The sequence below is a fragment of the Nocardia brasiliensis genome, from assembly GCF_011801125.1.
GTDB lineage: Bacteria > Actinomycetota > Actinomycetes > Mycobacteriales > Mycobacteriaceae > Nocardia > Nocardia brasiliensis_C.
In genome coordinates, this window is sequence record NZ_CP046171.1 from 2738147 (window position 1) to 3660892 (window position 922746).

821 protein-coding genes, 1 tRNA gene, 3 rRNA genes, 16 pseudogenes and 2 riboswitches (1 of these 843 running past the window's edge) are annotated in these 922746 nt (G+C 68.7%); of the genes and pseudogenes, 452 read left to right on the forward strand and 389 right to left on the reverse strand.

Annotated elements, in window-relative coordinates; genetic code table 11:
• From F5X71_RS12455 to pheT, 4 genes are all read left to right on the forward strand, one after another.
• Window positions 1-108: the final stretch of a hypothetical protein gene (locus F5X71_RS12455; protein WP_167462079.1), read on the forward strand. 861 nt of this gene lie to the left of the window's left edge; 108 of the gene's 969 nt are visible here — the last part of the coding sequence; its start codon lies beyond the left edge, outside the window; the stop codon is at window positions 106-108.
• 22 nt (window positions 109-130) lie between these two features.
• Window positions 131-334, forward strand: a complete 204-nt coding sequence (locus F5X71_RS12460; protein WP_167462080.1) for a hypothetical protein — start codon at window positions 131-133, stop codon at window positions 332-334.
• Window positions 335-568: 234 nt separating this feature from the next.
• Window positions 569-1630, forward strand: a complete 1062-nt coding sequence (pheS, locus tag F5X71_RS12465) for a phenylalanine--tRNA ligase subunit alpha (protein ID WP_167462081.1) — start codon at window positions 569-571, stop codon at window positions 1628-1630.
• A 49-nt stretch (window positions 1631-1679) separates the two neighbouring features.
• Window positions 1680-4184, forward strand: coding sequence for a phenylalanine--tRNA ligase subunit beta (pheT, locus tag F5X71_RS12470; protein ID WP_167462082.1), 2505 nt, complete (start codon window positions 1680-1682; stop codon window positions 4182-4184).
• A gap of 55 nt (window positions 4185-4239) precedes the next feature.
• On the opposite strand, the gene F5X71_RS12475 is transcribed toward pheT, so the two are convergent.
• Entirely contained in the window at window positions 4240-4629 is a 390-nt protein-coding gene (locus F5X71_RS12475; RefSeq protein WP_167462083.1) for a hypothetical protein, read from the reverse strand.
• Window positions 4630-4817: 188 nt separating this feature from the next.
• Here F5X71_RS12475 and F5X71_RS12480 point away from each other — a divergent pair, with 188 nt between their 5' ends.
• The 9 genes from F5X71_RS12480 to ppc all read left to right on the forward strand — a co-directional run bounded on the left by F5X71_RS12480 (window position 4818) and on the right by ppc (window position 15947).
• Entirely contained in the window at window positions 4818-5552 is a 735-nt protein-coding gene (locus F5X71_RS12480) for an alpha/beta hydrolase (RefSeq protein ID WP_342803769.1), read from the forward strand.
• Window positions 5553-5606: 54 nt separating this feature from the next.
• Window positions 5607-6125: a hypothetical protein gene (locus F5X71_RS12485; RefSeq protein WP_167462085.1), complete on the forward strand. Its 519-nt coding sequence runs from the start codon at window positions 5607-5609 to the stop codon at window positions 6123-6125.
• Between the two features lie 46 nt (window positions 6126-6171).
• Complete coding sequence (locus F5X71_RS12490) at window positions 6172-7194, forward strand: hypothetical protein (protein ID WP_167462086.1); 1023 nt, start codon at window positions 6172-6174, stop codon at window positions 7192-7194.
• Between the two features lie 516 nt (window positions 7195-7710).
• Window positions 7711-10395: a sensor histidine kinase gene (locus F5X71_RS12495; protein ID WP_167462087.1), complete on the forward strand. Its 2685-nt coding sequence runs from the start codon at window positions 7711-7713 to the stop codon at window positions 10393-10395.
• Entirely contained in the window at window positions 10392-10820 is a 429-nt protein-coding gene (locus F5X71_RS12500) for a roadblock/LC7 domain-containing protein (RefSeq protein WP_014983446.1), read from the forward strand. Before F5X71_RS12495 ends, F5X71_RS12500 begins: the two co-directional genes overlap by 4 nt.
• Before the next feature lie 35 nt (window positions 10821-10855).
• Window positions 10856-11260 carry a DUF742 domain-containing protein gene (locus F5X71_RS12505; protein WP_014983447.1) on the forward strand — a complete coding sequence of 135 codons (405 nt, stop codon included), beginning with the start codon at window positions 10856-10858 and terminating at the stop codon, window positions 11258-11260.
• A 96-nt stretch (window positions 11261-11356) separates the two neighbouring features.
• On the forward strand, window positions 11357-11920 hold the full coding sequence (locus tag F5X71_RS12510) for a GTP-binding protein (protein WP_203218329.1): 564 nt from the start codon (window positions 11357-11359) through the stop codon (window positions 11918-11920).
• Between the two features lie 187 nt (window positions 11921-12107).
• Complete coding sequence (locus F5X71_RS12515) at window positions 12108-12644, forward strand: sugar O-acetyltransferase (RefSeq protein ID WP_203218330.1); 537 nt, start codon at window positions 12108-12110, stop codon at window positions 12642-12644.
• Between the two features lie 531 nt (window positions 12645-13175).
• The gene (gene ppc, locus F5X71_RS12520) at window positions 13176-15947 is read left to right on the forward strand and encodes a phosphoenolpyruvate carboxylase (protein ID WP_167462090.1); all 2772 of its coding nucleotides are present in this window, start codon (window positions 13176-13178) and stop codon (window positions 15945-15947) included.
• Window positions 15948-16087: 140 nt separating this feature from the next.
• Here ppc and F5X71_RS12525 read toward each other — a convergent pair whose 3' ends face one another.
• Window positions 16088-16999, reverse strand: a complete 912-nt coding sequence (locus tag F5X71_RS12525; protein ID WP_167462091.1) for a LysR family transcriptional regulator — start codon at window positions 16997-16999, stop codon at window positions 16088-16090.
• Between the two features lie 71 nt (window positions 17000-17070).
• Here F5X71_RS12525 and F5X71_RS12530 point away from each other — a divergent pair, with 71 nt between their 5' ends.
• From F5X71_RS12530 to F5X71_RS36920, 6 genes and pseudogenes are all read left to right on the forward strand, one after another.
• Window positions 17071-18852: a gamma-glutamyltransferase family protein gene (locus F5X71_RS12530; protein ID WP_167462092.1), complete on the forward strand. Its 1782-nt coding sequence runs from the start codon at window positions 17071-17073 to the stop codon at window positions 18850-18852.
• A 162-nt stretch (window positions 18853-19014) separates the two neighbouring features.
• Window positions 19015-20649, forward strand: coding sequence for an ABC transporter substrate-binding protein (locus F5X71_RS12535; RefSeq protein ID WP_167462093.1), 1635 nt, complete (start codon window positions 19015-19017; stop codon window positions 20647-20649).
• 188 nt (window positions 20650-20837) lie between these two features.
• The gene (locus F5X71_RS12540; RefSeq protein WP_167462094.1) at window positions 20838-22469 is read left to right on the forward strand and encodes an ABC transporter substrate-binding protein; all 1632 of its coding nucleotides are present in this window, start codon (window positions 20838-20840) and stop codon (window positions 22467-22469) included.
• Window positions 22470-22475: 6 nt separating this feature from the next.
• Complete coding sequence (locus F5X71_RS12545; protein WP_167462095.1) at window positions 22476-23432, forward strand: ABC transporter permease; 957 nt, start codon at window positions 22476-22478, stop codon at window positions 23430-23432.
• Window positions 23429-24340, forward strand: a complete 912-nt coding sequence (locus F5X71_RS12550; RefSeq protein WP_167462096.1) for an ABC transporter permease — start codon at window positions 23429-23431, stop codon at window positions 24338-24340. Before F5X71_RS12545 ends, F5X71_RS12550 begins: the two co-directional genes overlap by 4 nt.
• A 10-nt stretch (window positions 24341-24350) precedes the next feature.
• Window positions 24351-26033: pseudogene (locus F5X71_RS36920) on the forward strand (dipeptide ABC transporter ATP-binding protein); the annotation flags it as partial.
• Between the two features lie 1499 nt (window positions 26034-27532).
• Here F5X71_RS36920 and F5X71_RS12560 read toward each other — a convergent pair.
• The 3 genes from F5X71_RS12560 to F5X71_RS12570 are packed head-to-tail and all read right to left on the reverse strand — an operon-like array spanning window position 27533 to window position 29790.
• Window positions 27533-27940 carry a RidA family protein gene (locus F5X71_RS12560; protein WP_167462097.1) on the reverse strand — a complete coding sequence of 136 codons (408 nt, stop codon included), beginning with the start codon at window positions 27938-27940 and terminating at the stop codon, window positions 27533-27535.
• A gap of 7 nt (window positions 27941-27947) precedes the next feature.
• Window positions 27948-28718 carry an IclR family transcriptional regulator gene (locus F5X71_RS12565; protein WP_167462098.1) on the reverse strand — a complete coding sequence of 257 codons (771 nt, stop codon included), beginning with the start codon at window positions 28716-28718 and terminating at the stop codon, window positions 27948-27950.
• 28 nt (window positions 28719-28746) lie between these two features.
• On the reverse strand, window positions 28747-29790 hold the full coding sequence (locus tag F5X71_RS12570; RefSeq protein ID WP_238815859.1) for a sugar kinase: 1044 nt from the start codon (window positions 29788-29790) through the stop codon (window positions 28747-28749).
• A gap of 145 nt (window positions 29791-29935) precedes the next feature.
• Between F5X71_RS12570 and F5X71_RS12575 the strand changes: the two genes are divergently transcribed.
• From F5X71_RS12575 to F5X71_RS12590, 4 genes are read left to right on the forward strand one after another with little or no spacing between them, the layout of a single operon-like run.
• Window positions 29936-31231: an amino acid deaminase gene (locus tag F5X71_RS12575; protein WP_428981469.1), complete on the forward strand. Its 1296-nt coding sequence runs from the start codon at window positions 29936-29938 to the stop codon at window positions 31229-31231.
• A 13-nt stretch (window positions 31232-31244) separates the two neighbouring features.
• The gene (locus F5X71_RS12580; RefSeq protein WP_167462100.1) at window positions 31245-32858 is read left to right on the forward strand and encodes an N-acyl-D-amino-acid deacylase family protein; all 1614 of its coding nucleotides are present in this window, start codon (window positions 31245-31247) and stop codon (window positions 32856-32858) included.
• A complete protein-coding gene (locus tag F5X71_RS12585) occupies window positions 32858-33487 on the forward strand; it encodes a bifunctional 4-hydroxy-2-oxoglutarate aldolase/2-dehydro-3-deoxy-phosphogluconate aldolase (protein ID WP_167462101.1) in 630 nt (209 codons plus the stop codon). Before F5X71_RS12580 ends, F5X71_RS12585 begins: the two co-directional genes overlap by 1 nt.
• Window positions 33488-33498: 11 nt before the next feature.
• Complete coding sequence (locus tag F5X71_RS12590; protein ID WP_167462102.1) at window positions 33499-34962, forward strand: GntP family permease; 1464 nt, start codon at window positions 33499-33501, stop codon at window positions 34960-34962.
• Here the strand turns inward: F5X71_RS12590 and F5X71_RS12595 are convergent.
• From F5X71_RS12595 to F5X71_RS12605, 3 genes are all read right to left on the reverse strand, one after another.
• Window positions 34955-35170, reverse strand: a complete 216-nt coding sequence (locus tag F5X71_RS12595; RefSeq protein ID WP_167462103.1) for a hypothetical protein — start codon at window positions 35168-35170, stop codon at window positions 34955-34957. The two genes, F5X71_RS12590 and F5X71_RS12595, sit on opposite strands and share 8 nt — an antisense overlap.
• A gap of 87 nt (window positions 35171-35257) precedes the next feature.
• Window positions 35258-36223, reverse strand: coding sequence for a helix-turn-helix transcriptional regulator (locus tag F5X71_RS12600; RefSeq protein ID WP_167462104.1), 966 nt, complete (start codon window positions 36221-36223; stop codon window positions 35258-35260).
• Between the two features lie 45 nt (window positions 36224-36268).
• Window positions 36269-37252 carry a helix-turn-helix transcriptional regulator gene (locus F5X71_RS12605; protein ID WP_167462105.1) on the reverse strand — a complete coding sequence of 328 codons (984 nt, stop codon included), beginning with the start codon at window positions 37250-37252 and terminating at the stop codon, window positions 36269-36271.
• A gap of 63 nt (window positions 37253-37315) precedes the next feature.
• Here F5X71_RS12605 and F5X71_RS12610 point away from each other — a divergent pair.
• Window positions 37316-37809: pseudogene (locus F5X71_RS12610) on the forward strand (pyridoxamine 5'-phosphate oxidase family protein).
• A 3-nt stretch (window positions 37810-37812) separates the two neighbouring features.
• Here F5X71_RS12610 and F5X71_RS12615 read toward each other — a convergent pair.
• The 3 genes from F5X71_RS12615 to F5X71_RS12625 all read right to left on the reverse strand — a co-directional run bounded on the left by F5X71_RS12615 (window position 37813) and on the right by F5X71_RS12625 (window position 40052).
• Window positions 37813-38499 (reverse strand): Clp protease N-terminal domain-containing protein, encoded by a 687-nt coding sequence (locus F5X71_RS12615; protein ID WP_167462106.1) that lies wholly within the window; start codon window positions 38497-38499, stop codon window positions 37813-37815.
• Between the two features lie 93 nt (window positions 38500-38592).
• On the reverse strand, window positions 38593-39366 hold the full coding sequence (locus tag F5X71_RS12620; RefSeq protein ID WP_167462107.1) for an isocitrate lyase/PEP mutase family protein: 774 nt from the start codon (window positions 39364-39366) through the stop codon (window positions 38593-38595).
• Complete coding sequence (locus tag F5X71_RS12625; RefSeq protein WP_203218288.1) at window positions 39363-40052, reverse strand: hypothetical protein; 690 nt, start codon at window positions 40050-40052, stop codon at window positions 39363-39365. The genes F5X71_RS12620 and F5X71_RS12625 overlap by 4 nt, the downstream gene beginning before the upstream one ends.
• A gap of 64 nt (window positions 40053-40116) precedes the next feature.
• Here F5X71_RS12625 and F5X71_RS12630 point away from each other — a divergent pair, with 64 nt between their 5' ends.
• On the forward strand, window positions 40117-40830 hold the full coding sequence (locus F5X71_RS12630; protein WP_167462108.1) for an ArsR/SmtB family transcription factor: 714 nt from the start codon (window positions 40117-40119) through the stop codon (window positions 40828-40830).
• 255 nt (window positions 40831-41085) lie between these two features.
• Here the strand turns inward: F5X71_RS12630 and F5X71_RS12635 are convergent, their stop codons facing one another.
• Complete coding sequence (locus F5X71_RS12635) at window positions 41086-41286, reverse strand: hypothetical protein (RefSeq protein ID WP_167462109.1); 201 nt, start codon at window positions 41284-41286, stop codon at window positions 41086-41088.
• Between the two features lie 372 nt (window positions 41287-41658).
• On the reverse strand, window positions 41659-42126 hold the full coding sequence (locus tag F5X71_RS12645) for a hypothetical protein (RefSeq protein ID WP_167462110.1): 468 nt from the start codon (window positions 42124-42126) through the stop codon (window positions 41659-41661).
• Between the two features lie 61 nt (window positions 42127-42187).
• On the opposite strand from F5X71_RS12645, the gene F5X71_RS37725 reads away from it, so the two are divergent.
• The gene (locus tag F5X71_RS37725) at window positions 42188-42436 is read left to right on the forward strand and encodes an SMI1/KNR4 family protein (RefSeq protein ID WP_428981470.1); all 249 of its coding nucleotides are present in this window, start codon (window positions 42188-42190) and stop codon (window positions 42434-42436) included.
• Window positions 42437-42580: 144 nt separating this feature from the next.
• Here the strand turns inward: F5X71_RS37725 and F5X71_RS12655 are convergent, their stop codons facing one another.
• Both F5X71_RS12655 and F5X71_RS12660 read right to left on the reverse strand, forming a co-directional pair.
• Window positions 42581-43390 carry an aminoglycoside adenylyltransferase domain-containing protein gene (locus tag F5X71_RS12655; RefSeq protein WP_167462111.1) on the reverse strand — a complete coding sequence of 270 codons (810 nt, stop codon included), beginning with the start codon at window positions 43388-43390 and terminating at the stop codon, window positions 42581-42583.
• 392 nt (window positions 43391-43782) lie between these two features.
• Window positions 43783-44469: a hypothetical protein gene (locus F5X71_RS12660; RefSeq protein ID WP_167462112.1), complete on the reverse strand. Its 687-nt coding sequence runs from the start codon at window positions 44467-44469 to the stop codon at window positions 43783-43785.
• Window positions 44470-44744: 275 nt separating this feature from the next.
• Between F5X71_RS12660 and F5X71_RS12665 the strand changes: the two genes are divergently transcribed.
• From F5X71_RS12665 to F5X71_RS12680, 4 genes are read left to right on the forward strand one after another with little or no spacing between them, the layout of a single operon-like run.
• Entirely contained in the window at window positions 44745-45032 is a 288-nt protein-coding gene (locus tag F5X71_RS12665; protein ID WP_167466426.1) for a hypothetical protein, read from the forward strand.
• Window positions 45029-46426: a hypothetical protein gene (locus F5X71_RS12670; RefSeq protein ID WP_167462113.1), complete on the forward strand. Its 1398-nt coding sequence runs from the start codon at window positions 45029-45031 to the stop codon at window positions 46424-46426. The genes F5X71_RS12665 and F5X71_RS12670 overlap by 4 nt, the downstream gene beginning before the upstream one ends.
• Window positions 46413-46967, forward strand: coding sequence for a hypothetical protein (locus tag F5X71_RS12675; protein ID WP_167462114.1), 555 nt, complete (start codon window positions 46413-46415; stop codon window positions 46965-46967). Before F5X71_RS12670 ends, F5X71_RS12675 begins: the two co-directional genes overlap by 14 nt.
• A 20-nt stretch (window positions 46968-46987) precedes the next feature.
• The gene (locus F5X71_RS12680; protein WP_238815860.1) at window positions 46988-47236 is read left to right on the forward strand and encodes a hypothetical protein; all 249 of its coding nucleotides are present in this window, start codon (window positions 46988-46990) and stop codon (window positions 47234-47236) included.
• A 39-nt stretch (window positions 47237-47275) separates the two neighbouring features.
• Here F5X71_RS12680 and F5X71_RS12685 read toward each other — a convergent pair whose 3' ends face one another.
• A complete protein-coding gene (locus F5X71_RS12685) occupies window positions 47276-48217 on the reverse strand; it encodes an alpha/beta hydrolase family protein (protein WP_167462115.1) in 942 nt (313 codons plus the stop codon).
• Between the two features lie 159 nt (window positions 48218-48376).
• Here F5X71_RS12685 and F5X71_RS12690 point away from each other — a divergent pair, with 159 nt between their 5' ends.
• Entirely contained in the window at window positions 48377-48964 is a 588-nt protein-coding gene (locus F5X71_RS12690; RefSeq protein WP_167462116.1) for a TetR/AcrR family transcriptional regulator, read from the forward strand.
• Between the two features lie 10 nt (window positions 48965-48974).
• Here the strand turns inward: F5X71_RS12690 and F5X71_RS12695 are convergent, their stop codons facing one another.
• Window positions 48975-49472, reverse strand: coding sequence for a hypothetical protein (locus F5X71_RS12695; protein WP_167462117.1), 498 nt, complete (start codon window positions 49470-49472; stop codon window positions 48975-48977).
• Window positions 49473-50584: 1112 nt separating this feature from the next.
• Between F5X71_RS12695 and argC the strand changes: the two genes are divergently transcribed.
• Genes argC through F5X71_RS12725 form a run of 6 tightly spaced genes read left to right on the forward strand, consistent with a single transcriptional unit; the run spans window position 50585 to window position 56474 of the window.
• Window positions 50585-51658, forward strand: coding sequence for an N-acetyl-gamma-glutamyl-phosphate reductase (gene argC / locus F5X71_RS12700; RefSeq protein ID WP_167462118.1), 1074 nt, complete (start codon window positions 50585-50587; stop codon window positions 51656-51658).
• A 5-nt stretch (window positions 51659-51663) separates the two neighbouring features.
• Window positions 51664-52881, forward strand: coding sequence for a bifunctional glutamate N-acetyltransferase/amino-acid acetyltransferase ArgJ (gene argJ / locus F5X71_RS12705; protein WP_167462119.1), 1218 nt, complete (start codon window positions 51664-51666; stop codon window positions 52879-52881).
• Window positions 52878-53804 (forward strand): acetylglutamate kinase, encoded by a 927-nt coding sequence (gene argB / locus F5X71_RS12710; RefSeq protein ID WP_167462120.1) that lies wholly within the window; start codon window positions 52878-52880, stop codon window positions 53802-53804. Before argJ ends, argB begins: the two co-directional genes overlap by 4 nt.
• Window positions 53801-55024 (forward strand): acetylornithine transaminase, encoded by a 1224-nt coding sequence (locus tag F5X71_RS12715; protein WP_167462121.1) that lies wholly within the window; start codon window positions 53801-53803, stop codon window positions 55022-55024. Before argB ends, F5X71_RS12715 begins: the two co-directional genes overlap by 4 nt.
• Window positions 55021-55989 carry an ornithine carbamoyltransferase gene (gene argF / locus F5X71_RS12720; RefSeq protein WP_167462122.1) on the forward strand — a complete coding sequence of 323 codons (969 nt, stop codon included), beginning with the start codon at window positions 55021-55023 and terminating at the stop codon, window positions 55987-55989. Before F5X71_RS12715 ends, argF begins: the two co-directional genes overlap by 4 nt.
• Window positions 55986-56474: an arginine repressor gene (locus tag F5X71_RS12725; protein ID WP_167462123.1), complete on the forward strand. Its 489-nt coding sequence runs from the start codon at window positions 55986-55988 to the stop codon at window positions 56472-56474. Before argF ends, F5X71_RS12725 begins: the two co-directional genes overlap by 4 nt.
• A gap of 6 nt (window positions 56475-56480) precedes the next feature.
• Here F5X71_RS12725 and F5X71_RS12730 read toward each other — a convergent pair whose 3' ends face one another.
• Entirely contained in the window at window positions 56481-56645 is a 165-nt protein-coding gene (locus tag F5X71_RS12730) for a hypothetical protein (protein ID WP_167462124.1), read from the reverse strand.
• A gap of 273 nt (window positions 56646-56918) precedes the next feature.
• Here F5X71_RS12730 and F5X71_RS12735 point away from each other — a divergent pair, with 273 nt between their 5' ends.
• The 4 genes from F5X71_RS12735 to F5X71_RS12750 all read left to right on the forward strand — a co-directional run bounded on the left by F5X71_RS12735 (window position 56919) and on the right by F5X71_RS12750 (window position 60930).
• The gene (locus F5X71_RS12735; protein WP_167462125.1) at window positions 56919-58121 is read left to right on the forward strand and encodes an argininosuccinate synthase; all 1203 of its coding nucleotides are present in this window, start codon (window positions 56919-56921) and stop codon (window positions 58119-58121) included.
• Window positions 58122-58182: 61 nt separating this feature from the next.
• The gene (locus tag F5X71_RS12740) at window positions 58183-59082 is read left to right on the forward strand and encodes an SAM-dependent methyltransferase (protein WP_167462126.1); all 900 of its coding nucleotides are present in this window, start codon (window positions 58183-58185) and stop codon (window positions 59080-59082) included.
• A gap of 14 nt (window positions 59083-59096) precedes the next feature.
• Window positions 59097-60518 (forward strand): argininosuccinate lyase, encoded by a 1422-nt coding sequence (gene argH, locus F5X71_RS12745; RefSeq protein ID WP_167462127.1) that lies wholly within the window; start codon window positions 59097-59099, stop codon window positions 60516-60518.
• Window positions 60519-60606: 88 nt separating this feature from the next.
• Window positions 60607-60930 (forward strand): DMT family transporter, encoded by a 324-nt coding sequence (locus tag F5X71_RS12750; RefSeq protein WP_167462128.1) that lies wholly within the window; start codon window positions 60607-60609, stop codon window positions 60928-60930.
• Window positions 60931-60982: 52 nt separating this feature from the next.
• Here the strand turns inward: F5X71_RS12750 and F5X71_RS12755 are convergent, their stop codons facing one another.
• Window positions 60983-61540, reverse strand: a complete 558-nt coding sequence (locus F5X71_RS12755) for a Uma2 family endonuclease (protein WP_167462129.1) — start codon at window positions 61538-61540, stop codon at window positions 60983-60985.
• 412 nt (window positions 61541-61952) lie between these two features.
• Here F5X71_RS12755 and F5X71_RS12760 point away from each other — a divergent pair, with 412 nt between their 5' ends.
• The 4 genes from F5X71_RS12760 to F5X71_RS12775 all read left to right on the forward strand — a co-directional run bounded on the left by F5X71_RS12760 (window position 61953) and on the right by F5X71_RS12775 (window position 66483).
• Window positions 61953-62759, forward strand: a complete 807-nt coding sequence (locus tag F5X71_RS12760) for an ATP-binding cassette domain-containing protein (RefSeq protein ID WP_238815861.1) — start codon at window positions 61953-61955, stop codon at window positions 62757-62759.
• On the forward strand, window positions 62756-63820 hold the full coding sequence (locus tag F5X71_RS12765) for an ABC transporter permease (protein WP_174817052.1): 1065 nt from the start codon (window positions 62756-62758) through the stop codon (window positions 63818-63820). The genes F5X71_RS12760 and F5X71_RS12765 overlap by 4 nt, the downstream gene beginning before the upstream one ends.
• Window positions 63821-63854: 34 nt before the next feature.
• Window positions 63855-64829 (forward strand): ABC transporter substrate-binding protein, encoded by a 975-nt coding sequence (locus F5X71_RS12770; RefSeq protein WP_167462130.1) that lies wholly within the window; start codon window positions 63855-63857, stop codon window positions 64827-64829.
• A 169-nt stretch (window positions 64830-64998) separates the two neighbouring features.
• Window positions 64999-66483, forward strand: a complete 1485-nt coding sequence (locus tag F5X71_RS12775) for a M28 family metallopeptidase (RefSeq protein WP_167462131.1) — start codon at window positions 64999-65001, stop codon at window positions 66481-66483.
• Window positions 66484-66582: 99 nt separating this feature from the next.
• Here the strand turns inward: F5X71_RS12775 and ilvA are convergent, their stop codons facing one another.
• Both ilvA and F5X71_RS12785 read right to left on the reverse strand, forming a co-directional pair.
• Complete coding sequence (gene ilvA / locus F5X71_RS12780) at window positions 66583-67818, reverse strand: threonine ammonia-lyase (RefSeq protein ID WP_167462132.1); 1236 nt, start codon at window positions 67816-67818, stop codon at window positions 66583-66585.
• 111 nt (window positions 67819-67929) lie between these two features.
• On the reverse strand, window positions 67930-69096 hold the full coding sequence (locus F5X71_RS12785) for a serine hydrolase domain-containing protein (RefSeq protein ID WP_167462133.1): 1167 nt from the start codon (window positions 69094-69096) through the stop codon (window positions 67930-67932).
• A gap of 158 nt (window positions 69097-69254) precedes the next feature.
• Here F5X71_RS12785 and F5X71_RS12790 point away from each other — a divergent pair, with 158 nt between their 5' ends.
• From F5X71_RS12790 to F5X71_RS12800, 3 genes are all read left to right on the forward strand, one after another.
• Window positions 69255-69977, forward strand: coding sequence for a GntR family transcriptional regulator (locus tag F5X71_RS12790; protein WP_167462134.1), 723 nt, complete (start codon window positions 69255-69257; stop codon window positions 69975-69977).
• Window positions 69978-70063: 86 nt separating this feature from the next.
• Window positions 70064-71581 carry an NCS1 family nucleobase:cation symporter-1 gene (locus F5X71_RS12795; RefSeq protein WP_167462135.1) on the forward strand — a complete coding sequence of 506 codons (1518 nt, stop codon included), beginning with the start codon at window positions 70064-70066 and terminating at the stop codon, window positions 71579-71581.
• Window positions 71581-72318, forward strand: a complete 738-nt coding sequence (locus tag F5X71_RS12800) for an aspartate/glutamate racemase family protein (protein WP_167462136.1) — start codon at window positions 71581-71583, stop codon at window positions 72316-72318. The genes F5X71_RS12795 and F5X71_RS12800 overlap by 1 nt, the downstream gene beginning before the upstream one ends.
• A gap of 76 nt (window positions 72319-72394) precedes the next feature.
• On the opposite strand, the gene F5X71_RS12805 is transcribed toward F5X71_RS12800, so the two are convergent.
• Window positions 72395-72745: a hypothetical protein gene (locus F5X71_RS12805; protein ID WP_167462137.1), complete on the reverse strand. Its 351-nt coding sequence runs from the start codon at window positions 72743-72745 to the stop codon at window positions 72395-72397.
• Between the two features lie 306 nt (window positions 72746-73051).
• On the opposite strand from F5X71_RS12805, the gene F5X71_RS12810 reads away from it, so the two are divergent.
• The gene (locus tag F5X71_RS12810; RefSeq protein ID WP_167462138.1) at window positions 73052-73576 is read left to right on the forward strand and encodes a hypothetical protein; all 525 of its coding nucleotides are present in this window, start codon (window positions 73052-73054) and stop codon (window positions 73574-73576) included.
• On the opposite strand, the gene idi is transcribed toward F5X71_RS12810, so the two are convergent.
• From idi to F5X71_RS12830, 4 genes are all read right to left on the reverse strand, one after another.
• On the reverse strand, window positions 73554-74126 hold the full coding sequence (gene idi / locus F5X71_RS12815; RefSeq protein WP_203218289.1) for an isopentenyl-diphosphate Delta-isomerase: 573 nt from the start codon (window positions 74124-74126) through the stop codon (window positions 73554-73556). The two genes, F5X71_RS12810 and idi, sit on opposite strands and share 23 nt — an antisense overlap.
• On the reverse strand, window positions 74123-74995 hold the full coding sequence (locus tag F5X71_RS12820; RefSeq protein ID WP_167462139.1) for a geranyl diphosphate 2-C-methyltransferase: 873 nt from the start codon (window positions 74993-74995) through the stop codon (window positions 74123-74125). The genes idi and F5X71_RS12820 overlap by 4 nt, the downstream gene beginning before the upstream one ends.
• Window positions 74996-75057: 62 nt before the next feature.
• On the reverse strand, window positions 75058-76449 hold the full coding sequence (locus F5X71_RS12825) for a family 2 encapsulin nanocompartment cargo protein terpene cyclase (protein WP_167462140.1): 1392 nt from the start codon (window positions 76447-76449) through the stop codon (window positions 75058-75060).
• A 14-nt stretch (window positions 76450-76463) separates the two neighbouring features.
• On the reverse strand, window positions 76464-77870 hold the full coding sequence (locus tag F5X71_RS12830) for a family 2B encapsulin nanocompartment shell protein (protein WP_167462141.1): 1407 nt from the start codon (window positions 77868-77870) through the stop codon (window positions 76464-76466).
• Between the two features lie 530 nt (window positions 77871-78400).
• Here F5X71_RS12830 and F5X71_RS12835 point away from each other — a divergent pair.
• A complete protein-coding gene (locus F5X71_RS12835; RefSeq protein WP_428981487.1) occupies window positions 78401-81349 on the forward strand; it encodes an acyl-CoA synthetase in 2949 nt (982 codons plus the stop codon).
• A gap of 116 nt (window positions 81350-81465) precedes the next feature.
• Window positions 81466-82065: a class I SAM-dependent methyltransferase gene (locus F5X71_RS12840; protein ID WP_167462142.1), complete on the forward strand. Its 600-nt coding sequence runs from the start codon at window positions 81466-81468 to the stop codon at window positions 82063-82065.
• 42 nt (window positions 82066-82107) lie between these two features.
• On the opposite strand, the gene rffA is transcribed toward F5X71_RS12840, so the two are convergent.
• The gene (gene rffA, locus F5X71_RS12845) at window positions 82108-83247 is read right to left on the reverse strand and encodes a dTDP-4-amino-4,6-dideoxygalactose transaminase (RefSeq protein WP_167462143.1); all 1140 of its coding nucleotides are present in this window, start codon (window positions 83245-83247) and stop codon (window positions 82108-82110) included.
• Window positions 83237-84355, reverse strand: coding sequence for a glycosyltransferase (locus F5X71_RS12850; RefSeq protein WP_167462144.1), 1119 nt, complete (start codon window positions 84353-84355; stop codon window positions 83237-83239). The genes rffA and F5X71_RS12850 overlap by 11 nt, the downstream gene beginning before the upstream one ends.
• A 354-nt stretch (window positions 84356-84709) precedes the next feature.
• Here F5X71_RS12850 and F5X71_RS12855 point away from each other — a divergent pair, with 354 nt between their 5' ends.
• From F5X71_RS12855 to F5X71_RS12870, 4 genes are all read left to right on the forward strand, one after another.
• Window positions 84710-86836 (forward strand): hypothetical protein, encoded by a 2127-nt coding sequence (locus tag F5X71_RS12855; protein WP_238815997.1) that lies wholly within the window; start codon window positions 84710-84712, stop codon window positions 86834-86836.
• Between the two features lie 24 nt (window positions 86837-86860).
• Window positions 86861-89089 (forward strand): hypothetical protein, encoded by a 2229-nt coding sequence (locus F5X71_RS12860; protein WP_428981488.1) that lies wholly within the window; start codon window positions 86861-86863, stop codon window positions 89087-89089.
• 1350 nt (window positions 89090-90439) lie between these two features.
• Entirely contained in the window at window positions 90440-90898 is a 459-nt protein-coding gene (locus F5X71_RS12865; protein ID WP_238815862.1) for a GtrA family protein, read from the forward strand.
• A gap of 10 nt (window positions 90899-90908) precedes the next feature.
• Window positions 90909-91139 (forward strand): Trm112 family protein, encoded by a 231-nt coding sequence (locus F5X71_RS12870; protein WP_167462146.1) that lies wholly within the window; start codon window positions 90909-90911, stop codon window positions 91137-91139.
• A gap of 149 nt (window positions 91140-91288) precedes the next feature.
• Here the strand turns inward: F5X71_RS12870 and F5X71_RS12875 are convergent, their stop codons facing one another.
• On the reverse strand, window positions 91289-91744 hold the full coding sequence (locus F5X71_RS12875; protein WP_167462147.1) for a hypothetical protein: 456 nt from the start codon (window positions 91742-91744) through the stop codon (window positions 91289-91291).
• 1135 nt (window positions 91745-92879) lie between these two features.
• On the opposite strand from F5X71_RS12875, the gene F5X71_RS12880 reads away from it, so the two are divergent.
• From F5X71_RS12880 to recN, 5 genes are read left to right on the forward strand one after another with little or no spacing between them, the layout of a single operon-like run.
• Window positions 92880-93785, forward strand: a complete 906-nt coding sequence (locus tag F5X71_RS12880) for an HAD-IIA family hydrolase (RefSeq protein WP_167462148.1) — start codon at window positions 92880-92882, stop codon at window positions 93783-93785.
• Between the two features lie 46 nt (window positions 93786-93831).
• Window positions 93832-94104, forward strand: a complete 273-nt coding sequence (locus tag F5X71_RS12885; protein WP_167462149.1) for a hypothetical protein — start codon at window positions 93832-93834, stop codon at window positions 94102-94104.
• 1 nt (window position 94105) lies between these two features.
• Complete coding sequence (locus tag F5X71_RS12890) at window positions 94106-94939, forward strand: TlyA family RNA methyltransferase (RefSeq protein ID WP_167462150.1); 834 nt, start codon at window positions 94106-94108, stop codon at window positions 94937-94939.
• Entirely contained in the window at window positions 94936-95895 is a 960-nt protein-coding gene (locus F5X71_RS12895; protein ID WP_167462151.1) for an NAD kinase, read from the forward strand. The genes F5X71_RS12890 and F5X71_RS12895 overlap by 4 nt, the downstream gene beginning before the upstream one ends.
• Entirely contained in the window at window positions 95873-97648 is a 1776-nt protein-coding gene (gene recN / locus F5X71_RS12900; protein ID WP_167462152.1) for a DNA repair protein RecN, read from the forward strand. Before F5X71_RS12895 ends, recN begins: the two co-directional genes overlap by 23 nt.
• 14 nt (window positions 97649-97662) lie before the next feature.
• Here the strand turns inward: recN and F5X71_RS12905 are convergent, their stop codons facing one another.
• The 4 genes from F5X71_RS12905 to F5X71_RS12920 form a co-directional block, all read right to left on the reverse strand.
• Window positions 97663-98082: an SRPBCC family protein gene (locus F5X71_RS12905; protein ID WP_167462153.1), complete on the reverse strand. Its 420-nt coding sequence runs from the start codon at window positions 98080-98082 to the stop codon at window positions 97663-97665.
• Between the two features lie 102 nt (window positions 98083-98184).
• Window positions 98185-98310 (reverse strand): hypothetical protein, encoded by a 126-nt coding sequence (locus F5X71_RS37445; protein ID WP_275106781.1) that lies wholly within the window; start codon window positions 98308-98310, stop codon window positions 98185-98187.
• Between the two features lie 91 nt (window positions 98311-98401).
• Complete coding sequence (locus F5X71_RS12915; RefSeq protein WP_238815863.1) at window positions 98402-99727, reverse strand: M23 family metallopeptidase; 1326 nt, start codon at window positions 99725-99727, stop codon at window positions 98402-98404.
• A 278-nt stretch (window positions 99728-100005) separates the two neighbouring features.
• Complete coding sequence (locus F5X71_RS12920) at window positions 100006-100707, reverse strand: hypothetical protein (RefSeq protein WP_174817054.1); 702 nt, start codon at window positions 100705-100707, stop codon at window positions 100006-100008.
• 371 nt (window positions 100708-101078) lie between these two features.
• On the opposite strand from F5X71_RS12920, the gene steA reads away from it, so the two are divergent.
• From steA to F5X71_RS12985, 13 genes are all read left to right on the forward strand, one after another.
• Window positions 101079-102293 carry a putative cytokinetic ring protein SteA gene (gene steA, locus F5X71_RS12925; protein WP_167462154.1) on the forward strand — a complete coding sequence of 405 codons (1215 nt, stop codon included), beginning with the start codon at window positions 101079-101081 and terminating at the stop codon, window positions 102291-102293.
• Between the two features lie 31 nt (window positions 102294-102324).
• Window positions 102325-103269 carry a copper transporter gene (locus F5X71_RS12930; RefSeq protein ID WP_167462155.1) on the forward strand — a complete coding sequence of 315 codons (945 nt, stop codon included), beginning with the start codon at window positions 102325-102327 and terminating at the stop codon, window positions 103267-103269.
• Window positions 103270-103427: 158 nt separating this feature from the next.
• Entirely contained in the window at window positions 103428-105149 is a 1722-nt protein-coding gene (locus tag F5X71_RS12935) for a CTP synthase (RefSeq protein ID WP_167462156.1), read from the forward strand.
• 4 nt (window positions 105150-105153) lie between these two features.
• Complete coding sequence (locus tag F5X71_RS12940) at window positions 105154-105813, forward strand: NUDIX domain-containing protein (RefSeq protein ID WP_167462157.1); 660 nt, start codon at window positions 105154-105156, stop codon at window positions 105811-105813.
• Window positions 105814-105825: 12 nt separating this feature from the next.
• A complete protein-coding gene (gene xerD / locus F5X71_RS12945; RefSeq protein WP_167462158.1) occupies window positions 105826-106779 on the forward strand; it encodes a site-specific tyrosine recombinase XerD in 954 nt (317 codons plus the stop codon).
• A gap of 283 nt (window positions 106780-107062) precedes the next feature.
• On the forward strand, window positions 107063-107998 hold the full coding sequence (locus F5X71_RS12950) for a ParA family protein (protein ID WP_428981489.1): 936 nt from the start codon (window positions 107063-107065) through the stop codon (window positions 107996-107998).
• Window positions 107999-108207: 209 nt separating this feature from the next.
• Window positions 108208-109089 (forward strand): segregation and condensation protein A, encoded by an 882-nt coding sequence (locus F5X71_RS12955; RefSeq protein ID WP_167462159.1) that lies wholly within the window; start codon window positions 108208-108210, stop codon window positions 109087-109089.
• Window positions 109086-109898 (forward strand): SMC-Scp complex subunit ScpB, encoded by an 813-nt coding sequence (gene scpB, locus F5X71_RS12960; protein WP_167462160.1) that lies wholly within the window; start codon window positions 109086-109088, stop codon window positions 109896-109898. Before F5X71_RS12955 ends, scpB begins: the two co-directional genes overlap by 4 nt.
• Window positions 109899-109907: 9 nt before the next feature.
• Window positions 109908-111167: a pseudouridine synthase gene (locus F5X71_RS12965; protein ID WP_167462161.1), complete on the forward strand. Its 1260-nt coding sequence runs from the start codon at window positions 109908-109910 to the stop codon at window positions 111165-111167.
• Window positions 111167-111910: a (d)CMP kinase gene (cmk, locus tag F5X71_RS12970; RefSeq protein WP_167462162.1), complete on the forward strand. Its 744-nt coding sequence runs from the start codon at window positions 111167-111169 to the stop codon at window positions 111908-111910. Before F5X71_RS12965 ends, cmk begins: the two co-directional genes overlap by 1 nt.
• A gap of 11 nt (window positions 111911-111921) precedes the next feature.
• On the forward strand, window positions 111922-113325 hold the full coding sequence (gene der / locus F5X71_RS12975; RefSeq protein ID WP_167466437.1) for a ribosome biogenesis GTPase Der: 1404 nt from the start codon (window positions 111922-111924) through the stop codon (window positions 113323-113325).
• 142 nt (window positions 113326-113467) lie between these two features.
• A complete protein-coding gene (locus F5X71_RS12980) occupies window positions 113468-114226 on the forward strand; it encodes an acyl-[acyl-carrier-protein] thioesterase (RefSeq protein WP_167462163.1) in 759 nt (252 codons plus the stop codon).
• Window positions 114227-114310: 84 nt separating this feature from the next.
• Window positions 114311-114565, forward strand: coding sequence for a hypothetical protein (locus tag F5X71_RS12985; RefSeq protein ID WP_167462164.1), 255 nt, complete (start codon window positions 114311-114313; stop codon window positions 114563-114565).
• Window positions 114566-114813: 248 nt separating this feature from the next.
• Here the strand turns inward: F5X71_RS12985 and F5X71_RS12990 are convergent, their stop codons facing one another.
• From F5X71_RS12990 to F5X71_RS13000, 3 genes are all read right to left on the reverse strand, one after another.
• Window positions 114814-115716: a nucleotidyl transferase AbiEii/AbiGii toxin family protein gene (locus F5X71_RS12990; protein ID WP_167462165.1), complete on the reverse strand. Its 903-nt coding sequence runs from the start codon at window positions 115714-115716 to the stop codon at window positions 114814-114816.
• Window positions 115713-116798: a type IV toxin-antitoxin system AbiEi family antitoxin domain-containing protein gene (locus F5X71_RS12995; protein WP_167462166.1), complete on the reverse strand. Its 1086-nt coding sequence runs from the start codon at window positions 116796-116798 to the stop codon at window positions 115713-115715. Before F5X71_RS12995 ends, F5X71_RS12990 begins: the two co-directional genes overlap by 4 nt.
• A gap of 365 nt (window positions 116799-117163) precedes the next feature.
• Window positions 117164-118651, reverse strand: a complete 1488-nt coding sequence (locus tag F5X71_RS13000) for a mannitol dehydrogenase family protein (RefSeq protein WP_238815865.1) — start codon at window positions 118649-118651, stop codon at window positions 117164-117166.
• Window positions 118652-118779: 128 nt separating this feature from the next.
• Here F5X71_RS13000 and F5X71_RS13005 point away from each other — a divergent pair, with 128 nt between their 5' ends.
• The 6 genes from F5X71_RS13005 to F5X71_RS13030 all read left to right on the forward strand — a co-directional run bounded on the left by F5X71_RS13005 (window position 118780) and on the right by F5X71_RS13030 (window position 125238).
• Window positions 118780-119745, forward strand: coding sequence for a sugar-binding transcriptional regulator (locus tag F5X71_RS13005; protein ID WP_167466439.1), 966 nt, complete (start codon window positions 118780-118782; stop codon window positions 119743-119745).
• Window positions 119742-121100: an ABC transporter substrate-binding protein gene (locus F5X71_RS13010; protein ID WP_167462167.1), complete on the forward strand. Its 1359-nt coding sequence runs from the start codon at window positions 119742-119744 to the stop codon at window positions 121098-121100. The genes F5X71_RS13005 and F5X71_RS13010 overlap by 4 nt, the downstream gene beginning before the upstream one ends.
• Window positions 121101-121126: 26 nt before the next feature.
• Window positions 121127-122071 (forward strand): carbohydrate ABC transporter permease, encoded by a 945-nt coding sequence (locus F5X71_RS13015; RefSeq protein ID WP_238815866.1) that lies wholly within the window; start codon window positions 121127-121129, stop codon window positions 122069-122071.
• Entirely contained in the window at window positions 122068-122910 is an 843-nt protein-coding gene (locus F5X71_RS13020) for a carbohydrate ABC transporter permease (protein WP_167462169.1), read from the forward strand. The genes F5X71_RS13015 and F5X71_RS13020 overlap by 4 nt, the downstream gene beginning before the upstream one ends.
• Before the next feature lie 12 nt (window positions 122911-122922).
• Window positions 122923-124035 (forward strand): ABC transporter ATP-binding protein, encoded by a 1113-nt coding sequence (locus F5X71_RS13025; protein ID WP_167462170.1) that lies wholly within the window; start codon window positions 122923-122925, stop codon window positions 124033-124035.
• 123 nt (window positions 124036-124158) lie between these two features.
• The gene (locus tag F5X71_RS13030) at window positions 124159-125238 is read left to right on the forward strand and encodes an amidohydrolase family protein (protein ID WP_167462171.1); all 1080 of its coding nucleotides are present in this window, start codon (window positions 124159-124161) and stop codon (window positions 125236-125238) included.
• A gap of 63 nt (window positions 125239-125301) precedes the next feature.
• Here the strand turns inward: F5X71_RS13030 and F5X71_RS13035 are convergent, their stop codons facing one another.
• A complete protein-coding gene (locus F5X71_RS13035) occupies window positions 125302-125493 on the reverse strand; it encodes a hypothetical protein (protein WP_167462172.1) in 192 nt (63 codons plus the stop codon).
• A gap of 214 nt (window positions 125494-125707) precedes the next feature.
• Here F5X71_RS13035 and F5X71_RS13040 point away from each other — a divergent pair, with 214 nt between their 5' ends.
• The 10 genes from F5X71_RS13040 to F5X71_RS13085 all read left to right on the forward strand — a co-directional run bounded on the left by F5X71_RS13040 (window position 125708) and on the right by F5X71_RS13085 (window position 130349).
• Window positions 125708-126274: an RNA polymerase sigma factor gene (locus F5X71_RS13040; protein ID WP_167462173.1), complete on the forward strand. Its 567-nt coding sequence runs from the start codon at window positions 125708-125710 to the stop codon at window positions 126272-126274.
• Window positions 126265-126861 (forward strand): Asp23/Gls24 family envelope stress response protein, encoded by a 597-nt coding sequence (locus F5X71_RS13045; protein ID WP_167462174.1) that lies wholly within the window; start codon window positions 126265-126267, stop codon window positions 126859-126861. Before F5X71_RS13040 ends, F5X71_RS13045 begins: the two co-directional genes overlap by 10 nt.
• On the forward strand, window positions 126858-127232 hold the full coding sequence (locus F5X71_RS13050) for an Asp23/Gls24 family envelope stress response protein (RefSeq protein ID WP_167462175.1): 375 nt from the start codon (window positions 126858-126860) through the stop codon (window positions 127230-127232). The genes F5X71_RS13045 and F5X71_RS13050 overlap by 4 nt, the downstream gene beginning before the upstream one ends.
• Window positions 127229-127549 (forward strand): hypothetical protein, encoded by a 321-nt coding sequence (locus F5X71_RS13055; RefSeq protein ID WP_167462176.1) that lies wholly within the window; start codon window positions 127229-127231, stop codon window positions 127547-127549. Before F5X71_RS13050 ends, F5X71_RS13055 begins: the two co-directional genes overlap by 4 nt.
• A 97-nt stretch (window positions 127550-127646) precedes the next feature.
• A complete protein-coding gene (locus tag F5X71_RS13060) occupies window positions 127647-128147 on the forward strand; it encodes an Asp23/Gls24 family envelope stress response protein (protein ID WP_167462177.1) in 501 nt (166 codons plus the stop codon).
• Complete coding sequence (locus F5X71_RS13065) at window positions 128148-128336, forward strand: hypothetical protein (RefSeq protein ID WP_167462178.1); 189 nt, start codon at window positions 128148-128150, stop codon at window positions 128334-128336.
• On the forward strand, window positions 128333-128662 hold the full coding sequence (locus F5X71_RS13070) for an Asp23/Gls24 family envelope stress response protein (protein ID WP_167462179.1): 330 nt from the start codon (window positions 128333-128335) through the stop codon (window positions 128660-128662). Before F5X71_RS13065 ends, F5X71_RS13070 begins: the two co-directional genes overlap by 4 nt.
• A complete protein-coding gene (locus F5X71_RS13075; RefSeq protein WP_238815867.1) occupies window positions 128659-129198 on the forward strand; it encodes a DUF6286 domain-containing protein in 540 nt (179 codons plus the stop codon). Before F5X71_RS13070 ends, F5X71_RS13075 begins: the two co-directional genes overlap by 4 nt.
• On the forward strand, window positions 129195-129770 hold the full coding sequence (locus F5X71_RS13080; RefSeq protein WP_167462180.1) for an alkaline shock response membrane anchor protein AmaP: 576 nt from the start codon (window positions 129195-129197) through the stop codon (window positions 129768-129770). The genes F5X71_RS13075 and F5X71_RS13080 overlap by 4 nt, the downstream gene beginning before the upstream one ends.
• A 231-nt stretch (window positions 129771-130001) precedes the next feature.
• Window positions 130002-130349: an STAS domain-containing protein gene (locus F5X71_RS13085; RefSeq protein ID WP_167462181.1), complete on the forward strand. Its 348-nt coding sequence runs from the start codon at window positions 130002-130004 to the stop codon at window positions 130347-130349.
• A 60-nt stretch (window positions 130350-130409) separates the two neighbouring features.
• Here F5X71_RS13085 and F5X71_RS13090 read toward each other — a convergent pair whose 3' ends face one another.
• Genes F5X71_RS13090 through F5X71_RS13100 form a run of 3 tightly spaced genes read right to left on the reverse strand, consistent with a single transcriptional unit; the run spans window position 130410 to window position 133728 of the window.
• Complete coding sequence (locus tag F5X71_RS13090; protein WP_167462182.1) at window positions 130410-130853, reverse strand: response regulator; 444 nt, start codon at window positions 130851-130853, stop codon at window positions 130410-130412.
• Window positions 130850-132442, reverse strand: coding sequence for a sensor histidine kinase (locus F5X71_RS13095; protein ID WP_174817055.1), 1593 nt, complete (start codon window positions 132440-132442; stop codon window positions 130850-130852). Before F5X71_RS13095 ends, F5X71_RS13090 begins: the two co-directional genes overlap by 4 nt.
• On the reverse strand, window positions 132439-133728 hold the full coding sequence (locus F5X71_RS13100) for a PP2C family protein-serine/threonine phosphatase (protein WP_428981490.1): 1290 nt from the start codon (window positions 133726-133728) through the stop codon (window positions 132439-132441). Before F5X71_RS13100 ends, F5X71_RS13095 begins: the two co-directional genes overlap by 4 nt.
• Before the next feature lie 326 nt (window positions 133729-134054).
• On the opposite strand from F5X71_RS13100, the gene F5X71_RS13105 reads away from it, so the two are divergent.
• From F5X71_RS13105 to F5X71_RS13115, 3 genes are read left to right on the forward strand one after another with little or no spacing between them, the layout of a single operon-like run.
• Complete coding sequence (locus tag F5X71_RS13105) at window positions 134055-134549, forward strand: MarR family winged helix-turn-helix transcriptional regulator (RefSeq protein ID WP_167462183.1); 495 nt, start codon at window positions 134055-134057, stop codon at window positions 134547-134549.
• Window positions 134550-134556: 7 nt separating this feature from the next.
• Entirely contained in the window at window positions 134557-137136 is a 2580-nt protein-coding gene (locus F5X71_RS13110) for an MFS transporter (protein ID WP_167462184.1), read from the forward strand.
• A complete protein-coding gene (locus tag F5X71_RS13115; RefSeq protein WP_167462185.1) occupies window positions 137133-137954 on the forward strand; it encodes a YceI family protein in 822 nt (273 codons plus the stop codon). Before F5X71_RS13110 ends, F5X71_RS13115 begins: the two co-directional genes overlap by 4 nt.
• A gap of 48 nt (window positions 137955-138002) precedes the next feature.
• Here F5X71_RS13115 and F5X71_RS13120 read toward each other — a convergent pair whose 3' ends face one another.
• On the reverse strand, window positions 138003-138644 hold the full coding sequence (locus tag F5X71_RS13120) for a histone deacetylase (RefSeq protein ID WP_174817056.1): 642 nt from the start codon (window positions 138642-138644) through the stop codon (window positions 138003-138005).
• A 49-nt stretch (window positions 138645-138693) separates the two neighbouring features.
• Window positions 138694-139359 (reverse strand): class I SAM-dependent methyltransferase, encoded by a 666-nt coding sequence (locus tag F5X71_RS13125; protein WP_238815869.1) that lies wholly within the window; start codon window positions 139357-139359, stop codon window positions 138694-138696.
• A gap of 96 nt (window positions 139360-139455) precedes the next feature.
• On the opposite strand from F5X71_RS13125, the gene F5X71_RS13130 reads away from it, so the two are divergent.
• Together F5X71_RS13130 and F5X71_RS13135 are read left to right on the forward strand one after the other, a co-directional pair.
• Window positions 139456-140259, forward strand: a complete 804-nt coding sequence (locus F5X71_RS13130; RefSeq protein ID WP_167462186.1) for a glutamate racemase — start codon at window positions 139456-139458, stop codon at window positions 140257-140259.
• A gap of 739 nt (window positions 140260-140998) precedes the next feature.
• Window positions 140999-142591, forward strand: a complete 1593-nt coding sequence (locus tag F5X71_RS13135) for a hypothetical protein (RefSeq protein ID WP_167462187.1) — start codon at window positions 140999-141001, stop codon at window positions 142589-142591.
• A 286-nt stretch (window positions 142592-142877) separates the two neighbouring features.
• Here the strand turns inward: F5X71_RS13135 and F5X71_RS13140 are convergent, their stop codons facing one another.
• The 6 genes from F5X71_RS13140 to F5X71_RS13165 form a co-directional block, all read right to left on the reverse strand.
• Complete coding sequence (locus tag F5X71_RS13140) at window positions 142878-143771, reverse strand: class I SAM-dependent methyltransferase (RefSeq protein WP_167462188.1); 894 nt, start codon at window positions 143769-143771, stop codon at window positions 142878-142880.
• Between the two features lie 193 nt (window positions 143772-143964).
• Entirely contained in the window at window positions 143965-145275 is a 1311-nt protein-coding gene (locus F5X71_RS13145) for a lipase family protein (RefSeq protein WP_167462189.1), read from the reverse strand.
• A gap of 229 nt (window positions 145276-145504) precedes the next feature.
• Entirely contained in the window at window positions 145505-145732 is a 228-nt protein-coding gene (locus F5X71_RS13150; protein ID WP_167462190.1) for a hypothetical protein, read from the reverse strand.
• A complete protein-coding gene (locus F5X71_RS13155; RefSeq protein ID WP_167462191.1) occupies window positions 145711-146601 on the reverse strand; it encodes a biotin-dependent carboxyltransferase family protein in 891 nt (296 codons plus the stop codon). The genes F5X71_RS13150 and F5X71_RS13155 overlap by 22 nt, the downstream gene beginning before the upstream one ends.
• Entirely contained in the window at window positions 146598-147254 is a 657-nt protein-coding gene (locus F5X71_RS13160) for a 5-oxoprolinase subunit B family protein (protein WP_167462192.1), read from the reverse strand. Before F5X71_RS13160 ends, F5X71_RS13155 begins: the two co-directional genes overlap by 4 nt.
• 10 nt (window positions 147255-147264) lie before the next feature.
• Window positions 147265-148542 (reverse strand): MFS transporter, encoded by a 1278-nt coding sequence (locus F5X71_RS13165; protein WP_167462193.1) that lies wholly within the window; start codon window positions 148540-148542, stop codon window positions 147265-147267.
• 158 nt (window positions 148543-148700) lie between these two features.
• Here F5X71_RS13165 and F5X71_RS13170 point away from each other — a divergent pair, with 158 nt between their 5' ends.
• Window positions 148701-149408: a GntR family transcriptional regulator gene (locus tag F5X71_RS13170; protein ID WP_167462194.1), complete on the forward strand. Its 708-nt coding sequence runs from the start codon at window positions 148701-148703 to the stop codon at window positions 149406-149408.
• A 15-nt stretch (window positions 149409-149423) separates the two neighbouring features.
• Here F5X71_RS13170 and F5X71_RS13175 read toward each other — a convergent pair whose 3' ends face one another.
• The 3 genes from F5X71_RS13175 to F5X71_RS13185 are packed head-to-tail and all read right to left on the reverse strand — an operon-like array spanning window position 149424 to window position 152349.
• The gene (locus tag F5X71_RS13175; protein ID WP_167462195.1) at window positions 149424-150281 is read right to left on the reverse strand and encodes a PaaX family transcriptional regulator; all 858 of its coding nucleotides are present in this window, start codon (window positions 150279-150281) and stop codon (window positions 149424-149426) included.
• Window positions 150262-151491: a kynureninase gene (locus F5X71_RS13180; RefSeq protein WP_167462196.1), complete on the reverse strand. Its 1230-nt coding sequence runs from the start codon at window positions 151489-151491 to the stop codon at window positions 150262-150264. The genes F5X71_RS13175 and F5X71_RS13180 overlap by 20 nt, the downstream gene beginning before the upstream one ends.
• Window positions 151492-151494: 3 nt before the next feature.
• Window positions 151495-152349, reverse strand: a complete 855-nt coding sequence (locus F5X71_RS13185; RefSeq protein ID WP_167462197.1) for a tryptophan 2,3-dioxygenase — start codon at window positions 152347-152349, stop codon at window positions 151495-151497.
• Between the two features lie 91 nt (window positions 152350-152440).
• On the opposite strand from F5X71_RS13185, the gene F5X71_RS13190 reads away from it, so the two are divergent.
• The 10 genes from F5X71_RS13190 to F5X71_RS13235 all read left to right on the forward strand — a co-directional run bounded on the left by F5X71_RS13190 (window position 152441) and on the right by F5X71_RS13235 (window position 163170).
• Complete coding sequence (locus tag F5X71_RS13190; RefSeq protein ID WP_167462198.1) at window positions 152441-153511, forward strand: alpha/beta hydrolase family protein; 1071 nt, start codon at window positions 152441-152443, stop codon at window positions 153509-153511.
• A 202-nt stretch (window positions 153512-153713) separates the two neighbouring features.
• Window positions 153714-154664: an NAD-dependent epimerase/dehydratase family protein gene (locus tag F5X71_RS13195; RefSeq protein ID WP_167462199.1), complete on the forward strand. Its 951-nt coding sequence runs from the start codon at window positions 153714-153716 to the stop codon at window positions 154662-154664.
• Complete coding sequence (locus tag F5X71_RS13200; protein ID WP_238815870.1) at window positions 154643-155626, forward strand: glycosyltransferase family 2 protein; 984 nt, start codon at window positions 154643-154645, stop codon at window positions 155624-155626. Before F5X71_RS13195 ends, F5X71_RS13200 begins: the two co-directional genes overlap by 22 nt.
• Window positions 155623-156825 carry an ATP-grasp domain-containing protein gene (locus tag F5X71_RS13205; RefSeq protein ID WP_167462200.1) on the forward strand — a complete coding sequence of 401 codons (1203 nt, stop codon included), beginning with the start codon at window positions 155623-155625 and terminating at the stop codon, window positions 156823-156825. The genes F5X71_RS13200 and F5X71_RS13205 overlap by 4 nt, the downstream gene beginning before the upstream one ends.
• The gene (locus F5X71_RS13210) at window positions 156822-157508 is read left to right on the forward strand and encodes a hypothetical protein (protein ID WP_167462201.1); all 687 of its coding nucleotides are present in this window, start codon (window positions 156822-156824) and stop codon (window positions 157506-157508) included. The genes F5X71_RS13205 and F5X71_RS13210 overlap by 4 nt, the downstream gene beginning before the upstream one ends.
• Window positions 157508-158728, forward strand: coding sequence for a hypothetical protein (locus F5X71_RS13215; protein ID WP_167462202.1), 1221 nt, complete (start codon window positions 157508-157510; stop codon window positions 158726-158728). Before F5X71_RS13210 ends, F5X71_RS13215 begins: the two co-directional genes overlap by 1 nt.
• Window positions 158729-158733: 5 nt before the next feature.
• Window positions 158734-159672, forward strand: a complete 939-nt coding sequence (locus F5X71_RS13220; protein WP_167462203.1) for a hypothetical protein — start codon at window positions 158734-158736, stop codon at window positions 159670-159672.
• Between the two features lie 81 nt (window positions 159673-159753).
• Window positions 159754-161031: a helix-turn-helix domain-containing protein gene (locus tag F5X71_RS13225; RefSeq protein WP_167462204.1), complete on the forward strand. Its 1278-nt coding sequence runs from the start codon at window positions 159754-159756 to the stop codon at window positions 161029-161031.
• Between the two features lie 94 nt (window positions 161032-161125).
• Window positions 161126-162649 (forward strand): aldehyde dehydrogenase, encoded by a 1524-nt coding sequence (gene adh / locus F5X71_RS13230; protein ID WP_167462205.1) that lies wholly within the window; start codon window positions 161126-161128, stop codon window positions 162647-162649.
• Window positions 162649-163170: a DUF779 domain-containing protein gene (locus F5X71_RS13235; RefSeq protein WP_167462206.1), complete on the forward strand. Its 522-nt coding sequence runs from the start codon at window positions 162649-162651 to the stop codon at window positions 163168-163170. The genes adh and F5X71_RS13235 overlap by 1 nt, the downstream gene beginning before the upstream one ends.
• Before the next feature lie 43 nt (window positions 163171-163213).
• Here F5X71_RS13235 and F5X71_RS13240 read toward each other — a convergent pair.
• A pseudogene (locus F5X71_RS13240) lies at window positions 163214-163474 on the reverse strand (pyridoxal-phosphate dependent enzyme); the annotation flags it as partial.
• 29 nt (window positions 163475-163503) lie between these two features.
• Window positions 163504-164166, reverse strand: a complete 663-nt coding sequence (locus tag F5X71_RS13245; RefSeq protein ID WP_167462207.1) for a GntR family transcriptional regulator — start codon at window positions 164164-164166, stop codon at window positions 163504-163506.
• Between the two features lie 190 nt (window positions 164167-164356).
• On the opposite strand from F5X71_RS13245, the gene F5X71_RS13250 reads away from it, so the two are divergent.
• Genes F5X71_RS13250 through F5X71_RS13265 form a run of 4 tightly spaced genes read left to right on the forward strand, consistent with a single transcriptional unit; the run spans window position 164357 to window position 168250 of the window.
• Window positions 164357-166000, forward strand: coding sequence for a hypothetical protein (locus tag F5X71_RS13250; RefSeq protein WP_238815871.1), 1644 nt, complete (start codon window positions 164357-164359; stop codon window positions 165998-166000).
• Between the two features lie 58 nt (window positions 166001-166058).
• Complete coding sequence (locus tag F5X71_RS13255) at window positions 166059-166493, forward strand: FixH family protein (RefSeq protein WP_167462208.1); 435 nt, start codon at window positions 166059-166061, stop codon at window positions 166491-166493.
• 54 nt (window positions 166494-166547) lie between these two features.
• Window positions 166548-167711 carry a hypothetical protein gene (locus tag F5X71_RS13260; protein ID WP_167462209.1) on the forward strand — a complete coding sequence of 388 codons (1164 nt, stop codon included), beginning with the start codon at window positions 166548-166550 and terminating at the stop codon, window positions 167709-167711.
• On the forward strand, window positions 167708-168250 hold the full coding sequence (locus F5X71_RS13265) for a hypothetical protein (protein WP_167462210.1): 543 nt from the start codon (window positions 167708-167710) through the stop codon (window positions 168248-168250). Before F5X71_RS13260 ends, F5X71_RS13265 begins: the two co-directional genes overlap by 4 nt.
• 3 nt (window positions 168251-168253) lie before the next feature.
• On the opposite strand, the gene F5X71_RS13270 is transcribed toward F5X71_RS13265, so the two are convergent.
• Genes F5X71_RS13270 through F5X71_RS13280 form a run of 3 tightly spaced genes read right to left on the reverse strand, consistent with a single transcriptional unit; the run spans window position 168254 to window position 171961 of the window.
• The gene (locus tag F5X71_RS13270; RefSeq protein WP_238815872.1) at window positions 168254-169327 is read right to left on the reverse strand and encodes a hypothetical protein; all 1074 of its coding nucleotides are present in this window, start codon (window positions 169325-169327) and stop codon (window positions 168254-168256) included.
• Window positions 169317-170564, reverse strand: coding sequence for an ATP-binding protein (locus F5X71_RS13275; protein ID WP_167462212.1), 1248 nt, complete (start codon window positions 170562-170564; stop codon window positions 169317-169319). The genes F5X71_RS13270 and F5X71_RS13275 overlap by 11 nt, the downstream gene beginning before the upstream one ends.
• Entirely contained in the window at window positions 170561-171961 is a 1401-nt protein-coding gene (locus F5X71_RS13280; RefSeq protein ID WP_167462213.1) for a cytochrome P450, read from the reverse strand. Before F5X71_RS13280 ends, F5X71_RS13275 begins: the two co-directional genes overlap by 4 nt.
• 244 nt (window positions 171962-172205) lie before the next feature.
• Here F5X71_RS13280 and F5X71_RS13285 point away from each other — a divergent pair, with 244 nt between their 5' ends.
• Together F5X71_RS13285 and F5X71_RS13290 are read left to right on the forward strand one after the other, a co-directional pair.
• Entirely contained in the window at window positions 172206-173600 is a 1395-nt protein-coding gene (locus tag F5X71_RS13285) for a glycosyltransferase 87 family protein (protein WP_167462214.1), read from the forward strand.
• Between the two features lie 188 nt (window positions 173601-173788).
• Window positions 173789-175162: a serine hydrolase domain-containing protein gene (locus F5X71_RS13290; RefSeq protein ID WP_167462215.1), complete on the forward strand. Its 1374-nt coding sequence runs from the start codon at window positions 173789-173791 to the stop codon at window positions 175160-175162.
• Between the two features lie 74 nt (window positions 175163-175236).
• Here F5X71_RS13290 and F5X71_RS13295 read toward each other — a convergent pair whose 3' ends face one another.
• From F5X71_RS13295 to F5X71_RS13330, 8 genes are all read right to left on the reverse strand, one after another.
• Window positions 175237-175698 (reverse strand): hypothetical protein, encoded by a 462-nt coding sequence (locus F5X71_RS13295; protein ID WP_167462216.1) that lies wholly within the window; start codon window positions 175696-175698, stop codon window positions 175237-175239.
• A gap of 605 nt (window positions 175699-176303) precedes the next feature.
• On the reverse strand, window positions 176304-177065 hold the full coding sequence (locus F5X71_RS13300; RefSeq protein ID WP_167462217.1) for a DUF4239 domain-containing protein: 762 nt from the start codon (window positions 177063-177065) through the stop codon (window positions 176304-176306).
• Window positions 177066-177126: 61 nt separating this feature from the next.
• Complete coding sequence (locus F5X71_RS13305; protein WP_167462218.1) at window positions 177127-178197, reverse strand: polyprenyl synthetase family protein; 1071 nt, start codon at window positions 178195-178197, stop codon at window positions 177127-177129.
• Window positions 178198-178433: 236 nt separating this feature from the next.
• Window positions 178434-179840 (reverse strand): family 2B encapsulin nanocompartment shell protein, encoded by a 1407-nt coding sequence (locus F5X71_RS13310; RefSeq protein WP_167462219.1) that lies wholly within the window; start codon window positions 179838-179840, stop codon window positions 178434-178436.
• A 665-nt stretch (window positions 179841-180505) separates the two neighbouring features.
• Window positions 180506-181795 carry an aspartate aminotransferase family protein gene (locus F5X71_RS13315; RefSeq protein WP_167462220.1) on the reverse strand — a complete coding sequence of 430 codons (1290 nt, stop codon included), beginning with the start codon at window positions 181793-181795 and terminating at the stop codon, window positions 180506-180508.
• Window positions 181792-183027: an MFS transporter gene (locus F5X71_RS13320; protein WP_167462221.1), complete on the reverse strand. Its 1236-nt coding sequence runs from the start codon at window positions 183025-183027 to the stop codon at window positions 181792-181794. Before F5X71_RS13320 ends, F5X71_RS13315 begins: the two co-directional genes overlap by 4 nt.
• Window positions 183024-184286: a 5-aminolevulinate synthase gene (gene hemA / locus F5X71_RS13325; protein ID WP_167462222.1), complete on the reverse strand. Its 1263-nt coding sequence runs from the start codon at window positions 184284-184286 to the stop codon at window positions 183024-183026. Before hemA ends, F5X71_RS13320 begins: the two co-directional genes overlap by 4 nt.
• Window positions 184287-184322: 36 nt before the next feature.
• The gene (locus tag F5X71_RS13330) at window positions 184323-186050 is read right to left on the reverse strand and encodes an acetolactate synthase catalytic subunit (protein ID WP_167462223.1); all 1728 of its coding nucleotides are present in this window, start codon (window positions 186048-186050) and stop codon (window positions 184323-184325) included.
• A gap of 130 nt (window positions 186051-186180) precedes the next feature.
• Here F5X71_RS13330 and F5X71_RS13335 point away from each other — a divergent pair, with 130 nt between their 5' ends.
• The gene (locus F5X71_RS13335) at window positions 186181-187065 is read left to right on the forward strand and encodes a LysR family transcriptional regulator (RefSeq protein WP_167462224.1); all 885 of its coding nucleotides are present in this window, start codon (window positions 186181-186183) and stop codon (window positions 187063-187065) included.
• Here F5X71_RS13335 and F5X71_RS13340 read toward each other — a convergent pair.
• Window positions 187062-187279, reverse strand: a pseudogene (locus F5X71_RS13340) (cupin domain-containing protein); the annotation flags it as partial. The gene F5X71_RS13335 and the pseudogene F5X71_RS13340 overlap by 4 nt on opposite strands.
• Here F5X71_RS13340 and F5X71_RS13345 point away from each other — a divergent pair.
• The 9 genes from F5X71_RS13345 to F5X71_RS13385 all read left to right on the forward strand — a co-directional run bounded on the left by F5X71_RS13345 (window position 187279) and on the right by F5X71_RS13385 (window position 194083).
• On the forward strand, window positions 187279-187710 hold the full coding sequence (locus tag F5X71_RS13345; RefSeq protein WP_238816098.1) for a hypothetical protein: 432 nt from the start codon (window positions 187279-187281) through the stop codon (window positions 187708-187710). The pseudogene F5X71_RS13340 and the gene F5X71_RS13345 sit on opposite strands and share 1 nt — an antisense overlap.
• A gap of 210 nt (window positions 187711-187920) precedes the next feature.
• Window positions 187921-188190 carry a DUF2277 domain-containing protein gene (locus F5X71_RS13350; protein ID WP_167462225.1) on the forward strand — a complete coding sequence of 90 codons (270 nt, stop codon included), beginning with the start codon at window positions 187921-187923 and terminating at the stop codon, window positions 188188-188190.
• An 80-nt stretch (window positions 188191-188270) separates the two neighbouring features.
• Window positions 188271-188855, forward strand: a complete 585-nt coding sequence (locus F5X71_RS13355) for a biotin transporter BioY (protein WP_174817057.1) — start codon at window positions 188271-188273, stop codon at window positions 188853-188855.
• Window positions 188848-189969, forward strand: a complete 1122-nt coding sequence (locus tag F5X71_RS13360) for a class I adenylate-forming enzyme family protein (RefSeq protein WP_167462227.1) — start codon at window positions 188848-188850, stop codon at window positions 189967-189969. Before F5X71_RS13355 ends, F5X71_RS13360 begins: the two co-directional genes overlap by 8 nt.
• Window positions 189966-191093, forward strand: coding sequence for a thiolase family protein (locus F5X71_RS13365; protein WP_167462228.1), 1128 nt, complete (start codon window positions 189966-189968; stop codon window positions 191091-191093). The genes F5X71_RS13360 and F5X71_RS13365 overlap by 4 nt, the downstream gene beginning before the upstream one ends.
• Entirely contained in the window at window positions 191090-191770 is a 681-nt protein-coding gene (locus tag F5X71_RS13370; RefSeq protein WP_167462229.1) for an energy-coupling factor ABC transporter ATP-binding protein, read from the forward strand. The genes F5X71_RS13365 and F5X71_RS13370 overlap by 4 nt, the downstream gene beginning before the upstream one ends.
• Window positions 191767-192369, forward strand: coding sequence for an energy-coupling factor transporter transmembrane component T family protein (locus F5X71_RS13375; protein WP_167462230.1), 603 nt, complete (start codon window positions 191767-191769; stop codon window positions 192367-192369). Before F5X71_RS13370 ends, F5X71_RS13375 begins: the two co-directional genes overlap by 4 nt.
• Window positions 192362-193753: an AMP-binding protein gene (locus F5X71_RS13380; protein WP_167462231.1), complete on the forward strand. Its 1392-nt coding sequence runs from the start codon at window positions 192362-192364 to the stop codon at window positions 193751-193753. The genes F5X71_RS13375 and F5X71_RS13380 overlap by 8 nt, the downstream gene beginning before the upstream one ends.
• A 9-nt stretch (window positions 193754-193762) precedes the next feature.
• Window positions 193763-194083, forward strand: coding sequence for a helix-turn-helix domain-containing protein (locus tag F5X71_RS13385; protein WP_238815873.1), 321 nt, complete (start codon window positions 193763-193765; stop codon window positions 194081-194083).
• 5 nt (window positions 194084-194088) lie between these two features.
• Here F5X71_RS13385 and F5X71_RS13390 read toward each other — a convergent pair whose 3' ends face one another.
• The gene (locus tag F5X71_RS13390) at window positions 194089-195129 is read right to left on the reverse strand and encodes a fused (3R)-hydroxyacyl-ACP dehydratase subunits HadA/HadB (RefSeq protein WP_167462232.1); all 1041 of its coding nucleotides are present in this window, start codon (window positions 195127-195129) and stop codon (window positions 194089-194091) included.
• 313 nt (window positions 195130-195442) lie between these two features.
• Between F5X71_RS13390 and F5X71_RS13395 the strand changes: the two genes are divergently transcribed.
• Window positions 195443-196969, forward strand: a complete 1527-nt coding sequence (locus F5X71_RS13395) for a M1 family metallopeptidase (protein ID WP_167462233.1) — start codon at window positions 195443-195445, stop codon at window positions 196967-196969.
• Between the two features lie 159 nt (window positions 196970-197128).
• Here F5X71_RS13395 and F5X71_RS13400 read toward each other — a convergent pair whose 3' ends face one another.
• Together F5X71_RS13400 and F5X71_RS13405 are read right to left on the reverse strand one after the other, a co-directional pair.
• Window positions 197129-197707 (reverse strand): nucleotidyl transferase AbiEii/AbiGii toxin family protein, encoded by a 579-nt coding sequence (locus F5X71_RS13400; protein WP_167466447.1) that lies wholly within the window; start codon window positions 197705-197707, stop codon window positions 197129-197131.
• Between the two features lie 248 nt (window positions 197708-197955).
• Entirely contained in the window at window positions 197956-199104 is a 1149-nt protein-coding gene (locus F5X71_RS13405; RefSeq protein WP_203218290.1) for a lactonase family protein, read from the reverse strand.
• A gap of 363 nt (window positions 199105-199467) precedes the next feature.
• Between F5X71_RS13405 and F5X71_RS13410 the strand changes: the two genes are divergently transcribed.
• Together F5X71_RS13410 and F5X71_RS13415 are read left to right on the forward strand one after the other, a co-directional pair.
• A complete protein-coding gene (locus tag F5X71_RS13410) occupies window positions 199468-199653 on the forward strand; it encodes a hypothetical protein (RefSeq protein ID WP_167462234.1) in 186 nt (61 codons plus the stop codon).
• Between the two features lie 117 nt (window positions 199654-199770).
• Window positions 199771-201651, forward strand: a complete 1881-nt coding sequence (locus F5X71_RS13415) for a cutinase family protein (protein WP_275106782.1) — start codon at window positions 199771-199773, stop codon at window positions 201649-201651.
• A gap of 11 nt (window positions 201652-201662) precedes the next feature.
• On the opposite strand, the gene F5X71_RS13420 is transcribed toward F5X71_RS13415, so the two are convergent.
• Genes F5X71_RS13420 through F5X71_RS13460 form a run of 9 tightly spaced genes read right to left on the reverse strand, consistent with a single transcriptional unit; the run spans window position 201663 to window position 210423 of the window.
• The gene (locus tag F5X71_RS13420; RefSeq protein ID WP_167462236.1) at window positions 201663-202340 is read right to left on the reverse strand and encodes a GntR family transcriptional regulator; all 678 of its coding nucleotides are present in this window, start codon (window positions 202338-202340) and stop codon (window positions 201663-201665) included.
• 53 nt (window positions 202341-202393) lie between these two features.
• A complete protein-coding gene (locus F5X71_RS13425; protein ID WP_167462237.1) occupies window positions 202394-203818 on the reverse strand; it encodes an amino acid permease in 1425 nt (474 codons plus the stop codon).
• 30 nt (window positions 203819-203848) lie between these two features.
• On the reverse strand, window positions 203849-204850 hold the full coding sequence (locus F5X71_RS13430) for a proline racemase family protein (protein WP_167462238.1): 1002 nt from the start codon (window positions 204848-204850) through the stop codon (window positions 203849-203851).
• Window positions 204850-206271, reverse strand: a complete 1422-nt coding sequence (locus F5X71_RS13435) for an FAD-dependent oxidoreductase (protein ID WP_167462239.1) — start codon at window positions 206269-206271, stop codon at window positions 204850-204852. The genes F5X71_RS13430 and F5X71_RS13435 overlap by 1 nt, the downstream gene beginning before the upstream one ends.
• Window positions 206268-206645: a (2Fe-2S)-binding protein gene (locus F5X71_RS13440; RefSeq protein ID WP_167462240.1), complete on the reverse strand. Its 378-nt coding sequence runs from the start codon at window positions 206643-206645 to the stop codon at window positions 206268-206270. The genes F5X71_RS13435 and F5X71_RS13440 overlap by 4 nt, the downstream gene beginning before the upstream one ends.
• Window positions 206642-206800, reverse strand: a complete 159-nt coding sequence (locus tag F5X71_RS13445) for a hypothetical protein (protein ID WP_167462241.1) — start codon at window positions 206798-206800, stop codon at window positions 206642-206644. The genes F5X71_RS13440 and F5X71_RS13445 overlap by 4 nt, the downstream gene beginning before the upstream one ends.
• Entirely contained in the window at window positions 206797-208020 is a 1224-nt protein-coding gene (locus F5X71_RS13450) for an NAD(P)/FAD-dependent oxidoreductase (RefSeq protein WP_174817058.1), read from the reverse strand. Before F5X71_RS13450 ends, F5X71_RS13445 begins: the two co-directional genes overlap by 4 nt.
• Complete coding sequence (locus F5X71_RS13455) at window positions 208017-209456, reverse strand: aldehyde dehydrogenase family protein (RefSeq protein WP_167462242.1); 1440 nt, start codon at window positions 209454-209456, stop codon at window positions 208017-208019. Before F5X71_RS13455 ends, F5X71_RS13450 begins: the two co-directional genes overlap by 4 nt.
• Before the next feature lie 55 nt (window positions 209457-209511).
• Window positions 209512-210423: a dihydrodipicolinate synthase family protein gene (locus F5X71_RS13460; RefSeq protein ID WP_167462243.1), complete on the reverse strand. Its 912-nt coding sequence runs from the start codon at window positions 210421-210423 to the stop codon at window positions 209512-209514.
• Window positions 210424-211223: 800 nt separating this feature from the next.
• Here F5X71_RS13460 and ilvD point away from each other — a divergent pair.
• Complete coding sequence (ilvD, locus tag F5X71_RS13465) at window positions 211224-212936, forward strand: dihydroxy-acid dehydratase (RefSeq protein WP_167462244.1); 1713 nt, start codon at window positions 211224-211226, stop codon at window positions 212934-212936.
• A 46-nt stretch (window positions 212937-212982) separates the two neighbouring features.
• Here the strand turns inward: ilvD and F5X71_RS13470 are convergent, their stop codons facing one another.
• Complete coding sequence (locus F5X71_RS13470; RefSeq protein WP_167462245.1) at window positions 212983-214305, reverse strand: phosphatase PAP2 family protein; 1323 nt, start codon at window positions 214303-214305, stop codon at window positions 212983-212985.
• Between the two features lie 93 nt (window positions 214306-214398).
• Window positions 214399-215652: an NADH:flavin oxidoreductase/NADH oxidase family protein gene (locus tag F5X71_RS13475; protein ID WP_167462246.1), complete on the reverse strand. Its 1254-nt coding sequence runs from the start codon at window positions 215650-215652 to the stop codon at window positions 214399-214401.
• A 145-nt stretch (window positions 215653-215797) separates the two neighbouring features.
• On the opposite strand from F5X71_RS13475, the gene F5X71_RS13480 reads away from it, so the two are divergent.
• Both F5X71_RS13480 and F5X71_RS13485 read left to right on the forward strand, forming a co-directional pair.
• On the forward strand, window positions 215798-216373 hold the full coding sequence (locus F5X71_RS13480) for a TetR/AcrR family transcriptional regulator (RefSeq protein WP_167462247.1): 576 nt from the start codon (window positions 215798-215800) through the stop codon (window positions 216371-216373).
• A 61-nt stretch (window positions 216374-216434) separates the two neighbouring features.
• Window positions 216435-218501: an MMPL family transporter gene (locus tag F5X71_RS13485; RefSeq protein ID WP_167462248.1), complete on the forward strand. Its 2067-nt coding sequence runs from the start codon at window positions 216435-216437 to the stop codon at window positions 218499-218501.
• Here F5X71_RS13485 and F5X71_RS13490 read toward each other — a convergent pair.
• From F5X71_RS13490 to F5X71_RS13505, 4 genes are all read right to left on the reverse strand, one after another.
• Window positions 218459-218923 carry an NUDIX hydrolase gene (locus F5X71_RS13490; protein ID WP_167462249.1) on the reverse strand — a complete coding sequence of 155 codons (465 nt, stop codon included), beginning with the start codon at window positions 218921-218923 and terminating at the stop codon, window positions 218459-218461. The two genes, F5X71_RS13485 and F5X71_RS13490, sit on opposite strands and share 43 nt — an antisense overlap.
• 52 nt (window positions 218924-218975) lie before the next feature.
• On the reverse strand, window positions 218976-219677 hold the full coding sequence (locus tag F5X71_RS13495; protein WP_167462250.1) for an NUDIX hydrolase: 702 nt from the start codon (window positions 219675-219677) through the stop codon (window positions 218976-218978).
• 43 nt (window positions 219678-219720) lie between these two features.
• Window positions 219721-221445 (reverse strand): DUF3556 domain-containing protein, encoded by a 1725-nt coding sequence (locus F5X71_RS13500; protein WP_167462251.1) that lies wholly within the window; start codon window positions 221443-221445, stop codon window positions 219721-219723.
• Window positions 221446-221607: 162 nt separating this feature from the next.
• Window positions 221608-222027 carry a pyridoxamine 5'-phosphate oxidase family protein gene (locus F5X71_RS13505; RefSeq protein ID WP_174817060.1) on the reverse strand — a complete coding sequence of 140 codons (420 nt, stop codon included), beginning with the start codon at window positions 222025-222027 and terminating at the stop codon, window positions 221608-221610.
• Between the two features lie 300 nt (window positions 222028-222327).
• On the opposite strand from F5X71_RS13505, the gene F5X71_RS13510 reads away from it, so the two are divergent.
• The gene (locus F5X71_RS13510; RefSeq protein ID WP_167462252.1) at window positions 222328-222846 is read left to right on the forward strand and encodes a lytic polysaccharide monooxygenase auxiliary activity family 9 protein; all 519 of its coding nucleotides are present in this window, start codon (window positions 222328-222330) and stop codon (window positions 222844-222846) included.
• Window positions 222847-222851: 5 nt separating this feature from the next.
• Here the strand turns inward: F5X71_RS13510 and F5X71_RS13515 are convergent, their stop codons facing one another.
• Genes F5X71_RS13515 through F5X71_RS13540 form a run of 6 tightly spaced genes read right to left on the reverse strand, consistent with a single transcriptional unit; the run spans window position 222852 to window position 229636 of the window.
• Complete coding sequence (locus F5X71_RS13515; RefSeq protein ID WP_167462253.1) at window positions 222852-223907, reverse strand: N-acetylglucosamine kinase; 1056 nt, start codon at window positions 223905-223907, stop codon at window positions 222852-222854.
• A 44-nt stretch (window positions 223908-223951) separates the two neighbouring features.
• Complete coding sequence (locus F5X71_RS13520; RefSeq protein ID WP_203218293.1) at window positions 223952-225241, reverse strand: 6-phospho-beta-glucosidase; 1290 nt, start codon at window positions 225239-225241, stop codon at window positions 223952-223954.
• Complete coding sequence (locus tag F5X71_RS13525; protein ID WP_167462254.1) at window positions 225241-226131, reverse strand: carbohydrate ABC transporter permease; 891 nt, start codon at window positions 226129-226131, stop codon at window positions 225241-225243. Before F5X71_RS13525 ends, F5X71_RS13520 begins: the two co-directional genes overlap by 1 nt.
• Window positions 226132-226134: 3 nt before the next feature.
• Entirely contained in the window at window positions 226135-227088 is a 954-nt protein-coding gene (locus F5X71_RS13530; protein ID WP_167462255.1) for a carbohydrate ABC transporter permease, read from the reverse strand.
• Between the two features lie 6 nt (window positions 227089-227094).
• Window positions 227095-228429: an ABC transporter substrate-binding protein gene (locus tag F5X71_RS13535; RefSeq protein WP_167462256.1), complete on the reverse strand. Its 1335-nt coding sequence runs from the start codon at window positions 228427-228429 to the stop codon at window positions 227095-227097.
• Between the two features lie 22 nt (window positions 228430-228451).
• A complete protein-coding gene (locus tag F5X71_RS13540; protein WP_238815875.1) occupies window positions 228452-229636 on the reverse strand; it encodes an ROK family transcriptional regulator in 1185 nt (394 codons plus the stop codon).
• Between the two features lie 290 nt (window positions 229637-229926).
• On the opposite strand from F5X71_RS13540, the gene F5X71_RS13545 reads away from it, so the two are divergent.
• Window positions 229927-231006, forward strand: coding sequence for an ADP-ribosylglycohydrolase family protein (locus F5X71_RS13545; protein WP_167462258.1), 1080 nt, complete (start codon window positions 229927-229929; stop codon window positions 231004-231006).
• Between the two features lie 101 nt (window positions 231007-231107).
• On the opposite strand, the gene katG (F5X71_RS13550) is transcribed toward F5X71_RS13545, so the two are convergent.
• A complete protein-coding gene (gene katG / locus F5X71_RS13550; RefSeq protein WP_167462259.1) occupies window positions 231108-233336 on the reverse strand; it encodes a catalase/peroxidase HPI in 2229 nt (742 codons plus the stop codon).
• A gap of 264 nt (window positions 233337-233600) precedes the next feature.
• Here katG (F5X71_RS13550) and msrB point away from each other — a divergent pair, with 264 nt between their 5' ends.
• Both msrB and msrA read left to right on the forward strand, forming a co-directional pair.
• Entirely contained in the window at window positions 233601-234056 is a 456-nt protein-coding gene (gene msrB, locus F5X71_RS13555) for a peptide-methionine (R)-S-oxide reductase MsrB (RefSeq protein WP_167462260.1), read from the forward strand.
• A 44-nt stretch (window positions 234057-234100) separates the two neighbouring features.
• A complete protein-coding gene (gene msrA / locus F5X71_RS13560; protein WP_428981491.1) occupies window positions 234101-234568 on the forward strand; it encodes a peptide-methionine (S)-S-oxide reductase MsrA in 468 nt (155 codons plus the stop codon).
• 69 nt (window positions 234569-234637) lie between these two features.
• On the opposite strand, the gene F5X71_RS13565 is transcribed toward msrA, so the two are convergent.
• The 3 genes from F5X71_RS13565 to F5X71_RS36460 all read right to left on the reverse strand — a co-directional run bounded on the left by F5X71_RS13565 (window position 234638) and on the right by F5X71_RS36460 (window position 236375).
• Complete coding sequence (locus F5X71_RS13565) at window positions 234638-235642, reverse strand: LLM class flavin-dependent oxidoreductase (RefSeq protein ID WP_167462262.1); 1005 nt, start codon at window positions 235640-235642, stop codon at window positions 234638-234640.
• Between the two features lie 19 nt (window positions 235643-235661).
• Window positions 235662-235955 (reverse strand): ArsR/SmtB family transcription factor, encoded by a 294-nt coding sequence (locus F5X71_RS13570; protein WP_238815876.1) that lies wholly within the window; start codon window positions 235953-235955, stop codon window positions 235662-235664.
• Window positions 235956-236102: 147 nt separating this feature from the next.
• Window positions 236103-236375, reverse strand: coding sequence for a hypothetical protein (locus F5X71_RS36460; RefSeq protein ID WP_174817061.1), 273 nt, complete (start codon window positions 236373-236375; stop codon window positions 236103-236105).
• Between the two features lie 124 nt (window positions 236376-236499).
• On the opposite strand from F5X71_RS36460, the gene F5X71_RS13580 reads away from it, so the two are divergent.
• From F5X71_RS13580 to F5X71_RS13590, 3 genes are all read left to right on the forward strand, one after another.
• Window positions 236500-237372, forward strand: a complete 873-nt coding sequence (locus F5X71_RS13580; protein WP_167462264.1) for an NAD(P)-dependent oxidoreductase — start codon at window positions 236500-236502, stop codon at window positions 237370-237372.
• A 58-nt stretch (window positions 237373-237430) separates the two neighbouring features.
• Window positions 237431-237577 (forward strand): hypothetical protein, encoded by a 147-nt coding sequence (locus F5X71_RS13585; protein ID WP_014983729.1) that lies wholly within the window; start codon window positions 237431-237433, stop codon window positions 237575-237577.
• Window positions 237578-237952: 375 nt separating this feature from the next.
• Window positions 237953-238885, forward strand: coding sequence for a hypothetical protein (locus tag F5X71_RS13590; protein WP_238815877.1), 933 nt, complete (start codon window positions 237953-237955; stop codon window positions 238883-238885).
• A 43-nt stretch (window positions 238886-238928) separates the two neighbouring features.
• Here the strand turns inward: F5X71_RS13590 and F5X71_RS13595 are convergent, their stop codons facing one another.
• On the reverse strand, window positions 238929-239915 hold the full coding sequence (locus F5X71_RS13595; RefSeq protein WP_167462265.1) for an EamA family transporter: 987 nt from the start codon (window positions 239913-239915) through the stop codon (window positions 238929-238931).
• Window positions 239916-239953: 38 nt separating this feature from the next.
• Here F5X71_RS13595 and F5X71_RS13600 point away from each other — a divergent pair, with 38 nt between their 5' ends.
• Window positions 239954-240484: a CGNR zinc finger domain-containing protein gene (locus F5X71_RS13600; protein WP_167462266.1), complete on the forward strand. Its 531-nt coding sequence runs from the start codon at window positions 239954-239956 to the stop codon at window positions 240482-240484.
• A gap of 206 nt (window positions 240485-240690) precedes the next feature.
• On the opposite strand, the gene F5X71_RS13605 is transcribed toward F5X71_RS13600, so the two are convergent.
• The 4 genes from F5X71_RS13605 to F5X71_RS13620 all read right to left on the reverse strand — a co-directional run bounded on the left by F5X71_RS13605 (window position 240691) and on the right by F5X71_RS13620 (window position 243962).
• Window positions 240691-241233, reverse strand: coding sequence for a YaeQ family protein (locus tag F5X71_RS13605; protein WP_167462267.1), 543 nt, complete (start codon window positions 241231-241233; stop codon window positions 240691-240693).
• Window positions 241234-241245: 12 nt separating this feature from the next.
• Window positions 241246-241821, reverse strand: a complete 576-nt coding sequence (locus F5X71_RS13610; RefSeq protein ID WP_167462268.1) for a hypothetical protein — start codon at window positions 241819-241821, stop codon at window positions 241246-241248.
• A 233-nt stretch (window positions 241822-242054) separates the two neighbouring features.
• Entirely contained in the window at window positions 242055-242477 is a 423-nt protein-coding gene (locus F5X71_RS13615; protein WP_167462269.1) for a hypothetical protein, read from the reverse strand.
• A 24-nt stretch (window positions 242478-242501) separates the two neighbouring features.
• Entirely contained in the window at window positions 242502-243962 is a 1461-nt protein-coding gene (locus F5X71_RS13620; protein ID WP_238815878.1) for a M20/M25/M40 family metallo-hydrolase, read from the reverse strand.
• A 263-nt stretch (window positions 243963-244225) separates the two neighbouring features.
• Between F5X71_RS13620 and F5X71_RS13625 the strand changes: the two genes are divergently transcribed.
• Complete coding sequence (locus tag F5X71_RS13625) at window positions 244226-244960, forward strand: glutamine amidotransferase (RefSeq protein ID WP_167462270.1); 735 nt, start codon at window positions 244226-244228, stop codon at window positions 244958-244960.
• Here F5X71_RS13625 and F5X71_RS13630 read toward each other — a convergent pair whose 3' ends face one another.
• On the reverse strand, window positions 244961-245434 hold the full coding sequence (locus F5X71_RS13630) for a DUF6194 family protein (protein WP_167462271.1): 474 nt from the start codon (window positions 245432-245434) through the stop codon (window positions 244961-244963).
• Window positions 245435-245496: 62 nt separating this feature from the next.
• Between F5X71_RS13630 and F5X71_RS13635 the strand changes: the two genes are divergently transcribed.
• Window positions 245497-246201: a MerR family transcriptional regulator gene (locus tag F5X71_RS13635; protein WP_167462272.1), complete on the forward strand. Its 705-nt coding sequence runs from the start codon at window positions 245497-245499 to the stop codon at window positions 246199-246201.
• Window positions 246202-246261: 60 nt separating this feature from the next.
• On the opposite strand, the gene F5X71_RS13640 is transcribed toward F5X71_RS13635, so the two are convergent.
• On the reverse strand, window positions 246262-246819 hold the full coding sequence (locus F5X71_RS13640) for a TerD family protein (protein WP_167462273.1): 558 nt from the start codon (window positions 246817-246819) through the stop codon (window positions 246262-246264).
• Between the two features lie 234 nt (window positions 246820-247053).
• Here F5X71_RS13640 and F5X71_RS13645 point away from each other — a divergent pair, with 234 nt between their 5' ends.
• The 4 genes from F5X71_RS13645 to F5X71_RS13660 are packed head-to-tail and all read left to right on the forward strand — an operon-like array spanning window position 247054 to window position 250358.
• Entirely contained in the window at window positions 247054-247404 is a 351-nt protein-coding gene (locus F5X71_RS13645; protein ID WP_167462274.1) for a hypothetical protein, read from the forward strand.
• On the forward strand, window positions 247401-248573 hold the full coding sequence (locus F5X71_RS13650) for a MutS-related protein (RefSeq protein WP_167462275.1): 1173 nt from the start codon (window positions 247401-247403) through the stop codon (window positions 248571-248573). The genes F5X71_RS13645 and F5X71_RS13650 overlap by 4 nt, the downstream gene beginning before the upstream one ends.
• Window positions 248570-250051 (forward strand): MutS-related protein, encoded by a 1482-nt coding sequence (locus F5X71_RS13655; RefSeq protein ID WP_167462276.1) that lies wholly within the window; start codon window positions 248570-248572, stop codon window positions 250049-250051. The genes F5X71_RS13650 and F5X71_RS13655 overlap by 4 nt, the downstream gene beginning before the upstream one ends.
• Before the next feature lie 58 nt (window positions 250052-250109).
• The gene (locus F5X71_RS13660) at window positions 250110-250358 is read left to right on the forward strand and encodes a hypothetical protein (RefSeq protein ID WP_167462277.1); all 249 of its coding nucleotides are present in this window, start codon (window positions 250110-250112) and stop codon (window positions 250356-250358) included.
• Here F5X71_RS13660 and F5X71_RS13665 read toward each other — a convergent pair.
• The gene (locus F5X71_RS13665; RefSeq protein ID WP_174817063.1) at window positions 250321-250989 is read right to left on the reverse strand and encodes a TetR/AcrR family transcriptional regulator; all 669 of its coding nucleotides are present in this window, start codon (window positions 250987-250989) and stop codon (window positions 250321-250323) included. The genes F5X71_RS13660 and F5X71_RS13665 overlap by 38 nt on opposite strands.
• A 154-nt stretch (window positions 250990-251143) precedes the next feature.
• Between F5X71_RS13665 and F5X71_RS13670 the strand changes: the two genes are divergently transcribed.
• The 8 genes from F5X71_RS13670 to F5X71_RS13705 all read left to right on the forward strand — a co-directional run bounded on the left by F5X71_RS13670 (window position 251144) and on the right by F5X71_RS13705 (window position 262224).
• Complete coding sequence (locus F5X71_RS13670; RefSeq protein ID WP_174817064.1) at window positions 251144-252751, forward strand: ABC-F family ATP-binding cassette domain-containing protein; 1608 nt, start codon at window positions 251144-251146, stop codon at window positions 252749-252751.
• A gap of 86 nt (window positions 252752-252837) precedes the next feature.
• Window positions 252838-253446, forward strand: coding sequence for a CatB-related O-acetyltransferase (locus F5X71_RS13675; RefSeq protein WP_167466455.1), 609 nt, complete (start codon window positions 252838-252840; stop codon window positions 253444-253446).
• Window positions 253447-253545: 99 nt separating this feature from the next.
• A complete protein-coding gene (locus F5X71_RS13680) occupies window positions 253546-255093 on the forward strand; it encodes a sulfatase-like hydrolase/transferase (protein ID WP_167462279.1) in 1548 nt (515 codons plus the stop codon).
• Window positions 255094-255182: 89 nt separating this feature from the next.
• Entirely contained in the window at window positions 255183-255527 is a 345-nt protein-coding gene (locus F5X71_RS13685) for a hypothetical protein (RefSeq protein WP_203218295.1), read from the forward strand.
• A gap of 149 nt (window positions 255528-255676) precedes the next feature.
• A complete protein-coding gene (locus F5X71_RS13690) occupies window positions 255677-257608 on the forward strand; it encodes a hypothetical protein (protein ID WP_167462280.1) in 1932 nt (643 codons plus the stop codon).
• 1 nt (window position 257609) lies between these two features.
• Window positions 257610-259106, forward strand: a complete 1497-nt coding sequence (locus tag F5X71_RS13695; RefSeq protein WP_167462281.1) for an exosortase/archaeosortase family protein — start codon at window positions 257610-257612, stop codon at window positions 259104-259106.
• Entirely contained in the window at window positions 259103-260572 is a 1470-nt protein-coding gene (locus F5X71_RS13700) for a glycosyltransferase (RefSeq protein ID WP_167462282.1), read from the forward strand. Before F5X71_RS13695 ends, F5X71_RS13700 begins: the two co-directional genes overlap by 4 nt.
• Complete coding sequence (locus F5X71_RS13705) at window positions 260569-262224, forward strand: ABC transporter (RefSeq protein ID WP_167462283.1); 1656 nt, start codon at window positions 260569-260571, stop codon at window positions 262222-262224. Before F5X71_RS13700 ends, F5X71_RS13705 begins: the two co-directional genes overlap by 4 nt.
• A 21-nt stretch (window positions 262225-262245) precedes the next feature.
• Here F5X71_RS13705 and F5X71_RS13710 read toward each other — a convergent pair whose 3' ends face one another.
• Window positions 262246-263391: a beta-mannosidase gene (locus F5X71_RS13710; protein WP_167462284.1), complete on the reverse strand. Its 1146-nt coding sequence runs from the start codon at window positions 263389-263391 to the stop codon at window positions 262246-262248.
• A 283-nt stretch (window positions 263392-263674) separates the two neighbouring features.
• Here F5X71_RS13710 and F5X71_RS13715 point away from each other — a divergent pair, with 283 nt between their 5' ends.
• The gene (locus F5X71_RS13715; RefSeq protein ID WP_167462285.1) at window positions 263675-264688 is read left to right on the forward strand and encodes a hypothetical protein; all 1014 of its coding nucleotides are present in this window, start codon (window positions 263675-263677) and stop codon (window positions 264686-264688) included.
• A gap of 48 nt (window positions 264689-264736) precedes the next feature.
• On the opposite strand, the gene F5X71_RS13720 is transcribed toward F5X71_RS13715, so the two are convergent.
• Window positions 264737-265579, reverse strand: a complete 843-nt coding sequence (locus F5X71_RS13720) for a C1 family peptidase (RefSeq protein ID WP_203218296.1) — start codon at window positions 265577-265579, stop codon at window positions 264737-264739.
• 323 nt (window positions 265580-265902) lie between these two features.
• Between F5X71_RS13720 and F5X71_RS13725 the strand changes: the two genes are divergently transcribed.
• From F5X71_RS13725 to F5X71_RS13735, 3 genes are all read left to right on the forward strand, one after another.
• The gene (locus tag F5X71_RS13725) at window positions 265903-266553 is read left to right on the forward strand and encodes a papain-like cysteine protease family protein (RefSeq protein WP_167462287.1); all 651 of its coding nucleotides are present in this window, start codon (window positions 265903-265905) and stop codon (window positions 266551-266553) included.
• Complete coding sequence (locus F5X71_RS13730) at window positions 266550-267125, forward strand: hypothetical protein (RefSeq protein WP_167462288.1); 576 nt, start codon at window positions 266550-266552, stop codon at window positions 267123-267125. The genes F5X71_RS13725 and F5X71_RS13730 overlap by 4 nt, the downstream gene beginning before the upstream one ends.
• 101 nt (window positions 267126-267226) lie before the next feature.
• The gene (locus F5X71_RS13735) at window positions 267227-267532 is read left to right on the forward strand and encodes a hypothetical protein (protein ID WP_167462289.1); all 306 of its coding nucleotides are present in this window, start codon (window positions 267227-267229) and stop codon (window positions 267530-267532) included.
• A gap of 10 nt (window positions 267533-267542) precedes the next feature.
• Here the strand turns inward: F5X71_RS13735 and F5X71_RS13740 are convergent, their stop codons facing one another.
• The 7 genes from F5X71_RS13740 to F5X71_RS13770 form a co-directional block, all read right to left on the reverse strand.
• Entirely contained in the window at window positions 267543-268673 is a 1131-nt protein-coding gene (locus F5X71_RS13740; RefSeq protein WP_167462290.1) for an LLM class flavin-dependent oxidoreductase, read from the reverse strand.
• 113 nt (window positions 268674-268786) lie between these two features.
• Window positions 268787-269077 (reverse strand): PepSY domain-containing protein, encoded by a 291-nt coding sequence (locus F5X71_RS13745; protein ID WP_167462291.1) that lies wholly within the window; start codon window positions 269075-269077, stop codon window positions 268787-268789.
• Window positions 269078-269198: 121 nt separating this feature from the next.
• A complete protein-coding gene (locus F5X71_RS13750; RefSeq protein WP_167462292.1) occupies window positions 269199-269420 on the reverse strand; it encodes a hypothetical protein in 222 nt (73 codons plus the stop codon).
• Window positions 269421-269524: 104 nt separating this feature from the next.
• Window positions 269525-270763 (reverse strand): oxygenase MpaB family protein, encoded by a 1239-nt coding sequence (locus F5X71_RS13755; RefSeq protein ID WP_167462293.1) that lies wholly within the window; start codon window positions 270761-270763, stop codon window positions 269525-269527.
• 69 nt (window positions 270764-270832) lie between these two features.
• On the reverse strand, window positions 270833-271222 hold the full coding sequence (locus F5X71_RS13760) for a hypothetical protein (RefSeq protein WP_167462294.1): 390 nt from the start codon (window positions 271220-271222) through the stop codon (window positions 270833-270835).
• Window positions 271223-271236: 14 nt separating this feature from the next.
• Window positions 271237-272850, reverse strand: a complete 1614-nt coding sequence (locus F5X71_RS13765; RefSeq protein ID WP_167462295.1) for an AMP-binding protein — start codon at window positions 272848-272850, stop codon at window positions 271237-271239.
• 165 nt (window positions 272851-273015) lie between these two features.
• Entirely contained in the window at window positions 273016-273495 is a 480-nt protein-coding gene (locus tag F5X71_RS13770) for a hypothetical protein (RefSeq protein WP_167462296.1), read from the reverse strand.
• A gap of 432 nt (window positions 273496-273927) precedes the next feature.
• On the opposite strand from F5X71_RS13770, the gene prcB reads away from it, so the two are divergent.
• A complete protein-coding gene (gene prcB, locus F5X71_RS13775; RefSeq protein ID WP_167462297.1) occupies window positions 273928-274734 on the forward strand; it encodes a proteasome subunit beta in 807 nt (268 codons plus the stop codon).
• 7 nt (window positions 274735-274741) lie between these two features.
• Here the strand turns inward: prcB and F5X71_RS13780 are convergent, their stop codons facing one another.
• Together F5X71_RS13780 and F5X71_RS13785 are read right to left on the reverse strand one after the other, a co-directional pair.
• Entirely contained in the window at window positions 274742-275254 is a 513-nt protein-coding gene (locus F5X71_RS13780; protein WP_167462298.1) for a hypothetical protein, read from the reverse strand.
• A 155-nt stretch (window positions 275255-275409) separates the two neighbouring features.
• Window positions 275410-276069: an MspA family porin gene (locus tag F5X71_RS13785; RefSeq protein WP_167462299.1), complete on the reverse strand. Its 660-nt coding sequence runs from the start codon at window positions 276067-276069 to the stop codon at window positions 275410-275412.
• 368 nt (window positions 276070-276437) lie between these two features.
• Here F5X71_RS13785 and F5X71_RS13790 point away from each other — a divergent pair, with 368 nt between their 5' ends.
• Complete coding sequence (locus tag F5X71_RS13790) at window positions 276438-278198, forward strand: sugar-binding protein (protein WP_238815879.1); 1761 nt, start codon at window positions 276438-276440, stop codon at window positions 278196-278198.
• Between the two features lie 100 nt (window positions 278199-278298).
• Window positions 278299-279735, forward strand: a complete 1437-nt coding sequence (locus F5X71_RS13795) for a carboxylesterase/lipase family protein (protein WP_167462300.1) — start codon at window positions 278299-278301, stop codon at window positions 279733-279735.
• Window positions 279736-279969: 234 nt separating this feature from the next.
• Here the strand turns inward: F5X71_RS13795 and F5X71_RS13800 are convergent, their stop codons facing one another.
• Together F5X71_RS13800 and F5X71_RS13805 are read right to left on the reverse strand one after the other, a co-directional pair.
• Window positions 279970-281292, reverse strand: a complete 1323-nt coding sequence (locus F5X71_RS13800) for a polysaccharide pyruvyl transferase family protein (RefSeq protein ID WP_167462301.1) — start codon at window positions 281290-281292, stop codon at window positions 279970-279972.
• A gap of 2 nt (window positions 281293-281294) precedes the next feature.
• The gene (locus F5X71_RS13805) at window positions 281295-282503 is read right to left on the reverse strand and encodes a sugar transferase (protein ID WP_238815880.1); all 1209 of its coding nucleotides are present in this window, start codon (window positions 282501-282503) and stop codon (window positions 281295-281297) included.
• A 598-nt stretch (window positions 282504-283101) separates the two neighbouring features.
• On the opposite strand from F5X71_RS13805, the gene F5X71_RS13810 reads away from it, so the two are divergent.
• Genes F5X71_RS13810 through F5X71_RS13825 form a run of 4 tightly spaced genes read left to right on the forward strand, consistent with a single transcriptional unit; the run spans window position 283102 to window position 286796 of the window.
• Window positions 283102-284325 (forward strand): class I SAM-dependent methyltransferase, encoded by a 1224-nt coding sequence (locus F5X71_RS13810; protein ID WP_167462302.1) that lies wholly within the window; start codon window positions 283102-283104, stop codon window positions 284323-284325.
• Window positions 284322-285119 (forward strand): sugar phosphate nucleotidyltransferase, encoded by a 798-nt coding sequence (locus F5X71_RS13815; protein ID WP_167462303.1) that lies wholly within the window; start codon window positions 284322-284324, stop codon window positions 285117-285119. The genes F5X71_RS13810 and F5X71_RS13815 overlap by 4 nt, the downstream gene beginning before the upstream one ends.
• A complete protein-coding gene (locus tag F5X71_RS13820) occupies window positions 285116-285766 on the forward strand; it encodes a PIG-L deacetylase family protein (RefSeq protein WP_167462304.1) in 651 nt (216 codons plus the stop codon). Before F5X71_RS13815 ends, F5X71_RS13820 begins: the two co-directional genes overlap by 4 nt.
• 1 nt (window position 285767) lies before the next feature.
• On the forward strand, window positions 285768-286796 hold the full coding sequence (locus F5X71_RS13825) for an NAD-dependent epimerase/dehydratase family protein (RefSeq protein WP_167462305.1): 1029 nt from the start codon (window positions 285768-285770) through the stop codon (window positions 286794-286796).
• Here the strand turns inward: F5X71_RS13825 and F5X71_RS13830 are convergent.
• A complete protein-coding gene (locus tag F5X71_RS13830) occupies window positions 286780-287352 on the reverse strand; it encodes a dTDP-4-dehydrorhamnose 3,5-epimerase family protein (RefSeq protein WP_167462306.1) in 573 nt (190 codons plus the stop codon). The genes F5X71_RS13825 and F5X71_RS13830 overlap by 17 nt on opposite strands.
• Before the next feature lie 137 nt (window positions 287353-287489).
• Here F5X71_RS13830 and F5X71_RS13835 point away from each other — a divergent pair, with 137 nt between their 5' ends.
• The 13 genes from F5X71_RS13835 to F5X71_RS13895 all read left to right on the forward strand — a co-directional run bounded on the left by F5X71_RS13835 (window position 287490) and on the right by F5X71_RS13895 (window position 303605).
• Window positions 287490-288587 (forward strand): transferase, encoded by a 1098-nt coding sequence (locus F5X71_RS13835; RefSeq protein ID WP_167462307.1) that lies wholly within the window; start codon window positions 287490-287492, stop codon window positions 288585-288587.
• Window positions 288584-289438, forward strand: a complete 855-nt coding sequence (locus F5X71_RS13840; protein ID WP_167462308.1) for a glycosyltransferase family 2 protein — start codon at window positions 288584-288586, stop codon at window positions 289436-289438. Before F5X71_RS13835 ends, F5X71_RS13840 begins: the two co-directional genes overlap by 4 nt.
• A gap of 29 nt (window positions 289439-289467) precedes the next feature.
• Window positions 289468-290535, forward strand: coding sequence for a glycosyltransferase family 4 protein (locus F5X71_RS13845; RefSeq protein ID WP_167466458.1), 1068 nt, complete (start codon window positions 289468-289470; stop codon window positions 290533-290535).
• Window positions 290532-291683, forward strand: coding sequence for a glycosyltransferase family 4 protein (locus F5X71_RS13850; protein WP_167462309.1), 1152 nt, complete (start codon window positions 290532-290534; stop codon window positions 291681-291683). Before F5X71_RS13845 ends, F5X71_RS13850 begins: the two co-directional genes overlap by 4 nt.
• 43 nt (window positions 291684-291726) lie before the next feature.
• On the forward strand, window positions 291727-292977 hold the full coding sequence (locus tag F5X71_RS13855; protein ID WP_167466459.1) for a lipopolysaccharide biosynthesis protein: 1251 nt from the start codon (window positions 291727-291729) through the stop codon (window positions 292975-292977).
• The gene (locus tag F5X71_RS13860) at window positions 292974-293978 is read left to right on the forward strand and encodes a CgeB family protein (protein ID WP_167462310.1); all 1005 of its coding nucleotides are present in this window, start codon (window positions 292974-292976) and stop codon (window positions 293976-293978) included. The genes F5X71_RS13855 and F5X71_RS13860 overlap by 4 nt, the downstream gene beginning before the upstream one ends.
• A gap of 30 nt (window positions 293979-294008) precedes the next feature.
• Window positions 294009-295391: a hypothetical protein gene (locus tag F5X71_RS13865; protein ID WP_167462311.1), complete on the forward strand. Its 1383-nt coding sequence runs from the start codon at window positions 294009-294011 to the stop codon at window positions 295389-295391.
• The gene (locus F5X71_RS13870) at window positions 295382-296719 is read left to right on the forward strand and encodes a Wzz/FepE/Etk N-terminal domain-containing protein (protein WP_167462312.1); all 1338 of its coding nucleotides are present in this window, start codon (window positions 295382-295384) and stop codon (window positions 296717-296719) included. Before F5X71_RS13865 ends, F5X71_RS13870 begins: the two co-directional genes overlap by 10 nt.
• Window positions 296716-298071, forward strand: coding sequence for a glycosyl hydrolase family 28-related protein (locus F5X71_RS13875; RefSeq protein ID WP_167462313.1), 1356 nt, complete (start codon window positions 296716-296718; stop codon window positions 298069-298071). Before F5X71_RS13870 ends, F5X71_RS13875 begins: the two co-directional genes overlap by 4 nt.
• Window positions 298072-298088: 17 nt before the next feature.
• Entirely contained in the window at window positions 298089-299453 is a 1365-nt protein-coding gene (locus F5X71_RS13880) for a glutamate-1-semialdehyde 2,1-aminomutase (RefSeq protein ID WP_167462314.1), read from the forward strand.
• Entirely contained in the window at window positions 299450-300604 is a 1155-nt protein-coding gene (locus tag F5X71_RS13885) for a glycosyltransferase (RefSeq protein WP_167462315.1), read from the forward strand. Before F5X71_RS13880 ends, F5X71_RS13885 begins: the two co-directional genes overlap by 4 nt.
• 130 nt (window positions 300605-300734) lie before the next feature.
• The gene (locus F5X71_RS13890) at window positions 300735-301577 is read left to right on the forward strand and encodes a hypothetical protein (RefSeq protein WP_167462316.1); all 843 of its coding nucleotides are present in this window, start codon (window positions 300735-300737) and stop codon (window positions 301575-301577) included.
• A gap of 243 nt (window positions 301578-301820) precedes the next feature.
• Window positions 301821-303605: an AfsR/SARP family transcriptional regulator gene (locus tag F5X71_RS13895; RefSeq protein ID WP_167462317.1), complete on the forward strand. Its 1785-nt coding sequence runs from the start codon at window positions 301821-301823 to the stop codon at window positions 303603-303605.
• Here the strand turns inward: F5X71_RS13895 and F5X71_RS13900 are convergent.
• From F5X71_RS13900 to F5X71_RS13915, 4 genes are read right to left on the reverse strand one after another with little or no spacing between them, the layout of a single operon-like run.
• The gene (locus tag F5X71_RS13900; RefSeq protein ID WP_167462318.1) at window positions 303602-307231 is read right to left on the reverse strand and encodes an SDR family NAD(P)-dependent oxidoreductase; all 3630 of its coding nucleotides are present in this window, start codon (window positions 307229-307231) and stop codon (window positions 303602-303604) included. The genes F5X71_RS13895 and F5X71_RS13900 overlap by 4 nt on opposite strands.
• A complete protein-coding gene (locus tag F5X71_RS13905) occupies window positions 307228-308127 on the reverse strand; it encodes an arylamine N-acetyltransferase family protein (protein WP_167462319.1) in 900 nt (299 codons plus the stop codon). The genes F5X71_RS13900 and F5X71_RS13905 overlap by 4 nt, the downstream gene beginning before the upstream one ends.
• Window positions 308111-309412 carry a condensation domain-containing protein gene (locus tag F5X71_RS13910; RefSeq protein ID WP_167462320.1) on the reverse strand — a complete coding sequence of 434 codons (1302 nt, stop codon included), beginning with the start codon at window positions 309410-309412 and terminating at the stop codon, window positions 308111-308113. The genes F5X71_RS13905 and F5X71_RS13910 overlap by 17 nt, the downstream gene beginning before the upstream one ends.
• The gene (locus tag F5X71_RS13915) at window positions 309409-310620 is read right to left on the reverse strand and encodes a nucleotide disphospho-sugar-binding domain-containing protein (protein WP_167462321.1); all 1212 of its coding nucleotides are present in this window, start codon (window positions 310618-310620) and stop codon (window positions 309409-309411) included. The genes F5X71_RS13910 and F5X71_RS13915 overlap by 4 nt, the downstream gene beginning before the upstream one ends.
• Before the next feature lie 191 nt (window positions 310621-310811).
• On the opposite strand from F5X71_RS13915, the gene F5X71_RS13920 reads away from it, so the two are divergent.
• From F5X71_RS13920 to F5X71_RS13930, 3 genes are read left to right on the forward strand one after another with little or no spacing between them, the layout of a single operon-like run.
• Window positions 310812-311846 carry an LLM class flavin-dependent oxidoreductase gene (locus F5X71_RS13920; protein ID WP_167462322.1) on the forward strand — a complete coding sequence of 345 codons (1035 nt, stop codon included), beginning with the start codon at window positions 310812-310814 and terminating at the stop codon, window positions 311844-311846.
• Window positions 311843-313822 carry a non-ribosomal peptide synthetase gene (locus tag F5X71_RS13925; RefSeq protein ID WP_167462323.1) on the forward strand — a complete coding sequence of 660 codons (1980 nt, stop codon included), beginning with the start codon at window positions 311843-311845 and terminating at the stop codon, window positions 313820-313822. The genes F5X71_RS13920 and F5X71_RS13925 overlap by 4 nt, the downstream gene beginning before the upstream one ends.
• Complete coding sequence (locus tag F5X71_RS13930) at window positions 313819-314997, forward strand: cytochrome P450 (RefSeq protein ID WP_167462324.1); 1179 nt, start codon at window positions 313819-313821, stop codon at window positions 314995-314997. The genes F5X71_RS13925 and F5X71_RS13930 overlap by 4 nt, the downstream gene beginning before the upstream one ends.
• Here the strand turns inward: F5X71_RS13930 and F5X71_RS13935 are convergent.
• The 8 genes from F5X71_RS13935 to F5X71_RS13970 form a co-directional block, all read right to left on the reverse strand.
• Window positions 314987-317512 (reverse strand): ATP-binding protein, encoded by a 2526-nt coding sequence (locus F5X71_RS13935; RefSeq protein ID WP_167462325.1) that lies wholly within the window; start codon window positions 317510-317512, stop codon window positions 314987-314989. The genes F5X71_RS13930 and F5X71_RS13935 overlap by 11 nt on opposite strands.
• A 62-nt stretch (window positions 317513-317574) precedes the next feature.
• Entirely contained in the window at window positions 317575-318033 is a 459-nt protein-coding gene (locus F5X71_RS13940) for a hypothetical protein (protein WP_167462326.1), read from the reverse strand.
• Window positions 318034-318180: 147 nt separating this feature from the next.
• Window positions 318181-318891 carry a VC0807 family protein gene (locus tag F5X71_RS13945; protein WP_167462327.1) on the reverse strand — a complete coding sequence of 237 codons (711 nt, stop codon included), beginning with the start codon at window positions 318889-318891 and terminating at the stop codon, window positions 318181-318183.
• Window positions 318892-319005: 114 nt separating this feature from the next.
• Window positions 319006-319449 carry a pyridoxamine 5'-phosphate oxidase family protein gene (locus F5X71_RS13950; RefSeq protein WP_167462328.1) on the reverse strand — a complete coding sequence of 148 codons (444 nt, stop codon included), beginning with the start codon at window positions 319447-319449 and terminating at the stop codon, window positions 319006-319008.
• Window positions 319446-320603 carry a nucleotide disphospho-sugar-binding domain-containing protein gene (locus F5X71_RS13955; RefSeq protein WP_167462329.1) on the reverse strand — a complete coding sequence of 386 codons (1158 nt, stop codon included), beginning with the start codon at window positions 320601-320603 and terminating at the stop codon, window positions 319446-319448. The genes F5X71_RS13950 and F5X71_RS13955 overlap by 4 nt, the downstream gene beginning before the upstream one ends.
• Window position 320604: 1 nt before the next feature.
• Window positions 320605-321801: a cytochrome P450 gene (locus F5X71_RS13960; protein ID WP_167462330.1), complete on the reverse strand. Its 1197-nt coding sequence runs from the start codon at window positions 321799-321801 to the stop codon at window positions 320605-320607.
• 17 nt (window positions 321802-321818) lie between these two features.
• Complete coding sequence (locus F5X71_RS13965; RefSeq protein ID WP_167462331.1) at window positions 321819-322958, reverse strand: cytochrome P450; 1140 nt, start codon at window positions 322956-322958, stop codon at window positions 321819-321821.
• Complete coding sequence (locus tag F5X71_RS13970; RefSeq protein ID WP_167462332.1) at window positions 322955-323995, reverse strand: methyltransferase; 1041 nt, start codon at window positions 323993-323995, stop codon at window positions 322955-322957. Before F5X71_RS13970 ends, F5X71_RS13965 begins: the two co-directional genes overlap by 4 nt.
• Window positions 323996-324156: 161 nt before the next feature.
• Between F5X71_RS13970 and F5X71_RS13975 the strand changes: the two genes are divergently transcribed.
• Genes F5X71_RS13975 through F5X71_RS14055 form a run of 17 tightly spaced genes read left to right on the forward strand, consistent with a single transcriptional unit; the run spans window position 324157 to window position 339084 of the window.
• Entirely contained in the window at window positions 324157-324480 is a 324-nt protein-coding gene (locus F5X71_RS13975) for a TcmI family type II polyketide cyclase (RefSeq protein ID WP_167462333.1), read from the forward strand.
• On the forward strand, window positions 324477-324887 hold the full coding sequence (locus F5X71_RS13980) for a cupin domain-containing protein (RefSeq protein ID WP_167462334.1): 411 nt from the start codon (window positions 324477-324479) through the stop codon (window positions 324885-324887). Before F5X71_RS13975 ends, F5X71_RS13980 begins: the two co-directional genes overlap by 4 nt.
• 2 nt (window positions 324888-324889) lie before the next feature.
• A complete protein-coding gene (locus tag F5X71_RS13985; protein WP_167462335.1) occupies window positions 324890-326155 on the forward strand; it encodes a beta-ketoacyl-[acyl-carrier-protein] synthase family protein in 1266 nt (421 codons plus the stop codon).
• Window positions 326152-327390 carry a beta-ketoacyl synthase N-terminal-like domain-containing protein gene (locus tag F5X71_RS13990; RefSeq protein WP_167462336.1) on the forward strand — a complete coding sequence of 413 codons (1239 nt, stop codon included), beginning with the start codon at window positions 326152-326154 and terminating at the stop codon, window positions 327388-327390. The genes F5X71_RS13985 and F5X71_RS13990 overlap by 4 nt, the downstream gene beginning before the upstream one ends.
• Window positions 327391-327430: 40 nt before the next feature.
• Window positions 327431-327709: an acyl carrier protein gene (locus tag F5X71_RS13995; RefSeq protein WP_167462337.1), complete on the forward strand. Its 279-nt coding sequence runs from the start codon at window positions 327431-327433 to the stop codon at window positions 327707-327709.
• Window positions 327706-328218 carry an SRPBCC family protein gene (locus F5X71_RS14000; protein WP_167462338.1) on the forward strand — a complete coding sequence of 171 codons (513 nt, stop codon included), beginning with the start codon at window positions 327706-327708 and terminating at the stop codon, window positions 328216-328218. The genes F5X71_RS13995 and F5X71_RS14000 overlap by 4 nt, the downstream gene beginning before the upstream one ends.
• On the forward strand, window positions 328218-328703 hold the full coding sequence (locus F5X71_RS14005; RefSeq protein WP_167462339.1) for a DUF1772 domain-containing protein: 486 nt from the start codon (window positions 328218-328220) through the stop codon (window positions 328701-328703). The genes F5X71_RS14000 and F5X71_RS14005 overlap by 1 nt, the downstream gene beginning before the upstream one ends.
• A 29-nt stretch (window positions 328704-328732) precedes the next feature.
• A complete protein-coding gene (locus F5X71_RS14010; RefSeq protein ID WP_167462340.1) occupies window positions 328733-329464 on the forward strand; it encodes an SDR family NAD(P)-dependent oxidoreductase in 732 nt (243 codons plus the stop codon).
• Complete coding sequence (locus F5X71_RS14015) at window positions 329464-329814, forward strand: antibiotic biosynthesis monooxygenase family protein (protein ID WP_167462341.1); 351 nt, start codon at window positions 329464-329466, stop codon at window positions 329812-329814. Before F5X71_RS14010 ends, F5X71_RS14015 begins: the two co-directional genes overlap by 1 nt.
• Entirely contained in the window at window positions 329811-330131 is a 321-nt protein-coding gene (locus tag F5X71_RS14020) for an antibiotic biosynthesis monooxygenase family protein (RefSeq protein WP_167462342.1), read from the forward strand. The genes F5X71_RS14015 and F5X71_RS14020 overlap by 4 nt, the downstream gene beginning before the upstream one ends.
• Window positions 330132-330133: 2 nt before the next feature.
• Window positions 330134-332578 carry a PEP/pyruvate-binding domain-containing protein gene (locus F5X71_RS14025; protein ID WP_167462343.1) on the forward strand — a complete coding sequence of 815 codons (2445 nt, stop codon included), beginning with the start codon at window positions 330134-330136 and terminating at the stop codon, window positions 332576-332578.
• A complete protein-coding gene (locus F5X71_RS14030; RefSeq protein WP_167462344.1) occupies window positions 332575-333543 on the forward strand; it encodes an amidohydrolase family protein in 969 nt (322 codons plus the stop codon). Before F5X71_RS14025 ends, F5X71_RS14030 begins: the two co-directional genes overlap by 4 nt.
• A gap of 36 nt (window positions 333544-333579) precedes the next feature.
• Window positions 333580-334788 carry an FAD-dependent oxidoreductase gene (locus F5X71_RS14035; protein WP_167462345.1) on the forward strand — a complete coding sequence of 403 codons (1209 nt, stop codon included), beginning with the start codon at window positions 333580-333582 and terminating at the stop codon, window positions 334786-334788.
• A complete protein-coding gene (locus F5X71_RS14040; RefSeq protein WP_167462346.1) occupies window positions 334785-335528 on the forward strand; it encodes a VC0807 family protein in 744 nt (247 codons plus the stop codon). The genes F5X71_RS14035 and F5X71_RS14040 overlap by 4 nt, the downstream gene beginning before the upstream one ends.
• Window positions 335529-335540: 12 nt before the next feature.
• The gene (locus tag F5X71_RS14045; protein WP_167462347.1) at window positions 335541-336704 is read left to right on the forward strand and encodes a nucleotide disphospho-sugar-binding domain-containing protein; all 1164 of its coding nucleotides are present in this window, start codon (window positions 335541-335543) and stop codon (window positions 336702-336704) included.
• A complete protein-coding gene (locus F5X71_RS14050) occupies window positions 336704-337885 on the forward strand; it encodes a glycosyltransferase (RefSeq protein ID WP_167462348.1) in 1182 nt (393 codons plus the stop codon). Before F5X71_RS14045 ends, F5X71_RS14050 begins: the two co-directional genes overlap by 1 nt.
• The gene (locus tag F5X71_RS14055; RefSeq protein WP_167462349.1) at window positions 337882-339084 is read left to right on the forward strand and encodes an aminotransferase class I/II-fold pyridoxal phosphate-dependent enzyme; all 1203 of its coding nucleotides are present in this window, start codon (window positions 337882-337884) and stop codon (window positions 339082-339084) included. Before F5X71_RS14050 ends, F5X71_RS14055 begins: the two co-directional genes overlap by 4 nt.
• Before the next feature lie 32 nt (window positions 339085-339116).
• Here F5X71_RS14055 and F5X71_RS14060 read toward each other — a convergent pair whose 3' ends face one another.
• From F5X71_RS14060 to F5X71_RS14070, 3 genes are read right to left on the reverse strand one after another with little or no spacing between them, the layout of a single operon-like run.
• Complete coding sequence (locus tag F5X71_RS14060; RefSeq protein WP_167462350.1) at window positions 339117-339893, reverse strand: tyrosine-protein phosphatase; 777 nt, start codon at window positions 339891-339893, stop codon at window positions 339117-339119.
• Window positions 339890-340930: a methyltransferase gene (locus F5X71_RS14065; protein ID WP_167462351.1), complete on the reverse strand. Its 1041-nt coding sequence runs from the start codon at window positions 340928-340930 to the stop codon at window positions 339890-339892. The genes F5X71_RS14060 and F5X71_RS14065 overlap by 4 nt, the downstream gene beginning before the upstream one ends.
• Window positions 340927-341382, reverse strand: a complete 456-nt coding sequence (locus tag F5X71_RS14070) for a DUF1772 domain-containing protein (RefSeq protein ID WP_238815881.1) — start codon at window positions 341380-341382, stop codon at window positions 340927-340929. The genes F5X71_RS14065 and F5X71_RS14070 overlap by 4 nt, the downstream gene beginning before the upstream one ends.
• Before the next feature lie 125 nt (window positions 341383-341507).
• On the opposite strand from F5X71_RS14070, the gene F5X71_RS14075 reads away from it, so the two are divergent.
• From F5X71_RS14075 to F5X71_RS14090, 4 genes are all read left to right on the forward strand, one after another.
• Window positions 341508-342416, forward strand: a complete 909-nt coding sequence (locus F5X71_RS14075; RefSeq protein WP_167462353.1) for an NAD-dependent epimerase/dehydratase family protein — start codon at window positions 341508-341510, stop codon at window positions 342414-342416.
• Window positions 342417-342419: 3 nt separating this feature from the next.
• Window positions 342420-343745 (forward strand): lipopolysaccharide biosynthesis protein RfbH, encoded by a 1326-nt coding sequence (rfbH, locus tag F5X71_RS14080; RefSeq protein ID WP_238815882.1) that lies wholly within the window; start codon window positions 342420-342422, stop codon window positions 343743-343745.
• A 268-nt stretch (window positions 343746-344013) separates the two neighbouring features.
• Window positions 344014-345168 (forward strand): sensor histidine kinase, encoded by a 1155-nt coding sequence (locus F5X71_RS14085; protein ID WP_203218298.1) that lies wholly within the window; start codon window positions 344014-344016, stop codon window positions 345166-345168.
• Window positions 345165-345770, forward strand: a complete 606-nt coding sequence (locus tag F5X71_RS14090) for a response regulator transcription factor (protein ID WP_167462354.1) — start codon at window positions 345165-345167, stop codon at window positions 345768-345770. The genes F5X71_RS14085 and F5X71_RS14090 overlap by 4 nt, the downstream gene beginning before the upstream one ends.
• Before the next feature lie 12 nt (window positions 345771-345782).
• Here the strand turns inward: F5X71_RS14090 and F5X71_RS14095 are convergent, their stop codons facing one another.
• Genes F5X71_RS14095 through F5X71_RS14105 form a run of 3 tightly spaced genes read right to left on the reverse strand, consistent with a single transcriptional unit; the run spans window position 345783 to window position 349146 of the window.
• Window positions 345783-346718 (reverse strand): NAD-dependent epimerase/dehydratase family protein, encoded by a 936-nt coding sequence (locus F5X71_RS14095; protein ID WP_167462355.1) that lies wholly within the window; start codon window positions 346716-346718, stop codon window positions 345783-345785.
• Window positions 346715-347701 carry a Gfo/Idh/MocA family protein gene (locus tag F5X71_RS14100; protein WP_167462356.1) on the reverse strand — a complete coding sequence of 329 codons (987 nt, stop codon included), beginning with the start codon at window positions 347699-347701 and terminating at the stop codon, window positions 346715-346717. The genes F5X71_RS14095 and F5X71_RS14100 overlap by 4 nt, the downstream gene beginning before the upstream one ends.
• A 5-nt stretch (window positions 347702-347706) precedes the next feature.
• Window positions 347707-349146: an NDP-hexose 2,3-dehydratase family protein gene (locus tag F5X71_RS14105; RefSeq protein WP_167462357.1), complete on the reverse strand. Its 1440-nt coding sequence runs from the start codon at window positions 349144-349146 to the stop codon at window positions 347707-347709.
• Window positions 349147-349257: 111 nt separating this feature from the next.
• On the opposite strand from F5X71_RS14105, the gene F5X71_RS14110 reads away from it, so the two are divergent.
• The gene (locus tag F5X71_RS14110; RefSeq protein WP_167462358.1) at window positions 349258-349899 is read left to right on the forward strand and encodes a dTDP-4-dehydrorhamnose 3,5-epimerase family protein; all 642 of its coding nucleotides are present in this window, start codon (window positions 349258-349260) and stop codon (window positions 349897-349899) included.
• A gap of 20 nt (window positions 349900-349919) precedes the next feature.
• Window positions 349920-350915: a quinone oxidoreductase family protein gene (locus F5X71_RS14115; RefSeq protein ID WP_167462359.1), complete on the forward strand. Its 996-nt coding sequence runs from the start codon at window positions 349920-349922 to the stop codon at window positions 350913-350915.
• An 11-nt stretch (window positions 350916-350926) separates the two neighbouring features.
• On the opposite strand, the gene F5X71_RS14120 is transcribed toward F5X71_RS14115, so the two are convergent.
• Window positions 350927-351802 carry an alpha/beta fold hydrolase gene (locus tag F5X71_RS14120; protein WP_167462360.1) on the reverse strand — a complete coding sequence of 292 codons (876 nt, stop codon included), beginning with the start codon at window positions 351800-351802 and terminating at the stop codon, window positions 350927-350929.
• 63 nt (window positions 351803-351865) lie between these two features.
• Here F5X71_RS14120 and F5X71_RS14125 point away from each other — a divergent pair, with 63 nt between their 5' ends.
• Entirely contained in the window at window positions 351866-352219 is a 354-nt protein-coding gene (locus F5X71_RS14125; RefSeq protein ID WP_203218299.1) for a YybH family protein, read from the forward strand.
• A gap of 103 nt (window positions 352220-352322) precedes the next feature.
• Here F5X71_RS14125 and F5X71_RS14130 read toward each other — a convergent pair whose 3' ends face one another.
• Entirely contained in the window at window positions 352323-353012 is a 690-nt protein-coding gene (locus F5X71_RS14130) for a GntR family transcriptional regulator (protein WP_167462361.1), read from the reverse strand.
• A 149-nt stretch (window positions 353013-353161) separates the two neighbouring features.
• On the opposite strand from F5X71_RS14130, the gene F5X71_RS14135 reads away from it, so the two are divergent.
• The 6 genes from F5X71_RS14135 (at window position 353162) to F5X71_RS14160 (ending at window position 359850) form a co-directional block, all read left to right on the forward strand.
• On the forward strand, window positions 353162-354550 hold the full coding sequence (locus F5X71_RS14135) for an amidohydrolase family protein (protein WP_238815883.1): 1389 nt from the start codon (window positions 353162-353164) through the stop codon (window positions 354548-354550).
• A gap of 37 nt (window positions 354551-354587) precedes the next feature.
• On the forward strand, window positions 354588-355439 hold the full coding sequence (locus F5X71_RS14140) for a fumarylacetoacetate hydrolase family protein (protein WP_167462363.1): 852 nt from the start codon (window positions 354588-354590) through the stop codon (window positions 355437-355439).
• A 26-nt stretch (window positions 355440-355465) separates the two neighbouring features.
• Window positions 355466-356389, forward strand: a complete 924-nt coding sequence (locus F5X71_RS14145; RefSeq protein WP_167462364.1) for a VOC family protein — start codon at window positions 355466-355468, stop codon at window positions 356387-356389.
• Window positions 356390-356409: 20 nt separating this feature from the next.
• Complete coding sequence (locus F5X71_RS14150) at window positions 356410-356922, forward strand: SRPBCC family protein (RefSeq protein WP_167462365.1); 513 nt, start codon at window positions 356410-356412, stop codon at window positions 356920-356922.
• A gap of 51 nt (window positions 356923-356973) precedes the next feature.
• A complete protein-coding gene (locus tag F5X71_RS14155; RefSeq protein ID WP_167462366.1) occupies window positions 356974-358326 on the forward strand; it encodes a carotenoid oxygenase family protein in 1353 nt (450 codons plus the stop codon).
• 111 nt (window positions 358327-358437) lie between these two features.
• Window positions 358438-359850, forward strand: coding sequence for an MFS transporter (locus F5X71_RS14160; RefSeq protein WP_167462367.1), 1413 nt, complete (start codon window positions 358438-358440; stop codon window positions 359848-359850).
• A 173-nt stretch (window positions 359851-360023) separates the two neighbouring features.
• On the opposite strand, the gene F5X71_RS14165 is transcribed toward F5X71_RS14160, so the two are convergent.
• On the reverse strand, window positions 360024-360935 hold the full coding sequence (locus F5X71_RS14165) for an NAD(P)-dependent oxidoreductase (RefSeq protein WP_342803770.1): 912 nt from the start codon (window positions 360933-360935) through the stop codon (window positions 360024-360026).
• Entirely contained in the window at window positions 360932-361501 is a 570-nt protein-coding gene (locus F5X71_RS14170) for an NADPH-dependent FMN reductase (protein ID WP_167462369.1), read from the reverse strand. Before F5X71_RS14170 ends, F5X71_RS14165 begins: the two co-directional genes overlap by 4 nt.
• 157 nt (window positions 361502-361658) lie before the next feature.
• On the opposite strand from F5X71_RS14170, the gene F5X71_RS14175 reads away from it, so the two are divergent.
• Window positions 361659-362108 carry a MarR family winged helix-turn-helix transcriptional regulator gene (locus tag F5X71_RS14175; protein WP_167462370.1) on the forward strand — a complete coding sequence of 150 codons (450 nt, stop codon included), beginning with the start codon at window positions 361659-361661 and terminating at the stop codon, window positions 362106-362108.
• A gap of 156 nt (window positions 362109-362264) precedes the next feature.
• Here the strand turns inward: F5X71_RS14175 and F5X71_RS14180 are convergent, their stop codons facing one another.
• Window positions 362265-363146, reverse strand: coding sequence for an alpha/beta fold hydrolase (locus tag F5X71_RS14180; RefSeq protein WP_167462371.1), 882 nt, complete (start codon window positions 363144-363146; stop codon window positions 362265-362267).
• A gap of 121 nt (window positions 363147-363267) precedes the next feature.
• Between F5X71_RS14180 and F5X71_RS14185 the strand changes: the two genes are divergently transcribed.
• Together F5X71_RS14185 and F5X71_RS14190 are read left to right on the forward strand one after the other, a co-directional pair.
• Entirely contained in the window at window positions 363268-363921 is a 654-nt protein-coding gene (locus F5X71_RS14185) for a TetR/AcrR family transcriptional regulator (RefSeq protein WP_167462372.1), read from the forward strand.
• Between the two features lie 184 nt (window positions 363922-364105).
• Window positions 364106-366064 (forward strand): cutinase family protein, encoded by a 1959-nt coding sequence (locus tag F5X71_RS14190; RefSeq protein ID WP_167462373.1) that lies wholly within the window; start codon window positions 364106-364108, stop codon window positions 366062-366064.
• 11 nt (window positions 366065-366075) lie between these two features.
• Here F5X71_RS14190 and F5X71_RS14195 read toward each other — a convergent pair whose 3' ends face one another.
• The 6 genes from F5X71_RS14195 to F5X71_RS14220 form a co-directional block, all read right to left on the reverse strand.
• A complete protein-coding gene (locus F5X71_RS14195; protein ID WP_167462374.1) occupies window positions 366076-368598 on the reverse strand; it encodes a molybdopterin-dependent oxidoreductase in 2523 nt (840 codons plus the stop codon).
• Between the two features lie 421 nt (window positions 368599-369019).
• Window positions 369020-369406, reverse strand: a complete 387-nt coding sequence (gene rbsD / locus F5X71_RS14200; protein ID WP_167462375.1) for a D-ribose pyranase — start codon at window positions 369404-369406, stop codon at window positions 369020-369022.
• A gap of 17 nt (window positions 369407-369423) precedes the next feature.
• Window positions 369424-370383: a ribokinase gene (locus F5X71_RS14205; protein ID WP_167462376.1), complete on the reverse strand. Its 960-nt coding sequence runs from the start codon at window positions 370381-370383 to the stop codon at window positions 369424-369426.
• Complete coding sequence (locus tag F5X71_RS14210; protein ID WP_174817066.1) at window positions 370380-371165, reverse strand: ATP-binding cassette domain-containing protein; 786 nt, start codon at window positions 371163-371165, stop codon at window positions 370380-370382. The genes F5X71_RS14205 and F5X71_RS14210 overlap by 4 nt, the downstream gene beginning before the upstream one ends.
• 8 nt (window positions 371166-371173) lie before the next feature.
• Complete coding sequence (locus F5X71_RS14215; RefSeq protein WP_174817067.1) at window positions 371174-372139, reverse strand: ABC transporter permease; 966 nt, start codon at window positions 372137-372139, stop codon at window positions 371174-371176.
• Complete coding sequence (locus F5X71_RS14220) at window positions 372136-373152, reverse strand: sugar ABC transporter substrate-binding protein (protein WP_167462378.1); 1017 nt, start codon at window positions 373150-373152, stop codon at window positions 372136-372138. Before F5X71_RS14220 ends, F5X71_RS14215 begins: the two co-directional genes overlap by 4 nt.
• Before the next feature lie 141 nt (window positions 373153-373293).
• Between F5X71_RS14220 and F5X71_RS14225 the strand changes: the two genes are divergently transcribed.
• A complete protein-coding gene (locus tag F5X71_RS14225) occupies window positions 373294-374298 on the forward strand; it encodes a LacI family DNA-binding transcriptional regulator (RefSeq protein WP_167462379.1) in 1005 nt (334 codons plus the stop codon).
• Window positions 374299-374703: 405 nt separating this feature from the next.
• On the opposite strand, the pseudogene F5X71_RS14230 reads toward F5X71_RS14225, so the two are convergent.
• Window positions 374704-375075, reverse strand: a pseudogene (locus F5X71_RS14230) (acyl-CoA dehydrogenase family protein); the annotation flags it as partial.
• Window positions 375076-375110: 35 nt separating this feature from the next.
• Window positions 375111-375728: a PepSY domain-containing protein gene (locus F5X71_RS14235; protein ID WP_167462380.1), complete on the reverse strand. Its 618-nt coding sequence runs from the start codon at window positions 375726-375728 to the stop codon at window positions 375111-375113.
• Between the two features lie 427 nt (window positions 375729-376155).
• On the opposite strand from F5X71_RS14235, the gene F5X71_RS14240 reads away from it, so the two are divergent.
• Window positions 376156-377859, forward strand: coding sequence for a protein-arginine deiminase family protein (locus F5X71_RS14240; protein WP_167462381.1), 1704 nt, complete (start codon window positions 376156-376158; stop codon window positions 377857-377859).
• 11 nt (window positions 377860-377870) lie between these two features.
• Window positions 377871-378740 carry a cyclase family protein gene (locus F5X71_RS14245; RefSeq protein WP_167462382.1) on the forward strand — a complete coding sequence of 290 codons (870 nt, stop codon included), beginning with the start codon at window positions 377871-377873 and terminating at the stop codon, window positions 378738-378740.
• A 7-nt stretch (window positions 378741-378747) separates the two neighbouring features.
• Here F5X71_RS14245 and F5X71_RS14250 read toward each other — a convergent pair whose 3' ends face one another.
• Window positions 378748-379416: a DNA alkylation repair protein gene (locus F5X71_RS14250; protein ID WP_167462383.1), complete on the reverse strand. Its 669-nt coding sequence runs from the start codon at window positions 379414-379416 to the stop codon at window positions 378748-378750.
• 23 nt (window positions 379417-379439) lie between these two features.
• Window positions 379440-380021, reverse strand: coding sequence for a helix-turn-helix domain-containing protein (locus tag F5X71_RS14255; RefSeq protein WP_167462384.1), 582 nt, complete (start codon window positions 380019-380021; stop codon window positions 379440-379442).
• A gap of 95 nt (window positions 380022-380116) precedes the next feature.
• Here F5X71_RS14255 and F5X71_RS14260 point away from each other — a divergent pair, with 95 nt between their 5' ends.
• The 8 genes from F5X71_RS14260 to F5X71_RS14295 all read left to right on the forward strand — a co-directional run bounded on the left by F5X71_RS14260 (window position 380117) and on the right by F5X71_RS14295 (window position 390354).
• The gene (locus tag F5X71_RS14260) at window positions 380117-381094 is read left to right on the forward strand and encodes an NAD(P)/FAD-dependent oxidoreductase (RefSeq protein ID WP_167462385.1); all 978 of its coding nucleotides are present in this window, start codon (window positions 380117-380119) and stop codon (window positions 381092-381094) included.
• A gap of 432 nt (window positions 381095-381526) precedes the next feature.
• Window positions 381527-382954: a condensation domain-containing protein gene (locus F5X71_RS14265; RefSeq protein WP_167462386.1), complete on the forward strand. Its 1428-nt coding sequence runs from the start codon at window positions 381527-381529 to the stop codon at window positions 382952-382954.
• A complete protein-coding gene (locus F5X71_RS14270) occupies window positions 382951-384378 on the forward strand; it encodes a condensation domain-containing protein (protein WP_167462387.1) in 1428 nt (475 codons plus the stop codon). Before F5X71_RS14265 ends, F5X71_RS14270 begins: the two co-directional genes overlap by 4 nt.
• A 31-nt stretch (window positions 384379-384409) precedes the next feature.
• Window positions 384410-385756, forward strand: coding sequence for a hypothetical protein (locus F5X71_RS14275; RefSeq protein ID WP_167462388.1), 1347 nt, complete (start codon window positions 384410-384412; stop codon window positions 385754-385756).
• A gap of 32 nt (window positions 385757-385788) precedes the next feature.
• Window positions 385789-387033: a glycosyltransferase gene (locus F5X71_RS14280; RefSeq protein WP_167462389.1), complete on the forward strand. Its 1245-nt coding sequence runs from the start codon at window positions 385789-385791 to the stop codon at window positions 387031-387033.
• Complete coding sequence (locus tag F5X71_RS14285; RefSeq protein ID WP_167462390.1) at window positions 387030-387998, forward strand: ATP-binding cassette domain-containing protein; 969 nt, start codon at window positions 387030-387032, stop codon at window positions 387996-387998. Before F5X71_RS14280 ends, F5X71_RS14285 begins: the two co-directional genes overlap by 4 nt.
• A gap of 37 nt (window positions 387999-388035) precedes the next feature.
• Window positions 388036-388875 (forward strand): ABC transporter permease, encoded by an 840-nt coding sequence (locus tag F5X71_RS14290; RefSeq protein ID WP_167462391.1) that lies wholly within the window; start codon window positions 388036-388038, stop codon window positions 388873-388875.
• A gap of 132 nt (window positions 388876-389007) precedes the next feature.
• A complete protein-coding gene (locus tag F5X71_RS14295) occupies window positions 389008-390354 on the forward strand; it encodes a hypothetical protein (protein WP_167462392.1) in 1347 nt (448 codons plus the stop codon).
• A gap of 1 nt (window position 390355) precedes the next feature.
• Here F5X71_RS14295 and F5X71_RS14300 read toward each other — a convergent pair whose 3' ends face one another.
• Window positions 390356-391504: a lipase family protein gene (locus F5X71_RS14300; protein ID WP_167462393.1), complete on the reverse strand. Its 1149-nt coding sequence runs from the start codon at window positions 391502-391504 to the stop codon at window positions 390356-390358.
• A gap of 144 nt (window positions 391505-391648) precedes the next feature.
• Complete coding sequence (locus F5X71_RS14305) at window positions 391649-391816, reverse strand: hypothetical protein (protein WP_167462394.1); 168 nt, start codon at window positions 391814-391816, stop codon at window positions 391649-391651.
• A 211-nt stretch (window positions 391817-392027) separates the two neighbouring features.
• Here F5X71_RS14305 and F5X71_RS14310 point away from each other — a divergent pair, with 211 nt between their 5' ends.
• The gene (locus F5X71_RS14310) at window positions 392028-393062 is read left to right on the forward strand and encodes an NADP-dependent oxidoreductase (RefSeq protein ID WP_167462395.1); all 1035 of its coding nucleotides are present in this window, start codon (window positions 392028-392030) and stop codon (window positions 393060-393062) included.
• A gap of 23 nt (window positions 393063-393085) precedes the next feature.
• Window positions 393086-393781 carry a hypothetical protein gene (locus F5X71_RS14315; RefSeq protein ID WP_167462396.1) on the forward strand — a complete coding sequence of 232 codons (696 nt, stop codon included), beginning with the start codon at window positions 393086-393088 and terminating at the stop codon, window positions 393779-393781.
• 141 nt (window positions 393782-393922) lie between these two features.
• On the opposite strand, the gene F5X71_RS14320 is transcribed toward F5X71_RS14315, so the two are convergent.
• From F5X71_RS14320 to F5X71_RS14340, 5 genes are all read right to left on the reverse strand, one after another.
• The gene (locus F5X71_RS14320; RefSeq protein ID WP_167462397.1) at window positions 393923-394954 is read right to left on the reverse strand and encodes a nuclease-related domain-containing protein; all 1032 of its coding nucleotides are present in this window, start codon (window positions 394952-394954) and stop codon (window positions 393923-393925) included.
• Window positions 394955-395092: 138 nt separating this feature from the next.
• Window positions 395093-396499, reverse strand: coding sequence for a glycosyltransferase 87 family protein (locus F5X71_RS14325; protein WP_167462398.1), 1407 nt, complete (start codon window positions 396497-396499; stop codon window positions 395093-395095).
• A 260-nt stretch (window positions 396500-396759) separates the two neighbouring features.
• Window positions 396760-397683: a ketopantoate reductase family protein gene (locus tag F5X71_RS14330; RefSeq protein WP_167462399.1), complete on the reverse strand. Its 924-nt coding sequence runs from the start codon at window positions 397681-397683 to the stop codon at window positions 396760-396762.
• A complete protein-coding gene (locus F5X71_RS14335; RefSeq protein ID WP_167462400.1) occupies window positions 397680-398954 on the reverse strand; it encodes a glutamate synthase-related protein in 1275 nt (424 codons plus the stop codon). Before F5X71_RS14335 ends, F5X71_RS14330 begins: the two co-directional genes overlap by 4 nt.
• Entirely contained in the window at window positions 398951-399952 is a 1002-nt protein-coding gene (locus F5X71_RS14340) for an asparagine synthetase A (protein WP_238815884.1), read from the reverse strand. The genes F5X71_RS14335 and F5X71_RS14340 overlap by 4 nt, the downstream gene beginning before the upstream one ends.
• 658 nt (window positions 399953-400610) lie before the next feature.
• Here F5X71_RS14340 and F5X71_RS14345 point away from each other — a divergent pair.
• Genes F5X71_RS14345 through F5X71_RS14380 form a run of 8 tightly spaced genes read left to right on the forward strand, consistent with a single transcriptional unit; the run spans window position 400611 to window position 409998 of the window.
• On the forward strand, window positions 400611-401660 hold the full coding sequence (locus F5X71_RS14345) for an LLM class flavin-dependent oxidoreductase (protein ID WP_167462402.1): 1050 nt from the start codon (window positions 400611-400613) through the stop codon (window positions 401658-401660).
• Window positions 401657-402904 (forward strand): MFS transporter, encoded by a 1248-nt coding sequence (locus F5X71_RS14350; protein ID WP_167462403.1) that lies wholly within the window; start codon window positions 401657-401659, stop codon window positions 402902-402904. The genes F5X71_RS14345 and F5X71_RS14350 overlap by 4 nt, the downstream gene beginning before the upstream one ends.
• A complete protein-coding gene (locus tag F5X71_RS14355) occupies window positions 402901-403389 on the forward strand; it encodes a cobalamin B12-binding domain-containing protein (RefSeq protein WP_167462404.1) in 489 nt (162 codons plus the stop codon). The genes F5X71_RS14350 and F5X71_RS14355 overlap by 4 nt, the downstream gene beginning before the upstream one ends.
• Complete coding sequence (locus F5X71_RS14360; protein WP_167462405.1) at window positions 403389-404627, forward strand: ATP-grasp domain-containing protein; 1239 nt, start codon at window positions 403389-403391, stop codon at window positions 404625-404627. The genes F5X71_RS14355 and F5X71_RS14360 overlap by 1 nt, the downstream gene beginning before the upstream one ends.
• Window positions 404624-406108, forward strand: coding sequence for a hypothetical protein (locus tag F5X71_RS14365; protein ID WP_167462406.1), 1485 nt, complete (start codon window positions 404624-404626; stop codon window positions 406106-406108). The genes F5X71_RS14360 and F5X71_RS14365 overlap by 4 nt, the downstream gene beginning before the upstream one ends.
• Before the next feature lies 1 nt (window position 406109).
• Window positions 406110-407357: a methylaspartate mutase gene (locus tag F5X71_RS14370; RefSeq protein WP_167462407.1), complete on the forward strand. Its 1248-nt coding sequence runs from the start codon at window positions 406110-406112 to the stop codon at window positions 407355-407357.
• A gap of 20 nt (window positions 407358-407377) precedes the next feature.
• Window positions 407378-408619 (forward strand): ATP-grasp domain-containing protein, encoded by a 1242-nt coding sequence (locus tag F5X71_RS14375; RefSeq protein WP_174817069.1) that lies wholly within the window; start codon window positions 407378-407380, stop codon window positions 408617-408619.
• Window positions 408620-408654: 35 nt separating this feature from the next.
• Complete coding sequence (locus tag F5X71_RS14380) at window positions 408655-409998, forward strand: cation:proton antiporter (protein ID WP_167462408.1); 1344 nt, start codon at window positions 408655-408657, stop codon at window positions 409996-409998.
• 1 nt (window position 409999) lies between these two features.
• On the opposite strand, the gene F5X71_RS14385 is transcribed toward F5X71_RS14380, so the two are convergent.
• Together F5X71_RS14385 and F5X71_RS14390 are read right to left on the reverse strand one after the other, a co-directional pair.
• Window positions 410000-410224 carry a DUF6480 family protein gene (locus tag F5X71_RS14385; protein ID WP_238815885.1) on the reverse strand — a complete coding sequence of 75 codons (225 nt, stop codon included), beginning with the start codon at window positions 410222-410224 and terminating at the stop codon, window positions 410000-410002.
• 24 nt (window positions 410225-410248) lie between these two features.
• The gene (locus F5X71_RS14390; RefSeq protein WP_167462410.1) at window positions 410249-410554 is read right to left on the reverse strand and encodes a hypothetical protein; all 306 of its coding nucleotides are present in this window, start codon (window positions 410552-410554) and stop codon (window positions 410249-410251) included.
• 244 nt (window positions 410555-410798) lie between these two features.
• Here F5X71_RS14390 and F5X71_RS14395 point away from each other — a divergent pair, with 244 nt between their 5' ends.
• Window positions 410799-411056 carry a hypothetical protein gene (locus F5X71_RS14395; RefSeq protein ID WP_167462411.1) on the forward strand — a complete coding sequence of 86 codons (258 nt, stop codon included), beginning with the start codon at window positions 410799-410801 and terminating at the stop codon, window positions 411054-411056.
• A gap of 14 nt (window positions 411057-411070) precedes the next feature.
• Window positions 411071-411439, forward strand: coding sequence for a hypothetical protein (locus F5X71_RS14400; protein ID WP_167462412.1), 369 nt, complete (start codon window positions 411071-411073; stop codon window positions 411437-411439).
• A gap of 9 nt (window positions 411440-411448) precedes the next feature.
• Here the strand turns inward: F5X71_RS14400 and F5X71_RS14405 are convergent, their stop codons facing one another.
• On the reverse strand, window positions 411449-411886 hold the full coding sequence (locus F5X71_RS14405) for a F0F1 ATP synthase subunit epsilon (RefSeq protein ID WP_167462413.1): 438 nt from the start codon (window positions 411884-411886) through the stop codon (window positions 411449-411451).
• Between the two features lie 461 nt (window positions 411887-412347).
• On the opposite strand from F5X71_RS14405, the gene F5X71_RS14410 reads away from it, so the two are divergent.
• Window positions 412348-414024, forward strand: a complete 1677-nt coding sequence (locus F5X71_RS14410; RefSeq protein ID WP_238815886.1) for a hypothetical protein — start codon at window positions 412348-412350, stop codon at window positions 414022-414024.
• Between the two features lie 9 nt (window positions 414025-414033).
• On the opposite strand, the pseudogene F5X71_RS37730 reads toward F5X71_RS14410, so the two are convergent.
• Together F5X71_RS37730 and F5X71_RS14415 are read right to left on the reverse strand one after the other, a co-directional pair.
• A pseudogene (locus tag F5X71_RS37730) lies at window positions 414034-414231 on the reverse strand (YunG family protein); the annotation flags it as partial.
• On the reverse strand, window positions 414177-414896 hold the full coding sequence (locus F5X71_RS14415; protein WP_167462414.1) for a TetR/AcrR family transcriptional regulator: 720 nt from the start codon (window positions 414894-414896) through the stop codon (window positions 414177-414179). The gene F5X71_RS14415 and the pseudogene F5X71_RS37730, both read right to left, overlap by 55 nt.
• A gap of 191 nt (window positions 414897-415087) precedes the next feature.
• Between F5X71_RS14415 and F5X71_RS14420 the strand changes: the two genes are divergently transcribed.
• Window positions 415088-415711, forward strand: a complete 624-nt coding sequence (locus F5X71_RS14420; RefSeq protein ID WP_167462415.1) for a maleylpyruvate isomerase family mycothiol-dependent enzyme — start codon at window positions 415088-415090, stop codon at window positions 415709-415711.
• Between the two features lie 20 nt (window positions 415712-415731).
• On the opposite strand, the gene F5X71_RS14425 is transcribed toward F5X71_RS14420, so the two are convergent.
• From F5X71_RS14425 to F5X71_RS14440, 4 genes and pseudogenes are all read right to left on the reverse strand, one after another.
• Window positions 415732-418158: a molybdopterin oxidoreductase family protein gene (locus F5X71_RS14425; RefSeq protein WP_167462416.1), complete on the reverse strand. Its 2427-nt coding sequence runs from the start codon at window positions 418156-418158 to the stop codon at window positions 415732-415734.
• Between the two features lie 28 nt (window positions 418159-418186).
• Window positions 418187-419607 (reverse strand): annotated as a pseudogene (locus F5X71_RS14430) (FAD-dependent monooxygenase).
• A complete protein-coding gene (locus tag F5X71_RS14435; RefSeq protein WP_167462418.1) occupies window positions 419604-420179 on the reverse strand; it encodes a TetR/AcrR family transcriptional regulator in 576 nt (191 codons plus the stop codon). Before F5X71_RS14435 ends, F5X71_RS14430 begins: the two are co-directional and overlap by 4 nt.
• Window positions 420180-420235: 56 nt before the next feature.
• On the reverse strand, window positions 420236-420676 hold the full coding sequence (locus F5X71_RS14440) for a DoxX family protein (RefSeq protein ID WP_167462419.1): 441 nt from the start codon (window positions 420674-420676) through the stop codon (window positions 420236-420238).
• Window positions 420677-420746: 70 nt separating this feature from the next.
• Between F5X71_RS14440 and F5X71_RS14445 the strand changes: the two genes are divergently transcribed.
• Complete coding sequence (locus tag F5X71_RS14445; protein WP_167462420.1) at window positions 420747-421658, forward strand: LysR substrate-binding domain-containing protein; 912 nt, start codon at window positions 420747-420749, stop codon at window positions 421656-421658.
• Window positions 421659-421698: 40 nt separating this feature from the next.
• Here F5X71_RS14445 and F5X71_RS14450 read toward each other — a convergent pair whose 3' ends face one another.
• From F5X71_RS14450 to F5X71_RS14465, 4 genes are all read right to left on the reverse strand, one after another.
• On the reverse strand, window positions 421699-422022 hold the full coding sequence (locus tag F5X71_RS14450) for a nuclear transport factor 2 family protein (RefSeq protein WP_167462421.1): 324 nt from the start codon (window positions 422020-422022) through the stop codon (window positions 421699-421701).
• A gap of 27 nt (window positions 422023-422049) precedes the next feature.
• Window positions 422050-422802, reverse strand: coding sequence for an SDR family oxidoreductase (locus F5X71_RS14455; RefSeq protein ID WP_167462422.1), 753 nt, complete (start codon window positions 422800-422802; stop codon window positions 422050-422052).
• A 175-nt stretch (window positions 422803-422977) separates the two neighbouring features.
• Window positions 422978-423352 carry a cupin domain-containing protein gene (locus F5X71_RS14460; protein WP_167462423.1) on the reverse strand — a complete coding sequence of 125 codons (375 nt, stop codon included), beginning with the start codon at window positions 423350-423352 and terminating at the stop codon, window positions 422978-422980.
• Between the two features lie 32 nt (window positions 423353-423384).
• Window positions 423385-423759: a cupin domain-containing protein gene (locus F5X71_RS14465; RefSeq protein WP_167462424.1), complete on the reverse strand. Its 375-nt coding sequence runs from the start codon at window positions 423757-423759 to the stop codon at window positions 423385-423387.
• Window positions 423760-423828: 69 nt separating this feature from the next.
• Here F5X71_RS14465 and F5X71_RS14470 point away from each other — a divergent pair, with 69 nt between their 5' ends.
• A complete protein-coding gene (locus tag F5X71_RS14470) occupies window positions 423829-424275 on the forward strand; it encodes a MarR family winged helix-turn-helix transcriptional regulator (protein WP_167462425.1) in 447 nt (148 codons plus the stop codon).
• Between the two features lie 181 nt (window positions 424276-424456).
• Window positions 424457-425542 carry an S-(hydroxymethyl)mycothiol dehydrogenase gene (locus F5X71_RS14475; protein ID WP_167462426.1) on the forward strand — a complete coding sequence of 362 codons (1086 nt, stop codon included), beginning with the start codon at window positions 424457-424459 and terminating at the stop codon, window positions 425540-425542.
• 11 nt (window positions 425543-425553) lie between these two features.
• Here the strand turns inward: F5X71_RS14475 and F5X71_RS14480 are convergent, their stop codons facing one another.
• The 3 genes from F5X71_RS14480 to F5X71_RS14490 all read right to left on the reverse strand — a co-directional run bounded on the left by F5X71_RS14480 (window position 425554) and on the right by F5X71_RS14490 (window position 428820).
• Window positions 425554-426765, reverse strand: a complete 1212-nt coding sequence (locus F5X71_RS14480; RefSeq protein ID WP_167462427.1) for a PucR family transcriptional regulator — start codon at window positions 426763-426765, stop codon at window positions 425554-425556.
• A 139-nt stretch (window positions 426766-426904) separates the two neighbouring features.
• Window positions 426905-428173: a DoxX family protein gene (locus F5X71_RS14485; RefSeq protein ID WP_167466466.1), complete on the reverse strand. Its 1269-nt coding sequence runs from the start codon at window positions 428171-428173 to the stop codon at window positions 426905-426907.
• A gap of 56 nt (window positions 428174-428229) precedes the next feature.
• Window positions 428230-428820: a M15 family metallopeptidase gene (locus tag F5X71_RS14490; protein ID WP_238815888.1), complete on the reverse strand. Its 591-nt coding sequence runs from the start codon at window positions 428818-428820 to the stop codon at window positions 428230-428232.
• A gap of 99 nt (window positions 428821-428919) precedes the next feature.
• On the opposite strand from F5X71_RS14490, the gene F5X71_RS14495 reads away from it, so the two are divergent.
• Complete coding sequence (locus F5X71_RS14495) at window positions 428920-429603, forward strand: response regulator transcription factor (protein ID WP_167462429.1); 684 nt, start codon at window positions 428920-428922, stop codon at window positions 429601-429603.
• 16 nt (window positions 429604-429619) lie between these two features.
• Window positions 429620-430747: a sensor histidine kinase gene (locus F5X71_RS14500; RefSeq protein ID WP_275106801.1), complete on the forward strand. Its 1128-nt coding sequence runs from the start codon at window positions 429620-429622 to the stop codon at window positions 430745-430747.
• Here the strand turns inward: F5X71_RS14500 and F5X71_RS14505 are convergent.
• Both F5X71_RS14505 and F5X71_RS14510 read right to left on the reverse strand, forming a co-directional pair.
• Window positions 430698-432182: a phospholipase D-like domain-containing protein gene (locus F5X71_RS14505; RefSeq protein ID WP_167462431.1), complete on the reverse strand. Its 1485-nt coding sequence runs from the start codon at window positions 432180-432182 to the stop codon at window positions 430698-430700. The two genes, F5X71_RS14500 and F5X71_RS14505, sit on opposite strands and share 50 nt — an antisense overlap.
• A 194-nt stretch (window positions 432183-432376) precedes the next feature.
• The gene (locus F5X71_RS14510) at window positions 432377-433405 is read right to left on the reverse strand and encodes an XRE family transcriptional regulator (RefSeq protein WP_167462432.1); all 1029 of its coding nucleotides are present in this window, start codon (window positions 433403-433405) and stop codon (window positions 432377-432379) included.
• A gap of 546 nt (window positions 433406-433951) precedes the next feature.
• On the opposite strand from F5X71_RS14510, the gene F5X71_RS14515 reads away from it, so the two are divergent.
• The 5 genes from F5X71_RS14515 to F5X71_RS14535 all read left to right on the forward strand — a co-directional run bounded on the left by F5X71_RS14515 (window position 433952) and on the right by F5X71_RS14535 (window position 439406).
• Window positions 433952-435370, forward strand: a complete 1419-nt coding sequence (locus tag F5X71_RS14515; protein WP_238815889.1) for an FAD-dependent oxidoreductase — start codon at window positions 433952-433954, stop codon at window positions 435368-435370.
• A 1-nt stretch (window position 435371) separates the two neighbouring features.
• Window positions 435372-436391, forward strand: coding sequence for a Gfo/Idh/MocA family oxidoreductase (locus tag F5X71_RS14520; RefSeq protein WP_167462433.1), 1020 nt, complete (start codon window positions 435372-435374; stop codon window positions 436389-436391).
• Between the two features lie 70 nt (window positions 436392-436461).
• Window positions 436462-437604, forward strand: a complete 1143-nt coding sequence (locus tag F5X71_RS14525) for a hypothetical protein (protein ID WP_238815890.1) — start codon at window positions 436462-436464, stop codon at window positions 437602-437604.
• Window positions 437605-437630: 26 nt separating this feature from the next.
• The gene (locus tag F5X71_RS14530; protein WP_167462435.1) at window positions 437631-438962 is read left to right on the forward strand and encodes a UDP-glucose dehydrogenase family protein; all 1332 of its coding nucleotides are present in this window, start codon (window positions 437631-437633) and stop codon (window positions 438960-438962) included.
• Between the two features lie 264 nt (window positions 438963-439226).
• A complete protein-coding gene (locus F5X71_RS14535; RefSeq protein ID WP_167462436.1) occupies window positions 439227-439406 on the forward strand; it encodes a hypothetical protein in 180 nt (59 codons plus the stop codon).
• 100 nt (window positions 439407-439506) lie between these two features.
• On the opposite strand, the gene F5X71_RS14540 is transcribed toward F5X71_RS14535, so the two are convergent.
• Both F5X71_RS14540 and aztA read right to left on the reverse strand, forming a co-directional pair.
• Window positions 439507-440019 carry a CAP domain-containing protein gene (locus F5X71_RS14540; RefSeq protein ID WP_167462437.1) on the reverse strand — a complete coding sequence of 171 codons (513 nt, stop codon included), beginning with the start codon at window positions 440017-440019 and terminating at the stop codon, window positions 439507-439509.
• A gap of 92 nt (window positions 440020-440111) precedes the next feature.
• Window positions 440112-440789, reverse strand: a complete 678-nt coding sequence (aztA, locus tag F5X71_RS14545; protein WP_174817070.1) for a zinc ABC transporter ATP-binding protein AztA — start codon at window positions 440787-440789, stop codon at window positions 440112-440114.
• 46 nt (window positions 440790-440835) lie between these two features.
• On the opposite strand from aztA, the gene aztB reads away from it, so the two are divergent.
• The 3 genes from aztB to aztD are packed head-to-tail and all read left to right on the forward strand — an operon-like array spanning window position 440836 to window position 444932.
• A complete protein-coding gene (aztB, locus tag F5X71_RS14550) occupies window positions 440836-442821 on the forward strand; it encodes a zinc ABC transporter permease AztB (RefSeq protein WP_167462439.1) in 1986 nt (661 codons plus the stop codon).
• Window positions 442818-443738: a zinc ABC transporter substrate-binding protein AztC gene (gene aztC, locus F5X71_RS14555; protein WP_167462440.1), complete on the forward strand. Its 921-nt coding sequence runs from the start codon at window positions 442818-442820 to the stop codon at window positions 443736-443738. The genes aztB and aztC overlap by 4 nt, the downstream gene beginning before the upstream one ends.
• Window positions 443739-443765: 27 nt before the next feature.
• Window positions 443766-444932 carry a zinc metallochaperone AztD gene (aztD, locus tag F5X71_RS14560; RefSeq protein ID WP_167462441.1) on the forward strand — a complete coding sequence of 389 codons (1167 nt, stop codon included), beginning with the start codon at window positions 443766-443768 and terminating at the stop codon, window positions 444930-444932.
• 21 nt (window positions 444933-444953) lie between these two features.
• Here aztD and F5X71_RS14565 read toward each other — a convergent pair whose 3' ends face one another.
• The 3 genes from F5X71_RS14565 to F5X71_RS14575 all read right to left on the reverse strand — a co-directional run bounded on the left by F5X71_RS14565 (window position 444954) and on the right by F5X71_RS14575 (window position 446835).
• On the reverse strand, window positions 444954-445655 hold the full coding sequence (locus F5X71_RS14565; RefSeq protein WP_167462442.1) for a DUF899 domain-containing protein: 702 nt from the start codon (window positions 445653-445655) through the stop codon (window positions 444954-444956).
• A gap of 99 nt (window positions 445656-445754) precedes the next feature.
• Entirely contained in the window at window positions 445755-446408 is a 654-nt protein-coding gene (locus F5X71_RS14570; protein ID WP_167462443.1) for a TMEM175 family protein, read from the reverse strand.
• Window positions 446409-446412: 4 nt separating this feature from the next.
• A complete protein-coding gene (locus F5X71_RS14575) occupies window positions 446413-446835 on the reverse strand; it encodes a MarR family winged helix-turn-helix transcriptional regulator (RefSeq protein ID WP_167462444.1) in 423 nt (140 codons plus the stop codon).
• 464 nt (window positions 446836-447299) lie between these two features.
• Between F5X71_RS14575 and F5X71_RS14580 the strand changes: the two genes are divergently transcribed.
• The 6 genes from F5X71_RS14580 (at window position 447300) to F5X71_RS14605 (ending at window position 454745) form a co-directional block, all read left to right on the forward strand.
• Window positions 447300-448784, forward strand: coding sequence for a cytochrome P450 (locus F5X71_RS14580; protein WP_238815891.1), 1485 nt, complete (start codon window positions 447300-447302; stop codon window positions 448782-448784).
• Window positions 448785-448987: 203 nt separating this feature from the next.
• Window positions 448988-450532 (forward strand): alanine/glycine:cation symporter family protein, encoded by a 1545-nt coding sequence (locus F5X71_RS14585; protein ID WP_167462445.1) that lies wholly within the window; start codon window positions 448988-448990, stop codon window positions 450530-450532.
• Between the two features lie 151 nt (window positions 450533-450683).
• Window positions 450684-451808 carry an FAD-dependent oxidoreductase gene (locus tag F5X71_RS14590; RefSeq protein ID WP_238815892.1) on the forward strand — a complete coding sequence of 375 codons (1125 nt, stop codon included), beginning with the start codon at window positions 450684-450686 and terminating at the stop codon, window positions 451806-451808.
• A 401-nt stretch (window positions 451809-452209) separates the two neighbouring features.
• Window positions 452210-452761 carry a GNAT family N-acetyltransferase gene (locus F5X71_RS14595; protein WP_238815893.1) on the forward strand — a complete coding sequence of 184 codons (552 nt, stop codon included), beginning with the start codon at window positions 452210-452212 and terminating at the stop codon, window positions 452759-452761.
• A gap of 468 nt (window positions 452762-453229) precedes the next feature.
• Window positions 453230-453832: a hypothetical protein gene (locus tag F5X71_RS14600; protein ID WP_167462446.1), complete on the forward strand. Its 603-nt coding sequence runs from the start codon at window positions 453230-453232 to the stop codon at window positions 453830-453832.
• Between the two features lie 43 nt (window positions 453833-453875).
• On the forward strand, window positions 453876-454745 hold the full coding sequence (locus tag F5X71_RS14605) for an alpha/beta fold hydrolase (protein ID WP_167462447.1): 870 nt from the start codon (window positions 453876-453878) through the stop codon (window positions 454743-454745).
• Between the two features lie 102 nt (window positions 454746-454847).
• Here F5X71_RS14605 and F5X71_RS14610 read toward each other — a convergent pair whose 3' ends face one another.
• Window positions 454848-456158 carry a helix-turn-helix domain-containing protein gene (locus tag F5X71_RS14610; RefSeq protein ID WP_167462448.1) on the reverse strand — a complete coding sequence of 437 codons (1311 nt, stop codon included), beginning with the start codon at window positions 456156-456158 and terminating at the stop codon, window positions 454848-454850.
• Window positions 456159-456356: 198 nt separating this feature from the next.
• Between F5X71_RS14610 and F5X71_RS14615 the strand changes: the two genes are divergently transcribed.
• From F5X71_RS14615 to F5X71_RS14625, 3 genes are all read left to right on the forward strand, one after another.
• On the forward strand, window positions 456357-457259 hold the full coding sequence (locus tag F5X71_RS14615; protein ID WP_167462449.1) for a hypothetical protein: 903 nt from the start codon (window positions 456357-456359) through the stop codon (window positions 457257-457259).
• 178 nt (window positions 457260-457437) lie between these two features.
• Window positions 457438-457935: a hypothetical protein gene (locus tag F5X71_RS14620; protein ID WP_167462450.1), complete on the forward strand. Its 498-nt coding sequence runs from the start codon at window positions 457438-457440 to the stop codon at window positions 457933-457935.
• 103 nt (window positions 457936-458038) lie between these two features.
• Window positions 458039-458185, forward strand: a complete 147-nt coding sequence (locus F5X71_RS14625; protein WP_167462451.1) for a hypothetical protein — start codon at window positions 458039-458041, stop codon at window positions 458183-458185.
• On the opposite strand, the gene F5X71_RS14630 is transcribed toward F5X71_RS14625, so the two are convergent.
• Window positions 458175-458726 carry a hypothetical protein gene (locus F5X71_RS14630; RefSeq protein WP_167462452.1) on the reverse strand — a complete coding sequence of 184 codons (552 nt, stop codon included), beginning with the start codon at window positions 458724-458726 and terminating at the stop codon, window positions 458175-458177. The genes F5X71_RS14625 and F5X71_RS14630 overlap by 11 nt on opposite strands.
• Window positions 458727-458981: 255 nt before the next feature.
• Here F5X71_RS14630 and F5X71_RS37735 point away from each other — a divergent pair.
• Together F5X71_RS37735 and F5X71_RS36925 are read left to right on the forward strand one after the other, a co-directional pair.
• Window positions 458982-459377 (forward strand): annotated as a pseudogene (locus F5X71_RS37735) (wax ester/triacylglycerol synthase domain-containing protein); the annotation flags it as partial.
• Window positions 459378-459391: 14 nt separating this feature from the next.
• The gene (locus tag F5X71_RS36925; protein ID WP_238815894.1) at window positions 459392-460147 is read left to right on the forward strand and encodes a hypothetical protein; all 756 of its coding nucleotides are present in this window, start codon (window positions 459392-459394) and stop codon (window positions 460145-460147) included.
• 6 nt (window positions 460148-460153) lie between these two features.
• Here the strand turns inward: F5X71_RS36925 and F5X71_RS14645 are convergent, their stop codons facing one another.
• Genes F5X71_RS14645 through F5X71_RS14650 form a run of 3 tightly spaced genes read right to left on the reverse strand, consistent with a single transcriptional unit; the run spans window position 460154 to window position 463604 of the window.
• On the reverse strand, window positions 460154-461521 hold the full coding sequence (locus tag F5X71_RS14645; RefSeq protein ID WP_238815895.1) for a cytochrome P450: 1368 nt from the start codon (window positions 461519-461521) through the stop codon (window positions 460154-460156).
• Window positions 461503-462753: a terpene synthase family protein gene (locus tag F5X71_RS36930; protein ID WP_238815896.1), complete on the reverse strand. Its 1251-nt coding sequence runs from the start codon at window positions 462751-462753 to the stop codon at window positions 461503-461505. Before F5X71_RS36930 ends, F5X71_RS14645 begins: the two co-directional genes overlap by 19 nt.
• Before the next feature lie 8 nt (window positions 462754-462761).
• Window positions 462762-463604 carry a hypothetical protein gene (locus F5X71_RS14650; protein ID WP_167460071.1) on the reverse strand — a complete coding sequence of 281 codons (843 nt, stop codon included), beginning with the start codon at window positions 463602-463604 and terminating at the stop codon, window positions 462762-462764.
• On the opposite strand from F5X71_RS14650, the gene F5X71_RS14655 reads away from it, so the two are divergent.
• Window positions 463497-464662, forward strand: a protein-coding gene (locus F5X71_RS14655) for an IS3 family transposase (RefSeq protein WP_238815430.1) whose coding sequence is annotated in 2 segments (ribosomal slippage) — window positions 463497-463781 and window positions 463784-464662 — 1164 coding nt in all. Because the reading frame shifts where the segments join, the coding sequence is not laid out codon by codon here. The genes F5X71_RS14650 and F5X71_RS14655 overlap by 108 nt on opposite strands.
• 28 nt (window positions 464663-464690) lie before the next feature.
• On the opposite strand, the gene F5X71_RS14660 is transcribed toward F5X71_RS14655, so the two are convergent.
• The 9 genes from F5X71_RS14660 to F5X71_RS14700 form a co-directional block, all read right to left on the reverse strand.
• Window positions 464691-465443: a cyclic nucleotide-binding domain-containing protein gene (locus F5X71_RS14660; RefSeq protein WP_167462456.1), complete on the reverse strand. Its 753-nt coding sequence runs from the start codon at window positions 465441-465443 to the stop codon at window positions 464691-464693.
• Window positions 465440-466453 (reverse strand): terpene synthase family protein, encoded by a 1014-nt coding sequence (locus F5X71_RS14665; RefSeq protein WP_167462457.1) that lies wholly within the window; start codon window positions 466451-466453, stop codon window positions 465440-465442. The genes F5X71_RS14660 and F5X71_RS14665 overlap by 4 nt, the downstream gene beginning before the upstream one ends.
• The gene (locus tag F5X71_RS14670; RefSeq protein WP_167462458.1) at window positions 466450-468141 is read right to left on the reverse strand and encodes a 4Fe-4S binding protein; all 1692 of its coding nucleotides are present in this window, start codon (window positions 468139-468141) and stop codon (window positions 466450-466452) included. Before F5X71_RS14670 ends, F5X71_RS14665 begins: the two co-directional genes overlap by 4 nt.
• Window positions 468129-469277, reverse strand: coding sequence for a flavodoxin-dependent (E)-4-hydroxy-3-methylbut-2-enyl-diphosphate synthase (gene ispG, locus F5X71_RS14675; RefSeq protein ID WP_167462459.1), 1149 nt, complete (start codon window positions 469275-469277; stop codon window positions 468129-468131). Before ispG ends, F5X71_RS14670 begins: the two co-directional genes overlap by 13 nt.
• Window positions 469274-471118 carry a 1-deoxy-D-xylulose-5-phosphate synthase gene (locus F5X71_RS14680; protein ID WP_167462460.1) on the reverse strand — a complete coding sequence of 615 codons (1845 nt, stop codon included), beginning with the start codon at window positions 471116-471118 and terminating at the stop codon, window positions 469274-469276. Before F5X71_RS14680 ends, ispG begins: the two co-directional genes overlap by 4 nt.
• Window positions 471115-472059: a 4-hydroxy-3-methylbut-2-enyl diphosphate reductase gene (ispH, locus tag F5X71_RS14685; protein ID WP_167462461.1), complete on the reverse strand. Its 945-nt coding sequence runs from the start codon at window positions 472057-472059 to the stop codon at window positions 471115-471117. The genes F5X71_RS14680 and ispH overlap by 4 nt, the downstream gene beginning before the upstream one ends.
• Window positions 472060-472085: 26 nt before the next feature.
• Window positions 472086-473516 (reverse strand): family 2B encapsulin nanocompartment shell protein, encoded by a 1431-nt coding sequence (locus F5X71_RS14690; RefSeq protein WP_167462462.1) that lies wholly within the window; start codon window positions 473514-473516, stop codon window positions 472086-472088.
• 70 nt (window positions 473517-473586) lie between these two features.
• Window positions 473587-474492: a polyprenyl synthetase family protein gene (locus F5X71_RS14695; RefSeq protein WP_238815897.1), complete on the reverse strand. Its 906-nt coding sequence runs from the start codon at window positions 474490-474492 to the stop codon at window positions 473587-473589.
• A gap of 459 nt (window positions 474493-474951) precedes the next feature.
• A complete protein-coding gene (locus F5X71_RS14700; protein ID WP_167462464.1) occupies window positions 474952-476301 on the reverse strand; it encodes a helix-turn-helix domain-containing protein in 1350 nt (449 codons plus the stop codon).
• A 337-nt stretch (window positions 476302-476638) separates the two neighbouring features.
• Here F5X71_RS14700 and F5X71_RS14705 point away from each other — a divergent pair, with 337 nt between their 5' ends.
• Entirely contained in the window at window positions 476639-477649 is a 1011-nt protein-coding gene (locus F5X71_RS14705) for a helix-turn-helix domain-containing protein (RefSeq protein ID WP_167462465.1), read from the forward strand.
• On the opposite strand, the gene F5X71_RS14710 is transcribed toward F5X71_RS14705, so the two are convergent.
• From F5X71_RS14710 to F5X71_RS14730, 5 genes are all read right to left on the reverse strand, one after another.
• The gene (locus F5X71_RS14710; protein WP_238815898.1) at window positions 477593-478540 is read right to left on the reverse strand and encodes a tyrosine-type recombinase/integrase; all 948 of its coding nucleotides are present in this window, start codon (window positions 478538-478540) and stop codon (window positions 477593-477595) included. The genes F5X71_RS14705 and F5X71_RS14710 overlap by 57 nt on opposite strands.
• Before the next feature lie 93 nt (window positions 478541-478633).
• Window positions 478634-478984, reverse strand: coding sequence for a histone-like nucleoid-structuring protein Lsr2 (locus F5X71_RS14715; RefSeq protein WP_238815899.1), 351 nt, complete (start codon window positions 478982-478984; stop codon window positions 478634-478636).
• A gap of 74 nt (window positions 478985-479058) precedes the next feature.
• Window positions 479059-479496 (reverse strand): hypothetical protein, encoded by a 438-nt coding sequence (locus F5X71_RS14720; protein WP_167462466.1) that lies wholly within the window; start codon window positions 479494-479496, stop codon window positions 479059-479061.
• A 224-nt stretch (window positions 479497-479720) separates the two neighbouring features.
• Entirely contained in the window at window positions 479721-480233 is a 513-nt protein-coding gene (locus F5X71_RS14725; protein WP_167462467.1) for a hypothetical protein, read from the reverse strand.
• Window positions 480234-481354: 1121 nt separating this feature from the next.
• The gene (locus F5X71_RS14730) at window positions 481355-481888 is read right to left on the reverse strand and encodes a hypothetical protein (RefSeq protein WP_167462468.1); all 534 of its coding nucleotides are present in this window, start codon (window positions 481886-481888) and stop codon (window positions 481355-481357) included.
• Between the two features lie 1723 nt (window positions 481889-483611).
• Between F5X71_RS14730 and F5X71_RS14735 the strand changes: the two genes are divergently transcribed.
• Complete coding sequence (locus F5X71_RS14735; RefSeq protein WP_167462469.1) at window positions 483612-484775, forward strand: hypothetical protein; 1164 nt, start codon at window positions 483612-483614, stop codon at window positions 484773-484775.
• Between the two features lie 337 nt (window positions 484776-485112).
• Window positions 485113-485844 carry a transposase gene (locus tag F5X71_RS14740; RefSeq protein ID WP_203218302.1) on the forward strand — a complete coding sequence of 244 codons (732 nt, stop codon included), beginning with the start codon at window positions 485113-485115 and terminating at the stop codon, window positions 485842-485844.
• Window positions 485845-485868: 24 nt separating this feature from the next.
• Here the strand turns inward: F5X71_RS14740 and F5X71_RS14745 are convergent.
• The 5 genes and pseudogenes from F5X71_RS14745 to F5X71_RS14765 form a co-directional block, all read right to left on the reverse strand.
• Window positions 485869-487014: pseudogene (locus tag F5X71_RS14745) on the reverse strand (IS3 family transposase).
• Window positions 487015-487903: 889 nt separating this feature from the next.
• Entirely contained in the window at window positions 487904-488113 is a 210-nt protein-coding gene (locus F5X71_RS14750; protein ID WP_167462471.1) for a hypothetical protein, read from the reverse strand.
• A gap of 29 nt (window positions 488114-488142) precedes the next feature.
• On the reverse strand, window positions 488143-488427 hold the full coding sequence (locus F5X71_RS14755) for a class I SAM-dependent methyltransferase (protein ID WP_167462472.1): 285 nt from the start codon (window positions 488425-488427) through the stop codon (window positions 488143-488145).
• A 654-nt stretch (window positions 488428-489081) separates the two neighbouring features.
• Window positions 489082-489948 (reverse strand): IS3 family transposase, encoded by an 867-nt coding sequence (locus F5X71_RS14760; RefSeq protein WP_167462473.1) that lies wholly within the window; start codon window positions 489946-489948, stop codon window positions 489082-489084.
• 8 nt (window positions 489949-489956) lie between these two features.
• Window positions 489957-490244, reverse strand: coding sequence for a transposase (locus F5X71_RS14765; protein WP_167462474.1), 288 nt, complete (start codon window positions 490242-490244; stop codon window positions 489957-489959).
• Between the two features lie 812 nt (window positions 490245-491056).
• Between F5X71_RS14765 and F5X71_RS14770 the strand changes: the two genes are divergently transcribed.
• On the forward strand, window positions 491057-491965 hold the full coding sequence (locus F5X71_RS14770; RefSeq protein ID WP_238816000.1) for a terpene synthase family protein: 909 nt from the start codon (window positions 491057-491059) through the stop codon (window positions 491963-491965).
• 310 nt (window positions 491966-492275) lie between these two features.
• Here the strand turns inward: F5X71_RS14770 and F5X71_RS14775 are convergent, their stop codons facing one another.
• Both F5X71_RS14775 and F5X71_RS14780 read right to left on the reverse strand, forming a co-directional pair.
• Window positions 492276-492488: a hypothetical protein gene (locus tag F5X71_RS14775; RefSeq protein WP_167462476.1), complete on the reverse strand. Its 213-nt coding sequence runs from the start codon at window positions 492486-492488 to the stop codon at window positions 492276-492278.
• A gap of 173 nt (window positions 492489-492661) precedes the next feature.
• A tRNA-Pro gene (locus F5X71_RS14780) sits at window positions 492662-492735 on the reverse strand.
• Window positions 492736-492900: 165 nt separating this feature from the next.
• Here F5X71_RS14780 and F5X71_RS14785 point away from each other — a divergent pair.
• Window positions 492901-493656, forward strand: coding sequence for a GAF and ANTAR domain-containing protein (locus F5X71_RS14785; RefSeq protein WP_275106783.1), 756 nt, complete (start codon window positions 492901-492903; stop codon window positions 493654-493656).
• Between the two features lie 470 nt (window positions 493657-494126).
• Here F5X71_RS14785 and F5X71_RS14790 read toward each other — a convergent pair whose 3' ends face one another.
• Together F5X71_RS14790 and F5X71_RS14795 are read right to left on the reverse strand one after the other, a co-directional pair.
• Window positions 494127-494318: a hypothetical protein gene (locus tag F5X71_RS14790; RefSeq protein WP_167462477.1), complete on the reverse strand. Its 192-nt coding sequence runs from the start codon at window positions 494316-494318 to the stop codon at window positions 494127-494129.
• Between the two features lie 831 nt (window positions 494319-495149).
• A complete protein-coding gene (locus F5X71_RS14795; RefSeq protein ID WP_238815900.1) occupies window positions 495150-495944 on the reverse strand; it encodes an enoyl-CoA hydratase/isomerase family protein in 795 nt (264 codons plus the stop codon).
• Window positions 495945-496003: 59 nt separating this feature from the next.
• Between F5X71_RS14795 and F5X71_RS14800 the strand changes: the two genes are divergently transcribed.
• Complete coding sequence (locus F5X71_RS14800) at window positions 496004-496804, forward strand: SDR family NAD(P)-dependent oxidoreductase (RefSeq protein ID WP_167462478.1); 801 nt, start codon at window positions 496004-496006, stop codon at window positions 496802-496804.
• Between the two features lie 133 nt (window positions 496805-496937).
• On the opposite strand, the gene F5X71_RS14805 is transcribed toward F5X71_RS14800, so the two are convergent.
• Window positions 496938-497411: a winged helix-turn-helix transcriptional regulator gene (locus F5X71_RS14805; protein WP_203218341.1), complete on the reverse strand. Its 474-nt coding sequence runs from the start codon at window positions 497409-497411 to the stop codon at window positions 496938-496940.
• A gap of 92 nt (window positions 497412-497503) precedes the next feature.
• On the opposite strand from F5X71_RS14805, the gene F5X71_RS14810 reads away from it, so the two are divergent.
• Window positions 497504-498202, forward strand: coding sequence for an SDR family oxidoreductase (locus F5X71_RS14810; protein ID WP_167462480.1), 699 nt, complete (start codon window positions 497504-497506; stop codon window positions 498200-498202).
• Window positions 498203-498227: 25 nt separating this feature from the next.
• The gene (locus tag F5X71_RS14815) at window positions 498228-498653 is read left to right on the forward strand and encodes a tautomerase family protein (protein WP_167462481.1); all 426 of its coding nucleotides are present in this window, start codon (window positions 498228-498230) and stop codon (window positions 498651-498653) included.
• 36 nt (window positions 498654-498689) lie between these two features.
• On the opposite strand, the gene F5X71_RS14820 is transcribed toward F5X71_RS14815, so the two are convergent.
• Genes F5X71_RS14820 through F5X71_RS14830 form a run of 3 tightly spaced genes read right to left on the reverse strand, consistent with a single transcriptional unit; the run spans window position 498690 to window position 509832 of the window.
• The gene (locus tag F5X71_RS14820; RefSeq protein WP_167462482.1) at window positions 498690-499019 is read right to left on the reverse strand and encodes a WXG100 family type VII secretion target; all 330 of its coding nucleotides are present in this window, start codon (window positions 499017-499019) and stop codon (window positions 498690-498692) included.
• 1 nt (window position 499020) lies between these two features.
• A complete protein-coding gene (locus F5X71_RS14825) occupies window positions 499021-509394 on the reverse strand; it encodes a hypothetical protein (RefSeq protein WP_167462483.1) in 10374 nt (3457 codons plus the stop codon).
• A gap of 18 nt (window positions 509395-509412) precedes the next feature.
• Complete coding sequence (locus tag F5X71_RS14830; protein ID WP_167462484.1) at window positions 509413-509832, reverse strand: YbaB/EbfC family nucleoid-associated protein; 420 nt, start codon at window positions 509830-509832, stop codon at window positions 509413-509415.
• 243 nt (window positions 509833-510075) lie between these two features.
• On the opposite strand from F5X71_RS14830, the gene F5X71_RS14835 reads away from it, so the two are divergent.
• The 8 genes from F5X71_RS14835 (at window position 510076) to F5X71_RS14870 (ending at window position 526303) form a co-directional block, all read left to right on the forward strand.
• Window positions 510076-510573, forward strand: coding sequence for a YbaB/EbfC family nucleoid-associated protein (locus tag F5X71_RS14835; protein WP_167462485.1), 498 nt, complete (start codon window positions 510076-510078; stop codon window positions 510571-510573).
• 12 nt (window positions 510574-510585) lie between these two features.
• Window positions 510586-516549 (forward strand): hypothetical protein, encoded by a 5964-nt coding sequence (locus tag F5X71_RS14840; protein WP_167462486.1) that lies wholly within the window; start codon window positions 510586-510588, stop codon window positions 516547-516549.
• Complete coding sequence (locus tag F5X71_RS14845; RefSeq protein ID WP_167462487.1) at window positions 516542-519133, forward strand: WXG100 family type VII secretion target; 2592 nt, start codon at window positions 516542-516544, stop codon at window positions 519131-519133. The genes F5X71_RS14840 and F5X71_RS14845 overlap by 8 nt, the downstream gene beginning before the upstream one ends.
• Window positions 519130-519939: an ESX secretion-associated protein EspG gene (locus tag F5X71_RS14850; RefSeq protein WP_167462488.1), complete on the forward strand. Its 810-nt coding sequence runs from the start codon at window positions 519130-519132 to the stop codon at window positions 519937-519939. Before F5X71_RS14845 ends, F5X71_RS14850 begins: the two co-directional genes overlap by 4 nt.
• Before the next feature lie 29 nt (window positions 519940-519968).
• Window positions 519969-520271 carry a hypothetical protein gene (locus F5X71_RS14855; RefSeq protein WP_167462489.1) on the forward strand — a complete coding sequence of 101 codons (303 nt, stop codon included), beginning with the start codon at window positions 519969-519971 and terminating at the stop codon, window positions 520269-520271.
• Between the two features lie 12 nt (window positions 520272-520283).
• Window positions 520284-521870 (forward strand): hypothetical protein, encoded by a 1587-nt coding sequence (locus F5X71_RS14860; RefSeq protein WP_167462490.1) that lies wholly within the window; start codon window positions 520284-520286, stop codon window positions 521868-521870.
• Window positions 521871-522035: 165 nt separating this feature from the next.
• Complete coding sequence (locus tag F5X71_RS14865; protein ID WP_167462491.1) at window positions 522036-524942, forward strand: AfsR/SARP family transcriptional regulator; 2907 nt, start codon at window positions 522036-522038, stop codon at window positions 524940-524942.
• A gap of 44 nt (window positions 524943-524986) precedes the next feature.
• Window positions 524987-526303 (forward strand): APC family permease, encoded by a 1317-nt coding sequence (locus F5X71_RS14870; protein ID WP_167462492.1) that lies wholly within the window; start codon window positions 524987-524989, stop codon window positions 526301-526303.
• Here F5X71_RS14870 and F5X71_RS14875 read toward each other — a convergent pair.
• From F5X71_RS14875 to F5X71_RS14890, 4 genes are all read right to left on the reverse strand, one after another.
• Window positions 526281-527015, reverse strand: coding sequence for a PAS and ANTAR domain-containing protein (locus tag F5X71_RS14875; RefSeq protein ID WP_238815901.1), 735 nt, complete (start codon window positions 527013-527015; stop codon window positions 526281-526283). The two genes, F5X71_RS14870 and F5X71_RS14875, sit on opposite strands and share 23 nt — an antisense overlap.
• 121 nt (window positions 527016-527136) lie before the next feature.
• Window positions 527137-527781, reverse strand: coding sequence for a class I SAM-dependent methyltransferase (locus F5X71_RS14880; RefSeq protein WP_167462493.1), 645 nt, complete (start codon window positions 527779-527781; stop codon window positions 527137-527139).
• 62 nt (window positions 527782-527843) lie between these two features.
• Window positions 527844-529292 (reverse strand): MFS transporter, encoded by a 1449-nt coding sequence (locus F5X71_RS14885; RefSeq protein WP_167462494.1) that lies wholly within the window; start codon window positions 529290-529292, stop codon window positions 527844-527846.
• Window positions 529293-529379: 87 nt separating this feature from the next.
• Window positions 529380-530249 (reverse strand): LysR family transcriptional regulator, encoded by an 870-nt coding sequence (locus F5X71_RS14890; protein WP_167462495.1) that lies wholly within the window; start codon window positions 530247-530249, stop codon window positions 529380-529382.
• Between the two features lie 71 nt (window positions 530250-530320).
• On the opposite strand from F5X71_RS14890, the gene dapA reads away from it, so the two are divergent.
• Together dapA and F5X71_RS14900 are read left to right on the forward strand one after the other, a co-directional pair.
• The gene (gene dapA / locus F5X71_RS14895; RefSeq protein WP_167462496.1) at window positions 530321-531247 is read left to right on the forward strand and encodes a 4-hydroxy-tetrahydrodipicolinate synthase; all 927 of its coding nucleotides are present in this window, start codon (window positions 530321-530323) and stop codon (window positions 531245-531247) included.
• Window positions 531213-532787, forward strand: a complete 1575-nt coding sequence (locus tag F5X71_RS14900) for a DHA2 family efflux MFS transporter permease subunit (protein WP_428981471.1) — start codon at window positions 531213-531215, stop codon at window positions 532785-532787. Before dapA ends, F5X71_RS14900 begins: the two co-directional genes overlap by 35 nt.
• 53 nt (window positions 532788-532840) lie before the next feature.
• Here F5X71_RS14900 and F5X71_RS14905 read toward each other — a convergent pair whose 3' ends face one another.
• The 4 genes from F5X71_RS14905 to F5X71_RS14920 all read right to left on the reverse strand — a co-directional run bounded on the left by F5X71_RS14905 (window position 532841) and on the right by F5X71_RS14920 (window position 539449).
• Window positions 532841-536311, reverse strand: a complete 3471-nt coding sequence (locus F5X71_RS14905; protein ID WP_428981472.1) for a DNA-directed RNA polymerase subunit beta — start codon at window positions 536309-536311, stop codon at window positions 532841-532843.
• A gap of 344 nt (window positions 536312-536655) precedes the next feature.
• On the reverse strand, window positions 536656-537435 hold the full coding sequence (locus F5X71_RS14910; protein WP_167462499.1) for an alpha/beta fold hydrolase: 780 nt from the start codon (window positions 537433-537435) through the stop codon (window positions 536656-536658).
• A gap of 29 nt (window positions 537436-537464) precedes the next feature.
• Window positions 537465-537644, reverse strand: coding sequence for a hypothetical protein (locus tag F5X71_RS14915; RefSeq protein WP_167462500.1), 180 nt, complete (start codon window positions 537642-537644; stop codon window positions 537465-537467).
• Window positions 537645-537934: 290 nt separating this feature from the next.
• Entirely contained in the window at window positions 537935-539449 is a 1515-nt protein-coding gene (locus tag F5X71_RS14920) for a putative glycoside hydrolase (protein ID WP_167462501.1), read from the reverse strand.
• Window positions 539450-539653: 204 nt separating this feature from the next.
• Between F5X71_RS14920 and F5X71_RS14925 the strand changes: the two genes are divergently transcribed.
• Window positions 539654-540667 carry a polysaccharide deacetylase family protein gene (locus F5X71_RS14925; protein ID WP_238815902.1) on the forward strand — a complete coding sequence of 338 codons (1014 nt, stop codon included), beginning with the start codon at window positions 539654-539656 and terminating at the stop codon, window positions 540665-540667.
• 84 nt (window positions 540668-540751) lie between these two features.
• Here the strand turns inward: F5X71_RS14925 and F5X71_RS14930 are convergent, their stop codons facing one another.
• From F5X71_RS14930 to F5X71_RS14940, 3 genes are all read right to left on the reverse strand, one after another.
• Complete coding sequence (locus tag F5X71_RS14930; protein ID WP_238815903.1) at window positions 540752-542755, reverse strand: family 2A encapsulin nanocompartment cargo protein cysteine desulfurase; 2004 nt, start codon at window positions 542753-542755, stop codon at window positions 540752-540754.
• On the reverse strand, window positions 542727-543659 hold the full coding sequence (locus tag F5X71_RS14935) for a family 2A encapsulin nanocompartment shell protein (protein ID WP_167462502.1): 933 nt from the start codon (window positions 543657-543659) through the stop codon (window positions 542727-542729). Before F5X71_RS14935 ends, F5X71_RS14930 begins: the two co-directional genes overlap by 29 nt.
• 135 nt (window positions 543660-543794) lie before the next feature.
• Complete coding sequence (locus tag F5X71_RS14940; protein ID WP_167462503.1) at window positions 543795-544517, reverse strand: SDR family NAD(P)-dependent oxidoreductase; 723 nt, start codon at window positions 544515-544517, stop codon at window positions 543795-543797.
• Between the two features lie 78 nt (window positions 544518-544595).
• On the opposite strand from F5X71_RS14940, the gene F5X71_RS14945 reads away from it, so the two are divergent.
• Window positions 544596-545135, forward strand: coding sequence for a MarR family winged helix-turn-helix transcriptional regulator (locus tag F5X71_RS14945; protein ID WP_167462504.1), 540 nt, complete (start codon window positions 544596-544598; stop codon window positions 545133-545135).
• Window positions 545136-545193: 58 nt separating this feature from the next.
• Here the strand turns inward: F5X71_RS14945 and F5X71_RS14950 are convergent, their stop codons facing one another.
• Window positions 545194-546699 carry a PucR family transcriptional regulator gene (locus tag F5X71_RS14950; protein WP_167462505.1) on the reverse strand — a complete coding sequence of 502 codons (1506 nt, stop codon included), beginning with the start codon at window positions 546697-546699 and terminating at the stop codon, window positions 545194-545196.
• A gap of 162 nt (window positions 546700-546861) precedes the next feature.
• On the opposite strand from F5X71_RS14950, the gene uraD reads away from it, so the two are divergent.
• From uraD to F5X71_RS15035, 17 genes are all read left to right on the forward strand, one after another.
• Window positions 546862-547374 carry a 2-oxo-4-hydroxy-4-carboxy-5-ureidoimidazoline decarboxylase gene (gene uraD, locus F5X71_RS14955; protein WP_167462506.1) on the forward strand — a complete coding sequence of 171 codons (513 nt, stop codon included), beginning with the start codon at window positions 546862-546864 and terminating at the stop codon, window positions 547372-547374.
• Window positions 547371-547670 carry a hydroxyisourate hydrolase gene (gene uraH / locus F5X71_RS14960; RefSeq protein WP_167462507.1) on the forward strand — a complete coding sequence of 100 codons (300 nt, stop codon included), beginning with the start codon at window positions 547371-547373 and terminating at the stop codon, window positions 547668-547670. Before uraD ends, uraH begins: the two co-directional genes overlap by 4 nt.
• A gap of 4 nt (window positions 547671-547674) precedes the next feature.
• Window positions 547675-548550 carry a factor-independent urate hydroxylase gene (gene pucL, locus F5X71_RS14965; protein WP_167462508.1) on the forward strand — a complete coding sequence of 292 codons (876 nt, stop codon included), beginning with the start codon at window positions 547675-547677 and terminating at the stop codon, window positions 548548-548550.
• A 2-nt stretch (window positions 548551-548552) separates the two neighbouring features.
• Window positions 548553-549422, forward strand: coding sequence for an FAD binding domain-containing protein (locus F5X71_RS14970; RefSeq protein WP_167462509.1), 870 nt, complete (start codon window positions 548553-548555; stop codon window positions 549420-549422).
• A complete protein-coding gene (locus F5X71_RS14975; protein WP_167462510.1) occupies window positions 549422-549895 on the forward strand; it encodes a (2Fe-2S)-binding protein in 474 nt (157 codons plus the stop codon). The genes F5X71_RS14970 and F5X71_RS14975 overlap by 1 nt, the downstream gene beginning before the upstream one ends.
• On the forward strand, window positions 549892-551241 hold the full coding sequence (locus F5X71_RS14980; protein ID WP_174817071.1) for an 8-oxoguanine deaminase: 1350 nt from the start codon (window positions 549892-549894) through the stop codon (window positions 551239-551241). The genes F5X71_RS14975 and F5X71_RS14980 overlap by 4 nt, the downstream gene beginning before the upstream one ends.
• The gene (locus F5X71_RS14985) at window positions 551238-553571 is read left to right on the forward strand and encodes a xanthine dehydrogenase family protein molybdopterin-binding subunit (RefSeq protein WP_174817072.1); all 2334 of its coding nucleotides are present in this window, start codon (window positions 551238-551240) and stop codon (window positions 553569-553571) included. Before F5X71_RS14980 ends, F5X71_RS14985 begins: the two co-directional genes overlap by 4 nt.
• Before the next feature lie 149 nt (window positions 553572-553720).
• Window positions 553721-555163: an NCS2 family permease gene (locus F5X71_RS14990; RefSeq protein WP_167462511.1), complete on the forward strand. Its 1443-nt coding sequence runs from the start codon at window positions 553721-553723 to the stop codon at window positions 555161-555163.
• Between the two features lie 13 nt (window positions 555164-555176).
• On the forward strand, window positions 555177-556244 hold the full coding sequence (locus F5X71_RS14995) for an XdhC family protein (RefSeq protein ID WP_167462512.1): 1068 nt from the start codon (window positions 555177-555179) through the stop codon (window positions 556242-556244).
• A 143-nt stretch (window positions 556245-556387) separates the two neighbouring features.
• The gene (locus F5X71_RS15000; protein WP_167462513.1) at window positions 556388-556768 is read left to right on the forward strand and encodes an allophanate hydrolase-related protein; all 381 of its coding nucleotides are present in this window, start codon (window positions 556388-556390) and stop codon (window positions 556766-556768) included.
• Window positions 556765-557568, forward strand: coding sequence for a hydroxypyruvate isomerase family protein (locus F5X71_RS15005; RefSeq protein ID WP_167462514.1), 804 nt, complete (start codon window positions 556765-556767; stop codon window positions 557566-557568). Before F5X71_RS15000 ends, F5X71_RS15005 begins: the two co-directional genes overlap by 4 nt.
• The gene (locus F5X71_RS15010; RefSeq protein WP_167462515.1) at window positions 557565-558437 is read left to right on the forward strand and encodes an NAD(P)-dependent oxidoreductase; all 873 of its coding nucleotides are present in this window, start codon (window positions 557565-557567) and stop codon (window positions 558435-558437) included. Before F5X71_RS15005 ends, F5X71_RS15010 begins: the two co-directional genes overlap by 4 nt.
• Before the next feature lie 88 nt (window positions 558438-558525).
• The gene (gene gcl / locus F5X71_RS15015; RefSeq protein WP_167462516.1) at window positions 558526-560322 is read left to right on the forward strand and encodes a glyoxylate carboligase; all 1797 of its coding nucleotides are present in this window, start codon (window positions 558526-558528) and stop codon (window positions 560320-560322) included.
• Window positions 560319-561509: a glycerate kinase gene (locus F5X71_RS15020; RefSeq protein WP_203218303.1), complete on the forward strand. Its 1191-nt coding sequence runs from the start codon at window positions 560319-560321 to the stop codon at window positions 561507-561509. Before gcl ends, F5X71_RS15020 begins: the two co-directional genes overlap by 4 nt.
• The gene (gene allB, locus F5X71_RS15025; protein WP_167462517.1) at window positions 561502-562878 is read left to right on the forward strand and encodes an allantoinase AllB; all 1377 of its coding nucleotides are present in this window, start codon (window positions 561502-561504) and stop codon (window positions 562876-562878) included. The genes F5X71_RS15020 and allB overlap by 8 nt, the downstream gene beginning before the upstream one ends.
• Window positions 562871-563899, forward strand: coding sequence for an allantoicase (alc, locus tag F5X71_RS15030; RefSeq protein WP_167462518.1), 1029 nt, complete (start codon window positions 562871-562873; stop codon window positions 563897-563899). Before allB ends, alc begins: the two co-directional genes overlap by 8 nt.
• Window positions 563900-563925: 26 nt before the next feature.
• Entirely contained in the window at window positions 563926-564765 is an 840-nt protein-coding gene (locus F5X71_RS15035) for a class I SAM-dependent methyltransferase (RefSeq protein WP_238815904.1), read from the forward strand.
• A gap of 252 nt (window positions 564766-565017) precedes the next feature.
• Here the strand turns inward: F5X71_RS15035 and F5X71_RS15040 are convergent, their stop codons facing one another.
• From F5X71_RS15040 to F5X71_RS15050, 3 genes are read right to left on the reverse strand one after another with little or no spacing between them, the layout of a single operon-like run.
• Complete coding sequence (locus F5X71_RS15040; protein ID WP_167462519.1) at window positions 565018-566166, reverse strand: glycerate kinase; 1149 nt, start codon at window positions 566164-566166, stop codon at window positions 565018-565020.
• Window positions 566163-567473 carry a 2-hydroxycarboxylate transporter family protein gene (locus F5X71_RS15045; protein ID WP_167462520.1) on the reverse strand — a complete coding sequence of 437 codons (1311 nt, stop codon included), beginning with the start codon at window positions 567471-567473 and terminating at the stop codon, window positions 566163-566165. The genes F5X71_RS15040 and F5X71_RS15045 overlap by 4 nt, the downstream gene beginning before the upstream one ends.
• A complete protein-coding gene (locus tag F5X71_RS15050; RefSeq protein ID WP_167462521.1) occupies window positions 567470-568576 on the reverse strand; it encodes a tartrate dehydrogenase in 1107 nt (368 codons plus the stop codon). The genes F5X71_RS15045 and F5X71_RS15050 overlap by 4 nt, the downstream gene beginning before the upstream one ends.
• Window positions 568577-568722: 146 nt before the next feature.
• Here F5X71_RS15050 and F5X71_RS15055 point away from each other — a divergent pair.
• A pseudogene (locus tag F5X71_RS15055) lies at window positions 568723-569517 on the forward strand (LysR family transcriptional regulator); the annotation flags it as partial.
• Window positions 569518-569652: 135 nt separating this feature from the next.
• Here the strand turns inward: F5X71_RS15055 and F5X71_RS15060 are convergent.
• Entirely contained in the window at window positions 569653-570084 is a 432-nt protein-coding gene (locus F5X71_RS15060; RefSeq protein ID WP_167466482.1) for a type II toxin-antitoxin system Rv0910 family toxin, read from the reverse strand.
• A gap of 995 nt (window positions 570085-571079) precedes the next feature.
• Here F5X71_RS15060 and F5X71_RS15065 point away from each other — a divergent pair.
• The 8 genes from F5X71_RS15065 (at window position 571080) to F5X71_RS15100 (ending at window position 579350) form a co-directional block, all read left to right on the forward strand.
• Window positions 571080-572456, forward strand: a complete 1377-nt coding sequence (locus F5X71_RS15065) for a sensor histidine kinase (protein ID WP_342803771.1) — start codon at window positions 571080-571082, stop codon at window positions 572454-572456.
• Window positions 572456-572881: a roadblock/LC7 domain-containing protein gene (locus F5X71_RS15070; RefSeq protein ID WP_167462523.1), complete on the forward strand. Its 426-nt coding sequence runs from the start codon at window positions 572456-572458 to the stop codon at window positions 572879-572881. The genes F5X71_RS15065 and F5X71_RS15070 overlap by 1 nt, the downstream gene beginning before the upstream one ends.
• Complete coding sequence (locus F5X71_RS15075) at window positions 572878-573231, forward strand: DUF742 domain-containing protein (protein ID WP_167462524.1); 354 nt, start codon at window positions 572878-572880, stop codon at window positions 573229-573231. The genes F5X71_RS15070 and F5X71_RS15075 overlap by 4 nt, the downstream gene beginning before the upstream one ends.
• Window positions 573206-573811 carry a GTP-binding protein gene (locus F5X71_RS15080; protein ID WP_167462525.1) on the forward strand — a complete coding sequence of 202 codons (606 nt, stop codon included), beginning with the start codon at window positions 573206-573208 and terminating at the stop codon, window positions 573809-573811. Before F5X71_RS15075 ends, F5X71_RS15080 begins: the two co-directional genes overlap by 26 nt.
• Complete coding sequence (locus F5X71_RS15085; protein ID WP_167462526.1) at window positions 573808-575046, forward strand: cytochrome P450; 1239 nt, start codon at window positions 573808-573810, stop codon at window positions 575044-575046. The genes F5X71_RS15080 and F5X71_RS15085 overlap by 4 nt, the downstream gene beginning before the upstream one ends.
• Window positions 575047-575056: 10 nt before the next feature.
• Window positions 575057-576283, forward strand: coding sequence for a cytochrome P450 family protein (locus tag F5X71_RS15090; protein ID WP_167462527.1), 1227 nt, complete (start codon window positions 575057-575059; stop codon window positions 576281-576283).
• A gap of 67 nt (window positions 576284-576350) precedes the next feature.
• Complete coding sequence (locus F5X71_RS15095; protein WP_167462528.1) at window positions 576351-577925, forward strand: Na+/H+ antiporter; 1575 nt, start codon at window positions 576351-576353, stop codon at window positions 577923-577925.
• A gap of 84 nt (window positions 577926-578009) precedes the next feature.
• A complete protein-coding gene (locus F5X71_RS15100; protein ID WP_428981492.1) occupies window positions 578010-579350 on the forward strand; it encodes an ABC transporter permease in 1341 nt (446 codons plus the stop codon).
• A 61-nt stretch (window positions 579351-579411) separates the two neighbouring features.
• Here F5X71_RS15100 and F5X71_RS15105 read toward each other — a convergent pair whose 3' ends face one another.
• Entirely contained in the window at window positions 579412-581373 is a 1962-nt protein-coding gene (locus F5X71_RS15105) for a glycoside hydrolase (RefSeq protein WP_167462529.1), read from the reverse strand.
• Between the two features lie 90 nt (window positions 581374-581463).
• Between F5X71_RS15105 and F5X71_RS15110 the strand changes: the two genes are divergently transcribed.
• The 4 genes from F5X71_RS15110 to F5X71_RS15125 all read left to right on the forward strand — a co-directional run bounded on the left by F5X71_RS15110 (window position 581464) and on the right by F5X71_RS15125 (window position 585709).
• A complete protein-coding gene (locus F5X71_RS15110) occupies window positions 581464-582135 on the forward strand; it encodes a response regulator transcription factor (RefSeq protein WP_167462530.1) in 672 nt (223 codons plus the stop codon).
• Window positions 582132-583502: a HAMP domain-containing sensor histidine kinase gene (locus F5X71_RS15115; protein WP_174817073.1), complete on the forward strand. Its 1371-nt coding sequence runs from the start codon at window positions 582132-582134 to the stop codon at window positions 583500-583502. Before F5X71_RS15110 ends, F5X71_RS15115 begins: the two co-directional genes overlap by 4 nt.
• A gap of 49 nt (window positions 583503-583551) precedes the next feature.
• A complete protein-coding gene (locus F5X71_RS15120) occupies window positions 583552-584178 on the forward strand; it encodes a LysE family translocator (RefSeq protein WP_167462531.1) in 627 nt (208 codons plus the stop codon).
• A gap of 79 nt (window positions 584179-584257) precedes the next feature.
• Window positions 584258-585709 (forward strand): NAD(P)/FAD-dependent oxidoreductase, encoded by a 1452-nt coding sequence (locus F5X71_RS15125; protein ID WP_167462532.1) that lies wholly within the window; start codon window positions 584258-584260, stop codon window positions 585707-585709.
• Between the two features lie 48 nt (window positions 585710-585757).
• On the opposite strand, the gene F5X71_RS15130 is transcribed toward F5X71_RS15125, so the two are convergent.
• The 4 genes from F5X71_RS15130 to F5X71_RS15145 all read right to left on the reverse strand — a co-directional run bounded on the left by F5X71_RS15130 (window position 585758) and on the right by F5X71_RS15145 (window position 588699).
• Window positions 585758-586168: an RNHCP domain-containing protein gene (locus tag F5X71_RS15130; RefSeq protein WP_167462533.1), complete on the reverse strand. Its 411-nt coding sequence runs from the start codon at window positions 586166-586168 to the stop codon at window positions 585758-585760.
• 10 nt (window positions 586169-586178) lie between these two features.
• Complete coding sequence (locus tag F5X71_RS15135) at window positions 586179-586559, reverse strand: RNHCP domain-containing protein (protein ID WP_167462534.1); 381 nt, start codon at window positions 586557-586559, stop codon at window positions 586179-586181.
• A 224-nt stretch (window positions 586560-586783) separates the two neighbouring features.
• The gene (locus F5X71_RS15140) at window positions 586784-588058 is read right to left on the reverse strand and encodes an MFS transporter (RefSeq protein ID WP_167462535.1); all 1275 of its coding nucleotides are present in this window, start codon (window positions 588056-588058) and stop codon (window positions 586784-586786) included.
• Window positions 588058-588699 carry a GntR family transcriptional regulator gene (locus F5X71_RS15145; RefSeq protein WP_167462536.1) on the reverse strand — a complete coding sequence of 214 codons (642 nt, stop codon included), beginning with the start codon at window positions 588697-588699 and terminating at the stop codon, window positions 588058-588060. The genes F5X71_RS15140 and F5X71_RS15145 overlap by 1 nt, the downstream gene beginning before the upstream one ends.
• A gap of 175 nt (window positions 588700-588874) precedes the next feature.
• On the opposite strand from F5X71_RS15145, the gene F5X71_RS15150 reads away from it, so the two are divergent.
• Both F5X71_RS15150 and ald read left to right on the forward strand, forming a co-directional pair.
• Entirely contained in the window at window positions 588875-589843 is a 969-nt protein-coding gene (locus tag F5X71_RS15150; protein WP_167466485.1) for an alpha/beta hydrolase, read from the forward strand.
• A 197-nt stretch (window positions 589844-590040) separates the two neighbouring features.
• Window positions 590041-591147: an alanine dehydrogenase gene (ald, locus tag F5X71_RS15155; protein WP_167462537.1), complete on the forward strand. Its 1107-nt coding sequence runs from the start codon at window positions 590041-590043 to the stop codon at window positions 591145-591147.
• A gap of 51 nt (window positions 591148-591198) precedes the next feature.
• On the opposite strand, the gene F5X71_RS15160 is transcribed toward ald, so the two are convergent.
• The 9 genes from F5X71_RS15160 to pruA form a co-directional block, all read right to left on the reverse strand.
• Window positions 591199-591723, reverse strand: coding sequence for an Lrp/AsnC family transcriptional regulator (locus F5X71_RS15160; RefSeq protein ID WP_167462538.1), 525 nt, complete (start codon window positions 591721-591723; stop codon window positions 591199-591201).
• A 71-nt stretch (window positions 591724-591794) separates the two neighbouring features.
• Window positions 591795-593189, reverse strand: a complete 1395-nt coding sequence (locus tag F5X71_RS15165; RefSeq protein ID WP_167462539.1) for an amidase — start codon at window positions 593187-593189, stop codon at window positions 591795-591797.
• 251 nt (window positions 593190-593440) lie between these two features.
• On the reverse strand, window positions 593441-594244 hold the full coding sequence (locus F5X71_RS15170; protein WP_167462540.1) for an NAD-dependent epimerase/dehydratase family protein: 804 nt from the start codon (window positions 594242-594244) through the stop codon (window positions 593441-593443).
• A 52-nt stretch (window positions 594245-594296) separates the two neighbouring features.
• The gene (locus F5X71_RS15175; RefSeq protein WP_167462541.1) at window positions 594297-595208 is read right to left on the reverse strand and encodes an RNA polymerase sigma-70 factor; all 912 of its coding nucleotides are present in this window, start codon (window positions 595206-595208) and stop codon (window positions 594297-594299) included.
• Window positions 595205-595798, reverse strand: coding sequence for a carboxymuconolactone decarboxylase family protein (locus tag F5X71_RS15180; protein ID WP_167462542.1), 594 nt, complete (start codon window positions 595796-595798; stop codon window positions 595205-595207). Before F5X71_RS15180 ends, F5X71_RS15175 begins: the two co-directional genes overlap by 4 nt.
• 203 nt (window positions 595799-596001) lie before the next feature.
• Entirely contained in the window at window positions 596002-596727 is a 726-nt protein-coding gene (locus F5X71_RS15185; RefSeq protein ID WP_167462543.1) for a hypothetical protein, read from the reverse strand.
• A gap of 186 nt (window positions 596728-596913) precedes the next feature.
• Entirely contained in the window at window positions 596914-598356 is a 1443-nt protein-coding gene (locus F5X71_RS15190) for an amino acid permease (RefSeq protein WP_167462544.1), read from the reverse strand.
• Window positions 598357-598570: 214 nt separating this feature from the next.
• Window positions 598571-599539, reverse strand: coding sequence for a proline dehydrogenase family protein (locus F5X71_RS15195; protein WP_167462545.1), 969 nt, complete (start codon window positions 599537-599539; stop codon window positions 598571-598573).
• A gap of 34 nt (window positions 599540-599573) precedes the next feature.
• Entirely contained in the window at window positions 599574-601211 is a 1638-nt protein-coding gene (gene pruA, locus F5X71_RS15200) for an L-glutamate gamma-semialdehyde dehydrogenase (RefSeq protein WP_167462546.1), read from the reverse strand.
• A gap of 165 nt (window positions 601212-601376) precedes the next feature.
• Between pruA and F5X71_RS15205 the strand changes: the two genes are divergently transcribed.
• Window positions 601377-602639, forward strand: a complete 1263-nt coding sequence (locus F5X71_RS15205) for a PucR family transcriptional regulator (protein WP_167462547.1) — start codon at window positions 601377-601379, stop codon at window positions 602637-602639.
• A 75-nt stretch (window positions 602640-602714) separates the two neighbouring features.
• Here the strand turns inward: F5X71_RS15205 and F5X71_RS15210 are convergent, their stop codons facing one another.
• Together F5X71_RS15210 and F5X71_RS15215 are read right to left on the reverse strand one after the other, a co-directional pair.
• Complete coding sequence (locus F5X71_RS15210) at window positions 602715-603020, reverse strand: hypothetical protein (RefSeq protein ID WP_167462548.1); 306 nt, start codon at window positions 603018-603020, stop codon at window positions 602715-602717.
• A gap of 367 nt (window positions 603021-603387) precedes the next feature.
• A complete protein-coding gene (locus tag F5X71_RS15215; protein ID WP_167462549.1) occupies window positions 603388-604092 on the reverse strand; it encodes a hypothetical protein in 705 nt (234 codons plus the stop codon).
• 198 nt (window positions 604093-604290) lie between these two features.
• Between F5X71_RS15215 and F5X71_RS37595 the strand changes: the two genes are divergently transcribed.
• Window positions 604291-606510 (forward strand): serine/threonine-protein kinase, encoded by a 2220-nt coding sequence (locus F5X71_RS37595; RefSeq protein WP_167462550.1) that lies wholly within the window; start codon window positions 604291-604293, stop codon window positions 606508-606510.
• Window positions 606511-606512: 2 nt separating this feature from the next.
• Here F5X71_RS37595 and F5X71_RS15225 read toward each other — a convergent pair whose 3' ends face one another.
• A complete protein-coding gene (locus F5X71_RS15225; RefSeq protein ID WP_167462551.1) occupies window positions 606513-607664 on the reverse strand; it encodes a BTAD domain-containing putative transcriptional regulator in 1152 nt (383 codons plus the stop codon).
• A 321-nt stretch (window positions 607665-607985) separates the two neighbouring features.
• On the opposite strand from F5X71_RS15225, the gene F5X71_RS15230 reads away from it, so the two are divergent.
• Entirely contained in the window at window positions 607986-608990 is a 1005-nt protein-coding gene (locus F5X71_RS15230; RefSeq protein ID WP_167462552.1) for an acyl-ACP desaturase, read from the forward strand.
• Here the strand turns inward: F5X71_RS15230 and F5X71_RS15235 are convergent.
• From F5X71_RS15235 to F5X71_RS15245, 3 genes are all read right to left on the reverse strand, one after another.
• Window positions 608977-609654: a DUF998 domain-containing protein gene (locus F5X71_RS15235; RefSeq protein ID WP_167462553.1), complete on the reverse strand. Its 678-nt coding sequence runs from the start codon at window positions 609652-609654 to the stop codon at window positions 608977-608979. The genes F5X71_RS15230 and F5X71_RS15235 overlap by 14 nt on opposite strands.
• Window positions 609651-610826: a lipase family protein gene (locus F5X71_RS15240; RefSeq protein WP_167462554.1), complete on the reverse strand. Its 1176-nt coding sequence runs from the start codon at window positions 610824-610826 to the stop codon at window positions 609651-609653. Before F5X71_RS15240 ends, F5X71_RS15235 begins: the two co-directional genes overlap by 4 nt.
• 348 nt (window positions 610827-611174) lie before the next feature.
• Window positions 611175-611789 carry a TetR-like C-terminal domain-containing protein gene (locus tag F5X71_RS15245; RefSeq protein WP_167462555.1) on the reverse strand — a complete coding sequence of 205 codons (615 nt, stop codon included), beginning with the start codon at window positions 611787-611789 and terminating at the stop codon, window positions 611175-611177.
• Between the two features lie 96 nt (window positions 611790-611885).
• Here F5X71_RS15245 and F5X71_RS15250 point away from each other — a divergent pair, with 96 nt between their 5' ends.
• The 3 genes from F5X71_RS15250 to F5X71_RS15260 are packed head-to-tail and all read left to right on the forward strand — an operon-like array spanning window position 611886 to window position 614912.
• Window positions 611886-613106 (forward strand): cytochrome P450, encoded by a 1221-nt coding sequence (locus tag F5X71_RS15250; RefSeq protein ID WP_167462556.1) that lies wholly within the window; start codon window positions 611886-611888, stop codon window positions 613104-613106.
• 23 nt (window positions 613107-613129) lie between these two features.
• Complete coding sequence (locus F5X71_RS15255; protein ID WP_167462557.1) at window positions 613130-613324, forward strand: ferredoxin; 195 nt, start codon at window positions 613130-613132, stop codon at window positions 613322-613324.
• A gap of 34 nt (window positions 613325-613358) precedes the next feature.
• Window positions 613359-614912, forward strand: a complete 1554-nt coding sequence (locus tag F5X71_RS15260; protein ID WP_167462558.1) for a phytoene desaturase family protein — start codon at window positions 613359-613361, stop codon at window positions 614910-614912.
• A gap of 3 nt (window positions 614913-614915) precedes the next feature.
• Here F5X71_RS15260 and F5X71_RS15265 read toward each other — a convergent pair whose 3' ends face one another.
• Genes F5X71_RS15265 through F5X71_RS15275 form a run of 3 tightly spaced genes read right to left on the reverse strand, consistent with a single transcriptional unit; the run spans window position 614916 to window position 616781 of the window.
• Window positions 614916-615899: a zinc-binding dehydrogenase gene (locus F5X71_RS15265; protein ID WP_167462559.1), complete on the reverse strand. Its 984-nt coding sequence runs from the start codon at window positions 615897-615899 to the stop codon at window positions 614916-614918.
• Between the two features lie 11 nt (window positions 615900-615910).
• The gene (locus tag F5X71_RS15270) at window positions 615911-616333 is read right to left on the reverse strand and encodes an organic hydroperoxide resistance protein (protein ID WP_167462560.1); all 423 of its coding nucleotides are present in this window, start codon (window positions 616331-616333) and stop codon (window positions 615911-615913) included.
• Between the two features lies 1 nt (window position 616334).
• Entirely contained in the window at window positions 616335-616781 is a 447-nt protein-coding gene (locus F5X71_RS15275) for a MarR family winged helix-turn-helix transcriptional regulator (protein WP_167462561.1), read from the reverse strand.
• Between the two features lie 167 nt (window positions 616782-616948).
• On the opposite strand from F5X71_RS15275, the gene F5X71_RS15280 reads away from it, so the two are divergent.
• Window positions 616949-617830 carry an SAM-dependent methyltransferase gene (locus F5X71_RS15280; protein WP_238815906.1) on the forward strand — a complete coding sequence of 294 codons (882 nt, stop codon included), beginning with the start codon at window positions 616949-616951 and terminating at the stop codon, window positions 617828-617830.
• A 5-nt stretch (window positions 617831-617835) separates the two neighbouring features.
• Here the strand turns inward: F5X71_RS15280 and F5X71_RS15285 are convergent, their stop codons facing one another.
• Complete coding sequence (locus F5X71_RS15285) at window positions 617836-618612, reverse strand: IclR family transcriptional regulator (RefSeq protein ID WP_167462562.1); 777 nt, start codon at window positions 618610-618612, stop codon at window positions 617836-617838.
• A gap of 87 nt (window positions 618613-618699) precedes the next feature.
• Between F5X71_RS15285 and hutH the strand changes: the two genes are divergently transcribed.
• From hutH to hutI, 5 genes are all read left to right on the forward strand, one after another.
• Entirely contained in the window at window positions 618700-620247 is a 1548-nt protein-coding gene (gene hutH / locus F5X71_RS15290; RefSeq protein WP_167462563.1) for a histidine ammonia-lyase, read from the forward strand.
• Between the two features lie 116 nt (window positions 620248-620363).
• Entirely contained in the window at window positions 620364-622016 is a 1653-nt protein-coding gene (gene hutU / locus F5X71_RS15295; RefSeq protein WP_167462564.1) for a urocanate hydratase, read from the forward strand.
• Window positions 622017-622053: 37 nt separating this feature from the next.
• On the forward strand, window positions 622054-623253 hold the full coding sequence (locus F5X71_RS15300; protein WP_167462565.1) for an allantoate amidohydrolase: 1200 nt from the start codon (window positions 622054-622056) through the stop codon (window positions 623251-623253).
• A 52-nt stretch (window positions 623254-623305) separates the two neighbouring features.
• Entirely contained in the window at window positions 623306-624610 is a 1305-nt protein-coding gene (locus F5X71_RS15305) for a formimidoylglutamate deiminase (protein WP_167462566.1), read from the forward strand.
• Window positions 624598-625755, forward strand: a complete 1158-nt coding sequence (hutI, locus tag F5X71_RS15310; RefSeq protein ID WP_167462567.1) for an imidazolonepropionase — start codon at window positions 624598-624600, stop codon at window positions 625753-625755. The genes F5X71_RS15305 and hutI overlap by 13 nt, the downstream gene beginning before the upstream one ends.
• Before the next feature lie 11 nt (window positions 625756-625766).
• On the opposite strand, the gene F5X71_RS15315 is transcribed toward hutI, so the two are convergent.
• Window positions 625767-626942, reverse strand: a complete 1176-nt coding sequence (locus F5X71_RS15315; RefSeq protein WP_238815907.1) for a PQQ-dependent sugar dehydrogenase — start codon at window positions 626940-626942, stop codon at window positions 625767-625769.
• A gap of 120 nt (window positions 626943-627062) precedes the next feature.
• On the opposite strand from F5X71_RS15315, the gene F5X71_RS15320 reads away from it, so the two are divergent.
• Window positions 627063-627998 carry a LysR family transcriptional regulator gene (locus F5X71_RS15320; protein WP_167462568.1) on the forward strand — a complete coding sequence of 312 codons (936 nt, stop codon included), beginning with the start codon at window positions 627063-627065 and terminating at the stop codon, window positions 627996-627998.
• Window positions 627999-628037: 39 nt separating this feature from the next.
• Here the strand turns inward: F5X71_RS15320 and F5X71_RS36940 are convergent.
• The 3 genes and pseudogenes from F5X71_RS36940 to F5X71_RS15335 form a co-directional block, all read right to left on the reverse strand.
• Window positions 628038-628139, reverse strand: a pseudogene (locus F5X71_RS36940) (dienelactone hydrolase family protein); the annotation flags it as partial.
• Window positions 628140-628314: 175 nt separating this feature from the next.
• Window positions 628315-629235 carry an LLM class F420-dependent oxidoreductase gene (locus F5X71_RS15330; RefSeq protein ID WP_167462570.1) on the reverse strand — a complete coding sequence of 307 codons (921 nt, stop codon included), beginning with the start codon at window positions 629233-629235 and terminating at the stop codon, window positions 628315-628317.
• 204 nt (window positions 629236-629439) lie between these two features.
• Complete coding sequence (locus F5X71_RS15335) at window positions 629440-629772, reverse strand: hypothetical protein (protein WP_167462571.1); 333 nt, start codon at window positions 629770-629772, stop codon at window positions 629440-629442.
• 181 nt (window positions 629773-629953) lie between these two features.
• Here F5X71_RS15335 and F5X71_RS15340 point away from each other — a divergent pair, with 181 nt between their 5' ends.
• Entirely contained in the window at window positions 629954-630439 is a 486-nt protein-coding gene (locus F5X71_RS15340) for a gluconokinase (RefSeq protein ID WP_167466488.1), read from the forward strand.
• A gap of 42 nt (window positions 630440-630481) precedes the next feature.
• Window positions 630482-630799, forward strand: coding sequence for a hypothetical protein (locus tag F5X71_RS15345; protein ID WP_167462572.1), 318 nt, complete (start codon window positions 630482-630484; stop codon window positions 630797-630799).
• A 110-nt stretch (window positions 630800-630909) separates the two neighbouring features.
• Here F5X71_RS15345 and F5X71_RS15350 read toward each other — a convergent pair whose 3' ends face one another.
• From F5X71_RS15350 to F5X71_RS15390, 8 genes are all read right to left on the reverse strand, one after another.
• A complete protein-coding gene (locus F5X71_RS15350; protein ID WP_167462573.1) occupies window positions 630910-631701 on the reverse strand; it encodes an adenylate/guanylate cyclase domain-containing protein in 792 nt (263 codons plus the stop codon).
• Between the two features lie 577 nt (window positions 631702-632278).
• Window positions 632279-633457 (reverse strand): hydroxylase, encoded by a 1179-nt coding sequence (locus F5X71_RS15360; protein ID WP_167462574.1) that lies wholly within the window; start codon window positions 633455-633457, stop codon window positions 632279-632281.
• Between the two features lie 96 nt (window positions 633458-633553).
• Window positions 633554-634117: a type 1 glutamine amidotransferase domain-containing protein gene (locus F5X71_RS15365; RefSeq protein WP_167462575.1), complete on the reverse strand. Its 564-nt coding sequence runs from the start codon at window positions 634115-634117 to the stop codon at window positions 633554-633556.
• Between the two features lie 68 nt (window positions 634118-634185).
• Window positions 634186-634983, reverse strand: coding sequence for a M50 family metallopeptidase (locus F5X71_RS15370; RefSeq protein ID WP_167462576.1), 798 nt, complete (start codon window positions 634981-634983; stop codon window positions 634186-634188).
• A 9-nt stretch (window positions 634984-634992) separates the two neighbouring features.
• Window positions 634993-636552, reverse strand: coding sequence for an AMP-binding protein (locus F5X71_RS15375; RefSeq protein ID WP_238815908.1), 1560 nt, complete (start codon window positions 636550-636552; stop codon window positions 634993-634995).
• A 274-nt stretch (window positions 636553-636826) separates the two neighbouring features.
• Window positions 636827-638476, reverse strand: a complete 1650-nt coding sequence (locus F5X71_RS15380) for a serine/threonine-protein kinase (protein WP_167462577.1) — start codon at window positions 638474-638476, stop codon at window positions 636827-636829.
• An 83-nt stretch (window positions 638477-638559) separates the two neighbouring features.
• Window positions 638560-639450 carry a bile acid:sodium symporter family protein gene (locus F5X71_RS15385; protein WP_167462578.1) on the reverse strand — a complete coding sequence of 297 codons (891 nt, stop codon included), beginning with the start codon at window positions 639448-639450 and terminating at the stop codon, window positions 638560-638562.
• 92 nt (window positions 639451-639542) lie between these two features.
• Entirely contained in the window at window positions 639543-640601 is a 1059-nt protein-coding gene (locus tag F5X71_RS15390; protein ID WP_167462579.1) for a Gfo/Idh/MocA family protein, read from the reverse strand.
• A 74-nt stretch (window positions 640602-640675) separates the two neighbouring features.
• Here F5X71_RS15390 and F5X71_RS15395 point away from each other — a divergent pair, with 74 nt between their 5' ends.
• The 4 genes from F5X71_RS15395 (at window position 640676) to F5X71_RS15410 (ending at window position 645072) form a co-directional block, all read left to right on the forward strand.
• Window positions 640676-641674 (forward strand): DUF998 domain-containing protein, encoded by a 999-nt coding sequence (locus tag F5X71_RS15395; protein WP_167462580.1) that lies wholly within the window; start codon window positions 640676-640678, stop codon window positions 641672-641674.
• A 499-nt stretch (window positions 641675-642173) separates the two neighbouring features.
• Window positions 642174-643730: a mannitol dehydrogenase family protein gene (locus tag F5X71_RS15400; protein ID WP_167462581.1), complete on the forward strand. Its 1557-nt coding sequence runs from the start codon at window positions 642174-642176 to the stop codon at window positions 643728-643730.
• Window positions 643727-644419 carry an HAD family hydrolase gene (locus F5X71_RS15405; RefSeq protein WP_167462582.1) on the forward strand — a complete coding sequence of 231 codons (693 nt, stop codon included), beginning with the start codon at window positions 643727-643729 and terminating at the stop codon, window positions 644417-644419. Before F5X71_RS15400 ends, F5X71_RS15405 begins: the two co-directional genes overlap by 4 nt.
• 110 nt (window positions 644420-644529) lie before the next feature.
• Window positions 644530-645072, forward strand: coding sequence for an LppP/LprE family lipoprotein (locus F5X71_RS15410; RefSeq protein ID WP_167462583.1), 543 nt, complete (start codon window positions 644530-644532; stop codon window positions 645070-645072).
• A 6-nt stretch (window positions 645073-645078) separates the two neighbouring features.
• Here the strand turns inward: F5X71_RS15410 and F5X71_RS15415 are convergent, their stop codons facing one another.
• On the reverse strand, window positions 645079-645423 hold the full coding sequence (locus F5X71_RS15415; protein WP_167462584.1) for a winged helix-turn-helix transcriptional regulator: 345 nt from the start codon (window positions 645421-645423) through the stop codon (window positions 645079-645081).
• 69 nt (window positions 645424-645492) lie between these two features.
• Between F5X71_RS15415 and F5X71_RS15420 the strand changes: the two genes are divergently transcribed.
• Window positions 645493-646077, forward strand: a complete 585-nt coding sequence (locus tag F5X71_RS15420) for a carboxymuconolactone decarboxylase family protein (protein WP_167462585.1) — start codon at window positions 645493-645495, stop codon at window positions 646075-646077.
• A gap of 7 nt (window positions 646078-646084) precedes the next feature.
• Here the strand turns inward: F5X71_RS15420 and F5X71_RS15425 are convergent, their stop codons facing one another.
• Window positions 646085-646759 (reverse strand): response regulator transcription factor, encoded by a 675-nt coding sequence (locus tag F5X71_RS15425; RefSeq protein WP_167462586.1) that lies wholly within the window; start codon window positions 646757-646759, stop codon window positions 646085-646087.
• The gene (locus F5X71_RS15430) at window positions 646741-648429 is read right to left on the reverse strand and encodes an ATP-binding protein (RefSeq protein WP_174817075.1); all 1689 of its coding nucleotides are present in this window, start codon (window positions 648427-648429) and stop codon (window positions 646741-646743) included. The genes F5X71_RS15425 and F5X71_RS15430 overlap by 19 nt, the downstream gene beginning before the upstream one ends.
• Window positions 648430-648575: 146 nt before the next feature.
• Between F5X71_RS15430 and F5X71_RS15435 the strand changes: the two genes are divergently transcribed.
• From F5X71_RS15435 to F5X71_RS15455, 5 genes are all read left to right on the forward strand, one after another.
• Complete coding sequence (locus F5X71_RS15435) at window positions 648576-649418, forward strand: ABC transporter ATP-binding protein (protein WP_167462587.1); 843 nt, start codon at window positions 648576-648578, stop codon at window positions 649416-649418.
• Window positions 649408-650295 (forward strand): ABC transporter permease, encoded by an 888-nt coding sequence (locus tag F5X71_RS15440; RefSeq protein WP_174817076.1) that lies wholly within the window; start codon window positions 649408-649410, stop codon window positions 650293-650295. The genes F5X71_RS15435 and F5X71_RS15440 overlap by 11 nt, the downstream gene beginning before the upstream one ends.
• Before the next feature lie 2 nt (window positions 650296-650297).
• Window positions 650298-651350, forward strand: a complete 1053-nt coding sequence (locus F5X71_RS15445; RefSeq protein ID WP_167462588.1) for an ABC transporter substrate-binding protein — start codon at window positions 650298-650300, stop codon at window positions 651348-651350.
• Between the two features lie 112 nt (window positions 651351-651462).
• Window positions 651463-652080, forward strand: a complete 618-nt coding sequence (locus F5X71_RS15450) for a TetR/AcrR family transcriptional regulator (protein WP_167462589.1) — start codon at window positions 651463-651465, stop codon at window positions 652078-652080.
• Between the two features lie 73 nt (window positions 652081-652153).
• The gene (locus F5X71_RS15455; protein ID WP_167462590.1) at window positions 652154-653008 is read left to right on the forward strand and encodes an alpha/beta fold hydrolase; all 855 of its coding nucleotides are present in this window, start codon (window positions 652154-652156) and stop codon (window positions 653006-653008) included.
• Between the two features lie 17 nt (window positions 653009-653025).
• Here F5X71_RS15455 and F5X71_RS15460 read toward each other — a convergent pair whose 3' ends face one another.
• Entirely contained in the window at window positions 653026-653796 is a 771-nt protein-coding gene (locus F5X71_RS15460; RefSeq protein ID WP_167462591.1) for a siderophore-interacting protein, read from the reverse strand.
• A 451-nt stretch (window positions 653797-654247) separates the two neighbouring features.
• On the opposite strand from F5X71_RS15460, the gene F5X71_RS15465 reads away from it, so the two are divergent.
• Entirely contained in the window at window positions 654248-655678 is a 1431-nt protein-coding gene (locus tag F5X71_RS15465) for an amino acid permease (protein ID WP_167462592.1), read from the forward strand.
• 46 nt (window positions 655679-655724) lie between these two features.
• Here the strand turns inward: F5X71_RS15465 and F5X71_RS15470 are convergent, their stop codons facing one another.
• Window positions 655725-656342: a TetR/AcrR family transcriptional regulator gene (locus F5X71_RS15470; RefSeq protein ID WP_167462593.1), complete on the reverse strand. Its 618-nt coding sequence runs from the start codon at window positions 656340-656342 to the stop codon at window positions 655725-655727.
• Between the two features lie 95 nt (window positions 656343-656437).
• Between F5X71_RS15470 and F5X71_RS15475 the strand changes: the two genes are divergently transcribed.
• The 3 genes from F5X71_RS15475 to F5X71_RS15485 are packed head-to-tail and all read left to right on the forward strand — an operon-like array spanning window position 656438 to window position 659031.
• The gene (locus F5X71_RS15475) at window positions 656438-657457 is read left to right on the forward strand and encodes an oxygenase MpaB family protein (RefSeq protein ID WP_167462594.1); all 1020 of its coding nucleotides are present in this window, start codon (window positions 656438-656440) and stop codon (window positions 657455-657457) included.
• Window positions 657458-657460: 3 nt separating this feature from the next.
• A complete protein-coding gene (locus tag F5X71_RS15480; protein WP_167462595.1) occupies window positions 657461-658798 on the forward strand; it encodes an oxygenase MpaB family protein in 1338 nt (445 codons plus the stop codon).
• Window positions 658795-659031, forward strand: a complete 237-nt coding sequence (locus tag F5X71_RS15485; protein WP_167462596.1) for a 2Fe-2S iron-sulfur cluster-binding protein — start codon at window positions 658795-658797, stop codon at window positions 659029-659031. The genes F5X71_RS15480 and F5X71_RS15485 overlap by 4 nt, the downstream gene beginning before the upstream one ends.
• Window positions 659032-659193: 162 nt before the next feature.
• On the opposite strand, the gene F5X71_RS15490 is transcribed toward F5X71_RS15485, so the two are convergent.
• The gene (locus F5X71_RS15490; RefSeq protein WP_167462597.1) at window positions 659194-661155 is read right to left on the reverse strand and encodes an ABC1 kinase family protein; all 1962 of its coding nucleotides are present in this window, start codon (window positions 661153-661155) and stop codon (window positions 659194-659196) included.
• 135 nt (window positions 661156-661290) lie between these two features.
• The gene (locus F5X71_RS15495) at window positions 661291-662715 is read right to left on the reverse strand and encodes an MDR family MFS transporter (RefSeq protein ID WP_167462598.1); all 1425 of its coding nucleotides are present in this window, start codon (window positions 662713-662715) and stop codon (window positions 661291-661293) included.
• Window positions 662716-663194: 479 nt separating this feature from the next.
• Here F5X71_RS15495 and F5X71_RS15500 point away from each other — a divergent pair, with 479 nt between their 5' ends.
• The 12 genes from F5X71_RS15500 to F5X71_RS15555 are packed head-to-tail and all read left to right on the forward strand — an operon-like array spanning window position 663195 to window position 689141.
• The gene (locus F5X71_RS15500; RefSeq protein WP_167462599.1) at window positions 663195-664247 is read left to right on the forward strand and encodes a CPBP family intramembrane glutamic endopeptidase; all 1053 of its coding nucleotides are present in this window, start codon (window positions 663195-663197) and stop codon (window positions 664245-664247) included.
• A 15-nt stretch (window positions 664248-664262) separates the two neighbouring features.
• On the forward strand, window positions 664263-667574 hold the full coding sequence (locus F5X71_RS15505; RefSeq protein WP_167462600.1) for a type I polyketide synthase: 3312 nt from the start codon (window positions 664263-664265) through the stop codon (window positions 667572-667574).
• Entirely contained in the window at window positions 667558-672588 is a 5031-nt protein-coding gene (locus F5X71_RS15510) for a non-ribosomal peptide synthetase (RefSeq protein ID WP_167462601.1), read from the forward strand. The genes F5X71_RS15505 and F5X71_RS15510 overlap by 17 nt, the downstream gene beginning before the upstream one ends.
• A complete protein-coding gene (locus F5X71_RS15515) occupies window positions 672585-675566 on the forward strand; it encodes a type I polyketide synthase (protein ID WP_167462602.1) in 2982 nt (993 codons plus the stop codon). The genes F5X71_RS15510 and F5X71_RS15515 overlap by 4 nt, the downstream gene beginning before the upstream one ends.
• Entirely contained in the window at window positions 675559-681198 is a 5640-nt protein-coding gene (locus F5X71_RS15520) for a non-ribosomal peptide synthetase (protein WP_167462603.1), read from the forward strand. Before F5X71_RS15515 ends, F5X71_RS15520 begins: the two co-directional genes overlap by 8 nt.
• Window positions 681195-682961, forward strand: a complete 1767-nt coding sequence (locus F5X71_RS15525) for a fatty acyl-AMP ligase (RefSeq protein ID WP_167462604.1) — start codon at window positions 681195-681197, stop codon at window positions 682959-682961. The genes F5X71_RS15520 and F5X71_RS15525 overlap by 4 nt, the downstream gene beginning before the upstream one ends.
• The gene (locus F5X71_RS15530) at window positions 682958-683920 is read left to right on the forward strand and encodes a BtrH N-terminal domain-containing protein (RefSeq protein ID WP_167462605.1); all 963 of its coding nucleotides are present in this window, start codon (window positions 682958-682960) and stop codon (window positions 683918-683920) included. Before F5X71_RS15525 ends, F5X71_RS15530 begins: the two co-directional genes overlap by 4 nt.
• A complete protein-coding gene (locus F5X71_RS15535) occupies window positions 683917-685659 on the forward strand; it encodes an HAD-IIIC family phosphatase (protein ID WP_167462606.1) in 1743 nt (580 codons plus the stop codon). Before F5X71_RS15530 ends, F5X71_RS15535 begins: the two co-directional genes overlap by 4 nt.
• Window positions 685649-685897 carry an acyl carrier protein gene (locus F5X71_RS15540; protein WP_167462607.1) on the forward strand — a complete coding sequence of 83 codons (249 nt, stop codon included), beginning with the start codon at window positions 685649-685651 and terminating at the stop codon, window positions 685895-685897. The genes F5X71_RS15535 and F5X71_RS15540 overlap by 11 nt, the downstream gene beginning before the upstream one ends.
• A complete protein-coding gene (locus F5X71_RS15545; protein ID WP_167462608.1) occupies window positions 685894-687441 on the forward strand; it encodes an SDR family NAD(P)-dependent oxidoreductase in 1548 nt (515 codons plus the stop codon). Before F5X71_RS15540 ends, F5X71_RS15545 begins: the two co-directional genes overlap by 4 nt.
• On the forward strand, window positions 687404-688363 hold the full coding sequence (locus F5X71_RS15550) for an ABC transporter ATP-binding protein (RefSeq protein ID WP_167462609.1): 960 nt from the start codon (window positions 687404-687406) through the stop codon (window positions 688361-688363). Before F5X71_RS15545 ends, F5X71_RS15550 begins: the two co-directional genes overlap by 38 nt.
• The gene (locus F5X71_RS15555) at window positions 688350-689141 is read left to right on the forward strand and encodes an ABC transporter permease (RefSeq protein ID WP_167462610.1); all 792 of its coding nucleotides are present in this window, start codon (window positions 688350-688352) and stop codon (window positions 689139-689141) included. The genes F5X71_RS15550 and F5X71_RS15555 overlap by 14 nt, the downstream gene beginning before the upstream one ends.
• A gap of 3 nt (window positions 689142-689144) precedes the next feature.
• Here F5X71_RS15555 and F5X71_RS15560 read toward each other — a convergent pair whose 3' ends face one another.
• Window positions 689145-689651: a hypothetical protein gene (locus F5X71_RS15560; RefSeq protein WP_167462611.1), complete on the reverse strand. Its 507-nt coding sequence runs from the start codon at window positions 689649-689651 to the stop codon at window positions 689145-689147.
• Between the two features lie 171 nt (window positions 689652-689822).
• On the opposite strand from F5X71_RS15560, the gene F5X71_RS15565 reads away from it, so the two are divergent.
• Complete coding sequence (locus tag F5X71_RS15565) at window positions 689823-690071, forward strand: hypothetical protein (RefSeq protein WP_174817077.1); 249 nt, start codon at window positions 689823-689825, stop codon at window positions 690069-690071.
• A gap of 148 nt (window positions 690072-690219) precedes the next feature.
• Here F5X71_RS15565 and F5X71_RS15570 read toward each other — a convergent pair whose 3' ends face one another.
• Complete coding sequence (locus F5X71_RS15570) at window positions 690220-690420, reverse strand: hypothetical protein (protein WP_167462612.1); 201 nt, start codon at window positions 690418-690420, stop codon at window positions 690220-690222.
• A gap of 100 nt (window positions 690421-690520) precedes the next feature.
• Window positions 690521-691417 carry an aromatic prenyltransferase gene (locus tag F5X71_RS15575; protein WP_167462613.1) on the reverse strand — a complete coding sequence of 299 codons (897 nt, stop codon included), beginning with the start codon at window positions 691415-691417 and terminating at the stop codon, window positions 690521-690523.
• Between the two features lie 352 nt (window positions 691418-691769).
• Here F5X71_RS15575 and F5X71_RS15580 point away from each other — a divergent pair, with 352 nt between their 5' ends.
• From F5X71_RS15580 to F5X71_RS15590, 3 genes are all read left to right on the forward strand, one after another.
• On the forward strand, window positions 691770-692153 hold the full coding sequence (locus F5X71_RS15580; RefSeq protein ID WP_167462614.1) for a hypothetical protein: 384 nt from the start codon (window positions 691770-691772) through the stop codon (window positions 692151-692153).
• A 66-nt stretch (window positions 692154-692219) separates the two neighbouring features.
• Window positions 692220-692657: a roadblock/LC7 domain-containing protein gene (locus F5X71_RS15585; protein WP_167462615.1), complete on the forward strand. Its 438-nt coding sequence runs from the start codon at window positions 692220-692222 to the stop codon at window positions 692655-692657.
• An 11-nt stretch (window positions 692658-692668) separates the two neighbouring features.
• Window positions 692669-693040 (forward strand): hypothetical protein, encoded by a 372-nt coding sequence (locus F5X71_RS15590; RefSeq protein WP_167462616.1) that lies wholly within the window; start codon window positions 692669-692671, stop codon window positions 693038-693040.
• 58 nt (window positions 693041-693098) lie between these two features.
• Here the strand turns inward: F5X71_RS15590 and F5X71_RS15595 are convergent, their stop codons facing one another.
• Window positions 693099-695141 (reverse strand): TerD family protein, encoded by a 2043-nt coding sequence (locus tag F5X71_RS15595; protein WP_167462617.1) that lies wholly within the window; start codon window positions 695139-695141, stop codon window positions 693099-693101.
• A 161-nt stretch (window positions 695142-695302) separates the two neighbouring features.
• Complete coding sequence (locus F5X71_RS15600; protein WP_167462618.1) at window positions 695303-696097, reverse strand: DsbA family protein; 795 nt, start codon at window positions 696095-696097, stop codon at window positions 695303-695305.
• A 138-nt stretch (window positions 696098-696235) separates the two neighbouring features.
• On the opposite strand from F5X71_RS15600, the gene F5X71_RS15605 reads away from it, so the two are divergent.
• The gene (locus F5X71_RS15605) at window positions 696236-696634 is read left to right on the forward strand and encodes an NUDIX hydrolase (protein WP_167462619.1); all 399 of its coding nucleotides are present in this window, start codon (window positions 696236-696238) and stop codon (window positions 696632-696634) included.
• A gap of 79 nt (window positions 696635-696713) precedes the next feature.
• Here F5X71_RS15605 and F5X71_RS15610 read toward each other — a convergent pair.
• The 6 genes and pseudogenes from F5X71_RS15610 to F5X71_RS15635 all read right to left on the reverse strand — a co-directional run.
• Window positions 696714-696965 (reverse strand): annotated as a pseudogene (locus F5X71_RS15610) (macro domain-containing protein); the annotation flags it as partial.
• Between the two features lie 38 nt (window positions 696966-697003).
• The gene (locus tag F5X71_RS15615) at window positions 697004-697462 is read right to left on the reverse strand and encodes an SRPBCC family protein (protein ID WP_167462621.1); all 459 of its coding nucleotides are present in this window, start codon (window positions 697460-697462) and stop codon (window positions 697004-697006) included.
• A gap of 44 nt (window positions 697463-697506) precedes the next feature.
• Window positions 697507-698349, reverse strand: coding sequence for a MerR family transcriptional regulator (locus F5X71_RS15620; protein ID WP_238815909.1), 843 nt, complete (start codon window positions 698347-698349; stop codon window positions 697507-697509).
• A gap of 51 nt (window positions 698350-698400) precedes the next feature.
• Window positions 698401-698892, reverse strand: coding sequence for a VOC family protein (locus F5X71_RS15625; protein WP_167462623.1), 492 nt, complete (start codon window positions 698890-698892; stop codon window positions 698401-698403).
• Between the two features lie 61 nt (window positions 698893-698953).
• Window positions 698954-699691, reverse strand: coding sequence for an LGFP repeat-containing protein (locus tag F5X71_RS15630; protein WP_167462624.1), 738 nt, complete (start codon window positions 699689-699691; stop codon window positions 698954-698956).
• A gap of 98 nt (window positions 699692-699789) precedes the next feature.
• Complete coding sequence (locus tag F5X71_RS15635) at window positions 699790-700491, reverse strand: LGFP repeat-containing protein (RefSeq protein ID WP_238815910.1); 702 nt, start codon at window positions 700489-700491, stop codon at window positions 699790-699792.
• 198 nt (window positions 700492-700689) lie between these two features.
• On the opposite strand from F5X71_RS15635, the gene F5X71_RS15640 reads away from it, so the two are divergent.
• The 3 genes from F5X71_RS15640 to F5X71_RS15650 all read left to right on the forward strand — a co-directional run bounded on the left by F5X71_RS15640 (window position 700690) and on the right by F5X71_RS15650 (window position 703104).
• Window positions 700690-701709, forward strand: a complete 1020-nt coding sequence (locus F5X71_RS15640; RefSeq protein WP_167462626.1) for an NADP-dependent oxidoreductase — start codon at window positions 700690-700692, stop codon at window positions 701707-701709.
• Window positions 701710-702031: 322 nt separating this feature from the next.
• On the forward strand, window positions 702032-702310 hold the full coding sequence (locus tag F5X71_RS15645) for a hypothetical protein (RefSeq protein WP_029892379.1): 279 nt from the start codon (window positions 702032-702034) through the stop codon (window positions 702308-702310).
• Window positions 702311-702558: 248 nt separating this feature from the next.
• Window positions 702559-703104 (forward strand): MarR family winged helix-turn-helix transcriptional regulator, encoded by a 546-nt coding sequence (locus F5X71_RS15650; RefSeq protein WP_203218347.1) that lies wholly within the window; start codon window positions 702559-702561, stop codon window positions 703102-703104.
• 3 nt (window positions 703105-703107) lie between these two features.
• On the opposite strand, the gene F5X71_RS15655 is transcribed toward F5X71_RS15650, so the two are convergent.
• A complete protein-coding gene (locus F5X71_RS15655) occupies window positions 703108-703602 on the reverse strand; it encodes a phosphoribosyltransferase (RefSeq protein ID WP_167462628.1) in 495 nt (164 codons plus the stop codon).
• 348 nt (window positions 703603-703950) lie between these two features.
• Here F5X71_RS15655 and F5X71_RS15660 point away from each other — a divergent pair, with 348 nt between their 5' ends.
• On the forward strand, window positions 703951-704313 hold the full coding sequence (locus F5X71_RS15660) for a hypothetical protein (RefSeq protein ID WP_167462629.1): 363 nt from the start codon (window positions 703951-703953) through the stop codon (window positions 704311-704313).
• Here the strand turns inward: F5X71_RS15660 and F5X71_RS15665 are convergent.
• The 4 genes from F5X71_RS15665 to F5X71_RS15680 form a co-directional block, all read right to left on the reverse strand.
• A complete protein-coding gene (locus F5X71_RS15665) occupies window positions 704289-704666 on the reverse strand; it encodes a hypothetical protein (protein ID WP_167462630.1) in 378 nt (125 codons plus the stop codon). The genes F5X71_RS15660 and F5X71_RS15665 overlap by 25 nt on opposite strands.
• A gap of 61 nt (window positions 704667-704727) precedes the next feature.
• A complete protein-coding gene (locus F5X71_RS37450) occupies window positions 704728-704847 on the reverse strand; it encodes an amino acid--tRNA ligase-related protein (protein ID WP_167462631.1) in 120 nt (39 codons plus the stop codon).
• Window positions 704848-705112: 265 nt separating this feature from the next.
• Window positions 705113-705847, reverse strand: coding sequence for a DUF6882 domain-containing protein (locus F5X71_RS15675; protein WP_167462632.1), 735 nt, complete (start codon window positions 705845-705847; stop codon window positions 705113-705115).
• Between the two features lie 217 nt (window positions 705848-706064).
• A complete protein-coding gene (locus F5X71_RS15680) occupies window positions 706065-706526 on the reverse strand; it encodes a protealysin inhibitor emfourin (protein WP_167462633.1) in 462 nt (153 codons plus the stop codon).
• Between the two features lie 407 nt (window positions 706527-706933).
• On the opposite strand from F5X71_RS15680, the gene F5X71_RS15685 reads away from it, so the two are divergent.
• Window positions 706934-707518 carry an NAD-dependent epimerase/dehydratase family protein gene (locus tag F5X71_RS15685; RefSeq protein ID WP_167462634.1) on the forward strand — a complete coding sequence of 195 codons (585 nt, stop codon included), beginning with the start codon at window positions 706934-706936 and terminating at the stop codon, window positions 707516-707518.
• A gap of 39 nt (window positions 707519-707557) precedes the next feature.
• Here F5X71_RS15685 and F5X71_RS15690 read toward each other — a convergent pair whose 3' ends face one another.
• From F5X71_RS15690 to F5X71_RS15730, 8 genes are all read right to left on the reverse strand, one after another.
• Entirely contained in the window at window positions 707558-708715 is a 1158-nt protein-coding gene (locus tag F5X71_RS15690; RefSeq protein ID WP_167462635.1) for a MarP family serine protease, read from the reverse strand.
• Between the two features lie 345 nt (window positions 708716-709060).
• Window positions 709061-710053 (reverse strand): 1-aminocyclopropane-1-carboxylate deaminase/D-cysteine desulfhydrase, encoded by a 993-nt coding sequence (locus F5X71_RS15700; protein WP_167462636.1) that lies wholly within the window; start codon window positions 710051-710053, stop codon window positions 709061-709063.
• Window position 710054: 1 nt separating this feature from the next.
• Window positions 710055-710681: a QsdR family transcriptional regulator gene (locus F5X71_RS15705; RefSeq protein ID WP_238815911.1), complete on the reverse strand. Its 627-nt coding sequence runs from the start codon at window positions 710679-710681 to the stop codon at window positions 710055-710057.
• A gap of 47 nt (window positions 710682-710728) precedes the next feature.
• On the reverse strand, window positions 710729-712525 hold the full coding sequence (locus tag F5X71_RS15710) for an acyl-CoA dehydrogenase (protein ID WP_167462638.1): 1797 nt from the start codon (window positions 712523-712525) through the stop codon (window positions 710729-710731).
• Between the two features lie 77 nt (window positions 712526-712602).
• Complete coding sequence (locus F5X71_RS15715) at window positions 712603-713724, reverse strand: CaiB/BaiF CoA transferase family protein (protein ID WP_167462639.1); 1122 nt, start codon at window positions 713722-713724, stop codon at window positions 712603-712605.
• Between the two features lie 143 nt (window positions 713725-713867).
• Window positions 713868-715703 carry an adenylyl-sulfate kinase gene (gene cysC, locus F5X71_RS15720; RefSeq protein ID WP_167462640.1) on the reverse strand — a complete coding sequence of 612 codons (1836 nt, stop codon included), beginning with the start codon at window positions 715701-715703 and terminating at the stop codon, window positions 713868-713870.
• Window positions 715703-716635: a sulfate adenylyltransferase subunit CysD gene (gene cysD / locus F5X71_RS15725; protein ID WP_167462641.1), complete on the reverse strand. Its 933-nt coding sequence runs from the start codon at window positions 716633-716635 to the stop codon at window positions 715703-715705. Before cysD ends, cysC begins: the two co-directional genes overlap by 1 nt.
• Window positions 716636-716687: 52 nt before the next feature.
• Window positions 716688-717584: a helix-turn-helix domain-containing protein gene (locus F5X71_RS15730; protein ID WP_167462642.1), complete on the reverse strand. Its 897-nt coding sequence runs from the start codon at window positions 717582-717584 to the stop codon at window positions 716688-716690.
• Window positions 717585-717683: 99 nt separating this feature from the next.
• Here F5X71_RS15730 and F5X71_RS15735 point away from each other — a divergent pair, with 99 nt between their 5' ends.
• The 3 genes from F5X71_RS15735 to F5X71_RS15745 are packed head-to-tail and all read left to right on the forward strand — an operon-like array spanning window position 717684 to window position 720819.
• Entirely contained in the window at window positions 717684-718847 is a 1164-nt protein-coding gene (locus tag F5X71_RS15735) for a hypothetical protein (RefSeq protein WP_167462643.1), read from the forward strand.
• Window positions 718847-719623, forward strand: a complete 777-nt coding sequence (locus F5X71_RS15740) for an SDR family oxidoreductase (protein WP_167462644.1) — start codon at window positions 718847-718849, stop codon at window positions 719621-719623. The genes F5X71_RS15735 and F5X71_RS15740 overlap by 1 nt, the downstream gene beginning before the upstream one ends.
• A 5-nt stretch (window positions 719624-719628) precedes the next feature.
• Window positions 719629-720819, forward strand: a complete 1191-nt coding sequence (locus F5X71_RS15745; protein ID WP_167462645.1) for a sulfotransferase family protein — start codon at window positions 719629-719631, stop codon at window positions 720817-720819.
• 13 nt (window positions 720820-720832) lie between these two features.
• On the opposite strand, the gene F5X71_RS15750 is transcribed toward F5X71_RS15745, so the two are convergent.
• Complete coding sequence (locus tag F5X71_RS15750; protein ID WP_167462646.1) at window positions 720833-721507, reverse strand: PaaI family thioesterase; 675 nt, start codon at window positions 721505-721507, stop codon at window positions 720833-720835.
• 153 nt (window positions 721508-721660) lie between these two features.
• Here F5X71_RS15750 and F5X71_RS15755 point away from each other — a divergent pair, with 153 nt between their 5' ends.
• Window positions 721661-722314 carry an HAD family hydrolase gene (locus tag F5X71_RS15755; protein WP_167462647.1) on the forward strand — a complete coding sequence of 218 codons (654 nt, stop codon included), beginning with the start codon at window positions 721661-721663 and terminating at the stop codon, window positions 722312-722314.
• 6 nt (window positions 722315-722320) lie between these two features.
• On the opposite strand, the gene F5X71_RS37455 is transcribed toward F5X71_RS15755, so the two are convergent.
• Window positions 722321-722449 (reverse strand): hypothetical protein, encoded by a 129-nt coding sequence (locus F5X71_RS37455; RefSeq protein WP_275106784.1) that lies wholly within the window; start codon window positions 722447-722449, stop codon window positions 722321-722323.
• A gap of 45 nt (window positions 722450-722494) precedes the next feature.
• Between F5X71_RS37455 and F5X71_RS15765 the strand changes: the two genes are divergently transcribed.
• Together F5X71_RS15765 and F5X71_RS15770 are read left to right on the forward strand one after the other, a co-directional pair.
• Window positions 722495-722788, forward strand: a complete 294-nt coding sequence (locus tag F5X71_RS15765; protein ID WP_238815912.1) for a hypothetical protein — start codon at window positions 722495-722497, stop codon at window positions 722786-722788.
• A 211-nt stretch (window positions 722789-722999) separates the two neighbouring features.
• A complete protein-coding gene (locus F5X71_RS15770; protein ID WP_167462649.1) occupies window positions 723000-723161 on the forward strand; it encodes a hypothetical protein in 162 nt (53 codons plus the stop codon).
• A gap of 13 nt (window positions 723162-723174) precedes the next feature.
• Here the strand turns inward: F5X71_RS15770 and F5X71_RS15775 are convergent, their stop codons facing one another.
• The gene (locus tag F5X71_RS15775; protein ID WP_167462650.1) at window positions 723175-723981 is read right to left on the reverse strand and encodes an ABC transporter ATP-binding protein; all 807 of its coding nucleotides are present in this window, start codon (window positions 723979-723981) and stop codon (window positions 723175-723177) included.
• Complete coding sequence (locus tag F5X71_RS15780; RefSeq protein ID WP_167462651.1) at window positions 723978-724649, reverse strand: FadR/GntR family transcriptional regulator; 672 nt, start codon at window positions 724647-724649, stop codon at window positions 723978-723980. The genes F5X71_RS15775 and F5X71_RS15780 overlap by 4 nt, the downstream gene beginning before the upstream one ends.
• Before the next feature lie 241 nt (window positions 724650-724890).
• Between F5X71_RS15780 and F5X71_RS15785 the strand changes: the two are divergent.
• Window positions 724891-726216: pseudogene (locus tag F5X71_RS15785) on the forward strand (2-isopropylmalate synthase); the annotation flags it as partial.
• A gap of 83 nt (window positions 726217-726299) precedes the next feature.
• Window positions 726300-728591, forward strand: coding sequence for an ATP-binding protein (locus tag F5X71_RS15790; RefSeq protein WP_238815913.1), 2292 nt, complete (start codon window positions 726300-726302; stop codon window positions 728589-728591).
• Between the two features lie 64 nt (window positions 728592-728655).
• On the opposite strand, the gene F5X71_RS15795 is transcribed toward F5X71_RS15790, so the two are convergent.
• From F5X71_RS15795 to xylB, 3 genes are all read right to left on the reverse strand, one after another.
• Window positions 728656-729306, reverse strand: a complete 651-nt coding sequence (locus tag F5X71_RS15795; protein WP_167462653.1) for a maleylpyruvate isomerase family mycothiol-dependent enzyme — start codon at window positions 729304-729306, stop codon at window positions 728656-728658.
• A gap of 198 nt (window positions 729307-729504) precedes the next feature.
• The gene (locus F5X71_RS15800; protein ID WP_167462654.1) at window positions 729505-731232 is read right to left on the reverse strand and encodes an N-acyl-D-amino-acid deacylase family protein; all 1728 of its coding nucleotides are present in this window, start codon (window positions 731230-731232) and stop codon (window positions 729505-729507) included.
• Window positions 731233-731366: 134 nt separating this feature from the next.
• On the reverse strand, window positions 731367-732770 hold the full coding sequence (gene xylB / locus F5X71_RS15805) for a xylulokinase (protein ID WP_167462655.1): 1404 nt from the start codon (window positions 732768-732770) through the stop codon (window positions 731367-731369).
• 124 nt (window positions 732771-732894) lie between these two features.
• On the opposite strand from xylB, the gene F5X71_RS15810 reads away from it, so the two are divergent.
• Window positions 732895-733431: a hypothetical protein gene (locus F5X71_RS15810; protein WP_167462656.1), complete on the forward strand. Its 537-nt coding sequence runs from the start codon at window positions 732895-732897 to the stop codon at window positions 733429-733431.
• Here the strand turns inward: F5X71_RS15810 and F5X71_RS15815 are convergent.
• From F5X71_RS15815 to F5X71_RS15830, 4 genes and pseudogenes are all read right to left on the reverse strand, one after another.
• Window positions 733407-734435: a glycoside hydrolase family 172 protein gene (locus F5X71_RS15815; RefSeq protein WP_174817079.1), complete on the reverse strand. Its 1029-nt coding sequence runs from the start codon at window positions 734433-734435 to the stop codon at window positions 733407-733409. The genes F5X71_RS15810 and F5X71_RS15815 overlap by 25 nt on opposite strands.
• Before the next feature lie 104 nt (window positions 734436-734539).
• A pseudogene (locus F5X71_RS15820) lies at window positions 734540-734905 on the reverse strand (thioredoxin family protein); the annotation flags it as partial.
• A gap of 59 nt (window positions 734906-734964) precedes the next feature.
• The gene (locus tag F5X71_RS15825) at window positions 734965-736458 is read right to left on the reverse strand and encodes an FGGY-family carbohydrate kinase (RefSeq protein ID WP_167462658.1); all 1494 of its coding nucleotides are present in this window, start codon (window positions 736456-736458) and stop codon (window positions 734965-734967) included.
• Window positions 736459-736466: 8 nt separating this feature from the next.
• A complete protein-coding gene (locus F5X71_RS15830; protein ID WP_238815914.1) occupies window positions 736467-737354 on the reverse strand; it encodes a glycosyl hydrolase family 32 in 888 nt (295 codons plus the stop codon).
• Between the two features lie 79 nt (window positions 737355-737433).
• Here F5X71_RS15830 and F5X71_RS15835 point away from each other — a divergent pair, with 79 nt between their 5' ends.
• Window positions 737434-738237, forward strand: coding sequence for a tyrosine-protein phosphatase (locus F5X71_RS15835; protein WP_167462660.1), 804 nt, complete (start codon window positions 737434-737436; stop codon window positions 738235-738237).
• On the opposite strand, the gene F5X71_RS15840 is transcribed toward F5X71_RS15835, so the two are convergent.
• A complete protein-coding gene (locus F5X71_RS15840; protein WP_167462661.1) occupies window positions 738176-740479 on the reverse strand; it encodes an ATP-binding cassette domain-containing protein in 2304 nt (767 codons plus the stop codon). The genes F5X71_RS15835 and F5X71_RS15840 overlap by 62 nt on opposite strands.
• Window positions 740480-740541: 62 nt before the next feature.
• Here F5X71_RS15840 and F5X71_RS15845 point away from each other — a divergent pair, with 62 nt between their 5' ends.
• The 9 genes from F5X71_RS15845 (at window position 740542) to F5X71_RS15885 (ending at window position 753688) form a co-directional block, all read left to right on the forward strand.
• The gene (locus F5X71_RS15845) at window positions 740542-741513 is read left to right on the forward strand and encodes a helix-turn-helix transcriptional regulator (RefSeq protein ID WP_167462662.1); all 972 of its coding nucleotides are present in this window, start codon (window positions 740542-740544) and stop codon (window positions 741511-741513) included.
• Window positions 741514-741579: 66 nt separating this feature from the next.
• A complete protein-coding gene (locus F5X71_RS15850) occupies window positions 741580-743607 on the forward strand; it encodes a TRAP transporter permease (RefSeq protein WP_167462663.1) in 2028 nt (675 codons plus the stop codon).
• The gene (locus tag F5X71_RS15855; protein ID WP_167462664.1) at window positions 743604-744599 is read left to right on the forward strand and encodes a TAXI family TRAP transporter solute-binding subunit; all 996 of its coding nucleotides are present in this window, start codon (window positions 743604-743606) and stop codon (window positions 744597-744599) included. Before F5X71_RS15850 ends, F5X71_RS15855 begins: the two co-directional genes overlap by 4 nt.
• 151 nt (window positions 744600-744750) lie before the next feature.
• Window positions 744751-745746, forward strand: a complete 996-nt coding sequence (locus F5X71_RS15860) for a TAXI family TRAP transporter solute-binding subunit (RefSeq protein WP_167462665.1) — start codon at window positions 744751-744753, stop codon at window positions 745744-745746.
• A 565-nt stretch (window positions 745747-746311) separates the two neighbouring features.
• Window positions 746312-747828 (forward strand): 16S ribosomal RNA (locus F5X71_RS15865).
• A 323-nt stretch (window positions 747829-748151) separates the two neighbouring features.
• Window positions 748152-751284: ribosomal RNA gene (locus F5X71_RS15870) — 23S ribosomal RNA — on the forward strand.
• A 131-nt stretch (window positions 751285-751415) separates the two neighbouring features.
• Window positions 751416-751532 (forward strand): 5S ribosomal RNA (gene rrf / locus F5X71_RS15875).
• The 16S, 23S and 5S rRNA genes sit together here, the layout of an rRNA operon.
• Window positions 751533-751726: 194 nt before the next feature.
• The gene (locus tag F5X71_RS15880; protein WP_238815915.1) at window positions 751727-752896 is read left to right on the forward strand and encodes a hypothetical protein; all 1170 of its coding nucleotides are present in this window, start codon (window positions 751727-751729) and stop codon (window positions 752894-752896) included.
• Window positions 752897-753043: 147 nt separating this feature from the next.
• Window positions 753044-753688, forward strand: coding sequence for a class I SAM-dependent methyltransferase (locus tag F5X71_RS15885; RefSeq protein ID WP_238815916.1), 645 nt, complete (start codon window positions 753044-753046; stop codon window positions 753686-753688).
• Between the two features lie 284 nt (window positions 753689-753972).
• Here the strand turns inward: F5X71_RS15885 and F5X71_RS15890 are convergent, their stop codons facing one another.
• Window positions 753973-754839: a helix-turn-helix domain-containing protein gene (locus tag F5X71_RS15890; protein WP_167462666.1), complete on the reverse strand. Its 867-nt coding sequence runs from the start codon at window positions 754837-754839 to the stop codon at window positions 753973-753975.
• Between the two features lie 126 nt (window positions 754840-754965).
• On the opposite strand from F5X71_RS15890, the gene F5X71_RS15895 reads away from it, so the two are divergent.
• Complete coding sequence (locus F5X71_RS15895; protein WP_167462667.1) at window positions 754966-755757, forward strand: SDR family oxidoreductase; 792 nt, start codon at window positions 754966-754968, stop codon at window positions 755755-755757.
• Window position 755758: 1 nt separating this feature from the next.
• Complete coding sequence (locus F5X71_RS15900) at window positions 755759-756841, forward strand: NAD(P)H-dependent amine dehydrogenase family protein (RefSeq protein ID WP_167462668.1); 1083 nt, start codon at window positions 755759-755761, stop codon at window positions 756839-756841.
• On the opposite strand, the gene F5X71_RS15905 is transcribed toward F5X71_RS15900, so the two are convergent.
• Window positions 756823-758055, reverse strand: coding sequence for an alpha-hydroxy acid oxidase (locus tag F5X71_RS15905; protein ID WP_167462669.1), 1233 nt, complete (start codon window positions 758053-758055; stop codon window positions 756823-756825). The two genes, F5X71_RS15900 and F5X71_RS15905, sit on opposite strands and share 19 nt — an antisense overlap.
• The gene (locus F5X71_RS15910) at window positions 758052-758828 is read right to left on the reverse strand and encodes an SDR family NAD(P)-dependent oxidoreductase (RefSeq protein WP_167462670.1); all 777 of its coding nucleotides are present in this window, start codon (window positions 758826-758828) and stop codon (window positions 758052-758054) included. Before F5X71_RS15910 ends, F5X71_RS15905 begins: the two co-directional genes overlap by 4 nt.
• 212 nt (window positions 758829-759040) lie before the next feature.
• Here F5X71_RS15910 and F5X71_RS15915 point away from each other — a divergent pair, with 212 nt between their 5' ends.
• From F5X71_RS15915 to F5X71_RS15925, 3 genes are read left to right on the forward strand one after another with little or no spacing between them, the layout of a single operon-like run.
• The gene (locus tag F5X71_RS15915) at window positions 759041-760420 is read left to right on the forward strand and encodes an enolase C-terminal domain-like protein (protein ID WP_238815917.1); all 1380 of its coding nucleotides are present in this window, start codon (window positions 759041-759043) and stop codon (window positions 760418-760420) included.
• The gene (locus F5X71_RS15920; protein ID WP_203218304.1) at window positions 760345-760614 is read left to right on the forward strand and encodes an L-rhamnose mutarotase; all 270 of its coding nucleotides are present in this window, start codon (window positions 760345-760347) and stop codon (window positions 760612-760614) included. The genes F5X71_RS15915 and F5X71_RS15920 overlap by 76 nt, the downstream gene beginning before the upstream one ends.
• Window positions 760607-761527, forward strand: a complete 921-nt coding sequence (locus tag F5X71_RS15925) for an aldo/keto reductase (RefSeq protein WP_167462671.1) — start codon at window positions 760607-760609, stop codon at window positions 761525-761527. The genes F5X71_RS15920 and F5X71_RS15925 overlap by 8 nt, the downstream gene beginning before the upstream one ends.
• Window positions 761528-761560: 33 nt before the next feature.
• Here the strand turns inward: F5X71_RS15925 and F5X71_RS15930 are convergent, their stop codons facing one another.
• A complete protein-coding gene (locus F5X71_RS15930) occupies window positions 761561-762229 on the reverse strand; it encodes a FadR/GntR family transcriptional regulator (RefSeq protein ID WP_167462672.1) in 669 nt (222 codons plus the stop codon).
• 41 nt (window positions 762230-762270) lie between these two features.
• On the opposite strand from F5X71_RS15930, the gene F5X71_RS15935 reads away from it, so the two are divergent.
• The gene (locus tag F5X71_RS15935; RefSeq protein WP_238815918.1) at window positions 762271-763122 is read left to right on the forward strand and encodes an amidohydrolase family protein; all 852 of its coding nucleotides are present in this window, start codon (window positions 762271-762273) and stop codon (window positions 763120-763122) included.
• A gap of 3 nt (window positions 763123-763125) precedes the next feature.
• On the opposite strand, the gene F5X71_RS15940 is transcribed toward F5X71_RS15935, so the two are convergent.
• Complete coding sequence (locus F5X71_RS15940) at window positions 763126-764175, reverse strand: aminotransferase class V-fold PLP-dependent enzyme (protein ID WP_167462673.1); 1050 nt, start codon at window positions 764173-764175, stop codon at window positions 763126-763128.
• A 172-nt stretch (window positions 764176-764347) separates the two neighbouring features.
• Here F5X71_RS15940 and F5X71_RS15945 point away from each other — a divergent pair, with 172 nt between their 5' ends.
• Window positions 764348-765016: an HNH endonuclease family protein gene (locus F5X71_RS15945; RefSeq protein WP_238815919.1), complete on the forward strand. Its 669-nt coding sequence runs from the start codon at window positions 764348-764350 to the stop codon at window positions 765014-765016.
• Window positions 765013-765267, forward strand: coding sequence for a hypothetical protein (locus F5X71_RS15950; protein ID WP_167462675.1), 255 nt, complete (start codon window positions 765013-765015; stop codon window positions 765265-765267). The genes F5X71_RS15945 and F5X71_RS15950 overlap by 4 nt, the downstream gene beginning before the upstream one ends.
• A 12-nt stretch (window positions 765268-765279) precedes the next feature.
• Here F5X71_RS15950 and F5X71_RS15955 read toward each other — a convergent pair whose 3' ends face one another.
• Window positions 765280-765915, reverse strand: coding sequence for an MBL fold metallo-hydrolase (locus tag F5X71_RS15955; protein WP_167462676.1), 636 nt, complete (start codon window positions 765913-765915; stop codon window positions 765280-765282).
• Between the two features lie 185 nt (window positions 765916-766100).
• Here F5X71_RS15955 and F5X71_RS15960 point away from each other — a divergent pair, with 185 nt between their 5' ends.
• Window positions 766101-767099, forward strand: a complete 999-nt coding sequence (locus tag F5X71_RS15960) for an IS481 family transposase (protein WP_167462677.1) — start codon at window positions 766101-766103, stop codon at window positions 767097-767099.
• Between the two features lies 1 nt (window position 767100).
• Here F5X71_RS15960 and F5X71_RS15965 read toward each other — a convergent pair whose 3' ends face one another.
• Both F5X71_RS15965 and F5X71_RS15970 read right to left on the reverse strand, forming a co-directional pair.
• Entirely contained in the window at window positions 767101-770214 is a 3114-nt protein-coding gene (locus tag F5X71_RS15965) for an ATP-binding protein (RefSeq protein ID WP_167462678.1), read from the reverse strand.
• Window positions 770196-770713: pseudogene (locus F5X71_RS15970) on the reverse strand (nuclear transport factor 2 family protein). The gene F5X71_RS15965 and the pseudogene F5X71_RS15970 overlap by 19 nt, the downstream one beginning before the upstream one ends.
• An 89-nt stretch (window positions 770714-770802) precedes the next feature.
• Between F5X71_RS15970 and F5X71_RS15975 the strand changes: the two are divergent.
• Together F5X71_RS15975 and F5X71_RS15980 are read left to right on the forward strand one after the other, a co-directional pair.
• Window positions 770803-771150 carry a three-helix bundle dimerization domain-containing protein gene (locus F5X71_RS15975; protein ID WP_167462679.1) on the forward strand — a complete coding sequence of 116 codons (348 nt, stop codon included), beginning with the start codon at window positions 770803-770805 and terminating at the stop codon, window positions 771148-771150.
• Between the two features lie 153 nt (window positions 771151-771303).
• Entirely contained in the window at window positions 771304-772140 is an 837-nt protein-coding gene (locus F5X71_RS15980) for an IclR family transcriptional regulator (RefSeq protein ID WP_167462680.1), read from the forward strand.
• 38 nt (window positions 772141-772178) lie between these two features.
• Here the strand turns inward: F5X71_RS15980 and hemC are convergent, their stop codons facing one another.
• A complete protein-coding gene (hemC, locus tag F5X71_RS15985; RefSeq protein ID WP_167462681.1) occupies window positions 772179-773108 on the reverse strand; it encodes a hydroxymethylbilane synthase in 930 nt (309 codons plus the stop codon).
• A 655-nt stretch (window positions 773109-773763) separates the two neighbouring features.
• Between hemC and F5X71_RS15990 the strand changes: the two genes are divergently transcribed.
• A complete protein-coding gene (locus tag F5X71_RS15990) occupies window positions 773764-774687 on the forward strand; it encodes an expansin EXLX1 family cellulose-binding protein (protein WP_167462682.1) in 924 nt (307 codons plus the stop codon).
• A 1-nt stretch (window position 774688) separates the two neighbouring features.
• Here F5X71_RS15990 and F5X71_RS15995 read toward each other — a convergent pair whose 3' ends face one another.
• From F5X71_RS15995 to F5X71_RS16005, 3 genes are all read right to left on the reverse strand, one after another.
• Window positions 774689-775378, reverse strand: coding sequence for a hypothetical protein (locus F5X71_RS15995; RefSeq protein WP_167462683.1), 690 nt, complete (start codon window positions 775376-775378; stop codon window positions 774689-774691).
• 184 nt (window positions 775379-775562) lie between these two features.
• Window positions 775563-777251: an FAD-binding dehydrogenase gene (locus F5X71_RS16000; protein WP_167462684.1), complete on the reverse strand. Its 1689-nt coding sequence runs from the start codon at window positions 777249-777251 to the stop codon at window positions 775563-775565.
• Entirely contained in the window at window positions 777248-777886 is a 639-nt protein-coding gene (locus F5X71_RS16005; RefSeq protein WP_167462685.1) for a TetR/AcrR family transcriptional regulator, read from the reverse strand. Before F5X71_RS16005 ends, F5X71_RS16000 begins: the two co-directional genes overlap by 4 nt.
• A gap of 278 nt (window positions 777887-778164) precedes the next feature.
• On the opposite strand from F5X71_RS16005, the gene F5X71_RS16010 reads away from it, so the two are divergent.
• Complete coding sequence (locus F5X71_RS16010) at window positions 778165-779190, forward strand: zinc-binding alcohol dehydrogenase family protein (protein ID WP_194250773.1); 1026 nt, start codon at window positions 778165-778167, stop codon at window positions 779188-779190.
• 164 nt (window positions 779191-779354) lie between these two features.
• Complete coding sequence (locus F5X71_RS16015) at window positions 779355-780011, forward strand: cutinase family protein (protein WP_275106785.1); 657 nt, start codon at window positions 779355-779357, stop codon at window positions 780009-780011.
• A 457-nt stretch (window positions 780012-780468) separates the two neighbouring features.
• On the opposite strand, the gene F5X71_RS16020 is transcribed toward F5X71_RS16015, so the two are convergent.
• Together F5X71_RS16020 and F5X71_RS16025 are read right to left on the reverse strand one after the other, a co-directional pair.
• Window positions 780469-782502: an SDR family oxidoreductase gene (locus F5X71_RS16020; protein WP_167462687.1), complete on the reverse strand. Its 2034-nt coding sequence runs from the start codon at window positions 782500-782502 to the stop codon at window positions 780469-780471.
• Between the two features lie 317 nt (window positions 782503-782819).
• Complete coding sequence (locus F5X71_RS16025; protein ID WP_238815921.1) at window positions 782820-784520, reverse strand: bifunctional metallophosphatase/5'-nucleotidase; 1701 nt, start codon at window positions 784518-784520, stop codon at window positions 782820-782822.
• A 177-nt stretch (window positions 784521-784697) separates the two neighbouring features.
• Between F5X71_RS16025 and F5X71_RS16030 the strand changes: the two genes are divergently transcribed.
• Together F5X71_RS16030 and F5X71_RS16035 are read left to right on the forward strand one after the other, a co-directional pair.
• Complete coding sequence (locus F5X71_RS16030; protein WP_238815922.1) at window positions 784698-785756, forward strand: endonuclease/exonuclease/phosphatase family protein; 1059 nt, start codon at window positions 784698-784700, stop codon at window positions 785754-785756.
• A 185-nt stretch (window positions 785757-785941) separates the two neighbouring features.
• Complete coding sequence (locus F5X71_RS16035) at window positions 785942-786367, forward strand: hypothetical protein (protein ID WP_167462688.1); 426 nt, start codon at window positions 785942-785944, stop codon at window positions 786365-786367.
• Between the two features lie 5 nt (window positions 786368-786372).
• Here F5X71_RS16035 and F5X71_RS16040 read toward each other — a convergent pair whose 3' ends face one another.
• The 11 genes from F5X71_RS16040 to F5X71_RS16090 form a co-directional block, all read right to left on the reverse strand.
• Window positions 786373-787482, reverse strand: a complete 1110-nt coding sequence (locus F5X71_RS16040; RefSeq protein WP_167462689.1) for a glycosyltransferase — start codon at window positions 787480-787482, stop codon at window positions 786373-786375.
• A gap of 166 nt (window positions 787483-787648) precedes the next feature.
• On the reverse strand, window positions 787649-789019 hold the full coding sequence (locus tag F5X71_RS16045) for a glutamate-1-semialdehyde 2,1-aminomutase (RefSeq protein WP_167462690.1): 1371 nt from the start codon (window positions 789017-789019) through the stop codon (window positions 787649-787651).
• 373 nt (window positions 789020-789392) lie between these two features.
• Entirely contained in the window at window positions 789393-790769 is a 1377-nt protein-coding gene (locus F5X71_RS16050) for a GNAT family N-acetyltransferase (RefSeq protein WP_167462691.1), read from the reverse strand.
• Window positions 790770-790774: 5 nt separating this feature from the next.
• Window positions 790775-792142 (reverse strand): right-handed parallel beta-helix repeat-containing protein, encoded by a 1368-nt coding sequence (locus tag F5X71_RS16055; RefSeq protein WP_167462692.1) that lies wholly within the window; start codon window positions 792140-792142, stop codon window positions 790775-790777.
• A gap of 41 nt (window positions 792143-792183) precedes the next feature.
• Window positions 792184-793464: a protein tyrosine kinase gene (locus F5X71_RS16060; RefSeq protein WP_167462693.1), complete on the reverse strand. Its 1281-nt coding sequence runs from the start codon at window positions 793462-793464 to the stop codon at window positions 792184-792186.
• A complete protein-coding gene (locus tag F5X71_RS16065) occupies window positions 793455-794843 on the reverse strand; it encodes a hypothetical protein (RefSeq protein ID WP_167462694.1) in 1389 nt (462 codons plus the stop codon). The genes F5X71_RS16060 and F5X71_RS16065 overlap by 10 nt, the downstream gene beginning before the upstream one ends.
• Window positions 794844-794852: 9 nt before the next feature.
• Complete coding sequence (locus F5X71_RS16070; RefSeq protein ID WP_167462695.1) at window positions 794853-795857, reverse strand: CgeB family protein; 1005 nt, start codon at window positions 795855-795857, stop codon at window positions 794853-794855.
• Window positions 795854-797224, reverse strand: coding sequence for an oligosaccharide flippase family protein (locus tag F5X71_RS16075; RefSeq protein WP_238815923.1), 1371 nt, complete (start codon window positions 797222-797224; stop codon window positions 795854-795856). Before F5X71_RS16075 ends, F5X71_RS16070 begins: the two co-directional genes overlap by 4 nt.
• A complete protein-coding gene (locus F5X71_RS16080) occupies window positions 797217-798398 on the reverse strand; it encodes a glycosyltransferase family 4 protein (RefSeq protein ID WP_167462696.1) in 1182 nt (393 codons plus the stop codon). Before F5X71_RS16080 ends, F5X71_RS16075 begins: the two co-directional genes overlap by 8 nt.
• The gene (locus F5X71_RS16085) at window positions 798395-799465 is read right to left on the reverse strand and encodes a glycosyltransferase family 4 protein (RefSeq protein ID WP_167466502.1); all 1071 of its coding nucleotides are present in this window, start codon (window positions 799463-799465) and stop codon (window positions 798395-798397) included. The genes F5X71_RS16080 and F5X71_RS16085 overlap by 4 nt, the downstream gene beginning before the upstream one ends.
• A gap of 150 nt (window positions 799466-799615) precedes the next feature.
• Window positions 799616-801418, reverse strand: coding sequence for a hydroxysqualene dehydroxylase (locus F5X71_RS16090; protein WP_238815924.1), 1803 nt, complete (start codon window positions 801416-801418; stop codon window positions 799616-799618).
• Window positions 801419-801518: 100 nt separating this feature from the next.
• Between F5X71_RS16090 and F5X71_RS16095 the strand changes: the two genes are divergently transcribed.
• The 3 genes from F5X71_RS16095 (at window position 801519) to F5X71_RS16105 (ending at window position 804566) form a co-directional block, all read left to right on the forward strand.
• Window positions 801519-802193 (forward strand): TetR/AcrR family transcriptional regulator, encoded by a 675-nt coding sequence (locus F5X71_RS16095; protein WP_167462697.1) that lies wholly within the window; start codon window positions 801519-801521, stop codon window positions 802191-802193.
• Between the two features lie 150 nt (window positions 802194-802343).
• A complete protein-coding gene (locus tag F5X71_RS16100; protein ID WP_167462698.1) occupies window positions 802344-803723 on the forward strand; it encodes a polysaccharide pyruvyl transferase family protein in 1380 nt (459 codons plus the stop codon).
• Between the two features lie 3 nt (window positions 803724-803726).
• Window positions 803727-804566 (forward strand): glycosyltransferase family 2 protein, encoded by an 840-nt coding sequence (locus F5X71_RS16105; protein WP_167462699.1) that lies wholly within the window; start codon window positions 803727-803729, stop codon window positions 804564-804566.
• A 39-nt stretch (window positions 804567-804605) separates the two neighbouring features.
• Here F5X71_RS16105 and F5X71_RS16110 read toward each other — a convergent pair whose 3' ends face one another.
• From F5X71_RS16110 to F5X71_RS16135, 6 genes are all read right to left on the reverse strand, one after another.
• Window positions 804606-805244, reverse strand: a complete 639-nt coding sequence (locus tag F5X71_RS16110; protein WP_238815925.1) for an MspA family porin — start codon at window positions 805242-805244, stop codon at window positions 804606-804608.
• Between the two features lie 191 nt (window positions 805245-805435).
• Window positions 805436-806587, reverse strand: coding sequence for a class I SAM-dependent methyltransferase (locus tag F5X71_RS16115; protein WP_167462700.1), 1152 nt, complete (start codon window positions 806585-806587; stop codon window positions 805436-805438).
• Complete coding sequence (locus tag F5X71_RS16120; RefSeq protein ID WP_167462701.1) at window positions 806571-807617, reverse strand: NAD-dependent epimerase/dehydratase family protein; 1047 nt, start codon at window positions 807615-807617, stop codon at window positions 806571-806573. Before F5X71_RS16120 ends, F5X71_RS16115 begins: the two co-directional genes overlap by 17 nt.
• A 2-nt stretch (window positions 807618-807619) precedes the next feature.
• Window positions 807620-808270: a PIG-L deacetylase family protein gene (locus tag F5X71_RS16125; RefSeq protein ID WP_167462702.1), complete on the reverse strand. Its 651-nt coding sequence runs from the start codon at window positions 808268-808270 to the stop codon at window positions 807620-807622.
• Entirely contained in the window at window positions 808267-809043 is a 777-nt protein-coding gene (locus tag F5X71_RS16130; protein WP_167462703.1) for a sugar phosphate nucleotidyltransferase, read from the reverse strand. Before F5X71_RS16130 ends, F5X71_RS16125 begins: the two co-directional genes overlap by 4 nt.
• Window positions 809040-810326 carry a class I SAM-dependent methyltransferase gene (locus F5X71_RS16135; protein ID WP_167462704.1) on the reverse strand — a complete coding sequence of 429 codons (1287 nt, stop codon included), beginning with the start codon at window positions 810324-810326 and terminating at the stop codon, window positions 809040-809042. Before F5X71_RS16135 ends, F5X71_RS16130 begins: the two co-directional genes overlap by 4 nt.
• A 490-nt stretch (window positions 810327-810816) precedes the next feature.
• Between F5X71_RS16135 and F5X71_RS16140 the strand changes: the two genes are divergently transcribed.
• Complete coding sequence (locus F5X71_RS16140) at window positions 810817-812328, forward strand: sugar transferase (protein ID WP_167462705.1); 1512 nt, start codon at window positions 810817-810819, stop codon at window positions 812326-812328.
• A gap of 24 nt (window positions 812329-812352) precedes the next feature.
• On the opposite strand, the gene F5X71_RS16145 is transcribed toward F5X71_RS16140, so the two are convergent.
• Window positions 812353-813009 carry a heme oxygenase (biliverdin-producing) gene (locus tag F5X71_RS16145; RefSeq protein WP_167462706.1) on the reverse strand — a complete coding sequence of 219 codons (657 nt, stop codon included), beginning with the start codon at window positions 813007-813009 and terminating at the stop codon, window positions 812353-812355.
• A 98-nt stretch (window positions 813010-813107) separates the two neighbouring features.
• Window positions 813108-814640: a threonine/serine ThrE exporter family protein gene (locus F5X71_RS16150; RefSeq protein WP_428981473.1), complete on the reverse strand. Its 1533-nt coding sequence runs from the start codon at window positions 814638-814640 to the stop codon at window positions 813108-813110.
• 85 nt (window positions 814641-814725) lie between these two features.
• Here F5X71_RS16150 and F5X71_RS37740 point away from each other — a divergent pair, with 85 nt between their 5' ends.
• From F5X71_RS37740 to F5X71_RS16165, 3 genes are all read left to right on the forward strand, one after another.
• Complete coding sequence (locus tag F5X71_RS37740; protein WP_203218307.1) at window positions 814726-814929, forward strand: hypothetical protein; 204 nt, start codon at window positions 814726-814728, stop codon at window positions 814927-814929.
• Window positions 814930-815149: 220 nt separating this feature from the next.
• Window positions 815150-816622, forward strand: coding sequence for an MDR family MFS transporter (locus tag F5X71_RS16160; protein ID WP_167462707.1), 1473 nt, complete (start codon window positions 815150-815152; stop codon window positions 816620-816622).
• Window positions 816623-816807: 185 nt separating this feature from the next.
• Window positions 816808-817422 (forward strand): lysophospholipid acyltransferase family protein, encoded by a 615-nt coding sequence (locus F5X71_RS16165; RefSeq protein WP_238815926.1) that lies wholly within the window; start codon window positions 816808-816810, stop codon window positions 817420-817422.
• 12 nt (window positions 817423-817434) lie between these two features.
• Here F5X71_RS16165 and F5X71_RS16170 read toward each other — a convergent pair whose 3' ends face one another.
• The gene (locus F5X71_RS16170; RefSeq protein WP_167462709.1) at window positions 817435-817896 is read right to left on the reverse strand and encodes an iron chaperone; all 462 of its coding nucleotides are present in this window, start codon (window positions 817894-817896) and stop codon (window positions 817435-817437) included.
• A 109-nt stretch (window positions 817897-818005) separates the two neighbouring features.
• Window positions 818006-819943, reverse strand: a complete 1938-nt coding sequence (locus tag F5X71_RS16175; RefSeq protein ID WP_167462710.1) for an acyl-CoA dehydrogenase — start codon at window positions 819941-819943, stop codon at window positions 818006-818008.
• 105 nt (window positions 819944-820048) lie between these two features.
• On the opposite strand from F5X71_RS16175, the gene F5X71_RS16180 reads away from it, so the two are divergent.
• The 3 genes from F5X71_RS16180 to F5X71_RS16190 are packed head-to-tail and all read left to right on the forward strand — an operon-like array spanning window position 820049 to window position 823262.
• The gene (locus tag F5X71_RS16180) at window positions 820049-820702 is read left to right on the forward strand and encodes a TetR/AcrR family transcriptional regulator (protein WP_167462711.1); all 654 of its coding nucleotides are present in this window, start codon (window positions 820049-820051) and stop codon (window positions 820700-820702) included.
• Window positions 820702-821631: an ABC transporter ATP-binding protein gene (locus F5X71_RS16185; RefSeq protein ID WP_167462712.1), complete on the forward strand. Its 930-nt coding sequence runs from the start codon at window positions 820702-820704 to the stop codon at window positions 821629-821631. The genes F5X71_RS16180 and F5X71_RS16185 overlap by 1 nt, the downstream gene beginning before the upstream one ends.
• Window positions 821628-823262, forward strand: a complete 1635-nt coding sequence (locus F5X71_RS16190) for an ABC transporter permease (protein ID WP_167462713.1) — start codon at window positions 821628-821630, stop codon at window positions 823260-823262. Before F5X71_RS16185 ends, F5X71_RS16190 begins: the two co-directional genes overlap by 4 nt.
• A 66-nt stretch (window positions 823263-823328) precedes the next feature.
• Here the strand turns inward: F5X71_RS16190 and F5X71_RS16195 are convergent, their stop codons facing one another.
• From F5X71_RS16195 to F5X71_RS16220, 5 genes are all read right to left on the reverse strand, one after another.
• Window positions 823329-824174, reverse strand: coding sequence for an LLM class F420-dependent oxidoreductase (locus F5X71_RS16195; protein WP_167462714.1), 846 nt, complete (start codon window positions 824172-824174; stop codon window positions 823329-823331).
• 221 nt (window positions 824175-824395) lie between these two features.
• Complete coding sequence (locus F5X71_RS16205; protein WP_238815927.1) at window positions 824396-825031, reverse strand: phosphatase PAP2 family protein; 636 nt, start codon at window positions 825029-825031, stop codon at window positions 824396-824398.
• Between the two features lie 171 nt (window positions 825032-825202).
• Window positions 825203-826096: a nuclease-related domain-containing protein gene (locus F5X71_RS16210; protein WP_167462715.1), complete on the reverse strand. Its 894-nt coding sequence runs from the start codon at window positions 826094-826096 to the stop codon at window positions 825203-825205.
• Window positions 826097-826197: 101 nt separating this feature from the next.
• Complete coding sequence (locus F5X71_RS16215; RefSeq protein WP_167462716.1) at window positions 826198-827595, reverse strand: DUF2252 domain-containing protein; 1398 nt, start codon at window positions 827593-827595, stop codon at window positions 826198-826200.
• Between the two features lie 94 nt (window positions 827596-827689).
• Window positions 827690-829393 (reverse strand): GMC oxidoreductase, encoded by a 1704-nt coding sequence (locus F5X71_RS16220; protein ID WP_167462717.1) that lies wholly within the window; start codon window positions 829391-829393, stop codon window positions 827690-827692.
• Between the two features lie 229 nt (window positions 829394-829622).
• Between F5X71_RS16220 and F5X71_RS16225 the strand changes: the two genes are divergently transcribed.
• The 7 genes from F5X71_RS16225 (at window position 829623) to gcvP (ending at window position 837083) form a co-directional block, all read left to right on the forward strand.
• Complete coding sequence (locus tag F5X71_RS16225; protein WP_167466507.1) at window positions 829623-830219, forward strand: CDP-alcohol phosphatidyltransferase family protein; 597 nt, start codon at window positions 829623-829625, stop codon at window positions 830217-830219.
• Window positions 830220-830300: 81 nt separating this feature from the next.
• Window positions 830301-830699, forward strand: a complete 399-nt coding sequence (gene gcvH / locus F5X71_RS16230; RefSeq protein WP_167462718.1) for a glycine cleavage system protein GcvH — start codon at window positions 830301-830303, stop codon at window positions 830697-830699.
• Between the two features lie 168 nt (window positions 830700-830867).
• A complete protein-coding gene (gene garA / locus F5X71_RS16235; protein ID WP_014984396.1) occupies window positions 830868-831347 on the forward strand; it encodes a glycogen accumulation regulator GarA in 480 nt (159 codons plus the stop codon).
• Window positions 831348-831447: 100 nt separating this feature from the next.
• Window positions 831448-832248, forward strand: a complete 801-nt coding sequence (locus F5X71_RS16240; RefSeq protein ID WP_167462719.1) for a MerR family transcriptional regulator — start codon at window positions 831448-831450, stop codon at window positions 832246-832248.
• 246 nt (window positions 832249-832494) lie between these two features.
• Complete coding sequence (locus F5X71_RS16245) at window positions 832495-832968, forward strand: bifunctional nuclease family protein (protein WP_167462720.1); 474 nt, start codon at window positions 832495-832497, stop codon at window positions 832966-832968.
• Between the two features lie 207 nt (window positions 832969-833175).
• Window positions 833176-833769, forward strand: a complete 594-nt coding sequence (locus F5X71_RS16250) for a MerR family transcriptional regulator (protein ID WP_167462721.1) — start codon at window positions 833176-833178, stop codon at window positions 833767-833769.
• Window positions 833770-834017: 248 nt separating this feature from the next.
• Window positions 834018-834110, forward strand: a riboswitch (glycine riboswitch).
• Window positions 834111-834260: 150 nt separating this feature from the next.
• The gene (gene gcvP / locus F5X71_RS16255) at window positions 834261-837083 is read left to right on the forward strand and encodes an aminomethyl-transferring glycine dehydrogenase (protein ID WP_167462722.1); all 2823 of its coding nucleotides are present in this window, start codon (window positions 834261-834263) and stop codon (window positions 837081-837083) included.
• A 132-nt stretch (window positions 837084-837215) separates the two neighbouring features.
• On the opposite strand, the gene F5X71_RS16260 is transcribed toward gcvP, so the two are convergent.
• The 4 genes from F5X71_RS16260 to F5X71_RS16275 form a co-directional block, all read right to left on the reverse strand.
• Window positions 837216-838886 carry a VWA domain-containing protein gene (locus tag F5X71_RS16260; RefSeq protein ID WP_194250768.1) on the reverse strand — a complete coding sequence of 557 codons (1671 nt, stop codon included), beginning with the start codon at window positions 838884-838886 and terminating at the stop codon, window positions 837216-837218.
• Window positions 838887-838997: 111 nt separating this feature from the next.
• Window positions 838998-839273, reverse strand: coding sequence for a WhiB family transcriptional regulator (locus F5X71_RS16265; protein ID WP_167462723.1), 276 nt, complete (start codon window positions 839271-839273; stop codon window positions 838998-839000).
• A 25-nt stretch (window positions 839274-839298) separates the two neighbouring features.
• Window positions 839299-839844, reverse strand: coding sequence for an HNH endonuclease (locus F5X71_RS16270; protein WP_167462724.1), 546 nt, complete (start codon window positions 839842-839844; stop codon window positions 839299-839301).
• A 257-nt stretch (window positions 839845-840101) separates the two neighbouring features.
• Window positions 840102-841289 carry an MFS transporter gene (locus tag F5X71_RS16275; RefSeq protein ID WP_167462725.1) on the reverse strand — a complete coding sequence of 396 codons (1188 nt, stop codon included), beginning with the start codon at window positions 841287-841289 and terminating at the stop codon, window positions 840102-840104.
• Window positions 841290-841366: 77 nt separating this feature from the next.
• On the opposite strand from F5X71_RS16275, the gene F5X71_RS16280 reads away from it, so the two are divergent.
• On the forward strand, window positions 841367-842122 hold the full coding sequence (locus F5X71_RS16280) for a DeoR/GlpR family DNA-binding transcription regulator (RefSeq protein WP_203218308.1): 756 nt from the start codon (window positions 841367-841369) through the stop codon (window positions 842120-842122).
• A gap of 23 nt (window positions 842123-842145) precedes the next feature.
• Here the strand turns inward: F5X71_RS16280 and F5X71_RS16285 are convergent, their stop codons facing one another.
• From F5X71_RS16285 to F5X71_RS16305, 5 genes are all read right to left on the reverse strand, one after another.
• On the reverse strand, window positions 842146-842676 hold the full coding sequence (locus tag F5X71_RS16285) for a DM13 domain-containing protein (RefSeq protein WP_167462727.1): 531 nt from the start codon (window positions 842674-842676) through the stop codon (window positions 842146-842148).
• Window positions 842677-843027: 351 nt separating this feature from the next.
• On the reverse strand, window positions 843028-844317 hold the full coding sequence (locus F5X71_RS16290) for an acyl-CoA dehydrogenase family protein (protein WP_167462728.1): 1290 nt from the start codon (window positions 844315-844317) through the stop codon (window positions 843028-843030).
• Between the two features lie 2 nt (window positions 844318-844319).
• A complete protein-coding gene (locus F5X71_RS16295) occupies window positions 844320-844997 on the reverse strand; it encodes a TetR/AcrR family transcriptional regulator (RefSeq protein ID WP_167462729.1) in 678 nt (225 codons plus the stop codon).
• A complete protein-coding gene (locus F5X71_RS16300; protein WP_167462730.1) occupies window positions 844994-846043 on the reverse strand; it encodes an alcohol dehydrogenase catalytic domain-containing protein in 1050 nt (349 codons plus the stop codon). Before F5X71_RS16300 ends, F5X71_RS16295 begins: the two co-directional genes overlap by 4 nt.
• A complete protein-coding gene (locus tag F5X71_RS16305) occupies window positions 846040-846780 on the reverse strand; it encodes an SDR family NAD(P)-dependent oxidoreductase (protein ID WP_167462731.1) in 741 nt (246 codons plus the stop codon). The genes F5X71_RS16300 and F5X71_RS16305 overlap by 4 nt, the downstream gene beginning before the upstream one ends.
• 245 nt (window positions 846781-847025) lie before the next feature.
• Between F5X71_RS16305 and F5X71_RS16310 the strand changes: the two genes are divergently transcribed.
• Entirely contained in the window at window positions 847026-849203 is a 2178-nt protein-coding gene (locus F5X71_RS16310) for a malate synthase G (RefSeq protein ID WP_167462732.1), read from the forward strand.
• A gap of 181 nt (window positions 849204-849384) precedes the next feature.
• Entirely contained in the window at window positions 849385-849699 is a 315-nt protein-coding gene (locus F5X71_RS36955) for a flagellar filament outer layer protein FlaA (protein WP_275106802.1), read from the forward strand.
• A 135-nt stretch (window positions 849700-849834) separates the two neighbouring features.
• Here the strand turns inward: F5X71_RS36955 and F5X71_RS16320 are convergent, their stop codons facing one another.
• Window positions 849835-850491 carry a TetR/AcrR family transcriptional regulator gene (locus F5X71_RS16320; RefSeq protein WP_167462733.1) on the reverse strand — a complete coding sequence of 219 codons (657 nt, stop codon included), beginning with the start codon at window positions 850489-850491 and terminating at the stop codon, window positions 849835-849837.
• An 85-nt stretch (window positions 850492-850576) separates the two neighbouring features.
• Here F5X71_RS16320 and F5X71_RS16325 point away from each other — a divergent pair, with 85 nt between their 5' ends.
• Both F5X71_RS16325 and F5X71_RS16330 read left to right on the forward strand, forming a co-directional pair.
• Window positions 850577-851761, forward strand: coding sequence for an FAD-dependent oxidoreductase (locus F5X71_RS16325; RefSeq protein ID WP_167462734.1), 1185 nt, complete (start codon window positions 850577-850579; stop codon window positions 851759-851761).
• 385 nt (window positions 851762-852146) lie between these two features.
• Window positions 852147-853133: an Acg family FMN-binding oxidoreductase gene (locus F5X71_RS16330; RefSeq protein WP_167462735.1), complete on the forward strand. Its 987-nt coding sequence runs from the start codon at window positions 852147-852149 to the stop codon at window positions 853131-853133.
• Between the two features lie 24 nt (window positions 853134-853157).
• On the opposite strand, the gene F5X71_RS37600 is transcribed toward F5X71_RS16330, so the two are convergent.
• A complete protein-coding gene (locus F5X71_RS37600; protein WP_167462736.1) occupies window positions 853158-854024 on the reverse strand; it encodes a DUF302 domain-containing protein in 867 nt (288 codons plus the stop codon).
• A 239-nt stretch (window positions 854025-854263) separates the two neighbouring features.
• On the opposite strand from F5X71_RS37600, the gene F5X71_RS16340 reads away from it, so the two are divergent.
• From F5X71_RS16340 to F5X71_RS16350, 3 genes are read left to right on the forward strand one after another with little or no spacing between them, the layout of a single operon-like run.
• A complete protein-coding gene (locus F5X71_RS16340) occupies window positions 854264-854860 on the forward strand; it encodes an Rv1733c family protein (protein ID WP_167462737.1) in 597 nt (198 codons plus the stop codon).
• A 4-nt stretch (window positions 854861-854864) separates the two neighbouring features.
• Window positions 854865-855146 (forward strand): SHOCT domain-containing protein, encoded by a 282-nt coding sequence (locus tag F5X71_RS16345; RefSeq protein ID WP_167462738.1) that lies wholly within the window; start codon window positions 854865-854867, stop codon window positions 855144-855146.
• 18 nt (window positions 855147-855164) lie between these two features.
• Window positions 855165-856064: a universal stress protein gene (locus tag F5X71_RS16350; protein WP_167462739.1), complete on the forward strand. Its 900-nt coding sequence runs from the start codon at window positions 855165-855167 to the stop codon at window positions 856062-856064.
• Between the two features lie 179 nt (window positions 856065-856243).
• On the opposite strand, the gene F5X71_RS16355 is transcribed toward F5X71_RS16350, so the two are convergent.
• Window positions 856244-856798 carry a flavodoxin domain-containing protein gene (locus F5X71_RS16355; RefSeq protein ID WP_167462740.1) on the reverse strand — a complete coding sequence of 185 codons (555 nt, stop codon included), beginning with the start codon at window positions 856796-856798 and terminating at the stop codon, window positions 856244-856246.
• A 256-nt stretch (window positions 856799-857054) separates the two neighbouring features.
• Between F5X71_RS16355 and F5X71_RS16360 the strand changes: the two genes are divergently transcribed.
• Window positions 857055-857477 carry an Hsp20/alpha crystallin family protein gene (locus F5X71_RS16360; RefSeq protein WP_167462741.1) on the forward strand — a complete coding sequence of 141 codons (423 nt, stop codon included), beginning with the start codon at window positions 857055-857057 and terminating at the stop codon, window positions 857475-857477.
• A 64-nt stretch (window positions 857478-857541) separates the two neighbouring features.
• On the opposite strand, the gene F5X71_RS16365 is transcribed toward F5X71_RS16360, so the two are convergent.
• Together F5X71_RS16365 and F5X71_RS16370 are read right to left on the reverse strand one after the other, a co-directional pair.
• Window positions 857542-859308 carry a sensor histidine kinase gene (locus F5X71_RS16365; protein ID WP_167462742.1) on the reverse strand — a complete coding sequence of 589 codons (1767 nt, stop codon included), beginning with the start codon at window positions 859306-859308 and terminating at the stop codon, window positions 857542-857544.
• A gap of 63 nt (window positions 859309-859371) precedes the next feature.
• A complete protein-coding gene (locus tag F5X71_RS16370) occupies window positions 859372-860889 on the reverse strand; it encodes an AAA family ATPase (protein WP_167462743.1) in 1518 nt (505 codons plus the stop codon).
• Between the two features lie 182 nt (window positions 860890-861071).
• Here F5X71_RS16370 and F5X71_RS16375 point away from each other — a divergent pair, with 182 nt between their 5' ends.
• Window positions 861072-861962, forward strand: a complete 891-nt coding sequence (locus F5X71_RS16375) for an NAD(P)H nitroreductase (RefSeq protein WP_238815929.1) — start codon at window positions 861072-861074, stop codon at window positions 861960-861962.
• On the opposite strand, the gene F5X71_RS16380 is transcribed toward F5X71_RS16375, so the two are convergent.
• The 3 genes from F5X71_RS16380 to F5X71_RS36970 all read right to left on the reverse strand — a co-directional run bounded on the left by F5X71_RS16380 (window position 861920) and on the right by F5X71_RS36970 (window position 864356).
• Window positions 861920-862780: a nitroreductase family protein gene (locus F5X71_RS16380; RefSeq protein WP_167462744.1), complete on the reverse strand. Its 861-nt coding sequence runs from the start codon at window positions 862778-862780 to the stop codon at window positions 861920-861922. The two genes, F5X71_RS16375 and F5X71_RS16380, sit on opposite strands and share 43 nt — an antisense overlap.
• Entirely contained in the window at window positions 862767-863792 is a 1026-nt protein-coding gene (locus F5X71_RS16385; RefSeq protein ID WP_167462745.1) for an Acg family FMN-binding oxidoreductase, read from the reverse strand. Before F5X71_RS16385 ends, F5X71_RS16380 begins: the two co-directional genes overlap by 14 nt.
• A 273-nt stretch (window positions 863793-864065) precedes the next feature.
• A complete protein-coding gene (locus tag F5X71_RS36970; protein WP_238816099.1) occupies window positions 864066-864356 on the reverse strand; it encodes a hypothetical protein in 291 nt (96 codons plus the stop codon).
• Between F5X71_RS36970 and F5X71_RS37460 the strand changes: the two genes are divergently transcribed.
• Window positions 864355-864588: an excalibur calcium-binding domain-containing protein gene (locus F5X71_RS37460; RefSeq protein ID WP_275106803.1), complete on the forward strand. Its 234-nt coding sequence runs from the start codon at window positions 864355-864357 to the stop codon at window positions 864586-864588. The two genes, F5X71_RS36970 and F5X71_RS37460, sit on opposite strands and share 2 nt — an antisense overlap.
• Window positions 864589-864694: 106 nt before the next feature.
• Here F5X71_RS37460 and F5X71_RS16395 read toward each other — a convergent pair whose 3' ends face one another.
• Genes F5X71_RS16395 through F5X71_RS16425 form a run of 7 tightly spaced genes read right to left on the reverse strand, consistent with a single transcriptional unit; the run spans window position 864695 to window position 869799 of the window.
• Entirely contained in the window at window positions 864695-865417 is a 723-nt protein-coding gene (locus F5X71_RS16395; protein WP_167466511.1) for an SDR family oxidoreductase, read from the reverse strand.
• 20 nt (window positions 865418-865437) lie between these two features.
• Entirely contained in the window at window positions 865438-866055 is a 618-nt protein-coding gene (locus F5X71_RS16400; RefSeq protein ID WP_167462747.1) for a DUF2267 domain-containing protein, read from the reverse strand.
• A 14-nt stretch (window positions 866056-866069) separates the two neighbouring features.
• The gene (locus tag F5X71_RS16405) at window positions 866070-866951 is read right to left on the reverse strand and encodes a universal stress protein (protein WP_167462748.1); all 882 of its coding nucleotides are present in this window, start codon (window positions 866949-866951) and stop codon (window positions 866070-866072) included.
• Window positions 866952-866990: 39 nt separating this feature from the next.
• The gene (locus F5X71_RS16410) at window positions 866991-867515 is read right to left on the reverse strand and encodes a flavodoxin domain-containing protein (protein WP_167462749.1); all 525 of its coding nucleotides are present in this window, start codon (window positions 867513-867515) and stop codon (window positions 866991-866993) included.
• 10 nt (window positions 867516-867525) lie between these two features.
• On the reverse strand, window positions 867526-867960 hold the full coding sequence (locus tag F5X71_RS16415) for a hypothetical protein (protein ID WP_167462750.1): 435 nt from the start codon (window positions 867958-867960) through the stop codon (window positions 867526-867528).
• Window positions 867961-867977: 17 nt separating this feature from the next.
• Entirely contained in the window at window positions 867978-868844 is an 867-nt protein-coding gene (locus F5X71_RS16420) for a universal stress protein (RefSeq protein ID WP_167462751.1), read from the reverse strand.
• A gap of 43 nt (window positions 868845-868887) precedes the next feature.
• On the reverse strand, window positions 868888-869799 hold the full coding sequence (locus F5X71_RS16425; RefSeq protein ID WP_167462752.1) for a universal stress protein: 912 nt from the start codon (window positions 869797-869799) through the stop codon (window positions 868888-868890).
• Window positions 869800-870361: 562 nt separating this feature from the next.
• On the opposite strand from F5X71_RS16425, the gene F5X71_RS16430 reads away from it, so the two are divergent.
• Window positions 870362-870793 carry a hypothetical protein gene (locus tag F5X71_RS16430; RefSeq protein ID WP_167462753.1) on the forward strand — a complete coding sequence of 144 codons (432 nt, stop codon included), beginning with the start codon at window positions 870362-870364 and terminating at the stop codon, window positions 870791-870793.
• Between the two features lie 142 nt (window positions 870794-870935).
• Here the strand turns inward: F5X71_RS16430 and F5X71_RS16435 are convergent, their stop codons facing one another.
• From F5X71_RS16435 to F5X71_RS16445, 3 genes are read right to left on the reverse strand one after another with little or no spacing between them, the layout of a single operon-like run.
• Window positions 870936-872021, reverse strand: a complete 1086-nt coding sequence (locus tag F5X71_RS16435; RefSeq protein ID WP_167462754.1) for an S-(hydroxymethyl)mycothiol dehydrogenase — start codon at window positions 872019-872021, stop codon at window positions 870936-870938.
• 8 nt (window positions 872022-872029) lie between these two features.
• Window positions 872030-873193, reverse strand: a complete 1164-nt coding sequence (locus F5X71_RS16440; protein WP_167462755.1) for an NAD(P)/FAD-dependent oxidoreductase — start codon at window positions 873191-873193, stop codon at window positions 872030-872032.
• Window positions 873190-873540, reverse strand: coding sequence for a bifunctional 3-phenylpropionate/cinnamic acid dioxygenase ferredoxin subunit (locus F5X71_RS16445; protein WP_167462756.1), 351 nt, complete (start codon window positions 873538-873540; stop codon window positions 873190-873192). The genes F5X71_RS16440 and F5X71_RS16445 overlap by 4 nt, the downstream gene beginning before the upstream one ends.
• Before the next feature lie 195 nt (window positions 873541-873735).
• Here F5X71_RS16445 and F5X71_RS16450 point away from each other — a divergent pair, with 195 nt between their 5' ends.
• The 10 genes from F5X71_RS16450 to F5X71_RS16495 all read left to right on the forward strand — a co-directional run bounded on the left by F5X71_RS16450 (window position 873736) and on the right by F5X71_RS16495 (window position 888791).
• A complete protein-coding gene (locus F5X71_RS16450; RefSeq protein WP_167462757.1) occupies window positions 873736-876183 on the forward strand; it encodes a GcvT family protein in 2448 nt (815 codons plus the stop codon).
• A 5-nt stretch (window positions 876184-876188) separates the two neighbouring features.
• Complete coding sequence (gene solA / locus F5X71_RS16455) at window positions 876189-877337, forward strand: N-methyl-L-tryptophan oxidase (protein ID WP_167462758.1); 1149 nt, start codon at window positions 876189-876191, stop codon at window positions 877335-877337.
• Window positions 877334-878485 carry an aromatic ring-hydroxylating oxygenase subunit alpha gene (locus tag F5X71_RS16460; protein WP_167462759.1) on the forward strand — a complete coding sequence of 384 codons (1152 nt, stop codon included), beginning with the start codon at window positions 877334-877336 and terminating at the stop codon, window positions 878483-878485. Before solA ends, F5X71_RS16460 begins: the two co-directional genes overlap by 4 nt.
• A 6-nt stretch (window positions 878486-878491) precedes the next feature.
• Window positions 878492-879973, forward strand: a complete 1482-nt coding sequence (locus F5X71_RS16465; protein WP_167462760.1) for an aldehyde dehydrogenase family protein — start codon at window positions 878492-878494, stop codon at window positions 879971-879973.
• A 63-nt stretch (window positions 879974-880036) separates the two neighbouring features.
• A complete protein-coding gene (locus tag F5X71_RS16470; protein WP_167462761.1) occupies window positions 880037-881566 on the forward strand; it encodes an APC family permease in 1530 nt (509 codons plus the stop codon).
• Window positions 881559-883115, forward strand: coding sequence for a GMC family oxidoreductase (locus F5X71_RS16475; protein WP_167462762.1), 1557 nt, complete (start codon window positions 881559-881561; stop codon window positions 883113-883115). Before F5X71_RS16470 ends, F5X71_RS16475 begins: the two co-directional genes overlap by 8 nt.
• Window positions 883116-883122: 7 nt before the next feature.
• Window positions 883123-884967, forward strand: a complete 1845-nt coding sequence (locus tag F5X71_RS16480; RefSeq protein ID WP_167462763.1) for a putative nucleotidyltransferase substrate binding domain-containing protein — start codon at window positions 883123-883125, stop codon at window positions 884965-884967.
• A gap of 12 nt (window positions 884968-884979) precedes the next feature.
• Window positions 884980-885765, forward strand: a complete 786-nt coding sequence (locus F5X71_RS16485; RefSeq protein WP_167462764.1) for an IclR family transcriptional regulator — start codon at window positions 884980-884982, stop codon at window positions 885763-885765.
• A 202-nt stretch (window positions 885766-885967) separates the two neighbouring features.
• Window positions 885968-886062: riboswitch (glycine riboswitch) on the forward strand.
• 42 nt (window positions 886063-886104) lie between these two features.
• Window positions 886105-887427, forward strand: coding sequence for a serine hydroxymethyltransferase (glyA, locus tag F5X71_RS16490; protein ID WP_194250769.1), 1323 nt, complete (start codon window positions 886105-886107; stop codon window positions 887425-887427).
• Window positions 887424-888791 carry an L-serine ammonia-lyase gene (locus tag F5X71_RS16495; protein WP_167462765.1) on the forward strand — a complete coding sequence of 456 codons (1368 nt, stop codon included), beginning with the start codon at window positions 887424-887426 and terminating at the stop codon, window positions 888789-888791. The genes glyA and F5X71_RS16495 overlap by 4 nt, the downstream gene beginning before the upstream one ends.
• A gap of 216 nt (window positions 888792-889007) precedes the next feature.
• On the opposite strand, the gene F5X71_RS16500 is transcribed toward F5X71_RS16495, so the two are convergent.
• The gene (locus F5X71_RS16500; protein ID WP_167462766.1) at window positions 889008-890234 is read right to left on the reverse strand and encodes a globin domain-containing protein; all 1227 of its coding nucleotides are present in this window, start codon (window positions 890232-890234) and stop codon (window positions 889008-889010) included.
• 7 nt (window positions 890235-890241) lie between these two features.
• Window positions 890242-890697 carry an RrF2 family transcriptional regulator gene (locus F5X71_RS16505; RefSeq protein ID WP_167462767.1) on the reverse strand — a complete coding sequence of 152 codons (456 nt, stop codon included), beginning with the start codon at window positions 890695-890697 and terminating at the stop codon, window positions 890242-890244.
• Window positions 890698-891312: 615 nt separating this feature from the next.
• Between F5X71_RS16505 and F5X71_RS16510 the strand changes: the two genes are divergently transcribed.
• The gene (locus tag F5X71_RS16510; RefSeq protein ID WP_167462768.1) at window positions 891313-891726 is read left to right on the forward strand and encodes a hypothetical protein; all 414 of its coding nucleotides are present in this window, start codon (window positions 891313-891315) and stop codon (window positions 891724-891726) included.
• A gap of 418 nt (window positions 891727-892144) precedes the next feature.
• Window positions 892145-892627, forward strand: coding sequence for a pantetheine-phosphate adenylyltransferase (gene coaD, locus F5X71_RS16515; RefSeq protein ID WP_167462769.1), 483 nt, complete (start codon window positions 892145-892147; stop codon window positions 892625-892627).
• Between the two features lie 42 nt (window positions 892628-892669).
• On the opposite strand, the gene F5X71_RS16520 is transcribed toward coaD, so the two are convergent.
• Window positions 892670-893335: a hypothetical protein gene (locus tag F5X71_RS16520; protein ID WP_167462770.1), complete on the reverse strand. Its 666-nt coding sequence runs from the start codon at window positions 893333-893335 to the stop codon at window positions 892670-892672.
• 61 nt (window positions 893336-893396) lie between these two features.
• The gene (locus F5X71_RS16525; RefSeq protein WP_238815931.1) at window positions 893397-893879 is read right to left on the reverse strand and encodes a CGNR zinc finger domain-containing protein; all 483 of its coding nucleotides are present in this window, start codon (window positions 893877-893879) and stop codon (window positions 893397-893399) included.
• Window positions 893880-893901: 22 nt separating this feature from the next.
• Between F5X71_RS16525 and F5X71_RS16530 the strand changes: the two are divergent.
• Window positions 893902-894102 (forward strand): annotated as a pseudogene (locus F5X71_RS16530) (alpha/beta fold hydrolase); the annotation flags it as partial.
• Between the two features lie 55 nt (window positions 894103-894157).
• Here the strand turns inward: F5X71_RS16530 and F5X71_RS16535 are convergent.
• The gene (locus tag F5X71_RS16535; RefSeq protein WP_167462771.1) at window positions 894158-894529 is read right to left on the reverse strand and encodes a hypothetical protein; all 372 of its coding nucleotides are present in this window, start codon (window positions 894527-894529) and stop codon (window positions 894158-894160) included.
• Between the two features lie 302 nt (window positions 894530-894831).
• Complete coding sequence (locus F5X71_RS16540; protein ID WP_167462772.1) at window positions 894832-896361, reverse strand: carboxylesterase/lipase family protein; 1530 nt, start codon at window positions 896359-896361, stop codon at window positions 894832-894834.
• Between the two features lie 101 nt (window positions 896362-896462).
• Between F5X71_RS16540 and F5X71_RS16545 the strand changes: the two genes are divergently transcribed.
• The 3 genes from F5X71_RS16545 (at window position 896463) to F5X71_RS16555 (ending at window position 899094) form a co-directional block, all read left to right on the forward strand.
• Window positions 896463-897686 (forward strand): ROK family transcriptional regulator, encoded by a 1224-nt coding sequence (locus F5X71_RS16545; protein ID WP_167462773.1) that lies wholly within the window; start codon window positions 896463-896465, stop codon window positions 897684-897686.
• 101 nt (window positions 897687-897787) lie between these two features.
• Window positions 897788-898126 (forward strand): hypothetical protein, encoded by a 339-nt coding sequence (locus tag F5X71_RS16550; protein WP_167462774.1) that lies wholly within the window; start codon window positions 897788-897790, stop codon window positions 898124-898126.
• A gap of 263 nt (window positions 898127-898389) precedes the next feature.
• The gene (locus F5X71_RS16555) at window positions 898390-899094 is read left to right on the forward strand and encodes a PQQ-binding-like beta-propeller repeat protein (protein ID WP_167462775.1); all 705 of its coding nucleotides are present in this window, start codon (window positions 898390-898392) and stop codon (window positions 899092-899094) included.
• 33 nt (window positions 899095-899127) lie between these two features.
• On the opposite strand, the gene F5X71_RS16560 is transcribed toward F5X71_RS16555, so the two are convergent.
• The 6 genes from F5X71_RS16560 to F5X71_RS16585 all read right to left on the reverse strand — a co-directional run bounded on the left by F5X71_RS16560 (window position 899128) and on the right by F5X71_RS16585 (window position 907877).
• Window positions 899128-900153, reverse strand: a complete 1026-nt coding sequence (locus F5X71_RS16560; RefSeq protein WP_238815932.1) for a PQQ-dependent sugar dehydrogenase — start codon at window positions 900151-900153, stop codon at window positions 899128-899130.
• A gap of 122 nt (window positions 900154-900275) precedes the next feature.
• A complete protein-coding gene (locus F5X71_RS16565; RefSeq protein WP_167462777.1) occupies window positions 900276-902015 on the reverse strand; it encodes a sensor histidine kinase in 1740 nt (579 codons plus the stop codon).
• A complete protein-coding gene (locus tag F5X71_RS16570; RefSeq protein WP_167462778.1) occupies window positions 902012-902659 on the reverse strand; it encodes a response regulator transcription factor in 648 nt (215 codons plus the stop codon). Before F5X71_RS16570 ends, F5X71_RS16565 begins: the two co-directional genes overlap by 4 nt.
• A 343-nt stretch (window positions 902660-903002) precedes the next feature.
• A complete protein-coding gene (katG, locus tag F5X71_RS16575) occupies window positions 903003-905228 on the reverse strand; it encodes a catalase/peroxidase HPI (protein WP_167462779.1) in 2226 nt (741 codons plus the stop codon).
• Between the two features lie 35 nt (window positions 905229-905263).
• Window positions 905264-905683, reverse strand: a complete 420-nt coding sequence (locus F5X71_RS16580) for a transcriptional repressor (protein ID WP_174817246.1) — start codon at window positions 905681-905683, stop codon at window positions 905264-905266.
• Between the two features lie 88 nt (window positions 905684-905771).
• Complete coding sequence (locus F5X71_RS16585) at window positions 905772-907877, reverse strand: AMP-binding protein (protein ID WP_167466514.1); 2106 nt, start codon at window positions 907875-907877, stop codon at window positions 905772-905774.
• A 574-nt stretch (window positions 907878-908451) separates the two neighbouring features.
• Between F5X71_RS16585 and F5X71_RS16590 the strand changes: the two genes are divergently transcribed.
• Entirely contained in the window at window positions 908452-909261 is an 810-nt protein-coding gene (locus tag F5X71_RS16590) for an acyl-CoA thioesterase domain-containing protein (protein ID WP_167462781.1), read from the forward strand.
• Window positions 909262-909591: 330 nt separating this feature from the next.
• On the forward strand, window positions 909592-910011 hold the full coding sequence (locus F5X71_RS16595) for a hypothetical protein (RefSeq protein ID WP_167462782.1): 420 nt from the start codon (window positions 909592-909594) through the stop codon (window positions 910009-910011).
• Window positions 910012-910059: 48 nt separating this feature from the next.
• On the opposite strand, the gene F5X71_RS16600 is transcribed toward F5X71_RS16595, so the two are convergent.
• Window positions 910060-910524, reverse strand: a complete 465-nt coding sequence (locus tag F5X71_RS16600; protein ID WP_238815933.1) for a hypothetical protein — start codon at window positions 910522-910524, stop codon at window positions 910060-910062.
• A gap of 871 nt (window positions 910525-911395) precedes the next feature.
• Here F5X71_RS16600 and F5X71_RS37745 point away from each other — a divergent pair.
• Window positions 911396-911626 carry a chitin binding peritrophin-A domain-containing protein gene (locus F5X71_RS37745; protein WP_428981493.1) on the forward strand — a complete coding sequence of 77 codons (231 nt, stop codon included), beginning with the start codon at window positions 911396-911398 and terminating at the stop codon, window positions 911624-911626.
• 122 nt (window positions 911627-911748) lie between these two features.
• Here F5X71_RS37745 and F5X71_RS16610 read toward each other — a convergent pair whose 3' ends face one another.
• The 4 genes from F5X71_RS16610 to F5X71_RS16625 all read right to left on the reverse strand — a co-directional run bounded on the left by F5X71_RS16610 (window position 911749) and on the right by F5X71_RS16625 (window position 915591).
• Window positions 911749-912699 (reverse strand): NADP-dependent oxidoreductase, encoded by a 951-nt coding sequence (locus F5X71_RS16610; protein ID WP_167462784.1) that lies wholly within the window; start codon window positions 912697-912699, stop codon window positions 911749-911751.
• A gap of 140 nt (window positions 912700-912839) precedes the next feature.
• Entirely contained in the window at window positions 912840-913295 is a 456-nt protein-coding gene (locus F5X71_RS16615) for a VOC family protein (RefSeq protein ID WP_203218309.1), read from the reverse strand.
• A gap of 92 nt (window positions 913296-913387) precedes the next feature.
• A protein-coding gene (locus tag F5X71_RS16620) for an IS3 family transposase (RefSeq protein WP_238815430.1) occupies window positions 913388-914553 on the reverse strand; the annotation gives its coding sequence in 2 pieces (ribosomal slippage) (window positions 913388-914266 and window positions 914269-914553; 1164 coding nt in all).
• 119 nt (window positions 914554-914672) lie between these two features.
• Window positions 914673-915591 (reverse strand): IS5 family transposase gene (locus F5X71_RS16625; protein ID WP_238815329.1). Its coding sequence is split into 2 segments (ribosomal slippage): window positions 914673-915222 and window positions 915221-915591, totalling 921 coding nucleotides; the frame shifts between segments, so codons are not numbered across the junction.
• A 188-nt stretch (window positions 915592-915779) separates the two neighbouring features.
• Between F5X71_RS16625 and F5X71_RS16630 the strand changes: the two genes are divergently transcribed.
• The 7 genes from F5X71_RS16630 to F5X71_RS16660 all read left to right on the forward strand — a co-directional run bounded on the left by F5X71_RS16630 (window position 915780) and on the right by F5X71_RS16660 (window position 922520).
• On the forward strand, window positions 915780-916883 hold the full coding sequence (locus tag F5X71_RS16630; protein ID WP_167460072.1) for a hypothetical protein: 1104 nt from the start codon (window positions 915780-915782) through the stop codon (window positions 916881-916883).
• Window positions 916883-918028, forward strand: a complete 1146-nt coding sequence (locus F5X71_RS16635; RefSeq protein WP_167462785.1) for a hypothetical protein — start codon at window positions 916883-916885, stop codon at window positions 918026-918028. The genes F5X71_RS16630 and F5X71_RS16635 overlap by 1 nt, the downstream gene beginning before the upstream one ends.
• A 105-nt stretch (window positions 918029-918133) precedes the next feature.
• Window positions 918134-919111 (forward strand): ABC transporter ATP-binding protein, encoded by a 978-nt coding sequence (locus F5X71_RS16640; RefSeq protein ID WP_167462786.1) that lies wholly within the window; start codon window positions 918134-918136, stop codon window positions 919109-919111.
• Window positions 919108-919923, forward strand: coding sequence for an ABC transporter permease (locus F5X71_RS16645; protein WP_167462787.1), 816 nt, complete (start codon window positions 919108-919110; stop codon window positions 919921-919923). Before F5X71_RS16640 ends, F5X71_RS16645 begins: the two co-directional genes overlap by 4 nt.
• A complete protein-coding gene (locus F5X71_RS16650) occupies window positions 919920-921062 on the forward strand; it encodes a sensor histidine kinase (RefSeq protein WP_238815934.1) in 1143 nt (380 codons plus the stop codon). Before F5X71_RS16645 ends, F5X71_RS16650 begins: the two co-directional genes overlap by 4 nt.
• A complete protein-coding gene (locus F5X71_RS16655) occupies window positions 921059-921679 on the forward strand; it encodes a response regulator transcription factor (protein ID WP_167462788.1) in 621 nt (206 codons plus the stop codon). The genes F5X71_RS16650 and F5X71_RS16655 overlap by 4 nt, the downstream gene beginning before the upstream one ends.
• A 355-nt stretch (window positions 921680-922034) precedes the next feature.
• Window positions 922035-922520: a pyridoxamine 5'-phosphate oxidase family protein gene (locus F5X71_RS16660; RefSeq protein WP_167462789.1), complete on the forward strand. Its 486-nt coding sequence runs from the start codon at window positions 922035-922037 to the stop codon at window positions 922518-922520.
• Window positions 922521-922746 lie beyond the last annotated feature (226 nt).

A 922746-nucleotide genomic window follows, 5' to 3' on the forward strand; every position in this document is an offset into this window, starting at 1 on the left:
CCGGAACCGGTTCCCGCGCCGCCGCGCGCCGTGGCAGAGCGGGCGGCGCAACCACCCGTGGCGGGCGAGTCCGCGGTCGGGGCCGACCCGGCGGGCAGTGTCGGCTGACCGGCCTCAGTCGGTCGATCCGGTGCGGTCGTTCAGCGACCGCCCACGGTTCGGTGACGGCGCCGGGCCCGGCCACCCGCATCGCGCTCAGCACCGTGAGCAGTATGCCCGTCGCGATGAACTCCCGCGCCTCGGTTACGGCCGCGCCGGTGAGCTCGCGGACCAGGTCGTAAATATCGCCGAACCGGGTGCGGACCTGGCCGCTCGCATCGTGCCGGTGCGCTGAACACGGATTCTCGCGCCGCATCCCACGCGTGTGATTCCGCGCCGGGGTGCGTCTCGTCGGTTCCTGATCCGCGCGACTGCGGCACGGCGTACCAGGGCGAACCCGGCTGGGCGGCGGTAGCGGGGAATCCGCGTGAATCGGATCAGACCCATCCAATAGGATTCCACCAGCAGCAATGTGGGTAGGGAATGAGCCGTACTCGCGAACCGATCCCCAGGGGAGAGTCGAACCATCGTGGCCGACGACAACGACGCAGTCGAGCAGAACGCGACGCTGACCGAGGAGGCACTGGCCGCCGCGGCGGCGGCCGCCGAGAAAGCCTTTGCCGCTGCCGCCGACCTCGACGCGCTCGCGGTCGCGAAGACCGAGCACCTCGGCGGCAAGGCGCCGCTGGCGCTGGCCCAGCGCGCATTGGGCAGCATTCCCAAGTCCGAGAAGGCCGAGGCGGGTAAGCGCGTCAACGTGGCGCGGGCCCGCGTGTCCGAGGCGTTCGAGGCGCGGCGCGCCGTGCTGCTCGCCGAGCGCGATGCCGCGGTGCTGGTGGCCGAGGCGATCGACGTCACGCTGCCCGCCGGTCGGCGGCCGGTCGGCGCCAGGCATCCGATCACGGTCATCTCGGAACAGATCGCGGACGTGTTCGTCGCGATGGGCTGGGAGGTCGCCGAGGGCCCCGAGGTGGAGACCGAGCACTTCAACTTCGACGCGCTCAACTTCCTGCCCGACCACCCGGCCCGCACCATGCAGGACACCTTCCACATCGCTCCCGAGGGCTCGCGTCAGGTGCTGCGCACGCATACCTCGCCGGTCCAGGTGCGCTCGCTGCTGGAGCGGGAACTGCCGATCTACGTGGTGTGCCCCGGCCGCACCTTCCGCACCGACGAACTCGATGCCACGCACACCCCGGTCTTCTCCCAGGTGGAGGGACTGGCCGTGGACAAGGGCCTGACCATGGCGCACCTGCGCGGCACCCTGGACGCCTTCGCGCGGGCGCTGTTCGGTCCGGACACCCGAACCAGGATGCGGCCCAACTATTTTCCGTTCACCGAACCCTCGGCCGAGGTCGACGTCTGGTTCCCGGACAAGAAGGGCGGCGCGGGCTGGGTCGAGTGGGGCGGCTGCGGCATGGTGAACCCGAAGGTGCTGATCGCCAGCGGGATCGATCCCGAGGTGTACAGCGGGTTCGCGTTCGGGATGGGCCTGGAGCGGACGTTGCAGTTCCGCAACGGCATCCCGGACATGCGCGACATCGTCGAGGGCGACGTGCGCTTCACGCTGCCGTTCGGCGTGCGGTCCTGAGCCCCCACCGTCTTTTCCGGCCCCTTCGATCGAGAGAGCGAAACGTTAAGTGCGAGTAGCGCAGTCCTGGCTGACCGACATCATCCAGCGCACCACCCCCGACTGGTCGGTGACGCCGGAGGAGCTCGACGCGGGCTTCGTCCGGGTCGGGCTCGAGGTCGAGGAGGTCGACAAGCTCGAGCCCGTCACCGGCACGATCGATAAGCCCCTTGTCGTCGGCCGCGTCGCCGAGATCACCGAACTCACCGAGTTCAAGAAGCCGATCCGGTTCTGCAAGGTCGATGTCGGCAACCCGGAGCTGCAGGAGATCGTCTGCGGCGCAACCAACTTCGCCGTCGGTGATCTGGTCGTGGTGGTGCTGCCCGGCGGCGTGCTGCCCGGCGGGTTCGCGATCTCCTCGCGCAAGACCTACGGACACGTATCCAACGGCATGATCTGCTCGGTCGCCGAACTCGGCATCGGCAAGGACCACGCGGGCATCCTGGTGCTCGAGCCGGGCACCGCCGAGCCGGGTACCGACGCGAATGTGCTGCTCGGCCTCGACGATACGGTGATCGAGCTCAACATCACCCCCGACCGCGGCTACTGCTTCTCGGTGCGCGGCCTGGCCAGGGAGCTCGCCTGCGGCTTCGATCTCGACTACGCCGATCCGGCCGTGCGCACCCTGCCCGACGACCAGGCACCGGCCTGGCCGCTCCGGATCGAACCCGCGTCCGGGTGCACCCGCTTCGCGGTCCGCCGGGTCACCGGCATCGACCCGAATGCGGTGAGCCCCTGGTGGTTACAGCGCAGACTGCTGCTTGCCGGGGTGCGCCCGATCTCGCCCGCGGTAGACGTCACCAACTACGTGATGCTCGAACTCGGCCAGCCGCTGCACGCCTTCGATGCCGCGAAGCTGACCGGCGAGCTGGTGGTTCGTGCCGCGAACAAGGGCGAGACGCTGCGCACCCTCGACGAGGTCGAGCGCACCCTCGACGCCGAGGACGTGGTGATCGCCGACGATTCCGGTGTCGTGTCGCTGGCCGGTGTGATGGGCGGGGCGAGCACCGAGGTCGGCGCCGAGACCACCGATATCGTGCTGGAAGCCGCCACCTGGAACCCGCTGCTGGTCTACCGGACCGCACGCAGGCACAAGCTGTCCTCGGAGGCGAGCAAGCGGTACGAGCGGGTCGTCGACCCGGAGATCAACGTCGTCGCGCTCGACCGCGCCGCCACGCTGCTTGCCGAGATCGCCGGTGGCACAGTCGAAGCCGTGCTCACCGACGTGCGTGTCCCGGTGCCCGCGGCCGCGCCGATCCGGATGGACATCGATCTGGCCGATCGCGTCGCCGGGGTGGTCTACCCGACCGGTACCGCCGCGCGCAGGCTCGCCCAGATCGGCTGCACCGTCGAGGTCGCGGTGGACGAGTCCACCGGGCACGGCCAGCTGGTGGTCAGCCCGCCGAGCTGGCGGCCGGACCTGGCCCAGCCCGCCGATCTGGTGGAGGAGGTGCTGCGGCTCGAAGGGCTCGAGCAGATCCCGTCGGTGCTGCCGACCGCGCCCGCCGGGCGTGGTTTCACCGGCACCCAGCGCCGCCGCCGCGCGGTGAGCCGGGCACTGGCGTTCGCGGGCGCGGTCGAGGTGCCCGCGCCGGTGTTCCTGCCCGCCGGTGTGTTCGACGTCTGGGGCCTGGACGCCGACGACCCGCGCCGGGCGACCACTCGGGTGCTCAACCCGCTCGATGTCGAGCGGGCCGAGCTGGCCACCACGCTGCTGCCCGGCCTGCTGGAAGTGGCCGCCCGCAACATCTCTCGCGGCGCGCGCGACCTCGCCATCTACGGCATCGCCCAGGTGGTGCTGCCCGGCGACAACGTGCGTCCGGTCGAGGCACTGCCGGTGGACCGCAGGCCAAGCGACGAGCAGATCGCCGAACTGATCGACTCGTTGCCCGCCCAGCCGGTGCATGTCGCCGCGGTGCTGACCGGTCGCCGCGAGCCGCGTGGCCCGTGGGGCCAGGGCCGTCCGGCCGAGGCCGCGGACGCGTTCGCGCTCGCCGACACGGTGGCCGAGGCCGCGGGCGTCACGATCGAGCGTCGCGCCGCCGCGCACCTGCCGTGGCACCCGGGCCGCTGCGCGGAGCTGGTCGTGGACGGTGCGGTCATCGGACACGCGGGTGAATTGCACCCGGCGGTGCTGGAACGTTCCGGTCTGCCGCCGCGCACCTGCGCGGTCGAACTCGATCTCGACGCGCTCCCGCTGCGTGAGCAGCGCCCGGCGCCGACGATCTCGCCGTTCCCCGCGGTGCTGCAGGACGTTTCGGTGAGCGTCGAGCAGGCCACCCCGGCGGCATCGGTGGAATCGGCGCTGCGCAGCGGCGGTGGCGAACTGCTCGAAGACATCGCGCTGTTCGACGTCTACGAGGGCGCCCAGGCAGGCGAGGGACGCAAGTCGCTCACCTACGCGCTGCGGTTCCGTGCCACCGACCGCACGCTCACCGAGGACGAGGCGAGCGCCGCCCGCGACGCCGCGGTCGCCGCCGCGGCCGCCGCGGTGGGCGCGGTGTTGCGCGGCTGATCTCGAACGACGACGGGCCCGCAAGCCACGGCTTGCGGGCCCGTCGGCTGTCCGGTCAGATACCGCAGGCCTGATCCAGCCCCGACATGGCGTCGTGGAAGGCCTGATCCTGGAGCACGGTGCCCAGTTCGGTGTCCGAGGCCGTGGACACCCGGCGCATCTGGGTGACCGCGGGGTCGATCGCGGTCTTCACCGGACCGTCGTCGGCCAGGTCGCGCGTGGTCTCCAGTTTCGTCGCGGCGGTGGAGAACACGCTGCGCACCTCGTCGGCGGCGCCGGCGTCCTTGCTCTTGGCCCCGTTGATCCCGCTGTTCAACTCGGTCGCCATATCCCGCACCGACGTGCACGTCTGCTTGTCGTCGACCGCGCCGGCCGGTCCGGCCGCAGCGGTGAATCCGGCGAGCGAGGTGACGAGCGTGGCTACCACGAGAACAGTTCTCCGCATTGACCATTTCCCTTCCTCGATGAGCAGAACCTCTCTCCGGTTACCCGATCCCCGCGCGGCGAACCAAGATTCCCCGGGCGCGCGCTCATCGGCGCAGGTCTCGCGATAGACCGCCCGAGTGGCACGCCGTGCGCAGCGAACGGTAAGAACTAGGCATGCGACATCCGGCCAGTTCGATCCTGAATGCGTTGGCGTATATGCCGGAGCGGCAGATCCTGCAGACGCCGGCGATCCTCGGCATGGACCACACCGACCTGACGATCGAGACGGCGGATGGAGAGACGCTGCACGGGTGGTGGCTGCCCGCGCCGAATTCGGTGGGCCACATCCTGTTCGCGCACGGCAACGGCGGCAATGTGGGGGACCGGGTCGCGTTGTTCGCGTTGCTGGTCGAGGCGGGGTTCGACGTGCTCGCCTTCGACTATCGCGGCTACGGCCGCAGTACCGGCCGCCCGACCGAGTACGGCACCTACCAGGACGCCCGCGCCGCGCGCCGGGTCCTGCTCGAACAGCAGGGCGTCGCCCCGGAGCGCGTGCTCTACCTGGGCAAATCGCTTGGTGGCGGGGTGATGCTCGAACTCGCGGCGGCGCATCCGCCCGCCGGGCTGATGTTGATGTCCACCTTCTCCGGCATGCGCGACGCCGCCCGCTCGATCTATCCGTTCCTGCCGCGACCGTTGATCCCCGACGCGTATCCGAGCGAGCGACGCATCCGCGGGTTGCGGGTTCCGGTGCTGATCATGCACGGCGATCAGGACGAACTCCTGCCGCTGCGGCATGCCGAACGGCTCTACGCCGCCGCCCGCGAGCCCAAGCAGTTGAAGGTGTTCCCCGGCGCGGGGCACAACGATCTGATCCTGGTGGGCGGGCGCGTGTGGTTCGAACTCGTCCGCGACTGGGCGCGGGCGGTAGTGCGGCGGTAGCGGCGCACCGCGCGAACCGGCCGCGCGGCGTTCGATGCTGCGTAGCCTGGCCATATGACTGACAACAGCGAGATCTTGGCGCGCTTGACGGCGCTGCCCGACCCGGAATTGATCGGTGTGTTGCTGGTCGCGACGGCCGAACGCCCAGGCTTCGAGGTGGTGCACGCGGCACTGCTCGGGCTCGTCGGCGCGGGCGATGCGCCACCGCTGCCCGGTGTGACTCCTGCCACGCCCAGGCTGCCGGTGCATGACGTGCCGCCGATCCGCGACGTATCCGACCAGGTAGCGGGCACTTCCGCGGTACCCGCGGTACCGGTACCGCCGACCGGTACGGCCGCACCGACTGAGACGGGCGGATATTCCGCATCGGGTGTCCCTACTTGGGGGTCAGTTCGCGATAAAGTCGAGCAGCGCTTCGGCACCGCGCAGGGAATGGGCGAGCTCGATCAGCAGACCCCGGCGGGCCGCAGTGTCGACGAACAATGGGACGCGCGGGAGAAAGCCGCGCGCGAGCGCCTGGATCAGATTCGGAAGTCGTTGCGCGGCAACGACACCGAAACACCGGGTCGGTAATCTGGCCGGGCGCACCGTACTACGACTGTGATGGGTGGAACCGCAGATGAGCGAGCCGCGTAAAATTTCGGAACGGCTACTCGATGCCCAGGTGGAATTCGTGCTCGCCGAGGTGAGCGGCGATCGTTTCGCCGAGGTGGTGGCCCGGGACGTCGAATCGGTGCTGAGTGTCGCAGACACCTTGATCTTCCGCGATATCGTCGAGATCGAGCAGGCCAAGGCGACCGTCGCCACCATCATCGATCTGATCGGTGGCAGCCCGGTGATCGCCGACATGGTCGGCGTCTTCGCCGATTCGATCTACGACCACATCGCGAACAACAACGACTACACCCTCGGGCAGGTAGTCGACCGCGAACCGGTCGAAGCGCTGCTGGAGAAGATCTTCGGGATGCATCAGGCCCAGGAGCGCATCCTGGACCGGCTCACCGAATCCCCGCTGGTGGCCACCGTCGCGTCGAAGTTCGTCGACAAGCTGATCTCCGATTTCATGGAGGCCAACCGGCAGATCGCGGGCAAGATCCCCGGCGTCTCCTCGCTGATCTCGATGGGGCAGTCCGCGGCGAAGACCGCGAAGAAGGCGACCGAGAGCACCTTTATCGGTGACATGGCGGGTAAGGGCGCGGTGTTCGCGCTCAAGCGCACCAACAACGCGATCCGTGAAATGCTGCGCGACGCCCCGGTGCACGACGCGGCGATGGAGTTCTGGGACCTGCACGCCGACGAACCGGTGAGCGGCCTGCGGGATTACCTGAGCCAGAAAGATCTCAACGAGCTGGTGCTGCTCTGCTACGAAATCGCCGTCACCACAAGGGAAAAAGAATACTTCGGGCTGCTCGTCGACGAGTGCGTCGAGGTGTTCTTCACCAAGTACGGCGACTACACCCTCGCCGCCATGCTGCCCGAACTCGGCCTTTCCGGTGACGACATCGCCGCCGAGATCCTGCGCTATGGACCCGCGGTGATCGAGGGTGCGAAACGAAACGGCGTGTTGGCCAAGTTGATTCGCGAGCGGCTCGAGCCGTTCTTCCGGTCCGACGAGGTGCTCGCCATCCTCGGCGAAGCATAGCGAAGTATATGGTTTGTAAGCTGCACTGAAACTCGATCAGTTACTAGCTGAACGGTTGCTGTCTGTTGGCGGACCGCTATCCGGTGCGGCGAGCAGGTGACTCGGCACGATCGAATCGGCCCGTCCGGCAAGGGCATCGAGCGATCGTGCCGACGCTTTTTCGGGGCTGACGGGGGAATGTCGCCCGTATGTACGGCGTAATATCCTGACCAGCACCGGATGTCGGCAAGGTCGCTTCGCGGTGGCCACAAACTGGCCAGTTGGTAGCCCTTGGGTGCGGCACGGTTGAAAAGTATGAACAAAGCGCGGGTCGGCGCGTCCTCGAGTTGACGGGGCACCGGGCATATGGGATTTTGCTCGGAGACTTTCCGTGCGCTCGTCGTGGAGCTGTCACGGCTGGCTTTTCGGAGGAGTAGCAGGTTGGTGCGTCTACGTCTACGGCAACAAAAGCCCGGGGACACACCGGATTTCCAACCTGCGGTTGCCTCGGGTGTGCAGCCGTCGGCGAACGGCAGAATGTCGGGAATCGTCCGGCCGCGCACGATCGGCGGTCAGCTGTCCCGAATTCTCGCGCTGTCGCTGATATTGGTGCTCGCGTTGCTCGGAGTCACGGTCTACGGCCAGATTTCGGACTATCGCCAAGCCAATGCCACGGTGAAGTCCGTCGAGTTGGCGCTGAGCGTGCAAGACCTGACCAACCAGATCCAGCGCGAGCTCGGCATCACCAACGGCCTGCTCGGCGGTGAGAATCGCCTGCAGCAACCGCTGCTCGATCAGCGCGGCAAGGTCGACGCCACGCTCGCGCAGTTGACCGAGGCCGCCTCGGGTGACACGCCGGGCGCCGATCAGGTGCGCGCCGCGCTCGGCCAGTTGAACCTGCTGGCGAACACCCGCGTGCAGATCGATACGCGCCGGGTCAGCAGGCAGGTGGTCTTCCAGTTCTATACCGACGCCGTCGCCGCGTTCAACCGCCTTGCGCTCGGTCTGGACCAGGCGCGTGACCCGCAGATCCAGCGCGGTCTGCAGGCGCTCTACGCCCTCGGTGAGGCCAAGGCCGAGCTCGACAAGGAGCGCGGCTTCCTCAACGGCGTTTTCGTCGCGGGCCGGTTCAGCGGCGGTGAATACGTGCAGTTCATGGAGATTCGGTCCAGCAAGTTGAACGGCCTGGCCACCTTCTCCCGCTACGCGACCAAGGGGCAGCAGGCCAAGCTCGACGCGGCGCTGCTGAGCGACAACGCCACCAAGGCCGAGCAGGCCGAGAGCGTCGCGATCGCCTCCAGTGACGGACCGCTGGTCCGCGAGGTCGACCCGATGGCCTGGTGGACGCAGATGTCGGGCGCCCTCGAAGATCAGGGCAACGTGCAGCAGGCGGTGGGCGCCGACGTGCGGGCCCGCGCCGACGACCTGCGCAGTGCCGCGCTGCTCAACTTGATCGGCTTCCTCGTCGGCGCGGCCATCGCCATCGTCGCGATGATCCTGCTGGTGATCACCTCGGTGCGCGCCATCGTCCGTCCGCTCGCCGCGCTGGCCGGTGAGGCCGACGACGTGGCATCGCGGCGCCTGCCCCAGGTCATCGACGCGTGGTCGCACACCGAGGAGGGCCGCCCGGAAGCGCCTGCGGCCGTGCAGGTTCCGGCCGGTTCGAGTATCGAGATCGCGGCCGTGGCCGGCGCGCTGGACCGCGTGCAGACCACCGCTTTCGAGCTCGCCTCGCAGCAGGCGCTGGTGCGTCGCAACACCACCGAGTCGATGGCCAACCTGGCCAGGCGCAACCAGAACCTGGTGCGTCGCCAGCTCGCCCTGATCAGCGAGTTCGAGCGCGAGGAACTCGACCCGAAGGGTCTGTCCAACCTGTTCGAGCTCGACCACCTGGCCACCCGCATGCGCCGCAACGCCGAAAGCCTGCTCGTGCTCGTCGGCGAGGCCAGCCCGCGTCGCTGGGCGCAGCCGATCGCGCTGAGCGATGTCATCCGCGCCGGTCTGTCCGAGGTCGACGACTACCGCCGGGTGGTGCTGCGCCGGGTCGACGACGTGCTCATCGCCGGATCGGTGGTGAGCGAACTCGCGCACATGCTCGCCGAGCTCATCGAGAACGGACTCGCCTTCTCCCCACCGGATCTCGAGGTCGAGATCTACGGCCGCCGGGTGCCGCAGGGCTACCTGCTCGCGGTGGTCGACCACGGCATCGGCATGCCCGCCGACCAGCTCGCCCAGTCGAACGCGAGGCTGCGCGGTGAACAGGACTTCATCGTCGCGCCGACCAGATACCTCGGCCACTACGTGGTCGGCCGGCTGGCCGAACGGCTCGGCATCGCCGTCGAACTCAACGTCTCGCCGGTCAGCGGTATCGTCGCGCGGCTCGCGCTGCCCCTGGAAATCCTTGCGCAGGAACAGGATCAGCGCGGGGGAGTGCGCGGCAAGATCTCCGGCACCGGTGTCGAGCCGTCCTGGGGCTCCGACGCCGAGCTGCCCGCCGCGGACCGGGCCGAGCTCGATCCGATGCACAATGGCCCTGCGCTGCAAGGCAATTCGGTGCCAGAGCCGCGTACACCCGGCCTGCCCGGACCGGCGCACGCTCTGCCGACGGTCTCGGCGCAGCACAACGGCACCGCGCGCCCCGCAGGCGAGAACCGGCATCAGTCCGACGCCTCGCACTACGGCGACGAACTGCCCACCGAGCGGACCGGGCGGCACGAGGCGGTGCGGTATGACACGAGCACCGGTATGCCCGCCGCGGCGTCCGGCCCGACCTCGGCGTACTCCCATTTCGTCTCTCCGCAACCGGAATTCGCGCCGGAGACGGCCACCGACACCGGAACCATGTGGCGGATCTTCGAATCCGGTGACGCGCCGGTGGAGGCACCGGTAACATCTGTTGCGCCACCGACCGGCCCGGGCCCGCGCACCACGCGCAACGGACTTGTCAAGCGCAACAAGAAGTCTCGCTCCGCAGGCACGGCACCGGGAACCGAGCCGCGGCGGGACGCGGGCGGAACGCCGCCGCGCCAGGATCATGCGCCGATCACGGAGCGCTCGCCCGAGGAGACCCGAAACATGTTGTCGTCGTTCCGTGCCGGTCATGAGCGTGGCGCCCCGCCCGCGCCGTCGACGACGCGGCCGTATGTCGGTGCGCGCGACCATGAAACCCGCGCCGACGATCCGGCGCCGACCGCCCCGTCCATCGCAGAGGAGAACCGGTGACCACCCATTTACCGAGCGCAGATCCGCACACATTCAACTGGATGCTCGCCAACTTCGTTCGGGAGACCGATGGAGTGCGCGACACCGTGGCGGTTTCCTCGGATGGCCTGCTCATCGCGATGTCCGACGGTCTCGACCGCACCTCGGCGGACCGGCTCGCCGCAATGGTGTCCGGCCTGGCCAGCCTCGCCAAAAGCGCCTCGCGCAGTTACTCGTTCGACGGGCTCAAACTGATCATGATCGAGATGAAGCGCGGGTTCCTGCTCGTCTCGGCCATGGGGGACGGCAGCTGCCTCGGCGTGATCGCCGACGGCAACTGCGATATCGGTCTGGTCGGCTACGAAATGGCTGTGCTTGCCGAACGCGCCGGGTCGCTCCTTGACCCGGCGTTGATTTCCGAGTTGCGAGAGACATTACGAAGATGAGAGATCCTGACCGGCCGCGGTTGCCGGACCCGCGGATGATCCCGATGAACCGAATGTTCGGATGGTTCGATCCGGATCGACCCGGCCAGCCTGCTCCGGCTGAAGAAGTTGTCGACAGTGATGAACAGTTCGTGCGTCCCTTTGTCGTCACGGCGGGGCGCACGACGCCGTTGGTAGACGGTCTGCGGATCGAAACTCTGGTGCAGGCACCGCCTTCGGCGTTGTCGGCCCCGCTGCAGTTCGAACAGCGCACCGTGGTGCAGCTGTGCCAGCAGCCGCACTCCATCGCCGAGATCGGTACGGCCCTGCGGGTTCCGGTCGGTGTCGCGAAGGTCGTCGTGAGCGACCTCGCCGCCGCGGGCTACGTAACCGTCCGTGAATCCGATCAACTGTCCACCGCTGCCATCGAGAGGATTAGAGATCTTGTACGGGCACTCTGACATGAGCGAACGTAGTGAGCGAATTCGGTGCCGGCGCTCGGCCGCGCTTGTCGGGAGTGAGGTGACATCATGAGCCCGCCCGCACAGGGACCGACCATGCCGTCGTCGGTGAAGATCGTGATCAGCGGTGGATTCGGTGTCGGTAAAACCACGTTCATCGGGGCGATCTCCGAGATCGAGCCCTTGGTCACCGAGGCCGCGATGACCGAGGTGTCGGTCGGCGTCGACGATCCGGGCCGGCGGGCGGACAAGACGCAGACCACCGTCGCGCTCGACTTCGGCCGAATCACGTTGGACCGCTCCCTGATTCTCTACCTGTTCGGTACCCCGGGGCAGGATCGTTTCGTCTTCCTGTGGGACGACCTGGTCGACGGCGCGCTCGGCGCGGTCATCGTGGTCGACACCGGCCGGGTCGACGACTGCTACCCGGTGCTGGACTACTTCGAGGAGAAGCAGACCCCCTTCGTGGTGGTGGTCAACCGTTTCGACAACGGCACCCATTTCGACCTCGCCGAGGTGCGCGAGGCATTGGAGCTCGAGGACTGGATTCCGGTCCTGGAATGCGATGCGCGCGACCGCGAGTCGGTCAAAGAGGTGCTCGTTGCCCTGCTGGAGCAGGTGCTGTTCCATCGGTTGTCCGTCCAGGGGCTGCCCGCCTGATTTTCCACCGAGAGCGGGCCCGACCGGTAGCCACGGTCGGGCTCGTTCGCTGTCCGGGCCCAGTTTCCTTCGCTCAGCGGGTTTTCCCAGAACTCCGGGTCGGCGGAACCGGGTGTCCGCACTGTGCGGACGGCACGGTGGCGGTCAGCTCGGTTACGGTGGGCACGTGGGTGTGGAGAAGGGGCGGATGCTCCGCGGGGAGTTGTACCGGGACAGCGATCCCGAGCTGGTCGCCGAGCGGCGGCGCGCGCAGACGTTGTGCGACGAGTTCAATCGCACGGGCGCAGAGGAGACCGACCGGCGCGACGCACTCTTGCGTGAGCTCCTCGGCAAACTGGGCGAAGGCTCGTGGATCATGCCCCGATTCCAGTGCGACTACGGGTATCTCATCGAGATCGGGACGAACAGCTTCCTGAATTACGACGCGATCCTGCTGGATTGCGCGCCGATCCGCATCGGTGACGACGTGTCGATCGGCCCGCGCTGCCAACTCCTGACCGCCCTGCATCCCATGGCCGAGCACGAGTTACGCAGGCAGCGCTGGGAAACCGCGGCACCGATCCACATCGGCGACAACGTCTGGCTCGGCGGCGGCGTCATCGTGTGCCCCGGCGTCACCATCGGCGAGAACACCGTGGTCGGTGCGGGCAGCGTAGTAACCAAAGACCTGCCCGCCCAAGTCTTCGCCGCGGGCAACCCCGCCCGAGTAGTCCGCGACCTGTAACCACCCCGGCCACCGCTGCGGCCCCACCTCCGAGCCTGATCGGCCACCGATCCCAGCCTGCTAGGTCGTCGCCGGGCCTGACCGGCCACCACGGATATGCCGCGGGTACCGCTTGTCGCGGCGCTACCGGCAGCCGCAGCGGCTGCTGAACGCGGCGCAGCGCTCAACGCAATGTGGCAGGGAAGGCGGCGAGGACCGTGCTTTGCCTGGTACGTCGTCGACGTGGCCGAGGCATCGCACGAGTCCACTGGATCATCCGCTCTGTTCGACCGAGCGGTACCGGCCCGCTGTGCTCCGGTCTATTCGACGCCCGACAGGGTGGGGCCGCCGCTGACGAACAGTCCGATGGCGATGACGACCACACCGATGACGACGGCGACGGCGAACTTACGCATCAAGGGCCTCCTGAGCAGAACCGGTCATTACAGGTGCTATTCGGATCTGCGGGGCGTTCGGATCGGTGTGATCGGGCGGCCTAGGTGTGGGATCCGTCGCATACCGCACGCGCGCCTGCGGCAATACTGTTCGATCATGGGCGAATCGACGAGCGAGGCGCAGCAGGACGCGATCCGGCCGCTGCGCGACGACATCCGTTTTCTCGGCGGCGTCCTCGGTGACACCATCCGTGATCACGAGGGCCCCGAGGTGTTCGAGCTGATCGAGCGGGTGCGGATCGAGGCGTTCCGGGTGCGGCGCGCCGAGGTCGACCGCAGCGCGGTCGCGGAGATGCTCGACGGTGTCGACATCACGGTCGCGCTGCCGCTGATCCGCGCGTTCAGCTACTTCGTGCTGCTGGCCAATCTGGCCGAGGATATCCAGCGTGACCGCAGGCGCACCGCGCACGAGGCGGCGGGGGAGCCGCCGCAGGATTCCTCGCTGGCCGCCACCTACCGCAAGCTCGACGCGGCCGCGCTGGACGGCGCCGAGGTGGCCGATCTGCTGGCCGACGCGCTGGTGTCACCGGTGATCACCGCACACCCCACCGAGACCCGCCGCCGCACCGTGTTCGACGCGCAGACCAGGATCACCGAGCTGATGCGGTTGCGCCAGCGCTACACCGAAACCGAGCGCAGGCGCGCCGATTTCGAGCGGCAGATCCGCCGTCAGGTGCTCAGCCTGTGGCGCACGGCACTGATCCGGTTGGCGCGCTTGCGGATTCAGGACGAGATCTCGGTCGGCCTGCGCTACTACGACATCACCCTGTTCGACGTGATCCCCGCGATCAACGCCGAGGTGCGCGCGGCGCTGCGCTCGCGCTGGCCGGGCGTGGAACTGCTGCCGCGCCCGATCCTGCGGCCGGGATCATGGATCGGCGGCGACCGGGACGGCAATCCGTACGTCACCGCGGATGTGGTGCGTCAGGCCGGGCATCAGGCGGCCGCGGTGGCGTTCACCCGCTACCTGCGTGACCTGGTCGAACTGGAGAAGGTGCTGGCACTGTCGGCGCGGCTGGTGCCGGTCACCCCTGCGGTCGCCGCGCTGGCCGAGGCGGGCTACCCGGAGCCTGCCACCCATGCCGATGAACCGTATCGCCGTGCGCTGCACCGCATCCGGGGCCGCTTGACCGCCACGGCGGTGCGCGCGCTCGGCGAGGTACCGCCCGACGGGCTCGACGTCGGCGCCGAGCCGTATCAGATCCCGCAGGACGTGCTGGACGATCTCGATGCCATCGACGTCTCGCTGCGGGCCTCCGGTGACGACCTGCTCGCCGATGATCGGCTGGCCGCGCTGCGGTACGCGATCGAGACCTTCGGCTTCCACCTGCAAAGCCTCGACATGCGGCAGAACTCGGAGATCCACGAGCAGGTGGTCGCCGAACTGCTGGCCTGGGCCGGTGTGCACGCCGACTACGCGAGCCTGTCCGAAGCCGACCGGGTGGAGCTGCTCGCCGCGGAGCTGCGCACCAGGCGCCCGCTGCTCGGCCCGCACGCCAGGCTCAGCGAGCTGGCCCGCAAGGAGATCGACATCGTCTGTGCCGCGCGGGATGTGGTGCGCACCTTCGGTGCGGAGGCGGTGCCCAACTACATCATCAGCATGTGCACCTCGGTCTCGGACATGCTGGAGGCGGCGTTGCTGCTGAAGGAGGGCGGCCTGCTCGATCCCGGCGAGCCGGACGGGCCGCCGAGCTGCTCGGTGGGCATCGTCCCGCTGTTCGAGACGATCGAGGACCTCGGCGCCGGTGCCGCGACTCTGGCGGCGGCACTGGATGTTCCGGTGTATCGCGACCTGGTCGCCGCGCACGGCATGCGCCAGGAGGTGATGCTCGGGTACTCCGATTCCAACAAGGACGGCGGCTACCTGGCGGCCAACTGGGCGCTGTACCGGGCCGAGCTCGATCTGGTCGAGGTGGCGCGCAAGTTCGGTATCCGGTTGCGGCTGTTCCACGGTCGCGGCGGCACCGTGGGTCGCGGTGGCGGCCGCAGCTACGACGCCATCCTCGCCCAGCCCGCCGGCGCGGTGCGCGGCGCGCTGCGGCTCACCGAACAGGGCGAGGTGATCGCGGCCAAGTATGCCGAACGCGGTGCGGCACACCGCAATCTGGAGTCGCTGATCGCGGGCACGCTGGAATCGACGCTGCTCGACGTGGAAGGTCTCGGGCCCGACGCCGAGCCCTCCTACGAACTGATGGACGAACTCGCCGAGCGCGCCCGCGCCGCCTACGCCCGGCTGGTGCACGACACACCGGGATTCGTCGAGTATTTCCGGCAGTCCACGCCGGTCGCCGAGGTCGGCGATCTCAACATCGGCAGCAGGCCCGCCTCGCGCAAGCCGACGAATACGGTCGGGGACCTGCGCGCCATCCCGTGGGTGATGGCCTGGAGCCAGGCCAGGGTGATGCTGCCCGGCTGGTACGGCACCGGCACGGCGCTCGAGGAGTGGGTCGGCGACGATCCGCGACGCCTCGCCACGCTCACCGATCTCTACGAGCGCTGGCCGTTCTTCCGCACGGTGCTGTCGAACCTGGCGCAGGTGCTGGCCAAGAGCGACCTCGACATCGCGGCCCGCTACGCCGAACTGGTGGAGGACGCCGCGTTGCGCGAACAGATCTTCACGATGATCAAGGACGAGCATGCCCGCACCATCCGCATGCACGCCGCGGTCACCGGCAACGATCACCTGCTCGCGGACAACCCGTCGCTGGCCGAGTCGATCCACAACCGGTTCCCGTATCTGGAGCCGCTGAACCAGATGCAGGTCGAGTTGCTGCGCAGGTTGCGCGCGGGCGACGACTCCGAGCTGGTGAAGCGCGGCATCCTGCTCACCATGAACGGCCTGGCCACCGCCCTGCGCAACTCCGGCTAGGCACCTATCGCGCGGCGTTCGTCGTCCCGCGCGCAGGTCCGCCCGAAGACACGCGCGCGGGACGCCGACGCATACGGGTCGCTGAGCTACCTGGTCCGCGTCCAGGGGCTCCGCGATGGTCGGCCCCCGATGGGGTGGGCTCAGGAGGGCCCTTCGGTGGGGGTCCGCGCCGCCGCGGCTTGGGTGAGGGTGGTTTCGACGAAGGCTTGGGCCGCCGCGGTCAGCGGGCCGCTGCGGTATACGAGCCACTGCGGTAGCTGTTCGGGTGGGGAGAAGCGATAGACCGCGGCACCGGCGCGGCAGGCGAGTTCGTGCCAGCCGTCCGGCATGAGGCCGGCGCCGATGCCGCGCAGCACCATGGGAAGTACGACGCTGCGGTCGCTGACCTCCGCGGCGATGCGCAGATCGCCGACGGTCGCGGCGAGCCGGTCGAACCGGGCGCGCACCGCGGTGGCCGGCGGCGGCAGCACGAAACTCATGCCGCGTAGATCTTTTGGCGCCACGGTGCCGTTCTCGCCGATCTCGGTGCCCGGCGGGGCGACGAGAAGGAACTGTTCGTCGCGCAGGTGATGGGCCACCAATCCCGGCCCGGCGGGCCGTTCCGCACTGCCGCACACACCTGCCTCGCAGCGCCCGCGCAACACCATGGCGACCACTTCGGCGGCCGACAGTGCCGACCAGGTACCGACTGTCACGCCGGGGTGATGCTCGCGCAGCGCGGCTATGGTGCCGATCACCGGCTCCAGGGTCGACGATGAGGTGGCCGCCACATCGACGCGTCCGACGACACCAGCGCCGACGGCCTGGGCGGCGGCGCGCAGCGCGTCCAGATCGCGCAGCACCTGCCGCGCGCGGTCGACCATCAGCTGGCCCGCGTTGCTCAGCACCGCGTTGCGGCCGACCCGGTGAAACAGCGGCACTTCCAGCTCGCGCTCGAGCTTGCCGATGGCCCGCGACAGCGACGGCTGGGCTACCCGCAGCGCCCGCGCGGCATGGGTGAATCCACCGTGCTCGACGATCGCGACGAAGTACTCGAGCTGCTGGCGTTCCATAACCGTAGGCTATCGGTTTGGTGCAATAGATGTCTTGGACGTAACCAAGATCGTCGGGTGATACTCATCTGGTGTTCACCACGCGACCGACCCTGCAGGGCACCTTCGGGATGGTGTCGTCCACCCACTGGCTCGCCTCCGCCGCCGCGATGGCGGTGCTGGAGGACGACGGCAACGCGTTCGACGCGGCGGTCGCCGCGGGCTTCGTGCTGCATGTGGTCGAGCCGCACCTGAACGGCCCGGCCGGTGAGGTGCCGATCATCCTCGCGCCCGCCGGTCTCCCGCCGCGGGTGCTGTGCGGTCAGGGGCCTGCGCCCGCCGCCGCCACGATCGCGCGCTACAACGCGCTCGGCCTCGATCTGGTCCCCGGCACCGGCCCGCTGGCCGCCGCTGTGCCCGGCGCGTTCGACGCTTGGATGCTGCTGCTGCGCGACCACGGCACCAAGCGCCTGTCCGAGGTGCTGTCGTTCGCGATCTGGAACGCCGAGCGCGGTCATCCCGCGGTCGAGCGGGTCGGCGAGACCGTCTCGACGGTCGCCGAGCTGTTCCAGAACGAATGGACCACCTCGGCCGAGCTCTACCTGCGCGACGGAAAGCCGCCTGCCGCGGGCGCGCTGCTGCGCAACCCGGTGCTCGCCGCCACCTGGCGCCGCCTGATCGCCGAGGCCGAGGCGGCGAGCAGCGATCGCGACGGCCAGATCGAGGCCGCGCGCAAGATCTGGCGCGCGGGCTTCATCGCCGAGGCGCTGGTCGCGGCCAGCGACCGCCCGACCATGGACACCTCGGGCGAACGGCACGTCGGCACCATGACCGGCGACGATCTCGCGAACTTCACTGCGTCGTACGAGAATCCGGTGACCTACACCTGGAATGGCTGGACCGTGGCCAAGCCGGGACTGTGGAGTCAGGGCCCGGTGTTCTTGCAGCAGTTGGCATTGCTGCCGAACCGGCTCGAGTACGGCACGCCGGAGTACTACCACACTCTCATCGAAGGCTCGAAACTGGCGATGGCCGATCGAGAGGCGTGGTACGGGGACAGCGCACAGGTGTCGATGTCGACACTGCTTTCTCCTTGGTATAACGCACAACGCAGTGCGCTGATCGGGCCGCAGGCCTCCTTCGAGCTGCGTCCGGGCAGCCCGGACGGCCTGCGGCCCCGACTCAGTGGCTATGCTCAGACGAATTCCGTTGGCGCGACCGAGGTTCCGCTCGGTGCGGGCGAGCCGACGGTCGCCACCACCGGCGCCACCAAGGGTGACACCTGTCAGGTCGACATCGTGGACCGCTGGGGCAATATGGTCGCGGCGACCCCGAGCGGCGGCTGGCTGCAGTCCAATCCCGTTGTGCCCGAACTGGGTTTCCCGCTCGGTACCCGACTACAGATGTCCTGGCTGGAGCCGGGACTACCGAATTCGCTGCAACCGGGCCGCCGTCCGCGCACCACGCTCAGCCCGTCGATGGCGCTGCGCGACGGGGAGGCCGTGCTGGCCTTCGGCACGCCGGGCGGCGATCAGCAGGATCAGTGGAGTGTGCATTTCTTCCTGTCCGTGGTGCTGCGCGAGCGCGTGCGCGGCGGCTTGGACCTGCAGGGTGCGATCGACGCGCCGAACTGGCATCAGGAAAGCTTCCCCGGTTCGTTCTATCCGCGCGCGATGAGTCCGGGCGCGGTGTTCGTCGAATCGCGGATGGATCCGGAGGTCATCGCCGACCTGGAACGGCGCGGCCACCAGGTCAATGTGGGACCGCCGTGGTCGGAGGGCCGGTTGTGCGCGGTGGCCCGTGATCCCGAGGCCGGGGTCCTTTCCGCGGGCGCCAATCCGCGCGGCATGCAGGGCTACGCCGCGGGGCGATAACTCAACGCGTCATGAAAATAGCGGTCCGGCGGTGCTGGACCGCTATTTTTCGTGCCATTCTTTCGCTCCCGTGGTTTCCGGTCGCCACCGCCGGGAGAACAATGTGCGAAAAATAGAATGGTGGGTGCGAAAAATTCGGCGTATTGAAGTATCTTGTAGCGCATGCTCGCTCGCTTCACACGGATGATCGTGCTCGGCGTCACCGCCGCCGCGCTCGCTTCCTGCGCACCGGTCCAGCATCCCGCTGGAACCGCAACGCATACAGACGATTTCGGCACGCCCGTGGGTACGCAGCAGGTCCGCGAGGGCGGCACCCTGGTGATGGGCCTGTCGAACGAACCCGACAAGCTCGACCCGACCACCTCCAGTTCGCTCTACACCCGCTACGTCATGAGCTCGATCTGCGAAAAGCTCTACGACAACGACTCTTCCGGCAAGCTGGTGCCGCAGCTGGCGACCGCGCTGCCCACCATCTCCGAGGACGGCCTGACCGTCACCATCCCGGTCCGCACCGGCATCCAATTCGCCGACGGCACACCGTTCGACGCGGCCGCCGTGCAGACCAGCCTGCAGCGGCACCAGACGATGAAAACCTCGCAGCGGGCCAGCGAAATGGGGCCGATCGCCGGGATCGAGGTGGCCGATCCGGCGCACGTGGTGGTCAAGTTCAAGAAGCCGTTCGCGCCCTTCACCGCGGCGCTGGCCGACCGCGCGGGCATGATCATGTCGCCCGCCGCGCTCGCGCAGAACGAGGGCAAGAACTTCGCCGATCACCCGGTCTGCGTCGGGCCGTTCAAGTTCGTGAAGCGGGTGCCGCAGACCTCCATCGAGGTGGTCCGCGACCCGCTGTACTACGACGCGAAGAAGGTGCACCTGGACGGGGTCACCTACCGGATCATCACCGACGCCAATATCCGTGCGGCGAACCTGCGTTCGGGTGACGTCCAGGTCGCCGACACGATCTCGCCGCAGGACGTGGACGCGCTGGCCAAGGACCCGGATCTGCGGCTGCTGCAATCCGGTTCGCTCGGTTTCTACGGCGCCTACATCAACATCGGCAATGTCGACGGCGTCGGCAAGCCGACCAAGCAGATCGATACCCCGATCGCGAAGGATCCGCGCATCCGGCAGGCGTTCTCGCTGGCCACCGACCGAAAGACACTGGTCGACACCGTCTTCAACAACTGGTTCGAGCCGGCCTGCTCGGGCATCGTGCCGGGCAGCACGTACGCGACCGAGGCCGGAACCGCCTGCCCCGCCTACGATCCCGAGCGGGCCAAGCAACTGCTCATCGAGGCGGGCGTACAGCTGCCCTACACGGTGACCATGCAGGTCACGAACACGCCGGACCAGCTGCGCTACGCGCAGGCCTGGCAGGCGAGCCTGGCCGAGGGCGGGTTCGATCTGAAGGTCGTGCCCACCGAATACGCGACCCTGCTCGACGTGCAGAAGCGCGGCACCTACGAGATTCTCTACCTCGGCTGGTCGGGGCGGCTCGATCCGGACGCGAACATCACGAAATTCCTCACCACCGGGTCGAACGGCAATTACGCCGGATACAGCAACCCGGAGCTGGACGAGTTGTTCGGAAAGGCTGCGCGCAGCACCGATCCCGCGCAGCGCGCCGAGTTGTACGGCAAGACGACCGCGCTGATCCAGCAGGACAACCCGTACGTCTACACCTACCGCATCCGGGTGCTGACCGTGCATTCGAAGCAGGTGACCGGCGTCGAGGCATACCAGGACGGCGTGGTGCGGCTCGGCAAGGCCGCCTTCGTCGGGGGCGGGAAAAGCTGAACAGTCGAATCGGGGGGAAGCCAGCTTAACCTGTTTCAGGAAATAGCGGTCCGGCACACGCCGGATCGCCATTTTCCGTACCATTCTTTTCGGCTCGGCCGATTTCATCCGATGACCACAATGAGAACAATGTACAAAAAGGAATAGAGGGTGAGAAAAGTGCAACAAGGTGAAGTATCTTGTAGCGCATGCTCGCTCGCTTCACACGGATGGCGATCCTCGGCGTGGTAGCAGTCGCGCTCGCGTCCTGCGCATCGCCGCAACCCGTCACCCCGATCGTCACGCACGTCGACGACTACGGCACGCCGGTCGGCTCGCAGCCGGTCCGTGAGGGTGGCGACCTCATCATGGGCCTGTCGAACGATCCGGACAAGCTGGATCCGACGACGTCCAGCTCGCTCTATATGCGCTACGTGATGAGCACGATCTGCGAGAAGCTCTACGACAACGATTCGTCCGGAAACCTGGTGCCGCAGTTGGCGACCGCGCTGCCGACGATCTCGCAGGACGGTTTGACGGTGACCATCCCGGTGCGCACCGGCATCGAATTCGCCGACGGCACCGCGTTCAACGCCGCCGCGGTGAAGACCAGCCTGGAACGGCATCTGACGATGCCGGGTTCGCAGCGCACCGGCGAGATGGGCCCGATCAGCGCGATCGACACCGAAGACGCCTCGCACGTGGTGATCCGGTATCGCGAGCCGTTCGCGCCGATCACCGCGGCGTTGGCCGACCGGGCGGGCATGATCATGTCACCGGCGGCATTGAAGGAGTCGGGCAACAACTTCGGTGAGAATCCGGTCTGCGTCGGGCCGTTCAAATTCGTGAAGCGGGTGCCGCAGACCTCGATCTCGGTCGCCCGCGACCCGCTGTACTACGACGCGCAGAACGTGCACTTCGACAGCATCACCTACCGGATCATGCCGGACGCCAAGATGCGGGCACAGAGCTTGCGCGCCGGTGATATCCAGGTCGCCGACACCATGTCACCGGACGATATCGACGCACTGTCCAAGCTGCCCCAGCTCCGGGTATTGCAATCGGGATCGTTCGGATTCCAAGGGGTGTATGTCAATATCGGCAACGTCGACGGCGCAGGCAAGCCGATCAAACAGATCAACACCCCGATCGCCCGCGATGCCAAGGTGCGACAGGCGCTTTCGCTGAGCATCGACCGGGAAGCCTTGGTCGAGAAGGCGTTCCACAACTGGTATGAGCCCGCGTGCACGCCGATCGCGCCCCGCACCTCCTATGCGACCAAGGCCAGCACCGTCTGCCCCACCTTCGATCCGAAACGGTCCAGGGAGCTGCTCGCCGAAGCGGGCGTGCAGATTCCGTACCCGGTGACGATGCAGGTGATGAACGTCGAAGATCAGCTGGAGTACGCCAAGGAATTGCGCGCGTCGGTCGCCGAGGGCGGATTCGACCTCGAGCTGGTGCCCGCCGAGTACTCCAGCATGCTCGACGCGCAGAAGAAGGGCACCTATGAGCTGCTCTACCTCGGCTGGTCGGGCCGACTCGACCCGGACGGCAACACCTCTCGCTTCCTGACTTCCGGCTCGACCGGTAACTACAGCGGATTCAACTCCTCGACCCTGGACGATCTGCTCGGCTGGGCCGCGCACAGCAACAGCACCGCGCAACGCGGTGCGCTGTACGAGCAGGCGGTACGACTCATCCAGCGGGAGAACCCCTACATCTACACCTACCGTCTGCGTAACCTCACCGTGCACTCGACCTGGGTGACCGGCGTCGAAGTATACGCCGACGGCACGGTGCGGCTTGGCAAGGCCGCATACGTCGCTGATCGGAAGGGCTGAAAACCCATGCTGCAGTACGTTTTCCATCGGCTATGGCAGTCGGCCGTCACGCTGGTGCTGGCCTCGATGGTGGTCTTCGCCGGTGTGCGGGCGTTACCCGGCGACCCGGCGACCACGATGGCGGGCGAGGACGCGAACCCGGAGGCCATCGCCGCCGTGCGCGCCGATCTCGGCTTGGACAACTCGATCCTCGTGCAGTACTTCGAGTTCGTGAAGCATTCGGCCACCGGTGATTTCGGTCGCTCGATCCGCACCGGCACCCCCGTGCGCGACATGATCGGCACGACGCTTCCGGTGACCTTCCAGCTGGCCGTCTACGCCATGCTCATCGCGGTGCTGGCCGGCGTGATCGGTGGTGTGATCGCCGCGGTGTATCGCGGCCGCTGGCCGGAGTGGGCGGCCAACGGCTTCTCTCTGCTCGCACTGTCTGTGCCCACCTTCTGGGTCGGCATCCTCGCGGTGCTGTATCTGTCGGTGCGGCTGAACTGGTTCCCGGCTTCGGGATACGTTTCGCCGCTGGAACATCCGCTACGCGGCATCTACTTCTTGACCCTGCCCGCGCTGATCCTGGGCCTCGCGCACGCGGCGGTGGTGCAGCGCCAGACCCGTTCGTCGATGGTGGAGACGCTCACCGCCGACTTCGTGCGTACGGCGCGAGCGAAGGGCCTCGGGCGCGGCGCGGTGATCTTCCGCTTCGGGCTGCGCAACAGCCTGATCGTGGTCACCACCATCGTCGGCCTGCAGTTGGGCGGGCTCATCGCGGGCGCGGTGGTCACCGAGCGCATCTTCAGCCTGCCCGGCATGGGCAAGCTGACCCTGGACTCGGTATTCACCCGTGACTACCCGGTGATCCAGGCGGTTGTGCTGGTCATCGCCGCGGCTTACATCGTGATCAATCTGCTGGTCGACGTGCTGTACACGGTGATCGACCCCCGCGTTCGAGTGTCCGGGAGGGCGCAATGACAGTCACCGAACCCCGTCCCACCGTCACCGACACCGGGCCCGCGCCCGCCGTCGCGACGCCGCTGCTGACCGCGGTGCGTGGCCGGGTGCTGCGTCAGCTGTGGGGCAACCCGCTCGGCATGGTCGGCGCGGTCCTGCTGCTGATCGTGATCTTCGTCGGTGTGTTCGCACCGCTGCTCGCGCCGTATTCGCCCGCCGAGGTGCACTTCTCGACCCCGTTCCAGCAGCCGGGCACCGTCGGATTCGCTTTGGGCACCGACGATCTCGGCCGCGACATCCTTTCGCGCGTGCTCTACGGCACCAGGGCCTCGCTCGAGGTCGGCGTGCTCTCCGTGCTGTGCGCGGTGGTCATCGGCGTGCCGTTCGGCCTGCTCGCCGGGTACTGGCGCGGGTTCGACATGGTGCTCTCGCGGGTCTCTGATGTGCTGCTGGCGTTCCCGTTCGTGATCCTGGCGGTGGGACTGACCGCCATCAACGGCGGTGGACTCACCGACGCGGCGATCGCGCTCGGCATCGCGCAGGTGCCGGTGATGATGCGGGTGGTGCGCGCGGAAACGTTGCGGCTCAAGGAAACCGACTTCGTTCTCGCCGCGCAGGCGATGCACGTCGGCCCGCTGCGCATTCTCGGTCAGCACATCCTGCCCAACTCGCTGGCGCCGATCATCGTGCAGGCCACGGTGATCATGCCGACCGCGGTGCTCGGCGAGGCGATCCTGTCGTTCCTCGGGCTCGGCATCAAACCGCCCGCGCCCAGCCTGGGCATCATGCTCTCCGACGCGCAGCAGTACCTGCTGCGCACCCCGTGGCCCGGCATCTTCCCCGGTGTGGCACTGGCGATCATCTGCTTGGGATTCAACCTCTTCGGCGACGCCCTGCGGGACGCGCTCGACCCGAAGACAAGGCGCTGAGGAAGCGAAAATGACACAACCGCTATTGGAGGTCAGCGAGCTGCGCGTGGCCTTTGGGGACACCACCGCCGTGCACGGCGCGGACCTGGTCATCCAACCGGGTGAACGGGTCGCCGTGGTGGGCGCCTCCGGTTCGGGGAAATCGACACTGGCGCATGCGATCATGGGGCTGCTGCCCGGCTCGGGCCACGTCACCGGCGGTACGCTGCGCTGGCGCGGCGAGGACATCACGCACGCGGACGAGAAGCGGCTGCGCAAGCTGCGCGGCCGCGAGATCGGACTCGTCCCGCAGGACCCGATGTCGAACCTGAACCCGGTCGCGCGCGTCGGCCGCCAGGTATCGGAAACCCTGCTGGCACATCGGCTCTGCTCGCGTCGCGAGGCGCGCGGCCGGGCGATCGAACTGCTCGGCCAGGCCGGACTGCCCGAGCCCGCCCGCCGGGCCAGGCAGTACCCGCACGAGTTCTCCGGCGGCATGCGCCAGCGCGCGCTGATCGCTATCGGCCTGGCCTGCCGGCCCGACCTGCTGATCGCCGACGAACCGACCTCGGCGCTTGATGTGACCGTGCAGCGCCAGATCCTGGACCACCTGGAGAAGCTGACCCAGGAACTCGGCACCGCGCTGCTGCTGGTGACGCACGACCTCGGGTTGGCCGCCGAGCGCGCCGACCGGGTCATCGTCATGTCGGACGGGCGGATCGTCGAGACCGGCCCGGCCCGGCAGGTGCTGACCGATCCGCAGGAGCAGTACACGCAGCGATTGGTCGCGGCCGCGCCCGCGCTGATCGGACCGCGGCGCGATGAGGGCGTCACGGTCGACAGCGCGGCCGCGGACAAGGTGGCCACGAACGGTGCGGCGGCTGCGGTATCCGCCGAGAAGTCGGGTGCCGATTCCGCCGCGAAGGCCGACTACGCCAAGAGCTCTCCGATTCTGGAGGTCTCGCACATCAGCAAGGAGTACCGGATCCGCGGGCGCGGCGGCGTGCTCAAGGCGGTGGACGACGTGTCGTTCACCATCGAGCGCGGGCGGACCACGGCGATCGTCGGTGAATCGGGGTCGGGCAAGACCACGACCGCGCGGATGGTGCTCGGCCTCGTGCCGGTGAGCTCGGGCACCGTGCGCTTGGACGGCGCCGAACTGGGCGGGCTGCGCGGCGCGCGACTGCGGGCCGCGCGCCGGGCGATGCAGCCGGTGTTCCAGGACCCGTACGCCTCGCTCGACCCGATGTGGACCGTCGAGAAGCTGATCGGAGAGCCGTTGCGGGCCTTCGGCGTCGGCGATCGCACCGCACGGCGGGCCCGGGTGGCCGAGCTGCTGGAGCAGGTCGCGCTGCCCGCGGCGGTCGCGCACCGCTACCCGAACGAGCTGTCCGGCGGGCAGCGCCAGCGCGTCGCCATCGCGCGTGCGCTGGCCGTCGGGTCGCCGCTGGTCGTCTGCGACGAGGCGGTGTCCGCGCTGGATGTGCTGGTGCAGGACCAAATCCTGACTCTGCTGTCCTCCCTGCAACAGCAACTCGGCGTGAGCTATCTGTTCATCTCGCACGACCTCGCGGTGGTGCGCGCCATCGCGCACGACGTCCTGGTCATGCGGGACGGCAAGGTGGTCGAACAGGGCCCGGCCGAAAAGGTTTTCGCCACACCCTCCGACCTCTACACTCGCCAGCTCCTCGACGCCATCCCCGGCGTCAGTCTGGTCGAAGATGTCGATCTCGACGCGGTCACGACCTTGCCCGACGCGGATTCGGTCGAGGCCGCGGCCACCGCCGAAGCGGACTCGGTGACCTCGGCCGAGCCGGAAGCGGCCGTGGTCGAAGCGGATCCGGCGACGTCGGTCGAATCCGAAGCGGCCGTCGCCGGGGAGCCCGCCGTCGCGGCCGAGCCCGCCGCCGAGCTCGAGCCCACCGGGGCGTCGAGCGCGATCACCGAAAAGGTCCTCCCCGAAACCGATTCGGCCAAGGCCGCCGCCCTCGCCAAACTCGAGGAAGCGTTCGCCGAAGACATCACCACAGACGCCGCCAAGCCCGAAGAGGCCGCCGCCGAGCCCCTCTCGCCAGAGACCAGTGCGGTTATCCCAGCGTTGGCCGACACCGCGGCGGACGACCCGGCTCGCGCGACGGAAGGGGCTGCCGACGGCGGCCTGGCCACCGCGGCCGACGAACAGGACGCGGCCTCCGATGGCGACATCGCCAGCGCCGAGGCCAAGTCCGACACGGCTGTGGCCGACCCGGATTCGGCCGAGTCCGAGGCCGACGCCGTGGCCAAGGCCGAGCAAGCGGCGGACGTGGCTGTGGCCGAATCGGGTTCGTCCAAGGTTGAGCCTGGAGCTGCTGAGACCGGTGCCGCGTCGTCGGCCGATGGTGTGGCGTCGGGTGTTGGCGGGACCGCAGTGGCGGAGCCGGAGACTGTTGCTACCGAGAGTGTTTCGGTGGAGTCCGCCGGTGATGCCGATATTCGTGCAGCGGTGAAGGACGTCGCGGCGAGCGGCGAGACCGCCGACGCGGTTGCGGCCGCCGGGGTTGCGGTGCAAGCTGCTGCACCGGCGGAGGTTGAAAGCGGTACGGGGGTCGATGGTTCCGCGGCGGCTGAGGTAGCGGCTGTTGCTGCCGGTCGTGCTGCGGCTAAGAAGACCACAGGTGGGCGGGCACCGCGCAAGACGGCGGCGAAGAAGACCGCTGCGGGAACCGCGCGGAAGGCGGCCCCGGCCAAGAAGACCGCCGCGACCAAGAAGGCGGTGGCGAAGAAGGCTGCGGCAGAGCAGGCGGCCGAATCGACCACTGCGACTGAACCCGCGGCGAAGTCGACGGCTGGGCGGTCAACGGGAGCGGCGAAGAAGACCGCGGCGAAGAAGGCGCCCGCGAAGCGGACGGCGGCGAAGAAGACCGCAGCGGCCGAAGCCGATGGCGCGACCGAAGGCGCTGGTGCGACCAAGGCGGCAGGCGCGGCGAAGAAGACGGCCGCGGCGAAGAAGGCTCCCGCGGCCAAGAAGGCGGCGCCGGCGGCGAAGAAGGCCGCACCCGCCGCGAAGAAGGCCGCCTCGGCGGCGAAGAAGGCCGCGTCGAGCGCGTCCCAGAAGCCGGCTTCCGCCGGCGACCCCAAGGAGGCTGCCTCCGCCGGCAGCGGGTCGCCCACGGAAGCCTGAGGGCCGGACCGGCCCGACCTGCCGCACGAGCGGGTCGGGCCGGTCGGGTCGGCCTATTCGGTGACGATCGCGATGGCGTCGATCTCGACCAGCATTTCCGCGCGGGGGAGACCGGTGAATACGGTGGTGCGGCTGGGCAATACGTCGCCGGTGGTATTGGCGGTGACGAACTCGCCGTACGCCTCGTTCATCGCGGCGAAGTCGTCGCGGGTGGTCAGGTAGACGCGCAGCATCACCACGTCATCGAACGTCGCACCGCTCGCGTCGATGATCGCCTTCACGTTCTGCAGGGTCCGGATCGTCTGTGCCGCAACGTCGCCGGGGAACAGGTACTCGTTGGTGACGGGGTCCACCGGACCCTGCCCAGAGACCTGCACGAACGGCCCCTTGCGCACGCCCTGGGAGAAGGTGTGCGCGGGCGCGGGCGCGTCGGTGGTGCGGACGGCGATCTTTTCACTCATGGAACAGCTAGCCTTTCGTTGCGGTGGGGGTGCGGCTGGGTGCCCAGCCGAGTTCGGCGGAGATGGCGTCGGCCGCCGCGCGCACGCGCGGCAGCTCGGCCAGTACCTGGTCGTGGTCGAGCAGCATGTCCGGCACCGACATCGAGACCGCGGCGACGACCGCGCCGGTGCCGTTGCGCACGGGGACGCCGATGCAGTTGACGAAGCTCTCGTGTTCTTCGTGGTCTTCCGCATAGCCCAGTGCGGCAACCTTTTCCAGCTCCATCAGGTAGCGCTCCGGGGTGCGGATGGTGCGTTCGGTGAACGGGTGGTAGTCGAGTTTCTCCGCGATCGCCCGCCATTCGGCGCGGGGCAGCGCGGAGATGAGCACCTTGCCGACGGCGGTGCAGTGCAGCGGCGCGGGTCTGCCGACCCTGGAGTACATCCGCACGCTCTGGGTGGCGTCGAGCTTGTCGATGTAGACGACCTCACCGGATTCGTAGGTGGCGAGGTGAATGGTCTGTTTGGTGTCGGCGTTCAACGCGCTCAGGTGTGGGCGCGCCAGGGTACGCACGTCGCGCTGTTCCAAAGTGCGGTTGGCGAGTTCGAACAGCCGCGACCCCAGCATGTAGCGGTGCTGGCTGTCGTGGGTGACGAAGCGCTGCGCCTCCATCGTCTGGAGCAGCCGCAGTACGGTCGACTTGTGCACGCCGAGCTGGGTGGCCAGTTGGTCCAGCGACCGCGAATCCTCGCCGAGCGCAACCAGAATGGTCAAGGCACGCGACAAACTCTGACTCATGACGACGTCTCACTGACTGTTGGGTGGTTCATGAGGCCACATTCTCGATGACGGTGTCGTTGTAATGCAGTTCGGCCCAAGCTTTTTCGTCCAGGTCGGCGAGCCGCTCCAGAACCGAGGGATGGGGCAGTTCGGCGCCGTCGCCGGTGCCGGTGAGCGCGGCGGCGGCGCACAGGTGCCCGAAGCGCAGCCGCTGCCGCAGCGGCCTGCCGTGCAGCAGTGCGGCGAGGTAGCCGCCCGCGAACGCGTCGCCCGCGCCGATCCGCTCGGTGACCTCCAGACCGAGCGCGGGTACCTCCACCCGTTCGGCGCCGGCGAAACCGGTGACGGTGTGCTCGTCGTTCTTGACGATGAGCTGCGCGGGTTCCGGGAACAGGGCGCGCAGCGCGTCGGGATCTCCGGTGCCGAACACCGCGGCGGCCTCGTCGGCGCCGAGGAACACCACGTCGCTACCGCGCACGTGCCGCGCGAGCACCTGTGCGGACACGTCGAGTCGCTGCGCCCACAGCGCGGGCCGGAAATTCAGATCGAAGCTCACCAGCCGGTCGTCGCGGGGGAGGGCGAGCAGCGCCTCGGTGAGCGCGGTCGTCGAATCGGACAGCGCCGTGGTGATCCCGGTGAAGTGCACGAGATCGCAGTGGGCGAGCAGGCCCGCCGCCGCGGTCGCGTCGAGGTCGGCGGGCGACATCGCGCTGGCCGCCGAGCCGGTGCGGTAGTACAGCATGCGGCTGGCGCGTTCGGCGAGGTCGGTGGCTTTGCCCGAACCGCTGCCGCGTTCCTTCACGTATACCGCGGTCGGCCGGGTCGGATCGGTGACGACCGCCGAGGTGTCGACGCCCCGGGCCGCGAGATGGGTGATGAGGTATCGGCCGAAGCCGTCGCTGCCGATCCGCGACAGCCAGGCGGTGTCCACTCCGAGCTGCGGCAGCACGGTAGCCACGTTCGCTTCGGCACCGCCCGCGGTCCGCTCGAAGGTGTCCGACTCTTCCAGCGGACCCGGCTGTGCCACCAGCACAGCGAGTCCCTCGCCGACGGTCACCGCTCGTGGGCGGGTCGACGTAGGCCACGTCACACCGATCTCCTTCCTGTGCTTGCGGCCAGAGGCCATCCCGTGCAGAATAACCACACGAAACACGATGCGCAACAATCATTGCAAAATATGCAATAGCAATAAGCTATGTAGATGGACGCGGGAATGCGCGGGAAGGAATGCCGTGGTGATCGACGACGACGTCGTAGCAGCACTCGGAGACCGGAGGCTCGGTCCCGAGCACAAAGGGCTGCCGCCCGCCGCCTGGGGGCGCACCGCGCGCGAATTCCTCGCCACCGCACCGACACTCGCGCAGTTCGAGACGCCGGTGCTGACCATCGATCGGTCGGCGGTCGAGGCGAACGTCGCCCTGATGGCCGATTGGGCCGGTGCCGCCGGTGTGCGACTGGCGCCGCACGGTAAGACGACGATGGCGCCGCAGCTGTGGGCGCAGCAGCTGGCCGCGGGCTGCTGGGGCATCACCCTGGCCACCGTCTGGCAGGTGCAGCTCGCCCGCTCCTTCAAGGTGCGCCGGATCCTGCTGGCCAACACCCTGGTCGATCCGGTCGGATTGCACTGGGTGGCCGAGGAATTGGCGAACGACCCGGAATTCGAGTTCGTCTGTTGGGCCGACAGCGTCGAGACGGTCGAGCTGATGGACCGGCAGCTGAGCACCGCGCCCGGTACGGCGCGGGTGCGGGTGCTGGTGGAACTCGGTGGGCCGCATGGCCGTACCGGTGCGCGCACGGTCGAGCAGGCGCACGCGATCGCGGCGGCCATCTCCGGCGCGCGGCGGCTGACGCTGGGCGGCGTCGGTGGCTACGAGGGCGCGCTAGCGCACGATCGCACCCCCGAGGCGGTGGACACGGTGCGGCACTATCTGGACGAGCTCGCCCGCCTGCACCGCGAAATCGCGGCAGCGGGCGGCTATCCGGGTGCGGCCATCATCACCGCGGGTGGCAGTGCCTATCCCGATCTGGTGGTGCAGCAGCTGGCCGAAGTGGCCGACGAGCAAGGCACGCAAGGCGTTCCGACCACCATCGTGCTGCGTTCGGGCGCGTACATCATCCACGACGACGGCTTCTACGCCGGTATCTCTCCGCTGGCCGCGGCGCGCACCGACAAGCCGCTGCGCTCGGCCATGCACGGCTGGGCGCGCACCATCTCACGGCCGGAGCCGGGCCTGGCGCTGCTGGACGCGGGCAAGCGCGATCTGCCCTTCGATGAGGGTCTTCCGGTCCCGCAACGGGTTGCGGGACCGGAAGATACGCCGGTCGATCCGGCGGCACGGACCTCGGCGCTCAACGACCAGCACCTGTTCCTGCGCCTGCCCGAGGGCGCCGACCTGCCGATCGGCGCGGTCGTGCGGTTCGGTCTCTCGCACCCGTGCACCGCGTTCGACAAGTGGCGCCTCATCCCGGTGATCGATGACGCCGACGCCGGGGCGCCGCGCGTGGTCGATCTCCTGCACACCTTCTTCTGACGAGCCGGACACCATGACGGACATAGTTTTTCGCGAGATCGACATCATCGACGGCACCGGCGGGCCGCGCTTCCGTGGCGACGTGCGCGTCGCGAACGGTCGCATCGCTCAGATCACCGCGCCCGGCGCGTTCGCCGCGGCCGACCGGGTCGTCGAGACCGGGCCGGGGGCGGTGCTGTGCCCCGGATTCATCGATATGCACGCGCACTCGGATCTGCATCTGCTCACCGAGCCGGCGCATTTCCCGAAGATCAGCCAGGGCGTGACCACCGAGGTGATCGGCCAGGACGGGCTATCCTACGCCCCGATCGACGACGCCACCCTCGATGCGGTGCGCCGTCAGATCGCCGGGTGGAACGGCAATCCCGCGGACTTCGACTTCTCCTGGCGCAGCGTGGCCGAGTATCTGGACCGGCTCGACCGCGGCATCACGCCCAACGCCGCCTACCTCGTGCCGCAGGGCACGCTGCGCCTGCTGGTGGTCGGCGCGGAGCAACGCGCCGCGACCGAGGACGAGATCCGGCGCATGCGCGAACTGCTCGCCCAGGGCCTCGCCGAGGGCGCGGTCGGCATGTCGAGCGGGCTCACCTACACGCCCGGAATGTATGCCGACACCGGCGAATTGGCCGCGCTGTGCGAGGTGGTCGCGGAGTTCGGCGGTTTCTACGCCCCGCACACCCGCTCCTACGGCGCGGGCGCGCTCGAGGCGTACGCGGAGATGATCGAGCTCGCCCGACGCACCGGCTGCGCGCTGCACCTCACCCATGCCACGATGAATTTCCACGTGAACCGGGGCCGCGCACCGGAGTTCCTGGCGCTGATCGATGCGGCAAGGGCCGACGGCTGCGATATCACCTTGGACACCTATCCCTACTTGCCCGGCGCCACCACGCTTTCCGCGCTGCTGCCGAGCTGGGCGATGTCGGGCGGTCCGGACGCGGCGCTGGCCCGGCTCGCGGACCCCGCGACCCGGGCGCGCATCGCCCTCGACGTCGACGTGCACGGGTCCGACGGCTGTCACGGCGTGACCGTGGAATGGGACACCATCCAGATCAGCGGTGTCGGCAATGCGGAGCTCGACGAGTACGTCGGCAAGCGAATCGACGAGATCGCCGCCGAGCGCGCGATGGCGCCGGTCGAGGTGTTCTTCGAACTGCTGCAACGTGATCAACTCGCGACCGGCATTCTGCAGCACGTCGGGCACGAGGAGAACGTGCGCGCGATCATGGTGCATCCCGGGCACATGGGCGGCAGCGACGCACTGCTCGCGCCGGCTCGGCCGCACCCGAGGGCCTGGGGTACCTTCCCGCGCTATCTCGGGCGGTATGTGCGCGAACTCGGGGTGCTCGGGTTGGAGGACTGCGTGCACCACCTGACCGGCCGTCCCGCGCAACGGCTCCGGCTGCGCGACCGCGGCCTCGTGGCCACCGGGTACGCCGCCGATCTCGTCGTGTTCGATCCGGCCGCGGTGATCGACACCGCGACCTTCGACGATCCCAAACAACAGGCGCGCGGCATCACGCACGTCCTCGTCAACGGGCGCTTCGCCATCGACGACGGCGCGCCGACCGGCACGCTCGCCGGGCGGGCGCTGCGCATGGACGCCGCGCGAAAGGAGACAGTGTGATGAGCCCGAGCAGTACCGCCATGGCGGCCATTCGCGCCGATCGGGTGCTGAGTGTGGTTCGCGCGCCGGAGATTCCCGATCCGGTGGCGCTGGCCGAGGCGCTGGCCTCCTCCGGGATCCGGGCCCTGGAGCTCACCTTCACCACGCCGGGCGTGCTCGGCTACCTCTCGACCGCCAGGGCCGCCGCGGCCGCGGTGCTGGGTGTCGGCACGGTGCTCACCGGCGAACAGGCCAAGGCCGCGATCGACAGCGGCGCACAGTTCTTGGTCACGCCCGGTCTGCGCACGGAGGTCGCCGAGGTGGCCGCCCAGCACGACATCCCGGTGGTGATGGGCGCTTTCACGCCGAGCGAGGTGCTCACCGCGCTCGATCTCGGCGCGGCCGCGGTGAAGATCTTCCCGGCACGGGCCCTCGGGCCCGGCTACCTGAAGGACCTGCGTGGTCCGTTTCCAGATGTTGCGCTCATCCCGTCGGGTGGCGTCAACGCGGGCAACGCCGCTGAATTCCTGGCCGCGGGCGCACTAGCCGTCACGGCAGGTACCGACGTCGTTGCCCCCTCCGATGTCGCGGCGGGACGGTGGACCGAAATCGCCGACCGCGCGGCCTCGTTCGTTCGATCCATGAATTGAGAGGTCTACCCATGGGCGCTGTAGATTGGCTGCGCACCAGTACCCCAGGGCTGCTCGTGCTCTGCGGGCTCGCGATCGCAGTGCTGCTGTTCGCCATCATCAAGGTGAAGCTGGAGCCGTTCATCGCGCTGCTGCTCACCGGGCTCGGGCTGGCGCTGGCCGCCGGCCTGCCGGTGTCGAAGATCGTCGGCACGGCGATCAAAGCCGGTGATTCGTTGCTGGAGACCGGCTTCGGCGGCATCCTCGGGCATATCGCCGTGATCATCGGCCTCGGCACGGTGCTCGGCGCGATCCTGGAGCGATCCGGTGGCGCCGATGTGCTCACCGGCAAGCTGCTGAACCTGTTCGGCGAGAAGGGCGCACCGTTCGCGATGGGTCTGCTCGGGCTCATCTTCGGCATCCCGGTGTTCTTCGACATCGGCATCTTCGTGCTGGCGCCGCTGATCTACGTCGCGGCCAAGCGCGGCGGGCGTTCGCTGGTGCTCTACGCGATGCCGATGCTGGCCGGCCTGTCGATGACGCACGCGTTCCTGCCGCCGCACCCGGGTCCGGTGGCGCTCGGCGGCCTGCTCGGGGTTAGCCTCGGCTGGCTGATCCTGATGGGATTCGTCTGTGGCATACCGGGTTTCGTCGCCGCGGGTATCGTCTGGGGTAGCTACATCGGCAAGCGCGTGCGGGTCGAGGTGCCGGACGAGTTCCTGGTCGTCAAGGACAAGGAAGCCGCTCCCGATGAGGGGGAGCGGGTTTCCGACGGCACCGGCGGCGGCACCGGCACGGTCACCAGGACCGTGACGACGACGCCGCCGTCGGTGGGGCTGATCGGCGCGATCATCGCCATCCCGCTGGTGCTGATCCTGGGCGCTACCTTCGGTACCCAACTGCTGGACAAGGATTCGCAGCTGCTGCAGGTGCTGACCTTCTTCGGCACACCGGCGGTCGCGCTGCTGATCGCGGTGCTCGTCGCGTTCTATGTGCTCGGCGTGCGCCGTGGGTCCACGGTGCAGGAACTCAGCGCGCTCACCGCCGAATCGCTGCGGCCGGTCGGCATGCTGCTGCTGGTGGTCGGCGCGGGCGCGTTCTTCGGAAAGGTCATCTCCGCCACCGGAATCGGCACCGCGCTGGCCGACACCATGTCCGCGGCCGGACTGCCGGTGATCGTGCTCGCCTACATCATCAGCTGTGGGCTGCGCATCGCGCAGGGCTCGGCGACCGTGGCCATCGTGACCACCGGCGGCATCGTCGCGCCCCTGGTGACCGATCACGGCTACTCGCAGATGTCGATCGCGCTGATCGCCATGGCGATCGCGGCGGGCTCGATCATCCTCAGCCACGTCAACGACGGCGGGTTCTGGATCATCGCGAAGTTCTTCAACCTGACCGTCAAGCAGACGCTGCAGACCTGGACCGTCCTCGAAACCATCCTCTCGGTGGTGAGTTTCGCGGTCGCTGCGGTCCTGTTCGCCATCGTCAGCTGAGCAACAGCGCGCGGACCATGCGGTCCACCACCTGATGCGCATCGAACCCCGTTGCGGGGCCGGCCAGCTGGTGAAGCACCACGCCGTCGAGATAGTCGACGAGCAGCTTCGCCACGACCGGCCCCGCAACGGGGTGTGTGAGCATGGTGCGAATCCACTCGGTGAGCCGTTCGTGTCCGCGCTGTACCGAGCGCTGCACGGCGGGCATGGTCTGCGCCTCCAGGAACCTGGCGCTGCGGCTGACGCCGGCCGCGGTGCAGACGAAATCGCCGGCCCAGGTGCTCGATTGGACCTGCTAACCGGGGAACTCGCGGAGCGCGTCGACGCAGCGCGCGGCCTGGGCCCGCAGCGCGGCGACCAGTTCCGGTGGGCCGCTGAGCAGTGTGAAGTCGAGATTGTTCGAGGTGATCATCCAGACCAGGTCGGCAGGCGTTTCGGCGCCGACGAGCAGGCGGCAGGAACCCTCGTCCACCGGTTCGAGCACCCCCATGCCCGGCCAGATCCGTTCGGCGGCGGCGGCCGCCGGGACCGGCAGCAGTACCGTTGCCAGGTAGGGCCAGGAGTTCGCCGACAGCTGCCGCGAAAGATACTCGGCCACACCGCCTTCCGGCGGCTCGCGGGGAGTGAACCTGGGTCCGGTCGGGATCCGAGGGGTGAGACGGTCGGCACGGAAGGTACGCCAGTCGGCGCGGTCGAGGTCCCACGCGACGAGATACCAGCGGCGGCTGAAATTGACCAGGCTGTGCGGTTGCACCGTGCGGATCGTCGAGGTGCCGTCGTGCGCGCGATAGTCGAAGCGCAGGCATTCGTGGCGTTGGCAGGCCTCCGCGACCGCGAGCAGGGTTTCCGGTCGCGCCGCCGCACCGGGCGTGCCGACCCGCACGGTGGCCGCGCGCAGGGTGCGCACCCGATGCCGAAGTCGCGGCGGCAGCACCTGTTCCAGCTTGGTGAGCGCGCGCAGCGAGGATTCCTCGGTGCCCGCCACGGTCCCGTCCGAGGCGCTGCGCAGCCCCACCGCCACCGCCACCGCTTCCTCGTCGTCGAGCAGCAGCGGCGGTAGCGCCGCGCCCGCCCCGAGCCGATAGCCGCCGGTGCCCTGCGTCGCGTCCACGGGATAGCCGAGCGTCCGTAGCCGGTCTACGTCGCGCCGCACCGTGCGCCCGGTGACCCCGAGCCGTTCGGCGAGCTCGGCTCCGGTCCACTCGCGGTGCGTCTGCAACAGGGCGAGCAGCCGCAACAAGCGTGCCGATGTCTCCAGCATCTTTCTACTCTGCCCGCTGCTTAGGAACGTTGCCGTCCTAACAGGTCACCCGTTCGCGCTGCCGGACTGGTAGCGGGCGTGCATGCGGGCGGCGGTCTCGGCCAGCCGGGCCCGCAGGTCGGGCGGCTCGAGCACCTCGATGTGCTCGCCGAGCGGCAGGATGGCGTGGGCGAGCACGTCCCAGGCTTCCGAAGCCAGGGTGAGCTCCACCCAGCCATCGGAATCGGGTTCGGTCGCCGAGGCCAATGCCTCGGCGACCGCGGCGGGTTCGTGCCACAGGCGCAGCAGACGCAGGTGGGTCGCGGCGACCCGGCAGCGGGAGCGGACCCGCAGCATCGACCGCGCGAAATCCGCCGCGGCCGCGGCCCAGTGCGCGGCCAGATCGAAATCGACCGGCCGGGTGAATGTTTCGCCGTTCGGCTCGGCCGAGACGATCCGGCTCACCCGATAGGAGCGCACGGCGCTGCCCTCACGGGCGACGAGATACCAGGTGCCCGCCTTCATCACCAGGCCGAGCGGGTCGAGCACGCGATCGACCACCTTGTCCTTGCGACCGTAGCGCAGGTGCAGGCGGCGATCGTGCCAGAGCGCGTCGGCGACGGTGTTGAGCGCCGGCGTCTCGTCGGGGCGGCGGAACCAGCCCGGCGCGTCGAGGTGGATCCGCTCCGCGATTCTGGTCGCGCGCCCGCGCAATTCGGGCGGCAGTGCGGCGAGCACCTTGAGCTGCGCGGTCGCGAGCACCGTGCCGAGGCCCAGATCGGCTGCCGCGCCGGGTAATCCGGTGAGCAGCACCGCGTCGGCCTCATCGGTGGTCAACCCGGTGAGCCGGGTGCGATAGCCGTCGACCAGTTGTACGCCACCCGCTCGGCCCGGCTCGCTGTACACCGGCACACCCGCGGCGGACAGTGCCTCGATATCGCGGTACACCGTGCGCACCGATACTTCCAGCTCCTGCGCCAGCTCCCCGGCGGTCGATCGCCCCCTGGTCTGCAACAACAACAGCAGTTGCACCAATCGGCTCGCTCGCATGATCATGAGACTAGCCGGAAAACCTGACAGAAGATGACAAGAATTCGCCGTACCGTCGAGCGCATGACCACATGGAGGGAATTCGCCGAAGAAGCGCCGCGCATCGCCGAAGTCTTCGTGCGCAGACACACCGCGCGACCGGCAACCTGTGCATGCTGGGCACCCTGCGCTCGGACGGGTTCCCGCGGATCAGCCCGGTGGAACCGCGGTTGTTCGAGGACATGCTGGTGATCTCGGGGATGCCCGGCACCACGAAATTCCGTGATCTGGCGCGAGACCCGCGGTTCTGCCTGCACACCGCAACGGTCGACCCTCAGGTGAGCGACGGCGACGCCAAACTGTTCGGCACGGTTGTCGATCTCCCCGACAAGGGGTTGCACGAGCGGTTCGCCCAGCACCTGTTCGACGCGTCCGGTTTCGACATTCGCGGACGGGAGTTCGACCACTTCTACATTGCCGAGCTGAGCGTTGCGTCCACCGTCGAGGTGATCGATGACCACCTGGAGATCACGATCTGGCGGCCGGGGCAGGGGGAACGGGTGGTGCGCAAACACTAGGTGTCATGCGCGGCCCGGCAGCCTGTCGAGCACCTCGTCGCCGAGCCTGGCCCGATCGACGCCGAGAGCGTCGAAAGCCGGGCGCACCACGTCGTCGTCCAGCTCGAGCAGACCGAGCAGCAGGTGGCCGACATCGACTGTGCTGCTGCCGGATCGGCGGGCGTGCGCCTTCGCGACGGTCAGCGCCTTGATCGCCTGCGGGGCGAACTGCGGTGTCACCATGGCGGCGGCTCGTGCCGCGGTGCCCGCTCGCAACGCCGCGCGCAGACTGTCGTGCGAAAGCTCCAACTCCGTGACGGCGGTGCCGACGGGCGTGCCGGGATCGGCATCCGCCGCGCTGGTCAACGCGAGCAGCAGGTGGCTCGGTCCGATGTGCGCGTCATCGAGTGCCTGCGCCTCGCGCAGGCTGTTCTCGAGCACCTTCCTGGCTTGCTTGGTGAACGGGATGTAGCCGGACACAGTGAGATCAGCGGGGCCGGGCGGCAAGGCGATTCGGCTCAGCGCCTCCTTGGGTTCGATGCCCAACTGCGCCAAAGCCTGTGTGGCACCGAGGGTCGGCTCGCGCTCGCACAGTTCGAGGACCGCGAGCAACATGTGTTCGGCGCCGATGTGGTCGTGGTGCAGCGCGCGGGCGGCTTCCTGCGACAGCACCACAACGCGCCGGGCGTGATCGGAGAATTTCTCGAACATCGCGAGCCCCTTTCGGCCGTCGGCCGCTGCCTTCCATGGTAGACACCGCGAGCGGTCCGACTGTCCGATATGCGGGTCGAGCCCGCGCTCGGCTCACTGGGTAAGGGCTTGGATCTGGTCGTAGGTGGGTGCCGCGGCGGGCAGGGGGGTGTCGGCGCGGACCGCTCGGGCGATGTCGATCGCCGCGGCGAGCGCGGTGCGGTACAGCAGCGAGCCGGTGCTGACCCGGCGGACCCCGAGTTCGGCGAGGGTCGCCAGCGACGGGCCGTTCGGCGCGTAGAGGACGTTGACGGGCAGCGGGATCGCGGCGACGACCCGTTCGATCCCGGCGGGGTCGGTGAGGCCGGGGACGAAGATGCCGTCGGCGCCCGCGGCCGCGTACCGTTTCGCACGGTCGAGGGTACTGCCTGCGTCGAGGTGCAGCCAGTGCGTGTCGACGCGCGCGTTGACGAACAGCTCGGGTGCGTGCGTTTTGATCGCCGCGATCAGCTCGGCCTGGTGCTGTGGTTGCGCCAGTGTGTCTTCCGTGCGTCCATCCTCCAGATTGATTCCGGCGATACCCATTTCGGCCAGCTCGGCGGCATATTCGCCGACCGCCGTGGGATTTTCGCTGAAGCCGCCTTCGATGTCGACGGTCACCGGAACCGGTAGCCGAGCGAGCAACCGGGCCAGTGCCGCGGTCGCCGCGGCGGTGACACCGGTGCCGTCCGGCAGGCCCGCGGCGACCGCGACGCCGAGGCTGGTGGTGCCGATCGCCGGGAACCCTTCGGTCGCGAGCAGCGCCGCGGAACCGAAATCCCAGGCGTTCGGCAGCACCAGTGGCTCGTCACCGTGGTGCAGGGCGTGGAAGGTCTCAGTCTTGTTCATGCGGCTCCTTCGATGATGCCCGCGGCGAGGGCGACGGCATGTGCCCGGCCGGGGCAGGCGTGCGGTCCCGCGCCGAAACCCAGTCCCGGATGGCGCATGTCGAGTTCGACCAGCCGGCCGTCGACCACGCGGCGGGTCGAGCGCAGTGGCGGGTTCTCATCCATCGTGCGGGCGATGCGTTCCTCGACGTCGCCAGGGGCGTCGAGTTCGCGCACGTTGGCGATCAGGGCGGTGGTCGCGGCACAGGCCTGCACCAGCAGGCAGATTCGGGTGGCCTTCGCGTCGTCGGCCACCCCGCCGCAGGCGTCGACCAATTCGGCGACCGCCGCGTCGGCGGCGGCACTGTTCGGCTCGTGTGGTTGATAGTGGGCGGCGACCAAGGCCACTGTTTCCTCGGAGATCCCTTGCAGGCCAAGTGCTTCCGCTAACACGCGGACATGCGGCAGGGTGCCGCCCGCCGTGCGTGCCCGCGCCCGCAGCTCGGCAGGGGAGAGGCGGTCGAGTTCCGCGGTAACCAGTGCACGCAAACGCCGGTGCTCGGCGCCCTCGCGGAAACGCGGCACGTGCGCGCGCAGCCACGTCACGCCGATCGGCGCGTCCACCTGCGGCGCGACCGGCACCGGCGCCTCGATCAAGATCCGGCGCACCTCGTCGGGGTCGGTGCGCAGGGGCAGTGTCGGATTCATGAGGTGACCGTATCCCCGCGATATTTCGGTCGCCGCCGAAACGATCGCGCGCCATGATGGGGTGGTGTCATCCCGAGGAGCAGAACTCGCCGGTCTCGCCGCGTTGCTCGCCGACCGGACCCGCGCCGATATGTGCCTGGCGCTGGTCGACGGCCGGGCGTGGACCGCGGGTGAGCTCGCCCGGCACGCGGGGGTGGCCGCGTCCACCGCGACCGAACATCTGAATCGGCTGCTCGACGGGGGACTACTGGTCGAGCGCAGGCAGGGCAGGCACCGCTATGTGCAGTTGGCCGGCCCGCACGTCGCCGAACTGCTGGAGTCGATGGTCACCCACCTGGATCCGCCGCGCCCCGCGGTGACCAACCTGCGAACCGCCACTGTCGCAGCGGCTTTGGCGCGCGGCCGGACCTGTTACGACCATCTGGCCGGTCGGCTCGGTGTCGCGATCACCACCGCGATGACCGAGCGCGGACTGCTCGACCAGGACAGCGGGTTCGCACTCACCGACGCGGGGCTGTCCTGGCTTACCGGACCGTTGGGCATCGAGCCAGCGGCCTTACACGGGACGCGACGTCCGCTCGCCCGGCCCTGCCTCGACTGGACCGAACGGCGCACCCACCTCGGCGGGACCGCGGGCGCACAGATCTGTCGCCGCCTGCTCGAGCGCGATTGGATCGCCCGGGTGGGCAGCGGTCGAGCCGTCCGCATCACCCCGAGCGGTGAAACCGCGCTGCACGCCCTGCTCGCGATCGAACCATCCGCGCTGCAGGTGAATTAGGGGTCCGAAGTCCTTTCATGGCGGTCATGGACCAGCTCGTCACCCGAGCATGCCGGTGCCGGAGCAACTCTCGCGGGGCACGTGCGAGCTGAATGCGGAAGCGTCCAGCCGGAATTCGCCCTTGGCCTCTGTAGGTCTCGACTGTCCGGGTTGTGGGGCCGCGGCCTCGTCGCCGATGCGGCCCGTAGTCGGCTCCGGCCTTGCCCGGCGCCAACCTGCACCGCGTACGCACTCAACCGGACCCAGACACAGCCACTAGATCGGCTCACGCAACTGCCGCAACCGATAGGCCACCCGCGCGATCATCCCCGCCAGCATGCGCGCCGCAGCTTCCAGCCGATCCAACAGATCGGCCAACTCCTCCTCGCTACCCCGCGCCACATCGAGGCCCCGCAGCCCAGTCAGCGCCCCCTCCAGGGCGCTGAGCTGCTCTTCGTAAGCTCCGTTCGAACGCATGTTCTAATGCTACCCCATGGTTCCCCCGCCTGTCCCACCACCACAAGTTCATGCCGGACCGCCGCATCAGCCGCCGGGCGCTACCAGGCGACAACGCGACCGATCCACGTGGGTGGATCGAGTCGGGCGGCCGCACGCCGGGCCAGGCTGCGCGGTGACGGGTACTTCGCCGGAGGGGTGCTGGTTCGCAGGTGCGCGCGATGCAGTGGGAAATGGCACGGTCGACCGCGCAGGAATCCGGACGAGATCCGGACAGTCTCGAATACACCCCGCTGGAGCGGAATCGATATGACCCACAGGGATATCGCCGGATCGGTCTCGCCACGGACGTCGTCCGTCGCCGCGCTGACGCAGGTCACTGATAAGGGCTGCCTACTCGGAGACGCTTCGGCGGACCATTCGACCGCTGACTTCGACCTCCCCGCGGGATTTCGTCAATGCTGAGTCTCTCGTACACAAGAAGTCGGTGAGTCGTTCCGACAGTACCGGCCGGTAGGTTTTGGCGAAGTCATCGATACCCGGTTGGCCAGTGATTTGGAGTGCAAATAGCCGGGGGAAGACCAGCGTCGAAGGGTCTGGGCCGTAGTCGTTGGGGTATTGCGTGGGTTCGGTCGTGGCAGGGACCAGGCGATAGCCAGTGAATCCGGTCGCGGCCAGCGCTTGCGCGAGTGGCTCGGTCACCCCGGTGAGACCACCGAGGCCAGAGTTGAAAATCTCGCTGTCGATCGGTGCCACCATCGAGAACACCGCGCTGACCAGGGTGCGCGGATCGGTGGTGTCGTCCCAGATCTTGCGTGCGTTGTCCGCGGGAACAGGGAAGCTCAGGGTGAACAAGGCCATCGCAGATACAACTCCTCGCGCCATTGATGCGTAACCAGGATCCGACCAACTCACGATCAGATTGTCGCGGGACGGGTACTGCGGCCAAGGGCAGACTCACCGGCGAATCCGCGAGGAGTGGGGATATCCCGATATCGGGATCTACTTCGCGGACTGCCCATCAGCCGGCCACGACATGATCGCACTCGATTACCGGGGCGGTGATGAGCCTCGGGTGGTTCACGTGGATCAAGAAGCCGGCTATCGAATCACAACTCTCGCGCCTGATTTCGCGACGTTCATCGACGGCCTCGTCCACGAATGGTGTTGAAGTTCACCGATAACCGCTGTCGGGATCGACCAGCGTAGTCAATCCCATCGATGCTGCGGCTCCACAAGACAACCCTTGATTCGGGACACTGACTGCAGATACGGCCCTCCCCGGTCGGGTGCGCCCGGCTCGTACGTGTGGATCTCAGTCATCGTCGCGGTGACCTGCTGGTTCGGCTTCCTCGACACGATCGCGGACCCAGGCCAGGAAGGTCTGTACGTCTGCGGTGGGTAGTTCGAGCGCTGCCGTGCGGGGGCGTTGGAAGCTGCGCACCGCGGTTTCGAGGAGGGGGCGGAAATTCGGCTCGGATTTCGAGATCAGTTGTGCGGCATCACGTTTGGCTGCCCATCGGCCGGTACGGCAGAAGGCGACAGAGCGGCAGCCGTTGAGTACCTGATTGTCGGTCAGATGGCCGACGCCGGTGGTGTGCTCGCGCACCGAGGCCAGTATCGCGGCATAGAGATGACCCTGGGACGGTGCGGCGAGCACTTGACGCACCGGACGCCCGTAAAGGACGCATCCGGTCTGGTAGGCGATGGAGCGATCGATGACGTACCAGAATGCCGGTGACGCTGCGGGATCGAAACTGGCACGGTGTGGCAGCAGTGGCCCGGTGTTGAGATCCAGCAGGTACCCGGCCTGGTCGGACGCCCGGTCGGCAAAAGAGGATTCGTACACAACGAGCTCCAGACCGGCGGCAGGGCACCGCAATGCGTCATGCGCCAGCGACTCCGCCAGCTCGCGCACAACGGTGCCGGGAAGCGACGGCTCCACGACCATATTCACGTCGATATCGCTGCGCCCGTGGCGGTAATCGCCGAGCGCGATCGATCCGACCGCGAAAACACTGACGAGATGGGGGTTGCAGATAGTGCGTGCGCGTTGAACGACCTCCTCCAGGTAAGGCCGCAATTCGAAGGGAACCGCTGAGGGGTCGAGGAGGGAGCGGGTCATGCTGTCAGTATCCAGGTCACCGGAATCGACTCCCCTTGATCGCATACGTGGCCGACAATGTCGCGTACCGGTACCCGCCCCGCCGCGACGCGAAGGCCGCGTCGATCGACATCACTGCGCACACTGTCGACTGCGTTAGGTGTGTCGCGAATTGTCCTGCTCCGCAGAAGGTTTGAGCGTGGGCGAGATCCGCACTGGCATCGATGTCCAGACGGACACCGCCGTCAGATCGATCGGGCCAGACCTGCGACGAGTACAACCGCTGAGCGGTATGTCCTAGTATGGACGGCGTCTGGCTACGGGTCCTTCCTATCCCGCGCAAACCATTGAGGTGCAGCGGCATTCATTGAACGACCACGGTCTGAAGTGTCGACCTCGAGCGGTCCGCCGCGTTATCGAAACTCGGCGACGGCGCGCATTCCCAAGTCGATATCACAGTATGCGGCAACTGGGCCGAACGCGGCGCGCAGGTGCTCGGCGGTCAGATGGCGACCGGCTGCCCACAAAGCCTCGAGGGCCGCCTCGTCGGGTGTGAAATCTTCCAGGGCCGCCTGGTCGGCGTCCTCGTCGAGGGCGCTTTGTGCGGCACCCATCAGGGCTTCCATGACCAAACCCCCGACATCCGGCGTCGCCCCGGCGAACCCGTCGTCGACATCGTAATCAACACGCAGCCAATGGTTTCCATCGAATCCGTAGGCGAAGGATATGGTTGGTGCCCAACTCGCCGGGTCGTTGCCGAGCTCATCGATCGCGCTCCGCCACCATTCCGGAACCCCGGCGAGCACATCGATCTCTTCGACGCCTTCGAAGTCCTCGCGAAAGCAAGTCTGGGAGAACTCGAGGTCGCGTCCGCACAGCACCGCTCGCTTGTCCGGCAGCAGCACCAGCTCCGCCCAGTTGCCGCCGCCGTCGTCATAGTGCGCGAACCGATGCCGTGACCTCAGTTCTTCTACCCCGACCGAACTCGAGTCGCACGCGGCGTATTCAACAGCCGCGCAGACGGCCCACTCATCCCAGAGATGCTCCGGCTTCGTCAGGTTGACAGTCGTGAATCCCACAGTGCTCCAATCGATGAACAAGACAACGCTCGATTCGAGACACTAGCCGCGCGCACCGACAAAGCACGTGTCGGCGACATCCCTCGGGACCTGGAGCAGTGAGTTCTGACGCTTGGAGGCCGGTTGTGCGGGAAGGGATTCGGGTGGTTCGACCGGGTGGTTGTTGGGTCGATGGCTGGGTGTGGCCCCGAGAAACAGGGGCAGGAGCGGGGTTCGGGCGGCCGATACGATCAAGCTTTCTCGGCCGATTGTTCACGGATTTTCCGTGCCGACATCAGGAGTAGGTGGCGCGGACTGTGGGTGGGTTCGAGGTCGAGATCGGTCAGCTGCGATCGGCGGCGGACGCGGCGGGATCGGCTGCGGCGCAGGCCAGGGAGGTCGCCCCGGGGACCGGGTTGGCGGCGATCGCGACCGCATTGCCCGGCGGGGAGGCGGCCGTGCGGGCACCTGCCCTGGCCACGACGTTCGACGAGCGTGCGCGGGGGTGGGCCGACGAGATCGGTGGGTGGAACGCGGCGGTGCTCGCGGCGGTGAAGTTGTACACCGAGAACGAGGCAGAGGCCGAAAGGGCTTTCCGGCGATGACCATCGGGTACGACGACGTCCGCGCATGGGACGCAAAGGCCCTCGATACGGTGGCGGTCACGCTGCGTGAGCGGCGTGACAAACTGATCGGCCTACAGGACGAACTCGACGACGCCAGGAGATTGCCCGACTGGCATGGCCCGGCGAGCGAGCGGGCGCGCGGTTCGCTGAGCGACACGCGCGACAATGCCGAGATCCTCACCGCGGAACTGTCCGCCGTGGAACGCGCGCTGAAGAACGCGTCCGATGATGTGGCCGCGCTGCGGACCCGGGTCGCCAACAACGACGCGCTCGCCGACACCTACCTGTTCCAGATCGCCGCCGACGGCACCATCGTGGACAACAAGCCACCGGACCCGCCGCCGAGATCACGAGTCGAGGCCGAAGATCGCGCCGAGGCCCGCAGGCATCGCGAAACCATCAGGCAGCAGTTGGGGCGCGAAACCAGGGCGATACTCACGACGGCGAAACACATCGACGCCGCGATCGCGCTGGTGCTGCGGCTCGCGCAGGACCGCAAGATCAGCGACCACGGCGCGACCACCCTGGCCGGGGCGCAGAAGGGCGGGGAACTCGACGCCGGAGTGGCCGAGATGGAGCATGCGCTGCGTGATGCGGGTCTGCTGACCGGGCCGCCGGTGAGCGGCTACTACCGGCAGTGGCTCGAGAACGCCGTGCGCCGGGGCGTCTCGATCGACACGATCAAGCAGATCGTCGCCGACCACCACATCACACCTGAGGATTTCAAGATCCTGGACAGGCTGCAGGAGATCCGCGAGGACGAGGATGGCGACGGTATCTTCAAGTCGTACTTCCTGTTACCGACCGATATCAGCGCGGCCGACGCCGCCAAGGCGGTGCGCATGACCTATCTCTTGAACGCGGGCACCGACTACGGCACCGAAGGCGAGCAGACCGACTTCGCGCCGACCCCGTACAGTTCAGAAGAGCTGCGGCGGATCACCGAGCGGCAGCGGCACAACGCCTGGAGCTATGACGAAGATGTGGGATTCGTGCACGGCAACGGCGGTCGGCTGGTGACCACGCCGAACGGCATCATGATGGGCCTGGGCGGGAATTCGATCCAGGATCGGTTCAGCACGAACGCGGGCACGACCTGGGGCGACACGTTCATGCTCGACATCGACGATCCGGAAGATCCGGCCCAGCAGATCCGGGAGGTGGCCAGGTCGGGTCACGCCTGGTTCGAGGGCGACAACGGCGTGTATCGCGGACGGCTCGACCTGGACCGACTGCTGCACCACGAGGAGCGGCACTCCCAGCAGTGGGGGCGAGAAGGCTACACGCAGTTCGTCACCTCCTATATCTGGGAGCAGATCACCGGGGGCGACGAGACCGAAAGGGACGCAGGCCTTTCCGATGGCGGATATTAGGTGGTCGCGCGTCGTCACCGCCGCCCTGCTCCTGGCGGCGGTGACGACGGCGTGCGATACCCGGGCGCAGTACGCCCCTTCGCTGCCGCCCGCGGCCGGGTTCCGCGTCGACGACGGCGTCCTGAAACTCTGGACGGGCACCCCGTGCGCGGGCGTCACCGCGGTGACGTTGATCTTCGACTCCGGCACGCGGCACAGCGCCGAACAGAGGTGGAGCGCGCCGCGGCCCGGCGTCCTCGTCGAGCGGATGGACCTGGTGCGGACCGCGGGCCCGGCCGCGTCGGACACCGGCGGTCCGTTGCAGGTGCGTGCGCCGCTGCCCGCAGGCTATGACTGGACCACGGCGGGCTCCCTGCACTTCTCCGTCGACGGTCCGCCGTCCTACGGCGCGCGGGTCGACATCGCGCAGGTGTTGCGCGAATCGGCCCAGTACCCTTCCGGGAGTTACCTTTTCGGCACGCGTGGCTGGATGGACGCGGCGGACGTCCAGCGCGAGAACCGTAAATCCTTCCTGACCATCTGCACTCCGGACCCGGAGTGACCGGGTCGGACCGCCAGCCCATGGCCATGCCGGAGCGGTCCGGTCGTCCGAACGCGGTGCGGACAGTGTTGCGGCGCTTGGTGTTCGGCGCGTTCGTCGGCACCGTCACCGCTATCGTGCTGCTCGTTGGCATGGTCGTGCTCAGCGTGGCCGGAGTGCTCTTCGACCCGCACGGCTACGGCATGTTCGGCGCGATCTTGGGCACGGCGGTCCTGACTCCGGTCGGGTTGCTACTGTGGTGGTTGTACGTCGTAGCGCGCCGACACTGAAAGTTCCTACCTACCTCGGTAATCCGAGCGTGGGCGTGGCTACTTGTTGTCGATCCGGCCGATCGGCGTCGGCGCGGCGAGTTCGGACCGGAGCTGCCGCCACGGGGCGGGATCGATGTCCATGGCGTCGCGGAGGTAGGCCCAGGCGGCGTGGCGGACCAGCGCGACGCGTTCGGGACTCTCGTCGGTGGTGTCGGCGGCGTTGTAGCTGTGGATGCCGCCGAGCATGTGTTCGCCACCGAAGAGCGTGAGCAGGCTGGTGGCACCGGGACTGTAGGTATACACGTCGGTGAACCAGTCGGGGCCGCGGGTCGAGAGGGCGGAGTGGTCGTGGTCGCCCGCGACGACGAGGGTCGGGGTGTGCAGCCGGGTGAAATCGGGGCTCATGAAGGGGAAATTCTCAGCCGCGAACGGCGACAGAACGTCCCCGCCCAATCCGGTAGTGGCAAGCAGCACACCGGCTTTCACGCGGTCGTCGGTCAGGTCGGGTCCGGGCGTGCCGTCCGGGCCGAGTACGCGGGCGCCGAGCAGCATGCCGACGGTCTGCCCGCCCCACGAGTGCCCGGCGACGGCGAGGCGGTCGTGATCCACCCGGGCGCCGAGTCCCGGCACGGCCGCGAGGACGCGGTCGAGCTCGTCGAGTACGCGCAGCACGTCCTGCACGCGGAACTCCCAGATCTTCGGGTAGCGCGGGTCTTCCGGTGTGAGCCCGAGCGTGCGGGAATCGAGGAAGGTCGGCTGCACGACGACGAACCCGTTGGCTGCCCAGTGGTCCACCAGCGGGTCGTAAGAGGACATCGACTTGCCGAAACCGTGCGCGAGCACGAGCACCGGCAGACCGGTGCCTTCGGTGGGTGCGCTGACACGTGCCTGCACGTCTGTACCGCGTTCAGGTGCGGGCAGGACGACCGGCTTGACGCTGATGAGCGGTGTGCCGAGCGCGGCGACGGGGCCGGTGGTGACCGGGGCTGGAGTAGGCATGGGGAGTCCCTTCGAGCGTGATGGGCGGCGCTTCCCGCCGTGCGCCGCGTCGGTGCCGCGGGCGGCCGTAAGCGGATAGACTGACGAAGCGGAGCGCTGTTCCGAATATACGGAGCGGTGTTCCGCTTGGCAACCGATGTTCGAGGAAGGGCTTTTCGCGTGGGTGCTGACGAGGAGGCATTGCCGACCGGGCAATCGGCGAAGCGCGCGGATGCGCGGCGCAACGAGCGTGCGCTGCTGGACGCCGCGGCCGCGGTGTTCGTCACCGATGGGGTGAACGCGCCGGTGCGCAAGGTCGCCGCCGCGGCCGGAGTCGGCATGGGCACCATCTACCGGCATTTCCCCACCCGCGCGGACCTGGTCGCGGCGGTCTATCGGCATCAGGTCGACGCGTGCGCCGAGGCCGGGCCCGCTTTGCTCGCGGACGCGGCGTCGCCGTTCGAGGCGCTGCGCCGGTGGGTGGCATTGTTCGTGGATTTTCTGGCGACCAAACACGGGCTCGCCGCCGCGATGCGCAACGACCCCGACGGATTCTCCGGCCTGCACGCGCTCTTCCTGGACCGGTTGGTTCCGGTATTCGACGAAATACTCTGTGCGGCACGGGATAAGGGTGAGATTGTCGCCGATGTGGGCGCCTATCAGTTGATGCGCGCCATCGGTGACATCTGTGCGGGGGCGGACTCGCCTGATCCGCACTACGACGCGCGCATCACCATCGGTCTGCTGCTCGACGGCTGTCGGCGGTGAGGGCCGCCGGTCAGGCGGACTCGTCCAGCAGGTGCGCGTGCCAGACCGCCGCGGCCTGCTGGTGCGAGTCGACGCCCGTATAGAAGGAGTCGGCCAGCTCGCCGTAGTCGGGATCGGTAAATCCTTGGGTGTCAATGAATTTCGGTCGATACACGGCGAACTTGCCGGTGGGCGACTGGGGGCGGTACGGGACCGCCATCCGCATCGACCGCGGCTGCGGGGTGTATTCGACGGCGTCGATGATCAAAGCGTCGGTGCGGCCGCGGGGCAGATGCAGGAAGGCGTCGACGAGCAGTACCGCGCGGATCCACTGGGGTCTGCCGATCTGTAATCGCTCCGACCCGAGGTGTGCCGCCTCGGCGGGATCATCTGAGAGTAGGCGCTCCAGGCCTTCCGACCCGTCGGTAGCCGCGTAACCGAGCAGCGGAGTGAGCATATCGCCGTCGGAGACGCTCCAGATACCGTGCGCCGCATAGAAACCGGCACTCTTGGCAATCGCGTACACCATTGCCAGACCATATCCGGAACCGTGCCGGTAGGAGTGCGAAACGGGCACGCGCTTGTGTCTCAATCTCCGCCCGCTGCTGGTCTGAGACACGCTGTGGCACAAGACATCCGATGTATATTCCGCTCGGGGTCTGGCGCCATACGATCCGTGCTGCTGGACCGGCGTATCGCCCTTTCCGATGCACGATCGGTCGGGTGAATAACGGGCGGTACAACTTTCGACTACTTGACACGGAAGCCGTTGGCGGACACCGTATAAGAAGGCTGCGCGATATCTCGGCGACGGCCATCCCCGGTTGTCGCTCCCGCACGCTGGTTCGGTTCATGTCTATCGCTGTGCGCGCACGGCTCGCGCGCCTTCCTGTGGCCTGGCTCGCGTTCTCCTCGTGGTGCTGCTCGGCGCCGTCGGGTCGCTGGTGACTTATACGAGCGCTTGTTTCGCGCTGGAGTGCCGCGAATCCCTGGTGCCGCTGTCGCCTGGATCGGGGCCGGCCTCGCGCCGCTCGCCGCCGGCATCATGCTCTTCGTCGGCGGGCGCGCCGGCGGTTCGCCCCGTAGGTAGTTGCACGGATCGCCTCAATGAACCCGGTGCCATCGAGTGAGCCCTGATCGCGCGCTACGAGAAGTGCTGAGCCGGCCGCTCGCAGCGCCGTAGCGCCGCGGATTCTCATGCTGGACAAGTGATCACCAGGTAATGGTGGCGGCATCGGCCGAGTGGGTGCCGCCACCATTACCTGGTGATCGCACGACCAGTTGCATGACTCTGCTTCGGGGGCATGGCCGGGCGCGAAGTGCGCGCTATTCAGTGCTGGGTTGGGCCCTTCGCGTAGTCGCTCGGTCCGGCCGTTGCGGGGCGGGTGGGGGTGAGGTTGGGCTGGAATCGGGCCGGTGGGCCAGGGTGTGCAGGTGTTTCGGGTCACATGATCGCCGGGATCGGCCGAAACGCCCTGTTCGGAAGGGGGGCTGCGGCGTGGTGGTGTCGTGTGGCCCGTGCGCGAGCCCATGGACGGGCGTCGAATCGTTACGGTGGATGCGGCAGGTCGGAGCGGGGTGTCAGGCGCGAAACCGTACCCTGCCTATGAATGAGCTTGCATGGTCGTGCATAATCATCACATGGTTGATTCGGTGCACGCGCCGGAGCCGACCGCACCCGCACTGCGGGTGGCGGTGGCCGGGGCGAGTGGATACGCGGGTGGCGAAGTGTTGCGCCTACTGCTGGGACACCCGGCATACCGCGACGGGCGCCTGGAGATCGGCGCGCTGACGGCGGGGGCGAATGCCGGGACCGCGCTCGGGGAACTACAGCCGCACCTGTTACCGCTCGCGACTCGGGTGCTCGGCCCGACCAGCGTCGACGAGCTGGCCGGCCACGACATCGTGTTCCTCGGCCTGCCGCACGGCCAGTCGGCCGCGCTCGCCGCGCAACTGCCCGCCGAGACGGTGATCATCGACTGCGGCGCCGACTTCCGGTTGACCGACGCACAGGCCTGGGAGAAGTACTACGGCAGCCCGCACGCGGGCAGCTGGCCGTACGGTCTGCCGGAACTGCCCGGCGGCCGGGAGCGGCTGCGCGGCGCGCGCCGGATCGCGGTGCCCGGTTGCTACCCGACCGTGGCCAGCCTCGCACTGGCACCGGCGGTCGCGGCGGGCATCGTCGCGCCGCAGGTGAATGTCGTTGCGGTGAGCGGAACCTCGGGGGCGGGCCGCAAGCTCGACGTTGGCCTGCTCGGGTCCGAGGTGATGGGTTCGGCCCGCGCCTACGGTATCGCCGGGGCGCACCGGCACACGCCGGAGATCGCGCAGAACCTGGCCGCGGCGGGCGGTCGCGAGGTCGCGGTGTCGTTCACCCCGGTGCTCGCGCCGATGCCGCGCGGGATCCTCGCGACGTGCACCGCGCCCACCACGGTGGATGTCGCGCAGGCGCGCGCGGTCTATGAGAAGGCTTACGCCGACGAACCTTTCGTGCACCTGCTGCCCGAAGGCGTGCTGCCGCAGACCGGTGCCGTGCTCGGCGCCAATGCCGTCACCCTGCAGGTGGCGGTGGACACCGACGCGGGCCTGCTCGTGGTGATCGGTGCGATCGACAACTTGACCAAGGGCACCGCGGGCGCCGCGGTGCAATCCATGAATCTGGCGGTCGGATTCGACGAGACCGCAGGACTTTCCACCGTAGGAGTGGCACCGTGACGACAATGGCCGCAGCGTCGAACGCGAACGGCAGGCTGGTACGCAACCAGGGTGTGACCGGACCGCTCGGCTTCCGCGCGGCAGGCATCGCGGCGGGCATCAAGGCCAGCGGAAAGCCGGACCTGGCCCTGGTTTTCAACGAGGGGCCGGAGTACGCGGCGGCGGGGGTGTTCACCAGCAACAAGGTGAAGGCCGCGCCGGTGCTGTGGTCGCAGCAGGTATTGACCGGCAAGCGGCTGCGCGCGGTGATCCTGAACTCCGGTGGGGCGAACGCTTGTACCGGTCCCGGCGGCTTCCAGGACACGCACAGGACCGCTGAGGAACTCGCTGCGGCGCTGAGCAATTGGGGCACCGAGACCGGCGCCGGCGAGATCGCGGTCTGCTCGACCGGCCTGATCGGCGACCGGCTGCCGATGGACAAGGTGATTCCGGCGATCACCGAGATCGTGCACGAGATGGGCGGCGGCCTGTCCGGCGGCCTCGACGCGGCACACGCCATCATGACCACCGACACGGTGCCCAAGGAGGCGGCCTTCCATCACCGCGACAAGTGGAACGTCGGCGGCATGGCCAAGGGCGCGGGCATGCTCGCGCCCTCGCTGGCGACCATGCTCGTGGTGCTGACCACCGACGCGGCCGTCACCGCCGACCAGTTGGATCAGGCGCTGCGCAACGCGACCGCGCGCACCTTCGATCGGCTCGACGTCGACGGCTCCTGCTCCACCAACGACACGGTGCTGCTGCTCGCCAACGGCGCGAGTGAGGTCACCCCGAGCCAGGCCGACCTCGACGCCGCGGTGCTCGCGGTGTGCGACGACCTGGCCGCACAGCTGATGGCCGACGCCGAGGGCGTCACCAAGCGGGTGCTGGTGACGGTGGCCGGGGCGCTGACCGAGGACGAGGCGGTCGCCGCGGCCCGCACGGTCGCCCGCGACAGCCTGGTCAAGACCGCGCTGTTCGGCTCCGACCCGAACTGGGGCCGGGTGCTCGCCGCGGTCGGCATGGCGCCGATCACCCTCGATCCGAACCGGATCTCGGTGTCGTTCAACGGAAGTCCGGTCTGTGTCGACGGTGTCGGCGCGCCCGGCGCCCGCGATGTCGACCTGTCTGGGATGGACATCGAGGTGCGCATAGAGCTGAATGTCGGTGACGCGCAGGCCACTATCCGCACCACCGACCTCTCGCACGGTTACGTCGAAGAGAATTCGGCCTACAGCTCATGACCGGCCAACTGCACCACGAACTCTCGGCGCTGGACAAGGCGCATGTGCTGGCCGACGCGCTGCCCTGGCTACAGAAGTTCCGCGACAAGATCGTCGTGGTGAAGTTCGGCGGCAACGCCATGGTCGACGCCGAGCTCGAGCGAGCCTTCGCCGCGGACATGGCCTTTCTGCGCACCGTCGGCGTGCATCCGGTGGTGGTGCACGGCGGCGGCCCGCAGATCAGCGCGATGCTGAAAAAGCTCGGCCTGCAAGGGGAATTCCGCGGCGGCTTCCGGGTGACCACGCCCGAGGTAATGGACGTGGTGCGGATGGTGCTGTTCGGGCAGGTCGGGCGCGAGCTGGTCGGGCTGATCAACGCGCACGGCCCGTACGCGGTCGGCATCTCGGGGGAGGACGCCGGCCTGTTCACCGCGACGCGGCGCACCGTCGATGTCGACGGGGTGGCCACCGATATCGGTCTGGTCGGCGACGTGAGCGAGGTGAACCCGGACGCGGTGCTCGACCTGATCGATGCCGGACGCATTCCGGTGGTCTCGACCATCGCGCCGGACGCGGACGGCGTGGTGCACAACATCAACGCCGATACCGCCGCGGCCGCGCTCGCCGAGGGCATCGGCGCGGAGAAGCTGGTGGTGCTGACCGATGTCGAGGGTCTCTACACCGAATGGCCCGACCGGTCCTCGCTGATCACCCGCATCGACACCGCGGCGCTCGCCGAGTTGCTGCCCCGCCTGGACGCGGGCATGGTGCCGAAGATGGAGGCCTGTCTGCGCGCCGTGCACGGCGGGGTGCCGACCGCCCATGTCATCGACGGTCGCGTGCCGCACTCGGTGCTGCTGGAACTGTTCACCGGAGAAGGAATCGGAACGATGGTGACGCCCGCCCCGAACGGGGCCTGCGCATCGGACGGAACGAAACAATGAGCAAAGACCAGGAATTCCAACAGCGGTGGTCCGCCGCGATGATGAACAACTACGGCACCCCGAAGCTCACACTGGTGCGTGGCGCGGGTGCGGTGGTCTACGACGCGGACGGCAACCGCTATGTCGATTTCCTCGGCGGTATCGCGGTCAACAGTCTCGGCCATGCCCATCCGGCGATCCTCGCCGCGGTCACTCAGCAGCTCGGCACGCTCGGTCACGTCTCGAACCTCTATGCGAACGAGCCGGTGATCGAATTGGCCGAGCGGTTGCTCGCGCAATTCGGCGACGGCGCCACCGAGCACGGGCACAGCGGACGCGCGTTCTTCTGCAATTCGGGGACCGAGGCGAACGAGGCCGCGTTCAAGATCGCGCGGCTGACCGGCCGGCGCAAGATCGTCGCCTGCGAGGAGGCGTTCCACGGCCGCACCATGGGTGCGCTCGCGCTCACCGGGCAGCCCGCCAAGCGCACGCCGTTCGAGCCGATGCCCGCCGGCGTGGTGCACGTGCCCTACGGTGACGCCGCCGCGCTCGAGGCGATCGTCGACGCGGACACCGCCGCGGTGTTCCTCGAACCGATGATGGGCGAGAGCGGCGTCGTGGTGCCGCCGTTCGACTACCTGGCCAAGGCCAGGGAGATCACCGCGCGCCATGGCGCGCTGCTGATCCTCGACGAGGTGCAGACCGGCATCGGGCGGACCGGAAAGTTCTACGCCCACCAGGCCGCGGGCATCGTGCCCGACGTGATCACGCTGGCCAAGGGGCTCGGCGGCGGACTGCCCATCGGCGCGGTGCTGGCCAACGGCCGGGCCGCCGAACTGCTCACCCCCGGCCTGCACGGCACCACGTTCGGCGGCAATCCGGTCTGTGCCGCGGCCGCGCTCGCGGTGTTGCGGACGATCGACGAGGAAGGGCTGCTCGCGCACGTCGAGTCGGTCGGCAAGCGGCTCAGCGACGGCATCGAACTGCTGGAGCATCCGCTCATCGACCAGGTGCGCGGCGCGGGACTGCTGCTCGGCATCGTGCTCACCGAAGGGATCTCGGCGCAGGTCGAGGCGCGCGCCCGCGCGGCAGGCTATCTGGTGAACCCGGCCAAGCCCGACGTCATCCGGCTCGCACCGCCGCTGATCCTCACCGAGACCCAAGCGGACAATTTCGTCGCCGATCTACCCGAGATCCTCGACACCGCAACCAAAGACGCAAAGGAGGCCGCGGCGCAATGACTTCCACCGCTGCGCACACCTCGGCTCCGATCCGGCACTTTCTCCGTGACGACGATGTGAGCCCGGCCGAGCAGGCCGAAATCCTCGCCCTCGCCGCCGAACTCAAGCACGCGCCGTTCTCACAACGGCCGCTGGAGGGCCCGCGCGGGGTCGGGGTGATCTTCGAGAAGAACTCCACCCGCACCCGGTTCTCGTTCGAGGTCGGCATCGCGCAGCTCGGCGGGCACGCGGTGGTGGTGGACGGGCGCGACACCCAGCTCGGCCGCGAGGAGACCCTCGGCGACACCGGGCGCGTGCTGTCCCGCTATGTCGACGCGATCGTCTGGCGCACCTTCGAGCAGGTCCGGCTCGACGAAATGGCCGCGACCGCAACGGTTCCGGTGGTGAACGCGCTGTCCAACGAGTTCCACCCCTGCCAGGTGCTCGCCGACCTGCAGACCCTGGTGGAGCGCAAGGGCAATCTGGTGGGCCGCAACCTCACCTACTTCGGCGACGGCGCCAACAACATGGCGCACTCGCTGCTGCTCGGCGGCGTCACCGCGGGGCTGAACGTCACCATCGCCGCCCCAGCGGGCTTCGAGCCGCTGCCGTGGATCGTGGAGGCCGCGCGTAAGCGGGCCGCCGAGACCGGCGCGACCATCACGCTCACCGACGACCCGCACGCCGCGGCCGAGGGCGCGGACGCGCTGGTGACCGACGCCTGGACCTCGATGGGGCAGGAGAACGACGGTCTCGATCGGGTCGGTCCGTTCCGGCCGTTCCAGGTCGACTCGGCATTGCTGGCGCGTGCCGAATCCGACGCCGTTGTCCTGCACTGCCTGCCCGCGCATCGAGGCGAGGAGATCACCGACGACGTGCTGGACGGTCCGCACAGCGTGGTGTGGGACGAGGCCGAGAACCGGCTGCACGCGCAGAAGGCGCTGCTGGTCTGGTTGCTGGCCAAGCGAAGCGACGGTGGGGCGTGACCGGTCCGGAGATCGCGCGTACCCGCGCCGGTCGGCAGTCCCGCATCGTCGAGCTGCTGACCGCGCACGCGGTCCGCAGCCAGACCGAACTGGCCGCGCTGCTGGCGGCCGAGGGCATCGAGACCACCCAGGCCACCCTCTCGCGCGATCTCGACGAGCTGGGCGCGGTCAAATTGCGCGCGGCCGACGGCGGCGCCGGTGTGTACGTGGTGCCCGAGGACGGCAGTCCCATCCGCGGTGTCACCGGCGGCACCGATCGCCTGGCGAAGCTGCTCGGCGATCTGCTGGTCTCCACCGACCACAGCGGCAACATCGCGGTGCTGCGCACCCCGCCGGGCGCGGCGCACTACCTGGCCAGCGCGCTGGACCGGGCCGCACTGCCCTATATCGTCGGCACCATCGCCGGCGACGACACCATCGCCGTGATCGCGCGCGAACCCGTCACCGGCGCCGAACTGGCCGCCAAGATCGAGGAGATCGCCTGAGCGGGGTCAGCTGAACGGGTATTGGCCGCCGCCTCCGCCGCGGGGGGTGGCGCCGTTGTCGGGGGTGGCCACGTTGATGATGTCCTGGATGAGGTCGACCACGGCGCGGCCGACGTCGAGTACTCCGTTGCCGAGGGTGCTGAATTCTTGCCCGATGAGATGCAGCAGCATGACGTTCTTCCTTCTGCCTGGCCGAACGTTTCCGCTCCCCAGGGTCGCACAGGACCGGCGGAGCGCGCGGGGATTCGCTTGATGGGCAGAGACTTTCACCGCCGCGATGATGCCGTCCGGTAGCTGCCGGACCCCCGGTTATGAATGGGCTTGCATCATCGTGCATAATCATTTGTAGAACGTGCGGGCCCCCGTGATCCCCAGGCGAACACCGGGGCGGGCAGTTCGCCCGCACTTCGCACACACGTACCGAAACCGAGGAGCACACAGACCATGTCCGAACGCGTCGTACTCGCCTACTCCGGTGGGCTGGACACCTCCGTCGCGATCAGCTGGATCGGCAAGGAGACCGGTGCCGAGGTGGTGGCCGTCGCCATCGACCTGGGCCAGGGCGGCGAGGACATGAACGTGGTGCGCCAGCGAGCGCTCGACTGCGGTGCCGTCGAGGCCATCGTGGTCGACGCGCGCGACGAGTTCGCCGACGAATACTGCCTGCCCACCATCCAGGCCAACGCGATGTACATGGGGCAGTACCCGCTGGTCTCCGCGATCAGCCGCCCGCTGATCGTCAAGCACCTGGTGGAGGCGGCCAAGTTCCACGGCGCGGACACCGTCGCGCACGGCTGCACCGGCAAGGGCAACGACCAGGTCCGCTTCGAGGTCGGCATCGGCGCGCTGGCGCCCGATCTGAACGTGATCGCCCCGGTCCGCGACTACGCCTGGACCCGGGAGAAGGCCATCGCCTTCGCCGAGGAGAACGCGCTGCCGATCAACGTCACCAAGAAGTCGCCGTTCTCGATCGACCAGAACGTGTGGGGCCGGGCCGTCGAGACCGGCTTCCTCGAGGATCTGTGGAACGCGCCGACCAAGGACGTCTACGACTACACCGCCGACCCGACCGTCAACTTCGAGGCGCCGGACGAGCTGATCGTGTCCTTCGAGCGCGGTGTGCCGGTCGCCATCGACGGCCGCCCGGTCAGCGTGCTGGAGGCGATCGTCGAACTGAACCACCGGGCCGGACGGCAGGGCATCGGCCGCCTCGACATGGTCGAGGACCGGCTCGTCGGCATCAAGAGCCGCGAGATCTACGAGGCCCCCGGCGCGATCGCGCTGATCACCGCGCACCAGGCGCTGGAGCACGTCACCATCGAGCGCGAGCTGGGCCGGTACAAGCGGCAGGTCGAGCAGCGCTGGGGCGAGCTGGCCTACGACGGCCTCTGGTTCTCCCCGCTCAAGCGGGCGCTGGACGCCTTCATCGGTGACACCCAGCAGGCCGCCACCGGCGATATCCGGATGGTGCTGCACGGCGGCAGCGCGGTGGTCAACGGCCGCCGCTCCGACCAGTCGCTCTACGACTTCAACCTGGCCACTTACGACGAGGGCGACACCTTCGACCAGTCGCTGGCCAAGGGCTTCGTGCAGATCCACGGCCTGTCCTCCAAGGTCGCGGCCCGCCGGGACCTGAACCAGAAGTAGGCGGCGCGCGCAGTAGCCTCGGACGGGTCGGCCCGGGCCGGCCGACCCGAAGGGAGCGAGGATGCGGACCGACGACGACAGCTGGGACATCGTCACGAGCGTCGGCGCGACGGCACTCGGTGTCGCCGCGGTGCGCGCGGGCGAGACCCGGCGGCCGGACGCGCTCTTCCGCGATCCGTACGCCGAGGTGCTGGTGGACGCGGTCGATTCGGCGGCCTGGGCCCGGATCGGTCAGGGTCTCGGCACCACCGATCCGGCCGCGGCACAGTCCTTCGGGGTGCTCGCCGACCTCATCGTCGCGCGCACCTGCTACTTCGACGAGTTCTTCGCCGCCGTGGTGGCCGCGGGCATCCGGCAGATCGTGCTCGTGGCCGCCGGACTCGATGCCAGGGCCTACCGCCTCGAGTGGCCAACGGGCACTACGGTCTTTGAGCTCGATCAACCGAAGGTATTGCAGTTCAAGGCCGCTGCCTTCGCCGCTCGCGGCATCGCACCGGCGGTCGAGCGCCGCGAGGTGCCGGTGGATCTGCGCGAGGATTGGCCCACGGCGTTGCGGGACAAGGGGTTCGATCCCGCGGCGCCGACCGCGTGGCTCGCCGAAGGGCTGCTGCGCTACCTGCCCGCCGAGGCACAGGACCGGCTGCTCGATGCCATCTCCGAGTTCAGCGCGCCGGGCAGCCGGGTCGCGCTCAACATGACCATGGCCGAAGCGCCCGACGCGGCACAGCGCGCGGACGCGCGGTCGTTGATGCGCACCGCGTTCGACGTCGATGTCGACGTGGGCGCGCTGTGGTACTCGACCGAGGGCCGCAGCGACCCGGTCGCTTGGTTCACCGCACACGGCTGGAGCGCGCGGCGGGCCGACCCCGCCGCCGTCCTGGCCGAGCACGGCCGCCCGGTCACCGCGGAACAGGCCGCGGCCATGCGGACCCACCTATTGATGACCGCCATCCGACCCTGAGGAGACAGCACACCATGACGCAGAGCGGCAGCACGAACACCGGTGCGCTCTGGGGCGGGCGCTTCGCGTCCGGACCGGCCGAGGCGATGGCCGCGCTGAGCAAGTCGACGCAGTTCGACTGGGTCCTGGCGCCGTACGATATCCGCGCGTCCAAGGCGCACGCCCGCGTGCTGCACAAGGCCGGGCTGCTCTCCGAGAGTGACCTCGCCGGGATGCTCGCCGGGCTGGATCAGCTTGCGGCGGACGTGGATTCGGGCGCGTTCGGTCCCGCTGACTCCGATGAGGACGTGCATGGCGCGCTGGAGCGCGGGCTGATCGAACGGGTCGGCGCCGAGCTGGGCGGGCGGTTGCGGGCCGGGCGTTCCCGTAACGATCAGGTGGCCACGCTGTTCCGGATGTGGCTGCGCGACGCGGTTCGCCGGGTCGCGGCCGGGCTGCTCGACGTCGTCGATGCGCTGGTGACGCAGGCGGGCGCGCACCCGGACGCGGTGATGCCGGGCAAGACCCACCTGCAGGCCGCGCAGCCGGTGCTGCTGGCCCATCACCTGCTCGCGCACGCCCATCCGCTGCTGCGCGACATCGATCGGCTGCGCGACTTCGACAAGCGGGCGGCGGTCTCGCCGTACGGTTCCGGCGCGCTGGCCGGATCCTCGCTCGGGCTCGACCCCGAGGCGATCGCCGCGGAACTGGATTTCGATGCGGCGGCGGCCAATTCGATCGACGCCACGTCGGCACGGGACTTCGCCGCGGAGGCCGCGTTCGTGCTCGCCATGATCGGGGTCGACCTCAGCCGCATGGCCGAAGAGGTGATCCTGTGGAGCACACCGGAATTCGGCTACATCACGCTGGCCGACGCCTGGTCCACCGGCTCCTCGATCATGCCGCAGAAGAAGAATCCGGACGTTTCCGAGCTCACCAGGGGCAAGGCGGGGCGGCTCATCGGCAACCTCACCGGCCTGCTGGCCACGCTGAAAGCCCAACCGCTGGCCTACAACCGGGATCTGCAGGAGGACAAGGAGCCGCTGTTCGACTCGGTAGCACAGCTCGAACTGCTGCTGCCCGCCATTGCCGGACTGGTAGCCACGCTCACCTTCCACACCGACCGGATGGCCGAACTCGCGCCCGCCGGCTTCACTTTGGCGACCGATATCGCCGAATGGCTGGTCCGGCAGGGTGTTCCGTTCCGGGTCGCGCACGAGGCGGCCGGTGCGTGCGTGCGCGCGGCCGAGGCGCGCGGCGTCGGCCTCGACGAGCTCACCGACGCGGAGTTCGCCGCCATCGATCCGGCGCTCACCCCGCAGGTCCGCGAGGTACTCACGGTCGGGGGCTCGATCGCCTCCCGCAACGCCCGCGGCGGCACCGCGGGCCCCCAGGTCACCCGCCAGCTCGGCGAGATCCGCACGGCCACCGCGGAAATCCGCGGCTGGCTCGGTTGATCGCCGCCGCGGTGCGCGGCTTCGGGGAACGCCCCACCGGTCGATACCGCGACCGGGGGGTGCGGGCGGCCCACGTTACGCTGCGGCCATGACCATGCTTCTGCTGGCCTTGGCCATCGCGTCCGAGGTGACCGCCACCGTTTCCCTGAAGCTGTCCGAGGGCTTCACCAAACTCGTTCCCTCGATCATCGTGGTCATCGGCTACGGCGCCGCCTTCTGGTTCCTGTCCCAGTCGCTGAAGCGCGGCATGCAGATCGGCGTCGCCTACGGCATCTGGTCGGCCGTCGGTGTGGCCGCCATCGCCGTCATCGGCGTCCTGTTCCTGAACGAACGCCTCACGCTCATCCAGGTCGGCGGCATCGCCCTGGTCATCCTCGGTGTTCTCGCCCTGGAACTGGGCGGCCAGCACTGAGCCGACGGTGGGGCCGATGGATGACGACTATCGGCCCCACCGAGGCAGTGAATCAGAGGAACTCCTCGGTGAGCAGATCGAACTCGAAAGGCGGGGGAATCCTCAGCGTGGCACCGAATTTGGCGGCTTCCGCATGCCGGTAGTCACCGGCGTCCGGGTCCCAGTAGACGATGGTCTCGGCGCGGTGCCGGTCGACCAGAAGAAATACCGGGATTGCCGCTTGCGCGTATGCGGCGCGCTTCTCGACGCGATCGATATCCGCGTCACGCTCGCGGCCCGAGGTGATCTCCACGAGCATCGACACACCGGAGGCGTCGGACCACGGTGGTTGGTCCCGGAAGTAGGTCAGCGGTGCGACGACGCCGTCCGGACGCGCGCGTCCGGCGCGGTAGGCAGGTATCGCCAGCCCTCGTTCCTGGAAGAGCCGGAGTTCGGGCCGATGCTGCCGGATCTGATCGCCGATATGCATCGCGAACACGTCGTGCTCGCCATCCGGAGCCGGAACCACGTAGATCCTTCCATTGATCAACTCGACACTGACTTCCTCAGAGGAGGCGCGTTCCAGCACCTCGAACTCCGCGAGCGTTACGTCGGCGTCCATGTGGCTCATATCCCGAGGATAGTGGGGCAGGTGGGGTCGAGCGCACAGTTCGGCCGGGACCGGGGGTGTCGCGGTGCGCGGACTCATGTCGACTCCCGGGTCGGTGGCGGTCGGTATGACTCATGCGATGAACTCCTTCGCTCGACGACAGGAATGTGCTGCGTTTCCTTTGACGTGACACCCGACGAGCGGTTCCGGTGAAACGTCGGATTTTCGGGAAGCCTGTCTGAGGCAATTCGTGTCGCACTACTCCATAGCGGGTTCGCATGGGACATTCAGTGCATTGTTTTCGCACGTGAAAATGCGGGATTACGTTGCGCCGGACGCATTTTGCCGAAATCGTCCCATGAGATCGGGGGCGGTCGTAGCATCGGGCGATGGATTGGACGTTTGCTCAGCTGCGCGTGCGCGGATGTGGCCGATGACCTCGGACGATGCGGCGAAGACCGCCGATACCGGCGCGGCGTCGACGGCCGCGTTGCGGGCCGAGGGGCTGGTGAAGCGCTACGGCGGTGTCGAGGCGTTGCGCGGCGCGAACTTCGAGGTGAGCGCGGGCGAAGTCGTCGCGTTGATCGGGGACAACGGCGCGGGCAAATCGACTCTCGTGAAATGTCTTTCCGGCGCCGAACAGCCCGATTCCGGACGGATTCTGCTGGACGGCGCGCCGGTGGTGCTGAATACCCCGACCGCGGCGCGCAAACTCGGCGTGGAAACCGTGTATCAGGATCTCGCGGTGGCGCCGGATCTGGATCCGGCGGCGAATCTGTTCCTCGGCCGTGAACTGGTGCGCAAAGGTCTGCCCGGCAAGTTGGGCATGCTCGATCGGACCGCGATGCGCGCCCAGGCCGTAGAACACTTCCGCCGCCTCGGCGTGACGCTGCAGAGCACCGACGTGCCGATCGGCTCGCTGTCGGGCGGCCAGCGCCAGAGCGTCGCGGTGGCCAGGGCGGTGATGTGGGCGAGCAAGGTCGTGTTCATGGACGAGCCGACCGCCGCGCTCGGCGTGGTGCAGCGCGAGCGGGTGCTCGACGTGATCCGCCGGGTCCGCGATCAGGGCATCGCGGTGGTGCTGATCAGTCACAACATGCCGGAGGTGCTTGCGGTCGCCGACCGTATCGAGGTGCTCCGGCTCGGCCGGCGGGTCGCGCGGTTCACCGCGGCCGATGCCACGCTCGAGCAGTTGGTGGGCGCCATGACCGGCGCGCTGTCACAGGAGGAAGCGGCATGACGCGCTCCGGCGGTTCCCCGGAGGTCGCCACCGAGGCGACCGGCAACGGCGCGGTAGATCTGCCGCAACGCACTGTCCTGCAACGGATCATGGGCGCGAGCACGGTATGGATCGGTGTGGTGCTCGTCGCGCTGTGCATCGTGTTCAGTGTGCTGCGCCCCGATGCGTTCCCCACCCGCTTCACCTTTCAGACGCTGCTCATCGAAACCTCGGTGCTGCTGGTGCTTTCGGTGGGCATGACGTTCGTGATCATCACCTCCGGCATCGATCTGTCGGTGGGCATGGTACTGATCTTCGCCGGGGTGATCGGCGCCAAGGCAATGGAGGCGCTCAGCCCCGACCAGGACGCCACCAACGCGGGCTGGGGCATCATCGGCATCGGGTTCCTGCTCTCGGTGGTCGGCGGCGGCGCCTGGGGGCTGGTCAACGGCCTCCTGGTGGCCAAGGCCAAGATTCCGCCGCTGATCGTCACGCTCGGCTCGTTCGGCGCCGCCCTCGGTGCCGCCCAGCTGATCACCGGCGGGGTCGATACCCGTACGGTGCCCGAAAAGCTGCGCAACACATTGGGTTTCGGCACCACACTGGGCGGCGTGCCGAACCTGGTGCTGGTCGCCACGCTGGTCACCGTGCTCGCCGCCTGGGTCCTGCACACCACCCGTTTCGGCCGCTACACCTACGCCATCGGCTCCAACGAGGAGGCCGCGCGCCGCTCCGGCATCGCGGTCACCCGGCACCTGATCACCGTCTACCTGCTCACCGGGGTGCTGGCCGGGCTGGCCGGGTTCATGAACCTGGCCTACTTCGGCACCACCACGATCGGCGGCCACACCACCGACAACCTCGACGCCATCGCGGGCGTGGTGATCGGCGGCACCAGCCTGTTCGGCGGGGTCGGGTCCATCGTCGGCACGGTGATCGGCGTGTTCATTCCCTCGGTGCTGAAGAAGGGGTTCGTCATCGCGCAGGTGCCGGTGTTCTGGCAGCCCATCGCGGTGAGCGTGGTGCTCGTCGCGGCGGTCTGGTTCGACCAGTTGCGGCGCCGGGCCCGGGATCGGAAATAGGTATGGCAACAACGGAAATGGCGGAGGTAGCCGAATGAGGGTGGCGAAGCGGACCGCGGTGGTGATCGGCGCGATGGTGTCGGTCGGCGCGCTGCTGGCGGGTTGCAGTGGGCAGGTGAGCAATTCGGGCAGCGGCGACAGCAAGAAGCTGGTGCTGATCCCCGGCGTCGCCGACGAGCCGTTCTACATTTCGATGCAGTGCGGCGCGCAGGAGCAGGCCGCGAAGCTCGGCTATCGGCTGGACACGCAGGCGCCGACCAAGTTCGACGCCGGCTCGCAGACGCCGGTGCTCACCGGCGTGGTGGCGAACAAGCCCGGCGGCATCCTGATCGCGCCGACCCATGCCACCGCCATGGCCAATCCGATCAAGCAGGCCAAGGACGCGGGCATCAAGATCGTCGAGGTTGACACCGCGCTCGACGACACTTCCGTTGCGCTGTCGTCGATTTCGTCGGACAACAAGAAGGGCGGCGCGCTCGCGGCGCAGACCCTCGCCAAGCTGGTGGGGGACAAGGGACCGGTGCTGGTGATCAACACCAAGGCGGGCACGTCCACCACCGACGCCCGCGCGCAGGGCTTCGAGGAGGCGGTCAAGAGCTTCCCCGGCATCACCTCACTCGGCGTGCAGTACAACAACAACGAAGCGGCACAGGCGGCTTCGATCGTGACCGCGACGCTAGCCGCCCATCCCGATCTCGCAGGCATCTTCGCCACCAACCTGAGCTCGGCCGAGGGCGCGGCCACCGGCCTGCGCAACGCGAACAAGCTCGGTCAGGTGAAGCTGGTCGGCTTCGACGCCAGCCCGAAGCAGGTCGAGGACCTCAAAGCCGGTACCGTGCAAGCCCTTATCGCCCAGGACCCGGCGGGCATCGGGGCCAAGGGCGTCGACCAGGCGGTCGCCGCGATCGAGGGCAAGCCGGTTACCCGCACGATCCAGACCGACATGATCGCCATCACTCAGGCCGACATGGCGGCCAACTCGAAGTACTTCTACAAGCGCAAGTGCTGAGCACTGCCCGATGAGGGGCCGACCGGGCGCGTTCGCGTCCGGTCGGCACGGGCGGGAAGTTCTGGTACGCAGCCGCTTTCCCCACTGACAACTGGGGTTTCAGCACAGTGACGCATCGGCTTAATCTCCGACCATCCGGGATTCACCCATCCCTTCTGGAGGAGCCGATATGCCCCGCATCTTCCCCCGGGACAGGGCCGGTCGCGTTATCGCCGCGGCCACTGCTCTGCCCGTCGTATTCTCACTCGCACTGATGGGTTCGGCCTACGCCGAACCCGGCGCACCGCCCGAAGCGCGGCTGGCCGACTCGATCAAGGCCCCCGCCGTCAAGCAGCACCTGGACCGATTCCAGGCCATCGCCAACGCCAACGGCCGCACCCGCGCGGCGGGCACCGCCGGGTACAACGCCTCGCGCGACTATGTGGCCGGTGAACTGCGCAAGGCCGGCTACCAGGTGACCTTGCAGCCGTTCACCTTCCAGACCTTCCGGGAGCGGACGACAGCCGTGCTGGAGCGGGTTTCCTCGGGCGCCACCGCGTACAAGGCGACCCCGGCCGACCGCAGTCAGCTCGGTGACTTCGCCACCCTGACCTACTCGGGCTCGGGCGAGGCGAAGGCGCCGGTGCAGGGCGTCGATCTGACGCTCTCGCCGCGCGGCGAGGCGAACGCCTCGAGCTCCGGTTGCGAGGCAACCGATTTCGCGAAGTTCACCCGCGGCAACATCGCGCTCCTGCAGCGCGGCACCTGCACCGCGGCGGACAAGGCGCGTAATGCCCAGGCCGCGGGCGCGTCCGGCGTGATCATCTTCAACGAGGGCCAGCCGGGCCGGACCGAGGCCTTCACCGAGGCGCTCGACGAGAAGGGCATCACCGTGCCGGTCGTCGCCGCCAGCTACGCTGTCGGCAAAGAACTTGCCGGCCAGCCGAACTCGGTGGTCCGGCTCAAGACCGACACCGAGGCGCTGCCCGCCACCACGCACAACGTGATCGCGGATTCCCCGCAGGGCAACCCGGACAAGGTCGTGATGGCCGGTGCGCACCTCGATTCCGTGCGTGCGGGTGCAGGCATCAACGACAACGGTTCCGGCAGCGCGGCGCTGCTCGAGATCGCGTTGCAGATGGCCTCGTCCACGCCGAAGAACAAGGTCCGCTTCGCCTGGTGGGGCGCCGAGGAACTCGGCCTGGTCGGCTCGAAGTTCTACGTGAACAACCTTTCTCAGGCCAACCGCAACAAGATCGCGCTCTACCTGAACTTCGACATGATCGGGTCGACGAACTACGCCTACAAGATCTACGACGGCAGGCAGGGGCCCGCCGGATCGGCGCAGATCGAACAGAACTTCATTCGCTACTTCACGTCGAAGGGGCTCGCGTACGGCCGCGCCGCGCTCGACGGACGGTCGGACTACGGCCCGTTCATGCGGGTGGGCATCGCGGTCGGTGGCCTGTTCACCGGTGCCGAGGGCATCAAGACCCAGCAGGAACAGCGGCAGTTCGGTGGTCAGGCCGGTCGGCCCTACGATCCGTGCTACCACCGGTCCTGCGACACCACGGCCAACGTCAGTGACAAGGCGTTGACCGACAACACCGGTGCGATCGCCGACGCGATGCAGACCTACTCGACCAGTGATGTGCTGCCTCGCCGTGCGGAATGAGTCGAACCCCTTAGGTGGCAGTGCCTCTCGATCCTGAGGCCGTCCACCGCCGGTGTCGCCGCCATCTCGTGAGATGGCGGCGACACCGCCGTGCCGGGGTCAGTCCTCGACCCGAACGGAGTAGCCCGCGTTGGTGAGTGCGGTGAGGACGTCGTCGCGGTGTGCGTGGCCGCGGGTCTCCAGGGTGAGCGAGACCTCGACCTCGTTGAGCGCCAACCAGGTGCCGGTGCGCGAGTGCGCGACGTCCACCACGCTGGCGCCGGTCTTGCCGACCACCGCGAGCAGCGCGCTGAGGCCGCCCGGCCGGTCCGCGATCGTCACGCGCACCGCGAGATAGCGGCCCGCCGCGCTCAACCCGTGGCCGATCAACCGGGTGAGCAGCAGCGGATCGATATTGCCGCCGGACAGGATGGCGCACACCGGGCGGCTCAGGTCCAGGTCCAGATCGCTCGCGGCGCAACTCATCAGCGCCGCGACCGCCGCCGCGCCCGCGGGCTCCACGATCAGCTTCGCGCGTTCCAGACAGAGCAGCAGCGCCTTGGACAGCGAGTCCTCGTCGACGGTCAGCATCGTCGAGACATGCGCGGCGACGTGGGCGAACGGCACCTGCCCCGGCTGTCCGACCGCGATGCCGTCGGCCATCGTCGACATCCGCCCGACCCGGACCGGCTTGCCAGCGGCCAGCGACCCCGGCCAGGCCGCCGCCTCCGCCGCCTGCACGCCGATCACTCGGACGTGCGGCGCGAGCTTGTGCAGGGCCACCGCGACCCCGGCGATCAGTCCGCCGCCGCCAGTGGGCACGAGCACCGTGCCCACCTCGGGGATCTGGTCGAGGATCTCGAGCGCCACGGTCGCCTGCCCGGCCACGATGTCCGGATGATCGAACGGATGGATCAGTGTGGCGCCGGTGCGTTCGGCGAATTCCTGTGCCGCGTCGAGTGAGTCCTCGATGGTCTCGCCGACCTGGCGCACCTCGGCCCCATAGGCCTTGGTGGCGGCCAACTTCGGCAGCGAAGCGCCGACCGGCATGAACACCGTCGCGGTGAGGCCGAGCGAGGAGGCCGCCCAGGCCACACCCTGCGCGTGATTGCCCGCGCTCGCCGCCACCACGCCGCGCGCCCGGTCTTCGGCGGGCAGATTGGCGATCCGGTTGTAGGCCCCGCGCGGTTTGAACGATCCGGTCCGCTGCAGGTTCTCGCACTTGAGCAGCACCTCGGTGCCGACCCGCTCGGAGAGCACCCGTGAGGTCACCACCGGCGTCCGGCGCATCACCGGCGCCAGCAATGCCGCGGCAGCCTCGACCCGTTCCATCCCGACCAACTCCATGCCGCACATGCTGCCACCCCGGACCCGATTCCTCCCACGAATCTTCGGTCATTTTTCCGATACGTCGAACGAATTCGGGTGCGGAACGAACGCGCCCACCGGGCGGGCAACACCGCGGGCTCAGCCTTTGGCGAGGTTGTGCGCCAGCGCGCCGAGGCGGGCCAACCTGGCGTCGCCGAGCGGGGTGACCCTGCTGCCGAGCCGGTTGGTGACGAAGGCGAGCCCGAGACCGGTGGCCGGGTCGGCGAAGCCGCCGGACCCACCGAGGCCGAAATGGCCGAAGGCCGAGATCGGTTCGGCCTTGGACGGCTTCATCGGCACCCCGTGGAACCCGAGCGCCCACGGGATACGCAGGGCGAGAACGTAATCGGGCGTGAAGATCTGACGTTCGGCGACCGTATCGATGGTCTCGGGGCGCAGCAGCTGAAATCCGTCGAGGGTACCGCCGTTGGCGAGCGCGCCATAGAGCCGCGCGAGTGCGCGGGCGGCGAAGACGCCGTTCACACCCGGCATCACCGAATCATGCAGGCGTGGATCGGCGATCAGCTCCGCGAACCCGTTCGGGGTGGTGTCCATGGCGGCCGCGAACCTGGTCCTGCTGGCGAGCCTGCGGCTGTTCTCCCAGCTCAGGCCCGCGACCGTGAGTCGGGGAAAGTTGGTCGCGATGCGTTCGCGCTCGTTCGGTGGCACCCGGAACCAGAGTTCTTCGGCGCCGAGCGGTTCGGCGATTTCGGTGCGCAGCAGGTCGGTGAACTTCGCCCCGCTCACCCGGCGCACCAGCTCGGCGACCAAGTGCCCGAACGTGATTCCGTGATAGCCGCTGGTGCTCAGCCGCCGCGGATCCGGCGTCGCCGCGGCCAGGGCCTCGGTCACCGCCGCGTCGTCGAAGAAGCGGTCGACCGGTCCGGGCAGCAGGTCCCGCAGCCGGTGCAGACCCGCTCGGTGGGTGAGCAATTCACGCACGGTGATCCGGTCTTTGCCCGCCGCACCGAATTCGGGCCAGTACGTGCTGACCCGCTCGTCGTAGTCCAGCAGGCCGCGCTCGGCGAGGCGATGCAGCAGCGTGCTCGCCACGCCCTTGCCGGTGGAGAAGGCCATGGCCACCGTGTCCTCGGCCCATGGCACGCCGGGCCGCGCGAACCCGGCCCAGACGTCGACCACGGGTTCGCCGTGCAGATACACCGCCAGCGCGCCGCCGCCGTCGGTGGGCCTGCGGAAGAGCCGGTCGAACTCGGCGACCAGGGTCGCGAACCGGCGATCTACGAACTGTGCTGCCGAAACCGTCATCGGAAACTCTCTGTTGTACGGACCGATTCCAGGATCGCATGCCCGATCCGCGCGCCCGCACACCCCGGCCGCCGGGTCCGGTGCCCGTCGCACGCATCCGTTTCCTGGGCGTCACAATGCCGACCGAGATCGCAACATAGCTGCTCTAGCGTGTTCGCATGCCCCCGAGACGACGTTCGGCGCTGCTCGCGCGGCTGGTCGCCGATAGCCCGGGCCGCCCGCAGGTGATCCTCGGCGAGCTGCGCCGGGTAATTCTCGACGGTGCGGTGCCGCCGCGCACCGCCATCCCGCTGCGCGAGGTGGCTGAACTGTTCGGCGTGAGTCACATCCCGGTCCGGGAGGCGCTCAAGACCTTGATCGGGGAGGGGCTGGTCACCCATCAGCCGCACAGCGGCTATGTCGTGGCCCAGCTGACCGCCGCCGAATTGCGCGAGATGTACATCGTGCGCGAGACCCTGGAGAACGCCGCGCTGGCCGCGGCCGCGCGCAATGCCGACGCGGACGACCGTGCCGAGCTGCTCGCGGTGAACACCATGCTGGAACAGGCGATCCGGGACGACGACTCGGCCGCCTATCATCGCCGCTCCCGCGACTTCCACATCGCGCTGACCCGGCCCTCGCGCATGTTCCGGCTGTTGCACATGCTGGAATCGGCGTGGAATGTCACCGAGCCGGTGCAATCGATGGTGCACATCGGCCGCGCGGACCGGATCCGGCTGCACACCGATCATGCCCTGCTGCTCGACGCGTTCCTGGCCCGCGACGTGGACCGCCTGCTCGGCCTCGCCGAGCGGCATCACCGCAGGCTGGAGAGCGTGCTGGCGACGTTGCCGACCGACACCGGTCTGCTCGCGCCGGAAGATATATCTGCCGCGCAATAGCCGGGAAATAACACCGCAACGGCCGGGCAACAGCCGCTTCCTACCGTCGGAGCGATCGCAGATCCACCCCGGATGGGAATCGCATCATGACCGACGCACTCGTCCCGGCGGCACCGTTGCTCGTGCCGCCCGCTCGCCCCGCGACACCCGAGCACGCCCTGCCCGCCGAGTATCACCCGCGCCTGACCAACGCCGATCTCGCGCCGCTGCGCGAACAGAAATGGGGCGCCTACAACATCTTCGCGTTCTGGATGTCGGACGTGCACAGCGTCGGCGGCTACGTCACCGCGGGCAGTCTGTTCGCACTGGGCCTGGCCAGCTGGCAGGTGCTCGCGGCCCTGCTGATCGGCATCGGCATCGTGTACGTGTTCTGCAACCTGGTGGCCAAGCCGAGCCAGGTGACCGGCGTGCCCTATCCGGTCATGTGCCGCAGCGCGTTCGGCGTGCTCGGCGCGAACATCCCGGCGATCATCCGAGGTCTGATCGCGGTGGCCTGGTACGGAATTCAGACGTTCCTCGCCTCGGCGGCCCTGGATGTCGTGCTGGTGAAGCTGTTTCCGAGCCTTGCGCCCTATGCCGTGACCGACGACTACGGCTTCCTCGGCCTCTCGTTGCTTGGCTGGGGCAGCTATCTGACGCTGTGGGTCGTGCAGGCGTGCGTGTTCTGGCGCGGGATGGAGGCCATCCGCAAGTTCATCGACTTCTGCGGACCGGCGGTCTACGTGGTGATGTTCCTGCTCTGCGGGTACCTCATCGCCGAAGCCGGTTGGGGCGCCATCGATTTGAACCTCGGTGCGGTGACCTACACCGGCTGGGACTCGGTACCGGTGATGCTCGGCGCGATCGCGCTTGTGGTGTCCTACTTCTCCGGTCCGATGCTGAACTTCGGCGACTTCTCCCGCTACGGAAAGACTTTCGCCGCCGTGCGCCGGGGTAACCTGCTCGGCCTTCCGCTCAACTTCCTGGTGTTCTCGCTGCTGGTGGTGATCACCGCGTCGTTGACGGTGCCGGTATACGGCGAGCTGATCACCGACCCGGTGGCGACGGTCGCGCGGATCGACAGCACGTTCGCGATCCTGCTCGGCGCCTTGACCTTCACCATCGCCACCATCGGCATCAATATCGTGGCGAACTTCATCTCGCCCGCGTTCGACTTCTCCCACGTGCGCCCGCAGCGGATCAGCTGGCGGGCGGGCGGCATGATCGCCGCGGTCGGCTCGGTGTTGATCACGCCGTGGAATCTGTACAACAACCCCGAGGTGATCCACTACACGCTCGAGGTGCTCGGCGCGTTCATCGGCCCGCTGTTCGGCGTGCTGATCGCCGACTACTACCTGGTGCGCAGGCAACACGTGGTGGTGGCCGATCTGTTCAGCATGTCGGAGTCCGGAAGGTATTGGTATCGCGGGGGATACAACCCCGTCGCGGTGCTCGCGACCGTGGTCGGCGCGCTGGTGGCGGTCTTCCCGGTGCTGGCCAAGGGGGTGCCAGGGATGTACACGGCCGCGCAGTACAGCTGGTTCATCGGTTGCGCGCTCGGCTTCGCCGTCTACTACGCGCTGGCCGCCCGGCCGAGCCCGGCGGCGCGGGAGGTGCCCGCCTGATGCGCATCCGGGTGATCAACCCGAACACGACGCGGGCGATGACCGACGGTATCGAGCGGTGCGCGCGAGCGGTGATCGCGCCGGGCACCGTGCTCGACGCGGTGACCGCCGCGATGGGGCCCGCGTCGATCGAGAGTCACTACGACGAAGCCCTCAGCGTCCCAGGCATTCTCGCCGCCATTCGACGCGGCGAGGACGACGGCGTCGACGGTTACGTGCTGGCCTGCTTCGGTGATCCCGGCCTGGACGCCGCCCGGGAGCTGGCCCGCGGGCCGGTGATCGGGCTCGCCGAGGCCGCGATGGCGACGGCGAGTCATCTCGGCCGCGGGTTCAGCGTGGTGACCACGCTGAACCGCACCGTCGGCCGGGCCGCGGACCTGGTGGAACGCTATGGGCGACAACGATTCTGCCTCGGCATCCACGCCTGTGAGCTACCCGTGCTCGCCCTGGACGCGGATCCGGACGCGCGCAAGATCGTTGTCGAGGCCTGCCGCACGGCGGTCGAGGTCGACGGGTGCGACGCCATCGTGCTCGGCTGTGCCGGGATGGCGCGCCTGTGCGCGGACATCCAGGGCGAACTCGGGGTGCCGGTGGTAGACGGTGTCGCGGCGGCCACGCTGACCGTGCAGTCGCTGCTCACCATGGGCCTGCGCAAGTCGGGCCGGGGCGAGTTCGCCGCGCCGCCGCCCAAACCCTATGCGGGACTACTCCGTTCGTTCGGCGATTCGGTGCGCTGAGGCGGTGCGACCGGCCCTGCGCACGACGATGCCCCGCGCGCGGAGAGGCGGGCGGGGCATCGGGGGAGGGGGAGTGTTATGCCGCGACTGCGGTCTGTAGCAGATGCAGGACGGCGTCGGGGTCGTCCACGTCGATCACGATCCTGGTGAACGCGGCGCCGGTGAGCTCGATGCGCACCGCGCGGCCGTCGAACCTGGTGTCCCAGAACTCTTTACGGCCCTTGCCTCGGAAGGTGCCCGCGGCGATGACGCCGGGGAAGAAGGTGCCCGGCGTACGTAGCCACGGCGGACGCAGGTCGACCTCGGCCTTGGTGACCGCCGTGATGTCGGCTAGATCGAAGGTGATCTGCTCACGTAGCGCGAGCACCTGATGCCCTCCGAGCACCTGGATCGTCACGGTCGTACCGGTGACCTCGACTTCAACCATTGCGCACCTCACTTGGCCGGCGACTGCTACGACACCCAGAATGCAAGACCGACCTGGTCGTAGCCTGTGCCGTTCCTATGATTTCTCTCAGGGTTGACGACATGTCTATACGTAGATATGCGCATCGACATATGTGTGTCCATTTGTGCTGGTCAACGCGATCTCGTGTGGCACGGACAAGAACCGCAGGGACGGTATGAGATTCTCGTCATGCTCGTGCTCCACCGTTCCTGCGAGGTCCATCCGTTCCGCGACCCGCGTGCGCGGTCGCTCTGCGGGGTCCGCCCGGCGAGAAGAGGTGTCACAGTGTTGCTGCTCCGCAAGATCACCGTGACGGCGGCGTTGTCCGCCACGTTGCTCGTGCCGTTCGCCCCGGGTCCGGCGGCCGCGCTCCCGCCGGCGGGCGCCTGCGCGAGCGGCGATTTTCGCTGGACCGCCGTCGACGGCGCGATCGGCATGGCACCGCGAACGCTGACCTTCACCTCGGTCGGCGTGCTGCGGGACTGTTCCGGTGGACCCGAGGGCATCACCGGCGGCACGTTCACGGGCACGCACATCGCGAGTTCGGACTGCCTGCGTCCCGCGGACGGCCCGATCACCGTCGACGTGGTGTGGTCGAACGGGGAGACGAGCAGGCTGTGGGGCCCGTGGCCGGTCACCTTGCAGCAGCCGACGGTCGGCCCGCTGGCGGTGGTGGCCGGTCTCGGGCAGGGCAGCACGGTCCGGATCACGGCGGACTACGAGATGTTGACCCCCGAGATGATCGGCGGCTGTCTCGGTCCCGGGCTGCGCACCGGCGTCGGCAGGCTCAGCTCGGCGACGTTCCAGTGATCGCCCGCTCGGCCGTGGCAAGGACGCCCGCCAGCCACGGCGTATAGCTGCCGGGTTCGGCGATCATCCGCTCGCGCAACGCCTCCGGATGAATCCAGGCGTAGTCGGCGACCTCGGCCGGGTCCGGGCGCGGCGTCCCGGTCGTGAGCTTGCCGACCAGCACGTGGTCCCATTCGAATTCGACGCGACCGGTGGCCGCGTCCTCGGCGTGATAGCGATAGACGCCGACCTCGGTGAGCGGCGCGGCCAAGCCGAGCTCCTGCGCGAGCCGAACCGCCGCCCCCGTCTCGACCGGCTCGCCAGGGGCCGGATGTCCGCAGCAGGTGTTCGCCCACTGCGAAGGGAAGCGGGTCTTCACCGCGGCCCGCTGCTGCAGCAGCACCCGCCCCTGCGCGTCGTAGAGCAGCACCGAGAACGCGCGGTGCAGCCGGCCCGGCGCCTGGTGGGCCAGGGCCACCGAGCACGTCCCGACCGCGTGACCCGCGTCGTCGACGAGCTCGACGAGCAGGGCCTCGCGGTCGGTCAGCGGCTGGTCGGCAGAGTTGGTCACCTGCCTACCTTATCGGCGGCGATCAGCAGGTATTGGAAGCTGCCCTCTTTGTACGCGGTCAGGAACGGCTGCTCCACGCCGGTCGCGAGCTCGGATTCGGTGCGCAGTTCCCAGTAGGGGATGGTGGCCGCGGTCAGGTCGGTGACCGCGATCGGCACCAGGCCGTTGTCGGCCATTGCGCGGAAGTACTCGCTGCGCGGATGGATCATGCAGCCGTAGTGCGCGTCGATCCAGCTGACCGACGACGAGCGCCCGCCGGTGAGATCGTTGGAGCAGCCGGTGATGCAGACATAGCGGCCGCCCGGTTCCAACAGCCGGGCGAATTCGTGGAACAGCTCGAACAGATCGACGTACATCGTCGTCTCGTTCGTCCAGATGGCGCGTCTGGACCACGGCTCGAACCCGGTCTCGAGCATGTTCCGGAAATGGAACCGCACCTTCTCGGCGACGCCGCGCTGGGCGGCCTGCTCGTTGGCGAAGCGCACCTGATATTCGGAGATGGTGACCCCGTCGACCGCGCAGCCGAACCGCTGGTTGGCCATGAAGCTCGTGCCGCCGCGGCCGGACCCGCCGTCCATCAGCCGGTCCCCGGGCCGGATGTCGCCGAGGTGGTCGAGCAGCAGGTCGGCCTGCGCGGTCTCCAACCGGTGCAGCTCCTTGACGATGCGTTCCTGCCTGTTCTCCTCCGGTCCGGTCAGTACGGACAGATCGGGCGCGCCGATGCCGTAGTGATGGTGGTAAAGCCCGTCCACCTCGCCGAGTTTCGTGTTGACCCGGTCGTCGTTGGGGTTGTTGTTCCAGTACGCGGCGACCGACTTCTGGTAGGTGGTGCGCAGCACGGCATCGGTGTGCGGATTGAGCGTGGTCATGCGAGATCATCCCCTCTGGTCGCGGTAGGGCTCACAGTGCGGTACAGCGTTTTTCGGATGTTTCAGGCGTCGTTGTAGCGCTTGCTGTCGGCATGCCAGGCGCGATTTCCGCCCATCCAGGCCCAGATGCCGCCGAGGAAGCGGCGCAGTTCGGGCGAGCCCGCGGCGGCCAGCGGCGCCGCCTCGGCCTCGAACCGGTGCACGAGTTCGTCGTGCACCTCGGCCGTGCGCAGCACGGCGTCGCGCCGGGAGCAGTTCTCCTCGGCCGCGAGGACCGTCGGCAGGTTGAACTCCCTACCGTTCGAAAGGTCCTCGCGCGCCATCGAATACAGATCGTTGACCATTTGGGAGGCGAGCGCCGCCGTGGTGACGACCCGGCGGACCCGCGGATCGGCGTATTCGGCGGCGGGTACCTCATAGCCGCCGACCGCGTCGGTCGGCGCCATGCACGGTAGGAAGCTGTGCGGTTGACGGTTGGTGAGGTACTCCCACACCGGAGGCATCCGTCCGGCGCCGCGCCAGCCCGCCTCCGCGCCGAGGGCGATGAACCATCCCGCGATCTCGGTGCGCAGCCGGGCCAGCTGGGCGGCGGAGGCGTAGTGCCCCAGGTGCTCGAACGAGGTGCGGAACGCGCGCAGGATCGGGTCCGCCTCGAGTGCCTGTTCGAGCTGGGCCGCGTAGCGCACGGGTAGATGTACCGGATCCATTGCGGCCGCGGCTAGTTCGAGTCGCGGCCCCAGTTCGGCTTCGGCACTCGACGGTGTGCCGTCGGGGGCTCGGTCGTCGGCGTCCTCCTCGCAGTAGTAGTCGTCCACCGACCACTCCGAGACCGCGCATTTGGCGGCCGCGAGCAATCGGTCCGGGTCGTCGCAGTCCGGGTGCGCCAGCATGATCAGGCGGCCGAAATCGGCGTTGTGCAACTCGTCGAGCCGTCCTTCGTAGAGCCCGATCGCCTTGGCCCACAGCACGATGCCGTCGTTGACGGCGGCGGCCAGCTCCGGGTCGTCGCGCAGCGGTGGCGGGCAGTACAGCGGCGGGATTCGGTCCTCGGTCACCGTGCGCCGCACCGACCCGGTGCCCAATCCGGTTGGACCGGAAGGGATCACGCCTCGCACCCGGTCCGCGAGCGGTGCGTCGGTGGTGGCGGCCGCGATCGCGCCGACGACCACCGGCGGTGCCGCACCGGTGGACGAGATGACGTCGGCCACGCTACGGCTGGTGCGCAGTCCCACGGTGCCGAGACCGGTAGGTCCGAGGAGTCGCAGCGGAGCTGCGCGCGAATCACCTTGCGCGAGAACCGGATCACCCATGTCCGGGGGAGTGGCCGGTGGTTCGGGAGCCCCGCGCGGCAGGACCTGCGGAGCCAGTGCGCCGAGGCCGGAGAGCAGCGCGGTGACGGCGGCGGCGACCTCGTGGGTGGCCGGCGGTGCCACGGCGCGGGAGAACACGGACATCGCTCATCACCCCGTCAGTCGGCGCGCCGGGCGACTAGGACGTTGTCGAGTATGCCGAGTGCGTCGGGTACGAGGACGGCTGCGGAGTAGTAGCAGCTGACGAGGTAGGAGATGATGGATTGGTCGTCGATGCCTTTGAATCGTATGTTGAGGCTTGGTTCGTATTCGTCGGGTATGCCGGTTTGGTGTAGTCCGATGACGCCTTGGTCTTTTTCGCCGGTGCGCATGGCGAGGATGGAGGTGGTGGCGGTGTCGGTGACGGGGATTTTGCCGCAGGGGAGGATGGGTACGCCTCGCCAGGCGGGTACGCGGTGGCCGTCGATGTGGATGGGGTCGGGGTAGAGGCCGCGTTTGCTGCATTCGCGGCCGAAGGCGGCGATGGCTTTGGGGTGTGCGAGGAAGAGTTTGGTGCTGCGGCGCATGCTGAGTAGTTCGTCCATGTCGTCGGGGGTGGGTGGGCCGGATTCGGTGGTGATGCGTTGTTTGAGGTCGCAGTTGTGGAGTAGGCCGAAGTCGGGGTTGTTGACGAGGTCGTTTTCGCGGCGTTCGTAGAGGGCTTCGATGGTGAGTCGGAGTTGTTGTTCGATTTGGTTCATGGGGTCGTTGAACAGGTCGGCGACTCTGGTGTGTACGCGTAGCACGCTTTGCGCCAGACTCAACTCGTACTGCCGCGGCGTCGTCTCGTAGTCGACGAAGGTGCCGGTGAGCAGTGGTTCCCCGCTGTGCCCCGAGGCGACCTCGATATCGGCCTCGCCCTTGGCGTTCTGCGGCCGCGCGGACGCGGCGGCGGCGCGTTGCAGTTGCCTGCGCAGCTCGGGCGCGTTCTCGGCTACCTCTTGGGCGGCCTGGCGGGAAAGTACGAGAACCGTGGTCCGGGTGACGGTCTTGACGGTGGCGGGCCAAATGGCATCCGGGTCGGTAAGCGTTTGTTCGCCGAAGAAATCGCCGCCCGCCAGCATGCCGAGTTTGGTCTGCTCGCCGTATTCACCGGAGCCGAGTTTGCTCAGTTTTCCGTGCACGATGAGCACGACCTGATGCATCGGATTACCGAATTCAGCGACGACGGTGCCGGGAGCCAGGTCGCGCTGCTCGAATCGTTCGGCGAGGCCGGCCAGCACCTCCTCGTCGGCGAAATCGTGCAGCGGTGGGAGTTCGCGGAGTTCCAAAGGGATCACGCGTGCCCGTGACCCGTCGACGCTGAATTCCACCTCGCCGTTGCCGAGGGTATGGGTGAGCCGCCGGTTGACCCGGTACACACCGCCGTTGACCTGCGTCCATGGCAGCATGCGGGTCAGCCAGCGCGAGCTGATGCCCTGCATCTGCGGTTCGGACTTGGTGGTGTGCGCCAGATTGGCGGCGGCGGAGGTGCTGAGGCTCTTGCGGACGTTGTTTTCCGCGTGGACTGGCATTTCGATGGTCATGCGTGGTCCTCCCCGAGAGATAGGGCACCGATACGATGAGCGCGAAACGGCTTTACTGCACCACGAATAGGCGGGCAGGAAACCCGCGAAACTGGATTGATCGAGCGAAATGTCTTACACGACAGTGTGTTCCAGACGGCACGAGTTTAGTCCCGGCGGTGCGGCCCGCGCAGCGAAATATCGCAGATGTCCGTGCCGCGGCGCGGATGGTCACGACACGCGAGCGATCGAAACAACGCCGGATAACGGTGTGCGCGCGAACGGTGAATCGGCGGACAGCGGGCCCGCCGATAGCTACCCTCCCGCACCGCGACCGAGCCCGCGCGGACATGGATCGGGTCACAGCAGCCACATAATGGACACGTGATGTGGGAAGCTCGACTGAACATGTTGTCGGCGTACTTCTCGGGGACCGGAAGGGACTCCTTTTCGGCGGAGTGCGCCGATCTTGTGTGCCACGTTCTAGGGTAGGGCCAGGAGCGATTGTGAAGTTCAGCGCGAAGGATTTGGTCGGGTCGGTGCAGCGGTTGATGGCGACCGCGCAGAACGGCCTCGAGGTCATCCGCTTCGGCGGGTTGACCCATGATGTCGAGTCGTCCCCCTTCGAGGTGGTCGAGCGCAGGCGCATGTACCGATTGCGGCACTACTTCCCCGACGACACCACCCCGGACCGGCCGGTCGTATTGCTCGTGCCACCGCTGATGGTGAACGCCGACATCTGGGACGTCAACGCGGAGGACGGTGCCGTCGGCATCCTGCATCGCGGCGGAATCGATTGCTGGGTGGTCGATTTCGGTTCCCCCGCGAAGGAGGAGGGCGGCTGGGAGCGCGATCTCGCCGACCACGTGCTCGCGGTGAGCAGCGCGATCGACGCGGTGACCGAGGCGACCGGCAGCAGCGTGCACCTGATGGGGTACTCCCAGGGCGGCATGTTCGCCTACCAGGTCGCCGCTTACCGGTACGGCAAGGGCGTGCAGAGCATCGTGACCTTCGGCAGTCCGGTCGACATCGTCGCGGGCATGCCGTTCGGGCTGCCCTACGGGATGGTCTCCGACGTCGCTGATTTCCTGGCCGATCATGTCGTGACCCGCCTGCCGATCACCGATTCGATGGTGCGGATCGGCTTCCAGATGCTCGACCCGATGAAGACGGCCAAGGCCAGAATCGACTTCCTGCGCCAGCTGCACGACCGGGAGGCGCTGCTGCCGAAGGAGCGGCAGCGCCGGTTCCTCAACAGCGACGGCTGGGTCGGCTATGCCGGGCCCGCCGCCGCGGATCTGCTCAAGCAGTTCGTCGCGCACAACCGGTTGATGTTGGGCGGCTTCGTGATTCGCGACCATCCGGTCTCGCTGGCGGAGCTGAAGTGCCCGATCCTCGCGTTCGTCGGGGAGGTGGACGACATCGGTCAGCCCGGTGCGGTGCGCGGCATCGTGCGCGCCGCGCCGAACGCGGAGGTCTACGAGGCCACGCTGGTCGCCGGGCATTTCGGTCTGGTCGCGGGCAGCACCGCGACCAACCACACCTGGCCGCTGGTGCGGCAGTGGGTCGACTGGCTCGAACGAGATACCTTGCTGCCGCCGGAGATCCATCCGATGGTCGATCAGGTCGAGACCAACCGGCCGCGTTCGGCGGCCACCCGCGTGGTGCACACCGCTGCCTCGCTGGCCGAGGCGGGCGCTGGCGTCGGCAAGGCACTGGAGGGCATCGCGAACAACACTGTGCGCGGCTCGGTGGAGCTGGCGGGGGAGGCCGCGCGGGCGTTGCCCCGGCTGACCCGCCTCGGCATGATCCAGCCGCACACCAGGATCTCGCTCGGCAGGCTGATCGCCGAGCAGGGCAGGCGGGCGCCGCTGAAGGACCTGTTCCTCTTCGATGATCGGGTGCACACCAACGCCGCGGTCAACGTGCGCATCGACAACGTGGTGCGCGGGCTCATCTCGGTCGGCATCCGGCCGGCGATGCGGGTCGGTGTGATCATGGAGACCCGCCCGAGCGCGCTGGCGACGGTCGCCGCGCTGTCGCGGCTCGGCGCCGTGGCGGTCTTGCTCGCGCCGGGCAGTGAACTCGTTCGCGCGCTGGAGCTCACCGGCGTCGACACGGTCGTCGCGGACCCGGAGAACCTGCGGCACGCGGCCGAGACCGGCGCCAGGGTGCTGGTGCTCGGCGGTGGCGACGCGAGGCAACTCGATCTGCCCGCCAACGGCCGGGTGATCGACCTCGAGCAGATCGATCCGGCGCAGGTGAAGCTGCCCGGCTGGTACCGGCCCGACCCGGGGCTCGCCCGCGAGCTCGCGTTCGTGCTCGTCACCGGCACCGGCGACCGGCTGGAGACCAAGTACATCACCAACCATCGCTGGGCGCTGTCGGCCTTCGGCACCGCGACCACCGCCGACCTGAACCGCAGGGACACGGTGTACTGCCTTGCGCCGCTGCATCATTCGTCGGGCCTGCTGGTCAGCCTCGGCGGCGCGATCGCGGGCGGCAGCCGGATCGCGCTGGCCAGGTCGCTGGACCCGGCCCGGTTCGCCGAAGAGGTGCACCGCTACGGCGTCACGGTGGTCACCTACACCTGGACCATGATGCGCGACATCCTCGACGCCGAGGTGTTCCCCACCGGGCCGTATTCACCCACCCCGTCGGCTTCGCCGACTGCCAACCCCCAGTGGCACCCGATCCGGCTTTTCATCGGCTCCGGAATGCCCGCCGGTTTGTGGCGGCGCACGGCCGAACAGTTCGAACCGGCGCGGGTGGTGGAGTTCTATGCCTCCATCGAGGGCGACGTGGTGCTGGCCAACGTCAAGGGCGCGAAGCGCGGCTGCAAGGGCAGGCCGGTGCCGGGCACCGCTCGGGTGGAGCTGGTCGCCTACGACCCGGTCACCGAGGAGATCCAGACCGACGAGGCCGGTTACGCTCGTCGCTGCGCGGACAACGAGGTCGGCCTGCTGATCGGCAAGGCGACCGAGGGCGTCGACATCTCCGCGGGCGGGCTGCGCGGTGTCTTCGCGCCCGGTGACTCGTGGATGCCGACGGAGAATCTGTTCCGGCGCGACGCCGACGGCGACTACTGGCTGATCGACCGCAAGGACACCGTCATCCACACCCGGCGGGGACCGGTGTTCGGCCAGCCGATCGTGGACGTGCTCAACGACATCACCGCGGTGGACATGGAGGTCGCGTACGGTTTGGCGGTCGGAGACCACTGCATCGCCGTCGCGGCGGTGTGCGTGCGCAAGGGATTGCGCCTGGAACCCAAGGACGTGACCGAGGCGCTGCGCGCCCTCGACCCGGACCAGCGGCCCGACGTGGTCTACGTGGTGGACGAGATCGCGCGCAGCGCCTCCTACCGCCCGTCCACCCGGGCGGTGCAGGCGGCGGGCCGACCCGAGCCGGGCCCGGACACCTGGTGGTACAACCGCGCCTCCGACGCCTACGAGATCCTCACCGAACAGGACGCGGCCGCGGTGCTCGGCGACCGATAGCCGTTCGCGCGCCGCCGAATTCACCAGCTCGAACCGCCCGCATGTGCGTGCGGCGGCCGCGCGCCGTAGCATCCCACGCTGACGTTGCTGTCCGATTCTGTCCCCAGGGGTATTTGGTGCGATCGAGCCTGATCTATCGCAACGCCACCGTCTACGAGTTGCTGATGCGCGCGCTGTACGGGCGGCACTACGCCGCCCGGTATCGCGCCGTCGCGGAGCTCGTGCCGGCCGGCGCGAGCGTGGTCGATCTGTGCTGCGGTCCGGCGACCCTGTACACCCGGTATCTGCGGCAGAAGTCGGTCGAGTACACCGGGTTGGATCGCAACGACGGATTCGTCGCCGCACTCACCGCGGCCGGTGGGCAGGGACAGGTCTGGAACCTGAATTCCGCCGCGCCGCTGCCCGCGGCGGACTATGTGCTCATGCAGGCCAGCCTCTATCACTTCCTGCCCGACCCCGCGCCGGTGCTCGAGCGCATGCTGGCCGCGGCGCGCGAACAGGTGATCATCGCCGAACCCGTGCGCAACCTGGCCAGCAGCGACAACCGGGTGCTCGCGCTGCTCGGGCAGCGTTTCACCGACGCGGGCGACGGCGCGCAGGCGCACCGGTTCACCGAGGCGACCCTCGATGAGTTCCTCGGGCGCTACCCGGACCGCCTCGCCCAGCGGTCACTCATCGCGGGCGGGCGCGAAAAGCTGTACGTGCTCAACGCTTGAGCCCGGCCGCCAAGCGCCGCCACGGTGCGGGGCGGCCGGTCGTCAGACGGTGAATTCGGTGATCGCCTCGACCACGCGCGCGATCTGCTCGTCGGTGAGGTCGGGCCAGAGCGGCAGGCGCACAACGGTTCCGGAGAACTGCGCGGTGCGCACGCACGGATACGGGGTGCGCCCGAGCTTCAGCCCGGCCGGGCTGGAATCCAGCGGCACGTAATGGAACGGTGCCACGATGCCCTTGCCGCGCAGGTGGGTGATCAGGTCGTCGCGGCGGTCCTCGTTCGGCGTGCGCAGGTAGTAGAGGTGCGCGGTGTGCTCGCGGTCGGCGGGCACGGTCATCAGCCGAACGTCGTTGCGGGCGGCCCACTCCGGGAGCGCGGCGGCGTAGGCGTCCCACACCCGGTGCCGCCCGGCCTGGATGGTGGCGAACTCGTCGAGCTGGGCGTCGAGCACGGCGGCGTTGAGCTCACTGGGCAGGTAGCTGGAGCCGATGTCCTGCCAGGAGTACTTGTCCACCGCGCCGCGCAGGAACCGGGCCCGGTCGGTGCCCTTTTCCCGGATGATCTCCGCCCGCGCCATCAGGATCTCGTCGGTGAGCAGCAGCGCGCCGCCCTCACCGCAGTGCACGTTCTTGGTGTCGTGGAAGCTGAGCGTGCCGAGCGCGCCGAGGGTGCCGAGCGCGCGCCCGCGCCAGCGGCCGCCGAGCCCGTGCGCGTTGTCCTCCACGATGGCGAAGCCGTGCGCGTTGGCCAGCTCGAGCAGCCGTTCCATGTCCGCGGCGACACCGCCGTAGTGGATGACGACGACGGCCTTGGTGCGCTCGGTGAGCGCGGCCGCCACCGATTCCGGATCGAGATTGCCGGTGTCCGGATCGATGTCGGCGAACACGCAGGTCGCCCCGCGCAGCGCCATCGCGGTCGCGGTCGAGGTGAAGGCGAAGCTCGGGACGATCACCTCGTCGTCGGGGCCGAGTTCCAGCAGCAGGCCCGCCATCTCCAGCGCGGAGGTGCACGAGGTGGTGAGCAGCGCGTGCGGCGCCTCGGTGATGGTCTTCAGCTTCGCGGTCGCCGACGCGGTGAACGGACCGTCGCCGTGGCTGTGATCGGAGCCGAGCACGGTCTCCAGGTTGGCCAGTTCGCGGCGGGCCCGGAACGGGCGGCTGAAGATGATGCGGTCAGTGGTCAACCCGGTCGTTCCCCCTGTTGGCAGTGGTGGTCAGCGGCCGTGCGGCGGCGGTCGCGGTGTCGTTGGGTTGCTCGACCGCGCCGGTCTGCGGGCGCGGTGTCGGTGAATCGACGGTCAGGTAGAGCGGCTTGCCGACCAGAATATGCAGTGCCACCCCGAGGTACTCGGCGATGAGACCGAGCGAGAACAGGATCGCACCGGAGACGAGCAGCAGCACCACGATCATCGACGCCCAGCCCTCGGGCGCCCAGTTGTCGGTGGTGAGCGCCTCGTAGACGATGTACGCGGCCAGCAGCCCACCGCCGAGCGCCAGCGTCACGCCGAGCATGCTGACCAGGCGCAGGCCGCGAGTTCCGCTGCACAGCACCATCTTCCAGAACAGGGAGAACAGTCGGCGATAGTTGTACCCGGATTCCTCGCGGCCCTCCGCGCGCAGCACCACCGGCACCTGCGCGACCGCGCCGACCACCCAGGTGAGCGCGACGTCGAGGTACACCCCGTTGGACGCGACCTCGGCGAGCTGGCGGCCGATGGCGCCCCGGATCAGCCGGTAGCTCTCGAACCGGGTGGAGTCCGGGAACGCGAACAGCGTCGCGAGCACCAGCTTCGCCCCGCGCGAGGTGAGGTTGCGCAGGAAGCCGTGCGGGCGGGTGTTGCTCGGCTTCGAATAGACCAGCTCGGCGCGTTCGGTCAGCGCGGCGTCGAGGAAGGTGCCGATGAACCGCGGATCGTGCTGGCCGTCCTCGTCCATGGTGACGATCCAGTCGCCGTGCGCGGCGGACATGCCCGCGATGGTCGCCGCGTCCTGGCCGAAATTGCGGCTGAGCCAGAGGGTGCGCACCTCGGGGTAGTCCCGCTCGAGCTCTTGCAGCACCACATCGGATCGATCGGGCCCGTGATCGTGCACGAGGATGATCTCGTCGATCTGGAAGGCGACCCCGCCGGGGGTGGTGCCGGGGCGGGTGAGCTCGTGGAGCTCGGCGACCAGGCCGCCGATGGTGTCCTCACCCCGGTAGATCGGCACGACGACGGAGATCCCGTGCGGTCGGGCGGACCGGCCGTTCGGTACGGCCGCGGAACGGGACGTCTGCGTGGACGGAATCGGCATCAGCTTGATCGACTTTCGATGACGGTGCGTGCCGGTAGCTCCCGCGGGACAGCAGGGCCCGAGCCGTCCAGAACTCTAACATGATGCGGGTTTCCGATTCCGGGGCTGCACATCCCCCCATCATCGACGCGGCGGCGGGCTGATGCCAAGTGCCACACCGCTGTGTAGGGTTTGGAACTCGTGACGGAAAGCGCAGTGTCGAGGGTGGTGCTCCCCGGGTCCGCCGAGGTCAACACGGCTACTTCGGTCGAGCCGCCCGCGCATGCCGGGTCCGAACCGGCGAGCGCGGCGCCGCCCGTGCGCGACGGTGCCCGCCGTGAGGTCTACCGCTGGGGCGCGGTCACCGTCGTCGGCGTGCTCCTCGGTTATGTCGCGGTGCTGCTCGCCAACGCGCGGCACTTCTATACCGACGACACCGAATCCCAGTACACCGGACTGTGGATCGGGCTCGGTCGCGCGTTGCGCGACGGCACCTTCCCGGTGCTGGTGCCCGAGCGGTGGATGTCGGGCAACAATACGATGGACGACGCGGGCCTGTTCAACCCGCCGCAGCTGCTGATCGATCTGATCGCGCCGTCGGTGGACAACATGGCGCTCTACGCCACCGTGGTGAAGCTGGTCTTCGCGATCATCTCGGCGCTGGGCGTCTACCGCATCTGCCTGGCCTACGGCGGCAGGCCCGCCTGGTCGGCGGTGGCAGGCATCGCGTTCCCGCTCTCGGGCTTCTTCCTGTTCTTCGACGAGGCCAGCTGGATGACCGCGCTCACCGGCACGGCCTGGCTGGTGCACGCCTGGGCCGCGTCGGTGCGTTACACCCGCGGGCAGGGCGGGCCGATCCCGGTGTTCGTCTATCTCTATCTGACGATCTCCACGCAGTACATCTTCCCCGCGGTCGAGGCGGCGCTGATGCTGCTCGCGGTCGCGGTGGGCGAGCTTGTGTACCAACGCAAATGGCAGCCGGTGCTGCGGCTGACGATCGTCGGCGGGTGCGCCGGGCTGGCCGGGCTGCTGACCTTCCTGCCGAGCATGCTCTCGGCCAAGGTGACCTGGCGCGGCACCATGGAGATCAATAACGACCAGTTCCTCACGGTGCCGTGGTCGGAGTCGCTGAACGCCAGCCTGCCGAGCGCGATGCCCGCCTTCACCTCGTGGTGGGGGTACGTGCAGCCGATGCCGGTTACCTACATCGCCTGGTTCCTGATTCCCGCGCTGGCCTTCATCGACTGGCAGCGGGCCAGGACGGCCTGGCGGGAGCTGACCGGGGTCGTGCTCTTCGCGGTCGTGATGCTGATGTGGTCGGCAGGGCCGGGGTCGATCGGACCGTTGCGCTGGCCGGTCCGGGTGCTGCCGATGCTGGCCATCGGGCTGCTGGTGCTGGTGTGCGTGCTGCTCGGGCGCTACGCCACCACAAGGGATCTGAAGAACCGGACGATCGCGGCGGGCGTGCTGATCTTCCTGCTGTTCGTGCGGACCTTCTCCGCCGACCCGCACCAGGTCGGCTGGCATGTGCTCGCGGTCGCGGCGGTCGTCGCGCTCGGGGCGGGCGTGCTCTGGCTGGACCGCACCAAGGGCACCGCCATGGCGTGCGTGCTGGCGATCGTCGCGATGTTCCCGATCGCCTACCTGCAGGTGAACGCCGCGCAGCCGACCCCGATGACCTGGAACCTGCCGACCAACCGCTCCGCGGCGCAGGCCGCGTTCCCGGACTTTCCTGGCACCACCCTGCAACTCGCCGAGCGCGGGCTGGTGCAGTCGGGGGACAAGAGCCTCGAAGGTGCCTACGGTTCCCTGGTTTTCGGCAACTACGCCAAATCCCTGGAGCTCAGCTACGTCAACGGCTACACGCCCACCGGCCACTTCTATTTCGGTGAGCTGCTGTGCATGCGCTGGGACAGCAGCGTGTGCCCGGACGCGTTGCGGCGCATGTTCGCACCCGAGCCGACCACCGGGCGCGACCTGGCCGACCTGATGAAGATCGACCGGGTCGTGTTGCAGCGGGCACTGTTCCCGGACGCGCGGAACCAGCCCGCACCCGAGGGCTGGAAGTGGGTGGACTACCCGGGACACGAGCGGTTCATCTCGGTGCTCGAACGCGTCGACGGGCCGATCTCTACCGTGAACGGACGGGTGTCGGCCACCAAGAACGCGACGGCGACCTCGATCTCGGAGACCGACACCACCAGCCGGGTCCGGGTGAGCGCGCCGGCGGGCGGCAAGGTGGTGTTCGCGCGCCTGGGCTGGCCCGGCTACCGGGTCACCTTGGACGGCAAGCAGATCCCGATCACCACCGTGGCGAAATCGTTTGTCGCCGTTGATCTTCCCGCGGGGACCGAGAACGCCGAGCTGGTCCTGACCTGGCGTCCGCCGGGCTGGAAGATCGGCATCGCCGCGCTGGCCGCCGGGATCGTCGGCACCGGTGTGCTGCAGTGGTTGTCCGTGCGTGCGCGGCGACGGACAGGGGAGCAGCCCGCGGCGGTGTGATGCCTGTAGGGTCTGGGACTCGTGGTGGAAAGCAGCAGCGCGCTCGCCCGGCGGGACGTGTACAAGTGGGGTCTGATAACCGCACTCGGCGTGATCGCCGGATACGGTGCCGTCCTGCTGGCCAACATCCGGCACTTCTACACCGACGACACCGAGTCGCAGTACGCCCCGCTGTGGGTGATGCTCGGAAATCGCCTGCGCGACGGGCAATTTCCGGCGCTGGTCCCCGAGCACTGGATGGCGGGGAACTACACCATCGAGGAGGCGGGCCTGCTGAACCCGCCGCAGCTGCTGATCGATCTGATCGCGCCGTCGGTGGACAACGTCGCGCTCTACGCCACCGTGGTGAAGCTGATCTTCGCGGTCGTCCTCGGTCTCGGCGTCTACCGGATCTGTCTGGCCTACGGCGCGAAGGCCCCGTGGGCGGCGGTCGCGGGCGTGAGCATCCCGTTCACCGGATGGCTGCTGTTCTTCGACGAGGCCAGCTGGTACACCGCGTTCGTCGGCACCGCGTGGCTCGCGCACGCGTGGGCGTCCGCGGTGCGCTACGCGCGCGGATCCAGCGGGCCGATCCCCACCTTCGTGTTCCTGTACCTGGCGATCTCGGTGCAGTACATCTTCCCCGCCGTGGAAGCCGGGCTGATGATCGCCGCGGTCGCCGTCGGTGAGGTTGTCTACCAACGCAAGTGGCGGCCGTCGCTGCTGTTGCTCGGCACCGCGGGGTGTGCGGCGCTCGTCGGCCTGGCCACCTACCTGCCGAGCATGCTCTCGGCCAAGGTGACCTGGCGCGGCACCGCCCAGATCAACAACGACCAGTTCCTCACCGTGCCATGGTCGGAATCGCTCAACGCCAGCCTGCCCAGTACGCTGCCCGCCTACAACTCCTGGTGGGGTTATGTGCAGCCGATGCCGGTCGTCTACATCGCCTGGTTCCTGATCCCGGCGCTGGCGTTCATCGACTGGCGCAAAGCGCGGGAGAACTGGCGGGAGTTCAGCGCCATCGCACTGTTCGCGATCATGGCGCTGATGTGGACCGCCGGGCCCGGTGCCATCGGCCCGCTGCGCTGGCCCGCGCGGGTGCTGCCGATGGTGGCGCTCGGGCTGCTGGTGCTGGTGTGCGTGCTGCTCGGGCGTTACGCCACCTTCGACGGCTGGCGCAGGCGCGGTATCGCCGCGGGTGTGCTGATCGGGTTGCTGTTCGTGCGGTCGTTCTCCGCCGCGCCGCGCGAAGCGGGCTGGCATGTGCTCGCGGCGGTGGCGGTGGCCGCGCTCGGGGCGGTGGCGGTCTGGCTCGGGCGCACCAGGGGGACGGTCGCGGCCTGCGTGCTCACGCTCGTCGCGGTGTTCCCCATCGCCTACATCCAGGTGTGGGCCGCGCAGCCGACCCCGATGGGCTGGAACCTGCCGACCAACCGCTCCGAGATGAAGGCCGCCTTCCCCGACTTCCCCGGCACCACACTGCAACTCGCCGACCGCGGACCGATCGCGCCCGGCGAACGAAACCTGAAGGGCGCCTACGGGTCGCTCGTCTTCGGCAACTACGCCAAGGATCTCGAGCTCACCTACGTCAGCGGGTACACACCGAACGGGCACTACTGGTTCGGCGAGATGCTGTGCATGCGCTGGGACACCAGCGTCTGTCCCGACGCGTTCCGGCGCGCGTTCGCCGTCGAACCCGCCACCGGTCGCACCATCGTCGACCTGATGAAGGTCGACCGGGTCGTGCTGCAACGCGCGATGTACCCCGATGCCCGCGAGCAGCCCGCGCCGCCCGGCTGGAAATGGGTCGACTACCCCGGCCACGAGCAGTACATCTCGGTACTCGAACGCGTCGACGGCCTGCTCTCCACCCGCGACGGGCGCGTCGCGGCCGCCCTCGGCGTCACCGCGACCTCGGTCGCCGAATCCGACCTGACCAGCAAGGTCCGGGTCGGCTCCGAAACCGGCGGCCAGGTCGTCCTGGCCCGCCTCGGCTGGCCCGGCTACCGCGCCACCCTCGACGGCAACGAGCTCCCCACCCACCTGATCGCCAAAACCTTCCTCGCCGTGGACATCCCACCCGGCACCGAGAACGGCGACCTGGAACTGACCTGGCGCCCCCCAGGCTGGAAGGTCGGCGCCGCCGCCATCCTCCTCGGCCTCGCCGGCGCGGGCGCACTCCAGTGGTGGTACATCCGCCGCCGTCGCGAGGACGAGGTCGTCGAGGCGTCCGGCACCATCGGCGAACCGGATCTGGCCGACGCGTCGCACTGACCGTGCGGGGGAGTCGTTCGGTCTCGGCCTCGTTGGTGCGGGTGCGCTCCTGTGGTGGTGCATCCGGGGCCGTCGCGAGGACGTGGTCGTGGAGGCGTCGGTCACCATCGGCGAACCGGATCTGGCCGACGCGTCGCACTGACCGTGCGGGGGAGTCGTTCGGTCTCGGCCTCGTTGGTGCGGGTGCGCTCCTGTGGTGGTGCATCCGGGGCCGTCGCGAGGACGTGGTCGTGGAGGCGTCGGTCACCATCGGCGAACCGGATCTGGCCGACGCGTCGCACTGACCGTGCGGGGGAGTCGTTCGGTCTCGGCCTCGTTGGTGCGGGTGCGCTCCTGTGGTGGTGCATCCGGGGCCGTCGCGAGGACGTGGTCGTGGAGGCGTCGGTCACCATCGGCGAACCGGATCTGGCCGACACGTCGCTCTGGCCGTGTGGGGGAGTCGTTCGGTGTCGGTCTCGTTGGTGCGGGTGCGCTCCTGTGGTGGTGCATCCGGGGCCGTCGCGAGGACGTGGTCGTGGAGGCGTCGGTCACCATCGGCGAACCGGATCTGGCCGACACGTCGCTCTGGCCGTGCGGGGGAGTCGTTCGGACTCGGCCTCGTCGGCGCGGGTGCGCTCCTGTGGTGGCGTATTAGGCGCCGTCGCGAGGACGTGGTCGTGGAGGCGTCGGTCACCATCGGCGAACCGGATGTGGCCGACACGTCGCTCTGGCCGTGTGGGGGAGTCGTTCCGTCTGTCCCTGACTCGGCCGATGTCGCGCTGGGCGGCGGTACGACTCGACGTGGTCGTTCATCGGCTGTTGGTGGTGCTGGGTTGAGATTTGTCGACGACGAGGCGTGCTGTGGGCGGGGCGTTTGTGCCGTTCGTGCAGTACCCAGGGCGGCGCGCGTCGAGGGATTTGCGGCTCGTGGCCGGGCGTGGCGGGGTGGTCGTGGAGGAAGGGGGCGGTGGCGACTAGAGTGCCTGGCGCGACGGGAGGTGGCGCCTGGTGGATTTCGACGATGACCGCAGCGCGGCGTCCGCACGCACCGAGGAGGTGACTCGCGTGGTGCCGCTCGGCCCGAAACGCCCCGACGGATATGGCCTGCGCACCGGGGATCCCAGCGAAGAGACGTCCGGATCGATGTCGGGTGTGCCCGCGGCGGGGAGTCGAATCGCCTTGGGGGACATGGGGGATTCGGGTATCGGGGCGGAGGCTGCGGTAGCGGGTGCTGGGGTGGAGGCTGGGGTAGCGGGCGCTGGGGTGGAGGCTGCGGTAGCGGGCGCTGAGGTGGAGGCTGCGGTGGCGGGTGCTGGGGTAGTGGGTGCGGGGGTGCAGGCTGGGGTAGTAGGTGCTGGGGTGGAGGCTGCGGTGGCGGGTGCTGAGGTGGCGGAGAATCCGGGGCCGCTGTTGCGATTGGTGCGGCGGCAGGAGCTGGCGTTCGCGGTGGTGGGTGGGTTCAATACCGTGCTCGGCATCGGGATGACCGTGGTCTGGCTCGCGGTGCTCGGCGACAGTGTGCCGCCCTCGGTGGCGGTCGCCGCGGCGTACGCGGTGAGCATCGCGGTCGCCTTCGTACTGCACCGGACACTGGTGTTCCGGGTGCGCGGGCACGTGCTGCGCGATTTCCTGCGCTTCGTGGCGGTGAATTCCGGTGGGCTGCTGCTGAATATGGTGCTGCTGGAGCTGGCCGTCTCGGTCTGGCATTTCCCGGACAAACCCGCCGCGGTGGTGGTGATGGGCTTGGTGGCCGTCGCCAGCTATTTCGGCCACCGTCACATCTCGTTCCGCCGTCGACCGCCGGTCGAGTCGAGTGAGATCGTCGGGTAGGTTTTCGGTCATGTCGGAGCACACCACCTTGGACGCCACGCTGTTGAGCCTGCTGGCCTGCCCGCAGGACAAGGGTCCGCTGCTGCTGGTCCGCGCGACCGAGGGCACCGTCCTGTACAACCCGCGCCTGCGTCGCGTCTACCCCATCGACAACGGCATCCCCGTGCTGCTCATCGACGAAGCCCGCGACGCCACCGACGCCGAGCACACCGACTTCGTCGCCCAGCCCGTCGAAAACTGACCCGCCCGACGTCGAATCGCCGGGATTCGTCCTGGACGCCTGATCACCAGGTAATGGTGGCGGCATCGGCCGAGAGGGCAACGCCACCATTACCTGGTGATCAATTGTCCAACTCGGGGAAGTCGCCAGAGGCGAGGTGGGTTCGGGGGTCAGGCGATGAAGGTCGCGGAGGTGACCAGGACGTCGGCGTAGCTGAGGTACCAGCCGTTCCAGGTGTCGGCGGTGTGCAGGTGGATGGCGTGGCCCGTGGCGGGGCCGGTGGTGATCGCCCAGAGGCCGTTGCCGTACCCGGTGGCCGTGCTGCGGGTGCCGTCTGACCAGGCGAGTTCGGCGGTGCTGAGCGCGCCCGGTGCGTTGAAGGGAACCGTGACGGTGACGCGTGCGGCGTCCACACCGGGCAGCAGCGGGCTGGTGCATTCGCGCAGGTCCACCTCGCGCCGGATGCTCTGCCCGACGCTGCCGGTTCCGGGCACCAAGCGCCCGCTCATCATGCTGCCGACCCGGCACCCGCCGCTGTCGTCCGCGCTCGCCTGCGCCTGCCCCGAACCGGCCAGCGCCGCCGCGCACAACAGCGCGGGCACCAGCGTCCCGGCACGAACCACCATGGCACCACCTTCCCGCGCCATGGCCCGCCCCCGAGCCCGACGCCGACGACTTGATCAGCAGTTTAACGCCCCGCCCACCACGCCGACCGGGTTCTGATCACTCGCCGATGCCCACGCCGCGCTCTCTACCCGCCGCCGCGGCCTTCGCCGAAACCGCACGGACTCTCTTCTTTGATGCCACACCATCCGGTGTCGTCATCACGGTGCCTTCCCCGCTGAACCCCGTTGAGCGAATCAGGCCGGAAATATCGTTAGATCCACAGTCTCATCCGAACTAGCTCCGCGGCCTCGGCCGTAACCGCACGGACTCTCTTCCTCGATGCCACACCATCCGGTGCCGTCATCACGGTGCCTTCCCCGCTGAACCCCGTTGAGCGATTCAGGCCGGAAATATCGTTAGATCCACAGTCTCATCCGAACTAGCTCCGCGGCCTCGGCTGGAACCGCACGGACTCTCTTCTTTGATGCCACACCATCCGGTGTCGTCATCACGGTGCCTTCCCCGCTGAACCCCGTTGAGCGAATCAGGCCAGAAGCACCGTTAGATCCGCAGTCCCGCGCGACGCCGAAGTCGGGACCGGGCCTTCGCCGAGGGGGCGAGGCCGCGTCTCCGCAGTGCGGCACGCATCGCTGCGGGCCGCGCATCCCACCGAACGTAAGTCAGGCGATCTGCGTCGGCCTGAGTAGGAGCCCTGTTGGTCGCGACTGAATGTAGGCCGGGGGCGATCTGTGTCGGTCTGAGGGGGAGTCGTGTTGGTCGGGACTGGGTGTGGGTTGGGGGGTGTGTCGGCTCGAGGGGGAGTCGTGTTGGTCGCGGCTGGGTGTGGGTCGGGGGTGATCCGTGTCGACCTGAGGGGAACCGTGCTGGCCCGCTTGAATGTAGGCCGGGAGCGATCCGTGACGGCCAAGGTGGAATTCGGCTGGCCGCGAAAGTCCTTGTTCGGCGAGCTCCTGGGCAATCGGGGCTCGCGCACCTCGACCCCTGAAGCACGCGTGGGATTCGGTGGGGTGAACCGGCGGGGGTTCGTGTCGGCGCTCTGGCGTAATGTGCGGGTGTCTCGGAGCTGCCGTGGGGGAGCGGCGGGGTCGGTCCGGCATCCGGGTGGATGCGAAGTTCGGTGACACGGAGAGTGGTGTGAAGCGGCTACGAGATCGCTACGAAGCCTTGCTGCTCGATCTGGACGGCACCCTGTATCGGGGTCCGGTGGTGATCGAGGGCGCCCCGGCGGCGTTGGCGGCCGAGGACGCGCAGCGGCTGGTGTATGTGACGAACAATGCCAGTCGCGCACCGGCGACGGTCGCGGCGCACCTGGCCGAACTCGGATTCGCCGCGACCACCGACGACGTGGTGACCAGCGCGCAGGCGGCGGCGCGACTGCTGGCCGAGCGCCTCGCCCCGGGCGCGGACGTGCTCGTGGTCGGCACCGACGACCTGGCCGCCGAGGTCGCGGCGGTCGGCTTGCGCCCGGTCCGCCGCTTCGACGGTGCCGCGCCCGCCGCTGTGGTGCAAGGACATTCACCGCAGACCGGCTGGCCCGAGCTCGCCGAGGCCGCGTACGCGTTGCGGTCCGGGGCACTGTGGGTGGCTGCGAACACCGACAAGACACTGCCGAACGAGCGCGGTCTGGCCCCGGGCAACGGCGCGATGGTCGCCGCACTGCGCACCGCGACCGAGCTGGCGCCGCTGGTGGCGGGTAAGCCGTTCGCACCGCTGATGGCGGACGCGCTGGTGCGCGCGGACACCCGCAGCGCGCTGGTGGTGGGTGACCGATTGGACACCGATATCGAGGGCGCGAACGCGGTCGGGCTGGATTCGCTGCTGGTGCTCACCGGCGTCAGTACCCTGGACGAGCTGAAAGACGCGGCGGCCGAGTTCATTCCGACCTTCGTGGCCGACTCGCTCGACGCGCTGAACCAGCCGCCGATTCCGGCCGAATCGGACATCGATCCCAGCGACCTCGCCGCCGAGTTGGCCGAGCTGTTGCGGCGCAACCCGGGACGAGCCGTGACGGTTCGCGCGTCTGGTTCGCAAATCCGATAGCGTTGACCGCACGATGACTACTCCTATGCCCCGCCCAGGAATGCCGATGCCAGGTGCCAGCGGACCCCGCCCCGGGGTGCCGCTGCCCGGCCAGCATCTGCCGGGCGCACCCGGGCGTCCGGAGCCCGCCGATCCGGAGCGCATCCGCAGCGAGATCGATGACCTGCTCACCGAACTCGTCACCCGCACCGGCCGGCCGACCGAGCAGGCGACGGCCGAGAGCGCGGAGACCGGCGCGGACCTCACCCGCCGCGCGCGGATCCTGGAGCAGGCGCACGACGTGCTCGTGCAGGCCCTGGCCACGGTGGACAAGATCTGAGGTGGCCAGACGCGCGCGCGTGGACGCCGAACTGGTTCGCCGCGGGTTGGCGAGATCGCGAGAGCACGCGGTCGAGCTGATCGGCGCCGGACGCGTCCTGATTGCTGGAACGGTCGCGGTCAAGCCGGCGACCGCGGTCGAGGCGGGTACGCCGCTGCTGGTCCGGGAGCAGCCCGACGAGGTGTCGTGGGCCTCGCGTGGCGCGCACAAACTGCTCGGCGCGCTGGCGGCCTTCGAACCGGCGGGGCTCACCGTCGCGGGCAAACGCTGTCTGGACGCGGGCGCGTCCACCGGCGGCTTCACCGACGTGCTGCTCTCGCGGGATGCGCGCGAGGTGGTCGCGGTGGATGTCGGCTACGGCCAGTTGATCTGGCGGCTGCAGAACGACGACCGGGTGCGGGTGGTCGATCGCACCAACGTGCGCAACCTCACCCTCGAAATGATCGACGGCCCAGTCGAGTTGGTGGTCGGTGACCTGTCGTTCATCTCGCTGGGCCTGGTGCTGCCCGCGCTGGCCGCGTGCGCCGCGCCGGGCGCCGATCTGCTGCCGATGGTGAAGCCGCAGTTCGAGGTGGGCAAGGACCGGGTCGGTTCCGGCGGCGTGGTGCGCGATCCGGCGCTGCGAGCCGAGGCGGTGCGCGAGGTGGCGACCGCGGCGGCGGCGCTCGGCCTGTACACCGAGGGCGTCACGGCGAGTCCGTTGCCCGGTCCGTCGGGCAATGTCGAATACTTCCTGTGGCTGCGTAAGTCCGGTACGCCGGACGGCAGGCCCGAAGGCGACGAGGCGCGAGTTGCCGCCCTTGTCGAGCGTGCGGTTGAGGAGGGTCCACAGTGAACGCGCCGACCAGGTCCGATAGCCGGGAGATTCTGCTGGTGTCGCATCCCGGGCGGGCGGAAATCATCGAGACCGCGCACCGGGTGGCGAAGATCTTCGCGGACGCGGGCATCTGCCTGCGGGTGCTCGACGACGAGGCGGACAGCACCCGGTTCGAGGACGAACCGGGCGGCTATCCGGTACGGGTGGTCGCGCACGGCCCCGCGGCCGCGGTCGGCTGCGAGATGGTGCTGGTGCTCGGTGGTGACGGTACTTTCCTGCGGGCCGCCGAGCTGGCCCGCACCGCCGGTGTGCCGGTGCTGGGAATCAATCTGGGCCGCATCGGTTTTCTGACCGAGGCCGAGGCCGAACACCTCGATGACGCGCTGGCCCACGTGGTGCGGCGCGACTACCGCATCGAGCACCGGATGACCATCGACGTCAACGTCCGGGTGGACGACGAGGTGGTGCAAAGCGGCTGGGCACTTAACGAGGCCAGCATCGAAAATGCCTCGCGGACAGGCGTATTGGAGCTGGTGCTGGAGGTCGACGGCAGGCCGGTCTCGGCGTTCGGCTGCGACGGCATCCTGATCGCCACCCCGACCGGTTCCACGGCGTACGCGTTCTCCGCGGGCGGCCCGGTGGTGTGGCCGGAACTCGAAGCGCTGCTGGTGATCCCGAGCAACGCGCATGCCCTGTTCGCCCGGCCGCTGGTGACCAGCCCGGAGTCGCGGATCGCGGTCGAGGCGGCGGCCGAGGGACACGATGCGATAGTTTTCCTGGATGGCAGGCGCACACTGGACCTGCCGCGCGGTGGCCGGTTGGAAGCGGTGCGCGGCGCGGAACCGGTGCGCTGGGTGCGGCTGGATTCCGCGCCCTTCGCGGACCGGATGGTGCGCAAGTTCCAATTGCCCGTGACAGGCTGGCGTGGCCGACGGCGAACGGAGAGCACACATGCTGACAGAGATCAGGATTGACGGGCTTGGCGTTATCTCGACGGCCACCGCGCAATTCCACGAGGGTCTCACGGTTCTCACCGGTGAGACGGGTGCGGGCAAGACCATGGTGGTCACCAGCCTGCACCTGCTGAGCGGTGCGCGCGCCGATGCCGGGCGGGTCCGGTTGGGCGCCGCGCGCGCGGTGGTCGAGGGCCGCTTCACCGTCGACGATGTCAACGACAGCGCCCGTGCCGAGGTGGCACAGGTGCTGGAATCGGCTGCGGCCGAACAGGATGACGACGGCAGCATCATCGCGATCCGCACCGTCGGCAGCGACGGCCGTTCCCGCGCGCACCTCGGTGGCCGCAGTGTGCCCGCCGCGGTGCTCGCCGATTTCACCGCGCCGCTGCTGACCGTGCACGGTCAGAACGACCAGTTGCGTCTGCAGCGCCCCGATCAGCAGCTGGCCGCGCTTGACCAGTTCGCCGCCGACACCGTAGGTCCGTTGCTGCGCAAATATGGTGTGCAGCGGCGCTCTTGGCTCGACGCCCGCAACGAACTGCTCGAACGCACCGCGCGCAGCAGGGAATTGGCGCAGGAGGCCGATCGGTTGCAGCATTCGCTGACCGAGATCGACGCCATCGCACCCGAACCCGGTGAGGACGTGCGCATCGTCGAGGACGTGCGCAGGCTCAGCGACCTGGATTCGCTGCGCGCGGCCGCCGCGACCGCGCACGACGCGCTCGCCGGATCGCCGGAAACGCCCGAAGACGGTTCCGGCGCACTGGAATTGCTCGGCGCCGCGCGCTCACGCATCGAGTCGGCCGACGACCCGAAGCTCACCGCGCTGGCCCCGCGGCTGGGCGAGGCGATCGCGGTGGTGGTCGATCTGACGACCGAACTCAGCGGTTATCTCTCGGAGCTGCCCTCCGATCCGGGTGCGCTGGACTCGCTGCTCACCCGGCAGGCCGAACTGAAGTCGCTCACCCGCAAGTACGCCCCCGACATCGACGGGGTGCTCGCCTGGGCCGACGAGGCGCGCACCAAGCTCGGTTCGCTCGACGTGTCCGAGGAGGCGCTCACCGCGTTGGCGGCCGAGGTCGATATCGCCGCCGAACGGGTGCGGGAGGCAGCGGGCAAGCTGAGCGCCGCGCGGAAGAAGGCGGCGGGCAAACTCGCGTCGGCGGTGAGCGCCGAGCTGGGCGGGCTGGCCATGGGCAAGGCGAAGCTGGAGGTCGAGGTCCGGCCGGTGCCGGCCGGACCGCAGGATTCCGCGCCACTGCTGGTCGGCGGGACCGAGCTGCACGCGGGGTCGACGGGTGTCGACGAGGTGGAGTTCCGGTTGTCGGCGCACTCGGGCGCGCAGTCACTTCCGTTGAGCAAGAGCGCTTCCGGCGGTGAACTCTCCCGGGTGATGCTCGCGCTCGAGGTGGTGCTCGCCCGCTCCGATCACGGCGCGACCATGGTGTTCGACGAGGTCGACGCCGGGGTCGGCGGCCGGGCCGCGGTCGAGATCGGGCGCAGGCTGGCCCGGCTCGCGCGCACCCATCAGGTCATCGTGGTCACGCACCTGCCGCAGGTGGCGGCCTTCGCCGACACCCACCTGGTGGTCGACAAGTCCGACGACGGCAAGGGCACGGTGAACAGCGGCGTGCGGGCGCTGACCAAGGACGAGCGGGTCATCGAGTTGGCACGCATGCTGGCCGGTTTGGACGACACCGAAACCGGCCGGGCACACGCGGAAGAACTGCTGGCGACGGCGCGCGCGGAGAAGTCCGGCGCGGCCGTCTGAGCGCTACCTCGGGTTCAGCGCGCGGCCTTCTGCGCGGCCTTGATGAACTGGCCGATCAGGTTCTTCAGCCCGAACTCCAGCACCTTCGCGGGCACGGGCAGGCTCGGCTCGGACTCCATCGTGTAGGAGACCAGAGTGCCGGTGCCGGAATCGGCGAAGGTGATGACGCCGACGTGGCGCTTGACCGGTGCGCCCTTGACGATCTTGTACTCCATGCGCTCGCCCGGCACCAGCTTGGTGATCTCCTCGGTGACGCCGAGCGGGCCGACGCCGAGCAGGTGCTGCGCGCCGACGCCCTCGCGTTCGGTCAGTCCGGGCTTGGTCAGCTTGATGTTGATCGGCAGGTACGGGCTGACGCTCTCGCGATCGGCGAAGAGCCGGTACACGACCTCGCGCGGGGCGGCGATGACGGCGTCGACGGTGGTGCTGGCCATGGGGTCTCCTCTTCGAGTTACCTGTGACCCGCAGCATATAGGTACCACCGGTACCCTCCGGGAGTCCGGGTGTTCGGTGTCACAGACAGCGCGCCGCACACATCATCGCGCAGAACGGCTCGGCAGCGCCACGGTCTCGCGGTAGGCCGGGCAGTTCTCCAGCTCGCTGTCGTGCCGGCAGGTGAGCAGGTAGTCCAGGTAGTGCCGGGCGGTCTCCAGTTCGGCCATGCGGTGATGCCGGGGCGACGGGCAGGTCGATGACGTGCCATGATTCCGATCTCGATAACCCAGTCTCACTGGATTGCGCTGAGCGGAACAGTCAGTCCCGCTCGGGACCGAGGCCGATGCCGCGCGTGGCCAGCCAGGGGAGCGGGTCGACGCGGTTGGTGCCGTTCAGCCAGACCTCGAAGTGGCAGTGCGGGCCGGTGGTCTCGCCGCGGTTGCCGACCGTCGCGATCTCGTCCCCGGCCGTGACGCGCTGGCCGATCGAGACCAGCGCGGTGTTGATGTGGCCGTACACGGTGATGGTGCCGTCGTCGCCGAGCACGCGGACCCACATGCCGAAGCCGCTGGCCGGTCCCGCGCTGATCACCGTGCCGTCCTCGACCGCGACGATCGGGGTGCCGATCGGCGCGGCCACATCGACACCGCCGTGCAGGGTGCCCCAGCGCATGCCGTAACCGGAGGTGAAGGTGCCGGAGGTGAATTTGACGAACAGCGGGCGCAGCTTCGCCTGGATGTCGGCGGAGATCTCGTCGGCGACCTTGCTGCCGTTGTGCAGCATATCGGCGAATTGGCCGAGCGTGGCCGGGCTTTCCTCGAGCAGACCCGGCTCCGTGCTGTGCGGCGCGGCGGTGCCGGCCGCCGCGTCCATCGCCTGCGGTTGGCCCAGCGCCATCGGCGTCACCGATTGCGCGGGCGGCTTGGCGCTACCCGACTCGAGATTCTGTCCCGCGGCGACGATCGCGCCCGCGGCCACGGCGACGATCGCGGCCCGCCCCTTCAACGCCGTCGGCGGCGGTGGCATCCGGTGCCGTCCGCCCCGCCGCCTGCGGGGCTCGGCGGCGGTGTGCCGGGTGCTGCCGCGCGGGGCCCACGCGGTGTCGGTGGTCGCTGAAGTCGGAGTGACCGGGGCATGGCCTTGTTCGGCCCGATCCGAATCGTCTGGGCCCGTGTCGTCGGAGTGCGCGGACCAGCCGTAGTCGGCCTCGTCGGCCCGCCCGCGCGGAGTCCACGCCGTGCGCGGGTCGACCGCGGCGTACTCGTCGGTGGCGGGGGTTGCCCACGGTTCGTTCGGCGACTGCCACCGATCGTTCGACCACACCCACTGATCGGTCGGCATCGGATCGCCGGGTGGTTCGGCGTGCGCCGACTGCGGGACCGGAGACCACTCTTGCGCGGCGGGTGTCCAACGATCCCAACGGTTTTCGGTGGGCCACGGCGCTCGGTCGGATGGTCGCTCCCGATCGAGCGACCAGCGGTCCTCGGTGGTCGGCCGCCGGTCGGCCGCAGGCCGCCGATCCTCGTGCGCCATCCACGGCTCGTCGCGCCGCAGCGAATTGCTGAACCCTTGCTGGAAGTCGTCCGGGTGGTGCAGCTTTGGGATGCCGCGCTGCTCGAAACCCCGCGGCCCGTACCCGCTCATCGCAGCGACCGCATTTGTCTGGATTGTCCAGAACGCGACGGTATGCGAGAAACGTCTGGTAATCGGTGCCCGGCACCGAAATTCGCGGTTGTTTCGAGGCGCATCCAGCTGGTGTCCTTTGCTGCGTCACGTCGAGTGGGATCGATGTCGGCCGACGGTAACGAAACGGTAGCGACCTCGCTAGTTAGACGCGCGAAATAGTTTGCTTCCTGTGACGGTAGACACAGTTTGATCGGGTGATTGTCCGTAATGCCTTGAATGCCCAGGTGATTCGCGCATCACGGGGTCGGCGGGGCCGCGTTCTGCTTGGACAGCGCGTCGCCGAGCAGTACGCCGCCGATGACGACCGCGGGGATGCCGAAGGCGATGGTGCCGATGACCCCGCCGATGGCGGCGACCGGGATGGCGGTCACGAGGCAGCCGCCGAGGAACCCGGGAATGGTCAGCACCCCGATGGTCGGCACGGTCGCCGCGCCGCCGACCAGCGCGCCGCCGACCACGCAGCCCAGGCCCGCCCCGACGACGGTCCCGATGAGCGTGCCGAGCGCGGTGCCGACCCCGACGACCGCGGTGAAGTTCTCCAGCGCCTTGGTGAATGCGGGGGACTCGGGATCGAGGGCGACATCGTGCAGGGGGTCGGTCACCCCGGGCGCGGGTGTCGCGGTGGCCGGGTCGAGGCCGGGGGTCAGGGTCGCGGTGGTGCCGTCGATCTGCGCGGCGATCGGCCAGCGTCGATTGTCCCGGTAATAAACCAGTGGGAACGACGCCCGCAGCTCGCCCGCGTCGTCGCGGATCTCCAGGTGGTCGCTCGCGGTGTTCAGGGAGCCGGAGTCGATGCTCAGGGCCACGGCGTCGCCGAGTGTCCGCGCGGAGTAGTGGATGCCGGGTAGGTCCGGATCGGCGTGGGCGGTGAGCGTCGCGGCGGCGCAGATCGCCGCCGTGCTCGTCGAGGCAACAAGGAATCTCGTTAATCTGTGCACGGTTCGTACCGCCTTCGATTCGGCCCGGATGGCCGGCGACGGTGTCGTGCTCGGCCAGTGGGTCGGAGATGCCGTGGGAGCATTCGGTACGCAGCGCCGCGGTCGAAAACCATCCCAGGTGGAACTATCGGCCAAGGTATGCCGGTGAGTTGCCGACGCACAAGACGCGCCGAATGTTAGCTACGGCACAGCACCGCGACGTATGCCGGTCGCCGACGCGCCGACGGCGGCGTTTTCGCCTCTGACCACAACAGATTGCGCAGAACCTCCGCGTGTCGTCGGCCGAGTCGCTGTTTTCGCAGTGGCCAATGTGGTAGGTGATACGGCGCGCCTCCACCAAAGGTTGAGGGTTAGCGGGCAGCATCGGGGCCATGAAGATGCTGGCGTTGTTGTCGAGGAACACCGAAACGCTGCCCGGGCTGACCGGGATCGCCCGGGTGGACCGCAATACCCGGCGTCTGCTCAAACGGGTGGGTCCGGGCGATGTCGTCGTGCTCGACGAGATGGACCTGGACCGGATCACCGCGGACCGGTTGGTCGAGGCGGGGGTGGTCGCCGTGATCAACACCTCGCCGTCGATCTCGGGCCGCTATCCCAACCTCGGTCCCGAGGTGTTGGTGGCCAACGGGATCACGCTGCTGGACACGGTGAGTTCGGACGCCTTCAGCAAGATCAAGGATGGCGTCAAGGTCCGGATCGACGGTGGTGTCGTCTATCTGGACAAGGTCACCAAAAAGGAGCCGGAGGTGCTCGTCGAGGGCATCGAGCTCACCGCCGCCGACATCGCCGAGCGGATGATCGAGGCGCGCAACGGGCTGGCCGATCATCTGGAAGCCTTCGCCGGCAATACGATCGAGTTCATCCGGACCGAAAGCGCCCTGCTCATCGACGGTATCGGCGTGCCGGAGCTGGAATTGTCGATGAAGCACCGGCATGTCGTCGTGGTCGCCGACGGGCCGGACCATGCCGAGGATCTGAAGCGGCTCAAGCCGTTCATCAAGGAGTACGTGCCGATCATGGTCGGCGTCGGGCGCGGCGCGGACACCCTGATGAAGCAGGGGTACCGGCCGGATCTGATCGTCGGCGACCCGGACGAGATCACCACCGCCACTTTGAAATGCGGCGCCGAGGTGATCCTGCCCGCCGATACCGACGGGCACGCCAAGGGGCTCGAGCGCATCCAGGATCTAGGCATCGGCGCCACGACGTTCCCGTCCTCCGGGTCGCCCGCCGATCTGGCGCTGCTGCTGGCGCACCATCACGGTGCCGCGCTGATCGTCACCGCGGGCGCGGCCGCCACGCTCGACGATTTCTTCGATCGCAGTCGGCGCGAAAGCAATCCGGCGACGTTCCTGACCCGGCTCAAGCTCGGCACCAAGCTGATGGACGCGAAAGCCGTTGCCACGCTGTATCGCAACCGCGTCTCCGGTATCGGCGTCGCACTCGTGGTGCTCGCCGCGCTCGTCGCGGTGATCGTCGTGCTGCTCGCGTCCAATTCCGGCACCGACGCCGTGGCCTGGGCCACTGATACCTGGCACCGGTTCGCGCTGTGGACACAGGGCTTAGTCGGCGCAGGCGGCAAGTGACCGGCCTGCGCTCAATGACAAAGGGAGAACGATGATCTCGCTACGCCAGCACGCCGTCTCGATCGTGGCGATCTTCTTGGCACTCGCCGTCGGCGTCGTGCTCGGCTCGCAGACCCTGGCTGCGGATCTGCTCTCGGGATTGCGTGCGGACAAATCCGATCTGCGCCAGCAGCTCGACACCGCGTCCGAACACAACCGGCAGTTGACCGATCAGCTCAACGCCGCCGACCGGTTCATCGCGGGCTCAGCCGGGCGCATCCTCGGCGGCACCCTGGCCGACCGCAGCGTGGTCGTGTTCACCACGCCCGACGCCGATCCCGGCGATATCGAGGGCGTCACCAAGTCGCTGGAAACCGCGGGCGCCGCGATCACCGGCCGGATCGCGCTCACCGACGCGTTCACCGACGCCACCGAGGGCGATCGGATGCGCACCACCGTCACCAACGTCATCCCCGCCGGTGCTCAATTGCGCACCGGTGCGGTGGATCAGGGCAGCATGGCGGGCGACCTGCTCGGCCTGGTACTGCTGCTCGATCCGGCCAACGGGCAAACTCGTGGCACCGCACAGGAACTCGGTCTGGTGCTGGAGACCCTGCGCGGCGGCGGCTTCCTCGCCTACGGCGACACCCCGGTTCAGCCCGCGCAGCTGGCCGTCGTGATCACCGGCAACGGCGCCAAGTCCGCCGAGAACAGTCAGGGCGCCAATATCGCCAGGTTCACCGGCGCGCTGCGCGGCCGCGGCGCGGGCGTCGTCCTGGCCGGTCGCGCCGGTGCGGCAGAGAACCCCGGACCGATCGCCGCCGTCCGCACCGACGGCGCCCTGGCCACCTCGGTCACCACCGTCGACAACCTCGACCGCGAGATCGGCCGCGTCACCACCGTCCTCGCCCTCACCGAACAACTCAACGGCGGCGCGGGCCGCTACGGCACCGGCGACAAAGCAACCTCCCTCACCCTCGCCGCAGCCCCCCGCTGACACGGACCGGCCGCCGTCCGACCGCGGCAGCGCACACCGAGGATCGCGCCAACGAGCCGACGCGCCGCAGGCGGAGTCGCGGTCGCGCGGCAGGCCGACACCAACACGCCGCGCCCGCGCGGCAAACAGCACAGCTATCCGTGTTACCGTGAAGACCCGTGGGTCAAACACGGATTCAGGCGCGAACAGCTACGAAGCACATCTTCGTGAGCGGAGGAGTCGCCTCCTCATTGGGTAAGGGTCTTACCGCCTCCAGCCTCGGACAGCTGCTGACGGCGCGTGGGTTGCGCGTCACGATGCAGAAGCTCGACCCGTACTTGAACGTCGATCCCGGCACCATGAACCCGTTCCAGCACGGTGAGGTGTTCGTGACCGAGGACGGCGCCGAGACCGATCTCGATGTCGGTCACTACGAGCGGTTCTTGGACCGAGATCTGACTCGGGACGCGAATGTGACGACCGGGCAGATCTATTCGACGGTCATCGCGAAGGAGCGGCGCGGCGAGTATCTGGGCGACACCGTCCAGGTGATTCCGCACATCACCGACGAGATCAAGAGCCGGGTGCTCGCGATGAGCGCGCCGGACGCGCAGGGGCAGACGCCGGACGTGGTGATCACCGAGATCGGTGGCACGGTCGGTGACATCGAGTCGCAGCCGTTCTTGGAGGCGGCGCGTCAGATTCGCCATGATGTCGGCCGGGACAACGTCTTCTTCCTGCACGTCTCGTTGGTGCCGTATCTGGCGCCATCGGGTGAGCTGAAGACCAAGCCGACGCAGCACTCGGTGGCGGCGTTGCGCAATATCGGTATCCAGCCCGACGCGCTGATCCTGCGGTGTGACCGTGAGGTGCCGCAGGCGCTGAAGAGCAAGATCGCGCTGATGTGCGACGTCGATGTCGACGCCTGCATCTCCACCCCGGACGCGCCGTCGATCTACGACATTCCGCGGGTGCTGCACCGCGAGGGCCTGGACGCCTATGTGGTGCGCAAGCTCGGCCTGCCGTTCCGTGACGTGGACTGGACCGTGTGGGGCGATCTGCTCGATCGCGTGCATTCGCCGCGCGAGACGGTCGAGGTCGCGCTGGTCGGCAAGTATGTCGATCTGCCCGACGCCTACCTTTCGGTCACCGAGGCGCTGCGTGCGGGCGGGTTCGCCTCGCGGGCGAAGGTGCAGATCCGCTGGGTGCCCTCCGACGAGTGCGAGACGCCCGCGGGTGCGCAGGCCGCGCTGCGGGACGTGGACGCGGTGCTGATTCCCGGCGGGTTCGGTATCCGTGGCATCGAGGGCAAGGTCGGCGCGATCACCTACGCCAGGAAGCGGGGCATTCCGCTGCTCGGCCTGTGCCTCGGTTTGCAGTGCGTGGTCATCGAGGCGGCCAGGTCGGTCGGTCTGGCCGAGGCCAATTCGGCCGAGTTCGAGCCGGACACGCCGCATCCGGTGATCTCGACGATGGCCGATCAGGAGCAGGCCGTCGCCGGTGAAGCCGATCTCGGCGGCACCATGCGCCTTGGCGCCTACCCGGCGACGCTGACGAAGGGCTCGGTGGTGGCGCAGGCCTACGGCGCCGAGCAGGTGTCCGAGCGGCATCGGCACCGCTATGAGGTGAACAACGCCTACCGTGACCGGATCGCGAAGAGCGGGCTGCGGTTCAGCGGCACCTCGCCGGACGGGCATCTGGTCGAGTTCGTCGAGCTGCCCGCCGATGTGCATCCGTTCTTCGTGGCCACCCAGGCGCACCCGGAGCTGAAGAGCAGGCCGACCCGTCCGCATCCGCTGTTCGCGGCGCTCGTCGCGGCGGCCCTGACCTACAAGCTGGCCGAGCGGCTGCCGGTCGACATCCCGGGCGAAGAGTTCGTGAGCGCGGCTGAGCAGGCATAGGGCGATGACGGTGGACGGGGGCGCGGCGCCCGGCAGTCACGATTTCGAGACGGTATCCAGCGAAACGGTCTACAGCGGCGCGATTCTGGCGTTGCGACTCGACCAGGTGCGGATGCCGGGCGGCAAGGTCGTCGAGCGGGAGGTGATCGAGCACCACGGTGCCGTCGCGGTCGCCGCGATCGATGACGACGACAATGTCGTGCTGATCAATCAGTACCGGCATCCGATCGGCAGGCGGCTGCTCGAGCTGCCCGCCGGTCTGCTCGATCTGCCCGGCGAGGATCCGCTCGTCGCCGCGCGGCGCGAGCTGGCCGAGGAGACCGGTCTGGCGGCGCGGGAGTGGTCGGTGTTGGTGGACGTGGCGTTGTCGCCGGGCTTCACCGACGAGGCGTTGCGCGTGTATTTCGCGCGCGGGCTCTACGAGACCGACCAGCCCGAACCGGAATTCGAGGAAGCCGATCTGGCGATCGTGCGGATGCCGGTCGCCGACGCGGTGCGCGCGGCGCTGGCCGGCGAGATCGTCAACGCGACCGCGGTGGCGGGCGTGCTGGCCCTCGCCGCGGCGCGGGCGGGCGACACCGAGCTACGTCCGGCGGACGCGCCGTGGCCGGGTCAGCCCACCGCCTTCTTACGCCGCAAGGCGGCACAGAAGTCGACGGACTGACGGGGGCGCCGGGTGCTCGCGCGGGAACTGGACGCCTACCTCGACCATCTCGCGGTCGAGCGCGGCGCCGCGCGGAACACCCTCGGCGCCTACCGGCGTGACCTCGGCCGCTATCTCGACTTCCTGACCGGGCGCGGCATCACCGCGCTCGATCAGGTCACCGAGGCCGACGTCGCCGGATTCACCATGGCGTTGCGCGCGGGCGGCGCCGACCATCCGCCGCTGGCCGCGAGTTCGGTGGCGCGCGCCCTGATCGCGGTGCGCGGGTTGCACCGGTTCGCCGCGGCGGAGGGCATCACCGTCACCGATGTCGCGCACGCGGTGAAACCGCCGACCCCCGGGCGCCGCCTGCCCAAGGCGCTGCCGTACGACCAGGTGTTGCGGCTGCTCGAGGCGGCGGGCGGGGCGGCGGCCGACGATCCGGACGCCGCGCCGGGCACCGACGGCGGGCCGCGCGGACTGCGCGACCGCGCGCTGCTGGAACTGCTCTACTCGACCGGGGCGCGCATCTCGGAGATGGTCGGACTGGACGTCGACGATCTCGACACCGACGAGCGCGCGGTCGTCTTGCACGGCAAGGGCGGTAAGCAGCGCATGGTGCCGATCGGCAGGCCCGCCCTCGCGGCGGTGGACGCCTACCTGGTGCGCGGGCGTCCGATGCTGGCCGCGGGCGGAAAAGGCAACGCGGGCGCGCTGTTCCTGAACGCGCGCGGCGGCAGGCTGTCGCGCCAGACCGCGTGGCAGGTGTTGCAGACCGCGGCCGAACGCGCGGGCATCGGCGCGGCCGTGTCCCCGCACACACTGCGGCACTCGTTCGCCACCCATCTGCTCGACGGCGGCGCGGATGTGCGTGTGGTCCAAGAACTCCTGGGCCACGCCTCGGTCACCACCACCCAGATCTACACCCTCGTCACGGTGAACACCCTGCGTGAGGTCTGGGCCACCGCGCACCCGCGCGCCCGCTAGGCCGGGCCCTACACGACCGCCGCGACGTGCGTTTCAGTGGTGACCCGCAGTGGCACCGAGCGATAAGGGGTAGCGTTTTGCTGTTCGGGGCCCGGCGTGGTGCCGCGAACACGCCGCGCGCGTCGCGGCTCTTGCACGCTCATAAGCGGTAGCGTCTATCGAGAGCTGGACCGTACGAAAGCGAGGTCGGGCCTGATCGGCTTCGCTACGCTCGGCGAGGCAACGGGCAGGAACGTATAAGGAGCAGCGGATCGTGACATCAGCCGGAGCGGCAGAGCCGCCGATGGGTGCTGGGGCGGAGCCGCATCCGGGTACCGCCTCGGCGGCGGCGGCCGAAACCCTGTGGGGCACCGGAGCCGATCTCCCTATCCCCGAGGACGCGGCACTCGGCCCCACCGGGCGACCCCTTCGTCTCGTGCCGGACCCGGCACCGCTCGAACGGCACGGCGACGCGCTCATCATCGCCATGTGCAACCAGAAGGGCGGCGTCGGCAAGACCACCTCCACCATCAATCTCGGTGCCTCGCTCGCCGAATACGGGCGCAAGGTGCTGCTGGTCGATCTGGACCCGCAGGGCGCGCTGTCCGCGGGATTGGGTGTGGCCCATCATGATCTCGAGCTCACCGTGCACGACCTGCTGGTCGGCTCCAAGGGCTCGATCGACGACGTGCTGATGCAGACCCGGGTCGAGAACATGGACCTGCTGCCCAGCAATATCGACCTGTCGGCCGCGGAGATCCAGCTGGTCAACGAGGTCGGCCGGGAGCATTCGCTCGGCAGGGCACTGCATTCGATCCGAGATCGCTACGACTACATCATCATCGACTGTCAGCCCTCGCTCGGTCTGCTCACCGTCAACGCGCTCGCCTGCGCCGACGGCGTCATCATTCCGATGGAATGCGAATACTTCTCGCTGCGCGGGCTGGCGCTGCTCAACGACACCGTGGAGAAGGTGCGCGACCGGCTCAACCCCAGGCTCAGCCTGTACGGGATAGTGGTCACCATGTTCGATGCCCGACTACTCCACTCCCGTCAGGTGATGGCGCGGGTCGTCGAGGTGTTCGGTGACCTGGTCTACGACGCGGCGATCTCGCGGACCGTGCGGTTCCCCGACGCCAGTGTCGCGGGCGAGCCGATCACCACGTGGGCGCCGAAATCCAGTGGAGCCGAAGCATATCGGGCGATGGCGCGGGAAGTCATCCACCGGTCCGGCCGGTGATCGGCGGCAACGACTCCGCATCACCCGCTACCACCCATCCGCCCGATCACGGGGTCGTCCACGGCGACGACCACCCCGCGGGCGACCTCCTGGAGCGGGCTGCGGCGCGCGAACACGAACCGGACGAATCGGATCCGCGCGCAGGCGATGTCGCGGCAACCCCGAGCCTGCACACATCGGACCACTCCGGTGTGCCGGATGATGTCCAGATGCCCGAGCAACCCGCCGCCGCGGACTCCGAGTCCCCCTCGGAGTCCGCCGGTACCGAGAAGACCGGGTTCCACCTGCGGTTGAGCAACTTCCAGGGACCGTTCGATCTGCTGCTGACCTTGATAAGCTCGCGCAAGCTCGACGTCACCGAGGTCGCGTTGCACAAGGTGACCGACGAGTTCATCGCCTACACCAAGGCGTTGACCGCGGCGCTGTCCGACGACACCACGACGACACTGCGGGCCGACAAGATCCTCGACCAGACCACCGAATTCCTGGTCGTGGCCGCCACTTTGCTCGACCTCAAGGCGGCGCGATTGCTGCCGGCGGGGGAGATGACCGACGCCGAGGATCTCGAACTGCTAGAGGCGCGCGACCTGCTGTTCGCGCGGCTGCTGCAGTACCGGGCGTTCAAGCAGGTGGCCGAGTTGCTCGGTGAGTTGGAGGCGGTGGCGCTGCGGCGGTACCCGCGCGCGGTCGGCCTGGAGGAGCGCTTCGCCGGTCTGCTGCCCGAGGTTACGCTGGGTGTTGACGCGCACGAATTCGCCGCGATCGCCGCTGCGGCGTTCCGGCCGCGGCCCGTGCCCAAGGTCGGTCTGGACCATCTGCACAACCACGCGGTGTCGATCGCCGAACAGGCCGCGCTCGTGCTCGAACGACTGAAGCTGGCAGGCAAGGGTGGGTGGACGACGTTCACCGACCTGGTCGCCGACTGCACCGTGCCGGTCGAGATCGTCGCCCGCTTCCTGGCGCTGCTCGAGCTGTATCGCGGCAAGACGATCGAGTTCGATCAGCCCGACCCGCTCGGCCCACTCTCGATCAGCTGGATCGGCGACGACGGCCCGGACCACACTGTGACCATCGAGGAGGACTACGGGTGACCGAGCACACCGACACCCCGGCCGCCGAGACGAACTCGGCTGCGGTCGACGGTGCTCCCGCGACCGGCGCGGCCGGTGCGACCGCTCCCGCCCCTGGCTCGGCTGCCGCCGATGATGTCGTGACCCCGGCAGACGAGGACCAGGCACCCGTCGCCGACGACACCGTGTCGGAGTTCACGCCGGAGCATCTCGAGGACGACGAGTTCCGCTCGGCGTTGGAGGCGATGCTGCTCGTCGTGGACGCTCCGGCCCCGGTAGAGCAGTTGGCGGCGGCGTTGGACGACACCACCGAGCGGGTCGAGCAGGTGCTGCGCGAGCTGTCGGCGGAGCTGTCCGCGCGGGGCAGCGGGATCGACCTGCGTTTCGTCGGAGACGGGTGGCGCTTCTATACTCGCAGCGAGTACGCGCCCTATGTGGAACGGGTGCTGCTCGATGGCGCTCGCACCAAACTGACGCGGGCGGCCTTGGAAACTCTGGCGGTGGTGGCATACCGTCAACCGGTGACCCGGACCAGGGTCAGCGCGGTGCGCGGCGTGAACGTCGACGGGGTGATGCGCACGCTGCTGGCCAGGGGCTTGATCGCCGAGGCAGGCGTCGACCCGGAAACGAACGGGACGACATACCGCACGACCGAGCTCTTCCTGGAGCGGATCGGGCTCGCGTCGCTGTCCGACCTGCCACCGCTGGCGCCCCTGCTCCCGGGCGTCGACCTGATCGATGAGATCAACGAGAGCTTGGACACGGACCCCCGTTACACCAAGCTGAAGAAACCCGCCGAGGCCGACTTGGACCTCGGCAGCGAGGACTGACAGGACAAAATGAATACGCCCGCTCGCCGAGATGGCACACCGGATCGTAGGAAACGCAGCGACCAGCCCGTCAGGGGTGGCGCGGCGCGAGACGCACGCAGTGCGGCTCGCGGGGGGACAGACCGCGGCGGCGCCCGCGGTGACGGGGGATATCGCGGCGCGCCGCCGCGCGGAAACGACCAGGGCGGCAACGGATACCGCGGCACCCGCGGCGGCACCACGCAGGGCGGCGGCGCGACCCGCGGCCGCGCGGGCGGCGCCGCGTCGGGCGGCTCCTACCGTCCTCGTACCGAAAGCGGTGCCGGGCAAGGTAATTCGGGGCGCGGAACGGGTCAGGGCGGCACCGCGCAGTGGGGCACCCCGGCGCACGGCATTCCGCAGCGCCGGGCCGCGCAGCCCGCGCCGACCGGCAAGAAGAAGAATCCCAAGCCGCAGAAGCAGACTCAGTCCGCACCGCTGCTGAGCAACGCCAAGCCCGCCAAGCGTCAGCACGTGGAGCCCGCGGCCACCGAGGGGCACGTCAAGATGCCGTGGGGCGAGGGCGAGCGGCTGCAGAAGGTACTCGCCAAGGCCGGGGTGGCCTCGCGCCGCGCCGCCGAGGAGATGATCGCGCAGGGCCGGGTCGAGGTCGACGGCGCGATCGTGCGCGAGCAAGGTCTGCGGATCGATCCGCAGGTCGCCGTGGTCCGGGTGGACGGCACCCGGGTGATGGTGCGCGAGGAACTCGTGCACATCGCGCTGAACAAGCCGAAGGGCTGGCAGTCCACCATGTCCGACGATCTGGGCCGCCCCTGCGTCGGTGACATCGTCGCCGAGCGGGTCGCCGCCGGCCAGCGCCTGTTCCATGTCGGGCGGCTCGACGCCGACACCGAGGGCCTGCTGTTGCTCACCAACGACGGTGACCTGGCCCACCGGCTCATGCACCCGTCGTTCCAGGTGTCGAAGACCTACCTGGCGACGGTCAACGGCGAGGTGCACAAGTCGGTCGGCAAACGCCTGCGCGACGGCATCGAACTCGACGACGGCCCGGCCAAGGTCGACAGCTTCCAGGTGCTCGAGCTGGGCGAGGGACGTTCCCTGGTGAAACTGGTGTTGCACGAAGGGCGCAAGCACATTGTGCGCCGGCTGCTGGACGCGGTCGGCCATCCGGTGTCGCGGTTGGTGCGCACGAATATCGGTCCGGTCGCGCTCGGCGACCAGCGGCCGGGCACGCTGCGGGTGCTCGGTCGCGCGGAAATCGGCAAACTCTACGAGGCGGTGTCGTTGTGATGGGTGTGGAGATTCCGGTCGAGGCCCCTCGGCAGTTGTCGGGGACCGGTCCGCTCGTGGTGGCGATGGACGGCCCGTCCGGTACCGGCAAGTCCAGCGTCTCGCGGCGCTTGGCCACCCGGCTCGGCGCCCGCTATCTCGACACCGGTGCGATGTACCGGGTGGCGACGCTGCGGGTGCTGCGCGCGGGCGTCGAGCTGAGCGACGCCGCGGCGATCAGCGCCGCGGTCAAGGAGCTGCCGCTCTCGATCGGAACCGATCCCAGCCGTGAGGTGATCCAGCTCGACGGCGAGGACGTGGCCTCGGAGATCCGTGGCGATGCCGTCACCAAGGCCGTTTCGGCGGTGTCGGCCGTGCCAGAGGTCCGGGATCTGCTGGTCGCGTTGCAGCGCGAGATCACCACGGCCGCACAGCGCATCGTGGTCGAGGGCCGCGACATCGGCACCGTGGTGCTGCGTGACGCGGACGCCAAGATCTACCTGACCGCCTCGGCGGAGGCGCGCGCGCACCGGCGCAATCAGCAGAACATCGCCGAGGGCCGCGGCGACGACTACGAGGCCGTGCTCGCCGACGTGCAGCGACGCGACAACCTCGACTCCACCCGCAAGGTGTCCCCGCTGCGTCCCGCCGAGGACGCCGTGCTGGTCGACACCAGCGATCTGAACATGGATGAGGTCATCGACGAGCTGTACCGCGTTGTCGGGCAGCAGATTTCGGTAGGCCGGACGGGAGGTTCGCAGTGACCGAAGACGTGATGGCCGGCGACGGCATCTGGAGCGACGAAACCGACTGGGAGCTCACCGATCTCGACGGTGAGTTCGAGGGCGCCGAGCAGCTCGCGATGCCGACGCTCGCGGTGGTCGGGCGCCCGAACGTCGGCAAATCGACGCTGGTGAACCGGATCCTCGGCCGCCGCGAGGCCGTGGTCGAAGACATCCCCGGCGTCACCAGGGACCGGATCTCCTACGAGGCCAACTGGGCCGGTCGCCGCTTCCTGGTACAGGACACCGGCGGCTGGGAGCCCGACGCCAAGGGTTTGCAGCAGTCGGTGGCGCGCCAGGCCGAGGTGGCCATGCAGACCGCCGACGCGATCCTGCTCGTGGTCGACGCCGTGGTCGGCGCCACCGCGACCGACGAGGCGGCGGTGAAGAAGCTGCGCCGCTCCAAGATTCCGGTGATCCTGGTCGCCAACAAGGTCGACGATCAGCGCATCGAGTCCGAGGCCGCCGCGCTGTGGTCGCTCGGCCTCGGTGAGCCGAGGATGGTCAGCGCGGCGCACGGCCGCGGCACCGGTGACCTGCTCGACGATGTGCTCGAGGTGCTGCCGGAGACACCGCGCGAGGGCACCGGTGGCGTCGGTCCGCGCCGCGTCGCCCTGGTCGGCAAGCCGAACGTCGGCAAGTCCAGCCTGTTGAACAAGCTGGCCGGCGACGAGCGGTCGGTGGTGCACGATGTCGCGGGCACCACCGTCGACCCGGTCGACTCGCTGGTCGAATTGGGCGGCAAGGTCTGGAAATTCGTCGATACCGCCGGGCTGCGCCGCAAGGTGTCGCATTCCAGCGGCACCGAGTTCTACGCCTCGTTGCGCACGAAGGCGGCACTGGAGGCCTCCGAGGTCGCGATCATGCTGATCGACGCCTCGCAGCCGATGACCGAGCAGGACCTGCGGGTGATCAGCATGGTCGCCGATTCCGGTCGCGCGCTCGTGCTCGCCTTCAACAAGTGGGACCTGGTCGACGAGGACCGGCGCCTGCAATTGGAGCGCGAGATCGACCGGGATCTGGTCCGGGTGCCGTGGGCACAGCGGGTCAACATCTCGGCGCACACCGGCCGCGCGGTGCAGAAGCTGGTGCCGCAGATGGAGACCGCGCTCGAGTCCTGGGACAAGCGCATCTCCACCGGTCGGCTGAACAACTGGTTGAAGGAAGTGGTCGCGGCCACGCCGCCGCCGATGCGCGGCGGTCGCCTGCCCCGCATCCTGTTCGCCACCCAGGCAGGCACCCGCCCGCCGACGTTCGTCCTGTTCACCACCGGCTTCCTCGAGGCGGGCTACCGCCGCTTCCTGGAGCGCAGGCTGCGTGAGGAGTTCAACTTCGACGGTTCGCCGGTGCGGATCTCGGTGCGCGTCCGCGAGAAGCGCGAGCGCGGCAAGAAGTAATCGATTGCCCGCCCGCACCCGTGCCGCCTTGCCGGACCGGGTGCGGGCGGTTTCAGCGCCGGGCCCGGCGCGGCTGTGAGATTCGCGACGCGCTGACCGTGCCGGTGCGCGCGCGGGCGGGATGACCTGGCAGTATCCCTGCATGGTCATTCCCAGCGTGCTGCCGGAACGTCCGACCACCGGAACCCCGTTCGAGACGGGGTGGCCGGTCCGTCTCGCCGATACCGACGGTAACCAACGCCTGCGGCTCGACGCCATCGCCCGATACCTGCAGGACATCGGGTTCGAACACCTGGACGCGGTGGACGACGGTGACGCCCATCCCGGCTGGGTGGTGCGCCGGACCGTGATCGACGTGCTGAAGCCGATCCAGTTCGGCGAGCGGGTCACGCTGCGCCGCTGGTGCTCCGGGCTGTCCAATCGCTGGTGCAACATGCGGGTGCAGATCGTCGGCAGCCGGGGCGGGCTGGTCGAGACCGAGGCCTTCCTGATCCATTTCGGCACCGAATCCGGCCTGCCCGCCCGGATGAGCGACCGCTTCATGGCGCCGATGCTGGCCGCCACCACCGAACACCGGCTGCGCTGGAAGGCGGCGCTGACCGACCCCGCGCCGAGCGCCGCGGCCGACGACGTGCAGGTGCGGCCGTTCCCCCTGCGCATCACCGATATCGACATGCTCGACCACGTGAACAACTCGGTCTATCTGAGCGGCGTCGAGGAGATGCTGGCCGACCACCAGGACCTGAAGACGGGCGCGCACCGGGCGATCATCGAGTACGCGAAGCCGCTGAAGTCCGGCGACCGAGTCGACCTGCTCGCGCATCGAGCGGGCTCGGCCCTCGACATCTGGTTCGTCGTCGGCGACGAGACCCACGCGGTCACCCGGATCGTCCCCCGCTGAAAGCCGGTGGCCGAGTGACCGCAGAAGTCGGGGGCCAGCAATTGGGGGCGCTGACTTCTCGCGCTTCCTCGTTAGTTTGTGGTCATGCAGAAACTGATGGGTACGGTCTCCGTCCGCGTGTTCACCGCCTGCGCCGCGATCGGCGCAGGCGTGCTGCTGGGTGGTGGCCCCGCGTCCGCGCAGCCACTCGACGCACCGCGGGCACCGAGCACGGTGGCACCGGTCGCCGACCCGCACACGCTGGTCGCGCAGTTCATCCGGGTGCTCAACACCGGCTCGTCGGGCCTGTGCCTGCCGTTCGCGACCGGCAGCAACGCCGGGACCCCGGGCTGCGGGTAGACCGTCGCCTAGCCCGCTAGTTCGGCGACCGTCGCGCGAGCTCCCTTGGTGTACAACGAATCCAGTGTCGTGACGTAGGCGCGTACGAACTGTGGCTCGTCGATCAGGTCGCCGAAAACTTCGCGGTCACTGAGGAATGCGGTGCGGTCGCTGCGTTGTTTGCGATGAACGCACCGACCTTCCTGGACGAGCACTAGTTCGGCGTCCGCGTGACTGGCAAAGTCGAGGTTCGTCGCCGCGATCGATCCTTACGCGGGGCCCCAGGAGTGGTCTTGCGGGTTCCAGCGGCCGTGGGTGCGGGTGCCGTCGAGGAGGGGGTTGAGGCAGGCGCCGACGAAGGCGAGTGCGGTGTCGAGGTTGTGCAGGTGGGTGGGCAGGGTGGTGTCCTTGGCCATAGCGGGGTAGGCGTGTGCCCATTCGGGGCCGGGGGAGGTGAGGGTGGTGGGTAGTTCGAGGGTGCGGCGGTGCCGTTGGATGTCGACGGCGGTGCGGGTTTCGGCGGCGTCGAAGGCGAAGTTGTCGACGATGAAGCACAGGTCGGCGAGGTCGCGCCAACGGCTGGAGGGTCGGCGGGTGTCGCCGTAGCGGGCGGTCATGGCGCAGATCTTGTCGGCGACTTGGCTGGGTATGGGGATCAACCGTACCGGTGGGAGTGCGGTGAATCCGTCGAGATCGAGAATTGGTGTGGGAGTGAGTGTTTCGATATCGCCGATGATGATTTTGTCGACGGCCAGGTCGGTGTGGAAGTCGGCGATCAGGGTTGCGCCGAGGTAGATCGTGACGGTGAGTTCGGCACCGGCCGCGGCGGCGCCGGTGAGTTGTTTGGCCAGTTCGATTCCGAAGACGAAGGGGTCTATGTCGGGTCGCGCGCCGCTGAGGCTGCGCAGTTCGTCGATGGCGCCGGTGATATCGGTGTCGGTGCGGATTAGGTCGAGGTCCTGGCTGGATCGGGCGCCGGGCAGGCGCACGAGCAGCCCGCCGCCGCCGGTGACGACCCAGGGCGAGGTGGGGTCGGCGAATACGCGCGCGAGGAAGCGCTGCATGAAGAACTCGCGGCGCAGCGCGGTGGCCGGGCGTCGGGTCTGGCGTGCTCGGGTTTGGATTCTGGACCGCAGCGACGCTTTGAACGAGCTTGGGTTGAGAGCATTCACTCGTCGGCCTCCAAGGGTGATGCGGCGGGGGTGGCTGCGGCGTCGATGAGTGCTTTCGCGACACTGTCGCGCAATAATGCTGCCGCCGCGTCGCGGGCTGCTTCGGTGCTGGGGAACTGGTTCGGATCGACCGATTGCAGTAATTGTGTTTGTAGGTGCGCCATCGCCTTTCGCCACTCTGGATTCTCGGTGATCGGGGTCAGCACCTGGTGGAGGGCCGCGGCGAGTTGTTCGGTAGACACCGTCCGGGCGAGTTGGTCGCGCAGTGCGGTCATGGCTGCTTGGGTGGTGGGCGGTACGGCCAGTGAGGTCAGCGCGGTCGTGAGGTGGGTGCTGCGCTGGCCGCGCATCAACTGTTCGAGCGCCTCGTTCGCCGCGCGGTTGGCCGATACCAGTGGTTCGAGGGCGGGCACGGACAGTGCTAGGGCGGACTCTGGCACCCCGGCTTGGTTGATGAAGTGGGTGACCAGGGCTGAGCCGTTGTCCACGGGTGCGCCGTAGCGGTGGGCGTAGGGGCGCAGCGCTGCGGCGATGCTGTCGATCGGGGCGCCTTGCAGCAGGGCGTCGCGCACGACCGAGGCCAGGTGCCCGCCGTCGGTTCGCGCGGCAGCCAGGTCGGCGATCGTGCGAGCCGGGGTAGTGACCGGCAGTCCGTCGACCAGTGTCCACTCCGAGTCGGTCAGGGTGGCGCGGTGGAAGCGGATATCAGGGCTGCGGGTGCCGCGGCGGGTGGGGACGGTGAATTCGATGTAGTCGGCGTCGAGGTCGCCCAGGCCGTGTAGATCGGCAGCGGAACGGTGGGAGACGACCCCGAGGGGGACTTGGTCGCCGATTCGGTCTCCTGCGGTGCGGGCGGGTTCGAGCGCGAGCCATTCCGTGCGGATCGGTTCGGCTGGGGAATCGGGTACTCCGGTGAGGCGGTAGACGCCATGGCGCAATCGGACCAGCACGGCGTGGTCGACCAGGCGCTGCAATTGCTTGGTGCCCACGCCGACGGTTGCGGCCTGGGCGGTGGTGAGCAGTCCCCATTGGGACTCGGCCAGTTCGGCGAGCCTCGTGCGGACATCTGCACCGTTACGCATACATCAAAAATACCATGAACTGCGTCAGAAAAGACCCCTAGATTGTCTTTTTCGACGCGGCCAACGCCGGTTTTGCAGACGATATGTGGTATCAATTTACTACGCTTTGTAGTGCCGAGTCGGGCCGGGCGCCCGACTCGGACGTCGGAGAACCCCGCTGGCTTCTCCCCGCAGGACCGACTTGCCGCCCTACGGCTCACCTGCAGCCCTGTGTCCAAGTCCGATCCGGCGCCGCCGCGGTCCAGTTCGTCGCTCTGGCCGCGTTGTCGTCGTCACCGATGCGACCCTGGTATCGGCTCCCGCTCCGCCTGCTCGGGCGACGAGCTGGACCGCGGCGGCATCCAGCCGGACGTATGAGGTAGAACTCAGCCCGCTAGTTCGGCGACTGTCGCGCGAGCTCCCTTGGTGTACAACGAATCCAGTGTCGTGACGTAGGCGCGTACGAACCGTGGCTCGTCGATCAGGTCGCCGAAAACTTCGCGGTCGCTGAGGAATGCGGTGCGGTCGCTGCGTTGTCTGCGGGCCAGGGGGATGAGGCGTTCGCGCAACGGATCCACGATATCGATCGGCTCGCCCTGCTCGTCGATGCCTTCGGCGTAGCGGGCCCAGCTGGCGACAAGTGCTGCCGCGCAGGTGATGTCGCCGCCGTCGGCGAGGCGCCTGCGGATCACCGGCAGCACCCACTTGGGGATGCGGTCCGATGATTCCGCGCAGAGCCGGGCGATGGTGTCGCCGATCGCCGGGTTGGCGAAGCGCTCGATCAGCGTGCGCTTGTAGTCGTCGAGATCGACGCCCGGCACCGGCAGCAGGGTGGGGGTCGCCTCGTCGTCCATGTAGCGCAACAGGAATCGGCGGAACACCGGGTCCAGCGCCGCGTCGTGCACCAGCCGGTAGCCGCTGAGATACCCGAAATAGGCCAGCGCTTGGTGACTGGCGTTCAACAGCCGCAGTTTCATCAATTCGTACGGCGCGACATCGTCGACGAGTTGCACGCCGACCGCGTCGTAGTCCGGCCGCCCCAGCGGGAACGAATCCTCCAGCACCCACTGGGTGAACGGTTCGGTGACGACGGGCCATTCGTCGCGCACGCCGAAGCGCCGCCGCACCTCCTCGGCCGCGTCCGGCGGCGTCACCGGCGTGATCCGGTCGACCATCGAATTCGGGAAGCTCACCCGCGTTGCCATCCACTCGCCGAGCTCGGCGTCGCGTAGCCGCGCGAACGCGCTGAAGGTCTTGCGGGCCACCGCGCCGTTGCCCTCGATGTTGTCGCAGGACAGCACCGTGAACGGGGCGACGCCGTCGGCCCTGCGCCTGGCCAGGCCCTCGGTGATCAGACCGAAGATGGTGGCGGGCACCGCGTTCGGCACGAGATCGGCCTGGATCGCCGGGTCGTCGGCGTCGAACTCGCCGGTGCCCGCCGAGATGTGGTAGCCGCCCTCGGTCACGGTGAGCGAGACGATGCGCGTGCTCGGCGCGGCCAGTTTCGCCAGCACCGCCTCGGGATCGTCGGGCGCGTAAAGGTATTCGACGATCGAGCCGATCACCCGGGCGCTCCAGCCGCCGTCCGGCGCGAGCACCGACAGCGTGTACAGCCCGTCCTGTGCGGTCAATACGTCGCGCATCCTGCGATCGCCGGGCAGCACGCCCACCCCGCAGATGCCCCAGTCGCGCGCCGCGCCGCGCGCGAGCAGCCGGTCCAGGTACATCGCCTGGTGCGCGCGGTGAAACCCACCGACACCGAAATGCACTATGCCGGTGGTGATCTCCGACCGATCGTAGGCCGGAGTCGTGATGCCCGAGCCGAGCTCGCGCAGGGTCGCTGCGCCGAGCGGCTGGATTGTGTCCCAAGTCATAGCTACCCCACCACTGTTGTGTACGTCACATCTCGGATGGTACCCTCTGTGAGCAGGGGATCACATGCTGAGCATATGCTCAGACGCATTGAGGAGGCCATGTGGCCACCGTCCCATCCCGGCCGGGTATGCCGGATGACGTCAGGCTCGCGCTACGTGCCGCGCAGCTCTATCACCTGGAAGGCGCTACTCAGGCCGAAATCGCGGCCAAACTCGGGGTTTCGCGGCCGACCGCGGGCCGGCTCATCGCCAGGGCGCGGGCCCAGGGGCTGGTGCGCATCGAGATCAGCGTCCCGGACGAGCTGCGCGATACGGTGCACACCGAGCTGGAGCGTGAACTCGAGGCGGCGTTCGGCCTGACCGAGGCCGTCGTACTGCGCGACGTGCCGGACGGTTCGCCGTCCGGACTGCAACCGCTGGCCCGTGCCGCGGTCGCTGTGCTCACCCGTCGGCTGCAACCCGCCGACACACTCGGATTCACCTGGGGCCCAGAGACGATCGCGGTGGCGCACGAGCTGCACACCAAGTCGACCCGCTGCACGTTCGTCGTTCAGCTGGACGGATCGATGAGTTCGGGTGACTATCAGACCGGCGTCGAGTACACCCTCGGCCGGTGCGCGACCTACCTACAGGCGACGCCGGTCCGGTTGCATGCCCCGCTCTATGCCGATCCGGCGACCGTCACCGCGCTGGAACAGGATTCGGTGCTCGGCAAGCCGATGGCGCTCGGCCGTCATGCCGACGTGATGATGTTCGGGGTCGGCACCGTGTCCACCGCGACGACGCTGTTCGAGGGCAGCTACCTCGACACCGCCGTGCTCGACGAGCTGCGCGGGCTCGGCGCGATCGGCGAGATCGGCGGCCGCTTCTTCCGCGCCGACGGTCGCGATGTCGCGGGATCGCTTGCCGCGCGGACGGTCTCGGTCGGCCTCGACGCCGTGCGGGACTGTCCGACGACGTTGCTGATCGCCGGTGGCGTGGCCAAACACGAAGCCACCCTCGGCGCGCTGCGCGGCGGGCTGGCCAAGGTGCTCGTCACCGACATCGACTGCGCGCGTTGGCTGCTGGATCAGAAGGAGGGTGCGGCCGGATGAACAGGCGCAGTCATATTCGGAGAAACGTACTGGCGCTGAGTATTTCGGCCGTACTGGCCGCGGCGGGCTGTGCCGGGGCCGGCTCGTTCGGTGCCGGGGGCGACACGGTCACCATCGCCATGGTCTCGAACTCGCAGATGCGCGACGCCATCGCGCTCTCCGGTGAGTTCGAACGCGAGAACCCGAGCACGAAGCTGAAATTCATCTCGCTGTCGGAGAACGAGGCGCGGGCGAAGATCACCGCCTCCGTCGCCACCGGCGGCGGCGAGTTCGACGTCGTGATGATCAGCAACTACGAGACCCCGCAGTGGGCCGAGAACGGCTGGCTGACCGACCTTTCCAGCTATGCCCGCAATACCCCCGGTTATGACGAGGAGGACTTCATCCCCTCGCTGCGCAAGTCGCTGTCGTATCGGGGCGCGATGTATTCGGTGCCGTTCTATGGTGAGTCGTCGTTCCTGATGTATCGCAAGGATCTGCTCGAGCAGGCCGGGCTCAGCATGCCCGCCGAGCCGACCTGGGATCAGGTCGCCGCCGCCGCGGCGAAGCTCGACGATCCGGCCGCGGGTCGTTCGGGCATCTGCCTGCGCGGCAAGCCGGGCTGGGGCGAATCCCTCGCCCCGCTCAACACCGTGATCAACACCTTCGGCGGCCGCTGGTTCGACGAGAACTGGCACGCCCAGCTCACCAGCCCCGAGGTGGTGCGGGCGGTCGAGTTCTACGTCGATCTGGTCCGCACGCACGGCGAACCCGGCGCGGCCACCAGCGGTTTCGGCGAGTGCGCGACGCAGCTCGCGCAGGGCAACACCGCGATGTGGTACGACGCGACCTCCGCGGTCTCGGTGCTGGAGGACCCGGCGTCGAGCAAGGTGGTCGGCAAGATCGGCTACGCGCTGGCGCCGATCATGCGCAAGCCGAACGCGGGCTGGCTCTACACCTGGTCGCTCGGCATCCCGAAGACGACCGACAAGCCGGACGCGGCATGGAAATTCGTGTCCTGGATGACCAGCAAGCCCTACATCCGGATGGTGGGGGAGAAGCTCGGCTGGTCGCACGTGCCGCCGGGCAGCAGGCGCTCGACCTACGAGATACCCGAGTATCGCGAGGCGGCGCGGGCCTACGGACCGCTCACCCTCGCGGCCATGTCCGGGGTCGACCCGGAAAACCCCGGTGTGCGACCGGTTCCGTACACCGGCATTCAATTCCTGACCATTCCGGAGTTCCAGGATCTCGGCACCAGGGTGAGTCAGCAGATCAGCGCCGCGGTCGCGGGCCGGATCAGCGTCCGCGCCGCGCTCGACCAGGCTCAGCAGTACGCCGACGTGGTCGGGCGGTCGTATCGAGAAAGTCAGTGACGATGTCGCAAACAACCACCGCGCCAATGGATTCCGTGCCTGCCGCGCCCGAGCCCGCACCCCCGCTTGTCTCCCGCCGCGACCGGATCTCCCGGGCCGAGGGCTGGCGGCGGCGCGGCCCGCTGCTGCCCGCGCTGATCTTCATGATCGTGGTCACCCAGCTGCCGTTCGTGTTCACGCTGTACTACTCGACCCAGTCGTGGAACCTGGTCCGCCCGGGTTCGCGGCACTTCACCGGCCTGGACAACTACGCGGAGGTGTTCCGGGACAGCCAGTTTCGTCAGGTCGCCGCGAACACCGTGATCATGATCGTCGGCACGGTGCTCATCTCGGTGGTGCTCGGCCTGCTGCTCGCGCTGCTGCTGGATCGGGCCTTCTTCGGGCGCGGCATCGTGCGCACGCTGCTCATCACCCCGTTCCTGGTGACGCCGGTGGCGGCCGCGCTGATCTGGAAGACCACCATGCTCGACCCGGTGTTCGGGCTGGTCAACGTGGTGCTCGAACCGTTCGGCGGGGGCCGGATCGACTGGGTGAGCCGCTATCCGCTGCCCGCGGTGATGGCCGATCTGGTGTGGCAGTGGACCCCGTTCATGATGCTGCTGATCCTGGCCGGATTGCAGTCGATGCCGCGCGACATCGTGGAGGCCGCCCGGGTCGACGGCGCGAGCTCGTTCGCCGTCTTCCGCGAACTCACGCTGCCGCATCTGCGCCGGTTCATCGAACTCGGCGCCGTGCTCGGCGCCATCTACCTGGTCAACACCTTCGACGCGGTGTACATGATGACCTCGGGCGGTCCCGGCATCGCCAGCTCGAACCTGCCGTTCTACATCTATCAGCGCGCGTTCCTCGGTTTCGACATCGGTCAGGCCGCCGCGATGGGCGTCATCACCGTCATCGCGACCACCGTGGTCGCGACCCTGGCGCTGCGCCTGCTGTTCAAGTCCTTCACCGGAAAAGAGGAGGCGGCATGACCGCGCACGAGGCTCCGGTCCGCCGCAGGCGACATCGCGGCGGGCTGGTCTGGACGGTGCTTGCCTGGGTGGTCGGCATCGGGTTCTTCTTCCCGGTGCTGTGGATGGTGCTGACGGCCTTCAAGCAGGAGGCCGACGCCTACACCGACCCGCCGAAGCTGTTGTTCACCCCGACGCTGGACCAATTCGCCGCGGTGCTGGACAGCGGTATCGGCACGACGCTGCTGAATTCCACCTTCGCCACGGCGATGTCGACGATCCTGGTGCTGCTGCTCGGCCTGCCCGCCGCGTTCGCGCTGTCGCTGCGGCCGGTGCGGCGCACGCAGGACGCGCTGTTCTTCTTCATCGGCACCAAGATGCTGCCGGTGGTCGCGGCGATCGTGCCGCTGTATGTGATCGTCGGCGATATCGGTCTGCTGGACAATATTTGGGCGTTGGTTGTGCTCTACACCGCGATGAACCTGCCGATCGCGGTGTGGATGATGCGCTCGTTCTTCCTCGAGGTGCCCGGCGAGCTGCTGGAGGCCGCGAGCATGGACGGCGCGAGCCTGTGGACCGCGGTGCGCGAGGTGATCCTGCCGCTCGTCTCGCCCGGCATCGCCGCGACCGCGCTGATCTGCGTGATCTTCTCGTGGAACGAATTCTTCTTCGCGGTGAACCTGACCGCCGTTCAGGCACAGACGATCCCGGTCTTCCTCGTCGGCTTCATCACCGGTGAGGGGTTGTACTGGGCCCGCTTGTCGGCCGCCGCGGTGCTCTGCGCGCTCCCTGTCGTCCTCGCCGGTTGGCTCGCGCAGAACAAGCTCGTGCGCGGCCTGTCCTTCGGCGCCATCAAGTAAGGAACACCACCCATGGCCACCATTCGTTACGACGCGGCGTCCTGCGTGTACGCCGGTGCCGACACCCTCGCGGTCGACTCGCTCGATCTCGACATCGCCGACGGCGAATTCATCGTTCTGGTCGGGCCTTCCGGCTCCGGCAAGTCCACCGCGCTGCGCATGCTCGCCGGGCTGGAGGAGATCGACGCCGGATCGATCCGCATCGACGGCGCGGACATGGTCGGGGTGCCGTCCAAGGACCGTGATATCGCGATGGTCTTCCAGAACTATGCGCTCTACCCGAACAAAACCGTCGGCGAGAACATGGGTTTCGCGCTCAAGATGATGAAAGTGCCGCTGGCCGAGCGTAAGCGGCGGGTCGCCGAGGCCGCCGAGCTGCTCGGCCTCACGCCGTTCCTCGATCGCAAACCGGCGAAGCTGTCCGGCGGGCAACGCCAGCGGGTCGCGATGGGCCGGGCGATCGTGCGCGAGCCGCGGGTGTTCTGCATGGACGAGCCGCTGAGCAACCTCGACGCCAAGCTGCGGGTGCAGACCCGCACCCAGATCGCCGCGCTGCAACGCCGCCTCGGCACCACCACCGTCTATGTCACCCACGACCAGGTCGAGGCGATGACCATGGGCGACCGTGTCGCCGTCCTGCGTGACGGACGATTGCAGCAGTTCAGCACCCCCGCCGAGCTGTACGACCGCCCGGCTACCGCGTTCGTCGCCGGGTTCATCGGCTCGCCGTCGATGAACCTGTGCACGGTCACGCTGGTCCCCGGTGGCGTCGAGATCGCGGGCAGCACACTGGCATTGCCGCGCGAGCGGCTGGCCCGGCTGGCCGAGCACGGCCTGTCCCGCGTGACCGTCGGCATCCGGCCCGAACAGCTCGAACTGCGCAGGGATGGCAGCGGTTTCGAGGTCACTGTCGAGCTGATCGAGGAGCTCGGCAGCGAGTCCTACGTCTACGCCCGCCCGTCCGGCGGCGCGGTGCGCGGCCCGGACGGGGAGTCGTTCCTGTTCGTCGCGCGCTCGGCGCTGCGGGCGCCGGCCCGGCTCGCCGAATCGGTGCGGCTGGCGGTAACCGATGCCGCCGCAGTGCATCTGTTCCATCCCGACACCGGCGCGCGGCTCGCCGATTGAGCGGCGGCGAACACGAACAAGGTGTTACCACTTCGTGTGCGGACAAATGCGTGGACGGCAACTAACGTTCCATGCTGAGCGGTTGTATCCTGCCGCCGCACGACTACCGCACCGGAGGTCCGCGTGACTGTCGAAGCCCCAGCGAACGGGAAAACCGCCCTGCGCAACGTTCGGGTCTTCGATGGTCACAGACTCACCGAGCCGACGACGGTGGTGATCGACGGCGCGGTGATCGGCACCGATCCCACGGGCGCGGCGGAAATGGACGGGCACGGCGCGATCCTGCTACCGGGTCTGATCGATGCGCACGTGCACCTATCCGGCGACGAATCGCTGGATCAGCTCGCCTCCCACGGCGTGACCACCGCGCTGGACATGGCGACCTGGCCGCGCGAGGAGCTCGACCCGCTCCGAAATCGGCCGGGCACCACCGACATTCGCAGTGCGGGCACGCCCATCATCGGACCGGGTGGCGTGCACGCGCAGCTGCCCGGTCTGGCCGAACGGGCCGTCATCCGGAGCGTGGCCGAGGCCGAGACCCTCGTCGCCGCACGTGCCGCGGCGGGTTCGGACTACATCAAACTGATGCTGGAGGCCCCGGGCGACGGCGGGCCCGACGCGGCGACGGCCAAAGCGGTGGTGGCCGCCGCGACCGCCCGCAACATGCGCACCGTCGTGCACGCCGCGTCGCTGGCCGCGTACGCCCTCGCGCTGGATGTCGGCGCCGACATCATCACGCACGTCCCGATGGACGGGCAGGTGCCCGCCACGGACGTGCGGCGGATGGCGGCCGAGGGACGCGTCGTCGCACCCACCCTCACGATGATGCAGGGCTTCGCCAAGTCGCAGGGCGTGCTCGGCTTCGCCGACTGTCTGGCGACCGTCGCCGCGCTGCACTCCGCAGGTGTGCCGGTCCTCGCCAGCACCGACGCCAACAGCACCCCCGGCTCGCCGTGTCAGCCTCCGCACGGTGAATCGCTGCACCGCGAACTGGAACTGCTGGTCACCGCCGGACTGTCCACGACGGCGGCGTTGCAGGCCGCGACCAGCGTGCCCGCCGAGCACTTCGGGCTCACCGATCGCGGCGCCGTCGCCCCGGGAAAGCGGGCCGATCTCGTGCTGATCGACGGCGACCCGCTCGCCGACATCCACGCGACCCGCACCATCACCAAGGTCTGGTGCGCGGGCATCGCCCACGAGTGAGCGGTCCGGCGCGGCGTCTCGGTGCCATCGCCCGTGACGACCTGAGCAGCGTCGGGGCGGTGTCTAGGCCTTGTGCGGCAGGATGCTCAGCACGAGGACCAGCCCGCCGACGATGCTGGCACCGGCGGCGACCGTCGCACCGAGCGAATGCGTCAGCGCGGCGACGGCGATGGTCAGCGCGAGGGAGGTCGCCGCGGCGAGCACCGCGGTGCCCTGCTCGATGCCGGCGATCCGGGTCGGTTGTTGTTCGGTCACTGCCTTACCTCTGTTCGAGCGGAAACGGTGTACGGCCTGCGTCGCGGCCCACCTCCGGTCCGTTGTCGCGCGTCCGGTCGGATGCGCACGTAGTGAGGACACGGCACGCGCGGGAAAGCGCACGCGGCAACTGCTGAGACAACGATCACGTCATACTGGGCCGTGACGGTTTCCGATCCGCGGTGTCTTACGGACAAGCGGTGGAGGAGGTGCTGTGACCACGACCGAAGCGGTTGCCGAGACCACGCCGGACGATGCGACCCTGGTCAGCAGGGCACGCGACGGCGACATGCGGTCCTACGAGCAGCTAGTGCTGCGCTACCAGGCGCAGATGTTTCGGCTCGCGGTCAAGATGCTCGCCGACCGGGCCGATGCGGAAGATGTGGTGCAGGAGGTGTTTCTCGGTGCGTGGCGGCGACTACCGCAACTCAACGAGGACGCCGCGTTCGTCGGCTGGCTCTATCGCATGACCACCAACCGCTGTCTGAATGTGATTCGCGCCCGCAAGCCGACCGTCGAGGTCGATCCGGAGACGACCGAGTCGCCGCGCTCGGACACCCAACCCGAGCACGCGGTACAGGTGAGCACCCAGTTGGAGGCGCTGAACGCGGCGCTGCAACTGCTCACGCCCGAACAACGCGCCTGCTGGCTGCTGCGCGAGGTTCACGGGCTTTCCTACGAGGAGATAGGCGACATCGTCGAGGTGAACACGACGGCGGTGCGTGGCCGGATAGCCAGGGCGCGAGCCCACTTGTCCGAGGTGATGAAACCATGGCGGTGAACGGCACGACCGAACAGGACTATCTGCTGCCCTGCGGGCGCGAGATCGAACAGGTCTGGGATCGGCTCGACGTGGTCGAGGCCGGGCTCGGCGACGAACACGACAACACCTGCCCGCATTGCCAGTCGGCCAGGGAGAGTCTGCTCGCGCTGCGCACCGCGACCAAGGAGCTGATCGACGAGCCGGACCCGGCACCGCCCGACCTGAGCGGACGCATCATGTCCGCGGTCCGTGCCGAGGCCAGGCGTGGCCGCACGCTCAGCCTGCCGACGCCGCTGCCCGGCGTGGTGGAGGTGAGCGAGCAGGCCATCGCGGCGGTGCTGCGCTACGCCGCCGACTCGGTGCCGGGCGTGCGGGCCAGGCACTGCCGGGTGCGCCGCGTCGGAGCGGGCGCGGACGGAGCGAACCTGCTGACGGTCGAGCTCGGCGTCGCGATCGCCTTCGGCCGGACCACGGTCGGCGCCGCCTTGCCGGTGGTCCGCGAGCGGGTGAGCGCGGCACTGGCCGCTCAGGTCGGTCTCGAGCTAGAGACGCTGGATCTGGTGGTCGCCGACATCTACGACGACAACGGGGACGCGCCACGATGACCGAAGTCGTTTCCGAGGTGGTGATCGAAGCGCCGGTCGTCGCCGCGGTGGCCGCGCACGCGGCCCGCGCGACGCCGGGCGTGATCCGGCTGGAACCCGGTGTGCGCGGGCTGGTCTCGACCCTGCTGCGGGTGAGCAAGCAGCGGCTCACCAGTGCCGAACCCGCGTCGTCGGAGGGCGTGCGGGTGCGCCGTCGTGCGTCGGGCGCGCTGAGTGTGCAAGTGGACCTGGTGATTTCGGCCGAGCGGGCGGCGGCGCTCATCGGTCACGCGGTGCAACAGGAGGTTTCGCGGGTGGTGTTCGAGCAGACCGGTCAGGTGGTCGAGGAGGTATCGGTGTCCATTCTCGATATCGAGCCGGAGCGGCAGTGAATTCTTCCGGCGAAGTCATTGCCGCGATCCTCGCCGCGCTGGACACGATCGACGGGTTGCGCCCCGCGAACACCCTCGGTACCGAGCCGCCCGCCTGGTGGCCGTGGGACGCAAGGGGATTCGCGGTGGACCTGACCCCGACCAGGGTCGAGGTGCGGGTCACCGCCGCTCAGCTGCCGCTGACGCCGCTGCTGGACAAGGCGGGCGAGGCCGTGCGTGCCGCGCTGGCCGGGACACCGTGGTCCGACGCCCGGGTGCGGCTGGTGGTCACCGAGCTCGACGCCGCGGCCTTCGACGGCGAAGGGAGAGTTACCTAGCTCACAGCACGGCGCCCGTGACGATCGGGCCGCACCAGGTGTCCATCCACAGCAAGCGATATCCGCTGTACCCCAAGGGAAATCAGGAGGAATTGCCATGACCGCGACGACGACCACCGAGAAGAACTCCGACAACAAGGCGGCCGCGGACACCAAGAACCTGCCGAGCCGCACCGCCGCGGCGACCGACAAGGACAGCAAGCTGGCCAGCGACCAGGGCACCACCACGATCGCCGATATCGTCGTGCAGAAGGTCGCGGGCCTGGCCGCGCGCGAGGTGCGCGGCGTGCATGATCTCGGCGGCGGCGCCGCCCGCGCGTTCGGCGCGATCCGCGACCGCATTCCCGGCGCGTCGGCCAGCATCGGTCAGGGCGTCTCCGTGGAGGTCGGCGAGACGCAGGCGGCCGTCGATCTGGAGCTGGTGGTGGAATACGGCGTCGCCATCGCGGAATTGGCGCGTGCGGTGCGGCGCAACGTGATCACCGCGATCGAGCAGATGACCGGTTTGATCGTGGTCGAGGTGAACATCAACGTCAACGACGTGTTCATCCCCGGCGATGACGACGACCAACCCGCGCCGAGCAGCCGGGTGCAGTAGATGAATGCCACAGTGATCTGCCTCGCGGTGGGACTGGCCCTCGGTTTCGCCGGCGCCTTCGGCGGATTCGGCGCGTTCACTGTCGTCCTGCTGTTCGCCCTGCTCGGCCTGCTGGTCGGCCGCTGGCTCGACGGCGAACTCGACGTGGCGGGGCTGCTCCAGTCGGCACAGCGCAGGGGCAGGCGATGACCGTCGCGGCGGTCGGTGCGGTGGAGTTGCCCGGCCGGACCACCGTCGCGCCGCGCGCGGTCCGCCGGATCGCCGCGCGGGCCGCCCGTGAGGTGGCCGGCGTAGGGGACGACGTGCGGGTGGCGGCCGAGGTGTTCGCGGATCGCACCGCGCTGGAGGTGCGGCTGCCGATCGCCTATCCCTGCCCGGTGGGCAAGGTGACCGAGGCCTGTCGCGGACATCTGGCCCGCCGGACCCACGAGTTGACCGGCCTGCCGGTGTCCACGATCGATATCGAGGTGGCCGAGCTGACCACCGAAACCGAGGCGGTCAGGAGGCTGCGATGACGCGCAGGCCACGCCGGGTGGTTCCGGCCATCGTGCTGGCGGTGCTGCTGCTCGCCGGGTGCGCGGCCGTGGCCGTGTCGTTGCTCCAACGGCTGCTCGGCGCACGGGAATTCGTCTCCTACGACACCGTCGCGACCCACCTGCACGGTCTGACCTGGAACGAACTGCCGGTGCTCGTCGTCGGAATCGCCGCGGCGGTACTGGGTTTCGTGCTGCTGGGGCTGGCGCTGTGGCCGGGGCGGCCCGCGGTCCTGCCGCTGGCCGCCGAGGACGGGTTGACCGCGGGGGTGACCCGTGGCGGGCTGCGCACCGCGCTGCGCAGCGCGGCGGGCGGTGTGGACGGGGTCGATTCGGCCCGGATTCGGTTGCACCGCAAGGGCGTACAGGTGTCCGCGCGGACCGCGCGGACCGGCACCGACGCCATGCCCGCGGCGATCTGCGCCACCCTCACCCGCCGGGTGCAGGAGATCGGCCCGCAGCCGGTGCGCCGGGTGCGAGCCAAGGTGCGGGGGCCGAAGACAGGGGAGCGTCGATGAGCCGGATCAACCGTCCCGCCACGCTGAACCGCGGCGTGCTCGGGCTGGTCGGGGTGCTGTTGCTCGCGGCGGGCGTGTTCGCCGTCGCCGCGCATTTCGGCAAGTTGAGCTGGGTGCGTTCCGGGGACACGGTGGTGCCGGGCACACAAGCCCCGCCGGCCTGGGTGCTGTGGGTCGCGGTCGCGGTCGCCGTGCTGATCGCATTGCTGTGCCTGCGTTGGCTGCTGGCGCAGGTGTTCCGGATGCCCAAGTCGGTCACCTGGCGCACCGGCGGCACCGAGTGGCCCGGCACCACGGTGCTCGAATCCGCGGTCGCGGCCGCGCCGGTGGCCACCGACATCGAAAGCTACGCGGGCGTGCGCTCCGCGTCGGCCTGGCTCTGTGGCGACCGCACCGCGCCCGAACTGCATCTGGTCGTGACCGCGGAGCCGAACGCCGACATCGCCGAGTTGCGGCGCAGCATTCTCGGCCACGCGCTGACCCGGCTGCGCACCGCGCTCGAAGTGGAGATCATCCCCGTGACGTTGGAGATCGACTTCGCCGAGGACCGCCGCCCCGCCCGCGTGCGCTGATCGATTTGCTGTGCGTTGCCCGACCACATTCGAGCCGGGCGCGCCGATCGGACCTCGCCTACGGTAGTTTTACCCGATGGATCATCTCCGCACCGTGTTCGAGCGGGCGGAGGGTCGACGCGTCGGAGGTAGCGAAGTGGCGGTGCCAGGCAACCGGTTTGGTGTGGCGGGCTCGGGTTCGAGCCCGGTGGGTGCAGTGCTCGGCGGCACCGGCGGATACGCGGGTGCCCGATGAGCGCGGACGGTAAAGCCAGGGAACTGGAAGCGGTGGCGCGCTCGGTGGATTCGACCAGGGTGCTCGCCATCACCGGGGAGATCGACATGGCCTCGGCGCCGCGCTTTCAGGCCGCGGTGGACGAGGCGCTGCGCGAACAGCCCGCGGCGCTGGTGATCGATCTGTCCGAGGTGGAGTTCTTCGGTTCGGCCGGGCTGAGCGTGCTGCTCGTCGCGGCGGAGTCGGTGCCGCAGGGGCAGTTGCGTGTGGTGGCCTCGCCGCCGGTGCGTCGCCCGATCGAGGTGACCGGCCTGGACAAGTTGCTCAGCGTGTTCAACACCGTCGACGACGCCTTGGCCGCCTGATCCGCGTTCTGCCATTCGAATCGCGCCGACCGTTCGGTCGGCGCGATTCGCGTTTGCGGCTCAGGATTGCCGGGGCAATCGGACCACCTGGACGAAGAAATCATCGATGTGCTTGATCGCGGCCACGAACTGGTCGAGATCGACCGGCTTGGTCACGTAGGCGTTGGCGTGCAGTTTGTAGCTGCGCAGAATGTCTTCCTCGGCCGCCGAGGTGGTCAACACCACCACCGGGATGTGGGACAGATCCGGATCCGCCTTGATCCGCTCCAGCACCTGGCGGCCATCGTATTTGGGCAGATTCAGGTCGAGCAGGATCAGGTCGGGCAGCGGTGCGTCGGTGTATCGGCCCTGCCGGTAGAGGAAATCTAATGCCTCCTGACCGTCGTGGGCCACGTGCAGGGTGTTGCCGATCTTGTTGTCCTCGAACGCCTCCCTGGTCATCAATTCGTCGCCGGGATCATCCTCGATGAGCAGGATGTCGATGGGCTGGCCTGGGAGGGTCAAGAGGGATCTCCTTGCGGGGTCGGTGCGGTGGTCGCACTGAGGGTGAAGACGAAGCGGGCACCGTCGGTGTAGTCGGTGTCGAGCCAGATCTTGCCGCCGTGATGTTCGACAATCTTCTTGCACAGCGCGAGCCCGATGCCGGTTCCGGTGTATTCGTCCCTGCCGTGCAGCCGCTGGAAGATCACGAAGATCTTCTCCGCGAACTCGGGCGCGATGCCGATGCCGTTGTCGGACACCGAGAATCGCCAACCGCCTGCTTCCTCGTCCGGCTCGCAGTCGATCCGCACGACCGGTGCGTGCGCGGCGTCGCGGAATTTGATCGCGTTGCCGACCAGGTTCTGCCACAACATGGTCAGCAGGGTCGGGTCGCCGGTGATCTCGGGGAGTTCGGCCGGGCGCTGCACCTTCAGATCGTTGTCCTCGGCGGCCGCGGCGAGGTTGGTCAGCGCCTTGTCCATGGTCTGATCGAGATCGATCGGGACGTTGCTGTCGATCACCCGGCCCACCCGGGAGAAGGTGAGCAGGTCGTTGATGAGCACCTGCATCCGCTTGGCGCCGTCCACCGCGTAGGCGATGTATTGTCCTGCGCGCTCGTCGAGTTGGTCGCCGTAGCGCTTCTCGAGAAGTTGGCAGAACGCGGCGACCTTGCGCAGCGGCTCCTGCAGATCGTGCGACGCGACATAGGCGAACTGCTCCAGTTCCGCGTTGGAGCGGCGCAGCTCCGCGGTCTGCGCGTCGAGTTCGGCGGCCTGTCGTTCCAGCTCGGACTCCTGGTCGCGGGAGGACGCCAGTTCAGCGACGACGCGGCGGCGCATGGCCTCGACCGCCTGCGCCACGGTGGTCAGATCGGCGGGGCCGTGTGCGCTGATGCGATGGTCGAAGTCGCCGTCGGCCACCCGCTGCGAGGCGGCCTCCAGTTCGTCAAGCGGGCGGGCGACCAGCTTGCGCACCAGGATCGTCAGCACCACCGCCGACACCAGGAACGCGGCGACCAGCCCGCCGAGCATGGTGTCGCGCACCCGCCTGGCGTTGGCCAATTCGGCGTCGTTGCGGTCGATTTCGGCGGCGAGGCCGGCCGTCTGGGCGGCGAAGTGCTGACGGAGTGCGTCGAAGTCCTGCTTGCCGCGCTGCGCCGGGACCTCGCCGACCGCGGCGGCGCCGCGCTGGGAAACGCCGGCGAGCAGTGGCTCGGCGTATCCGGTGCGCCACCGGTCGGCGGCCTGCTCGACGGTGTCCAGATCGGCGAGCAGCTCCGGCCGGTCGGTGAGCAGTTCGCGAATGCGGGCCGCCGCCTGCGCCTCCTGTTGCTTGCCGTCGAAATACGGTGTGAGGAACTGCGGATCGGCGCCGATGGCGTAGCCGCGGATGCCGGTCTCCTGGTTCAGCAGCGCCCCTTGCAGCCGATAGGTCTCGGCCGCCGCGGGTTGCAGCCGGTCGACCAGCCGGTCGGAGTAGTGATTGGTCTTGGAGAGTTGGTCCGCGCCGATGCCGGTGCCGATGATGACCAGCAGCACCATCAGCGCCAGCACCGACAGGAACCAACCCTGCACCGTCAGTCGCCCGGCCAGTGATCGCGCGGTTGCCGTCATCGCTTGTCCTGGTTCGTGTCTCGGTGGTGCCATTGCAGATACATGACCGCCACGTCGTCGTCGAGGCCGCCACGCGCCTCGGCCAGCGCCTCGGCGCGGCCGATGAGCTCGTCGACGAACAGCTCCGGTTCGGTCGCGCTCACCGTGCGAGCCAAGGTGAGCAGGCCGTCCTCGCCGAGGCGGTCCGGGCCCGTGCCGTTGTAGCCCTCGAACAGGCCGTCGGTGAACAGCATGAGACCACAGTCGAAGTCGAGGGTGAGCTCGTGGGTGCGCCACTCGGCGCGGCCGGGAAAGAAGCCGAGTGCCGGACCGCCGGGCACCTCGACCCACTCGACCCCGCCGCGGGCCCGCAGCAGCATGCCGGGATGGCCCGCCCGGGTTATCAGCACCTTACGGTCCGCCGGGCACAGGATCAGGCTGGTCAGCGTGGCGAAGGTCTGGCTGCCGGTGCGCTCGGCCAGCAACAGTTCCTCCAGCAACCGCAACTGCCGCACCCCGGAAACACCGCTGAGCACCAGGGTGCGCCAGGCGAGCCGCAGGGCGACGCCGGTGGCCGCCTCGTCCGGTCCGTGACCCGCGACATCGCCGATCAGCGCGTGTACGGTGCCGTCGCGCTGCTGCACCACGTCGTAGAAATCGCCGCCGAGCAGCGCGTTGGCCCGGCCGGGCCGGTAGCGCGCCACCACGTCGACCGCGCGGTCACCGCGCAGCAGCGGGGTCGGCAGTAACCCACGCTCGAGTCGCGAATTCTCCTGCGCCCGCATCTGACTGGCGCGCAGCGCCGCCGCCTGCCGTTCGGCCTGCTTGCGCTGGATCGCGTAACGCACGGCCCGGCTGAACAATTCGGGTTCGACGCGGCCCTTGACCAGATAGTCCTGCGCACCCGCGGCGACCGCGGCAAGGCCGGTCTGCTCCTGATCGAGCCCGGTGAGCACGACCACCGCGACCTGATCGGTGTATTCCCGCACGGCGGCAAGCGCTTCCAGCCCTTGCGCGTCCGGCAGGTGCAGGTCCAGCAGCACGCAGTCGGGGATCTCGGCGGCCAATTGCGTGCGTGCCTCGGCGGCCGAACGGACCCAGCGCACCGGAAGTCCCGGTGCGCCGTCCGCGATCAGTTCCTCGACCAACAGCGCGTCGGCCTGATCGTCCTCGATCAGCAACACCGAGAGTTCCGGCCAGTTCCACACCCCGCGATGGGGGAGGTGTTGTGCAACGGGGGTCGCACCGAGGGTCTTGCCGTCGCTAGCGCTGAGAAGGCCTATCTGCCCGCTCGGCCCGGAGAGCATCGACACCGGTCTCCTTCCGAATCCACGTTCACCGCACGGTTGTCGCGTACGACGAACACGGAGTAGCCCAGCGTCGGCGGCACGCCTTCCGGCCCTGTACCGCGCAACACGTCAACGTTACCGTCTCGGCGGGCATGGTTTCGCCCGACGGCAGGTCGGCGCGCTCCGCGCCGCCGCGGCTCATCGTCGGTATTCGGCCTGCCAGCAGGGCCGATGTGCCGAAACCGCCCGCCGCGAAATCGGCTTGCCGTGCCGCTGTATAGTTTGCAACAGCAACTAGTTGCATCTGTCAAATAAGTTTGCCGGGGAATCAGAAGGTGAAGCCCATGCCCGCCGACGGACACCACGGTGTCACCGCGGCCGAACTCGAGATCGCCGATCAGGTCGGGGTCGAGCTGGTTCGGTTCATGCGCGCGATCACCCGCGCCAAAGCGCGGATGGCCCAACCCGGTCCGGACGGGATCGAGCGGTTGGCCTACTCGGTGCTGTTCTGCCTCGTGCACGACGGGCCACAGCGCACCGGTAAGCTCGCCGAACTGTTGCACGCAGAGATCTCCACCATCAGTAGACAGAGCAGATCGCTTGTGGCACATGGCCTGGTCGAGCGCCGGGCCGACCCGATCGACGGCCGGGCCTGTGTGCTCGCGGCCACCGAGGAGGGGGTGCGCGTGTTCGAGGCGAACCGTCAGCAGCGCAACCGTTGGCTGGCAGGCATTTTGGCCGATTGGCCCGCCGCGGACCGGACCACGCTGACCGATCTGCTCGCCCGGCTCAACGAAGGTATCGAGTCCACTCCACGGGATACAGCCGAACAGAATTAGGGCGTACATGACGAATTCCACCACCCAGGCAGCGCCGCCGGGCCTGGCGGCGGGTGCGGGAGCCGCACTGTCGCACCGGCAGATCTTGACGATCCTGTCCGGTCTGATGCTCGGCATGTTCCTGGCCGCGCTCGACCAGAACATCGTGAGTGTCGCGATCGTGAAGATCGCCAACGATCTGCACGGGTTCGACGAGCAGGCATGGGCCACAACGGCATACCTGATCACGGCGACGATCACCACGCCGCTGTACGGCAAGCTGGCCGACATCTACGGCCGCAAGCCCTTCTACCTCACCGCGATCGGGCTGTTCGTCATCGGCTCGGTCGCGTGCACCTTCGCCACCTCGATGTATCAGCTGGCCGGCTTCCGCGCCTTTCAGGGGCTCGGCGCGGGCGGCCTGATGTCGTTGGCGTTCACCATCATCGGCGATATCGTGCCCGCCCGGGAGCGGGTGCGCTATCAGGGCTACTTCATGATGGTGTTCGGCACCGCCACCGTGCTCGGACCGGTGCTCGGCGGGTTCTTCTCCGATTACGAGACCCTCGGCGGCATCGACGGCTGGCGCTGGGTGTTCCTGGTCAACGTCCCGGTGGGGGTGCTCGCGCTCGCGGTGGTGGCCAAGGTGCTCAATGTGCCGCATCAACGACAGGTGCACCGGATCGACTGGTTCGGCGCGATCGCGTTGACGATCTGCGTCGTGCCGCTGCTGATCGTCGCCGAACAGGGCAGGCACTGGGGCTGGGATTCGCAGCGCGCCTTGATCTGTTATGGCGTCGGCGCGGTCGGGTTGCTGCTGTTCCTGCTCGTGGAACTGCTCATGAAGGACGCGGCGCTGATCCCGCTGCGGTTGTTCCGGAACTCGACCTTCAGCGTGACCATCGCGGGCGGCTTCATTGTCGGTATCGCGATGTTCGGCGCGATCACCATGGTGCCGCAGTACTTCCAGGTGGTTCGTGGCTTCTCGCCGACCAAGGCCGGTCTGCTGATGCTGCCGCTGGTGCTCGGCATCACGGTCGGCTCGCAGCTGGCGGGCCGGATCACCAAACGGACCGGGCGCTACAAGATCCTGCCCGTCGCAGGGTGTTTCATCATCGCGGTGGGCGCCGCGCTGTACGGACAGGTGCACTACGACAGCCCGCTGTGGCAGCCGCTGGTGTACGGCGGCGTGATCGGCCTCGGCCTCGGCGGCTGCATGCAGACGCTGATCATCGCGGCGCAGAACGCGGGACCACGGTCGGACATGGGCGTGTCCACCGCCTCGGCGACCTTCTTCCGGCAGATGGGCGGCACCCTGGGTGTCGCGGTGTTCCTCACCATCCTGTTCAACCTGTTGCCGCACCGCATCATCGACGCGTTCGGCGGCCAGCTGCCGCCCGGATTCGGCGCCGACCAGCTCAGCGCTATGCAGAGCAACACGAGCGGCATCGCGGCGCTGCCCGACGAGCTGCGGGTGCCGATCCTGACCGGCTTCACCGACGCCATGCAGGGGGTGTTCCTGGCCGCGGCCGGGGTGGCGTTACTGGCCTGCTTCGTGCTGATGTTCATGAAAGAGATCCCGCTGCAGGACGATCCGGTACCGGCGGCGGCGAAGGCGACGCCGCGCGCGGCCGAGCCGAGCTGGGACGAGGACCAGGTGTGGGAGGGCGCCGCGCAGGCGCTGTCCGAACCGGAGCCGGTGCTCGCGGGCGCGGTCGGCAGGCACGCCTCCCCGGAGCACAACGGCAACGGCGCCTACCGGTTCGCCACGGCGGCAGCGGGTGCGGCGACCACGGTGCTGGACGCGACGGACGGCTATGCGGCGCATGGTGATCGATCGATCGCGGGTTACGTCCGCCGCGAAGACGGCCATCCGGTGCCCGGCGCGGCATTGACGCTGATCGATCAGCGCGGGCACCAGGTGTCGCGCGCGGGCGCGGATGCCAACGGCCACTACGTGATCGGCGCGCCCGAGGGCGGCGGCTACGTGCTGATCGTCTCGGCGCCCGGGCATCAGCCCGCTGCGGTCACGGTGTCGATCGGGCAGCAGCCGCAGGACATCGAGATCACGCTGCTCGGCTCCGGTGAACTGTCGGGCGTGGTGCGCTCGGCCGGTCGCGGAACCCCGATCACCGGCGCCACGATCACGCTGACCGACCTCGGCGGCGAGGTGGTCGGCGCCGCGGTGACCGCGGCCGACGGCGCCTACGTCTGTCACGGGATCGTCTCGGGCACCTACACATTGGTCGCGGTCGCCGAGCACATGCGGCCGAGCGCGACCACGCTCACCGTGCCCGACACCGGATTGCTGCGCCACGACATCGAATTGGCGCCGATGGCGGTGCTGGCCGGGGCCGCGTGGGCCGAGGACGGCCGTGCGGTGCCCGACGCGCAGATCAGCGTGCTGGACGCGACCGGCGAGCTGACCGCGGCGGCGCGCACCGACGAGCACGGCCACTACGTCGTCACCGATCTGCCGGAGGGCCGCTACACCATCGTGGCGCGCGGCTACCCGCCGGTCACCAGCCAGGTCACCGTCGCGGGCAGCGAGGTCAACCACGACGTGCGACTCGGCTACCAGCTCGACGATTCGCCGGAATCGCGATGACGGCCGGGACCGGCTTGACCGCGCGGATCCGCACCACCGAGGGCTGGCCGGTGCCGGATGCGGTGCTGACCGTGACGGATCTGAGCGGGCAGCAGCTCGCCCGCGTGGTCGCCGACGCGACCGGGGCGGTGGCGACCGAGCCGCTGCCGCCCGGCACGTTGACCGCGGTGCTGACCGCCGTCGGATACCAGCCCGTCGCGCGGACCGCCCAGATCTCCGCCGCGGGTTCCGGGCGGCTCGGTGACATCGCACTGCGGCCGACCGTCGGCAATGTCGCGGTGCCGCCGCCGGGGGTGTGGACGATCGATCCGGTGCACTCCACCGTGATCGCCACCGCGCGCCATCTCGGCATCGCCAGTATCAAGGCGCGGTTCGCCGGGGTGCGCGGCAGGCTGGTCGTCACCGAGCCGTTCGAGCAGACCTCCGGTCATGCCGAGATCGACGCCCGGTCCATCGATACCGGCATCACCCAGCGCGACGAACACCTGCGCTCCGCCGAATTCCTGGACACCGCGACATATCCGGTGATCACCTTCACCAGCAGCGCACTGCGCCGCACCGGGCCCGACACCTGGGTCATGTCCGGCGAACTGTCGCTGCACGGACAGCGCCGCTCGGTGGACCTCGACCTCACCTACGGTGGCTTCGGTCCCGACCCATGGGGTGGTGTCCGCGCCGCCTTCCACGCCGAAACCCTGCTGCACCGCAACGATTTCGCGATCGACTACAACGCGGTCGTGCGTGCGGGCATCGCTGCCGTCGGCACCACCGTGCAGCTGGCGCTGGACATCGAGGTCGTCCAGGAATCGGCCGCTTAGCGGCACCGGCCCCGTGTTGTCCGCGAACGGTGCGGTGCGGCAACGAGATCAGGGACTCGACTCGAGCAGAGCGGTCAGTGATCGCGGTGTCCACGTGAGATCGGCGCCGGGGCGGGTGGCGAGATAGGTCGCGGTCACCTCGACGGACCAGCCGTGGGCCTCGATCAGGCCCGCGGCCAGGTGCCGCAGATAGCGCGCCGAAGGCGCGTTGCCCGGCAGCGCGTCGTGCCGCCACGGCGCGGTACAGGTGATGATCGGGTGACCGGCGAACCGGCCTGCGTACGAGAGGGTTTCGTAGCGGCCGGGGCCCAGTGGGTCGCGCCCGTAGCGGATCGCCGTGGTCAGATCCAGGTCGGTGCCCGGCGACCGGTACATCTCCTGGGCGGCGATATCGGCGAACTGCGCGGCGGTGAGCAGGTAGGCGCGGGCGGCGGTCTCGCCCGGTCCGTCCGGGTCGTAGAACGCGCGCCCGCCCGTCCACACCAGCGATTCAGTGGCGAAATACAGCAGTCCGGGCAGCATCATCGGCATCGAGCGCGCGGGCTCGGCGGCGTCGCGGCAGCCCGGCACGGCCCGCAGGCCGCCCGCCGGTGTGCCGCCACGTAGATAGCAGCGCAGCCTGCTCAGGTGCATGTTCGATCCGTAGGCCGCGTACCAGACCCGATCCGGGTTCGCGCCGTTCGCCGTCACCGCACCATTGTGCCGCGTGGGTGGTCGCCGACCTCGTCCGCTCGGCTGGTCAGTCGCGGTGGAACACCGCGCGCCACCGGACGAAATCCGGCCGCCCGGCCGGTGCCACCTGCTCCACCTTCACCGAGCGCAGGCCGGGGCGGGCGAAGGCGTCGATCTCGGCGCGGGTGAGCGGCCACGGCGGTCCGTCGACCACCTCGTCGTCGGCCCGGATGCCCGCGATCACCAGCAGGTCGCCGCCCGGCGCGACCAGCCCGGCGACATTCGCGGTCGCCGCGGCGCGCACCGACAGCGGCATCGACTGCACCGTGATCGACTCGACGACCAGGTCGAACCCGTCTGCCCACGCGGCGGGCGGCGCCAGCAGATCGGCCACCGTGTAGTCCACCGTCGAGTCCGGAAACCGTTCGCGCGCGGTCTTTATCGCGGTCGCGGAGATGTCGAACGCGGTGGTCCGGCAACCGAGCCCGGCCAGATGCTCGGCGTCACGGCCGAGCCCGCAGCCGACCACCAGTGCCCGCATCCCGTCCTCGGCCAGCTGCCGCCGCTCCAGCCAGTCGACCAGCAGCGCGTTCGGGTCCGCCGCGTCCCACGGCACGATCGCGGTGCCGTGCGCGGCGGCGACGTACAGCCGCTCGAACCAGCCGGTGGGATCGTCCTGCGCGAGCGAGGCCGCGGCCAGCCGTTTCGTATCCACATCACGAGAATCGGTCACCCGGCGAGTGTGTCAGCCTGGTCGCGCCGTCGCACAGTGAGCACCGGCGAACGGCCGGTTGGGCCCGGCGGACGGGCACCGGGCATGATCGGCAGCATGACCGCACTGCGCAGGCCGATCGCCGTCTTCGACGCCGGGCTCGGCAGCTATTCGGCGGTGGCGCTGCTGCGGCGGCGACTGCCCGACCGCGACATCGTCTACCTCGCCGACCGGGCCAGCTTTCCCTACGGCGCGAAGGACCGGGCGGAGTTGCTCGCCGTGGTCGACCGTGCGGTGCGCTTCCTCGGCACGTACGACCCGAGCGCCATCCTGCTGGCCTCCAACGCGCCCTCGGTGACCATCCTGGACGAGCTGTCCGGCGCGGTGCCGATCTTCGGGGTGCGCCCACCCGTGCGTGCGGCGCTCGCGGTGGCCGACGAGGTCGCCGTGCTGGGCGTGCGTTCGCTGGTGCACAGCGCCGAGCTCGCGGAATTCCTTCTGGCGCAAGCGGGTCCGGCGCTGCCCCTGGTGCACGCGGTGAATGCGTCGGCACTGGTCGAACTGGTGGAGAGCGGCGATTTCCTGTTCCGGCGCGAGCACACCGCGGCGGTGGTCGGCGCGTTCCTGGACGAGCTGCTCACCGCCCATCCCGGGATCGGGGCGATCACCCTGTCCAGCACCCATCTGCCGTGGCTGCGCGACTACTTCGAGCGCGCGCGTCCCGAGGTGCGGCTGTTCGATCCCATCGAAGAGGTGGTGGAGCTCGTGCGTCCGCTCACCGTACCCGGCACCGGCACCGTTCTCGGTCTGGTCACCGAGAGCCCGCGATATCCAGCGGACGAGTTCCGGGCCATGCTCGCGCGCCTGGAGATCGACCTCGAACTCGAGTCGGTCGTCATCCCCGGCCACAGCGGGCGCTGATCGGCGGGCCTGCCGTGCGCGCCGGTGGTGTGCGGCTCGTCGCGGACTCGCTTCGCGAGGGGGTGACCCGGTCGACCGAGTCGCCCGGTAATCCCTTCCACCCGAACAGGTTCGGCGCGCTAGCCGAGGATTCGCGGCGCGCCGTTCCTGGCGCCCGGTCGGTGGCCGGTGTGGCGGTGTGCCGCTGCTTCCTGTCCGGGCGCATGGCGCGATCGATCCATCTCGTCAATGCGGTTCGGGGAGACCGGGAACACGGTGAAACGGCAACATTCCCGTCAACCCGGGTGACGGATTGCTCGGGGCGGTCGTCCAGCGGGGGTGATCGGGGGTGCGAAGGATGCTCGACGGGAGGCAACCAAGTGACCGATCGGTGCGAGACCATCAAGCGCAGGGGACGTACCGCCGCGGTGCCATCGCCATCGGCGGGAGCGCCACGACCGCAGCGAGTTTCGTGGTCGCGGGCGCGACGCGCCCGGGTGCACGCGGCTTTGTCCGGGCCGGGCGGCGCGGCCGGAAACCTCGCAGCGAACATCGGGCGTTTCGGCGCGTCGTGCCCGCGACACGGACATCGTGAACCGTTCAGTCTGGTACGCGCACCGGCGAAAACCGTGTCGCGGCACGCCGCATTCACCCGGCAAATCGACACTTTTCGCTGGCAACGGTGCGTCGGCTGGAAATGCGATGTAGCCTTCTCCCGCGTGATCACTTGTCTGCCATCGAATCTCCTCCTGGAGCCTAAATGACCATCCAGCATCCCATCGAGGACGAGGTCACGCAGCTGGCGAAGCGGGTCGAAAAGGCTCGTGGCCGGCTGGCATACCAATTCGATCCCGCGTTGACCGAAGCGCTGTCCGAGGACGAGCTGCAGGCGGAACGCGAGCTAGCCGAGCGGATTCGCGGCCAGGACCGTGGTCAGCGCTGGAAAGAGGCTCAGGCCGCCGCGTCGGCGGCCGACCGCGCCAGGCAGACCACCGAAGCCATCGAAAAGGCCGACATGCGAGATCTCCTGATGGCCCGCAAGGCCATTGCGTCACAGCGCCGTGAGTCGAGCCCGCATGCCAAACTCGCCTCGCTGTACCGGCATCGGGCCTGGTCGCTGCGCGCGCTGGCGGGTGTGGTCGGCGCGGGCATGCTGTGGTCGGCAGTGAACGTTCAGCAGAACATCGCGCCCGGCGGCGCCGACGATCCGCTGTTCTGGTTCAGCTATCTGCTGGAAGGGATGATCAGCGTCTGCTTGATCATCATCATGATCGGCACCAACAAGGTGGCCGAGTGGGGCATCGTCGACAACCGCAAGCAGGTCGTCGCCGCTGAGGTCGCGCTGCTGTCGCTGACCGTCACCCTGAACACCTACCCGTACGTGCGCGCGGAGCAGTGGTACGACGCGGGCGTGCACGCCGTCGCGCCCGTGATGATCGGTGTGGCACTGCTGATTCACGACGCGGCCAGCGCGCGCTACGGCCTGGCGATCCACCGCGCCACCGAGCAGGTGCGCGATCTGCCCGATCCGGCCGAGCAGATCCGGCGCACGCTGCCGCCGATCGCCAGCTACCGGATGGATCGGCGGACCTCGGACGTGATGGCGGCCAGCGCGATCGCCGAACTCACCGTCGAGCCGGAGCCGGACCCGATCGCCGAGCTGGGCGCAGGCCCGAGCACCGCCGTCGTCGATCCCGAGATCGATGTCGTGGTGCAGGACGAGGCGGCCGCGGCGGAGAAGAAGCCCGCGGCGACGGGCTCGGCGTTCCGCAGCGTGCCCGCGTTCGAGGCGAGCTCGACCTACGAGAAGCTCGCCGCGCTCGACAAGCTCGTCGAGGCCGACAGCGGCGCGTTCCCGGCCAAGCCCGAGAGCGCGCGCCCCGCAGGCGATTCCGAGCTCCGTCCGGCGACCAACGGTGCCACGGTCGAGACCGCGGCCACCGCGAACGCCGAGGCGAACACCGCCGAGCTGCCCGCCGCGAAGAGCAAGCCCGCCGCGGCCACCGAGAAGCGCGCGGCCGACCCCAAGCCCGCCGCCGCGACGGCCAAGAACGGCGCCGCCAAGCCCGCCACGGCGGAGGTGACCCCGGCCAAGCCCGCACCCGCGGTGACGAAGCCTGCCTCGGCGGCGCAGTCGGCGAGCGCCACGACGGCCGCGATCAAGCGTCAGGAGACCGAGAAGCCGGGCGGGGCAACCGATGCCAAGGATGGGCTGCCGACCCCGGAGATCCACGACACCGGCCAGTTCCGCATCGCCGAGATCCTCGAGCAGGAACTCGCCGAGCTGCAGGCGGCGCGTCGCCGGGCCCGCACCAACCGCAAGACCTCGCCCGCCGCGGGACGCGATCGCTGATCGCGAGCCCCGCCAACGTACTGGAATCGTCCGGCCCGCTTCGCTACTCGGTACCCACCGAGCAGCGCAGTGCGTCGAACCTCCAGCACCGGACCGCGCCGGTGATAGCCGCCCCACCCGCGCAGGCCGCAGTGACCCGCCAGCAGTACCGGCAGCGAGCGATGCCGCGCGCAGTCCAACGCACCCATGGCCACCACTTGCCGCCGATCACCGACCCCGGTTGGATCGCCAGACCTGGTGCACCATCGACGTTGTGACGCGCGTGCGATGAACTCCGTCGGCGCGCTCAGGCGGGTTTGTGGGCGGTCAGGTATTGGATGGCCGCGGTCAGTTGGTTGAAGGGGGTTGGGAGTTCGGGCATGGGGCGGTGGTAGATGCTCGGCAGTTCGTCGGGGCGCAGGGTGCTGGTGGTCCAGCCCTGTGCGGTGAGCCAGCCCGCGGTGTCGGCGCGCGCGTCGGTGTAGAACAGCGTGCTGAAATCGACCTTGTCGTAAGGGGTGTCGCGCAGATGCTCGGCTTGGTAGTCGGAGACCTGTCGCAGATCGACCGAGTTGTCGAAGGTGTCGGTGGCCAGGCTGCTGCTCGGCGCGGACAGTTCGTCGATGCGATGGAAGAGGGCGTCCTGCGCCGCGCCGGGCAGGTAGGGGAGCAGCCCCTCTGCCGACCAGACCGTGGGGATCGCGGGATCGAAACCGGCCGCGATCAGGGCGGCCGGCCAGTCGTCACGCAGATCGATGGAGACTTCCCGGCGATCGGCCCGGGGAACGGCACCGGCCTCGGACAGCACTTGGCGTTTGAAATCGAGTACCTGCGGCTGGTCGATCTCGAACACGGTCGTGCCCTGCGGCCAGTCCAGCCGATAGGCGCGCGCGTCCAAACCCGCGGCCAGGATCACCGCCTGACGCACTCCGGATCGTCCCGCCGACAGGAAAAGATCGTCGAAGAACTTGCTGCGCAGGCCGATATAGCCGTCCATCAGCGGCGTGCCCGTCCACCGCTGCGGATCGCGGACCAGCGCGATCGTGGCCTGGTCGCCGGCCGCCTCGACGAACAGGGCGGCATAGTCGTCCTGGATCAGGGCGTCGGGCCGTCCGGTCTCGATCGCGCGGGCGGCCGCGACCTGCAGCGCGGTCATCCCCACGCTGCTGACGATGTCCCAGGTGTCACCTTCGGTACGCATGATGCTCTCCTCGAAGTCTTCGACGACCGGCGCGACGAGTCACATCGGACCGCCGATCGGGCGAATTCGCTTGTCGGCGTGTTGATTACGGCGCCGACCGCCGGGTCGAGCGGGAAACGACTTCGATCATACGACTGACTGGGACGGGCGTGCTAGAGCACTGCTGTGGCCGGACTCAGCGGGCGGTGGGGCCTCAGCAGGTCTTCGGCCCCGGGGAGCCGCCCGCGACCACGCCCGTGAGCCAGAGCAGCGCCGGCTCGTAGCCGATGAGCTCGGCCGAGATGTGCTCCGAGGCCGGGACGCGGAAGAAGCGGAGGTCCGCGCCGCCCGCGCAGTAGCGCTGCACCACCGGCTCGATCGACGGGATGGGGATGATCGGGTCGGTGGCGGAGTGCCACATGGCGATCGGCACGTCCGGGACATCCCCGTAGCCGAGGCTGTCGCGGTGCAGCACCGCCTGGACGCCGGGATCGAGGAAGGCCTGCGGATCCTTCAAGTAGTGCTTCAACGGTCGCCACGCACCGGTGGCCGCCGCGGTGTAGAGGCAACGGTGTTCGATGTCCTTGGCGATCGTCATGCCGTCGGGGGTGAGAAACTTTTCCAGCGGCAGGTCGTCCGGGAACTCACGGGACAGGCCGATGATCCAGATCCAGCCGACGAAATCGGACTGCCCGGCGATACCGGACCCGGCGTCCATCGCGAACTGCGTCATCGCGTGCTTGTCCCCGGGCACGCCACCCTGGGCGCTGCCCTTGACCGGAAGCTCGGGGGCGTAGCCGCGATGCAGCTCGGCCGCCCATGCCGTGGCACTGCCACCGCCGGAGTACCCCCACAGCCCGACCGGGGCGTCGTCGAGCCCGAGGCCGGCGCGCCGGACCGCGCGGGCGCCGTCGAGCACCATCCGTCCCTCGCTCGGCGCGAGCGTGGTGCTGGTCTTGCCGTTGAAGTCGGGCACCGCCACCGCCATGCCCTCGGCGAGGAATTGCAGCAGCAGCTGGGTTTCCTTCATGGTGCCCGCGCGCAGCGTGTGCGAGGGGTTGCACGCGGGGTCGAGGCCGTCGATCGCCTCCTGGTAGGAGATGAGCGGACGCGGTGTCGGCCCGAGCCAGGGGATGCCGGGGATCAGCACGGTGGTCGCCGTGGTGATCGGCCGATCGTGGCTGTCGGTGCTGCGGTAGAGGATCTGCTCGGTGTGCACCGGCGGCCACGGGACGCCGAGCAGGTAGCTCGTCACCACGCGTTTGCGGATGACATCGCCGTTGGCATAGCTGCCGAGGTCGGCGGGATCGTCGTACCACCGGTCCTCGCCGGGCATCGGCACCGGGATCACCTTGTAGATGTCGGTTTCGCTGGGCAGCGGCGGAAGTTGGTTCTCGTCCGGCCGATTCGGCCAGGCGGGCGCGGGATCGCCGGCCGGTGCGGCGGTCGCCGTCGCGGTCAGCGTGAGGGTGGCGGTGAGGGCGATACCCACCGCGAAGGTCGCAGAACGAAGGCAGAGCAGCATTGCGGGATCCTCATGGGGCATTGATGGGCACCTGAGCCAGGGGCCGCCGCGTGCGACGGCCGCCAACCGGGACTCGGGAGAGCGCCCGACCGACCGAACGAGCACCCATTCCATCCGACCCCCGCCGCGGTGTCACTACGCACTCGCTCAGTATTTGCCCACCCAACACTGTGCACAGTGCACATATGTAACTGTCATTACACGGATAATGTCCGGGTACCGGAGTGCCTCAGAATCTCGGACCCGCCGATGTCTCGAGCGGCGTGGGCAGATCAGCCACGCCGGAGGACGGGCGGCAGGCGAGGGACTCGGCGACCTCGATCGGCACGGTGGCGGCGATGATGTTGTCCAGTGCGGCGCGGGCGGCATCGAGTTCGCCTATGGCGGCGCTGATTCGGTCGCGTTCCCGGTACGGGTCGGGCAGCTCGGAGTGCCTCAGTGCGGGTCCGGGACGCAACGGAATCGGAGATGCTGGCCCGGTCGTAGCTGGGCGAGCCGGTCCACGTCGGCGCTGAGTACCGTGCCGATCACCGGGTAACCGCCGGTGATCGGGTGATCGGCGAGGAAGACGACGGGTTCGCCGCTGGGTTGCACCTGGATGGCGCCGAGGGCCATGCCCTCGGTGGGGAGTTCCTTGTCGTTGATCCGGGTGAGCGGGGGATGATCGCCGACCCGGGTGAGTCGCACGCCGACCCGGTCGGCGCGGTCGGTCATCGCCCAGGTGCCGGTGCACAGCGAGCGCGGATCGGTGAACCAGTCCTCGCGCGGGCCGAGCAGCACGCGGACCTCGACCGTCGACGTGTCGAGCGAAGGCAGCGGCGCCACAGCGACATTCGGCCACGGCAGGCCTCGTGTCGAGCCCACCGGGAGCTCGGTTCCCGCCGCGAGTGCTTCCGGGCCAAGCCCGGCCAGCGTGTCCCGGCTGCGCGAACCGAGCACCGGCTCGACCGCGATCCCCCCGCGCACGCCCACGTAGGCGCGCAGACCCGCGGTCGCCATGCCGAGCCGCAGGCGCTGCCCGGTCGTCAAGGCGAGCACGGACGCGTTGGCCTCGGGGACACCGTCGATCGTGATCGGCGCCGGGGCGCCGGTGACCGCGAGCAGTACCGGGGCCAGCGCCGTCAATTCCAGTCCGCCGAGCAGGGTTTCGATGCCCGCCGCGTTCTCGGGGTTGCCGACCAGTCGATTCGCCAGCCGCAGCGCGGCACGGTCGGCCGCGCCGGAGACGCCGACGCCGATGGCGAACCAGCCGGGTCTGCCCAGATCCTGGATGGTGCTCAAAGCTCCTGCGGCGGTGACCCGTAGCGCGGCATGTCCCGCACTCATGCGGTGGCCTCCTCGGTGAAACGGACTCTGGTGCCGGGACGTAACGGGGACGGTTCGGTCCGGGTGAGGTCCCACAGGCGAAAGTCGGTGGTGCCGATGATCTGCCAGCCGCCGGGTGAGCGCCGCGGATAGACGGCGCTGTACCCGTCGGCCAATGCTACCGAGCCCGCGGGCACCGACGTGCGCGCCTCGGCCCGCCGCGGCACCGCCAGCCCCGTGTCCGTGCTCTCCAGGTAGCCGAAGCCGGGCGCGAATCCGACGAAGGCGCAACGCCATCGCGCCTTGGTGTGCGCCTCGATCACCGCGCGGGTATCAGTGCCGAGCAGTTCCGCGACCGTCGCAAGGTCCGGGCCGTCGTAGCGGACCGGGATGACGACCGCGGCGGGCGCCGGTGCCTCGGCCGCCGCCCGCCCGGGTGTCTGCGCGCGCCGGAACAGCTGGCGCAGACCGTTTTCCACTGCTCGGCTGTCCGCCCTGTCGGTCATGGTGACCAGTACCGTCTGCGCCGCGGGCAGTACATCGCGCACCCCATCGGGCAACTCGCACCGCAACAGGTCGACGAAGGCGACGAGGTCGGCGTGGTCCTCCGGCGCGACCAGCAGGGCGCGGTCGCCGGCGGGCATGATGCGCGGCAGTGCGGTGGTCACCGACATCCTTTCTCGCTCAGGCCAGTTCGCGGCCGCGGGTTTCCGGCAGACCGAACAGCGCGAGCACCGCGATCAGATAGCCGAGCGCGCCGAACATCATGGCGCCGGCCAGGCCGAACGAGGTGGACGCCAAATATCCGACGGCCGTGGGGAAGATGGCGCCGACACCGCGACCGAAGTTGTAGGTGAATCCCTGCCCGGTGCCGCGGGAGGCGGTCGGGTACAGCTCGGAAAGGAATGATCCGAAGCTGGAGAAGATCGCCGCGGTGCAGAAGCCGAGCGGGAAACCCAGGATCAGCACCAGCGTGTTCGCGCCCTCCGGGACCTGGATGTAGGCGACCATGAAGGCCAGTGACAGCACGGCGAACAATTGAATCGTGCGCTTGCGCCCGAGCCGGTCGGCGAGGATGCCGCCGGTGACGTAGCCGAGGAACGCGCCGCCGATCAGCAGGAACAGATAACCGCCGGTGCCAACGACATTGAGGTGCCTGCTCTTCTTGAGGAAGGTCGGCAGCCAGGTCGCCAGGGTGTAGTAGCCGCCCTGCACCCCGGTGGCGAGCAGCGAGGCGAACAGCGTGGTCCGCAGCAGGTCGCTGTGGAAGATCGTGAAGAACGAGCCGGCCCGCTTGCCCGCGGATTCGCGGCGCTGGGTCACGGCCTCGGAGTCGGTCAAGTTGCGCCGCACCCAGACGATCAGCAGCGCGGGCAGCGCGCCGGTCCAGAACAGCACCCGCCAGGCCAGGTCCTCGTCGACGAAGTGGAAGACCAAGGTGTAGACCAGAACTGCCAGACCCCAGCCCGCGGCCCAGGCGCTCTGCACGTAGGCCACCGCGCGGCCACGGTATTTGCATTGCGCGTACTCGGCGACCAGGATCGCGCCCGCCGCCCATTCGCCGCCGAAGCCGAGTCCCTGGAACGCCCGGAAGACGAGCAACATCTCGAAATTCGGTGCGAAACCGCACAATACGGTGAACAGCGTGTAGGTCGCGACGGTCAGCTGCAGGGTCCGCACCCGCCCGATCTTGTCGGCGAGCACTCCGGCCAGTGCACCGCCGAGCGCGGACACCAGCAGCGTCACGGTGGTGAGCAGTCCGGCCTTGCCGGAGCTGATGGCGAAATACGACGTGATGGCGCCGAGCGCCAGCGGCAGCACCTGGAAGTCGTAAGCATCCAAGCCGTATCCGCCGAACGCGCCGAGAAAGGCGCGTTTGCCCTTCGCGCTCATGGTGCGGAACCAGTCGAAGGGCGGCGACGCCCCGGCGGGGTCCGCCGATGTTTCCGTGGAAAGGCTCATTAGCTGCCTCGCAATGCTCGAGCTCAAGAGAGCGACCTACGTCACAGCAGAGTACGGATCGTTGAACGATTCTGCAATCCTAAGGTCGTATCGTCGGCTTGCGGTGCGATCGGTGGGCTATGCTCGGATGGCAAAGTCACAGGTCCGCGGAGGTTTGGATGACGACACCGGTAGATCGGCCCGACCCCGTCTACACGGCCCTTTCCGAACACAAAGGTCTGCTCACCCGCTCCAGCCGCAGCTCGCAGACCGCCGATATCGTCCGCGCGAGCATCCTGGACGGCGCGCTGCGCCCCGGCTCCCGACTGTCCGAGCCCGATATCTGTGCGGCACTCGGTGTTTCGCGCAATACCCTGCGTGAGGCCTTCCGCTCGTTGATCGAGGAGCGGTTGGTGACCCACGAACTCAACCGCGGCGCCTTCGTCCGGGTGCCCACCGCCGACGACGTCGCCGAGCTCTACCAGTGCCGCCGGGTCGTCGAGTGCGCGGCGATCCGTGGATTCGACGGCGCGACAACCGAAGCCGACGAGCTCGCGGCCGCGCTCGCGCGGGCCGACGCCTGTGCCGCGGCCCAGGACTGGACCGGGGTCGGCACCGCCGACATCGATTTCCACAAGGCGATCGCCGCGCTCAATCGCAGCAAGCGGCTCGATCAGATGATGGCGAGCGTCTGGAACGAACTACGGTTGGTCTTTCACGTAATGGCCGACCCGCTGACCTTCCACGAGCCCTACCTGGCTCGCAATCACGAGATCCACCGTGCGTTGCTCGACGGTCGCGGCGCGCAAGCCGAGCAGATGCTGGCCGACTATCTCACCGACGCCGAAACACACATCCGTTCCGCCTACGCCCGCGTGGTCGCCTGACCGGGACGTGTGGTCTCAGGACACCATCGACTTGACCCAGCGCCGACTCGGCGCCAGGCAGCGGTGCTGCGCGTCGGCGAAGAGCCGGACCGCCGCCGGGCCGGGCCAGTCTGCGGGCAGCATGCGCTGGGGCAGGCCCGGGTCGAGGTAGGGGATGACGCGCCATTCGTCGAGCGCGGGCACGAAGCGCTCGAAGGCGTCCCGGTCGCTGAGTTCGGCCGGGTCCAGCAGGCCGCGGTGCCGGGCGAGGAAGGCGCGGTAGCGGGCGGCGATGCCGGGCAGATCCCACCACTGCGCCGCCACCTCCGGCAGCGGGCCGGGCACCGAAAGATCCACTGCCCGAAAGGTGGTCACGTAGGAGTCGAGGTCGAGCGCGCGCACGATGGCGGTGACCTCGCCCGCCAGATACTCCGGGCAGATCCACAGGCCCGGTGAGACGGTGCCGCAGCCGATCGAGGTCAGCCGCCGCCGCAGTTGATGACGGGCGGCGCGCTCGGATTCCGGGATGCCGAACGAGATCAGGTGCCAGGCATCGGCATCGCCCATCTGCCGGAAACCGAAGATGCGCGGGTCGCCGCGCAGATACATGGCTTCGGCGGCCGCGGTGACGCGGTAACCGCTGCGCCCGCTCCGGGTTTCGGCATCGAGGACCCCCTTGCTCTTCAGCCGGGTCACCGCTGTCCTCGTGCTCGGCTCGGGCACCCCGAGCCGAGCGAGCAGTGCGCCGAAGTCGGCGATGGCGATCCAGCCGCCCAGGTCGCGCACGTACGCGCCGAGCACCGTCCTGGCGAGGGAGGTGGCGCTGCCCGGCCGCGAGTCGATGTCGTCGAGGACGGCACCGGCGGTCGCGGGATCAGCGTGCGGTGAGTTCATCGCGAATGGCCGACATCCCGGCGTGCACTTCGGCGAAGGTCGTGCTCAACGGGCTCAGCCCGATCCGGATGCCCTGCGGCGGACGGAAATCGGGGATGACACCGCGCTCCCAGAGCCGTGCCGTGACCTCCCGGAACTCGGGATGATCGATCGTCACGTGGCTGCCGCGGCGCGCCGGATCTGTGGGGGAGGACACCGTTACACCCAACGGCACCAGCCACGCCTGCGCAAGATCGAGCGCGAAGTCGGTGAGCGCCAGCGATTTCGCCCGCACCGCGGGCATGCCCGCCGCCTCGATCAGGTCCAGCATGTCCTGGATCGGCAGCATCCCGACGATCGCGGGCGTGCCGCTGATCAGTCGCCGGATGCCCGCCGCGGGCTGATAGCCCTGTGCCATCGCGAACGGGTCCTCGCGGCCCATCCAACCCCAGATGGGCTGCCGGAAATCGGTGAGATGCGCGGCGGCGACGTAGCCGAACGCCGGCGCGCCCGGCCCGCCGTTGAGGTACTTGTAGGTGCAGCCGACCGCGAAATCGATGCCCCACGAGTCGAGTTCGAGCGGCACCGCGCCGACCGAGTGGCAGAGGTCGAGCAGCAGCAGGGCGCCCGCGTCGTGTGTGATGGCCGCGATCGCCTGCGCATCGAGCAGATAGCCCGACCGATAGGCGACGTGGCTGAGCACGACCAGCGCCGTGCGGTCGGAGACGACCCGGGCGAGTTCGTCGGCCGTGACGCCCGCGGTGAACTCCGGTTCGATCCAGCGCAGGGTCAGTCCGAGCTCGGACGCGATCGATTCGAGCAGGTACCGGTCGGTGGGGAAATTGTCCCGGTCGAGCACGATCTCGGTGCGGCCGGGCCGCAACGCCAGTGCCCCGCGTGCGATCTTGTAGAGCAGCACCGTGGTCGAATCGCCGATGGTGGTCTGCCCGGCGGCGGCGCCGAGCACGGTGGCGGCGATCCGGTCGCCGATCCGCAGCGGCAGCTCGTACCACTGCTCGTCCCAACCGCGAATGAGCCTGCCGCCCCATGCTTCGGCGACGAACGTGCTCAGCCGTTCGGCACTTGCCCTGGTCGGCCTGCCCAATGAGTTGCCGTCCAGGTAGGCGACGATTTCGGGGTCGTCGCTGCCGAGGAAGCGGCCGGGATAGTCGCGCAGCGGGTCGGTCTCGTCGAGAGTCTTTGCTCGCGTGGTGAACTCGTCGATGGTCATGGCTCAGCCGCCGAGTTCGGTACGAACGGCGAACAGCTCGGGGAAGAAGGTGAGATCCAGCGCGCGCCGCAGGAATCCGACGCCGCTCGAGCCGCCGGTGCCGCGTTTGGTGCCGATGGTGCGCAGCACGGTGCGCAGGTGCCGGAAACGCCAGAGCTGGAAATTCTCCTCCAGATCGACGAGCTCTTCGAACGTCTCGTAGATCGACCAATGCTGCTGCGGGTCTTGATAAATGGATTTCACCAGCGGCAGCAGCTCGGGGTCGAGCACGTAGGCCTTCGTCACGTCGCGCGCCAGCGTCGAGCGCGGCACCTCGAGTCCGGTGCGTGCGACGTGGTGCCAGATCGAGTCGTAGAGGCTCGGCTCGTGCAGCAGCGTGTGCAATTCCTTGTGCGCCACCGGGTCCGACTCGAACACTCGCAGCATGGCGGCGTTCTTGTTGCCGAGGATGAACTCGATCGCCCGGTACTGGTAGGACTGGAAGCCCGACGAGTTGCCGAGCACGCCGCGGAACTGCGCGTACTCGGTGGGGGTCAGGGTGGCGAGCACGGACCACTGCTCGGTCAGTGTCTTCTGGATATGTTTCACCCGCGCTATGCATTTGAGTGCGACGCCGGTGTCGTCGGCGTCGAAGGCGGCCCGCGCGGCCCGCGTCTCGTGCAGCACCAGTTTGAGCCAGAGCTCGGTGGTCTGGTGCTGGATGATGAACAGCAGTTCATCGTGGTGTTCGGGCCTGCTCACCGGGTGCTGGGCGCTGAGCAGGGTCGGCAGATCGAGATATCCGCCGTAGCTCATGCGGGAGCTGAAGTCGGTGACGATGTCGTGTTCGAGTGCCCGGGTGTTGTGCTCGACGGTCATGCGAATCCCCACTGGTCGGGTACTACCTGGTGCGGCCAGGGTATGACATTATCGTGACGTTCGCTAGATCGATGTCATGGAGAGGCGTGTGGTGAGCGACCTGCGTATCGTCTTCGGGCCCGGCGTGGTCACCCACTGGGCGACCGCCACCGACCTGCTCGCCGCGGCGTGTGCCGCCTACGACATCAGCGCCGAGCCGGTGCGCACCGCCGATCCGGCCGAGTTCGCCGCGGCCTGCCGTGCCTGCGCGCCGGGGGAGGAATTCGTGGTGGTACCGGGCGCCGCCGCGCTGCCGCGGGATCCGGCGCCTCGGGTGATCCGAGTGGACTTCGGGCGGTGTGCGGCCGACCGGTCCGCCGGCGTGCGCACGCATATCCGCGGGCGCGGACTGTCGGGGCTCCGGTTCGCCGTCGCCGACTGGTATTTCCATCGGCGCCATCCCGCGACCGTGCTGAGCTACGGCCCGCACCCGTATCAACGGGTGGATCTGCGCGCACCACAGGGCGCCGGGCCGTTCCCGGTGGCCGTGCTGATCCACGGCGGGTACTGGAAGCCCTGGTGGGACCGCGATCTCATGCACGCGGCGGCGGTCGACCTCACCGCCCGCGGCTTCGCGACCTGGAACATCGAGTACCGGCGGCCGATCGAATCCAGTTGGGCGACAACCGCTGCCGATGTGGCCGCCGCCTTCGCCGCACTCGCCCCGGCCGCCGCCGCGCATCGGCTCGACCTCGATCGGATCGCCGTACTCGGACACTCGGCGGGCGGCCAGTTGGCGTTGCGGCTGGCCGCCGACGCCCGCGCCGCCATTCCGCGCCCGGCCGCCGCGGTGAGTCTGGCAGGCATCCTCGATCTCGGCACCGCCGAGCACCGCGCACTCGGTGACGCGGCCGTGTCGATCGCATTGGGTCACAGCTACTCGGCCGAGGACCGGCGGTCCGACCCGATCGAACGACTGCCCCTCGGCATCCCGCAACTGATCGTCTGCGGCATCGACGACGAACCCGATCTGCTGGAGATCAGCAGAAGCTACGCGGATCTCGCTCGGCGGAAACAGGATTCGGTGGACGTGCTGGAGTCGGCGGCCGATCATTTCGCCGTGATCGACCCCGGCAGCGCGATCTGGCGCCGCACCGTGGCCTGGCTGACGCACACTCTCTGAAGCCCCGCAGTGTAATCCTCAGCCCCGAAAACTATGGCTATCGGCGACCTTCCGTGACTGCCTAGGCTGGCCGCACATTATCCACGCGTCCACTTTCCGCGGGTGCGTGGCACCGGACACAATCCGGACGAGCGAACACGCACGGTGACCGTGTCGGCACCACCGACCGGCCGCCGGAGATAGCGCAAGGTGGGACAACAGAATGAAGGTCGGGGTCACGGGCGGGTCGGGGTTCATCGGCTCCTATGTCTGCGAAGAACTGGTGCGGCGCGGTCACGAACCGGTGATCTTCGACCATCGACGCCGAGCGGGCGCGCAACTGTACGAGGTGATGCTCGGCGATATCCGCGACGCCACCGCGATGGCCGAACTCGCCGCGCATTGCGAGGGCATCATCCATCTCGCCGCCGTCCTCGGCACGCAGGAGACGATCAGCAGGCCACGGCCCGCCGCGGAAACGAATCTGGTCGGCGGACTGAACTTCCTGGAATCCGTTGCGCAGTACGACCTGCCCGGGGTGTACATCTGCGTCGGCAACCACTGGATGAACAACAGCTACTCGATCTCCAAGACCGCCGTCGAGCGGTTCGTGCACATGTTCAACGCCTACCGCGGCACCAGGGTGACGAACGTGCGGGTGGTCAACGCCTACGGGCCGCGTCAGCTGGCGGCGGCGCCGTTCGGGGCGGGCAAGGTACGCAAGTTCACCCCCGCCGTGATCTGCCGGGCGCTGTCCGGCCAGCCGGTCGAGCTCTACGGCGACGGGGTACAGCTTTCCGACATGGTCTGGGTGGGTGACGTTGCCCGCGTGCTGGTTTCGGCGCTGGAGCAGGCTGAGCGCGGCGTCGTGCCGGACGTCGTGCTCGAGGTCGGCCCGTCCCGATCCCAGTCGATCCGCTCGGTCGCAGAGCTGATCATCGATCAGTGTGCCGAGTTCGGGTATTCGCGCGTGCCGATCGTCGGTCTGCCCATGCGACCGGGCGAGGAGCCGGGTGCCGTCGTGCGCGCCGATCCGACGACGCTGGCCGCCATCGGTATCGACCCGGAATCGTTGCTGCCGCTAGACGACGGCATGCGGCGCACCATCGAGTGGTTCATCGAAACCCGCGGCACGCATTGGGGTGCGCCGCAGTGCGAGACGGCCACGGCGTGATGGCACCCGCCGGGTTCGGTCTCACCGTGGTGGTGCCGTGCCGCGACGAGGAGGCCAATGTCGTCGCGGCGCATCAGGCGATCGTCGCCGAGCTCGGCGGTCACGACGTCGAGGTGCTGTTCGTCGACGACGGCAGTACCGATGCCACGCTGGCGCTGGTGACCGGGCTGGCCGCGGAAGACCCACGGGTGCACTACATCTCGTTCGCGCGCACCTTCGGTTTCGAGGCGGCCTTCGCCGCGGGCTACAAGTACGCGAGCAAGCCGTGGATCCTGCACCTGGACGCCGATCTGCAGAGTCATCCGAGCCAGGCGCACAAGCTGATCGCGGCCGCATCGGATCGGGTGGACGCGGTGTTCGGCACGCGCGATCAGCGGGCCGATCCGGCGTTGCGCCGGTGGGGGTCGACGCTGTCGGAGCTGATCGCGCGCCGCGTGCTCGGCATCGAGCTGCCGCGCGGGGCGACGACATTCCGGCTGGTGCGTACCGGCGTCGCCCGCCGGATCGTCGAACTGCGCCGTCCCGCACCGTATTTCCTTGCCTCGCTGCCCGCCGTCACGAATCGCTATGTCACCGTGCGCACGGCGCATCAGGCGCGGGCGGCGGGTGCCTCGAAGTTCACCGTCGCCCGCCTGGCACGGCACGCGCTCGATCTCTATCTCGGGCACTCCGCGGCACCGGCGACCGGTGCCGCGCTACTGCTGGCGGCGGCCGCGCTCGTCGCGTGCGCGGGGCTCGTCGTGTTCGGCGCGGGTGTGGCCGACGCCGCGACACTGCTCGCGGTGCTGGTGTGCCTGCTGTTGGCGATCGTGCCGACATTGGCGCTGCTGCTGCGCTATTCGGTGCTCACCGCGGGACGTGGCGTGCGCGCGCTGTACTACATACGAGAGTCCGACCTGCCCATCGATGCGGCCGACCGGCTGCACCTGGCACGGTCCGTGATGGGTGGAGGTGCGTTGTGACGGGCACGGTGGTCATCCTCGGCGGCGCGGACGGTTCGACGTCCACCTATCGCCGGGCCCGCGAACTCGGCTATCGCACCGTCTGCGTCGACCGCCGCGCCGATGCCGTGGCACGGTCGCTGGCCGACGAATTCGTGCAGCACAGTATTCGTGAACCGGCGTCGATCGCGGCCGCACTGGATGGGCGAACGGATATCGTCGCGGTGCTGTCCCCGGCCAGCGACACCGGGCTGTCCGCCCAGCGGTGGCTGGCGCGGCACTGGGACCTGCCGGATCCGCTTGCCGCGCAGGTGGTGCACGCCTCGCAGGACAAGGCGTACTTCCGGGCCGTGTGCCATCGGCTCGGCTTCAGCAGCTACGGCTACGTCGCGGGCCGGGCTGACGCCGAGCTTGTGTTGCGTGCCGGGGCACTGCGTTTCCCGGTGCTGGTGAAGCCGCTGGACGCGCAGAGCAGTCGCGGTATCCAGGTGTGCACGCAGCTGTCCGAGGTCGCGGCGGCGGCCAGGGACGCGGCGCGCTTCGCCAGTGGCGGTGGCGTCATCGTGGAGGAGCAGATCGTCGGAAAGCATTACAGCGCAGAGGTGTTCGTCGACCGAGGGCGGATCGCGTTCGTCGGGGTCAGTGCGCGCACGCTCACGCCCGCACCGCATTTCGTGACCGTCGAGCATCGTGTGCCCGCCGACCTCGCGGTAGAACAGCGCTGGGAGCTGACCGACATGCTCAACGAGCTGATCACCGAGCTCGGCTATCGGCGTGGGCCGTTGACCGTCGATGTGATCGTCGACCCGCTCGGCACGCTGCATCTGATCGAGATGGGCGCCCGGGTCGGCGGCAACGGGCTCGGCGAATTGTTCTGGCACGCTTACGGCGTCGATACCGTCGCGGCCTCGATCGCCGCGGCGACGGGCGGTGCGGCCGATGTCATGCCGAGCAGGTCGCGCGCCACGGTGTCCGGCGTGCTCTACACCGACGACGCGGGGGTCGTCGCGGAGGTGCGCGGCGCCGATGCCGCGACGACGATCCCCGAGCTGGCCGAATTGGTGCTCTTCGTTCAGGCGGGTGCGCAGGTGCAGCCGTACCACAACGCGGCGAACAAGCTGGGCCACTTCATAGTTGTCGCCGATCATCCGGATCAGGCGGGCGCGGCGGCGCAGGCGGTGCGTGCCGCGTTGCGTTTCGATCTGAGCGGTGCCGCGTGAGCCCCGCGGTGCGCAGCGCGCTGCTCGGTGGCGCCGCGGTGGTCGCGGCCGGGCTGGTCTGGGCGACGACGGGCCGCGAGCACGGCTTGCCGAGCGTGTGGGCGCTGCTGGCCTCGCTGATCCCGTTCGTGCTGGCGACCGAGACGATCGCGAGCGTGCGGCCGGAGTGGTTCCGGCGGGGGCGGCTGATCGAGATCTGCGCGCTGGCCGCGTTTCTCGTCGTGTTCTGCTTTCTGGTTCCGAAGATCTTCGCGGCCGCGCTGGACGACGATTTCAGCCGATTGTATTCGTGGATGCGGATATTGGTTCCGCTGCTCATCCTGTGTCTGGCGCTCATGCTGCGCCTCGGCGGCGGGGGCCCCTCGGTGGCGCGCCGAGTCGGCTACGTGGGCATTCTCGTCATGCTCTCCGGTATCGAGGATCTCGCGTTCCAGCTCCTGCGCGGTAAACCGCTGGCCGCGCAATGGGATTGGGCCGACCACATGACCGTGCGGCTCGGTCATGTGGCGAGCCGGAACGAGGCACTGGCCTTCATCGCGGTCCATTTGGTCCTGGCGGCGGTGGTGCTCCTGCTGCCCGATCGGTACTGGCGCCGGATCGGTGACGCGGTCCGCCGTCGCGCCGGGGGTGTGCGCCGCCGCGCGATCGCGGACCGGCGACGAGCGCCCGCGCGCCCGCGCTGATGGTGTCCCCGCCCGCCGCGCGGCCGACGCGGCCCGCACCGGCCACCGTGCTGACGCTGCTGGCCGGGCGCGGCGGCTTCCGCCTCACCTATCAGGGCATCGCCCTTGTGCTGCTGGGGGTCTGGGGCGCGGACCGGTTCGCGGAGTACGCCAGCGCGGTCGGTGCCACGGCGTGGATCGCGTTGCTGAGCTCGGGTCCGGAGAAGTCCGTGCTGAAGCTGCTGCCGCGGCTGCGACACACGGGCGCGGTAGTGGTACGGACCGCCGTGCTGACCTCGGCGGTCCCACTGGTGCTCGCCTTGCTCGCGAGCGCGGTGAGCGCGGGCTCCGCGTTCGTGGTCTATCCGCTGGCCGCGGCGTGGAGCGCGAGCATCGGGCTGCTGACGGTGCTGGTCGCGGCTCATCGCGCGGCCGGTCGGCCGGAGCGCGACAGCGGCGGCTTCCTGCTGCTCGCCGTGGCGATGGCCGCCGCGGTGGGCGCCGGTGCGGCATGGGGGTTTTCGCCCGCGGTCCAGCTCGCCGTGCTACTCACGGTCACCCTGTGCGTGGCGGGCTGGGCGGCCCGCGGTGTCCGGTCGATGACGGCGCGTCCGCGCCGGGGCAGCATCCTGGCGATCGTGCGGGCGCAACTGCTGCTCGGCTTGTACGAGCCGCTGGGCAGCGCGGCGGTCGGTGTGCTGTACGCGACGCTCGCCTTGAGCGGCCAACGGGCCGGTAGTACCACTCTCTATGTGGCACTGCTGGTTTCGAGTGTGATCGGCTCGGGGACCCTGTACCTGCTGCGGATCTACCAGCCGGTGTCGTCGCTGCGACTGCGCGGGGCGGGCGCGCACAGTGGGATCGGCTTCGCGCGCAGGCTGCTGCGCGCCGCCTCGGGCGCCGGCGTGCTCGGTTGCGTGCTCGCGCTCGTGCTGGCCGGATCGGTCTCGGCCACGGCGCTTGTCGTGGTGCTGCTGTGCTTCGAGATCGCCGTGCACGCGCTGGTGAGTGCGGCGCTGTTCCTACTGGAGAACACGGGACCGCGGGAACTGCGCGTCGCCGCGCTGGGCGCCGCAACGCAATTCGGCGCCGCGGCGCTGCTCGCCGCGCTGCTGGTGCCCGCTTACGGGCCGCCTGCCGCGCTCGGCGCGCTGGTCGCTTCCTATGCTGTGCTCGCGGCATCGACCCTGCCCCGGCTCACCCGCGCGGCGGCGGCACGCGGTGCCCTCGGAAAGCGGTGACGGGTATGCGCGTCGATGTCTTCGATCCCTTCCACGACGCGGAGCCGCCGTGGTGGGACACGGTGCGGCGCATCGCGGGACTGCGCGCGACCTGGTCCTGGGAGGTGCTCGCCGCCGCGGGGCCGCGGCTCGGCATCGCCGTGGCGTTCGACGGTGCGGACGTCGTCGCGCTCGCCGCGGCGCGCTGGACGGCGGGCGTGCTGAATGTCGCCGCGCCGGGCAGCACCGGCCAACCAGGTTGGTGGGTGGCCGATGCCGCGCGCGCGAGCGAATTGTTCGGCGTGCTGGCCAGGGGACTGCGGGCACGGTTCCGGTACGCGGTGCTCGGCACGCTGTGGCGGGAACTGTCGTGCGAGCAAGCGGCGACCTTCGGCGGCCCTCGGCTCACCAGAGCGGTCAACCCGACCGCGATACTGCCCGTGGCGTGGCCGGACGAGGACGGCTGGCTGAGCACGCTGTCGTCGAACCGAAGGCGCAGCCTGCGCGCCGAAGCCCGGTGGCTGGCCCGCGATCACGATCTGGTGGCCGGGTTCGGGTCCGCACGGGACCTGGACGCCGATCAGCTGATCGGACTGTTCCGCCGGACCGAGGAGAAGTACGACGGGCTGGGCCGCGCGCCGCGCATGCCGGACGAGTGGCTCTACCGCGTGCTGGCGCACCCCGACGTGTACGCCGTGCACTACCACGACACTGATCGAAACCTGTTGGCGGCGTTCACCGTTCTCGACCATCCGAGCTGGCCGCTGGTGCACCGCTGGGGCGCGCTACCCGAGGACGAGGGCGGCCGCAAGCACCTCTACTTCGATGCTTTCCGCCGCACCGTCGCCTGGGCGGCCGCCGCCGAGAAGCAAGGCCTCGTCTGGGGTAAGGGCCTGCCCGACGTCAAGGTCCGGCTCGGCTGCCAACTCGTCGCCCGCTACGCCGTCGCGCTGGCCGGACGTTAGCGCGGCGCGCGCGATGCGGAATCCGCCCATCCGGTGCACGGGCGCATTGCCCGGCTCCGGCACGCGGGGGAGGATGGAGGCGTGGCCTTTGGATCCAGCGCTCGGGTGAATCCGTGGGTCGCGCTGGGCCCCGAGGACGACGCGGAGCGGGTGGGCCACCATGTCTCGGCCGCGCACGAACTGTTCGTCGCGCGCGGCGCGGCGCCCCGCAGCGTGCGCCGGGTGGTCGAGGCGTCGTGGCTGCGCAGTCGCGGCAACGGGATCGATCCGGACCGCCAGATCGGCCGGACCTCGCTCACCGGCCGCGAATTGGAGCAATATCGGCGCACGCACCCGATGGCTGCGGTGCGCCCGGTCGTGCAGAAGCTGCTGGTCGAGGACGCGCGGGATACCGGACTACTGGTCGCGCTGAGCGATGCGCGCGGCAGGCTGCTCTGGGTGGAGGGCGATACCGGCGCGAAAGACCGTGCCGCGCGGATGAATTTCGCCGACGGCGCGGACTGGAGCGAAGCCGCGGTCGGCACCAACGCGCCGGGTACCGCACTGGCGCTTGATCATTGCGTGCAGATCTTCGGCGCCGAGCACTACAGCCGGGTGGTCCATCCGTGGAGTTGCGCGGCGGGCCCGGTGCACGACCCGGTGACGGGGCGGGTGCTCGGCGCGATCGACATCACCGGCGGGCCGCGTGTCGCCGCCCCCGAGGTGCTCTCGCTGATCAAGGCCACCGTCGCCGTCGCCGAATCCGAGCTGCGTGCCCACCCGGTGCGGACACCGGTCGCGCCGCGGGTCGAATTGCTCGGCGCCGGGCCCGCGCTGCTGTTCGGTCATGAGCGAATCGCCCTGTCGCGCAGGCACTCGGAGATCCTGCTCCTGCTGCTGGAACATCCCGAGGGCTTATCCACCGAGCACATCGCGGTACTGCTGGACGAGCGCGACCTCGACGCGGTGACCGTGCGCGCCGAGATCTCGCGCCTGCGCCGCATTCTCGGCGGCACCATGCTCGGCTCGCGGCCGTATCGGCTGCTGACCGAACTGGATTCGGATCTCGGCGCGTTGAATCGCGCGCTGCGCCGCGGCGATATCGCCGCCGCCGTCGCCGGCTACCGTGGGCAACTGCTGCCCGCCTCGCGCGCGCCCGGCGTCGGCCGGGTGCGCGAAGCGCTGCGCGCCAGAATGCGTGCCGCCGTGCTCAAGTCCGGCGATCCGGCCATCCTCGGCTGGTGGATCGGGTCGGTCGACGGCCGCGAGGACCGCGGCGCGTGGGCCGCCTATCTCGGCTCGCTCGACCGGGACTCGTCGTTGTACGCGCAGGTGGCGGCGCAGCTGGCCATGCTCGATCGCGAACTCGGCGGGCGCTGAACGATTCCCAACGGCGATGCAACGTTGGCACTCTAGTGTCGTGGATCACACATCGTGTGCCACGATGCCGCCGTCTCGACCGCTAGGAGATTCGATGACCGTCTACGCCCGGCCCGGTGCACCGGATTCGTTGATGAGCTACCAATCCCGCTACGACAACTGGATCGGCGGTCAATGGGTGGCGCCGGTGAAAGGCCAGTACTTCGAGAATCCGACGCCGGTCACCGGCGAGAACTTCTGCGAGGTTGCGCGTTCCACCGCGGCGGACATCGAACTCGCGCTGGACGCGGCCCACGCCGCAGCCCCGGCCTGGGGCAAGACCTCGGTGGCCGAGCGCGCGGCGATCCTGAACAAGATCGCCGACCGGATCGAGGCGAACCTGGACGCGATCGCGCTGGCCGAGGCGTGGGACAACGGCAAGCCGATCCGCGAGACGCTGGCCGCCGACATCCCGCTCGCGGTCGACCACTTCCGCTACTTCGCGGGAGCCATTCGCGCACAGGAGGGTTCGCTGTCGGAGATCGACGCCGACACCGTCGCCTACCACTTCCACGAGCCGCTCGGCGTGGTCGGGCAGATCATTCCGTGGAATTTCCCGATCCTGATGGCGACCTGGAAGCTGGCCCCCGCGCTGGCCGCCGGTAACGCGGTGGTGCTCAAGCCCGCCGAGCAGACCCCGGCCTCGATCATGTTCCTGTGGAGCATCATCGGTGATCTGCTGCCACCCGGTGTGGTCAACATCGTCAACGGCTTCGGTGTCGAGGCGGGCAAGCCGCTGGCCTCGAGCAACCGGATCGCCAAGATCGCGTTCACCGGTGAGACCACTACCGGCAGGTTGATCATGCAGTATGCGTCGCAGAACCTGATCCCCGTGACGCTCGAGCTCGGCGGCAAGAGCCCGAACATCTTCTTCTCCGATGTCATGGGCGCCGACGACGACTTCCTGGACAAGGCCCTGGAAGGGTTCACGATGTTCGCGCTGAACCAGGGCGAGGTGTGCACCTGCCCGTCGCGCTCGCTGATCCAGGCCGATATCTTCGACCGCTTCCTCGAGCAGGCCGCGCTGCGCACCAAGGCCGTGCGCCAAGGCGATCCGCTCGACTCCGAGACCATGATCGGCGCGCAGGCGTCCAACGATCAGCTGGAAAAGGTGCTGTCCTACATCGAGATCGGCAAGAGCGAGGGCGCGCAGCTGGTCACCGGCGGCGAACGCGCCTTGCTCGGCGGCGATCTGAACGGCGGTTACTACGTGCAGCCGACGATCTTCACCGGCCGCAACGCCATGCGGATCTTCCAGGAGGAGATCTTCGGACCGGTGGTGTCGGTGACCTCGTTCACCGACTACGACGACGCCATCTCGATCGCCAACGACACCCTGTACGGCCTGGGCGCCGGGGTGTGGTCGCGCGACGGCGGCACCGCGTACCGGGCCGGGCGTGACATCAAGGCGGGCCGGGTGTGGACCAACACCTATCACCAGTACCCGGCGCACGCGGCGTTCGGCGGCTACAAGCAGTCCGGCATCGGCCGGGAGAACCACAAGATGATGCTCGACCACTACCAGCAGACGAAGAACCTGCTGGTCAGTTACGCGCCGAAGGCCATGGGATTCTTCTGATGCCGACGGCCCCGCCTCGGCTGGTCGTGACGATGGCGGCGGCGCGGCTGCTGCGCCGCCTCCGCGACACGCACGGACCGTTGATGATGCACCAGTCCGGCGGCTGCTGTGACGGTTCGGCGCCGATGTGCTATCCGCTGGGGGAGTTCCTCGTCGGCGACCGTGACGTCCTGGTCGGCATCCTCGATCTGCGCCTCGCGGTGGGCGAGGTGCCCACGACGCTGCCCGACGCGGCGGACGCGGTGCCGGTGTGGATCTCCGGCTCTCAGTTCCAGGCATGGAAGCACACCCAGCTCGTCATCGACGTGGTGCGCGGGCGTGGGTCCGGCTTCAGTCTGGAGGCGCCGGAGGGCAGGCGATTCCTCAGCCGGGCACGGGCTTTCACGTCCGCGGAGAACGACGCGCTGGCCGCGGTACCGCCGGTGGTCGGCGCCGAGTACGAAACCGGCACGCGCCCACCGGTTCCCGACGCCGCCCAGGTGGTCGCCGCGGCGGTGGACGCGTGCCCGGTGCCGCGCTGAGTCAGTCGAAGGCGCCGCTGTAGGCGTTGAGGGCGGGCTGACCCGCCGCCGCGGCCACCTGCCTGGTGTGGTTGGACTGTACCCCGCCGATGCTGACCAGCGTGTCCGCGCCTTTTGCGAGCGCGTCGTGCACCAGGTATTCGAGTTTGCGAGTCTTGTTGCCGCCGAACGCGAGACCGCTGTTGCAGTCTTCACGCTTGGCCCAGATCCTGGCGCCGCCGAGGTGATCGCTGAGCCGGTCGAGCGGATGGATCGGGCTCGGGCCGAACAGCAGGGGATAGCGCGCAAACGTGTCGAGCGACATGAGATGTCCTTCATCGGTGCCAACAGGGTTCAGGGCGTGAGATCTTCGAGCAGCGGCAGCAGCGTCTGCCAATTCACCCGCAGTGCCGCGACCGCGCCGTCGACATCGCCCGCGGCACACCGGTCGATGACGCGCTCGTGCTGGGCCACCGAGTCACGGCCGCTCAACGAGCCGAAGCGCAGTCGCTCGATCCGGCGCAGGACCGGGGTGAACTGATCGAGCACGCTGCGCGCGGCCGCGTTGGCGCTCGCGGTGACGGGCACATCGTGGAAATCGTCGTCGGCGGCGAGTGCGGCGTCGACATCCGCGCGGCGCAGCGCGTCGGCGAAGCGGAAGTTGGCCTCGCGCATGGTCGTCAGGTCGGCCGGGGTGAGGTTGGGCAACCCCTCCCGGATCGCGAGTTCGTGCATCGCGCCGGTGACGGACTGGGCCTCGCGGATCGCGCGCACGTCGAGCGGACTGACGATGGTGTAGCGGCCGGGCTTCATCTGCACCAGGCCCGCCTGCTCGAGCCGCATCAGCGCCTCGCGCACCGGTGTTCGGCTCACGCCAAGCCATTTGACCAGCTCGTTGTCGTTGAGGCGTTCGCCAGGGGCGAGGGTGCCGTCGACGATGGCGTCCCGGATCGCCCAGTAGGCGTCCTCGCGTAGCAGAGTTCTGGCGACCAGACCTTCGTTGCGTGGCACCGGCATGCAATATATTGCATGCCACCGGTGCCGAGCTGTCAAGGGTGAAGTGCGGGAATCGCTTGGTATTCGCGGAAATCGGGCGAAGTCGGGCATTCTCCGGAACCTCACCTAATCGGACATCACCCCACGGGGGTAGGCGAGATCCCCTCAGCAGGTGATGATCTGGTCGGCGCGCGGCCCTAACCTTGCGCAGGTGCCTGTTGTCCGCGCTGCTCGATCTCGCGCCCTGTTCGTCGTGGGCTGGCTGCTGCTGCTGTCGTCCGGGGCGGCAACAGCTTTCGCCGACGCCGCGGCCGCCGGCGCGGACCTGTCGATCGCGCAGTCGCTCGGCGATCGCGAGTTGACCGTGATCCTGCGCCGGGTGACCAGCGTGCCGGGGCCACTGCGGGTGGACGTGGTCACCCACACCGGTACCGCCGCAGGCGAACTCGAGCTCGCGGCCGTGCCGACGGGCGCGCTGGCCGCCGACGCGACGCTGCCCGCGCCCGGCCTGCCGACGGTGCGGACCAGCCTCGCACTCGGCGCGACGCCGGGAATGTATTCGGCCACACTCGATATGGACCGGCCAGGCCCGTGGGAGCTGACGCTCGGCGACGGTGCCCGCGTCGCGCGCATACCGTTCGTCGTGCCCGCGCAGGTCACCGCGCCGCCCGAACGCCTGGTCTACCGCGGTTTTCTGGTGGCCGGTGTGCTGCTGCCGGTCGCGGTGCTGATCGCGGTGCGCGCCAAGCGTCCCGCGTGGGCGCTGCTGCCCGCCGGCGGGATGGTCGCGGGCATCACGGTATCGGTGACCGCGGCGCTGCTGTCGGCCTCGTTCCCGCTGCCACCGCAACCGGGCGGCCAGCTCGATCCCACCGTGCACAACGTCACCGATCCCTATGCGGTGAATCAACCCGTGATCGCGGACTTCTCGCGGCCGCCGGTGCTACTCACCGTCGCGGGTGGCCCCGTGATCGCCGGGCAGCCGGGCGATGTCGACCTGGTCCTGCTCGACGCCGCCACCGGTGCGCCCGCCGACGACTTGGTGGTGCACGACAGCGCGCTGGTGCACCTGCTGATGGTCGGTCCGTCGGGCGGGCTGTCGCATCTGCACCCGATCCGCACTGCTCCCGGGCGCTATCAGGTCCATCTGACGGCGGCCGAGCCCGGCCGCTACGCGCTGTCCGCCGAACTCGCGCGCCGCGGCGGCGGTGTGCAGATGGCCCGCGCCGCAACCGGTGTCACCGTGCTGCCGGGCTCCGCTGCCGCGTCACCGCCCGCTCCGGTCCAGCTCGGCGGCTTGGCGCGGAAGGCGTCGCTGCTGGTCGACGGGACACCGATCGAGGTGAGCACGACCGCCGCGGTGGCCGGACAGCCCACCACGATCAACGCTGCGGTGGGCGACACCGCCGAACTGCAACCCTGGCTCGGCATGGTCGGGCACCTGATCACGGCGGGTCCGATACCGGACGGCAGCCGCGATATCGCCGCGGCTGTGCACGATTCGGCCATCTGGGGGCACGGCCACTCGATGGGGCCTACGGCGATGCGGAACATGGACCACGCGGCGGGGACGCGGCACATGCCGGACGCGACCGCCGAGGAGCACGAGGGAGCGCACGGCATGCACGGCACGGTGGACGCGGCCGCCCCTGCCACGAGCCGCGGCGTGATGCTCATGCCACCCGTCAACGGCCAGAGCCCGCCCGACGAAACCGTGGCCGCCTACGGGCCGGATGTGCCCTTCACCTATACCTTTCCGGCCGCGGGCCGCTACCGGCTCTGGATCCAGGTCGAACGGCGCTTCACCGTGCTGACGATCCCGGTCGTGCTGGACGTCGAGGAGGCGCACCGGTGAGTGAGCGGATCAGGGGTGCGTCGCGCCGGTCCGTGGTGCGCGTCAGCGAGGGCCTGGCATGAGTGAAACACGCACGCGCACAGCGGGAACACGGCGCGCACTGGTCGTCGCGGGCGTGGCGGTGGTTCTGCTCGCGGTGGCAGGACGGCTGCTGTGGCCGAGTTCGGCGGCGCCGCTCGCGTTGCGCTCGGGCACCGAACGCCATCTGGTCACCGTCACCCTCGAACGAGTTCGGCTGGGCGACACCGCCGTCGACGTCGCGGTGACCGACCGTGCCGGTGCGCCGATCGACCATGCCGCGGTGCGGATCCAGGCGACGCAGTCGCTGATGGGGCACGCGGGAGCGCCCGTTGCGCTGGTGGCCACGGGCGACGGACGTTTCCACGCCGATTCGATCGCGCTGATGATGACCGGGCCGTGGGAGCTGCGGCTCTGGATCGACGCGCACGACGGTGTCGACGAACTCACCCTGCCGTTGTGGGTCGGCGCGTGAAACCCGCACGCGGCACCGCGCATTCGGTGAAACAGGACACGGAAGGGACCCGCGATGGACATCTCGGCAGCGAGTGAAGGGCGAGCCGGACCGGCGGCGGGCGCCGTCGCGACCCGGCCCGCGCAGGCTGAGCACGCCGCGTCCGACAACAGCGTCGCCGCGCGCGCCGGTGGGTGGGGCGTGCTGGCGGGCACCGCCGTCACGCTCGTCGGGTTGAGCTGGGACATCCAGTGGCACAACGATGTCGGGCCGGACACCTTCTTCACGCTGCCGCATCTGTTCCTGTACTCCGGCAGCGCCATCTCCGGATTCGTCAGTCTCGCCATGGTGTTCATCGCCACCGCCGCGCAGCGGGCCGGCCGGCCCGTACCGCGGTTGGGCGGCACGCCCGTTCGCGTCTTCGGCAGCACCCTCACCGCCCCGCTCGGCTACATGATCGCCGGTGCGGGCGCGGCCCTGTTCCTGCTCTACGGCCTGCTCGACCTGGAATGGCATTCGATCTACGGCTTCGACGCGGTGCTGAACACCCCATCGCACGTGGCCCTGTTCCTGTCCATCACGCTGACCATGATCGGCAGCATCATCGTCTTCGCGGCGCACCGCGACCACCGGTGGGGCAGGCTCGGCATCGTCGTGGCCATCCCGATCTTGATCACGTTCGCGCCGATCCTCGCGCAGGCCTTGGACAATCTGGATCTGCCGATGGATTCGACGATCCTGGGCGTGCTGTTCTTCGGGCCGCTGCTGCTGGTCTTCGGCGCCGCCGTGCTCGCGCGGCCCGGCGCCGCCCTGGCCATCGCGGTGACGCTCGGTGTGCTGCAGGCGATCCTGTGGTGGTTCTCGCCGTGGGCCGCCGCGGCCTACGCCGATTCGATCGGCCTGCCGCTGCGCGACGGGCTCGGGTCGCGCCCGCCGTCACTGCCCGCGATCATACCGATGTTCCTGCTCCTCGCGGCGGTCGGGATCGAGGCCCTGTTCTGGTCGGCGCGCGCCCGCGGTCTCGCCCCGGCGAAGGCCGTGGTGCTGGCGGGCGGATTCACCGGAGTCGTTGTCGGCGTGACATTTCCGCTGCAACTGCGGCTGATCCACTTCTTCTCCGGCCTCGAGCCCGCCGATGTCGTGATTTCCGCCGCGCTCGGCATTGCGCTGGGTCTGCTGGCCGGGTTCCTCGCCGGTCGATTCGCCCGTATGCTGCCGACGCCGGGAGAACTCCGATGACCACCCTGCGCCGATGCGCGCTCACCGTGCTGACGGCGATCACCCTTTCGCTGGTCGCGATCAGCCCCGCCGCCGCGTACGCGCCGGTCGATATCGTGCACACCGAGCGGGTGCAGGCCGGCCCGTACGGGCTGACCGTCGGTTTCTCCACCTGGCCGATCCGTGCGATGCAGTCACTGGACTTCACGTTCATGCCCGACGGTGGTATCGCCGACAAATCCGGAACGCTGAAACTGACCGGCCCCGGGCTCAATTGGCGACGTCCCGCGAAGTTCGTGCGCCATCCGCGCAAGCGCGATTCGTGGGGCTTGGACATCTTCGCCGTCGACGATCCCGGCAGCTACCGCTTCGCCTTCACCATCGACGGGCCGCTCGGCCACGGCGAGGGCGTGCTGGACCAGCTGCAGGTCTTGGACCAGCCGGGCCCGCCGCTGCCGCTGAGCTGGTCGATCGCCGCGCTGCCGCTGCTCGGCCTGCTCGGGTTCCTCGCGGTCGCGTGGCGGCGCACCCGGCCGGGCGGCAGGGCCCTGCTGGTGTGAGTCTCAGTAGGTGTGGCCGGTCAGCGACGTGTCGGCGGCCTGCGCCGGGGTCGATCGGTCGAGTGTCGCGGTGACCGTTCCCGCGGCATCGATCTCGGTCCTACGGTTGCGGTCGTCCGCGTCGACGAGCACGGTGGCCAGATTGCGGCGGCCCGGCGGCAGCACCCGGACCGTGACGTGGCCGCGGTCGGTGTTGTCCAGTTCCCGAACGGCGATGTCGCGGACCAGATCCCGCAGCGCACGTGACGCGCCGGCCAAGCCGCCGTCGTCGAGCAGCATCACCTCGACGCCACGGCGGCGCGCGGCGCGGGCGGCGGCGAGCAGCTCGGTCGTCGACAGCTGCGGCGCGCGCAGCTCGTCGCGGAGTTCGGCTTCGAGCAGGCGGCACTCCTCGCGTTCCTCGGGCCGGAACGGCACCGCGCTGGCGATGCGCTCGAGCATCGGGCGCGCCCGCAGGTCGAGCCGGTCGAGCTGGCGTTTGCGCTCGGCCTTCTGCGCGTCGAGCCGGGCCTGCTGCGCGGCGCGCGTGGTGGAGTCGGCCTCCAGCGCGTGTAGCGAGCGCAGTGTGGGACGCAGGATCGCGGCGAAGGCGGCCGCGATCACGACGTTGACCAGTGGCACGACACCCTGCACGAACGCGGTCGACGCACCGCCCGCCGCGACGACCACGGCGAGCCAGGTGGCCCCGGTTCCCGCCCACGCCAACAGGTTACGGCCCCGCAGCACCAGCAGGGCGAGCATGACGCCCGCGGTGTAGGCGGTCCACATGCTGGTGCGCGCGTCCAGCTGCGCGGTCACCTGATCGCCGACGATCAGGGTGGCGACCGGCCCGGCGGCGGCCGCGAACACAGCCGAGGACTTGCCGATCGGCACGCCGGGATCGAGCACGACCACGACGGTGGCGGCGGTCAGCAGCGCCGCGGCCAGGAAAAGCGTAGGGGTCAGCGGTATTCCGGCCAGGCGCACCGAACGGATCATCACCGCGGCGTCGGTGGCGAGCGCCACCACGATGATGGTCACCGTGGTGGAGCGCTGCCCGCTGAGTAACCGGCTCAGGTCGCCGTGATCAGGCATCATCCGGTGCGTCCCATTCCAATACGACGCGGGTGCCCGTGCCGGGCCTGGCGTCGATCACGGCCCGGCCGCCGACCTCGCGCATCCGCTGCACGATGCTGACCGTGAGGCCGAGGCGGTTCGGAGCGACCGCGGCCGGATCGAATCCGGCACCGTCGTCGGCGACCACCACGGTGATACCGCAGGCACGCGCGGCGATCGTGATGTCGCGGGTGACGGTGCGCCCCGGCACATCCGCGTGCCGGACGCTGTTGCGCACCGCCTCGGCGGCGGCCTGCGCGAGCGCGTTGACCGCGGCCGAGTCGATGCGCAGTTCGTGGGTCCGCCGATCCTGACGGACCTGGACCCGCAGTTCGGTGTCAGTGGCCGTCGTCACCTCGTCGGTGATCGTCTCGATCGCCTCGGCGCCGGTGCACAATTCGTTGACCCGGCCGATCGCGGCGAACTGGCCGAGCGCCTGTTCGGCCTGCCGGGCAAGCATTTCCGGGCAGCCGCCGCGCGAGGTGTCGAGCAGGGTGGCGAGCACCTTGTCGTGGATCACCCCGGCGAACAGCGCACGCTCGCCCGCCCGTGCCTCGGCCGCCGCCGTGAGCGTGGCCTGCTGCTGGGCCCGGGTCCGCTCCATGTCCAGCAGATAGGCGGCGCGGCGGGTCATCCTGGTGATGTAGACGAAGCCCACCGAGATACCGAAGATGCGCAGCCAGGTCAGCAGGAACTCGATCCAGCCGAGATCGTTCTTGACCTGACCGTTGGACCACGCTGCCAGCACCGCGACCACGAACAGGTACAGCGCCGTCACCGGTGTGCGCCACACCAGCGTGGCCGCGACCCCGCCGAGCGGCACCAGCCGGTAGATCCACTCGACGTCGCTGGTGATCTGGCCGGAGGTGACCGCGAAGCCGGACAACCCGATCACCACGGCGAAAACCGTTGCGTGCGTTGCCGCGAGCACCCGGACCGCGGGGAACGCGACGAACAGCGTGGTGGCCGTCAGCACCAGTGCCGTGCCGAACACGCCGACCATGGCGACCGCGGTCCACCACGGTGCGTAGTGGCGCGACTGCTCGGCGATCTCGGCGGCGTCCCCGACGCCGAATATCCAAGTGCCCGAACCCAAGGCGAAGGCGATGATGCGATCGACCCGTTCGCCCGCCGCCCGCGCCGGCGCGGTGCGCTGCCGCCAGCAGTTCGGCAGTACGGCGCTCGCGCGGTCGAGGAAAGTTTCCCGCAGCGAAGTCATCTGGCGTCTCTGGCCTCGACTCCGGACAGTTCCCGGCTCGGTGCCGCGGTGCGCCGCAGATAGGTGGTCCGGACGTGGCGTTTGGGGCGCAGGTTGATGGTCAGCTTCATCCCGGGGTCGCCGTCGACGCGCACCGTGCCGCCCGCGAGCAGCAGCGCGGTGAAGATCTGTCCCTCGAGCAGGGCGAGCGCGGAACCGACGCACACGTGTTCGCCGGCGCCGAAAGGCAAGTAGGACAGGCGTTCCCAGCTGCGGTCGGCGTCGGAGGCGAAGCGGTCCGGGCGGAACGACGCCGGGTCCGGGTAGCGCTCGGCGGATCGGTGCATGACGTACGGTGCGACGAAAACGATGGTACCCGCGGTGATCTCGTGCTTGCCGAGATACGTCTCGCGCGCGGCTTCCCGCAGGAACGCGGGGGAGGGCGGATACAGCCGCATCGATTCCTTGAACACCTGCAGGCAATAGGGGAGCAGTGCGAGGTCCGCCGCCGTCGGCACCTCGCCGCCGAGTACCCGATCCACCTCGTCGCGCGCCCGGTCGGCGGCGACCGGATGGCGGGCGAGTGCGTACGCGGTCCAGAACATGGCGTCGGCGCTGGTCTCGTGCGCGGCGGCCCAGAGGTTGATCACCTCGTCGATCAGTCGCTCGGTCGGCATCGGCGCACCGTCGCGGTCGCGCTGGGCGAGCAGCGCGGACACGATGTCTTCGCCCGGCTCGCGGCGGCGCGCTTCGACCATGCGGGTGGCCCAGTCGCGGACCACGCCGAGGTCGCGGATGAACTCGCGATTGCGCCTGGTCGGAATGTTGAGCGGGGTGACAAGCGGGCGCGACATCGCGCGCATCTCCCAGTCGAAGATGCGGTTCGCCGCGTCGAGCACCTCCCGGTAGCCCTCGATCGGCTCGTTCACCAGCAGTCCGGCGATGACGTCGTGCATCATCTCCTGCACGGCCGCGAGCAGGTCCACCTCGCCCGCGGCCTGCCAGCGGCGCAGATGGGTGTGCATGCGGCCGGCGATCACATCGACGTATCTCGGCACGCGGCGCGCGGTGAACAGCGGCCCGACCAGCGCGCGCTGGCTGCGGTGTACCTCGCCCTCGGAGATGATCAGGCCTTCGCGCAGTGCGGGCCACAGCGTCCCGGTCACCGCCCGTGCTCGGCGGTAGTCCGCGGCGCGCGATACCAGCACCTCGTGGATCTCGGCGGGCCCGGTCACCAGCGCCGCGGGCCACATGCCGATCTGGAAGCCCGCGACCGGGCCCTGCGCGTCCGCCAGCTGCCGCATCACGCTCAGCGGATCGCGGAACCACCGGAGCGTGGTGCCCAGCCCGCGCACACCACCGCGCCCGTGGTTCAGTCGTTGTCTTTCCCCTGTTTCCCCCGCCCGATCGTCATTCAACTGACGATTCCTCCCTGGCTCGTCACCGAAGCCTGACCCGAGGTCAGTCGATCGTTCGCTGTGCAGTTGTCCTGCGTCCGCGCAGTCTTCTCTGCCGGATGTTATCGCCCCTCCGGCACACCGTCGCGCCCGCAGAATTGGGGTCTGTCGGCGCCGGGGCCAATGTTAGGATGACTTCACTTAGTTTAGCTAAGTAGTTGCTGGTCTGCGTGTGTTGCCTCACCTGATGAAGGAAAACAACTCCATGGCTGTCGTCCTGTCCACGGCACAACAGCGCGGTACCGGAGGGGACGAGGTGTGCGAACCTCGTGCCCCGCACAGGATCACGGTGCTCGTTGCTGCGTTCGTGTTCGCTTGCTGCTCCATCGGTGCCTGGCTGGCCTTCGTCCGGCCGAACTGGGAAATGTATTGGCACCAGGTCGATTTACAGGTCTACATGTGGGGCGGCACGATGGCCGCGCTGCATCCCGAGTCGCTCTACGACGGGCGCGGTCCGCTCGGGCTGCCCTTCCTCTATCCCGTCTTCGCCGCCTGGATCTGCGCGGAACTGGCGCGATTCCCGATCGATTACGTCGGCACCGGAATCGTGTTGCTGACGTTGGGCTCGCTCTGGGTCAGCGTGTGGAGTGCCGGGCTGCTCCAGCAGCGACGCCGTGGCGTGCGACTGGTCGCGCTGGCGACCGCGGTCAGCGCGGCCGCCCTCTGGCTGGAACCGGTGCAGCAGACTTTGCAGTTCGGACAGCTCAGCGTGCTGCTCATGGCGCTGGTGCTCGCCGACCTGGCGATCCCCGAGAACCGCTGGTATCGGGGTGTTCTCATCGGCCTGGCCACCGGGTTGAAGCTGACGCCCGCGGTCTTCGTCGTCTATCTGATCGTCACCAGGCAGTTCCGGGCGGCGGCCACCGCGTGCGCGACCTTCGCCGCGACGGTCGCCATCGGCTTCTGGTACCGGCCTGCCCAGGCCTGGGAGTTCTGGACGACGACGATGAAATCGCAGAACCGGATCGGATTCGCCTACGTGCAGAACCAATCGATCAACGGCCTGTTCGGCCGGCTGCAATGGTCGACGTGGGACGACAGCACCGCCGCCCTGGCCTGCGCGGGCCTGCTCGGCTTGGCGGGCATGGCCGCCGCCCGTCTCGCCTATCTGCGCGGTGACCGGCTGCTCGGCGCGCTGCTCGCCGCCACCGTGATGCTGCTGGCCTCGCCGATCTCGTGGACGCACTATTGGGTCTGGGTCGTGCCCGCGCTGCTGTGGATCGTGCGCGCGCTGCGGCACCGTCGCCGCGCCGTCCGGATCGCCGTTCCAGTCCTGACCTACCTGTTCGTCTTCGCCTGGCCGATGCGCGTCGACCGGGTCGGCTGGTGGGATCCGGATCTGCCCCTGCTCCCGCAGGGTCTGGTCTGGTACGTTCCGCAAACCAACGGCCGCGAATTCCATTGGACACTCACGCAATTCCTGCTCGGCGATGCCTACACCCTGCTCGCCGTCGCCGCCCTGCTCGCCGCGGTCATCTGGTTGTTCCGGCATCAGTCGCGGGGCGACCGGATGCCGACGGCGGTGCCGGAGTCGACTGCCACCTCGGCCGCGCGGGAGCGGTCGACCGCATGCGGCGACCGCCCGGTCGGCGTGCCTTGAAATCGGCTATTCCTCCAGCGCGGCATTGGATCGAGGGCGGTATCGGGTCGGTCAACATCGGTCCTGGAGTCCGTTCGCCGATGGAGTGCGCGCCAGGCCGCGGCGGGAACTCCGGCGATAGGCTGAGGTCGGCCCACCGCGGCGCGGTGGGCCGGGCCGGTCACCGAGTGCGTGAAGGGAAGTCGCGAATGCTGTTGCCATCGACCGAGCGGGCGTTGCTGCATCGGGTCGCCGTCGAACAGGCCGAGTACCGGGTGCCCTCGCTGATCGCCGCCGTGGTGCGCGACGGGCAGTTGGTGTGGTCGGGTGCGCGGGGCCGGGTCGACGGCCACCCGCCGACCACCGACACCCAGTACCGCATCGGTTCGATCACCAAGTCGATGGTGGCCACCATGGTGCTGCGGCTGCGCGACGAGGGCAAACTCGATCTCGCCGACCCGTTGGCCAAGCATGTGCCGGGCGCTCCGGTGGGGGACCGCACTGTGGCACAGCTGCTTTCGCACACCGCCGGACTGCGCGCCGAATCGCCCGGCGACTGGTGGGAGCGCACCGCCGGACCGGACTGGGCCGTGCTGGCCGACACCCTGGACGTCGACGCGGGCAGCAAGGCGCTGTTGCATCGAGCCGGTCGGCGGTTCCACTATTCGAACGTCGGCTACGCCGCCCTCGGCGAACTGGTCGCCAGGTTGCGCGGACAGAGCTGGTTCGACGCGTTGCGCGCCGAGGTGCTCGTGCCGCTCGGCATGGCACGCACCACCCCGGCCCCGGTGGTGCCGCACGCCACCGGCTCGGCCGTGCACCCGTGGGCCGATGTGGTGCTCCCGGAACCGGCGCACGACCACGGCGCGATGGGCGCGGCCGGTCAGTTGTGGTCCACGGTAACGGATTTGGCGCGCTGGGCCGCGTTCGTCGGTGGCGACACCGGTGACGTGCTCGCCGCGGACACGCTCGAGGAAATGCGCGCGCCCGCCGCCGTCGAGGACGGCGACGAGTGGGATTCCGGCTACGGCCTCGGTTTCCAGTTGCAGCGCTACCGGGGCCGCAGGCTGGCCGGGCACACCGGCGCCATGCCCGGCTTCATCTCCGCCGTCTGGGCCGACCCCAAAGACCGCACCGGCGTTCTTTTCCTGTGCAACACCACCTACGGCGGCATCCGCGGCAAGCTGCTCGCCGGTCTGCTGGACATCCTCGCCGAGTACGAGCCCACCCTGCCAGAGGAGTGGCTCCCCGCCACCGAGGTCGACCCGAACCTGTTGGCGCTCACCGGAACCTGGTACTGGGGCACCGCCTCCATCGCCCTGCGCCTGCGCTCCGACGGCAAACTCGAACTCACCGCCCTGGCCCACGGCGGCCGCCAATCCCGGTTCGCACCCGCCCCCGACGGCTCCTGGACCGGCCTGGACGGCTACTACGCCGGCGAGCGCCTGGACATCATCCGCGACGCCACCGGCAACGCCCACCACCTCGAACTCGCGAGCTATATCCTCACCCGCACGCCCTACGACACCACCGCCCCCATCCCCGGTGGCGTGGACCCGGCAGGCTGGCAAGTCCGCGAGTAACCCACAGGCGCCCAACGCAATACCTCTTCGAGTGCTTCTGATGGCGTGCGGAAGTTTCGGTTGGGCGACCGGACCTAGTTGTGCTTGTGTCGTCGGATATAGGTTGCGCCGGTGCGGACGGTGCCGAGGACGGCCACGAGCATGACCGTGACCAGTTGCAGCATGTTCCAGGCGATGGGGTCGGTCGTCGGGATGATGGGTTCGCGGGCGGTGAGCGGCGGGGGTGGTAGTGGTAGTGGTTGTTGCCGTTGGCTGGGTGGTGCGGGCGGTGGGGCCTCTGGGAAATCGGGGAATTGGACTGGGCGAGTGGGCGCCTCGGTGGTCGGTGGGGCGAGGAGCAGGGGGAGGCCGGGGAAGGGCGGCAGGTCCTGGGGCCAGAGCAGGCAGGCGAGGCCGCTGCCGGTCATGGCACTGCCGACGGCGGCGCTGCCCAGTCCGGACAAACTGGAGCCGAGGCCGCGGCTGCTACCGGCGAGGACGCCTGCCACGATCAACGACAGGCCCGCCACGGCGCTACCCGCGCATGCGGTGCGCACCGTATCGGGGTCCAGGTCCGGCGAGGCGAAGGGATTCGCGGGGAACGGCGGTGCCGCGGGCGGCTCAGGGAGCGCGAGTTCTGTCCCACCGGCGGTTACATCTATCGGTCCGGTACCGGCGCCACCTGTGTCGGATGGCCCGACTCCGGCGTTGTCCGTTCCGCCACGCGCCATATCGGGGGCGCTCGGTCCGGCGCTGCCCGTTCTCGCGAGTCCCGTAGCGACACCGTCTATTCCAGCGCTACCCGTGCCCAGAGGGCCTGGACCGCCGCTGCTCGGTCCGGCACTACCGGTGTGCAGCGGCCCTAGGGCCGGGGCGGGGCCCAGGCTCAATTCCCCACCGGCGGAGCCGCTCGCATCGGCGGGGTCGGCCGACGTGCTCCCCGGGTAGAACCCGGATGACGCACTCCCCGTGATGATCTCGCTGATCGGTGCCCACGGGTCGGGGACCGGCTCGGCGGCCGCCACCGGTTGTCCGGCGAGCAGGAGCACGGCGACCGGGACGGTGACGAGTCCCCTTGTGGCTCTGTGGGTTCTAGGTGTTTCGGATTCCGGCGACATGGGCAGACATCCATCTTTCGTGACGATCCGGTGGACCGCGGCCGCTAGGTGATCTGCTGGAAGCGGGCCAGTGCCAGCTCGAAGGCGTCCTTGGACACCACGTTTCCGCCGGCGAAGGGCCGGTCGAGTCGATAGATCGCCAGTACTGCCGCGCCGACCACGATGCCGAGCAGCGCCGTCATCGCCACGCTGCGGGCGCTGACCTCGACACCGGCAAGTACCGAGCTGAACAGCAGCAGAACGATGCCGAACCACAAAGCGCCGTAAAGGAATCCGGGCATGCCGAGCTGGGCGTCCAGTGCCCGGTCGTGCCGCGCCTGTGCCACCGAGTCCAATGCCGCCAGCGCAGTGGTGCGTTGATCGCCGACCTCGGAGTCCTCCGACTGCACCGCGAGCACGGTGTCGCGCAACGTGTCCAGGATGGCTTGGGTGTCCTGATCGAGGCGGCGGTCGCGGTCCATCACCGACCATTCGGTGGCCACCACCTGCTCGGTGTAATCGCGCACGAGCCGCTGGATTTCGCTGTGCGCGGGCTCGGGCATGGCGTGCGCCGCCCAGTACACGTCGACCAGCGACTTGGATTCGGTGACGGTGTGGTTGTGCGCGTTGTCGTACTGCTGCCAGCAGATCACCACCACGAAGGCGGCGACCGCCATGAACAGGGTGCTGATCAGTTCGAGCGTCACCGACCCGGAGTCCCCGTTCTCCGGTTTGCGCCATACCAGCGCGCGTAGCCGTGCGCCGACGACGAACACGAGGACCGCGATCACTGCGACGGCGAGCGGCACGCCGATGTCTTCGATCATTGCTCGGCTCCGATTGTCCTGGGCACCAACGGTGCACTGCCTTGTCTGGGTACGGCGCTGCCTATCCGGCGCGGGCGACGGCGTCGTCCGCGAGATGGCGCAAGGTCTGGATCACCGCGATCGGGATCGGCGCCTGTGCCAGCGCCTGCCGCGCCTGCTCGGACCTGGCCCGGATCATGCCTTCGACCCGCGACAACGCTGTGGCACTGAGGATTTCGCGGCATTCGACGGCCTGCCGCTCGTCGAGCTCGGGGTCGCCGAGCAGCGCGGCGAGCCGCTCGGCCTGAGTGGCGTCGGCATGGGTGAACGCCAGTGCGACGAGCGCGGTGTGTTTGCCCTCGCGCAGGTCATCGATATTGGATTTGCCGGTCTGTGCCGGATCGCCGTAGACGCCGAGCAGATCGTCCCTGAGTTGAAACGCCTCACCGAGCGGCCGGGCGTAGGCGGCGAGCGCGGCGGGGATGCCGGGCGCGGGATCGGCGAGGAGCGCGCCGAGCACCAGCGGGCGTTCGCAGGTGTAGGAGGCGGTCTTGTAGCGCACGACGTCGAGCGCCCGGTCGAGATCGCACGACGGCCGCGCGGTGGTGAGCAGGTCGAGGTATTGCCCGTACATGACGTCGGCGCGCATGCCGTCGAGCACATCGAGCGCCGTGCGCAACTGCCGAGCCGACAGCGCCGCGGTGTGCAGCAGTTCCGCGGACCAGACCATGGCCAGATCGCCGAGCACGAGCGCGGCGTGCCTGCCGAACCGCTCCGGGTCGCGCCGCACGCGGTGTCGCTCGGCCAGCGCGCGGTGCACCGTGGGGTGATCGCGGCGGGTAGCGCTGTTGTCGATGATGTCGTCGTGGATCAGCACCGCCGCGTGGAACAGCTCGAGCGCAGCCGCGACCTGGACCACGGGCTGCGGCACGGGCGTCGTGCCGTACGCGGCGTGCCAGCCGAGCACGCAGAGCAGCGGGCGAATCCGCTTGCCGCCCGCGAACAGGAACGCGCGCAACGTCTCGGTGACCTCGGCGGGCAGCGCCGGATCGTCGCCCGCTTTGGCGCACAGGAAACGGTCGAGCACGCCGTCGACTCTGATCCGGGCCGCGGCCAGATCGACGGGTGCCTGCTCGACCCCGGTGGTCGTCATGAGATCCCTTCCTCCGGTGCGTGTTCGAGGTCGCACCCCAGCACCCGCCGCGTGGCGGGTGCTGGGGTGCGACCTCGAACGCCGCCTCCGCTGCGCGGGCCGGGCGCTGGATTTCGACCTGCCGCAGCCTGGATACGAGATGACTTCGGGCTCGCGCGGACGCGACCCGAGCGATTGCCGGATGTGACAGCCGCGCCTGCGCCTGCTCGACCGGTGGTCGGGGCGACGCGGTGCGCTCAGTCGGCGCGCCGGGCGACTAGGACGTTGTCGAGTATGCCGAGTGCGTCGGGTACGAGGACGGCTGCGGAGTAGTAGCAGCTGACGAGGTAGGAGATGATGGATTGGTCGTCGATGCCTTTGAATCGTATGTTGAGGCTTGGTTCGTATTCGTCGGGTATGCCGGTTTGGTGTAGTCCGATGACGCCTTGGTCTTTTTCGCCGGTGCGCATGGCGAGGATGGAGGTGGTGGCGGTGTCGGTGACGGGGATTTTGCCGCAGGGGAAGATGGGTATGCCTCGCCAGGCGGGTACGCGGTGGCCGTCGATGTCGATGGGGTCGGGGTAGAGGCCGCGTTTGCTGCATTCGCGGCCGAAGGCGGCGATGGCTTTGGGGTGTGCGAGGAAGAGTTTGGTGCTGCGGCGCATGCTGAGTAGTTCGTCCATGTCGTCGGGGGTGGGTGGGCCGGATTCGGTGGTGATGCGTTGTTTGAGGTCGCAGTTGTGGAGTAGGCCGAAGTCGGGGTTGTTGACGAGGTCGTTTTCGCGGCGTTCGTAGAGGGCTTCGATGGTGAGTCGGAGTTGTTGTTCGATTTGGTTCATGGGGTCGTTGAACAGGTCGGCGACTCTGGTGTGTACGCGCAGCACGCTTTGCGCCAAACTCAACTCGTACTCGCGCGGGTTGGTCTCGTAATCGACGAACGTGCCGAGCAATTCGGGCTCGCCGCTGTGCCCCGAGGCGATCTCGATCGCTGCCTCACCCTGCTTGTTCTGCGGTCGTGCCGACTCATCGGCGACCTGAGCGAGGTGGTCCCGCAATGCGGGCGCGTTGTCGAGCACTTCCTCCAGCGCGGGCCGGGACAACACGAGCATGGTGGTTTTCGTTTGCGTTTTCACCGTGACCGGCCAAATGGCGGAGGGATCCGTGAGACTCTGGTCTCCGAAGAAACTGCCGCCCGCCAGCATACCGAGGAGTGTGTTTTCGCCGTATTCACCCGAGCCGAGCTTGTTCAATTTCCCGTGCACGATCAGCATGACCTGATTCATCGGATTGCCGAATTCGGCCACCACGCTGCCGGGTTCGAATTCCCGCTGTTCGCATCGGCGGGCCAGTGCGCGCAGCACTTCCTCGTCGTCGAAGTCGTGCAACGCGGGCAGTTCGCGCAGTTCCAAGGGGATCACCTTCGCGACCGAGCCCTCGACGACGAACTCGACCTCGCCGTTACCCACGGTGTGCGTGAGCCGCCGGTTCACCCGGTACACACCGCCGTCGACCTGCGTCCATGGCAGCATGCGGGTCAGCCAGCGCGAGCTGATGCCCTGCATCTGCGGCTCGGACTTGGTGGTGGTCGACAACTGGTGCGCGGCGGCGGTACTGAGGCTTCTGCGCACCGTTGTCTCGGTGTGTGCGGACATTTCCATGGTCATGGCTGATCCTCACCTCGAAAATTGTCCGGGACATTCGATGGTGGAGCGTTCGAGTCCACGGATTATGCACAACGGACCGGCGGCCGGCCTATGCGCCGGTCACGTGAACTAGGTTTGCACGCTGGTGAATCTGGTTACCCTGCAGTGTATTTCGAACAGCTCAGATCGTATGCCGGATAACTGACCGTGCGCAGCAGAATTACCGATATTTACCTTTGAATTCGGATGGTAACGACACGAATTCGATTGGACAACAGGGGATAACGGCATACTGCCCAGTATGTAAAAGCGAAGGTCGTCGCGCTGACTCGGGCGGTGCGCGGCACAGCATGCGATCGGTCAGCTTCGCGGTGAACTCCGCGCGGACCGTGTGTCGCGTAGGGAGCGGTCGTGTACGCCTCGCCGGTGTTGCGCATCTTCGAGGCCGTGGTCCAGCCGCGGCGGCGGGCGCGATCCTGCTGGTGCCCGTCGTCGGGGAATTCGGGCGGTGACGGCCAGGGGGCTGGTCGACCGGTTTCTGGTGAGCGTTGCCCGTTGCCCGTTGCTTGTGGGGCGTGCGCCTGCCCGTCGGGCACGGCACGCATCGTCGGGTGCCTCTTGTCGGTGAGGCAGACGGCTCGATACCCGGAACCGGTTGTCCAGCAACCGGTTCCGGGTATCGTAGGTCAGGGACGGAGTTCGGCCGCGACCGCCGCGAGCGTCTTGTCCAGGCGCTCTACCAGTTCCTCGATGATCCCAGGTGTGCTGTTAAGCGGCGGTGCGACGAGCACCGAGTCGGTTGTCTCGCCGATGCCCGCCGAGCACAGCACCAGCCCGTTCTCCTTGGCGGCGGCCACGATTCGCTTGTTGGTGTCCGCCGATTGGCCCGGTCGCACATGGAGCGCGCGCATCAGGCCGATGCCCGATTGATCGGAGAGCAACTCCGGATAGTGCCCGCACAGCGCGGCCAGCTCGGCGCCGAGCAGCGCACCGGTCTCGGCGGCGTTGTCCAGCAGCGACTCGTCTTCGAGCACGCTGAGTACGGCGTTGGCCGCTGCGCAGGCGAGCGGGTTCGCGGACATGGTGTGGCCCAGCGCGATCGGGCCGAGCGGCTCGGCGATCGCGGTGGTCACCGTGCTGGAGACCATGGTCACCGCCAGGCTGGTGTAGCCCCCGGTGACGCCCTTGCCCGAGGTGAGGATGTCGGGTGCGATGGCGGCGTGGTCGCACGCCCACCACTTTCCGGTGCGCCCGAAGCCGGACATGACCTCGTCGGCGATCAACACGATGCCGTTGTTCTGCGTCTCGCGGCGCAGCCAGTGCATCGTCTCCACGTCGATCGGGGCGGCGCCGGAGGAGGCGCCGCCGAGCGGCTCGATGACGATGGCCGCGACCTTGGACGGCCCGACACTCAGGATGGCCTGAGCCCACTCCTCGTGCGTCGCCCGCCGCCGTCCCGGCTTGGGCCGCACCAGAATTCGGTTCGTGCCCGGTGTGCCGAGCAACGCCTCGACCGACGCGTCGCGCTTGTTCGGGCTGCCGGTGATCGACAGCGCGGCCGCGGTCATCCCGTGATAGCTGGGCTCCTCGGACAGGATGACGGTGCGCTGGGTTTCCCCGCGCCGATGCTGGCAGGCGAAGGCCAGTCGCAGCGCGCACTCGTTGGCCTCGGACCCGGAGTTGCTGTACTCGATGGCCGCGGTGCCCGCGGGCGCGATGGCGAGCAGCCGCTCGGTGAGCTGGCGGGCAGGCTCGTTGCGGAACTGCGTGCGGTGCACGAAAGTCAGCTGCTGGAGCTGGTTTTCGACGGCGCGCAGCACGGTCGGGTGGGCATGGCCGACATTGACGTTGAGCACCCCGGAGGAACCGTCGAGATAGTCTTTTCCGTCGGCGTCGTAGATGTAGGGACCGAGGGCCCATGCGGCGACAGGGAGGGCGGCCCGGTTGGGGGCCACGGCGGCGGAGGCGGGAATCATGCTGGCTGACGGTCCTTTCGAAGGAGTGCGAGCAGAGCGGCCGACACCACGGCCGCGACGATGCCGAGCACGGCGGTACCGCAGGCGAACAGCGTGCCGCCGACGGTGAGTGCGCCGAGCAGCGTGGTGCCGACGGCGATGCCCGCGTTCATCATCGAGTTGTTCCAGGCGACGACGGAGGCGCGCTGGGTCGGGTCGGCGGAGGACAGATAGGCCTGCTGACTGGAGTAGAAGGCACCGCCGAAAACGCACCAGAGGGTCAAAGCGACCAGGGCGACGATGATCTGGTGACTGGTGAGCGCGACCAGTGCGCAGGGGACGAACGCCACCGCGGCGAGCACCGAGACCCAGACGCCACTGCCGCCGAACCGGTGCAGTCGGTCGAGAATCGTTCCGGCGCTGAGTGATCCGACGAGCGACCCGGCGCCGACGAGCAGGCCGACGAATCCCAGCTGGGTGAGGCTGAAGCCGAACCGCTGCGCATAGAGCACGCCGACGAAGGTGTAGGCGCCGAGGCGCGCGGCCTGCAGGAACAGAGTGGCGATGAGCCCCAGGCCAATTCGGGGCTGCTGCCACGGCGCGAGCAGGGCGCGCAGGCCGCGCGACTGCCCGCGGACGGGCAACTGATCCAGCCGCGCGTAGAGCACGGCCGAGGTCACCAGCATCAACAGGCCGACGGCCAGGAACGGCCACCGCCAGGTGGTGAGCGCGGCCAGGGCCGCGCCGAGCGGGACGCCGAGGACCTGACCGAGCGAATAGACGCTCGCGCCGAGCGCGATCGCCCGGCCGCGCTGGTGCTGCGGCGTCCGTTCGGCGAGGTAGGCCCAGATCGCGGGTGCGGCGATCGCGGCGCCGAGGCCGGTGATCCCGCGCCCGGCGACCAGCATGGTCAGCGAACCCGCCACGGCGCAGGCCAGATTGCCGAGCATGAACACCAGCGAGCCGAGCAGGATCGACCAGCGCCGCGGGTAGCGATCGGCGAGGATGCCGAATGGCGGCCCGGCGACGGCGTAGACGAGCACATAGGCGGTGACGATGGTGGCCGAGGCGGCCACCGAGGCGTGCAGCGACTCGGCGATCTCCGGCAGCATCGGCGCCACCAGATACATCTCCGCGCCCATCAGGAAGAACGCCGCATAGAGCAGGACGTGCTGAGCCCACGGCGTTGGGGGCTCAGCGTCCGCCACCGGATGCGGGTTCCGGGGTCGAGTGGGCCGCGTCTCGACGGTCATACCGAGACCTTCTCCAGCGTGTCGAGCGCGGCGACGGGGCGAGCGGGCCTGCGGGGCAGGTTCAGCCGCGACCAGACGGAATCGATGATCTCGGCGAACTTGTGCACCGCGGCGGGGCTGTGCACCGGTGAGGGGTTGATCCGCAGGCGTTCGGTGCCCCGGGCGACCGACGGGAAGTTGATCGGCTGGGCGTACTGGTGGTGTTCTTCGAGCAGGATGTCGGCCAGTTGTTTGCATTTGTGCGGATCGCCTACGAGAACGGGAACAATGTGACTTTCGGTGGACACCAGGGGAATCTGGGCGTCCATGAGCAGGCCCTGTAGCAGTTGGGCGCGGTGGTACAGCAGGATTCGCTCGTTGTCGGACTCGCGCAGGTGCCGCACGCTGGCCAGCGCGGCGGCCGCGAGGGCGGGCGGCATGGCGAGGGTGAAGATGAACGCGGGCGCGAAGCTGCGCACCGCGTCGAGGATCGCGGCCGGACCGGTCAGATAGCCGCCGAGGGTGCCGTAGCCTTTGGCGAAAGTGCCCATCAACAGGTCGACCTGGTCCGCGCAGCCCAGCTGCGCCGCCATGCCCGAGCCCTCCGGACCGTACATGCCGACCGAGTGCGCCTCGTCGACGTACACCAGTGCGCCGTATTTCTTTGCCACGGCGCATAATTCGGGCATCGGTGCGATATCGCCGTCCATCGAGTAGATGGACTCGAAGGCGACCACCTTGGGGCGGTCCGGGTCGGCGGCCGCGAGCAATTCCTCGAGGTGGGCGGGATCGTTGTGCCGGAAGATCTGTCGCTCGGCGCGCGAGGCGCGCATGCCGAGGATCATCGACGCGTGGTTCTGCTCGTCGGAGAAGAAGATCACCCCCGGCAGATGCTTGCCGAGCACGCCGAGCACGGCGTCGTTGACGGCGTACCCGGTGATGAACGTCAGGCCCGCTTCCTTGCGATGCAGTTGTGCCACTTCACGTTCCAGCAGGATGTGGGTGTGGTTGTTGCCGGAGATGTTGCGCGACCCGCCCGCCGCGACGCCGGAGCGATTGATCGAGCGGTGCATGGCCTCGACGACCTTGGGGAACTGTCCCATGCCGAGGTGGTCGTTGCTACACCACACCGTGATCTCGCGCAGGCCGTCGCGATGATGGTGCACCGCTTGGGGGAAGCGTCCGGCCAGGCGTTCGATTTCCACAAAGGTCCGGTATTGACCCGAGGACCGGATGTCGTCGATCTTTCTCTCGAAATGGGCTGTGTAGTCGAAAGCCATGAGAATCTCCGTCGTCTCGAAGGTGCTGCGTTCGGTTCAGTGGGACTGTTGATGTGCAAGGTGAGTTGTCAACGCCTGGGCGGTATCCCAGCCCGTGATGGGTGGATAGGCGTTGGGATCGGTGATGACGTCCAGGACGGTGGTCGTCGGGTCGACGATCGCCTTGGACAGGGCCTCGCGCAGTTCCACGTCGTTGTGGATGGTTTGACCACGTGCGCCGCACGCGATCGCGATCTGAGCGTGATCGACGTGCCCCAGTTCGACGGCCGTGGTCGGCCTGCCGAACTGGACGATTTCGGCGTGCTTCTGGAAGCCGAGGATGGCGTTGTTCAACACCACGACCACGACGTCGAGTTGCTCGCGCACCGCGGTCTCGAGTTCGGACCAGCAGTGCGCGAACCCGCCGTCGCCGACCACGCACAGCACGGGTGCCGAGGGCCGGGCCGCCTTCGCGCCGAGCGCCAGCGGCAACCCCCAGCCGAGTCCGGCCATGCCGCGCGGCAGCAGGAACCGCTGCTCGCCGCTGCCCGCACGGATATAGTTCGCCACCCAGATGGAGGAGTAGCTCGCGTCGGCGACCACGATGGCGTCCTCGGGCAGCAGGGCGCTGATCTCGTCGGCGACCCGCTCCGGGCGCAGCGGCTCGCTGGTCGCGGTGCGCACGGCGGCGGTGGCGATCTCGAATTCGGCCCGTGACCTGGCGATCTCCGCGACGACGCCGGCGCGGCCCGCGCCGCGCTCGCTCAGGTCGAGCTCGCGCAGCGCCGCGGTGAGATCGTCCAGGCCGGCCCGGACATCGCCGACCAGGCGCAGCGACGGATAGTTGCGCCCGATCTCGGCCGGATCGATGTCGAGGTGGATGTAGGTGGCGTCGTCCGGGAAGAGGGTCCAGCCGTCGGTGCCGTTCTCGTTGGTGCGTGACCCCGCGAACAGCACCACGTCGACACCGGCGATCCAGTCCCGCATTCCGTGCGAAACCCCGTGCGGGCCCATGTAATTGCCGATCACCCCGATGCTGAGTTCAGCGCTCTCCGCAAGCGCGCCCTTGCCCATCGGCGTGGTCGCCACCGGGAGTGCGGCCAGCTCGCTCAGCTCGGCCAGCGCGGCGCCCGCGTCGGAGGCGATCGCGCCGCCGCCCGCGACCACCAGCGGTCGCCGGGCCCGGGCCAGGAGTTCGGCCGCGCTGCGGACCGCGGCCGCGGGCGGGCGTACCCGATCGAGGGGAAACTCCGGCGGTCCGGGCAGATGCGCCGTCGGGACCGGGGGAGCGGGCCGATCGAGAATGTCCTTGGGCAGCATCAGCACGGCGGGACCGGGCCTGCCGCTGGTCGCGGCGCGGAAGGCGGCGTCGAGGTATTCGTGCACCCGGTCCGGATCGTCCAAGCGGTCGAACCATTTGCAGCACCCGGCGAACAGGCTCTGGTGGTCGATCTCCTGGAACGCGTTTTTGTTGCGCAGCGGCGTCGGCACATCCTGGACGAACGCCACCACCGGAATCGACACCTTGGCGGCCTCGGTCAGCGGCGGCACGAGAAGCGTTGCGGCGGGGCCGTTCTGCGCCACCACGACCGAGCAATGTCGCGATACCCGCGCGAATCCGTCAGCCATCGTGCCCCCCGCGTTCTCGGTGCGATAGACGATCTGACGGATGCCGAGATCCTCGGCGGCCAAAACCAGCAGCGAAGGCAGACTCTGCCCGAAGAATTCGGTAATTCCCCTGGCACGCAGACTCTCGGCAATGGCGGTGGCGACTGTCGTAGGCATCGGAACACCTTTTCGCGGTAGCGGGCGTGGACTGATCGGTAGCTACAGTCTTGGGGTACCGAGACCGGCCGGTCCAATACGTTTTTACTTCCGATTGATAAGGTCTGCTTATCTGGCTAGGCTGACCCGCGTGGACGATCTGCGCCGGGTTCGTTACTTTCTGGCAGTCGCCGAGCACCAGCATTTCGGGCGGGCGGCCGATGCGTTGCACATCACCCAGCCCGCGCTGTCGCAGCAGGTCAAGGCGCTGGAACGGGAGCTGGGGGTGGAGCTTCTCACGCGTAGTGGCCGTTCTTTCGTGCTGACGCCGGCCGGTGTCGCGCTGCGCGCGGGCGCGCAGCAACTGCTCGACGCGGCCGCCGAGTTGGCGCGCGAGGTTCGGGCGCGAGCCAGCGGCACTAGAGGCGAGCTGAAGGTCGCGTTCACCCGATCGGGCTCCGACAGCGATATATCCCAGCGCATCAGGGCATTCCGCAAGGAATTTCCCGATATCACGGTGTCCACGATTACCGGGTGGACCTCGTGGAATCTCGATCTGCTCGAATCGGGGGAGATCGACGTGGCATTCGTGCGGGGAAATATCGCGTATCCGCGAATTCACACGCATCTGATCGGGATGCAGGAGGCGGCGGTGGTCGTCTCGCGCGAGCACCCCTTGGCCGGGCGCGCCACCGTGGAGAACGCGGACATCATCGACGAGCCGATCGTGCTCTGGTCCCGCCACACCGGCCCGGAGTTCTACGACGAACTGGTCACCCATATCTGGGGCGATCGCACCCCCAATCTGGTCGCCGAGGAATCCGACGCCGAACAGGTCCTCGACTCGGTGTCGACCGGCACCGGCATCAGCGTGCTCGACCGTAAGCGGGCCACCCGGATCGCGCACGAGAACATCTGCGTCATCCCGTTCCGGTCGAACCCGCCGCGGATCTCCATCCGCCTGGCGTGGCTGGGCGAGGCCGAGACCCCCGCGCTCGCGCAGTTCCTGGCATGGTGGCGGCGCGCGAGCGACTAAGCGCGGCCAGGGGTCCTGGCGCGTGTGTGTATCCGCTCGCCGTGTTTGCCGAAGAGACTGAGGATTTCGACGGCGGCGCTGTCCGCCGCGCCGAACCAGTGCGGTATCTGGCAGTCGAACTCCGCGGCTTCGCCCGGCCCCATGACGAAATCGTGTTCGGCCAGCCGGACCCGCAACCGGCCGTGCAGACGTAGAGCCATTCGTGTCCGTCGTGTGCTGGCGCTGTTCGGCGTCGGCGCCTTCCTCGGGCTGTCGGTGGGTGGCCGGATCGCCGATGGGCGGCCACACCTGGCCCTCGGTGCGGGCGCGGGGGCGATCGTGCTGTTGTCGATGCTGCTCGCGGTGACGATGACGCGGGTGTGGATCGTGGTCCCGGTGGTGTTCCTGCTCGGTGTCGCGGCGTTTGTGCTCAATCCGGCGCTGTACGGCCGGGTGTTCGCGATCGCGGGGGACGCGCCGACGCTCGCGGGGGTGACCACGGTGTCGGCGTTCCAGCTCGGCATCAGCGGCACGCCGGTACTCGCGGCGCTCACCCTCGGCGGCGGTGCGGCGCTGACCTCGGTGTGTGTGATCGGCGCGGTGCTGGCGGCGATCACGCTGCCGCTGATCCGGATCGATCGAGCGCGCCTGCCGTCCGCATCCTGACCAGACCCGGTCGGCGGCGGGCGCTACCGCGTCCGTCGCCTGCCGTTTTCGAGCGCGAACTCCAAGTCCTCGTCCATGGCCGAGGTCGTCTCGACCAGAAACGCGGCGCGGGGCCGGATCAGCGCTGCCCACATGCGGTTCTTTCGGGGAGTGCGCCGATGCGCCACGTTCGGGCCACGCGGTGTCGGTAGGGCGGATTAGCCTCGCGGTATGTGTCGAAACATCACGGCCCTGCGTGGGCTGGAACCCGCCGCGACACCGGAGGAGATCCAGGCCGCGGCCCTGCAGTACGTGCGTAAGGTCGGCGGCCTGTCCAGCATCTCCGCCACGACCAAGCCCGCGGTGGACGCGGCCGTCGCCGAGATCGCGGCGATCACCACCCGCCTGCTCGAGCAGCTGCCCGACCGTAAGGTCCCGCCGAAGTCGGTGCCGCCGCTGCGCAGGCCGGAGGTGCAGGCGCGCATCCGCGCGCGCGGCTAGGCATCGGACCTGGACCCCGCGTCCGTGCACGGCGGCGCCTGCTATCTTGAACGTCGTTCAAGTCGCTAGCGGAGGAAATCGTGGACGGTGTCGAGGACCCTCGGAGGTCGAGGGTCGGTATTTCCGCGCGGGACATGGCGCAGATCGCGGTCTTCGCGGCGCTGATCGCGGCGATGGGCCTGCCCGGCGCCATCACCGTCGGATTCAGCGGCGTGCCGATCACGGTGCAGACGCTGGGCGTGATTCTGGCGGGCGCGGTGCTCGGGGCGCGCAAGGGCACGGCCGCGGTGCTGGTCTTCATCGCGCTGACCATGATCGGCCTGCCGCTGCTGTCCGGCGGGCGCACCGGATTGACCGCGATGTCCGGGCCGAGCGCCGGATATCTGATCGGCTGGGTTCCCGCCGCGCTGGTCATCGGCCTGCTCACCGCGCGCATCCTGCCGAAGTACCCGATCGTGCTCGGGCTGCTGATCAACGCCCTCGGCGGACTCGTGGTGATCTACCTGTTCGGCACCCTCGGCCTGCTGCTGCGGACCGACCTCGACGTCCGGCACGCGATCTCGACCAATTTCGCGTTCATTCCCGGTGATCTGGCCAAGGCGGTCGTCGCCTCCGTCGTCGCGAAGGGCGTGCACCGCGCGTACCCCGGGCTGATCCGTGCGTGATCCGGAACTCGGTGGCTCCGGTTCCCGGCCTGCCATCGAATTCGACGGCCGCACTTACACTTACGCCGAACTGGACCGGGCGATCGAACAGTGGATCGCGCGGCGCCCCGATGCGATGAGCTACGACGCGTCGACACTGCCGGTGCCGGACGCGCTGATCTGCGTGTGCGCGGCAGCGCGCCGCGGCGTGCCGGTGTTCGTCGAGAACCCCGCCGCCCGCCCGACCCGCTCCGAGCTGCCCGCCGCTGCTTTCCTTCTGGTGACGACCTCGGGTTCCACCGGCCTGCCGCGGCCGCTGGCCAGGACCGCTGCCTCCTGGTACGACAGCTTTCCCGCGTTCACCGAGATCACCGGTGTCACCGCCGCGGATCGGGTGCTCATCACCGGTCCACTGCACGCGACCATGCACCTGTTCGGCGCGCTGCACGCGCTGTGGCTCGGTGCCTGCGTCACCGATGATCCGGCACGGGCCACAGTGGTGCACGCCGTGCCCGCGGTGCTGCGCGAGGTGGTGCGTGCGGCGCCCGCGCTGCGCACGGCGATCGTCGCGGGGATCGCCCTGGACGAGGGCGCGCGTGCCGCGGCGACAGGCCTCGAGTTGATCGAGTACTACGGCTCGGCCGAGGTGTCGCTCGTCGCGGCCCGGCGCGTGCCGCAGCCGCTGCGCCTGCTCGACGGTGTCGAGGCCGAGATCCGTGACGGATTGCTCTACGTGCGCACCCCGTATCGGGTGTTGGGCGCGCCGGAATGGTTCGGCGTCGGCGATCTCGCGGAGCTCGGGCCCGAGCGCGCGCTCACGGTCCGGGGCCGCGGCACGTCCGCGATCAACGTGGGCGGCACCACCGTGCTCGCCGAGGACGTCGAGCGGGTGCTCGGCGCGATCGACGGGGTCGTCGCCGTCGCGGTGATCGGCGCGCCGCATGCCGTGCTCGGCGAAATCGTCACGGCCGCAGTGCAGCTCGATGGCGATGTGGAGATTGCCGCGGTGCGTGCGCAGGCCCGCCGGGTCCTGCTGAAGGAGGCGATGCCGCGGCGCTGGGTGCCGCTGCCGGAGCTACCGCGTACGGCTGCCGGCAAGGTGGCTCGGGGTGAGCTGAAAGACTTGCTGGCATGAACCGTCGACCCGTCATCGTCGCGCCGCGGCGCACACCGATCGGCAACGCCGGGCACGGGTTCGCCACCCTGACCACGACCGACCTCGCCGCGCCCGTGCTGCGGGACGTGGTCGCGACCCTGCGCGGCGGGGGCGTGGACACGCCGATCGATGATGTCGTGCTCGGCAACTGTCTCGGCCCCGGCGGCGATCCGGCCCGGATCGCCGCACTGCGGGCCGGTCTCGGCACCGAGGTCCCCGGCGTCACCGTCGACCGGCAGTGCGGGTCCGGGTTGGACGCGGTGCTGCAGGCGGCGCTGCGGGTTCGCGGTGGGGGCGACGAGCTCGTCCTGGCCGGCGGTGTGGAGTCGGCGAGCACCGCGCCGTGGCGGTTCTGGCCGCCGGTCGCGGGCGCCGACCCGGTGCGCTACACCCGTGCTCCCTTTGCGCCGCAAGGATTTCCGGACCCGGACATGGGTGTCGCGGCCGACGAGCTCGCGCGCGTGCGCGGGATCAGCCGCGCGCGACAGGACGCCTACGCGGCGCGCTCGCACACCCTGGCCGCGGCGGCGGACTTCTCGGCCGAGCTGGTGCCGATCGGCGACGTGCGGCGCGACGAACGGATTCGACCCGGCATGACCGAGGCGCGACTGGCGCGGCTGCGACCGAGCTTCGGCGCCGAGGGGACGGCCACCGCGGGCAACTCGTGCGGGATCTCCGACGGCGCCGCGGTGGTCGCGGTCACCACCGAGGCCGGTGCGGCCGGACTGCCCGCGCTGCGCGTCCTCGGGTCAGCGGTGGCCGGGTCCGATCCCGCGCTGCCCGGGCTCGGTCCGGTGCCCGCGATCCGGAAGCTGTTGCGGCGCACCGGTGTCGGCATCGCGGACCTGGAGATCGTGGAGATCACCGAGGCGTTCGCGTCCGTGGTGCTCGCCGTGTCGGACGAACTCGGCCTCGACGAGGCGAGGATCTGCCCGCAGGGCGGTGCGATCGCCATGGGGCATCCCTGGGGCGCCTCCGGCGCGATCCTGCTGGTGCGCTTGGCCGCTCAGATGCTGCGACCGGACGGCCCGGCGCTCGGACTCGCGGCCTGCGCCATCGGCGGCGGGCAGGGGATCGCGATGCTGGTGGAGCGGGCGTCATGACCGAGATCGTGTTCGACAACGTCGGTCATGCCTTCGGTGAGCGAAAAGTGTTGCGCGGCATCGACCTGCGCATCACCGAGCGCCGGGTCGGCATCATCGGGGCGAACGGGTCTGGCAAATCGACGCTGGCGCGCATGATCAACGGCCTGCTCACGCCCACCTCGGGCACGGTGACCGTCGACGGCGTGGACGCCGCGCGCAAGGGCGCACAGGTGCGGCGCAAGGTCGGCTTCGTCTTCACCGATCCCGACACCCAGATCGTGATGCCGACGGTGGCCGAGGATCTCGCGTTCTCGCTGCGCCGATCCGGGCTGAGCAAGCAGGAGGTCGCCGCGCGCGTGCGCGAGGTGCTGCTGCGATTCCGGCTGGACCAGCACGCCGACCATCCCTCGCACCTGTTGTCCGGCGGGCAGAAGCAGCTGCTGGCCATCGGCGCGGTGCTGATCCGCAGGCCGCAGGTGATCATCGCGGACGAGCCGACGACGCTGCTCGATCTGCGCAATGCCAGGGTGGTCGCCGACGCGCTCGACGCGATCGACCAGCAGGTGATCGTGGTGACCCATCAGCTCGCGCTGCTGGACGGATTCGAGCGGGTCATCGTGATCGACGACGGGCTGGTGGCTTTCGACGGAACCCCCGCGGCGGCGGTACCCGCCTACCGGGCGCTGGTCGAATGATCGGGCTGTACCGGCCGGGGAACTCGCTGCTGCACCGGCTGCCCGCAGGCGCGAAACTGCTGCTGCTCATCGCGGCCATCGTCGCGGCAACGGTGTTGGCGCGCAACCCGATTCAGGTCGGGATCGCCGGGCTCGTGGTGGCCGGGTTGTTCGCGCTGGCACGCATCCCGTGGCGCGTCGCGGTGGCGCAGCTGCGGCCCGTGGTGTGGATGTTGTTGATCATCGCGGCGTTTCAGGTGTTGATCACCTCGCCGGCCCGTGCGGTGGTGGTGTGCGGTGTGCTGCTGATCTCGGTGGCGCTCGCGGCGCTGGTCACGCTGACCACCCGGGTGAGCGACCTGCTCGATACCGTGACCAGGGCGCTGGGGCCGCTGCGCCGGGTCGGCATCGATCCGGAACGGGTCGGACTGCTGCTGGCGCTGGCCATCCGCTGTGTGCCGTTGCTGGCCGGGATCGTGCACGAGGTGGCCGAGGCGCGCCGGGCCAGGGGCCTGCAGTGGTCGATGACGGCGCTGGCCACGCCGGTACTGGTGCGCGCGTTGCGCACCGCCGACGCCATGGGTGAGGCACTGGCCGCGAGAGGAGTCGACGATGAGTGAGCTGCTCGCCGCGCGGATCGCGGGCCGTGTCGCCGCTGCCGGGGCAGCGATCGCGATCGAGTCCAGTAGCGAACGGGTCGGGTACGGAGAGTTCTGGGATCGGGTCGTCCGGACCGCCGCGGGGCTGCACGGCATGAATCGTGTTGCCGTGCTGCCGACTTCGGATGTCGAGTCACTGGTTGTCGTCACGGCGGCGTGCTACAGCGGGGTGAGCGTCGTGCTGCTGCACCGGCACCTGATGCCGGACCAGCTGACCAGGGTGCTCGCGCTGACGAAACCCGGTGCGGTGGTCGCCGCCGCCGGGCAGCACCGGCGGCTGCGGAAGATGGGTTTCGCCGGTCCCATCCGGACCGCGGCCGAGCTGGCCGGGTCCGGCCCGTCAGGACGGGCGCGCCCGGAGACGGAATTGCTGGTCGGCATCACCTCCGGTACCACCGGCGCGCCGAAGCTGTTCGTCCGTGACCAACGTTCCTGGGCCAGCACCCTCGACCGATCCGACGCCACCTTCGACATCGGGGCCGGCGACCGGGTCGCGGCGCCCGGCGTGCTCGATCACACCCACTTTCTGTACGGGGCGCTGCACGCGCTCACCCGCGGCGCGACGGTGGATCTGCGCCCGGTCATGACCGCGCTGAACGACGGTGCGACACACCTGTATTCGGTGCCGACCATCGCCTGGGACGTGGTGCGCTCGGGTACCGCGGCGCTGCCCGGCGTCCGGGAGGTGCTCTCCTCGGCGGCGCGCTGGCCGCGCCCCGGCAGGCAGGCGCTGCGGGCGGTGCTGCCGAACGCGACGCTGGTGCACTTCTACGGCGCGTCCGAGCTGAGCTTCGTGTCGTTCGATCGCGGGCTCGGCGCCGCCGACGAGAACTCGGTCGGCGAGCTGTTCGACGGCGTCGACGCCGAGATCAGGGACGGCCTGGTATTCGTCCGCAGCGACATGCTTTTCGACGGGTATCTCACCGAGGACGGGATCGTCGGCGGTCCGGTGGACGGCTGGATGTCGGTGGGCGATCGCGGCGCGGTGCGCGGAAATCGCCTGTGGCTCTTCGGTCGTGAGAGCGAGATGCTGATCCGGGCCGGACTGAACGTGGAACCCGCCGCCATCGAGGCGGCACTCACCGCACTGCCCGGGGTCAGCGAGGCCGCGTGCGTCGGCATCCCCGATGCCAGGATGGGGCAGGCCCCGGCCGCCGCGATCGTCCTCGGCGCGCACGCGCCGAGTCTGGACGCGATCTGGCGGCATCTGCGCGCCACGTTGCCGAGCCCGAGCATTCCGGTGCAGGTCCGCGTCCTGGACCGCCTGCCGCGCACGCCGCGCGGCAAGCTCGATCGGTCGGGGCTCATGAAAGTTTTTGCCCCGCAAGAAGACACCGTCGGCTAGCGGACCCACATGGCGAGCGCCGCCGCGACATTGCTCGCGCATCCGGCCGGAGCCGGCTCGGCAGCGGAACTCGCCGCGCGAGCCCACCTTTCGACCTCGCGCTTCCTGCACCTGTTCGCCGCCCAGTCCGGTACCAGCTTTCGCCGCTACCGGCTCTGGGCGCGCGTCCTCTCGGTCGGGCGGGCCGTCTCGAAGGGCACCGACCTGACCACCGCCGCCATGGCAGCCGGCTTCGCCAGTCCCTCCCACCTGACCGACACGTTCCACACCATGTTCGGCCTGTCGCCCTCGCGGCTGCTGCCGGGGACGCGGCTCGTCGTGCTCGACTGAGCGGGTCAGCGGAGGCGGACCTCGGCCGTGGCGAGGCCGAAGATCTTGCGCCCGCCCGACTTCGCGATGATCGCGATGACGGCGCTGCGGGTCTTGGGGTCCAGCGACTTGACCCGGCCGGTGAATTCGATGACGCCGACGTTGCGGGCCGCGACGACGGTGTAGTTGGACAGGCGGACGCCGTAGCGGGTCAGCGCGCCCGGGTCGCCGAGCCAGCCGGTGACGAAGCCCGCGCCGAGGCCCATGGTGAGCATGCCGTGCGCGATCACGTCCGGCAGTCCGGTGAGTGCGGCGACGTCGTCGTGCCAGTGGATCGGGTTGGCGTCACCGGCCACCCCGGCGTAGTTCACCAGGTCGCCGCGCGTGAGCCGGGTGGTCCGGACGGGCAGCTCCGTGCCGATGGCGAGGTCTTCGAATCGAAGCGCGGTGTGCGGCAACCTGGTTCGGCTCACATCGGACAGAATCGACGCGACCGGGGTGCTCGCCTGCGGCTCGGGCGTCGGCGCGGAATCGGTGATGCGGGCGAACACCTCGATGCCGTGCATGATCACCCGCTCGATCGCCGCGCCGATGCCGTCGGCGACGTCTTCGGCGGTGAGGCCGACCACCGTGGTGTGCATGACCTGCATGACCTGCATGACCCGGCCGGACTGGTCGGAGAAGGTGTTCTTGACGGTGAGCAGGTCCTTGCCCGCGACCCGGCGCACCGCCTCGAGTTCGACGTCGCCGACCAGCCGGTCGCCGGTGACCACCGGCTGGTACATCTCGAAGACCTGGTCGGTCTGCACGAACCCGTCGTAGCCGGTGATCACGGTTTCGAAGAGCCTGCGGTTGGCGAGCATGGCCGCGATCGAGATGAACGTGGTCGGCGCGATCAGGCCGGTGTAGCCGAGCTCGTCGGCCGCGTCCTCGCTCCAGTGCGCGGGATGGAAATCCTGTACCGCCCGCGCGTATTCGCGGATCTTCTCCCGGCCGACCTCGTAGTAGTCGTCGGCCCGGTAGTGGTACCCGACCAAACCGGCCACGTCGAACGCTGCTTCTGTCACGCCGCTCCTCGTCTCGGAACTGTCAGGGGATGCCGATCGGCGCGCTCGCATCGCGGGACCGATGCGGTCGGCGATGTCGCCTGAACCATGTGCCGGGCAGCGTATCCGACCGGTCGCGATGCATTCGACCCAGCTCGGCCCGGCGGCACCGCTGAGGCCCGGAATCGACACCCGCCGCTGGTCCGCATTCCCCAGTTGATCTCCAGTCGAGCTGGTCGAACCGATGTGCTTGTCTGAAGCCGAAAGATCTTGGGCGAGACGCGAATACGCGTGCACGACACATTGGAGTTGAGTTATGACGAGGCGCTTTCCCGTGTTGCGCTCTGTATCGACAAGAGCCGTTCCGCTCCTGGTCGCGGCGGCCCTGATCGCGAACGGCGGCACGGCCGCCGCGGCGCCGTTGACCGGGATCGGTGATCCCAATTTCCCGAAGATCGGCAGTGCCGCGTACGACGTTTCCCACTACAGCATCGACCTGAAGTTCGACCCGTCCTCCGGTCGGCTGTCCGGGTCGACGACGATCACGGCGAAGGCCAAGCAGGACTTGAAGGCAGGCTCCGCGATCGGATTCGACTTCCTCTTGCAGACCCAGTCGGTGCTGATCGACAACAAGGCCGCCAAATACAAACTGGGCCAAGACAAGCTGGCCGTGACGCTGCCCGCTAACCTGGCCGTCGGCGCCGAGTTCACCACCGTGGTCGCCTACAACGACATCCCGTCCCGGGTGGCCAACGCCGCGGGCGCGCGCAACTGGGTGGAGAACCCCAACGGCGCGTTGATCTCCAACGAGCCCTTCTCGGCCGAATGGTGGTACCCGAGCAACGATCACCCCACCGACAAGGCGACCTACGCGGTGTCGGTGCTCGCGCCCGAGCAGCTCGACGTGCTCTCCAACGGCGTGGAAACCAGTGTGACGCAGAATATTCCGGGGTGGAAGCGGCACAACTGGCTCAGCAAGAACCCGCAGATGACCTACGCCACCTACCTCGCGATCGGCAAGTACGAGCGCGGCGGACAGGGCGCGGGCACGCCCGCCCGGCCCAATCTGACCGCCTACGCGACCGACCTGGATCCGACCGTGCGGGCCAACGCCAAGGCGAGCATCGAGCGCACTCCCGAGATCGTCGATTGGCTGTCGAGTCAGCTCACGCCGTATCCGTTCGAATCCACCGGTGGTGTGGTGGACGCGAAGATGGGCGGCTTCGCGCTGGAGACCCAGACCATCCCCACCTACACCGACGGGTTCTTCAAGCGCGGCAAGAACGATTCGGTCGTGGTGCACGAGAACGCCCATCAGTGGTTCGGCGATTCGACCTCGGTGGCCACCTGGAAAGACGGTTGGTTGAACGAAGGGTTCGCCAGCTACATGGAATACCTGTGGTCGGAGCACAACGGCACCGGCACGGCGGCCGAAATCGCCGATTACGCCTACGCCACCTCGACCCGGATCAATTGGGATGTCGTGCTGACCGATCCGGGGCCGGGCAATGTGCTGCCCGCCGAGCTGTACAGCCGCGGCGCCCTGGCCATCCAGGCCTTCCGCAGTGCGCTCGGTGACGACGATGTCTTCTACCGGATGCTGCGCGAATGGCTGAACAAGTACAAGTTCGGCAATGCCAAGGTCACCGACTTCATCGCGATGGCCGACGCCGTCACCGGACGCAGCACGAGCGCCCTGTTCAAGACCTGGCTGACCGATAAGGGCAAGCCGGCCTACAAGCCCTCGGACGCGACGTTCGACGGCGGCAAGCGGGGCGGCGCGCCGCGCTCGGCCGTCCCGGCGCCGCCGAAGCCCAAGGCGTGGGACGACCTGTACTCGGTCGTGACCGCGAAGCAGTAACCAGCACCACCGCAGAGCCGGGCCGCGTCCGCGTGGCCCGGCAGTGTGCTGCGGTCGACACTGCCGGGGAACGACGTGCGGGCATCCGGGCCGGAACTAGCTCGGTCGTGTACGGATGGCACCTACCGTGCGTCGAGGGCGATGATCGTGGGGGTGATCCTAGGCGTCCCACTGTCTGGTGGCGGGGTTCCAGGTGCCAGTGGTGATGGATTGATCGAGTAGTTGGTTCAAGCATCGGCCGAGGGTGGCCAGCGCGGTGTCGAGCTGGTGTAGCTCGGCGGGCAGGGAGCTGGTGTGTGCTTGCTTGGGGTAGGCGGTGCCCCGTTGGGGGCCGGGGCGGGTGATGGCGGCCGGCAGCGTGAGGTGGTCGCGTCGTTCTTGCTGAATGTGTAGTGCCCGTGTGGTTTTGGCGGCATCGAAGGGGAATCTGGCGATGATGAGCAGGAGGTCGACAAGGTCGTGCCAGCGAGTGGAGGGGGTGGCGTTGGTGCCGTGGACCTCGTACATGGCGGCGATTTTGTCGGCGATTTGATCCGCTAGTGACAGGCAGCGGAACTGGGGGAGTTCGGCGACGTCGGGGATGTGGAGGGTGGGTGTCGGGGCGACTCGGTCGGTGTCGCAGGCCAGTGTGGTTCGGATGGACAGGTCGATCGGGAAGGTGTGGATCTGGGCTGCGCCGAGGTAGACCGTTGCGACGAGTTTGGCGGCGTCGCCGAAGGTGCCAATAATTGCACTCAGGAGAAATTATCGGCGCTCATATTGTTGTTTAGGGGCATGGGGCCGCTGTCGACTGGGTGAACCCGTAGGTCTAGGGCCGGCCCGGAAGCGATCCCAGATCCGGGCGGGTACGGGCGATCGCCTCGGCGACGGCGTCGGCGACACGGTCGAGCAGCGGCAGCAACCCGGGGTGGGTCATGTGCGGTCCCTTCTGGGCGTCGGGACGTGCAGTATCCCAGCCCGGTGACCGGCATGGACAGCGAGTTTCGCTACCGCAACAGCGCGCAGGTCGCGGTCGGGAACTCGACGGCGACCGTGGCCGCGCCGGGCAGTCCGGTGAACGGATCGAGCGGCAGCGTGGTGATCGAATGGGACTTCTGGTTCGCGGCGTAGAGGCGGCGCCCGTCCGGGCTGAGGGTGAGCGCGCGCGGGAACTTCCCGCCGCACGGTGTGGTGGTGACCGGGATCAGGACCCCGTCACCGATGATCGCGAAGGTGGCGATGTTGTCGTGGCCGCGGTTGGCCAGGTATAGGAAGCGTCCGTCGCGCGCGACGACGGGCGCGGATGGGTAGTTGCGCTCGCCGCCGGTCGCGGTGTCCGCGGGCACGGACCGGCCCGGCCGCAGCTCACCCCGGTCCGCGCGCCACTCGCACACGGTCACCGTGGAATCGAGTTCGTTGGCGAGGAAAACGGTGCGGCCGTTGGGATGGAAGGTCAGGTGTCGCGGTCCGCTGCCCGGGGTCAGCGTGACCTGTGCGTGCTCGGTGAACTTGCCCGCGGCGAGGCGGTAGACGTACACGGAGTCCACGCCGAGGTCGACCGCGAGCACCCAGCGACCCGACGGGTCGATCAGCACCTGATGCGCGTGCGGACCGGTCTGCCGGTCGGGATCGGGCCCGCTGCCGCGGTGCCGGGCGACGTCGGTCACCGCGCCGAGGCGGCCGTCCGCGCCGACCGCGAGCGCACTGACACTACCCGAGGTGTAGTTCGCGGTGAGTACGGTGCGCCCGTCCGGCGTGACACACAGGTGGGTGGGCCCTTCGCCTTGTACCGCAACGGTATTCAAGACGGTCGGGGTCGCGCCGCGCAGATCGACCGCGGTGGCGGTGCCCGCCCCTGATCCCTCGTTCACCGCGTAGAGGTAGCGCCCGTCCGGGGACAGCGCGAGGAAGGACGGGTCCGCGACCTCGACGGTGCGCTCCACGGTCAGCCTGCCCGAGCGCCCGTCCATCGCGGCGACCCCGATCCCCCTGCCGCCCGCACCGTCGGAGGTGTAGCAACCGAGGAACGCGCGCGCACCGTTCGTCGCGCCCGCGGTCGCAGGCCATATCCCGCCCGCCGCGAACGCGGCACCGACACCCGCTGCCGCGCCGAACATTCCGAGCAGACGCCGCCGATCGATTTCGTCATCGCGCACGGGACTATCCTTTCCTCGTGCGGGCACTTTCCCCGCGTTCGGGCAAGAATCTCCCAATTGTGCGCGGCCCGCAAGGGGTGCAATCCAAATTGCACGGCATGCAACGTAAATGGTGTCGCGTTGCGTATTTCGTATTGCGCGGCAGCGGTTCTCAATCGCGGGAAAATAGCGCGCGTCGCCCGGTGGACCGGTTCGGCGGCGCCGCGGTGTGGAGTGGGGAGAACGGATTTCGGCTCGGCACCTGCTCTTGCCTGGACCTGCGGGGTAGGCGCAACTTCCCCAGTTGAACCGGTCTGGACGCGAACAGGGTTGCGGGGGAGTCTGGTTGCTGCAAACACCGGTAATAGACAGGCGGTTCTAGACATGTCGGCTTTCACCAGCATCATGGATTCGGTCAATATCATTGCCGCTGGCTCGGGTTCCAGTGACGAATCGAGTTCGCTCAGCAGCAGCACCGGTTCGTCCGGCGGCGGATCGATCGGGGACAGCATCGATTTGCTCAAATTGAGCCTGAAACTGCTTTCCACCATTGTCGGTCACTTGTCCTGACCTGGAATTCGCGACCATTCAGCGCGGCGACCACGGTTGTCGCGCTGAAAGTCGTACGCCCTCTTGCTCGTCCGACCGCACGGCGGCGAGTACCCGATCGATATCGGTGAGGTTCTGATGCCTGTCCTGCCTTCGTCCAAGCGCTGCGTCGTGGCCACGCTGATGGCCGTCGGTGTCACCCTCGGTGCCACCGGAGTCGCCTCTCCGGCCAGTGTGCACACCAGATCCACCGGCTGCGCGGACACCTTCAATCTGTTCATCCCCGGCACCTGGGAGACCAACGAGGCCGCCGATCCGGCCCAGCCGGTCGGCATGCTGAGACCGATCGCCGAAGCGATCCAGCGCGAGCACGGTGCGGGCTCGGCCATCTACTTCACGCCCTACATGGCGCGGGCCTTCGACAACGGGCACACCTATGCCGACAGTAAGAACACCGCGCTCACCAACGCCCGCAAGGCGCTGCGGGACTACGGAACCCGCTGCGCCGCGGCGAAGTTCACCATCACCGGCTATAGCCAGGGTGCGGACGCCGCCGGTGACATCGCCTCCGACATCGGCAACGGACGCGGCCCGATCTCGGCCGATCGGGTGCTCGGCGTCGGACTGCTGTCCGACCCGGCGGCGGGCACCATGGGGGAGACCGCGGTCGGCCCCCGCACCGCGGGCAAGGGGATCGCCGACCCGCGCCCGCGCGGCATGGGCGCGCTCTCGGGCCGGGTCACCTCCATCTGTGACCCCAACGACCTGTACTGCTCGATCCAGAAGAACGCGAATCCGCTACTCGGGCAATTGGGTTCGCTGCTGAGCAAGCTACCGAGCGACTCCAGGCTCGCCGACGCGTTGACGTCGGACTTCTCGAAGGCGAACCTGCCGGGCCTGGCCGCCGCGGTGCGCGAGCTCGCCGCGGGGCTGCTCGATCCGCGCGGTGTCGATCTGACCAAGGTGCGCGAGCGGGCCGACCTGGTGGAGCAGACCATCCGGCCGCTCGCCGAGCTGGTCGGTTCCGGCGCGGCCGTGAAGCAGTTGTCATCGGCCCCAGCGGGTTCGGCGGAGAGCAACGCTGGCAAGGTACTGCACGGCGCCGCGCAGTCGGACCTGCCCGGCGCGGTGTCGGCGGCCAACACCATCGCGGGCAACGCCACCGACCTGTTGAACAACGGCGTCGAGACGCTGCCGCCCGGTTCGCCGGATGTGGCCAGGTTGAGCAGCCTGGCGGATTCACTCAACGGCCGGGTCGAGGTGCTGATCTCGCTGCCCGCCGGTGTGCTGGAATCCGCGGCGGGGATTCTGGCGCTGCTCAAACCGAGCGAGATGGTCAACCAGGCACTCGATGTCGTCGCGAAGGTCACCACGCTCGACTTCCGCGGCATCCTGGACAACCTGGCGGTGCTGCCGCAGAAGGTGCTCGCCCGCGACGCCGCGGGTGCGCACGCGATCGCGGGCACACTGAACAACCAATTGCGCCCGCTGGTCGACCTGCTTGCCGCGGTAGACGTGAAATGGGTGTCCCAGGTGCTGTCGATGGTGCCGAATTCGCAAGGCTACCTGCACATCGCGCGGATCGCGGCGTCGGTGCTCGCCACCATCGATATTCCGAAACTGGCCGAGATCGCGGGGCGGATCCAGGAGGTCGCCTGGTCGGTGCTGGAGAAACTGGCGCCCCCGCCCGGTCAGCAACCCGACCCCGCGGGCGCGGCCGCCGCGCTCTCGGCGCTGCTGCCGATCGGACAGGACCTGGCCGGCGTCGCGATGGGCATGCTCACCGCCGAGCGCGAGGACGCCGGGCTCGACGACCTGACCGCCGCGCTCGCCACGTCGAAACAGGGGCAGGGCGTCGAGATCAACCTGTTCGACCTCATCGGTGACGGCCTAAGCGCAGCAATGTTTTTCGCCTCAAACGCGCACGTGAACTACGGCGCGCTGATCGTCGACGAGACCGGCCGCAACGCCATCGGCTGGCTCGGTGACTGGTTGAACTCGCGCATCGGACCGAGGTGAGCGGCTTGGGCTCAGGAGGCGTCCTTGTCGGGTGCGTTCCCCGGAGCCCAGAGCCCGCGCACATGTCCGATGTGATCGCGCAGGAAGTTCTCCACCTCCGCTGCTCTGCGCTGCTCGATCAGGTCGACGATGGTGTGGTGCTCCTGCGCCGATTTCTCCAGCTCGCCGCGCGCGACCAGCGCGGCCAGCCCGAGCAGCCGGGTCTGGGCGCGCAGGTCGCTGACGATCTGCGACAGGCGCGGATTGCGGCAGTAGGCCAGCAGCATGAGATGGAATCGGCGATCGGCGTCGACGTATTCGACCAGATCGCCGCGCTTGGCCGCGTCGACGATCTTGTCGGCGGCCGCGCGCAGCCCTGGCAGATCCGCGGGCGGGATGGCATCGACGATGGACCCGACGCTGGGCGGCTCCAGCAGCAGCCGGATCTTGGCGATCGCGTCGAGGTCCTCGTCGGAGGCCTCGGTGACGCGGAAACCCTTGTTCGGCACCGAGATCACCAACCCCTGCTTCACCAGGTCCAGCATCGCCTCCCGCACCGGCGTGGCGGAGACGCCGAAGCGCTCCGACAGCCAGGGCGCGGAATAGAGCACGCCGGGTTCGAGCTCGCCGGAGATGATCGCGGCGCGCAGGGCGTCCGACACATGGTCGCGCAGCGTCGGGCGCTTGCGGGTGTCCAATCGTTCGATCATCTGTGTGCTCCGGTTATCTGCTGGTGGGCCAGGCCCCGTCGGTATCAGAATAGTTAGCCGTCAACGGCGTTCAGCTTGGCGTTGCGGTAGCTGAAGCCGAAGTACAGCGCCACCCCGAGCAGCAGCCAGAGCACGAACCGCAGCCAGGTGACCCAGGTGAGATGGCTGATCAGCCACACCGAGAAGCCGATGCCGATCAGCGGCACCACCGGCACCAACGGGGTACGGAAGGTGCGCTCGGCCTCGGGGCGTGTCCGGCGCAGCCACACCACACCGATCGCGACGACGATGAAGGCCATCAGAATACCCACGTTCGTCAGCTCGGCCGCCTCGCGGATCGGCAGGAACCCCGCGATCAGCGCGGAGACGACGCCGACCGGCCAGATCACCCGGGTCGGCACCTTGCGGCGCGGATCGGACTTGCCGAAGTAGGCGGGCAGCAGACCGTCGCGGCTCATCGCGAAGCCGACCCGGGTGACCGCGAGCATGTTGGCGAAGGCCGACGTGGTCACGCCGACCACCGCGCCGACCGCGATGACCAGGCCGAGGATGCCCATCCCGATGCTGTCGAACGCGCTGGAGAACGGCGCGGAGACGTTGATGTCGGTGTAGTTGACCATGCCGACGATGACCAGACAGACCAGCAGATAGACCACCGAGGCGATGCCGAGGCTGATCATGATCGCCTTCGGCAGCAGCTTCTTGCCGTCGGTGGACTCCTCCGCCGCCGCGCTCATCGCGTCATAGCCGTACACGGCGAAGAACGCCAGCGCCGCGCCGGACACCGCGCCGCCGACGCCGAACGGGAAGAACGGTGTGTAGTTGCCCGCCTTGATGTGGAACGCGCCCGCGACGACCACGATCGCGACGATCGCCATCTTCAGCACGACGAGCCCGGTCTGCACGCGCGCCGACTCCCGGGTGCCTCGCGCGAGCAGCCACGCCAGCAGCAGGCACAGCAGCACCGCGAACAGGTCGACCTTGTGCCCGGCCCCGGTGCCCGGCGCGCCCAACGCCCAAGTGGGCAGGTCGAATCCGAAGTAGTGGGTGATGTAGTTCAGGTATCCGGAGACCGCGATCGCCACCACCGACACGATGGCGGTGTATTCGAGCAGCAGATCCCACCCGATCAGGAAGCCGACGATCTCACCGAGGGAGACGTAGGCATAGGTGTAGGCCGAGCCCGCGCGCGGCACCATCCCGGCGAACTCGGCGTAGCAGAGACCCGCCGCGCCGGAGGCGACGATGGCGATGGCGAACGAGAGCAGGACACCGGGGCCTGCCACCTCGTTGGCCACCACACCGGCCAGGGAGAACACCCCCGCGCCGACCAGGCCGCCGAGACTGAGCGCGACCAGCTGCCACAGGCCCATGCTCTTGGTGAAATCGCCGGTGTCGCTGACGGTTACGGGCATGCGGCGCAGGATTGTGGCCCGGGAGATGGGCGGGTGGGTGGGGCGGGTGCTGACAGGCTTCATTGCCGGGCCTTTCGGGGGTGCAGCGGTGAATCAGAAGACGAAGCCCTCGGGGAAGGGATCCGACGGGTCGAGCAGGTAGGTGGCGGTGCCGGTGAGCCAGGCACGTCCGGTGACGGCGGGCACGATCGCGGGGCGCGCGCCGACCGTGGCCGAGGCGACGGCGCGGGCGAAGAAGGTGGTGCCGATGAACGAATCGTTCTGTAGCACTTGCCCTTCGGTGAGCAGGCCGCGGGCGTGCTGGCGGGCGAGCAGGGCGGAGGTGCCGGTGCCGCAGGGGGAGCGATCGAACCAGCCGGGATGGATGGCCATCGCGTGGCGGGTGTGTTCCGGCGTCGAGGCCGGGTCGAGGAACAGCACGTGTTTGCAGCCGGTGATGCGCTCGTCCTCCGGATGAACCGGAAGGCGGGACTCGTTGACGGCCTGCATGATTCGGAGTCCGGCCGCGAGAATCCGATCCTGATGGGCGCGGTCGAACGGCAGCCCCACCTCGGCGAGATCGACGATGGCGTAGAAGTTTCCGCCGTAGGCCAGGTCGTAGCGCACCGGGCCCAGCTCGGGCACCTCCACCTTGTTGTCGAGGCTGTCGCAGTAGGCGGGCACGTTGCGCAGCGTCACCGAATCGGCGTGCCCGCCGCTGACCGCGACCTCGGCGACCACCCGGCCTGCCGGGGTGTCCAGGCGGATCTCGGTGACCGGTTCGGTGACCGGCACCATGCCCGCCTCGACCAGCGCGGTCGCGACGCCGATGGTGCCGTGCCCGCACATCGGCAGCAGGCCGCTGACCTCGATGAACAACACACCGAAGTGGCCGTCCTCGGTGGTGGCCGGTTGCAGGATCGCCCCGCTCATCGCCGCGTGTCCGCGCGGCTCGTTGACCAGCAGCTTGCGCAGGCCGTCGCGGTGTTCGGCGAAGTTGACGCGTCTGGCGGCCATGCTGTCGCCGGGAATCGTGCCGACGCCGCCGGTGATCACCCTGGTCGGCATCCCCTCGGTGTGGGTGTCGATCGCCGAGATGAGCATGGTGCTTCGCATCAGAAGGGTCCTTCGTTGTCGAGATCGGCCAGTTCACGCAGCCGCACGGGCGCGGCGAGCGGGCGCCGGGCCGGCGTTGCCGCCGCAAGCCCGGGTGCCTCGGCGCCGTCGGCGCACGAATGCCTGCGCAGCGCTTCGATATTCGCCGCGCACATCCGGCCCTGGCACGGGCCGAGGCCGGCGCGGGTGGCCAGTTTGGTGGCGCGGTAGCCGTCGCCGGTGGTGCGGGCCCACGCGGCCGTCAGCTCGGCGTGTGTGGTGCCTTCGCAGCGGCAGCACACGGTGTCCGGCAGCGCCCAGCTCAGTACGCCGGGCCGGATAGGGTGCGCCGCGGCCAGCCGGGCGACGAACTGTTCGGCGCTGCGATGCCGCGCGCGCAGGCCGCGCCCCGCGCTCGCGCCGGCGGCGGCGAGCCCGGCGACGGCGCCCTCGACCGCGGCCACCTGAGATCCCCCGATGCCGGTGAGTTCGCCTGCTGCCCAGACACTCTCGGCAGTGGTGCGCTGCTGTGCGTCGACTATGACGAAGCCGTCCGCGGTGAGCGCGGCACCGGCAGCGACCGCGAGCTCGTGCTGCGGGGTGAAGCCGTGCGCCACCGCGACCGCGTCGACCGCCACCGTGCGCAGGCTGCCGGGGATCGGCGTCCAGTCCGCGTCCAGGCGCGCGATCGTGGCCTGCTCGGCCCGGCCCGCGCCCGCGACCGCCACCACCGCGTGCGCGGTGCGCAGCGGGACGCGGTGGCGGAGCCCGGCGGCGGCGTATTCGATCAACTCGGCCGCCTTGCCCGCGCTGTGGCGCAGTTGCCAGGGGCGGGCCAGCCATTCCCGGCCGATCCGGCGTGCCGGGTTGGCCTCCAGGATCGCCTGCACCCGGGCACCGCCCGTGAGCAGCGACTGTGCCACCGGAAGCAGGAAAGGCCCTGTGCCGGAGATCAATACGGACTTTCCGACCAGCAGTCGCTGCGTCTTGGCGAGGGTTTGCACGGCGCCCGCGGTGTAGACACCGGGCAGATCCCAGCCGGGGAAAGGGCATACGCGGTCGTAGGCGCCGGTGGCGATGATCAAGGCGTCGCCGCGGATTTCACGATGGGTGCGCGCCTCGCCCTCGATGCCCTGGAACAGCCGCACGATCGGGCAGCCACCGTCCTGGGCACGTTCGATCTGATAGACCGCGGCCCACGAAAGGTATTCGCAGCGTGGGTGTTCGGCGAGTCGCCCGGCCAGCCGCGCCGCCGCCCGGTACCCGTGCCCGATCCGCAGCGGCTGCCGCACACCGTATCCGGCGGGGATGCGCCGGTTGTACTGGCCGCCGAGCGTCTCGTTCGCATCGATCAGCGTCACGCGCGCACCCGAGCGCAGCGCCGCCGCCGCGGCCGCCGTTCCGGCGGGGCCGCCGCCGATCACGACTATCTGCCTGGTCATCGGTGACTGTCCTCGCCCTCGGCAGCTGCCCACGCGCGGTCTCCGATCGGTTCGCGGTAAGAGGGCGCTGCGATGTCGGCGCGCGACTGGGTGTGCACGGTGTCGCCGTCGCGGGCGGGCCGGCGGCACAGCCGCACATCGGGGCTGCCGTTGACGGTGGCGACGCAGTCGAAACAGACGCCGATACCGCAGAAGACGCCGCGGCCGCCGCCGGTCGGCGCGGTGCGCCAGTGGTCGCGGCCGTCGGCCAGCAGGACGGTGGCCAGCGTCTGGCCGTGTGCGCCGCGCACGGAGACGCCGTCGACGGTGATGGTCAGTGGCCGATCGGAACGCCCGACGGGATCGTTGTCCTCGGGTATCAGCTGTGCGCTCACGCGGCCACCTCACGGTCGGGTGCGACCAGCGCACGCGTGTTCGGGAGCAGGACTTGGTGGCAGGCCGACGGTCTGCGGGCAGGCGTCAGGCCGGGTATGGCGCTGCCGGTCAGCAGCCGCTCAGGGGAGCGGGTCGCGGGGGGATCGTGGCTCATCGCAATGCTTTCTCGGTGGTGGCCGTCGTGCGGACGGCCGGACGATCGACGGTGAAGGCCGCCAGCTCCGTGCCGTCGCGGTCACCGGTCAGTGCGGCGTGGATCAGTTCGGCGGTGCCGACGGACAGGCCGATGCCCGCGCCCTCGTGCCCGGTCGCGTGCCACAGGCCGGGCAGGCGCGGGTCCGGCCCGATCACCGGCAGATGGTCGTCGACGTAGGGCCGGAAGCCGCCGTAGGCGCGCATGATCGCGACATCGGCCAGCATCGGATAGAGCCGGATCGCCCGGCGGGCGATGGCGGCCAGGCTGTCGGGTCGCAGCCGGTCGTCGAAACCGCATTGGCGCCGCGACGAGCCGAGCAGCAGCGGCCCGCCGCGGGTCGACTCCACCACCGCGGAGGACTGCAGTTCCGCGGCCGAACTACCGACGGCGCCAACGTAATCCGCGTCGTAGACCTTGTGGAAGACGGTCGGTGGCATGGGCGCGGTGATGAGCACGTCGCCGCGGCGCGGCCGCACCGCGATCGGTGCGCCGAGTGCCTCGGCGACCACCGCCGACCACGGGCCCGCCGCGTTGATCACGAGGTCGGCGTGCCGTGGCCCGCGGGTGGTCCGCACGCCGACCAGGCGCCCGCCGCGCAGCAGCGGGGAGAGTACCGCACAGTTCGTCTCTACCGAAGCGCCTGCGGCGACGGCGGATTCGAGCAGGGCGCTGGCCGCACCCGCCGGCTGTACCTGGGCATCATCGGGGTAGTACACGGCCGCGCACACGTCGCGGGTCAGCGCCGGTTCAGCGGCCGCGAGCTGGTCCGGGTCGAGTTGTTCGCAGCGCACGCCCGCCGCCCGCTGCCGCGCGGCGAACTCGGCCAACGCGACCGCGCCCGGCTCCGTGGTCGCAACGACGATGCCGCCCTTGGGTTCCCATTCGACCGCGGCGGCGTCGGTCGGGTGTCGTTGCGCGATGCGGGCGAGCACCTCGGGCCACAGCCGCCGGGACAACTGGGCCAGCCGCAATTCGGGCCCCGGCCCCTTGTCCGAGACGAGCACGTTGCCTTCGCCGTGTGCCGTGGTGCCGGAGGCGATGCCGCCGCGCTCGCAGACGCGCACCGTGGCGCCGGCCAGCGCGAGCCGGTCGGCGATGGCGCAGCCGATCATGCCGCCGCCGATGATCAGCACGTCGGTGCCCCGCAGGGTCGGGGAGTGGGGCGGGAGCTCGGTCATCGCGGCGGCGCCCCGTTCACCGAGCGCGGCACCGAAAGCGGGTTGTCGGTGCGCAATTCGAGCGGCAGCAGCTCCTCGGGGACGGACTGGTAGACGACCGGACGCAGGAATCGGGCGATCGACGCGGTGCCGACCGAGGTCGACGACGGGGCGGTGGTCGCAGGGTAGGGGCCGCCGTGCTGCTGGGCGTAGGTCACCGACAGCCCGGTGGGCCAGCTGTTCCAAAGCACGCGCCCCGCCACGTCGACCGCGGCCGCGACGAGCGCGCGGGCGGTGTCGTCGGTTGGCTCGCCGAACACCGTCGCGGTGAGCTGACCGCCCATCGCCCGCGCCAGCTCGAGCAACTCGGCGGTGTCCCGATAGGTGACCAGAAGCGTTGCCGGGCCGAACATTTCCTCCAGCAGCGGATCGGGGTCGGCCAGTACGGCACGCGCGGTGGTGCCGAGCAGCAGGGCCTGGTCCGGGCCGCCGCCGCCCAGTACTTCGACCGCCTCGTGGCCACGCACCCGCGCGACGACCTTGCCGAAGCCCGCCGCGATCGTCTCGTTGAGCAGCTCGCCGGTGGGTACCGGCCGCGTGCGGATCAGCTCGGTGAGTTCGTCGAGGACGGGCGCGCCGACGGGCACCGCGACCAATCCCGGCTTGGTGCACAGTTGGCCCGCGCTCGCGCTCACCGCGTTCAACAGTCCCGTGGCGATCTCCCCGGTGCGGCCGCGCGCGGCCTGCTCGGTGACGAAAACCGGGTTGATCGAGCCGAGTTCGCCGAAGAACGGGATCGGCACCGGGCGACGGCACGCCAGGTCGTAGAGTGCGCGCCCGCCCGCGGTGGACCCGGTGAACGCCGCGGCGGCGATATCGGGGTGGGTGAGCACCCGCACCCCGGCGTCCCGATCGAAGACGAGACCGAAAGTGCCACGCGGGGCGTCATTGTCGAGCAGTGTCTGCTCGATCAGGTCGCCGACCGCGCGGGACAGCAGCGGGTGTCCCGGGCTGGCCTTGACGATCACCGGGCAGCCCGCGGCGAGCGCGGCGGCGGTGTCCCCGCCCGCGACCGAGAAGGCGAACGGGAAGTTGCTCGCCGCGAAGTTGAGCACCGGACCGAGCGCGACGTTCATCCTGCGTAGGTCCGGGCGTGGCGCGCCCATCGGCCAATCCTGGTCCGCGGTGTCGATGCGGACGTCCAGATAGCCGCCGTCGAGCACGGTGCGCGCGAACAGTCGCAGCTGGAAGCTGGTGCGCCGCACCTCCGCGGTCAGCCGCGGCTCGGACAGGTGGGTCTCGCGCATCGCCAGCTCGATGAGCCGCGCGGCCTGCGCGTCCAGTCGGTCCGCGATGCCGTGCAGCACCCCGGCCCGCCCCGCCGATCCCAGTGCGGCCCACGGCTTCGCGGCCGCCGTCGCGGCCGCGACGATCGCGTCGACCGTGGTGTCGCTCATCGCCTTCTCCTCACTTGCCGTGTGCATCATGCGCCTTTTGAAACCGCTGGGTCGGTTATTGGTAACCCTTGGCCAGCACGTCCGCGGTGGCGGCCGTGATCTTGGCGTTCAGTTCGGGCGCGAGCGGGACGCGTGGCGGCCTGCACCCACCGCCGGGCCGACCGGCCAGGTCCATCGACAGCTTGATCGCGTGCACGAACTCGGTCTTGGAATCCCAGCGCAGCAGCTTGTGCAGGTCGCGGTAGAGGGGGAGCGCCTTGTCCAGGTCGCGGTTCACCGCGGCGTTGTAGAGCTCGACCGTCGCCTTCGGGATCGCGTTCGGGTAGCCGGCCACCCAGCCGACCGCACCGGCGATCCCCAGCTCGAGCACCACGTCGTCGGAGCCGACGAGCACGTCGAGTTCCGGTGCGAGCTCCTTGATCTCGTAGAAGCGCCGGACGTCACCGGTGAACTCCTTGACGCCGACGATCAACCCCTCGGCGTGCAGCTCGGCCAGGATGTCCGGCGTCAGGTCGATCCGGGTATCGATCGGATTGTTGTAGGCGACGATCGGCAGGCCGACCTCGGCGACGGTGCGGTAGTGCGCGAGCACCGAATCGCGGCCGCCGCGATAGGTGTTGGGCGGCAACAGCATCACCGCCTGCGCGCCCGCCTCGGCGGCCTGTGCCGCCCACTTGCGTGCCTGCAAGGCTCCGTATGCGGCGATGCCGGGCATGATGGTGAATCCAGCCGGGGCGGCCGCGACCGCGGTGGTCACGACGCGGGCGCGCTCGTCGTCGTCGAGGGTCTGGTATTCGCCGAGTGATCCGTTCGGGCTGACCCCGTGGCATCCGTTCGCCGCCAGCCATGCCACGTGCTCGCCGTAGGCGTCGTAGTCGACCGCGTAATCCGCCGTGAACGGAAGCGTCGTGGCCACCAGGACCCCATGCCAAGGCTTACTGGCAGCCGACGAGATCGATCCGGTCATAAGAGCCTCCCTCTGCGCGACGAACCGCGACATGTGCCGCCGTGCGCGTCATGTGACGTGTGACATTGCACAAGCTAGCGGAGTGATCCCGCTCACGCAAGGCTGTTTTGCGGTGCGGGCACGAGGGGGTGTGGCGGAACGGCTCGGCCCCGCGTCCGCGCGACACGGGGCCGAGTGTTCAGTGGTCGGTCAGAGACCGCCGAGGAGCAGGTGCAACAGATTTCCGACAATTTCGACCAAACCGGCGACCAGGCCCATTGTTCACTCCTTGTGGATCTGCGATTCGAAGAAGGGGTTCCTTTCTTCGATAAGGGAGCTTACCGAGATGGATGTTTCCGAACGGTTACATCTTGCTACGGAAAAGTTTCTCCGAAAAAATAACGACCAGTACTTGTCGTCTGGCATGGCCGGACTGCCCGTCTTGTGTGCATTGTGGCAAAAATGCTGTTGCGCAGGGGGTTTGGCGCGCTAGGCTGGAGGGTTCTCGGATGGCGGGTGATCGCCGCCGGTTCGTCGGCGTGATCAGCGAGCGGCTATTCGTGCGGCCCGGATTACTCATTGCGGCCTGTGGATCTATAGGCCGAAAATATTCTGTAAAGAATTCTGGAAAATGGATTCCGGTCGTCGATGCGAATATTCGAGTGGTCGATACGGGCCGCGTCGAACAGGTCGGTACTCGCCATTGTTGGGTCAGGTCGCGCACGGCACCCCGCGGCCCGCCCGAAGCGGCCGACGTGCGGTGCCCGCCGCGGCCGTTCGGGCGTGCCCGCCGGGGGACCGCATCGGCACGGAGGATGATGATGATCGTGCCCACTGATCCGAACACACCCGATATCAAGCCACGCAGCCGTGACGTCACCGACGGACTCGAGAAGACCGCGGCCCGCGGCATGCTGCGCGCCGTCGGCATGGGGGACGCGGACTGGGGAAAGTCGCAGATCGGCGTCGCCTCCTCGTGGAACGAGATCACCCCGTGCAACCTCTCGCTGGACCGGCTGGCCAAGGCCAGCAAAGAGGGGGTGTTCGCGGGCGGTGGCTACCCGATGGAGTTCGGCACCATCTCGGTGTCCGACGGCATCTCGATGGGCCATGAGGGCATGCACTTCTCGCTGGTGTCACGGGAGGTGATCGCCGACAGCGTCGAGACGGTGATGCAGGCCGAACGCCTCGACGGCTCGGTGCTGCTGGCCGGCTGCGACAAGTCGCTGCCCGGCATGCTGATGGCGGCCGCGCGGTTGAACCTGGCCAGCGTGTTCCTGTACGCGGGCTCGATTCTGCCCGGTATCGCCAAGCTGTCCGACGGCAGCGAGCGCGAGGTGACGATCATCGACGCGTTCGAGGCGGTCGGCGCGTGCTCGCGCGGTCTGATGAGCCGCGCCGACGTCGACGCCATCGAGCGGGCCATCTGCCCGGGTGAGGGCGCGTGCGGCGGGATGTACACCGCCAACACCATGGCCAGCGCGGCCGAGGCGCTCGGCATGTCGCTGCCGGGCAGCGCCGCCCCGCCCGCGACCGACCGGCGCCGCGACGGCTACGCGCGGCGCAGCGGCGAGGCCGTCGTCGAGTTGCTCAGGCGCGGCATCACCACCGCCGACATCCTCACCAAGGAGGCGTTCGAGAACGCGATCGCCGTGGTGATGGCGTTCGGCGGTTCCACGAACGCCGTGCTGCACCTGCTGGCGATCGCGCACGACGCGCGCGTCGATCTGACCCTCGACGATTTCGCCAGGGTCGGCCGCAGGGTGCCGCACCTGGCCGACGTGAAGCCGTTCGGCAGCCACGTGATGACCGACGTAGACCGCATCGGCGGCGTGCCGGTGATGATGAAGGCACTGCTGGATGCCGGTCTGCTGCACGGGGATTGCCTCACCGTGACCGGCCGGACCGTGGCGCAGAATCTGGCCGAGATCGCGCCGCCGGACCCCGACGGCAAGGTGGTGCGCGCCATGCGCGAGCCGATCCACCCGACCGGCGGCATCACCATCCTGCACGGCTCGCTCGCCCCCGGCGGCGCCGTGGTGAAGTCCGCGGGCTTCGACTCCGACGTATTCACCGGCACCGCACGGGTTTTCGAGCGCGAACGGGCGGCGATGGACGCGCTAGAGGACGGCACGATCGCCGCGGGCGACGTGGTGGTCATCCGCTACGAGGGCCCCAAGGGCGGGCCGGGGATGCGGGAGATGCTCGCCATCACCGCCGCCATCAAGGGCGCCGGTCTCGGCAAGGACGTGCTGCTGCTCACCGACGGCCGATTCTCCGGTGGTACCACCGGGCTGTGCGTCGGCCACGTCGCACCGGAGGCGGTGGACGGCGGCCCGATCGCGTTCGTGCGCGACGGGGATCGGATCCGGCTCGATGTCGGTGCGGGCACGCTCGATGTGCTGGTGGAGCCCGCCGACCTGGAGCAACGCCGCGCGGGCTGGAAGCCGTTGCCGCCCCGCTATACCCGCGGTGTGCTCGCCAAGTACTCGAAGCTGGTGGGCTCGGCGTCCGCGGGGGCGGTCTGCGACTGACGACGGTGCGCTCGGCGCGGACCGGCCGCGCCGAGTTCCATCGGGATCAGCGAATCGACTGCTCCGCCACGGGCTCTCGGTCGGCACCGAACCACGTCGTGTAGAACGCGTACACCACGACGGCGAACACGGCGAGCACGGCGAGGCCGAACGGGGCCGGGTGCGTCGCCATCGGCAATGCCAGATAGCGGATGCACAGCAGCAGCGCCACGAAGGTGCCGATGCCTAGTGCGACCACGCGGACGCGGACGCGGTCCCAGCCGCGCTCCGGCTCGCGCAGCGCCGATTCGATGGTCAGGCACAGCGTCGCGCCGACGATGAGATCGATGCCGTAGTGCGCGCCGAGGCCCAGGGTCGCGAGCAGCGTGCACACCAGCCAGAAGGCACCGCCCCAGCGCAGCCAGCGTGGGCCGCGGCGGGAGTGGATGAACAGCGACAGCGCCCAGGCGGTGTGCAGTGACGGCATGCAGTTGCGCGGGGTGATCCCGTCGAACGGCATGGCCGCGACCGAGGCTGGTACCGGCGGCACGACATCGGGCCAGACGTTCGCCAACTCCATGCCGTTGCCCCATGATCCGAACGCGAGGATCGGGCCGACGACCGGGAACACCACATAGAAGATCGGCCCGATCAGCCCGAGCGCCAAGAATGTTCGCACCAGATGGTGCCGCGGCCACGCGCCGGTGGTCACCCCGCGCAGCTGCCAGATCGCGACCACGATCGCCGCGGCGGGCAGCTCGAAGTACACCCAGCGCACCACGGCGAGCGGGATCGGGCCCGCGACCTCGAGCGCGTGGCCGACCAGCCAGGACGGGCTGCCGAGCGCCCGATCGGCAAGTTGCACATAGGGATCGAGCACCTGCGGGCAAGCCCACGCGGTGATGTCGAGCCAGATCTCGCCGACCTTCGTGGCGAGGATCAGCAGCGCGCCGAGCGCGATGGTGCGCAGGGCGATCTGTCGCGTCGTCCCGCTACACCGCCAGAGCGCGAACACCGCCAGCGCGGTGAGCGCGATCGTCGGGCCGTTGCCGACGGTGAACGCCCTACCCTCGATCGCCCGGATGAGCACGAAGACCAGATCGATGGCAACGGCCGCGGCGAGCGCGACGATCCGGACCCGGGTCGTGACGCCGACGAGCGCGAGCAGGAACCCGGCCCACGGCGTTGTCGCCGATTTCGGCCTGCCGACGTAGTCCCACGCGAGGCTGGTCAGCGGGCCGAGCGCGTTGATGTGCACGGCCATGAGCTGGCCGAGAACCAGCACGAGCACCGCCGCGGCCAGGGCGGACCAGACCAGCGCCGGTCGCGGTCGGCGCGGCGCGAGCTGCTCGGTGTCGGGCGCGGCTCGCTGCGGGTCGTGGATAAGCATTCGGACATCGTAAACACGATGTGAACGCGACCCCGCAGTCCGGTTAACCGCCGCTGCTCATTGTCACCTTCGCGGCGGTGCGCCGTGGTCGGTTCAGCCGCGCTTGCGCCGGAAGGCGTCGAGGCCGTTGCGGCGCAACATGGTGACGGTGGTCTTCCACCACGGCCGCGCTGGATCGGGGTCGTCGCCCGCGCCGAGCAGATGCAGTTGGTCGGTGTGCCATTGCAGATCGAGCGCGCCGTCGAACGAGCGCAGGCCGGAGAACGAGGCGAGGCGTCCGCGCACGCCGATCGGCACCGTGCGCAATCGATCGTCGCGTTCGGTGATCAGTCCGGTGCCCGCGTCCGTGGTCAGGCAGGTGGGCCTGCCGAGCCCGATCACGTCGCAGTCCGCGGCGGCCAGCGCCTCGGCCATCACCGAGCGGGATCGGAAGCCGCCGGTGACCGCGATGGGCACCCCGGCGGCCGCGGTCCGCACGGTCTGGGCGTAGTCGAGGAAGTAGGCCTCGCGGGCGCGGGTGCTCTCGGCCCGGGTGTCGTTGCGCCCCATCATCGCCGGGGATTCGTAACTGCCGCCGCTGATCTCGATCAGGTCGAGGTGTTCGTGCGCCAGCTGCTCGACGACCGCCCTCGACTCGTCCTCGGTGAAGCCGCCGCGTTGGAAGTCGGCCGAGTTCAGCTTGATGCCGACCGCGAACCCCGGGCTGACGGCGGACCTGATGCGCCGTACCACCTCGAGCACGAACCGGCGCCTGCGCTCGGCATCGCCGCCCCAGCGATCGGTGCGCTGATTGGCCAGCGGCGAGAGGAACTGGGAGACGAGATAGCCGTGGGCGCCGTGAATTTGGACGCCGTCGAACCCCGCGGTCTCCGCGATCTCGGCGGTTGTGGCAAAGCGATCGATGATCGCCTCGATCTCGGCGTCGGTGAGCGCGCGCGGTGTCGGCATGCCGGGGATCTTGGGCGCGATCGCCGACGGCGCGACCGGCCTGGTCCGGGTGGCCAGCGGGTTCGCCTGTCTGCCAGGGTGATTGAGCTGCATCCAGATCGGCGCGCCGCCGTCCTTGGTGGCCTTGGCCCAGCGGCTCAACCCGTCGAGATCGCGGTCGTCGTCGATCACCACATTGCCCGGCTCACCGAGATGCCCGCGATCCACCATCACGTTGCCGGTCACCACCAGCCCGAAACCGCCTGTGCCCCAGCGCGTATAGAGGCGTTCGAGGCGCTGTCCCGGGCTGCCGCCCTGATCGGCCAGGCCCTCGCTGAGCGCCGATTTCATCAGCCGATTGGGCAGTACCTGGCCGCAGGGCAGGGTGAGTTGATCGGACAGCGTCACGGTGGCGGGCATGGGCGGTCCTTCGGTAGCCGTAACTGGGTGTAATAGCCACACCGTAGTAGTATGGTCGTACTACCGCAAGGCCCGGCGTGCGCCGCAGGGGCATGTCCTAGGCTGGGTAGCACGCCGAACCCAGGAGAGAGCAGGAGGCCGCGCGGTGACCACCCGTCCACGTGAGCGGCTGATCGCGGGCACGATCGATCTGATCAGGCGCCGCGGCGTCGCGGGCACCGGCATCACCGAACTGGTGAACTACAGCAACACCGCGCGCCGCTCGATCTACCAGAACTTCCCGCGCGGAAAGCAGGAACTGGTCGAGGAGGCCACCCGCGCGGCGGGCAAGGTCATGGCGGCGGGCATCGCCGCGACCGCGGGCAAGGGCAGCGCGGCGGTCCGGCTCGCCGCGTTCGTGACGACGTGGAAGGAACTGCTGGTCGCCTCCGACTTCACCGCGGGCTGCCCGATCGTCGCGGCCGCACTGGCCGGCTCGGAGGTGCCCGCGGCCCCGGCCATCGCCGCGGAGTCCTTCGCGTCCTGGGAGGCGCTGCTCACCGATCAGCTCACCGCCGAGGGCATCGCCGACGAACCGGCCGCCTCGCTGGCCACCATGGCCGTCGCCGCCATCGAGGGCGCGGTGATCATGGCGATCGCGGGACGCTCGCTCACCCCGCTCGACCGGGTGGCCACTCAACTCGGCAGGCTGCTGGCCATGGAGCCGCGCGCGCAGCGGTGATCGTGCCCACCCGGTCGCGTGGCAGCGCGCGCGTCGGGCGCGGTTCTGTCATGGTGTTGTGATGCGCTTCTGGGATCGGTTCGCGGCCGTCGTCACGGCCGGAAAGTCTTGGGTGCTACTTGTGGCCCTCTTCGCCGTGTCGTTCGGGGTGGCAGGCCTGATCGGTGACAACGATGCCGCGGGCCAGGCGCCGAACTCGTTGCCGGGCAGTGCGGATTCGGCCCGCGTCAAGGAGCTGCTCACCGAGTTTCCCGATGCGGGCACCGCGCCCGCGGTGGTCGTGGTGACCCGCGCCGACGGCGCCGAACTGCGTCCGGAGGATCTGGCGAGCCTGCGCCCGAAGCTCGGCGAGGCGTTCGTGGCGCCGGACCGGAAGGCCGCGATCGGGCGGCTGCCCGTCGACTCGACGCTCAGCGGATTCGCGCTGACCGACCGCATCGACGAGCTGCGCACCGAGGTCAAGCAGGGACAACCCGCCGACCTGCGCATCCAGGTGACCGGTGGTCCCGCGTTCGGCGGCGACATCGCCGATTCGTTCGCGGGCGCGAACATCACCCTGCTCGCGGTGACCGCCGCCGTCGTCGCGTTGCTGCTGATCGCGACCTATCGATCGCCCGTGCTCTGGCTGGTGCCGTTGCTCGTCGTCGGCTCGGCCGACCGGGTCGCGGGCGCCGTCGGCACCGGGCTCGCCCGCTGGACCGGGCTGGCCTTCGACGGTTCCACCTCGGGCATCACCAGCGTGCTCGTCTTCGGCGCCGGGACGAACTATGCGCTGCTGCTGGTTTCGCGCTACCGCGACGAGTTGCACCGGCACCCCGATCATCGCAGCGCGCTGCGGCACGCGGTCCGCCATGCCGGACCGGCGATCCTGGCCAGCAACGTGACCGTCGTCGCCGCGCTGCTGACGCTGCTGCTCGCCTCGCTGCCCAACACCCGCAGCCTCGGTGTCGGCGCGGCCGCCGGACTGCTGGTCGCCCTGGTGTTCGTGCTCGTCGCGCTGCCCGCCGCGCTCGCGCTGTGCGGGCGAAACGTGTTCTGGCCATTCGTGCCCCGCGCCGACGACCGCGTCGCCGCCGAAGCGGGGATCTGGCATTCGATCGCCGACGGGGTCGTGCGCAGGCCGGTGCTGGTGGCCTGCGCTGCGCTGGTCGCGCTCGGTGTGTGCGCGGCCGGGCTGATCGGCGCCGATATCGGGTTGTCGCAAACCGATCAGTTCCGGGTGCGTGCCGAATCCGTCGAGGGCTTCGACACCCTGGCCGCGCATTTCCCCGCCGGTACGGCGAATCCGACCACCGTGCTGGCCCGCACCGACTCGGCGGCCGCGGTCGAACAGGCGCTGCGGGGCGTGCCAGGGGTCACCGACGCGCGGCCCACCGGGACCTCGCCGACCGGGCTGACCCGCTTCTCGGTGGTATTGAACGCCGAACCCGGTTCACCGCAGGCATTCTCGGCCATCGAGGCGATGCGCGCCGCGCTGGCGGACGTGCCGGGCGCGCTCGTCGGCGGCGGTGACGCGGAGGGGCTGGACACCCGCTCGGCCGCCGAACACGATCAGCGCGTGGTGATCCCGACGATCCTGGCCATCGTGACGGTGATCCTGCTCGCGCTCTTGCGGGCGGTGCCCGCCGCGCTGCTGCTGGTAGGAGTCTCGGTGCTCAGCGCGCTGGCCGCGCTGGGGCTGGGCGCGTGGATCAGCTTGCACCTGTTGGGCTTTCCCGCCCTCGATACCAGCGCGCCGCTGTATGCGTTCCTGTTCCTCGTCGCGCTCGGTATCGACTACACGATCTTCCTGGTCACCCGCGCCCAGGAGGAAACGCCGGAGCACGGCAGCACCGGGGGCATCGTGCGCGCGGTCTCGGCCACCGGGTCGGTCATCACCAGCGCGGGCATCGTCCTGGCCGCGGTGTTCTGCGTGCTCGGCGTGCTGCCGCTGATCATCCTCACCCAATTGGGCATCATCGTCGGCCTCGGCATTCTGCTCGACACCTTCCTGGTCCGCACCGTCGTGATCCCAGCCCTTTTCCGCATCGTCGGCGCCAAGATCTGGTGGCCCAACCCGCTCTCGCGCACCCCTGAACCGGAGAACTACCTGGCGTCGCCGATGAGGGAGGGTTCGGGCCAGCCGTAGACACCGAAGTGCTCGCCGCGGCGGTAGAGGTCCAGGCCGGCGCGGGTGCTTTGGATGGTATTGCCGGGGAGTTCGTCGAGCGGGAACCAGCGCAGTTCCGAGCAGGACTCCGGTTCCCGGTTGTAGGGCTCGCCGGACCAGGTGCGGGCGTGGAAGACGAACACGATCCGGGTCTGGCCGGGCGGGTGCTGGATGTGGATCGAGGCGGCCAGGTCGATGTCGTCCCGGTTCAGCCGGATCCCGATCTCCTCGTCGGCCTCGCGGATGATGGCGGTGAGCACGTCCTCGCCCTCGTCGAGTTTGCCGCCGGGGGCGTTCCACTGCCCATCGGCGAACCCGGTGTTGCGCCGGCGCGCGAGCAGCACCCGCCCGTTCTCGATCAGCAACAGTTGTACGCCGACGATGGTGCGGAAGATGGTCACCGGGCCTCCTGATCGGGTATGGGCACCGAGCATGCCACGTCCGGCATGGTCGTCAGTGCTGGGTCCAGTCGGGTTGGGTGAAATGGGCGACGCGGGCGCTGTCGTGGTCGCGGCCGAGCAGGACGATCTCGCGGAACTGCCAGAGCAGCGCGCCGGTGGGCGCGTGGATCGTCATGTCGTCGCCGAGCCGCATCTGCAGCAGGCGCGCGTCGCCCGCCGCCGCGGGCGCGGTGGGCGCGTCACGTAATTCCGCCTGCGGGACGGCCTGGTGCGGTGGCACCCAGTGCGGCACGTCATCGGCGGCGAGCCGGTCGAGATTCACCAGGTGCACCGAGTGGACCTCGTCGGGGTTCGGCGTCAGTTCGGCCGCGTCGGGCAGCGCGGCGAGGAACGGTGTGATCACGAAACCCGAGGCGGCGGGGAAATCGTCGAGCTCGCCGAGCAGGTCGGTGGACGTGGCGGTCATGCCGAGTTCCTCGTGCAGTTCCCGCAATACGGCCTGCGCGGCGGACTCGCCCGGGTCGAGCCTGCCGCCGGGCAGGCCCCACTGTCCCGCGTTGCGCCCGCGGTAGGCCCGCCGGATGACGATCACCGCGGGGGAGCCGTCGGCCTGGCCGACCACACACAGCAGCACGGCGGCCCGGCGCAGGCCGGGCTCGTCGGGGACCGAGGTCCTGACGAACCGACGCAACCGGGTGCGGGCGAGGACGCGGAACTCGTCCACGCTCTCGGGCAGGAACGGTCCGGGAGTCATGCGATCGATCTTGCCGCACTCCGGCGATACTCGTTCGCCGAGTTCACTTTCCCGGCTCGACACGCACCGGTACGTCGTCGTCCCATGGCTGGCGGGTGACCATGTCGGCGACGCGGACGACACCGCGCTCGAACTCGCCGGTGGCGGCGTCCACCAGCCGGTAGGCCTGGGTGCCCCGGTGGATCGGCTGCGCGTCCAGCAGCACCACGCGCACTTCACCGGGTTCGAAGTGACACCGCTGCTGCAGTGCGGCGATGAGTTGCTCGTTGTGCATGTGCCCGTCGCCGAAGTTCCACCCGACCGCGGTGGCGCAGATCCGTTCCCCGTCGGTGAGCACGTAGTCGTCCTCGTGTCCGGCGGGCATCGCCCGGTGCACCAGCGTGAACAGGGCGCGGCCGTGGGTGTTCATGGCGCGGAAGGCATATCCCATGTACATCGGAACCTCTGCGCGGTCCTTCCCGTAGAACCGCTCCAATTGGGCCTGCGGCATGCTCGCGATCGCGACGACGTGCCTGCCGATCTTCGCGGCCGCGGCCGGGGTGACGCACCACATCGTGGTATCCCAGTTGCCCGCGTAGTAGCGCATGCCGGGTAGGAAGGAAATCTTGCGGGGGAACAGATTTCCGGCGACCACCAGGCCGACGAGCGCGACGAACAGCAGCGCCACCGGCACCGGCTGTGTCAGCGAACGCAGGCCGAGATCGGCGTGCGCCACGAACAACACCAGCACCCCGAAGATCATGAAGACGTTCCACTCCAGCGGAACCCCCATCGGCACCGCCGTCAGGATGACCAGGTGGAAGCCGATCATCACGATCGCCGCCACCGCGGTCACCGGACCGCCGGGGGCGAAGAACAGGATCACCGGCACGCCCATCTCGACGACGGTCCCGCCGTGCGCGAATACCCGCGACAGCAGGCCGGGCCGCAGATCGTCGGGAAAGTTCTCGAAGAACCGGCGCTTGAGCGACTTGTGCCGCAGCAGCGGGCTGTTCGACATCATCGTGGACACCACGAACGGGAAATGCTTGTTCAGCTTCGAGGTCGCCGCGCCCATCCAGATCACCACGAACACCACCTTCGCGGCGACGATCGAATCGGCGCCCGCGAACAGGAAGACCATCGTCAGCGTCGCGTAGACCTCACCAAGCGCCGCCAGGAAGATCACCTTGTCGCGCAACCCGATCGCGGCGAGCAGCACGAGGATCATCACGATCTCCCACCGCGGCAGCAGCCCGACGGCGGTGCCGAGCTCCGGTATCGGGCCGGTGCCGTCGGACAGCAGCGCGACCGGGATCGCCACCAGCAGTGCCGCGTACAGCGCGATGTCGGCGGGAGCGCGTTCGGTGCCCTTGGTCATCGGCACCCGATCCGGCCACGGTGGCAGCCGAATCGTCTTGGGCCGCAACCAATACAGGATCGAACCGAACGGCGGGAAGAACCTGTTGTTCAGCGGGCCGAATCCGCAGCCGAGCCCGACCACCTCGAACAGCAGCGTATACAGCACCACTTTTTGGAAGACGATCGGCTCCGACCACCATTGCCCGATGTCGGTGAATCCGTCGATGCCTTTGGTGGCCAGCACGATCGACCAGCCGCCGAGCAGGTAACAAAAGATCTTGGCCACATAGCACAGATGCAGCGCGATCGGGGTGCCGAAACCCACCTCGGCCCAATGCCGGGCCATCGGCCGAATCCGTTCGCCGCGTGTGCCTTTGCGCCATTCCGGCAGATCGACCACCGGCAGGTCGGGCTCGAGAAATCCCATCAGCGCGCTCCGATCGACAACGCCGGGGCCCGCCGAATCAGGACCTCGCGGTCCCTGGATACGTTGGCAGTCGCGACATTTGCTGTCAATCGACCGGCCCGGCTCGCGCACTCACCGGGACGGTCGGTTGACAGGTGTGCGGTTCGAGTGAGCGCTGGCGCGCTACTCCTTGGAGTAGTCCGTGCTCAGCCACTTCTCCGGCCGCAGGCTGACCAGGATCGAGGCCTCGGAGAGGTACTGGGCGGCGAAGGCCTTGCCTTCTTCTGGACCGAGGTAGCGCTCGGCGATGGCCAGGACATCGGCTTCGGTGGCGCGCTCGATGCTGGTGACCGTGCCCTCCACCGTGACGTACCGGTACGGCGGCTGCTCCACCTGCGCGGTGAGCGCGAAGCGGCCCGCGGCCCGGATCAGGCGCTCCTTCACCGATCCGTTGTCGGTCCAGATCTTCACCTCGCCGCCCGGTTCGTACCCGTACCAGATCGGCACCGCGAGCGGCGCGCGATCGGCGCGTTCGATCGCGATCACCCCCACGTGCAGCTCCGCCAGGAACTTCTCCCGTTCATCGCTGGTCATCTTCGCCATCGCAGATCCTTTCGGTAGGCAGTGTCCTCCACGACGAACCTTGCGACACCGGGATCTATTCCGTATGCCGGAAGATCGAAATTCGCTATTGCGTGATGAGCAATGCGAGAAAATGATCTCACCGTGAATGGCGAGGAATGCCGGTGGTGCGAGTCTATTTCGTTATTTACGGTCCCCAGTTGCCTCCCCACTCCTGTGCACTCGACCAATTATATGGCGGCGCTTTAAAGTTCGAATACCTACCGCATCGAGCCGAAATTTTGGCCGACTATTGCCCATTCCGGGCACAGGGAGTCACCCATGTTCAACAGAAGAATGCTGTCCATCCTCACGGCGGCAGGTCTGGCACCGTTCGTCGTCGCCGTGCTGCCCGCGGGGCCTGCCAACGCGCACGGCTATATTTCGTCGCCTGCCAGCAGGCAGGCGCAGTGCGCGCAGAACCAATTGCCCTGCGGCCCCATCAAATGGGAGCCGCAGAGCGTCGAGGGCCCCAAAGGGCAGCGCAATTGCAGCGCCGGTGACCGGCGCTGGGCCGAACTCGACGACGACAGCAAGCCGTGGAAGGTCCACCAGGTCGGCAGTACGGTGACCTTCACCTGGACCTTCACCGCCCGCCACCGTACCACCAACTACGAGTACTGGATCGGCAACACCAAGGTCGCCGATATCAGCGGCAACAACCGGCCGCCGGGTGCGACCGAGACGCACACCGTCAATCTCGGCAGCTTCACCGGAAAGCAGAAGTTGCGCAGCGTGTGGAATATCGCCGATACGCCGAATGCCTTCTACTCCTGCGTCGATCTGCAGATCGGCCGGTAGTCGGCTCAGGCCAACTGACCCATCTCGCTGGCGAACCCGGACCGGCCCTCGGGCGGCTCCTGCGCGCTCGGATAAGCAGCGCGTAGCCGCCGTTGCGCCGCCGGGCTCGCCGCGAGATGGTCCAGCCCGAGCAGCGCGGCGCCGAGAACCGGTGGGGCAACGACGATTCGTGGCTCCGCCAACGGCGCCGCCGCGGTCAGCCTGGCCCGGATGTTGTCGATCAGCAGCGGTTGCCGCGCGGCAAGCACGCCACCACCCAGGATCACCGGGGTCGGTTCGTCGAGCAGCTCGAGTTTGCGCAGGGCGACCAGCGCGAGCCTGGTGATCTCGTCGGCTTGCCGATCGATCAGCCGCAGCGCGGTCGGGTCGCCCGCCGCCGCCACCTCGAACAGCACCGGAACCAGCTCGTGCAGCCGGGGTTCGGGCAGCTGACCCAGGTGGATCGCCTCGGCGACCGCGTTGGCCCCGGCCAGCCCGAAGTACTCGCCGATGGCGTCGGACAGTGCCGTCGGCTCGCCCCTGCCGTCCTCGGCGCGTGCGGCGTACCACATCGCCGCCGCCGACATTCCGCCCCCGCCACCCCAATCTCCGGTGAGCACGCCGAGCGCGGGGAAGCGTGCGGTGCGCCCGTCCGGTCGCATTCCGGCGCAGTTGATCCCGGCGCCGCAGACCACCGCGACGCCGCACGGACCGTCGGTGCCCGCGCGCAACAGGCCGAAGGTGTCGTTGGCTACGCCGACCGAGAGCCCCCACGGCCTGCCCGCGATGGCGGCGTGGAATCGGCGCTCCTCGATCGGCAGGTCGACGTTGGCCATGCAGGCGCTCACCCGGGTGGTGAGGATGCGGCCCCGAGCGAGTCCGGCTTGTTCGGCGACGGCGTCGACCAGCGGGGTGAGCCCGGCGATCGCCTGCTCGGCACCGTCGCGATACGGCTGATAGCCGCCGCCGCGGACCGCGGCGAGGACCGATCCGTCGATCGCGACCAGAGCCACGTCGGTCTTGCTGTTGCCCGCGTCGATCGCAAGCACGCCAGGAACCTGCTCGTTCTGTGGGAGTTTCATCAAACGCTTCCCCCGCCAGCAGTGCACGGTGTTGGTCGGCATGGTCACGCCCAGCTCAGGTGTGCGCGGTTGTGCGCGATCAGCCGGTCGGTGAGCTGCTCGGCCAGCTCGTACTGGCCGACCAGTGGATGGGCGAGCAGCGCGTCGAAGACGAGTTCGCGCCCGCCCTCGACCGCGGCACGCAACGCCAGCCGTTCGTAGGCGGTCACGTGCGCGACCAGACCGCCGAAGCGGGGGTCAAGCGGTGGCTGCGGCAGCGGGTGGACCCCGGTCGCGTCCACCCGCGCGGGCACCTCGATCACCGCGTCGTCGGGCAGCGACGGCAGGGTGCCGTCGTTGCGGGTGTTGACCACCTGCACGCCCGCCCCGGCGCCGGTACCGAGCAGCGCGGCGATCAGCTGCACCGCGGCCTCGGAATAGAAAGCGCCACCGCGTTTTCCGAGCAGTTCGGGTTTCGTGTCCAGGGTCGGGTCGGCGTACATGGCCAGCAGTTGCCGCTCCAGCTCGGCCACTTCGGCGGCTCGCGAGCCCTTCGCGCGCAGCTCCTCGACGACGGTGTCGTGCTGGTAGAAGTACCGCAGGTAGTACGACGGGACGACGCCGAGATGCCGCAGCAGTGCGAGCGGCAGGCGGGTGTCGGCGGCGATGTCCGCGCCGAAATCGGCGAGCAGTTTGGGCAGCGCCTCGTAACCTGTTGTCGCGCCGGGACTATCGAGCACGGTGACGCCACGCTCCCAGGTGAGGTGATTGAGCCCGACGTGGTCGAGCCGAACCAGATCCGGCTCGACACCCAGGTGCGCCGCGAACTTTCGCTGGAAGTCGATGGCCACGTTGCACAGTCCGACGGCCTTGTGCCCGGCCGTCTGCAAGGCCCGTGTGACGATGCCGACCGGGTTGGTGAAATCGATGATCCAGGCATCCGGGTTGGCCCTGCGGATGTGCTCGGCGAGCTCGAGCACCACCGGCACGGTGCGCAGCGCCTTGGCCAGACCGCCCGCACCGGTGGTTTCCTGTCCGACGCAACCACATTCGAGCGGCCAGGTCTCGTCCTCGGTGCGCGCCGCCTGCCCGCCGACGCGCAGCTGGAGCAGCACGGCGTCGGCGCCGTCGGCCCCGGCCGCGACCGACGGCGCGGTGGACACCCGGACCCCGCTGCCCTGTTTCTCGAACATCCGCCGGGCCAGCGCGGCGATCAAGGCCACCCGTTCGGTCGCCGGGTCGATCAGGATGATCTCGTCGATCGGCAGGGTGTCGCGCAGCCGCGTGAAACCATCGATCAGCTCGGGTGTGTAGGTGGAACCGCCGCCGACGACGGCCAATTTCAGTGCGGGCATCAGCCTTTCACCCCTGTCAGTGTCACGCCTTCGATGAAAGCCTTCTGCGCGAAGAAGAAGATGATGATCACCGGAGCCATCACCAGGACGGTGGCGGCCATGGTGAGGTTCCAGTTGGTGTGGTGGGCGGCCTTGAACGATTCCAGCCCATAGCTGAGCGTCCACGCGCCCGGGTTCTCGCTGGCATAGATCTGCGGTCCGAAATAGTCGTTCCAGCAATAGAAGAACTGGAACAGCGTCACCGCGGCGATGGCCGGGCGCGCCATCGGCAGCACGATCCGCAACAGAATGCGCAATTCACCGCAGCCGTCGATGCGCGCGGCCTCGAGATAGTCGTCGGGAATGGTCAGCAAGAACTGACGCAGCAGGAATATCGAGAACGCCTCGCCGAAGGCCAGCGGGATGATCAGCGGCCACAGCGAGCCGGTGAGATGAAACTGCTTGGACCACACCAGGTACATGGGGATTACGGTGACCTGCGGCGGCAGCATCATCATCGAGATGACCGCCATCAACGCTAGATTGCGGCCGCGGAAGCGGAATTTCGCGAGCGCGTAGGCCGCCGGAATGCTCGACAGCAGCGTCAGCGCCGTCCCCGCGCCCGCGTACAGCAGCGTGTTGCGCCACCAGCCGAGAAAGCCCGGCGTCCGCCACACCTCGACGTAGTTGCGCCACTGCCACTGCGCGGGCCACAGATCCGAGGTCAGCGCCTGTCTGTCTGTCATCACCGAGGTCAGGAAGACGAACACGAACGGCAGGATGAACAGCAGCGCGACCGCGATCGCGATCGAATGCAGTGCCACCCAGTTCAATACGCCCTTGCGGCGGGTGCCCTTGGGCTCGATCCGATCGGGTAGGACCGGCGCGGGCAGCGTCGTGGCCATGGTCATCGCTCAGTCCTCCAGGAAGCCGGATCTACGCCGTAGCAGTAACGAGGTGAAGGCCATCGACAGGGTGAACAGGATGACCGCGACTACGCACGCAGAGCCGATGTCGAATCGCTGGAAGCCCAGGTTGTAGACCATCTGCGGCAGCGTCCAGGTCGAGCCGTGCGGATAGCCCGGCTCGAAAGGCTCACCGGCGCTGCCGATCTTGCCGCTGGCCACCTTTCCCGCGACGATCGCCTGGGTGTAGTACTGCATCGTCTGGATCACCCCGGTCACCACCGCGAACAGGATGATCGGCGTGATGTTCGGCAGGGTGACGTAGCGGAACCGGTGCCACGGGCCCGCGCCGTCGAGTTCGGCCGCCTCGTACTGCTCCCGGGAAACGTCGAGCAGCGCCGCGGTGAAGATGACCATCAGGTCGCCGATGCCCCACAGCGCGAGCATGGTCAGCGCGGGTTTGGACCAGGCGGGATCGGTGAACCAACCCGGTTGCGGCAGACCGAGACTCCCGAGCAGGTGGTTGACCGGCCCGGTGCCGGGGTTGAGCAGGAACGCGAAGGCCATCGTCGCCGCCACCGGCGGGGCCAGGTACGGCAGATAGAGCACCGTGCGCAGCAGCCCGGCCCCGGTCTTGAGCTTGGTGACCAGCAGACCGATGCCGAGCCCGAAGATCACCCGCAGCGCGACCATCACCACGATCAGCCACAGCGTGTTGGCGAGTCCCTTCCAGAAGAACGGGTACTTGTCCAGGACATAGTTCCAGTTCTTCAGGCCCGCGAACGTCGGCGCGGTGAAGCCGTCGTAGCGCATGAACGAGAAGTAGATCGTGGACAGCAGCGGGTAGGCGAAGAAGCAGCCGAACCCGATCAGCGCGGGCGCGAGGAAGGCGAAGGTGCGCAGTGCGTCCTTGCGGCGCTTACGTTTCAGCGCCGCAGGGACGCCCTGATGCCGGAGTAACATCGCCGGTCACTTCGCCTGGTCGATCGCCTCGTCGATTTCCTTGGCGGTGGCGGCCAAGCCGGCGCGCAGGTCGGGTTGCTTGCCCGCCTCGTACTCGTAGCCGAAATTGCGCAGCGAGAGCTGGTACGCGCCGCCGTTGATGCTCGACGGTGTGGTGGAGGAGTGCGGGTTCTTCGCGATGTCGAGGAAGGTTCGGAAGTTGGCGTCGGCCTTCAGCTTCGGCGAGTCGAGCGCGGCCTTGGTGCTCGGCACGTTGTGGATGGCGTTGGCGAAGCTGACCACCGCGTCGGTGTCGGTCGTCAGGAACTTCACCAATTGCCAAGCGGCGGTTTGCTTTCGGCTGGAGTTGGCGACGCCGATAATGGTGCCGGTCTGGTAGCCGCGACCGTAGGTGTCGGCCTGATCGTCGGGGACCGGGAACGGCGCGGTGGCCCACTCGAAGCTCACTGGGTCGACCGCGAGCGAGGCGGTGCGCCACTCGCCGTCGAGGGACATGGCGACCTGACCGGTGTGGAACGGATTGTTGGCGCTGAACTCGTCGCCGAATCCGGTGCGGTACTTCTCCAATTTGTCGAAGCCGCCGAGCGTCGCGATCATCCGCTTCTGCCACTCGAACATCGCGGCCACCCGGGGATCGGTGGCGATATTCGACTTGCCGTCGGGGCCGAAGTAGTCGGCGCCGAACTGGCCTAGGTAGTGCGTCACCGTGGTCTCGTAGCCGTGATAGTTCGGCATGAAACCGAGCTGCCGGAAGCCGTCGCCCTCGGGGATGGTCAGTTTGACGGCGGCGGCCTCGAACTCGCTGAAGGTCTTCGGCGGCGCGGTGATGCCCGCGGCGGCGAACGCGGTCTTGTTGTAGAACAGGCCGTAGGCGTCACCGAGCAGCGGTAGCGCGCACTGATTGCCTTGGTATCGGGTGTATTCCAGCATCGTCGCCGGGAAGGTGGCGGCGGGATCGATGCCGTCTTTCCGCAGGAACGGCGTCAGATCGGCCCACACCTTCGCGGAGCAGAACTTGCCGACCTGGTCGGTGGTGAAGGAGGACACCACATCCGGCGCGTCCGGACCGCCCGCCCGCAGCGCCTGCTCGCTCTTGTCGTCGGCGATGTTGCCGACCAGCTTGACATGGATGTTGGGGTGCTGCTGCTCGAACGCGGCGACGTTGGCCTCGATGGCCCGCACCTCGTTGTCCTGACTCCAGCCGTGCCAGAAGGTGATGGTCACGTCCTTGCCCTCGGCCGAACCGTCGTCGCCGCCACCGGAATTGGTGCCGGTACAGGCGCTGACCAGCAGGGCGACGGTGGTGCATGCGGTGAGCGCTGCGAGTGTTGTTCTGCGCATGTGACGGTACTCCTGGCGTCGATCAATGAGTGGAGAAGACGGCGTCTCTCGTTGTAGCCAAGGCGCGTTGGAGCGCTCCCTGCAGCACCGGCGAGCCGGGCACGGTGCTGGCGCGCACCTCGGTGCGCGCCATGGTGAGTTCGTCGAGCGCGTCCTGAACCAGCGCGCGCAGGCGCTCGCCGCCCGCGCGCGGCATCGCGCCCGCGAGGATCAGCACCTCGGGGTCCATGACCGACACGATGCTGGCGAGGCCGAGCGCGAGCCGGTCGGCGAGCTCGGTGAGGAAGGCGGTGCCCGCGTCCGGTGTCTCCAACGCCTCGGCGACGACGAGCGCGGCGGTCGGCGCGGTGAGTCCGTGCCCGCGGGCGAGCGCCAGCACTCCGGGCGCCCCGGCCAGCTTCTGCAACCCGCCCGAGTTCTTCCGGCGCACATCGTGCACCACCGGCGCGCCCGGCAGCGGCATGTAGCCGACTTCGCCCGCGCCACCGTGAAATCCGCGATGCAGCCGGCCCGCGATCACGATCGCCGCGCCGACGCCCTCGCCGGTCCACAGCAGTGCGAAATCCTCGCAACCACGGGCCGCGCCGTGCGCCTGTTCGGCGATGGCCGCCAGGTTGACGTCGTTCTCGATCGAAACCGTCGCGCCGATCGCGGCTTCCAGCTCGGGAATCAGCCTGGGGGAGTGCCAGCCCGGCAGGTGGGTGGCGTAACGCAGCTTGCCGGTGGCGGGATCGAGCGCGCCGCCGATGCCGATCACCACCTCGCGCACCGCGCCGTCGCCGAGACCGGCCAGCCCGATGGTCTCCGCGACGGCCTCGGCCACCTTGGACAGGGTCTTCGCGGCCTGCCAGCCCTTGGTGCTGACCTCGTGCTCGGCCAGCGTGGCACCGGTGATGTCGGCGACCGCGATGCGGACCGCGGTGTTGGTGACGTCCACTCCGGCGACCTGGCCTGCGGCCGGATTCACCTGGTAGAGCTGGGCATTCGGGCCCGGACCGCCCGCCGCGGTGCCCACCGGCACGACCAGTCCCGCGGCCTCCAGGCGGCCGAGCAGCTGGGACGCGGTCGGCTTGGACAGCCCGGTGAGCGTGCCGATCTGGGTGCGCGAGAGCGGGCCGTTGTCGAGCAGCAACTCCAATGCGGCGCGGTCGTTGATCGCGCGCAGCAGGCTGGGGGTTCCCGCGAGTGGGTGTCGTGGATAGGTCACGCGATACACCCCATTCCGGGTCCGGCGGCGAACGCCTGGATGAACTGTTAGGAAAGTTTCCAATCGATGTGAGCTAGGACACTAAACCAGCCTCGGTCGCGTGTCAATCGGTGTGCGTCGAATGGCCAAGTAGCAGAGGCGGACTCGCCGACCGTGCGGTCGGGGCCGTGCTTTCCGGGTTGGGTCCGCGTGGACGGCGGGTTCTACGGACCGGCCCGTATGGTGAAACACCACTGGGTATGATCCTTCGAGCAGCAGTGGTGGGCATGTCGGCTGGACCGGGAGGGACTGTGGGGGATTACGCGACGATCTTCGATCGGGTGCGCGGCTCGCTGCTCGGCGGTGCCGTCGGTGACGCGCTCGGCTGGCCCATCGAATTCCTACGGCTCGAACAGATTCGGGCGCAGCACGGTCCCGCCGGGGTGGTCGGCTTCCTGCCCGGGTACCTGAGCGGGCAAGCCCAGCAGATCACCGACGACACGCAGATGACCTTGTTCACCGCGGAAGGTCTGTTGCGCGCGGCACCCGGCGCGGACGCGGTGCCCGCGCTGCGCCGGGCGTACCTGCGCTGGCTGCATACCCAGCGGCAGGAGGAGCCGACGGCCGAGACCGACGGCTGGCTGGCGAGCCTGCCGTTCCTGTACGCGGTGCGCGCCCCGGGCAACGCCTGCATGTCCGGGCTGAGCAAACAGGCGCGCGGCTACGTCGAGCCGGTCGCGCTGGGCGCGCCGGGCCCGGTGAATCCCGAGTCGAAGGGATGCGGGACGGTGATGCGATCCGCGCCGTTCGGCCTGGCCGGCATGGGTTCGGAGCGCGCGTTCGTGCTCGCCGCGCGTGCCGCGCAGCTGACCCACGGCCATCCCACCGGGTACTTCGCCGCGGGCGCGTTCGCGGCGCTGCTCGATCGGGTGGTCAGTGGCATCGAATTGCCGATCGCGCTGCAGCAGACCCTCGCGCAGCTGGCGGAGTTCCCGGCGGCCGCCGAAACCGTCGCCGCGCTGGAGCGGGCGATCGAGTCGGCCGAGACCCCGGCCACCCCCGAACAACTCGAAGCGGTGGGTGCGGGTTGGATCGCCGAGGAATGTCTGGCCATCGCGGTCTATTGCGCGCTGCATGCGGCAAAGACCGGCGACCCGCGCGCGGCATTGTTGTTGTCGGTCAACCATTCCGGTGACTCCGACTCGACCGGCGCGGTCGCGGGCAACCTGATCGGCGCGGTGCATGGGCTCTCGCGGCTGCCGATGGATCTGGTCGCCGCGGTCGAAGGGCGCGACGTGCTGATCCAGGTCGCCGACGATCTGGTGATGTTATACGGTCTCGGCAATCGCGCCGCCGTCTATATCCGGTACCCGATCGACGAAGGGCTTTGAATCTCGTTCGCCCGCAACGGCACCCGGCCCCGCACGCCGGGTCGGCGCGCGGGGCCGGGTGCAGCGGTCACCGACCGGGGTTGCCGGTCGGCACGCCGTGATCAGGCCAGATCGAAGCGATCCAGGTTCATCACCTTCACCCAGGCGGCGATGAAGTCCCGCGCGAACTTCTCCTTCGCGTCATCGGTCGCATAGACCTCGGCGAGCGCCCGCAGCTGCGAGTTCGAGCCGAAGACCAGGTCGACGCGGCTGCCGGTCCAGCGCACCGCACCGGTCTCGCGATCGGTGCCCACGTAGCTGCCCTCGTCGTCGGCGGGGGCCCACGCGGTGCCCATGTCGAGCAAGTTCACGAAGAAGTCGTTGCTCAGCACACCCGGGTTCGTGGTGAACACGCCCTCGGAGCGCTGCCCGTGGTTGGTGCCGAGCACGCGCAGACCGCCGACCAGGACCGTCATCTCGGGCGCGCTGAGGGTCAGCAGGTTCGCCCGGTCGATGAGCAGGTATTCGGCGGGCAGGCGGTTACCCTTGCCCAGGTAGTTGCGGAACCCGTCGGCGGTGGGCTCCATCGCGGCGAAGGACTCCACATCGGTCTGCTCCTGCGTCGCGTCGGTGCGTCCCGGCGTGAACGGCACCTCGAGGTCGAAGCCCGCGTCCTTGGCCGCCCGCTCGATCGCCGCCGAACCGGCCAACACCACCAGGTCGGCGAACGAGACCCGGGTGTTGCCGGTCTGGGCCGCGTTGAACGAGTCCATGATGCCCTCGAGCACCGGCAGCACCAGCGTGAGCTGATCGGGCTCGTTGACCTCCCAGCCGCGCTGCGGCTGCAGCCGGATGCGCCCGCCGTTGGCGCCGCCGCGCTTGTCGCTGCCGCGGAACGAGGCCGCGGCCGACCATGCCGTCGAAACGAGTTGCGCGACAGTGAGACCCGAGGCGAGGATCTGGCTCTTCAGCGCGGCGATGTCGGCGGCGCCGATCAACTCGTGGGTGCGGGCCGGAATCGGGTCCTGCCACAGCAGCGTCTCCTGCGGCACCAGGGGGCCGAGGTAGCGCACGACCGGGCCCATGTCGCGGTGGGTGAGCTTGAACCAGGCCTTGGCGAACTCGTGCGCCAACTCCTCCGGGTGATCCAGCCAGCGCCGGGTGATCTCGCCGTAGACCGGATCGAGGCGCATGGACAGGTCGGTCGTCAGCATTCCCGGTCGCTGTGTCTTGGCCGGATCGTGCGCGTCGGGCACCAGGCCGGCGCCGCCGCCGTCCTTGGGGGTCCACTGATGCGCGCCCGCGGGGCTCTTGGTCAGCTCCCACTCGTAGCCGTAGAGCGTCTCCAGGAAGCTGTTGTCCCACGCGGTCGGGGTGGGCGTCCAGGTGACCTCGAGGCCGCTGGTGATCGCGTCCTTGCCGACGCCGGTGCCGAACGAGCTCTTCCAGCCGAGACCCTGCTCCTCGAGCGGCGCGGCCTCGGGCTCGGGACCGACGTGATCGGCCGGGCCCGCGCCGTGCGTCTTGCCGAAGGTGTGCCCGCCGACGATCAGCGCCGCGGTCTCGATGTCGTTCATCGCCATCCGGGCGAAGGTCTCGCGGATGTCGACGGCGGCCGCGAGCGGATCCGGATTACCGTTGGGGCCTTCCGGATTCACGTAGATGAGGCCCATTTGCACTGCGGCCAGCGGGGTTTCGAGATCGCGGTTGCCGCTGTAGCGGCCGTCGCCGCCGAGCCAGGTCTGCTCCGGGCCCCAGTACACGTCCTCCTCGGGCTCCCACTGATCGACCCGGCCACCGCCGAAGCCGAAGGTCTCGAAGCCCATCGACTCCAGCGCGACATTGCCCGCGTAGACGATCAGGTCGGCCCACGAGAGCTTCTTGCCGTACTTCTTCTTCACCGGCCACAGCAGGCGGCGCGCCTTGTCCAGGCTCGCGTTGTCGGGCCAGCTGTTCAGCGGGGCGAAGCGCTGCATGCCTGCGCCCGCGCCGCCGCGTCCGTCGCTGACCCGGTAGGTGCCCGCCGAGTGCCAGGCCATCCGGATGAAGAACGGGCCGTAGTGCCCGAAGTCGGCAGGCCACCAATCCTGCGAAGTGGTCATCACCGCTTCGATATCGCGCTTGACCTCGGCCAGGTCGAGGGTCGCGAACTCCGCCGCGTAGTCGAAGTCCGGGTCCATCGGGTTCGCGACGGCGGGGTTCTTCTGCAGGATCTTCAGGTTGAGTTGGTTCGGCCACCAGTCACGGTTGCCACCGCCCTCGGTCGGGTACTTGAGTCGACCGGCCACCGGGCAGCCGCCGACGGCGGGTGCGGTGTTCGCCTCGGCGATGGGCGGGTGTTCTTCGGGCACGGATGTTCCTTTCGCGACGAATCGGGCTGCCGGTCTCGCGCACGAGACACCCCGAAGTTGTGGATACGTTCATAAGTATGAATCATTCCAGTCTTGGCCGCACGCTTTTCGCCGGATCGGTGCGCGCGACGCCGGCCGATCGGGCCGCGGGACTGTCCTCGCGCCGCGTTCCGGCGAATAATGACCGAAGTGTGACGCCCGGCTGAGCGGGGACTTTCCGGATCGGACCGTTCGTTGTACGGGGAGCCGATATGAGGAGGTCATGTGGCACAGGAATACAACCGCAACCCCGCGGCGGTCGCCGCGCTGTCGCCGGAGCAGTACCACGTCACCCAGGAGAACGGGACCGAGCGCGCGTTCACCGGCGAGTACTGGGACAACCACGAGCCGGGCATCTACGTGGACGTGGTGTCGGGCGAGCCGCTGTTCGCCTCGGTCGACAAGTTCGACAGCGGCTCCGGGTGGCCGAGTTTCACCAAGCCGATCGATGCCGCGAACGTGGTCGAGAAGCGCGACTTCAGTCATCTGATGATCCGGACCGAGGCGCGTTCGGCGCATGGGAACAGCCATCTCGGGCATGTGTTCACCGACGGCCCGCGCGCCGAGGGCGGCCTGCGGTACTGCATCAACTCCGCGGCGCTGCGGTTCATCCACCTCGACGACCTCGAGGCGCAAGGGTACGGACAGTACCGGGCACTTTTCACGAAGGAGGACGCGTGACCGAAACGCGAAGGGCGATTCTCGCCGGCGGCTGCTTCTGGGGCATGCAGGAATTGATCCGCAGGCAGCCCGGGGTGGTGTCGACGCGGGTCGGCTACACCGGCGGCAGCAACGACCATCCGACCTATCGCAATCACCCGGGTCACGCGGAGGCCGTGGAGATCGTCTACGACCCGGCGCGTACCGACTACCGGGCGTTGCTGGAGTTCCTCTTCCAGATCCACGATCCGACGACGAAGGACCGGCAGGGCAACGACATCGGGAGCAGCTACCGCTCGGCGATCTTCTATCTGGACGACGAGCAGAAGCGCGTCGCGCTGGACACCATCGCCGATGTCGACGCCTCGGGCCTGTGGCCTGGCAAGGTCGTCACCGAGGTGACCGCGGCGAGCACGTTCTGGGAGGCCGAGCCCGACCACCAGGACTACTTGCAGAAGTACCCGAACGGCTACACCTGCCACTTCCCCCGGCCGGGGTGGAAGCTGCCGAAGCGGGCGAGCGCGACCAAGTGAATCGGTAGTTCTGGCCGGTGCTCCGTCCTGGGGCACCGGCCAGAGTCGTACCGCGGTAAGGGAATCCGGTCAGCCGAGCGCGGGCTCGCCCGCCATGGCCGCCGCGGTGAGCTCGACCGAGCGCACCCGATCGGCGATACCGGTGGCGTGATGGGCGGTGATGAGTTCGTCGGCGTCGATCGCCGAGGCGAACTCGTCGAGGTAGGCCCTGACCTGCGCAGGCGTGCCGACGGCGGTGTACTTGGTCATCGCGGTGAGCTGCCCGCCGTTGGGTGAGGCGAGGAACGCGTCGATGTCGGCGTCGGAGAACTCGGCCCCCGCGGCGCCCCGCTTGATCATCATTCGGGCGCGCGCACGGTAGGCGACCGTCTTCTGCTCTGCGGCGTCGTCGGCGTCCGCGGCGGCGAACACGTTGACCCCGGCCATCACATACGGCTCGGCCAGTTGTTCCGACGGGCGGAACACGTCGCGGTAGACCGCCACCGCCTGATGCAGCGCGTCCGGCGCGAAGTGCGAGGCGAAGGCGTACGGCAGCCCGAGCTGACCGGCCAGCTGCGCGCCGAACAGCGACGAGCCGAGAATGTAGAGCGGCACGACGCCTTGCGCGCGCGGCACGGCGCGCACACCGGGCACCCGGGTGTCGCCGGTCAGATAGCCCTGCAGTTCCAGCACGTCCTGCGGGAAGGAATCCGCCGAGGACGCGGTGCGGCGCAGTGCGTACATCGTCTTCTGGTCGCTGCCGGGCGCACGGCCGAGCCCGAGATCGATCCGGCCGGGGAACAGCGTCTCCAAGGTGCCGAACTGTTCGGCGATCACCAGCGGCGAATGGTTCGGCAGCATGATGCCGCCCGCGCCGAGGCGGATGGTGGCGGTGTGCTCGGCGACATGACCGATGAGCACGCTCGTCGCGCTCGACGCGATGGACCCCATGTTGTGGTGTTCGGCGTACCAGACGCGGCGGTAGCCGCTGCGTTCGGCGGCCTGTGCCAGCGCGACGCTGTTGGCGAAGCTGTCGCGCGCGGTCTGGCCCGGCGCGATCGTTGCCAGGTCGAGAATGGACAGGGCGATGGGCATGGGACGCCGCCTTTCGAGATCAGAGAGCGCGTTGAAGTTGTTCGGTGAAGGCCCGGATGCGGGCGTCGTCGCGGCGGTAGTAGATCCACTGCCCGCGCCGGGTGCCGGTGACGAAGCCCGCGCGCTGCAAGATCGCCAGATGGGTGGACATGGTCGAGGCCGAGGTGCCTGCCTTCTGCTGGATCAGTCCCGCGCAAACGCCCAGCTCGGCGGTGTCGCAGGCCCGCCCGGGGAAGTGCACGTCCGGCTCTTTGAGCCATTCGAGCACCCGTAGGCGGGTCTCGTTCGCCAGCGCTTTGCATTCGTCGAGCACGCGCACCGTCCTTCGTTATTTCGCTAATTAACGAAACTACGCCGCCGTCGAGCGCCCGGCACCATGACGCGGGTCACGCCGAGTAGTGTTCCCGCCTCGGATGCAACGCGGCCGCACCCGATTCCATGCCCGCGACTGGACTCGGGGTCAGCCGCCAGCTCGAGCGCCGACCGGCCGCACCGGTGCCGGTGCCGAAACCGCGGACGGGACAATCGTTTCGAACAGCCGCAGCACGTCCCGGACGAACGCGCGACGGCCGACGCCGAGCTCGGTCAGGGCGCGGCCGTGATCGACGGCGACTGCGGGCGAGCGCGGGGTGCAGCCGGGCGCCGCCGCCCAGTCCGGATCGCCGAGCGTGCGCCGCGCCGCCGCCTTCGACTCGAATTCACTGGTCCATCGCGAGAATTCGTTCACATCCATCCGCTCGACCTCCGTGCGGTGTGGCCCGCCGCGGCGGCGAGCCCGTCGTTGCGGCAAACCTGGACAGCCGGTGTGGAGTTCGATGGCCCATCGCGTGGAGATCCTGTGCGGGTAGGGTCCGGCAATGGCGAAAATCGGGTTTCTGGGTACGGGCCGGATGGGCGTGGGGATGGCGGCACGGTTGATCGCGGCCGGACATGATGTCGCGGTGTACAACCGCTCGCCGGAGAAGTCGGCGAGCCTGGTGGCGGCCGGCGCGGTCGCCGCACCCACGCCGCGCGCGGCGGCCGAACAGGCGGACGCGGTCATCGCGATGGTGGCCGATGACGCCGCCTCGCGCGCGGTGTGGCTCGGCGCCGACGGTGCCATGGCGGCGGCGGGCGCGCCGGACCGGTTCGCGATCGAGTGCTCGACGCTGTCGCGGCCCTGGGTGCTCGAGCTCGCCGGGCAGGCGACGGCACGGGGATTCCGCTACATCGACGCGCCGGTCACCGGGTTGCCCGCCGCCGCGGCCGCCGGTGCGCTGCGCCTGCTGGTCGGGGCAGAGCAGGCTGACCTGGCCGCGGCGCGCCCGCTGCTGGAACCGTTGTGCGACAGCATTGTTCACTTCGGCGGCGTCGGTGCGGGCACCGCGTACAAACTGGTGCAGAACCTGCTCGGCTCGGTGCAGATCGCCGCGACCGCGGAGGCGCTGCGCATCGCCGAACTCAGTGGACTCGACCTGGCCACGGTGGTCGACACGCTGGCGCTGAGCGTTGCCGCAAGTCCCACCGTGACGCGGGTGAGCAGGCTGATGCTCGACGGCGTGCACGACCGCGATATCGCGTTCACCGCCGCGTTGCGCCTGAAAGACACCAGGATCGGCGTGGAACTGGCCGATGCCGTGCACGCGCCTGCCGCGCTCGGGCACGCCGCCTACGACATCTTCGGCAGGCTCGTCGAGGCGGGGCACGGCGAGCTCAACGAAACCAAGGTCATCGACCTGTTCCGGGAATGATCGCGCCGAGCCGCCCGGACGAGGCACTAGACTTCGTTTCGACAAGGAAGGACAGCTCATGAAGCGAAACCTGAACTGCCCGTGCGGCGAGGCGATCGTCGGCGTCGACGAGGACGATCTCGTCGAGAAGACACAGGCCCATCTCGCCGCGAACCATCCCGGGCACGAGTACTCGCGCGACGAGATCCTGTTCATCGCTTACTGATCGAGGCGGGCGCACCGGCCGCCCGAGCAGGTCGAGCGGAACTGGGGAGGAGTGGGGACATCGCCACTCCTCGGCCGGTTACGTCCTCAGATTCCTTGCCGCACAGGCAATTCCACAGCCCTATCCGCTGTTGGCGGGGTAGGTCCGCCGAGTCGTGCCCGGTCGCGCCGTCGACTGCTTCCTTTGCGCGACATATTGTCTCGATTACATTCGAGCTCGAGTGACCTCGCCCCAGCGTGAATCGGCTACCCACACCGTGTGATTCGGCACCTCCAATGTCGCACCGCCGTGCCGGTCGTTCGCGCTGGATCCAGCTGTTGTCGCGCCATCGCGCGACTCCTCCGAAGTGGGGTCCTTGTGAACCGCAAACTATCTGTGCCGATTGTCGCCGCCTGCCTCGTCCTCGCCCTCGGGCCCGGTTCGCTCGCGGCGGCGGCGCCGCTGTCGAGCCTGCCCGAGGCCGCCAATGCCGCACCCTTCTGTTATGACGAGCCGTCACAGCCGCAGGCCGACATCAGCGACCTGAAAGCCCGTTTCAATCGCTCGAATTGGATGCCGACGCTGCAGGGGATGTACCAGCGGCGCTGGCCGAGCGGGGAGAAGCTGGCGATCGCCCAGGCCAGGGACAAGTACTGGAACCAGTTCGTGGACACCAGCAGTTTCGAGGCGTTCGCGGAATCGATGATGGTGGCGATCCACGAGGAAACCCACATGTGGGATCTGGACGCCGCGCGCACCGAATGGGATGTGCGCACCGCGTCGTGGGTCAACGGCACCCAGCAGCTGCTGAATATCCCGCTGCACGGCGGGTTCGCGCGTAAGGAGATCCTGCCGCTGATCAAGGACAAGCTCAGCGACGACATGGACGGCATCTACCTGCGGGACCGGCAGCAGGGCGACTATCGCCTGCAGGGTGTGCTCACGGAGTTGAACGCGGGGCTGACCGGCCTGCCCGCGGTCACCGTGGTGCAGGAATACATTAAGGGGATCGGGGCGAGCAATGCTCGCGACATCGCCGCGACCAATCTGCGGTACCTGCTGCTGTACCTGCGTGTCGCCAAGGACAAGCACCCGGACTACTGGGCGCAGATCAAGAACGAGCCCAAGGTGCGTGAGCTGGTATTGATCCAATTCCTGCGCACCGCTTACTGGTTGGAGAAGTCGGCACCGTATACCGGCAAGCTCGGCAGCCCGGATGCCGACAAGATCACCGCGAAGAACTACGCCCCCGAGAACATCGCGATTCTGGAGGAGTTCACCGGTCGCAAGGTGCGCACCGACGCCCAGAAGAACTGCACGGTTTCGTGACCGGGCGCGGCTGGGATCACCCAGGGTGATCCCAGCCGATGGGTCAGCGGGGTTCCATCGTGACCTCGGCAGGGGCGGGGACCGGGGGCGCCGCCGCATCGGTCAGCTCGCCCCGGCGCACGACCACCACGCCGGTGAGAATCAGTACGCCGCCGAGCAATTGGATCGCCCGCGGCGCCTCGCCGAGCAGTACCCAGGCGAAGGCGAGCGCGGCGAGCACCTCGAAGAGCGCGACGAACGAGGCGAGCCGGGAGCCGAGCAGGCGGGTGGCGACGATGCCGGAGACGTAGGCCAGGGCCGCGGTCACCGTGCCGAGGATCAGCAGCACCGGCCACAGTGCGACGGTGAAGTCTTGGAAGACAACGGGATTCGTGGTGGCATGCAGGGGAACGATGCCGATCGCGCCCGCGGCGAGCAGTGTGAGCCCGCCGATGAGCAGCGCACCCGCCGCGAGGACCGTGCCGGGCAGTGTGCCATCGCCCTGTGCGGAGAGCACGAAGTAGGCGGCGGCCCCGATCATGGCGGCCAGCGCCCACGCGATGCCGACCCAGCTGGTGGACAGGCCCGACCGCAGATCGATCACGAGGCCGAGCCCGACGAGGCCGAGCAGGCCGCCCGCGACCGTGGCACCGCCGGGCCGCTGCCGGTGGCGCAGCCAGAGCCAGCCGACCACCGCGATCGGGGCGGTGTACTCGATGAGCAGCGCCACCCCGACCTCCATTTCGGCGACGGCGTTGAAGTAGGCCAGCTGTGTGCCCGCGACCGCGAGCAGGCCGTAGGCGATGATCAGGGATGCGTTGCGGCGCAACAACTGCCAGTCGCCGCGCAGCTGGGTGTAGGCGATGGGCAGCAGTACGGCGGCCGCGATCAGTACCCGGACCGCCACCACCGAGGCGGCGCTCCACCCGGCGTTCATCAAGCCGCGGGCCAGGGAGCCGGAGAGTCCGAACGACGACGCCGACAGCAGCGCGAAGAGGAGTCCGGAACGCAAACGCCGCCGCACGGCGCTGTCATGAGCGATTGTCGTCATGGCTAATGACGCTAAGACGGTGTGTGTAAGATGTCAACATGACTTTTGCTCATGACACCGAGGCTGCCATGGTCGCCGCGGTCGAGCTGGTCAATTCGGCCGAGGCACCCGACACGATGACCGAAATCGCCCAGCTGGACGAGTTTTTCGTCAGACACGCCTATACCGGCGTGCGGACCGGCGACGCGGCCGAGCTCGCCGCGGTGCGCGCGCAGCGTGCCCCGCTGCGCGCGCTGCTCACCAGCGATCGCGACACCGCGGTGCGGTTGGTGAACGAGACACTCGCCGCACATCGGGCGACCCCGCAGCTGGTCCGCCACGACGGGTTCGACTACCACATCCACGCCGTCTCGCCCGACGCGCCGCTGCACGTGCGCATCGCCGTCGAAACCGCGATGGCGATGGTCGACCTGATTCGCTCGGACGAGCTGAGCAGGCTCTCGCTCTGCGCCGACAGCGCGTGCGCCGGCATCGTGCTCGACCTGTCCCGCAACCGATCCCGGCGCTATTGCAGCACCGCGTGCGGCAATCGCAACGCCGTCGCCGCCTACCGAGCTCGGCGGCGCTGAGCTCGATCGGCGCGGGCGCTGAGGTCGATCGCCGCCGCGGCTTACGGGCGTGGTGGGGCTGAGGTTGATCGGCGCGGGCGCTGAGTCGATCGGTGCTGCGGCATACGGGCGTGGTGACGTTGGGCCTACCGCCGCGGCGCGGACCTTTCGTGGCGGGCGCCGAGGTCTATGGGCGTGACGCGCTGGGGTGGGGCGTGGTGGCGGGCCTACCCGATGCGGTGCTCGGCGACCGAGGTGCTGTGGCCGGTGCCGTTGAGATCCAGATAGAGCAGGCGCTCGGTGATGGACAGGGTGGCCGTGTTGCGCCGCTCGACGGCGGCGACGGCCGCGTCGATGAACGCGCGGTCGAAGCTGTAGATCGGGATGTCGGCGGCGCGGTGGATACGCTTTCCGGCGAGCTGGGCGAGCACCTTCGCCGGATCGCGGTGGGTGTAGACGGCGGCGCGTTCGGCGGCCTTGCTGCCGCGGTGCAGCCGTTCGGCGTCGGGGGCGCCGACCTCGATCCAGGCGACGAGGCGCCCGGTGAGGTCGCGCACCAGCACCGCGGGCTCGTCGGTGGCGGACACGCCGCCGTCGCTGAACGCGATGCCCTCCTCGTACTCCAGGCAGTAGGCCAGCAGCCGGGTCAGCATGAACTCCGCGGTTTCGGACGGATGGCGCGCCACCCGCAGGTCCAGCTCCTGGTAGACGCCGCGATCGACGTCGGCCAGCTGGACGGTGAAGTTGTGCAGTGTTGCGCTGAGGGCCATAGGAGCAGCAGCTTAGTTCGCGGGCCAGAGCACCGGCTCGGCCGGGCACAGGGCGGCCGAGCGTGTGGTCGGCACCGGGCCCGTTCCCGGGGCGAAGACCCACTGGGCGATCGGGCCTGCCGCTTGCCAGCGCAGCGCGCCCGCGGCGTCGGCGACCACCTGGTACACGGCCTCGCTGCCGCCGACGAGCTGGCTGCCCACGCAGTAGTCGTTGTATTCGGTACCGGGCTGTTGCGCGCCGACACTGAACGTGCCGGTGGGCCGGGTGCGTGCACCGGGGTTCGCGACCGTGCTCGGCGCGCCTGTCGCGATGCCGCGCACCCAGATTGGCGTCCCGCGCTCGGCCGCGCAGGTGAAGATCCGGCCACCGGCGGCCACGTCCGCACCCTGCGCGTATCCCGTACCGGCCCACAGACAGTCGGTCGCGGGCGCCGCCGCGGCGCTGCCCGTCGCGGCGCCGATCAACCCGAGTGCGGCGACCGCGGCGACGGACGCGGCAATGCCGCGCCGCCACCGCGGCGACCCGGCGGACTCGGCGTGCCTATCCGCGACCGCACCGGCGAGAGAATCGTTTTCGAGGTTGCCCATGCCTCGAAGGTAGGAATCGGGCGGCCATGCTCGAATCCCTCCGCAGCGCCATTCTCGGCTGATACCGCGGTGGTAGGGGTGTGACCCGGATGCTGCCCCTGACCGAAACCCGGAGTCGCGCGGCCGTTCTCGCCTGCTCGACGGAGGGAACCCCAGTTCGCGCGCGTCGCCGACCCTGATCGTGGCTCGCGGACCGAACGCCGAACCCGAGACCGCTCCGGAAAATTCCGGGCCTATGCCAGCGCCTGGAAGACGCCGTCGGCGACGGCATAGGCGCCGACGAGCAGCTTCAGCGTCCACTGCGTCCCGTGGAGCGCGGCCACCGGCCACGGGACGCGTGCCTCGACACCGAGGAAGACGGCGATCGGCACGCCCGCGACGAGACCGACCACCGCGCCGAGCGTCGCGGCGCCGGGCAGGTCGCCGACACCGCTGATCGCGACGATCCCCGCCAGCAGTACGACCAGCACACCGTGTCCCGCGAGGCCGAGCACCAGGGTTCGGCCGGACCACGACACCGCCGCGTGCCGCCCGAACAATGGCGCCACCTCCGCCAGCAACGCCCGAAACATCGCGTCCAGCAGCACCATCAGCGCCACGGCGACGGGGAACGTCCAGCGCGGGTCGGCGACGGCCGGGCCTGCGATGGCGAGCACGCGATCCCGCTTGCTGGGCGAGGCCTACTGGGCGAGCTGTTTCACCAGCCGATAGAGGAATTCGCGGCTGGCCTCGAGCCCGGCGATCGGCGCGCGCTCGTTGACACCGTGAATCCGCCCGGCGTCGGCGGCGACCATGAACAGCCCGCTCACCCCGTACATCGGAATGCCTTTGCTCCGCGCGTATTTGCTGTCGGTCGCGCCGGTGGACATGAGCGAGCTGACGGCCGCCGTGGGAAACAGCTCCTTGGTCAGCGACGTGATCGCGTTGAGCACGTCACCGTTGATCGGCGAGATGCCGCCCGCCGGATCGAGATCGCGGGTGATGGTCAGCTTGCCGCCGTCGGCGAAGGCCGCGCGCAACTGCTTGTCGACGTCATCGGGGTTGTCCTGCGGCAGGATTCGGCAGTTGACCGTGGCTTTCGCCTTCTGCGGCAACGCGTTCTCCGCCTCGCCCGCGTTCAGCATGGTGGCCACGCAGGTGGTGCGCAGCTGGGCGTTGTACTCGGGCAGGGCGGAAAGCCGTTCGATCGCTTCCGGACTCGCGTTGCCCGCGGCGACCGCGCGCATGTCGTCGGCCTCCGGCCCGCCGCGCGTGGCGGCCAGCGCGCCGAAGTTGTCCTTGGTCGCGTCGCTGAGCGAGGCCGGGAACCGATAGGCGGCAAGGCGATTCAGCGCCGTGCTGAGGGTGTAGATGGCGTTGTCCGGCGTCGGCACCGAACTGTGCCCGCCGTTCTCCTTGGCCTCGACCTGATAGGTCACATAGGTCTTCTCGGCCACCTGCACGCCCTGCAGGGCGGGTTTGCCGTCGACGAGCAGCGCGCGGCCGCCCTCGTTGATGCCGTACTCGGCGCTCATCAGGTCGGCCTTGTTCTCCATCAGCCACTTCGCGCCGTTGTCCTTGCCCGCCTCCTCGTCGGCGGTCAGCGCGAGCACGATGTCCCGGTTCGGCCTGAACCCCTCGCGCTTCAACTGCACCAGGCTCGAAACCAGCGCCGACACCATGGCTTTGTCGTCGATCGAGCCGCGGGCGGCGTAGAAGCCGTCCACCTCGGTGAGCTTGTACGGGTCGGTGGTCCAGCCGTCCTCGCGCTTGGCCTCGACCACGTCGAGATGACCCAGCAGCAGCAGCGGCTTGCGCTGGCCGGTCCCGGTGAACCGGAGCACCAGGTTGCCCTTGCGTGCCACCGGCTCGAAGATCTGGATGTCGGACTCGGCGAACCCGGCGTCGAGCAGCCGCTGGCGCACCGCGTTCGCGGCGACGGTTGTGCTGCCGGTCGAGTGCGAGGTATCGGTCTCCACCAGCTGTTTGTAGATCTCGTGGAAGAGCTTCGTATTGTCCTGTGCCGCCGCGCTCGACGAGGTGTTCGTGTCGTTCTTCGCGGCGGAATCGGAGTCCGAGCTGCAGGCGGTTGCGGTGAGCGCCGCGATAAGTCCCAGTGCGGCCACCGAAATCAACGGGTTACGGCGACTGAATACAGACACTCGCTGAAGCTAGCACGGCGCAAGGTAGTTCGCGTGGGAAACGATCGTCCGTCCCCTTCCTCGAGTGCTCGGCTCCCGTTGGTAAGTACCGTCCGTTCGACGGTGAGCTGGTCGGGCGGTGCGCGGGAGACCGGTCCTCCCACAACTCTTCGTTGTCGACCAGCCGGACAGTACCGGAGCCGGACGGCGCCGAACCTCGCACCGGCGAACACGCCGACAATCGGGGGGCTCCCTTCCTGCCGCGGGTCTTGCACAATCGGTGCATGCCCAAGCCTTTTCTGCTGCTGCAATTGCGGCCTGAGCGTGCTGCCGCGGATGACGAATACCGCGCCATCCTGCGCGCAGGCGAACTCGACGCCGGTGACGTGGTGCGCGTTCGGATGGAGGAGGGCTTCCCCGATCTCGCCCTCGACGATTACGCCGCGGTGATCGTCGGCGGCGGACCCAGCAATGTCGGTAGTCCCGACGCCGAAAAGTACGACTATCAACGGCGCTTCGAGCCGGCTTTGAAGAAAATGCTGACCGAGATCGTCGGCAGGGACTTCCCCTATCTGGGTGCCTGCTACGGGTTGAGCGTGCTGGCGGACGTGCTGGGCGGCACGGTCAGCACCGAGAAATACGGCGAGACGGCTGGCGCACAGACCATCGAATTGACCGACGCGGCCCGTGAAGATCCACTGCTGCAAGGTGTTCCGAGCAACTTCCGTGCTTTCGTCGGGCACAAGGAGGCGTGCCAGGCCGTGCCGCCCAAGGCGGTCCTGCTCGCGGGTTCCGTCGACTGTCCGGTCCAGATGATCCGCGTCGCCCGCAATGTCTACGCCACCCAGTTCCATCCGGAACTGGATGGCGACGGACTCGCGCTGCGTATCGAAATCTACCGGCACGCAGGATATTTCGACCCCGACGAGGCCGACTATCTGACCCGGCTCGGCCACCAGGAGACGATCACCGCGCCGCAGCGGATCCTGCGCCGCTTCGTGCTCCGCTACGGCGGGTGATCATCGCGGTTCGGTGACCGTGCGGCGTTCGTAGCGGGCACTGGCGCGATCGTAGGCGGCGCGCAGGAGTCGACGGGCCGAATCGCTGGTCCGGGCAGCGGGATCGACGACGGCGACCCAGCCCGCGCTCGCGTAGGTCGGGTGCGGGAGGAACACGTCGGTGCTGCCGTAGTCGACGGCGTCGGGGATTTCCCGGGGTGAATAGCCGAGGGTGTCGATGAAAGCCTGTTTGCCGACCGAGATGTTGAGGCGGAAGGCGTCGGGGCGGTCCAGCCGGGAACTCTGATCGTCGGGATAGTCCTTGGTGACGATGGTGGCGACAGGCTGGGTATTGGTCGGGACGGTCCCGTCGGGGGAGTAGTAGAAGAACTTGTCGCCCCAAGCGATCTCCGGGGTGCCGTCGCCGGGACCGGGTTGCAGGATGAGGATGCCGTCGAGGTCGGTGAGCAGTTCGATGATCTCGTCTATGGTCATAGGTTCCAGCTTCTCATTCAAGTGCTTGTGTGGACCTGGACCATGTTGACGAGGAGATCTGTATGAAAAACCTCAACTCGCAGGTCAAGCGCACCGTCGACGTGGCGCGCCGGTCGGGGTACTCGGTGCAGCAGATCCGCAACCTCGAACGCGACGGGGTGCTGCCGCCCGCCGAGCGCACGCCGACCGGTCATCGCGTCTACGGCGAACAACACTTGCACGCCGCGCTGGCCTACCGTGCCCTCGCCGTGGGCACCGGACCTGTCGACGCCAAACAGATCGTGCGTGCCGTGCACAGCGGCCCGCGCGCCGAGGCGCTGGCCATGCTCGACGCCGCACATGCCCGGTTGCGCACCGAACGTCTGGAACTCGCCCACGCCAAGGCCGCCGCCGCGACCATCTCCGCCGAACCCATTGCGGCCGAGCGTCCTTCCGATTCGATGACCGTGTCGGAGCTGGCCGACGCCCTAGGCATCCGCCCGTCGACGTTGCGCCATTGGGACGCAGCGGGTCTCGTCGTCCCCGACCGTCACCGGTCCGCCCGCCGCTACACCCCGACCCAGGTCCGCGACGCCCGTATCGTCCACCAGCTCCGCAAGTCCGGTTACCCGATCCCGCACCTGCGCACCCTGCTCCCCGAACTCCGCCAAGCCACCCCCGACCTGCACGCCGCCCTTGCCGCCCGCGACGCCACCCTCACTGCCCGCTCCCAAGCCCTCCTCACCGCCGCCGCCTCCCTGCAAGCCCTGACCGCCCGGCCCCACTGAGCCGACGGCGCCAGGACTTGCCTCGCCGGTCGAGCGGCGCCGAGGGGCTGGTCGATGCGTTCAGATCTTGGTGGCGAGGAGTTCTCGGACCAGGGGGATGGCTTCGGCGGGGTGTTCGGCGCGGATCGGTTCGCCGATGGACTCGAATTGCCATACGCCGTCGGTGCGGTAGACCTTGCACATCACGAGGCCGGTGTGCGGGCCGGCGGCGCTCAGGTCGTAGCGGGCGAGTTCAATGCCGGACACGCTATCGATCAAGCGGCAGAAGGCGTTCTCGATCTGGGCGAAGGTCTGTCCCGTGTAGCAGGTCACGATGAAGATCGCGGCGGTGATCTCCGGTGTCATTCTGGTCAGGTCGACGGTGATGATCTCGTTGTCGCCCTTGCCTTCTCCGGTGGTGCTGTCGCCGAGGTGGCGCACCGCGCCGTCGCGCGAGATCAATTGTTCGTGGTATACGACGTCGACGATCTGATTGCCTGCGAAGAGCAACGCGGAGGCGTTGAGGTCGATGTCCTTGCCGGTGCCGAACCAACGTCCGGCGCGCACCGGATCCCAGCCGAGGGCCATGGTCACGTAATCGAGGGCAGCGCCGTTCTGGTCGCGAAGAGTAATGAACATCGGTGGCTTCCAACGTCGATCCGACCCGTCCCGCGAGCGCGGGCCGGGTTTGCCGACCAGACTTCCCGGCGCACCTACCCGTAAAGATGCCGTAAATATGCCGGTAAAGCAAATAGGTTACGTGCTAGCGGCAACTTCGATGGCGACGAAGTTTCGTGTGCTAACGTCCGAACGGGGCGGAGTTCGGGGAGCGTCCCGGGGAGTCGGCCCAGCGGACTGAGCAAGGGGACATTGATGTCTCGATTCGGCAGCATCCTGTGGCCCGCCGGTGACGCGGTGGGCGCGGCCGTCGACGCGCGGACGATCACCGACCTGAATCTCGACGAGATCTTCACCATCATCGCCCGCGCGGATCCGACATTGGCCAGGTATCTGCGGTCGCCGGTAGCGGACCTGGACACAGTGCTGTTCCGGCAGGAGATCTTTCGCGATCTAGCCCGCGCGGAGCTACGGGAGCTCTATACGAATTCGCGACGCAGCTGCGGATCGTGCGCGCGTTCTCTACCGCGTCGGCCGAACAACAGCACCGGCACACGAAACACCGGCTGTATCTCGACGCCGTGCTCCGTTACGGCCGCGCCTTGACGGCTCTCAGCGAAGCGCTCGCCGGGGTGACCACCGCATCGCGCGGCTTGCGCGGGTGGCAGAGCTATCTCGAAACGTACCTGGCCACAGCTGAATTCGAGTCGCTCATGGCTGCGGCCGCGCGCGTGCGATCCCTGCTCGACGCCGTTCGCTACACCATGTCCATCGACGGGCAACAGGTCTGGGTGACGCGCGAGGAGGGCGTGCACGACTACGGCACGACCATCGAGCAGGTCTTCGCGCCGCTCGTGCACGGCTTTCACCCCAAGCCCGCCGCGCCGGAAGTCCTGTCCACCACCGTGCACTACGTGGCGGAACAGCTTGTCGATCGGGTCGCCGAACTGTATCCGGCAGCATTCGCGGAGCTGGCGAATTTCTGTGCCGCACACCCCGATTTCTTCGCTGCCTCGGTCGAATCCTGCTATCAGGAGCTGCGTTTCTATCTCTCTTTTCTCGAATTCGTGGACCATCTGACCGGCGACGGGTTGACGTTCTGCCTGCCGATGCCGACCGAGCGGTTCGAGGAGATCGCGGTGCGCGGGGGATACGACCTCGCGTTGGCCGTCGCTCGCCGCGGCACCGGGGAATCGGTGGTGCCCAACGACTTCGGACTCAGCGGCGACGAGCGGGTACTGGTGGTCACCGGGCCGAACCAGGGCGGCAAGAGCACCTTCGCCCGAATGGTCGGCCAGCTCGCCTATCTGGCGGCGCTCGGGTGCCCGGTGCCCGCGGTGAGCGCCACGCTGCCGCTCGTCGACCGGCTGTCCACCCATTTCGAGCGCAGCGAAGGCGCCACGGACTCGGCGGGAAAACTGCACGACGAACTCACCGAGGTGCACGGCGCGCTGCGTGCCTGCACGGATCGCTCGCTCATCATCCTGAACGAGACATTCAGTTCCACCACGACGGCCGACGCGCTACAGATCGGCGATGCGGTGGTACGCCGCATCATCGAGCGCGGCGCCGTCGCCGGCTACGTCACGTTTCTGGACGAGCTGGCGCAACCGCATCCGGCGATCGTCAGCATGGTGGCCGGAGTCGGTGACGACCCCACCACGCGCACGTTCCGGATCATGCGCAGACCCGCGGACGGCAAGGCACACGCGGCGGCGATCGCGGATCTGTTCGGCCTGGGCTACGCCGCCATAGCGGAAAGGATCGCCCGGTGAGTGTCGGTCTGCTGGAACCGGATTCCGTGGGTCCGCACACGGTGCGCCACGGTTCGGCGGTGGTCCGGGATCTCGGCCTCGACATCCTGTTCGACGCGATGGCGGCCGGTGATCCGTTCCTGCGCGACAGCGTCGAGTCGATCATGATGCACGGCTCGATCGACCCGGCGACGATCGAGTACCGCCAGCAAGTGCTCGCCGACTGTCTGGCCGACCCGGGTGCCGTCCGCCGCCTGTACGAGTTGGCTTGCGCCGGTGCGGGTGTGCGCCGGTGGACGATCGGCCGCGGCGGGGCGCCGCGCGCGAAGCTGAATCTCTCGCTGGAACCGCTCGCCGAATCGCTCGACCGCGTGCGGCGGGTGCGCGCGGCATGTGCCGCGCTCGACCTACGGTCGGCGGGCTTCGCACGGCTGTCGGCGCTGGTCGCCGCGCGGTTCCCGGACAAGGTGCTCGACGCCGTCGAAACCCATATCGACGCACTGCGTTTCGAGCACGGTATCGCGCTCGGCGCCGGACTCGGCGTGGGGAACAAGCCGGTCGACATCGTGCTGCACGAGCCGCCTGGACCGGCACGGCGCGGGATATTCGGCGTCGATCGACGGGGCAGGCGTGGCTTCACCCTTCCGGGCGGAGACGAGAAGGGCGCGCAGTACCTGGCCCGGCTGATCGGACGCGGCTTGGCTCCGGTGGCCGACACCGTCTCGCACGCGACGGATCTCTTGGCCGAGTTCTTTCTGTCGCTGCGCACTGAACTCGCGTTCTACCTCGGCTGCGTCAACCTGCACGAACGGTTGAGCGCCGCGGGCTATCCGCTGTGTTTTCCGCGGCCGCTGCCGCTCGGCGCGCCGCAGTTCCGGTGCCGGGAGTTGCGCGATCCCACCCTGGTGCTCTCGTCGAGCGCGCCGGTCGGTGGGAACGCGATCGAGGGCGCGCGGCGCTCGCTGATCTTCGTCACCGGCGCGAACAGCGGTGGCAAGTCCACCTTCCTGCGCAGCGCCGGTCTCGCTCAGGTGATGCTGCAAGCCGGAATGTTCGTGCAGGCGGACAGTTTCGCGGCCGACGTGCGGGCGGGGGTCTGCACGCATTTCCGGACCGAAGACGACGCCACCATGACCTACGGCCGGTTGCAGGAGGAGCTGGCGCGCATGCGCGAGATCACCGAGGTGATCGGTCCCGGGGCGCTGCTGCTGTGCAACGAGCCGTTCGCCTCGACGAACGAACGCGAAGGAACCCAGATCGCCGAGCCGATCCTGCGCGCACTGCGCGACGCGGGCGTCAAAATCTTCTGCGTGACCCACCTGCACGATCTGGCCCGGGAATTCTACGACCGCCGTGGCGATTCCGAGTTGTTCCTGCGGGCCGAACGGCTGCCGGACGGCACCCGGACCTTCCGCCTGGTCGAGGGCGAGCCCGCGGCGACGAGCCACGGCGGTGACATGTTCGGCCGCGTCTTCGGCACCGATCGAATGCCGGTGTAGCGCACTATGGACGGGGAGGCGTCACGGATTCCCCGCGACGCGAATGGAGGCCGGTCTCATGTCGGACACGAACAAGCGCAATCTCCTCTACTTCGAAAGTCCTTCCATGCGTGGGTTGTACGAGGCGATGGACGAGTGGCAGCGCGGCGCCGACCGGCGGTTGCTCTCGATCGATGTCCAGCGTGATGGCGACAACTACTGCTGCATCGCGCTGACCAACCCGTCCGAGGTCGTGATCACCAGTCCCGACGGGCACAATCACGCGAACGTCAGTCGCTTCGGGACCCTGGCCGTCGACGCGGTTTAGCCTGGCCCCCAGTCGTTTCGGCGAACGCGCCCGCGTGCGCGGCGAGCGCGGCCGCGGCCGCCGCGCGCTCAGGCAGACCGGGATCGGGTGGGGTGCGCAGCAAGATCAGCTGGTGATAGAGCGGCGCGGTCGCCGCGATGAGCAGGGCGCGCGCGTCGACACCGGGGTGGAGTTCGCCGCGGTCGATCGCGCGTTCGACGACGATCTCCGATTGGGCGTAGCGGTCCGCCCACAGCCGCCGCAGCGCGGTGGCGGCCGCCTCGGAGCGGAACGAGACCGCGATCAGCGCCTCGGCGATCGAGGATTCCTCGGTCAGCGAGTCCTGGATCTCCTGGTTCAGCGCGGTCAGGTCACCGCGCAACGTCCCGGTGTCGCGCGGGTGCCAGTCCAGGTCGCGCGCCGCGGCGAACACATCGGTGATCAGCCCCGCGACATCGCGCCAGCGGCGATACACCGTGGTGCGGTGCACGCCGGCGCGTGCGGCGACCGTGTCGACGGTGAGCGCGTCGTAGCCGTGTTCGGTCAGTTCCGCGCGGACCGCGTCGAGGACCTGCTCCCGGGTGCGTGCGGTGCGACCGCCCGGACGGGGTCGGGGCGGCGAATCTGGCGTCGAGGGCGGTGAAGGAGGCAATGTCGATGATCCGGTTGCTCTAGGGGACGGGCGTATGGCACCATACTAATGCAACATTCGTCGCACTAGTGAGGTAGGCCGATGGTCATTCGAAGTGTTCACCCGGTCCTGCGGTGCTCGATCGCCGCGTCCTCGAATGCTTCGGAGTGCGCCTATGCCAACCCAGATCACCGCGCACGCGGTCACCAAGTCCTTTCACGGCCGACCGATCCTCGATGAGCTGAACTGTGTGCTCGCCGCGGGCGAGCGCACCGGGATCATCGGCGAGAACGGCTCCGGCAAGACCACCCTGCTGCGCCTGTTCGCGGGTCGGGAACAGCCCGACGCGGGGGAGATCGTCGTCCAGGCCGACGGCGGCGTCGGATATCTCGCGCAGGACGAGTACCTGCCGCCGCACCTGACCGTGCGGCAGGTCATCGATCGCGCCATGGGCGAGCTCCGCGCGATCGAGCGGCGGATGCGCGGCCTCGAGGTCGCGATGAGCACCGGCGACGACCGTGGCCTGGCCGAATACGGCGAGCTGACAACGATTTTCGAGCTGCGCGGCGGCTACGACGCGGATGCCAGGGTGGAGCGCGCGTTGCACGGTCTCGGCCTCGGACTGGTCCGTCGCGATCGCGTCGTCGGCGAACTGTCCGGCGGCGAGCAGGTCCGGTTGCGCCTGGCCGCGGTGCTGGCGGCCGGATCAGAAGTACTGCTGCTCGACGAACCGACAAATCACCTCGACGACGACGCGCTGACCTGGCTGGAAGAGCATCTACGCGGCAGGAGCGGCACCACGGTCACGGTGTCGCACGACCGGACTTTCCTGGAACGGGTCGCGACCACCCTGCTCGAGGTCGACGCGGACCGGCGCACCGTCGTTCGCTACGGCAACGGCTACTCGGGGTTCCTGTCGGAGAAGGCGGCCGCCCGGGAACGGTGGGTGCAGGCGTACGCGCGATGGCAGGCCGATGTCGATCGGCTCCGCGAGTTCGCCGCGACCACCGCGCGTCGGGTCGCGCCCGGCCGGGCGATGCGCGACAACAACAAGCTCGGTTACGACCGCGCCGGTGGCCGGGTCCAGCAGTCGCTGGCCAGCCGGGTCCGCAATACCGAGGAACGGTTGCGGCGCCACCTCGCCGATCCGGTACCCCCGCCACCGGAACCGTTGCGGTTCACCCCCGCTCTGCACGTGGGTCGCACCGGCGGCGCCGTGCTCGAGGCGACGGACGTCGCGGTCGACGGCAGGCTGGCCCGGACCGATATCACGGTCGCGGCCGGCGATCGGCTGTTGATCACCGGCCCGAACGGGGCAGGCAAGACCACCTTGCTCCGGGTGCTGGCCGGCGCGGTGGCGCCGGATCGCGGCACCGTCGTGCGGCGCGGCAGGGTCGGCTATCTCGCGCAGGAGCCGCCGCCCGGCGTACCCGGCGAGACACTGCTCGCGGCCTTCGGCCGAGGGCGCGGTGGCGGGGCGGATCGGCATGCCGAAATGCTGATGTCGCTCGGCCTGTTCGATCGGACCCGGCTCACCGCCCGCGTTGCGGAGCTGTCCACCGGGCAGCGGCAGCGACTTGCCTTGGCGCGGTTGGTCACCGAGCCCGTCGACGCGCTGTTGCTCGACGAACCCACCAACCATCTGTCACCCGGACTGGTCGAGGATCTGGAGACCGCGTTGGCCGGCTACCGCGGCGCCCTCGTGATCGTCAGCCACGATCGGCGCCTGCGGGCGCGTTGGCGGGGCGCGCACCTCGCGCTGCGTGCCACCGTCTCCGTCTGATCCACCGATTCCCCACGTACCGAAGGAGTTCCGCTGTGCCCGATAGTCCTGCCTTGTCACCCGCCGACCCAACCGTGTTGCATCCCATGCGAGGCCAGCCGCGCGTGGTGCAGTTGCGGCCGTTGCTCACCTCGCCGCTGATCGAGGTCGGGGAGTACTCGTATTACGACGACCCGGACGACGCGACCGCGTTCCAGACCCGCAACGTGCTGTATCACTACGGCCCGGAGAAGTTGATCATCGGGAAGTTCTGCGCGCTCGGCACCGGAACGCGGTTCATCATGAACGGCGCCAACCACCGCATGGACGGTCCGTCGACGTTTCCGTTTCCGATGATGGGCGGCTCGTGGGCCCAGCATGTCGATCTGCTCACGGATTTGCCGAACCGCGGCGACACCGTTGTCGGCAACGACGTGTGGTTCGGCAACGGCGTCACCGTGCTGCCCGGTGTGCGGATCGGGCACGGCGCGATCATCGGCGCCGGGTCCGTCGTGACCGGCACGGTGCCCGACTACGGCATCGTCGGGGGCAATCCGGCACGGCTGCTGCGCAGCCGCTACAGCGACGCCGATATCGCCCGTCTGCTCGACATCGCCTGGTGGGACTGGCCCGTCGCCCACCTCACCGCCCACCTTCGAACCATCATGGCGGGCAGCGTCGACGATCTGGCGGCGGCGGCCGCAACCCTGAGGTAACCGGCGTCGTCGCGGCCGCGAGCGCGCCGGACATCGTCAACTCGTTCGCGTGCCGAAAGGATCTGAGGAACAATCGCTGTGCACAGCGAAGGGTTCGCGATGACAGTAGACAACTCCGATCGACCCGAGCCGCGTGCGCGACGCCTCGATCGTCGCCGCGTGCTCGGGATGATGGCCGCCGCGCCCGTTGCGGTGCCGTTGCTACGCGCGGCCGCGGCGACGGCCGCACCGTCGGCTCGGCCGAACATCCTCGTGCTGATGACCGATCAGGAGCGGGCGGATGTGGTGCTGCCGCCGGGATTCGAGCTGCCCGCGCGGGCGCGACTGGCGGCGAACGGGGTGCGCTTCGCCATGCATCACACGCCGACCGCCCCGTGCTCACCCGCGCGCTCCACCCTGTTCACCGGGCTACAGGCACCGGTGAGCGGGATGCTCGACAACGTGCGCGGCAACGATCTGATGGGCACGGTGCTCGGCGCGATCCAGACCTGGAGCCCTGACCTGGACACCGCGATCCCGACGCTCGGCACGGTGTTGCGCGACGGCGGGTACCGCACGGCCTATATCGGCAAGTGGCACCTGTCGGATTCGGTGGCGGCCGAGCCGACGGGGTTGTCGGCGTACGGGTTCGACGAAGCCATCGACATCCTGTCGGCGGGCGGCCCGAACGAGGGCACCCAGCAGGACCCCGGCGTGGTCGAGCACGCGGTGGACTGGTTGCGGCGCCACGGCGCGGATCCCGAGCCGTGGCTGTGCGTGGTGAGCATGGTGAATCCGCACGACATGATGTTCTGCCCGCGCCTGTACCGCTTCGAGGACGTGCCGGAGCACGGTGCCGACGTGCCACCGAATTTCGAATCCGACCTGAGTACCAAGCCGCGAGTGCAGAGCCGGTGGCGCACCATCAACGGCATCGTCGGCGGGCCGATGCCGACCGAGCTCGACTCCGACGACGCCAGGCAGCAGTGGCGGCGCTGGGGTAACTGGTACCTCGAATTGCTACGCCGCACAGACGAATTGACCGGTCGGGTGCTTGCGGCGCTGGACCGCGGCGGCGCGGCGGACAACACCGTGGTGGTGCGGGTCGCCGATCACGGCGAACTCGGTGGCGCGCACGGCCTGCGGCAGAAGGGCGCGATGATCTATCGGGAGAACAACCGCGTGCCGCTCGTCATCGCCGATCCGCGCGATCCCAGCGTGCACGGCCGGACCGCGAACGCGTTGACCTCCCATATCGATCTGGTGCCGACCTTGGCGGCCCTGGCCGGGATCGACGGTGCCGCAGCGGGTTCGGGCCCCGGCCGGAATCTCGTTCCGGTGCTGGCCGATCCGGCGCGCACGGTCCGGGACGCGATCCTGCTCACCTCGGACGCGAAATCCAGTGGGGGACAGCTGCCGGGCAGCAGGTACTGCCTGCGCGGCGCGATCACCGCCCGCTACAGCTTCGCCAGATACGGCACCGCCGAACAGCTCGACCGGCCGCGCGGCGAGTTCGAGTACGAACTCTACGATCGTCAGGAAGACCCGCTGGAACTCCGCAATCTCGCGCACGGCGGCGGCGCCTCCGGCCTGGTCGACGACTTGAACGACCTGGTCGACACGTTGATCGCGCGGGAGCTGCGCCACCGCGACACCGAAACCCGCTGAGCCGCACGCACAGTCGCGCCACGCGGCTGCGGTCAGGTCGCCGAGGTGCGCAGCGCGCGGCGATGGTGGCCGCGTCGTCGTGCGCGAGCATGGCACTGCCGGGTGCGAGTTCGCGCAGGGTGCGCACGATCCCGGAGCAGAGCCTCGGCATTCACTACAACGAGGGGTCCGGCCTGCTCGACTACCTCGTGGATCCCACGGTCTTCGCCTACCGCGACGGCTACGTCGATCTCCTGCGGGCGCCGGGCCTCGGCATCGAGGTCGACGAGGACGCGGTGGCGCGGACCGCGGACTGGGGCATCGCTGGCGCAACCCCGTCTGGCACCGCAAGGACAGGTCCTTCGCCGAATGGTGAGGGCGCCTGCCTAGGGCACGGCGGTCCGAGGCCAGGCGCTCTGGCATGTCGACCCGATATTGCCCACGCGCGGTTATAGGCTCCGCTCGGAGTGTGCGGCGCGTCCGCGCAATCCGCCAGCAACGGCAGTGCTGACCGGGACCGACTCGCAGGAGGCCGCGCGTGACATTCGGGGCATGCTTACAGCTTGGGCGTCGTGCGCGCGGCGCGTGCCTGCTCGCAGTGGGCGTGGCAGTTGCCGTCGTCGCCGTCGTACCGCCGGTCGCGCTCGGTCAACCAGCGCCTTCGCCGCCTTCGCCGACCGAGCCCGCGCCCGCGCCCGCCACGGGGGATGTGACGCTATCGCTGTCGGACATCGGCATGGGCTCCGCCCTGACCTTCCCCGGTCAGCAGTTCGAGCGCAGCCTCGCGCTGCCGCTACTGCCAGGCCTGGCGCCGACCGCGCTGACAGGAACGATTCAGCTACCGCCGCACGTGGCGCGCGGCACGCTCGAGGTGCATTCGGGGACACGCCTGCTCGATCGGGTGGAGGTGCCGCAGGATCCGCGGGCACCGGTCCGGCTCTCGCTCGCCGGCGCCGAGCAGGAGAACAACGCGATCACCGTGACGCTCACCTCGTCGCTGGTCTCCGAACCCGGTACCTGCGTGACGGACTGGCTCGGCCGTCCGATGACGCTGTCCGACGCCGCGGTCGACTACTTCGGCGCGGAGCAGCAGCCTGCGACCGTGGCCGAATTCCTGCCGCCGGTCCTGCGACAGTTGACGGTCTATCTTCCGGCCACGCCGTCGGAGACCGAGAGCGCCGCGGCGCTTTCCCTCACCACCGCGCTGGTCGCCCGCTACCACGGTCAACCGCTGACGGTGCGGGTGCGGCCGGTGCAGGCCGGTGCCGCGGTACCGGACCACGCCCCTGGCCTGTTGGAGCGCCAGATCGAGATCGCGGAGTCGCCCGACGCGGGATTGCGGGTGAGCGGTGGCGAGCAGCCGGTGCTGCGGATCTCCGGCAACGGCAGCGCCCTCGAGGACCAGATCCGGTTGCTCACCAGTGATCTGACGAGGATCGCGATCACCTCAGGGGCGACCGCGGTCGGCCTGCCGCGGGCGCCGCAGCTCGCGCCGAAGTCGACGACGCTGCTCGCGCTCGGTGAGACCCAGCTCAGCGCGACCGCGATCGGCTCGGTCAGCGTGGACATCGGTCTGGATCAGACGCGGCTCGGCCGGGCGTCCCGGGATATCCGAGTTCGCTTGCTGGGCAACTACACTCCGCTGCCGAACACGCTGAACGGCAATATCACCGTGACGGCGGGCCCCAGGTACATCGACAGCTGGCCGGTGGACGCGAGCGGTCGCATCGAACGCTGGATCGACGTCCCCGACGAGGTGCTCGGCCGCTACACGACGCTGACCGTCACCTTCCATCAGACCGGGCTGACGCACGGCTGTGGCCTGGAGCAGCCGGTCACCCTGACCATCGATCCCGACAGCGAGGTGACCAGCGCGTCCGCCGCGCCACCGGTGCCGGCCGGATTCGGCGCGCTGCCGCAGGCGTTGCTGCCCGAGTTCCAAGTCGGTTTGCGCGCACCGGGTTTCACCGACACCCTGCGCGCGATCAAGATCCTGACCGGATTGCAGCGGCTGACCGCGGTGCCGCTGCGGCCCGAACTGGTCGGCTTCGACGCCGCCGCGCGCGGGAAGAAGCCCGCCGTGCTGATCACGGCCACCGGCGATCTGCCCGACTCGATCCAGCTGCCGCTCAGCCAGGACAACGACACGCTGATCGTGACCGACGACAGTACCAAGGCCACGGTCCGGATCGACCCGACAACGCCGTTCGGTTCGCTGCAGACCACCTGGTCGGGCGGGCGCACCGTGGTGGTCGCCACCTCGACCAATACGCCCGAGCAGCTCGACAGGGCGCTGGATTGGCTGGACGCGGATTCGCGCCGCTGGTCCCGGCTCTCGGGCTCGGTGCTGTTCCAGGCGGAGGGGCGCGAGCCGGAGTTCTTCGATCCGTCGGCGGTCTCGAAGGACGCGACCGGTGCGTCGGTCTCGGGCGAATCCGTCGCCAGGATGCTGGCGATCGCCGCCGGCGTGCTGCTGGTCGTCGGCGTGCTCGTCGCGGCGGTCGTGCTGCTGATGCTGCGTCGTCGCAGGCGCTGAGATGGCGCGCTCGGCGGGCCCACGGCACGCGCGCGAAACCATCGCCGGAATCGTCCTGCGATGGGCGTTGCTGATCGGCTTGGCCACCGTCGCCGCCTTCTGGTTCACCTGGGCCGAATTGGTGCAGGACATCCGGCAAGGCTCCTATCTCGGCTATATCTACGTGCTGCCGGTGCTCGCGGCCTTCGCGGCCATCGGCATCGCGCTGCGGCGCGGTCCGGAACTGCCGATCCACGATCGGCAGACCGACATCATCGTCGGGCTGATCGGTCTCGGCATGAGCGCGGCCGTGCTCGGTCTGCTGGTGCCCCGCTACCGCTACCAGTACGAACTGCTGCATCTGGACGTGCTGGCCGCGTGGCTGTTCCTGATCTCGGGGTGCGTGCTGCTGTTCGGGTTGCGACCGGTCTTCCGATTCTGGCCCGCCTGGCTGCTGCTGCTCGCGGCCTTTCCACCGCTGTACGCGCTGCTGATGGTCACCTTCGGCGGCGGCCGGGTAGCCGCGGGTTTCGTCATGGTGCTGCTCGCGGCCTTCGGCACGGGCATCGGCGCCGCGCGTACCCGGGCTCGGGCCGCGGTCGCCGTGCTGGGCGTGGTCGTGCTCGGCGCGGTGCTCCTGCTCGTACTGCGCGGCTGGTTCCCGGAGGCGCCGATCCTGGTCTATCAGGCGGTTCCGTCGGTGAGCGCGGGTTTCCTCGTCGGTTTGGCGATGTATGTCGATGTGCGCCGGGGACGTTCGATGAAACCGCTGGATCGTCGGATGGAGCCGCTCACCGCGGCGCAGTCCCGCAGCGCGGCGGTGACGGTGGTGATCGTGGCGGCGTTGCTGGCGATCATCCCGCTGCCCGCCGACTACGACCGGAGTTTTCCGCGGGTGCCCGGCCTGGTGATCGCCCGTCCGGACGCGGCGCCGCCGGGCTGGCAGCTTTTGAACGAGCAGGAATACCCGTGGGCACGAAGGTATCTCGGGCAGGACGCGGTGTTCACCCGCAGGATGATCCGGGCCGAGCGCGGTAATCCCGACTGGGACAAGGAATCCCGGCGCCGCCGCGTGGCGATCGACACCGTGCGTTCCAGCGACGGCGACGCGATCGACCGATACCCGGAGTTCGTGCTCTATCGGCTGGTGCAGCCGCGGATCAGCCCACCGGCGCTGATCGACCTCGGCCACGGCATCACCGCCCGGCTCAACACCGTGCTCGACGACCGCAGGCTGCTGAGCTGGACCTGGTTGAGCTGGAATTGGAGTGGCGAGGGCGGTGCGGAGCGGATCAGCCTGATCGCCGCCGACAACCACCTGCCGGAGGCCGAGTTCCCGGTGCCGCAACGCTCGATCACGGCGAACTTCGACAACCTGATGAATCAGTTCCTGCGGGGCAACGCCATCGTCCTGGACTCGCAATCCAGTTCGGTGGAGGCCGATTCCGAGCACAAGGACCGGGAGATGCTGACGACACTCGCCCAGAACATCGTGCGCACCAGAACCGAGCAGCCGTGACCGCCGCACTCGATCCCGAATCCGAGCCGTTCAAGGCCCGCGCGCTGCACGCGGCGGTGCACGGCCTGCGCGAGTCCGACCCGATGGCCTCGGCGTCGGTCGCGTTCCTGCCCTGGCAGCGCAACACCCTGCTGCTCGCGCTGCTCGTGATCGTCGGCTGTGCGGTGGTTTTCCCGCTGGAAACGCTGACTGTCCTTGTCGCGGTGTGCACCCTGGGCTATCTGGTGGTGCTCGCCGACCGCGTCCTGATCTTCACGCGCGGCATGGATCGCGACGCGATCATGACCGTGGACGACGAACGCGCCCGCGCGCTCACCGACGAGCAGCTGCCGCCCTACACGATCCTGGTGCCGGCCTACGGCGAGCCCGAGGTGGTCGGCGACCTCATCGGCGCATTGAGCGCCATCGACTATCCGCGCGACCGGCTGCAGGTGCTGCTCCTGCTGGAGGAGGACGACGCGCCGACCATCGACGCCGCCCGCGCCGCCGGAATAGGCACGGGCGGAAACGAACACATCACCGTGGTACTCGTGCCCGCGGCCGACCCGCGCACCAAACCCAAGGCGTGCAACTACGGGCTGCAGCGGGCCACCGGCGACATCGTCACCATCTACGACGCCGAGGACATCCCCGATCCGCTCCAATTGCGCAGGGTCGTGGCGGCTTTCGCCGAACTGCCGCCCTCGGTGGTCTGCATCCAGGCCAAGCTCGCCTTCCACAACGCCAAGCAGAACCTGCTCACCGCGTGGTTCACCATGGACTACGGGCTGTGGTTCGGGTTCCTGCTGCCCGGGTTGATGCGCAGCCGCGCGCCGATTCCGCTGGGCGGCACCTCGAATCACTTCAACCGCGAGGTGGTGACCGCGATCGGCGCCTGGGATCCCTACAACGTCACCGAGGACGCCGACCTGGGGGTGCGCATCGCCGCCTCGGGATACTCGACCGCGGTCATCGACTCGATAACGCTGGAGGAGGCCAACCCCGATCCGATCAACTGGGTCCGGCAACGCTCGCGCTGGTACAAGGGCTATCTGCAGAGCTGGCTTGTACACACCCGGCGGCCGATGCGGTTGTGGCGCAGCATCGGAACCGTCAGCTTCGTCCGCTTCACCCTGATCCTCGCAGGCACGCCGATCATCGCCTGCCTGAATCTGGTGTTCTGGTTCATCAGCATCGCCTGGATCCTCGGGCAGCCCAGCGTGATCGGCAGTCTGTTCCCCTCGGTCGTCTACTTCCCCGCGCTCATCGCGCTGGTCATCGGCAACGCCGCGACGGTCTACATGAATCTACTGGCCTGCCGGGAGAACAACCGGCCCGATCTGCTGGTCGCCTGTCTGACCTCGCCGCTCTACTGGCTGATGATGAGCATCGCCTCGACCAAGGGCTGCTGGCAGCTGCTGCGTAATCCGTCGTACTGGGAGAAGACCTTTCACGGTCTCGGTACCTCGTCGGAGGCGGCGAAATGACCGCGGGGCGGCGGCTGCCGACGGCGATCTTCGGCGCGGCCACACTGCTGTATCTGGTCACCGGCACCTGGCTGACGGCCGGGCGCGGCTTCCTGATGGGCGATGCGCTGAGCCGGGTCTCGGCCACCCAGGCGGCGCTGTTCAGCCGCGACCCACACCTGTCGGCCATCGGCTTCGTCTTCACGCCGTTGACGTCGCTGGCACAGCTGCCGATGGTCGCGTTCGAGCCGCTGCTGCCGGCGATCACCACCTGGGGACTGTCCGGCGTGCTGATGTCGGCGCTGTTCATGGGCGGCGCGGCCACCATGATCTACGGCATCGGCGCCGATCGTGGCGCGCCGCCGTGGCTGACCCTGTGCGTCACAGCGCTTTTCGTGCTCAACCCGATGGTGGTCTGCTACGGCGGCAACGGCATGAGCGAGGCGCCGTTCCTGTTCTGCCTGTGCTGGGCCGTGCGCAGGCTGATGCGCTGGGTGTACACCGACGGCGCGCACGACCTGACCGCCTGCGGCATCGCGCTCGGGCTGGCCTACCTGACCCGGTACGACGCGCTGGCGCCCGCGGCGGCGGCCGCGCTGCTCGTCGCCGTGCTCGGCGGCCTGCGCCGGCGGGGTTGCGCGCACCGATGGTCCGGCGTCGCCATGGATCTGGTGGTGCTGCTCGCGCCGATCGTGCTCGCCTTCGTGGTGTGGGCAGGCACGAGCTGGTTGATCACCGGCCAGGCGTTCCAGCAGTTCACCTCGCAGTACGGCAACACCGCCATTCTGGCCCAGTCCGGCGCCACCTCGGCGGCGGAAAAGGCCGCGGCGCTGCAATACTCGATCGCCTCGATGGCGGTGCTCGGTCCCGCGCTGCCGCTGCTGCTGCCGATCGCGTGCGCGCTCGCGGTGCGCAGGCGCGATCTCACGGTGAGCGCACCGATCCTGTTGTGCGGCGCGGTGCTTGCCTTCCAGACGATGAGCTACCTGTCCGGGTCGACGTTCGCGTTCCTGCGCTTCTACGTGGCGGCCATTCCGCTGGCAGCGGTCCTCGCGCTATGCGTCGTACCGGTACGGCGGCGCCCGCCGAGCCACCGGCCCGGCCCGGCCGCCCTCGTCCCGCCGCCACGACCGAAGGCGCCGGCCGCCGCGCTGGTCGCGACGGTGGCGCTGCTGGCCGCATCGCTGCCCGTGACGGCGGCGGGCATGAACAACCACGATCTGGCCGTGCAGGAGTACGCCCTCGGTGCGGTCCTGTTTCCCCAGCCGTACAACGCTTCTCCGCGTTATGCCGACAAGCGCCGGATCGCCGCGACCTTCTCCACCGGGCGCAAGGTCGCCGACTATCTCGACGCCATGCGGCTGCCGCGTGGCTCGGTGCTGATGGACACCGTCTTCGGCTTCTCTGTGGTGATCGCCTCGCGGCGTCCCGATCAGTTCGTGGTGCCCTCGGACCGGGATTTCGTGCGGGTGCTCAACCGTCCCGCCGAGCGCGGCGTGCGCTACATCCTCGCGGTCCCCGCCACCGGTCGCGGCACCTCGGACGCGGTCAACCGGCGATACCCGACGCTGTACGAGAACGGCGCGGAGATCGCCACGTTGGCCATGGAGATACCCAACGATGGTGCGGGGGAGCCGGATTGGCGCCTGTACCGGGTGCTCGGCGCCTCCTGATCCGGCGGCACCGGATCCGGCTCAGCCCAGGGTGATCCGCTCGGCGACCAGCGACCAGAGCGGGTCGTCGGGTCCGACATCGAAGGTGCATTCCTCGGGCCGAGGGTCGGGCACGAACGCCCAGATCAGCGCGCCCGCCGAGCCCGCGGCCCGCTGACCGGACAGGCTCGCGCCGATGCTGTCGCGGCGCTCGGCCAAGCTGCGGCAGGAGCCCGCGTGCATACCGATCTCGGCCACCAGCAACGGTTTCCCGAGTGCGCGGGCCTGCCGCAGCCGGGTCGCCAAACCGTCGCGCTGGTCGCCGGGCAACGCGACGTCGTCGTCGGAGTAGTCGTGGTACTCCAGCACATCGATCTGCGGCGACATCCCGACATCGGCGAAATCGGTACCGGCCGTGCCGCATTGGCCGCCACCGATGAAGCCGGCGAAGATGAGCCGGTGCGGGTCGAGCGAGCGGATCAGCGCGCCGGATTCGTCCATGAACCGGCGCAGCACCGCCGCGGCGTCGCGCGGGCAGCTACGGGCCCGTTCGGAGCAGTTGCCCGCGCCGCACAGGCTCGGTTCCGGTTCGCCGACGACCTCCCACCCCGCGAGCACCGGCGAACTGCGCCAGCGGTTCACCGCGGCGATGATCCAGTCGCGGGTGCTGAGCACGGTGCGGCCGGGGACCGGTGTGGTCTCGGTCCAGCCGCGCACGTACCACTGGCGCTGCTTGAACACCTGGTCGTCGCAGTCGCCGTTCTGCGGGACGAGCACCGGCAGGATCAACTGGCCGTGCCGCTGCGCCGCCGCGAACACCGCGTCGGCGGCGGAGAAGTCCAGTCGCCCGGTCGATTTGTCGACCGCGAGCGCCTGGAAGATGCCGACCCTGGTCAACGCGTTCGGCGGCAGCTTGCCGAAATAGTCGTCCAGGTCGACCTGCGCCCCGCATCCGATGTTGATCGCCCACTTCGTGGCCAGCTGCGGGGCGTTGAAACCGGCGGGCCACCAGGGCCTGCCACGCAGCAGCAGGGTGGTGTCGCTGCGGCCGACCACGGCCTCGGCCGACGGCGCGCTCATGACCGTCTCGGTCGACGGCGTCCTCGGGACGGAGTCGGGGCCGCGCTCGACGCAGCCGGTCAGCGCCGTGCCGAGCAGCAGTGCCGCGACGAGTCGAGCGGTCGCCATGACGCGCCCGTGCCCGCGGTCCGGTCCCATCCGGTCATTCCACCACAGCGTTCGCGGCACCCGCCCGACCGTGGGTGTGGCCGCGCGTCGCGGTGGTATGCCGGGAACAACGCGTGGTGACGGTCTCGGCACAGTGCACAACGGGCGTGCCGCCGGGCTGGTGCGTTCGCCATTGCGGCGACGGTCGCCGGATCGCAGCATGGTGGCGGGCGGACAACGGCCGCCCGACGAGCGGACGTGTTACGCGAGGATCTGCCGACCCGGCGAGGGAGCGATGACCCGTATGACCTTCGATCGATACACCACCGAACGTGCGACCGGGACGATAGGCGGTGTGGTGGCGCTCTTCTCGGCACTCACCCTCGCCGTGCCCGCGCTCGCCGCCGCGGGCGCACCGAACGCGCCCGCCGCCGCGATCTCCTGCGACGAGCACGTGTCCAGCACTGATTCCTTCTACAACGGCCCCCGTGCCTCGGACACCTACGACAGTCATTTCAAGGGCAGCCACACCGTTTCCGACCTGGACACCCATGTCCCGCAGGGGCTGGCGACCTGGTCGCGCTGGAACGGAACCGACGACCTGCTGCTGATCAGCGCGTACGCGCCGAAGAGCCAGAACGACGCCTTCATCATCGGTCTCGACGCGAAGACGGGTCGGCGGGTCGGCGCCGCGCGGATCGACGCGACCCATGCCGGTGGCATCGCGATCTTCGAGGAGCAGGGCTGGGCGTACGTGTCCGGCAGCCAGGGCAAGCGGGTTCGGAAGTATCGGCTGGACCGCTTGCGCCAGGCCATCACCGACTCCGCCCACCTGGCCCAGGTGGGCGACGACATCGTGGTCGATGGCGGGTCCTCGTTCCTCGGCAAACACGGCGATACGCTGTGGACCGGGCAATTCGACACCGACACCAGGGGAGCGATGTACTCCTACCGAGTCGGCATGAACGGTGAGCTGACCGGACGCGAAGGCCCGTGGGAGGTTCCCGAGAAGACTCAAGGCCTGGCCGTCACCGATGATCTGTTCCTGTTCAGCACGTCCTACGGCCGTCCCTACCGCAGCAACATCTATGTCGTCCGGCGTGGTGCCGGTGACCGCGCGCTCGACACCGCACGCCTGGCGTGCTTCCGCGCGCCGAGTATGTCCGAGGGGATGGCGATCTATGGCGGTGCGGCCTACGTCGTGTACGAGTCCGGCGCCGCGTACTACCGCAGCGACCCGAAGCGCAAACCGCGCAACATCATCGAACACCTGCATCGCGGGGCGCTGTCCGGGTTGGGTGCGTTGCCGCCGAAATGACAAGCACCATGGCGGATTTCCCGCCATGGTGCCGTCGCGTCGCGTCGCTCAGGCCGGGATCAGCCTGCCCATCGAGTGGATCTCGTTCACGTCGTTACCCGTGATGAAAGACCATGGGGCGGTGAAGTATCCGTTGTTGCCCCAATTCGGGCCCCAGGAGTTCTCGATGGTCACGCCTTTGGCGTCGTAGCCGACGATGGTGACCTCGTGCCCGCCGAGAATCCGCTCGCCGCGGGACGGGTTGTAATTGTAATTGGTGCCGTCGAGGCTTTCGAAACTCTCCCTGACCTCGAATCCGAACGGTACCGGCAGGCCGGCGGCGATCGCGCTCTTGATATTGGTGACGATATCGCCCTTGGTGAGATCCTTGGCGCCGGACAGCTTGTAGTGCGCGGCGTTCGCGCGTTCCGCGGCGTCGGGCTGGGTGGTGTAGTCGAAATCGCCCTGCCAATAGTCGGCTTTGGTGTCTATGCCCTGTTGCTGCTCCAACGGCAGTGCCACGCCGGCGTAGGTGCCCTCGTCGTTGCCCTTCGCGATCTGCGAGTAGATGAACATCGGCGCCATCGGACTGCCTGCGATCTGCTGCTCGTGCATCAGAATGCCGTAGCCGGTGTAGCCGGTCGCCCAGGTCACGCACGAGCCGACCGGTCCCTGATCGCCCGCGGGTAACGCGTACTGCCGCAACGAGTACGACGCGGGCGGTGCCCCGACCGCGCCCACCTGCACCGGCAGCGCCAGGCCGACGGTGGTGTCGCGGCTGAGGCTGTCGCGCGCGGCGGTCCGGTCGAGCCCGAAGGCGTGGTGGGCGATTTCGGGCTTTTCCGGTTCCGCGTGTGCGAGAGCGGGCAGGGCGAGGCTGATCCCCACCGCGCAGACGAGTGCGGTGGACAATCGCGAATTATGCAAGGTTCCTCCAGGAATAATTGGACAGGAATCGTCGAACACGACAGGGAGAGAGCGGAGTTCGAACGCTTCCGAATGGAACGAGCAGTGAACTGAACAAGGAGTGTTTCACGTAGTGGGCGCGGCGGCAACGTACAAATCGGTCTGATTCATTTAAGGAATCGTTAACAGCGATGTCTCGCCAGTAAATTCAGGCAACTCGCCCAATTGTCCGTGCGCGGGCGGCGAACATATTGCGGCCTGGATAGGGAATGTGTAGCGTGCCAGTACATTTCCGTCGGGAAGTAGCGGGGCGCTCGGAAGGATGAGATGTGGCATCGAAATGGAAACTGCTCTGCGCGCCCGCCGCACTGTGCCTGGCCCTCGCGGTGCACGCGAGCGCGGCCGCCGATCCGGACGCGGCCGGGTGGGCCGGGGGGCGGTCCTTCGGGTTGGTGGTGACGCCGGGACTACCGGCGGTTCCCGAACCACGCTCGGCCGTCTTCGGTGCGCAGACGTTGCCGTACCTACAGCAGACGCAGAGCGCGGCGCAGTGGTGCTGGGCGGCCGACGGTTCGTCCATCGCGACGTATCTGCACAAGCCGATCAGTCAAAGTCAGTACTGCGCACTGGTGCACGGTGCGGACGCGTCGGGCAGCTGCCCCGATCAGCAGGCGTCGCTGGAGGAGATCGCCGCAGCGTTCCGCAAGATCGGCTTCGGCGCGGCCGTCGGCGCTCCGCTGTCGATGACGAAGGTGGTCGACGAGATCTCGGCCAACCGGCCGATCCTCACCGGTATCGCGTGGACGGCGGGCGGTGGGCACGCGCAGGTGATCTACGGCTTCGACGTCGACGCGGGCACCATCACCTACGGCGACCCGTGGCCGACCTCGCGCCGCAGCGTCACGCAGGCGCTCGATTCCTACACCCAGAACCCGGACTGGGTGTGGTTCGGCGAAGACTACGGCATCGCGGCCCGATGAACGGGTGGCGCGCGGCGCTCGTGCTCGCCGCCGGGCTCGTGCTCGCCGGATGTTCGAATCATGATCGGGCCGTGGGGAATTGGCTCATCGAACCGGAACAGGCGGCGATCGACCGCGCGCTCGACGCGCCGGAGGCGCAACGCCTCGCGGTCTCGTTCCGCCGCTCGCAGGACCCAGGTGCCACGGGCGATGCCGTGCCGCGGCGGGTCGGTGCGGCGGTCACGGTGTACGCGACCGACCCGCGAGCCGACCGGTCGGTGACCGTCGAGCACGTCGGCATCGAGTCGTATATCGCTGTGCCGGTGCGTATTTCCGGACGTGACGCGCCCGACACCATGCAGCTGGAGCCGACGCCGCCGTATCGGCCGCGCGCGATGGCGACCGGCGTGGAGGAGACGAGCCTGCCGAGGCCCGCCGCGGCCAGGCTGCTGCTCGACTATCCGACCCACACCTGGTTCGCGTGGACGCCGAACAAGCTCACGGTGCTGTCCTCGGGAGCGCTACCAGGGTTGGCGGGCAAGGAATTCGACGCGGCGGGCTTCCGCGCCGACTTCGGCCGCCGGGCGCCGTAAGCTTCGGTACCGGCGCGTTCTCGGGTCGCTCATCGGGCAATCCCTCAGCAATGAATCTTGTTCTTGGGGCAGTCGTATCGGAATTCGGTCACCCTTGTGGGGTGGAGCCCGAACAGTACCCGACGGCCACCTCGGCCGACGCCGTGGCCGCGCGGCAGAGCGCGGCATCGCACCGATCCGCGGGGGGAACCTGGTACGACCGCATGGTCCCGCAGTTGGAGAAGATGGCGTACGAGGTGTGCGACCAGCAAGCGGCCCAGCAGATCCACGAGATCAAGCGCCGCCACGCCACCTCGCTGTTTCCCGGCGACCTCGAGGCCTGTACCGGTGCGGACCTCGCACAGCTGCGCGCCGTGATCGGCGCGGTCCGCCGCCGCACCGAACTCGACGAAGACCCACCCGAGTGAACCGGGCTGCTCAATGGCGGCGCAGGCGCGCCGCCAGCCAGAGCACGACACCGTAGCCGAAGGCGGCGTCCGCGGCGGAAACCAAAGCGGCCGTGGGGAAGACGATGGCATGGCGCAGCCCCGCATCGGCCAGGGCGTGGATGCGGCGCAGGATCTCCGGGGGCGTGCCGATCATCAGCCACTCGTGCAGCACCTCGTCGGGCACCTCCGCGATGGCCGCGCGCACCTCGGCTCTGGTCAGCCGGTGCGGCATGAGATCAATGAGCCCCCGAAAGCCTTCGCCGAACGGATGTTTCGCGCCACAGCGGTCCCACACCGGGTGCGGTGCGAGCAGGCCGAGGTAGCGGATCGACGACGCGCGCAGCAACCGCTGGATGCCCGACTGCGTTCGCGCGGTGAGCATTTGGATCATCTGCGCGGGAACGATGGCGGCCGGATCGCGATCGGCGGCGCGGGCGGCGTTGTGCACCAGCCCAAGTCGTCGCTCGTACTCCTGCGGTGACTGGGTCTCCCACGGATACCAGCCGTCGGCGTAGCGTCCGGTCAGTTCGAGCATCCGTGGTCCGTGTGCGCCGAGCCAGATCTGGGGCATCCGGCCCGCAGGCGGGCGCAGATCCATCGGCGCACCGTCGATTCGGTAGTACTTCCCGGCGAAGTCGAGCGGTTCGGTCGAGGTGAGCGCCGCGCGGATCACCTGCAGCGCCTCCTCGAGCCGAGCGACCGGGCGATTCCAGGTGAACCCGTAGGGATCGAGGTTCTCTCGTTCCCCCGACCCGAGGCCGAGGATGGGCGGCGCCTTGGTCATGTGCGCGAGGGTGGCGAAGGTTTGGGCGAGCAGCACCGGATGTCGGCGATGCGGGTCCGCCACCCCGACGCCCAACTGCACCCGCCCTGCGCCCGCCGCCAGGTGCGCGAGCAGCGGAGCGTAATCGAATTGTTCGTCCGGGCTGCTGATCTGCTTCGCCTGCGGCGTGAATTCGGTATCCCAGATGGCCCGCGGGAAGATGCTGATCAAATGATCCGGGGCCAGCACCGAATCCAGCTTGCCGAGCCGGGCCATCCGCACCACGAAGCGCCCGGCGCTCAGCGGCGGGTTGACCCCGGCCATCGTGCCCACCGCGAATGATCGTGCCTCCGACACCGGCGTCCCCTCTCGACCAGCATGCCCGCGTCAGGCACCCACCCGATTATCCAGACCGCCACCGCACCCGTCCGGCGAATGCGCGGGTGTCGTTCAGCTTCTGGCGTCGGCGGTCAGCCGTTGTCCTGATCAATGGAAACGATTGTGCCGGTGCGGGCGTCGATCGCCACCTCGTAGCCGCCGCCCGTTCGCGTCATGACGTCGATCTCCCATTTGGGCGTGCCGTCGGAAGTGTCGAATTCGATCGATTGCACGGTCGCGCCCATCAGCGCGGTGCGTGCCGCGTCGAGCGCCTGCTGCTCGGTGACCGCGGGTTCCGCTGTGGCCGTCGCGCCACCGCCGATCAGCGCGACGGCCAGCGCCGCGCCGACCGTCAGTGTGCGCAGGTGAGAGCCGATGAACATGGTGATCCTCCTCAGTCGGTGACGCCGATGGCGCGATCCGAGACCGGTGGCCGCTGTCGCGCCCTTTCGCAGGGAACTACCACCGACGTTCGGTTGTATGCGTCCGGCCGGGAGCCTGGCGTCACGGTTGGCGGGTGACGCGGCGTTTCGCGCGGTAGGGCTGGACGAACATGTACCAGCCGGTGCCCATCAGGAGGAATAGCGGTGCGAGTGGCAGGTAGAAAATCCACGGGGCCGATTCGGTGGCTCCGAGTGCCGCGGCGACGAACGCGATGACGACGGTCACGGTGAACGTCATCGACATCCAGCGGTGCAGCTGCCGGTTGTTCTTATTCCAGCTCATGACCTTCTCCTTTGCGGGACGACGCGGTGCGTCGAAGGCAGTGCACTGGATTATCGCGACGGCCGAATCGATATGCCGTTCTTCGAGCGGCAAGTCGCGGATTTTCAGCGTGGGGGCTGGTTCATATCTCTATTCCACTGCGGGATTTCTATGCTGATCGGCAGCCGGAGCTCGGCCAGATAGATCAGGGCGGCCTGGCGCAGGAATTCGTCGAACAACCAGTAGGCTTCCGGCGCGAGCGGTACCACGGGCAGCAGTCCTTCGCGCACCGCGATGAACGGGCCCCAGCTCACCCGCAGCAGCGGATCCCAGACCGGTTCCCTGGGGATGGCCAATCCGTCGGCGATCCTGTCGCCGAGCAGGAATCGGGTGAACGCGCCGAGCACCGGTTTGCTCAGGACCGCGAGGTCGAGATGCACGCCGAGCCGCAGCAACCGATCGGCCAGGGCGGTGCCTTCCGGAGTCGGCGCGATGATCGGGTCGAGGACCTGTGCCGCCTGCGCGTCCGCCTCGGACCATGAGCCGGGAATGTACTCGTCGCGGACGCCGAGCAGGTGCGCACAGACCTGCCACGAGTGCAGGAACGCCTCCGACTCGTGCGCGGGAATAGGCACCTGCCACGCCCGCAGGTGCTTCATGACGGTGGTCGGCAGGCTGTGCCAGGTGACCATCAGGTCGTTCTGGCTGATCGGGATGTCCTCGGCCGCCGCGTGCATCCAGTGCGGGGACTGCGGCAGCAGATGCCGCACGGCGGCGTGCACCAGGCGGGTCTTGACGCACGTCACGACCATTTCGCCGTCGGGGGCATAGGCATTCGCGGTGCCGATGTCGTAGCCGAGCTTCGCGGTCTTGGAGATGCGGTCCTTCAGATCGTGACCGCCCTTGGAGTAATAGACCGCCCGCGCCTCCTTGGGGATGACGGTGCTCATCATGCCGCTGGCCAACCCGTACAGCACGCCGAGGTACAGCCCCCGCTTCTTGTTGAACTCGATCGCGGTGCCGAGCTTGCCCTGGTCGGTCCACGGCGGGAGCCTGCGCGCGTACTCCATGAAATCGCGTAGCTCCGTGGGCAATTCGGCAGGCAGCGGCTGGCTGTTGCGGGTCCAGGTGCGCAGCGCGTCGTTGACCCCGGCCACTTCATGGCGTTCCAGCAGCGCCGCGACCACCTGGTCTGCCTCGGGATCCCACACGGTCAGCGGGTCGGCGCCGGCGCCGCTGCCTGCCACCGAACCGTCCGGTGACCACGTCCACGGTTGCGCCCGTACCGGTGCCGTCGCCGCCAGCGCGCCTGCCGCGCCTGCCGCGCCGACCTTCAACGCGTTCCGTCTGCTGATTCGATCCATGGCGATACTCCTCGCTGAGTTGACGCCACCCTGTCGCGCCGGGCCGGAACGCGTCGCGCCGATCCGCGCTTAGAGTGTGAGAATTGTCATTAACTTATCAAGGCAGGGGCTGGTTCGGGTCGAGTTCGGATATTTCGGGGAATATCGATGCATAACTTGAATATCTGCTGCGACCGGCAGGTGCTTCTCGCGAAGATCTCCGTCCTGCTCTGTGAAGAAGAATCGATAACTTAGTGCTCCACTCGCCGCGTGGAAGCGCAGCGCCGTCGATGCCGTCAGCCGAGCACCGGGGAAGTTCGTGCGCATCACCGACCGCGGGTCACGCGCCCGCCTGATCGCCCGCGATCGGGACAGCGTGGCCTCGTCGAGAGCGGCGGCCTCGACCACCGCGGCCACTGGTTGGGTGATGGCGCGATTCCAGGGTTGCGCGGCGGCGGCGAATCCGTCGTCACCTGGCACCGGGATTGGCCAGGTCAGAGTGAGGTCGGTGGTGCGAGGTCGGCCAGGGCCATCGCCGCGAGGGCGCCGCGGTCGAGCGTGCCGATGCCGGTGTGGGGGAGTTCCTCGACGAACCGGATATCGCGGGGAACCTTGCTGTGGGCGAGGCGATCCGCGAGGTAGGCACGGACCTCGTCGCCGCCGAGATCGCCGTCGGCGATGAGGAACGCGGCCGGGCGCTCGCCGAGTTCGTCGTCGGGAACGCCGAGCACGGCGGCCTCGGTGATCTTGGGGTGCCGATGCAGCACGTCCTCGACCTCGCCGGGAAAGACGATCGCGGTGCCGGAGACGATCATGTCGTGCGCGCGGCCGTCGATGAACAGCCGGCCCGACGCGTCGAAATGTCCGACGTCGCCGGTGCGAACGAGCCCGTCGGCGCCGTTCTCGCCGCTCCCGGAGTATCCGCTGGCAGTGCGCGAGCTGCCCACGTACACAGTGCCTTTGATGCCCGGAGTGGCTACCGGCACGCCGTTGTCGAAGAGCCGCACGATGACGCCGGCCGGTGGCTTGCCGACGGTGCCCGGCGCCGCGATCCAGTCCTGCGGGGTGGCGACGGTGGCGATGCCGGTCTCGGTGCGCCCGTAGACGTTGTAGAGCACCGGACCGAACAGTTCGACGGCGCGCGAGCCCAGCGCCGAGGGCAGGCTGTCGCCCGCGCACACGAGGAGGCGCAGGCTGCTCGTGTCGTGTCCCCGGATCTCCTCGGCACCGATGTCCAGCAGTCCACGCAGCATTGCTGGCATCAAAACGACTGCGGTGCAGCGGTACTCCTGGATCTGCGCCAGGGCGCGCCGGGCGTCGAACCGGCCGTGCAGCACCACCGTGCACCCGAGGGAGAGCGACGTGATGAACTGCGTCAACCCCGCACGGTGGAACAGCGGCGCGCACTGCAGGGTGACGCCACCGCTGCGGTATGGCACTCGCTCCAACAATTGTGCTGCGGCCAACGGGGTTTCGGCTTGGCTCGGTACCCCCTTCGGCGGTCCGCTGGTGCCTTCGGTGAGCATCACGAAGCCGCCCTGGATCGCGGGCACGGGCGGCGGGGTGACGACCCGGTGTTTCGCGGCGAGCGTGTCTAGACGCTTGACCTCGGGGCCGAGCTCCGCTGTGGCCGAGGCGAACTCGTCGTCGGCGAGGATCGCCCCGACGCCCTCGCCCGCGACGGCATCGGCCAGTCGATTCGCGTCGAAGCCGGTGTGCAGCAACACCACCCGCGCACCGATCTTCGCACCGGCGATCAAGGCCTGTACCAGGCCGCGATGATCGCGGCACAGCACGCCGATCCGGGTCCGCGCCGAGACGCCGTTGGCCAGCCAGGACTGGGCCAGCGCGTTGGTGCTGTGCGCGAGTTCGCGATAGGTGAGCAGGCCGGATTCGTCGACGAGCGCGATCCGGTCCGGGTAGCGCCGCGCCGCGACCTGCACCGGCCCCGCGATCGGTCCCAGCTCGCGCACCGAACGGCTGGTGTGTGCGAGCTGATCCGGGCGGCGCAGATCGATCGCCCCGGCGCGCTGCAGCACCGTGACCTGCCGCACCTGGGTCGGCACCGTGCGGACGCGGCGAAACAACGTCAGGTGCACTCGTTCCATCGCCTCATCACAATGCATCGCGCGCCCGTGGCGCTATTGACAATTGACTCAATGTGACTGTTCGAATCCTGGTAATTCGTAGACCCTCGTCGATGGTTGTGCACCTCGACGAGATTCGCGGTTCTCGCGGCCAGGATTTGACAATCCGGGCTGATGGGCTGAGCTTCAGCAAGCCACGCCGGCGAGCTGTCGTGCGCGTGCGGTGGCGGCGGCCCGGGCCGCCGCGGCGATCGCCACCACCGGCGGCACCCAGCGGGCCTGGTCGGGGGCGATCTTCCAGCAGGCGGTGCCGTTGGCGAGCCGGGTCGGCGGCAGCGGGATGCTCGCGCCGTCGGTGTGCACGACGGCCCCCGCCTCGCGCAACGCCGCGATCGCACGCGCCGCCTTGGCAGTGCCGACGACCAGGTGCAATTCGCGTCGACGCGCGCCGGGCAACTCGACGACCGGGCCGAGCAGGTTGTTCGCGTGCATGAACCGGGAGACGTCACCGGCCAGCTCACCGGTGAGTTCGACCGCGGCGACCCGCTCGCCGGTGATCAGGCAGCGGCCGTTGGCGGTCTCGGTGACGGTCCAGCCGCGTTCGCGGTAGTCGTGCGCTGCGTGCACGCCGGCCGCGGTGACGGGACTCTGGAACGTCGCAGGCACTGTCTTTCTCCATTCATCAGGTGGTTCGAGAACGCTTCGGCGGGGTCGTGGCGGGCTACCCGCACCGCTATACCCGGGTATCAAATCCCCTGCGGCTAAGAGTTTCCCTACAGAATGCTTGTGATCACGACCGGCACCACAGATTCTGCGTGGTCAGGCCCGCTCACGACATCGGCCGCTGGTCGTTGCCGGGGTCGTCATTTCGGCGGACACGGGTGCGTCGGTGTCATACCTGACGGTGTACGGACGTCCGGGTAGATCCGGTATCGGGGCAGGTCGACGCGGTTCGGGCGGTTCGGGGTCGCCGGGTGCGACACAGGGCTGCCAATCCGGTTGCGTGCCGGTGGCTTCCGCTGCGCGCGACGGTGCCGCGCTCGTGCAGCGGGTAGGGTCGATACCCGGCTTTGGTGTTGAGTATCGAGGAGGACCGCGATGACGGATTGGTTCGACGAGGGGCACGCATCGTCCTCGTTCTCGGAATACCTGCTCCGCAACGCGCCGGAACTGCTGCCGTCGAACCGGTTCGACGGCTCGCGCGCGGGGAAGGACATCGCGCCGCACGGCACCACCATCGTCGCGCTCACCTACCGCGGCGGCGTGCTGCTCGCCGGTGACCGGCGCGGCACCATGGGCCATCTGCTGGCCACCCGGGACATGGAGAAGGTCTTCATCACCGACACCTATTCGGCGGCCGGATTCGCGGGCACCGTGGGCACGGCCGTCGAGATGATCCGGCTGTTCGCGGTCGAGCTCGAACACTACGAGAAGATCGAGGGCGCGTCGCTGACCTTCGAGGGCAAGGCCAACCGGCTCTCGAAGATGGTGCGCGACAACCTGCCCGCGGCCATGCAGGACATGGCGGTCGTCCCGCTGCTCGTCGGCTACGACCTCGATGCCACCGATCCCGACCAGGCCGGGCGGATCTTCTCCTACGACGTCGTCGGCGGCCGCAGCGAGGAGCGGTTCGGCTATGCCGCCGTCGGCTCCGGTTCGCTGTTCGCGAAGTCGTCGCTGAAGAAGACCCACACTCGCGACATCGACGAAGAGCGTGCCCTGCACCTCGCGGTGGAGGCACTGTTCGACGCCGCCGACGACGACACCGCCACCGGCGGTCCCGACGTCGTGCGCGGCATCTACCCCCGCGCGGTGGTCGTCGACGCCGACGGTGCCAGGGACATCCCCGAGGCCCGGCTCGAGAGCATCACCCGTGCCCTGCTCGCCGACCGCACCGCGTCCTGAGAAGTCCTCAGTCGTCCATCCGGGTCGAGGCATAGAGGCCCAGGGCCATCGCGGCCAGGAGCGCGGTGGCCGCGAGTGCCCAGAAGGCCGGGCCGAAACGGAATCCGCCACCGAGGGCGATCCGGTCCTGCCAGAAGCCGCGGAACCGGAGCACCAGAAACACCGATGTCGCCGAGCTGAGCAGCAGTGTTCCCGCGAGCACCGGCCCGGCGACGCGTCCGACGCGGGTCGCGGCGAAGCGCGTCAGCAGGATGGGCGCGAACAGTATCGCCAATACGCCGCAGGCGACCATCGCGATGCCGAGATGGTCGAGCCAGTACGGATAGCCGCGCGGCGCCCACCAGGGCGTCACGTCGATCTCCGGCAGCTTGCGGCTGTTGTCGAAGCGCAACGGCTCCCCGCCGCGCACGCGGTCCGCGACCGGAACCAGCCAGGTGACCACCAATGTCGAATTGGCCGCGAGCAGACTCGTCGCGCCCGCGACCGCAACGATCCCCCCGGCCCACCGCCGGGGTCGCATTCCCGCTCCGGTCACCTCAATCGCGATCGCCCCCAACCTCGAGTACTGAACCCCGTCTGCCATCCCGATCGACCCACCCAACCGCCCGACCGGGTCGGCGAACGCACGGCTCGTCGCGGTGCGTCTGCTTTCTCCGCTCGCCGGGCACCGGGACCTCAGAGCCAGATGGGGTCGCCGTAGGCGGTGGTGGTGTTGTCGGCGGTGGGGGTGGAGATGGTGGCGGTGGCGAAGGAGCGCAGGGAGACCGGGCCCATGCAGGCGTCGACCTTGATCTCGACCTGGTCCATGGTGATGGAGGCGCGGCCGGTGGCGAGCTGCTTGCGACCGAATTCGACGGTGGCGATGGAGCCGGGCTTGAGGGTGGTGGAGATGTTCGGCGACACCGAGGCGTTGACGCCGAGGCTGACGCTCGGCGGGTAGGAGATGTTGAGCGAGGCGTTGGGGCCGACGGAGAAACCGAGGCTGGTGGTGAGCCCGGAGGAGACGTCGATCTGGCAGCCGATCTGATAGCCGAAGCTGACCTGACCGGTGGTGACGGGCTGGCTGCCGGAACCGGAGACCTCGGCGATGGCCTTGAGCGAGACGAAGCCTTCGCGGGTGAACATGGTGGCGGCGAGATTGGGGTAGCGATCGAGGGTCTCGCTGGTCTTGGTCACCGTCAGGGTCCAGCCGTCGTCGGTGGTGACGACCCGGGACTTGTCGGCGACGGCATCGGCGGCGGCAACGCCCTGCGTGCCGATGAGCAATCCGGCTGCAATCGCGCTGGTGCACGCCGCAGTGCCGATGAGGCCGCGCCGAAAGGCAACCCTTTTCATAGTTTCCGGTCCTTGTCGGGTCAGGTAGTGGCGTCGAACCCGCAAAGATGGGTTCCCCTTCTGATTAAAGGAAAACGCAATAGCAATCTTCTGGCAACCTCTGTTGAATCGTGTCGAGCCGCCGTGATCGCGCGTTGATCGTTTCGAGATCGGAATCCCCCGGCCGGAGTGGGTCGCCGAGGCCGCGACGGCTGGTTTGTGGAGTACGTCACGCGATGTCCGTTATGTGCGGACGGAGTTCGGATCAGTGTGCGCGGGAGCACAGGCGGGCCGCATCGGCTGCTCTACTATCTCTGATTTCGTGCGGTGCGACGGACACTGACGGGAGGCGAGCGATGGGTTGCGCGGGGGCAGGCTGCGGGGGACGAGTGAGTCGCCGCGCGGTGCTGGCGGCGGGCTTGGCCGCGACGTGGTTCGTCGCCGGCGCGCCCGAGTCGGTGCCGCGGCGCCTCGGCACCGATCCCGCCCACACCGACGTGCTGTTCATCGGTGCGCACCCGGATGACGAGTCGAGCAACCTGTCCACCTTCGGGCGCTGGCGCGAGGAACGGGGCTGGCGCACCGGCGTCGTGACGATCACCCGCGGTGAGGGCGGCGGCAACGCGGCGGGTCTCGAGGAAGGGCCGGAGCTGGGTTTGATCCGGGAGATCGAGGAGCGCCGTGCCACCGCGCCGTTCGGCATCGAGAACATCTTCTACCTGGACAAGCCCGACTTCTGGTACACCCTGTCGGCCCCGTTGACCGCGCGCGTGTGGGGTGTCGAGGACACCCTGGCGCGGCTCGTGCGACTGGTGCGTTCGACCACCCCGCACACCATCGTGGTGATGGATCCGCGTCCGTTCGATCAGCATGGTGGACACCAGCTTTCGGCGCGGCTTGGCATCGAGGCGTTCCGTGCCGCGGCGGACCCGCTTGCCTTTCCGGAACAGCTCGCCGAGGAAGGGTTGCGTCCGTGGCGGCCCGGCAGCTTGCTGGCGCAGAACTACGGGTTCGACGCACTGCTCGGGCCTGAGGCGGCCGAACAGCGGCGGATCGATCCGGCCAGCGGCCTGCCGGTGTTCGGCGTGTGGTCCGGGGCGCGGTCGCGGGCGCACGACACGAGCTGGGCACAGGTCGAGCGCGACGCGACCCGCCTTTATCTGACACAGGGTTTCGCGGCGAAGCCGCCCCTGGTGCCGTCGGATCCGCGCGAACTCGGTTCGGACTGGTTCACGGTGCTTGCCGAGCAAGGCCGCTTCGTCGAGGCGCCCGTGCGCCCGCAGGCCGGACTGCGACCGCTGTACGCCGAGTTCCGCGACTGGGCCGACCGAATCGGGTTGCCCTGGTTGGCCAATGGCGCGCAGCCCGCCTATCCGCCGAACCCGCGCACCGTGATTCCCGCGGTGCCTGCCGCGCCGGTGCTCGACGGCGTCGAGGGGCCGGGCGAATACCCCGGTCCAGCACTGCCGTTGGCGCTCTGGCAGGGCGAGGGGGACTGCGCGGCGACCGCGAAGCTGTCCAGGCACGCCGACGATCTGTACGTGCTGGTCGAGGTCACCGACGACCGCAAGGGCGCGGAGTTGGCCGCCGACGACATCAAAAGGCATTGGCGCACCGACTCGGTGGAGATCGCGCTGGATCCGCGTGGCGACTCCGACGACACCTCGACCACGTTCAAAGCCGGCATCCTGCCCTACACCGCGAGCCGGGGCGGACCGGCCGCCGAGCGCGACGCCGACAACGAGCAAGGCGTGGCCAGTGCGACGGCCCCAGGCCTGCGGGTCGCCGCACGGGTGAGCGAGCCGTATCGCGGCTACACGGTCGAGGTGAAGATCCCGCTGGCCGAGCTGCCCGCGCCGGTCGATCCCGCCGGTTTCGCGGTGAACATCCTGGTCTACGACTCCGATACCGCCGACAGGACCGGCCGCACCCGCCTTGCCTGGTCGCCTTTCGGCAGTCCGCAAGCCGACCCTTACGTGTGGGGGACCGCCGAGCTCGCCGATTACTCACCGCCGGTGGCACTTTCGGCGACCACGAGACCAGCCGTGATTCCGCGAACCGCCGCGCGTAGCGCCGATTCACCGGCATCGATCGCCCAGGCCACGCGCATCGGGGTACCGATCGCGGGCAATCCGCGCGCGGCTCGCTAGCGGAAGCGAATAGGCGCTTCCGGTTTCGCGCCGGGGCCGGACGCGGTAGACAGGATGATCAGCGCCCTGTCGGGCGACCCGCGCGGAGTGAGGAGTGTCGATGGAACCTGTCGTCGCGGTGACCGGAGGCAAGATCAGCGGCCGGACCGTCAACGGGGTCAGCGCGTTCCTCGGGGTGCCGTACGCGGAGCCGCCGGTCGGGCCCGCGCTGTTCCAGGCACCCCGACCGCCGGTGCCGTGGGCGGGGGTCCGCGCGGCGGTCGAGTTCGGCGCCAGCTGCCCGCAAACGCCGTACCCGCCCGCGCTCGCCACGATCTTCGGGAACCAGACGGTGCCGGGCGCGGAGTCGCTCAATGTCAATGTGTGGACGCCTGATCCGGGCGGGTCCGGCCTGCCGGTGCTGGTGTGGATCCACGGTGGCGCGTTCACCCGCGGCTCGAACGCGTTGCCCGTCTACGACGGCGCCGCGTTCGCGCGCGACGGCGTGGTGCTGGTTTCGCTCAATTACCGCCTCGGCGCAGCGGGTTTCGCGGTGCTCGACGGCGCACCGTCGAATCGCGGTCTGCTCGATCAGCAGTACGCGCTCGCCTGGGTCCAGGAGAACATCAGCGGCTTCGGCGGCGACCCGGACAACGTGACGGTCTTCGGTGAGTCGGCAGGCGCGATGAGCATCGCCGCCCTGCTCGCCTCGCCTCGCTCGGCCGGGCTGTTCGCCAAGGCGATCATCCAGAGCGGCAACGGCGAGGTCGTCGCGACCGAGGACGACGCACGCAAAGTGTCCGCCGAGATCGCCGCGACCCTCGGCATCGCCGCCACCGCAGCAGAGTTCGCCGCCGCCCCGCTGCCGGATCTGCTCGCCGCGCAGGAGAAGGCGGTCGCGGACCTGATCGCCGATACCGATCCGGCGCGCTGGGGTGCCTCGGTGATCACCGGTGGTCTGGCGTCGCTGCCTCTGCTTCCCGTGCTGGACGGGGTCGTACTGACCGAGCGGCCGATCGACGCGGTCGCCGCCGGGTCGGCCAGGGGGATCAGTCTGCTCATCGGGCATACCAGCGAGGAATTCCGGTTGTTCTTGGTCCCGACCGGTGTTGCCGCGGCATTGACCATGGACGCGCTGCCGGTCGTGCTGGGGCGGTACCAACTCGATGTCTCCTGCCTGGAACCGTATCTCGCGCGCCGACCCGGGGCGTCGGCCGGTGACCTGCTGTCCGAGGTACTCACCGATCGCGTGTTCCGGGTTCCGGCACGGCAATTGGCGCATGCCCAGGCGGCGACGGGCACGCCGGTGTTCGCCTTCGAATTCGCTTGGCGGCGAGTCGATCAGGATTTCGGCGCGTTCCACGCGCTGGAACTTCCGTTCGTGTTCGACACCCTCGCCGCGGCACCCGCGCTGGTCGGTCCGAACCCGGCCCAGTCGGTCGCGGACGAGATGCACGCGGCCTGGGTCGCCTTCGCGCGCACCGGCGACCCGGGCTGGCCGCGCGACAGCGCCGAGCTGCCGTCGGTGCGAGTGTTCGACGATCCGGCGCCGGCCTGACCGCGTGGCGCTCGTCCTCGGTGATCTCGACAGTGTGCGGCACGACCAGATCCAGCTCGGCCACCGAGCGTCCGTCTCGAAGTACGCCCTCGTGCAACGGGTCCAGGAAGACTCAGCGGCTTCGGGGAGTGCGACGCCGTACCTCTAGGGGCGCATCGTCACGACGGATGGCGGAGCGGTCCGCGGGCATGCGCGCCGACCTGGCGCAGATCCGGGCGCGCCGCAATAGTGCGTTCAGTGCGCGCTGCCACGCGAGGCCGGTGCCCGCCGGTGCGGGCTCTCGTCGACCAGTCCGAACACCCGCGCCATGGCGGTGCGACCGGCGGCGATCTGCTCGGTCGCCCTGTCCTGCAGGCGATCACGCAGCGCGGGCGCCGTGGTCCACAGCTCGCGGACGGCGTCGGTCAACCGCTGTTCGAGCGCGTCGTCGTCGAGCCGGATGATGCGCAGCCCGGTGCCGAACATGCCGGCCAGCCCGTGGAACTTGTCGTCGTAGTACCGCGACGCCGAGAGGGCGACCGCCGGAATGCCCTGGGACAGGGCGAAAACCGCGAGATGGTAGGTGCTGGTCACCAGCACACGGCAGTCCGCGACCTGGTGCGCGACGTCGGTGGCAGTCCCGGACCGGCGCACGGCGGGGCGCACCCGCCGCGCGCCGATGAGTAGGGGCAATGTGGCCCTGCGGTCCTCGGAGTCGTACTCGCTCACGATCAATGGTGCCAGCGCGGCACCGAATTCTGTTGCGCACGCCGATAATACGGCGGCGAGAACGCTGCGGGCGTGCGGCGTGACCCGCGAGTAGTCCGCGACCCGCAGGCACACACCTAGGTCGGTACCGAGCTCGGCGCGGCGCAACGCGTATCCGAATTCGACCGCGTCGTCACCGGTCACCAGGATGCGACCGGGTGCGACGCCGAGCTCGGCGAGCAGATCTGGGCCGCGCCGCCCCTCGCGCAGCGCGATGACGTCCACCCCGGGCAGCACCGCGCCCGCCCGGCGCAGCAGGTGCGGATCGCGCATCGGGCCGATGCCCTGCCCGATCATGGCGGTGGGAATGCCGAGCGCGGCAGCCTGTTCCAGTAGATCCAGGACGCGATGGGCTTGATACCGGTCGACATCGGTCAGATATCCGCCGCCTTGCGCGATCACCAGGGAGGCGTCGGTGAGCGCGGCAGGCAATGGAGCGGGCTCGAGCACCGCCGCGGTGTCCCGGCCAGCGCGATGGAGCGTGGCCCGTGCCGCCGTGCGGATCTGGCGCAGCCGCTCTTTCGGCGCATCCGAGGCGGCCCGCCAGTGCAGCGCGACCGGTCCGGGGTTGATCCGGCTAGTGAAACCTGAACGCGCCCAATGCCCGCCGGTGGCGGCGTGCACCGGTTCCGCCTCGGGCAGCAGCGCGCGCAGCACCATCGGCTGATCGGTCAGCATCCCGATTCGCGCGTCCGGCCAGTGTTCGCGCAGGCGCCGCACGGTGATCGCCATCATCGCGAGGTCGCCGCGATTGCGCAGCGCGTACTCGCCGTTGTCGACCAGCACCCGGATCGAGCCGCCGCCCGGCACGGTCAGTACGCCCCGTCGCCGCGGGCGACCGTGCGGATGGTCTTGGCCAGGATCGTCAGGTCCAGCCGCATCGACCAGTTGTCGACATAGCTGACGTCCAGGCGCATCGATTGTTCCAGCGACAGATCCGAGCGCCCACTGACCTGCCATAATCCGGTGATGCCCGGTTTGACCAAGAGCCTGCGCCGCATCGCGTCGTCGTAGGCGTCGACCTCGCGCCGCACCTGCGGGCGCGGCCCGACCACGCTCATCTCGCGGCGTAGGACGTTGAGGAACTGCGGCAGCTCGTCGAGGCTGTACTTGCGCAGGATGCGGCCGATCGGCGTCACCCGCGGATCGTGTTCGAGCTTGAAGAACACCGGATTGCCGCCCGCCGCGTCGATCAGCGCGCCCACGTGGTCGTCGGCGTCGACGTACATGCTCCGGAACTTGAGCATGGCGAATGGCTTGCCGTGCATGCCGATCCGCTCGGAGCGATAGAACACCGGCCCGGGGCTCGTGAGTTTGATCAGCAGCCCGATGACGAGCAGCGTCGGCGCGATGGTCAGCAGTGCCAGCCCGGCGAAGCACAGGTCGAAGACCGTCTTGGACCGCGCTCGCGCGAGGGGGTGCCGGGGTCTCGCGACATGCAGGACGGTCATGTTCGACACCGAGCGGCTGGTCACCCGGTCCCGGGCGACGTCGATCAGGCCGGTCGCCAGCAGCAGTTCGGCGCCGAGTTCCTCGAGGTCCCAAGCGAGCCTGCGGAATTCGTCGGGCGTGCAGAGGTCACCGCCGGTGAGCACGACCGCGTCGGCGCGGGTACGGTACACCGCTTCGGTCACCGAGCGCAGATCCCCGACGACCGGCAGCTGGTGACGTGCGCTCCCCGTGCCGCCGCCCGAACAGGCACAGGTCGGCGCGGGGGTACAGATGCCGATCACCTGGTAATTCGAGGCCGGATCGGCGGCAAAGGCGGCTGCGACCGCCCGCGCCGCCGTGGGCTGGCCGACAACCAGGACGGCGGTGGGCGCTCGGTGTGTGGTTGCGCCGCGACGGGTGGGACGTCCCCACAGCGCCCGGGTGCCGAGCAGCCCGAGCAGGCCGACCGGCAGCGCGAGCGCCACGTAGTCGCGGGTGGTGTCGAGCGGGAACAGCAGGGCGGCGATCGCGACGAGGGAGAACAGGTAGAGCAGTGCCGCGCCGAGGACCGCGAAGTCGGCCGCGGGCAAGTCCGCGACATGACCGCTGCGCCGACCTCGTCGCGTGACCGCGGGCGGATCGACGACAACCCCTGACCCGCACATATCTAAACGCATGGAGACGTTCCTATTTCATCGACGAGCGTGGCGATTAACACGAAAACGATTCTCCAGCCGACTCGGGAGAATTGCTTCTGAACAGAACCGCGAAGCGAGTGTCGCAGATCGATCGCGGGAAGAGAAAGGCCACACAATCCAGTGCGACGCACATCACATGAAGAGGTGATAGCTATGTCGTTGCGATATCGCGCTGGCCTCTGGTTTGTCGATGATTTACAACCATTGTTAGTGAAGCGTTGATTTCAGGTGGAGCTTAACGGAGGGGATGGCTTCGAATCCCGATGCTACTGTCGGTCTCTAGCGGCTATGAAAGGCTCGCGGAGCCGGTTGGTTTCGATGTCGCTGCGGTGTCACGAAGGTTGTGAGGTGTGCAGAAGCCCAAAAAGAACTGAGTGTTGCTGTAAGTATGCTGATGCGTGAATAATGGCGAAACTGATATTACTTGGACGGCTGATTCGCGCTGGCTATGGCACTGTTCAGATGCTGGTTGATTCGAGTGGGAGCATGCGTGATTTGTCGGCTTTGTGAATCCGCGCTGGTGAGCGTTCTTGATTTGGGCGCTTGCCCACCTTGTGAGAAATTCTTAACACAGGCGGAACTCGACCTGGTCGAGCCGAACTATCCGCTGCACCTGCGTCTGTGCCCGAACTGCCTGCTGTTGCAGATCCCGGCCTTGATCACACCGCAGGACACCTTCACCGAGTACGCCTACTTCTCCTCGTATTCCGAGAGTTGGGTGCGGCACGCGAAGGACTTTGTGGAGCAGGCGATCGCCCGCTTCGAGCTCGGCCCGCGCTCGTTCGTCGTCGAGGTGGCCAGCAACGACGGTTATCTGCTGCGGCACGCGGTCGCGGCGGGCGTGCCGTGCCTTGGCATCGAGCCGTCGGTGAATGTGGGTGCCGCGGCGCTGGCGCGCGGCATACCGACGATGTCGGCGTTCCTGGACGAGGAGACCGCGGCGAAGGTCCGCGCCGAGTACGGTCCGGCGGATCTGGTGGTGGCCAACAACGTGTACGCCCACATTCCCGATCTGCTCGGCTTCACCCGGGCACTGCGCGAACTGCTCATCGACGACGGCTGGCTGGCGATCGAGGTGCACCACGCGTTGAATCTGGTGCGGCTCGGGCAGTTCGACACCATCTACCACGAGCACTTCCAGTACTACACCGTGCTCTCGGCCCAGCGTGCGCTCGCCACCGCGGGTTTGACCGTGGTCGACGTCGAACACCTTGCCACGCACGGCGGTTCGCTGCGGATATGGGCCCGGCCGGACCCGGTCGCGATGCCGGGCCGCCGGGTGGCCGACGCGCTCGCGGTGGAAGCCGCGGCGGGCCTGCACGAGGTCGGCGGATACGCCGCGTTGCGCCCGCGCGCCGAGGCGGTGCGCCACGAGCTGCTGCGCTTTCTGCTCGACGCGCGCGGGCAGGGCAAGCGAGTGGTCGGCTACGGCGCGCCGGGCAAGGGCAACACCCTGCTCAACTACTGCGGCATCCGGCCCGACCTGCTCGAGTACACCGTGGACCGAAACCCATACAAGCACGGCAGATTCACGCCGGGCAGCCGGATCCCCATCCATCCGCCGGAGCGGATCGACCGCGACGAGCCCGATGTCGTGGTCGTGCTGCCCTGGAATCTCGAAGCCGAGATCACCGCTCAGCTGCGCCACATCGGCGACTGGGGCGGCGAACTCGTCTACCCACTGCCTACCCTGCGTCGCGCGGAGCTGTCATGAAAGTTGTCCTGTTCTGTGGTGGCCACGGCATGCGCATGCGCAACGGCACCGACGATGTCATCCCCAAGCCCATGCAGATGGTCGGGCCGCGCCCGTTGATCTGGCATGTCATGCGCTACTACGCGCACCACGGCCACAAGGACTTCATCCTGTGTCTCGGCTACGGCGCCAACCACATCAAGAACTACTTCCTGACCTACCAGGAGTCGGTGTCCAACGACTTCGTCATCCGGGACGGACAGGTCGAGCTGCTGCAGTCCGATATCAGCGACTGGACCATCACCTTCGTCGACACCGGTGTCGACTCGGCGATCGGCGAACGATTGCGCCGCGTCCGTGGCCATCTGGGCGGTGAGCAGCGGTTCCTCGCGAACTACGCCGACGTGCTCACCGATGCGCCCCTGAACCGGATGATCGACAAGTTCACCGCCTCCGGCGCCGCCGCGGCGATGCTGATCGTCCCACCGCAGTCGTCGTTCCACTGCGTGGACATCACCGACGCGGGCGAGATCAAGAACATCACACCCGTTGCGCGACTGCCGATCTGGGAGAACGGCGGCTACTTCGTGCTCACCCAGGAGGTATTCGAACTGCTGCCGCCCGGCGGCGATCTGGTCGAGGACGCCTGCGGGGCGCTGGCGAGTCAGGGCAGGCTCTTCGGCTATCAGCATCTTGGCTTCTGGAAGCCCGCCGACACCTTCAAGGAGCGCGCGGAACTCGACGACGGCTACCACCGCGGCGACCGTCCCTGGATGATCTGGGAGGGCAGCGACGGCCTCGAGGTCGTGTCGTGAAAGTGCTACGCCCGGAACCGATCACCGAGATCGCGGTGCTCGGCGCGCACTGCGACGACATCGCGATCGGCCTCGGTGGCACGCTGCTCACGCTGGCGCGAAGCGTGCCGGGACTGATGGTTCGGGCCCTGGTGCTGAGCGGTGGCGGTACGGCGCGAGCCGAGGAGGAACGGGCCGCGCTCACGGCGTTCTGTCCTGGCGCGCGGGTCGAGCTGACCGTGCTCGATATCCCTGACGGCCGCGCCCCCGCGCACTGGGGCCAGGTGAAGGACGCGGTCGCCGCGCTGCGCCGCCGGGGCACACCGGATCTCGTGTTCGCGCCCACCCGGACCGACGCGCACCAGGATCACCGGCTGCTCGCCGAACTGGTGCCCACCGAGTACCGGGATCACCTGACGCTCGGCTACGAGATCCCTAAGTGGGAGACCGACACCCCGCGGCCCACCTTCTTCCACCGGCTGCCGCCGGGAACGGCCGAGGAGAAGGCCAGGCTGCTGGTGAAACATTATCCCTCGCAACATGGTCGGGACTGGTTCGACGAGCGCGCCTTCCTCGCCACGGTCCGGCTGCGCGGGGTGCAGTGCCACGGCGAATACGCCGAGGCCTTCGTGGCCGAGAAGACCGTCGCCAGTTTCGGAGGTATGTGAGATGCGGGTCCTCGTCACCGGTCATCAAGGCTATCTCGGTACCGTCATGGTGCCGTTCCTGCGTGCCGCTGGGCATGACGTAACCGGTTTGGACATCGGCTATTTCGCCGATTGCGTGCTCGGCGCGGCACCGGACGACCCGCCGGGGATCGCGGTGGATCTGCGCGAGGTGACCGCGGCCCAGCTCGCCGGCTTCGACGCGGTGGTGCACCTGGCCGCGCTGTCCAACGACCCGTTGGGCGCGCTCGCGCCGCGCGTCACCCACGACATCAACCATCACGCCTCGGTGCGCCTGGCCCGACTGGCCAAGGACGCCGGGGTGCGCCGATTCCTGTATGCCTCGACCTGCTCGGTCTACGGCGCGGCGGGCGAGGAACTCGTCACCGAGGAGGCGCCGCTGCGGCCGCTGACGCCGTACGCCCTGAGCAAGGTGCGGGTCGAGGATGATCTGCGCGCGCTCGCCGATTCCGGGTTCGCGCCGGTGTTCCTGCGCAACGCGACGGCCTTCGGCTTCTCGCCGCGCCTGCGCGCCGACATCGTATTGAACAACCTGGTCGGCTACGCGGTGCTGACCGGTGTGGTGCGGGTGCTTTCGGACGGCACGCCGTGGCGGCCGCTGGTGCACGCCCAGGACATCGCGCGCGCCTTCGCCCGCTGCCTGGTCGCCCCGGTGGAGTCGATCCACTGCGCGGCCTACAACATCGGCACCGAGGCCAACAACCTCACCGTCGCCGAGATCGCGAGCGCCGTCGTCGACGTGGTGCCCGGCGCTCGGCTGGTGATCGCCGGTACCTCCGGATCGGACGCGCGGTCCTACCGTGTCGACTTCGGCAGGGCGCGTGAGCGGCTCGGCTTCGAAGCCGAGTGGAGCGTCGCGGACGGCGCCGCGGAACTGCACCGGGAGTACCTGGCCCGCGGGCTCTCCGCCGACGACTTCTTCCAGCGGTTCACCCGGCTCGCGCGGCTGACCGAGTTGAAAGACGGCGGGGTGCTGGATGACTCGCTGTTCCGGGTCAGGATCGGGGCGTAGCGTGCGTAAGCGCCTCGCGCAACGTGCGCCAACTCCCCGCCGCCGCGTCGCGGGCCGAGACCACCGTGACCGGCTGCGGCCATGCGATGGCCAGGTCCGGGTCGTCGTGGGCCACCGCGATGTCCTCGGCCGGGTCGTGCGGGCGGTCGATCCGATAGCAGACGTCGGCGATCGGGGTGAGCGCCTGGAAGCCGTGCAGGAAGCCCGGCGGGACGTACAGGTGCCGGAACTCGTTGTCGTCCAACAGAAACGCTTGCTGCCGGCCGAAGGTCGGGGACTGCGGGCGGATGTCGACCAGCACGTCGTGCACCGCGCCGTGCGCACAGCGCACCAGCTTGGCTTCGCCGCGACCCGAGCGCCCGTGCATGCCGCGGATCACGCCGCGCGCCGAGCGCGACTGCGAGTCCTGCACGAAGGTCGCGGCCTTGCCCGGCATGCCGAGGTGCTCGTCGAACTCGACGGCGTCGAACGTGCGGGTGAACAGGCCACGGTCGTCCCGGAACGGCTTCGGAACGAGCACCATGACGTCGGCGAGGTCGCTCGGCTCGATGCGCACCAGGCCATCGTGCCCGACGGGGCCCGCCTCGCGCCATCGCAAGCCCGGATTCGTCTGGCGGCCAGGCACGGCGCCGAGGTCCGGCCGAACCGTGCGTGCGCCGGAAGAGGTTTCGGCGCCGGTCCAAGGTGGTCGCGATGAAGGAGTGCCGCGCGTGCGTGGACACCCGCCTGCGCCGGGTGCTGGATCTGGGGCGCATGCCCGCCGCCGACGACTTCCCGCCCGCCGCCGCGCCGGTGCGGGCGGACGAGGCGGCCTACCCGCTCGCGATGGAGCTGTGCCCGGGATGCGGCCTGGCCCAGCTCGCGCAGGACGATACCCGGACCGCGGAGCCGCGCGGTGTCGAACCGCAGGCCCTGCGGGATCAAGCCGTCGCCGCCGTCGAGCGGGTCGGCGCCGACGGCTGGCTACGCGGTGCGACGGTGCGTGAATTCGCCAGTCCGCACGGCGGAAGCTGGCTGCCGCACCTGGTCGAGCGCGGCTTCGGCGTGGTCACCGACGTGGCCGACCTGGTGCTCGACTGCTTCGGCAGTATGCACGAGCCGGACCAGCGCGCAGCGTTCGTCGCACGGGCGAAAGCGACCGCGCCGGAAGGGGTGCTGCTGTTGCAGTTCCACTCGCTGCTCACGATCGTCCGGCAGCGGCAGTGGAACGCGTTGCGCCACGGTCACTTCGCCTACTACTCGCTGACCGTGGTGCGCGAGTTGCTGCGCCGGGTCGGGATGAGCGTGGCCACGGCATGGGAATTCGACCTGTACGGCGGCACCGTGCTCGCCGCGGCGGTGCACGGGGTGCGCGAGCCGGACGCCGCCGTGCGCAGGATTCTGGCCGCGGAGGCCGGGCTCGGCGACCCCGCGGTGGTCGGCGTCCTCCAGTCGGCGGCGGAGGCGCACGTGCGGGTCCTGCGTGACCGTCTGACGGCCGAAACCGCCGCCGGTCGTTCGGTTTACGCCTACGGTGCGGCCTCGCGTGCGGTGGCGTTGTTCAGCCTGGCGGGAATCCACCGCGGGTTGGTGCGCGCGGTCGCGGACGCCGCGCCCGCCAAACAGGGCAGGCGGATGCCGGGCACCGATGTCCCGATCATCTCGCCCGCCGAGCTGCTGCGCGCTCGGCCCGACCGGGTGCTGCTGACCCTGCCGGATCTGCGCCCCGAACTCGAGGCGCGTTTCCCGGAACTGGCGAGCCGCTGGCTCTGCGCCGAAGACACCCTGACGGATGAGGAACCCGCCCGATGACCGAGCTGTCCATCTGTGTGCCCGCCTACAACGCGGGCCGGACCCTGGCGGCGACCATGCGGTCGATCCTGCGGCAGGACCTGGACTTCGAGCTCGTCGTGCTCGACAACGCGAGCGCGGACGAGACATCCGCCATCGCAAGGTCTTTCGACGACCCCAGGGTCCGGGTATTCCGCAACGACCAGGTGCTGCCGATCGGTGACAACTGGAACGTCACCATCGCCCGTTCCACCCGACGGCTGGTGAAGGTGGTGTGCGCCGACGACGTGCTGCTGCCGGGCTCGCTCGCCGCTCAACTCGAGGTCATGGCCGATCCGGCGATCGCGATCAGCTCGGCCCGCTTCCAGGTGATCGACGAGGCGGGCGCGGTGCTCGAAACGGGACTCGGACTGCCCGGCCTGGTCGGCACGCATCCGGCGGGTCCGGTGCTGCGCACGATCGTGCGTGAGGGCCCCGCCGAGTTCGGCCCGACCGCGGCGGCGATGTTCCGGCGCGCGGACTTCGATCGGGTCGGCGGACTGCGCGGCGATCTGGTGTTCCCGATGGATGTGGACCTGTTCGGCCGTGTCGCGGCGTTCGGTCAGTTCGTCGGGCTGCCGGGAGTGCTTGCCGCCTGGCGGAATTCGACGTTCAACCTGTGCAGCCAGACCTCGACGGCGCGCAAACTGGTCGAGCTGCTGCGCTTCCATCATCGGATCGCGGGCGAGTATCCCCAGCACGTCGGTCGCCTTGACGTTTTGGTCGCCGATGGGAGATTGGTGCGCACTGCGCTGCACCGGGCGAACGTGCGGGCGCGCGCGGTGGCCGGGAGCCTGACGGCCCGGGTCGGCGCGCGGGAGGTGCGGACATGACCGCGCGCACCGAGCCGGTGCGGGTGCACATGACCGGCGCCGAATGGTTCGGCTCGGCGCCGGGCGGGCTCAACCGTTACTTCACTGACCTGTTCGCCGCGCTGCGCGCGCATCCCGGCACCGAGGTGTCGGCGGTGGCGTTCGGCGATCCGCCGTCCGGTGCGCGCTCATGGGGCCGGCTCGGCGGCTCCACGGTGCGCCGCGTGACTCGTTCTGTCGTCGCGCGTCCCGCCGCACGCCGCCCCGGGGTGCTCGATCGGCATTTCTGCCTGTACGGGCCCCCTGCTGCCGGTGCTGCGCGTGGACAGCGACTCGTGGTGCACTTCCACGGCCCGTGGGCCGCCGAGAGCAGGCTCGCCGGCGAGTCCGAATGTGCCACGCGGGCAAAGTATCTCGTGGAGCGGATGCGCTACGCGGGCGCTGAGCGTTTCGTCGTGCTCTCCGAGGAGTTCCGTCGAGTGCTGGTGTCCGACTATCGCGTGGCCGAGGAGCGTGTCGAAGTCATCGCGCCCGGAGTCGATCTCGACCGATTCGCCGTGGCCGCGCCACCGGATTCCGCACAAGAGCCTGTCGTGCTTTGCATTCGGCGACTGGAACGCCGAATGGGCATCGACCGCTTGCTGCGCGCCTGGCCCGCGGTGCTGTCCGCGCGGCCCGACGCGCGTCTGGTGATCATCGGAACCGGCAGTGCCGAACGGGAATTGCGCGAACTGGCGGCATCGAGCGGGCTCCAGCACTCGGTCACCTTCGCCGGGCACGTCCGCGACGAGCGGCTGGCCGCCCACTACGCGCGGGCGTGCTGCACCGTGGTGCCCTCGGTCGCGCTGGAGGGTTTCGGGCTGATCGCCCTGGAATCGCTGGCCTGCGGGCGCGCCCCGATCGTCACCGACTGCGGTGGCCTGCCGGACGCGGTGCGCGGGCTCGATCCTTCGCTGATCGTGGCGGCCGACGACGTGGACGCACTCGCGGCCCGCATCGCCGCCGCTCTGGCGGGGGCCTTGCCCACGGCGCAAAGCTGTCGCGCCCATGCGGAGTCGTTCTCTTGGGCGGCGGCGGCCGCCCGGCACCACACGCTGTACACGGAGCTACATCAATGATCAGGGCACTATTCCTCGCACACACCGCCGCGCCGTCGGGCGCCGAGCTGGCGACCATGCGGTTGCTGTCCGCGCTCGCGGAACGGACCACCGTCGAACCGGTGATGCTGTTCACCGAGAACGGTCCGATGGTGCGCCGAATCCGTTCCCGTGGCATTCGTACTCTGTTGATGCCCAATGGCTTCCGCAGTCGATCGTTGACCATCGACGGCGCGAGTCCGCGCCGGTTGCTCAGCGGTGCGCTCGACCTGATCCGGGTGGGGCGCAGGCTCGGCACCAAGACCCGAAGGCTGGAGGTGCAGGTGCTCGTCGCGGGGAGCACCAAGGCCATGCTGATGGGCGCGGTCGCGGCGCGGCGCGCCCGGGTCCCGCTGATCTGGTCGGTGCACGACCAGATCACCAGCGAATACTTCGGCCGGTGGCTGGCCTGGGGCATCCGCCTGCTCGGCTGGGCGGTCAGCGACGGCTACCTGGTGAACAGCCGCTCGACCGCGAACTCGCTGATCACCTGGCGCAGGCCGGTGGCGGTGGTGTACCCCGGTATCGAACCCGACCCCGTACCCATCCGGGCGCGGACACCGCAGCGCGCGCCCGATGACGTCGTCGTCGCGATGGTCGGCCGGCTGACCCCGTGGAAGGGCCAGGACGTGTTGCTGCGCGCGCTCGCGCAGGTGAAAGTGCCGCCGCGCCAGGTCTTCCTGATCGGGGGCACGCTTTTCGACGAGGAGGCCTACCGTGCCGAACTGGAGCGCGCGGCGCGCGAGCTGCGCGTCCCGGTGACCTTCACCGGGCACCTGGACGATCCGCGAAACCACCTGCGCCAGGCCGACATCCTGGTGCACTGCTCGGTGCTGGCCGAGCCCTTCGGTCAGGTCGTCGTCGAGGGGTTGCAGGCAGGGTGCGCGGTGATCGCGAGCAGGCCGGGTGGTCCGGCCGAGATCATCGAACCCGGAGTGCACGGCGTGCTGGTGGACGGCGGCGACGCCGCCCAGCTCGCCTGCGCCCTGGACACACTCACGACCGATCCTGGGTTGCGCACGCGGCTCGCGGCCGCGGGCGTGCGGCGGGCCCGCGAATTCGACATCACCGCGTCGGCACGGGTCGCCGCGGAGTTCCTGACCACCATGGCGGGGGCGCGCCGTGGCTGAGACCGGTACCGCCGCACCGCCCGCGCCGCGTCGTCGGCGCGGGATGGTCGTGGTGTTGCGCGACATCGGTTTCGTCAGCTTCGGCAAGTACGGGCAGTACTTGATCACGGTGGTGACCCTGCCGATCATCGCCAGGGTGCTCGGCGCCGAAGGGCTCGGCCTGCTGGCCATCGGCATGTCGGCGTACTTCATCGGCACGCTGGTGGTGGATCTGGGCATCACGTCCTTCCTGGCCGCGCAGGTCAACGAAAGACGCACGGACACAGCGCGCATCGCGCAGTTGCGCGGCGACTATCTGGCGGTCCGGCTGACGATTCTCGGTGCCCTCGGCGTGCTGCTCGCGCTCGCCACGATGGCCGGAGCGCCCGCCCGGCTGCACATGGCGCTGCTCGGCCTGGTCGCCGGTGGCTGCTGGTCGATCTCGGAGGACTGGCTGTTGATCGGGCAGGGCAGGTTCGGGGCGTCGGCGGTGTATCAGGGGGTCGGGCGGGTCGTCTATCTGCTGCTGCTGGTTCTGCTGTTGCCGCGCTGGCCCAGTGCGTCGGCCGCGCTGCTGTGCCTGCTGATCTCGGCGCTCGTCACCGTCGCGGCGACCTGGATAGACGCGTGGCGCCGCTTCGGCGCACCGGCCCGGCCGCGGGCGGTACGGACGGTCCTGCGGCTCGGCGCACCGGTTTTCGCGTCCCGGCTGCTGGTCACCGGCTACGGTCAGGGCGCGCCGGTGGTCTATGCCGCGGTGCTCGACGCCGCCTCGCTCGGGTTGTACTCGGCCGGTGACCGTTTGGTGCGCGCCATCCAATCATTGCTCGACACCGTCGGATTCGCGTTCCTGCCCCGGATGGCGCGGCGCAGCGCGCACGAGCGGTTCTGGCGCAACGCGATCCAGGTGCTGACGGTGTGCGTGTGCGCGGCGGGACTCGCGGCGGCGGGCGTGTGGCTCTTGGCGCCGACGCTGGTCCAGCTGATCTTCGGCAGCGGATTCGACGGCACCGTAGCGCTGTTGCGGGCGGAGGTGCTGATCCTGCCCGCGATGACGGTGAGCTCGTTCATCACCACGGCGCTGCTGCCGGTGCGCCAGGACACGGCCGGTGTGCTGGTCGGCGCGCTCATCGGGACCGGGGTGGCGGCGTCCGCGCTGGCCGTCGCGTTCCGGAACAACTCGGTGTGGGTGCTCGTGTACGGCACCGTGCTCACCGAATGCGCGGTGGCGCTCTGGTATCTCGTCCGAATCCGGTGGCTGATCGGGCGTGAGCGCGCCGCCGCGGCGGCCGTCGCGAAGGAGGCACCGCGATGAGGATCTTGTACGTTGGCGACGACTGGATCGGCAGCAACGCGCGCTCGCTGGCCGACGGATTCCGTCAGGCGGGCCACGAGGTGGTGGTGATCGATTCCACCCCCGTCACGCTGCCCCCGCGACTGTCACCGAGCTGGTGGTACGCCAAGGCGGCCGGCCGACGGGCCGCCTGGACCACCGACGCGGTGCACGACCGGATCGACAGTGCCGCGGCCGAATTCAAGCCCGATCTGCTGTTCGCGTTCAAGGCCGTGCACCTGGACCAGCAGCGCCTGCTGAGCACGCCCGCCGACCTGCGGGTGCACTACAGCCCCGACGACGTGTCGAATCCGGCGAACACGAGCGCGGACTACCTGGCCTACGAGTCGGAATGGGATCTTGTGGTCACCACCAAGCGCCACAACGTGCCGGAATTGCACGCGCGCGGTGCGCGTGGCGTGCGCTTCGTGCGCAGCGCCTACGACCCGGCCTGGCACCACCGGTGCGCCCGCCGCGCCGTGCGGCGCTACCTGGCCGGGTTCATCGGCGCCCGCCGCCCGGATCGCAGCCCGCTGCTGGTCGAGCTGGCGCGGGAGTACGGCCCGGATCTCGTGGTGCACGGGCCGGGGTGGCGCCGGACGCGGCAGCTGCGCGCCACCTCGGCCGCGCTCGGCGGGGCGGTGTACGGCGAGCATTTCGCCGTTGCGGTCGCCTCGATCACCGCCAACCTGGTGCTGCTCAATTCCGATAATCGCGACACCCACACCTGCCGATCGTTCGAAATACCGGCGTCCGGAGGGCTTTTCGTCGGGCAGCGGACCGAAGAGCATGCCCAGCTGCTCGACGAGGGCACCGAGTGCTTCCTGTTCTCCGATGGCGCCGAGTTGCGCGAGATCCTCGCGCGGTGCGCCCGGCGCCCGGAGGCGGTCGAGCGGGTGGCGGCGGCCGGGTATCGGCGGATCACCGGGGAGCGGCACCGCTATGTCGACCGGGCGGAGGAGATCATCGATGCGCTCACCTGATTCGTTCGGCATGGCCGCGGGCGGTGGCCGATGACCGCCACCACCGCGTTGATCATGATCGCCGCGGCGCTGGCGACCATGGTGCTCGCCGCGCTGTTCGTCCCCGGCGTCGCGCGGGTGTTGCTCATCGCGCAGGCGCTCTACTGGGCGATGTCCTATCTCGCCAGACCCGCTGTGCTGCTGTGGGTGCGGCCCGAGCCGAGCTTCGGTGACAATGTCGCCGATCCGCGCCTGGCCCGTCTCGGGTACGAGCACGGCATCGCGATGGTGTTGCGGCCGGTGGTGTTCGGGTTGTGGGTGTACGCGGTGCTCGCCGTCGCGTTCGCGATCTGGTCGCGCCGCCGCTCGCCCGGGCCTGCCGCGATCGTCGCCGAACCGCACTTCGTGCCCACCCTGTGGGTGCTGTACTGCCTCGGGACACTGGGGCGCGTGGCGATGGTCGCCACCGGCACCGCGGGCAAGGCGGGTGAGATCGAAACCGCCAGCCCGGCACTGACCTTCGTGACGATGCTCGGCACGATCGGGGCGATCGGCTTGATCGTCTTCCTCCGCATGCCCGCCGCCAAGGCCACCGTGGCGGCCGTCGCCCTGCTGGTGGCCGGTGAGCTGCTCTGGACGGTGGCCGTCGAATCCAAGACCCCGATCATGGGCGCCGCGCTCGCGATCGGCGTGCGGTTCGCGCTCGGCGGTTGGACGAGGTCGAAAATCGTTGCCATACTGCTGGTCTCGGTCCTCGGCATGGGCGGCTTCGGCTGGCTGCAATCGCTCAAGGAAGGCGGGCAGGCGAAGGCCGACGCGGCGGCCACCGATGCCGCGTATCCGCCCGCGGTGCGCCCCGTGCTCAGTGTGCTGCGCCGATTCGACCTGCTGGAGGCGGCGACCGACGTGTACTACACCCCGCCCGGCTCCTGGCTTTCCCCGGGCGAGGCCGCCGAGAACGCGGCGCGCAGCCTGATTCCCGCGCAATTGCTCGGCACCGAGAAACTGCGCTCCGGTACCGCGTGGGCCACCGAGGTCCGCGGCGCGTCGGTGGACATGAGTCAGGTGTCGGTCTCGCTGGCCGAGGGCGGCATCAGCGAAGGCTACGTGCTCGGCGGCTACACCGGAATCATGGTGGGTGTCGGATTCACCTTCGCGCTCTTGGCCTCCTGGTCGTGGGCGCTGTATTCGCGGCATATCGCCCTGGTCGTGCTCGGCCTCGCGCTCATCGAGGTTCCGGTGATCTTCGAGCGCGGCATTCTCGGCAGCATGGAGATGCTCGGCAAGTATCTCCAGGCCGTCGTGCTGGTGTGGTTCATCTCTGTGCTGGTGGGTCTGTACCGCGGTGCGCGCGGGCAGGTATCGGCGCCTCGAGTGTGGGAGCGGGCCGAATCCGTTGTCCCCGTGACACAAAGGACTGGGCAATGGGAGTGATCGAGTACGCGCGGGCGCTGCGGCGGCGCTGGGTCGTCGTCGTGGCCGTGCTGCTGGTGTGCCTGTGCGCCGCGGCGGGCTACGCACAGACGATTCCCGTGACCTACCGGGCATCGAGCAGCATGTACGTCTCGATGTCGACGGGCACCTCGGTGAACGATTCGTATCAGGGTGGGCTCGCCGCGCAACAGCGGGTCCGGTCGTATCTGGACCTGCTGACCAGTGCCACCGTCGCCGAGCGGGTCATCGCCGAGCGCGGGCTGCGGTCGAGCGTCGGCGAGCTGCGCGGCCGGATCACCGCGAGTTCGCCGCCCGCGACCGCCGTGCTCGTCGCCACCGTCAGCGCCGCCACCGCGGCGGAGGCGCGCGATCTCGCCGATGCTGTGGTGGCGCAATTCCGGCGGCTGGTTGACGAATTGGAGACCACCGAACTCGGCGCGGCGCCCGCCGCCCGCGTCGCGGTGGTGGATCGGGCGCTGCTGCCCGCCGCGCCGGCCGGGCCGCCGCGGACCCGGCTGCTCGCGCTCGGACTGTGCGCCGGTGTCGTGCTCGGCGGTGCGGCGGCCCTGCTGCGGGATCGCCTCGACCGCAGGCTGCGCACCTCGAACCAGTTGGAAGAGATACTCGCGCAACCACTTCGGCCGCAAGGTGCGGATGCGGCCGAGCCGCCGTCGGTGCCGATTCTGGCGATTCTCGATATCGGGCTGCCCGGCGAGGCGGGGGAGATCCGGCGGCTGCGCGCCAGGCTGACCGGCGACACCGCCGACAAGAGTCCGAAAACGATTGTGCTGACCAGTCTTTCCACGCGCTCGGCACCCGATGTCGCCGCGCGGTTGGCCCGCTCGCTTGCCGCCGTCGGCGCCAGGGTGGTGCTCGTCGACGCCGACACCACCGGTGCGGGCAGCTCCGGTGGCCTGCTCGCGCACACCGGTCCCGGGCTCGCCGAACTGCTGCGCGGCGGGGCCGGGGTGGGCGACGCGGTGGTGCGCCTGCCCGACGACGGCATCGAGATCCTGCCGCTGGGTTCGCCCGATCCCGGCACGCCGGACGCGCTGGCCACCGAGCGTTTCGGGGCGATCCTGGCCGACCTGCGCTCGGATTTCGACCATGTGGTGGTCGAGGCGGCACCGGTCGCCGCGGCCGCGGACGTGCTGTCGATCGCCCCGCGCGGTGACGCGACGCTCGGTGTCGTCGAACTAGGCACCAGTACCGCGGGCGAGATCCGCGGCGCGCTGGCGACCTTCGGCGCCGCGGGCACCGCCCTGGTCGGCGTCATCGCGGTGTCCCGGCCGGACGACCGGCCGCTGTACCGGAGGTTGCGGATATGACCGACGACCCGGTGAATCGTCGTCGCCTGCTGGCGGGTTCGCTCGGCGCGGCCGCCGCGCTGCCCCTGGCGGCGTGCGCCGCGCGCTCGGACACCGACGAACAGTTCCGCTCGCCGCGGGTGACCGATGCGCCCGCGGCCCGCAACGTCCGTGACTTCGGCGCGGTGGGTGACGGCAAGGCCGACGACACCGCCGCGATCGCGCGCGCCGCCGCGGTCGGTGACGGGCCCGTGGTGCTGTACCTGCCCGCCGGGCAGTACCGGGTGACGTCGTGGCCTGAATTGCCCGACTATGCCGCGGTTCTCGGCGACGGCGGGGACGTGAGCATGATCAATTACGCGGGCGGCGGAACCCTCATCGCGTTGCGCGGACGCCAGCGGGTGCGCTTCGCCCGGCTCGGCATCTTCGTGTCCGACCCGGCCGTCACCGCCGTGTCGCTGTCGCAATGCTTCCGGTGTTCGTTCGACGGGGTGGTACTGCGCGGCAACCATCTCAGCGCCAACTATCCGCGCTACCGCGACCAGCGCGGTGTGGTGCTCGACCAGAACACCGGTGGCACCGCGTTCGTCAACTGCGACATCAACAATTTCGGGTACGGGCTGGTGACCTCGTGCATCCAGAACTACGTGACCTCATCGAAATTCACCAGCAACCGGATCAGCGTGCTCGGCACCGGTGGCGATCACAATGCCGGATTGGCCTTGAGCAACGTCGAATTCGTCTCCGACAACGATCCGCGCACCACCGACCGGCACCTGGTCGTCGACGGCGCGGCCAACGCCTGGTGGCTGACCAACGTCTGGTTCGAGGGCGCCGACACGGCGCTGTCGATCGGGCACCGCGAGCACGGCGGGCCCGCGCAGTTCGGTCTGGTCAACTGCAAGATCGCGGCCAGGACCCTGTGCGTGGACCTGATCTATTGCCGCCAGCCGTACCTGGCGAACGTGCAGTTCGACGCGGACCTGGACAAGCCGCCCACCGAGCTGCGGATCGACTGGCAGGGATGCCCGGAAGGCGCCGCGGTGAGCCTGATCTCGAGCTCGGCGCGCGACCTCGATCCCGCGATCTTCCCCGGCGGCTGGCAGGTGATCGGGCGCGACCGGATGCTCAGCGCGCGCTTGGCCGGGACCACGGTGGCACAGGCGGGCCGCCCGGACACCGACGTCCTCCAGGTGCAGGCCGCCGACGGTGCGGTGCTGGCGTCGGTGCTGTCCAGCGGCGCTTGGCTGTCGGATCGGGTCGAGGGCGGTGTCGTGCTGAAGGACGCCGACGGCGGGTACTGGCGGCTGACGGTCTCGCCCAGTGGCGCGCTGAGCGCCGCACCGCTCGGCAGCGAGCGGCCGACGAGATGAGGAACGAGGAAACGGGTGTGACCGGTGTCGACAGTGGACGTGACTTCGCTCGTAGCAACGGCATCCAAGCCCGATTGCACGAGCTGATCCCCGGTGGCGCGCACACCTATGCGCGCGGCGCCGACCAGTATCCGGAGCACATGGCACCGATCCTGGTGCGCGGCAGCGGCTGCCGGGTCCATGACAGCGACGGCAACGAATACGTCGAGTACGGCATGGGTTTGCGCTCGGTGACGCTCGGGCACGGTTATCGGCCGGTGGTCGACGCGGTGCGCGCCGCGATCGCCGACGGGGTGAACTTCTCCCGGCCCACCGAGCTGGAATTGCTTGCCGCCGAAGATTTCCTGTCCCTGGTGCCCGGCGCGGACATGGTCAAGTTCGCCAAGAACGGCTCCGACGCCACGACCGCCGCGGTCCGGCTGGCTCGCGCCGCCACCGGACGCGCGGTCGTCGCGGTGTGCGATCAGCCGTTCTTCTCCGTCGACGACTGGTTCATCGGCACCACCGAGATGGACAGCGGCATCGATGACACCGCCACGGTGAAGTTCCCGTACAACGACCTCGGCGCGCTGGCCGACGTGCTGGCAGCGGTACCGGTGGCGTGCGTGGTGCTGGAGGCGGCGACCGCGCTGGCCGAACCCGAGGCCGGGTATCTGCCGGGCGTGCGCGCGCTGTGCGACCGATACGGTGCGCTGTTGGTGTTCGACGAGATGATCACCGGCTTCCGCTGGTCGGCCGGTGGGGCGCAACAGGTGTACGGCGTGCGCCCTGACCTCTCGTGCTGGGGCAAGGCGATGGGCAACGGGTTCCCGATCTCGGCGCTGGCAGGCAAACGCGAGTACATGGAGCTCGGTGGCCTGCGCACCGACCGGGACCGGGTATTTCTGCTCTCCACCACGCACGGCCCGGAATCGGTCGGCCTGGCGGCGTTTCGCGCGGTGGTTCGCGCCTACGCGGACACCGATCCGATCGGCCGGATGGAACGGGCCGGGCAGCGCCTGGCCGTGGCGGTGAATGCCATTGCCGCGGAGCTGGGTATCGCGGAGCACCTGAGCGTCGTTGGCCGACCGTCGTGCCTGATCTACTCGACCAAGGATGCGCAGGGCAGGCCGTCACAAGCGTTTCGGACCTTGTTCCTGCAGGAGTTGCTCGCGCGTGGGGTGCTCGGGCAATCGTTCGTCACCTCGGCGGCGCACACCGCCGCCGATATCGACCAGACCGTCGCCGCCTGCCGGGAAGCCGCGATCGTGTACCGGCGAGCGCTCGAACAGGGAAGTGTCGCAGGGCTTTTGAGCGGACGTCCGGTCGCGCCCGCGCTGCGGCGCCGAGCCGCGCCACGGGCGGTCCCGGCCGTGCCCGCGACCGTGCCGGAGCACCCGTGACTGCGCCGCGCGTCGCGCTCGTCCACGAGCGCTTCACCGAATACGGCGGGTCCGAGGCGGTGGTCGCGGAATTCCTGCGCACCTGGCCCGGCGCCGCGGTGTTCGCCCCGATCGTCAGTACGGCGGGGTACGGCGCTCTGGCGGCGCAATGCGGTGTGGGACAGCTCGATTCGATCCAGGACAGCTGGCTCAGCCGGGCGCACGCGGTGCTCGGCGCCCGCGCGCACGCGCCGCTGCTGCCGTTCGTGCCACGGGCGCTGCGTCGGCTACCGCTGGCCGGGCGGTTCGACGCGGTGGTCGTGAGCCATCACGCGTTCGCCACCCAGGCCGTGTTCGCCACGGACGCACCGGTAGTCGCGTACGTGCACAGTCCGGCGCGCTGGGCGTGGGACGACGCCTTCCGGGCGCAGGAGGCCGGCGGTCGAGCGGGTCAACTCGCTCTGGCCGGTCTCGGCCGGGTCGCGCGGCGCGCGGAACTGCGCGCCGCGCCGCGGTTGACGCGGGTGATCGCCAACTCGCACGCGGTCGCCGAGCGGGTGCGCGAGTGGTGGGGTCTGTCCGCCGCCGTGGTCAATCCGCCGGTGCGCATCGACCGTTTCACCCCGGACGCCGGGCTGCCTCGCGAGAACTTCTTCTTGTTCGCCGGCCGTCTGGTGCCCTACAAGCGGGCCGACCTCGCCATCAAGGCGGCGCAGCGCGCGGGCCGGCGCTTGGTCGTCCTGGGGGAGGGCAGACATCGCCCGTACCTCGAGTCCATCGCCGGACCCGAGACCACGTTCCTCGGCGCGGCCTCCGACGCGGTGCTGCTTGACTGCTATCGCCGTTGTCGGGCGCTGCTCATGCCGGGGGTGGAGGATTTCGGCATCGTCCCGGTGGAGGCGATGGCGTGCGGCACACCGGTACTCGCGGTCGGTGCGGGCGGTGCGCTCGACACCGTGCTGCCCGGCGCCACCGGCGAGTATCTCGCGGCGGGCGAGGACGAGTTGGTGGTCACCGGGCTCGCTCGCCGGATGCGGGAATTCGATTCCGCCGCTTACGATTCCGTCGCGATCCGGGCGCACGCGACCACGTTCTCGCCCGCGGCGTTCCGTGCTCGCCTCGCCGACGCGGTGGCCCGCACCCTCGATCGGGAGCGCGACCCGCGCGGCTGACGGTCGCCGCTGTCGGCGGATCGATCGGCACATACGCGTCTTCCCGCACGACTGAGGCGGCGAACTGGGCCGCCGCAATGCGGTCGCCCGGGGCGCGGCGTGATCGCTACCATCGCGGGCGGGAGGTGCGGTGGACACGGTGCGGTGGGTGGACACGGTGCGGTGGTCGGAGGCGGAATCCGACGCGTACGACGAGCGCCGCGCGGCCGCCGTCGAGCGGGAGCGGGCGCGGCGCGTGGCGGTGGTGGCGGCGTCGAACGCGGCCGTGGGTCCGGAGCATCCGGAGACCTTGGCGGCACGGGCTGATTTGCTCGACTACTGCGCGGATCAGCACCTCGGCGAGGTGCTCGACGACGCGACCGCCCTGGAACGGGTGTGCCTGCGGGTGCTTGGCGCCGACCATCGGGTGAGCATCGCGGTGCGGGCCGTGCGGGCGGTCGAGCGGATCGAGTCCGACGCGGAGGCGCCCGCCGCGGTGCGCACGCTCGCGTCGCTGGTCGAGCGGCAGTGCGGCATCCTCGGTCCGGCCGATCCGGAAACGTTGCGACTGCGTCGGCTCCTGCTGGCACGTACTTGGCGGCACTATGAACTTGCCGGCGCGGGCGAGCCGGAAACCCGCGCGCGGCAGTGGGCCGAGCTGGTCGCCGACCACGCGCGGCTGCTCGGCCCCGGCCATCCCGACACGCTGACCTGCTGGGAGCAGGAAGCCGCCGACTACTGCGAGTTCGGTGCTCATGTGCCCGAAGCCCGGCATTACGCCGCGCTGGCCGCCGATCGCACCCGGCTGCTCGGCGCGACGCATCCGGACACGCTGCGCAGCAGGACCGACCACGTGACCAGCTTGTTCGAGACCGGCGACACGGCGGACCGCGCACTGTGGGCGCGATTGCACGTCGAATTGGTAGCTGATTGCGTACGGGTGCTCGGTCGCGACGACCCGCGCACCCAGCGAGCGGTGGAATCCGTGCCGTGAGAACCGCCGTCGAACGTCGCGGTTGTATGGATTGTCTGATTTATCCCGGGCGTGCGCGAGACCGCTTATATGTTCTTCTGATTCGATTGCTATCGCGTTAGCAAATTTCCGGAATCAAGGGTGTAATCCGCGTCACATTGTCCGATTTGCTGGTAGTCGTCCAACTGCCCGCATGTTCGAATGTGCTGAGCGGGGCTAACTATCAGGATTCAATGGGATTTGCCGGAAGATCCAGGAGTTTGGATGTTCGTCTCAACGCTCGGCAGACTGCAAGTCACCGTGGACGATGGTGAGATTACACCGACCGCGCCGAAGTTGCGGAGTCTGCTCGCGCTGCTCGCGGTCCGGCGAAACAGAATCGTGCCCACCGGCGTGCTGGTGGAAGAACTGTGGAACGACGAGGCGCCCGTCAGCGCGCTCGCCACCTTGCAAACCTACGTCTACCAACTGCGAAAACTGTTGCAGGCGCACGGCGCCAACGGGCGCGACGTGCTGCGCTGGCATCCGCTCGGATACGAGATCCGGCTGGCCGATCACGAACTCGATATCGCCGCGTTCGAGCAGCTCGCCGAGCGGGCCAGGGATCAACTGTCCGACGGCGCCGTGGTGGAGGCCTTGCAGTCCGCCTCGAACGCCGCGGCGCTGTGCACCGGAACGCCGCTGTACGACATCTGCGCCGGCCCGATCCTTGAGCCGGAGATCAACCGGTTGCGCGAATCGTTGTTGCAGGTCACGCAGTTGCGGGTGGAGGCGCGGATGCGCCTGGGCCACCACAGGGACCTGATCGGCGAGCTGAAGTTGCTGTGCGGCGAGCATCCCTATCACGAAGGGCTGCACGGCAACCTGATGACCTGCCTGCACCGCTGTGGCCGCAGGTCGGAGGCGCTCGAGGTGTACCACCTGCTGCGTTCCAACCTGAGTGCGGAGTTGGGCATCGAACCGTCCGCCGCGATCCAGGACCTGCAGCGCGGATTGCTCGACGGCGCACCGGAACAGGCCACCGCCGAGGTCCGCACGGCCGTGGCGCCCGCGCAATTGCCGAGGGATCTGTCCGACTTCTCCGGTCGTGCCGACGAAACGAAACGCCTCACCGAACTGCTGACCAGCGATGTGGCCGTGACCGCCGCGGTGGTCACCGTCACCGGCGGGCCCGGCGTCGGGAAATCGGCGTTGGCGATCCACGCGGGGCACTCCGTGCGCAGCCATTTCCCGGACGGTCAGCTCTATGTGGACTTTCGGGAAGGCACCCACGGTTCGTTCCGAATTCTGGGGCGGTTTCTGCGTGCGGTGGGATTCGCCGCTGGGCATTTGCCCGACGAACTGGACGAGCGGGCCGAGTTGTTCCGCAGTTGGGCGGCGGGTCGCCGCGTGCTCATCGTGCTCGACAATGTCACCACCCGTGGTCAGGTCCGGCAATTGCTCGCGGGCGGTCCCGGTAGCGCGGTATTGATCACCGGAACATTTCGCGCGGTCGCGGGTATCGAAGGCGCGACGCCGATCGAACTCGAGGCGCCAGACTTGGGGCAGAGCAACGAAATTCTTTCCGCGATCATCGGTCCGGACCGGATGAGCGCGGAAACCGAAGCCGCGGAACGCATCATCGCCTACTGCGATCGAAACCCGCTGGCGTTGCGTATTGTCGGCGCGAAATTGGCGACCAACCGTTTGCTGTCGCTGGCCATGCTCGCCGATCGGCTCGCCGATCCCCGGCGCCGCCTGCACCAGCTGGAGTTCCTCGACTGGAGCATGACCCGCACGGTGTCGACCGGCTACCGCGAGTTGGACGCGCCCGCGCGGGCGCTGCTCAACGCCGCGGTGGCAGCGGGGTCGCGCACGCTCACCATGACCAGGGCAGAACAGTTGTGCGCGCCGGGACAGTGGTCGGCGGACAGCGCGATCGAGCAGTTGCTCCAGAACGGGCTGGTGCGCTGCAATTGGGGTGTCGTCGGCGTGGACAGCTTCGACATTCCCGATCTCGTCGCCTGCTATGTGGCCGAAGTGGCCGGACCGAATACCGAGGCTTGTTAACGGCCCGCGTGCAACGCGCCCGCCAGGGCGCCGAGAGTAGTTGCGGCGAAGAACATCTCATGCGGAATCGCGGTGTCGAGCGCACCCTCGAGCCGGGCGTGCACCTGCACCATCTGCACCGAGGTGCGGCCGAGAGCACTGAGGGGGGTGTGCGCGGACAGCGGTAGTCCGGTGAATCCGTCCAGTGCCTGGATCATGTGTGTGAGGGTCGTCGCGGCCGCCGGTGTGAGATCGGCGCGCGGTGTCGCCGCCGCCGGCTCGGTCAATGCCAGGTCGCGGGTGTCGTCGATGAGTGCACGGACATCGGTGCCGCGCCGGTCGATGCCGATCTGGTAGTCGCCGGGCGGGCGGCACAGCGTCTCCATGGTCAGCCCGACCGCGTCGCCGGGCCGCATCGCGAGGAAGCCGCGTGCCGCCGCGGCGGCCTCGTAACGATTGCCCGCGTTGACACCCGTTGCGCGCCAGAGGCTCCAGGCGAGCCGGGTGATCGGTGTGCGGTCCCCGCGGCGCAGCTGCGTGGTGAGCGCGCGGGAGATCGCGTTGGTCGCGGCGTAGGCGGCGCAGCCTGCCGCGGGGAACTCGCCCATCAACGAGGAACCGATGATCAGGTGGGCGCCGGGCCGTTGCCGGAGCAGTTCCGCGGCGATCACCAGGCCACGGAGGTGGCCGGTGGTGGTGAGGTCCCAGTCCGCGGCCTGCTCCGCGCGCAACGGCCGCAGGCGGTACTCGCCCGCCAGGTGGACGATGCCGTCCAGCGGTGCGCCCCACCGGGCCTCGGCACCGGCGACCGCGGCGCGCACGGCGGCGTCGTCGCGGAGATCGACCGCCGCGTACTCGACCTGCGCGTCGTTGCGTGTATCGCGGTGCCACACAGCGTTTTCCGTCGAGTCGATGGAGCGGCGGCCGATGACGAGCACCTGGGCGCGCCAGGTGGCGACGAGGCTGCGCACCAGTTCGGTGCCGATGCCGCCCGTGCCGCCGAACACGACATAGCGGCCCTGCGCGCGCAGCGAACTCGGCGCGCTGACCGGTGCGTCGATCTTGGTCAGCGCGGGCAGGTACGGACGGCCCTGTCGCCAGGCGAGTTCCGGGTAGGCGGTGCTGTGATCGGCGAGCGCGGCGGCCAAGTCGGCCGCGGTGTGTTCCGGTGCGGTCTCGGCCAGATCGATGTGCACGGCCTCGCTGCCGGGATACTCCTGGCGGTAGACCGCGGTGACGGCCGCGGCGGCGGCCGCCGCGACCGTGCCGGATTCGGTGCCGGTGAGCACGTGCGCACCGCGGCTCACCGTGATCAGCCGCGGCACCGAGCCGTCCTGCGTGCAGCATTGGATCGCGCTGATCAGATGCTTTGTGCTCGACTCTGTTTCGGGCGCGAGGCTCCACAGGTAGAGAGCCGTCTGCGGCGTGCCGAGCTCGGCACGGACCACCGCCCAGTGCTCGTCGAGCTCCGGGTCGATGACGTAGCCGTCCTCGGTGCGGCCGAAGGCCGCGCCCTTCCGGACGAACAGGTATCGACCAGGCACCTGCCTGGCGAATTCCGCCGCGACACCGGATTCGTCGGCGAACAGCACGACGGGGCCGCGTAGGCCGGTGTGCTGCCGCGGCGACGGCGGCACCGGTCCCCAGCGGGTCACATAGACGCAGTCGGGGGTGGTGCCGGACGAGCCGTCGCTGACGACGTACGCGGCGAGTTCGCCGTCGGCCAGCCTGCGGGCCAGCACCGCGCGCTGGACCTTGCCGCCGGTGGTGCGCGGGAACTCGGCCGCGGGGACGGCGGCGATGACGCCGACCGGCAGGCCGAGCCGCTCGCCGACCGTCGCGGTGATCCGCGCGGCGGTGTGCTGTTGCGCACCGGAATCGACGGGCACGTAACAGATTCCGAGCAGTTCGGTGCCGAGCTCGGGATCGGCGACACCCACCGCGGCGACGCAGCCGCGCCGGACGCCGTCGATCTCGTGCACGAGCTCTTCGATGGTGTGGCTGTGGTATTTCGCGCCGTTGACCACCACCACGTCCTTCGCCCGGCCGGTGATCACGAGCTTGCCGTCGGCGAGGAACGCCAGGTCACCGGTGTCGAGCCAGCCGTCGTCGGTGAACGCGGCGGCATTGGCCGCTGGGCTGTCCAGATACCCCGGCGTCACCCGGCTGCCGCATACTTGCAGGCGTCCGATCGTGTATTCGTCCAGAGGGCGCAGGGTTTCGTCGACGATGCGCAACCGGCTGCCCGGTGCGGGTGCGCCCATACTGACGTAGTCGATGCCGTGATGGGTCACCACGTTGTCCGCGGCGTCGAAGTAGGCGCACGAGGCGGCCGTCGCGGTTTCCGCCATGCCCCACATGTGCACGAAGCTCGCCGCCGATACCCCGAAACGCGCCATCTCCGCAAGGAATTCGGTGACCACCGCCGGGATGCACTGTTCGCCCGCGTTGAGCAGGGTGCGCAGTGTCGACAGGTCCCACCGGCGCTGCGGCGCTCGCGCGAGCGCCGCGGTCAGCATCCGGTAGCCGAAGTTGGCCGACCAGGTGTGCGCGACCCGATACCGTTGCAGCAGATCGAGCCAGCGCAACGGCGCGGCGGTGATGTAGTCGGTGCGCGCGTGCACGCTCGTGCAGCCGAGCACCGCGTCCCGCAGCAGGTACATGACCAGGGCGGGGGCGTGATCGAAGGGCAGCCAGTTCAGGCTGGTCTCACCGCTGCGGATCAGGTCGACCTGGCGGGCCGCCAGCGCGTTCTCGACGATCGCCCGATGGGTGAGCTGAATCAGTTTGGGGCGTCCGGTACTACCGGAGGAGAGCACCAGCACCGCGACGTCGTCCGGGTCGGGCGTGTGCACGTCGTCGGCGCGCAGCGGTGCCGCCGTGCACAATTCGGCGACCGTGGCGGCGCCGTCCAGTCGGGCCGCGAGTTCGGCGGAGGTGACGATCGGTGCGCCGGAGAGGCGCTCGGACAGTGCGACGAGCGCGCCGGGGTCGTCGCCGGCCGGCTCCACTGCGGTGACCGGGACGAAGCCGCCGAGCAGGCAACCCCACACCGCCACCACGTAATCGGCCAGATCGCTCAGCGCCAGTACGACTTTCGCGCCGGGCAGCATGCTGCGCCGGGCCAGTCCGGCGGCCAGGCACAGTCCGCGTTCGAGCAGCCGGTCGTAAGGCAGCCGGGTGTCGCCGGCGGGCCCGACGGTCACCACGCAATGTCCGGTGGTGGCCGCCGCCAGCAGCGCCTCCGGGAGGGTGCGCGGGTCCGACCGGGTGACAACGAGTTCGGGCCCGGCCGCCTGGGCGAGGCGACGGATCGTCTGGGGCGCGCCATCGTCGTCGTGCTCCGGTCGCGCGACGACCACCCGCCGGTGCCCGAGCGGATAACGCACGGGCACCCAGTCGTCGGCGGTCTGCGCCCGCGGCAGTGCCGCGCGGTCGGGTGCGCCGTCGGGCAGCCGGGGAATCCGCCGCAGCACCCGCACCGTGATCCCCGGCGTGCGGCCCAGTTCCCGCTGCAGCGCGAGCGGGTCTGCATCGGCGGAAGGCACGACGTAGACCTGGAATTCGCCGGGCACGGCGGCGGGCAGCGCGAGGCAGTCCAGCACGTCGGGCCTGGCGAAGATCTGCTGGACGAACGCCGTGCTCATCGGGCCGCGTCGGCGTCGGCGCGAGCCGGTGCCCAGTCGTCCCGGAAACGCTGGGCCGACCACTCCGTGACCACGCGCTGCCACAACGCCGCCCGTGCCGCGGGATCGTCGGGGACGCGCAGCCGAAAGACCGTGGCCAACGTGTCGAAATAGTCGTCCTGGTCGCCGATGGTGCGGATGGCGCGGCCCGCCGCGGTGACCTTCGACAGCTGGGTGCCGATCAACTCGTCGAAACCGCTCTGGTCGTGCCGCTTCACCCAGCCGTAGCGGAAGAAGATCGCCATGTCGGTTTCGGCCATGCGGGTGTAGATCTCGGCCAGCTCGGCGTGATCCACCTCGGTCAGCGCGAAATCGACGCCGCGGCAGGACTCGTGCCGGTCGTAGTCGAAGCGCCACCAGCGCGGGTCGAGCTGCGACGGTCGCAGCCGATAGCGGAACTCGCCGCGCGGATAGTCGCCCGCGACGAGCGGCAGCGGACGCGAGAAGCCCTCGCCCGCACCGACATCGAGTAGCCAGCGCCCCTCCGGGTTGTCGGTCGCGGGCAGGTTGTCGACGGTGAGCACGACGTGCGTGCCGGTGGGTGGCTGGGCGCTCGCGGCGAACCGGCTCTGGGTCGCCGCCGGACGCAGCCGCACGTCGAAGCCGAGCCGGTCGAGCAGCCAGCCGAACGCGCCGTTGAGGTGGTAGCAGATGCCGCCGAGCCCCTGCTCGACGATGCGGTCGACCGCATCGTCTACCGCGATGGACGGTGTGTGCCAGAGCGTTTCGAACGGAATCCGCGCGGTATGGGCGGCGTGCAAGGCGTCGAGCGCCGCGGGGGAAGGGGCGGGCGCGGTAGCGAAGCCGAGCCTGTCGAGGTAGGCGCCGATCCGTGGGTCGTCAGTGACCGCGGACATGCTCGACCTCCCGTAACGCGTCGGTGCAGTGGGACAATTCGGTGAGCCACAGATCGCGCAGCGTCGCGACGTGATCCGGGGCCAGGATGTCGGTGCGATACCAGAGTCGACCCCTCGGCCGCGCGCCGGACCACACCTCGAGGGTCAACTCGTACGAGGACTCCGTTTTGGGCCGATGCAGGTATTCGACCTGGGTCTCGGCGAGTGCCAGGGTGACACTCGCGCCGGTCTGCACGACGAATCCGGCCTGGCAGAACGGCATCCGCCGGGGATCGCGGTGCGGGTCGAGCCGGAGGATCTGCTCGAGCGGCATGAACTGGTAGTCCATCGCGCGCAGCAGTCCGGTGGTCGCGGTGGCGAGGTCGGTGCGCGGATGGTCGTCCTCGCTGCGCCGGAATCGCAGCGCGATCGCCGAGGCGAAACACCCCACCGCGTCGATGCTCGACTCGGCGGACCGTCCGTTCACCGGCACGCCGATCGCGAAATCGTCAGCGCCGGTGTGGGTGCGCAGCGCCCGTGCCCACGCGGCGAGCATGACCATGCTCGGGGTGGTGCTGCCGATATTGCGAAACGCCGTGTCCGGCAGGTCGAACCACAGCTCGTCCACCGCTCCGGTGCTGAGCTGATCCGTCGCTGTCGGCGGTTGTGGGAGCGGCAGATCCGGCACCCCGACGAGCTGCCGCCCCCAGCGCAACAGTTCGTCCCGCTCGTCCGGCCCAGTTGCGCGCTCCTGTTCGGCCCAGCTGGCCCGGAAGTCGGTCGGTGTCGGCAGCGGCGCGGGCGCGCCGGCGAGTTCGCGCGTGTAGGCCGAACCGAGTCCGTCGAACAGTACGATCGCCGACCAGCCGTCGAAGGCGGTGTGGTGCACGCTCACCACCAAGAGCTGCCGCGTGCCGCCGTCGGTGCACAGCAGCGCGCGGATCGGCAGTTCGGTGGCCAGGTCGAACGGTTCGGCCACGAACGCGCGGACCTGTGCCGAGTCGGGTGCGGGCGTGTCGTGGCGCACCGTGAGCACCGAGGGTGTCGCCTCCGGTGCGACCACCTCGATCCTGGTGCCGCGCTGGCCGACCCGGATTATCTTGGTGCGCAACGCGGTATGGCTCGCGACCACCCAGCGCAACGCTCGATCCAGTGCCTCGGCGGAGAGGTCGCCGGTGATCAGGAAGGCGAAGGTGTCGATGCCGTCGCGATAGCCGGGCTGCTTCTGCTCGCGGTACCAGAATCGCCACTGCGGTACCGGGAGCCCGGCCAGCCAGTGCGGGCCCGAGGTGTCGGTCTCGGTCATCGGGCGGCGTCCGCGGACTCGGGCACACCGTCGCGCGCCAGCCGCTCCAACTGCTCGACCACCGCGAGCGGTGTCGGCCTGGCGAGCATATCGGCCCGTAATTCGCCCGCCGCGGTGCGGAATTCGTCGTCGAGCAACCGATCAACCGCCGCCGCGATGTCGGCGTCGGCGAGCTCGCCACCGGGCAGGTTCAATCCGGCGCCGCTGTCGTGCACCCGGTGGCCGTGGAAGACCTCGTCGGGCATCTGCGAAATGACGAGCTGTGGAAGGCCGTTCACCAGGGCGGTGAGCACGCCGCCCGCGCCGCCCTGGTCCACCAGCACCGAGCAGGTCGAGGCGAGTTGATGCAGCGGCGCGGGGCCGAGATGCACCACGTTGTCGGGCACGTGCTCGAACAGCCTGCGCTGGTCCTCGGTGACCGCGACGGCCAGCTCCACGTCGTGGCGGGCGAGCGCGCGCACCACCCGCGGCGCGAGCACCATGTGATCGAAGCCCAGCCTGCTCTGCGAGGTACCCCAGGTGATGCCTACCCGTGGCCGGGCGGGCGGCTCGAGCAGCCACGGTTCGAGCACCGCGGGACCGTTGTAGGGCACGAAGCGGATCGGGTCGCGCACTTGCCGATCCGCGACCTGCAGCCGGGTCGGCGCGGGATCGAGGGTGCGATCGCCGTTCACCCCGATGCGGGTCAGGCCGTAGGGCGCGGCGAGCTCGGCGACGAGATCCTCCTCGAATTCCGCGATGGGCGCGGTGAAGTCGATGCTCCACAGGTGCCGCACGGTCGGTACGTCGAGCAGCGTGCCGATCAGCGGGCCGACGAAACCCGCGGGCTCGAAGACGACCAGATCCGGCCGCCAGCGCCGGGCGAACGCCACCGCGTCGGGCGCCTGCGCCTGAGCGGCGGCCGCGGCGAGCCGAAAGCCGTTGAGCCGTCGACGCCGGGCCCGCTCCGCGGCGACCGCCGGATCAGAGGTCGGTTCCGGCGCGGCCGGCTTCCACGAGCGGCGCTCGAGTTCTTCGCGCAGCCGGGCGTAGGAGTCGAAATCCGGGCCCGCACCCAGCGCGGGCAGACCCGCGCCGACGATCGCGGGCACCAGATCCGGGTTGCTCACCACCACGACGTCGTGGCCGCTGGCGCGTAATGCCCAGCCGAGCGGCACCATCGGGTACAGGTGGCCCGGCATGTTCCACGTCGCCAGCAGGACGCGCATCCTTGGCCTCCGTCCGAGAGAGAGTCGGTGCGCACAGCGTCCACGGGCCCGCTCGAAGATCACTCCAGCACCGCTGTGCGTACCCGTCGACGCGAGATCGGCGGCGGCCCGGTCGAGTACGGCACGGTTGATCCTCGAGTGCCGCGGCGGATCGTTCGACCTCGCAGTACCCGCCACGACGAGGAGAGACGATGCGGCTCGCGGTGTTCCTGACCCCACGGCACGCCCTCCGCATCGCTCCCGCCGCCGAACAGCTCGGACTCGAGTACGCGCTCGCGCCGGAGGGTTTCCGCGGCGACGGCGTGAGCGTGCTCGGCGCCGCCGCCGCGGTGACCTCGCGGCTCACCCTGGCCTCCGGACTGCTCCAGGCCCCGGCCCGCGGCCCGGTGCTGACCGCGCTCACCGCGGCCACCCTGGACGACCTGTCCGGCGGCCGGTTCGAGCTCGGGCTCGGCGTCTCGGCCGCGGAGGTGGCGCGCGGCTGGTACGGGGCAGACATCCGGCGGCCGCTGGCCTGGCTGCGCGAATACGTCGAGGTGGTCCGCTGTGCGCTGGCGGGCGCGCCGGTGCGCTATGCGGGCGAGCACTGGCGGCTACCACCGGAGGATTGCGACGGGACAGCGGCGGTCGCGCAGCTGCGTGCACTCGAGCCACGCCCCGATCTGCCCATCCTGCTGGGCGGGGTCGGCCCGCGCGCGCTCGAGCTGGCCGGCGCGATCGCCGACGGCTGGATCGGCGCGTTCTGCTCACCGGAACGCGTCTCGTGGGCGCTCGAACACGTGCGAATCGGCCGGGCCCGTGCCGGGGCGAGCCTCGACGGATTCCGGGTGCTGCCCTCGATCCCCATCGGCGTCGGGCCCGATCCCGAAGCGGCGGCGCTCGCGTTGCGGCCCTACTACGCGAATTTCCTCGCGCTCGGGCGCGGCGCCGGGGCCTACGCGACCGTGGCGACCGACATGGGTTACGGCGCGCAGGTCCAGCAGGTCCATCACCTGGTCGCGGCCGGTGATCGAGCGGGTGCGGCGGCCGCGGTGCCGCTGGACCTGATCTGGCGCACCGCCCTGCTCGGCGACGCGAACACCATCGGCGCGCGGATGTCGGAGTACGCGGCGTCAGGCGTGACGACGCTCGGATTGACCGTGCTCGCCGCCGATTTCGAGGACCAGCTCGAGATTCTGCGCACCGCGCGGCGGGCGCTCGAGCTCGCGCAGGGAGTGTGCCCGTGACCCGAACCGATCGTGCGTTGCTGGTCGGCGATCCGGCGGAGCCGCCCGCCGACTGGCCGCGCACCCTCGCGGCCGCGTTGGCGCGGGCGGCGCGCGAGCCGAGCCGTGGCATCACCTACGTGGATGACGAAGGGCTGGAACGGTTTCAGAACTACGCGCACCTGCGCCGCGCGGCGGATTCGCTCGGTTCCGCGCTGGCCGAACGGGTTCGGCCGGGCACGCCGGTCCTGCTCGCCGCCGCCGACGCTCGGGTGCAGCTGACCGCGTTCTGGGGGTGCGTGCTCGCGGGCGCGGTACCGGTCCCGGTGGGCCGCACCGGCGCACTCGGTGCGGTGGCCCAGGTCGGCGAGCGCATTCGAGCGGCTCACGAATTGCTGGGCCGCCCGGTGGTTCTCGTGGACGACGCGGTGGACGCGGTCGCGATCGGCTACCAGGTGGCCGTCGACGCCGACGGCGCGGCGCACCCGCTCGGGACACCGCTGTGGGACGCGGCGGCCGCGCCGCGGCTCGGCGCGGACGTCGCGATCGGATTGCTGACCTCCGGCAGCACCGGGCGGCCGAAATGCGTGCTGTTGACCGAAGCCGCGCTGGCCCACCGTGCTTGGGCGGCAGCCGAATTCAACGGATTGCGCGCCTCGGATGTGGCTTTGAACTGGATGCCGCTCGACCACGTCGGCGGCATCGTGATGTGGGCGCTGCAGGCGGTGTTCCTCGGCTGCTCGCTGGTTCAGGTGGACACCGCGCGGGTGCTCGCCGATCCGCTCGCCTGGCTCGATCTGCTCGAGGCGCACCGGGCCAGCACCACCTGGGCACCGAACTTCGGTTTCGCCCTGGTGTGTTCGGCGCTGCGGCGGGCGCCGGGGCGGCGCTGGCGGCTGCACCGGCTGCGGCACGTGCTCGATGGCGGCGAGGCGGTGGTGGCGGCGGTCGCCGACGAATTCCTCGACCTGCTCGCGCCGCACGGGCTCGCCCGCTCGGCACTGCGGCCCGCATGGGGTATGTCGGAAACCGGCTCGGGCGTGGTGTATTCGCGGCCGTCCCCGGACGAGCCCGGAATCGCGGCGGTACGGGTGTGGCTGACGGCCGACGAACGCGTCCGGCACGCGGCGTCCGGCTCCGGTGCGGCGCTGGAGCTGGCGGTGACCGGTAAACCGGTGGCGGGCGTGCGCATTCGCGTGGTGCGGCCGGACGGTTCGGTGTGCGCGACGGATCAACTCGGCGCGGTGCAGGTGAGCGGTGCGACGTTGTTCGCGGGTTACCTCGGCGCGGAGGCGGAAATGCGCGACGGCTGGTTCACCACCGGTGATCAGGGCTTCGTCACCGGTGGCGCGCTGGTGATCACCGGCCGCGACGACGATGTGGTCGTCATCAACGGCGGCAATATCCCGTGCCAGGAGATCGAGGCGGTGGTGGCGCAGGTCGACGGCGTGCTCGACGGTTACGCGGCGTTCACCGTGCTCGACCGCCAGGACGGGCCGCCACGGCGGGTCGTGTTCGTGAGCGTGCGCGCCGGTGCCGCGGTGGCCGAGCCGATCCGGGAGCGGATCGCGCTGCGATTCGGTTTCGCCGTCGACGAGGTACGCGTGCTGGCGAGCACCGAGTTCCCGCGGACCGCGACCGGCAAGATCCAGCGTGCCCGCCTGCGCGACAAGCACCGTGCGTCGAAGGCGGAGACCGTCGCGCGCCATCCGGTGTCGCTCGTGCGGCGGCGAGACCCGTTGGCCGCGAAGGTATCCGAGGTCTGGGCCGAGTTGCTCGGCGCACCACCGCGCCCGGCCACCTCGTTCTTCGCCGCGGGCGGCACGTCCATGGCGGCGGTACGGTGCGTGGCCGCGCTCGGCACGGCGCTCGGCCGCCGGGTGCCGGTCGCATTGCTGTACGAGCACCCGACCTTCGCGGAATTCCTGGCCGCGCTCGAGCCCACGCCACGGCGCGGCGGCGCGACGGTGCTGGTCGAGCAGGGGAGTCCGGGATGAGCGGGCCGGACCCGGTGTTTCCGATGCGCAGGCCGAGCCCGTTCGAGCTGCCCGCCGACTACCACGCTATGCGGGAAGGCTGCCCGGTCGGGCGGGCCACCCTGCGTGACGGGGCGCCGGTCTGGCTGGTGACCGGATACGCCGACGTCCGGTCCGTGCTCACCGATCCCGGCCTCAGTGCCGACCGCGGCGCGCCGGGGTTCCCCTTCTTGACCGCGGAGTCCGAATATCTGCGCCGGATCAAGGTTTTCGTGGGTATGGACGCACCGGAGCACGGCGTGTACCGCCGGATGTTCACCCCCGAGTTCAGCGCGCGGAAGGTGGCGGCGTTGCGGCCCTACATCCAGCGCTGCGTGGACGAGCGCATCGACCGGCTACTCGACGCGGGCCCGCCCGCCGATTTCGTGCGCGCGATCGCGCTGCCGGTCCCCGCGCTGGCCATCGGGCGCATCCTCGGTGTGCCCGAGGCGGATACGGACCTGTTCGAGGAACTCACCGTCCGGGTGATCACGCACGGCGGCGCACAGCCCTTCGAAGCGCTGGTCGACTACGTGAAGCAGCTGGTGCGCGCCAAACACGGATCGACCGCGCACGATCTGATCTCGCGGGTGCTGCGCGAGCACGTGGCACCGGGCCGGCTCGAGCTGCGGGCACTGACGATCGTGCTCATCCTTATCCTGCTGGCCGGCTACGAGACCACCGCGAACACCCTCTCGCTCGGCCTGCTCGCGCTGCTGCGGCACCCGGCGCAGTGGGCCGCACTGCGCGCGGACCCGTCCGCGCTGCCGGGCGCGATCGCGGAGCTGCTGCGGTACACCTCGGTGGCCGAGCTCGCCACCTGCCGCGCCACCACCAGGGAGGTCGAGGTCGCGGGCACCACGATCCCGGCGGGCGCGGGCGTGATCCCCCTGGCGGCCGCCGCGAACCGCGACCCCTCGGTGTTCCCGAACCCCGAGGTGCTCGACATCCATCGAGACGCCCAGCGGCACTTGGCATTCGGCTATGGCGCGCACGCCTGCATGGGCGCGGCACTGGCCCAGCTCGAGCTGGACATCGTCTTCCGCACCGTGCTGGCGCGCCTGCCCGAGCTCCGGCTCGACGGCGAATTGCCCGATGCCGCGGTCAAATACGACTCGGTGCTGTTCGGTCTGCACCAGCTGCCGCTCACCTGGTGAGCTCGGGTCCGTCGTCGGTCATTGCCGCGAGCCGCGCCGCGGCGGAATCGGCCGCGGCCGCGCCCCCGCGCCGGTAGATCTCGACGGCCGCGCCGAGTTCGGCACGGGCCGTGCCGAACTCACCCAGCGCGATCCGGCACCGTGCCGAACCAGCCAGCGCGTCGGCCTGTTCGGGTGCGCTGTGGATCGTGCGCGCGAGCTCGAACGCCGCGCGGAACGCCGCCAACCCCCGTTCGGGCTTACCGGTTTCCAGCAGCAGCGCGCCGATCTCGTTGAGCGCCTCGGCCTCGCCGTTGCGCACACCGAGCGCACGGAACAGGGTCAGCGCCTGGTCGAGCAGGTCGGTGGCCTCGCTGTGCGCGCCGGTCGCGCGCCGGACGACGCCGAGACCGATCAGCGCGTTGCCCGCGCCGACGCGGTTGCCGATCGCGCGATAGTGTGCCAGCGCCCGCTCGTGCAGCGCGGCGGCATCCGCGTACGCGCCGAGCGCCTTTCGTACCCGGCCCAGCTCGTCGAGGGCGTTGGCCTCGCCGAGCCTGGTCCCGAGTTCCCGGTAGCACACGAGTGCCGACCGCAGGTGTGCGTCGGCCGCGGCGTAGTTCCCGACGCATCGGCACACGACACCGAGATTGGTGCGAGTGTTGGCCGTGCCCAACCGATCTCCGAGCGCCTGGCGCTGGGCGAGGGCCTGCTGGAGCAGTCCGATGGCCTCGGTGAAGTTCCCGGTCTCGATGCCGAGGGCGCCGAGCGCGTCCAGCACGCCGGCCTGGCCGCGACCGCTGTCTGCCTCGCGGTAACAGGCCAGTGCCTGCCGGAGCAGGCCGACCGCGGCGCCGAAGTCACCGCGGAATCTGCGGACGATGCTGAGGTTGCCGAGTGCCCGCGCCTGGCCGCGCAGGTCTGCGATCTCGCGGTAGCACGCGAGTGCCCGCTGGAACTGTTCCTCGGCCGCGGTGAGGTTCCCGGTCACCCGGTGCACGACTCCGAGACCGTTGCGGGCGTTGCCCTCGCCGCGCAGGTCGCCGACGCAACGGTAGCGGGCCAGCGCTTTTCGATGCAGCTCGCCCGCCTCGGTGTGTGCACCGGTGAGCGCCCGAACCCGGCCGAGGCCGTCGAGTGCGACCGCCTCGCCGAGGCGATCGGCACGGCGTCGCGCGGCCGTGTACGCACGGTCGTAGTGGGTTGCCGCCGCGGGCAGCGGGCCGTCGAGTTCGAAGAGGCGGGCCAGCATCTGGGTCAACGCGAGCACCGATGGTGTGTCCTCGGCCGTAGCGTCGTCGAGAACGGCTTGCAGGCACGCGCTTTCGGTGCGTAGCCAGGTCAATGCCTGTGCCTCGTCGGAGAATTCGCGCACCGGTGCGGGTGGGTCGGCGATCGGGTGTGCGGTCGGCTCGGTATGCCGGGCGAGCCGGTCGTGCGCGGCGGCGGCCGTCGCGTGGTAGTAACCGAGCAGTCGAGCCATTGCCGCACAGTCGTTTTCGTGGTCGTCCGCGGCGGCCAGTCCGTGCGCGTATTCGCGCAGCAGGTCGTGCAGCCGGAACCGGGCAGGGCTGGTCTCCTCGACCAAGTGCTCGAGGTAGAGCCCCTCGAGTTCGGTGCGCGCCGCGGTGGCGGGTATGCGGGCCATCGCGGCGAGCGCCTCGGCGTCGACATCAGGACCGGGGTGCAGGCCGAGGTATCGGAACAGCCGCTGCCGCTCGGGGGACAGACAGCGATAGGACATGGTGAACGCGGCGCGGACCGCACGCGGTCCGGCCGCGAGTTCGCCGAGCCGGTCCTGTGCCGCGGCGAAATCGGCGCTGAGCCGGGCGATGCTCCAACCGGGATGCTGTGCCAATCGCCCGGCCAGCAGGACGATCGCCAACGGCAGCGCCGCGCACCGGCGGACGATCTCGTCCGCGGCGGCGCGTTCGGCGGCGTCCGGATCGCGGTGGGCGAGCGCGCAGAACAGCTCGGCGGCCGTCGCGGCATCGGGGACGTCCAGCGGCAGCGCGACCGCGCCGTCGAGCGCGGCCAAGCGGCGGCGGCTGGTGATCAAGGTCAGGCAGCCGTCGCTCGCGGGCAGCAGGGGCTCGACCTGTGCGTGGTCGCGGGCATCGTCGAGCACCAGCAGGATGCGCTTGCCCGCGATCCGGTCCAGCCACCAATCGCGCCGCTGCGCGACGGTGGCGGGCAGGAAACGCGGGTCGACACCGAGGTCGGTGAGCAGCTTCGCGAGCACCGCGGCCGGATCGGCGGGTTGCTGACCCGGTGTGTGCGCGTGCAATTCGACGAAGAAGCGCCCGTCGGGGAACTCGGCTGCGAGCCGGTGCATGGCGCGCGTGGCCAGCGCGGTCTTGCCGACGCCCGGCATGCCGTCGATCGTGTGGATCGCGGGAGTGCCGAGTTCGGCCGCGGCGACGATTCTTTCGAGTTCGGCGGTGCGTCCGGCAAAGCAGAGCACGTCCCGGCGTAACGTGTTACGCAGCACCGGCCGCGGAGCATGCGCGTAGTGGATGGTGAGGTCGCGGCCCACCGCGACGCCGGTGAGCGCGATCTGCGGGCCGGGAACCGTCGGCGCAGCAGCGTCGTCTCGAGCTACCCCTGCTGCGCGGTCGGAGGGTGGGCCGACCGCCCACCCGCCCGCACCTGGCTGATCGTGAACGAGCCTGTGACGGTGACATTTTCAGCGAGCACGCCGCTGTCGTCGGCGGTGATGCCGGTGATCTCCAGTTCGCCTGCGCGTACTTCGCGCAGCTCTACCCCGATCGCCGCGGCGACCTGCGGTGCCTGCCGCTGGATCACCACCAGCAGCCGGCCCGCTTCGGCCTGTAGCTCGGCGTCGTCGCGCGCGCCGGCCCGCGCGAGTTCCTCGGCGACCGCCGCCCGGCGCGCGGTGGATCGCGGTTGCCGCTCCAGCGCGGCCACGTCCACCGACCGATATCGGCTGGTGATCAAGCCCTTCAGTGCCTGGTACGCCTCGCCGACCGCGCGCTCGGCGGTGCTGGTCAATCCCGCTGCCGAACCCGCGGCCAAGGCGGCCGCCACCATCGTCATCGGATCCACCCCGCCGACCTCCCGTCCCGACCTACCCGACTGATAGGGGATGAGCATTACTAAACCAACAGCCGGCCACTCGCCGCAGCGGAATCGTTCGAAACATAGCCCCGACGGCCGGGCCGAATTCGCGCCCCGCCGCGGCCTTCAGCGGGCGCGGACCTCGTGGGACGGGGTGTCGGCCAGGGGTTCGGGGACGCGCTGCTGGACCTGGTCGACGATCTTGGACAGGCGCGGGATGAAGGCGACCATGATGACGATGACCAGGACGACCATGACGATGGCGGCGCCGTTGGAGACGAGGAAGGAGCGGTCCAGGTCGCTGGCGGGGGAGCTGTAGACGATGCCGATCCGCAGACCGGAGTCGAGGAACATGGTCAGCCCGACACCGAGGGTCATCAGGCGCTCGAGTTTGCGGAACCGGGGTTCCTCGTCCCACGCGCGGTGATAGGCCTCGGTGCGGCGGGGTTCGCCACCGTTGGTAGCCATCGGTGTCGCGAGCAGATACATCACCGGCTTGCCGACCACGCAGGTGAAGAGGAAGAAGCCACCGGTGGTCAGCATGTAGAGCGCGGGCCGGATCGCGGCGATGCGCGGATCGTCGGTGACGAAGGCCAGCCCGAGCGAGACCACGAGCTCCACCAGCACCAGTGCGCCGATGACATCAAGCGAGCGGCGCCGGATGCTGCCGACGGTGGTGGTGATGGCGACGACGATGCCGGGAATGGCCAGCGCCCAGATCTCGCTGAAGCCGATCGCGCGCAGCACGAAGTACAGGACCGTCGACACGATCACGTTGCCGAACAACGGCAACAGTGCCTTGAGCCTGCTCGTCTTCTTCGGCGTCGGTGCCGTCATCGCGGTCTCCTGATCGGTGGGGGTGCTGGCGATTTCAGGCTATGGGCCGAGGTCGGCGCGGTGTAGTGACGAAACCGCCGACTTGGCTAGGAGTTATCTCCTGTACGGATGGGCTCAGACCAGCCAGCGGCCGCCCGACATCAGGGTGCGGTCACCGATCTCGGCCATCGACTGCCACGCTTGGATCCGGTCGGGGCGCAGCCGGACACCGACGCTGCCCGGCACCCGCCGTCCCATCGGCAGGGTGTCCAGCAGCTCCCCGAGCGGCCCGTCGACCGTTCGCGGGTCGAAGAGCGTGGTGGTGCCGTCGATGACGACCACGTCCCTGGTGTCGCCGAGCGCGGCCCTGGCCTGCCCGGCGGCGCGCAGGCCGCGCACGGTCCTGGTGCCGGGTTTGGTCACCATCAGCAGATCGCCCTCGCCGTAGGCGAAAGCCAGTGGTACCAGATGCGGTCGCGACTCGGCGGCGGTCGCGAGCCACAGGTGGCCCGACCCGGTCAGCAGTTCCAGGACGTGCTGCTTGCGTTCGGCCAATGCGCGCGGGGCTGCTTGTCTCACACTGCTCCCTTTCCGAGTTCCAGCAGATCGGGCGCGATCCGCGCGGGTGTGGGCTGGGCGCGCAGTTCGGCGCGCAGCACCTCGGTCGCCGCACGCTCGGGACACGCGCCGACGAGCCGCACGACCAGATCGCGGATCACGCCGCGATCGAACTCGGCGACCGGCAGCACGGCCGCCGCGCCGGTGCCGCGCAACTGTTCCGCGGGCAGCATGTGATGCGGGAACTGCGGCAGCAGCAGCTGCGGCACACCCGCGTCGACCGCGGTGAGCATGGTGCCGAAGCCGCCCTGGTGGATCACCAGCGCGCAGGACGGCATGAGCAGGTGCAGGGCGAGCCCGGAGACGGCCCGGACATTGCTCGGCAGCGGGCCGAGATGTTCGATCTCGGCGGGCCGCACCGTGACGACCACGTCGAGCTCGAGCCCGTCGAGCGCGGCGAGCACCTCGGGCAGCAGGAACTCACCGCCCTGCGCAGTCACCGTGGTGCCCCAGGTCAGGCAGATCCGCGGCACGGCGGGCGGTTCGGCGAGCCAGTCCGGAATGGTCGCCGGCCCGTTGTACGGGATGTAGCGCACCGGGGTCGAGGTCGTCTCGGTGGGAATCTGCAGCGAGGGCGGGCACGGATCGACGGTGTGACTGCCGAGCAGATTCGGCAGCGCGATGCCGAGCTGTTCGGCCAGCGGCGCTACCAGCGCCGGGGTCGCGTTCCTGGCCCGATAGGTCATGTCCACGCCGTGGATGTGCCGGACCGCGGGCACGCCGAGCAACGCGGCTACCAGCGGGCCCGCGAAACTGGTCGGCTCGAAGAAGACCAGGTCTGGCCGCCAGCGTTCGGCGAGCGCGACGGTGTCGTCGAGCATCAGCCGGGCGCGTTCGGCGAAGACCGCGAAAACCTGTGTCATCCTGGCGTTCTCGTCGACATTCCAGATATCGGCCACCGGTGGCGCGGCCGCGGCCGCGCGGGCCCGGATCGCCGAGTGGTCGACGTCGGCGCCCGCGGGTGCGAAGGGCAGCCCGGCGTCGGTGACGATGCGCCGCAGCATCGGCTGGCTCGCCACCCTGACCTCGGCGCCCGCCGCGCGCAGCGCCGACAGCACCGGAACCAGCGGCATGAAATGCGAGGGCCACGCCCAGTTCACGCAGAGAACGCGCATCTCACCACTCCACCGGGATACCGAGGAAGCCCTCCAGCAGCGCGCCCTCCTGTCTGCGTAATTCGGTGGCGGGCACCGCGAGTCGCAGGGTGGGGAAGCGGGCGAGCAGCCTGCCGATCGCCGTGGTGAGTTCGGCGCGGGCGAGCCCGGCGCCGATGCAGAAATGCGGGCCACGGCTCAGCGTGAGGTGGTCGTTGTCGGTGCGGGTGATGTCGAAGCGCTCGGGGTGCTCGAAGACCGAGGGATCGAAGTTGCCCGCGTCGACGGCCGGAATCACGCTGGTGCCCGCCGCGATCGTGCAGCCGTCCAGCTCGATGTCGGCGGTGGCATAGCGCAGCATAGACACCGAGGAGCCGACCAGCTTCCAGCGCAACGCCTCCTCGACCGCGTGCGGCACCAGGCTCGGGTCGGCGCGGACCAGCGCGAGCTGATCGGGTCGCGAAAGCAGCAGCGCCACTGTGCCGCCCAGCTGACTGGCGGTGGTCTCGTAGCCGACGAGCAGCAGCAGCCTGCACCACCAGTGCAGCTCGTAGCCGGTGAGGCGGCCGTCGTCGGCGTCGTGCGCGGCGATCATGTCGCTGACCAGATCATCGCCCGGCGCAACGCGTTTGGCCTCGATCAGCGCCGCGATGTACTCGTTGAGCTCACCCATCGCGGCACCGATCTCGGGGCCGCTGAACTGGCTGACCGACAGGAAGTGCTCGGTCCAGCCGCGAAAGCGGGCCTGGTCCTGCTCCGGCACGCCGAGCAGGCGGCACAGCACCCGAATCGGCAGCGCGAAGGCCAGCGCCTGATTGAGATCGACCGGGCCGCCGTGGTTTTCCATCGCGTCGAGCAGTTCGTCGACGACCTCGACGATGAACGGCTCCAGCGCCGCGACCCGGCGTGGACTGAACGCCTGCATGACCAGTCGCCGCACCCTGGTGTGCTCGGGCGGGTCCGGATCCAGCTTCGCGTCCTGGAACATGCTGTTGTGCTTGCTGATCCGCGCCGCATCGGGCCGGTTCAGGTTGCGGCTCACCGCGGGATGCACGAGCAGCGCGCGGATGTCGGCGTGGCGGGTGACGAGCACCGCGTCGTCCCCGCTCGGCAGCCGGACCGGCACCATCGGGCAGCCGGACAGGCCGAACAGCTCGCGCGGTGGTTCCAGCGCGGCCGGTCGGGTGAACGGATAGGGGATGGGTTCTGCGGCGGTCATGCGCACCTTCCTGCTGTTCACCAGCGCACGGGAACCGTGCGAAAGCCCTGGAAGAAATGGTCGTCGACCCGGTCGAGGCGTGCGGTAGGGACCGCGAGCCGCAGTTCGGGGAAGCGCTGGATCAGCGCTGCGATACCGAGTCGCAGCTGGGCGCGCGCCAGCGGCGCGCCGGGGCAGAAGTGCCTGCCGACACTGAACGTGAGCTGCTTGGCCGCGCGGCGGGTGAGGTCGAGCCGGGCCGGCTCGGTGAAGACCGCCGGATCGTGATTGGCGCATTCGAGCGCGGGAATGATGCTGGTGCCCTGCGGAATGACGTGATCGCCGACGGTGACGTCCTCGGTGACGTAGCGCAGCATCGACAACGAGGTGCCGACCACCTGACAGCGCAGCAGCTCCTCGACCGCACCGTCGATCAGCGTGGGATCGGCGCGCAGCAGCGCCAATTGGTCGGGATGGCCGAGCAGCAGCACGACGGCGCCCGCGATCTGGTTCGCGGTCGTCTCGTAGCCGGCGAGCAGCAGCAGGGTCGACCAGAAGTGCAGCTCGTCGGCGCTGAGGCGGCCGTCCTCGGCGTCGGTGACCGCGATCAGCGCGCTGATCAGATCCGAATCAGGGTGGCGCCGTTTGCGTTCGATGAGCTCGCGGATGTAGTCCCACGGCGGATTGCTGGTGTCGCCGAACAGATGGCGCTCGCGCGCGGGGACGCCGAGTAGCTCACAGATCACCTGGATCGAGAGCGGAAACGCGAAGGCGGTGTTCAGATCCACCGGCTCAGCAGCGCCCGCGTCGGCCATTCGGTCGAGCAGTGCTGTGACGATGGCGGCGATGCGCGGGCGCATGGTCTCGACTCGGGCCGCGGTGAATTCGCGCGCGATCAGCCGACGCATCCGCGCGTGCGCGGGCGGGGACATGTCGATCCGGCGCTGGAACACCTTCTGCGGCTTGGTGGTCATCTTCGCGACACCGGATCTGTTGCGGTCCTTGCTGATCCGCGGGTCGGCGAGCAGCGTACGGATGGTCTGGTACCGCGTGGCCAGTACGGCCTGATCGCCGCTGGGCAGGGTGACCGTGCGGAACGGGTCCTGGTGGGCGCGCAGCAGCGCGTCCGGCTGCGTCAGACCGGCGGGCCAGGCGAACGGGAACGGGCACTCGCTCATCGCGGCGTCCGCGGGATCGGCCTGGCCTCGAGCAACCAGTGCGGCGGCGCGGTGCGCACCGTGTCGACTAGCTCGAAGTCGGCCTGCGCGAACAGTTCTCGCCATTCGTCGAGCTCGCGCTCTTTGCCGCCGAGGCTCACCGCCATGGCGATGTCCATCGCCTTGCTGAAGTGCCATTCGCCCGCGCCCGGCACCACGGCCTCGATCACGTGAACCCGGGTGTCGGGGGTGCTGACCTCGCGGATATTGCGCAGAATACGAATCGAGTCGGCGTCGTTCCAGTCGTGCAGGATCGCCTTGAGCAGGTAGGCGTCCGCCCCGGCGGGCACGCTGTCGAAGAAGTCGCCGACGACGCAGTCGACCCGATCGCGCACCCCGAAGTCGCTGAGCACGGGATCCGCTCCGGCGATGGCGGTTTCGGTGTCGAAGAGTATGCCGCGCTGGTGCGGGTTGGCGGCGAGAATGGCCGAGAGCAGCCTGCCCTGTCCGCCGCCGATGTCGGCGACCGTGCGATACCTGCCGAAGTCGTAGCTCGCGGCCACCTCCGGCGCCCGGTTGCTCACCCCGGTCATCGCGCGATGGAAGACCTCCGCGTATTCGGGGCTGTCGGCCATGTACTCGAACCAGCCGCGCCCGCCGCGCAATGCCGGGCCCGCCGGTTTGCCGGTGCGCAGTGTGTCGGCGGCGTAGGCGAAGCAGTTCCAGACGCTCTCCTCGCCGTAGAGGTAGGCCAGGTAGCGCAGCGAACCGTCCACGTCCGAGCGCAGCAGCGAGCCGGTTTCGGTGAGTCCGAACGTGCGGTCCGCGTGCTCGCGGAACAGGCCGACGCCCGCGGCGGTGCGCAGGAAGCGGTAGAGCATGCCGGGGTCGGTGCCGGTGGCCGTGGCCAGCTCGGGCACCGATCGCGGGCCCTCGGTGAGGTGATCGGCCAGGCCGATCCGTGCCAGCGTGCAGATGGTCGCGGAGACCATCTTCCCGGCCAGCAATCCGAGCAGCTGCTGCTGCGCCTGCCCACGCGTGGTGATCTCGGTCGACATGCGAGCGATCGTCGGTTCGCGCGCTCCACGATCACTGGTGCCGTCCTCGATCGCGCAGCGCACGGGGTGTCCTCGATCGCTCCCACAGTGCGCCTCGATCACGGGGTGTCAGAGTCCACGAATCTCATTGGGCCAGTTGAGCAACATGAGGAGATGTCGAGATGTCGGAGCTCAGTCTGATCGTGGCGCGGATGCGACCGGGGGACAGCGAGCAGGTCGCCGAGTTGTTCGCCCGCTCGGACCAGACCGAACTCCCCGCCCTGGTCGGCGTGCGCAGGCGCACCCTGTTCACCTTCCACGACCTGTATTTCCATCTGATCGAGGCGGACGCGGCGGTGGCCGAGCGGGTCGCCGAGGTGCGCTCGCACCCGTTGTTCCAGGAGATCAACGAGGGGCTCTCGCCGTTCATCGAGCCCTATTCGCCGAGTTGGCGCAGCCCGGCCGACGCGATGGCGCGCCCGTTCTATCAGTGGACGCGGCCATGACGCGGGTGGTGGCGGCGGCCGACGTCGCGCCCAACGCCAGGCGCGGGGGCGAATTGCGGGTGCTGCTCAGCCCGCGCACGGTCGAGGCGACCTCCGGTTTCCTCGGGGTACTGCGGCTCGCGCCGGGTGAATTCGTCAGCGAGCATTACCACCCGTATTCCGAGGAGTTCCTCTATGTCGTCGCGGGCTCGCTGACCGTGCTGCTCGACGGTGCGCCGGTCGAGGTCGCCCAGGGCAGTGCGGTTTTCGTCCCGATCGGGGTGCGTCATCGGGTGCAGAACGACGGCGCGGAGCCGGCCGAGGCCGTCTTCCAGCTGGCACCGCTCGCGCCCGAACCCGCACTCGGCCATGTCGACACCGAGCCGCTGCCCGATCCGGACGCCGCGCAGCCGAAAGTGTCCGGCTGATCATGGACGAGCGCACGCCGGTGATCACCGGACTCGGGGTGGTGGCACCCGGTGGCATCGGCAGCAAAGACTTCTGGCAGCTGCTGGTCGACGGGCGCACCGCGACCCGGCCGATCACGCTGTTCGACGCCTCGGCGTTCCGTTCGCGCATCGCGGCCGAGGTCGATTTCGATCCCGCCGCACACGGTATCGACCGGTGCCGCGCCGCCGAACTGGACCGGATGACCCAGTTCGCGCTGGTCAGCGCCGCGGAGGCGATCGAGGACAGCGGGCTCGACCTCGCCGGGTGCGCCGCCGACACCGCCGTGGTGATCGGCAGCGCGGTGGGCGCGACCACCAGCCTGGAACGCGAGTTCGTCGGGATCAGCGGGTCCGGGACGAGCTGGCTGGTCGACCCGACGGCCCTGTCCTCCCACGGCTACTCCTATCTGGTGCCCTCGGCGACGGTCGCCGAGGTCGCCCGCGCGGTCGGCGCGGGCGGACCGAGCGCGCTGATCTCGACCGGCTGCACCGCGGGCATCGACGCGGTCGCCCATGCGGCCGAACTGATCAGGGAGGGCTCGGCCGAGGTGGCGGTGGTCGGTGCGACCGAGGCCCCGATCTCGCCGATCTCCTCGGCCTCCTTCGATGCCATCCTGGCCACCACCGCCGACGATGCCGATCCGGCAGGCGCCTCGCGCCCGTTCGACCGGCGGCGCAGCGGCTTCGTGCTCGCCGAGGGCGCGGCGATGTTCGTGCTGGAGACCGCGGCACGGGCCAGGCGGCGCGGGGCCGACATCTACTGCGCGCTGCCCGGAGAAGGACGGCGCGCCAACGCTTTTCATATGACCGGGTTGCGTCCCGACGGGCTGGAGTTGGCCGACGCGATCCGCGCGGCGCTCGACGATGCCCGGCTGGACCCGACCGCCATCGACTATGTGAGCGCGCACGGTTCGGGCACCCAGCAGAACGATCGGCACGAGACCATGGCGCTCAAACGCGCGCTCGGCCCGCACGCGTACCGGGTGCCGGTCAGCTCGATCAAATCCATGGTCGGGCATTCGCTCGGCGCCATCGGTTCGATCGAGATCGCCGCGTGCGCTTTGGCTTTGCGGCATCAGGTGGTGCCGCCGACGGCGAATCTGGCCGAACCGGACCCGTACTGCGACCTGGACTACGTGCCGCGCATCGCCCGCGACGTGCGATTGCGCTCGGTGCTGACCGTCGGCAGCGGGTTCGGCGGCTTCCAGTCCGCGATGGTGCTCTCGGATGTGGGGGCGCTGGCATGAGTGTCGAACTGGCCTGCGCGCGCCCGCGCACCGCCGACGCGGTGGTGACCGGGATCGGCGTCATCGCGCCGACCGGAATCGGCGCGGACGCGCACTGGCGCTCCTGTCTCTCGGGCACCAGCGGGGTCCGGATCAGCGAACAGTATCGCGACGCGGGTTACGCCAGCGTGCTGCATGCGCCGGTAGCGGAATTCGTTGCCAAAGAACATATTCCGCGCCGCCTGTCGGTGCAGACCGACCGTTGGGCCGGCTTCGGGCTCGCCGCCACCGCCGCGGCGGTCGCGGACGCCGGGCTCGACCCGGCCGCGACGGCCGGTGCGTCGGTCGGTGTCGTCACCGGAAGTTCCTCCGGCGGCAACGAATTCGGTCAGCGCGAGATCGCGCGCCTGTGGTCGGGTGGGCCCGCCGAGGTCAGCGCTTATCAGTCGATCGCCTGGTTCTACGCGGCCGCCACCGGCCAGATCTCGATCCGCAACGGCGCCAAGGGACCGTGTTCGGTCGTGGTGACCGAGCAGGCGGCCGGGCTGGACGCACTCGGCCAGGCCCGGCGGGAACTGCGGCGCGGCACCGGGTTGATGCTGGCGGGCGGTACCGAGGCGCCATTGTCGCCGTACGCCTATTCCTGCCAGATCTCTAGCGGATTGCTCAGCACGGCAACCGATCCCGCACGCGGCTACCTGCCCTTCGACGCGGCGGCCGCCGGCTACGTCCCCGGTGAGGGCGGCGCGATGTTCACCGTCGAGACCGCCGCCGCGGCGGCGGCGCGTGGCGTGGCGGGGTACGGCCGCATCGCCGGATACGCCGCAGCCTTCGATGCCGCACCCGCCACCGGCACCGGGCTGCGCCGAGTGCTGTTGCGCGCCTTGGCCGATGCCGGATGCGCGCCGGGCGAGGTGGACGTGGTGTTCGCCGACGCGATGGCGGTGCCCGCGTTGGACGCGGCCGAGGCCGCGGTGCTCGCCTCGGTGTTCGGCCCGCGCGCGGTGCCGGTGACCGCGCCCAAGGTCCTGACCGGGCGGCTGTACGCGGGCGGCTCGGCGCTCGACGTGGCGACCGCGCTGCTCGCGCTGCGGCACCAGACGATCCCGCCCACACCGGCGGTGCTCGCCTCGGCGCACGCCGAACTGGACCTGGTGGTGGACGGCCCGCGGTCGCGTCCGCTCCGGCACGCCGTGGTGCTCGCCCGCGGCCACGGCGGCTTCGCCGCCGCACTGGTGCTGGCAGGACCGTCATGACCGCATTGGCTGCAACACATCTCTGACAGGAGGGACGACGATGGCAGAGTTCACGATCGACGACCTGAGGCCGATTCTGGTCCAGGCCTTCGGCGAACTGGACGAGGAGTTCGACACCACCGGTGACATCGCCGACATCGAATTCGAGGAGCTCGGGCTGGATTCGCTGGCGCTGATCGAGACCCAGGCACTGATCCGGCGGCGCTTCGGCGTGCGACTCGAGGACGGCCAGGTCATCGGCACCAGCACGCCCGCCGAGCTGGTCGCCGCGGTGAACGCCCAGCTCGCCGCCGAACTCGTGCCGGTGCGGCCGCAATGAGCGCCGGCGGCGAGATCGGCGCGGTCTTCCCGGACGCGGCCACCGGCGGGCTGGTCACCGAGAACGCGGTGGTGATCAACGCACCGCTGGAACAGGTTTGGGCCGAGACCAACGACGTCTCCGCGTGGCCCGCACTGTTCAGCGAGTACGCGGCGGTCGAAATACTGGAACAGCGACCGGATTACGTGCGCTTCCGGTTGACCATGCACCCCGATCCGAACGGCAAGACCTGGAGTTGGGTCTCCGAACGGCTGCTCGACGCCGACGGCGGGGTGGTGCACGCCAGGCGGGTGGAGACCGGGCCGTTCGAATTCATGTATCTGCGTTGGGAATACATCCCCGACGCCGATGGCGTGCGGATGCGCTGGAGCCAGCGTTTCCGGTTGAAGCCCACCGCGCCGATCAGCGACGAGCAGATGGCCGAACGGATCAACGCGAACTCACCGCGGGAGATGCGCCGGATCAAACAGATCCTGGAGGCACGCCACGGCGCGGGCGGCGCGGGCTGATGTCCGCGTCAACGGGTCCGGCGGGCGCGCTGCTGCTTGCCGCGGGGCTCGCCGCCAACGGCCTGGCCACCGGCATCATGCTGGCCACGGTGATCGGTGTCGCGCCCTATCAGGGCGTGCAGTCCTACCGCGAGTACGTCAGCGGGGTGCGTTTCCTGTGGCCGCGGTTCGACCCCGCCATGCCGCTGCTGAACATCACCGCGTTGCTGGCATATCTGGTGCACGCGGTGCTGCTGGACGATTCCGCCTCGGCCCGTGTCGGTTTCGCGGCATCGTCGGCGCTGCTGCTGTGCACCGTCGGCATCTCCGTGACGAAGAACCTGCCGGTGAATCGCTATGTGGCGAGCCTGGATCCGGCACATCAACCCGTGGACTGGGCCGAGCGCGACCCGCGCAGGCGGTGGCGGCGCTGGAATGTGCTGCGCACCGGGTCGGCCCTGACCGCTTTCGTCGTCGCGGTGCTGACCACCGCGCTTGCCGGGTGAAACCGGCCCGAGTTTCAAGAGGAGTCGAGATGGGGCAAGCACTGGCGAACAAGACCGCGCTGGTGACCGGCGGTGTGCGCGGCATCGGCGCGTCCATCACCAGGACCTTGGCCGAGGCCGGGGCCCAGGTGATCGCCTGCTATCACACGCCGGGCGAGCACGTCGAGGTGCTGGCGAAGGAACTCGCCGCGCTCGGCGGCGACCATCACCTGGTGCTCGCCGATGTCACCGACCCCGATCAGGTGGTCGCGCTGGCGCAGACCTGCCGGGAGCGCTACGGCAGGCTCGATGTGGTGGTCAACAACGCGGGGGCGATCAGCCATGTGCCGTTCGCGGAATTGCCACTTGCGGAATGGCATCGGGTCATCGACACCGGCTTGACCGCCGCGTTCCACGTCACCCAGCAGGTGCTGCCGCTGCTGGATCGCGGTGCGTCGGTGATCAACATCGGGTCCAGGGTCGCCACCGTCGGCATTCCGCTGCGCGCGCACTACACCGCGGCCAAGGCCGGGCTGATCGGGTTGACCCGGTCGCTGGCGAAAGAGCTGGGACCGCAGGGCATTCGGGTGAACGTGGTGGCGCCCGGCGTCACCGCCACCGAAGTGGAGCTGCCCGCCGAGGTCACCGCGCGCTACGAGGGGATGACCGCGCTGCGCCGGCTCGGCAGCACCGACGACATCGCGGCCGTCGTCGCCTTTCTCGCGGCCGACGGGGCCGCCTATGTCACGGGCGAGACCATTCACGTCGACGGAGGTATCTGATGACCGACACGATCGCGGGCACGGCGTTCCGGGTGATGCTGCGCATGGAGGTGATCCCCGGGCAGGAGGCCGCTTTCGAGCAGGCATGGCTCGACGGCGCCTCGATCATCACCGACCAGCCTGCCAACCTGGGCCAGTGGCTGTCCCGCAGCACCGAGGAGGAGGCGGTGTACTACATCGTCAGCGACTGGGTGGACGAGGAGTCGTTCCGGGACTACGAGCGCAGCGAGCAGCACCTGCACCACCGCGCCCGCCTGCACCCTTATCGCAGCAAGGGTTCCATGGCGGTGGCCACCGTGCTGCACGCGCTGACCGGCGCCGCGTCCGCGCGGCAGGGGACCGCGCCGTGACCGGACACGTTCGAGTCCTGGTGTACCTCACCATCACCGAGGCCGACGCCGCGGCGGTCACCGACGCCTACCACCGGATCAGCACCGAATTGGCGGGCACGCCCGGCCTGCTCGGCAACGAGCTGCTGCGCGGTGCGGGTGACAGTGGCGCGGTGCTGAGCGAGTGGGAGTCGTTCGCGGCTTTCCGTGCCTGGGAGCAGGGGATGTCGCATCGCGGCGCAACCTCGCCGCTGCGGCCGTACCAGGATGCCTCGCGCGGCAAGGTGTTCGAGGTGTTCGAGGTGGCCGCCGCGCACAGCGCACTGGGATCGGAGTAGCCGTGACCCACGTCATCGCGTTCACACAGCTGGATCTCGACGACAGCGAACGGGTCGGCCGGAAAGCCGCGGTGCTGGCCCGATTACGGCGCAGTGGGTACCCGGTGCCGGACGGCTTCGCGATCGACTGGCAGGCGGCCGCGGCGGGGGAGAGCGCCGCGTCGATGCCGGGGTTCGTCGCGGAGGTCGCGAGCGCGCTGGCCGAACTGGACGCGAACGGGGTCGGCGTCGCCGTGCGCTCCTCCGGCATCGAGGAGGATCTGGCCGGGAAATCGTTTGCGGGCCAGTACGAATCCGTCCTCGGCGTGAAGGGGATCGACGCCGTGCTCGCCGCGGTGGACACCTGTTGGCGCTCGGCACGCGCGCAACGGGTCGCCGTCTATCGCGGGTCGGCCGAGGCCGAGGAGACGGCGGCGCCGCGGATGGGCGTACTGGTGCAGCGCATGGTCGACGCGCGGGCGGCGGGCGCGGCGTTCAGCGTCAACCCGGTGACAGGCGATCCCGAGGAAGCCGTGGTCAGTGCGGTATCCGGGCTCGCCGAGCAGTTGATGGACGGTTCGGCCGTCGCCGACGAATGGGCCGTGCGCGCCGGCGAGGCCGCGTTGCGTTCCGGCACCGGCGCGGCCGGGCTGACCCCAGGCGAGGCCGCCGAGATCGCCGAGCTGGCGGCCAGGGTGGCGGCCGAATTCGAGGCGCCCCAGGACATCGAGTGGGCCATCGACGAGGACGGCCTGTGGCTGGTGCAGGCCCGGCCGATCACCACCCTGGCCGCGACGGTCGCACCGGTACCGATTCCGGTGGTGGTGCCTGCGGGGTTCTCGGTGCGTGACGCGCGGGTCACCGCGCCGTGGACGCCGGTGCAGGAGTCCATCTTCCTGCCGGTGTTCGCCGCCGCCGCACCCGGAGTGTTCGCCTTCACCACCGGAAACCAGTTGTCGGTACACGCGATCGGCGGCTGGATCTACACCACGACCGCGCCGGACACCATGCCCGCGTTGATCGAGCGACTGGAGCGCATCGCGGGCGAACTCGCCGACGATGCGCCGCAGCGGCTTGTCGCGCAGTGGCATGCGACGCTACGGCGCGAGTTCACCGAGCGCATCGTGGCGCTGCGCGCGGTCTCGTTCACCCTGCCCGAGCTCGACGACGCCGCCTTCCGCGCGCATTTCACCGAACTGCTCGAGCTGTTCACCGAACTGCACATGGCCTATTTCCGGCTCACCGGTGCCGGTGTGTGTCTCAACGGGCAGCTCGGTGTGCTCGCCGCGGAACTGCTCGGCTGGTCGGCCGCCGACACGCTCGCCCTGCGTGGCGGTTTGACCGGGGCGCACATGGCCGCGGCCGAGGGGCTGGGCGCGCTCGCCCGGCTCGCCGCCGCGAAACCCCAGGTGCGCACGGCGCTTACGGCGGGCACCCGGGAGGTAGCAGGCAGGCTGTCGGAGATCGACGAGGAGTTCGCCGCGGCCTTCGCCGACTACGTCCGTGCACACGGACATCGCACCCTCGGATTCGATCTGAGCGAGCCCACATTCGCCGAACAGCCCGAGATTCTGCTGAATCTGGTGCTCGCCCAGATCGATGCGCCGTTCGACCTCGACCGCGAACGTGCGGCGTTGCGGGCGCGCATCGATGGCGTGCTGACGCGGGCACGAGCCGGCCTCGCCGACAAAACGGCCGAGCAGCGCGCGCAGTTCGACCGGGCCGTGGCGGCGGCCGACGAGGTGGCCCCGGTGCGCGACGAGAAGGTCTATCTCGCCGTGTCCGCGTGGGCGCTGGTCCGCTACGCCGTGCTGGATCTGGGCCGAAGGTTGGTCGCGCGCACCGTGATCGATCGCATCGAGGACGTTTTCTATCTGGATCACCGTGCCGCACTGGCCGCCCTCACCGATACCGAGGATCGCACGGCCGCCGTGCGGGACGGGCGGGGCAGGCAGCTGTGGGCGGCCACGCACCCTGGACCGGAACACTATGGGACACCGCCGCAACCGCTCACGCTGGAACCCGGAATGACTCCGCCCTCGGCGGCCGCGGCGCGCGTGATGGACATCGCCACCTGGTCGATGAGCCTGTTCGGTGCGCAACGGGGCGAGGCGAGCGCCGATGACAGCACGCTCGTCGGCGTTGCCGCCGCGGCGGGCCGATATCGCGGTCCGGCTCGAATAGTGCTCGGCGCCGGTGACTTCGGCAAGATCCGGGCGGGCGATGTGCTGGTGTGCCCGGAGACCACCGCGCAGTGGTCGGTGGTGTTCCCGAGCCTCGGCGCGTTGATCGCAGACAACGGCAGCCTGCTGTCCCACCCCGCGATCATCGCGCGCGAGTACGGTATTCCGGCCGTCGTCGCGGCCGCGGGTGCGACCGAACGGCTGCGCGACGGGCAACTGGTCGAGGTGGACGGCACCACCGGCGCGGTGCGGGTGCTCGACGCCGAGGGCGGAGCCGGGCGATGACGCCGGGCCGCATCGACGTGCACCACCACGCCATCGTGCCGCGCGTCGCCGCGCTGATGCGGCGAATGGGCGCGCCGTTCAAGATCCCGTGGACGCTCGAGCAGACCTTCGAGGTGCTCGACGAACAGCGCATCGACTACGCCGTGATCTCCAATCCCATTCCGGTCGAATACCTTCCGGACGCGGCCACCGCGAGGTTCTATTGCCGGGAAGCCAACGAGGCCGTCGTGGAGTTCGCCGCCGCGCACCCCGGTCGCTTCGGTCTGCTCGCCGCGCTGCCGATTCCGCATATCGACGCCGCACTGGCCGAGATCGAGCACGCGCACGACACCTTGGGCGCGGACGGCTTCGTGCTGATCCCGCACTCGGGCTCGCACTATCTCGGTGACGCGCTGTTCGAGCCGGTGCTCGCCGAACTCGACCGCCGCGCTGCGACGGTTCTGGTGCACCCGATGATGCCGCCGGACTCGGCGGGTTCCTCGGTGCCCGCCGTGCTCGCCGACTTCCTGCTCGACACCACGCGCGGCGCGATCGGGCTGGTGCTCTCGGACGCGCTGGATCGCTATCCGAACATCTCGTTCGTGCTCGCGCACGCCGGCGGCTTCCTGCCGTACGCGGCATTCCGGGTGGAAGCGTTGGCGCACGGCTTCTTCGGCGCGGACCCGGTCCGGATCCGCGAACAGCTCGGGCGCTTCTACTACGACACCGCGCTGGCCGGTCCGTCGGGCCTGCCCGGCCTGTTCGCCACCGTCGCGCCGGAACGGATCCTGTTCGGCACCGACTGGTGCGCGGCGCCCCGTGCCGCCGTCACCGCCGCGGGCCGCGCCCTCGAAGAGCAGTACGCGCGAACGCCCGGCGCGGCCGAAGCCGGGGCGCGGACCGCCCGGCGGCTGTTCGCCGGCTGGGCGGCCGCGACGGCTCCGAGTCCGGATCCAGTGATGTCCGAACAGTGGCGGGGACCGTAGGGAGATGTCGAGCCGAGCGAAGGGAACCGGAAGCTGATGCATGTGGTGATCGCGGGCGCGGGCGTCGGCGGACTGTGCCTGGCCCAGGGCCTGCGCAAGAACGGGATCGAGACCACCGTGCTCGAGCGCGACCCGTCCGCGCACGCGCGGTTCCAGGGTCTGCGGCTGCGCATCGACGCACACGGCCGCGCGGCACTGTCGGCCTGTCTGCCGGACAACCTCTACGAGCTGGCCATGGCCACCGCCAATCCGCTGTACATGTCTCGCGGCATCGGGCTCGACGAGCAACTGCGCGAGATCTTCTCGGTGCGGCGCCCGGACGGGCCGGTCGATCCGGCGCGCGCCAGCACCGTCGTGAATCGCAAGACGCTGCGCCAGATTCTGTTGACCGGTCTCGGCGACAGCGTGCACTTCGACACCGCGGTGGTCGGTTACGAGACCGGGGATCGGGTGCGGGTGCACACCGGTGACGGAACCACCTGGGTGGCCGACGTTCTGGTCGGCGCCGACGGCATCGGCTCGGCGGTGCGCGGCCAGCTGCTGCCCGAGATCGGCCTGCTCGACACCGGATTGCGCGCGATCTACGGCCAGATGAACCTGGACCAGGACAACCTCTCCTGGGTGCCCCCTGTGCTGTTCGGCGGTTCGCGGCCGGTGCTCGCGCCCGGCCCGAAAACCCTGGCGTGCGGCATCTTTCAACCGCAGACCGAGGTCGGCGCGGCCGTGCGCCGGTTCGCTCCCGGCAGTGCGATCGATCCGGTGCACAGCTACCTGAAGTGGACGTTGGTCGCGCCGCGTGAGGTTTTCGGCCTCGACGAGGCAGCCTTGTTCGCACTCACGCCCGCCCGGTTGCACGAGCTGGCTCTCGAACACACCATCGACTGGAGCCCCCTGCTGCGCCGGATCATGGCGGAATCGCTGGTGGACGAGGTCTTTCCGCTCTCCATCCGGGTCACCGAGCCCGGGGCGCAGTGGTCGCCGAGCAGAGTGACCTTGCTCGGCGACGCGATCCACGCGACCGCGCCGGTGGGCGGCATCGGCGCCAATACCGCGCTGCGCGACGCGGCCGCGCTGAGCGAATACCTCGCGCTGGCCCTGGTCGACGGCGTGGACCCGGTCGTGGCGATCGGCAGGTACGAGTCCGAGATGCGGGAGTACGGCTATGCGGCCGTGCGCGATTCGCTGCACGGATCCGAACAACTGTTCCGGACCGGACCTCTGGTGGAAGGCGGTGCTGCCCGATGAGCCCGACGAACAAGCCGCGCTATCGCGCGCTCGCCGCGGCCGCGCCCATGGCGCTCGACATGGCCGCGCCGGTGGTCAGTTTCGTGGTGCTGCACCTCGTCTTCGGCGTATCGCCGGTCATCGCCCTGTCGGTCGGCGCGGTGGTGGCCGGACTGCGCACGGTGTGGCGGGTGGTCACCGAACGCCGGGTGAACGCATTCTCGGTGATGATCCTGGTGATGCTGCTCGCCACGCTGCTGCTGGTGTTCATCACCGGTGACCCGCGACTGGTGCTGGCCAAGTCGGCGGTGATGCCGTTCGTCGGTGGCGTGTACGGACTGCTCACGAATTACGTCGGGCGCGCGGTGGTTTTCGATGTCGTCGCGCCGTTCGTGACCAAGGGCGAGCCGCGGTTGGTGGCGGCATGGGAAGGCGCCTGGGCACACGACGCGCGGTTCCGGGATCGGCTGCGGCTGATCAACCTGCTGTGGGGCGCCGGGTTCATCGTCTCGGCCGTGGTCAGAGTGGTCATCATCTACAGCACGCCGCTGGATGTCGCCGTGTTCGCCGGGCAGCTCCCGACGCTGATCACACTGCCGACTCTGATCTTCACGACGGTGCGCCTGTCCGGGCCGTTGCGGGCGGCGTTGCGCCGCGACAGCGCGGGCGCGGCGGGGGACGCGGCCGCAGCGCCGGTCCTGGAACCCAGCTTCTCGCGCACTTCGCCCGCGGCGGAGCGTGATTCGGTCGTCGAAGCCTGAAAGGGGGAGTGGATGCGCGTCATCATCTGTACGTGGGCATGGCGGTCGCACCTGACCCCGCTGGTGCAGCTCGGCTGGAGTCTGCGCGCGAGCGGTCACGAGGTCGTGGTCGCCAGCTCCGCGGGATTGGCGGCCGCGATCCAGGAGACCGGCTTGACCGCCGTGGTGGTCGGCACGGACGTCGACCTGCACGCGCAGGCCGGTAAGTACTTCAATTGGCTGGTCGAGCAGGACGGACCGGTGCGCTGGCACGACATCCGGCACTGGGGGGCGGGCAATGTCGCGACCTACCGGGTGATCGCGCAACAGGCGGTCGGGCCGCTGCTGGCGTTCGCGCGGCGCTGGCAGCCGGATCTGATCGTGTTCGACCCGACCACCTACGCGGGCCCGCTGGTCGCCGCGGTGCTCGGCATTCCCGCCGTTCGGCACCTCTGGGGCATCGACTACACCTACCGGACAAGGGAATTCGAGCCGGAGGCGCTGCGTGAGCTGTGCGCGGAGCTGGGTTTGGCGGCCGTCGAGACCTTGGGGGCCGCCACGGTCGATCCGTGTCCGCCGTCGCTGCAATACCAGACCGGGGTCGAGCGCTTGCCGATTCGGTTCGCTCCCTTCAACGGACCGGTCGTCGCGGCCGACGTGGGTCTGCCCCCGCCGCGGCGACCACGGGTCTGTGTGCTCGGCAGCAGTGCGGTCGAACAGCTTGCCGGGCGGGCGATTCCGTTCGTCGACCGGGTGCTGTCCGGGCTGTCGGGACTCGGGCTGGAGGCGGTGGTGCTGGCGCGTCCGACGGCGGCTCCGGCCTTCACCGACGACGGGGAGACGGTGACTTTTCTTGGTCCGACCTCGTTGCATCTGTTGCTCGCGGACTGCACCCTCGTCATCCACCAGGGCGGGGGCGGCGCCTTGATGACCGCGCTGCACTACGGGCTGCCGCAGCTGCTCACGCCGCTGTTCACCGATCACGTCGCCAACGCCGAGCAGCTCGCGGCGGCGGGTGCCTGCCGATGGCTGTTCGGCGGCGCCCTCGAGCCCGACGCGATACGCAAGGAGGTGCGGCAGTTGCTGGAAGACAACGAATTCCGGGTGCGGTCGCAGCGGCTGTGCGCCGAGATGCGGGCGCAGCCGCCGGTCGCGCAGGTGGTCGACGCATTGACCGAATTGGCAGGAGCACGCTGATGGCACGCATCGTCTTCACCACCCAACCGGCCAGCGGGCACCTGCGTCCGCTGGTACCGATCGCCAGAGCCGCCCGCGTGCGCGGGCACGAGGTGGCCGTGCTCGCGCCGCGGCCGCAGGCCGCCGAGCTCGCGGCCTACGGGTTGCCGCACCTGATCGGCGGGTACGACTGGCGCGCGGAGGTGGCGAGCTGGCTGCCCGCCAACCTGAGCGAGCTGGACTTCGCCGCCGCCGCCGACGTGTTCCGGACACTCGGCCGTCGTATGTCGGAGGGCTTCGCGGGCCACATGGGACAGGCCACGTGCGCGGATCTGCTGACGCTGGCCCAGGATTGGCGGCCGGATCTGGTCATCCGGGAACTGGACGAGCTCGGCGGCTACCTCGCCGCGGAAGTGCTTGGCATTCCCCATGTTTCGATCGCGTCGTTCGGCGGCGTCGACGCGATGACCGGCGCCGAACTGGCCGCGCGACTGGACGAGGGCAGGGCGCGGTTCGGCCTGGCGCCCGACCCGGCAGGCGCGCGGCTCTACCACTACCTGCACGCCAACTTCCTCCCTGCGGAGTACTCCGCCGCGGAGATGATCCTGCCCAACACCCGGTGCTATCGGCATCCGAACGCGGGCTTCCAGAGCGACCGGCTGCCCGGCTGGCTGGCCGATCTCGACCTGGACCGGCCGTTCGTGTTCGCCGGCTTCGGCACCATCGTCTACGGCTTGCCCGGCGCGGACGGCTTCGTGCGCACCGTGATCGAGGCGCTGGGCCGGGTCGACTGCACGGCCGTGCTCGCGGTCGGTGCGGGCGGCAAGACCGAGGCGTTCGGTGCGCTGCCGCCGAATGTCTCGCTGGTGGAGTTCGTCGATCAGCCGCTGATGCTCGAGGGGGCCGACCTGTTCGTCACCCACGGCGGGCTGAACAGTATGAAGGAGGCGATGCGGCTCGGGGTGCCGATGGTGAACATTCCCGTGCTCGACGACCATCGCCACAATGCCGTGCAGGCCGAGGCCACCGGCACCACCACCGTTGTTCCCCTGGACGAAGTCTCGGTCGAGGCGATCGCGCACGCCTGCACTTGGACACTGACCGAGCCGGGCTTCCGCCGCTGCGCACGCCGCCTGCAGCGTCGGATCCACGCGCTACCCGGGGTCGACGTGTTGCTCGATGATCTGGAGGCCCTGCTATGACGACCAAGCAGCACCGCGCCGACCTCGCGATGTTCGGCGGCACACCGGCTTTCGAGTCTCCCGTGGTCTTCGGCAGGCCCAATATCGGCAATCGGGCCGCGCTATTCGATCGATTCGACCGGATGCTCGACGCCAGATGGCTGTCCAACGGCGGCGAACTCAGCCGCGAGTTCGAGCGCCGCGTCGCCGAACTCGCGGGCACCCGCTACTGCGTCGCCACCTGCAACGCCACCTCCGCGCTGCAATTGGCCGTGCGGGCAGCCGGATTGCGCGGTGAGGTCATCGTGCCCGCGTTCACCTTCGCCGCCACCGCGCACGCCGCCGCCTGGCTCGGCGCGCGACCGGTGTTCTGCGATGTGGACCCGTGGACCGGCAGCGCCGATCCACGCGCGGTGGAAGAACTGATTACCGCGGACACCACCGGCATTCTGGGCGTGCACATCTGGGGCAGGCCGCGCGCGCTGGAGGCGATGCAGGACGTCGCCGACCGGCACGGGCTAGCCCTGATCTACGACTCGGCGCACGCCTTCGGCTGCGGATACGCGGGCAGGCCCATCGGCGGCTTCGGCACGGCCGAGGTGTTCAGCTTCCACTCGACCAAATTCGTGAACACCTTCGAGGGCGGTGCGCTGGTCACCGACGACCGGGAGCTAGCCGAAAACGCCGCGCGGATGCGGAATTTCGGCATCGCGGGCGGCGACGAGGTCGTCTCGGTCGGCACCAACGCGAAGTTGAGCGAGGCCGCCGCGGCGATGGGCCTGACCTCGCTGGACTCGATGGATTACTTCGTCGCTCGGAATCGGGAGAACTATCACCGGTATCGGCAGGGGCTGCGCGGCGTCGACGGGCTGCTGCTGCTCGACATCGACGAGACCCAGCGCAGCAACTACCAGTACCTGGTGGTCGACTGTGACACCGAGCGGATCGGCGTCACCCGCGACGACGTGCTGGCCCTGCTGGCCGCCGAAAACGTCTACACCAGAAGATATTTCTACCCCGGCTGCCACCGCATGGCCCCGTATCGGACCGACCGCGCCTTCCCCGGCACCGATCGCGTCGCCCGCGACACCTTCGTGCTGCCCACCGGCGCCGACCTGGCGCCCGCCGACATCACCCGCCTCTGCGACCTGCTCGCCTTCATCGCCGCCAACGGATTCGAGATCCGCGCGGCCATCGGGAACAGCGGCCAGGCGGCGTAGCCCGCGGGCGAATTCGGACCTGCCGGAAGCGCTCAGCGGGTGAGCAGGATGTCGCGCAGGCGGGACACCGCGGCCGCGTGCACTCCGAGACCCTCGGCGATGTAGTTGTCGAAAGTTTGGTAGGAGGCCTGGATTTGGGCGAAGGCCGCGTCCAGGTATTCGGTGCGGGCGACGGTCGCGCCGTAGGCCTCGTTGGACAGCAGGAACTCGGTGTCGACGGACGGGCGGGGGACGCCGAGCAGGGTCATCAGGGTTGCGGTGGTCCAGCCGGTGACGAAGGTGCCGGAATTGCAGTGGTACAGGTAGCCGGACCGGCCGCTGGCCGAGAGCGTGTTCAGCACCTGGCCGAAGGCGGCGCGATTGGCGGCGGAGGTCACGTAACTGCGGAACTCGGCCAGGGTGTCCGAATCCGGCTGGGCGAGTTTGTTCCTCGCGGGTGCGGGGTCCGGGTCGCCGACCGGGGCGAGCAACGCGACGGAGCCGGGCGGCAACCGGTCGGGGCCGTGGATGGCGCGGGACTGGGTCGAACGCAGGTCCGCGACGGTGTGCGGGCGCAGCTTGGTCAAAACCGCGAACTGCTCGTCGTTCACCTGCGACAGCGCCGCCGAGCGATACACCGCGCCGGACACGATGCGTCGCCCGTCCGCCGCCGCGTAGCCGCCGATATCCCGCAGATTCAGGGTGATATCGATGAACGATTCGGGCGCGGCCCAGGCGGGCGCGTGCGCGACCGCGGCGGTGAGCCCGCCGACGGCGAAGAGGCGCAACACCGTTCGCCGGTCCACCCGGAGTCGATCGGATCGGGTCATCGCTCGCTGTCCTTTCTCGCGGGGGCCTTGTGCGCGATCACCAGGGTGTCGGAACCACCCAGCGGCACCGTGGAGTGGCTGGTGCATCCCGCGGCGGTGAGCCAGTCGATGGCCTCGGCCACCGGGTACTCCGAGCCGCCCGCGGTGACCAGCAGCATGTTGAGGCTCACCAGCACCCGTGCCAGATCCGCGGGCTCACCGGTGTACATGGCGTCGTAGACGAGCAGCGCCCCGCCCGGCCGCACCGCCTGAAACGCCTTGTCCACCAGCTTCGCTCGTTCGGCACTCGACCAGTTGTGCAGCACGTGGCCGAGAATCAGCACGTCGGCTTCAGGTAGCGGATCGGCGAAGAAGTCACCGGCGACGAACTCGGCGCGATCCGCGACGCCTCGGGCGGACAGGTGGGCGTCGAATTCCGGGCCCATCGGCGTGAGGTCGAAAACCGTTGCCCGCAAATGCGTGTGCCGCCCGAGCAGGATGCTCGCGAGGTTGCCGCGGCAGCCGCCGATATCGGCGAAGCTCCGATATCGCGACCAGTCGACCACCTCTGCCAGGCGGTGCGCGACCGGCGTCGACGCCGAATCCATCATGCGCAGGTACTGGGCCCGCTGCTTCGGGTCGGCGAGCATGCCCAGGAACGCTTCCGGTCCGGCACCGGCCGCCTGCGGTTCGCCGGTGCGCAGCGCGGCATCGAGCGAACCCCAGGTCGGGTACAGCATGTGGTCGGCGCGGCGCAGGAAGCCGCCGAGGTACTCGGGCGTGCCGGGGACCAGGGTGCGCGCGACGAGCGGCGAATTCCGGTACCCCGCCGCGTCTTCGGTCAGCAGGCCGAGCAGGGTCAGGCCGCGCAGCAGGTCACCGACGCCGCGCGGGTGCAGGGCGGTGCCCGCCGCGATCCGGGCCGCGTCGGCGGGTTCGTTGGCGGCGAGCCAGTCGAATACGCCGACCTCGTGCGCGGTGAGCAGCAGTTTGGCGTGGCAGAAGGCGTTGGCGAGCTGTTTGATCGCGGCGGCGTCGCGCAGTTCCGGCATGGTCATCGCACGGCCACCGCGATCGCGTTGGCGAGCAGGGCGACGAGGGCGAGCACGGTGCGCAGCAGATGCAGGGTGCGCCAGCGTGCGCGCGGGTCGTCCCACCCGGGCGGGATCGCGGCCGGATCGGTGGCGCGGGCCTGCCGATTCAGCGGCACGTTGCCGAACTGCGAGACGAGCGAGACACCGAGCTGGGTCAGCGCCGCCCCGGCGAACAGCGGCCGTGACACCGGAGAATCGGTGTCGACGGCGAGCAGGATGTCCGCGGCGATGCTGCACACCACCATCGGCGGCATGATCCGGTCGAAATATCGACCGGCCAGCGTGTGCACCCGCACGTAATCCGACGCCGGTAACGCGGCGAACATCGGGACCAGCCCGATCGCCACCGCGACGAGCACCCCGGCCAGCACCCCGTTGCCCAGCAACACCACGACTGTCGCTACCACCCTGACCACGGTTTCTCCTTTCGCAGACCACACCATGACAGGGGTGTCTCGAGCGTCACTGGATTCGCGCTCCGATCGTTCTCGATCGCGGGCGGCCACGATCACCGCACGAGCGGGCGGAGCGGAGGGCTGCGGTGACGCGCACGGCGGTGGTGATCGGCGGTTCTGGGTATCTGGGTCGCGGCATCGGCGAGTTCCTGGCCGCGCACGGGTGGCGGGTGGTGCCCGTCGGGCGCGCCGAATTCGATGTGGCCGCCGCGCCGATCGCGGCGCTGACCGAGCTGCTGTCCGGCGCCGAGCTCGTCGTCAACGCGGCGGGCGCGCTGTGGCAGGTGAGCGACGCGCAGATGGTGACGGCGAATACCGTGCTGATGCAACGCCTGCTCGACGCCGTGACCGCGCTGCCGCGGCCCGCCATGGTCGTCCAGCTCGGCTCGGTGTACGAGTACGGATCGGGGCACGGCGGCACGGTCGACGAGTCGACGCCGCCCCGTCCCGAAACCGCGTACGGCCGAACCAAACTCGCCGCCACCGAAGCGTTGCGCCGCTGGCCGGGTGACGGCGTGGTGCTGCGCTGTTCGACGGTGATCGGGGCGCGGGCGCCGCGTGCGGGCCTGCTCGGGTCGATCGCGCATCGGCTGGCCGAGCTCTCGGTCGAGGATGCCGTGCCGCGGGTGCTCGAGTTGCCTGCGCTGCGCGGCTCGGTCGACGTGCTCGACCTGCGCGACCTGGGTGCCGCGGTGCTGGCGGCGGCGAACGCGCCGGCCGCGGCGGCGGATGCGGCGGTGGTCAATATCGCCTCGGGCGCCGCGGTGCCGGTCGAGTTCGCGGTGCACCGCCTGATCGAACTGAGCGGGGTCGCGGTGCGGCTGGTCGGCGTCGGCGGCGCGGGCTCGCCACGGGCGGCGGCCGGTGCGCCGCCGATCTCGATCGAGCGGGCATACCGGCGGCTGGGCTGGGCGCCGCGCTTCGCTCTCGACGACACGCTGCGGGCGCTCTGGCGCTACACCAGTGAGGCTCGAACCGGTGCGAGTAACACATGAGCTGTGCCTAGTGAGCCGATACCGGCGGATGACGATGTCCTGGACCTGGTGCGCGCGCTGCACCACCGCCGCAGGCCGCGGACCTTCGAGCCGGGCGTGACCCCGATCCCCAGTTCCGGCGCGGTGCTGGACGCGGACGACCGGGTCGCCCTGGTCGAACAGGCGCTGGAGCTGCGGATCGCCTCCGGCGCCACCGCCTTACGCTTCGAGCGGTTGTTCGCCAAGGCCATCGGCGTGCGCCGCGCGCACCTGACCAATTCGGGGTCGTCGGCGAACCTGCTCGCCCTCGCGACGCTCACTACCGCAGAACTCGAGGAGCGGGCGCTCAAACCCGGCGACGAGGTGATCACCGTGGCGGCCAGCTTCCCGACCACGGTCAACCCGATCCTGCAGCACGGCATGGTGCCGGTATTCGTCGATATCGAACTGGGCACCTACAACACGACGGTGGACCGGGTCCGCGCCGCGATCGGGCCGCGCACCAGGGCGATCATGATGGCGCACACGCTCGGCAATCCGTTCCCGGCCGCCGAGATCGCCGAGTTGGCCGCCGAGCACGGGCTGTTCCTGATCGAGGACAACTGCGACGCGGTGCTGTCCACCTATCAGGGCCAGACCACCGGGACATTCGGCGATTTCGCGACGGTGAGCTTCTATCCCGCGCACCACATCACCATGGGTGAGGGCGGCTGCGTGCTCACCGACAACCTGGCGTTGGCCAAACTCGCGGAGTCGATGCGGGATTGGGGCCGCGACTGCTGGTGCGAGCCGGGTGAGGACAACCGGTGCCGCAAACGATTCGACCAGGATTTCGGCGCGCTGCCGTCCGGGTACGACCATAAATACGTCTTCTCGCATATCGGCTACAACTTGAAGACCACCGATATCCAGGCCGGGCTCGGCCTGAGTCAATTGCGTAAATTGCCGGATTTCGTGGCCGCGCGGCGGCGTAACTGGACGCGTTTACGTGACGGACTCGCCGGCGTCCCGTGGCTGCTGCTGCCGCACGCGACGCCGGGCAGCGATCCGAGCTGGTTCGGCTTCGTGCTGACCGTGGCCGACGACGCGCCGTTCGACCGGCGCGCGATCGTGGACTTCCTGCTCGCCCGCAATATCCACACCAGATTCCTGTTCGCCGGAAACCTGTTGCGTCAGCCCGCTTATCGGCACGCTCCGCATCGCATCGCGGACCGGTTGACCAACAGCGACATCGTGACCGAGCGCACCTTCTGGGTGGGCGTCTATCCCGGATTGACCGACGAGATGATCGACTACGTGGTCGCGGTCATCCGGGAATTCGCCACCCGCCCGGTCCATGGCGTCCGCTGAGCCGCTCAGTCCTTGCGGTTCTGCTTGCGGCGCCGCTGAATGATCTGGGAAATGACGAACAAGGTGATCAGAATGATGGCCAGGATCAGCCCCTGCATCGGCCCGCTCATATTCGTACCTCCGGCTCGACAACATCATCTACTCCCGAAAGTATCGGCGGCGGCGCCTGCGCCGGACAACAGAGGAAGATCCGCAATCGGGGCGGAGTTTTCTCCTATCGGCGCGCGCGGTCCCGCGTGGTCGCGCACGTGGCCGGTAGATTCGCGGTATGCGACCGATTGATCGCGCGAAAGCAATGGTCGTCCAGATGCGCCGCCGAATCTGGAATCTGGGTGTCGGGGTGGGCGACACCGGGCCCGGCGGAATGTATGTGCTGCTGATCGCGCTCGCGCTGCCGCTGTGGGAGGCGAGCACGTGGCCGGTCGGCCGGTTGGCCGCCGCCGTGTGCGCGGTCGCCGTTTTCGGCACGCTGTTCGTCTGGAGTCAGTCGGATATGGCGGGGCGCCCGATGCGAGTGCGGCTCGGACTGCTTGTGGCCATGACCGCGGTCGCGGCGGCGGGCGCAGCGGTTTTCGGCACGTCCTGGGTGGTCGTGCTGCTGCTCACCGCGGTCGCGTGCGTCAATCTGCTGCCGCTGGTGCTCGGTTCGGCGCTGGGCGTGGTCGCGGTCGGCGCCATCGCCTGGGCGGTCCTCGGCGAGGGCGGGGCGGCGCTGATGGTGTTCGGCGCGGGCATGATCGCGGTGCTGCGCGCGCGTTTGCTGCTCGAGATCGTGCAGTCCAGGGCCACCAGGCAGGCGATGGCCGCGGCCGCGGTCGGGGACGAACGGCTGCGGATCGCGCGGGATCTGCACGATCTGCTCGGCAACAGCCTGGCCACCATGCTGGTGAAAGCCGAACTGGCGCAACGGCTCGCCCATCGCGATCCGGACGCCGCGGCGGCGGCCGCCGCCGAGGTGCAGCAGGTGGGCAGGCAGACCATGCTCGAGGTACAGGAGGCCGTGCGCGGCTATCGGGCAACCACGCTCGCCGACGAGGTGGAGCGCGCCAAGCAGAGCCTCGCGCTGCTGCGCGACGGCCTCACGGTGCGCATCCCGGAACGGGTGTGGGACGAACAGGTCGACACGTTGCTCGGCTGGGTGGTGCGCGAAGCCGTGACCAACGTGCTGCGGCACGCGGACGCGAGCCGCTGCGCCATCACGGTCCGGGTGCACGAGCAGCCGCGCGCGGTCGAGTTGACCGTCGACAACGACGAGCTTTTCGGCCGCTCGTCCGGCGGTGGCGGGCACGGCTTGATCGGTCTGGCCGAGCGCGCCCGCGGCCTGGGCGGGACGGTGAGCGCGGGCCCGACGGCCGACGGCGGGTTCCGGCTCGCGGTGTCGGTGCCGTTGCCCGCCGCACGACCGGCAGAATCGTCGGCATGATTCGTGTGGCGCTGGTCGAGGACCAGACAACGTTGCGAGGGGCCATCCGCACGCTGCTCGAGCTGGAGCCCGATCTCACGGTCGTCGCCGATCTCGGTTCGGGCGCCGGCGTGCCGGAGATCTTCGACGAGACCCGCCCCGACGTGGTGCTGCTCGACATCGAGATGGGCGAGGAGAGCGGGCTCGCGCTCGCCGAGAAACTGGCCGAACGCCCCGACCCGCCGCTGCTGATGATCCTGACCACCTTCGAACGTCCCGGCTACGTGCGCCGCGCGCTGGAGGCGGGCGTGCGGGCCTATCTCACCAAGAACACGCCGGTCGGCGATATCGCGCAGGCGATCCGCGAGGTCGTCGCGGGCCGCATGCTCATCGAGGACCAGCAGCTGCGCGCCGCGATGTCGGTGGGCCAGAACCCGCTGACCGAACGGGAACGCGACGTGCTGGTGGCCGCGCGTTCGCACGACACGGTCGCCGAGATCGCCGCGCATCTGCATCTGTCGGTGAGCACGGTCAGCAACTACATCACCGCCGCGATCTCGAAGACGGGCTCGCGCAACCGGATCGAGGCGATCCGGTTCGCGGAGGACAACGGCTGGCTGTGAGCGCGGCCCGGCTCAGTGCGTGAGGGTGCGCCAATAGTCGTGCAGCGCTTGGTCGATGCTGCGGGTCACCCGCCAGCCCAGTACCCGCGCGGCGGTCTCGGTGGCCACCTCCAGCCAGATCGAGCTGGTGCCCGGCGCGGTCGGCGCGGCCGCGGACTCGATGATGTCGACCGGCACCTCGCTGATCGTGACCAGCCGCTCGACCAGCTCGCGCACCGAAAGCGCCTGTCCGCGACCGATGTTCACCACGTCGACGGGGGCGCGCGGGCGGGCTGCGGCGAGCACCGCGTCGGCGAGGTCGCGCACGTCGATGTAGTCGCGGTGGGCGGCCAACGGCGACAGTTCGATCCTGGCCCGGCCGTCCCGATTCGCGGCCAGCGCCGAGCCGACCTTGCCGATCAGGCTGCCCGCGTGCACGCCGGGACCGATGCTGTTGGTCGCCCGCAGCACGATGCCGTCCACCGTGCCCGCGGCGGTGGCCGCGCGGACCAGCTCGGTCGCCGCCAATTTCGTGCGGCCGTAGGCGGATTCGGGCCGGGTGGGCACCGACTCGTCGACCGCGCCCAGCTCGGGCAGCGGGCCGTACTCCATCACGCTGCCCAGATGGACATAGCGCGGGCGTTGTTCGGGCAGCTCGGCAAGTGCGGCGAGCACGGTCTCGGTGGCGGTGACGAACGAGCGATGCAGCTGCGACTCGTTCAGTCCCCAGTAGGAACCGGCCGCGTTCACGACGAGGGCCGGTCGCACGGTGCGCAGCACCTCGATCAGCGGGCGCGGGTCACCGGTTTCGAGGTCGAGGGCGCGGTGCGTGCCATCATTCGACTCCGTCCGGCGTGACCCGGTGACCGTGCGATAGCCGTTGTCGCGCAGAGTGTTCGCGATATGGCCCCCGACGAATCCGGTGCCGCCGAGCACGAGCGCGGTGCGCCGCGGGGTGTAGGCGGTCATCGCGACCCCACGCCGAGCACGTCCGCGGCCAGCTCCATCGTTCGCAATGTCGCGGCGGCGTCGGGGTGTTCGCCCGGTTGTGCGCCCTCGTGCGCGGCGGTGAAATCGGTGAGGATGTTGCCGAACTGGTCGTCGGGGGCCAGATGCAGCTGTTGGATATCGCCCGCGCGATCGAGGAAAACCCGGGGCGCGAGATCGTGGGGGAGGGTGAACGCCCGCTCCACCGAGATGCTGCCCTCGGTGCCTGCGAGGTGGTACTCGCAGCGGTAGGGCGCGCCGATCGCGAACTCCAGGTCGGCCTGCGTGCCCGCGCCGTCGCGCAACCGGGCCGAACCCGACAGGTCGACGCCGGGGAAGCGGTCGTCGCGGCGCGTGCGCGAATGTTCCACCCGCAGGTCGGGTCTCAGGAAAAACAGCGCGGCGCGCAGGGCGTAGCAGCCGAGATCGGCCAGCGCGCCGCCGCCGAGATCCGCGCGGTAGCGGAAGTCGTCCGGGGCTCGCTCCGGAATCGTGAACCGGACGGTGAGCTGTCGCAGCTCGCCGATCGCGCCGGCCGCGACCAGCTCACGCACCGCCGTGTGCTGGCGGTGTCGCGGAAAGGTCATGCACTCCATCAGGGTGCGTCCCTGGTCGGCCGCGAGCGCGAAAAGCTCTCTCGCGGTGTCGAGCTCGGTGCGGTCCAGCCGCGGCGGCAGCATCGGCTTCTCGACGAGCACGTCCTTGCCCGCGCGTAAGGACCGCTCGATCCAGTCGCCGTGCAGCGCGTTCGGCAGCGGCAGGTAGACCGCGTCCACCGCGGCGTCGTCGAGCACCCGCTGGTATTCGCCCGCGGTGCGCAGCCCGTGCTGTGTGGCCCAGCGCGCCGCGCGCCGCGGGTCACGGCTGCCGATCGCGACGAGTTCGGCGGCCGGGTGCCGCGCGAGCGCCGGCATCATTCGCCGCTCGGCGATCTGTGCGGTACCCAGGATTCCCCAGCGCAGCATCGGGCTCACCAACTCGCCAGCAGACAGGCCATCAGGCTGCGCGCCTGCACGTTGGCGTAGTTGCTGTGGATCAGCAGATTGGTGATCTGCGCCGGTGTCATCCAGCGGAAGCCAGGCGGCTCGGTGAGCGGGAAATCAGCTGGGAGCAAACGGATTTGGTAGCGGTTGTCCGCGTGCTGGAAGCGGCCGCCCTCTTCGGACTGCAACCCGCTGTAGCGCACGGTGCCGAGCTCGTCGTCGAGTACCTCGCGCAGGAAGGCGGGTCTGCGGTGGACGGGCAGGTCTCGGTGGTTGGCCGGCTGGCACTGGACCGATGGCGCGAGCTCGGCGACGTCGAGCACGCCCGCCTCGAGTTTGGCGTTCACCAGCAGGTGCAGCACGCCGTCGATCGCGGTGGCGAGGAACACCGCGACGCCCTGGCCGACCGGGGCGAGCAGCGGTTGGGTCCACGAATCCACCTCGCGCTGACCGGCACTCACCCTGGCCGCGATCACGCGGAAGTACTTGCCGGTGACGTGGGCGATCTCGTCGGCGCCGCGCCGCCAGTCCGCGACCGCGCCCAGCGGCATGAGCCGCTGGCGCAGCTCGTGCCTGGCCTTGAGATCGGTGAGCCAGTGCAGTATTTCGGCCGCGCCGTGCCGCGCGGCGGCGCTCGGATCGAGCCCACGCGCCAGCGCGCGGGTGAATTCGTCACCGGCGGCGGCCCGCGCCGGATCGATCCGCCACGGCACACACGAGAGCACGGTGCGCGCGTCCATGTTCACGGTGTTGTCCTGGCGCAGCAGCTCGCGCAGCACGCCGAGGGTGAGCCAGCAGAAGCCCGGCAGCGTCTCGACCGGGCCGGTGGCCTCCACGACGATGTTGCGGTTGCGCTTGCGCAGGAACCACGCGCCCTGCTCGGATTGCAGCACGTCGACCAGGACCGCCTCGGGCCTCGCGTCGAGGAAGTGCTCGAGGTAGGGGACCGCTCGCCCCTGATGGACCCGCAGGTAGTTGCTGCGCGTGGCCTGCACGGTCGGCGAGAGCTGCACGCCGCCGATGTTTCCCGGCTCGGCCTTGGCCTGCATCAGGAAGTGCAGCACCCCGTCGAATTCCTTGACGAGGATGCCGAGCACGCCGATCTCGGGCTGATTGATGATGGGCTGCTGCCAGTGCTCGACGAAGCCGAAATCGGTGCGCACGTCCAGTCCCTCGATGGTGAAGAACCGGCCGCTGTCGTGGCCCAGATTGCCGTCGTCGTCGAACTGCCAGCCGACCAGGTCGGCGAACGGAATCTGCTCGACGACCAGCTGATCGGCGCGCCGGCACGCGGCGAACCAGTCGTGGAAGCCGTCGACCGAGCACAGCGGTGTCGCGGTGACGGCGGCCGAGCGGGCGAACCGCCAGGCCAGCTCGTCGTCGAAGGTGGCGACCGATTGCTGCTCGACCTGTGCGGCATTCCCCATGCGGACAGGGTCCGGTGCGGCGTTCGAGAACCACTGGGACGCCGATGGGGCCCGGTGCGGCTGGAGCGCGCCCCGAAAGATCCTCGAGCGCGCCACCCTAGCCTCGCCGCCATGCCCCACCGAGACGGTGACACCGCGGTGCCCGGCGCCGGGCCGTCCGGAGCCGCGCGACCGGCGACGATCGTCGCGACCGAGCTCGCGCTGCCGGATGTCTACCTGTTGCGCTCGCACCAGTTTCCGGACGAACGCGGGCACTTCCAGGAACTCAGCCGCACCGATGTGCTCGAGCGGATCACCGGCTACCCGGTCCGGCTCGAGCAGGTGAACATCTCCGTCTCGCGGCGCGGGGTGATCCGCGGCATCCACGTGGTGGCTCGCGCGCCAGGGCAGTCGAAGCTGGTGACCTGTGTGCGTGGCTCGATCATCGACATCGCGGTCGACCTGCGGGTCGGTTCGCCGACCTTCGGCCGGTTCGAACTGGTCGCGCTCGACGAGCGGATGACCGCCGGGGTCTATCTCGGGCCCGGCGTCGGCCACGCGTTCGTCGCCACGGCCGAGGACACCCGCGTGCTCTACCAGTGCTCGACGCTCTATACCCCAGGCAGCGAGCTCGCGGTGAATGTGCTCGACCCGGCCCTCGGTTTGCCCTTGACCACCGGATTCGATCCGATCCTTTCCGAAAACGACCGTGGCGCACCGACTCTGGCCGAACTGCTGGAGCAGGACCTGCTGCCGCACTATCGCCCGCGCTGAGGGCCGAGGAGACCGCCGTGATGGACGCCGTCTATTGCCAGCGCCCCGATCCCGCCGACCCGCTGGCCGCGCTGCGGATCGGGGAACGCCCGCAGCCCGCGGCGCCGGTCGGATGGACGACGGTGCGGATGCGCGCCGCGTCGCTGAACATGCGCGACATCGCGACGCTGCGCGGCATCGGGGTGCCCGCGCACGCCTATCCGCTCATCCTCGGCAACGACGGCGCCGGCACGCTCGCCGACGGTTCGGAGGTGGTGGTGCACGCGTCGGTGGGGTCGGCGGGATGGACCGGACCCGAGGCGCTCGATCCGGACCGGATGGTGCTCGGCTCCTATCACCAGGGCACCTTTGCGGGCTGCGCGACGATTCCGCGCCGCAACGCGGTGCCCAAACCGCCGGAACTCTCCTTCGCCGAGGCCGCCTGCCTGCCGACCGCGTGGCTGACGGCCTACCGAATGTTGTTCGTGACCGCGGGGGTTCGTGCGGGTCAGACGATCGTGGTGCGCGGGCGCCGCGGTCTGGGCAGCATCGCGACGGCCCTCATCGCGCTCGCCGCCGCGGCGGACATCGAGGTCTGCGTCCGGGCCGACGCCGCCGATCACGCGTTGGCGCGGCGCTGCGGCGCGGCCGTCGTGACGAGTGCCGAGCAGCCGTTGCCCACCGGCTTGGACGCTGCCTTCGACGCGGGCATCGATGTCGCGGACTGGTGGTGGCCGATCGAGGTGCTGCGCCCCGGCGCGCCGATCGTCTGTTCCGGTTACCGGGCGGGCGCGATCACCGGTTTCGACACCGTCGCCGCCGCGCGGGCGCTGCACACGCTGATCTTCGCCGAGCATCGGCTGGTCGGCTCTGGCATGGGCACCGCAGCGGACCTCGCGGCACTGATGGACTTTCTGGTGCGCACCGGACTGCGCCCGCGCATCGCGCGGGAATTCACCCTGCGCGATGCCGCGACCGGGTTCCGGGCGATGCTGGGCGCGAGTGTCGCGGGCAAGATCGTCTTCCAGATCCCCTGAGCGCGACCGCTTTACGGTAGCAGCGCGGCGACCTCCCGGACGATGACCGCCGGCTCGGTCAGCGGGACAGTGTGCGCGGACCGCTCGGCGACGACGTAGCGGCCGCGGTGGGCGGTCGCGGCGCGATGCGCGTGCGCGGCGTTGGCCTCGGCCCGCCACGTCGCGTTCATGCCGTCGCCCGCGCGGCCACCCGAGATGACGGTGACCGGGACGCCCGCGTCCTCGGGTGGGTTCGCGCGCCAGACGGCGAGTTCGTCGAGGAAGGTGTGGGCCTGCCTGCGCATGGTGCGCACCACGCCGGGGCCGAAGCCCTCCCGCGCCAGATCACGGCGCACGTCGGGCGGGGAGGAGCGAATCTGCTTGCGATACAGCATTTTCAGTAGCCCGAGCCGTGCGAGGACGGCGGCGGTGGCGATCATTCTGCGTTCGGCGCGGCGGAAGCCTTTGCCGAACAGGGATGCGGCGGCTTCGTCGGTCGGGTCGACGAGGACCAGGCCCGCGATCCGGTCGGGGCGGCGTGCCGCGGCGAGCCGGACGATGGGTCCGCCCGCGCTGTGGCCGACGAGCAGGAACGGGCCGGGCTCGAAGTGGTCGAGCACGTCGTTGAGGTCGTCGGCCATGGCGCTGAGGGTGCGTTCGGATGCGGTGGGTGCGCTGTTGCCGAGTCCGGAGCGGTCGTAGACGATCGCGCGCGTGTGCCGTGCGACCTCGGGCTGCACCAGCGCCCAGCTCGAGCGGCTGGCGCCCGCGCCCGCCTCGAAAACGACTGTGGGCGTGGCTTGGTCGCCGGTATCCGGGCCGGGCAGCCACATGGCGTACAGCCGCCGTCCGTCGCGGGTGGTGACCCAGTCGGCGATTCCCTGCGTATGTCGTTCGGTGTCGGTCATCGACCGACATTCTCGCCGACGAGTGGCCGCCGTGGTGGCGCCGCCACTGGGAGGCTTAAGGGTATGACCGACAAGAAAGTGGCCACCGAGCCGAACGACCTGGGCAGATATTTCATCGAACGCGTCAACGCGGGCGACGTCGACGGGCTGGTGGCGTTGTACGAGCCGGACGCGGTGCTGGCGTTCCCGCCCGGCAACGTCGCGACCGGGCATGCGGAGATCCGGAAGGTGCTCGCGCAGTTCGTCGCGGCCGCGCCGCAGCTCTCGCCGGGTAGGCAGCATCCGGCGCTGGTGAGCGGCGACCTGGCGCTGACCGCGACCACGCTGACCACCGGTGAGGTGACCGCCGAAGTCGCCCGCCGCCAGCCGGACGGGTCGTGGTTGCTGGTAGTGGACCAGCCGGTGCTCGTGCCGTAACCCGGGCGGTGGTGTGCCGGTGCCATCCCGGCCCACCACCATCCCGTCACCCCACCGTGCCCCGCTATGCCGGGTTGGGCCGTGCCATCGCCGATTCCGTCACTCATTCGTTGGCGTTGGGTTGATCGGGGGCGCAGCTGATCAGCAGCTGGGCGGTGTGCGCGATGTGATCGCGCAGCAACTCCTGCGCGTGGTCGGCGTCGCGAGCCAGTGCGGCGTCGAGCAGTGCGCGATGTTCGGCGGCGAGGTCGCGGCCGGGTTCGTTGCCGAGGGATACCGACCACTGCAGATACAGTTCGGCCTCCTGTCGTAGCGAGCGGGCCGTGTCGATCAGCCGCTGGTTGCGGCAGCCGGCCAGCAACGCCCGGTGAAAGGCCGCGTGCGCCTGCGACCACTCGTCGGTCGGATGGTCCGGATCCGCCGGATCGCGGTAGCGGGTGCGTTCCAGAAGGTGGTGTGCCGCAACGGCGTCCGCCTCCCACCGCATGTCACCTTCCAGTACGGACAGCCGCAGCACCAGGGATTCGATCTCCACTCGCGCCTGCGTCAGCTCGGCCAGATCCTGATGCGACAGCGGCCGGACCTGGTAGCCCAGATGCGGCCTCGTCACCACAAGTCCCTCGGCGACGAGCCTGGTCAGCGCCTCGCGGGTGGCGCCGACGCTGACCTGGTAGCGGTCGGCCAGGTCCGGGAACTTGAGTCGTTCACCCGGCATCAGCCGACCGCCGAGGATATCGGCGCGCAGCGCCTGATGAATGCCGTCGGTACGGGTCGTGCCGCCGCTCTTCGCCATGCACTCACTGTAGCAGTTTACGAATACCTATTGAACTTTCGAAAGTTTCGGCCTACTTTCGAACATGTCCACGGCAAGTAAGGAAACGTCCAATGCTCTCGAACAACCTTCGACGTCCGACCGTCTTCCGTGCCGGAACGGTCCTCACGATGGATTCCACCCACACCGTGCTGGAAGACCACGATGTGCTCGTGGTCGACGGCCGGATCGCCGCCATCGGTGTCGATCTCGTCGTTCCCGACGACGCCGATGAGATCGACGCTCGCGGCGGCATCGTCATGCCCGGGATGATCGACACCCACCGGCACATGTGGCAGACCACGACCCGTGGCTACGGTGCCGACTGGACCCTGTCGCAGTACTTCGTGTGGTTCTACCTGAACTGGGGCAAGAAATTTCGGCCCGAGGACATCCACGCCGGGAATCTCCTCGGCGCGCTGGAGGCGATCGACAGCGGGGTGACCACCTGCGTGGATTGGTCGCACGGCCTGCGGACCATCGACCACGCCGACGCCGCGGTCGACGCGCTCGCCTCGGTGCCTGGCAGGTTCGTGCTGGCCTACGGCAATATCCAGGACGCGCCCGCGAACTGGACGGGCACAACAGAATTCCGCGAGTTCTTCGACCGCCGGTCCGGCGATGTCGAGGGCTTCCAGATCGCCTTCGACGTCACCGGCGATCCGAGTTTTCCCGAGCTGCCCGCGTTCGAGGTCGCCCGCGAACTCGATCTGGCGGTGACCACGCACGCCGGGGTCTGGGGAGCGACCGGCGACGACGCCGTTCGACTGATCCATGAGCACGGCTTCGCGGAGGCTAGGACGGTGTATGTGCACGCCTCGACGCTGTCGGCGGACTCCTACGCCCGCATCGCGGCGACCGGGGGATCGGTGTCGGTGTCCACGGAGAGCGAACAGAGCGCCGGGCAGGGCTACCCCGCGACCGCTGCCCTGCGCGCCCATGGCATTCCGGTCTCGCTGTCGGTGGACAGCTGTGTGCTGTGCAGCGGTGATCTGTTCTCCGCCATGCGGACAACGCTCGGCGCGGATCGCGCCTACGAACATCTGCGGGCGCACGCGCGCGGCGAGACCGTCACCCATGCCTCGGTGCATGCCGACCAGGCTGTCGAGTGGGCCACCATGGGTGGTGCGCGAGCGATCGGGCGCGACGGCGAGATCGGCAGTGTGGAGGTCGGCAAGAAGGCGGACCTCGTACTCGTCCGCAACGACGCTTCGCCGGTGATGACGCCGCTGCTCAACCCGCACGGGCACATCGTTTTGCAAGCCCAGCGTGCCGATGTCGACACGGTGCTGGTCGACGGCCGGATCGTGAAGCGCGATCACCGCCTGGTCGGTGTCGACCTGGCCGGTGCGCGCCGCGCGGCGCAGGCGACGGTCGACTACCTGCGCGCCGAGATAGGGGAGCGGGCCTGGCGCGAGGGTATGAATCCGGAGATCCCCGAGACCAAGGTCCTCGACAACCCCTACACCTACACCGACTACCGGTCAGCGGCCACACACGGTGACCACGCGTCGAAGTGACGACCGTCCGCACCCCATTCAGTCAGGAGTCCATGCCATGCGTTTCGCCACCATCTCGGATCGGTTGTCGCTGATCACCTTGTCCGACACCGTCATCGACCTCGCCCGTGCCAGCGGCGGGCGGTTCGGCCCGAGCATCCAGGATGCCTATGCGCACTGGGACGAACTGCTCGAGTTCTGCGCGACCGTCACAGAGGAGGGCACGCCGTTGTCGGCCGTCGCGACAACCGAATTCGGCAATCCGGCCCCGAATCCCCGGCAGCTGTTCGCGATCGGTCTCAACTACGCCGACCACGCCGCGGAGTCGGGATTGGCCGCTCCCGAGGAACCGGCGGTGTTCACCAAGTTCGTGACCTCGCTGGCCGCTCCGCACGGGACGATCACGCTGGTGCCGGGCAAGGTGGACTGGGAGGTCGAGTTGGTGGTGGTGCTCGGCCGCCGGGCGCACCACGTGGCCGCCAGTGACGCGTGGCGATATGTCGCGGGAGTTACCGTGGGCCAGGATATTTCGGAGCGGGTTCGGCAGCGGGTCGGTCCGGCGCCCCAGTTCAGCATGGGCAAGTCCTACCCGGGCTTCGGTCCGATCGGACCGGTGCTGGTCACCCCGGACGAGTTCGACGATCCCGACGATCTGGAACTGGGCTGCCTGATCAACGGCGAGCAGATGCAGCAGGGCCGGACCGCCGACATGGTCTTCCCGGTGCCCGAGCTGATCGCGCGCCTGTCGGCGATCACGCCGTTGCTGCCGGGCGATGTCATCTTCACCGGAACCCCCGCCGGGGTCGGGTTCGGCCGCACGCCGGAGCGGTACCTCGCGCCCGGCGACGAACTGGTCAGCTACGTGCGTGGCGTCGGCGAGATGCGTCACCAGATCATCGCCGGGCACTGAGCCGCCCCGAATTCCTAGGAGACACCATGGCTTTGCACCGCCTGGCCTCGGTCACGATCGGCGTGCCCGACCCGGCCGCGACGCGCGAGTACTACACCGAGTTCGGTCTCGCACCCCGATCGGACGGCTGGCTGTCCACGCGCGACGGCGGCGATCAGCTGCGATTGGTACCGGCGCCGTCGCGCCGGCTGGCCGAAATCGTCGTCGGCGCCGACGATTCCGATGATCTCGACGCGGTGGCCGCCCGGCTGCGCAGGCTCGGCCTGCCGGTGGAGCGCACCGCCGACTCGGTCGCCACCGTGGAGCCGATCGCGAATTTCCGTGCCGTGGTACGGATCTCGAACCGAATCGCCCAGCCCGCCGCGCCGGTGCCGCCCTACAACGGGCCGGGCCGCATCGAGCGCCGCGGCACCCGCGCCCCCGGCGTCCTGCGCACCGACCCGGTACGGCCACGCAAGCTCGGCCACGCGGTCCTCGGCTCGATCGACTACCCGGCCACCCGCCGCTTCTTCACCGAGGGGCTGGGTTTCAAGCTGTCCGACGAGATCAAGGGCGAGGGCGCGTTCCTGCGGTGCTCCACCGACCATCACAACGTGCTGGTGCTCAACGCGCCGGTCAACTTCCTGCACCACACCTCATGGCAGGTCGACGATGTCGACGACGTCGGCCGAGGTGCCACCGCCATGCTCGAGGGCAACCCCCAGCGGCACATCTGGGGCCTCGGACGCCACCATGCGGGCTCGAACTTCTTCTGGTACCTCAAGGATCCAGCGGGCAACTTCTCCGAGTACTACTCCGACATGGACTCGATCATCGACGATCAGCTCTGGACCCCGGAGGTCTTCGACGGCGCCAGGGGCCTGTTCAGCTGGGGCCCGCCACCACCGCCGTCATTCCTGCACCCCGACGACCTCGCGGCCCTGATGACCGGCGCGCACCACGCCGGATAAACGACTTACCAGGAGAGAACATGTCTGACCTGTACGTACCCCAAATCCCGGACAACCTGAACATCCGGTTCGTCGAGAACCGCATCGTTGTCGAGCGCCCGGCGCATGTCGTCTACGACTGGGCGACGACCTGGTCGAATCTGCCGAAGTGGCTGCCTTTCGCGTCGGGCACCGAGGTGCGCCGCGGCACCGACGGCGTCCCGGCCGAACTCGGGGATGTGTTGCTCGAGTACATCTTTCCGGAGCTGAACGAGCAGCCGAAGGAATACACCGTGGTGGCGCGGGTGCCCGGCAAGCTGTGGGCGGTGGTCGGCCGCGACGTGCTCGACGACGGCGTCCCGGCCGCCGCGATGCACGCGATCGCCACCTTCACCACCTTCGACCTCGGTGACGGTACGACCTTGTTCTGCCGCCTGTTCCAGCGGCTGATCCCCGACACCGAGCCGCCCGGCCCGCACCCAGTCGAAGACTCGGCGAAGGTCCAGCCCGGACTGGAGCTGCTGAAAGCGCACATCGAGGGCACTGCCGGATAGCCCGGCGCCCCCCGCACACCCCGCCACTACACAGAATCGCGAGACAGCCCGATGAACAGTGACACCACGCTTGCCAAGCCCTACCTGACCGGCCACTACCAGCCCGTGCCGGATGAGGTGACCGCGCACAACCTGCCGGTGCGCGGAACCATCCCCGCCGAACTGAACGGCCGCTACTTCCGCAACGGCCACAACCCGAAACCCGGTGACATACCCACACATTGGTTCAAAGGCGCGGGCATGCTGCACGGCCTGCGGCTGCGCGACGGACGGGCCGAGTGGTACCGCAACCGCTGGGTGAAGACGCCCGCCCTCGACGGCGCACCCTATATCCGCGCGGACGGCAGCATAGACTTGACCGCGAGCGTGGCGGGCACCCACATCATCGAGCACGCCGGTCGCATCCTGGCGCTGCAGGAGGCGAATCTGCCGTTCGAGGTGACCGCGGAGTTGGATACCGTGGGCGCCTACGACTTCGGTGGCAAGCTGAAGACCGCGATGACCGCGCACCCGAAGGTGGATACGGTCACCGGGGAACTGCACTTCTTCGCCTACTCCTCGGTCGCGCCACACCTGATCTACTACATCGCCTCCGCCGCGGGCGAGCTCCGCCATCAGCAGGTCGTCGAGGGGGCCGGGCCGTCGCTGATGCACGACTTCGCGATCACCGAGCACTACGCGGTGTGGCTGGACCTGTCGGTGACCTTCGATCCTGCCGAAACCTCCGGCATCCCTTATCGGTGGGATGACGCCTACCGAGCACGCATAGGCATTCTGCCCCGCACCGCGCCTGGCCCGGTGCGCTGGTTCGACGTGGAACCCGGTGCGATGCTGCATGTTTCGAATGCCTACGAGGACGCGGCCGGGTGCGTAGTCGTGGAGGGTCCGCGGCTGGACCGGTCGAGCTGGGAGACGTCGTGGAAGTGGTGGACCGGCGCACCCGGATACCCGACCGACCCGGTCGCCGGCGCCCTGCAGCACCGCTGGGTCCTCGAACCAGGGCAGATCGCGGCGCGTGAGGAAATGATGGACTCGCTGGTCACCGAATTCCCGACCATCAACGACGACTACATCGGGCGCCGCAACCGCTACAGTTACGCGGTCGCCTACCCGGGCTCCGGATCCGACGGCGTCGGAATCGTCAAGTACGACAACGACACCGGCGCACGCCTGCTGGCCCCGACGGGTGCCGGCCGGATCCCCGGCGAAGCTGTTTTCGTCCCCGCCGCCGACGCCACGGCCGAGGACGACGGCTACCTGCTCACCCTCGTCGGTGACCGCGCCGGTACGGCATCGGAGCTGCTCGTCCTCGACGCCCGCGATTTCACCGCGCCGCCGGTCGCGGCCGTCGAACTGCCACGACACGTGCCCGGCGGTATCCATGGCTCCTGGATCGCGGACTGACCGACGGGTCCGACTGCGGCACAACCGAATTCATTAGGACGAACACAAGCGGCCGTCCGATGGCCACCGCTGCGTCGGACGGCCGCCTGCGCATGGACCTGGAGACAGATCATGAACCCCCGACCACAGCTCCTTCCTGAATCCCGAACCGCCACCCGGGCGTGGCTCGGTCTCACCGTCCTGGCCACCGCGCAGTTCCTGGTCGTGCTGACCACCTCGATCGTCAATGTCGCGCTGCCCGACATCGGGCGCGGTCTCGGCCTGTCGCCCATCGGGCTGTCCTGGGTCGTCAACGGCTACGTACTCGCCTTCGGGGCTCTGCTGCTCCTGGGTGGCAGGCTCGGCGACGTGGTCGGACGGCGGCGGGTATTCCTCTACGGCACAGCGATTTTCACGGCGACCTCGATCGCGGCGGGACTCGCCCCCACTGCCGTGGTCCTGATCGCCGCCCGAGTCGGACAAGGGGTGGGCGCGGCACTGCTCGCCCCGACCGCGCTCGCGCTGGTGCTGGCCTTGTTTCCCGCAGGCGCGGGCCGCGCGCGGGCAATCGGGGTGTGGGGCGCGGTATCGGGCATCGGCGGCGTCGCCGGAGTGCTGTCGGGTGGCCTCTTGACCGGCGTATTCGGCTGGCGCGCAGTATTTTTCATCGGTGCACCGGTCGCGCTCGCGGTGCTGGTCGCCACGATATCGCTGGTACCCGCCGACCCCGCGGCGGGCGGCCGGATCGACCTGTGGGGCGCGGCCACCGTGACCGGTGGGCTCGCCGCACTCACCTACGCGTTGTCGATCGGCGGACAATACGGGTGGACCACGCCTCGCGTCATCGTCCCACTGATCGCGGCGGTAATACTGCTCATTCTCTTCGCCGGAGCACAGCGGCGGCTGTCGCAGCCGCTCGTCGCGCCCGCGATCCTGCGCGTCGGCGGGGTAGCGGCCGCGAACATCGTCATGACACTGCTCGGCGCGGTATGGCTGGGACTGTTCTTCTTCCTGCCGCTCTACCAGCAGAAGGTGCTCGGCTACACGCCGATTCGAGCCGGTCTCACCCAACTGCCACTGGCGATCATGATCACCACGGCTTCCACGATCACACCGAGACTTGCCCGACGCCTCAACGCCCGCGCCCTGCTGGCCGGCGCACTGGCGCTGCTCGCGGCCGGGCTGGCCTGGCTCGCGCGCACCCCGCTCGACGGGCGCTTCCTCGCCGACATCGCCGCCCCCTCGCTACTCATCGGCGCCGGACAGGGCATCGCATTCGTCCTGCTCACCGCGCGAGCCACCGCCGACGTCCCCGCCGAACACACCGGACTGGCCGGCGGACTGATCAACACCACCCGCCAGATCGGCGGCGCACTCGGACTCGCCGGGCTGCTCGCCATCACCACCGCGACCGGCGACTCCGGCAACCAACCCGCACCGGCCCATCTCGCCCACGCCTACGGCGCCGCGTTCACCGCCACCGCCGCCATCGCCGCACTCGCGGCCCTGCTCACCGTCGTCCTTCGTGACCGACCTGCACGGTGAACCGCTCCGCCACAAGGCGGAGCGGTTCACCGTGCAGGTCGATGGCGGACGGGACGGTCGCGGAAGTCCCGCCACCGCTCGGTGCAAGACGGTGTGGCAGAACGACTTCGGCGGATTCGAAAGCAGCGGGGGCGGGGTTACTGCCGAGCATGTCCACGAGCTGGACGTGCTGTTCAGTTGGGTCGGCCGGTGGACCGTTGCCGGGTGACCTCGGCGACGCTGGCCCAGTCGAGGTCCGCGCCGATCTGCTCGACCGCGGTGGCGAACACGTCGTGCAGGGCCGGTCCGGTCGGTAGGTCGACGCCGAGTTCGGCGGCGGTGTCCAGCGCGAGGTTCAGGTCCTTCAAGCCCAGGGTCGTGGTGAACCCCGCCGGCGTGTAGGTGCCCGTCGCGATGGCGTTGCCGTAGCCGCCGTACACCACGCCGGGGAAGATCGAGTCGTTGATCATTTCGATGAATCGTTCCGTGTTCAGCTCGGCGTGCTGCAGCAGGGTGATCGATTCGGACAGTGCCTGCAACGCGTGCAGGATCAGATAGTTGACCGCGATTTTCACCGTCGGCGCGGCGTCGACGGCGTCACCGAAGTCCCACACCCGGCGGCCGAGCACGGCGAGCATCGGTGCCGCCGCGGCGCGCACGTCCGCGTCGCCCGAGATCAGCACGGCGAGCTTCCCGGCCACCACCGCCTCGGGCCTGCCGATCACCGGGGCGCTGAGGTAACCCCCGCCTGCCGCGGCGAACTCGCGAGCCGCCGCCGGGCTGATGGTCGCGTGGTTGATGTGCGCGAAGCCCTCGGGCGCGCAGTGGATCCGGTCCGCGGTGAAGACCTCCCGCACGGCCGCCTCGTTGCTCAGCATCGAGAAGACCATTCCGGTGGCGATCGCGTCCTCGGGGCGGTCGGCGAGCGTCGCGCCGCGCGCCAGCAGGTCGGCCGCCTTGGCTGCGGTCCGGCTCCACACGGTGACGTCGTAACCGGCATCGAGCAGCCGGCCCGCGATGGCACCGCCCATCTTCCCGAGTCCGATGAAGCCCACCTGGCGATTTGTCATGATTGTTTCTCCGTTCTCCGCAGGGCCTGCGGTCATGAGTTGCTGTCGAGTGCGCGCGACATTTCCGCACCGAGCCTGCGCAGCGGTTCCCGGTTCGGGCGGAGCGTGGCGTCGAGGTCGCGCAGCTGCCAGTTCTCGTCCACGTCCTGCTCGGTGATGACGGCTTCGACGCGTGTGTCGAGCAGTCGCATGTGCAGGCCGCGCAGGACGCCGATGAGCTGTTCGGCGCCCCTGGCGCCGCCGTGGGTGCCGTAGGTCAGAACGCTCGCGGGTCGATCACGCCATTCCCAGTAGAGGTAGTCCAGCGCGTTCTTCAAAACCCCCGGGTAGCCCCAGTTGTATTGCGGGAACACGAATAGGAAGCCGTGGTAGCCCTGCACGAGCAGGCTCCACGCCCGGGTGTGTTCGTGCTCGTATTGCCGTAGCGCTGCTCGGCGCGGTTCGTCCAGGAACGGCAGCCCGACCTCGGCGAGATCGAGCAGGTCATAGTCGAGAGCGCTCTCCTCCCGTAGCGTGTCGCGTGCCCAGGCGGCTATACCGGCGCAGATACGCGTGGGGCGGGTGCTGCCGATCAGAACCGCGACGCGCTTCTTGTCCGTCATAGGACCACTTCTTCCCCTAACTCGGTCGTGTCGAGCCCGGCGGCACCGCGTGCCGCCGAACCTGTGCACACCACGCAATTGTTCGTCCCACATACTGTTTGTGACACGAACTAAAATAGTTGGTATCACTAACCGAATCAAGCTAGCCTGGTCCACTGTGACCACTGACGCACCCGACCCGCCGGACCTGGTCGACGGGCTGATTCAGCTGTCGTTCATCCTGCAGGCGATCCTCGGCCGCCTCGCCGGGCGGCAAGGGCTATCGGTCACCCAGTTGCGAATGCTCGCGGTGCTCGACGATCGCGAGATCGGCATGCGGCAACTGGCGGACATCCTGGAACTGGAGAAGTCCAGCGTCACCGGCTTGGTCGATCGAGCCGAGCGGCGCGGCCTGGTGCGGCGGATCGCCGTTCCTGGAAACCGGCGCGCCGTCCATGTCACCGTCACCGCCGACGGCCGCGCCGTCGTGCGTCTGGTACGGGAGGCGGTGCGAGCCGAGATCGGCGATCTGGCAAGCACTTTGAGCGAGCGGCAGCAGGGCGCCTTCGGTCGATCGATCGAAACACTGATCCTGCATTACGTCACCCGGCACGCAATTCCGGTGTGAGCGTCCTCGCTGCCCGTCGGCCAAGCCCTTGACGTCATCCCTGGCCCAGGGGCTTGCCCTGGTCGGGCATCGGTCAGCGGCGTGGCGCGACGAACGCGTGGTCTGTGCCGAGCTCTAGGTGGTGGATCTCCGCTGCGTGGCCGATGTTGTCGCGTATCACCGCAGCGTGTCGGTGAATTCGCGGAACCGGCGGGCGACGACGGCCGGACGTTGGGCCGGAACCCAGTGGTTCCCCTCGATCTCGTGGGTCCGCAGGTTCGTCGCGAACGGCTGCGGCGCCTCGGTCTGGCAGGCCACCGAGACGTGGATGTCGTCGCGCGGCGCGAGCACCTGGACGGGCACCGTGACCGGGCGTGGCCGCGGAAACAGCACGGGCCGAATCATATTGGCCCGATAGAGCGCGATGCCGTCGAGGGTGTCGGGCAGTGTGATGGTGTGCGGCGCGGTGCCTTCGGGCTCGCCGCGCACGCTCGACGCCGCCACGATGCGGGACACCAGGCCACGCCGCACCGCGACCTCGGGCAGCGCGGGTAGTTGGAACGGCACGGAATAGAAGGAGTGCCGCAGCTGGGTCAGCACCTCGCGCGGGTGGCGGCGGATGCCGCGCACCCACACGCCGGTCATGTCGAGTGAGGGCCCCGAGATGCTGGTGAACGACCTTGTCCGGGCGGCGAATTCGGGGTCGGCGACCGCGTCCCAGGCGGCGATGGAACCCCAGTCGTGCGTGAGCAGGTGTGCGCCGTCCGGCGCGACCGCGTCGAGCACGGTGGTGAGGTCGGCGACCAGCTGCGGAATGCGATAGGCGGCAGTCGAATTCGGCCGCCCGGAGTTACCGGCGCCGCGCACGTCGTAGGCGACGACCCGGAAGCGATCGGTGAGCAGTGCGACGACACCGTCCCATACCCGGTGGTCGTCGGGCCAGCCGTGCACGAGCAGCGCGGTCGGCGCATCGGCGGGGCCGGACTCGTATACGGCCAGTGTCACCCCATCGGTAGCGGTGAGGATCCGGGACGGTTCGGTGTCGGTGAACGTGGTCATGGCGCACTGCCTCCAGCTTCGTTGCCCAGAAAGCTTCGATACATGCGAGACAAATATTGTCTCTATGTCTCCCGACGATATAGTGGGGTCGACGAACAGACAAGGGAGGCTCGTGTCGCGAGTGACGGAGAACACGCTGCTCAGCAAGCTGACCGCGCCCGACGCGGCGGTGCTGCGCCTGCTGGAGGACGCGGATCAGATCACCGAGCGGATACTCGCCGCCGCGGTCGAGCAGATGCGGGTCGCCGGCTGGCGGCGCTCGACGGTCGAGGATGTGGCCAAGCGCGCGGGGTTGGGGCGCGCGACGGTCTACCGCCGGTTCCCGTCGAAGGCCGCGCTCACCGAGGCGGTGCTGCACAGCGAGTTCCGTGACTATCTCGCCGGTAGCACCGCGGCCGTCGCCGGTTGCACCGATGTCGCCGATCGAATGGCCGAAAGCACCGCTTACACAGTCGAATACCTGCGTAACCATCCGCTGGTGCGGCGGTTGCTCGAGACCGAGCCGGACGCCATCTTGCCCGCACTCACCACCGACGCGGGGTTCTTGATCGAGGCGTTCCAGGAATTCTGCCTGGCCGTGTGGAAGCGCGAACTCTACCGGGACGCCCCGATCTCGGCGGCGACCGAGCAGCATCTGCGTACCGTCGCCGAACTGCACATCCGGATCACGCTGTCGCTGCTGCTGACCCCGCGCACCGCCATCGAACTCGACACCGTCGCGCAGGCGCGGGCGTTCGCCCGCCGCTACCTCGCGCCGATGCTCGAACGTGATTGAACTCGTCCAGACTGTAGCCGCACCTTAAAGAACTGCGCCGGTGGCGCTGAAAGTGCTTCTTAAACAACATAAGTGGAAGGTAGCGGAGGTCTCGAGGCGTCGAGAATTGTTTTACCGTGGTGCCGGTCCGGCCGGACGGAGACAATCACCGACAGTCATTTGTAGTGAGGGGCACACACCTGTCATGCGTTCGTCGAAACGGTATGCGGTCACCGCGTTGCTGACCGCCGGTGTCGCGGTCGGATCGGTCGTGGTGGCCGACCCCGCGATCGCGCGGGCGGAACCGATGCCCTGCGTGGCGACCATGAACCTGTTCATCCCGGGCACCTGGGAAACCGACGAGAATGCCGATCCCGCGCGTCCAATCGGCATGCTCGCGCCGATCGCGGAGGCCATTCAGCGGCAGCAGGGCGCGAATTCGGCGATCTATTTCACGCCGTACATGGCTCGCGCCTTCGATAACGGCTACACCTATGCCGACAGCAAGAGCACCGCCGTCGACAACGCTCGAGCCGTGTTGCTCGACTATGGAACACGGTGCCCTGCCGCGCGATTCACCATCAACGGCTACAGCCAGGGCGCGGACGCGGCAGGCGATATCGCGGCCGATATCGGCAACGACCGCGGCCCGATCCCGGCCGATCGGGTGCTCGCGGTCGGCCTGCTCTCCGATCCGGGCGCGGGCACCAACGGCGAGACCGCGGTCGGGCCCGGCGCGGCGGGGACGGGCATCGCCGACCCGCGGCCGCAGGGCATGGGCAAGCTGACCGGCCGGGTCACCTCGATCTGCGACCCGAAGGACCTGTACTGCTCGATCCAGAAGGGCAACAACCCGCTGCTCGGTGCGCTGGGCTCGATCCTGAGCAAGGCGTTGAGCGGTGCGCTGCCCGCCGAAGCGGGCTTTCCGCTGGCGTCGGCGCTGACCGCGGACTTCTCGCGCGCCGATCTGCCGGGGCTGGCACCGGCGATCGCCGGGTTGACCGCAGCGCTGAGCGCACCGGCCGGCGTGGATGTGGCCAGGGTGCGCACCAGCGCGGGCACTGTGATGCACACCATCAACCCGCCGGTCGATCTGCTCGACTCGGGCGCGGCCAATCCCGCGGCGACGGCCGAATTGTCCGCCGCCCCGGGCGGAACCTCGGACCAGCACGCGGGCGAGGTGCTGACCAGAGCGACCCAATGCAATCTGCCCGGCGTCGCGGCGGTGGTCGGGAAGATCGCCGAGATCGCGGACAAGATGCTGAGCCGCGGTCTGGGTGAGCTCCGGCCGAGCGATCCGAAGGCGCGGGCGCTGCGGGCCGCCGCCGTCGCGGTCAGCGACCGGATCACTCCGCTGGCCGCCACGCCGCCCGAGGTGCTCGGCTCGGCGACGCGAACGCTGTCGCTGCTCAAACCCACCGTGCTGGTTGATCAGGCGCTCGATGTCGCGGCCGAGGTCACCAGCTTCGATCTGCCCGCGATCCTGGCCGATCTGGCGTTGCTGCCGCAGCGGGTCGTCGCGATGGACGCCGAGGGCGTGCACCAGGTCGCGAGCGCGCTGAATGATCAGTTGCAGCCGCTGGTGCGGCTCGTCGGGTCGGTCGACCTCGGCTGGATCTCCCAGGTGCTGGCGGTGCTACCGGACGCGCTCGGCTTCACCGAGGTGGCCGCGACGGTGACCTCGATCCTGTCCGGTGTCGACATCACACGGCTGGCGCAGATCGTCGGCCGGATCCAGGATGTCGCGGCGTCGGTGCTGCAGCGGCTGGTGCCGCCGCCGGGCCAGGCGCCCGATCTGGTCGGCGCGGGCACCGCGCTGTCGGGCTTGCTCCCGATCGGCCAGGACCTGGCCGCGGTGGCGGGCGATCTGCTGGCGCCCAAACCGCGACCGAAGCCGCCGAGTGTCCTGGGTAAGCGGGCCGATGTGCCGGCGCGCTCCGTCGCCGACACCGCGGCCGCCGACCCGATCGCGCCGTTCACCCGGCTGCTCAGCTTCCGCGATCTCAACCTGGGCACGCTGATCCGCGACGGGCTCAGTGCCGCGAGCTTCGTCGCGTCCAACGCGCACACCAACTACGGCTCGCTGATCGTCGACGACTCCGGCCGCAACGCCGTGCAGTGGCTCGGCGACTGGATGAACCAGCGCATCGGCCGCGTCAAGTGAGCGGGCGCGGGTCAGTCGCGGGCCGGCTCGATTCGTGCGGGCACGTTCTTGTGCCACGGCGTGCCCGCGAACCGGTCGCGTCGCTCGACCGAGGTCAGTTCGTTGGCGGCGACCCCGGTTCGGATCGGCGCTCCGCTGCCGTCGGTGGTGTCCAGGCCCATGCCGTTGGGGAGTGAGAGGTGACCCTGCTGCATCATGTCGCTGATCTCTACCACGGCTGTGGCCCGGCCGGTTTCGGTGATCACGGTGACTCGCGTTCCGTCGCGCAGCGCGAGTTCGGCCGCGTCGGCGGGGCTTATCCGTAGTTCGCCGTCGCCACCGCGCCGTCGCCACCCCGGATCCCGGATGATGGTGTTGGCGGTGAACGCCCGGCGCTCGCCGGCGGACAACGTGAACGGGTACTCGTCGGTGGTGAAATCCGGTGGCGTGACGCGCAACTGGTCGAGCTCGGCGATCAGCTCGGGAATGTGCACGGTGAACCGGCGGTCCCGGCGTTTGACGTAGGCCCAGACGTCGTCCCAGGTGTCGACGGTGAAGGTGACACCGGCGTGCCGGGTGAGGATGGCGTCGAAAAGCCGCTCACCGGGCTCGATTCCGGTGCCGGTGAAGCCGGCCCGGCGCACCGCGGCCGGGTTGGCGAAGGCGCACAGGTGCGCGGCGCCCCACAGTGTGGCCGCGTTGGCCGCGCCCGCGGGCAGGTGCGGGCCGAGCGCCTCGTGCAGCAGATAAGGTGCGAGATTCAGCAGGGACGGATTGCCCGCGACCGCGCTGAAGAAGGTCAGGGCGAAGGTGTCCGTGCCGTTCTCGCGCGCCCGGACCAGGCGATCGACCAGCGCCGGATCGACAAGTCCCAGTTCCCGAATGACACCCGTGTAGATGTCGGACTCGGCTCGCGTGCCCGGCAACGGGTCGAGTACCGGCGGGCGCAGCTGAAAGGTGTTGTGCGGGAACTCGACATTGAAGAAGGTCGACTCCCACTTCTCGAACTGGCTGCTCGCCGGCAATACGTAGTCGGCGACCCGCGCGGTCTCGGTCAGCGCCACGTCGATCACCACCGAGAGCTCGAGGCTGCGCATTGCCGTGCGCATCCGCTCCGAATCCGCCAGTGAGTGCACCGGATTGGAGCTGTCGATCCACATCGCGCGGAACCGGTCCGGGTGATCGGTCAGGATCTCCTCGGTGATCGAGTTACAGGGCACCAGACCGGCGATGATGCGCGCGCCGGTGACCGGCGTGGTCTTGCCGCCCGCGGCACTGCCGCCGCCCATCCCGCCGAGATTGCCCGCCAGCGCGGGCACCGCGGTCCGCAGCAGCGTCCGGGTGAGGCGGCGCGTCGGCGCGGCGGTCACCGGCGCGGTGGCGAGGGTGGGCAGCAGCGCGGACAGCGCGGTCGCGCCGCGCGCGGTCGTCTCGGCGATCACCTTGCGCCACTGCTTGCTGATTCCCTTGGCCGGCTTGCCTTTCGGCGCGCCACCGGTGCCCGCGACCGCGGCGAGGGTCGAATGCAGATACATGGTGCCGGGGCGGCCGAAATTGCCGGTGAGAATCCACAGCAGCTTGTTCAGATACGACACCAGCGTGCTGTGCGGCGCCTGCTGGATGCCGAGGTCTTCGTAGGTGGTGGCGCTGCGGGCCGCGGCGAAGCGGCGAGTCGCGGTGCGCAACAGCTCTTCCGGGACACCGCAGTGCGCGGCGAACTCTGCCACCGGGATGGTGGCCAGCGCGGCGAGCACCGGCGCGAGGCCGGTGGTGTGCGCGCGCAGGAAGGCGTGATCGAGCAGATCCTCTTCGACCAGCACCGCCAGCATGGCCGAGACGCACCATGCGTCGGTGCCGGGGCGCACCTGAAGATGGAAGTCGGCCAGCCGCGCGGTCTCGCTGCGCCGCGGATCGATGACGATCATCGCCCGTGCCGGGTCGGCGGCAATGGCTTTCAGGGTCGGACGGGCGCGCGGGAAGCTGTGCGACTGCCACGGATTCTTGCCGAGGAACAGCACGACCTCGGCATGCTCGAAATCGCCCTTCGTGTGGCCGCCGTACAGCTTGCCGTCCACCCACATCTCGCCGGTCTTCTCCTGCGCCAGCGCGTTCGAGTAGTATTTCGCGCCCAGCGCCGCCATCAGCGCCTTGCCGTAGGCGCCGCCGAGGTGATTGCCCTGCCCGCCACCGCCGTAGAAGAAGATCTTGTCGCCGCCGTGCCGCGCCCGAACCGCCAGCAGTTTCGCGGTGATCTCCGAAAGGGCTGTGTCCCAGCTGATTTCCTCGTAGGTGCCGTCGGCCGCGCGGCGCAGGGGAGTGGTGATGCGGTGCCTGCCGTTCTGGTAGAAGTCCAGCCGCAGGGCCTTCTCGCAGGTGTAGCCGCCCGAGGCGGGATGGTCCTTGTCGCCGCGGATGCGGCTCAGCTTGCGGCCGTCGAGCTTGATCTCGATGCCGCAGTTGCACTCGCACAGAATGCAGGCGGACTTGTGCCAGTCGTCATCGGTGCGCGCCGACGGTCCGGCGGACTCTGGGCGACGCGCCTGCTCTGTGGACACGGGTTCCTCCTGCGTTGGGCTCGTACGCGACTGCTGGCTGCCGGAGCATGAATAGACCGATCGTACTATCGAGCATTGCTTGTGACAATCGGTAACGCCTATGCCGGTCTCGGCTCGGCGGCCCACGCAAGAACCGACCGCTACTCGGCAATTCCGTGCATCGCGACCGCGGCGTTGCGGGCGATAGCTTTCGAACCGGTACGCCACGCGGACGAAAGAAGCCTCACCATGCAGAGCTACGACGTGGTCGCGACCACGGCCGCACCGCGGGCCGTGGTCTGGGCTCTGGGGTCCGCTGATCGATGCGCGGACCTGGCCCGCGGGGTCGACAGCCTGGAACTCGAGCGCTCCCATGGGCTCGACCCGGGCGGTCACGATCAGATCGGGGCGGTGCGCGCGTTCCGCACGGGTGCCCGAGTGATTACAGCCAGGGCACCCCGGCGCGGAACAGGACGTTGGCGTAGGGGAGGGCCTCGCCGGTGCGAACCACGAAGCGGCACCGCCCGATTCGCTCTTTGAAGGCCTCGTGCGGGAGGAGCTCGGCATCGAGGCGCCGCAGCAGCTCGGTGGCCTCCTGGTTCACCGCGGCGACCTCGGCGCTGCCCCACGCCGCCTCGACGGTCACCTCGGCCAGGATCAGCTCGACCACCTGCGCGAAACGCGGTAGCCCATAACTGATTCCGAGATCGATGACCCGTATGCCGGGCGGCACCGGCAGGCCGGAGTCGCTCACCGCGAAGGTGTCGGTATGCCGTAGGGCGACCAGTGCCGAGGTCAGCTCGGCATGGATCAGACCGGTTGTGCGCATGGGGATTCCACTCTCGGCTAAAAGGGGCTCGCGGCCGGGTCCGGCAGGTCGAGCGAAACGGGGCGCGGCACGTCGGCCAGTGCGGCGAGGATCTGTGGTCGGGTCGGATAGGCCGCGTGCGTTCCGGGGGACCGGACCGACAGCGCCGCGGCGGCGGTGGCGAAGGTGATCGCCGCGTCGAGGCCGAGTCCGTCGGCGAGGCCGGTGCACAGCGCGCCGACGAAGGCGTCGCCCGCGCCGGTGGAATCCACCGAGTCAACCTGCGGTGCCGCGTGATACACGAGCTCGGTACCGCCGCGGGCGGCGAGGGAACCGGCGGCGCCAAGGGTGGCGACCACCGCGGGCGCACCCCGCAGACACAGCGAGTGCGCGGCGCGGGCGGCCTGGTCCCGGTCGGCCGTCGGCAGGCCGCTGATCGTCGCGAGCTCGTGCTCGTTCACCACCAGCGGGTCGCACCGGCGTAGCAGCGCGTCGTCGAGTTCGGTGGCGGGCGCGGCATTCAGCACGAACCGGCGGGCACGGCCCGCCGCCCAGGCGGCCACGGATAGCGGGATCTCCAGTTGCGCGACAACGACATCCGCGGCGGCCAGCAGCTCGGCCTCCGGCATGCCCGCCAGGGTCTCTTCCGGCTCCCAGCGGTAGTTGGCGGCGGGGTCGACCACGATCTGGTTCTCACCCGACGCCACCGTGACATAGGCCGTCCCGGTGCGCGCCCCGGGAACCTCACGCAGCGCGGTCGATTCGATGCCGGCCAGCGCCTCCCGGCAGCGCGGCAGGGTCGCGTCGCTGCCGATCCGCCCGATGAAGTGCACCTGCGCGCCCGCCCGCACCGCGGCCACCGCCTGGTTGGATCCCTTGCCGCCCACATTGGTTCGCGCGGCGACGGCGAGAACGGTCTCACCGGGACCAGGCAGCGTCGGCACCTCGCAGACGATGTCCTGATTGATCGAACCGATCACCGCGACTCGGCCGGTCACGACAGCTCCGCCTGCGCCGCGGTGCTCGCCGCCAGATTGCCCGGTGCGGCACCGGTGATCAACGCGACCAACCGGTCGCCGTCGACCTCGCGCACCGGGTGCGCGGCCACCGAGCGGCCCCGGCGCAGCACCACGACGTTGTCGCAGACGCGCATGACCTGCGCGAGGTCGTGGCTGATGATCAGCACGGTGACCCCGCGCTCGCGCAACCCGCGCACCAGCTTCTCCACCGCCGCGGTCTCGCGCACCCCGAGCGCAGCGGTCGGCTCGTCCATGATCACCATCGCCTTGCCCCAGGCGACCGCGCGCGCGATGGCGATGCTCTGCCGTTGGCCGCCGCTCATCCGGCGCACCGTGGTCCGCACCGAGGGGACATCCACGTCGAGATCGCGCAGGATCTCGGTGCTGCGCGCGATCATCGCCGTGCGGTTGAGGATCTGCAACGGCCAGATCCGGTGCACGAGTTCGCGATTCAGGAACAGGTTCTGCCAGACCGCCAGATCGTCGATCAGCGCGAGGTCCTGGTACACCGTCTCGATGCCCAGCTTCCTTGCGTCCTCCGGCGACCCGAGCCGCACCGGCGCGCCGCGGAACCGGATCTCACCGGTGTCGGGCGGGTGCACGCCGGTGAGACAGCGCACCAGGGTCGATTTGCCCGCGCCGTTGTCCCCGACCAGCGCGGTGACCTCGCCCTCGGGGATGGTCAGGTCGACGCCGTCGAGTGCCAGGACGGAATCGAACGCTTTGGTGAGGCCGTGCGCCTCCAACATCGGCTTGCTCATCACATCAGCTACTTTCGGAAGCGCGAGATCGCCGCTGCGAGCAGCAGTACCGCGCCCACCGCGACCGGTTGGTAGTACTGCGAGATCCCGAGAATGGTGAACCCGTTGATCAGCGAGGTGAAAAGGACCGCCCCGCAGACGGTGCCGAGAACCGAGGCCTTGCCGCCGCTCAGCGACGAACCGCCGAGCACAACGGCCGCAATGGAACTCAACAGATAGGTGGTCTGCAATGAGGGGTCCGCGCCGCCGTTGCGGGCGACGAGCATGACTCCGGCGACGCCGCACAGCAGCCCGCACGCGAGGTAGGCGATCAACCGGATGCGCTGCACCGGAATGCCGGTCTCGCGCGCGGAGTCGATATTGCCGCCGGTGGCGAGCAGGTGGGTGCCGAGGCGGGTCCGGAACAGGATGCCCGCCACGCCGAGCGCCGCGACCAGCGCCAGCAGCCAGAACCAGCGGAACGGGCCTGCCCCGTCGAGCGCGAGGCTCTGCAGGAAGGGTGAATTCACCGCGACGCTGTTGCCGCTGGTGAGCAACAGGGTGCAGCCGCTCAGCACGCTCAGCGTGCCGAGGGTGACCACGAAGTCGGTCATCTGGAACCGGCCGATCAACACGCCGTTGACCACCCCGACGACCAGGCCGCCCACGATCGCGGCCACGATGCCGACGCTCACCGGGTACCCGTGGCTGGTCAGATAGCCGAGCAGCGCCGCCGACCAGGGCAGCGTCGCGCCGACGGAGAGGTCGATGCCGCCGACGACCACCGCGAACTGCTGCCCGAGCGCGAGCACCGTCAGGATCGTGGAGGCGACGAGCAGATCGTCGATGTTGCTTGCGGTCAAGAAGTTCGGGGTGGCGATGAAGAACGCCACCCACACCAGAACCAGCGCGATGGGCGCCGCGAATTCGGCGAGCCGGGCCGAGATCCGCCGGTCGCCGCCTCGGTCGGGCGCGACCGCGGCGACGCTGCTCACTTGTGCACCAGCCCGGCCAGCGGATTGTCGAACGCGGTGATCGGCTTGGGGAACGCAGCGATCTGCTGGTCGACATTGTCCGCGCCGATGAACGCGATCGGTGCCACCACCCGCTCTGGGATGGCCTTGCCCTGGTGCATGGCCAGGCAGGCTTGGACCGCGAGTTCGCCTTCGGCGTAGGGATATTGGGTCACCGTGCCGTACAGCGTGCCCGCCTTGACCGCGTCCAGCGCGGCTTGGATGCCGTCGACCGAGATCACCTTGATCTGCCCGGTGCGGCCCGCGTTCTTGATCGCCTGCGCGGCGCCGAGGCCCATGGTGTCGTTGGCGGCGAAGATCCCGGTGATGTCGGGGTGCGCCTTCAGGATCGCCTCGGTGACCGTGAGGCCCTTGTCCTGCTCGTAGTCGGCGGGGGTGCGCTGCACGATCTCCAGCTTGCCCGCGACCGTGTCGCTGAACCCCTTGTCCCGGTTGATGCCGTTCTGCTCACCGGCGATGCCTTGCAGCACAACCACTTTCCCTGAACCGCCGAGTGCGTCGAGCATCTTCTCCGCCGCGATCCGGCCCGCGGCCAGATTGTCCGAGCCGATAAAGCCGGCGTACTGGACACCGGCCTGCTTCGAGGCGGCGGCGTCGATCTGAGTGTCCAGATTGAGGATGGGAATGTTCTTGCGCGCCACCGGAACCAGCGGCGTGATCACGTTGGTGGCGTTGACCGGGACCACGGCGAAGCAGTCGTACCCCTGCGCGGCGAGGGTGGAGATCTGGGCGTTCTCGCCGTCGGCGTCGGTCTCGGACTGGCCGGCCTGCACCGCGACGTCGACCCCGAGCCGCGCGCCCTCGGCCTTCGCGCCGTCGCGCAGCGCCGCCCAGTAGGGGTTGGTGAAATTGCGGGTGACGACCGCGATCTTGAAATCCGACGACGCGTCCTCGCCGCGGCCGCAGCCCGCGGTGAGCGCGACCGCGCTGACGAGGGCCATGCCGGCGACCGCGTACCTGAATCGTGAGTTCATCTGGTGTTCGACCTATCCTGGGCTCATTCTCAACTCGTGTTGACAACACGTGTTGATGTGTAGTGTGTGACCTGTATCACGAGCTGTCAAGGGTCTTCCGTTCAGTTCGCGAGAATGGCAAGGCAGACAGGAGAAATCGCGATGGCAGTCACCCGAGCCGATGTCGCCCGGCGCGCGGGCACCTCACCCGCCTTGGTCAGCTACGTGATCAACGGTGGTCCCCGCCAGGTCGCACCCGCCACGCGCGCGCGGATCGAGGCCGCCATCGAGGAACTGGGCTACCGGCCCAACCTGTCCGCGCGCAGCCTGCGGATGAACCGCGGGCATGCGCTCGGGATGGTGATCCCCGACGGGGCGAACCCGTTCTTCGCCGAGCTGTCCGCCGTGATCGAGGCGGCGGCGTTCGCGCGGGGATATCCGCTCATTGTCGGTAACGCCGCGGGCGACGAGGCGCGTGAGCGCGCCTACGTGAGCTCGTTCATCGACCGCCGAGTCGAAGGGCTGCTTGCGATTTCGTCGTCCTGGAAGTCCGGTGTCGCCGAGGCGTGCGCGGCGGCGCAGATGGCGCTGATCGCGGTGGACCGCATCATCGACCCGCAGCGCTGCGCGCACGTGATGTGCGATTCGGTCGCGGGCGCGCGGACCGCGGTCGAGCATCTGATCGCGCACGGGCACCGCGACATCGCCTGCCTCAGCGGACCGCACGTCTCCACCGCGGAGGAGCGGGTCGCGGGCTATCGCGAGGCGTTGCGGCATGCGGGGCTGCCCGAGAATGTCATCGTGCGTACCGAATTCGGCGGCGCGGCGGGCTATCACGCGCTCGACGGGCTGATCGCGGGCACGCCGAGGCCGACGGCGGTTTTCGTGACAAGCGATCTGCAGGCGATGGGAATGTTGCGCGCCGCATACGATGCCGGGCTGCGCGTGCCCGACGATCTCGCGGTCGTCGCCTTCGACGGCATCGAGTACTCCCGATACACCAGGCCGGGCCTGACCACCATGGTGCAGCCGACCAGGAAGATGGGCGAACTCGCGGTGGAACTGCTGCTGCGTCAGATCGATACCGGGACGGCCGAGCCCGGGGTCGTCAGCTTGGCCGCGGAACTGAAAACCCGCGGTTCCTGCGGGTGCTCCGACGCGTTTTAGCAGCTCAGCTCGGTGGCAGTGGGTGTGGCGCGCACCAGGACACGCCTTGCGTCCGGCGGCAAAAGCGCGAACCGCCTTGCGCGCGGGCTTGTCGGACTACCGTGGTTGCGCATGGCGACCAGGGATATCACGGTGACCGTGGACAAGAGCGAGTGGCGCGCTCTGAAGTATGCGGCCGAGTGTGCGGGGATGAGCCTGGAGGCGTACGTCTGCTGGGGTGTGCGGCTGCTGGCTCTGCAATCCAGGCCCGAGGGCGGTGTCGCGCGGCACCACTCCGCCGTGCGCGCACCGGCGGTGCGTCGCGCGCCGCGCGTGGTCGAGGAACTGGAATCGGCGGCATGGTCGGAGACATTCGCCGAGCGGCTGTCGCATCGCGCGGAGGGCTTCCGCGACGACTGAGCGTCCGTCGCCCGGCTCGAACGAGCGGGTGCCGAAACATTCCGGCGCCCACCGCAGCATCTGCTCGGGCGTGGCGGCCTTGCCGATCGCCGAAAGGGCCAGCGCGGGCATCACCACGGCGAGGCCGATGCCGGCACAGCCCCAGAACACCTCCTCCATGAACATGGGCAGCGACAGTCCGGTGCGATCGCCGATGAGGTCGCGGTAGAACAGCGGACTGTAGAAGCCGCGCGCGGCGGCCTCCTCCAGTACCGGCCACGGGAACTCTTGAGCGCTGTCGTAGTGCGCTGCCACCGGCCTGATGCAGTCCCGCGCGAACTCGTGGGCACGTTTGGCCAGGTCGTGCTGGGCGGCCGTGGGCGTCAGATCGAAGGTCACGTCCGGGTGATACCCAGCCGCAGGCCGCCGACGCGCTATCCGGCGGTCTCGAGCTTGCCGGTGTACGCGTCGACCTGGACCTCGTAGTCCTCGGCGGTGTCGCCGGGGGCCTGGATGTCGAACTCGTACTGCGCGGCGTTGTCCTTGCCTTCGATCTTCCACTTCTCGACCCGGCCCGGCCGTGCTTCGGTCGCGGTGGCCATCGCGTCGTGCAGCGGCACCGCGGCCCGCAGATCGATCGCCTCGCGGGTGCGCTCGGTGCGCTGCTCGTCCGCGTCGAGGTTCTCCCGGTGTTCGGTCACGACGGTGCCCGAGTCCGCGGTGAGCTGGACGGTGTATTGCTCGGTGTCGGAGGTCAGCTTCACCTTGTAGACGTAGGTGCGGTGCGCGTTGACGCCCTCGGGTTCCAGCTCGAGGCCGGTCAGTGTGCCGTCGAACTTCTTGCGCGCCGCGTCGAGCGCGTTCTGCGCGCTGATCGGGAACTGGTGCTTCGCGAGATCTATCCGCGCTGCGTCGGTGTCCGTCGGTGCCGAGCCGCTCAGCGTGGGCACGGCGGCCGAGGTGCCGGTGGCGGCGGGCTGCGCGTCATCGTCGCAGGCCGCGCTCGCGACCGCGACGGCGGCCACGAACGGGATGATCAGTGCTGCCTTCATCGCTGCTATTCCTCCTGCTCGAAAGTAACCATCGGAATGCGTCGAGAATCGGTGGCGGTGCCGCCACGACAGAGCTCGGATGCCCGGCAGGGGTGGCGGTAAACCCCGGGGCGGATCGGGCACCCGCCGGTCGGCGGGTCGAAGCACCCGGTCGACGGATATGGGGGAGTGCGTCCCGGCCCTACTGTGAAAACCGGGATCGGCCTGTGCCCTGCCTATCAGGGCGGCGAAACCTGAACTCCCCCCTGCGGTTTCGCCGTGCGCGGCAGATCGATCCTGTTGTCCGCCGACCTCGGACGTCACCAGTGCTCCCTCCGTGGCGACGAACCGGACCGACCGGAGCCGGGTCGAGGTCGGCGGACGCCTCGCGCGCCACCGACGCGCTCGGGGCCGACCGTTGCCGACCTCGGCGAGAAAGTGGGTTGACGTGGCTTTTCGCAGTATCTGGCTGCTCGCGGGCGTGGCCGCGTTGGCGCTGTCCGGCTGCGCGGCCGCCACCGCGGACCGGCTGGACGCGCAGATCAGGGCCGACAGCAACCGCGACGGCGTCGTCGACGACAAGGACGTCGACGCCAAGGCGAACGGCGCGGTCATCCTGCCGAACATCGGCGACAGCGCGCGGCGTTGTCCGACGAGCACCAGCCCGCTCTCCGACGCCGAACTCGCGGCCTGCCACGACGCCGCCGACGACGTGGCGCGCGCCCCGGAGTATCTGGCGCCGCTGGTGACGATGCCGGTCGGCACGGCGGCGGGTGCCAGTGGGCAGGTGGCGGTGGTCGGCGCGGGCGCCGACAAGATCCGGTTGTTCATCAGGCGCGCGGACGCGTGGGTGCCGCTGCATCCCGACACCGAGCTGACCGAGCGCGAGTTGCGCGAGGGCGCGATTCTGGGCGTCGATGCCCGAGATGTGTTGCGCGACAGGGCGATCTGGGACGGTGCGGCCACGGTGCGGTTCACCGTTCGGCGCGGTGCCCGCACGGTGACCGACGATGTCGTGGTCCGCGTCGCTCCCGTCGTCCTGCACAACCACACCCAGCCCGCGCGATCGGTGCTGGTGCCCGAGAGCGGCGACGATCGGGCGCACGAGCGGTTCGTCGGCGAACTCGGCGCGGCAGCAAAGGCTTCGGGCATCGATGCGCCGCTGATCCGGTTGCGGACCACCGATACCTGGGGGCAGGACTTCGTGGAATTCGGCTATGTGTCGATGCCGGGCCTCGGCGGTACGAACGTCTCGTTGCGCATCGCGATCCGCTCGCCGCAGCCAGAGCGCGAGGGCGGCCGGGCCGTGTTCGACCTCAAAGGCCCGGGGACCGGGGCAATTCAACTAGGCGGCTTCGGCGCCCGGCTGGTGGACGCGTTCGGCAACGTCGAAACGATACCGCCGCATACCAACAACGGCCGCGAGTTCCCCACCGGCCGGGTGATCATCGGCATCGGCAACGGGGACGATCCCGGGCTGCACAGTGCGGAATTGGAGAAATTCTTTGCCGCACAGCAGGTTCAGGAACCCGTGCTGCTCGACGCGGGCTGGCTGGTGGTCGGCCATGTCGACGAGTTCGTCCAGTTCCTGCCGAGCAGCGGGGGTCGCGGCTGGCGGCCCGCGGTCTCCGATCCCCGGCGCGGGCTCGAGATCCTGCGTGCCCAGCAGCGTGCCGGGCACGGTGCGGCACCGGCGCTGTCGCGGCCCGGTGCCGCCGCGCGCACCATCGATGAGGTGCTCGCGGACGAAAGGTTCGTCGCGCGAAACGAAGTCGCCGCCCGCAAGATCGACGAGAACGTCGATCGGCTGATCCGCGCGGTCGGCCTGGCGCGCGAGGAGTTCGTCCGGATTCCCGGGCTGTACGAGTCCGGCGGCGTCGAAGAAGCGCCGGAGGCGTTGGTCGGGTTCTACCCGGGGGCCATCAACGGTGTGCTGATGAACGCCGCGAATTATGTCGCCCCGCGCCAGTGGGGACCTGTCGTCGACGGCCGCGACGTCTTCGAGGCGGCGGTGACCGAGGCCTACCGATCGGTAGGTCTGACGGTGCGCTACGTCGACGATTGGGAGGCACTGCATCTGGGCGGCGGTGAAGTGCATTGCGGCACGAACGTGCTGCGACAGATCGAGCAGCGGTGGATCGCACCGCAGTGAAGGAGACGACGATGTCGGTTGCGCTGCCCAGCAATTGGGGCCGCTGGGGCGAGGGTGACGAGCTCGGCACGCTGAATCTGATCACCGCCGCGGTGCGCGAGCGCGCCGCCCGCGAGGTGCGCACCGGCCGTTCGGTGTCGCTCGCGGTGCCGATCCAGGCCGAGCCGGTGGTCAGCGGGCCCTTCGCGCCGTCGACGGCCGGGGCGTCGCCCGTGCGGCTCATCATGGCCTACACCGGATCTCCGGCGTTCGCGCACGCCGACGTCATGCTCGTGACCAACCACCACCCGGAATCGACGCACCTGGACGCGTTGTCGCACATCGCGGTCGACGGTCAGGTGTATCCGGGGCGGCCCGCGCCCGAGAGCGTGACCATGAGCGGTGTGCGGCACGGTTCGACGACGGCGTTCGCCGCCGGGATCGTGACCAGGGGCGTGCTGCTCGATCTCGCGCTCGACGCCCCGGTGCCCGCGGACGCCGCGATCACCGCCGCGGAACTCGAGGCCACCGAGCGGCGCGACGGCGTTCGGCTCGAGCCGGGCGACGCGCTGGTGCTGCGGTTCGGCTGGGTGACGACCCGCTATCGCGGTAATCCGATGCCGGGGTTGACGATCGACGCGGTGCGCTGGATGCACGATCGCGGTGTCTCGCTATATGCCGGGGATCTCGCCGACGCCTACCCGGCGCTGCCCGGCGGCCCGGCCGCCATGCACGGCGTCGCGCTGCCGCGGCTGGGCATGCCGCTGATCGACGGGGTCGACGCCGACGAACTCGCCGCTGTCTGTGCCGAACTCGGTCGCTACAGCTTCCTGCTCTCGGTCGCGCCGCCGCGCATCCACGGCATGACCGGCGTGCCGGTGAATCCGGTCGCGATCTTCTGACCGGCGCCTACTTACCCTGGCGGCGCACCATTTCGGTGATCCAGATCGGCGCGAACGGGGACGTGCAGTTCGGCGGGGTCGGGTAGTCCCGCAGGACATTCAGGCGTTCGCCGATATCGATGGCGCGGGCGCGGTACTGCGCGTGCTCGATGCCGATCTGGGCCAGGCAGTGGTTCATCGCCCATTGCAGGCGATCGGGCGCGTCGCGCATCTGGGCCTCGATCACATCGAGCAGGCCCGAAAGGTCAAGGCCTGCGGGCTTTTTCGCGACGCGCTCGGTGGTCAGCGCCCACCCCGCGCCGGCCACCACCGGATCGGCATCGGCGAACCAGCGCGTGCGCAGCTGTTCGGCGTGCGGGCTCTTCTTCACCACGTAGTTGACCAGCCAGTCGTGCACCTTGGGGGTGCGCGCCGCGCGCAACATGGTGTCCAGCTCGTCGAGCTCGAATTCCTTGGGACGGCAGATCAGGGTCGCGAGCAACCGGGCGCTGGTGTCGCCGCTCGCCCACAGCTCGCGCGCGAGATCCTGCTGCGTCTTCAGCCGCTTCGCGACCGCACGCAACCGGGTGAGGTTCACCGCGTGATCGTCGCCGTGCTTCTCGTTGACCGCCCGGATCTTCGGGTCCGCCAGCTCGGCCAATTCGGCCAGCACCCCGGCCACCGCAGTCTCGCCCACCTCGGTCTCCTGTCGCTCGGCGATCAGTTCGGTTGTGCGTCGTTCGTGCCGCGCTGATGGCCGCGGCGGGCCTCGTGGTCGAAGATACCCATGATCTCGCACGGTCCGCCCGCGGTGCCGATGGCGTGCGGGATCATCGTGGGGAACTCGGCGGCCTGGTCGGTCTCGATCCGGAAGCGGCGGGTGCCGAGCAGCAGGACCGCCGTGCCGGACAGTACGACGAGCCACTCGCGGCCCGGATGGGCGCGCAGGCGCGCGGGATTGTTGGGCGGCGGGTCGGTGAGCCGCTGGCGCAGCACCGACAGGCCCGGCTCCGCCTTGACCGACCAGCGCATGAGCCCGTGGGCGGCGTCGACGATCGGGTTGCTGACCACGTCGTCGGTCGCGCTCTCGACCAGCTGGTCCAGCGAGGTGTCCAGGGCGCGGGCGAGGGTGACGAGCTGATCGAGGGCCAGCCTGCGCTGACCGTTCTCGATGCGGCTGAGCGTGGACTGACTGAGCTTGGCGCGCGCGGCCAGCTCCTCGAGCGACAGGCCCTGTGCCACCCGCAGCGCGCGCACGCGCTTGCGCACCAGGGTGTCCAGCTCGTCATCTTCTTGCGTCATACGCAAGATCATATGCCTATAGGGCATGGCGTGGCTACCGTCGTGGGTACCGGGCTCACCTCGAAACCGAGCCCGCGACGAACGAGGAGGACGCCATGGCTGTGGCCACCACCAACCCCAGCACCGTCGAGACCTGGGACGCCGTCGTGATCGGCGGCGGTGCCGCCGGGCTCGCCGGCGCGCTGATGCTGGCCCGATCCCGTCGCACGGTCCTGGTCATCGACAGCGGCACCCCGCGCAACGCACCCGCCGCCGGCGTGCACGGTCTGCTCGCACTGGACGGCACCCCGCCCGCCGAACTACTGGCCCGCGGCCGTGCCGAAGTCCGCGGCTACGGCGGCACCGTCATCACCGGCGAAGTGGTCGCCACCGCGGCCGCCCCCACCGTCGACGGCGATCCGCGTTTCACCGTGCGGCTCTCCGACGGCGGCCTCGTGCGCGCCAGGCGGCTGCTGATCGCCACCGGACTGCGCGACACGCTGCCCGATATCCCCGGGTTGGCCGAGCACTGGGGACGCGGTGTCGTGCACTGCCCCTACTGTCACGGCTGGGAAGTGCGCGACGAACCCATCGGTGTGCTGGCCGTCGGCCCGGCCTCGGTGCATCAAGCCCTGTTGTTCCGGCAGTTGAGCGCGGATCTCGTGTACTTCACCCGCGGCACCGAGCTGGACGAGCGGACGCGGGAGCGGTTCACCGCCCGGGGTATCCGGATCGTCGATACCCCGGTAGCCGAGGTCGTCGCCACCGCACAGGGGGAAATCGAGGGGGTGCGCCTGGCCGACGGGCAGCTCGTGCCGCGGCGGGTGCTCGCGGTCGCGACCACCATGCTGGCGCGCACGGCGGGGCTGACGGATTTGCGCCTGCCGACGCAGGAGCTGCCCAACGGCATGGGCCGGCACTTCGTCACCGGAATGGCGGGTACGACCGAGGTGCCCGGCGTGTGGGTGGCGGGCAACGCCACCGATCTCAGTGCCCAGGTCGGCGCCTCGGCCGCCGCGGGCGCTTTGGCGGGCGCGCACATGAACGCCGACCTGGTGACGGCCGACACCGATGCGGCGATGGTCGCCGCATGAGCGCGAAAGATGTTGCCGCACGGGACGTGCGGCGGGGCAGGCGGCCCGGGTCGGCACGCCGTCGCGGCCGCGGCGCGACGGCGTGACCCGGAATTCGACACGGCGGGGCGCGGGAAGAAATCGTTTCATGAAGAATTAACCTGCGGGGGGTTCAATTCTGCGGGCGATGTGCTGTGCGGGCCGGTGTGAATGTCCATTTCGTCGCTAGGGTCCGGCATATCCGAATGCGCTGAAACATTGCTGAAAAATGATTTCTAATGCGTTTCCGCAGTTCGGCCGAGTGACGCGCATCACGCTGCTGGGGCGGCGGATCGTGCTATATCCTCAGCGGGCGGTACTAAGAAATTGCATTTCACGCGTGATCATCTCTGAATCTGGCAGCCTCCTCGGCCCGGCGTAGTTGCTCGAGGATGATCTTTAGATGAGGGCGAAATGGAATATACCTGCCTGTCCGATTTTCCCATCAGATCGGGAAATCTCACCCTGTGGCGTACCGAGGTGGAAACCGAGGATGCCTGGGAATTAGATAATCGGCCGCTGACGAGTCAGCACGAGAAGTATTGCGGGGAATTCGATTCGCTCGACGAACGGCCTGGTCGCGGCAAGTGGATCGGGACGATATTCGAGATGGACGCGCCGCTGGACCGGCGGGCCGTGCGCGATCTGGTCTGGGTCTGGCACGCCAGGCACGAGGGCCTGCGCACCACCGCGGTGGCGGCGCCCGGTGCCCGCCCGCAGCGGTACACCTGCTCGGCGTTGGGGGTCAAGGTCGTTCGTGAGGTGGTCGACACGGTCTCCGACGGCGACCAGCTCGGACCGTATCTGTCCGCGGAGTTCGAACGGCGTCTTTCCCCGGCGGCCTGGCCGCACTGCATGATCGCGACCATCGAGCATCGCGACACCGACGACTTCACGGTGCTGGTCGCCGCCGATCACTCCGTGATGGACGCCTATGGGCAGGCGCTCATCATCAACGAGTTCCGCTCGCTCTACCGGGCGCTGCTCGACGGCTCGCGCATCGAGGCGCTCAGCACGTGCGCGAGCCCGGCGGATTATGCGGTGCTCGAGCGTCAGGCCGCGGCCACGGTCACCGCTGACTGCCCGGCCACCCTGGCGTGGCGGAATTTCTTCGATTCCTGCGCGGGAAAGTTCCCGAGTTTTCCGCCATTGCATTCGACGGCGCACGAGTCGGCAGGGGAAACCGAGCAGCACAGTTTTTCCCGATGGTTGCTGGATAATGCCGAGGCGGACCAGGTCGAGGCGGCGGCGACCGTGCGCGGCCAGCGGCTCACCGCCGTGGTGTTCGCCGCATTGGCCTATGCCTCGTATCGCATCTCGGGCAGCAGCGTCTTCCGGACGATCATGCCGGTGGCCACGCGGCCGAGCGCGCAGTGGGCGGAGTCGATGGGCTGGTTCGTCAATATCGTGCCGCTCTCTATCGCGGTGGGGCCGGACCGTAGTTTCGATTCCGCGCTGCACGATGCCACGGCAGCGCTGAAGGCGGTCCGCCCCATGACGTTCGTGCCGGCGGGACCGGTCTGTGAACTCCTGGAGATCGAAGACACGCCGCGCTTCGGTGTGTCGTTCGTCGACATGCGCCGGGTGCCCGGCGTCGACACGATCGGCGATCTGCGCCATCGATTGCTGCGGGCCGAGTCGTACTCCCCGGACGAGGTCTACTTCTGGGTCGGGCGCACCGTGGACGGATTGAATATCTCGACCCGGTTCCCCGCCTCGTTCCAGCTCGCCGAGATGGACCGGTTCGTCGACGAATTCGTCAGTACCCTGCGCGAATTCGCCGGTGGCGCGGTCCCCGTCCGCGACGTGATCGACGCCGCGGTCGGCTGCGGGGCCGCGTGATCCGCATCGGCGGCGTGGATTTCGCGCTACGGCCGACCTGCCACCCGATCGTCGTGGCGCCGAGCGCCACGACGGTCGAGGCCGCCAGATCCGCGCCGACGTGCCCGGTGCCGCCCTCGTTCCTGCAACAGGACCATCTGGACGGCGTGCTGGGCGGGGTGTCCACCGGGGTCTATCTCGCGATGGTGACGCACCTGCCCGGCACACCGGATCTGACCGCGCTCACGGCGGTGATCACCGACTTCGTGCGCAGTCACGACGGCCTGCGCACCTGGTTCGAGCCGACCGCCGACGGGTGCCTGCGCCACATCGTGGACCCGGAGGCGATGCGGTACGAGACCAAGGAACTCGACAGCGTCGACGGGGGTGACTGGGCGACGGCGTTGACCGAGTACTTCGACAGGGTCTCCTCACCGCTGCAGTGGCCGAGTTCGGCGTTCGCCGTATTGACCGCCGCGGACGGGTTCGATCTGGTCTTCGCCGTCGATCACGCCTTCAGCGACGGCATGTCGCAGGCGTTGGCGGCACTGGAGCTCACCGAACGCTATCGGGCCCAGATCGCGCGTCGTGCCGTGGCGTGGCCCGAGCCCGGCGGTTCGAGTGCCGACTACGCGACCGACGAACGGGCCCGCGCGGCCGACGGGCTCGCCGCGGACCTGTATCCGTTCTGGCAGGACACATTGGGCGAGAACGACTTTCGGCTACCGGTGTCGCCGATCGAACGCGGCGGCCCCGCACCGAAACGGCATCGCCGTCGCCTGGAGACCTCGGTGCTGCTCGACGGCGAGCTGGCCGCGGCGTTCGATCAGCTGCTCGCCCGCTCCGGCGAGAACGTGTCCACGGCCATGTTCAGCGTGCTCGCGCTCGCCGACTTCGAGACCACCGGTAGCGAGTTCTACTGGTCGCTGAACGTGCTGTCCACCCGCTTCGGTGCGCGTTTCCGCACCGCGCAGGGCTGGTTCTGCAATTTCGTCCCGGTGTCGTTCGAGCTGCCGCCGGTGCCGAGCTTCGCGGCGACGCTGCCGCGGGCCCGCGACGGTCTCGAACGCGGCAGGCAGATGTCGCGGCTACCGGCACACGGGGCGATCGCCCAGCTGTTCGCCCGCGGCTACGGTGCCGAGTTGGTCACCAGGGAACCGAGTTTCGTCACGCTGCTCGACCTGCGGTCGGTGGACGCGGCCCTGGGCGCGGAGTCGGCCACCCGCATCATCACCGCCGACGGCACCACCTCGACGGTCTCGATCTGGCTCGGCCGCAACAGCACCGAGTACTTCGTCTGCATCGGAGCGCCGGATCTCCCCGAAACCTGGGAGCAGGCGGCCGATTTCGTGGAGCTGCTGCGCCGGATTCTTGGCTCGATCGCGCGGACCGGGGACTACCGCAGTGCCTATCCGCTGGCCGCGATATCCGGAATCTGGCAGTGACGCGGGCACATCGATCGGAAGGAGGTCTGCGATGGTCGCAGTGACAGTACCGCACCGGATGGCCGACCTGGACTGTGCCAGTGCGCGCACGCAGGCGCCCGCGGACACCGTGTCGATCCACGCGATCTGGTTGTTCGACACCGCGCTGAGCGACGCGACGCTGGATCGGTTCCACCAGCAGCTGCGGCGCGGCGTGCTCGGCCGGGTCGCCGCGAGACCGTATCTCGGCGCCGCGGGTGACCGTTGGGTCCGCGCGCGGCGGTTCGCGCCTGTCGAGCGCTATGCGGGCGCGCTGCCCCGCGAACACGTGACCGATTGGATCGCGGAGCGGGCCCGTGGCGAACTCGACACCTACGGCGGCCCGGCGTGGCGCCTGTCGGTGACCGATCTGGACGGCGGCGGATCCGCTGTGTCCCTGCTGGTTTCGCATACCCTGACCGACGGTCTGGCCCTGATCCGAGCGCTCGAGGACGCCGCGGCGCCCGCGCCGGGCGAGTGGTCGTTCGAATCCGACCGGGCCGGCCGGCTGCGGCTGTTCTGCTCGGACCTGCTCGCCGCGGTGCGCAGGCTGGTGGCGCTGCTGCCCGCGCTGCCGACGGTCGCGCGGTTCATTAGCGAATCCAGGCAGCAGCCGCATCACGGGTCCGCGGCACCTCCGCCGATGCCCCAACCCGCCACGCCGACCACGGATTTCACGCTGCCATTCGTCCTCGCGGTGGTGCCCGCCGACCAATGGCGCAAACAGGCCGAGGCGCGCGGCGGCAACGATGCCTCGCTGGCGGTCGCGGTGATGGCCGAGCTCGCGACCCGGGTCGGCCGCACCGACGCGCAGGGGCGGGCCAAGATCGCGATGCCGGTCAGCGTCCGCGAACCCGGGCAAGACACGCGTGGGAATGCCCTCGGCGCCATAGACCTGCTCGTCGACCGGACCGGTGGGAACGACGATCTCGCCGAGATCAGGGCCGAGGTCAAACGAAAGCTGCAGCGGCGCGAGGCCGATGGCCGTGCCTATGCGGCATTGCTCGAGTTGGCGCTGGTGTTGCCGCCCTCGGTGTTCCGGAAGCTGGCGCGGGATCTGACCAAGGATCAGGTCACCACCGGGTGCTCGTATGTCACCTGCCAGGGCCCGACGGTGCGCATGGTCGCCGGCGTCGCGGCGACCATGTTCAGTCTCGGCCTGATCACCCAGCGGCTGGAGTCACTCGACGAGGTCCATCGCAGTGGCGGGTACCTGTTCGGCGGCTTCGTCGCCTCCGACGATGCCGTCTGCCTGCGGATCCAAGGGTTGCATCCGCCGAATCCCCTTGACCGGCACCAGCTCTCGGCTGCGGTCGGATCGATCCTGGACGGCTACGGGCTCGACCCGGTCTTCCTGTAGCGGGCCGATGCCCGAGAACACGAGGTGAGTCGATGAAAGCACTGCTGGCCTTCGGCGGCAGCCGCGGTGACGCGCAGCCCGGTATCGCGTTGGCGCGCGAGCTGATCGGACGCGGACACGATGTCCGGCTCACCGTGTCACCGAACCTGGTCCGCCTCGCGACCGACAGCGGCGTGCCCGCGACACCTTTCGGCCTGGACACCGACGAACTGTTACGCGCCCAGTTCGACGACAGCGGCAAGGGCGGGCCGCTGGCGCGGTTACGGGCGTTGCGCGCGGTGAACCGGCAGGGCTTCACCGAGATGGCCGATGACCTGCTTGCCGTCGCATCGGGGGTGGACGTGGTGGTCGGTGCGATGGCCAACGAGGAGGTGGCGCGCGGGGTCGCCGCGCGCACCGGGGTGCCGTTCGCGGCCGTGCACTATTTTCCGATCCGGCCCAATCGCGCGGTCCCCGTGGTGCCGAACGGATTCGGCGCGAAGCTGCCCGGCGCGCTGAACCGGCGTTGCTGGTCGGCGTTGGGCGCGGCGCGGGCCTGGGCGATCGCGCCGGACGTCGAGCGGCTGTACGGCACGACCCCGCGGACTTCTTCGCTGCCCGACATCGCGATCCAGGCCTACGACGATCGGTTGTTCCCCGGGCTGCGCGCGGAGTGGGGTCCGGACCGGCCGTTCACCGGCTTCTTCACCCAGCCGCCCGGTGCGACGACGCGGGCGGACCCGCAGCTGACGAGCTGGCTCGCGGCCGGATCCGCCCCGGTGTATGTGGGTTTCGGGTCGATGCCCGTGCCGGATCTCGACGCGACGATCGAGCAGGTGCGGATCGCTTGCCGCCAGATCGGACGGCGCCTGTTGTTCGTCTCCGGTGGCCTCGCCGCCGAGAGCGAGTACTCGGCCGACTATGCCCTGCTTCGCGGTGTCGATCACACGACGGTGCTGCCGCGCTGCGCCGCGGTGGTGCATCACGGCGGCGCGGGCACGACCGCGGCGACGTTGCGGGCGGGCGTGCCCGCGGTGGTGTGCTCGTTCATGGCCGACCAGCCCTACTGGGGGCAGCGCGTGCGGGCGCTGGGTCTCGGTGCGGCACTGCCGTTTTCACGGTTGTCCGCAGCGAAGCTCACCCAAGCGTTGGTACGGGTCACCGGCGCCGAGGTCACGGCGCGGGCGGCCCGGTTCGCCACCGGGTTTCGCGGATCGGGGGTGCGGGCGGCGGCCGATCTGCTCGAAGCGCTACCGGTCCGTGTCGGCAGTACCGCGAGCGCAGGAGGCTTCCGATGACCACGACCACCGATATCGCCATCGAAACCCGCGGCCTCGGTAAGTCTTTCGGCGGGGTGCGCGCGGTCGACGCGATCGATCTGCGAGTGCCGAGCGCGACGGTGTTCGCCCTGCTCGGGCCCAACGGCGCGGGTAAGACGACGATCGTGCGCATGCTGGCCACGCAGCTGCGGCCGGATCGGGGCAGCGCGCACGTGTTCGGCTACGACGTCGCCGCCGACGCCACCGCGGTGCGCTCCATGATCGGCCTGACCGGGCAGTATGCCTCGGTGGACGAAAGTCTCTCCGCCACCGAGAATCTCCAGGTCTTCGGGCGGTTGCTCGGTCTGTCCCGGCGCGCGGCGAACGCGCGGACCGAGGAGCTGATCGACCAATTCCAGCTGACGGCGGCCCACAACCGACCGGCGCGCACACTGTCCGGCGGCACCCGACGCAGGCTGGATCTGGCTGCCTCCCTGATCATTCCGCCGCCGCTGCTGTTTCTCGACGAGCCGACCACCGGACTCGATCCGCACACGAGGATGCGGATGTGGGACACCATCCGCGCGCTGGTCGCCGAGGGCGTCACCGTCCTGCTCACCACCCAGTACCTGGAAGAGGCCGACATGCTGTCGGATCGGATCGCGGTCATCGACCACGGTGCCGTGGTCGCGGAGGGCAGCGCCGACGATCTGAAGGCGGCCGTTGGCGAGGACGTGCTGCGGCTCGACCTGCTGGACCCGGCGGGCGTGCCGACCGCGGTCTTGATCGCGGAGCGCCTCGCGGGCAATTCGGTGCGGGTCAGCCCGGAGGGCGCGACCCTGTCCGTGCCGCTGCGCGACGTCGACACCGCGACCGTGGTACTGACCGAATTGCGCCGGGCGGGTGTCGGTTTGCGCGGATTCGGGGTGGACCGACCGGAACTCAACGAGGTGTTCCTCACGCTGACCAGCCGCGCGCAAGCGCCGCACGGGGCGCCGGTCTGATGGCGCGGGCACGGGAACGTCAGGAATCGAGGATGCGATGGTGGCAGTGACGGCAGGTGCGGTGGCCGAACAGCAGACCGCGAAACCGGTGATCGACCGACGGCCGCGGGTCCGGCACCTGAGCACCCGCGCGGCGGTGTATCAATCGCTCGTCATGGCATTGCGCGGTCTGCTGATCTTCCGGCGCAGCCCGCAACTGCTCTTCGACGCGGCGCTGCTGCCCATTCTCGGACCGGTGTTGTTCGGCAACATCTTCGGCATCGCGGTGGCGGGCAGTCTGCAGGCCTACCTGCCGACCCTTATCCCCGGCGTGCTCGTGCAGATCGTGCTCACCTCCTCGGTCGCGACCGGTGTACAGCTGTGTGAGGATATGAGTTCCGGTGTGCACGAGCGGTTCTCCGCGATGCCGCTGGCCCGGCTGGCGCCGATCATCGGAGCGCTGCTGGCCGGGATCGTCCGATATGGCATGGCGGCGGTCATCGTCGTGGTCGTCGGGACGGTGATGGGGTATCGCCCGCAGCATCCGATCGGGTGCGCGGTGGCGGTGCTGCTCGTCGTGCTGGTGACCGTCGCGCTGAGCTGGATCTTCGCCTATGTCGGCGTGACCGTCGCCAGACCCACCGCGGTCCAGGGCATTTCGACACTGATCCTGCTCGGCATGACCTTGGTCTCCAACGCGCTGGTGCCGACGACGGCGATGCCCGACTGGTTGCGTCGGGTCTCGGAGGTGAACCCGGTCTCGCGGCTGGTGTCGGCGGTGCGCACACTGGCCGACACCGGACAGTTCGGCACCGACGCCTGGTGGTCGTTGATCGGGGCGCTCATCGTCGTCGCGGTACTCGCGCCGCTGACGTACAGGGCACTGCGACCACGCTGAAATCACTACTTCGACCACGCTGAATAGACACCGCGGCGTAGTCGAGCCAACACTGCGGCGACGGTGGACCCACAGCGCGGCCGCGCTGCGACGGCACGGCGTTCGCGCTGATCGCGGAAGGAACGAGTGGCAATGCCCGCACCGATGAATCGCCTCACCCCGGACGACGACCTGTTCCGCAGAGTGGACCGGCTTTTCGGCTCCGTCATCGTGAACCAGTTCGCGCTGCTGTTCGACCGGCCCTTGGATCGGGAAGTGGTGCGAACCTTCCACGCCCACCTCGCCGCCGGGTTCCTCGCGCGCCGTGTGGTCACCTCCCGCATTCCGCTCGCACGACCGTGGTGGCAACCCGCGCTATCATCGATTCCGCTTGTCTGGCAGCAGGATCCGGTCGGTGCCGATGCGCTTGTCGATTGGCTCGCTGACCAGGCCGAGGCCACCTTCGACCCGGAGACGGGGCGGTTGTGGCGGCTCTCGGTCGCCCCCTACGGCACGGGATCGGTGCTGTCGCTAGTGATCTCGCATATCGCGGCGGACGGCAGCGGCGCGGTCGGCGCGATCGGGGACGCGCTCGCGCGGGTCGCGGCCGATCTCCCGGTGAGCCGGGCGGACAGCTCGGGCGCGCTGGTCGGCGCGGCGCCCGAGCGCGGCCTGTGGCGGCGGAATCTGGCCGACGCCACGGGCCAATTTTGGGCCATCACCACCGGGATCGTGCGTGCGGTGCGTGCCCGCGGTATCACCGAGCCGCCGCGCCCGCCACGGCCGCACGACACGGTGGTGCCGATGGGGGAGCGCTTCCATCCCGCCGAGGTGATAGTGAATCTCCCACTGGCGCAGTGGGAACACGTCGCCGCCGCGAACGGCGGCACCGCGAACGGCTTGATGCTCGGCGCGGCGCTCGGAGTGCTCGGCCGCAGCGGCCGGATCCGGGACGGCGACCTGGCGCGCATCGAGATCCCGCGGTCGCTGCGCGGCCCGGACGATCCACGCGGCAACGCGACGACCGGTATCCCGATCAGCGTGCCCTATCGCAAAGGCGAACTGGCCGACCTCGGCGCGATCCGGTCCGCGACCAAGGCCGCGATCACCGCCTACGACGATCCGGCGCGCATACCGCCGCTGCAGCACCTGCAGCCGCTGCAAATGGTGATCCCGGACGCGGTGGCGCGCAGGCTCGCCCGTACCTCCACCGCGCCGCTGTGCCTGTGCACCAACCTGGGCAGCGCGGCGGGTCCGCTACTGCACCTCGGCGCGGACCGAGCGCGCGCGGTGCTGCTGCGGCCGATGCTGAAGGAGGCCGAGACCGAGATGTACCGGCGCACCGAGGCCGGGCTGAACATGTCCTGGTGCAGCGACGGCGAGCAGGTATTTCTCGCGGTCACCGCGGCCGACCCCGACCACTTTCCGACCAGGGCGGCGTTGCGCGGCTTTGTCGAGGAGGAGTTCGCCGCCTGGAGTCTGAGCCCGGTGTTCTGGTAGGTCAGTCGCAGGTCGAGGGCGGTGCCGGGCGGTCGGCGAAGCGGTCGGCCAGCCAGAGCTGCCACTGGTCGCCGCCGGCTTCGAAGCGGTTGTGGTCGCCCGGCAGCACCACATCACGCACTGCGATCCCCTTCTGGCACATCGCCACCGCGGCGGCGTCGGACCAGACGGTCTCGACCAATACGTCGCGATTCGCGCGCAGCATCAGTGTGGGCAGCGCGCTGCGCACCTGCGGTAACTCGGTCCGGTGTTGGAAGTCGGTGACGACGGCGCGTGCCGCCGCATCGGTGAAACCGGCCTGATCCGGGGTCGGGGTGACGGCCAGCGCGCTGTCGAGCACGTCGCCGGTGCAGCGTGCCGCCAAACCCGGTGCGGCGGTGAGCAGTTGGCCGTGCAGCACCTGATCGAAGCCGAAATCGGGGCGCTGTGCCCGGATTCCGGACAGCACGTAGGGCAGCACCATGTACTGGTCGGTGCTGAGCGTGCCCGCGTCGATGTTCGACGCGATCGACAGGCGCAGCGCGGGGGAGATCAGCACGTTGGCGAGCAGCTTCAGTTCCGGCGCGTAGCGCGGGGCCGACTCCGCGGCGGCCTCGGTCGCCCGGCCGCCCTGCGAGACACCCAGCAGCGCAACCCGATCCGAGATCGGCAGGTTCAGCTGCCCGGCCGCGCGGATCGCGTCCAGCACGTTGTAGCCCGAGCTGGCCGAGTCGAGAAAGGGGGCCGGGCCAGGGCCGTCCAGGCCCTGGTAGTTGGGCATGGCGACCGCGTACCCCGCGCCGAGCAACTCCGCGACGGTGGTGGCGGCGCCGAAGAGATTCGGCGAACCGGTCGGTGCGCAGCGCGTGGCGACACCCGCTGTGCCGTGGCCGAAACCGACCAGGGGCCAACCGCCCTGCGGGGCCTGCCCGTGGGGCAGGAAGACCGCGCCGGACACCTCGATCGGTTGTCCCGAGGCCGCGGTCGAACGGTAGCGCAGGTACGTCGCGGTGCCCGTGGCGGCGAGTGCGTCGCCGAGCGCCAGCGACCGGGATTCGATCACCTCGCCCGGCCGGCGCGCCGGGGGTGCGCCACGGTCGCTCCCGCATCCGGCGGCGACCGTGGCGGTCAGTGCCAACGCGAGCATCATCCGAGCACAACGAACAGTCATCCCAGCCCCTCGAGGGATTGCCGTTCGGGCTGGGACAACGGTGGCCCCGGCGGCCGATCCGGCAGATGCCGACAGGTCAGAAAAGCAGCGAGCTATCCGCAGGCTACCTCGTCGGCGCGGTTCGTGCCGGTGTGCCCGCGCGGCCTAACGGCGGGCGCCGGGGTGCCTGGTGTGCGGCCATTGCTGCTGGGGGACGGGGTCGTGGCGGCGGCGGCGTTCGGCGCGGCTCTGTGGATCCATGGCTCGCGCCGTGACGGCGAGCAGTAGCAGCACGATCAACGCGGCGCCGACGATGGTTGCCCACAAGAGCATTGTTGTTCCCTCGAATCCTCGGCCGCACGCCGGCGCGGTCCCTGTTCCCGCGCTCCGGTAGTCAACTGGCGCAGATGTTTTCACGACGGGGCCGGGCGCGCGAGCCGACCGTCCACAACGTGGGAAACCTTTGGCGGTGGCACAATCCGCACCGCGCGGGTGCTGGATGTGTTCACAAAATCACTTGCCCGGCGCTGACAGACTGTGGCACATGGACTCCGTCGACGGTGAACCCGGCAACCGCCAATTGGTGTTGCGTAAGCGCCCCGGAAACACGCTGCGCGACAGTGACTTCGAGTTGTTACGCGGGCCCGTGCCGCCGATCGGTCCTGGGCAGGCGCTGGTTCGGGTGCACTGGCTCGGGATCGATCCGACACAGCGGGGCTGGCTGAACGACGGCGACAACTACATCGATCCGGTGCCGCTGGACACTGTGATGCGCGGCAGCGGCGTCGGCGAGATCGTCGCGTCGAACACGCCGGACTATCCGGTCGGGGCGTGGGTCGCGGGCATGGTCGGCTGGCAGGACTACGCCGTGGCGTCGGGGCAGGGACTGTTCGGCTTGAACATCGTGCCCGCCGGGGTCGACCCCAAGCTCATGCTGAGTCTGTTCGGGGTCACCGGGCTGAGCGCGTACTTCGGCATGGTCGATGTCGGCCGGGCGGGTGCGGGTGACACCGTGGTGGTCAGCGCCGCGGCGGGCGCTACCGGATCGGTCGCGGGGCAGATCGCGAAAGCATTGGGCAGTAAGGTGATCGGCATCGCGGGCGGTGCGCGCAAGTGCGCCTGGCTGCGCGAGCACGCCGGATTCGATCACGCCATCGACTACAAGCGCGAGGACGTCGGAAAGCGCTTGGCCGCCACCGCTCCCGACGGTATCGACGTTTTCTTCGACAGTGTCGGTGGCACCATTCTCGACCACGGATTGGCGCATCTGGCGCAGCGGGCTCGCGTGGTGCTGTGCGGCGGCATCGCCACCGGCTACACCGCCGACACCGCCGCGTACGCACTGCGCGACTATTCCGCGCTGATGCTGAAGCGCGCGCGGATGGAAGGCTTCATCGTCCTGGATTACGCGGACCGCTTCCCCGAGGCATTCGACAAGCTTTCCGGCTGGCACAGCGCGGGGCGGATCGTGGTGGCCGAGCACGTCACCGAGGGATTGGCGGCGGCCCCGGCGGCACTGCGCGGACTGTTCGAGGGAAGCAACATCGGCAAGCAACTCGTGCGGGTCGAAAGCCGGTAACCGCGGACCTGCATGATGGGCGCATGCTTCCTACCGACGACCTGGCTCAGGTAGACCGTCGTCCCGCCGTGGTCGACACGCCGCTCGGCACCGTCGAGTTCGCCGTCGCGCTCGGCTCGGAAGCACTACCCGCGGAATCGAATGCCCTGTGGCGCTTGCCGAATGGCACGCATCTGCACCGGTGGCAGCGCGCGGACGCGACGGTCGATCTGCTGATCGGCAGCGTCGATGTGGCGCCGTGGGACGGCGGCGCGCCGATTCCGGTGTGGGCGGGCGTCTGGCAGGTGCGCGCACACACGAGAGTGCCCGGTCTGGTGGTCGCGGCCGAACTGACCGACGTGCCCGCCGACGCGTACGCGGGTCCGGACACCGGTGAATGCCTCGCGGCCGTGAGCGTCGAGAACGACGACTTCATGGTCTCGATCGGCGGTCCGGACACCGAGTTGCTCGCCATGCAGGCGAAGGACGGCAGGCTGTTTCCCTACCGATGGGCGCGCCTGCTGCCGAAGCACGACGTCCTCGGCGCCGAGTACGGCGTGCGCTATGGCGAGCGGGCCAGGGTGGCGTGGCATCTACCCGACCTCACCCGGGCAGAGGCCGCCCGCCTGTGCATCGCCACTGCCTGGTGTCCCCGCGACGACGACCGACCCGCCGCCTGGTTCGCCGTGGACATGCCGCTGGACACCGCCTACCTACACCTGATCACCGACCCAGCCTGACGCCCGCGCCCAGCATCGTGGGCTCAGGGTGCCTGGCCAATCGCGGCAATGGGGTCGCGTCGAAGGCGTGCCGAGCCGGCTGTTCGACGGGAACAGTTCGGAGCATCCCGACATCCGGTTCATTCCGTGACGGCCGGGGGTTCAGCAGTTCGGTTGAAAGGGGAAGCAGCCCTGCGGGGTACGCGGTGACGATGGTGCGGTGGTGGGTGCCTCGGACGGCGCGGGTACGTCGATCGGCAGCTCGGGCGGCGGTGCGGTCACGCCGGGGGTGCCGACATCCGGCGGGCCGACGGCCGGGCCCGATTTCGCGAAGAGCCAGATGGCGCCGCCGAGGATCAGTACCGCGACGACCACGCCGATCGCCAGCAGTAGTGGGCCACGTCGCGTCGCCGGTGCAGTGGGTTTCGGTTTGCCGACCTGTGGTTTGGCGCGAGCGGCGCCCGTGCTCGACAGTGGGGCCGGGGCGGGTTCGTCGGCAGGTCCAGGCAGCGGCGGTGGGCCGGGCGAGACCGGGGGCGCGTGCGTCGGGGTCGGCGGGTTGTCCGCCGCCGTGCTGCGGAAGCCTTCGGCGGCCAGCTGCGCCACGGTGACCGCGTCGGCGAAGTGCAACGCCGCCAACGCCTCCCGCACCTGCTCGGCCGTCCACGCGATCTCGCGGCGGGCGGTGGTGCGAAACCAGCCGCGCAACTCGCGGAGTTCACCGGCAAGCACGTCGATGCCCGCGGGCAGCGGCCCGCCGGGGTCGGTCGTGACGGCGGTGCCGACCTGTGGCAGCACCACCACCAACCCGCTGACATTCGTGTCGATGCCCGCCGCGCCCGCCAAATGCCGGGCCATGGCGTCCATCGCGGCGCGCAGGTCCGGCAGCGGGTTCGGCGCACCGGTACGCACCGCTACCGGGTCACCGTCGAAGCCCGCCAGCCGCCAGGGCTCCTCGGCCGGACAGCGCAGCGTTCCGCTCTCCTTCAACAGCATTCCGGCGACATCGATGACGACGCACGCGTTCGGCGTGATCACCAGCAGATCCGCGGTCGGGGCCGCGCGCTCGGGCAGGGTGTAGCCCGAGATCGCCACGCCGGGAATCAGATAGGGGCCGTTCCAAGTGTGCAGCCAATCGACGACCAGCCGTTGCGGCTCCGGCATGTTGTCGCGCGCGCCGTTGAGCACCAGCATGGTGTTGGATCTCCTCGCACCGAGCCCCGAATCACTACCGTCTGAACAGTAACCCGTCCAGCGGCTTTCAATCGCCTCGGCGCCGTTCGATCCGCGGAGCGCGCCCGACCCCCGATCAGGACAGCGCGGCGAGACCGCTCAGCATCGGACCGATGTCGGTGCGGAACTGTTCTCGGTCGTCGCGGTGGCGGGCGTGGCCGGGGTGTCGAGCGGCGACGGCCGCAGCCGTGGTTCCGATCGCGGATGACTCGGGGCGGCGGCGCGGGCCGTGGCCAGGACGCAGGTGGCGGCCGTGACCAGAATGAGGGGATAGCACCCCGCGTAAAGGGGGACCAGGAGGTGTATCCACCATTCGGGAACGTCGCGGGGGAGCATGAAAAAGCCGATGCCGATGGGGTGCGGCGCTTCCAATTGCGCGGGACCACCCCAATAGTTCCACCACCAGCAGAAGCTGGGGATCGACACCGCGACGACCGGCAGGAAACGCCATTTCGTCCGGGCGGCGCGGGCGTGGTGCAGGGTGAGGACGAACAGCGGCACCAACCAGACCCAGTGATGGCCCCAGGAGAAAGGCGAAACGCAGGCCGAGGTCATTCCGGTCAAAGTGATGGCCAGTAGTTCGTTGTGCCGCTGGAATGCGACCACCGCCGCCGCCATGCCGAGCGCGGCGACCGATCCGGTCACCGCGAGCCACAGCCACAGCGGTGGCTGATAAACCGTCGTATTGCCGATCGGCGTCGAGAAACGTTGCACGTCATAAAATCTCAGCAACTGCGCGAGGAATCCGTTGACGGATTGATTTGCCGGTGAATCGACCAAACCGACGCGACCCGACCGGGTGATCTGCTGTCCCCAGTAACTCCACGAATCGGCGGGCCGGACGAGCGCGCCTGCCGCGACGGTCGCGGCCAGCGTCGCCGCCGCGACGCGCCACGTGCGCCACTGGCGCGTGCACGCGAGATAGACCAGGAAGAAGCCCGGCGTCAGTTTGATTCCGGCCGCGATACCCACCCCGATGCCGCGCATGGCGGACCGGGCGCGGGTGAGGTCCCAGAGCACGAGCAACACCAGGAAGACGTTGATCTGCCCGAGCCAGATGGTGGTGCGCACCGGCTCGAACGCGGTGCAGACCACCGCGAGCAGCGCGGTGAACGCCCACGTGCGCCGCGTGTTCGCATAGCCGAGGATGCGCAGGCAGCACCACACGATTCCGGCCACGGCCGCGAATATCGCGAGCCACCAGACGATCTCGGTGACGCCGAAACTCATGACGGTGAGCGGCACGAACACGAGGGCGGCGAACGGGGTATAGGTGAACTCCATTTCGAAGAAGACCGGCCCGGTATAGAGCCCGTGGCCGTCCAGGAGGGCGGTACCGCCCGCGCGGTATACCCACAGGTCGACGTTGTTGCCGAAAAGTCCGTAATACCCGTTTTGGATCGGCAATGCGAAGACGTGCCAGACCAGAACGGCTACGGCGGCAACGGCGGAGAGCGTCAACGCCACGGTGCCGACGCCATTGTCCGCGTGCGCACCTCGCTGCACGGTGGTCAATGTTCTAACGCGGCGATGTGCGGCGGAATGTGTGTGCTGTCGCGGTACGCCGACCTGCCTGCAACAATTCGAGCTCCTTTTCTACGGTGACGCACGCCGGGTATTTCGTAGTAGAGCCCCGATACTTTAACCACAGCTTTCGACCGCGGCCTCCAGCCGGGTCCGGTCGTGGCCCGCCGAAGACGACAGCGGCCCCCTCCGCACGCGGCGGAAGGGGCCGTTGTGCCGGTGCCCAGTCACCGGCGGGTGGGTCAGCCGGCGGCCGCCGATCCGTCAGCCAGCGGGGTGAGGTCGGTGACCAGCCGCTCGGTCAGCGGCATGGGCACCGCGTGCTGCTCGGCGATGCGCAGCAGCGCGCCGCCGATGGCATCGAGCTCCAACGCCCGCCCGGCGTCGGCGTCGCGTTGCATGGACGACTTGGCCTCTGGCGGGAAGGCGTCGTAGAACCGCAGTGCCGCCTCGACATCGGCGGGCACGCCCGCCGCCCGGCTCAGCGCGGCGATCTCGGCGACCAGGTCGGTCAGTTCGGCGCGGTGCACCGTGCGCAGGTCGCCGACCGGGCACCGGTGCCACGTGCTCAGCAAGGCGAAGGGGGCGAGGAAGAACAACTTGCCCCACAGCAACGCCGCCTCGTCGGGGCGGGCCGCGGCCTGCACCCCGGCATCGGCGAGCAGCGTGACGAGCGCCTCGATCCGATCGGACGGCGTTGCGGCACTTGCCAGATCGATCTCGACGAAGGGGCTGCCGTGCTCGATGACGCCGGGCGCGACCCGCGTCGCGGCTACCCGGATCACCGCGGGCACAACGAGTTCCCGGCGATACCGCGCCCGCAACGCTGCCGGGTGTTCGATCCCGTTGAGCAGCGGCACCACCAGCGCGTCCCCGAGCACATCGGGGGCGACCCGGGTCAGTGCCGCGCCGAGCACATTCTGTTTCACCGTGACCAGCACCAGATCGACCGGTTCGCGCAGTTCGGTATCCGCCTCGGCCTTCACCGTGAAATCACCGAACAGCTTGCTGCGCACCTGGATTCCGTGTGCGCGCACGGTGTCCACGGTCGCCTCGCCGCCGAGGAAGATGACGCGGTGCCCGGCGCGCGCCAGCAGCGCACCCACCAGTCCGCCGACACCGCCGGGGCCGAGCACTGCCACCCGCCATGGTCGCACTGTGTTCATCGGGTCCTTTCGTTGGTCGTGGGGAACCAGATGTCCTCGTTCGCCACGTCGGTGGCCCGGTACTTCCCGAGCGCACTGATCAGCAGCCGTAGTTCCAACTCGAACGCGGACAGCAGGTTCGTCAGTCCATGATCGGCGTTCTCGTCGGCGGCCACGAGGGCGGCCCGGCCCAAGCCGACGGCGGTGGCGCCGAGGGCAAGGCATTTGACCACTCGGGTGCCCTCCCAGCACCTTCCGGAGACGAGCAGGCTGTGCCCCTGTCGGTCCCGCCCCGCCACCCGGTGCAGGCACTCGGCCAGGGGCAGGCCGACATGGTCGAGGAATCCGTGTGGCGCCCAGCCGGTCCCCGCCTCCGCGCCGTCGACGGTGACGGCGTCGGCGCCCGCCGCCCACGCGACCTCGGCCGCCGCGCCCACGTCCCGGGCGGGCGGCAGCTTCACCCATACGCGACAGCGCGGATAGTTGTTGCGCATCAACCGGATCTGCTGCCGCAGGATCTCGGGGGTGAACGTGCCGGGGGTGGCCGAGCGCAGCATCGGTGCGTCGGCGCTCGCGTAGATATCGAGGATGTCGTACTGCGCCGAAAGGTCGGCGGCGCGGTCCCTCGGCACCAGTGTCATGCCGCCGACACCCGGTTTCGCGCCCTGGCCGACCTTCAGCTCGAACGCCAAACGTCCACTGGCCAACAGTGGTTCGCTCGACGGATCGCTGTACACCAGGTTCCACACCTCGGCGTCGGCGTCCTCGGTGCTCTGCTGCACGATCACGCCGCCGACGTCATCGGCCGCGCGCTTGGTGTACTCGGTGAGTCTGCGCAGCAGTGAGCTGGGCGCCTCCTCGACCATTCGGCCGTAACCCGAGACGGGAACGATATTCTCGCCGATCACCATCGGCACCCCCGCGGCGCCCGCTTGCGCGGCCACCGCGACACCGAGGTCGCCATCGGCCACCGCGGTCGAGCCGAAAGCCGAGACATAGAGCGGCAATGCCGAGCGCAGGCCGCCGATGGTGGTGCGCAGATCCACGTCGCCGGCCAGCGGCTCGCGGCCGAGGTCGAACAGCTTCTCCTCGCGCAGCGGCACGAAGACCGGCGGCACCAGCCGGGCGCGGTCGATCGAATCGGTATCGCCCGATTCGGCCGGCGCGTCCCGCCCCTGACCGAACAGTCGCGCGCCGTAGTGCGCGTTGTCGGGAAACACCGCCCCCGCCGCCGTGCGCGCCCGCGCGCGCACCTCGCGTTCGGGAAACCCGGGTGCCGAGAGCACGCTCACGGACGGGGCTCCCCCGGCACCTTCGGGTAGGCGGTGGCCTGCCAGACCGCGTCCAGCCCGGCGAGGAAACGGGTGAACCGCTCGACGCCGAGCCCGAAACCCGCACTGGGCGAAAGGCCCTCGCGGGCGAGGGTGAGATACCACTCGTACTTGGCCGGGTTCTCGCCGGTCTCGCGCATCCGGGTGAGCAGGGTGCGATAGTCCGATTCGCGCTCGCTGCCGCTCATCATCTCGCCGTACCCGCCGGGGAAGATCAGGTCGAAATTGCGCAGCATGCCCGGCTCGTCGGGGTTCTCGCTGTCGTAGAAGCCGCGCGAGCCCTTCGGGTAGTCGGTGATGAAGAACGGGCGGGTGGTCGCGGCGGAGATGATTTCCTCACCCGCCCAGTCGATCTCGGTGTGCTCGCGCTGGTGGTAGCCGAGCTCGCGCAGTTCCCGCACCGCGGCGGTGTGGCGCTTGCGGTCGTAGGGGGCCGCGATCACCTGCTTCAACTGTTCGAGGTCGCGGCCGAGCAGTTCCAGCTCGCGCTGGGCGTTGCTCAGCACGTACTCCACCGCGTACTTCGTCACGCGTTCGGCCACGTCCATGGCGTCCTCGCGGGAGCCGTGCGCGATCTCCACGTCGAGCTGGTGGAATTCGGCGAGGTGGCGATGGGTCACCGCGGTCTCCAGCGGTTCGAGCCGTACGTTGGGCGCCACGTGGAAGATCTTCTCGAACGCGAGCAGCGAGGACTGCTTGTAGAGGATGCCGCTGGTCATCAGCTTGTAGCGATGGCCGTAGTAGTCGATGTCGACCTGCTTCGCGCCGCGGGCCCCCGGATCGGTCACCGGACCGATGATGGGCGGCAGCAATTCGGTAAAACCCTCCGCGGTCAGGAATTCCCGCGCGGCCGCCAGAAAACGGGCCTGCACGGTCAATGCGGCAATGGTTCGCGGCGAGGTGAGATGCGCGCGCGGCAGGGGTAGCGCCGAACTCGCGGGTTCCGTCGATTCAGGCAAAGTTCGATCCATTCCATGGTCCGTGGGGGTGGCCGCGATCGGGACGTGCTCGAGCCCCAGCGTCGAGCCGTCGATTCGGCGCGGGCATTCATCGTCAGGAATAGTGTTCCAGTCGCGTGCGCCCGTTGTTCACGGCCATCCCTCGTGGGCAATTGGTCCGCTATGAGATAACGTATTTCCGAATACGCGGTAACTGGCGGAAAACTATTGCGCTGGAGCTTTCATAAAACCCCCCGTTCCTGCTGGACTGACTGCAAATGCACTGGTCACTGGCCCATTCTCCCCCTGAATGATCGCCATGTCCACCCCCCGGGTGGGGGGTTCGACGTGCAAGATCAATTCCGCCGGAATTGCGGAATCCGAGGTGGCGAGGGTTACTCGCCTCGCTTTGACAGCCGGTGTGGGCCGATGTAACTTGGCTTTAACAGGGCCGGGGTAGTCGAAATGGGGTGTGACTTCCCTTCAGGAGCATCTGGGGGTACTGCTCCGGGTGTGTGAATTCTGAGAGGGTGGACTTGGATCAGCCGTTGTCTGATTTGATGCTGAGCACCTTACTACTGCCTCCGTGGCGATACCGGAAGTGAATCCCCATAAAATGAACTACGACCGTTCGAACTTCGCTCCACTGTCTCATACACGCGAGGCCGACCGTGGCGAGTTGAGGTTCCATTGGTGTGCGCCGCTGGACAGCGGGCAGCAGAAGGCCACCGAGAAGTATCGGGTCGGCGAACTCGACTTCGACGGGATGGTCTCCTTCGTGCAGGAGGCCGACGCGCTCGGCGTCGACTCGCTGCTGATGGGCATCGCCGACTACATGCCCGATCCGCTGCCGATGATCGGCGCGCTGGTCCGGGAGACCGAGAACGTCACCTTCATCCTCGCCTACCGGCCGGGGCTGCTGTCGCCGACGTTGTTCACCCAAGTGGTGAACACGATCTCGTGGATGTCGAACGGCCGGATCGCGCTGAACCTGGTCGCGGGCATCTCCCCGGCCGAGCAGGCAGGCTACGGCGATTTCGTCGCCCACGACGGACGTTACGCCCGCACCCAGGAGTTCCTCGAGATCTGTCATCGGTTCTGGCGCGGTGAGAAGCCGCTGACCTACGAGGGCGACCACTACGTGATCAAGGAGGCCGCGCTCGGGCTCGGTTACCTCGGCGGCGGACGGCCCGAGATCTACCTCAGCGGCGCATCGGGGATCGCGCAGGAGACCGCCGCAATGTTCGGCGACTGCTGGCTGCGCTACGGCGACACTCCCGAAGGCATGGGGGCCGCGGCAAGGCCGGTGCTCGACAAGGGAATTCGCGTCGGCACCCGAATGCACGTGCTGGCCAGGGAAACTCGGGAGCAGGCGCTCATCGATCTGGCCGCCATGCAGGACAACCCGGACGAGGCGCACAAGGCCTGGGTCGCGCAGGTGGTCGCGGCCTCGGACTCCGAAGCCGTCAAGACCTCGTTCCGGCTGGCCGAACAGGCCGACGGCGACTGGCTTTCGCCGATGATCTACTCCGGTTTCGTGCCCTATCGCGGCGGCCCCGCGCTGTGCGTGGTCGGCAGCTATCAAGAGGTCGCCGACTACCTCTACCAGTACAAGGCGCACGGGGTCAGCGAGTTCATCTTCTCCGGCTGGCCGACCCGCGACGAGATGCGGATCTTCTACACCCACGTGCTGCCGCTGATCCGGGAACACGAGAGACGGCCGGCATGACATCGCGAGCGGTGCCGCGGCACAGCGCGCTGTTCGCCACCGGCGTGCTGCTCGGACTGATCGCCGAACAAGTGGTGCTGTTCGCGGTGCCGCTGTTGATCTTTCAGGACACCAAGCAGGTGTCCACGCTCGGCTTCGCGTTCGCGCTGGAGTGGGTGCCCGCACTGGTTGCCTACCCGTTCGCGGGTCTGCTCGCCGATCGCGACGGCGGGGCCAGGCTGTTCACCAGGGTCGCGGTGCTGCGTGCGCTCATCCTGCTGACCGTCATGGTCATCTGTATGGTTCAGCCCGGCTGGATGGTGCCTGCGCTGATGACCAGTGGCGCGCTCCTGTCACTGTGCGTGGCGCCCATCCGCATGTCGATCGAACGGATGGTCCCGCAGCTGGCCAAGGACTCCCAGATCGCCACGGTGCAGTCGCTGGTGCAGAACACCGAGCTGCTCGCCATGGCGCTCGGTCCCGCGCTGGCGATCCTGGCCGCGGCGTTGCTCGGCAAGCTCTGGCTGCTGCTCGTCGCGGCCGCCGCGTTCGGGATCAGCGCACTGACCTGGTTGCCGTTGCCGCGCCCGCAGACTAGGCAGCGGGTCGAGTGGGCGGCCCGAAAGGTGCTCTCGGAGTTGGCCATCGGCTGGCAGCTCATGGTGCGGATCCGCCCGGTGCTGCTGCTCGGCATCCTCAACTTCACGATCAATCTGGTGGTCGGGGTGTTGATCGTATCGAACGCGGCGCTGGTCACCGACGTGTTCAACGCGCCGGACTCGGCCTACGGTGCGCTGAACGCGGCGGTCGGCGTCACCGGGTTGCTCAACCTGCTGGTGATGCCCGCGCTGCTGCGCCGCGTCGGCGTCGAACCCATTGGCGCCACCGGCTTCTGGCTGATGTGCGTGGCGTTGCTGATCGCCGCGCTCGCTCCGTCCTATTGGATCTACGCGCCCGCCTTCGTCGTGATGCTCGTCGGCAGTGCGCTCTACAACATCTACAACCGCACCCAGCGGGTGAAGGTGATCCCCGGCCAACATCTCGGCAAGGTGATGGGGCCGTTCTATTTGCTCAACCTTTTGTCCTATCCGATCGCGGGTCTGCTGATCGGTGGTCTGGGTGCCACCATCGGCCCACAACGACTTGCGCTGTGGCTGGGCGGCCTGCTCTGCCTGTTCGGCGCGGTTTTCCTGCCGTTGACGATGGCCAGCTTCCGTAAAGCGCTCCTGGCCCGCGAGAACGCTAACGTCGAGGTCGTGACATGAACGCCAGCTTCCGGTGCGTGCTGAGCACCGTCGAATCCGATTCCCATCTCTGGAATCTGGTCTACCTGCAGAAGTTGCTCGAGGAGCACGGCGCCGAGGTGCGCAACCTCGGCACGTGCACGCCGGTGGCCTGCGTGGCGGACGCGATTCGCGCGCAGCGGCCCGACCTGCTCGTCGTGTCGAGCGTCAACGGCCACGGCAGCCACGGTGCCAAGGTGCTGCTTTCCGCGCTGCGCGCACAGGGATTGGAGGTGCCGTGTGCCATCGGCGGCAAGCTGACCACCGCGGTGTCCGACGACGACCGGGTCCGGCGCGAACTGCTCGAACTGGGCTACACCGACGTGTTCCTCGGTGACGACGCCATCGAGCGTTTCCGCGGCTTCCTGCGTTTCGGTATCGCACAGGGGTTTTCGGCATGGCGGGCCGATCGCGCCGTGATCACGCCGTGGGACGGCGAGCACGCGGAAACACGAGAGGTCTACTGATGCACATCGTCATCGTCAACCGGTGGCCACGGTTCAGCGACGGAATCCGCTGGGACAACGAACTCACCCGCTACGAGGAGTTCGTCGATCACGAGGCCAACCAGGTGAGCTACGTCGTGGACGGGCCGGGTGCCGACGGCGTGCTGATCGACCCGGCGAAGATCGCCTGGCAGGTGCGGGTCGAGGACGTCAACGACGTGGCGGCGCTCGGCGCGGCCGTGCGCGAGATCACCGAACGGGTCGGCCCGGTGGACGAATTGATCGCGCTGTCGGAGTTCACCCTCGAGATCGCCGCGAAAGTCCGTGCGGAACTGGGCATTCCAGGGCCGACGCTGGACGAGGTCGCGGTCTATCGGGACAAAGTCCGGATGAAGCAGGTGCTGGAGAAGGCGGGCATACCGGTGCCGCGCTTCGCCTCCTGCGCGAGCGCCGAGCAGGTGCGCGAGTTCGCGGCCGGTTGCGGCTACCCGTTGATCCTCAAGCCGTTGGCCGCCGCCGCCAGCATCGGGGTGCGCCGGGTGGACGACGACGCCGAACTCGATGCCGCACTCGGCACCGTGGATCTGTCCGGCTACGAGGTCGAGGAGTTCGTCGCCGGCGAGATCTACCACATCGACGGCTTCGTCGACGACCATGCCCAGGTCGTATTCCAGGCGGTCTCGCGCTATATCAACGACTGTCTTTCGTTCGCGCACGGCGAGCCGCTCGGGTCGGTCCTGCTGCGCTCCTCGCCGCGCCGGACGCAGCTCGAACAGTTCTGCCAGCAGGTGGTATCCGCACTCGATCTGCGCCGCTTGCCTTTTCACCTCGAGGTGTTCATCACCCCGGCGGGCGATCCGGTGTTCCTGGAGATCGGCGGGCGCGTCGGCGGGGCCGAGGTACCGCACCTGCTCTACCGGGTGTTCGGGGTGAACCTGTACGAGATGTTCCTGCGGGTGCTCTCCGGTGAGCCGGTCCCGCCGGTTCCCGATCACGCCGATGCCTCCGGTGGCTGGCTGATCATGCCCAAATCCGAGGTCTATGCCGAACGGGTGGTCCGGGCCTCGTCGATGCGCGCCGAGGTGCCGAGCGTCTGGCGGGAGCTGTTGCCCGCCCCCGGGCAGGTGCTTGCGCCCGGCGGTGCCTACGACGCACTGCATCGTGGCCGGTTCATCCTGCTGCACGAGGACGAACACGTCGTCGAGGCGGGCATCCGGAAGATCATCGAGAACTTCGACTTCGAGGCGGAATCGCTGTGAACAGTGCACCTGAGATCGACGATCGGACCCGATACGAGCAACTGATCGGATTCCTCACCGAGGAGGAGCGCGACGGCGTCGCCGCGGTCGGGGACAAGCTGATCGAGGCAGCGGGCGGGGTGGATCGGCTCGCCGGCTACAAGGTCATGGTCGCCTACGGCGGCGGCAAGGACAGCACCTACGTCGTCGCGTTCGTGCGTGCCGTGCAGCTGCGGCTGCGGCTCGCCCACGGCAGCACCTTCCTGATGCGCGTGGCCAACATGCGGCACGCCGGGGTGGTCGGCGCGGTGATGGAGAACATCGACCGGGTGTATTCCGCGCTGGGGCTGCTCGACGACGAGCGCGCCGAACTGCTCACCGTCGACCACACCGAGATCCGTCGTTTCCGAGTGGATCTGCCGCTGCCGGACAAGCTGGTGGCGATCAACCGGCTCGACGTCCTGATGAACGGCCACCGCTCGGCCGGCGACGGCCGCCCCACCTTCTGCAACAGCTGCAACCTGGCCGTCGCCGACTTCTACGGTCGCGCCGCCTGGTGGCAGGGCGGGGTCGACGCGATCATGACCGGCGACTCGCGCCGGGAACAGGCGCTGTACGCGGCGTGGATTCTGCGGCTGGCCAAGGGCATCGGCATCGACGTGCGGCGCAAGGGCATGACATTCCAGGATCTGCTGCAGGCGCTGCGTGGCGTCGGCGACGCGTACTTCCACGAGTTGTTCGGCGCGGACGTGGGCGAACCCGCCGAACGCGAGGTCGCGGTGGGTGACCGGTCGGTGCAGCCCACCTTCGTCTCCATCTACGACCTGGTGAGCTACCGGGTGCACGACCATTGGGACCTGATCGTCGACTTTCTCGGCTTCCGTTTCGACGACCTGGCGTTCAGCTTCACCGAATCCGATTGCGCCAACCCGACTCTCATGGCACACCTGCGCGGCCTGCGGGCACAGTACGTGGAGGGCCGCACCTATCAGGCGGGCATCACCGAGTACCTGGAATTCGCCGAGACGATGATGCGCAAGAAGGAGATGCCGGACCAGCTCATCGAACTCGCCCTTGCCCGCTACGACTCGCCGCAGCAGATCGCGCGTCGGCGCGAGGTGGCGGCCGCGTTCGCGGAGAAGGCCTTCGGGCTGGGGGAGGACGCGTTGATCGCGCTGGTCTTCTCGCCGTTCACGAATGCGGGTGCGCGCCTTGCGGAGTACATCGAACGCTGTCATCCCGAGCGGGTCGGCGACGTGCCCGCCCTGCACGCCGTGCTCAGCGGCGAGTCAGGCGAGGACCGCGCCGTCGCTTGGCTGACCGAGGTGTCCGGGCTGACCCTCACCCACCTGCGCACGCTCTATCGCAGTGCGCTGGTCGATTTCGCGGCCGGGGACACCGTGATGGCCAAGGTGCGCGCCGGTGATCCGCACAAATCCCAAGTGCACACGGTGGACCCGAAGTCTGGATTGCCGACATTAGAGCTGATCTCGGGCCGGTGACGTGGCTGGATACTTCGATCGCTTCATCGCAGAGCGGGCCGCGGCGGGACAGCTGGTGGTCCAGCCTCGGATGGGGTTCGGCAGCCTCTCGGCCATGCGGTCGGGTCTGGCCAGGGTGGCCTACCTGGACTTCCCGGTGATCGGCACGCTCACCCTGGACAGCTACACCCGCGTCGGCGACTACCGGACGCCGCTGGAGCGCCTTGCCGCGGGGGAGGAGTTGAACGGGTATCCGCTTGTCTCGCACCCGGTCACGGAGACCAGGAAGCTGCTCGCCGGGCTGTACGGGCCGAATTTTCCGGTCCAGGTGCGCCACGGCACCGCGCTGCCGCTGCGGGTTTTCGAGCGGCTGGTCGAGGTGGGGCTGGACGCGACCGAGGGCGGGCCGGTCTCGTACTGCCTGCCCTACAGCAGATTGCCGCTGCGCGATGCCGTCGACGCCTGGGCGGAGAGCACCCGGTTCCTCGCCGGCGCAACCGAGTTCGGGCACATCGAGAGTTTCGGCGGGTGTCTGCTCGGGCAGCTGTGCCCGCCATCGCTGCTGGTGGCGATGGGCGTGCTGGAGGGATGCTTCTTCCGCCAGCACGGGTTGCGGTACATGTCGTTCAGCTACGCGCAGGGAACATTGGCCGAGCAGGATCGCGGCGCGTTGCGCGCGCTGCGGACCCTGGCCGCCGAGTATCTCGGCGATGTGACCTGGCACGTGGTGTTCTACACCTACATGGGCCTGTTCCCGCGCACCCCAGACGGCGCGGCCCGGCTGATCCGAGACAGCGCCCGCCTTGCCATCGCCACCGGGTGCGAACGGATGATCGTGAAGACGGTGTCGGAGGCCTGGCAGATCCCCTCGGTGCCCGAGAACATCGCCGCCTTGCGCATGGCCGCCGAAGAGGCCGCGGGCCCGCTCGATCCGGCCACCGCGGCCGCCGACGAGTACTACGCCGAGGTGCTCGCCGAGGCCCGCCTGCTCATCGACGCGGTGCTCGACCTGCACAGCGACGTGGGCGAGGCGCTGCTCATGGCGTTCGCCACCGGCCTGCTCGACGTTCCGTTCTGCCTGCACGACGACAACCGCGGCGCGACGACCACGGTGCTCGACGAGCAGGGCGCGTTGCGCTGGGGCAAACTCGGCCGACTTCCGTTGCCTGCCAGTGCCGGTCGCGACGACCTGGCCCGGCTCGGTTCCGACGCGCTCTACGGGATGCTCGACCACGTCGCGAACAGCTATGACAGCCGCCTGATTCCGTGAACACCCAGATGGGAAGCTCGATGTCCGAAGACAATCCGTCCACCGTGGTCCTGGTGGACGCGTTCTCCACGGGCGCGCTGCTCGCCCTGCAAGCGTGGCATCGGTACCGGCTGGTCCACGTCCGATCCCGGGCCCGGCTGCCCGCGACCTTCTCGGCGAGCTTGCCCGCCGAGTTGTTCGCCGAGGATCTCGCCTACACCGATCACGCCGACGACGTGATGCGCAGGCTCGCCGAGCTCGCGCCGATCGCGGTGATCGCGGCCAGCGAGTTCGGCGTGGAGGTGGCCGACGAGATCGCCGCCAAACTGGGCCTGCGCGGCAACGACCCGGCGCGCTCGTACGTGCGGCGGGACAAGTTCCACATGCTGGAGGCGGTGGCCGAGGCGGGCCTGCGTACCGCGCGGCAGCGGCGGGCAGGCGAGGTGCGCGACCTGCTGGCATGGCGGCGCGCGAACGGGCTCGACCGCATGGTGATCAAGCCGCTCGACAGCGCGGGCTCCGACGACGTGTTCATCAGCGACTCCGCCGAACAGGTCCGCACCGCGGTCCGCACGATCATCGGCAAGACGAACCTGATGTTGCGGACCAATGTGGCGGTGCTGGCGCAGGAGTACCTGGTCGGCGAGGAATACATCGTCAACTCCGTCAGCCGCGACGGCAGGCACTGGTTCACCGATGCCTGGATCAGCCACAAGATGACCGTGCGGGACAACCGCAGGATCTACGACTACGAGGACCTGCTGGCCCGATCCGACCCGCGGTTCGACGAGATCCTCGGCTACGTCGCAGGCGTGCTGGACGCGCTCGGCATCGTGAACGGGCCCGCACACACCGAATTGATCTATACCGCGGCGGGTCCGGTGCTGCTCGAGACCGGGGCGCGGCTGTCCGGCCTGGCCAATCCGCGCGCCCTCGACCGGTGCACCGGGGTGAATCAGGTGGACCTGACGATGGACTGCTACCTCGGCGAAGGCAGCGCGCTGGCCGCCCAGCCTGCCGTCTACACCCGGCGCGAACATGCGCGCTGCGTGAATCTCATCGCGCACCGCGAGATTGCGCTGCCCGCACCCGTGCTCCGGGACGAGCTCGAGCGGTTGCCCGCTGTGGAGAGCGTGCGCTTCCGGATCGGCGATCAGACCTTGACCAGACCGACCGTAGATCTCAACTCGTCGCCGGGTGTGGTGTTCCTCGTGCACCCCGACGCCGCCGAGATCGAGCGGTCCTACCAGGCGCTACGCCGGCTGGAGCGCGAGCTGCTCTAGCCGCTTCGCCACCGACCGGGAGGCAACGGGTTTCGATGACGAATCCACAATTGGGCCAGGTCCTGCTGGCCGTCCTGGTGCTGTTGCTGGCGGCCAATCTGCTCGGACAGCTGTTCGGAAAATTACGCCAGCCCAAGGTCGTCGGCGAGATCTTGGCCGGAATCCTGCTCGGCCCAACGGTACTCGGACAGCTCGCGCCCGGATTCGCGACAGAGCTGTTCGGCACCGACGACGCGGCGAGCCGGACGGTGCTGCTCGGCTTTCTGTACCATCTCGGCCTGCTCCTGTTGATGTTCGTATCCGGCTGTGCCGCACGGCATCTGCTCGGCGCGCAGAACCGGAAGGCCACCGCGTGGATTCTGGGGATCGGTACTCCGTTGCCGTTCTTTCTCGCGCTCGGCGCCGCGCCGCTGCTGCCGCTGGACAAGTTCACCGGCACGGCGGGCAGCACGCACGCCGTGGTGCTCGTCTTCGCCGCCGCCAGCGCGGTCACCTCGATCCCGGTGATCACCAAGATCTTCTACGACCTCGGCATCCTGCACACCCGCTTCGCCAGTCTGCAGCTCGGCTCCGCCGTGCTCGAGGACATCGCCCTGTGGGGCGTGCTCTCCGTGGCGACCGCCATCGCGTCGGCGACCCTCGGTACCGCCGGAGGCGACCTGAGCGCCACCATCGGCGAGCACATGGCGGTGAACGCCTGCTTCGTGCTCCTCGCGCTCACCGTGCTGCCCGCGTTGTTACGCAAGCTCTCGCGCGCCGAATGGAATGTGGTGGCGCGCAATTCGCCCATCGCCTGGATGCTCATGGTGTTCCTGGCCTACGTGTCGCTGGCGGCCGCGCTCGACGTGACCCTGGCCTTCGCCGCCCTGCTGGCCGGGTTCGGTGTCATGGGCGGAATGAAAGGCACCGAGCAGCAACGCTTTCAGGCGCCGATGCAGTCGCTCTCCGAGGTGGCGGGGCACTTCTTCGTTCCGCTGTATTTCGCGATCGTCGGCTATCGGCTCGACCTGACCAAGACTTTCGATCCGTTGATGCTCACGGGATTTCTGCTCGGCACGTCGCTGGTGGTGTTCCTGTCCGTCGGCCTCGGCGCGAAGCTGGCAGGCATGAACCGCCTCGACATCGTCAATCTCGCGGTCACCCAGAACGCGCGGGGCGGACCAGGCATCGTGATGGCGTCGGTCGCCTTCGACGCGGGCATCATCAACGCCACCTTCTACACGACGCTGGTGCTCACCGCCGTGCTCACCTCGCAGGCGTGCGGCTTTTGGCTGGACTATGTGCTGCGCAAGGGATGGCCGCTGCTCTCGGGCGACGACCTGCGCCGCCGCGGCATCGAACCCGAGCGCGAGGAACTGCCGCAGCGCACAGCGTCCTGAGTCAGCTGACCGCCATCACCAGGATCCCGATCGCGACTGCCACGAAGACGGTGATGATCAGTCCGGCCACGATGATCGCAGCGATCCCGGTGATCGGGAACCGGTGCCGCGTGGACGGCTCGGGGGCCGACAGCCCGGAGGTCTGTGGCGTGTCCGGCGGTGTGGTGCCCGGTGCGACGCCGCCGCCCGGTTCCAGGCCCGGGGTCTTGGCGGGATCTGGATCCATCGAAACCATGCTTGTCCCCTTCCTTCAGTCCGGCGGTTCTTGCGCGTCCTCCGGGATCGCGCCGGGGATATTGGCGGGTAGGTCGTCGGTGCCGTCGTAGCTGCCGGGGCCGAGGTCTGCGGCGGCGCGGCGCGGCGCGTCGGCGGGTTGGGGTGCGGTACCGGTACCGGCGAGACCGGCGGAGGGTGGGTCGCCGGGATCGGTGTTGTCGAGTGCGTCGATCGCGTCGCTCAGTTCCGCGCGCAGCCGATCGGTGGCGGCACCGTCACCCGCGTTCTCCGCGGTCGTGATGTCCTGGCGGAGCTGGGCGATGACGTCGTGGTTGACCATGATCCTCCTCGCTTGTCGGGTGGGGCACAGTCACGCGCTACCCGTCCCGGGTCCGGGCAATCAGCCGATCCGGGAAAGTGCCGTGTGATTGCGCTCATCCGCACGCCAAGCGCCCCCGACCTGTTTGACCGCCCGTCATCGGGTAGTGCCGGAATAGGCGGCGGTGACGACCGGCCACCCGGCACCGTGCCGTCGTCCGGCAGCGGCACCGGGCCGCTGCGAGTCATCGACGAAAGGACACACAATGCCTACCGCGCAGGAAACCGGCCGATACACCGGGACCAAGGACAAGGACTACGACCTCATCTGGTTCACCGAGGCCTGCCTGAGCAACGCGCTGCGCATGGAGGAATACAGCCGCGACGCCGAGAAGAACGGCGACAGCGAACTGGCCGAGTTCTTCCGGCGGGCGCAGGCCGACAGCCGCAAGGGCGCCGAGCAGGGCAAGACACTGTTGGCGCGGCGGTTGATCGGCGACGCGGCCAACACCACGCCGGAGTAGCCAGTGGAGAGGGGATGATCGCAGTGCGCACCGAAGACGTCGAGAAGCGCTGGACCGATGACGGCACGTTCCGCCAGGCGGCGACCTACGTGCTCGCGGTGCTCGGCCTGGCCGCGGCGGTGTTTGTGGCCACCGCGGTGTGGGCGGCGCATCGCGGTGCCTGCGCGGCGGCCGAGAGCACGCTGTGCGACACCACCGCCAAAACCGCCGTTCTGCTCGGTCCCGCCGCGATCGTGCTGCTCGGTGGTGTCGGCGCCTTCGTGCGGACGTATCAGCAGTGGCGGCGCGGCCGGAACTGGCCGATCTGGCAGGGCGCGGGCTGGTTCCTGTTCGTGCTGATGACGGTCTTTCTCGGCATCGGCGGCGGCGCGCTGGCGAGTTGAGCGGCCCGCTCAGGCACGCGTGCGCGCGGCGACGGCGAGCCGGACATTCGCGCGTTGCAACGCGGCACGGGCCTCGGTATCGCGGCGATCGTCGGTCAGCCGCTGCGCCGCGTCGGTCTGCGCGGTCCGCGCGCGGGCCACGTCGATGCGCTCGGCGAACTCCAATCCCTGTGCCGTCAACCGGATCTCGTCGTCGGCCGCGCGTAGCTCGCCGCCGTGCAGCGCCGCAAGCCACTCTCGCGTGCCCGCGCGTACCGTGAGCACCCCGATATCGAGGGTCGCGTCCACCCGGTCGTGACCGGGCTCGAGCACCTGGACGCCGTCGACGGTGGGCACCCGCACCCGGTCGGCGCGGAAGACGAATTCCCGATAGCCGGGTACCGCCAGGACGACCGCCAACCCACGGGCGGCACGCACCTTGGCATCGCGGGCGGAACTTCGCTGCATTGCTGACCTCCTATCGGTATCCACGGCAGTGCTCTCGACGGCGCACGGACCAGATCCCGGCGCTGCGCGGCCATCGAGCCTCCCCGCATCGCCCACCGACGATGGAAAGTCATTGCGTTGGCGAGTATTTCGTCGAGATGCTAGATCAGCGGGTCCGAGGCCGCGCTGTCGATGATAGGCGTGCGCGCGGCCCGCCGAGCGCAGGCGCGCGCCCACCGCGTGGTGTCGGTGTCACGGCCGTGATCGTAGGCCCGAACCGCCCACCCGGCGCTCGTTGTGACCGCCCACATCAGCTACCCGCGCAGACGGCTGATTCGAGTCCGCCGGACTCGGCAACTCGCCCGAGCGCGCGTTCGACCGCCCGCACCGGTGCCGATTCGTCGGCGTCGGTCGGGTAAGTTTGGCGGCCGGTTCACGGATTGGTTGGGGTGTTGAGAACGCGGTTGCGAGCTTCGGTCGACATGTGGGAAAGCTTGCGGCGACGCTGGGATTGGTCGTTGGCCGCCGCGGTGGTGGCGATCGTGGGCGGTGCGCTGCTGATCGGCTGGCGGGCGGGCAAGTACGGCAGCTGGCTGGTCGACGACGCGGGCATCACCTTCGCGTATGCGCGCAGTGTCGCCGCGGGGTTGGGGCCGGTGCTGCAACCCGGGGCGCCACCGGTCGAGGGATTCTCCAATCCCACTTGGCTGCTCGTGCTCGTGGTGGGTTCATGGTGCGGACTCTTCGACCGCGGCGCCATCTTCGGCGTTCCCGACTACGTGCTGTATCCCAAAGCGGTTGCGCTGCTGTGCTGCGCGGGCATCCTCGCTGCCTGCTATCTGGCGGCCCGGCGGGTTTCGCGCTGGCCCGCGCTGGTCACGTCGGCGACCGGGGTACTGCTCGCCGCGATCCCCTCGTTCGTGATCTGGTGCTTCTCCGGCCTGGAGAACTCGCTGTTCGCCCTGGCCGCGTGCGCGCTGGCGGTGCATCTTTTCCTGGCGGTGCTCGACGATCGGCTGTGGACGATCAGGACCGCCGTGCTCGCCGGTGCGATAGCGGCGATCGCGGCGTTGACCCGGCCCGACGGGCTCATCTATCTGCTTGCCTATCCCGTGATTTCGCTGCTGCTGGTGCGCCGCGCGAACTGGCCCGCCGCCGTGCGGGGCGTGCTGTATTCGGTCCTGGCCTTCGCGCTGCCGTTCGGGGCCTATCTGGTGTGGCGCTACAGCGAGTTCGGCAGGCTCGTCGCGAACACCGCGGTCGCGAAGAACCAGCAGATGCCCAGTGTCGCGGATCTTTCCCGGATCGGTGAGTTGGTGCAGTACGCGGGCGCGCCCGCGGTGATCCTGGCCGTCGGCGTGGTCGGATTCGCCTTGGCCGCGCCGGGTAAGTGGCGCGACGGCGCGGTCGCGCTGCTGGTGCCGCTGACCTTGGCGATGCTCGCCTACTGTGTGCTGGAACCGGATTGGATGGCCCAGTTCCGGTTCGCGACCCCCGTGTGGGCGCTCGGCGCGATCGTCGTGGCGATCTCCGCGGGGGAGCTGCTGGCGAAGCTGCATCTGTATCGCCGGGTGCTCGTGGTGCTGGCCCTGGTGGGCGCGTTGATCCCGTCCGGCGTCGCGTTCGCGGACGCGTCCGGCTCCTATCGCGCGAATTCCGATGTGCCGCTGTGTTGGATCGTGCTGCGTTTCGGTGAGGTCTTCAACGGCTACGCCGATATCCTGGCACTGGACGAGGGATCGTTGTTCACCCCGGATATGGGCGGCAGCTCGCTGACGTCGCGGCTGCGGCTGATTGATATGGCCGGCCTGGTCGAGTCCCGCATCGCCGACATCTACGCGGGCACCGACCACACCGACCTCACCGACTACGTGTTCGACGAGGTCCAGCCGACCTTCGTGCATACCCACGGCGGCTGGATGGGCAACGGGATCACCGTCGATACCCGCATCGAACGCGACTACTACCGGATCCACCGCTCCCTGGACCCGGATCGGCCGGACGAGGACTGGGTGCGCAAAGACGTTGTGCGCGAAGAGAACCAGCTGCAACAGTTGCGCGACTACGCCGGCCGGGTGCTGCCGCCGCTGTGGCCCGAGTTCCGCGCCTCCGATTCCTGCGGCCCGACCCTGCGGCGCGGACAGGCCCCAGGCAGCTGAGCAGACCTCGCCGAGTACGAGATCGCCGCCGAACACGTCGTGCACGACGGGCGCTGTGATGTCGCGGTGTCCCCAGGCCGGATTCTCGAAATGCCATGCGGTCCTGGCCATATCGTCCGGCGAGCAGGTGCGGACATTCAACGCGTGGACGTTCAGGGTTGCTGGAAGCCCATGCCGCGCATGACGGTGGTGACGTGGCTGTCCCACAGAGCGTCGGTGTCGGGGATTAGGTCGGTGAGGCTGCCGAAGATCTCGGCGGAGAGGAAGCCGAGAATCGAGGCCCACGCGTTGAGCACGATGCCGGGTACAGGTGTGTCGGGCAGGGTTTCGTTGCCCAGCAGGGCGCTCATCAGCGGCCCGATCGGCAGGGCCGGGACCACGGTGCGGTCGGGGTCGGCGACGCCGGAGCCGATCGCGGCCAGGTAGGTGGTGCCCAGTGCGACGACGGTCCGGCTCGCGGCGGGTCCGGTCTCCTCGGGCAGGGCCTGATGACCGGGCACCGGAGTGCCGTTGATCAGGGTGAAGTCGGCCCGGTTGTGCAGCGACCACTGCCGGGCGGCGTCGCAGCCCGCGCGCCATTGTGCGGCGGGCTCGGGGGCGGCGTCGCGCTGCGCGGCGACGATGGCATCGGCCATGCCGTCGTATGCGTCCACGCACAGCGCGGTGATCAACGCGGACTGATTGTCGAAGTAGCGGAAGATGGCGGCGGGGGACATGCGCATCGCCCGTGCGATGCCGCGCAGCGATAGTCCGCCGGTGCCCTCGGTCGCGAGCTGCCCGCGGGCAAGGGTTTTGATTTCCGCGATGGTCTCCGCTCGCCGTTCGGTCCGCCTGGTGGCCCGGCCCGGCGTAGTCGCGGGTGTGGTGGGCATGAAGGTCCTTTCCTGGGGGCGCGGCTGTTGGCGAGTAGTCTAGCGGGGTTCGTGCAAACCGATCACATTGTGAACAGTGCATACGTTGGTGTCGGCGTATTGACACCGCCACGCGCAATGTGAATCATAGTGACAAAGTGATCGGTGATTACATTTGGGCGGAATCTGTCTTCGGTGAATCAGGAGCTGCTATGACCGCAGTGCGAACCAGCGCCCGTACGCTGCTGGCGCAGGAATATCGGGATGTCGCCGAGCTGTTGCGCACGCTCACGCCCGAGGAGTGGGACACCGAGTCGCTCTGCGCGGGATGGCGGGTCCGCGATGTCGTGGCTCACCTGCTCTACGAGGCGACCCCGCCCGCGCGGTATGTCGCCGAGATCGTGCGCTCTGGCGGGTCGATGGACCGGTTGAACGAGCTCTATATCCGCCGCAGTGCGACCAAGACCACCGACGAACTGCTCGCCGCCTTCGCGACCATCGACGGTCAAGGGCTCGGTGCGCGGGTCGCTCCACGAAATGTGCTGGCGGACTTGGTCATCCATCACCAGGACATCCGGCGTCCGCTCGGGCGGCCGCGTACCGTGCCGACCGAGCGGCTGCTCACCCTGCTGCGCCACCCCGACCCGTTCCTGCGGCCCGGCCCGCGCATGCGCGGCCTGCGGTTCGCCGCGACCGATGTCGACTGGGAACACGGCAGCGGCCCCTCGGTGACCGGTCCCGGCGAGGCCATCTTCATGGCGATCGCGGGACGCGCCGTCGCGTTGGCGGAACTGCGCGGCGCCGGCGTCGACACCCTGCGCGCCCGGCTGCGCTGACCGAAGTTTTCGCACAGGGCTCACCCACTGACCTCGTGTTCGGCGAGCGCGGCTCGGCCACCGACGGTTTCGGGCAGCGCCGTCTCGACCGGCCGCGATGCCGTATTCGTCGGCGCGGGCGCGGGTCCGGAGCCTGCTTCGATGCGCCGGATACCCGCGGCGGCGGTCTTGAACAGCGGCTGTTTTGACGCGGGATCGATTTCGGTGCGGGTCAATTCGTTCGCGGCCCGGTCCCGATCGCCGTCCGCGTCGAAGTAACCGTAGTGGAACGGGAGAAACACGACCCCGGGCCGGATCGCGGTGATCCGCGCGCGGGCCCGGACCGCGCCGCGCGCCGAGAACACCTCGACCAGATCCCCTTCCGCGATGCCCGCCGGTGCCGCGTCGTCGGCGGACAGCTCGACCCAAACCTGCGGGGCGGCGTCCTGCAGCTGTCGCACGCGTGCGGTTTTGGTTCGGGTGTGGAAGTGATACAGGGTGCGGCCGGTGATCAGGACGAGCGGATACCCTGCGGACGGCTGCTCTGCCGGCGGCTCGTAGTCGACGGCTTTGATGATCGCCCGGCCGCCCGGATCGTCAGCGCGATAGTCCTTTTCGTCGATGGGGGAGCCGGTGCCGATGTCCTTGCCGAAGCTCTCGCAGTAGTCGGGTTCGGTGGGGAAGTGGGCGTCGGCGTAGAGCCGTTCGGTGCCATCGGGCCGGGTCTCGGTGCACGGCCACTGCACGCCACCGTCGCGGAGCCGCGCGTAACTCAGCGCGGAGTAGTCGCACGGACGTCCCGCGCTGCACCGCTGCCACGCCGCATAGGCCTCCTGAGCGTTCGTCCACGGCGGCAACATGTTTCCCGCGGTGTCCCGGAAGTCCATCCGGCGCGCGTAGTCCAGGAAGATGTCCAGATCGGCGCGGGCCGAGCCGGGCGGCGGCACCGCCCGCTCCGAAAGATGCACGGTGCGATCGGCATTGGTGAACACGCCGGTCTTCTCACCCCACGCCGCGGCGGGCAGGACCACGTCGGCGAGCTCCGCGGTCTCGGTACGAAAGATGTCCTGGACCACCAGGAACAGTTCGGGCCGCGACAGCACGCGCCGGATGCGCGCCAATTCGGGCAGCGACACCGCGGGATTCGTCGCCGAGACCCACAGCATGCGTAACGAGCCCTGCTCGGCCAGCTCGAACATCCGCATCGCGTGGGTCGGCGGTCCGTCGTGCGGGATGTCCTGCGCCGCGACGCCCCACAGCCGGGCGAGTTCCGCGACATGGTCGGTATTGGCGTAGTTGCGGAAGCCGGGCAGGTCGCCGTCGGCACCGCATTCGCGGGTGTTCTGCGCCGTCGGTTGCCCGTTCATCTGCAACACGCCGCAACCCGGTTTGCCGAGCAGCCCACGCAGCAGGTGCACATTGTTGACCTGAACGGCTGCCGCTGTGGCCTGATGCGACTGATAGACGCCCTGCAACACGGTCGAGAGCAAACGCGGTGCGGTGCCGAGCAATTCGGCCGCCTGCCGGATCTCGCGCGGCTCGAGCCGGCAGACGGCGCCCGCTCGTTCCGGCGTCCACGACGCCACTGTGTCGGCGAGGGCGTCGAAGCCGACGGTGTGCGCGGCGAGGTAGTCGTGGTCGAGCCAGTCGTGTGCGATCAACTCGTGCAGCAGTGCGTTCATCAGTGCCAAGTTGGTGCCGGGCAGTGGCGCGAGATGGACGGTCGCGTGCGCGGCGACCGCGGTCGGCCGTGGGTCGACGCACAGCAGGGCGGGTGGGTCAGCGCCGGCGAGCCGATCCAGCATCCGGGCCCACAGGACCGTCTGTGTCTCGGCGACATTGTGCCCGTACAGCGCGATCGCGTCGGCGTGGTCGACGTCGGTGTAGGAACCGGGCTGGCCGTCGCTGCCGAACGACTCCTTCAACGCCTCGGCCGCCGTCGCGGTGCACAACCGGGTGTTCCCGTCGACGTGCGGGGTACCGATGGCACCATGCGCGAGCACCGCGAGCGTGTAGTACTCCTCCAGGAAGAGCTGGCCGCTGGTGTAGAACCCGAACGACTCGGGGCCCGGACCGGCGAGCAGCTCGCGGCTGCGTCGCACGATCCGGTCCATCGCGGTGTCCCAGTCCGTCTCGACCAGCCGTCCGTCCACGCGGATGAGCGGCCGGGTCAGCCGATCCGCCGACTGGGTGGCCTGCCAGCCGTACAAGTCCTTGGGGCCGAGCCTGCCGCGATTCACCCGGTCGGTGGCTCGTCCCCGCACGCCGACCATGCGACCGGCCCGCACCGCGATCTCCATCGCGTCACCGTTGGAATGCAGTATCGACGCCGCGGGCACCCATCGTTCGACGGTCTCCGGTCGAACCCCGTCGGCCAGGAACATGTCGGTTCGCACCGGCCACGGCTCGCCACGCCCGTACGGCGTGCGCACACCCCATGGCTCGGCGATTCGATCACTGGTCGCCATGGCGGCGTCCTACCCGGGCACACCGATCTCAAACAGTGCCCAGCGGGTCGCGCAGGTAGCTCTCGACGACCGCCGCGGACTCGGTGATGGCGCCGATGTAGCCGTCGGGGCGGACCAGCACATAGGTGCCGGGGGAGACGTCGTAGCCCGCGCAGAGGGAAAGCGCCAGTGTGGGCACCTCGAGTCGCGGGATCGGGGCGTCGAAGGCGAGCAGGGTGTGGTGCGGCCCGCGGAACGCTTCGAAAAGAGTGGTGCCGGAGGGCAGGCGGCCGTCGGGCGCGCGGTCGCCGGCCCGGAGGTCGCCGGGATCACGGCGATCGTCCAGGGTGAGCGGGCCGCCGCGGTAGGAGATGTCGAGCTGGTGGATCGCCGGTGCGGTCGTGGCGCCGCGGAAGTCCTGTCGATGCAGCGCCGAGCTCAGGCCGAGCACGTTCGCGGCGACCGGCATCCGTTCGGCCGCATAGGTTTCCAGGAGCCCATGGTCGGTCCCGGCGACCGCGGCCGCGAGCTTCCAGCCGAGGTTGTAGGCGTCCTGTATGCCGGTGTTGAGTCCCTGGCCGCCTGCCGAGGAATGGACGTGGGCCGCGTCGCCCGCGAGCAGCACCCGGCCGATCCGGTATCGATCGACCATGCGGACGTTCAACCGGTACAACGAAATCCAGCGCAGATCGAACAGCTCGACGTCCGTGCGGCCGGAGCGCTCCAGACACAGCCGTCGCACGGTGTCCAGGGTCAATTCCGGGTTCTGCTCGGCCGGCAACGACGCGACGAACTGGTAGTACTCGCTGTCCGGGAGGTTCCACAGCGAGAACCTGTTGCTCACATCGCCACCCCCGGTCAGGATATGACAGAACCGGCCGTCGAGCCCCGACGCGCGGACATCGCCGATCAGCGTTCGTTCGGATTCGAAAGCGTCCCCGGCGAATTCGACACCGAGCAGCTTGCGGACGGTGCTGTGCCCGCCGTCGGCGCCCACCAGATAGTCCGCCTCGATCGGGCCGTTCGTCGTGTGCGCCGTGACTCCCGCCGCGCTCTGCTCGATCTCGAGGACCTCGGTGTTCCATTCGACGCGCGCGCCAGATTCGACCAGGCGGCGTTGCAGGATCTCCTCGGTCCGCCACTGCGGAATCAGCCACGGATCGGTGAAGGGCATCGCGTCCGACGCCGAAAGTGTTGGTGTGCCGAGTATTTCGGCCACGCTCCGCTCCCACAACACGTCCTGACCCTGGTAGAGGCGGAACTTCGGAAAGGGTTCACCACCGGCGAGTATCGCGTCCAGCACGCCGAGATCGCCTAGCACCTCGAGCGTGCGTGGCTGCAAACCCTTCGCGCGCGAGCCGGAAATATCCCCGGTGCCTTGTCGACGATGCGTAACGGTGCCTGACGGCGGGCGAGATCGCACGCCAAGGCGAGCCCGGTCGGTCCCGCTCCGACAATCACAATCGTCACCGGCTCGCTCCTCCGCGGCGCAGCAGCACGAGCAGGACATCGTCGACGAGACGGGTGCGGAAGGCGGCGTCCAACCCCGTGCCGAATTGGGTCTGGCGCAGGATCATCGCCTCGGCGACATCGTGGACGAGATCGACGTCGGTGGCCGCGGGCAGCTCGCCGCGATCCATCGCGCGCCGCAGCGCGTCGTGGAATGGGGAGAGTTCCTCGTTCTCGACGTGCTCGCGCAGTGCCGCGGCGAGGTCGGCGTCGTGCCGCGTGGCGGCGACCAGCCCGCCGATCATCGCCAGGTAGTCCTCGGAGGCCTTGCCGCCCAGCGCTTCCAGCACGGCGAGCAGATCTCCGCGCAGCGTGCCGGTATCCGCGATCTCGGCGTTGTGGTCGGCGTCGAAGGCGTCCAGCGCCGCCTTGACCAGCTCGGCCTTGTTGCGCCAGCGACGATAGATGGTCGCTTTGCTGGCGTTGGCGCGCGCGGCGACGGCGTCCATCGTCATGGCCGGATAGCCATGTTCGGCGACCAGGTCCAAGGTGGCCGCCAGGATCGCATCGACCCGTTGTTGTCCTCGTATCACCGTCCAAGCGTACGAAACCGTTTCGTACACTTCAGCGGATTATCTGGCTCCGGCCGTCAACCGCGCCGGGTTCCGTCGCGGCCGAGTACGGCGTCCACACTGAAACGGCCAGCGCCGACCAGGGCGATCGCCGCCGAGACCAGGATCAGCAGCCACTCCGAGGCGTAGAAGAAATTGCCGAGAAAGCCGAAGGTCGTCGTCGACTTCTCGGCGACACCCGGTGCTACCGAGAACCAGAGCGCGCCGACCATCGTCAACCCCAGCCCGGCGGCCGCGACCCTGGTCAGCAACCCTGCCAGCAACAGTGTGCCGAGAATCAGTTCGGCCCAGGCCGTCGCGGGTGCGGCCAGGCTCGGCAGCGGCACCGACCATGCCTCGAAATCGGCGCGGAAACGGTCCGGAGCGGCGATCTTGCCCCAGCCGCTGTTGGCGAACATCAACCCGACGCTGACCCGGGCGACCAGGAGCCAGCCGTCACCGAAGTACCCGTTCTTCATGGCTCGCACGCTACCTTCCGCGAATATCCAGCATCACCGGGACGCGGCGCCATCGCCTTACCATGGCTGCATGGTTTCAGTTGAGTCCGGCTCTGGCGGCAAGCTGCTGGATCTGCATCGGCTGCACCAGTTCCTGGCCGTCGCGGAGTTGTCCAGCTTCACCTCGGCGGCGGCGCGGTTGCACATCACCCAGCAAGCGTTGAGCAGTTCCGTGCGCCAGTTGGAGAAGCAACTGCGGGTCGAGCTCTTCGACCGAAGCAACCGGCAGCTGGTACTCACCGAGGCGGGGCGCGTGCTCCGCGACGGCGCGCGGGCGCTGCTGGCCGCGTCGGACGCGCTGTATCGCCGCACGTACGAGGCGGGGATCGGCGCGCAGCCCACCTTCGTCGTCGGGCACACCCCGGCGATCACCGCCGACGAGGTCTTCGATCTGCTCGCGCCCGTGCGCGCGGGCGCGCCGGACGTGTCGGTCACCGTGCGTCAGATGTACCCGGACGAACTCGCCCGCGCCTTGCACGACGGGACGATCGATGTCGCGCTGCGGCGCGGAGTCGAGAGTCCGCCCGATCTGGCGGCCGCGGTGATCGCGTATCACCAGGTGCGCGTCGCGGTCGCCGGGACGCACCGTTTGGCCGAGCGTGCCGCGGTCACGGTGCGTGACCTGCAGGAGGAGCAGATCGTCATCTGGGCGCCGCCGGGCGCGTCCTACTACACCGACTTCATCCTCAGCACCTGCCGCAGAGCCGGTTTCGAGCCGCGGTTCGCTGTCAACCACATCCAGGGCACGCCGCCGGTGACGGCGGTGGTCGGCACCGAGCACGTCGCCGTCGTCACCGCGCCCGCCGGGCCCGCCCTCGGCGGGCGAGTACGGGTGATCGAGCTGAAGGACGGTCCGGTGGCGGCGACGCAGGCACTGTGGTTGCCGCACACCACGTCCGACGTGCGTGACCTGCTGCTCGGTACGCGCGCGGACGACGAATGACCGGCCGCCGTGATCGGCGGCCGGTCATGTACGCGTCGGTTCAGGCGCGGATGGTCATCCGGGAAACCTTGTCACCGGCGGTGGTGAACACGAACGTGCTCGGTCCGTTGAATCCGTTGCCGCCGACCTGAGTGACCACGGTTGTCTCCGCGCCGTCACTGGTGCTGCCGGTGACCTCGAGGGTCACCTGCTTGCCGAGGAACTCGTTGTCGCTCCACTGCCGGATCGCCGCGGGGCCACGGAATTCCCGTCCCCAATCGTCGACGACGCCGTCGGCGGTGAAGCCGGCCAGAAACGCGTCGATGTTTCCGGCATTGGTCGCGTCGAGCAGTTGCTCGACGGGCTGCGGGAGTTTATCCGGCACAGGTGTTCCCCTTCCCTCGGTCTCGCCTCAGCGGGTGGTGTATCCGCCGTTGGCGAGAATGGTCTGCCCGGTGATCCACCAGCCGTCGCCGACCAGGAATTCCACCAGCGGGGCGATATCCTCGATCTTGGTCAGGCTATTACCGAGCGCCTGCGACTTGTGGAACTCCACGCGCTCCGGCGTTTCCTGGCCGTAGAAGAACGGGGTGTCCATCGGGCCGGGCGCGACCGTGTTCACCGAGATCAGGCGGGGCGCGAACTCCTTCGCGGCCGCCCGGGTGAAGTGTTCGACCGGTGCCTTACCGCCCGCGTAGGTGGAGTAACCGTCGGTGAACGCGGCCAGCAGCGAGGTGACCACGGTGACCACGCGACCGTTGTCGTTGAGATTCTTGCCCGCCTCCTTGAGGAAGAAGTAGGCGGACTTGGCGTTGATCGCGAACATCGAGTCGTACTCTTCCTCGGTTGTCTCGACGATCGGTTTGCGCAAGACCTTTCCGACGGTGTTCACCGCGATATCCACGCCGCCGAATGCGTCGACGGCGACAGCGAACAGCCGTGTCACATTGTCCGGCACCGTCAGATCCGCCTGGAATTTCACGGCCTTGGCGCCGGCCGCCTCGATCGCGGCGACGGTCTTGTCGGCTTCCGGTTCGGTGCTGTCGCTGTTGTAGTGCACGACCACGTTCACGCCGCGCTCGCCCAGCGTGCGGCTGATCAGCCCGCCCAGATTCTTCGCACCCGCCGCGACCACAGCGGACTTGCCCTGCAAACTCTGTACCACGTTTCGAGCTCCGATCTGCTTGTACCCATCAGTCGACCTGATCAACGCTATGGCGAATAGCGCGGCGACGAAAACAGACATTATTGGTGGGTCCACAAACGGCATTTGTGGTGGCGTGGCAGAATTCGCGTGGGGTGTTCTTTTGTTGCGGCAGCGGATAATTCGGATCGCTACCTCAGCGCATCCACGGGGCGGTAATCGGCGGCTGTCCCGGAAGGAGACCGTGCCCGCCGACCGGCAGCACCACGATGGCTTCGAACGGTTCGTCGTGCGGGTTGGTCATGGCGAACTGCTGGTGCGCGGGCACGACAAGGGCGTCTCCCGTTGCGACGGTGTGGGTTTCGCCGTCGATGGTGACGTTCATCGCGCCGGACACCGCGACGAAGATCTCCTCCCGGTCGAGGGCGTGCGGCGGCGCGTCGACGCCGGGCTTCAGGATCAGCCGCCAAGCGCAGTTCTCGGTCGCGCCACGGCTTGGCGCGGCCAAGCCGATGAAGCTCGCGTGGTCGTTCTCGAAGCGGGGCGCTTGCGCGGCGGTGATGATGGGCATGTCTCTCCTGTGAAATCTGGTGGCGTAGTGGGCTATTGGGCCCACGGCGGGCTGATCGGCGCGCCGCCGGGCGCCTGGGCGTACGCGCCGACCGGCAGGATCGCCACGGCGTCGAACGGCTCGTCGCCGGGCACGGCGATACGGAAAACGGTGTGTGCGGGCACGATCAGCGCGTCGCCCGCGCAGAGGTCGTGGGTCGCGCCGTCGATCGTGACCTGGGCGCGCCCGGACAGGGCGACGAAGATCTCCTCGCGGGACACGGCATGGGCGTGCCCGGGATTGCCCGGGTGCAGCGTGAATCGCCAGACGCTGTTCTCGGTGGACCCCCGGCTCGGTGCGGCGAGGCCGACGGCGGTCATGAGCGGGGCCTCGAAGGTGGGGGCGTCGTCAGATTTGATGAGTGGCAAGGTGTATCTCCGGATCTTCAACTAAGGTGTTCAACTAGAGTTGAACATATCGGAGAGGGAGCGTCAAGGATGGATTTCGGGATCATGCTCGGACAGGCCTATCAAGGGTTCGTGCGGCAGCTACACGAGCATCTCGCCGCACGCGGTTTCCACCCGACCGGGGCTTCCTACGGCTACGTGCTCCGCGCCCTCGCGGAAAGCCCGCGCACCGCAAGCCAGTTGGGCGCGCAGCTGGGCATCACGGCACAGGGCGGTGCGAAGGTGGTCGACGAGATGGTCCGGCACGGCTATGTCGAGCGTCGGCCGGACCCGGCCGACAAGCGCGCCAAGATCGTGCACCTGTCCGGCCGCGGGCGCGACATGCTGCGTACGGCAAGGGAGTTCCACGCCGACTACGAGCGGCGACTGGCGGCCCGGGTCGGCGCGGAGCGCGTCGCCACCGTGCGCGCCGTGCTCACCGAAATCATCGCCGAGGGTGCGGATCCGCAGGGGGACCGGACTTTTCGTCCCCTCTGAGGCCACTCGGACAGGCTCTCATACGCTCCCGGCGCCAAGTCGGAGGACTCGTCCCGGGGCCGTGCGCCGATCGGTCGAAAACTCGTCGGCCTTTCGACCGGTCGTCCGTCGTGTCCCGGCGGATTTCGTCGGTAACGTCACGGGTGAACCGCGGAAACGGCGATCGGCCCGGGAGGACGTCATGGCGCAGACCGTTGTCGGTGTCGTAGCCAAATCGGCGGGTGCCCCCGTCGAGCTGGCCGAGATCGTGGTGCCGGATCCAGGGCCCGGTGAGGTCGTGGTGCGCGTACAGGCGTGCGGGGTGTGCCACACGGACGCGAACCATCGCGACGGGATCGTCGGTGCAGACTTCCCGTATCTCCTCGGGCACGAGGCCGCAGGCACCGTGGAGTCCGTCGGTCCCGGCGTGACCGATCTCGCGCCCGGAGACTTCGTGATCCTCAACTGGCGCGCCGTCTGCGGCGGCTGCCGCGCGTGTCGAAAAGGCAAGCTGTGGAACTGTTCCACGCCGCTGACCGCGGGCACACCGAGCACGCTCGCCGACGGCACCCCGCTCACCTCGGTGCTCGGCCTCGGCGCGCTCGCCGAGAAGGCGCTCGTGCACGCCAGGCAGTGCACCAGGGTCGAACCGGACATCGCGCCCGCGGCGGCCGCGGTGATCGGTTGCGGCATCGCGACCGGGGTGGGCGCCGCGCTGTGGACCGGGGCGGTCGAGCGCGGCGACACCGTCGCGATCATCGGCTGTGCGGGGATCGGCAGCGCCGCCGTCGCCGGGGCCGGCATCGCGGGGGCGGAGAAGATCATCGCGGTCGACTCGGATCAGCGCAGGCTGGACTGGGCCCGGCAGTTCGGTGCCACGCACTTCGTCGACACGCGAACCACGGAACCGGTGGCTCGTATCCGGGAGCTCACCGACGGCTACGGCGCCGACGTGGTGATCGATGCGGTCGGCCGCCTCGAGACCTGGAAGCAGGCCTTCTACAGCCGCGCCGTGGCGGGCACGGTCGTCCAGCTCGGCGTTCCCACGCCCGATGTGGTGCTGGACATCCCGCTGTTCGATCTGCGGGTCGGCGGCGGATCGCTCAAATCGTCCTGGTACGGCGATTGCCTTCCGTCCCGGGACTTTCCGTTCCTGGTCGGCCTGTACCGGCAGGGCAGGCTCGATCTGGACGCCTACGTGACCGAGACCGTCACCCTCGATCGAGTGGAGGAGGCGTTTCGAAAGTTACGTGACGAGCAGGTACTGCGCTCGGTCGTGCTGCTGTGAGCGCGACCGCCTCACGCGGCGTCGCTGCCGAGCGTGTGCGCGAGATGCAGCGCCAGCTCGACGGCCAGGCGTCGTTCGCCGACCGGGTGGCCGAGCACGTGTTCGGCCTGTTCCAGGCGATAGCGAATCGTGTTGTGGTGCAACCCGAGCCGCGCGGCGGTCGCGCGGTAGTTGCTGTTGGCGGCGTAGAACGCGCGCAGGGTGTCGCGCAGTCGTCCGGTCGCGGGATCGTCGGCGCCGAGCCCGCCGAGCTGGGTACTGATGAACTCGCGGCATCTCTCCGGATCGCTCGAACACAGTGCGGCCACATCGATGTCGGCGTACGCGGTGACCGTGCCCGGTGGGCGGTGCGCGAGTTCGGCGACGCGCATCGCCTCGACGGCCTGGCGATGACTGCGCCGGAAGCCGTCCAATCCGGTTGCCGGGCAACCCATCGCGACCAGAATCGAATCGTCCGGCGCCGCGACGCGCACCGGGTCGTCGGGCGGGCTGGGTAGCCAGCACCACGCGGTGCGCAGATCGACCCGCACCGCGAGCCCATGGCCAGGGGGCACGAGCTTACGCAGCGCCGCGTCGATCGCACCGCCTGCCGTCAGCCCCTCGGTGTGATCGCGCACGACAAGTGCGACATGTCGCCCGGATAGCCGATAGCCCAACCGATTTCCGGCGGCCGCGGCATCCACCGCGGCATCGGAGAGTAAGCGGCGCACATCCTCTACCCGCGCCAGCGCCCGTTCCCGGGCGAGCCGTTCATCCGCACCGCGGTATTCCTCGACGAGCCGCTCGGTGACGAGCTCCGCGCGGTCGAGTGCCTCGGTGATACCGGATTTGATCACATCGACGGCCACTGCCGCGGGCACCCCGTGCACCGCGACGGCATCGGTCCAGCGCCCGACCATGAAATGCGTGCAGATCCGGAAGCCGCGCAGCACCGCGTGCAGCGGAACGCGGCGGTGCGCGAGTGCCCTGGTCAACTGCACGACCTCGGCGGAGGGGGCCGACAATTCCAGGGCGACACCGCGCGCCAAATGGTCCACCTGTGTGCCGATATTCGCGCGCAGGAGCGCCAGCAGGAGCTCTTCGACATCAGGTCCGCGCAATTCCGGCACCTGGTCGGCCATCAATTCCACCATTTCGACGGTGAGCTCAGGCAGCTCACCGGACAACGCCGCCGTAATTCGGCGGACCGAGGCCGTTACGTCATCAGAACCTGATGCGCTCATGCGCCGAGCGTGCCCGACAAGGTGCCAACTGGTCAAGGGTGACGCCGATCGCTGCCCGGATATCCAGGCTGTTACGTTGTGCTCTACGCCAAATGGTCAAAAGTCGGAAGTGAATTCGACCGATCGGTGCGTCTGGCCGTCAGCGGAAGTATGGATAGTCCTGCACCCAGTGGAAGCCGCGGCTGCGCAAGGTGAAGGCGTCGTGGTCGACGCGGTCGAGAGTGATCACCACGGGCCGATCGTGGAGTTGCCCGCGCAGCACCAGGTGGTCCCGGTCCGATCGGTCGGCGGCCAGGGTCGCGAATGGTGTTTGCTGCCCGGCCTTTTCGTCGATGGTGGTGAGGTCGAACCGCGCGTCGGGGCCGAACTCGGCGCGGGCGGGGACCAGTTCGCCGTTCATTCGTTGGTAGGTCGCGGCTTCGGGAGCGTCGAAGACGATGCGCTGCCAACGGTTCGGATCGGTGGTCAGCGGGGGTATCGGGTGGCCGTCGACGCTGAACTCCCGCACCTCCCAGATGCCGTACAGCTCGGACTTCGGCCGGTCGGCGTCGTTCTGCCGCTGCCAGACCGTCCAACCGTCGAAGCCGCTTCCGACCACGATCCAGATGCCGAGGGCCACCTGCAGCCACACCGCGACGCGGTTTCTCCGGTCGTCGGCGAACAGCGCGGGTTGGGTCAGCGGCGCGCACGCGCGCTGCCGCACGAACACGTCGATCAGCCGCCGCAGGTACGGCGCCAGCAGGAATACCGAGAACAGCAGCAGATGACCGGCCAGCAGCTTCTCGGGAATGTCGAAGGTCAGGTTCAGCAGCAGGACCTGGGCCATGCTCGCCAGGCTCAATGCCGCGCCGAGCACCGCGGTCCTCGGTACGAACAACAGCAGCCCGGCCACGACCTCCACTGCGCCGAGTGTCATTTCGTACGGATGCGAACTACCGACCTGCAACCACAGCACCGAGGCCGGGCTCAGCTCACCATAGGGCCGCAGCAGTTGCGCCAAGGCGGGACCGGGCATCTGGTAGAGAAACACTTTGGCGAAGCCGAAGCTCACCATCTGCCCGGCCAGCAGCACGCGAACGAACAGCGTGAACCAGGCGAGCAGCCGCGGCGAGGAACCGGCGCGCTCGAAGAAGGTCCAGATCGAGGTGGCGACCATCGCGACGACGAACAGGCAGAACACCAGCACCCAGACAGCCATCTGGTCGCCGGCGCCGGAGTCCCGACGCAGCACCGCGTCCACGCCGAAGACCGTGCTGCCCACCCAGCCGGTGACCGGGTCGGTCAGCGGCAGCCACGGGCCGGTGTAGTGCCGGGTCCAGCGGTTGAGCAGGCCGAGCACCGGGAACCACATCGGCGTGACGAGCAGGCAATACAAGCCGAAGTAGACAACGCAGAAGCGGAACATCATTCGGGACAACGGCTTCCAGTCGCTATCGGTGCCGGTCGCCGGTGCGTCCGTAGTGATCACCGCTGCATCCTCGGGTCCTCGGTGGGGTCGGCGTAGCGGGCCGGGCAGCCGTATTGGACGGCCTCGGGCCGAAGTTCGAAGTGCCAGGGTTCGTTGTCGTAGATCTGGCACAGTCCGTAGGCGGTGCCGTGCTGGGACAGCCACGCCGCGCTCGCGACCGGCCCGATGTCCACCGCGTCCCCCGAGACATGCGCGGAGGTCTCGGGAGTGGCCACCCAGCGCGCGGCCTCGTCGGCCGAGCCGTACTTCGCGACCGCCTCCCGCAGCAATTGCCGCTGCTCCGGTGCGGAACGCCAGCCACTGTTGACCACGAACTCGATACCGTCCGCCGCGGCGTCCACGGCGGCCCGGCGCAGGGCAGCGCGCAGTTCGGGGTCGAGATTGGCCACCGACGGCGTGTCGTCGTCGAAGACGGTCGTGCCGAACGTCGGCGCCGGACGGAGCGGACGGAATTGCTCACCGAGAGACTTGGCGGCAGACGAGGTCATGGAGGTGAGCGAGTGGTAGGAGGCGATGCCGGCGATCGGCGCGCCGACGATTAGCAGGGCGAGCAGAATCCGCGCGCGAACGCGTCGGGCTGGTTTCATGGATTTCATGGGTTTCAGTGAAGGCAACGCGGTGTTGCCGACGCGTATGCGGTTTTCGATATGCCCGCGATATGCCTTGATCGGAAGAATCGAGACGCTATGCGTGTATTGATCGTCGAGGACGAGCCCTATTTGGCCGAAGCCATCCGTGATGGCCTGCGCCTGGAAGCCATTGCCGCCGATATCGCCGGTGACGGCGATACGGCGCTGGAATTGTTGAGTATCAACACCTACGACATCGCGGTCCTGGACCGGGATATCCCCGGCCCGTCCGGCGACGAGATCGCCCAGCGCATCGTCGCCTCGGGCAGCGGCATGCCGATCATGATGCTCACCGCCGCCGATCGGCTCGATGACAAGGCGAGCGGATTCGGGCTCGGCGCCGACGACTACCTCACCAAACCGTTCGCGCTGCAAGAACTCGTGCTCCGGCTGCGCGCCCTCGACCGCCGCCGCGCGCACAGCAGGCCGCCCGTGCGGGAGATCGCGGGCCTGCGGTTGGACCCGTTCCGCAGGGAGGTCTACCGCGACGACCGCTATGTCGCGCTGACCCGCAAGCAGTTCGCGGTGCTCGAGGTACTCGTCGCGGCCGAGGGCGGGGTCGTCAGCGCCGAGGAACTGCTGGAACGCGCGTGGGACGAGAACGCCGACCCGTTCACCAACGCCGTCCGCATCACCGTCTCGGCGCTGCGCAAACGGCTCGGCGAGCCCTGGATCATCGCGACGGTGCCCGGTGTCGGGTATCGGATCGACGCCGGCGCGAACGGGGGAGACCGTGAATAGGGCGCCCGGCTTGAGCGTGCGCCTCAGGTTCACCCTCAGCTACGCCGGGTTCCTCATGCTCACCGGCGTTTTGCTGCTCGCGGCCCTGTTGGTCTTCTACCTGTACTTCATGCCGGACGGCTGGATCAACACCCCGGACAGTTTCTGGATCGACCGCCGGTTGCTACTGCGGGCCTTCGCGCCGTTCGCGCTCGGCGTGCTGCTGTTCCTGTTGCTGTTCGGTCTCGCGGGCGGCTGGCTGCTCGCCGGCCATATGCTCGCCCCCCTGACCCGCATCACCGACGCCGCCCGGCTGGCCGCCGATGCGTCGCTGTCGCACCGCATCCGGCTGCCAGGGCGGCGAGACGAGTTCCGGGAACTCGCGGACGCCTTCGACATCATGCTCGCCAGGCTCGAAGCGCACGTCGCCGAGCAGCAGCGTTTCGCCGCCAACGCCTCGCACGAACTGCGCACCCCGCTCGCCATCACGCAGACACTGCTCGACGTGGCGCGCACCGATCACACCCGCGACATCGACGAACTGGTCGAGCGCCTGCACGCCGTCAACACGCGCGCCATCGATCTCACCGAGGCGTTGCTCCTGCTCAGCCGCGCCGACCAGGGGTCGTTCACCCGCGAAGAGGTCGACCTGTCGCTCCTCGCCGAGGAGGCCTCGGAAACGCTGCTGGCCCTTGCGGAAAAGCACGACGTCACCCTGGACACCTCCGGTGCGGTGGCGCGAACCGTCGGCTCCCACGCTCTGCTGCTGCAACTGGTGACCAATCTCGTGCACAACGCGATCGTGCACAACCTGCCCGCCGACGGTACCGCGTGGATCGTCACCCACGCGATGCCCGACGCGGTGCTGCTCGTCGTCGAGAACACGGGCGAAAAACTCAGTCCGCGCCTGGTTTCCACGCTGACCGAACCGTTTCAACGTGGCACCCAGCGCGTTCGCAGCGCGCACCACGCCGGCGTCGGTCTGGGCCTCGCGATCGCCAACAGCATCACCCAGGCCCACCACGGAACACTCACCCTCGCACCACGTCTCGACGGTGGGCTGTCGGTGATGGTGCGGCTGCCCACCACCGAGCAGTTCGCGCGGCCGCGGCTGCCTACCAGCGCACCGCGCCCGACGCCTTCAACCGGCGCAGCCCCCGGCTGAGCACGGGACGGTCCCAGAGGCTCGGCGGGGTGCGTTCTGGGTCCATCAGCTCGTTCTCGGCCAGCGGACTGTCTTCGTGCGCAACGGTTTCCGGCTCGAAGCGCACCAGAGTGCGGCCGGGTCCGCGCAGGGCCTCGACGGTGCGCAGCAGCGACGAGGTCTCGGCGAGGGTCGCGTCGAACTTCGCGGAGTCGGCGTCGAGATGTTCGCAGACCAGCTGGCGCCGGATCTCCAGGATGGTCTGCCGCAGTACGGCGCCGTCCGCGGTGTCGGGGGTGACCTCGACCGCGAGATCGCATTCGGTGTCGAAGCCCATGGATCGGTTGTTGAGGTTCGACGAGCCGACCCGCAACAGCCGATCGTCCATCACGAGCACCTTGGCGTGCACGTAGATCGGTGCACCGGCCGCGGTGACGGGGTAGTAGACGCCCAACCGCCCCTCGGAGTCGGCCTCCCACAACAGATGCAGCAGGCGCCGCCGGGCGCCGTCCATCGTTTGTTGTTCGAGCCAGCCGTCGGCGTGCCGCGGCAGCACCAGCACGATCTCTGGGCCGTCCGGCTCGCGCAGCCGCGCGGCGATCGCCTCGGCCAGCGTGCGGGAGGCCAGATACTGGCTCTCGATGTACAGCGACCGGGTGGCGCTCGCGATCGCCGCCAGGTATAGGGTCTCGATCTCGCGTACCTCCGCGCGGTCGGCGAGCTCAGGGAGCGTCCGCGCGATGCCCACGTCCACCGCGCGCATGGTCGGCGCCAGTCCGTCGGGCCACGGCTGCGCCCCGGCGATTTCCTCGACCGGTGCCAGCCGCTCACCGGTCGCCGCCTGCCAGCGGGATCGGGCCAGTTCCCCGATCGCCTTCGCCGCCTCGCCGTCCACGGCGGTGGTCGCGTCGTGCCACGGGCCGTACCGGTGGCCGTTCGGCTCGGTGCGATAGTGGTTGTCGTCGAGGTGGTCGCTGGTGTCCCAGCGGTCGACGGTCATGTCGATGCCGCCGCAGAACGCGAGCGCGTCGTCGATCACCACGATCTTCTGGTGATGGGCCGAACCGATCGGGTGCGCGCCGTCCATCTCCAAATGCAACCGTCGGTCGGTCAGCCAGTTGACGACGAAGATCGGCGTCATGCCGCGCCCGATCGCGGCGAACGCGCCGACATTCCACTTCAGCAGGTAGATGTCGAGGTCAGGGCGCTGCTTCGGCAGCCAGGACAGGAACTTGCCCAGCCGGTTCGGCCCGTCGAGGGTCTGCTCGCGCGGCTCGAGCTTGATCCGGGTATCGAAGTCCCACCCGATCAGCACAATGCGCTTGCGCGCCTGCAACATCGCGGACTTGGCATGCCGAAAATACTCGGCCGCGTCGACGATGCACGCCAGCCGCTCGGCCCGCGCGATCCGCCAACAGGTCTCGCCGGGCGTCAGGATGCGTCGCACGTCGTCCATCTCTCGCCCTTCCTTCCCTCCGTGCCCAGGAGTAGACGTTTCACAGTACTGCGCGCCCCCGCCACCCCGGCCCCTCCGCTGCCACCCTGACAAGACAGCGGCCCCTCGCGCCAGCGTCCAGAACCACGGCGAAGCTCGTGCCGGGGTCTGTTCAGTGCTGGATGTCGATGTCTGGATCTGTGGGCTCGCATGCCTTATGCGGGTGGGATCAGGTGGATCAGGAACTCCTGGTCACGGGCACCTGAACAGCGGCCCTGGACGATCTCGGCGCCGTCGGCGGTGTCTTGACCACGCAGCGCCAGACAGTGATTCGTGGCGGTGGTGCGGATGCGGAAGCGGGCCGCGCTCGCGGGGCCCGTCGGCTCGATCCGGAACTGCTGGGCGGGATTGTCGTCGGAGCAGTCGTCTCGGGGTTCGAGCAGGTTGTCGCCCGGTCCGCCGGTCAGGACGGTGAGGCAGCCGATGCCGTATCTCGAGTGGTGCCATTGGATCTGGACCGTCCCCTCGTCGATCGGGTCGAGGTAGACCCGCGGCGAGGACGACGAACAGACGCGCTGAGCAGCGATGGCGGTGGGGTAGCGCTGGGTGCGGTCGCGCCCTTCGGCAAGGCACAGTTCAGGCGTGCGAGCCGGTTGGATGCGTACCCAGCTGCCCACGTCGGCGAGGGCCAGCCCCGGTAGCGGTTGGCTCACCGTGGGGACCGTGTCGTCGTGCGTGTGCAACACCCAGTACTGCACGGCCAGTGTCCCCGCGATGCCGATCACCGCGGCCACGGTGAGGCCGATCAGGTACATCCATACCGAAACATGTTTTCGCCGTTCCGCTTTCGTTGGCTCGGCGGGCGGATCCGGCTCGTCGGCTGGCACGCTCTCGGTGACAACGCGGATCGGCGACTGCACGCGCATCGCGAGATACCGCCGGACATCGAGCCACTTCTTGATCTGGTCGCCGTCGAGTCCGCACGCCCGGGTGAACGCGATGACGAACCTTTCCCTCGGCAGGGTGTCGCGCCCGAGTGTGGTCGCGATCGTGCTGGACGGCAGCACATCCCCGGACGCCGCGGCCTTGCCTTCCAATTGCCGGTAGGCCAACCCGGACCAAGCCTTCAACAGCCGCAATGCGGCGATGAATTCTTTGGGAGAGCCGGCCCCGCCCGGCTCAGGTAGGTCAGTCGACGATAGGGCGGGCCCACCCTCCTCCGCTCGCTCCATAGCTTCCAGCATGGCAGAAGTTTCGGAACGGTCTCCCCCAGATGAGCACCCCTTAGGGGGTCGATCAGGTTGTAGCGCAAGCGATTGCGCCGAACTCCCACGTGGCCACTGCGCCGTGTGTCGCAAATGCGCTGCACGGCTTGTTTTTCCGCGCGGTGCCGGGTCGGCGGTACGCGCGGGCGCCGGCCGACGAGCTCGTCGTGCCCGTGTTGTGTGGGGAATGCACAGTGCGGGTTGAACACTCGTTCGTGACCGGTTTCGTACACGGCGTGCGGTGTCGCGCCGGTCGGTCGCGTCGCCGCTGGCAGCCGCACCGGCCGTGCGGCCGGCGGGTGTTCGAGCCTGTTCGCGAACAGCCCACGATCGTTCCGAACGCGGCCTGAACAGCGAAAACTCTTGGCGGACTGCACAGTCGAGGCAAGACTGGGACGACCAGTTTGCGACGGTTAACCGAAAGGGATCGTCGCGGGTTCGTCCGGGATTTACCCGCACGGGGGATTCGCAATCATCGTCGGCAGCCTGCTGCCCTGGGGGATTCGACAAAAAGGAGGGTTCTGCGTGAATGCCCGAGCAAGTATTCATCACGAATGGCAGGTCGTTGTCGTCGGGGCGGGAAATGCTGGCCTGTGTGCGGGAATCGCGGCGCTGCAGGCAGGCGCGGACTCGGTCGTGGTCCTCGAAACCGCGCCGAAGGACCTGCGCGGCGGCAACAGCGCGTTGACCAAGAGCGTGCGGTTCCCTTGGCACGACCGGTCTTACATCGCCGCGCTGCTCGACGAGGCCGACGAGCGCCGGGTCGAGGCACTGCTCGCCGGGCGGCGCGAGTACACCGAGGACGACTACCTCGACGACTGGCTGCGTGTTTCGGGCAGCCAGGTGGATGCCGCACTCATCGAGTCGATCATTCATCGGGCCAACAGCGCGCTCTCCTGGATGCACGGGCTCGGTCAGCGCTGGGTGCCGCGCCAGAACCCGCTGCCCGGCGATGTTCCGGTGGTATTCGACGGCGGCGGTCAGGGCCTGCAGGACCGCAATTTCGACCAGTACGAGCGGCTCGGCGGCGTCGTCTACTACGAGAACCAGGTAACCGGTATAGAACCCGCCACGGCCGGGAAGTACCGGCTGCTCGGTTCCGGCTCGGCGTTCCCGCTCGTCTGCGACGCGCTGATCCTCGCGTCCGGCGGCTTCGAGGGCAACGCGCAGTTGCGCGGACATCACCTGGGCAGTCACTGGCGCGATGTGAAGTTGCGTGGCGTGCCGTTCAACGACGGACTCCCCATGGCCGCCGCTATCGCATTGGGCGCGGACACCGCGGGCAACTGGCGTAAGTGCCACACCACGCCGCAGGGCATCGGATTGCCCAGTTACCTGTTGCCCGGCCAGATGTCGCGATCGCATGAGCTGACCCGCTATGCCTTCCCGCGCGGCATCGTCGTCAACCGGGGCGGTCGGCGCTTCTTCGACGAATGCGCCGAGTACAGCAATCTGGCCTATGTCACGCTCGGGCAGAAGATCATGGAACAGCCAGGCAAGATCGCCTTCCAGATCTTCGACAGCAAGGTGATCAACGCGGGTGGGCTGCCCGACAGCTATTTCAGTGACCCGGCGTCGCTCATCACCCCCTCGCTCGAGGACGGCGCTCGGCAGCTTTCCATCGATGCGGGCGCACTGCGCGACGAGGTCGATCGGCTCAACGGTGACGAGCACGCGGTCACGCATATCGACACGCCGCCTTACCTTTTCGTCCCGGTGGTCGCCGGCTTGACCTTCACCTACGGCGGACTCTCGGTGACCGAGGAGGCCGAGGTGCGCGGCGGCGGGGAACCGATCGACGGACTCTATGCCGCGGGGGTGATCGTCGGCGGGCTCTACGACCAGGGATATCCGGCGGGCACCGGGCTGATGGCGGGCGCGGTACTCGGCCGCGCGGCGGGCACCAATGCGGCCGAGTACGCCCGGCGTGCCGAGGCGGTCTGACATGCGCATCGCGGTAATCGGTTTGGGCATGATCGGCGCGCGGCACGCCGAGTACTTCGGACAGGCAGGGCACGAGGTGGTCACCGTCGATCGGCGCGGTGGCGCGGATTTCGATCACTTGGCAGCGGTACCGGACCCGTCGGAGGTGGCGGCGTGGGTGGTCGCGACCCCGACGGCCACCCATCTTCCGGTGGTCACCGAGATCCTGCGTGGCAGGCCGGACGCGCGCATCCTGCTCGAGAAGCCGGCCTGTTATCCCGCCGAACTGCCCGACCTCGCCAGGCTGGGCCGGCAATACCCGCAGGCACGCATCATCGTCAACGACGTCTACGCCTACAGCGCGGCGGTCCGCCAGTTCGCCGAGTCGGTCCGGGAATTCGGCCGAGCGGACGAGCCGAAGAAGATCACCATCGAGTTCACCAAGAACCGCGAGCACGACATCGCGAACGGCAGATTCGTCGACACGCGATACGGCGAGGCGGGCTACGAGTTCTTCCACATGCTGAGCATTCTGCGCTCGATTCTCCCGCCCGAGCGGTATCGGCGGTATCTGCGCACCGAGCCCGTCTCGATCACACCCGAGATGCGGGTGCGCACGAGGGCGACGGACCTGCCCGAGATCGAGCTCTACGCCTCGTCCAAGGGCGATATCGGGCACGCCGACCTGGCCGGCTTCGCTTTCCCCGGTGACCTGGCGCGCGACTGCCTGCGGCACTCGCTGGTGCCCTACGGCGCCGAATTCCGTTATCGCTTCGCCGATGTGGAACTCGCCTCCGGCAGGCATGTGACGTTGGTATTCGAGCCGCACTTCGGCGTCGCGCACGACTACAAGAACCTGCACGCCGTCTATATCCGTGATGCCGTCATGCGGCAGCAATTCACGCTCTGCGGAAACCATTTCAAGGAGGGGCTGCTCATCCAACTGGATCTGTTGTGCGGCACCGTGACACCCGTGCCCCCGATGCGACTTCCGGAGCATCGGTTCATGGCGGCTCTCGGTAGTCGATTCATCAATATCTGAGCACAAATCACAAGATCGAAAGAGGCACACCGAAATGCAAACCATCGAGGAAGTTTCGAAGCTCCTGCGCGTGGCGCCCGACATGCTTGCCGAAGTCACCGACGCGGCCGGGGCCCGCACCCGGGTCGCCACCTGGATCAAGTCCGAAGACACTGCCTACCAATTGTTCTCGCAACTCTGCCGGTTCGAGCACCCCTTCGCCGTGAGCTGGGTCCACAAGTCCGGTGAGCGGTCGCCGTACCTGTCGCTGGAACTGGCCGCGGAATCGCTGGACGACGACCGGCACCGGGCACTGCTGGCCGGTGTGGTGCTGTCCACCTCGACCGCGATTCCCTACGACTATCGAGCGCTGGCCGCCGAGGAGCTGCGGCGGCTCGGACCGGGGGAGTACGCCGCGGCGCTCGAAGAGGTGGTGGCCGCGTATCAGCCGCTGCCCGCGCGCACCCTAGAGGCGAAGATCAACGTGCCCACCGACGGCATCGATCACCTGTTCGACATTCCGGAGACCGCGCGGGAACGCATCGATCTACTGATCACCGCCAGCACCGCGAAGACGCTGGAGAGCAGGTATCTGCTCGCGGGACGAGTCCTCGGCAAGACCTCGGTCGCGCCCGCGAGCACCGACGCCGAACGGCTGATCGTCGAGGATGCCGGGACGAGCATGGTCGAGGCGGCGGACTATCTGGTGCCGTGGGATCAGGAGTTCCCCGGGCCGGGCGGCGCCGGGATCACGCTCGCGGAACTGATGCGCATCGTGCTGCTGTGCCCGGAATTCAAGCTGCCGGACGCGAAGGTGCGGCCGATCCTGGTCGACTTCTACCGGTCCGTGCTGCGGACCGGCGGGCGCTCGATCATCGGGCTCTCGGCCGGTGTCTTCCATGTCGAGCACGGCACGCTCGCCACGCCGTCCTACTACTACCAGGGCCGCGACGCCATCCTCGGCAAGGGTTTGGTGATCGACTGCGTCGGCGGCGCGATCCTGCAGAGCGGGTCCTTCCTCGGCGGTGGGTTCATGCCCATCCTGATCCACACGCACAAACACATTCGTAAGAGCGGCGGTTCCGGCGCCTCGGAACGAAAGACGATCCAGCCGTGCATATTCGCGGCCGAGGCGGGCGCGCGCTTCCCGATGGACGCGGTCGGTTTGTTCGAGACTGTCGACTATCTGGGGAAAGACGCTCCATACCAAGGCATTCGGGCGATCCCGCTCTGAAATCGCCCGTTCGCATGAGCAAGGAGATGAATGCTGTGTTCAATTCTGATATCGCTGTCATCGGCGCCGGCTACGTCGGACTGACGACGGCGGTGTGCTTGGCCTCGCTGGGACATCGCGTGGTGTGCGCGGACGTCGATCCGGCGAAGATCGAAACCTTGTCCGGCGGTGCCTCCACCATCGCGGAACCGGGGATGTGTGAACTGGTCGTGGACGGATTGGCCGCCGGGCGACTGAGCTTCGTGCTCGGCGCGAGCGCGGCGGTCACCGGCGCCGAGTTCGTCATCCTGTGCGTGCCGACCCCGATGGGCGCCGACGGTGCCGCGGACCTGAGCACGTTGGAGTCCGTCATCGCGGAGGTGCGCCACCAGCTGGCGCCGGGCTGTGTCGTGGTGAACAAGTCGACGGTGCCCGTCGGGAGCACGGTGCGGATCAACGGGCTGATCGACCGGGACGACGTCTCGGTCGTCTCCAACCCCGAGTTCCTGCGCGAAGGATCGGCGGTCAGCGACTTCCTGAATCCCGACCGGATCGTGGTCGGCTCGAGCGATCCCGAAGCGGCGCACAAGGTCGCGGCGCTGTACGACCGGCTCGCTGCCCCGGTGCTGGTGACCGGTGCGGCGAGTGCGGAGCTGATCAAATACGCGGCGAACTGCTACCTGGCCACGCGGCTGTCCTACGTGAACGCCATCGCGGAGTTGTGCGAATCCTTCGGTGCGGATATCGGCGACGTCACCGCGGGCATGGGCTACGACCAGCGCATCGGTAACCAGTTCCTCCGTCCGGGCCCGGGGTGGGGCGGATCGTGTCTGCCCAAGGACACCCACGCCCTGCTGCGTTCGGCGGAGGCGGTCGGTTGCGAGTTCCCGCTGCTGCGGGCGGCCATCGACACCAACGCCCGCCAGCGCGAGCTCGTCGTGGACAAGGTGCGTTCGGCGGTCGGCGGCAGCCTGGCCGGGGCGCGAATCGGCATGTTCGGCTTGACCTTCAAAGCCGGCACCGACGACCTGCGGGACTCCCCGGCGTTGGCGATCGCGGAGCGGCTGGCCGCCGAGGGTGCGGACGTGCGCGCCTACGATCCGAGCGTGCGCGACGCGGTGCCCGGCGTCACCGGTCGGGTGCGGGTCATGGAGACCGCCTACCACGCGGCGCATGGCGCGGCGGCGGTCATGCTGCTCACCGAGTGGCCCGAGTTCCGCGACCTCGACTGGAAGCGAGTCGCCTGCCTGCTCGACGGCCGTTCCGTCATCGACACGCGAAACCACTTGGACCCCATCGTCCTTCACCTGGCGGGTCTGTCGTGTGAACGCGTCGGCCGAGCCAGTCGGAAGCTGACCGATCTGGGTCTTGCCGGCTGATCCGGACGGCCCGGAACCCAGGTTCCGGGCCAACCGGATTTCCGGGTTCTCCCGGAGGTGCACGGTGCGGCCGCAACCTGGCGCTCGCAGCGGTTCTCCTGGCGGGCTGCGCGGCAACGGCGCTGTCACAGAGCGTCTTTCAACGACCGGGGCCGCCGTTGCCAGCCGCGGATTGGACCTATCCCAGCGGGCATGGCGTCATCGCGGTCACCATCGCCTTCGCCACCATCGTGCTCTGCGCGCAGCTGGCTCCCACCGCGCACAGTGCTCACGGTTGTCGCCCTGATCGCGCCCATTCCCACGTTGGCGAGCCGAATTGTCCTCGGCCAGCACTATTTGATCGACATAGCCGCGGCGGTCCTGCTCACCACCGGCGTGGGCCTGGTGACCATGCTCGCCCTGTGCCTGGACGCGAATCCGCGCCCGCTCGGGCCCGTTCTCTAGCGTGAGCCACCGGGATCAATTTTCGCGCAACGGGTTTGGGCAGATCCGGAACGCCGCCGCGCTATAGTGCCTGGCCAAGCCGCGCGGGTTCGCGGTGTGGTCAGTGGGAGGCGAAGTCCACCACCGCGATCCACTGGGTGCCGCCGGGGTAGAGGAGTCCGATGCCGGCGTGGGTATAGGCGCAGTTCTCGATATGTGGCCGGTGGCCGTCGCTCTGCATCCACCAGTCGACGGTGGCTTGCGGGGTGTTTCCCGGTGGTCCGCCGGCCCAGTAGATGATCTCGCCCCAGCGGACCAACGGGGCGTAGCGCGCCGCGGTGATCCGTGCCCCGCCGTCGGTGTTGTCGGTGCCCGTGTGGATGTCGGCCAGCGGTGGATCCGTTCCAGGCGGCCCGAAGTGTTCCGGATGGTCCCGGATATCGACGGCGTGCCGTTCGGCCGCGACCCGTAACTGATCGTCCCCCGACACCGGGTCGCAGTGCACGGCCGCCCGCCTCTGATTGATCAGATCGAGCAGATTCGAGCCCGGCACACTGGACGTGCCCGGACATGCGGTGAGCGCGACACTCGAGACTGCGGCCAGCCCGAGCGCGGTAATGATTCGATACTTCATCCCGTCATGGTTCGCCGGGAAATAGCAGCCCACCCGAGTAGTCGACTACTCGTTTCCCCAGGTCAACCCCTCGGCCCCGGCTGGGCGGCACGCTAGGCGCTGTCGGATCGGCGGGTGTGCTCGAGGGGGAGGAGTTTGCCGGTGCGGAGGGTGAGGTGATGGTCGGCGCGGGCGGCTTCGTCGGGGTCGTGGGTCGCTTGGACGACGGTCACGCCGGTGGCGCTGATGTCGCGCAGGATCTGTGAGATCGCTTGCTGGGTACGGGAATCCAGGCCGGCGGCGGGCTCGTCGAGGAGGAGCACCTCCGCTTCTTGGGCGAGGGCGCGGGCGAGCAGAACGCGCTGCCGTTGACCGCCGGACAGGTCGTCGAGCCGGCGGGTGGCCAGATCGGCGAGGTCGAGGCGGACGAGGCAGTCGTCGACGATGCCGCGATCGGCCCGGGTCAGCCGTCGCCATGGGCCGCGATGCGCCCACCGTCCCATGCGCACCGTCTCGCGCACGGTGATCGGCAGCGTCGGCGGCACGCTCGTGTGTTGCACCACGTACGCGGGACGGTGCTGCGAGGTGTGCCAGAGCGTCCCCGCGGTCGGCGCGAGCACCCCGGCGAGGACGGCGAGCAGCGTCGACTTTCCGGAACCGTTCGGCCCGACCAGGGCGGTGACCTTGCCCGCGGGAATGTCGGCGCTCACGTCGTGCAGGACGGCGCGGCCGGGATAGCCGGCGAACAACCCGCGCAGCCGGATCGCGATGGGGTCGGGAGTAGGGGACATCACACCTCACTTGTAATGACAATCATTTTCATTCTACTGTATGCCCATGGAATGGCTGTTCGCCCCGTTCGAGGTGGCATTTGTGCAACGGGCGCTCTGGGGCGGCCTGCTGGTCTCGGCGATCTGCGCCTTGGCTGGGACGTGGGTGGTGGTGCGCGGCATGGCCTTTCTGGGCGACGCGATGGCGCACGGCATGCTGCCCGGCGTCGCGGCGGCATCGCTGCTCGGCGGCAACCTGCTGATCGGGGCCACGATCAGTTGTGCCGCAATGGCTTTGGGTGTATCGGCCTTGGGCCGCAATCGGCGGCTCTCGGCCGATACCGGCATCGGGTTGCTGTTCGTCGGCATGCTGGCGGCGGGTGTCGTCATGGTGTCGCGTTCCCAGTCGTTCGCAGCGGATCTGACCGGTTTCCTGTTCGGTGACGTATTCGCCGTGCGAACAACGGATCTGGTGTTTCTCGTGTTCGCGGTGGCGATCGCGGGAATGGTCGCCGTGCTCGGCCATCGTGCGTTCGTGGCCTCCACCTTCGACCCGCGCACCGCGCACACCCTCGGACTGCGCCCGCGGCTCGCGCACGTGACGCTGGTCGGCCTTGTGACGCTGGCCATCGTGGCGTCGTTCCACATCGTCGGGACATTGCTGGTTTTCGGGCTGCTCATCGCGCCACCGGCGGCCGCGACGTACTGGGCCGACCGGATTCCGACCGTGATGGCGCTCGCGGCACTGCTCGGCGGGCTGGCCACGGTGCTGGGGCTGCTGATCTCCTGGCATGCCGGTACGGCGGGCGGTGCGACCATCGCCGCGGTGGCGGTGGGTCTGTTCTTCCTGTCCGCGCTGGCTGCGGTGCTACGTGATCGGCTGCGCGGCAAGGGGGTTCGCGCGGCCGCAGCCACGGCGAGCGCGCTGGCCGTGTTACCGCTGGCCGGGTGCGGGACACCCACCGAGGCGCCGGGCACCGTCGAGACGCCGCACGGCTATGTGGCGGGTGCGCAGGAGACGGCCGAGCCGCAGTCGCGGTTGGTCCTCGCCGATCGCGGCACCGGGGCGATCCAGGTCTTGGATCTGACCACCGAGCAGGTGGCGGATTCGGGCACGGCCGATAGCGTGCGCGAGATCGCGGGCGACGGCCGCTACGGCTATGTGAGCGCGGCGAATTCGACGCGCATCGTGGACAGTGGCGGCTGGATGGTCGATCACGGTGACCACGTGCACTACTACCGCGCCCCGATCCGCGATCTCGGCACCGTCGAGGGGCAGGTGCGCGCCGCGTACAGCGATCCCGTGGTGGCCGCGCTGCAACTCGACGGGGGTGCGACGATGGTGTTGGATCGCGCCGCGCTCGATCAAGGATCGATCGTCGAGCGAGTCAGGATCGCCGACGGCGCCGCCGTTCCGTACGCTGAGCACCTGCTGGTCGCGACCGGTGCTGGGGTGCGGGTGCGCACCCGCGACAACGCGGCGGTCACCGATATCACCGAACCGTGCCCCGACCCGCGCGGGCAGGCGGTGACGCGACGCGGCGTCGTATTCGGTTGCGCCGACGGCGCTCTCGTCGTGACCCGGCAGAACGAGACCTTCGTCGGCGAGAAGATCCGCTACCCGCGGGAGTCCGCCGAAAGGGCGACTGTCTTCACACATCGTCGCGGCAGCGCGACGCTCACCGCCCCGGCGGGACAGCAGGGATTGTGGCTGCTCGACGTGCGCAAGCGGCGCTGGACGCTGGCGCCGGTCGGCCCGGTCGTCGCGGTGAACACGGCGGGCGAGGGCGCGTCGATCCTCACGCTGACCCGGGACGGCACGCTGCACGGTATCGATGCCGAAACCGGCGGGGAGACAGCTCGAGTCGCGTTGCTCGAACCCCTCGCGGCGGACGCCCCGGTCCCGGTGATCCTGGTCGACACCAACCGGGCCTACGTCAACGACGCGCCGCGGCGGCAGGTCTACGAGATCGCCTACAACGACAACCTGCGCTTGGCCCGCACCTTCGGTGTCGGCCTTGCCCCGACCGACATGGTGGCGACCGGCGAATGAAAACCGTGATACGCCTGATCATTTCGCTCACCCTGTCGCTACCGCTGCTCGCCGGGTGCGGAGGCGACGGCGAACGCGCCGGCATCGTGGTCACCACCAATATCCTGGGCGACCTCACCCGCGCCGTCGTCGGTTCCGCCGCCGAGGTCACCGTGCTGATGCCGCCCAACGCCGACCCACATTCGTTCGGGGTCTCCGCCCAGCAAGCCGCGAAGCTGGATCGTGCCGCGCTGGTCGTGCACAACGGGCTCGGCCTGGAGGAAGGTGTCGCGCGGCATGTGGCGGCGGCGCAGAGCGCGGGCGTCCCGGCGCTGGCCGTCGGCGAGCACGTCGACCCGATCAGCTACACCTCCGATGCCGCGGTGGGCCGCCCCGACCCCCACTTCTGGACCGACCCCAAGCGGGTGCGCGTGGCGGTCGAGGCGATTGCCGCGGCCGTCGTCGAGCATGTCGGCGGGGTGGACGCGGCGGCGATCCGGGCCAACACCGATCGGTACCTCGCCGAGCTCGACCGGCTCGACCAGTGGGTCGGCGAGCAGTTCGCAGGCATCCCCGCCGAGCGTCGCAAGCTGGTGACCAACCATCATGTCTTCGGCTATCTCGCACAGCGTTTCGGCTTCCAGGTGGTCGGCGCGGTGATCCCCTCCGGCACCACCCTCGCCTCGCCGAGCGCCTCCGACCTCAGCGCACTGGCCGACGCCATCAGCGCGGCGGGCGTCGGCGCGATCTTCGCCGACTCCTCCCAGCCGGACAAGCTGGCCCGCGTGCTCGCCGCGCACGCCGGTCTGCACGTGCAGGTCATCGCGCTGTACACCGAGTCGCTGACCGAACCCGGCGGCGGCGCGGGCACCTTCCTGGAGATGACCCGCGCCAACACCTCGGCGATCGTCCGCGGCCTCGCCGCGCCGCCTGCCTGACCTCCCCACGAGAACACGGAGTAATGAATGCACATGTGGTCACGTACCGCCAAGCCGGTCGCCCTGTCCGGAATCATCGCCGCGCTGGTCGCGGTAAGTGGTTGCGGCACAGATGATTCGAAAGAGGAATCGAAGCGCCCACCGGGTAGCGAACCGATCGCGGTCACCTATGACGGCGGCATCTACGTCCTGGACCCGACCACGCTGGCGAAGACCGGCGAGGCGCGGCTGGACGGCTTCAACCGGCTCAACCCGGCCGGGGACGACCGGCATCTACTGGTGTCGGTGAAGGACGGATTCCGGGTGTTCGACGCGGTGCGCGCCGAGTTCACCGGGACCGAATTCCCGGCCGCGAAGCCGGGGCACGTCGTGCGGCACGCCGGTCGCACCGTGCTGTTCGCCGACGGCAGCGGTGAGGTCACCAGTTTCGCCTCCGCCTCGCTCGGCAAGGGCAAGCCGCCCACCGAGCAGTACCGCGCCGCGGCGCCGCACCACGGGGTCGCGGTCGAGCTGGCGAACAAGAACCTGGTCGTCACGCTGGGCACCGAGGAGAAGCGAGTGGGCGCGGTGGCGCTCGATGAGCAGCGCAAGGAGATCGCCCGCAGCGAGGACTGCCCCGGCGTGCACGGCGAGGCCGCAGCCAAGGACGAAGCGGTCGTGATCGGCTGCCAGACCGGCGCTCTGGTGTTCCGTGACGGCGCCTTCACCAAGGTCGTCAGCCCGACGCCGTATGGTCGTATCGGCAACGCCGCGGGCAGCGACGTCTCGCCGATCGTGCTGGCCGACTACAAGCAGGACAAGGACGCCGAATTGGAGCGCCCGCAGCAGGTTTCGCTCATCGACACGGTCGCGGGCACGCTGCGGCTGGTCGACATCGGCACCAGCTACACCTTCCGTTCGCTGGCGCGTGGCCCGCTCGGGGAGGCGCTGGTGCTCGGCACCGACGGCCGCCTGCACGTCATCGATCCGGTCGCGGGCACCGTCACCCGGTCGATCCCGGTGCTCGCGCCCTGGCAGGAACCGCTGAAGTGGCAGGAGGCGCGCCCGGCGCTGTTCGTTCGCGGCGGCATGGCCTACGTGTCCGATCCCGCGACCAAACAGGTCCATCGGGTGGATCTCGCCGCCGGTGCGGTGGCCGCGACCGTCGCGTTGCCCGCCGCGCCGAACGAACTGAGCGGAGTCGTCGCCCACTGACGACTCCTGCCCTCGGCCTCGCTAGGCGTCTCGGCCCTGGCCGTAGCGCTCGGCGATGTCGGGGGAGTCGAGCCACTTGGAGTAGGTGGGCGACTGCGGCCAGCCCGCGGGGGAGTCCTGCCATTCCTCTTGGCGGCCCCACGGCAGGATATCGATCAAGGGGAAGGTGTGGCTGAGCTGTTCGGTGCCGCGGCCGTTGGTATGCCAGGTGCGGTAGACCTTGTCGCCGTCGCGGAGAAAGACGTTCACCGCGAAACCCGAGCCGGGCGCCGCGTCGACGTCCGCGCCGAACGAGCTCTCCGCGGCGGAGTACCAGTCCATCTTGTTGCCGACCTTGGCCTTGTAGGCGAGTGCCTCCTCGATCGGACCGTTGGTGACGACCACGAAACGCGCGTCGTAGTTGTCCAGGAATCCCAGGCGGACGTATTGCGAGGTGAGCCCGGTGCAGCCGCCGCACTGCCATTGCGCGCCGTCGGACCACATGTGGTTGTAGACGATGAGCTGGGCGCGTCCGTCGAAGATATCGGCCAGCCGGATCGGGCCGTCCTGGCCGATCAACGTGTAGTCCGGGAGCTCGACCATCGGCAGCCTGCGGCGCTGTGCGGCGATGGCGTCGAGTTCCCGGGTCGCGGCCTTCTCCCGTACCCGCAGCTCGTCGAGGGCGGCCTGCCAGGTTTGCCGGTCGACGACAGGGGGCAGGGCACTGATGGTCTTCTCGGTCACGGTTTTCCTCCCGCGTTCGGATGGATCTGTTCTGCCGATGTAGACCCGACGCGGCCGCGAAATTCATCGGTGCGCGGCGCAGGTCTTCTTCCCGGCAGCTCAGTCCCTTTTCGAAAGCGGCTGCGGACCGCGAATTCGGTCGATCAGCCTGCCGCCGAGTGCGGCGCCGAGCGGCGCGAACAGCCACACCACCCACACCTCGGGGCTGAGCCAGGCCAGGGCGGCGGTGACGGCGAAAATCGTTGCCACGGCATATGACCCGTCGGCCTGCGCGCGCAACGCCGCGGGCGTGACCCGCTCGGCCAGCACCGACCGGCGGGCCGCGATCTCTTTGACCACCGCCTCGCTGGTGGACAGCGCCGCGGCCACACCGGCGAACAGACAGACCGCGAGCGGGTTGCCCGAGGCGTGGCCGAACAGAGCGGTGACGAACGGCAACAGCGTCGCGAACAGCAGCATCGGCGCGTGCGCGGCCAGTGTGTACCGGTCGACCCGTTCGACCTGGTAGATCAGCACATGGTGGCGGCGCCACACCGACCAGAGCAGGAAGAACGCGAGCAGCAGCGCCACGAACGACGACCGCTCGCGCCAGAGGAATTCGGCCAGCGCGCCGGCGTCGACCAGGTCCTCGTGCCTCGGCCGCTCCAGTTCGATCGCCAGCAGTGTGATCGCGATGGCGAGCACGGCATCGACGAAGGCGCCGATCCGATGCGGTGGCCAGCCGAGCTCGATGCTGGGTGGTTTGGTGCCCATGCGCCTATCGCGATCGCTCGAGGAGCTCTGCCAAACGCAGGGTGTCGCGTAGATAGCGCTCGTAGGGGAAGCCCGCTTTGCGCAGGGCGGTGCGTAGCTCGTCGTAGAGCGGTTTCCCGGTGGCGTGGAAGGCGTCTCGGCCCGCTTCGGTGGTGCTGACCAGTCGTCGCCGTCCGTGCTCGGGGTCGGGGGCGATCTGGACGAATCCGGCTGTCTCCAAGGGGCGCAGGGCGCGGCTGACCGCCGGGTCCGAGACCGAGAGTGCCTGTGCCAGTTGGTGCTGGGTCATCGGCTCGCTCTCTTCCAGCGTGCCGAGCAGCCGCATCTGGCTGTAGGTTAACCCGCCGGTGGCGTCCACGCGCCGCCGCGTGGCCTCGCCGAGCAGGGATACCACGCGATGCAATAGGTCGCCGAGTCCATCGTCCATGGTGGCGAGCGTAGCAGAGTCTTTACAGGTTAATATTAACCCGATAATTTCGGTGCCTGTCGCCTCGATGCGGTGGCGTTGCAAGTCTGCGACGCCTGGGGTGCGTCGCGGCCCGCGGTCGATCTCGTCGATCATCGCCGCCGGCCTCATGCCCGCCCGCTCGTACCCGTCAATGTCTCTGTGGGCATGGGGTTTTCGGGGGGTGATCAAGCGCTGTGAGTACCACGCCATGGCGATCATGACCGCGGGGAAGAGGTGTCGCACTGGTGGACTGCGGGTGGGGCAACGGTGAGGTGTGCTGTGGGACCGCCGCCGGGTGCGGGAGACTGGGAGTGTCGCGCCCGGCCGGAGCGATAGTGCCGGGTGGGTACCCGGTCGAAATCCACCTGCCCGGGTGGTAGTGGCGTCGATCGGGTCGTCGGACAATGGCCGGGAGTCGGACGTGCCTGGAAGGGGAGTCGGCCGTGGACGAACAGTCACCAATTCGCCGGGTAGTAAAGAAGATTCGGCGTCGGACCGCAGACTTCGGCGCGACTCCTGAGCTGGCCGGCCCGCACACCGCCGCGCCGATCGCGATGGCCCCGGGGCGACTGCCGGTGCTGGGGCACCTGGTGCCGCTGCTGCGAGATCCGTTGGGGTTCATGACATCGCTGCCCGCGCACGGTGACCTGGTCGGTATCGGCCTGGGCCCGAGGAACGCGGTCGTGGTCTGCGATCTCGAGCTGACTCGGCAAATGCTGCGCCAGGACCGCGTTTTCGACAAGGGCGGCCCGGTGTTCGACCATGGGCGGGCGCTGGTCGGGGAGGGCTTGGCGACCTGTCCGCACGCCAAGCACCGGCGGCAACGGCGCCTGCTGCAACCGGCGTTCCGCGCCGAGCGCCTCGCCACGTACACGCCGATGATGGCGCAGGAGATCGCCGAGCTGGTCGACACCTGGCATGACGGGCAGGTCATCGACGTCAAAGCGCAACTGCACACCCTCGCCGCCCACGTGATCGCCGCGACGCTGTTCGACAAGGCGATCTCCGAGGAAACCCAGCAGCGGTTGCTCCGCGACGTCGAAGCCGTCTTCGCCGGTGTCATGCGGCACGCGATCGTGCCCGCGTGGATGCGCCGGTGGCCGGTCGTGGGCAACCGCGCCTGCATCGAGGCGGCCGCCGAGGCGCGCGCCATCCTCCGGGAGCTGGTGCTGGCGCGTCGCGTGGAGGGAGTCGATCGCGGTGATCTGTTCTCGGCGTTGGTCTTCGCCCGCGACAGCGAGGGCGGTGGGCAGCTGACCGACGACGAGATCGTCGATCAGGTACTCACCTTCTTCTTCGCGGGTACCGACACCAGTGCCGCCACGTTGGCCTGGGCATTGATCCTGCTCGACCAGCATCCCGAGTTCGCCGCCCGGGTGTACGCCGAGGTCGACACCGTCCTGGCCGGTCGCCCCGCCGGTCCGGCGGACCTGCCCAACCTGCCGTTCACCGGTCAGGTGATCACCGAGGTGTTGCGCCTGCGCCCACCGGCCTGGCTGCAGACTCGGATGGTCACCGCGGACACCACGCTCGGAAAGTACGCGCTGTCGGCCGGGACCACCGTCATCTACAGCACCTACCTGATCCAGCACCGGGCCGATCTGTACCCGGACCCCGAGCGGTTCGATCCGGATCGATTCGACCCCGCCCGTTCCGCGCCGTCCCCGCGCGACGGGATGCTGCCGTTCGCCGCCGGTGCGCGCAAATGCATCGGGGACAACTTCGCCCTCAACGAAGCCACGCTGGCCTTGGCGACGATCGCCGCGCGCTGGCGGCTGCGCACCGTCGCGGGCATCGACACCGGGCCGACCCTGGCGGTGGTGCCGCAACCTCGGCAACTGCGCATGCGCGCCACCGCCCGTGAGCGGCGTACGGGGCGGGTCGACGAGCGCGGGTCGGACCGCTCCGCGGGGCACTCGCACACCTGAGTCCCGGGCAGTGTTGTCCGCTGTTTCGCACGCGAGGCTCGGACGAACTTGCCCGCCACAGCAGCTCGCCCGGTGGCGGCGATCAGGGGAAAACCTCGGCGCGGACCACGGAGGTTGACGCCGTGTTGACTGATTTGTAACAAATGACGGCTTGGTCCGTGCAAGGATCTCGGTCGATGTCGAAAGTTCACTAGGAGTGTGTCTTGACCGAATTTCTTGCCACGATCAACGACTACATATGGAGTAATGCGCTGGTCTACCTCTGTCTGGCGGCCGGCGTGTACTTCTCCATACGCTCCAGGTTCGTCCAGGTGCGTCAGGTTCCGGAGATGATCCGGCAGATGCGCCAAGGCGAGACGTCGCCGTCGGGCGTGTCGTCCTTTCAAGCGTTGACCATGTCGCTGTCCGGTCGGGTCGGCACCGGCAATATCGCGGGCGTCGCGACCGCGATCGCGTTCGGCGGGCCCGGCGCGCTGTTCTGGATGTGGGCTGTGGCCTTCCTTGGGGCCTCGACCTCGTTCGTCGAGTCCACCCTCGGGCAGATCTATAAGACCCGCGACCGCCTCACCGGCGAATACCGTGGCGGGCCCGCCTACTACTTCAGCAAGGCGATGGCGCACACCCGCGCGGCACCGGTGTTCAAGGTCTACGGGTTCATCTTCGCCGCGGTGACCGTTCTCGCCTGCGGCCTGCTCCTGCCCAGCGTGCAGTCCAACTCGATGGCCTCCGCCATGCATCAGGCCTGGGGTGTGTCGGAATGGGCGGTGGCTGTCGGCACAGTGATCGTCCTGGCGTTCGTGATCATCGGCGGCGTCAAGCGCATCGCGGCGTTCGCCTCGATCGTGGTGCCGTTCATGGCCGTGGTCTACATCGCGGTGGCGCTGGTGATCGTGATCGCCAATGCCGGGGAACTGCCCTCGGTCATCCGTTTGATCTTCTCCAGTGCCTTCGGCCTCGATTCGGCGTTCGGCGCGATCATCGGCTCGGCGGTCATGTGGGGCGTCAAGCGCGGCGTCTACTCCAATGAGGCGGGCCAGGGCACCGGCCCGCACTCGGCCGCGGCGGCGGAGGTCTCGCACCCCGCCAAGCAGGGCCTGGTGCAGGCGTTCGCCGTGTACGTCGACACGCTCTTCATCTGCACCGCAACGGGTTTCCTCATTCTCTCGACCGGCGCGTACCGCGTGTTCGACGGTGAGTCCGCGACCGGGCCCGTGCTGGCGGAGGGCGGCGTGCTCCCCGCGGACGCCGCGGTGGGCCCGGCCTTCGCGCAGGTCGGCTTCGACACGCTGTGGAGCGGCGCCGGCGCGTCCTTCGTCGCCATCTCGCTGGCGTTCTTCTGTCTGACCACGATCATCGCCTACTACTACATGGCCGAGACGAATCTGCGGTTCATGCTCGGCAAGTACGCGACCACTCCGCTCCCGCTGATCCGCAACACGCTCGGCTCGAACCTCACCCTGCTGTTGCAGGCGCTGATACTGGTGTCGGTCGCGGTGGGCGCGGTCTCGACCGCGACCGACGCGTGGACGCTCGGTGACATCGGTGTCGGACTGATGGCCTGGCTCAACATCATCGGCATCATCATTCTCCAGCAGCCCGCCTATAAGGCGTTGCGCGACTTCGAACGTCAGCAGAAGGCGGGCCTGGACCCGGTCTTCGATCCGTTGGCGCTGAACATTCCCGGCGCGACGTTCTGGGAGACCTATCGACGCAGCCCGGATCGGGATCGGGCGACGGCCGAGCAGTAGCGGCCGATTCGAGGAGGGGCCTGTCGCGGCCGGGGTTGTTGTCCCGCGCCGCGGCAGGCTCCTCTTGCTTTGGTGGAGCGGTGACCACTTGTTCGCTGTGATGCGTTGTGGCGCAATCAGTTTCGGTATGGTTGAGACACGGCGATCGGCTGTGATCCAGATCGCTGCCGCCTGCTGTCAGCATTCGGGAGCCGCCCTCGGCAGCACCGTCGCCGATTTCGGCGTGCCCGGCGTGGTCGAGCACGCCCACCATGTGGCGAGCAAGCGGGCCGCCCTGCGGCTGCGGGAACGACTCGAGCAGCTGCGGGACGGCGAGCCCGTGCTCGTCGTCGGTGGCGGCCTGACCAGCATCGAGATCGCCACCGAGATCGCCGAGGCACGTCCGGAGCTGCGGGTCGCCATGGCCGCGCGCCGCGGCGTCGGCGACTGGCTCACCGACAAAGCGCAGCACCACCTGCGCAGCGCGTTCGAACGCTTCGGTATCACCGTCCGCGAGAACGCCGACGTCAGCCCCGAGGGCGTGGTCACCAGTTCAGGCGCGCGGATCGACGCTCAATTGACTGTCTGGACAGCGGGTTTCGCCGTGCATCCGATCGCGGCCGCCAGCACGCTCGCCGTCTCCGAGACCGCGGCCGACTTCGGCTTAGTGCCCCGTCCAGGAACTTCGGCACTAGTTCCTGTTCAAGCCGAACTTTCGCGACAGCAGTACGTTCTTCCAATAGCTTTCGCGCGCGAGCACATGCTCGTCCGCCGTCCGCATCGACCAGAACTCCAGCAGTGCGAAGCGCAGATTCGTGCGCGCGTACTCCGCGCCCTGCGCGCCGACCAATTCGCGCAACGCGACATTGCCGCCGTGCAGCGAGTCCACATACTCGCGCAGGCGGGCCCAGATCCCGGTGTCGCCGTAGGCCGAGCCGACGTAGGCCTTGCCCGTCGCCTCGTCGTGGATCACATAGACGCCCTTCATGTGCTGCAACGCGCCACGCCAATCGGGCCAGTCCTGTTCGACGGCGACCTCCAGCACGCCGAGGGCGTGATTGATCTGATCGTGGCCGGGAAATGGCTCACCGGCGTAAGGCGACTCCAAGACCGCTGCGACCTCGATCTGGTCCAGATAGGTCTCCATGTTCAACCGGACAGTCCGACCCGGTGGTTTGAACGACACGACGAGGCGCTTGATGAACGCGCCCATCAGGTCCTCGCGCAACTCGATATCGTAAGCGTTCGCACCGGGCAAGGGCCGCCGCCCGACAACCTCGAAGACGCCACCGAATAGCCACCGCGTCGGCCGACTCCGATCCCTGGCGAGCGAGAAGATGAATTGCCGATTGAATTCGTCACGGGTACCCCGCCACCGATGCCAACCAACCCACTCCGCCCAACTGTGCGCCAGCGCGTCAATCGGATGAGCCGCACCATTCCACGTCGCGCAATGCAACTTGCACGCCGCCGGATCCAGCCCCCCAACCAGCCCCTTCAGAGGTATCGCCACCACAACCGCGATGCTACGTCGACACCCGAATAGGTGCTGATCAACGGTGTGGTCGAAAGCGCAGGTGTCCCATGGACTGACACCGCGGGAATGCGGGCTGAGCACCGCGTTCTTGGGGTGGGCGTATACATGGATGTGATCATGGGCGCGGGGTGGGGCGCGTTGCGATGCTAGGAGGAGTGGCGATGGTGTCCATCGAGATGGTGGCGGTGGAGGCGGCTGGCGATGCGGCATTGGTCGGCGAGCTGACCGACCTGGTGAATCGGGTATATGAGGTGGCCGAGGAGGGGTTGTGGCGCGACGGTGCCAGTCGCACAACGACATCCGAGATGGCGGGGTTGATCGCCGCCGGGTATATCGCCTTGGCGCGTGACGAGGATGGCGGCATCGTCGGTGCCGTCTGTATTCAGCAATTGGCCGACGACATCGGCGAATTCGGCATGCTGGTGTGCGCGCCAGAGCGGCGTGGCGCCGGAATCGGCCGGGCCCTGGTCGATTTCGCCGAGCGTCACTGTGTCGAACTGGGTGCGCGGGCGGTGCAGCTGGAGCTACTGGTGCCGCGCGGGTGGACGCATCCGGTGAAGGAGTCCTTGCGCGGCTGGTACATGCGGCTCGGGTACGTCCTCGAGCGCAAGGGCGAGCTGGAGGAAAGCTACCCGCATCTGGTGCCGCTGCTCGCCACCCCGTGCGACTTCCTCATTTTCCACAAGGACCGAGCAGCCGTCTCGGCGAACTGAGCGTCGTCAGGATCTCTTGTCTCGAAAGAGCTCTCGGAGGTCGGCGCCGAGTTCGTCGGGATCTCGAGTGCGGCGAAATGGCCGCCGTGGTCGAGCTCGGTCCAGCGGGTGATGGTGTGGGAGGGTTCGGAGTAGCGACGGATCGCCCAGTCGATCGGGATCAGTAGTACGCCGGTCGGGACGCCGGAGTCTGGTTCGGGGCCCCAGCCGCCCGCGCGGATATAGGTGACGTACGCAGAGGCGCCCGCGGTGCCGGTGAGTCAGTACAGCATCACGTTGGTGAGCAACAGGGTCGGCGCATGAGTTCGGCCCTGGCGCACATCAGCGCGGGGCGCTCGCTGGCCGGGGGAGTTGGACGGTTGGTCAGGGGGAATTGGTGGCGGTGGCTACTCGCGAAATGCTTACCTGAGTTCCCCCTGATCAGTTGACCAGCGATCGCCCACCCTCAGGGGGACATACGCTGTGCGGGTGTATCGCGAGCAGTCTCCGCCGGTAGTAGTCGATCTAGCGCACGGCGCGAAAGGGAAGTCCGCGGCAGCGATCGCTGTTGCCGGTGGGTTCGGTGTGTTCGGCGTCGCGGCCGGGTTGACGGGTGGCGTGTCCGGCAGTCCTGCGGTGGCGATCGCGGCCGTGGTGTTCGGGGCGATCATGCTGCTGATCGCATTGATCGGTCTGCTCTCGTGGCGGGCGGTCACCCGGCCTCGTTCGCTTGTGCTCGAGCCGGCCGGAATCCGATGGATCGATCCGCGCGGTAGCTCCTGGTCGGTCGCTTGGCCCGAGCTGGCGGCCGTCTCGGTGTCGCGCACGGTGAACCGAAATCCCAGGAAACTGGTCTCCTCGGCGATGGTGCGGCTCGACCTGTTTCCCGCCGACCCCGGCTTCCGGCAACGCCATCCCGAGATGGAACGGCTCTGGGAGTTCCACGGGGTCCGAAACGGTTACCGGGTGCCGTTCGGCGACATCCCCGACTCGCACGGCCTCGTCCCCCGCCTCGACGCCGGGTTTCGGGTGTTCGCGGGGCCGCGGTACCGGGGTGTGATCGATGAGGGATTCACCGTCGGATTGTTCTGAGGGTCACCGATGAGTTTTCGCGGCCGTGCCCGTCAGTAGTGGTATGACGACGCACAAGCTCGAAATCTCCGGCGCGACACTGACCTACGATGTGCACGGGCCCCTGCCCACCGCCGCTGGCCGCCCGCCGCTGCTCATGATCGGGCTGCCGATGGAGGCCAATGGGTTCGCCACGCTCGCGTCGCATTTCCCCGACCGCACGGTCGTCACCTACGACCCGCGCGGACTCGGGCGCAGCGTGCGCGCCGACGGCGAGACCACCAACGTGCCCGCGGTCCACGCCGAAGACGTGCACGCCGTCATCGAGGCCCTCGGCGCCGGTCCGGTCGAGATGTTCGCCAGCAGCGGCGGCGCGATCGTCGCACTGGCCCTCGTCACCGCCCATCCCGCCGACATAACCGTCCTGGTCGCCCACGAACCGCCCCTGCTGTCGATGCTCCCCGACGCCGCGGCGGCCGAGCGTGCCGCGGACGGCTATCGCGCCGCCTACGCGGCGAAGGGATTCGGCGCGGGCATGGCGTCCTTCATCGCGATGACCTCCTGGCAGGGCGAATTCACCGACGACTACTTCGCCGCGCCCGCCGCGGATCCGGCGATGTTCGGTCTGCCCACCGCGGACGACGGCTCCCGCGACGACCCGCTGCTGTCGGAGCGTTCCAGCCAGGTCGTCGCCTACCGCCCCGACGTCGCCGCCCTCAACGCGGCACCGACCCGAATCATCCTCGGCTACGGCGAGGAATCGACCGGCACGGTCACCGCCCGCACCACGATCGCGCTCGGCGAACAACTCGGACACCAGCCCGCGCTCTTCCCCAGCCATCACGGCGGCTTCACCGGTCCCGAATCCGGCTACGCCGGTGAGCCGGAAGCCTTCGCCCGCGTCCTCCACGAAATCCTCGCCACCACCAACTGAACCGACCGGCGGCACCGCTGAAGAGCCGACAACAGTCGACCCGCCAACAATCCGGTCAGAGGGTCGACACCGCGCGAGGTGTGCACGCCGCCTCGCCCTCGACTACGCGCTGACCGGCGCGTTTTCGCCGTCCGCGGCTCTTTCTCGGTAGAGGTAGGCGATGGCGATGGCGAGTGTCGTCAGGATGGAGATGGTGGTGAGGGTGGTTGCGAGCGGGGCGGGTGGGGAATGGCGCAGGGTGAGAACGGTGGCGGTGGTGGCGACGGTTGCCATCAGGCCGGTGATGGCGGTGACGATGATGCCGGGGTGGGCGGGTATCCCGTAGATGGCGCGGGGAAGTCGATTCGTCGCGGGCAGTGGCTGAGTGATGAGCGCGTAGACCGCCAAGATCGCCGTGAACGCGATGTAGCCGAGGCCCGCCGCGGGCGGATAGCCCTGGGCGCCGGGCGAGGTGTTCAACAACAGGTAGCCGATGTCGGAGGCGGCCGCGGCCAGGAGCGCGGTGGCGAGGAATACCGAACCGACGATCCGGCGACCGCAGATCAGCGGGCCCAGTGCGGCCAGGCTCAGGGTGAAGTCGGTGGCGGGGTAGAGGGCGAACACGAGCGTGATCGGGGATCCGACGTCGCGGTTCAAGACGACGAGCAACCACAGAACCGCCGCGTACGCGCCGCCGAGCATGCAGAAGTAGGTGACCGCGTTGTCGACGTCGTTGCGCACGCTGGCGATGCCGAGTCGCCTCGCGCGGATCCACATTGCCGCGGCCGCGAAGACCGGCATCGAGAGAAATCCGATGTCGTGCAGATGTCCGTTGGGGATGCCCTGGGCATGGATGTTGCGCGCGACGAACCACGCGACCTGTCCGCAGGTCCACGCGGTGACCGCCGCCAGCAGCAGTCCGAAGTGCACGGTGTTGAGCCGGTCGCCGAGTTTGCGGAACAGCCACACCCGCACCATCAGGATCGCCACCGCCGAACTGCCGAACAGGATCTGCGACAGGTCGGTGATCGCGAGCGTGTGTTTCTCGTTGGTGTCGACGGCCTGCACCACGGCGATGACGACCATGGTCACGCACAGCGCCAAACCCAGCAGCAGTAGTCCGATACGCAGTGCCGGCGCCGGTGGTTCCCCGGTCGCGGTGCGCTTTGGTCGGGCAGTGGCGGTGGTGGTTCGTGCCGACGCGCGGTCCCACAGTTCTTGCGCGCGGCTCTCGTCCGCCCCCAACGTGCGGGCCACCTGTTCGATGATCGGCCAAGACGGCAGCGGCGCGTCGGGATTGAAAACCCGCGCGATCGTGGTGTGGCTGTAGTGAGTCTCGTTAGCGATTGCTCGTAAACTCGGCGCTCCTCGTGATTGACGCGCCGCTGCGAGGTAGTGCGTCAATTGGTGATGTGCATCATTATCGGCTTCCACGGGTGCCCTTTCATCACTGTAATCCCGAGTAAACCATCCTTGAGCTGTGTAAACCAGGGCTATGTCGGTTTGCGTTCCACTGGTCAACGATGTTCAAGTGTTTGGCATACCGCACAAGCGGGTCCTTGCACTCGACCAGTTGCAGACGTCTGTAGCGAGAGTTAGCTGGGAATTAGCCAGATCTGAGGAGTTTGCTCGATGAAGAAGAGTCTGTGTGTGGCAACCGGCAGCGTTTGTATTGCTGCGGCCGCGTCCCTGGTCCTTCAGACGGCCACGGCCAACGCCGATGTCATCATCAACAACAACCCCCCGGCCGTGGCGCCGGCCAACCCGCTGCCGCCGCTGATGAACCTGCCGGTGGCCCCGCCGTCCTGGTCCAACCTCGATGATGGTCGCACCACCCTGCCCGCCAACCCCGGCACGACGACGCAGAACAATCAGCAGTCCGACGCCGAGCGGGAGCAGGCGCTGAACCAGCTGCACGACGACGCGGTCCATGACGGCGTGGTCGACGGTGCCGCCACCGGCGGTGTCAACGGCACGGCCCTCGGTGCCGCCGACGGCGCCGGGATCGGTGCGGGCGTCGGCGCCGCGGCCGGTGCCGCCGCGGGCCTCGTGGCCGGACCGGCCATCGGCGCGCTCACCGGCATGGGCCTCGGCTGCATCGTCGGCCTGCCCGCCCTGATCATCGGATGCCTGCCCGGCGCGGTCATCGGCGGCATCATCGTCGGCGTCGCCGGCACCGTCTACGGCCCCATCATCGGCGCTGGCGCCGGTGCGGCGATCGGTGCGGGCATCGGTGCCGCGATCGGCGGCGCGATCGGCGGGCCCATCGGCGAGCTGAACGGCGGCGCCACCGGCGGTGCCACTGCGGACTCCCAGTCCCGGCTGGAGCGCTCGCGCCAGGCCGCCCAGGGCAATCCCGTTGCCGCGCATGTCGTGCAGGCCGCGGCGGTGACCGCGCCCGAGCCGGCCGCGGCCGAGCCCGTTGCGTCGGTGGCCGCGCCGCTGCCGATCCCCGCTGAGATCAGCGCGATGATCCCGGAGAACATCGTCGACCTGATCCCGACGGACGCGGCCGCCCTCATCGGCCTGCGCTGATCCGCGTAGGACAAGGCTAGGAGGGGAGGAAGGGAGCCACCGCTACGGTGGTTCCCTTCCTGTTCGTGTGGGGCGGGACATTATCGAGTCCGGGAGCATCGCTTTGACGAAACAACCCGACGTGATCCCTCGACGGCGGCGGTACGAACTGTGCGCACTCGCTGCCGCGGCCATGCTCGTGGCCGGGGTGCTGGGTTACTACTGGTTCAAGCCGGTGTCGCCACCTCGGGTGAGCGTCGAACTGAGTCAGACCATCTTCAAGGTCACCAAGGACGACCTGCGCGGCCAGACGCTGGAGACCGCACTGACCAAAGTCGCCTACCCGCAATCAGTCTTCTACGACCACGTCGGTGACGTTTGGATCGTCGACCTGACTAACGGACCTTCGCAGACATTGGTCCCGATCCCCGCCGACCCCGGCAACTGGACGATCGTGGCCGTTGGCTTCCGAGCGGCGACGCTGTCATCGATGGCCGAGGACCGGAGTCTCGCCCCTGGGCGGAAACCCGCGCTCAACTTCGTCACCTTCGGCATACGTCGTACCGAAGACATCCGCGGTGCCGAAATCGCGTCCATCGTGCAAGGCGAGCTCGACGACACCTTGCCCGGAAGCAGTGGAACATCCGGCATGACGGCGTTCCGCTCCGGCACGGGCCCCACTCTTCGCGTTCAGTAGCAGTGCGGCGATCATGGCGGTGCGGTCTGAGCGGCTCGTGGACCTGATGCGATGCCCGTTTCTGGCGGGAGCGATCGCGGGCTGTTCGATTGGGCTCGCCCCGATGACCGAGGTCGAGCTGGGCGACGTGCTCACCGGGCCTGCCGCCGCGCGGGGTGCTGTCCTCCCGCGCGGCGCCGATCACACACCGTCGGTCGTTCTCGAAGAGGCGTTGAATGGCTCGAATCCGCGCGCCCTTCCTATGTGCTGAGCTTGAACTGTTGCGGTCGCTTGGTGCCGTCGCATTTATCGATCACCGCGCCACCGTCGACCGATTCGGCGCAGCCCTGGTCGCTGATGGAACGGAGATAGAAGGTGTCGGATCCGGTGTTGGCGAACACGATTCGCAATTCGATCCCGGCGCGGGTGTGGTTGCAGCCGACCGTGCCGATCTTGGCGCGTCCGGACGAGTCCGTGAGAAGCCACGGGTTCAGGCATTCGCCGTTGGCGCCGCCGCCGGAGTTGACCAACCTCCAGGTGCCGCCGCCCGCGTCCTCGAGTTTCCACCGGTCTTTGGCGTCGGACTTCGTGACCGAAACGTTGACACGGCAGGAAATGCGCCCCGGCTGGCCATGCTCGGGCAACGTCCCCGAGATCGAGGAACCAACCGCCCCACACTCCCGACCCTGCTCCAACCGATCCGTCAAACCCCACATCCGTACGTGCGGCTCCACCACCAGCCGCGCACTGACCCCGCCGCCACCATCCCCAGCGCCGGCTCCGTGCAGGGCCATCGCAGGTGACTGCGTCATACGTCATTCGTCCTGGCTCTCTATCAGTGGCGCACAAGGAGATAGAAGGTAGTCCCGAATTCTGTTTGGGCCAAAAAGTGTTGGTCGTCCACAGGGGGAGGGCGGCTAGCCTTCTAGATGCTCCCTTCTCGTGGAAACATCGCGCAACAGGATCGTGCAGCCGGCTACCCGAGTGGACCGCAGCCAGAGGAATTGACGATGGGCCGGAAAACTGAAGCTTCTCCTTTGGACGCGTTGCTCTATCACGACCGCACGATGTGCATCGGGCTCGTTTTGCATCTGACCGGTCGGGCTCCGACGCCGGACAGACTCGCCTCGCATGTGCGGGACCGGCTCGACCGGTTACCAGCGCTGTCGGTGATCGTTTCCGGCAGCGGCACCGCGGCGACTTGGCTGCGACGCTCACCGGAGCTCGGCTACCACGTTCGCTCCCGTGACCTGAGCGCCGGCGCCGATATCTACGACGTGGTCCGTGAACTGCACCGGGAACCATTCGCCGAGGGCAGGCCGCCGTGGACGATGACGATCCTCGACGGTCATATCCCGGGTGAGTACCTGATCTTCTACCGCGTCAGCCACGGGGTCCAGGACATCGGGGGAATTACCCGCACGCTCGAGATCCTTTCGGGGACGCATCGATCGACTCGGCCGATTCGGACGCCGCAGTGCGCAGCCTGGTCGAACCGCCGCGGCCCCGGCTGCGTCATTACCTGTATGCGGTCAGGCTGGTGGCAGGGGCGAGTAGCAAGACCGCGCTATGGCCGCATCCAGTGCACGGCTATTCCGGCCTCCGGTCGCTCGAATGGGCCGAGGTACCGACGAATACGCTGCGAAGCCTGGCCGGTCCCCATGGGGGAAGCACTAATGACGCCTATCTGTCCAGCCTCGCGCGGGTCATATCGCAGTGGGCGGCACGGCATCACCCGAACTCCGACGGCCACGAGATCCCGATTTCGCTGGCGATCAACAACCGGCGACCCGCGGACGTCAGTGCCCCCGGAAACCAATTCGCCGTCGGGCGTATGACCTTGCCCGGAGACAACGTTCCGTTTGCACAGGGGACGCGGATGACCGCGGTCCGCACCGCGCCGCTGAAGCAGGGGCAGTACCGTGAGGCGATCCGACGACTGGCGGCGAGTGTCCCGCGCCTCGTCATGGAAAGGGCGTTCCGCTCGGCATTGAGTCCGGCGCGAGCCTGCGTGCTCTCCTCACATTTTGTGATCCGGCGCCCGTTGGCGTTCGCCGGCGACCCTGTACATGCGATCGACCCGGTCACCGCGCTGCCCGTCGGCGCACCTGTCTCCATTTTGCTGATCACGTATCAGAAGGTGTCGCGGGCGGTATTCGTGACCGATTCGATCGTGCCCGGCTTGGAAAACCTGCACGAGATGTGGCACGCAGAGGTGAGCGCCGGACGCTGACGCAGCTTATGCCGACGACGTACGGGCGACGACTCGCATCTTCAACCGGCGTGGACCGCTGAACGCGCCCACTTTCGGACGGACACGGCAGTCCGATATTCGTTCCAGTCGCCAGCGGGTGGCGATGGTTGCCAGCGTCAGAATGGTGTCGGGTGTCGCCAGTGTTTCGCCGATGCACTTGCGACCGCCCGCGCCGAAAGGGAGGAACGCGTAACGCGGTATCGCGTGTCCTGGTAACCAACGATCGGGGTCGAACAGGTCCGGATCGGCGTATTGATCGGCGCGGTGGTGGATTATGTAGGGGCTGTAAACGAGGTTGGTCCCTGCGGGAATCGAGTACTCCCCGAGCTGTGTGTCCATCGTGGCGACCCGGGTGACCAACCAGGACGGCGGCCAAATACGCAGGACCTCGGTGACGACTCGAGCGGTCAATTCCAATCGCGGCAGATCCGCGTACGTCGCGTGCCTGCCCTGGAGAACCCCGTCGATCTCGGCGTGAACCCGCCGACGGATATCCGGGTGCTCGGCCAGTGTGAACCATGTCCACGACAGTGCCGCGGCGGTGGTGTCCATGCCGCCGAGGAGGAGTCCGAGAATGGTTTCGACGATTTGTCGGTCGGACAGCTGTGGTTTGTTGCTTGCCGGGTCGCGGGCATTCAACAGCGCGGTCAGCAGATCGGCGTGGTCGGTGGTACTGCCGCGACGCGCATCGATGGCCGCGTAGATGACCTCGTGCAGGCGCGCAGTGGCCCGTGCGTCGCGGCGGTGCCACGGCAGTGCCAGCCGATCCAGCCACGGTGGCAGGATCATGCGCCGCAAGAGTCCGCCGAGCACAGTATCGAGATCGGCGAGAATCCGGTCCTTGGTCGCGGAGTGCATCCCAGCTGGAAAGACAGCGGCCAGAAAGCCTTTCGCGATGATGGTCCGCATTTCCGCGGCGACATCGATGGTTTGCCCATCGTGCCACCCGCCGATCACCGATGCGACGATGTCCGTCTTTGCCGCCATGTAGCCGGGAATGCGTTGTCGATGAAACGCGGGCTGGACCAGGCGGCGCAGTCGGCGGTGTTGCTCATATGGGCACAGCGCCAGTCCTCCGCCTAACAGCGCCCGGCCTTGTTCGTAGAGCGGTCCGCCCTTGTCGAACGTGCGGTCGTCGCGCAGGAGCTGTTCGGTCAGTGCGGGGTCGCAGACCACGACAACACTGGAAACGCCGAAACGCAGCCGCACCAGCGAACCGTGCGCGGGCAAGGACGCCAGAAACGGGCCGAGCCGTCGCAGCTCGGTGAGGTGCCCGATCAGCGGCAGTCCAACCGGAACCGCCGGAATCGTGTCCTTCACAGTGGTCTCCGCGTTCAGACGAATTTCCACCACCAGCGAATGGATTCCGGGGGCTCCGTCGGCGCGAACAACCGGTGCTCGGAGATCTCGTGCATGGCATCCTTCGTCAGGGTGCCGCTCGATTCCGCCGCGTCCATCTTCGTGCCGTATCGCGGCAGCCGTCGCTGCCATTCCAGCGTTCCCCGAACCATATTCGACAATTGCTCCAGATATCGTCGCAGCCCGGGGGAGCCGTCGGCGGCCAGCTTGTGCCGGAGCGCGACGAACAAGGCCATGATCTCCTCGATCAGAGCGCACGCAGCATAGACGGCCTCCTGGTGGGACATGCCGTCGCGGGACGCGATGATCTCCACGATGTTGGATTCCAGGTTGCGCTGGTCCTTCTCCCTGGCGAACGACGCGATATCGGTCGGGACCGTCAGCAGTACCGTCGCCGCGTCGGTCAGCGCACGAACCGGCGGAGATTTGCGAGTAGCGAAATCGAGACAGGACTTTTCGGCCAGCTCGATCAGGACTACGCACGCCAGATCTCCACCATCGGGCGGACGGGCGATCATGTGCTCGTCCACGCTGCGCAGGTAGTCGCCGGACCTGTCCGAGACCCCGCATGCGGCGCCGAGCGCCCAGCGATAGTGCGACAGTACGCACATCATCAGCTGTTCGGCACTGGCACGCGGTTCGACACGGGCCATGATGTCAGCCAGCGCCGCCGCGAAGGAGTCGAAGTCTTCGACGCCGAGTGGTTGGCGCTCGGGGTGCAGAGCATAGTTCATGACGTTGGCCGCAAGATGATTGAAGGCCGTCGGGTTTCGGGACATCGGGCCGCTGTCACAGTAGTGGTCGTCGAACTGCAACGCCCACATCAACCAATCGGCAAGCAGCTGAACACCTTCGGCGTCGCCGTCCGGTGCCCACATGCACGCGAGGTCGCCGGTGCACATGGCGCGGGCCGAACGCAATGCCTGTGGGCCGAAGCCCATTTCGCGGAAGAACTCCTCGGATCGCCGCTGAAATCCGGCGGAGCCGGCATGGTTACGCAGGTCCAACGGGCACCAGATCGGTGGAATCTCCAGTGCGGACCCACCGGATTCGGACTCGGCTCGGCGGGTTGCCTCCGTGGTCGGAGCGTGGATGGTGCGCCGGAGTGCGCGACCGAATGCTGCGGGATCCGGCGGCGTGGTGGGGGTGGCGAGCAGACTCGACACGTCCGCGGCAGTGGTTCCGAGGCCGGTGAGGCGGTGCACGACCGGAAGCGAGAGTGTCATGTGAACTCCTAAATGATTGCTACATCGACGTGTTCGAGCATCGCGGTCGCGTCCGCTACCAATATCGCGATGCCATAGTTTCCGGTGACCAGGTATCTGGCGACGGCATGTTCGTCGACGCCGGTGAAACGGACACTGATGCCGGCACTGTGTTCGTCGGGGACACCGGTCTGATGAAGACCGACGACTCCCTCGTTGTCGACCCCGGTGCGCAATGCGACGATCGACGAACTCTGTCTGTCCGTGACGGGAATGTGTTCGCAAGGGAACAACGGAACTCCGGCCCACGCCGTGATCAGACGATTGCGCACCCGGACGGTTTCCGGCACGAGGCCGCGGCGGTTGCATTCCCGATGAAACGCGGCGATGGTCCGCGGATGCGCGAGCATGAGATCGGCGCTGCGGCATCGAGCGAGCAGCGCATCGAGATCGTCGGGGGTAGGCGGACCGCTGCGAGTGGATAGACGCTGGTCGTAGGCGGTTTCGTGGAGCAGCCCGAAATCGCGGTTGTTGATCAGCTCCCATTCCCCGCGTTCGCGTATCTGCTCGACGGTGAGTCGCAGCTGCTCATCGAACTGGTTCAGTGGCTTGTTGTACAGATCGTTTACGCGGGTATGTATACACAGGACCGACTGAGCCAGCGACAGTTCGTATTCCCGGGGGCCGAGGTCATAGGGGGCTGCTGCAGGGGTGGGTGACAACCAAGATGGCTTGCCGGGAGGCTGGCCTGAGAGGATGTCGCAGTGCCCAAGCCGTATCCGAAAGAGTTCCGCGACGATGTCGTGCGAGTCGCCCGAAACCGCGAAGACGGGGTGACCCTGGAGCAGGTCGCGGCCGATTTCGGCGTGCACCCTATGACGCTGTCGAAGTGGATGCGCCAATCCGACATCGACGACGGAAACAAACCGGGGACCACGCGCAGCGAGTCTGCCGAGTTGCGTGATGCCCGTCGCCGGATCCGGTTGTTGGAGCAGGAGAACGAGGTCCTGCGCCGCGCCGCGGCGTATCTGTCGCAGGCGCAGATCCCGGGAAAAGGCTCTACCCGCTCGTGAAAGAGCTTGCCGCCGAAGGGATTCCTGTGGCGGTGACGTGCCGGGTGCTGCAGCTCGCCCGCCAGCCCTACTATCGGTGGCTGGCCGAACCGGTGACCGCCGGCGAACTCGCCGAGGCGTATCGGGCCGACGCCTTGTTCGATGCCCACCGCGACGACCCTGAATTCGGCTACCGGTTTCTGGCCGATGAGGCCCGCGAGGCCGGTGAATCGATGGCCGATCGGACCGCGTGGCGGATCTGCTCGACCAACCGGTGGTGGAGCGCCTTCGGCAAACGGCGGCGCGGTAAGAACGGCAGACCCGGTCCGCCCGTCCACGACGATCTGGTGCAGCGAAACTTCGTTGCCGATGCTCCGAATCGTTTGTGGCTCAGCGACATTACCGAACATTGCACCACTGAAGGCAAGCTGTATTTGTGTGCGGTCAAGGACGTGTTCTCCAACCGGATCATCGGTTACTCGATCGATTCGCGGATGAAGTCACGGCTGGCGGTGACCGCGGTGAACAACGCTGTCGCCCGGCGCGGCGATGTGGCCGGTTGCATCCTGCACAGCGACCGCGGAAGTCAGTTTCGCTCGAGGAGATTCGTCCACGCACTCAACCGTCACCGCATGGTCGGATCCATGGGCAGAGTCGGCGCGGCCGGTGACAACGCCGCCATGGAAAGCTTCTTCAGCCTGCTGCAACGCAACGTCCTGGACCGTCAGCGCTGGGAAACTCGCGAACAATTACGGATTGCGATCGTCACCTGGATCGAGCGCACCTACCACCGTCGGCGCCGACAGGCCCGGCTCGGCCGGTTGACCCCGATCGAATTCGAAACCATCATGTCCCCAGCAGCCCGACAGGCTGCCTAACCACTGTCACCCAATCCTGCAGCAGCCCCTAGTCGACGAAGGTGGCAGGCACTTCGGCCTCGCCTTTGTGCCCGGCGGCGACGTCGACAACGGCCTCGCCCTTGCCGTTCACTCGCATTCCCGCGGCGGTCATGAAGGCCGTGATGTGTTGCCGCAGATCGGCGTGTGCCTCGAAGATTTCCAGGAACCCGTCCCAGGGAATGACGACTACCTCGGCGGCGGTGCAGGCCCGTACCTCCGCCGACCAGATCGGTTCCTCCTGCAGCAACGCTTCGTCGCCGAGATGGTCACCGTCGGTGAGGTATCCGAGCACATGGGATCCGTCGAAGGAATCGGCGGCTGTTCGTTCCAGCCGCCCGTGGACGACCGCGAGCGCGAACCGCACCGGGCCGCCCTGTTCGACCACAACCTCACCGGCGGCGACGTGGCGCACCTGGCACCGCTGAGCGAGTTGTGTCAGCACGTCCATGTTCCGATATCCGTGCAGCACCGGTATCTCGGTCAAAGATTCTGGTATGACCCGGATTGCACCGTCGCCTGAACGCACGAAACCGACCCGCCCGCGGCTGACGCGCAGTGTTCGCCTGCGGTTGACGCGATAGATCCCGCCGCTCACCTCGATCCACGGCAATTGGTCCAGCAGCCAGCGGTCGGTGATCGACGCTGTTTGCGGCGGCGTTTTCGTGGTGGTGGCCAGGTTGCGCGCTGCGGCGGTGCGCAGCGAACGGGTCGCGATCAGCCCGAGCGTGTTGTCCGGCGGCTCGATCATCGTCTTGCTCATGACGCCCTCATGGTTTCGAATGCGGAGGTGTCGCGACCGGGATCGAGGGTCACGATCCCATCGCGCCGGCCGTTCCAGCCGTAGGCGCTGCCGTGATAGCGGGTGGTCTCCAGGGACCAGCGAAGGTTGCCCGCGCACAACGAATTCAACGTGTTCAGATAGATCGCCACCTCCGGTCGCATCAGGTAGCGATGCCGTAGGACAGCGCACGCGTCCGCCAATTCGGCGTCGGCGATACGGATGAGTTCACCCGTGAGGTCCAGGGCCTGCTGTGGCTGCTGGCGGTGGTTGTGGATCAGCACAGCGACGACGTTGAACAGATCACCGCGGGTGTACTCCTTACGGAACGACAGCAGATCGTTGACCAAGAGCGTGTGCATGGTCGTCGCGCGTTGTGCCCGTCGCAGATCCGGGTCGGCGTCGACCAGCGCGGACAGGTCGATGCCGTGGACGTACTCCCCGCCGATGAGCAGCGGCTGGGGTCCGAAACTGAGTTGCCGGATATCGAGATAGGCGTCGAAATCGGGCAGCACCGCGCGGTCGATGTAGTCTCGCTCGAGCGCGATTCCACGCAGGCAGTCCCGCCAGCCTTGCTGGTAACGCTGGAAGATGCGCTCGGACATGTTGTCGCGCATGGTCTTCCAGATATCGGAGAACGCGGGCGCGTACGGATGATCGGCAGTCCAGTCGACGGCTATCTCATCGAAGGTCGCATCCCGGAGCAGAGCCATGTCGTCAACCTCGAACATCAGTGAGTTCAGGCACGCCGAGTGCAGGACTCTCTCGGGCATCCCGTTCGGGTAGATCAGTGCATCGAACGACGCGTAGCGATGTTCGAAGAACCGAGACATTGCGGCCGAATCGGGAAATGGCAGGAACCGACGGACCCAGGCCGCGTGGTCCTCGTAGATCGTCGGGTACGCGGAGTTGATGCGAGCCCGGGTGTGGCAGACCGGTTCCGGGATGTGCAGCGTGCCGCTGAGCCGGGGCGGCGCCAATGGCGTGGTCATGGCAAGCCCCTTCCAGCGGTCGTCCGCGTGCTGTTCGCCGCCGCGAGCAACGCCGCGTGGTCGGTCAACTTCACGCGCGGCCGACCATTCGCCCGGCCCTCCGCCCGCTCTGCCGAATCGATTGCCCGCCAACCGGAACCGTCGATCAGATCCGGTTGACGGTGTGCCAGCAGCTGCGTCAATTCCGCCCGTCCGCGAGGCGGGGTGGCCAGCCGCCCTGCGCCGAAATCGGCGAACAGGGCCGCGACGGTCTCCTCGGCGTCGGCCCGATTGGTTCCGATCACGCCGTGCGGGCCGCGTTTGATCCACCCGGCGACATAGGCGCCCGGTACCACGTCACCGTGGTCGAGCACCCGGCCATGGTCGTTGGGAATCACTCCGCGATGCCGGTCGAACGGGACGCCCGGGATAGCGAGTCCGCGATAGCCGATACTGCGGAGCACGAGCGACGTCTCGATGGTCTCGATGGTGTCGGTCGGCTCAGCGATTACCGCTCCGTCCCTGCGCCGCAGCGTATTCCGCGCGTACTCGAGCGCTTGCACGCTGTTCGTGCCCCGCAATGCCACGGGCGTGCTCAGGAATCGCAGTGTGATGCGCCGACGGTCGCCGGCGGCGTCCGCTCGCGCGTAATCGCACGCCAGACTCCATTTCAGACGCTGTGCCGGATCGGCTTGGACCGCCGCTGCCTCGGTGGCGTCGAGTCGCAGATCCCGAGGATTCACCCGCACGTCGACACCGCGCAGCTGTGACAGCGCGAGCAGCTCGGGCCCGGTGTAGGCCGCCTGTGCCGGTGAGCGCCGGCCGAGGACAACGACCTCTCGAATCTTGCTGTGGCGCAGCGCTGCCAGGGCGTGGTCGGCGATATCGGTGGTGGCGAGCTCGGCGGGATCGATGGTCAGGATTCGGGCGAGATCCAGCGCCACGTTGCCGTTGCCGATGACGACCGCGCGTTCGGCGCAGAGGTCGAACGCGTGATCGGCGTAGTCGGGGTGCCCGTTGTACCACCCGACGAACTCGGTCGCGGAATGACTGCCGGGCAACCGTTCTCCCTCGATGCCGAGTTCCCGATCCGCCGCGGCCCCGATGGCGTAGATCACGGCGTGGTGATATTCGAGCAGCTCTGCGGGCTGGATATGTTCGCCCACAGTGACATTGAGGTGGTAGGCGAGTGTTTGCCGCGCGCGATCGGCCTCGAAGCGATCGCCGATCGCCTTGGTGCGCTGGTGGTCGGGAGCGATACCCGCGCGGACGAGACCGCCGGGGGTGGGCAGCTTTTCGAACAGATCCACGGTGACCTCGGCGTTCGAGAGCAGCGCGCGGGTCGCGTAGGCCGCTGCGGGCCCGCTGCCGACGACCGCGACCCGCAGCGTGTCATGGCCACGCGGCAGGCTCGGGGCGGCGGGCAGCGGCGCCGAGATGTCGGCGTCGAGCGGGTTGCTCTGGAAGTAGGTCGCGTTGATCTCGGCATAGCGTCGCAGTGGCGCGGTGAGGTCCTCTTCGGCGAAGATCGCACCGACCGGGCACGCGGGAACGCAGGCCCCGCAATCGATACACGTACCCGGATCGATGTACAACATCTCGGCTGTCGCGAAGTCCGGTTGGCCCGGGGCCGGCCGGATGCAGTCGACGGGGCACTCGCTGACGCAGCCGGCGTCATTGCAGCAGCTCTGGGTGATTACGTACGCCACGACTCGCCTCCTCCCGAATCGGGGCACGCGGTTGCTGCCGCGGTGGAAGCTTGTGCGGTAGCGGGGTTTTCGGTGAGCGCCAGCGCCTCTTCGAGCAGCGCGTCGACGATGCGTTCCTCGGGGACGGTCCGTACGACCTCGCCTTTGACGAAGATCTTGCCCTTGCCATTGCCGGAGGACACACCGAGATCGGCTTCGCGTGCCTCCCCGGGCCCGTTGACCACGCAGCCCATGACCGCGATCCGCAACGGGTGGGGGAAACCGTCGAACGCGGCCTCGACACGGGCGGCCAGCCGGTGGATGTCGACCTGTACGCGGCCACAGCCGGGGCAGGACACGATTTCCAGCTGACGTGGCCGCAATCCCAGTGACTGCAGGATGTGATTGCCGACCTTGACCTGTTCGACCGGCGGCGCCGAGATGGACACCCTGATCGTGTCGCCGATACCGTCGGCGAGCAGAATCGCGAACGCCGCCGCCGACTTGATGGTGCCCTGCAGCAACGGACCCGCCTCGGTCACACCGAGGTGGATCGGATAGTCGCAACGCTGAGCCAGCAGCCGATTGGCGGCGATTATGGTGTGCGGATCATGGTGTTTGACAGCGATTTTGAGATCCCGGAAACCGTGCTCCTCGAACAGCGCCGCCTCGTGCAGGGCGGAGTCGACCAGTGCCTGCGCGCTTGCTGTGCCGTGGCGTTCAAGGACACGGGGATCCAGCGAACCGGCGTTGACGCCCACTCGAATCGGCACGTGCGCCGCCGCGGCCGCGCGGGCGATCTCGGCGACCCGGTCGTCGAATTGCCGGATATTGCCGGGGTTGACCCGCACCGCCGCGCATCCGGCGTCGATCGCGGTGAAGACGTAGCGCGGCTGGAAGTGGATGTCGGCGATCACCGGCAGCGGTGACCTGGCCACGATCGTCGCCAGCGCCGCGGCGTCGTCGGGCGTCGGCACGGCCACTCGCACGATATCGCAGCCCGCGGCGGTGACCTCCGCGATCTGGCGCAGCGTGGCGTCGATATCCGCGGTCCTGGTGGTGGTCATGGTCTGCACCGAGATCGGTGCGCCACCGCCGACCGCGACCGTGCCGACGTCGAGCCGTCGTGTTGTCCGTCGGGACAGTGTGGCGGTCATGACGGTTCCCCCTGACCGGCCACGAGCTCATCGAAGGCCACGCATACCGAGTCCGCGATACCCGCACCGGTCAGGCCCGCCGCGGCGAGAATCGCGGCGCGCCCGCCGTGCTCGATGAACCGGTGGGGCAGACCTAGTCCGCGGACCGGAATCCCGGCGCCTGCGTCGACGAGCGCGCGCTGTATCGCGGGCGGGATTCCGCCCGCGGCCGTATTGTCTTCGGCCACAACGATCAACCGATAGCGCAGACACGCACCGACCATCAGCTCCGACACCGGCAGCACCCAGCGCGGATCGATGACGGTGACGCCGATACCGCCTTCGGTCAGCCGGTGCGCCGCCTGCACGCACTCCCCGGCCAGCGGGCCGACCCCGATCAGCAAGACGTCCCGGCGGGGGCCGCGGTACAGCACGTCGACGCCTTGAAAGCGTTCGAGTGCAACGATATCCGTCCCCACCGTCGCTTTCGGGAATCGCACCGCGGTCGGCCCGCTGCCGTCGGCTACGGCCTCCGCCAGCAACTCACCGAGCCGGGTCGCGTCCCTCGGCGCGGCGACACGAAGTCCGGGCACCGTGCTGAGGAGAGAAAGATCCCACATCCCATGGTGGCTCGGGCCATCGGGGCCGGTGATACCGGCACGGTCGAGGACGAAGGTCACCGGCAGCCGGTGCAGTGCCACATCCAGCAGCACCTGATCGAAGGCGCGGTTGAGGAAGGTCGAATAGACCGCCACGACCGGATGCATCCCCGCGATCGCCAGCCCCGCGGCGCTTGCCACGGCGTGCTGCTCGGCGATACCGACGTCGAAGCATCGGCGCGGGAACCGCTGGGCGAATGCGGAAAGCCCGGTGGGTCCGGGCATGGCGGCCGTGATGGCCACGATATCGCTTCGGCGGTCACCGATTTCGACCAAGGCGTCGGCGAAGACCTGGGTCCATGTGGCCGGGGCGGCGCCGGCACCGTCAGGGCGCCGCGCACCTGTGGTATGCAAGCGCTCGGGATCCGAGCATGCGGGCGGATAACCCTGACCCTTGACCGTCATCGTGTGGACGACTACCGGTCGACGCGTGCCGCGCGCGCGACGAAGGGCGGACTCGATAGCCGCGAAGTCGTGACCGTCCACCGGACCGATATAGGTGAACCCGAGATGTTCGAATATGGTCGACATCGCCGGTGCGGCAACGCCTTCGGGTCGGTCGGCACGCAGGCGCCGCAGGTGCGCGGCCAGCGCACCCGCGGTCGGTGCGTACGAGTGCCCGTTGTCGTTGAGCACGACGATCACCGGGCGCTGCGGCGCGGCGCCGATATTGTTGAGCGCTTCGAACGCCACACCGCCGGTGAGCGCGCCGTCGCCGACGACCGCGACGACCGAACGACCGCTCTGCCCTTGCAGTGCACGAGCTTTGGCGATGCCATCCGCGTAGCTCAGTGCCGTCGATGCGTGACTGTTCTCGATCACGTCGTGCTCGGACTCGCGCCTGTTCGGGTATCCCGACAGTCCGCCTGGACTGCGCAGCGTACGGGCGAAGGATGCGGCGCGCCCGGTGAGGATCTTGTGCACGTACGTCTGATGCCCGGTATCGAACAGCAGTGTGTCGTCGGGTGAATCGAACACTCGGTGCAAGGCGATCGTCAACTCCACTACACCGAGATTGGGGCCGAGATGCCCGCCGACGGTCAGTACAGTGTCGAGCACCAGCGCTCGGATCGCCGCGGCCACCTCGGGCAGCCGCTCGATCGGCAGTTCCCGCAGCCGATCCAAGGAACCGGCCAGCGATGACACGCAGCGTGCCGCCGCGTCGAAGGCGTCGTCGGCGCTCAGCGATGCCGGCGCGGTCATGATCGCCGCACCGCTGCCGGCGCCGCGAAAGCCATTGTCTCCACGGCGGTTACGACTTCTTCCACGGTCAACGGGCCATAGTGCCGTAGTTCCTCCAGCACCTCGTCCACCAGTGCGGCCGGGGCCGAGGCGCCTGCCGAGACTCCGATCACCCCGGCGGCACTGATCCACGCCTCCTCGATCGCGGTGGCGTCATCGACAAGGTATGCCGGAATACCGTGGCGGCGCGCCACATCGACCATGCGTTGCGAGTTCGACGAGTTCGCCGAGCCAACCACCAGGAACACATCGCTGCGGGCCGCGACCGCGTCCACCGCACGCTGACGATTGGTGCTGGCATAGCAGATATCGGCGGTCGGCGGGCCCTGCAGCATCGGGAACCGCGTCCGCAGCGCGGCTATGGTCGCCTCGGTCTCCTCGACCGAGAGGGTGGTCTGGGTCAGATAGGACACCCTGGTCTCGTCGGGTACATCGAGTGCCATCGCGGCACCGGGGTTGTCGATGACCACCGTCGCCGAGGGCGCCTCTCCTCGGGTGCCCTCGACTTCCTCGTGCCCGGCGTGCCCGATCAGCACGACGGTGTCGCCGCGCTCGGCGAATCGACGGGCTTCGGTGTGCACCTTGGTCACCAGCGGGCAGGTGGCGTCGACGACGGTCAGCTCTTGCGCGCCCGCCTGGCTGCGCACGGCGGGCGCGACGCCGTGCGCGGAGAAGACCACGGTGGAACCGGCGGGCACTTCGTCGAGCTCGTCGACGAACACCGCGCCCTTTCGCGCGAGTCGATCGACGACATGGGTGTTGTGGACTATCTGTTTGCGTACGTAGACCGGTGCGTCGCGGTCCGGTGCGGCGAGTAGCCGCTCGACGGTTTCGATCGCCCGCTCCACGCCGGCGCACAAGGACCGCGGCGCGGCCAGCAATACAGTTCGGTGTTCGGACATCGTCTTGTCCTCGGGTCGGTGCGGCGCTAGCGGCGGGGAGCGGCGACGTCGACGTGTTCCAGGATTCCGATCGCGTCCGGAACCAGCGCCGCCACAGAGAAGTACGAGGTGACGAGGTAGGACATGATCGCGTGCGTGTCGACGCCCATGAACCGCACATTCAGACCGGGCTCGACCTGATCGGGGATGTGGGCGGGACGCAACCCGACGACGCCCTGATTGCCCTCACCGGTGCGCATCGCGATGATGGCGGAGGTCTGCGTATCACTGACCGGAATCTTGGGCAGCGGAAACAGCGGCACCCCGCGCCAGGACAGCATGCGGCGAGCGCCGACATCCACCATCTCCGGGACCAATCCGCGGTGGCTGCATTCCCGCGCGAATGCCGCGATCGCCTTCGGATGCGCGAACAACCGGTCGGTGCCGCGCCGCATGGACAGCAGTTCGTCCAAGTCGTCGGGTGTGGGCGGCCCGGAGTGCGTGGCGATGCGCTGGTCGTAGTCGGCATTGTGCAGCAACCCGAACTCACGGTTGTTGACCAGTTCCCACTCCTGCTTCTCCTTGATCTCCTCGATGGTCAGGCGCAGCTGCTGCTCGACCTGGTTCATCGGGTCGTTGAACAGGTCCGCCACCCTGGTGTGCACGCGCAGCACGGTTTGCGCCAAGGACAATTCGTACTCTCGCGGGTTCAGCTCGTATTCGACGAAGGTGGCCGGAATCTCGGGCTCGCCCTGGTGGCCGGAGGAGAGGTCGATCACGGCCTCGCCCTTGGAATTGACGCGCCGGTTGGCATGGGAGAGAACCGCGTTCAGATGTTCACGCAGGCTCGGCGCCTGCTCGTACAGCTCTACGTACCGGCTCCACGGCAGGGCCAGCAGGGTGCCCGAGGTGACCGCGCGAACGGTGGCGGTCCAGAGCGGATCGGGCTGGGTGAGGGCCTCGTCTCCGAGATGGTCGCCGTCGGTCAGCACGCCGAGCAGCTCGGCGTCGCCGAAGCTACCTGTGGTGATCCGCTCGAGGCGGCCGTGCGCGATCAGGAACAACTCCTGCACCGGCTGGCCTTCTTCGAGAATGACGTCGCCCGCGGCGAATTCGCGAGGCTCCAACAACTGCGCGACGCGATTCAGGACGTCGATGTCCTCGTAGCCGCGCAGGATCGGAATCTCGCTGAGTGTTTCCGGTACGACCTGTACGTTGTCGGCTCCGGTCTGTACGAACGACACCCGCCCACGTCCCCGGCGGAAGGTGAGCCGCCGGTTGACCCGGTAGATGCCGCTGTTCACCGATACCCACGGCAGTTCGCGCAGCAGCCAACGTGAGCTGACTCCGGCCATCTGCGGCGGAGTCTTGGTGGTCGTGGCCAGATTGCGCGCGGCGATGGTGCTGAGGGAGTGCCGGACCGTGGTTTCGGCGGGGAGATCAGGCTGATCGGCGATGGTTTCGGGCTGGACGGTCATGGTTGTTGCCTCCTGTCGATGGGATGGAATGTCGTGCTTCGGTTCGATGGACCGTGCCTGCGGCGTCGGCTCACACGCTGCGATGAGCGATCAGACGCGCCAGCACCTCGAGATCGGCGCCCGCCGAATCGTCGGGAAGGCAACGCAATGCGGCCTCGGTTCGCCGATGCACCTGCTCCTCGGCCCAGCGCCGACCGCCCGTCGCCTCGATCAGTTCCGCGGCACGCGCGACCTCCGCTGCGGTGAGCCGATCTCGGCGGTGATAGAGCTCGTCGAGTTCCGTTGCGGCCGCTGTGCGTGAGAGCAGGGCCGCGACCACGGGCATGGTGTATTTCCGGCGGGCCAGGTCACTCGCGGGCTTGCCGATGTGGGCCTGCTCGCCCCAGATACCGATGAGGTCGTCGGTGAGTTGGAACGCCATGCCGAGTTCGCGCCCGAACCGGTCCATTGCGGTCACGGTCTGCGGGTCAGCGTCCGCGCACAGCGCGCCGAGGGCGCAGGAGCAGCCCATCAGGGCACCGGTCTTCCGCATCGACATCTGCTCGGAAGTTTCGAGCGAAAGTAGCTGTTCGGTTGTCGCCGAACAGTCTTCGTGCTGGCCGCGGCACAGCTCGATCACGGTGGATTCGAGTCGGTCCAGTGCCGGGCCGATGACGCCTGCCGGTAACCGTGTCGCCAGGACCTCGGCGGCCAGCGCGTGCAGGCAATCACCGAGCAGCACGGCGTCGGCGACGCCCCAGAGCGCCCACACAGTCGGCCTGCCGCGGCGCGTGCTGTCACCATCCATGACGTCGTCGTGCAGCAGCGTGAAGTTGTGGATCAGTTCGGCCGCGACCGCTGCCGGCGCGGCGGATTCGGGTGCGCCGCCCGCGGCGACGCACGCGGATATCGTCAACGCCGGGCGCAACAACTTTCCGGTATTTCCGCGCAGCGCTCTGCCCTGCGCATCCCACCAGCCGAAGTGGTAGCCTGCCATTCTTCGCAATGGTTCCGGCATCGATTCCACCGCAGCGTGCATTTCGGGTTCCAAGATTCCTCGGGCAAGTCCGAGAATTTGGGACGGCCGATGTCCCGGAGTGGGAGAAGCAGTGGTGCTCAGGAGGTTCATCCTGGTCTACTTTCCTCGACAAGCATTCCTCGGGTAACGCGGCTGAACGCAAAACAGGTTCAGCCTGTTGGTATTCCACGTCGGACCGCAGACCGCAGCCCAGGCGAATGGATTGTGCGTCGCATACGACAGCGCGGAGAGTGCAATTGAGTTGACCGGCCCGATGTGTCGGATCTCTCCTGATCGCAACTTCGGTCCGAGAATAGTGCCTGGCAGGTGATCTCTGATTGATCCGGAGATCCATTGCGGGCTAACTAAACCTTAACCGGACCGGATGTCCCTGTAAATGCCCAAATTTCGCTTGCCCCGGATAATGTTCGTCGAATTTCAATCTATCCGGGATAACGAACACCCGTACGCGCGCTCGGTCGAGGCGGACAATTCGATCAACCGGCCGAGTTCGGCGCGGATGAGGTAGTCGTCGTGCTCGATCAGGCCGTGCAGGCACTGCTGCGCATCGGCGTTGTAGCGCAAGTCTTCCGGCGAGATGGCGACTACCTCCATGAGGGCAAGGACGGCCGCCGCGGGGTTGTGCTCGATCAGATAGGCGGTCGCCTGGCACAGGTGGCGGGTAACCCGACGTTCCAAAGCCTGCTCGGGGACGATCTCGGTCGTCGCGGCGAGTTCGATCACGCGGACGGGATCGTAACGGGCCAAGGCGATCTCGATCTCGGCGACGCCGAGTTCCGCCGGGCCGAAAGCAATTTCACATACCAGGTGGTCGGTATCCAGGCGGCGGGCCGCGTGCGTGGCTGTGCGCAGGAGCTCGGCGGAATCTCGCGCGTCGCCGGCGACTGCGGTGGCTCGGGCGGCCAGCAGATGCAGTGCCCCCGAAAGGATCACGGGTTCGGCCGCGGGCGAGCCGGCGTCGTCGACCCGACTGGCCGCGGCAAGCGCGACATCGCGACACCGCAGCGGTTGATTCGTTTGCAACAGTTCGATGGCGACATGCCAGCTGCTCGCGGTCATCAGCAGCGGATGGCGGTAGCGGGCGGAGGTGGTCATGGCGCGGTCGGACACCGCGGCGGCCAGTTCGTGGTCGCCACAGGCAGCCAGGAAATTCCGGGTCAGGTGGTATGTGCCGATGAGCAGTTCCGCGGTCGCGTTGTCGCCGAGCTGCCAGTGCGCGGTGCGGACCGCCTCGACCAGTGCGGGCAACCGGTGCGACAGCAGCGAGTATCGGTAGGGCGAACTCGCCCACAGCATTCGGCATTCGTCCAACGTCACCGCGAGCGCGTCGATGTCGCATGTATCGATGGGGCGATCGCCGCAAGCTCGAAGCGCGGGGTGTTCGAGCAGCACTCGCCGCAGCCCGTGGGATTCACCGTTGGATCGTGGGGGACAGGGTGCGAATCCGCCGGTCGGCCAGTCGATGAGCGCGGCAGGGTCGTCGATGCGCAGCACCTCGGCCAGCCGGGCGAGGTCCTGGATATTGTTCAGCTCGCGTTGGCCGGATTCGATGAGACGCAGCCATTCCTCGCTTCTGCCGACGAGGTTCGCGACCGTGCGGCGCGACAGACCCCGTTGCCGCCGACGCAGTTCGAGGCGCTGTCCCACGCTCAGCGCGATTGTAGTGCGCGGTCGCATCAGCCGATCCGCTCGACGGGAAGCGGGCCGTGCCGAACGGTCCGAACCGGCAGCGCGGCAACGACTTCGAGCGGAGATGAGCGAGCCCATCGATACGGTGCTGGCATGTTGCCGCCCCCCCATTCCGTACACACCATCGGTGCCTACGACGTATTCTGACAGTCATTCGATCGAGTTCATCGCGGATACTTGGACAGGACTTCTGTGTATGCCGATCACCTCGTATCCCTGCCGCGTCGGACATCGTCGTCGGTGATCGAATGCGCCGCGGCGGAGTCGACTATCGACTTGGGGAGAGCGATCTACCTCAGGTTAGCCAGTCGACTGCGGGACGCGGTGACCCTGACTGCACGACCGCCGTCCTACTGTGCACGCCCGTATGGCAACTGCGCGAAGGAAATTCATTCCCGAATCGAGAGGTTATGGTATGGCTACTGTCCTCGATACCTCGACGGCGGCTCCGGAGGACCGCGGTGAGCTCGTGGCGGACGCTATCCAAAGCATGACAGCTCCGTCGCATATCGCCCTCGCGGCTCCCGGGATCACGCCGTCGGCACGTATCGATGCGTGGCAGTTGGGAGTCGCGGAACTCGGTAGTATCCGGACCGGCGGCTATTCGGTGGTGCGCAGCCAGCGGCAGGTTCGGACCGCACCGGCGCCGAACCTCATGCTTTTTCTCTCTCCCGCCAGCAGGATTCGATGGTCACAGAACGACGCACGCAGTGAGCTCGCCCCCGGCCTGGTGTGCGTCGCGAACCTCAATCGCCCGCTCGTCGCCGATTGGCGTGGCGGCGCCGTCTCGACGCTGCAAGTGCCGCTCGACGCGCTCGGCATCACGGCGAACGCGATAGAGCGCGCGACGGATCGGCTGACTGTCGGGCCGCTGCAGTCGCTCGTCGCATGGCAGATCAATCTGGCGATCGGGACAGCCGACGCGTTGGCGAACGATCCGGGAGCAGGCTGCCTGGGTGACGCCTTCGTGGACTTGGTGCACGCGCTGATCACGTCCGAGGCGGCGCGAAACGGTGACGGCACTGTTGTTCCCGCCGATCTGCTGATCGCCCAGATCCGTGCGTACATCGACCGTCATCTCACCGATCCGGAGCTCGGACCGCACCGGATCGCGACCGCGCATCACATCTCCGTCAGATATCTGTACAAGCTCTGTGCGCGCACCGGGTTCAGCTTGGAGCAATTGATCATCGCGCAACGACTTTCCCGGGTGCATCGCGCACTCGCCGACGCGCGGAACCACCATCTGCCGATCGCCACGATCGCGCAGCAGCATGGATTTCGGGATTCCGCGCACTTCCATCGACGTTTCCGCGCCGCGTTCGGCATGACGCCACACGAATGGCGTCGTACGGCCGAGGCGAGTGGCTCACTCGGCGGGGAGCCGGAAGTAGCGACGAACGTTTTCGGGCCTGCGGTGTCGTGACTTGGACATCAACTCCGGCAACGCCATGCCGGCCGCGGCGAGGTGTGCCAGCCCGGAATGTCGCAGGTCGCTCAGCTTCCAGCCGGTTCCCGCGCCATTCGTCGCGGTCGCGGCGTCGAGGAGGTCTCTCGCCCGGTCGTAGGACAGGCGCGCACGACCCGTTTCAGGACATCTGTTGTCCGTACCGTGGCGCCCACGCGTGATGGACCGGCGGTGGGTGACGAACAGCGGGCCGCGGGTCCGGCCACGGATCACGAACGGCAGCAGCCGCGCGGTGCCTTCCTGCCAGGAGATATGGTCGCCGCCATGGCCGACCGGACAGCTGCGTCCGGCCTGGTCCAGCTGCTCGATATTCACTTGGAGCAGTTCCCCGGCATGAGCGCAGGTTTCGTACATCATGCGCCAGAGTGCCCGCTCCCGGAGATGAATGTCGCGGTCGGCGAGGAGTGCCTCGATCGCCGCACGTGATCGCACCTGTGGCCGGGCGAGCGGGGGAGCGCAGCGCCGCGGCGCGATGAGCAGATCCGGAGCGTCCCAGCCTTGGCCATGGCACCAGATCAACCATCGCTGGATCGCCGACCGTCGTGCGTTCCAGGTGTTCGCCGAGGCGTCGCCCCAGAGGAGTTCGAGTGCGGTGGCGATCTCGTCCCCCGAGATCGTGCACAGCGGGCGGTCCTCGCCGAGTGATTCCGCGAGTTTGTTCAATGCGATCCCATAGGCGCGGCGTGTGTTCGGCGACGGGATCGATTCCTCGAACTCCGTGGCCGCGGCACACACTGAGCGGTTCGGAGCCATGTCGGTCCGGCACGGGTACCCCACCATCAGTCCACCTTCCCCTGAATTGTGCTCGGCGCCCTGATTGTGGACTTCACGGTCGGCATGCAGCCCCAACGACCTCAGGGCCAACCTTTGTTGGTACCGGCGGGGCATTGCACGGCCGCGCTGCCGGTGGCGGACGGGCTTGTGTCGGGTCCTGCACCTGTCTCAGGGTAGGTTCGCGGTGCTGTCGTTCGCCTGATTGAACGCCGCCATGATGTCAGTCGCGATACGCCCTTTATTCGAGATCGGCATCCCGTGCTTGCGTGCCCAGATTCGTATTTCGAACGTATCCCTGCGGCCCTGGCTCGAGTCTTCGGTCGCGCCGCTGTTGTTCGCTGCACCTACTCTGCGTGCGCTTTGTATCCAAGCCTGAAATGTCGCACGCAGGCGGTGCGCGTTTGTTCTGGATAAGTCTATGTGGTAGTCGACTCCGTCGAGAGAGAAAGACACTGTTTCGTGCGCAGGCGAAATTGTGTCGCCGTCGTCCATGAACTCTTCGGTGTCGATACGAATCACAGGCCGTCTCCCTCTCTGCTACGAGATCTGTCGCACCGGGTGCCAAGGACACCTTGTGATGAGCTGGATGCGACTCAAGCTAAGTTACTACCGATTCTGATCAGTTGCGAGCATTGTGTTCGGGCTTCCCGCCGGGCTGGAACCGGTTCGCGGAAGATGATTGCACGCGAAGCGGAGTGGCGGCGATTGGCTGTCGACGCGGCGACCAGTCCTTGAGTTGTGGATATGCCGATGGGCGTGTGCTCGATGCGATCCGTGGTATTGGAACCTGTTTCGCTCGCGTTTTCTGGATTCATCCCTTGAATTTCTACGTTGCTGACGGTTCTTTGCATCGGACTCGCTTCGCAATGGCGGTCTGAAAGACAAGATGGACTTCTGGAGTTGAGCACACGCGACAGCGACAATCGGGATACTCCTTGGCTGGCGCCGCGAGCGTCTCCGGTATCGAAGGCAAAACGCACACCGAGACCTGGCATAACTCGGAAGCGCGGCGCAAATTCTTCCTCGCCCACGGCGGCGCGGTTCCTGGCGCCGGCCGTTTCTTTCGCGTTCCTTCGACGGGGAGCCGTTCGGTCGGGCGGTCGCGTGCCCTCGCCGCACGCCGCGCGCCGCACGCCGCGCGCCGCGCGCCGCGCTCGGCGCCGGGCCATCGTCTGTCTGGCGGCAGGACTACTGTTCGTCACAACCACACCGACCGACGCCTACGACGGCTTGGATAGCAGCGGATTGCCCTGTGTCAGCCGATAATACGATCGCATCGGCCGTTCCTGGGCTCGTGCAAGACGGGTTCGTTCCAGATGTGCAGGAGTAGGTGCTCGTTCACCGGGATCAGCCTGGGTTCGTAGCCGGGTGCGGCGGCGCGATAGGGCTCTTGTGGCCCACGTATCTCATAGAGCCGCACATGCACTCGCGCCGGGCCGGGCGGGGTCAACGGCCTGGCGAGGTCCCCTTGGCATGCCGCGAAGTAGCAGTCGCCGATTCGTTGTCGCCCGAGGTCTGTGAGGTAGCTGGTTTCCGCCATGAACTCGGCGTCGGTCGGTTCCGGTGGGAACCCGTCCGCGGTTTCCACGCTGACCCTTGCGAGATGACCGTAGCTGCGTTCGTTGCTGGTCTTGATCCCCAATATGCCGAAACCTGGTCGTAGTCGGCCGGTGTCGAGCACAGGAAGGGTACGTGTCTGGTCCGTCAGTTGGTCATCGAGCAGGTATATCGCGCCGCCGTCATAGTCGATGATGTCGGTCGACCTCACGTTCACCTTCTTCTGCGTTCACATCGAGGGATCGGTCGGACGTTGAACATGTACTGGAGCAGGCTGACCCTACAGCGATCTGGCCGGTTGTGGATCTACTGACCGGACTTGGATCGGCTGTCCGGCTTGCGATCCCAGTGCCGCGGTGACGATGGCGCGGGATTGGATCTCGATCCGCCGCGCGAGGGGTGCCGACTGGCCGGGGCCGTGGCGTTCGATCTCGGGGTCCAGTCACGGGGCGTGGTGTAGCTGGGGTGGTCAGGATCGCTAGAACCGGCTGGGCAGGAGGGCTGCTCTGTCGGGTCCAGTATTTCTGCGTAGGTCCTGTCATCGAGCACACCGAACTCGATCCGTGCGGGGAGCAGGGAAGGTTCCCCGGCGGCTCTGCGGGCGCGGTTGGCCGCGAGGAGTCCGGTGGCCCACTCCTGCAATGCCGTCGGCAATCGGATGGTATGGCCGTCTGTGCAGCGGACGTAGGCGTAGCTCGGTTCGCCTCTGGCTGCTAGTGGGTTGTGCCAGCCGACGGCCGAGATCTCCAGGATGAGTCCGGTCTGCTGCGGTAAGGCGATGGTCGGCGGGTACAGGTCGCTGTCCATACCCGAGAACCCTACGACAGCAACTGTGTAGTTATCTACCGTTGTGCCCGATCAATATATGGAACTCCGGGTTTGATTGCTATGCAGCGACTTTCCGGCGGCTCGCGTCGCTGCCAGATCCTGCACCTCGCGCCGCGCCGGGCCGCATGGCGGCGTTTGCTTGGCCTGGCCTGGGGGATCGGAGCGTGGGTTAACAGCCGCAGGGGTGTCGCCGGAAGGGGAAATGGTCGTCCCGTGCGGCCAGCTAGGGGTAGCTGGCTCCTTGCGGGCTGTACGCCTGCCGTCGCCTCTGCGCTCGCTATTGGGCCCAATCACACTGTGGGATCGAATGTTATCTGTCGGGTGGTCGGGACCTGTGGTGGTTTGCCCGTCAGGTGGGGCCTGCTACGGCGGTCTAGGGGTGGCTGGGAAGTGGTTCCATTTCGGAGGCCATGCTCGTGGTGATGAGGTTCTCGATCGCCTGGCAGGTCTGCCCGTGGTTCGGGTTCGGTGTCGGGTCTGCCGGGGGTGTAGGTCAGTTCGGTGTCAGACGGGAAGCAGCTGCCGGATGAGCTTCCAGCGTAGTGGGATCACGCCCTCGGTCCGGAAGGCACGCAGCAGTGACACCGCCGCATGGTGGGGAGCCGGGCTGATCGGAATGCCTGCCTCTGCTACCTGCCACGGCAACGGATTTCGCGGGCTGGGCAGTGCCATCGCCCGCATCCCGAGGGCGCGGGCGTCCATCAGGCCCTCGGCGGAATTGAGCAGCGCCACTACGTTTCCCGCTGCCATGCCCAGTGATTCGAGGGCGATTTCCAGTAGGTCGTCGGGATCGCCGACGACGATGCTGGACACCGGGTCGAACAGGTCGGGCAGCTGATCGGTCAGTGCGGCGACGTAGCCTGCGGGTGCGGTGGTGGCGATCACCACCGGAACATAACCGGCGAGGACTCGCACCAGCGCGTTCGCGTCGTCGATCGCCCGGACTTGCCGTACATGGTCGATGTCATGGTCGGTGCCTCGCCACGGGGGCGTGGATTCGATGATCCCGTCGAGATCCATGACGACCGCAGCGATCATGGCGTGCTCCTCACCTCGTATCAGGACTGATCACTGATCAGCGTAGGCGAGGAACGCACAGCGAGGGGTGCGTAGCCGCTGCGCGAGGAGAGGGATCTTCTGGGGCCAGCGGGGATACCCCTGAACTCGCCGCCAAGTTCGACGCCCCCCAACTCCGGGCCATCTCACCCCGCTGCAATGGACGTCGACGGCCCAGCCGGTCACCGCCGTAAGTCATATCCGACAACAACGGCATCTACAAGGTCCCAACTACTGGTTCCGGGCTGGGCCAAATGCACCTCGTCGGCGCATAACGGCTGAGAGACCGGAGAAGTTGGCCGCGTGATCGAGTCCGCGGCCATCGTGCCACCGCCGAAGGAGCTCGCGACCGTGGTCGAATACGTCGCGACAGGCCGTGTTGTGTTACAGCGGTTCTCGGATCGAACGGACTATATTGAGTAAGTTCGTTACGATCCCTGCGGGTGTTCTCGTGATGGTGGTGGATGACGAGGAGAGATGTGCATCGCGTCGCAAAGATGTTCCTGCGAGGTGGTCGGGTAGGGTCCTCCACTCGAAGGTGCTGACGAAACCACGCAATAAATGGCATTATGTCGTGGATATATGAATTGACCTGGCTTCAACTCGGTAACTCGTGGAGGGTGGAATGTGGGGTGATTTGAGGCGCACAATATGTTCGGCGGTAGTGGTGGTTCTGCTACCACAACGCTTCTCTGGCCATGGCAAGTCTGGCTGGTCCTGCGGCCCTTGCGCGCTGCGACATGTGAGAAAGTCGGCATGGCTCTGACAACATGATCAAATACAAGCACGTCAACGGGTCTTGCTGAGGTTCATAATCATTTGGGAAGGAAGCCTGATCGCTGGGTGCCGGCAGGAGGTGGCTCCACCCGGCGCACCTGATCGAGTTCGTCAATGTGTCCCGGGGGCGTGAGCATGCCTGAAGGGGAAGTCTATGCTCGCCGTTATCTGCAGTTGATGGGTAACTCAATGGTTGGCAATCTTGATTGGAGTTAATAAACTGCCTATTATATCGACCATGCACGCTCCGAGGGGTTTCGACTGCCGGTGTGATTCGCGTTTGGTCATTACCGGGTGTGCGGTTTGCGGTAGCAGACCGACGGCCGCGGTGGACAAGATTCCGGCCTGATGGTGTCGAGCCCGAGGGATGAATGTTGCTGATACTCCTGACACTGATATGTTCGAACACGTCAGATTCTCGATCTTTCATTACGATGCCTGACGTGGACAGTCGTCTTTTGAATGGATAAATTGACCAAAGCGGCCCCATTTGCCTCTCAGCATTCGAAGCATCCTGACCCCTCGCTATCTTGGTATGTTTCGGCAATTTGAGCGTTTGCCCACGATGATACGAAGTCAAAAAAATAGTTTAGTGCATTCATAGACTCCAGGCACCTGCGTTTCCAATGCTGTCCCATTGTGCGTCACGTGGCGAGCTGACCGTAGAATTCACGGTGTGTCTGGCAGGGGTGCGGCGGTACGTTGGTAGCGTCGGCGCTAGTAGGGGCTGGGTCGTGCGTTCCTTTCGCTTAGTCGATGTCTGGTGATGGAGAGGAGAGCTATGCCAAGTAGGAGGGCTACCGCAGGTCTAAGGGCGGTTCCGATCTTTGCTCTGGTTCTTTCGTCGATCGCCGCAGGGCCGACGGCTTCAGCTCAGCCACACGAAGAGCGACCACATTCGGTGGCTGCTGATAACGGTGCTCCACCGGTGGACGATGTGATTATCGGCGCCCTGGGGGCGGGGTATCAGGACCTCTTGATTGCAGCAGAAGTCGGGTGTGAAAAAGGCAGGGAGGATCCACGAATTTGCGGGATGTCGAACGAGCAGATTCGGGCAGTACCGAAGGACCTTGAGCTGGTTGAAGCCGACCTGGTCACGGCAGTAAAGTCGCAGCAACCGGCTGGGCCCACGACCATGGGGTTGCACGATGTGGCGTCCCCGGCGGGTCTGTCGAGGGTTGCCAGCTTGTTGCGACACGCGACCCAGGCCAGCAAGAATCCGGCGGTTCGGAAGCTGACCGAGCGAGCCGACGACTTCGCCACGTGGGCCTCTCGCGTGAACGTGACAACAGGAGCACTGCAGGAGAGCACCGTTGACGCGTACGCCAAAGCGGCTATCTACTTGGCGGCAAGCGCGGCCCCTCCACTTGGGGATCTGCTCTCCCTGAGCGAAGCGATCTCCACTGGGAATATCGAGCAGGCTGTCGTCGCAGTCATAGGTGTTGCCGCAACCGCCATTGCGTTGGCATTTCCCCCTGCGGGCGCGGCGATCGCGGTCGGCCTCGCGGTTTACAACGTCGGTAAGTTCTTGTTCAACTTCTATCTGGCCACACCGCGTGACTGGGTCGAAGACCCACCCGGTACCCCTCAAGAACTCTACACGTCCGGTGCTGACTTCAAATGGATCACGTACCCCTTTAAGGGCGAGCATGTGGCGCTTCTATTGTCCAAAGACAAGTTCGTCGACACGGCCGATCTAATTCTTAACTCCAAATGGACAGAGAGTAATACCGACAGGCAGCCGGTCAAATACTCGATACCTTCAGGCGATGCAGAATTCATGAGATTCGGTGGTGGCGGTTTGTTCGATGATGCCTCTGTGTCAATATGGCAGGACGGTAAAGTCGCCACGTCTGAGTGTGCAAAGGATAAAAATGTAAAGGAAGCATTTGCTTGCTCAGAACTATCCAAACCCGTCGAAATCGCACTGGACAAGCCTGCGGTGTTGCAAGTCAGTATCATAGGTCAGAACGCAAAGGATTTATCTATCTGTCGAGACAGGGCCTGTGCTACCTGGGCAAAACTTGTTGTATTGTCTGAAGGGAAAAAGGAGGTTTCGTTACTATTTTCTTTCAGCTTGGGATTCAGATAGTATCAACCCCAAGCGGTGCTCTGATCCCAGCTCGCTCACAATCCAGCCGACGCGTCCATACAATTTACGTAAGCTGACGGGGGAGTTGGGGCGGCTAAATCCGTGGGGTCGGTGTGACGCTGCGAGCGGTGGTGTCATCGCGACCGCTAGCTTGAGTTTTAACCTCGGGGCTGGTCAGGTGCGTCACGGTTGATCTTGAACGAAGTCCTTGGTTGATGATTCATCTTGCGACAGAAAGAATCTCGGCCAAGGCCTTCAGTTGAATAGTGTGCACGATCCCGGCGTTGCCGGTGCTTGCAGGGACCTGTCGGAGTTCCGGCGGGAGTTGTATCACTGTGTGACCACAGGGCCTGACGCTGTGTTCGAGCTGGTCGACGCGGTGTTGTGCGCGGACGGGCCGGTGCGGTCGCTGCCGGAGTTGTCGCTGGTCGCCGAGCATCGTCGTGGTCACGGCAGCGCGTATGTGGCGCTGGATCGCGGCCGGATCGATGTGGAGCGGCCGCGGCGGGCGCTGGCGGCGGTGCCGCTGCCGCGAGCCGCGGATGACCGTCTGGTGCTCGCGGTCGACATCACCTCCTGGTTGCGGCCCGAGGCGCGTACCTGCCCGCAGCGGATTCTCTGTCGCACCTACGGCCGGGCCCGCAACACTCACCAGATGATCCCGGGATGGCCGTTCTCGGTGGTGGTAGCGCTTGAGACCGGCCGCAGTTCCTGGACCGCACCGCTGGACGCGGTCCGGCTCGCACCGGGCGAGGACGCCGCCGAGACCACCGCGACCCAGTTGCGGTCGGTGATCGGCAATCTGATCGCCGCCGGTCAGTGGCAGTCGGGTGACCCGGAGATCTGGGTCGTCGCCGACGCGGGCTACGACGGGCCGTGGTTGGCGTTGCCGCTGTCGGATCTGCCTGTGCGGGGGCTGGCCCGCATGCGGTCGGACCGTGTCCTGCGCCGCCTGGCTGCCCGGCACCAAGGGCGCCCGCCCCGCCACGGCGGTGAGTTCGTGTTCGGTGACCCCGCGACCTGGGGTGCACCTGACCGGTCCCCGATGACGGGACCACCCGGTCTTTGAGTCCGGGTTGAATTCGATCCAGTTTCAGTTGATGTCGCAGGCCACGGGATGGTGGGTGTGGCCGCAGCGGGCTGCGTACTCGGCCGGGGTGAGATAGCCCAGGGCCGAATGCTGATGCCGATGATTGTGATCGGTCTTGAAGTCGCCGATCACGACCCGGGTTTCGAGCAGGCTCGTCCAGTGGTTGCGGTTGAGGCACTCGGCCCGCAGCCGCCGGTTGAACGACTCGATGAACCCGTTGTTCCACGGTGTCCCGGGCGGGATATAAACGATTCCGACCCGATCAGTGCAAAACTGTTGCAGCGCATGAGAAATCATCTCCGGCCCGTTGTCCATCCGCAGCACCATCGGCGGTCCACCCCGCGCGGTGAACACCTTCCGCAGCTCGGCGACGAGCTTCTCGGCGGTGATCGACCGCTCGACCAGGTGCAGCAGCGACTCGCGGAGTTGTTCGTCGATCATCGACGCGATCTTCACCGCGCGACCGTCGACGGTGGAGTCGAACTGGAAGTCCAACGCCCACACTACTTTCGGAGCGCCCGCGTCGACCGGCGGCACCGACGAGCACCCGGCCCGCTTGCGCGGGGAATGCGCGCGCACCTGCAAGCCTTCCTCGCGCCAGAGCCGGTGCACCTTCTTCTTGTTCACCTCGCTGCCCTCGTCGAACCGCAACGCCGCCCACACACGGCCGAACCCGTGCCCTTGGTGTTGCGTGGCATAGGACCGCGGCCAGGCCCGCAAACCAGCGTCGGGATCTTCGGGGGGTCTGCGCGGCCGGCAGCCACCGATAGGTCGAACGAGCAAGCCCAACCACCTTGCACGCCAACCGTTCCGACATGCTCTTGACCTGTTTGAGCATGTCCACGGCGCGGCGCTTGGCGGATGGGCTCAGAATTTTCCCTTGGCGATCTCCCGCAGCGCGTCCTTCTCCAGCTCGGCATCGGCCAGCAACCGCTTCAACCGGGCATTCTGCTCGCGCAGCTCCTTGAGTTCCTTGGCGGCATCGGTGTCCACACCGCCGTACTGACGGCGCCAGTTGTACATCGTCGCCGCCGACACCCCGAGCTCGGCCGCGGCCTCCTCCCCGGTCTTGCCCGCCGCGATCAGCTCATCGGCACGGCGCAGCTTCCGCACGATCTCCTGCGCGGAATACCGCTTACGTCCTGCCATGCCCCACTCAGTAACCCTTCCAGCCCCTGATCAGGGCCAACAGGACTCTAATACCGAGTGGTCTCATTCACTGGGGACGGGCCACACCCGCGACCGAAACTCTCACCGAGACCAGGCTTTACGGTCGCGCGCATGCCTGCTCCTGGGACCGGCTGCATCCCCGGCTGACCCACCGCTCGTCCTGGGTCGCCCAGACCGCGACCCTGCCGGTGATCGAGGGCACCGTGATCTGTCTCGACGTCGACTACCTGCCCAGCGGGGCGATACCGAAACCGGTCTGGCTATGGCATTCGAGCACAGGCCTCGGTACCGGCACCGTCGATCTGCTCTGGCAGGCGTTCCTGCGCCGGTTCGATATCGAGCACACCTTCCGCATGCTCAAGCAATCCCTGGCTGGACCGCCCCGAAACCCCGCGATCCCGCTGGCGCGGACCGGTGGACCTGGATGTTGCTTGCCGCTTACACCCAACTGCGCCTGGCCCGCGGCCTCGCCGCCGACCAACGACGGCAATGGGAGAAACCCGTTGCCGCACAACAACTCACGCCAGCACGTGTTCGCAGGGTATTTCGGCACCTGCGCCCGAACATCGCGTGTCCAGCCCGCGCACCGAAACCCTCATATCCTGGCCCAGGCCGACCAGCAGGCCGCTGCAACCAGCGGCCCGCACCCCGCCATGACGTCCACATCAAGACCACGAGCAACACCAGCGCACCCAACCCCGGCAGGCCCACGACCACGCCACCTGGTTAGAACTCAAGCTAGTGGCCAGGTTCGAGGACGCGGTGGGGTTAGTCCACGGCTATCTCTCGGTCGGAGTCGGGATTAGACGATGGCTTCAGCTTCATGCTGGATGTCGTCAATCGGTTCTCCTATCGGCGCCGTCTTCGCTCACCCCAGTCCAAGGTCCTCGGCGCTGGCGTCGGGCCAGCATCGGGCAGCCAGATCTGCGATCCCCCAGCTCAAATACAGGGTTTCCGCGGCTGGTGTCACGAGCATCCGATGCTGGCGTAGCCAGCGCAGGTTGTGTTGTTCGGCGTGATCGTGGGCGGGGTTGTAGCGCGGTGGGACGGGGATGTCGAAAACGACGTTCTGTGGCATGGTTGCACCTAGCTGGCTGGTCGAAATGGTCAGGCGGCGCTGTCTGCGGCGCGACGACGCATGCTGGTGCCGCCTCTACGCATTTTCCGCAGCGCCAAGAATTTATATGGCATGTGTAGTAGGGATTCGAGGGCGTGCGCGCCATCGAACTGCTGGTCCGTAAACGGCAGATTGGCTGCATCTGCTACCTCGAATTCCAGCTTTTCTTTTGGTCGGAGACCTATGTCGACTCGATCTGGCTGGCGCTTATTGCAATACCGGTGCTCGATATGCGAGTTGTGCGCCGCGCAGCCTTCCTGTGTCACATCCGACATCTAGCAGGTGCGTGCCGGTATGGGCGGGCTGCGGCGATCAAATCGGTACGACGGCCCTGTGCGTCGAGCCGTCGCCCGTCATTTCCTCCTTCTGTGCAATGGTCGAGGTGGAAATTGTCGCCGACAATAATATCTAGCAGACCGGCTTCGTCGAGATCTAGAACCCATGCTGCGAAGGGGAATGCTCAGATGTCATTGTTCACTCTTCGAATATTAATCGAGCGGGCATAGAGTGAGATGTCGTCAGCTTTCCAGTAAATGGCGACCGAGCGTCGCCCATTCATGGCACTCTGAGCGTGACCTGTAGTCGCGATACCTCGATGCAGGGCTGCCAATTCGCCGGGTAGCTTCTGTCGTGTGGCTTCCGTGCAGTAGGCACGCTCCTTCGAGCGAGCGGCACGGTGCTGCGACGAACTCGGGACGGTCCATCCCTCGGGCGAACTGCCGAAATCATGCATCCTCACCACCTCAGGCGATGGCATGCCCTAGCACCAGACAACTTACACGATAGCGCAGCTGGTCAAGTCCCGGGGCGTGGTGTAACTGGGGAGGGCGCCGCATGATCCGAGATGTCGGTCCGGCGGTGAGTTCTGTTGCGGTGTCCTCTCGTTGGTTGAGGTTGCTCCGGATTCCCGGACGGATTGGGTGTGTTGATTATGCTGCTCGGTGAGCGGCGGTGTGGACTCGTTCGTAGTTCACGGGGTTGAGCATGTCGAGTTTGGGATGTCTTCGGGTCGGGTTGTAGAGCGCTTCGATGTAGTCGAAGATCGCGGTGGCCAGTTCCTTTCTCGTTGACCGGAGTCGGGTGTCGAGTGGTTCCAGTTGTATTGTGCCGAAGTAGCTTTCGGCCATGCTGTTGTCGAAACAGTCCCTGATGGAGCCCATCGATCCCTGCAAGCCCGCTGAGCGGATGCGTTGGCCGAAGGCCGAACTGGTGTACCGGGCGTCGTGGTCGGAATGAGCGATGGTCTGCCCCGGTGGTGGTCGGCGCCGCCACCGGGTGATGTCCAAGGCATCGCAGACCAGCTCGGCGCGTGGATGGTCGGGGATCGACCGGCCCGCGATGCGTCGGGAGAATGCGTCCAGCACGACCGCGCAGTAGACCCAGCCTTCACCGGTGTGGTGCTGGGTCAGGTCCATGGACCACAATCGGTCCGGGTCCTCTGCGCTGAAGCGGCGGTTCACCAGGTCCGGGTTCGGGCTCGCCGGATCGCGGTGCGTGGGGCCGCGCCGTCTTCGGAACGTGCTCTGCAAGCGCGCCGATCGCATCAATCGGGCGACACGCTTGCGGCCCAACCGGATTCCTATGCCGATTCGCAGCTCGGCATGCACTCTCGGCGCGCCGTAGGTGCCGCGTGAGGCGGTGTGGACCGCGGTGATCACCGCGGTCAGCTCGGTGTGGGCGGGTGCCCGCGCTGATGGCCCGCGGTCGGGCCATTCGTAGTATCCGGAGGTCGACACGCCCGGCACCTGCCGCGAGATCGTGACCGGGACGCCGGCCGCGGCGAGTTCGGCGACCACCGGGAACACTATTTTGGGAGGACGTTGTCCCGCGTGAAATACGCTGTGGCCTTGCGTAATACCTCGTTCTCGAGTTCGAGTCGCCGTGCTTTTCGGTGGAGCTCGACCAGCTCGTTGCGTTCGGCGCTGGTCAGGCCCTCGCGGACGCCGTCGTCGATGTCGGCGCGTTTGACCCAGTTGCGTAGGCAGGATTCGGAGATGCCCAGGCTCGACGCGACCTGCCCGATCGGGCGTTCACCGGCGCGGGCCAACTCGATCGCGCGCTCACGGAACTCACGCGGAGGTGCTGGAGGCATGTGGACTCCTTCCGGAGGCGAGTATCCCGCCTCACGATCGGTGTCCGGAAGACCGAGGCAACCTCAAGCCAGTATCTCTCAACAAACCGTTCCGGAAAACCGGGGGAAGATCAATCCGTCCGGGAATCCGGGGCAACCTCAAGGTGCCTAAACGCTGCAGCTGGGGCCGCACTGAACCGTAGGACGCTCCTCAGTTGCGAGTGTGGTGTCCGCAGTGCTTCAGGTCAGGCGCGCTTGTTGTAAACATCGAGCCGGTCCAGGCTGCTGCTCCTAGACTGAGGATATACGCCTGTTCGGCTCGGCCGCTTGAGGTTTGAAGATGATACATCCGCCATCGCGCTGGGGAGGCCGCTTCGCGGCCGACCGGCCACGTTTTGCGAAGCTGATCTGTCTTGGAGATTTAGTCAGGTGCCGTGCCGCAGACTCAGGAAGCTTGCCATCCGGGCGTATAGGTCGATATCGGACATCCGAATGCTGTCACCATATTGAACTCGGGGTAAAACGAATTGAACCCTTATCTGCAGTAGGCGTGCGGAACAAATCCGGAGAATTTTTGCTGGATGAATTTCTCCCAGGCTTGCATATAATCAAGTCGCCCGGAGTTAGGAGTGTCTATGTGTATTTTCGAATCTAAAGACGGCGCCACTGGAGCTGTTATAGATATACCGCCAATTTGGTGCCCATTGCCTCTGTGCGTCAAGGGTGGAGGCGAAAACTTTCAGCGGCGAACCGAAAATCTCTATCAAGAAATGGGATTCGATTCCGCATCGATAAGTACTGTGCGTGAGATCTGCTCTGGTGACCTGGCTTGTATGTGGGCGGCGTCTGGTGATGAAGACGGGGTGCAGCTACTGAGCGATTGGTTGCCATGGCCCTTTCTTTTTGATGATGCCTATTGTGACGATGGGCCTCTGTCTCGCGATCCAACGGCATTCAATCACTGTGCCATGAACCTCATGTATACGGCCATTTGCCCTGAGCGAATCTCGCACGGGCCTGAGTTCGTGGACTTACTGTCAAAAGTCCTCGTAGACATAATGTCGCGAGTCCGAAGCCGTACTGGCGAGGGTGTGTCCGCCGTCGCTCTCGCCCACTATCGCTGGGCGATCGGGGCCGCATGCGGGGTATCGGACAGATCGGGCGGCTACGTCCGCAGCCTGGATGAACATATGATTACCCGTCCCGCGGACGGCGCGGATCTCATGTGTCTCTATCTGACAGAGATTGCCGAGGGCACGTGGTACACGCCGGCCGCTATGGGTGACCCAACGGTTCGTGCCATAACCGATGCCGCAAGCGTCGCATTCTCTGTCCTGACAGACCTTGGCTCCTACAGTCACGAGGGCGCCCAGAACAGCCTCGAGTCAAACATTGTTCATATCATTGCGAACGAGCGCGGGATCGGCGCCCAGGATGCCATGTACGAAGCATGCGCTCTCATGGAGGAGGTGATGGAACTATTCATACGGTTGAAAGATAAACTGTCAAACAGGAACGACGAGCGCCTGCAGCGTTATCTGAAACAACTGTCAAATTTCGTGCGAGGAGTTCTGGAATGGCAACGCCGACTACCGAGATATGCGCGATTCTCGAAACTGGGTAGCCCTTTAATTGCTACCGGCCGCCTGCTGGATAAGCCAATTCATGAGGTTTCAGAGCGCAGGGTATTTCCCAAGGTCGTGCCGCCCCCTTCAATTCGATGGTGGTGGGACTTCGCGTAAATCCGTCGAAACGTAGAGCGTCTTGGTCAGTTTGTCTCGCGGCACGGTCGAGGCGCAGTGGCGGCGAAGCTCAGCGCCATGGCCTATTGTTGTTTCCCGGTTGGCTTGTCAAGTAGGAGTTTCATACCTCGATGTAGCCGGATGGCACCGGCTTAGACCGTCACCGCGCAACGCCGCTGCAGTCGGGGCGCCCCGATCTTGGCATAGCCCTTGACCCTGTTCCGTGTTGTAGATTGGCCTTTCGCGACACGGGGTGACGCTAGTGCCGGGTCGAGCATCACCGCCACACTGTCGGCCAGCACGGCCTTGGTCAGCGCGGGATACGGCGCTCGTTGAAATTGATTTGATCGTTGGTCCGCTCGGCGGCGCTGAGCCCGGCGGGTTCATCGACGATGGATACCGGAACGACGGGCGTGCCGACCGCCTGAGCGATCAGCAGGCGGACGCGGCTGTCGACGGCAGCGGGACTCCGCCTGTATTGAACGTGCAGCCCGAACCTGGGCGATACCACCGCGGTGGCCAAGGCGCACCCATCAACGTCCCAGATCGAGCCGGACAACCGCGACGTTCTCGAACACTGGGTGAGCGGCCTGGTTACGGCAAAAGCGCGAGACCGCTATGAGATCCGGCTCGAATCGGCGAGATCGCGGAGAGGCAAAACCCCTTCCGACCGAGGTCAGAAGGGGTTTTCTACTGTCGGGCTGACAGGATTTGAACCTGCGACCACCTGACCCCCAGTCAGGTGCGCTACCAAGCTGCGCCACAGCCCGTTTGCGCTCATTGCTGCGCGCTCGAAGAGATTACCTCAGGTGCGGGCGGTGGAGCTAATCGGCTGGTAGACGGCGTGGCGGACGGGGATCTGGGGGTGTGACGGGGGGTGGTTGGGGGATTGGTGGCGGGTGGGTGGGGCATTCGGGGTGAGAGGAATGCCGGGAGTGAAGGAGGCGGCGGGTATGAGTCGGGAGCGGCGGCTGGTTGAGGCGTTCGTGCAGCTGGCGGACTCGTTGGTGGCGGAGTACGACCCGGTGGACGTGGTGCAGGGGCTGTTGGATCGGGCGGTGGAGTTGTTGGGGGTGGATACGGCGGCGGTGTTGTTGGCGCGGGCGGATGGTGAGTTGCGGGTGCTGGCTTCGACGAGTGAGGCGACGCGATGGCTGGAGTTGCTGCAGGTCCAGGCGCAGGACGGGCCTTGTGTGCAGTGCTACCGGACGGGGGAGCGGGTGATCGCGGAGGATTTGGCGGTGGCCGGGGATCGGTGGCCGGTGTTCGCGAAACAGGCTCTGGTGGAGGGGTTTCGGTCGGTGTACGCGTTGCCGATGCGGCTGCGCGCGGATCGGGTGGGGGCGTTGAATCTGTTCAGTTCGGGGGTGGAGCGCCTGTCGGAGGATGATCTGGTGGTGGGGCAGGCGCTGGCGGATGTCGCGAGCATCGCGATTTTGCGGGCGCGTCAGCTTGCCGAGCATCGGACGGTGAACGGGCAGTTGCAGTCCGCGTTGCAGACGAGGATCGTGATCGAGCAGGCGAAGGGGATTCTGGCCGCGCAGGGGGAGTTGGATCCGGAGACGGCGTTCCAGGCGTTGCGTGGTTACGCGCGCCACTCCCGCGGTCGGCTGCCGGATCTCGCGCGTGCGGTGGTCGATCGAACCATCGATGCGCGGGTGATCCTCGCGCACGGCAAAGATGGTCGATAGCGCGTGACGTCCGTCCGTGTTGTCGACGTTCTGTCGCTCCCCGAAGGGCTTCCGGCGACCAGTGCCGGACACGTAACTGAGCGACGGCTACGTCCCGGTCGCGTGATCAGGAGGAACTGGTGGCGGGAGCCTCTCGCGCGATGCCGCCACCAGTTCCCCCTGATCAAGCCCGACGGTGCTCGACTTCCACTGCCGCTCGGTGTGGTGAACACCCCGGCGACTGGTTGCCTACGGTGTTGCTGATCGCGCAACGCGGGCCGCTACGCTCTGTCGTCGGTGATTGCGGAATCGAGACGAGGTGGTGCGGGTGTATCGCGACCGCACCCCCGATGAGCGGGTGGCGGAGCGGCGGCGGATGCTCGACGCGGCAGTGTAGCTGTTCGGTGCGCGGCTAGGCATGTCGATCGGTGAACTGTGCACGACGGCGCGGGTCTCGTATCGCTCGTTCTACGAGGGTTCGGTGCGCTGGATCAGTTGTCGATCGCGGCGGTGGGCCAGTTCGACGGGCTCGCGCCGAACGTGTGCTCGCGGCCCTGGCCGACGCCGCCTGTGCCGATTTCGCGACGCGCGCTCGGGCCGTTGGGTGCGTTCCTGACGGCGACGTGCCCGAGTCGGCATGCCGCGCGCATGTGTTTCGTCGAGATCGTCCGTGTCGCCGGCACGGTGGAAGTGTGGCGGCGGGAGCGGCGTACGCGGTTGGCCGGGCTGCTGGTGGCGCAGGCCGAGATCGCGGCCGCGCGCGGCGAGATCGGTTCGCGGCCCTTCGCTTTCGCCGCGATCGCGACGATGGGCGCGGTCGTCTACGCGGGGCAGGAATGGGTGGACGCCGAGCCGACACCGACCTCCTCGGCGCCTACATCGATGAGCTCGCCGACCAGCTCACCCGGGTCTACCTGGATGCGGTGGGTCTGCTGCGGTAGCCGAACTGGGCAGCTGGCCACGGTGTCGATCGAGCGACCGTGCCCACCGCGTGATCGGTCGGTCCACGTACCGAAATACGGCCGCTCCGAGCAGGATCGAGAGCACGAGGCAGATCGCGGACCAGGCGAGCCAGCCTCGAATGTCATAGCTGTGGTCGCTCATCCAGGTTTGGGTGACCGTCACCATGATCGGATCCTGCACCAGGTAGAAGGCGAAAGACAGCTCGCCGAGTCGGATCGGGAGCGGTTCGCGTGGAGCCCGGCCCGCCATCACCGGTTCAGTCACTGGCTTGCTCGTCGGTGCGGGCACGCTCGGGTACGCTGCGCGGCATTCTCGGCACCGGTCGGGTCGCCGCCTTCGGCATCGCACGCACCCACGACCCCGTCCGGTCTGGGCTCGGGTAGCAGCCAAAGGCGCGCTTGTGTGTGCGATCGCGAATGGCCCCGAACTGGCTGCCCCCGTGTCGAATCGAGGTGCCGCTCAGGTCGCCTCGGCGTTGCGCCGAGGTATCCCGGTGAGCTCTACCGGAAGTCGGCGGTTCGGCCGGCGCCGAGGCGACGAGCTGTGAAAGGTCAGGAGCGGCCGACGAGGGCGTGGCGGTTGTATCCGGTGACCGGCTCGCGCAGGGCGCTCGCCGCGCCGGTGTGCAGGCACGACTTGATGTGACCCAGGACCGGTCCGCTGGTGTGCGCGAGTCCCTCGGCGTATCGGATCGCGGCCGGTAGGACGGCCTCGTCGTCGGCGACGGCGTCGACCAGGCCGGCGGTGAGCGCGTCCGGGCCGTTGTAGCGCTGGCCGGATACCAGAACGTGGTGGGCCAGATGCGCGGGCAACCGGGACTGGATCAGTTCGACCGACGCCCGGGCGTAATCGGCGCCCAGGGTCACGCCGGGGAAGCAGAAATACCCGCGGTCGCTGCGCATGATCCGGCGGTCGTGGGCGACCGCGAGGAACGCACCCGCCCCGAAGACGTGACCGTTCAACGCGGCCACGGTCGGAATCGGCAGCGTGAGGATCCGGGCGAGCAGGCATTGCAGATCGGTCAGATAGGCGTCGATGTCGTCGGGATGCGTTGCGGCCCAATCCAGGTCGGCGCCGGTCGAGTAGAACTTGCCCGTGCCCGTCGTGACCAGGGCGGCCGGTCCGCCGGTGCCGGTCGCCTCGTCGAGTATGGCGTCCAGCGCGGCGATCCACTCGGGGTTGAATCTGTTCTCTGTGTCCCGTTCATCCCTGTTGCCCAGATGCGCGATGAACACCGGTCCTTCTCGTCGCAGATACGGCATTCGGGCAAGATAGCGTCTCTCGTCGCCGGGACGAGGCTGACACACCACGTCGAGCGCGATGTTCGCGAGCGGGTCGTCGGGCACGGTGCGTTCTTGCCGTGACGGTGCGCGTGCCCAGCAATACTGAGATCGAGGAGAACTTCATGAGTTTGCCCCCGCCAACGCGTACCGCACGCGCCGTCGTCACCGGGGCTTCCTCGGGCATCGGCGTGGCGCTTGCGGAAGGCCTGGCCCGCCAGGGGTATTCGCTGATCCTGGTGGCGCGGCGGGCCGATCGCCTGCGCGCACTCGCCGACCGGTTGGCGGACAGCCACGGGGTCGAGGCCGAGATCCGTGCCGTCGACCTGTCCGATCGGGAAGCCCGCGCGAAGCTGTGTGCCGAGCTGTCCGAGCGGGAGATCGCCGTGCTGTGCAACAACGCCGGCTTCGCTACCTATGGCGAACTCGCGCAGGCTGATCCGATCCGGGAGCGCAGGCAGGTCGAGCTGAACTGCGTCGCGGTGCACGAGTTGACGCTGGCCGTACTGCCCGGCATGGTGCGCCGGGACGCGGGCGCGATCCTCATCACCGGTTCCACCACGGGGAATCAGCCCGGCCCTGGCAACGCGACCTATGCCGCCGGAAAGGCCTTTGCCAACACCCTGGCCGAGTCATTGCACGGCGAATTGGCCGGCTCCGGCGTGCACTGCACACTGCTTGCCCCGGGCCCGGTCCGCACGGAGTACGCCGCGGTGGCCGAGGTACCGAAGCTCGACCACGCGCTGCCCGATCTGTGCTGGGTGAGCGCCGAACAGGCTGCGGCCGAGGCGATCTCGGGTATGGCCGCGGGTAAGCGCCGGGTGGTGCCCGGTGTTTTCGCCAAGGTGCAGACCTTCGCCGGTCAGTACACGCCGCGCGGACTGATCGGCCCGCTCATCCGTGCGGCCTACCGGAAGATCACCTGAGCCGGTGCGAGTGTCGCGGGCCTACCCGTGGTCGGGCGGTACCGCACTCCGACCGGCCGAGCCGTTCAGGGGCGAGCCGTGATCGAAGTAGGGGAGCCGAGGTCGGTTCAGGGGGTGGCGACCGCGCGTGTGCTCACCTAGCCGGATTCAGCCGGATCCGGATGTCGTCGGAGGCGGGTTCGGGCACCGGGTCGGCGGTGACCCGGACCCGCAGGGTGCGGCCGGTGTCCGCGTCGACGAAGGTCAGTGGCGGGCGGCCGTCCTGCAGGTATTTGTCGCCCCACTGCATCAGTGCCAGGAACACCGGCAGCAGATCCTCGCCCGATTCGGTGAGCCGGTATTCGTCGTGGATCCGCTTTCCCGGCTCCTGGTAGGGCACGCGGGCGACGACGCCCGCGCTCTCCAGCTGTTTGAGTGCCCGGGACACGGCGGGCGCGGAGGCGCCGATGCGGCTCACGAAGTCCTCGAACCGTGTTGTGCCGTAGAAGCATTCGCGGACCACAAGGAACACTGTCTTGGTGCTGAGCAAGCCGAGTACGCGCTCGGCCGAGCAGCCGTCGCCGATCGACCACGCGGTGCGGTCGCGCAATTTCTCCTCGAACTCCATCGCCACCTGGTCATTATAACTAACGCTTGCGTTAGTCAGGGGTGGCGTGCTTCCATCTAACTAACGACAACGTTAGTTAGATGGAGGACTCGATGGTTTCGATAGCGGGCAAAGTGGCCGTGGTGACCGGGGGCCGGCGCGGCCTGGGCGCGGCGCTGGTCGAGGAGCTGTTGGCGCGTGGTGCGCGCAAGGTGTATGCCACCGCGCGCTCGGCGTATGCGGACGACAGGCCGGAGGTGGTGACCGCGGAACTCGAGGTGCGCTCCGCCGCTTCGGTCGCGGCGCTCGCGGAGCGGGCATCCGATGCCGAGCTCGTGTTCAACAATGCGGGCATCCTGCTGCCCTCGTCGCTGGTGGCGGGTGAATTCGACAGTGTCACCGAGACATTCGACGTGAACGTGTTCGGACCGCTGCGTGTGGCGCGGGCGTTCGCGCCGATCCTGGCCGCCAACGGTGGTGGGGCACTGGTGAACATGCACTCGGTGCTGTCCTGGTTGGCGGGCAGCGGCGCGTACGGGGCGTCCAAGGCGGCGGCCTGGTCGGTCACCAATTCGCTGCGGGTCGAATTGGCGCGCCAGCACACGCAGGTCGTCGGCGTGCACGCCGGCTTCATCGACACCGACATGGTCGCCGCCATCACGCGACCCAAGGCCGCACCGGTCGAGATCGCCGCCCGCATCCTGGACGGCGTCGTGGCGGGAGACACCGAGGTGCTCGCCGACGCCGTCACCGTGGAAGTGAAGGCCGCCCTGTCCGGTCCGGTCGAGCAGCTGACCTTCGCCGCCCGCTGAATTCACCCGAGGAGTACGAAAAGCCATGCCACTGTGGACCATCCATCACACGCCGGGAATCCTCAGCGACGACGAGAAGGGGCGGCTGGCGGCGCGCATCGCCGACCACTACGAAAAGGTGGGCTTGCCGCGGTTCTACGTCATCACCCTGTTCCAGGAGACTCGCACCGAGGACTTCTACGTCGGCGGTGAGCCCGCCTCGGCCGGGGTGCGGATCGTGATCGACCACATCGCCCGCCACAACCCCGATCAGGAAAGCCGCCGCCGAACCGCCCAGTGGGTCAAGTCCATCCTGCACCCGCACCTGACCAAGCACACCGACTTGCACTGGGAGTTCCATGTCGACGAAACCAGCGCCGACCTCTGGATGATCAACGGCCAGGTACCTCCACCGGGCGGCTCCGAGGCCGAAAAGCTCTGGGCCGAACAGAATTCAGCGCTCCCATACTGATCCGACCACCCTGCAACGGCTCCCGCGTGATCCAGGCTAGGGGCGTTGGTCGCGTTTGTCCCGGTTGGCCAGGTCGTGCTCGTTCTCCTCGAACATGGTCGCTGAGTCGCGTAGGTTCTTCGCATTCTGGCGCAGGACGTCTACGAGGGTGGAGACCGAGGAGAAGGTGTTGTCGCGGTTCTTCTTGTAGCCCTTCTCGCCGTCGGCGAACTTCTCGCCCGCGTGGTCGTCGCCCCAGGGCTCGCCCTTGCTGTCCGACGACGACTTCAGGGTGTCGAGCAGCTTCTTGGTGCGGTCGGCGACATCGTCGAATCCGTTCGCGGCGCGGCGCAAACCCTCCGGCTCGAGCTCTACCGGTTTACCCATGCTACTGCTCCGTTCCTGGTGTGGTCACTGCGATGCTCGCGATCTCGCGCTCGGTGATCAGTGCGATCAGCTCGGCCGCGGTCAGTGTCCGGGTGCTCACGTGTCGCTTCTGGTCGACATCGCGAACCTCGTATCTACCATCGGCGAAAGTGACGGTCGTGCTCAGCGCGCCGTCGGTGAAGTGGGCCGAACCACCCTGCGGGAGGCCCTGTTCGGCGAGTTCGGACAGCGCGGCGAGATGGTCCTCCTGGTCGGTTCGGTAGTACCGCACCTGCGGTGGCGTTGCGGTGTCCGGCTGGTCCAGCAGGCGTTGGGCCCGTGCCAGCGCATCGGCCTGCGCGACTCGCTCGAGGTCGGCCGGCCGGGGCGTGAGGTGAGAGTCGCTGCTGGAGAACTGCGGATGCAGGACCAGGCCGCGCGCCCGCTGCACGGCCAGCGCATTGTCGTTGAACTCGGTGCCGGGCCGGTAGTGTCCGCTGCTGCTGAGAATGCTGGTGACGAAGCCGTCTGTCGCGGTCACGAACCCCGCGCCCGTGACGATGCGGCCGCCGAAGAACGACGAATGCTGAATAACGCCGGGCACCTTGACGGCCGCATAGAAGTTCCCGAACTCGTCCTCGACGAACAACGGTAGGTGGCCTTGCTTTTCGGCCACGGTGGTATCGAAGAGCTTGCCGTCGAAGGCACGGAAGAAGCGACCGCCGGGGCCGATGAACAACCGGTGGGTCTCGCGTTCCAGCTCGTCCATGTAGTGGACGGGAGTGGGGTAGTGCCGGGTCGGGTTGATCCTGGGCCGGTCCGCGAGCGCGCCCGAATCGATCAGCTCCCGCAGGGTATCCGCGCGATCGGCGGGCAGCCGGTCGAGCAGGCCGGTGTCGACGCGCATCGGGCGGTTCTCCGCGAAATAGCTGTACTGCACCGCAGCACCCGAGAGCGCGGGCCGCTGCGCGCTCGCGAGCATCTCGGTGAACTTGGGCGGGATGTCCGCCTTCGCCACGATGTCCCCGGTGGCCGCCGAGAGTTCGTGCGGGATCGGCGGCATGGCCGAGAACAGATCGCCTCGGTGGTCGACGCCGATCTCGTAGTGGTCGTCATCGAAGACCTTCAGGAAGATGTAGGGCTTCGCCGGATCCATGGTGAAGCGCTCCTGATAGCCGTTGGCCAGTTCCAGCAGGATATTCAGCTTCAGCCGGCGACCGGCCGCGGCCAACATGAAATCCATTCTGCCGCCGCGATAGTCACCGTAGGTGGTCTCGCCGGCGCGTAGCGCTTCGATCTGTCGCAGAAACTGCTGTGTGCGTTCGGTGTTGATGGCGCGAACCTGTCGCAGTTGCGTGGCCCGCGCCTTCGAGTACGCCTCGTCGGACATCGAATCCCGCTGCGCGGCTATGGTGTTCCAGTGTTGCTGGGCCTGGCGCATTTTCGCCTGGTAGCCGGGTGGGATGAAGCGCTCGCTGAACTTCAGCGGATCCTGCCGGAGCATGGCCGCCACGTCGTTGCGCAATTTCTGCGGATCGGGGGCGTTGAGCACGTGCGCGATCGTGGAGAACACCATCTCACCGTCGTTGCGCGGCTGATACCAGGCGGCCGGTGTCGGCGCGGCGTAGGCCACCGCGTCGACGTTCCGGTCGGCGATGAGCTGTCGCAGATCCGCGCGGGTGATGATCTCGTGTGACGCGGTGCCGTCGGTGTTCGTACTGTGTACGCGGACGTTGCCGTCGTGCAGCACGGTGGCTGTGACCGGGTCGTCGGTTCCGCCGAAGAGCACCGTCATGCCGCTCATCGCCTTGTTTCCGTCGAGCCGCTCCGCCAGTTTGCCCGTGTCGATCTCGGTGACCTTCGCGTGGGGGTTCGCGGCGGCGAATTCCGCCGCGGTCTGCGGGCGGGCCGGTCCCGAATCATCGGTGAGCCGGGTGGTTTTCGCGGCGGGGCCCTCGCCGTCGGGTAGTGACAGTCCGGTGAGCGCACGTTTGGGGCCGCCGGGTTCGGGGTCGGGCTGGGCCATCCGGAACGGGGTGTCGGTGGGCTTCTCGTCGGAACCGCCCATACCGATGCGAACGTCGCCGATTGCCTCGGCGCCGGTGATACCGCTGCCCGCGCCGGTGCGGTACGGCTGGCCCTGCTCGGTGAAGACGACCGCGTCGGTGGAGCGCACATTCTCGGGCGTGTGCTCGTCCCTCGGCAACGGATACTGCTCGCCGGTGATGGGATCGGTGACGACGATGTCGCCGTCCTCGTTGGAGATCAGGAAGGCGTGCGCGCCGACACCGTGCTCATCGGGCGCGCCATAGAAGGAGTCGATGACCACCGCGACGGCCCCGTCGCCGAGCCGGAACAGGTGCGAGGCGATCTCGGCGTGATCGCGGAAGTGCTCGATCGAGGCGCCCGCGGCATTCTCGAACTCCCGCACGCTCATTCCGGACGGGCCGACCGCGTCCTCCGGTGTGCGGATCACGTCGCTGCCGGTCCAGTGGGCGATGGTGTCCAGCGAGAGTTTCGCGCAGTTGTTGAGCGCGGCGTCCTCGGTCGCGGCGTGCGCGGGCGGCTCATCGGCCGAATGTGGCTGGGGCGGGTCATCGGTCGCGGGAAGGGCCTCGCGCAGTGCGGTCAGGTCGACGCCGGACTCGTCATGGACCGTCGTGGTGGGCGGGTACTCGGGCTGCTCGATCTTGACGGTCTCCACGCCGCGCTCGTCGATCAGGCCGATCACGGTTTCGGCGTCGGCGTCGTAGTCGCGCCGGTGGCCCGAGCCGTCCCTGCTGCGATCGGTGACGCCGAACACGTCGTTGTCCTTGGCCACCACCGTGGTGGTGAAGTTCTTGTCATGGAAGGTGAAGGTGGTGCCGGTGCGGAAATCCGACTCCTGTAGATACGCGTAGGACTCCTCCACCCGATGGATCTTGAATGGTCGTGTCGGGGTGGGCCCCTCGGTCAGAATTCGGTTCAAACGGTCGAGTGCGGCGTCCTGGATGCGGGTTTCGAGCTCCGGGTCGCGGATCGCCCAGTTGTCTTCGAGATCCATGAACCGGCGCTCGAACCCCGGGGCGAGCTGGAGGCCCTGGTGGCGGAGGAACGCGATGGCATAGTCGTTCATCTGGGAGTGCGGCATGTAGTGGCCGCTGCTGTCCATGATGCCGGTGATGTAGCCGCCGGAGACCTCGACAAAGCCTGCGCCGCACACGGTTCGACCGCCGAGGAACGACGAGTGCTGGATCTGGCCCGTCTTCTTCTCGGTGGAGTAGAAGTTGCCGAACTCGTCCATCACGAAGATCCACGACGTGCTGCCCCTGGTGTCGAAGGGAAGTCCGTTGTGGGCGTTGTACAGTCGGCCGTCCGGACCGACGAACCGTCGCTGGGCCTCACGTTCGGCCGCGTCCATGTAGTGGATCGGGGTGTGGAAGTGGGTCAGCGCGTCCACCTGGAAATCCGCTGGATTGCCGAAGCTTTCGAACTCCGAGACCGGGACGAGCGGCCGCCGTTCGGAGATGTAGCGCTTGCGCAGGGCGGTGGCGTCGAGCGGGGGTTCTGGTCCGCCGGCGCGCATCGTGGTGTGCGGAGGCGGGATCTCGTCGCGCGGGATCGGGGTTTCCGTGCCGTCGCCCGGGTCCGGCAGGCTCGGTTTCACCGTGGAGAACAGCGTGCCGTCCTCGGCGACGCCCACCTCGTAACCGCCGGTCTCGGGACGACGCAGGAAGATTGCCGGGCGGCGCGATCCGCCGAAGAGGAATTCCTCGCGCGGTTGCCCGGAGTCCAGCGTGATGAGGTTCATCTTGTGCTGGGCCGCCGCGGCGAACATCGCGAACTCAGGGCGGCTCGGGCCCGCGGCTCGGTTGTCGCTACCGCCGGATCCGCCGCGCAGCGCGAGGATCTCGTTCCCGAGCAGCTGCGCCCGCTGCTCGCGCATCCATTCCTCGAACCGGGGATTGCGATGGTTCTCGGGATGTCGCCAGGCCGCGTCGAGGCGGTCGTTGGTGATCATCGGGACGAACCGGCCGGCGTTCTGCCTGAGATAACTGGCGAGGCCCTTCTGCAGGGCCGCGGGATCGGACTCGTTCAGAATCCTTGCCAGCGTGGGGAACAGCTGCTCGTCCCCGGTGCCGATGCGGAACCACGAATCCGGCGTTGGCAGCTCCACCTTGGCCGATTGCACCTCGCGGTCGATGATCAGGTTCTCGAACTCCGCGCGGCTGATGACGCGCGCCCGGCCGGGGTCGGAGAATTCCATCTGATACAGATCGAGCGCGCCGTCGCGACGGACGATCACGGCGCTGTCGCCCTGGAATTCGATGATCGTGCCGGTGGTGTATTCGTTGCGCGAGAGCGCGGCGGTGACCTCGGAGATCTCCCGGACGCGGGCGGTGGTCGCGCCGTTGAAGGCAGGCTGCACCACCTCGGCGTGCTCGATCCCCATCGTCGGGTACTCGGATCGCAACTGATCCCAGAAGTCGTCGATCGAATGAAACAGCGGCGGATTGGAGGTGTCGCGGAGATCGCTGATCATCACCGCTTCTTCGCTCGTGAACGTCGCCAGGGTCTCCTGCCCCGATCCCTGGAGCCGAATCTTCGTGCCTACCGGATATTCCGAGCCGTCGAACTTCGCGAGGAAATCGGTGATGCCGTAACGATGGGTGCTCTCGTCGTGTGGCGCACCGATGCGGCCCGCGGGCAGCGGATGCGAGACGGCCTGGTCGACCGTGCGTGGCTCCCCGGTGGGGGTGTACACGACGGCGTGCACGGTGTCGATATCGGAGACCGTGTGGTGCGTGAGTGGGTACTCGGTGCCGAGGCTCGGGTCCTTCACCACGACGGTGCCGTCGTCGTTGGTGAAAAGGTAAGCGTGCGCGCCGATTCCGTGTGCATCGGTGGGACCGCGGTACCCGTCGACCACCAGGGCCGTCGCACCTGGCCCTAGGTCGAGCAGGTGCTGACCGATCGCCCGGTGATCGGCGAAGGACTGCAGCGGGGCGCCCGCGTAGAACTGGAACTCCTCGGCACTCATCCCGTTGAGCCCGACCGGGTGGTCGGGCACCTCGGCGGTGGTGCTGCCGGTCGTGGTGACCAGTTCGTGCAGAGCCAGCGGTCCGCACTGGTTCAGGTGTTCGTCGAAGCCGGGTGGCAGCTCGGGACGGTTCCGCACCGGGAATTCGGGCTGCTCGACTTTGACGGACTCGACGTCGCGCTCGAAAGCCATGCGCTGCAGGGCATCCGGGCCGAGATTGTAGGTGCGCTCCTGTTGCGCGCCGTCCTGCTGGCGATCGACGACGTGGAATCGCTGCCCGTGCGTCGCCGTGGCCTCGGTGGCGAAGTTGTCCCCGTGGAAGGTGACCGTGGTGCCGGGCCGGAAGTCGTGCCAGCCGAGTTGATCCTGTGCTTGGTCGGTTCGGTAGATCTTGAACGGGCGGGTCGGGGTCGGACCGTGTTCGAGGATGCGTTGCGCGCGCTCGAGTGCTTCCTGTTGGATCCGGTTCTCGACACTGAACTCCCGCGTCACCCATTGACCGTCGTGGGACATGTACACCCGCTGGAAGTCGCCGCCGATCTGCAGGCCCTGCGTGCGCAGCAACGCGATCGCGTAGTCGTTCATCTGCGAGTCGGGCATGTAATGCCCGCTGCTGTCCATGATCTGGGTGAGGTGTCCGTCGACGGCGTCGATGAAACCCGCGGCGCAGATGATGCGGCCGCCGAAGAAGGTGGAGTGCTGGATCAGGCCGTGCTTCTTCTCGGCGGCGTACAGGTTGCCGAACTCGTCCATCACGAAGATCGTGCCGTTGGTGCCCGTGGTGTCGAACGGTTGTCCGTCGCGGACGTTGTACAGCCTGCCGTCGGGGCCGACGAACACCCGATGCGTCTCACGTTCGGCGCTGTCCATGTAGTGGATGGGCGTATGGAAGTGGGTGAGCGGATGCTGCGCGAAATCCGATGCGGAGCCGTGCTGTTCGAGCGAGCTCCACGGCAACAGCGGTCGCCCTTCGCCGAGATAGCGCTTGCGCAGCGCGGCGCCTTCGAGCAGTGGCTCCGGCCCACCGGCCAGCATCCGGGTACGCGGCGCGGGAATGTTCTCCCGCGAAATGACGGGCGGGCCACTCGGTTCCGGGTGCTGGTCCGGGCGCACCACCGAGAACATCGCGCCGTCACGATTGATGCCGACCTCGTAAGCGCCGTCCTCCGCGCGGCGCAGGAAGATCTGCGGCCGCCCCGGAATGTTCGGAATCTCGTTGCGCACCTGGTTCGGATCGAGGGTGGTGATGTTCATCTGTTTGGCGCGCGTCGCGGCGTACAGCGCGAAGTCGGGCTTCGCCGGGTGGTTGAAGTGATAGCCGCTGTCGGTCGATTCGTAGTACAGCGCCGATATCTCGTAGGCGAGCAGTTCGGCACGGTGCTCATATATCCAAGACTGGAACGACGGGTCCTGGTGGTTCTCCGGGTTGCTCCACAGCGAGTCGAGCTCATCGTTCGAGATCCATGCGGCGTAGAAGTCCTGGTGCTGTTGCAGGTGCCCGGCGACCTCCTGGCGCAACGACTGCACGTCCTCGGTGTTCAGGATGCGGGCCAGGGTGGGGAACAGGTTGTTCGGACCCGGCGCGACCCGATACCAGGAGTCGGGTACCGGCAGCGTCACCTCGACGGCGCGTGCCCCGCCCTGCTCGAGCCGGGTCTCGAACTCCGCTCTGCTGATGATCTCGGGTCGCGCGAACCGGTCGGCGTCGGGCTTGCGGATCTCGATGGCGCCGTCTTTACGGACGATCGCGGTCCTCGGGCCGTCGGCGTCGTGGAATGCGATGCTGGTTCGTGAGTCGAAACCATTCTGCCGCAATTCGTTTCGTAGCTCGGATACCTCCCAGATGCGGCGGCCGTCGGATCCGACATGCGCAGGCTGGATGACGGTGATCTCGTGCGCCCCGAGCGTCTCGTGGTCGTCACGGAGCAGGTTCCAGAAATCGTCGACACCGCGGCGGTGCACCGTATCGGGCGCATCGTTGTCGTTGCGCAGTACCACGTGCTCGTCGGCGGTGAATTCGACGCGCAGCGTGCCCCGGTCGGCGGTCGAGATGGACAGCTCGGTCCCCGGCGGGTACTTGATGCCGCCGAACCCGTCGAGGAATTTCCCGATCGGAAACGTGTCGCTGCGCGGGTACGGGTCGATCGCGCCGATTCGCACGCCGGGCAGCGGATGTGAGCCGAGGGACTCGACGGAGTGGGGGAGCCCGGTGGGCGTGTAGAGCACCGCATGGGTGCTCTCGACGTGCGCCGGGGTCTGCGCGATGAACGGGCGGTCGGCGCCGGTGCTCGGATCGCGCACCATGATCGTGCCCTGCTCGTTGACGAGCAGATAGGCGTGTGCGCCCACCCCGTGCTGATCGGCCGGGCCGCGATAGGTGTCCACGATGAGCGCTGCCGCGCCGTCGCCGAGTTCGCCCAAGTGCCGGGCGAGGCCGTCGTGGCCGTCGAACAGCTGCAGCGGCGCCCCGGCGGCGTGCTGGAGTTCCGCCGCGCTCATGCCGGTCAGACCGATCGGCCCGGTCGGGGGACGCACGTGCGGGCTGTTGTGCAACCGGAAGAGTTCGTCGAGTGCCAGCGGCCCGCAGTCGTTGCGGTGGCCAGGGAGCCCGTGCGCCGCGCTGCCATCGGATCGGTTTGGCGCCGTGGCCAATTCGTGCGGTCCGAACAGGTGTCCGGTACTGCCGTCGGGTTGGTGCGGTCTGCCCGAGTCACCTGCCTCGTAGTGGCCGCCGCCCGCATCGTGGCGGACCAGGACCACCTCGGGACGGTGCGGCGGACCGAAATGGTGTGCGGCGCCCGCATCGTCGGTCACCACGAGGTGCAGGCCGAGGGCGTCGGCGCCCTCGGGAATCAAGAAGGCGCCGAGTTCGTTGCCGGGCCCGCCGGGCCGGGCCAGTCGCTCGAGTTGGAGGTCGAAGGCCTGCGCGCGTTCCCATTCCAGGTCCCACTGCCGGAACACGTGCTCGCCGAGCCACGCGAGGTGGTCGGGATGATCGGGGTCGGTGCGCAGGGCGGTGTCGAGCCGGGCGATCTCGCGAGCGGCCTCCCGGAACTCCTCGGTGTCGGGGGAGAACCGGAGCAGCACCTCGTCTTTGCGGTCTTGTAGTGCCCGCACGAACTTGGCGCGCACACCATCGGGCCCCGGTCCGTACTTCCCGCCGGTGGCGTGATCGATCGCGCGGAACAGGCTCTCGGGGTCGCCCGGTATGCGGTCGAGGCGAGGCCCAGGTGGTGTGGGCACGGGCGGCGCGCCCGAGTCGAAGCGTGGAATCGCCGGGAAGTCCCTGCGCTGACCCGGGGAAAGATCAGGGTCGCGGGGCGCGCGCGGTAGCGAATCGGCCACGTCGGGCGTGCCTGCGTCCCTGGGTGTTTCGATTGGTGAGCTCGGATGGGACGGGGTGGCCCGGTGCTCTTGCGCCGCCGGTGTCGCCTCGCCCTGGAGCTGCTGTGCGACGGCGGGCGGTGCGGTTGCCGCGCGCTGGGTGTTCGGAGCCTCCTCGGTGCGCAGTCCCGCGGAGATCGGCGGACGCGCGGAGCCGTCGCCCATGGCGGCGACGCTGGGCCGAGAGGATTGCGATGGTATCGGCTGGGCAGGGGGAGTCCTGTCGCCCAATGTATTAGAGCCCACAGATGCGTTGGACGACGACTGCGTCAGCGCCCCCTCGGGCCTGCCACTCGATGGGAAGGACTGCGGTGCAATGGAAGACTGCGACGTCGGCGCACCCGGCTGGTGGAGGTTCGATGACACCGCGGCCGATTGATTCTGGTTGCCACCGAATTCGGGCGCGGCCACCCGCGGCTGCGCGGGCGGGGCTGGGGAACCGGTGGCCGACGCGTTGACCGGCTGTGTCTGCTGTTGGGACGCAGTCACTTCGGCGGCAAGGCCGCTGCGTGTGGTCTGCTGCGGCGGTGCCTGCTGTCCCTCGGCGCGAGGCGTGGCCTGTGGTTGGGACGCCGCATCGATCCGCGAGGACGCCTGCGCTTGGGGCGTTGGTTGGACTTCGCTCCGGGATGACGCGGTCTGGGGCTGCGGTGCGGATTGTCCGTCCACTCGGGCGGAGCTCTGCGGTGGCGGTGCCGACCGGGTCTCGTCGCGTGGGCCCGGTTGCGCCGAACCCGCCGCGGACTGTGCGCGTGTGCTGCCGTTGGACGACGAGTCGTTGTGCGTCAGCGGCGCATTGGACGTGACGCTGCCGTTCGCCTGTGCTCGGTGGCCGCTTCCCGCCGAATCATGCAGTGACGAGGCGTAGTTCGTCGATCGAGTATCCCCCTCGGAGCTCGCGGTGTGCACCGACGGCGAGCGGTAGTTCGGCTGCCGGTCGCCGTGGCGCGAGGGACTGTCGGAGTACACGCTGGCGCTGTCGTCGATTTCGACGATCCGCTCCGGCCGGTCGTGGCTGCCGTCGAGACCGAACGGCGGATCGGGCAGGCCCAGGTAGCCTGCCTTCATGATCGCGGCCGTGCGGGCGTGCTCGGCGACACCGTGCACGCCACCGATCAGGCCGCCGCCCACCCCGCCGATGATCGCGGCCGGATCGAACTCCCACTGCCCGGTGAAGACGCCGTTGGCGACGATTCCGGCGCCCGCGCCGACCACACCGGCGGGAATGCCCGCGCCGATCGCGATGCCGCCCGCCTTCCACCACGTCATCGACTGGTGACCGACCCAGTTGCCGAGCTGCTTACCGACGATGCTGCCGACCGGCGCGGCCACCAGACCCGAGATGCCGGAGACGCCTGCCGAGACGAACAGCTGTTTGACATCCATGCCGTCTCGGTGGTGCTTGCCGATCTGAATGCCCTGGACCAGCAGGTCGGTGCCGAAACCGATGCCGGCCTGGCTGATTCCGGCGATCGCGGCCAGTTTCCACATCGGCATCGAGGCCATCCGGGTGGCCTGGCTCGCCAGGGCGGAAACGAGGCGCTGGCCGATGGTCTGGCACACGATCGCCGCCTCGGCCTCCATCGCGGGCACCGCCCACGCGCCCCACAGAGTCGCCAGCGCGTAGGCGATCTCCGCGGCCAGGATCGCCAGGGTGATGATGATCTGTAGCTTGGAGTACTCGACCTGGGTACCGCACTGGCGGACCGCATCTCCGAGCTGCTTCAGCTGTTCGGACATCTTCTCGACCGACTGATCGCCGGTGAAGAACTTGTCGAACTGGGCCTTCATCTTGTCTTCGCCGTCGCCGGAATAGTTCGCCAGCGCGGTGTCGCAGGCGGCGCGCAGGGCCGCGACCACCTCGTGCAGCGATGTGGCCGCAGTGTGCCAATCGTCGCCGAGCGCGAACAAGGCGTCCTCGTCGCCCTTCGGCCAGGACGCGCCTGCCAGATAGCTGAGCCACTGCAGGCCCGAGGGCATTTCGATGCTCATAGGTCGGCCGGCGCTGGCTCAGCGATAGTCGCGGGCCGCGGGCGTCTCGAACGAGGCCCGCTGGGGCTCGGGCACCCGCACGGTCAGATCCGGTAGATCCGCGACGATTTCGGAGAGGCTGGGCAGACGCGACCTGGTACGCCGGATCGGCGCGATCAGTTTCTCCGCGCGTTCGGCCACCTCGGCGGCGGCCGCCTGGGTGGCCTCGGTGACGGCGTCGGCGATCTCGTCGTAGTCCAATTCGTCGATGTCGTCGGCGAATCGGGTCTCGATGACCACGCCGTCGGCATTGACCGTGATGTGTACCCGGCCTTTCGCGGCCGTGCCGGTGGCGGTCAATTCGACGCGTTGTCGCTGCGCCTCGGCGATCGAGCGGATATGCAGATTGACCGTATCGAGCAGATCCGCGAGATCACCCTTGGTCCTGTCGTTGTCCACGTCGAATTCTCCTGCTGCCCAACGAAATCGGATCCCGACGATGTCTGCACACACCGATCCCCTCGGTCGAACGCTACCGCACCGATAGGCCATCGATAATGCGTGGTTATCGATTAATTACACCGGGCTTACGCTCGCGCTTATCTCCGCCTGACCGGCCGGGTGTTGAATCTGTTCGGGTGACAACCGGGCTCGGCGTCATGTCGCCGAGCGGGCTCGACCTGACGATGTTGGAGGCTTCTGGTGGCGAACGAACGGCTGAAGGCCGATGCCGCGATGATGATGGAAGCGCTGCACGAACAGATGCTCGGCATCGCCCGGATCCAGCGGGATCGGTCCCGGCTCACCGCCACCGCCACCGCCTGCGAGAAGCGGATCACGGTGACCGTCAACGCCGATGGTGTACTGATCGAGACCCGCTTCGCCGACGACATCGGCGACCTGAGCCACGAGGAGATCGCCGCGGCGATGACCGAGGTGGTGCAGGCCGCCGCGCGCAAGGTGACCCAGCAGACCAGGTTGCTCATGGAACCGTTGCGGGAGCGCAAATCTCAGTTGCCGCGGCTGTCCGATCTGCTCGAGGACGCGCCGGACCTCGGTTCGGTCGCGCCGACCGCGCCGCCGGTGTCGTGCGCGCCGCCGCATTCGCCGCAGCGGCGCTATGACGACGCGGACACCGGCTTCGGTGACGCGGCACCGTTCGAGGGGCGACGGTCGATGGTCAGCGACCACGACGACTGAGGCCGCACCGGCATGGGACTGTATCTTCCCCCTGAGCTGCGCTGGTTGGGGTGGATCGCGGGCGGGGCCTGGCCCGATGGCGACGAGACCGAGGTCTGGCAGGTCTCCGACGCGTTCAAGGAGGCCGCGACCGCGCTGCACCGGCTGACCCCGGAGTTGGAGGCCACCAAACGCCTGGCCGTTTCCGCCTACCCGGAAGGGCTCGGTGGGGAGAAGATCGGCGCGCTGTTCGATCAGATGATCGCCGGTGACCAGTCGATGGAGTCGCTGGCCAAGTTCATGGAGCAGATCTCCGACGCCACTTTCGATTACGGCACGCAGATCGAGGCGGCCAAGCTGATGACGATCGTCTCGTTGATCGCGCTGGCCATCGAGATCGCCTGGGCGTGGATGTTTCCACCGACCGCGCCCGCGGTCGAAGCGGCGGCGACCACCGCGACGCAATCGTTCCTGCGCCGGATGGAACTGCAACTGCAGGAACGGGTCCTGGCGAAGGTACTCTCGGTGTTCGGTGAGAAATTCGCCAACCTCAGCAAGAGCTACGTGCTCAAGATCCTCGAGGCGATGCTCATCTCGGGTGCGATGGACGCGAGCGTGCAGGTCGGCCAGATTGCCGCGGGACACCGGAAACACTTCGACGGCAAGCAGTTCGGGGTCTCGGTCTTCGCCTCCGGGCTCGGCTCGCCGTTCGGCCGGATCGCGGCCGACGGGATCGGCAGGTTCACCGGGCGATTCCTGGGGGAGAAGATCGCGAACCCGTGGGTGCGCACCGCGAACGGCGCGTTCGTCGGCATCACCTCCAGTCCGGCCGGGGCGATCTTCGGCGGTCTGGGCGCCGCCGCGATCACCGGTGACTGGGCGGGCACGTTCGGCAATCCGGTCAGCTGGGTCGGCGGGGCGGCGCGCGGCGGGCTAGCGGGCGGTGCCAAGGGGTTCGTCGGCATCTACGGCTACAACAAAGGCAAGGCGTTCGAGGTGCCATGGGGCGCACCCAGGGACGGCTCGGCGTACAACCCGGGCAGGGGCGGCTTCGGCTTCGACGCGGGGCCGAACGGATTCAACGGTCCCCGTACCGGTTTCGGTGGCGAGCACGCCACGGTCCGGCCCGAAGGGTTCGGATCGAACGATGTGCGCGGCAACAGCCGGGCCCTCACCTTCGACGGACCCGCCGTGCACGACAGGTCTACGGCGGTCGTGCCGACGCGGTCGAACGGGCTGGGGATTCAGGGTGATCCGCCTGTCCACGGCAATCCGCGCAACGAATCGGCCGTCGGTGGTGGCAGAGAGGTGTCGCCGCCGGTGAATTCCGCTGGAACGGGCGAGGGAGCGCGGGGCGCGAACGGTGCGCCGCCGCCGCGGACCGCCTCGGTGACCAATGGCAGGTCCGGTGACAGCGGCGACGGGCAGCGGACGTGGAACTCGGAGTCGGCCAGGTCCGAGGGGTCGCTATCGCAGAACTCGTCCGCGGTGAATTCCACCGGTGGGACCAACAATTCGTCGGGCAGCGGTGCTCCGGCGGACCGTACGGGCGGTGCGTCCGGCGACTCGAACCGAGCGGTGCGTCCGGTGTCGGGCGCCGATGGTTCCACGGAGTTCCAACGTTCGCCCGCATCCCACCCGGCCGCATCCGGCTCGTCGTCGCCGATCCGCGCGGCCGGCCCGGAATCGAATGTCGCAGCGGGACAGCAGCAGTCGCCGCGAGTGGGTCCGGAGACGAATACCGGGGTGGGTTCGACGCAGCGTCCGGCCGCTGAGGTGAACTCGGGCACGGGCTCGACGCAGCGTCCCCTCGGCGCGGAGACGAGCGCCACCGGAGCCCAACCGCAGCAGCGTGTTCCGGAGACGAACACCGGCGGGCCGCGGTCGTCGGCACCGAACACCGGTCAGGGCGAGGTTCCGTCGCAGTCACAGCGGTCGCCGGGGAGCGAGTCGAACTCGAACGCCGCAGGACGCGGGCCCCGCTCGTCCGTCCCGGAGCAGAACGTACCCGGCACGGGCCAGCAGCGCATCGCCGCGTCGAGCGGCGGTGCTCCGGCACCGTCTCAGCGCACGCCGGAGACAGGTCAGGGTGCCGCTCCACAGCAACAACGTGTGTCCGGTCCAGAGTCGGGCCAGGGCGTTACTCCGCCGTCCCAGCGCACGCCGGAGTCGGGTCAGGGTGTCACTCCGCAGCAGCGCGGGTCTGGTCCCGAGACGAACCAGGGCGCCGCGCCGCAGCAGCGACTCGGCGGTCCGGAGACGAATGCCGGTGGCAGTGCGCAGGTGTCGCTGCGGCCGGGTGGGTCGGAGACGAACACCACCGGTGCGCCGCCGAATACCCGTGCGGGCAGCGGCGAGCACGACGCGGGTGGGCCGCGTCCCGGGCAGCGACTGTTGCCGCCCCCGGAGGGACAGCAGCCGACCCGGACGACGGGTCCGCAGGATCATCAACCGGCGGACGCGAACACCTCGCGTGGGCCCGACGGTGCGTTGCAGAGTGGCCGCGGCGGTTGGACTTTCGAGGGCGAGCGCCCGGCCAACCCGAACTGGATCCGCAACGAGCGGGGCGAAGTCCTGGTCACCTCGCCCGACGGCACCCGGCACATGGTGGACCAGCACGGGAACATCACCGTGGCGCGGCCCGGCGATCCGACCGCGGTCCGGGTCCGGCCCGGCGGCGGCGTCGAGTTCGTGCCGAACTCCGCCGATCACCCGGCGGCCCAGCCCGGTCCGCGCCCGAACGTGCCGAGCGGTTCGGGACGTGAGCACGAGTTCGGCTTCGGCCGCTCCGACGGCACCCGGCACACGGTGCTGCCGGACGGCTCGGTGCAGACCCGATCACCGGACGGGTCCACGACGACGGTCCAGCGCAACGGGGCAACGGAATTCCGTGCGCCCTCGGGCGAGCGGACCCAGCACGAGCCGGGCGGCACCGTGATCCGGACTCCACCGGACGGCCCGACCACCGTCACCACACCCGACGGGACGACACACGTGGTGCCGAACGATCGGGCGGGCTGGGAGCGCAATGCCGAGGGCCGCTACCTCATCACCTCCCCGGACGGCACCAGGCACGTGATCGGCACCGACGGAAGCATGGTGGTCGGCCGCGCGGGCGATCCGCAGGTCATGCGGATCGGTCCGGATCACGCGGTCGTCTTTGTCGGGGCCGACGGTGCGGGCGCACCGCGCGGTGACGGCGCGGGGCGCGATACGGGGGTCAAATCGCCGACCTTCCATCGCCCCGATCGTGTTTCGCATACGGTCCAACCCGAGGGCGCGGTCCAGACCAAGTCGCCCGACGGCTGGACCACCACCGTCAGACCGGATGGCGCAACGGAATTCGTCTCGCCCACCGGCGACAAGACGGTCTCGAAGTCCAACGGCACCGTGGTGGAGTCCGGGCCGGGCAAACCGATCGTCATCACCGCCCCCGACGGCACCAAGCAGACCGCCGAGCGCAACGGCGCGGTCGTCGTCGAGAATCCGGACGGCAGCACGCACACCGTGTTCGACTCCTCCGACTACCAGGGCGGCGGGCGCACCCGGCATCCCGACGGGACCGTCATGCACAGTGATCTGAAGGGCACGGTGGAGTTCGGGCTGCGGGATCGGCTCGGCGGCTTCAGCCAGGACGGTCCGCGCAAGCACGGCGTCATCCAGATGGATCGGCCGGACGGGACCGGCTTCGAGTCGACGCCCAAGGGCAGCAAGGTCTTCGACCCGGACGGCACCACCTACGAATCGGGATCGCGCGGGTCGGCACGGGTCACCGCGCCGAACGGCGGGGTCGAAACCCTGCGGGTGACCGAGCCGATCGAGCTGTCCAACGGTGCGCGGCTGGAGCGGACACCCGAGGGTTTCCGGGTGGTGCATCCCGACGGCTCGGTCTCCGAGATCGGCTCCCGCGGTGCGACGGTCACCGATGCGGACGGCGTGGCCCGGGCGACCCGGCCGGACGGGGTGTTCGTCACCGACCCGGACGGGACCATGCGCGAGATCCGGCCCGACGGTGCGGTGCGCGTTACGGATCCGGACGGCACCTCCTGGGGCAGTAGGCCGGACGGCACCACGTGGACGGTCGACGGCAACGGCAAGGTGCACGTCTCCGATCCGGACGGGACTACCGCGCCGCCCGCCAGCCCCAAGCACGCGTGGGTCGAGGGCAGCGACGAGACCACCAAGACCCGCCCGCGCCGGGTGCCGGACATCGGTCCGATGCCCGAGGAATACCACGCGCCGGGGGCACCGGAGCTCGACGACTGGATTCCGCCGGGATACGGCAGGTCCGGCCCGGGAAGTCATTGGGAGCCACCGCGCGCCGATCTGTTCATCGACAACCGGAACGACCGCGGCCCGGACGGCGACGACCGTCACAACGGCCCTGACGATGACGGCAACGGCAACAGGCCGGGCTACTATCGCGATTCGCGTGACGGCAGTGGCTCTGGTGGCGGCGCCGGTGCCGGTGGCCGTGGTGGGGCCGACCGATCAGACGGTCCCGACGGTCGGGATGAGCGCGGCGGCAACGACTCCGGCTACGACGATCGGGCGGGCGACCGGACGGGCGACCGCGAGGGCGATTTCGCGGGAGCCACCGAAGGTGGCCACGGCGGGACCGGTGGTGACGGCGGGGACGAGGCAGGGAACCACCCCACCGCCCAGGAGGAGCCGCAACCCGAGCAACCGCAACCGGAGCAGCCCGACCCGGCCGAGCTGGCGAACATGCTGGGCCGCATCCACGCCGCCGAGACGATGATGCCGCCGCCTCCGCCCAGCGGCGCGACGGACCTCCCCGAAGCCGAAGCGTCGCCGGACTTCTCGCGCCTTTCCGGCCCCACCTCCGCGCCGCCGGACCTCGCCGCGTTGCGCGGGGTACTTGGTCAGCCGGGCGAGTCGGGCGCACACGGACTCGGCGGCCAGGGCGCGCATCCCGGCAGCACGAACAGCGTGGTGCCGGAGGCACGCGACACCCGCGGCGGATCGAGCGTATCCGGCCAGCACAGCCGCCCGCAGGCACCAGGCACTGAGCACCCGGTTCAACCGCCGACGCCCGCCAACCTGGGCACTGCGGCGGCCGAGAACCCTTCGGGTGGAACGGGTTCCGGCGAACGCAGCCGCCACGCGGGTGCCGACCGGCGGTCGGTGGACGCGAGTGACGGTGCGCACGACCGCGATCCGGGAGCCGAGCATCGCTCGGCGGCTCAGGGTCCGGACCCGCGCCGGACAGGTACTGGATCGAGCGGGGAGTCCGACGGTACGGAAACCGGAGCCCACTCCGCCGACGGTGCGGGTGCTGAGCAAGCCGCGAACGGCGCGGCAGCCCGACCCGGTTCGGAACCCGCAGGTGCGGAACACAACTCGAACGCCACTAACTCCGAACACGGTTCGGGCAGTGCGGGCGGTGACCAAGGCTCCCCATCCGACCACAGCCCGGGGGCGACAAAGACCGAACACGGCTCCGGCACGGAGGCCGGACCGAACAGTGCGGCAGCCGGTGATCGTACGGGCGGGACGGCGTCACACGACCGCCCGGGCGAGCCCGGCACAGGCAACCGGCACGAGAACCAAGCAGGCGAGCCGACGCACCCCACCCATTCGGAAATTCCGGAGCAGCACAATAACTCGCCCCAACCCGCCGGGACCGGTGGGCCGCACCCGTCCGTGCCGGGCCGTCCCGCCATGTCCGACGGCCAGCAGTCGGCGGGGTCGTCCGCGCCGGGTGGGCTGCCGCCCTCCGGCGCCCCGCCCGGCGCCGCACCACCCGCCGCAGGCGCCAAACAGAAGCCGCCGCGGCGTAGTCGCACCAAGAACGACAAACCACGAAAGACACCGAAATCCATGTTGATGCCCTCGCCGTCCGAAGCGCCCGAGCGAGCGGGCTCCGACGATTCCGTCGATGTTCCGTTCGCGCTGAACGTTTCGGCCAAGGACGCCGGACCGGACGGCAGCACCCGATCGACCGCGAAGTCCACGAGGAGTGACACCGATGGCTGACGAGCCGAAGAAGATCGAGGACAAGACGAAGACCTCCTTCGATGATTGGAAGGATCTGCGCTCCAAGGCCGACAGCCACAAGTTGGAGTTCAAGAAGCTGACGTTCGATATCCAGATCGTCAAGCAGTGCGCGCAGCTGTGCCACGACATGATCGGCAAGTTGGCCTGGTATCAGGACTACATCAGGAACAACAATATGGCCGATCTGAAGGACTGGTCCGACGAGGCCGGTGGTATCCAGCTGACCCGCCGGTTCAATCAGAAAGGGCGGGACGTGCTTTCGGGCATGGACACCCTGAAGACAATCATGGAGGACATGGGGGACACCTTCCTCAGCGCGGGTGGGAACTATCTGCGGGCGGACGAGAAGTCGACCGAGGAGCTCGACAAGGTCGGCGATCTGCAGAAAGTGGGCCCGATGGCGCCCAAGAGTGAACCGCCGAAGGAGCCGCATCCGTCGAAAGCCGGTGGCAATCCGGATAAACCCAAGCCACCGACAGGGGTGGATCCCGGCACGCCGATCAGCACTGAGGCGGGCAGCGGTTGGGGTTGGGACCGCTTCCATTCGTTCGGTCGATCGATGATCGGCGCCGACTGGCGCTCCTATGAGGCCGGCACGCGCTACAACTGGATGAGCGGGCAGCTGAGCGCGGATCTCACCGATCTGAACGGTGCGCTGAACAAGGCGACCGAGATCTGGACCGGCGACGGTGCGGAGCAGGCTAAAAAGGCGATCGAGCGCTTCACCGAGGGGTCGCTGACCTTCGCCACCGCGCTGACCAATCTCGGCAACGACCTGCTGTATTGCTCGCAGTGGTTGAACTACACCTTCCAGGAGACGCCCGAAAAGACCTGGGACAACACGTATGCCTCGGACTGCGTGAAGCGTGACCGTCTCGGCGACTATCGCGACCGCTACAAGAACACCTACGAACCCGGCGTGCAGGGCGCGCTGGCCGCGATGCCGCTGATCGCGGTGGTCGGCACCGAAGCCAAGGCGCCGCCGGAGAACAAGGGCGACAACAAAGGTGACAACAAGGGAGATAACAAGGGCGACAACAAAGGAGACAACAAGGGCGGCAACGGTAATGGGAACGCCAACGTCGACAAGGACAGCCCGGAGTACAAGGCCGGTTACCAGGACGGTTACAACCAGGGGCTCGAGGACGGTGGCGGCAAGGACACCGGCGACGGCAAGGGCGACGGCAAGGGCTCGGGCAGCGGAAACGGCCAGGAGACAGGCAACGGAAGCGGCCAGAACCAAGGCGGCGGCGGCAACGGCGGCGTAGACAAGAACAGCCCGAACTACAAGGGCGGCTACGAAGACGGCCACAAGCAGGGCCTCAGTGACAGCAAGGCAGGCGGCGGCAGCGGTGGCCCGAACGGCAGCGGCTCGAGCGGTAGTGGCTCGAGCGGCAGCGGTGGCGGTGCGGACGGCAAGGGATCGGGTGGCAGCGGTGGCCCGAAAGCGCAGATCCCCGACTACAACTACGGCGCGGGCGATGGCAAACGCAGCGCGCCGATGCCGGGCGGCGGGGTCGGCAACACCGGCGGCGGTGGCTCCAACACCGGTGGCGGGTCTGGTGGTTCGCCCCGCGGCGGCAGCCCGAGCTCGCCGAGTCCGCAGGTGCCACTGCCGGAGACGAAGGTTCCGCAGCCACAGCTGCCCAACAAGGGCGTCCCACCGCAGGGTTCGCCGCAGGACATGCTCAACAAGCTGCTGCGCGGGGAGAATCCGCTGAAGGATCTGAGCCCGGAGGCGCTGCGCAAGATCGGTTCGGATCTGCTCGGCGGCCTGAGCCCGGAACTGCTGAAGAACATGAGTCCGGAGGGCTTGCAGAAGCTCGGTTCTGACCTGCTGAAGGGCCTGAGCCCGGAGGAACTGAAGAAGATGGGCTCCGACATCGTCGGCGGCCTGGGGCCCGAGGGGATCAAGCATCTCAGCCCGGAGGTGCTCAAGAACGTCGATCCGGAGACGCTGCGGAACCTGAGCCCGGAGACAGTGCGCGAACTGGGACGCAGCATGGCGCAGACGCCGGGTGGCGGCGATCTGATCAAGCTGTTGACCGACGGGATCAACGGGTTCACCAAGACCATCGGCGATGTCGTCAAGACAGGTACGGAAATGCTTGCCGGACTGGCGAATACCGGAACGCTCGGCATTCCTGGTCTGGGCGATCTGCAGCACACGGCGCTGGCCGGCCTGACCGACAACGCGCTCCCGCAGGATCTCGCGTCGGCGCTGAAGAGCGCCACCGGTGGTGGTGCGGGCATCCCGTCGGGTGGTGGTGGCGGGGCGCCGCACTCACAGCTCACGGCACTGTCCACGCCGTCGGAATCGTCGAAGTTGTTCCCGCGGGCGGCGATTCAGTTCGGCGCCGAGACCGGGCAGGTGCTGGGCGCGACGGCACACTCGGCGAGCGCGCAGTCCGGTATGCCGATGGGTCCCGGTCCCGGTCCGGTCGGCGGTGCGCAGGGCGCGGGCGGGGAGTACAAGCGGCCCAAGTACCTCGACTCGGTGACGCATCTCGATGAGGGCTTCGGCACCGAGGTCGAGCGCTCCAGGCCGGTGATCGAGCCGTGACACAGCAATGGAAGTTCACCGCACTGGAATTCCTGGTGCTGTGCGACCACTATCGAGGTGGCTCGCTGCCGACACCGTTCTTGTTCGTGACCGACGAGGTGGTCATGTCCGACGAGCTGGAGCGGCGCAAGCGGGATGCGTGGGCCGACCTGAAGTACCGGCTCGGCGGCTCGTTCGACGGCGTCGTCGAGGTGATGCGCGCGCCGGAACTGTTCGTGCGCGTGCGTAGTTGGGACGAGCAGGACGAGAAGAACATGGCCAAGCAGTACCACCTGCACGCCGCGCGCTCCGGCGCGCTCGGCTTCCTGTTCGAACAGTCGCCGGGACAGCTCACCTACGACAGTCCGGCGTTCACCGTCACCGAATGCGACCCGCGCAGGCTGGCCACCGCCGTGGTGGCCTCGTTGCCCGCCGTCGAGGCGGGCAGGCAGGCCGATATCCCGGTGGTGATCGACCCGGCCGAGCACACCGCGCCCAGCTGGGGCGGCAGTTACGTCAAGGACAACCGGGACGAATCACCGGTCTATCAGACGCAGCGGTTCTTCCAGCAGCGGGCCGACCGCACCGGATCGATCATCGTGGTGCAGGGCCGATCCAAGTACGGTCCGCGCGGAATCCACGAGACGAAGCTGATGTGGCGCGACGTGGCCGACGACGGCCGATACGTGATGGCACTCGACGGTGCGCCGGTGGCCACCGGCATCAGTCGTCGCGGGTTGGCCGAGCGCATTCAGGCGGATATCGACAACCTCATGGAACGCCTCGAAACGCACTGGGAGACTGGGCGTCCCGAGGACCGATACTGACCGTCGGGTCGGAGAACAGGAGAGGCGACATGACCGGAGAACGCCGGGTCCGGGTGGACACCGCGCGCCTGCGGCAGGCCGCGGCGAAGATGGACGATATCGGTGGCCAGACCGACGAGATCATCACCACATTGCGAAACACGTTGCAGTCCAACGGGTATCCGTGGGGCCATGACGACTACGGTGACAAGTTCACCAAGGGCGAGAAGGGCTACACCAAGTCCGAAGAGAACCTGCTGACCGGCGGCGACAACATGGCGAAGTCGGCGAAGAAGTTCAGCACGGGAATGTACGGCGCCGCAACGAAGATCGATGACATGGATTCCCGGTAGCCGGAGGGGCAGATGACCGATCCACAACAGACCACCCCGGCGCCCTCCGGTATGACGCCGGACGTGGCGTTCAAGTTGGGCGCCGACGACCCTGCCCGTGCGGCACCGGCCGCCGCCGCGGCGGAGTCGGATCCGAGCACACCGCAACAGGAGTCGGCCGCACCGCCACCGGATCCGGTCGTGGCCGAGCCCGCCATCGAGGACCAGGCAGGCGATCTGGCCCGCCGGATCGCGCACGAGCTCGCCGTGGCGGGCCCGGAGGGCTGGCAACGGTACGTCGCCGTGTTCGCGCTCACCACCGTGGGCGGGGTACGCACCGCCGTCTACTACGACGAGGCCGATCGCGCGGCACAGCTGGAGCCCGCCGAGGAGATCCTGGAACTCGTTCGGTGGCAACGCGATATCTCGGCCCGCCTCGGCGACGGGCCGTGGTGGCGGATGACGATCCAGTTCGATGTCGGCGGGCGATTGTCGGTCGACTACGACTACGGTGACGAGCCGTTCCCCGAGGAACACCTCTTCGTGCCCGACGCCTATCGCGCGGATCTCGAGCGATACCCGCGACGGCGCCTGCCGATGTGGCTGGCCGCCTACCTCGGGCACGACGACCGGCAGTCGCGCACGCCCCAGCAGGCCGCGGCGCAAGCCAGGGCCGATCAGACGGCCGGGGTCGGCGCGGTGCGCTCGGTGGACGACTTCCCGGTGCTGCCCGTGCTGTGGGCGCGCTGGGCGAGCATCGCCGCCGCCTTCGTCGCGGTCGGCTCGGACTGGGGGCCGCGAATCCTGCCCTCCGTCGGCGTCTTCGAGGGTTCGGCGCGCAGCGGCGCGACGCTGTACGTGCTGCCCGGTGACCGAGCGGTGCTGTCCGGCGGCGTGTGGAACGCGCCGGAACTCGACGCCGCCTACAACGACGGGGCCCCGCAGCCGCGGCTGTACGCGGGCGCGCCGGACTGGGTGGCCAACCAGGTGCTGAACCCGCGGGCCGGGCGGGGGCTGCTGTCGTTCTGCTATTGGTGGGAGGGCGGCAGCTGGTATCGCGGCGAGGCGCCGGGCGCCGAGCAGTTGAGTCCGGCGGTGCCGGGCATCTGGACCGCGCAGACCGTGACCGAGGTGGTGTGCGGTGTGCTCAGCGACGATCCGAGCGACGAAATACGTTCCGCCGCGGCGACTCTGGTTGCCGCGGCGGAGGCGGGCGTGGTCACCCGCGACACGCTGGCCGCCCTGTTCACCGACCCGAACGACGATATCGACGGTGCGCTGTACCAGCTTTCGCTCGCCGGGCTGGTGAGCACGGTGCCGGAGGCGCTGTCTCGTGACCGTGCCGTCACACTGGTCGCCTCGCATATCCGCGATCAGGGTGTCGACACCGCCGATTATCCGCTCGACGAGCTGGTCGCCGAACGGCTCAGCATCGGCTGGATGGTCTTCGTCCCGACCAGGCTCGGTGAGATCGCGATCGGGCGGGCGGTCTTCTACATCGCCGACGACGGCGTGATCGAGCAGTCCTCGTCGTCGGTCGCGCCCGCGGTCTACGCGACGGGATTCGAAGAGCGCTTCCGGCAGCGGCGTACGGGCGCACCGGCGGAGTTCTCGGTCTGAAGACGGCACGGCGGTGTGGCGCCACACCGCCGCGCCGTCATTTCTCGATCAGCGTCTCGTCATCCGGCGTTGCTGTGCGGGCAACACGCTCCTACGGTTCCTTACATGGCACCGCAACAATGTTCGGGTCTTGACGGGGCGGGGCCAGCAGTACTTCGGATACGGATGCTGGGGCCGGTCGAGGTCTGGCTCGGCAACCGGCAACTCGACCTCGCCGCACCGCAATTGCTTGCGGTGCTGGCCATGCTCGCGGCCGAGCCGGGGCGCACCCACTCGACCACCCAGCTCGCCGCGCGCCTGTGGTCGGCGCGTCCGCCGAAATCGGCGGGCAGCGTGCTGCGCAACCACGTACTCGCGTTGCGCAGACAGTTCGACACGCACGGCTACCCCGGCGCCGGGATAGCCTGGCTCGATTCGACCCGAGGCGGCTACCGGCTCGGGCTGTCGGTGGAGTTCGACGTGGTCGCCGTCGAGGATCTGGTCGCCGCCGCCGAGGCGGATCGGCGGGTGGGCGCGGTGGCGGCCGCGGACGTCAAACTGACCGCGGCGCGGCAACTGTGGCGCGGGGATCCGCTGATCGGTCTGCCCGGACCGTGGGCCGAGGCCGAGCGGGCGCGGCTGGATCGGTTGCGCCTGGCCATGTCCGAGGTCGCGGTGTCGGTGGCACTCGACCTCGGCCGGTATTCGACCGCCATCGCGGAATCGGAGGCGTTGATCGCGGTCGATCCGCATTGCGAGCGCTGGTACGAGCTGCTGATGATCGCGCTGCACCGCGGCGGCAGGCGGGTCGAGGCGCTGCGGGTCTATCGGACCGCGCGCCGGTTGCTCGCCGACGAACTCGGTTTGGAGCCGGGCCCGGAGCTGGTTCGCCTGCATCAGCAGATCCTGTCGGCGGAGTCGACCGACGCCGAACCCGCCTACGAACCGCCCGCGATCCCGAAAAACTTGGATCTGCCGCGGGTTCCGGCGCAGTTGCCGCCTGACATCGCCGACTTCGTCGGTCGTGCGGAGCTGGTCGCGGAGCTGGCCGCACTGCTCGACGCCGACTGCGACAGTCGGCCCGTGGTCGCGATCACCGGCCTCGGTGGCGTCGGAAAGACCACGCTGGCAGTGCATCTCGCCCATTGTGTGCGCGACCACTTTCCGGACGGCGTGCTGTATCTCGACCTCGGCGGCATGGACGAGCATCCGCGCTCGGGCGAGATGTTGCTGGCGATCGCGTTGCGCGCGTTCGGTATCGAGCCCGGTGCGCTCCCGGCCGATCTCGCCGAGCGCACCGCGCTGTGGCGGAACACGGTGGCGGGCAAGCGAGTGCTGCTGGTGCTGGACAACGCGCGCGATGTCGTGCACCTCACGCCGTTGCTGCCCGGCCCCGGTAGGGCGGCGGTATTGGTGACCAGCCGTTCGAGCCTGGCCGAACTGTTCGGCGCGCGGCTGGTGCCGCTCGATGTCCTCACCCCGGCCGAGTCGTGGCGGTTGCTGGAGCGCATGGCCTCCCCGCGCCGGGTGTCCGACGAACCCGACGCCGCCCGCGAGATCCTGCGCGCGTGCGGGCATCTGCCTGTTTCGCTGCGGATCGTCGGCGCGCGCCTGGCGAGCAGACCGAACTGGCGACTCGCCGCGGTCGCCGAGCGGCTGGCCGACGAGCGGGGCAGGCTCGCCGAACTCGCGGTCGGCAACACCAGCGTGGAACACGTATTCCGGGACAGCTACCGGCAACTCGGGCCGGAGCTGGCACGGGTCTTCGTCCTCGTTGCCTTCTCCGACGCGCCCGATCTCTCGACCGCCGCCATCGCGGCGCTGATCGATCGGGAGCGGGCCGAGACCGAGTGGCTCTGCGAGGCGCTGGTCGATCTGGGCATGTGGCAGACGCCGGAGCGGGGTCGCTACCGCTATCACGACCTGTTGCGGTTGTTCGCCCGCGGCGCGGCCGACGAGGCGCGGCAGCGGGAATGGCCGCCCGCGCTGCGCAGGCTGCTCGACTTCTATCTGGCGAGCGCGAAAAACATTGTGGAACTGCGTGATTCGGGCGTCGGCACGGAATACTACGCGGCCACCGAGCAGGCCGGTCAGCGCTTCGGCGACGAACGGGAATGCGCCGAATGGGCGATGACCGAGCGGTCCGGGATAGTCGCGCTCTACCGCCAGGCCGCGGCCTTCCCGGACGCCAGGACCCGCACGCTCGCCGTGGATCTCGCGCTGTCGCTGGCGGTGGGCGGCGACGCGGGCGAACATCTGCCGCAGGTGGCCGAGGCACTCGAGGTGATGAGCCAGGCCGCCGAGCACGACGGTGATCGCCGGACCATGGCTCGCGCCCAACTGGCTGCCGCCGTCGCCCGGCTGGTCGGCATGGGCGATCTCAGTGCGGGGCACGTGCTGCGCGAGGCCGGTGCGATGCTGCGGGCGGCGGGGGATCGGCCCGGCGCCATGCTCGCCGAGCAGATGCTCGGCACGGCCATGGCGTATCAGGAGAAGGTGGACATGGCGGTGGCGCATTTCCGGCGTGCCATCGAATTGGGCCGCCAGGACGGCAACCAGTGGAGCGAGGGGATGGGCTGGGCGACGCTGTCGCGCGCCTACTGTGACGCGCGCCGCTGGCCGGAAGCGGCCGAGGCCGCGGGCAAGGCGCTGTTCCTCGCGCGCGCGGTGGGCAGCCTCCGGCTCGAGTCGATGGCGTTGCACGAGTTGGGCTTCGCGACCATGCAGTGCGGCGAATCGGAGAAAGGACTGGAGTTGTGCAGGCGGGCGTTGTCGGTGGCGCGGCGCGACGGTCGCAGGCATCAGGAGGGCTGGGCGCTGGCCCGGCTCGCCGAGGTGACCCTGTGCAGCGGCGACCCCGCCGCCGCGGTGCCGATCGCGGCCGAGGCCGTGCAGGCACTCACCGAGGTGTCGGCCACCGTGCGCCGCCTGCGCGCCTTGCGGGTCTACAGCCGTGCGCTCACCGCCGCGGGACGCGGCGACGAGGCCGAGCCGATCCTGCGCAAACTCGCCCAATCCCGGCGCCACATCGGGCTCTCGGTCCCCGGGCGTCCGGCCGATATCGCGGTGCCGACCATGCGCACGGCCGGTTGACGTCGGCGGCGCTTCAACGGAGATCATTCGGGTATCGGTCCTGCATGAGCCTCGCACTGAAGCGGACCGTGAGCACACCCCTGCTGTATTTCTTCATTCTCGGCGACACCCTCGGGGCCGGGGTCTACGTACTGGTCGGCGCGGTGGCGGGGGAGACCGGCGGCGCGGTGTGGCTGCCGCTGCTGGTCGCGCTCGGGCTCGCCTCGCTCACCGCCGCCTCGTACGCGGAACTGGCCACCAGGTATCCGCGGGCGGGCGGTTCCGCGCACTACGTGACCACCGCCTTCGGACCCGCCGCCGGATCGTTCGTCGGATTCTGCATGCTGGCGGCCGGGCTGGTCTCGGTGGGCGCGCTGGCCAGGGCATTCGCAGGCGACTACCTGCAGGCGCTGCTCACGCTGCCCGCAGCGGCGGTCGTGCTGGTCTTTCTGGCCGCGCTCGCCGCGCTCAACATTCGCGGGATCAAGGAGTCTCTGCGGGCCAATGTGGCGGCGACCCTGATCGAACTCGGTGGCCTGGTGCTGATCATCGGACTCGGCGGGTGGATCATCGCGCGCGGCGACGCCGACCTGCACCGGGTCACCGAGATCGGCACCACCGAGCACGGGCCGTTCGGCGCGGTGCTCGCGGGTACGGTGCTCGCGTTCTACTCGTTCGTGGGGTTCGAGACGTCGGTGAATCTGGCCGAGGAGATCGACGATCCCCGGCGCTCGTACCCGAGGGCGCTGTTCGGTGCGTTGCTCACCGCCGGAGTGGTGTATGTGCTGATCGGTTTCGTGGCCGCGGCCAGCGTGCCCACCGATCAGTTGAGCGGCTCCAGCGGTCCGCTGCTCGAGGTGGTGCGGGTCGCCGGGGAGCTGCCGGAGTGGGTGTTCAGCCTGATCGCGCTGGTGGCGGTGGCCAACGGCGCGCTGCTCACCGGCATCATGTCGTCCCGGTTGACCTACGGCATGGCCCGCGACGGACTCCTGCCGCCGGTCTTCGCCCGCGTGCTGCCGGGGCGGCGCACGCCGTGGGTAGCGATCCTGGCCACCTCCGCGGTGTCGCTCGCGCTCGCGTATACCGGCGAAGTCGATTCGCTGGCAGCAACTTTGGTGCTGTTGCTGCTCGTCGTGTTCGCCGCGGTCAATGCCGCGGTGCCGGTGCTGCGCCGCACCGGAGGTGGTGAACCCGCGCATTTTCGGGTGCCGGTGCTCATCCCGTGGCTGGGTCTGGCGTCGTGTGCGTTCTTGTTCACCCGGATCGAGGGCGCGGTCTGGCTGCGCGGGTTGATCCTGGTGGCCCTCGGCCTCGTGCTCGCCGCGATCAACGCCGCACGCGCGCGGGCGCATCCCGAGCTCACATCCGTTCGTGCACCGTGAGCAGCAGATGGTCGAAGCGGGTGCGCAATTCGACGAGGGATGCGTCGAGGGCGGCCAGCTCGGTGAGCAGCTGGGTGGCGAAGCCGCGGAGTTCGACGCCGGTTTCCTGGGCCCGCCAGACGAGCACGCGCAACGCTTGGTCGGCGGTGACGCCGTAGACGAGCATCAGCACGCCCTTGGCCTGCTCGACGGCGGCGCGGGCGGTGTACAGCTCGGGCAGGGCGCCGTCGAGGAGTCGCCTGCGATCCTCGGCCAGGGTATCGGTGAGGTCGACGTAGTAGCCGCAGGTGCCGACCACCCGCGCCTGCTCGTCGCGCATGTCGTCACCGACGACAAGGACATGGTGCGTCCGTCCCCTGGTGTCGATGATCCGATGCCGGCTGCAGAACGGCTCGCCGGTCTCGACGGTACGGGCGATCGTGTTCGCGACCTGCTCCCGGTCCTCCGGATGTTTGTGGGAGAGCAGCAGTTCCGTGGTCGGCTGAACCGTGCCCGGCGCGTAGCCGTGGATCTGCGCGACCTCGTCTGACCACTCCCAGCGCTCATCGGCCGGCCAGAAGCGGAAGGTGCCCGCGCTCTGCCAGGCGCCGGCGCCGAGTACTTCCGCGATCGGATGTTTCGGCTCCGTGCCGAGAATGAACAGCGGTGTAGTGCGCGGGTGCTGGGTGCCGTCGTCCCGCGTGATGTCCGGCATATCGACGGGTTGATCCACGAACTGCCCTTCCCTCTCGACCGATTCGATGTGTCCTGGTCGGCTGGCGGGGTTTGGGGCAGCGCGTTCCGAGCGACAAGATTACCGTGCGCCGCCGGCGGCCCGGCGCGGCACGCCGGGTTCAGCCGTTGCGCGCGACGGTCAGCAGGTCCGGTATCAGTGCAGGCGGGAGCGGCCTGCGCACCGGTCGCTGCTCGACCACGTCGAATCCGGCCGCCTCGACCAGCGCGCGCATCTCGGCGGGCGGCGGAAAGTAGGCGACGCCCTGGACCGCCGTTGGTTGCAGCAGCGGTGCGAACCGGCTGCGCGGATTGATCACGACGATCGCGAGTAGTCCACCGGGAGTGAGGATTCGGTGGAACTCGGCCAGTGCGCCGGGCTGATCGAAGAAGTGGAAGGCGTGCGTCGAGACGACGGCGTCGACCGAGGCCGCGGGCAGGCCGAGGTCTTCGGCCCGCCGGTTGACCCAGTTCACTTGGGCGCAGCGAGCTTTCGCCTGCCGCAGCATGCCGGGGGAGGCGTCGCAGCCGTAGACCACCTCGGGGTGCAACTCCTGCTGGACGCGCGTCGCGAGAATCCCGGTGCCGCAACCGACATCGGCGATCCGGCGGGCGCCGGTGCGGCGCAGCCGGGCGATGATCTCGTCCTGCGGCGGCCGATACGCCAGCCGCTGCGCGAGCGGGTTGTTGTAGATCGCGGCGAGCCGGTCCCAACCGGAGGTCACCAGTCGGTGGTAGGCGCGCGCCGGTGGCGTGGTGGCTGACATCTTTGTCCCTTCGATGCGTGGCAGTGCCCGAGTCTAGATTGTCTGAGACGGGTTGCCCACCCTCAGCGTGCCGGACTTTTCGAGGTGGCGCTCAACGGCCGGGCGATGTCTTCCAGGGACCGTCCTTCCGCGCGCACGCCGTAGGCCAGCTCGACCAGGCCTGCGGCGAACATCGTGGCCGCCCCGATGGCGAAGGCGAGCGCGGTGCGGCCGGGGTCGCCGTCGGCGGACAGCTTCGAGAACACCAGCGGTCCGGCGACCCCGCCCGCGAAGGTGCCGATCGCGTAGAAGAACGCGATGGCCATGGCGCGGGTCTCCATCGGAAAGATCTCGCTCACCGTCAGATACGCCGCGCTCGCCCCGCAGGAGGCGACGAACAGCACCACCGTCCAGCACACGGTCAAGCTCACCGCGGAGAGCTGGCCCGCCGCGAAAAGCCATGCGGTACCGAACAACAGCACTGCCGATCCCAGATAGCAGCCTGCGATCATCGGCTTGCGGCCGACGGTGTCGAACAACCGGCCCAGCAGCAGCGGTCCGAGAAAGTTGCCGAAGCAGATCACCGCGAAGTAGTAGCCGACCCGATCGTCGGGCACGTCGAACGATTTCACCAGGATGAGCGCGTAATTGAACGTGATGGCGTTGTACAGGAACGCCTGCCCGACGAACAGGGCCAGCCCGAGCGCGCTGCGGCGCGGATAGTGGCGCACCATCACCGCGGCGATCTCGCGGAAGCTGATGCTGCGCCGTTGCTCGATCTCGATCCGTTGATCGGACACCTCTGCCAGTTCGGCGCCGGTGTCGGCGCTGACCTGTTTCTCGACATCGGTGACCAGCCGCTCTGCGTCCTGCTCGCGCTCGTGGATGAACATCCAGCGCGGGCTCTCCGGCACATGCCTGCGCACCACGAGAATGATCAAGCCGAACACCGCGCCGAGCGCGAAGGTCAAGCGCCAGCCGATGTTCGGCGCGAACCAGTCGGTGTTCAACGCGACGATGGACAGCAGCGCGCCGCCCACCGCGCCGAGCCAGTAGGTCCCGTTGATCACGATGTCGACGCGGCCGCGGTACTTGCGCGGGATGAGCTCGTCGATCGCGGAATTGATCGCCGCGTACTCGCCGCCGATGCCGAACCCGGTGCAGAACCGGAAGAGAATGAACCACCACATCGAGAATGAGACGGCGGTCAGCGCCGTCGCGATCAGGTAGACCGCGAGGGTGATCAGGAACAGTTTCTTGCGCCCGAATCTGTCGGTGAGCCAACCGAAGAACAGCGCGCCGGTACACGCGCCGGTGACGTACATCGCGGCCGCGACGCCGGACACCTGGGCGGCGGTGATATCGATGCCGCTGCCCGGCTCGGACAACCTGCTCGCCACGCTGCCGACGACGGTGACCTCCAGGCCGTCCAGGATCCACACCGATCCCAGCCCGATCACCACCATCCAGTGCCAGCGCGACCACGGCAATCGGTCCAAGCGCGCCGGGATATCGGTCGATATCGTCCGCACAGGTCACCACCTCCCGGTTACTGACCGACGGTTACCCGGGCCCCCGGTGGATAATCAGCGCTCCCGTGTGCCGGGTGCGGCCGGGGCTCAGCTGGTGCGCGCGGCCGCGACGAGCGCGGCGCGGGCGGCCCGGACCGCGGGATGATCGCCGGTGCCGCGGCGGTACGCGAGGTGGGTGCGCCGCCGGGTGGGCAACGCGGTCAGCGTGACCTCGGCCGGGCAGTCCAGCGCGCCGAGCTCGGGCACTAGCGCGACGCCCTGTCCGGCGGCGACGAGCGCGAGCACGGTGCCGAAGTCGTCGGCGTGGTGGCGGATCCGCGGCGTGAATCCCGCTGCCTGACAGGCGCGCACGGTCATCGTGTGGCACAGCGTGTCGGGAATCCCTGCGATCCAGGCGGTTTCGCGATAGGCGACCAGCGGTTCCGCGGTGGGCGCGGCCAGGTAGACCGTCTCCTCCAGCAGTGGCTCGGTGTCCAGCGCGGGGTCGGGTTCCACCGGCACATAGTCGTATTCCTGTACCAGCGCGACATCCAGGGCCTCCGCGCGCAACGCGGCGGGCGCGGTCGCCGGATCGATCTCGGTCACCATCAACTCCAGGCCGGGATGATCCCGGCTCAGCGCGACCAGTGCCGGGGACAGGATGGTGCGAATCGCGGTGGGGAAGGCGCCGATTCGCAGGGTGCCGATGAGTTCGGTACGCGCGGTGGCCATGTCGGCGGCGGCCTGCTCGAGCACGGCGAGGATGGTCTCGGCGTGTTCGACGAGTCTGCGCGCGGCCGGCGTCAGCGTGACGCGGCGCCCGGTCCGCTCCAGCAGCGGCACGCCCGCTTCGCGTTCCAGCGCGCTGAGTTGCTGCGAGACGGCGGAGGGGGTGTAGGCCAGCGCCTCGGCCACCGCGGCGATGGTCTCCCGGTGCGAGAGCTCGCGCAGCAGGCGCAGTTTACGAATATCGAGCATAAGGTCAGCTTATGCTCGAATGTAGAAACGTGAACTGGACCTGACGCTTGACGGCCGTCACCCTCATAACCATGACGCTCGCAGGCCTTTTCGTCCCCCTTGTCACGCCGTTCACGGCCGAGAACGCCCTGGCCGCCGACGCGCTGGCGGGACTGGCGCACGCGGCGCTCGCCGAGGGCGCGACCGGTCTGGTCGCACTCGGCACCACCGCCGAGGCCGCGACATTGACCCCCGAGGAGCGCCTCAGGGTCATCGACATCTGTGCCGCGGTGTGCCGGGAACACAACGCGCCCTTGATCGTCGGCGCGGGCTCCAACTCGACCGCCGACTCCGCCGTCGCGCTCGGCCGACTGTCCGGGCAGATCGCGGCCGCGCTCACGGTCGTCCCGTACTACACCCGGCCCACCGAGGCCGGCGTGCTCGCGCACTTCCGGGCGCTGGCAGGCGGCAGCCCGGTGCCGCTGGTGGTCTACAACATTCCGTACCGCACCGGCCGCACGCTCTGCGCGGAGACGCTGCTCGATATCGCCGCGCACCCGAACATCATCGGCGTCAAACACGCCGTCGGCAGCATCGACGACGCCACGATCGCGCTCATGGGCGCACGTCCCGCGGATTTCGCCGTGCTGGCCGGCGACGACCTGTTCGTCTCGCCGCTGCTGGCGCTCGGCGCCGAGGGCGGCATTCTGGCCTCGGGCATCGTGGTCACCGCGCCGTTCACCGCGCTCATCGCGGCCTGGCGGGAGGGGCGAATCGAGGAGGCTCGCGCGCTCGGGCACCGGCTGGCCGCGCTGTCGGCGACCCTGTTCGCCGAGCCGAACCCGACCGTGATCAAGGCAGTCCTGGCTGCTCAGGGCCGTATTCCGAGCGCGGCCGTTCGGCTGCCCCTGCTGCCTGCCGGCGAGGTCGCCACCGCGGCGGCGCTGGCCGAGATCGACCTCTTCTCGCGGACAACCGGACAATATGCTGGTGTCGCGACCGAAGAAGTGCAACGCTGAAGCGGTGACACAACCTCCGGATACGCAGGCGACGAAGCCTGATCCGACCGCCGACAAACTCGACGCGGCGGTCTTCAAGGTGGCGGGCGTCGTGGTACTCGGCGCGATCATGTCGATTCTCGACATCACCGTCGTCAACATCGCGCTACCCACCTTCCAAGACACATTCGACACGAGCTACGCCATCGCGGCGTGGACCGTGACGGGCTACACCCTCGCCCTGGCCACGGTCATTCCGCTGACCGGATGGGCCGCCGACCGCTTCGGCACCAAGCGGCTGTACATGGCGGCGCTCGCCTTCTTCGTGCTCGGCTCGGTGCTGTGCGCGCTGGCCTGGAACATTCAGTCGCTCATCGCGTTCCGTGTGGTCCAGGGCATCGGTGGCGGCATGCTGATGCCGCTCGGCATGACGATCATGACGCACGCGGCGGGCCCGCAGCGGGTCGGCCGCGTGATGGCGGTGCTCGGTGTGCCGATGCTGCTCGGCCCGATCGGCGGCCCCATCCTCGGTGGCTGGCTGATCGAGTTCCATTGGCAGTGGATCTTCCTGATCAACCTGCCGATCGGCATCATCGCGCTCATCCTGGCGCAGGTGGTATTCCCCGCGGACAAGCCGGAACCGGCGGAGTCGTTCGATTTCGTCGGCATGCTGCTCGCCTCACCTGGTCTGGCGCTGTTCCTGTTCGGCGTCTCGTCGATCCCCGGCGAGGGCACAGTGCTCGCGACGAAGGTGCTGCTGCCCGCGATCATCGGCTTGATCCTGTTGGTGGCGTTCGTCTTCCACGCGCTGCGTACCGAGCACCCGCTGATCGATCTGCACCTGTTCCGTAACCGGGCGCTGACCTTCTCGGTGCTCACCATGGTGCTGTTCGCGATCGCGTTCTTCGGCGGCAGTCTGCTGCTGTCGGCCTACCTGCAGCAGGTGCGCGGCGAATCGGCGTTGCACACCGGATTGTTGCTGGTACCACAGGGTTTGGGCGCGATGCTGACGATGCCGGTGGCGGGCAGGCTGGTGGACAAGATCGGCCCCGGCAAGATCGTGCTGGTCGGCATCGCGCTGATCGCGGTCAGCACCGCGTTCTTCGTGCAGTTGAAGGTGGACACGTCGTATCCGATGCTGCTGGCCGCGCTGTTCGTGATGGGTCTCGGCATGGGCTGCACCATGATGCCGATCATGACCGCGGCCATCCAGACGCTGACCCACCAGCAGGTCGCGCGCGGCTCGACCTTGATGAACATCATCAACCAGACCGGTGGCTCGATCGGCACCGCGACCATCTCGGTGGTGCTCACCGCGCTGCTCAACGACCGGCAGTTCGCGCTGCCCGCGATCGCCGCGACCACCAAGCCCGAACTGGCGAGTCAGCTCCCGCCGGGTGTGCTGGAGGCCGGATTGGACCAGGCCGCAACGGCATTCAGCCACACCTACATCGTGGCGCTGGTGCTGATCGTGCTCACCCTGGTGCCCGCGTACTTCCTGCCCCGGACCAAGCCGAAGAATCCGGACGCGGTCGACGCGACGGCCGTCGTCCACGTCTGACGGCGTGCGCCGAGATCGCCACCGGCGGTGGCGATCTCGGCTGCGGACGGCACTCAGCCGGGCAGGTCGTCCACGGTGGCTTCGTTCCTGGACAGGTTGATGCCCAGGTTCGCGGCCGCGCGCTCGAGATCCTCGTCGTCGCCGTCGCGCATCTCGATCGCGGCGCCGTCGGATGACAGCACCTCGACGTTGAGGCACAGGGACTGGAGTTCTTTGAGGAGCACCTTGAACGATTCCGGGATGCCTGGTTCCGGAATGTTCTCGCCCTTGACGATCGCCTCGTAGACCTTCACGCGGCCGACCACGTCGTCGGATTTGATGGTGAGCAGTTCCTGCAGCGTGTAGGCGGCGCCGTAGGCCTGCATCGCCCAGCACTCCATTTCACCGAAGCGCTGGCCACCGAACTGGGCCTTACCGCCGAGCGGCTGCTGGGTGATCATCGAGTACGGGCCGGTCGAGCGGGCGTGGATCTTGTCGTCGACCAGGTGGTGCAGCTTGAGGATGTACATGTAGCCGACCGCCACCGGGTACGGGAACGGTTCACCCGAACGCCCGTCGAGCAGCGTCGCTTTCCCATCCGCGCCCACCAGCACATCGCCGTCGCGATTGGGCAGCGTCGACCCGAGCAACCCGGCCAGTTCCGCGTCGCGCGCGCCGTCGAAGACCGGCGTCGCGATCTTGCTGTCCGGTGGCGCGGCACGCAGTTCGTCGGGCAGCGCCGCCGCCCACTCCGGCGCACCCTGGATCTCCCAGCCGGCCTTGCCGATCCACCCGAGGTGGGTTTCGAGGATCTGGCCGATGTTCATACGACGCGGCACACCGTGGGTGTTGAGGATGATGTCGACCGGGGTGCCATCGGGCAGGAACGGCATGTCCTCGGTGGGCAGGATCTTGCCGATGACACCCTTGTTGCCGTGGCGGCCCGCGAGCTTGTCACCGTCTTGGATCTTGCGCTTCTGCGCGACGTAGACCCGCACCAGCTCGTTGACACCGGGGGGCAGATCGTCGTCGTCCTCGCGGGAGAACACCCGGATACCGATGACCTTGCCCGACTCACCGTGGGGCACCTTGAGCGAGGTGTCACGCACCTCGCGGGCCTTCTCACCGAAGATCGCGCGCAGCAACCGCTCTTCCGGGGTCAGCTCGGTCTCACCCTTCGGGGTGACCTTGCCGACCAGGATGTCACCGTCACGGACCTCGGCACCGATCCGCACGATGCCACGCTCGTCGAGGTCGGCCAGGACCTCGTCGGAGACGTTGGGGATATCGCGGGTGATCTCCTCGGCGCCGAGCTTGGTGTCGCGGGCATCGATCTCGTGCTCCTCGATATGGATCGAGGTCAGCACGTCCTCTTCCACCAGGCGCTGCGACAGGATGATCGCGTCCTCGTAGTTGTGGCCCTCCCACGGCATGATCGCGACGAGCAAGTTCTTGCCCAACGCCATCTCACCGTTCTCGGTGCACGGACCATCGGCGAGCACCTGACCGGTCTCGACCCGCTGACCCTCGTCCACGATCGGCCGCTGGTTCGCGCAGGTGCCCTGGTTGGAGCGGGCGAACTTGCGCATCCGGTAGCTCTTGCGGGTGCCGTCGTCGGCCATCACGGTGACATAGTCGGCCGAAACCTCCTCGACCACACCGCTCTTCTCGTTCACCACGACATCACCGGCGTCGACGGCGGCGCGCAGTTCCATGCCGGTGCCCACCACGGGGGCCTCGGAACGGATCAGCGGCACGGCCTGACGCTGCATGTTCGCACCCATGAGGGCACGGTTGGCGTCGTCGTGCTCCAGGAACGGGATCATCGCCGAGGCCACCGAAACCATCTGGCGCGGTGAGACATCCATGTAGTCGACCTCGGTGGGGGCGACGTATTCGACCTCCTCGCCGAAACGTCGTGCCAGCACCTTGGTTTCGGTGAGTCGTCCGTCGGCGTCGACCGGCGAGTTGGCCTGCGCGCGCACGTAGCGCTCTTCTTCGTCGGCGGTCAGGTAGACGATCTCGTCGCTCACCTGACCGCCGATCACCTTGCGGTAGGGCGTCTCGATGAAGCCGAACGGGTTGACCCGCGCGTAGACCGAAAGATAGCCGATGAGACCGATACTCGGGCCTTCCGGCGTTTCGATCGGGCACATCCGGCCATAGTGGCTGAAGTGGATGTCGCGCACCTCGAGGCTGGCGCGTTCCCTGGTCAGGCCGCCCGGGCCGAGCGCGGACAGGCGGCGCTTGTGGGTGAGCCCGGCGAGCGGGTTGTCCTGCATCATGAACTGCGAGAGCTGGGAGGTTCCGAAGAACTCCTTGATCGCGGCGACGACCGGGCGGATGTTGATCAGGGTCTGCGGCGTGATCGCCTCGACGTCCTGGGTGGTCATCCGCTCGCGGACCACGCGCTCCATCCGGGACAGGCCGACCCGGATCTGGTTCTGGATCAGCTCGCCGACGGTACGGACGCGCCGGTTGCCGAAGTGGTCGATGTCGTCGACCTGCACCGCGACGTCGGTGCCCGCGGGCCCCGTCATCGTCTTGTCGCCGGCGTGCAGGTGGGCGAGGTACTCGATGGTGGCGATCAGGTCCGTTTCGGTGAGCGTGGTCGTCGCGCTGTCGGCGATGCCGAGCTTCTTGTTGATCTTGTAGCGACCCACGCGGGCGAGGTCGTAGCGCTTCTCCTTGAAGAACAGGTTCTCCAGCAGGGTCTGCGCGGACTCCTTGGTCGGCGGCTCGCCCGGACGCAGCTTGCGGTAGATGTCGAGCAGCGCCTCGTCGGTGCCGCTCGTATGGTCTTTGGCCAGGGTCGACAGCATGACCTCGGAGAAGCCGAAGCGTTCGGCGATCTGTTCCGGACTCCACCCGAGTGCCTTGAGCAGCACGGTGACGGGCTGACGACGCTTGCGGTCGATACGCACACCGACGGTGTCGCGCTTGTCGACGTCGAACTCCAGCCACGCGCCACGCGACGGAACGACGCGTGCGCTGTACAGATTCTTGTCGGTCGTCTTGTCGACCGTGTGATCGAAATACACTCCGGGCGATCGGGTGAGTTGCGAGACGACGACGCGCTCGGTGCCGTTGATGATGAACGTGCCCTTGTCGGTCATCATCGGGAAGTCACCCATGAAGACCGTCTGGCTCTTGATCTCACCGGTGTTGTTGTTGATGAACTCCGCGGTGACGAACAGCGGCGCCGCGTAGGTCATGTCCTTGTCTTTGCACTCGTCGATCGAGGCCTTGACCTCTTCGAACCGAGGATCGGACAAAGTCAGCGACATCGAGCCCGCGAAATCCTCGATCGGCGAGAGCTCCGCGAGCGTTTCCGCGAGTCCGCCGACCTGCTCGGTCTCGCCGCGGGCGACGTCCTGCCGTTGCGGTGCGCCGATCAGCCGGGCGAACGAGTCGGTTTGCAGGTCGAGCAGATTCGGCACATCGATGGGTTCGCGCACTCTGGCGAACGAGATCCGGTGCGGAGCTGCGGGGACAGCGGCAACGGCCACGGCGTGATCGGCGTCGGACTGGGGCGATACGGGCACAGTGCGTCCTTTCGGGACTTTCGCTGCTGACGAATTGCACGTGCACGCCTTCGGACAGAGCTCACGCATCAGTGAGAAAGTGAGCATCACCGGGAATAGTGATACTCACTGCTGTTCGATACGAGAGTTCGGACGGGCGGCGGCCTGCGCAACGCTTCAAATTACGCGCAGTTTTCCGGCAGCGCAACAGTCATTCGAGATTTTCGGACCGAATTGTGGTCGTCTCGAATATTTCCCGCATTTATAGAATAACGCTGCGCCACTTATGAAGTCAAGATTTTGACAATTCGTCGATTAATTGCCTATACTGGAAAAGGGGAGCGGGGGTGGACAGTTGTGACGACTCAGCTCGCGTCGAGGAAGTCCAGGACGAGCGGCCCCGCGATCGCACGGAACTCATCGAAGTAGGCGTGCCGCGCGCCCGGGATCAGGTGCATGCGCGCGTCCGGGATCCGCTCGGCCAGCAGCGGGGCATTCGCCACCGGATTGAACCGGTCCTCTGTACCGTGCACGATCAGCGTCGGCGCTTGGATCTGCGGCAGTACGTCCCACGCGTTGTGTTTGTTGCTCGCGACGAGATGCCTGCGCTTGGCATGCGCGGGCATGTCGGGGTCGCCGAGCGTATTGAACGGGCCCGGGGTTCGCGCCAGCCACTGCGGCGTGTACATCAACTCCAGCAGCGCCCGCCGGGCCGCGGCCGCGTCGGGCTGGATGAGCGACTGCCTGATCTCCGGTCCGCGCTCGACGCTGTGCCTGCCGCCCGGTGATGTGCAGCCGAGTACCAGCGCGCGGACTCGATCCGGATACCGGGCCGCCAGCCACTGGCCGACCCGCCCGCCCATCGATGTGCCGTACACCGCGGCCCGCTCGATCCCGAGATCGTCGAGCACCGCGATCACGTCGTCGGCGAAACCCGCTGTGCTGTATGGTTCGTCGGGTTTGTCGCTGTCACCGGTGCCGCGCCAGTCGAGGGTGACCGTGCGGTACCGGTGCTCGAAGTCGGCGCTGATCCCGTCCCACCAGTGCCGGTTGTTGGCTTGCCCGGCGAGCAGCACGAGCGGGTCGCCCGCGCCCGCGGTCTGATAGGCGAGGCGAGCGCCATCGGCGGCCTTGGCGTACGGCACGGTTGAGTTTCCTTTCGCGGTAGGTGGAGCTACTTGCTCGAACGCAGGCTCTCGAACACGAATTCCAGGCAGCGACGCCACGCGGGGGAGCCGCTACCGGGGATGCTCGAACGTGGTTCCGGTGGACCGCTCTTCGCGGGCGGGCTGTCCAGCGTGGTGCCCATGCCGATGCTCGGCCAGCTCGCCCTGGCCTCGGGCGCACTGCGCAACTACGCCGTCACCTTGCACGCGGCCCTCGCCGATCGAGGCGTCTACGCGGGCACGCTCACCATCGGCGGCCTGATCGAGCGCGGGGACATCCACACCATGGTCACCGGGGCACCCGAACACTTCGGCCCCGCGGCAGCACACACCCTCGACCCCGACCACCTCGCCGACAGGGCTTGGGAGATGCACCGCGCGGGATCGCGCCGAGGAGGTGTTCGACGTATTCAGCGGGTGAGACCGGACGGCGGCGGGACCGCGACGGGTCCCGCCTGCCGTTGCGCGCCAGTCGAACTCAGGCGGGCGCCGCGCCCGCCATGTGGTAGCGCACCGTCGGGCTCCAGAGGAAGAAGCCGTGCACCCCAGCGTCGCGGGCCGCGTCGATCTGGGCCTGCACCTCGCCGGGGCCGTAGTTCACGCCGAGGCTGAAATCCTGGAGCCATGGCACGACTTTCGCGCCGGTGCCCTCGGTCTGGGTGATGAAATCCCGCAGCGAGCGGAACACAATGTCGTAGGGCTGGCCGTTGGGGTCGGCGACGCCGTACTCACCGGCGTTCCAATGCGACGGGTACAGCATCGGCGCGATGTAGTCGACATGCCGGGCCATCAGCGGAATGTCCTGCGCGATCTGGTCCGGCCGGGTGGCGGCGATGCCGAAGACGGCGGCGCTCTGATCGGCGCCCGCGTCGCGCACGGGATCGCGGCTCTCCCGGAGGAACTCGGCGATCGAGACGGTCGGCGATTGCGACGATCCGGGGAACACCATCTGCGCGAGATCGCCGTCGGGGCGGCGGATGTAGTCGTACATGATGCCGTCGAAGCCGAGCTTCGCCGCCTCGACCGCGAGATCGATGTTGTATCGGCGCATGTCGGGGTGCGCGAAATTGGTGAACGCGATCGGCCCGTACTTGCTCGCGTACGGCCGGCCGCCGGGACTCTGGATCACCCAGTCCGGATGCCCGGCGTGCCAGGCCCATTCGGCCATCCTGGTGTCGCGGAACGCCACGATCCGCCCGACCACTCGCAGCCCCATGTCGTGCAGCTGGCGCAGGGCCGCAGGCGCGTCGTAGATCGCCTCGACCGCGCCGGACTCGCGGGCCAGCGGCACCTGGGAGTCGTAGCCGACGACGCCGTCCTCGTCTTTGATGTCGAGCTGGACCGTGTCGATCCGGCCGTCGCGGGCCAGGTTCAGCACGTCCTCGCGCAGCCCGTCATGCGACCAGGCGTGCGCGGTGACGTGGACCGCTCTGATCGGTGCGGTCCGCATGGCCGTGGTGATCGGCTGGACGGATTCGTTGCCCGCGGCGTCGACCGCGGTCACGCTGACGCCGATCGGGGCGCGGGGCAGCGTGAGCTCGAACGCACCGTCGGCCGCCGGGGTCACCGTCTGCGCGCCGATCGTCACCCGCTGTGCGCCTTGGGCTTTGCCGCGCACGGTGACCGGCTGACGGTAGGACGTGACATCGGCCGGTTGGGTCACCTCGAGTTCCGGCGCCTCGTTGTCCACGGTGAAGCTCGCGCTCGCCCCCGGCCCTGCCCGCAGGAAGCCGAACGCGCCCCCGGCCGGGACCTCGGCGGTGAATCTGTGCACCCCGCTGGCTAGTCTCTCGGGTCTGTACACCACGGAGGTGCCCTCGATCGTTCCGGTGACCGGCGCACCGTCGAGCTCGAGCCGCATCGCGCGCGGGTCGTGCTCGCGCGCGTCGACCCGCAATGTCAAGGCGGACAGCGCCTTCGCGCCGATCGGGCCTTCGGGCACTCCGGTCATCGGCAATCCGGTGGGTTCGGCCCGTACCGAACTGATGGTCACGGAAGCGACGAGAATGGATAAGACTCCGGTAACAATTACCGCTGTCAATCGTCGGTGTCCTGGAAGGCGGACCCATTCGAGCAACGCGCACACCAACTTTCGTTCGAAGATGTTTCTACTATCCCGGCTGTGCCGCTCTGTCGCGGTTACTTTCGGTCAATGTCCTCCACCGGAAAATCGATACGCTCGCGTAGCGTTGGTCCGATGGCGAAGAGCACAACGATCGGTGTTCGAGTTATGTTGTCGGCATTGTTGTTCGCGGCCGGTGCCGGTTGTACCGCGGCGGAGTCCGCCGGTGGAGACCAGCGGGCGGGCGCGACGACCGAGGCGGCACCGGTGCTCGCACCGGCACCCGATCCCGTTGCGGTACAGGCGAACGAGCTCGGCGTGGTGCCGATCCTGATGTATCACCAGCTGTCGGCGACGCCGGTGAGCGACTACGACCAGACCCCGGCCAAATTCCGGGCCGAACTCGATCGGCTCTATCGGGAGAACTACCGGCCGGTCACCGCGTCCGCCTATGCCGCAGGCGCCATCGATATCCCCGCAGGCACCCATCCCGTGGTCCTCACCTTCGACGATTCGACCATGAGTCAGGTCTCGTTCACCGACAACGGGCAGCCCGCGCCCGACACCGCGCTCGGCATCCTCGAGCAGTTCCGCGCCGAGCATCCCGACTTTGCCCCTACCGCAACCTTTTATGTCAACAATCAGCCCTTCGCGAACAACGAGCACGCCCTGTCCTGGCTCACCACACACGGCTACGAGGTCGGCGCCCACACCGCCGCGCACGCGAACCTCGGTCAGCTCGACGGCGCCGGCGTGCAGCGCGAGCTGGCCGAGAACGTCCGCGCCATCACCGCCGCCGCGCCCGGCCCGGTACGCACCATGGCGTTGCCGCTCGGGATCTACCCGGACGACCGCACCCTGGCCGTCGCGGGCGAGTGGGCGGGCACCCACTACGCCTTCGACTCCGTCATGCTGGTCGGGGCCGAGCCCGCCCCGTCGCCGTTCGGATCGATCGACCGCACCGCGGTGCCTCGAATCCGTTCGGGCCGAGAGCCGGTCGCGTTCGACTCGACCTATTGGCTCGACCGGCTTGCCGAGCACCCCGAGCAGCGTTACACCTCGGACGGTAACCCGATCAAGATCATTTTCCCGGCAGGCGTGTCCAGCGAGTTGAACGCGCGGTGGTCGGACCGGGCACAGTCCTACTGATCCGGACAGCGCTCGCGCGCGCGAAACACCGAGGCAGTCAGGGGATCAACCGCGCTGCCTCGGTGTTGCCGACGAGACGATCGGTCACCGCGATCGCGGCGCGCGAACCGCCAATTCTTCGAGGGCGGCGACCATCCGGTCGATCTCGGCGCAGGTGTTGTAGAAGGCGAACGAGGGACGCACCGTCGCCTCCAGGCCGAGCCTGCGCAGGATCGGCTGGGCGCAGTGGTGACCGGCCCGGACCGCGATGCCCTTCTCGTTCAAGGCCTTACCGACCTCGAGCGGTTCGTAGCCCGCCATGACGAAGGAGAGCACGCTCGCCTTGTCCGCGGCCGTGCCGACCAGCCGCACCCCCGGCACCGCCGCGACCCGCGGCGTCGCGTACTCGAGCAGTTCGTGCTCGTAGCGTGCGATGGCGGCCATGCCGATCCGCTCGACGTATTCGATCGCGGCGCCGAGACCGACCGCGTCGGCGATGTTGCCCGTGCCCGCCTCGAACCGGCCGGGCGGTGGCTGGAACAGCGAACGTTCCAGCGTCACATCGCTGATCATGTTGCCGCCGCCCTGCCACGGCGGGAGGTCCTGCAGTATCTCGGATTTGCCGTAGACGACACCGATTCCGGTGGGTCCGAACACCTTGTGGCCGGAGAACACGAAGAAGTCGGCGCCGATCGAGCGCACGTCGATGACGGTGTGCGGTGCCGATTGCGCGCCGTCGACAAGCGTGACCGCCCCCGCGCGCTGTGCCTCGGCGACGATCTCACGCACCGGCGTGATGGTGCCGAGCGCGTTCGAGACATGGGTCACCGAAACGGGTTCGGTGCGGTCGGAGAGCAGCCGGGTGTATTCGTCGAGCAGCAGCTCACCGTTGTCGTCGACCGGAATGACCCGCAGCACCGCGCCGGTCTCGGCGGCCAGCAGCTGCCAGGGCACGATGTTCGCGTGGTGCTCCAACTGCGAGATGACGATCTCGTCGCCCGCGCGCAGATTCTTGCGGCCCCAGGTCTGAGCGATCAGGTTGATGCCCTCGGTCGCGCCGCGGACGAAGATGATCTCCTCGGCCGACCCCGCGCCGATGAACCGCGCCACGATGTCGCGCGCCTGCTCGTAGGCATCGGTGGAGCGGGCCGCCAATTCGTGTGCGGCACGGTGGATATTGGAATTCTCGTGTTCGTAGAACCGCGCGATGCGCTCGATCACCGCGCGCGGCTTCTGCGTGGTCGCCGCGTTGTCGAACCAAACCAGCGGATGACCGTTCACCCGCTCCCGCAGGATCGGGAAATCGTTGCGCACCGCGTGCACGTCGAACGGCGGGTGCGCGGCGGGAAATCGGTTCGGGGCGATGCCGCCCGCGGCAGGGGTCGTCGTGGCCCGCTCCAGGAAATAGAAGCTCGGCGCCGCCGACGGCTGCCCCGCCGTCTCCGGAAAGCGCTGGGGGGACAGCACATCCCGCAGCGTGGGCAGCATGGCGAGGAACGGGTCACTGTGGATGCCCGCGGGGTCGACCGCGGTGCTCGGTGCGCGTCCGGCCGCGTCCGCCATCGGGACGTCGCTGCCCCAGGTCGGCACGTGCGGTTCGGGCGTTGCCGCGCCGGGCGGCGTGGCGCCGAGCGGCCGCGGGGTGGCCGACGAGGCCGCGCCGGGTACCCTCGGCTCCGGCGTGCGGCCGCCCGGTGGGGCGCCGCCCGAAACCGGCTGCGCCGCCGCAGATGTCGGAGTCGCCCGGTCGCTGCCGCTGGACGCGGCGGCGGCCGACGGAACCTCGACGCCGGATACGCCGGGGACGTACCCGTGCGGGGTGCCGAGCGCGCCCGTGGATACATCCGGTGCGTGCGCGCCGAGATGCGGGGCACCGGGGACGGTCGCTCTGGGCACCGGCGCGGGCACGTTCGGTGGTGTGGTCGGGATGTCCGGTTGCGCCACGCTCACGCCGGCCGGTGCGGCGGGCAGGCCCGCCGACGCCGACGGCAGCGCCGAGAAGAACTCGCCGGCAAGACGATTCAGCGTCGCCTCGTCCGGCAGCCATTCGGCGCCGCCCTCGTCGGCCGGGCGCGAGAGGTCAGCTCCGGTAGGTCGGTGCGTAGTCATGGAACTTGCCCACCTCGGCTCCGTCGAGCACTGCCACCGCGTCGTCGGTCAGCACGGCCAACGAGCAGTACAGCGACACCAGATACGACGCGATCGCGCTGCGATCGATACCCATGAACTTCACCGAAAGACCCGGTCCCTGTTCGCCGGCCAGTCCCGGCTGGTAGAGACCGACCACGCCCTGACGGGCCTCGCCGGTGCGGATCAGCAGGAACTTGGTCTTGCCCCGTTCCACCGGAACCTTGTCCGACGGCACGATCGGGATGCCGCGCCAGGTCAGGAACTGGGATCCGAACATGCTCACCGTCGGCGGCGGCACCCCACGGCGGGTGCATTCCCGGCCGAACGCGGCGACGCCCTGTGGGTGGGTCAGGAAGAAGCCGGGCTCCTTCCACACCTTGGTGATCAGATTGTCGAGGTCGTCGGGCGTCGGCGGACCGGCGATCGTGGAGATTCGTTGCCTTTTGACCGTATTGGCGATCAGGCCGTAGTCCGGGCTGTTGATCAGCTCGCCCTCTTGGTGTTCCTTGATCGCTTCGATGGTCAGTCGCAACTGCTGAGCAATCTGATCGTGCGGGCTCGAATACAGATCGGAGACGCGGGTGTGCACGTCGAGAATGGTGTGCACGGCCTTGAGGCGGTACTCCCGCGGATCACGCTCGTAGTCGATAAAGGTCTCCGGTAGCGGAGACTCGTCGAAGTTGTCGCACTGGATATCGACGGTTTGTTCGTGGGTGACCCGGTTACGTCGGTAGATACCGGCTTCGACGGGCACCCAGTTCAACAGATGGACCAACCACCGTGGAGTGATCGACTCCATCTGCGGCACGGTCTTCGTCGCGTTCGCCAGTGTCCGGGCAGCTTCATCGCCCAACGCCACCGGCTGTGGAACAGCTTTAGTCATCGAACCACCTTGGGATCGGCAAATCCACCGTTACCAGCTCGCCCATGCTAAACCCTGCTGCCCCGGTTGGCCGGATGAACACTGTTCGCCGCCTCGCTCCGCGCGCCGCGGCCGCCGGACCGCGCCCGGGGGAAGTCAGCGGGTCGTGCGTTCACCCCCGTTGATCGCCAGCACCTGACCGGTCACCTGCCGTGCGCCCGGTGAGGCGAGATAGCTTGCCGCGTAGGCGATATCGTCGGGCACGCCGGGGCGCCGAGTGTGCGTCGCGGCGATGAGCGAGTCGCGGCGCTCGGCGGTCAGCCGATCGCGGAAGAACTCGGTGTCGGCGATGTAGCCGGGGGCGATGACGTTCGCGGTGATGCCGTGCGGCCCGAGCTCGGCGGACAGCTGCGTGTTCCACGAGGCCAGACCGGCCTTCGCCGCGCCGTACGCGCCCGCGCCCTTGTCCGCGGCGATGGACCCGATGTTGATCACGGTCCCGCCCGCGCCGAGGCGGTCGCGCAGTGCCGTGGTCATCAGCACGGCGCTGATCAGGTTGGCGTCCAGGTTGGCGCGCCAGGCGGCGGCGAGGGCGGCCAGGTCGCCGGGGGAGGAGCTCTGGTCGAAGTCGGTGTTGCCGCCCGCGTTGTTGACCAGGACATCGATCCGCGCGGGCAGTGCGGTCAGCAGCGCCTCGATCTGTGCGGGATCGGTGGCATCGCAGACGTGGTTGGTGACGCCGAGTTCGGCGGCCGTCGCCCGCAGCGGTTCGGCCCGTCGTCCGGTGATCACCACGGCGTCGCCCGCGGCGGCGAAGATCGCCGCGATCGCCCGTCCGATGCCGGTCGCGCCGCCGGTGACCACAATGTTGCGTGGCATGTCTACCTCTCGTATGGGGTACGTTTAGATCTAAACCGTAGCTCTGGTTTAGATCTAAACGCAACCGTGGAGGCGCACATGGACCCTGACGATCCGGTCGACGCGATCGCACTGGCCTGGCAGCGGGAGCGGCCGGGCACGCCGGTCGACGGCATCGGCGTGGTGACCCGGATCTGGCAGCTGGCCAAGACATTCGGTGACGACCGCCGGCGCGTGCTTGCCGCCGCGGGGGTCGACGCGGCGACCCTCGACCTGCTCAGCGTGCTGCGGCGCAGCGGAACGCCCTATCGGCTGACCACCCGGCAGCTCACGGAGCGGTCGATGCTGACCGCGGGCGCGATCTCCCAGCGCGTCGCGCGGGCCGAGGTCGAGGGGCTGGTGACCCGCGCCCCGCTGGCCGATGGTTCGCGCGGGGTGATCGTCGAATTGACCGATGACGGGCACGCCGTGGTCGAGCGGCTGGTCGATCGCGTGCTCGGCCGTGAGACGGAGCTGCTCTCCGGCCTCACCGCCACCCAGCGCCGCGATCTCACCGAGCTGCTGCGCCTACTGCACCGGGACCTGATGACGCGCTTCGACGATCACAAGATCACCCAGGTGGGTGCGCCGGAGCCGTGAACGGTCGGCCGAAGCGCGAATCACCAACGGCTGCCGCGGGATACGTTCGGCGCGCGGTTCAGCGCAGTGCGAGGGCGAGGAAGAAGTCGACGCGGTCCTCGAGGCGGGACAGGTCGCGCCCGGTGAGTTCCTCGATGCGCTGGATGCGGTAGCGCAGCGTGTTCACGTGCACGTGCAGCAGGTCCGCGCACTTGGTCCAGGATCCGGATACCTCGAGGAAGGTCTCCAGCGTGTGCACGAGATCGGCGCGGTTGTCCTGGTCGTAGGTGGTGAGCGGGTCGAGCAGCCGCAGCCGGAACATGCGGCGCACCTCGTCGGGCACCGACGCGAGCAGCAGCATGTGGGTGGCCAGCTCGTCGTGGCCGACGACGCTGGCGGGCTGTAGTCGCCCCGCCGCCATGCGGCGGGCGTAACGTGCCTCCTCCACCGCGCCGCGCAGCCCCTCGCCGTCGACCACCCCGCTGACGCCGATGGATAGTCGGCTGCCGCCCAGCCCGGGCTCCAAAGCCGTGACCGCGCGGTTGATTTCGTCGATGACCGGGCTGTCCGGCCCGGCCGGGATGAGCGCGATCGCCTCGCCGTCCACCACGCCGGCGGCAGGCCTTCTGCCGTAAAGTATTTCGCGCAACAAGACGCGTAATTCACCGGGGCGCAGGGTGTCGTCGGCGGCCGCCGCGACGGCGATGTAGGTTTCGGCCGGTCCGAGCCCGGTCAGCTCGAGCCGGGAGATGATCTCGGCGGGTTTGGCGTCGGAGACGATCAGCTCGATGAGTTCCTGGGCGAGGCGTCCCTCGGCGCTCTGCCGGTCGTCCTGGCGGGCCCGCTCCAGTGAGACGACTGCGGCCAGCTCCCCGGCCAGCGCGCGGCGTTCCTCCGGCCACTCGGTGTAGTCGCCCTCGAACACCAGGAACCAGTCGGCCGCCCGCGATGTGCGGTGCTCGTCCACCGCGAACAGGGAATACCGGCCGCCCTCCGGCCGGAACGCCAAGGGCAGGCGGCGGGCGCTGAGGAACGCGGTGCTCACCCCCGGCGGCGGCGCGCTCGCGGGCCCGGCCACCGCCCGGCCGGTCGAGGAGATCACCCAGCAGCGCATGCCAAGATCGCGTTCGATGAGTTCGAGGACCGAACCGAGCCCCGCGCCCGAGACGAGCTGGCGGTGCCGGTCCAGGATCGCGGTCAGATCCGCGGCACGGCCGGTCGACAGATTGCGCGTGATCTGCTCGGTGACCTGCGCGAACGCGACGTTCTCCGGAACGCGGAACAGCGGAATCCGATGCTTGCGACAGGCCTCGACCACATCCGGCGGCGCACCGCCGTAGCGGGCGTCGCCCGCGGCCAGCCCGGCCACCCCGGCCTGTGCCAGCGCGCGGACGAATACCTCGCTGTCGGCCGGGTCGTGGCGCCACTGCATGCCGGTGAGGACGAGTTCCCCGCCGGAAAGGTAGCGACCGGGGTCGAGCATGTCGGTGGTCACCACCCAGCGGACGAACCGGTCCAGCTCGTCCTCGCCGGTGACGAGCTCGAGCCCGAGCTCCGCCATGGTCAGCAGGGATCTAAGGCGCACGGTGCGAAGGCTAACAGTCAACCCCCTGGTAAATGCCCTTGGACATTCACACAAAGACTTCGGTGTGAAGTGGCGCACAGTTCAGATTTCTCGTTTCTGGCTGCGGCGTTGCCGGGCGGGTGTACTTGCGGAACAGATTGGCAAGCCCCTACAGGAGGTCAGATGGCAGGCGACATCGGATGGCTCAACTCGTTGCCACCGGACCGGGCCGAACAGGAACTGCTGACCTGCTGTGCGTCCCGGCAGTGGGCGCAGAAGGTCGCGGCGGCCCGGCCCTACCCCGATACCGCGAGCCTGACCGCCGCGGCCGTCGCGACCGTGTGCGAGTTGAGCTGGTCGGATGTCGAGGAGGCGCTCGCGGCGCATCCGCGCATCGGGGACCGGGCCAAGGCCGAGCTGTCCGAACGGGAGGCGAGCTGGTCGCGCGGGGAGCAGTCCGGCGCCGCGAACGCCGACGCCGCCGTGCGGGCCGAACTCGCCGCGGGCAACCGCGCCTATGAGCAGCGTTTCGGGCACGTCTTCCTGATCCGCGCCACCGGGCGCTCCGCCACCGAGATCCTCGCCGAACTGCGTGCGCGCCTGACGAATTCGACGCTCGACGAGCGAATCAAGGTACAGAGCGAGCTCGCCGACATCACCCGGCTGCGGGTGCGAAAGCTGGTGGGGGAGCAGTGAGCCTGTCCACGCATGTGCTGAACGCGGTCACCGGACGCCCCGCGGCGGGGATGCTGGTGCGGCTCTCGGTCGGCGACGGCACGGTGCTCGCCGAACGGCGCACCGACGCGGACGGTCGCATCAAGGATCTGCCCGCGCCTGAAACCGGCACGCACCGGCTGACTTTCGAGACGGGCGAGATCAGCCCGTTCTACCCCTCGGTCACGATCGACTTCACCGTCGATGACCCGGCAGCGCACTACCACGTACCGCTGCTGCTCAGTCCGTATTCCTACTCCACTTATCGAGGTAGCTGAAACAATGTCGATCAAGCTCGGACCGAACCGATACGGCAAGGCGGAGACCCATGTCGTCAGCGTGACGAAAAACGGTGGCGTGCACGAGATCCGCGATCTCAATGTCGGGGTGGCGCTCTCCGGTGACATGGACGACGTGCACCTCACCGGCGACAACGGCGCGGTGCTGCCGACCGACACCCAGAAGAACACCGTCTTCGCCTTCGCCAAGGAGCACGGCATCACCTCGCCCGAGGCGTTCGGTGTTCTGCTGGCACAGCACTTCGTCGGCGCACAGCCGACCATCCACCACGCGCGGGTCAGCGTCGAGGAGTACGCCTGGGAGCGGATCGTGCTCGACCCCGGCGACGAGCAGCACTCGTTCGTACGGTCCGGTCAGGAGACCCGCACCGCGCGGGTGCATCACGACGGTGAAAAGACCTGGGTGGTAGCGGGTTTGCAAGGCCTGGTGGTACTCAACTCGACCGGCTCGGAGTTCCACGGCTATCTGAAGGACAAGTACACGACCCTGAAAGAAGCCTACGACCGCATCCTGGCCACCGAGGTCAACGCGGAGTGGCGCTTCATCGCCGAGCCCGGCGACTGGGACAAGGCCTACCGCCAGGCGCGCGGCGCGCTGCTGGAGGCGTTCGCCGACACCTACAGCTACTCGCTGCAGCAGACGCTGTACGCGATGGGCGAGCGCGTGCTCGCGGCCTGCCCGGAGATCGGCGAGGTGCGCTTGTCGCTGCCGAACAAGCACCACTTCGTGGTCGACCTGTCCGCGTTCGGACTGACCAACGACAACGAGGTGTTCTATGCCGCCGACCGCCCCTACGGCCTGATCGAGGGCACGGTGCTGCGCGAGGACGCGCCCGCCGCGGGCCCGGCGTGGGAGTGACGATGGATTTCTTGCGACCCACCGGCTGGGCCGATGCCCTGGCCATCAAAGCCGAACGCCCCGAAGCGGTGCCGATCCAGGGCGGCACCGACATGATGGTCGAACTCAACTTCGACAAGGGCAGGCCCGATGCCCTGCTCGACCTCAACCCGTGCCGGGAACTGTTCGACCACAAGGAGATCGACGGCAAGATCCGGATCGGTTCCGGCGTGCCGTACGTCAAGATCATCAACCGGCTCGGCAAGCAGCTGCCGGGTCTGGCGCAGGCCTCGCGCACCGTCGGTTCGCCGCAGATCCGCAACCGCGGCACGGTCGGCGGCAATCTCGGCGGCGCCTCCCCGGCCGGTGACGCCCATCCCGCGCTGCTCGCGGGGAACGCGGTCGTCGAGGTGGAGTCGGCGGCGCGCGGCACCAGGATGATCCCGATCGACGACTTCTACCTCTGGGTGCGCAAGACCGCACTCGAGCCGGACGAGCTGATCCGGGCGATCTGGTTGGCGCCCGCCGAAGGGCCGCAATACTTTTCGAAGGTCGGCACGCGCAACGCGATGGTGATCGCGGTGTGCTCGTTCGCGATCGCGCTGTATCCGAGCGACGGGACGGTCCGCACCGGCATCGGTTCGTCGGGGCCGACCCCGCTGCGCGCCGGGCCAGCCGAGGAATTCCTGGCCACCGAGTTGCCCTGGCAGCGGCCCGCACCGCTGAACGAGCGCGTGCTGCGCGAGTTCGGTGCGCTGGTCGCGGCGGCCGCGAAGCCGATCGACGACGTCCGCGGCACCGCGGACTACCGCAAACACGCCCTCTCGGTGCTGGCCCGCCGCACGCTGGGCTGGGCATGGACGGACTACCTGACAGAAAGGAAGGCAGCCTGATGCGCGTGTGCTTCGACGTGAACGGCTCGAAGGAGACCGTGGACGACGTGTGGGAGGGCGAGAGCCTGCTCTACGTGCTGCGGGAGCGGATGGGCCTGCCCGGCTCCAAGAATGCCTGTGAGCAAGGCGAATGTGGTTCGTGCACGGTCTATTTGGATGGCACGCCGGTCTGCTCCTGCCTGGTGGCCGCCGGGCAGGTCGAGGGCCGCTCGGTACGCACCGTGGAGGGGCTCGCCGACGGCGCGGCGCTGGATCCGATGCAGCAGGCCTTCGTCGAGGCCGGCGCGGTGCAATGCGGCTTCTGCACACCCGGTCTCATCGTGCAGGCGCACGATCTGATCGAGCACAACCCCGCGCCGTCCGACGTGGAGATCCGCGAGGCACTGGCCGGAAACCTGTGCCGCTGCACCGGTTACGAGAAGATCCTGGACGCCGTGCGGCTCGCGGCGCAGCGGAAAGCGGCGGCCCGATGAGGACGATCATCGACAACGCCTACATCGCGCCGGTGGTCGGCCCGGAGATCCCGTCCGGGCATCTGGTGCTCGCCGACGGCCGGATCGAGGCGCTCGGCGCCGGACCCGCGCCCGCTGTGCCGGACGCGCAACGGGTCGACGGCACCGGCTGCCTGGTCACCCCCGGCCTGGTGAACACCCACCATCACCTCTACCAGTGGGCGACCCAGGGGCTGTACCAGGACGCCACGCTGTTCGAATGGCTCACCGGCCTCTACCGCACCTGGGCGGGCATGGACGCGGAGGTGGTCTATGGCGCGGCCTCGGCCGGCCTGGGCTGGCTCGCGCTGACCGGCTGCACCACCAGCAGCGACCACCACTACGTGTTCCCGAAGGGCCGCGGCGATCTGTTCGACGCCGAGGTGCGGGCCGCGCACGAGATCGGCATTCGCTTCCACCCGTGCCGTGGTTCGATGGACCGCGGGCAGTCCGCCGGCGGACTGCCGCCGGACGAGGTGGTCGAGGATCGCGACGAGATCCTGCTGAACACCGCGGAAACCATTGACAAATACCATGATCCGTCGTTCGACTCGATGCTGCGGGTCGCGGTGGCGCCGTGCTCGCCGTTCTCGGTGAGCGAGGGCCTGATGACCGATGCCGCCCTGCTGGCCCGCACCAAGGGCGTGCGGCTGCACACCCACCTCGCCGAGACGCTGGACGAGGAAGAGCACTGCCGCGAGCAGATGGGTTGCACCCCGGTCGAATACATGGAGAAGCTCGGCTGGCTCGGCGACGACGTGTGGTTCGCGCACGCGGTGCACCTGCACGACGCCGATATCCGCCGCTTCGCCGAGACCGGTACGGGCTCGGCGCACTGCCCGAGTTCCAATGCCCGGCTCGGTGCCGGAATCGCCAGGGTCTCCGAGCTTTTGCGGGCGGGCGCGACCGTCGGCCTCGGTGTGGACGGCGCGGCCTCCAGCGAACTGACCTCGATGGCGGGGGAGATGCGCCAGGCCATGCTGTTCCAGCGGGCCGTGCACGGCCCGACCGCGCTCACCGCGCGCCAAGCCCTGGAGATCGGCACCCTCGGCGGCGCGCGCAATCTCGGCCGTCAGCAGGAGATCGGCAGCCTCGAGGTCGGCAAGCTCGCCGATATCGCCATGTGGCGGGTGGACGGATTCCGCGCCGCCGTGGCGGATCCCGTCTGTGCCTTGGTGTTCGGCCCGACACCACCGCTGGCGCGACTGCTCGTCGGCGGCCGCACCGTGGTGGCCGAGGACGAACTGCGCACCGTGTCGCACGACGCGGTCGGCCGGGCAGGCGCCGCCGCGCGCAAGCGGCTATTGGAACGGGAGGAAGCACGATGACCGCGGTACGGAGCACCCGGTTCCCCGGCGAGGTCGCCGCGCCCGGCAAGGGCGGGATCGGCGAGAGCCCGCTGCGGCCCGACGGCACGCTGAAGGTCAAGGGCGAGTTCGCCTATGCCTCGGACATGTGGATGGACGGCATGCTGTGGGGCGCCACGCTGCGCAGCCCGCATCCGCGCGCCAGGATCGTGAGCATCGACATCAGCGCGGCGCTCGCGTTGCCTGGTGTGCACGCCGTGCTCACCCACGAGGATGTGCCCGGCCGCAAGTGTTTCGGCCTCGACATGACCTGGGACCAGCCGGTTCTCGCGTTCGACGAGGTGCGCCACCACGGCGAGCCGATCGCGCTGGTCGCCGCGGACCATCCCGAGATCGCGCGCCGCGCGGTCGAGGTGATCGCCATCGAATGGGAGGTGCTGACCCCCATCATCGATCCGCTCGCGGTGATCGCCGATCCCGAGGCCAACAAGGTCCAGGAGCGCGGCGGCATCGCCCGGTATCAGCCGGTGCGAGTGGGGGATATCGCGGTCGGGCGCGCCATGTCCGACGTGGTGGTGACCGGTGAGTACGAGGTCGGCATCCAGGATCAGGCGTTCCTCGGCCCGGAGGCCGGGCTGGTCGCGCCCGGCGAGGACGGTGGGCTCGACTTCTATGTCGCCACCCAGTGGATGCACAACGATCTCGATCAGATCGGTCCCTGTCTCGGCCTGTCCCCGGACCAGATTCGGATGACCATGGCCGGGGTGGGCGGCGCTTTCGGTGGCCGTGAGGACATCTCGATGCAGATCCATGCCGGGATGCTCGCGCTCTACACCGGTAAGCCGATCAAGATGGTGTACAACCGCGAGGAGTCGTTCTTCGGGCACGTGCACCGGCACCCGGCGCAGCTGCGCTATGAATACGGCGCCACCCGCGCGGGCAAGATCGTCTTCGCCGAGGTGCGGATCGTGCTCGACGGTGGCGCGTACACCTCAGCGACGCTCAATGTCACGGGCAACGCGTCCTCGCTGGCGCTCGGCCCCTACGAGGTGCCGCACATCAAGATCGATGCCTACGGTGTGTACACCAACAACCCGCCCTGCGGCGCGATGCGCGGATTCGGTGCGGTGCAAGCCTGTTTCGCGCACGAGTCGATGATGGACAAGCTCGCGCAGGCGCTCGACCTCGATCCGGTGCGCGTCCGGCAGGTGAACGCGGTATCGCAGGGATCGAAGCTGGCGACCGGTCAGGTGGTGCACGCGCCGATGCCGATGGCCGAGATGCTCGGGCAACTGCGTGACATGCCGCTGCCCGCGCCACTGGACCCGGCCGACATCAGGAACCTGCCCGGCGGCGCCTCGCAGACGACCCACGGCGAGGGCGTGGTGCGCGGCGTCGGTTACGGCGTCGGCATCAAGAACATCTGCTTCTCCGAGGGTTTCGACGACTACTCGACCGCTCGGGTGCGCCTCGAGGTGATCGGCGGCGAACCCGTCGCGCTGGTGCACACCGCCGCCGCCGAGGTGGGACAGGGACTGGTCACGGTCGAAGCGCAGATCGTGCGCACCGAACTCGGCATCGAGAAGGTGACCATCCACCCCGCCGACAATCAGATCGACAGCGCGGGTTCCTCCTCGGCCTCCCGCCAGACCTACATGACCGGCGGCGCGGTGAAGGCCGCGTGCGAGGCGGTGCGCCTGCGCGTACTCGCCCTGGCCCAGGAGCGTTTCGGCGCTACCCGCGGGCTGCGGTTGGTCGGCGGGAAGGTGGTGTCGGGCACCGGTGAGGTGTTCGCCGCGATCGTCGACCTGCTCGGCGACGAAGTCATCGAGGAGACCAGGAAATACCACCACAAGCCGACCACCGGCATGGACCCGGTGACCGGGCAGGGCGACAGCCACACGCAGCTGGCCCTGTGCGTGCACCGGGCGGTGGTGGACGTCGACACCGAACTGGGCCTGGTGAAAGTCGTTGCGCTGGACGCGGTCCAGGACGTCGGCAAGATCATGAACCGGCTCTCGCTGGAGGGCCAGATCCACGGTGGCTCAGCGCAGGGCCTCGGCCTCGCGGTCATGGAGGAGATCCAGGTCCGCGACGGCAAGGTGCTCAACCCGTCGTTCACCGACTACTTGATTCCCACGATTCTCGATTCGCCGCCACAGCGGCTCGAGATTCTCGAAAACGCCGACCCGCACGCCCCATACGGGCTGCGCGGCGCCGGAGAGCCACCCACGCTCTCCTCGACTCCCGCGATCGTCGCCGCCATCCGTGACGCGTGCCGAGCGGCGGGAGGAACCGTGCACATCAACCGAGTGCCGGTGCGCCCGGAAGACATCATCCGGAGCAGTTGATCAACAGGGGCTGCGCCGGTCCGCGCGGGCGACCGGATCCCGGTGCCCGCGCGGGCAACCCGGCGCAAGCCCCACAACAGCAAACCGAACCACGCGATACGGCACTACCGCCGGATCGTAGGTCGGCCATGCCCCGAGGAGGGCACGCCATGACCCAAGTACAGACCCACTCCTCCGTACCGGAGCCGGCCACCGGAAGGTCCGCGCTCGACCGATATTTTCGGTTGAGCGAACGCAAAACCTCGGTATCACGCGAGATCCGCGGCGGCATCACCACTTTCGTCGCGATGGCCTACGTTATCCTGCTCGTTCCGCTGATCATCGGCGGGGTACAGGATGTCGACGGCAACACCCTCAGCATCGCCCAACTCACCACGGCCACCGCGTTTTCCGCGGGCCTGAGCACCATTCTGATGGGTTTGGTCGGCAACGTGCCGCTGGCGCTGGCCGCGGGGCTGGGCGTGGTACCGGTGGTCGCTTTCCAGGCGGCACCGCACATGACCTGGCCGCAGGCCATGGGCCTGGTCGTGCTGATGGGCGTGATCATCGTGATCCTGGCCGCCACCGGGTTGCGCACGATGATCATCAACGCCATCCCGCTCGCGCTCAAGAACGCCATCGGCGTCGGGATCGGCATGTTCATCGCGATGATCGGCCTGGTATCGGCCGGGGTGGTCGGGCACGGCGCGCAGACCGGCCCGCCGGTCACCCTCGGCGCGGGCGGACACCTTTCCGGTTGGCCGGTGGTGATTTTCGCGGTCGGGCTGCTGTTGATGCTGGCGCTGTTCATCCGGAAGGTGCCCGGCGCCATCCTGATCAGCATCGCCATCGCCACGGTGCTCGCCATCGTGGTCAACTCGCTGGCGAAGATCGATCCGAAGACCTGGGGTCCGGTCGTGCCGGAGAAGCCGAGCGGGTTGTTCGCCGCGCCGGACTTCGGCCTGCTGTTCGACATCGACCTGATCGGCGGGTTCGCCAAGGCCGGCGGGCTGGTGGCCGGTGTCGTGCTGTTCACCCTGGTGCTCACCGGGTTCTTCGACGCCATGGGCACCGTGTTCGGGGTGTGCGACGAGGCGGGGCTGCTCGACGAGAAGGGCACCATGCCCGGACTCGGCAAGGTGCTGACCGTCGACGGTGTCGGCCAGATCATCGGTGGTCTCAGCGGCGGGGCGGGCAACACCGTCTATGTCGAGTCCGCGACGGGCGTCGGTGAGGGCGCACGTACCGGCTTGACCAGTGTGGTGACCGGTGGATTGTTCTGCCTCGCGGTGTTTTTCACCCCGCTGGCCGCGGTGGTGCCGATCCAGGCCGCCGCACCCGCGCTGGTGCTGGTCGGCGCGCTGATGATGACGCAGGCCCGCAAGATCGACTGGTCGGACCTGGAAGTCGCGGTGCCCGCCTTCCTGACCATCGTGCTGATGCCGTTCACCTACTCGATCACCAACGGGGTCGGCGCGGGTGTGATCGCCTACGTGGTGATCAAGGCGGCCCGCGGAAAGTTCCGCGAAATCCATTGGCTCATCTGGGTGGTCGGGGTGGTGTTCGCCGGCTACTTCGGCATCTCGGCCATCGAACTACTGCTCGGCGGATAGAACGGCGACAACCATGCGTGACCTCGCGACAGAACTCCTGCACTTGCACGCGGCGGGCAAGTCCTACGCCGTCGCCACAGTTATCGGCGTCAGCGGCAGTGCGCCGCGACCGCCCGGCGCCGCCCTCGCGGTCGACGCCGAAGGCATTGTCATCGGCAGCATTTCCGGTGGCTGCGTCGAGGGCGCGGTGTACGAGCTCTGCCGCGAGGCACTGCGCACCGGGCAGCCGGTGCGCGAAAGTTTCGGCTACAGCGACGAGGACGCCTTCGCCGTCGGGCTGACCTGCGGCGGCACCATCGAGGTGTTCGTCCAGCCGATCACCCCCGCGCAGTTCGACACCATCGAGGCGCTGCTGCGCTCGGTCGAGCCGGTCGCGCTGGTCCGGGACGTGAACACCGGCGCCACCATGGCTTTGGGGTCATGGTGGACGCTCGGTGCCACCTTCGACCCGGTGGTCGCGGCGGAGGCGCGGGCCATGCTCGACGCGGGCAGCACCGGCCTGCGGGTCATCGGCTGCGACGACCGGGAGGTCACGGTGTTCGTCGAGTCCGCCGTGCCGCCGCCGCGGATGATCGTCTTCGGCGCTATCGATTTCGCCGCGGCGCTCACCCGGATCGGTCGGTTTCTCGGCTATCACGTCACCGTCTGCGACGCCCGTCCGTTGTTCGCCACAAAGGCACGCTTTCCGGACGCCGACGAGGTCGTGGTCGACTGGCCCGACCGGTATCTGCGGCACACCGCGGTAGACGCGCGCACCGTGCTGTGCGTCCTGACCCATGATCCCAAGTTCGATATCCCGTTGCTGGAGTTGGCCTTACGGATGCCTGTCGCCTACGTGGGCGCGATGGGGTCGCGCCGCACGCACGAGGACCGGATGGCGGGACTGCGCAGCGCGGGCCTGTCGGAAACCGAACTGTCCGCGCTGCATTCACCGATCGGACTCGATCTCGGCGGACGCACCCCCGAGGAGACCGCGGTAGCCATCGCCGCGGAGATCGTCGCGGTCCGCCGCGGCGGTTCGGCGCAGCCGTTGCGCGCGAGCGGCGGACCGATTCATCGCGACCTGATCCCCACGTGGTGATCGCGCCGCGCCGCGATATTTCCGCGCTGGAGCATCATACAAATTCGACTTCGGAATGATCGGCCGATTTGGGCTGATCTCAGCTATCCGAAAACTGTGCAATCCCTGCATACTTGGTGAAATTCGACACAAAGGACCCGATTATGCCGTTGATTTTTCTGAACGGTTCCGCCATGCGCGGAGGGCCGCTCAATCATCTGCTGCGCGGGGCGCCTTTCGCGGGTGAAGCGAAAACCGCGCCGCGCTACCGGTTCTTCTCGGTGGGCGACCGATTCCCCGGTCTGGACCCCGCCGCGGACGGTGGCGACTCGATCAGCGGCGAGCTGTTCGACGTGCCCATGGACGTGCTGCGGGAATATCTGCTGCCCGCCGAGCCGCCCGAACTGGAGTTGGGCGCGATCGAACTCGACGACGGCCGCTCGGTGCTGTCGATGGTGCTGCGCAAGCCGCCGACGTCCTACCCGGAGCTGATCGACATCACCCGCGTCGGCAGTTGGAAGAAATATCGCGAAGGAGCTGAGTGAAGCATTACGCAGGGGAGTCCGGTCTCCCGAAATTCGACGTCAACTGCTCTATTCTTTTCACGGATCTGCCGCTGTTGCAGCGGCCCGCCGCGGCCAAGGCCGCGGGATTCGACGCCGTCGAATTCTGGTGGCCCTTCGGCGAGAATCCGACGCCCGAGGACAAGGAAATCGACGCGTTCGTGCGCGCGCTCGACGATGCCGGTGTGGCACTGGTCGGGCTGAACTTCCTCGATCTGATTCCGGCGGGGCGTGGGCTGGTGTCGGTGCCCGGCGAAGCCGCGCGCTTCCGGGACAACATCGAAGTGGCCGTCGGGATCGCGGAGCGCACCGGGTGCCGCGCGTTGAACGCGCTGTACGGCAACCGGATCGCGGGCGAGGACCCGGCGCGACAGGACGAGCTCGCGCTGGAGAACCTGCGCCTGGCCGCTCGCGCCGCCGCGCGGATCGATGCCGTCGTCTTGGTCGAGGCGCTCAATGCCCATGAGTCGCCGCACTATCCGATCGTCAGCGCCGAACACGCCGTGCGCGTGATCGAGCAGACCGGCGAGCCCAACGTGCGCTTCCTCTGCGACCTTTACCACCTCGCCCGGATGGACGAGAACCTGATCGAGGTGATCGAGCGCTACGCGCCCCATATCGGTCACGTGCAGATCGCGGACGACCCCGGTCGCGGCAGGCCGGGCACCGGCGAACTCGATTTCGCCGGCCTGTTCGCCGCCCTCGCCGACGCAGGCTACGACGGCTGGATCGGCCTCGAATACAAAGACCCAGAGCTGGATTGGAAGTGGATGCGGGCATGAGCAACATTGGTTTTATCGGCCTAGGGATCATGGGTAGCCCGATGGCGGGCCACCTCGTCGCGGCCGGGCACGAGGTCACCGGTTACGACATCGGCCCCAAGGGCTTGAAGAAGCTAGAGGAGGCGGGCGGTTCCGTCGCGGGCAGCGTCGCCGAGGCGGTGCGCAAGAAGGACATCGTGATCACGATGCTGCCGCAGGACGAGCAGATCGAAGAGGTCTTCGGCGACATCGTCGCGCACACCGAGCCGGGCACGCTGTACATCGACTTCTCCACCATCACCCCGAAGACGGCCAAGTGGACCGCCGCGGAGGGCAAGAAGAACCGCCTGCGGGTGCTGGACGCTCCGGTCAGCGGCGGCGAGGCGGGCGCGGTCAGCGCGGCGCTGTCGATCATGGTCGGCGGCACGCAGGCCGACTTCGAGGCGGCCACACCGATTTTCGAGGCACTCGGCAAGACCTTCGCGCTGGTGGGTGGTAACGGCGCGGGCCAATGCGTCAAAGCCGCCAACCAACTCGTCGTCGGCGGGACCTATGCCCTTGTCGCCGAGGCCATCCTGCTGATGGAGAACCTCGGCGCGGATGCGGAAAAGGGCCTGGACGTGCTGGCGGGCGGGCTCGCGGGCAGCAAGATCCTCGAGCTCAAGCGGGCGAGCATGCTGGCCCGCAACTTCGTCCCCGGTTTCCGGATCGACCTGCACCACAAGGACATGGGGATCATCCAGGCCGCCGCGCGCGAGGCCGAGGTGGCCATTCCGATGGGCGCGTTGACCGCGCAACTCATCGCCGCCGCCAGGGCGATGGGTTACGGCTCGCTGGACCACTCCGGTCTGCTGCTGGTCGCCGAGGCATTGTCGGGCAAGGGCGAATGAACGCCGTGACGCGCGACAGCCGGGCCACTCACACGACATTGCACCCCATGCACTTTCGCGCTACGCGCCATAACAAGGAGGTCTGATCATGGCTCGGATGCGTGCGGTTGATGCGGCGGTGTTGATTTTGGTGCGGGAGGGGGCGGTGCAGGCGTTTGGTTTGCCTGGTGCGGCGATTAATCCGTTCTATTCGGCGTTGCGGGCTCATGGTGGGGTGCGGCATGTGTTGGCGCGGCATGTGGAGGCGGCGTCGCATATGGCGGAGGGGTTCTCGCGGGCTGGGGTGGGGAATATCGGGGTGTGTGTGGGGACGTCGGGTCCGGCGGGGACGGACATGATTACGGGGTTGTATTCGGCGAGTGCGGATTCGGTGCCGATGTTGTGTATTACGGGTCAGGCGCCGGTGTCGAGGTTGCATAAGGAGGATTTTCAGGCGGTTGATATCGCGGCGGTGGCGGGGCCGGTGGCGAAGTGGGCGGTGACGGTGTTGGAGCCGGCGCAGGTGCCGGGGACGTTTCAGAAGGCGTTTCGGGTGATGCGGGAGGGTCGTCCGGGTCCGGTGTTGATTGATTTGCCGATTGATGTGCAGTTGGCTGAGATCGAGTTCGATATCGAGGCGTATGAGCCGTTGGTGGTGTCGCGGCCTGCGGCGTCGCGGGCGCAGGCGGTGAAGGTGTTGTCGATGTTGGGGTCGGCGCAGCGGCCGGTGATCGTGGCTGGTGGTGGGGTGGTGAACGCGGACGCGGCGGGGTTGTTGGTGGAGTTCGCGGAGTTGACCGGTGTTCCGGTGGTGCCGACGTTGATGGGGTGGGGTGTGATCGGTGATGATCATCGGTTGCATGCGGGGATGGTGGGGTTGCAGACGTCGCATCGGTATGGGAACGAGACGTTGCTGGCGTCGGATTTCGTGTTGGGGATCGGGAATCGGTGGGCGAACAGGCATACCGGTGGGGTGGAGACCTATACGCGGGGTCGGCGGTTTGTGCATGTCGATATCGAGCCGACGCAGATCGGGCGGGTGTTCGCTCCGGATTTGGGGATCACCTCGGATGCGGGGGCGGCGTTGGCGGTGTTCGTGGAGGTGGCGCGGGAGTTGCGGGCGGCGGGGGAGTTGCCGGATCGTCGGGAGTGGGCTGAGCAGGTCCGGGCGCGGAAGCGGCGGGGGTTGCGTAAGACGCATTTCGATGCGGTGCCGATCAAACCGCAGCGGGTGTATGAGGAGATGAATCGGGTGTTCGGGCCGCAGACGCGGTATGTGAGCACGATCGGGTTGTCCCAGATCCAGGCCGCGCAGTTGTTGCATGTGTATCGGCCGCGGCATTGGATCAATGCGGGTCAGGCGGGTCCGTTGGGGTGGACGTTGCCCGCGGCGCTGGGGGTGGCGACCGCGGTGCCGGACGCGATGGTGGTCGCTTTGTCCGGGGACTACGACTTCCAGTTCCTGATCGAGGAGTTGGCGGTGGGTGCGCAGTTCAATATCCCGTATATCCATGTGGTGGTGAACAATTCGTATCTGGGGTTGATCCGGCAAGCGCAACGCCAGTTCGATATGGACTATTATGTGCGGCTCGATTTCGACAACATCAACAGTCCCGAGGTCGGTGGCTATGGTGTCGATCATGTGAAGGTCGCCGAAGGGCTCGGTTGCAAGGCGATCCGTGTCTTCGAGCCCGACAACATCGGTCCCGCGTTGGAAGAGGCGAAGAAGTTGATGGCCGAGCATCGGGTGCCGGTGGTGGTCGAGGTCATCCTCGAACGCGTCACGAATGTGTCGATGGGGTTGGAGATCGACAACATCGTCGAATACGAAGAACTCGCCGTCACCACCGCCGACGCACCCACCGCCACCTTCCCTGTCGACGAGCCGGTGGGAGGCGGGCGGTGAGCAGGCCGGACGCACCGCCCGCACTGCGCGCCGCGCTCACCCGCGGCGGGTGGCGCGACGGGTATTGCGTTCTCGCACCGGACAAGTTCAAGGGCTCGCTCACCGCGCCCGAGGTCGCCGCGCACCTCGCGACCGGACTGCGCCGGGCGCGCCCGGATCTCCCGCTCGTCACCATGCCGGTGGCCGACGGCGGGGACGGCACGGTGGACGCGGTGGTGGAATCGGGATTCGTTCGATTCCAGACCAGCGTGACCGGTCCGCTGGGCCTGCCGGTGGCCGCCTCGTTCGCGATGAGGGGCGAGGCGGCCGTGATCGAGCTGGCGGAAGCGTCCGGCCTGCGTCGGCTGCCCGTGCGGCCGACCTTTCACACCGCCATGACCGCGACCAGTTACGGCACCGGCGAATTGATTCGCGCGGCGGCCGGTCGCGGTGCGCGTCAGGTGGTGCTCGGGCTCGGCGGCAGCGCCTGCACCGACGGCGGGGTCGGCATGATGTCCGCGCTGGGCGTGCGCTTCCTCGACGAGCACGATCACGAATTGCCGCCCGGCGCGGCGGCATTGAGCAGGCTGGCCCGCATCGACGCCACCGATATGGTGCAGGTGCCGGTGGTCGTCGCCTCCGACGTCGACAACCCGCTGCTCGGACCGCGCGGCGCGGCTCAGGTCTACGGTCCGCAGAAGGGGGCGCGTCAGCGCGAGGTCGACGAAATGGGGTGGGGCCTGGCCCGTTTGGCGGCCATCGTCGAACGCGACCTCGGCGCCGCCGTGGCGCAGCGGCCCGGCGCGGGCGCGGCGGGCGGCGTCGGCTACGCGGCACTCGCCTTCCTCGGCGCGACCGTCCGGCCGGGCATCGAGTTGATCCTCGAGCTGATGTCGTTCCCCGAGCAGATCGAGGGCGCCCGCCTGGTGATCACCGGTGAAGGGTCGCTCGACGCCCAGAGCCTGCACGGCAAAGCGCCGGTCGGGGTCGCGCGGGCGGCGGCGCGCGCGGGCGTGCCCGTCGTCGCGGTGGCCGGGCAGCGCGCGCTCACCGACGCGCAGTTGCGCGGCGCCCACATCGAAACCGCTTACGCGCTCACCGATCTCGAGCCCGACCCCGAGATCTGCATCGCGCAGGCGGGACCACTGCTGGAAAAGCTGGCCGGCGAGATCGCCGGTGCCTGGTTGGGAGCGAACGCTCATGCATGACTTGGTGATCCGATCCCGGCGGGTGGCACTGCCGGAAGGAATTCGCGCGGCCTCGATCGCCGTGCGGGACGGCAAGATCGCGGCGCTGGCCGACTACGAGGCGGTGCTGCCCGCCGCGGCGACCACCGACCTCGCCGATCTCGTCGTGCTGCCCGGACTCGTGGATTCGCATGTGCACGTGAACGAGCCGGGGCGCACCGAGTGGGAAGGTTTCGCCACGGCCACCAAGGCGGCCGCGGCGGGCGGCGTGACGACGATCGTCGACATGCCGCTGAACTCGTTGCCGCCGACGGTCACCGTGGCCGACCTGAACACCAAACGCGCTGTCGCGGACGGCCAATGCCATGTGGACGTGGCCTTCTGGGGCGGTGCGATTCCCGGCAACCTGGCGTCGCTGCGGCCACTGCACGAGGCGGGGGTGGTCGGCTTCAAATGCTTCCTCTCGCCCTCGGGGGTGGATGAGTTTCCGCCGCTCGGGCTCGGTGAGATCGAGCAGGTGATGCGCGAGCTCGCCGCGTTCGACGGTCTGCTCGTGGTGCACGCCGAAGATCCGGTGCAACTGCGTGATCCGGTCGACGGAACGTATGGCGCGTTTCTCGCTTCCCGGCCGGGGGAGGCGGAAAAGGCCGCGGTGCAGGAAGTCATCGCGCTCGCCGAGCTCACCGGGGTGCGGGCGCACATCCTGCACGTCTCGGCCGCCGCCTGCCTCGAACCGTTGGCCGCGGCGCAAGCCCGTGGTGTGCGGATCACCGCCGAGACCTGTCCGCACTACCTGACCCTCTCGGCGGCCGAGGCATCGTCCACCGCGTTCAAATGCTGTCCGCCGATTCGTGATTCGGGCAATCAGGACCAACTGTGGCAGGGCTTGGCCGCCGGGGTGCTCAGCTGCGTGGTCTCCGACCATTCGCCGTGCACGCCGGAATTGAAGGAGGGGGACTTCGCCACCGCGTGGGGCGGGATCTCGTCGCTTCAGATCGGGCTGCCCGCCGTATGGACGGCCGCCGCCGAACGCGGGTTCCGGCTCACCGATGTGGTGGGCTGGATGGCCACCGCCCCGGCGCGGCTGGCCGGGCTGCCGCAGAAGGGCCGGATCGCGGTCGGCTGCGACGCCGATCTCGTGGCCTTCGATCCGTGGGCGCCGGTCACCGTCGATCCCGCCGCGCTGGCGCACAAGAACCCCATCACGCCCTACGGCGGACGGGAGCTGCGCGGGCTGGTGCACGCCACCTGGCTGCGCGGCCGGGTGGTCGGCAACGGACACCCGCCGACCGGGGCGCTGCTCACCCAGCCCGGAGCCACAGTGCGCCAATCCGATGCCGCATCCGCCGACCTCATCGCGAACCGCAACCGACAAGGGAAATATGTCTGACTTCACCAGCCTGCCGGACCTCGCGCTGCGCACCAACCGCGCAGGCGTGATCGCCGCGAGCGACGAATCGTTCGAAGAGCGCGAGAATCTCATCAACCCGTGGGAACCCCGGTTCGCCGCGCACACCTTCGGTCCCAAGGGGCAGGAGTACGACGGCTGGGAGACCCGCCGCCATCGCGGACCGGGCCACGACTGGGCCATCATCCGGCTCGGCATGCAGGGCGTGATCCGCGGCGTCGTCGTCGACACGGCGTGGTTCAAAGGCAACTATCCGCCGTTCGCCTCCATCGAGGCCTGCCGGGTGCCCGGGTATCCGTCGGTGGCGCAGCTGGATTCGGCCGAATGGGTCGACATCGTGCCGCGCACCGCGCTGGGTGGTGACGCCAAGCACGAGCTGCCGGTCACCGACGAGCGCATCTTCACCCATGTGCGATTGAACATCTTCCCGGACGGCGGCGTCGCCCGGTTGCGCGTGCACGGAGAGGTGGTCCCGGAGCCGGCGCTGCTCACCGGGCTCACCGTCGACCTGGCCGCGCTCGAGCACGGCGCGCGGACCATCGCCTGCTCCAACATGTTCTACTCGGCGCCGGACAACATGCTCGCCCCCGGCTTGGCCCGCAACCAGGCCGAAGGGTGGGAGACCGCGCGTCGGCGCGACGGCGGGAACGACTGGGCGACAATCAAGCTCGCCGCACAGGGCGTGCCCGCGCTGATCGAGATCGACACCACCAACCTGTTGTTCAACGCGCCCGGCGAGACCCGCATCGTGGCCATCGATCATCAGGGGCCGGGCCCGCTGCCCGCGACCGACGATCCGGCCTGGTTCGAGCTGCTGCCGCGCACCGCGCTGCAGCCCGACACCCCGCACCGGTTCCGGCTCGCGCCGTCCGAGCGGGCCGCCACGCACGTCCGGGTCGACATCTACCCGGACGGCGGTATCGCGCGGCTGCGCGTGCTCGGTGCGCTGACCGCCGCGGCCGAGCAGGCGCTGCACGCGCGCTGGTCGGCGGGCGGAAAGTGATTCGCGCGCACCAGGTGTGAGCCGGGGTGGCCGAGGTGGCCGCGCTCCCGTTAAGGTCCGACAATGGCGAGAGAAGTCGGCACCGGCGGGCGCGGCCGCGCGGCGGTCCGGTGATGACGGTCTACGACACCACCGGGCGCACCTACGCGACGACCCGGCGGCCGGATCCCCGCATCGCCGCCCCGATCGCGCGGGCGCTCGATGGCATGGACTCGATCGTGAACATCGGTGCGGGCACCGGGTCCTATGAGCCGAGCGGGACTGTCCTGGCGGTGGAACCGAGCCGGGTGATGATCGACCAGCGGCCGGCGGGCGCCGCGCAGGCCGTGCGGGCGAGCGCCGAACATCTGCCGATCCGGACCGGCGCGGTCGATGCCGCCTTGGCGGTACTCACCGTCCATCACTGGCGCGACCTCGAGCGCGGCATCGCCGAGATGCTCCGAATTTCCCGGCGCCGCATCGTGATTCTCACCTGGGATCATGCGGTGTTCCGGAACTTCTGGCTGGTACGAGACTATTTGCCCGCCGCGGCCGACACCGACGCCCGGCTCGCGGTGCCGCTGGCCCGTCTGACGGATCGGCTGGAAAACGCTGAGATACAGCCGATCCCGGTGCCACACGACTGCCTCGACGGTTTCGGCGGTGCCTATTGGCGGCGCCCTGGCGCCTACCTGGACGAAACCGTGCGGGCGGGCATGTCCATGCTCGCGCTCACACCGAAACCCCGGTTACGCGAAGGACTGTCGCGGCTACGGCAAGACCTCGCCGACGGCACCTGGGCCACCCGCTACGCCGACCTCCAGACCCGCACCCACCTGGACCTCGGCTACCGCCTCATCACCGCGAACCACCCGCCGACCACCTGAGAGCGCACCAGCGCGCCGCGCAGCCGGGCTCCCCCGACCGACGACCTGGTGCTGTCTAGACGAGGCGCACGCTCGTCGCACCCACGACCCGCCGATGCGCTCGACGTCCGCGTCGTCGCAACCACAACCGCTGCGCGCTTGACGTCCGCGACCGCCTGCGTGGCGAGCGCAGGGCGATGGAGGTGCGGCTCGGTGGCAGTTGTGTGGTCACCGTCCGGATCGAGCTCGAGTATCGCGCTGGTTCGATCCGAGTCATTCACACGGGGCGAGGTCGATTTCGGGGTTGTGCTTGGTCAGGTGGTGGTGGGCGATGGTGGTGCCGATGCGGGTGAGGAGGCGGGCGGTGAGGGCGGGGTTGTGGGCGGTGTCGGCTTCGGTGTAGTCGGCGAGGGTGTAGACGTGGGTGAAACCGGCTCGGCGCCAGCGGGTTCGGGGGAGGTCACTGCGGCCGGCCACCACGATGACCGGAGTCGCACCCGCGCGGTGTGCGATCGCGGCGGGGAGCTTGCCGCGTTCGGTTTGCGCGTCGATGCTGCCTTCGCCGGTGACGATCAGGTCGGCGCGGCGGCGGTGCCGGTCGAAATCCAGGAGGTCGAGGAAATATTCGGCGCCGGAGATCGGCTGGGCGCCGAGCAGCATGGCGGCGAAGCCGATCCCGCCCGCGCTCCCGGCGCCCGGTGACGTGGCGAGGGCAGCCGCTTGGGGAAAACCGTTGCGGGACAACACCTGCACCAGGCGGCGCAGGCCTTGGTCGAGCAGGCGAACCTGCGCCGGGCTCGCGCCCTTCTGCGGGCCGTAGACGTAGGCCGCGCCGTCGGGGCCGGCGAGTGGGTTGGTGACGTCGCAGGCGAGCACCAGCTCGACCGCGGGCAGGCGCACCGCGGCCGACACGTCGACACCGGCGATGTCCAGCAGCGCACGGCCTTTCGGCGTGAGCACCCGCCCCGCCGCGTCGATGAACCGGAATCCCATGGCGGTCAACAACCCCATGCCCCCGTCGGTACCGGCGCTGCCGCCGAGCGCCAGCACGATGCGCCGCGGTGCGTACCGTAACGCGTGCCGAAGCGCCTGGCCCAGGCCGAGACTCGACGAGTCGAGCGGGCTGAGCCTGCCGCCGGGCAGGGTGGCGAGCCCGCAGGTGTTCGCGACCTCGACCACGGCGGTGTCGCCGCGCAGTGCGATCAGGTTCCGCCGCGGCATGCCGGTCGCCCCGGCGACGGTGCCGGGCAGCGCCGCGAAACCGGCGGCGATCGCGGCCTCGACGCTGCCGTCGCCGCCGTCGGCGAGCGGCAGTCGGTGGCACGCTACGCCGGCACCGGTGAGGCCCGCGGCGAGACAGTCGGCCACCTCGGCGGCGGATAGGCTGCCTTTGAACTTGTCCGGGGCGACCAGCACTGTCATCCCTGCCACACCTTGATCAGCGCGGCCGCCGAGATGACCGTGGTCACGCCGCCGATCCGGGTCGAGATCTGCGCGAACGGCATGAGATTCATCCGGTTCGAGGCGGAGAGGATGGCCACGTCACCGGTTCCGCCGAGGCCGCTGTGGCACACGGTGACCAGCGCGGCGTCGATCGCATACATCGCGATCGCCCGGCCGACGAAGTAGCCGGTGCCTGCCATCGAGAGCACCACGGCGACGCACGCGACCACGTACCCCACCGACAGCACGCCGATGATGCTCTGCAACGGCAGATACAGCAGACCGAGCCCGATCATCGTGGGATAGATGAAGTGTCTCGCGATGACGGTGTATACGCCGCGCACACTGTCCTCGACCACGGGCGGGAAGATGCCGAATACCTTGCACAGCACCGACATGATGATCACCAGCACCGGCGCGGGCAGGTGCACCACGTGCTCTAGCAGCGTGGCCAGCACGAACATGCCACAGATGAGCAGCACGCCGAGGGCGTGATTGCGCGCGGGCGCGGCCGGGTCGCGCGGTGCCGACGCGGCGGTGGTGGCCGGTTCGGTATCGGCCTCGGGCACCTTGACCAGCTGGCCACCGCCGTCGAGGTGCGGGCGGCGATCGCCGAGCCTGCGCAGCATGCCGGCGGTGATGACCGCCGCGATATTGCCGATGATCGCCGCCGGGATCAGCTCGGCGACGAAGTCGGCCTGATGACCGCCGAGCGCCGAGGCGTACGCCGAGGACAGCGGGATGACGCCCTCGCCGATGCCGCCGCCGATGATCGGCACGACGATGTAGAACAGCGCCCGATGGAAGCTGTGCCCGAACGCCATGGCGACCGCGATGCCCACCGAGATCGCCACCACGGTGCCGAGCAGCAACGGCGGGAAGATGCGAATCAGCCCGCCGATCATCACCTTCCGGCTCATCCCGAGGATGCTGCCGACCACCAGGGTGCAGATGACGAAGTAGAGGAAGTTCGCCTGCTTCATCAAGGCGCTCGCGGCGGCAAGGGTATTGTCGTCGAAAGCGCCGAGGTACACCAGGATCGAGGGCACCATCAGGCAGATCAGCGCGCCGCCACCGATTTTCGAGATGACCGGCAGCCGGTTGCCGAGCGGGCCGAGCAGCATGCCCAGCCCGACGATCACCGCCAGCCCGCCGATCATGTTCTCGGGGACGGCGTCGAAGTAGCCCGCGGTGAGCACGCCCGCGGTCAGGACGACCGGAACGATCAGCGGAATGCCGTCCAGGGCCGGCGCGGGGAACGAGCGTGGCCGGGCATCGAGCTTCATGACCGCCTCGCCCCGGTCATCGATGTCGCGGCGTCGAGCTGCGCGCACACCAGGGCGCCGAAAGCCTCGGTGGTCGCCGAGCCGCCCATATCGGGTGTCATCAGGGACTTGTCCTGGACCAGCGCGGCTTCGACGGCGGCGAGCACCGCGGCGGCGGCCTGTTCCTCGCCGAGGTGTTCCAGCATCATCGCGCCGCTCCAGATCTGGCCGATCGGATTGGCGATGCCGAGGCCCGCGATATCGGGCGCCGAGCCGTGCACCGGCTCGAACAGGCTCGGAAAACGCCGCTCGGGGTTGATGTTTCCGCTCGGTGCGATGCCGATGGTGCCGGTGCAGGCGGGCCCGAGATCGGAGAGAATATCGCCGAAGAGGTTGCTCGCCACCACCACGTCGAACCAATCCGGATGCAGGACGAAATTGGCCGTCAGAATATCGATGTGGTACTTGTCCACCGCCACCTCCGGATAATTGGTGGCCATGTTCGCGACGCGTTCGTCCCAATAGGGCATGGAGATGGAAATACCGTTGCTCTTGGTGGCCGAGGTGAGATGCCGTTTCGGCCTGCGCTGCGCCAACTCGAAGGCGTACTTCAGGATTCGGTCGACGCCGGTTCTGGTCATCACGGTTTCCTGCAGCACCGTTTCCCGGTCGGTGCCCTCGAAGATCTTGCCGCCGACGCTCGAGTATTCGCCCTCGGTGTTCTCCCTGACCACGTAGAAGTCGACGTCACCGGGCTGCCTGCCGGCCAGCGGGCTGCTGATGCCAGGCAGCAGCCGGACCGGCCGCAGGCTCACGTACTGGTCGAAATGGCGGCGGAACTGCAGCAGGCTGCCCCACAGCGAGATGTGGTCGGGCACCACCTCGGGCCAGCCGACCGCGCCGAAGAACAGCGCGTCGAAGCCGGACAGCTCGTCGAACCAGCCGTCCGGCAGCATTTTCCCGGTCGCCGTGTAGTAGTCCGCGCTCGCGAAGTCGTACTCGGTGATATCCAGGGTGAAGTCGAATGCGGCCGCCGCGGCGCGGAGAACTCGAATTCCCTCCGGTACGACTTCCTTGCCGATGCCGTCGCCTGGAATGACAGCAATTCGGTGCGTGGCACCCATCGTCGCGTGCTCCGATCTTCTTGGTAACGAGATGTTCTCAACGGTAGGCTCGGATATTCCGCGGCAAAAGCACGGAACGTGCAAGAGACTTTTTCCCGGCAGGAAAAGAAGAGGAGGTCGCCGTGTACGGTGGGTCCACCGACGACGTGACGTTCTTCGATATCGTCGCGCGGTCGCGCAGCCTGACCGAGGCGGCCAGGGAGTTCGGCATCTCGGTGTCGTCGGTGAGCAAGCGGCTCGCGCAGATGGAGGCCCGGCTCGGGGTGGTGCTGGTGCAGCGCAGTACGCGCAGGCTGACGCTGACCCCCGAGGGGGAGCGTTACGCGGCGGGCGCCGCGGTGATCGCCGCCCAGTTGGAGGAGTTGGAAGACTCGATCGCCGAACAGCAGCACGACCTGCGGGGCCGGGTGCACCTGCGGTCGACGATCGGCCTCGGCCGGGCCCACATCGCGCCGCTGGTCGCCGATTTCGTCGAGCGGCATCCGGCGGTGCAGGTGGATCTGGAACTGTCCGCGCTGCCGCTCAACACCGCGGGCACCGGCTACGACATCGCGATTCGCGTTGGCACGCTACAGGATTCGCGGCTGACCGCGACCAGGCTGTGGGTCAATCGCCGGGTGGTGTGCGCGGCGCCGGAGTACGTGCGCAGACACGGTATGCCCGCCACGGTGCAGGATTTGGCACAGCACAACTGCATCATCCTGCGCGAGAACGAATCCGACTACGCGCTGTGGCGGTTCGAGCGCGCGGGAAAGGAACTCGCGGTGCGGGTGGCGGGAAACCTGATCAGCAACGACGGCGACGTGATCACCCACTGGTGCCTGGAGGGGCGCGGCCTGGTCATGCGGTCACGCTGGCACGTCGACCCGCTCCTACGCGCAGGCGCCCTGCTCCAGGTGCTCCCCGAACTGCAGACCCCACCCGCGGACATCTACGCGGTGTACGCGGCCACCGCGCCCCTGCCGCGCCGAACCCGGGCGCTGATCGACCACCTGAAGGCAGGCTCGGCCGCCGCATCACCGCCGCGGCGAGCTGAGCGGCCGAGGCCGGCGCGAGACCCTGTCACACAGGAGCTTTCAGGCGTAGAGCGCGACGAACTTGTCCAGGGAGCGCTCGATGTCGCCCTTGACCGCGCGGGCCACGCCCGCGCCGATGGGGCCGAACAGTGGTCGTCCGCCGAGTTCGATGTCGACGGTTACCTCCGAGCCGGTGCCCTTGGGGGCGACCAGCAGTTCGAGGCCGAGCTTGGTGCCGCCCTTGCCCGCGCCCGTGAGCTGCAACCTGCGCGGCGGCTCGGCCGCCTTGACGGTCCAGGTCACCCGATTGCGCAGCCCCTTGACCGAGGCCACGCCGACCAGCTGGGTGCCGACGGTGAGCTGGTCGGGCACCTCGCTGCGCCACGCCTCGTGCATCGTCAGCCACTTGTCGAGGTCGGCCAGGTTGGACGTGTGCGACCACGCTTCTTCCGGCGAGATCGGCACATCGACGGACACCTTCAGCTTTGCCATGCCGGCATAGTATCCGGTACCAGCAGTCTGGGTTACCTATGCATGCCGCGCGGGGGCGTGCAAGGGCGGGCGCGTGGGGGTCGCGCATAGCGGGGATGCCTGCGTCGGCGAGCCGCGCATCGGACCGCGCGGTTGCGTGCGGGCGCGCCGTGCCGGACCGCGCGGGTGCCTAAGGGCAGATCTTGTGCGCTCGAGGGGCGATCGTCCGGGTGCGCTGGGGCGGGGTCGCGTGGGGCGCATGACAGCGGTGTCCGTGTCGTCGGGGTGGGCATTGGCGCGTGGGTGCGTCGGTGGTGGATGCCCTGGAGTGTCTCGGGGGCGAGGTGGTCGCGTGAGTGGGTGCGGGTGCCGTCAGTGGGCGACTTCCGGGCAACTGGGGACGGTTATTGATCAGACCGACCGGTCCCGAACGTGTTCGAATCAAACTGGACGTACCAGCTAACTTTTGGGCAAAAGCAAACCGGATGTTCCTGTTGTGGGCCCGTTTCCAGCTGTCGGCTAGGTAGGCGTGGTTGACAGGATGTGTGAGATGTGCGGCTGCACGAAGAGATCCGATGATGTGTCCTTTATCGACACCGGCGAAACGGCCCTGGTCACTGCGTGGCTAGCGGCCGTGATCGCCAGGGGCGCAGCATTATTGCGCATTTGTGTGCGGTAGTCACCTTTTGTCTGCAAACGCAATCATGTGAGTGGATTGGGCGAGAGTTGGTTGCATTGCTGCTAATGTCGGGGCCGTCGGGTTCTGGTAACCGTTCGGGCACAATCCGTTCGGTGGGCGATCGACCGTGGCATCGCCTGCCCCGCGGGCACTGTGAGGCACGAGCAGGACGGCCTCGGAGTGTGCGCAGGGTCTCCGGTCCTCCGACGTAGACCCAGATCCGACCAGGGATGTGCATGGTCGGCGTCGCGAGGAAGGCGAGACGAAGCACGATGACGGAGAGTCGATTCCTCGGCGCCAATCGACGACGAAAGAACTGATGAATCAAGATATCGCCGTGGTGCTTGCATGGATCCTCGCCGCCGCTCTGCTGGTTGCGATAGCGGTGGCGCTGTACGCATTCCAGTATGCGAAACAACAGCGAGCCAGAGCCGAAGCACTCAGCAGAGAGCAGCGAGCCGTAGACGAGACCGTCGAGCGGTTCGCCACGAACACGATGCCCGCGGTCACCGAGGCGATCAGACGGTTCGACACCCAGCCGCCCACCGTGGAGGTGCCGCCCGGCCTGGAGAACTCCCGGCTGGCCCAGGTGCTGCGCTGGATCGCCGAGCGGTACGCCGACGATCTGAGCCTGCTCCGGTCCGAGACCAGGGAGCAGGCCAATCACGAGGCGCAGCAGGCGATCGGGGCCGCCGAGGGCAAGGTCCGCGAGGAGGTCTCCGCCGCGGCGCGGCAGGCCACCAGTGCCGCCGTGCGCTCGTTCGGCACCTCCGTGGTGAGCCTGGGCGCCGACGTGAGCCAGGTGGTGAGCTCGGCGCTGCGTGAGCACCGCAACGACGAGGTCTACGAGACGCTCACCCGGATCGACCACACCGTGCAGCAGATGATCCGGCAGGCGCAGTCCTACGTGATCGTCTGTGGCGGTCTGCCCGGTCGGCGCTGGCCCGCCCAGTCGCTCACCGACGTGGTCGGCGGTGCCATCGGCCGCGTCCGCGACTACCTACGGGTGCGCCCCGGTCAGCTCGACCGAGTCGTCATCAGCCGCGCGGTGGAACCGCTCGTGCACACCCTGGCGACGCTGCTCGACAACGCGCTGCGCTACTCTCCGCCAACGTCTTTCGTGGATGTCAGTTTCCAGGAAGGCCATCACGGCGTCACCGTGATCATCGACGATGCCGGCGTCCGGATGAACGCCGAACAGATGGAGGAGGCCAGGCAGGTGCTCGCGCACGAGCGCTCGGTCGACATCCATCAGCTCGGCCCCTCGCCCAAGGTGGGCTTCCCCGGTATCGCCGCGCTCGCGCGCCGCTACGGCTTCACCGTCTACATCGACGGCCCGAATGTCTTCGGCGGCATGCGCGCGATGGTCTACATCCCGGAGGCGCTGCTGATGACGCAACAGCCTGGTCAAGACGCGGCACCCGCGCACGAGCAGCCGGTGGCGGAGGTCGCGCCGCAGCCCGTCGCGGTGTCAGCGGCCAGTGAGCCGCACCGTGAAGAGCCCAGCGAGAGTGAGCAATTCGCCGTGCACGAGATCACCAGCGGCGGTCTACCGAAGCGCCGCCGCCGCACCGTCGCCTTAGCTCCCGTCGGCCCGCGTACCGAGCCGGGACTGGCCCGCCCCGATGTCGCCGCCGCCTGGCACACGGGCTCCCAGAGCGGCCGTGCCGCCGCCACCGATCACTCCGAGCACACCGAAGGGATGACATCCTGATGGCCACCCCCGTGACCGACAGCAGCAACAAGCTCGGCTGGCTACTCGACGATCTGAACGTTCCCGGCGTCAGATTCTCGGTCCTGCTGTCCGAGGACGGTCTGCGGATCGCGCACTCGCCGGGTATCGAGCGCGACGAGGCCGAGCGGTTCTCCGCGGCGGCCTCGGGCCTGCGTTCGCTGGGCAAGGCGCTCGGGGAGTTCTGCGGCGACACGAACAACGGTGTGCGCCAGAACATGACCGAATACGACCAGGGCATGATCCTGATCACCGCGGCGGGCGAGGGCGCGCTGCTCGGTGTCGCGACCACCACCGAGATCGACGTGGCGCTCATCGCGCACCGGATGAACGAGCTGGCCGGCCGGGTCGGGCGCGAGCTGGGCAGCCAGCCCCGCAGGCGTGTCGATGGTGGCGAATTGCCATGACACCACGGTCCCGGCGTGATCCCGACCTGGTTCGGGCGTACGTGCGCACCGGGGGACGCACCCGTCCCACCCGCGAGCTGGACCTCGTCACATTGGTCCGTGCGGCCAAGAACCCGGCACCGGGTGCCACACCCGATACGCGCCGGGTCATGAATCTCTGCAGCCGCCGGGGTGCGCTGTCGATCGCCGAGATCGCCGCGTACCTCGACCTGCCGCCGTCCGTCGTGAAGATCGTCGCGGCCGATCTCATGGACAGCGGCCATCTGGTGTCACCTACCCCGGCCGAACACCTGCCGGAGATCGCTCTGCTGGAGGAAGTACTCAATGGGCTCCGTGCTCTCGCCGTCTGATCGTCCAGTCGACTATGTGCCGGAGACCGTTACTCGTTCCGTAAAACTGTTGGTGGCAGGCAATTTCGGTGTCGGTAAGACCACCTTTGTGAGCAGCGTCTCGGAGATCAAGCCGCTGCGCACGGAGGAGACGATCACCGAGGCCAGCGTCGGCGTCGACGACATGGCAGGTCTGTCCGGTAAATCGCAGACGACCGTCGCGATGGACTTCGGGCGTATCACGCTCAGTCCGAAACTGGCGCTCTACCTGTTCGGCACGCCGGGCCAGCAGCGGTTCGTGCCGCTGTGGGAGGAGTTGGCCCGCGGTGCGCTCGGCGCGCTGGTGCTGGTCGACACCCGCCGCATCGAGAAGTCCGACGAGGTGCTCTCGGTGCTCGAGGAGCGCGGCGTGCCGTATTCGGTGGCGGTCAACCAATTCGAAGGGGCCAGGAACTATCCACTCAGCGAGGTTCGTGACGCGCTGGACCTGGCACCCGACACCCCACTCACGTCCTTGGACGCGCGTGACAGAGGTACCTGCCTGCGCTCGCTGATCACGCTCGTCGAATTCCTGTTCCAGCGTCTGGAGTCACGTCTTTGATCACCCCCCCGTCCTGCCCTGTCCAGCACGGATCCCCGATCACCACCGAAGGCCCCAGGGTTTCCCTATATTCCGAGGAGTTCGCCGCAGACCCGCATCTGGCCTACCGTGAGATGCGCCGCCAATACGGTTCGCTCGTGCCGGTCAACCTCGCACCGGACGTCCCGGCCACGCTGGTGATCGGTTATCACACCGCTTTACGAATCCTCAACGACCCGGACCACTTTCCGGCCGATCCGCGCACCTGGCAGAAGAACGTGCCGGGCGAGTGCCCGATCCTGCCGATGCTGGAGTGGCGGCCGAACGCCTTACGCAGCGCGGGTCTGGAGCATCTGCGCTACCGCCAGGCCAACGTGGTCGCCGTGGCCGAGGTCGACCTGCATTCGCTGCACGCCACCGTCGAGCAGATCGCCATTCCGCTGATCAACGCCTTCTGCCAGGACGGCGCCGCGGATCTGATCAGCCAGTACGCCTTTCCGCTCACCTTCGCGGTGCTCAACGCCGCGCTCGGCTGTCCGCCGGACATCGGCCAGCAGGTCGCGACCGGGATGGCCGCGATCTTCGAGGGCGTCAACGCCGACAAGGGCAACGCGATGCTCACCGACGCGCTGTTCGACCTGGTCACCCTGAAGCGTAAAGAGCCGGGCGACGACATCACCTCGCGCTTGCTCGCCCACCCGGCCAAGCTCGACGACGTGGAGATGATCCACCAGCTGGTCACGCTGTACGGCGCGGGCATCGAGCCGCAGCAGAACCTGATCATCAACACGCTGCTGCTGATGCTCACCGACGACCGCTTCGCGGGAAACGTTCTGGGCGGCAGCCTTTCGACTCGCGACGCGCTGGACGAGGTGTTGTTCACCGATCCGCCGATGGCGAACTACTGCGTGTCCTACCCCAAGCAGCCGATCCTGATCGACGGCGTGTGGCTGCCCGCCCATCAGCCAGTCGTGATCAGCATGGCGGGCTGCAACAACGACCCCACCATCAGCGTGGGGGAGTACGTGGACAATCGGTCGCACCTGGCGTGGGGCGTCGGACCGCACTCGTGCCCGGCCCGATCGATGGCACTGCTGATCGTGCAGGACGCCATCGATCAACTGCTCGATGCGCTCCCCGAACTCGGCCTTGCCGTGGCAGTCGACGAATTGTCTTGGCGGCCAGGACCTTTCCATCGCGCGCTGGTCTCCCTCCCCGTAGTGTTTCCTAAGTCACCACCGTTGAACGTGTTTTAAGGAGACCGCGATGGACACTTCGCCCCTGGTTCTGGATCCGGCGGGAACCGATATCCAAGGCGAAGCAGCCCGCCTGCGCGCGCGTGGACCGGCGACCCTGATCGAGCTGCCCGGCGGTGTGCGGGCGTGGTCGGTGACCGACGCCGACCTGCTGAAGCGACTGCTCGTCGATCCGAAAGTGTCCAAGGATGCCAGGCAGCACTGGCCCGCCTTCGCCAAAGGCGAAGTGCCGCAGGACTGGCCGCTGTTCCTCTGGGTGGCGGTGAACAACATGTTCACCGCCTACGGCGCCGACCACCGGCGGCTGCGCAAGCTGGTCGCCCCGGCGTTCACCCATCGCCGCACCGAGGCGATGCGACCGCGGATCGACCGGATCGCCGAGCGGCTGCTCGACGAGCTCGCGGCATTACCCGCGGGCGAAATAGTGGATTTGCGTGAGCGTTTCGCCTACCCGGTGCCGATCGAGGTGATCTCCGAGCTGATGGGCGTGCCGGAGTCGCTGAACGCGGGGCTGCGCACCTGTGTGGACGGGATCTTCGACACCTCGCTCTCCCCGGAGGAGTCGCAGGCCAACTACATGGAGATGTATCGCATCCTCGCGGAGCTGGTGGCCTTCCGGCGCGGCGAGCCGGGCGAGGACATGACCAGCCTGCTCATCTCGCACCGCGACGAGGACGACGGTTCCCAGCTCACCGAGCAGGAGCTCATCGACACGCTGCTGCTCGTCATCAGCGCGGGGCACGAGACCACGGTCAATCTGCTCGATCAGGCGATCTTCGCCTTGCTCACCCGGCCCGAGCAGCGCGCCGCGGTGGTCGAGGGCAAGGTCGGCTGGGCGGAGATGATCGAGGAGGCGCTGCGCTTCGAGGCGCCGGTGGCGCACCTGCCGCTGCGGTTCGCGGTCGAGGACATCGACATCGAGGGCGTCGTGATCGCCAAGGGCGAGCCGATCCTGGCCTGCTACGCGGCGGCCAATCGGGATCCCAAGGTGCACGGCGAGACCGCCGACGAGTTCGACGTGACCCGGGCGAGCAAGGACCACATGGCCTTCGGGCACGGGGTGCATCACTGCCTCGGCGCGCCGCTGGCGCGGCTGGAGGCGGCGATCGCGCTGCCCGCTCTCTTCGCGCGGTTCCCGGATATGCGACTGGCGGCGGATCCGGCGGAGCTCGGCGCCGTGGCGAGTTTCATCTCCAACGGGCACGGTAGGTTGCCGGTGGTGCTGCGGCCGGAATAGGCGGGGCACGCACGTCCGGCTGCGTCGCTTCGCGGTTTCTCAGGTTGGCGGCGCATGCTGGACCAGCGTGAATCACCTGGAGTTGCCGTTTCTCGTGCTGTTCGGCACGATCCTTGCCCAGCCGCTCGGGCGGCGGCTGGGCGTGGCGCCGGCCGTCCTGATGACGGTGTTCGGCTGTGTGCTCGCGCTGCTGCCCTCGGTGCCCGAGGTCCGGGTGGCGCCGGATCTCATTCTGCCGCTGCTGCTTCCGCCACTGCTGTACGCCGCGGCCCGGCGCACCTCCTGGCGCAGCTTCGCCCAGAACTGGACCGCGATCGCGTTGCAGGCGGTCGGCCTGGTGGTGGTCACCGCGGCGGTGGTGGCGGTGACGGTGCACCTGTGGCATCCCGCGGTGCCGCTGGCCGCGGCGCTCGTGCTCGGCGCGCTCGTCGCGCCGCCGGACCCGGTGGCGGTCGGCGCGTTGGCCGGTCGGCTCGGGCTGCCGCGACGGCTGGTGTCGGTGCTCGAGGGGGAGGGGCTGTTCAACGACGTCACGGCGATCGTGCTGTACGGGATCGCGGTGCAGGCGGTGCTCAGCGGCGAGTTCTCCGCGTGGTCGGCGGTGCTGGAGTTCGTGATGTCGGCGGTGGTGGGCGTCGCGGTCGGGCTGGTGTTCGGCTGGGGCGGCAGCAGGCTGATGCCGCGGCTCGTCGAGGCGCCGTGGCAGGTCGCGCTCGGACTGGCGCTGCCCTACGCGGCGTATCGGCTCGCCGCCGCCTGGGAAGGATCGGCGGTGCTCGCGGTGCTGGTGTGCGCGCTGTATCTGACCGACGCCGCCTCCGACTTCGGCGACAGCGATTACCGGCTGGTCGGTGACTCGTTCTGGGCGATCATCGACATGCTGGTCAGCGGGATCGCGTTCGGGTTGATCGGGCTGGAGTTGGCCACCGTGCTACGCGCGGCCGGACCGGACTGGCCGCGTTATCTCGGGATCTCGGCCGCGGTGATCGGCGTGGTCGTCGGGATGCGGCTGGTCTGGCTGCTGGCCACCTGGGCACTGTGTGGGCGGTGGTGGCGGCGTCGCGAGGCCGACGAGCCTTACACGTGGCGCGAGACCGTCGTCACCTGGTGGGCCGGGCAGCGCGGCGTCGCCACCGTCGCGCTGGCGCTGGCGGTGCCGCTGACGACAGACTCGGGTGCGCCGTTCCCGTGGCGCGGCGGCATCTTGTTCACCGCGTTCGCGCTGGTGTTGTTCACCCTGCTGCTGCAGGGTCCGACGTTGTCACTTGTGGTGCGCGCCACCGGGGTTCGGGTCGATATCGATGCCGAACGAGACATGGAGCGCAAGCTGTGGGCGCGCATCCTGCGCGCCGAACTGACCCGCCTGCAACAGGTCGCGCTGACCGAGCGGCTACCGGACGACGTCTACGACCGCCTGCATGTCGGCATCGAAAGGCGGCTCGCCCGAGCCGATCCCGAAGCCGCGGCCGACGCCGGGCCGCCGACCGAACACAGTGCCGCGCTCACCCGCGCGCTGCACCGGATCGATCAGGAAATTCTGGCAGCGGGCCGCGCGGAGGCCATGGCGGCGCGCCGCGAACCCGGCGTCCCACCCGATCTCGTCGATCGCGTGATGCGCCGACTGGACCTGCGCTCGCCATAGCCGTGGGCATTCTTCCGGCAACGCGACATGGCCAGGCCGCGCGTAGCTCCCCGGGCCGCCCGCCCGCAGCTGCTACCGTCCGAAATCGTGACTACGGACCCTGCGGAAACTAGTCGATCCCCGCGCAACCTCGGGTTGCGCTTGTGGCTGCTGCCGGTGGCGGTGCTCGCCGTGTTCATGGCGCTGCTCGGCACTATGTACCTCGACTATGTCGTCGATCCGGAAGAGAACCTGCACGATTTCCCCATCGCGCTGGTCAATCAGGATGTCGGGGACACCGTTGGCGCGCCGGGACAGCAGCGGCAGGTCAACTTCGGCGAGCAGGTGGTCGACGGCCTGCGGCAGGCGGTGCCAGCGGACAAGATCGACCTGCAGGTGCTCGGCGTCAACGAGGCCTCGCAGCGGATGCAGAACAACAAGGTCTACGGCACCATCCTGATTCCGAGCGATTTCAGCAAACGGCTGGGCATCTTCGGTGTCGGCAGTGTGGTCCCCGGCGACATCCAACGGCCGCTCATCACGTTGCAGACCAATCCGCGCAGCGGCGCGTTCGTCACCTCGATCGTCACCCAGATCGGCGACCAGGCGCTGATCCAGGTGAACAAGCAGGTCGGCGCCGAGCTCACCGCGCAGGTACAGGCTCAGTTGGCGCCGCCGCCGGGCGGGCCGCCCGCGCCCGAACTGAGCGGGGCGACCAGGGTGGCCCTCGCTGAGCCGCTGCGGATCGCCGTCGAGCCGTTCCATCCGCTGCCCGAGCACACCGGTCAGGGCCTCACCGCGTTCTTCTACGCGCTGCTGCTCCTGCTGGCCGGTCTGGTCGGGTCGATGACCATCCACACGATGATCGACGCCCAACTGGGTTTCGTGCCTACCGAATACGGGCCGTGGTATGTGCATTTCCCGCCGACGCCCATCTCCCGGTTCCACACCCTGCTGATCAAATGGGGCGTGCTGGTGGTGACCGCGAACGTCGTGGCGGGGGTCTTCCTGCTCGTCGCGAAGCTGCTCGGCATGCCGATCGATCATCCGCTCGGGCTGTTCCTGTTCAGCGCGTTCGCGATCATCGCGGTCGGGGTCACCGGCCTGTCGGTGCTCGCCGCCGTCGGGTCGGCCGGGCTGCTCATCAACCTGATCCTGTTCATCATCCTGGGATTGCCGTCCTCCGGCGGCACGGTGCCGATCGAGGCCACGCCGAAGTACCTCGGCTGGCTCGCCTCGTTCGAGCCGATGCATCAGGTGTTCCTCGGCGTGCGCGCGATCCTGTACTTCGATGCCAGCGGCCCGGCCGGGTTGACCCGTGGGGTGTGGATGGCGGTGTTCGGTCTGGTCATCGGGCTGGTGCTCGGTGCGGTGGTCACCCGGTTCTACGACCACAAGGGCTTGCGCCGCACCGGAATCGGCCGCGCGGGAGTGGAATCGCGATAATCCCTGCGCCACAGTGGAATCGGCCGACCTGACCGCGAGCGTCCGGTTCGGCGCGTATTCGTCACGTGCCGGGGCACAACCGGCGCGGCGCCGGATCGTTCGCCAGCCGTGCGTCGACGCAGCCGCCGGGCAGGCCGTCGTGGGGCGTGCTGCCGAAATTGGCGGTGACGGTCAGCAGACCGTCGCCGAAGGTGCTGCGCTGCACCAGATGATCGGCGGTGCGCCACTGGAAATCGGTCATCGGCGCGGTGCCCGCCGCCTCGTGCAGGGGCGCGAAGAACTGTTGCAGGCGGGCGATCTCGGCGCCGTGGCGGTCGAGCTGGTCGCGGTCGAGCGCGAAGTTCAGCGGGGTGTTGTTCAGGATCGCGGTGAGCGCGCGCATGGTCTGCTGTTGCGGCAGTTTGTAATAGGGGAGCTCCCAGCGATCCAGGTTGACGATCGAATCGTGCAGGACCGTCTCATAGAGCGGCACCCGGTACACCGGGTCGAACATGGCCTTGGCCGCGGCGGCGGGCAACTCGGCGGGCTGGAAGAAGATCTTCGGTGCGCGCTCCGGCGCCCATCCGCCCCAGGACTGCTTGTCGCGCTGGGCTTCCCAGAGCAGATCGGAGACCGGTGTCTGCGAGCCGTGGCTGAAGGCGGGCAGCGTGCTCGCCCACGCGCCGACGGACTCCGACCCGAGTACCTGCGCGTGCCGCTCGACGAGCGCGCGCATGCGGGCGAGCCGGTTGGCGCGATCCTGCTGCTTGTTCATCGGGTGGTCCGGGCTGTAGTCGTCGAAGAACTGACCCGCGGCGTCGACGTCGAGGAAGTAGGTGTTCGCGCCGTTGGCCGTCATCGTCGCGTAGCGGTCGTCGAGCAGCTCGGGACGCTGCGCCAGTACCTCGGTGCTGAGATAGCAGCCGCGGCCGCCGAATCCGGTCTCCGGGGCACCGGTCGCGTCGTGCACGCAGCCGGCCGGCCACAGACCTGGCCAGCTGGAGCCGGGGTTGTCGGCGGTGGCGGGGTCTTGCGCGTTGTCGTACGAGTCATACGGTCCCGCAAGGTAACCGGCGGCCTTCGCCGCGTCGACGGCGGCGCGGGTCATCGGGTCGGGACCGGCGTCGTAGCCGAGCCACATGCGGGTGAGACCGAGCTCGCGCATCGCGCGGATCGCCTCCGGGGTGCGGCCGTCGCCCCACAGATAGGCGTGAAATGCGCCGAGCAGCTTGCCGATCGACGGCACCTGGGCGATCTTGTCGGCGAGGGAACGGAATTCGCCGTGCCGGACGAGCCAGGCACGGTAGTCCCTGGCCGAGGCCACGGGCGAGGAATCGGTCAGTGCGAACGTGACCGTGTACTCGCGGGTGTCCGCCCTGGCCGCGAAGTCGTGTTCGGCGGTGGTGCTGAGCTTTTCCGCGGTGGAATGCACGGTGACTGTGCTGCCGATATCGGTGGGCACGAGGTAGCTGACGCCGTGCGCGCCGAGCTGGTAGCCCCAGAACGGCATGGTCAAGCTTTCGGTGAGGTCCAGTGGCTGGTCGATCAGGGCGGCGTCGGGGGAGTTCCAGAACGGATCGCCGACCGGCAGCGACAGGCCCTCGCCACGGGGGAGCTGTAACGCCGTTGCCGCGGGGTCGGTGCCGGTCACCGGCCAGGCCAGGCGCTGGTCGCGGTCGCTGCGCAGGGTGACGCGCAGGCGACCGGCGTCGGTGTCCGCGGTGACCGTCAAACCTTTGTCCGGGTAGGTCCAGCTCGCCCGTTCCCGGGTGACCTCGATGGGCCCGGCCGCGCCGAGTTCGGTGGCCGCCGGGGCGGAGAGGGCGAGGGGCGTGTCGTCGCCGGGCTGTGCGGTGATCGCCAGCGACGCGGTATCGATGTCGGCCCGGCCACCGCCGATCGGCACCAGGACGTGGCTGCCGCGCACCTCCGGGCGTGCGGTGCTGCCGCGGTCGCAGGCGGTTCCGCTCAATACCAAGATCAACAACACGATGCCGCCCGCCGCGATCCCGCGGTGGGTGCGTTCGATGCTCCGAGGTCTCATGCCCGGCACCCTGCCGCGGCCCGATGAGAGTTCGATGAGACCCGCGCCGGGTCCGCGGCCAGGGCAGACGCGGTCCGTATCATCCGGAAGATGCGCGTATTGGTGGTCGACGACGAGGACTCGGTCCGCGAGGCCCTGGTGCGCGCGATGGGCAGCGAAGGCTACGAGACCCGTGCCGCGACCGACGGCGCGGCCGCGCTCGCCGAGATCCAGCGGTGGCAGCCCGAGGTCGTGCTGCTGGACGTACTCATGCCGTTCATGGACGGGCTCACCGCGTGCAGGCAGCTGCGGGCGCGCGGGGACCGCACGCCCATCCTGATGCTCACCGCGCGCGACGCGGTGGCCGACCGGGTGGACGGGCTCGACGCGGGCGCCGACGACTACCTGGTGAAGCCTTTCGACCTCGATGAACTGCTCGCCAGGGTGCGTGCCCTGGTCCGGCGCACCTACCCCGAGGACGGCGCGGTGCTCTCGTGCGCGGACCTCGTCATGGACACCACCGCGCACACGGTCCGGCGCGGCGCTCGTCTGGTCGAGCTCAGCCGCACCGAATTCGCGCTGCTCGAGGTGCTGTTGCGCAACAGCGGCCAGGCGCTGCCGCGCGAAACGCTCATCGAGCGGGTGTGGGGCACCGAACTGGGCCCGACGTCGAATTCGCTCGAGGTCTACATCCGCTACCTGCGGCGCAAACTCGACTCCGCCGCCGAGCCGCGGCTGATCCACACGGTACGCGGGATCGGCTACCGATTGGCGCCACCGTGAGGCTGCCGGGATCGTTGCGCGCGCGGGTCGCGCTGTTCTGTGTCGCGGCCATCGCGGTGGCGCTCGCGGGGATGGGGGTGGCCGCCTACGTCGTTGTCGCCCATGAACTCGACAGCTCGCTCGATCTCGGATTGCGCAGGGAGGCAACGCGGATCGTGCGGACCGTCGGCGTGGACGCCGACGTGGCCACGGCTTCGGGGCCGTGCCGGTATCTGACCGCGCCGAGCTGTGTCCAGGTGGTGGCCGCCGACGGTCGGATCGAGTCCGAGCACGATCCCGGACTGTCGCTGCCGGTCGACCGCGCGACCGAGGAGGTCGCGGCGGGCACCAGGGCCGCCTTCTTCAGTGATGTCCAGCTCGGCGGTTACCCGCTCCGGATGTACACCGCCCCATTGCGTTCCGGCTCCGCGGTGCAGATCGCGCGCCGTGCCGATCCGGTGGACACCAGCCTGCGTCGCGTCGGCTACGCACTGCTCGCCGCGGCGGGGATCGGCACGGCGCTTGCCCTCGGCGCGGGGTTGGTTGTCGCGCGGCGCGCGGTCGGTCCGGTCTCCGCGCTCACCGCGGCGGCCGAGCACATCGCGACCACCCGAGACCCGCGTCAGCACATCACCGTCACCGGACCTACCGAACTTCGAAGTCTGGCGGGCAGTTTCAACGCCATGCTCGATGAACTCGATCAAGCGCTGTGTGCCGAACGCGAGGCCCGCGCGGCGCAGCATCGGTTGATCGCCGACGCCTCACATGAGCTGCGCACGCCGTTGACGGCGTTGCGCACGAACATCGAACTGCTCGGTCGGGCGTCGCGGATGTCCGCCGAACAACTCGACGACACCGCGGCCGCCCTGCGCGCTCAGTCGGCGGAGTTGTCCGGCCTGGTCACGGATCTGATCGAGCTGGCCCGCGCGGACGACCCGGCGGCGATCGCGGAGCCGTTCGAGGATCTGCGCTTGGACACCTTGGTTGCGGAGTGCCTGCGGGCGGCCGAACGGCACTGGCCCACCATCACATTCATCAGCGACCTGCGCCCGACCGTGGTGCACGGCGTACCCGGCAGGCTGGCCAGGGCGATCACCAATCTGCTCGACAACGCGGCGAAATTCAGCGCGCCGCAAGGTATCGTCCGGGTGGAGTTGCGCGATGCCGAGCTGACGGTGCGCGACCACGGTCCCGGTATCGCGCTCGACGATCTGCCGCATATCTTCGACCGGTTCTACCGCGCCACCAACGGCCGCGGCAAAACCGGTCACGGGCTCGGGCTGGCCATCGTCAAACAGGTGGCGGATCTGCACGGCGCCACGGTGCGCGCGCAGTCGGCGAGCGAGGGCGGGGCGATCTTCCGGCTCAGCTTCCCCCGCGCCGACTGACGAGGTTTATCGGCTCGCCGGGCGTCGTGGGGGCTGCGAGAATCAGCGGATGCCGGTTGATCAAACACTGCTGCTCGCCTTCGTGGCGACCACCTTCGTCGCGATGATCACGCCGGGGCCGGACATGCTCTTCGTGCTCGGGTGCGGGATGCGCGGTGGGCCACGGGCCGGGCTGTACGCCACCGCCGGGGTGGCCACGAGCGAGGCGATCCACGTCGCGGTCGCCGCTGCCGGCCTTGCGGCGCTGTTCGCCGCGGTGCCCGCCGCGTTCACTGTCGTACGGGTACTCGGTGCCGCCTACCTGATCTACCTTGGCGTGCAAGCGATCCGGAACCGGGGGAGCCTGCCTGCCGACGAGCGCGGGGTCGGTGTCTCCGCGCGCAAGGCATACGTGTCCGGGCTGCTGACCAACCTGCTCAACCCGAAGATGGTGACGTTCACGATCGCGTTCCTGCCGCTGTTCATCGATCCCTCGCTCGGCCGGATCTGGCTGCAGTTCGTGATTCTCGGCGCGATCATGATCGCGCTCGAGTTCCTGGTGGACGGTACGGTCGGGGTGTTGGCGGGTCGGATCGGCGGCTGGCTGCGGCGGCGGCATGCCGCGCGGCGGCGCATCGAGGTGGCCACCGGCGGCATCTTCATCGGGCTCGGCGTGCGACTCGCGGTGCAGCACTAGGGCTCACACCTGTGGGGGAGACAGGGCTCGCACTGCGGGGTGAGGCGCGTGGCCGCCGGCGGCGCTTACCGTCGAAGGCATGACGCAGTTGCAGAAAGAGGGGCGGTCGAAGGCGATCGTGCTCGGGGGTGGCATCGCCGGATTGCTCACGGCGCGAGTGCTCGCCGCGCACTACGCGCAGGTGCTCGTGCTCGACCGGGATGCCGAGCCGGGGCTGGAAATTCGGCGCGGCGGGGTGCCGCAGACTTTCCATCTGCACCAGATGCTGCCGCGCGGTGAACAGGTGCTGGAGCGGCTGCTGCCCGGATTTCTCGATGATGTGTTGCGGCTCGGCGCCTTTCCGTTGGCCGAGGCGGCGCTGACCTGGACCAACAGATACGGCACGATGACGATGCCCAGCCCGGAGAAGGGCGCCTTCTACAGCAGAGGGCTGGTGGAGCAGGCGATTCGCGAGCGGGTGGGCTCGATCGATCACGTGCGGTTCGGCTACGAACACCGGGTGGTCGAGCTTTGCGCCGCCGCGGACGGAACGCGGATCATCGGGGTGCGCTGCCAGTCCGGGGGCGAGCCGGTAACGCTGAGCGCGGATCTCGTCGTCGACGCGAGCGGGCGGTCCTCGAAACTGCCGCAGTGGCTTTCGCAGCTCGGATATCAGGCGCCGCCGCAGGAGACGGTCACCTCCGGGATCGGCTACAGCACACGCTATTACCGGGTGCCGCGAGACCGGGGCGCCGTACCGGCGCTGCTGGTCATCGAGAACGATTATCGCGCGGGCAATCCCGCCGGGGGCGTGCTGAAGCGGATCGAAGGCGAGGTGTGGAGCGCGTGTCTGTCCGGGATCGGCGGGCAGTACCCACCCGTCGACGCCGCGGGTTTCGACGCCGGTCTCACCGAGCTGATCAACCCGGCCATGGCCGAAGTGCTGAGCGGCGCAGAGCCGTTGACCACGCCGCGCGGATTCCGGATCCCGGTCTGCGTCCGGCGGCACTACGAGCAGATGGCGCGCTGGCCCGCCGGACTGCTGGTGCTCGGCGACGCGATGTGCACGGTCGACCCCATCTATGGGCAGGGCATGACCGTCGCGGCGATCCAGGCCGAGGCGATCGCGGAGTACCTGGCCGAGGAACACGGGCCGGGTGGTGAACTCGAGCTGTTGCGGCGGTTGCAACAGGTGTCCTACCCGGCCTGGTGGCTCAGTGCGCTCGAAGATCTGCGGTGGCCCGGTGTGGAGCATCGTGGCGGGCCGGAGTTCGCGCGAGTGTCACTGTTGCACAAGTATTTCGATGTGGCGCTGGAACGGATGACCCAGCAGTTCTCGGGTGCGGGCAATCGGTTCGACCCGACCTTCCTGACGTTCTTCGCCATGACCGGGTTGATCGCGGCACCGGCCGATGTCGTGAACGAGACCATGCTGAAGGCGCTGCTGAACGGCGCGGACACCGAGGCAGAGCGGTTGCTGCGGGCCGAGATCGCCGCGCACGGCGACGAGATCGGCGCCGTGCTGGCCGAAGCGGTGGAGTTCACAGTATAGGAGCTGTGCCGGTCCGGCGCTCGCCTGAAGGCGAGCGCCGCACCGGACTCACAGGGCGCGCAGTGCGCGGTGGCCGATCCGGGGATCGGCCAACGGGCGCAACGCTATTCGCATCAAAGCGAGCGCGTTGTCGTCGCCGGCGATGCGGTTCGTCTTCAGCGCACCACAGTGCAGGCACTGATGTACGAGCAGCCATTCGCCGTCGTCGCGGGTGCACATGCTGACCGCGGCCATACGGCCGCGGCAGCTTGCCGCCCGGTCGCCGGGGACGCGCCGGTCCAAGTGGCGACTGGTCAGGCAGTGCGGGCAGTGGTTGCGGTGCGCGGTGCCGGGGGCTGTGACGGACACGTCCATCCGGCAGCCGACGCAGCGGAACGACCCACCGGATTCGCCGGCGCGGCCGTGCAGGACGTGCTTGGTCCGCTGCGGCCTGCGGACCGCCGGTTTGCGTCGTGGCATGGCGCACCCCCTACAGATCGCCGAAAACTTCGAGCGGGAACGGAGGTTCGGCGAGCGGTCGCACTGCCATCCGCATCAGGATGAGCTGGTTGTCGTCGCCGCACACGGGATGCAGCGCCAGTTCCTGACAGCGGGTGCAGCGGTGTACCACGGCCCATTCGCCGGTGCGCAACACGGCGATCGACAGCGGAGCCATTCGGGCTCGGCAGTCGGACGTGCCACCCTCGATCTGATCGTGGGTGTGCCGGGAACTCAGGCAGCTGGGGCAGTGGTTGCGCCAGCTGTTGTCCGGCGCGAGCGTCGCCACGACGAGGCCGCAGCGCACGCAGGTGAAGGTGTCGGTCCGTAGCGATGCGCTCGGTCCGGTGGGTCGAGAGGTGTTGTCGGACACCCGGATTACTCCTCGGCTGTGGGTTGGTGCGGTAACAGCGGGAGCAGGCCGAGCACGCCTCGAAGGTACTAGCGCTCGAAGGTACTAGCGGTGGATGGCTGGGCGAGGGTGCCGAAAATCGGCACGGCCCTCGCCCGCACACTGAGGCGCGCGCGGCGCGTTCCGGGTCATAGGCATCCCCTCCGCCGGCAACCCGGCCCTGATCGAAGTCCGATACGCCGTTCTCAGCGCCGAGTCACCGTAACAACCCCCGCCCGCCGCCCGCCATCGATTTTGTCGGTGCGGTAGTTGGCGGTTATCAGGGTGAGGGCGGAAAGGGCGGCTAGGGTGGCGGCGGCGAACATGGTGGGGTAGGGGAGAGCGGTGGTCTCGTGGAGGAAGGCGAGGAGGGCGGGGACGCCGAAGCCGAGGTAGCTGATGGAGTAGAAGACGGCGGTGAGGCCGGCCAGGTCGTCGGGGCGGGCGATGCGCTCGATCTCCTGCAGGCCCGCGACGAGGCCGATGCCGTAGCCGCCGCCGAGGACCACCGCGACCGCGAGCGTGGACCAGAGCGTGAGCGCGCCGGAAGCCCAAGTGGCGGTTGCCATTCCGCAGGTGACGAAGACCAGCGAGACCACGGCGGCGCGGGCGGTGCCCGCCTTGTCGATCCGGCGGGCGACGGACTGGATGGCGAAACCACAACTCAGGGTGATCACGCAGATGAGCGCCGAGAACGCGATCGGGGCGCCCTGGAGGTGCGGGGCCATCAGCGCGGGCATGATCGCGTATGCCGTTCCCGCGGAGGTGAACAACCACAGCGCGATCGGCACGACGACGCGGCGGAACCGGCGGTGCCCTGCGGCGGGCACCTTCAGGTCGTCGATGAGCCGGCCGGGATTCGCCTGCCGGGCCACGGTTTCCGGCACCCGGGCCACCCACACCGCGGTGATCAGGCACAGCACGGCGTTGATCAGGTAGGCGAGTTCGTTCGGCCACGGCGCCCACTGCGCGAGCGCGCCGGCCAGGCCCGCGCCGACGGCGAAGCCCGCGGTCAAGCTCATCGCCGATCGACGCGCCCCGGTGCCCCCGGGTTGCGCGGGCCCGAACGGCGGTTGCGCGAGTTCTTTGAGCCAGCTGCCGCCGACGGCCATCGCGAGACCCAGTGCGACGCCGCACAGTACGCGTCCGGCCGAGAGCAGCGGCACCGACGCGGAGCCGAAGGCCAGCAGCAGCGCACCGGCGGCGCTGATCAACGGGGCCGGGCGCAGCAGCGCGCGGCGCCCGTAGCGGTCCGAGAGCGGGCCGCCGATCAGCAGCGCGGGCACGATGCCCAGCACGTAGTAGAACAGCAACAGGTCCACGGTGGTGGCGGGCAGCCCGTGATTCTTGTACATCACCAGCAGCGGCGTGAATTCGTTGCCGCCCCAGGCGATCGCGAACATCGTCGCGGCGACGCCCCACCACTGTGTCGAGCCGATTCGGGTGGGCGTGGACCGGGCGGCGGTGGTCGGGGTGGCCATCACAGTCCCTTCAGCTCCAATTGGTGCACGCCGGAAAGATGTTCGGCGAGCGCGGTGGTGAATCGGTCGACCTCGCCTGCCTCGATGAGCCCGGCCAGGTGCGCGTGCTGTTCGATGATCCGGTCGATGTCGATCGGCCCGCGGCGCAGCGCGACGCTGTTCATCCGGCGCTGCCGTTCGCGCAGCGAGTCGTAGAAGCTCGCGAGCAGCGGGTTGCCCGCCGCGATCACATAGGAGCGGTGGAAATCGGTGTCCACCAAGGCGAATTGGTCGAGGTCGCCCGCGGCGGCCAGTTCCCGCTGCCGGTCGAGCGAGTCGCGGAACAGCGTCGTGAGCGCGGTGCGGTCGGTCGCGGCGAGGGCGCGCACGGCGGCGGCCTCCACCACGTAGCGGGCATAGGCGACGTGTTCGGCTTCGTCGGGTGGGATCGGCACTACCAGCGCGCCGCGCTTGGGATAGAGCTTCATCCACCCTTCGGTCTCCAGCCGCAGGAACGCCTCCCGCACCGGCGTGCGTGACGTCCCGAGCTCGCCGGCGATCTCGCCCTCGCTGATCAGCTCGCCGCCGGCCAGTGTGCCGGTGAGGATGCGCTCCTTGACCTCGCGATAGGCCTGCTCGGCGGATGAATACGTCTTAGACACAAGTTGTATCCTAGAGCTGAGCGGCGGCTAACCGACTGTGAGGTTTGTTACTGCGCCCGTCCGCGGTCCGACGCACACTGCTCGCACTCGGTCGCCGGGTCGGCAGCCGAATCGCGCGTCGCCTCTCGCCAAAAGGACGGTACGAACTGTGTCCATCGGTCATTCCCGCCGTGTCATGGGGTGCGTCGGCGCCGTGGTCGCCGCGGTGCTCCTGTCGTTCGTGCACGCACCCGCACCGGCGCGCGCTCAACCGCAAGCGGTGCTCGATCACGTCGAACCGAAGTCCGACCGGTGGGCGGAGGTCTTCGTGCGCTCGCCCGCGATGGGCCGGGTGATGCAGCTCGACGTGCTGCATCCGGCGCCGGGCGCCGCGCCGCACCCGACGCTGTATCTGCTCGACGGTGACGGCGCCACCGACCAAGAGGCGCAGAGCACCTGGACGCGCAAGTCCGACATCGTGCGGTTCTTCGCCGACAAGCCGGTGAACGTGGTGATGTCGGTCGGCGGGCCGGGGTCGTTCTACACCGATTGGCTGCGTGACGACCCGAAGCTCGGGCACAACATGTGGGAGACGTTCCTGACGAAGGAACTCCCGCCGGTGCTCGACAAGCTGTTGGGCGGCAACGGCATGAACGCGATCGCGGGTGAGTCGATGGGCGCGCAGGCCGCGGCGACGCTGACCTTCCGGCACCCGGAGCTGTATCGGGCGATGGCCGCCTACAGCGGCTGCTTGATCTCCGACAAGCTCGATCAGGCGACGGTGCGCTCGGCGGTGTCGATCAAGGGCGGCGACCCGGACAACATGTGGGGCCCGCGCACCGACCCCGAATGGGCCGCGCACGACCCGAGCAGGCACATCGACGAACTCCGCGGCAAGCAAATCTACATCTCCACCGCCAGTGGTGTGCCGGGGCAGGCCGACTTCACCTACGACCCGACCGCCGACTACCCCGAGGACACCTTCAACTCGATCGTGCTCGAGACGCTCGCGCATGACTGCACCACCGAGTTCGACGCGGACCTGCGGGCGCACGGTGTCGCGGCGACCGTGCGTTACACCGATTTCGGGACGCACTCCTGGCCCTACTGGCAGGCGGCGCTGCACGACTCGTGGCCGATCTTGGCCAAGGGGCTCGGCCTCTGAGCGAGCGAGTGCCGAAGATCATGCGGATGAGCCGCGCACGAGCGAGTTCAGTTTGACGATTAGTCGGCCTCTATTGCTAATTCTAGAATTATCTTCATAGATCTAGACCTGATCTTGCATGATCTTCATAATTTCACCTGTAACGGTCCACTTCATGCGGATCGACTATCGACCGTCATCGACATTCAGGAGCGCAGGTGAAGATCGGGGTACCCCGCGAGGTCAAGAACCACGAGTATCGGGTGGCGATCACCCCGGCCGGTGTGCACGAACTCGTCTCCCGCGGGCACGAGGTGTACATCGAGACCGGCGCCGGTCGTGGGTCCGCGTTCGAGGACGAGGCCTACACCGTGGCGGGCGCGCGCATCCTCGACACCGCCGACGAGGTCTGGGGCACAGCGGAATTGGTGCTCAAGGTCAAGGAGCCGGTGGCCGAGGAGTACGGGCGGCTGCGCGCGGGGCAGGTGCTGTTCACCTACCTGCACCTGGCTGCCTCCAAGGAGTGCACCGACGCCCTGCTGAACTCGGGCATCACCTCGATCGCGTACGAGACCGTCACCGCCAAGGACGGCTCGCTGCCGCTGCTCGCCCCGATGAGCGAGGTCGCGGGCCGGTTGGCGCCGCAGGCGGGCGCCTACCACCTGATGCGCAACGGCGGCGGCCGCGGCGTGCTGATGGGCGGCGTGCCGGGCACCCCGCCCGCCAATGTGGTCGTGATCGGCGCGGGCGTCTCGGGCGGCAACGCGATCAACATCGCGCACGGCATGCGGGCCGATGTGACCGTGCTCGACCTGAACATCGCCCGGCTGCGCGAGATCGACGCGCAGTACAAGGGGCAGGTGCGCACCATCATGTCCAACCGCCTCGAGATCGAAAAGGCCGTGCGCGAGGCCGATCTGGTGATCGGCGCGGTGCTGGTGCCGGGCGCGAAGGCGCCGACGCTGGTCTCCAACGACCTTGTCGCGCAGATGAAGCCGGGCTCGGTGCTGGTCGACATCGCGATCGACCAGGGCGGCTGCTTCGCCGATTCGCGCCCGACCACGCACGCCGAGCCCACCTACCGGGTGCACGAGTCGGTGTTCTACTGCGTGGCGAACATGCCCGGCGCGGTGCCCTACACCTCGACCGTCGCGCTCACCAATGCCACGCTGCCGTACGTGGTTTCGCTGGCCGAGCGGGGCTGGCGCGACGCGGTCGCGGCCGACCGCGGCCTGGCCGATGGCCTGAGCACCCATGCGGGCCAGTTGCTTTCGGAGTCGGTGGCGGCCGCGCACGGCTACGTCGCGGAAAGCCTGGTGGCCTGAGTCAGGGCCGCTGCGCGCGGGGCGGCCGGCCGGTGGGGCCGGCCGCCCTTGTCATCCCTGGGTGTTCGTGCGCGGGCGCATGTGCTCGAAGATGAGGATGGTCTCGGTCGAGGCGACGGCCGGATGCTCGCTCAGGTTGTTGAGCACGAACCGGCGCAGCTCGTCGGTGTGCGAGGTGGCGACGTGGATGAGGTAGTCGTCGGCGCCCGCGATGAAGTACACGTTGAGCACCTCCTCGAACTCCGACATCTGCTCGCCGAACTCGGCGAGTTGCTGGCGTGCGCTGGCGCGCAGGCGCACCGCGATCATGGCCTGCAGGCTGCGCCCGAGCGCGGCCGGATCGATGTCGGCGTGAAATCCGCGAATCACGCCGCGTTCCACCAGCGCTCGTACCCGGCCCAGGCAGGTGGACGGCGCGATACCCGCGGCCGCGGCGAGCGCGTTGTTCGTCATGCGCCCGTCGCGGGCGAGGTTGTCCAGCAGAATCCGGTCGATGTCATCGATCGGGACACCGGCAGGCGGATGGACGAGCTGAGCCGCAGCGCCCCCGCCGACGGGTGATTCACTCTTACGCATGCTCCGACGGTACCGAATTTCCTTCGCGGGGCTATCGGTTGTTTGAATTATCTTCGTGACCTCGGTGAACCTCAGGCCTGCGGCCGTGGCTGCGGCCTGGCCTGCTCCAACTGCGCGGCCACCGACAGAATCGTCGTCTCGCCGTTGCGCGGGCCGACCAGCTGCACCGCGAGCGGCATCCCGTCGGTGGCGACGCCTGCGGGCAGTGAGGCCGCAGGATGGCCGGTCACATTCCAGAGCGCGGTGTACGCGATCATCGGGATGGAGGCGATCTGCGCGCCGATCGTATTCGCGCCGTCGAGCACGCCGATGCGCGGCGGACGGCTCGCGAGCGTGGGGGTGAGCAGCAGGTCGCACTCGGCGAAGACCTGATCGGCCTTGCGCGCCAAGGCTTCTCCCTCGCGGATCGCCCAGTCGAGGATCGGCCCGCGAGCCCACGTGCCCATCCGCACCGTCTGGCGGGTGCGGCGTTCCAGGAACTCCGGCTGCTCGACCTCGGCGGCCTCGGCGCGGACGCCGCCGAAGAACTGCGGATAGAACGCGTGCGTGGACTCGTGGTAGCCGGGGTCCACCTCGAAGACCGAATGCCCCAGCTCGGCAAGCAGTTTCGCGGTGTCGCGGACCGCGCGCACGTGCTCGGGGGCCGGTTTGGCCAGCGGTGTGGTCGATTTCGTGCTGTAGCCGATGCGCAGCGGCCCGGTGCTCCGGCGGGCCGCCTGCTCGAAGGTCAGCTCGGGTTCGGGCGCGCTGAACCGGGCGCCGGGCAGGTTGCCGCGGATCACGTCGTAGACGATCGCGGCGTCGAGCACGCCGCGGGCCAGCGGGCCGATCACACCGAGGGTCAGCCAGAGGTGCTCGCTCGGCGCGACCGGCACCCGGCCGCGCTGGGACTTGAGCCCGAACAGGCCGCAGCAGGCCGAGGGGATCCGGATCGAGCCGCCGCCGTCGCTGCCCATCGCGACCGGCACCAGGCCCGCCGCGACGGCCGCGGCGGAACCGCCGCTGGAACCGCCGGTGGTGCGGGTGCGATCCCATGGATTGCGGGTCACGCCGAAGGTGCTCGACTCGGTGAACGGCCACTGCCCGAACTCCGGCATCGTGGTCTTGCCGACGATGATCGCCCCGGCCGCGCGCAACCGGCGGATCGCCTCGGCGTCGGCCTTGGCCGGGGTGACATTGGCCCTGGTGCCGAAGCTGGTCACGTAACCGGCGACGTCGATCTCGTCCTTGACCGCGATCGGGATGCCGTGCAGCGGGCCGACCGGACCGGCGGCCCGTTCCTTGTCCCGCTCGGCCGCTTCGGCGCGGGCCTGCTCGTGGAAGACGCGGGTGAAGGCGTTGAGGTCGGTGGCGGCATCAATGCCGTCGAGGGTGGCCGCGACGAGTTCCCGGCTCGACAGCGCCCCCTGCTCGAGCAGTTCGCGTTGCTCGACCAGGCCGGCGGCGACGACGTCCTGGAGATCCATCTGCTTTGCGCTCCTCTCGGATCACACCGCGGCGTGACCAGTGCGGTCCAGCCGTCGTGCCGAAGACACGACAGTAGATAGTCGAACGACCATTTCGCAATCAATACGGTTCCGGATCGTGGGGAGTTCAGTATTTCGGCGAAACTGGCGGGTGCCGTCCATTCGCGTTCGGCGCCGGGGCCGGGCGTGTCGTGGCAGGTGCTCGGGTCGGCGGTGCGGTCGTCGCGCGGGCGTCCGCGCGAACGGGCGGGTCAGAGTGGATTCGGTTGGCCGAGTGGGGTTTCCAGAAACGCGCCGCCGAGGTACTCCGGCGCGGTGTCCGGGGCGAGCTGGGCGGCGAATCGCTCGGCGTCGTCCAGGCTCCGATAGCCGAGCCGCTCGGCCTCGGTCAGCGAGACGATGGCGCGGGTGTTCTTCGAGACTCCCCAGATCACTTGGAAACCGGGGCTTTCCGCCGTGAGGCAGGCCTCGAACAGGCGAGCGCCGTCGTCGGGGGACAGCCACGTCGACAGGCCGCGCACATCATGCGGCCGTTCGAAACACGAGCCGATCCGCACGCAGATCACGTCCATGCCGAACCGCGAGTGATAAAGGCTGCCCAGCGCCTCGATCGCCGCCTTGCTGAATCCGTAATAGGTGTCCGGCCGTGCGGTCGCCTCGCCCGCGATGCCGCCGGGCCCGGCCTCGCCGACCCGCCGATAGCCGACGACGTGATTGCTGGACGCCAGCACGACGCGGCGGACGCCCGCCGCCCGCGCGGCCTCCAGAACGGTATGCGTCCCATCGACATTCACCGCGAGCACGCGCTCCCAGCTGTCCTCGCGGCTGATACCGCCGAGATGGATGATCGCGTCCACGTCGTGGCAGGCGGCCGCCATGGTGTCGGGGTCGGTGAGCGAGCCGACGACGAGTTCCACCCGCTCGGTCGGCGCCGGTGCGGGCAACTCGGCGAGGTCGAGCAGCCGCAGAGTGCGGCCGGGGCGGGCCAGGCGCGGTCGCATCAGGGTGCCGATGCCGCCGCCCGCGCCGGTGATCAGGATTCGGTCGCGGCTCATTCGGCATCGGCTCCGTTCGTAGGCGGTTCGGCGCGGCGTCCCGGACGCCGCGCTAGCTCCGGCGCAGCGGCACGGCTTGCCGGAGGTGGGTCAGCTTCTGCGGGTTGCGGACGATGTAGATGTGGGTGATCCGGCCGTCTGCGACGGACAGGCTGACCGTCGCCTCGAGCCCGCCGTCGATGTCGACCCGCAGCGCCGCGGCCCCGTTGACCGACACCGACCAGATGTGCGCGCCCGGCACGAACGCGGGGAACTGGGCGAAGACGCGCGCGGTCCGCCGCGCGCCGCGCAGCGGGTGCGGGAAGGCCTGCACGATGCCGCCGCCGTCGGCGACCAGCAGCACGTCGGGGGCGAGCACGTCGAGCAGGGCCCGCACGTCGCCGGTTTGGATCGCGGTGCGAAAACGCGCCACCGCGATCTGCTGCTCGGTGCGCGAGACCGGTACCCGGGGCCGTCGGGCGGCCACGTGCACGCGCGCCCTGCGGGCGATCTGGCGGACCGCCGCGGGCGACTTCTCCAGCACGTCCGCGATCTCCTCATACGGCGCGTCGAAGACCTCGCGCAGCACGAACACCGCGCGCTCGGTCGGGCCGAGCGTTTCCAGCACGGTCAGCATCGCCATCGACACGTGCTCGGCGAGTTCGACGTCCTCGGCCACGTCGGGGGTGGTGAGCAGCGGTTCGGGCAGCCATTCGCCGACGTAGTCCTCCCGTCGCCGCGCGAGCGTGCGCAGCCGGTTGAGCGCCTGTCTGGTCGCGGTGCGGACCAGATAGGCGCGCGGGTCGGATACCGCGGATCGGTCGACGTTCGCCCAGCGCAGCCACGTCTCCTGCACGACATCGTCGGCGTCGGCGGCGGAACCGAGCATCTGGTAGGCCACGGTGAACAGCAGGCCGCGATGGCGGACGAACGGATCGTCGTGGAGCCCGCCGGATCCGGCGGACTCCGTCGTCGGCGCGCTCATACCTCGGACGCTACCGGGCGGCTCGGCCGCGCGAGCGGGCGCAGCTCACAGGCGGCGGCGAAGCCCTGCGCCTCGATGCCGAGCGCGGCATTGGTGCGAGTGGCCATGTTGGCGAAGCCGATCCAGTTCGTCAGCTCGACCAGCGCGGCGGGGCCCAGTGCGGCGAGCAGGGCCGCCGACAACTCGTCGGTGACGGCGGGCGGGGTCTGGCTCATCGCCTCCGCGTACTCCAGCACCTGCCGCTCGAGCGGGGTGAACACGTCGGACTCGCGCCACCGCGGCACCTCACGCGCCTTCACCTCGTCGAGGCCGCCGTTGTGGGCGTGGAAGTAGCCGTAGTCGAGGCACCAGGTGCAGCCGACCAGCGAGGCCACCGCCATGTGCGCGAACGACTTCAGGTTCGCGTCGGCCCGGCGCCACTTGGCCGCCTTGCGGCCGAGCGTGCTGGTGTCCAGCACGACCGCCGGTTGATGCCACATCACCTCGAGCGGTTCCGGTACCGCACCGAACATCTTCTGGGTGATCCGCTTCGCGAGCCTGCCGCGGAATCCGGTGAGTGCTGCCTTGGGGATACGGGGTGTGCCAGCCATGGTGTGCCTCCTTGTCGATCGCTACGACATGAAGACACCGGCGGCGCGCGGCGTGTGACATCCGCGGCGGAATTCGGCTGTGCTCGGCGCAGTTCGGTGGCGGGTGCCGGTGGCATGGCGAACGTGCCGATACCGAGATCGTCGTGCTGACAGGCTCAGATGGAGGTTGCGCGGGCGGGGGCGGGCGACGGCGATCCTCGCACTCACTCGCTGGTTTCGGTAGCCGGTGCGGTGGCGGTTCGCGAATCAGGTTGGGCAGGCTCGGCTTCCGCTGCGACCGCGGTGGGTTCCGCTGTGGCCGTGGTGGGTTCCGTGGTGGTGGGTTCGGCTTCCGGTGCGGCGTCGGATGTCGCGGTGTGCTGGGGCGCCGGTCGCGCGTCCGCCGCGTCGAGCGCGCGCAGTTCCTCGCGCAGGGAGCTGATCTCGGCGGCGAGCTCGTCGCGCAGCGCTTGGCGTTCCTGCAGGCTGGCGAGCAGACTGTCGATGGTGTCGTTCATGGCGGCGAGCTTGGTGTCCGCGCCGCTGAGCCGCCATTCGATGACCGCGCGGCGGTCGACGTCGTCGCTGGCGGTGCGGACCCAGCTGACCACGTAGTCGAGCCAGTCGGGCTGCTTGGGCATCTCCTCCTCGCCCTCCCAGCCGCGGCGCACCGACACCTTCGGCGAGAGCACCCGGTCGCCCACCTGGCCGGTGGCCGGTGCGTTCATCTGCACGAGGTTGAGCTTGCCCGCGCTGGTGACCACGGCGGTGAGCCGATAGCGCCCGGCGAGATGCATCTTCAGCTCGGCCGCGCCCTTGCCGTCGGCGTCGAGCGCGCCGAGCCACGGGCCCTGCGCGGCGGTGATGATCGATTCGAGGACGCCGAGCTGTCCGGCCGCCCGGCGCACCCGGTTCGCGCGCTCGTGCAATTCGTCGGGCGAGGCTGTCATTTGGTCCCAGTGCATCCGCACCTCCGCTTTCTCGTCGATCGACTTCAGCAACGGCAGTTCTGACGAACGTACCGTCGTCGTCGGCTCGACCGTGACTCGCGCGCGGGGGAAGACAAGATTGGGTGGGTGGCCGCAAGGCACACCCACCCAATCGATCCGAGGAGCCGGCGTCGGTGCCCCTCGAAGCTACGTGCCCAGCTGCACCGCGTCGGCCGAGCCGCTGCGCTCCAGCTTGGAATGGGTGCGCGAGTAGAAGAAGTACACGGCTAGACCGACTACCAGCCAGATCGCGAACCGCGCCCAGGTCTGCCACGGCAGCGACCAGATCAGGTAGAGCGAGAAGCCGATCCCGATCAGCGGCACCACCGGCATGAACGGCAGCCGGAACTGGCGCGGCTCGTCGGGCCTGGTGCGGCGCAACACGATGACGGCGACCGAGACCACGATGAAGGCCATCAGGATGCCGATGTTGGTGAGCTCGGCGACGACGGTGATGTCGAGCAGACCGGCCATCACGGCGGCGCCGATGCCGACGATCCAGGTGACCCTGGTCGGCACCTTGCGCACCGGGTGGGTCTTGGCGAACCACTCGGGCAGCAGCCCGTCGCGGCTCATCGCGTACCAGACCCGGGTCACGCCGAGCATGAAGGTGAGCACCACGGTGACAATGCCGACGATCGCGCCGATCGCGATGATGTTCGCGATACCGGGCTGGCCGACCGCCTCGAACGCGGTGGAGAAGCCACTGGTCGGGCTGATCTCGGTGTATTTCTGCATGCCGGTGAGCACCAGCGTGGCCAGCACGTAGAGCACCATCGCGATGACGAGCGAGTAGAGGATCGCCTTGGGCAGATGCTTCTTGCCGTCGGTGGACTCCTCGGCGGCGGTGCTCATCGCGTCGTAACCGAACACCGCGAAGAACACCGTGGCCGCGCCGGTCCACACCGCGCCGGTGCCGAACGGGAAGTACGGGGTGTAGTTGGAGCTGTCGATGTGGAACACGCCGAGCACGATGATCAGCAGGACCAGTGCGACCTTGATGCCGACCGCGACGGTCTCGAACCGGCCGACGCTGCGGATACCGCGCGAGAGCAGCCACGCCGTGCCGAGACAGAACAGCATCGCGAACACGTCGACGACGTGTCCGTCGCCGGTGCCGTAGGCGCCCATCATCCAATCGGGCAGGCCCACGTCGACCTGCTCGAGCAGGAAGCGGAAGTAGCCGGAGACGCCGATCGCGACGACCGCCGCGACCGCGATGTACTCCAGCAGCAGGTCCCAGCCGATGAACCAGCCCGCGATCTCGCCGAGCGAGACGTAGCCGTAGGTGTAGGCCGAACCGGCCTTGGGCACCATGCCGGCGAACTCCGCGTAGCAGAGCGCGGCGGCGGCACTGGCCACGCCGGCGATCAGGAACGAGATCAGCACCGAGGGGCCGGTGACGGAGTGCGCGACCGCGCCCGCGAGGGTGAAGATGCCAGCGCCGATGATGCCACCGACGCCGATGGCGGTGAGCTGCCAGAGACCGAGCGAACGCGCCAGCTGTTCGTCGGCAGGCGCCCCCTCGTCGGCTATCTGCCCCATGGGTTTGCGGCGCAGCATCTGGCTACGCAACTCCGCGATGGACATGTGGTTCCTTTCGTCCTCCGCGTCACGCGACGATGCGTAACGCAGATCACACTTCGAGCTGTGGCTACTAAATACGACCACAGCGCCGCTGTGATCGGCGAGTTGGCCAAATATTGTTCAGCTGCTTTATTCGGCGGGCCAAGCCCGCGCCGCGAAGGGCACCCGCGCATCGATCGGTGCGGCCCCGGCAGGCCGCACCGATCGATGCGCTATCTCAGCGCGCGCTGCCCGGCTTCAACGAGCGCAGGAAGAACGCGACGTTGGCCGGACGTTCGGCCAGCCTGCGCATGAAATACCCGTACCACTGGTCGCCGTAGGGGACGTAGACCCGCAGGTGGTTGCCCTCGTCGACGAGCCTGCGCTGCTCGGCGTCGCGGATACCGTAGAGCATCTGGAACTCGAACTCGTCGGCCTTGCGGTGCGTGGTCTCGACACAGTCCAGCGCGGCGGTGATGAGCGCGGGATCGTGGGTGGCGACCATCGGGTAGCCGTCGCCGACCATCAACACCCGCAGGCAGCGCAGGTACGAATCGTCGACCGCGGCGCGATCCTGGTACGCCACCGACGCGGGTTCTTTGTACGCGCCCTTGCACAACCGGATGCGCGAGCCCTCGCCCGACAGTTCCCGGCAGTCGCCCTCGGTGCGGCGCAGGTACGCCTGCAGCACCGTGCCGACGGTCGGGAAATCGGCGCGCAGGTCGCGCACGATGCTCAGGGTGGAATCGGTGGTGGTGTGGTCCTCGGCGTCGACGTTCACCCACACGCCCGCCGCCTCGGCCGCCGCGCAGATCCGGCGCGCGTGGTCGAGGGCGATCGCGTGCCCGTCCGCGGCCAGTGACTGACCGAGCGCGGAGAGCTTGAGCGATACCTCCAGCGGTCGCACCGTCGCCGACTCCGCCGTGAGCTCGAGGCGGGCCAGCTCCGAGAGCATGTGCAGGTAGTGCGTGACGGTCGTGCGGGCCTGCTCGATATCGGTGGTGTCCTCGCCGAGATAGTCGATGGTGACGTAGCGCCCGGACGCCAGCAGCGTCCGCACCGCGACCATCGCCTGATCGGCGGAATCACCCGCGACGAACCGATCGACAAGCTTCTTGGTCGTCGACATCCGGGTGATCGTGCGCTCCATGCGCGGCGAACGCGACGCGGCCAGCATGGCCGGACGCAACAGGGTCGAAAAGGCCATCACGCCTCCTGTGTTCTGCGGGACCGACGGCTCATCACACGTCCTGATGCGGATAGCGGTGGTCGGTCGCCGGGACGAACGTTTCCTTGATCGTGCGAGCAGAGGTCCAGCGCAGCAGGTTCTGTGGCGAGCCTGCCTTGTCGTTGGTGCCGGAGGCGCGCGACCCGCCGAAGGGCTGCTGGCCGACCACCGCGCCGGTGGGCTTGTCGTTGATGTAGAAGTTGCCCGCGGCGAAGCGCAGCCCCTCGGTCGCCTTGGCGACGGCGATCCGGTCGTCGGCGATGATCGCGCCGGTCAGCGCGTAGGGGGAACCCTGGTCGACCAGGTCGAGGATGCGCTCGAACGAACCGCTCGCGGAGTCGTCGTAGACGTGCACCGACAGGATCGGGCCGAAGTACTCGGTGCTGAAGGCCTCGTCGCCCGGATCCTCACCGAGCAGCACGGTCGGATCGACGAAGTAGCCGACCGAGTCGTCGGCGTGCCCGCCCGCCGCGATCGACAGGCTCGGCGTCGCCTTCGCCCTGGCGATCGCCTCGGCGTTCTTGTCGAAGGCGCGCTTGTCGATCAGCGCGCCGCCGAAGTGGCTGAAATCGGTGACATCGCCGTAGGACAGCGTCGCCACCTTGTCGAGGAAGTCGCGACCCATCTTGGCCCACACCGACTTCGGGATGAACGCGCGCGAGGCGGCCGAGCACTTCTGGCCCTGGTAGTCGAAGGCGCCGCGGATCAGCGCGGTGGTGAGCACGTCGGGGTCGGCGGAGCTGTGCGCGAGCACGAAGTCCTTGCCGCCGGTCTCGCCGACCAGCCGCGGGTAGGAGTTGTACTCGGAGATGTTGGTCGCGACCGAGCGCCACAGGTGCTGGAAGGTGGCGGTGGACCCGGTGAAGTGGATGCCCGCCAGGCGCCGATCCTGCAGCACCACATCGGAGACCTTGGGTCCGGCGCCGTGCACCATGTTGATCACACCGGGCGGCAGGCCCGCGGCCTCGAGCAGCTTCATCGTCCAGTACGCCGCGACCGACTGGGTCATCGCGGGCTTCCAGACCACGGTGTTGCCCATCAGCGCGGGCGCGGTCGGCAGGTTGCCCGCGATCGCGGAGAAGTTGAACGGGGTGATCGCGTAGACGAAGCCGTCGAGCGGACGGTATTCGACCTTGTTCCACACGCCGGGGGTGGAGATCGGCTGATCGGCGAGGATCTGCCGGGCGAAGTGCACGTTGAAGCGCCAGAAGTCGACCAGCTCGCACGGGGTGTCGATCTCGGCCTGGTACGCGGTCTTGGACTGGCCGAGCATCGTTGCGGCGGCGATGGTTTCGCGCCACGGGCCGGCCAGCAGGTCGGCGGCGCGCAGGAAGACCGCGGCCCGATCCTCGAACGAGAGCGCGCGCCAGGCGGGTGCGGCGGCGGTGGCCGCGGTGACCGCGTCGTCGACGTCGCTGGGGGCGGCGGTGGTCAGGGTGCCGAGCACGGCGGCGTGCCGGTGCGGCTGCACGACCTCGATCGTCTTGCCCGAACTGCGCCGGTGCTCGCCGCCGATCACGTGGTGCACGTCGGTCGGCTCGGCACCCAGTTCGGCCAGTTTCGCCTGCAACCGTGTACGTTCCGCACTACCGGGGGCGAACGTGCCGACCGGCTCGTTCGCCGGCCGCGGCGTGGACACGATGGCGTCCATGATTCCTCCTGCTGGACGTGGCGATGCGGCGTCGCGGTTCCGCGGCGCGCAAACGCTGTTGAAACTGCGGTGAGCCGAAGTCAACACCGGAAAAGTGCGCGGGAAATGGGCTAAAAGGACAAAGATGGGATGAGTGAGTTGTCGAGTTGGCCGAAGGGCGTAGACGTGGCTATTGATAGTGGGCTTGTCGCCGCGGACATCGACCTGTTCGGTCTGGCGCAGATCGTCGCGCAGAACGCGGGCGGCATGGTGTCGATCGAGGATCCGCAGTCGCATGTGCTGGCCTACTCCGCCTCAGCGGAGGACGCCGACCAGTTGCGGGTGATGTCGATCCTCGGCAGGGAGGGGCCGCGCGAATATCTGGCGGTGCTGCGCAAGTGGGGCGTGTTCGATCGGTTACGGCGCACCGACGAGGTGATCGACGTGCCCGCGCACGAGGAATTGAACATCAAACGCAGGCTGGTGGTGAGCATCCGGCATCCCGCGGACGGGGCGGTGCGCGCGCCGCGGGTGCTCGGTGCGATCTGGTTGCAGCAGGGAGAGCGCCCGTTCAAGCCGGACGCGGCGGAGATCCTGCGCGGCGCCTCGGCCATCGCGGCGCGGCTCATCTCGCGTAGTCTCGACGCACCATCGACCGAGGCGCTGCTGGTGCGACGGTTGTTCGGCGATGGCGGCGGCCCTGTCGATGTGGCGACCGTGGCGAGCGCGCTCAACCTGCCGGTCACCGGGCCCGCCGCGGTGGTGGGCTTCGCGCTCACCGCCACCGAAACCGCGCCCGCCACCGAGCCTTCCGCGCTGGGCGCCATGCTCCGCCTGCGCGCCAGCTCGTTCCGCAACGACTCGGTGACCGCCACCCTCGGCGAGCGCGTCTACGTGCTGCTGCCGAGCTATCGCGCCGCGCACGCGGTGACCGCGTGGACCCGGCAACTGGTCGAGCAGCTCGAAGCCAAACGCGCGCTGGCCCTTCGGGCCGCCATCGCGTGCCCGATCGACGATCTGAGCGGGGTCGCCACGGCGCGGCGCGAGGTAGATCGCGTGCTGGACAGTACCGTCGCGACCTATCCGAAGGGTCGGGTCACCACGCTCTCGGAATCGCGGACGGCGGTGCTGCTCGGGGAGATCCTCGACCTCGTCGGTAGCCGCCCCGAACTGCACGATCCGCGGCTGCGCGCGCTGTCGGACTACGACCTCAAACATTCGGCGAGCCTGCGCGAAAGCGTGGACATCTACTTGCGCGAACACGGTGACGTGCGTGCCGCCGCCGCCGTGCTGCAGGTGCACCCGAACACGTTGCGCTACCGCATTCGCCGCGTCGAGGAGATCCTGCGCATCGATCTCACCGATCCCGCCGACCGGCTGCTGCTGGAACTGCAGCTGGCGTTGCACCGGCGGGCACACGGGCGCGATCGCGGGTCGCGATCGCGCTGATCGTGCTCGAATCGGGTCGCGCGCCGGAGCCCCGACCGGCAGCAGAGGCGCCGGCGCGCTGAATCCTGTAGTGCGTCAGCACTTTCCTGTCGCGGCGTCGCGGATTCCGGCGATCATCGACTGCCGGTCGGTCTCGTTGAGCGCGGGCCACTGCGGGGACTGCGGAAGCATCGAGATGGTTTCCTCGGCGGTCTTGTTCGCCGACTCCGCGCTCACGTCCTTCAACTTGCTCAACAGCGGCAGGTAGTCCTGGCACGACTTGCTGCGCACTTCGGTGTTCGTTGCGGTACCAGCCGATCCGGCCGCCTCGGTCTTGTCCGACGAGCCACAACCCGTCAGCACCAACGCGGCCCCGATCGTCAGCAACACAATGGTTTTCATTCACGCTCTCCTCATCAGAATTGGAGAGACCCTACCCGGCGCGCGGGCAGGCTGCTAACTGGAGCGCAGGAGTGCCTCGACGGTGCGCCGGATGGTGGCCGAGGCGGCGCGGGTGGTGCGGCCGCGGTTGCGAGGTCACCACCCTGATCGGCCGCGACCGCACAATTCATTCGGCCTGGTCACGTCGACCGGCTCGGTCGATGCGCTCGCCCAGGGGCCCGGCGCGGTGGACCGCGGGTCACCGTCGCCGACCCGGATACGGTCCGTCCTGCGCGTCGGACCGGAATTCGCTTCGCGCGCAACGGAACAGCCTGCGGTGCAGACCGCAGGCTGTTCCGGCGCCGACTCGGGTGGCGTCTACCCCGGGTCAGCAGCTGAAGGCGTATGTGGTGCCTGCCGAGGTGGCGATGCCGGTTCGGGTGTCCACCACGATGACGGTCGCCGCGCGATCGCGGGGGATCTGGCAGCGGACGTCGGCGAGCGCCGCGGTCTCGCGCGGCAGCGTGCCGTTGCCGTCGGTCTGCCGGTTGCCCAGGGCGCGCAGGCCGTTGGTGTTCACGCCCGCGGCGTAGAACTCCAGGCGCGCGTTGGCCGACAAGCCCGACGCGCTGTCGACGAACAACCAGCCGCCGAGCTGATGCTTCTGCGTGCGGACGTGCACGTTGCCGGTGGGCAGCTGCGTGGCGTCGGCGAAATGCCGTGCGCCCTCGCTGTTCTGGGCGCGGGCACGGTCGCGGCGATCGGGCGGCACACAGACGTGATCGGCGGGGCGGGTCTCGCGCCAGACGAACCCCTGCTTGCAGGTGTCGGGGCCGTAGGGGCCGCCGTTCGGGGAGCGGCGCGCGGCCGCCTGGGCGTTCTCGGCGTGTGCGGTGTCGCGGTCGCCCGGCGTCACGCAGACGGTGTCGCCGTTGTAGGCGTCGCGCCAGACGTAACTCTGCTGACAGGTGTACGGGCCGTAGGGCAGCGCCTGCGCCGGTGCCGGGAGCAGGGCGCCGAAACCGGCCACCGCCGCGATACCCAGCGCGATGGGCAGGACGCGCCGGGGGCGAGGTACGGGGGTGCGGAACATGTCTGCGGTCCTTTCAGGTGTCGACCAGCCGGTTTCGGCTGAGCACCACTGTCGCCGCGGTGGCCAACGAGCCACTAACGACGAACCAACGAACTGGAATCGGCCGCACCGGTACGACTGCGCGAGACCGGTGCGCGCTCTACAGTTGACTCGACCTCGCGCCGCCCATCGGCCCAGGTCCGTCGCACGGAGGACGAGATGACGACCGAACGGCCGCCGCGCGCGGTAGGCACTCGATTCGGGCCGTACCGGCTGGATCGGCTGCTCGGTCGCGGCGGCATGGGCGAGGTGTTCGCGGCCTACGACACCGTCAAGGACCGGACCGTCGCGGTGAAGGTGCTCGCCGAGAAGCTCAATCACGACCCGGTGTTCCGGGAACGGTTCCGCAGGGAGTCACACGCGGCGGCGCGGCTGAGCGAACCGCACGTCATCCCGATCCACGACTACGGCGAGATCGACGGACAGCTCTACATCGATATGCGCCTGGTCGACGGCGAGAACCTGCGCACCGTGCTGCGGCGCGAGGCGCCGCTGGCACCCGAGCGTGCGGTCGCGGTGATCCGGCAGATCGCGGCGGCGCTGGACGCCGCACACGCCGACGGACTCGTGCACCGCGACGTCAAACCCGACAACATCCTGCTCACCGCGGGCGGGTTCGCCTACCTGGTCGACTTCGGCATCGCGCAGTCCGCGACGAGCGAGAGCCTGACCGCGGACGGGTCGGCGATCGGCTCGTTCCACTACATGGCGCCGGAGCGGTTCACCTCGCGGCTGGTCGCCGCCGCGGTCGATGTATACGCGCTGGCCTGTGTGCTCTACGAATGCCTCACGGGCACAAGGCCGTTCCCCGCCGAAACGGACGGCGAGATCATGCGCGCGCACCTGTTCGAGCCGCCGCCGCGGCCGAGCATGATCCGCAGGGAGGTGCCGCGCGGTTTCGATGCGGTGATCGCGCGAGGACTGGCCAAGAACCCCAACGCGCGCTACGCCGCCGCGGGGGATCTCGCGGCGGCGGCGCAGCGCGCGTTGGTGAGTGCCGACGTGCGGGACGCCACCGAAACGGAGATCGGTACGGGCGCGGTCGCACTGTCCGGCGCTGAGGCGGGTGACGCGGACTCGCCGGCTTGCGGCGCGTTCGGCGCGGCCACGTCGCCGAGCTCGCGGGTTCGGTCGGTGCCGCCGACACCGGACGACCGTGAGTCCGCGGCGGACGGGACGGAGCGGCGAGCCCCGTCGGCCGCCGACGCCGTGGATGAGCCGGAGCGGCGAGTCGCGTCGGTAGGTGATGCCGTGGTCGAGGGAGCGGATCGGCAAGCTGTACCGGCAGGGGACGACGATGGTCGCAAGCCCGCCGCGACTGGCGCGCACCGCCGGGCGTGGCGTCGCGCCGTTGCGGGTGTGGTCGTAATGCTCTGCGCGACAGTAGTTCTGAGCACTTGGTCGCTGATGAACAACCGTGTCTCCGGCACCGCGGTGGCCGACTCGTCCGCGCCACGCGGCCCCGATATCGACCTGCTCGCCCTCGTCGGCCCGTCCGGGTACAAACGTGCCAACTGTGTTCATCAGGACCCCGACGCCACCACCGTCGCGATCGTCTACTGCGACCCGAATCCGGCGGCGAGCGATCCGGCGGGGCGGTTCCTCCGGTTCCGCACGCTCGATCAGTTGCGCGCCTACTATCGCGGACTGTTTCTCGACGTCTTCCACGCGACGAACTGTCCGGGCGACCCGCCGGGCGTCGACGGTCCGTCGGTGATCGACGGCAAGGAGGTCGGGCGCAAGGCGTGCTTCGTCAGTCTCGTCGACGATCCGGCGGTGCCAAAGCCGGGGCTGGTGCTCACCAACGAGGCGGCGGTCGCGCTCGCCGTCTACATCTGGGCGGCGCCGGGCGAACAGCCGTTGCGCGACTATGTGGGCGCTCGCAACGGTTTTCAGTTCAGGACGCCGGACGTGGCGCTTGATCCGGACTACTTCACCGCCGCCGACCGTGCGGTGCTCGACCATCTGGCCGGAGACTTCGGCCCCGCCAACTGCCGTCATCTCGATCCACCCGCGGGTCCGGTGCACGCGATGCTCGGATGCGGTACGCGGCTGGGGTTTCCGTCGGCGGGGTTCTTCGGGTTCCCTGATCGGCGCGCGGCGGAGCTGCTCTACCAAGCGAACCGGGGTCAGTTCCGCGGTCACACCTGCGGCGGCGATGGCGCGGACGATCAGTGGCGTCAAGACGGCACGCCGGTCGGGCGGTTCTTCTGTTACGCGGACACCGACACCGGATTCGGCGCCGGCACTTGCCTTTTCGCGCTGCACAACGAGTTCCTGGTGGCCGCGCACTTCTGTACGTTGCGCGCCGACGACCCGGACACCGGTCCGAAGACCGAGACCGAGCTGCTCGCCTGGTTCCGCGAGCACATCGGTTGAGCTCAGTCGGCGGGCCGAGCCGCCGCCGACGGTTCCGGCGGGACGAGGGTGAAGGTCAATTCGTAGTCGCCGATCCGGATCTCGGCGCCGTCGGTGAGCGCCACCGTGTCGACGATGCGCATGCCTTCGACGTAGACGCCGTTGGACGACAGCAGATCCTTGATCAGGTAGGTGATTCCGTTGTGCAGTATCGCCGCGTGATGCCTGCTGACCTTGCCGTGCTCGAGCACGATGTCGTTGTCGGGCAGTCGACCGACCCTGGTGACGGCGCCGGTGATCGCGTAGGTGGTGCCGCCGCGATCACGCAGCAAAGCACCTGGGCCACTGGGGCTTTGGTCGACGATGGTGGTGGCGCGAAACGAGGTCGACGCCGCCTTCGCGCGCAGCTCCAGCGGTTCCTGTCGCAAGATGCGCGCCTCTAGTTCGCGGATCGGCAGGCTCGGATCGATACCGAGCTCGTCGGCGAGGGTCGCGCGCAGCCTGCGGGCCGCGTCGAGCGCGTCGGACTGGCGACCGTCCACGTACAGCGCGGTGATCAGCTGCTCCCACAGCGGCTCGCGCAGCGGATGGTCGGCGACGAGCAGCGCGAGTTCGGAGATGACGGACTCGGCCCTGCCCAGCGCGATATCGGCCTCGGCGCGGGCTTCGATGGCGCAGAGCCGGTCGTCGTCGAGCGCGGCGGCGTACGCGTCGGCGAACGCGAGGCCACGCAGATCCGCCAGAACCGGGCCGCGCCATTGGCCGAGGGCGCTGCACAGCAGTTCGCTCGCGGTACGGAACCGGCCCGCGGCCAGCGCGCGCAATCCGGCTTCCTTGCGCACCCGGAAGCGCTGCACGTCCCCGGCGTCCTCGGCCATCGCGACCCGGTAGCCCGCGCCGACCTGGGCCAGCACCGCCCGCGCATCGATGCTGTTGTCGCGCAACGGCTTACGCAGATTGGATACGATGGTGTGCAGGCTGACCCGGATATCGGGCGGCGGATTGTCCTCCCAGACCGCCTGCGCCAAGGCCTCGATCGCGACCGGGCGGTTCGCGTTGATCAGCAGATACGCGAGCACCGCGCGTTGTTTCGGGCCGCCCAGCGCTTGCCGCACGCCGTCGATCGTGAGTTCCACCGCGCCGAGCATGCCGAATCGCACCCGCAGCGCTGTCATCGCGAACCGGGCAGGCTGAACGGCCGGTCGAACACCGCCATGGTGGGCTCCTCACGACGCGCCATCGTCCGCGCGTCGTCTGTGAGAATACCCAGCGAAGCGGCGGCTCGGCGGGACATCGGAACAGCCCGGCGCCGCCGTCGCGGCAGCGGTTCGGTCCGACGGTAACCCGCTGATCAGGGGGTACGCGGCGGTACTCGACGGGGTGGGAACGGCGGTTGATTTGGCACCTACGGGTCCGTAGGCTCGCTGAGGTTGTCGCGCGGATGGTGCGTTTCGTCCGTGTCCCTGGTGAGCCGAAGCGTCTGAGGGGAAACACATATGGGGCGTCATCTGACCCAGCTGGAGTTGCTCATCGAACTCGAGCCGGTGGCCGCGGCGAACGTCGACCGGCATCTGTCGATGGCGAAGGACTGGCACCCGCACGACTACGTGCCCTGGGACGAGGGACGCAACTTCGCCGCGCTGGGCGGCCTCGACTGGGAGCCGGAGCAGTCCCGGCTCTCCGACGTGGCCAAGGCGGCCATGATCACCAACCTGCTCACCGAGGACAACCTGCCCTCGTATCACCGGGTGATCGCCGAGAACTTCTCCCAGGACGGCGCCTGGGGCACGTGGGTGGGTCGCTGGACCGCCGAGGAGAACCGGCACGGGATCGTGATGCGGGACTACCTGGTGGTCAGCCGCGGCGTGGACCCGGTCGAGCTGGAGAACGCCCGGATGGCGGCGATGACCACCGGCTTCGATCCGCTGGCGATGGCCCAGCGCCGCGACGTCGACCCGGATGCGGTGCCAGACGCCGGATTCCTGCTCGGTGTCGCCTACGTGACGTTCCAGGAGTTGGCGACCCGGCTCAGCCACCGCAACACCGGCCGGGTGTGCAACGACCCCATCGCGGACAAGATGCTGCAGCGCATCGCCGCCGACGAGAACCTGCACATGATCTTCTACCGGAACATGTGCGGCGCGGCCCTGGATCTGGCCCCCGATCAGGCGCTCGAGGCGATCACGCTGACGCTGAAGAACTTTCAGATGCCCGGTGCGGAGAACCCGAACTTCCGCCGCTACGGCGCGCTGATGGCCAAGCACGGCATCTACGACATGCGACAGCACCTCGAAGACGTGATCATGCCGGTGCTGCGTATCTGGAAGGTATTCGAGCGCAACGACTTCGGCACCCGAGGCGAGCAGGCGCGGGAGCAGCTCGCCGCGTTCCTGGCCAAGTACGAGAGCGACATGCGCAAGTTCGAGGAACGGCGCGACCGCATCGCCGCACGGCAGGCCGCGAAGCGCGACGCCGCGCCGTTGACCACTACGGTGGTCTGAGCCGGGGGAGTGCGGCCAGCAGCAGTATGCCGGTGAGGACGCGCCACAGCACGAACGGGTCGATCGCCAGTCGCTCGGCGGCGCCGGCGCCCAGACCCAGGTGGTCGCCTGCCAGGCTGGCGACCATGCCGAACAGCGTGACGGCGATCAGCGCGACAGTGGTCAGCGCGAACGCGCGATACCGCCGGTAGAGCCAGGCGATGATGATCATGATCGCCAGGCCGGTCACCAGCTCCGCGATCGCGCCGGTCGGGTGCAGTACGACGCGTGACCGGCTGCCCCCGGGCACCTCGTCGGCGCTGCCGGGGAACACGCCGACCAACACGATGGCAACGCAATTGAGCAGGGCCAGCAGCGGAACAGCGCGTCCGAGCGGGGTTTTCGGCAGCAGCGGCGTCAGGCACAGCGCCGCCCCGAGCACGAGCACCCCGAGCAGCACGAACTCGGTCGACATCACCGCGTGCCACGGCGAACAGATGTAGCGCGACGGCACCAGCCCGTATCGGCTCATGTCGCCGAGGCATTCGGGCACCCCGAGGTCGCTGATCATGTTGCCCGCCCAACCGTACCCGGGTGCGGCCCAGCGCGCGGCCACCACCACCTGGACGACGTAGTAGGACACCGTCAGGATCAGCAGCGCCGCACCGGCTTTCAGCCGCCTCATCGGCGGCACGTCGTGGCAGGCGCGGGCTGACCCGCGAACCGGTCGTTGATCCACGCGGTGACCAGCTCGCCGCGGGCCCGCCATGCCTCGTGTCCGCCGGGCAGCACGTGATCCACCAAATTCGTGCCGAGCGCGCACATGTCGGCGACCGCCTGATCGCTCCACGCGGTACTGACCAGGTCGTCGCTGTCGCCACGGGAGATGAACGTCGGGATGCCGGTGGCCGCCTTGGGCAGGTTTCCGTCGGCTTCGTAGTCGGCGAGCGCGCGTCGCGCGTCGTCGTCGACGAACTGTACGGCCGCCGGTGTGGCGGCCTGGCCGATCGCCAGGTCCTTCAACGTCGTCTGTCCGGTGCAGAGGCCCTCGAGCCGCGGCGCCGCAGTCAGCAGCGCGCCGTGCAACACCTTGTCGAACGAGTAGTCCGGGTCGCTGTAGCGGACTGCCGCGACCAGGTAGGGCAGCAGCAGATACTGCCCGACCGTCAGCGTCTTCGTTTCCGCCGCCTGCGCCAATTCGCTGCGCAGCGCGGGTGACAACAGCACATCCCCGATGATCCGGATCTCGGGCGCGTAGCGCTCGGCCGTCTCCGCCGCCGACTCGGTGGCCCGTCCGCCCTGCGAAAGTCCGACCAATACCACTTCTTTCGTCAACGGCAGGTCGAGTTGCCGGGCCGCCCTGATGGAGTCGAGCACGTCGTACCCCGACGACTCGGCATGCAGGTACGGCGCCGCACCGGGTCCGTCGAGGCCCTGATAGTTGGTCATCACCACGGCCTTGTGCGCGTCGAGCAGGTTGGCGACCGTGACGTCGTTGCCGTACAGCCCGGGCGAGTTCGTCGGCGCACACGCGCTGACCACGCCCGCCGTGCCGTGTGCGTAGGCCACCAGCGGCCAACCGCCTTCCGGTGCAGTGCCTTTCGGTAGATACACCGCGCCGGACACCTCGATGGGTGATTTGTCCGGCGCGGTCGAGATATAGCGGAAGTATGTCGCCGAGGCCGCCGCCGCGGCGATCGTGGGACCGCCGTTGGTGAGCGGCCGCTGGGCGAGCAGCGTGCCCGGCTTCGGCGGGGTGTCAGTGGCCGCGTCGTCGGCGGCCGAGCCGCAGCTCGCGGCGAGCAGTACCGCGGTGGCGGTCAGGGAAACCCACGTCAGTGCCCGTTTGGGTCGCACGTTCCACTTGCTCCTTCGACTCTGCTGCGCACCGTCGGTCCAACTCCGTCACGCCGTCCTGCACCGAAGCGCCGAGTCGCTTGTGGGGCGCGGTGTCCACGAGGGCACGGGGGCGGCGTTCCCGGCAAGATCAGGATGTCGTGTGATCGCCGTCTCCGCACGCATCCGTGATCGGAATCTCAGGCTCGGCACCGATCTGTAACTCGCGACGGCTGGCGCTTGAAGCCGACCTTCATCGAGTGACGGTCACGCTTACGGCAGGCGTGGTTTCCGTCGCCATCGGGCCGATTGCCTGGAGATCGCTCGAAAGAAGAGCGCCGGAACATATCTGGCACGAATCGCCCGGCGCTAGGGGCGAAGCACCAGCGGCAGATACACCTCGTCGACGATGTCGATGATGACCTCGTCGTCGACCGGCGCCCCGAACAGCAGGAACTGATTGCGCAGCAGGTCGGGGGCGACGGTGGCCCGCCGTGAGTTCAGGATCGCGCGGTCCACCTCGCCGCGCTCGACGGCGCGTTCCAGGACGGTGTGGATCGCGGGCGAACCGGCGCGCTGGATCCGTTCCCGGATGAGATTGCCCAGTTCGGCGTCGCGGGTCATCTCGGCGAGCAGCCCCCGCATGATGCCGCCGAACGGTGTGGCCATCTTCACCGACATCTGCCGCAGCAGCGCGATCACATCGGTGCGCAACGCACCGGTGTCCGGGAGGTCGACCTCGGAGACGCCGCCAACGCCGCACGCGTCGACGACCAGTTCGGCCCGGCTGGACCAGCGACGATAGAGCACGGTCTTGCTGGTGCGCGCCCGGAGCGCGACCCGGTCCATGGTGAGCGCGGGATAGCCCACCTCGGCGAGTTCGTCCAGGGCCGCGGTGAGGATGGCGCGCTCGAGTTCCGCGCCGCGCCTGCGCGTGCTCTTGCGGTATCCGGCCGCCGCGGCGCCGGATTGCTGGGCTTTCACTGACGGCGGGACTCCTGAAAAGTGTTGCGCTGCTTGGGAAGACACTCTAGTCTAAAAATAGAGTACTAAGAGTATCTTACGAGCTCGAGGGGATCGATGAACGACACAGTTGTGACACCCCGAACCGACACTCCGCCCGCCTTCCCGAGCGACCGCACCTGCCCCTATCGCCTGCCCGAGCAGTACACGCGGCTGCGCGACGAGCAGGACGCACTGCGCAGGGTGCGCCTCTACGACGGCACGCAGGCCTGGGTGGTCACCAAACACGAAACCGCCCGCGCGCTGCTCGCCGATCCGCGACTGTCCTCGGACCGCACGCACGCGAATTTTCCCGCCGTTTCGCCGCGTTTCCGCGTGTTCCAGGCGAGCACACCGGCCTTCATCAGCCTGGACCCGCCGGAGCACGGGGCCAAGCGGCGGATGCTGATCAGCGAGTTCACCCTGAAACGGGTGAAGGGCATGCGCGCCGACATCGAGCGGATCGTGCACGGCTTCATCGACGACATGCTCGTCGCCGGGCCGCCCGCCGACCTGGTCGACCAGTTCGCCCTGCCCGTGCCATCGATGGTGATCTGCCGGCTGCTCGGCGTGCCGTATGAGGACCACGACCTGTTCCAGGACGCCAGCCGACGCCTCGTGCAGTCGGCGACCGGCGAGGCGGCCATCGCCGCGCGCGGCGAGCTGGCGGCCTACCTGGACGGGTTGATCACCCGGGCGCAGGCCGAGCCCGGCCCCGGGCTGCTGTCCAGCCTGGTCGCCGAGCAGTTGGCGCACGGCGAGATCGACCGCGAGGAACTGGTCTCCTCGGCCATCCTGCTGCTGGTCGCCGGCCATGAGACCACCGCGTCGATGACCTCGCTGTCGGTGATCACCTTGCTCGAACATCCGGACCAGCATGCCGCCCTGCGTGCCGATCCCGACCTGATCCCGGGCGCGGTCGAGGAGTTGCTGCGCTATCTCGCGATCGCCGATATCGCCGGTGGCCGGTTCGCCAAGGCCGACATCGAGATCGACGGACAGGTGATCAAGCGGGGCGAGGGCGTGCTCGTCTCCAATTCCATCGCCAACCGCGACGGTTCGGTGTTCGCCGAGCCCGATACCTTCGATGTGCATCGCTCCGCCCGCCAGCACATCGCCTTCGGTTACGGCGTGCACCAGTGCCTCGGGCAGAACCTGGCCCGGCTGGAACTAGAGGTCATCCTTCGCGGCCTGCTCGAGCGCATTCCGACGCTGCGCCTCGCCGTGCCCGTTGACCGGCTGGTCTTGCGACCCGGCACCACGATCCAGGGTGTCAACGAACTCCCGGTCACCTGGTGAGCGCGATCTCGAAAGGAGCAGACATGCGTGTGAGCGCCGACCGTTCCGTGTGCGTGGGCGCGGGCCTGTGCGCCCTGACCGCGCCCACGGTCTTCGATCAGGGTGAGGACGACGGACTCGTGCGGGTCCGCGCCGCGGCACCGGATGCCGACAGCGTGGCCGCCGTCCGCGAGGCCGCCGATATCTGTCCCTCCGGCGCGGTCTCTTTCACGGAGTGAGCCGCCCCGCCCTGTCCCGTGCTATGCAGTAGAGATGCGGCCGACACGATCCAGGTATGACGTGGTGATCGTCGGCGGCGGCCACAACGGGTTGGTGGCCGCCGCGTATCTGGCGCGGGCGGGGCGGTCGGTGCTGTTGCTGGAGCGACAGTCCGAGACCGGCGGCGCCGCGGTGTCCGCGCGGGTCTTCGCCGGAATCGACGCGCGGCTGTCCCGGTATTCCTACCTGGTGAGTCTGCTGCCTCGGCAGATCGTCGACGAGCTCGGCTTGTCGTTCGCGACGCGGCCGCGGCGGATCTCGTCCTATACCCCGGTCGGCGCGGGCGGCTTGCTGGTCGACACCGGCTCGGCGGCGCGCACCAGGGAGAGCTTCGTGCGCTTGACCGGATCGGACCGGGATTACGTTGCCTGGCAACGGTTCTACGGCACCACCGCGCGGCTGGCCGAGCGCGTCTTCCCGACCATGACCCGACCGCTGCCGACGCGAACCGAACTGCGTGAGCTGGTCGGCGCGGGCGAGACGTGGGAGTCGCTGTTCGAGCGGCCGCTCGGCGAGCTCATCGAGTCCACCTTCGCCGACGACACCGTGCGTGGCGTCGTGCTCACCGACGCGTTGATCGGCACCTTCACCCACGCGCACGATCCGTCCCTGCGCCAGAACCGCTGCTTCCTCTATCACGTGATCGGCGGCGGCACCGGCGACTGGGAGGTGCCGATCGGCGGCATGGGCGCGCTGACCGACGCGCTCGCGACCGCGGCCCGCGCCGCCGGTGCCGAGCTCGTCACCGAGTGCGCGGTCACTGCCATCGCGACCGATGGCCGTCGCGCCGAGGTGAGCTGTGCCGCGGGCACGGTCGAGGCGGGTCACGTGCTGGTGAACGCCGCCCCGCACGAGTTGGCCGGGCTGCTCGGCGCCGAGCCCGAGACGAAACCTGAAGGCGCACAGCTGAAAATCAACATGCTGCTGCGCAGGCTGCCCGCCCTGCGGGACAGTGCGGTCGATCCGCGCGACGCGTTCGCGGGCACTTTCCACATCGCCGAGTCGTACGCACAGCTCGATCAGGCGTACGGCGAGGCGGCGATCGGCCGCATCCCGTCCGCGCCGCCCTCGGAGATCTACTGCCACACCTTGACCGACCCGTCGATCCTGTCGCCCGAGCTGGCGGCGCAGGGCATGCACACTTTGACGTTGTTCGGCCTGCACACGCCCGCAAAGCTTTTCGCGAAGGACCCGGCGGCGGCGAAGGCCGAGCTGGTCGCGGCCACCCTCGCGCAACTGGACGCGGTGCTGGCCGAGCCGCTCGCCGACTGCCTCGCGTTGGACGAGCACGGCCGGCCTTGCCTGGAGGCGAAGACGCCGCTCGACCTGGAACGGGAGGTGGGCCTGCCCGGCGGACATATCTTCCACCGTGACTTGGCCTTTCCCTACCGTGCCGACGACTCGCCGCTGGATCCGGGCACGCGCTGGGGCGTGGCCACCGTGCATCCCAACGTGTTCCTGTGCGGCGCGGGTGCGGTCCGGGGCGGCGGTGTCAGCGGCATCGCCGGTCACAATGCCGCGATGGCCGTCCTCGAACCACACCCGTGAGCGTCAAACCTTGGGCGCCAGCGCGACTTTCGCGCGCCGTCCCGGGCTCTCCGTGGTGAGCGCCGCCTCGGCTGCCGATTCCAGCGCGAAGGTGGCCTCGACCTCCAGTCGCAGCACACCGTCGGCCGCCGCGCCGAGCAGTTCCCCGATCAGGCGCCGCCGGTCGGCGGGTGGGGTCTCCTCGATCCGCTTCGCGCCCCAAAAGCCCTTGACCACGGCCTGTTTGAAGATGAGCGGGCCAGGATTCAAGCTCAATGGCTGCCCGGACAGCGCGCCGAACGAGATCAGCCAGCCTTTCGGGCCGAGCAGGGCGAGCAGGTCGTCGGCCGCGCGGCCGCCCACCTGATCGACCGCCCGCACGATCGGCGCACCGGCCGTCGCGGCCTCGGCTGCTTCTCGCCACCCTTCGGTCTCGGTGTCGAATACCGGCTCGATGCCGTCGGCGCGCAGCGCCGCGACCGATTTCGGGCCGCGCACCAGGTTGAGCACCCGGATATCACGTTGCCGCGCAAGCACATTGACGAGCCTGCCGACCGCACCGTTGGCCGCGTTGATCGCGATCCAGTCGCCAGGCGCCAGCGCGAGATCTTCCAGCAGCATCAGCGCGCTGAGCGGCATGGCGAGCAGTTGCGCGGCGGTCTCATCGGACACCGAGTCCGGCACGGGTACCGCCTGGGCCGCCTTCGCGAGGAAGAACTCGGCCCAGACGTTCTGTGCGCCGGACACGGTAACCCGTTGTCCGACGGTCAAACCGGTGACCCCGGGGCCGAGGGCGTCGATGATCCCGACGCCCTCGGTGCCGGGGATCGCGGGCAGCGACGGCCGGTAGCCGTACACGCCGCGCACGATGGCCAGGTCGTGATTGTGGATGGGGGACAGGACCAGCGCGACCCTGACCTCGCCCTCGCCTGGCTCGGGTACCGGCCGTTGCGCTGTGGTCAGTACGTCTTTGGGTTCGCCGAAGCTCTCGATGACTACAGCACGCATGTCGGCTCCGATCAGTCTTCGGCGACGAGCACGTCGACGTCGATGTTGCCGCGGGTGGCGTTGGAGTAGGGGCAGACCTGGTGCGCCTTGTCGGCGAGGGCCTGTGCCTCCGCGCGCGACAGGTGCGGCAGCGAGACCTCGAGGGTGACCGTCAGTCCGAAGCCGCCCGCGTCGTTCGGGCCGATGCCGACCTTCGCGCCGACCGCCGAATCGTCGATGTTCGCCTTCGCCTGCTTGCCGACCAGGCGCAGGGCGCCGTGGAAGCAGGCTGCATAACCCGCCGCGAACAGCTGCTCAGGGTTGGTGCCCTCGCCGCTGCCGCCCATCTCCTTGGGTGCGGCGAGATCGACGTCGACCTTGCCGTCGGTGGTCCTGGCGTGCCCGTTGCGTCCGTCGCCGGTCGCCAAAGCCTCTGCGGTGTACAGGATCTGCATGTCATTCTCCTTGTTCGACGGTTGCTGTCAGTGCTCGGGTCAGGCGCCGCAGGGTGTCCTGCAACGTCCGGAATTCGTCCATGGACAGGCCGCTGGCGGCCGACATCTGGTTCGGTATGCCGCAGGCCCGGTCACGCAGCGCCTTTCCCTGTCCGGTGAGGTGGATCTCGACGCGCCGTTCGTCCTCGGCCGAGCGGCGGCGTTCGATGTTTCCCGCCGCCTCCAGTCGTTTGAGCAGCGGTGAGAGAGTGCCGGAGTCCAGCGCCAGCGTCTGGCATAGCTCGCCGACGCTGCGTCCGTCGCGCTCCCACAGCGCGAGCAGCACGAGATATTGCGGATAGGTGACGCCCAATTTTTCGAGCTTGGTGCGGTAGACCGCTGTCATCGCCCGCGACGCCGCGTAGAGCGAGAAGCAGAGCTGCTCGTCGAGGTGCAGGTGATCGGCCATGCCAACAAGGTAGCCCACAACTAAGTTGTGCACAACCCATCTGCCGGTGTTCCGGGCCACAGCGGGCGGTCGGGTGGGGTGGCGGTACAGTGTTCGCCCAATAGTGCAGGCGAGCAAACGATTCCCGCTCGGCGATGTCGGCGACTCGTGTCCATTCTGACTCTTTGATGTTTATCTCCGAATCCGCCGACACGCGTTCGTGGGCGCTTGTACAGTCAGCCGCACGTCGCCTTACCCCTGCTAGGAGCCGCATCATGGTCCGTGAAAGCGATCGGCTGGTCCGCACCGATGTACCGCATTCCGCACGAATCTGGAATTACTGGCTCGGGGGACAGGACTTTTACGAAGTAGACCGCATTGCCGGCGAGTCGGGGGAATCGGTTTTCCCGGAGATCGGCACGATGGCCCGGCAATCGCGGCGGTTCCTGATCCGCGCGGTGCGCTACCTCGCCGCCGAGGCGGGCATCCGCCAGTTCCTCGATGTCGGCACCGGACTGCCGACGATGCAGAACACTCACGAGGTCGCGCAGGGTATCGCGCCGGAGTCCAAGATCGTCTACGTGGACAACGACCCGCTCGTGCTCGCGCACGCGCGGGCGCTGCTGATCAACACCACCGACGAAGGCGTCACCGCCCTTGTGGAATCCGATTTCCATGATCCCGAACAGATTGTGCAAGAGGCGCGAAATATTCTGAACTTCAACAAGCCGATTGCGGTCCTGTTCATGGGCGTGCTCGGTCACGCGCGCACCTGGGACGACGTTATCCGGGTCACCGCGGTGTTACAGGACGCCATTCCATCCGGTAGTTATTTCGCGATGTACGAGGGCACCACGGAGGATCAGCGACTGGTCCGCCTATCGGACTACTACGCGAAAACCGGTGCGGTGCCGTACTATGTCCGCAGCGTCGACCAGATCCGCGAGGTCTTCCAGAATCTCGAACTCGTCGAGCCCGGCGTGGTGCCGGTGAACCAGTGGCATCCCGACGCGAGCGAACCCGACGAAAAGCCCTCCGCCGCCTGGGGCGGCGTCGGGCGCAAACTCTGAGCGAATCACCGCCCCCCGATGTGCTGGGTCAGCTGGTCCGCGGCCGCGCGCACCCGGATCGCCAACGGCGTCCAGTCCGCCGGGCACGGCAGCTCCTCGCAGTGATGGCGCAGTGTGACGCTGATGCCCGCGATCGGGCTGTGATTGTGATCGAAGACCGGATAGGCCACCGACGCGAAACCCGGTGTGACGTGCCCGTCTTCGCAGGCCCAGCCGCGACGGCGCTCGGTGGCCAGCACGGTACGCAACGCCTGCAGCGAGTTCGGTCCCCGATCGGTGCGCCGGACGAAGGACGCGGCCGAGGGGAACAGTGCCCGGATCTGTGCCGGGGGCAGATGGGCGAGGATGGCCCGCCCACACGCGGTGAGATGTGCGGGTAGCCGCACGCCGACGCCGGTGACCAGCGTTTCCGGCCGTACTGGCCGTTCCTTGATGAGGTACAGCAGCTCGTTGCCGTGCAGCACGCCCAGGTGCGCGTTGTGGCCTACCTGCTCGACCAGCTCGCGCAGCAGCGGCCCGGCCAGCCGTTCCAGCGGATCGTGGCGCAGGTAGGCCGAGCCGAGTTCGAACGCGGCGATGCCGAGCCCGTAGCGGCGCTCGCTGGGCAGCCGCGTCACGAATCTGGCGGCTTCCAGCTCGCCGAGCAGGTGATACGTGGTCGACCTCGGTAGCTCGAGTTCGCGCGCGATCGTCGACGCGGAGATCGGTCCGGCTCGGCCCGCGAGCAGTCGCAACACCGCCAACCCGCGACGCAACGCCGGGACGTCACTACTGGTTCCCATGCCATCTCCTCGGCGTGTCTTGGATATCAGACACTATCGCACCGCCGCGCGTTCTCCACCGCCCGTCGTGGCGGTGGAATAGGGGCCATGCCCGACACCGCACAGCTACCCACCGTCGCCCTCGACGCGCCCCTCACCGGGGAGCAGGTCGTCGCCGTCGCCCGGCACGGTGCCAAGGTCCACCTGAGCCAGGCCACCGAGGCGCGGCTGGCCGCGGCGCGGGCCCATGTCGACGCGTTGGCCGCGGGCGCGGTGCCGACCTACGGCGTCTCCACCGGGTTCGGCGCGCTGGCGACCCGCCACATCCCGGCCGAGAGCCGGGTCGCGTTGCAGCGCTCGCTGATCCGCTCGCATGCCGCGGGCGCCGGGCGCCCGGTGGAGCGTGAGGTGGTCCGCGCGCTGATGGTACTGCGGCTGCGCACCCTGGCCACCGGCCATACCGGCGTCCGGCCCGAGACGGCGGCGACGCTGGCCGCGCTGATCAACGCCGATATCACCCCCGTCGTGCACGAGTACGGCTCCCTCGGCTGCTCGGGCGACCTCGCCCCGCTGGCCGCCGTCGCGCTGGCGCTGATGGGCGAGGGTGAGGTCACCGATGCCGCGGGTACCGTGATGGACGCCGGAAAAGCGCTGCGCCTCAACGGCATACAGCCCGTGGTGCTGGCCGAGAAGGAAGGCCTCGCGCTGACCAACGGCACCGACGGTATGCTCGGCATGCTGATGCTCGCGCTCGCCGACCTGAACATGCTGCTCGACGTCGCCGACATCACCGCGGCGATGAGCGTGGAGGCGTTGCTCGGCACCGATCGGGTTTTCGCCGACGACCTGCAGGCATTGCGCCCGCATCCGGGCCAGGGCCGCGCGGCCGCCAGGATCGCCGCCGCGCTGGCCGGCTCGGAGATCGTGGCCAGTCACCGTGGGCCGGACTGCAATCGGGTGCAGGACGCCTACTCGCTGCGCTGCGCGCCGCAGGTGCACGGCGCGGCGCGCGACACCGTGACGCACGCCGAGCTGGTCGCGAGCCGGGAGCTGGCCGCCGCCGTCGACAATCCGGTGGTGCTGGCCGACGGACGGCTGGAGTCGAACGGCAACTTCCACGGCGCTCCGGTCGCCTACGTGCTCGACTTCCTGGCGATCCCGGTGGCGGATGTGGCGAGCATGGCCGAGCGTCGCACCGATCGCATGCTGGATGTCGCTCGGTCGCATGGTCTTCCGGCGTTCTTGGCCGCCGATCCCGGCGTCGACTCCGGCCATATGATCGCCCAGTACACCCAGGCCGCGGTGGTCAGCGAGCTGAAGCGGCTGGCCGTGCCCGCCTCGGTGGACTCGATCCCCAGCAGCGCGATGCAGGAGGATCACGTCTCCATGGGCTGGTCGGCGGCCCGTAAGCTGCGCACCGCCGTCGACGGCCTTGCCACCGTGCTCGCGGTCGAATACCTCACGGCCGCACGGGCACTCGACCTCCGTGCCCCGCTGCGGCCGGGCCCCGCGACCGCCGCCGCGGTGGCGTTGCTGCGGGCCGAGGTCGACGGTCCCGGTCCGGATCGCCACCTGGCCCCGGAGATCGCCGCCGCCGAGCGGTTGGTGCGCTCGGGCGCGCTGGCCCGCGCGGTCGAGCCGCACCTGGGCGCATGAGCGCCGAAACGGCCGCACCGGTCGGCGCCGTCGTCTCGCTGGTCGGTACCGCTTGCGCGAGAGCCGATCTCCTCCTTCTCGATCACCCTCGATAGCCACAGACAGGGGCCGCATTCATGACTCGGGTAATCACCGCCGCACGCGGAACGCAACTCACCGCCAAGAACTGGCAGGCCGAGGCCGCTATGCGGATGCTGCACAACAACCTCGATCCGGCGGTGGCCGAGCGCCCGCAGGATCTGGTCGTGTACGGCGGCACCGGTAAGGCCGCGCGCGACTGGGCCAGCTTCGACGCCATCACCCGCTGCCTGACCACCCTGGAGACCGACGAGACGCTGCTGGTGCAGTCGGGTAAGCCGGTCGGGGTGTTCCGCACCCACGAGTGGGCGCCGCGGGTGCTGATCGCGAACTCCAATCTGGTCGGCGACTGGGCGAATTGGCCCGAGTTCCGCAGGCTGGAGTCGCTCGGTCTGACCATGTACGGCCAGATGACCGCGGGCTCGTGGATCTACATCGGCACGCAGGGCATCCTGCAGGGCACCTACGAGACCTTCGCCGCGGTGGCGGACAAGCGATTCGGCGGCACCCTGGCCGGCACGCTCACGGTGACCGCGGGTCTCGGCGGCATGGGGGGCGCGCAACCGCTGGCGGTCACCATGAACGGCGGCGTCGCGCTGGTGATCGAATGCGATCCGGCCCGCGCGCACCGGCGCGTGCAGGAGCGCTACCTCGACGAGGTGGCCACCGACCTGGACGACGCGGTGGCCCGCGTGCAAGACGCGCGCAAGCAGCGAAAGGCATTGTCGGTCGGTCTGATCGGGAACGCTGCCGAGGTGCTGCCGCGCCTGCTGGAGCTGGGTCTGGACCCGGAGATCGTCACCGACCAGACCTCCGCGCACGACCCGCTGGCCTACCTGCCGCGCGGCATCGCCGTCGAGGACTGGGCGGACTACGCGGCCAAGAAGCCGGACGAGTTCACCGAGCGCGCCCGCGAATCGATGGCCGAGCATGTGGGCGCGATGCTCGGTTTCCTCGACCGCGGCGCCGAGGTGTTCGACTACGGCAACTCGCTGCGCGGTGAGGCCGCGCTCGGCGGCTGTGACCGTGCCTTCGACTTCCCCGGCTTCGTACCCGCCTACATCAGGCCGCTGTTCTGCGAGGGCAAGGGCCCGTTCCGCTGGGCCGCGCTCTCGGGCGACCCGGCCGATATCGCGGCCACCGACCGTGCCATGCTCGAGCTGTTCCCGGCGAACGAGTCGCTGCGCCGCTGGATCACCCTGGCGAGCGATCGCGTTGCCTTCCAAGGACTTCCGGCACGCATCTGCTGGCTCGGCTACGGCGAGCGACATCTGGCCGGGCTACGCTTCAACGAGATGGTGGCCAGCGGTGAGTTGCGGGCGCCGGTGGTGATCGGCCGCGATCACCTCGATTCCGGCAGCGTCGCCTCGCCGTACCGGGAGACCGAGGCGATGGCCGACGGCTCCGACGCGATCGCGGACTGGCCCCTGCTCAACGCCATGTTGAACACCGCGTCCGGCGCGACCTGGGTGTCGATCCATCACGGTGGCGGCGTCGGCATCGGCCGCTCGATTCATGCCGGGCAGGTGTGCGTCGCCGACGGGACCGCGCTGGCCGCGCAGAAGATCGAGCGCGTGCTCACCAACGATCCCGGGATGGGCGTGATCCGGCACGTGGACGCGGGCTACGACCGGGCGAACAAGATCGCCGCCGAGCGCGGCGTTCGCATCCCCATGCACGAGGCGCCGTGAACCACCGGCCTGGACCGAGCACGACAGGAGCGACGCCGTGGGCGTGAACGAGTTGATGGCCGAGATCGCCGGGGTGGGCAGGGATGCCCGCCGCGGCGGCTATTCGCGCCACGTCTACGACTACGCCGATTTCGAGTTGCGCGACTGGTACATCGACCAGGCGCTGCACCTCGGGCTGGACGTGAACACCGACCGCAACGGGAACGTCTGGGCGTGGTGGGGACCTCAGGAACCGGGCGCGGTGGTCACCGGCAGCCACCTCGATTCGGTGCCCGGCGGCGGCGCGTTCGATGGGCCGCTCGGCGTCGCCAGTGCCCTTGCGGCCGTGGAGATCCTGCAGGACGAGGGCTTCGCGCCGGCCCGCCCGCTTGCGGTGCTGGTCTTCGCGGAGGAGGAGGGCGGCCGCTTCGGGGTGCCCTGCCTCGGCTCCCGGCTGCTCACCGGCGCCCTCGATCCCGACCGGGCCCGCAATCTGCGTGACGCGGACGGGATCACCCTCGCCGAGGCGGCGATGAAGGCGGGCCACGATCCGAAGCGCTTCGGCCCCGACCCCGAATTGCTGTCGAAGATCGGCTGTTTCGTGGAGTTGCACGTCGAGCAGGGTCGCGGCCTGATCGAGCTGGACAGCCCGATCGCCACCGGCAGCAGCATCATCGCGCACGGCCGGTACCGGTTCTCCTTCTCCGGCCAGGGAAACCACGCGGGCGCGACCCGGCTCGCCGACCGGCACGACCCGATGCTGCCCGCCGCCGCGGTGGTGGCGGCCGCCCGCCGGGCCGCCGCCGCGATGACCGACGCACGCGCCACGGTGGGCAGGCTGGTGCCGACACCGGGTGGCACCAACGTGATCGCGTCCACGGTCGACCTGTGGCTGGACGCGCGAGCGGCGGGCGAGGGCCGCACCGCCGCGCTGGTCGAGGACATCACCGAGGCGGCGGCCGCGGCCGCCGCGGCGGAGGGTTGCGAGCTGACCGTCACCCAGGAGTCCTATTCGGACGACGTGGTTTTCGACGAGACCCTGCGCAAGCGGATGGACGAGGTGCTCGGCGGCGTGCCCGCGCTGCCGACCGGCGCGGGCCACGACGCGGGCATCCTGGCGGCCCACGTGCCCTCGGGCATGCTGTACGTGCGCAACCCCACCGGCATCAGCCACGCGCCGGAGGAGCACGCCGAGGCGGCCGATGTGGCCAGTGGCGCGGCGGGTCTGGCGCGCGTACTGGCGGAGCTCGCGGGATGAACCGCGACCGCACCGGCGGCACACCCGCCGCCACCGCGCCAGGGAGCCTGCCGTGACCGTGTACTGGGCCGAATATGCCTGGCTGCCCGACGGTTTGGCGGCCGGGGTGCGCATCGATGTACGCGGCACGGCGATCCATGCGGTGGCGGCCGACACGGCGCCCACCGGTACGCGGCTGCGCGGGTTGACCGTGCCCGGTTTCGCCAATGCGCACTCCCACGCCTTCCATCGCGCGCTGCGCGGGCGCACCCAGCATGATCAGGGCACCTTCTGGACCTGGCGGGAACGCATGTATGCCGTTGCCGCGCGGCTGGATCCGGACTCGTACTACCGGTTGGCGCGCGCCGTCTACGCCGAGATGGTGCTGGCCGGTTACACCAGCGTCGGCGAGTTCCACTACCTGCACCACGGGCCGGGCGGGGTGCCCTACGCCGATCCCACGGCCATGAGCGGGGCGCTCGCGGCCGCGGCGGCCGATGCCGGCATCCGGTTGACTCTGCTCGACACCTGTTATCTCGCAGGCGGTTTCGGTGTCGACCTGGGTGCGCATCAGCTGCGCTTCAGCGACGGCACGGTGGACGCGTGGGCGACTCGCGCCGCGGCGTTCACCCCGGAACCGGAGCTGGTGCGCACCGGTGTCGCCGCGCATTCGGTGCGTGCCGTGCCCGCGGACGCGCTGTCGGTCGTCGCGGCGGCGGCCGCTGGACGGCCGCTGCACGTGCACCTGTCCGAGCAGCCCGCCGAGAACAGCGATTGCCTTGCCGCACACGGCCTCACCCCGACCGCGCTGCTGGCGAAGACCGGTGTGCTCGGCCCGCGGACGGTCGCGGTGCACGCCACCCACCTCACCGGCGTCGACATCGGTCAGCTCGCCGACTCGGGCACCAGGGCGTGTTTCTGCCCCACCACCGAACGCGACCTCGGTGACGGCATCGGCCCGGCCCGCGCGCTCGCCGACGCCGGTGTCGGGCTCTGCCTCGGCACCGACAGCCACGCCGTCATCGACGCGTTCGAAGAGTGGCGCGCGCTCGAGCTCGACGAGCGGCTGGCCAGTCGCGCCCGCGGCCGGTTCACCCCGGCCGAGTTGTACCGTGCCGCTACCGATCACGCGTCGATCGGCTGGCCGGAAGCCGGCCGGATCGCCCCCGGCGCGGCCGCCGATCTGGTCACCGTCGACCTGTCGTCGATCCGGACCGCGGGGACCGCGCCCGCCGCCGCGCTGTTCGCCGCCGCCGCGAGCGACGTCCACTCGGTGCTGATCGCGGGCCGTCCGGTCGTGTCCGAGCACCGTCACCTGCACGTGGACCAACCAGCAACCGTGTTGCGAGAGGAGATCGAGGCACTGTGTCGACCCTGATCACCGGTATCGGTGAACTCACCACCAATACCGAGGAAGGCCCGCTGCGCGACGCCGCCGTGCTGTTCGACGGCCAGCGCATCGCCTGGGTCGGCCAGGCCGCCGCGGCGCCCGCGGCCGACGACCGGGTCGACGTGGGCGGGCGGGCCGCGCTGCCCGGCTGGGTCGACAGCCACACCCATCTCGTCTTCGCCGGTGATCGCACCGCCGAGTTCGAGGCCAGGATGGCGGGCAGGCCCTATCGCGCGGGCGGCATCGCGACCACCGTCGCCGCCACGAGAGCCGCGTCGGACGAACAACTCTCGGCCAATCTGGCCCGCCATCTCGCCGAGGCCCGGCGCCAGGGCACCACCTGCCTCGAGACCAAGACGGGCTACGGGCTCAGCGTCGCGGACGAACTGCGCTCTGCCCGGCTCGCCGCCGCGGCCGCCGACGAGGTGACCTTCCTCGGCGCGCACCTGGTGCCCTCGGGAATGACCCCCGACCACTACCTGGATCTGGTGTGCGGTCCGATGCTCGACGCGGTCGCACCCTACGTCCGGTGGGCTGACGTGTTCTGCGAGACCGGAGCGTTCGACGAGGCGCAGACCAGCCGGGTGCTCGAGGCCGCCGGTGCGCGGGGGCTCGGGTTGCGCGTGCACGGCAACCAACTCGGCCCCGGTCCCGGCGTGCGGCTGGCGGTGAAACACGGTGCGGCGAGCGTGGATCACTGCACCTACCTGACCGACGCGGACATCGAGGCGCTCGCCGCGTCCGACACCGTCGCCACCGTGCTACCCGCCTGTGATCTGTCCACGAGACAGCGGCTCGCGCCCGCGCGCGCCCTGCTGGACGCGGGCGCGACCGTCGCACTGGCCACCAACGCCAACCCCGGCAGCTCGTACACCACCTCGATGGCGTTCTGCGTGGCGACCGCGGTGCTCCAGATGGGACTGTCGGTGGCCGAAGCGGTGTACGCCGCGACCGCGGGCGGCGCGCGTGCGCTGCGCCGCGACGACGTCGGCGTGGTGCGCGTCGGTGCGCGCGCGGATCTGCAGGTGCTCGACGCGCCGTCGATGACCCACCTGGCCTATCGCCCCGGCGTCCCGCTGACCTACGCGGTGTGGCGGCTCGGCAGGGCCGTCGTGGCGCCTGCGCGCGACTGAGGCGAGCAGGCTCAGCGCGCCGGGAACCGCACCACGCGATCATCATTCGGCCGCGGGTCACCGCGCCCATCGGTGTTCGAGGTGGTGATCCACAGCGCGCCGTCCAGTGCCGCCACGACGGTGCGCAGCCGCCCGTATGCGTCGCGCAGTAGCGCGCGCGGCTCGCCGGGCACCCCGTCGCGCAACGGCACCGCCCACAGTCGCGCGCCGCGCAGCGCGGCGACATAGAGGGTGTCGCCGCCGATCGCGATCCCCGACGGCGACGCCTCGGCGGTCGGCCAGGTGAGCAGCGGATCGGTGAACCCGCGATCGGTCCCGCCCTTGCCTTCGACGGTGGGCCAGCCGTAGTTGTGCCCCGGTTCGATCAGGTTGACCTCGTCGAACCTGTTCTGCCCGAACTCCGCCGCGAACAAGCGCCCGGAACCATCCCAGGCCAGCCCTTGCACGTTGCGATGGCCCAGGCTGTACACCGGCGATCCCGGAATCGGATTGCCCTGCGCGGGTTGGCCTTCCGGGGTCAGCCGGAGGATCTTGCCGTTCGGACTAGCCGGGTCCTGGGCCAGGGTGCGCTGCCCGGCGTCGCCGGTGCCCACGTACAGCATGCCGTCCGGCCCGAAGGCGATCCGACCGCCATTGTGGTTGCCCGCCTTGGCGATTCCGGTGAAGATCGGCTCCGGCGGCCCGTCCGGGCGGAGCCGCACGATGCGATTGTCGTGCTCGGCGGTGAAATAGGCGTACACGTAACGGTTTTCGAGGTACTGCGGCGAGAGTGCCAGGCCGAGCAGGCCACCCTCGCCGCCGGCGACGACGCCGGGCACCTGATGGATCTGTTCGGGCTCGTGTTCGGGCATGATTCGCAGAATCCGGCCGCTGTCGCGTTCGGCGACCAGTGCGCCGCCGCCCGGAATGAGCGCCAGCCCCCAAGGCACAGCGATCCCCTGGGCGATCTCCTCGGCCGCGTCGAGGTCGGGCGTGCCCGCCGGATTGCTCGCCGCGGTGAGCGGGGCCGTGGTGACCGGCGCGCTGCTCGCCGTGCCGGGGCGACCAGGTTCGCCGGAGTTTCCGCAGGCCGACAGCGCGCCGACGAGCAGCGTCACCGCCGCCGCGGCGCGCCACCGCGCAGCGGTTGTCGACCGGATCGCCGTCTCGCGCAAGAGTGCACCTCCGCCGTCTTCGCGTCTGGACATCGAGCCATCCATTGTCGTCCAGCGCGGCGCACGGCGCGCTGGAACAAGGCGCATCGGTGACCCGCGCGGCGCGGGCGGTAGCCTGACCCAAGTCTTGTCCCCGAACCCCGCAGAGGTCATGTGGAACTTCGTCAACTGAGATACTTCGTCGCGGTGGCCGAAGAACTACATTTCGGCAGAGCGGCCGAGCGACTGATGATCGTGCAGTCGTCGGTCAGTCAGCAGCTGAGCAGACTCGAGCGCGAGCTCGGCGTGGTCCTGCTCGAACGTTCACCCCGCAGCGTCCAGCTCACCGAGGCAGGGACGGCGTTCCTGCCTGCCGCCCGGCGGGTGCTCGCGGCGGAGCGGCGCGCGCGCTCCAGCGTCGCCGATTTCCTCACCCCGCCTTCGGTATTGCGGATCGGGACCAGTCGCGGCATGGGTGAGCGACTGGAGCGATTGCTCGTCGCGCTCAAGCAGCGAGCCCCGGGCGTGAAGGTGGAACTGACCTCGGCCGCCCTGGGACAGCGGTTGCGCAAGGTCTCCGAATACGAGTGGGACGCGGCGTTTCTCCGCGGTGAGGTGGCCGCGCCGGAGGGCGTGCGCCAGATCCCGGTCTGGCACGACGAACTGGTGGTCGCGCTGCCCGCCGACCATCCATCGGCCATCGACCGCTGCGTCGATCTGGCCGAACTGGCCGAGCTGCCGCTGTATCTGACCAATCGGCTCAACAACGCTTTACTCGACGATCTGGTGCTCACCGCTTGCCACAACGCGGGTTTCGAGCCGGTGCTCGGCCCGGAGCAGGTCTCCATCCAGGACACCCTGGCCGTGCTCGGTGCGGGCGAACCAGGGTGGACGGTGCTCTACGCGCCGCACGCCAGGCTGCTCCGCAGCAGCAGAGTGGCGTTCCTGCCGCTGTGCACGCCGGGGGTGCTCGCGTTACCCACGGTGCTCGCGGTCCGCAGCAGCGCGATGGACCGATTGCGGCCGTTACTACAGGCGTGCGAGGACGTCGCGCTGGGCGATGCCACGCTGGGGGAGGACGATCTGGGCGACCAAGACCGGGCGTCCTGATCGAGCGGCGGGGCGCGGACCCGGCCGCCGGGCGCGCCAACCGAGATATGTGCCGTACCAATCCAATACACGTCGCCAGGCCTGCGCCGCCGCGTCGGGTGCGTACCGCGGCCCGGTGTCGTTGAAGAACGCGTGATCGGCCGCGATCTCCTCCGCTATGTAGCGTTGCAGCGGCGTCATGCCCACCAAAGTAGGCCGCCGCGCGGTCCGCCGCGCCGGTTTCGGTCTCGGTAGGGGTGGGCGCGCGGACGAACCGGCCGAGCCGAGCATCGGCGACCTGCCGACCGCGCGCGGCAGCGGCCCGGCCGGTGTCCGATCAGAGCTGCGCTTGCACCTGGGCCGCGATCAGTTCGAGGTGGTCGAGGTCGGACAGGTCCAGGATCTGCAGGTAGATTCGCTGCGCGCCGATCTCGGCGTAGCGGCCGATCTTGTCGACCACCTCGGCAGGCGACCCGGCGAGGCCGTTGGTCTTCAGCTCGTCCACCTCGCGGCCGATCGCGGCGGCGCGCCTGGCCACCTCGGCGTCGTTCGCGCCGACGCAGGCGACCAGGGCATTGGAGTAGACGAGGTCGTCGGCCCGGCGTCCGCGTGCCTCGGCGGCGGCGCGTACCCGGCCGAATTGGGCCGCGCTGTCCTCGATCGAGGAGAACGGCATGTTGAACTCGGTGGCGTATTCGGCCGCCAGACGCGGCGTGCGGCTGGCGCCATGGCCGCCGATCAGCACCGGCACCGGGTTCTGTACCGGTTTGGGCAGGGCGGGGGAGTCGGTGAGCTGGTAGTGCTCGCCGTCGAAGGAGAAGGTGTCACCGAGCTTGGTCGACCACAGGCCGGTGATGATGGCGAGCTGTTCCTCCAGCCGGGCGAACTTGTCCGCGGGGAAGGGGATGCCGTAGGCGGCGTGCTCTTCGGCGAACCAGCCGCTGCCGAGTCCGAGTTCCACCCGTCCGCCGGACATCTGGTCCACCTGTGCCACCTGAATGGCCAGCGGGCCGGGTAGTCGGAAGGTGGCGGCGGTGACCAGGGTGCCGAGCCGGATCCGCTTGGTCTCCCTGGCCAGTCCGGCGAGGGTGAGCCACGCGTCGGTGGGGCCGGGCAGCCCGTCGGCGTCGCCCATGTGCAGGTAGTGGTCGGATCGGAAGAACGCGTCGAATCCCAGATCCTCGGTGGCCTTGGCAACGGTGAGCAAGGTGTCGTAGTTCGCGCCCTGCTGTGGTTCGGTGAAGATGCGCAATTCCATGATCACCATCGTGCCCGAACTCGGCGGCTCCGGCCCCGGCCGGGGTGCGCCGCGGTGACCCTCGTCTCCGCGCATCTCGCGGCCGGGCGCCGGAGGCGGCAATGGCAAGTTCCTGTCACACCGCGACGCGGTGGCGGCGGCATGGCTTGCCGCGCCGGGACCGGATGGCGCCTACGGAATCGCCTGCGGCGCACTGGGACTCGCCTACGTGCTGCGCGCCCTCGGCGACACCGTCGACTCCGATGTGCTGCGGCTGCTGTCGCCGCTCGGCATCGCCCAGTTCATCCATCCGTTCGGTCGATCCTGTTGTGCGCGTTGCTCGCCGGTGCGCTCTTCCTGCTGGCGCTGCGGATCGAACAGATCCGCGACTACGACGCCGGACTGTTCCGCGCGCCGCCCGGTGCGCCCGGGGCGGGCCCGTTCACCCGCACCGTGTTCGGCATGGTCGTACGGGCCCAGCGGGCCGGGCTGGCCATGTGGGTCGCGGCGCTGTTCGGCCTCGGTTCTCGGCCTCGGCGCCGCGCACGCGCTGCGCACCGGCGATCCGAGGCAGGCGAGCGGGCCGTGCTCAACGACCTGCGCACCGCCGACAGCTACAGCGTGCTGCCCGCCGCGGTCGCGGTAGGCTCGGAGCCTGGATTTCCGGCGCCGACGGCGGCGGACTCGATGTTGAGGAGCCGAGGTGGCGCACCGACCCGAAGTGCCGATCGTGGTGGTGATGGGGGTGTCGGGCTCCGGCAAGTCGACGGTCGGCCGGGAACTCGCCGCCGTCCTGGACGTGCCGTACGCCGAAGGCGACGAGTTCCACCCCGCGGCGAACGTCGCCAAGATGGCCGCCGGTATCCCGCTGGACGACGCGGACCGGGCGCCCTGGCTGGACGCCGTCGCGGGCTGGATGGCCGAGCACACGGCGGGCGGCGGCGTCATCACCTGCTCCGCGCTGAAGCGCGCCTACCGCGACCGACTCCGCGCCGCGGCGCCCGCGGCGTTCTTCCTGCACCTGGCCGCCCCGCGCGACGAACTCGCGCACCGAATGACCGAGCGCAGCGGCCATTTCATGCCCGCGAGCCTCCTGGATTCCCAACTGGCCGCCCTGGAACCGCTGGGTCCGGACGAGCACGGCACGGTGGTCGACGCGACCCAGCCCGCCGCGGAGCTGGCGCGGGCGGGAGCGGCGGTCTTGGCGGGCGACACGGCTCGGTGACGATTGCGCCGGTCCTGGTGCAGCGTGTTCTAGTTTGCTGGCATGAACCGCACTCGGCTCTTTCGCTACGCGCACCTGGCTGGCCACGCGCTCTGGTGGGTCTTCGTGGTGGCCGCCATGCTGGCGGGCGGCCTCGACTGGTTCGGTGCGGACGACACATACGAGTTCGGCTGGACGTCCTTCGTGCCGATGAACGGTATGCCGCGACGGTACGCGGACTACGTGCCCGCCGACGGGTTCCAGTCGACCGACGTCGTCGCGGTGGCGGCGTTCGGCCTTCTGGTCCTGGCCGCGGTGGTGGAGGCGGTCGCGGCGCGGCGGATGGCTGCGGGGATGGGCGTCAGCAGGAAATCCGCGTGACCGCGCGGCAGGGCGAACCACAACAGCGCCGCAGCCACGAAAGGCACTGCCACGGTGACGATTCCCGAACTCTGGGAGCGTCGCTTCGCGCCTACGGTGGGTAGCGGCTCCTAGGCGCGCTCGACCGCGTAGAGAGTGTGCTTGCCGTGCAAGCCTTTCAGTTCGACCTCGCGTTGGGCGACGACGGAGATGTCGGGTTGTGCGGTGATCGAATCCCGGACCGCCTCGCTGATGAGGATCTCGCCGCCGTTGGCCTGTCCGGCGACCCGGGCGGCCATGGCCACGTTGCGGCCGAACAGGTCGTCGCCGCGGCGGACCGAGGTGCCCATGTGGATGCCGATCCGCACCCGAACGCGTTCGCGCCCGGTGAGTTTGCCGCCGTTGCCGAGGGCGTGCTGGACGTCCAGGCCGCAGCGCACCGCCTGTTCCGGTTCGGCGAACGCGATCATGAACCCGTCGCCCTGGCTCTTGACGATGTGGCCGTCGTGTTTGCTCACGCACTTTCGGATCAGCCGGTCGTGCCGGTCGAGCAGCTTCACCCAGGCCTGATCGCCGAGCCGCTCGTTGAGCGCGGTCGATCCTTCGATATCGGAGAACGTGATGACGACGTGACCGTCGGGCGTGAGCCGCGCCAGATCCGGGCGCTCGACCTGTGCCCAGCCTGCGAGGTCCTCGATCGAGGTCAGCACCGCACCGCGGAACCCTTTCTTGCGCAACAGGTTCGCGGTATCCCATACCGTCTTGACCGCCTCGCGACCGCTGATCTTCAGCAGCTGCCCGGCATCGAATCTGCGTTGCAGCTCGTCGAGTTCGCGCCTGCTGCGCCGCAGCGCGACGACCAGCACGACCAGCCCGACGGCTTCGAGCGCGGCGACAACCGCGAGGACGAGCTCGATAGTCATGGGATCCGTCGCAGGGGAGTGGTCGGCAAGATCGAGTCCGACCATAGCCGACCGCGGTGCGGGTGGCCGCGCCGATCGGTCGCGCCGCCCCCGGATCTCGCGTGAGATCTGCACCACCCCGGGCGGTCTTCGGCTTGCAACCCTCCCTCGACGGGAGAGTAGTGTTTCCGTTGCTGAGTGATAGCTCTCGCCGCTGTGGTCGGCAATGTGGCCGGACCCCCCACTGCTTGTGTCGAGTCGTGGTTTCCCCTGTCCCCGTGACCGTTTCGCCGGTGTGGCCGAGTGCTGCCCGGTGCGCGGTGGCGGCCGATGAATTGGAGTACCGATGGTGTCGCCGACTCGTGCCGACCATGACGGCGGGTCGGTGCTCGCCGCGTTGCGCAGTACGCCCTCGCTACCCTCGATGCTCCCGGCACCGCCGCCGACAGCGCCCGCGGCGTAGTGCGCGACATGCATGCCAGGGCCCGCGACCGATGCGCGAGCCTGACCCGCCAACTCGCCTACGCCGAGGAATTCACCGAACTGCTTGCCGCGCACGCGGACCGGTGAACCCAACCGTCTCGGCGGAGCAGCGCGCTCAGATCATCGCGCGATGGATGCCCTGGGGTTCGCCGCCGAGTTGGGTGAGTGCCGATGCGTGGAAGATCGAGCCGGGGACGTGGATGGCGTGGGTGAGGCCCGCGTGCGCGTCGCGCCAAAAGCGTTGCAGCGGTGTCTTCAGCTGTAGCGCGCCGCCGCCGAAGCGGGCGAAGATCTCGTCGACGGCCCGCACCACGCGCCAGGCCGCGGCCGTCTGGGTGCGCCGGCCGATGCTCCGCTGCTCGAAGCTCACCTCCTGCCCGCGTTCGACCAGATCCCAGAACCGGTCCACGGTTTCGAGGAGCGCGGCCCGCGAGGCCGCGATCTCGGCGGCGGCGTCGCCGATCGCGTACAGGACGTACGGGTCCTCCTTGACCGGGATGCCGGTCACCGCCACCCGGGACTTCTGCGCGGCGATGTGACAAGCCAGCGCGCCCTCGGCGATGCCGATGAGCGAGGCGGTGATGCCCAGCGGGAAGATGCACGAGAACGGGAAGTTGTAGAGCGTTTCGCCGCGCCCCGCCTCCTTCGGTGCGGTGCCGTCGAAGACCTTTGTCGCGTCGATGGCGCGATGGGCAGGGACGAACGCGTCGTCGATGATCAGGTCCTTGCTGCCGGTGCCGCGCAGTCCGACGACATCCCAGCTGTCCTGGTCGATCTCGTAGTCAGCGCGCGGCACCAGCACGTGCAGCACCTGAGGCGGCATGAGCCGCTTGCCGTCTCGATCGCCGAGCGCGGCGCCGATCATCACCCATTGGCAGTGGTCGGTGCCGGAGGAGAACGACCAGCGCCCGCTGAGCAGATAGCCGCCGTCGGTCGGCGTCGCCACGCCCATCGGCGCGTACGGTGAGGCCATCCAGGTGTCGGGATCCTTCGCCCACACCTCGTCCTGCGCCTTCGGGTCGAAGAACGCCAGCTCCCACGGATGCACGCCGACGATGCCGGTGACCCAGCCGGTCGCACCGTCCATCGCGCCGATCGCCATGGTGGTCTCGGCGAACTCTCGCGGATGCACCTCGAGCCCGCCGTACTGTTTCGGTTGCAGCATGCGGATCGCTCCGGCATCGCGCAGCCGCTTGGCCGACACATCGGTCAAGCGCATCAGCTTGTCGCCGTCGGCGCCCGCCGCCCTGATCTCGTCCGCGTACCGCTCGATGCGCTCCAGAACCTGGCCCACGACGTTCCCCGTCCCTTCCGATGAAACCGATCTCGCTCATCAAAATAGAACATGTTTCAGTTCGGCGGCGCGGAACGGGATGGGCCGGGCGCGGTACTACGGCACCGCGACGAGTTCCTCGGCGATGGCTCGGCAGAACTCGTCGAGGTCACCCGGATTTCGCGAGGTGATCAGCAGCCAGCCGTGCTCCGGCGACCGCACCACCGGCTCGTCGACCCAGCGCCCGCCCGCGTTGGTCACGTCGGTGCGCAAGGACGAATACGAGGTCAGCGTCTTGTCCTGGGTGAGCGCGGCCTCGACGAGCAGCCACGGTCCGTGGCAGATCGCGGCGATCGGCTTGCCCGCCGCGGCGAACTCCTTGACCAGTTCGACCGCGCGGGCCTCGGCCCGCAGCTTGTCCGCGTTGACCGTGCCGCCCGGCACGACCAGCACGTCGAAGTCCTCGGCCGAGACCTCCGCCAGCGTGGCGTCCGGCGCCACGGTCTGGTCCTTCTCGGTGTCGTGCTCGAAGGTCTGCACGTCGGCGGACTTCGGCGCCGCGTGCACCACCGTCGCGCCGCTGTCCCGCAGCCGCGCCAACGGCACCAGCAGCTCGTCGCGCTCCACGCCCGTATTCGACGTGATGACCAGTACGCGCGTCCCCTTCAGGTTGTCCGGCATCCGGCACTCCTTCCGTCATCGGCCCCCGTATAGGCGTGCCGCGAATCGGAAGGACTAAACATCGCGCGCTACTGCGGCGCGGGGCACGACCCGCCCGACAGCACCGGCACGCAGACGCCGGAGGTGTCGGAGATCAGCAGACCAGCGCCGAGCACCAGCGAGGCGACGGCGATCGCCCCGAACAAGCCCACCCACAGCAGGCCCGGCAGGTGCGTCAGCCGCGCGAGCTGGTCGGCATCGGAGGCGACGTCCTGCTGATGCCTGCTGCGCAACTGCCGTGAGCGCCCGCGCTGCAACTCGAGCACCGGCCGCGCCCCGGCGAACAACAGGAACCAGGCCCCGAGATACGCGAAACCCGCTTGCAGCGTGTCGGTTCCGAACCAGGACACCGCGAACACCGTCGCGCCCACCGCGAACACGGTGAGCATGCCGTAGACGTTGCGGGTCATGACCAGCACGCCGGCCAGCAGCACGATGGCCGTCCACAGCATCAGCGTGATGCGGCTCGCGCCGAGGAGCGCGGCGAAGGCGAGGCCGAGCAGCGGCGGCGCCGGATAGCCGGCCATCGTCGTCAGAATCATGCCGAGCCCGTAGGGTTTTCCGCTGGACACCGTGAGGCCCGAAGTGTCGGAATGCAATCGGATGCTGTTGAGTTTGCGGCCGGTGAGCAGCGCGACGAGCGCGTGCCCGCCCTCGTGCGCGATGGTGACGATATTGCGGGTGAACCGCCAGAGCGGCGTGTAGCCGACCAGCACCAGCGCCACCGCGGCGGCGCCGGCGACCAGCCACCACGGCGGCTGGGCTTGGGTTGTCGTCAGACGGTCGGCGATGGAGCTGCCACGCTCGACCCATTCGGCTCTGTCCACCGGGGCACCTTAACCGTCCGGCGACATCTCCGCTCGGAGCTGACGTTTGTAGATCTTGCCGGAATCGTCGCGGGGGAGCTCGGTCACGATGCGCAGCAGGCTCGGCACCTTGTAGGCGGCCAGTTGCCCGGCGAGGCCCGCGCGCACATCCGCCTCGGTGAGCGGCACGCCCGGACGCGCGAGCACCTGTGCGGCCACCGCCTCACCCAGATCGCCGGAATGCGGCACGCCGAACACCGCCACGTCCTCGACCCCGGCGATGGCCATGATCGCGTTCTCCACCTCGGCTGGGTAGATGTTCACCCCGCCGGAGATGATGATCTCGCTGGAACGTCCTGTGAGATAGAGGAATCCGTCCGCGTCGAGGTAGCCGCGGTCGCCCACCTCGAAGAAGCCGGGCACCTCGGGCGCCAGCGCGTCGTCGCTGTTGAGATAGCGGAACCGGGGCCAGTAGTCCGCGCCGCGCACGAACACCCGCCCGATCTCACCCGGCGGCAGCGGCGCGCCCGCGTCGTCGACGACCACCGCGGCCGCGCCGTCGGCGGGCCTGCCGACACTGCCTGGATGGGCCAGCCACTCCTGGGCCGAGATCCAGGTGATGGTGCCCGCTTCGGCGCAGCCGTAGAACTCGAGCACCGCGTCGCCGAACCAGTCGATCGCGGCGCGCTTCACCGCGGGCGGGCACGGCGCGGAGGAGTGGATGAGGTGGGTCAGGCTGGACACGTCGTAGCGTGCGCGCACCCGCTCCGGCAGCGACAGCAACCGAGACAGCATGGTGGGCACCACTTTTGCCTGGGTGATGCGGTGTTCCTGGACGTGGCGCAGGAAGCTCTCGGCGTCCCAGCGCGGCATGATCGTGATGTTGGTGCCCATCCGCATCGCCAGCATCGCGATCCCGTTCGGGCTGGCGTGATAGAGCGGTCCGGCTATCACGGCCTGCCCGCGCGGGGTCAGTCCCATCCGCTTCGCGGCGCTGCCCGCGACGGTCAGCCACTGGTGCGGTGTCATCCGTTCGCGCAGTACGCCTTTGGGGCGCCCGGTGGTGCCCGAGGTGTAGATCAGGCCGGTGGCGTCGTCACGGGCGTCCTCGATCCGGCCCAGCGGCTCGGGGTGCGCGTCGATCCACTGCTCCAAGGTCGGGTACTCGCCGGTCGGTGTCGCCAGGGCCGCGTCGCGATCCACCGCGGCCAGTAACTCGGCAGGCATCGCGACCTCGACGATCGCCGTATCCGGATGGACCGCGGCCTGCGCCACGATGCCGACGAACTCGGTGTGCGCGATGACCAGCCGCGCACCGCTGTCGCCGAGCACGTGCGCGACCTCGGGCACCTGCCAGCGGGTGTTGATCGGCACCGCGTTCGCCCCGCACGACGAGACCGCCTGCGATACCTCGAGGAACTCGATGTCGTTGCGCAGCATCAACGCCACGCGGCTGCCGGGCGTCACGCCCGCGGCGACGAGCGCCGCCGCGAGTCGCCCGGCGCGCTGGTGCGCCTCGGGCTGAGTTCGCACGCGTCCCGCACACAGGATGGTGGGCGTCGACATTCTGCTGCCAGAAGCATCCTCCATGCCCGCAGTCTGCCATCCGCGCGCTACATGACGTCTCATGCCCTCGGGATCCGGCCGATATCGGCTGGTAGACCGAACTCGGAGTCAGCGGTTCACCCGCAGCACAGTCCCATTCGACCTGCCGCCGACACACACCGTGACCGTCCTGTTCGGTGGATTCGGGTCGTTCACCACGGAACCACCACCGGCAAGGCAGTACTCGTCGGCTGTGGGGAGTCGGCCACTTTGCTGACGCACCGTCGAAATGTACTGCGTACCAGGTGTTTCGCGGTGGCTAGGGTGTTTTGGTGAGGGTGCCTTCCATGTCGCCGAGGACGCCTCGGGTGCGGTAGGAGAGCGAGCCGTCCGGGTGCACCGTCAGTTCCGTGGTGGCGCCCTCGTCGTTGCAGAGTCCGCTGTCCCCGGCCAGCTGCGCGGACAGGGTGATCTTGTCCGGTTCCACCGCGGTGAGGGTTTCGGTGCGCCCGCAGCTCAATCCGGCGACCCGGCCGGTATTGGTGGACTCGCCGACCTGGTCGCCGACCGTGCCGGCGTACAGGGTCAGCACGATGTCGTAGGTGCCCAGCGTGTCTTTCGCCGCGCCTTTCCATTCGCCGATGTACTCACCGGGCAGTTCGGCGCCCGGTTCGGCGGGTGTGTCCGCGGCGGTGGTGGTCGTCTCGGCCCGGTCCCGGGTGACGTAGCTGGTGATCGCGAAGGCGCCCAGCGCGACGGCGAGACAGATCACGACCACGGCGGCGATGAGCGCGGGGCGGCGGTGTCCGGTTCGGCGGGGCGCGGGCGGTGCGGTGTCGGCCGGCCGGTGGGCATCGGACGGCGGCGACGAGTTGTGCTGTGGCCCAAGATGATACGCCGGACCCGCGGCCTGCGGTCCAGCGCCCGGTCCACCTTGCCACGACGAACGCACCGTGACGTCGTGCTCGGTGGTGCTGCCGCCGGTGCCGGTCGCGGCGTGCGGCTCGGTGGCGGGACGCACGACGGTCTCGGCGGCCCTGTCGGTGTCGGTCGCGGTGAGGGCGTGCGGGACGTCGAACGGGCCGGAATCGAGGTCGAGCAGCGCGACGGCGCGCCTGCTGACCTCCTCCAGCGCCGGGCCGGGCAGCCAGCCCGCGCGCGTGGGCGGTGCGATCTCGGTCAGCGCGGCGCGGAGTTGGTGCGGGGTCGGGCGGCCGGCGGGATCCTTGGTGAGGCAGGCCGCGATGAGCGGGCGCAGTCGTTCCGGAACACCGTCGAGGTACGGCTCCTCGTACACCACCCGCCACAGCATCTGCACCATCTCGCCTGCCCCGAAGGGCCCCTGGCCGGTCGCCGCGAAAACCAGTACACCGCCGAGCGCGAAGACGTCGCCCGCGGGTCCGAACGTCGCGCCGGTCACCTGTTCGGGGCACATGAATCCGGGGGAGCCGATGACCTTGCCGGTGGTGGTGAGCCTGCTGTCCTCGATCGCCCTGGCGATGCCGAAATCGATCACCTTGGGCCCGTCCAACGCGAGCAGCACGTTGGACGGTTTGAGATCGCGGTGCACCAGCCCGGCCGCGTGCACCGCGAGCAGCGCCTCGGCCAGCCCGTGCGCGAGCACGAGCAGCGCGTTCTCGGCGAACGGCCCGTAGGTCTCGACCGCCTCGGCGAGCGAGAACCCGGCCACATAGCCGGTGGCCAGCCACGGCGGGTTCGCCTCGACGTCGGCGTCGAGCACCGGCGCGGTGAACGCGCCGCCGACCCGCCGCGCCGCGGCGACCTCGCGACCGAACCGCACCCGGAACTCGTTGTCGCCGACCAGGTCCGGCCGGATCACCTTGACCGCGACGGTGCGCCCGCCCGCGTTGCGGCCCAGATACACCCGGCCCATCCCGCCCGCGCCGAGCACGCCGAGCAGCCGGTACTCACCGATCCGCGCGGGATCGGCCGCGTCGAGCGGTCGCATCGCGATGCAGGTCCCTTCGAGAGATGAACAGCGAAAGGCTACCCACCCGCGGGCCGGGTGCCGGGCGTAGTTGCCCGGTTTCGTTATCCAGTGGTGCTCGGCACCGGCGCTTGGTCGGGCTTGCGCACGTAGCGGGCGAGCAGGTACGCCGCGATCGCCGCGGGAATGTTCATCAGCACGCCGTACACCGCGCCGGGGACGGCCATCGCGTCGTTGTGCAGCACCGAGCCCGCGACGGCGATCGCGATGGCCCCGTTGTGGATACCGATCTCCATCGCGGAGGCGATGGCCTGATCCGCGTCCACCCGGAACAGCCGCGGCACGAAATACCCGACGGCCAGGCTCAGCACGGCGAACAGCAGGCTCAGCGAGGCGAGCTTGCCGATGTTCTCGGTGAGCGTCGCGAAGTTCTTGGCCACCGCCGCGAGCACCACCAGCGCGAGCACCACGATGGACAGGATCTTCACGTTGCCGCGCATGCGCTCGGCCCACGCGGTGAACCGGTGGTGCACCAGCATGCCGATCGCGACCGGGATCAGCACGATCGCGAACACCTGCGCGAACTTGTCCGGCCGCAGCCCGAACGAGCCGTCACCGTCCATGAATCGGTGGAAGGCGAGCGCGACTATGAGCGGCATGGTGAACACCGCGAGCACCGAATTGATCGCGGTGAGCGTGATATTCAGTGCCACGTTGCCGCCGGCGATATGGCTGAACAGATTGGCCGACGGCCCACCGGGCGAGGCGGCGAGCAGCAGCATGCCGACCGCGAGGGCCCCCTCGAGCCGGAACAGATAGATCAGCCCGAAACACACCGCGGGCAGCAGCACCATCTGACACACCAGCGCGATCACCGCGGCCTTCGGATAGCGCAGCACCCTGGCGAAATCGTCGACGGTCAAGGTCAATCCGAGCCCGAACATCACCAGGGCCAGGGCGAGCGGCAGGAACACCGCGAAAATCGTTGACCCCATACGGATCTCCTCTCCACCGAACGACCGGCCAGAACGCGACCCGTCCGGGTGTCGACGTTAACGAGCGAGCGGGCCCGTGGCCAAACGGATTCTCATCCCGTGACGATCTCGCCCGTGTCGGCACCGCGGCGGGCCTGCTCCAGCACCCGCAGCACGGCGAGCGCGTCACGCGGGTCGACCGGCAGTGCTCCGCCGTCGAGCAGCGCGGCAGCCAGCATGGAGTAGAAGGCGGGGTAGTCGCCCGCGCTGGTCGGTATCGGCTCGGCGTCGGGCTCGGCGCCGAGCAGCCCCCACCGCTCGGGTTCGACTGTGCCCCATGGCGCGCCGTCGCCGGGGCGGCGACCCGCACGCAGCGCGGCCTCTTGCGGATCGAGCCCATAGGTGACGTACCCGCCCTGCGCGCCGAGCACCCGGAATCGCGGACCGAGTTGCGGCGCGACGGCACTCATCCACAGGTGCGAGCGGACGCCGCCGGCGTGGGTCAGCGCGAGAAAGGCGTCGTCGTCGGTTCGCATGCCCTCGCGGCGCCGATCCAGTTCGCAGTACACCGATTTCACGGGGCCGAACAGGACCAGCGCCTGATCGATGAGATGGCTGCCGAGGTCGAACAGCAGTCCCGCGCCGTCGGCGGCATCGCCGAGCTCGCGCCAGCCGCCCTTCGGGGTGGGTCGCCAGCGTTCGAATCGGGACTCGAACCGGCGCACCTCACCGAGCGTGCCCGCCTCGACGAGTGCGCGCACCGTGCGGAAGTCGCCGTCCCAGCGCCGATTCTGGAACACCGTGAGCGGCACCCGCGCTCGCGCCGCGCGTGTGACAAGTGCCTCGGCTTCGGCGACCGAGACCGCGAACGGCTTGTCGACCACCACCGGAATTCCCGCGTCTACGGCACGGGTGGCCAGCGGCGCGTGCGTCCGGTTGGGCGTGGCGACTACCACCAGATCGAATCCGGCCGGGTCGGCGAACAACTCGTCGGCGGTGGCGACGACGCGCACGCCAGGATGTTCCCGTTCGGCCTGGGCGGCCCGCTCCGCGGACGAGGTGACCACGACCGCGACGCGCATCCTGGGCTCGGCGGCGATCAGCGGCGCGTGGAAGACCGACCCGGCCAGTCCGTAACCGATCACGCCGACCCGCAGGATGGTTTCACTCATATGTCTGCACGCTAGCGGATCGGCCACAGAACTCGGGTCGTGCCCGGCGGCGCAGCGCCGACTATCGTGCCTGTATGCGGGCACGGCAGACGCAGTGGGGTCCGATCGTCGGCTTGTTTCTGGTCGCGCCCTTCGTCGGGGAATTCCTGCTGGGCAACTTGACCGTCGCGGAACTGCCCATCGGCCTACTGCTCGCGCCCATGTACGGATTCGGCGCGCTGCTGGTCCGCGAACTCGGCAGGCGCACCGGCGGCTGGCCGACGATGGTGTTGCTCGCCGCCGCCTACGCGCTGTTCGAGGAGGGGCCGGTCGATCAGCTGCTGTGGAACGATTCGTACGCCGGGCAGGACCTGCTGCACGGGCCGACGTATCTGCCGTCGCTCGGGATGAGTGTCGCGCTGGTCCAGCAGGTGCTGTCGTTGCACACCATCTGGAGCATCTGTGTGCCGATCGCCCTGGTCGAGGCGCTCGCCGGTGCGCGCCGAAACACCGTGTGGATGGGACGATTCGGGCTGGTGGTCACCGGGGCGCTCTTCACGTTGGGCGCGGTGCTGGTGTTCTTCGGCAATTACAGCGAGGAACACTTCGTCGCGTCACCATGGCAGCTCGGCGCGGTCGGCGTGGTGATCGGGGGATTGGTCCTGCTCGCGTTGCTGGTGGTACCCCGTCGACGACTGGCACGGACGCCGGGCGATCCGCCCGACGCCAGGTGGGTGGGCGGTGCCGCGCTGGCGGGCAGCAGCGTCATTCTCGTTTCCTCGGACTGGTGTGGCTGGGTGGGCGTCGTCGTGTGGTGTCTGACGGTGACGGTGAGTGTGTGGTCGGTGCAGCGCTGGGCCCGGCGCACCGGATGGACGCCACAGCACACGTGCGCGCTCGCCGCGGGTGCCGCTGTCACCTATATCTGGCTCGCGTTTCCGATGCGCCCGGAAGGTGGTGGTTCGATGCTCGTCGATCTGCTGTCGAACGCCGTGTTCGGTCTCCTCGGCTGCCTGCTCGTGGGCTGGGCCACGATTCGGGCGCGGCGCGAGGGCACGCCGGTAGTCTCTTCGGTCGCCCGACCCGTTGCGTAGTGGGCGTCGCGGGCAACGCCGAGGCAAACGGGGTTTCGCCGACGGCCGCGCCGCGACGCACGGGCAGCTCATGGCATAGCTTCCGGATGGAAATAACTCGCGGCGAGTGAGTTTCGGCTGTGCCGGGCGCGATGTATTCGCGTGCGCTGCCGTATTTCCCGCCAAAGAACCGGCAATTTCTCGGCAAATCTGAGAGGTTGCTTAAACCCTGCCGTATCAGACATATCGGTGTTGCTCGTCGGTGACGTATTTCACTTTCGGGTGATGTCTATTCGGGTATGTCCGAATTCGTGTCCGGATTCTCCCGCGCTGAAGTGGCACTTTACGGAATTTTTGCAATATCCGGGACGACCTGCTGCCACCTGCCTTCAGTTAGCTGGATCACGGATTAACTGTCGAAATACTGGCAACCCTGATCTAGCGTTTGAAATATCGCTGAGTCAATGGTGATTAGGCGTTTATGCCGCTCGCTCCTCGTATAACCCAACGGAGGCCGCACATGCGTGTGCCGCTGATTACGGCGAAGAAAACCCGAACCGAAACGAACACCCGAGTACCCGGTCGTATCGTCCCGCGGCTGTCCGCGGACCTGCTGCACCGGCTGCCGGAAACGGTGGCCCGTCCCGGCTTCGCGCCGCGCAGCCTGACCACCGGAATCCTGCATCTGGGCTGCGGCTCGTTCCATCGAGCACACCAGGCACTCGCCACTCAGCACGCGATGAACCAGACCGGCGACGCGCGCTGGGGCATCGCCGCCGTCGCGATCAACCGCCCGACCATCGTCGACGCCCTGCGCGGCCAGGACAACCTGTACACCACCCTGCTGCACGAAGACGGGCAGGCCAGGGTGGAGGTCGTCGGCGCGCTCACCGAGACCGTGCACGCCCCGTCCGACCTGATCGGCGTGCCCAACCGGATCGCCGACCCCCGGGTCAAGATCGTCACCCTCACCGTCACGGCGAGCGGCTACTGCGTGTCGCCGGTCACCGGGCGGTTGGAGACCGACTGTCCCGGCGTGCGGCACGACGTGCGGCACCCGACCCGGCCGATCACCCCGATCGGCATGCTCGCGCAGGGGCTGGAGTTGGTGCGGCGGCGCGGCACCGTGCCGCCGGTCGTGATCAGCTGCGACAACCTGTGCGCCAACGGTGCCACGCTGCGGCGCGCCGTGATCGACTTCGCGCTGCTGCGCGACGATCATCTCGCCGAGTGGATCGCCAGGCACGTGCAGTTCCCGAACAGCGTGGTGGATCGCATCGTGCAGCCCACCGCGCCCACCGACGCCGCGATCGCGCGAAACTGGCTGGGCGGCATCGACGATCACGCCCCGGTGTCCGCCGAGCCGTTCATGACCTGGACGATCGAGGACTTCGACGGCGAGCGTCCGCGGTGGGAACTCGGCGGCGCGCAGTTCGTCGCCAACGTCAAGGACTACGAGCTGGCGAAGCTGCGTCTGCTCAACGGCACCCACATGCTGCTGGCCTATCTCGGTGGCGTGGCCGGCTATCGCACCATCGCCGAGGCGACCGCTGATCCGGCGCTCGCCACGCTGGCCAGGCAGTTCATGCTGGACGAGCAGGGGCCGACGCTGGCGCTGCCCGCCCCCGAGCTGCGCCGGACCGTGGACGACCTGATGCGCCGGTTCCGCAACCCGGCCATCGCGCAGGACATGACGCGGATCGGCCGCAACGGCTCGGACAAGATGATCCCGCGGGTCGTGGACGCGCTGCGTGACAACATCGCCGCGGGCCGCCCGACGCCCGGCGCGACCTTGCTGATCGCGGCCTGGATACGCTGGTTCAGCGCGAGCCGCCACCCGGACGCCGTGATGGAGCTGATCGATCCCCGGGCGGACTCGCTCACCGAACTGGTCGACGCCGATCCGCATCGCTGCGCGCAGGCGTTCTTGCGGCGCACCGATATTTTCGGCACGCTGCCCGAAGCCGAGCGGGTGCAGCGGCAGGTCGGCGACGCCCTGGCCGATCTGACCCGCGACGGTGTGGCCGCGGCGGTACGGCGCAGGCTCGCGCCGCAATGGGAAGGGAGCATCAGGTGAACGCCGAAAATCCGGTTCGCGCGGTCGTCTTCGATATGGACGGTCTGCTCATCGATTCCGAGAGCCTGGCGATGGAGTCACTGGTCAGTGCTGGCGCCGAGCTCGGCTACGACATGCCGATCGAGTTCTGCCGCAGCATGATCGGCGTGCCTGCCGATCGCTGTCGCACCCTCGCCGCGGCCGCCTACGGGCGTGGTTTCCCGCTGGAGGAGTACTTCGATCTGCACGACGTGCACCTGCGCCGCCTCGTCGACAGCGGCAGGCTGGCCACCAAGCCCGGTGCGCTGGCCCTGCTCGACGCGCTGGAGGCGCAGGGCATTCCGAAGGCGATCGCCACCTCGTCCTCGCGCGACCGGGCCGACCACCACCTGGAGTTGGCCGGCATCGCCGACCGTTTCGACGCGGTGGTGACCCGGCAGGACGTGACCAAGGGCAAACCCGACCCCGAGCCCTACCTGAAGGCCATGGCGGCCCTCGGCGGCGAGGTGGAAACCACGCTGGCGCTGGAGGATTCGACCAACGGCATCCGCGCCGCCGTGGCCGCCGGCCTGCGCTGCATCCTGGTCCCCGACCTGGTGCAGCCGACCGAGGAGTCGCGGCGCATGGCGCACCGGCTCTACCCTGACCTGAACCGCGTGATCGAGTATGTGACGGCGGTGAACGCGGGCTCCGCGGCCAAGATCGGGTAGCCGGTGCGCGTCCGGGCCGGCCGTCGGGGGCGGCCCGGCCGCGGTGAGCGACATGGGCGAGACTGTGCACTGCTGGATCGAACCTGTCGGTGGACCGGAAAAGGATACCCGTGCTGCGCATTGCTCGACCCGTGCTCGTCGCCTGTGCCGTACTCGTGCTCGCCGTCGCCGGCTGCGCGGCGGAGCGGCGCCCGGAGGCGGCTGCGCCGCATGAGCATTCGGCCGCGCCGACGACCGCGGACCCGCCGGTGCGCTGCGGGATAGATCTGTCCGCGCAGGTGATCCAGTCGGCGCTGGCCACCCTGCCGATCGAACCGGTGACCCAGGCGCCGTGGTCCACCGACGCGCGCGGCTTCCAGGGCAATTTCGATCCGTGCGCCACCCTCTCGACCGTCATCGTCACCGTCGAGGGCGCGACCGGCAGCTCCCCGAACCACGCCCTGCTGTTCCACAAGGGCGCCTACCTCGGTACCGCCACACCGCGCGCCTACGGTTCCACCTCGCTCGACGTCGACCGCAGCACCGACGACACCGTCGGCCTGCTCTATCGCACTCCGGGCAGCTGTAACGCCTGCGACGACGGCGCCCTGACCCATGTCCAATTCCGCTGGGACGGCAGCAAAGTCACCATGATCGGCGCGCCGCCGAGATAGGCCCGTCTATTCCGCCCACCGCTGCACCCACACCTGCAGCGGCGCGAGCGCGGCCACCAGGTCCACTCCGTCCGGACTCAGTTGATAGCCGTCCGGCGCCGCGGTGACTATCCGCGCGTCGCGCAGTTCCCGCAGCCGGTCGTTGAGCACGCTGGCCGAGATGCCGCCGCAGCGCGCCTGCGCTTCCCGGAACGTCACCGGCCGTCCGTCGCGTAGTTCCCACAGCACTCGCAGCGTCCAGCGCCTGCCGAGCAGATCGAGCAGCACCATGATCGGGCGGCCCGACCGCGAGCCACGCGCAGGCCTGCCCACCGCCGGGCTCTTGCTTGCTTCGGAATCCGAAGCTACCATCGTCACCGTCCTTGCTTTGATTTTCGAAGCGAGCCTACTCCCTCTGCTTGACTGTCGTGAGGATTCATCATGAGCACCACCGCATCCCATCCGCGTATCGCGCCACTGCGACCGCCCTACGCTCCGGATATCGCAGCGCAACTGGCCAAGTGGATGCCGCGGGAGACCGCGATCGAGCCGCTCGCGCTATTCCGGACGCTAGCGGTGCACGACGAGCTCTTCGCGCGGATGCGCCCGCTCGGGGCGGGCATTCTCGGCCACGGCCGAGTACCGCCGCGTGATCGTGAGATCGTCATCCTGCGCACCTGTGCGCGGGCCCGCGCCGAATACGAGTGGGGCATCCACGCCGTGCTCCAGGCGCCGGAGGTGGGCCTGACGCCGGCGCAGATCGACGCGACGGCGGTGGGCACACCCGCCGACCCGGCATGGTCGAGCGAGGAGACCGCACTGGTCCGCCTGGCCGACGAAATCCACGAGACCGCAAGCCTTTCCGACGAGCTCTGGCTCGAGCTGCACGCCCGCTATCGGGACGACCAGGTGCTCGAACTCGTCACCATCGCCGGGTGGTACCGCCTGCTGTGCTCGCTGATCAACGCCGCTCAGGTACCGCACGAGACGTGGGCGCGTCGGTTCCCGGTCGCGCCGCGCGTGTAAGGGGTCGTCAGCTCCGGCTCGTCGCCGAGTACTCCTGTTCGGGGCGGCCGGTGCTGCCGTAGCGCAGGCTCATGCGCAGCGTGCCGGTGCCGACCAAGGTGGCCAGATAGCGCTGGGCGGTGGCGCGGGAGATGCCGATGGCGGTGGCCACCTCGCCGGCCGAGAGTGGCGCGCCCGCGGCCAGGATCGACTGGAGCACAAGGTCTTTGGTGGGGGAGGTGACGGTGGTACCCGCCGCGGCCGCGGCAGGCGCCGGCCGCAGTGCCTGCAGTGCCGCGTCGACCCTGGCGTTGTCCACCTGCGGCGTCGAGAGGATGCGCCGGTAGCGCGCGTACGCGGCCAGCCGCGCGGCGAGCTCGGTGTGCTGGAACGGCTTGACGAGAAAGGCCAGCGCGCCGGCCGACAGTGCCGCACGGACGGTGTCGCTGTCCGTGGACGCGGTGAGAACCATGGCATCACACCGTAGTTCGCGCACGAAGTCGACGCCGGAACCGTCGGGCAGGTACACGTCGACGAGCGCGAGATCGACCGGCCCCGCGTCGAGCACCGCTCGCGCGGCGGCCAGGGTGTTCGCGGTGCCCGCGACGGTGAATCCGGCGATGGAGTCCACGATTGCGGCATGCAGGTTGGCTACGCGGAAGTCGTCGTCGACGACGAGAACGGTTAGATCTGTTGGGGCCATGACACCTTGCTGTCTACGAGCACTCCGGGAATACGAGCGATGAATTCGGCGCCGGTCAGCGGTGGCGCGCCGCCGCGCGGACTGGCCAGGCGCACGTCACCGCCGTGCGTGCGGGCGATCTGGCGGATCAGCGCGAGCCCGACCCCGCGTCCGCCGGGCACGTCGCGCCCGTCGCGGGTCGAGGCGCCCTCGGTGAACAGCACCTCGATCAGCTCCGGCGCGACGCCGTCGCCGCTGTCGACCACGGTGATGTGCAACGTCGAATCCTCCTGTACCAGTTCGACTTCCACCTGTCGTACGGTATTCGACGACGCGTGCACGGCCTCGATCGCGTTGTCGAGCAGGTTGCCGAGCACGGTGGTGACGTCGACCGGGTCGGCGAGGCTGCCGTCCACCCAGGTATTGGGTCCGAGCACGAGCTCGACGCCGCCCTCCCGCGCGTGCGCGGCCTTCGCGGCGAGGAAGGCCTGCAGGTAGGCGTCGTGGATGGCGTCGATGCCCGGCGCGGCGGCGCCGAGCGGCCCGGCGCCGATCATCTCGTCCAGCGACCGTGACGCCTCCTCGGTGCGTCCGCTGTGCAGCAGGCCGCTGACCAGGTGCATCTTGTTGGAGAACTCGTGGCGCTGCGCGCGCAGCACGGTGCTCATCGACTCGACGGCGTCGAGCTGTCTGGTCAGCGCCTCGACGTCGGTGCGGTCGCGCACGGTGAGCACCGCGCCGAGGTCGCGACCGTCGCGGTGCACCGTGCGGGCCGCGACCACCACGATGTGCGAGCCGACCGTGGCCGAGGCGGGCTGCTCGTCGAGCCCGCGGAACACCTCGAGCACGCGCGGGGTCAAGCCGATCTCCGCTACCGGTCTGCCGGTTTCCGCGCCGATGCCGAGCAGCCTGCGCGCCTCGTCGTTGACGAACGTGGTGCGCCAGTGCGCGTCGACGGCGAGCACGCCGCGGCCGATGCCGTGCAACACCGCGGCCTGCCCGCGCACCAGCTCGGCGAGTTCTGCCGGTTCGAGCCCGAGCGTGAGCCCGCGCCAGCGCCGGGCGAGCACCATGGATCCGGCGATGCCGACCAGCAGCGCGGCGCCGACGAGCAGTCCCGCCGTGCGCAGGTCGTCGAGCAGTTGTTCGCGCACCGCGTCGGTGGCGATCCCGACGCTCACCGCGCCCACGATGCGGTCTGAATCGGGTTCGAGCACAGGTACTTTCGCGCGGACCGAAGCGCCGAGCGTGCCCCGCTCCTCGGCGATCACCTCGCGTCCGGCCAGCGCGCCCGACGGATCGGTGCTGACGTGCTCGGTGAGCCGCGCGGCGTCGGGATGGGCGAGCCGGATGCCCGCGTCGTCGGTGATCACCACGAACAGCGCGCCGGTGCGGTGGGTTGTGTCGACCGCGATGCGCTCGAGCGGCCCGTCGGCGAGCTGTCTGCGCAGCGCCGGATCGGCGGCGATGGCGCCGGGCGCGTACCGGGTCACCTCGCCGCGCACCACGGGATCGGCGGCGACCGTGCGGGCGATCGCGAGGGCGCGCTGGCCGTAACCGTCGCGCAGCCGCTGATCGCTGAGATAGCCGAAAACCGCGAAGGCGACGCCGAGGGTGAGGGTGACCACCACGATCTGCAGCAGCAGAACTTGAGTCCTCAATCGCACGGCCGGCGCGCCCTCAGTGGCCATTGGCGCAGCATAGACCACCCGCCCGGCGTGAGCAGAATGCGCAGAACCTCCGAATCGGCACATTGCACGGCTTGTGCGCACAAGCTCCGGCCTGTGACCCGGGCCACGTACGTTCGCTCTATCTCGACTCGCAGGAGCAAGAAAACATGACCAACCCACTCATCGAGCTGCGGAGCGCGACCAAGCGCTTCCCCGGCACCGGCGGCGGCATCCATACCGCCGTCAAGGACCTCGACCTGACGGTCCGTCCCGGCGAATTCGTCGCCGTGGTCGGCCCGACCGGTTGCGGCAAGTCCACCACGCTGTCGCTGGTCTCCGGTCTGGAGCCGGCCTCGGCGGGCCGGACGCTGGTGCGCGGCAAGGACGTCCATGGCATTCCGGACGGCATCGGCTACATGTTCCAGCAGGACGCGGTGCTGCCGTGGAAGAGCGTGCTGGACAACGTCGCACTCGGCCCCCGGCTGCGCGGCAAGTCGAAAGCCGAAGCGCGCGAGCAGGCTTCGGGATGGGTGCGCAAGGTCGGCCTGGCCGGGTTCGAAACCTACTATCCGCACCAGCTCTCCGGCGGCATGCGCAAGCGCGTCGCGCTGGCGCAGACGCTGGTGAACGACCCGGAAATCCTGCTGATGGACGAGCCGTTCAGCGCGCTCGACGTGCAGACCCGCCAGCTCATGCAGGACGAACTGCTGCGCGTGTGGGCGGGCACCGGCGCCGCCGTCGTCTTCGTCACCCACGATCTGGAGGAGGCGATCGTGCTCGCCGACCGGGTGATCGTGATGACGGCGAGCCCGGCGACGGTGTGCGGTGATTTCACCGTCGGCCTGCAGCGTCCGCGCGATGTCGAGGAGGTGCGGCTCACCACCGAGTTCCGCGATATCTATCGCGAGATCTGGGAAACGCTGCGCGATCAGGTCGAGGCGGCAAGAGCGGGCGGCCGGGGGACGGTCGCCGGCGCGGCAGGTAAGGAAGGTGCGTCCCGTGTCGCATGACATTCTCGAGCAGCCCGCGGCCGCGGTGGCGGTGCCGGAGAACGAATCCGAGGAGCAGATCCTCGCGCGGGTGCGCACCAACGCCAGGCGGGCCGCCATCCGCACCTGGGGACTGCGCGCGGCCCTGGTGGCCCTGTGGCTCGGCTCCTGGGAGCTCACCGCCTCGCTCTGGATCGACCCGTTCTTCTACTCCAAGCCGTCGCTGATCTGGTCGCGACTGGTCGAATGGTTCACCGACGGAACCCAATTCGGCTCGATCTGGCTGCAGATCTACACCACTGTGCAGGAGGCCGTGCTCGGCTTCGTGATCGGCACCGTCGCAGGCGTCGTGCTCGGCGTGCTGCTCGGGCGCAGCCGCTATTGGGCCGATGTGCTCGCGCCGTTCATCAAGGGGCTCAACGCCGTACCGCGCATCGTGCTCGCCTCGCTGTTCATCATCTGGTTCGGCCTCGGGTTGAGTTCCAAGGTCGCGACGGTGGTCGTGCTGGTGTTCTTCGCGGTGTTCTTCAACGCGTTCACCGGTGCGCGCGAGGTGGACGGCAACGTCATCAACAACGCGCGCATCCTCGGCGCGGGCAAGCGGCAGGTGCTCACCGCGATCGTGCTGCCCAGCGCGACCACCTGGATCCTGTCCAGCCTGCACACCGCCTTCGGCTTCGCGCTGATCGGGGCGGTGGTCGGTGAATACGCCGGTGCCAGTAAGGGTCTCGGCCTGCTGATCAGCAACGCGCAGGGCACCTTCGATTCGGCGGGCATCTACGCGGGCATGATCATCATCACCGTCATCGCGCTGCTCGCCGAGGGCGCGATCGGCTACGCGGAGAGCCGGTTGCTGAAATGGCGTCCGTCGCAGGCGAACACGGGCCACGGGATCTGAGCATGAGGTATCGCAAGCAGGTGACGATCGTCGTGCTGGCCGTCGCGGCGCTGCTGCTGGCCACGGGCTGCAGGGACTCGCGCCACATTCCGATGGTGAACGGGCGCCCGGAGATCACCATCATGGTCGGCGGGCTGGAGAAGGTGATCTATCTGCCCGCCATGCTCACCCAGCAGCTCGGCTACTTCGAGAGCAACGACATCGATGTGAAGCTGCTCGGCGAACAGTCCGGCGCGAACGCCGAGACCGCCTTGCTCACCGGCGATGTGCAGGCGGTGGTCGGCTTCTACGACCACACCATCGACCTGCAGGCCAAGGATCAGTGCATCCGCTCGGTGGTGCAGCTCTCGGATGTGCCGGGCGAGGTGGAGCTGGTGTCCAAGGTGGACGCGGACTCGATCAGGTCCACGGCCGATCTACGCGGCAAGAACCTGGGTGTCACCTCGCTCGGCTCCTCGACCGACTTCCTCACCCAGGCGCTCACCGGCCAGCAGGGCATGACCACCGCGGACTACACCCGGGTGAAAGTCGGTGCGGGACAGACGTTCATCGCCGGCATGAACCACAACGGCATCGACGCGGGCATGACCACCGACCCGACGGTGGCGCAGATGGTCAATTCCGGTGAGGCCGAGATCCTGGTCGACATGCGCACCGAGGCCGGTACCAGGGCCGCGCTCGGCGGTCTCTACCCGGCGACCTCGCTGTACATGAGCTGCGCGACCATCGATGCGCACCCGGACATCGTGCGCAAGCTGGCGGCGGCGTTCGTGCAGACCCTGCAGTGGATCAAGGCGCACACCCCGGAGGAGATCGCCGCGAAGATGCCGCCGCAGTACGCCAGCGCGGGCAAGGACCTCTACGTCCAGTCCATCCGCGACTCGATCGGCATGTTCAACGGCGACGGTTTGATGAAACTCGAAGGCGCCCAGAATGTGCTGAATATCCTCGGCAAGTACTCGAAGAACGTGCGGCCGGTCCGCGACCGGATCGACCTGTCGCAGACCTACACGACCAAGTTCGTAGAGGAGGCGTTGCGCGCTCCGAAGCAGTAGCGCGCGACGACGGCGGGCCATCCCGGGTATCCGGGGTGGCCCGCTGTCGTATGGGCACGCAACCGCACCGCCTTGCCCGGGGGCGAACCGTACGGCCGTTAGCCTGGGACGCATGAGCGCGCCTCCGTTCCGGTCGAGCCCGGCGGCCGAACGCATCCTGCGTACCGCCGCCGAGCTCATCGCCGTGCGCGGCTTCGCGGCCACCTCCACGCGCGACATCGCCGCCGCCGTCGGGGTGCGCCAACCCGCCATCTACAAGCACTTCTCCGCGAAGGACGACATCCTCGCCGCCCTGGTCCGGCTCGGCCTGGAACGCCCGCTGGCGCTGGCCGACGAACTCGCGCCGTTCGAGGCGCCCGCGGTGGTGAAGCTGCATCGCTGGCTCCGTGCGGCGCTGGAGCACCTGCACGAGTCGCCCTACGTGCTCGCGTCCATCCTGACCACCCAGGAGCTGACCAGGGAACGCTTCGCCGCCGAACTAGAGCTGGTCACCCGGCTCGATCGGGTCGTCATCGACCTGGTGCGCGCCGGTCAGCGCGAGGGTGACGTGCGTGCGATGGATCCGGTCTCCGGTGCGCGCCTGGTCCAGGCGCTCTTCGACGCCCTGGCGCTGCCGCAGATCGCGGTGCGCCCGGCGGAGATCGTCGAGTTCGCCATGGCCGGATTGCTCGCCGACCCCACCCGGCTGCCCGCGATCCAGCGGGCCGCGGATGCGTTACCCGTGTCTTGACCCGGGCGGATCGGCTACCGTCGTTCGGGTGATGGCGAGCCTTTCGGGGGGTGCTGAACGCGGTGGTGGGGGCGTGGTCGAGGAACCGGCCGGGTTGCCGCCACGCCGGACCATCGTGCTACCCGACGGGTCGACGATCGCGGTGCGGTTCGTGCCGGGCTCCGATCCCGTTCTGCTGCTCCATGGTTGGGCGCTGACCGCGGACGTGAACTTCTGTCACCTGATGCCCTCGGTCGCGGCCGAACACGGGCTCGTCGCGCTGGACATGCGCGGACACGGCCGCGGTCTGCCGCTGGCCGCCGACGAACGCTTCGACATCGCCCGATGCGCCGACGACGCGGCCTCGGTGCTCGACGCGCTCGGCATCGATCGGGTGGTGGTGTGCGGGTACTCGCTCGGCGGACCGGTGGGCCTGGAATTCGCACGGCGCCACCAGGATCGGGTGCGCGGGCTGGTGTTCGCGGCGACCGCGATGGCCTTCGACAGCCGGGCCGACCAGATCGGCCGGGTGTTCTTCCGCGGGTTACGGCCGCTCGCGCATCTCAGCGCGGGCATCGGCCGGACCCTGCCGCTGGCTTATTTCCGCAAGGCGCGAGCGCGGGTTCCTGAGGTGGACCGATTATGGCCGTGGCTGAATATCGAACTGGGACACTGTCATCCGCGCGTGATCGTCGACGTGATTCTCGCCGAGTACGCCTTCGACTTCCGGCCGCACGCGGCCGCACTCGCGGGGCTGCCCACCGCGGTGGTGGTCACCGCCCGCGACGGGGCGGTGCCACCGGCCGATCAGCGCGAACTGGCCGCGCTGCTCGGCGCCGAGGTCATCGAACTCGACGCCGCGCACGATGTCTTCCTGGCCGAGCCGGGCAAATACGTCACGGCGACCCGCACGGCGATCGGTCAGGTCTTGCGGGAACCGGCACCCTGACGCATTGCCTTCCGATCTCAGCCCTTGGCCGCCGCGGGCTCGGCCGCGTCTTTGGCCTTGAGCTCGGCCTTCCACTCCCGGAAGCCCTCTTCGGTGCGTCCGCTGCGCCAGTAGCCCGAGATCGACGCCGCCCATTCGGCGGGCACATTGTGTTCTCTGCGCACGTAGCGGCGCAGGTCGTGCATGACCGCCTTGGCCTCACCGTGGATGAAGACCTGGACCTGGCCGTCCTTCCACGGCGCGCTGCGCACGCTCTCGGCCAGCACCTCGCCCGGTGCGCGGCTGCCGCGGTGCAGCCAGGTGAGCTCGATGCCATCGGGCTTACGCAGCGGCAGTTCGTCATCCGGGCCCGCCACCTCGACGAACGCGTAGCCGACCGCGTCCGCGTCCATGGCTTCCAACGCAGCGGCGATGGCGGGCAGTGCCGCCTCGTCGCCGGCGAGCAGATGCCAATCGGCGTCGGACCTGGGCGCGTACGCGCCACCGGGGCCGTAGAGGTCGATGGTCGCACCGGGCTCGACCTCGGCCGCCCACGGTCCCGCGATGCCCTCGGCGCCGTGATACACGAAATCCGCGGCGAGCTCGCCCGCTTCCTGGTCGACCGAGCGGACGGTGTAGGTGCGCAGGACCTCGATGCCGTCGCGTTCGAAGATGAATTTGACGTAGGAATCGGTGAACTCGTTGTCCTTGAACGCGGCGAAACCGGGTCCGCCGAGGTGGACCCGGATCAGGTGCGGGCTCAGCCACTCGGTGCGCTGGACGGTGAGGGTGGTGCGAGGTCGGGCCATAGGGTAATCCTCCCACGATTAGAATTAGGGTTACCTTACTGACCCTACTCCTAGGTGATCGTGAACCGCGCGGCGCGGCGTTCGGAGCAACCGTCGACGCGGTGCCCGGGAGCGGTCGTCGCCGCGGAATGGCTCGGCCTCGGCGCCGTGTTCCGCGGCGCGTTGCGCAAAAGTGCGGAAGGCGTTGCGGCGGAACTGAAACTGCTTCCGCGGGTGTTCGCGGCCGTGGGTTCGGCGCGGCTTCCTGATGTCCGGTCGACTGATCACACGCGGCCCACCTGCGTATACGGCGATGCCCGGTACCGCGCGGGGTAGTGCCGCGTGGTGCTACCGGTAGCGTGACGTGTCGGCCGACGCGCAAACATGCGATGATCCCATGTTATGTGTCCGGGGTCACCGACCGACGATCCCGGCCGTCGCGTCGTTTGCCGCAAGAGAGAAGGACCGCACTATGACAGCCGCCGACCGTGAAGTATCGGACGCGGGAACACTGGACCACACCGGCACGGGCGACTCGGAGGGCTACGCGCGCGGCCTGAGCCCGCGCACCATTCAGATGATCGCGATCGGCGGCGCGATCGGCACCGGCCTGTTCTACGGTGCGGGCGGCGCGATCGAGCAGGCGGGCCCCGCGCTGATCCTGGCCTACCTCGCGGCGGGTCTGGCGATCTTCGTCATCATGCGTGCGCTGGGGGAGTTGCTCACCTATCGGCCGGTGTCGGGCAGCTTCGCCGAGTACGCGCACGAATTCCTCGGCCGCTTCGCGGGTTTCGTCACCGGCTGGTCCTATTGGGCGGTGTGGGTGGCCACCTGCATGGCCGAGATCACGGTCGCGGGCAAGTACGTGCAGTACTGGTTCGACATCGAGCCGTGGCTCACCGCGCTGGTGGTGCTTGCCGTGATGTTCGGGGCGAATCTGATCTCGGTGCGGCTCTTCGGTGAGGGCGAGTTCTGGTTCTCCGCGATCAAGGTCACCGCGATCATCGGCATGATTCTGCTCGGTATCGGCGTGCTGCTCATCGGCTTCGGTCACGCCGCCAACCCGACCGTCACCAACCTCTGGGCCGACGGCGGCGTGTTCCCGAACGGCTTCGGGCAGTCGCTGCTGGTGCTGCAGATCGTGCTGTTCGCCTACGTCGGCGTCGAACTCGTCGGTGTCACGGCCGGTGAGGCGCGTGACCCGCGCAAGACCCTGCGCAAGGCGATCAACACCCTGCCGTTCCGCATCGGCCTGTTCTACGTCGGCGCGCTGCTGGTGATCATGTCGGTGGCGAGCTGGCGCACCTTCCACGAGGGCAAGAGTCCCTTCGTCGAGGTGTTCCAGCAGATCGGCATCCCCGGCGCCGCGGGCATCATCAACTTCGTGCTGCTGACCGCGGCGCTGTCGTCGTGCAATTCGGGCATCTACTCGACCGGGCGCATGCTGCGCACCCTGTCGATGCACGGTGAGGCGCCATCGGCCCTGGCGAAGCTGAGCTCGCGTCAGGTGCCCTACGTCGGCATCAGCGCCTCGGCGGGCGCGATGGTGATCGGCGTGATCGTCAACGTCATCTCGCCGGACAAGGCCTTCGCCTACATCACCTCGGTGAGCACCATCGGCATCATCTTCGTCTGGGGCATCATCCTGGTCTGTCACCTGCGCTACCGGGCGCAGGTCGCGCGGGGCGAGCTGCCCGTCACCGACTACCGCCTGCCCGGCGCCCCGTACACCACCATCGCGGCGCTGGCGTTCCTGGCGCTGGTGGTCGTGCTGTTGTTCTGGACCGAGAGCGGACGCACCGCGCTCGTGGTCGGCCTGGTGTGGGCGGTGCTGGTCTCGGCCGGTTACCTGGGCCTGACGCGCCTCGGTTCGCGCGTCGCCGCGACGGCCGCCGAGAAGTAGGACAGCGGCCGGGCCCGCGTCCGCCGCGCGGCGCGGGCCCGGCGCACTACTCGCGTTCGGCTCGTGACCGGCGCGACGCGGGCCTTTGCGCAGGTGAGCGGCTCGGCGCGGGGTTGAAGAAGTTCAGCATCAGCCTGGTGATGTCGGCGAGGAACCGCTCCCGGGAGATGGGCGGCTGGTCGAGCACATAGCGGATCGTCAGATGCTCGACGGTGCGCACGAGCAGCCATGACGCGGCATCGAAGTCGACGTCGTCGGGCAGCGCCGCGCTGTGCATCGCGAGCGCGGCCCTGGCGATGCCGCCGATCTGCTGTTCGAAGGCGAAGACCGTGTCCGCCCCGCTGAGCCGCGGCGTCTGCTCGATCACCGCGCGCAGCAGCGCCGGATGCTCGCCGAGGGCGTCGAGCAGCACGGAAATCGCTGTGGGAATGGCGGTTTCGGGTGGTCGGCCCAGATTCGCCAGCACCGCGCCGTGCACCACGGTGGCGACCTCGGTATTGAATCGATCGATGACGGCGGTGACGATCGCGTCCTTGTCCGGGAAATACTGGTACAGCGAGCCGGGGCTGACCCCGGCCGCCGCGGCGATGCGATTGGTGGACGCGCCGTCGTAGCCATGCCGGATCAACACCTGCTGACCCGCGTCGACGATGCGCGCCACCATGGCGCGAGAGCGCTGCTGGCGCGGGGTTTTCCGGGTCCTCGGCGGCATCAGAAGACGAATTGAACGCGAGTATTTATTCGTGTCAGCATCGACTCATGGTGGCACACAATGACGTGGTGCACGAGGGTCGCCGTGTACCTGTTCCGCTCGGCCCGGACTCGTTGACCTGGAAGATCTTCGGCTCGCTGTACTTCGCGCCGAGCGGATTGTTCCTCGGCATGGTGCAGAACATGCACCCCGGTCTCGGCGCGGGCGTCGAGTATCACTCGCAGATCCAGGACGAGTTCTATCAGCGCGTGCTGCGTTCGGCGTATCCGATCGTCGGCGTGGTGTTCGACGGCCCGCGCGCCGAGCGCACCGCGCGCGAGATCGTCGACTACCACCGCACCATCAAGGGCCGTGACGAGCGGGGGCGGCGCTATCACGCCCTGGACCCCGGGACCTTCTACTGGGCGCACGCGGTGTTCTTCGTGCAGACCTTGCGCGCCGGTGAGCTGTTCATGGGCGGGCTGACGCCCGCGCAACGCGAGCAGCTCTGGCGCGAACAGTACCAGTGGTACGAGATGTACGGGATGAGCATGCGTGTCGTGCCGAAGAGCTGGCCGGAGTTCCAGGAGTACTGGAACGACATGTGCGAGAACGTCTTGGAGCCGACCAAGGCCGCGTGGGAGGTGTATCGGCTGGCCGAGCGGGCGCCGGTGCCGCCGTTCCCGATCGTGAACATGCTGCCTGAACCGTTGTGGAACAGGCTGGTTCGCCCGGCCGGTGCCAGGTTCTACCAGTTCGTCACCATCGGGCTGTGTGATCCGGCGATCCGGCGCACGATGGGCTTCGACTGGACCGAGCGCGATCAGTTCTGGTTCGAGCGCTGGTGCGCGTTGTTCACCGCGATGAATCGGCTGACCCCCGACGAGATCCGCTACTTCTTCCCGCGGATCCGGGCCGGGCGACGGCGCGCCCGCGGCGCGCGCCCCGCGACGCTGCCGCCGCCCGAGGCGCCCGAATTGTTGTGGCCCGCACCGCAGGACCGCGACGACCCTAAGCACTACTGCCCGGTGCACGCCGATCACGGAAGCACGCCGGTGACGAGATTCCGCCAATTGACAGGATTCTGACCGATGCTCGAAGTGCAGACCGACCATCCTTACGACTACTACTACCGGCCGGGGATGGCGCTGCGGCCGGCACCGCCGCGCGCCGTCGCCTCCGAACTGTGGTACGAGCCGAGAAAAGCGATCCTGTCGCCCTGGCTGCGCGTGCGGCCGGTGCCGGTCGAGACACCGCGCACCCGCCTGATGGCCGACCATCTCTGGCAGGGTGACGAGCCGATGGATCGGCTGGTCGCCGCCTTCGCCAGGATCGGCACCGCCGCGGGCAGGCGCCTGCTCGACCAGGCGCTCGACCACGGCATCGACACGGTGCCGGACGCACCGCCGGAACTGGTTTCGCTGTTCGAGAGCCTGGATCAGCCGCCGGACTGGTATGACCCGCGGCTGTGGGAGCGCGGCCGTCGCCTGTGGATCAACGTGTCCACCTCGGGGAAGCTCGCGATGGGCGTGCAGGACTTCATGGGCACGTTCGTGGGTGCGGAGGTGGCTTCGGCGACCGGTGCCACCGGCCGCTTCGTCAACGACCCGTACCGGCGAAACCTGGAGACCGCCACCTGGTTCCGCAACGTCACCGTGCGCGGCGGGATGGACCGGTGGTCGCCGGTGTTCAAGGACACGGTGCGGGTGCGGCTGATGCACGCGCAGGTGCGCGCCGGCCTGCGCCGGGCCTGGGGCCCAGAGCATTTCGCCGTGCACGGCAACCCCATCTCGAACAGCACGATGATGGGCGCGGCCGTGACGTTCGGGCTGTCCCCGATGTGCTTCGACCACGCCAACGGACGTCCGTGCACCGAAGACCAATTGAACGCCGTGATGCACTACTGGGCCTACATCGCCTACGTCTTCGGGGTGGCCGACGAGCTGATCCCGCGTTCGGCGATCGAAGGACTGGAGATGTCGGACTACATGGTCGCGACCGCGGGCACTGCGCCGGAGTGGACCGCGAACATGGCGGGTGCGGCGACGCATCGACTCGCGGGCGTCGGGCTCGCCGATCGCCTGAAGGTCCAGGCGACGGCACCGCTCGTCGGCTTGCTCGCCTACTTCAGTAGCGCCGGACTGGTGCGAGAACTCCTGCGCGACACGCCTTTACACAGCGTGCCGATCCAGCCGTGGGCCGCGCTGACGGGCGTGCTGGCCGGGCTCGACGTCCGGCTGCGCGCCCTGGACGACAAACTGCCGGGCGCCGAGCAGCGCAGGGCGCGCCGCGCCGCGGGTGACGATCCGGTGTGGCGGCGCAACACCCAGGTGGCCAAGCTGCTCGCCGCCCGCGTCGGCATCTACGGCACGCCCTACGACCAGCACGACAACTCGGCGGCGGGGCTCAACCGTTGCCCCGTCCGATGATTCGGCCCGACCCGATCGTGGTGGGGCTGCATCGCTCCGGCCGGACCGTCACGGTCCCGCCCGAGCTCACCGTGCTGGAAGCCCTGGAGCGTGCGGGCGTCTCGATTCCGTCGCTGTGCCGGGCCGGTATCTGTGGTACCTGCGAAACTCGCGTTGTCGCGGTGCCCCCGCGCGTCATTCGTCCGTGTGTCACCCCGGGTGGCGTCGGCGCCGGGTTGATGCTGGATCTTTGAGCTCGTTTGTCCGCCAACGGGTTCGGCAAGCTGGTCGATCCATTCGGACTGGCGCCACGCAACGCCGAGTCGTGGCGATATCCGCGACGCTTACCGCGGCTGATCGTTCAGCCCCCGGCAATCGCAGCACCCTCGTGAACGAGTGTGCCCGATAGGGGGCGATCAGCTGCGCAACAATGTCCTGATCCCCAGCACGGCGCCGACCAGCCCTAGCGCCGCGGCGAGCACCGCCGAAACCGCTACGCCGCCGAACAATTCGGCGTCGCTGCCCGCGACCAGGAGCACCGCGGCGGCGACGACGCAGGCCGCGGCGAACAGCGCGGTGATCAGGCGCTGGGCCAGATCGGAGAGGAACGCGCGATCGGCCGGGTGCTCGAAGACGCGCACGTCGACGCGGAAGCGCCCCGCCGCCAGGTCCGCGCTGATCTGGTCTATTTGTCCCGGAAGTCGTTGCAGCACCGGGAGTACCGCCAGTGCCTGGCCCTTGGCGCGAATCGCGAGGCGTTCGGGGGCGAGCATCGGCGCGAGGATGTCCTCGCTCGCGTGCCGCGCCGCGACCAAGAGATCGAAGGCGGGATCGAGCAGCAGCAGCGTGCCCTCCACGGAAGCGAGGGTGCGGAAGACACCGGCCACCTGTCCCGGGATGGCGAACCCGGCCGCCGCGATGAGCCCGATCATCTCCGTGAACAGCGCTATGCTGCCGCGCGCACCGAAGCCCCCGCGGAAACGGACGATCACCTGCCCGATCCGCCGTTCGAACGAGCGCCGGTCGAAGTCGGCGGGCTCGCCGAGCAGGCGCAGCATGGCGTCGGTCGCGCCGACCGAATCGTCGCCGTCGATGGCGACGAGGAACGCGGCGATGGCCAGCCGCTCGGTTTCGTCGAGCCGCCCGACCGCGCCGAAGTCGAGCAGGCCCAGCCGCCCCCGCTCGTCGACGAGCACGTTGCCAGGGTGCAGATCGGCGTGGAAGACGCCGGTGACCAGGATCTGCCGCAGTGTTTCCGTCAGCAGGGTCGCCGCGGCGGCCGCCCGGGTGGGGGAGTCCAGACCGGCGAGCACCTTGCCTGCCGAGCCGACCGGGACGCCGTCGAGGCGCTGCATCACGAGCATGCTGGGCGAGCAGAACTCGGGGTACGCGACCGGGATCGTGATCGCCGAATCGGCCATCGCCGCAGCGAGATTGCGCATGTTGCCGAGCTCGACGGTGTAGTCGAGCTCCTCGGTCAGCGAGGCGGCGAAGCCGGCGACGAGGTCGGTCACGCCCATCTCCCGCGCCCACGCCGCGTCGCGTTCGAGCTTGCGCGCGAACCGCGCCATGATCTGCAGATCGCGGGCGACCTGCGTGCGCGCGCCGGGCCGCTGCACCTTGACGACCACCCGGCTGCCGTCGGTGAGCACCGCGGCGTGCGCCTGGCCGACCGACGCGGCGGCCAGCGGTTCGTGTTCGATCGAGGCGAAGACCTCGGTGGCCGGACGGCCGAGCTGGGCGGCGAGCAGCAACTCCACCTGTGCCCACGGCAGCGGCGCCGCGTCGGTCTGCAGCGTGGCCAGCTGGTCGGCGATCGCCGCGGGCACGACATCCCTTCGGGTGGAAAGCATTTGGCCGAGCTTCACGAAGGTGACACCGGCGTCGTCGAGCGCGCCGCGCAGATCGGCCGCCGCCGCGCTGGTGCGGTCCGGATGGGCGCGCGAGCCGCGCAGCAGAAAGCCGCCCAGGCCGTGCCGCAGCAGTACACCGAGCAATTGCCGGTACCGGATCGCCTCCTGCCGCGACCGCCGCCAGCGGCGCACCAGCGCGAGCGGGCCGGGCACCGAGCCGCTGGGCACGATGATCTCGGCGACGTAGAGCACCGCGAGCAGCAAGACGAAGATCCACGCCCACAGCAGCACCACCACGGTGGCCGCGCCCCAGGGCGCGGCGATCTGCCCCGCGTCGTCGACCAGGCCGAGCCGGCGTGCCAACGCGGTCGCCGCCGCCGACCCGGCCACCGGGAACACCGCGGACAGCAGCATCGTCCGCGGCCAGCCCACCGGCGTCCCGATCACCCGGCGGGCGACGCTCGCGACGAGCCAGACCAGCAGCACCCACCCGGCTAGCACGAAAAGCGCTGATACCACTGTCATCACGACCACCCGCGATTCGCCATGCGCCGAGCATGCCGCAGCCCCCGCGCGCTGACCATCGGGGAACACCCTGATGCCTCAGGGTGGAGCGGTGCGGCACAACGGTCCGCCGACTCCGCACAGTACTGTTCGTGATCAGGCGGCTGGGCTCGCGTCGACGGTTTTGCGGGCGGGCATGCAGGCCGACGCGAGCAGCATGACCACCGCCATCACCGTCACCGTGACGAACACCAGGTGCACCGCCGAGGACAGCGCGGCCGGGGCGGGATGATCGGTGTCGCCGACCTTGGCGTTTACGATCGCGCCGAACACCGCGACGCCGACCGCGCTGCCGATGGAACGGGCGAACATGTTGGCCGAGGTCACCACGCCGCGTTCGGCCCACTCCGCGCTCGCCTGCGCGGCGATCAGCGTGGGCGCGGCGACCAGGCCCATGCCCGCGCCGATCAGGAAACACGACGCCGCGACCTGCCACAGCGTCGAGTTCTCGTTGATCAGCAGGGTGGTCGCGGCGCCAACGGTGGCCAGTCCACTGCCGATCAGCGCGGTGGACCGAAAACCGAGGCGAAGGTACACCTTTCCGGCGAGCGAGGCCGCGATCGGCCAGCCGAGCGTGAGCGCGCCGACGGTGAGCCCGGCGACGAGCGCGCCGGTGCCGAGCACGCCCTGCGTGAAAGTCGGCACGTAGGAGGTCAATCCGAGCAGGATGGCGCCGACCAGCACGCCGATCACGCTGCTCGCGACGAGTACCCGCCGGGTGAACACCCACAGCGGCAGCACCGGATTCGCGGCCCGTCGTTCCACCAGCCCGAACAGCACGAGCAGCAGCGCGCCACCGGCGAAGATGGCCAGGCTTATCGGCGAACCCCAGGCCCAGGCCTGTCCGCCCTCGAGCAGACCGAGGATCAGCGCGCCCGCGCCGATGGTCAGCAGCGCGGCGCCGAGATAGTCCACCTGTTGCTTGCGGCGCGGCGCGCTTTCGTGGAAGCTGCGCACCAGCATCCAGCCGGCCACGGCCGAGAGCGGCAGGTTGATCAGGAAGATCCAACGCCAACTGAGGTAGTCGGCGAACACGCCGCCGAGCAGCGGTCCGGCCACCGACGACAACGCCCAGATGCTGGCCAGGTAGCCCTGCACCTTGGCGCGCTCGGTGAGGGTGTAGAGGTCGCCCGCGATGGTCATGGTCATCGGCTGGATCGCGCCCGCGCCGATGCCCTGCACCGCGCGGAAGATGATCAGGCCGAGCATGCTGGTCGCGAGCCCGCACAGCAGCGAGCCGAGCGCGAACACGGCGACACCGAAGAGAATGACCGGCTTGCGGCCGACGGTGTCGGCGATCTTGCCGTAGATCGGGACCGTAACCGCCTGCGCCAGTAGGTAGATGGAGAACAGCCACGGGAACTGGGCGAATCCGCCGAGGCTGCTGGTGATCGTGAGCACCGCGGTGGCGATGATGGTCGAGTCCAAGGCGACCAGTCCGGTGGCGAGCATCAACGAGCCGAGAATGGCGCCGCGCTCGGAACGAAGGCCCACGGACGACTGCACAGTCTCGGTCGCCACGCGCGGCCCCTCTCGTTTGCTCAACTAACCACCAACAATGAACGTATCGTCGGCCGAGCTATTCCCGCATGGCAATTTTCCGCCGCGGGTGACCGAGGGCCGTGGTTCGTGACTCGGCGGTGGACGGCCGGCGACGGGCGCGCCCGTGGCGTACGGCCGGGGGATGGCCGTCGCATGAACACCTGCGCATGCGGCGACACCGGCAAATCGGCGCGGTGTTGGGGACGCGCACAAATGGTTTTGTTACTTACTCCAGACTCGGCAAACAATGGGCAATCATATTGCCGAGACGCTATGTCGCGTGTGTTGGTGAGCAAAGTTTCAGGTAGTTGAATGGCGCGCGGTGCGCGGTTAACCCGGCTCGTCCAATCCGCCCCAATCGGGCGAAAAATCACCGCAAATCAGACTTTCCGCGCTGGTTACATGTGGAGGTATTTACTCCGTATATCGGCGGTGGTCCACCTCACAGGATCTTCCAGATGGAAGCTGTAGACAGTTATCTCAGTACGGGCGTACTGTCTGGCCGATGTGTTCAGGACCAGCGAGTAGGTGATGCGTCAGCTCGGGCAGTAGAGCGAATTTCACTGATGTGCGCTGAGTCTCCCCAGGGAATAGTTGTAACGCAAGGACGCGGACGACCCCATTCCATTCAGATACAAGATACCGACCCGACCGGAAGTGAACGGGGCTCCCCGATGGAAATCTTCTGCATAGTAATGCTCGTCTATCTCGTATTCGCAGAGCCATTCTTCGAGATATTCTCGGTTCGCGTATTCACGCGGGAATTCGGGCAGCGCTCGGACGCGCGCGTTCGCCTGTATCAGGGCGGCGTGTTCCGGACCTGGGCCACCCTCGTCGTCATCCTGATCGCCTTCGCGATCAGCGGCACCTCGGTGCGCGAGCTCGGCCTGACCCACTTCGACACCTCGGTCTTCCGTGGTCTCTCGCTGCCCGAGCAGATCATCGGCCTCGCCATCATCGCCATCTATGTCTCGTATCTCCTTGGGCCCGTGCTCATTCCGCTGGTCGGCGGGCGTGCGGGCAAGGACTGGATCGCCGCCAAGATCGAGTACGTCGTCTTCATCACGCCGGCGAACTCGATCGAGCGGTTCTGGTGGCTGGCCAACTCGTTCAGCACGCCCGCCGAGGAGGTCGTCTATCGCGGTTTCACCCTCTACGCGGTCGCGCTGCTGTGGCCGGACCTGCCGTTCTGGGCACTGATCATCCTCGCCGGCGGTGTCATCGACGGCCTGCGCCACGGTTTCCGTCCCGCGGTCGCCGCGCAGGTGATCTTCGGCGGCGTCGCCCTCACGCTGATGTACAAACTCACCGGTGCGATCTGGCCGACCATCGCCGTGAAGCTATTCCATGACCTGCGCGTTCTCGCATTCCCGCTGGCCCAGGCCCGCCAGAACCTGGCCGCCCGGGGATTGTCCGAGATTCCGGGGAAAACCCGCACCGAACAGAATGTCCCCGCCGTCGCGGACAATCCTGACAACTCCGTGGAGTCTCGTACTTCTGTTTCTACGTAGTAGGGATAGTGTTAGATGTCTGCAGAAATGGCTCGTCGGACGGCCGACGAGATCAGTATGTTCCTCACCGAAACGCTCAGTGAATTACTCGATATCGCCACCGATGACGTCGCACTGAGTGAACCGTTCTCCAGTTTCGGACTCACTTCCGCGGTGGCGCTGGTATTCGTCGGAAAGATTTCCACCTGGATGGGCAAGCCGCTGCCGCCGGATCTGCCCTGGGAATACCCGACCGTGCACGCGCTGGCCGAGGGTCTGGCGGCGGCACAGGACAGCCCCGGTTCGCTGACCCAGGACAGCGCCGAGCGCGAGCCCGTGGCGAGCGAGCCCGTCCGGCCGCACACCGGACAGGAGCCGGTGGCGATCATCGGCATCGGCTGCGCCTACGCCGGGGTCCGCGGCCCCGAGAAGCTGTGGGAAACCCTCTGGCACGGAAAAGAATTGGTGGGCAAGGCGCCGCGCGGCCGATACGACTGGCCGCGGGCCGATGCGGCCGCCGACCCGACGGACGAGCGGCGTCGCCCGTGGTTCGGCTCGTTCCTCGACGACCCCTACGCGTTCGACGCGAACTATTTCGGCATCTCCGATGCCGAGGCCGCCGTGATGGACCCGCAGCAGCGACTGCTCGCCGAGACCGTCGCGGACGCCTTCGAGGACGCGGGCGTGCCGATCGAGCGGCTGGCAGGCACTGCGACCGGGACGTTCGTCGGTATCACCGCCGGCGAATACGCCAGGGGGATCGGCGCCGATCCGCACGCGGGCCTGCCGATCGCCGCCGTCACCGGCAATGCCGCCAGCATCGCCGCCAACCGGCTGGCCTACCTGTACGACCTGCGCGGGCCCAGCGTCAGCGTGGACACCGCGTGCTCGTCCTCGCTGGTCGCGTTGCATCTGGCGCTGCGCAGCCTGCACGACGGCGACTGCGATGCCGCGGTGGTCGGCGGCGTCAACCTGACCCTCGACCCGCACATCACCGAGTCGCTGGCCGACGCGGGCATGCTGGCCGCGGACGGACGCTGCAAGACCTTCGACGATCGTGCCGACGGGTACGTGCGCGGCGAGGGCAGCGCCGCGGTGGTGCTCAAGCCGCTGGCGCAGGCACAGCGCGACGGTGATCGGGTGTACGCGGTGCTGCTCGGTTCGGCGGTGAACCAGGACGGCCGTACCAACGGCCTCACCGCGCCGAGCTACCAGTCCCAGGTCGACGTGCTGCGCAAGGCCTATCGGCGGGCCGGGGTCGACCCGAACGAGGTGCAGTACGTCGAGGCGCACGGCACCGGGACGATCCTCGGTGACGCCATCGAGGCGCGCGCACTCGGCACGGTGTTCGCCGCGCACCGCACCGGCGAGCGTGAATTCCTGGTCGGTTCGGCTAAGACGGTGGTTGGCCACCTGGAAGCGGCCGCGGGTATCACCGGACTGGTCAAGACCGCACTGGCGCTGCACCACGGTCAGGTGCCCGCCAACCTGAACTTCGAATCGCCGAGCAAGCACATCGCTTTCGCGGATCTGCCGTTCGAGGTGCCCACCACGAGCCGGGAGTGGCCCGCGCACGGAGGGCGTGCACTGGCCGGGGTGAGCTCCTTCGGATTCGGCGGCACCAACGCCCACGCCGTGCTCACCGGCCCGCCCGTGGCAGCGACGCGCACCCAGCCGCCGGTGCAACCCGAAAAGCCCTATCTGGTCAGCATTTCCGGGCGCAGCGAGCAGTCGACGCTGGCGTTGGTGGACGGCTGGCTGGAGCTGCTGCGCGACGGTGCGGCCCCGCCGGTCGCCACGCTCGCGCAGACCTCCACCGCGCGCCGGGCCCAGCACCCGTTCCGCGTCGCGGTGCCCGCGCGCGACCACGCGGACCTCGCCGATCAGCTCACCGCGATCGCCGCCGGGTCGGTGCCGCTCGGCGCGGCGGTGGGCCGGGTGCCGCGCAGTGGTCCCGGTCAAGTGGGATTCGTCTTCACCGGTCAGGGCAATCAGTGGGTCGGTATGGGCCGCAAGCTGATTCGTCAGCAGCCGGTGTTCCGTGACGCCCTGCTCGCGGTCGATCGGGAGCTGCGGATCGAACTGGGCTGGTCGACCTTCGCGGTGCTCGACCGCGGCGGTGACGCCGAAGCGCTGGCCGACACCGGCACCGCGCAGCCGGTGCTGTTCGCCCTCCAGGTCGCCCTCGCCGCGCTGTGGCGCTCGTGGGGGATCACCCCGGCCGCCGTGGTCGGGCACAGTGTCGGCGAGATCGCCGCCGCGCACGTCAGTGGGGCGCTGGAGCTGCGCACCGCGGCGCAGATCATCGCGGCCCGTGCCAAAGCGACCGCGCGCCTGCGCGACAACGGCTGCATGGCCGTGGTGAACCTGCCCGCCGCGGAGCTGGAACTGCCGCCGCGGGTGCACCTGGCAGGCACGAACGGGCCCAAGTGGACACTGATCTCGGGCCAGACCGCGGCCGTCGACGGCTTCTTGGCCCGGCTCGACGCCGAGCAGGTGATGACCCGGCGGCTGCCGGGCCGCTACGCCTTCCACTCGCCGCTGATGCTGGACTGCCTGCCGGAGTTCGTCGCCGACATGCCGTGCATCGAGCCGAGGGCGGGCAGTGTCGCGTTCTATTCGACGGTCACCGGCGAGCGGATCGACGGCACCCGGCTCAACGGCCTGTACTGGTCCGATCAGGTGATCCAACCGGTGCGCTTCGCCGACGCGATCGGCGCGATGATCGAGGCGAACGTCACCTCCTTCATCGAGATCGGCCCGCATCCCGCGCTCAACGGAATGCTGAAAAGCCTGCTCCGCCAGCATGATCGGCCGGGCATAGCGGTGCCGTCGCTGGTTCGCGACATCGACGACCTCTCGGTGCTGCTCGCCGCGGTGGGCGAGCTGCACGTGCGCGGGCACGAGATCGACTGGGCGGGGGTCGATCCGGTGCAGCGACCGCGGGCCCGGTTGCCGCTCTACCCATACGATCGCAAGTCCTACCGGGTGGTCGACGGCGCGCCCAGCGTCGAGGCCGCACCGGTGACGCGGGCGACGGAGCTGTTCGCCGCCGACGTGGACTACGTCGCTCCCCGTACCGAATACGAACAGGTAGTCGCCGAGATGTGGGCGGAGCTGCTCGGTCTCGAGCAGGTCGGGGTATTCGAGAACTTCTTCCGCATCGGCGGGCACTCACTGGCCGCGACCCAGTTCGTGCGCAGGCTGCGCGAGCTGTTCGAGATCGAATTCGCCCTGCGGCGGATGTTGCTGGAGCCGACCGTCGCCCAGGTGGCCGCGGCCCTGGAGGAACTCATGGTCGAGCAAGCCGATGCCCTTTTGGAGACCGCTCATGAACTCACCAGCTAGCAGCCTGGCCCTCGCGCGGCTGCGGGAACGCCGCGCGGCGGGCCTGGCCACCACCACCGTTCCGTTGCGCGAGGGGGCGGGACCGTTCCCGGTCACCCCGGCCCAGCGCGGCATCTGGCTGCACGAGCAGCTGGCCGATCATCCCGCGATCTACCATGTGCCGCTCGGCATCCGGGTCACCGGTCCGCTGGACGCGACGGCCCTGCGGGCGGCGGCGGAGGCGGTCACGAGCCAGCACCACGCGCTGCGCACGATCTTCACCGAGACACCCGACGGGCTGTATGCCGAGGTCGTCGAGACCGACGGCGTCGACTGGCAGACCCCCGATCTGCGTCTGGTGCCCGCGAAATCGCGTGCGGCGGCGGTCGCTCAGGTCCTGGAGTCGCTGGCGAGCACGCCGTTCGAGCCCGCGCGGCGCCCGCCGGTGCGGTGGGCACTGGTCCGACTGGCCGAGCAGGAATGGATTCTCGCGGTCGTCGCCCACCACCTGGTGCTGGACGGTCTCTCGATCGCGCTGCTGTTCGAGCAGCTCTGGGTGGCCTACGGGGCGCTGCGTCGAGGCGCGGAGACCATTCTGTCCGCGCCGCCGCGGCAATACGCCGACTACGCGGTGTGGAGCGCCGAACACGGCGCACCGGCCACGCAGGCGGCGGCGGTCGAGCGCCGTGCCGCACTGCTGCGCGGTGCGCCGCCGCTGGATCTCTCGATCGGCAGGCGTCCCCGCCGAGTCGGGAACAACGGTGCGCGCGTCGAGGATTCGTTTCCCCGCGAGGTAGTCGCCGCGATGCGTGCGGCCGCCGCGGCCAACGGCGTGCCGCCGTTCGTGTTCCTGCTCGCCTGCTACGAGCTGATCCTGGCGCACCGCGGTGGTCGGTTCGACTTCTGCGTCGGCATCCCGATGGCGGCGCGGCCGTATGCCGAATTAGCGAAGACCATCGGCCATTTCGTCAACACGGTGCCGGTGCGCGCCGATGTCGCGGACGGCCAGACGTTCCTGGAGCTGCTGCATCGGACCAGGGACACGGCCATGGCGGCCTACGACGACGAGACGGTGCCGTTCGAGCGGATCGTCGAGGCGATCGGCGGACCGTGGGATCCGGCCTACAGCCCCGTATTCCAGACGCTGTTCGTCCAGCAGGTGCTCGAGCGCCCCGATCTGAGCGAATGGGGCCTGACCGTCGACTGGCACACCATCGATACCGGTGCGACGCTCTACGACCTGGTCATGCATGTCGCGGAGACCGGCGGGGAGCTGGCCGTGCAGCTCACCTACAACTCGGCGGTGCTGAGCGCGGCCGCGGCCGACGATCTGGCACTGGACTTCCGCACGATCGTGGCCGCCGCCGCGGCCGAACCGACGACCAAGGTGGACCAGCTGCTCGCCGCCCTTCCGGTGCGGACCTACGAGAGGGCCGACACGGGTGACGCCGACGATGCGCCCGAACCCGAGATCGCCCTGTACGAGGCGCCGGTCGGCGAGCGCGAACTGCGGCTGGCCGCACTGTGGTCCGCGGCGCTCGGCCGGCCCGAGATCGGTCGCCACGACGACTTCTTCCTGCTCGGCGGCACTTCGCTGGCCGCGACCCGGGTGATCTCGCAGATCCTCGACGAGTTCGACGTGCGTGTCTCGCTGCGCGAGCTGTTCGAGAGCCCGACCGTCGCGACCGCCGCCCGGCTGATCGAAGCGGCTGCCGCACAAGGCGAATCGCTGCCGCCGCTGCGGGCGCTGCCCCGGGACGCCGATGACCTGCTCGCGGTGTCCTACGCGCAGGAACGATTGTGGTTCCTGGAGACCCTCGATCCCGGCAACGCGACCTACATCATGCCCGGCGGGCTGCGATTGCGCGGTGCGCTCGACGTCGCCGCGCTGGAACACGCACTGGCACAGGTGGAGCGGCGTCACGAGGTGCTGCGCAGCGTGTACCGCACCACCGAGGACGGACAGCTGCGCCAGCTGGTTCGCCCGTATGCCGCACGGCCGCTGGAGTTCACGGACCTGAGCGGGCTCGCACCGGAGGCGCGCGCCGCGGCCGAAGCCGAGTCCGCGGCACAGGTGTACCGGGCGCCGTTCGACCTGGCCACCGGCCCGGTCTGGCGGTACCACCTGATCAAATCGGGCGCCGACGAGTATCTGCTGGCCATGGCGCTGCACCACATCGTGTGCGACGCCTGGTCGATCGCGGTACTGAGCCAAGAGGTTTCGGCGCACTATCGGGCCGCCACGAGTGGGCAGAGCGTGCCGCTGCCGCCACTGACCGTGCAGTACGCGGACTACGCGGCCTGGCAGCGGGGGAGCGCGACGAGCCTGGACGGGCAGCTGGAATTCTGGCGCGGCGAACTCGCGGACCCGACGGTCACCGAGATCCCCGGCGATCGTCCCCGCCCGGCCCGGCGCAGTTCGCGTGGCGCCGTCGCGCGCCACGCGATCGATCCGGAGGTGATGGCCCAGGTGCGGGCGCTGGCCGCCCGGCACGGCGTCACCACCTTCGCCGTACTGCTCGCGGCCTTCTACACCCTGCTGAATCGGTATACCCGCCAACAGGATCTGATCGTCGCCTCGCCGATCGCGGGTCGGACCCGTTCGGCCGTCGAGCCATTGGTCGGCTGCTTCCTGAACACCCTGGCGCTGCGCACCCAGGTCGACCCGGACGAGACCTTCACCGGCCTGGTCGCGCGCGTCGGCCGCACCGTGCTCTCGGCGCACGCGAACCAGGAGCTGCCGTTCGAGAAGGTCATCGAGGCCATGGTGCCGCACCGGGACATGAGCCGGACCCCGCTGGCCCAGGTCATGTTCAACTACCTGAACACCCCGCCGCCGACGCTGGACATGGCCGGACTCGAGGTCGAGCTGGTCGACGCGCCACGGGCGACGGCCAAGATGGACTTCGATCTGACCGTCGACGAAACGGACGGCACCGCCAAGCTGAGCCTGGAATACAGTCGCGACCTCTATGACGAGCCCACCGCCGACCGGGCATTGCGGCACTACGCCGCGGCCTTGGCCGCGATCGTGTCGAACCCGGATCAACTGGTCGGGGAGATCGCGCTGCAACCCGCCGAACCGGTTGCGCCGGAGGTCGTATGGGATCTGCCGGGAACCGCGCTCGTGCCCGAGGCCGAGCCGGGCGAGCGGTTGATCGACCGGCTGGACGCGGTGATCGAGGTGCGCGGCGACGCACCGGCGGTGCGCGGCGGTGAGCGCGGCACCAGCTACGCCGAACTCGATCTGCTCACCGCCGCCATCGCCAAGCAACTCATCGGCGCGGGTCTGGACGGCAGCCGGGTAGCGCTGCTGTACGACCATACGCCGGAGAGCTTCGTCGCGGTGTGGGCCGCGCTGCGCGCCGGCGTCGCCTACGTGCCGCTCGATCCACGGGCGCCGCGGGCGCGTCTGGTCGAGATCCTCGAGGAAGCCGAAGTGTCCGCGCTGGTGTGTGATCCGTCGCTGACCGACCTCGCGCGCGACGTCGCAGGCAGCGCGCACGTGCTCACCGTCGCCGCGCGGGCCGATCAGCCGGATCCGGCGCTGGGCGCGGTGCCGACCAACGACCTGTCGGCGTGGGCGAAATCCCATGTCAGCGCCGATGATTTCGCCTATATCCTGCACACGTCCGGGTCGACCGGACGCCCGAAAGGCGTGGCGCAGAGCTGCGGTAACGCGCTGGCGCACGCGGTGACCTACGCCCGGCGCCTGCGCATCGGTCCCGACGACGTCGTCGCCGCGCCCGCGCGCTACACCTTCGACGCGGGCGTGCTGAACTCGTTCGGTGCGGCGGTGGCGGGTGCGCAGCTGTCGGTGATCGATCCGCACCTCTACGCGCCTGCCGCGTTGCGCGCCGAGATCGAGCGGGCCGGAATCACCGTACTGCATTGCACCCCTACGCTTTTCCGTTACCTGCTGAGCGACGCCGATGGCCGGTGGGCACCGCAGGCGCTGCGGCTGGTCGCGCTGGGCGGGGAAGAGGTGGTCCGCGGCGACGTCATCGACTTCGGCAAGCACTTCACCGGCGAATGCAGGCTGGTGAGCCTGTACGGACCGTCGGAATGCTCGGTGGCGTTGCAGCACATCGTTTCTCCCGAGGACGCCGATCGCGCAGGCGTGCCGATCGGCCGCCCGGTCGAAGGGGTCGCGGTGGATCTGGTCGACGCCGCGGGCCGTCCCACCGAGGTGTACGGCGAGATCGCACTGCGCAGTCCCCATGTGGCGCTGGGCTATTGGCATCGTCCGGAACTGACCGAGCGGGCGTTCGGCACCGGCCGCGACGGTGTTCCGTACTACCGCACGGGTGATCTGGCCCGGCGGCTGCCCGACGGCAGGCTCGTCTTCGTCGGTCGCAAGGACCGGCAGGTGAAGATCCGCGGGCATCGGGTGGAGCCGGGGGAGGCCGAGACCTTCCTGCGCGCGCACCCGACGGTCGGTGAGGCGGCCGTTGTGCTCGACACCGACGCCGAGGTGCCCCGGTTGGTCGCCTACCTCACCCAGGAGGGCCCGCTCGAACCCGACCATCTGGAGTTGTCGGCGTTCCTGCGAACCAGACTGCCCGACTACATGATTCCGTCGGCCTACATGGTGCTCGACCGGTTGCCGCGCGGTCTCACCGGCAAGCTGGACCGGGCCAAGCTGCCGAAGCTCGCCCCGGCCGCGCCGCCGATCTACCTCCCGCCGAGCACGGAGCTCGAACGCGTGGTCGCCGAGGTGTGGGCGCAGGTGCTCGATCGCGAAGTCGGCCTCGGCCAGAACTTCTTCGACCTCGGCGGGCACTCGCTCGCGGTGGCCAGGGTGCGCGGGCTGCTGGAGCGCCGGCTCGGCATCGAACTGGCGATGACCGACCTGTTCGCCGCGCCGACCGTCGACGGTCTGGCGAAGGCCCTGGCTGGGCGGGCGAGCGCGCCCGAGGAGGCCGACCGCGGGCACGACCGGCGCGCGGCCGCGGCGCGCAGGCGGGCACACCGCCACAGTGCGGGCTCGCCCCCGCCACCCCAGTCCGACGACGAGAGCCTGGATCCGCGATGACGCACGACGACAACGACTTCCGGATCGCCGTGACCGGCATGGCCTGCCGGTTCCCCGGCGCCGACACGGTCTCCGAGTACTGGCAGAACCTGTGCGCGGGGCGGGAATCGGTGGGTCCGCTCGCGCCGGAGACCATGCCCGCCGACCCGCCCGCCGGCTACGTGCACGTGGGCGCGGTGCTGGCGGACGCGGACAAGTTCGACGCGGAGTTCTTCGACATGAGCCCCCGTGAGGTCCAGCTGACCGACCCGCAGCAGCGGTTGTTCCTGCTGTGCGCGTGGGAGGCGCTGGAGGACAGCGGTCGGCTCGCCACCGAGAATCCGGGCGCGGTAGGCGTTTTCGCGGGCTCCGGCCTGAGCACCTACCTACTGCGCAACCTGGCCGGGCACGCGAGCCTGTTCCAGACACCGAGCTCGCAACTGCACGCCCTGCACGGCAACGCCTCGGATTACCTCGCCACCAGGGTCTCCTACAAGTTGAACCTGACCGGCCCGAGCTTCGCCGTGCAGACCGCGTGCTCGACGTCGCTGGTCGCGATTCATCAAGCGGCACAGGCCCTGCTCGACTTCCAGTGCGACGTGGCGGTGGCGGGCGGAGCGAGCGTCCAGGTGCCGCAGCAGGCGGGCTACATCTACGAGGAGGGCTCGATCCTGTCTCCGGACGGGCACTGCCGCGCCTTCGATGCCGAGGCCGGGGGCACGGTCTTCGGCTCCGGTGTCGGCGTCGTAGTGCTCAAGCGGCTCACCGACGCGCTCGCCGACGGCGATCGGGTGCACGCCGTGATCCTCGGCTCCGCGGTGAACAACGACGGCGCCAACAAGATCGGCTACACCGCACCGGGCATCGCGGGCCAGCGCGCCGTCATCCGAGAAGCGTTGTCGGCGGCCGGTATCGGCGCCGACACCATCGGCTACGTCGAAGCGCACGGCACCGGAACCAAGCTGGGCGATCCGATCGAGATCGCGGCGCTCAGCGCCGCCTACCGCGAGCACACGGCCGCGACCGGGTACTGCGCGCTGGGATCGGTGAAATCCAATGTGGGTCACCTGAATTCCGCAGGCGGCGTCGCCGGTTTCATCAAAGCGGTGCTCGCGGTGCGCGACGGTCGCATTCCGGCGAGCCTGCATTACACGAGGCCGAATCCGGAGATCGACTTCGCGGCGAGCCCGTTCTATGTCAACACCGAGCTGACCGAGTGGCGCGATACGGTGCGGCGGGCGGGCGTGAGCGCGTTCGGCATCGGCGGCACCAACGCGCACGTCATCGTGGAACAGCCGCCGACCGCGACGCCGAGCGCGCAGGCGAGTGGCCCACGCGCGCTGCTGATCTCGGCGCGCACCGCGCAGGACGCCGACCGCGCCGCGGCCAGGCTGGCCGACCACCTCGACCACACCGAGGTCGAATTGGCCGCGGTCGCACACACCTTGGCGCATCGCAGGCGGGCGTTCGCGCATCGGCGCATGGTGGTGGCGAGCAGCTCGGCGCAGGCGGCGGCGGCACTGCGCAAGCCGGTGGCGGGCGAGGCGGTGCCCAACCCGGCACTGGCGTGGCTGTTCCCCGGCCAGGGCGTCGCGCTCGGTGCGGCGGTGCTCGAGCTCGCGGCCACCGTGGCGCCGTTCGGCCGCCGCCTGCGCGAGTGCGCGGAGCTGTTGCGTGCCGACGGTTTCGATCTGGACGCGGCGATCCGGCAGGCCGAGGGCACCGAGCAGAGCCAGGTCGCGCTGTTCGCGGTGGAGTACGCACTCGCGGGCATGTGGGGCGAGTTCGGCCTGGCGCAGGCCGAACTGCTCGGGCACAGCCTCGGCGAACTGGTGTGCGCCACCCTCGCCGGCGTCTTCACCTTGCCCGACGCGCTGCGCCTGATGGTCGAGCGCGGCCGGATCATGGCGGCCGCACCGCCCGGCGGGATGCTCGCGATCTCCAAGGGCGCGGACGCCGTGCTCGAGCGGCTGCCCGAGGACGTATGGCTGGCCGCCGACAACTCCGCGAACCGCTGCGTGGTCGCGGGCGCGCCTGCCGCATTGCTGCGGCTGTCCGCCGAATTGTCCGAGGAGGGCGCGGCGAGCTCGCCGCTGCCCGTCGGGCACGCGTTCCACACCCCGCTGATGGACGAGGCCGCGGCGCGGTTCGCGGAGCTGGTGCGCGGTGTGGCGCGCCAGGCGCCCCGGATCTCGTTCTGGTCGAACGTCACCGGCGCGCCGATCACCGCCGAGCAAGCGGTCGATCCGGCGTACTGGGCGCGGCAGATGTCGAGCACGGTCCGCTTCCGTACCGCCGCGCTGGGCCTGCTCGCCCGCAACCCGCACACCGTCGCGCTCGAGGTGGGGCCCGGCAAGTCGCTGGTCTCGTTCCTGCGCACCGCCGATCGCGGGTCGGCCACGGTCGGCACGCTCGGCGTCGGACTCGGCGCGGGCGCGCCGGAAGCGGCGATCATCGAAGCGGCGGGCCGACTCTGGCTCGCCGGCGTAGCGGTCGACTTCGAGGCCGTCTACGGTGACCGCACCCCGGCGGCGGTGAGCCTGCCGACGTATCCCTTTGCGCTGAAGCGCTATTGGGTCGACCCGCCGGAGACCGCGCCGACCCTGGTCCGCACGGTCGCGCCGGCGCCGCCGGTCCCGCCCACCCCCGATCCGGCCGCGGCCGCCGGGGCCGAGGAGGACGAGTTCGTGGCCGCGGTGCGCCAGCGCGTGCACGCCGTGTGGTGTGCCGCTCTCGGTGTCGACACGGTGGGCGTCGACGCGAACTTCTTCGAACTGGGCGGCGATTCGCTGCTCGCGGTGCACGTCGCCACTCAGCTGCGCGCCATCTTCCCGCTGGAACTCGCGCTCGGCGAATTGTTCGCGGGGCCGACCGTGGCGGGGATGGCCGAAACCATTGCCGAGCACCTGATGCGGCGGTTGGACGAGCTGTCCGACGCCGAGGTCGAACTGCTGCTGAATCAGCCGGGGACGGCCGAAGAACGGAGCAACAATGCCTGAACTCGTCGACACCGGCGCCTCGCGCCGCGAACTGCTGCGGCGCTGGGTCGCGGGCAGCACCCCGCGCGCGGGCATCCCACGCCGTCCCGATCCCACCGCGGCCGCGCCGCTTTCGGCGGCACAGCAGCGGATCTGGTTCCTGGAGCAGCTGTTCCCCGAGCGCGCGACCTACACGATGCCGCTCGCGCTGCGGCTGCGCGGACACCTCGACATCGCCGCCCTGCAGGGCGCGCTGTCGCTGGTGGTGGCCAGGCACGAGTCGCTGCGCACCAGCATCGAAGTGCGCGAAGGGGTTCCGGTGCAGGTGGTCGGCCCGATCGCGCCGCTGCCGATGACCGTGGTCGGCCCGGCTCAACTCGATCCGACGCAGCCGCTCGCCGACGCGACGGCACAGGTCGAGCGGTTCAGCCGGACCGTGTTCGACCTGTCCGGCCCGCTGGTCGAGGTGCTGCTGGTGCGGCTCGCCGCCGACGACGCGATCTTCGCCGTCGCGATGCACCACATCATCTCCGACGGCTGGTCGCTCGGCGTGTTCGCCACCGAGCTGATGTCGGCCTACGCCGATCTCACCGCGGGGCGGCACGCGCCGGAGCTGCCGGAGCTGCCGCTGCAGTACCCCGACTACGCGGTCTGGCTGCGGGATCTCGCGCAGCGCGACAAGTTCGGCGCCGACCTCGACTACTGGCGCGGGGTGCTCGGTGACGAGCCGCCGCTGGTGACCTTCCATCCGGACCGGCCACGTGCGCTCGAGCCGGAGAATCGCGGCGCCCGCGTGCCGTTCACGATTCCCGCGCCGGTGCTGACCGGCCTGCGCAAGCTCGCCGACGAGGTCAGGGTGAACGAGCGCCCCGCGACGCTGTTCGTCGCGTTGATGGCCGGATTCAAGGCGCTGCTGCGGTATTACACCGGCGCCGAGGACATCACCGTCGGCACGCCGATCGCGGGGCGGAACCGGCCCGAGATCGAGCCGCTCATCGGATTCTTCGTCAACGCGCTGGCATTGCGGACCGACCTGTCCGGGTCGCCCACGTTCCGCGAGCTGCTGGCCCGCGAGCAGCGGGTGGTCTTCGACGCGTTCGATCATCAGGATGCCCCGTTCGACCTCGTGGTCGAGCACGTGCGCCCGGACCGGGAACTGAGTCATTCGCCGCTGTTCCGCACCGCCGTCGTGCTGCAGAACACCAGCCTGCCCGAGCTCACCATCCCCGGGCTGAGCGCCGAGTACGTCGAAGTGCATTCGGGCACCACCAAATTCGATGTGCTGGTCACCCTGCGACAGGTCGGCGCCGAGCTGGTCGGCGCGTTCGAGTACGACGTCGACCTCTACGACGAGCCGACCGTGACCGCCATCGCCGCTCATTTCGTCGCGCTGCTGAGCGCGGTGGTCGCCGACCCGGATACCGCGTTGCCGGAACTGGATTTCCTCGAAAACGGTGAACGGCAGCGAGCGGTGGCCGCCGCGCTGCCGTGCACGCCTGCCGCCGAGGCGCGGCACACGCTGCACGAGTTGTTCGCGGTCCAGGCGGCAAAGACGCCGGAGGCGGTGGCGCTCACCTTCGGTGACAGTGCGCTGACCTACGCCGAACTGGCGACTGCCGCCGCCGAATTGGCGCAGCGGCTGCTGGCGCGCGGCGTCGGCCGCGGGTCGTTCGTCGGCATCCACCTCGAGCGCGGGGCCGATGTGGTGATCGCGATCCTGGCCGTGCTGCGGGCCGGTGCCGCCTATGTGCCGCTTGACCCGATGTATCCGGCGGATCGGATCGAGTTCATGATCGCCGATTCCGGTGCGCGCCTGGTGATCAGCCACAGCTCACTGGTCGCCGGGACCGCGAGCACGGGTCCGGAGCTGCTGCTGATCGACGAGCAACCCGAGCGGTCCACGTCGGATCTGCCGCTGCCGCAGGCCGAGCCGCACGATCCCTGCTACGTCATCTACACCTCCGGATCGACGGGTGTGCCGAAGGGGGTGGTCATCGAGCACGCCAACGTCGTTCGCCTGTTCTCGACCACCACCCGCTGGTACGACTTCGGCCCGCGCGACGTCTGGACGATGTTCCACTCCTACTCGTTCGATTTCGCGGTCTGGGAGATGTGGGGCGCGCTGCTCTACGGCGGCCGCCTGGTCGTGGTTCCGGGTTCGGTGAGTCGTTCCACCGCCGAGTTCGCGGATCTGCTCGCGCGCGAACGGGTCACGGTACTGAACCAGACCCCGTCCGCGTTCACGCAGCTGCTGCGCGCGCTGGAGAACGCACCCGCGACCGAACTCGCGGTGCGCTGGGTGATCTTCGGTGGCGAGGCGCTCGATCTCGCCATCCTGACCCCGTGGTTCGACCGCTTCGGCCAGGCCGCCCGACTGGTGAATATGTACGGCATCACCGAGACCACCGTGCACGTCACCTACCGCGAACTCACCAGGGCCGATGTGGAATCGGCGGCGGGCAGCCTGATCGGGGTGCCGCTGCCGGACCTCGGCGTGCTGATCGTCGATCCGGCGGGTCGTCCCGTGCCCGACGGCGTGGCAGGGGAGATGCTGGTGTGCGGGCCGGGCGTCGGGCGCGGCTACCTGAACCGCGACGAGCTCACGGCCGAGCGCTTCGTGACCAGCCCGGTGCTCGACGGCAGGCGGGTCTATCGCACCGGCGATCTGGCCCGGCGCCGCGCCGACGGTGATCTCGAGTACCTGGGCCGCATCGATCAGCAGATCAAGGTGCGCGGCTTCCGGATCGAGCTCGGCGAGATCGAGGCGGCGATCACCGCGCACCCCGGCGTGGACCAGTCGGTGGTGCTCGCCCGCAAGGACACCGGCGGAAACGTCTCGCTGGTCGCGTATTTCACGCCGGGCGAGCAGGCCGCCGACGCGGCGGGGGCCGAACAGGACCAGGTCGCCAACTGGCAGGTCGTCTTCAACAGCACCTATCGGCAGGGCCGGGACGGCGACGCCGATTTCGACATCTCCGGCTGGAACAGCTCCTACACCAACGCCGCCATCCCCGAGGAGCACATGCGCGAGTGGGTGGACGCCACGGTCGCGGCCGTGCGCTCGCTCGCGCCCCGGCGGGTTCTCGAGATCGGCTGCGGTACCGGCCTGTTGCTGTCGCGGCTCGCGCCGCTGTGCGAGGTCTACGACGCCACCGATGTGTCCGCCTCGGCGATCGAGAACGTCCGGACGAAGATCGTCGAGCCCGACCCTGGGCTGGCGCACGTGCGGCTGGATCTCTGTGCCGCCGACGCACTGCCCGACGATCTGGCGGGCTCCTACGATGTGGTGCTGATCAACTCGGTGGTGCAGTACTTCCCGAGCGCCGACTACCTGACCAGGGTGCTGCACCACGCGGCCGGATTGCTCGCGCCCGAGGGCGTGCTGTTCGTCGGCGACGTCCGCGATCTGCTGCTCAGCGAATCGTTCCACGCGACCGTCGAGGCGACCAACGCGCCATCGGCCGGTGCGGGCGAGCTCGCACCTGCGGTTCGCGCCGCGCTCGATCGGGACGCGGAATTGGTGATCGCCCCACGGTATTTCGAGGATCTCGTGGCGGCGAGCCCGGTGCTGACGGGCAGCCGTATGCGGCTCAAGCGCGGTGTGCACCTCAACGAGATGTCCCGATTCCGCTACGACGCCGTGCTGTACGCGGGCAGCCGCGGACTTCCGGTGCGGCCCAAGGTGTTCGACGCGTCGACGACTCCGCAGCGGCTGGCCGAGATTCTGACGCGGGACCGGCCTGCGGCCGTGCTCGTCACCGACGTGCTCGACGCCAGGGTCGCCGGACCGCTGGCGCTGGTCGAGGAGCTACGCCGGGGCCGGGCGGGCGCCGCCCAGATCCGTGCCGTGCTGGCCGATTCCGGCGGCGTCAGCCCGGAAGACTATCTGGCGCTCGCCGAGCGGGTGCCGTATCGGATAGAGGCGCTGCGCCGTCCCGGGGGTCGCTACGACGTCGTGGCGACGGGCTGGGAGGTCGCGCTGTCGGGCGCGCCGGCGCGCGCCGTCGAATGGCCGGAGGATCTGATCGTCTCGGATCCGCTGCGGGTCAAGGCCCGCGACGATCTGGTGGTCGACGTGCGCGCGCACCTGGCGCGCAGGCTGCCGCAGCACATGGTGCCCGCCGCGGTGCTCGTGCTGGACGAGTTCCCGTTGACCGCCAACGGAAAGCTGGACCGTCGCGCGCTGCCCGCGCCGGTGCTGCGCCGCAACACCTTGGAGTACGAGCCGCCGCGCACGCCGCTCGAGCAGCGGGTCGCAGGCGTATTCGCGCAGGTGCTCGGCATTCCCCGGGTCGGCCGCGAGGACAACTTCTTCGACCTCGGCGGTCACTCGCTGCTCGCGGCGCAGCTCATCCTGCGGCTGAAAGAGACCTTCGGCGAGGACATTCCGCTCGGCTCGCTGTTCGCCAGGCCGACGGTGACCGGTGTGGTGGCGCTGCTGTCCGGAGAGGCCGCGACGGAGGAGACGATCGATCTGCCCGCCGAGGTGGCCGCGATCGTCGAGGCGTGGCCAGCGGGGCCGTGGCCGCTCACCCCGCCGCGCACCGGCGAGGTCCTGCTCACCGGTGCGACCGGCTTCGTCGGCGCGTTCCTGCTGCGGGAACTGCTGGCGCGCACCGATTCCCGGGTGCACTGCCTGGTGCGCGCGGACACGCCGGAGGCGGGCCTGGCCCGGCTCGCGGAAACGTTCGACACCTACGAACTCCCGCGCACCGGGTTCGACCGGGTCGTGCCGGTGCTCGGTGATCTCGCCGAACCGCGCCTCGGCCTGAGCGAGAAGCAGTTCCTGCTCCTGGGCCGCACGATCGACGCGATCTACCACAACGGCGCGCACGTGAATTTCGCGTTGCCCTACCGGGTGCTGGAGGCGGCCAACGTGCGCGGCACCGACGAGCTCATCACGCTGGCCCGCACCAGCGGTGCGCCACTGCATTTCGTGTCCTCGCTGTATGTGCTCGGCCCTGGCGACGCGGTGGACGGTGTGGTCACCGAACGGGTTCCGGCGCAGGACCCCTCGCGGCTCTCGCTCGGCTACCTGCGCAGCAAGTGGGTCGCCGAGCGGCTGGTCTGCGCGGCGGGTGCGCGCGGCCTGCCGGTGAGCGTGTTCCGGCTCGGCCGCATCGGCGGCGACAGCCGCACCGGCGCCTGCCAGACCAGCGACTTCTTCTGGCTGCTCGTCAAGGCCAGCCAGGAGGTCGGTCGCGCGCCCGAGGTGGACTTCGCGGTGGACCTGGCCCCGGCCGACTTCACCGGCGCGGCGATGGTCGAGCTGGCGCGCGACGCGCGGCCCGGTACGCACATCTACCACCTCCGCAATCCCGTGCCCGGTTCGTTCACCGAGGCCGTCGGCTGGCTGCGCGACAGCGGCACGGCGGTGGCGCTGGTCGGCCTCGACGAGTGGCGCGCCGCGATCGCCGCGCACGCGGCCGAGGCGGGCCCCGGCTCGGCGTCCTACAGCGTGCTGAGCCTGCTGAGCGCGGGCGACGGGCTCACGCCGCTGATCCGGTTCGACGTCGACGACGCGGTCACCGCGCTGGACCGGGTCGGCGTGCAGTGCCCGCCGGTCGCCCACGACCTGTTCACCCGCTACCTGGATTACTTCCGCAAGGTCGGCTTCCTCGCCGCGCCGTCACCACAGGAGGTCGGAGTATGACCACGACACTGCTCACCGGGGGCGATATCGAATACGACACGCTCGTGCGCGCGCTGACCAGGCAGGCCGCCCAGCGGCCGGACCGGCTCGCCTACAGCTTTCTGAGCTACCCGGATTCGACCTCGGCGCACGGGGTGACGGAGTCGCTCACCTACGCCGAAATCGACCGTGCGGCACGGGCTTACGCGGCGACGCTGCTCCAGGTGGCGCATCCCGGCGACCGGGCGGTGCTGCTGCTCCCGCCGGGACTGGAGTATGTGAAGGCATTTTTCGGCTGCCTCTACGCCGGCATCATCGCGGTGCCGCTGTATCCGCCGAGCGCGCACAACTCCAACGGCCGCATCGACGCGGTGTGCGTCGACGCCGACCCGGCCTGCCTCGTCACCACCGACGACGCGCTGCCCAATGTGACCGCGTGGCTGGACAATTCACCGACCGACACCACCCGGCTGATCGTGACCACCGGCGAGGTGAACGAGCGGCTCGCGACTGACTGGGAGCCGGTGCTCGTCGACCGTGATCAGATCGCGCTGCTGCAGTACACCTCCGGCTCCACCCGCACACCGGCCGGTGTGATGGTGCCGCACCGCGGCCTGCTCGCCAACGCCAGGCAGACCTACCAGATGATGTATCACGTTGGGGTCGGCCCGGAGGACGAGGTGGGCTTCGTCAGCTGGCTGCCGCTGTTCCACGACATGGGCCTGATGGTCGGGGTGATCATGCCGATCATCAACGGCCACGGCGTGGTTCAGCTCTCGCCGACCTCGTTCCTGCGCAGGCCCGAGCGGTGGCTGCGGGCGATCAGCGACCATCCCGCCCAGGTCTTCGCGGCCTCGCCGAACGTCGGCTATGAGCTGTGCGCCGAGCGGGTCGGCCCCAAGGAACTCGACGGCATCGACCTGAGTCGCTGGCGCTACGCGCTCTCGGGCGCGGAACCGGTGCGGGTCAGCACGATCCGCAAGTTCCACGCCGCCTTCGCCGCACACGGCCTGGCCGAGTCGAGCCTGATCGCGGGCTACGGACTGGCCGAGGCGACGCTGCTGGTCTCGGTCAACTGGCGCACGCTCTCCGGCGTGCAGACACTCACCGTGGACCGGGAAGCGCTCGCCGCCGGGCACGTGGTGGCCGCGCAGGACGGCGCGGACATCGTCAGCGGTGGCGCCCCGGCGCCCGGCACCGAGGTCAGGATCGTCGATCCGGAGACCAAACAGCCGCTGCCGGAGAACCGGCTCGGCGAGATCTGGGTCAACGGCCCGTCACTGTGCTCCGGCTATTTCAACCGGCCCGCGGAGACCGAGGAGACCTTCCGCGCCGAACTCGCGCCGCGCGACGGCAAGTACTACCTGCGCACCGGTGACATCGGATTCCTGCACGAGGGCGAGGTCTATCCGACCACCCGGCTCAAGGACCTGATCATCATCGACGGTCGCAATTACTACCCGCCCGATATCGAGGACGCCGCGGAGCAGGCGCATCCGCTGGTGCTGCCGGGGCGCTGCTCGGCCTTCTCCATCGAGGTCGGCGTGCAGGAGAAGATCGTGGTGCTGGTCGAGGCCAGGATCCCCACCGACGACACCACCACCGCGCGGGAGCTGCGCAACGCGGTGCGCGAGGCCATCTTCCGGGTGCACGACGTCGGCGTGCACGAGGTGCTGCTGCTGAGCCCCGGCGGGATTCCGCGCACTTCCAGCGGCAAGATCCAGCGTTCGGCCTCACGCACCGCCTACCTCGACGGCACGCTGCGTGTGCGGGGTGCGAAATGACCACCGCGCTGTCCACCCACGGCGACAAGCTGACCTGTTTCACCGCGGCGTTGGCGAGTGCGCTGCTGGCCAGGGGCGAAACCCGCTGGTGGCGGCCGCTGCTCGCGGGCGGTCCGGTGCTGGCCGTCACGCCGGCGCCGCAGGAACTGCTGCTGTTCGAACACGATGCCGTCGCGCCGCTGCCCGCGCTCGGGTTCGGCGTGCGGGGCGAGGACGACTGGGCCACGGCCTACCACGCCATAGAAGAGGAAGTGGCCGAGCATGGTTCGGTGGTGCTGCTCGCCGACATCTTCCACCTGCCATGGCAGCACGGATATCGGAAATGGCACGCGCCGCACTGGCTGGCCATCGTGGCGACCCTCGACGGCTGGGTGGTGGAGGACCCGCTCACCATGACCACCGAGCTGGGACCGCAAACCGGGCAACGGGTTCCGGTGACCTCGGCCGCCGAGCTGCGGTCCTGGTCGGTGAGCCTTGGCCCGGACGACACGGTCGCGTTGCTGCGCGAACAGGCGATGGCGGGCGCGCCGGAGATCGCGGTGGGCCGCACCTATCGCTGGCTGGAGACCCGTCCGGCCGAACGTCGCGCCCCGCGCCCGGATCGGTTGGTGGGCGCGGACGCGCTGGTCGCGCTGGCCAGCCGCTACCAATTCGCCGCGACCCCGGACGATTTCACCCAGCTCGACGACCTGTGGCAGGCGCTGCGCCAGCGCGAACTGCTGCTCTGGGCCGCGGAATTCGACGACGAGGTGCTCGACGACGCGGGCCGCGCGCACTGGGACCGCGCGGTCGCGCAGTGGCGCACCCTCCCGCCGTTGCTGATGCACGCCAGGATGCGCGCCGCCGCGGGCGGCACTGTGCAGACCGCGCTCATCGCCGAAACCCTGCTGGCCCTGGCCGAATACGAGGGCAAGCACCTCGCCTTCGCGCACCGCCGACCGGAAGGAACGTGGCGATGACCGCCGACATCGCGGTGCGACTGGCACCCGCCGACGGCTACCTCGCGTGGACCCAGCACGCGAAAACACTGTCCCGCGAGGCGATCCCGCCCAGTCCAGGCGTCCGATTGGCGGTGCTGGCGACCTACACCACCGACTTCCTCACCGAGCTGCTGCCGCTGGCCTGCGCCCGCGCCGGGCTGAACGCCGAGCTGCTCGAATTCCCGTTCGGACAGGTCGAGCAGGTGCTGCTCGCGCCGCAGACGCCATTGCGCGAAGGCGATTACGTCGTCCTCGCGGGCACCCACCACGACGTCACCGGCGCGGTCGAGGAGACCGTGGATCGCTGGGTCGGGCTGTGGGACGCCGCGGCCCGCTCCGGGGTCCGCGTCGTGCAACTCGGGTTCGCACCGCCGGCGGTCGACGCCTACGGCGCGGCCGCCTGGCGCACCCCGCAGTCGCTGTCGCATCGGGTGCGCGAGGTCAATACGCGCCTGGCCGAACAGGCGGCGGGCCGGGTGCTGTTCGTCGACGTGGAACAGCTCGCCGCACAGGTGGGATTGCGGCACTGGGAGGACCCGCGCAGTTGGTATCGGGTGCGCCAGCCGTTCGCGGCGGACAGCCTGCCGTGGCTGGCCGCCGCGATCGCCGATACGGTCGCGGCCGACCGCGGCCGCTCCGCGCGGTGCGTGGTGGTCGACCTCGACGGCACTCTGTGGGGTGGCGTCCTCGGCGACGACGGCATCGACGGCATCCGGGTCGGGACCGGCGCCGATGGTGAGGCCTTCGCCGAGTTCCAGCGCTACCTGCGCGCGCTCACCGAGCGCGGCGTGCTGCTCGCGGTGGCCAGCAAGAACGATCGTGAGCTGGCGCTGCGCGCCATCGACGAGGCGCCGGGCATGGTGCTGCGGGTCGCCGACTTCACCCATATCGTCGCCGACTGGCGGCCGAAATCCGAACAGCTCCAGGAGATCTCGCAGAAGATTCGGCTCGGGCTCGGCAGCATCGCGTTCGTCGACGACAACCCGGCCGAGTGCGCGCAGGTCCGGGCCGCGCATCCCGAGGTGCGCGCGCTGTGCCTGCCCGAGGCGCCCGCGAAGTTCCGCGCCGCGCTGGCCGCGTTGCCCTGGCTGCACCCCGGCGCGCTGTCCAGCGAGGATTTCGCGCGCCAGCGCTCCTACCAGGCGCTGGCCGCCGCCGAGCGGATCGTGACGGACAACCTGGACGAATTCCTGGCGAGCCTGGAGATGGTCGCGGTGATCGAACCGATCAACAGCACCACGGTGGACCGGGCCGCGCAGCTGATCGCCAAGACCAACCAGTTCAACCTGACCACCCGCAGGCATACCCAGAGCCAGGTGCGCAAGATGGCCGAGGACCCGCGCTGGTTCACCGCGATCCTGCGCCTGCGGGACCGATTCGCCGACCACGGCATCGTCGGCGTGCTGCTGGCCGAGCAGCACGGCGCTGCGGTCGAGATCGACACCCTGCTGCTGAGCTGCCGGGTGATCGGCCGTAACGCCGAACACAATCTGCTCGCCGCGGCCGCCGAATGGGCGCTGGCGCAGGGGAGTTCGCGATTGGTGGGCCGGTATCTCCCGACCGCCCGCAACGCGCTGGTGCGCGAGCTGTACCCCCAGCACGGCTTCACGCTGGAAGCGGAGTCGGAACAGGGGGCGGTATACGGATTCGACCTGACGGGCGGCGCGCCTGCGCGCAGTCCGCACGTGCGAGAGGCGCAGACCCAACATGGCTACTGATGTGATGGAGCAGTTGCTCGAGCTGTTCGCCGAGGTGGTCGGCGAGCCGGCCGCCCACGGCCCCGACACCGTCCGCGCCGACATGGACACCTGGGATTCCCTGGCGCAGGTCCGGTTGGTGTACGCGGTGGAACGCGCGTTCGCGGTGGAGCTTCCGGAGCGCACGCTCACCTCGGAACCGACGCTGGCCGAACTCGCCGCCGCCGTGGTTGCCGCACGGCGGGAGCGGGTGTCATGAGCGCGCGCGTGTTCCGCGTGACCGACACCGATGTGGCGACCTACGCGGCCGCCACCGGCGATCGCAATCCGTTGCACGTGGACAACGATTTCGGTCACCGCTCGCCCTACGGCAGGCCGGTGGCGCACGGTGCGCTGGTGGTGACCCTGGCGCTGGCCGCGCTCGCCGAGACCACCGATCCGATGGCGGTGCGCGACATCCGGGCGACCTTCCGGCAGCCGACGATTCCCGGCCGCCGCTACGAGGTGGACTGGACGGTGTCGGAAAGCGAAGCCCGTGGTCGGGTCAGCTTCGGTGGGATCGAGGTGGTCGGCATCCGGTGCAGGCTCGGTTCGGTGCTGCCGTGGTGCGGGCCGGCGGCCGCGGACGAGCCGCGCCGCGAGGCGCCGCGCGTGCTCGGATTGGCAGATCTGGCAGGCGATTCCGCGCAGGCGCCGGGCGCGGAGCGCGGGACCTACTCGGTGGACTACCCGTTGATCGCCGCGCTGGTGTCGCGGGTGATCGGTGGGCGCGTGCCCGAACACGTCGCCGCCGTGCTCGGCTGGGCCAGCTACTGGACCGGCATGTGCACCCCGGGCCGGGACGCGCTGCTCGTCGCGGCGTCGGTGGTGTTGCACGGGTCCGGTTCCGGTGCGGTCGAGTTCGACACCGCGGCGCCCGAGGTGGACCGGCGCTCGGGTCTGGTCACCCTGCGGGCAGGCATGCGCTGCGGCGCCAGCGCCGATGTCACCGTGCAGAGTCTGATCAGAGAGTCGGTGCCCGGGCCAGATCCGAAGGAGCTGGCCGCCGTGCTGCCGCCCTCGGAGCGGCTCGCCGGCCGCACCATCCTGGTCGTCGGCGGCAGCCGGGGCCTCGGCGCGGCCGTCTCCCTGGGCCTGGCCAGTCAAGGGGCGCGGGTGCTGGTGAGCTGTACCCGCGCGCCCGAGGTGCTCGCCGCGGCCTCGCACGCCTATCGGGACCGGCTGTGTCCGGTGCTCGCCGACGCAAGCGACGGTTACGCGCTCGGCGCGGCATTGCCCGAAGGACGGCTCGACGGCGTGGTTCTGCTTGCGGCACCGGCGATTCCGACCTTGCCGCTGGCGCCGGACGCGGTCGAGACCGCCGCGCAGTTCATGGCCGCGAGCACCCGGCTGGTCTTCGCGCCGCTGTCGGTGTGCGTGCCACGGCTCAACAAGGGGGCCACCGTGGTGTTGATCTCGTCGGAGGCGGTGCTCGCCCCGCCGCGCTGGTGGCCGCACTACGCGGCGTCCAAGGCGGCGGTCGAGGGGCTGGCGGAATACGTTGCGCGCCACCATCCGTGGCACGTGGTGGTGGTCCGTCCACCGCGGCTGTGGACCGATCTGACCAACACCCCGGGTGGGCGTGCGGTGAGCAACCCCATCGCCCCGGTCGCCGCCGATATCGTCAACGCCTTCTCCGCCGAAGATGCTGTCGCCGGGGAAGTTTCGGTACTCGGCGCGGCCGGATGGGGCGCGCCGTGGCCACTGCTGAGCGAGGAGGTGCGCGATGCTGGAGATCTCCGGTCTGAGCAAGTCGTACGGTAAGAAGCAGGTGCTCACCGGCGTCGACCTGGTCGTGCGCCCCGGTGAGATCGTCGGCTTGCTCGGACCGAATGGTGCGGGCAAGACCACGACCGCCTCGATCGTCGCGGGCCTGACGCCCGCCGACGCGGGGACGGTCCGCATCGACGAGATCGACCTCGCCGCCGAACCGCGCCGCGCCCGGCGCAAGCTGGGCTTCGCGCCCCAGGAACTCGGCGTCTATCCCACGCTGACCGCGCGGGAGAACCTGACCTTCTTCGGCAGGCTGATGGGCGTGGGCCGCAGGGAGCTACCCGGACGGATCGACGAGGTCGCCGCGCGCCTCGGCATCACGCCCTTCCTCGCCACCCGGGCGCATCAGCTCTCGGGCGGACAGCAGCGGCGGCTGCACACCGCGATGGCGCTGCTGCACGAACCCGATGTGCTGTGGCTGGACGAGCCGACCGTCGGCGCGGACGTCTCGGCTCGCCAAGACCTGCTCGACGAGGTGCGCAACCTCGCCGACCGCGGCGCCGCGGTGGTGTACGCGACGCACTATCTCCCGGAACTCGAGGTGCTCGGGGCTCGGGTCGTCGTCCTGCATCAGGGCCGAATCCTGGCCCAGGGCAGTGCCGCCGAGCTGATCGAGCGGCACGCGCAGGCGGCGGTGAGCCTCGAGTTCGCGACCGAGGTTCCCGCGAGTCTCGGCGGGTTCCTCGCCGCGCCGGGCGCCGAGGTGCTCGACGCGCGCCGCTTGGTCATTCCGACGAGCACGCCGGGACAACTGCTCGCGCAGCTGTTCACCACGCTGGACACCGACACCGAGCAACTGCTTGCCGCCGAGATCCAGCACCCCGATTTGGAGAACGCCTATCTGGCGATCATGCGCGCGGCCGCGGCCGGCGCCGAGCCGCCCGCCGAAGGGATCCGAGATGCTGTTGCATGACTCCGCCGTCGATCGGGTGCGCGCGCTGTCCTGGGCCGATCTGCGCCGGATCCGGTCGGACCCGGCACAGCTCATCGTGCTCACGGTGCTTCCCATCGGCATGATGGCGTTCCTGACCCCGGCGAACAAGGCGCAGCTGCGCTTCTTCGGCGGGTTCCCCAACGCCAGCGGCATCGAGCAGGCGGGGCCGGGCACCATCGTGATGTTCGCGTTCTTCATCACGACCCTGCTCGGCGCCTCGTTCTTCCGCGAACACGAGTGGGGCACCTGGGACCGGCTGCGCGCCGCACCCGTGCGCGCCGGCGAGATCATCCTCGGTAAATCGCTGCCGTCGGTGCTGTTCTCGCTGGCGCACCTGAGCATCCTGTGGGTGGTCGCGTTCACGCTGTGGGACCTGCGCAGCAAGGGATCGGTCTGGCTGCTGCTGCCGATCAGCGCGTCGCTCATGGCCGCGACCTGGGGGTTCGGTATCGCCCTTGTCTCGCTGTGCCGCACCATCGATCAGCTCTCGATCATGGCGCAGGTCGGCTCGCTGGCCATCGGCGGGCTGGCGGGCACGATCACCCCGCGGGACACGCTGCCGGGCTGGGCGCAGGCCTTGTCGCCGTTCACGCCGCAGTACTGGGCGCTGAAGGGGTACCAGGACGTCATCCTGCGCGGGGCCGGCTTCGGGGACATCGTCGAACCGTGCCTGATCCTGCTCGGGGTCGGTGTGGTCGGCGGGCTGATCGCGCTGTTCCGGTTCCGGCTCAGCCACAGCAAGGTCGGCCGCAGCTGAGGGCTATTCGATGGGCTGGGTGATGGCGTTGTGCTCGTCGTTGATCAGGTGAAAGGCCGAGGCCAGGTCGTCCAGGGCGGTCTGCCAGAGCGATTCGGTGCCGTCGCCGTGCGGATTTCCGCTGCTCAAGGAGAGCAGCACCTGCGCGGCCTCGGCGGCTCGGGCCGCGGCGTCGAGCAGCACCGGCGCCTGATCGGAGGTGTGGCGCGGGGCCAGCGCGTCGATCCGGTTGTGCAGCCAGTGCGCGTCGAAATGCGCCTGTTCGGTGGCGTTCTCGCCGTCCAGGGCGGACTGGGTGCTCGCCGCCGTCCAGCGGCGAGCCAATTCCTGCTGGTCCGGGGTGTTGGTCACGGCACTGCGCAGTTCACTGCTGAACACCCGCTGTAGCAGCGCCGCGAGCTTGGCGCGCTCGACCGCAGGATCGATGCCGTCGGTGACGAGGGCATCGGTCTCGCCGGGGTCGATGTTCAGTACCGCCAGAATTGCCCTCAGCTGCGCGATCGTCGCCACTCAACCCCTGCCTGTCTGCCTCGCCGAGCCGCTCCTCGGCACCACCCGACCCCCGTACACGGAAACGATTAACCAAATGATAGCCGCACGGTCTCATCGTGGCACCGCAAACGCCGCGCGAATCGTTCGGCGCACAATGCGTGTTGGCTATGGCACGCAACCGATCTCGTCGTGGCCGCCGGCTTCGCGCCGCATGGTCGCGAGGTCGCGCTGGCCACCGTGTGGGGTCCGGTCGCCCGCGACTTCGATATCGCGCCGTACGACGAGGCCTGGTTCGACGCCGCCGCCGACGCCGTGCTCGTCACCGGCAAGCCGGTGTTCGCGGAGTTCGCGCACCTGTGGCGGGTGGCCGATGGCAAGATCAGCGGGCTGCATCAGTACACCGACACCTGGTGCTGGCGCACCGCACTGGCCGCCTGAGCGACTCGGGGTGCCGGGTGGGCCCGGTGGGCACATGCTGACCTCGTTCCGAAACATCGATGCCTTCACATCTGAGTTCGGTTCGGTCACCCCGTTGGATTGTCGACACGTCGAAACAATCTCGGCGGTCTGTTTCCGGTTCGGATGATCAGCGGGCTCTGCTGTTGGCCGCCACCATGTCCAGGACCAGATCCTGTAATAGTCGGCAGGTGGTGTGTGCCTGAGTGATCAGTTGCTCCGACGATTCGGCTTCGGCCGCACCGATGAGCTCGTTCATGTGGTGGCACAGGGCGACGAGCCGTCGCACGACCTGCCGCCGCTCACCGCAGGTGAGTACGTCGCTTCGCATACTGTGGCCATCGCCGCGACACGCTCGCCCGTTTCGGCAACTCGCCGGACACCTTGCGGCGAAACGATTGTCAGCCCTGTCACCCCGATTGTCCTGGGCTTCAGTTGACGCGCGGCGCGGTTCCGCCAGGGAAGACGGCGCGCTGGGCGGTAGCGTATTCGGCCTGGATCTTGTAGTAGCGATCGGTGGGCCCGTACGCGGTGTAGAAGACGAACCCGCGGGTGGCCGGGTCGGCGAAGGGCGCGCCATCGACGAAGCGGGCAAGCACTGGATGCAGGTGGGCCGGAAAGTGCGCGGGTTGAAGGCGCAGCGGGAAGCAAATGCGTTGCATGCGTGGGGAAGTCCAGGAGAAGGTGCGGTAGAGATTGAAGGCGCCGCCGAGCAGCCCGAGCTCTTCCTCGGTGGCCGCGGTGAACTCGAGATCGGCCAGGATGGTGGCGATCTCGGCCGCGTCGAGGGTGCCCGGCTCGAACACATTCGAGTACAGATTCATCGTGCGGGCCGCGAAATCCACCGCGAGAATGCCGATCTTGCCGCCGTAGCGGGACAGGTGCGCGGCGTGTGCGCGGGCCGACTCCGGCATGCCGGGAAAGGCGAGCATCCGTTGCACGTCCATCAGTTCGGGGAAGATCAGCCAGATCTTCTGGATGCCGCCGGTGAGTGCGACGTCGACACCGGCATGGGCCGGCCCGGCCGCGCAGACGGCGGCAAGGAGCTCCTCCATCGGATGTCCGGTGTAGGTGAGCAATTCGGCCGCGCGGAGCCTGGTGATCAGTTCGGTCGGCGCGCCGGGATTCATCACCCGCACATTGACGTCACGCTCGGATACGGGGTGCGTCGTGGTGCGCACGGCGACAGCGGAATTCGTCCACAGATCGGCGAGTGTCTCCAGCACCGGATCGGTGACCGCGGGGTCGTAGCGGACCTCGGCGAGGCGGGCGAACTCGCCGAGATCCCGGCGCAGTCCATCGAGCGTCACCAGCGTGGAAGAACTCATCAGTCACCTCGGATACGTAACCGCCGCGGGCGGTTCACGCCGCCGTCGGCTGTGGAACACGGATGGACCGACACGATGTCCGAGACGACAGCGTAGTCCGTCCCGGCGTGGGATTCGGGCGAAGCGCGCAGGAAAGTTGAAGCATTGATCGACGGCGCGGGCGGATCGGGGCGTGGTGTCGGAAACCGAAAGGTATCGAAACTGTGGGGTATTAAATACTGCAAGGTATTTTTAGGACGTATCCTCGGTAAATGCGGCGGTGCTGAGAATTCCCTCCGGATTTGCCGTACAACACGCGCGGACGGTGTGTAGCGTCTGGAATCCTCAACCCTTACAGAACAGGCTAGGGCGCGTGCTCGATATCGATGGCTGCCTCGCGCGCATTATGGATATACCCGGTGCGTGCAGTACGACACTTGTGGACGGTACGAGCGGTCTCGCGATCGCCGCGGCGGGTCGGTACGACCTGGTCGATCAACACGAAGATGCCGCTGCCACAACCGATATCGTGCGTTCGGTGCTCGGCTGCGCCGCACTCGCGACCGGCTCTGCGGACACCGAGATCCTCGTGTGCGGTACGCACGCCTTTCACCTATTGAATCCGCTGTCCGGCGAATTCGCGGGGCGGCTGTTCGTGCATGTCCTGTTCGATGGTGACACCGGGAATCTGGCGATGGCGCGATTCCGGCTGCGGGGGATTCTCGCGGAATTCGCTGCGGACGATCATGAGCGTTGAGGCGGAAGTCCGGCGGGCAGCTTGGGAGGACCCGTGACCGCGCGAAGGAAATTGCTCGGAGAATTGATGGGAAGGTTGACCAAGGTGGCGATGACCGCACCGGAACTGAACATGACCGTACTGGGGGAGCTGAAGCTGCTGCGCGAGCGCGTCCCACAGCTGACCGGCGCGCTGGTCGCCTCCAGCGACGGTCTGCTCGTCGCCCACGATCTGCCGCCGCACATCGAGCCCGCGGGCATGGCCGCCATGACGGCCGCGCAGCTATCGCTGTCCTACCGGCTGACCACCACCGCGCACGGCGGCGGCTTCCACGAGGTGGTCGTCCGGGGCAGCGAGGGGCACGTGGTGATCTACGCGGCGGGCTGGACGTCGCTGACCGTCTTGGCCGGACCGGACGTGAATGTCGGTCGGCTGCACCTGGAGTCGCGCCCGGTGGCCCGCGCCATCGCCGACCACATGATGGCCGACGACCTCGGCACAGACCAGACAACACACACCGAATGAGAGGAACAGACATGTCCAACCTGGATCTGTCGCTGAAAGACATGATGGTGATCGACGGTGCGCTCGGCGCCGCGGTTGTCGACTACAACAGCGGGATGGCGCTCGGCACGCTCGGCAGCTCCAAGTCGCTCGATCTCCAGGTCGCCGGTGCGGGCAACACCGAGGTGGTGCGCGCGAAGATGCGCACCATCGAACAGCTCGGCCTCAACGAGAGTATCGAGGACATCCTCATCTCCCTGTCCAGTCAGTACCATCTCATCCGTCCCATGACCGGCCGAAAGTCCAAGGGGCTCTTTCTCTATCTGGCCCTCGACCGCGATCGCGCCAACCTCGCGCTCGCTCGCCACCGGCTAAAGGGCATCGAGGAGGAATTGGAGGTCTGAGCTCCCGCGCCGGCGCCGGGCGGCGATCCCTCGCCGCCCGGCTCGGCCGGAACACAGGTCAGTCCGTGGACGCCACAACGGTTTCCGTGCTCGCGGGCTCGGATTGTTTGGGCGCGGCGGGCACCCAGCCGCGCAGCGGTTGCACGACCGAACCGTAGAAGGCGTCGGTCGCCGAGGTGACGCTGGCGATGAAACTCGCCGCGGTGCCGGATCGTCGACTCCCCATCGGGAACGTCTGCTCCAACCCGAAGGATACGATCGAACCCACCCGGTCCTTGGTCAGCACCTTCGGGTCCGCCCGCACGGCGGCAAGGCGCGCACACGCCTCGTTACCGCGCTCGGAGAAGACCGCCTCGACCAGGACCTCGCCGGGCGCATCGCTCAATTGCCGCAGCAGCCAAGCCGATCGGCGTCCCGACGTGCCCTCGTTCGGGGCCGTCAACGTGGTGCGGCAGCGGATCTTGTTCGTCCGCACGTCCGCGATCACCACGAGATCGCCCGCGGTGTCCGGAATCCGGAGCACCGCCTCGAAGGTCCCCTCGGCGGCGAGATGCTCGGCCACCGCCGCGCCGCGGGCCGCGGGATCGGTCCGGTGCCTGCGCGAAAGTACGTGTGTGACGGTCACTCCGAGTTCCGCGGTCAACCGCAGCGCGAGGTGGCGCGCCAGCGCGACCCAGGTGTCGGCGACGGTCAGCGCCTTCTGGTCGCCCGCGCGCAAGGTGCCCGCGACGACCGCGTCCCGGACCGCGACCCAGTGCCTGCCCATGTCGACGAACTCCGCCGCGCCGGAGCGGGGATGATCCAGATAGCGCAGGAACTCGCCGAGGAGCCAGGCCTGCAGATCATTGTCGATGCCGCCGTGCGAGAGCAACATTCGGGCCTCGTGCGCCACCTCGGACCACGACAGGTGTCGCAGCGCGACCTTGGTGAGTTTGCGCCGATCCACCTCGACGGGCAGCTCGCCCGGCCCGGCCGGGATGTCGTTCGACAGGCTGACCACGACGTCGTACTTCTTCTTGCGCGCCACATCGAGATAGTTCTCGAGCTGGTCGCGCCGCAGCTTGCCGTTGCCGGTCTTCACCTCGAGCAGGCCGGTCCACACCCGCCCGCCCCGCGCGACCTTGAGCACAGCGTCCGGAACGACCTTCGAATCGCCACGCTCGTACTGCACTTCGACATAACCCTCGAACGCGCCCACCGGCGCGCCCATGCGCGCGCAGACCGCGCGGGCGAACGGCCGCACCGCCTGCATGGTGGCGATCAGCGCCGAGGTCGCGCGGCGCTCCTGCTCCTCACCCGCGCCGACACCGACCACGGAGAACAGCGGAGCCGTCCGCCAGGAATCGAGTTCGGCCAGTTTGAGTTCGATCGGTTTGGCCTTGCGTGGGGCGCGCTTGGCGGTGCGGATACCGCGCTGACGATTTTGGGGGAGTGCGGCAGGGTGCGGCTTCTCGGCCGCGGCAGTCGGTGCGGTCGGCGGCTCTTCGGCTGTCGCGTCGGGTACCGTCTCAGCGGGCGCTGTTTCTTCGGCGGCGTGGACTTCTGTTGCGGTGCTTGTTGTTTCGTCGTCTTCATCGATGTCGACACCGAAATCGGTGGCCAGCCCGGCGAGCCCTGATGCCCAGCCCTGGCCGACCGCGCGCACCTTCCATTCCCCGCCGCGGCGATACACTTCGCCGAAGACGAAGGCCGATTCCGTAGTCGCGTCGGCCGTGATGTACTCCGCCAGCGTGTACCCCGCGCCGTCGACGACGCGCAGGGTGAGCTTGCCGAGATCGCCGAAGGTGCCCTCGCCGACACTGCCGACCAAAGCGACGGTGTGGACGGCGGTGCCGACCCGCGAAAGATCGATGGCGATGCGGGCCTGTGCACCCGCCTCGGTGGCGCTCGCACCGAGAAAGCGCACCGATCCGTCGAGGGCCTGCGGCTGGTTGTAGAAGATGAAATCGCTGTCCGCGCCGACCTTTCCGTCCGCACTTAGCAGCAGCGCGGAGGCGTCGACCTCGATCTCCGACTCGGTCCACCCGAGCACGATGTCGATGTGGACCACGTCCTCGGGCAAGCGAATATTCTGACCCTTGGCCAGCATCGGAGACGTCACAGGCGAAGCACCCCTTGTCGCGAATCGGCACGCAAGCCATTGCTGGCCCCCACTGCGTCGGCGTCGCGGTGTGGCGACGATGCAGTGATAGTCGCGAGGCAGGACGGCCTTGTTACGCAGGGCTTTTGATACCTACCGGTCTGCCGGGGTGGTGCTGCGGCTCAGCGCAGGGCAGGGGCGAGCCCGTTGGGGGTGAAGAGTTGCTTGGCGTCGGCGACGGGCTGGTCATCGATCAGGACGGTCGGGGTGGAGCGGATGCCGCCGTCGATGATCTCCTTGGTCTTGGCGCGCAGGTAGGCGTCGTAGCGGCGGTCGGTGATGCATTGGGCCACCGTCGTTTCGGTGTAGCCGGCGGCCTGTGCGATCGCGATCAGCTCGGTGTCGGGCAGGCCGTCACCGCCTTCGGCGGGCTGCTGCTCGAACATCGTGGCCAGCCAGCCATGGAACCGCGCCGGGTCGGCTTCGGCGACGCAGTAGGCGGCGTTGCCCGCGCGCGAGGAGTACTGAGTGGTGGATGCGCGGTCGAGGAACGAGATGATGTTGTACTCGATCAGGGCCGACCCGCGGGTCGCGGCGTCCTCCAGTGCCGTGGCGTTGGCCTGCTCGAACGCCTGGCAGGCCGGGCATTGCAGGTCGGCCACCACCCGGACGACGGTCTTCGCGGCGGGATCGCCGATCGGGATCGCGCCGGTGGCGGTGACGTTGGTCGGCATCGCGGCCAGCGGCTGCTGCTGTTCGGCGGCGGGCTGCTGGCCGGTCGCCGGCTGCTGCGGTGTCTGCGGCGCCGCGACAGCGGTGCCGACGAAATCCCTGCTCAGGTCCTGCGCCACGAGCGCGACGCTGATTCCTGAGATGACGGCGAAGAGCAGGGCGCCCGCGACCATGCAGGCCAGCACCGTGCGATTGCGATCCCCCCGCGGCGGCAGGCTCGGCCACCCGCTCCGACTGGTGTTCATCGTTGTTCCCCCATGCCTTCCGCCGATCGAACAGGTTCGCTCCGACACATTAGTGTCGCTGACCGCGTTTGTGGCACTGACCGGCGAACGGCGCTATTCGGTTGACCTGTCACCGGAGTGGAAAAGTAGGGTGGTCCGGTGATTCGGACAGCCGCGTTGGCCCATGTCAGGGATCGTCGTCTGCTGCAGGCGCGATCGATCGGCAAGGACGTCTTCTACATGGCGGGCGGGAAGATCGATCCCGGCGAAACTCCTGTCGTCGCCCTGCATCGTGAGGTGCGGGAGGAACTCGGCGTCGGCGTGCTGTCCTGTGCCGAGCTCGGAGTGTTCGAGGCCGAAGCCTACGGGCATGCGGCGGGCACCCCGCTGCACATGACGTGTTTCACCGCCGAACTGGACGGCGAGCCGCGGCCGACCAGTGAGATCGCCGAGCTGCGCTACTTCACGGTGCGCGAATACGCGGCGATGGACCACGTCGCACCGGGTTCGATGCTGGTGTTCCGCCGACTGCACGAGCTGGGGGTCATCGACTGGTAGCGCGGCGCGCTCCGGTCACCGGCGGATGCGGTTGTGGCCGATCGGGTCAGCCGACGGCGGCGGCGAACGCCGCGTATCCGCGCGCGTCGAGCGCGCCTGCCGTGGTGGCGACGGCCTGTCTCACGGGCAGCCCGCGGGGACAGCGGTCCGCGCGCAACGCGCGGCAGGCGGCGAGGATTTCGGGCCCGCCCGCCGCGTGGATCGCACCGTCGACCCCACTGCTGCCGAGCAGACCGGAGTTGGCCGCATTGACGATCGCGTCCACGCGTTGGCGGGGGATGTCCCCGCGCAGCAGCACGGCGGCGGCGCTCCGTGGCGATGCGGCGGTCATGGGGTCGACGGTAGCGGGTGCGGGACAAACGTTCCGGCTCAGGACTTCTCGGCGAGTTCGGCGAGCCGCTCGACCGAGGCCAGGAGCTTGTCCGAGGTGGTGGCGCGGGCGCGGACCAGCCGCTTCTCGTCGGTCAACCGCGACCAGTCATAGGTGTGGGTCACCAGGGTTCGCGCGTCGTCGAGCGGTTGGATCTCCCAGCGCCACAGGTGTCCCGGTGGCTGCTGCCCGACTTCGGCGGGGCGCCAAGCGATCAGGCCGCCCTCGTCGAACTCGACGACGTGGTTCTCCCGCACGGCCCCGATGGTGAGCGTCATGGTGAACACGTCCCCGACCGCGCGCACGCGCTGCCCGGTCGGGGCCTCGGCCAGATTGTCGTTGCCGTCCCAGCGCGGGTGCTGCGCCGGATCGGCGATGAGCTCGAAGATCACCGCGGCGCCCGCCGCGACCTCCCGACTGGCCTGTACCACCTGTGCGACGTCATCGGTCTCTGTCATGCCTCGATCGAAGCATCCGCGCGCCCATCCCGCATCCGCTCGCCTCACACCCCGTCCCACGTGGCCGATTCCGGATCCACCCCGTGTGCCCTGGCATTCGCGAACACCACGTCGCGCAACCACGGGGTGAGCTCCGGGGCCATGGCGTCGTGGTACTCGGCGTAGCCCGGTTCCTCGACGAACATGCGCGCGATGCAGACCTGGCGGGCGTGCGGGCAGTCGAAATAGCGCGACAGCAGCGCACGATGCCGCTCGGCCAGGGTGTTCGCCGCGTCGGACCCGGCGACGACGCCCGCGAGTTTCGCCGCGGCCAGGTCGGCGTACAGCGCCTCGGTCTCGGCCGCGATCTCGCGCCAGTCCTGCTCCGAGCGGTGCGCGGCCCGTTCGGCGTACTGCGCCCACTGCGGGCTGTCACCCCAGCGCTGTCCGGCCTCCTCGACCCATTCGCTGCGCCACTGGTCACCGAAGATCTCCGCCTGCTGCTCCGGTGCGAGCAGGATGCCGGATCGGAACGAGTCCAGCATCCGGTCGACGGCGCCGACCATGTCCTGCAGGCGGGTGATCCGTTCGACCAGCTGTGCGCGCTGGCTGCGCAGGTGTTCGCGCGCGTCGGTGGCCGGGTCGTCGAGGACGCGGGCGATATCGGCGAGCGAGAGACCGAGTTCCCGGTAGACGAGCACGCGATGGATCCGGGCGATGTCCTCGGCCGAGTACAGCCGGTAACCGGACCAGGTCCGGCCACTCGGCTGCACCAGGCCGATCACGTCCCAGTGGTGCAGTGTGCGCACGCTGATCCCGACGAGCGCGGCGGTCCGGCCGACGGTCGCGCCGTCCGGATCGATCGGCTCGCCCGCTTTGGCCGGTGCGTCGCGGGCTCCCCGTGTCATCAGGTCAGTATCGCGCATGCCGGTGCCGCTCCGATCGTGGCGAAGTGACGCTCAGGCCCGCGGCACCGGGAAGCCGACCGCGCGCAGCGCGTCGGCCTGCGGGCTGCGCGGGTCGATCGGACGCGCGGCGGTCATCACGACGTGCGCCCGCTCGGGCGTGATCACCGTCAGCTCGAGCGCGTTCCACGGCATCTCCCGCGGTCCGTCGGTGGAACCGGGCACGAGTTCCGCACAGCGGGCGGCGATCTCGTCGATCTGGCTGGGCACGCACGAGAAGTCGACCCGCATGGCGGGTGCGTCGTCGGCGGGCGTGCCAGCCACCAGCAGTACATCTTGAAATGCCCAGCGCCGCAGGTGGATCAATTGACCGGGGATGGTGAAGATATTGATGAAGCCGAGCCCGCGCAGCCAGAAGTCTTCGGAGGCCGCGAAATCGGCGGTCGGCACGGTGATGAACATCGGCATGCCGTAGTACTCGCGGTAGACCTCGGGGGCGACCGCGTCGAGCGCGGGCACGGGGACAGGGCTGATGAATTCGTTCATGCCCTGATCGTCAAGCCTCACGCGACGTAAGGGTCAAGCCGAGGTGCGTAGCCGCGCGATGCTACGGCTGCCAGGTGATTCGGCCGCCCTCGAAATCCTGGGCCTTGCCGCCTTCGAAGTCGTATTCGTCGCCGGTGGGGTAGCCGTAGGCGCCGTTGGCCCCCGCCCGGGATTCCCAGGTGATCCGGATGGCACCCCACACCGCGTGCGCGCCGGTCTTCTGCGACCAATAGATCGCGCCGTCGTTGAACAGGTTGTAACGACCGTTGTTCTTGGCGGCCGCCTCGTCGGTGATCGGGAAGCCGAGCGGGCTGTTCTCCGCGCCGAGGGAGTACCACTTGTCCCGGATCACGCCGCCGAGCTGGTGCGCCGCGGTACCCACCGACCAGTAGATCGAGCCGCCCTGGAAATGGCTGAAGCTGCCCGCCTTCACCGGCGTCTGCTCCACTCTGGTCACCGGGTAGCGCAGCGCACCGGACTCCGCGCCCAGGCCGCGCCACTTCTCCAGGATCGGACCACCGATCTGATGCGCGCCTGTCTCGGCCTGCCAGTAGATCGCGGCATCGCGCTCGAAATTCTGGTACTTGCCGCCGTTGGCGGCGTCGGACTCGGGCGTGGTCGGGTCGCCGAGCGCCGCGGCGCCGCCCGCCGCGTCGTATTCGACCTCGATCGCGCCGCCGACCTCGAACGGCCCGATCGGCCGTGCGTGCGCGACACCGGCGGCGAGTGCGGCCGCGAGTACCGCGGTGGCCAGCGCGGTCGTGCGGGCTCCGGGCAAGGTCTGGTACAGGCGTGCCAATATAGCTCCTCGGTCGGGCGGTCCTCGATGACGAGACAGCGTCGCTGAGGATGATGGCACGCCGCGCCGGCGTCGACCGCGCCGCCCCGGCGGCGCGCTCAGGGGTGCCAGGTGATCCGGCCGCCTTCGAAGTCCTGCGCCTTGCCGCCCTCATAGTCGTACTCGTCGCTGGTCGGGTAGCCGTAGCTGCCGTTGGCGCCCGCACGGGCTTCCCAGGTGGTACGGATCGCGCCCCAGACGACGTGCGCGCCGTGCTTCGGGGACCAGTAGATGGCGCCGTCGTTGAACAGGTTGTAGCGGCCGTTGTTCTTGGCGGCCGCCTCGTCGGTGATCGGGAACCCGAGCGGGCTGTTCTCCCAGCCGTAGGCGGCCCACTTGTCCCGGATTGCGCCGCCGATCTGGTGCGCGGCGGTGCCGACGGACCAGTAGATCGATCCGCCCTGGAAGTGGTTGTAGCGTCCCGGCTTCGACGGTGTCGATTCCTCCCTGGTCACCGGGTAGCCGAGAAAGCCGTTCTCCCAGCCCAGATCGCCCCATTTGGCGCGGATCGCGCCGCCGACCGCGTGCGCGCCGGTGCTGGGATGCCAGTAGATGGACGCATTGCGTTCGAAGGCCTGGAATTTCCCGCCGCGGCCCGCGTCGGACTCCGGTGTGACCGGATCGCCGAAGACGGCGCCGCCCCCCGCTTGGTCGTATTCGACCTCGATCGCGCCGCCGACGTCGAACGGCCCGATCGGCCGCGCGCCCGCGGAGCCGGCCGTGAGCAGGGCCGCCAGCGCGGTCGCGGTGGCCGCTGTCACCGCGAGGCGAGCGTGTGGGCGAGGGGTGCGAGATAAACGTGCCAAGAGAACTCCCGATGTGATGGTGAGTACGAGACGACGGTGTCGCGCATTCCGACACCAGCCCTATCGGCAGTACCGCCGAACCCGTTAGCCGAGGACCGGACGCCGTCGCGAAGCCCGCCCGCGCCGCCACGGCTCAGCGCCTAGGCTCTACTCATGGTCGAGTCGACGCGAATCGTGCTTGCATCCCGGCCGGAGGGTGCCCCCACCCCGGCGAACTTCCGGGTCGAAACCGCCGAACTGCCGCCGCTCGCGGACGGTCAGGTGCTGTTGCGGACGTTGTACCTGTCGTTGGATCCCTACATGCGCGGTCGGATGAGCACCGCGGCGTCCTATGCCGAGCCGGTCGAGATCGGGCAGGTGATGGTCGGCGCCACGGTCGCGGAGGTGCTCGACTCGCGCGATCCCGGGTATGCGAAGGGCGAGGTGGTGCTGGCCTACTCGGGCTGGCAGAGCGCCGACGTCGCGCGCGCCGCGACGCTGCGCAAGCTCGATCCGGACAAGGCTCCGATCTCCACCGCGCTCGGCGTGCTCGGCATGCCTGGGTTCACCGCGTACGCCGGGTTGCTGAAGATCGGACAGCCGCGGGCGGGGGAGACGCTCGTGGTGGCGGCAGCGACCGGGCCGGTCGGGTCGATGGTCGGGCAGCTGGCCAAGATCAAGGGCGTTCGTGCGGTCGGTATCGCGGGCGGCCCGCGCAAGTGTGCCGCGCTGCGCGACGAGCTCGGGTTCGACGTCGCCCTCGATCACCGCGCCCCCGACTTCGCCGACCAGCTGCGGGCCGCGGTCCCCGACGGCATCGACATCTACTTCGAGAACGTCGGCGGCCACGTCGCCGACGCGGTCTACCCGCTGCTGAATACCTATGCGCGGGTACCGGTTTGCGGCATGATCGCGAATTACAACGCCAGTGGTACGCCGGACGGTCCCGATCGCTTCCCGTCCTTCTACGCACGCGTGCTCACCAAGAGCCTCACCGTCCGCGGCTTCATCCAGTCCGAGTTCGCCGGCGAGCTCTACCCCGATTTCCTGCGTGAGGTGTCCGATTGGATCGCCGAGGGGCGCATCCGCTATCTCGAGGACGTCGTCGAGGGACTGGAGAACGCGCCCGCGGCCTTCATCGGACTTCTGGCGGGTCGCAATTTCGGCAAGCTCGTGGTGAAAGTCGCGGACTAGCGACCCTCCGACATGGCGTTTGTGGGTCGGCCTCGGGTCAGATCACGGTCTCGCTTCGGTGTGTCGAACTTTCGGTGTGTCGCGGTATCCACCTGATCTTGGTGGGGTTCAATTGTGCAGGTCACGAGTTTTTCCGGCGACGAGCGGAAAGCAGGAGCGACATGGCACGGGTCGACAGCGTCAGATAGCGCGATCGTGTCGGTGGTGTCGGCGAATTCTGTGCCGGCGCATTTCTTCGGTTAGTCGAATCGCGCACGACAGCGCGATTTTCTCGTGTCCGGACCCCACCTCAAGCCCGCGAAAAGGAGCAACGAACGTGAGCATGATTCTGGCCGCGCTACACGACACCGTTCTTGCGGAGGTCAGCAATCCGACACCGGAGGCCCCGCCGCTGGCGGACAAGTTGATGCAAATGGGCCGCTACTTCACCTGGCTCGTGCAGTTGTCCGGTATCACCGCCATCACCTACGGCGGCGGCCGGTTCGCGTGGGAGAAGTGGAGCGGCGGCGGTTTGCAGTCGCCCAAGATGATCGCCAGCGCGATGGCAGGCGGTGCGGTGGCAACCAGTGCAGGCACCATCATGAACTCCGTTATCGGCTGATCCGGCAGCGGTTTCGATCACCGGCTCGACGGGGGCGATCTCGTTGAGCCGGACTCGGCCGCATTCGGCCACCCGCTCGAAGCTGTTGCGCCGCAAGCCGATCTCGCGTCGAACCGGAGCCGGATCCGCGAGTGCGGGCCGACCGCCCCCGCCCGGTCGGTGATCGTTGGAGTCCGGTGGGCGACACCGCGGCAATCGGCGATGATCGCGCGCGCACGGCGAGAAATTCCCTGTCCACCATGCGTACAGTGCAGGGTATGTTCGAACAAGCGCATCCCACCGCAGCGGTGCGTGTCGAGCCGGCTGCACCACACGGCACCGTCGCAACCACGGGGGAGTCCGGCCCCGACCTGCTCTCGCTGGCGAACCAGCTCTGCTTCGCCCTGTATTCGACCTCGCGCGCGATGACCGCGGCCTACCGGCCGTTTCTCGACGCGATGCACCTCACCTATCCCCAGTACCTCGCGCTGCTCGCGCTGTGGGAGCGCCCCGGGATGACGATGAAGGAACTCGGCGAACAGCTGCGCCTCGACTACGGCACCGTGTCGCCGCTGATCCAGCGACTGCAGGCGAACGGATTCGTGGAGAGCGTGCGCAGCGCGCACGACCGCCGCTCGGTCGAATTGCGTTCGACCGAGGCGGGTCTCGCGCTGCAGGACCAGGCCAGGGCGATGATCGAGGCCGTGCTGGCCTCGGTCGGCTATCCCGTCGACACGCTCGTCGCCCTGCGCGATCAGGTCAATGCCCTCGGTGCTCGCCTCGACGCGTTGACCGGCGAGCGCAAGCAGCGGTGAGGATTACGCGTCGAGCACCTTGACCTGACGCTGCACCACCGGCGGCTCGGTCGACCACGGGAAGTTGATCCAGCGGTCGGTGTGCTTCCAGACGTACTCGCAGTCGACCTCCGAGCGCGGCTTCTGATAGATCACCGCGCATCGCACCTCGGCGACGTGGTCCTCGCAGAAGTCGCGTACCAGCTTGAGCGTGGCCCCGGTGTCGGCGACATCGTCGGCGACCAGCACGGTCGCGCCCGCCAGGTCCACCGCCTGCGGTACCGGCGGCAGCATGACCGGCAGGTCGAGGCGCTGGTCGATGCCGGTGTAGAACTCGACGTTCATCACGTGCAGGTTCTTCACGTCCAGCGCGTAACCGAGCGCTCCCGCCACGAACAGCCCGCCGCGGGCGATCGAGAGGATCAGATCGGGCTCGAACCCGTCGTCGGCGATCGTGGTCGCCAATTCCCGGCTCGCCGAGCCGAACAGGTCCCAGGTCAGCACTTCCCGATCCGCCATGGATCCTCCATCTCCCTCGTCGCGATTGCGCAAAGAGCATACGAGGGCGCGCACTGTGGCCGCTCCCACGGTCGGCGTTCGGTGGGCAACCCGGCCCCGGCGCGGCCGACGGCCTATTTTCGCCGAGAATGTGTCTTTGCCGATAGCTGGGTTCGTGAAACGGCCTGCGACCTATCTGTCGGAGGGCTTTTGCGGGAAATTGTGTCCGGCTTTTCGGGGCGCGCGGATACCCGCGCGACACCCGTTTGAAATCGGATAAAAGGTTTGTCGGGTCGACTACGGTTCGCTTTATCGGGTCGCACCACGACCCCTTTCCGGCCTCCCCGCACCAGAGAAATGAGGATTGTCATGCGCCTGTCCCCGGTCCGGATCGCTGTCCTCGCAGTCTTGTTCATCGCGGCGGTCGCCGGCCTGACCTCCGTCGCCGCGATCGCGGGCGCCGAGGAGCCATGGACCTATGTGTGCGACGACATCGAAGAGCCGGAAGAGGTGGGCGCGGTCGGCGCGGGGAACTGTGAGTCGCGCAACGGCGCTCCGGAGTCCGGGCCGATCAAGCAGAAGTTCAAGCTGCACCAGCGCGGCGTGGCGCCGAAGCCGGACATGATCGCGGTCTGCGAGGGCGAGGAGAAGAACAGCTTCGGCGAGGCGTCGCTGCCCTCGAAGGTCGACGGATTCGGTTGCTACGTCTACGAAGGCGCGCTGGGCGGCTGAATCCGGCGGCGCTGCTGCCATCCGGCGTGCAGCTCGCGCATCGCGCGCAGGCTGGCGGCGGAGACATCGGGCCACGGCGGCCGACGCAGGATCGCAAGGGTCGTGAACACCGTCGCCGCCAACCCGATGACCTCACCGAGCAACGCGATACGGGTGGTGTCCACGGCGGATTCCCATTTCACCTCGCCGTTGTGCACGACGAAGATGCCCAGCGGCGCTGCCGCGCGCGGACCGCCGCCGGGCCGGGCGACCGTGATGATCGTCGACCCGTCGGCGGTCTCATACGGCTCGCCGAAGATCCGCGTGTCCTGTGCCTTCGCGGTGAACCGGCGAACAACCTTGTCGCTGCTCATATTTCCCCCTCACTGGGTATCAAGCCCACCGTACCCGCGGCGCACCCCACAGGCCCCGCTCTCAGGGTCGCAGCCGATGCCGATCCCTCGGAAACAACGCCACCCGCCGCACATTGTCCGCTCCGACCACCCGGGCCACCCACCGCTCCAACCTGATAGCGAACCCGCCGTGCGGCGGCATGCACCCACCAGTTCGAGCGCATCGCGGAAATGCACGACCGGAATCCGCTCCGGCACAACAGGTAGCCGCACGCTGAGTATTTCCACTGTGCCGCCGGCCTTTTCGGCCACACCTTCGCGGCGCGTGACGTGCCGCCTCTACTGGTCGATTCGCGAATCGGTGACCGGCCGATGCGGCTCGAAGTTCGTCACACTCGTCAACGCCGCGCCACCGATGGTAGCCGCGCCCACGAACCGCGCCAGTTGTTTTTCGGCGCGGCCGGTGGTCAGGCGAGGCTGTCTACTCGGGAGGAGGACATGGCGGTTACCAGGCCGGTGGAGGTGAAGGCGATGGCTACTTCGAGGCCGGGGGCGGCGAGTAGGAGCTTGGTGGCGTCGTCGTTGAAGGTGGCGGCGAGACCGCGTTGCACGGCGTAGCTGTGGATGGCGCGGCGATGGTCGGGCAGCTTCAGGCGGAAGACGCCGTTGAGCACGTGTATGAGACTGAGCAGATCGAGTGCGGGCGGGTCCAGGTCGGGATGTTCGATCAGCACCGCGAGCCGGGTGCCGCCCCCGACGTCGCAGCTGTACCACGTCCAACTGCCCGAGACCGCCTTGCAGAGTTCACCGATGAGCCAGGTTACCCGGCTCGGTTCGCTCGGCGCGCCGGGCAGCTGCGCGAACGGGATCTCGGCGGTGTGCAATTCCGGAATCCCGTGGCGCAGACCGTAATCGCGCACCGATCGGGCCAGCTCGGTGACCTCCTGCGGGTACCAGTCGTGGTTGGCCCAGCTCCACAGCCAGCTGCGCGGACCCGGCGCGGCGGTGCCGAGCACGTGAAACCTGGTGCAGGCCAACGGATGATCGCCGAAGAACTCGAATAACGGCGGCTCATAGGTGACCTGCCACCGGTGTGCGCCCAGCACCTCGATGCTGCGCTCTTGATGTTCATACGACATCAATGCCGCGTCATCGAGCAACTGTTCGAGGGTTGGCGATTCACTGCGGAGATAAGCCGTCACGACAGCCAATCCTGATCGATTTTCATACACGACGCATCCCCCTAGAAATGGCGTCCATAGCGGTTCGCCTGACGTTATGAGCGTCTGGTGATCCGATGATTATGCAATTCCGCGCCGCGGCCGCCGATGTCGTCGGCGTTGCGCGGGCGGATTTCCCCCGAGGTGCCTCGATGCACCGGAGAACCGACCGGTGTGCACTATTCGTTGCGTGCGGAGACTACCGATGGTTGGTCTGTACGCCGATCTGCTTGGTAAGCGCGCGTACGTCGGTAAGCAATTGCGGTGCCTGGCTACAGTCGTCGGTGTTCACGTTCTTGGTCGTGTTGTCGGCGTAGGTCACGACCACCTCGTAGTAGAACTGATCGAGGCATTCGTCCGGACCCAAGTAGCTGTCGTCGAGCGAGCGGAACTGCTGGCTGCCGACCAGATCGAACAATTGGCCGCGGCGCTGGTCGGCGAGAGCGCTGTCGACGGTATAGATGTCGTGAACCCCCGCGATGCCACCGGTCTGGTGTAGTTCGACGCGCACTGCCGCGGATGTGGTCGCGGCAGTGGCCGGGTCCGGTGCGTCGCCGCTGGATTCCGAGCCACAGCCGGTGGCTCCGAACAGTGCCGCGGCTATGCCGATCGGGAAGGTCGCCGCCAGTACTCGCCTGCGGTGAAATCGCGGTTTCCGCATGCTTCCACGCTACTCAGACAGCCCCGCGAACGTAACCGTTCATCTATTCCCCAGTCGTATTCGATGCCCTTGCCCGCGAGCCGGGTCGGTGTGTCGGAGCAGGGACGGTAGACAGGCATGATCGGTAGCGGCCCGCGGCGACGGTTGATGCGCGGCACCCGGCGGCGCCCGCGCCGATCTACCGTGCATCGCCGAAATGATCCGCGCGGACCTCGAATTCGCGTACTCGCGCGCGGTGCAGAGCCGGTGAGGGTGCTCGATGTCGTGACCCGCTCCGCGGCGCATCATCGATGCCACCGGGTCGATTCCCTACGGTCGGTACGTCGACGCTATGGACGAGGCATGGATCGAGTGGGGAGAACGCGACGTGCCGCAGGGCGGGGGAGCGGGCTGACTATGGTGAAGCGATGCGGATCTTTCTGGCGGGCGCGACCGGCGTCATCGGAACCCGATTGCTGCCGTTGTTGATCGCGGCCGGGCACGAGGTGGCCGGGATGACCCGATCGGCGGACAAGGCCGAACGGATCCGCGCGGCGGGTGCGGTGCCGGTGGTCTGCGATGTGTACGACGCGGACGCGCTGGTCGAGGGGGTTCGCGAGTTCGCACCCGATCTCGTGCTGCACCAATTGACCGACCTCCCCGACGATGCCGCGTTGCTGCCGGAGTCCGGTGCGGCGAACTCGCGCATTCGCACCGAGGGCACCCGCAACCTCGTCGCGGCCGCCCGAGCCGCAGGCGCGAAACGGTTTGTCGCGCAGAGCATCGCGTGGGAGCCCACGGGCGGGCGCGGCGCGGCCGTCGGCAGGCATGAGGCCGCTGTGCTCGACATCGGCGGCGTGGTCGTGAAATACGGCCAGTTCTACGGTCCCGGCACCTATTACGAGACGCAGCGTCCCGCGCATCCGCGCGTGCACGTCGACGAGGCGGCCGCACAGACCGTTCCGCTGCTCGAAGCGGGGAGCGGTGTCGTGATCATCGCCGAGAACGCCTGAGCGAACCGGGTTCCGGGTGTTGCGGCCCCTGGATCGGGCTCAAGGCAGGCAAGGCCCCGTGTCCACGGCTGGTGCGGCGGTGTCGAGGGGGCCGATTTCGGCGAGCAGTTCGGGCAGGCTCGCCGCGTAGCCGACCGCGTCGTCGTCCGGGTCGACGCCGAACACCATGCCGAACACCCGACCCTGCGCGTCGGTCAGCGGTCCGCCGGAATTGCCCTCGCGGATCGTGCCGTTCACCGTGTAGACGTTCCGCTCGCTCGTCGCGCGGCGGTAGATGTCGGGCACCGGACGGTCGCCGCGCTGGCGCACCCGCGCCGCGGCGGCGGTGTACAACCCGCCCTCCGGGTAGCCGAGGATGATGGCGTCGGCGCCGGGCACGCCGGGTTCGGGCGCGACGGTGACCGGCGGTGCGTCGAGGCCGGGCACCGCGAGCACCGCCAGGTCGCGGGCGGGGTCGAAGCGCACGACCACCGCTTTCAGCCGGCCGCGTGGTGTGTCGACGCCGACTTCGTTCGTCCCCGCGACGCCGTGGGCGTTGGTCAGCACGCGCTCCGGGGCGATGACGAAGCCGGAGCCGGTCTGTTGCCGACCGCACGACGGTGCCGCACCGCGGACGCGGAGCACACTCTGTTGCAACGCGCGGGGTACCGGACTGTGCACGACGCGTGCGTCGGGCGGCGCGAGCGGCAGCGTCAGCCCGGCGTCGACGATCGGGGTCGTGATCACCGTGGACAGTCCGGCCAGCCAATACGGCGCGACCCCGTCGACCGCGCGCACCACCGTCGAATCCCGCACTGCCGCGGCCAGGCTCGGCTGGGCCGACACCGTGAGCGGTGCCGCGAGCAGCCACACCGCGAGCGGCACCGCGGCCGCGTGCACGAACGAGCCACCGGTGGCGTCGACGCGTTGTGCGAGCCGACCGCGGATCGCGCGGCGCGCCCGCCGGCCCAGCCGCTGGCCGACCGTCTCGCCGAACGCCACCATGCCGATGATCAGGCACAGCACGATCAGCAGCCGGATGGGTCCTGGTGTCACCCGGCTCAGCGTCGCCGCCGCGACGCAGGCGCCGACCACCGCGCCCGCGACGACGCAGAGCATCCCGATCATCGCGGCGAGCGCACCGCGCCGCCAGCCGACCAGCGCGGCCAGCCCGGTCGCGGCGAGTAGGGCGAGGTCGAGCCAATTAGGCAGGGTCACGCTTCCAAAATAGCGACTTGTTAGCCGGTGGCTCGCCGGGTCGCGGCGCTACCACGGGACCGGCATGCCGTGCCGGTCCAGGAACTGCGGGCCAGGGGCGCCGGCCTGGGCTTCGAGCACGTCGACCACGGCCGGGATGCTCTCCTCGGGGCGCAGCGGGCGTCGGGACCGCCGAGCCGGGTGCGATTGTGCCCGGGGTCGATGAGCAGTTCGGTCTGTCCGTCGTCGGCGTTGCGGGTGGCATAGCCGCGCATCAGCTGGTTCATCGCGGCCGTGCTCGCCCGACCGTGAAGTGAACGGCGACCCGGAACGGCTCTCGGTCAGCTCGGTGCGGCGGTGGCCGGATTACCTCGGGCCGTAAGTGTTGAGGAACAGCGCGGGCCCGGCGCCGAATTCGCCCGCGGCGCCGAGGTGCAGCAGCGCGGCCATGGCCTTGGCGGTGTAGACCGGCTCGAGCCGGAGGCCGTCGGCCGCGGCGCGGGCCTGGGCGGTCGCGGCCGCGGGGGTGGGGTGGCCGTAGCCGGGGCCGAGCCAGTCGGTGGTCATCGTCACGTCGGCGGCCTGTAGGCCGGTCGGCGCGAATCGCGCACCGCGCGAACGCAAGAGCCGCTCGGCGCGGTGCGCCAGGCCGACGATGTGCGTGGCGTCGAGCGCAAGCGTGTCGTTGACGACAACGCCGACAACGCGCGTCCGTAGCCCCGCCAGTCGCAGCCCGAGCGCCAAACCCGCCGCGGTGCCACCGGACCCGACGGCCGTCACGAGATGGCTGGGTTCGGCGAGCGCACCGGCCTCGATCTGGGCGGCCAATTCCAGTGCGGCCTCGACATAGCCGAGCGCGCCGAGCGGAGACGAGCCGCCCACCGGCAGGAAGTACGGGCGCCTGCCACCGAGGGTGTGCCGCAGATACAGCCACGGCACCCGGAGCACGGTCTGCCGCTTGGTGTGCGTGAAACGCAGTGTCGCACCGGAATCCGCCAGGCGGTCGAGCTGTGCCCGGACGTGCTCGTCGAGCGGCTGGTCGACCAGGGCGAGCGTGGTGTCGATGCCGTGCTCGCGCCCGTAGCGCGCGGTGGCCAGGCCCCAGTTGGTGCCGGTGCCGCCGACGGTGACGATGGTGCGCGCGCCGCGCCGACGCGCCTCGGGCAGCAGCCATTCCAGCTTGCGGACCTTGTTGCCGCCCCATCCGCCGTCGCCGTAGGCGCTGTCGTCCTTGCACCACAACTGAACTCCGGTGTCGATGTCGACCGGGCGAACCGGGGTAGGCGCGGTACCGAGCCGCAGGAACGGCAGCGTGCCGGTGAGCTCGGGAAAACGCTGGTGCAGTAGGGAATCTGTCATGTCAGCGGTCGGCGCGAGATTTGGTGATCGCCTCGGGGATGCCGAGCAGCGCGGCCTGCACCTCGTGCAGGCGATCCACGTCGCCGCGGATACCGGCCACGTTGTCGCTGTAGAGGAAGGCCTCACCGAGCCGAACCAGCGCGTAGGCGAGCAGATCCGGCTCGAGCGGCGGACGGTAGTCGTCCTCACGCTCTGCGCGCGCGATGAGCTCGCGCACCGTCGTGACCACCAGCGGCTGCACCGGACCGTCGCTCGCGGTGAGAATGCGCAAGCCGGCCAGCGGCTCGTTCTCGAAATACCGCCGGAACGGCTCGTTGTCGGTCATCCAGCGGTTCACTCGGTACAGCACGTCGAGGATGCGCCGGGCCCCGGTGGAGCGCCTGCGCGCGTCGGCGCGGCTGAGCAGCGCCGCGAACTCACCCGCCAGCACCGTGCCGAGCACGCCCTCGCGGGAACCGAACCAGCGGTAGATCGAGGCGCGGCTGAGCCCGAGTTCCGCTGCGATCGCCTGGATATCGACCCGCTCGCCGGCCAGGAACGCCCGCCGTGCGAGTTCGATGACCTCCTCTCTGGTCGCGGACGCCGGTCGTCCGGGCGGGCGGGTGGTCCGCTGGCTGGGGGAGGTCATCGGAAAATGGTACATCGTTCGTCTCGTGTACCGAACCGATCCGGGAATCAGAACCAGGCGTCCCGCATTTCCAGTGTGGTGGTGTCGAGCCGGGCGAGCAGGTCCAGCGCGGGCCCGGTCTTGGGCAGCTCGAAGCGGTAGAAGTACCGCGCCGCATGCCGTTTGCCGTCGTAGAAGTCGCCGGTCTGCGCGCCGGTGGCCAGCAGTTGCTCCAACCAGATCCAGGCCAGCACGATGTGGCCGAACGCCTCCAGATACACCGAACTGTTCGCCAGCGCGGCCTCGAAATCGCCGGAGGCGAACAGGCCCGCGGTCACCTCGACCAGGCGCTGCCACGCCGAATCCAATTGCGCGGCAAGCTCGGCCGCCTCGCCACCGGCCGCCCGTGCGGTCGCGACCGTGGCCTGCACCCGGCTGCCGAGCGCGAGCAAGCTGGCACCGCCCTGCTGGGTGACCTTGCGGCCCAGCAGATCCAGACCCTGGATGCCGTGGGTGCCCTCGTGGATCGGATTGAGCCGGTTGTCGCGGTAGTGCTGTTCGACGTTGTATTCGCGGGTGTAGCCGTAGCCGCCGAGCACCTGGATGGCGAGGTTGTTCGCCTCGAGGCACCACTGCGACGGCCAGCTCTTCGCGATCGGGGTCAGGATGTCGAGCAGCAGGGTCAGCGACTGCCGTTCCTCGGCGGTCTCGGCGGTGCGCTGTTCGTCGACCAGGCGCGCGCAGTAGAGCACCAGGCCCAGCGCGCCCTCCGTATAAGCCTTCTGTGCCAGCAGCATTCGCTTCACATCGGCGTGCTCGATGATTGGTCGCTGCGCGGCGCTCGGGTCGGCGGGCAGCTTCGCGCGGCCCTGCGCGCGGGTGCGCGCGTAGTCCAGCGATTCCAGGTAACCGGTGTAGCCGAGCGCCGTCGCGACCAGGCCGACGCCGATCCGCGCCTCGTTCATCATGTGGAACATGTAGCTCAGTCCGCGGTGTGGCTCGCCGACCAGATAGCCGACCGCGCCGGGTGCGCCGCCGGGCGTCCATTTGCCTTCACCGAAATTGAGCACGGTGTTGACGGTGCCGCGGAAGCCCATCTTGTGGTTGAGCCCGGCCAAGGCGACATCGTTGCGTTCGCCGATCGTGCCGTCCGCGCCGACCAGGAAGCGCGGCACCACGAACAGCGAGATGCCCTTGGTGCCCGCCGGGCCGCCGGGGATCTTCGCGAGCACCAGATGCACGATGTTCTCGCCGATTTCGTGGTCACCGCCGGAGATCCACATCTTCGTGCCGAAGAGGCGATAGGTGCCGTCCGCGCGCGGCTCGGCGCGGGTCACGATATCGGCCAGTGACGACCCGGCCTGTGGCTCGGACAGGCACATCGTGCCGAAGTACCTGCCCTCCAGCATGGGTCGCACGAATCGCTCGCGGAATTCGGGACCGGTATGGGCGAGCAGGAGATTGGCGTTGGCGACGGTGAGGAACGAGTAGCCTGCGGTGCCGGGATTGGCCGCCTGGAACCACGCGTAGCTCGCCTGCGCGACGGTCACCGGCAGCTGCCCGCCGCCGATCTCGTAATCCATTGCCACGGCGGGCAATCCGGCCTTGGCGAAGGCGTCCAGCGCCACCCCCACCTCGGGGATGAGGGTGACGCGTTCGCCGTCGAAGCTCGGTTCGTGCGCGTCGTTGAGCTTGTTGTGCGGCGCGAAATACTTGGTCGCCAGCTGCTCGCTGAGCTCGAGCACCGCGTCGAAGGTCTCTCGCGAATGGTCCGCGTACCGCTCACGTTTGGTCAGCTCCTCGACCCGCAGCCACTCGTAGAGCAGGAAGTCGAGATCGCGCCGGGAAAGCAGCGTAGACCGCATCACCCATCCTTTCGAGACATGTGCAATCTACTGTATCTTACGTCGCTCCCCGGTCGTGTGCTTCCGGAATCGTAGCCTCAGCTGCCGAGACGATCCAGGGCAGCGGCGGGAACCCCCCAGCCGGACAGCAGTTTTCGCACCTGCTGCGGGTCGGCCGAGAGCGGTTCGGGCGGCTCGGTGGGCGTGCGGTCGAACCGTGGCGCGGGCGCGGGCTGCAGCACGCCGTTCACCGTGATGAAGGCGTTGCGGGCCACATTGTGCGGGTGCTCGTGGGCTTCCCACGGACTGAGCACCGGAGCGACACATGCGTCGGAGCCGGCGAACAGCTCGGTCCATTCGTCGCGGGTGCGCTCCTTGAACTTGGCGCCGAGTACCTCTTTGAGTCGCGGCCAGCCGTTCTTGTCCAGCTGGAACGGCAGGTCGGGGTCGTCGATGCCGAGAATCGCGAGCATCTGGTTGTAGAACGGGATTTCGACGCAGCCGACCGCGAGGTACTCGCCGTCGGCGCATTCGTAGGTGTCGTAGAACGGCGCGCCGCCGTCGAGCATGTTCTCGCCCCGCGGGAAGTTCCACAGGCCGAGGTGGTGCAGGCCGTGCATAGACGCGGTGAACAGCGCCGCGCCGTCGACCATCGCCGCGTCGATCACCTGGCCCTTGCCGGACCGTTCCCGTTCGTACAGCGCGCCGAGCACCCCGAGCGCGAGCAGCAGGCCGCCGCCCGCGAAATCGCCGAGCATGTTCGCCGGCGCCACCGGCGCCTCGCCCGCCCGGCCGACCAGTCCGAGCGCGCCGGACACGGCGATGTAGTCGATATCGTGGCCGGCGGTGTGCGCCAGCGGACCCTGCTGCCCCCAGCCGGTCATCCGGCCGTAGATCAGACGCGGGTTGCGTGCCGCCAGATCGGCGGGGCCGATGCCGAGGCGTTCGGTGACCCCGGGCCGGAATCCCTCGATGAGCACATCCGCGTGCTCGGCCAGCTCGAGCAGCGTGTCCCGGTCGTCGGGGTTCTTGAGGTCGAGGGTGATGCTGTGCTTCCCGCGGTCCAGCGGACCCTCCGGGGAGACGATGCCCTCGCCGGGCTTGCCGCCGCGGTCAACGCGCAGCACCTGCGCGCCGAGATCGGCCAGGATCATCGCCCCGAACGGGCCGGGCGCGAGGCTGGCGATCTCGATGACTTTGACTCCGTGCAGTGGTCCCATGTCTCCGCTCTCTGTCGTCCTGGACGCGGGCATGCGGCCACGGCCGAACCCCGCCCGTCCGGTCGGTGTCCCGACGGTAGGGCGGACTCGGGGCGCGGCCAATGACCGTCGCGCTCGAGAAACCGTGACCGCGGCGCTCACGCTCAGTCCACGCGCGCCAATCGCGCGAGGATGGTCGCCGCCATGGCGGCGGGGTCGCCGTGATCGGGCCGCAGCACGAGTTCGGCGTCGGTCGGAGCTTCGTACGGGTCGTCGATGCCGGTGAACCCGCTGATCTCGCCGGCGCGCGCCTTGGCGTACATGCCCTTCGGGTCGCGGGCCTCGCAGACCTCCAGCGGCGTATCGACGAAGACCTCGACGAACGGGATGCCCGCCGCGAGGTGCGCGGCGCGCACTCGGTCACGGTCGGCACGGTACGGGCTGATCAGCGAGACCACCGCCACCACACCGGCGTCGGCGAACAAGCGGGCGACCTCGCCGACCCTGCGGATGTTCTCGACCCGGTCGGCGGCGCTGAAGCCGAGATCGGCATTCAGTCCGTGGCGCAGGTTGTCCCCGTCGAGCAGGAAGGCGGGGCGGCCCGCGGCGACCAGGCGGCGTTCGAGTTCCACTGCGACGGTCGACTTTCCGGAGCCGGAAAGCCCGGTCAGCCAGACCGTGAGCCCGCGCGTGGCCCGTTCGTCGCGCCCGACCGCGGTGGCATGCCAGACCACCCGGGACGAGGGCAGCGTCGGGCCGGTGATCATGCCCGCGGCCACGGTGTTGTTGGTCGTTTCGTCGACCAGGATGAAGCTGCCGGTGCTGCGATTGCGCCGGTACGGGTCGAAAAGCAGCGGCTGGCGGGTGCGCAGCTGAATGCGACCGATCTCGTTGAGCGACAGCGTTTCCGGGCTCTCGTCACGGTGCAGCGTGTTGACGTCGAGCCGGTAGTCGAGGCTGCGCACCTCGGCGGTGGCCGTGCGGGTGGTGTGCCGGATGGTGTAGGTCGCGCCGGGGGAGAGCTGGGAGTCGTCGGCGAACCAGCACACCATGGCGTCGAGATCGCGCCCGGCGCTGGGCCGGTTGTTCGGCCGGCAGATCATGTCACCGCGTGCGATATCGATCTCGTCGGCGAGCTGGATCGTGACCGCTTGCGGCGGAAACGCTTCGGCGACGGGCTTGCCGCCCGGACCCCAGATGGCCGCGACGGTGGTGGTCAATCCCGAAGGCAGCACCGCCACCTCGTCACCGGGCTTGAAGACCCCGCCCGCGACAGTGCCCGCGTAGCCGCGAAAATCCCGGGCGTGCCTGCGGATCACGTACTGCACCGGGAATCGGGCATCGATCAGGTTACGGTCGGAGGCGATGTGCACCTGCTCGAGGTGGTGCAGCAGCGGAGTGCCCTCGTACCAGGGCATGCTCGCGCCGCGGTGCACGATGTTCTCGCCGTGCAGCGCCGACATCGGCACGAAGGTCAGGTCGGAGACGTCCAATTTCGAGGCGAACTGGGCGAATTCGGTGCGGATCTCCTCGAACCTGGCCTGCGACCAGTCCACCAGGTCCATCTTGTTGACGCACAGCACCAGGTGCGGGATGCCGAGCAGGCCGGCCAGGAAGGCGTGCCTGCGGGTCTGCTCGACGACCCCTTTGCGCGCGTCGACCAGGATCAGCGCGAGGTCGGCGGTAGACGCTCCGGTCACCATGTTCCTGGTGTACTGGATGTGGCCCGGCGTGTCGGCGATGATGAATTTTCTTCTCGGCGTGGCGAAGTAGCGGTGCGCCACATCAATGGTGATGCCCTGTTCGCGTTCGGCGCGCAGTCCGTCGGTGAGCAGGGCGAGGTTGGGGTAGTCGTCGCCGCGGTCGCGGCTGGTGCGTTCCACCGCGGCGAGTTGATCGGTGAAGATCGTCTTGGAGTCGAAGAGCAGCCTGCCGATGAGGGTGGACTTGCCGTCGTCGACGCTGCCCGCGGTGGCGAGGCGCAGCAGGGTGGCGCTCATCAGAAGTAGCCCTCTCGTTTGCGATCTTCCATGCCCGCCTCGGAGATCCGGTCGTCGGCGCGGGTGGCGCCGCGCTCGGTGACCCGGGCGGCGGCCACCTCGGTGACCACCTCGGCGGGGGTGGCCGCGGCGGATTCCACGCAGCCGGTGCAGGTGGCGTCGCCGACCGTGCGGAAGCGCACCGTGGTCTCGTACGGCTGTTCACCGTCGAGCAGCCGCAGAAACCTGGTGTGCGCCAGCAGCATTCCGTCGCGTTGCACCACCGGCCTGCGATGCGCGTAGTAGAGCGGCGGCAGGTCGATGCCCTCGGCGGCGATATAGGTCCAGATGTCGAGCTCGGTCCAGTTCGACAGCGGGAATACGCGAATGTGTTCGCCCGCACGGTGTTTGCCGTTATAGAGGTTCCACAGCTCGGGTCGTTGGCCGCGCGGGTCCCACTGGCCGTATTCGTCGCGGAAGCTGAACACGCGCTCCTTGGCGCGCGCCTTCTCCTCGTCGCGGCGCGCGCCGCCGAAGACGGCGTCGAAGCCGCCCTCCTTGATCGAGCGCAGCAGCGTCGCGGTCTGTAATCGGTTGCGCGAGGCCCGCGGGCCGGTGTCCTCGGTGACCCGGCCCGCGTCGATATCGTCCTGCACCCGGCCGACGACCAGGCGCAGCCCGAGCCGGGCGACGGTCTCGTCGCGGTAGGCGATCACCTCGTCGAAATTGTGTCCGGTATCGATATGCAACACCGGGAACGGCAGCGGCGCGGGCCAGAAGGCTTTAGCCGCCAGGTGCAGCATCACCACCGAGTCCTTGCCGCCGGAGAACAGCAGCACCGGTCGTTCGAAGGTCGCCGCTACTTCTCGGAATATGTGTGCCGACTCGGCCTCGAGCGCGTCCAGATGAGGCAGCTCGTAGGTGCTCGCCGTCGACTTCGCGTACTGGCTCACACCGCAAAACTAGAACACGTTTCGATTGTTGGCAATGGGTGCGCCGGGTCGGTCAGCGCGCGGTCGCGGCGGTGACCGGCTTCCTACCGCCCGACGCGGCCGTGACGGCATCCGCGGCGGCGATGAGAGCCGTTCCGCGCCTATCGATTTCGGCACCCGTGATGGGCTTACCAACGTACATCGTGAGCACCATGTTCTGCCTGCCATCGCCGTCATAGGTCGGGGCGGCTAGCAGGCTCACCGGATGCTCCTTGCGTGGGCGCAGATCGGTACCCAGGTACACCCGCTCGCCCAGGCTCGTCACCAGTTCGCCGACCAATTCGCGCAGTTCATCGGGGAGATCGCGAGCGGCGAACCCGGCCAGCAGGGCGTACAGTTTGCGCCCTGCGGCGGTGAGACTTTCGACCAGATACCCGCGTTGACGGCACTCGGCGACCACCTGGCGCAATCGTGCCTCGTCCTGCCGCAGCGGCACGGTCGGCGGTTTGGCCAGCCAGGCGTCGAAGGCCGCGTCGGTATCCCACAGCACGTACATCAGCCCGACCGGTGGCGCGAAATGGTAGGCGGCGCCGACCTTGACCATCCCGGGGCCGGTGCTTTCCAGCACCATGATCTGGTCGCCGACCACGGCCGATGCTGTGCAGGTCGTGCGGTATTCGGCGGTGAGTCCGGCCAGCTCGGTTCTGGCCAGTGCGGAGATCGCGAAGCTGTCCTGGGCGACCCGGCCCGCGGCGATGAGCGCGGGCCCGAGGCCGTAGGTGCGGGTGGCGGCGTCGCGCACCAGGTAGCCGCCCGCGGTGAGCTCGGTGAGGATGCCGAGGCAGGTGGGTTTGGCCAGCTCGAGCGTGCGCGCGAGCTCGGAGAGGCCGAAGCGCTTGCCGCGCTGTTCGACGAGGAAATCGAGCACCTGCACCACGCGCACCGTCGGTGCGGATCTACGGCCGACCATTGACCACTCCTAGAACACGTTCTAATCTCAGCTGAGAGGAAATGTACCAGAGCGGTACATATTTGGAACACCACAGCGTGTGATTCAACGGAGAGCCTTTTGCTGACACAGCCGTTCGCGGACGCCATCGTCGCCGCCGAGCAGATCATCACCGGAGCCGCGCACATCCGGACCGAGCAGGACCTCGTCGAGGGCTACGACTACCTGGCGGGCAGCATTCGTGCGGCCCTGCAGATGGCGTGGGCCTATGAGCGAGACTTCCCGTTCTTCGTGCGATCCACCGGCCCCTACACGAAGATGGGCCTGGACAACCCGGACACGCTCTACTTCCACTCGTACCTGCGCCCGGACGCCGAATACATCGTCACCGGAAAGCGGGGCAGTACAAGGGATCTCAGCTTTCAGGTGTTGAACGGGAACTATTCGCCGGTCGACGTGCCGGACAGCCTCACCGCCTTCGACGACCGATCGCTGGAGGTGGCGCCGGACGGGTCCTTCCAGCTGCGGCTCGGCCCCGGTCCGGCCCGCCCGGGCTACGTCCATCTCGCGCCGGACTCCGCGATGCTGGTGATCCGTGAGGTGTACAGCGATTGGACCAACGAGCGGCCGGGCACCGTGCGGATCGCCCGGGTCGACGGTCTCGGCGCCGCCCCGCCGCCGCTGACCAAGGACCTGCTCACCAAGCGCTACGGCGTGGCGGGCAAGATGCTGATCTCGCGCCTGCAGACCTTCCTGGCCTTCCCCGAGTGGTTCTACCTGAATCTGCCGGTGAACACGATGACCGAGCCGCGCGCCACCCCGGGCGGTCTCACCACCCAGTTCTCCTCGGCCGGGCACTACGAGCTGTCCGACGATCAGGCGATGATCATCACGGTGCCGAAATCCGATGCGCCGTACCAGGGTTTCCAGCTGGGCAGCATGTGGTATCTGTCGCTGGACTACATCAACCATCAGACCAGCCTGACCGCGGACCAGGCGCGGGTGGACCCGGACGGCATGATCCGGCTCGTGGTCAGCGAGCGTGATCCCGGGCTGGCCAACTGGATCGAACGCACCGGGCACGACCGGGGCTATCTCCAGTTCCGCTGGCAGCGGCTGTCACGGGAGATGAAGCCGGAGGACGGCCCGACGGTGGAGGTGGTCCCGGTCGCCGAACTGGGACAACGACTTCCGTTCTATGACCAGGCGCGCGTCACGCCGCAGCAGTGGCGCGCTCGAATCGCGGCCCGGCAGGCCGCGGTCGCGGAAAGGATGCTCGGCTGATGTTGTTGCAGGACAAGGTTGTCGTGGTCTCCGGTATCGGTCCCGGGCTCGGCCGTGCCATCGCGGTGCAGAGCGCCAAGGCCGGTGCCGATGTGGTGCTCGCGTCCCGGACCGAGTCCCGGCTCACCGAGGTGGCCAAGGAGATCAGCGAACTCGGCAGGCGCGCGGTGGTGGTGCCCACCGACATCAACGACGAGGCCGCCGCGATCAATCTGGTGCAGGCCGCGCAGGGCGCGTTCGGCCGGGTGGACACGCTGGTGAACAACGCCTTCGCCATCCCGCCGATCGCGGATTTGGCCGAGGTCGATCTGGACCAGGTGCGCGCCGGTTTCGAGACGAATGTGCTTGCGGCACTGCGCTTGACTCGGCTTTTCGTGCCCGCGCTCGCCGAGTCGAAGGGCTCGGTGGTGATGATCAACTCGGCCGTGCTGCGGCACTCGCGGCGTACCTTCGGCCCCTACAAGATGGCCAAGGCGAGCCTGCTCGCACTGGCGCAGAGCCTGGCCACCGAGCTCGGCCCGCGCGGCATCCGGGTGAATACCATTGCCCCCGGCTATATCTGGGCCGACAACCTGAAGTGGTACTTCAACTATCTCGCCGAGCAGCGCGGCATTACCGCCGAGCAGGTGTACGCGGAGACGGCCGAGACCATCGACCTGCGCAAGCTGCCCGAACCCGACGAGATCGCCGACGCGGTCGTGTTCTTCGCCTCGGCCATGGCGCGCGCGATCACCGGCGCCTGCCTGGACGTCAATGGCGGCGAATACCACCACTAGCCGGAATGCCCCGGCAACACAGAGGAGATGAAGTGATCGGTAGGGACGACGTCGGCACCATCGACGATCTGCACGCCTCGGCGACCAAGGTCGTCGGGCTGGACGATTTCGGTACCGACGACTACCGCGCGGGGCTCGAGGTCCTGCTGGAGTCCTACGCCAAGGACGCGGAGCTTACTCCGTTCGGCAACAAGGTGAACCGCGCTTTCCTGCGCGGGGCGCTGATTGCCCGGCTGCTCAGTGAGGCGGCCTGGCAACGCTTTCCCGAACACGCCGAGGTCGCGATCGAGCGTCCGATCTTCGTGACCGGGCTGCCGCGCTCGGGCACGACCGCGGTGCACCGGCTGCTCAACGCGGACCCGGCGCATCAGGGACTGGAGATGTGGCTGACCGAGATGCCGCAGCCCCGCCCGCCCCGGGACACCTGGGCGAGCGACCCGGTGTACCAGCGGATCGAGGCGGCGTTCGACAAGCACCACATCGAACATCCCGAATTCATGGGCGTGCACCACATTTCGGCCGATCAGGTGGAGGAGTGCTGGCAGCTGCTGCGCCAGTCGGCGATGTCGGTCTCCTACGAATGTCTCGGGTACCTACCGGGTTACTCCGAATGGCTGCGCGCGCAGGACTGGACCCCGGCTTACCGCAGGCATCGCCGCAACCTGCAACTGATCGGGCTGCCCGACGCCGAACGGCGCTGGGTGCTGAAGAATCCGAGCCACCTGTTCGCGCTCGACGCGATCTTCGAGGTGTATCCGGACGCGTTGATCATCCAGATGCACCGCGATCCCCGGACCATCATCGCCTCGGTGTGCAGCCTCAACGAACAGGCCTCGGCGGGGTGGTCGGAGAAGTTCCGCGGCCCGGTGGTCGGCGCCGCGCAGCTGGACCTCTGGGCCCGCGGGGCCGACCGCTTCCTGGCGGATCGGCAGCGCCACAACGCCGCTCAGTTCTGCGATGTGTACTACGACGACTTCGTCGCGGATCCGATCGGCACCGTGAGCGCGATCTACCGGCATTTCGACCTGCCGCAGAGCGCGCAGGCCACCACCGCGATGGCGGCACTGCACGCCGAAACGACCTCTGGGGCAGCGCGTCCCGCGCATCGGTACACGCTGGAGGAGTTCGGGCTCACCGCCGAACAGGTCGACGCCCGTTTCGCCGGCTACCGGGCCGAGCACTTTCCGAAGGGCTGAACGCGCGGCGGTGTCACGGCTGGCCGGGCTTCAGCACGATGAACAGTCCGTGCGCCTCGGCGCAGAGGCGCTCACCGTCGTGCAGGGTGGCGTGCACATAGACCTTGCGGCCATCCTGGCGCTCGGCCCAGGCGTGCGCCTTCAGTTCGGTGTTCAACGGTGTGATAGAGCGGTAATCGACAGTGAGCGAGGCGGTTCTGGTCACCGCGCGGGCGTGCATGGCGGCGGCCATACCGAGCAGATCGTCGAAGCTGAGCGCGATGTGCCCGCCGTGTGCGGCGCTGTTGCCGCCCAGGTGGAAGGTGCGGAAGGTGACGCGGGCGTGCACGCCGTCCTTGCTCGCGTGGTCGACGACGTAGGGCGGCAATGTGATGTTGCCCCGGGCGGGCAAGTCGTGCCGGGTCCAGTTCGGTGTGGACCACTCGTCTACCCGAGCCGCGTCGAGCTTGTCGTTGAGCTCCTTGAGCAGGCCGATCGTCTCCACCGCGAGCTCGTCGGACGGGCAGGCCAGGCGCACGCGGTCCATCAGCCCGCGCACCTGTTCGACGAACTCCCCGTAGTGCGGTCCGCCGCGTTCGATATCGGCGCCTTGTTCTTCGCGCGCGTTGATCAGCGCGGACATCGGCCGGAACGCGCCCTCGTGGTGCTCCTTGTTCGGCAGCGAGGCACCGGCCTGCTCTTCGTTCATAAGGAACACGTTATAGGTTGCCGTCGGAATGCTCGCGCCGCAGGGGCCGCGCGTGTCCCGTGGCCTAGGCTGATCGGCAGCGGCGGGTGCCGGGCCGATCGGGTCCGGAGTTCGGCGCGCGGACCGGTCCCGCTGGCGAAAGGCTATGGATAGATGGGTATTACGGCGGTTGTCTTCGATATGGACGGCGTGCTGATCGACTCCGAGCCGGTGTGGGAACAGGTGCGCCGTGCCTACGTCGCCGACAAGGGCGGGCGGTGGCTGCCCGATACCCAGCAGCGGCTGATGGGCATGAGCACCCGGGAATGGTCGGAATACCTGAGCACCGATCTCCAGGTCGGGGAAGCGCCGGAGACCGTGGCGCGCGAGGTCATCGAGCAGATGGCCGCGCACTACGACCGCGCGGTGCCGCTGCTGCCCGGCGCGGTCGACGCTGTCCAGCGGATGAGCGAGCGGTGGCCGATCGGTGTGGCGAGTTCGTCCCCGCGCTCGTTGATCGATGTCGTCCTGGGTCGCACCGGGCTGATCGAGTTCTTCACCGGCACCCTGTCGACCGAGGAGGTCGAGCGCGGCAAGCCCGCGCCCGATGTCTACCTCGCGGCGGCCGAGCTGCTCCGGCAACGGCCGACCGACTGTGCGGCAGTGGAGGATTCGAGCAACGGCATCCGCGCCGCGCATGCCGCTGGCCTGCGCGTGATCGCCGCGCCGCGGCCGGAGTATCCGCCCGCGGCCGACGCGCTCGACCTGGCCGCGCGGGTGATCGACGACCTCGCTCAGCTCACCCCCGCAGTGGTCGACGGCGCGTAGGCGCGCTCACGGGGTGGGCGGCTCCGGTAGCGGGGTGGTGAGCAGGGTGCGGGCGGCGGCGGGCAGGTCGATGTCCAGCCAGTCCGGCAGCGCGGAACTGTGCGCGTGGAGCGTTTGTCCTATATCGATGAGCATGCCAGATCGATCGATGCGAACCGCGACCGGGTCTGGCGAGCGCTGTTGAAAGTCCTCTGCGAGAACCCGGCCGATCCGTCGACGGTGCCCGCCGGATTCGGGCTCGACGCCGCCGAGGAACCGAGCAGGCTGGCGCTGAGCGGGCGGCACTGGTTCTCCCGCTACGCCCTGATCTTCGAGCTCGATGAGCAGGGGGCGAACCGCACCCGGCTGCGTGCCAGGTCGCTCGCGAATTTCCCTGGCCCGCACGGCAAGATCTATCGCGCCCTGGTGATCGGCAGCGGCGGCCACCGGCTGGTGGTGCGCCGGATGCTGCGCCGGATCGAGGCCGCGGCATGAGAAGCCCGCCGAGGTGTGTCGGCTCGTCGGCCACTTCCTCGCCACCGAAGCGACACCTACCTGGCAGCCGATTCGGCGGGCCTGACTGGGTGTCTCGCGTGTGGCGTGCCGGTGGCGTACACCGTGGCGGTCTTTGCGGTGGCGCGACATTTGGGCAAACTGTGCGGTAACGGTGGTCACCGCGGCGGCGCGGCGGTTCATGCTGGGCGGTATGGACTTCATGAAACCGGCGGAGGAGCTGTTGGCGCAGGTTTCGGCCCGCTTCGGCTCGGCGGAGGCGTTCCTGGCGAAGTTGGCCGAGGTGAAGACCGCCCTGCTCGACGACGACACCATCGAGCTACCCCGCGGCATCGGCGGTCTGCCGAACAGCTAGGGCGATATCGCAGTCAGCTGGACCAGGCCGCGCGGGGGTGCGCGGCGCGGGCGTTCCAGCGGCCGTCGTAGCGGACCTCCACCGGGTGGGCGAAGGCGGCGGTGACGGTATCGGTGGTCAGTGTCCGCGCGGCGGGACCGGCGGCGACGGTGTGGCCGCCGGCGATGAGCATGGCGTGGGTGGTGCTGCTGGGCAGCTCTTCGAGGTGGTGGGTGACCAGGATCGAGGCGACCTCGGGATGGGTGTCGCCGAGGGTATCGATGGTGTGCAGGAGTTGTTCGCGCGCGGCGAGGTCGAGGCCGGTGGACGGCTCGTCGAACAGCAGCAGGCGCGGTTCGGCGACGAGCGCGCGGGCGATCAGGGTGCGGCCGCGTTCGCCCTGGGACAGGGTCGGCCAGATCTCGTCTGCCTTGCCGTCGAGTCCGACGGTGTTGATCATCGCGTCGGCCCGCGCGAGCTGCCCGGCGGTCGGCGTCCAGCGCATCGGGGTGTCGATCGTCGCGGTGATGCCGGTGAGCACCACCTCGCGGACGGTCAGTGGATACTGCAACGGATGCCGCGGATTCACCTGACCGATGTGGCGCCGCAGTTGCTGGAGTTCGACGCGGCCGAGTTGCTGTCCGAGTACGCGCACGGTGCCCGTGGTCGGGAACGTGACGGCGCCGCAGAAACCGAGCAGGGTGCTTTTGCCTGCGCCGTTGGGCCCGAGCAGCGCCCAGCGCTCGCCCGCGCGCACGGTCAGTGAGATGCCGTCGATGATCTTCTTGCCGGCCCGGCGGAAGGTCACGTCGGTCAGTTCGAGCACCGGGGCGGCCGTCATTGGCAGGCCTCCTTCAGAGACGTCAGGTGGGCGCGGCTGAATTCCGCTGCGGCCGTGGCGTTCTTGGCGACGATCGCCTCGACCAGTTGTGCGTGCGCCGCGTGGTCGGCGGCTTCGGACGGGATGGGACGCAGGGCGAGCATGTCGATCATCGCCAGCCGGAGCCGGGGGAGGAAGGCGTCGAACAGCTGCACGAGCACCTCGTTGTGCGCGGCGACGAGCACCGCGCGGTGAAAAGCCATGTCCGCGTCGACATGATCGGCGACGGGTTCGCCGTGTGCCTCGCGTGCCGCCAGGGTGGTGCGCAGGATGCGCAGGTCGGCCCGGGTGCGACGGTGCGCGGCCAGCGCGGCGGCCTCGGCCTCGATGGCGATGCGTGCCTCGATCACCGAGGCGATGGTGGCGCGGCGCAGGACGAGGTCCCAGTCCTGTTTCACGTCCAGCGCGGTCACGAACACCCCGGCCCCTTGGCGACTGTCGAGCACGCCGTTGCCCGCCAGCTCACGGATCGCCTCGCGCAGTGTCGAGCGGCCGACGCCGAGCTGTGCGGCCAGGGTCGTTTCGCCCGGAAGTCGGTGTCCCAGTGGCCATTCGCCCGCTTTGATCCGGGTCAGCAGCAGCTCGGCCGCCTGGGCGGCGAGCGGGTGCCTGCGTACCTGCGATGCCATCGCAACCTCTCTACTTGTCTGAGGAGTTGTGTATAGTCTACCCATCATGCGCACCATGCTTCTCCTTAGCCGCCACGGCGGGGCCTGACCGACCGGCCCCCCGCCGTGGGGCTTTGTCGTGGCCGGTCTCTTCGTTCGTGACGGCCGTCCGGCCAGAAAGCAGACCCGTAGCATGATCAACACCCCGCAGGGTGCCGTACCGTCCACCGCGCCCGCCTGGAATCGGCAGCGGCACTCGCAGATGCCGTTCCACCGTTACCGCGACGTCTACGATCGTGTGGAAGTACCACTCGCCCAGCGTGCTTGGCCCGAGGCGCGGCTGACCGCGGCCCCGCTGTGGGTACCGGTGGACCTGCGCGACGGCAATCAGGCGCTGGCCGAACCGATGGATCCCGAACGCAAGCGCCGCTTCTTCGCACTGCTGACCGCCATGGGCTACAAGGAGATCGAGGTGGGCTACCCGTCCGCCTCGCGGGCGGATTTCGATTTCGTCCGGCTGCTCGCCGAGGGCGATCTGGTGCCCGACGATGTGACGGTCGTCGTATTCACCCCGGCGCGAAGGGATCTGATCGAGCGCACCGTCGAGTCGGTACGCGGTCTGCGCGATGTCGTGATCCACATGTACGCCGCGACCGCACCCGAATGGCGGAGCACGGTGCTCGGCAAGGACCGTGCCGCGTTGCGCGAGCTGGTTCTCGCCGGTGGTCGCGACGTCCTCGACCGCGCCGCCGGCCTGCCGAACGTGCGTTTCCAGTTCTCGCCCGAGGTGTTCAACCTGACCGAGCCCGACTATGTGCTCGACCTGTGCGATCGGATGAGCACGCTGTGGGACGCAACCCCGCAGCGACCGGTGACTCTGAATCTGCCTGCGACCGTGGAGGTCGCGACGCCCAACGTGTACGCCGATCAGATCGAATACATGCACCGCAACCTCGCCCGTCGCGACAGCGTGATCCTGTCGGTGCACCCGCACAACGACCGCGGCACCGGCATCGCCGCCGCCGAACTGGCGGTGCTGGCGGGCGCGCAACGGGTGGAAGGCTGTGTCTTCGGCAACGGCGAACGCACCGGCAACGTCGATCTCGCCACGCTGGCGTTGAATCTGTACGCACAGGGCGTTGATCCGATGATCGATTTCTCCGCCATCGACGAGATCCAGGAGACCGTCGAATACTGCACGCGCATGCGGATTCCCGAACGTCACCCGTACGTGGGCGAACTCGTGCACACCGCGTTCTCCGGCACCCACCAGGACGCGATCAAGAAGGGCATGGCGGCGCATCGGGCGCGGGCGGAGCAAGCGGGCGTACCTGAACGGGAAGCGGAGTGGCGGGTGCCGTACCTGCCGATCGATCCGGCCGATCTCGGTCGCACCTACGAGGCCGTGATCCGGGTCAACGCGCAGTCGGGCAAGGGCGGCATCGCCTACCTGTTGCAGACCGAGTACGGCATCGACCTGCCGCGCGAGCTGCAGATCGAGTTCGCCGCGCACGTGCAGGCGCATACCGACGCGACCGGCGCGGAGATCACCGCGCCGGAACTGCGTGAGCTGTTCGAGGCGGTGTACCCGGCGCTGCGGACGCGGTGATCGTTGCCGCATCTTCGGGCAAAGCGCCCGGGGGTGCGCTCGTCCGTGCGAAGGTAATCGGCGTGGCCCGGCACGTGACAGGTAACCTCCCGGCCGAAGTAACCAGCTTCGTCGGGCGCGATCGCGAAGTCGCCGCCGCCAGGAAACTGCTGTCGGGCACGCGGCTGCTCACGCTCACCGGGCCGGGCGGTGTCGGCAAGACCCGGCTGGCCCGGCGGGTGGGCGACGCGGTGCGCCGGGCCTTCCCGGATGGTGTCTGGCTGGTCGAGGTGGCCCCGGTCAACGACGGCGAACTGGTGGCGCCGAGCGTCGCGCAGGCGCTGGGCCTGCGCGACGACACCAGCCTGCCGGTGGCCGGACTGATCGAGTACCTGGGCGACAAGCACCTGTTGCTCGTCTTGGACAACTGCGAGCACCTCATCGGCGCCTGTGCGGCCCTGGTCGATCGGCTGCTCGCGGGCACAACGGACGTGCGAGTGCTCGCGACCAGCCGCGAGCCGCTCGGTGTCGAGGGGGAGCAGGTGCTGCCGGTCTCGCCGCTGCCGGTGCCCGCGGTGGACGAGGAGTCCGGTGCCGTTGACACCGCCGACAACCCCGCCCTACGGCTGCTGATCGACCGGGCCTCCGCGGCGAACCCCGAATTCCGGGCCACCGCGGCCGGGCTCGGCACGCTGGCGGCGATCTGCCTACGCCTGGAAGGCATTCCGCTGGCGCTGGAACTGGCGGCGTTGCGGCTGCGCGCGTTCACCCCCGATCAGGTGCTGGAACGACTCGACGACACGATGCGCCTGCTGACGACCGGGTTGCGCACGGCGCCGCGGCGGCAGCAGACGCTGGAGGCGACGATCCGCTGGAGCTACGACCTGTGCACCCCGAACGAACAACACCTGTGGGAGCAATTGGCCGTCTTCGCAGGCGGATTCGACCTGACGGCCGCGGAGGCGGTCTGTGTGCTCGACCCGCCCGGCGCCCTGCTGGACGCGCTCACCGGCCTGGTCGACAAGTCCGTGTTGAGCTTCGGCAACCAGGGCCAGGACGGCGCGGGCCGCTACACCATGCTCGAACCGCTGCGGCAATTCGCGCTGGCCCGGTTGGTGGCCCGCGGTGACGAGCGCCGCGTCCGGCTGCGCCACCGCGACCACTACTACCGGATCGCCCAGCGCGGCCGCGTCGACTATTGGGGCGACGCCGACGTCGGCTGGTTCCGCGCGGTCACCCGCGAGCACGCGAATCTGCGTGCGGCACTACAGTTCGCGCTGGCCGATCCCGACGGCGCGCACCGCGGTCTGCAGATCGCCTCGGAGCTGCGGCCGTTCTGGGAGCACTACCGCTTTCTGCGGGAAGGGTATCGCTGGCTGACCGACGCGCTTGGCAAGGATCGGGCGCCCACCGTCGATCGGGCCCGCGCGCTGGCCGCCGCCTCGGTGATCGCCGCCATGTTCGCCGATTCCGCGGTGGCGCACGGGTTCCTGGACGAATGCGTGGCGATCGCGACGGAGCTGGCCGCGGAGGAGGTGCTCGTCGAGGCCATGCTGCTGGCCTCGGTGCTGGCGTTCGCCGACGCCGACCCGGTCGGCGCGCTCGAGCTCGCCGAGGCCGCCGCCGCGCGTGCCCGCGCGTGCGCCCACCACGGCACCGAGATGGAAAGCCTTGCCTTCGCCTATGTTTGTGCGCTGGTGCTGAGCGACGACCGGGCCAGCGGATTGGCGCAGCGGTTGCTGCGCAAGACCACCGAGCACGGGTCGCACCTGCTCGGCGGCCTCGCCTCCTGGGCGGTCGGCACGGATCACTGGCGAAACGGCGATGCGGACAAGGCGATCGAGGAACTGCGCCGCGCGGTGGAGCAGCTGCGGCTGTTCGATCGCTGCGTGTGGACGGCATCGGCCTTCGACGGGCTCGCCTGGGCCGCCGCCGCGGCCGACGATCCCGCGCGTGCCGCCCGGCTGATGGGCGCCGCGGCGACGGTGCGCCGCGGCAGCACCCAGCAGCTCGCGCACGCCATGACCGCCACGATCGGCGAGAAGGTGCGCGCGCGGGTGCGTGACGCGCTGGGGGACAGCAGCTTCCAGGCCGCGTTCGACGGCGGTGGCGCGCTCACCTTCGACGAGGCGGTCCGCTTCGCCCTCGGCGCCGAAGCGCCGCTCCCGCGGGCCGTGGCGTCCGATGTGCCGCTGACCCGCCGGGAACGCGATGTCGCCCGCTTGGTCGCCGCCGGCTACAGCAACAAGCGGATCGCCGCCGAGCTGGTCATCTCGATCCGCACCGCGGAGAGCCACGTCGACCACATCCTGACCAAGCTCGGCTTCACCTCCCGGGCACAGGTCGCGTCCTGGGTCAGCGCGCGGCAGCTGTGAACTCCGCTCGGGCGCACGTTGTTCCGTCGATGCCCAGGTGGCGCGGACCGGCACGCCGACGAGGTCAGTGCCCGCGCCGCCTTTTCGCCCTGCGGCGGCTGCGGGTGAACCGTGCCGCGTTGTCGCCGCGCAGTTTTCGGGCGGGCAGCGTCCGCCCGCACGCGACGAGCAGCAGGTCCTGAGCGTTGCCCGTGACGACCGCGCCGGAGCCGTAACTCCAGTCCAGATCGTCGGCGCGCAGCTCGACCCCGGTGAGATCGGTGCCGAAGAAGTCGATCCACCGCGGATTGATCATGTTCAAGACCAGGCGAAGGCGGTCTTGCGGCACCTTGCGGTCGAGCCCGAGCGCGACGGTGATATCGAGGCCGTGCACGACGTCGTGGCCGAGCGCGTGCAGATACCCGCTGCTCGGCGGCTTCCACGGGTGTCCGACGTTGTCCCACAGCGACTTCAGCAGGTCGCCGGGGGACATCGTCGCGGCGTCGACGCGGGCGGTGTGCTGGGAGACCCGGTGAAAATTGCCGCCCGCACGCAGGAGCTCGACGGCGAAGCGGGTGCCGGTCATGCGGAACGGCACGGTGATGTGGGCGACGACCTCACGCACCCGCCAGCCCCGGCACAGCGTCGCAGCGTCCCACTTCGCGGTGTCGAAACCCGCGAGCAGCTCGGCCAGCTCGGCCCGCTCATCGAAGATCGCCCTGCGCACCTGCACCATCGTGGTCTCCTCGTCGCGACCGCCCTTCCCACATCCTGAGAAGGTCACCCAACCACGAAACTGGTCGGTCTAATGGGATCTTGCGGACAAAGGAGTCGTCCGTGTGTCGCGCCGCGTGTCCCGAGAGCGCGAGGCATGCGCTCGCCGGTGCGGTGCGGTGCGGTGCGGTGCGGTGCGGTGCGGTGCGGTGCGGTGCGGTTACGGTCCGGCCGTGAGGAACGTTCCCGCGTGCAGGGTGGTGCCGAAGCCGGGGGCGAATTCGCCGTACTCGTAGACGAGCCGGCCGCCGACCACGGTGGCCGCCACCGCCCGATCGTTGCGGTTGACCATGCGGTCCAGTCCGGCGCTGCCCGGAACCGGTGCCTCCGCGTAGGCCGCGCTCGACCCGTCGAAACCGGCCGGGTCCAGCACCGCGAGGTCGGCGCGTGCGCCGGGGCGCAGGCGGCCGGTGTCGAGCCCGTACCAGTCGGCGAGCTCACCGGTCAGCCGGTGCACGGCCCGCTCGATCGGCATGAAGCCGCGCTGATGCACCCGTTCGAGCATGCGCAGCCCGAAGTTGTAGAACGCCATATTGCGCAGGTGCGCACCGGAATCGGCGAAACCGACCTGCATCACCGCGGATTGCTGCAGCTGATCGAGCACCTCTTCGCGGTCGTTTGCGATCACCGTGCGCCAGCGCAGTCCGGTGCCGTGCGCGACGGCCAGGTCGAGCAGGGCGTCCGCCGGGTGGATGCCGCGTTCGTCGGCTACCTGGCCGAACGACTTGCCGACCACCTCGGGGTCCGGGCAGGCCACGATCTCGGCGTCGTAGAGGTCGCGATGCCAGACCCGGGGGCCGTACTTCTTGGCGAGGTCCTTGCGGAACTGTCTGCGGTAGGACTCGTCGGCCAGCAGCTCGCCGCGCTTCATCACGTCACGGACGTTGAGCGCCGCGACGCCGGAGCCGAACTCCTCGAAGACCACCAGGTCGACACCGTCGGCGTAGACCTCGAACGGCACCGGCAGGTGCTGCCAGCGGAACTCCGCGCCGCCGACGGAGTTGGCGATCCGGGCCGCGATGGTCGCGGCCCGCGCGGTGGTGCGGTCGGCCTTCACGTCCATGCCCGCGATCAGCGTCGTCTTGAGCGGTTTGCGGAACCGGCCCGCGCTCTCGGCGAAGTAGCGGGCGATCTCGAGCCGTGAGGTCAGGTTGGGCGTGCTCTGATGGATTCGATCGCGTTGCCGCAGAATCTTGTTCAGCGCCGCGTACTCCCGCCAGCTCGCATAGGTGGACGGCAGTTGCCGCGCGGGGAAGCGCGCGCCCTCCAGCTTCGAGAACGAACTGCGAATGGTGGACAGGCCGAGGAAGCCCGCGTCGAGCGCTTCGATGAGCATGTGTCGCATGCGATTCAGCTCGTCATCGGTCGGGGTGACGCTCGCGTCGGTGGCCCGGCCGAGCCCCATCACGGCGACGCGGATATCCGAGTGTCCGAGCAGCGCGGCGACATTCGCGCCGAGCGGGCGGGCCGCGAGCGAGTCACGGTAGCCCGCAGGGCCTTCCCAGTTCTTGTGTTCCTTCACGGCCGAGTGCACCGCGTCCCAGGGCAGCGCCTCGACCCGGGCGAACATGTCGGCGCAGTCTTCGGCCGTCGAATAGACCGTGGACAGCGAGCAATTGCCGATCACCACCGAGGTGACGCCGTGGCGCACCGATTCGCCGAGGCCGGGGCTGCCGAGCACCTCCGCGTCGTAGTGGGTGTGCACGTCGAGCATGCCGGGGATGACCCACTTGCCGGTGGCGTCCACCGTCCGCGCGCCATCGGGCAGCGGCGTATCGCTGATCGCGACGACCTTGCCCGCGGTGATACCGACATCGGCGGTGCGCGGCGGTGCGCCCGTGCCGTCGAACACCGAACCGCCACGGACAACCAAGTCGCACGCCGTCATCTGAGCTCCTTCGACCAGCACCCAGTATCTGCTACTGCGGGTATTGCATACATGGTTGCACGTTTGTCGGCGTCGCTCATCCGAGCGCGCGAATCGGCTCGCCCTCGACCAGCGAGAATCCTGATCATGCCTGGTCAGCGGTCGTACAGCGCGGACTGTGCCTGGCGATACCGCGCGCGGATCGAGGCACCGATCGCGCCGTCATCGGGCGCGGGCGTCACGGTGGTGGCGGCGCGCGCCGGCCAGTCCGGTGGTCGCGGTGTGCCAGCGCGGGCCCACGCGGCCTGCCGTGCCGCCCCGAGCGCGACGTATTCGCCGGGCTCGGGCACGGTGATCGGCGTCGCGAAGATCTGCGCCGCGATCGTGGCGACCAGCGGCGCGCGGGCCGCGCCGCCGATCAGGATGACCCGGCTGGGCGAGACGCCGGAGGCCCGGATCGCGTCGAGGGCATCGGCCATGTTGCAGAGCATGCCTTCGAAGGCGGCACGGGCGAGGTGGCCGGGACGCATGGTCTCGGCGCGCAGGCCGTGCAGACTGCCCGTGGCGTCCGGCAGGTTCGGCGTGCGCTCGCCGGCGAGGTAGGGAAGCATAACCAGGCCATCCGCGCCCGCGGGCGCTTGCGCCGCAAGCGATTCGAGCGTGCGGAGGTCGACGCCGAGCAACTCGGCTGTGCCGCTGAGTACCCGAGCGGCGTTGAGGGTGCAGACCAGCGGCAGGAAAGCGCCTGTCGCATCGGCGAATCCGGCGATCGCGCCGGTGGCGTCGGCGCTGGGCCGCTCGGCGCGCGCGAAGACGGTGCCGCTGGTGCCGAGCGAGACCACCACGTCACCGTCGCCTATGCCGAGTCCCAGTGCGGCCGCGGCATTGTCGCCCGTGCCCGCCGCGATCAGCGTGCCCGCGGGCGTCCGGCCGGCCGCCTCGGCGGGGCCGAGTACCTGGGGCAGTTCCGGCGTGCGCCCGCGAAAACCGAGCGCGAGCAGGTCTTTTCGATATTCACCCGACGCCGGTGACCAATATCCGGTGCCGGAGGCGTCACCACGATCGGTGGTCGGCGCCGCGGCCCCGCCGCCGCGCAGCCGCCAGGTCAGATAGTCGTGCGGGAGCATGATCCGGGCGACCCGGTCCGCGTGGTCGGGCTCGTGATCGGCCAGCCAGCGCAGCTTGGCGACGGTGAACGCAGCGACCGGAACGCTGCCCACCGCCGCCGCCCAGGCCTGCGGGCCGCCGAACTCGGTGACCAGCTCGGCGGCCGCCGTCGCCGAGCGGACGTCGTGCCACAGCAGTGCGTCGCGCACCGGGTCGCCCGCGGCGTCGAGTGCGACGAGCCCGTGCTGCTGGCCGGCGATGGCCACCGCGTCCACCCGCTCGAACAGTCCGGCGCCCGCGCTGCGCAGCGCGTCCCACCAGGCTTGCGGCGCCACCTCGGTGCCGTCGGGATGCGGCGCGTGCGCCTCGTGCCGGATCGCGCCGGTCTCGGCGTCGCACACCACCACCTTGCAGGATTGGGTGGAGCTGTCCACCCCCGCGACCAGCGTCATCGGTTCCGCCCCTGCCCGCTGCCACCCTCGACCACCACGGCACCCATCAACCCACTGTGCACCGCAACCACCTTCGCACGAGGCATTTCGGGTATTCGATGCCGGGATCGGGCACACTGGCCCGGTGACTGACGATCCGGACCGACCTGCCGACGTGCATGTCCGGACCGGTGACGGAACACCGGTGCCGGAGCTGACCGACGCGCTGCTCACCGAGATCCTCGACGAACCGCCGCACCCGCGGCCCCCGTCGATCGAGGTGGAACGCGGTGCGCACGACTACATCCGGGCGCGACTGCTCGCCGATGGCATGTACGAGCTGGAGTACTGCGCGGGCGAAGCCACCGAGCTGTTCCAGATGTATACCTCCGATGCCAGGATGGTCCGCGACGTCATGTTCGCCTGGATCGAGGAGAACCCTTGGTGGCGTGAATCGGTCGCCTGGTATCGCGTGGACCCGGCGGTCGAGGAGGTCCGGTCGGTGCTGCGCGAGTTCGACGATCTGCTCGGCGGGCTGACGGTGCTCGACGACATCGAGTCGAGCATGGACGACGCGCTGGCGCGCGCGGACGAGTTGCTCGCGCTGGACGCGGAGGCAGCGGCCGACGAGGCCGGGCGGTTCGACGACGAGTCCGGTCACGCGGACGACGGCACCGCCTGATACCACCACGCGGTGGTCGCGATCTCCGCGTCTTCCAGCGGCAGATACGTGGCGTCGTCGCGCCAGCCGAGCGCCTGCACGGTGACGCGCAGGTCGCGATGGAAGCAGATGGGATCGCGCACATGCCAGCGGTACATGCCGAATCGCTGGTGCGCCAGGTAGATCTCGTCGGCGGGCAGCACCTGCGGCAGGCCCAGATAGGGGGTCGAATAGGTGCGATACGCGCCGGCCAGATCGAAATTCCAAGCGCCGCCGAAATAGTCCTCGGTCCCCGTGCCGCACAGCGACGGATGCTCGTCGTCGCCGTCGAGATAGAACTTGACCTCGCCCTCGCCCCACCAGCGGGGCGCACCTGGCCGAATGGCAAGGTAGGTACCGACATATCGCCCGCGGCCGGGCCCGGTGTCGAGGATGGTGTGCACCGCGGGGCTGCCGAGCCGCGCGGTGCGGGCCCACCGCGCGTGCAGGTAGGCCGCCTCGCCCGGCACCTCCTGCACGTCATAGGTGATCTGGTAGTACACCGGAACCGAACGGCCGCAGCGGTTTTCCAGCGTGATCCGCGCCCGCCGGCGAAACGGCATGGGCCAGTAGCAGTTCAAGCCGCCCGCCGGGGCGACCACCACCATTTCCGAGTTCACCATGGCCAGCTCGTCCCAGCCGTTGCAGAAGAAGTCGCCGAGCGGCACGTCGATCGCGGGCTCGACCGCATCGTCCCAGTACATCCGCAGCGTCAGCGCGCGCAGTGCGGCACGGTCGGTGGTGAGCCAGCAGTGCCGCAGCACGCCGGGACCGGAAACATCTGCCAGGGTGGCGGTTTCACCGTCGGCGAGATCGATCGATGGCGAGACCTTCCAGCCGGTGCCGAGCAGCCGGGCCGCGTGCGCGCCGGTTCCGGTCCGCGCGCGGGCGCCCATACCGGGAGCGCCGGTGGGATTCTCGGCACTGATCGACCGCGTACGCGTGTCGTCGAGGTGCCACAGCTCCCGCCGGCGCTCGGGGCTCACAGTCCGGGCCAGCCGTACGTGTTCGCGGTCGGTGCGAGTCCGGCCGCCCGGGCGGCGGGCGCGGCGGCGGGCGCCGGAGCGGTCGATGGGTACTCGGGTGTCTGCTGCGCCTGCTGGTGCCGGGCAACCTCACGGCGGAACTGGTCCATGTCCAGCCACTTGACCTGCTCGATCAGTTCGTCGAGGGTGCCGGGCGCGGGCACCCCCGCCTCGGAGTAGACCAGCAGGCCCTCGCGGAACGCCATCACCGTCGGGATGCTGCTGATCTGGGCCATCGCCGCGAGTTCCTGCTCGGCCTCGGTATCCACTTTCGCGTGCACGATGTCGGGATGCCTTTCCGCCGACGATTCGAAGATCGGCGCGAACTGCCTGCACGGACCGCACCAGCCGGCCCACCAGTCCACCAGGACAATGTGATTGCCGGTGATCACCGAGTCGAAATTTTGCCGGGTCAGGGTCTGGGTGGGCATGAAATCCTCGCATAGGTGTCCGACAGAGCAACCGTGCATCTTCGCACAGCGCGCGAAGATCAGGAACTCACCCCGGTTCGGTGCTGCTCGCTCGCCAGGAAGTGCGCGATATCGGTGTTGCGTTCGTAGAGCTCGCGGTAGTGCTGGTAGTAGGAATCGTAGTGCGCGGTGTACGCGGGGCGCGGCGCTACGGTGCCGATCACCGGATTCCAGCCGCCGGTGTCGACCCCGACCGCCGTGGCGGCCAGCAGCGCGTCGCCCAGGCAGGCGCCGATGGTGTCGGCGGGCAGCTGCTGGTGCAGCCCGGTGACGTCGGAGACGATCTGCGTCCACAGGCCGCCCTTGGTGCCGCCGCCCACCGCCACCAATCGGGTGGCCGCCCCGCCCGCCTCGGTCATCGCCGCGAGATTGTGCCGCACCCCGTACGCGATGCCCTCCAGTACCGCCCGATACAGCTCGGCACGACCGTGGCGCAGGGTCAGCCCGGCCACGATGCCCCTGGCGTTCGGATCGAACAGCGGCGTGCGCTCGCCCGCGAAATAGGGCAGCGCCAGGAGGCCGTTGCTGCCCGGCGGTACCTCGGCGGCCGCGGCCACCAGGTCGGCGAACTCGCCGCCGACCAGCTCGCGCAGCCACTCGGTCACCGCGCCCGCGGTCGCCATCCCCGCCGCGAGTGTGTATGTGCCGGGCCAGGTTCCGCAGGTGCCCCAGAGGCCGGGATGCGGGCGGGGATCGGTCAGCACCTGCACCAGGAACAGCGTGGTGCCGTACATGATCATGGCGTCGCCGGGCGCGCGGACACCGACGCTTGCGGCCTCGGCCCAGGCGTCGACGGTGCCGGTGGTGACCGGAAGCCCCACGGGCAGACCGGTACTCGCCGCGGCCGCGGCGCCGACCCGCCCGACCACCTCGGTGGGCCACGCCAGCTCCGGCAGCCGCACGCCGGGCGCCACCTGAGCCGCCCAGTCGGCGGCCCAATCCCGCTCGCGCAGGTCGTACAGCGGCACGCACTGGCTGGCGGACTGATGGTCGAGCACGTACCGGCCGGTGAGCCGGTGCACCAGAAACGAACTCGCCATCAGTAGCAGCTCGGTGCGCGCGAAGACCTGCGGTTCGTGCGCGGAAAGCCACCGCAGCTTCGGCCCGACCGCCTGGCTGGTGAGCGGCGACCCGGCGCGCCGCAGCACCGCTTGCACACCGAATTCGGTTTCCAGCTGGGCGATCTCGGCGGTCGCCCGGGTATCGACGCCGTAGAGGATGGCGGGCCGCAACGGCGTGCCGGTCGCGTCGGCGGGCAGCAGGCAGGGGCCGATACCCGAGACCGCGAGCCCGGCGAGGTCGGCTCCCTCGGCCGCGGCGAGCAGCTCGGCGACGATGGCCGTGAACTCGGCCCACCACACCGTTTCGGCGTCGTGTTCCACCCAGCCCGGTCGCGGCGTCGAGACGCCGTGCGCTCGGTGCGCGCCCGCGACGACGGTGCCGTCCGCGCGGGTCAGCACGCCTTTCGAGCTCGAGGTGCCGATATCGACGCCGAGGAAGAGCGGATCAGCCATACCCGAACCTACCGCGGCACGACCTTGGCGGCGTGCGGGTCGCGCTGCCGGGGGAACCGCAACGGCGCCAGGTACACCCCGCCTTGGCCCCACCCCGCGCTGGTGATCCACCAGCGGTCCGCGTCGAGTACCACCTCGGCGGCGTGCGCGGCGACATGGCCGATCTTGTCCCCGATCCGGAACCGGAACGGACTGTCGCTGCGGAACACGTCCGTGCCCACGTAACCCGGGCGCGGACCGATGAACAGATACCACCAGCCATCGTGCTGAACGACGAAGGGGGACTCGGTGTTTCCGGCCTCGGTGCCCTTCGTCGGGTCGGTGTAGGCGATGTGGCGGTGGCCCCAGTGCACGAGATCGCTGCTCGTGCGGTAGGCCACCACGTGGTGGCCGCCCGCCGGTGTAGTGGTCGCGCAGTAGTACATCACCCACTGGTCGCCGACCCTGGTCACCATCGGGTCGCGGGCGTCGTAGCCGTCGCGGAACAACGGGCCCGAACGTCTACGCACCCAACGGAACAGGTCGGTCGAGGTCGCCAGGTTGATCGCCGCGGCGGTCCGGTCCGCGCCGCCACCGGCATAGAACATGTAGTACCGCCGGTGGGCGGCGACGACAAACGGCGCCCACAGGTGGGTTTCGCCGTAGTCGCGGTCGACGTGCAGGGCGCGGCGCTGTTTGACCCAGGGGCCGAACAACTCGTCGGCCGTCGCGTGCGCGAAGTCGACCTCGTCGAACGGATCGGCGGGTTCGCGATGGGTGATGCCGAACAGGTGCAGCCGCCCGCCCGGTGCGCGAATGATCGTGTGGTCGTTGATGTACCACTCCTCGGCTGTCCCTGCGCCGGGGTCGTAGATCCGCGTGAACGATCCCGCGCTCACCACCTCGCGCACCGCCATGTCCACCATCATCCTCGGTGGCGGGCTACTCGGACATAGACTGGTCTGTGCTGGTGTCCGACCCTGCGGAGCGCACGACATGCACACCGATCTCACCCCGCGGCGGTGGGTGGACTTCGCCGAGATCGACAACGCGCGCGACCTCGGCGGGCTGCCCGTCCACGGCGGTGGCACCACCCGTTTCGGGGTCGTATATCGCTCCAGCACACCGCAGCAGCTGTCCGTCGCGGATCTCGACCGGTTGCTCGGCCCGATGCGCCTGCGCACGCTCATCGATCTGCGGATGCCGGGGGAGTCGGCGCGGGAGGGCCACGGGTTGCTCGCGAAAAGCGCGGTGCGCCTGATCAATCTGCCGATCAGCACGCCCGTGCACACCGGGCCACAGCACCTGGGGTCCGACGCGCGCCACGACGAGCTGCTGCGGCTATTCGGCGAACTACTGCGCGGCAGTGCCGAATCCGTTGTCGCGGCGGCCCGGTTGATCGCCGATGCCCGCCACCACGCCGTCCTCTTCCACTGTGCCGCGGGCAAAGACCGGACCGGAATACTAGCCGCCGTCCTGCTCGACGCGATCGGCGTTCCCGCGACGGACATCGCGGCCGACTACGCACTCACCGAACACCGCCTGGCGCGCATCCGGACCCGGCTCATCGCTCTGGGTTCCTACCCCGACCTGCCTCCGGTGCGCACCGGCATCCTCGCGGTCCTACCCGCGACCATGCGGGGCTTCCTGGCCGATCTGCGCGCCGTGCACGGCGGTGCGGCCCGATGGCTGCGCGCGAACGGTTTGACCGTGACAGAACTCACCGCACTGCGCGAGGTCATGGTCGCGTGCGGCCACGATCCCGCGGCGCCACACTGCGCCGCAGGTAGTCCGCGGTGATCGAGCGCGGGTCGTCGAGCAGAGCCGAAGGTGTTCCGGTGAAAACGATCTCGCCGCCGTGCCGGCCGCCGTCCGGCCCGAGGTCGATCACCCAGTCCGCGCGTTTGATCACCTCGAGGTCGTGCTCGATGACGATCACCGTGTTCCCCGCGTCGACCAGCCGGTCCAACAGCGCGAGCAGCGTGTCGACGTCGGCCATATGCAGGCCGGTGGTCGGTTCGTCGAGCACATAGACACCGCCGCTGCGATGCAGGTGATCGGCCAGCTTGATGCGCTGGCGTTCCCCGCCCGACAGCGAACTGAGCGAGCGGCCCAGCGTCAGGTAACCGAGCCCGACCTCGTCGAGCGAGCGCAGCGGCGGGCGAATCCGGCTCTCGCCGTGCCCGTCCCAGAATTCGAGCGCCTGCTCGACGGTCATCTCCAGCACGTCCGCGATGGATGCGCCGCGCACCGTGTAACCGAGTACTTCGGGGCGATAACGCCTGCCGTGACACCTCTGGCACACGGTGGTGATCGGGTCCATGTACGCCAGATCGGTGAAAATGACGCCCGCACCGCCGCATTCGGCACACGCGCCGTCGGAGTTGAAGCTGAACAGTCCCGGCTTGACGTTGTTGGTACGGGCGAACACCTGCCGCAGCGGCTCCATGATCCCGAGATAGGTCGCCGGACTGGACCGGCGCGAGGCGTGAATCGCCGACTGGTTCACCGCGATCGCGTCCGGGTTGGCGTCGAGGAACGCGCCCGAGACCAGCGTGCTCTTCCCCGAACCGGCGACCCCGGTGACCGCGGTGAGCACGCCGGTCGGGAATCGCGCGGTGAGGTTCTTCAGGTTGTACCGGTCGACCTCGGCGACGGTGAGCCAACCGGTCGGCGTGCGCGTGTGCGTCTTGACCGGTCGCACCCGGCGCAGCAGCTCACCCGTCGATGTGCCGCAGTCGCGCAAATTCTCGACCGAGCCTTCGAACACCACCTGCCCGCCGTGCCCGCCCGCGCCCGGTCCCATGTCCACCACATGGTCGGCGACCGCGATCACGTCGGGGGAGTGCTCGACCACCAGCACGGTGTTCCCCTTGTCGCGCAACTGGATCAGCAGCTCGTTCAACCGGCCGACATCGCGCGGATGCATGCCGACGCTCGGCTCGTCGAAGATGTAGGTCATGCCGGTCAGGCTCGATCCGAGGTGCCGAACCACCTTGAGCCGCTGTGCTTCACCGCCGGACAGGGTCGAGGTTTCCCGTCCGAGCGAGAGATAGCCGAGACCGACCTGCTCGATGCGGCGCAACCGGGCGATCGCCGCGTCGGCGATGGGCGCGGCGACTCGATCGTCGATCGCGCCGAGCACGCCGATCAGCTCGGACACCTCGAGGTTGCCGTAGTCGGCGATGCCCAAACCGTTGATCCGGGTGGCCAGGGCGGCGGCGTTCAAGCGCGCACCGTGGCAGTCCGGGCAGAGTTCCTCGGTGACGACCTCCCGCGCCGCGGTCCGGTTCTTCTCCGAGAGCGAGCCCGAGTCACGCTTGATGTAGAGGCGTTCGAACCGTCGCAGCAGTCCCTCGTAGGCGTTGCTGCCCATCGACCCGGTCCGGTTCCGTCGCGGTACCCGGAAACCGTTGCCGCGCAGGAACAGCTGCCATTCCTCGGCGGTGTAGTCGCGCAGCGGCTTGTCCGGATCGAACAGCCCGGACTGCGCGTAGAGTTGCCACTGGAAGGTGCCGATCGCGAACGGCCCGAACGTGATCGCGCCCTCGTTGAGTGACTTGCCGGTGTCGAGCAGCTTGGTCAGGTCCGGGCGCACGACGTGGCCCAGCCCGCCGCATTCCGGGCACATGCCGAGCGGGTCGTTGAACGAATAGCTCGACGCCGCACCGGCGCTCGGTGCGCCGTGCCGGGAGAACAGTACGCGAACGATCGACTGGATATCGGTCATGGTGCCGACCGTCGAGCGTGCGTTGCCCCCGATCGGCTTCTGATCGATCACCACCGCGGGCGCCAGGTTGTCGATGAGATCGGCCTCTGGCCGTTCGTATTTCGGCAGCCGGTTCCGGATGAACCAGGTGAAGGTCTCGTTGAGCTGGCGTTGCGATTCGACCGCGATGGTACCGAACACGATCGAGGACTTCCCCGAACCGGACACGCCGGTGAAGACCACGAGCTTGCCCTTCGGGACCGCCAGCGAGACGTTGCGCAGGTTGTTCTCGCGGGCCCCGACGATCTGAATGGTGTCTCGCTCTGTACTCACCTCACCGACGGTAGGTGCCAATGCGGACAGCTATTGTCCTCATTACGGGCGATACTCGACCTATGACCGAAACCGCCGCACGACTACTCCAGCTGCTGTCGTTGCTGCAGACCCGCCGCGAATGGAGCGGCCCCGAGCTGGCCGAGCGCCTCGGCGTCACCGTGCGCACGGTGCGCCGCGACATCGAACGGCTGCGTGAGCTGGGTTATCCGGTGCACGCCAGTCTCGGCGCGATCGGTGGCTACCGGCTGCGGGCGGGCACCGCGCTGCCACCCCTGCTGCTCGACGACGACGAGGCCGTCGCCATCACCCTCGGCCTGCGCGGTGCGGCCCAGGGGGCGGTCGCGGGCATCGAGGAATCGGCCGCACGCGCCCTGGTGAAACTCCAGCAGGTGCTGCCCGCGCGGCTGCGCGGCCGCGTCGACGCGATCGACACCGCCACCGTCTCGCTCGGTGGCCCGGCCGCCGGAGCGCGGGTGGACCCGGAGACGCTGGTCGTCCTGGCCGGTGCCGCGCGCGACGGGGAACGGATCCGCTTCCGGTATCGGGACAAGGGCGACACCGAGAGCAAGCGATTCGTCGAACCGCGCAGCCTCGTCTCGGCGGGCCGGCGCTGGTATCTGGTCGCCTGGGACGTCGATCGGCAAGACTGGCGTACCTTCCGCGTCGATCGTGTCGATGATCCATTCGTGACCGGAATGCGCTGTGCGCCAAGAGCGTTGCCTGCAGCCGATGCCGCGGCGTTCGTCACCGAGCAGCTGGCGCGCTCGCGCCCGGTGCGGCGAGTGGTCTTGCGGGTGCACGCCGGCGTCGCCGAACTGGCCGACACCTTCCGGGTCCGGCCCGACGAGCTCGAGCCGGTCGACGCGCACACCTGCCTGATCCGTACCGCCGCCGATTCGCTGGAGTGGACGGCGTTGCGCATCGCGCATCTCGACGTCGAATTCGAGGTGCTCGAGCCGCCCGAGATGCGCGCCGTGCTGAGCGAACTAAGCGCGAAACTCGCTCGGGCGGCAGGGAATTCGACAAATTGAAAGGCGACTGGTTCCCATGTTTGCAATTCGGACATGCGGACGGTCGTGCGTTGCTATCGTTCCGCCATGTCGAAGACGGGCCCCGATGAGGTGGAGACCGAGGCGCCCGTAGCAGGACGGCCGGCGCTGCCGGAGGTGGACGACGAGGAGCGGCCCGCCCGGGAATTGACCGGCTGGGCCGAACGGGTGGTCGCGGTGACCGCGTTCGCGGTCGCACTGCTGGTGCTCTGGCAGGTCTTCCGGCCGCTGCCGCAGGGGAGTCAGTACTACCTGGTGATCTTCCTGGCGGCGACCTTGCCGCTGGTGTTCCTCGCGTATCGATCCGGCGTGCGCTTCCTGGATCGGGACGGCGGTCCCGGAATCGCCGACTGGTCGCTGGCCGTGCTCGCCGTCTTCGTCGCGCTGTATCCGGTGCTGCCGTGGACGATCGGATCGGGTGGCGGCGGCTACAACGCCTTCCTCGACCGGCAGGGCCTGCTCGATCCCGTCGATGTCGGGATGGGCGCGGTGCTGCTCGTGCTGGTGCTGGAGGCATGCAGGCGCACCACCGGGTGGGTGCTCGTCGCGGTGTGCGTGGTGTTTCTCGCCTACGGGTACTACGGCGGTTTTCTGCCGCAAGGCTGGAGTGTCGCGCACGCCGGGCTGGACTTCGGCCAGATCGTGGACGCGCTGTACAACTCCGGCAGCGGGTTCTACGGCACGCCCCTCGACGTGGCGGCCACCTATATCGTGCTGTTCACGCTGTACGGCGCGGTGCTCGAATTCTCCGGTGCCGCACAGTTCTTCGTCGATCTGTCGGTGGCGGCCTTCCGGCGCTCGCGCGGTGCCGCCGGACGCACCGCGGTCGCCTCGGGCTTCCTACTCGGCACCGTCTCGGGGTCGGGTACCGCCACCGCGGTGACCATCGGCGCGGTTACCTGGCCCATCCTGCGGCGTGCCGGGTACCCGCCGGAACAGGCGGGCGGCATGCTCGCCGCGGCCGGGGTCGGCGCCATTCTCTCCCCGCCCACCCTCGGTGTCGCCGCGTTCATCGTCGCGGAGTACCTAGAGGTGTCGTATGTGACCGTGCTCGGCTGGGCACTCATCCCGACTGTGCTCTATTACCTCGGGATCCTGCTCGCCGTGGAGATCGACGCGCGCCGGCTCGGCACCACGGCCGTGCACTTCGACGGTGTGTCCGCAGGGCGTCTGCTGCTGCGCTTCGGATATCACTTCCTGTCGCTGATCGCGATCGTCGTGCTGTTGCTGCTGGACGTCAGCGCCACGCGCGCGGTCGTCTACGCCACGGCGCTCGCCTTCGTGCTCGCCTTCTTCGATCCGCGCACCCGCGCACTGGCGCGCTCACCCCGGCACGTGTTCCACGCGATCGGCGGCGGTGTCCGCGCGGCGCTGCCGGTGGTCGCGGTATGTACCAGCGCGGGCGTGATCACCGCGATCACCACCAAGACCGGGCTCGGCTCCCAACTGGCCGCGGTGCTCGTGCGGCTGGCGAAATCGTTGTCCGACAACCACACCGTGGTCCTGGCCTGCACCGTCGTGCTCGCGGCGATCGCGCTGGCGCTGCTCGGGCTCGCGGTACCGGTGACCGCGTCGTTCATCATCGGCTGGGTCATCATCGGCCCCGCGCTGCTCGCGCTCGAGGTGCCCGCGCCCGCGGCGGCGATGTTCGTCTTCTACTTCTCGGTGCTGTCCGAGGTCACCCCGCCGACCGCGCTCGCCGCCGTCGGCGCGGCGGCGGTCACCGGCGCGCGCACGGTGCCGACCATGTGGCAGGCATTGAAATACGCGCTGCCTGCCTTCCTGGTGCCGATCGTGTTCGTGCTGACCGAACCGGGCGAGTATCTGCTCGGCCGGGGACCGGTGCTCGGCATCATCTGGACCACCGCGGTCGCCTGTCTTGGTGTGGCCGCGCTCGCCGTCGCCACCGGTGGCTGGATTCTCGGCGTCGGTCCGGCCGGGCCGCTCGCCCGCGTGCTCGCCGCCGTCGGTGGCCTGCTGCTGCTGTACCTGGAAACCGGCGCGCTCGTCGCCGGACTGGTCGCGCTGACCGCGGCCGTCGGGGTCACTCTGCTCGCTCGAAGGAGAACGACATGAGAAGAGTCGCAATCGTCTTCGCCATCGCCACGGTGTCGGCCGGACTGCTCACCGGCTGTGGCGGGCGCCGCGACGCGCCGCACCAGGACGCGGGCGCTCCGATCACCTGCGAGGTGAAACAGGAAACCAGGGTCGGCATCGCCACCGGCAACGCGACCGGGGTGTATTTCGCGCTCGGCAATGCCTTCGCCGACCAGATCTCCCAGGCCACCAACGGCAAGGTGAAGGCGACCGCCGCGGAAACCGGTGCGTCCGTGCAGAACATCCAGCAGTTGGTCGCGGGCACCTATCAGGTCGCGTTCTCCCTCGCCGACACCGCCGCCGACGCGGTCACCGGCGCGGGCAGCTTCGACGGCAAGAAGCAACCGGTGCAGGCGCTTTCGCGGCTGTACCCGAACTACACCCAGGTGGTGGTGCGGGCCGACGCGGGCATCAATTCCGTGGCCGACCTGCGGGGCAAACGGGTCTCCACAGGTTCGCCCAAATCGGGTACCGAGGTGATCGCGCAGCGGGTGCTGCAGGCGGCGGGTCTGCACCCGGACAGCGACATCTCGGCCCAGCGCCTGGATCTCACCAAGACCGTCGACGGTATGAAGGACGGCACCATCGACGCCATGTTCTTCTCCGGTGGCCTGCCCACCCCGGGCATCACCGACCTTTTCACTTCCGCCAGGGACAGAGTCCGCTTCCTCGACATCTCCCCGCAGCTGCCCGCGATGCGCGAGCTGAGTCCGGTCTACGAGGCGGGCACCATCCCCGCGGCCACCTACGGGCTGTCCGCCGACGCGAAAACCATTGTCGTGCCGAATGTCCTGCTCGTCCGCGATGATCTCGACGCCGACCTGGCCTGCGTGCTCACCAAGGCCCTCTTCGATCGCAAACCCCAGCTGGAGCAGGCGAACTCCGCGGCGAAGGGCATCTCCGGCGACACCGCGGCGAACACCGCGCCCGTCGTGCTGCACCGCGGCGCCGAGTACGCGCTGAAGAAGTAACGGATCGCGGCCACCGCCGGTGCGTAGCTGCGCGGAGCGAAATGCGCTCGGATAGCGGTGTTTTACATTAGCTGCGTGCGTGCCGCCCGGCGTTGCTATCGTCTCGTTCTGCGGCGGAGCAGGGTCGCTCCGTTCGTCGAGAGAGGATGAGATGCGAAGAGTGGTCGTAGTTTTCGCGGTCGGGTCGCTATCGGCGGGTTTACTCGCCGGATGCGGCGACAGTTTCGATGGGGTGCCGACGGACGCGGGTGGCCCGGTGACCTGCCAGGTGCGGCAGTCGACCGAACTCGGCATCGCGACCGGCAACGCGACCGGCGTCTTCTCCGCACTCGGCAACGCGCTCGCCGATCAGGTCTCCCTGGCGACCAACGGCAAGGTGAAGGCGACGGCGGCGGAAACCGCCGCGTCGGTGCAGAACATCCAGCAGCTCGCCGCCGGTAAGTATCAGGTCGCCTTCGCGCAGGCCGACACCGCGGCGGACGCGGTGCTCGGCATCGGCACCTTCGACGGTCACAAACAACCGGTGCGGGCGCTGTCGCGCCTCTACCCGAGCTATGTGGAAGTCGTCGTCCGCGCGGACTCCGACATCACCAGCATCGCCGAACTCCGCGGCAAGCGGGTGTCCACCGGTTCGCCCTCGTCGGGTACCGAGGTGGTGGCCCGGCGCATACTGCGGGCGGGCGGGCTGAACCCGGACAGCGATATCGCGGTGAATCGACTGGACCTCGGCAAGGCGGTCGCGGGGATGAAGGACGGTTCGCTGGACGCGCTGTTCTTTATAGGAGGCCTGCCGACGCCCGGCATCGCCGAGCTGTTCAAGTCGAACCGCGGCGAGTTCCGTTTCCTGGACACCGCCGAACTGTTGGTCGGCATGCGCGTCCTGAGCCCCGCGTACGAGCTGGGCGCCATCCCCGCGGCCACCTATGGCCTGCCCGACGACGTGCCCGCGATCGTCGTGCCGAATGTGCTGCTCGTCCGCGACAACCTCGACGCCGATGTGGCCTGCGTACTCACCAAGACCCTTTTCGAGCGCAAGCCCCAGCTGGAACAGGCGAATTCCGCGGCGAAAGGCATCGTCCGCGACAACGCCCGCGCGACGGACCCGGTACCGCTGCACCGCGGCGCCGAGCACGCACTGGAGAACTAGTGCTCCGTCCAACACCCGATTTCGAGAACTTTGCGGTGGTCTGAGTCACATTCGTGTGATTCGCTCGGGCGCCTGGCCGATGTCAGGCCCCTTGACCTGCGAATTCTCGGGCTGCGCAGGCGATTTGACGTGGCGTTCGCCGCCGCGTAACTTAGTTCAAGTCAGAGCGACACGGACACCGACCCGGAGCCGAGGAGCTGAGCCGAAAGGCTGAGCGAGAGGCCTGGGAAACGAGGTAGGACGAGGAGCGCCTGACGCTCACACTAGCTTGATCGAGACCCTGATTTGGATTCGGGGGAGCGGCTGAGCTAAGCTGGATAAGTTGCCTCACTGATCGAGCGGGTTGATTCCCGGGAGATGGTGTGTGCGTGTGTTCTTTGAGAACTCAATAGTGTGTCGATGAATGTCAGTGCCAATTATTTATTGGTTCCGGCCTCTCTGGACCCCCGTCTGGGTGAGGTTGGACATTTAGTCAGCAAATACTTTTGCTGGCGTTTTGTTTTGCTGGGTTTTCGGACTCTAGTTTAGATACTTCTGATTGGCCCTTCGGGGTTGTCAAGAGTCTTCAACGGAGAGTTTGATCCTGGCTCAGGACGAACGCTGGCGGCGTGCTTAACACATGCAAGTCGAGCGGTAAGGCCCTTCGGGGTACACGAGCGGCGAACGGGTGAGTAACACGTGGGTGATCTGCCTCGCACTTCGGGATAAGCCTGGGAAACTGGGTCTAATACCGGATATGACCTTTCAGTGCATGCTGTTTGGTGGAAAGATTTATCGGTGCGAGATGGGCCCGCGGCCTATCAGCTTGTTGGCGGGGTAACGGCCCACCAAGGCGACGACGGGTAGCCGACCTGAGAGGGTGACCGGCCACACTGGGACTGAGACACGGCCCAGACTCCTACGGGAGGCAGCAGTGGGGAATATTGCACAATGGGCGAAAGCCTGATGCAGCGACGCCGCGTGAGGGATGACGGCCTTCGGGTTGTAAACCTCTTTCGACAGGGACGAAGCGAGAGTGACGGTACCTGTAGAAGAAGCACCGGCCAACTACGTGCCAGCAGCCGCGGTAATACGTAGGGTGCGAGCGTTGTCCGGAATTACTGGGCGTAAAGAGCTTGTAGGCGGTTTGTCGCGTCGTCCGTGAAAACTTGGGGCTCAACCCCAAGCTTGCGGGCGATACGGGCAGACTTGAGTACTTCAGGGGAGACTGGAATTCCTGGTGTAGCGGTGAAATGCGCAGATATCAGGAGGAACACCGGTGGCGAAGGCGGGTCTCTGGGAAGTAACTGACGCTGAGAAGCGAAAGCGTGGGTAGCGAACAGGATTAGATACCCTGGTAGTCCACGCCGTAAACGGTGGGTACTAGGTGTGGGTTTCCTTCCACGGGATCCGTGCCGTAGCTAACGCATTAAGTACCCCGCCTGGGGAGTACGGCCGCAAGGCTAAAACTCAAAGGAATTGACGGGGGCCCGCACAAGCGGCGGAGCATGTGGATTAATTCGATGCAACGCGAAGAACCTTACCTGGGTTTGACATACACCGGAAACCTGCAGAGATGTAGGCCCCCTTGTGGTCGGTGTACAGGTGGTGCATGGCTGTCGTCAGCTCGTGTCGTGAGATGTTGGGTTAAGTCCCGCAACGAGCGCAACCCTTGTCCTGTGTTGCCAGCGGATTATGCCGGGGACTCGCAGGAGACTGCCGGGGTCAACTCGGAGGAAGGTGGGGACGACGTCAAGTCATCATGCCCCTTATGTCCAGGGCTTCACACATGCTACAATGGCCGGTACAGAGGGCTGCGATACCGTGAGGTGGAGCGAATCCCTTAAAGCCGGTCTCAGTTCGGATCGGGGTCTGCAACTCGACCCCGTGAAGTTGGAGTCGCTAGTAATCGCAGATCAGCAACGCTGCGGTGAATACGTTCCCGGGCCTTGTACACACCGCCCGTCACGTCATGAAAGTCGGTAACACCCGAAGCCGGTGGCCTAACCCTTGTGGAGGGAGCCGTCGAAGGTGGGATTGGCGATTGGGACGAAGTCGTAACAAGGTAGCCGTACCGGAAGGTGCGGCTGGATCACCTCCTTTCTAAGGAGCACTTCTACGCTGGTCGGTTCGAAGAGTCGTCCTCGACCGCGTCAGAGACCGTTTAGTCCCCGTCTGTGGGACTGCGGACGCTCATGGGTGGAACGCTGACAAGTTTCATCGCACTCGATCGGGACTGTGTTCCTGGTCGCGGTGGATATACCGACACACTATTGGGTCCTGAAAGAACAGACGTTCTTTCCAGGCAAGATAACGATCCGCTCGGATCTCCTTGATACCGCAGGGTTTTGGTTCTGTTGGTCTTGGATGAGGGTTTGAGTGGGTGTGTTGTTTGAGAACTGCACAGTGGACGCGAGCATCTTTGTTAGTAAGTGTTTAAGAGCGTACGGTGGATGCCTTGGCACCAGGAGCCGATGAAGGACGTAGGAGGCTGCGATAAGCCTCGGGGAGCTGTCAACCGAGCTGAGATCCGAGGATTTCCGAATGGGGAAACCCAGCACGAGTGATGTCGTGTTACCCGCATCTGAATATATAGGGTGTGTGGAGGGAACGTGGGGAAGTGAAACATCTCAGTACCCACAGGAAGAGAAAACAATAGTGATTCCGTGAGTAGTGGCGAGCGAAAGCGGATGAGGCTAAACCGTTTAGATGTGATACCCGGCAGGGGTTGTCTAGACGGTGTTGTGGGGTCTTTCTTCTCAATTCTGCCGGATTGGGCGTGAGTCAGAAACCGTTGGGTTAGTCGAAGTGGTCTGGAACGGCCTGTCGTAGAGGGTGAGAGTCCCGTAGACGAAAACTCAACGGCTTGCGTGGAAGATACCCGAGTAGCAGCGGGCCCGTGAAATCTGCTGTGAATCTGCCGGGACCACCCGGTAAGCCTGAATACTCCCTGGTGACCGATAGCGGACTAGTACCGTGAGGGAAAGGTGAAAAGTACCCCGGGAGGGGAGTGAAATAGTACCTGAAACCGTGCGCTTACAATCCGTCAGGGCCTGCGAGTGACTTGTCACTGTGGGTGATGGCGTGCCTTTTGAAGAATGAGCCTGCGAGTTAGTGGCATGTGGCGAGGTTAACCCGTGTGGGGTAGCCGTAGCGAAAGCGAGTCCGAATAGGGCGTTGGAGTCGCATGTTCTAGACCCGAAGCGGAGTGATCTACCCATGGCCAGGGTGAAGCGACGGTAAGACGTCGTGGAGGCCCGAACCCACTTAGGTTGAAAACTGAGGGGATGAGCTGTGGGTAGGGGTGAAAGGCCAATCAAACTCCGTGATAGCTGGTTCTCCCCGAAATGCATTTAGGTGCAGCGTCACGTGTTTCACGCCGGAGGTAGAGCTACTGGATGGTCTAGGGGGCCTACAAGCTTACCGAAATCAGCCAAACTCCGAATGCCGGTGTGTGAGAGCGTGGCAGTGAGACTGCGGGGGATAAGCTTCGTAGTCGAGAGGGAAACAGCCCAGATCGCCGGCTAAGGCCCCTAAGCGTGTACTAAGTGGAAAAGGATGTGGGGTCGCGAAGACAACCAGGAGGTTGGCTTAGAAGCAGCCACCCTTGAAAGAGTGCGTAATAGCTCACTGGTCAAGTGATCCTGCGCCGACAATGTAGCGGGGCTCAAGTACACCGCCGAAGCCGCGGCATTCACACAATACATCCGTCATTCTCTACGGAGGGTGGTGCAGTGGTGTGGATGGGTAGGGGAGCGTCGTGCAGCCATGGAAGCAGCAGTGTGAACTAGTTGTGGAGGCTGTGCGAGTGAGAATGCAGGCATGAGTAGCGAAAGACGAGTGAGAAACTCGTCCGCCGAATGACCAAGGGTTCCTGGGCCAGGTTAATCCGCCCAGGGTGAGTCGGGACCTAAGGCGAGGCCGACAGGCGTAGTCGATGGACAACGGGTTGATATTCCCGTACCCGTGTATCCGCGCCCAATGGCGAATCAGTTGTGCTAAGTATCCAAATGTGGACGGATCTCCTTCGGGAGACTGGAAGCGGCTGCATATGACCCTGGCTGTAGTAGTCAAGCGATGGGGTGACGCAGGAAGGTAGCTGGGCCAGTCAGTGGTTGTACTGGTGTAAGCCTGTAGGGCGTTTGGTAGGCAAATCCGCCAGACATGTGGCCTGAGAGGTGATGCGTAGCCGATTGAGGCGAATTCAGTGATCCTATGCTGCCGAGAAAAGCCTCTAGTGAGTTGGTACACGGCCCGTACCCCAAACCGACACAGGTGGTCAGGTAGAGAATACTAAGGCGATCGAGAGAACTGTGGTTAAGGAACTCGGCAAAATGCCCCCGTAACTTCGGGAGAAGGGGGACCCGGTCTGGTGATGGAACGTGCTTCCTGAGCTGGGTTGGGTCGCAGAGACCAGAGAGAAGCGACTGTTTACTAAAAACACAGGTCCGTGCGAAGTCGTAAGACGATGTATACGGACTGACGCCTGCCCGGTGCCGGAAGGTTAAGAGGACCGGTTAGCGACTTCGGTTGCGAAGCTGAGAATTTAAGCCCCGGTAAACGGCGGTGGTAACTATAACCATCCTAAGGTAGCGAAATTCCTTGTCGGGTAAGTTCCGACCTGCACGAATGGCGTAACGACTTCTCTGCTGTCTCAACCACAGACTCGGCGAAATTGCATTACGAGTAAAGATGCTCGTTACGCGCGGCAGGACGAAAAGACCCCGGGACCTTCACTATAGCTTGGTATTGGTGTTCGGTACGGTTTGTGTAGGATAGGTGGGAGACTGTGAAATCGGCACGCCAGTGTCGAGGGAGTCATCGTTGAAATACCACTCTGATCGTATTGGACTTCTAACCTCGGACCATGATCTGGTTCAGGGACAGTGCCTGGTGGGTAGTTTAACTGGGGCGGTTGCCTCCTAAAATGTAACGGAGGCGCCCAAAGGTTCCCTCAGCCTGGTTGGCAATCAGGTGTCGAGTGCAAGTGCACAAGGGAGCTTGACTGTGAGAGCGACAGCTCGAGCAGGGACGAAAGTCGGGACTAGTGATCCGGCACCGGCAAGTGGAAGCGGTGTCGCTCAACGGATAAAAGGTACCCCGGGGATAACAGGCTGATCTTCCCCAAGAGTCCATATCGACGGGATGGTTTGGCACCTCGATGTCGGCTCGTCGCATCCTGGGGCTGGAGTAGGTCCCAAGGGTTGGGCTGTTCGCCCATTAAAGCGGCACGCGAGCTGGGTTTAGAACGTCGTGAGACAGTTCGGTCTCTATCCGCCGCGCGCGTCAGAAACTTGAGGAAGGCTGTCCCTAGTACGAGAGGACCGGGACGGACGAACCTCTGGTGTGCCAGTTGTTCCGCCAGGAGCACCGCTGGTTAGCTACGTTCGGAAGGGATAACCGCTGAAAGCATCTAAGCGGGAAGCCTGTTCCAAGATGAGGTTTCTCACCACCTTCGAGTGGTTAAGGCCCCCACAGACCATGGGGTTGATAGGCCAGAACTGGAAGCCCGGTAACGGGTGTAGGTGACTGGTACTAATCGGCCGAGGACTTACCAACAAAGAAGCTACGCGTCCACTGTGCAGTATCTGAAACAACACACGGCACTGCAGCAGGCATGAACTTACTGAACCCCGCTCGGGGTTTGGTGGGTGGGTGTCAGCGCTGTTGTGTGGATAGTTTCATAGAGTTACGGCGGCCATAGCGGCAGGGAAACGCCCGGTCCCATTCCGAACCCGGAAGCTAAGCCTGCCAGCGCCGATGGTACTGCACTCGACAGGGTGTGGGAGAGTAGGACACCGCCGGAACATCATTGCAGAAGACCCCCGACACCGTCGGGGGTCTTCTTGCGTTCCAACCCTTCCCGGGATCCACACCCTTTCCCGGGATCCACACCAGTTCTGGAGACTCAGAACTGGTGTGGATCCCGAGAACCGGTGTGGATCCGACACGGTTGTTCGCCCTGTGGTCGGTTCGCTGTTGGTTCGCCGCTGTAGCGTGCGTGGTCTCGACGTCGTCCGGCTATGGAGGTTGTGCGGTGTGGGCTAGATTGCTTCGTCTCGGGTTACTGGTGTTGCTCGTCGTATCGCTGCCCGCACTGCCCGCGGCACACGCGGATTCGGAGCTGCCGGCCGAAATATCGGGCGGGACATGGAAGTCCGGTCATGTGCAAGGGATCGCGATCGATCCGCGCAAAGGTTTCATGTACTTCTCGTTCACCGATCTGCTGGTGAAAACCGATCTGCGCGGCACGGTGGTCGGTACGGTGACGGGCTTCACCGGTCATCTCGGCGATCTGGCGTTCGACGAACGCGACGGTCGCGTCTACGGTTCCCTCGAATACAAGGCGGCTTCCGCGTTCTACATCGCGATCATCGATGTCGACCGGATCACCCGGACCGATATGGACGCGGAGGCCACGGGCATCGTCAGCACCGTCTACCTGCGCGAAGTGGTGGCCGACTACACCGCCGACATGAACGGCGACGGCAAGTTCGACGGTGACGTCGCCGCGACCGCGGATCACCGTTATGGCTGCAGCGGCATCGATGGCGTGGCATTCGGGCCCGCGTTAGGAAGTCGCGATGGCGTGCCGAAACTCACTGTTGCCTATGGGATCTACTCGAACAACAATCGCACCGACAACGACTATCAGGTCCTGCTGCAATACGACACGACGAACTGGCGCGCGTACGAGCGGCCACTCACTCAGCGCGCCCCGCACACGAGCGGTCCGCAGGCGCCGGACGGGAAGTACTTCGTGCGCACCGGCAATACGACCTACGGTGTGCAGAACCTCGAATTCGATGCGCACACCGGAAACTGGTTCCTCGCTGTATATCCCGGCAAGAAGCCGCAATTCCCGAACTACCCCTTCTTCATGATCGAGGCCGCCGCCCAGCCGCAACGCCAAGACCTGGTCGGACAGCCGCAACCCGCACAGGGATCGGTGCTGGCGCTCGCACCGGGCGGTCTGCAGGACGCGCGATCGGATACTCGCGGCTGGAAGTTCACGGCCCCGTACGGCCTGATCGCACTCGGTGACGGCCGCTACTACGTCGTCACCTCCAGCAGCACGAAGTCCGACGGCACGACGAAACAGTCCGGCGTCGCCCACCTGTACCGCTGGACGGGTAGCACCCCGAGCCCGTTCGAGAAGGTCGAAGGCTAGCCGGGATCGTCCCCCGAGCGGGCCGACGTGCCACACGGGTAGCACCCCGACCCCGTTCGAGAAGGCTGAAGGCTAGCCGGGATCCGTCCCCCGAGCGGGCCGACGTGCCACGATGAGACGGCACCGTCGTTCTCGAGGAGGTGGGCCATGTCGGGTAGCCGCGCAGTGGATCCCTTCGGTGGTCGCGTGCCGACCAGCCATGAACGGATGACCGGCGTGCCATGGGACGCCTCGTACCACGACGGTCCCGCACCTTGGGACATCGGCGGCCCACAGCCCGCGATCGTGCGGATCGCCGCGGCGGGTGGATTCACCGGCGCGGTACTCGACGCGGGCTGCGGGTCCGGGGAGAACGCGCTTCACGTCGCGGCGCTGGGTTTACCCGTGCTCGGCGTCGACGTGGCCGAGACCGCCCTGGCCGCCGCCCGGGCGAAGGCCGCCGAACGCGCCATCGAGGCCGAGTTCGTCATGGCCGACGCCTTCGACCTGAGTCGGCTGGGTCTCACGTTCGATACGGTCCTCGACAGCGGCATGTTCCACACCTGCGACCCCGAGGAACAGGTGCGCTACGCGGCAAGCCTTGCCGCGGTGACCAAGCCCGGCGGGACGGTGTACATCCTGTGTTTCAGTGACATCGGCCCGGACATAGGCCCCCATCCCGTGAGCCGCGCGGCCCTCACCAGCGCCTTCACCCCCAACTGGACGATCACCGCGATCGACCCCACCCGAATCCACACCACATTCCACCCCACCGGCGCCCCCGCCTGGCTGGCAACCATCCACCGCACCTAGATTCTGTCTCGAAGTCCGGCCGGATGCCCCCGCAGGTTCAGCTCGTCGCCTGACCAGGCGGAGGAGGAGCCGATACCGGGGTTGTCTCGGTGACGACGACAACGCGGCCAGGCGACGAGCTGAACCGCGGCGGCGCCGGATGGGACTTCGAGACAGAACCTAGCCGGACCACCCGCGTCGCACAGAGCAGCACCTGCCGAGGCCCCCGGCGCCGTCGCCGCCGAACTCGCCGCCACCGACAAGACCCTGGTGGACCTGCGTACGCCCGCTCGGCAGCGCTGGACTCAGCCGCTGAGGGTGGTGGTGAGGTGGTGGGCGGCTTCGGTCAGGGCGGCGATGTATTCGTCGCGTTGAGGTTTCGTGGTGGCGGACTGGAGGGGGCCGAGTTGGACTTCGTAGGCGGCGGTGCCCGCTGGGTCGAAGACGGGGGCGGCGAGGTAGCTGAGGGGGAGCGGGTCGGGGGAGTCGAGTTCGTCCTGGGTGTAGGGGCGGGCGGTGAGGTCGGCGAGTTGACGCAGGACGCGGGCGCGCAGGCGTGGTTGCAGCAGTTCGGTGCCGACGGCGCCGAGCAGATCGGCGAGCAGGTCGACCAGGCCCGCGTCGTCGGCGCGCGGACGGAAGACAGCTACGCCGCGGGTGCGCACGAGATTGAGCAGCGCGCTCGCGGTGCGCTGATCGGAACCGGTGGCGGCGCGCAGCCAGGTGTTCTGTTCGGCGGCAGGCCGCCACGGCATGACGCTGGCGCCGGCCGGGAATTGGAGCGGAATCCGGTGTCCCACCGGGATTCCGGGGACGACGCGGGTGTGGCCGTGCCGGACGTCGAGCACGGTGAGCCGATCGGGTTCGATCCGGCTGAAGGTGGCGCCGTATCCCGTGCGGGCGGCGAGGGCGGCGAGTACTTCGCCGACGCCCGGAGGCAGTGCGGCAGTGTGCAGTCCGGCCAGTTCGGGGCCGATGGTGAAGCCGCGCTGCGGGTCTCGGCGCGCCCAGCCCGCCGCGACGAGCTCGGTGAGGATCGCGGTCGCGGTGGCTCTGGCGATGCCGAGGCGTTCGGCGATCGCGGCGGTGCCGAGCGGTTCGGTCGCGGTGGTGAGCAGCGAAACGATGTCGACCACGCGACGGGTCGGCGGCGACGCTGATCGATCCGGCATGGCGGAACCCCTTGTTCTGCTCTGGTCGGCACCCTACGATGTGTCGAATATTAGAACACCCGTGCGTCGAATATTCGACACCGCCTGTTTCGGCGGGTACGACGACGGGCATCGGATGGAGCGCGAATGATCTTGGATCGGTTCCGGATAGATGGGCAGGTCGCCATCGTGACGGGCGCGGGCCGCGGCCTGGGTGCGGCGATAGCGGTGGCTTTCGCGGAGGCCGGCGCGGACGTGGTGATCGCGGCCCGCACCAAGAGCCAGTTGGATGAGGTGGCGCAGCGGGTGGCGGCGGTGGGACGTCAGGCGCACGTGGTGTCCGCGGATTTGAGCGATCCGGAAACCGCCGCGGGATTGGCCGCGACGGCGGTGCAGCGCTTCGGCAGGCTGGACATCGTGGTGAACAACGTGGGTGGCGCGCTGCCGTGCCCGCTGCTCGACACCACGCCGCAGGCCTTGGTCGACGCGTTCACGTTCAACGTCGCCAACGCGCACGCGCTGGTGCGCGCCGCGGTGCCGCGCATGCTGGCGACCGCGGACGGCGGTTCGATTCTCAATATCACCTCGACGATGGGCAGGCTGCCCGGCCGCGCGTTCGCGGCGTACGGCACGGCCAAGGCGGCGTTGGCGCACTACACGAAACTTGCCGCGCTGGACCTGAATCCACGCATCAGAGTGAACGCGATCGCACCCGGATCGATCCTGACCTCCGCGCTGGCGATCGTCGCGGGCAACGACGCGATGCGCACCGAACTGGAGACCAAGACGCCGCTGCACCGCATCGGCGAACCCGAGGACATCGCGGCGGCCGCGCTGTATCTGGTGTCTCCCGCGGGCAAATACCTCACCGGCAAGGTCATCGAGCCGGACGGTGGCTTGATCATTCCCAACCTCCATCTCCCGATACCGGATCTGTGACATGACTTATCGCGTAGTGCAGTGGGGTACCGGCAATGTCGGCAGGCACGCGCTGGCCGGTGTGCTCGCCAATCCCGACGTGGAATTGACCGGCGTCTGGGTGTCCGGCCCGTCGAAGATGGGCGTGGACGCGGGAACGCTTGCCGGGCTGGAACATTCGGTGGGGGTGCGGGCGACGACCGACGCGGACGCGCTGCTCGCGACCAGGCCGGACTGTGTCGTCTACTGTGCGATGACCGACAACCGCCTGCTGGACGCCGTGCAGGACCTGCAACGGATACTGCGCGCTGGCATCAACGTCGTCGCGTGCGCTCCGGTGTTCTTCCAATATCCCTACGGCGTCGTGCCCGACGAACTGCTGAAGCCGGTGCAAGATGCGGCGGCACAAGGGAATTCGACACTTTGGGTGAACGGCATCGATCCGGGTTTCGCCAACGACCTGGTGCCGCTGGCGCTCGCGGGCACCTGTCTGCGCGTCGACGAGCTGCGCTGCATCGAGATCGTCGACTACGCCAGCTACGACAACCGTGCGGTCATGTTCGACATCATGGGTTTCGGCAAACCTGTCGACGACATCCCGATGCTGTTGCAACCCGGTGTGCTGTCGCTGGCGTGGGGCGGCGTGGTACGCCAGCTGGCCGCGGGGATCGGCGTCATGCTCGACGCCGTCACCGAGACCTACGAGCGTGTTCCGGCACCGCACGCGTTCGATATCGCCACCGGCCACATCCCCGAAGGTTCCGCTGCCGCACTGCGTTTCGAGGTCCGCGGCATGGTCGGCGACACCCCGGTCACCGTGCTAGAGCACGTCACCCGGCTGCATCCCGACCTGTGCCCGGACTGGCCGCAGCCCGCGCACCGCGAGGGTTCCTACCGGGTAGAGCTCACGGGTGAACCGAGTTACGCGCTGGACCTGGTCACCTCGAGCCGCAACGGCGACCACAACTACGCCACGCTGGTGGCCACCGCGATGCGCATCGTCAACGCCATTCCCGCTGTGGTGCGGGCGCCTTCGGGCATTCTGACCGCCCTGGACCTGCCGTTGATCACGGCGCCGGCGCAGCGTCAGTCGAGCGAGCGGTAGCGTTCGAACAGCCGGACGTGGGCCGGTTCGAGTTCTTCGGTGCTGGTCACACCCAGGAGCTTCATCGTCCGGATCACCTGGGTGCGCAGGATATCGATGGCGCGGTCCACGCCGGGCTCACCGCCCGCCATGAGTCCGTACAGGTAGGCGCGGCCGATCAGGGTGAAGCGGGCGCCGAGCGCGAGGGCGGCGACGATGTCGGCACCGTGCATGATGCCGGTGTCGAGATGGATCTCCACGTCCGTGCCCACCGCGCGGGCCACCGCGGGCAGCAGGTGCAGCGGGACGGGCGCGCGATCGAGTTGCCGCCCACCGTGATTGGAGAGCACGATGCCGTCGGCGCCGAGACCGGCCACCCGCTTGGCGTCGTCGACGGTCTGCACGCCCTTCACCAGCATGCGCCCCGGCCACTGCTGCCGGAGCCAGGCGAGGTCGTCGAAGCCGACGGTGGGGTCGAACATCGAGTCGAGTAGCTCGGCGACGGTGCCGGACCACCGGTCGAGCGAGGCGAAGGACAAGGGTTCGGTGGTGAGGAAATCCCACCACCACCAGGGTCGGCGTAGCGCGTCGATAGTGCCGGACAGGGTGAGCGAGGGCGGCACGGTCATTCCGTTGCGCACGTCCCGCAATCTGGCGCCCGCCACCGGCACGTCGACGGTGACGACCAGGGTGTCGAAACCCGCGCGTGCGGCGCGCTCGACCAGGGCCAGCGAACGGTCCCGATCGGTCCACATGTAGAGCTGGAACCAGTTGCGCGCATCGGGCCCGGTGCAGGCCGCGAGATCCTCGATGGCGGTGGTGCCCATGGTGGACAACGTGAACGGAATACCCGCCCGTTCGGCGGCACGCGCACCGGCCTGCTCGCCCGCAGTGTGCATCATTCTGGTGAAACCGGTGGGCGCGATGCCGAACGGCAGCGCGGCGGTACGGCCGAGCACCTGGACCGAGGTGTCGGCGGCGCTGACATCGCGCAGGATGGCGGGCCGGAACTCGAGGTCGGTGAACGCCTCTCGCGCGCGATCGAGGCTGATCTCGGCATCGGCGGCGCCGTCGGTGTAGTCGAACGCGACCTTCGGGGTGCGCTTGCGCGCGAGCTCGCGCAGATCCCAGATCGTCTGTGCGCGTGCGAGTTTGCGTGTCCGCCCGCCGAACGGGCGCTCGAACCTGAGCAGCGGCGCGAGTTCCCTCGGCCGTGGCACCCTGCGCGCGGTCATCGCGCGACAGCCTGGGCCGTGGCGCGCAGGCGTAGCGAATGCATGCCCGCGTCGACCTCTAGCATGGTTCCGGTGATCGACGTGGCCGCGGGTCCGGCCAGGAAGGCGACGGCGGCGGCCACCTCGTCGGCTGCGACCAGCCGCCCGTGCGGTTGACGCGCGCGCAGCGCCGTTAGCTCGGCCTCGGGGTCCGCGCTGGCCGCGAGCAGCCGCTGCACCCATGGCGTGTCGACGGTTCCGGGGTTGACGCAGTTGACCCGGATGCCCTCGCCGACGTGATCGGCGGCCATGGCGCGGGTGAGCGAGAGGATCGCGCCCTTGCTCGCACCGTAGGCGGCGCGGTTGGGCAGTCCGGTGGTCGCCGCGATCGAGCAGGTGTTCACGATCGCGGCCGCGGGGGAGCGGCGCAGCTGGGGCAGCGCCGCGCGGGACACGCGTACGGTGCCGAACACGTTGACCTCGAACAGGTTTCGCCATTCGTCGTCGCTGTTGTCCTCGATCGTGCCCTGTGCGCCGATGCCGGCGTTGTTCACCACGATGTCGAGGCGGCCGAAGGTGTCGTGCACGCGCGTGACGGCGGCGCGCACCGAGGCGTCGTCTACGACATCGCAGTGCAGGCTGATGCCGCCGGACGGCGTGTCGCCGGGCGCCCGGTCGAGCACCGCGACGCGCGCGCCCGCCGCCGTGAGCGTGTCGGCGACCGCCTTTCCGATTCCGGACGCACCGCCGGTGACCACGGCCACCAGTCCGTCGAACTCGTTGTGCGACGACATATCGACCCCTCGCTTTCGCTTCGCCTAGGGCGCGAGTAACCGCCCCGAACAGGTCCGATGTTTACCCAAGGCGAACATAACACCGATCCCGTGCCGACGCGCCAGATTGCCACGGATAAACCAGGATTGACGGACGCCCGTACCCCCTTGCGTGAGTAGACATCCGATGTATAGTCGTGATCCAGGTCACTATCTGGAACGAGGATCATCCCATGGCGCACCTCACGGCGCTGGACACCTTCGACGTCCGGTTCCCGACCTCGCGCGAGCTGGACGGCTCGGACGCGATGAACCCGGATCCCGACTATTCCGCGGCCTACGTGGTGCTGCGCACCGACGACCCGGCCGGACCACAGGGCCACGGCTTCGCGTTCACCATCGGGCGCGGCAACGATGTCCAGCGGGTCGCGATCGAATCGCTGGCCCCGCTGGTGGTCGGTCGCTCGGTCGCCGAGATCGCCGGGGACCTCGGAGGATTCGCGCGCGCACTGAGCGCGGATTCCCAATTGCGTTGGCTCGGACCGGAAAAGGGCGTCATGCACATGGCGGTGGGCGCGGTGCTCAACGCCGCGTGGGACCTGGTGGCGAAGCTGGCCGGAAAACCGGTGTGGCAGTTGGTCGCCGAGATGTCGCCGGAGCAGATCGTCGAGCTGATCGACTTCCGGTATCTCACCGATGCGCTCACCCCCTCCGAAGCCATGGAACTGCTGCGCCGGGCGGAGCCGGGCAGGCGGCAGCGGATGGACCGATTACTCGAAGCCGGTTATCCGGCCTACACGACCTCGCCGGGCTGGCTCGGTTACTCGGACGAGAAGCTCGCTCGGCTGGCTCGCCAGGCGGTGGCCGACGGCTTTCGCACCATCAAGATCAAGGTGGGTCGCGACGTGGACGAGGACGTGCACCGGTTGCGGATCGCCAGGGCGGCGGTCGGGCCCGAGATCGGTGTGGCCGTCGACGCGAACCAGCGCTGGGACGTCGATGTCGCGGTGGACTGGATCGCTCGCCTCGCCCCGGCCGACCCGGCCTGGGTCGAGGAGCCGACGAGCCCGGACGATATCCTCGGCCACGCCGAGATCCGCCGCCGCGTCGCGCCGGTGCGGATCTCGACCGGCGAGCACGGCCAGAACCGCATCCTGTTCAAACAACTGCTGCAGGCCGGTGCGGTCGACATCGTGCAGATCGATGCCGCCCGGGTCGCCGGAGTGAACGAGAATCTGGCAATTCTGTTGCTGGCGGCCAAATTCGGGGTACCGGTCGTGCCGCACGCCGGCGGTGTCGGACTGTGCGAGCTGGTACAGCATCTCGCGATGATCGATTACGTCGTGGTCTCCGGCAGCGTCGATGGCCGGGCGATCGAGTTCGTCGACCATCTGCACGAGCACTTCCGCTATCCGGTGCGCGTGGTGGACGGGCACTACCGCGCACCCCGCGAACCGGGGTTCAGCGCCGAGATGCTTCCCGCCGCGCTGCGTGACTACGCCTACCCGGACGGGACCGTCTGGCGCGCGGCGCCGAATTGGTCGCGGCGATCGAGGCGACGGGCGCGACATCGTGGACGATCTGGCGCAGCGGAACCGACCTGGTCCACGTGATCGAGTGCGCCGCACACGATGAGCTGCTCGCCCGGCTGGCCGACCTGCCGGTCAACGTCGCCTGGCAGCGGTTGATGAGCGAGTTCCTGGCTCAACCGCACGACTATTCGGCGGCCGGGGCCGGAGCGGCGCTCCCGGTGGTGTGGGAGCTGCGGACGGCTCAGCGACTTTCGTCAGGCGGTGCCGATGACTGATCTCACCGATATCGTCCTGGGTGGCGCGGGATATGCCGGGCTGTACCGGGCGATCGAGCCGGCGCAGGCGCACGCCGCCCTGCACGCCGCCTGGGACGCGGGCATCCGTTCCTTCGACACCGCACCGCATTACGGCACGGGCAGCGGCGAGGAACGGCTCGGCGAGTTCCTGCGCACCCGCCCGCGTGCCGAATTCACGGTGTCCACCAAGGCGGGTCGGCTGCTCTACGACGACCCGCATGCCGTCGACGGCGCGGACGGCTTCTACGGCACCCCGAAACGTTCGCGGCGACGTGACTATTCGGCGTCGGGCATCCGCAGGTCCCTGGAGGACTCGCTGACCAGGCTCGGCCTGGATCGGGTGGATCTGTTGCTCATCCACGATCCGGAAGACCATGCGGCGCAGGCGCTGTCGGCGGGGGTGCCCGAGCTCGTCCGGCTGCGGGACGAGGGCATCGTGTCCGGCATCGGAATCGGCGTCAACTTCGTCGATCTCGCGCTGCGGTTCGTGCGCGTGGCGCCGATCGACCATGTGCTGATCGCCGGTCGCTACACCCTGCTGGATCGTGGTGCCGAAGCCGAACTGCTGCCCGAATGCCACCGGCGTGGCATTCGGGTCTTGGTCGGCGGGGTGCTCAACAGCGGGATTCTGGCCGATCCGCAACGGCAGGCTACGTTCGACTACCGACCGGCCGACGGCGAGATCGTCGAACGGGCTCGCGCGATGGCGCTGCGGTGCGCGAAATACGAAGTGCCGCTGCGTGCGGCGGCGTTGCAGTTCCCGCGCAGGCACCCGGCGGTGACGCGGACCGTGGTCGGGGCGAGCACTCCGGACCAGGTCGCCGACACCGTCGCGATGCTGAACCACCCTGTCCCCGGAGCGCTCTGGCACGAGTTGGCGAGTCCGGGATGAATGCGTGCCCGCGGCCGTCGCGGAATGGATGCGTCAGGGGGCCGCCCGGCGCAGCCACTCCATCACACCCGCCACGTGGGCGAGCGCGCGGGCGTGTGCGAGTTCGGGGTCGCGGGCGGCGATCGCGTCGCAGATGCCGCGGTGCTCGGCGACGGTTCGGTCGAACGCGCCCTCCTCGGTGACACCGCGCCAGATCCGGGCGCGCATGGTCGGCATGGACAGCGATTCCAGCAGGGAGGCAAGCACTTTGTTGCCGGACGCGGCGGCGATCGCGGCGTGGAACTCGAGATCCAGCGCGACCAGCTCGGTGACCGAGGCGTGCTCGGGCACAACCAGGGTGCGCAGATGTTCGACCTGTTCCTGCGACATCGACTGCGCGGCAAGGGCGGTGGCGGCGGGTTCGAGAATGCGCCGCACGCCGAGGATGTCGAGGACGGAGTCGTCCTGATGGAACTCGAGCAGGAAGCTCATCGCGTCCAGCAGCGACTTCGGTTCCAGGCTGGACACATACGTGCCGTCGCCCTGGCGCACGTCCAGAATGCGCACCAGCGAGAGCGCGCGGACGGCTTCGCGCAACGAGTTGCGCGAGACCCCGAGCTGGGCGGCGAGGTCGGCCTCCCGCGGCAGCCGGGAGCCGGGCTCGAGATCGCCCGAGATGATCATCGCCTTGATCTTCGCTATCGCATCGTCGGTGACCGACACCCTGTTTCCTTCGACCTCGAGGATGTGAACGTATGCCTCCGATGACTGTAGACGCCCACGTGCATGTTTGGCGCATAGACGGGGGACAATTCGGTGTTGAGTACGACTGGTTGACAGAAACATCCGATGTTTTGTATCGCAATTACGCGCTACCGGACGTGTCGCCGGAGTTCGCCGAACACGACATCGGCGCACTGGTGCTGGTACAGGCCGCCGACTCACTCGCCGAGAACGATGCGCTGCTGGCCGCCGCGGCCGCGACACCGTATCCGGCGGCCGTGGTCGGCTGGCTGCCGCTGCACCGGCCCGACCTGGTCGCCGCCGAATTGCCCAGGCTGCGCGCGCATCCGGAGTTCGTCGGCGCGCGCCACATGATCCACCGCGACCCGGACCCGCAATGGCTACTGCGCCCGGCTGTTTCGGAAGGTTTGGCGTTGCTCGCCGAGGCGGGCCTGGCCTTCGACGCGGTCGCCGAGCGTCCGGATCTACTGGCCCAGGTCCCGGTGATCGCGCGGGCACATCCGGAACTGACCATAGTGCTCGACCATCTCGGCAAACCGCCGATCGCCACCGGCGGCTGGCAGCCGTGGGCCGATCTACTCGCCGAGGCGGCGGCCGCACCGAATGTGGTCGCCAAGATCTCCGGGCTCGCGACGGTATCGGGTGTCGAAATCAGCGCCGCGCGTTGGCAACCCTATGTCGAGCACGCGCTCGCGGTGTTCGGGCCGGGACGGCTGATGGTGGGCGGAGACTGGCCGTTCACGTTGACGGCCGCCTCCTTCCGGACCGTGTGGCAGACCACCCTGGCGACCTTGGCCGAGCTCGACCCGGCCGACCGCGCGCAGATATTGACCGAAGTGGCCTGGCGCACGTATCAATTGCCGAAGGCGTGAAAGCTATTCGGCCGCGAGCACGCGCAGCGCGCGGTCGACGTCCTCGGCACTGTTGTGCACGTGGAACGAGAACCGTAGCCCGCCGTTGCGCGCCGAGGTGATCACGTCGGCGGCTTCCAGGCGCGCCTGCGCGCCGTCCGCGCCGGGCACCGTGACGATCGGGGACTGCTTGGCGACATAGTCGAGACCCAGCTCCGTGAGTCCGGCGCGGAAACGGTCGGCCAGTGCCATGTCGTGCGCGCCGATCCGCTCGACGGTGAGTTCCTCGATCAGTGCGATGCCCGCGGTGGCCGCGATGACGCCGAGCATGTCCGGGGTGGAGTCGAAGCGGCGGGCGGTCTTCGGCAGGGCGACAGGGTTGTACAGCTCGGCCCAGCGGTCCTCTGCGGCGTACCAGCTCGGCCCGATCGGTCGCACCGACTCGATCGCCGCCGGAGCGGCGGCGAAGAAGGCCACCGACCGCGAGCCGATCAGCCACTTGAACGTCGCGCACACCCAGTAGTCCGCGTCGGCGAAGGACAGCGGCAACCAGCCTGCGGCCTGCGTGGCATCCACCAGCAGGCGGGCGCCGTAGGCGTTGGTCGCCGCGCGCAGCGTGGCCAGGTCCGTGGTGCGGCCGTCGGCGGACTGCACCACGCTCACCGCGACCAGCGCCGTTTGCGCGCGCACCTCCTCGGCCAGCCGCTCCAGCGGCACCACCCGCACCGACAGATCACCGCGATACAGGAAAGGCATGGTGATAGAGGAGAATTCGCCGTCGGCGACGAGCACCTCGGACCCGGGCGGCAGCGCGGTCGCGACCGGGCCGATCAGCGGACCCGCGCCGTTGCTCAGTGCGATGTCGTCGGCGGTCGCGCCGGTGAGCAGCCGGGCGTAGGCGGCGCGTAGTTCGGGAACCAGGTGGTCCTGCGTCATCGGTCCGCCCCGGCCGGCCGCCCAGCGCGCGGTCGCGTCCCGCACCGCGGAGAGCGCGCGTTCCGACGGCAACCCGTACGAAGCGGTGTTCAGATAGGTGACTTCGGGCGAAAACTCTTCGGGCGCAAGCGAGGACATACCCGTAGCCTGCGCCTTCGGCGCGGTCGCGTCCAGCGCCAGCGTCCCGAAACTGGACCTGTCGCGGGCAATTGGCCGTTTCCTGGACGGGTGCACCCGCGAAACCTGTGTGAAAGATGGGTGAATTCGGCGCACGCCCCGGCCTGTCCTTGGCCGCGATAAATGATTTCCGGTGATTGTTGGCGATATGCGAACCATGAAAAGATCGAATCGATACCTGGTCGGCATTTCCCTTGTCGCCGTGGGAATTATCGCGGCGGTGCCGGCCGGGGGTGTGGCGTCGGCGACGCCGCCGAATATCCCGACGAAGGCCGCGGCGCAGTCGATGCTCGACGGGATCACCGTCGCGGCCGACGGGCCGATGACCGGATACTCGCGGGAGAAGTTCCCGCACTGGATCACCGTCTCGGGTCAATGTTCAACCAGGGAAACGGTTTTGCTGCGCGACGGTACCGGCGTCAAGGTCGGTGCTGACTGCTATCCGACCGCCGGATCCTGGCACTCGGCCTACGACGATGTGACGGTGACCGATCCCGGCGGGGTGGATATCGACCATGTGGTGCCGCTGGCCGAGGCCTGGCGGTCGGGCGCCGCGGCGTGGACCACCCAGCGGCGCCAGGACTTCGCCAATGATCTGAACCATCCCCAGTTGATCGCGGTATCGGCCTCGTCCAATCGATCCAAAGGCGATCAGGATCCGTCGCAGTGGATACCACCGAACACCGGTTATCGCTGCACCTATGCCAAAATATGGATCGCTTCGAAGTCGGTCTGGCAGCTGTCTGCTCAGCAGGCGGAAAAGAACGCTCTGCAACAACTCCTGAACGGATGTGCTTCATGAGCAACGAATTGACGACCACCCTGACCGCCGCCCCCGGCGGAATCATGACCGACGAGGTCGGCGTCATCACCGGTGAGGTGGAGATTCGCTCCACCGTCACCGATTCCGGGCAGGCGTCGGCGCAGACCCGCTACGCGGGCGCCGACGAGTGGTACACCATCAGCGCGGCTGCCGAACGCCTCGGCTCGCCCACCGAGTTGCCGGTCTATCACACGAAACTGGTGGCCAAGTACCTCGGACCCGAGCAGTAGCCGCCGCGCCGCTCAGGCCTGCGCGTCGAGCAGGGTGCGCTTGGCCTCCGCGACGCACTCTGCCCACGGACGATCCAGCGCGACGACGCCCTTCTCGCCCATGAAAGCGCTGGAGACGACCACGTTCGGGGTGAACTCCGCGAGCAGGTCCAGGGTGGCGAGTAGAGCGGCACGGTCGCTGTGGCCCTCGAGGTAGCCGGCCCACCACACACCGTTCTCCCCAGGTACCAGGGTGTCGCCGGTGAAGAGGTGCTGTTTGCCGTCGATCGTCGCGAGATAGCAGGCGCTGCCCGGGGTGTGGCCGGGCGTCGGGATCACCTCGAGCCCGGCGAGCGCGACGTGGCGGGTGTCGAAGGGGTCGTCGACGGGGACGACGGTGACCTCGCCCGCGTCCGCCTTGTGGATGTGCAGCCGCGCGTCGAAACGTTCGCGCACGTCGGCGAGGGACGGGGCGATCTCGTCGCGGTGGCTGAGGTAGTGGTGTGCGACGCCGCCGAGCCCGGCGATCGCGTCGAATTCCTTGGTGAGCGTGGTGTTGTAGAAGAGCACGTTGCCCTCCGGCGTGGTCCAGAGGTACGCGTGGGTGTTCAGCCCGGGGAAGGGGCTCAGGGTTTCGGTCTCCCACAGGTTCGCGGTGATCTGATGCATCGTCGGTTCCTTCCGTCGGTGGTCTGTCACCTGGAAGGCGCGAGATCCGATCTCGCGGCGCTAGATGTTGTGGGTCGTGACGTTGGTGACGCGGGGCGTGGGGTGGGCTGAAAGGGGGCGGTTCTTCCGGCGGCAGGATGTGAAGCGCCAACTCACACATCCGCCACGCGACCGAAAGAACCGCCGTGTCTCACCGTAATGCCCCGTTGACTGTCGAGGGCCGCCACCGGCTCGTGGACCGCTGCCGGACCCGCCCGATCGCCCATGTCGCCGCCGAGATGGGCATCTCCCGCCGATGTGCGTCGAAGTGGGTCAACAGATTTCGTCAGCACGGCGAGCTCGGGCTCCTCGACCGGTCCAGCGCCCCGCATCTGTCACCATCGGCCACGCCAGTGCAGGTGGTGGCCCGGATCGAACTGTTGCGCCGGACCAGGAAATGGTCCGCTCGCCGGATCTCACTTGAACTGGCAGCCGAAGGCACCCGGATCTCGGTGCGGACCGTGGGCCGGCACCTGGTCCGGCTCGGGCTGAACCGACGCCGGTTTCTGGACCCCAACGGTGAACCGAACCGGGCCCCGCGCCGGATCATCGCCCGCCGACCAGGCCATATGGTCCACATCGATATCAAGAAGGTCGGAAAGATCCCCGACGGCGGCGGCTGGCGCATCCACGGTCGAGGATCGGCCCAGGACAAAGCCGCCCGCGCGGCGAACAAACGTTGCAGGCCCGGTTACGTGTTCCTTCACACCGCTGTCGACGGCTACTCGAGGCTGGCCTACACAGAAGCCTTGCCGGACGAGAAAGCAGTCACGGCAATCGGTTTCGTGTTCCGGGCCCGGGCATTTTTCGCCGCTCACGGCATCACCAGCATCGAACGGATCGTCACCGACAACGGTGCCTGCTACAAAGCCCGCGACTTCGCGAAGGTGCTCCTCGGTGCCCGCCATCAGCGGATCACGCCCTACACACCGCGGCACAACGGCAAGGTCGAGCGTTACAACCGGATCCTGGCCGAGGAATTCCTCTACGCCCGCGAGTGGACTTCAGATCTGCAGCGCCAGCAGGCGCTGCAGATCTGGAACATCCACTACAACTATCATCGACCACACTCGGCCGCTGGAAACCGGCCACCAGCGAGCCGCCTCCGAACCGGCGTCACCAACGTCATGGCCTCATACAGCTAGATCACAGCCGCCAGACGATCTCGCGCTGCGGCTGGTATCGGCACAGGATGCCGAGCGAGACGGTCGCGCGCAGGTGCTCGGCCAGCTCGGGGTGTACCCGGTCGATCCGGCGCAGGGTGTCGCGCACCCGGGCGGAGACGGTTTTGCGGGCCCGCTCGGCGTCGTCGCCGAGGTGGCGGGTGCGTCCAGCGAGGCCCGCGGTGCGGCGCAGTTCGTCCAGCAGTGCCGCGCGCTCCCGGTCCAGTTCGGCGGCGCGGTCGTCGCGGCCGAGGCCGGCGGCGCGGTCGATCTCGTCGTCGAGGGTGGTCAGCCGCCGGTGGTAGGCGGCCTTCGCCGCGTCGTCGAGCACCGGGTCGGCCCCGAACGCCTTGGCGGCCCGCACGGCACCGCTGGGGTCGGTGGTGCCGAACAACTCCAGACTGGGAATGTCGCTGTCGCGATGGCCGAGCAGGACATGCAGGTCGCGCAGTCCCTTGGCGTCGGGCAGGTGCACCGTCCGTTCGGCGTAGCGCAGCGTCCACACGTCGCCGTCGAGACGGAACTCGTTGTCCGGGGGCGTGATCGGGGCCTGCGGGGTGCGGTGCTCGCGGTGCGCGAGCAGGCGCAGCCGGTGTCGCGCCGCGTCCACCCACGGCCGTGCGCGCAGACGATGCGCGGCCTTCGCCGCGGCGTCGAGGTAGTCGACCGCGGCATCGTGCTCGCCCGCCGCGGCGGCGAGCCTGCCCAGCCAGTAGGCGTACGGACCGTAGACCGCGCCGCCACCCGCCACCACGGCCCACCAGTCGGCCAACGGAACCAGCCTGGCGCGCACCGTTTCCCGCAGTTCCGGATCGTCGAGCGCGAGGGCGGCGCAGGCCTGGGCGATCAGGATGGACGGGTGGAAGTGTCGTGGATGCCTGTCGTACATCGCCTGGATATCGCCGACCCGGCCGCGCACCCGGTCCAGATCGCCACGGCGCGCGGCGGTGATGAGCTCCGGGACGGCGGTGTAGGCGAACTCGGCGTCGCGATACCGCTGGACGAACGACTCCGCCTCGGCCAGGTCGCCCGCGAGCAGCGCCAGCGCCCACCGCTGTTCGAGCCACAGCGGGCTCAGGTCGACCTCGCCGAGCCGCTCGCCGAGCGCGTACGCGTCGTCGATGGCCTCGCGCGCGGCCGCGAATCGACCGGTGAGCGTGGCGAGCGCGCCGGTGCGCGAGAGCGCGACGAACCGGAAGCGGAGCAGCCGCGCCCGGTCCGCGTGCGCGCCGAAGGCGGCCAACTCGGTATGCGCCGCCGGATCGCCGAGTTCGAGCAGCGCGGTGAAACGCAGGAGTGTGCCCTGTAATTCGAGTTCGTCGCCGTGCTCGCGGCGGCCGATATCGGCGAGTTCTCCTGCCAGTGACAGACGTTCGGCGGCGGTGCCTGGGCGCCAGATCGCGTCGTGACGCGCGAGCAGCGCCGCCGCGAGCGCGGACTCGTCACCGGATTCGCGTGCCGCGCGGACGGTTTCGGCGCTGGCATGATCGACCGCGCCGTGCCTGGCCCGTCCCGTGTGCACCCGCACCCTGGTCGCCGCGGCCCGGACCCGGACGGCCAGGGGATCGGCCGGACAGCGCTCGGCGAGCAGCATGCGGTATGCCTGGTCCATCAAGGCGATCTCGCGTTCGGCCTGATGCTCCGGGTCGGGCATCCCGAGTTCGTGCAGTCCAAGGGCGGCCTCGGCGAACAACCCGGCGGCGCCGCGGGTCCCGGCCGTGGTCAGCAACGCCTCGTAGGTGCGCCGGGCCGCGGCCAGCTCACCGGAACCGCTCTGTGCCGCCGCCAGATTCAGTCCGACGGTGCCGCGCAGTTCGGCCTGGTCCTCGGGGAGCAGGGTGAGGGCTCGGTGATAGTGGACGGCAACCTCGCCCGCCGCGAGCCTGCCGCAGGCATCGGCGGCGGCCTCCAGTAGGTAGCGCAGGGTGCGCCCCGGGTCGACCGCGTCCGCCGCGAGGTACGCGTGATGTGCCAGCTCGCCGCGGGTCGCGCCGGACACCTCCCGCGGCAGCCGCTCGAGCGCGCCGAGCACGGCCGCGTGCCGCCGCCTCGCCTCGGCCCCGTCGAGGCGCGAAATCAGCGTCTCGCGCACCAGGTCGTGCACGAACGCATACCGTTGCGCGCCCGGCGCGGTCAACAACCGCGCGCGGACCGCGAGCTCGGCGAGGTCGAGCACCTGGCCGAGCTCGCGTCCGGCACCGGCGGCCGCCACCGGCGCGGCGAACTCACGGCCGAGCAGCGCCGCGGTGGTCAGCACGTCGAGCGCGGCGGCGGGCAGCGGCGTCAGGCGCGCGTCGAGCGTTTCGCGTACGCCGGGGGTGAGCGTGTCCAGCGTGCTGCCGGTTTGCCACAGGCGTGCCACCTGTTCGACGAGGAAGGGGTTGCCGCCGGAGAGCTTGTGCACCGTCTCCGCGATCGCGGCAGGCGGGCTGGCCCCCGTTGTCGTGCGCACGAATTCGGCGACCTGGTCGAGCGCGAGGCCGGTCAGCTCGATGACCCTGGCGGCGGTGCTCAACTCGGCGAACGCCGCGCGCAACGGGTGATCCGCCGCGGCGATGTCATTGTCCCGAACGGCCGCGACGATGGTGAGCCGCTCGAACCAGGAGTGTCGCGCGACGAACGCCAGCACGGTCAGCGATTCGGGATCGGCGCGGTGCAGGTCGTCGATCACCACGATCACCGGGCGCAGCGCGCAGGCGGCGACGAGTGCCTCGGTCACCGCGTCGGCGATCCGGAACAGTACGCCCTGCGCGACTTTCGGCAGTTCGGCCTCGCCGATCAAGTAGGACAGCGCATTACCGGCGGCGGCATCGACCGCGGCCCATTGCTCCGGAGTCGCGGCACGGCGCAGGCCGCGCACCACCTGCACCCACGGCCAGAATCCGGGGGTCCCCTCGCCGCACCAGGCCGTCGCGGTCAGCACTAGCGCATCCTGCGCGCACAGGTCGCCGACGACCTCGGTGAGCAAGGCCGTCTTGCCGATGCCCGCCTCTCCGGTCACCAGCACCAACCCGCCGTGGCTCGATGTGGTGCGCCGCAATTCTTCCCGCAGCAGCGCCGCGTGCTTGTCCCGGCCGATCAGCCGCGCTGCGGGCACGCCCGCCTCCCTTCGATGCTATTGCGATGTCGGTTGCGCCACATGTTCGTCAGCAACTGGAAACTCGGGGTATCGGTGAGCGAGCGTACGGATTCGTAGATGCGCTGATAGCCGGTCGAGGCGATGCGCCATTTCCCGTCGTCGTCGAGCCGATAGGTGTCGGTGTAGTAGCTCGCGCCGCGAATCCGCAACCCGTATTGGTCTCCAGTATGGTGTCCTCGAAAGCCCAAGAGCCGACGGCGGTTTCCCCGTCGACGGTGATCTCGGGGTGGTTCGCGATATGGACCGTGACGACGGTGGGCCCGAGATGCTCGCGCATGAACTCGGTGACGGCGTCGCGCCCGTCCAGCGTGATCGGCTCGTCGAGCGCGTGCGTGCCGTAGCGCCCGGCCACGTCGACGGCGAGGGTGTCGGCGAACTCGTCCCACCGCTCGAGGTCGAGGGTGCGGAAGTAGCGGTACTCGAGCTGCCGGACGGCTTCGCTGGCGTCGAGATCCATGGCATCAGCCTGGCACGGGTAGGTATCGGCGGACAATTGCGGGCGAATGGTGTCCGACGCGCCTCGCTGGGTACTCGGTGGGTGGAGGCATGCGTGCACTCGCGGAGTTGCTCGATGCGTCGAATGCCGCACCACTGCTGGAGGAGTCCGCCGTGAACAGCCCGGTTACCTCGGTTCGTCCCGCCGAACTCGCCCTCGACCAAGCCGTCGCCCTGCACGCCGCCGCACTCCGGTTGGAAGACGAATTCGATGGCCTCGTCGCCGCTGAGGCCATCGAGCGATTTTTGCGCAGCGCCTACGATCATGTCGCCGACCACGCGACGATCGGCAATTTCCTGCCGCTGCTCGCCGAGCGTTATACCCGAGAGTGGTTGTACGCGTTGATCGGTCAGCGCGGCCACCGCGCACGGGTGTCAAACACCTATTCCGGCTACTGAGAAAGATCCGTAGTCGTCTCCGTAGTTTCCGGGATTCCGTCCGACGCGTCGCTCGAGGCAATGTGATGGGCGACACAAAGCGGTGTGCCGGAAACGCACCTGCCTAATAGATGTACTTCTAAGCTCTAGGCGAGCACGTGGTGGAGGTGAGCTATGACGGTCGAGGCGGTGACCCATCCCGAGTCCGGAGCACTGTGGACGGGATCGGGACCGGCGCCCGCCGCCCGGCCCCCGGTGTCCATGATCGAGCGAATGACGCTGATATTGGACGCTTTCGACGGCTCGACGCCGACCCTGACCCTGCTCGGGCTCGCCGAGCGGACCGGACTGCCGCGCTCGACCGTGCATCGCATCCTGGACCAGATGATCCGGCTGCGCTGGCTCGCGCACGCGCCGGGCGGTTACCGGCTCGGCATGCGCACGCTGGAACTCGGCGGACTCGCCGCCGACCACAACGAGATTCGTGACGTGGTCAGCCCCCTGCTGCACGACCTCTGTCAACGCACCGGCATGGTCGGGCACCTGGGTGTGCTCGACGGCCGCGAGGTGCTCTACCTGGACAAGGCGGGCGGCCGGTTCGCGGCGAACGTGCCGACCCGGCTCGGCGGCCGGATGCCCGCGCACAGCACGGCGCTGGGCAAGGCATTGCTCGCCTCGCTGGAACCGAGCATCGTGGAGACCTCGTTCCGCGATCGACTACCCCAGCTGACGCCCCGAACCATCTGTGACAGAACAGATCTGCATCGCGAGCTCGGCAAGATCAGGCAGCGGCAGGGTGTCGCGGTGGACAACGAGGAATCGGTCCCCGGCATCGCCTGCGTCGGCGTGCCGATCCGCGGCCGCGGCGCGGCGGTAGCCGCCCTCTCGCTTTCGGCGCACCTCGATGGCACGCGAAAAGCCCTCGACACCACCCGCCTTGCCCGCGTCCTCATCGAGGTGGCGCACGAGGCGGGTCGTTCCCTGTTCCCGCGCCACGCCCGCTGGCGCTGAACGCGAAACCCCGCACCGGCGTCGGTGCGGGTGGCCGGTCAGTGCGGGATGGCGTCGATGATGGCGCGGGCGCCTTGGCGGAGCAGGTCCGCGCCCACGAAGAAGCCCAGTGCCTGGGGATCCTCGGGGACGCCCCAGTGCTTGGAGTCGAGCCACTGCGCGCCGTCGGCGCTGAAGACCTTGCCGTGCAAGGTCAACCGGCCGGCGCGGTCGGTGGTGGCGTAGCCGGCGATGGGGGAGTTGCAGTGGCCCTGCAGGGCGTGCAGCATCGCGCGTTCGGCGTCGGCATGGCGGTGCGTCTCGGCGTGGTCGAGCTGAGCGCCGAACTCGCGCAATTGGCTGTCGTCGCTGCGGCATTCGAGCGCGATGATGCCCGCGCCGATCGGCGGGCACATGGTCTCGAGGTCGAGCGTCTCGGTGATCCGGTGCTGCTGGTTGACCCGGTGCAGGCCGGAGACCGCCGCGATCAGCACATCGATATGTCCCTCTTCGAGGCGGGCCAGCCGGGTATTGACATTGCCGCGCAACGGTTTGACCGTCAGGTGCGGGTAGTGCAGCAGCAACTGCGCGGTCCGGCGCACCGAGCTGGTACCGACCACGGTCCCGGCGGGCTGTTCGGCCAGCGGGGCGCCGTCGCGGGTGATCACCGCGTCGTGCACATCGTCGCGGGCCAGGTAACCGGCGAAGTGCAGCCCCTCGGGCACCGGAACGTCGCCCGGGATGTCCTTGAGGCAGTGCACCGCGAGGTCGGCGTCGTCCACGAGCAGCGCGTGGTCGAGCTCCTTGACGAAGGCGCCCTTGCCGCCGAGCTTGGACAGATCACCCATCCAGCGGTCACCCGCCGTGGTGACCTTGACCAGCTCGCTCTGCACGCCGAGTTGGCCGAGCAATTCGGCGACGTGCTCGGCCTGAGCCATCGCCATGGGGCTGGATCGGGTAGCGATCCGAATAATGCGCGTACGCGACATGTTCGGCACCTTACCCCCGCCCGAATTCCGGTGATCGAGGAGCCCGGCCCGGGGTGATCCGGGCCACGTCGCGTGCGGGATCTCGCGATGCGGTCGATCCCTGACCGCGCGGCAGCGGCGCGCCGACGATAAGGGCAGGTACAGCCACGAACACCAGCGGTTCCGGGCCATAGTCCGGTGCTACCGGCCGCGCCTATTACGACGGGCGGGACGTCACCAGGAGGCAAACATCGCAAAGCTCGAGGCGGCAGGCTCTCTGGTCGGGTCGCGGACTGGTGTCCGCAGGTGCACGGTGGCATGGGATGAGCGAGCCCTGGACCTCGCGGGCCTTCCGCGACAGCAGGTCGCTGAGCATCGGCTGCGGCGCCGACGCGGGTGTTGTCGCTGATGGACGGCTTCGCCGCACGCCGGCTCCGCCGTATTCCGCTGGGGTGCGCGGCATTACGAAGCCGACCGGCGGCGCCCCGGCGCCGGACGATTTCCGGTGGGCCGCCGGAGTGTCCAGGAGGATGCTGGGGATTTGCCCCACGCTTGCTGAAGTGTGGGCCTTTCACTGTGTAGATTTTTCGTTCCCGGCATGTGGGGCTCAAACGACTGCTTTCCTATGGGCGTCAGGATGGAGAGTCCATGAGCAGGTGAGCCGGAGTCGGGAGCGATGCACCGGATACCGATCAACCAGCGCCATGTGCGTTCGGGGTGGCTGTGGTCCGCTGCCGGTTTGGCGGCCATCGCGGGAATCGCCGTCTGGGTGACCAGACCGGAGCCGGTGCACTGCGACGTGCCCGACGCGCTGGCACAGTCGGCGGCGCCGTCGAATCCGTTGACCGCCAACAGTGTTTGGCCGTCCACCCTGCCGCCGGCGCAATCGCTATCCGTCGTCTCGGGCGAGGCGCGGTTCTATTCGTTCGGCAGGCGGGTCTCGTGCTCGTATCCGGATCTACCGTTGGACGGCCTCTACGTCGGCATGTCGACGGCCGAGTACGGCACCGCCGAGCGGTGCGGCGGCTACCTCGATGTGGCGGGGCCGCGGGGCTCGGTGCGGGTACAGATCGTCGACCGCTGCCCGGGATGTGCTCCGGGACAACTGGATCTGAGTACCGCCGCGTTCAGCCGGATCGCCGATCTGTCCGACGGTGTCGCCAAGGTCGGTTACACGCTGGTCCGCAACCCGGAGCCGGTCACCGAACTCACCTACGAGGTGAAGCCGGACGCCACAGCGACCTGGTTCTCGATTCTGTTCGCCGGGACCGGAAATCCCTTGCACGAGGTCGCTATTCGGCCCGCGACCGGCGGAGCGTGGCAGCAACTGACCCGGGGCATGGACAACTACTGGTCGATCTCGCGGGCTGGGCCGGGTCCGTTCGCCGCGCGCCTGACCGACATCCATGGCAACCGTGTCGAGATCGCGGGCATCACGGTGGAACCCGGGCTGCGGCCCACCGGGGCGCGCCTCTACCGCGAGGCGCCACCGGTGGCCGCGCCCGAGGCGAGTGCGCCGCCGATCAGCGCGCCGACCACATCCGCGGCCGCCTCGCGCGCGCCCTCGTCGAGCGCGGCACCGGTCGGCTGCAAGCCGTAGCTCACGCGCGAAGAGGTTTGCGTAACTGGCGGAATCGGCCGTCGACGAGCACGGGCCCGGTGTAGAGCAGGGCGTCTCCGGCCCCGTGGACGCGAATCGTCAGGTGCCGCGTCGCCGCGTACTCCTCGCCGCGCCGGTCGCTGCGGAACAGCACGTCGAGCACCTCGTCGGATCGTGCGCCCGCCGCGCGGAGCCGGTTCATCCTGCGCAGGTACGGCAGTTCGAGATCGATGGTGGCAGCGAAGGTACGGGCGACCAGCTCGACCGGGACCGGCGCGCCCGCGTGGTCGCGGATCTCCACCCGGGTTACCCCGGGGGCCACCGCGCCGCACAGCCCCTCGAGCATCACCCACCGGATGGCGAACGGGCGCGCGGTGAAGTCCTCTCGATGTCCGCCCGCGGTGGTGATGCTGAAGAGCACGAGCTTTCCGTCGCGGAAGACGAAGTCGGCCTCGTCGCCCGAATCGTGGTAGGCGAGCAGCCTGCCCGTGGTGGTGCCCGGCGCGATCCGCGCGCCCGGCCGCCAGCCGGAATGGGAAAGCTCCAGCACCGGTGTGCCGTTCAGCTCGGCCGCCCGATAGGCGTCGGCGAAGGCGTGCACCGCCGCGAGCCACTGCCGCCGGTGCGGCTCGTCGTCGTCCGGCTCGCGCTGGAGCCGTCGCTCTGCGCGACGGATCGTTGTACCGAGCAACGGCCCCCGCCGCCGGCTCCGATCGCACTTCTTCCACATTCTGCTGGCCTCGTTCTGTCGAGCTGTCCTTCGCCGACGAGGCCCTGCGCCGGGAACCGCTGCCGAAGGCTGCCCGAGCCTACGGGCGCGCCGCGGCCCCGACAACCATCGTGACCTGCGGAATGATCTGCCGATTATGTGCCGATCAGCGCAGTTTCGCGGCCAATGCCAAGCCCGCGGCTCGCCCGGAGAAGATGCAGCCGCCGAGGAACGTGCCCTCCAGCGCGTTGTAACCGTGCACACCACCGCCGCCGAAACCGGCCACCTCGCCCGCGGCGTAGAGACCGGGAAAAGCGCTGCCGTCCTGCCGGATCACCTGGGAGTCGAGATTGGTTTGCAAGCCGCCCAGCGTTTTTCGTGTCAGAATATTCAACCGCACCGCGATGAGCGGGCCCGCGGCGGGGTCGAGGATCCGGTGCGGCTTGGCGACCCGCCCCGCCTTGTCGCCGAAGTACTGCCGCGCGTTGGTGATCGCCATCAGCTGGCTGTCCTTGGAATACTTGTTGGTCACCTCGCGGTCCCTGGCGACGATCTGCCGCTCCAGCGTGTCCAGATCGAGCTGTGGGCCGCGGGCGATCTTGTTCATGCCCGCCACCAGCTCGCGCAGGTTGTCCGCGACCACGAAGTCGACGCCGTGCTGTTTGAACGCCTCGACCGGACCCGGCGCGCCCTTGGCGAGACGGCTCTTGACCGTGAGTTTGAGGTCCTTACCGGTGATGTCGGGATTCTGCTCCGACCCCGACAGCGCGAACTCTTTCTCGATGATCGACTGGGTCAGCACGAACCAGGAGTAGTCGTATCCGGTGGACAGGATCTCTTTCATGGTCGCGTTGGTGTCATAGCCAGGGAAACACGGTGCGGGCAAACGCCTTCCGTTCGCGTCGAACCACATCGAGGACGGGCCGGGGATGATGCGGATGGCGTGGTCGGGCCAGACCGGATCCCAGTTCACGATGCCTTCGGTGTAGTGCCACATGCGATCCCGGTTCACGATGGCGCCGCCCGCCGCCTCGGTGATGCCGAGCATCCGACCGTCCACGTGCGCGGGCACGCCGGAGATCATCGTCTCCGGGCACGCGCCGAGCCGCTCGACCGGCCAGTTGCGCCGGATCAGCTCATGGTTGTGCCCGATGCCACCCGAGGTGACGATCACGGCCTTGGCGCGGAACTCGAACTGGTCCACCACATTTCGCGAGGAGGCCTGACCGCGGGCGAGATCGGTCGGCTCCAGCACGCCGCCGCGGACACCGACGACCGCGCCGTCCTCGACGATCAACTCGTCGACCCGGTGCCGGAAACCGAAGTCGACCAAGCCGCGTCGTTCGCCGTCGAGCACCGGTTCGGCGAACACTCGCACCACCTCAGGCCCGGTGCCCCAGGTGAGGTGGAAGCGCGGCACCGAATTGCCGTGCCCGTCGGCGAACCCGCCGCCCCGCTCGGCCCAGCCGATCACCGGCGTGATCCGCAGGCCGAGTTCGTGCAGATAGTCCCGCTTCTCGGTGGCGGCGAAGCGCACGTAGGCCCGCGCCCACTGCCTGGCCCACAGGTCCTCGTCGTCGCGATCGAAGCCGGCCGAGCCGAGCCAATCCTGCAGCGCCAGTTCGTAGGAATCCTTGATGCCGAGCCTGCGCTGCTCGGGAGTGTCCACCATGAACAGCCCGCCGAGCGACCAGAACGCCTGTCCGCCCAGATTGTTGCGGTTCTCCTGATCGAGCACGAGCACCTTGCGGCCCGCCTTGACCAGCTCGTGCGTGGCGACCAACCCGGCGAGTCCGGCGCCGACGACGATCACGTCGGCCTGCTGTGCGAATCGGGTGCTGTCGGTCATCGTCATCCTTCGGTTTCAGTGCTGTAGGCCAGCACGACGTGGTAGATGAGTTCGGTGCGGCGCCTGCGCACCTCGCGGCTGCGCGGTTCCATCAAGACCTGCACGCTGGTGCCGTCGTGCACGGCGACGAGGGCCTGGCCGAGCGCCGCGGGATCGGGCACCGCGCGGCCGATCCGGGCCAGCCCGGCGACGACGGCGGGCATCAGCGCGGCGCTGATCGCCTCCTCGCGGGCGGCCATCACCCGGCGCAGCTCGGGGTTGCGCAGCGCGTGCGCGGTGAACTCCGCGGTGATCCGGTACCAGCCCGCATCGATGGGCACCGCGCGTTCCATGCGTTCGAGCGCGGTGTACAGATCGTCGTCGCCGATCAGCAGGTCGTCGAGGACGCGCTTGATATCGGCGAGCATGGCGGCCGAGCGCTGTTCCCACATGGCCAGGAACAGTTCGTCGAGCGAGACGAAATTGGAGTAGAACGCGCCACGGGTGAAGCCCGCGCGTTCACACACCCGTTCCACGGTGGCCTTGCCGAAACCCTCCTCGCTGAAGGCCTCGTACGCGGCGGTCAGCAGTCGTTCGCGAGTTTCGGCGCGGCGGCGGGTGACCCGGTTCGTCGCGGTTCCCGGTGGGGTGGACGACGCCATTGGCACCTCCTCTGGCGGGATCGGCCGCGCGGGAGGGCGGGACGGTCGATCGCTCGGATACAAGAATGTATTCAATACAGAAATGTATCAGAACCGGTGCGGAGACAGAGCGGAATCGCTCGAGTAGGGTCGAACGCAGCTCGAATGCCCGATCCGGCTCGACCCGGAGTCCTGGGGGACTTGGTCCTGTCTCATAAGTCCCATCCGGCGCCTCCGGTCGGACTTATGAGACAGGACCAGGAGAGTTCAGCATGAACGAGGTGGCGCGTTCGGCAACGATGACCGGATGGCGAGTGCGCCGTCCCGGGCCGATCGATACCGGCCCGTTGGAGCGAGTGCGCGAACCCGTGCCCGAGCCCGCTCCCGACGAACTGCTCGTGCGGGTGCTGGCATGCGGGGTGTGCCGGACCGATCTGCATGTCGCCGAGGGCGACCTGCCCGTGCATCGGGTCGGGGTGGTCCCCGGACACGAGGTGGTGGGGGAGGTGGTCGCGATCGGCTCGGCGGTCGGCGCGCGTGCCGACGCGCGGCCCGGCGCTGGCTTCGCCGTGGGTGATCGGGTCGGTATCGCGTGGCTGCGGCATACCTGCGGTGCGTGCAAGTACTGCCTGCGCGGGCTCGAGAACCTTTGTCCGCGTTCGCGTTACACGGGCTGGGACGCCGACGGCGGCTATGCCGAATATGCCACGGTGCCAGCCGATTACGCGCTTCGTCTGCCGGAGAACTACGCGGACGAGGAGACCGCGCCGCTGCTCTGCGCCGGCATCATCGGCTACCGCTGCCTGCAGCGCGCGCAGCTGCCGCCCGGTGGTCACCTCGGCCTGTACGGCTTCGGCGGCAGCGCGCACATCGCCGCGCAGGTCGCGCTGGCGCGTGGGGCCGAGGTGCACGTGATGACCCGCGACCCCGCCGCGCAGGAGTTGGCGTTGGCGCTGGGCGCCGCGTCCGCGCAGGGGGCGGCGGATCCGCCGCCGGTGCAACTCGATTCGGCGATCTTGTTCGCGCCGGTCGGCACGCTGGTGCCGCCCGCGCTGGCGGCGCTCGACCGCGGCGGCATCCTGGCGATCGCCGGTATTCACCTGAGCGACATCCCGGAGTTGAATTATCAGCGGCATCTGTTCCAGGAGCGGGAAATTCGCTCGGTGACCGCGAACACCCGGACCGACGCGCGTGAATTTCTCGCGCTCGCAGGCGAACACCGCATAGAAGTGACCACGCGGGGGTACTCCCTCGACAGGGCAGATCAGGCCCTGGCAGATCTCGCTCACGGACGCTTCACGGGCGCAGCGGTTCTCGTTCCGTAGAAAAAGATTTGCCAGGACACGATTCGGCGTTGAGTCCGCATCGTTCGGGTCGACTTCCTTGACGACCTACTCAGCCGTTCTTACCTTCGCAGATATAGCCGAGTGGCACTTGTCGCTGACAAGTGTCACTCGGCTTCTCACAACGGCGTGAGTGGGTGATCACGATGGCAAACCGGAAGGTAATTCATTTCGAAAAGTGGCGGGTGGTGCGAGTTTTCATCGTGCTACTGCTTGCCGCGGGTTTCGGAGCGACGACAGGATCGCCCGCGTGGGCGTCACCCTGCGCCGCGATCGACGTGGTAGTCGCACGGGGAACACAGGAACCCGGCTACCTCGGAGCCGCGGTCGGCGACCCGCTCTACAGCACGTTGCAGCAGGCGCTACCGGTGAGCTCCACCGCGTACCGCGTGAATTATCCTGCGGACCTGCTGGATCCGGCTTCGGTGAGTCGCGGCACCCATGACATGACCGGTCATCTGCTGTGGCAGGCGGCGGCGTGCCCGGACCAGCGGTTCATCCTGGTCGGCTATTCGCAGGGCGCGATCGTCACGCACGGGGTGCTCGGCACCGGCGTGGTGACGGTGCTCGGCGGCATGGCGGTGCTGCCAGGTGAGCTCGAATCGCGGGTGGCCGCGGTGCTGCTGTTCGGCGATCCGGTCCGGCTGATCGGCTGGAACGTGCCTGGCCATTACGCCTGGCGCACCGGAAACTACTGCACGGGTGGCGATCCGGTCTGCGGCGGTGGTCTCGACCCGGCGCAGCACGGCAACTACGGCTGGGCCATGTGGCCTGCCGCCGAGTTCGCGGCGGCGCGCGTCTGAGTTTCCCGCCGGGGAAATCCGCGGTGGGGCCGAACGGCCCCACCGCTTTCGGCATTTCATGCCGTCCCGCACATTCTCTGAAACACCGGTGGTCCTTTTCGGTTCGGACACGGTGCGGCGAAATCGCGTGGAACGCGGGGAGATCCGGCGGTGCGGCGGCGATCGGGCGTGATAGGAACAGCGAATGTCCGATGATCCCGACATCGCACAAGCTCGGGTATTTCTCGACTTGCTTGCTACCCACGCCCGCGCACTCACCCGCGCGATCACTGCCGCCGAACGGAATTCTCACACACAGCGGCTTACGGAACTCCATACCGAGTTGCGCACGGTCCGGCACCACATCGCCCGAATCCACTGTCGGTATCCCGATATAGTGCCGAACCGTCAGGCACGTGTCTGAACCGATCGCCGGAAATTTGCGAACGCCGGTCTCCCGGAATTGATATCCCGGTGACTACCACTGCAATCCGGGCACCACCCGCGCCACGCGCGCGGCCGGACCGGGCAGTGCCATCAGGGGCATGAGCACCGGCGCCAGCACGGTCAGTGGGCTGCGTCCCGGCCGGTCCGACTCCTCGACCGGTGTGGGCTGCTGCGGCGTAACCGCCTGCTTGCCCTGTGCCGCATGCGATTCCCCGAACATGCGGTAGCCCTGATGCAGGATGGTCCGCTTGAGTGAGGGCATCAGCAGATCGACCGCCTGGGCGAACGTGCCGACCGGGGTGTCGATGCGGTGCGGCCGATCCTCCAGCGCACGCACCACGATGGCGGCGGCCTGGTCCGGGTCGGGGACCGGCAGCGAACGGTAGAGATCGGTCGGGGCGATCATCGGCGTGCGCACCAGCGGCATCCGCACCGAGGTGAAAGTGATGCCCGCGTCGCGGTTCTCGACCGCGGCGATCTCGCTGAAGTTGTCCAGCGCCGACTTGCTCGCGACGTAGGCGGCGAAGCGGGGCACCTTGGTCTGCACGGCGATCGAGGAGATGTTGACGACATGGCCGAAGTGGCGCGCCCGCATCGACGGCAGCAGGGCCAGGATCAGCCGGACCGCGCCGAAGTAGTTCACCGCCATCGTCCGCTCGAAATCGTGCATCCGATCGGTGGAATTGAGCACCGAGCGACGGATCGAGCGACCGGCGTTGTTCACCAGATAGTCGACGTGGCCGTGTTCGGTGAGCACGGCGGCAACCAGTGCCTCGACGGCGTCCGCGTCGGTGATGTCGCACGGATAGTCATAGGCCACACCGCCTTCCGCGCGCACCGAGTCGGCGGCGTCGGCCAGATCGTCCTTGCCGCGGGCGACCATGAGGACGGTCGCGCCGCGCCGGGCGACGGCGTGCGCGGTGGCCAGCCCGATACCCGAGGACGCGCCGGTGATCAGCACGATCCTGCCGTCGAGTGGATCGTCGGTGACCGCGGCGCGGTCGTGCCGGGTGTCGAGGTGGCTGCGCCAGTAGCTCCAGAGCCGCTCGGCGTAGCTCTCGAAGGGCGGCACGCTCAGCCCGGAACCGCGTAGCTGGGCCCGGGTGGAGTCGGAGATGAACTCCGCGGTGAAGGAGGTGTGCGGTGCGACGGCCGCGGGAATGCCCAACTGTTCCAACAGGAAATCGCGCACCGAGGAGACGCCGGGCAGCTGGGCCAATCCGGTCAGCGCGACGGCGCTGCCGGGCAGCACGCCGATGCCGGTGGGCGCGCCCGCCGCCGCGGCGAGGGCGCCGTACACCGCGCTGAACGGCTGCGGTTCGGGGTTGACCAGGTGGAAGGTGCGACCGTCGAGGCCGGGGCGACGGATCAGCGTGGCCATGGCGGCGGCGACATAGTCGACCGGGACGATGTTGGTCGCGCCGAGGTCGGGCAGCGGCATCGGCAGATCCGACGGCAGCGCCGCGAGCTTGGCGATGGCGGAGAAGAAGTAGTAGGGACCGTCGATCTTGTCCATCTCGCCGGTGCGCGAATCGCCGACCACGATCGCGGGCCGGTACACCCGCCAGCGCACGCCCCGCGCCTCGCGCACGAGCCGCTCGGCGGCGAACTTGGTCCGGTGGTAGGGCGAGGTGAGCTGCTGGCCGAGGTCGAAGTCCTCCTCGAAGAACTTGCCCTTGTGGTCGCCCGCCACCGCGACGGACGAAACATGGTGCAGCACAGCGCCTGTCTCGCGCGCCAGGGCGATCACCGAGCGGGTGCCCGCGACGTTGGCGGCGTGCGCGGTCTCCTCGTCGGCGGTCATGTCGTACACGGCGCCGAGGTGGACCACGTGGTCGGCGGCCGGCGCCTCGCGGGTGAGGCCGAGCCCCGCCGCGGTGAGATCGCCGACCAGGGAGAACACCCGCTCGCCGCCCTGCCACGCGGTGGCCAGGTCAGCAAACTTCTGCAGCGACTCCGCGCGCACCAGCACATGGACAACGGCGTCGGGATCGTGGTCCAGCAGCTCTTGAACGACTCGTCGTCCCAAGAATCCGGTACCGCCCGTCACGATGTAGGTAGCCATCGTCCTCTCCTGCTGTTCACTCGAACCATCTTGTCGCACAAAGTAATCCGGCATGCAACGGTGAATGCGGAGATACTGGTCCGGCCCGCGATGTGCCCCCTGACGCGGTAACAGCGGTCGGGCCGAAAGTAGGAACCCCTTCGTCCTGACTTATAGGAAACAGTAATGGATTCCGCGCGACCCCGGCAAGCGTTCCGGTCGGTCTGCGGCTGTGGGACTGGTCACCTGTCTGCGCAGGTCAAAGGGTAAGTGTTACAACAATTTCCAGTTATACCTTCACTGGTCATTTGACCAGTTCAGGTCTGGCATCCGACTGGCTATCGCTTGTCGACGCGCGTGGCGGGCGGCCGCACCGCGGGGTTGTCCCGGAAGTAGTCCTCGAAGGCGGCCAGATCGGTCGGTCCGGGGACGCTGTCGGTGCCCTCGGTGAAGACCGCGAAGCCGTCGCCGCCGGTGGCCAGGAAGCTATTGGTCGTGATCCGGTATGTGGCAACGGGATTGAGTGGCTGGCCGGCGATCCGTACGCTGTCCGGCACGACCTTCGCGCCCTGCGGTGCGGCATCGCGGTAGGCGTAGGTGATGCCCGCGGGAGAGAGCACGGCGGGCTTGCTGGCGTTGGTCCACTGCTGTTCGAGCAGGCGCAGTACCTGCTGCCCGGTGAGGGTGAGCGTGACGACCTGGTTACCGAACGGCTGGACCGTGAAGAGGTCGCCATAGGTGACCGGACCCGCCTTGATGTCGGCCCGCACGCCGCCCGGGTTCATGAACGCCGCGACCGCGCCTGCCGGTCCCGCGGTGGCCGCGAGCATCGAATCGGCGATCACGTCGCCGAGCGGCGCGGTGCCCGAGGGGCCAGGGTCGTGCGACAACACGGCACCGGCCGAGCCGACCACCCGCGCGGTGCGCGGCCGCGCCTGTTCGGCGTAGAAGTCGACGAGCGCGGTGGTCGGACCGTCCGGGGTCACCTCGCGGGTCACCACCCGGTTCACCGCGGACGCCTGCACGCCGTCCGCGGCGAAACGCAACGTGAGATCGGTGACGAGTCTGCCGTAGGAGGCGGCCTGGGTGACCACCTTGCCCGCGATCGTGCACACGTACGGCTGGTGGCTGTGCCCGGTGAACAGTGCCTTGACTGCCGGATCGATGGCCGTGGCGAGGGCGGTGACGTTCGGGCTGATGTCGGCGCAACCGTTGTAGTCGACCGGGACGTCCTTTGGCGTCTGCTGGATGCCGCCGTCGTGCATCAGGGCCACGATGGTCTCGGCGCCCGCGGCTGTCAGTTCCGGCACGTAGCGGTTGATCGTCGCGGCCTCGTCGTCGAATCGATAGCCCCGGATGCCTGCGGGCAGCACCAGATTGGTGGTGTCGGGAGTGACCGTGCCGATCACGCCGATCTTGTGCCCGCCCACCTCCAGCATGGTCCACGGCCGCAGCGCGGGCGGCAGCTTGCCCTCGGCGTCGGTCACGTTCGCCGCCAGGTACGCGAACTTCGCGCCGGTGAACGGCGCGCCGGGCGAACAGTCGTCCAGCGCGCAGCCGCCCTGCTGGATCCGCGCCAATTCGAGGACGCCGTCGTCGAATTCGTGGTTGCCGACCGAGGAGGCCGCCATCCCGATGTTGTTCAGGAAGGTGATGGTCGGCTCGTCGTGGAAGAGCCCGGAGACCAGCGGGCTGGCGCCGATGTCGTCGCCGGCGGCGACCACCGCGCTGGCCGGATACGCGGCCCGCAAGCGGGCGAGGTGGGTGGCCAGATAGGCGGCACCGCCCGCGTCGTGGCCCGCGATCTTGCCGGTCGAGCCGGCCGGCGGCTGCAGGTTGCCGTGCAGATCGTTGAGTCCGAACAGATGCACCTCGTCGGGCCCGGCCGCGGGCAGGTCATCGGTCGAGACCAGCGGCACCACCCCCGGCACGCTCGACGCGGGTGCGGTGCCCGGATCGGACCCCGCGCCGCACCCGGCGACCAACGCGGTGCTCAGGAGCCCGGCAACGACCACGGCAAAGCGACGGCGCGCGTTCATGTTCTGACTGTCCCACGGCTGCCCGGCCGAGGCCACCGCGCACACCGGAGCCGTCGCTGTTCGCTCTGCGCTCTCGTCGAGTTCACGGGAAATTCCGATCGGGTGGCTAGCCATGAAGTGAAACGCTTTTGTCCCGCAGTGCACACGATCGGAGTGATGGTCACCATGACGAGTTCGATGACACGACGCGATGCGATGAAACTGTTCGGTGCCGCAGGCGGCGCGCTCGCCGCCGCGACGGCGATGCCGTCGGCCGCCGCGGCGCCCGCGGCCGGGGAGATTCGGGTACTCGCCATCAATATCTGGATGGGTGCGAGCAAGATCGCCGATGGTATCGGCCTGGTGACCGATCTGATCATCGATACCCGCGCCTCGGTGGTGCTGCTGTCGGAGGCGAACAAGGCGACCGCGCAGATCGCGGCCGCGCTGGCGAAGAAGGGCCACAAGTTCGAGGCGGTCACGTCCGAGGACACCGGCGTGCTCTCGGCGTTTCCGGTCGAGCAGAGCGCGGATCAGGGCTGGATGGTCAAGGCCCGGTTGAACGTCGACGGCAGGCGGGTAACCGCCTATGCCGCGCATCTCGAATATCGGTGGTATGCCACGTATCTGCCCCGCGGTTACGGCGCCGGCGTGCCCGTGCCGGGGGAGTTCTCCGAATTCGGCTGGAAGAAGCTGCCGGGCGGCCCGGTGACCGATCCCGCGACGGTGCGGCGGGTGAACCTGGCCTCCGGCCGCCCCGAAGCGATCAGCGCCTTCATCGAGGATGCGAAAGCCGAAGCGGCGGCGGGTAGTTCGGTGCTGATGGGCGGCGACTTCAACGAGCCGTCGGCGCTGGACTGGACGCAGGCGGCGGCGAACCTGTTCGACCACAACGGCGTGGTGCTGCCTTGGGAGAGCACCCGTCGGCTGCAGCAGGCCGGGTTCGTCGACGCCTACCGCTCCCGCTATCCGGACCCGGTGACGCACCCGGGCTTCACCTGGCCCGCGAGCAATCCCGACGCGCGGGTCGACCAGCTCACCTGGGCGCCCGAGTCCGACGAACGCGACCGCATCGACTACATCTTCGCCGGACCCGGTGCCGCACTGCGCCTCAGCGAGGTGGGCATCGTCGGCCCGCGCGGTTCGATCGTGCGCAATACCCGGCAGGACGAGAATACCGAGGACAATTTTCTCGCCACGCCGCGCAAATGGGTGACCGACCACAAAGCGGTCCTGGCCACCTATCAACTCACTTAGTACTGCGCCGCGCCGGTTTCCGGCGCGGCGCACCGAGGTGTGCGGGAGTTTCCCGAGCGACCGGTTGGTGAATGTAATACTGCGTAGCCGAGCGGCAGTCGAATGTTCACGACCATTTTGGAGGGTTCGGGTCTTTGAAATTCTCACGCACGACCTCGATGGTGACCTGTGCGCTCGGCGCCGCGTTGCTGGTGCTCGGCCCGGCGACGCGCGCCGACGCGGTGCTGTTCGGTGTGGCGATCGAAGCCGACGAGCACATCTGCGACGGTGCCGACCACGACGAGCGCTGGTATCAGGAAGTCGGTGAGTGGCTGGAGCTCTCGCCGTTGAACTTCGACAAACCGGTGCACACCGAAACGCGGCGGTTGCTCTACGGGAATCCGGCATTTGACAAAGACACGCGAAACGCCATGTGCGCGGGCGAGGCCGCCTTCAACGAAAAACTCCAGACGGTCATCACGGAGAGTTACGTGATCGGAAATCTGCAAGAGCTGTGTGAGACCAACGAAGGCCTGCTGCGTTATATGAAGCGGCGGTCCGCGGTATTCCAATGGATCACGGTCAACGATTGGAACACGCCGAAACCGCCCGCGCCGACCTGTCTGGCCTGACGCGGTCAGTGCAGTAGTCCCGCCACCGCGTCGGCCATGTTGGCGCGGAAGGCGGTGGGCGAGAAGGTCTGCGCGTGCGCTCGGATGAGCTCGGTCCGGTAGTCGGACGGGTCGCAGTCGCGCATGGCCGCGGCCAGGTTGGCCACGACGGCTTCGTCGTCGCCGTGCGCGACGTGCGCACCGGTCACGCCCGGCCGGACCGTGTCGAGTGCGCCACCGCGATCGACCGCGAGAACCGGGGTGCCACAGGCCATCGCCTCCACCGGCACGATGCCGAAATCCTCGACGCCGGGCATCAGCAGCGCGCGACAGCGGCGGTAGGCATCGACCAGGACCTCGTGCGCGGTCGCACCGAGGAAGGTGGTCTCCGGCCCGGCGAGGCTTTCCAGCTGCGCGCGAAAGCGACCGTCGCCCAGCACGACCAGCCGGCAGCCCGCGCGCTGGGCCGCCCGAATGGCCAGATCCGGGCGCTTGTACGGCACCAGCCTGCCCGCGAAGAGAAAGAAGTCCTCCCGCGGTATCGCGGCGTCCGGGGTGAAGTTGTCGATCTGGACCGGCGGATAGACGACGGTGGCGGGCAGCCCCCACCAGTCCCGCACCCGCGCGGCGACCGCGCGGGAATTGGCGACGATCTGGGAAAGCTGAGGCGCGGCCCGCAATTCGGCGTGCCGGGCGAGGCTGCCCAGCGCGGCGAGCGCGAGCTGACCCGCCGGACCGCCTGCCTCGCGGGCGCGGAACTCGCGGTCCCATGCCCAGCGAGCCGGACTGTGCACGTAGGCGAGGACCGGCGCGTCGGTGGCGAGCGCGGCCTGGATGGCGAAGGCGTGATGGCTGATGACCACGGCGTCGAAGCGCCGCGCGAGGGGCAGGCGGCGCAGTGCACGCGGCGCGAAGGGCAGTAGCGGAGCGTGCGAGCGGCGGCCGGTGGCGGCGTAGGCGCGGCTGAGCCAGGTATCGTGCACCGTGGTCAGCGGCGGGCGCACACCCGCCGGATCGACGATCGGGGCGAAAACCTCCGTATGTGCCCAGGTTTCGGCCAGCTCGCCCACGACGGCCTCGGAGCCGCCGAATTCGGTGAACCGCTCGTGCACGATGGCGACCCGTGGGCCGCTCATCGGTTCGGCCTGGGAAGCCGCGGTGCGGCAAGGACTTCGAACGTGGCGGCAGCGGCATGCACCCGCTGCGTCATGGCACGCACCGCAGGTGTGCCACGACTGCAAAGTTGCACACCGTGCCATTCCGGCGGGTGTTTCGACACTCGAATCGCCATGCTGGGCCGCCTCATTCGTCCTCGGGCGCGATTCTGCGCGGTGCCGCGGTGCGGCGGATGGCGGGCGCGACCGGACGGCCGACGAGCAGTCCGTCCACGCTGCCCTGGTCGATGGCTTTGCGATACACCGCGGCGGCCTCGCGGCAGGCCGCGATGGTCTCGTCGATGGCGTCGTCGGTGTGCGCGGCGGAGGTGACGAACGACTGCCCGAGCACGCCGCGCTGCAACAACTCCTGCAGGAACAGTGTCCGGAACTCCTGGGAGGGGCGGCCGTTCGAATCGCGGGTGACGAAGATCAGGCACGACGGGCGGCCGAGCACCTGGAGGTGGTCGGCGATACCGAGATCGGCGGCGATCGCGTTGACCCCGTCGGCGAGGCGCTGCCCGGCCCGCTCCATGCGGGCGATGGGATCGCCGGTGCGATAGGCGCGGACCACGGCGCGAAACGCGGCCAGTGCCGCCGTTTCCGGTCCATGGGTGGTGGACAACAGGAACACCCGGTCGTCGTCGGTGCGCAGGCCGCCGAGCTCCATGAGTTCGCGCCTACCGGCCAGCGCGGAGAGCGGGAACCCGTTGCCCATCGCCTTGCCCCAGCACGACAGGTCGGGCCGGACGCCGTAGACCGCCTGCGCGCCGCCCGCGGACCAACGGAAGCCGGTGATCATCTCGTCGAACACGAGCAGCGCGCCGTGCCGATCACACAGGGCGCGCACGCCGAGGAGGTAGCCGGGCGCGGGTTCGGCGAGCGCGGTCGCCGCCTCCATGACGACCGCGGCGACGCGACCCGAATCGAGCACGGCGGCCAGCGAATCGAGATCGTTGTAGCGGAAACGCACGGTGTCGGCCGCGCTCGCGGCGGGGATGCCGCGGCACATCGCGGTGGCGCCGATGAACCAGTCGTCCACCGAGAAGAACGGCTGATCGCAGACGGCCAGCGCGGTCCGGCCGGTGGCGGCACGGGCCAGGCGCACCGCGGCGGTGGTCGCGTCGGAGCCGTTCTTGGCGAACTTCACCATGTCGGCGCCCGGCACCAGGTCGAGAAAGTCCTGTGCGGCCAGCAGTTCCAGCTCGGTCGGCCTGCTGAAGCTGACGCCGTCGGCGATCGCGGCGCGTACCGCGTCGAGCACCGGCGCGTATCCGTGCCCGAGGGTGACCGACCGCAGGCCCATGCCGTACTCGACGTAGCGGTTGCCGTCGGCGTCCCACACCCGGCATCCGTTGCCACGCACCAGTACCGGGGCCATGTGCTCGGGATACTGGTCGGCGCCCCTGGCGTAGGTGTGCGCGCCGCCGGGGACCAGCTCGTGCAGGCGGGCCTGCAGCGCGTTGCTCCTGGCGAAGCGGCCGTGCGGCGTCGCTGGATGATCGGGATCGGACGCCATGGTGATCTCCCCGCGGTCGGACACGCTGACCCGTGCGAATCCTCCGGTGCGCGACGGGTTCTGCGCATCACTGTACGTGCGGGCCCGCCGGATTGTCCGCGCAACGACGGCAGTGCCGCGCAGGCCACAAAGCGGCCGGTCGGTGTGGCCGAACGGCGGTGATGACCGCGACTTTGCCCAGTAGCCAACGCGTTCGAGTCATGTGTCGTCCTCTGCTCGGCGGTGTCCGCGCCACCGTAAGGAACGCGCACGGGGCGATTCGGGCTTCGCCGGAAACGGTCGGAAAGATTGTCCGCGTGCCCGATCCGGCGCGGATCGGCTCGATCGCGCGCCTATAGACCGCTCGCGCTCGGCCTCCGCCGACCCGCGGCGCTCATGGTTTCCCGGAGCCGCGGGGCGAGGGCTCGGTGGGCGTCGGTGACTCCGGCGCGCGCTCGGGCGGGGTGGGCGTGGTGATCGCCCACAGGTCGTGATCGGCGCGGCGGCCGGTGGCGTCGACCGAGCAGCGCAGCCGCCCCTCGTGCGCCATGCCGACCCGGGCGGCGATCTCGGCGGCGGCGCGATCGCCCGGCGCGATGGTGGTCGCGACCCGGCACAGTCCGAGCGGGCCGAACGCGAGGGTGAGCAGCGCCCTGGTGGCCGCGACCCGGACGTGCGCCGGGTGCGCCGGATCGACCCAGACGAACATGCGGGCGTTGCGATCGAACATGTCCCGATCGAACAGCCTTGCCTCCCCGGCATATACCCCGTCCACCTCGACCGCGAGCACCAGTCCGCCCGGTGCGCGCAATCCCGCCCTGGTGCGCAGGTACTCGCGCAACCACCGGGACCAGGTGTGCTGTGCGGCCCAGGCCGGTTCGGCGCTCGCCGCGTCCGGGTCAAGGACGGTGCGGCCGCGCGCTCGTGCGGCCCGCCAGCCTCGCCAGTCGGTGGGCCTGCGGGTGCGGATGACCACCTCGGGATGGTCCGGGTCGGCGAGCCGGATCGGCGGCGGCGTGCCGAGCGGGTCGAACAGGTGCACCGCCCGCCCCGCGTAGAAGCGCGCTCCCGCGAGGACCATGGCGAGCTTGGGCACGGCCAGCGGCACCGGATCGACCGGCTCGGGCAGCGCCGCGGCATCGGGCCGATCGTGGCGCGCGAGCCAGTGCCCGGCGAACCCGTCCGGCGGGCGATCGGCCACGGTGACGGCCCAGAGTTCGTGGTCGCGCCGCGCCCCGCCCACATCGAAGTACCTGCCCATCAACGCTTCTCTGCGGAAACCGACGCCGGCGGCGCCGTGCGCGGCGGCGAGGTTGGCCGGTGAGATCGGCGCGGTGACCCGCCGCAGGCCGAGCCTGGTGAAACCGTGGTCGAGCAGCATGGCCGCGGCCAATCCGCCGATACCGTGCCTGGCCACCGTGGCGTCCACCCAGATGCCCATTTCCGCGGTGCCGGTCGCGGGGTCGATGGTGCCGAGCTCGATCTGACCCGCGAACCGGCCGTCGACCTCGATCACGGTGGCCAACCTGCGCCCCGCCCGCGCCTCGGCGCGGATCATGAGACATTCACGCACCCAATGAGCCGCGCTGTGCCGCGCGTCCCAGTCCAGCGCCGAGCTGTACCAGAACGGCTCGATGTGGCGCCGGTCGCGCAGGCGGATGTGCCGCCAGAGCGGGTAGTCGGCGAGCCGGGGCGGGCGTAGCACCACCGTGCCCGCACGCAGCGGTACCGGCCCGAGTCTGCTGCGCGCCAGCGATTTCGGTCGGGTCATGGCCGCTACTCGCGCGGCCGCTGTTTACCCAAGGACATGGTCTTGAGGGCGCCTTCGGTGGAGATGGACACCCGCCAGTATGTCCCGGACGCGTCCTTGAGCACGAGACCTCCTTCCCTGTGCTCGGAGAGCCAGGTTCCGCTGCCGAGCACGGCCGCGCGCACCGAGCCGTCGGCGGACTGCGTTTGCAAGACGTCCGCATCGCTGCGGCCCGCCTTGATCACGACCGTGCCGGTGAGCGCGGGCGTCTGCATGCCGGTGCGCCCCAGCACGTGCCAGCGGTCGGGGAACACCGCCGGATTGAGATCGTCGGCCGCGGTGGAGATCAGGTTCACCGCGGTGCCCTCGGGGCAGCCCGCCGGATCGATCCGCAGTTCAGTGGGTGGGCGGTCCAGATCCTTGTCGAATTGCACGTTGGCCAGATAGGGCTGGCGGCAATAGATCAGGTCGAGCCCGATCCGGCGCGCCGCGACCTTGCAGTTGATCATGCCGAACTGCGCGGGCCCGCCCCGCTCGGCGTGCCCGATGGACAGCGCGACCTCGGCGCCCTCGAACCAGACGTTGGTCAGCCACCAGTCGTTGGCCGCGCCGTCGACGAGGATGTGCCGATCGGTGGTGCGCGGATCGGCGTCGGAGACGAATTCGACGTTGGTGAGCGCCAATCCGGCGTTGTGGTCGTTGCCGGTGCCGAGCACGCCGACGAAGTTGCTGGTGAGTTTGGACGAGGTGACGTAGTTCTGGATGCAGGACGTGACGATGCCGTAGCCGAAATTGTTGATGTCGCAGTTGACGAACGAGGTGCCGCCGGTGTTGTCCTCGAGCACCACACCGCGCTGCGCCAGATAGCGTGGATGGTTGTCGCTGAGGTGATTGCCGCGGATCACCACCGAATCGAACGAGCACCGGAAACACTCGGACAGCACCACGCCGGTCGCCTTGGGCCCGGCCAGATAGAACCCGATCCGGGCGAAGCGCACCCGGTTGCGCCGCCGTAGGTGGATGAGCGTGGTGTCGGTTTCGCAACTGATCACCGTCACGTCGGCGCCGTCGCCGAGAACCGTGGCGTAGTCGCCCATTTCGGGCCACGCGGTCACCCGGTAGTGCCCCGCGGGCAGATACATGACGAGCGGTTTGTCGGTGACGGCGGCCGCGGCCGCGATGGCCGCCGTGTCGTCGGCGACGCCGTCGCCGACCGCGCCGAAGTCGCGCACATTGCGGGCCGCCGGCATGTCGGTGACGTGCGGGGAGCGGAATTCGACCGTCGGCGGCCGCGCCTCCGGGGTGCTGGTGCACGCGGCGAGCACCGGCACCGCGCCTGCCGCCCCGAATGCCGCGGCCAGCATGCGTCGCCGGCCAACCACGTCCTCGGTCATGACCCTGCCTCGCCAACGCTGGGATCCGTCATGCGGCCCGCTCATCGCCGCAGCCGCTCGCGGAGCCGCCGCAACCGGTTGCCCGGCTTGCTGTACGCTACCGCGCCGGTCAGCTTGTTGTCGCCGAAAGTGGCCAGCGCACCGCGCAATTGCGGGCCGGTGAGGTCGCCGAGCGGGACGACGGCGATGGTCTGCCCGCACAGCGGTGCGAGCGCGATGGCGTCGGCGGCCCGGGTCACCGGCGCGGTCTGCACGACGAGGTGATCGTATTCGGTGCGCAGCTTCGCCACGAGCGCGCCGAACCGGTCCGCGGCGAGCAGGTCGGGCGTGCGCTCGTCGGCCGCACCGAGCGGCAGCACGGTGACACCGGTTCCCGGCAACGCGGTGAGCGCGTCGTGCACCGGGACGCCGTCGCGAAGCACCTCGGCCAGGCCCGGTTTCGCCTCGGGCACGGCCGCGTAGCCGCCGTGGCCGGAGGTGTCCGCGTCGATCAGCAGCACGCTGTTGCCGGTGTCGGCGAACGACTTCGCCAGGGCGGCCGCGACTTCCGGTTCGGACCGGGCCGAAAGGCTGGTGAACTGCACTCCGGCAGTGTCGCTTTCGCGCAGCAGCCGGGTACGCAGTCTGCGGGTCTCGTCGGGCGCGCCGGGCCGTCCCGCGTCGATGATGCCCAGAATCGGCACGGGCAGCAGTGCTTCGAGATCGTTGGACGTGCGCAGGGTGCGATCGGTGCGGTCGCGGACGAAGGCGCCCGCGCAGCCGAGCGCGAGCCCGGCGAGCATGCCGAGCAGCAGCAGCCGTTTCGTCTGCGGCCCGCTCGGCGCCGTCGGCAGCTCGGCCCGATCGACGACCGCCACCCGCGCCGCGGGCGCCGCGTCGCGCTCGATCGTCTCCAATTCGTCGATGAGCCGCCGGAATTGGGCCACCACCGAGTTGGCGAGGTCGCGCGCGCCCTCGGCGGTGCCCGCCTCGACGGTGATCACCAGGTTGGTGGTCGCGGGCGGGGAGAACGCCTTGATCTTGCTCTGCACCTCGCCGACCGACAACGGTAGCCCGAGGTCGTCGATGACGCGCTTGGCGACGGTCGCGCTGGTCGCCAGGTCCAGATACGAGCGGACCCGCTGCTGGGCGGCCAACCCGCCCTGGTACGAGTCGTTGACCGAGGTGCCGGTCGCCATCGACACGTACATGCTGCTCGCGGCGACGTAGGTGGTCGGAAGCGTACTCGCGTAGCCGCCCGCCGCCGCTAGGCACAGCACCACCGCCGTGACGATGATGACCCAGCGGCGGCGCGCGATACGCCAATAGTCGATCAATCCCATGGGGTGGACGCTTTCTCTGCGGTAGGGACAGCCCCGACAAGGTCGGGTCGCGCCGCGCGCGGCGCGACCGGTGTGGCCCGGCGCCGGTACTCACGCACCAGCAGCGAGATGAGCCACGCGAACACGGCCGCCTGGAGAAACTTGCCGAGATTCTCCATGCTGCCGAGGATGCCGCGTTCGAACAGCGCGGAGGCGCCGGTCATGGCCAGTCCGAGGACCACGATCGGAAACAAGCGTGCATGCAGCGCTCTGGCCCAGGCGATCAGCAGCGCGAAGGTGAACACCGCGCACACGAGCACCCCGGCGTAGCCGCCGAGCACATAGCCCTCGTTGACGTTGCCTTCGGCCAGCGACACCGAGACCTTGGTCATGTCGACCGAGGCGCCGCGCACGTCCTGTGCCCACGCGGTGCCGGACTGGAACTTCTGGGTGCCGAGCAACTGGCTGGGTACCAGGCTGGTCACGGCGTGGCGCAGTGCCTCGGCCGGTGTGAGCCATCCCCCCGGCCCGTGGAAACGGGCGTCGGTGGCGGCCTCGAGCAGATCGAACCGGCGCAGGATGCTGAGGAACGGCTGTACCAGTGGCGGATACCCCGAATCGATCACCGCCGCTTCGGCTTTGGCGACCTCGGTTTGTTTCAGCGACTGCAGCCAGCCGAAGCCGCCGATGCCGAGCACGCCGATGGCCGCGACGGAGACCGCCTTGGTCCTGGTCCAGCCGAGCAGGGCGAAGCGGATGGCGATGGCCAGCGCCGCCCCGATGATGGGCGTCTTGGATTCGACCACCGCCGTCCAGGCCAGCTCGCCGAGCAGCAGGCCACCGATGATGAGCGCGGTCGATCTGGGCCGGGCCGGCCGAATGAAGATGATCAGCCCGAGCGCGGCGATGGTGGCGAGAATGGCGACGAAGGACAGAATCGGGTTGGCGCTGTCGACATCGCCCGCGCCGCCGATGGATCCGGTGGCGACCGATGCGGCCCGGCCCGACAACCCGACCCCGTACATGGCGGCGAGGATGGGCACGAAGTCGGGATCGGTGGTCAGTGCCGGTGGGGCGGGTGGCGGTTGACGGCGGGCCCAGAGCGCGTACCCGACAACGAGTCCCGCGTAGATCCAGAGTCCGAACACGACGTGCTCGAGCACCAGTGCGATGCCACGGTCGTAGCCGAACTCGGCCAGGCGCGGGTCCGGCACGTTGTCGCCGTAGTGCGGCTCCGGCTGCACCCGCAGCAGCACCAGCGGTCGGGCCAGGTAGGACAGCGACCAGAAGGCCGCCTGCGCGATCAGGAACACCCGGGCCACACCGGGAATCGCGGTGGCCGCGACCACGATCGTGAGCAGGGCGAGGGCGATCAGCAGCACCTCGGTGGTGGCGCTCACGGCGCGGGCTCAGGCGATCGCATCGATGATCTCCCTGGCCCGGTCGACGTAGCGATGGTTACCGCCGACGATCCGCTGATGGCCGGCCGCGGCCACCGCGGCGGCTTTCTCGGGGTGTGCGGCGCACCAGTCGATGATCTCGCGCAGTTCGGCGGTATCGGAGAACAGGAAACACTCGCTGGTGTCGTGCAGCAGCTCGGCGTGCTCCTCGGTGCGTTCGCCGACGAAAAGCCCACCGGCCGCGGGCACTTCGAAGGTGCGGCAGGTATGGGTGTCGCGGTTGTCGGAGTTCAGCAGGACCAGGTTCGCGGTGACGCTCGCGACGATCTCGGAGTACCGCTGGCCGTACACGGCGCCGCCGACCACCGCACCCGTGGTGCGCAATTCGGGCACGCGGCGCCAGCCGGGTCCGCGCACCAGCATTCGGTCCCCGTGTCTGCGGGCGAGCGCGACCAGGTCGGCGCGGCGATCGGGTCGGCACACGCCGATGAAACCGACGAGGAACTGCCCCATGCCGCGGCGTGCGGTGCGATGATGCCAGGCCGGATCGTAGGCGCTGCGCACGAAGACGACGCCGCGGGCGCCGCGGGCGCGCAGCTCCGCGACATTGTGCCGCTTAGTGGTCAGCACATGATCCCATTCATGTTCGTGCGCAAGGTATTCCGCGCTGATGTTGGCCGGGTTCGCGACATCGTCCGGGCTGTAGTGCACGTGCAGCGGCGCGGGCAGGTCGAGCAGCCTGCGCTGGTCGAGATGAATGCCCTTGAACACGAAGACCAGATCCGGCCGCAGCGCCGCGGCGACGCGGTCGATCTCCTCGTGCAGCGCGGCCACCGACCACGGTGCCCGCCGATCGCTGAACTTCGCATAGATCCACGGCGGAGAAAGCCTGCGCGGCAAGGTGACCCGTGTGGTATCGAGGACGACCACGTCGTGTCCGGCCTGCCGGAAGCCGTCGGCGAGCGAGCGTGCGTTGCTGCCGACCCAGTCGTCACCGAGGTAGAGAATTCTCATGCCCCGCCCTCCTCCCGCATCAGCACAATCGCGGGTCCCTCGGCCGGTGTTACCCGCTCGCGGTGGATGAGGTTGCGCACGCGGAGCAGATACCAGGCGGCGACGGTGAATTCGACCACGACGGTGCCGTACACCAGCGTCCATACCGAGTGCGTACGGAACGCGATGGCCAGCGCGGTGGCCGCCACCGCGGTGCCGAGCACGGCGCCGATCAGCACGCCGGTGGTGTCCTGGCGCACCGGCAGCACGGCCGTGGTGACGAACGAGGTGATCGCGGTGGCGGGCAGCACGAAGGTCTCCACCCGCAACAGGGCGATGGCGGCGGTGAAGTCCTTGCCGAACACCAGGTGGATCAGCGTCGGCGCGGCCAGCCACACCGCGGCGGCGGCGACCGTCGCGGTGCAGACGCAGGCCAGCAGCGCCTGCACGGCATGGCGCCAGAAGTTGTCGTCGGCGCTCTTGCGGGCCATCCGCGGCAGCAGCGCGAAACCGATGGGATCCAAGGTGGATTGGATCGCGCGGACCAGCCGGTCCCCGGCCGAGTAGAGGCCGAGCGACACCGCGTCCAGCACCGCCGAGTACACCGCCGCCGCGCCCTGCCCGTAGGACGTCACCAATAGCCGGGACGTGAAAACCGGCGCACCGGTACGTAACACGGTTCGGACGCCGCGTGGGCGGGACGGTCTTCCGAAGGTGCGCAACGAATCCCACCAGGTCAACGCGACGGTCGGCACCGAGGACACGAGCAGGCACAGCAACGCGACCTGCGCGCTCGGTACCCGGGGGAGCACCGCGACGAGCAGGGCGAGGTATCCGATGCGTCCGACGGCCTGGTAGGAGGTCGACGCGCCGAAGCGGCCCTGGCCGATGAGCAGCCAGTCCTCCGACACCGACCAGAAGCCGCCCGCGAACAACCCGAGCAGGATCATCTCCACGTGCTCGGGCGCGCCGACGGCGTAGCTGAGCGCCAACGCGGCGCCGAGTACACCGAGCGTGCCGGTGCGGATCGCCAGATAGTCGCCGCGCAGCTGGTTGACGCGCCGGAATCGGTCCGCGCCGAGCTCGTCGGCGTGCGCGTCGTGCACCCGCGCGGCGAGGTAGGAGGTGATGCCGAGGTCGACGAGCAGCGAACCGATGAAGTACGCGGACATGCCGATCGCCAGCAGGCCGAGCCCGTGCGTGCCGAGCACCCGGGCGATCAGCGGCACGGTGACGATGGTGACGACGTACTGCCCGTACTTGCCGAAGCTCACGTAGCCGATATCGCGGACGATCGAGAGAAAATTATGGCGCTGTCGTGGATTTCGGCGGTGCGTGCCGCCGTCGGATGGCTGGTCGGGGGCGTTCGGTGCGGCGTGCTCAGCCATACGTGGTTCGCTCCGGGGGAGTGGGGGTGCCCGCGGCGTCGTTGCGTTGTGCGAGGTCGGTGAGGAAGACGGCGACCGAACGCGCCGTCGTGGTGAGGTCGAAATCCGCGGCACGCAGGCGTCCCGCGTCCGCGAGACGGGTGCGCAGCGCCGGATCGGCGATCAGGGCGTCCAGTGCCGCGGTGAGCTGTGCATCGGACCCGCCCGGGACGAGCAGACCGTCGATGCCGGGTGTGATGATCTCCTCGGGACCACCCGGCGCGGCGGCGATTACGGCACAGCCTGCCTGCATGCCCTCCACGATCACCTGGCCGAAGGGCTCGGGCAGCACCGAGCAGTGCACGAGAATGTCTGTGTCGCGCAGATATTCGCTCGGATCGTCGACGTGCCCGGTGAACGTCACCGAGATGGCGAGGTCCGCGGCGAGGCGTTCCAGCTCGGCACGGTAGGGCTGCTCGTCGAAGAAGGTGCCGCCGATCAGGTACACACGACGTGGCCGGGTCGCGGTCGCCGCCAGCGCGCGCAGCAGCACGTCCTGCCCCTTCCACGGGGCGAGCCTGCCGAGCACGGTCACCACCGTCTCGGTGGGCGGGCGTTGCGGGTGCCGCGCGGTGCCGGTGCGGTGTGCGACGCCGGGATAAGCGACCAGGGCGGGCTTGCGTCCGGTCGGCAAGGTGGCGAGGGTGGCGCGGCTGTTGGCGAGATAGCCGGCGCAGCAGAGCCGGGCGAGCACGCGCAGCACCAGCGTGGGCAGGCGGCCGAAGTAGTCGGCTGCGATCCGGTCGTGCACCTGCCAGACCAGCGGGATGCGCGCGCGGCGCGCGGCGACGATGCCCATCACCAGCGCCTTGCTGCTCTCCGCGACCAGAACGTCCGCGCCGATGCGCCGGGCGGTGCCGCCGACGGTCCAGCCGAGCCGCAGCAGCGCGGCGAACCCGGTGACGAGCCGCCGCGCTCCCGCGCCGATGGTCATCGCCCGGCTCTCGAAACGGCCGCGCGGCAGCAGGGTTTCGATGCCGTGGGCGCGCGTGCGCGCGACCATCGGTCCGTCCTCCGTGTAAGCCATCGCGATATCCGGTTGTCCCAGGTCGTGCAGCGCGGAGAGCAACCGCAGGGTCGCCAGCTCGGCGCCGGAGGGCGCCGCGGTGTGGGTGAGGAACAGGGCCCTGGTCATCGGCCGAGGTCCCGATAGAGCGCGAGATGATGGCGCGCGGTGGCGTCCCAGGAGAACGTCTCGGCGTGCGCCCGGCATCGGCGCGGGGTCGGCAGGTCGCCGTGCAACGCGGCGACCAAGCGCGCGGCGAGCGCCTCGGCGTCGCGGGCGGGCACGATCAGCGACGGGTCGAGGCCGCGCACCGAATCCGGAAGTCCACCACAGTCGGTGACGATGGGCGCGCGTCCCACCGCGAGCGATTCGAGCGCGATCAACCCGAAACCCTCCAGCGCGCTGGTCGGCACGACGGTGCAGGCCGCCTGTGCGTACAGCTCGCTCAGGCTTCGGTCGTCGACGTGCCCGGCGAACTCGACCGTGTCAGCCAGAGCTGCTGCGGCAGTACGGAGTTCGGCTTCGGCGGTGCCGGTGCCGACGATCACTAGCCGGGCGTTCGGATGGTCTGCGAGGACGGCGGGCCACGCGCGCAACAGCGTGTCGATGCCCATGCGCCGTTCGAGCCTGCGCACGCAGAGCACCGTGCGTGTCGCGGTGTCGGCGGGGAGCGGAACCGGCCGGAAACGGTCGAGGTCGACGCCGGGCGCGATGACCGCGATGCGGTCCGCGCGAACCCGGTAGTCGGTTTCGAGTACCTCGCGAAAGTGGTTGGACAGCACCACGAATCGGTCCGCGCCGAGGTAGCGCAGCCGCTCGAGCAGATACTTGGCGCGCACTGCGGCGCGCTGCTGCCCGGTCATCCGGCTTTCCGCCGCCCACGGGCCGTGGAAGTGGACGACCAGTGGCAACCGGCCGCGCCGATGCAGGGCGACCGGTCCGTAGAGGCAGAAGTGGCGATCCAGCACCGTGCCGGGCGCCAGGCCGGCGCGGTCGAGCAGCGCGGTGCGGGCCCGGCGCAGCGTGGAACCTCCTGTGCCGCCCCAGGTTCGGGCACCGCGCAGGTCCGGCATCAGCGTGCCGAACGCCGACGCGGAGACCGCGAGTTCCGGCCTGCGGGCCAGCGCGTGGAACAGGTCGGTGAAGTATCGATTGAGCCCACCGGGTGCGGACGCGAACCACTCCGATCCGGTCATGTGCACCCGAACTATCCCGGTATTGCCCGTCACCCATGCCCCCTACTGGCGGTGATGGCGGGACGAGTCGCTGATGGTGAACTCGCCTCTCCCGCAAGAGTCTAGGGGACCGGCGGTCCTGCGCGCCCCCAGTCGGCGAGCAACAATCGGTCAACCCAGATCGAACAGATTCGGCTGCCCGGCCCGGAACCGCGCGGCGTCCATCTGCCGCAGCGGTTCGAACGCCGGTATCGCGTCCCTGGTGAACAGCTGGGCGCGCGGTGCGGGCGAGCCCGCGGCCTCGAGCAGGGCGTTGACGGCGGTGCGCCCGGCCTCGTCGGCGCCCTCCATGGTGGCCAGGTCGAAATTGGTCTGCACGTAGTCGGCGGCCAGGAACAGGTTGGGGATCTCGGTGTGCGCGGTGGGCCGCGCTGCCCACGAGCCGATGGTGTTGACCAGCAACGGCTCGTCGTTGTGGTTCTGCCCGTCCTGCCAGCTGATGCCGGGATCGAGTAGCCAGTCCCGCACGATGCCCTCCTTCAACTGGATCCGGCCGTCGTCGTTGAGCGCCGCGGTGAGCTGGGCCCAGGTTTCCTGGTAGATCTCGGTGCGGGTGCAGTGCTTGGCCGACTTGCCGAACAGGATGCCGGGGGTGTCCCAGTCGGCGATGTCGATGGTGAGACCGTCGACGATCTGGCCGTCGCCGTACTTCGCCGCATAGTCGACGTCCCAGAACGCGCGCTGGGAGTACGAGGTCAGCCGCCACGGGGCGTCGAGATAGATGTTGTAGCCCGCGCCGAGCTCGAGCTTCTCGCTGACGAACATCTGCATGCCGTTCATCCAGTCGACGTCGAGCTCGTCCATCCGCGCCAAACTCGGGGCCAGGCCGCGCATTTCGGGGGACCACAGTTGGCGGGCACGATCGGTCGGCACGGCGCAGACATACCAGTCGGCTCGGTGCACCGCGGTCGAGCCGTCCGGCTTGCGGATCCGTACGCCGCCGATCTCGCCGCTCGCCACCTCGAACCCGTCGAGCGCGTGACCGGGCAGGAAGCGCACGCCGAGCACACGAAGCAACGAGATCCACGGGTCCAGCCACGCCTCGTTGGTGGGGCCGTTGAGTACCTGGTAGACCTTCTGGCCGCCGGCGAGCTCCTGCAGCAGGGCGAGGAAGAATGCCTCCATCATGTTGCCCATCGTGCGGGTGCTCGCGACGTACTCCTTCGCCGCCACCAGCGCGCGCGTCAAACCCGTTGCGGCCAGGGCCTGGAACTGCGCGGACCGCTGCGCCGCGCCGACGTAGTCCCACCAGCTGAGGTGCTCCCACTGTCCGAACCGGCGTTCGTCGCTGGAAGTGAGATAGGTGACGACCCGCCCCGCCATGTGGATCGCCTCGGGCAACGGGATGAGGTTGTTCTTCAGGATCGCCTCGACCAGGATGCGCTGCAACCCTTCCGGGGTCAGTGCTTGGCGCGGATCGAAGTAGAAGCCGAACATCAGCGGGAAGCCGTCGGGGAGATTGCCCGCCCTCGGATATCGGGGATCGTTGACCGAGAACGGAATCAGGTTGTCGTAGACGGTGTTACGGCTTCCCGGCAGGGGAATGCGGCGCATCGTGTCGTGCACGTGGTGATAGAACGAGGTGAATCCGCGTGCGCCGTGCTCGCCCGGTAGCGGGGCACGGCCGCCGACTCCGGTGCCCGGCAGCGGGATGGTGCGGGACTTCCCGCCGAGTTCCTTGCGGTCGAAGACAGTCACCTCGAATCCGCGCTCGGCCAATTCGTGTGCCGCGGTGAGTCCGCCGATCCCGGCGCCGAGCACCGCGACCGTATTGCGCGCCGGTCCGTTCCGTCGGCGTGGTTCCCGTGCGGCCGCGGTGCCCGCGGTCGCCGCCAACCCCGCCGCACCGGCCAGCCCTGCCGCGCCACGCAGGACCGAACGTCTGCTGACCGCACTGTTCCGTTGAGGTGTCACTGCCCGACCCCTTCGCAAAACTGACTATTCTGATAGTCATCTTTAGCAGATGCACGCGCCCGATGGGAGACAATGCTCGGATGACGACGCGGAGCGAGCGGTGACCGGTACGCCGAGACAGCGCAGGCCGGTGCGGCCGTACGGGGGTGTCGGCGCGGCCGACCGTGTGGCGGCGCGCCGGGAAAAACTGCTGGCAGCGGGCTTGGAACTGTTCGGAACCCGGGGCTACTCGGCCACCGGCGTGAAGGATCTGTGCCGCGGTGCGGGGCTCACCGATCGGTACTTCTATGAATCCTTCGGCAGTACCGCCGAATTGTTCGCCGCGGTGTTCGATCAGGTGATCGACGAGCTGTTCGCGGCGGTGGCCGTCGCGGTGGACGCGGCGCCCGCCACCGGGACCCGCAAACTGCGGGCAGGCATCGGCACCTATCTCACCGCCCTGGCCGTGGACGCGCGCAAACTGCGAATCGTGTTCGTCGAGCCTGCGGGCGCCGGGGCCGAACAGCGGATGCGCGAGGCGCTGTGGCGCTTCGCCAGGCTGGTGGCCACGACCGCGACCACCGCGCGACCGGAGGCCGACCTACCCGCCGAGCTCGTGGACATCTACGCCCTTTCGGTGGTCGGCATGCTCGAGCGGGTGCTCGTCGAGAAGGAGGGCGGACGGCTGGCTGTGCCGATGGACGAACTCGTCGACTACTGCACGGCGTTCGCCGCGGCGTCGCTGGCCGCGCTCTACGCGGGGCGGATGAGCAAACAGGCCGGTCGGCCCGAATGATGTTCCCGCGCAAGCGATTGTGTCGGATAGGGGATTTGCCGGTAACTCTCGCCTACGGTGGCCGCGATGCATCGCGTGGGGTAAATTTCACAACGAGTTCGTGCTCGGCACGGGCCGACCCGGCAGGGGGCTGGCGGGAGGATATGCACAGTGGGGACCGAAGGTTCCGCGGCCGAGCGCGGCGAGCTTGCCGAAGGCAATATTCGCGTGCTGGTCGAGAACGGCGAGTACTGGCTGCGAAACCGCGGCGACATCGCGATGATGGCGGTGACGGTCGAACGACTGCGCGCCAGGTGGCCGCGTGCCCGCATCGGGGTGCTCACCCATCAGCCCGGCATCCTGCGCGCGTTGTTGCCCACCGCGGAGCCGCTATGCGGCCCGGATTGGCACTGGCCGAGCGACGGCTGGTCGGCACGGCTATCCCGCAGGGCAGCAACGAAACTGGGCGGCCCGGCGGCATTGCGCTGGCGGGCCGCCACCGACGGACCGAAGGACCGGCTGCGCGCGCTGCGCTCGGCGGCCAAGCGCCGCGCCGACGGCCCAGGCATCACCGAACACGTCACGGTGCCCGAGCACAGCACCTTCCCGGTCGAGATACCCGCCGCGGTCGAGCAGGCGTCGCTGGTGCTCGCGCTCGGCGGGGGCTACATGACCGACGTCGACCGCTATCAGGCGCACCGCACCCTGAATCTGCTGGAATACGCCCGCACCCGTGGCATTCCGACCGCGCTCGTCGGTCAGGGCCTGGGGCCGCTGCACGACCCGGCGCTGCTACGCCGGGCGGGCGAGGTGCTGCCCGGCGTGGATTTCGTGGCGTTGCGGGAGCGGCGGCGCGGCCCGGAGCTGTTGTCGCGCATGGGTGTTGCGCCTGAACGGGTGCTGGTCACCGGGGACGACGCGGTGGAATTCGCCTACCGGTTGCGCCAGGCCAGGATCGGCGCGGATATCGGGCTGTGCCTGCGCGTGGCCGACTACTCGCCCGTCGGCGCGCTCGCGCGGGCCACCCTCGGGCGGGTGGTGCGCGCGTGCGCGGCCGAGCACCGGGCCGGGGTCGTGCCGCTGATTATCTCCGAATACGCCTCCGAGGATCGGCTTTCCACACTGCCGCTGATGGCGGGTGCCGAGATCGCGCGGCCCGCGGTCGGCCGGGGCGGCACGCCACAGGACGTCGCCCGGCAGGTCTCGGGGTGCCGGGTGCTCGTCACCAGTGCCTATCACCTCGCGGTGTTCGCGCTGTCGCAGGGCATTCCGGCGGTCGGCATCACCGCGTCGGAGTACTACGACGACAAGTTCCACGGGCTGGCCCAGATGTTCGGCGCCGGTCTGCGGATCGTGCACCTGAACGACGCCGATCTGGAATCGAGCCTGACCGAGGCGGTGTCGCGGTCATGGGATGACGCGCCGGTCGTGCGGGAAGCATTGCAGCGCAAGGCGATAGAACAGATCGATGCCAGCAGAGCCGGGCTCGAACGGGTGTTCCGGCTGGTGGACAGCGGCCCGGTCCGTCCGGGCCATCAGCTAGGGGGATGACGCATGGTCAGCCTGTCGGTATGTGTTCCGGCCTACAACTCCGCGCGCACGCTCGCCACGACGCTGCGTTCGGTGCTCGACCAGGACGTGGACTTCGAGCTCGTGGTGCTGGACAACGCCAGCACCGACGACACCGATGCGATCGCGCACTCCTTCGCCGACCCGCGAATCCGTTTGCTGCACAACGACGCCGTGCTGCCGATCGGGGACAACTGGAACAAGGCGATCCGCGCGTGCCGCGGTGAGCTGGTGAAGGTGGTCTGCGCCGACGACGTGCTGCGCCCCGGCGCGCTGGCCGCACAGCTGGCGGTGATGACCGAGGATCCCGGCATCGCGATCTCGTCCAGCCGGTTCGAGGTGATCGACGAGGACGGCGCGGTGCTCGAGACCGGGCTCGGATTGCCGGGACTGCTCGGCAGGCAGAGCGCCCGGGCGCTGGCGCGAGCCATCGTCCGGCGTGGGCCCGCCGATTTCGGCCCGACGGCGGCGGCGATGTTCTATCGCAAGCATTTCGACTCGGTCGGCGGCCTGCGCGGGGATCTGGTCTTCCCGATGGACGTGGACCTGTTCGCCCGGGTCTGCTCGTTCGGCGCGTTCTTCGGGATGGCCGAAATCCTTGCCGCCTGGCGTAATTCGTCGTTCAACCTGTGCAGCCGCACCTCGACGGTGAGCAAGCTGACCGACATGTACCGCTTCCATCACCGCATCGCAGGCGACTACCCGGACCTGGTGAGTCGCGGTGATGTGCTCGCCGGTGACACCCGGCTGGCTCGAGCGGCGTTGTACCGCTTGCGCGTTCGCACCGTGGCCACGGTGCGCAACCGCCCGGATCTGCTCGTCTGACCGGGATGTGGCGCTTTGGGGCGCCACACCGTCCGACGCTCAGATGGTCCAGAGCCGCCCGTAGGTGATCACGGTGTCGCCACTGGCGCTGACCACCTTGACGAACGGCCGGATGGTGGTCTGCCCGATCACGCCGGTCACTGTGCCGTGGAAGCCGGACATCCGGAGAAAGCCCGACGTGCCGGAGATATCGCCGCCCGCGCACTCGACCGTCTTGATACCGGGGCCGAAGCCCACCTCGATCTCGACGCCCGCGCGGGGAATCAGGCCGTCGAGTTTGAGGATGCCGCCGTCACCGCCGCCGAGGTCGAGCCCGAGTCCGGGCGTCGAGTACCCGAACTTCAACCGTCCGGTGAGTGTCGCGGGATAGCCGACCTGGTATCCGATGGTGATATGCCCGTTCCAGTCCTCGGCGTGCGGCCCGGCGATCTTGAACGACGCCTCGCCGTTGTGGAACCACTCGCGCGTCAACGGGTTTCCGTCCAGCGGCGGTACGAAGTCGATGCGGGTATCGGACTGGATCGCCTCGATCGACCGATCCTTCTGATCGACGATCTGGTTGGAGCTGTCCACGACCGCGCCCGCGGCGCCCGCGCCGAAGATCAGGCCGGCGGTGACGGCGGTGGTGAACGCGAGCAGGCGCAGATCTCGGCCGCGCTGCCCGGTGAAGTTCCTCATCTGGTGTATCCCCTTCTGCACGCACCAGGCCGAGCGTGAGGTGTTCGCTCGGCGGCCGCTCCCCGGCACGCGGGAGCAACGAAACGCGTCCGTCCATAGGGCGCTCAGGTGCTCGGTAATCGAATTGTCAGATCAAACGCGTGGCGGAAACCGGCAGCAAAGCCATTGGCGGACAACGAATCCGGGGCATGTCAGCGGCCTCCCGCGGTGGGCTCCGCCGGGTCGTCGACGATCCAGCGACCGTCGAGTTGCGGGTAGCGGGCCCTGACCTCGGGTAGGAGGTCGGGCAGGGTCAGCAGCACGCGATCCGGGCGGGCGGCGACGAGTTCGGCCGGTGCGATGATCGGCACGTCGGTGCCCGGCATGCGCCTGCCCTGCTTGGCCGCGGAGGCGTCGGCGACGCCCGCGATCAGCCCGCGGTGCACGCCGGCCAGACTGAACACGGCGACCGCCCGCGACGCCGCGCCGTAGGCATAGACCCGATCGCCCTGTGCGGCATAACGTTCGAGCCGGCACCGCAGCGTCGCGACGTGCGCGCCGGCCGCGTGCTGCAACCCGCTGATCGCGGCGGGTGTGGTGGATGCGGCTTCCCGTGCGCGCAGTTCCCGCACCGCGTGGTCGGGCGGATGGTCGCCGTGCCGCGCGGCGGCGAGCACCGTGCCGCCGTAGAGCTCGAATCGCCATGCGGTCACCAGGCTCATCCCGGCGGCGCGCAGCAGCCGTTGCGCCGCGGCCAGCGAGTAATAGGCGAAGTGACCGTGTCGCAGCGCGTTCCACTGCCGCGCGGCGACAATCGTGGCCAGCGTGTGGAATTGAATGAGCAGCACCCCGTCCGGTGCGGTCGCGGCGGCCCGCGCCGCGAAGGCGGCGCGCTGATCCGGCTCGTGCATGAGGCCGAAACAGTCGAGCACCACGTCGGCGGGACCGTCGGCGGGGGAGTAGCCGCGCGCGGTGAGCCACGGGAGCCAGGTGCCGCCGTGCGGGCTGCCGAACTCGCGCACGGTGCCGCCGCGCAGCAGCCCCGCCGCCGCGACCCGGTGCACGGCATCGGCCGCTTGCGCGCGCAGCGCCGCCGGTTCGATGCCGCGCGGCTCAGCGGTGTCGGTATCGTCCTCGGCGAGCTGCGCGAGCCCACAGCGGGCGCACAGCCGCATCCGCAGCGGATGCGCCGACTCGCCTGGACCGACCGGAGTGTCGGCAGGCGGGAAGAAGTCGGCCGCGGGCACGGTGCCCAGATCGAGCACGGTGCTCAGCGCGGTGTCGTGGCAGCCCCGGCACGTCGGCTCGAGCAGGGGCTGGGCGCGGCGCTGTGCCGGCGCGTCCCGGCTAGGTTGCGGGGACATGGGCGGTGCCGGTCGGTATCCGGCGCATCGTCGCGTCCAGCACCCCGGACTTGTGCAGCCGCTCCAGCTGCGGCAGCCGGGTGAACCGCTGGAAGAAGTCGTCGTAGGTGAGACCGCGCGCGGTGTACTCCCGGTACAGCTCGTCCGCACCCGCCTGCACGGTCCACCGGGCCCGAAAACCGATGGCGGAGCGGGCCGCCGAGAAATCGACGCGGTAGGAGCGCGGGTCGGCGCCGCTCTCGCCGGTGATGGTCAACCGCGAGCCGGGCACCGCCTCGACCACTGTCTTGGCGATATCGGCGACGGTGAGGTTGTTCGCCTCGATGCCGATGTTGAAGGCCCGGCACTGGATCGCGCTGAGCGGTGCGGTCAGGCAGTTGGCGAACGCCGACGCGATATCGCGGGCGTGCACCAGCGGCCGCCACGGGGTGCCGTCGGAGAGCACCTTCACCTCGCCGGTGAGGGTGGCGTAGCCGACCAGATTGTTCAGCACGATGTCGGCGCGCAACCGCGGCGAGAAGCCGAATGCCGTGGCATTGCGCAGAAATACCGGCGCGAAACCGGAATCGGCCAGCGCCGCGACGTCGTCCTCGACCCGAACCTTGCTCTCCGCGTAGGGTGTGATCGGACGCAGCGGTGCGTCCTCGGTGACCAGATCCGCGCCCGCCGCGCCGTACACCGAACAGGTCGAGGCGTAGAGGAAGCGGCGCACGCCCGCCTCCTTGGCCAGGCGGGCCAGCCGGACCGAGGCTTGATGGTTGACGGCATAGGTGATCTCGGGCGCCAAGGCGCCGAGCGGATCGTTCGACAAGGCGGCCAGGTGGATCACCGCGTCGAACCCGCGCAGCTGCTCGACGGTCACATCGCGCAGGTCCACCGCGAGGCCGGGCGGATCGCCGGGCAGTTCGCCGAGCACGCAGTCGGCGAACAGGCCCGAGTCGAGCCCGATCACCTCGTGCCCGTCGGCGCGCAGTACCGGCACCATGACCGTGCCGAGATATCCCTGGTGTCCGGTGAGCAACACCCGCATGGCTAGGAACCTCCGAAATCGATGACGGCCTTGTCGAGTACGAACGCCTCGGCGTGCGCGGCACGGCACTGCACGCCGCGCAGCCGGGTCAGGCCGGTGAATGCCTGTTGGTCGAACCAGTCCCGATGTGTTTGGGACGGATAATGTTTCAGCAGCAGGGTCGCCTTCTCCACGGCCAGTTCGGTGCTGAGCCGATGGAAGCAGACCGGGGCCGGTGTGTCGCCGTCCCACTTGAGGATCTCGTAGCCGAGCACCAGCTGGTCCCGGAACTCGGTGGGTACCAGTTCGGCCAGCAGCCGATGGTCCTGGTGCGCGTCGCCGCGGTGCGGCGCGAAGACCAGGTCCGGGTCGGTGCTGCCGCGAAACCAGCTGAGCTCGTTCTTGATTCGATCCCAGTGCGCCGGTGCGCGCCCGTCCGGCACGTCGAGCACAGCGAGGTGCACCTCGGCGCCGGGACAGAACGCCGCCAGTGCGCGGTGCTCCTCGGTGGCCCGCTCGGTGTCGGCGCCGGAGAGGACCAGGGCGCGTACCCGCAGCCCGGGATGGGCGCGCGCGAGCGTCAGCAGTGTCGCGCCCATCCCGATCGCGATGTCGTCGCAGTGCGCGCCGAGCACCGCGATCTCGCGGACCGTGCCGACCGCGAGTTGGATCACACTCGCTCCCAGACCATCCACGGCCGCCTACCGCGGCGGTAGCCCTGGTCGAGCTCGGCGCGCTCCTTGAAGGTGTCGGCCGGCTTCCAGAAGCCGAGATGCTGGTAGCCGAACAGGCGGCCCTGGCCGGCCAGCGTCGCGCACGCGTCGGCGACCAGATCGCCGCCGGGCGGCAGCAAGTCGAAGATCTCCTGGGTGAGCACGAAGTAGCCGCCGTTCTCCCACAACGGCATTCGTGACACCGGCATGATCTCTTTGACCTCGCCGGTCGGCTTCATGTCGACGCAGTGGAACGAGGACTGCGGCGGCACCACCATCATCGAGGCGGCCGCGCCCGAACGGGTGAACCGCGCGACCATGTCGTCCAGTGGCGCGTCGGTGAGCACGTCGGCGTAGTTGGCCAGGAACCGTTCGTCGTCGCCGAGATGTTCGCGCACCCTGCGCAGCCGCTCGCCGATCGCGGACTCCAGGCCGGTGTCGACGAAGGTGATCTGCCAGTCGCTGATATCGGAGCTCAGCATTTCGACCTGGCCGTCGCGGATGACGAAATCGTTGGACACCGATTCTTGATAGGTCAGGAAGAAATTCTTGATGTGCTGGGCGCCGTAGCCGAGGCACAGGATGAACTCGGTGTGGCCGTAGTGCGCGTAATAGCGCATCACGTGCCAGAGCAGCGGGCGCGGACCGACCAGTTGCATCGGTTTGGGAATCATGTCGTCGGTGCTATCGCGCATCCGCATGCCGTAGCCGCCGCAGAACAGCACAACTTTCATCGTGCTCCCCTCCCTGTCATTTCGGAGTTGGGTGTGGTGCGCACGTCGTTGTGGCCGGTGAGGTCGGCACGGTGCAGTGCCGGTAGCGGGTACACCAATTCGGCGCCCCACGAAGCGATATGCCGCAACTGCTCGGTGAGTTCGGCCTCGAGGTTCCATGGCAACACGAGCACGACGTCGGGGCGATCGAGGTCGATCCGCTCCGGTGGATGGATCGGAATCCGGGTGCCAGGGGTGAATCGACCGTGTTTGTACGGGTTGCGGTCGACGGTGTACTCGAGCAGGTCGGCACGGATGCCGCAGTAGTTCAGCAGCGTGTTGCCCTTGCCCGGCGCGCCGTAGCCGACCACCCGCTTGCCCGCGGCGCGCTGGTCGAGCAGGAACCGCAATAGCTCGTGCCGGACCGCCTCGGTGCGCGGCCGGAGTCGGCGATAGCCCTCGACCCGGTGCAGTTCGGCATGCTGTTCCAGGCGCAGGACCTCGGCGACGCGGCGGCTCGGCGTTGCGGCCACCGTGGTCGGCCGGGCCCACACGCGCAGCGAACCACCGTGGGAGGCCAGCAGTTCCACGTCGACCACCGCCAGGCCAGCGGTCGCGAGGGCGCGCTGGGCCGAGTGCAGCGTGTAGTACTGGAAATGCTCGTGGTAGATGGTGTCGAACTGGCCGAGCCGCAACAGGTTCAGCGCGTGATGCACCTCGATGGACAGCCAGCCGTCGTCGGCGAGCAGTAGGCGCAGCGCGCTGGTGAACCCGCGTAGATCGGGCACATGGGCGTAGACGTTGTTGGCGACGACCAGATCGGCGGGCCGGTGCTCGGCGCGCACCCGGGCCGCGGATTCCTCGTCGAGGAAGGCGGTTTCGGTGGGCACGCCCGCCGCGCGGGCGGCGTCGCCGACGTTCACAGACGGCTCGATGCCGAGGCAGGGCACGCCGGCCGCGACCAGGTGACGCAGCAGATAGCCGTCGTTGCTCGCCACCTCGACCACGAACGAGTCGGCGCCGAGGTCGAGCCGGTCGATCGCCTCGCCGACGAAGGTGCGGGCGTGGCGCACCCAGCTGTCGGAGAACGAGGAGAAATAGGCGTACTCGGTGAAGGTGTCCTCCGGCGTGATCAATGCCGGAATCTGCAATAGCATGCACTCCGCACACAACCGGAGGTGTAGCGGGTAAGTTGATTCCGGGAGATCGAGTTCGGCTGCGGCGAGGAACTTTTCACACGGAGGTGTCGCACCGAGATCCAGCACGCTCGTCAATCGCTCGGAACCACACAGACGACATAGCACGAAGCCCACCTTTGCCAAGAGTCGAATAACCGGCACATTGTCGGCGCACCCCAGACGTCGACCCGATCCAGTGAGACGTTACAACGAAAGTCCCGCGTGGGGTTGGCGAAATCGACTGAGCAGGAAGTAATTTCCGGTACTTTTCGACCGGTTTCCCGGGGTAGCTTCCTGGCGGCTATCCGGGGGCTTGGTGGTTTCGCCCGGGTGGGATGAATTCGCTTGTGGGTAGCGAAGGTTCGTGACCTGCACCCTTGGTTACGAGCGCGCGTCAGTAAACGTGGGCGAAATACCGACCGCCCCTTTGTCGGCTACTCCGTGGAACACTTTGCGGCCCTGTTGATTCGACATGTGAAACGGATTGTGTTCTGTAACAATCGGCAACTGACGGCCGAATGACGGGACATCCGCGACGGCCGGGATCGTGCAGCGGGGACCGATCAGTGCGGATCGGGGGGCTTTCTTCTTCTCTCCCAGGGGGAGGTGCGTGTTCATGAGCTACGAGCTCACCGACGACGACGATCTGCGGCTTCGTCGATCGCCGCACGGCCTGCCGCGTTCCGATCGGGAACGGTGGCAGGCCGAGTATGTAAGACGCCTGGCGACAACCGATTTCGGCGTGATCGTGGTCGCGATGCTGCTGGCTCAGATCATCCGGTTCGGCGGGCCCGCCGCGCCTCCGCTGGCCTGGCATCTGCCGTACGAGGTCGGGTACACGGTGGTCTCGGGGGTACTCGCGCTCACCTGGGCGGTGTTCCTCGCGGTGGGCAGCACTCGCTCGCCGCAGGTGGTCGGCAGCGGCGGCGAGGAATATCGCCGGCTGGTCGCGGCCACGCTGCGGTTGTTCGGAGTGCTCGCGATCCTGTCGCTGGTGTTCCAGATCGAGTTCGCCCGTGGCTATTTGGCGATCGCGCTGCCGCTCGGCCTGTTCGGGCTGATGCTCAGCCGATGGCTGTGGCGGATCCACGCGCGCCGGTTGCGCGGGCGCGGGGAATACCGCACCTCGGTGCTCGTGGTCGGCTGTGCGGAGGCGGCTCAGGCGATGGCCAATGCCTTCGCCGCCGACCCGGCATCGGGGTACCGGGTGGTCGGTGTGTGCATTCCGGACGGGCTCGACGGGATCACCGAGTATCTGCGCGGTCCGTCGGATCATCTGTTCTCGGTCGTCGGCGACGACCGTACGGTACTCGACGCGGTACGCCGCACCGGGGCCGACACGGTCGCGGTCACCGCGACCGACCACCTGAGTCCGGTCGAATTGCGTCGGATGGCATGGGAACTCGACCCGCTCGGCGTCGAGTTGATCGTCGCGCCCGGCGTGGTCGATATCGCGGGTACCCGGCTGACCAATCGGTTCGTGGCCGGTGTGCCGATGTTGCACATCGCGAAACCGCAATACGATCGCGCGAAGTCGACCGGCAAGGCGGTCTTCGACGTGCTGTTCGCGGCGGCGGTGTTGCTCGCCATCGCGCCGACCATGGTGGCGATCGCGCTCGCGGTGAAACTGACGAGTCCGGGCCCGGTGTTCTATCTGTCGGAGCGAATCGGGCGGGGCGGCAAGCCGTTCCGGATGATCAAGTTCCGTAGCATGTATGTGGCGGCGGACACGGCCGTGGACGCGCTCATCGCGCGCAACGGTGGCAATCCGGTCTTCTTCAAGATGAAGGACGATCCGCGGATCACCCCGGTTGGCAAGGTGCTGCGCAAGTTCAGCCTCGACGAGCTGCCGCAGTTCTTCAACGTGCTGCGCGGGGAGATGAGCGTGGTCGGGCCGCGCCCGCAGGTGCAGCGCGAGGTCGACAGCTATGACGGCGAGATGCGGCGCAGGCTGCTCGTGAAGCCGGGCGTGACCGGGTTGTGGCAGGTCAGCGGTCGATCCGATCTGTCGCTGGAAGACTCTGTGCGGCTGGATCTGTCGTACGTCGAGAACTGGTCGATGGTGCTCGATCTGCTGCTCATCGCGCGCACGATCGGCGCGGTCACCCGCGGCGCGGGCGCGTACTGACCGGGGCCTCGAAGAGGGGCCGGTCTACTGCGCGGCAGGAAACTCCGCGGCCAGCTCCTGGAACAGTGCGGTGTTCATGGCGAACGCGCGGCGTCCCTCGTCGAGCACCCGGCGGCGTTCCAGGTCGTCGAGCGGCAATCGATCCAGCAGGCCGCGGTACTCGCGCTTGAACGCCGCCGGGTTGCCGACGCCGTCGAAGACGTAGAAGCGGACGCCGTCGCCGCGGTGGGGCAGGTCCCACAGCTTCTCGGCGGTGCCGCGGATGACCTGCCCGCCGGAGAGATCGCCGAGGTAGCGGGTGTAGTGGTGGGCGATGTAGCCCGCGGGCCAGTCACGCGCGCACTCGTCGATGCGCGCGGCGTAGGCGGCGGTCGCGGGCAGCGGGGTCAGGTCGGCGCGCCACCGCGGACCGATCAGATGCGCCAGATCGCGTTCGAGTGCCGCGGTGCGGGCGAGCTCCGGGCGGATGAACGGGCCTGCGATCGCATCGTCGGCGAGGGTGTCCCACCGAGCCTCCAGCGCGCGATAGACGAACCAGAGCTGGCCGGTATAGCGGTGATACGAGTCGACGCCGAGCGCGCCGCCGAGCATGTCGGTCAGGAACCGGGAGTTCTCCGCGTCCGCGTGCTGGCGCGCGGTGGCACTACGGATCTGCGTCGAGAACGGTGTCGCTTCCGACATGACCGCACCACCTCACTTCGGCACCTGGCATTCCAGGTTTGGGTACCCTAATTCGGTACGACCATACCGGTTTTTCCGGTGGGATGCGGGCGCTTACCTCACTGAGTGGGCGCGGGCCTGCGCCAGCGACCGCCGGGCCGGATGCGCCGGATGGTCGGACGGCGCAACGAGCCGAAGCGGCGCAGGATGCGCGGTCGCCGCACCGTGCGGTCGAACCACTCGCCGAGCGTGACGCCGGCTGCCAAGGCGCAACCGATGCCGAAGGCCGCGAGCAATTGGTTTGCCCCGGTCGCGAGTTGATCGTTGAGCACGGCGTTGAGTCCGCGGTACAGCTTGAGACCCGGCAACAGCGGCGTGATGCCCGCGACCGCGACGACCAGTGGGGGAGTCAGCGCCCGGCGGGCCATCAGGCCACCGGCCATGCCGATCACCGTCGCGGCCGCGCCGGAGGCGAGCACCGGACCGAACCCGGCCTGCTGCACGAGCAGAAAGCAGATCGTGCCCGCCGCACCGCTGCCCGCCGCCGCGGTGAGCGCGCGCCTCTCCGCGTAGCAGGCGAGCGCGAACGCCAGGGCGGCGACGGCACCGGCGATGATCTTGATCGGCAGGTCGGTGAAGTCAGGGCCCGGCGTCAGCTGGATCTGTGGCACGGTGGCGCCGATGGTGTCGCCGACGCGCAAGGCCAGCGCGATGCCCGCGATGATGCCGCCGGTCATCATCAGCACCTCGAGCATGCGTGCGGTCGAGGTGATCGGCGCGCCCGTTATGCCGTCCTGTACCGCGCCGACCAGTTGCAATCCACTGAGCAGCACGGTGATTCCGGCCGCGATGATCAGGGACGGGTCTACCTCGATGCCGAGCGGCTCGGCGAGTGTTGCCAGCACGATGGCCGGGGTCGCCGCGATCGCGCCGCCGACCATGTGCTGGAAGAAGAACGGCAGACCGTACCGATTGAGCACCCGGTTCATCCGGTCGATCGCCAGCGTGGTGCCGAAACTGACGGTGGCGACGACGATTCCGCCGCCGAGCAGCGCGGCGATCGCGGCCGCCAGCAGCGACCAGCCGAAGGTAGCCACCCAGCGGTTGTAGGGGTGCGGCGCGGAGGTGATCGCGTCCAGCGCGGCCCGCGCGTCGGCGGGGGCGACCACCTCGTTGCGGATGCGCCTGGTCAGCCGGTCGACCGCCGCGAGCCGGGTGAAGTCGAGCGAGCGGTAGTGCACGATGCGCATGGTGCTCGCGGGCGGCAGCAGGGGGCCGCGGTCGGCGGAGATCCTGATCGCGTCGTAGGTGACATCGACGTGGCAACGCGCCAAACCGTAGGTGGCAGCGATGAATTGGACCTGTGTGGTGGTATCGATGACACCGGTGCCCGAGGCCATGACCACCTCGCCCACCCGCACGGCGAGATCGAGTACCTCGGCCACGCGCGCGTCGTCGCTGAGGTCGATCGGCTGCAGCGGCGCGGGCGCGGCCACGATGGTGTCGGCGATGGCCTGCCGATCGGCCACCAGGCGGCCGACCGCCTGACTCACCACCGCCAGACGTCGCCCGCGCCGGAACAGTCGGCGTCGACCGAGATGATCGACCCGCGTCTGCGTGCTGTCGCCTCCCGGGAGCGTGTCTGATGCCATGCACGCGAACGTAGTCACCTCTCGCAGCCCTTCGCATCCGGGCTGGCACATGACCTCCCTCACGGCGTGTCGCCTACCCGGGCCCGTGGCCGCTGTCGAGGTCGTCACCCCGTTCGAGGAGACGCACGACGGCAAGAATGCGATGACCGTGCGCGATCCGGACGGCCGGATCGTGGCTGGAGGCGCCGGTGTAATTCGGGTGCCGGAGCGGGCGCGGGTGGCGGTCTCGCTCCGTGCGCGCAAATGGCTCGTTCGGGTGGCGGCCGGGGTGACCAGGGTCACTCTTTGATCTTGATGGGGGGCGGAAGTTGTGCTGACCTGGGTGTTTTCCGTGCATGATGCGATGGTCGACCGGAAATTCGGATGTTTTGTGTCGGTGGTGACCGGAATACTCGGATGCGGCCGATCAGTTCGAGCTACCAGTTCCGTCTCAATCACTGTGGCACCGGACCTCGAACATCCTCCGCCACCTGTTCCAGTCACTACCCATGTCGCCCCCGGAGGTATCGATGCCCGCCGCCCCATCCGTTTCCGTCTCGAAAGGACGGACGCCGCTGGTCATCCGGGTGCTGGTGCTCGCGACCTTCGTGGTGATCCTCAACGAGACCATCATGATCAACGCGATCCCGCGGCTGATGGAGGATCTCGAGGTCACCGAGCGGGCCGCGCAGTGGGTCTCCACCGCGTTCATGCTCACCATGGCGGCCGTCATCCCGACCACCGGCTGGTTCCTGCAGCGGGTCACGACCAGGCAGGCCTACACCGTCGCGATGAGCGTGTTCCTCGCGGGCACGGCACTCTCGGCCGCGGCGCCCTCGTTCGCGGTGCTGCTGGTCGGCCGGATCATCCAGGCCGGCGGTACCGCGGTGATGATGCCGCTGCTGATGACCACGCTGATGACCGTGGTGCCCGAGCAGGATCGCGGCCGGGTGATGGGCAACGTCACCCTCGCCATCTCGGTGGCGCCCGCGATGGGTCCGGTGATCTCCGGGCTCGTGCTCGAGGTCGGTTCGTGGCGTTGGCTTTTCGTGCTGGTCCTGCCGATCACGGGCCTGGTCACCTGGCTCGGCCTGCGGCAACTGGAGAACGTCGGTGAGCCGGAGGCCGGCGCCATCGACTGGGCCAGCGTCGTGTTCGCCGCCCTCGGTTTCGGCGGCTTGGTCTACGGACTCAGCAAGTTCGAGGCCGACAACCTCGGCGGGCCCGCGCTGATCGTGGCCGCGGGCGTGGCGCTCATCGCCACCTTCGTCTTCCGGCAGCTGCGGCTGCAGCGCACCGGCACCCCGCTGCTCGACCTGCGGGTCCTGCTGGCGGGCACCTATACCAAGGCGCTGGTGCTGATGTCGGTGGCGTTCATGGCGATGCTCGGCTCGATGATCCTGCTTCCGCTGTACCTGCAGAACCTGCGCGGCCTGAGCCCGCTGGCCACCGGCCTGCTGGTGATGCCGGGCGGTCTGGCGATGGGTCTGCTCGGACCGACCGTCGGCCGGTTGTTCGACCGCTTCGGCGGCCGCTGGCTGGTGATCCCGGGCGCGATCGCGATCACGGTGGCACTGGCCGGCTTCACCCAGATCTCGAAGTCGATGCCGTACTGGCAGCTGGTCGCCCTGCACATGCTGCTGATGGTGGCGCTGGCCGCGACCTTCACCCCGGTCTTCACCCTGGGTCTCGGCGCGCTGCCGCACAACCTGTACTCGCACGGCAGCTCGATGCTGGGCACCCTGCAGCAGGTCGCGGCGGCGTTCGGCACCGCGATGGTGGTGACCATCATGTCGGCGCGCAGCAGCCAGCTCGTCGAGGACGGTGTCGAACTCGCCACCGCGCACCTCGACGGTATGCGCCTGGCGTTCCTGGTCTCCGCGGTCCTGTCGCTGATCGTGGTGGTCATGGCGGTGCTGCTGCCGAGCCGCGCCGCCGACCATGTGGAGCAGGCCGCGGCAGGCGAGACCGACCCTGCGGCACCCGAGTTGATCAAGGGCTGACCGGGACTCGGTACCCGACCAGCACGACGCAGCCCCTGGCCCAGGCCGGGGGCTGCGTCGATTCCGGGCGCGGTGGCCGCTCGGCCCTGTCGGTGCGCCTCGGTAGGCTGGGCGAGAGCAACGAGATCGCGGGGGTGGAAATGGGTGTGGGGGAACGGCCGAGGGGTCTCGGCAAGCGTGCGTGGGTGACCACGAAACTGATGCGCCGGGTACTGCGCGGGTTGGCCTGGTCGCGGTTCGTGCGCGTCACGGTGATCGGTCGCGAGACGGTGCCGAAGGCCGGACCGGTGATCGTGGCCAGTAATCACATCTCGATGCTGGACGCGGTGTTCCTGTGGGGTGCGTTGCGGCGCAGGGCGATCGCGATCGCGATGGCGGAGCTGTGGTCGTGGCCGGTGGTGGGGTGGCTGGTGCGCAGGCTCGGCCATATCCCGGTGCTGCGGCGCGACAGCCAGTCGGGGCAGGCCGCGCTCTCGCAGGCCGAGCAGATCCTGCGCCACGGCGGCGTGCTGCTGATCTATCCGGAGGGACGGTTGGTCGCGCCGGGCGAGCGCGAGCCCTACAAGCCCGGTGTCGCGAAACTCGCTCTGGCCAGCGGTGTTCCGATCATTCCGGTCGGCACCACCGGCACCGACCGGGTGCTGCCGATGCGGCGCACCCGCGGCGACGGCCCGGCCTTCGACCGCCGCCAGCAGGTGACCATTCACTTCGGCGCCCCGATCGATCCGGCGGATTTCGACGATCCCGAGAAGCTGCTCGACCAACTGCGGCAGCGGATCGAGGAACTCCGCGCGGACTGACCGACCCCTTGCTCAGCCGACCGCCTTGCGCACCAGTGCCCCGAGCACGGCCTCGTCCGCCGCGGTCAACTCGGTGATCGCGAACGCGCTCGCCCACATGGTGCCCTCGTCGAGCTGCGCCGGATCGCTGAAGGCGAAGGTCGAGTAGCGGGTCTTGAACTTCGCCGCGGGCTGGAAGTGGCAGACGATCTTCCCGTCGGCGGCGTAGGCGGGCATGCCGTACCAGAGTCGCGGCGTGAGCGTCGGCGCGTTGGCCTTCACGAGCGCGTGTACCCGCTCGGCCGTCGCCCGGTCCGCGTCCGACATCTCGGCGATCTTGGCGAGGACATCGGCCTCGCCGTCCGCCTTGGCGTTGCGGCTCGTGCGCCGCGATGCCGTCTTCAACTCCTTGGCGCGCTGCTTCATCGCGTCGCGCTCCTCGGCGGTGAAACCGTCGTAGGACTTGGTGGTGGCCTGGTCGTTGGTGGTGCTCATCGGAGGGTCCTCCTGATCGGTGCTGCGTTGCTTTCCATGCTATGAAGCGAGCACGGGGCAATGCTTCTCGAAAACTGATCAGTGGCACCGCATCCGATGAGCCGCCGGTTCACCCGCGTTCGTAGACGCTCGCGTCCTCGAGCATCGCGGCGCGCAGCATCGACTCCGGTACGCCAAGCCCCTCGATCAGTGTGAGCGCGTCGGGACGCAGCCGGTCGACGAGTTCGTTGACGCCGCGGCGCACGCCCTTGGCCCGCTCGACGGACATGAAGCGATGCATGATGTACCAGGCCGAGTTCTCCTCCAGCGTCGAGTAGACGTAGAGGTCGCACACGGTCTCGGCGAGTGCCTTCGCGTCCGGGTCGTGGATGTCCTCGATGCCTTCGATGAACGCCTCCAGCACCAGCCGATCGATGTGCGCGGTGCCCGCCGTGAGGATGTGGTCCTGCGCGTTGTTGAAGGCCTCGAACGGGCTGGTGTCCGCGGCGCGGGCGCGCAGGCGGTGCCCGGCGGTGCGCACCAGATAGTCCTCGCGGTCGGCGAAGAGCTGCAGCTGCACGGCGCGGCGGGACAGATCGCCGTCGTCGACCGTGTCGTCGGAGCCGTCGCGCAGGGTCTGGATCAGCTGTCGCACACCCGAACGCTTACGTACCTCGTCGCGCGCCATGGTGGCGGCGAACTTGACCCACCCGAGTGCGTCGAGGTCGCGGATCTCGTCGGAGTACGCGGTGAGCAGCTCCTTGGCGACCAGCTGGGTGAGCACCACGTTGTCGCCTTCGAAGGTGGTGAACACGTCGGTGTCGGCCTTCAGCGTGACCAGCCGGTTCTCCGTCAGATAGCCTGCGCCGCCACAGGCTTCGCGGCATTCCTGGATGGCGCGGGTGGCATGCCTGGTCTGGGCGACCTTCAGGCCCGCGGCGCGCTTCTCCAGCGCACGCTGGGAGCTGGGGTTGAGGTCCTGCCCGGTCTGCACGAGGTGCATGCGGCGGACGAGGTCGTTCTGCGCGAACGCCAGCGCGTAGGACTTGGCGACCAGCGGGAGCAGCCGTCGCTGATGGCTGCGGTAGTCCAGCAGCACGGTCTCCTGCCCGCTGTCCGGATCGGAGAACTGCCTGCGCTTTTCGGCGTAGCGCACCGCGATGCTCAGCCCGACCCTGGCACCGGCCGCGGCGGCGCCGCCCACGCTGACCCGCCCGCGCACCAGCGTGCCGAGCGTGGTGAAGAAGCGGCGGCTCGGGTTCTCGATCTCGGAGCTGTAGGTGCCGTCTGGCGCGACGTCGGCGTACCGGTTGAGCAGATTCTCCCGCGGCACCCGCACGTTGTCGAAGACGATGCGGCCGTTGTCGACACCGGGCAGTCCGCCCTTGAGGCCGTCATCGATGGTGGTCACGCCGGGCAGGTCCGCGCCCGCCTCGTCGCGGATCGGCACCAGCAGACAGTGCACGCCCTGGTTCTTGCCCTGGGTGATGAGCTGCGCGAAAACCGCTGCCATCCTTGCGTGTTCGGCCGCACCGCCGATGTAGTCCTTGCGTGCCGAGGGCGTGGGGGAGTGCACCACGAACTCTTGGGTCTCGGGATCGTAGGTCGCGGTGGTCTCGAGGTTGGCGACATCGCTGCCGTGCCCGGATTCGGTCATCGCGAAGCAGCCGAGCAGATCGAGCGAGAGCAGTCGCTTGATGTAATCGCGGTGCCGGTCGGTGCCGAGGTTCTCCACGGCGCCGCCGAACAGCCCCCACTGCACACCGGCTTTCACCCACAGCGACAGATCGGCGTAGGCGAGCATCTCCAACCCGGTGACCGCGGCGCCCGGTTCGCTGGTGCCGCCGTTCTCCCGGCGGAAGCCGCGCTCGGCGTAGCCCATCGTCGCGATGGCGCGCATCTGGTCGAGCACCCGTGCCCGCGCGGCCTTGTAGTCGAGGTAGGGATCTCCGGCGAACTTGTCGTCGGCGAGCTGAACGCGCGCCTGCTCGCGGATCTCGCCCCACGGTCCGTCGAGCGCTGCGCGTAGGTGATCTGCCGTCGTTGCGGTGCCGGTGCCGGTAGTCATAACTCGACAGTAGCCGGATCCGGGCCGGGCAAACCGTGACTGTTGACACGACATTCCGGACAGGCTCTTGTAGTCGATTGAACGCGTGTTTAGTATATTGAACATGTGTTTAACGAACAGCCCGTATCGCAAGGACCCGCCACGGACCTGACCACCGCGGCCCGAATACGCGACGCCGCGATCGAGGTCTTCGGCGACCAGGGCTTCCAGGTCGGCGTGCGTGCCATCGCGAAGGCGGCGGGGGTTTCGCCGGGACTGGTCAACCACCACTTCGGCTCGAAGGACGGCCTGCGGGCCGCGTGCGACGCCAGGGTGCAGCAGTTGATCCGGGACAAGAAGCTCCAGACGATCGCCGCGGGCAATGTCCAGAAGGGCATGCTGGCCGCACTCGCCGAGATCGAGGAGTACGGGCCGCTGGTCGCCTATATGGTCCGCAGCCTGCAAGCCGGCGGTCCGATGGCTAAGTCCCTGTTCGAGCACATGGTCGAGGACGCCGAGGGCTACATTCAGCAGGGCGTGGCGGCCGGCGTGATCAAGCCGAGCCGCGATCCGGCGGCGCGGGCCCGATACATGATGACGCTCAACGTCGGCGCGACGCTGCTCTGGGTGCAGATGCACCAGGAGCCAGGCGAAAAGCTGGACTTCCGTAAGGCCATCCGTGAGCTGACTGAAGAGCTCACCCCGCCGGCCCTGGAGTTCTACACCCAGGGCATTCTCACCGACCCCACACTTTTGGACACCTTCACCAAGGAGCATTGATGTCCGAGGTCATTCAAATCGCCGGTCTCCGTAAGACGTTCGGCCATGTGGCCGCGCTGGACGGCTTGGATCTCGCCGTCAGCGAAGGCGAGATCCACGGCTTCCTCGGTCCGAACGGCGCGGGCAAGTCGACGACCATCCGGGTGCTGCTCGGCATTCTGCGCGCCACCTCCGGTCGCGCCGAGCTGCTCGGGCGCGACCCGTGGGTCGATGCGGTCGCCTTGCATCATGAACTCGCTTATGTGCCAGGCGATGTCACGCTATGGCCATCGCTGTCGGGTGGCGAGACCATCGACCTGCTGGCCAGAATGCGCGGCGGGATCAACGCCGGTCGGCGTGCGGAGCTGATCGAGCGCTTCGACCTGGACCCGCGCAAGAAGGCGCGCACCTACTCCAAAGGCAATCGTCAGAAGGTCGCGCTGATCTCCGCGCTCGCCTCGGACGTGCGCCTGCTACTGCTGGACGAGCCGACCTCCGGCCTGGATCCCTTGATGGAGCAGGTTTTTCGTGAATGCGTGCAGGAGGCCAAGGATCGCGGCACCACGGTGCTGCTGTCGAGTCACATCCTCTCCGAAGTGGAGGCACTCTGCGACCGGGTGACCATCATCCGGTCGGGTCGCACCGTGGAGAGCGGCACGCTCGCGCAGATGCGGCACCTGTCGCGCACCTCGATCACCGCCGAATTGACCGGTGACCCGGGCGATCTCGCACGGATTCCCGGTCTCGACGATATCCAGTGGGACGGAAAGACCTTGCGCTGTCAAGTGGACGGCGCGCATCTTGGCGAGTTGATCCGGGTACTCGGCGACACCGGGGTGCGCAGCCTGACCAGTGCGCCGCCGACCCTGGAGGAACTGTTCCTGCGGCACTATCACGTCGGCGTCGACGCGGCCGCCCCGGCGCAGGGCGGGGAGAAGGTGCGGGCATGACGACCGTCGCCGCGGGCAGGCAGCACGCCGCCCCCGCCGCGCGCGGTGCGGCCGAGTTCGCCGGTACCGGACGGTTGCTGCGGCTGTATCTGCGCCGAGACCGAATCGTCCTGCCGCTGTGGGTGATCGCGTTCGGCATGCTGCCCGCCTTCTATGTGTCGGCGACGAAAGGCGTGTACAGCTCGGCGGCCGATCTGGCGAACTACGCCAGAACGATCACCGACAGCCCGGCGCTGGTCGCCATGTACGGTCCGGTGTTCAGCACCGAGCCCGGTTCGATGTATCTGTGGAAGGCGGGACCGTTCTTCGCGATGATCGCGATCGCCACCGTCCTCACCGTCATCCGGCACACCAGGGTCGAGGAGGAAACCGGACGGGCCGAACTGATCGGCGCGACCAGCATCGGCCGCTACGCGGGGCTCTCGTCCGTGCTGGTGCTGACCACGGCCGGCTGTTCGGCGGTCGGAATCATCGCTGCCACAATGCTTTACAGCAGCAATCTGCCGGTGGCGGGCTCGGTGGCCTATGCGGCGACGCTCGCCGGTTCCGGGCTCGCCTGGGCCGGGGTGGCCGCCGTGGCCGCGCAGGTGAGCACCAGCTCCCGCATCGCCAGGGGCATCGCGCTCGGCGCGCTGGCCGCGGCCTACGCGCTGCGGGCCATCGGCGACGCCGGAAACGGTGTGCTGTCCTGGTTTTCGCCGCTGGGCTGGTGCATCCAGATGCGCGCGTTCGCACAGGAGCGGTGGTGGGTGCTCATCCCGCTGCTCGTGCTCGCGGTGCTGACGGTGGCGGCGGCGTACCTGCTGCTGAGTCGGCGCGATACCGGTTCGGGGCTGGTCGCCGAGCGGCCGGGACCGCCGAGTGCCACACCGTCGCTGGCGGGACCGCTGGGCCTGGCGTGGCGGTTACAGCGTGGGTCGATCGTGTTCTGGGCCGTCGGATTCCTGCTGTACGGGCTGCTGATGGGCGGGGCGATCAAGAGCGTCGGGGACATGCTCGGTGAGAACGAGACCATGCAGGACGCGATCACCAGGATGGGCGGCTCGACCATGCTGCGGGATTCGTTCGTCACGCTGGCGCTCACGTTACTGGCGGCGGGCGCCGCCGCCTATTCGCTCTCGGCCACGCTGCGCCTGCACGACGAGGAGTCCAGTCAGCGCGTCGAGGCGACCCTCGCCGGTGCGGTCGGTCGCGCGCGATACGCGGCGAGCCACATCGCTTTCGCGCTGCTCGGTCCGGTGCTGCTGCTATCGGTCGCCGGTCTCGCGATCGGGGTTGTCTACGGAGCGACCGACGGTGATCTGGTGGGCAAGGTGGCCGACACGCTGGCCGCGGCGCTGGTTCAGGTGCCCGCGGTGTGGGTGTTCACCGGGATCGCGGTGGCGCTCTACGGGTTCGCGCCGCGCTTCACCCCGGTGGCGTGGGGTGTGCTCAGCGTCGCGGTCGTCATCTACTTCGTCGGCTCGCTGGACGGCCTGCCGCAGTGGGTGGTGGATCTGGTGCCGTTCGTCCACCCGCCGAAGCTGCCCGGTGCGGAGTTCGACATCGTGCCGATCGGCTGGCTGCTCGGTATCGCGGCCGTGCTCCTCGTGGCGGGCCTGCTCGCCTTCCGCCGCCGCGACCTGCGCTGACCAGCTGTTCCCCGGTCCGCGCCGGCCGCGCGGGCCGGGGAAACGGCACGCGGTGCGTGGTCGGGCTCAGCCGATGCCGAGCTTGCCCGCGAGGCGGGTGAGATAGGCGCAGACCTCCTCCGGTGCGCGATCGGGCATGCCGAAGACCACCTCGGTGACGCCGAAATCGGCCCACTGCGCCAGCTGTTCGGCATTGTGGCGCCCCGCGAGGGCGATGATCTCGGGCGTGCCCGCGCGGTCGTGCTCGCGCCAGACACGCTGCAACAGCTCAATTTTCGTGTCGAGCCCGGTCTCGGTGGGGGTGGTGATCCAGCCGTCGGCGTTGTCGGCGAGCCAGCCGAAGGTCTTCTCCGTGCCCGCGGCGCCGAGCAGCACCGGAATCCGTTTCTGGACCGGCTTCGGCCAGGACCAGCTGGCGCCGAATCGCACGAACTCGCCCTCGAAGCTGGCTTCCTCCTCGGTCCAGATGGCGCGCATCGCGTCCAGGTGTTCGCGCAGCACCGTCCTGCGCCTGTTCGGCGGCACCCCGTGGTGGGCGAGCTCGTCGGTGTTCCAGCCGAAGCCGACGCCGAGGCTGACCCGCCCGCCGGACAGGTGGTCCAGCGAGGCGATGGTCTTGGCCAGTGTGATCGGGTGGTGTTCGGCGGGCAGCGCGACCGCCGTGGACAGTCCGATCCTGGTGGTGACGGCGGCGATGGTGCCGAGGGCGACCCACGGATCGAGCGTGCGCAGGTAGCGGTCGTCGGGCAGGCTCGCGTCGCCCGTCTGCGGGTGCGCCGCGGCTCTGACCACCGGAATGTGCGTGTGCTCCGGCACGTAGAAGGTGTCGAAACCGACACCTTCGGCGGCCACCGCCGCCGCTGCGGGCGTGATGCCCCGATCGCTGGTGAACAACACAATTCCGTACCGCACCGTACGCGCTCCCATCGCCGAAATTAGAACAAGTTCTACCATTCTTTTCCGGCACGCACCATGGTCGCGGTGTCAGAGCAACGTTCCGTCGGTGGCGTCGATGCAGGAACCGGTGACCCAGCGGGCGGCCTCGGAGGCGAGGAACGTGACCATGTCGGCGACCTCGCCGCCCGGCCGAAGGCCGACCAAGCTTTGTCCGGTGCGCGATCGTTGCGGTGCCGTCAGTGGGAGTTGTGTTGAGTCGCGGGGGTGCCCCGCGTCGGTCGCGCTGCCCAGCAGCACGTCAGTGTCATTGCGACGGCTGCGGCGGTGCCGCCGATGATGTCGGTCGGCAGGTGATAGTCCAGCCCGATCATGCCGACGGCTGCCGCCAGCAGCGCGGGTAGCGCGATGGCGAGGGTGGAGGACCGGGCGCGCGGCGAGTCGATCAGCACGAAGAACGTGGTCGCGATGGCGACCAGATGCACGGTGTGACCGCTCGGATAGGCCAGGTAGTCGTGTAATGGGCGGTGCCACAGCGGCTTCCATGCCCACGCGTTCAGCGCGACCGCCAGCGCGGGAGTCGCGAGCATGAGTACGGCGCTACGCCATAGGCGGCGGTAGGCGAACCAGCCCGCGGCGATCGCCAGCAAGGGCACTAGGAGGTAACCGTTGCTCGGGACGACCAGCAGGTGCGCGAGGCCCGGCCGGGTGTCGAGTGCGGCATGAATCGGGGCGGCGAGCGCGCGGTCCAGTGCCGTGGGGCCGCCGTCGGATGGAAAGGTCGCGGGCAGCGTGGCGGTGACGGTGGCGCCCGCCGCCGCGACGCCGAGGGTGCGAACGCCCCGTGGAATGGCGTCTTGTCGCGATCCGGGCACCGGTCGACGATAGTCATCGGCAGGTTCGCGTCGGCGTACGGCTGCCCCGCCCCGCCCCGCCGCGGCGCGACGACACGGCCTGGTGCGAGAGCAGGGACCGGCTCCGGCAATTGGGCAACACCGCGCGCCTTATCGGCCTGAACACCTTGGCGCGCAAGCCGTGACGCGGGCTCAGGGCCCGTAGGTCAGGACCGCGCTGATGACGAACCACAGCACCCACGCGAAGGCGATGAGCATGCCCACCGCGAGGGTGATCCGCATGAACGTCTTGCCGAAATCCATGTCCCTGGTCTCGCGCGGATACAGCTTCCACGGGCTGTACCAGGGCGCTTCGACCGCGTAGATCGGCTTGCTCGCTTCGCGCTCGGCCTGGGCCAGCTCCTCGGCATAGGCCTCGGCCTGCGCCTGATTCGGGCCACCGTGCCACAGCGTGATGTCGATCGGCCCGAGGAAGCCCTCGTTGAGCAGCTCCTGCGGGGCGGGCAGGTAGGGCAGGATGCCAAGGCCACGGAAGGCGACCGCGACGTCGTTGGCCGTCCACAGGTGCTTCTCCTGCTCGGCGAGCACGTCGAAGTAGTGCCGCAGCCGGGCCGGGTCGTCGCCGAGGATCACGTCGAAGCTCGGGTCGCTCCAGGCCTGCTGGATCTTCAGCTGCGCACCACGCAACGGCACGATCAGCGCGAGCCCGTGCACCGCCCGTTGGCCGAGACCGCGAGCGGCCAGCCAGTTCTGTAGCGCGAAGGTGTGTTCGCGCGACTTCTCCAGCGGCGTGCGCCGGTCGCGTCCCTCCGTCGCCGCGGGCTCGCCGTTGATCGTCCACGCGCCGTTGAGCGGGATCTCCAGTGTCCCGTCCTGGCGTGCCACCAAGGCCTCGGCCTCGATCACCACGCAGCTGGTCGGCGTCCAGACCACCGCGTCGAACTGATGCAGCCGATCCTGGTGGAACAGACTGCAGTTGATCGTGGCAACGCCCTTCGGGCTGCCCGGGTCCTTCCAGGTGCGCAGCCAATCGATCAGCGCGCGCTCGGCATTGGTGCCCGCGGCGTTCTGCACTCGCACCAGCATTGACGACCGCCCTTCACGTCGACACTCGACAGCTCACAGGATACGAGGTGCGGCGCCGGGTTCGTCGCCGTCATGGCAACAGTCGGCGTGTTGGTCGCGGCTCATGGCGCGGGATCGGCCGCGATCTTGCCGCTGCGCACCGCCTCGACCAGCACCGCGTGGTCGGCCTCGGTGCGATCGGCGTAGCGCTGGGCGAAGGCGGCGACCGCGTGCTCGAAACGCTCGTCGTCGCCGAGATAGCCTGCCAGCAGGCGCGGATCGAGCGAGCGGGAGTGTGCGCGGGCCAGCAGCGCGCCGGCCAGCCTGCCGTAGTCGTCGAGATCGTCGGCGGATAATCCGGCCGGATCGATGCTGCCCTTCAGATTGCGGAATTGCCGGACGATGAACGGCAATTCGACGCCGTCGTCGGCGGGGTCGATGCTGGTCCAGCCGAGCAGAATATCGGTCTCGGACTGAACGTGCCTGGTGCCCTGCACGATTCGTTCGCCCTCGTGCCGCGGGGCGACGGCGGGCAGGTACGGCGCGAGCGCGGACGGACCGGCCTGCTTGATCTGCAGGACCACCGCCTCGCCTGCGTTGCCGTGCAGCAACGCCACATAGGTGTGCAGTCCGACGCTGCCCGTGCCGACGATCCGGAAGGCGATGTCGGACACCGCGAATCGCTCGAGCAGATGCCGCCGTGATTCCCGCAGGGTGCCCGCGTACCGCTCCAGGCCGTCGGTGACGGCCGCGGCGACCTGATCGGTCACCGGGGTGAGAATCGGTGGGTCGCTGACGAATCGGTGCCTGCGAATGCCGGTCTCGTGGTCCTCGAGATGCTCGGTCCACTTCGCGACGACCTTGGCGCTGGTGTTCTTGCGCGCCTTCTTCGCCGCCTTCTTGAAATCGTCGATCAGGTCGTCGGCCTGGGCCGCGCTCAGGATCGACTCGTCGGGCAGCGCGGTCCACGAGGTCATGAACGGCAGATCGGCGAGCTGACCGACGGCGAGCCGATACGAGCGTGCCGCGTCGCAGGCGGCGCGGTGGCAGTCCTGTTCGTTCGCGCCGCTTTCCCGGCCCGCCAGCACCAGGCTCGCGGCGAGGCGCTCCAGGTCCCACTCCCACGGCCCGGCCACGGTCTCGTCGAAATCGTTGATGTCCATGATGATCTCGCCGCGCGCGGTGCCGTAGAGGCCGAAGTTCCCGGCGTGCGCGTCACCGCAGATCTGGGCGGTGAGCCCGGTGTCGGGCCCGCCCGCCAGATCCGCCGCCATCAGCCCCGCCGCACCGCGATAGAACGTGAACGGCGAGGCGAGCATCCGTCCGATCCGCAGCGGTACCAGATGCGCCAGCCTGCCGACGTTGCTCGCCCCGACGAACTCGAGCACGTCCGGGCGCCGGGCGCCGGTGGCCGCGCGATCGCGCGCGGTCACCGGAACGCGGCGGCGGATCTCCCGCCCGCGAGCGCGCACCTGCGCGGCCGGGGTGTAGGTGCGCAAATCGATACGGTTGTCTGACACAGCAGCTGACGCTAGCGGGAAAACTGCCACCGCAGGCAGCCGCCATGGCTGACGTCACTGCCGCCGTATCTCGCGGTGCCGATCGAGCCCGTACTCAGGGGGCCGAGACCGGCGGTTGCGTCGCGTCCGCCGGGGTGATCGGCAACCGCAACGCCCCCGGTGCGGTGGCGGGCACCACGGCATGCTTCGGCGCCACCGGGGCGATCCGCCGATAGGGCGCGCCGAGCTCGGGCCGAGGGTCCTGCTCGTTCTTGTTGGGCCAGAACGCCATTGCCCGTTCGGCCTGTGCGGTGATGGTGAGCGACGGATTGACGCCCAGGTTGGCCGTCACCGCGGACCCGTCGGCGATGTGCAGGCCGGGATGGCCGAACACCCGCTGGTACGGGTCGACCACGCCGGTCTTGGCGGTGTCGCCGATGACGCAGCCGCCGATGTAGTGCGCGGTCGCCGGGATGTTGAACACGTCCATCACCAGGCCGTGCGTGTCACCCTTGACCTTCGCGCCGAAGCGGCGCCCGATGTCGTGCGCCATCGGGATCCAGGTCGGGTTCGGCTCGCCGGTGCCCTGCTTCGTCTTGAGCAGCCCGCGTTTGCGGAACGAGGTGAGTGAATTGTCCAGCGACTGCATGACCAGCAGGATCACCGACTTCTCCGACGCGCGCCTGGCATTGAGGCTGCGCAGGAAGACCAGCGGATGCACCACGATCGCGAGCAGGAAGCGCAGGAACCGGAACGCGCCGCCGTCGACGATCGGCACCGACAATGGGAACAGCGCGTTCTGCCCCTTGCCGTAGTGGCACACCTCGATGTGGGTGTCCTCGGCCGGGTGGATCGAGGAGGTGATGGCGATGCCCTCGGCGAAATCGCTGCGCGCGCGGCTGACGACGTTGAGGATCGCCTCGGAGTTGCTGCGGGTGAGCTCGCCGAGCCTGGGGGACAGCCGCGGCAGCACCGCCTCGTCGCGCATCTTGTGCAGCAGCTTCTGGGTGCCGAGGGCCGCGCCGGCGAACACCACCTGCTCGGCGGTGAAGGTCTTGCGCTCCTTGCGGATCCAGCGGTCGGGCCGCTGCGTCTCGATCGCGTAGCCGCCGTCGGGCAGCGGGCGCACCGCGGTGGCGGTGGTGAGCGGGTGCACCTCGGCTCCGGCCTGTTCGGCCAGGTAGAGGTAGTTGGTGGTAGTCGTGTTCTTGGCGTTGTGCGGGCAACCGGTGAAGCACTGCGCGCAGTGCACGCAGCCGCGTCTGCGCGGTCCGACACCGCCGAAATAAGGATCGTCGACCTCGGTGCCGGGGTCGGCCTCGTTGAAGAACACCCCGACGTCGGTCGCGTGGAAGGTGTGGCCGACGCCGAGGTCGTCGGCGATCTCCCGGATCACCTCGTCGGCCGGGGTCATCCTCGGGTTCGGCGCGACGCCGAGCATTCGCTGGGCCTGGTCGTAGTAGGGCGCCAGCTCGGCCCGCCAGTCGGTGATATGGGCCCACTGCTTGTCGGTGTAGAAGTCGGGCAGCGGTTCATAGAGGGTGTTTCCATAGATGAGCGAGCCGCCGCCGACGCCCGCGCCGGAGAACACCGCGCACTTGCCGAGCACGCTGATCCGCTGCGGACCGGTCAGGCCCAGCCGGGGCGCCCAGATGGATTTGCGCACATTCCAGTTGGACTTCGGGATGTCCTCGGCGTTCCATCGCCTGCCGGCCTCGAGCACGCCGACCCGATATCCCTTCTCGGTCAGCCGCAGGGCGCTGACACTGCCGCCGAAACCGGAGCCGATCACTACCACGTCGTAGTCGAATGTGGGCATGACTTCCTCTCGTCACCAACCGTTCGGCAGGTCCGCGCCGCGCCGATGGATGAGATAATTTCATATTCATTCTTTCATCGACGAGCTGTGGTGCAAACCATCGTCGCACGCCGATCTCGCTGGATGCGGCGTGCCTGGATGGCGCCGAGCGGGGTCGGTGCGGTAAGCACTGGGCGTGACAACCGAATCGGGCAGCACGGAACCGGAGGTACGCGCCGGCGGTGGCGGCGTGCTCGGCGGCGTCCTCGCCGACCGCATCCTCACCGTCCCGAATGTCCTCAGTGTGCTGCGCCTGCTGGGCGTTCCGCTGCTGCTGTGGCTGATGCTGGTGCAGCGCGCCGACGGCTGGGCGTTCGCGCTGCTGATCGCCAGCGGCGTCACCGACTTCCTGGACGGCAAGCTGGCCCGCCTGCTCGATCAGTCGTCGCGGCTGGGCGCCCTGCTCGACCCGTTCGTCGACCGGCTCTACCTCGTGACGACGCTGGCGGCCTTCGTGATCCGCGGTCTGCTTCCGGTATGGGTCGCGGTGCTGCTGATCGGCCGGGAAGCCGTGCTCGCGCTGACCCTGTCGATCTACCGCCGCCGCGATCTGCCGCCGCCCGAGGTCATCTATCTGGGCAAGGCGGCCACCTTCGCGCTGATGTCCGCGCTGCCCTGGTTGCTCGCCGGGGAGATGGATTGGGCACTCGATGGTTTCGGACGCGCCTTCGGTGGGGCACTACTGGTCTGGGGCACGGCAGTGTATGTATGGACCGGCCTGCTCTACACCGGCAAAGCGATCGCGGTCGCCCGCGCGATACCGGCTGTGCCACACCGGTCCACGTAAGGTGCAGCGCTGGGTCGGACTATCGGCCGACCCTCGCATAGAGTTGCGCACACACGATCACGATGAAAGGACGGACGGGCTGTGACCCAGACCCCCGAGGACCTGCGCTACACCGATCAGCACGAGTGGGTGCGGCGCCTGAGCCCCACCCGCGTTCGGGTGGGAATCACCGACTATGCCCAGTCACAGCTCGGTGACGTCGTGTTCGTGCAGTTGCCCGAAACCGACAAGGACGTGGCGGCCGAAGACAGCATCGCCGAGGTCGAGTCGACCAAGAGCGTCTCCGACATCTACGCGCCGCTGAGCGCGAAAGTTGTTGCGGTGAACGAGGAATTGGTGCAGCAGCCGGAAACGCTGAACACCGACCCGTACGGTGACGGCTGGCTGTTCGAGTTGGAGGTCGCCGACGCCGCCGGCCTCGACGCGACACTGGGTGAGCTGCTGGATGCGGCAGGTTATCAAGGAGTTATCGGGGGCTGAAGCAGCCTTCCCGGTTCTACCTGCACGGGCACGCCCTGGCAGGGTACGGTCAATGCCAACAGATGCGCCGGCAGTTGTTGCCGGGAATCTAGGGACTCGACGGCAGGTCGTGGTGCCACAGGTATCACCTGCTTGCATGGATAATCAGGTTCGAGGAGGAGAGAAACGGTGAGCGAGAACAAAGACCCGGGTTACGGGGAGACCGCGGCCGAGACGACGTCGGTCTTTCGCGCGGATTTCCTGAACGAGGTCGACGCGTCGCGCTCCGGAGAGCCGACCGGTGAACAGCCGGTCCAAGGGGTCGAGGGTCTGCCCGTTGGTGCGGCCCTCCTGGTCGTCAAGCGCGGTCCGAACGCGGGCTCGCGGTTCCTGCTGGATCAGCCGACCACGTCGGCGGGCCGCCACCCCGACAGTGACATCTTTCTCGACGACGTCACCGTCAGCCGTCGGCATGCCGAGTTCCGTCAGGACGACGATTCGTTCCAGGTGGTCGATGTCGGCAGCCTGAACGGCACCTATGTGAATCGGGAGCCGGTGGACTCCTCGGAACTCCAGAACGGCGACGAGGTGCAGATCGGCAAGTTCCGTCTGGTGTTCCTCACCGGGCCGAAGGCGTCGGTGAGCGAAACGGGTGCAGGGAGCCTATGAGCACGCGGCGTCGGGTCGAAGGGCTCGGGGTCATGAGTGTGTGCGCTGTGTCGAGGGATAGGGCACTGTGACGGGCGCGGCGCAATGGGCACGCGGAGGCATGTCGATCGGCTCCGTGCTCGACCTGTTGCGCCCGGACTTTCCGGACGTCACCATCTCGAAAATCCGCTTCCTGGAAGCGGAAGGCCTCATTCGGCCGGAGCGAACGCCCTCGGGCTATCGCAGGTTCTCCGTCGCCGATTGTGAACGGCTGCGGTTCGTATTGACCGCGCAACGCGATCAATACCTGCCGCTGAAGGTGATCAAGGAACAACTCGAAGCGATCGACAGCGGCGCGGCGTCGCTCGGAGTGCGGGAAGCCCGCGCTCGAGCGCACTCCGGCCGCGCGGGTGCCTCGGAGCCGACCTCGACCGGGTCGGCCTCCGAGCGCCCCGGCACGTCCGGCGGGAACAGCAACGGTGCCGCGGCGCCGAGGAGGCTCGGCGTGGTGCCCAGCGAGATTTCCCCCGACGATTTGCGTTTCGATCACGAAATCCGGCTCACCCGCGCGGATCTGCTCGCGAAGGCCGAGATCGACGACGCGTTCCTGAACGATCTGATCCGCGCCAACCTCATCACCCCCGGTGCCGCCGGGTTCTTCGACGGGGACGCGGTGACGCTGGCCAAGACCGCCAAGGCGATGTCCGAATTCGGTTTGGAGGCACGACATCTGCGTGCGTTCAAGCTCGCCGCCGATCGCGAAGCCGCGCTTGTCGCGCAGATCGCCGCCCCGATCGCCAAGAGCAGGGACGCGGGCGCGCGCGCCAGAGCCGAGGAAACCGTGCGCGAATTGGCGGCGCTGTCGTTGACGCTGCACGCCTGTCTGGTGAAGTCGTCGGTGCGGACGTCGCTGGGCGGCTGAACATCCCGGCGAATCGCCAGGCCGGGATGTGGTGTCAGGTTTCGGTCATCCAACACGCCGATTTCGGCTGTGCACACGCATCGCTGCACCCGCGCGCATTCGCCTAGACTCGTGGTACGGCGAGCTCTGCGGTGGTCGTGCCGGGCGGCCTGGACATGGGAGGCAGTGCGATGAGTGAGCGAAGCGAGCGAATCATGTTGCAGCGTGCTTCGCACATGGCGGAGCTGAGCGGAGCGAGGCGCAGCCATGAGTGAAATGCGGGTCATCGGCATTCGTGTCGAACAGCCACAGAATCAGCCCGTGCTGTTGCTGCGTGAGGTGTCGGGGGACCGGTATCTACCGATCTGGATCGGGCAGGCCGAAGCGACCGCGATCGTGCTGGAGCAGGAGGGCGTCACGCCCATCCGGCCGCTGACCCACGACCTGATCAAGATCCTGATCACCGAGCTCGGGCACACGCTCAAAGAGGTGCGCATCGTCGACCTGCAAGAGGGCACGTTCTACGCCGATCTGGTGTTCGACAACGATCTGCACATCTCGGCGCGGCCGTCCGATTCGGTAGCGATCGCCTTGCGCGTCGGTTGCCCGATCTATGCCGAGGAGCCGGTGCTCGAGGAGGCCGGGCTGGTCATGCCGGACGAGCGCGAGGACGAGGTGGAGAAGTTCAAGGAGTTCCTCGAGTCGGTCTCGCCCGACGATTTCAAGGCCACCGATAGCTGAACAGGATCTTTCCGGCGTCCCGGGTTTTTCCCGGGATGACCGGGGGATCAGCTCTGAACTAGAGCTTGAGACTTTGACCGCGCGTCGCGTTTGGCTCGACGATGGTGCTCCCTGGAGAATCTAGGGGAGTAATCTCGACAGTTGGGCCACGTCCGTTTTGGCCAAGTTCGGTAGTGCAGCAGTGGTCGAAACGGAGCCGGGTCATCGATGAGGCTAGCCGTCGGCGAAGCAAGGGAGTGGTCAGTGGCAGAGCAATCGCAGGATGTGGTACAGCCAGGCCTGTTCCCGGACGACTCGGTTCCTGACGATCTAGTCGGCTACCGGGTGCCCAGTGCATGCCAGGTGGCCGGGATCACCTACCGGCAGCTCGACTATTGGGCGCGCACCGGACTGGTGGTGCCCTCCATTCGCAGCGCCGCCGGCTCGGGCAGCCAGCGGCTGTATTCCTTCAAGGACATTCTGGTCCTGAAGATCGTGAAGCGGCTGCTCGACGCGGGCATCTCGCTACAGAACATCAGGATCGCGGTCGACCATCTGCGCAGCAGGGGAGTGCAGGACCTCGCGGGCATCACGCTCTTCTCGGACGGGACCTCGGTATACGAGTGCACCTCACCCGAGGAGGTCGTTGATTTACTGCAGGGTGGGCAGGGCGTCTTCGGTATCGCCATCAGCGGCGCCATGCACGAACTCACCGGCGCCATCGCCAACTTCCCGGCCGAACGCGCGTCCGCGGTGACCGAGCGGCCGGAGGACGAGCTGTCGTTCCGGCGCAAGGCACGGATGAACCGCAAGACAGGTTGATCAACAGAGCCAACACAACACCCCGCCTCCCCGTCATCGAGGGTAGCGGGGTGTTGTGCGATGTGGCACTTGAATTTTCAGCGAGCGCCTACCGGCCGGAAAATACATCATGATACGAGGATATGCGCATCTAACTATGAAAAGACTCCGGCGAGTCGGCCACGCGCCGCGCGTGAGCAGCGCGACACGGCATGGAGGGGAGCCGGTGGCGCGCATCGGCGTGGCGTCGGCATAAACTGGTGGCGCGTCGCCGCCGTGCGGGAGAGTTCCGGGTTTGCCCGGGCGCCGAAGGAGCAGCACCTCTCCGTCAATCTCTCAGGCAAACGGACCGTACGGGCTTCGACGTCTCTGGAAAGCGGTGGCCTGCCACAAGTGGAGCCGCCCGCCCACGGGGAAAGGGGCTCGGCTCAGGTCGCGGCAACCGAATCTCTCAGGCGCCACGACAGAGGGAGAGGGCTGGTATCCGTCGACGACGTCGACCCGCCCGACCCATGGGAGCTGCCGTGACTCGCTCATTCGCCGACCGCCATATCGGACCCGACCGGGAGGAACTCGCCCGGATCCTGGACGTCGTCGGGGTCGGCTCGCTCGACGAGCTCGCCACCAAGGCGTTGCCAGCCAGCATTCTGGACGGCTCCGGGCTCACCGGATTGCCCGCCGCGGCAACCGAACACGAGGTGCTCGCCGAGCTCGCCGCCCTCGCGCACTCGAACACCGTCGCCACCTCGATGATCGGCCTCGGCTACTACGACACGCTCACCCCGCCGGTGCTGGTGCGCAACCTGCTGGAGAACCCGGCGTGGTACACCGCCTACACCCCGTACCAGCCGGAGATCAGCCAGGGCAGGCTCGAGGCGCTGCTCAACTTCCAGACCATGGTCGCGGAGCTGACCGGTATGGACGTCGCGAACGCCTCGATGCTGGACGAGGCGACCGCCGCCGCCGAGGCGATGACGCTGCTGCAGCGCGCGAGCCGCTCGAAGTCGGCCCGCCTGGTCATCGACGCTGACCTGTTCCCGCAGACCAAGACCGTGCTCACCACCCGGGCCCAGCCGCTGGGTATCGAGCTGGTGCCCGCCGACCTTTCCGCCGGCGAACTGCCGGAAGGTGACTTCTTCGGCGTACTGGTGCAGCTGCCCGGCGCGTCCGGCCGCGTAGTGGACTGGACGTCGCTGATCGCCGCCGCGCACGAGCGCGGTGCGCTGGTCGCGGTCGGCGCGGACCTGCTGGCGCTGACCCTGATCGCCTCGCCCGGTGACCAGGGCGCCGATGTCTGCTTCGGCACCACCCAGCGCTTCGGCGTGCCGCTCGGCTTCGGCGGCCCGCACGCCGGTTATCTGGCGGTGCGCACGGCGTATGCCAGGCAGCTGCCCGGCCGGTTGGTCGGCGTGTCGGTGGACGCGGACGGCGATGTCGCCTACCGGTTGGCGCTGCAGACCCGCGAACAGCACATCCGCCGGGAGAAGGCCACCTCGAACATCTGTACCGCCCAGGTGCTGCTGGCGATCGTGGCCGCGATGTACGCGAGCTACCACGGCGCGGACGGCCTGCGCGCGATCGCGCGCCGGGTGCACGGGCATGCCGCCGCCATCGCGGCCGGGCTGGACGGCGCGGTCGTGCACGACACCTTCTTCGACACCGTGCTGGCGCACGTGCCCGGCGGCGCGGAAGCCGTTGTCGCCAAGGCGAAGTCGCGGGGAATCAACCTGCGGCTGGTGGACGCCGATCACGTCGGCATCGCCTGCGACGAGGCGACCACGGCGGCGCACGTCGCGGCGGTGCTCGAATCGTTCGGCACCGCACTGTCTTCCGAGCAGCCCGCGCCCGCCCCTGCCGCCGCGATCGAGAACCGGACCTCGCCGTTCCTCGAGCATTCGGCGTTCACCAAGTACCACACCGAAACCGCGATGCTGCGTTACCTGCGGTCGCTGTCGGACAAGGACATCGCCTTGGACCGCAGCATGATTCCGCTCGGCTCCTGCACGATGAAGCTGAACGCGACCGCGGAGATGGAAGCGATCACCTGGCCCGGCTTCGCCCGGGTGCACCCGTACGCGCCGGTCGAGGACGCCCCCGGCCTGCTGCGGGTGATCCACGATCTGGAGCAGTGGCTCTCGGCGATCACCGGTTACGACTCGGTCAGCCTGCAGCCGAACGCGGGCAGTCAGGGCGAATACGCCGGGCTGCTGGCGATCCGGCGCTACCACCTGGATCGCGGTGACACGCACCGGGATACGTGCCTCATTCCGTCCAGCGCGCACGGCACCAACGCGGCGTCGGCGGCGATGGCCGGGCTGCGCGTCGAGGTGGTGAAGTGCCGGGACAACGGTGACGTCGACCTGGACGACCTGCGCGCCAAGATCGCCGACCACGCCGACCGGCTGGCCTGCATCATGATCACCTACCCGTCCACGCACGGCGTGTACGAGCACGAGGTCGCCGAGCTGTGCGCGCTGGTGCACGACGCGGGCGGGCAGGTGTACGTCGACGGTGCCAACCTGAACGCGCTTGTCGGCCTTGCCCGTCCGGGCCGGTTCGGCGGCGACGTGAGCCACCTGAACCTGCACAAGACCTTCTGCATTCCGCACGGCGGCGGTGGCCCCGGCGTCGGTCCGGTGGCCGTGCGGTCGCATCTGGCGCCGTACCTGCCGGGCGATCCGCTCGAGCTCGACTCGCACGCGGTGTCGGCGGCGAAGTACGGTTCCGCGTCGATCCTGCCGATCACCTGGGCCTACATCCGGATGATGGGTGCCGATGGCCTGCGTGGCGCGACCCTGACCGCGATCGCCTCGGCGAACTACATCGCGCGCAGGCTCGACGAGTACTTCCCGGTGCTCTACACCGGTGAGCACGGCATGGTCGCGCACGAGTGCATCCTGGATCTGCGCGAGATCACCAAGCAGACCGGTGTGACCGTCGACGATGTGGCAAAGCGTCTGGCGGACTACGGTTTCCACGCGCCGACGATGAGCTTCCCGGTGGCGGGCACGCTGATGGTGGAGCCCACCGAGAGCGAGAACCTCGCCGAGCTGGACGATTTCATCGAGGCGATGATCGCCATTCGCAAGGAGATCGATCAGGTCGGCGCCGGCGTATGGCCGGTCACCGACAACCCGCTGCGCGGCGCGCCGCACACCGCGGCGAGCCTGGTCGGGGCGTGGGACCACCCGTACAGCCGCGAAACCGCGGTGTACCCACGGGGACTCGGTCATGCCAGGGCGAAGGTGTGGCCGCCGGTGCGTCGCATCGACGGCGCCTACGGCGACCGCAACCTGGTCTGCTCGTGCCCGCCGCTGGAGGCGTACGCCGACTGATGCCGCGCTGCCGGGTGCTCGGCACCCGGCAGTGGTCCGCCGCGCCCTACTGCTCCGTCGCGCCGTTGCCGCGCACCTGTTCGGGTGCTGCGGTGCGGGCGAATCGGACCGGAAGTGGTGCGGCGGTGGCGTTTACGGCGTCGTCAGCGACTGCACGACGGTCGAGGCGAAGGTGAGGTCGTCGGAGGTGGCCAGCCGGGTGTAGGTGCCCCCGGTCTGTTCGGAGATGCTCTTCAGCGTTTCGGTGCCCGGTCCGCCGATCACAATGATGTCCACCCGCACCGGGTGCGTCTTGTCGATCGCTGCGGCGATATCGGCGGCGAGTTTCGCGCCGGTGACCGAGGAGTCGTCGTCGGGTCCGTCGGTGATGAGCAGGATCGAATTGGTCCGTCCCGCCGCGTATTCGGCGACCGCGTTCTTATAGGCCGCGATGAGCGCGGGGTAGGCCTGGTCGGGTCGCACGTCGGTCGCTTTGACGGCGCTGAGCGCGTTGCTGATCTTCGTGCGCTGGGCGTCGGTGAGCGGGGCGGTGGCGGCCTGCACCTTGTAGGGCTTGGTGTCGTCGAGGTTCTTGCCGAAGGTCCAGATGCCGAGGCCGAAGTCGGGCGGCATCACCGTCATCGTGGAGTTGAGCGCGGCGAGCACATTGGCGAGCCGGGTGGTCGAGCCGTCGGTGTTCGACATCGAGGCCGAGACATCGACCAGCACAGTGGATTGCACGCCGAGTACCGGGTTGGCGAGGGTGGCGGCGACCTTGTCCAGCACGGCGCGCGACGGCGCGGGTGCGGCGGTGGGCGGCGCGGGCGTGAATCCGGCCGCGGCGAAGGTATTGGCGGATTCCGGAGTACGTAGGAAGTCGGCGAAGAGGCCGCCGATCAGGTTCTGCGTCTTGTCGACCCACGGCCCGGACATCAGGGCGGCCGGATGGTCGGCGACCGGCGCGGCGCCGGTGGGACGGTAAACGGCAAGTCCGGGTTGGCTTTTGACCTGTTGTTCGGTGGTGGCGACCGCGTGCACGGCGGCGTCCTTCGGCGCGCCGGCCAGCGCGGTGAAGGCGGCGGCGGTGTCGGGTACCTCGGGCGCCTCGGCGGCGAGCCCGGAGATCGCCGAGATGACCTGGCCGGACTGCGCGGTCTGGTCGGTGAGCGGGTCGGCGCCCGAGACCGCGGAGCCGACCGCGACGGCCGCGGCGAGCGTGGCGTCGCCCGGCGGCAGCGCCATCCGCAGCCCGCCCCAGCCGGACAGGCCGATGTCGGCGAGCGAACCCTGTTGCAGCCGTGGCAGATCCGACCACGAGGTTTTGGCTTCTTCGAGCGCGCCGCGCAATTCGTCTGGCACCGCGAGCACGATCGGGCTCTGCGCGATCGGTGCGGGCGTGCCCTCGATGAGTCCGGGAACGCGCATCGCCTCGATGGAGCGCGACGAGTCCGGGATCCACAGCACCGGTTGCGGGCCGAGGTTCTGATCCCACGGCTTGCCACTGGTGAAGGCGGCGACGACCGACGCGGAGGGCTGGGTGGTGACCGACACCTGGGCGCAGTGGTCGCGCACCTTCGGCCGGGTCGCGTTGTAGCGGTCCGCGGCGGCCCTGACCTGCGGTGCGATATCCGGATCGACGGTCACGTATAGCGTCGCGTCGCCGGAGACGCATGCGGCCGCGGCGGCGCTGTCCTCGTCCGCCGCGCGATCTCGTAACTGGAACCAGCCGAAGACGCCCGCGATCAGTAGCACGATGGCCACCACCGCGAGGACCGGACCTTTACTGACGCCCCGGGACCTGGTTCCGCTGCGATGAGTGCCCACGGAGCACAGTGTATGTTCACCTGCGGTTTGCGGGCCCGGCGAGTCTGCGCTGTTCGGCGTGCCGTGTCGAAACGGCCGGCGTCGTGCCCGCGGCGGGCACGACGCCGGTGGTCAGGGACGGATCATCCGCCCGCGGTCGAACTCGTGGCCACCCCAGACGCCGGACTGCCCGGTGCGCGCGGCGAATTCGCCGCAGGCGCCGCGGATGGGGCACCCCGCGCAGATCCCGCGCGCGTAGTCGAAGTCCTGCGACGGGTAGGGGAACCACGCCTCATGCTGCGGGTCGCCGCGGCAGGCGGCCCGATGCCACTGACCGGAGTCCGAGAGCGGGAGCAGCTCCGCCAGGGTCAGCTGCACGACGGCGGCGGTGTCGGTGTGGACGGTCATCGTGATGGTCTCCTTTCTCGGTGCGTCAGGTCCGTGCGAGCTGCTTCCAGATTTGTCGTTGCTGCTTGGCCCGGTGGTCGGGCGCCTTCGGCACCCAGAGCAGCCGCATGCCCGCCTCCTCGGGCGTGCGGTCGGCCTTGCTCGAATTGCACGGTCCGCAGCAGGCGACGAGATTGCTCCAGGTGTTCGGGCCGCCCCGGCTGCGCGGGCGGATGTGGTCGACGGTGCCCGCCCATGCGGCGCAGTAGCCGCACCGGTGGCTGTCCCGGCGCAGCACGCCCGCCCAGGTGGCGCGGCTGTCGTCGTGTATTCGGGTGCTGTGGTCGAGGTAGACGTAGCGCAGCAGCCGAATGGTCTGCGGCAGCAGGACCTCGACGTGCTGGGACCGGATGGTGAAATGCGGTGCCCGGTCCGCGATCGACTCCGCGGTGCCCGCCATGAGCAGCACGACGGCCCGGTCCGCGCTGATCTCGTCGAGCGCCTCGTAGGAGGCATTGAGGACCAGCACACCGGTGTGTATCCAGTTGTCGGCAGTGATCGCCACCGGGTCGGCGGCATGACGGAAGGGCATGGGAATCACCATGTTTCGGAAGAAGTCGAGCGATGTGGCGGAAGTCGGCGGTCAGCGACCGCCCTGGAGGCGGCTGTTGTCGCAATCCGGTCGCACGGTCGACAAGCGCTGGGCCGCTTCGGCATACGGTTTGTTCGAGCGCATTCGCCACCTCCTCCTTTCCACCTGCTCGGCGTCACCGGTGTGTTCGGTGATCATCGAATCCCATGGTGACATAACGGGCCTACCGCTGTCGGCTCATTTTTCGGCGGCCCGGTTCAGGCGGCGCGCGGAAGGGGCGCGCTCGTGTCGGCGGCGACCCGCGGGGTGCGCAGGATGCCGGCGGTGGCCGCGGTGAGCACACAGAAGGCAATGGGTAGGAAGAACACCACGTTCAATGCCGCGAAGTGGGTGAGCGGTCCGATGACGGCGGGACCGGCGAGCATGCCGAGGTATCCGATGCCTGCGACGCGGGCGACGGTGGCGCCCACCGCGTTTCGGTCCGCGTGGCCCGCGGCGCTGAACAGCTGCGGCACGCACCCGGACATGCCCGCGCCGAACACGGCCCAGCCGACGAGCGCGAGCGGAATCCATGGTGCGAGCGCGGCGGTGGCCAGGCCGAGCGCGGCGCTCGCCGCGCCGTAGCGCAGGATGGCGACCGGCCCGAACCGGGTGCTCAGCCGATCGGCGAGCAGGCGACCTACGGTCATCGCGGTGGCGAAGGCGCCGTAGGCGAGCGCGGCGGTGGCCGGTGTCGCGGACAGTACGTCGCGCAGGTGCAGCGTGCTCCAGTCGTTGGCGACGCCTTCGCAGAGCATGAGCAGGAACGCGAGTGCGGCGAGCAGCCAGATGCGCCGACTCGCTCGGTATCCGCCGCTCTTCGCGGAAGTGTCTGCTGTGCTTGTGGTTTCGGTACGAAGCAGGGCCGGTGCCGCGGCGAGTGCGACGGCGAGCCCGAGCACTGCCGCGACGGTGAGCGTGGTGGCGGGTGGCCAACCCCAACTGAGCGTGCGGGCGCCGATCAGCGCGGCGAGCACGCCGCCCAGCGAGAAGGTGGAGTGGAACGCGGACATCACCGCGCGCCGATAGCCGTGCTCGACCTGGACGGCGTGTGCGTTCATCGCGACGTCGAGCCAGCCGTTGCCGAGGCCGAGACCGAACAAGGCTGCGCCCAGCAGCAGGCCGTCGGTGGCCAGTGCGGGTGGCACCAGTGCGAGCGCGCACAGTGCGGCGCCCGCCGCGACGACGAGACGGGCGCCGAATCGGTCGGCGAGCGGGCCCGCGATCTGCATACCCGCGAAGGCCCCCGCGCCGAGCAGCAGGAGCAACCAGCCGAGCGTCGCGTGGCTGATGCCGGTCCGATGTTCGATCGCGGGGATGTGGACGACCCACATGCCCATCAGGAATCCGTTCAGCGCGAAGTAGGCGAAGGTGGCCAGTCGCGCGGCGCGCAGCGGTCGTTGCATAGAAACGAACATAACGAACATGATGAATGTTCGAAAGATTGACTTGTGAACACACGAGATGTTTGTATTGCCGAGTGGTGAGCACAGATCGACTTGCACGGATCGCCGATGCCGTGCGTGCGGCGGGCAGTCTCGGCGTCGCCGAGTTGGCCGAACTCACGGGTGCCTCGGAGATGACCATCCGGCGTGACCTGGAGACACTGGCGGGTCAGGGTGTGCTGGAGCGTTACCGTGGCGGTGCCAGGAGCCTGCTGTTGCGCGGCGAGGAACCGCCGTACGCGTTGCGGGTGCGCGAGGGGATCGAGACCAAACGGCGGCTGGCCGCCGCGGTCGCCGAGATGATCGCCGACGGTGAGTCCGTGGTCCTCGACAGCGGGACCACCTGCGTCGAGGTGGCGCACCTGCTGGCGAGCCGACGGCTCACGGTGATGCCGTTGTCGCTGCGGGCGGTCGACGCGCTGTCGGCGGCGCCCACCGTGACCTTGTTGGTCCCCGGCGGCAGGCCACGCCCCGGCGAGCTGGCTCTGACCGGCCCGTTGACGCTCGCGTCGCTGGCCGCCATTCGCTTCGACACCGCCGTGATCGGCTGCTGCGGCCTGAGCGCGGCCGACGGCCTGACCGCCCACGACCTCGACGACGCCGCGGTGAAACGCGCCGCGATCGCCTCGTCCCGGCGCGTCATCGCGGTCACCGAGTCGGCCAAACTCTCCCGGACGGCCCTGGCCGTGGCCGCCCCGGCCGCCGCGCTGCACGCCGTCGTGACCGACCGCGACGCGGCGCCGGAGGATGCGGACGCGCTGCGAGCCACGGGCGCAACGGTTTTGACGGTCTGAGCCGGGAAAGCCGTTGTCCGGCTTCAGGGCGCGCGCAGCTCGGCGGCGCCGAAGGAAACGTTGAAACGGTCGCACCAGATGGTGACGCTGGTCAGCGTGCTGAGGTCGGTGTCGGGGGCGAGGGGGTAGTTCTGGCTGCCCCGGTTGCCTTTGAGGCTGCCCAGGTCGGTGTGCGCGCCGTCGTCGAAGACGAACCAGCCGGCGCGGCCCTCGATGACCGGCGCGTCGGTGAGCCAGACGTGCAGGTCGGGCCCGTCTGAGGTGTCGAGATCCTCGAGTCGCAGCACTCGGCCGCCGTCGGGCAGTTCCAGGATCACCACGGTGCCCGAGGTGGTGTGCTCGTGCGAGACGAAGCTGCCGCGTGCGAGGGCGCGCGGCTGCGGTGCGTCGCCTGCACCAGGCGCGGCGACCGTGGGCGCGGCCTCGTCCACGGTGGTATTGGTGAACAGCCGCCACGGCTGGAACGCCGCCAAGCCGACCCCGAGCGCGATCACCAGTAGCACGCCGACGGCCCAGGTGATCCGGGATCGGGCGATCTTGCGTACGGAAACCATGTCTCTCCTCCGGGTGGCACGCGAAAGGCGTTGCGTTCATTGAACACCTGACGCCCTGCCGCGAACCGCATAACGCCAGGTGACCAACTGTGACGAAATGCTGACGGCGTGGCGGACGCATACCCGCCTGGACGTCGCGCGCCGCTTGGCAAACGTCAGGTTTTCGCCGTTCGGTGCACCGATCGCACCACCGGTGCTGGATCGTCATGGGACCCGATGCGCCGATCCGCGACGCCGACCGCGGCTATCCGGACGAATTCCTCACGCGCGCTTCATCTCGTGCCGGAAGGACCGGGTGTGCCCGCGTGCCGACCTGTCGAACCCAGGTCGGTACGCGGGCCCGCGTTCGGGTCAGAGGTTGCCGACGATGTGTTCCAGGCGCTGGGCCACGTGCTCGCGGGCTTTCTCCCGCAGTGTGGGACGGTAGCCGCTGGGGTAGACCGGGTCGCCGGGTTCGTAGGTCTTCAGGACCTCCTTGGCCAGGGTGATCTTGTGGACCTCGGTGGGTCCGTCGGCGATCGCCATCACCTCGGCGTAGTTCATCATGTCGACGAACGGCAGATCGGTGCTGACGCCGATGGCGCCGTGCAGGTGCAGCGCGCGCTGGGCGATGTCGTGCATCACCTTCGGCATCGCGACCTTGATGGCGGCGATGTCCTTGCGCACTTTGAGATAGTCCTGTTCCTTATCGATCCGCCACGCGGTGCGCAGCACGAGCAGCCGGAACTGTTCCATCTCGATCCAGCTGTCCGCGATGCGTTCCTGGGTCATCTGCAGGGTGGCCAGCGGGCCCTTGCGCATCGGGCGGGACACGGCGCGCTCGGCCATCATGTCGAAAGCCTTGCGTACCAGGGCGACCGTGCGCATCGCATGATGCACCCGGCCGCCGCCGAGGCGGGTCTGCGCGACGATGAAGCCCTGGCCCTCCGCGCCGAGCAGATGATCGGCGGGCACGCGGACGTCGGTGAACCGCAGGTGTCCCTCGTGCTCGCTGAAGCCGTGCACGTGGAAGTTCTTGACGATCTCCAGGCCGGGGGTGTCTGCGGGCACGATGAACATCGACATGCCCTGGTACGGGCTGACATCCGGATTGGTGACCACCATGACGATGTGGAAGCTGGCGAACTGCGCGTTCGAGTTGAACCACTTCTCGCCGTTGATCACCCAGTGGTCGCCGTCGCGCACCGCCCGGGTCTTGAACGTCGTCGGGTCCGAGCCGCCGGTGGGCTCGGTCATCACGTAACAGGAGCCGATGTCACCGGCCAGCAGCGGCGCCAGGTATTTCGCCTTCTGCTGCTCGGTGCCGTAGTGCGCGAGGATCTCGGCGTTGCCGGAATCCGGTGCCTGGCAACCGAATACCGACGGCGCCCAGAACGAGGTGCCGAGCACCTCGTTGAGCAGCGCGAGCTTCATCTGCCCGTAGCCCTGGCCGCCGAGTTCGGGGCCGAGGTGGCAGGCCCACAGCCCTTGCTCCTTGACCTGCTCCTTCAACGGCCGCATCAGCGCCATGGCCTCTTTGTTGGTGCGGTCGTACGGATTCGGGTAGAGCGCGTCGAGCGGCTCGACCTCGGTGCGGACGAATTCCGCCGCCCAGTCCAGCTTCTTCTGGAAGTCCGGGTCGGTTTCGAAATCCCAAGCCATGGTCAGCCTTTCGTGTGCGGTTCGGTGGTGGTCACCACGCCGTCGAGGAACGTGGTCGCGAGAATGTCGGCGATCTCGGTGGGGGAGTGTTCGCCGTGTGGGCGGTACCAGAAGGTCACCATGTTGAGCATGCCGAGCACGCTGTTGGTGACCACGTGGTCGTCGGTGCGCAGCAGGCCGGCGGCGTGACCGGTGTCGATCACCCGCTGCCAGCACTGCTGTACCCGATCGCGCAGGTCTTGCAGTTGGGCGGCGCGTTCGCCGGTGAGCGCGGTGACGTCGCGCAGCTGGATCGCGACCTCGCTGCGGTGTTCGATGATCAGCCGGACGTGGCTGTGGATTAGCCCGCGCAGCTTGGCGATCGGATCGTCCTCGCTCGCGACGATCTGTTCGGCCTCCACCAGCATCAGCTGGATGTAGTCGTGCAGGATCTGCCAGAGCAGTTCCTCTTTGGAGCCGATGTGGTAGTACAGCGCACCGCGTTGCACATCGGCGCGGTCGCCGATCTCCGCGACGCCGGTGCCGTGGAAGCCCTTCTCCGCGAACAGCTCCCGCGCCGCGCGCAGAATACGCGCGCGAGTGTCGCCCGCGGTGGCGGCGGAGGCGGGCGGCCGGCCGCGCCGACGAGCGGGCGCGACGTCGGCGTCCGACGTCGCCCGGTCGCGCGACGCGGTGCTCATCGCGTCGGATCCAGCACGACCTTGCTCACGCCCTCGGTACGTTCGGCGAAGAGCCGGTAGGCGTTCGCGCCGTCGGACATCGGCAGCGCATGGGTGATGACGGCCTCGGGCCGGAGCCGTCCGGCGGCGGTGAGCCGCAGCAGGGTGGGCAGCTCGTATTGGATCGAGCACAGGCCGATATGGAACTCCAGCTCCTTGATCTGTGCCAACGGCATATGGAAAGGGTAAGCCCGGTTCTGGCTGACGCCGATCACGCTGACCCGCCCGCGATGCCCGACCGCACTGATCGCGAGCTTGATGGTGGCATCGGCCCCGACCGCCTCGATCGCGACATCCGCGCCGCCGCCGAGCATGTCGCGGATGGCGAGCTTGGGATCGGCGGCCTCGACCGGTTCGGCGCCGAGCGCGGCGGCCCGCGCGCGCCGTTCCGCGATGAGATCGACGCCGAGTACGCGGGCCGCGCCCATCGCGAACGCGGACTGGACGGCCATCAGTCCGACCGGGCCGAGCCCGATGACCACCACGGAATCGCCGGGTGCGATCCTGGCCCGGCGCGCGCCGTACCAGGCGGTCGGCGCGTTGTCGGTGAGCACCACCGCGGCCTGGTCGCCGACCTCGGCGGGCAGGCGCACCACATTGCCTTCGGCGTGCGCGACGGCCAGGTACTCGGCTTGACCGCCCGGGAGCGCGCCGCCGAGTCCATAGCAGGCGTCCACCGCCGCGGGCGTGCGCTCGCACGCCGCGACGACGCCGATCCGGCACTGGGCGCACCGAGCGCAGCCCGCGGAGGCGGCGACGAGCACCCGGTCACCGACCGCGAGGCCGCGGACCTCGGGCCCGACCTCGACGATCTCGCCGACCGCCTCGTGTCCGACGCTGTAGCCGACCCCGTCGCTGAACCCGTGTCCGGAATAGATGTGCAGGTCGCTGCCGCAGATGCCGCTGGCGGTGACCCGGACGATCGCGCCGTCCGGCCCGGTGAGCACCGGGTCGGGCACCTCGGCATAGGAGATCTCGCGCGGGCCTTGGTACGTCAGCGCCTTCATCGCCAGCCGCCGTCCACGGCGAGGGTGGCGCCGGTGCAGAAGGCGGAGTCCGCGCCCGCGAAGAACAAAGCGGCGCCGACGATCTCGTTGGGCTGTCCCACCCTCCGCTGCGCGTTGACCGAGCTCACCGCCGCGCGGATCTCGGGCGTCCAGGCCTTGGCGATGTCGGTCGCGAACGCGCCGGGCTGAATCGTGTTGACCCGCACCGTCGGACCGAAGGTGTGCGCGAGACCCACCGTGAGCGCGTTCAATCCGGCCTTGGCCGCCGCGTAGGGGAGCGCGTGCGGCGCGGGCCTGCTCGCCTCGATCGAGGAGATGTTGATGATCGAGCCGCCGCCGTCGGCCGCCATCCTGGTCCCGATCAGCGCCGAAAGGCGAAACGGCCCTTTGAGATTCACGCCGATCACCTTGTCGAACAGCGCCTCCGACACCTGGTCGGGACTCGGGTAGAGGGGCGAGAGCCCGGCGTTGTTCACCAGGACGTCGACCCGGTCGAAGGCGTCGTAGACCGTCTCCACCAGTGCGTCGCACTGCGACCAATCGCTCACGTTGCACGCCACCGGCAGCGCCCGCCTGCCGTGCTCGTCGCGCACCTGCTCGGCCAGTGCGACACAGCCGTCGAGCTTGCGGCTGGCGATCACCACGTCCGCGCCCGCCGCCGCGAACGCGAGCACCATCTCTTTACCCAGTCCCCGGCTGCCGCCGGTGACCACGACGACCTTGTCCGTGAGCGACACACACTCTCCCGCCGATCAGAAAATGTTCCGATCAGTACATTAAATTGCGTGGCCGATACAATCAAGGGCATGTTCGGCCGACCGCCGACACGCTGTGCCGCGCCGAGTGATTTACCCCGCTTCCTCGGCGCGCCGGAACATATCGGCGAGACGTCACGTTCGACCCGGAACAGGGTGGTATCACTACCCACGGGTAACATGGATGCGTCTTTTCCCACCCGGCTTTCTCAGAAGTGAGGCAGTAGATGACAGAGCGGATTCAGGTCGGCGGGCTTCAGGTGGCCAGCGTTCTCCATGAGTTCATCGAGAACGAGGCGCTGCCCGGAACCGGCGTAGATTCCGCCGCGTTCTGGGCCGGTGCCGAGCAGGTCATCAACGACCTCGCGCCGCGCAACCGCGCCTTGCTCGCCGAACGCGACGAGATCCAGGGCAAGGTGGACGCCTGGCACGCCGAGCACCCCGGCGCGAACTACGACAAGGCCGCCTACAAGAACTTCCTGACCGAGATCGGCTACCTGCGCCCCGAGCCCGCCGATTTCCAGATCAGCACGCAGAACGTGGACGACGAGATCGCCACCACGGCGGGCCCGCAGCTCGTGGTGCCGGTGATGAACGCGCGCTTCGCCATCAACGCGGCCAACGCGCGCTGGGGCTCGCTCTACGACGCGCTCTACGGCACCGACGCCATCTCCGAGGCGAACGGCGCGGAGAAGGGCAACAGCTACAACAAGGTTCGCGGCGACAAGGTCATCGAGTGGGCGCGTAACTTCCTCGACGACGCCGCGACCCTGATCACCGGCTCGCACATCGGCTCCACCTCGTACAAGATCGTCGACGGTGAACTCGAGGTCGGCCTGGAGGACGGCACCGAGATCGGTCTGGCCGATCCGTCGCAGTTGGTCGGTTACCTCGGCGAGCCGGACGCGCCGACCTCGGTGCTGCTGAAGCACAACGGGCTGCACATCGAGATCCAGATCGACGCGAGCTCGCCGATCGGCAGCACCGATACCGCGGGTGTGAAGGATCTGGTGCTCGAGTCCGCGGTCACCACGATCATGGACTTCGAGGACTCGGTCGCCGCGGTGGACGCCGAGGACAAGGTGCTCTGCTACCACAACTGGCTCGGCCTGATGAAGGGCGATCTCAGCGAGCAGGTGAGCAAGGGCGACAAGACCTTCACCCGCACCATGAACCCGGACCGCGTCTACACCGCGCTCGACGGCGGCGAGCTTGTGCTGCACGGTCGTTCGCTGCTGTTCGTGCGCAACGTCGGTCACCTGATGACCAGCGACGCCATCCTCGACGCCGCGGGCAACGAGGTGCCGGAGGGCATTCTCGACGGCCTGGTCACCTCGCTCATCGCGACGCACTCGCTGCGCGGGGACACGGTGCTGAAGAACAGCCGCACCGGCTCGGTCTACATCGTGAAGCCGAAGATGCACGGCCCCGACGAGGTCGCGTTCACCAACGAGCTGTTCGGCCGCATCGAGGACGTGCTCGGCCTGCCGCGCAACACCCTCAAGGTCGGCATCATGGACGAGGAGCGCCGCACCACGGTGAATCTCAAGGCCTGCATTCAGGCCGCCGCCGAGCGTGTGGTGTTCATCAACACCGGCTTCCTCGACCGCACCGGCGACGAGATCCACACCTCCATGGCGGCCGGGCCGATGGTCCGCAAGGCCGAGATGAAGGCCCAGCAGTGGATCAAGTCCTACGAGGACTGGAACGTCGACACCGGCCTGGCCACCGGCCTGCCGGGTAAGGCGCAGATCGGCAAGGGCATGTGGGCCATGCCGGACCTGATGGCCGACATGCTGGTGCAGAAGATCGGTCACCCGAAGGCGGGCGCGAACACCGCGTGGGTGCCCTCGCCGACCGCGGCCACCCTGCACGCGACGCACTACCACCAGGTCAATGTGCTCGACCGGCAGCAGGAGATCCTGAAGGGCGGCCCGCGTGCCACCGTCGACGAGATCCTGGAGATCCCGCTCGCGGCGGCGCCGAACTGGTCGGCCGAGGAGAAGCGGCAGGAACTCGACAACAACTCGCAGTCGATCCTCGGCTACGTGGTGCGCTGGATCGATCAGGGCGTCGGCTGCTCCAAGGTGCCCGACATCGAGGACGTCGCGCTCATGGAAGACCGTGCCACCCTGCGCATTTCCAGCCAGCTGATGGCGAACTGGCTGCGCCACGGCATCGTCACCGCCGACGAGGTGGTGGCCAGCCTGGAGCGGATGGCCCCGATCGTGGACCGGCAGAACGCGGGCGACCGCAACTACCGGCCGCTGGCACCGGACTTCGCAGGCAGCATCGCCTTCCAGGCCGCCAAGGAACTAATCCTCGAAGGCGCCAAGCAGCCCAACGGCTACACCGAGCCCATCCTGCACCGTCGCCGCCGCGAAGCCAAGGCGGCCTGCAAGTAGGCGCTGTTCGACATGTGAAAAGCAGCTTATAGCAGCTCTTTTCAGCTCGAGGCCCCGCACTGGAGACATCCAGCGCGGGGCCTTTCCGCATGGTTGGTGATGTGAGGGCGAATATCCCGGGTACAACTACTTCGAGATAGCGCCCGCAGAACCGCTCGCCCTGCCCGATTCGACACGGACCATCAGAGTCTGGGTCTGGGGCTCGAACTACAGCTACACACTCGAGGCTCAGCTCGTCGCTTCGAACGGCAAGGTTCATACGATTCCGTTTGGCTCGCTCGAGTATTTGGGCTGGCGACACCTCACCGTCAACATTCCGAGCATCGTCGAGGCGCTGTCCCTTGCCAGGTTCGTCGTCCGGACTGCCCCGTCAGAACGGGCCCACGATTTCCAGATCTACTTCGACGAGATCACCGCCTTGGCCGGAGTGCCGCAGACGTACGACCGCGTTGACCTGCTCGATCCCGACAAGGTCAACGAACTCTGGAACGCATAGTCGATGATGTCGCCGGGCGTCGGTCCGCGACCGCCGTTGCGTGGGCGTTCGGCCATCGTCGTTTTCTGCCCGTCGCGTGCCTGGGGTGCCCCTGCCGCTGCGGCGGTGATTCGACGCCGCGGGCGCGATCGGCCCTTAGTGTTGCTCCGGGCCGTCGCGTCCAGGCGGTTCGAGGCCGATGTGCTGGGCGAGGATGGCCATCTGGTCGGCGAAGTGGCGGATGAATTCGGGGGACTTGGGATCGACTCCGCATACGCCGTCGATGACGTGCGGCAGCGTGGTGGGCGCCATCGCGGCGGCCATCAGCATGACCAGCAGGCAGTGCGGGTCCATTTCGGCCGGGAGTCGATTCGCCGCTTGTAGTGCGCGTAGCTCGGAGACGCTGTCCTGCAGCAGTGTGGCGCGCGAGGCGTGGTCGGGATCGCTGTCGGGGCCGGTGTATTCCAGTCCGCTCCATGCCAGCAACCGGACGCCGTCCGGGTTGACCAGCGCTTCCAGCGCTTGCTGGCGCAGCTGCTCGGGCAAGGGGGTGCCCGGCGGTGTCAGCTCGCGCCGCCGCTGCTGCCACTGCTGCGACATGGCCTGATAGAGGCCCTCTTTGCCGTCGAAGTAGTACGAGATCAGTTGCTGGTTGACGCCGGCCCGGTTCGCGATCGCGCTGATCCGGGCGCCCGCGTACCCGTGCGCGCCGAACTCGGCCGATGCCGCGTCCAGGATCAGCTTGCGGGTGCGCTCGGGATCGCGCTGCCGGTCCGGAGGCTTGGGCGACCTGCGGGGTTTCGATGACGGCATGCATGAATCATACACACAGCGGAGTTAATCAAATGAATGGTTGACAATATTAGACGGATGAATGAATCTGACGTGGTGACGCGGCGTGACCGGGTCGCGAACAAGGAAGGACAACGGCATATCAGATACGCGGCGGGTGCTCATCGCCGGTGGTGGCGTGGGCGGGTTGACGCTCGCGCACGCGTTGCGCCACAACGGGATCGAAGTCGTGGTGTACGAACAGGACGCCACGCCGACAACGCGCGAGCAAGGCTATCGGATTCACATCGACGCGAACGGCAATGCCGCACTGCGGTTCTGCCTGTCGGCGGAGACGTTCGACCTGGTGCGCGACACCAGCGGGGCCAACGACGATACGCTCGGCAGCTACACCCACTGGTTGCGCGAGGTGATGACACGCCATTTCCCCGGCGTCACCGACGAGCTGATCACCTGCGTCGACCGCAACGCGTTCCGGCGGGCCCTGCTCACCGGATTGGACGACGCCGTCTGGTTCGGAACGACCGTGGCCGGTTACCGGGTCACCGGATCGGGCCGGGTACGGGTCGAGTTCGCCGAGGGCGGCGCCGACGAGGGGGACCTGCTGGTCGGCGCGGACGGAATCGGCTCGGCCGTACGCAGGCAATTGCTTCCGCAGGCCGACGTGAAAGACCTGGGCACCCGGTGTGTCTACGGCAGGATGACGCTCACCGAGAAGACCGAGGCACTCATCCCGGAGCCGATCAGGCACGGTTTCAATTGGATCGCCGACGACACCGGGTGCGGTGCCGGATTCGCGCCGGTGCGGTTCCGCTCCCGGCCCGACGGGATCGCGGACTACCTGATGGTCACCCTGCTCGCGACGCCCGAACGTCTCGGGGTGACCGACGAGCAGTTGTTCGACCACCCAGCGCAGCGACTCGGCGAGATTGCCGCGAACGCGGTGCGCGACTGGCACCCGCGGTTCAGAGAACTGTTCACACACGCCGACCCGGAAACCTTCTTTCCGATCACGATGCGCGCCGGCGAGCGCGTCGAAGCATGGCGGTCCGGCCCGGTCACCCTGCTCGGCGACGCGATCCACACCATGCCGCCGTTCGGTGGCGTAGGCGCGAACACCGCCTTGCAGGACGCCGCCACTCTCGCCGGGGAACTGCTGTCCGCCGCGCGTGGCGAGCAGTCGCTCATCGATGCGGTCGCCGCGTACGAAAACATCATGCTCCCGCGCGGCTTCGACACCATCGACAGCTCACTGCAATTGGCAGTCCAGATGTTCGGCGAAACCGTTTAGCAAGGCAGCTGGACATGGTCGCGTGCAGGCTTTACAGTCCGAAATCTGGCGCGGATCGTTGGGTCGGGTAGCCCCGCGGCGGTATCAGCCGGCGCAGGACGCGACCGTAGGTGTCCTCGACGGCGGCGGAACGAGGTGAACAGCTCGCCCACCACTGCGGCCGATGGGTGACGGTGGCGCGGAGGTAGTCGCCCAATGCTCCGGCCTGGTTCGATGGACGGTCTCCTCGTCGACGCGGGGTCGAGTTCGCGCTCGATCCCGCTGCGGAGGGCGGCCGAAGGTCCCTGGGTTCGAGGGCTTTTCGGGGTGGAACGGGGACATCGTGCTCTTCTTCGGCGGCGTCTGTGGGTGGGACTGTGGTTCGAGACGAGCGGGAGGTAGCGACATGGACCACGGACTGCCGGACGACGAGACCGTCAAGGCCGCGCTTGCGCTCGCGGTGCGGGCGCCGTCGGTGCACAATTCGCAGCCGTGGCGCTGGCGGATCGGTAGCCGGTCGGTGCGTCTGCACCTCGATCCGGCGCGAGCGCTGCCCGCCACCGATCCCGATCAGCGCGACATGGTGATCAGTTGCGGTGCGGCACTGCATCATCTGCGGGTCGCCCTTGCGGCCATGGGATGGTCGGCGGTGGTGCATCGGCTACCCGATCCGGCCGATCCGGAGCACCTGGCCTCGATCGAGCTGCTGCGGCACCGGCCGACGCCCGCGGAAATCGAGCTGAGCGCCGCCATTTCGCACCGCCAGACCGACCGCAGGAACTTCACCGCGTGGCCGATCCCGCCCGGATACCTCGGTCTCGCCGCCGAACGCGCGACCGCGCTCGGCGCGCTGCTGCGCCAGGCTACCGATCGCGCACGCGCACAGCTGATCACGGCGACCCGGGCCGCGGCGGTGCGCCATGCGATGAATCCGGAGTACCGATTCGAACTCGCGTGCTGGAGCGGCAGGCACGGTGCCGACGAGGGCGTACCCGCGCGCAACGCGCCAACGGCGCGGGCGGGTGACGAGCTTCCCGCGCGGACTTTCGTTGCCCCGCAACTCAATGACCCCGCCCGCGAGCCCGATCACGCGCAACTGCTTGTGCTCGCCACGGCGGGCGACGACCGGGCGTCCCGCCTGCGGGCGGGCGAGGCGTTGAGCGCGGTGTTGCTGACCGCGACCAACGTCGGCTTGGCGACCTGTGTGCTCACCGAACCGCTCGAGATCGCCGAGCTGCGCCACGATGTCCGGCGCGCCGTGTTCGAGGACAACTCCTATCCGCAGGCCATCATCCGAATCGGCTGGATCCCGACCAGTGCGCCACCGTTGCCGTCGACACCCCGCCGCGCCGTCGGCGACATCCTGGACCCCTTCGACACTTCCACGAGCTGAATCCGCTCTCGACCGATGCCGCATCTACTCGGCGCCACGTGCCACCGCGCTGAGCGCCGCGGCCAGGCGGGAGCGGGCGTCGTGGGCGATCGGGCGCAGGCCGGGATGGTCGTCCGGGCGCAGCAGTAGGTCGGGGTCGGCCGCTTCGATGACGGTGGATTCGTCCTCGGTGCGGACAACAACGTTGCAGGGCAGCAGTTTTCCGATCCGCCGATCGATATCGAGTGCCTGGTGGGCGAGGTGCGGATCGCAGGCGCCGAGGATGAGGTAGTCCTCCATCTCCGTGCCAAGCGTGGTGAGAAGTGTTGCACGGACGTCGATTTCGGTCAGGATCCCGAAACCCTGGGTCGCGAGCGCGGCACGCGTCATCGGCACCGCCTCGCCGAACGGCACCGGAGCTCGCACAGCGAGGTCGGCGGGGGTGATGGGCAGGCGGATCTCGGTGAGCAGGTCGCGCGGGTCCAGCGCTTCGTCCGGAGCGACCAGATAGACCTCCGTAGGTGGACCGGCTTGCTGGTACGGCGAACCGCGCAGCCACTCGTAGAGGGCGTTGTAGGCGTCCCCGATCAGGTGGTAGGTGCCGCGATGGGTGAGGCGAGCGAAGGTCTGCGGTTCGGTCTGTCGCAGTGTCATCTCCTCGTTGGCGCCGCCGATCGGATTGGGGGAGACCGGGAGTCCGAAGTCGACCTCGGTCATGGTGCCGGGCCGGAATTCGCCGATGTAGGTGGTGGTCGGTGGGCCGACCGGGGTGAGGCCGTTCGCGGCGGCGAGCCCGTAGAGTGCGTCCATCCCGCTGCCGATGTCGTCGCTCGCCTGGTCGGTGCGCACGGTCCGGCGCAGTTCGAGCACGGTGTACGGGGTGGAATGGTCGACCGAGATCTGATACGCCATGGCATGCTCCTCGATGATCGCCGGTCCGGCGGGGGGAACGGCGTGCGATCTCGACGCTAGGCACCTGTCGAGGGGCGCCGATAGTGCCGAACCGACGCGGGCGCAGGGACTTTCGGCACGGTCGGCGAACGATTCGGGCCACTCGGCCGCTGAGCCGGTGACCTTGTTCTCTGCCTCGGCGCGGCTTCGCGCGGCATGCTCGAAGGTGAGGGCACCGGACCTGAAACGAGGTGAAGGCGATGTCGGAGCACACGACCATCCCGCTCCAGGCGTCGTGGAGTCGGCTGATCGGCTGGTGGTCGACCCGGCCGTGGAGCCCGAACCCCATGCTGCGCGCATCGGATCGGTGTGAGGCCCTGGTGCGGATCATCGCCACACTGGCCGTCTTGGTCGCCGTACCCGTGGCGGGTGCGCTCGGCACGGCCGCCTATAGCGAGAGCGCCGCGCATATCCGCCTCGAGCGAGCCACGAAACACAGTGTCGCCGCGGTACTCACAGAGGACCCGGTCGAGATCGCCACCTACGACTACCGGGCGCGAGCGCAGTGGAACGACGCGGGACATCCGAGTACCGCGGTCGTGCCGGTGGACCGCGGCAGGCAATCCGGTGACCAGGTGACGATCTGGCTCGGACCGGACGGCACGCAGACCACCGAGCCACCGCGAGCCGTGGCCGCGGTCCTGACCGGGATCGGCGTCGGTGTCGTCGTGCTCGTCGGCACCTGGCTGTGCGGGTGGTGCCTGGTGCACGGCACCGCGTGGGTGCTGGATCGGCGCCGCGACGCTCGATGGGCCGAGGAGTGGCGGCAGTTCAGCCGTCCGATCAGTAAGGACTGAGGCAATGATGTACTGGTATGGCAACGCTTCGCACTGGTGGATGTTCATGCTCATGATCCTGTTCGCGCTGCCGCTGTGGGGTGCCGTCGCCGTCGCGATCATCGCGCTCGGCCGGTCCGAGACTGCCGCGGACCCGAAACCGCAAGGGCCCGTGCGGTTGACGCCGGAGGCGCTGCTCGCCGAACGCTTCGCCAGCGGCGAGCTCGATGAGGCGGAATACCGGCGCCGACTGGCCGTGCTCCACCCCGCACCGAAATCCGACGACGTACACCACCGGCAGCACTGACTCGAGAGGCTGGCAGCTATGACCACCGAAAACCCCATGTCGGCAACACGATCCGATCAGATCATCGCCGCGGTCGACGGCTCGGCGAGCTCGTATCAGGCGGCCGCGTGGGCGGCCGTGGAAGCCACCCTGCATCACCGTGCGCTGCATCTGGTGACCTCGATGGCGATCCAGGGCGGTTACGGGCCGGGGTTGTCGCTGGGGGAGTCCGATCTGGAGTGGCTGCGTCGCGACGGCGAACGGATCCTGAACGAGGCCAAGCGCATCGCCCGCACCGCCGCGCCGGGCGAAGAGCCGTCGATCACCACGGAGGTGTCGTTCCAACTGGTGATACCGATGCTGATCGAACGATCCGCGCACGCGTCGATGCTGGTGGTCGGTAGTCGCGGGATGGGCGCGTTCCAGCGCGGACTGCTCGGCTCGGTGAGCACGGCAACCACCCACCACGCGCGCTGCCCGGTCGCGGTGATCCACGGGACCGCGGCCATCGACGCGGTCTCGGCGACCCTGCCCGTACTCGTCGGGGTGGACGGCACCGCCAACAGTGTGCCCGCGCTGGAGCTCGCCTTCGAGGAGGCGTCCCGGCGCAAGGTCGCACTCACCGCATTGCACACCTGGAGCGACGTCAGCGGACTGGATCTGCCGGTCACCGGCTGGGACGCGGCGCGGGAGACGGCCGAGGCCGTGCTCGCCGAAAGTCTCGCCGGCTACGCCGACCGCTACCCCGATGTCGCTGTGCGCCGAATAGTCAAGGCCGACCGGCCCGTTCGCGCGCTGCTCGACGAATCCGCCAACGCCCAACTGGTCGTGGTCGGCAGCCACGGCCGCGGCGGCTTCGCCAGCATGCTGCTCGGCTCGACCAGCAACGCGCTGCTGCACTCGGTCGAGGCACCGATGATCGTCGTGCGCCAACGCTGACGCACCGGCGTGAGTCCGGCGCCTTGCGTCAATTGCGCCCGGAGGAGGCCGTCGACCGTCGCGCCGCGCCGAGAGCGTCCGGCGTGTGCGGAAGGTGCGCCGGCACGACTTCATGACGACTTGTCGCTCATGGTATTTCCTCCATCCAGGGTGATAACGCGGCGCAGGCAGCGCGCTCGTCAGGGATGCATGGTTGCCGTATCGGCCTTCGGCAGGCCGAGTGATTGGGCGATCATCGTCGACCAGGTGCGGATCGCGTGCCAGTCGCGCAGGTCGCCGTATCTGCCGCCGCCCATGAGGCGGTAGAGCAGCCGGGCGCGCAGCGAGACCCCCGCCCGTTCATAGTGTCCGGAGAAGGGGCGATAGTCCCACGGGCTGACCGTTTCACACAGGGCGGCAATCTTTTTCGGCACGGTGGCGCCGAGGCGTCGGCCGATCGGTCCGCGCAATGCCGGACCGAGTCCGACGCTGAACATCCACACATCGGATTTTCGTAGCTCGTCGCGGTGGCTGCGCACGAACGACGCCGCCGCAGGCAGTAGGGCCATGTTGTGCACGGCGCTGCCCAGGATCACGCCGTCGAAGCGGGACAGCTCCGGTGCGTGTTCGACATCTCTGAGCTCCACCTCGGCGCCGCGGTCGGTCAGGTCCGCGGCGATGAACTCCGCGATATCGCGGGTCGAGCCTTGGGCGGTCGCGTAGATGACCGCGATTCGGGTGGGTTCACTGTCCATGCCTTCAGCCTGGCGCAGCGCGGCATATGCAGGTCAGAGCCGTGATGCCCGTCCTACGAGGACCAACGACCCCAATCCGGCGCCCGCACGGTCGAGCTGGCCGCCCGGCCGGACTTGTGCGAACGAGCCTAGTGGCTTTCGTCCTTCCTGCGGTGTCCGACGGCAGGTACCGCCGACGACACGATGCCCTAGCGGCGGTCGGCGCTGGTGAGTGGAATCGATGGTGTCCGATGCTATTTCAGCAAGGAGGAAAATCATGAGTCTGCTTCCCGCCCATCGCGAATCATTACTACCCGATCTGAACGATCTGTGGAATTCGTTCGCGCCCACCGGGATGGCGCCGATGTTCGGCTCGCACCTGTTGCGGGTCGAGGACGCGGTCGAAGACGGGCACTATGTGGTGCGCGCGGAGATGCCGGGTATCGATCCGGCCAAGGACGTCGACGTGTCGATCCGGGGCAGGCAGTTGACGATCAAGGCCGAGCGCACCGAAAGGCATGAGGAGAAGGGGCGTTCGGAGTTCAGCTACGGATCGTTCTACCGCTCCGTGACGCTGCCGCACAACGCCGAGGAGGAGGGTATCGAGGCGAGCTACGCCAAAGGCATTCTCACCGTTCGCGTTCCGCTCGGCGAGCCGAAAGAACTCGCGAAGAAGGTCGAGGTCAAGAACGCCGAGTAAGGCAGAACAGCGCGCTGTCCATCGTCGCGCCGGTGGACAGCGGCGCGCCCTGCGGCGCGCGTGATCACGTCCCGCCCGGTGGCTGCACCGGCAGCGGTGCGGACCAGCGCAGGATCGTTCCGTGCTCGGGGGCCCGTTCGATGTCGAAGTGGCCGCCGGCCTTTTCGGCGCGGGCCGCGAGGTTGGCCAGTCCGCTCATCCGGGAAAGGTGTTCGGGGAGCCCGGTGCCGTCGTCGCCGATCTCGATGGTGACGTCGTCACGGACCGCGAGATTGATCGAGACGGTGGTCGCCGCCGCGTGCCGCACCACATTGCTGACCGCTTCGCGCAGCACCGCCTCGACATCGTCGGACAGCGGCGGCGCCAGCACCGACACGGGGCCTGCCAGCCGGATCGTCGTGCGCAACCCGGTGTCCTCGGTCATCTCGGCGATGATCGAATGCAATTTCTTGCGCAGGGTGGGTGCGTCCGCGGTGGTGCTGCTGTGCAGGTCGAAGATCGAGTGCCGGATCTCCTGCACGATGGACTGGATGTCCTGAATCGTCTCGGTGAGCCGGGTCTTCACCTCTGGCGTGCGGGCCCGCTGTGCCGTGCTCTGCAGGGACAGGCCGACGGCGAAGAGCCGCTGGATGACGTGGTCGTGCAGATCGCGGGCGATGCGGTCGCGGTCGGAGAGCACGTCGAGCTCGCGCATGCGGCGCTGGGTGGCGGCCAATTGCAGCGCCAGCGCGGCCTGATCGGAGAAGGCGGTGATCATCGCCTGCCCTGCCGCGTCGAGCGGTTGTGCTTCTGCCGGCCGGAGCGTGACCAGCACCCCGATGACGGTGTTCTCGGCGCGCAGGGGCAGCACCAGCGCGGGGCCGAACTCGACGGCGAATTCCAGCTTCGGCCGATGCATCAGCTGGTCGGTGACGACCACCTCGCCCGAGCGGAAAGCGATGCCGGAATGTGACTCGGACACCGGAATGCGCTGTCCGTGGAGTTTGTCCGCGCCGTTGCCCGCGGCGGCGGCGATGACGAGCTCGCCGACCTCGTTGTGCGGAATGTCGGGGTCGTCGGGGAGCGCGAGGTACGCGGTCGCCGATTGAGTGAGCTCGAGGGCGCGATCGGCAACCAGCTCCAGCACTGCGGCCGGATCGCCGCCGCCGAGCAGCTGCGTGGCGACATCCTGGGTCGCCTCGAGCCACTGCTGGCGGACACGGGACTGTTCGTAGAGGCGGGCATTCGCGATCGCGGTGCCCGCGGCCGCGGCGAGGGCTTGGACGATGACCTCGTCGTCCTCGGTGAATTCTTGGCCGCCTGCTTTCTCGGTGAGGTAGAGGTTGCCGAATACCTCGTCGCGCACCTTGACCGGCACGCCGAGGAAGGTGTGCATCGGTGGATGGTGCTCGGGGAAGCCGACCGAGGCGGGGTGGGTCGAAAGATCCGTCAGTCGAATGGGTTTGGGTTCTTTGATGAGTACGCCGAGGACGCCGTGGCCGCGGGGTAGGTCGCCGATGAGGACGCGGGTGCGGTCGTCGATGCCTTCGTAGACGAATTCGGCGAGTTGGAGGCTGTCTCTTTCGGTTTCGCGGACGCCGAGTGCGCCGTAGCCGGCGTCGACGAGTTCGATGGCGGTGTGGACGATGGTGCGTAGGGTGTTGTCGAGGTCGAGGCCTGCGGTGACGACGAGCATGGCTTCGATGAGTCGGTCCATTTGGTCGCGCACGCCCACGATCTGGGCGATGCGATCCTGGACCTCCGCGAGCAGTTCGCGAAGACGCAGTTGGGACAGCGTCTCGATGACGGGACTCTGCCCAGGCAGGCCCGCCGCGGGTGACTCGCGTTCCATCTGGGCCATCTTTCCACGCGACGCTGCCGGATGCGACGCTCTGACCAGTCGGTCCGTTCTCCGCTAGGGGGTAGCGACGCGATGTCTCGGCCCCGGTGCGGACTGCTCCGCGGCGACTACTGGCGTGGTGGCGCTTTGCCAGACGCGGTAGGCACTGTCGATCGTGTCGGCGAGCGGCAACTCGGTGTCGAGGGCTATTGCCTCTGGCCACGGCGCGGCCGTCACCGACATCGCCGCGGCGATGTGAGGTGTCGCCTCGGAGTCACCGGCCGCGCGTCGGCTGATCCTTCGACTCGCCACCGCCGGGGAACACACGCAGCGCAAGGGGATCAGGTCGGCGTGGGTGGCGGCCGCGAGTGCGGCGGCACGGTGCCGTTCGCTCTCGTCGATCCAGCTGGCGTCGAGAATCACCGACATCCCAGCCGTGAGCAGGCGGTGGGCCCGGGTCAGCAGCTCGGCATAGACCCGCGCCTTGTTGACCGCCGAATACGCTCCCGCACCGAAGGTTCCGCTGTCGCCGTGGATCGATCCGGCGGTGCGCAAATGCCCGCGTACCTCGTCGCTGGCGCAGAGCGCCGCGCCGGTGGCCGCCGAAAGTGCGTTGGCCACAGTGGATTTTCCGGTGCCGGGCAGCCCGCCGACCAGTGCCAGCCGGACGGCGCCGGTGTCGAGATGGTGTTCGGCGAGGCGCAGATGGCGGTGTACCCGATCGCGAGCCGCGGTGTCGCCCTGACCGAAGCGGATGGCGTCGACCTTCGCGCGGACCAGCGCGCGGTAGGCGATGTAGTGATCGCGCAGCGACCGCGGTGCCGGGTCGGCGGTGACGAGTAGATAGTCGTCGAGGAGTTGCTCGGCGAGGCCAGGATGGCCCCGGAACTCCAGATCCATTGCCAGGAAAGCGATGTCGTCGAGGCAGTCGACAAAGCGCAGCCGATCGTCGAAGTCCAGGCAGTCGAGCACCCGGAAGCCGTCGGGCAGGTCGAAGATGTCCTCCGCGAGCAGGTCGCCGTGGCCGTCGACGATGCGGCCGTCGGTGATCCTGTTCCGCAGCAACGGCTCTCGACCATCGATGTATCGCATCGCCAACCACCTGATCCGTGCGACGAGGTGCGGGTCGGCCACTTCCGCGGGTTGTTCGGCGAGGCTGTCCACGAGGACCTGCCATCGCTGCCTCAGCGCGTCCGGCTCGCCTTGCGCGTCGATCTCTGGACCGCGGCGGGCGCAGTGCTGGAACAGTGCCAGTACCTGGACCAGCGCCGCCAGCCTCGTCCGCGAGAGCGCGGGATCGTCGAGGGTGTTGGACAGCCTGCGCTGTTCCGGCATTCGCCGCATGAGCACCACCGGCTCGTCCGGTCCGCCGGCGGGATCGGTGAGGTGTGCGACGCCGAGATACACATCCGGCGCTAGCCTGCTGTTCAATTCGACCTCGCGCGCGCACGCGAGTTCGCGCAGCCGCGGTGTGCTGAAGTCGAGAAAGTCGGTGCGTAGTGGCTTTTTCACCTTGTATGCCCGGTCGCCGAACAGCACGACCAACCCGGTGTGCGTCTCCCGCAGTTCCGCGTGTGGTCCGTCTACGGGCATCGGCACAGCCTTTCGGAGTTCGTGTGGTCAGGATCGCGCACCGGCATGGCGCCGTGCCATGGCCGAAGGTCATGGATGTCGGGGGCCTTCGGATCGTTTGCCGAAGTCCCACGAGTTCAGGACGTCCTGCTCTTCTCCGACGGGTCGAGTGGCTGGGAGCGTGGACACTCTGGGACGAAAGGATGGGGACGGCGATGTATTACGGGTGGCCCGATGAACGCGCCCTGCACGCGGCGCTGGTGCTCGCGACGCGGGCACCCTCGGTCCACAACTCGCAACCGTGGCGATTCCGGATCGGTGCGCGCCGCATCGACCTGTACCTCGACCCGCTGCGGGCACAACCACCGACCGGTTCGATACCGCGGGACGCGTTGTCGAGTTGTGGTGCGGCACTGCATCATCTGCGGGTCGCGTTGGCCGCCGCGGGATGGTCGACGGTGGTGCGCAGGCTACCGAACCCGGAAGATCCGAATCACCTCGCCTCGCTGGCGGTGGTGCGGCATCGGCCGACCATGCTGGAGCTGGCGCTAGGCAACGCGATTCCCCGCAGGCAGACCGATCGCCGCGACTTCGGCCCCGCGCCGATCCCACCCGGCAGCGTCGGCTTGGTCCAGGAACGCGCGATGGCGAACGGCGCGAATGTCCGTCAGGCCGTGGGGCCGACGCGTGCCGAGTTGGTCGAGGTGCTGGACGCGGCGGCGCAGTGTCACCGAGGTGGGGCGCGGTGTCACCGGTATGGCGAGCCCGCCGTGTTCGGTAGCGCGTCCGATCATGCGGAACTACTGGTGCTCAGCACCGGCGGGGACGAACGGCTGGCGCAGTTGCGTGCCGGCGAAGCACTCAGTGCCGTGCTGCTGACCGCGACGAACGTCGGGTTGGCCTCGTGCGCGCTGACCGATCCACTGCGAGCCCCCGACCTACGGCAGCGTGTCCGCACCCGAGTGCTGAGCGGTCGCGGATACCCGCAGGCCGTCATCCGGATCGGTTGGGCGCCAACCGATGCCACCACGCCGCCGGCTACACCGCGCCGTCAGATGTCCGACGTGCTCGAAACATTCGAAGCGGCATCCTGAAATTCCAGCACCTCCGACAGCGGCCTGCGCGGCGACATGGTGATCGCGGTGTCCTCGACGGCCGTGCCGACCCGGACGACGACCTGTGCGACGCCCGGCAGCGGAAGGCGCTCGGTCAGTAGTGATCTGGTGCTCGCGGGTTCGGTGACCTGAGTCAGCTCGCAGGTGGCGAGGCCGCGTGCCGTGCATTCCAGCAGGATGTTGGACAGCGCCTCGCCGGTGTGCAGCCATTGGCCGCGCGAGTCGCCCGCGGTGCCGAGCACCAGCAGCCGAGACCGGTCCTCGAGCGCCGCTTTCCGGGTGGTGTAGATGGCATCGGCCACCCGTGGCCGGGTGTCGTCGGTGATCTCGGTGACCGACACCTGGTGCGGTCGTGCCAGCTCGCGCGCGGTGGCGAGGACATCGGGCCAGTCCTCGGGCGGCAGCATGGGCAATCGGTCGGAATGTCGCCGGGTGATGGCGCGGACGCGGGCGGCGGTCCGGTTCAACGGGCCGCACCACAGTCGAAACTCCACTGCGGCAAGTAATTCCGGGAATCCCGGTCGCGGAATCCGGGTGATGTGGGCGAACCAGTCCATCGACACGAAAGCCTGTCGCGCGTGGTCGAGCGCGGCGCCGCAGCCGATGGTGGCCTGCCGGTGCTGCGGGTCGATGGCGGGGAGCTGTCGTTCGGTATCGCGGTAGAGCAGCAGTGTCGATCCGTCGAAGACCCAGTGCCATGGCTGGGTGTTGCGCACCGACGGTGCCCGGCAGGCGAGGGCCAGCGCCGCGCGGACAATAGACGGACTGGGGGCGGCGGCGCGGTCAGGTGCCGTCATGATCACGAATGCTCTCGGTGAACGACAGGACGTCGGTGACCGGGCGGCGATGCGACATCGGCGGTGCCTCGTCGAGGTCCGGGGTGGTGCCGACGCGGATGACGACCTGGGGTGTCGCGGCGTGCTCGAGCAGACTCGCGATGGTCTTGCGGGCGGTCGGCAGCTCGGTGATGTGGGTCAGCGCGCAGCTCGCCAGGCCCGCGACCGTGGCCTCCAGCAGCACGGCCGAGAGCGCCTCGCCGCAGTGCAGCCACGCGGGCACGGAATCGCCTGCCGAGCTGAGCACCATCAGCTGCGCCTGATCCTCGACGTCCGCGCGCCGCGACGAATGCGGCGCGGCGGGAAACGCGCGGCCCGCCGGCACCCGGGCGGACTCCGCGTCCGAGATGAGCGTGTCGCGCGACACCCCCTCCGGTGCGGGCGAATGCCCCGTCCACCAATGCAATTCGGTCTGATACTCCATGTCGTAGCGGCGCAGTGCGGCCGCCTCCTTTGAGACGGCGGCCAACCGCGCACCGGCACCGGCGTCGAGAGCGTCGAGCTGAATGTCGTGCGGATTGGCCAGCATTCGCGCCGAGTGCACGAGCGCGGCCCAGTTCTGTGGTGGCAGCATGGGCAGGCGGTCGGTGCGGCGCCGATCGATGGCGTGGGCGCGGGCGTACACACCGGCGGGCGGATCCGGCCACGGACGGAACTCGACGGTCGCCAGATGATCGAGCCGCTCCGGGTCCGGCAGCCGCACGGTGTCGGTGTGCCAGCCGCGCGCGGCCAATGCGGTGCGCAGATGGTGCAGCACCGCGCCGCAGCTGATGACCAGCTGCCTGCCATACGGATCGGCGGCGGTCAGCAACCGTTCGTTGTCGCGGTAGAGATCCAGGCGGGCGCCGTCGAAGACCCAGTGCCACGGTTGGGTGTTGTGCACCGAAGGCGCCCGCCCGGCCAACCGCACGGCCGCGGTGATCGTCGACCGATCCGGTACGGATGGTGGGGGAACTGCGTCACGTGCGGTCATATACCGAGTGTCCGTCGCGGGGATGACGGTAACTACGGGACTTGCGCCCGACCTGGAGGGCACAAAGTCACCCGATCATCGCCGCCCCGCGGCACGCGTTCGCTGCCCCCAGCGGACATTCGGTGCTCGGCGGTTTCGGCGGCGACATGCGGCACGGCACGGACCGGGGCCGAAAGTAGGGCCGTTAGGGTCCTTTGGCCCTACGGCACGGTTTCGATCCGGCGAATCATCGCTGACACGCGATCGCTCCGTCGGGGGAGTGCACCATCCGGGTCAGCGCTCGATCGCGCTATCTTCATCGGAATCAAGGCACGTCATGACCACAACACCGCGGCAGTGCGCCGTCGTCGCCCTTCTGATCGCCGGAATCTCCCTCGGCGCTCCAGCTTGCGGGAGCACGTCCGCGCGCACCCCCACCGTGCACCCGTCCTCGACCAGCGCCAAGCCGACGACCCCCTCGGCCACGCCGACCCTGGCACCCACACCGACCGCGACCCCATCTCCGACCGCGACCCTGAGTCCGACTACGGCGACGACCACGTCGACCTTCGCTCCCGCCCCCATACCGCGCCCTGCCGCACCCCCCTCCACGACGGTCGCGGCTCCCCAACGCTTCGTACCGCCCCCGCCACCCGCCCCCGCCCCGCAGCCCACCGTCACACCCCCGCCCGCCCCGAGCACCTACTACTCCAGCTGCGCGGCCGCCAGAGCCGCGGGCGCGGCGCCCCTGCATCGCGGCGAACCCGGCTACCGCTCGGGCCTTGACCGCGACGGCGACGGCGTCGCCTGCGAATAGACCCACGCAACGAATGCCGGGTCGGTACAGGCCAAGTCGTATCCGAGGCCGAGCGGCTACGCCACGCGGCGGCGCCGCGGGCGGTTCAGCCGGTGGCGCCAACCGGTCAGCCCGCGGTGGCGCCGCCGTCCAGGACGAATTCCGATCCGGTGGAAAAGGTGGCCTCGGTGATGAGGAAGCGCACCATCGCCGCGACCTCGTCCGGCTCGCCGAAGCGGGCCAAAGGCTGTGTGGCCGCCAGCGATTCGTCGAGACCCGCGGTCATCGGGGTGTGGATGGGGCCGGGATGCACCGAGCACACGCGGATGTTGTCGGGTCCGAGTTCGATGGCGGCGGCCTTGGTCAGGCCGCGCAGGCCCCACTTGCTGGCGACGTAGCCGCCGATGCCCGCGTAGCCGACCAGTCCGGCCGTCGAGGAGATGTTGACGATCACACCGCCGCCCGCGGCGCGCAGGTGCGGCACCGACATGTGCATGCCGAGCCAGGAACCGTACAGGTTGACCTCGACGACATGCCGGAACATCGCCGGTGATTCGTCCTCGATGCTGCCGAAGTCGAGGATGCCCGCGTTGTTGACCAGGATCGCGAGCGGCCCGAAGGCGGCGGCGGTCTGTTCGATCACGTGGTGCCACATCGACTTGTCGGTGACATCGAGGCGCTGGAACATGGCGTTCGGCCCGAGCGAATGGGCGAGTTCGGTACCTTCGCGCTCGAGCAGGTCGGCGGCGACGACCGCGATACCTTCCTTCGCCAATGCGCCGACGATGGCGGCGCCGATACCGCGCGCACCTCCGGTCACGATGGCGCTTCGTCCGGCGAAACCGTGCATGGTGACAACCTCCTCGATGTTCAATCGGCGTTCTCTGTCAGGAGCAGTCGGTGGGCCTCCTGTGCGGCGACTTCGATTCGGGCGCTGTCCGGCTCGATGTCGGGGCGGTATTCCAGCCCGCGCGTCAGCACCGCGACCGCCTCGGTCAGCGTCTGCAGGCGTTCGGACAGGTCGGTGAGCCGATCCTCCACTGTCTGTTCGTCTTTCGGTCCCGGCGAGGTGCCGAGCAGGATGCGGTGCAGCGGGGCGGGCAATCGCGAGAAGAGGTGGTCGAGCAGCCCGGGTGAGCACAGATCGCGGAACGCGTCGGTGACGATCCACATCAGTCCGATGGCTTCGTCGTCGGTGACCCCTGCGGCACAAGCGAAGTCGGCGAGCATGTCGTGCACGTCCCGGGATCGTGGCGTGCGGTCGGGCACCCAGCCCTCGAAATACACCCCGCGCAACAACTCCGGTAGCTGTGCGCTCAGATGCGCGACGGCATGCACTTCGAGCCGGTCACGCACGGTATGCAACCAGGCCCGGGTGGCTCGGTAGGCGAAGAGGCGATCGTCGGTGGCCATGCCGTCCGCGACATGGCGCAGCCAGACATTGGCCGAGTGGACGGCGGCGCCGAACGGATCTCTTTTGTGCGACATGATGATTTCCTCGGTCATTCGTGAGGGATGTCCACCGCAGGGCGGGTGATGATGACCGGGCAGCCTGCGCCGTGCAGGACCGCCTGGCTGACCGACCCGAGTGTCAGGCCGGGGAAGCCGCCGTGCCCGCGGCTGCCGATCACGATCAGTTGCGCCGAATCCGCTGTCTCGAGTAGGCATTTGGCCGGGCGTGCCGCCTTGACGAGCCGGGACACCGGGACATCGGGGTACTTCTCCTGATAGCCGGCGATCGTCTCGGCGAGCAGGCGCTCGGCTTCGGCGCGCATATCCGTGCGCCGGAGGTACCGGTCGAACTCCGACCAGGTGAGCACGGCGAGCAGGGGAGCGCCGCGGCGCGAAGCTTCGTCGAACGCGACGTCGAGTGCGTGCGCACCACCGGCCGAGCCGTCGACGCCGACCACCACGGGACCGTCGGTCCGTTCGCCGCCTGCCGACTCGGGCACCACCGCGACCGGGCACTTCGCGTGCCTGGCCAGGGTCGTGCTCACTGAGCCGAGTAAACCTCGGCGGATGGCGCCGTAGCCGTGCGTGCCGACGACCAGCAGGCGCGCGTGCGCGGACCGGTCGCGCAGCACCGGAATCGTGGGCGCTTCGACGACGAAGGTCTCGATCCGCGGATTCGCGATTCCGGCCGCCGCACCGGCGGTCTCGCGGGCCTTGGCGGTGATAGCGGCGCCTGCCGTCCGGTACGCGTCGTAATCGATCTGGGTGAACGCGATGCCCGGCCCGAAGTCCATCGGCGCGTCGATCGCGTAGACGATGTGCAGTGGTGCGCCGTGGCGAGCCGCGGCGCGGGCTGCCCAGCGCACCGCGTCGGTCGCGGCGGGGGAGCCGTCGGTGCCGACCAGGATCGGCGGGTTGAGGGTGTCGGACATGGTATTTCAGCCTTTCGAGGCGAGCGGAGCAGCTGCGACCTAGCGGTGGGCGAGGCGGTCGTGTTCGGTGTGCGCGAGGCGTTCGGCCCAGGCGCGGGCGCGGGCGGGTTCACCGGCGACGAGCGGTCCGGTCATGCCGTCGACCAGGAAGTCGACGGGTTCGTCGGCGAGCTCGTAGCCGATGCGGCGCAACCGTTTTGCCGCGGCGTGTGCCGCGGACCCCGGCAGCCACGGCGGCTTCGCCACCTTCGTGCCGAATGCCGCGGCGCGGCGGCCCTCGGACACGCCAAGTGCCGCGTCGAGCCACTCGCGGATCCCGACATCCACCGCAACGGGCTTGTCGGTGTGTGTCGCGGCATCGAGCCGGGTCCGGCGCCTGCTCAGGCCGAAGGCGTGGGTCGGCCCGCCCACCACGAGCAGATCCACTGTCGGTGCGGGCACGTTCGCGGCGGCGGACACCGGCAGCACCTCCACGGAGCCGAATGCGCCAAGTCCCTCGGCGATGGCTTCGGCGATGGCGGCGGTGTTGCCGAACATGGATTCGTAGACGACACGTGATCGCATCGCGTTCTCCTCAGGAAGGTTTCGGTTCGCCGTGGCGCCCGTGGCCGGTCCGCAGCTCGAGTACGCCGAGGGCGAGGACGATCAGTCCGAAGAGCACGCAGATCGGTTGGAGCACACTGAATTCGCGAATCACCGCGAGTTGCACCGCGATCCAGCCGACCAGGACCAGGCCGGCCGCCATCGCGACGACCGGTGTCCGCTCGTCGTTCCGTGCCGCGAGCACACCGGTCACGGTCATCGGGACGCCGACGACCACGGCCAGCAGCACGCCCGCGAACACCGGACTGTGCAACGGCAACCGTTGCTCCAGGCCCGCACCGAGACCGATCACCCCGGTGATCAGTCCGAGCGCTCCGGCGAAGGCCCAGATCGCGACGACACCGGAGGTCAGGCACACCGCGGTCTGCGCCGCGCCGGCTCTGCGCACGTAAGTAGTGAGTACCATCGGCGTTGCTCGCGATCCTATGTCGTTCGGGCGATGATGATCGGGATGTGGACGGCGTGCAGCACGGCTTGGCTGACCGAGCCGAGGGTCATGCCGGCGAACCCGCCGCGGCCGTGGCTGCCGAGGACGATCAGTTGCGCGCGGGTCGATTCGGCCAGCAGGCGATGTGCGGGGCGTTCCTCGACGACGACCCGGCGGACCCGCACATCCGGATACCGTTCGGCGAATCCGGCGAGGGACTCGGCGAGCAGTTGCTCGTCCTCCTGCTGCATTTCGGCGCGCGAGTTGTAGCGGAAGAATTCGGACCAGGTATGCACCGCGACGAGTTCGACGCCGAGCTCGGCGGCCTCCTGGAAGGCGATCTCGATCGCGCGCATGCTGCTCGCCGAGCCGTCGACGCCCACAACCACCGGCTGCTCGCTCCGGCCCGGTGTGTAGGACTCGGGGATGACGGCGACGGGGCAGTGCGCGTGCCTGGCGATCGAGGTGCTCACCGACCCGAGCAGCCCGCGCCCGAGGGCACCCATGCCGTTGGTGCCGACGACCACCATCCCGGCCTGCGTGGAACGGGCGATCAGGGCGGGGATCGGTGGACCGTCCACGACTCGCGCGGAGATCTCCGTCGTCCGGTCACCCGCCAGCACCTCGGCCGCGAGTTTTGCTGCCTCGGTCAGGATTTGGCTGCCTTCGCGACGATATCGCTCGGCGTCGCAGGGCAGGTACTCGACGGTGGGCGGGTAATCGACCGGCACGCCGGTGCAGTTGATCAGCTCCAGCGGAGCACGTCGCCGGGCCGCCGCGGCGGCGGCCCACTGGACCGCCGCCATCGATGGTGCGGAGCCGTCGACCCCGACCATGATCGGTGTGTGCTGCTCGATGGACATGGTGACTTCCTCGGTGTCTCGCGAAATGTATTGTTGAACAGTCCTATTCGGCGTGCACGACCATGACCGGGCAGGCGGCGTGCTGTACCAGCCAGTTGCTGGTCGAGCCGAGCAGCAGCCCGCGGAACCCGCCGCGTCCGCGGCTGCCGACCACGATCAGCTGGGCGGACTCGGACCACTCGCCGAGATGCTTGCGCGGTCCGAACGGATACACCTTTCGCGTGACGGTGACGTCGGGATACTTCTCCTGCCACCCACTGAGGCGTTCGGCGAGCAGCGCCTGTTCGGCGGCATCGAGTTCGGCGATCGCAATGTCGAGGTAGGAGGTGCCGGCGAACTCGCCGGCGGACAGGTCACTCCAGGCGTGCACCGCGACGAGCTCGGCGTCGCGCAGCGACGCCTCGGCGAAGGCCGCGGCGATCGCCGCCTCCCCGACAACGCTGCCGTCGACGCCGACGACGACCGGACCGGTCCGGCGTGCCGTCGGCTCGCTGCCGCGCACCACGACGACCGACCCCTTCGCGTGCGCGGTCACCGCGAGCAGCGTCGAGCCGAGATGGGCCACCGTGCCGACACCGGGCGTCGCGCCCAGCACGACCATATGCGCCGTCTGCGAAAGGGCGATCAGGAGCTTGGCGGGATTCGCATCGGAGAGTTCGGTCTCGACGGCGAGATCGGGGTGCGTCGAGAGCGCGAGTCGGCCGGCGGCGGTGAGCACCTGCGCACCGCGGGCCCGCATTCGCTCGGTGACGGCCGGTGCCATGGCGGCGTAGGCGCCGAGGACCGATCCCACCGCGGTCAAGTCGATGCCGTGCTCGATCCGCAGTTTCCGCCCCCGCTGTGCGGCGGTGTCGGCCGCCCAGCGGACTGCCGTCTCCGCCGCGTGGGAGCCGTCGGTGCCGACGACCACCGCCGCCGCGACCGACTCGTGCGGAATGTCGTTGTGAACAGTCATCGCGCCTCGCCTAACGCTTCCGGGTGGACTGATAGGTCGACACGATGACCATCACCGCGAAGACAATGGCGATGACGACGGCTGCCGTTGGCCAGTCCATGGGGGCTCCTCGATGGTTCGAATCACGTTCCTTTCACTGTCGCCGCGCGCCCGACCGACCTGTAGAGCACTCCGGCTCCGAATAGAGGTCCTTCGGTCACTCCCCGCGCTGCCGCAGCCCTGCGGCTCTCCTGCGCTGGCTGCTGAACTCCAGGTCAGCGGCGGTGGGGTGGCGGGATGGTGATTCGTGCCCCGGGTGGTGGGGCGGTGATCCGATACCCTGGGCGCTGCACTGGAGATTGTCGGATGTGAGGAAAGTTCTATGGGAAGCGTTGTTCTCGACGTAGTCGCGTTGCTCGCGAATCGTGCGGCGATGTTCTGGAACTGGATGGCCACCGGTTCGTCCGGGTTTCCGCCGCTCTGATCGCGCGGCAGTCGCGAACGCCCTGGTCGGTGGACCGGGGCGTTTGTGTTTTCCGGGGTTTGCGCGGGCGCGCCGCGGGGTTGGGGGATTCGGCTGTCCGTGGTCGCCGTCGCCCGTATCTTGATCATCGTGAACACCGCCGCAGCCGCGCGCCGTACGCCGGGATGGTTCGTAGTTTGGATGGGGTTGTTGACCGCCGTGATCGTGCTGTGCTGCCTGGCCCTGTTCTGGCAGTTGGCCGCCGTCCCCGAGGACACCGGCTGGAAGCTGTCCCGCGGCATCCTGCAGGAGCAGGCCGTCGACTGCGCCAATCCCGGTCAGCGCACCCGTCTCGGCGTCTACACGATCACCTTCGTCACCCGCCGCGACGGCGGCTGCCTGTTCTATACCCAAGGGGGCGAATCGAATTCGAAGCGCGGCTTCGCCTACTTCCCGGACGGCGCGCCGCCGCATCTCGGCGCGCCGCAATCCCCGGGTATCGGTTACGAACCGTTCGCAGGTCGCTGGTACCGGTTTACCGAAGAGTCCTGAGCCGCAACGCGATCGAGTCGTGCCGTTCGGTACGCACTACCGGCTGACGGGTTCGCCGCCAGCCATGCGGGCGTGCGGGACTCGTCGGTGAAGGCGGCCCGCTGGTACGGACTCTCGGCGCTGCCTCGGTGCGCCCGGCGGGTCACCACACGACGACCGAGCGCAGGACATCACCGCGGTGCATGGCGTCGAAGGACTTCTCGACCTCCTCCAGTGAGATCCGTTCGGTGACAAAACGTTCCAACGGCAGTCGGCCCTGCCGGTGCAGGTCGACGAGCAGCGGGAAGTCCCGCTCGGGCAGGCAGTCGCCGTACCACGAGGACTTCAACGCGCCGCCCCGGGAGAACAGGTCGATCAGCGGGAGATCCAGGGTCATGTCCGGGGTCGGGACGCCAACGAGCACCACGGTGCCCGCGAGATCACGGCCGTAGAACGCCTGCTTCCAGGTCTCGGGTCGCCCGACCGCATCGATCACGACGTCGGCGCCGAAGCCGTCGGTGATCTCCCGGATCCGCTCGACCACGTCCTCGGTGCCGGCGTCGATGCGGTGGGTCGCGCCGAATTCCTTTGCCCAGTCCAGCTTTCGGGTGTCGCGGTCGATCGCGATGATGGACCTGGCGCCGGCCAGGTGCGCACCCGCGATGGCCGCGTCACCGACACCGCCGCAGCCGATCACCGCGACGGTGTCCCCGCGCGAGACATTGCCGGTGTTCATCGCCGCGCCGATGCCCGCCATGACACCGCAGCCGAGCAGTCCGGCGACGGCGGGGTCGGTGCCGGGATCGACCTTCGTGCACTGGCGTTCGTGCACGAGTGTCTTGTCCGCGAACGCGCCGATGCCGAGGGCGGGGGAGAGCTCGGCGCCGTCGGCGAGGGTCATCTTCCGGCTCGCGTTGCCGCTGGCGAAGCAGTACCACGGGCGACCGCGGCGACAGGCCCGGCATTCACCGCAGACGGCACGCCAGTTCAGCACGACGAAATCGCCCGGCGCCACATGGGTTACCGCGTCGCCGACGGTTTCCACCAGGCCCGCCGCCTCGTGCCCGAGCAGGAAGGGGAACTCGTCGTTGATGCCGCCCTCGCGGTAGTGCAGATCGGTGTGGCAGACCCCGCACGCTTGCACGCGCACCACGACATCGTGCTCGCCGGGATCGGGAAGCACCACGTCCGCGAGTTCGACGGGGGCTGCTTTGCTGCGTGCGATGACGCCGCGCACGGTTTCGGGCACGAATCCTCCTACGGAGTGGCGATGGCCGCTGGCCGCCGCTCGATCTGTTTGCGGTAGCGGGTGAACAGGCGTGCGTTGTCGATCGCGAATACGGCGACCGGAGCGCCGTCGCGTTCGTACAGTGCGGTGCACGAGGGGGCCGACGGGTCGCCGTCGACGAAACGAACGGTGTCGCCTGCGCGGTGCTCGCCGGCGAACTGGATCGTGCGGCCGTACTGCTTCGACCAGAAGTACGCGGTCGGCGCGGGCTCGGCCGGTGCGCCGAGCATGGCCGCCGCGGCGATGCGCGCCTGGGCGGTCGCGTTCGACCAGTGCTCGCTGCGGTGGTGCGCCCCGCGCGCGTCGTGGTAGGCGCGGGCGCAGTCGCCGATGGCGTAGATATCGGAAATCGAGGTGCGGCACCGGGAATCGGTTAGAAAGCCGTTGTCGACGCGCAGCCCGGACTGCCGGGCCCATTCGGTATTGGGTGTCGCGCCGATGCCGATGACCACCGTGTCGGCGGGCAGCACGGTGCCGTCGGTGAGTCGAACGGCCTCGACCCGGTCCACGCCGTGGAATTCCGCGACCGCGACGCCCGTGCGCAGCTGTACTCCGTTGGCCCCGTGCAGGTCCGCGCACAGCGCGCCGAGCAGGGGGCCGAACACGCCGCCGAGCGGCGTGGCCGCCGATTCCACCACATTCACCCGCACGCCGAGAGATGCTGCGGTCGAAGCAATTTCGGAGCCGATCAGACCCGCGCCGACGATGACCACGGCGCCCGCGCTACGCAACGAGGCCCGGATCGCGCGTGCGTCGTCGACGGTGCGCAGCGTGTGGATGCCGTCGAGCGGGGGTGTGTCGGGGAGCGTGCGCGCGCGGGCGCCGGTGGCGAGCACGAGCGATCGTCCGGCGACTACCGTCCCGTCATCCAGCATGACGCCGGGACCGCTTGCGGTGGTGACGATTTCGGACGCGCGGCGGCCGAGCAGCCAGTCGGTTCCTGGATCGTCGCCGATCTCGCCGAGGGTGAGGTCGACGTCGTCGTGCAGGAATTCCTTGGACAGCGGCGGCCGGTCGTAGGGTAGGTGCGCTTCGTCGCCGATCACGGTGATCCGCTCGCCGTAGTCGCGCGCGCGTAGTTCGCGGACCAGCGAGAATCCGGCCAGGGACGCGCCGACGACCACGACGCTCATGTCGGCTCGATCGTGACCACGACGGCACCGTCGAGCACCCGCACGGGATAGGCGCGCACCCCGAGTTTGGCGGGTGGGCCGCAGACCTGTCCGGTACGCAGGTCGAAACAGGACTCATGCAGCGGACATTCGACCGTGCAATTCTCCACCCAGCCGTCGGCCAGTGACGCATCCTGGTGGGTGCAGGTGTCATCGATCGCGAAAAGTCCGTCCGCAGTGTGGAATACAGCGATCGGTGGGCGGTCGTCCGGCCGCGCGACGGCGGCCTCGCCGACCGGCAGGTCGGTCAGGTAGGCGACGAACAGCTCGGTCCCGGAGGTAGCGGTGTGTTTCGCAAGGGATTCCATAAACCCTCCATGAGTTGCTTAAAGCGCAACATATATCGCGATACGCAACAGTGTGCATCGGTGTCGGGTGGGCGTCAACCCCGGAAGCGCCCGGTGAACGGCCGGTTTCCAACGGTTGACAGCACGCGGCCCGGGGCGGACTATTTGTTGCGTAATACGAATTCGTTGCGCTACTAGCAACAACGGAGGCACCCTTTGGCTCACCGGAAAGTTGTCGTCATCGGAGCCGGGATCGTCGGGGCATCGCTGGCCGAGGAAATGACCGCACGGGGTTGGGCCGATATCACCGTGCTCGACCGCGGACCACTGTTCGCCACCGGCGGATCAACCTCGCACGCACCAGGTTTGGTGTTTCAGACCAATCCGTCGAAAACGATGACCGCGTTCGCCCGCTACACCACCGAAAAATTTCTCGGGCTCGCTCACCCGGACGGCCCTGCCTTCGATCCGGTCGGTGGCCTCGAGGTTGCCACGACACCGCAACGCTGGCGGGACCTGCACCGCAAAGCGGGCTGGGCACGGTCGTGGGGCGTCGATGGCAGGCTGCTGAGCGCCGAAGAATGCGTGCGGTTGCACCCCCTGCTCGACAGAAATCGGGTACTCGGCGGATTCCACACTCCAACAGACGGTTTGGCGAGCGCGGTGCGCGCGGTAGCGGCACAGGCGAAGGCGGCGACGGCCCGTGGCGCGCGTTTTGTGCCGAATCAAGAGGTACTCGATATCGCCGAACGGAATGGCCGGGTGGTCGGTGTCGTTACGGCCGAGGGGACCGTCCCCGCGGATATCGTCGTGTGCGCGGCCGGTTTCTGGGGCGCGCGGTTGGCGAAGCGGGTCGGCCTGGTGCTGCCGCTGGTGCCGATGGCGCACCAGTACGCCAAGACCGGTCGGCTGGCGGCGCTGGCCGACCGCGCCGGTGCCCCGGGTGGCATGCCGATCCTGCGGCATCAGGATCAGGACCTCTACTTTCGCGAGCACGGTGACCGGCTCGGCATCGGCTATTACGGCCACATGCCGATGCCGGTGGACATGTCCACCCTGGATGCCGCGACGGCAGGCGAAGCCATGCCCTCGATGCTGCCGTTCACTGACCCGGATTTCGCGCCCGGGTGGCAGGCGTCGCGGGAATTGCTGCCCGCACTTGCCGATTCGAAGCCCGAGGAGGGCTTCAACGGCATCTTCTCGTTCACCCCGGACGGCTTCTCGATCATGGGGGAGCATCGTGATCTCGCGGGCTTCTGGGTCGCCGAGGCCGTGTGGGTGACGCATTCGGCGGGCGTGGCGAAAGCGACCGCGCAGTGGATCATCGAGGGCGCGCCGGGCATCGATGTCCACGAGTGCGATCTCTACCGATTCGAGGACGTCGCGCGCAGCGACGAATTCATCATGGAGACGAGCTCGCAGGCCTTCGTCGAGGTCTACGACATCATTCACCCGCACCAATTCCGGTCGAAGCTGCGTGGCCTGCGCACCAGTCCGTTCTACGCTCGTCAGCAGGAGTTGGGCGCGTTCTTCTTCGAGGGCGGCAGCTGGGAACGACCCGCCTGGTTCAAGGCCAATGCCGGTTTGGTGCAACGGCTTCGGGACGAGGGAGTGTCGTTCCCGGAGCGTGACGGGTGGTCGAGCCGGTTCTGGTCGCCGATCTCGATCGCCGAGGCCCGCTGGACCAGGGAGCATGTCGCCTTGTTCGACATGACACCGCTGACCCGATACGAGCTGGCGGGTCCCGGTGCGCTCGCGCTGCTGCAACGGCTCACCACCAACAATGTGGACAAGTCCGTGGGGTCGGTCACCTACACGCTGCTGCTCGACGAAACCGGCGGCATCCGTAGCGATCTCACCGTGGCCAGGCTCGGCCCGCAGCAGTTCCAGGTGGGTGCGAACGGTCCGATGGACTTCGACTGGTTCACCCGCCACCTACCCGCCGATGGCGCGACCCAGCTGCGCGATATCACCGGCGGCACCTGCTGTATCGGCGTCTGGGGACCACGCGCGCGAGATCTGGTGCAGCCCTTGTGCTCCGGGGACCTGTCGCACGATGGTTTCAAGTACTTCCGTGCGCTGCGAACGTATATCGGCGCGATCCCGGTCACCATGCTGCGGGTGTCCTACGTCGGCGAGCTCGGCTGGGAGATCTATGCCTCCGCCGAATACGGCGTCGCGCTGTGGGATCTGCTGTGGGCGGCGGGTGACGCGCACCAGGCGATCGCGGCGGGCCGGATCGCGTTCAACAGCCTGCGCATCGAGAAGGGCTACCGCAGCTGGGGTACCGACATGACCGCGGAGCACCGGCCCGCCGCGGCCGGTCTCGATTTCGCGGTGCGGATGAACAAGGGCGACTTCGTCGGCCGGGCCGCGCTGGCGCAGTCGCCCACGCCGGCGCAGGTGCTGCGCAGCGTCGTCTTCGAGTGCCCGGACGCGATCGTGCTCGGCAAGGAACCGGTGTACGTCGCGGCTGAATGCGTGGGATATGTGACGAGCGCGGGCTATTCGGCGACCGTTGAACGCGCCATCGCCTATGCGTGGCTGCCCTCTGGAGTCGGCGTTGGCGACCGGGTCGAGGTCGAGTATCTCGGCACCCGTCTGGCCGCCACGGTGCACGCCGAGCCGGTGGTGGACCCCGAGATGTCCCGGATCAGGAGGTAGGCGCGATGGCAACTGCGACAGCGGGTTACGACGTCATCGTGATCGGTGTGGGCGGCATGGGCAGTGCCGCCGCGTACCATCTCGCGGCCAGGGGGCAGCGGGTGCTCGGATTGGAGAAGTTCGGTCCCGCGCACGATCGCGGTTCCAGCCACGGCGGATCGCGCATCATCCGGCAGTCCTATTTCGAAGATCCGGCGTACGTGCCGCTGCTGCTGCGTTCCTACGAGCTCTGGGCGAAGCTGGCGGCGGACGCGGACCGGGAGGTCTTCCGGCTCACCGGCGGTCTGTATCTGGGCCCGCCGGAGAGCCTGACGGTGGCGGGCAGCCTGCGCGCGAGCCGCGAATGGTCACTGCCGCACGAGGTCTGGGACGCGGCGCAGATCCGCCGCCGATTCCCGAATTTCACACCCGCCGCCGGCGACATCGCGGTGTACGAGGCCAACGGCGGGTTCGCCCGGCCGGAGGCGACAGTGCGGGCACACATAGATCTCGCCTTGCGGGCAGGCGCCACACTGTCGTTCGGCGAGGAGGTGCTCGACTGGGCCGAAACCGCTTCCGGTGTCACGGTGACCACGGCCCGCGCCACCTATCACGCCGAGCAACTCGTCGTCTGCCCCGGCGCGTGGGCTCCACGGCTGCTGGCGGACTTCGGCATTCCGATCACCATCGAACGACAGGTGCTGTACTGGTTCGAGCCGAGCGGCGGCACCGCGGCGTTCGAGGGCGAACCGATCTATATCGCCGAGGACGCCTCCGGTACGCAGATCTACGGCTTCCCGGCGATCGACGGTCCGGCAGGCGGGGTCAAGACGGCCTTCTTCCGTAAGGGCATCGTCTGCACCCCCGACACCATCGACCGCACGGTGCACCCGCACGAGATCGACGAGATGCGCACGGGGGTCAGCGGGCTGCTGCCCGCGCTGACCGGCCCGTGCGTGCACACCGCGACCTGCATGTACTCCAACACTCCCGACGAGCACTTCGTCATCGCCCGGCATCCGAGTGGCACCCGGGTCACCATCGCCTGCGGTTTCTCCGGTCACGGCTTCAAATTCGTTCCCGTGGTGGGGGAGGTGCTGGCCGACCTGGTGATCGACGGGTCCACCGCGCACCCCATCGCCCTCTTCGATCCGCAAAGGCTGGTGACCACATGATGGCCGATCCGCCGCCGGTGACGGCCCCGGCGCTCATTCCGACCCTCGGTGGCAAGTGGTATGTCGACGACGGCGTGTTCGCGCTCGAACAGGAGCGGCTGTTCGAGCGGATGTGGTTCTGCGCCATCAGGTCCACCGATCTCGCCGAGGCCGGGCAGTTCAAGCGGGTGCGGGTCGGCAGGGAGAGCGTGCTGATCGTGCGCGGGCGCGACGGCGCCCTGCGCGGCTTCCTGAACATCTGCAGGCACCGCGGCGCGATGCTGTGCACCGAGGATGCGGGACAGGTACGCCGCAACCTGCAGTGCCCGTATCACGCGTGGACCTACGGCCTCGACGGAAAACTGGTCGCCGCCCCGAACATGGCGGCGCTGAAGGACGCCACCGGCGCCGATATCGACCGGGTCGCCTACGGGCTGATCCCGGTGGCACTGCGCGAGTGGCTCGGCTACGCCTGGGTCTGTCTGGCCGACGAGCCGCCGTCGTTCGAGCACGACGTGATCGGTGCGGTGACCGAGCGCCTCGGCGACCCGGCCGCGATCGGGGCCTACGAGATCGATGAGCTCGCGGTGGGCCGCCGCGTGGTCTACGACGTGGCGGCGAACTGGAAGCTGATCGTCGAGAACTTCATGGAGTGCTACCACTGCGCAACCATCCACCCGGAGCTCACCGAGGTGCTGCCCGAATTCGCGCAGGGATTGGCCGCCCAGGTGTTCGTCGGGCACGGCGCCGAATTCGGCGCCGATATCGCCGGATTCACGGTGGACGGTTCGCCGGGTTTCGATCGGCTGCCAGGGGTTACTCCGGAACAGGACCGTCGCTACTTCGCCATCACGATCCGGCCGACGGTCTTCGTCAACCTCGTCCCGGACCACATCGTTTTCCACCGGATGTTCCCGATGTCCGCGGACCGCACTATCGTCGAATGCGATTGGCTGTATACCAAGGATGTGGTTGCCGCGGGACGAGATGTGTCCCGCTCCGTCGAATTGTTCCACCGGGTGAACGAGCAGGATTTCGCGGCGTGCGAGCGAACACAACCCGCAATGTCCTCGCGCGCCTACCGTAGTGGCGGGGTGCTCGTGCCAGCCGAGCACCATATCGCGGAGTTCCACGAGTGGTTGTCCTGTCGGATCGGTGACGTGAGGTGACATGAGATGAACGGTGATCCGGATCTGCTGATCGGTGGCCGATGGACCCATGCCGCGGACGGCGGTGTGCGGCAGATCATCGATCCGGCCGACGGCTCGGTGGTGGCGACGGTGGACGAGGCCACTCCGGACGACGCGCGGGCCGCCGTCGCGGCCGCCCGCGCGGCCTTCGACGCCGGCGGCTGGCCCGCGACGCCGGTCGCCGAGCGGGCCGCCCTGCTGCTGCGGATCGCCGACCTCCTGGCGCGCGACAAGGACCGGCTGGCGCGGCTGGAGACCGCGGACACCGGAAAGACGCTGGTGGAGAGCGAGATCGACATCGACGATGTGATCTCGGTGTTCCGCTACTACGCGAGCGCGATCTCGGTGCAGGCGGACCGGCTCGTCGACGTCGGCGATCCGGCGGTGATCAGCCGCGTGGTGCGCGAGCCGATCGGCGTCTGTGTGCTCATCGCGCCGTGGAACTATCCGCTGCTGCAGATGTCGTGGAAGGTCGCGCCCGCGCTGGCCGCCGGTTGCACCATGGTGCTCAAGCCGAGCGAGGTCACCCCGCTGAGCACCATCGAGTTCGCCAGACTCGCCGAGGAGGCCGGCGTGCCGGCCGGGGTGTTGAACCTGGTCCAGGGCAGCGGCGCGGTGCTCGGTACGGCGCTGACCGGCACCCCCGACGTCGACTTCATCTCCTTCACCGGTGGCCTCGCGACCGGGCGCACGATCAGCAGGGTCGCCGCCGAGCACGTCACCAAGGTGGCGGTGGAACTCGGCGGTAAGAATCCGCACATCGTGTTCGCCGACGCGGACTGGGAGAGCTCGGTCGACCAGGTGCTCACCGGTGTGTTCCTGCACTCCGGTCAGGTCTGTTCGGCGGGCACCCGGCTGATCGTCGAGGAGTCGGTGGCCGACGACTTCGTCGCCGAACTGGCGAGCCGGGCCGAGCGGATCCGGGTCGGCCCCGGCCTCGACCCGGCAAGCGAGACCGGCCCGCTGGTCTCCGAGCAGCATCGCGAAAAGGTGGAAGCCTATGTCGCACTGGGCCTCTCGGAGGGCGCGAAGCTGGTGACCGGCGGGTCGCGGCCGAGCGATCCCGCGCTGCGGGCGGGCAGCTTCTACCTGCCGACGATCTTCGATCACTGCGACCGGTCGATGCGCATCGTGCAGGAGGAGACCTTCGGCCCGATCCTCACCGTGGAACGGTTCCGCACCGAGGCCGAGGCGATCCGGCTCGGCAACGACACCGAGTACGGGCTGGCGGCGGGGGTGCGCACGGCCGACCCGGCCCGCGGTGAACGGGTGGCGCGCGCACTGCGCCACGGCACGGTGTGGCTCAACGACTTCGGGTATTACACCGCCGCCGCGGAATGGGGCGGTTTCAAGAAATCCGGTAACGGGCGCGAGCTCGGTCCGACCGGCCTGGCCGAATACCAGGAAATCAAACACCTGTGGCACAACACGGCGCCGAAGCCGGCGGAGTGGTTCAAGGGCGGCTGAGCACACGTTGTAGATCTCGGCCGGACAAGCCCGTACGGCCAACCGCGGAAGGCACGGTAGACAATGGTAGCCACGGAACACAGCGTGTCCGACGACAGCGGAATGGAAGATTTCGGATACAAGGAATCACTCGATCGCAGCATCGGGAAATTCGCCAGCTTCGCGGCCGGAGTCAGTTATATCTCGATACTCACCGGCACGTTCCAGCTCTTCTATTTCGGGTTCGGCAGCGCGGGCCCGGCGTACCTTTGGTCGTGGCCGATCGTATTCGTCGGGCAGGTGGCGGTGGCACTGTGTTTCATGGAGCTCGCCGCGCGCTATCCGGTGGCCGGGTCGGTGTACAACTGGTCCAAGCAACTCGGCAGCAGACTCGTCGGCTGGTCCTCGGGCTGGTTGATGCTGACCGCCTCGATCGTCACGCTGGCCGCGGTGGTGCTCGCGCTGCAGTTGAACCTGCCGCGGCTGTGGGACGGTTTCCAGATCATCGGCGACGGCACCGGCGAGTACGACTTCGCCACCAACGCCGTGCTGCTGGGCACGGTCATGATCGTGTTCACCACCACGGTGAACGCGCTGGGCGTGCGGTTGATGGCGATGATCAACAGTTCGGGGGTGTTCATCGAGCTCATCGCGGCGGTCCTGATCGCGATCATCTTGGCGGCCAACGCTACTCGTGGCCCGCAGGTGTTCTTCTCGACGCACGGCTACGGCGTGGGCGAGGCGGGCGGCTATCTCGGCGCGTTCCTGGTGGCCTCGCTCGCCTCCGGCTATGTGATGTACGGCTTCGACACCGCGAGCTCGCTGGGGGAGGAGACCGTGGAGCCGCGGCGCACCGCGCCCAAGGCGATCCTGCGCGCGGTGCTCGCCTCGTTCGTCATCGGCGGCGCGATCCTGGCCTTCGCGGTGATGGCGGCACCCGACCTGGCCGATCCGCAGATCGGCAGCTCCAGCGGCGGCCTGCAATACATTGTGGAGCAGGTGATGTGGGGTCCGCTCGGCACGATCTTCCTGTGCTGCATCGTGATCGCGGTGACGGTGTGCTCGCTCGCCGTGCACACCGCGGCCATTCGGCTCACCTTCGCGATGGCCAGGGACAACGCACTGCCGTTCGGCGAGAAGCTCGCCAGGGTGCACCCGAGGACGCAGACACCGGTGATTCCCGCCGTGCTGATCGGTGTGCTGGCCGCGCTCATCCTGGTGATCAACATCGGTCAGCCGAAGATCTTCACGGTGCTCACCTCGATCGCGATCATCATGATCTACCTGGCCTATCTGATGGTGACCGGGCCGATGCTGGCGCGGCGGCTGCGCGGGCAGTGGCCGCCGAAAGAGCTTGCGGTGGGCGGCTATTTCACGATGGGACGGTGGGGCCTGGTGGTCAACATCGTGGCCGTGGTCTGGGGCGTCGGCATGGCGCTGAACCTGGCCTGGCCACGCGCGTCGGTCTATGGCGTGCCCTGGTACAACACCTGGGGCGCGTTCGTCTATATCGGCGCGATCCTCGGCGCCGGACTCGCCTGGTACGGAATCAAGGGCCGCAAGCGAATCGGAACTCTCGCTTCACACGCCGCGGAGGTGCGCAACGATGTCTGAATCGGTGTTCGACTACGTGATCGCCGGGGGCGGCACCGCGGGCTGCGTGCTCGCCGCCCGGCTCAGCGCGGACCCGGCCGTGTCGGTCTGCCTGCTGGAGGCGGGCCCGTCCGATGTCGGCGATCCCGCCATCCTGGAACTCACCCGCTGGATGCACCTGCTGGATTCCGGCTACGACTGGGACTATCCGGTCGAGCCGCAGGAGCGCGGGAACAGCTTTCTGCGGCACGCCCGCGCGAAGGTGCTCGGCGGTTGTTCCTCGCACAACTCCTGTATCGCGTTCTGGCCGCCCGCAGAGGGTTTGGACGAGTGGGCGGCGCTCGGCGCGAAGGGCTGGAGCGCGGCCGAGGTGCTGCCCTATGTCACCAGGCTGGAGAACAACGACGCACCCGGCCCGCAGCACAGCCGCACCGGGCCGGTGCGGCTGCGCGACGTGCCGCCCGCCGATCCCTGCGGTGTCGCGGTGCTCGCGGCGGCCGCGGCGGTCGGCCTGCCCACCGTGCAGTTCAACCGGGGCACCACCGTGCGCAACGGCGCCGGATGGTTCCAGATCAACGCCGCGGAAGACGGTACGCGCATGTCGACATCGCATGCGTACCTGCATCCTGTGCTGGATTCGCGCCCGAATCTGGTGGTGCGCACCGATTGCTGGGTCAGCGAGATCCTGTTCGACGACGCGCGCACGGCGACCGGTGTGCGCTATCAACGGCCCGACCGCACCGGATACGACAGCGTTTCGGCGCGGCGTGAGGTCATCGTCACCGCGGGCGCCATCGATACGCCGAAACTGTTGCTGCTCTCCGGTATCGGGCCCGCCGACCATCTGCGTGAGATCGGTGTTCCGGTGCGGGTCGACGCGCCGGGCGTTGGCGCCAACCTCGACGACCACGTGGAAGGACTGGTGTTCTGGGAGGCGGCGCGGCCGATGGTCGACACCTCCACCCAGTGGTGGGAGATCGGCCTGTTCGCCACCACTGACGACGCGCTGTGCCTGCCCGACGTGATGATGCACTACGGCAGTGTGCCGTTCGACATGAACACGCTGCGCCACGGCTATCCGACCACCGACAACGGCTTCTGCCTGACGCCCAACGTCACCCAGGGTCGCTCGCGCGGCACGGTCCGGTTGCGCAGCAGGGACTTCCGGGACCGGCCCAAGGTCGACCCCCGGTACTTCACCGACCCCGACGGCCACGACGAGCGGGTGATGCTGGCCGGAATCCGGTTGGCCCGCAAGATCGCCGAGCAGTCACCGCTGCGGCCGTGGATCGCCGCCGAGCTCGCGCCCGGACCGGACGCGACGACCGACGACGAGCTGCTGAGCTATATCCACGCCACGCACAACACCGTCTACCACCCGGCCGCGACGGCGCGGATGGGCGCACCGGAGGACCCGATGGCGGTGCTCGATCCCGAACTGAGGGTGAAGGGGGTATCGCGGTTGCGGGTGGTCGACGCCTCGGCGATGCCGAAATTGCCCGCGGTGAACCCGAACATTACTGTCATGGCCATGGCGGAGAAGTGCGCGGATCTCATCAGGGCGACGTGAGCCGGGCATGCCTGCGGAGGGCGAACTAGCGGCGTTCCTCGGCGGACACGCGCCGTTCCAGTCGATGCCGCGCGCCGACCTCGACCGGTTGGCCGCGGCCGCGACCGTGCATGAATTCGCGACGGGCACGGTGATCCGCGATTACGCGGCGCAGGTGCCCGACGAGATCTGGATGCTGTGGACGGGCCGGGTCGCGCTGCGGCCCAGCGGTGCGGGCGGCGACGGCGAGCGCACCGTCGACACCGTCGAGCGCGGCGGGCTGTTCGGGTACGTGCCGCTGCTCATGGGCGGCAGCGCCGAATTCCTCGCCCAGGCAACCGAGCCGAGCGTGCTCATCCGATTGCCCGGCGAGCTGGTCCGGGCGTGGTTCGCGCAACCGGACGGACTGGCGTTTCTCGCCTCGTCGAGCTGGAAGACCTGGTCCGGCAACCGCACCCCGGTCTCGCCGGTGCTCGGCACCCGCACAGCGGGCGAACTCGTCTCGGGCGCACCGGTTTTCGTGACACCGGAAACCACCGTGCGCGACGCGGTGGTCCGGATGACCGAACAGCACGTGTCGGCGGTGCTGGTCCGATTGCCCGACGGTGACTTCGGCATCTTCACCGACCAGGACCTACGCGTCCGGGTGGTGGCGGCGGGATTGCCGGTCGAGGTGGCGATCTCGCGGGTGATGAGCGCGCCTGCGCGGCGGGTCGGCGCGGAGCTGACCGGCGAGGCCGTGCTGATGGAGATGCTCGACTGCGGGCTGCGGCACCTACCGGTCGTCAGCAGGCGCGGCGCGGTGCTCGGCGTGCTCGAGGACTCCGATCTGCTGGCCGCCTCGGCGCGGCAGAGCTTTACGCTGCGTCGCGCGATCGGCGCGGCGACCGACCCCGCGCAGCTGCGGCGGGCCGCCCGGGAAATCCCGGCGACGACGGTCGATTTGTTCCGCAACGGCACCAAAGCCGCCGCGACGAGCGGCATCCTGTCGGTGGTGGTGGACGCGGTGATCCGCAAGGCGCTCGAACTCGCCCGCGCCGAATGCGCCGACGCGCCCGCGGGCGGGTTCTCCTGGGTGACGCTGGGCAGCATCGCCCGGCGCGAGGCGATGCCTTCCTCGGACGTGGACAGCGCGCTGTGCTGGGTCGACGAGTTGTCCGGCGACAGTGCGCGGCTGCGCGCGATCGCGCGGCGCACGCACGCGATCCTCGACGACTGCGGGCTACCGGCGGACAGCAACGGCGCGATCGCCGCCGCGCCGAAATTCGCTCGCTCGCAAAGCGAATGGGCGACGGCGGCGGCAGGCTGGCTCGATGATCCGCTGCACGGGCGCGGACTCATCATGTCCTCGTTGCTCATCGACGGGCGGGTGGTGTGGGGCGATCCGATGCTGCGCGCGGTGCCCGCCGCCTTCGGCCGGATGGCCGCCGAGCATCCCGACGCGTTGCGGCTGCAGCTGCTGGACGCGTTGTCCGGCAAGGTCCGTGCCCGGTCGCTGCGGGACGTGCTGTCGCGGCGCGGGGGCACCTTCGATCTGAAGACCCACGCACTGGTGCCCATCGTCAACCTGGCTCGCTGGGGCGGCCTCGCGGCGGGGGTGACGGCGGCGGGCACGCCGGAGCGGCTGCGTGCGGCGGCGGCCGCTGGGGTGCTCACCGAGCGCGACGCGGCCGTGCTCACCGAGGTTTTCACGACCTTGCAACGCATGCGGATGGTGCATCAGGTCGGCCAGCTGGCCGCCGGCCACCACCCCGGTGATGTGGTCACGATGTCGGATTTGTCGCCGCTGAATCGGAGCCTGCTCAACGAGGCGCTGCGGGAGACCGCCGCGGTGCGGCGACGCGTCCGCGTTCGCGCGGCGACCTCGGCTTAGAATGGCGGTGTCATGGCGAAGCGGGACAGTGAGGATCGAGGGCGGACGGCCGCGGTGCAGTCCGTCGACCGCGCACTGCTCGTGATGGAGATCATCGCCAAGCTCGGACAGGCCGGGGTCACCGAGATCGCCGCCGAACTGGGTGTGCACAAATCTACCGTGTCGCGGTTGGTCGCCGTGCTGGAATCGCGCGGCTACGTCGAGCAGTTGTCCGATCGCGGCAAGTACCGGCTCGGTTTCTCCATCGTCCGGCTGGCCGGATCCACCAGCGCGCAGGTCGATCTCGTCGGGCAGAGCCAGGGCGCGTGCAACGCGCTGGCCGTCGAATCGGGCGAGACCACCAATCTCGCTGTGCTGGACGAGGATCGGATCATCAACATCGTCGAGGCCGCGGGCACCGGCTCGATCGCGTTGCGCTCCTGGGTCGGGCAGAGCTGCCCCGCGCACGCCACCTCCAGCGGCAAGGTGCTGCTGTCGGGGCTGGAACCGGCGGACATGCGCAAGCGGGTCGGCGGCAAGCTGACGGCCTACACGCCGCACACCGTGACCAAGGTCGCGGACCTGGCGACCCAGCTGGTCGCGGTCAGGGAGAACGGCTGGGCCAGCGTGTGCGAGGAGCTCGAGATCGGGCTGAACGCGGTGGCCGCGCCGGTGCTGGACAGCAACGGGGTGATCGTCGCGGCGTTGAGCGTGTCCGGACCGTCCTATCGGCTCGGACCCGATCGATTCGCGGAGGTGGCGGAGCTGGCGATCGCGAGCGCCGCGGACATCAGCCGCAGACTCGGCTACTACGGCTGACGGAGCCGGTCCGGCGGATGCCCTCCGGCGTTGACAACGCGCGCGATAGCCGACAATACTGAGTCGCATATAGGGCAGTTGTTGCGCTATATGCAACAACTGCATACTCGCCTCACACGCGGCGGGAGATCTCCGTCCTCGCGACGGAGAGCCGAAGGAGCAACACCTCCCGGGAATCTCTCAGGCCCAGTACCGCCGCGCCTCGGGCAACTCTGAAAAGCAGTGCCTCCGGGCACTCGCCGACGGGGCAAGCGCGCAACGCGTGAATCTCTCAGGCCATAGGACAGAGCGGGAGGAGCCACCCCCACGCGCGCGACCCGCGTCGACGAAAGGCTCCCCATGGCAGATCCGGCCCTCCACAGCGACCTCGACGTGCCGCTGTACGAATTCGATCCGCTCGTCGCCGAATTGGTCGGCCGCGAGCTCGGCAGGCAACAGCACGGCCTGGAGATGATCGCCTCGGAGAACTACGCGCCGCTGGCGGTCATGCAGGCGCAGGGCACGGTGCTGACCAACAAGTACGCCGAGGGCTATCCGGGCAGGCGCTACTACGGCGGATGCGAACACGTCGACGAGATCGAGTCGCTGGCCATGACCCGGCTGCGTGCCCTGTTCGGCGCGGAATACGCCAACGTGCAACCACATTCGGGCGCACAGGCGAACGCGGCGGTGATGCACGCGCTGCTGCGTCCCGGCGATCGCATCCTCGGGCTCGCGCTCGACCACGGCGGCCACCTCACCCACGGCATGAAGGTGAACTTCTCCGGCCGGTTGTATGACGTTGCGGCATACCATGTTCGGGCCGAGGACCAGCGGGTCGACATGGACGAGGTGGCGCGGCTGGCGCGCGAACACCGGCCCAAGCTGATCGTGGCGGGCTGGTCGGCCTATCCGCGCCACCTCGACTTCGCCGAGTTCCGGCGCATCGCCGACGAGGTCGGCGCCTACCTGATGGTCGATATGGCGCATTTCGCCGGGCTGGTCGCGGCCGGTCTGCATCCCTCGCCGGTGCCGCACGCGCATGTCGTCACCTCGACCACGCACAAGACACTGGGCGGCCCGCGCGGCGGATTCATCCTCGCCACCGCGGATCTGGGCAAGAAGTTCGATTCCGCCGTGTTTCCCGGTCAGCAGGGTGGTCCGCTCGAGCACGTGATCGCGGCGAAGGCGGTCGCGTTCAAGATGGCGGGCGAACCGGCGTTCCGCGACCGGCAGGAACGCACCCTGGAGGGGGCGCGGCTGCTGGCGCAGCGGCTGCTCGCCGAGGACTGCCGCGCCGCCGGAATCGGACTGGTCAGCGGTGGCACCGACGTGCACCTGGTGCTGGTGGACCTGCGTGCCGCCGAGCTCGACGGCAAGCAGGCCGAGGATCTGCTGCACAGTGTGGGAATCACAGTGAACCGCAACACCGTTCCGTTCGACCCGCGCCCGCCGATGGTCGGCTCCGGCCTACGGATCGGGACACCGGCCCTGGCGGCGCGGGGATTCGATCGCGCGGCGTTCGTCGAGGTCGCCGATATCATCGCGACGGCGTTGCGGGTGGGCAAGCCATGGCGCGAGTTCAGTGTGCGGGTGGAGGTCTTGACGGAGAGGTTCCCGCTGTACGCGGGGCTGTCCCAGCAGGTTCCGTCGGCCGCCGACGCCGCGCGGGAGCTCGCGTGACCATCAGCGTGTTCGACCTGTTCAAGGTCGGCGTCGGTCCGTCGAGTTCGCACACCGTCGGGCCGATGCGTGCCGCGGGGGCTTTCGTCGATCGGCTGAAAGGCGCTGGCGTGCTGCATGATACGGCCACGCTGCGGGTGCTGCTGTACGGCTCGCTCGGCGCGACCGGGCGCGGCCACGGCAGCATGGAGGCGATCGTGGCCGGGTTGGCCGGCGCGCGCCCGGAATCGGTCGACCCCGACACGATGCGCGACATCGTGGCCGAGGCGCGCGCCGACGAGCGGATCCATCTCGGCGGGGCACAACCGATCACATTCGTGATGGATCAGGACATCGAGCTGCTGGCCCGCACCAGGCTGCCGTTCCACACCAACGGCATGCTGTTCGCCGCCCGTGACGCGTCGGGACGGGTACTGCTGGAATGCCGCTACTACTCGATCGGCGGCGGGTTCGTGCTGGACGAGGACGAGATCGACCGCCTTACGGTCGAATCGCCGACGGCCGTGCCGTACTCGTTCGCCACCGCCGACGAATTGCTCGCGCTCACCGCGCGCACCGGCCGCTCGATCAGTGAACTGGTGCTGGCCAACGAAATGACCCGGCGCAGCGCCGATCAGGTGCGCGCGGACCTGCTCGACATCTGGCACGTCATGCGGGGCTGTGTCGAGCGTGGCATGTCGAGTACCGGCGTGCTGCCCGGCCCGCTGCGGGTGCGCCGCCGCGCGGCGACCCTGTTCGATCGGTTACGCGCCGAAGCCGAGGAAAACGACCCGCTGCGCGCCATGGAGTGGGTCACGCTGTACGCGATGGCGGTCAACGAGGAGAACGCCGCGGGCGGACGGGTCGTCACGGCGCCGACGAACGGCGCCGCGGGCATCATTCCCGCTGTGCTGCACTACATTCAGCAGTTCGTCACCGACGCCGCGGACAGCGTCGTCGAATTCCTGCTCACCGCGGGCGCGATCGGCCAGCTGATGAAGGAGAACGCGTCGATCTCCGGCGCGGAGGTGGGCTGCCAGGGCGAGGTCGGTTCCGCCTGCGCGATGGCAGCGGCCGGACTGGCCGCCGTGCTCGGTGGCACCCCCGCGCAGATCGAGAACGCCGCCGAGATCGGCATGGAACACAACCTCGGCCTGACCTGCGATCCGATCGGCGGCCTCGTCCAGATCCCGTGCATCGAACGCAACGGCATCGCGGCGGTGAAGGCGATCACCGCCGCGCGCATGGCGATTCGCGGCGACGGGCAGCACCACGTCTCGCTCGATCAGGTGATCCAGACCATGCGCGCCACCGGCGCGGACATGCTCGACAAGTACAAGGAGACCTCGCAAGGGGGTCTCGCGGTCGCCGTCGTCGAGTGCTGAGCGGGCGCCAGGGCCTTGTCCAGTAACTTCGGCACGCCCCTGCTGGACGAGGTCCGTGGCCCTGTCTCATAAGTCCATCCGGCGCCGCCACGGTCCAGCTCGCCGCTCGGCGGCGTTCTCGGCGGCACCGAGACAACCCCGGCATCGGCTCTCCTCCACCTTGCTGGGCGACGAGCTGAACCGCGCAGGCATCCGGCGGGCCTCATGAGAAAGGGCCTAGTCGGCGAGTAGCCAGTCGTTGGGCGCGAACGATTCGAAATGCACGCGGCCGGAAGGAATTCCCGCGGCGTGCAGCTGCGCGCGCGCTGACCTGAGGAAGGCGTGGCCGCCGCACAGGTAGTAGTCCGCGGCGTCCGGCAGGTCGATACCGGTGAGGTCGATCAGGCCGTCTCCCTCGTCCTGATACCAGGTGCGCAGGCGTACGTCGCGGAGTTCGTCGCACCACGCGCGGACCCGGGCGCGCAGCGGGTGGGCGGCCGCGCGACTGTCGGCGTGCAGCACCGTGGTGGGCCGGTCCGGGCTGTGGGCCGCCAGGTAGGCCACGATGCCCGCCATGGGCGTGATGCCGACGCCCGCCGAGATCAGCACCACCGGTGTCGCGGCGGCCGTGTCCAGGGTGAGATCACCGAAGGGCAGGGTGATGTCGAGGTGGTCACCGACGACGACCGTGTGGTGCAGCCACGACGAGACCGCACCGGCGGGGGCGTGCGCGGTGGCCGCGATCGCGCGCACCGTGAAGGCGTAGCGACCGGTGCCAGGTGCGTCGACCAGACTGTACTGCCGCAGCTGTCTGGCGCCGTCCGGTAGGTCCGCACCGACCGAAATGTAGCTGCCGGGAAGGAAATCCGGCAGCGGACGCGCTGCCTCGGCCGACTCGACGACGAAAGTCACCACCCCGGAAGGGTCTTCGGCACGCTCGACCACCACGACCCTGCGGAAGACGTCGCCAGGCGCGACGCCTGCCGCGGCGTAGAGGCCGGTTTCGAGATCAATGAGGGCGGTGGCCATCAGCCAGTAGACGCGGTCCCATGCCGCGGCGACCGCCTCGGTCACCGCCTCCGCGCCGAGCACCTCGACGATCGCGGCGAACAAATGCCGGTGCACGATGTCGTACTGGCTCGCGGTGACGCCGAGCGAGGCGTGCCGGTGCCCGATGCGCGAGAGCAGTTCGACCGGATGCGGGAGATCCGGATCGACCAGGTGCCGGGCGAAGGTGACGATCGCCGACGCGAGGGCCCGCTGCTGGGTGCCCTGCGCCTGGTTGCCCCGATTGAACAGGTCGCGTCCCAATTCGGGGTGGGCGGCGAACATTCTGCGATAGAACACCGGGGTGATCTCATCGATCCGCGCGCCGATGAGCGGCAGCGTGGCGCGGATCACCGCCTGGTGTGCGGATTCGAGTTCCGGGGCGAGGCCACTCGGTGAACCGGTCGCGGTGTGCATGATCTCCTCAATTCTCTTGCGCGGGTTGGGTAATCGCGGGCAGATGCAGCAGCTCGAGCACGCCCGGGTGCACCAGATCGACGAGGTGGTAGTTGTCCAGCTCGCGATAGAAGGCCTGCTTCGCGTCCTGGAGAACCTGGCGTAGACGGCAATTGGACGCCAGCGGGCATGGTCGGTCGCCCACACAGGCCACGACCTCGGCATCGCCCTCGAGCGCTCGGATGATCTGCCCGACGGTGGCGGCGCGGCCCGCGTCGGTGAGGAATATCCCGCCGCCGCGGCCGCGGTAGGACGCGACGAAGCCGAGTTCTACCAGCCGCGACACCGCCTTGGCCACCTGGTGCTCCGAGGAGTCCACCTGCCGCGCAATGAGTTTCGCGGTCACCCTTTGGTCCGCGGACCCGCTGACCGCGAGGCGCATCATGGCCCGCAGGGCGAGATCGGTGAACCGGGCGAGCTGCATGAGTTCACCGTACGTAATCGCTATTCGAAAAGGCGCTTTCAGCGGCTGTGCTGTTTAATACGCGGAATCGCGCGGATTATGTAATCCGCGCCACATTGCGCGGTGGGAAAATGGTTGCTGCCAGTGTGTTTCGGTTATCGATGAGAACTGCGTGCCATCTAAGGTGACCGATGTGACGGCGGAGATTGGGCGGTGCCTTCAGATGTCATGTCAAGTCCATGTCTTCCCACAGTTGGTCGTAACCGATCGCGAAGGTGTTGTCGGAGGGGTGGACGATCACGTTCCGACGGCCCCCGGTTCGCGGGTGCGGCCTGGACCCCGCAGTCCGCATCGAACGCATCGAATCCGGGGCCGCTGACGCGCACTCGGAGTTCGGCCACGTCCGGGTTCTCGCCGCCCTGCCGGATCCGCACCGCGAGTATCCGCGCGGTCGCCGGCACCCCGCGGTCCGATACCGCTTCGCGGTCCATCGCCATTGATAGGTGTGCACCGCGAGGGCGATGCCGATCGGGCCCGCCCTCCCGCGTCGGGGCAGTTGCGGGAATCGGCCCGAGTGGTGGCGGGCCCGATTACCATCGAGATCACTTTCTCGTGGCGTCGTTCAGGAGGTCAGCGATGTTCGGTACGAAATGCGCGCTGGTGGCGGTGGCCGGGACGGCGGCGGCAATGCTGTGCTCGACCTCGGCGAATGCCGCGCCCGAAGACGAATTCATCACCTTGAATTCCGTGGTCACCCCGGCGCCGGACGGCTTGCAAGCCACCGGCACTTACCTGTGCGACGGCGGCATCGGCTACCTCGACGCCTCGGCGAAAATGGACACCAACGGCAGTGGCACGGTCAGCCTGACCAGCTCGCCCCCCGGCGTAACCCTGCAATGCACCGGACAGGTAGAGACCTGGACCGTACTGCTGAAGCCGACCACCGGCCTCCCCGTCCTCGTCCCGTACACCCAGGGCACCGGCACCGCCCAACTCAACCGCAAATACTGGAAAACCGATTCCGGAGAGGTAGCGCTGCACCTCGGCTAGCTCTCGCGGGCCACCGATGATTTGCCACCGATGATTTGAGTAGTTCGCCAGCGCGCGGGGCATCGGCGGCGAAGAACGGCGCGAGCGTCGTGAACGAGGCCCGAGGTCTTACTGGCCTAGCGGCGCAGCAGTATTCCGAGGTGGTAGCCAGGGGAGGTTCGGCCCCGTCTCGAGATTCTTCGGTGGATACCAGACCCCTCGCCACACCACAATCATGGTCGACCGTGGACACTGGATCCATGACACGGAAGCGGGCTGTGGCGGTTGGGGTTTGTGGGCGATCGGAATAGTCGCGGTCGTCCTTCTTCGCGCAGTCGATGGCGGCGACATGCCGTCGGGGCCCGCTACCGACCCCGAGCCCACGCTGTGGATGGAGTCGGAGTTCGGCTAGGCGATTCGGCGCGGTAGGTTCGTGGGCATGTCGAGAGCCCTGTGCGCCGGGTCGTTCGATCCGGTGACCAATGGGCACGTCAATGTGTTCGAGCGCGCCGCCGATCAATTCGATGAGCTCGTGGTCACGGTTATGGCCAATCCGGCCAAGACGACGCTGTTCGGCCCCGATGAGCGTCTCGAGATGTTGCGTGAGGTTACTGGCCATCTGCCCAATGTGCTGGTGGGATCGTGGTCGGGGCTGCTGGTGGATTGCGTACGGGAGCAAGGGTTTACCGTGATCGTGAAGGGGCTGCGGTGCGGGGATTTCGACTATGAACAGTCGATGGCGCGCACGCATCGGGCCCTCGCCGGTGTGGACACCTACTTCATTGCCAGCGATCCGACCTACGGGTACTTGTCCAGCTCGTTGGTCAAGGAGATCGCCGCGGCGGGCGGCGACACCCGCGGTCTGCTGCCCGCCGCCGTGCAGCGCCGACTGTTGGAGCGGCTGGCCGAAACGCGGTTGTGACCGGGGTGGCGTGATGCCACCGCAGTCACCTCCCGTTTGTTGTCAGCGTTTGAAGTGCTTCCACTCGCTGCACGTGTCGCTCCACGCGTCTGAGTTGCAGACGCGCATCCAGGCTTCGTTGGTGCGGATTGCTTGGGGATCCCAGACGACCTTGCTCCAGTTCTTGTCCTTGTCGACCGGGTTGTAGAACTCGACGGCCGAGTAGCCCTCCACCGAAACCTGGAGATAGATTTCCTGGTCGTTGTTCTCGGTGTCGTCCGATGTTCCATGGAAGACGAACCCGCCGTGGTTCTGGTCCGCCGAGGCGAAATAGACGTTGCCGGAGAAGTTTCCGAGACCGTATCCGGTCGAGATCTTCACGTGCCGTCGATCGCCCGGCCCATCGGTCGGGGCGTCGGTCGCCGAAGCCGGCGGACCCGCTGGGTCGCCGGGCGGTGCGTTCTGGTCCTCCGGCTGGGAATGGGCCAGCGGAGCGGTCGCCATGAGCGCGCACAGTGTCGTCGCCGTGAACGCGGTCTTGACTGCGGTGTTGATCATTTCGAGCCTTTCGTGGAAAGCGCTCGGGACACAATGCGAGGAATCTTCGTTGTCGCCCCCTGGAATGGCCGTCTCCCGAGCGCAATTGGTGTGTGGTTGCGCATGTTTCCGGTGGCTGGATTCCTCGAGGCTCCAGGCTGGCAGGCCCGGCGCCGTCGCCACCAGCCGCATAAGTCCTTGCCATCGATTGATGGGGGACCGTCGCGCTGATCTCGCCGAGCGCCGAAATTGATCAGCCCCTGGACTTTTCGCGCTGGTTGGCGAGGAAACGCGCCTTTTTCTGCCGATTCCCGCATGTGTTCATGTCGCACCATTTGCGGGTGCGGCTCTGGCTGGTATCGAAGAAGGCCGCCCGGCAGGTCGTCGACGCGCACAGGGCCAATTTCCCGTCCCGCTCGCCCGCGAGGATGTCGATCGCGTCGGCGGCGATCACGCCGAGGGCATCGTCCACGCAGGAGGCCGAATTCAGCCGCCATTCCCGCTTGCCCTCGGGCGTCAGAACAGCCGCGGCCCGACCCTGCCTGCTGCGTTCGATAATGACGTGAACAGCGGCGACGGGAGGAACCTTGCCCATCGCGGCCGCTGTCGCCGCGGCGTGGATCGCTTCGCGCAACTCCCGGGCGCGGTCGAGCTGAGCGCTGGTACACGCGTCGACGGCGAGCCCGCTCACCGTCAGCCAGTCGGCAAGTCGCCGCGGCGTGGGAATGCGCTCCACGGCATCGCCCTGACGCTCGGTCAGCGTCGCCGAATTCGTAGATGTAGTAGATGATTTGGCCGACCCGAAAGACGCAGGCGCGCCGGCCTTTCACGTCGTAGCGCCCTCGCTGCCCGGCTTCGGTTACAGCGACAAGCCGACCACCATCGGGTGGGGGACCGAAAAGATCGCGGCCGCATGGGTGGAACTGATGGGCAGGCCCGGCTACGAACGATTCGCGGCGGATGTGCTCGCCGCCGCTCGGTGAAAACGGTTGGGCGGCCGGCCGAAAGTGTTGCTCAGGTCCGCCAGAACTTCACGTGGCGGTCGGAGAGCATGTAGGGGTGGGAGCCGCGGCAGACCGCGAGGGAGGTGCCCTTCGGTGCGTCCGCGCGTCCGCCCCAGATGTACGAGCTGTCCGAGGATGTGCTGTTCGATTTGTAGCAGAGGATGCGGATTTGGAAATACCCATCCCCCTTGCACTTTCCGCCGATCGCGCCGTTCTTGCCGTATCGCGTAGACGTCACGCGGCAGTCGTACGGCTTGCTGGCATCCATCTGAGAGTTGTCGATTTCGACCGGTTCTGGTTGTGCCGCAGCACTTATCGGGAAGATGGCGAGTGCCAGGGTGCATCCCGCGAGAGCCGCCGCGACCTGTGACAGATTAGGCATTGGTTGTCCCCGTTGTCGGATATTCCTCCGGGTATCGAGTCTGCTGTCCACGCGGGAATCCAGGAAGCCCCGAAAGTTGTTGCCCTTTGAGTCGTCGGGATCGCATACCTGACAAGCCGTTGTTCGCTATCTCGTACCGTGCTGTACAAAATCGCAGCATATTGCCGGAGGGATCGAGGAGAACGGGGTCGCGGGCGTCGTCGGGGTGAGTGACCCGATCCGGTATCCCCTCGATGCCGGCGGCTTCGATCCGCTGGAACGTACTGTCGCAGTTAGTGGCTCGTCATACCGAGGAGCTCCTGCTATGGCATCCAGAGTCGGCGTTGGGCGGCGAAGGGATCGGCGCGCACCTCGCTCCGGTTCGACCAGATCATGGCTCGACGCTCGTCGAGCGTGTAGCGGGGCCAGGTCGGGCCGGGGTCCGCGCCTTTCACGAAGGCGACCCAGGATGAGTGCATGGCGTCGGCGAGGGCTTGCGGTGGTGCGTCACCCTCGGCCTCGGTGACACCGGTGGCGCGCAGGAGATCGAAGGCGAAGGGGAGATCCAGGCAGTGCGCTGCCATGCCGTGATAGCCGGGAGACGTTGCGGTCCACTCGAATTCATAGAGCCAGGTGGGCAGATTCAGCCGGGCGCGTGCTTCGGCGATCTGGTAGGAGGGTCCACGAATGATGCTGTCGCTGATGGCCTGCCCGGCCAGCTCGGTGGCGTCCGCGTCGGGGTAGGCGGCGCGGAGTGCGGCGGGGTCGATGCTCTGGCCCGCCTGGGCGAGCGGGCTCGCGGCCGCCGCGTCCGGGTGTTGCGCCGCCATGACCGCCGCCATGTTGAATTCGTGCCGGGTGAAGCCGAGCAGCAGCGGAACATCGCCGCCCGCACCGTTATTCAACAGTGCCGGGGTCGCCTCGGGGATGAGCTCGCCGTCGGCGAACGGGGCCAGGCCCAGCATCGGCACTGACTCGCTGCCGGGGCCGGGTGCCTGGAGCGCGTCCTGCATATCGAGCAGGGTGTTCTCGGGCACCGCGCGCAGGGCCGCCGCGGTGGCCGGTACTCCGGTGCGCCGGGTGAACAGCTCGGCCAGCGCGTGTCCCGCGGTGAGGTCGTTCGGTTGCGTCACCGCGCCGGAGGCGCAGATGCCCGCTCGGAACAGCCCGCGGGCGGCCGGCGTGGCCAGCAGCGCCCAGACCGCGCCGCCGCCCGCGGACTGACCGGCGATGGTGACCTTGCCGGGGTCACCGCCGAAGGCGGCGATGTTGTCACGGACCCAGCGCAGAGCGGCGACCCAGTCGAGCACCGCGCGGTTATCCGGCGCGCCGTCGATGTGCAGGAACCCGTCGATGCCGAGCCGGTAGCCCACCGAAACCACGATCACGCCGTCGCGATTGAACGAGGCGCCGTCGTACCACGGGCTGGCCGGGCTGCCCGCGACGAAACCGCCGCCGTGGATCCACACCAGCACGGGCAAACCCTGCGCGGTCGGATCGGGTGTGAAGACGTTCACGCTGAGGACGGCGTCGCCGGGGATGCTCGGCTCGGGGATGGTCGTCAGCTCGGCGAGCGACCTGCGTTGCGCGGTGGGTCCGTAGGCGGTGCACTCCAGCGTCTCGGTCCATGGCCGCGGCGGCGCGGGTGCGGCGAACCGCAACGCACTGACCGGCGGCTGTGCGAACGGGATGCCGAGGAAGGCGAACCCGGTGTCGCGGCGCACCCCGCGCACCGGACCGTAGGTCGTCCGGACGACGTCGGCGGGCGAGCGCTCGGCGGAACAGGCCGCCGCCAACGCGAGCGCGCCGGCGCCGAACAGGACGGTACGGCGCCGCAAGCGCGCACGGGACATGGCAGACCTCGATTCGACTGGAAGGACCTCGGTATGTTCGCGACTCCGGACCTAATCAGTCAATGGTTGAAAAAAATCGTGAACTGCATAATCTCGGAAGCATGGCGAGTAGCGGTGCGCGCGATTCGGTGGCGGTGCGACGACGTAACCTCGGTGTGGTGCTGCGGCATGTGGCCGAGCACGGCCCGTGCGCGCGCACCGAGATCGCGGCGGCGACCGGGCTGTCGCATGCCTCGGTCACCACGATGGTCGCCGACCTGACGATGCGCGGGCTGATCGGCGAGGACGGGGCGCGGCATCTCGGCGGCCGGGGGCGGCCGCGGCGGTTGCTCCACATGGTGCCGCGGCGCGCGGTGACGGTCGCGGTGCAGATCAGCGCCGAGCACCTGCGCGTCGCACTCGCCGATCTCGCGGGAACCCTTGTGTGGCAGGAGATGTCACCGCATGACGACGCCACCGCTCTGCCCGCGTCGATGGCGGACCGGATCGCGGCGGCGGTGCGCCGCGCGCGCACCGCGGCGCCGTCGGGTGCGGAGCTGGTGCGCGTCGTCGTCGCGATGGCCGGACCGGTGGCCGACGACGCCGCCAGAACCGTGCTCGTCGCACCGGAGTTCGGCTGGCTGCGCCCGGTTCGCCTGCGTGCGTTGATCGATCGGCGGCTGCCCGATCTGACCTGCCCGATCGACGTGATCAACGACGCGAATGCCGCGGCCCTCGCCGAATATCATGCCCATCCGGGGCGGCCGCGTGCCGTGGTCTACATCGCGGCGGGCACCGGCATCGGTGGGGGCGTGGTGCTCGACGGCATGATCCACGCGGGCAGTCACGGCATCGCGGGTGAACCGGGACATATGCCGGTCTCGTTCGATGGGCCGCTGTGTCTCTGCGGTGCCAGTGGTTGTCTGGTGTGCTACGCCGGGCCAGAGGCGGTGCTCGGCGCGGCCGGACTCGGTGATCTGTTGCGTGACGATGGATTAGAGCGCGCGACCGGGGAGCTCACCTCGGCTCTCGGCCGATGCGACACGCGCGCGCTCGCGGCGATCACCAGCGCGGGCCGGGCGTTGGGCACCGCGATCCTGTCCATCACGGCCCTGCTCGACGTCGATGAGGTGATCCTCGGCGGCACCCTCACCCCGTGGTTCCCGTGGCTGGACCCGGTCATCCGCGCACAGCTCGCCGGCCGCCAAGCCCTGGCCCCCACCGTCGCCCCCGAACTCACCCCGGCCCGCCTGGGCGCCGACGCCGCCCTCCTCGGCGTCGTCGAGTTCGCCCGCCGCCGAGCCCTCGCAGACCCCGCCACGGTGCCCCGCGCGCGGCCACTCTGATCGAAACACACCACTTCTCGGGATCTACACCCCTTCTGGCAGCCCACAACGGGTGTAGATCCCGAGAAGTGGTGTGGATGCTGCGGCCTTAGGCTGGAGGTATGGGTGAGGTTGGGTTGGGGGCGGTGGCGGCGGTGCTGCTGGCGCCGGTGGCCGCCGCGCTGACCGCGCTCGTGTACCGCTTTCCGGTGCCGATGGCGGGCTATGCCCGTGGGTTCGGTGGGGTGGGGGACGCGGCGTTGGGGAGCCTGTTCTACCTGATCCTCGGCGGCGGCCCGGTGCTGGCGGCGCTCGGCGCCGTAGGCGGCGTCGTCGCGGCACGAGTCGCGGGCCCGGACCGCCGCCGTGCCCGGGTCCTCACCCTGCTCGTGGCGGCCGCTGTTGCGTTGCTGGCCGCCGTAGCGCTGGCGGTGCTCGAATTCTTCATCGGCGCTTGGTAATACGTGCGCTGACGCCGGGCCTGTCGAAGTCGTGTCCGCCGCCTCGGGCCGCCTTGTCGTTGTCCCGATGTGACCCGGCTCGTCCTCTGCTTTGGCCCGACGACGGGTTGAACCGTGCTGGCAACGGCCTGGGTTTCGACGCAGGTTCTGTTCGCCGCACTGGCCGTGTGTGGCGCGCCCTGTGCTGGATGCGATGCGTGCGCCACGTCGTCGCTGCCCTCGGCACTAGTACACGGGAGTCGGCGTATTCGTGATCGGTAGCGGTGCTGGTGTTCGACGGCCAGGGCGTGTTCGGTCTCGGTGTCGGGCTGGCGGGATTCGATCTCGATACCGGCGCGGAGACCTGGACGACGGAGCTGACCGGATGTTCGCGGATGTCCGTACTCCGTGGTGGGTTGGTGCAGCTGGTGCACTCCGACTGCGCCGGCTACCGCGACACCGATCTCCTCGACCGCACAGGTCGCGCGATCGCCGGGACCGATCACGCGGGCGTGCAAAGTCTTTCGATCGACCGTCCGGCCGACGACACTGTTCCGGTGCTGCTCGCCGACGGCGCCCGCGATCGTCGGACCGGCGAACTCGTTTGGTCCACACCGGATCTCGTCACCGCCGGAGGGGGGAAGGACGGCACCGCGGTCGCCGTCGTCGGCGACACGGCGTTGCTCCGCGACCACATCGTGCACACTATGACCGGGCTGGACATGCGCACCGGCCAGCGGAAATGGCAGGTCCTGACCGAGCGGGGCGGCACGGCCGCCGGTTGGGACGGACACGTCGTCGTCTTCGCCGACAGTCAGGGGCTCTGGGCGATCGACCCGGGAACCGGCGCGACGGCCTGGGAGATCCCGTTCGCCGCGGTGGACACCAAGGCTGAATCATTCAGTGGCGAAGGACAATTGACGGCGCCCAGTAAGGGGCACTATTTCTACGCCTCCGCGCACACCTTGCTCGCGTTGCGTCCGCTCTAGCGGTCCGGATCGAAGTGCGTGCGGCGGCAGGAGTCAGCGCGCCGGGAACCGGACGACCCGGTCGTCGCCGGTGCGGACGGTGCCGCGCCCGTCGGTATTGGACGTGCTGACCCAGAGCGAGCCGTCCGGCGCGACCTGGGCGGTGCGCAACCTGCCGTAGCGGTCCCGCAGCTCGGCGGCGGGTTGACCCAGCGAGCCGTCGGCGCGCAGGGGGATGGTCCACAACCGCTGGCCGCGTAATGCCGCCACGTACAACGTGTTCGCGGTGATCGCGAGCCCCGACGGCGAGGCATCGCGGGTGGACCAGGTGACCAAGGGGTTGGTGTACCGGCCGCCCTGGGTGTCGCCCTTGCCCTCGACAATCGGCCAGCCGTAGTTGCGGCCCGCCTCGATCCGGTTCACCTCGTCGTAGGTGTCCTGGCCGAACTCGGTCGCGTAGCACCGTCCGGTGCTGTCCCAAGCCAGGCCCTGCACGTTGCGGTGCCCGAGAGTGTAGACCGGTGAATTCGGCGTCGGATTGCCCGGTGCGGGCTTCCCCTCTGGGGTCAGCCGGAGGATCTTTCCGTTGGGACTGGCCGGATCCTGCGACCGCTGCGACTGTCCGGCGTCGCCGGTGCCCGCGTAGAGCATGCCGTCGGGCCCGAACGCGATCCTGCCGCCGTTGTGCGTGCCTGCCTTGGCGATCCCGGTGAAGATCGCCTCGGGTTGGCCGTCCAGCCGGAAGCGGACGATCCGGTTGTCGTTGCTCGCCGTGAAATAGGCATAGACGTAACCGTTCTCGGCATACTGCGGTGACACCGCGAGGCCGAGCAGTCCGCCCTCACCGCGTGCCACCACACCCGGTACCCGATACGCCTGCACCGGCGCGGTCCCCGGCGAAATACGCAGGATCACACCGGTATTGCGCTGTGCGACGAGGGCCGAGCCGTCGGGGAGAAAGGCCAGTCCCCACGGAATGGCGATGTCGCGCGCCACTTCCTGGGGTGCGTTGAGGTCGGGTACGCCCGCCGACGGGGCCGCGGACGAACCGGGCGTGGTGGCGAAAGTCGTTGCCATCATCAAGATCACCGCGGCACCCGCGTAACGTGCCGCACGTCGAAGTGCCGAAGTCATGACTAAGTAGAACCACATCCGGACACTTGACTCGACTGGCGACCGAAGTGGGGAGCCCGCTGCCGGTATCAGCGCGGCGGCTGCTCCGGTAGCGGCGCGGACCAGCGCAAAACGGTGCCGTGCGCGTTCGTCGCGCGGATGTCGAAACTGCCGCCTGCTTGTTCGGCGCGGGCCGCGAGGTTGGCCAGCCCGCTGCGCCGCGGTACCTGTTCGGGGAGGCCGGTGCCGTCGTCGGTGATCGCTACCGTGACGTCGTCGCGGACCGAGAGTTGTACCGAGACAGTGGATGCCGCCGCATGCCGCACCACGTTGCTGAGACCCTCGCGCAACACCGCCTCGACGTCCTCCGACAGCGGCGGCGCCAGCACCGACACCGGACCCGCCAGCCGGACCGTGGTGCGCAGACCCGTGTCCGCGGTCATCTCGGCGATCACCGAGTGCAGGCGCTTACGCAGGGTCGGGGCGTCCGCGGTGGTGCTGCTGTGCAGGTCGAAGATCGAGTGCCGGATCTCCTGCACGATGGACTGGATGTCTTGAATGGTTTCGGTGAGCCTGGTCGCGACCTCGGGTGTGCTCGCACGTTTGGCCGTGCCCTGCAAGGAGAGACCGACCGCGAAGAGCCGCTGGATGACGTGGTCGTGCAGATCGCGGGCGATGCGGTCGCGATCGGAGAGCACGTCGAGCTCGCGCATCCGCCGCTGGGTCGCCGCCAACTGCAAAGCGAGCGCGGCCTGATCGGAGAAGGAGGTGATCATCGCCCGCGCGGCGGCATCGAGCGGGCGCGCGCCGGGCGGGCGCAGCGTGACCAGTACGCCGATCACCGTCTGCTCCGCGCGCAACGGGAGGACAAGTGCGGGACCGTGTTCGGCGGAACCGTCGAAATCCGGCCGGAACAGCAGTTGTTCGCCCGCCACCACCCGGCCGGTCCGGAAGGCGGTGCCGGAATGCGATCCGTCGATCGGAACGCGTTGCCCGGGTAGTCGTTCCGAACCGGACCCGGCCGCCGCGACGACCGTCAGCTCGGTGATCTCGGCCCGGGGGACGGCGGGATCCTCGGGCAGCGCGAGGAAGACGACGGCCGAGCCGGTCAGTCGCAGCGCGCGGTCGGCGACGAGCCCGAGCACCTCATCGGGTTCGGTCCCGGCCAGCAGTTCGGTGGCCACGTCCTGGGTGGCCTCGAGCCACTGCTGACGGATCTGGGATCGTTCGTAGAGCCGGGCATTGGCGACGGCGGTGCCCGCCGCGGCGGCGAGGGCCTGGACCACGACCTCGTCGTCCTCGGTGAATTCTTGGCCGCTTGCCTTCTCGGTGAGGTAGAGGTTGCCGAACACCTCGTCGCGCACCATCACCGGCACACCGAGGAAGGTGTGCATCGGCGGATGATGCGGCGGGAAGCCGACCGAGGCCGGATGGGTCGAAAGGTCGCGCAGCCGAATGGGTTTCGGATCGTCGATGAGCAGGCCGAGGACGCCGTGGCCGCGGGGTAGGTCGCCGATGAGGACGCGGGTGCGGTCGTCGATGCCTTCGTAGACGAATTCGGCGAGTTGGAGGCTGTCTCTTTCGGTTTCGCGGACGCCGAGGGCGCCGTAGCCGGCGTCGACGAGTTCGATGGCGGTGTGGACGATGGTGCGTAGGGTGTTGTCGAGGTCGAGGCCCGCGGTGACGACGAGCATGGCTTCGATGAGTCGGTCCATTTGGTCGCGCACGCCCACGATTTCGGCGATCCGATCCTGGACCTGTACGAGCAACTCACGCAGGCGAAGCTGCCCGAGTGTTTCCAGGACGGGGCTCTGACCCGGGTGATTCATTCGCCCTTCAGCGGTGCGTTGAGCTTCGAGGCGAGCACCGCGGCCTGGGTGCGCCGCTCCACCCCGAGCTTGGCGAGCAATCGGGAGACGTAGTTCTTGACCGTCTTCTCGGCCAGGTACATGCGTCCGGCGATCTGCCGGTTGGTCAAGCCTTCGCCGAGCAGTTCGAGCAATGTGCGTTCCTGCTCGGTCAGCGCGGCCAGCGGTCCGGTTCTGGCCGCCGCCTCCTCCCGGAGTTTGGCCATCAGCGCGGCGGCGGCTCGATTGTCGAGCAGGGAGTGACCGGCGCCGACTTCCCGGATGGCATCGACCAATTCGGTGGTGCCGATGTCTTTGACTACGTATCCGCTGGCGCCGGCCAGGATCGCGTCGAGCATCGCCTGTTCGTCGGTGAACGAGGTCAGGATCAGACAGTGCAGGCCGGGATGCTGGTCGAGCAGCTCGCGGCACAGTTCGATGCCGTTGCCGTCGGGGAGTCGGACGTCGAGCACGACGACGTCGGGGCGCAACGCGGGGATGCGTGCCATGGCCTGTGAGACCGTGCCCGCCTCGCCGATCACCTCGAGATCGGCTTCGGCGTCGATCAGGTCGGCGACCCCGCGGCGCACGATCGCGTGATCGTCGACCAAGAACACTGTGACCATTGCGCTGCACCTTCCTGGACCGTTACTTCAGCCTACGAAGATTCTCGCGCCGACGGACCGGCGCAGGACACCGGTTCGGGGACCTAAGTCCCTTGACAGGTGATCTACGGGGTGCCGGGGCACGGCGACTAACGGGCGTCGTCGTGCCCCGGACAGATCCTGCCGCTATCCCTGACGAAACGACAGGATGTCGGTGACCGGCCTGCGGTGCGAGCGCACGGGCTCCGCGCCGTCCGGTGCGCTGCCGATCCGCAGCACGACCTGCACCGTGAAGCCGAAAGTCACTCTCGAGCAAACGAAAGCAGGCCGCCCTCGAAAGGACGGCCTGCCCCGGCGGAGCGGATCAGGCGAGATCGAACCGGTCGCTGTTGACGACCTTGACCCACGCGGCGACGAAATCGTCGACGAACCGCTGGCCAGCGTCCTGCTGGGCATAGACCTCCGAGATCGCGCGCAGCTGCGAATGCGCGCCGAAGACCAGGTCGTTGGCGGTGGCGGTCCATACGGGCTGACCCGCGCGCACGCCCTGGTAGACGTTCTCCGCCGATTCCGACGCCTTCCACTCGACGCTCTGGTCGAGCAGGTTGACGAAGAAGTCGTTGGTCAACGCGCCCGGACGCTGGGTGAAGACACCGTGCTCGGTGCCGCCGTAATTGGCGCCGAGCGCGCGCAGGCCACCGATGAGGACAGTCAGCTCCGGCGCGGTCAGATCGAGCAGGTAGGCCCGCTCGAGCAGCAGCCGCTCCAGCGGCGCCTTCTCACCGGGCCGCACGTAGTTGCGGAAGCCGTCGGCCCGCGGCTCGAGCACCGCGAACGACTCCACATCGGTGTTCTCCTGTGTCGCGTCGGTGCGCCCGGGGGCGAACGGCACCGTCACGGCGTGACCCGCGTCCTTGGCCGCCTTCTCGATCGCCGCGGAACCGGCCAGGATGATCAGGTCGGCCAGCGATACCTGCTTGCCGCCGGTGGCGGAGCTGTTGAAGTCCTGCTGGATCTGCTCCAGCACGGGCAGCACCTTGGCCAGCTCGGCGGGTTCGTTGAGCTCCCAGTTCTTTTGCGGCTCGAGCCGGATCCGGGCGCCGTTGGCGCCGCCGCGCTTGTCGGTGCTGCGGAAGCTCGACGCGGACGACCACGCCGTCTTGACCAGCTGGGCCACCGACAGACCGGACTCGAGCACCCTGCTCTTGAGCGCCTCGATGTCCTGCTCGTCGATCAGTTCGTGGTCGACCGCGGGCACCGGGTCCTGCCACAGCTGCGGCTCGGGCACCCAGGGGCCGAGGTAGCGGCTGACCGGGCCCATGTCGCGGTGCAGCAGCTTGTACCAGGCCTTGGCGAAGGCCACTTCCAGCTCTTCGGGATGCTCGAGCCACCGGCTGGTGATCTCCCGGTAGATCGGGTCCTCACGCAGAGCGAGGTCCGAGGTCAGCATCGTCGGCGTGCGGGCCGGGCCGTCGAACGGGTCGGGGATGGTGCCCTCGCCCGCGCCGTCCTTCGGCTTCCACTGCCACGCGCCTGCGGGGCTCTTGGTCAGCTCCCACTCGTAGCCGTACAGGTTCTGCAGGAAGCCGTTGCTCCACCGGGTCGGCGTCGAGGTCCACACGACCTCGAGACCGCTGGTGATCGCGTCCTTGCCCTTGCCGGTGCCGTGGGCGCTCTTCCAGCCGAGACCCTGCTGTTCGATCGGCGCGGCTTCGGGTTCGGCGCCGACCAGGTCGGCGTTGCCCGCGCCGTGGGTCTTGCCGAAGCTGTGCCCGCCGACGATGAGCGCCGCGGTCTCCTCGTCGTTCATCGCCATGCGGCCGAACGTCTCGCGGATATCGCGCGCGGAGGCGACCGGATCGGGCTGACCGTTCGGCCCTTCCGGGTTCACGTAGATCAGGCCCATCTGGACCGCGCCGAGCGGGCCGGCGAGTTCCCGGTCGCCGCTGTAGCGTTCGTCGCCGAGCCAGGTGTCCTCCGGACCCCAGAAGACCTCTTCCGGTTCCCAGATGTCGGGGCGGCCGAAGCCGAAGCCGAAGGTCTGGAAGCCCATCGAGTCGAGTGCCACGTTGCCGGCGAACACCAACAGGTCGGCCCAGGAGATCTTGTTGCCGTACTTCTGTTTGACCGGCCACAGCAGGCGGCGCGCCTTGTCCAGGTTGGCGTTGTCGGGCCAGCTGTTGAGCGGGGCGAACCGCTGCGCGCCCTGCCCGCCGCCACCACGGCCGTCGGCGATGCGGTAGGTGCCTGCGGCGTGCCAGCTCATCCGGATGAACAGACCGCCGTAGTTGCCGTAGTCGGCGGGCCACCAATCCTGCGAATCGGTCAGGACCGCCGCGACATCGGCCTTCAGCGCTTCGACGTCGAGCTTCTTGAACTCTTCGGCGTAGTCGAAATCCGGGCCGAGCGGGTTCGACTTGGACGAATGCGCGTGCAGCACCGAGAGATCGATCTGCTCCGGCCACCAGTCCTTATTGGTGCGGGGACGCTGGTCGGTCTTCACCGTCGGCGACGGGATCGCCGGGTTCTCACTCTCGCTGGCGCTTCGAGTTTCGGTATCAGGAGTAGGTGGACGGCTGTCGGACGTCACGGCATTCCTTCCTTGCTGAGTAGTGCGGGCTGTGGTCAGGGACGTGGTGGTGCGGCGTCGTGCTCGGCCGCGCAGTCGGGGCAGCGGCCCCAGTAGATGACTTCGGCCTCGTCGATGGTGAAACCGCTGTCGTCGGAGGCCGACAGGCAGGGCGCGGCGCCGATCGCGCAGTCGACATCGGCGATCCGCCCGCAGCCGCGGCACACGACGTGGTGATGGTTGTCGCCGACCCTGGTCTCGTATCGCGCTACCGAGCCGGACGGCTGGATGCAACGCAGCAGTCCCGCGGCGGTGAGTGTGTGCAGCGAGTCGTAGACCGCCTGATGGGAGACCGCCGACAAACGCGACCGCACCGCCCGGATGATGGAATCGGTATCGGCGTGCGGATTTTCGTGCACGGCGGACAGGACCGCTACCCGGGGCGCGGTCACACGCAGCGAAACTCCCCGCAGCATCTGCTGGAATTCCACGGCCGTAGGCACGAACGTGAGTCTTGTCCGTTTTCTGGAATGAGTCAACCGTTTGCCGGTAGTCGGGGTGTTCTCAGGTGACCAGGCGCGGTCCGCCGAGCGGCGACGCCGTGCCCGCGTCGCCGGGCGGCGTGCCGGTCAGCAGGTGCTTGATGATCTTGCCAGTCTCGCCGCGCGGCAGCATCGGCAGGAAGGTGACGTCGCGCGGCACCGAGAAGCGGCTGAGCCGGTGCCGGATATAGGACCGGATCATGTCCGAATCCAGCCCCGCGCCTTCGCGTTTCACCACGAACGCGGCGAGCCGCTGGCCGAATTCCTGATCCGGCACACCGACCACGGCGACCTCGCTGACCTGCGGCAGATGCGCCAGCGCCTCCTCGACCGGGCGGGGGAAGACGTTCTCGCCGCCGGAGATGATCATCTCGTCGTCGCGCCCGGCGATGAAGAGCCGTCCGTCGGCGTCGAGATAGCCGAGATCGCCGGTGTCGAGCATCCCGTCGGCCTCGGTGGGCGGCGCGGCGTTGACGTAACCATCGAAGAGCATGTGGTTGCCGACGAAGATGTGCCCGGTGACGCCCACCGGCACCGGGCGCTGATCGGGGCCGAGCACCGAGACCCGGGTGCCCAGCGGCGGACGGCCCGCCGTGGTCGGCGCGGTGCGCAGGTCCTCGGGGGTGGCGATGGTGGCCCACGAGACCTCGGTGGAACCGTAGACGTTGTACAGGATGTCGCCGTAGACATCCATGAACCGCAGCACCGTCGCACCGGCCAATGGGGCGCCGCAGCTGACCACCGCGCGCAGGCTCGAGGTGTCGTAGCGGGCGCGCACCGCGTCCGGCAGATCGAGGATGCGGTGCACCATGGTCGGCACCACGATCATGCTGGCGACCCGATGTTCGGCGACCAGGCGCAGACAGTCCTCGGCGTCGAAACGCTCCGGCAGCACCACCGTCGCGCGCAACGGGGTGCTGATCTGCAAACCGGCCAGGCCCCAGGTGTGGAACAGCGGCGCCGGGATGAGCATCGCCTCTTGCATCGGCAGCGGAATCCGGGACAGCAGCGCGGCGATGGTGCCGAAGCCCTTCGGTTCTGGGCGCCGCGCGCCCTTGGGTGTGCCGCTGGTGCCGGAGGTCAGCACGATGAGCCTGCCCGCGCGGTTCGGCAGCCGGAACGGCCGCCCGCCCTCGCCGATCAGATCATCGAGGGTGGCCCGATCGGGCGTGCGCGGGCGGCCGTCGGTGTTGAAGCGGGGCAGATCCGTGTGCAGGTAGTGGACCAGCGGCTCGAGGTCGCCGTCGACGAACAGCGCGGCCAGGCGGTGGCGTTGCACGATGTCCTCGATCTGCCTGCCGGACAGCCCGACATTCAGCAGCGCCACGTCGACGCCGAGTTTGCCCGCGGCGACCATGCATTCGACCATGCCCGCGTGATTGCGGGCGAGCAGGCCGATGGTGTCGCCGAAGCCGAGGTCGAGCGCGGCCAGCGCACGGGCCAGCGCGGTTGTCCGCGTGTGCATCTCGGCGAAGGTGCGGGTGCCGCAATCATCGATGATGGCGATCCGGTCCGGGGCGTGCGCGGCCGCCGTGGCGTAGCCGCCTGCCAGGTTGAAGCCCCATTTCGCCAGGGAGCGAGCCTGTTTCACGCCCGTCGAGAGACTGCCGGTGCGACCGACGCCGACCGTGACCATCTGTTTGGCGACACTGACCTGCCTGCGCACCGGTGAGTTCTCGGCGTTGACCACGGTCGAGGTGCGCGCGCCGCGGATGACGTCCACCGCGCGCCGCAACCCGGCCTCGACCCACGCCATCACCGCCGCGTTGGACCCCTCGGCGATCCGGGGATGCAACCGGCCCGGCGCGAACACCGTCACGACGACCTTGGTGCGTTCCTCGTCGCCGTGCAGCCGGATCGACACGAACGTTCCTGTTCCGGGACACTGCAATTCGAAGCACTCGTACCAGCGGCGCACAGTGAGGCGCAGCTGCGGGGTGCGGATGCCGGTGGCGGCGGTGCCGATGCGCGCCCGCACGATCCGGCTGTCCGGGCGCTCCTCCGCGAGCTCACAGGCGCCGATTCCGGTGAACAACCGCGGATAGGTCTGCGGTTCCAGGAGCAGATCCCACAGTGCCTTGCGGGCGACCGGGAAGTTCGCCCCCACATCGATGACGTCGGTAACCAACTCACGCACTTCTCGTCGGCCGGTTCGAACAACTCGGGGCCGGCGGGTGCCCCTCGATCCGCGGGTCACCCGGTGCGCCGATGCGTCAGCGAACCGGCGACTCGCCATCGCCCCCCAGTATGCGGTCGAGCCGCCATGTTGCTCACCATTTACTCCGACATTGGGTGTCCGGCCCAACCTCGAGCCGGTATCGATGTGAATCCACCCAATCCCCAACAGGTTCGAACCAGCTCTACACCGGGTGGTTCGTGGACACGGGCGCTTCGGCTTTCAGAGTGGATGCCCCGCGCTTCGCGAGTGTCGGACCCGTCCAGCCGGCGCGCCGGGGGATGAGGCGGTGCGGCTTCCTCGAATGTGTCCGCGGTTTCGCACACCGCCGTGCCCGAGCTTCTCGCCTTGCACTTTGTCCCAGGCGTGTCGCGGTTCCGACGTGCGTTGCCGCATGTCATCGGTGCCCGAAGGGAGTGCGGCGGCTGGGCGCGGGCGCATTCGCGATGCACTGGGTCGCGGCGAGTTGTGGCTCGTCGTAACGTGTTTCCGCAGACATTCGTAGTACGGAGGGGAAACGACTGGCATGGTGAGTTTCTTCGGATGGCAAGGGGATCGGCTCGTTGCCGAGCGGTTGGCGGTCAGTCCGTGGTCACCCGGGAAGCTGAGCGGCACCGGAGTCTGCGGGTTGCTGGCTCGCGAACTCGAAACGCATTGCCCCGGGGGATTCGTGCCTGCCCGGTTGACGGTGGACCTGTATCAACCGGTCGCCGACGCGCCGTTCGAGCTGTGCGGCACCGTGGTTCGGCGCGGCTCACGAATCGTCGTCGCCGACGCGGGATTGCTGCAGGACGGCGTGCGGCGGGCTCGGGCAACCGCGGTCTTCCTCACCACCGCGGACGCGCCGCCGGGTCGAGTGTGGCGTCCCGAAGAATTCCTGCCGATGCCGCCGCAGGGCTGCGTCGCGCCCGAGGGCTCGCCCCCGTTGTACAAGAGTGGCGAGAACGACTGGACCGCCGACTTCGCCGCCAATCAGAACGCCGAACGCAAAGCCTCGTGGCACAGCCTGCCCCCGCTGGTGGCGGGCGAGACGATCACCGCGTTCCAGCGCACCGCGATCCTCGGCGATGCCACGAACCACATCTGCCATTGGGGTTCCGCGGGCGCGGGTTACATCAATACCGATGTGACAGTCGCGCTTTCGCGCCTGCCCGTCGGCTACGAACTCGGCCTGCGCGCCGACAACACCATCGCATCGGCCGGCATCTCGATCGGCACCGCCACCCTCTACGACCGCCAGGGCCCGATAGGCACCTGCGTAGTGACCGCACTCGCCAACACCCGCCGCCAAATCGACTTCGCCACCACGCCAAGTACCGACCGAACCCGATCCTGACGGGCTTCAGGCGCGTCGGCAGCCAACAGCAGGCACACACTCCATCAGATGAGTGGGCCGCCGGACCGATCGTGAACTGCCCTACATCCCGCGGGCGGACTGGATAGTGTTGTGTCTCATGGGGTCTGAAGTGGTCGAAGATGTGGCTCGGTTGCCGCGCAAGCGGATGGGGGCGGGGGCGCTGTTCGTCGACGAGCGCGCATCTGGGAAAGGGTGACGCGTGGAACGATTCTCGGCTGTGGAAGTGACGTCGTTCAGTGGTCGGCTCTTGGGGGTGACGGTGCGTGGGTTGTGGCGGCTTGCGGTGGTGTCGGACGAGGGGGGATTCCGTTGACCGGCACCGTGGTTCTCGAATCCGAGGGTGGTTTCGTGACGCTGTCGTACTCCCAGCGCGGTCTTTCGGTCCGCGGTCCGGAGCGGCGTGATGAGATTCGTTGGGACACAGAGCCTGAGTTGAGGTCGGGCGATCGGGGTGAGGCTGAGGAATGGATCGAACTGATCCCCCTCGAGAACCAGAGTGCTGTCCCCGAACTCCCATTCGCTGTCGACGCAGTGCGTGCGTGGTTCGGCATCGGGTCCTACGTCGAGACGCTCGGAATCGCATTGACGAGTGCGGCTCGCACCCTGGTTCTCGCAACAACCGACGCTTTCGACCTGAACTTCTCTACGCTCCAGCAGACTCGGCACCGCGCCGAACTCGTCGCCGCCAACATGAACATGTGCTTGATCGAGCAAGAGTGCAGAATATAAAGGCGGACTCGCCGCTCGCGCCCCTTGATCAATTGGGCGGCCAGACGGTCAGGCGCGAAGCACGCGACGGATGTAATCAGCTTGCGGGACACCGTATTCCAGGCCGTTCTCATCGAGTGCGTTGCTGACCGTCACTCGGTCATCGGCGAAGACGAAGCTGACAGCGACCATGCCCGTGGCGATATCGTGGTGCGGTGGGCGCCATTCGAGCAGTTCCACCGCACCTAGCAACTGCCCCTCGAAGGCGGCCAGCGCGGGCACCGCGTCCCGCCGCCAGACCAGATTGAACGAGTGAGCCTCCGGGCCGGAGTCGACGCCCCAGGACCACGTCGAAGTGCGGACGGGGTCGATCTGGTTCCAGGTTATCGATAGCTCGTCGAACTTGTGGTGGTTGATTTCCAGCTGCTCACCGTCGAAGCCCAGCACTACCGGGCAGTCGCGAAACCACTCGTCCGCGTCCCGATCCCACACCAGCCAGGCGGCCGACAAGCGCCGACCGACGAGCCCCGCCAACCGCCGACCGTGCGCGGACTCGATGGCAGCGCGCCCACTGATCCACTGCGGCCGATACGCCGGGATTCCGAAGTAGGACACCGCACAAGTATGCGCCAGGGCCGACGCGCCGGGCGCGACACGCCCAGGTCGCCCTGGGCGGATGATCAGGAGGAACTGAGGGCGGCATCGGTCGAGAAGGCAGTTACGTGAGTTCCTCCTGATCATCTGTTCAGTAGCGGATGTGCCGAAGACGCGGTGGCTGATCGCCACGCCGTCGGGGGACGGGGGCGTGAATCGAGGGTGGCGGCGGCGCTCTGTGCGAAGCCATCGAGGGGTTACGTCGATTCCTAGAACGCGAGCGTCTCTGGATCGCGCCGATGTTTGCCCCAATCAGGTTGCCTCTATCTGGGCCGAACGTCACGGGGCCGACCGTGGGCGGACGTTCCTCAGCTCACCCAGGTTGCGGAAGGGCTCGAGCTACCCAAGTTGCGGTAGTTCCCGTCGGCTGCTTGTCGTGCCCCGGGTGGGCGGCGGCTCGTTGTGCACCGCGGTTTGATGGGTAGGCCGCAGACTGGCGTACCAGCCGCGCGCCTAACACCTACCTTCAGCACGTCCGCCGAAGTCGTTGAGGCGGTCGAGAACTGGCGATACGCTCCAGTGATCCTCGACCACCACTGAAGGTCCGATGCGTGATGGAGCCACAGGCCGCGGTCAGTAGTCCGGCCATGCTGAGTCTGCTCCGTTATGGCGCGCCTTCCTCCGCCAGTAGGTGCGATGCCCGATACTGAACCAGGCCGATGAGTCTGCAACGGGCGAAAGCGAGGCTCGAATGATCCGCGAGATAATCTCCATTGTCGTCGCTATCGCACCGGCGATGACTGGCCCGGCGATGACTGGCCCGGCGGTGGCCTCGCCCGAGCCTCCGCAGCTGAGTTGTCCTGGTAAGGGCTACTACTCAGATCGTGATGAGTCGCGCGTGTACTACTGGTGCGAGGAAACGGGTGCGGTGCCCAGCCGTTTCATGTGCGGTTACGGTACCGTCTTCCACGAAAACTATGAGGTGTGCGATTACGCTCAGAACGTGCCCCGAAGGCGCGATCGGGCTTTGCCGGGATCCTGACCTGGAGTCACCATGATGTGGCGCTGATATTTCTGACGTGCGGTGTCCGCCCGTCGCCGTGGAATGTCGGAATGCCGCCGAGTGTTTGTTAACAACCCGAACTGCAGCCCAGGTGTGTGGGTTCAGACCTCGATCACGACCTTGCCCCGGACGTGGCGGGTCGCTTGCAATTCGACTGCGGCGCGGATGTTTTCGATGGGGTAGGTGGCGGCGATGGGGACCTGCATGCGGCCCGCGGCGATGAAGCCGGCGATGGTGTCGAGGGCGTCGGGGGCGGCATTGGCGCCGTTGGCGGCGGGGATGCCGTCGACGACCGTCGCGATGGTGCAGATACGGCTGTCCGGGATGCCGAGTTCGCGGGCGACGTGCACGGTGTCGGTGCCGTGCAGGTCGAGTGCCGCTGTGACGGGACCGGTTTCGAGGTCGCGGACCCGGGCGGTCAGGCCGTCACCGTAGGCGACCGGTTCGGCGCCGAGGCTGCGCAGATAGTCGGCGGTGGCGGGCGAGCCGGTCCCGATGACGCGCGCGCCAGCGATCCTGGCCAGCTGGACGGCGAACACGCCGACCCCGCCGCCCGCGCCGCCGATCAGCACGGTGTCGTCGGGACCGAGGCGAAGGATGTCGAGGGCGGCGGAGGCGGTGCTACCCGCGATCGCGAGCGTGGCGGCGGTGCGGTCATCGACCCCGTCCGGGGTATGGTGCGCGACGCCACTGGTGATAGTGCCGTTCGCGTCGACCACGACGAACTCGGCGACGGCCCGGGACAGGGCCGCCCCGAATACCCGGTCGCCGAGCGCGTAGTCGCGCACGCCCGCCCCGACCTGATCGACGACTCCCGCGTAATCGGTGCCGAACCCTACGGGCAGGCTCAAGCCGAACCTGGCCGCGGTCGCGGCATCCGCGGTCATATACCAGTCCATCGGGTTCAACCCCGCTGCCGTCACGCGGATGCGAATCTGCCCGTCACCGGCCTGCGGCGCGGGAACGTCCTGGACAGTGAGTACCTCGGGTCCGCCGAACGATTCGAGCCGAACCGCCCTGCCCGCCGCGCGCCCGCCGTTGTCCTGCTGCATGCCTGTCGCCTCCTCGTAGTCGTGGAGCCTTCCGGTAACGAGCTTAAGCTACGTTGGCAAACGCTCCGCAACCATGCGGTGATGTCAGCCCACGTGGGTGGCCTGCGGCATCGGGTTTCGTGCGGCACGGGCCGGCATGTTCAGTACGTCGGCCAATTGCCGGGTGTCATGAGTTCGAGGAGATGCTCGTCGGGATCACGGAAATAGATGCTGCGGCCGCCGCGTGCCCAGTTGGTCGCGCCCTCGATCGGAATGTCGTGTGCGCTCAGGTGGGTTTCCCATTCCGTCAGCGCGTCCGCGGCGACGGCGAAGCAGATATGGAGGCGACCGCTGCCGTCGTGCGACGGGATCTCGCCCTGCGGCAAGCCCGGTCCGGGCAACACCTTCGGTTCGAGCGAGCCGCCGCGGCGAAAGAGCAGCAAGACGTTGTCGCCACCGATATCGAACGCGCACAACGGATCCGCGTCGAGTATCGGAGTCAGCTGCAACACCTCGGTGTAGAACGCGCGGGCACGATCGAGGTCGTCGACGTACAACGCGGACTCGATGATCCGGTCGAGTTTCGGCATGGTTCGCTTCTTCCTCTCGAATGTCATGTCGAGAGCGATCGTGCAACCTCGAGCCCACTCGAGGTCCAGCCCGTGTGCTCGCGAACACAGGGGGCTGCTGCAGGATTGGGTGACAGTGGTTAGGCAGCCTGTCGGGCTGCTGGGGACATGATGGTTTCGAATTCGATCGGGGTCAACCGGCCGAGCCGGGCCTGTCGGCGCCGACGGTGGTAGGTGCGCTCGATCCAGGTGACGATCGCAATCCGTAATTGTTCGCGAGTTTCCCAGCGCTGACGGTCCAGGACGTTGCGTTGCAGCAGGCTGAAGAAGCTTTCCATGGCGGCGTTGTCACCGGCCGCGCCGACTCTGCCCATGGATCCGACCATGCGGTGACGGTTGAGTGCGTGGACGAATCTCCTCGAGCGAAACTGACTTCCGCGGTCGCTGTGCAGGATGCAACCGGCCACATCGCCGCGCCGGGCGACAGCGTTGTTCACCGCGGTCACCGCCAGCCGTGACTTCATCCGCGAATCGATCGAGTAACCGATGATCCGGTTGGAGAACACGTCCTTGACCGCACACAAATACAGCTTGCCTTCAGTGGTGCAATGTTCGGTAATGTCGCTGAGCCACAAACGATTCGGAGCATCGGCAACGAAGTTTCGCTGCACCAGATCGTCGTGGACGGGCGGACCGGGTCTGCCGTTCTTACCGCGCCGCCGTTTGCCGAAGGCGCTCCACCACCGGTTGGTCGAGCAGATCCGCCACGCGGTCCGATCGGCCATCGATTCACCGGCCTCGCGGGCCTCATCGGCCAGAAACCGGTAGCCGAATTCAGGGTCGTCGCGGTGGGCATCGAACAAGGCGTCGGCCCGATACGCCTCGGCGAGTTCGCCGGCGGTCACCGGTTCGGCCAGCCACCGATAGTAGGGCTGGCGGGCGAGCTGCAGCACCCGGCACGTCACCGCCACAGGAATCCCTTCGGCGGCAAGCTCTTTCACGAGCGGGTAGAGCCTTTTCCCGGGATCTGCGCCTGCGACAGATACGCCGCGGCGCGGCGCAGGACCTCGTTCTCCTGCTCCAACAACCGGATCCGGCGACGGGCATCACGCAACTCGGCAGACTCGCTGCGCGTGGTCCCCGGTTTGTTTCCGTCGTCGATGTCGGATTGGCGCATCCACTTCGACAGCGTCATAGGGTGCACGCCGAAATCGGCCGCGACCTGCTCCAGGGTCACCCCGTCTTCGCGGTTTCGGGCGACTCGCACGACATCGTCGCGGAACTCTTTCGGATACGGCTTGGGCACTGCGACATCCTCTCAGGCCAGCCTCCCGGCAAGCCATCTTGGTTGTCACCCACCCCTGCAGCAGCCCCCAGCCCTGCTGATCGGCCCCGCCGTGCTCGAGCACGCGTTCGCGATGTGGCCTAGGTCATGTCTCCCAATAGTCTGAGCCACTCGACCACCAGCGCGATGACGAAGCCCGCACGGTAGGTCATGGCGAGTTTGTCGTATCGGGTGGCGACGCCACGCCAGTGTTTGGCCTTGTTGAAGGCGCGTTCGACGACGTTGCGACCCTTGTAGGCCATCGGGTCGAACCCCGGCGGTCGCCCACCGGTACGACCACGCCGCTTACGGTGGGCGATCTGATCGCTGCGTTCCGGAATAACCGAGCGAATACCTCTGCTGCGCAGGAACTTCCGGTTGCTTGCCGCGGAGTACGCCTTGTCGGCGAGCACCTGGTCCGGGTTGCGTCGTGGCGGGCCACCGGCCAGGCGCGGCACCGCGACCGCCTCGAGCACGGCAGGCATCATCGGTGAATCACCGGCTTGGCCCGCTGTCAGCAACACCGCCAAACCTCGGCCGTGGCCGTCGGTGGCCAGATGTGCTTTCGTGGTCAGCCCACCTCGGGACCGGCCGATGGCGTGATCAGCGGGCTCGTAAATCCGAGTCCGGGCCGCCGGCTTCCTCGCCGCCACGAGAGGTGTTCGCGCCGTGTTGATGAACTCGCATGATCGAAGAATCCACCGACACGACCCAATCCAGATTCCCGGTCGCGTCCGCGAGCGCGGTCAACGCGACCAGCACTCGATCCCAGGTCCCGTCACCGGCATAGCGGCGATGCCGCTTCCACACCGTCTGCCACGGACCGAACGCCTCCGGCAAGTCCCTCCACGGCACCCCCGTCCGCAACCGGAACAGCATCCCCTCCACCACCAGCCGATTGTTGGCGAAGTTACGGCCTACCTGGCCATCGGATTTCGGCAACAACAGCTCCAGCAGTTCCCACTGCTTATCCGTCAGAACCCGATACCGATCACCAACCACCGTCGCCACGGCGACCATGATGCCCGACCAACCGGCCCACCGGGCGTGATCCGAAAAGGTCGATTGGGAGACATGCCCTAGGTCAGCCGCAACGCGACGCCCGAGGGACCGTGCGATCCGGAACCCACGCCCTCCCGCGCCCTGACCGCTGCTGTCCGACGTTCGATGGACAGTGCGGTCGGCGCCCGCCGGATACCGTTCTCGCAGTGGTCGAATCGAGGAGGGCGCAGGTGGGCGACGACGAGTTCGCGGTGGATGCGGTGGAGTCCGTCGCGCTGGCGACGATGCAGATCGCGATGATGCAGGCGGACCTGGCAGCCACGCGAGCAGAGCGCGAGGTGGCGGCGAAGCGGACGGTGCGTGACGAGGCCGTCGGACAGCTGCGCGCGCGCCTCGAGGAGGTCGAAAGCGGCCAGGACGAGCAGACTTTCGTGACGGAGCTACGTGCGCTGCTCGGATCCGCCGCGCCGGATGTCGCCGCTGAGCGCCTGGCCGAGCATGCCGGGGAAGCTCCGTCCCAGGCCACGTCTCGCAAAAGTTCGCTGTTGATGCTGGTCGACCTGGTGCTATTCGATCCCTGGCCGGACAAGACGAACTGGCACGAGCCCACTCGCCGAGAGTCGTTGCAGACGTTCGCTGCTCGTTTCCCCGAGGCGGACGGCACCGACCTCGATGCTCTGCTGTCGGAGCACAAGGCGCTCGTGCGACGCCTGCGGCGCAAGAACATTCGCTGGGGGCGGGTGGCGGTGGCGGGCGCGGTCGGCCTCGGGGTGGGCGTCGCGACGGCCGGTTGGGCGGCGCCGCTGATCGGCACCGCGATCGGGACGGCGGCCGGCTTGTCCGGTGCCGCGGCGACTTCGGCTGGGCTGGCGACTCTGGGCGGCGGTTCGCTCGCGGCGGGCGGGTTCGGGGTGGCAGGCGGCACCGCGCTGGTGACGGGCCTGGGTGGCATAGCGACGGCGGGCGTCGCCGCGACCGGTGCGCGCTGGACCCCGTGGACGGCGGGGCAGATCGTCGCCGGAGCGATGCGGCTCGACCTCATCAATCGCGTTGTCCTCGCCGAGGACACGGACCGCGACGAGATGCGCCGCCGGGTGGTGCTTGCGTTGCAGCAGCGCTTGGAAGAGGTGGCCGCGGATCGGGCGCGGCTGATCGCCCGTATTCGGCAGCTCAACGCCGACAAGGCGAAGCTCTCGGCGGAGAACCGCCGGTTGCGTGACGAGCTGCAGGAGCGTAGCGCCGCGGCCGAAATATCGGCGAGCGCACTGGAGGTCGTGCTCGGCCGGGTGCACGAGGCGGCGGCGGGCTGATGGACGACTCGATCGACCGCAATCTCGACACGATCCGGCGACGGCTGGCCGAATTGGAAGCGGCGACGGAACAGGCACTCGGGGAAGAGGACTCGGCGGAGTTGATCCTTCCCGCCGCGCCGACGGCTGGCTCGTACGCGGAGATGACGGAGACAAATGACGGGCTCCGGCGCACGCACGATTGGTCGACGGTCGATCTCGACGCGGCACTCACCGCGGCGCAGCGGACCGAGTTCGAGCGCTGGCAGGCCAGGCAGCGAATCGCCTGGGACCGTGACGATCTCGTCGCGGTCGGCGTCGCGGGGCTGATCGGTGGCCTCGCGGTGTGGTTCGATGCCACGATCGATCGGGGCGTCGCGAAGGGGCTCGGGGCGCTCGGCCGGACACCGCGCATGCGCGCGTGGGAGCGCGCCGGAAAGCGTCTGCCGATCGACTACACCGGACCGGGATTCGGCGGCCGGGCGCATCGGGTCCGCTCGGCCGGACACGACCTCGCGCGCCCCTTCGAGGCGCTCTCGCAGATCCGCAATGGCGAATTCCGCGGCGTGCGTTGGGATCACGGCGAGCGTGAGACGGTAACGGTCTCGGGGCGATTCCGTTCGGTCGAGTCGAACGCGCAGGCGTTGGTGCTGTGGGTGAAGCACCTTGCGGCGGACTTCGTCACCCCCATGAGCCTTCCGGTCCCCGGATCCTCGCTGCTCTACCAGCTCGACAACCGGGAGCTCAGGAAGTTCGCGCACGCGGTCTACCTCGGGCCGTCTGCGGGCAATGGACTCAATCTGCGGTCGGGCGTGCTGACACCGTCGCTCAGCGTGCTCGCGACCGAGGTGATCGTGCGCACCCATGTGCACGCCAAGGCCTACCTCGCCTGCGGCAGCGCGGATCTCGACGCCCGGCGGCGCTCGTTGCGGCGTGAACTCTTGCTGAGTTCGCACGCCCTGGTCGGGGCCGCGTCACTGAGCAAGACGGTCGCTCGGTTCGTCACCCTGGACGACAAGCGTCGCTGGCTCGCGGTGCGGCACGTGAATGTGCCGGTGCTGCTCCGAATCGGTTGTCTCGCTGTGGAAAACGTGCACGGTGTGCGGGGCCGGTCGGCGGCGCCGGACTGGGCCGAACTCGAACAGCTGCTCGCCGAACGGGGCTGACGCGCGGCCGATGACATTTGTCATGGCGCGTACGTGCGGAATCGCATCGGATTCGATGACTGGGCTTACTACTGGTAGCGGGCCGGTTTCGCGATCGTTGAAGCCATGAACAGTGCAACATTCGGTGCGCAACCGGGGCGGCGTCGTACCGACGAAGTCATCACCGCCGAGGGCCTGCGCCGCGCCTATGGTCATGGGAAGAACGCGTTCGAGGCGGTCAGGGGAGTGGATCTCCAGGTCGCGGAGGGAGAGGTCTTCGCCCTGCTCGGCACCAACGGGGCCGGAAAGACGTCCACGCTCGACATGCTGGAGGGGCTGGTCGCGCCGTCCGACGGTGTCGTGCGGGTCTTCGGTCTCGATCCGCGGCGCGACCGCGCACAGGTGCGGGCACAGATCGGCATCATGCTGCAGTCCGGCGGGCTGCCCGCCGAGCTGACCGTGCTCGAGACCCTCGAGATGTGGCGCGGGACGTGCACGAACCCGACGACCACCGCCAGGGTGCTCGAATTGGTCGACCTCGCGCATCGGGCGTCGGTCCGAGTCCGCTCGCTGTCCGGTGGTGAGCAGCGCCGCGTCGATCTGGCCTGTGCGCTGCTCGGCCAGCCGCGGTTGCTGTTCCTGGACGAGCCGACCACCGGCCTCGATCCCGAAAGTCGCCGTGGCACTTGGAAACTGCTCGCCGATCTGAAGGCGTCCGGCGTGACCATGGTGCTCACCACGCACTACCTCGACGAGGCCGAGGCGCTGGCCGACCGCATCGCGATCATGCACCGGGGCGAGGTCGCGCGCGCGGGGACGCTGCGTGAGATCGTGGACGGCCACCCGGCCCGGATCGTCTTCGACCACCCCGGACTGCCGTTGCCGCGGCTGGATGGTGCGCAGGTGGACGCGCAGGCGCGGGTCACGGTCGGCACGCACGACCTGCAGGGGCATTTGTTCGAACTGCTCGAGTGGGCGCGCGAGCACGGCTTGCAGTTGGGCGGCCTGGAGGCCCGTGCCGCCTCGCTCGAGTCGGTCTTCCTCGACATCGCCGACGACTCGGCCGCCACGACGACCCCCGAACTGATCGGAGCACAGCGATGACGACTCGCACGACCACCGGCACCACGTTCCGCCGCCGCCCGCTGGCCGCGCTCGCGAGGGCGGAGTATCTGCAATTCCGGCGGAACAAGACGCTGACCTACATGACGACGCTGTTTCCGGTGGGCATTCCGCTCATCCTGTACTTCATCGCGATCGACGACACCGAACCGACCACGTCCATCGCGGCGATGACGTTCGAATTGCTGGCATTGTCGGCGCTGCTGTTCGTGCAGTACTACTCGGTGCTCTCGATGGTGACGACGCGGCGCAGCGAAGGCGTGCTGAAGCGGCTGCGGACCGGGGAATCCGCGGACTGGCAGATCATGCTCGCCCCGGCCGTGCCCGGCGCGGTGGCGACGCTGGCCTGCTCGGTGATCGTCGCCGCGGTGGTCTACGGCACCGGCGCACCCGCCCCGGTGAATCCCTTGGCCATCGTGCTGGGGCTGCTCGTCGGGATCGTGCTGTTCTCGCTGCTCGCGCTGGCGACCAGCACGGTGACGAAGAACGCCGAAGCCGCCCAGATCACCTCGCTGCCGGTGATGACGATCGCGATGTTCGGCCTCGCGTTCGTTCGGAACGCGCTGCCGGACTGGCTGGCCGATCTGGCGGACTGGACACCGTTCGCGGCCGTCTCGGACCTCGTCTCGCTCGGTGCGGCCGGCCGCTGGGCCACCGCCGCCTCGACCGATCCGGCGCTCGATTTCGCGGGCACCTGCGCCGAACTCGGCCGCCCGTTTGCCACACTGGCGATATGGACCGTCCTGGCGCTCGCGCTGACCCGCAAGAGCTTCCGGTGGGACGATCGCGGGTGAACCGCCTGACCACCTGGTGGCACGAGCTGTCCGAACCCGCCAAGTTCCGGGTTTACACCCGGCTCGTGCTCCAGGTCGGTGCCGCGGCGGTGGTCGTGGTGATGGCGTTCTCCGTCGGCGCGCCGTGGGCGGCGGCCGGGGTGCTGGCCGCCGGTGTCACCGCACTGCTCGCGTTGGAGGTGCAGCCGGAGTTCGCCGGGTCGGTGGGGTGGCTCTCGCGCCGGTGGGTACTGCCGATCGCGATCGTGGTGCCGACCGGGATATTGCTGGCGTTCGCGGTGATCGCGCGCGGTGCCGCGGACGAGGAGGTGCGCGAGCGAGCGGCGGTGACCGGGGTCTACACCGCCATCCTCATCATCTACGCGCTGGTGTCGTTCATGCGGCACAAATGGTGGGCGACATTGGCGATCGCGGTCGCCACCGGACTGCTCTACGGGTCGTCGCCGCTGGCGGTGCTCGGCATCGGGGGCGGGACCTATTTCGCCGGAATCGCGCTCGTGGGAACGATATTGCTCACGGTGTGGGGCCTGCGGATGGTGGAGGAGCTGGACCGGGCCAAGCGGGTCGAGGCCGAATTACGGGTCGCCGAAGAGCGTTTGCGCTTCTCGCGGGACCTGCACGACGTGGTCGGGCGCAGCTTCTCCGCGATCGCGGTGAAAAGTGAACTCGCCGCGGTACTTGCCCGCTCCGGTCAGGCCGAGCCCGCGGCCGTCGAGATGGACGAGGTCAGGACGATCGCCGTCGAATCCATGGACCAGATGCGCAAATTGGTGCGCGGCTACCGCGACATCGATCTGCTGAACGAGGTGGCGGGGGCGCGGTCGCTGCTCTCGGCGGCCGGGTGCCGGTTGGCGGTGGAGGGCGACCCGGCGAAGGTGCCCGCACGCTGCCACGAGGTCGCGGCCTGGGTGGTGCGGGAGGGCACCACGAATATCGTGGAACACTCGACGGCGACCTCGGCGGTGCTCACCTTCGGTGCCGCCGGGATGTCGTTGCGCAACGACCGCCCGCACGGCACGCCGGGGGAGCGTTCCGGGCTGCGCGGGGTGGCCGAGCGGCTCGCGACCGTCGGCGCCACGCTCGACGCGTTCGTCGCCGATGGCCATTTCGTCCTCGAGATCCGTTGGGAGAGCGAATGATCCCGGTATTCCTCGCCGACGACGAAACCCTCGTCCGGGCCGCGCTGGCCACCATGCTCGGCCTAGAGGCCGACATCGAGGTGCTCGACCATGTCGGTTCCGGCGAGGAACTCCTCGTGCTGTGGCAGCGGCGCACCGAGTCGGGCGCGCCGGTCGCGGTCGCGGTGATCGATCTGCAGATGCCCGGCATCGACGGCATCGAGACCGCGATCGAACTGCAACGGCTCACCCCCGGCGCGGCCACGCTGATCGTGACGAGCCACGGCAGGCCCGGCTACCTGAAGCGCGCGCTCGCCGCGGGCGTGCGTGGCTTTCTGCCGAAGACGGCCTCGGCCGCGACCTTGGCCGCGGTGATCCGCACCGTGCACGGCGGCGGCCGCTACGTGGACCCGGAACTGGCCGCGGAGGCGATCAGCGCGGGCGACTCCCTGCTCACCGCGCGCGAAGCGGACGTGCTCGAGTACGCGATCGACGGTGCGTCCGTCGAGGACATCGCGCGTCGCGCGCATCTGTCACCGGGCACCACCCGCAATTACCTGTCCTCGGCGATGGCCAAGCTCGGCGTCGCCAACCGCTACGAGGCCGCACTCAAAGCCCGGGAAAAGGGCTGGATCTAGGGCAGGGTGAGCTAGGGGCGGGTACGGAAGACCCGCCCAGCAGTACTACTGGGCGGGTCACTTCCCCGTGCGCCGTGTGGACGCCGCCACGCCTCACGGCACCACTCAGCATATGGCGAATCGGCGTCTAAGCCGTGGTCCCACGCGGCCGTGTCGCCGATCGGTCGGCCGGGCGACGGTCCGAGCGGAGGTGGAGGGTGGGAAAACCGGCCAACTGTCCGCTGCCACCCCTCCCGGCTGTGGCGACACGGTGACGGGTTCGCTGTTCACTCGAGCATCGGCCGGAGCGGAAGGCGCCCGCGTGGCGCGCGTGCTGTCGCAGGCCCTCACTACGATTTACTCGAGGAGGTGCCGCATGGCAGAAACATTCGAGGCGATCGAGGCCGATTTCGTTCGGTTCACGCAGGAGATCGTCTGGTGCACAGTCACTTCGGTGGACGGCAAGGGGCGCCCGCGTTCGCGGATCCTGCACCCGCTGTGGGAGGTGCGCGACGGCAGGCCGATCGGCTGGGTGGCGACGGGCAAGACGCCGGTGAAGGTACGGCACCTGGCGGTCAATCCGGTTGTGGCATTTTCCTATTGGAGCCCGGCCCAGCATGTCGTGCAGGGTGAGGCCGTGGCCACCTGGGTCGACGAGGTGGCACAGAAACGCCGTGTCTGGGATCTGTTCCTGACGACCCCGCCGCCGGTCGGCTACGACCTGAGCATGTTCGCGCCGGACGGTCCCGAGAGCCCGAACTTCACGCTGCTGCGACTGGACCCGGAGCGGATTCAGGTGCTCGACGGTGCGGGGTTCCCGGCGAACTTCACGCCGCGCATCGCGGTGCTCGGCAAGTCCTAACAGTCCGGCTCACCTTGCGGCGCAGGTGATTACCCCACCGTCTGCGTCTTGCTGAGGTGACAACGGCGTGGAGATGGCTCCCGGTGCCGGTCTCCGGTGTCGGCTCGAACCGAGTCATCCGACGGGGCGTGCGGGTATACGGATCTCCGAAGATGAACGCGCTCGTCCGCGTGTGCTCGACGCCCGGCGTCGGGCACACGCGGGGTGTTCGGCGCCGGGCATCGTT

Bases quoted from the DNA above. Each gene is read 5' to 3' on its own strand.
- F5X71_RS14055 (WP_167462349.1), top strand. From the start codon at position 337,882: ATGACGACCAAGCAGCACCGCGCCGACCTCGCGATGTTCGGCGGCACA.
- cmk (WP_167462162.1), top strand. From the start codon at position 111,167: ATGGGTGTGGAGATTCCGGTCGAGGCCCCTCGGCAGTTGTCGGGGACC.
- F5X71_RS16190 (WP_167462713.1), top strand. From the start codon at position 821,628: ATGACGACCGTCGCCGCGGGCAGGCAGCACGCCGCCCCCGCCGCGCGC.
- F5X71_RS13080 (WP_167462180.1), top strand. From the start codon at position 129,195: ATGAGCCGGATCAACCGTCCCGCCACGCTGAACCGCGGCGTGCTCGGG.
- F5X71_RS15885 (WP_238815916.1), top strand. From the start codon at position 753,044: ATGTCGGGTAGCCGCGCAGTGGATCCCTTCGGTGGTCGCGTGCCGACC.
- F5X71_RS13470 (WP_167462245.1), bottom strand. From the start codon at position 214,305: ATGCTTATCCACGACCCGCAGCGAGCCGCGCCCGACACCGAGCAGCTC.
- F5X71_RS13290 (WP_167462215.1), top strand. From the start codon at position 173,789: ATGCTGTTGCCATCGACCGAGCGGGCGTTGCTGCATCGGGTCGCCGTC.
- argF (WP_167462122.1), top strand. From the start codon at position 55,021: ATGACTTCCACCGCTGCGCACACCTCGGCTCCGATCCGGCACTTTCTC.
- F5X71_RS12620 (WP_167462107.1), bottom strand. From the start codon at position 39,366: ATGAACAAGACTGAGACCTTCCACGCCCTGCACCACGGTGACGAGCCA.
- aztC (WP_167462440.1), top strand. From the start codon at position 442,818: ATGAAAACCGTGATACGCCTGATCATTTCGCTCACCCTGTCGCTACCG.
- F5X71_RS13985 (WP_167462335.1), top strand. From the start codon at position 324,890: ATGGACGAGCGCACGCCGGTGATCACCGGACTCGGGGTGGTGGCACCC.
- F5X71_RS16070 (WP_167462695.1), bottom strand. From the start codon at position 795,857: ATGAGAATTCTCTACCTCGGTGACGACTGGGTCGGCAGCAACGCACGC.
- F5X71_RS13065 (WP_167462178.1), top strand. From the start codon at position 128,148: ATGAATGCCACAGTGATCTGCCTCGCGGTGGGACTGGCCCTCGGTTTC.
- F5X71_RS12490 (WP_167462086.1), top strand. From the start codon at position 6,172: ATGAGCGAGCCGCGTAAAATTTCGGAACGGCTACTCGATGCCCAGGTG.
- F5X71_RS13110 (WP_167462184.1), top strand. From the start codon at position 134,557: ATGACGAATTCCACCACCCAGGCAGCGCCGCCGGGCCTGGCGGCGGGT.
- F5X71_RS14275 (WP_167462388.1), top strand. From the start codon at position 384,410: ATGGTCGCAGTGACAGTACCGCACCGGATGGCCGACCTGGACTGTGCC.
- gcvP (WP_167462722.1), top strand. From the start codon at position 834,261: ATGGGAGCTGCCGTGACTCGCTCATTCGCCGACCGCCATATCGGACCC.
- F5X71_RS12535 (WP_167462093.1), top strand. From the start codon at position 19,015: ATGCTCGCTCGCTTCACACGGATGATCGTGCTCGGCGTCACCGCCGCC.
- F5X71_RS15185 (WP_167462543.1), bottom strand. From the start codon at position 596,727: ATGACAGCCTCGCCCGACGAATTGCACGAGCGCGCGAACCGGGTGCGC.
- F5X71_RS15615 (WP_167462621.1), bottom strand. From the start codon at position 697,462: ATGACAGAGACCGATGACGTCGCACAGGTGGTACAGGCCAGTCGGGAG.
- F5X71_RS15710 (WP_167462638.1), bottom strand. From the start codon at position 712,525: ATGCGGTCTACGCTGCTTTCCCGGCGCGATCTCGACTTCCTGCTCTAC.
- F5X71_RS15540 (WP_167462607.1), top strand. From the start codon at position 685,649: ATGGCTACTGATGTGATGGAGCAGTTGCTCGAGCTGTTCGCCGAGGTG.
- F5X71_RS13835 (WP_167462307.1), top strand. From the start codon at position 287,490: ATGAAGGAGTGCCGCGCGTGCGTGGACACCCGCCTGCGCCGGGTGCTG.
- rbsD (WP_167462375.1), bottom strand. From the start codon at position 369,406: ATGCGCACAACCGGTCTGATCCATGCCGAGCTGACCTCGGCACTGGTC.
- F5X71_RS13680 (WP_167462279.1), top strand. From the start codon at position 253,546: ATGACAGTAGACAACTCCGATCGACCCGAGCCGCGTGCGCGACGCCTC.
- F5X71_RS13495 (WP_167462250.1), bottom strand. From the start codon at position 219,677: ATGACTCCCGGACCGTTCCTGCCCGAGAGCGTGGACGAGTTCCGCGTC.
- F5X71_RS16055 (WP_167462692.1), bottom strand. From the start codon at position 792,142: ATGACCGAGGACGTGGTTGGCCGGCGACGCATGCTGGCCGCGGCATTC.
- F5X71_RS15250 (WP_167462556.1), top strand. From the start codon at position 611,886: ATGAACGACACAGTTGTGACACCCCGAACCGACACTCCGCCCGCCTTC.
- F5X71_RS14925 (WP_238815902.1), top strand. From the start codon at position 539,654: ATGGCGAAGAGCACAACGATCGGTGTTCGAGTTATGTTGTCGGCATTG.
- F5X71_RS15990 (WP_167462682.1), top strand. From the start codon at position 773,764: ATGCACCGGATACCGATCAACCAGCGCCATGTGCGTTCGGGGTGGCTG.
- aztB (WP_167462439.1), top strand. From the start codon at position 440,836: ATGGAATGGCTGTTCGCCCCGTTCGAGGTGGCATTTGTGCAACGGGCG.
- F5X71_RS37595 (WP_167462550.1), top strand. From the start codon at position 604,291: ATGACGACCGAACGGCCGCCGCGCGCGGTAGGCACTCGATTCGGGCCG.
- F5X71_RS12830 (WP_167462141.1), bottom strand. From the start codon at position 77,870: ATGACCATCGAAATGCCAGTCCACGCGGAAAACAACGTCCGCAAGAGC.
- F5X71_RS12835 (WP_428981487.1), top strand. From the start codon at position 78,401: ATGGCGACCGCGCAGAACGGCCTCGAGGTCATCCGCTTCGGCGGGTTG.
- F5X71_RS13500 (WP_167462251.1), bottom strand. From the start codon at position 221,445: ATGGGATTTCTCGAGCCCGACCTGCCGGTGGTCGATCTGCCGGAATGG.
- F5X71_RS16160 (WP_167462707.1), top strand. From the start codon at position 815,150: ATGCCCGCCGCCCCATCCGTTTCCGTCTCGAAAGGACGGACGCCGCTG.
- ilvD (WP_167462244.1), top strand. From the start codon at position 211,224: ATGATCGTGCCCACTGATCCGAACACACCCGATATCAAGCCACGCAGC.
- F5X71_RS15425 (WP_167462586.1), bottom strand. From the start codon at position 646,759: ATGGCCCCAACAGATCTAACCGTTCTCGTCGTCGACGACGACTTCCGC.
- uraD (WP_167462506.1), top strand. From the start codon at position 546,862: ATGGCAGGCGACATCGGATGGCTCAACTCGTTGCCACCGGACCGGGCC.
- F5X71_RS13070 (WP_167462179.1), top strand. From the start codon at position 128,333: ATGACCGTCGCGGCGGTCGGTGCGGTGGAGTTGCCCGGCCGGACCACC.
- F5X71_RS16050 (WP_167462691.1), bottom strand. From the start codon at position 790,769: ATGACCCGACCGAAATCGCTGGCGCGCAGCAGACTCGGGCCGGTACCG.
- F5X71_RS37450 (WP_167462631.1), bottom strand. From the start codon at position 704,847: ATGCCGCCGCACGGCGGGTTCGCTATCAGGTTGGAGCGGTGGGTGGCC.
- F5X71_RS16010 (WP_194250773.1), top strand. From the start codon at position 778,165: ATGACCGGATGGCGAGTGCGCCGTCCCGGGCCGATCGATACCGGCCCG.
- F5X71_RS13310 (WP_167462219.1), bottom strand. From the start codon at position 179,840: ATGACCATGGAAATGTCCGCACACACCGAGACAACGGTGCGCAGAAGC.
- F5X71_RS15800 (WP_167462654.1), bottom strand. From the start codon at position 731,232: ATGACGGCGTGCGACTTGGTTGTCCGTGGCGGTTCGGTGTTCGACGGC.
- recN (WP_167462152.1), top strand. From the start codon at position 95,873: ATGCTGACAGAGATCAGGATTGACGGGCTTGGCGTTATCTCGACGGCC.
- F5X71_RS12875 (WP_167462147.1), bottom strand. From the start codon at position 91,744: ATGGTGGTTCGTGCCGGGACGCTGGTGCCCGCGCTGTTGTGCGCGGCG.
- F5X71_RS15625 (WP_167462623.1), bottom strand. From the start codon at position 698,892: ATGAACGAATTCATCAGCCCTGTCCCCGTGCCCGCGCTCGACGCGGTC.
- F5X71_RS15660 (WP_167462629.1), top strand. From the start codon at position 703,951: ATGCGCCTGTCCCCGGTCCGGATCGCTGTCCTCGCAGTCTTGTTCATC.
- F5X71_RS14050 (WP_167462348.1), top strand. From the start codon at position 336,704: ATGGCACGCATCGTCTTCACCACCCAACCGGCCAGCGGGCACCTGCGT.
- F5X71_RS16295 (WP_167462729.1), bottom strand. From the start codon at position 844,997: ATGAGCACCGCGTCGCGCGACCGGGCGACGTCGGACGCCGACGTCGCG.
- F5X71_RS15715 (WP_167462639.1), bottom strand. From the start codon at position 713,724: ATGGGACCACTGCACGGAGTCAAAGTCATCGAGATCGCCAGCCTCGCG.
- F5X71_RS16615 (WP_203218309.1), bottom strand. From the start codon at position 913,295: ATGACATTCGAGAGGAAGAAGCGAACCATGCCGAAACTCGACCGGATC.
- F5X71_RS15520 (WP_167462603.1), top strand. From the start codon at position 675,559: ATGCCTGAACTCGTCGACACCGGCGCCTCGCGCCGCGAACTGCTGCGG.
- F5X71_RS14940 (WP_167462503.1), bottom strand. From the start codon at position 544,517: ATGCCACGCAACATTGTGGTCACCGGCGGCGCGACCGGCATCGGACGG.
- F5X71_RS14395 (WP_167462411.1), top strand. From the start codon at position 410,799: ATGCCTACCGCGCAGGAAACCGGCCGATACACCGGGACCAAGGACAAG.
- F5X71_RS15910 (WP_167462670.1), bottom strand. From the start codon at position 758,828: ATGTCGTCGCACAACGAGTTCGACGGACTGGTGGCCGTGGTCACCGGC.
- F5X71_RS15190 (WP_167462544.1), bottom strand. From the start codon at position 598,356: ATGTCCATCGCGGAGTTGCGTAGCCAGATGCTGCGCCGCAAACCCATG.
- F5X71_RS15365 (WP_167462575.1), bottom strand. From the start codon at position 634,117: ATGCCGGACAACCTGAAGGGGACGCGCGTACTGGTCATCACGTCGAAT.
- F5X71_RS14855 (WP_167462489.1), top strand. From the start codon at position 519,969: ATGACCGGAGAACGCCGGGTCCGGGTGGACACCGCGCGCCTGCGGCAG.
- F5X71_RS13605 (WP_167462267.1), bottom strand. From the start codon at position 241,233: ATGGCCCTCAGCGCAACACTGCACAACTTCACCGTCCAGCTGGCCGAC.
- F5X71_RS13900 (WP_167462318.1), bottom strand. From the start codon at position 307,231: ATGAGCACGGCGTTCGTCCAGCAGATCTTCGCCAGGCCCGACGTGCTG.
- F5X71_RS16105 (WP_167462699.1), top strand. From the start codon at position 803,727: ATGGTCAGCCTGTCGGTATGTGTTCCGGCCTACAACTCCGCGCGCACG.
- F5X71_RS13565 (WP_167462262.1), bottom strand. From the start codon at position 235,642: ATGCCCATCGCCCTGTCCATTCTCGACCTGGCAACGATCGCGCCGGGC.
- F5X71_RS13075 (WP_238815867.1), top strand. From the start codon at position 128,659: ATGACGCGCAGGCCACGCCGGGTGGTTCCGGCCATCGTGCTGGCGGTG.
- F5X71_RS14445 (WP_167462420.1), top strand. From the start codon at position 420,747: ATGGTTTCAGTTGAGTCCGGCTCTGGCGGCAAGCTGCTGGATCTGCAT.
- F5X71_RS14145 (WP_167462364.1), top strand. From the start codon at position 355,466: ATGGCTTTGCACCGCCTGGCCTCGGTCACGATCGGCGTGCCCGACCCG.
- F5X71_RS13710 (WP_167462284.1), bottom strand. From the start codon at position 263,391: ATGGCGACCGCTCGACTCGTCGCGGCACTGCTGCTCGGCACGGCGCTG.
- F5X71_RS16245 (WP_167462720.1), top strand. From the start codon at position 832,495: ATGAGTGAAATGCGGGTCATCGGCATTCGTGTCGAACAGCCACAGAAT.
- F5X71_RS36460 (WP_174817061.1), bottom strand. From the start codon at position 236,375: ATGGATGTGAACGAATTCTCGCGATGGACCAGTGAATTCGAGTCGAAG.
- F5X71_RS12495 (WP_167462087.1), top strand. From the start codon at position 7,711: ATGTCGGGAATCGTCCGGCCGCGCACGATCGGCGGTCAGCTGTCCCGA.
- F5X71_RS14935 (WP_167462502.1), bottom strand. From the start codon at position 543,659: ATGACTAAAGCTGTTCCACAGCCGGTGGCGTTGGGCGATGAAGCTGCC.
- ispH (WP_167462461.1), bottom strand. From the start codon at position 472,059: ATGTCCGAACACCGAACTGTATTGCTGGCCGCGCCGCGGTCCTTGTGC.
- F5X71_RS13920 (WP_167462322.1), top strand. From the start codon at position 310,812: ATGCGGCTCGCGGTGTTCCTGACCCCACGGCACGCCCTCCGCATCGCT.
- F5X71_RS12695 (WP_167462117.1), bottom strand. From the start codon at position 49,472: ATGGTGTACGCGATTGCCAAGAGTGCCGGTTTCTATGCGGCGCACGGT.
- F5X71_RS13095 (WP_174817055.1), bottom strand. From the start codon at position 132,442: ATGACGGCAACCGCGCGATCACTGGCCGGGCGACTGACGGTGCAGGGT.
- F5X71_RS13005 (WP_167466439.1), top strand. From the start codon at position 118,780: ATGCCGGATGACGTCAGGCTCGCGCTACGTGCCGCGCAGCTCTATCAC.
- F5X71_RS13350 (WP_167462225.1), top strand. From the start codon at position 187,921: ATGTGTCGAAACATCACGGCCCTGCGTGGGCTGGAACCCGCCGCGACA.
- F5X71_RS13625 (WP_167462270.1), top strand. From the start codon at position 244,226: ATGCCCAAGCCTTTTCTGCTGCTGCAATTGCGGCCTGAGCGTGCTGCC.
- F5X71_RS13320 (WP_167462221.1), bottom strand. From the start codon at position 183,027: ATGACCGTCGAGACGCGGCCCACTCGACCCCGGAACCCGCATCCGGTG.
- F5X71_RS13220 (WP_167462203.1), top strand. From the start codon at position 158,734: ATGCGCGTCGATGTCTTCGATCCCTTCCACGACGCGGAGCCGCCGTGG.
- F5X71_RS15750 (WP_167462646.1), bottom strand. From the start codon at position 721,507: ATGAACGAAGAGCAGGCCGGTGCCTCGCTGCCGAACAAGGAGCACCAC.
- F5X71_RS13840 (WP_167462308.1), top strand. From the start codon at position 288,584: ATGACCGAGCTGTCCATCTGTGTGCCCGCCTACAACGCGGGCCGGACC.
- F5X71_RS12985 (WP_167462164.1), top strand. From the start codon at position 114,311: ATGCAGAAACTGATGGGTACGGTCTCCGTCCGCGTGTTCACCGCCTGC.
- F5X71_RS12790 (WP_167462134.1), top strand. From the start codon at position 69,255: ATGCCCCCGAGACGACGTTCGGCGCTGCTCGCGCGGCTGGTCGCCGAT.
- F5X71_RS16610 (WP_167462784.1), bottom strand. From the start codon at position 912,699: ATGCAGCAGGACAACGGCGGGCGCGCGGCGGGCAGGGCGGTTCGGCTC.
- F5X71_RS14180 (WP_167462371.1), bottom strand. From the start codon at position 363,146: ATGACCACGTTCACCGACACCGAACCGTCCCGGATCCTCACCGCTACC.
- F5X71_RS14520 (WP_167462433.1), top strand. From the start codon at position 435,372: ATGCGCATCGCGGTAATCGGTTTGGGCATGATCGGCGCGCGGCACGCC.
- F5X71_RS15430 (WP_174817075.1), bottom strand. From the start codon at position 648,429: ATGGCCACTGAGGGCGCGCCGGCCGTGCGATTGAGGACTCAAGTTCTG.
- F5X71_RS14815 (WP_167462481.1), top strand. From the start codon at position 498,228: ATGCCACTGTGGACCATCCATCACACGCCGGGAATCCTCAGCGACGAC.
- F5X71_RS13135 (WP_167462187.1), top strand. From the start codon at position 140,999: ATGACCATCCAGCATCCCATCGAGGACGAGGTCACGCAGCTGGCGAAG.
- F5X71_RS13085 (WP_167462181.1), top strand. From the start codon at position 130,002: ATGAGCGCGGACGGTAAAGCCAGGGAACTGGAAGCGGTGGCGCGCTCG.
- F5X71_RS12655 (WP_167462111.1), bottom strand. From the start codon at position 43,390: ATGACCCGCTCCCTCCTCGACCCCTCAGCGGTTCCCTTCGAATTGCGG.
- xylB (WP_167462655.1), bottom strand. From the start codon at position 732,770: ATGACGCTGGTCGCGGGGGTGGACAGCTCCACCCAATCCTGCAAGGTG.
- F5X71_RS37600 (WP_167462736.1), bottom strand. From the start codon at position 854,024: ATGGCGTATCAGATCTCGGTCGACCATTCCACCCCGTACACCGTGCTC.
- F5X71_RS12825 (WP_167462140.1), bottom strand. From the start codon at position 76,449: ATGTCCGTGTTCTCCCGCGCCGTGGCACCGCCGGCCACCCACGAGGTC.
- F5X71_RS14490 (WP_238815888.1), bottom strand. From the start codon at position 428,820: ATGAAACCAGCCCGACGCGTTCGCGCGCGGATTCTGCTCGCCCTGCTA.
- F5X71_RS16025 (WP_238815921.1), bottom strand. From the start codon at position 784,520: ATGAACGCGCGCCGTCGCTTTGCCGTGGTCGTTGCCGGGCTCCTGAGC.
- argC (WP_167462118.1), top strand. From the start codon at position 50,585: ATGGTTGATTCGGTGCACGCGCCGGAGCCGACCGCACCCGCACTGCGG.
- F5X71_RS15900 (WP_167462668.1), top strand. From the start codon at position 755,759: ATGACTTATCGCGTAGTGCAGTGGGGTACCGGCAATGTCGGCAGGCAC.
- F5X71_RS15850 (WP_167462663.1), top strand. From the start codon at position 741,580: ATGTCGAAGACGGGCCCCGATGAGGTGGAGACCGAGGCGCCCGTAGCA.
- F5X71_RS14510 (WP_167462432.1), bottom strand. From the start codon at position 433,405: ATGCTGGAAGCTATGGAGCGAGCGGAGGAGGGTGGGCCCGCCCTATCG.
- F5X71_RS14330 (WP_167462399.1), bottom strand. From the start codon at position 397,683: ATGAACACAGTGCGACCATGGCGGGTGGCAGTGCTCGGCCCCGGCGGT.
- F5X71_RS15170 (WP_167462540.1), bottom strand. From the start codon at position 594,244: ATGAGCCGCGACCGAATCCTGATCACCGGCGCGGGCGGCGGCATCGGC.
- F5X71_RS16270 (WP_167462724.1), bottom strand. From the start codon at position 839,844: ATGCCCTTCCGTCATGCCGCCGACCCGGTGGCGATCACTGCCGACAAC.
- F5X71_RS14245 (WP_167462382.1), top strand. From the start codon at position 377,871: ATGTCGGTTGCGCTGCCCAGCAATTGGGGCCGCTGGGGCGAGGGTGAC.
- F5X71_RS13640 (WP_167462273.1), bottom strand. From the start codon at position 246,819: ATGTTCATTACTCTTCGCGACCAGAACGGCGCTGCCCTCGATTACGTG.
- F5X71_RS14475 (WP_167462426.1), top strand. From the start codon at position 424,457: ATGGCGCAGACCGTTGTCGGTGTCGTAGCCAAATCGGCGGGTGCCCCC.
- F5X71_RS15450 (WP_167462589.1), top strand. From the start codon at position 651,463: ATGAGCGCGCCTCCGTTCCGGTCGAGCCCGGCGGCCGAACGCATCCTG.
- F5X71_RS15555 (WP_167462610.1), top strand. From the start codon at position 688,350: ATGCTGTTGCATGACTCCGCCGTCGATCGGGTGCGCGCGCTGTCCTGG.
- F5X71_RS13870 (WP_167462312.1), top strand. From the start codon at position 295,382: ATGGGAGTGATCGAGTACGCGCGGGCGCTGCGGCGGCGCTGGGTCGTC.
- F5X71_RS13370 (WP_167462229.1), top strand. From the start codon at position 191,090: ATGACCGAGATCGTGTTCGACAACGTCGGTCATGCCTTCGGTGAGCGA.
- F5X71_RS15350 (WP_167462573.1), bottom strand. From the start codon at position 631,701: ATGACTATCGAGCTCGTCCTCGCGGTTGTCGCCGCGCTCGAAGCCGTC.
- aztD (WP_167462441.1), top strand. From the start codon at position 443,766: ATGCACATGTGGTCACGTACCGCCAAGCCGGTCGCCCTGTCCGGAATC.
- F5X71_RS13100 (WP_428981490.1), bottom strand. From the start codon at position 133,728: ATGCTCTCCGGGCCGAGCGGGCAGATAGGCCTTCTCAGCGCTAGCGAC.
- F5X71_RS16170 (WP_167462709.1), bottom strand. From the start codon at position 817,896: ATGAGCACCACCAACGACCAGGCCACCACCAAGTCCTACGACGGTTTC.
- F5X71_RS14115 (WP_167462359.1), top strand. From the start codon at position 349,920: ATGGACGCCGTCTATTGCCAGCGCCCCGATCCCGCCGACCCGCTGGCC.
- F5X71_RS14980 (WP_174817071.1), top strand. From the start codon at position 549,892: ATGAGGACGATCATCGACAACGCCTACATCGCGCCGGTGGTCGGCCCG.
- F5X71_RS13445 (WP_167462241.1), bottom strand. From the start codon at position 206,800: ATGAGCCACGATCCCCCCGCGACCCGCTCCCCTGAGCGGCTGCTGACC.
- F5X71_RS13670 (WP_174817064.1), top strand. From the start codon at position 251,144: ATGCCAACCCAGATCACCGCGCACGCGGTCACCAAGTCCTTTCACGGC.
- F5X71_RS12635 (WP_167462109.1), bottom strand. From the start codon at position 41,286: ATGCGTTCGAACGGAGCTTACGAAGAGCAGCTCAGCGCCCTGGAGGGG.
- F5X71_RS16385 (WP_167462745.1), bottom strand. From the start codon at position 863,792: ATGACCGCACGTGACGCAGTTCCCCCACCATCCGTACCGGATCGGTCG.
- F5X71_RS14990 (WP_167462511.1), top strand. From the start codon at position 553,721: ATGACCCAAGTACAGACCCACTCCTCCGTACCGGAGCCGGCCACCGGA.
- F5X71_RS14170 (WP_167462369.1), bottom strand. From the start codon at position 361,501: ATGACGGACAAGAAGCGCGTCGCGGTTCTGATCGGCAGCACCCGCCCC.
- F5X71_RS16285 (WP_167462727.1), bottom strand. From the start codon at position 842,676: ATGGTTTCCGTACGCAAGATCGCCCGATCCCGGATCACCTGGGCCGTC.
- F5X71_RS15385 (WP_167462578.1), bottom strand. From the start codon at position 639,450: ATGGGGTCAACGATTTTCGCGGTGTTCCTGCCGCTCGCCCTGGCCCTG.
- F5X71_RS15645 (WP_029892379.1), top strand. From the start codon at position 702,032: ATGATTCTGGCCGCGCTACACGACACCGTTCTTGCGGAGGTCAGCAAT.
- F5X71_RS13845 (WP_167466458.1), top strand. From the start codon at position 289,468: ATGACCGGCGCCGAATGGTTCGGCTCGGCGCCGGGCGGGCTCAACCGT.
- F5X71_RS15230 (WP_167462552.1), top strand. From the start codon at position 607,986: ATGGGGCGTCATCTGACCCAGCTGGAGTTGCTCATCGAACTCGAGCCG.
- F5X71_RS13895 (WP_167462317.1), top strand. From the start codon at position 301,821: ATGTTCGTCTCAACGCTCGGCAGACTGCAAGTCACCGTGGACGATGGT.
- F5X71_RS14125 (WP_203218299.1), top strand. From the start codon at position 351,866: ATGACCGACAAGAAAGTGGCCACCGAGCCGAACGACCTGGGCAGATAT.
- F5X71_RS16020 (WP_167462687.1), bottom strand. From the start codon at position 782,502: ATGGCTACCTACATCGTGACGGGCGGTACCGGATTCTTGGGACGACGA.
- F5X71_RS14305 (WP_167462394.1), bottom strand. From the start codon at position 391,816: ATGCTCTTGTGGGCAACCATCGTCGGCGCCGCGTTGATCGTGCTGCTA.
- F5X71_RS13105 (WP_167462183.1), top strand. From the start codon at position 134,055: ATGCCCGCCGACGGACACCACGGTGTCACCGCGGCCGAACTCGAGATC.
- F5X71_RS14100 (WP_167462356.1), bottom strand. From the start codon at position 347,701: ATGCTGCGCTGGGGAATCCTGGGTACCGCACAGATCGCCGAGCGGCGA.
- F5X71_RS15105 (WP_167462529.1), bottom strand. From the start codon at position 581,373: ATGAGACCTCGGAGCATCGAACGCACCCACCGCGGGATCGCGGCGGGC.
- F5X71_RS12600 (WP_167462104.1), bottom strand. From the start codon at position 36,223: ATGCTGGAGACATCGGCACGCTTGTTGCGGCTGCTCGCCCTGTTGCAG.
- F5X71_RS12685 (WP_167462115.1), bottom strand. From the start codon at position 48,217: ATGCCTACTCCAGCCCCGGTCACCACCGGCCCCGTCGCCGCGCTCGGC.
- F5X71_RS16175 (WP_167462710.1), bottom strand. From the start codon at position 819,943: ATGACTACCGGCACCGGCACCGCAACGACGGCAGATCACCTACGCGCA.
- F5X71_RS15525 (WP_167462604.1), top strand. From the start codon at position 681,195: ATGACCACGACACTGCTCACCGGGGGCGATATCGAATACGACACGCTC.
- F5X71_RS16360 (WP_167462741.1), top strand. From the start codon at position 857,055: ATGAGTCTGCTTCCCGCCCATCGCGAATCATTACTACCCGATCTGAAC.
- F5X71_RS13980 (WP_167462334.1), top strand. From the start codon at position 324,477: ATGACGCGGGTGGTGGCGGCGGCCGACGTCGCGCCCAACGCCAGGCGC.
- F5X71_RS15585 (WP_167462615.1), top strand. From the start codon at position 692,220: ATGGGAAGGTTGACCAAGGTGGCGATGACCGCACCGGAACTGAACATG.
- F5X71_RS15515 (WP_167462602.1), top strand. From the start codon at position 672,585: ATGACGCACGACGACAACGACTTCCGGATCGCCGTGACCGGCATGGCC.
- F5X71_RS15780 (WP_167462651.1), bottom strand. From the start codon at position 724,649: ATGGCATCGCAGGTACGCAGGCACCCGCTCGCCGCCCAGGCGGCCGAG.
- F5X71_RS13450 (WP_174817058.1), bottom strand. From the start codon at position 208,020: ATGACCGAGCTCCCGCCCCACTCCCCGACCCTGCGGGGCACCGACGTG.
- F5X71_RS14030 (WP_167462344.1), top strand. From the start codon at position 332,575: ATGACGCCGGGCCGCATCGACGTGCACCACCACGCCATCGTGCCGCGC.
- F5X71_RS13165 (WP_167462193.1), bottom strand. From the start codon at position 148,542: ATGAGCCTTTCCACGGAAACATCGGCGGACCCCGCCGGGGCGTCGCCG.
- F5X71_RS16330 (WP_167462735.1), top strand. From the start codon at position 852,147: ATGGACCACGGACTGCCGGACGACGAGACCGTCAAGGCCGCGCTTGCG.
- F5X71_RS13485 (WP_167462248.1), top strand. From the start codon at position 216,435: ATGCGCTTCTGGGATCGGTTCGCGGCCGTCGTCACGGCCGGAAAGTCT.
- F5X71_RS14900 (WP_428981471.1), top strand. From the start codon at position 531,213: ATGCTGGTGTCGCGACCGAAGAAGTGCAACGCTGAAGCGGTGACACAA.
- F5X71_RS13695 (WP_167462281.1), top strand. From the start codon at position 257,610: ATGGCGCGCTCGGCGGGCCCACGGCACGCGCGCGAAACCATCGCCGGA.
- F5X71_RS12885 (WP_167462149.1), top strand. From the start codon at position 93,832: ATGCCAGGTGCCAGCGGACCCCGCCCCGGGGTGCCGCTGCCCGGCCAG.
- F5X71_RS16405 (WP_167462748.1), bottom strand. From the start codon at position 866,951: ATGTCCGACACCCTCAACCCGCCGATCCTGGTCGGCACCGACGGCTCC.
- F5X71_RS16500 (WP_167462766.1), bottom strand. From the start codon at position 890,234: ATGCACACCGCGACCGGTTCACCGAGTGGCCTCGCCCCGGAACTCGAA.
- F5X71_RS16290 (WP_167462728.1), bottom strand. From the start codon at position 844,317: ATGGCTTGGGATTTCGAAACCGACCCGGACTTCCAGAAGAAGCTGGAC.
- F5X71_RS12605 (WP_167462105.1), bottom strand. From the start codon at position 37,252: ATGCGAGCGAGCCGATTGGTGCAACTGCTGTTGTTGTTGCAGACCAGG.
- F5X71_RS13025 (WP_167462170.1), top strand. From the start codon at position 122,923: ATGGCCACCATTCGTTACGACGCGGCGTCCTGCGTGTACGCCGGTGCC.
- F5X71_RS13380 (WP_167462231.1), top strand. From the start codon at position 192,362: ATGAGTGAGCTGCTCGCCGCGCGGATCGCGGGCCGTGTCGCCGCTGCC.
- F5X71_RS15195 (WP_167462545.1), bottom strand. From the start codon at position 599,539: ATGGCCTTTTCGACCCTGTTGCGTCCGGCCATGCTGGCCGCGTCGCGT.
- F5X71_RS12615 (WP_167462106.1), bottom strand. From the start codon at position 38,499: ATGTTCGAGAAATTCTCCGATCACGCCCGGCGCGTTGTGGTGCTGTCG.
- pruA (WP_167462546.1), bottom strand. From the start codon at position 601,211: ATGGACGCCATCGTGTCCACGCCGCGGCCGGCGAACGAGCCGGTCGGC.
- F5X71_RS15270 (WP_167462560.1), bottom strand. From the start codon at position 616,333: ATGCAGATCCTGTACACCGCAGAGGCTTTGGCGACCGGCGACGGACGC.
- F5X71_RS14005 (WP_167462339.1), top strand. From the start codon at position 328,218: ATGTCCGCGTCAACGGGTCCGGCGGGCGCGCTGCTGCTTGCCGCGGGG.
- F5X71_RS13015 (WP_238815866.1), top strand. From the start codon at position 121,127: ATGGATTCCGTGCCTGCCGCGCCCGAGCCCGCACCCCCGCTTGTCTCC.
- F5X71_RS15500 (WP_167462599.1), top strand. From the start codon at position 663,195: ATGGAAGCTGTAGACAGTTATCTCAGTACGGGCGTACTGTCTGGCCGA.
- F5X71_RS13365 (WP_167462228.1), top strand. From the start codon at position 189,966: ATGAACCGTCGACCCGTCATCGTCGCGCCGCGGCGCACACCGATCGGC.
- F5X71_RS15160 (WP_167462538.1), bottom strand. From the start codon at position 591,723: ATGCGTAAGAGTGAATCACCCGTCGGCGGGGGCGCTGCGGCTCAGCTC.
- F5X71_RS13235 (WP_167462206.1), top strand. From the start codon at position 162,649: ATGCCGACGGCCCCGCCTCGGCTGGTCGTGACGATGGCGGCGGCGCGG.
- F5X71_RS15740 (WP_167462644.1), top strand. From the start codon at position 718,847: ATGTTGTTGCAGGACAAGGTTGTCGTGGTCTCCGGTATCGGTCCCGGG.
- F5X71_RS16075 (WP_238815923.1), bottom strand. From the start codon at position 797,224: ATGGCTGAGCACGCCGCACCGAACGCCCCCGACCAGCCATCCGACGGC.
- F5X71_RS15640 (WP_167462626.1), top strand. From the start codon at position 700,690: ATGGTCGAGTCGACGCGAATCGTGCTTGCATCCCGGCCGGAGGGTGCC.
- F5X71_RS12625 (WP_203218288.1), bottom strand. From the start codon at position 40,052: ATGAATCCGACACTGCCCCTGCGCACCGACCCCGACGAGGTGCGCCGG.
- F5X71_RS16220 (WP_167462717.1), bottom strand. From the start codon at position 829,393: ATGCCCACATTCGACTACGACGTGGTAGTGATCGGCTCCGGTTTCGGC.
- F5X71_RS13915 (WP_167462321.1), bottom strand. From the start codon at position 310,620: ATGCGCGTCCTGCTGGCGACGTGGAACATGCCGGGCCACCTGTACCCG.
- F5X71_RS12670 (WP_167462113.1), top strand. From the start codon at position 45,029: ATGACCATCGGGTACGACGACGTCCGCGCATGGGACGCAAAGGCCCTC.
- hutH (WP_167462563.1), top strand. From the start codon at position 618,700: ATGCCCGACACCGCACAGCTACCCACCGTCGCCCTCGACGCGCCCCTC.
- F5X71_RS14770 (WP_238816000.1), top strand. From the start codon at position 491,057: ATGTGGGCGGCGTCTGGTGATGAAGACGGGGTGCAGCTACTGAGCGAT.
- F5X71_RS15530 (WP_167462605.1), top strand. From the start codon at position 682,958: ATGACCACCGCGCTGTCCACCCACGGCGACAAGCTGACCTGTTTCACC.
- F5X71_RS15755 (WP_167462647.1), top strand. From the start codon at position 721,661: ATGGGTATTACGGCGGTTGTCTTCGATATGGACGGCGTGCTGATCGAC.
- F5X71_RS13175 (WP_167462195.1), bottom strand. From the start codon at position 150,281: ATGAACTCACCGCACGCTGATCCCGCGACCGCCGGTGCCGTCCTCGAC.
- F5X71_RS15180 (WP_167462542.1), bottom strand. From the start codon at position 595,798: ATGGCTGGCACACCCCGTATCCCCAAGGCAGCACTCACCGGATTCCGC.
- F5X71_RS16410 (WP_167462749.1), bottom strand. From the start codon at position 867,515: ATGCGATCACGTGTCGTCTACGAATCCATGTTCGGCAACACCGCCGCC.
- allB (WP_167462517.1), top strand. From the start codon at position 561,502: ATGCATGACTTGGTGATCCGATCCCGGCGGGTGGCACTGCCGGAAGGA.
- F5X71_RS13195 (WP_167462199.1), top strand. From the start codon at position 153,714: ATGAAGGTCGGGGTCACGGGCGGGTCGGGGTTCATCGGCTCCTATGTC.
- F5X71_RS12800 (WP_167462136.1), top strand. From the start codon at position 71,581: ATGCGCATCCGGGTGATCAACCCGAACACGACGCGGGCGATGACCGAC.
- msrA (WP_428981491.1), top strand. From the start codon at position 234,101: ATGCAGGAATTGATCCGCAGGCAGCCCGGGGTGGTGTCGACGCGGGTC.
- F5X71_RS16475 (WP_167462762.1), top strand. From the start codon at position 881,559: ATGTCTGAATCGGTGTTCGACTACGTGATCGCCGGGGGCGGCACCGCG.
- F5X71_RS13000 (WP_238815865.1), bottom strand. From the start codon at position 118,651: ATGACTTGGGACACAATCCAGCCGCTCGGCGCAGCGACCCTGCGCGAG.
- F5X71_RS13750 (WP_167462292.1), bottom strand. From the start codon at position 269,420: ATGAGCTGGAATAAGAACAACCGGCAGCTGCACCGCTGGATGTCGATG.
- F5X71_RS16030 (WP_238815922.1), top strand. From the start codon at position 784,698: ATGACACGACGCGATGCGATGAAACTGTTCGGTGCCGCAGGCGGCGCG.
- F5X71_RS12965 (WP_167462161.1), top strand. From the start codon at position 109,908: ATGAATACGCCCGCTCGCCGAGATGGCACACCGGATCGTAGGAAACGC.
- F5X71_RS16320 (WP_167462733.1), bottom strand. From the start codon at position 850,491: ATGCCGTCATCGAAACCCCGCAGGTCGCCCAAGCCTCCGGACCGGCAG.
- F5X71_RS14425 (WP_167462416.1), bottom strand. From the start codon at position 418,158: ATGGCGACCAGTGATCGAATCGCCGAGCCATGGGGTGTGCGCACGCCG.
- F5X71_RS16645 (WP_167462787.1), top strand. From the start codon at position 919,108: ATGACGACTCGCACGACCACCGGCACCACGTTCCGCCGCCGCCCGCTG.
- F5X71_RS13215 (WP_167462202.1), top strand. From the start codon at position 157,508: ATGGTGTCCCCGCCCGCCGCGCGGCCGACGCGGCCCGCACCGGCCACC.
- F5X71_RS13410 (WP_167462234.1), top strand. From the start codon at position 199,468: ATGTCGGCTTTCACCAGCATCATGGATTCGGTCAATATCATTGCCGCT.
- F5X71_RS13155 (WP_167462191.1), bottom strand. From the start codon at position 146,601: ATGAGTGCGGGACATGCCGCGCTACGGGTCACCGCCGCAGGAGCTTTG.
- F5X71_RS13995 (WP_167462337.1), top strand. From the start codon at position 327,431: ATGGCAGAGTTCACGATCGACGACCTGAGGCCGATTCTGGTCCAGGCC.
- F5X71_RS16590 (WP_167462781.1), top strand. From the start codon at position 908,452: ATGGTGAGTTTCTTCGGATGGCAAGGGGATCGGCTCGTTGCCGAGCGG.
- F5X71_RS14390 (WP_167462410.1), bottom strand. From the start codon at position 410,554: ATGGTCAACCACGACGTCATCGCCCAGCTCCGCCAGGACATCACGACC.
- F5X71_RS16340 (WP_167462737.1), top strand. From the start codon at position 854,264: ATGTCGGAGCACACGACCATCCCGCTCCAGGCGTCGTGGAGTCGGCTG.
- F5X71_RS14040 (WP_167462346.1), top strand. From the start codon at position 334,785: ATGAGCCCGACGAACAAGCCGCGCTATCGCGCGCTCGCCGCGGCCGCG.
- F5X71_RS14095 (WP_167462355.1), bottom strand. From the start codon at position 346,718: ATGACCGCCTACACCCCGCGGCGCACCGCGCTCGTGCTCGGCGGCACC.
- F5X71_RS16370 (WP_167462743.1), bottom strand. From the start codon at position 860,889: ATGCCCGTAGACGGACCACACGCGGAACTGCGGGAGACGCACACCGGG.
- F5X71_RS15285 (WP_167462562.1), bottom strand. From the start codon at position 618,612: ATGGGAACCAGTAGTGACGTCCCGGCGTTGCGTCGCGGGTTGGCGGTG.
- F5X71_RS16540 (WP_167462772.1), bottom strand. From the start codon at position 896,361: ATGTCCCGTGCGCGCTTGCGGCGCCGTACCGTCCTGTTCGGCGCCGGC.
- F5X71_RS13140 (WP_167462188.1), bottom strand. From the start codon at position 143,771: ATGCGTACCGAAGGTGACACCTGGGACATCGTCAGCAGCGTGGGGATG.
- F5X71_RS15150 (WP_167466485.1), top strand. From the start codon at position 588,875: ATGGGGTGCGTCGGCGCCGTGGTCGCCGCGGTGCTCCTGTCGTTCGTG.
- F5X71_RS14260 (WP_167462385.1), top strand. From the start codon at position 380,117: ATGGCTGTGGCCACCACCAACCCCAGCACCGTCGAGACCTGGGACGCC.
- F5X71_RS13745 (WP_167462291.1), bottom strand. From the start codon at position 269,077: ATGTTCATCGGCTCTCACCTGCGCACACTGACGGTCGGCGCGGCGCTG.
- F5X71_RS14765 (WP_167462474.1), bottom strand. From the start codon at position 490,244: ATGCCTCCAGCACCTCCGCGTGAGTTCCGTGAGCGCGCGATCGAGTTG.
- F5X71_RS14605 (WP_167462447.1), top strand. From the start codon at position 453,876: ATGACGACGCACAAGCTCGAAATCTCCGGCGCGACACTGACCTACGAT.
- F5X71_RS13525 (WP_167462254.1), bottom strand. From the start codon at position 226,131: ATGACCATGGCCACGACGCTGCCCGCGCCGGTCCTACCCGATCGGATC.
- F5X71_RS14385 (WP_238815885.1), bottom strand. From the start codon at position 410,224: ATGGATCCAGATCCCGCCAAGACCCCGGGCCTGGAACCGGGCGGCGGC.
- F5X71_RS14420 (WP_167462415.1), top strand. From the start codon at position 415,088: ATGACCGCAGTGCGAACCAGCGCCCGTACGCTGCTGGCGCAGGAATAT.
- F5X71_RS13795 (WP_167462300.1), top strand. From the start codon at position 278,299: ATGGAACCTGTCGTCGCGGTGACCGGAGGCAAGATCAGCGGCCGGACC.
- F5X71_RS13315 (WP_167462220.1), bottom strand. From the start codon at position 181,795: ATGATTCCCGCCTCCGCCGCCGTGGCCCCCAACCGGGCCGCCCTCCCT.
- F5X71_RS14315 (WP_167462396.1), top strand. From the start codon at position 393,086: ATGCTTCCTACCGACGACCTGGCTCAGGTAGACCGTCGTCCCGCCGTG.
- F5X71_RS15795 (WP_167462653.1), bottom strand. From the start codon at position 729,306: ATGGTGCAGGTGCGCAGGGCGATCTTCGATGAGCGGGCCGAGCTGGCC.
- F5X71_RS15445 (WP_167462588.1), top strand. From the start codon at position 650,298: ATGAGGTATCGCAAGCAGGTGACGATCGTCGTGCTGGCCGTCGCGGCG.
- F5X71_RS16640 (WP_167462786.1), top strand. From the start codon at position 918,134: ATGAACAGTGCAACATTCGGTGCGCAACCGGGGCGGCGTCGTACCGAC.
- F5X71_RS13940 (WP_167462326.1), bottom strand. From the start codon at position 318,033: ATGACGATGGTGGCGGCCGCCTTGGCCGCGGGTTCGGCAGCGGGATTG.
- F5X71_RS36970 (WP_238816099.1), bottom strand. From the start codon at position 864,356: ATGGGGGCGGGAGCGAAGGTCGACGTGGTCGTCGCCGTAGTCGGACTC.
- F5X71_RS15420 (WP_167462585.1), top strand. From the start codon at position 645,493: ATGAGCACCACCGCATCCCATCCGCGTATCGCGCCACTGCGACCGCCC.
- F5X71_RS13955 (WP_167462329.1), bottom strand. From the start codon at position 320,603: ATGCGCGTTCTCTGCGTGAACTGGGCGTGGCCCTCGCATTTCATGCCG.
- F5X71_RS14300 (WP_167462393.1), bottom strand. From the start codon at position 391,504: ATGACTGTTCGTTGTGCTCGGATGATGCTCGCGTTGGCACTGACCGCC.
- F5X71_RS13130 (WP_167462186.1), top strand. From the start codon at position 139,456: ATGACCGCACTGCGCAGGCCGATCGCCGTCTTCGACGCCGGGCTCGGC.
- F5X71_RS13990 (WP_167462336.1), top strand. From the start codon at position 326,152: ATGAGTGTCGAACTGGCCTGCGCGCGCCCGCGCACCGCCGACGCGGTG.
- F5X71_RS14255 (WP_167462384.1), bottom strand. From the start codon at position 380,021: ATGACGCAAGAAGATGACGAGCTGGACACCCTGGTGCGCAAGCGCGTG.
- F5X71_RS13930 (WP_167462324.1), top strand. From the start codon at position 313,819: ATGAGCGGGCCGGACCCGGTGTTTCCGATGCGCAGGCCGAGCCCGTTC.
- F5X71_RS16060 (WP_167462693.1), bottom strand. From the start codon at position 793,464: ATGGGATTGATCGACTATTGGCGTATCGCGCGCCGCCGCTGGGTCATC.
- F5X71_RS14625 (WP_167462451.1), top strand. From the start codon at position 458,039: ATGACCGAGGTCGAGCTGGGCGACGTGCTCACCGGGCCTGCCGCCGCG.
- F5X71_RS13660 (WP_167462277.1), top strand. From the start codon at position 250,110: ATGTCGGACACGAACAAGCGCAATCTCCTCTACTTCGAAAGTCCTTCC.
- F5X71_RS12940 (WP_167462157.1), top strand. From the start codon at position 105,154: ATGACGGTGGACGGGGGCGCGGCGCCCGGCAGTCACGATTTCGAGACG.
- F5X71_RS14970 (WP_167462509.1), top strand. From the start codon at position 548,553: ATGGATTTCTTGCGACCCACCGGCTGGGCCGATGCCCTGGCCATCAAA.
- F5X71_RS12525 (WP_167462091.1), bottom strand. From the start codon at position 16,999: ATGGAACGCCAGCAGCTCGAGTACTTCGTCGCGATCGTCGAGCACGGT.
- F5X71_RS15470 (WP_167462593.1), bottom strand. From the start codon at position 656,342: ATGGTGGCGCGCATCGTCGACGCGGGTCAGCAGGTGTTGATCCGGCAT.
- F5X71_RS14405 (WP_167462413.1), bottom strand. From the start codon at position 411,886: ATGCAGCGAAGTTCCGCCCGCGATGCCAAGGTGCGTGCCGCCCGTGGG.
- F5X71_RS16150 (WP_428981473.1), bottom strand. From the start codon at position 814,640: ATGGCATCAGACACGCTCCCGGGAGGCGACAGCACGCAGACGCGGGTC.
- F5X71_RS13610 (WP_167462268.1), bottom strand. From the start codon at position 241,821: ATGGGCAACCTCGAAAACGATTCTCTCGCCGGTGCGGTCGCGGATAGG.
- F5X71_RS12980 (WP_167462163.1), top strand. From the start codon at position 113,468: ATGGTCATTCCCAGCGTGCTGCCGGAACGTCCGACCACCGGAACCCCG.
- F5X71_RS13705 (WP_167462283.1), top strand. From the start codon at position 260,569: ATGACCGCGGGGCGGCGGCTGCCGACGGCGATCTTCGGCGCGGCCACA.
- alc (WP_167462518.1), top strand. From the start codon at position 562,871: ATGTCTGACTTCACCAGCCTGCCGGACCTCGCGCTGCGCACCAACCGC.
- F5X71_RS13860 (WP_167462310.1), top strand. From the start codon at position 292,974: ATGAGGATCTTGTACGTTGGCGACGACTGGATCGGCAGCAACGCGCGC.
- F5X71_RS15855 (WP_167462664.1), top strand. From the start codon at position 743,604: ATGAGAAGAGTCGCAATCGTCTTCGCCATCGCCACGGTGTCGGCCGGA.
- F5X71_RS13010 (WP_167462167.1), top strand. From the start codon at position 119,742: ATGAACAGGCGCAGTCATATTCGGAGAAACGTACTGGCGCTGAGTATT.
- F5X71_RS15745 (WP_167462645.1), top strand. From the start codon at position 719,629: ATGCCCCGGCAACACAGAGGAGATGAAGTGATCGGTAGGGACGACGTC.
- F5X71_RS14400 (WP_167462412.1), top strand. From the start codon at position 411,071: ATGATCGCAGTGCGCACCGAAGACGTCGAGAAGCGCTGGACCGATGAC.
- F5X71_RS15570 (WP_167462612.1), bottom strand. From the start codon at position 690,420: ATGCGAAGCGACGTACTCACCTGCGGTGAGCGGCGGCAGGTCGTGCGA.
- F5X71_RS15235 (WP_167462553.1), bottom strand. From the start codon at position 609,654: ATGAGGCGGCTGAAAGCCGGTGCGGCGCTGCTGATCCTGACGGTGTCC.
- F5X71_RS13275 (WP_167462212.1), bottom strand. From the start codon at position 170,564: ATGACTTCGCTGCGGGAAACTTTCCTCGACCGCGCGAGCGCCGTACTG.
- F5X71_RS14865 (WP_167462491.1), top strand. From the start codon at position 522,036: ATGCTGGGGCCGGTCGAGGTCTGGCTCGGCAACCGGCAACTCGACCTC.
- F5X71_RS13180 (WP_167462196.1), bottom strand. From the start codon at position 151,491: ATGACCATCGACGAGTTCACCACGCGAGCAAAGACTCTCGACGAGACC.
- prcB (WP_167462297.1), top strand. From the start codon at position 273,928: ATGACGGATTGGTTCGACGAGGGGCACGCATCGTCCTCGTTCTCGGAA.
- pucL (WP_167462508.1), top strand. From the start codon at position 547,675: ATGTCGATCAAGCTCGGACCGAACCGATACGGCAAGGCGGAGACCCAT.
- F5X71_RS15925 (WP_167462671.1), top strand. From the start codon at position 760,607: ATGACTGATCTCACCGATATCGTCCTGGGTGGCGCGGGATATGCCGGG.
- F5X71_RS13255 (WP_167462208.1), top strand. From the start codon at position 166,059: ATGAGTGAAACACGCACGCGCACAGCGGGAACACGGCGCGCACTGGTC.
- F5X71_RS15825 (WP_167462658.1), bottom strand. From the start codon at position 736,458: ATGGCTGATCCGCTCTTCCTCGGCGTCGATATCGGCACCTCGAGCTCG.
- F5X71_RS12795 (WP_167462135.1), top strand. From the start codon at position 70,064: ATGACCGACGCACTCGTCCCGGCGGCACCGTTGCTCGTGCCGCCCGCT.
- F5X71_RS14575 (WP_167462444.1), bottom strand. From the start codon at position 446,835: ATGGACGATGGACTCGGCGACCTATTGCATCGCGTGGTATCCCTGCTC.
- hutU (WP_167462564.1), top strand. From the start codon at position 620,364: ATGACTCGGGTAATCACCGCCGCACGCGGAACGCAACTCACCGCCAAG.
- F5X71_RS15890 (WP_167462666.1), bottom strand. From the start codon at position 754,839: ATGCCGGATCGATCAGCGTCGCCGCCGACCCGTCGCGTGGTCGACATC.
- F5X71_RS16000 (WP_167462684.1), bottom strand. From the start codon at position 777,251: ATGACGATGACCGACAGCACCCGATTCGCACAGCAGGCCGACGTGATC.
- F5X71_RS14460 (WP_167462423.1), bottom strand. From the start codon at position 423,352: ATGCCCATCATCACCGCCGCGCAAGCGCCCCGCTTCGAGAACGACCAC.
- F5X71_RS15435 (WP_167462587.1), top strand. From the start codon at position 648,576: ATGACCAACCCACTCATCGAGCTGCGGAGCGCGACCAAGCGCTTCCCC.
- F5X71_RS16655 (WP_167462788.1), top strand. From the start codon at position 921,059: ATGATCCCGGTATTCCTCGCCGACGACGAAACCCTCGTCCGGGCCGCG.
- F5X71_RS14995 (WP_167462512.1), top strand. From the start codon at position 555,177: ATGCGTGACCTCGCGACAGAACTCCTGCACTTGCACGCGGCGGGCAAG.
- glyA (WP_194250769.1), top strand. From the start codon at position 886,105: ATGGCAGATCCGGCCCTCCACAGCGACCTCGACGTGCCGCTGTACGAA.
- F5X71_RS15770 (WP_167462649.1), top strand. From the start codon at position 723,000: ATGGACTTCATGAAACCGGCGGAGGAGCTGTTGGCGCAGGTTTCGGCC.
- F5X71_RS14285 (WP_167462390.1), top strand. From the start codon at position 387,030: ATGACCACGACCACCGATATCGCCATCGAAACCCGCGGCCTCGGTAAG.
- F5X71_RS13965 (WP_167462331.1), bottom strand. From the start codon at position 322,958: ATGAGCGAGTGCCCGTTCCCGTTCGCCTGGCCCGCCGGTCTGACGCAG.
- F5X71_RS13375 (WP_167462230.1), top strand. From the start codon at position 191,767: ATGATCGGGCTGTACCGGCCGGGGAACTCGCTGCTGCACCGGCTGCCC.
- F5X71_RS15620 (WP_238815909.1), bottom strand. From the start codon at position 698,349: ATGACACGGGGAGCCCGCGACGCACCGGCCAAAGCGGGCGAGCCGATC.
- F5X71_RS15060 (WP_167466482.1), bottom strand. From the start codon at position 570,084: ATGGCAAAGCTGAAGGTGTCCGTCGATGTGCCGATCTCGCCGGAAGAA.
- F5X71_RS14595 (WP_238815893.1), top strand. From the start codon at position 452,210: ATGGTGTCCATCGAGATGGTGGCGGTGGAGGCGGCTGGCGATGCGGCA.
- F5X71_RS14480 (WP_167462427.1), bottom strand. From the start codon at position 426,765: ATGAGCGCATCAGGTTCTGATGACGTAACGGCCTCGGTCCGCCGAATT.
- F5X71_RS13825 (WP_167462305.1), top strand. From the start codon at position 285,768: ATGCGGGTCCTCGTCACCGGTCATCAAGGCTATCTCGGTACCGTCATG.
- F5X71_RS14060 (WP_167462350.1), bottom strand. From the start codon at position 339,893: ATGACCCGATCCGATCGACTCCGGGTGGACCGGCGAACGGTGTTGCGC.
- F5X71_RS15575 (WP_167462613.1), bottom strand. From the start codon at position 691,417: ATGAGTTCTTCCACGCTGGTGACGCTCGATGGACTGCGCCGGGATCTC.
- F5X71_RS16510 (WP_167462768.1), top strand. From the start codon at position 891,313: ATGTTCGGTACGAAATGCGCGCTGGTGGCGGTGGCCGGGACGGCGGCG.
- F5X71_RS13265 (WP_167462210.1), top strand. From the start codon at position 167,708: ATGACCACCCTGCGCCGATGCGCGCTCACCGTGCTGACGGCGATCACC.
- F5X71_RS14225 (WP_167462379.1), top strand. From the start codon at position 373,294: ATGGCAGTCACCCGAGCCGATGTCGCCCGGCGCGCGGGCACCTCACCC.
- F5X71_RS13460 (WP_167462243.1), bottom strand. From the start codon at position 210,423: ATGACCGGATCGATCTCGTCGGCTGCCAGTAAGCCTTGGCATGGGGTC.
- F5X71_RS13020 (WP_167462169.1), top strand. From the start codon at position 122,068: ATGACCGCGCACGAGGCTCCGGTCCGCCGCAGGCGACATCGCGGCGGG.
- F5X71_RS14310 (WP_167462395.1), top strand. From the start codon at position 392,028: ATGGACTCCGTCGACGGTGAACCCGGCAACCGCCAATTGGTGTTGCGT.
- F5X71_RS15730 (WP_167462642.1), bottom strand. From the start codon at position 717,584: ATGGTCGGCCGTAGATCCGCACCGACGGTGCGCGTGGTGCAGGTGCTC.
- F5X71_RS14375 (WP_174817069.1), top strand. From the start codon at position 407,378: ATGTCCGAAGACAATCCGTCCACCGTGGTCCTGGTGGACGCGTTCTCC.
- F5X71_RS14360 (WP_167462405.1), top strand. From the start codon at position 403,389: ATGCACATCGTCATCGTCAACCGGTGGCCACGGTTCAGCGACGGAATC.
- F5X71_RS16545 (WP_167462773.1), top strand. From the start codon at position 896,463: ATGGCGAGTAGCGGTGCGCGCGATTCGGTGGCGGTGCGACGACGTAAC.
- F5X71_RS12585 (WP_167462101.1), top strand. From the start codon at position 32,858: ATGAGCCCGAGCAGTACCGCCATGGCGGCCATTCGCGCCGATCGGGTG.
- F5X71_RS16080 (WP_167462696.1), bottom strand. From the start codon at position 798,398: ATGACCAGGGCCCTGTTCCTCACCCACACCGCGGCGCCCTCCGGCGCC.
- F5X71_RS12755 (WP_167462129.1), bottom strand. From the start codon at position 61,540: ATGAGCCACATGGACGCCGACGTAACGCTCGCGGAGTTCGAGGTGCTG.
- F5X71_RS15510 (WP_167462601.1), top strand. From the start codon at position 667,558: ATGAACTCACCAGCTAGCAGCCTGGCCCTCGCGCGGCTGCGGGAACGC.
- F5X71_RS14615 (WP_167462449.1), top strand. From the start codon at position 456,357: ATGAAGAAGAGTCTGTGTGTGGCAACCGGCAGCGTTTGTATTGCTGCG.
- F5X71_RS16120 (WP_167462701.1), bottom strand. From the start codon at position 807,617: ATGCGGGTGTTGCTCACCGGACACCAGGGATATCTCGGCACGGTCATG.
- F5X71_RS14840 (WP_167462486.1), top strand. From the start codon at position 510,586: ATGGGACTGTATCTTCCCCCTGAGCTGCGCTGGTTGGGGTGGATCGCG.
- F5X71_RS15040 (WP_167462519.1), bottom strand. From the start codon at position 566,166: ATGACAGTGCTGGTCGCCCCGGACAAGTTCAAAGGCAGCCTATCCGCC.
- F5X71_RS14010 (WP_167462340.1), top strand. From the start codon at position 328,733: ATGGGGCAAGCACTGGCGAACAAGACCGCGCTGGTGACCGGCGGTGTG.
- F5X71_RS15255 (WP_167462557.1), top strand. From the start codon at position 613,130: ATGCGTGTGAGCGCCGACCGTTCCGTGTGCGTGGGCGCGGGCCTGTGC.
- F5X71_RS13855 (WP_167466459.1), top strand. From the start codon at position 291,727: ATGGTCGTGGTGTTGCGCGACATCGGTTTCGTCAGCTTCGGCAAGTAC.
- F5X71_RS14880 (WP_167462493.1), bottom strand. From the start codon at position 527,781: ATGTCAGCCACCACGCCACCGGCGCGCGCCTACCACCGACTGGTGACC.
- F5X71_RS15700 (WP_167462636.1), bottom strand. From the start codon at position 710,053: ATGACAGATTCCCTACTGCACCAGCGTTTTCCCGAGCTCACCGGCACG.
- F5X71_RS12765 (WP_174817052.1), top strand. From the start codon at position 62,756: ATGACGCGCTCCGGCGGTTCCCCGGAGGTCGCCACCGAGGCGACCGGC.
- F5X71_RS14800 (WP_167462478.1), top strand. From the start codon at position 496,004: ATGAGTTTGCCCCCGCCAACGCGTACCGCACGCGCCGTCGTCACCGGG.
- F5X71_RS15340 (WP_167466488.1), top strand. From the start codon at position 629,954: ATGGGGGTGTCGGGCTCCGGCAAGTCGACGGTCGGCCGGGAACTCGCC.
- aztA (WP_174817070.1), bottom strand. From the start codon at position 440,789: ATGTCCCCTACTCCCGACCCCATCGCGATCCGGCTGCGCGGGTTGTTC.
- F5X71_RS16275 (WP_167462725.1), bottom strand. From the start codon at position 841,289: ATGCAACGACCGCTGCGCGCCGCGCGACTGGCCACCTTCGCCTACTTC.
- F5X71_RS15950 (WP_167462675.1), top strand. From the start codon at position 765,013: ATGAGCAACGAATTGACGACCACCCTGACCGCCGCCCCCGGCGGAATC.
- F5X71_RS15860 (WP_167462665.1), top strand. From the start codon at position 744,751: ATGCGAAGAGTGGTCGTAGTTTTCGCGGTCGGGTCGCTATCGGCGGGT.
- F5X71_RS16485 (WP_167462764.1), top strand. From the start codon at position 884,980: ATGGCGAAGCGGGACAGTGAGGATCGAGGGCGGACGGCCGCGGTGCAG.
- F5X71_RS13600 (WP_167462266.1), top strand. From the start codon at position 239,954: ATGACTTTTGCTCATGACACCGAGGCTGCCATGGTCGCCGCGGTCGAG.
- F5X71_RS15275 (WP_167462561.1), bottom strand. From the start codon at position 616,781: ATGGCCGATCACCTGCACCTCGACGAGCAGCTCTGCTTCTCGCTCTAC.
- der (WP_167466437.1), top strand. From the start codon at position 111,922: ATGGCCGGCGACGGCATCTGGAGCGACGAAACCGACTGGGAGCTCACC.
- F5X71_RS15380 (WP_167462577.1), bottom strand. From the start codon at position 638,476: ATGCGACCGCTCGACGCGGCCGATCCCGCGCGGATCGGTGAGTACCGG.
- F5X71_RS14825 (WP_167462483.1), bottom strand. From the start codon at position 509,394: ATGAGCATCGAAATGCCCTCGGGCCTGCAGTGGCTCAGCTATCTGGCA.
- F5X71_RS13435 (WP_167462239.1), bottom strand. From the start codon at position 206,271: ATGACCAGGCAGATAGTCGTGATCGGCGGCGGCCCCGCCGGAACGGCG.
- F5X71_RS15090 (WP_167462527.1), top strand. From the start codon at position 575,057: ATGGACACTTCGCCCCTGGTTCTGGATCCGGCGGGAACCGATATCCAA.
- F5X71_RS14690 (WP_167462462.1), bottom strand. From the start codon at position 473,516: ATGACCGTCCAGCCCGAAACCATCGCCGATCAGCCTGATCTCCCCGCC.
- F5X71_RS12785 (WP_167462133.1), bottom strand. From the start codon at position 69,096: ATGACGGTTTCGGCAGCACAGTTCGTAGATCGCCGGTTCGCGACCCTG.
- F5X71_RS13685 (WP_203218295.1), top strand. From the start codon at position 255,183: ATGGCACTGCCGGGTGCGAGTTCGCGCAGGGTGCGCACGATCCCGGAG.
- F5X71_RS12485 (WP_167462085.1), top strand. From the start codon at position 5,607: ATGACTGACAACAGCGAGATCTTGGCGCGCTTGACGGCGCTGCCCGAC.
- F5X71_RS12550 (WP_167462096.1), top strand. From the start codon at position 23,429: ATGACAGTCACCGAACCCCGTCCCACCGTCACCGACACCGGGCCCGCG.
- F5X71_RS16520 (WP_167462770.1), bottom strand. From the start codon at position 893,335: ATGCGGCTGGTGGCGACGGCGCCGGGCCTGCCAGCCTGGAGCCTCGAG.
- F5X71_RS15665 (WP_167462630.1), bottom strand. From the start codon at position 704,666: ATGAGCAGCGACAAGGTTGTTCGCCGGTTCACCGCGAAGGCACAGGAC.
- F5X71_RS16240 (WP_167462719.1), top strand. From the start codon at position 831,448: ATGTCGATCGGCTCCGTGCTCGACCTGTTGCGCCCGGACTTTCCGGAC.
- F5X71_RS15460 (WP_167462591.1), bottom strand. From the start codon at position 653,796: ATGGCCCGACCTCGCACCACCCTCACCGTCCAGCGCACCGAGTGGCTG.
- F5X71_RS14355 (WP_167462404.1), top strand. From the start codon at position 402,901: ATGAACGCCAGCTTCCGGTGCGTGCTGAGCACCGTCGAATCCGATTCC.
- F5X71_RS14665 (WP_167462457.1), bottom strand. From the start codon at position 466,453: ATGACCACGCCATTGGCGCCGCCCCGGCTCAGCGGCACGCTGCACATC.
- F5X71_RS15465 (WP_167462592.1), top strand. From the start codon at position 654,248: ATGACAGCCGCCGACCGTGAAGTATCGGACGCGGGAACACTGGACCAC.
- F5X71_RS16580 (WP_174817246.1), bottom strand. From the start codon at position 905,683: ATGCTGCGGGGAGTTTCGCTGCGTGTGACCGCGCCCCGGGTAGCGGTC.
- F5X71_RS14415 (WP_167462414.1), bottom strand. From the start codon at position 414,896: ATGCCCACCACACCCGCGACTACGCCGGGCCGGGCCACCAGGCGGACC.
- F5X71_RS15215 (WP_167462549.1), bottom strand. From the start codon at position 604,092: ATGTTCCGCACCCCCGTACCTCGCCCCCGGCGCGTCCTGCCCATCGCG.
- F5X71_RS14190 (WP_167462373.1), top strand. From the start codon at position 364,106: ATGCGTTCGTCGAAACGGTATGCGGTCACCGCGTTGCTGACCGCCGGT.
- F5X71_RS14410 (WP_238815886.1), top strand. From the start codon at position 412,348: ATGTGGGAAAGCTTGCGGCGACGCTGGGATTGGTCGTTGGCCGCCGCG.
- F5X71_RS13785 (WP_167462299.1), bottom strand. From the start codon at position 276,069: ATGAAAAGGGTTGCCTTTCGGCGCGGCCTCATCGGCACTGCGGCGTGC.
- F5X71_RS14890 (WP_167462495.1), bottom strand. From the start codon at position 530,249: ATGCTCGATATTCGTAAACTGCGCCTGCTGCGCGAGCTCTCGCACCGG.
- F5X71_RS12580 (WP_167462100.1), top strand. From the start codon at position 31,245: ATGACGGACATAGTTTTTCGCGAGATCGACATCATCGACGGCACCGGC.
- F5X71_RS13530 (WP_167462255.1), bottom strand. From the start codon at position 227,088: ATGTTACTCCGGCATCAGGGCGTCCCTGCGGCGCTGAAACGTAAGCGC.
- F5X71_RS13170 (WP_167462194.1), top strand. From the start codon at position 148,701: ATGACGACACCGGTAGATCGGCCCGACCCCGTCTACACGGCCCTTTCC.
- F5X71_RS16110 (WP_238815925.1), bottom strand. From the start codon at position 805,244: ATGAGGAACTTCACCGGGCAGCGCGGCCGAGATCTGCGCCTGCTCGCG.
- F5X71_RS12545 (WP_167462095.1), top strand. From the start codon at position 22,476: ATGCTGCAGTACGTTTTCCATCGGCTATGGCAGTCGGCCGTCACGCTG.
- argJ (WP_167462119.1), top strand. From the start codon at position 51,664: ATGGCCGCAGCGTCGAACGCGAACGGCAGGCTGGTACGCAACCAGGGT.
- F5X71_RS13630 (WP_167462271.1), bottom strand. From the start codon at position 245,434: ATGACCATAGACGAGATCATCGAACTGCTCACCGACCTCGACGGCATC.
- F5X71_RS14015 (WP_167462341.1), top strand. From the start codon at position 329,464: ATGACCGACACGATCGCGGGCACGGCGTTCCGGGTGATGCTGCGCATG.
- F5X71_RS13960 (WP_167462330.1), bottom strand. From the start codon at position 321,801: ATGACCGCCGCAGAACCCATCCCCTATCCGTTCACCCGACCGGCCGCG.
- F5X71_RS12675 (WP_167462114.1), top strand. From the start codon at position 46,413: ATGGCGGATATTAGGTGGTCGCGCGTCGTCACCGCCGCCCTGCTCCTG.
- F5X71_RS14065 (WP_167462351.1), bottom strand. From the start codon at position 340,930: ATGACCATGCCGGAACTGCGCGACGCCGCCGCGATCAAACAGCTCGCC.
- F5X71_RS15775 (WP_167462650.1), bottom strand. From the start codon at position 723,981: ATGACGGCCGCCCCGGTGCTCGAACTGACCGACGTGACCTTCCGCCGG.
- F5X71_RS16140 (WP_167462705.1), top strand. From the start codon at position 810,817: ATGAGCTACGAGCTCACCGACGACGACGATCTGCGGCTTCGTCGATCG.
- ilvA (WP_167462132.1), bottom strand. From the start codon at position 67,818: ATGTGCGGCATGGAGTTGGTCGGGATGGAACGGGTCGAGGCTGCCGCG.
- F5X71_RS14810 (WP_167462480.1), top strand. From the start codon at position 497,504: ATGGTTTCGATAGCGGGCAAAGTGGCCGTGGTGACCGGGGGCCGGCGC.
- F5X71_RS16005 (WP_167462685.1), bottom strand. From the start codon at position 777,886: ATGGCGTCGTCCACCCCACCGGGAACCGCGACGAACCGGGTCACCCGC.
- F5X71_RS16040 (WP_167462689.1), bottom strand. From the start codon at position 787,482: ATGAGCGGCCCACGGGTCGCCATCGTGCACGAGCGGTTCACCGAATTC.
- F5X71_RS16445 (WP_167462756.1), bottom strand. From the start codon at position 873,540: ATGGAATCCCTTGCGAAACACACCGCTACCTCCGGGACCGAGCTGTTC.
- F5X71_RS12715 (WP_167462121.1), top strand. From the start codon at position 53,801: ATGAGCAAAGACCAGGAATTCCAACAGCGGTGGTCCGCCGCGATGATG.
- F5X71_RS14110 (WP_167462358.1), top strand. From the start codon at position 349,258: ATGCCCCACCGAGACGGTGACACCGCGGTGCCCGGCGCCGGGCCGTCC.
- F5X71_RS15415 (WP_167462584.1), bottom strand. From the start codon at position 645,423: ATGGTAGCTTCGGATTCCGAAGCAAGCAAGAGCCCGGCGGTGGGCAGG.
- F5X71_RS15210 (WP_167462548.1), bottom strand. From the start codon at position 603,020: ATGAAAACCATTGTGTTGCTGACGATCGGGGCCGCGTTGGTGCTGACG.
- F5X71_RS14165 (WP_342803770.1), bottom strand. From the start codon at position 360,935: ATGACCGCAGGCCCTGCGGAGAACGGAGAAACAATCATGACAAATCGC.
- F5X71_RS16535 (WP_167462771.1), bottom strand. From the start codon at position 894,529: ATGCCTAATCTGTCACAGGTCGCGGCGGCTCTCGCGGGATGCACCCTG.
- F5X71_RS12645 (WP_167462110.1), bottom strand. From the start codon at position 42,126: ATGGCCTTGTTCACCCTGAGCTTCCCTGTTCCCGCGGACAACGCACGC.
- F5X71_RS15600 (WP_167462618.1), bottom strand. From the start codon at position 696,097: ATGAACACCAGTCGGAGCGGGTGGCCGAGCCTGCCGCCGCGGGGGGAT.
- F5X71_RS16550 (WP_167462774.1), top strand. From the start codon at position 897,788: ATGGGTGAGGTTGGGTTGGGGGCGGTGGCGGCGGTGCTGCTGGCGCCG.
- F5X71_RS13580 (WP_167462264.1), top strand. From the start codon at position 236,500: ATGGCGAAAATCGGGTTTCTGGGTACGGGCCGGATGGGCGTGGGGATG.
- F5X71_RS13815 (WP_167462303.1), top strand. From the start codon at position 284,322: ATGAAAGTTGTCCTGTTCTGTGGTGGCCACGGCATGCGCATGCGCAAC.
- F5X71_RS15045 (WP_167462520.1), bottom strand. From the start codon at position 567,473: ATGAAGCTCGATGCCCGGCCACGCTCGTTCCCCGCGCCGGCCCTGGAC.
- F5X71_RS13635 (WP_167462272.1), top strand. From the start codon at position 245,497: ATGAAAAACCTCAACTCGCAGGTCAAGCGCACCGTCGACGTGGCGCGC.
- F5X71_RS14985 (WP_174817072.1), top strand. From the start codon at position 551,238: ATGACCGCGGTACGGAGCACCCGGTTCCCCGGCGAGGTCGCCGCGCCC.
- F5X71_RS13850 (WP_167462309.1), top strand. From the start codon at position 290,532: ATGATCAGGGCACTATTCCTCGCACACACCGCCGCGCCGTCGGGCGCC.
- F5X71_RS16355 (WP_167462740.1), bottom strand. From the start codon at position 856,798: ATGGACAGTGAACCCACCCGAATCGCGGTCATCTACGCGACCGCCCAA.
- F5X71_RS15505 (WP_167462600.1), top strand. From the start codon at position 664,263: ATGTCTGCAGAAATGGCTCGTCGGACGGCCGACGAGATCAGTATGTTC.
- F5X71_RS37745 (WP_428981493.1), top strand. From the start codon at position 911,396: ATGACTGGCCCGGCGGTGGCCTCGCCCGAGCCTCCGCAGCTGAGTTGT.
- F5X71_RS15685 (WP_167462634.1), top strand. From the start codon at position 706,934: ATGCGGATCTTTCTGGCGGGCGCGACCGGCGTCATCGGAACCCGATTG.
- F5X71_RS15935 (WP_238815918.1), top strand. From the start codon at position 762,271: ATGACTGTAGACGCCCACGTGCATGTTTGGCGCATAGACGGGGGACAA.
- adh (WP_167462205.1), top strand. From the start codon at position 161,126: ATGACCGTCTACGCCCGGCCCGGTGCACCGGATTCGTTGATGAGCTAC.
- F5X71_RS13645 (WP_167462274.1), top strand. From the start codon at position 247,054: ATGTCTCGATTCGGCAGCATCCTGTGGCCCGCCGGTGACGCGGTGGGC.
- F5X71_RS15080 (WP_167462525.1), top strand. From the start codon at position 573,206: ATGGGCTCCGTGCTCTCGCCGTCTGATCGTCCAGTCGACTATGTGCCG.
- F5X71_RS14090 (WP_167462354.1), top strand. From the start codon at position 345,165: ATGATTCGTGTGGCGCTGGTCGAGGACCAGACAACGTTGCGAGGGGCC.
- F5X71_RS12510 (WP_203218329.1), top strand. From the start codon at position 11,357: ATGCCGTCGTCGGTGAAGATCGTGATCAGCGGTGGATTCGGTGTCGGT.
- F5X71_RS15260 (WP_167462558.1), top strand. From the start codon at position 613,359: ATGCGGCCGACACGATCCAGGTATGACGTGGTGATCGTCGGCGGCGGC.
- F5X71_RS16145 (WP_167462706.1), bottom strand. From the start codon at position 813,009: ATGTCGGAAGCGACACCGTTCTCGACGCAGATCCGTAGTGCCACCGCG.
- F5X71_RS15955 (WP_167462676.1), bottom strand. From the start codon at position 765,915: ATGCATCAGATCACCGCGAACCTGTGGGAGACCGAAACCCTGAGCCCC.
- F5X71_RS14540 (WP_167462437.1), bottom strand. From the start codon at position 440,019: ATGAAGTATCGAATCATTACCGCGCTCGGGCTGGCCGCAGTCTCGAGT.
- gcl (WP_167462516.1), top strand. From the start codon at position 558,526: ATGGCTCGGATGCGTGCGGTTGATGCGGCGGTGTTGATTTTGGTGCGG.
- F5X71_RS12760 (WP_238815861.1), top strand. From the start codon at position 61,953: ATGACCTCGGACGATGCGGCGAAGACCGCCGATACCGGCGCGGCGTCG.
- F5X71_RS14235 (WP_167462380.1), bottom strand. From the start codon at position 375,728: ATGAAGGCAGCACTGATCATCCCGTTCGTGGCCGCCGTCGCGGTCGCG.
- F5X71_RS15130 (WP_167462533.1), bottom strand. From the start codon at position 586,168: ATGCCACGACGCAAACCGGCGGTCCGCAGGCCGCAGCGGACCAAGCAC.
- F5X71_RS13505 (WP_174817060.1), bottom strand. From the start codon at position 222,027: ATGGCGAAGATGACCAGCGATGAACGGGAGAAGTTCCTGGCGGAGCTG.
- F5X71_RS14130 (WP_167462361.1), bottom strand. From the start codon at position 353,012: ATGGCGAAGAGCGGCGGCACGACCCGTACCGACGGCATTCATCAGGCG.
- steA (WP_167462154.1), top strand. From the start codon at position 101,079: ATGAAGATGCTGGCGTTGTTGTCGAGGAACACCGAAACGCTGCCCGGG.
- F5X71_RS13305 (WP_167462218.1), bottom strand. From the start codon at position 178,197: ATGACGACCACCGGGGTCGAGCAGGCACCCGTCGATCTGGCCGCGGCC.
- F5X71_RS14265 (WP_167462386.1), top strand. From the start codon at position 381,527: ATGGAATATACCTGCCTGTCCGATTTTCCCATCAGATCGGGAAATCTC.
- F5X71_RS15050 (WP_167462521.1), bottom strand. From the start codon at position 568,576: ATGGGTGCCACGCACCGAATTGCTGTCATTCCAGGCGACGGCATCGGC.
- F5X71_RS12680 (WP_238815860.1), top strand. From the start codon at position 46,988: ATGGCCATGCCGGAGCGGTCCGGTCGTCCGAACGCGGTGCGGACAGTG.
- F5X71_RS14630 (WP_167462452.1), bottom strand. From the start codon at position 458,726: ATGACGCAGTCACCTGCGATGGCCCTGCACGGAGCCGGCGCTGGGGAT.
- F5X71_RS16185 (WP_167462712.1), top strand. From the start codon at position 820,702: ATGTCCGAGGTCATTCAAATCGCCGGTCTCCGTAAGACGTTCGGCCAT.
- F5X71_RS12505 (WP_014983447.1), top strand. From the start codon at position 10,856: ATGATCCCGATGAACCGAATGTTCGGATGGTTCGATCCGGATCGACCC.
- F5X71_RS16300 (WP_167462730.1), bottom strand. From the start codon at position 846,043: ATGAAGGCGCTGACGTACCAAGGCCCGCGCGAGATCTCCTATGCCGAG.
- F5X71_RS15110 (WP_167462530.1), top strand. From the start codon at position 581,464: ATGCGCGTATTGGTGGTCGACGACGAGGACTCGGTCCGCGAGGCCCTG.
- F5X71_RS16310 (WP_167462732.1), top strand. From the start codon at position 847,026: ATGACAGAGCGGATTCAGGTCGGCGGGCTTCAGGTGGCCAGCGTTCTC.
- F5X71_RS14680 (WP_167462460.1), bottom strand. From the start codon at position 471,118: ATGACCGCGCCGGCATCGCTGAGCGCCGACGACGCCTTCGACGCGGCG.
- F5X71_RS15490 (WP_167462597.1), bottom strand. From the start codon at position 661,155: ATGACAGTGGTATCAGCGCTTTTCGTGCTAGCCGGGTGGGTGCTGCTG.
- F5X71_RS16505 (WP_167462767.1), bottom strand. From the start codon at position 890,697: ATGCAGCTCGCCCGGTTCACCGATCTCGCCCTGCGGGCCATGATGCGC.
- F5X71_RS16115 (WP_167462700.1), bottom strand. From the start codon at position 806,587: ATGTCCCCGCAACCTAGCCGGGACGCGCCGGCACAGCGCCGCGCCCAG.
- F5X71_RS15280 (WP_238815906.1), top strand. From the start codon at position 616,949: ATGTTTATCTCCGAATCCGCCGACACGCGTTCGTGGGCGCTTGTACAG.
- F5X71_RS16395 (WP_167466511.1), bottom strand. From the start codon at position 865,417: ATGCACGGTTTCGCCGGACGAAGCGCCATCGTGACCGGAGGTGCGCGC.
- F5X71_RS14495 (WP_167462429.1), top strand. From the start codon at position 428,920: ATGCGTGTATTGATCGTCGAGGACGAGCCCTATTTGGCCGAAGCCATC.
- F5X71_RS13330 (WP_167462223.1), bottom strand. From the start codon at position 186,050: ATGCCTACGACAGTCGCCACCGCCATTGCCGAGAGTCTGCGTGCCAGG.
- F5X71_RS13475 (WP_167462246.1), bottom strand. From the start codon at position 215,652: ATGCCCGCCACCGTGACGCTGTCCGATCAACTCACCCTGCCCTGCGGC.
- F5X71_RS15165 (WP_167462539.1), bottom strand. From the start codon at position 593,189: ATGGATCTCCAGGACGTCGTCGCCGCCGGCCTGGTCGAGCAACGCGAA.
- F5X71_RS13780 (WP_167462298.1), bottom strand. From the start codon at position 275,254: ATGCGACCCCGGCGGTGGGCCGGGGGGATCGTTGCGGTCGCGGGCGCG.
- F5X71_RS15475 (WP_167462594.1), top strand. From the start codon at position 656,438: ATGGTGGCACACAATGACGTGGTGCACGAGGGTCGCCGTGTACCTGTT.
- solA (WP_167462758.1), top strand. From the start codon at position 876,189: ATGGCAACTGCGACAGCGGGTTACGACGTCATCGTGATCGGTGTGGGC.
- F5X71_RS12930 (WP_167462155.1), top strand. From the start codon at position 102,325: ATGATCTCGCTACGCCAGCACGCCGTCTCGATCGTGGCGATCTTCTTG.
- F5X71_RS15125 (WP_167462532.1), top strand. From the start codon at position 584,258: ATGACGCAGTTGCAGAAAGAGGGGCGGTCGAAGGCGATCGTGCTCGGG.
- F5X71_RS12775 (WP_167462131.1), top strand. From the start codon at position 64,999: ATGCCCCGCATCTTCCCCCGGGACAGGGCCGGTCGCGTTATCGCCGCG.
- F5X71_RS15345 (WP_167462572.1), top strand. From the start codon at position 630,482: ATGAACCGCACTCGGCTCTTTCGCTACGCGCACCTGGCTGGCCACGCG.
- F5X71_RS12820 (WP_167462139.1), bottom strand. From the start codon at position 74,995: ATGACCACGCTCAATCCGCACACCGATGCCGTGCTGCGCACCACCTAC.
- F5X71_RS15905 (WP_167462669.1), bottom strand. From the start codon at position 758,055: ATGACCGCGCGCAGGGTGCCACGGCCGAGGGAACTCGCGCCGCTGCTC.
- F5X71_RS13765 (WP_167462295.1), bottom strand. From the start codon at position 272,850: ATGGAACGAGTGCACCTGACGTTGTTTCGCCGCGTCCGCACGGTGCCG.
- F5X71_RS13060 (WP_167462177.1), top strand. From the start codon at position 127,647: ATGACCGCGACGACGACCACCGAGAAGAACTCCGACAACAAGGCGGCC.
- F5X71_RS14220 (WP_167462378.1), bottom strand. From the start codon at position 373,152: ATGAACTCACGATTCAGGTACGCGGTCGCCGGCATGGCCCTCGTCAGC.
- F5X71_RS14380 (WP_167462408.1), top strand. From the start codon at position 408,655: ATGACGAATCCACAATTGGGCCAGGTCCTGCTGGCCGTCCTGGTGCTG.
- F5X71_RS12540 (WP_167462094.1), top strand. From the start codon at position 20,838: ATGCTCGCTCGCTTCACACGGATGGCGATCCTCGGCGTGGTAGCAGTC.
- F5X71_RS15845 (WP_167462662.1), top strand. From the start codon at position 740,542: ATGACCGAAACCGCCGCACGACTACTCCAGCTGCTGTCGTTGCTGCAG.
- F5X71_RS13715 (WP_167462285.1), top strand. From the start codon at position 263,675: ATGACCTTCGATCGATACACCACCGAACGTGCGACCGGGACGATAGGC.
- F5X71_RS13975 (WP_167462333.1), top strand. From the start codon at position 324,157: ATGTCGGAGCTCAGTCTGATCGTGGCGCGGATGCGACCGGGGGACAGC.
- F5X71_RS15590 (WP_167462616.1), top strand. From the start codon at position 692,669: ATGTCCAACCTGGATCTGTCGCTGAAAGACATGATGGTGATCGACGGT.
- F5X71_RS15400 (WP_167462581.1), top strand. From the start codon at position 642,174: ATGCGTGTGCCGCTGATTACGGCGAAGAAAACCCGAACCGAAACGAAC.
- F5X71_RS13875 (WP_167462313.1), top strand. From the start codon at position 296,716: ATGACCGACGACCCGGTGAATCGTCGTCGCCTGCTGGCGGGTTCGCTC.
- F5X71_RS14150 (WP_167462365.1), top strand. From the start codon at position 356,410: ATGTCTGACCTGTACGTACCCCAAATCCCGGACAACCTGAACATCCGG.
- F5X71_RS13420 (WP_167462236.1), bottom strand. From the start codon at position 202,340: ATGATCGAACGATTGGACACCCGCAAGCGCCCGACGCTGCGCGACCAT.
- F5X71_RS14820 (WP_167462482.1), bottom strand. From the start codon at position 499,019: ATGGGTAAACCGGTAGAGCTCGAGCCGGAGGGTTTGCGCCGCGCCGCG.
- F5X71_RS14210 (WP_174817066.1), bottom strand. From the start codon at position 371,165: ATGAGCAAGCCGATGTTGGAGGCGCACGGCCTCACCAAAGCGTTCGAT.
- F5X71_RS14045 (WP_167462347.1), top strand. From the start codon at position 335,541: ATGCGCGTCATCATCTGTACGTGGGCATGGCGGTCGCACCTGACCCCG.
- F5X71_RS13520 (WP_203218293.1), bottom strand. From the start codon at position 225,241: ATGCCCGCACTGAAATTGGCCGTCGTCGGCGGCGGTTCCACCTACACA.
- F5X71_RS14860 (WP_167462490.1), top strand. From the start codon at position 520,284: ATGACCGATCCACAACAGACCACCCCGGCGCCCTCCGGTATGACGCCG.
- F5X71_RS16420 (WP_167462751.1), bottom strand. From the start codon at position 868,844: ATGTCCATCGAGCAGCACACACCGATCATGGTCGGGGTCGACGGCTCC.
- F5X71_RS16045 (WP_167462690.1), bottom strand. From the start codon at position 789,019: ATGGCGTCCGATCCCGATCATCCAGCGACGCCGCACGGCCGCTTCGCC.
- F5X71_RS14660 (WP_167462456.1), bottom strand. From the start codon at position 465,443: ATGAGCAAGACGATGATCGAGCCGCCGGACAACACGCTCGGGCTGATC.
- F5X71_RS13455 (WP_167462242.1), bottom strand. From the start codon at position 209,456: ATGAGCGACACCACGGTCGACGCGATCGTCGCGGCCGCGACGGCGGCC.
- F5X71_RS14705 (WP_167462465.1), top strand. From the start codon at position 476,639: ATGGCTACTGTCCTCGATACCTCGACGGCGGCTCCGGAGGACCGCGGT.
- F5X71_RS15395 (WP_167462580.1), top strand. From the start codon at position 640,676: ATGCGGGCACGGCAGACGCAGTGGGGTCCGATCGTCGGCTTGTTTCTG.
- F5X71_RS14000 (WP_167462338.1), top strand. From the start codon at position 327,706: ATGAGCGCCGGCGGCGAGATCGGCGCGGTCTTCCCGGACGCGGCCACC.
- ispG (WP_167462459.1), bottom strand. From the start codon at position 469,277: ATGACCGCCACACTGTCCCGACGGACAACACGACGGCTCGACGTCGGC.
- F5X71_RS13755 (WP_167462293.1), bottom strand. From the start codon at position 270,763: ATGGATCGAATCAGCAGACGGAACGCGTTGAAGGTCGGCGCGGCAGGC.
- F5X71_RS36930 (WP_238815896.1), bottom strand. From the start codon at position 462,753: ATGACACTCTCGCTTCCGGTCGTGCACCGCCTCACCGGCCTCGGAACC.
- F5X71_RS16565 (WP_167462777.1), bottom strand. From the start codon at position 902,015: ATGAATCACCCGGGTCAGAGCCCCGTCCTGGAAACACTCGGGCAGCTT.
- F5X71_RS13585 (WP_014983729.1), top strand. From the start codon at position 237,431: ATGAAGCGAAACCTGAACTGCCCGTGCGGCGAGGCGATCGTCGGCGTC.
- F5X71_RS12730 (WP_167462124.1), bottom strand. From the start codon at position 56,645: ATGCTGCTGCATCTCATCGGGCAAGAATTCAGCACCCTCGGCAACGGA.
- hemC (WP_167462681.1), bottom strand. From the start codon at position 773,108: ATGTCGCGTACGCGCATTATTCGGATCGCTACCCGATCCAGCCCCATG.
- ppc (WP_167462090.1), top strand. From the start codon at position 13,176: ATGGGCGAATCGACGAGCGAGGCGCAGCAGGACGCGATCCGGCCGCTG.
- F5X71_RS16380 (WP_167462744.1), bottom strand. From the start codon at position 862,780: ATGACGGCACCTGACCGCGCCGCCGCCCCCAGTCCGTCTATTGTCCGC.
- F5X71_RS16440 (WP_167462755.1), bottom strand. From the start codon at position 873,193: ATGAGCGTCGTGGTCGTCGGCGCGTCCCTGGCCGGATTCTCGCTGGTC.
- F5X71_RS12515 (WP_203218330.1), top strand. From the start codon at position 12,108: ATGCTCCGCGGGGAGTTGTACCGGGACAGCGATCCCGAGCTGGTCGCC.
- F5X71_RS14135 (WP_238815883.1), top strand. From the start codon at position 353,162: ATGGATTCCACCCACACCGTGCTGGAAGACCACGATGTGCTCGTGGTC.
- F5X71_RS16265 (WP_167462723.1), bottom strand. From the start codon at position 839,273: ATGACCGTCCACACCGACACCGCCGCCGTCGTGCAGCTGACCCTGGCG.
- F5X71_RS14805 (WP_203218341.1), bottom strand. From the start codon at position 497,411: ATGGAGTTCGAGGAGAAATTGCGCGACCGCACCGCGTGGTCGATCGGC.
- F5X71_RS14755 (WP_167462472.1), bottom strand. From the start codon at position 488,427: ATGTCGGATGTGACACAGGAAGGCTGCGCGGCGCACAACTCGCATATC.
- F5X71_RS15315 (WP_238815907.1), bottom strand. From the start codon at position 626,942: ATGTCCAGACGCGAAGACGGCGGAGGTGCACTCTTGCGCGAGACGGCG.
- F5X71_RS13415 (WP_275106782.1), top strand. From the start codon at position 199,771: ATGCCTGTCCTGCCTTCGTCCAAGCGCTGCGTCGTGGCCACGCTGATG.
- F5X71_RS16480 (WP_167462763.1), top strand. From the start codon at position 883,123: ATGCCTGCGGAGGGCGAACTAGCGGCGTTCCTCGGCGGACACGCGCCG.
- F5X71_RS37455 (WP_275106784.1), bottom strand. From the start codon at position 722,449: ATGCTCATCGATATAGGACAAACGCTCCACGCGCACAGTTCCGCGCTG.
- F5X71_RS14485 (WP_167466466.1), bottom strand. From the start codon at position 428,173: ATGATGTTCCGCTTCTGCGTTGTCTACTTCGGCTTGTATTGCCTGCTC.
- F5X71_RS16130 (WP_167462703.1), bottom strand. From the start codon at position 809,043: ATGAAAGTTGTGCTGTTCTGCGGCGGCTACGGCATGCGGATGCGCGAT.
- F5X71_RS15980 (WP_167462680.1), top strand. From the start codon at position 771,304: ATGACGGTCGAGGCGGTGACCCATCCCGAGTCCGGAGCACTGTGGACG.
- F5X71_RS15140 (WP_167462535.1), bottom strand. From the start codon at position 588,058: ATGGCCACCCCGACCACCGCCGCCCGGTCCACGCCCACCCGAATCGGC.
- F5X71_RS13430 (WP_167462238.1), bottom strand. From the start codon at position 204,850: ATGCGAAGCACCATGCTCATCTCGGCGATCGACACCCACACCGAGGGG.
- F5X71_RS15010 (WP_167462515.1), top strand. From the start codon at position 557,565: ATGAGCAACATTGGTTTTATCGGCCTAGGGATCATGGGTAGCCCGATG.
- F5X71_RS14290 (WP_167462391.1), top strand. From the start codon at position 388,036: ATGGTGGCAGTGACGGCAGGTGCGGTGGCCGAACAGCAGACCGCGAAA.
- F5X71_RS13285 (WP_167462214.1), top strand. From the start codon at position 172,206: ATGGCTGTCGTCCTGTCCACGGCACAACAGCGCGGTACCGGAGGGGAC.
- F5X71_RS16415 (WP_167462750.1), bottom strand. From the start codon at position 867,960: ATGGTACTCACTACTTACGTGCGCAGAGCCGGCGCGGCGCAGACCGCG.
- F5X71_RS14930 (WP_238815903.1), bottom strand. From the start codon at position 542,755: ATGACTACGCACCGACCTACCGGAGCTGACCTCTCGCGCCCGGCCGAC.
- F5X71_RS13945 (WP_167462327.1), bottom strand. From the start codon at position 318,891: ATGACGGCACCGACGCCGAAGAAGACGAGCAGGCTCAAGGCACTGTTG.
- F5X71_RS14105 (WP_167462357.1), bottom strand. From the start codon at position 349,146: ATGGGGAATGCCGCACAGGTCGAGCAGCAATCGGTCGCCACCTTCGAC.
- F5X71_RS13905 (WP_167462319.1), bottom strand. From the start codon at position 308,127: ATGTCCGCGGTCACTGACGACCCACGGATCGGCGCCTACCTCGACAGG.
- F5X71_RS13115 (WP_167462185.1), top strand. From the start codon at position 137,133: ATGACGGCCGGGACCGGCTTGACCGCGCGGATCCGCACCACCGAGGGC.
- F5X71_RS15655 (WP_167462628.1), bottom strand. From the start codon at position 703,602: ATGGCGGATCGGGAAGTGCTGACCTGGGACCTGTTCGGCTCGGCGAGC.
- F5X71_RS12870 (WP_167462146.1), top strand. From the start codon at position 90,909: ATGTCGGAGCACACCACCTTGGACGCCACGCTGTTGAGCCTGCTGGCC.
- F5X71_RS15940 (WP_167462673.1), bottom strand. From the start codon at position 764,175: ATGTCCTCGCTTGCGCCCGAAGAGTTTTCGCCCGAAGTCACCTATCTG.
- F5X71_RS14530 (WP_167462435.1), top strand. From the start codon at position 437,631: ATGAATGCTGTGTTCAATTCTGATATCGCTGTCATCGGCGCCGGCTAC.
- F5X71_RS14140 (WP_167462363.1), top strand. From the start codon at position 354,588: ATGCGTTTCGCCACCATCTCGGATCGGTTGTCGCTGATCACCTTGTCC.
- F5X71_RS13970 (WP_167462332.1), bottom strand. From the start codon at position 323,995: ATGTCGACCGAGATCACCACGCGTGGGCAGGCGCAGCAGCAGCTGCTC.
- F5X71_RS15915 (WP_238815917.1), top strand. From the start codon at position 759,041: ATGGCGCACCTCACGGCGCTGGACACCTTCGACGTCCGGTTCCCGACC.
- F5X71_RS12915 (WP_238815863.1), bottom strand. From the start codon at position 99,727: ATGAGCGGGTACGGGCCGCGGGGTTTCGAGCAGCGCGGCATCCCAAAG.
- F5X71_RS15680 (WP_167462633.1), bottom strand. From the start codon at position 706,526: ATGCGGAAACCGCGATTTCACCGCAGGCGAGTACTGGCGGCGACCTTC.
- F5X71_RS16365 (WP_167462742.1), bottom strand. From the start codon at position 859,308: ATGGAACGCGAGTCACCCGCGGCGGGCCTGCCTGGGCAGAGTCCCGTC.
- argH (WP_167462127.1), top strand. From the start codon at position 59,097: ATGACGCAGAGCGGCAGCACGAACACCGGTGCGCTCTGGGGCGGGCGC.
- F5X71_RS16465 (WP_167462760.1), top strand. From the start codon at position 878,492: ATGAACGGTGATCCGGATCTGCTGATCGGTGGCCGATGGACCCATGCC.
- F5X71_RS15480 (WP_167462595.1), top strand. From the start codon at position 657,461: ATGCTCGAAGTGCAGACCGACCATCCTTACGACTACTACTACCGGCCG.
- F5X71_RS13510 (WP_167462252.1), top strand. From the start codon at position 222,328: ATGTTCAACAGAAGAATGCTGTCCATCCTCACGGCGGCAGGTCTGGCA.
- F5X71_RS14845 (WP_167462487.1), top strand. From the start codon at position 516,542: ATGGCTGACGAGCCGAAGAAGATCGAGGACAAGACGAAGACCTCCTTC.
- F5X71_RS13045 (WP_167462174.1), top strand. From the start codon at position 126,265: ATGGCGGTGAACGGCACGACCGAACAGGACTATCTGCTGCCCTGCGGG.
- F5X71_RS15975 (WP_167462679.1), top strand. From the start codon at position 770,803: ATGCGTGCACTCGCGGAGTTGCTCGATGCGTCGAATGCCGCACCACTG.
- F5X71_RS15225 (WP_167462551.1), bottom strand. From the start codon at position 607,664: ATGACAGCGCTGCGGGTGCGATTCGGCATGCTCGGCGCGGTGGAACTC.
- F5X71_RS15075 (WP_167462524.1), top strand. From the start codon at position 572,878: ATGACACCACGGTCCCGGCGTGATCCCGACCTGGTTCGGGCGTACGTG.
- F5X71_RS13730 (WP_167462288.1), top strand. From the start codon at position 266,550: ATGAACGGGTGGCGCGCGGCGCTCGTGCTCGCCGCCGGGCTCGTGCTC.
- F5X71_RS13185 (WP_167462197.1), bottom strand. From the start codon at position 152,349: ATGACCGTCGAGCACAACACCCGGGCACTCGAACACGACATCGTCACC.
- F5X71_RS16210 (WP_167462715.1), bottom strand. From the start codon at position 826,096: ATGCTGGTGCGAGTGCAGAACGCCGCGGGCACCAATGCCGAGCGCGCG.
- F5X71_RS13515 (WP_167462253.1), bottom strand. From the start codon at position 223,907: ATGAAACTCCCACAGAACGAGCAGGTTCCTGGCGTGCTTGCGATCGAC.
- F5X71_RS15265 (WP_167462559.1), bottom strand. From the start codon at position 615,899: ATGCGTGCTGTAGTCATCGAGAGCTTCGGCGAACCCAAAGACGTACTG.
- F5X71_RS15550 (WP_167462609.1), top strand. From the start codon at position 687,404: ATGCTGGAGATCTCCGGTCTGAGCAAGTCGTACGGTAAGAAGCAGGTG.
- F5X71_RS16400 (WP_167462747.1), bottom strand. From the start codon at position 866,055: ATGTCGCACAAAAGAGATCCGTTCGGCGCCGCCGTCCACTCGGCCAAT.
- hemA (WP_167462222.1), bottom strand. From the start codon at position 184,286: ATGGCTTTCGACTACACAGCCCATTTCGAGAGAAAGATCGACGACATC.
- F5X71_RS16350 (WP_167462739.1), top strand. From the start codon at position 855,165: ATGACCACCGAAAACCCCATGTCGGCAACACGATCCGATCAGATCATC.
- F5X71_RS12955 (WP_167462159.1), top strand. From the start codon at position 108,208: ATGCCCGAGCAACCCGCCGCCGCGGACTCCGAGTCCCCCTCGGAGTCC.
- F5X71_RS16425 (WP_167462752.1), bottom strand. From the start codon at position 869,799: ATGACTGTTCACAACGACATTCCGCACGAGTCGGTCGCGGCGGCGGTG.
- F5X71_RS12770 (WP_167462130.1), top strand. From the start codon at position 63,855: ATGAGGGTGGCGAAGCGGACCGCGGTGGTGATCGGCGCGATGGTGTCG.
- F5X71_RS37445 (WP_275106781.1), bottom strand. From the start codon at position 98,310: ATGGCCGAACTGGAGACCGCCCGGCACTACCTGGACTACCTGCTCACC.
- F5X71_RS14975 (WP_167462510.1), top strand. From the start codon at position 549,422: ATGCGCGTGTGCTTCGACGTGAACGGCTCGAAGGAGACCGTGGACGAC.
- F5X71_RS15120 (WP_167462531.1), top strand. From the start codon at position 583,552: ATGCCGGTTGATCAAACACTGCTGCTCGCCTTCGTGGCGACCACCTTC.
- cysC (WP_167462640.1), bottom strand. From the start codon at position 715,703: ATGAGCGCCACCCTGCTGCGCCTCGCCACCGCGGGCAGCGTCGACGAC.
- F5X71_RS14440 (WP_167462419.1), bottom strand. From the start codon at position 420,676: ATGAAGAACGGGTACTTCGGTGACGGCTGGCTCCTGGTCGCCCGGGTC.
- F5X71_RS15835 (WP_167462660.1), top strand. From the start codon at position 737,434: ATGCACACCGATCTCACCCCGCGGCGGTGGGTGGACTTCGCCGAGATC.
- F5X71_RS12475 (WP_167462083.1), bottom strand. From the start codon at position 4,629: ATGCGGAGAACTGTTCTCGTGGTAGCCACGCTCGTCACCTCGCTCGCC.
- F5X71_RS13050 (WP_167462175.1), top strand. From the start codon at position 126,858: ATGACCGAAGTCGTTTCCGAGGTGGTGATCGAAGCGCCGGTCGTCGCC.
- F5X71_RS12805 (WP_167462137.1), bottom strand. From the start codon at position 72,745: ATGGTTGAAGTCGAGGTCACCGGTACGACCGTGACGATCCAGGTGCTC.
- F5X71_RS14870 (WP_167462492.1), top strand. From the start codon at position 524,987: ATGAGCCTCGCACTGAAGCGGACCGTGAGCACACCCCTGCTGTATTTC.
- F5X71_RS16250 (WP_167462721.1), top strand. From the start codon at position 833,176: ATGAGGCTAGCCGTCGGCGAAGCAAGGGAGTGGTCAGTGGCAGAGCAA.
- F5X71_RS14320 (WP_167462397.1), bottom strand. From the start codon at position 394,954: ATGCTGGTGCTCAACGGCGCGCGCGACAACATGCCGGAGCCGCAACGG.
- F5X71_RS14695 (WP_238815897.1), bottom strand. From the start codon at position 474,492: ATGGCAGGCTACCACTTCGGCTGGTGGGATGCGCAGGGCAGAGCGCTG.
- F5X71_RS15535 (WP_167462606.1), top strand. From the start codon at position 683,917: ATGACCGCCGACATCGCGGTGCGACTGGCACCCGCCGACGGCTACCTC.
- F5X71_RS15070 (WP_167462523.1), top strand. From the start codon at position 572,456: ATGGCCACCCCCGTGACCGACAGCAGCAACAAGCTCGGCTGGCTACTC.
- F5X71_RS13675 (WP_167466455.1), top strand. From the start codon at position 252,838: ATGCGAGGCCAGCCGCGCGTGGTGCAGTTGCGGCCGTTGCTCACCTCG.
- F5X71_RS14085 (WP_203218298.1), top strand. From the start codon at position 344,014: ATGCGACCGATTGATCGCGCGAAAGCAATGGTCGTCCAGATGCGCCGC.
- F5X71_RS13910 (WP_167462320.1), bottom strand. From the start codon at position 309,412: ATGACCGAGACCGACACCTCGGGCCCGCACTGGCTGGCCGGGCTCCCG.
- F5X71_RS16635 (WP_167462785.1), top strand. From the start codon at position 916,883: ATGGACGACTCGATCGACCGCAATCTCGACACGATCCGGCGACGGCTG.
- F5X71_RS12850 (WP_167462144.1), bottom strand. From the start codon at position 84,355: ATGCCGATTCCGTCCACGCAGACGTCCCGTTCCGCGGCCGTACCGAAC.
- argB (WP_167462120.1), top strand. From the start codon at position 52,878: ATGACCGGCCAACTGCACCACGAACTCTCGGCGCTGGACAAGGCGCAT.
- F5X71_RS12950 (WP_428981489.1), top strand. From the start codon at position 107,063: ATGGGTGCTGGGGCGGAGCCGCATCCGGGTACCGCCTCGGCGGCGGCG.
- F5X71_RS13535 (WP_167462256.1), bottom strand. From the start codon at position 228,429: ATGCGCAGAACAACACTCGCAGCGCTCACCGCATGCACCACCGTCGCC.
- F5X71_RS13245 (WP_167462207.1), bottom strand. From the start codon at position 164,166: ATGCCGGTGCCACGCAACGAAGGTCTGGTCGCCAGAACTCTGCTACGC.
- F5X71_RS12735 (WP_167462125.1), top strand. From the start codon at position 56,919: ATGTCCGAACGCGTCGTACTCGCCTACTCCGGTGGGCTGGACACCTCC.
- F5X71_RS13425 (WP_167462237.1), bottom strand. From the start codon at position 203,818: ATGAAGCCTGTCAGCACCCGCCCCACCCACCCGCCCATCTCCCGGGCC.
- F5X71_RS15705 (WP_238815911.1), bottom strand. From the start codon at position 710,681: ATGACCTCCCCCAGCCAGCGGACCACCCGCCCGCCCGGACGACCGGCG.
- F5X71_RS14505 (WP_167462431.1), bottom strand. From the start codon at position 432,182: ATGGACGACGTGCGACGCATCCTGACGCCCGGCGAGACCTGTTGGCGG.
- F5X71_RS16460 (WP_167462759.1), top strand. From the start codon at position 877,334: ATGATGGCCGATCCGCCGCCGGTGACGGCCCCGGCGCTCATTCCGACC.
- coaD (WP_167462769.1), top strand. From the start codon at position 892,145: ATGTCGAGAGCCCTGTGCGCCGGGTCGTTCGATCCGGTGACCAATGGG.
- F5X71_RS15000 (WP_167462513.1), top strand. From the start codon at position 556,388: ATGCCGTTGATTTTTCTGAACGGTTCCGCCATGCGCGGAGGGCCGCTC.
- F5X71_RS14155 (WP_167462366.1), top strand. From the start codon at position 356,974: ATGAACAGTGACACCACGCTTGCCAAGCCCTACCTGACCGGCCACTAC.
- F5X71_RS15175 (WP_167462541.1), bottom strand. From the start codon at position 595,208: ATGAGCGCGCCGACGACGGAGTCCGCCGGATCCGGCGGGCTCCACGAC.
- F5X71_RS13160 (WP_167462192.1), bottom strand. From the start codon at position 147,254: ATGTCGGTGACCACCGCACTGCCGCGCATCATGCCCGCCGGCGACCGC.
- F5X71_RS12560 (WP_167462097.1), bottom strand. From the start codon at position 27,940: ATGAGTGAAAAGATCGCCGTCCGCACCACCGACGCGCCCGCGCCCGCG.
- F5X71_RS15390 (WP_167462579.1), bottom strand. From the start codon at position 640,601: ATGAGTGAAACCATCCTGCGGGTCGGCGTGATCGGTTACGGACTGGCC.
- F5X71_RS12565 (WP_167462098.1), bottom strand. From the start codon at position 28,718: ATGAGTCAGAGTTTGTCGCGTGCCTTGACCATTCTGGTTGCGCTCGGC.
- F5X71_RS16560 (WP_238815932.1), bottom strand. From the start codon at position 900,153: ATGATGGCAACGACTTTCGCCACCACGCCCGGTTCGTCCGCGGCCCCG.
- F5X71_RS12590 (WP_167462102.1), top strand. From the start codon at position 33,499: ATGGGCGCTGTAGATTGGCTGCGCACCAGTACCCCAGGGCTGCTCGTG.
- F5X71_RS12740 (WP_167462126.1), top strand. From the start codon at position 58,183: ATGCGGACCGACGACGACAGCTGGGACATCGTCACGAGCGTCGGCGCG.
- F5X71_RS15330 (WP_167462570.1), bottom strand. From the start codon at position 629,235: ATGGAATTGCGCATCTTCACCGAACCACAGCAGGGCGCGAACTACGAC.
- F5X71_RS13145 (WP_167462189.1), bottom strand. From the start codon at position 145,275: ATGCTGCTCTGCCTTCGTTCTGCGACCTTCGCGGTGGGTATCGCCCTC.
- F5X71_RS13270 (WP_238815872.1), bottom strand. From the start codon at position 169,327: ATGATGCCTGATCACGGCGACCTGAGCCGGTTACTCAGCGGGCAGCGC.
- F5X71_RS13595 (WP_167462265.1), bottom strand. From the start codon at position 239,915: ATGACGACAATCGCTCATGACAGCGCCGTGCGGCGGCGTTTGCGTTCC.
- F5X71_RS15830 (WP_238815914.1), bottom strand. From the start codon at position 737,354: ATGGCGGTGCGCGAGGTGGTGAGCGCGGGATCGTTCACGCGGATCTAC.
- F5X71_RS14280 (WP_167462389.1), top strand. From the start codon at position 385,789: ATGAAAGCACTGCTGGCCTTCGGCGGCAGCCGCGGTGACGCGCAGCCC.
- F5X71_RS16570 (WP_167462778.1), bottom strand. From the start codon at position 902,659: ATGGTCACAGTGTTCTTGGTCGACGATCACGCGATCGTGCGCCGCGGG.
- F5X71_RS15895 (WP_167462667.1), top strand. From the start codon at position 754,966: ATGATCTTGGATCGGTTCCGGATAGATGGGCAGGTCGCCATCGTGACG.
- F5X71_RS12595 (WP_167462103.1), bottom strand. From the start codon at position 35,170: ATGCCCGCCGTGCAGCGCTCGGTACAGCGCGGACACGAACGGCTCACC.
- F5X71_RS12905 (WP_167462153.1), bottom strand. From the start codon at position 98,082: ATGGCCAGCACCACCGTCGACGCCGTCATCGCCGCCCCGCGCGAGGTC.
- F5X71_RS14730 (WP_167462468.1), bottom strand. From the start codon at position 481,888: ATGATCGCTGCGGTCGTCATGGATCTCGACGGGATCATCGAATCCACG.
- F5X71_RS12995 (WP_167462166.1), bottom strand. From the start codon at position 116,798: ATGCGTAACGGTGCAGATGTCCGCACGAGGCTCGCCGAACTGGCCGAG.
- F5X71_RS14945 (WP_167462504.1), top strand. From the start codon at position 544,596: ATGGACCCTGACGATCCGGTCGACGCGATCGCACTGGCCTGGCAGCGG.
- F5X71_RS16375 (WP_238815929.1), top strand. From the start codon at position 861,072: ATGGGGACGGCGATGTATTACGGGTGGCCCGATGAACGCGCCCTGCAC.
- F5X71_RS15485 (WP_167462596.1), top strand. From the start codon at position 658,795: ATGATTCGGCCCGACCCGATCGTGGTGGGGCTGCATCGCTCCGGCCGG.
- dapA (WP_167462496.1), top strand. From the start codon at position 530,321: ATGACGCTCGCAGGCCTTTTCGTCCCCCTTGTCACGCCGTTCACGGCC.
- F5X71_RS16015 (WP_275106785.1), top strand. From the start codon at position 779,355: ATGGCAAACCGGAAGGTAATTCATTTCGAAAAGTGGCGGGTGGTGCGA.
- F5X71_RS14470 (WP_167462425.1), top strand. From the start codon at position 423,829: ATGGATTTCGGGATCATGCTCGGACAGGCCTATCAAGGGTTCGTGCGG.
- F5X71_RS15375 (WP_238815908.1), bottom strand. From the start codon at position 636,552: ATGGAGGATGCTTCTGGCAGCAGAATGTCGACGCCCACCATCCTGTGT.
- F5X71_RS16660 (WP_167462789.1), top strand. From the start codon at position 922,035: ATGGCAGAAACATTCGAGGCGATCGAGGCCGATTTCGTTCGGTTCACG.
- F5X71_RS13865 (WP_167462311.1), top strand. From the start codon at position 294,009: ATGACCGCCACCACCGCGTTGATCATGATCGCCGCGGCGCTGGCGACC.
- F5X71_RS14570 (WP_167462443.1), bottom strand. From the start codon at position 446,408: ATGGGCACCAAACCACCCAGCATCGAGCTCGGCTGGCCACCGCATCGG.
- F5X71_RS16345 (WP_167462738.1), top strand. From the start codon at position 854,865: ATGATGTACTGGTATGGCAACGCTTCGCACTGGTGGATGTTCATGCTC.
- F5X71_RS14700 (WP_167462464.1), bottom strand. From the start codon at position 476,301: ATGGGCTCGCTCATCTCCGCTCGAAGTCGTTGCCGCGCTGCCGGTTCG.
- F5X71_RS15545 (WP_167462608.1), top strand. From the start codon at position 685,894: ATGAGCGCGCGCGTGTTCCGCGTGACCGACACCGATGTGGCGACCTAC.
- F5X71_RS16085 (WP_167466502.1), bottom strand. From the start codon at position 799,465: ATGACCGGATCGGAGTGGTTCGCGTCCGCACCCGGTGGGCTCAATCGA.
- F5X71_RS16470 (WP_167462761.1), top strand. From the start codon at position 880,037: ATGGTAGCCACGGAACACAGCGTGTCCGACGACAGCGGAATGGAAGAT.
- F5X71_RS14750 (WP_167462471.1), bottom strand. From the start codon at position 488,113: ATGCCACAGAACGTCGTTTTCGACATCCCCGTCCCACCGCGCTACAAC.
- F5X71_RS14295 (WP_167462392.1), top strand. From the start codon at position 389,008: ATGCCCGCACCGATGAATCGCCTCACCCCGGACGACGACCTGTTCCGC.
- F5X71_RS13260 (WP_167462209.1), top strand. From the start codon at position 166,548: ATGGACATCTCGGCAGCGAGTGAAGGGCGAGCCGGACCGGCGGCGGGC.
- F5X71_RS13300 (WP_167462217.1), bottom strand. From the start codon at position 177,065: ATGATCGAAGACATCGGCGTGCCGCTCGCCGTCGCAGTGATCGCGGTC.
- F5X71_RS13385 (WP_238815873.1), top strand. From the start codon at position 193,763: ATGGCGAGCGCCGCCGCGACATTGCTCGCGCATCCGGCCGGAGCCGGC.
- F5X71_RS14120 (WP_167462360.1), bottom strand. From the start codon at position 351,802: ATGACCGACACCGAACGACATACGCAGGGAATCGCCGACTGGGTCACC.
- F5X71_RS14350 (WP_167462403.1), top strand. From the start codon at position 401,657: ATGACATCGCGAGCGGTGCCGCGGCACAGCGCGCTGTTCGCCACCGGC.
- F5X71_RS12750 (WP_167462128.1), top strand. From the start codon at position 60,607: ATGACCATGCTTCTGCTGGCCTTGGCCATCGCGTCCGAGGTGACCGCC.
- F5X71_RS14160 (WP_167462367.1), top strand. From the start codon at position 358,438: ATGAACCCCCGACCACAGCTCCTTCCTGAATCCCGAACCGCCACCCGG.
- F5X71_RS14035 (WP_167462345.1), top strand. From the start codon at position 333,580: ATGCATGTGGTGATCGCGGGCGCGGGCGTCGGCGGACTGTGCCTGGCC.